At 38.3% G+C, this 922,746-nt stretch carries 847 protein-coding genes, 21 tRNA genes, 3 rRNA genes, 2 other RNA genes, 2 pseudogenes and 2 riboswitches (2 of these 877 only partly in view); of the genes and pseudogenes, 325 read left to right on the top strand and 550 right to left on the bottom strand.

Going from position 1 to position 922,746, the window contains the following annotated elements:
• From recD to QUE09_RS09255, 9 genes are all read left to right on the top strand, one after another.
• Positions 1 to 1,764 carry the 3' portion of an exodeoxyribonuclease V subunit alpha gene (recD, locus tag QUE09_RS09295; protein WP_286232494.1) on the top strand. The gene continues 165 nt to the left of window position 1, outside the view, so only the last 1,764 of its 1,929 coding nucleotides appear in the window; its start codon lies off the left edge, out of view; the stop codon is at positions 1,762 to 1,764.
• 1 nt (position 1,765) lies between these two features.
• Positions 1,766 to 2,326 (top strand): DUF3087 family protein, encoded by a 561-nt coding sequence (locus tag QUE09_RS09290; RefSeq protein ID WP_286232493.1) that lies wholly within the window; start codon positions 1,766 to 1,768, stop codon positions 2,324 to 2,326.
• A complete protein-coding gene (locus QUE09_RS09285) occupies positions 2,323 to 2,700 on the top strand; it encodes a VOC family protein (protein WP_286232492.1) in 378 nt (125 codons plus the stop codon). Before QUE09_RS09290 ends, QUE09_RS09285 begins: the two co-directional genes overlap by 4 nt.
• 146 nt (positions 2,701 to 2,846) lie before the next feature.
• On the top strand, positions 2,847 to 3,887 hold the full coding sequence (locus QUE09_RS09280) for an isoaspartyl peptidase/L-asparaginase family protein (RefSeq protein ID WP_286232491.1): 1,041 nt from the start codon (positions 2,847 to 2,849) through the stop codon (positions 3,885 to 3,887).
• Complete coding sequence (locus QUE09_RS09275) at positions 3,880 to 4,359, top strand: CreA family protein (protein ID WP_286232490.1); 480 nt, start codon at positions 3,880 to 3,882, stop codon at positions 4,357 to 4,359. The genes QUE09_RS09280 and QUE09_RS09275 overlap by 8 nt, the downstream gene beginning before the upstream one ends.
• A gap of 1 nt (position 4,360) precedes the next feature.
• Entirely contained in the window at positions 4,361 to 5,137 is a 777-nt protein-coding gene (locus tag QUE09_RS09270; RefSeq protein WP_286232489.1) for a hypothetical protein, read from the top strand.
• Between the two features lie 79 nt (positions 5,138 to 5,216).
• Positions 5,217 to 5,636, top strand: a complete 420-nt coding sequence (locus QUE09_RS09265) for a CBS domain-containing protein (protein WP_286232488.1) — start codon at positions 5,217 to 5,219, stop codon at positions 5,634 to 5,636.
• A 65-nt stretch (positions 5,637 to 5,701) separates the two neighbouring features.
• On the top strand, positions 5,702 to 9,661 hold the full coding sequence (hrpA, locus tag QUE09_RS09260) for an ATP-dependent RNA helicase HrpA (protein ID WP_434017194.1): 3,960 nt from the start codon (positions 5,702 to 5,704) through the stop codon (positions 9,659 to 9,661).
• Positions 9,662 to 9,800: 139 nt separating this feature from the next.
• A complete protein-coding gene (locus QUE09_RS09255) occupies positions 9,801 to 10,103 on the top strand; it encodes a PilZ domain-containing protein (RefSeq protein ID WP_286232487.1) in 303 nt (100 codons plus the stop codon).
• A gap of 24 nt (positions 10,104 to 10,127) precedes the next feature.
• On the opposite strand, the gene QUE09_RS09250 is transcribed toward QUE09_RS09255, so the two are convergent.
• Positions 10,128 to 11,318, bottom strand: a complete 1,191-nt coding sequence (locus tag QUE09_RS09250; RefSeq protein WP_286232486.1) for a class I SAM-dependent methyltransferase — start codon at positions 11,316 to 11,318, stop codon at positions 10,128 to 10,130.
• Between the two features lie 101 nt (positions 11,319 to 11,419).
• Between QUE09_RS09250 and QUE09_RS09245 the strand changes: the two genes are divergently transcribed.
• Positions 11,420 to 11,689 (top strand): acylphosphatase, encoded by a 270-nt coding sequence (locus QUE09_RS09245; RefSeq protein WP_286232485.1) that lies wholly within the window; start codon positions 11,420 to 11,422, stop codon positions 11,687 to 11,689.
• Between the two features lie 83 nt (positions 11,690 to 11,772).
• Here the strand turns inward: QUE09_RS09245 and QUE09_RS09240 are convergent, their stop codons facing one another.
• From QUE09_RS09240 to QUE09_RS09220, 5 genes are all read right to left on the bottom strand, one after another.
• Positions 11,773 to 11,994 (bottom strand): DUF1653 domain-containing protein, encoded by a 222-nt coding sequence (locus QUE09_RS09240; RefSeq protein WP_286232484.1) that lies wholly within the window; start codon positions 11,992 to 11,994, stop codon positions 11,773 to 11,775.
• A gap of 759 nt (positions 11,995 to 12,753) precedes the next feature.
• Positions 12,754 to 12,830, bottom strand: a tRNA-Met gene (locus tag QUE09_RS09235).
• 85 nt (positions 12,831 to 12,915) lie between these two features.
• Positions 12,916 to 12,992, bottom strand: a tRNA-Met gene (locus QUE09_RS09230).
• Between the two features lie 82 nt (positions 12,993 to 13,074).
• A tRNA-Met gene (locus QUE09_RS09225) sits at positions 13,075 to 13,151 on the bottom strand.
• A gap of 85 nt (positions 13,152 to 13,236) precedes the next feature.
• A tRNA-Met gene (locus QUE09_RS09220) sits at positions 13,237 to 13,313 on the bottom strand.
• A gap of 211 nt (positions 13,314 to 13,524) precedes the next feature.
• On the opposite strand from QUE09_RS09220, the gene rlmKL reads away from it, so the two are divergent.
• The 4 genes from rlmKL to QUE09_RS09200 are packed head-to-tail and all read left to right on the top strand — an operon-like array spanning position 13,525 to position 19,600.
• Complete coding sequence (gene rlmKL, locus QUE09_RS09215; RefSeq protein ID WP_286232483.1) at positions 13,525 to 15,675, top strand: bifunctional 23S rRNA (guanine(2069)-N(7))-methyltransferase RlmK/23S rRNA (guanine(2445)-N(2))-methyltransferase RlmL; 2,151 nt, start codon at positions 13,525 to 13,527, stop codon at positions 15,673 to 15,675.
• The gene (locus tag QUE09_RS09210) at positions 15,675 to 15,908 is read left to right on the top strand and encodes a glutaredoxin family protein (protein ID WP_286232482.1); all 234 of its coding nucleotides are present in this window, start codon (positions 15,675 to 15,677) and stop codon (positions 15,906 to 15,908) included. Before rlmKL ends, QUE09_RS09210 begins: the two co-directional genes overlap by 1 nt.
• A complete protein-coding gene (gene uup / locus QUE09_RS09205; protein ID WP_286232481.1) occupies positions 15,908 to 17,827 on the top strand; it encodes an ATP-binding cassette ATPase Uup in 1,920 nt (639 codons plus the stop codon). Before QUE09_RS09210 ends, uup begins: the two co-directional genes overlap by 1 nt.
• 24 nt (positions 17,828 to 17,851) lie before the next feature.
• A complete protein-coding gene (locus QUE09_RS09200; RefSeq protein ID WP_286232480.1) occupies positions 17,852 to 19,600 on the top strand; it encodes a DUF3466 family protein in 1,749 nt (582 codons plus the stop codon).
• 112 nt (positions 19,601 to 19,712) lie between these two features.
• Here the strand turns inward: QUE09_RS09200 and gap are convergent, their stop codons facing one another.
• Positions 19,713 to 20,711: a type I glyceraldehyde-3-phosphate dehydrogenase gene (gap, locus tag QUE09_RS09195; protein ID WP_286232479.1), complete on the bottom strand. Its 999-nt coding sequence runs from the start codon at positions 20,709 to 20,711 to the stop codon at positions 19,713 to 19,715.
• Between the two features lie 250 nt (positions 20,712 to 20,961).
• Between gap and gnd the strand changes: the two genes are divergently transcribed.
• Both gnd and msrB read left to right on the top strand, forming a co-directional pair.
• A complete protein-coding gene (gene gnd / locus QUE09_RS09190) occupies positions 20,962 to 22,482 on the top strand; it encodes an NADP-dependent phosphogluconate dehydrogenase (RefSeq protein WP_286232478.1) in 1,521 nt (506 codons plus the stop codon).
• A gap of 1 nt (position 22,483) precedes the next feature.
• A complete protein-coding gene (gene msrB / locus QUE09_RS09185; RefSeq protein WP_286232477.1) occupies positions 22,484 to 22,864 on the top strand; it encodes a peptide-methionine (R)-S-oxide reductase MsrB in 381 nt (126 codons plus the stop codon).
• A 6-nt stretch (positions 22,865 to 22,870) separates the two neighbouring features.
• On the opposite strand, the gene QUE09_RS09180 is transcribed toward msrB, so the two are convergent.
• Positions 22,871 to 23,677, bottom strand: a complete 807-nt coding sequence (locus tag QUE09_RS09180; protein ID WP_286232476.1) for a DUF2989 domain-containing protein — start codon at positions 23,675 to 23,677, stop codon at positions 22,871 to 22,873.
• A gap of 154 nt (positions 23,678 to 23,831) precedes the next feature.
• Between QUE09_RS09180 and QUE09_RS09175 the strand changes: the two genes are divergently transcribed.
• Together QUE09_RS09175 and QUE09_RS09170 are read left to right on the top strand one after the other, a co-directional pair.
• Complete coding sequence (locus tag QUE09_RS09175; protein ID WP_286232475.1) at positions 23,832 to 25,280, top strand: glyceraldehyde-3-phosphate dehydrogenase; 1,449 nt, start codon at positions 23,832 to 23,834, stop codon at positions 25,278 to 25,280.
• A 116-nt stretch (positions 25,281 to 25,396) separates the two neighbouring features.
• Complete coding sequence (locus QUE09_RS09170) at positions 25,397 to 25,594, top strand: hypothetical protein (protein WP_286232474.1); 198 nt, start codon at positions 25,397 to 25,399, stop codon at positions 25,592 to 25,594.
• A 3-nt stretch (positions 25,595 to 25,597) separates the two neighbouring features.
• On the opposite strand, the gene QUE09_RS09165 is transcribed toward QUE09_RS09170, so the two are convergent.
• From QUE09_RS09165 to QUE09_RS09140, 6 genes are all read right to left on the bottom strand, one after another.
• Entirely contained in the window at positions 25,598 to 25,930 is a 333-nt protein-coding gene (locus QUE09_RS09165; protein ID WP_286232473.1) for a TusE/DsrC/DsvC family sulfur relay protein, read from the bottom strand.
• A 2-nt stretch (positions 25,931 to 25,932) separates the two neighbouring features.
• Complete coding sequence (locus tag QUE09_RS09160) at positions 25,933 to 26,211, bottom strand: DsrH/TusB family sulfur metabolism protein (RefSeq protein WP_286232472.1); 279 nt, start codon at positions 26,209 to 26,211, stop codon at positions 25,933 to 25,935.
• Positions 26,212 to 26,215: 4 nt separating this feature from the next.
• Positions 26,216 to 26,578: a sulfurtransferase complex subunit TusC gene (gene tusC, locus QUE09_RS09155; protein WP_286232471.1), complete on the bottom strand. Its 363-nt coding sequence runs from the start codon at positions 26,576 to 26,578 to the stop codon at positions 26,216 to 26,218.
• Positions 26,575 to 26,952 (bottom strand): sulfurtransferase complex subunit TusD, encoded by a 378-nt coding sequence (gene tusD / locus QUE09_RS09150; protein ID WP_286232470.1) that lies wholly within the window; start codon positions 26,950 to 26,952, stop codon positions 26,575 to 26,577. Before tusD ends, tusC begins: the two co-directional genes overlap by 4 nt.
• Positions 26,953 to 27,018: 66 nt before the next feature.
• A complete protein-coding gene (locus tag QUE09_RS09145; RefSeq protein WP_286232469.1) occupies positions 27,019 to 27,687 on the bottom strand; it encodes a Bax inhibitor-1/YccA family protein in 669 nt (222 codons plus the stop codon).
• A gap of 133 nt (positions 27,688 to 27,820) precedes the next feature.
• Positions 27,821 to 28,417, bottom strand: coding sequence for a DNA-3-methyladenine glycosylase I (locus tag QUE09_RS09140; protein ID WP_286232468.1), 597 nt, complete (start codon positions 28,415 to 28,417; stop codon positions 27,821 to 27,823).
• A gap of 148 nt (positions 28,418 to 28,565) precedes the next feature.
• On the opposite strand from QUE09_RS09140, the gene QUE09_RS09135 reads away from it, so the two are divergent.
• From QUE09_RS09135 to QUE09_RS09125, 3 genes are all read left to right on the top strand, one after another.
• Positions 28,566 to 28,656 (top strand) — tRNA-Ser (locus QUE09_RS09135).
• 118 nt (positions 28,657 to 28,774) lie between these two features.
• Positions 28,775 to 28,865: transfer RNA gene (locus QUE09_RS09130), tRNA-Ser, on the top strand.
• A 385-nt stretch (positions 28,866 to 29,250) separates the two neighbouring features.
• Positions 29,251 to 29,472: a hypothetical protein gene (locus QUE09_RS09125; RefSeq protein WP_286232467.1), complete on the top strand. Its 222-nt coding sequence runs from the start codon at positions 29,251 to 29,253 to the stop codon at positions 29,470 to 29,472.
• A gap of 134 nt (positions 29,473 to 29,606) precedes the next feature.
• Here QUE09_RS09125 and QUE09_RS09120 read toward each other — a convergent pair.
• The 3 genes from QUE09_RS09120 to QUE09_RS09110 all read right to left on the bottom strand — a co-directional run bounded on the left by QUE09_RS09120 (position 29,607) and on the right by QUE09_RS09110 (position 31,712).
• A tRNA-Pro gene (locus tag QUE09_RS09120) sits at positions 29,607 to 29,683 on the bottom strand.
• Positions 29,684 to 29,782: 99 nt separating this feature from the next.
• On the bottom strand, positions 29,783 to 31,453 hold the full coding sequence (locus QUE09_RS09115) for a DUF3413 domain-containing protein (RefSeq protein ID WP_286232466.1): 1,671 nt from the start codon (positions 31,451 to 31,453) through the stop codon (positions 29,783 to 29,785).
• Positions 31,454 to 31,496: 43 nt separating this feature from the next.
• Positions 31,497 to 31,712 carry a YejL family protein gene (locus QUE09_RS09110; protein WP_286232465.1) on the bottom strand — a complete coding sequence of 72 codons (216 nt, stop codon included), beginning with the start codon at positions 31,710 to 31,712 and terminating at the stop codon, positions 31,497 to 31,499.
• A 74-nt stretch (positions 31,713 to 31,786) separates the two neighbouring features.
• On the opposite strand from QUE09_RS09110, the gene yejK reads away from it, so the two are divergent.
• The 5 genes from yejK to QUE09_RS09085 are packed head-to-tail and all read left to right on the top strand — an operon-like array spanning position 31,787 to position 36,434.
• Entirely contained in the window at positions 31,787 to 32,851 is a 1,065-nt protein-coding gene (gene yejK, locus QUE09_RS09105; RefSeq protein WP_286232464.1) for a nucleoid-associated protein YejK, read from the top strand.
• A gap of 33 nt (positions 32,852 to 32,884) precedes the next feature.
• Complete coding sequence (gene pyrC / locus QUE09_RS09100) at positions 32,885 to 33,916, top strand: dihydroorotase (RefSeq protein ID WP_286232463.1); 1,032 nt, start codon at positions 32,885 to 32,887, stop codon at positions 33,914 to 33,916.
• 7 nt (positions 33,917 to 33,923) lie between these two features.
• Entirely contained in the window at positions 33,924 to 34,805 is an 882-nt protein-coding gene (locus tag QUE09_RS09095) for a 6-carboxytetrahydropterin synthase (protein WP_286232462.1), read from the top strand.
• Complete coding sequence (locus tag QUE09_RS09090; protein ID WP_286232460.1) at positions 34,798 to 35,619, top strand: M23 family metallopeptidase; 822 nt, start codon at positions 34,798 to 34,800, stop codon at positions 35,617 to 35,619. Before QUE09_RS09095 ends, QUE09_RS09090 begins: the two co-directional genes overlap by 8 nt.
• A gap of 29 nt (positions 35,620 to 35,648) precedes the next feature.
• Positions 35,649 to 36,434: a substrate-binding periplasmic protein gene (locus QUE09_RS09085; RefSeq protein ID WP_286232459.1), complete on the top strand. Its 786-nt coding sequence runs from the start codon at positions 35,649 to 35,651 to the stop codon at positions 36,432 to 36,434.
• Here the strand turns inward: QUE09_RS09085 and QUE09_RS09080 are convergent.
• Entirely contained in the window at positions 36,423 to 37,319 is an 897-nt protein-coding gene (locus tag QUE09_RS09080) for a tyrosine-type recombinase/integrase (protein ID WP_286232457.1), read from the bottom strand. The genes QUE09_RS09085 and QUE09_RS09080 overlap by 12 nt on opposite strands.
• Before the next feature lie 619 nt (positions 37,320 to 37,938).
• Entirely contained in the window at positions 37,939 to 39,180 is a 1,242-nt protein-coding gene (locus QUE09_RS09075; protein WP_286232455.1) for a hypothetical protein, read from the bottom strand.
• A 340-nt stretch (positions 39,181 to 39,520) separates the two neighbouring features.
• On the opposite strand from QUE09_RS09075, the gene QUE09_RS09070 reads away from it, so the two are divergent.
• Positions 39,521 to 40,456: a LysR family transcriptional regulator gene (locus QUE09_RS09070; protein WP_286232454.1), complete on the top strand. Its 936-nt coding sequence runs from the start codon at positions 39,521 to 39,523 to the stop codon at positions 40,454 to 40,456.
• Positions 40,457 to 40,605: 149 nt separating this feature from the next.
• Here the strand turns inward: QUE09_RS09070 and QUE09_RS09065 are convergent, their stop codons facing one another.
• From QUE09_RS09065 to nhaD, 3 genes are all read right to left on the bottom strand, one after another.
• Positions 40,606 to 41,061, bottom strand: a complete 456-nt coding sequence (locus QUE09_RS09065; RefSeq protein ID WP_286232452.1) for a hypothetical protein — start codon at positions 41,059 to 41,061, stop codon at positions 40,606 to 40,608.
• 45 nt (positions 41,062 to 41,106) lie between these two features.
• Positions 41,107 to 41,274: a hypothetical protein gene (locus QUE09_RS09060; RefSeq protein ID WP_286232451.1), complete on the bottom strand. Its 168-nt coding sequence runs from the start codon at positions 41,272 to 41,274 to the stop codon at positions 41,107 to 41,109.
• A gap of 310 nt (positions 41,275 to 41,584) precedes the next feature.
• Positions 41,585 to 43,006 (bottom strand): sodium:proton antiporter NhaD, encoded by a 1,422-nt coding sequence (gene nhaD, locus QUE09_RS09055; protein ID WP_286235911.1) that lies wholly within the window; start codon positions 43,004 to 43,006, stop codon positions 41,585 to 41,587.
• 358 nt (positions 43,007 to 43,364) lie between these two features.
• On the opposite strand from nhaD, the gene QUE09_RS09050 reads away from it, so the two are divergent.
• The gene (locus QUE09_RS09050) at positions 43,365 to 43,757 is read left to right on the top strand and encodes a response regulator (RefSeq protein ID WP_286232449.1); all 393 of its coding nucleotides are present in this window, start codon (positions 43,365 to 43,367) and stop codon (positions 43,755 to 43,757) included.
• 1 nt (position 43,758) lies between these two features.
• Here the strand turns inward: QUE09_RS09050 and QUE09_RS09045 are convergent, their stop codons facing one another.
• The 5 genes from QUE09_RS09045 to QUE09_RS09025 form a co-directional block, all read right to left on the bottom strand.
• A complete protein-coding gene (locus tag QUE09_RS09045) occupies positions 43,759 to 44,973 on the bottom strand; it encodes an EAL and HDOD domain-containing protein (RefSeq protein WP_286232447.1) in 1,215 nt (404 codons plus the stop codon).
• A gap of 103 nt (positions 44,974 to 45,076) precedes the next feature.
• On the bottom strand, positions 45,077 to 46,267 hold the full coding sequence (locus QUE09_RS09040) for an alkaline phosphatase family protein (RefSeq protein ID WP_286232445.1): 1,191 nt from the start codon (positions 46,265 to 46,267) through the stop codon (positions 45,077 to 45,079).
• A gap of 70 nt (positions 46,268 to 46,337) precedes the next feature.
• A complete protein-coding gene (locus tag QUE09_RS09035) occupies positions 46,338 to 46,895 on the bottom strand; it encodes a phosphoribosyltransferase (RefSeq protein WP_286232444.1) in 558 nt (185 codons plus the stop codon).
• Between the two features lie 61 nt (positions 46,896 to 46,956).
• The gene (locus QUE09_RS09030; RefSeq protein WP_286232443.1) at positions 46,957 to 47,907 is read right to left on the bottom strand and encodes a M28 family peptidase; all 951 of its coding nucleotides are present in this window, start codon (positions 47,905 to 47,907) and stop codon (positions 46,957 to 46,959) included.
• Positions 47,904 to 49,085, bottom strand: a complete 1,182-nt coding sequence (locus tag QUE09_RS09025) for a tetratricopeptide repeat protein (RefSeq protein ID WP_286232442.1) — start codon at positions 49,083 to 49,085, stop codon at positions 47,904 to 47,906. The genes QUE09_RS09030 and QUE09_RS09025 overlap by 4 nt, the downstream gene beginning before the upstream one ends.
• Positions 49,086 to 49,640: 555 nt before the next feature.
• Here QUE09_RS09025 and QUE09_RS09020 point away from each other — a divergent pair.
• Positions 49,641 to 50,045, top strand: a complete 405-nt coding sequence (locus tag QUE09_RS09020; protein ID WP_286232440.1) for a type II toxin-antitoxin system HicB family antitoxin — start codon at positions 49,641 to 49,643, stop codon at positions 50,043 to 50,045.
• A 26-nt stretch (positions 50,046 to 50,071) separates the two neighbouring features.
• Positions 50,072 to 50,791 (top strand): dipeptidase PepE, encoded by a 720-nt coding sequence (gene pepE / locus QUE09_RS09015; protein WP_286232438.1) that lies wholly within the window; start codon positions 50,072 to 50,074, stop codon positions 50,789 to 50,791.
• 42 nt (positions 50,792 to 50,833) lie between these two features.
• Here pepE and bioD read toward each other — a convergent pair whose 3' ends face one another.
• The 4 genes from bioD to bioB are packed head-to-tail and all read right to left on the bottom strand — an operon-like array spanning position 50,834 to position 54,511.
• Positions 50,834 to 51,499: a dethiobiotin synthase gene (gene bioD, locus QUE09_RS09010; protein ID WP_286232435.1), complete on the bottom strand. Its 666-nt coding sequence runs from the start codon at positions 51,497 to 51,499 to the stop codon at positions 50,834 to 50,836.
• 1 nt (position 51,500) lies between these two features.
• A complete protein-coding gene (bioC, locus tag QUE09_RS09005; protein WP_286232434.1) occupies positions 51,501 to 52,286 on the bottom strand; it encodes a malonyl-ACP O-methyltransferase BioC in 786 nt (261 codons plus the stop codon).
• Positions 52,279 to 53,430, bottom strand: coding sequence for an aminotransferase class I/II-fold pyridoxal phosphate-dependent enzyme (locus QUE09_RS09000; RefSeq protein WP_286232431.1), 1,152 nt, complete (start codon positions 53,428 to 53,430; stop codon positions 52,279 to 52,281). Before QUE09_RS09000 ends, bioC begins: the two co-directional genes overlap by 8 nt.
• Positions 53,431 to 53,434: 4 nt before the next feature.
• The gene (bioB, locus tag QUE09_RS08995) at positions 53,435 to 54,511 is read right to left on the bottom strand and encodes a biotin synthase BioB (RefSeq protein WP_286235910.1); all 1,077 of its coding nucleotides are present in this window, start codon (positions 54,509 to 54,511) and stop codon (positions 53,435 to 53,437) included.
• Between the two features lie 101 nt (positions 54,512 to 54,612).
• On the opposite strand from bioB, the gene bioA reads away from it, so the two are divergent.
• Entirely contained in the window at positions 54,613 to 55,914 is a 1,302-nt protein-coding gene (gene bioA / locus QUE09_RS08990; protein ID WP_286232430.1) for an adenosylmethionine--8-amino-7-oxononanoate transaminase, read from the top strand.
• On the opposite strand, the gene QUE09_RS08985 is transcribed toward bioA, so the two are convergent.
• The gene (locus tag QUE09_RS08985) at positions 55,904 to 56,272 is read right to left on the bottom strand and encodes a hypothetical protein (RefSeq protein WP_286232429.1); all 369 of its coding nucleotides are present in this window, start codon (positions 56,270 to 56,272) and stop codon (positions 55,904 to 55,906) included. The two genes, bioA and QUE09_RS08985, sit on opposite strands and share 11 nt — an antisense overlap.
• Before the next feature lie 144 nt (positions 56,273 to 56,416).
• Between QUE09_RS08985 and asnS the strand changes: the two genes are divergently transcribed.
• Complete coding sequence (gene asnS / locus QUE09_RS08980; RefSeq protein ID WP_286232427.1) at positions 56,417 to 57,817, top strand: asparagine--tRNA ligase; 1,401 nt, start codon at positions 56,417 to 56,419, stop codon at positions 57,815 to 57,817.
• A gap of 223 nt (positions 57,818 to 58,040) precedes the next feature.
• Here the strand turns inward: asnS and QUE09_RS08975 are convergent, their stop codons facing one another.
• Positions 58,041 to 58,595, bottom strand: a complete 555-nt coding sequence (locus QUE09_RS08975; protein ID WP_286232425.1) for a nitroreductase family protein — start codon at positions 58,593 to 58,595, stop codon at positions 58,041 to 58,043.
• A 6-nt stretch (positions 58,596 to 58,601) separates the two neighbouring features.
• Positions 58,602 to 59,297: an HvfX family Cu-binding RiPP maturation protein gene (locus tag QUE09_RS08970; RefSeq protein WP_286232423.1), complete on the bottom strand. Its 696-nt coding sequence runs from the start codon at positions 59,295 to 59,297 to the stop codon at positions 58,602 to 58,604.
• Between the two features lie 206 nt (positions 59,298 to 59,503).
• Between QUE09_RS08970 and sppA the strand changes: the two genes are divergently transcribed.
• Positions 59,504 to 61,360, top strand: coding sequence for a signal peptide peptidase SppA (gene sppA / locus QUE09_RS08965; RefSeq protein ID WP_286232422.1), 1,857 nt, complete (start codon positions 59,504 to 59,506; stop codon positions 61,358 to 61,360).
• 85 nt (positions 61,361 to 61,445) lie between these two features.
• The gene (gene ansA, locus QUE09_RS08960) at positions 61,446 to 62,453 is read left to right on the top strand and encodes an asparaginase (protein ID WP_286232420.1); all 1,008 of its coding nucleotides are present in this window, start codon (positions 61,446 to 61,448) and stop codon (positions 62,451 to 62,453) included.
• Between the two features lie 50 nt (positions 62,454 to 62,503).
• On the opposite strand, the gene QUE09_RS08955 is transcribed toward ansA, so the two are convergent.
• The 13 genes from QUE09_RS08955 to lrp form a co-directional block, all read right to left on the bottom strand.
• Entirely contained in the window at positions 62,504 to 63,583 is a 1,080-nt protein-coding gene (locus QUE09_RS08955) for an ABC transporter substrate-binding protein (protein ID WP_286232419.1), read from the bottom strand.
• Between the two features lie 75 nt (positions 63,584 to 63,658).
• Positions 63,659 to 66,457: a DUF349 domain-containing protein gene (locus tag QUE09_RS08950; protein WP_286232417.1), complete on the bottom strand. Its 2,799-nt coding sequence runs from the start codon at positions 66,455 to 66,457 to the stop codon at positions 63,659 to 63,661.
• Positions 66,454 to 66,765 carry a YeaC family protein gene (locus QUE09_RS08945; RefSeq protein WP_286232416.1) on the bottom strand — a complete coding sequence of 104 codons (312 nt, stop codon included), beginning with the start codon at positions 66,763 to 66,765 and terminating at the stop codon, positions 66,454 to 66,456. The genes QUE09_RS08950 and QUE09_RS08945 overlap by 4 nt, the downstream gene beginning before the upstream one ends.
• 2 nt (positions 66,766 to 66,767) lie before the next feature.
• Positions 66,768 to 67,097, bottom strand: a complete 330-nt coding sequence (locus QUE09_RS08940) for a hypothetical protein (RefSeq protein WP_286232414.1) — start codon at positions 67,095 to 67,097, stop codon at positions 66,768 to 66,770.
• Positions 67,098 to 67,194: 97 nt separating this feature from the next.
• Entirely contained in the window at positions 67,195 to 68,676 is a 1,482-nt protein-coding gene (locus tag QUE09_RS08935; protein WP_286232412.1) for an alanine/glycine:cation symporter family protein, read from the bottom strand.
• A gap of 40 nt (positions 68,677 to 68,716) precedes the next feature.
• A complete protein-coding gene (locus QUE09_RS08930) occupies positions 68,717 to 69,844 on the bottom strand; it encodes a M14 family metallopeptidase (RefSeq protein ID WP_286232409.1) in 1,128 nt (375 codons plus the stop codon).
• 69 nt (positions 69,845 to 69,913) lie between these two features.
• Positions 69,914 to 70,393 carry a peroxiredoxin family protein gene (locus QUE09_RS08925; protein WP_286235849.1) on the bottom strand — a complete coding sequence of 160 codons (480 nt, stop codon included), beginning with the start codon at positions 70,391 to 70,393 and terminating at the stop codon, positions 69,914 to 69,916.
• Between the two features lie 157 nt (positions 70,394 to 70,550).
• Complete coding sequence (serS, locus tag QUE09_RS08920; protein ID WP_286235848.1) at positions 70,551 to 71,831, bottom strand: serine--tRNA ligase; 1,281 nt, start codon at positions 71,829 to 71,831, stop codon at positions 70,551 to 70,553.
• 20 nt (positions 71,832 to 71,851) lie between these two features.
• Positions 71,852 to 72,253: a fluoride efflux transporter CrcB gene (gene crcB / locus QUE09_RS08915; protein ID WP_286235847.1), complete on the bottom strand. Its 402-nt coding sequence runs from the start codon at positions 72,251 to 72,253 to the stop codon at positions 71,852 to 71,854.
• Positions 72,237 to 73,586 (bottom strand): replication-associated recombination protein A, encoded by a 1,350-nt coding sequence (locus tag QUE09_RS08910; RefSeq protein WP_286235846.1) that lies wholly within the window; start codon positions 73,584 to 73,586, stop codon positions 72,237 to 72,239. Before QUE09_RS08910 ends, crcB begins: the two co-directional genes overlap by 17 nt.
• A complete protein-coding gene (gene lolA / locus QUE09_RS08905) occupies positions 73,573 to 74,235 on the bottom strand; it encodes an outer membrane lipoprotein periplasmic chaperone LolA (protein ID WP_286235845.1) in 663 nt (220 codons plus the stop codon). The genes QUE09_RS08910 and lolA overlap by 14 nt, the downstream gene beginning before the upstream one ends.
• 5 nt (positions 74,236 to 74,240) lie before the next feature.
• Positions 74,241 to 76,661: a DNA translocase FtsK gene (locus QUE09_RS08900; RefSeq protein ID WP_434017538.1), complete on the bottom strand. Its 2,421-nt coding sequence runs from the start codon at positions 76,659 to 76,661 to the stop codon at positions 74,241 to 74,243.
• A gap of 159 nt (positions 76,662 to 76,820) precedes the next feature.
• Positions 76,821 to 77,300 carry a leucine-responsive transcriptional regulator Lrp gene (lrp, locus tag QUE09_RS08895; protein WP_286235843.1) on the bottom strand — a complete coding sequence of 160 codons (480 nt, stop codon included), beginning with the start codon at positions 77,298 to 77,300 and terminating at the stop codon, positions 76,821 to 76,823.
• A gap of 137 nt (positions 77,301 to 77,437) precedes the next feature.
• Here lrp and ald point away from each other — a divergent pair, with 137 nt between their 5' ends.
• Positions 77,438 to 78,556, top strand: a complete 1,119-nt coding sequence (ald, locus tag QUE09_RS08890) for an alanine dehydrogenase (RefSeq protein WP_286235842.1) — start codon at positions 77,438 to 77,440, stop codon at positions 78,554 to 78,556.
• Between the two features lie 56 nt (positions 78,557 to 78,612).
• Here ald and QUE09_RS08885 read toward each other — a convergent pair whose 3' ends face one another.
• The 3 genes from QUE09_RS08885 to QUE09_RS08875 form a co-directional block, all read right to left on the bottom strand.
• Positions 78,613 to 79,035 (bottom strand): GNAT family N-acetyltransferase, encoded by a 423-nt coding sequence (locus QUE09_RS08885; protein WP_286235841.1) that lies wholly within the window; start codon positions 79,033 to 79,035, stop codon positions 78,613 to 78,615.
• Positions 79,036 to 79,049: 14 nt separating this feature from the next.
• Positions 79,050 to 79,691: a DUF6058 family natural product biosynthesis protein gene (locus QUE09_RS08880; protein WP_286235840.1), complete on the bottom strand. Its 642-nt coding sequence runs from the start codon at positions 79,689 to 79,691 to the stop codon at positions 79,050 to 79,052.
• A 120-nt stretch (positions 79,692 to 79,811) separates the two neighbouring features.
• Positions 79,812 to 80,348 (bottom strand): Crp/Fnr family transcriptional regulator, encoded by a 537-nt coding sequence (locus tag QUE09_RS08875; protein WP_286235839.1) that lies wholly within the window; start codon positions 80,346 to 80,348, stop codon positions 79,812 to 79,814.
• A gap of 78 nt (positions 80,349 to 80,426) precedes the next feature.
• On the opposite strand from QUE09_RS08875, the gene QUE09_RS08870 reads away from it, so the two are divergent.
• Genes QUE09_RS08870 through QUE09_RS08860 form a run of 3 tightly spaced genes read left to right on the top strand, consistent with a single transcriptional unit; the run spans position 80,427 to position 82,275 of the window.
• Complete coding sequence (locus QUE09_RS08870; RefSeq protein WP_286235838.1) at positions 80,427 to 81,158, top strand: SDR family NAD(P)-dependent oxidoreductase; 732 nt, start codon at positions 80,427 to 80,429, stop codon at positions 81,156 to 81,158.
• A 9-nt stretch (positions 81,159 to 81,167) separates the two neighbouring features.
• Positions 81,168 to 81,599, top strand: a complete 432-nt coding sequence (locus tag QUE09_RS08865) for a DUF2141 domain-containing protein (protein ID WP_286235837.1) — start codon at positions 81,168 to 81,170, stop codon at positions 81,597 to 81,599.
• A gap of 10 nt (positions 81,600 to 81,609) precedes the next feature.
• Positions 81,610 to 82,275: a TVP38/TMEM64 family protein gene (locus QUE09_RS08860; RefSeq protein WP_286235836.1), complete on the top strand. Its 666-nt coding sequence runs from the start codon at positions 81,610 to 81,612 to the stop codon at positions 82,273 to 82,275.
• A 74-nt stretch (positions 82,276 to 82,349) separates the two neighbouring features.
• Here the strand turns inward: QUE09_RS08860 and QUE09_RS08855 are convergent, their stop codons facing one another.
• The 9 genes from QUE09_RS08855 to QUE09_RS08815 all read right to left on the bottom strand — a co-directional run bounded on the left by QUE09_RS08855 (position 82,350) and on the right by QUE09_RS08815 (position 87,838).
• Positions 82,350 to 82,574: a hypothetical protein gene (locus tag QUE09_RS08855; protein ID WP_286235835.1), complete on the bottom strand. Its 225-nt coding sequence runs from the start codon at positions 82,572 to 82,574 to the stop codon at positions 82,350 to 82,352.
• A 173-nt stretch (positions 82,575 to 82,747) separates the two neighbouring features.
• A complete protein-coding gene (locus tag QUE09_RS08850; protein ID WP_286235834.1) occupies positions 82,748 to 83,050 on the bottom strand; it encodes a hypothetical protein in 303 nt (100 codons plus the stop codon).
• Between the two features lie 14 nt (positions 83,051 to 83,064).
• Positions 83,065 to 83,892, bottom strand: a complete 828-nt coding sequence (locus QUE09_RS08845; protein WP_286235833.1) for an alpha/beta hydrolase — start codon at positions 83,890 to 83,892, stop codon at positions 83,065 to 83,067.
• A gap of 12 nt (positions 83,893 to 83,904) precedes the next feature.
• Positions 83,905 to 84,417, bottom strand: coding sequence for a YdcF family protein (locus QUE09_RS08840; RefSeq protein WP_286235832.1), 513 nt, complete (start codon positions 84,415 to 84,417; stop codon positions 83,905 to 83,907).
• Positions 84,418 to 84,552: 135 nt separating this feature from the next.
• Positions 84,553 to 85,101 (bottom strand): HPP family protein, encoded by a 549-nt coding sequence (locus tag QUE09_RS08835; protein ID WP_286235831.1) that lies wholly within the window; start codon positions 85,099 to 85,101, stop codon positions 84,553 to 84,555.
• A gap of 163 nt (positions 85,102 to 85,264) precedes the next feature.
• Positions 85,265 to 85,696, bottom strand: coding sequence for a GNAT family N-acetyltransferase (locus tag QUE09_RS08830; RefSeq protein WP_286235830.1), 432 nt, complete (start codon positions 85,694 to 85,696; stop codon positions 85,265 to 85,267).
• Positions 85,697 to 85,806: 110 nt separating this feature from the next.
• On the bottom strand, positions 85,807 to 86,322 hold the full coding sequence (locus tag QUE09_RS08825; protein WP_286235829.1) for a GNAT family N-acetyltransferase: 516 nt from the start codon (positions 86,320 to 86,322) through the stop codon (positions 85,807 to 85,809).
• A gap of 210 nt (positions 86,323 to 86,532) precedes the next feature.
• On the bottom strand, positions 86,533 to 87,207 hold the full coding sequence (locus tag QUE09_RS08820) for a 2OG-Fe(II) oxygenase (protein ID WP_286235909.1): 675 nt from the start codon (positions 87,205 to 87,207) through the stop codon (positions 86,533 to 86,535).
• Between the two features lie 334 nt (positions 87,208 to 87,541).
• A complete protein-coding gene (locus tag QUE09_RS08815) occupies positions 87,542 to 87,838 on the bottom strand; it encodes an antibiotic biosynthesis monooxygenase family protein (RefSeq protein ID WP_286235828.1) in 297 nt (98 codons plus the stop codon).
• A gap of 392 nt (positions 87,839 to 88,230) precedes the next feature.
• Between QUE09_RS08815 and QUE09_RS08810 the strand changes: the two genes are divergently transcribed.
• Positions 88,231 to 89,253 (top strand): hypothetical protein, encoded by a 1,023-nt coding sequence (locus tag QUE09_RS08810; protein WP_286235827.1) that lies wholly within the window; start codon positions 88,231 to 88,233, stop codon positions 89,251 to 89,253.
• A gap of 96 nt (positions 89,254 to 89,349) precedes the next feature.
• Here QUE09_RS08810 and QUE09_RS08805 read toward each other — a convergent pair whose 3' ends face one another.
• The 10 genes from QUE09_RS08805 to QUE09_RS08760 form a co-directional block, all read right to left on the bottom strand.
• A complete protein-coding gene (locus tag QUE09_RS08805) occupies positions 89,350 to 90,264 on the bottom strand; it encodes a glutaminase (RefSeq protein ID WP_286235826.1) in 915 nt (304 codons plus the stop codon).
• Between the two features lie 188 nt (positions 90,265 to 90,452).
• A complete protein-coding gene (locus tag QUE09_RS08800; protein ID WP_286235825.1) occupies positions 90,453 to 91,037 on the bottom strand; it encodes a DOMON domain-containing protein in 585 nt (194 codons plus the stop codon).
• Positions 91,038 to 91,303: 266 nt separating this feature from the next.
• Positions 91,304 to 91,792: a GNAT family N-acetyltransferase gene (locus QUE09_RS08795; RefSeq protein ID WP_286235824.1), complete on the bottom strand. Its 489-nt coding sequence runs from the start codon at positions 91,790 to 91,792 to the stop codon at positions 91,304 to 91,306.
• Positions 91,793 to 91,890: 98 nt separating this feature from the next.
• The gene (locus QUE09_RS08790) at positions 91,891 to 92,361 is read right to left on the bottom strand and encodes a DUF2059 domain-containing protein (RefSeq protein WP_286235823.1); all 471 of its coding nucleotides are present in this window, start codon (positions 92,359 to 92,361) and stop codon (positions 91,891 to 91,893) included.
• A gap of 117 nt (positions 92,362 to 92,478) precedes the next feature.
• A complete protein-coding gene (locus QUE09_RS08785) occupies positions 92,479 to 93,000 on the bottom strand; it encodes a DUF1697 domain-containing protein (RefSeq protein ID WP_286235821.1) in 522 nt (173 codons plus the stop codon).
• A 95-nt stretch (positions 93,001 to 93,095) separates the two neighbouring features.
• Entirely contained in the window at positions 93,096 to 94,127 is a 1,032-nt protein-coding gene (locus QUE09_RS08780; RefSeq protein WP_286235820.1) for a DUF2157 domain-containing protein, read from the bottom strand.
• A 128-nt stretch (positions 94,128 to 94,255) separates the two neighbouring features.
• Positions 94,256 to 95,266, bottom strand: a complete 1,011-nt coding sequence (locus QUE09_RS08775; RefSeq protein ID WP_286235819.1) for an alpha/beta hydrolase family protein — start codon at positions 95,264 to 95,266, stop codon at positions 94,256 to 94,258.
• 120 nt (positions 95,267 to 95,386) lie between these two features.
• The gene (locus QUE09_RS08770) at positions 95,387 to 95,734 is read right to left on the bottom strand and encodes a VOC family protein (protein WP_286235818.1); all 348 of its coding nucleotides are present in this window, start codon (positions 95,732 to 95,734) and stop codon (positions 95,387 to 95,389) included.
• 121 nt (positions 95,735 to 95,855) lie between these two features.
• Positions 95,856 to 96,338, bottom strand: a complete 483-nt coding sequence (locus tag QUE09_RS08765; protein ID WP_286235817.1) for a cupin domain-containing protein — start codon at positions 96,336 to 96,338, stop codon at positions 95,856 to 95,858.
• Positions 96,339 to 96,424: 86 nt separating this feature from the next.
• A complete protein-coding gene (locus QUE09_RS08760; RefSeq protein WP_286235816.1) occupies positions 96,425 to 97,204 on the bottom strand; it encodes a potassium channel family protein in 780 nt (259 codons plus the stop codon).
• 95 nt (positions 97,205 to 97,299) lie between these two features.
• Here QUE09_RS08760 and QUE09_RS08755 point away from each other — a divergent pair, with 95 nt between their 5' ends.
• Entirely contained in the window at positions 97,300 to 98,319 is a 1,020-nt protein-coding gene (locus tag QUE09_RS08755) for an IS110 family RNA-guided transposase (protein WP_286235815.1), read from the top strand.
• A gap of 380 nt (positions 98,320 to 98,699) precedes the next feature.
• Here the strand turns inward: QUE09_RS08755 and QUE09_RS08750 are convergent, their stop codons facing one another.
• The 12 genes from QUE09_RS08750 to QUE09_RS08695 all read right to left on the bottom strand — a co-directional run bounded on the left by QUE09_RS08750 (position 98,700) and on the right by QUE09_RS08695 (position 107,280).
• The gene (locus QUE09_RS08750; RefSeq protein ID WP_286235814.1) at positions 98,700 to 99,476 is read right to left on the bottom strand and encodes an FRG domain-containing protein; all 777 of its coding nucleotides are present in this window, start codon (positions 99,474 to 99,476) and stop codon (positions 98,700 to 98,702) included.
• A gap of 534 nt (positions 99,477 to 100,010) precedes the next feature.
• Positions 100,011 to 100,220 (bottom strand): hypothetical protein, encoded by a 210-nt coding sequence (locus QUE09_RS08745; protein WP_286235813.1) that lies wholly within the window; start codon positions 100,218 to 100,220, stop codon positions 100,011 to 100,013.
• 128 nt (positions 100,221 to 100,348) lie between these two features.
• Positions 100,349 to 100,618, bottom strand: a complete 270-nt coding sequence (locus tag QUE09_RS08740; protein ID WP_286235812.1) for a hypothetical protein — start codon at positions 100,616 to 100,618, stop codon at positions 100,349 to 100,351.
• 138 nt (positions 100,619 to 100,756) lie between these two features.
• Positions 100,757 to 101,413, bottom strand: coding sequence for a hypothetical protein (locus QUE09_RS08735; protein ID WP_286235811.1), 657 nt, complete (start codon positions 101,411 to 101,413; stop codon positions 100,757 to 100,759).
• Between the two features lie 144 nt (positions 101,414 to 101,557).
• The gene (locus tag QUE09_RS08730; RefSeq protein ID WP_286235810.1) at positions 101,558 to 102,094 is read right to left on the bottom strand and encodes a hypothetical protein; all 537 of its coding nucleotides are present in this window, start codon (positions 102,092 to 102,094) and stop codon (positions 101,558 to 101,560) included.
• Between the two features lie 114 nt (positions 102,095 to 102,208).
• The gene (locus QUE09_RS08725; RefSeq protein WP_286235809.1) at positions 102,209 to 102,448 is read right to left on the bottom strand and encodes a hypothetical protein; all 240 of its coding nucleotides are present in this window, start codon (positions 102,446 to 102,448) and stop codon (positions 102,209 to 102,211) included.
• A 114-nt stretch (positions 102,449 to 102,562) separates the two neighbouring features.
• Entirely contained in the window at positions 102,563 to 102,898 is a 336-nt protein-coding gene (locus QUE09_RS08720) for a hypothetical protein (RefSeq protein WP_286235808.1), read from the bottom strand.
• Positions 102,899 to 103,050: 152 nt separating this feature from the next.
• A complete protein-coding gene (locus QUE09_RS08715) occupies positions 103,051 to 103,728 on the bottom strand; it encodes a cysteine hydrolase family protein (protein ID WP_286235807.1) in 678 nt (225 codons plus the stop codon).
• A 77-nt stretch (positions 103,729 to 103,805) separates the two neighbouring features.
• Positions 103,806 to 104,372, bottom strand: coding sequence for a Crp/Fnr family transcriptional regulator (locus QUE09_RS08710; RefSeq protein WP_286235806.1), 567 nt, complete (start codon positions 104,370 to 104,372; stop codon positions 103,806 to 103,808).
• Between the two features lie 181 nt (positions 104,373 to 104,553).
• Positions 104,554 to 104,913, bottom strand: a complete 360-nt coding sequence (locus tag QUE09_RS08705) for a hypothetical protein (RefSeq protein WP_286235805.1) — start codon at positions 104,911 to 104,913, stop codon at positions 104,554 to 104,556.
• Positions 104,914 to 105,042: 129 nt separating this feature from the next.
• A complete protein-coding gene (locus tag QUE09_RS08700) occupies positions 105,043 to 106,458 on the bottom strand; it encodes a hypothetical protein (RefSeq protein ID WP_286235804.1) in 1,416 nt (471 codons plus the stop codon).
• Positions 106,459 to 107,046: 588 nt separating this feature from the next.
• The gene (locus QUE09_RS08695) at positions 107,047 to 107,280 is read right to left on the bottom strand and encodes a hypothetical protein (protein ID WP_286235803.1); all 234 of its coding nucleotides are present in this window, start codon (positions 107,278 to 107,280) and stop codon (positions 107,047 to 107,049) included.
• A 99-nt stretch (positions 107,281 to 107,379) separates the two neighbouring features.
• Here QUE09_RS08695 and QUE09_RS08690 point away from each other — a divergent pair, with 99 nt between their 5' ends.
• On the top strand, positions 107,380 to 108,405 hold the full coding sequence (locus QUE09_RS08690; RefSeq protein ID WP_286235592.1) for an IS110 family RNA-guided transposase: 1,026 nt from the start codon (positions 107,380 to 107,382) through the stop codon (positions 108,403 to 108,405).
• A gap of 345 nt (positions 108,406 to 108,750) precedes the next feature.
• On the opposite strand, the gene QUE09_RS08685 is transcribed toward QUE09_RS08690, so the two are convergent.
• The 9 genes from QUE09_RS08685 to thrS form a co-directional block, all read right to left on the bottom strand.
• Positions 108,751 to 109,209, bottom strand: coding sequence for a hypothetical protein (locus QUE09_RS08685; RefSeq protein ID WP_286235802.1), 459 nt, complete (start codon positions 109,207 to 109,209; stop codon positions 108,751 to 108,753).
• 113 nt (positions 109,210 to 109,322) lie between these two features.
• Complete coding sequence (locus QUE09_RS08680; RefSeq protein ID WP_286235801.1) at positions 109,323 to 109,739, bottom strand: hypothetical protein; 417 nt, start codon at positions 109,737 to 109,739, stop codon at positions 109,323 to 109,325.
• A gap of 123 nt (positions 109,740 to 109,862) precedes the next feature.
• Entirely contained in the window at positions 109,863 to 110,243 is a 381-nt protein-coding gene (locus QUE09_RS08675; protein ID WP_286235800.1) for a hypothetical protein, read from the bottom strand.
• Positions 110,244 to 110,720: 477 nt separating this feature from the next.
• On the bottom strand, positions 110,721 to 112,076 hold the full coding sequence (locus QUE09_RS08670) for a Fic family protein (RefSeq protein WP_286235799.1): 1,356 nt from the start codon (positions 112,074 to 112,076) through the stop codon (positions 110,721 to 110,723).
• A gap of 454 nt (positions 112,077 to 112,530) precedes the next feature.
• Positions 112,531 to 113,634 carry a phosphoribosylaminoimidazolesuccinocarboxamide synthase gene (locus QUE09_RS08665; RefSeq protein WP_286235798.1) on the bottom strand — a complete coding sequence of 368 codons (1,104 nt, stop codon included), beginning with the start codon at positions 113,632 to 113,634 and terminating at the stop codon, positions 112,531 to 112,533.
• A gap of 390 nt (positions 113,635 to 114,024) precedes the next feature.
• Entirely contained in the window at positions 114,025 to 114,381 is a 357-nt protein-coding gene (gene rplT / locus QUE09_RS08660) for a 50S ribosomal protein L20 (protein ID WP_074499380.1), read from the bottom strand.
• Positions 114,382 to 114,399: 18 nt separating this feature from the next.
• Positions 114,400 to 114,597 carry a 50S ribosomal protein L35 gene (gene rpmI, locus QUE09_RS08655; RefSeq protein ID WP_193021437.1) on the bottom strand — a complete coding sequence of 66 codons (198 nt, stop codon included), beginning with the start codon at positions 114,595 to 114,597 and terminating at the stop codon, positions 114,400 to 114,402.
• Between the two features lie 149 nt (positions 114,598 to 114,746).
• Positions 114,747 to 115,286: a translation initiation factor IF-3 gene (gene infC, locus QUE09_RS08650; RefSeq protein ID WP_286235908.1), complete on the bottom strand. Its 540-nt coding sequence runs from the start codon at positions 115,284 to 115,286 to the stop codon at positions 114,747 to 114,749.
• 67 nt (positions 115,287 to 115,353) lie between these two features.
• On the bottom strand, positions 115,354 to 117,264 hold the full coding sequence (thrS, locus tag QUE09_RS08645) for a threonine--tRNA ligase (protein ID WP_286235797.1): 1,911 nt from the start codon (positions 117,262 to 117,264) through the stop codon (positions 115,354 to 115,356).
• Positions 117,265 to 117,502: 238 nt separating this feature from the next.
• On the opposite strand from thrS, the gene QUE09_RS08640 reads away from it, so the two are divergent.
• The 3 genes from QUE09_RS08640 (at position 117,503) to QUE09_RS08630 (ending at position 119,382) form a co-directional block, all read left to right on the top strand.
• Positions 117,503 to 118,120 carry an SRPBCC family protein gene (locus tag QUE09_RS08640; protein ID WP_286235796.1) on the top strand — a complete coding sequence of 206 codons (618 nt, stop codon included), beginning with the start codon at positions 117,503 to 117,505 and terminating at the stop codon, positions 118,118 to 118,120.
• Between the two features lie 41 nt (positions 118,121 to 118,161).
• The gene (locus QUE09_RS08635; RefSeq protein ID WP_286235795.1) at positions 118,162 to 119,031 is read left to right on the top strand and encodes a fructosamine kinase family protein; all 870 of its coding nucleotides are present in this window, start codon (positions 118,162 to 118,164) and stop codon (positions 119,029 to 119,031) included.
• 129 nt (positions 119,032 to 119,160) lie between these two features.
• Complete coding sequence (locus QUE09_RS08630; protein ID WP_286235794.1) at positions 119,161 to 119,382, top strand: CPXCG motif-containing cysteine-rich protein; 222 nt, start codon at positions 119,161 to 119,163, stop codon at positions 119,380 to 119,382.
• On the opposite strand, the gene QUE09_RS08625 is transcribed toward QUE09_RS08630, so the two are convergent.
• Complete coding sequence (locus tag QUE09_RS08625) at positions 119,379 to 119,999, bottom strand: riboflavin synthase subunit alpha (protein WP_286235793.1); 621 nt, start codon at positions 119,997 to 119,999, stop codon at positions 119,379 to 119,381. The genes QUE09_RS08630 and QUE09_RS08625 overlap by 4 nt on opposite strands.
• Positions 120,000 to 120,063: 64 nt before the next feature.
• On the opposite strand from QUE09_RS08625, the gene QUE09_RS08620 reads away from it, so the two are divergent.
• Both QUE09_RS08620 and QUE09_RS08615 read left to right on the top strand, forming a co-directional pair.
• Positions 120,064 to 121,425 carry an MATE family efflux transporter gene (locus QUE09_RS08620; protein ID WP_286235792.1) on the top strand — a complete coding sequence of 454 codons (1,362 nt, stop codon included), beginning with the start codon at positions 120,064 to 120,066 and terminating at the stop codon, positions 121,423 to 121,425.
• Between the two features lie 208 nt (positions 121,426 to 121,633).
• A tRNA-Val gene (locus QUE09_RS08615) sits at positions 121,634 to 121,710 on the top strand.
• 210 nt (positions 121,711 to 121,920) lie between these two features.
• On the opposite strand, the gene QUE09_RS08610 is transcribed toward QUE09_RS08615, so the two are convergent.
• A complete protein-coding gene (locus tag QUE09_RS08610) occupies positions 121,921 to 122,370 on the bottom strand; it encodes a GNAT family N-acetyltransferase (protein WP_286235791.1) in 450 nt (149 codons plus the stop codon).
• 205 nt (positions 122,371 to 122,575) lie between these two features.
• On the opposite strand from QUE09_RS08610, the gene QUE09_RS08605 reads away from it, so the two are divergent.
• Positions 122,576 to 124,603: a S9 family peptidase gene (locus tag QUE09_RS08605; protein WP_286235790.1), complete on the top strand. Its 2,028-nt coding sequence runs from the start codon at positions 122,576 to 122,578 to the stop codon at positions 124,601 to 124,603.
• A 206-nt stretch (positions 124,604 to 124,809) separates the two neighbouring features.
• On the opposite strand, the gene QUE09_RS08600 is transcribed toward QUE09_RS08605, so the two are convergent.
• Positions 124,810 to 126,447: a M28 family metallopeptidase gene (locus QUE09_RS08600; RefSeq protein WP_286235789.1), complete on the bottom strand. Its 1,638-nt coding sequence runs from the start codon at positions 126,445 to 126,447 to the stop codon at positions 124,810 to 124,812.
• 140 nt (positions 126,448 to 126,587) lie between these two features.
• On the opposite strand from QUE09_RS08600, the gene QUE09_RS08595 reads away from it, so the two are divergent.
• Positions 126,588 to 127,580 (top strand): 2-hydroxyacid dehydrogenase, encoded by a 993-nt coding sequence (locus QUE09_RS08595; protein WP_286235788.1) that lies wholly within the window; start codon positions 126,588 to 126,590, stop codon positions 127,578 to 127,580.
• Positions 127,581 to 127,642: 62 nt separating this feature from the next.
• Here QUE09_RS08595 and QUE09_RS08590 read toward each other — a convergent pair whose 3' ends face one another.
• Genes QUE09_RS08590 through zwf form a run of 5 tightly spaced genes read right to left on the bottom strand, consistent with a single transcriptional unit; the run spans position 127,643 to position 133,251 of the window.
• The gene (locus tag QUE09_RS08590) at positions 127,643 to 128,290 is read right to left on the bottom strand and encodes a bifunctional 4-hydroxy-2-oxoglutarate aldolase/2-dehydro-3-deoxy-phosphogluconate aldolase (protein ID WP_286235787.1); all 648 of its coding nucleotides are present in this window, start codon (positions 128,288 to 128,290) and stop codon (positions 127,643 to 127,645) included.
• Positions 128,287 to 129,261: a glucokinase gene (locus tag QUE09_RS08585; protein WP_286235786.1), complete on the bottom strand. Its 975-nt coding sequence runs from the start codon at positions 129,259 to 129,261 to the stop codon at positions 128,287 to 128,289. Before QUE09_RS08585 ends, QUE09_RS08590 begins: the two co-directional genes overlap by 4 nt.
• Positions 129,258 to 131,084 (bottom strand): phosphogluconate dehydratase, encoded by a 1,827-nt coding sequence (edd, locus tag QUE09_RS08580; protein WP_286235785.1) that lies wholly within the window; start codon positions 131,082 to 131,084, stop codon positions 129,258 to 129,260. Before edd ends, QUE09_RS08585 begins: the two co-directional genes overlap by 4 nt.
• 3 nt (positions 131,085 to 131,087) lie before the next feature.
• Entirely contained in the window at positions 131,088 to 131,780 is a 693-nt protein-coding gene (gene pgl / locus QUE09_RS08575; RefSeq protein ID WP_286235784.1) for a 6-phosphogluconolactonase, read from the bottom strand.
• A gap of 1 nt (position 131,781) precedes the next feature.
• Positions 131,782 to 133,251, bottom strand: coding sequence for a glucose-6-phosphate dehydrogenase (gene zwf, locus QUE09_RS08570; protein WP_286235783.1), 1,470 nt, complete (start codon positions 133,249 to 133,251; stop codon positions 131,782 to 131,784).
• Between the two features lie 313 nt (positions 133,252 to 133,564).
• Between zwf and QUE09_RS08565 the strand changes: the two genes are divergently transcribed.
• Positions 133,565 to 134,413 (top strand): MurR/RpiR family transcriptional regulator, encoded by an 849-nt coding sequence (locus QUE09_RS08565; protein ID WP_286235782.1) that lies wholly within the window; start codon positions 133,565 to 133,567, stop codon positions 134,411 to 134,413.
• An 84-nt stretch (positions 134,414 to 134,497) separates the two neighbouring features.
• Positions 134,498 to 135,949 (top strand): pyruvate kinase, encoded by a 1,452-nt coding sequence (gene pyk, locus QUE09_RS08560; RefSeq protein ID WP_286235781.1) that lies wholly within the window; start codon positions 134,498 to 134,500, stop codon positions 135,947 to 135,949.
• 63 nt (positions 135,950 to 136,012) lie between these two features.
• Here pyk and QUE09_RS08555 read toward each other — a convergent pair whose 3' ends face one another.
• Entirely contained in the window at positions 136,013 to 136,858 is an 846-nt protein-coding gene (locus QUE09_RS08555) for a DUF6279 family lipoprotein (protein ID WP_286235780.1), read from the bottom strand.
• Between the two features lie 87 nt (positions 136,859 to 136,945).
• Between QUE09_RS08555 and QUE09_RS08550 the strand changes: the two genes are divergently transcribed.
• On the top strand, positions 136,946 to 137,986 hold the full coding sequence (locus QUE09_RS08550; RefSeq protein ID WP_286235779.1) for an ATP-dependent 6-phosphofructokinase: 1,041 nt from the start codon (positions 136,946 to 136,948) through the stop codon (positions 137,984 to 137,986).
• 18 nt (positions 137,987 to 138,004) lie between these two features.
• On the opposite strand, the gene QUE09_RS08545 is transcribed toward QUE09_RS08550, so the two are convergent.
• The 6 genes from QUE09_RS08545 to QUE09_RS08520 all read right to left on the bottom strand — a co-directional run bounded on the left by QUE09_RS08545 (position 138,005) and on the right by QUE09_RS08520 (position 146,270).
• Complete coding sequence (locus QUE09_RS08545; RefSeq protein ID WP_286235778.1) at positions 138,005 to 138,829, bottom strand: LytR/AlgR family response regulator transcription factor; 825 nt, start codon at positions 138,827 to 138,829, stop codon at positions 138,005 to 138,007.
• A 4-nt stretch (positions 138,830 to 138,833) separates the two neighbouring features.
• The gene (locus QUE09_RS08540) at positions 138,834 to 139,898 is read right to left on the bottom strand and encodes a sensor histidine kinase (RefSeq protein WP_286235777.1); all 1,065 of its coding nucleotides are present in this window, start codon (positions 139,896 to 139,898) and stop codon (positions 138,834 to 138,836) included.
• 265 nt (positions 139,899 to 140,163) lie between these two features.
• Positions 140,164 to 140,517 (bottom strand): purine nucleoside phosphoramidase, encoded by a 354-nt coding sequence (hinT, locus tag QUE09_RS08535; protein ID WP_286235776.1) that lies wholly within the window; start codon positions 140,515 to 140,517, stop codon positions 140,164 to 140,166.
• An 8-nt stretch (positions 140,518 to 140,525) separates the two neighbouring features.
• Positions 140,526 to 143,627: an efflux RND transporter permease subunit gene (locus tag QUE09_RS08530; RefSeq protein WP_286235775.1), complete on the bottom strand. Its 3,102-nt coding sequence runs from the start codon at positions 143,625 to 143,627 to the stop codon at positions 140,526 to 140,528.
• Positions 143,624 to 144,847 carry an efflux RND transporter periplasmic adaptor subunit gene (locus QUE09_RS08525; protein ID WP_286235774.1) on the bottom strand — a complete coding sequence of 408 codons (1,224 nt, stop codon included), beginning with the start codon at positions 144,845 to 144,847 and terminating at the stop codon, positions 143,624 to 143,626. The genes QUE09_RS08530 and QUE09_RS08525 overlap by 4 nt, the downstream gene beginning before the upstream one ends.
• A 1-nt stretch (position 144,848) precedes the next feature.
• Entirely contained in the window at positions 144,849 to 146,270 is a 1,422-nt protein-coding gene (locus tag QUE09_RS08520; protein ID WP_286235773.1) for an efflux transporter outer membrane subunit, read from the bottom strand.
• A 187-nt stretch (positions 146,271 to 146,457) separates the two neighbouring features.
• On the opposite strand from QUE09_RS08520, the gene QUE09_RS08515 reads away from it, so the two are divergent.
• Positions 146,458 to 147,078, top strand: coding sequence for a LysE family translocator (locus tag QUE09_RS08515; protein ID WP_286235772.1), 621 nt, complete (start codon positions 146,458 to 146,460; stop codon positions 147,076 to 147,078).
• Here QUE09_RS08515 and QUE09_RS08510 read toward each other — a convergent pair.
• The gene (locus QUE09_RS08510) at positions 147,075 to 147,377 is read right to left on the bottom strand and encodes a hypothetical protein (RefSeq protein ID WP_286235771.1); all 303 of its coding nucleotides are present in this window, start codon (positions 147,375 to 147,377) and stop codon (positions 147,075 to 147,077) included. The genes QUE09_RS08515 and QUE09_RS08510 overlap by 4 nt on opposite strands.
• A 379-nt stretch (positions 147,378 to 147,756) precedes the next feature.
• Between QUE09_RS08510 and ccoN the strand changes: the two genes are divergently transcribed.
• Genes ccoN through QUE09_RS08490 form a run of 4 tightly spaced genes read left to right on the top strand, consistent with a single transcriptional unit; the run spans position 147,757 to position 151,053 of the window.
• Positions 147,757 to 149,181, top strand: a complete 1,425-nt coding sequence (gene ccoN / locus QUE09_RS08505) for a cytochrome-c oxidase, cbb3-type subunit I (RefSeq protein WP_286235770.1) — start codon at positions 147,757 to 147,759, stop codon at positions 149,179 to 149,181.
• Positions 149,182 to 149,191: 10 nt separating this feature from the next.
• Positions 149,192 to 149,836: a cytochrome-c oxidase, cbb3-type subunit II gene (gene ccoO / locus QUE09_RS08500; protein ID WP_286235769.1), complete on the top strand. Its 645-nt coding sequence runs from the start codon at positions 149,192 to 149,194 to the stop codon at positions 149,834 to 149,836.
• Between the two features lie 4 nt (positions 149,837 to 149,840).
• Positions 149,841 to 150,023 (top strand): cbb3-type cytochrome oxidase subunit 3, encoded by a 183-nt coding sequence (locus QUE09_RS08495; protein ID WP_434017434.1) that lies wholly within the window; start codon positions 149,841 to 149,843, stop codon positions 150,021 to 150,023.
• Positions 150,016 to 151,053, top strand: a complete 1,038-nt coding sequence (locus QUE09_RS08490; protein WP_286235768.1) for a cbb3-type cytochrome c oxidase N-terminal domain-containing protein — start codon at positions 150,016 to 150,018, stop codon at positions 151,051 to 151,053. The genes QUE09_RS08495 and QUE09_RS08490 overlap by 8 nt, the downstream gene beginning before the upstream one ends.
• 416 nt (positions 151,054 to 151,469) lie before the next feature.
• Here QUE09_RS08490 and QUE09_RS08485 read toward each other — a convergent pair whose 3' ends face one another.
• The 3 genes from QUE09_RS08485 to QUE09_RS08475 all read right to left on the bottom strand — a co-directional run bounded on the left by QUE09_RS08485 (position 151,470) and on the right by QUE09_RS08475 (position 154,530).
• Complete coding sequence (locus QUE09_RS08485; RefSeq protein WP_286235767.1) at positions 151,470 to 152,678, bottom strand: glycosyltransferase family 2 protein; 1,209 nt, start codon at positions 152,676 to 152,678, stop codon at positions 151,470 to 151,472.
• Between the two features lie 3 nt (positions 152,679 to 152,681).
• On the bottom strand, positions 152,682 to 153,254 hold the full coding sequence (locus QUE09_RS08480) for a MiaE family protein (RefSeq protein ID WP_286235766.1): 573 nt from the start codon (positions 153,252 to 153,254) through the stop codon (positions 152,682 to 152,684).
• Positions 153,255 to 153,327: 73 nt separating this feature from the next.
• Entirely contained in the window at positions 153,328 to 154,530 is a 1,203-nt protein-coding gene (locus QUE09_RS08475; RefSeq protein WP_286235765.1) for a PA0049 C-terminal domain-containing protein, read from the bottom strand.
• Between the two features lie 357 nt (positions 154,531 to 154,887).
• Between QUE09_RS08475 and asnB the strand changes: the two genes are divergently transcribed.
• Positions 154,888 to 156,552, top strand: coding sequence for an asparagine synthase B (gene asnB, locus QUE09_RS08470; RefSeq protein ID WP_286235764.1), 1,665 nt, complete (start codon positions 154,888 to 154,890; stop codon positions 156,550 to 156,552).
• Positions 156,553 to 156,701: 149 nt separating this feature from the next.
• Positions 156,702 to 157,487 carry a coiled-coil domain-containing protein gene (locus QUE09_RS08465; protein WP_286235763.1) on the top strand — a complete coding sequence of 262 codons (786 nt, stop codon included), beginning with the start codon at positions 156,702 to 156,704 and terminating at the stop codon, positions 157,485 to 157,487.
• 72 nt (positions 157,488 to 157,559) lie between these two features.
• Here the strand turns inward: QUE09_RS08465 and pyrD are convergent, their stop codons facing one another.
• The 21 genes from pyrD to QUE09_RS08360 all read right to left on the bottom strand — a co-directional run bounded on the left by pyrD (position 157,560) and on the right by QUE09_RS08360 (position 188,963).
• Positions 157,560 to 158,570 carry a quinone-dependent dihydroorotate dehydrogenase gene (pyrD, locus tag QUE09_RS08460; RefSeq protein ID WP_286235762.1) on the bottom strand — a complete coding sequence of 337 codons (1,011 nt, stop codon included), beginning with the start codon at positions 158,568 to 158,570 and terminating at the stop codon, positions 157,560 to 157,562.
• A gap of 126 nt (positions 158,571 to 158,696) precedes the next feature.
• Positions 158,697 to 163,538 (bottom strand): NAD-glutamate dehydrogenase, encoded by a 4,842-nt coding sequence (locus QUE09_RS08455; RefSeq protein WP_286235761.1) that lies wholly within the window; start codon positions 163,536 to 163,538, stop codon positions 158,697 to 158,699.
• Positions 163,539 to 163,814: 276 nt separating this feature from the next.
• Complete coding sequence (locus QUE09_RS08450; protein WP_286235760.1) at positions 163,815 to 166,124, bottom strand: efflux RND transporter permease subunit; 2,310 nt, start codon at positions 166,122 to 166,124, stop codon at positions 163,815 to 163,817.
• 1 nt (position 166,125) lies between these two features.
• A complete protein-coding gene (locus QUE09_RS08445; protein WP_286235758.1) occupies positions 166,126 to 167,133 on the bottom strand; it encodes a WD40/YVTN/BNR-like repeat-containing protein in 1,008 nt (335 codons plus the stop codon).
• 70 nt (positions 167,134 to 167,203) lie between these two features.
• Positions 167,204 to 168,562: a DUF1329 domain-containing protein gene (locus tag QUE09_RS08440; RefSeq protein WP_286235756.1), complete on the bottom strand. Its 1,359-nt coding sequence runs from the start codon at positions 168,560 to 168,562 to the stop codon at positions 167,204 to 167,206.
• A gap of 12 nt (positions 168,563 to 168,574) precedes the next feature.
• A complete protein-coding gene (locus tag QUE09_RS08435) occupies positions 168,575 to 170,635 on the bottom strand; it encodes a DUF1302 domain-containing protein (RefSeq protein WP_286235755.1) in 2,061 nt (686 codons plus the stop codon).
• Between the two features lie 385 nt (positions 170,636 to 171,020).
• Positions 171,021 to 171,239, bottom strand: coding sequence for a DUF2835 domain-containing protein (locus QUE09_RS08430; RefSeq protein ID WP_286235754.1), 219 nt, complete (start codon positions 171,237 to 171,239; stop codon positions 171,021 to 171,023).
• On the bottom strand, positions 171,239 to 173,809 hold the full coding sequence (gene pepN, locus QUE09_RS08425) for an aminopeptidase N (RefSeq protein WP_286235753.1): 2,571 nt from the start codon (positions 173,807 to 173,809) through the stop codon (positions 171,239 to 171,241). The genes QUE09_RS08430 and pepN overlap by 1 nt, the downstream gene beginning before the upstream one ends.
• A gap of 96 nt (positions 173,810 to 173,905) precedes the next feature.
• Positions 173,906 to 175,360, bottom strand: a complete 1,455-nt coding sequence (gene nhaC, locus QUE09_RS08420) for a Na+/H+ antiporter NhaC (RefSeq protein ID WP_286235752.1) — start codon at positions 175,358 to 175,360, stop codon at positions 173,906 to 173,908.
• Positions 175,361 to 175,561: 201 nt separating this feature from the next.
• Complete coding sequence (gene prc, locus QUE09_RS08415) at positions 175,562 to 177,592, bottom strand: carboxy terminal-processing peptidase (RefSeq protein ID WP_286235751.1); 2,031 nt, start codon at positions 177,590 to 177,592, stop codon at positions 175,562 to 175,564.
• Positions 177,593 to 177,607: 15 nt separating this feature from the next.
• Positions 177,608 to 178,306, bottom strand: a complete 699-nt coding sequence (proQ, locus tag QUE09_RS08410; RefSeq protein WP_286235750.1) for an RNA chaperone ProQ — start codon at positions 178,304 to 178,306, stop codon at positions 177,608 to 177,610.
• 22 nt (positions 178,307 to 178,328) lie between these two features.
• The gene (locus tag QUE09_RS08405; RefSeq protein WP_286235749.1) at positions 178,329 to 178,610 is read right to left on the bottom strand and encodes a hypothetical protein; all 282 of its coding nucleotides are present in this window, start codon (positions 178,608 to 178,610) and stop codon (positions 178,329 to 178,331) included.
• 2 nt (positions 178,611 to 178,612) lie between these two features.
• Positions 178,613 to 179,083, bottom strand: a complete 471-nt coding sequence (locus QUE09_RS08400) for a GAF domain-containing protein (protein WP_286235748.1) — start codon at positions 179,081 to 179,083, stop codon at positions 178,613 to 178,615.
• Between the two features lie 94 nt (positions 179,084 to 179,177).
• Positions 179,178 to 179,933 (bottom strand): SIMPL domain-containing protein, encoded by a 756-nt coding sequence (locus tag QUE09_RS08395; RefSeq protein ID WP_286235747.1) that lies wholly within the window; start codon positions 179,931 to 179,933, stop codon positions 179,178 to 179,180.
• 1 nt (position 179,934) lies between these two features.
• Positions 179,935 to 180,591, bottom strand: a complete 657-nt coding sequence (locus tag QUE09_RS08390; RefSeq protein ID WP_286235746.1) for a DUF2057 domain-containing protein — start codon at positions 180,589 to 180,591, stop codon at positions 179,935 to 179,937.
• 166 nt (positions 180,592 to 180,757) lie between these two features.
• Complete coding sequence (gene prpF / locus QUE09_RS08385; RefSeq protein WP_286235745.1) at positions 180,758 to 181,936, bottom strand: 2-methylaconitate cis-trans isomerase PrpF; 1,179 nt, start codon at positions 181,934 to 181,936, stop codon at positions 180,758 to 180,760.
• Between the two features lie 130 nt (positions 181,937 to 182,066).
• Positions 182,067 to 184,685, bottom strand: coding sequence for a Fe/S-dependent 2-methylisocitrate dehydratase AcnD (acnD, locus tag QUE09_RS08380; protein ID WP_286235744.1), 2,619 nt, complete (start codon positions 184,683 to 184,685; stop codon positions 182,067 to 182,069).
• Positions 184,686 to 184,757: 72 nt separating this feature from the next.
• Positions 184,758 to 185,885 carry a bifunctional 2-methylcitrate synthase/citrate synthase gene (gene prpC / locus QUE09_RS08375; RefSeq protein WP_286235743.1) on the bottom strand — a complete coding sequence of 376 codons (1,128 nt, stop codon included), beginning with the start codon at positions 185,883 to 185,885 and terminating at the stop codon, positions 184,758 to 184,760.
• A gap of 53 nt (positions 185,886 to 185,938) precedes the next feature.
• Positions 185,939 to 186,829 carry a methylisocitrate lyase gene (gene prpB / locus QUE09_RS08370; protein WP_286235742.1) on the bottom strand — a complete coding sequence of 297 codons (891 nt, stop codon included), beginning with the start codon at positions 186,827 to 186,829 and terminating at the stop codon, positions 185,939 to 185,941.
• Positions 186,830 to 186,858: 29 nt separating this feature from the next.
• Entirely contained in the window at positions 186,859 to 187,545 is a 687-nt protein-coding gene (locus QUE09_RS08365) for a GntR family transcriptional regulator (RefSeq protein WP_286235741.1), read from the bottom strand.
• A gap of 203 nt (positions 187,546 to 187,748) precedes the next feature.
• Complete coding sequence (locus QUE09_RS08360) at positions 187,749 to 188,963, bottom strand: acyltransferase family protein (protein WP_286235740.1); 1,215 nt, start codon at positions 188,961 to 188,963, stop codon at positions 187,749 to 187,751.
• A gap of 211 nt (positions 188,964 to 189,174) precedes the next feature.
• On the opposite strand from QUE09_RS08360, the gene QUE09_RS08355 reads away from it, so the two are divergent.
• The gene (locus QUE09_RS08355) at positions 189,175 to 190,038 is read left to right on the top strand and encodes a LytR/AlgR family response regulator transcription factor (RefSeq protein ID WP_286235739.1); all 864 of its coding nucleotides are present in this window, start codon (positions 189,175 to 189,177) and stop codon (positions 190,036 to 190,038) included.
• 575 nt (positions 190,039 to 190,613) lie between these two features.
• On the opposite strand, the gene QUE09_RS08350 is transcribed toward QUE09_RS08355, so the two are convergent.
• The 14 genes from QUE09_RS08350 to yceD all read right to left on the bottom strand — a co-directional run bounded on the left by QUE09_RS08350 (position 190,614) and on the right by yceD (position 203,040).
• Complete coding sequence (locus QUE09_RS08350; RefSeq protein ID WP_286235738.1) at positions 190,614 to 191,384, bottom strand: TatD family hydrolase; 771 nt, start codon at positions 191,382 to 191,384, stop codon at positions 190,614 to 190,616.
• 20 nt (positions 191,385 to 191,404) lie between these two features.
• Positions 191,405 to 191,731 carry a PilZ domain-containing protein gene (locus QUE09_RS08345; RefSeq protein WP_286235737.1) on the bottom strand — a complete coding sequence of 109 codons (327 nt, stop codon included), beginning with the start codon at positions 191,729 to 191,731 and terminating at the stop codon, positions 191,405 to 191,407.
• The gene (locus QUE09_RS08340; RefSeq protein ID WP_286235736.1) at positions 191,712 to 192,683 is read right to left on the bottom strand and encodes a DNA polymerase III subunit; all 972 of its coding nucleotides are present in this window, start codon (positions 192,681 to 192,683) and stop codon (positions 191,712 to 191,714) included. The genes QUE09_RS08345 and QUE09_RS08340 overlap by 20 nt, the downstream gene beginning before the upstream one ends.
• A gap of 160 nt (positions 192,684 to 192,843) precedes the next feature.
• Positions 192,844 to 193,485, bottom strand: a complete 642-nt coding sequence (gene tmk, locus QUE09_RS08335; RefSeq protein ID WP_286235735.1) for a dTMP kinase — start codon at positions 193,483 to 193,485, stop codon at positions 192,844 to 192,846.
• 174 nt (positions 193,486 to 193,659) lie between these two features.
• Positions 193,660 to 195,606, bottom strand: a complete 1,947-nt coding sequence (locus tag QUE09_RS08330) for a M60 family metallopeptidase (protein WP_286235734.1) — start codon at positions 195,604 to 195,606, stop codon at positions 193,660 to 193,662.
• Between the two features lie 301 nt (positions 195,607 to 195,907).
• Positions 195,908 to 196,942, bottom strand: coding sequence for an endolytic transglycosylase MltG (gene mltG, locus QUE09_RS08325; protein ID WP_286235733.1), 1,035 nt, complete (start codon positions 196,940 to 196,942; stop codon positions 195,908 to 195,910).
• The gene (gene pabC / locus QUE09_RS08320) at positions 196,930 to 197,763 is read right to left on the bottom strand and encodes an aminodeoxychorismate lyase (RefSeq protein WP_286235732.1); all 834 of its coding nucleotides are present in this window, start codon (positions 197,761 to 197,763) and stop codon (positions 196,930 to 196,932) included. The genes mltG and pabC overlap by 13 nt, the downstream gene beginning before the upstream one ends.
• A 37-nt stretch (positions 197,764 to 197,800) precedes the next feature.
• Complete coding sequence (fabF, locus tag QUE09_RS08315) at positions 197,801 to 199,036, bottom strand: beta-ketoacyl-ACP synthase II (RefSeq protein ID WP_286235731.1); 1,236 nt, start codon at positions 199,034 to 199,036, stop codon at positions 197,801 to 197,803.
• Between the two features lie 116 nt (positions 199,037 to 199,152).
• Complete coding sequence (acpP, locus tag QUE09_RS08310) at positions 199,153 to 199,386, bottom strand: acyl carrier protein (protein WP_189770313.1); 234 nt, start codon at positions 199,384 to 199,386, stop codon at positions 199,153 to 199,155.
• Between the two features lie 168 nt (positions 199,387 to 199,554).
• Complete coding sequence (fabG, locus tag QUE09_RS08305) at positions 199,555 to 200,289, bottom strand: 3-oxoacyl-ACP reductase FabG (protein WP_286235730.1); 735 nt, start codon at positions 200,287 to 200,289, stop codon at positions 199,555 to 199,557.
• A gap of 8 nt (positions 200,290 to 200,297) precedes the next feature.
• Complete coding sequence (fabD, locus tag QUE09_RS08300; protein ID WP_286235729.1) at positions 200,298 to 201,233, bottom strand: ACP S-malonyltransferase; 936 nt, start codon at positions 201,231 to 201,233, stop codon at positions 200,298 to 200,300.
• 59 nt (positions 201,234 to 201,292) lie between these two features.
• Complete coding sequence (plsX, locus tag QUE09_RS08295; RefSeq protein ID WP_434017535.1) at positions 201,293 to 202,291, bottom strand: phosphate acyltransferase PlsX; 999 nt, start codon at positions 202,289 to 202,291, stop codon at positions 201,293 to 201,295.
• 41 nt (positions 202,292 to 202,332) lie between these two features.
• Positions 202,333 to 202,503 carry a 50S ribosomal protein L32 gene (gene rpmF, locus QUE09_RS08290; RefSeq protein WP_074499314.1) on the bottom strand — a complete coding sequence of 57 codons (171 nt, stop codon included), beginning with the start codon at positions 202,501 to 202,503 and terminating at the stop codon, positions 202,333 to 202,335.
• 24 nt (positions 202,504 to 202,527) lie between these two features.
• The gene (gene yceD, locus QUE09_RS08285; protein ID WP_286235727.1) at positions 202,528 to 203,040 is read right to left on the bottom strand and encodes a 23S rRNA accumulation protein YceD; all 513 of its coding nucleotides are present in this window, start codon (positions 203,038 to 203,040) and stop codon (positions 202,528 to 202,530) included.
• A 118-nt stretch (positions 203,041 to 203,158) separates the two neighbouring features.
• Here yceD and QUE09_RS08280 point away from each other — a divergent pair, with 118 nt between their 5' ends.
• The gene (locus QUE09_RS08280; RefSeq protein ID WP_286235726.1) at positions 203,159 to 203,755 is read left to right on the top strand and encodes a Maf family protein; all 597 of its coding nucleotides are present in this window, start codon (positions 203,159 to 203,161) and stop codon (positions 203,753 to 203,755) included.
• Positions 203,756 to 203,800: 45 nt separating this feature from the next.
• Here the strand turns inward: QUE09_RS08280 and pyrF are convergent, their stop codons facing one another.
• The 10 genes from pyrF to QUE09_RS08230 all read right to left on the bottom strand — a co-directional run bounded on the left by pyrF (position 203,801) and on the right by QUE09_RS08230 (position 215,275).
• The gene (gene pyrF, locus QUE09_RS08275; RefSeq protein WP_286235725.1) at positions 203,801 to 204,499 is read right to left on the bottom strand and encodes an orotidine-5'-phosphate decarboxylase; all 699 of its coding nucleotides are present in this window, start codon (positions 204,497 to 204,499) and stop codon (positions 203,801 to 203,803) included.
• Between the two features lie 214 nt (positions 204,500 to 204,713).
• Positions 204,714 to 205,883, bottom strand: coding sequence for a lipopolysaccharide assembly protein LapB (lapB, locus tag QUE09_RS08270; protein WP_286235724.1), 1,170 nt, complete (start codon positions 205,881 to 205,883; stop codon positions 204,714 to 204,716).
• 15 nt (positions 205,884 to 205,898) lie between these two features.
• A complete protein-coding gene (locus tag QUE09_RS08265; protein ID WP_286235723.1) occupies positions 205,899 to 206,141 on the bottom strand; it encodes a lipopolysaccharide assembly protein LapA domain-containing protein in 243 nt (80 codons plus the stop codon).
• Between the two features lie 82 nt (positions 206,142 to 206,223).
• On the bottom strand, positions 206,224 to 206,511 hold the full coding sequence (ihfB, locus tag QUE09_RS08260) for an integration host factor subunit beta (RefSeq protein ID WP_286235722.1): 288 nt from the start codon (positions 206,509 to 206,511) through the stop codon (positions 206,224 to 206,226).
• A gap of 78 nt (positions 206,512 to 206,589) precedes the next feature.
• The gene (rpsA, locus tag QUE09_RS08255) at positions 206,590 to 208,251 is read right to left on the bottom strand and encodes a 30S ribosomal protein S1 (protein WP_286235721.1); all 1,662 of its coding nucleotides are present in this window, start codon (positions 208,249 to 208,251) and stop codon (positions 206,590 to 206,592) included.
• Positions 208,252 to 208,359: 108 nt separating this feature from the next.
• A complete protein-coding gene (cmk, locus tag QUE09_RS08250; protein ID WP_286235720.1) occupies positions 208,360 to 209,055 on the bottom strand; it encodes a (d)CMP kinase in 696 nt (231 codons plus the stop codon).
• Between the two features lie 233 nt (positions 209,056 to 209,288).
• On the bottom strand, positions 209,289 to 210,569 hold the full coding sequence (aroA, locus tag QUE09_RS08245) for a 3-phosphoshikimate 1-carboxyvinyltransferase (protein WP_286235719.1): 1,281 nt from the start codon (positions 210,567 to 210,569) through the stop codon (positions 209,289 to 209,291).
• The gene (serC, locus tag QUE09_RS08240) at positions 210,570 to 211,655 is read right to left on the bottom strand and encodes a 3-phosphoserine/phosphohydroxythreonine transaminase (RefSeq protein ID WP_286235718.1); all 1,086 of its coding nucleotides are present in this window, start codon (positions 211,653 to 211,655) and stop codon (positions 210,570 to 210,572) included.
• Between the two features lie 83 nt (positions 211,656 to 211,738).
• Positions 211,739 to 214,453 carry a DNA topoisomerase (ATP-hydrolyzing) subunit A gene (gyrA, locus tag QUE09_RS08235; RefSeq protein WP_286235717.1) on the bottom strand — a complete coding sequence of 905 codons (2,715 nt, stop codon included), beginning with the start codon at positions 214,451 to 214,453 and terminating at the stop codon, positions 211,739 to 211,741.
• 285 nt (positions 214,454 to 214,738) lie between these two features.
• Entirely contained in the window at positions 214,739 to 215,275 is a 537-nt protein-coding gene (locus QUE09_RS08230) for an Mpo1 family 2-hydroxy fatty acid dioxygenase (RefSeq protein WP_286235716.1), read from the bottom strand.
• A gap of 140 nt (positions 215,276 to 215,415) precedes the next feature.
• Here QUE09_RS08230 and ubiG point away from each other — a divergent pair, with 140 nt between their 5' ends.
• The 5 genes from ubiG (at position 215,416) to yfaE (ending at position 221,011) form a co-directional block, all read left to right on the top strand.
• Positions 215,416 to 216,129, top strand: a complete 714-nt coding sequence (ubiG, locus tag QUE09_RS08225; protein WP_286235715.1) for a bifunctional 2-polyprenyl-6-hydroxyphenol methylase/3-demethylubiquinol 3-O-methyltransferase UbiG — start codon at positions 215,416 to 215,418, stop codon at positions 216,127 to 216,129.
• Positions 216,126 to 216,785 carry a phosphoglycolate phosphatase gene (gene gph, locus QUE09_RS08220; RefSeq protein WP_286235714.1) on the top strand — a complete coding sequence of 220 codons (660 nt, stop codon included), beginning with the start codon at positions 216,126 to 216,128 and terminating at the stop codon, positions 216,783 to 216,785. Before ubiG ends, gph begins: the two co-directional genes overlap by 4 nt.
• A gap of 388 nt (positions 216,786 to 217,173) precedes the next feature.
• Positions 217,174 to 219,447, top strand: coding sequence for a class 1a ribonucleoside-diphosphate reductase subunit alpha (gene nrdA / locus QUE09_RS08215; protein ID WP_286235713.1), 2,274 nt, complete (start codon positions 217,174 to 217,176; stop codon positions 219,445 to 219,447).
• A 109-nt stretch (positions 219,448 to 219,556) separates the two neighbouring features.
• Positions 219,557 to 220,687 (top strand): class Ia ribonucleoside-diphosphate reductase subunit beta, encoded by a 1,131-nt coding sequence (gene nrdB, locus QUE09_RS08210; protein ID WP_286235712.1) that lies wholly within the window; start codon positions 219,557 to 219,559, stop codon positions 220,685 to 220,687.
• A 54-nt stretch (positions 220,688 to 220,741) separates the two neighbouring features.
• Entirely contained in the window at positions 220,742 to 221,011 is a 270-nt protein-coding gene (yfaE, locus tag QUE09_RS08205) for a class I ribonucleotide reductase maintenance protein YfaE (protein ID WP_286235711.1), read from the top strand.
• A gap of 252 nt (positions 221,012 to 221,263) precedes the next feature.
• On the opposite strand, the gene QUE09_RS08200 is transcribed toward yfaE, so the two are convergent.
• From QUE09_RS08200 to QUE09_RS08125, 16 genes are all read right to left on the bottom strand, one after another.
• On the bottom strand, positions 221,264 to 222,610 hold the full coding sequence (locus tag QUE09_RS08200; protein ID WP_286235710.1) for a diguanylate cyclase: 1,347 nt from the start codon (positions 222,608 to 222,610) through the stop codon (positions 221,264 to 221,266).
• Positions 222,611 to 222,685: 75 nt separating this feature from the next.
• Positions 222,686 to 226,741 (bottom strand): response regulator, encoded by a 4,056-nt coding sequence (locus QUE09_RS08195; protein WP_286235709.1) that lies wholly within the window; start codon positions 226,739 to 226,741, stop codon positions 222,686 to 222,688.
• A gap of 3 nt (positions 226,742 to 226,744) precedes the next feature.
• Positions 226,745 to 228,877: an ATP-binding protein gene (locus tag QUE09_RS08190; protein ID WP_286235708.1), complete on the bottom strand. Its 2,133-nt coding sequence runs from the start codon at positions 228,875 to 228,877 to the stop codon at positions 226,745 to 226,747.
• Positions 228,877 to 230,043: a response regulator gene (locus QUE09_RS08185; RefSeq protein WP_286235707.1), complete on the bottom strand. Its 1,167-nt coding sequence runs from the start codon at positions 230,041 to 230,043 to the stop codon at positions 228,877 to 228,879. The genes QUE09_RS08190 and QUE09_RS08185 overlap by 1 nt, the downstream gene beginning before the upstream one ends.
• Positions 230,044 to 230,176: 133 nt before the next feature.
• The gene (locus tag QUE09_RS08180) at positions 230,177 to 231,901 is read right to left on the bottom strand and encodes an ATP-binding SpoIIE family protein phosphatase (RefSeq protein ID WP_286235706.1); all 1,725 of its coding nucleotides are present in this window, start codon (positions 231,899 to 231,901) and stop codon (positions 230,177 to 230,179) included.
• A 1-nt stretch (position 231,902) separates the two neighbouring features.
• On the bottom strand, positions 231,903 to 232,211 hold the full coding sequence (locus QUE09_RS08175; protein WP_286235705.1) for an STAS domain-containing protein: 309 nt from the start codon (positions 232,209 to 232,211) through the stop codon (positions 231,903 to 231,905).
• A 21-nt stretch (positions 232,212 to 232,232) separates the two neighbouring features.
• Complete coding sequence (locus QUE09_RS08170) at positions 232,233 to 233,414, bottom strand: methyl-accepting chemotaxis protein (RefSeq protein ID WP_286235704.1); 1,182 nt, start codon at positions 233,412 to 233,414, stop codon at positions 232,233 to 232,235.
• Positions 233,404 to 234,492, bottom strand: coding sequence for a protein-glutamate methylesterase/protein-glutamine glutaminase (locus tag QUE09_RS08165; protein WP_286235703.1), 1,089 nt, complete (start codon positions 234,490 to 234,492; stop codon positions 233,404 to 233,406). The genes QUE09_RS08170 and QUE09_RS08165 overlap by 11 nt, the downstream gene beginning before the upstream one ends.
• Positions 234,493 to 234,503: 11 nt before the next feature.
• Entirely contained in the window at positions 234,504 to 235,166 is a 663-nt protein-coding gene (gene cheD, locus QUE09_RS08160) for a chemoreceptor glutamine deamidase CheD (RefSeq protein WP_286235702.1), read from the bottom strand.
• A 24-nt stretch (positions 235,167 to 235,190) separates the two neighbouring features.
• Entirely contained in the window at positions 235,191 to 236,036 is an 846-nt protein-coding gene (locus tag QUE09_RS08155) for a CheR family methyltransferase (protein WP_286235701.1), read from the bottom strand.
• Between the two features lie 9 nt (positions 236,037 to 236,045).
• Positions 236,046 to 238,802: a methyl-accepting chemotaxis protein gene (locus QUE09_RS08150; RefSeq protein WP_286235700.1), complete on the bottom strand. Its 2,757-nt coding sequence runs from the start codon at positions 238,800 to 238,802 to the stop codon at positions 236,046 to 236,048.
• A gap of 13 nt (positions 238,803 to 238,815) precedes the next feature.
• Positions 238,816 to 239,325, bottom strand: coding sequence for a chemotaxis protein CheW (locus tag QUE09_RS08145; RefSeq protein ID WP_286235698.1), 510 nt, complete (start codon positions 239,323 to 239,325; stop codon positions 238,816 to 238,818).
• Positions 239,307 to 239,861, bottom strand: coding sequence for a chemotaxis protein CheW (locus QUE09_RS08140; RefSeq protein WP_286235697.1), 555 nt, complete (start codon positions 239,859 to 239,861; stop codon positions 239,307 to 239,309). The genes QUE09_RS08145 and QUE09_RS08140 overlap by 19 nt, the downstream gene beginning before the upstream one ends.
• The gene (locus QUE09_RS08135; protein WP_286235696.1) at positions 239,861 to 241,996 is read right to left on the bottom strand and encodes a chemotaxis protein CheA; all 2,136 of its coding nucleotides are present in this window, start codon (positions 241,994 to 241,996) and stop codon (positions 239,861 to 239,863) included. The genes QUE09_RS08140 and QUE09_RS08135 overlap by 1 nt, the downstream gene beginning before the upstream one ends.
• Before the next feature lie 6 nt (positions 241,997 to 242,002).
• Complete coding sequence (locus tag QUE09_RS08130; RefSeq protein WP_286235695.1) at positions 242,003 to 242,365, bottom strand: response regulator; 363 nt, start codon at positions 242,363 to 242,365, stop codon at positions 242,003 to 242,005.
• Positions 242,366 to 242,420: 55 nt separating this feature from the next.
• Positions 242,421 to 242,693: an STAS domain-containing protein gene (locus tag QUE09_RS08125; protein WP_286235694.1), complete on the bottom strand. Its 273-nt coding sequence runs from the start codon at positions 242,691 to 242,693 to the stop codon at positions 242,421 to 242,423.
• Positions 242,694 to 242,958: 265 nt separating this feature from the next.
• Between QUE09_RS08125 and QUE09_RS08120 the strand changes: the two genes are divergently transcribed.
• The 6 genes from QUE09_RS08120 (at position 242,959) to QUE09_RS08095 (ending at position 246,900) form a co-directional block, all read left to right on the top strand.
• Positions 242,959 to 244,185 (top strand): M24 family metallopeptidase, encoded by a 1,227-nt coding sequence (locus QUE09_RS08120; protein ID WP_286235693.1) that lies wholly within the window; start codon positions 242,959 to 242,961, stop codon positions 244,183 to 244,185.
• 125 nt (positions 244,186 to 244,310) lie between these two features.
• Entirely contained in the window at positions 244,311 to 244,868 is a 558-nt protein-coding gene (locus QUE09_RS08115; RefSeq protein WP_286235692.1) for a septation protein A, read from the top strand.
• Between the two features lie 8 nt (positions 244,869 to 244,876).
• Positions 244,877 to 245,179 carry a YciI family protein gene (locus QUE09_RS08110; RefSeq protein WP_286235691.1) on the top strand — a complete coding sequence of 101 codons (303 nt, stop codon included), beginning with the start codon at positions 244,877 to 244,879 and terminating at the stop codon, positions 245,177 to 245,179.
• A complete protein-coding gene (locus QUE09_RS08105; RefSeq protein ID WP_286235690.1) occupies positions 245,179 to 245,595 on the top strand; it encodes a lysozyme inhibitor LprI family protein in 417 nt (138 codons plus the stop codon). The genes QUE09_RS08110 and QUE09_RS08105 overlap by 1 nt, the downstream gene beginning before the upstream one ends.
• Before the next feature lie 319 nt (positions 245,596 to 245,914).
• A complete protein-coding gene (locus tag QUE09_RS08100; protein WP_286235689.1) occupies positions 245,915 to 246,319 on the top strand; it encodes a SulA-like leucine-rich domain-containing protein in 405 nt (134 codons plus the stop codon).
• Positions 246,320 to 246,390: 71 nt separating this feature from the next.
• Positions 246,391 to 246,900, top strand: coding sequence for a YchJ family protein (locus tag QUE09_RS08095; RefSeq protein WP_286235688.1), 510 nt, complete (start codon positions 246,391 to 246,393; stop codon positions 246,898 to 246,900).
• A 42-nt stretch (positions 246,901 to 246,942) separates the two neighbouring features.
• Here QUE09_RS08095 and QUE09_RS08090 read toward each other — a convergent pair whose 3' ends face one another.
• A complete protein-coding gene (locus tag QUE09_RS08090) occupies positions 246,943 to 248,349 on the bottom strand; it encodes an aminotransferase-like domain-containing protein (RefSeq protein ID WP_286235687.1) in 1,407 nt (468 codons plus the stop codon).
• A 114-nt stretch (positions 248,350 to 248,463) separates the two neighbouring features.
• Between QUE09_RS08090 and ccoG the strand changes: the two genes are divergently transcribed.
• On the top strand, positions 248,464 to 249,828 hold the full coding sequence (gene ccoG, locus QUE09_RS08085) for a cytochrome c oxidase accessory protein CcoG (protein ID WP_286235686.1): 1,365 nt from the start codon (positions 248,464 to 248,466) through the stop codon (positions 249,826 to 249,828).
• Between the two features lie 161 nt (positions 249,829 to 249,989).
• Here the strand turns inward: ccoG and QUE09_RS08080 are convergent, their stop codons facing one another.
• The 26 genes from QUE09_RS08080 to QUE09_RS07955 form a co-directional block, all read right to left on the bottom strand.
• Complete coding sequence (locus QUE09_RS08080) at positions 249,990 to 250,328, bottom strand: zinc ribbon domain-containing protein YjdM (protein ID WP_286235685.1); 339 nt, start codon at positions 250,326 to 250,328, stop codon at positions 249,990 to 249,992.
• Between the two features lie 90 nt (positions 250,329 to 250,418).
• A complete protein-coding gene (locus QUE09_RS08075) occupies positions 250,419 to 250,835 on the bottom strand; it encodes a hypothetical protein (RefSeq protein WP_286235684.1) in 417 nt (138 codons plus the stop codon).
• 62 nt (positions 250,836 to 250,897) lie between these two features.
• Positions 250,898 to 251,293, bottom strand: coding sequence for a VOC family protein (locus QUE09_RS08070; RefSeq protein ID WP_286235683.1), 396 nt, complete (start codon positions 251,291 to 251,293; stop codon positions 250,898 to 250,900).
• 108 nt (positions 251,294 to 251,401) lie between these two features.
• Positions 251,402 to 251,659, bottom strand: coding sequence for a hypothetical protein (locus tag QUE09_RS08065; protein WP_286235682.1), 258 nt, complete (start codon positions 251,657 to 251,659; stop codon positions 251,402 to 251,404).
• 40 nt (positions 251,660 to 251,699) lie between these two features.
• Positions 251,700 to 252,227, bottom strand: coding sequence for a P-loop NTPase family protein (locus QUE09_RS08060; protein ID WP_286235681.1), 528 nt, complete (start codon positions 252,225 to 252,227; stop codon positions 251,700 to 251,702).
• A 200-nt stretch (positions 252,228 to 252,427) separates the two neighbouring features.
• Entirely contained in the window at positions 252,428 to 253,330 is a 903-nt protein-coding gene (locus QUE09_RS08055) for a polysaccharide deacetylase family protein (RefSeq protein WP_286235680.1), read from the bottom strand.
• A gap of 130 nt (positions 253,331 to 253,460) precedes the next feature.
• On the bottom strand, positions 253,461 to 253,826 hold the full coding sequence (locus QUE09_RS08050; protein WP_286235679.1) for a cupin domain-containing protein: 366 nt from the start codon (positions 253,824 to 253,826) through the stop codon (positions 253,461 to 253,463).
• Between the two features lie 118 nt (positions 253,827 to 253,944).
• A complete protein-coding gene (locus QUE09_RS08045; protein ID WP_286235678.1) occupies positions 253,945 to 254,454 on the bottom strand; it encodes a GrpB family protein in 510 nt (169 codons plus the stop codon).
• 41 nt (positions 254,455 to 254,495) lie between these two features.
• Complete coding sequence (locus tag QUE09_RS08040; RefSeq protein WP_286235677.1) at positions 254,496 to 254,867, bottom strand: VOC family protein; 372 nt, start codon at positions 254,865 to 254,867, stop codon at positions 254,496 to 254,498.
• A gap of 123 nt (positions 254,868 to 254,990) precedes the next feature.
• Positions 254,991 to 255,188, bottom strand: coding sequence for a DUF4177 domain-containing protein (locus tag QUE09_RS08035; protein WP_286235676.1), 198 nt, complete (start codon positions 255,186 to 255,188; stop codon positions 254,991 to 254,993).
• Between the two features lie 102 nt (positions 255,189 to 255,290).
• The gene (locus QUE09_RS08030) at positions 255,291 to 255,593 is read right to left on the bottom strand and encodes a hypothetical protein (RefSeq protein WP_286235675.1); all 303 of its coding nucleotides are present in this window, start codon (positions 255,591 to 255,593) and stop codon (positions 255,291 to 255,293) included.
• 115 nt (positions 255,594 to 255,708) lie between these two features.
• Positions 255,709 to 255,882, bottom strand: coding sequence for a hypothetical protein (locus QUE09_RS08025; protein ID WP_286235674.1), 174 nt, complete (start codon positions 255,880 to 255,882; stop codon positions 255,709 to 255,711).
• Between the two features lie 112 nt (positions 255,883 to 255,994).
• Entirely contained in the window at positions 255,995 to 256,201 is a 207-nt protein-coding gene (locus QUE09_RS08020) for a hypothetical protein (RefSeq protein WP_286235673.1), read from the bottom strand.
• A gap of 82 nt (positions 256,202 to 256,283) precedes the next feature.
• On the bottom strand, positions 256,284 to 256,712 hold the full coding sequence (locus QUE09_RS08015; RefSeq protein ID WP_286235672.1) for a hypothetical protein: 429 nt from the start codon (positions 256,710 to 256,712) through the stop codon (positions 256,284 to 256,286).
• A gap of 74 nt (positions 256,713 to 256,786) precedes the next feature.
• Positions 256,787 to 257,275, bottom strand: coding sequence for a GNAT family N-acetyltransferase (locus QUE09_RS08010; protein ID WP_286235671.1), 489 nt, complete (start codon positions 257,273 to 257,275; stop codon positions 256,787 to 256,789).
• Between the two features lie 51 nt (positions 257,276 to 257,326).
• On the bottom strand, positions 257,327 to 257,776 hold the full coding sequence (locus tag QUE09_RS08005) for a DUF4760 domain-containing protein (RefSeq protein ID WP_286235670.1): 450 nt from the start codon (positions 257,774 to 257,776) through the stop codon (positions 257,327 to 257,329).
• Between the two features lie 274 nt (positions 257,777 to 258,050).
• Positions 258,051 to 259,529 carry a serine hydrolase gene (locus QUE09_RS08000; RefSeq protein ID WP_286235669.1) on the bottom strand — a complete coding sequence of 493 codons (1,479 nt, stop codon included), beginning with the start codon at positions 259,527 to 259,529 and terminating at the stop codon, positions 258,051 to 258,053.
• A gap of 350 nt (positions 259,530 to 259,879) precedes the next feature.
• Positions 259,880 to 260,476, bottom strand: coding sequence for a glutathione S-transferase family protein (locus QUE09_RS07995; protein ID WP_286235668.1), 597 nt, complete (start codon positions 260,474 to 260,476; stop codon positions 259,880 to 259,882).
• A 119-nt stretch (positions 260,477 to 260,595) separates the two neighbouring features.
• The gene (locus QUE09_RS07990) at positions 260,596 to 261,084 is read right to left on the bottom strand and encodes a GNAT family N-acetyltransferase (RefSeq protein ID WP_286235667.1); all 489 of its coding nucleotides are present in this window, start codon (positions 261,082 to 261,084) and stop codon (positions 260,596 to 260,598) included.
• A gap of 127 nt (positions 261,085 to 261,211) precedes the next feature.
• Positions 261,212 to 261,661, bottom strand: coding sequence for a nuclear transport factor 2 family protein (locus tag QUE09_RS07985; protein WP_286235666.1), 450 nt, complete (start codon positions 261,659 to 261,661; stop codon positions 261,212 to 261,214).
• Positions 261,662 to 261,820: 159 nt separating this feature from the next.
• Positions 261,821 to 262,510, bottom strand: a complete 690-nt coding sequence (locus QUE09_RS07980; protein ID WP_286235665.1) for a DUF5004 domain-containing protein — start codon at positions 262,508 to 262,510, stop codon at positions 261,821 to 261,823.
• A gap of 123 nt (positions 262,511 to 262,633) precedes the next feature.
• Positions 262,634 to 262,795: a hypothetical protein gene (locus tag QUE09_RS07975; protein ID WP_286235664.1), complete on the bottom strand. Its 162-nt coding sequence runs from the start codon at positions 262,793 to 262,795 to the stop codon at positions 262,634 to 262,636.
• Positions 262,796 to 263,065: 270 nt separating this feature from the next.
• Positions 263,066 to 263,404, bottom strand: coding sequence for a hypothetical protein (locus tag QUE09_RS07970; RefSeq protein ID WP_286235663.1), 339 nt, complete (start codon positions 263,402 to 263,404; stop codon positions 263,066 to 263,068).
• Positions 263,405 to 263,443: 39 nt separating this feature from the next.
• Entirely contained in the window at positions 263,444 to 263,845 is a 402-nt protein-coding gene (locus QUE09_RS07965; protein ID WP_286235662.1) for a GFA family protein, read from the bottom strand.
• A 115-nt stretch (positions 263,846 to 263,960) separates the two neighbouring features.
• Positions 263,961 to 264,374 (bottom strand): LIC_13387 family protein, encoded by a 414-nt coding sequence (locus QUE09_RS07960; protein ID WP_286235661.1) that lies wholly within the window; start codon positions 264,372 to 264,374, stop codon positions 263,961 to 263,963.
• Positions 264,375 to 264,502: 128 nt separating this feature from the next.
• Positions 264,503 to 265,630 (bottom strand): FG-GAP repeat domain-containing protein, encoded by a 1,128-nt coding sequence (locus tag QUE09_RS07955; protein ID WP_286235660.1) that lies wholly within the window; start codon positions 265,628 to 265,630, stop codon positions 264,503 to 264,505.
• 107 nt (positions 265,631 to 265,737) lie between these two features.
• On the opposite strand from QUE09_RS07955, the gene QUE09_RS07950 reads away from it, so the two are divergent.
• A complete protein-coding gene (locus QUE09_RS07950) occupies positions 265,738 to 266,763 on the top strand; it encodes an IS110 family RNA-guided transposase (RefSeq protein WP_286235659.1) in 1,026 nt (341 codons plus the stop codon).
• A 356-nt stretch (positions 266,764 to 267,119) separates the two neighbouring features.
• On the opposite strand, the gene QUE09_RS07945 is transcribed toward QUE09_RS07950, so the two are convergent.
• The 6 genes from QUE09_RS07945 to QUE09_RS07920 form a co-directional block, all read right to left on the bottom strand.
• Positions 267,120 to 267,407: a YciI family protein gene (locus QUE09_RS07945; protein WP_286235658.1), complete on the bottom strand. Its 288-nt coding sequence runs from the start codon at positions 267,405 to 267,407 to the stop codon at positions 267,120 to 267,122.
• 142 nt (positions 267,408 to 267,549) lie between these two features.
• On the bottom strand, positions 267,550 to 268,314 hold the full coding sequence (locus tag QUE09_RS07940) for a DUF4145 domain-containing protein (RefSeq protein WP_286235657.1): 765 nt from the start codon (positions 268,312 to 268,314) through the stop codon (positions 267,550 to 267,552).
• A 112-nt stretch (positions 268,315 to 268,426) separates the two neighbouring features.
• Entirely contained in the window at positions 268,427 to 269,329 is a 903-nt protein-coding gene (locus tag QUE09_RS07935) for a potassium channel family protein (RefSeq protein ID WP_286235656.1), read from the bottom strand.
• Between the two features lie 85 nt (positions 269,330 to 269,414).
• Positions 269,415 to 269,882, bottom strand: coding sequence for a hypothetical protein (locus QUE09_RS07930; RefSeq protein WP_286235655.1), 468 nt, complete (start codon positions 269,880 to 269,882; stop codon positions 269,415 to 269,417).
• A gap of 111 nt (positions 269,883 to 269,993) precedes the next feature.
• The gene (locus tag QUE09_RS07925; protein WP_286235654.1) at positions 269,994 to 270,353 is read right to left on the bottom strand and encodes a hypothetical protein; all 360 of its coding nucleotides are present in this window, start codon (positions 270,351 to 270,353) and stop codon (positions 269,994 to 269,996) included.
• Between the two features lie 102 nt (positions 270,354 to 270,455).
• The gene (locus tag QUE09_RS07920) at positions 270,456 to 271,268 is read right to left on the bottom strand and encodes an FRG domain-containing protein (RefSeq protein WP_286235653.1); all 813 of its coding nucleotides are present in this window, start codon (positions 271,266 to 271,268) and stop codon (positions 270,456 to 270,458) included.
• A 261-nt stretch (positions 271,269 to 271,529) separates the two neighbouring features.
• Here QUE09_RS07920 and QUE09_RS07915 point away from each other — a divergent pair, with 261 nt between their 5' ends.
• Positions 271,530 to 272,492: an integron integrase gene (locus QUE09_RS07915; protein ID WP_286235652.1), complete on the top strand. Its 963-nt coding sequence runs from the start codon at positions 271,530 to 271,532 to the stop codon at positions 272,490 to 272,492.
• A gap of 290 nt (positions 272,493 to 272,782) precedes the next feature.
• Here the strand turns inward: QUE09_RS07915 and QUE09_RS07910 are convergent, their stop codons facing one another.
• Positions 272,783 to 275,017, bottom strand: a complete 2,235-nt coding sequence (locus tag QUE09_RS07910) for an NADP-dependent isocitrate dehydrogenase (RefSeq protein WP_286235651.1) — start codon at positions 275,015 to 275,017, stop codon at positions 272,783 to 272,785.
• Between the two features lie 593 nt (positions 275,018 to 275,610).
• Here QUE09_RS07910 and QUE09_RS07905 point away from each other — a divergent pair.
• The 13 genes from QUE09_RS07905 to QUE09_RS07845 all read left to right on the top strand — a co-directional run bounded on the left by QUE09_RS07905 (position 275,611) and on the right by QUE09_RS07845 (position 290,483).
• On the top strand, positions 275,611 to 276,861 hold the full coding sequence (locus tag QUE09_RS07905) for an efflux RND transporter periplasmic adaptor subunit (protein WP_286235650.1): 1,251 nt from the start codon (positions 275,611 to 275,613) through the stop codon (positions 276,859 to 276,861).
• Between the two features lie 24 nt (positions 276,862 to 276,885).
• The gene (locus tag QUE09_RS07900; protein WP_286235649.1) at positions 276,886 to 277,608 is read left to right on the top strand and encodes an ABC transporter ATP-binding protein; all 723 of its coding nucleotides are present in this window, start codon (positions 276,886 to 276,888) and stop codon (positions 277,606 to 277,608) included.
• An 18-nt stretch (positions 277,609 to 277,626) separates the two neighbouring features.
• Positions 277,627 to 280,131 (top strand): FtsX-like permease family protein, encoded by a 2,505-nt coding sequence (locus QUE09_RS07895; RefSeq protein ID WP_286235648.1) that lies wholly within the window; start codon positions 277,627 to 277,629, stop codon positions 280,129 to 280,131.
• A 137-nt stretch (positions 280,132 to 280,268) separates the two neighbouring features.
• Positions 280,269 to 281,642, top strand: a complete 1,374-nt coding sequence (locus tag QUE09_RS07890) for a sigma-54-dependent transcriptional regulator (protein WP_286235647.1) — start codon at positions 280,269 to 280,271, stop codon at positions 281,640 to 281,642.
• Positions 281,642 to 282,976, top strand: coding sequence for a sensor histidine kinase (locus QUE09_RS07885; protein WP_286235646.1), 1,335 nt, complete (start codon positions 281,642 to 281,644; stop codon positions 282,974 to 282,976). Before QUE09_RS07890 ends, QUE09_RS07885 begins: the two co-directional genes overlap by 1 nt.
• Positions 282,977 to 283,057: 81 nt before the next feature.
• Complete coding sequence (locus QUE09_RS07880) at positions 283,058 to 283,729, top strand: pseudouridine synthase (RefSeq protein ID WP_286235645.1); 672 nt, start codon at positions 283,058 to 283,060, stop codon at positions 283,727 to 283,729.
• Complete coding sequence (locus QUE09_RS07875) at positions 283,722 to 284,210, top strand: NUDIX hydrolase (protein ID WP_286235644.1); 489 nt, start codon at positions 283,722 to 283,724, stop codon at positions 284,208 to 284,210. Before QUE09_RS07880 ends, QUE09_RS07875 begins: the two co-directional genes overlap by 8 nt.
• Before the next feature lie 310 nt (positions 284,211 to 284,520).
• The gene (locus tag QUE09_RS07870) at positions 284,521 to 285,369 is read left to right on the top strand and encodes a hypothetical protein (RefSeq protein WP_286235643.1); all 849 of its coding nucleotides are present in this window, start codon (positions 284,521 to 284,523) and stop codon (positions 285,367 to 285,369) included.
• 206 nt (positions 285,370 to 285,575) lie between these two features.
• Entirely contained in the window at positions 285,576 to 286,730 is a 1,155-nt protein-coding gene (mnmA, locus tag QUE09_RS07865) for a tRNA 2-thiouridine(34) synthase MnmA (RefSeq protein WP_286235642.1), read from the top strand.
• 14 nt (positions 286,731 to 286,744) lie between these two features.
• On the top strand, positions 286,745 to 287,368 hold the full coding sequence (gene hflD / locus QUE09_RS07860) for a high frequency lysogenization protein HflD (protein ID WP_286235641.1): 624 nt from the start codon (positions 286,745 to 286,747) through the stop codon (positions 287,366 to 287,368).
• A gap of 19 nt (positions 287,369 to 287,387) precedes the next feature.
• Positions 287,388 to 288,758, top strand: a complete 1,371-nt coding sequence (gene purB / locus QUE09_RS07855; RefSeq protein ID WP_286235640.1) for an adenylosuccinate lyase — start codon at positions 287,388 to 287,390, stop codon at positions 288,756 to 288,758.
• Between the two features lie 104 nt (positions 288,759 to 288,862).
• Complete coding sequence (locus tag QUE09_RS07850; RefSeq protein ID WP_286235639.1) at positions 288,863 to 290,014, top strand: cupin domain-containing protein; 1,152 nt, start codon at positions 288,863 to 288,865, stop codon at positions 290,012 to 290,014.
• Positions 290,015 to 290,018: 4 nt separating this feature from the next.
• Positions 290,019 to 290,483 carry a GNAT family N-acetyltransferase gene (locus QUE09_RS07845; RefSeq protein WP_286235638.1) on the top strand — a complete coding sequence of 155 codons (465 nt, stop codon included), beginning with the start codon at positions 290,019 to 290,021 and terminating at the stop codon, positions 290,481 to 290,483.
• Between the two features lie 14 nt (positions 290,484 to 290,497).
• On the opposite strand, the gene QUE09_RS07840 is transcribed toward QUE09_RS07845, so the two are convergent.
• The gene (locus QUE09_RS07840; protein ID WP_286235637.1) at positions 290,498 to 290,905 is read right to left on the bottom strand and encodes a DUF4826 family protein; all 408 of its coding nucleotides are present in this window, start codon (positions 290,903 to 290,905) and stop codon (positions 290,498 to 290,500) included.
• Positions 290,906 to 291,163: 258 nt separating this feature from the next.
• Here QUE09_RS07840 and QUE09_RS07835 point away from each other — a divergent pair, with 258 nt between their 5' ends.
• Entirely contained in the window at positions 291,164 to 292,207 is a 1,044-nt protein-coding gene (locus QUE09_RS07835; RefSeq protein WP_286235906.1) for a Glu/Leu/Phe/Val family dehydrogenase, read from the top strand.
• Positions 292,208 to 292,395: 188 nt separating this feature from the next.
• On the opposite strand, the gene ydiJ is transcribed toward QUE09_RS07835, so the two are convergent.
• The 3 genes from ydiJ to ppsA all read right to left on the bottom strand — a co-directional run bounded on the left by ydiJ (position 292,396) and on the right by ppsA (position 298,896).
• Positions 292,396 to 295,461 carry a D-2-hydroxyglutarate dehydrogenase YdiJ gene (ydiJ, locus tag QUE09_RS07830; RefSeq protein WP_286235636.1) on the bottom strand — a complete coding sequence of 1,022 codons (3,066 nt, stop codon included), beginning with the start codon at positions 295,459 to 295,461 and terminating at the stop codon, positions 292,396 to 292,398.
• A 143-nt stretch (positions 295,462 to 295,604) separates the two neighbouring features.
• Positions 295,605 to 296,333: a substrate-binding periplasmic protein gene (locus tag QUE09_RS07825; RefSeq protein ID WP_286235635.1), complete on the bottom strand. Its 729-nt coding sequence runs from the start codon at positions 296,331 to 296,333 to the stop codon at positions 295,605 to 295,607.
• A 190-nt stretch (positions 296,334 to 296,523) separates the two neighbouring features.
• Entirely contained in the window at positions 296,524 to 298,896 is a 2,373-nt protein-coding gene (gene ppsA, locus QUE09_RS07820) for a phosphoenolpyruvate synthase (RefSeq protein WP_286235634.1), read from the bottom strand.
• A 147-nt stretch (positions 298,897 to 299,043) separates the two neighbouring features.
• Between ppsA and ppsR the strand changes: the two genes are divergently transcribed.
• The 5 genes from ppsR to QUE09_RS07795 all read left to right on the top strand — a co-directional run bounded on the left by ppsR (position 299,044) and on the right by QUE09_RS07795 (position 303,310).
• Entirely contained in the window at positions 299,044 to 299,853 is an 810-nt protein-coding gene (gene ppsR / locus QUE09_RS07815) for a posphoenolpyruvate synthetase regulatory kinase/phosphorylase PpsR (protein WP_286235633.1), read from the top strand.
• Positions 299,854 to 300,139: 286 nt separating this feature from the next.
• Complete coding sequence (locus QUE09_RS07810) at positions 300,140 to 301,192, top strand: 3-deoxy-7-phosphoheptulonate synthase (RefSeq protein ID WP_286235632.1); 1,053 nt, start codon at positions 300,140 to 300,142, stop codon at positions 301,190 to 301,192.
• Positions 301,193 to 301,279: 87 nt separating this feature from the next.
• Positions 301,280 to 301,681 (top strand): Rcs stress response system protein RcsF, encoded by a 402-nt coding sequence (gene rcsF / locus QUE09_RS07805; protein ID WP_286235631.1) that lies wholly within the window; start codon positions 301,280 to 301,282, stop codon positions 301,679 to 301,681.
• 4 nt (positions 301,682 to 301,685) lie between these two features.
• Positions 301,686 to 302,408, top strand: a complete 723-nt coding sequence (gene tsaA, locus QUE09_RS07800) for a tRNA (N6-threonylcarbamoyladenosine(37)-N6)-methyltransferase TrmO (RefSeq protein ID WP_286235630.1) — start codon at positions 301,686 to 301,688, stop codon at positions 302,406 to 302,408.
• Positions 302,409 to 302,416: 8 nt separating this feature from the next.
• Positions 302,417 to 303,310, top strand: a complete 894-nt coding sequence (locus tag QUE09_RS07795; RefSeq protein ID WP_286235629.1) for a DMT family transporter — start codon at positions 302,417 to 302,419, stop codon at positions 303,308 to 303,310.
• 133 nt (positions 303,311 to 303,443) lie between these two features.
• Here the strand turns inward: QUE09_RS07795 and QUE09_RS07790 are convergent, their stop codons facing one another.
• The 4 genes from QUE09_RS07790 to QUE09_RS07770 all read right to left on the bottom strand — a co-directional run bounded on the left by QUE09_RS07790 (position 303,444) and on the right by QUE09_RS07770 (position 309,871).
• The gene (locus QUE09_RS07790) at positions 303,444 to 304,733 is read right to left on the bottom strand and encodes a metal-dependent hydrolase family protein (RefSeq protein ID WP_286235628.1); all 1,290 of its coding nucleotides are present in this window, start codon (positions 304,731 to 304,733) and stop codon (positions 303,444 to 303,446) included.
• A 534-nt stretch (positions 304,734 to 305,267) separates the two neighbouring features.
• The gene (locus QUE09_RS07780; RefSeq protein ID WP_286235627.1) at positions 305,268 to 305,750 is read right to left on the bottom strand and encodes an FKBP-type peptidyl-prolyl cis-trans isomerase; all 483 of its coding nucleotides are present in this window, start codon (positions 305,748 to 305,750) and stop codon (positions 305,268 to 305,270) included.
• Between the two features lie 61 nt (positions 305,751 to 305,811).
• Positions 305,812 to 306,699 carry a DMT family transporter gene (locus tag QUE09_RS07775; RefSeq protein ID WP_286235626.1) on the bottom strand — a complete coding sequence of 296 codons (888 nt, stop codon included), beginning with the start codon at positions 306,697 to 306,699 and terminating at the stop codon, positions 305,812 to 305,814.
• A gap of 241 nt (positions 306,700 to 306,940) precedes the next feature.
• The gene (locus QUE09_RS07770) at positions 306,941 to 309,871 is read right to left on the bottom strand and encodes an nSTAND1 domain-containing NTPase (protein ID WP_286235625.1); all 2,931 of its coding nucleotides are present in this window, start codon (positions 309,869 to 309,871) and stop codon (positions 306,941 to 306,943) included.
• Positions 309,872 to 310,117: 246 nt separating this feature from the next.
• Here QUE09_RS07770 and QUE09_RS07765 point away from each other — a divergent pair, with 246 nt between their 5' ends.
• Positions 310,118 to 310,750 (top strand): hypothetical protein, encoded by a 633-nt coding sequence (locus tag QUE09_RS07765; protein ID WP_286235624.1) that lies wholly within the window; start codon positions 310,118 to 310,120, stop codon positions 310,748 to 310,750.
• 149 nt (positions 310,751 to 310,899) lie between these two features.
• On the opposite strand, the gene QUE09_RS07760 is transcribed toward QUE09_RS07765, so the two are convergent.
• Together QUE09_RS07760 and sbcD are read right to left on the bottom strand one after the other, a co-directional pair.
• Positions 310,900 to 314,649, bottom strand: coding sequence for an AAA family ATPase (locus QUE09_RS07760; protein WP_286235623.1), 3,750 nt, complete (start codon positions 314,647 to 314,649; stop codon positions 310,900 to 310,902).
• Complete coding sequence (sbcD, locus tag QUE09_RS07755) at positions 314,646 to 315,905, bottom strand: exonuclease subunit SbcD (protein WP_286235622.1); 1,260 nt, start codon at positions 315,903 to 315,905, stop codon at positions 314,646 to 314,648. Before sbcD ends, QUE09_RS07760 begins: the two co-directional genes overlap by 4 nt.
• A 194-nt stretch (positions 315,906 to 316,099) precedes the next feature.
• On the opposite strand from sbcD, the gene ybaK reads away from it, so the two are divergent.
• Complete coding sequence (ybaK, locus tag QUE09_RS07750) at positions 316,100 to 316,567, top strand: Cys-tRNA(Pro) deacylase (RefSeq protein WP_286235621.1); 468 nt, start codon at positions 316,100 to 316,102, stop codon at positions 316,565 to 316,567.
• Between the two features lie 159 nt (positions 316,568 to 316,726).
• On the opposite strand, the gene QUE09_RS07745 is transcribed toward ybaK, so the two are convergent.
• The 27 genes from QUE09_RS07745 to QUE09_RS07615 all read right to left on the bottom strand — a co-directional run bounded on the left by QUE09_RS07745 (position 316,727) and on the right by QUE09_RS07615 (position 335,923).
• The gene (locus QUE09_RS07745) at positions 316,727 to 317,260 is read right to left on the bottom strand and encodes a hypothetical protein (RefSeq protein ID WP_286235620.1); all 534 of its coding nucleotides are present in this window, start codon (positions 317,258 to 317,260) and stop codon (positions 316,727 to 316,729) included.
• Positions 317,261 to 317,387: 127 nt separating this feature from the next.
• On the bottom strand, positions 317,388 to 317,732 hold the full coding sequence (locus QUE09_RS07740) for a 5-carboxymethyl-2-hydroxymuconate Delta-isomerase (protein ID WP_286235619.1): 345 nt from the start codon (positions 317,730 to 317,732) through the stop codon (positions 317,388 to 317,390).
• 136 nt (positions 317,733 to 317,868) lie between these two features.
• Positions 317,869 to 318,042, bottom strand: a complete 174-nt coding sequence (locus QUE09_RS07735; RefSeq protein ID WP_286235618.1) for a hypothetical protein — start codon at positions 318,040 to 318,042, stop codon at positions 317,869 to 317,871.
• Positions 318,043 to 318,184: 142 nt separating this feature from the next.
• Entirely contained in the window at positions 318,185 to 318,616 is a 432-nt protein-coding gene (locus QUE09_RS07730; protein WP_286235617.1) for a GNAT family N-acetyltransferase, read from the bottom strand.
• Positions 318,617 to 318,921: 305 nt separating this feature from the next.
• The gene (locus QUE09_RS07725; RefSeq protein ID WP_286235616.1) at positions 318,922 to 319,218 is read right to left on the bottom strand and encodes a hypothetical protein; all 297 of its coding nucleotides are present in this window, start codon (positions 319,216 to 319,218) and stop codon (positions 318,922 to 318,924) included.
• A gap of 233 nt (positions 319,219 to 319,451) precedes the next feature.
• Positions 319,452 to 320,807, bottom strand: coding sequence for a serine hydrolase domain-containing protein (locus QUE09_RS07720; RefSeq protein WP_286235615.1), 1,356 nt, complete (start codon positions 320,805 to 320,807; stop codon positions 319,452 to 319,454).
• Positions 320,808 to 321,054: 247 nt separating this feature from the next.
• On the bottom strand, positions 321,055 to 321,219 hold the full coding sequence (locus QUE09_RS07715; protein WP_286235614.1) for a hypothetical protein: 165 nt from the start codon (positions 321,217 to 321,219) through the stop codon (positions 321,055 to 321,057).
• A 36-nt stretch (positions 321,220 to 321,255) separates the two neighbouring features.
• Positions 321,256 to 321,885, bottom strand: a complete 630-nt coding sequence (locus QUE09_RS07710; RefSeq protein WP_286235613.1) for a class I SAM-dependent methyltransferase — start codon at positions 321,883 to 321,885, stop codon at positions 321,256 to 321,258.
• Positions 321,886 to 321,992: 107 nt separating this feature from the next.
• Positions 321,993 to 322,454: a nuclear transport factor 2 family protein gene (locus QUE09_RS07705; protein WP_286235612.1), complete on the bottom strand. Its 462-nt coding sequence runs from the start codon at positions 322,452 to 322,454 to the stop codon at positions 321,993 to 321,995.
• Positions 322,455 to 322,684: 230 nt separating this feature from the next.
• Positions 322,685 to 322,912 carry a hypothetical protein gene (locus tag QUE09_RS07700; RefSeq protein WP_286235611.1) on the bottom strand — a complete coding sequence of 76 codons (228 nt, stop codon included), beginning with the start codon at positions 322,910 to 322,912 and terminating at the stop codon, positions 322,685 to 322,687.
• A 318-nt stretch (positions 322,913 to 323,230) separates the two neighbouring features.
• A complete protein-coding gene (locus tag QUE09_RS07695; RefSeq protein ID WP_286235610.1) occupies positions 323,231 to 323,509 on the bottom strand; it encodes a hypothetical protein in 279 nt (92 codons plus the stop codon).
• 77 nt (positions 323,510 to 323,586) lie between these two features.
• Entirely contained in the window at positions 323,587 to 324,360 is a 774-nt protein-coding gene (locus tag QUE09_RS07690) for a class I SAM-dependent methyltransferase (protein WP_286235609.1), read from the bottom strand.
• Between the two features lie 386 nt (positions 324,361 to 324,746).
• Positions 324,747 to 325,406, bottom strand: coding sequence for a YoaK family protein (locus QUE09_RS07685; RefSeq protein WP_286235608.1), 660 nt, complete (start codon positions 325,404 to 325,406; stop codon positions 324,747 to 324,749).
• Positions 325,407 to 325,534: 128 nt separating this feature from the next.
• The gene (locus QUE09_RS07680; protein WP_286235607.1) at positions 325,535 to 325,921 is read right to left on the bottom strand and encodes a hypothetical protein; all 387 of its coding nucleotides are present in this window, start codon (positions 325,919 to 325,921) and stop codon (positions 325,535 to 325,537) included.
• A gap of 153 nt (positions 325,922 to 326,074) precedes the next feature.
• The gene (locus QUE09_RS07675) at positions 326,075 to 326,320 is read right to left on the bottom strand and encodes a hypothetical protein (protein ID WP_286235606.1); all 246 of its coding nucleotides are present in this window, start codon (positions 326,318 to 326,320) and stop codon (positions 326,075 to 326,077) included.
• A 427-nt stretch (positions 326,321 to 326,747) separates the two neighbouring features.
• A complete protein-coding gene (locus QUE09_RS07670; RefSeq protein ID WP_286235605.1) occupies positions 326,748 to 327,299 on the bottom strand; it encodes a hypothetical protein in 552 nt (183 codons plus the stop codon).
• Positions 327,300 to 327,430: 131 nt separating this feature from the next.
• On the bottom strand, positions 327,431 to 327,628 hold the full coding sequence (locus QUE09_RS07665) for a CPXCG motif-containing cysteine-rich protein (protein ID WP_286235603.1): 198 nt from the start codon (positions 327,626 to 327,628) through the stop codon (positions 327,431 to 327,433).
• A gap of 174 nt (positions 327,629 to 327,802) precedes the next feature.
• Complete coding sequence (locus QUE09_RS07660) at positions 327,803 to 328,540, bottom strand: hypothetical protein (protein WP_286235602.1); 738 nt, start codon at positions 328,538 to 328,540, stop codon at positions 327,803 to 327,805.
• A gap of 132 nt (positions 328,541 to 328,672) precedes the next feature.
• Positions 328,673 to 329,467: a formyl transferase gene (locus QUE09_RS07655; RefSeq protein ID WP_286235601.1), complete on the bottom strand. Its 795-nt coding sequence runs from the start codon at positions 329,465 to 329,467 to the stop codon at positions 328,673 to 328,675.
• 404 nt (positions 329,468 to 329,871) lie between these two features.
• On the bottom strand, positions 329,872 to 330,330 hold the full coding sequence (locus QUE09_RS07650) for a helix-turn-helix domain-containing protein (protein ID WP_286235600.1): 459 nt from the start codon (positions 330,328 to 330,330) through the stop codon (positions 329,872 to 329,874).
• Between the two features lie 208 nt (positions 330,331 to 330,538).
• Positions 330,539 to 331,081 (bottom strand): hypothetical protein, encoded by a 543-nt coding sequence (locus tag QUE09_RS07645; RefSeq protein WP_286235599.1) that lies wholly within the window; start codon positions 331,079 to 331,081, stop codon positions 330,539 to 330,541.
• 97 nt (positions 331,082 to 331,178) lie between these two features.
• Complete coding sequence (locus tag QUE09_RS07640) at positions 331,179 to 331,586, bottom strand: hypothetical protein (protein ID WP_286235598.1); 408 nt, start codon at positions 331,584 to 331,586, stop codon at positions 331,179 to 331,181.
• 111 nt (positions 331,587 to 331,697) lie between these two features.
• Entirely contained in the window at positions 331,698 to 332,432 is a 735-nt protein-coding gene (locus QUE09_RS07635) for a hypothetical protein (RefSeq protein WP_286235597.1), read from the bottom strand.
• A gap of 542 nt (positions 332,433 to 332,974) precedes the next feature.
• Complete coding sequence (locus tag QUE09_RS07630; protein ID WP_286235596.1) at positions 332,975 to 333,262, bottom strand: hypothetical protein; 288 nt, start codon at positions 333,260 to 333,262, stop codon at positions 332,975 to 332,977.
• Positions 333,263 to 334,239: 977 nt separating this feature from the next.
• Entirely contained in the window at positions 334,240 to 334,866 is a 627-nt protein-coding gene (locus QUE09_RS07625; RefSeq protein ID WP_286235595.1) for a hypothetical protein, read from the bottom strand.
• A 113-nt stretch (positions 334,867 to 334,979) separates the two neighbouring features.
• Positions 334,980 to 335,264, bottom strand: a complete 285-nt coding sequence (locus tag QUE09_RS07620; protein WP_286235594.1) for a hypothetical protein — start codon at positions 335,262 to 335,264, stop codon at positions 334,980 to 334,982.
• A gap of 107 nt (positions 335,265 to 335,371) precedes the next feature.
• A complete protein-coding gene (locus QUE09_RS07615) occupies positions 335,372 to 335,923 on the bottom strand; it encodes a hypothetical protein (protein ID WP_286235593.1) in 552 nt (183 codons plus the stop codon).
• 119 nt (positions 335,924 to 336,042) lie between these two features.
• Between QUE09_RS07615 and QUE09_RS07610 the strand changes: the two genes are divergently transcribed.
• On the top strand, positions 336,043 to 337,068 hold the full coding sequence (locus tag QUE09_RS07610; RefSeq protein ID WP_286235592.1) for an IS110 family RNA-guided transposase: 1,026 nt from the start codon (positions 336,043 to 336,045) through the stop codon (positions 337,066 to 337,068).
• 351 nt (positions 337,069 to 337,419) lie between these two features.
• Here QUE09_RS07610 and QUE09_RS07605 read toward each other — a convergent pair whose 3' ends face one another.
• From QUE09_RS07605 to QUE09_RS07590, 4 genes are all read right to left on the bottom strand, one after another.
• Positions 337,420 to 337,767: a hypothetical protein gene (locus QUE09_RS07605; RefSeq protein WP_286235591.1), complete on the bottom strand. Its 348-nt coding sequence runs from the start codon at positions 337,765 to 337,767 to the stop codon at positions 337,420 to 337,422.
• A 127-nt stretch (positions 337,768 to 337,894) separates the two neighbouring features.
• Positions 337,895 to 338,197 carry a hypothetical protein gene (locus QUE09_RS07600; protein ID WP_286235590.1) on the bottom strand — a complete coding sequence of 101 codons (303 nt, stop codon included), beginning with the start codon at positions 338,195 to 338,197 and terminating at the stop codon, positions 337,895 to 337,897.
• Between the two features lie 535 nt (positions 338,198 to 338,732).
• On the bottom strand, positions 338,733 to 338,918 hold the full coding sequence (locus QUE09_RS07595; protein ID WP_286235589.1) for a hypothetical protein: 186 nt from the start codon (positions 338,916 to 338,918) through the stop codon (positions 338,733 to 338,735).
• A gap of 617 nt (positions 338,919 to 339,535) precedes the next feature.
• Entirely contained in the window at positions 339,536 to 340,573 is a 1,038-nt protein-coding gene (locus tag QUE09_RS07590; RefSeq protein WP_286235588.1) for a zinc-binding dehydrogenase, read from the bottom strand.
• 248 nt (positions 340,574 to 340,821) lie between these two features.
• Here QUE09_RS07590 and QUE09_RS07585 point away from each other — a divergent pair, with 248 nt between their 5' ends.
• The 3 genes from QUE09_RS07585 (at position 340,822) to QUE09_RS07575 (ending at position 342,333) form a co-directional block, all read left to right on the top strand.
• Entirely contained in the window at positions 340,822 to 341,277 is a 456-nt protein-coding gene (locus QUE09_RS07585) for a methylglyoxal synthase (protein WP_286235587.1), read from the top strand.
• 103 nt (positions 341,278 to 341,380) lie between these two features.
• The gene (locus tag QUE09_RS07580) at positions 341,381 to 341,710 is read left to right on the top strand and encodes a ComEA family DNA-binding protein (RefSeq protein ID WP_286235586.1); all 330 of its coding nucleotides are present in this window, start codon (positions 341,381 to 341,383) and stop codon (positions 341,708 to 341,710) included.
• 143 nt (positions 341,711 to 341,853) lie between these two features.
• Positions 341,854 to 342,333, top strand: coding sequence for a DUF2947 domain-containing protein (locus tag QUE09_RS07575; protein ID WP_286235585.1), 480 nt, complete (start codon positions 341,854 to 341,856; stop codon positions 342,331 to 342,333).
• Here the strand turns inward: QUE09_RS07575 and QUE09_RS07570 are convergent.
• From QUE09_RS07570 to QUE09_RS07560, 3 genes are all read right to left on the bottom strand, one after another.
• Positions 342,330 to 343,382 carry an AI-2E family transporter gene (locus QUE09_RS07570; RefSeq protein WP_286235584.1) on the bottom strand — a complete coding sequence of 351 codons (1,053 nt, stop codon included), beginning with the start codon at positions 343,380 to 343,382 and terminating at the stop codon, positions 342,330 to 342,332. The two genes, QUE09_RS07575 and QUE09_RS07570, sit on opposite strands and share 4 nt — an antisense overlap.
• Before the next feature lie 110 nt (positions 343,383 to 343,492).
• Entirely contained in the window at positions 343,493 to 346,048 is a 2,556-nt protein-coding gene (locus QUE09_RS07565) for an ABC transporter permease (RefSeq protein ID WP_286235583.1), read from the bottom strand.
• Positions 346,048 to 346,785: an ABC transporter ATP-binding protein gene (locus QUE09_RS07560; RefSeq protein WP_286235582.1), complete on the bottom strand. Its 738-nt coding sequence runs from the start codon at positions 346,783 to 346,785 to the stop codon at positions 346,048 to 346,050. The genes QUE09_RS07565 and QUE09_RS07560 overlap by 1 nt, the downstream gene beginning before the upstream one ends.
• On the opposite strand from QUE09_RS07560, the gene QUE09_RS07555 reads away from it, so the two are divergent.
• Together QUE09_RS07555 and QUE09_RS07550 are read left to right on the top strand one after the other, a co-directional pair.
• Positions 346,784 to 347,401 carry an arylesterase gene (locus QUE09_RS07555; protein ID WP_286235581.1) on the top strand — a complete coding sequence of 206 codons (618 nt, stop codon included), beginning with the start codon at positions 346,784 to 346,786 and terminating at the stop codon, positions 347,399 to 347,401. The two genes, QUE09_RS07560 and QUE09_RS07555, sit on opposite strands and share 2 nt — an antisense overlap.
• A gap of 13 nt (positions 347,402 to 347,414) precedes the next feature.
• On the top strand, positions 347,415 to 348,986 hold the full coding sequence (locus QUE09_RS07550) for a cation:proton antiporter family protein (protein ID WP_286235580.1): 1,572 nt from the start codon (positions 347,415 to 347,417) through the stop codon (positions 348,984 to 348,986).
• 397 nt (positions 348,987 to 349,383) lie between these two features.
• Here the strand turns inward: QUE09_RS07550 and QUE09_RS07545 are convergent.
• The 5 genes from QUE09_RS07545 to QUE09_RS07525 all read right to left on the bottom strand — a co-directional run bounded on the left by QUE09_RS07545 (position 349,384) and on the right by QUE09_RS07525 (position 350,632).
• Positions 349,384 to 349,459 (bottom strand) — tRNA-Glu (locus tag QUE09_RS07545).
• A 233-nt stretch (positions 349,460 to 349,692) separates the two neighbouring features.
• Positions 349,693 to 349,768 (bottom strand) — tRNA-Glu (locus QUE09_RS07540).
• 233 nt (positions 349,769 to 350,001) lie between these two features.
• A tRNA-Glu gene (locus tag QUE09_RS07535) sits at positions 350,002 to 350,077 on the bottom strand.
• A 233-nt stretch (positions 350,078 to 350,310) separates the two neighbouring features.
• Positions 350,311 to 350,386: transfer RNA gene (locus QUE09_RS07530), tRNA-Glu, on the bottom strand.
• A 170-nt stretch (positions 350,387 to 350,556) separates the two neighbouring features.
• Positions 350,557 to 350,632: transfer RNA gene (locus tag QUE09_RS07525), tRNA-Ala, on the bottom strand.
• 351 nt (positions 350,633 to 350,983) lie between these two features.
• Between QUE09_RS07525 and QUE09_RS07520 the strand changes: the two genes are divergently transcribed.
• Positions 350,984 to 351,904, top strand: coding sequence for a gluconeogenesis factor YvcK family protein (locus QUE09_RS07520; protein WP_286235579.1), 921 nt, complete (start codon positions 350,984 to 350,986; stop codon positions 351,902 to 351,904).
• Positions 351,905 to 351,911: 7 nt separating this feature from the next.
• On the opposite strand, the gene dcd is transcribed toward QUE09_RS07520, so the two are convergent.
• Positions 351,912 to 352,508, bottom strand: a complete 597-nt coding sequence (gene dcd / locus QUE09_RS07515) for a dCTP deaminase (RefSeq protein WP_286235578.1) — start codon at positions 352,506 to 352,508, stop codon at positions 351,912 to 351,914.
• A 48-nt stretch (positions 352,509 to 352,556) separates the two neighbouring features.
• Positions 352,557 to 353,654: an iron-sulfur cluster carrier protein ApbC gene (gene apbC / locus QUE09_RS07510; protein ID WP_286235577.1), complete on the bottom strand. Its 1,098-nt coding sequence runs from the start codon at positions 353,652 to 353,654 to the stop codon at positions 352,557 to 352,559.
• 157 nt (positions 353,655 to 353,811) lie between these two features.
• Between apbC and metG the strand changes: the two genes are divergently transcribed.
• Complete coding sequence (gene metG, locus QUE09_RS07505; protein ID WP_286235576.1) at positions 353,812 to 355,848, top strand: methionine--tRNA ligase; 2,037 nt, start codon at positions 353,812 to 353,814, stop codon at positions 355,846 to 355,848.
• Positions 355,849 to 355,907: 59 nt separating this feature from the next.
• Positions 355,908 to 356,372, top strand: coding sequence for a GNAT family N-acetyltransferase (locus QUE09_RS07500; RefSeq protein ID WP_286235575.1), 465 nt, complete (start codon positions 355,908 to 355,910; stop codon positions 356,370 to 356,372).
• On the opposite strand, the gene QUE09_RS07495 is transcribed toward QUE09_RS07500, so the two are convergent.
• Positions 356,349 to 356,741, bottom strand: a complete 393-nt coding sequence (locus QUE09_RS07495) for a glutaredoxin family protein (RefSeq protein WP_286235574.1) — start codon at positions 356,739 to 356,741, stop codon at positions 356,349 to 356,351. The genes QUE09_RS07500 and QUE09_RS07495 overlap by 24 nt on opposite strands.
• Positions 356,742 to 356,827: 86 nt before the next feature.
• Complete coding sequence (locus QUE09_RS07490) at positions 356,828 to 357,532, bottom strand: SIR2 family NAD-dependent protein deacylase (RefSeq protein ID WP_286235573.1); 705 nt, start codon at positions 357,530 to 357,532, stop codon at positions 356,828 to 356,830.
• Positions 357,533 to 357,694: 162 nt separating this feature from the next.
• Between QUE09_RS07490 and QUE09_RS07485 the strand changes: the two genes are divergently transcribed.
• Both QUE09_RS07485 and rsgA read left to right on the top strand, forming a co-directional pair.
• Entirely contained in the window at positions 357,695 to 358,255 is a 561-nt protein-coding gene (locus QUE09_RS07485) for a hypothetical protein (protein ID WP_286235572.1), read from the top strand.
• A 233-nt stretch (positions 358,256 to 358,488) separates the two neighbouring features.
• Entirely contained in the window at positions 358,489 to 359,532 is a 1,044-nt protein-coding gene (gene rsgA / locus QUE09_RS07480) for a ribosome small subunit-dependent GTPase A (RefSeq protein WP_286235571.1), read from the top strand.
• Positions 359,533 to 359,601: 69 nt separating this feature from the next.
• Here rsgA and QUE09_RS07475 read toward each other — a convergent pair whose 3' ends face one another.
• Entirely contained in the window at positions 359,602 to 360,327 is a 726-nt protein-coding gene (locus QUE09_RS07475) for a class I SAM-dependent methyltransferase (RefSeq protein ID WP_286235570.1), read from the bottom strand.
• A gap of 242 nt (positions 360,328 to 360,569) precedes the next feature.
• Here QUE09_RS07475 and QUE09_RS07470 point away from each other — a divergent pair, with 242 nt between their 5' ends.
• The 6 genes from QUE09_RS07470 to infA all read left to right on the top strand — a co-directional run bounded on the left by QUE09_RS07470 (position 360,570) and on the right by infA (position 366,375).
• Positions 360,570 to 362,879 (top strand): FdhF/YdeP family oxidoreductase, encoded by a 2,310-nt coding sequence (locus tag QUE09_RS07470; protein ID WP_286235905.1) that lies wholly within the window; start codon positions 360,570 to 360,572, stop codon positions 362,877 to 362,879.
• 28 nt (positions 362,880 to 362,907) lie between these two features.
• Positions 362,908 to 363,489, top strand: a complete 582-nt coding sequence (locus QUE09_RS07465; protein WP_286235569.1) for an AAA family ATPase — start codon at positions 362,908 to 362,910, stop codon at positions 363,487 to 363,489.
• A gap of 195 nt (positions 363,490 to 363,684) precedes the next feature.
• Positions 363,685 to 364,632 carry a thioredoxin-disulfide reductase gene (gene trxB, locus QUE09_RS07460; protein WP_286235568.1) on the top strand — a complete coding sequence of 316 codons (948 nt, stop codon included), beginning with the start codon at positions 363,685 to 363,687 and terminating at the stop codon, positions 364,630 to 364,632.
• 18 nt (positions 364,633 to 364,650) lie between these two features.
• On the top strand, positions 364,651 to 365,367 hold the full coding sequence (gene aat / locus QUE09_RS07455) for a leucyl/phenylalanyl-tRNA--protein transferase (protein WP_286235567.1): 717 nt from the start codon (positions 364,651 to 364,653) through the stop codon (positions 365,365 to 365,367).
• 3 nt (positions 365,368 to 365,370) lie between these two features.
• Positions 365,371 to 366,072: an arginyltransferase gene (locus QUE09_RS07450; protein ID WP_286235566.1), complete on the top strand. Its 702-nt coding sequence runs from the start codon at positions 365,371 to 365,373 to the stop codon at positions 366,070 to 366,072.
• Positions 366,073 to 366,156: 84 nt separating this feature from the next.
• Positions 366,157 to 366,375 (top strand): translation initiation factor IF-1, encoded by a 219-nt coding sequence (gene infA, locus QUE09_RS07445; RefSeq protein ID WP_011043571.1) that lies wholly within the window; start codon positions 366,157 to 366,159, stop codon positions 366,373 to 366,375.
• A 52-nt stretch (positions 366,376 to 366,427) separates the two neighbouring features.
• On the opposite strand, the gene QUE09_RS07440 is transcribed toward infA, so the two are convergent.
• From QUE09_RS07440 to QUE09_RS07430, 3 genes are read right to left on the bottom strand one after another with little or no spacing between them, the layout of a single operon-like run.
• Positions 366,428 to 368,443, bottom strand: coding sequence for a transglutaminase TgpA family protein (locus QUE09_RS07440; RefSeq protein WP_286235565.1), 2,016 nt, complete (start codon positions 368,441 to 368,443; stop codon positions 366,428 to 366,430).
• A complete protein-coding gene (locus tag QUE09_RS07435; protein WP_286235564.1) occupies positions 368,443 to 369,453 on the bottom strand; it encodes a DUF58 domain-containing protein in 1,011 nt (336 codons plus the stop codon). Before QUE09_RS07435 ends, QUE09_RS07440 begins: the two co-directional genes overlap by 1 nt.
• A gap of 13 nt (positions 369,454 to 369,466) precedes the next feature.
• Positions 369,467 to 370,414, bottom strand: coding sequence for an AAA family ATPase (locus tag QUE09_RS07430; RefSeq protein ID WP_286235563.1), 948 nt, complete (start codon positions 370,412 to 370,414; stop codon positions 369,467 to 369,469).
• A 216-nt stretch (positions 370,415 to 370,630) separates the two neighbouring features.
• On the opposite strand from QUE09_RS07430, the gene QUE09_RS07425 reads away from it, so the two are divergent.
• Both QUE09_RS07425 and QUE09_RS07420 read left to right on the top strand, forming a co-directional pair.
• Positions 370,631 to 372,085 (top strand): glutamate-cysteine ligase family protein, encoded by a 1,455-nt coding sequence (locus tag QUE09_RS07425; protein WP_286235562.1) that lies wholly within the window; start codon positions 370,631 to 370,633, stop codon positions 372,083 to 372,085.
• 2 nt (positions 372,086 to 372,087) lie between these two features.
• Positions 372,088 to 373,134 carry a M14 family metallopeptidase gene (locus QUE09_RS07420; RefSeq protein WP_286235561.1) on the top strand — a complete coding sequence of 349 codons (1,047 nt, stop codon included), beginning with the start codon at positions 372,088 to 372,090 and terminating at the stop codon, positions 373,132 to 373,134.
• Here the strand turns inward: QUE09_RS07420 and QUE09_RS07415 are convergent.
• From QUE09_RS07415 to QUE09_RS07405, 3 genes are all read right to left on the bottom strand, one after another.
• A complete protein-coding gene (locus QUE09_RS07415; protein WP_286235560.1) occupies positions 373,131 to 373,610 on the bottom strand; it encodes a GNAT family N-acetyltransferase in 480 nt (159 codons plus the stop codon). The two genes, QUE09_RS07420 and QUE09_RS07415, sit on opposite strands and share 4 nt — an antisense overlap.
• 185 nt (positions 373,611 to 373,795) lie before the next feature.
• Positions 373,796 to 374,668, bottom strand: a complete 873-nt coding sequence (locus tag QUE09_RS07410; protein WP_286235559.1) for a discoidin domain-containing protein — start codon at positions 374,666 to 374,668, stop codon at positions 373,796 to 373,798.
• 158 nt (positions 374,669 to 374,826) lie between these two features.
• Positions 374,827 to 376,446, bottom strand: coding sequence for a methyl-accepting chemotaxis protein (locus tag QUE09_RS07405; protein WP_286235558.1), 1,620 nt, complete (start codon positions 376,444 to 376,446; stop codon positions 374,827 to 374,829).
• A 268-nt stretch (positions 376,447 to 376,714) separates the two neighbouring features.
• Here QUE09_RS07405 and sbcB point away from each other — a divergent pair, with 268 nt between their 5' ends.
• Positions 376,715 to 378,175 carry an exodeoxyribonuclease I gene (gene sbcB / locus QUE09_RS07400; protein WP_286235557.1) on the top strand — a complete coding sequence of 487 codons (1,461 nt, stop codon included), beginning with the start codon at positions 376,715 to 376,717 and terminating at the stop codon, positions 378,173 to 378,175.
• 76 nt (positions 378,176 to 378,251) lie between these two features.
• On the opposite strand, the gene QUE09_RS07395 is transcribed toward sbcB, so the two are convergent.
• The 4 genes and pseudogenes from QUE09_RS07395 to QUE09_RS07385 all read right to left on the bottom strand — a co-directional run bounded on the left by QUE09_RS07395 (position 378,252) and on the right by QUE09_RS07385 (position 382,633).
• A complete protein-coding gene (locus tag QUE09_RS07395) occupies positions 378,252 to 380,990 on the bottom strand; it encodes a leucine-rich repeat domain-containing protein (protein ID WP_286235904.1) in 2,739 nt (912 codons plus the stop codon).
• 207 nt (positions 380,991 to 381,197) lie between these two features.
• A pseudogene (locus tag QUE09_RS17590) lies at positions 381,198 to 381,242 on the bottom strand (PEP-CTERM sorting domain-containing protein); the annotation flags it as partial.
• Between the two features lie 8 nt (positions 381,243 to 381,250).
• Positions 381,251 to 381,742, bottom strand: coding sequence for a Cif family virulence factor (locus tag QUE09_RS07390; protein WP_286235556.1), 492 nt, complete (start codon positions 381,740 to 381,742; stop codon positions 381,251 to 381,253).
• A gap of 15 nt (positions 381,743 to 381,757) precedes the next feature.
• On the bottom strand, positions 381,758 to 382,633 hold the full coding sequence (locus QUE09_RS07385) for an NAD(P)-dependent oxidoreductase (protein ID WP_286235555.1): 876 nt from the start codon (positions 382,631 to 382,633) through the stop codon (positions 381,758 to 381,760).
• A 114-nt stretch (positions 382,634 to 382,747) separates the two neighbouring features.
• Between QUE09_RS07385 and QUE09_RS07380 the strand changes: the two genes are divergently transcribed.
• Complete coding sequence (locus QUE09_RS07380; RefSeq protein ID WP_286235554.1) at positions 382,748 to 383,236, top strand: glutathione peroxidase; 489 nt, start codon at positions 382,748 to 382,750, stop codon at positions 383,234 to 383,236.
• 73 nt (positions 383,237 to 383,309) lie between these two features.
• Here the strand turns inward: QUE09_RS07380 and QUE09_RS07375 are convergent, their stop codons facing one another.
• Positions 383,310 to 383,885, bottom strand: a complete 576-nt coding sequence (locus tag QUE09_RS07375) for a hypothetical protein (RefSeq protein ID WP_286235553.1) — start codon at positions 383,883 to 383,885, stop codon at positions 383,310 to 383,312.
• A gap of 307 nt (positions 383,886 to 384,192) precedes the next feature.
• Here QUE09_RS07375 and QUE09_RS07370 point away from each other — a divergent pair, with 307 nt between their 5' ends.
• The 3 genes from QUE09_RS07370 (at position 384,193) to QUE09_RS07360 (ending at position 387,406) form a co-directional block, all read left to right on the top strand.
• Positions 384,193 to 385,671 (top strand): sensor histidine kinase, encoded by a 1,479-nt coding sequence (locus tag QUE09_RS07370; RefSeq protein ID WP_286235552.1) that lies wholly within the window; start codon positions 384,193 to 384,195, stop codon positions 385,669 to 385,671.
• Entirely contained in the window at positions 385,668 to 387,035 is a 1,368-nt protein-coding gene (locus QUE09_RS07365; RefSeq protein WP_286235551.1) for a sigma-54-dependent transcriptional regulator, read from the top strand. Before QUE09_RS07370 ends, QUE09_RS07365 begins: the two co-directional genes overlap by 4 nt.
• 158 nt (positions 387,036 to 387,193) lie before the next feature.
• Positions 387,194 to 387,406 carry a hypothetical protein gene (locus QUE09_RS07360; RefSeq protein WP_286235550.1) on the top strand — a complete coding sequence of 71 codons (213 nt, stop codon included), beginning with the start codon at positions 387,194 to 387,196 and terminating at the stop codon, positions 387,404 to 387,406.
• A gap of 36 nt (positions 387,407 to 387,442) precedes the next feature.
• Here the strand turns inward: QUE09_RS07360 and uvrB are convergent, their stop codons facing one another.
• Together uvrB and QUE09_RS07350 are read right to left on the bottom strand one after the other, a co-directional pair.
• A complete protein-coding gene (uvrB, locus tag QUE09_RS07355; RefSeq protein ID WP_286235549.1) occupies positions 387,443 to 389,449 on the bottom strand; it encodes an excinuclease ABC subunit UvrB in 2,007 nt (668 codons plus the stop codon).
• Positions 389,446 to 390,822, bottom strand: a complete 1,377-nt coding sequence (locus QUE09_RS07350; RefSeq protein ID WP_286235548.1) for an MATE family efflux transporter — start codon at positions 390,820 to 390,822, stop codon at positions 389,446 to 389,448. The genes uvrB and QUE09_RS07350 overlap by 4 nt, the downstream gene beginning before the upstream one ends.
• A 581-nt stretch (positions 390,823 to 391,403) precedes the next feature.
• Here QUE09_RS07350 and QUE09_RS07345 point away from each other — a divergent pair.
• Both QUE09_RS07345 and QUE09_RS07340 read left to right on the top strand, forming a co-directional pair.
• A tRNA-Asn gene (locus QUE09_RS07345) sits at positions 391,404 to 391,480 on the top strand.
• A gap of 70 nt (positions 391,481 to 391,550) precedes the next feature.
• Positions 391,551 to 391,627, top strand: a tRNA-Asn gene (locus tag QUE09_RS07340).
• A 736-nt stretch (positions 391,628 to 392,363) separates the two neighbouring features.
• Here QUE09_RS07340 and QUE09_RS07335 read toward each other — a convergent pair.
• Together QUE09_RS07335 and QUE09_RS07330 are read right to left on the bottom strand one after the other, a co-directional pair.
• Positions 392,364 to 393,629, bottom strand: coding sequence for a YfiM family lipoprotein (locus QUE09_RS07335; protein ID WP_286235547.1), 1,266 nt, complete (start codon positions 393,627 to 393,629; stop codon positions 392,364 to 392,366).
• Positions 393,630 to 393,745: 116 nt separating this feature from the next.
• Positions 393,746 to 394,336 (bottom strand): hypothetical protein, encoded by a 591-nt coding sequence (locus QUE09_RS07330; protein WP_286235546.1) that lies wholly within the window; start codon positions 394,334 to 394,336, stop codon positions 393,746 to 393,748.
• Positions 394,337 to 394,486: 150 nt separating this feature from the next.
• On the opposite strand from QUE09_RS07330, the gene QUE09_RS07325 reads away from it, so the two are divergent.
• Positions 394,487 to 395,704, top strand: coding sequence for a pyridoxal phosphate-dependent aminotransferase (locus QUE09_RS07325; protein ID WP_286235545.1), 1,218 nt, complete (start codon positions 394,487 to 394,489; stop codon positions 395,702 to 395,704).
• A 12-nt stretch (positions 395,705 to 395,716) separates the two neighbouring features.
• Entirely contained in the window at positions 395,717 to 396,334 is a 618-nt protein-coding gene (yfbR, locus tag QUE09_RS07320; RefSeq protein WP_286235543.1) for a 5'-deoxynucleotidase, read from the top strand.
• Positions 396,335 to 396,535: 201 nt separating this feature from the next.
• Here yfbR and QUE09_RS07315 read toward each other — a convergent pair whose 3' ends face one another.
• Positions 396,536 to 397,066 carry a VC2046/SO_2500 family protein gene (locus QUE09_RS07315; protein ID WP_286235542.1) on the bottom strand — a complete coding sequence of 177 codons (531 nt, stop codon included), beginning with the start codon at positions 397,064 to 397,066 and terminating at the stop codon, positions 396,536 to 396,538.
• A gap of 114 nt (positions 397,067 to 397,180) precedes the next feature.
• Between QUE09_RS07315 and QUE09_RS07310 the strand changes: the two genes are divergently transcribed.
• The gene (locus tag QUE09_RS07310) at positions 397,181 to 397,450 is read left to right on the top strand and encodes a hypothetical protein (protein ID WP_286235541.1); all 270 of its coding nucleotides are present in this window, start codon (positions 397,181 to 397,183) and stop codon (positions 397,448 to 397,450) included.
• A 49-nt stretch (positions 397,451 to 397,499) separates the two neighbouring features.
• Here the strand turns inward: QUE09_RS07310 and deoA are convergent, their stop codons facing one another.
• From deoA to QUE09_RS07295, 3 genes are all read right to left on the bottom strand, one after another.
• Entirely contained in the window at positions 397,500 to 398,807 is a 1,308-nt protein-coding gene (gene deoA, locus QUE09_RS07305) for a thymidine phosphorylase (RefSeq protein WP_286235540.1), read from the bottom strand.
• A 10-nt stretch (positions 398,808 to 398,817) separates the two neighbouring features.
• Positions 398,818 to 399,234, bottom strand: coding sequence for a cytidine deaminase (cdd, locus tag QUE09_RS07300; protein WP_286235539.1), 417 nt, complete (start codon positions 399,232 to 399,234; stop codon positions 398,818 to 398,820).
• Between the two features lie 107 nt (positions 399,235 to 399,341).
• A complete protein-coding gene (locus QUE09_RS07295; protein WP_286235538.1) occupies positions 399,342 to 402,518 on the bottom strand; it encodes a TonB-dependent receptor in 3,177 nt (1,058 codons plus the stop codon).
• A 637-nt stretch (positions 402,519 to 403,155) separates the two neighbouring features.
• On the opposite strand from QUE09_RS07295, the gene QUE09_RS07290 reads away from it, so the two are divergent.
• The 4 genes from QUE09_RS07290 to QUE09_RS07275 all read left to right on the top strand — a co-directional run bounded on the left by QUE09_RS07290 (position 403,156) and on the right by QUE09_RS07275 (position 407,340).
• Positions 403,156 to 403,785 (top strand): TetR/AcrR family transcriptional regulator, encoded by a 630-nt coding sequence (locus tag QUE09_RS07290; RefSeq protein ID WP_286235537.1) that lies wholly within the window; start codon positions 403,156 to 403,158, stop codon positions 403,783 to 403,785.
• Positions 403,786 to 403,787: 2 nt separating this feature from the next.
• Positions 403,788 to 404,966, top strand: a complete 1,179-nt coding sequence (locus QUE09_RS07285; RefSeq protein WP_286235536.1) for an endonuclease/exonuclease/phosphatase family protein — start codon at positions 403,788 to 403,790, stop codon at positions 404,964 to 404,966.
• Positions 404,967 to 404,981: 15 nt separating this feature from the next.
• Positions 404,982 to 406,361 carry an alkaline phosphatase gene (locus tag QUE09_RS07280; RefSeq protein ID WP_286235535.1) on the top strand — a complete coding sequence of 460 codons (1,380 nt, stop codon included), beginning with the start codon at positions 404,982 to 404,984 and terminating at the stop codon, positions 406,359 to 406,361.
• Positions 406,362 to 406,482: 121 nt separating this feature from the next.
• Positions 406,483 to 407,340, top strand: coding sequence for an AraC family transcriptional regulator (locus tag QUE09_RS07275; RefSeq protein ID WP_286235534.1), 858 nt, complete (start codon positions 406,483 to 406,485; stop codon positions 407,338 to 407,340).
• Between the two features lie 39 nt (positions 407,341 to 407,379).
• Here QUE09_RS07275 and QUE09_RS07270 read toward each other — a convergent pair whose 3' ends face one another.
• On the bottom strand, positions 407,380 to 410,526 hold the full coding sequence (locus tag QUE09_RS07270; protein ID WP_286235533.1) for a TonB-dependent receptor domain-containing protein: 3,147 nt from the start codon (positions 410,524 to 410,526) through the stop codon (positions 407,380 to 407,382).
• Between the two features lie 426 nt (positions 410,527 to 410,952).
• Here QUE09_RS07270 and QUE09_RS07265 point away from each other — a divergent pair, with 426 nt between their 5' ends.
• Positions 410,953 to 412,416, top strand: a complete 1,464-nt coding sequence (locus QUE09_RS07265; protein ID WP_286235532.1) for a M28 family peptidase — start codon at positions 410,953 to 410,955, stop codon at positions 412,414 to 412,416.
• Positions 412,417 to 412,503: 87 nt separating this feature from the next.
• Positions 412,504 to 412,893, top strand: a complete 390-nt coding sequence (locus tag QUE09_RS07260; protein WP_286235531.1) for a hypothetical protein — start codon at positions 412,504 to 412,506, stop codon at positions 412,891 to 412,893.
• Here QUE09_RS07260 and fdhD read toward each other — a convergent pair.
• A complete protein-coding gene (fdhD, locus tag QUE09_RS07255; protein ID WP_286235530.1) occupies positions 412,879 to 413,730 on the bottom strand; it encodes a formate dehydrogenase accessory sulfurtransferase FdhD in 852 nt (283 codons plus the stop codon). The genes QUE09_RS07260 and fdhD overlap by 15 nt on opposite strands.
• Before the next feature lie 127 nt (positions 413,731 to 413,857).
• Between fdhD and QUE09_RS07250 the strand changes: the two genes are divergently transcribed.
• Entirely contained in the window at positions 413,858 to 414,043 is a 186-nt protein-coding gene (locus QUE09_RS07250; RefSeq protein WP_286235529.1) for a hypothetical protein, read from the top strand.
• Positions 414,044 to 414,130: 87 nt separating this feature from the next.
• Here QUE09_RS07250 and greA read toward each other — a convergent pair whose 3' ends face one another.
• The 6 genes from greA to bamJ all read right to left on the bottom strand — a co-directional run bounded on the left by greA (position 414,131) and on the right by bamJ (position 421,298).
• A complete protein-coding gene (gene greA, locus QUE09_RS07245) occupies positions 414,131 to 414,607 on the bottom strand; it encodes a transcription elongation factor GreA (protein ID WP_286235528.1) in 477 nt (158 codons plus the stop codon).
• 113 nt (positions 414,608 to 414,720) lie between these two features.
• Positions 414,721 to 417,945 (bottom strand): carbamoyl-phosphate synthase large subunit, encoded by a 3,225-nt coding sequence (gene carB / locus QUE09_RS07240; RefSeq protein ID WP_286235527.1) that lies wholly within the window; start codon positions 417,943 to 417,945, stop codon positions 414,721 to 414,723.
• A gap of 21 nt (positions 417,946 to 417,966) precedes the next feature.
• On the bottom strand, positions 417,967 to 419,097 hold the full coding sequence (carA, locus tag QUE09_RS07235; protein WP_286235526.1) for a glutamine-hydrolyzing carbamoyl-phosphate synthase small subunit: 1,131 nt from the start codon (positions 419,095 to 419,097) through the stop codon (positions 417,967 to 417,969).
• 259 nt (positions 419,098 to 419,356) lie between these two features.
• A complete protein-coding gene (dapB, locus tag QUE09_RS07230) occupies positions 419,357 to 420,163 on the bottom strand; it encodes a 4-hydroxy-tetrahydrodipicolinate reductase (protein ID WP_286235903.1) in 807 nt (268 codons plus the stop codon).
• A gap of 22 nt (positions 420,164 to 420,185) precedes the next feature.
• The gene (locus QUE09_RS07225; RefSeq protein WP_286235525.1) at positions 420,186 to 420,620 is read right to left on the bottom strand and encodes a DUF6841 family protein; all 435 of its coding nucleotides are present in this window, start codon (positions 420,618 to 420,620) and stop codon (positions 420,186 to 420,188) included.
• A gap of 54 nt (positions 420,621 to 420,674) precedes the next feature.
• Positions 420,675 to 421,298, bottom strand: a complete 624-nt coding sequence (gene bamJ / locus QUE09_RS07220) for a BamJ family beta-barrel-assembly machinery protein (RefSeq protein ID WP_286235524.1) — start codon at positions 421,296 to 421,298, stop codon at positions 420,675 to 420,677.
• 278 nt (positions 421,299 to 421,576) lie between these two features.
• Between bamJ and QUE09_RS07215 the strand changes: the two genes are divergently transcribed.
• Entirely contained in the window at positions 421,577 to 422,899 is a 1,323-nt protein-coding gene (locus QUE09_RS07215) for a Na+/H+ antiporter NhaC family protein (protein ID WP_286235523.1), read from the top strand.
• Positions 422,900 to 423,019: 120 nt separating this feature from the next.
• On the opposite strand, the gene bamC is transcribed toward QUE09_RS07215, so the two are convergent.
• The gene (bamC, locus tag QUE09_RS07210; protein ID WP_286235522.1) at positions 423,020 to 424,114 is read right to left on the bottom strand and encodes an NlpB/DapX family lipoprotein; all 1,095 of its coding nucleotides are present in this window, start codon (positions 424,112 to 424,114) and stop codon (positions 423,020 to 423,022) included.
• Between the two features lie 312 nt (positions 424,115 to 424,426).
• On the opposite strand from bamC, the gene QUE09_RS07205 reads away from it, so the two are divergent.
• Both QUE09_RS07205 and bcp read left to right on the top strand, forming a co-directional pair.
• Positions 424,427 to 424,957, top strand: a complete 531-nt coding sequence (locus QUE09_RS07205; RefSeq protein WP_286235521.1) for a glycine cleavage system transcriptional repressor — start codon at positions 424,427 to 424,429, stop codon at positions 424,955 to 424,957.
• Positions 424,958 to 424,971: 14 nt separating this feature from the next.
• Positions 424,972 to 425,439, top strand: coding sequence for a thioredoxin-dependent thiol peroxidase (gene bcp / locus QUE09_RS07200; protein WP_286235520.1), 468 nt, complete (start codon positions 424,972 to 424,974; stop codon positions 425,437 to 425,439).
• 54 nt (positions 425,440 to 425,493) lie between these two features.
• Here bcp and QUE09_RS07195 read toward each other — a convergent pair whose 3' ends face one another.
• Both QUE09_RS07195 and QUE09_RS07190 read right to left on the bottom strand, forming a co-directional pair.
• Positions 425,494 to 426,558, bottom strand: coding sequence for an AI-2E family transporter (locus QUE09_RS07195; RefSeq protein WP_286235519.1), 1,065 nt, complete (start codon positions 426,556 to 426,558; stop codon positions 425,494 to 425,496).
• 4 nt (positions 426,559 to 426,562) lie between these two features.
• Positions 426,563 to 426,787 carry a sulfurtransferase TusA family protein gene (locus QUE09_RS07190; protein ID WP_286235518.1) on the bottom strand — a complete coding sequence of 75 codons (225 nt, stop codon included), beginning with the start codon at positions 426,785 to 426,787 and terminating at the stop codon, positions 426,563 to 426,565.
• Positions 426,788 to 426,885: 98 nt separating this feature from the next.
• Here QUE09_RS07190 and QUE09_RS07185 point away from each other — a divergent pair, with 98 nt between their 5' ends.
• From QUE09_RS07185 to QUE09_RS07165, 5 genes are all read left to right on the top strand, one after another.
• Positions 426,886 to 427,479 (top strand): hypothetical protein, encoded by a 594-nt coding sequence (locus QUE09_RS07185; RefSeq protein ID WP_286235517.1) that lies wholly within the window; start codon positions 426,886 to 426,888, stop codon positions 427,477 to 427,479.
• Between the two features lie 11 nt (positions 427,480 to 427,490).
• Positions 427,491 to 428,996, top strand: a complete 1,506-nt coding sequence (bepA, locus tag QUE09_RS07180) for a beta-barrel assembly-enhancing protease (protein ID WP_286235516.1) — start codon at positions 427,491 to 427,493, stop codon at positions 428,994 to 428,996.
• Between the two features lie 7 nt (positions 428,997 to 429,003).
• Positions 429,004 to 429,342, top strand: coding sequence for an arsenate reductase (glutaredoxin) (gene arsC / locus QUE09_RS07175; RefSeq protein ID WP_286235515.1), 339 nt, complete (start codon positions 429,004 to 429,006; stop codon positions 429,340 to 429,342).
• Between the two features lie 11 nt (positions 429,343 to 429,353).
• A complete protein-coding gene (locus QUE09_RS07170; RefSeq protein WP_286235514.1) occupies positions 429,354 to 429,749 on the top strand; it encodes a DUF2069 domain-containing protein in 396 nt (131 codons plus the stop codon).
• A gap of 70 nt (positions 429,750 to 429,819) precedes the next feature.
• Positions 429,820 to 431,790, top strand: coding sequence for a hypothetical protein (locus QUE09_RS07165; protein WP_286235513.1), 1,971 nt, complete (start codon positions 429,820 to 429,822; stop codon positions 431,788 to 431,790).
• 10 nt (positions 431,791 to 431,800) lie between these two features.
• On the opposite strand, the gene hda is transcribed toward QUE09_RS07165, so the two are convergent.
• Both hda and QUE09_RS07155 read right to left on the bottom strand, forming a co-directional pair.
• The gene (gene hda, locus QUE09_RS07160) at positions 431,801 to 432,514 is read right to left on the bottom strand and encodes a DnaA regulatory inactivator Hda (RefSeq protein ID WP_286235512.1); all 714 of its coding nucleotides are present in this window, start codon (positions 432,512 to 432,514) and stop codon (positions 431,801 to 431,803) included.
• The gene (locus tag QUE09_RS07155; protein ID WP_286235511.1) at positions 432,511 to 433,650 is read right to left on the bottom strand and encodes a DUF2066 domain-containing protein; all 1,140 of its coding nucleotides are present in this window, start codon (positions 433,648 to 433,650) and stop codon (positions 432,511 to 432,513) included. Before QUE09_RS07155 ends, hda begins: the two co-directional genes overlap by 4 nt.
• Positions 433,651 to 433,820: 170 nt before the next feature.
• On the opposite strand from QUE09_RS07155, the gene purM reads away from it, so the two are divergent.
• The 3 genes from purM to QUE09_RS07140 are packed head-to-tail and all read left to right on the top strand — an operon-like array spanning position 433,821 to position 436,282.
• The gene (gene purM, locus QUE09_RS07150; RefSeq protein ID WP_286235510.1) at positions 433,821 to 434,867 is read left to right on the top strand and encodes a phosphoribosylformylglycinamidine cyclo-ligase; all 1,047 of its coding nucleotides are present in this window, start codon (positions 433,821 to 433,823) and stop codon (positions 434,865 to 434,867) included.
• A gap of 7 nt (positions 434,868 to 434,874) precedes the next feature.
• Positions 434,875 to 435,519: a phosphoribosylglycinamide formyltransferase gene (purN, locus tag QUE09_RS07145; protein ID WP_286235509.1), complete on the top strand. Its 645-nt coding sequence runs from the start codon at positions 434,875 to 434,877 to the stop codon at positions 435,517 to 435,519.
• A gap of 19 nt (positions 435,520 to 435,538) precedes the next feature.
• A complete protein-coding gene (locus QUE09_RS07140) occupies positions 435,539 to 436,282 on the top strand; it encodes a DUF3108 domain-containing protein (RefSeq protein WP_286235508.1) in 744 nt (247 codons plus the stop codon).
• On the opposite strand, the gene QUE09_RS07135 is transcribed toward QUE09_RS07140, so the two are convergent.
• Positions 436,283 to 437,080, bottom strand: a complete 798-nt coding sequence (locus tag QUE09_RS07135) for a class II glutamine amidotransferase (RefSeq protein ID WP_286235507.1) — start codon at positions 437,078 to 437,080, stop codon at positions 436,283 to 436,285.
• Positions 437,081 to 437,358: 278 nt separating this feature from the next.
• Between QUE09_RS07135 and fadE the strand changes: the two genes are divergently transcribed.
• From fadE to QUE09_RS07115, 4 genes are all read left to right on the top strand, one after another.
• Positions 437,359 to 439,797 (top strand): acyl-CoA dehydrogenase FadE, encoded by a 2,439-nt coding sequence (gene fadE / locus QUE09_RS07130; protein ID WP_286235506.1) that lies wholly within the window; start codon positions 437,359 to 437,361, stop codon positions 439,795 to 439,797.
• A gap of 179 nt (positions 439,798 to 439,976) precedes the next feature.
• The gene (gene yihG, locus QUE09_RS07125; RefSeq protein WP_286235505.1) at positions 439,977 to 440,870 is read left to right on the top strand and encodes a 1-acylglycerol-3-phosphate O-acyltransferase, YihG family; all 894 of its coding nucleotides are present in this window, start codon (positions 439,977 to 439,979) and stop codon (positions 440,868 to 440,870) included.
• An 82-nt stretch (positions 440,871 to 440,952) separates the two neighbouring features.
• Positions 440,953 to 441,627 (top strand): TetR/AcrR family transcriptional regulator, encoded by a 675-nt coding sequence (locus QUE09_RS07120; protein WP_286235504.1) that lies wholly within the window; start codon positions 440,953 to 440,955, stop codon positions 441,625 to 441,627.
• Between the two features lie 78 nt (positions 441,628 to 441,705).
• Positions 441,706 to 443,079 carry an aldehyde dehydrogenase family protein gene (locus tag QUE09_RS07115; RefSeq protein ID WP_286235503.1) on the top strand — a complete coding sequence of 458 codons (1,374 nt, stop codon included), beginning with the start codon at positions 441,706 to 441,708 and terminating at the stop codon, positions 443,077 to 443,079.
• 79 nt (positions 443,080 to 443,158) lie between these two features.
• Here the strand turns inward: QUE09_RS07115 and QUE09_RS07110 are convergent, their stop codons facing one another.
• The 9 genes from QUE09_RS07110 to QUE09_RS07070 all read right to left on the bottom strand — a co-directional run bounded on the left by QUE09_RS07110 (position 443,159) and on the right by QUE09_RS07070 (position 449,218).
• Entirely contained in the window at positions 443,159 to 444,976 is a 1,818-nt protein-coding gene (locus tag QUE09_RS07110) for an acyl-CoA dehydrogenase C-terminal domain-containing protein (protein ID WP_286235502.1), read from the bottom strand.
• Between the two features lie 419 nt (positions 444,977 to 445,395).
• A tRNA-Asp gene (locus QUE09_RS07105) sits at positions 445,396 to 445,472 on the bottom strand.
• 43 nt (positions 445,473 to 445,515) lie between these two features.
• A tRNA-Asp gene (locus tag QUE09_RS07100) sits at positions 445,516 to 445,592 on the bottom strand.
• Between the two features lie 41 nt (positions 445,593 to 445,633).
• Positions 445,634 to 445,710 (bottom strand) — tRNA-Asp (locus QUE09_RS07095).
• Between the two features lie 27 nt (positions 445,711 to 445,737).
• Positions 445,738 to 445,814: transfer RNA gene (locus QUE09_RS07090), tRNA-Asp, on the bottom strand.
• Positions 445,815 to 445,956: 142 nt separating this feature from the next.
• On the bottom strand, positions 445,957 to 447,258 hold the full coding sequence (locus QUE09_RS07085; RefSeq protein ID WP_286235501.1) for a TIGR03503 family protein: 1,302 nt from the start codon (positions 447,256 to 447,258) through the stop codon (positions 445,957 to 445,959).
• Positions 447,249 to 447,974, bottom strand: coding sequence for a DNA polymerase III subunit epsilon (dnaQ, locus tag QUE09_RS07080; protein WP_286235500.1), 726 nt, complete (start codon positions 447,972 to 447,974; stop codon positions 447,249 to 447,251). The genes QUE09_RS07085 and dnaQ overlap by 10 nt, the downstream gene beginning before the upstream one ends.
• Positions 447,975 to 447,983: 9 nt before the next feature.
• Positions 447,984 to 448,472 (bottom strand): DUF2919 family protein, encoded by a 489-nt coding sequence (locus QUE09_RS07075; RefSeq protein ID WP_286235499.1) that lies wholly within the window; start codon positions 448,470 to 448,472, stop codon positions 447,984 to 447,986.
• A gap of 17 nt (positions 448,473 to 448,489) precedes the next feature.
• The gene (locus QUE09_RS07070) at positions 448,490 to 449,218 is read right to left on the bottom strand and encodes a DUF599 domain-containing protein (protein ID WP_286235498.1); all 729 of its coding nucleotides are present in this window, start codon (positions 449,216 to 449,218) and stop codon (positions 448,490 to 448,492) included.
• Positions 449,219 to 449,438: 220 nt separating this feature from the next.
• On the opposite strand from QUE09_RS07070, the gene QUE09_RS07065 reads away from it, so the two are divergent.
• Both QUE09_RS07065 and QUE09_RS07060 read left to right on the top strand, forming a co-directional pair.
• Positions 449,439 to 451,808 (top strand): carbohydrate binding family 9 domain-containing protein, encoded by a 2,370-nt coding sequence (locus QUE09_RS07065; protein WP_286235497.1) that lies wholly within the window; start codon positions 449,439 to 449,441, stop codon positions 451,806 to 451,808.
• A 161-nt stretch (positions 451,809 to 451,969) separates the two neighbouring features.
• Positions 451,970 to 454,333: a carbohydrate binding family 9 domain-containing protein gene (locus tag QUE09_RS07060; protein ID WP_286235496.1), complete on the top strand. Its 2,364-nt coding sequence runs from the start codon at positions 451,970 to 451,972 to the stop codon at positions 454,331 to 454,333.
• Between the two features lie 253 nt (positions 454,334 to 454,586).
• Here the strand turns inward: QUE09_RS07060 and QUE09_RS07055 are convergent, their stop codons facing one another.
• The gene (locus tag QUE09_RS07055) at positions 454,587 to 455,426 is read right to left on the bottom strand and encodes an RDD family protein (RefSeq protein ID WP_286235495.1); all 840 of its coding nucleotides are present in this window, start codon (positions 455,424 to 455,426) and stop codon (positions 454,587 to 454,589) included.
• Between the two features lie 199 nt (positions 455,427 to 455,625).
• Here QUE09_RS07055 and cysK point away from each other — a divergent pair, with 199 nt between their 5' ends.
• Together cysK and QUE09_RS07045 are read left to right on the top strand one after the other, a co-directional pair.
• Positions 455,626 to 456,594 carry a cysteine synthase A gene (gene cysK / locus QUE09_RS07050; RefSeq protein WP_286235494.1) on the top strand — a complete coding sequence of 323 codons (969 nt, stop codon included), beginning with the start codon at positions 455,626 to 455,628 and terminating at the stop codon, positions 456,592 to 456,594.
• Between the two features lie 100 nt (positions 456,595 to 456,694).
• Positions 456,695 to 457,129: an outer membrane protein assembly factor BamD gene (locus QUE09_RS07045; RefSeq protein WP_286235493.1), complete on the top strand. Its 435-nt coding sequence runs from the start codon at positions 456,695 to 456,697 to the stop codon at positions 457,127 to 457,129.
• A gap of 48 nt (positions 457,130 to 457,177) precedes the next feature.
• On the opposite strand, the gene ggt is transcribed toward QUE09_RS07045, so the two are convergent.
• Together ggt and QUE09_RS07035 are read right to left on the bottom strand one after the other, a co-directional pair.
• A complete protein-coding gene (gene ggt, locus QUE09_RS07040; RefSeq protein ID WP_434017288.1) occupies positions 457,178 to 458,944 on the bottom strand; it encodes a gamma-glutamyltransferase in 1,767 nt (588 codons plus the stop codon).
• Positions 458,945 to 458,955: 11 nt separating this feature from the next.
• A complete protein-coding gene (locus QUE09_RS07035; protein WP_286235492.1) occupies positions 458,956 to 459,564 on the bottom strand; it encodes a tRNA-uridine aminocarboxypropyltransferase in 609 nt (202 codons plus the stop codon).
• Between the two features lie 131 nt (positions 459,565 to 459,695).
• Between QUE09_RS07035 and rrtA the strand changes: the two genes are divergently transcribed.
• Positions 459,696 to 460,292, top strand: a complete 597-nt coding sequence (gene rrtA / locus QUE09_RS07030) for a rhombosortase (RefSeq protein ID WP_286235491.1) — start codon at positions 459,696 to 459,698, stop codon at positions 460,290 to 460,292.
• 31 nt (positions 460,293 to 460,323) lie between these two features.
• On the opposite strand, the gene QUE09_RS07025 is transcribed toward rrtA, so the two are convergent.
• Positions 460,324 to 461,190 carry a flagellar protein MotY gene (locus QUE09_RS07025; protein ID WP_286235490.1) on the bottom strand — a complete coding sequence of 289 codons (867 nt, stop codon included), beginning with the start codon at positions 461,188 to 461,190 and terminating at the stop codon, positions 460,324 to 460,326.
• A 248-nt stretch (positions 461,191 to 461,438) separates the two neighbouring features.
• Between QUE09_RS07025 and rnt the strand changes: the two genes are divergently transcribed.
• Positions 461,439 to 462,131 (top strand): ribonuclease T, encoded by a 693-nt coding sequence (gene rnt, locus QUE09_RS07020; RefSeq protein WP_286235489.1) that lies wholly within the window; start codon positions 461,439 to 461,441, stop codon positions 462,129 to 462,131.
• Positions 462,132 to 462,149: 18 nt separating this feature from the next.
• On the opposite strand, the gene QUE09_RS07015 is transcribed toward rnt, so the two are convergent.
• The 3 genes from QUE09_RS07015 to QUE09_RS07005 all read right to left on the bottom strand — a co-directional run bounded on the left by QUE09_RS07015 (position 462,150) and on the right by QUE09_RS07005 (position 463,775).
• Complete coding sequence (locus QUE09_RS07015; RefSeq protein WP_286235488.1) at positions 462,150 to 462,527, bottom strand: hypothetical protein; 378 nt, start codon at positions 462,525 to 462,527, stop codon at positions 462,150 to 462,152.
• Between the two features lie 209 nt (positions 462,528 to 462,736).
• On the bottom strand, positions 462,737 to 463,342 hold the full coding sequence (locus tag QUE09_RS07010) for a peroxiredoxin (RefSeq protein ID WP_286235487.1): 606 nt from the start codon (positions 463,340 to 463,342) through the stop codon (positions 462,737 to 462,739).
• Between the two features lie 85 nt (positions 463,343 to 463,427).
• Complete coding sequence (locus tag QUE09_RS07005) at positions 463,428 to 463,775, bottom strand: Grx4 family monothiol glutaredoxin (RefSeq protein ID WP_286235486.1); 348 nt, start codon at positions 463,773 to 463,775, stop codon at positions 463,428 to 463,430.
• 261 nt (positions 463,776 to 464,036) lie between these two features.
• Between QUE09_RS07005 and QUE09_RS07000 the strand changes: the two genes are divergently transcribed.
• The 4 genes from QUE09_RS07000 to QUE09_RS06985 all read left to right on the top strand — a co-directional run bounded on the left by QUE09_RS07000 (position 464,037) and on the right by QUE09_RS06985 (position 469,670).
• Complete coding sequence (locus tag QUE09_RS07000) at positions 464,037 to 464,618, top strand: Fe-Mn family superoxide dismutase (RefSeq protein ID WP_286235485.1); 582 nt, start codon at positions 464,037 to 464,039, stop codon at positions 464,616 to 464,618.
• Positions 464,619 to 464,892: 274 nt separating this feature from the next.
• Positions 464,893 to 466,827, top strand: coding sequence for a PrkA family serine protein kinase (locus QUE09_RS06995; RefSeq protein WP_286235484.1), 1,935 nt, complete (start codon positions 464,893 to 464,895; stop codon positions 466,825 to 466,827).
• A 26-nt stretch (positions 466,828 to 466,853) separates the two neighbouring features.
• The gene (locus QUE09_RS06990) at positions 466,854 to 468,131 is read left to right on the top strand and encodes a YeaH/YhbH family protein (protein ID WP_286235483.1); all 1,278 of its coding nucleotides are present in this window, start codon (positions 466,854 to 466,856) and stop codon (positions 468,129 to 468,131) included.
• A 27-nt stretch (positions 468,132 to 468,158) separates the two neighbouring features.
• Positions 468,159 to 469,670, top strand: a complete 1,512-nt coding sequence (locus QUE09_RS06985; protein ID WP_286235482.1) for a SpoVR family protein — start codon at positions 468,159 to 468,161, stop codon at positions 469,668 to 469,670.
• Positions 469,671 to 469,707: 37 nt separating this feature from the next.
• Here the strand turns inward: QUE09_RS06985 and fadR are convergent, their stop codons facing one another.
• The gene (gene fadR, locus QUE09_RS06980; RefSeq protein ID WP_286235481.1) at positions 469,708 to 470,418 is read right to left on the bottom strand and encodes a fatty acid metabolism transcriptional regulator FadR; all 711 of its coding nucleotides are present in this window, start codon (positions 470,416 to 470,418) and stop codon (positions 469,708 to 469,710) included.
• Between the two features lie 161 nt (positions 470,419 to 470,579).
• Complete coding sequence (locus tag QUE09_RS06975) at positions 470,580 to 472,001, bottom strand: MFS transporter (protein ID WP_286235480.1); 1,422 nt, start codon at positions 471,999 to 472,001, stop codon at positions 470,580 to 470,582.
• 92 nt (positions 472,002 to 472,093) lie between these two features.
• Between QUE09_RS06975 and QUE09_RS06970 the strand changes: the two genes are divergently transcribed.
• Positions 472,094 to 472,522, top strand: coding sequence for a helix-turn-helix domain-containing protein (locus tag QUE09_RS06970; protein ID WP_350226391.1), 429 nt, complete (start codon positions 472,094 to 472,096; stop codon positions 472,520 to 472,522).
• A 26-nt stretch (positions 472,523 to 472,548) separates the two neighbouring features.
• Here the strand turns inward: QUE09_RS06970 and QUE09_RS06965 are convergent, their stop codons facing one another.
• Positions 472,549 to 473,064 (bottom strand): hypothetical protein, encoded by a 516-nt coding sequence (locus QUE09_RS06965; protein WP_286235479.1) that lies wholly within the window; start codon positions 473,062 to 473,064, stop codon positions 472,549 to 472,551.
• 860 nt (positions 473,065 to 473,924) lie between these two features.
• Between QUE09_RS06965 and QUE09_RS06960 the strand changes: the two genes are divergently transcribed.
• The 11 genes from QUE09_RS06960 to dsbB all read left to right on the top strand — a co-directional run bounded on the left by QUE09_RS06960 (position 473,925) and on the right by dsbB (position 483,743).
• Positions 473,925 to 474,401, top strand: a complete 477-nt coding sequence (locus tag QUE09_RS06960; RefSeq protein ID WP_286235478.1) for a Na+/H+ antiporter subunit E — start codon at positions 473,925 to 473,927, stop codon at positions 474,399 to 474,401.
• Entirely contained in the window at positions 474,398 to 474,664 is a 267-nt protein-coding gene (locus tag QUE09_RS06955; protein ID WP_286235477.1) for an MrpF/PhaF family protein, read from the top strand. Before QUE09_RS06960 ends, QUE09_RS06955 begins: the two co-directional genes overlap by 4 nt.
• A 22-nt stretch (positions 474,665 to 474,686) precedes the next feature.
• Positions 474,687 to 475,019, top strand: coding sequence for a monovalent cation/H(+) antiporter subunit G (mnhG, locus tag QUE09_RS06950; protein WP_286235476.1), 333 nt, complete (start codon positions 474,687 to 474,689; stop codon positions 475,017 to 475,019).
• A complete protein-coding gene (locus QUE09_RS06945; RefSeq protein ID WP_286235475.1) occupies positions 475,019 to 475,999 on the top strand; it encodes a DUF4040 domain-containing protein in 981 nt (326 codons plus the stop codon). The genes mnhG and QUE09_RS06945 overlap by 1 nt, the downstream gene beginning before the upstream one ends.
• Positions 475,996 to 476,352: a cation:proton antiporter subunit C gene (locus QUE09_RS06940; protein WP_286235474.1), complete on the top strand. Its 357-nt coding sequence runs from the start codon at positions 475,996 to 475,998 to the stop codon at positions 476,350 to 476,352. The genes QUE09_RS06945 and QUE09_RS06940 overlap by 4 nt, the downstream gene beginning before the upstream one ends.
• The gene (locus QUE09_RS06935) at positions 476,352 to 477,857 is read left to right on the top strand and encodes a monovalent cation/H+ antiporter subunit D family protein (protein ID WP_286235473.1); all 1,506 of its coding nucleotides are present in this window, start codon (positions 476,352 to 476,354) and stop codon (positions 477,855 to 477,857) included. The genes QUE09_RS06940 and QUE09_RS06935 overlap by 1 nt, the downstream gene beginning before the upstream one ends.
• Positions 477,854 to 479,362 carry a monovalent cation/H+ antiporter subunit D family protein gene (locus tag QUE09_RS06930; protein ID WP_286235472.1) on the top strand — a complete coding sequence of 503 codons (1,509 nt, stop codon included), beginning with the start codon at positions 477,854 to 477,856 and terminating at the stop codon, positions 479,360 to 479,362. Before QUE09_RS06935 ends, QUE09_RS06930 begins: the two co-directional genes overlap by 4 nt.
• A gap of 1 nt (position 479,363) precedes the next feature.
• Complete coding sequence (locus tag QUE09_RS06925) at positions 479,364 to 479,621, top strand: hypothetical protein (RefSeq protein WP_286235471.1); 258 nt, start codon at positions 479,364 to 479,366, stop codon at positions 479,619 to 479,621.
• The gene (locus QUE09_RS06920; protein ID WP_286235470.1) at positions 479,614 to 481,335 is read left to right on the top strand and encodes a Na(+)/H(+) antiporter subunit D; all 1,722 of its coding nucleotides are present in this window, start codon (positions 479,614 to 479,616) and stop codon (positions 481,333 to 481,335) included. The genes QUE09_RS06925 and QUE09_RS06920 overlap by 8 nt, the downstream gene beginning before the upstream one ends.
• Positions 481,336 to 481,528: 193 nt before the next feature.
• On the top strand, positions 481,529 to 483,118 hold the full coding sequence (gene nhaB / locus QUE09_RS06915; protein ID WP_286235469.1) for a sodium/proton antiporter NhaB: 1,590 nt from the start codon (positions 481,529 to 481,531) through the stop codon (positions 483,116 to 483,118).
• A 106-nt stretch (positions 483,119 to 483,224) separates the two neighbouring features.
• Positions 483,225 to 483,743, top strand: a complete 519-nt coding sequence (gene dsbB, locus QUE09_RS06910) for a disulfide bond formation protein DsbB (RefSeq protein ID WP_286235468.1) — start codon at positions 483,225 to 483,227, stop codon at positions 483,741 to 483,743.
• Positions 483,744 to 483,778: 35 nt separating this feature from the next.
• Here dsbB and QUE09_RS06905 read toward each other — a convergent pair whose 3' ends face one another.
• Both QUE09_RS06905 and QUE09_RS06900 read right to left on the bottom strand, forming a co-directional pair.
• Positions 483,779 to 484,420, bottom strand: a complete 642-nt coding sequence (locus tag QUE09_RS06905; RefSeq protein ID WP_286235467.1) for a LiaF domain-containing protein — start codon at positions 484,418 to 484,420, stop codon at positions 483,779 to 483,781.
• Between the two features lie 177 nt (positions 484,421 to 484,597).
• Positions 484,598 to 485,635 carry a GGDEF domain-containing protein gene (locus QUE09_RS06900; protein ID WP_286235466.1) on the bottom strand — a complete coding sequence of 346 codons (1,038 nt, stop codon included), beginning with the start codon at positions 485,633 to 485,635 and terminating at the stop codon, positions 484,598 to 484,600.
• A gap of 195 nt (positions 485,636 to 485,830) precedes the next feature.
• Between QUE09_RS06900 and map the strand changes: the two genes are divergently transcribed.
• From map to QUE09_RS06880, 4 genes are all read left to right on the top strand, one after another.
• Positions 485,831 to 486,619, top strand: a complete 789-nt coding sequence (gene map, locus QUE09_RS06895) for a type I methionyl aminopeptidase (protein ID WP_286235465.1) — start codon at positions 485,831 to 485,833, stop codon at positions 486,617 to 486,619.
• Positions 486,620 to 486,651: 32 nt separating this feature from the next.
• A complete protein-coding gene (gene glnD, locus QUE09_RS06890) occupies positions 486,652 to 489,276 on the top strand; it encodes a [protein-PII] uridylyltransferase (RefSeq protein WP_286235464.1) in 2,625 nt (874 codons plus the stop codon).
• Positions 489,277 to 489,300: 24 nt separating this feature from the next.
• Positions 489,301 to 490,131, top strand: coding sequence for a 2,3,4,5-tetrahydropyridine-2,6-dicarboxylate N-succinyltransferase (gene dapD, locus QUE09_RS06885; RefSeq protein WP_286235463.1), 831 nt, complete (start codon positions 489,301 to 489,303; stop codon positions 490,129 to 490,131).
• Between the two features lie 256 nt (positions 490,132 to 490,387).
• The gene (locus tag QUE09_RS06880; RefSeq protein WP_286235462.1) at positions 490,388 to 490,729 is read left to right on the top strand and encodes a hypothetical protein; all 342 of its coding nucleotides are present in this window, start codon (positions 490,388 to 490,390) and stop codon (positions 490,727 to 490,729) included.
• A 10-nt stretch (positions 490,730 to 490,739) separates the two neighbouring features.
• Here QUE09_RS06880 and truC read toward each other — a convergent pair whose 3' ends face one another.
• On the bottom strand, positions 490,740 to 491,504 hold the full coding sequence (truC, locus tag QUE09_RS06875) for a tRNA pseudouridine(65) synthase TruC (protein WP_286235461.1): 765 nt from the start codon (positions 491,502 to 491,504) through the stop codon (positions 490,740 to 490,742).
• Between the two features lie 60 nt (positions 491,505 to 491,564).
• On the opposite strand from truC, the gene QUE09_RS06870 reads away from it, so the two are divergent.
• The 5 genes from QUE09_RS06870 to QUE09_RS06850 all read left to right on the top strand — a co-directional run bounded on the left by QUE09_RS06870 (position 491,565) and on the right by QUE09_RS06850 (position 496,752).
• Positions 491,565 to 492,575: a DUF3549 family protein gene (locus tag QUE09_RS06870; RefSeq protein ID WP_286235460.1), complete on the top strand. Its 1,011-nt coding sequence runs from the start codon at positions 491,565 to 491,567 to the stop codon at positions 492,573 to 492,575.
• Between the two features lie 8 nt (positions 492,576 to 492,583).
• Positions 492,584 to 492,883, top strand: coding sequence for a DUF3301 domain-containing protein (locus tag QUE09_RS06865; protein ID WP_286235459.1), 300 nt, complete (start codon positions 492,584 to 492,586; stop codon positions 492,881 to 492,883).
• Positions 492,884 to 493,183: 300 nt separating this feature from the next.
• Positions 493,184 to 493,816, top strand: a complete 633-nt coding sequence (gene acuR / locus QUE09_RS06860) for an acrylate utilization transcriptional regulator AcuR (protein WP_286235458.1) — start codon at positions 493,184 to 493,186, stop codon at positions 493,814 to 493,816.
• 48 nt (positions 493,817 to 493,864) lie between these two features.
• The gene (gene acuI, locus QUE09_RS06855) at positions 493,865 to 494,845 is read left to right on the top strand and encodes an acrylyl-CoA reductase (NADPH) (protein WP_286235457.1); all 981 of its coding nucleotides are present in this window, start codon (positions 493,865 to 493,867) and stop codon (positions 494,843 to 494,845) included.
• A 767-nt stretch (positions 494,846 to 495,612) separates the two neighbouring features.
• Positions 495,613 to 496,752 (top strand): hypothetical protein, encoded by a 1,140-nt coding sequence (locus QUE09_RS06850; RefSeq protein ID WP_286235456.1) that lies wholly within the window; start codon positions 495,613 to 495,615, stop codon positions 496,750 to 496,752.
• Between the two features lie 742 nt (positions 496,753 to 497,494).
• Here QUE09_RS06850 and QUE09_RS06845 read toward each other — a convergent pair.
• Both QUE09_RS06845 and QUE09_RS06840 read right to left on the bottom strand, forming a co-directional pair.
• Positions 497,495 to 498,139 carry a GNAT family N-acetyltransferase gene (locus QUE09_RS06845; RefSeq protein WP_286235455.1) on the bottom strand — a complete coding sequence of 215 codons (645 nt, stop codon included), beginning with the start codon at positions 498,137 to 498,139 and terminating at the stop codon, positions 497,495 to 497,497.
• A 60-nt stretch (positions 498,140 to 498,199) separates the two neighbouring features.
• A complete protein-coding gene (locus QUE09_RS06840; protein ID WP_286235454.1) occupies positions 498,200 to 499,267 on the bottom strand; it encodes a ketoacyl-ACP synthase III in 1,068 nt (355 codons plus the stop codon).
• A gap of 162 nt (positions 499,268 to 499,429) precedes the next feature.
• On the opposite strand from QUE09_RS06840, the gene QUE09_RS06835 reads away from it, so the two are divergent.
• The 3 genes from QUE09_RS06835 (at position 499,430) to QUE09_RS06825 (ending at position 502,534) form a co-directional block, all read left to right on the top strand.
• Complete coding sequence (locus QUE09_RS06835) at positions 499,430 to 499,645, top strand: dodecin (protein ID WP_286235453.1); 216 nt, start codon at positions 499,430 to 499,432, stop codon at positions 499,643 to 499,645.
• Positions 499,646 to 499,745: 100 nt separating this feature from the next.
• Positions 499,746 to 501,614 carry a GNAT family N-acetyltransferase gene (locus QUE09_RS06830; protein WP_286235452.1) on the top strand — a complete coding sequence of 623 codons (1,869 nt, stop codon included), beginning with the start codon at positions 499,746 to 499,748 and terminating at the stop codon, positions 501,612 to 501,614.
• The gene (locus tag QUE09_RS06825; RefSeq protein WP_286235451.1) at positions 501,611 to 502,534 is read left to right on the top strand and encodes a histone deacetylase family protein; all 924 of its coding nucleotides are present in this window, start codon (positions 501,611 to 501,613) and stop codon (positions 502,532 to 502,534) included. Before QUE09_RS06830 ends, QUE09_RS06825 begins: the two co-directional genes overlap by 4 nt.
• 221 nt (positions 502,535 to 502,755) lie before the next feature.
• Here the strand turns inward: QUE09_RS06825 and hpf (QUE09_RS06820) are convergent, their stop codons facing one another.
• From hpf (QUE09_RS06820) to QUE09_RS06805, 4 genes are all read right to left on the bottom strand, one after another.
• Positions 502,756 to 503,091: a ribosome hibernation-promoting factor, HPF/YfiA family gene (gene hpf / locus QUE09_RS06820; RefSeq protein WP_286235450.1), complete on the bottom strand. Its 336-nt coding sequence runs from the start codon at positions 503,089 to 503,091 to the stop codon at positions 502,756 to 502,758.
• A 183-nt stretch (positions 503,092 to 503,274) separates the two neighbouring features.
• On the bottom strand, positions 503,275 to 503,451 hold the full coding sequence (locus tag QUE09_RS06815) for a DUF3545 family protein (protein WP_286235449.1): 177 nt from the start codon (positions 503,449 to 503,451) through the stop codon (positions 503,275 to 503,277).
• A 94-nt stretch (positions 503,452 to 503,545) separates the two neighbouring features.
• Positions 503,546 to 504,382: an HDOD domain-containing protein gene (locus QUE09_RS06810; protein ID WP_286235448.1), complete on the bottom strand. Its 837-nt coding sequence runs from the start codon at positions 504,380 to 504,382 to the stop codon at positions 503,546 to 503,548.
• Between the two features lie 37 nt (positions 504,383 to 504,419).
• The gene (locus QUE09_RS06805) at positions 504,420 to 505,361 is read right to left on the bottom strand and encodes a DUF808 domain-containing protein (RefSeq protein ID WP_286235447.1); all 942 of its coding nucleotides are present in this window, start codon (positions 505,359 to 505,361) and stop codon (positions 504,420 to 504,422) included.
• Between the two features lie 530 nt (positions 505,362 to 505,891).
• Between QUE09_RS06805 and QUE09_RS06800 the strand changes: the two genes are divergently transcribed.
• Together QUE09_RS06800 and QUE09_RS06795 are read left to right on the top strand one after the other, a co-directional pair.
• Positions 505,892 to 508,423 carry an ExeM/NucH family extracellular endonuclease gene (locus tag QUE09_RS06800; protein ID WP_286235446.1) on the top strand — a complete coding sequence of 844 codons (2,532 nt, stop codon included), beginning with the start codon at positions 505,892 to 505,894 and terminating at the stop codon, positions 508,421 to 508,423.
• Between the two features lie 17 nt (positions 508,424 to 508,440).
• A complete protein-coding gene (locus QUE09_RS06795) occupies positions 508,441 to 508,977 on the top strand; it encodes a hypothetical protein (RefSeq protein WP_286235445.1) in 537 nt (178 codons plus the stop codon).
• A gap of 261 nt (positions 508,978 to 509,238) precedes the next feature.
• Here QUE09_RS06795 and efpL read toward each other — a convergent pair whose 3' ends face one another.
• A complete protein-coding gene (gene efpL / locus QUE09_RS06790) occupies positions 509,239 to 509,811 on the bottom strand; it encodes an elongation factor P-like protein EfpL (protein ID WP_286235444.1) in 573 nt (190 codons plus the stop codon).
• A gap of 65 nt (positions 509,812 to 509,876) precedes the next feature.
• Complete coding sequence (locus tag QUE09_RS06785) at positions 509,877 to 510,794, bottom strand: M14 family metallopeptidase (RefSeq protein ID WP_286235443.1); 918 nt, start codon at positions 510,792 to 510,794, stop codon at positions 509,877 to 509,879.
• Between the two features lie 364 nt (positions 510,795 to 511,158).
• On the opposite strand from QUE09_RS06785, the gene QUE09_RS06780 reads away from it, so the two are divergent.
• Both QUE09_RS06780 and QUE09_RS06775 read left to right on the top strand, forming a co-directional pair.
• Entirely contained in the window at positions 511,159 to 512,250 is a 1,092-nt protein-coding gene (locus tag QUE09_RS06780; protein ID WP_286235442.1) for a c-type cytochrome, read from the top strand.
• A 9-nt stretch (positions 512,251 to 512,259) separates the two neighbouring features.
• Positions 512,260 to 513,312 (top strand): aldo/keto reductase, encoded by a 1,053-nt coding sequence (locus QUE09_RS06775; RefSeq protein ID WP_286235441.1) that lies wholly within the window; start codon positions 512,260 to 512,262, stop codon positions 513,310 to 513,312.
• 79 nt (positions 513,313 to 513,391) lie between these two features.
• Here QUE09_RS06775 and QUE09_RS06770 read toward each other — a convergent pair whose 3' ends face one another.
• A complete protein-coding gene (locus QUE09_RS06770) occupies positions 513,392 to 514,444 on the bottom strand; it encodes a hypothetical protein (RefSeq protein WP_286235440.1) in 1,053 nt (350 codons plus the stop codon).
• 86 nt (positions 514,445 to 514,530) lie between these two features.
• A riboswitch (cyclic di-GMP riboswitch) is annotated at positions 514,531 to 514,613 on the bottom strand.
• 139 nt (positions 514,614 to 514,752) lie between these two features.
• Here QUE09_RS06770 and QUE09_RS06765 point away from each other — a divergent pair.
• The 5 genes from QUE09_RS06765 (at position 514,753) to QUE09_RS06745 (ending at position 521,203) form a co-directional block, all read left to right on the top strand.
• A complete protein-coding gene (locus tag QUE09_RS06765) occupies positions 514,753 to 515,085 on the top strand; it encodes a hypothetical protein (RefSeq protein ID WP_286235439.1) in 333 nt (110 codons plus the stop codon).
• Between the two features lie 365 nt (positions 515,086 to 515,450).
• Entirely contained in the window at positions 515,451 to 518,012 is a 2,562-nt protein-coding gene (ppc, locus tag QUE09_RS06760; protein ID WP_286235438.1) for a phosphoenolpyruvate carboxylase, read from the top strand.
• A 178-nt stretch (positions 518,013 to 518,190) separates the two neighbouring features.
• Positions 518,191 to 519,384, top strand: coding sequence for a serine hydrolase domain-containing protein (locus QUE09_RS06755; RefSeq protein ID WP_286235437.1), 1,194 nt, complete (start codon positions 518,191 to 518,193; stop codon positions 519,382 to 519,384).
• Between the two features lie 76 nt (positions 519,385 to 519,460).
• Positions 519,461 to 520,258 (top strand): acyl-CoA thioesterase, encoded by a 798-nt coding sequence (locus QUE09_RS06750; RefSeq protein WP_286235436.1) that lies wholly within the window; start codon positions 519,461 to 519,463, stop codon positions 520,256 to 520,258.
• A gap of 66 nt (positions 520,259 to 520,324) precedes the next feature.
• The gene (locus QUE09_RS06745) at positions 520,325 to 521,203 is read left to right on the top strand and encodes a dTDP-4-dehydrorhamnose reductase family protein (RefSeq protein WP_286235435.1); all 879 of its coding nucleotides are present in this window, start codon (positions 520,325 to 520,327) and stop codon (positions 521,201 to 521,203) included.
• A 43-nt stretch (positions 521,204 to 521,246) separates the two neighbouring features.
• Here QUE09_RS06745 and QUE09_RS06740 read toward each other — a convergent pair whose 3' ends face one another.
• Together QUE09_RS06740 and QUE09_RS06735 are read right to left on the bottom strand one after the other, a co-directional pair.
• On the bottom strand, positions 521,247 to 522,209 hold the full coding sequence (locus tag QUE09_RS06740) for a phosphotransferase family protein (RefSeq protein ID WP_286235434.1): 963 nt from the start codon (positions 522,207 to 522,209) through the stop codon (positions 521,247 to 521,249).
• 29 nt (positions 522,210 to 522,238) lie between these two features.
• Entirely contained in the window at positions 522,239 to 523,069 is an 831-nt protein-coding gene (locus QUE09_RS06735) for a LysR family transcriptional regulator (RefSeq protein WP_286235433.1), read from the bottom strand.
• Positions 523,070 to 523,387: 318 nt separating this feature from the next.
• Here QUE09_RS06735 and maoP point away from each other — a divergent pair, with 318 nt between their 5' ends.
• From maoP to QUE09_RS06720, 3 genes are all read left to right on the top strand, one after another.
• Positions 523,388 to 523,723 (top strand): DUF413 domain-containing protein, encoded by a 336-nt coding sequence (gene maoP, locus QUE09_RS06730; RefSeq protein ID WP_286235432.1) that lies wholly within the window; start codon positions 523,388 to 523,390, stop codon positions 523,721 to 523,723.
• 208 nt (positions 523,724 to 523,931) lie between these two features.
• Positions 523,932 to 524,981: an HD domain-containing phosphohydrolase gene (locus tag QUE09_RS06725; protein WP_286235431.1), complete on the top strand. Its 1,050-nt coding sequence runs from the start codon at positions 523,932 to 523,934 to the stop codon at positions 524,979 to 524,981.
• 4 nt (positions 524,982 to 524,985) lie between these two features.
• Complete coding sequence (locus QUE09_RS06720; protein WP_286235430.1) at positions 524,986 to 529,173, top strand: transporter substrate-binding domain-containing protein; 4,188 nt, start codon at positions 524,986 to 524,988, stop codon at positions 529,171 to 529,173.
• A 68-nt stretch (positions 529,174 to 529,241) separates the two neighbouring features.
• Here the strand turns inward: QUE09_RS06720 and QUE09_RS06715 are convergent, their stop codons facing one another.
• The 3 genes from QUE09_RS06715 to QUE09_RS06705 are packed head-to-tail and all read right to left on the bottom strand — an operon-like array spanning position 529,242 to position 533,947.
• Entirely contained in the window at positions 529,242 to 532,409 is a 3,168-nt protein-coding gene (locus QUE09_RS06715; RefSeq protein WP_286235429.1) for an efflux RND transporter permease subunit, read from the bottom strand.
• 9 nt (positions 532,410 to 532,418) lie between these two features.
• Positions 532,419 to 533,546: an efflux RND transporter periplasmic adaptor subunit gene (locus QUE09_RS06710; RefSeq protein WP_286235428.1), complete on the bottom strand. Its 1,128-nt coding sequence runs from the start codon at positions 533,544 to 533,546 to the stop codon at positions 532,419 to 532,421.
• 59 nt (positions 533,547 to 533,605) lie between these two features.
• On the bottom strand, positions 533,606 to 533,947 hold the full coding sequence (locus tag QUE09_RS06705) for a hypothetical protein (RefSeq protein ID WP_434017287.1): 342 nt from the start codon (positions 533,945 to 533,947) through the stop codon (positions 533,606 to 533,608).
• A gap of 185 nt (positions 533,948 to 534,132) precedes the next feature.
• Between QUE09_RS06705 and QUE09_RS06700 the strand changes: the two genes are divergently transcribed.
• Positions 534,133 to 535,005 carry an alpha/beta fold hydrolase gene (locus QUE09_RS06700; protein ID WP_286235427.1) on the top strand — a complete coding sequence of 291 codons (873 nt, stop codon included), beginning with the start codon at positions 534,133 to 534,135 and terminating at the stop codon, positions 535,003 to 535,005.
• The gene (locus QUE09_RS06695; protein ID WP_286235426.1) at positions 535,002 to 536,162 is read left to right on the top strand and encodes an RNA polymerase sigma factor; all 1,161 of its coding nucleotides are present in this window, start codon (positions 535,002 to 535,004) and stop codon (positions 536,160 to 536,162) included. The genes QUE09_RS06700 and QUE09_RS06695 overlap by 4 nt, the downstream gene beginning before the upstream one ends.
• 32 nt (positions 536,163 to 536,194) lie before the next feature.
• Here the strand turns inward: QUE09_RS06695 and QUE09_RS06690 are convergent, their stop codons facing one another.
• The 3 genes from QUE09_RS06690 to QUE09_RS06680 are packed head-to-tail and all read right to left on the bottom strand — an operon-like array spanning position 536,195 to position 541,180.
• Positions 536,195 to 536,812, bottom strand: a complete 618-nt coding sequence (locus QUE09_RS06690; protein WP_286235425.1) for a TetR/AcrR family transcriptional regulator — start codon at positions 536,810 to 536,812, stop codon at positions 536,195 to 536,197.
• Positions 536,813 to 536,872: 60 nt separating this feature from the next.
• Positions 536,873 to 539,998: an efflux RND transporter permease subunit gene (locus QUE09_RS06685; RefSeq protein ID WP_286235899.1), complete on the bottom strand. Its 3,126-nt coding sequence runs from the start codon at positions 539,996 to 539,998 to the stop codon at positions 536,873 to 536,875.
• A 12-nt stretch (positions 539,999 to 540,010) separates the two neighbouring features.
• A complete protein-coding gene (locus QUE09_RS06680; RefSeq protein ID WP_286235424.1) occupies positions 540,011 to 541,180 on the bottom strand; it encodes an efflux RND transporter periplasmic adaptor subunit in 1,170 nt (389 codons plus the stop codon).
• 197 nt (positions 541,181 to 541,377) lie between these two features.
• Between QUE09_RS06680 and QUE09_RS06675 the strand changes: the two genes are divergently transcribed.
• The gene (locus QUE09_RS06675; protein ID WP_286235423.1) at positions 541,378 to 542,475 is read left to right on the top strand and encodes an ABC transporter substrate-binding protein; all 1,098 of its coding nucleotides are present in this window, start codon (positions 541,378 to 541,380) and stop codon (positions 542,473 to 542,475) included.
• A 55-nt stretch (positions 542,476 to 542,530) separates the two neighbouring features.
• Here QUE09_RS06675 and QUE09_RS06670 read toward each other — a convergent pair whose 3' ends face one another.
• The 5 genes from QUE09_RS06670 to QUE09_RS06650 all read right to left on the bottom strand — a co-directional run bounded on the left by QUE09_RS06670 (position 542,531) and on the right by QUE09_RS06650 (position 549,793).
• Positions 542,531 to 545,671, bottom strand: a complete 3,141-nt coding sequence (locus tag QUE09_RS06670; protein WP_286235422.1) for an efflux RND transporter permease subunit — start codon at positions 545,669 to 545,671, stop codon at positions 542,531 to 542,533.
• 15 nt (positions 545,672 to 545,686) lie between these two features.
• Positions 545,687 to 547,399, bottom strand: a complete 1,713-nt coding sequence (locus tag QUE09_RS06665) for an efflux RND transporter periplasmic adaptor subunit (protein ID WP_434017528.1) — start codon at positions 547,397 to 547,399, stop codon at positions 545,687 to 545,689.
• Positions 547,400 to 547,407: 8 nt separating this feature from the next.
• The gene (locus QUE09_RS06660) at positions 547,408 to 548,814 is read right to left on the bottom strand and encodes a TolC family protein (protein WP_286235420.1); all 1,407 of its coding nucleotides are present in this window, start codon (positions 548,812 to 548,814) and stop codon (positions 547,408 to 547,410) included.
• Positions 548,814 to 549,290 carry a DUF411 domain-containing protein gene (locus QUE09_RS06655; RefSeq protein ID WP_434017286.1) on the bottom strand — a complete coding sequence of 159 codons (477 nt, stop codon included), beginning with the start codon at positions 549,288 to 549,290 and terminating at the stop codon, positions 548,814 to 548,816. Before QUE09_RS06655 ends, QUE09_RS06660 begins: the two co-directional genes overlap by 1 nt.
• A gap of 101 nt (positions 549,291 to 549,391) precedes the next feature.
• A complete protein-coding gene (locus QUE09_RS06650) occupies positions 549,392 to 549,793 on the bottom strand; it encodes a hypothetical protein (protein ID WP_286235419.1) in 402 nt (133 codons plus the stop codon).
• Between the two features lie 195 nt (positions 549,794 to 549,988).
• Here QUE09_RS06650 and QUE09_RS06645 point away from each other — a divergent pair, with 195 nt between their 5' ends.
• Both QUE09_RS06645 and QUE09_RS06640 read left to right on the top strand, forming a co-directional pair.
• The gene (locus QUE09_RS06645) at positions 549,989 to 550,624 is read left to right on the top strand and encodes a hypothetical protein (RefSeq protein WP_286235418.1); all 636 of its coding nucleotides are present in this window, start codon (positions 549,989 to 549,991) and stop codon (positions 550,622 to 550,624) included.
• Between the two features lie 2 nt (positions 550,625 to 550,626).
• Positions 550,627 to 551,385, top strand: a complete 759-nt coding sequence (locus tag QUE09_RS06640) for a DUF3307 domain-containing protein (protein ID WP_286235417.1) — start codon at positions 550,627 to 550,629, stop codon at positions 551,383 to 551,385.
• On the opposite strand, the gene QUE09_RS06635 is transcribed toward QUE09_RS06640, so the two are convergent.
• From QUE09_RS06635 to QUE09_RS06620, 4 genes are all read right to left on the bottom strand, one after another.
• A complete protein-coding gene (locus QUE09_RS06635) occupies positions 551,386 to 551,691 on the bottom strand; it encodes a hypothetical protein (protein WP_286235416.1) in 306 nt (101 codons plus the stop codon).
• Positions 551,692 to 551,848: 157 nt separating this feature from the next.
• Entirely contained in the window at positions 551,849 to 553,021 is a 1,173-nt protein-coding gene (locus tag QUE09_RS06630; protein WP_286235415.1) for a metallophosphoesterase, read from the bottom strand.
• 134 nt (positions 553,022 to 553,155) lie between these two features.
• Entirely contained in the window at positions 553,156 to 553,713 is a 558-nt protein-coding gene (locus tag QUE09_RS06625; RefSeq protein ID WP_286235414.1) for an HAAS signaling domain-containing protein, read from the bottom strand.
• Position 553,714: 1 nt separating this feature from the next.
• On the bottom strand, positions 553,715 to 554,095 hold the full coding sequence (locus QUE09_RS06620; protein ID WP_286235413.1) for a PadR family transcriptional regulator: 381 nt from the start codon (positions 554,093 to 554,095) through the stop codon (positions 553,715 to 553,717).
• Positions 554,096 to 554,414: 319 nt separating this feature from the next.
• On the opposite strand from QUE09_RS06620, the gene QUE09_RS06615 reads away from it, so the two are divergent.
• From QUE09_RS06615 to QUE09_RS06605, 3 genes are all read left to right on the top strand, one after another.
• Positions 554,415 to 556,172 carry a methyl-accepting chemotaxis protein gene (locus QUE09_RS06615; RefSeq protein WP_286235412.1) on the top strand — a complete coding sequence of 586 codons (1,758 nt, stop codon included), beginning with the start codon at positions 554,415 to 554,417 and terminating at the stop codon, positions 556,170 to 556,172.
• Between the two features lie 83 nt (positions 556,173 to 556,255).
• On the top strand, positions 556,256 to 557,158 hold the full coding sequence (locus QUE09_RS06610) for a DMT family transporter (RefSeq protein WP_286235411.1): 903 nt from the start codon (positions 556,256 to 556,258) through the stop codon (positions 557,156 to 557,158).
• Between the two features lie 112 nt (positions 557,159 to 557,270).
• A complete protein-coding gene (locus tag QUE09_RS06605; protein ID WP_286235410.1) occupies positions 557,271 to 559,247 on the top strand; it encodes an LTA synthase family protein in 1,977 nt (658 codons plus the stop codon).
• A gap of 82 nt (positions 559,248 to 559,329) precedes the next feature.
• Here QUE09_RS06605 and QUE09_RS06600 read toward each other — a convergent pair whose 3' ends face one another.
• From QUE09_RS06600 to QUE09_RS06590, 3 genes are all read right to left on the bottom strand, one after another.
• Positions 559,330 to 560,049, bottom strand: coding sequence for a cytochrome b/b6 domain-containing protein (locus QUE09_RS06600; protein ID WP_286235409.1), 720 nt, complete (start codon positions 560,047 to 560,049; stop codon positions 559,330 to 559,332).
• 161 nt (positions 560,050 to 560,210) lie between these two features.
• Positions 560,211 to 561,674, bottom strand: coding sequence for an MBL fold metallo-hydrolase (locus tag QUE09_RS06595; RefSeq protein ID WP_286235408.1), 1,464 nt, complete (start codon positions 561,672 to 561,674; stop codon positions 560,211 to 560,213).
• 355 nt (positions 561,675 to 562,029) lie between these two features.
• The gene (locus tag QUE09_RS06590; RefSeq protein WP_286235407.1) at positions 562,030 to 562,329 is read right to left on the bottom strand and encodes an ArsR/SmtB family transcription factor; all 300 of its coding nucleotides are present in this window, start codon (positions 562,327 to 562,329) and stop codon (positions 562,030 to 562,032) included.
• A 143-nt stretch (positions 562,330 to 562,472) separates the two neighbouring features.
• On the opposite strand from QUE09_RS06590, the gene QUE09_RS06585 reads away from it, so the two are divergent.
• The 5 genes from QUE09_RS06585 to QUE09_RS06565 are packed head-to-tail and all read left to right on the top strand — an operon-like array spanning position 562,473 to position 567,773.
• Entirely contained in the window at positions 562,473 to 564,989 is a 2,517-nt protein-coding gene (locus QUE09_RS06585) for an efflux RND transporter permease subunit (RefSeq protein WP_286235406.1), read from the top strand.
• A 13-nt stretch (positions 564,990 to 565,002) separates the two neighbouring features.
• Positions 565,003 to 565,791: an outer membrane lipoprotein-sorting protein gene (locus tag QUE09_RS06580; RefSeq protein WP_286235405.1), complete on the top strand. Its 789-nt coding sequence runs from the start codon at positions 565,003 to 565,005 to the stop codon at positions 565,789 to 565,791.
• A 17-nt stretch (positions 565,792 to 565,808) separates the two neighbouring features.
• Complete coding sequence (locus QUE09_RS06575; protein WP_286235404.1) at positions 565,809 to 567,155, top strand: hypothetical protein; 1,347 nt, start codon at positions 565,809 to 565,811, stop codon at positions 567,153 to 567,155.
• A 9-nt stretch (positions 567,156 to 567,164) separates the two neighbouring features.
• The gene (locus QUE09_RS06570; protein ID WP_286235403.1) at positions 567,165 to 567,377 is read left to right on the top strand and encodes a YgaP family membrane protein; all 213 of its coding nucleotides are present in this window, start codon (positions 567,165 to 567,167) and stop codon (positions 567,375 to 567,377) included.
• A 39-nt stretch (positions 567,378 to 567,416) separates the two neighbouring features.
• On the top strand, positions 567,417 to 567,773 hold the full coding sequence (locus QUE09_RS06565) for a rhodanese-like domain-containing protein (protein WP_286235402.1): 357 nt from the start codon (positions 567,417 to 567,419) through the stop codon (positions 567,771 to 567,773).
• A gap of 101 nt (positions 567,774 to 567,874) precedes the next feature.
• Here the strand turns inward: QUE09_RS06565 and QUE09_RS06560 are convergent, their stop codons facing one another.
• Positions 567,875 to 568,951, bottom strand: a complete 1,077-nt coding sequence (locus tag QUE09_RS06560; protein ID WP_286235401.1) for a GGDEF domain-containing protein — start codon at positions 568,949 to 568,951, stop codon at positions 567,875 to 567,877.
• 194 nt (positions 568,952 to 569,145) lie between these two features.
• Here QUE09_RS06560 and QUE09_RS06555 point away from each other — a divergent pair, with 194 nt between their 5' ends.
• Positions 569,146 to 569,688 carry a hypothetical protein gene (locus QUE09_RS06555; RefSeq protein WP_286235400.1) on the top strand — a complete coding sequence of 181 codons (543 nt, stop codon included), beginning with the start codon at positions 569,146 to 569,148 and terminating at the stop codon, positions 569,686 to 569,688.
• Positions 569,689 to 569,800: 112 nt separating this feature from the next.
• Here the strand turns inward: QUE09_RS06555 and QUE09_RS06550 are convergent, their stop codons facing one another.
• From QUE09_RS06550 to QUE09_RS06540, 3 genes are all read right to left on the bottom strand, one after another.
• A complete protein-coding gene (locus QUE09_RS06550) occupies positions 569,801 to 570,379 on the bottom strand; it encodes a DJ-1/PfpI family protein (RefSeq protein WP_286235399.1) in 579 nt (192 codons plus the stop codon).
• Between the two features lie 119 nt (positions 570,380 to 570,498).
• Positions 570,499 to 570,816: a hypothetical protein gene (locus QUE09_RS06545; RefSeq protein WP_286235398.1), complete on the bottom strand. Its 318-nt coding sequence runs from the start codon at positions 570,814 to 570,816 to the stop codon at positions 570,499 to 570,501.
• A gap of 308 nt (positions 570,817 to 571,124) precedes the next feature.
• Positions 571,125 to 571,469, bottom strand: a complete 345-nt coding sequence (locus tag QUE09_RS06540; RefSeq protein ID WP_286235397.1) for a Fis family transcriptional regulator — start codon at positions 571,467 to 571,469, stop codon at positions 571,125 to 571,127.
• Between the two features lie 232 nt (positions 571,470 to 571,701).
• On the opposite strand from QUE09_RS06540, the gene QUE09_RS06535 reads away from it, so the two are divergent.
• The 3 genes from QUE09_RS06535 (at position 571,702) to QUE09_RS06525 (ending at position 573,929) form a co-directional block, all read left to right on the top strand.
• On the top strand, positions 571,702 to 573,228 hold the full coding sequence (locus QUE09_RS06535; RefSeq protein WP_434017285.1) for a S10 family peptidase: 1,527 nt from the start codon (positions 571,702 to 571,704) through the stop codon (positions 573,226 to 573,228).
• A gap of 241 nt (positions 573,229 to 573,469) precedes the next feature.
• On the top strand, positions 573,470 to 573,721 hold the full coding sequence (locus QUE09_RS06530; protein WP_286235396.1) for a DUF3081 family protein: 252 nt from the start codon (positions 573,470 to 573,472) through the stop codon (positions 573,719 to 573,721).
• Positions 573,714 to 573,929, top strand: a complete 216-nt coding sequence (locus QUE09_RS06525) for a TIGR02450 family Trp-rich protein (protein WP_286235395.1) — start codon at positions 573,714 to 573,716, stop codon at positions 573,927 to 573,929. Before QUE09_RS06530 ends, QUE09_RS06525 begins: the two co-directional genes overlap by 8 nt.
• Positions 573,930 to 573,977: 48 nt before the next feature.
• On the opposite strand, the gene QUE09_RS06520 is transcribed toward QUE09_RS06525, so the two are convergent.
• Entirely contained in the window at positions 573,978 to 574,718 is a 741-nt protein-coding gene (locus QUE09_RS06520; RefSeq protein WP_286235394.1) for an SDR family NAD(P)-dependent oxidoreductase, read from the bottom strand.
• Positions 574,666 to 575,100, bottom strand: coding sequence for a thiol-disulfide oxidoreductase DCC family protein (locus QUE09_RS06515; RefSeq protein ID WP_286235393.1), 435 nt, complete (start codon positions 575,098 to 575,100; stop codon positions 574,666 to 574,668). The genes QUE09_RS06520 and QUE09_RS06515 overlap by 53 nt, the downstream gene beginning before the upstream one ends.
• 165 nt (positions 575,101 to 575,265) lie before the next feature.
• Between QUE09_RS06515 and QUE09_RS06510 the strand changes: the two genes are divergently transcribed.
• Complete coding sequence (locus tag QUE09_RS06510) at positions 575,266 to 576,030, top strand: substrate-binding periplasmic protein (protein ID WP_286235392.1); 765 nt, start codon at positions 575,266 to 575,268, stop codon at positions 576,028 to 576,030.
• Between the two features lie 7 nt (positions 576,031 to 576,037).
• On the opposite strand, the gene QUE09_RS06505 is transcribed toward QUE09_RS06510, so the two are convergent.
• Positions 576,038 to 576,718: a glucosaminidase domain-containing protein gene (locus QUE09_RS06505; protein WP_434017284.1), complete on the bottom strand. Its 681-nt coding sequence runs from the start codon at positions 576,716 to 576,718 to the stop codon at positions 576,038 to 576,040.
• Positions 576,719 to 576,855: 137 nt separating this feature from the next.
• Positions 576,856 to 577,554, bottom strand: a complete 699-nt coding sequence (locus tag QUE09_RS06500; RefSeq protein WP_286235390.1) for an aspartate/glutamate racemase family protein — start codon at positions 577,552 to 577,554, stop codon at positions 576,856 to 576,858.
• Positions 577,555 to 577,832: 278 nt separating this feature from the next.
• Here QUE09_RS06500 and QUE09_RS06495 point away from each other — a divergent pair, with 278 nt between their 5' ends.
• From QUE09_RS06495 to QUE09_RS06480, 4 genes are all read left to right on the top strand, one after another.
• A complete protein-coding gene (locus QUE09_RS06495) occupies positions 577,833 to 578,615 on the top strand; it encodes a crotonase/enoyl-CoA hydratase family protein (RefSeq protein WP_286235389.1) in 783 nt (260 codons plus the stop codon).
• 208 nt (positions 578,616 to 578,823) lie between these two features.
• On the top strand, positions 578,824 to 580,854 hold the full coding sequence (locus QUE09_RS06490; protein ID WP_286235388.1) for a TonB-dependent receptor: 2,031 nt from the start codon (positions 578,824 to 578,826) through the stop codon (positions 580,852 to 580,854).
• Positions 580,855 to 581,080: 226 nt separating this feature from the next.
• Entirely contained in the window at positions 581,081 to 583,162 is a 2,082-nt protein-coding gene (locus QUE09_RS06485) for a marine proteobacterial sortase target protein (protein WP_286235387.1), read from the top strand.
• Complete coding sequence (locus QUE09_RS06480) at positions 583,132 to 583,731, top strand: class GN sortase (protein WP_286235386.1); 600 nt, start codon at positions 583,132 to 583,134, stop codon at positions 583,729 to 583,731. The genes QUE09_RS06485 and QUE09_RS06480 overlap by 31 nt, the downstream gene beginning before the upstream one ends.
• Positions 583,732 to 583,756: 25 nt before the next feature.
• On the opposite strand, the gene QUE09_RS06475 is transcribed toward QUE09_RS06480, so the two are convergent.
• From QUE09_RS06475 to QUE09_RS06290, 38 genes are all read right to left on the bottom strand, one after another.
• The gene (locus QUE09_RS06475; protein ID WP_286235385.1) at positions 583,757 to 584,203 is read right to left on the bottom strand and encodes a GNAT family N-acetyltransferase; all 447 of its coding nucleotides are present in this window, start codon (positions 584,201 to 584,203) and stop codon (positions 583,757 to 583,759) included.
• A 257-nt stretch (positions 584,204 to 584,460) separates the two neighbouring features.
• Complete coding sequence (locus tag QUE09_RS06470; RefSeq protein WP_286235384.1) at positions 584,461 to 584,865, bottom strand: DUF1801 domain-containing protein; 405 nt, start codon at positions 584,863 to 584,865, stop codon at positions 584,461 to 584,463.
• A gap of 80 nt (positions 584,866 to 584,945) precedes the next feature.
• A complete protein-coding gene (locus QUE09_RS06465; RefSeq protein WP_286235383.1) occupies positions 584,946 to 585,254 on the bottom strand; it encodes a hypothetical protein in 309 nt (102 codons plus the stop codon).
• A gap of 103 nt (positions 585,255 to 585,357) precedes the next feature.
• Positions 585,358 to 585,663: a putative signal transducing protein gene (locus QUE09_RS06460; RefSeq protein WP_286235382.1), complete on the bottom strand. Its 306-nt coding sequence runs from the start codon at positions 585,661 to 585,663 to the stop codon at positions 585,358 to 585,360.
• A 155-nt stretch (positions 585,664 to 585,818) separates the two neighbouring features.
• Positions 585,819 to 586,343, bottom strand: a complete 525-nt coding sequence (locus QUE09_RS06455) for a YgjV family protein (protein WP_286235381.1) — start codon at positions 586,341 to 586,343, stop codon at positions 585,819 to 585,821.
• A gap of 209 nt (positions 586,344 to 586,552) precedes the next feature.
• Positions 586,553 to 588,631, bottom strand: a complete 2,079-nt coding sequence (locus QUE09_RS06450) for an alpha/beta hydrolase family protein (RefSeq protein WP_286235380.1) — start codon at positions 588,629 to 588,631, stop codon at positions 586,553 to 586,555.
• A 211-nt stretch (positions 588,632 to 588,842) separates the two neighbouring features.
• The gene (gene folM, locus QUE09_RS06445; RefSeq protein WP_286235379.1) at positions 588,843 to 589,577 is read right to left on the bottom strand and encodes a dihydromonapterin reductase; all 735 of its coding nucleotides are present in this window, start codon (positions 589,575 to 589,577) and stop codon (positions 588,843 to 588,845) included.
• A complete protein-coding gene (folE, locus tag QUE09_RS06440) occupies positions 589,574 to 590,212 on the bottom strand; it encodes a GTP cyclohydrolase I FolE (RefSeq protein WP_286235378.1) in 639 nt (212 codons plus the stop codon). The genes folM and folE overlap by 4 nt, the downstream gene beginning before the upstream one ends.
• Positions 590,209 to 590,586 carry a dihydroneopterin triphosphate 2'-epimerase gene (gene folX / locus QUE09_RS06435; protein ID WP_286235377.1) on the bottom strand — a complete coding sequence of 126 codons (378 nt, stop codon included), beginning with the start codon at positions 590,584 to 590,586 and terminating at the stop codon, positions 590,209 to 590,211. The genes folE and folX overlap by 4 nt, the downstream gene beginning before the upstream one ends.
• Positions 590,587 to 590,762: 176 nt before the next feature.
• On the bottom strand, positions 590,763 to 591,260 hold the full coding sequence (gene folK / locus QUE09_RS06430; protein ID WP_286235376.1) for a 2-amino-4-hydroxy-6-hydroxymethyldihydropteridine diphosphokinase: 498 nt from the start codon (positions 591,258 to 591,260) through the stop codon (positions 590,763 to 590,765).
• A gap of 134 nt (positions 591,261 to 591,394) precedes the next feature.
• Positions 591,395 to 592,390: a sensor domain-containing diguanylate cyclase gene (locus tag QUE09_RS06425; RefSeq protein ID WP_286235375.1), complete on the bottom strand. Its 996-nt coding sequence runs from the start codon at positions 592,388 to 592,390 to the stop codon at positions 591,395 to 591,397.
• A gap of 249 nt (positions 592,391 to 592,639) precedes the next feature.
• The gene (locus QUE09_RS06420) at positions 592,640 to 593,509 is read right to left on the bottom strand and encodes a 3-keto-disaccharide hydrolase (protein ID WP_286235374.1); all 870 of its coding nucleotides are present in this window, start codon (positions 593,507 to 593,509) and stop codon (positions 592,640 to 592,642) included.
• A 187-nt stretch (positions 593,510 to 593,696) separates the two neighbouring features.
• The gene (locus QUE09_RS06415; RefSeq protein WP_286235373.1) at positions 593,697 to 595,088 is read right to left on the bottom strand and encodes an HlyD family secretion protein; all 1,392 of its coding nucleotides are present in this window, start codon (positions 595,086 to 595,088) and stop codon (positions 593,697 to 593,699) included.
• Between the two features lie 91 nt (positions 595,089 to 595,179).
• The gene (locus QUE09_RS06410) at positions 595,180 to 595,518 is read right to left on the bottom strand and encodes a hypothetical protein (RefSeq protein ID WP_286235372.1); all 339 of its coding nucleotides are present in this window, start codon (positions 595,516 to 595,518) and stop codon (positions 595,180 to 595,182) included.
• Positions 595,519 to 595,606: 88 nt separating this feature from the next.
• Positions 595,607 to 596,785 carry a hypothetical protein gene (locus tag QUE09_RS06405; RefSeq protein WP_286235371.1) on the bottom strand — a complete coding sequence of 393 codons (1,179 nt, stop codon included), beginning with the start codon at positions 596,783 to 596,785 and terminating at the stop codon, positions 595,607 to 595,609.
• Positions 596,786 to 596,985: 200 nt separating this feature from the next.
• Positions 596,986 to 597,570 (bottom strand): ECF-type sigma factor, encoded by a 585-nt coding sequence (locus tag QUE09_RS06400; RefSeq protein ID WP_286235370.1) that lies wholly within the window; start codon positions 597,568 to 597,570, stop codon positions 596,986 to 596,988.
• 1 nt (position 597,571) lies between these two features.
• Positions 597,572 to 598,270, bottom strand: coding sequence for a metallophosphoesterase (locus tag QUE09_RS06395; RefSeq protein ID WP_286235369.1), 699 nt, complete (start codon positions 598,268 to 598,270; stop codon positions 597,572 to 597,574).
• Positions 598,271 to 598,369: 99 nt separating this feature from the next.
• A complete protein-coding gene (locus QUE09_RS06390) occupies positions 598,370 to 601,309 on the bottom strand; it encodes a serine/threonine-protein kinase (RefSeq protein ID WP_286235368.1) in 2,940 nt (979 codons plus the stop codon).
• 832 nt (positions 601,310 to 602,141) lie between these two features.
• The gene (locus QUE09_RS06385) at positions 602,142 to 602,666 is read right to left on the bottom strand and encodes a hypothetical protein (protein WP_286235367.1); all 525 of its coding nucleotides are present in this window, start codon (positions 602,664 to 602,666) and stop codon (positions 602,142 to 602,144) included.
• Positions 602,667 to 602,675: 9 nt separating this feature from the next.
• Positions 602,676 to 603,773: an XRE family transcriptional regulator gene (locus tag QUE09_RS06380; RefSeq protein WP_286235366.1), complete on the bottom strand. Its 1,098-nt coding sequence runs from the start codon at positions 603,771 to 603,773 to the stop codon at positions 602,676 to 602,678.
• Positions 603,774 to 603,909: 136 nt separating this feature from the next.
• On the bottom strand, positions 603,910 to 604,143 hold the full coding sequence (locus tag QUE09_RS06375) for a hypothetical protein (protein ID WP_286235365.1): 234 nt from the start codon (positions 604,141 to 604,143) through the stop codon (positions 603,910 to 603,912).
• A gap of 89 nt (positions 604,144 to 604,232) precedes the next feature.
• Positions 604,233 to 605,633 (bottom strand): HigA family addiction module antitoxin, encoded by a 1,401-nt coding sequence (locus QUE09_RS06370; RefSeq protein ID WP_286235364.1) that lies wholly within the window; start codon positions 605,631 to 605,633, stop codon positions 604,233 to 604,235.
• 19 nt (positions 605,634 to 605,652) lie between these two features.
• On the bottom strand, positions 605,653 to 607,089 hold the full coding sequence (locus QUE09_RS06365; RefSeq protein ID WP_286235363.1) for a TnsD family Tn7-like transposition protein: 1,437 nt from the start codon (positions 607,087 to 607,089) through the stop codon (positions 605,653 to 605,655).
• Positions 607,064 to 608,026, bottom strand: coding sequence for a TniQ family protein (locus QUE09_RS06360; protein WP_286235362.1), 963 nt, complete (start codon positions 608,024 to 608,026; stop codon positions 607,064 to 607,066). Before QUE09_RS06360 ends, QUE09_RS06365 begins: the two co-directional genes overlap by 26 nt.
• Positions 608,027 to 608,029: 3 nt before the next feature.
• Positions 608,030 to 609,475, bottom strand: coding sequence for an AAA family ATPase (locus QUE09_RS06355; RefSeq protein ID WP_286235361.1), 1,446 nt, complete (start codon positions 609,473 to 609,475; stop codon positions 608,030 to 608,032).
• On the bottom strand, positions 609,475 to 611,709 hold the full coding sequence (locus QUE09_RS06350) for a TnsB C-terminal domain-containing protein (RefSeq protein ID WP_286235360.1): 2,235 nt from the start codon (positions 611,707 to 611,709) through the stop codon (positions 609,475 to 609,477). The genes QUE09_RS06355 and QUE09_RS06350 overlap by 1 nt, the downstream gene beginning before the upstream one ends.
• Positions 611,706 to 612,563 carry a TnsA endonuclease N-terminal domain-containing protein gene (locus QUE09_RS06345; RefSeq protein WP_286235359.1) on the bottom strand — a complete coding sequence of 286 codons (858 nt, stop codon included), beginning with the start codon at positions 612,561 to 612,563 and terminating at the stop codon, positions 611,706 to 611,708. Before QUE09_RS06345 ends, QUE09_RS06350 begins: the two co-directional genes overlap by 4 nt.
• A 350-nt stretch (positions 612,564 to 612,913) precedes the next feature.
• Positions 612,914 to 614,002, bottom strand: coding sequence for a 5-methylcytosine restriction system specificity protein McrC (locus QUE09_RS06340; RefSeq protein WP_286235358.1), 1,089 nt, complete (start codon positions 614,000 to 614,002; stop codon positions 612,914 to 612,916).
• Positions 613,999 to 616,617, bottom strand: a complete 2,619-nt coding sequence (locus QUE09_RS06335) for an AAA family ATPase (RefSeq protein ID WP_286235357.1) — start codon at positions 616,615 to 616,617, stop codon at positions 613,999 to 614,001. Before QUE09_RS06335 ends, QUE09_RS06340 begins: the two co-directional genes overlap by 4 nt.
• A 24-nt stretch (positions 616,618 to 616,641) precedes the next feature.
• Positions 616,642 to 619,836, bottom strand: a complete 3,195-nt coding sequence (locus QUE09_RS06330; protein ID WP_286235356.1) for a type I restriction endonuclease subunit R — start codon at positions 619,834 to 619,836, stop codon at positions 616,642 to 616,644.
• Between the two features lie 2 nt (positions 619,837 to 619,838).
• Positions 619,839 to 620,906, bottom strand: a complete 1,068-nt coding sequence (locus tag QUE09_RS06325; protein ID WP_286235355.1) for a DUF4917 family protein — start codon at positions 620,904 to 620,906, stop codon at positions 619,839 to 619,841.
• On the bottom strand, positions 620,906 to 622,387 hold the full coding sequence (locus QUE09_RS06320) for a restriction endonuclease subunit S (RefSeq protein WP_286235354.1): 1,482 nt from the start codon (positions 622,385 to 622,387) through the stop codon (positions 620,906 to 620,908). The genes QUE09_RS06325 and QUE09_RS06320 overlap by 1 nt, the downstream gene beginning before the upstream one ends.
• Positions 622,377 to 623,405, bottom strand: a complete 1,029-nt coding sequence (locus QUE09_RS06315; protein WP_286235896.1) for an N-6 DNA methylase — start codon at positions 623,403 to 623,405, stop codon at positions 622,377 to 622,379. Before QUE09_RS06315 ends, QUE09_RS06320 begins: the two co-directional genes overlap by 11 nt.
• 218 nt (positions 623,406 to 623,623) lie before the next feature.
• Complete coding sequence (locus QUE09_RS06310; protein WP_286235353.1) at positions 623,624 to 624,439, bottom strand: hypothetical protein; 816 nt, start codon at positions 624,437 to 624,439, stop codon at positions 623,624 to 623,626.
• A 114-nt stretch (positions 624,440 to 624,553) separates the two neighbouring features.
• Positions 624,554 to 624,958: a DUF6262 family protein gene (locus QUE09_RS06305; protein ID WP_286235352.1), complete on the bottom strand. Its 405-nt coding sequence runs from the start codon at positions 624,956 to 624,958 to the stop codon at positions 624,554 to 624,556.
• A gap of 1 nt (position 624,959) precedes the next feature.
• Positions 624,960 to 626,954 (bottom strand): hypothetical protein, encoded by a 1,995-nt coding sequence (locus tag QUE09_RS06300; protein WP_286235351.1) that lies wholly within the window; start codon positions 626,952 to 626,954, stop codon positions 624,960 to 624,962.
• Entirely contained in the window at positions 626,951 to 629,563 is a 2,613-nt protein-coding gene (locus QUE09_RS06295) for a hypothetical protein (protein WP_286235350.1), read from the bottom strand. The genes QUE09_RS06300 and QUE09_RS06295 overlap by 4 nt, the downstream gene beginning before the upstream one ends.
• Positions 629,532 to 630,917, bottom strand: coding sequence for a tyrosine-type recombinase/integrase (locus tag QUE09_RS06290; protein WP_286235349.1), 1,386 nt, complete (start codon positions 630,915 to 630,917; stop codon positions 629,532 to 629,534). Before QUE09_RS06290 ends, QUE09_RS06295 begins: the two co-directional genes overlap by 32 nt.
• 242 nt (positions 630,918 to 631,159) lie before the next feature.
• On the opposite strand from QUE09_RS06290, the gene QUE09_RS06285 reads away from it, so the two are divergent.
• From QUE09_RS06285 to QUE09_RS06250, 8 genes are read left to right on the top strand one after another with little or no spacing between them, the layout of a single operon-like run.
• Positions 631,160 to 631,774, top strand: coding sequence for a restriction endonuclease subunit S domain-containing protein (locus QUE09_RS06285; RefSeq protein WP_286235348.1), 615 nt, complete (start codon positions 631,160 to 631,162; stop codon positions 631,772 to 631,774).
• 2 nt (positions 631,775 to 631,776) lie between these two features.
• Positions 631,777 to 633,294: a type I restriction-modification system subunit M gene (locus tag QUE09_RS06280; RefSeq protein ID WP_286235347.1), complete on the top strand. Its 1,518-nt coding sequence runs from the start codon at positions 631,777 to 631,779 to the stop codon at positions 633,292 to 633,294.
• Positions 633,284 to 634,504 carry a restriction endonuclease subunit S gene (locus QUE09_RS06275; RefSeq protein ID WP_286235346.1) on the top strand — a complete coding sequence of 407 codons (1,221 nt, stop codon included), beginning with the start codon at positions 633,284 to 633,286 and terminating at the stop codon, positions 634,502 to 634,504. Before QUE09_RS06280 ends, QUE09_RS06275 begins: the two co-directional genes overlap by 11 nt.
• A gap of 14 nt (positions 634,505 to 634,518) precedes the next feature.
• The gene (locus tag QUE09_RS06270) at positions 634,519 to 635,799 is read left to right on the top strand and encodes an SMODS domain-containing nucleotidyltransferase (protein WP_286235345.1); all 1,281 of its coding nucleotides are present in this window, start codon (positions 634,519 to 634,521) and stop codon (positions 635,797 to 635,799) included.
• 8 nt (positions 635,800 to 635,807) lie between these two features.
• Positions 635,808 to 636,425 (top strand): SLATT domain-containing protein, encoded by a 618-nt coding sequence (locus tag QUE09_RS06265; RefSeq protein WP_286235344.1) that lies wholly within the window; start codon positions 635,808 to 635,810, stop codon positions 636,423 to 636,425.
• The gene (locus QUE09_RS06260; protein ID WP_286235343.1) at positions 636,422 to 639,715 is read left to right on the top strand and encodes a type I restriction endonuclease subunit R; all 3,294 of its coding nucleotides are present in this window, start codon (positions 636,422 to 636,424) and stop codon (positions 639,713 to 639,715) included. The genes QUE09_RS06265 and QUE09_RS06260 overlap by 4 nt, the downstream gene beginning before the upstream one ends.
• A 5-nt stretch (positions 639,716 to 639,720) precedes the next feature.
• Complete coding sequence (locus tag QUE09_RS06255) at positions 639,721 to 640,533, top strand: M48 family metallopeptidase (protein ID WP_286235342.1); 813 nt, start codon at positions 639,721 to 639,723, stop codon at positions 640,531 to 640,533.
• Positions 640,526 to 641,644 (top strand): SH3 domain-containing protein, encoded by a 1,119-nt coding sequence (locus QUE09_RS06250; protein WP_286235341.1) that lies wholly within the window; start codon positions 640,526 to 640,528, stop codon positions 641,642 to 641,644. Before QUE09_RS06255 ends, QUE09_RS06250 begins: the two co-directional genes overlap by 8 nt.
• 13 nt (positions 641,645 to 641,657) lie before the next feature.
• Here QUE09_RS06250 and QUE09_RS06245 read toward each other — a convergent pair whose 3' ends face one another.
• The 6 genes from QUE09_RS06245 to gcvT form a co-directional block, all read right to left on the bottom strand.
• Positions 641,658 to 642,272 (bottom strand): type I restriction-modification system subunit M N-terminal domain-containing protein, encoded by a 615-nt coding sequence (locus QUE09_RS06245; RefSeq protein WP_434017283.1) that lies wholly within the window; start codon positions 642,270 to 642,272, stop codon positions 641,658 to 641,660.
• Positions 642,273 to 642,388: 116 nt separating this feature from the next.
• Positions 642,389 to 644,119: an N-6 DNA methylase gene (locus tag QUE09_RS06240; RefSeq protein ID WP_286235340.1), complete on the bottom strand. Its 1,731-nt coding sequence runs from the start codon at positions 644,117 to 644,119 to the stop codon at positions 642,389 to 642,391.
• A gap of 21 nt (positions 644,120 to 644,140) precedes the next feature.
• On the bottom strand, positions 644,141 to 644,419 hold the full coding sequence (locus tag QUE09_RS06235) for a hypothetical protein (protein ID WP_286235339.1): 279 nt from the start codon (positions 644,417 to 644,419) through the stop codon (positions 644,141 to 644,143).
• 252 nt (positions 644,420 to 644,671) lie between these two features.
• A complete protein-coding gene (gene gcvP, locus QUE09_RS06230) occupies positions 644,672 to 647,575 on the bottom strand; it encodes an aminomethyl-transferring glycine dehydrogenase (protein WP_286235338.1) in 2,904 nt (967 codons plus the stop codon).
• A gap of 264 nt (positions 647,576 to 647,839) precedes the next feature.
• On the bottom strand, positions 647,840 to 648,229 hold the full coding sequence (gene gcvH / locus QUE09_RS06225; RefSeq protein ID WP_286235337.1) for a glycine cleavage system protein GcvH: 390 nt from the start codon (positions 648,227 to 648,229) through the stop codon (positions 647,840 to 647,842).
• An 81-nt stretch (positions 648,230 to 648,310) separates the two neighbouring features.
• Positions 648,311 to 649,402 carry a glycine cleavage system aminomethyltransferase GcvT gene (gene gcvT, locus QUE09_RS06220; RefSeq protein WP_286235336.1) on the bottom strand — a complete coding sequence of 364 codons (1,092 nt, stop codon included), beginning with the start codon at positions 649,400 to 649,402 and terminating at the stop codon, positions 648,311 to 648,313.
• A 324-nt stretch (positions 649,403 to 649,726) separates the two neighbouring features.
• Between gcvT and QUE09_RS06215 the strand changes: the two genes are divergently transcribed.
• Positions 649,727 to 650,248 (top strand): hypothetical protein, encoded by a 522-nt coding sequence (locus QUE09_RS06215; RefSeq protein WP_286235335.1) that lies wholly within the window; start codon positions 649,727 to 649,729, stop codon positions 650,246 to 650,248.
• Positions 650,249 to 650,279: 31 nt separating this feature from the next.
• On the opposite strand, the gene QUE09_RS06210 is transcribed toward QUE09_RS06215, so the two are convergent.
• From QUE09_RS06210 to QUE09_RS06195, 4 genes are read right to left on the bottom strand one after another with little or no spacing between them, the layout of a single operon-like run.
• Positions 650,280 to 651,497: an FAD-dependent monooxygenase gene (locus QUE09_RS06210; protein WP_286235334.1), complete on the bottom strand. Its 1,218-nt coding sequence runs from the start codon at positions 651,495 to 651,497 to the stop codon at positions 650,280 to 650,282.
• Positions 651,498 to 651,545: 48 nt separating this feature from the next.
• Positions 651,546 to 652,775 (bottom strand): 2-octaprenyl-6-methoxyphenyl hydroxylase, encoded by a 1,230-nt coding sequence (gene ubiH, locus QUE09_RS06205; protein ID WP_286235333.1) that lies wholly within the window; start codon positions 652,773 to 652,775, stop codon positions 651,546 to 651,548.
• A gap of 51 nt (positions 652,776 to 652,826) precedes the next feature.
• Positions 652,827 to 654,170 carry a Xaa-Pro aminopeptidase gene (pepP, locus tag QUE09_RS06200; RefSeq protein ID WP_286235332.1) on the bottom strand — a complete coding sequence of 448 codons (1,344 nt, stop codon included), beginning with the start codon at positions 654,168 to 654,170 and terminating at the stop codon, positions 652,827 to 652,829.
• Between the two features lie 2 nt (positions 654,171 to 654,172).
• A complete protein-coding gene (locus QUE09_RS06195) occupies positions 654,173 to 654,742 on the bottom strand; it encodes a UPF0149 family protein (RefSeq protein ID WP_286235331.1) in 570 nt (189 codons plus the stop codon).
• Positions 654,743 to 655,036: 294 nt separating this feature from the next.
• On the opposite strand from QUE09_RS06195, the gene QUE09_RS06190 reads away from it, so the two are divergent.
• The 4 genes from QUE09_RS06190 to metK all read left to right on the top strand — a co-directional run bounded on the left by QUE09_RS06190 (position 655,037) and on the right by metK (position 658,046).
• Complete coding sequence (locus tag QUE09_RS06190; protein ID WP_286235330.1) at positions 655,037 to 655,345, top strand: cell division protein ZapA; 309 nt, start codon at positions 655,037 to 655,039, stop codon at positions 655,343 to 655,345.
• Between the two features lie 326 nt (positions 655,346 to 655,671).
• Positions 655,672 to 655,853: non-coding RNA, 6S RNA (gene ssrS / locus QUE09_RS06185), on the top strand.
• Between the two features lie 85 nt (positions 655,854 to 655,938).
• The gene (gene murI / locus QUE09_RS06180; RefSeq protein ID WP_286235329.1) at positions 655,939 to 656,736 is read left to right on the top strand and encodes a glutamate racemase; all 798 of its coding nucleotides are present in this window, start codon (positions 655,939 to 655,941) and stop codon (positions 656,734 to 656,736) included.
• Positions 656,737 to 656,858: 122 nt separating this feature from the next.
• Positions 656,859 to 658,046 (top strand): methionine adenosyltransferase, encoded by a 1,188-nt coding sequence (gene metK, locus QUE09_RS06175; RefSeq protein ID WP_286235328.1) that lies wholly within the window; start codon positions 656,859 to 656,861, stop codon positions 658,044 to 658,046.
• Between the two features lie 75 nt (positions 658,047 to 658,121).
• Here the strand turns inward: metK and trhO are convergent, their stop codons facing one another.
• Complete coding sequence (gene trhO / locus QUE09_RS06170; RefSeq protein ID WP_286235327.1) at positions 658,122 to 659,099, bottom strand: oxygen-dependent tRNA uridine(34) hydroxylase TrhO; 978 nt, start codon at positions 659,097 to 659,099, stop codon at positions 658,122 to 658,124.
• Positions 659,100 to 659,380: 281 nt separating this feature from the next.
• Here trhO and rsmE point away from each other — a divergent pair, with 281 nt between their 5' ends.
• Genes rsmE through QUE09_RS06140 form a run of 6 tightly spaced genes read left to right on the top strand, consistent with a single transcriptional unit; the run spans position 659,381 to position 663,150 of the window.
• Entirely contained in the window at positions 659,381 to 660,127 is a 747-nt protein-coding gene (rsmE, locus tag QUE09_RS06165) for a 16S rRNA (uracil(1498)-N(3))-methyltransferase (RefSeq protein WP_286235326.1), read from the top strand.
• 17 nt (positions 660,128 to 660,144) lie between these two features.
• Positions 660,145 to 661,098, top strand: coding sequence for a glutathione synthase (gshB, locus tag QUE09_RS06160; RefSeq protein ID WP_286235325.1), 954 nt, complete (start codon positions 660,145 to 660,147; stop codon positions 661,096 to 661,098).
• A 17-nt stretch (positions 661,099 to 661,115) separates the two neighbouring features.
• Complete coding sequence (locus QUE09_RS06155) at positions 661,116 to 661,673, top strand: YqgE/AlgH family protein (RefSeq protein WP_286235324.1); 558 nt, start codon at positions 661,116 to 661,118, stop codon at positions 661,671 to 661,673.
• Complete coding sequence (ruvX, locus tag QUE09_RS06150) at positions 661,673 to 662,107, top strand: Holliday junction resolvase RuvX (protein WP_286235323.1); 435 nt, start codon at positions 661,673 to 661,675, stop codon at positions 662,105 to 662,107. The genes QUE09_RS06155 and ruvX overlap by 1 nt, the downstream gene beginning before the upstream one ends.
• Positions 662,108 to 662,109: 2 nt before the next feature.
• Positions 662,110 to 662,754, top strand: a complete 645-nt coding sequence (locus QUE09_RS06145; protein WP_286235322.1) for an oxidoreductase — start codon at positions 662,110 to 662,112, stop codon at positions 662,752 to 662,754.
• Between the two features lie 30 nt (positions 662,755 to 662,784).
• Positions 662,785 to 663,150 (top strand): hypothetical protein, encoded by a 366-nt coding sequence (locus QUE09_RS06140; RefSeq protein ID WP_286235321.1) that lies wholly within the window; start codon positions 662,785 to 662,787, stop codon positions 663,148 to 663,150.
• Between the two features lie 69 nt (positions 663,151 to 663,219).
• On the opposite strand, the gene QUE09_RS06135 is transcribed toward QUE09_RS06140, so the two are convergent.
• Both QUE09_RS06135 and QUE09_RS06130 read right to left on the bottom strand, forming a co-directional pair.
• Entirely contained in the window at positions 663,220 to 664,347 is a 1,128-nt protein-coding gene (locus QUE09_RS06135) for a PilT/PilU family type 4a pilus ATPase (protein ID WP_286235320.1), read from the bottom strand.
• Positions 664,348 to 664,356: 9 nt separating this feature from the next.
• Positions 664,357 to 665,400, bottom strand: a complete 1,044-nt coding sequence (locus QUE09_RS06130; protein WP_286235319.1) for a type IV pilus twitching motility protein PilT — start codon at positions 665,398 to 665,400, stop codon at positions 664,357 to 664,359.
• A 67-nt stretch (positions 665,401 to 665,467) separates the two neighbouring features.
• Between QUE09_RS06130 and QUE09_RS06125 the strand changes: the two genes are divergently transcribed.
• The 4 genes from QUE09_RS06125 to QUE09_RS06110 all read left to right on the top strand — a co-directional run bounded on the left by QUE09_RS06125 (position 665,468) and on the right by QUE09_RS06110 (position 668,128).
• Positions 665,468 to 666,142, top strand: a complete 675-nt coding sequence (locus QUE09_RS06125; protein ID WP_286235318.1) for a YggS family pyridoxal phosphate-dependent enzyme — start codon at positions 665,468 to 665,470, stop codon at positions 666,140 to 666,142.
• A 15-nt stretch (positions 666,143 to 666,157) separates the two neighbouring features.
• On the top strand, positions 666,158 to 666,973 hold the full coding sequence (proC, locus tag QUE09_RS06120) for a pyrroline-5-carboxylate reductase (protein WP_286235317.1): 816 nt from the start codon (positions 666,158 to 666,160) through the stop codon (positions 666,971 to 666,973).
• Positions 666,974 to 667,068: 95 nt separating this feature from the next.
• Positions 667,069 to 667,617 (top strand): YggT family protein, encoded by a 549-nt coding sequence (locus QUE09_RS06115; protein ID WP_286235316.1) that lies wholly within the window; start codon positions 667,069 to 667,071, stop codon positions 667,615 to 667,617.
• 73 nt (positions 667,618 to 667,690) lie between these two features.
• Positions 667,691 to 668,128 carry a DUF4426 domain-containing protein gene (locus tag QUE09_RS06110; protein ID WP_286235315.1) on the top strand — a complete coding sequence of 146 codons (438 nt, stop codon included), beginning with the start codon at positions 667,691 to 667,693 and terminating at the stop codon, positions 668,126 to 668,128.
• 106 nt (positions 668,129 to 668,234) lie between these two features.
• Here the strand turns inward: QUE09_RS06110 and QUE09_RS06105 are convergent, their stop codons facing one another.
• The 4 genes from QUE09_RS06105 to QUE09_RS06090 all read right to left on the bottom strand — a co-directional run bounded on the left by QUE09_RS06105 (position 668,235) and on the right by QUE09_RS06090 (position 676,042).
• Positions 668,235 to 671,192, bottom strand: a complete 2,958-nt coding sequence (locus QUE09_RS06105; protein ID WP_286235314.1) for a TonB-dependent receptor plug domain-containing protein — start codon at positions 671,190 to 671,192, stop codon at positions 668,235 to 668,237.
• A gap of 279 nt (positions 671,193 to 671,471) precedes the next feature.
• A complete protein-coding gene (locus QUE09_RS06100) occupies positions 671,472 to 674,051 on the bottom strand; it encodes a TonB-dependent receptor plug domain-containing protein (RefSeq protein WP_286235895.1) in 2,580 nt (859 codons plus the stop codon).
• 384 nt (positions 674,052 to 674,435) lie between these two features.
• Positions 674,436 to 675,473 carry a FecR family protein gene (locus QUE09_RS06095; RefSeq protein WP_286235313.1) on the bottom strand — a complete coding sequence of 346 codons (1,038 nt, stop codon included), beginning with the start codon at positions 675,471 to 675,473 and terminating at the stop codon, positions 674,436 to 674,438.
• A complete protein-coding gene (locus tag QUE09_RS06090) occupies positions 675,470 to 676,042 on the bottom strand; it encodes an RNA polymerase sigma factor (protein WP_286235312.1) in 573 nt (190 codons plus the stop codon). Before QUE09_RS06090 ends, QUE09_RS06095 begins: the two co-directional genes overlap by 4 nt.
• Before the next feature lie 441 nt (positions 676,043 to 676,483).
• On the opposite strand from QUE09_RS06090, the gene putP reads away from it, so the two are divergent.
• The 5 genes from putP to tadA all read left to right on the top strand — a co-directional run bounded on the left by putP (position 676,484) and on the right by tadA (position 684,546).
• The gene (gene putP, locus QUE09_RS06085; protein WP_434017525.1) at positions 676,484 to 677,926 is read left to right on the top strand and encodes a sodium/proline symporter PutP; all 1,443 of its coding nucleotides are present in this window, start codon (positions 676,484 to 676,486) and stop codon (positions 677,924 to 677,926) included.
• Positions 677,927 to 678,073: 147 nt separating this feature from the next.
• Complete coding sequence (gene putA / locus QUE09_RS06080) at positions 678,074 to 681,913, top strand: bifunctional proline dehydrogenase/L-glutamate gamma-semialdehyde dehydrogenase PutA (RefSeq protein ID WP_286235310.1); 3,840 nt, start codon at positions 678,074 to 678,076, stop codon at positions 681,911 to 681,913.
• Positions 681,914 to 682,266: 353 nt separating this feature from the next.
• A complete protein-coding gene (locus tag QUE09_RS06075) occupies positions 682,267 to 682,860 on the top strand; it encodes an XTP/dITP diphosphatase (protein WP_286235309.1) in 594 nt (197 codons plus the stop codon).
• 2 nt (positions 682,861 to 682,862) lie between these two features.
• On the top strand, positions 682,863 to 684,008 hold the full coding sequence (gene hemW / locus QUE09_RS06070; RefSeq protein ID WP_286235308.1) for a radical SAM family heme chaperone HemW: 1,146 nt from the start codon (positions 682,863 to 682,865) through the stop codon (positions 684,006 to 684,008).
• A 1-nt stretch (position 684,009) separates the two neighbouring features.
• Entirely contained in the window at positions 684,010 to 684,546 is a 537-nt protein-coding gene (gene tadA / locus QUE09_RS06065; RefSeq protein ID WP_286235307.1) for a tRNA adenosine(34) deaminase TadA, read from the top strand.
• 573 nt (positions 684,547 to 685,119) lie between these two features.
• Here the strand turns inward: tadA and QUE09_RS06060 are convergent.
• From QUE09_RS06060 to mltF, 3 genes are all read right to left on the bottom strand, one after another.
• Positions 685,120 to 687,858 carry a M16 family metallopeptidase gene (locus tag QUE09_RS06060; RefSeq protein WP_286235306.1) on the bottom strand — a complete coding sequence of 913 codons (2,739 nt, stop codon included), beginning with the start codon at positions 687,856 to 687,858 and terminating at the stop codon, positions 685,120 to 685,122.
• A 187-nt stretch (positions 687,859 to 688,045) separates the two neighbouring features.
• The gene (locus tag QUE09_RS06055; protein WP_286235305.1) at positions 688,046 to 688,192 is read right to left on the bottom strand and encodes a hypothetical protein; all 147 of its coding nucleotides are present in this window, start codon (positions 688,190 to 688,192) and stop codon (positions 688,046 to 688,048) included.
• A 184-nt stretch (positions 688,193 to 688,376) separates the two neighbouring features.
• Positions 688,377 to 689,867 (bottom strand): membrane-bound lytic murein transglycosylase MltF, encoded by a 1,491-nt coding sequence (gene mltF / locus QUE09_RS06050; protein WP_286235304.1) that lies wholly within the window; start codon positions 689,865 to 689,867, stop codon positions 688,377 to 688,379.
• A gap of 152 nt (positions 689,868 to 690,019) precedes the next feature.
• On the opposite strand from mltF, the gene purL reads away from it, so the two are divergent.
• The 7 genes from purL (at position 690,020) to QUE09_RS06015 (ending at position 699,521) form a co-directional block, all read left to right on the top strand.
• Positions 690,020 to 693,949, top strand: coding sequence for a phosphoribosylformylglycinamidine synthase (gene purL / locus QUE09_RS06045; protein WP_434017282.1), 3,930 nt, complete (start codon positions 690,020 to 690,022; stop codon positions 693,947 to 693,949).
• A 98-nt stretch (positions 693,950 to 694,047) separates the two neighbouring features.
• Positions 694,048 to 694,512: a GNAT family N-acetyltransferase gene (locus tag QUE09_RS06040; protein WP_286235303.1), complete on the top strand. Its 465-nt coding sequence runs from the start codon at positions 694,048 to 694,050 to the stop codon at positions 694,510 to 694,512.
• Positions 694,513 to 694,775: 263 nt separating this feature from the next.
• A complete protein-coding gene (locus QUE09_RS06035) occupies positions 694,776 to 697,178 on the top strand; it encodes a hybrid sensor histidine kinase/response regulator (protein WP_286235302.1) in 2,403 nt (800 codons plus the stop codon).
• A gap of 66 nt (positions 697,179 to 697,244) precedes the next feature.
• Positions 697,245 to 697,958 carry a ZIP family metal transporter gene (locus QUE09_RS06030; RefSeq protein WP_286235301.1) on the top strand — a complete coding sequence of 238 codons (714 nt, stop codon included), beginning with the start codon at positions 697,245 to 697,247 and terminating at the stop codon, positions 697,956 to 697,958.
• 118 nt (positions 697,959 to 698,076) lie between these two features.
• Complete coding sequence (locus tag QUE09_RS06025; RefSeq protein ID WP_286235300.1) at positions 698,077 to 698,820, top strand: substrate-binding periplasmic protein; 744 nt, start codon at positions 698,077 to 698,079, stop codon at positions 698,818 to 698,820.
• A gap of 42 nt (positions 698,821 to 698,862) precedes the next feature.
• Positions 698,863 to 699,072, top strand: coding sequence for a zinc ribbon domain-containing protein (locus QUE09_RS06020; protein WP_286235299.1), 210 nt, complete (start codon positions 698,863 to 698,865; stop codon positions 699,070 to 699,072).
• A complete protein-coding gene (locus QUE09_RS06015; RefSeq protein WP_350226390.1) occupies positions 699,072 to 699,521 on the top strand; it encodes an MBOAT family O-acyltransferase in 450 nt (149 codons plus the stop codon). The genes QUE09_RS06020 and QUE09_RS06015 overlap by 1 nt, the downstream gene beginning before the upstream one ends.
• On the opposite strand, the gene nudC is transcribed toward QUE09_RS06015, so the two are convergent.
• The 3 genes from nudC to QUE09_RS06000 form a co-directional block, all read right to left on the bottom strand.
• Positions 699,486 to 700,472 carry an NAD(+) diphosphatase gene (gene nudC, locus QUE09_RS06010; protein ID WP_286235298.1) on the bottom strand — a complete coding sequence of 329 codons (987 nt, stop codon included), beginning with the start codon at positions 700,470 to 700,472 and terminating at the stop codon, positions 699,486 to 699,488. The genes QUE09_RS06015 and nudC overlap by 36 nt on opposite strands.
• A 1-nt stretch (position 700,473) precedes the next feature.
• Positions 700,474 to 700,824 (bottom strand): winged helix-turn-helix transcriptional regulator, encoded by a 351-nt coding sequence (locus QUE09_RS06005; protein WP_286235297.1) that lies wholly within the window; start codon positions 700,822 to 700,824, stop codon positions 700,474 to 700,476.
• Between the two features lie 64 nt (positions 700,825 to 700,888).
• Positions 700,889 to 702,286, bottom strand: a complete 1,398-nt coding sequence (locus QUE09_RS06000; RefSeq protein ID WP_286235296.1) for an alpha/beta hydrolase — start codon at positions 702,284 to 702,286, stop codon at positions 700,889 to 700,891.
• A 167-nt stretch (positions 702,287 to 702,453) separates the two neighbouring features.
• On the opposite strand from QUE09_RS06000, the gene QUE09_RS05995 reads away from it, so the two are divergent.
• From QUE09_RS05995 to QUE09_RS05975, 5 genes are all read left to right on the top strand, one after another.
• Positions 702,454 to 703,050 carry a Crp/Fnr family transcriptional regulator gene (locus QUE09_RS05995; protein ID WP_286235295.1) on the top strand — a complete coding sequence of 199 codons (597 nt, stop codon included), beginning with the start codon at positions 702,454 to 702,456 and terminating at the stop codon, positions 703,048 to 703,050.
• Between the two features lie 83 nt (positions 703,051 to 703,133).
• Positions 703,134 to 703,760 carry a nitroreductase family protein gene (locus QUE09_RS05990; RefSeq protein WP_286235294.1) on the top strand — a complete coding sequence of 209 codons (627 nt, stop codon included), beginning with the start codon at positions 703,134 to 703,136 and terminating at the stop codon, positions 703,758 to 703,760.
• Complete coding sequence (locus tag QUE09_RS05985) at positions 703,757 to 704,206, top strand: DMT family transporter (protein WP_286235293.1); 450 nt, start codon at positions 703,757 to 703,759, stop codon at positions 704,204 to 704,206. Before QUE09_RS05990 ends, QUE09_RS05985 begins: the two co-directional genes overlap by 4 nt.
• On the top strand, positions 704,203 to 704,961 hold the full coding sequence (locus tag QUE09_RS05980; protein ID WP_286235292.1) for a GNAT family N-acetyltransferase: 759 nt from the start codon (positions 704,203 to 704,205) through the stop codon (positions 704,959 to 704,961). The genes QUE09_RS05985 and QUE09_RS05980 overlap by 4 nt, the downstream gene beginning before the upstream one ends.
• 151 nt (positions 704,962 to 705,112) lie before the next feature.
• Positions 705,113 to 705,787 carry a nitroreductase family protein gene (locus QUE09_RS05975; protein ID WP_286235291.1) on the top strand — a complete coding sequence of 225 codons (675 nt, stop codon included), beginning with the start codon at positions 705,113 to 705,115 and terminating at the stop codon, positions 705,785 to 705,787.
• A 157-nt stretch (positions 705,788 to 705,944) separates the two neighbouring features.
• On the opposite strand, the gene QUE09_RS05970 is transcribed toward QUE09_RS05975, so the two are convergent.
• Together QUE09_RS05970 and QUE09_RS05965 are read right to left on the bottom strand one after the other, a co-directional pair.
• Positions 705,945 to 706,154 (bottom strand): hypothetical protein, encoded by a 210-nt coding sequence (locus tag QUE09_RS05970; RefSeq protein ID WP_286235290.1) that lies wholly within the window; start codon positions 706,152 to 706,154, stop codon positions 705,945 to 705,947.
• 2 nt (positions 706,155 to 706,156) lie between these two features.
• Complete coding sequence (locus QUE09_RS05965; protein ID WP_286235289.1) at positions 706,157 to 706,501, bottom strand: ribonuclease E inhibitor RraB; 345 nt, start codon at positions 706,499 to 706,501, stop codon at positions 706,157 to 706,159.
• 96 nt (positions 706,502 to 706,597) lie between these two features.
• Between QUE09_RS05965 and QUE09_RS05960 the strand changes: the two genes are divergently transcribed.
• Positions 706,598 to 707,479, top strand: a complete 882-nt coding sequence (locus tag QUE09_RS05960; RefSeq protein ID WP_286235288.1) for an RluA family pseudouridine synthase — start codon at positions 706,598 to 706,600, stop codon at positions 707,477 to 707,479.
• Here the strand turns inward: QUE09_RS05960 and dapA are convergent.
• Entirely contained in the window at positions 707,476 to 708,384 is a 909-nt protein-coding gene (dapA, locus tag QUE09_RS05955) for a 4-hydroxy-tetrahydrodipicolinate synthase (protein WP_286235287.1), read from the bottom strand. The genes QUE09_RS05960 and dapA overlap by 4 nt on opposite strands.
• Positions 708,385 to 708,423: 39 nt before the next feature.
• Positions 708,424 to 708,801, bottom strand: coding sequence for a hypothetical protein (locus tag QUE09_RS05950; protein WP_286235286.1), 378 nt, complete (start codon positions 708,799 to 708,801; stop codon positions 708,424 to 708,426).
• A gap of 255 nt (positions 708,802 to 709,056) precedes the next feature.
• Here QUE09_RS05950 and QUE09_RS05945 point away from each other — a divergent pair, with 255 nt between their 5' ends.
• Positions 709,057 to 710,436, top strand: coding sequence for a class II fumarate hydratase (locus QUE09_RS05945; protein ID WP_286235285.1), 1,380 nt, complete (start codon positions 709,057 to 709,059; stop codon positions 710,434 to 710,436).
• Positions 710,437 to 710,507: 71 nt separating this feature from the next.
• Here QUE09_RS05945 and QUE09_RS05940 read toward each other — a convergent pair whose 3' ends face one another.
• Entirely contained in the window at positions 710,508 to 711,257 is a 750-nt protein-coding gene (locus QUE09_RS05940) for a DUF4097 family beta strand repeat-containing protein (protein WP_286235284.1), read from the bottom strand.
• Between the two features lie 116 nt (positions 711,258 to 711,373).
• Between QUE09_RS05940 and QUE09_RS05935 the strand changes: the two genes are divergently transcribed.
• The 4 genes from QUE09_RS05935 (at position 711,374) to QUE09_RS05920 (ending at position 715,689) form a co-directional block, all read left to right on the top strand.
• Positions 711,374 to 712,651: a CinA family nicotinamide mononucleotide deamidase-related protein gene (locus QUE09_RS05935; protein WP_286235283.1), complete on the top strand. Its 1,278-nt coding sequence runs from the start codon at positions 711,374 to 711,376 to the stop codon at positions 712,649 to 712,651.
• A 205-nt stretch (positions 712,652 to 712,856) separates the two neighbouring features.
• Positions 712,857 to 713,183: a hypothetical protein gene (locus QUE09_RS05930; RefSeq protein ID WP_286235282.1), complete on the top strand. Its 327-nt coding sequence runs from the start codon at positions 712,857 to 712,859 to the stop codon at positions 713,181 to 713,183.
• Between the two features lie 29 nt (positions 713,184 to 713,212).
• Entirely contained in the window at positions 713,213 to 714,895 is a 1,683-nt protein-coding gene (locus QUE09_RS05925; RefSeq protein WP_286235281.1) for a flagellar assembly protein A, read from the top strand.
• Complete coding sequence (locus QUE09_RS05920; RefSeq protein ID WP_286235280.1) at positions 714,895 to 715,689, top strand: YggN family protein; 795 nt, start codon at positions 714,895 to 714,897, stop codon at positions 715,687 to 715,689. Before QUE09_RS05925 ends, QUE09_RS05920 begins: the two co-directional genes overlap by 1 nt.
• 41 nt (positions 715,690 to 715,730) lie before the next feature.
• Here the strand turns inward: QUE09_RS05920 and QUE09_RS05915 are convergent, their stop codons facing one another.
• From QUE09_RS05915 to pssA, 7 genes are all read right to left on the bottom strand, one after another.
• Complete coding sequence (locus QUE09_RS05915) at positions 715,731 to 716,156, bottom strand: HIT domain-containing protein (protein WP_286235279.1); 426 nt, start codon at positions 716,154 to 716,156, stop codon at positions 715,731 to 715,733.
• Positions 716,157 to 716,165: 9 nt separating this feature from the next.
• On the bottom strand, positions 716,166 to 717,101 hold the full coding sequence (ylqF, locus tag QUE09_RS05910; RefSeq protein WP_286235278.1) for a ribosome biogenesis GTPase YlqF: 936 nt from the start codon (positions 717,099 to 717,101) through the stop codon (positions 716,166 to 716,168).
• Between the two features lie 414 nt (positions 717,102 to 717,515).
• Positions 717,516 to 717,630 (bottom strand): 5S ribosomal RNA (rrf, locus tag QUE09_RS05905).
• A 127-nt stretch (positions 717,631 to 717,757) separates the two neighbouring features.
• Positions 717,758 to 720,638: ribosomal RNA gene (locus tag QUE09_RS05900) — 23S ribosomal RNA — on the bottom strand.
• Between the two features lie 298 nt (positions 720,639 to 720,936).
• Positions 720,937 to 721,012: transfer RNA gene (locus QUE09_RS05895), tRNA-Ala, on the bottom strand.
• Between the two features lie 89 nt (positions 721,013 to 721,101).
• Positions 721,102 to 722,644 (bottom strand): 16S ribosomal RNA (locus tag QUE09_RS05890).
• The 16S, 23S and 5S rRNA genes sit together here with 1 tRNA gene alongside, the layout of an rRNA operon.
• A 597-nt stretch (positions 722,645 to 723,241) precedes the next feature.
• The gene (pssA, locus tag QUE09_RS05885) at positions 723,242 to 724,081 is read right to left on the bottom strand and encodes a CDP-diacylglycerol--serine O-phosphatidyltransferase (RefSeq protein WP_286235277.1); all 840 of its coding nucleotides are present in this window, start codon (positions 724,079 to 724,081) and stop codon (positions 723,242 to 723,244) included.
• A 174-nt stretch (positions 724,082 to 724,255) separates the two neighbouring features.
• Here pssA and QUE09_RS05880 point away from each other — a divergent pair, with 174 nt between their 5' ends.
• Positions 724,256 to 724,669 carry a DUF4124 domain-containing protein gene (locus tag QUE09_RS05880; protein ID WP_286235276.1) on the top strand — a complete coding sequence of 138 codons (414 nt, stop codon included), beginning with the start codon at positions 724,256 to 724,258 and terminating at the stop codon, positions 724,667 to 724,669.
• A gap of 16 nt (positions 724,670 to 724,685) precedes the next feature.
• Here QUE09_RS05880 and clpB read toward each other — a convergent pair whose 3' ends face one another.
• From clpB to rluD, 3 genes are all read right to left on the bottom strand, one after another.
• Positions 724,686 to 727,259: an ATP-dependent chaperone ClpB gene (gene clpB, locus QUE09_RS05875; RefSeq protein WP_286235275.1), complete on the bottom strand. Its 2,574-nt coding sequence runs from the start codon at positions 727,257 to 727,259 to the stop codon at positions 724,686 to 724,688.
• Between the two features lie 112 nt (positions 727,260 to 727,371).
• Positions 727,372 to 728,142: a peptidoglycan editing factor PgeF gene (gene pgeF / locus QUE09_RS05870; protein WP_286235274.1), complete on the bottom strand. Its 771-nt coding sequence runs from the start codon at positions 728,140 to 728,142 to the stop codon at positions 727,372 to 727,374.
• Complete coding sequence (gene rluD / locus QUE09_RS05865; protein ID WP_286235273.1) at positions 728,123 to 729,097, bottom strand: 23S rRNA pseudouridine(1911/1915/1917) synthase RluD; 975 nt, start codon at positions 729,095 to 729,097, stop codon at positions 728,123 to 728,125. The genes pgeF and rluD overlap by 20 nt, the downstream gene beginning before the upstream one ends.
• A 158-nt stretch (positions 729,098 to 729,255) precedes the next feature.
• On the opposite strand from rluD, the gene QUE09_RS05860 reads away from it, so the two are divergent.
• Complete coding sequence (locus QUE09_RS05860) at positions 729,256 to 730,017, top strand: outer membrane protein assembly factor BamD (protein WP_286235272.1); 762 nt, start codon at positions 729,256 to 729,258, stop codon at positions 730,015 to 730,017.
• Between the two features lie 70 nt (positions 730,018 to 730,087).
• On the opposite strand, the gene glnB is transcribed toward QUE09_RS05860, so the two are convergent.
• A complete protein-coding gene (gene glnB / locus QUE09_RS05855) occupies positions 730,088 to 730,426 on the bottom strand; it encodes a nitrogen regulatory protein P-II (RefSeq protein ID WP_286235271.1) in 339 nt (112 codons plus the stop codon).
• A gap of 139 nt (positions 730,427 to 730,565) precedes the next feature.
• On the opposite strand from glnB, the gene nadE reads away from it, so the two are divergent.
• From nadE to QUE09_RS05840, 3 genes are all read left to right on the top strand, one after another.
• Positions 730,566 to 731,399 carry an NAD(+) synthase gene (gene nadE / locus QUE09_RS05850; protein WP_286235270.1) on the top strand — a complete coding sequence of 278 codons (834 nt, stop codon included), beginning with the start codon at positions 730,566 to 730,568 and terminating at the stop codon, positions 731,397 to 731,399.
• 67 nt (positions 731,400 to 731,466) lie between these two features.
• Positions 731,467 to 732,033: a GspH/FimT family pseudopilin gene (locus QUE09_RS05845; RefSeq protein ID WP_286235269.1), complete on the top strand. Its 567-nt coding sequence runs from the start codon at positions 731,467 to 731,469 to the stop codon at positions 732,031 to 732,033.
• Positions 732,034 to 732,144: 111 nt separating this feature from the next.
• Positions 732,145 to 732,723 (top strand): GspH/FimT family pseudopilin, encoded by a 579-nt coding sequence (locus QUE09_RS05840; protein ID WP_286235268.1) that lies wholly within the window; start codon positions 732,145 to 732,147, stop codon positions 732,721 to 732,723.
• A 172-nt stretch (positions 732,724 to 732,895) separates the two neighbouring features.
• On the opposite strand, the gene QUE09_RS05835 is transcribed toward QUE09_RS05840, so the two are convergent.
• From QUE09_RS05835 to murJ, 12 genes are all read right to left on the bottom strand, one after another.
• Entirely contained in the window at positions 732,896 to 733,213 is a 318-nt protein-coding gene (locus QUE09_RS05835; protein ID WP_286235267.1) for a hypothetical protein, read from the bottom strand.
• 17 nt (positions 733,214 to 733,230) lie between these two features.
• Positions 733,231 to 733,638, bottom strand: a complete 408-nt coding sequence (locus QUE09_RS05830) for a type IV pilin protein (RefSeq protein ID WP_286235266.1) — start codon at positions 733,636 to 733,638, stop codon at positions 733,231 to 733,233.
• A complete protein-coding gene (locus QUE09_RS05825) occupies positions 733,639 to 737,190 on the bottom strand; it encodes a pilus assembly protein (protein WP_286235265.1) in 3,552 nt (1,183 codons plus the stop codon).
• A 20-nt stretch (positions 737,191 to 737,210) separates the two neighbouring features.
• The gene (locus QUE09_RS05820; RefSeq protein ID WP_286235264.1) at positions 737,211 to 737,720 is read right to left on the bottom strand and encodes a pilus assembly PilX family protein; all 510 of its coding nucleotides are present in this window, start codon (positions 737,718 to 737,720) and stop codon (positions 737,211 to 737,213) included.
• The gene (locus tag QUE09_RS05815) at positions 737,708 to 738,709 is read right to left on the bottom strand and encodes a PilW family protein (RefSeq protein WP_286235263.1); all 1,002 of its coding nucleotides are present in this window, start codon (positions 738,707 to 738,709) and stop codon (positions 737,708 to 737,710) included. The genes QUE09_RS05820 and QUE09_RS05815 overlap by 13 nt, the downstream gene beginning before the upstream one ends.
• Entirely contained in the window at positions 738,709 to 739,257 is a 549-nt protein-coding gene (pilV, locus tag QUE09_RS05810; RefSeq protein WP_286235262.1) for a type IV pilus modification protein PilV, read from the bottom strand. The genes QUE09_RS05815 and pilV overlap by 1 nt, the downstream gene beginning before the upstream one ends.
• A gap of 265 nt (positions 739,258 to 739,522) precedes the next feature.
• Positions 739,523 to 740,452, bottom strand: coding sequence for a 4-hydroxy-3-methylbut-2-enyl diphosphate reductase (gene ispH / locus QUE09_RS05805; RefSeq protein ID WP_286235261.1), 930 nt, complete (start codon positions 740,450 to 740,452; stop codon positions 739,523 to 739,525).
• Positions 740,452 to 740,898, bottom strand: a complete 447-nt coding sequence (fkpB, locus tag QUE09_RS05800; protein WP_286235260.1) for an FKBP-type peptidyl-prolyl cis-trans isomerase — start codon at positions 740,896 to 740,898, stop codon at positions 740,452 to 740,454. Before fkpB ends, ispH begins: the two co-directional genes overlap by 1 nt.
• Positions 740,899 to 740,900: 2 nt before the next feature.
• Positions 740,901 to 741,407, bottom strand: coding sequence for a signal peptidase II (gene lspA / locus QUE09_RS05795; protein WP_286235259.1), 507 nt, complete (start codon positions 741,405 to 741,407; stop codon positions 740,901 to 740,903).
• Positions 741,408 to 741,487: 80 nt separating this feature from the next.
• The gene (ileS, locus tag QUE09_RS05790) at positions 741,488 to 744,325 is read right to left on the bottom strand and encodes an isoleucine--tRNA ligase (protein WP_286235258.1); all 2,838 of its coding nucleotides are present in this window, start codon (positions 744,323 to 744,325) and stop codon (positions 741,488 to 741,490) included.
• 39 nt (positions 744,326 to 744,364) lie between these two features.
• The gene (gene ribF / locus QUE09_RS05785; RefSeq protein ID WP_286235257.1) at positions 744,365 to 745,303 is read right to left on the bottom strand and encodes a bifunctional riboflavin kinase/FAD synthetase; all 939 of its coding nucleotides are present in this window, start codon (positions 745,301 to 745,303) and stop codon (positions 744,365 to 744,367) included.
• Between the two features lie 123 nt (positions 745,304 to 745,426).
• On the bottom strand, positions 745,427 to 747,010 hold the full coding sequence (murJ, locus tag QUE09_RS05780; protein WP_286235256.1) for a murein biosynthesis integral membrane protein MurJ: 1,584 nt from the start codon (positions 747,008 to 747,010) through the stop codon (positions 745,427 to 745,429).
• Between the two features lie 384 nt (positions 747,011 to 747,394).
• Between murJ and rpsT the strand changes: the two genes are divergently transcribed.
• Positions 747,395 to 747,655 (top strand): 30S ribosomal protein S20, encoded by a 261-nt coding sequence (gene rpsT, locus QUE09_RS05775; RefSeq protein ID WP_286235255.1) that lies wholly within the window; start codon positions 747,395 to 747,397, stop codon positions 747,653 to 747,655.
• Positions 747,656 to 747,796: 141 nt separating this feature from the next.
• Entirely contained in the window at positions 747,797 to 749,461 is a 1,665-nt protein-coding gene (locus QUE09_RS05770) for a dipeptidyl-peptidase 3 family protein (RefSeq protein ID WP_286235254.1), read from the top strand.
• Between the two features lie 69 nt (positions 749,462 to 749,530).
• Here the strand turns inward: QUE09_RS05770 and QUE09_RS05765 are convergent, their stop codons facing one another.
• On the bottom strand, positions 749,531 to 750,301 hold the full coding sequence (locus QUE09_RS05765; protein ID WP_286235253.1) for a tRNA-uridine aminocarboxypropyltransferase: 771 nt from the start codon (positions 750,299 to 750,301) through the stop codon (positions 749,531 to 749,533).
• A 99-nt stretch (positions 750,302 to 750,400) separates the two neighbouring features.
• Positions 750,401 to 751,195, bottom strand: a complete 795-nt coding sequence (locus tag QUE09_RS05760) for a DUF2884 family protein (protein WP_286235252.1) — start codon at positions 751,193 to 751,195, stop codon at positions 750,401 to 750,403.
• Between the two features lie 243 nt (positions 751,196 to 751,438).
• Between QUE09_RS05760 and lepB the strand changes: the two genes are divergently transcribed.
• Positions 751,439 to 752,095, top strand: coding sequence for a signal peptidase I (lepB, locus tag QUE09_RS05755; RefSeq protein WP_286235251.1), 657 nt, complete (start codon positions 751,439 to 751,441; stop codon positions 752,093 to 752,095).
• Between the two features lie 56 nt (positions 752,096 to 752,151).
• Here the strand turns inward: lepB and hpf (QUE09_RS05750) are convergent, their stop codons facing one another.
• Both hpf (QUE09_RS05750) and QUE09_RS05745 read right to left on the bottom strand, forming a co-directional pair.
• Positions 752,152 to 752,508: a ribosome hibernation-promoting factor, HPF/YfiA family gene (gene hpf, locus QUE09_RS05750; RefSeq protein WP_286235250.1), complete on the bottom strand. Its 357-nt coding sequence runs from the start codon at positions 752,506 to 752,508 to the stop codon at positions 752,152 to 752,154.
• 140 nt (positions 752,509 to 752,648) lie between these two features.
• Positions 752,649 to 753,158 (bottom strand): GNAT family N-acetyltransferase, encoded by a 510-nt coding sequence (locus QUE09_RS05745; protein ID WP_286235249.1) that lies wholly within the window; start codon positions 753,156 to 753,158, stop codon positions 752,649 to 752,651.
• A 207-nt stretch (positions 753,159 to 753,365) separates the two neighbouring features.
• On the opposite strand from QUE09_RS05745, the gene QUE09_RS05740 reads away from it, so the two are divergent.
• Both QUE09_RS05740 and QUE09_RS05735 read left to right on the top strand, forming a co-directional pair.
• Entirely contained in the window at positions 753,366 to 753,710 is a 345-nt protein-coding gene (locus tag QUE09_RS05740) for a DUF3718 domain-containing protein (RefSeq protein WP_286235248.1), read from the top strand.
• 126 nt (positions 753,711 to 753,836) lie between these two features.
• Positions 753,837 to 754,931 carry a 1-acyl-sn-glycerol-3-phosphate acyltransferase gene (locus QUE09_RS05735; RefSeq protein WP_286235247.1) on the top strand — a complete coding sequence of 365 codons (1,095 nt, stop codon included), beginning with the start codon at positions 753,837 to 753,839 and terminating at the stop codon, positions 754,929 to 754,931.
• A gap of 80 nt (positions 754,932 to 755,011) precedes the next feature.
• Here the strand turns inward: QUE09_RS05735 and QUE09_RS05730 are convergent, their stop codons facing one another.
• A complete protein-coding gene (locus QUE09_RS05730; RefSeq protein ID WP_286235246.1) occupies positions 755,012 to 755,329 on the bottom strand; it encodes an AzlD domain-containing protein in 318 nt (105 codons plus the stop codon).
• A complete protein-coding gene (locus QUE09_RS05725) occupies positions 755,329 to 756,048 on the bottom strand; it encodes an AzlC family ABC transporter permease (RefSeq protein ID WP_286235245.1) in 720 nt (239 codons plus the stop codon). The genes QUE09_RS05730 and QUE09_RS05725 overlap by 1 nt, the downstream gene beginning before the upstream one ends.
• A 78-nt stretch (positions 756,049 to 756,126) precedes the next feature.
• On the opposite strand from QUE09_RS05725, the gene QUE09_RS05720 reads away from it, so the two are divergent.
• On the top strand, positions 756,127 to 756,876 hold the full coding sequence (locus QUE09_RS05720) for an SDR family oxidoreductase (protein ID WP_286235244.1): 750 nt from the start codon (positions 756,127 to 756,129) through the stop codon (positions 756,874 to 756,876).
• Between the two features lie 85 nt (positions 756,877 to 756,961).
• Positions 756,962 to 757,333 carry a ribosome recycling factor family protein gene (locus QUE09_RS05715; RefSeq protein WP_286235243.1) on the top strand — a complete coding sequence of 124 codons (372 nt, stop codon included), beginning with the start codon at positions 756,962 to 756,964 and terminating at the stop codon, positions 757,331 to 757,333.
• A 68-nt stretch (positions 757,334 to 757,401) separates the two neighbouring features.
• On the opposite strand, the gene topA is transcribed toward QUE09_RS05715, so the two are convergent.
• Complete coding sequence (gene topA / locus QUE09_RS05710; protein WP_286235242.1) at positions 757,402 to 760,047, bottom strand: type I DNA topoisomerase; 2,646 nt, start codon at positions 760,045 to 760,047, stop codon at positions 757,402 to 757,404.
• 382 nt (positions 760,048 to 760,429) lie between these two features.
• Here topA and QUE09_RS05705 point away from each other — a divergent pair, with 382 nt between their 5' ends.
• Positions 760,430 to 761,533, top strand: a complete 1,104-nt coding sequence (locus QUE09_RS05705; RefSeq protein ID WP_286235241.1) for an arginase family protein — start codon at positions 760,430 to 760,432, stop codon at positions 761,531 to 761,533.
• A gap of 77 nt (positions 761,534 to 761,610) precedes the next feature.
• Here QUE09_RS05705 and QUE09_RS05700 read toward each other — a convergent pair whose 3' ends face one another.
• Positions 761,611 to 763,845 carry an Ig-like domain-containing protein gene (locus QUE09_RS05700; RefSeq protein ID WP_286235240.1) on the bottom strand — a complete coding sequence of 745 codons (2,235 nt, stop codon included), beginning with the start codon at positions 763,843 to 763,845 and terminating at the stop codon, positions 761,611 to 761,613.
• A 167-nt stretch (positions 763,846 to 764,012) separates the two neighbouring features.
• Between QUE09_RS05700 and QUE09_RS05695 the strand changes: the two genes are divergently transcribed.
• Positions 764,013 to 765,353 (top strand): dicarboxylate/amino acid:cation symporter, encoded by a 1,341-nt coding sequence (locus QUE09_RS05695; RefSeq protein WP_286235239.1) that lies wholly within the window; start codon positions 764,013 to 764,015, stop codon positions 765,351 to 765,353.
• 77 nt (positions 765,354 to 765,430) lie between these two features.
• Here QUE09_RS05695 and QUE09_RS05690 read toward each other — a convergent pair whose 3' ends face one another.
• The 3 genes from QUE09_RS05690 to QUE09_RS05680 form a co-directional block, all read right to left on the bottom strand.
• Positions 765,431 to 766,117, bottom strand: coding sequence for a class I SAM-dependent methyltransferase (locus QUE09_RS05690; protein WP_286235238.1), 687 nt, complete (start codon positions 766,115 to 766,117; stop codon positions 765,431 to 765,433).
• Between the two features lie 26 nt (positions 766,118 to 766,143).
• On the bottom strand, positions 766,144 to 767,187 hold the full coding sequence (sohB, locus tag QUE09_RS05685) for a protease SohB (RefSeq protein ID WP_286235237.1): 1,044 nt from the start codon (positions 767,185 to 767,187) through the stop codon (positions 766,144 to 766,146).
• Positions 767,188 to 767,404: 217 nt separating this feature from the next.
• Complete coding sequence (locus QUE09_RS05680) at positions 767,405 to 769,807, bottom strand: VolA/Pla-1 family phospholipase (RefSeq protein ID WP_286235236.1); 2,403 nt, start codon at positions 769,805 to 769,807, stop codon at positions 767,405 to 767,407.
• 245 nt (positions 769,808 to 770,052) lie between these two features.
• On the opposite strand from QUE09_RS05680, the gene QUE09_RS05675 reads away from it, so the two are divergent.
• Positions 770,053 to 770,790, top strand: a complete 738-nt coding sequence (locus QUE09_RS05675; protein WP_286235235.1) for a YciK family oxidoreductase — start codon at positions 770,053 to 770,055, stop codon at positions 770,788 to 770,790.
• Positions 770,791 to 770,859: 69 nt separating this feature from the next.
• Here QUE09_RS05675 and fadD read toward each other — a convergent pair whose 3' ends face one another.
• The 9 genes from fadD to QUE09_RS05630 form a co-directional block, all read right to left on the bottom strand.
• Positions 770,860 to 772,515 carry a long-chain-fatty-acid--CoA ligase FadD gene (gene fadD / locus QUE09_RS05670; RefSeq protein ID WP_286235234.1) on the bottom strand — a complete coding sequence of 552 codons (1,656 nt, stop codon included), beginning with the start codon at positions 772,513 to 772,515 and terminating at the stop codon, positions 770,860 to 770,862.
• A gap of 208 nt (positions 772,516 to 772,723) precedes the next feature.
• Positions 772,724 to 773,572 carry an alpha/beta fold hydrolase gene (locus QUE09_RS05665; RefSeq protein ID WP_286235233.1) on the bottom strand — a complete coding sequence of 283 codons (849 nt, stop codon included), beginning with the start codon at positions 773,570 to 773,572 and terminating at the stop codon, positions 772,724 to 772,726.
• A 26-nt stretch (positions 773,573 to 773,598) separates the two neighbouring features.
• Positions 773,599 to 774,174, bottom strand: a complete 576-nt coding sequence (locus tag QUE09_RS05660) for a Slp family lipoprotein (RefSeq protein ID WP_286235232.1) — start codon at positions 774,172 to 774,174, stop codon at positions 773,599 to 773,601.
• Between the two features lie 12 nt (positions 774,175 to 774,186).
• Entirely contained in the window at positions 774,187 to 774,870 is a 684-nt protein-coding gene (locus QUE09_RS05655) for a M50 family metallopeptidase (RefSeq protein WP_286235231.1), read from the bottom strand.
• Between the two features lie 16 nt (positions 774,871 to 774,886).
• Positions 774,887 to 775,261, bottom strand: coding sequence for a hypothetical protein (locus QUE09_RS05650; RefSeq protein ID WP_286235230.1), 375 nt, complete (start codon positions 775,259 to 775,261; stop codon positions 774,887 to 774,889).
• Between the two features lie 41 nt (positions 775,262 to 775,302).
• The gene (gene tsaB, locus QUE09_RS05645; RefSeq protein ID WP_286235229.1) at positions 775,303 to 775,998 is read right to left on the bottom strand and encodes a tRNA (adenosine(37)-N6)-threonylcarbamoyltransferase complex dimerization subunit type 1 TsaB; all 696 of its coding nucleotides are present in this window, start codon (positions 775,996 to 775,998) and stop codon (positions 775,303 to 775,305) included.
• Positions 775,999 to 776,005: 7 nt separating this feature from the next.
• A complete protein-coding gene (yoaA, locus tag QUE09_RS05640; RefSeq protein WP_434017523.1) occupies positions 776,006 to 777,937 on the bottom strand; it encodes a DNA repair helicase YoaA in 1,932 nt (643 codons plus the stop codon).
• Positions 777,938 to 778,622: 685 nt separating this feature from the next.
• On the bottom strand, positions 778,623 to 779,378 hold the full coding sequence (locus tag QUE09_RS05635; RefSeq protein WP_286235227.1) for a hypothetical protein: 756 nt from the start codon (positions 779,376 to 779,378) through the stop codon (positions 778,623 to 778,625).
• Positions 779,379 to 779,663: 285 nt separating this feature from the next.
• Complete coding sequence (locus tag QUE09_RS05630; protein ID WP_286235226.1) at positions 779,664 to 780,023, bottom strand: hypothetical protein; 360 nt, start codon at positions 780,021 to 780,023, stop codon at positions 779,664 to 779,666.
• A 747-nt stretch (positions 780,024 to 780,770) separates the two neighbouring features.
• On the opposite strand from QUE09_RS05630, the gene hisG reads away from it, so the two are divergent.
• The 11 genes from hisG (at position 780,771) to QUE09_RS05575 (ending at position 789,888) form a co-directional block, all read left to right on the top strand.
• Complete coding sequence (gene hisG / locus QUE09_RS05625; protein ID WP_286235225.1) at positions 780,771 to 781,670, top strand: ATP phosphoribosyltransferase; 900 nt, start codon at positions 780,771 to 780,773, stop codon at positions 781,668 to 781,670.
• Between the two features lie 20 nt (positions 781,671 to 781,690).
• Positions 781,691 to 782,986, top strand: a complete 1,296-nt coding sequence (gene hisD, locus QUE09_RS05620) for a histidinol dehydrogenase (RefSeq protein WP_286235224.1) — start codon at positions 781,691 to 781,693, stop codon at positions 782,984 to 782,986.
• Positions 782,983 to 784,095, top strand: coding sequence for a histidinol-phosphate transaminase (gene hisC / locus QUE09_RS05615; RefSeq protein ID WP_286235223.1), 1,113 nt, complete (start codon positions 782,983 to 782,985; stop codon positions 784,093 to 784,095). Before hisD ends, hisC begins: the two co-directional genes overlap by 4 nt.
• Before the next feature lie 2 nt (positions 784,096 to 784,097).
• Positions 784,098 to 785,168 (top strand): bifunctional histidinol-phosphatase/imidazoleglycerol-phosphate dehydratase HisB, encoded by a 1,071-nt coding sequence (gene hisB, locus QUE09_RS05610; protein WP_286235222.1) that lies wholly within the window; start codon positions 784,098 to 784,100, stop codon positions 785,166 to 785,168.
• A 10-nt stretch (positions 785,169 to 785,178) separates the two neighbouring features.
• Positions 785,179 to 785,793 carry an imidazole glycerol phosphate synthase subunit HisH gene (hisH, locus tag QUE09_RS05605; RefSeq protein WP_286235221.1) on the top strand — a complete coding sequence of 205 codons (615 nt, stop codon included), beginning with the start codon at positions 785,179 to 785,181 and terminating at the stop codon, positions 785,791 to 785,793.
• Positions 785,794 to 785,797: 4 nt separating this feature from the next.
• Positions 785,798 to 786,535, top strand: a complete 738-nt coding sequence (gene hisA, locus QUE09_RS05600) for a 1-(5-phosphoribosyl)-5-[(5-phosphoribosylamino)methylideneamino]imidazole-4-carboxamide isomerase (RefSeq protein WP_286235220.1) — start codon at positions 785,798 to 785,800, stop codon at positions 786,533 to 786,535.
• A complete protein-coding gene (hisF, locus tag QUE09_RS05595; protein WP_286235219.1) occupies positions 786,517 to 787,293 on the top strand; it encodes an imidazole glycerol phosphate synthase subunit HisF in 777 nt (258 codons plus the stop codon). Before hisA ends, hisF begins: the two co-directional genes overlap by 19 nt.
• Entirely contained in the window at positions 787,287 to 787,907 is a 621-nt protein-coding gene (hisIE, locus tag QUE09_RS05590) for a bifunctional phosphoribosyl-AMP cyclohydrolase/phosphoribosyl-ATP diphosphatase HisIE (RefSeq protein ID WP_286235218.1), read from the top strand. The genes hisF and hisIE overlap by 7 nt, the downstream gene beginning before the upstream one ends.
• Positions 787,908 to 788,055: 148 nt before the next feature.
• Positions 788,056 to 788,943, top strand: coding sequence for a hypothetical protein (locus QUE09_RS05585; protein ID WP_286235217.1), 888 nt, complete (start codon positions 788,056 to 788,058; stop codon positions 788,941 to 788,943).
• Between the two features lie 119 nt (positions 788,944 to 789,062).
• Complete coding sequence (locus tag QUE09_RS05580; protein WP_286235216.1) at positions 789,063 to 789,356, top strand: DUF6559 family protein; 294 nt, start codon at positions 789,063 to 789,065, stop codon at positions 789,354 to 789,356.
• Between the two features lie 79 nt (positions 789,357 to 789,435).
• Positions 789,436 to 789,888: a GNAT family N-acetyltransferase gene (locus tag QUE09_RS05575; RefSeq protein WP_286235215.1), complete on the top strand. Its 453-nt coding sequence runs from the start codon at positions 789,436 to 789,438 to the stop codon at positions 789,886 to 789,888.
• A gap of 5 nt (positions 789,889 to 789,893) precedes the next feature.
• Here the strand turns inward: QUE09_RS05575 and QUE09_RS05570 are convergent, their stop codons facing one another.
• The 13 genes from QUE09_RS05570 to QUE09_RS05510 all read right to left on the bottom strand — a co-directional run bounded on the left by QUE09_RS05570 (position 789,894) and on the right by QUE09_RS05510 (position 801,771).
• Entirely contained in the window at positions 789,894 to 790,286 is a 393-nt protein-coding gene (locus tag QUE09_RS05570) for an MAPEG family protein (RefSeq protein WP_286235214.1), read from the bottom strand.
• 216 nt (positions 790,287 to 790,502) lie between these two features.
• Complete coding sequence (gene adk / locus QUE09_RS05565) at positions 790,503 to 791,147, bottom strand: adenylate kinase (RefSeq protein WP_286235213.1); 645 nt, start codon at positions 791,145 to 791,147, stop codon at positions 790,503 to 790,505.
• Between the two features lie 384 nt (positions 791,148 to 791,531).
• On the bottom strand, positions 791,532 to 793,493 hold the full coding sequence (gene htpG, locus QUE09_RS05560; protein WP_286235212.1) for a molecular chaperone HtpG: 1,962 nt from the start codon (positions 793,491 to 793,493) through the stop codon (positions 791,532 to 791,534).
• Positions 793,494 to 793,608: 115 nt separating this feature from the next.
• Positions 793,609 to 794,310 carry a hypothetical protein gene (locus QUE09_RS05555; protein WP_286235211.1) on the bottom strand — a complete coding sequence of 234 codons (702 nt, stop codon included), beginning with the start codon at positions 794,308 to 794,310 and terminating at the stop codon, positions 793,609 to 793,611.
• A complete protein-coding gene (locus QUE09_RS05550) occupies positions 794,300 to 795,094 on the bottom strand; it encodes a hypothetical protein (protein ID WP_286235210.1) in 795 nt (264 codons plus the stop codon). The genes QUE09_RS05555 and QUE09_RS05550 overlap by 11 nt, the downstream gene beginning before the upstream one ends.
• Complete coding sequence (locus tag QUE09_RS05545; RefSeq protein ID WP_286235209.1) at positions 795,095 to 795,430, bottom strand: cupredoxin domain-containing protein; 336 nt, start codon at positions 795,428 to 795,430, stop codon at positions 795,095 to 795,097.
• A 2-nt stretch (positions 795,431 to 795,432) separates the two neighbouring features.
• Positions 795,433 to 796,761: a HAMP domain-containing sensor histidine kinase gene (locus QUE09_RS05540; protein WP_286235208.1), complete on the bottom strand. Its 1,329-nt coding sequence runs from the start codon at positions 796,759 to 796,761 to the stop codon at positions 795,433 to 795,435.
• Entirely contained in the window at positions 796,761 to 797,420 is a 660-nt protein-coding gene (locus QUE09_RS05535; protein WP_286235207.1) for a response regulator, read from the bottom strand. Before QUE09_RS05535 ends, QUE09_RS05540 begins: the two co-directional genes overlap by 1 nt.
• Before the next feature lie 3 nt (positions 797,421 to 797,423).
• A complete protein-coding gene (locus tag QUE09_RS05530; RefSeq protein WP_286235206.1) occupies positions 797,424 to 798,083 on the bottom strand; it encodes a tetratricopeptide repeat protein in 660 nt (219 codons plus the stop codon).
• A 2-nt stretch (positions 798,084 to 798,085) separates the two neighbouring features.
• Positions 798,086 to 798,880 carry an SDR family oxidoreductase gene (locus QUE09_RS05525; RefSeq protein WP_286235205.1) on the bottom strand — a complete coding sequence of 265 codons (795 nt, stop codon included), beginning with the start codon at positions 798,878 to 798,880 and terminating at the stop codon, positions 798,086 to 798,088.
• On the bottom strand, positions 798,877 to 799,560 hold the full coding sequence (locus QUE09_RS05520; RefSeq protein ID WP_286235204.1) for an iron-containing redox enzyme family protein: 684 nt from the start codon (positions 799,558 to 799,560) through the stop codon (positions 798,877 to 798,879). The genes QUE09_RS05525 and QUE09_RS05520 overlap by 4 nt, the downstream gene beginning before the upstream one ends.
• A gap of 15 nt (positions 799,561 to 799,575) precedes the next feature.
• Entirely contained in the window at positions 799,576 to 801,078 is a 1,503-nt protein-coding gene (locus QUE09_RS05515) for an AMP-binding protein (RefSeq protein WP_286235203.1), read from the bottom strand.
• A gap of 9 nt (positions 801,079 to 801,087) precedes the next feature.
• Positions 801,088 to 801,771: a thermostable hemolysin gene (locus QUE09_RS05510; protein ID WP_286235202.1), complete on the bottom strand. Its 684-nt coding sequence runs from the start codon at positions 801,769 to 801,771 to the stop codon at positions 801,088 to 801,090.
• Positions 801,772 to 801,969: 198 nt separating this feature from the next.
• Between QUE09_RS05510 and QUE09_RS05505 the strand changes: the two genes are divergently transcribed.
• Positions 801,970 to 802,353, top strand: coding sequence for a SpoIIAA family protein (locus QUE09_RS05505; RefSeq protein WP_286235201.1), 384 nt, complete (start codon positions 801,970 to 801,972; stop codon positions 802,351 to 802,353).
• 29 nt (positions 802,354 to 802,382) lie between these two features.
• Here the strand turns inward: QUE09_RS05505 and recR are convergent, their stop codons facing one another.
• On the bottom strand, positions 802,383 to 802,988 hold the full coding sequence (gene recR / locus QUE09_RS05500) for a recombination mediator RecR (RefSeq protein ID WP_286235200.1): 606 nt from the start codon (positions 802,986 to 802,988) through the stop codon (positions 802,383 to 802,385).
• 271 nt (positions 802,989 to 803,259) lie between these two features.
• Here recR and QUE09_RS05495 point away from each other — a divergent pair, with 271 nt between their 5' ends.
• Positions 803,260 to 804,501, top strand: a complete 1,242-nt coding sequence (locus QUE09_RS05495) for an MFS transporter (RefSeq protein WP_286235199.1) — start codon at positions 803,260 to 803,262, stop codon at positions 804,499 to 804,501.
• A gap of 42 nt (positions 804,502 to 804,543) precedes the next feature.
• On the opposite strand, the gene QUE09_RS05490 is transcribed toward QUE09_RS05495, so the two are convergent.
• From QUE09_RS05490 to QUE09_RS05480, 3 genes are read right to left on the bottom strand one after another with little or no spacing between them, the layout of a single operon-like run.
• The gene (locus QUE09_RS05490) at positions 804,544 to 805,161 is read right to left on the bottom strand and encodes a glutathione S-transferase family protein (RefSeq protein ID WP_286235198.1); all 618 of its coding nucleotides are present in this window, start codon (positions 805,159 to 805,161) and stop codon (positions 804,544 to 804,546) included.
• A gap of 23 nt (positions 805,162 to 805,184) precedes the next feature.
• Positions 805,185 to 805,391 (bottom strand): tautomerase family protein, encoded by a 207-nt coding sequence (locus QUE09_RS05485; RefSeq protein ID WP_286235197.1) that lies wholly within the window; start codon positions 805,389 to 805,391, stop codon positions 805,185 to 805,187.
• 23 nt (positions 805,392 to 805,414) lie between these two features.
• Positions 805,415 to 805,792: a nuclear transport factor 2 family protein gene (locus QUE09_RS05480; protein ID WP_286235196.1), complete on the bottom strand. Its 378-nt coding sequence runs from the start codon at positions 805,790 to 805,792 to the stop codon at positions 805,415 to 805,417.
• A gap of 90 nt (positions 805,793 to 805,882) precedes the next feature.
• Between QUE09_RS05480 and QUE09_RS05475 the strand changes: the two genes are divergently transcribed.
• Positions 805,883 to 806,758: a LysR family transcriptional regulator gene (locus QUE09_RS05475; RefSeq protein ID WP_286235195.1), complete on the top strand. Its 876-nt coding sequence runs from the start codon at positions 805,883 to 805,885 to the stop codon at positions 806,756 to 806,758.
• Between the two features lie 49 nt (positions 806,759 to 806,807).
• Here the strand turns inward: QUE09_RS05475 and QUE09_RS05470 are convergent, their stop codons facing one another.
• Together QUE09_RS05470 and QUE09_RS05465 are read right to left on the bottom strand one after the other, a co-directional pair.
• Positions 806,808 to 807,434, bottom strand: a complete 627-nt coding sequence (locus QUE09_RS05470; RefSeq protein WP_286235194.1) for a MarR family winged helix-turn-helix transcriptional regulator — start codon at positions 807,432 to 807,434, stop codon at positions 806,808 to 806,810.
• Between the two features lie 53 nt (positions 807,435 to 807,487).
• Positions 807,488 to 808,402, bottom strand: a complete 915-nt coding sequence (locus tag QUE09_RS05465) for an aldo/keto reductase (RefSeq protein WP_286235193.1) — start codon at positions 808,400 to 808,402, stop codon at positions 807,488 to 807,490.
• Between the two features lie 127 nt (positions 808,403 to 808,529).
• Here QUE09_RS05465 and QUE09_RS05460 point away from each other — a divergent pair, with 127 nt between their 5' ends.
• From QUE09_RS05460 to QUE09_RS05450, 3 genes are all read left to right on the top strand, one after another.
• Complete coding sequence (locus QUE09_RS05460; protein WP_286235192.1) at positions 808,530 to 809,429, top strand: prenyltransferase; 900 nt, start codon at positions 808,530 to 808,532, stop codon at positions 809,427 to 809,429.
• 102 nt (positions 809,430 to 809,531) lie between these two features.
• Positions 809,532 to 810,326, top strand: a complete 795-nt coding sequence (gene lgt, locus QUE09_RS05455) for a prolipoprotein diacylglyceryl transferase (RefSeq protein WP_286235191.1) — start codon at positions 809,532 to 809,534, stop codon at positions 810,324 to 810,326.
• A gap of 6 nt (positions 810,327 to 810,332) precedes the next feature.
• Entirely contained in the window at positions 810,333 to 811,103 is a 771-nt protein-coding gene (locus QUE09_RS05450; RefSeq protein ID WP_286235190.1) for a ribonuclease H family protein, read from the top strand.
• A 33-nt stretch (positions 811,104 to 811,136) separates the two neighbouring features.
• Here QUE09_RS05450 and kdsB read toward each other — a convergent pair whose 3' ends face one another.
• The 5 genes from kdsB to QUE09_RS05425 form a co-directional block, all read right to left on the bottom strand.
• Positions 811,137 to 811,904, bottom strand: coding sequence for a 3-deoxy-manno-octulosonate cytidylyltransferase (gene kdsB / locus QUE09_RS05445; RefSeq protein WP_286235189.1), 768 nt, complete (start codon positions 811,902 to 811,904; stop codon positions 811,137 to 811,139).
• A gap of 13 nt (positions 811,905 to 811,917) precedes the next feature.
• Positions 811,918 to 812,103: a Trm112 family protein gene (locus QUE09_RS05440; protein ID WP_286235188.1), complete on the bottom strand. Its 186-nt coding sequence runs from the start codon at positions 812,101 to 812,103 to the stop codon at positions 811,918 to 811,920.
• A gap of 11 nt (positions 812,104 to 812,114) precedes the next feature.
• Positions 812,115 to 813,146, bottom strand: coding sequence for a tetraacyldisaccharide 4'-kinase (lpxK, locus tag QUE09_RS05435; protein WP_286235187.1), 1,032 nt, complete (start codon positions 813,144 to 813,146; stop codon positions 812,115 to 812,117).
• A gap of 10 nt (positions 813,147 to 813,156) precedes the next feature.
• Entirely contained in the window at positions 813,157 to 814,923 is a 1,767-nt protein-coding gene (msbA, locus tag QUE09_RS05430; protein WP_286235186.1) for a lipid A export permease/ATP-binding protein MsbA, read from the bottom strand.
• Between the two features lie 148 nt (positions 814,924 to 815,071).
• The gene (locus QUE09_RS05425) at positions 815,072 to 817,408 is read right to left on the bottom strand and encodes a DNA internalization-related competence protein ComEC/Rec2 (RefSeq protein ID WP_286235185.1); all 2,337 of its coding nucleotides are present in this window, start codon (positions 817,406 to 817,408) and stop codon (positions 815,072 to 815,074) included.
• A gap of 36 nt (positions 817,409 to 817,444) precedes the next feature.
• Between QUE09_RS05425 and QUE09_RS05420 the strand changes: the two genes are divergently transcribed.
• The gene (locus QUE09_RS05420; protein WP_286235184.1) at positions 817,445 to 817,954 is read left to right on the top strand and encodes a DUF2062 domain-containing protein; all 510 of its coding nucleotides are present in this window, start codon (positions 817,445 to 817,447) and stop codon (positions 817,952 to 817,954) included.
• Between the two features lie 39 nt (positions 817,955 to 817,993).
• Here QUE09_RS05420 and QUE09_RS05415 read toward each other — a convergent pair whose 3' ends face one another.
• The 11 genes from QUE09_RS05415 to QUE09_RS05365 all read right to left on the bottom strand — a co-directional run bounded on the left by QUE09_RS05415 (position 817,994) and on the right by QUE09_RS05365 (position 829,200).
• Positions 817,994 to 819,226, bottom strand: coding sequence for an SAM-dependent methyltransferase (locus QUE09_RS05415; RefSeq protein WP_286235183.1), 1,233 nt, complete (start codon positions 819,224 to 819,226; stop codon positions 817,994 to 817,996).
• A 15-nt stretch (positions 819,227 to 819,241) separates the two neighbouring features.
• Positions 819,242 to 820,018: a DUF1365 domain-containing protein gene (locus QUE09_RS05410; RefSeq protein ID WP_286235182.1), complete on the bottom strand. Its 777-nt coding sequence runs from the start codon at positions 820,016 to 820,018 to the stop codon at positions 819,242 to 819,244.
• Positions 820,015 to 821,283: an NAD(P)/FAD-dependent oxidoreductase gene (locus QUE09_RS05405; RefSeq protein WP_286235181.1), complete on the bottom strand. Its 1,269-nt coding sequence runs from the start codon at positions 821,281 to 821,283 to the stop codon at positions 820,015 to 820,017. Before QUE09_RS05405 ends, QUE09_RS05410 begins: the two co-directional genes overlap by 4 nt.
• A gap of 14 nt (positions 821,284 to 821,297) precedes the next feature.
• Positions 821,298 to 822,014 (bottom strand): SDR family NAD(P)-dependent oxidoreductase, encoded by a 717-nt coding sequence (locus QUE09_RS05400; protein ID WP_286235180.1) that lies wholly within the window; start codon positions 822,012 to 822,014, stop codon positions 821,298 to 821,300.
• Entirely contained in the window at positions 822,011 to 822,487 is a 477-nt protein-coding gene (locus QUE09_RS05395) for a nuclear transport factor 2 family protein (protein ID WP_286235179.1), read from the bottom strand. The genes QUE09_RS05400 and QUE09_RS05395 overlap by 4 nt, the downstream gene beginning before the upstream one ends.
• A 34-nt stretch (positions 822,488 to 822,521) precedes the next feature.
• The gene (gene phrB, locus QUE09_RS05390) at positions 822,522 to 823,922 is read right to left on the bottom strand and encodes a deoxyribodipyrimidine photo-lyase (protein ID WP_286235178.1); all 1,401 of its coding nucleotides are present in this window, start codon (positions 823,920 to 823,922) and stop codon (positions 822,522 to 822,524) included.
• Between the two features lie 83 nt (positions 823,923 to 824,005).
• Positions 824,006 to 824,965: a YbgA family protein gene (locus QUE09_RS05385; RefSeq protein ID WP_286235177.1), complete on the bottom strand. Its 960-nt coding sequence runs from the start codon at positions 824,963 to 824,965 to the stop codon at positions 824,006 to 824,008.
• An 11-nt stretch (positions 824,966 to 824,976) separates the two neighbouring features.
• Positions 824,977 to 825,654: a ChrR family anti-sigma-E factor gene (locus QUE09_RS05380; protein WP_286235176.1), complete on the bottom strand. Its 678-nt coding sequence runs from the start codon at positions 825,652 to 825,654 to the stop codon at positions 824,977 to 824,979.
• Complete coding sequence (locus QUE09_RS05375; protein ID WP_286235175.1) at positions 825,647 to 826,273, bottom strand: sigma-70 family RNA polymerase sigma factor; 627 nt, start codon at positions 826,271 to 826,273, stop codon at positions 825,647 to 825,649. Before QUE09_RS05375 ends, QUE09_RS05380 begins: the two co-directional genes overlap by 8 nt.
• A 73-nt stretch (positions 826,274 to 826,346) precedes the next feature.
• Entirely contained in the window at positions 826,347 to 826,907 is a 561-nt protein-coding gene (locus QUE09_RS05370; RefSeq protein ID WP_286235174.1) for an LON peptidase substrate-binding domain-containing protein, read from the bottom strand.
• Between the two features lie 121 nt (positions 826,908 to 827,028).
• Complete coding sequence (locus tag QUE09_RS05365; RefSeq protein ID WP_286235892.1) at positions 827,029 to 829,200, bottom strand: fasciclin domain-containing protein; 2,172 nt, start codon at positions 829,198 to 829,200, stop codon at positions 827,029 to 827,031.
• A gap of 443 nt (positions 829,201 to 829,643) precedes the next feature.
• Between QUE09_RS05365 and QUE09_RS05360 the strand changes: the two genes are divergently transcribed.
• Entirely contained in the window at positions 829,644 to 830,546 is a 903-nt protein-coding gene (locus QUE09_RS05360) for a TIGR01777 family oxidoreductase (RefSeq protein WP_286235173.1), read from the top strand.
• Here the strand turns inward: QUE09_RS05360 and QUE09_RS05355 are convergent.
• From QUE09_RS05355 to QUE09_RS05320, 8 genes are all read right to left on the bottom strand, one after another.
• Positions 830,536 to 831,078: a DUF3833 domain-containing protein gene (locus QUE09_RS05355; RefSeq protein WP_286235172.1), complete on the bottom strand. Its 543-nt coding sequence runs from the start codon at positions 831,076 to 831,078 to the stop codon at positions 830,536 to 830,538. The two genes, QUE09_RS05360 and QUE09_RS05355, sit on opposite strands and share 11 nt — an antisense overlap.
• Positions 831,071 to 831,595, bottom strand: a complete 525-nt coding sequence (locus tag QUE09_RS05350) for a chalcone isomerase family protein (RefSeq protein WP_286235171.1) — start codon at positions 831,593 to 831,595, stop codon at positions 831,071 to 831,073. The genes QUE09_RS05355 and QUE09_RS05350 overlap by 8 nt, the downstream gene beginning before the upstream one ends.
• Positions 831,585 to 832,082, bottom strand: coding sequence for a DUF2878 domain-containing protein (locus tag QUE09_RS05345; protein WP_286235170.1), 498 nt, complete (start codon positions 832,080 to 832,082; stop codon positions 831,585 to 831,587). Before QUE09_RS05345 ends, QUE09_RS05350 begins: the two co-directional genes overlap by 11 nt.
• A gap of 84 nt (positions 832,083 to 832,166) precedes the next feature.
• Positions 832,167 to 833,423: a lipoprotein-releasing ABC transporter permease subunit LolE gene (gene lolE, locus QUE09_RS05340; RefSeq protein ID WP_286235169.1), complete on the bottom strand. Its 1,257-nt coding sequence runs from the start codon at positions 833,421 to 833,423 to the stop codon at positions 832,167 to 832,169.
• Complete coding sequence (lolD, locus tag QUE09_RS05335) at positions 833,416 to 834,108, bottom strand: lipoprotein-releasing ABC transporter ATP-binding protein LolD (protein WP_286235168.1); 693 nt, start codon at positions 834,106 to 834,108, stop codon at positions 833,416 to 833,418. The genes lolE and lolD overlap by 8 nt, the downstream gene beginning before the upstream one ends.
• Complete coding sequence (locus tag QUE09_RS05330; protein ID WP_286235167.1) at positions 834,101 to 835,327, bottom strand: lipoprotein-releasing ABC transporter permease subunit; 1,227 nt, start codon at positions 835,325 to 835,327, stop codon at positions 834,101 to 834,103. Before QUE09_RS05330 ends, lolD begins: the two co-directional genes overlap by 8 nt.
• 71 nt (positions 835,328 to 835,398) lie before the next feature.
• Positions 835,399 to 836,145 (bottom strand): dienelactone hydrolase family protein, encoded by a 747-nt coding sequence (locus QUE09_RS05325; protein WP_286235166.1) that lies wholly within the window; start codon positions 836,143 to 836,145, stop codon positions 835,399 to 835,401.
• Between the two features lie 121 nt (positions 836,146 to 836,266).
• Complete coding sequence (locus tag QUE09_RS05320; RefSeq protein ID WP_286235165.1) at positions 836,267 to 836,518, bottom strand: hypothetical protein; 252 nt, start codon at positions 836,516 to 836,518, stop codon at positions 836,267 to 836,269.
• Between the two features lie 137 nt (positions 836,519 to 836,655).
• On the opposite strand from QUE09_RS05320, the gene QUE09_RS05315 reads away from it, so the two are divergent.
• From QUE09_RS05315 to QUE09_RS05305, 3 genes are read left to right on the top strand one after another with little or no spacing between them, the layout of a single operon-like run.
• Positions 836,656 to 838,275, top strand: coding sequence for a methyl-accepting chemotaxis protein (locus QUE09_RS05315; RefSeq protein WP_286235164.1), 1,620 nt, complete (start codon positions 836,656 to 836,658; stop codon positions 838,273 to 838,275).
• Positions 838,276 to 838,299: 24 nt separating this feature from the next.
• Positions 838,300 to 839,439, top strand: a complete 1,140-nt coding sequence (locus QUE09_RS05310; protein ID WP_286235163.1) for a porin — start codon at positions 838,300 to 838,302, stop codon at positions 839,437 to 839,439.
• Between the two features lie 11 nt (positions 839,440 to 839,450).
• Positions 839,451 to 839,861, top strand: a complete 411-nt coding sequence (locus tag QUE09_RS05305) for a type 2 periplasmic-binding domain-containing protein (RefSeq protein ID WP_286235162.1) — start codon at positions 839,451 to 839,453, stop codon at positions 839,859 to 839,861.
• 110 nt (positions 839,862 to 839,971) lie between these two features.
• Here the strand turns inward: QUE09_RS05305 and QUE09_RS05300 are convergent, their stop codons facing one another.
• Positions 839,972 to 840,448: a hypothetical protein gene (locus tag QUE09_RS05300; protein ID WP_286235161.1), complete on the bottom strand. Its 477-nt coding sequence runs from the start codon at positions 840,446 to 840,448 to the stop codon at positions 839,972 to 839,974.
• A 426-nt stretch (positions 840,449 to 840,874) separates the two neighbouring features.
• On the opposite strand from QUE09_RS05300, the gene QUE09_RS05295 reads away from it, so the two are divergent.
• On the top strand, positions 840,875 to 841,879 hold the full coding sequence (locus QUE09_RS05295; RefSeq protein ID WP_286235160.1) for a Gfo/Idh/MocA family protein: 1,005 nt from the start codon (positions 840,875 to 840,877) through the stop codon (positions 841,877 to 841,879).
• Between the two features lie 190 nt (positions 841,880 to 842,069).
• Here the strand turns inward: QUE09_RS05295 and QUE09_RS05290 are convergent, their stop codons facing one another.
• Positions 842,070 to 843,494: a serine hydrolase domain-containing protein gene (locus tag QUE09_RS05290; RefSeq protein WP_286235159.1), complete on the bottom strand. Its 1,425-nt coding sequence runs from the start codon at positions 843,492 to 843,494 to the stop codon at positions 842,070 to 842,072.
• Positions 843,495 to 843,937: 443 nt separating this feature from the next.
• Between QUE09_RS05290 and QUE09_RS05285 the strand changes: the two genes are divergently transcribed.
• A complete protein-coding gene (locus QUE09_RS05285) occupies positions 843,938 to 844,765 on the top strand; it encodes a MipA/OmpV family protein (protein WP_286235158.1) in 828 nt (275 codons plus the stop codon).
• A gap of 46 nt (positions 844,766 to 844,811) precedes the next feature.
• Here QUE09_RS05285 and QUE09_RS05280 read toward each other — a convergent pair whose 3' ends face one another.
• Positions 844,812 to 845,387 (bottom strand): carboxypeptidase-like regulatory domain-containing protein, encoded by a 576-nt coding sequence (locus tag QUE09_RS05280; RefSeq protein ID WP_286235157.1) that lies wholly within the window; start codon positions 845,385 to 845,387, stop codon positions 844,812 to 844,814.
• A 466-nt stretch (positions 845,388 to 845,853) separates the two neighbouring features.
• Here QUE09_RS05280 and QUE09_RS05275 point away from each other — a divergent pair, with 466 nt between their 5' ends.
• Both QUE09_RS05275 and QUE09_RS05270 read left to right on the top strand, forming a co-directional pair.
• Positions 845,854 to 846,441: a TetR/AcrR family transcriptional regulator gene (locus tag QUE09_RS05275; protein ID WP_286235156.1), complete on the top strand. Its 588-nt coding sequence runs from the start codon at positions 845,854 to 845,856 to the stop codon at positions 846,439 to 846,441.
• Between the two features lie 120 nt (positions 846,442 to 846,561).
• On the top strand, positions 846,562 to 847,158 hold the full coding sequence (locus QUE09_RS05270) for an MlaC/ttg2D family ABC transporter substrate-binding protein (RefSeq protein ID WP_286235155.1): 597 nt from the start codon (positions 846,562 to 846,564) through the stop codon (positions 847,156 to 847,158).
• Positions 847,159 to 847,241: 83 nt separating this feature from the next.
• Here QUE09_RS05270 and QUE09_RS05265 read toward each other — a convergent pair whose 3' ends face one another.
• Together QUE09_RS05265 and QUE09_RS05260 are read right to left on the bottom strand one after the other, a co-directional pair.
• Positions 847,242 to 847,805 carry a lipid-binding SYLF domain-containing protein gene (locus QUE09_RS05265; RefSeq protein WP_286235154.1) on the bottom strand — a complete coding sequence of 188 codons (564 nt, stop codon included), beginning with the start codon at positions 847,803 to 847,805 and terminating at the stop codon, positions 847,242 to 847,244.
• 618 nt (positions 847,806 to 848,423) lie between these two features.
• Positions 848,424 to 849,368, bottom strand: coding sequence for a LysR family transcriptional regulator (locus QUE09_RS05260; protein WP_286235153.1), 945 nt, complete (start codon positions 849,366 to 849,368; stop codon positions 848,424 to 848,426).
• Between the two features lie 177 nt (positions 849,369 to 849,545).
• Between QUE09_RS05260 and QUE09_RS05255 the strand changes: the two genes are divergently transcribed.
• From QUE09_RS05255 to bla, 5 genes are all read left to right on the top strand, one after another.
• On the top strand, positions 849,546 to 850,727 hold the full coding sequence (locus QUE09_RS05255; RefSeq protein WP_286235152.1) for an efflux RND transporter periplasmic adaptor subunit: 1,182 nt from the start codon (positions 849,546 to 849,548) through the stop codon (positions 850,725 to 850,727).
• Positions 850,728 to 850,735: 8 nt separating this feature from the next.
• A complete protein-coding gene (locus QUE09_RS05250; protein ID WP_286235151.1) occupies positions 850,736 to 853,900 on the top strand; it encodes an efflux RND transporter permease subunit in 3,165 nt (1,054 codons plus the stop codon).
• A 1-nt stretch (position 853,901) separates the two neighbouring features.
• Positions 853,902 to 855,311, top strand: a complete 1,410-nt coding sequence (locus QUE09_RS05245) for a TolC family protein (protein ID WP_286235150.1) — start codon at positions 853,902 to 853,904, stop codon at positions 855,309 to 855,311.
• 15 nt (positions 855,312 to 855,326) lie between these two features.
• The gene (locus QUE09_RS05240) at positions 855,327 to 856,346 is read left to right on the top strand and encodes a zinc-binding dehydrogenase (protein WP_286235149.1); all 1,020 of its coding nucleotides are present in this window, start codon (positions 855,327 to 855,329) and stop codon (positions 856,344 to 856,346) included.
• Positions 856,347 to 856,559: 213 nt separating this feature from the next.
• Positions 856,560 to 857,450, top strand: a complete 891-nt coding sequence (gene bla, locus QUE09_RS05235) for a class A beta-lactamase (RefSeq protein ID WP_286235148.1) — start codon at positions 856,560 to 856,562, stop codon at positions 857,448 to 857,450.
• 96 nt (positions 857,451 to 857,546) lie between these two features.
• Here bla and cobD read toward each other — a convergent pair whose 3' ends face one another.
• From cobD to trmJ, 14 genes and pseudogenes are all read right to left on the bottom strand, one after another.
• Positions 857,547 to 858,566 (bottom strand): threonine-phosphate decarboxylase CobD, encoded by a 1,020-nt coding sequence (gene cobD / locus QUE09_RS05230; RefSeq protein ID WP_286235147.1) that lies wholly within the window; start codon positions 858,564 to 858,566, stop codon positions 857,547 to 857,549.
• A gap of 19 nt (positions 858,567 to 858,585) precedes the next feature.
• Entirely contained in the window at positions 858,586 to 859,587 is a 1,002-nt protein-coding gene (locus QUE09_RS05225) for a CobD/CbiB family cobalamin biosynthesis protein (protein ID WP_286235146.1), read from the bottom strand.
• 5 nt (positions 859,588 to 859,592) lie between these two features.
• On the bottom strand, positions 859,593 to 860,174 hold the full coding sequence (locus QUE09_RS05220; RefSeq protein ID WP_286235145.1) for a histidine phosphatase family protein: 582 nt from the start codon (positions 860,172 to 860,174) through the stop codon (positions 859,593 to 859,595).
• A 43-nt stretch (positions 860,175 to 860,217) separates the two neighbouring features.
• Positions 860,218 to 861,633, bottom strand: coding sequence for a cobyrinic acid a,c-diamide synthase CobB (locus QUE09_RS05215; RefSeq protein WP_286235144.1), 1,416 nt, complete (start codon positions 861,631 to 861,633; stop codon positions 860,218 to 860,220).
• A 2-nt stretch (positions 861,634 to 861,635) separates the two neighbouring features.
• Entirely contained in the window at positions 861,636 to 862,241 is a 606-nt protein-coding gene (locus QUE09_RS05210) for a hypothetical protein (RefSeq protein WP_286235143.1), read from the bottom strand.
• Between the two features lie 181 nt (positions 862,242 to 862,422).
• A riboswitch (cobalamin riboswitch) is annotated at positions 862,423 to 862,626 on the bottom strand.
• A gap of 259 nt (positions 862,627 to 862,885) precedes the next feature.
• Positions 862,886 to 863,224: an ISC system 2Fe-2S type ferredoxin gene (fdx, locus tag QUE09_RS05205; RefSeq protein WP_286235142.1), complete on the bottom strand. Its 339-nt coding sequence runs from the start codon at positions 863,222 to 863,224 to the stop codon at positions 862,886 to 862,888.
• Between the two features lie 18 nt (positions 863,225 to 863,242).
• Positions 863,243 to 865,105, bottom strand: a complete 1,863-nt coding sequence (hscA, locus tag QUE09_RS05200) for a Fe-S protein assembly chaperone HscA (RefSeq protein WP_286235141.1) — start codon at positions 865,103 to 865,105, stop codon at positions 863,243 to 863,245.
• A gap of 38 nt (positions 865,106 to 865,143) precedes the next feature.
• A complete protein-coding gene (gene hscB / locus QUE09_RS05195) occupies positions 865,144 to 865,671 on the bottom strand; it encodes a co-chaperone HscB (RefSeq protein WP_286235140.1) in 528 nt (175 codons plus the stop codon).
• 61 nt (positions 865,672 to 865,732) lie between these two features.
• Entirely contained in the window at positions 865,733 to 866,056 is a 324-nt protein-coding gene (iscA, locus tag QUE09_RS05190; RefSeq protein ID WP_286235139.1) for an iron-sulfur cluster assembly protein IscA, read from the bottom strand.
• Positions 866,057 to 866,068: 12 nt separating this feature from the next.
• Positions 866,069 to 866,452 carry a Fe-S cluster assembly scaffold IscU gene (gene iscU, locus QUE09_RS05185; protein WP_286235138.1) on the bottom strand — a complete coding sequence of 128 codons (384 nt, stop codon included), beginning with the start codon at positions 866,450 to 866,452 and terminating at the stop codon, positions 866,069 to 866,071.
• Between the two features lie 28 nt (positions 866,453 to 866,480).
• Complete coding sequence (locus tag QUE09_RS05180) at positions 866,481 to 867,695, bottom strand: IscS subfamily cysteine desulfurase (RefSeq protein WP_286235137.1); 1,215 nt, start codon at positions 867,693 to 867,695, stop codon at positions 866,481 to 866,483.
• Positions 867,696 to 867,732: 37 nt separating this feature from the next.
• Positions 867,733 to 868,233, bottom strand: a complete 501-nt coding sequence (gene iscR / locus QUE09_RS05175; protein WP_286235136.1) for a Fe-S cluster assembly transcriptional regulator IscR — start codon at positions 868,231 to 868,233, stop codon at positions 867,733 to 867,735.
• 192 nt (positions 868,234 to 868,425) lie between these two features.
• Positions 868,426 to 869,244, bottom strand: a pseudogene (cysE, locus tag QUE09_RS05170) (serine O-acetyltransferase); the annotation flags it as partial.
• A gap of 21 nt (positions 869,245 to 869,265) precedes the next feature.
• The gene (gene trmJ / locus QUE09_RS05165) at positions 869,266 to 869,991 is read right to left on the bottom strand and encodes a tRNA (cytosine(32)/uridine(32)-2'-O)-methyltransferase TrmJ (RefSeq protein WP_286235135.1); all 726 of its coding nucleotides are present in this window, start codon (positions 869,989 to 869,991) and stop codon (positions 869,266 to 869,268) included.
• Between the two features lie 330 nt (positions 869,992 to 870,321).
• On the opposite strand from trmJ, the gene suhB reads away from it, so the two are divergent.
• Positions 870,322 to 871,125: an inositol-1-monophosphatase gene (gene suhB, locus QUE09_RS05160; RefSeq protein WP_286235134.1), complete on the top strand. Its 804-nt coding sequence runs from the start codon at positions 870,322 to 870,324 to the stop codon at positions 871,123 to 871,125.
• Between the two features lie 37 nt (positions 871,126 to 871,162).
• On the opposite strand, the gene QUE09_RS05155 is transcribed toward suhB, so the two are convergent.
• Complete coding sequence (locus QUE09_RS05155) at positions 871,163 to 873,445, bottom strand: sensor domain-containing protein (RefSeq protein WP_286235133.1); 2,283 nt, start codon at positions 873,443 to 873,445, stop codon at positions 871,163 to 871,165.
• Between the two features lie 204 nt (positions 873,446 to 873,649).
• Here QUE09_RS05155 and cobA point away from each other — a divergent pair, with 204 nt between their 5' ends.
• The 3 genes from cobA (at position 873,650) to QUE09_RS05140 (ending at position 876,188) form a co-directional block, all read left to right on the top strand.
• Entirely contained in the window at positions 873,650 to 874,447 is a 798-nt protein-coding gene (gene cobA, locus QUE09_RS05150) for a uroporphyrinogen-III C-methyltransferase (protein WP_286235132.1), read from the top strand.
• A gap of 222 nt (positions 874,448 to 874,669) precedes the next feature.
• Positions 874,670 to 875,092 (top strand): MerR family DNA-binding protein, encoded by a 423-nt coding sequence (locus QUE09_RS05145; RefSeq protein ID WP_286235131.1) that lies wholly within the window; start codon positions 874,670 to 874,672, stop codon positions 875,090 to 875,092.
• On the top strand, positions 875,085 to 876,188 hold the full coding sequence (locus tag QUE09_RS05140; RefSeq protein WP_286235130.1) for a permease: 1,104 nt from the start codon (positions 875,085 to 875,087) through the stop codon (positions 876,186 to 876,188). The genes QUE09_RS05145 and QUE09_RS05140 overlap by 8 nt, the downstream gene beginning before the upstream one ends.
• Before the next feature lie 104 nt (positions 876,189 to 876,292).
• Here QUE09_RS05140 and QUE09_RS05135 read toward each other — a convergent pair whose 3' ends face one another.
• The 5 genes from QUE09_RS05135 to QUE09_RS05115 form a co-directional block, all read right to left on the bottom strand.
• Positions 876,293 to 877,480 carry a phospholipase A gene (locus tag QUE09_RS05135; protein ID WP_286235129.1) on the bottom strand — a complete coding sequence of 396 codons (1,188 nt, stop codon included), beginning with the start codon at positions 877,478 to 877,480 and terminating at the stop codon, positions 876,293 to 876,295.
• 133 nt (positions 877,481 to 877,613) lie between these two features.
• On the bottom strand, positions 877,614 to 879,800 hold the full coding sequence (locus QUE09_RS05130; RefSeq protein WP_286235128.1) for an OsmC domain/YcaO domain-containing protein: 2,187 nt from the start codon (positions 879,798 to 879,800) through the stop codon (positions 877,614 to 877,616).
• A 291-nt stretch (positions 879,801 to 880,091) separates the two neighbouring features.
• A complete protein-coding gene (locus tag QUE09_RS05125; RefSeq protein WP_286235127.1) occupies positions 880,092 to 880,550 on the bottom strand; it encodes an Lrp/AsnC family transcriptional regulator in 459 nt (152 codons plus the stop codon).
• 30 nt (positions 880,551 to 880,580) lie between these two features.
• Positions 880,581 to 881,444, bottom strand: coding sequence for an amidohydrolase family protein (locus tag QUE09_RS05120; protein ID WP_286235126.1), 864 nt, complete (start codon positions 881,442 to 881,444; stop codon positions 880,581 to 880,583).
• Position 881,445: 1 nt separating this feature from the next.
• Positions 881,446 to 882,168 (bottom strand): SDR family NAD(P)-dependent oxidoreductase, encoded by a 723-nt coding sequence (locus QUE09_RS05115; protein WP_286235125.1) that lies wholly within the window; start codon positions 882,166 to 882,168, stop codon positions 881,446 to 881,448.
• 207 nt (positions 882,169 to 882,375) lie between these two features.
• Between QUE09_RS05115 and QUE09_RS05110 the strand changes: the two genes are divergently transcribed.
• The gene (locus QUE09_RS05110; protein WP_286235124.1) at positions 882,376 to 882,666 is read left to right on the top strand and encodes a hypothetical protein; all 291 of its coding nucleotides are present in this window, start codon (positions 882,376 to 882,378) and stop codon (positions 882,664 to 882,666) included.
• A gap of 352 nt (positions 882,667 to 883,018) precedes the next feature.
• Here QUE09_RS05110 and QUE09_RS05105 read toward each other — a convergent pair whose 3' ends face one another.
• Positions 883,019 to 884,530, bottom strand: a complete 1,512-nt coding sequence (locus QUE09_RS05105; protein WP_286235123.1) for a dipeptidase — start codon at positions 884,528 to 884,530, stop codon at positions 883,019 to 883,021.
• A 194-nt stretch (positions 884,531 to 884,724) separates the two neighbouring features.
• Here QUE09_RS05105 and QUE09_RS05100 point away from each other — a divergent pair, with 194 nt between their 5' ends.
• The 4 genes from QUE09_RS05100 to QUE09_RS05085 all read left to right on the top strand — a co-directional run bounded on the left by QUE09_RS05100 (position 884,725) and on the right by QUE09_RS05085 (position 887,322).
• Positions 884,725 to 885,204, top strand: coding sequence for a GNAT family N-acetyltransferase (locus QUE09_RS05100; protein ID WP_286235122.1), 480 nt, complete (start codon positions 884,725 to 884,727; stop codon positions 885,202 to 885,204).
• 78 nt (positions 885,205 to 885,282) lie between these two features.
• Positions 885,283 to 885,525, top strand: coding sequence for a hypothetical protein (locus QUE09_RS05095; protein ID WP_286235121.1), 243 nt, complete (start codon positions 885,283 to 885,285; stop codon positions 885,523 to 885,525).
• Positions 885,526 to 885,621: 96 nt separating this feature from the next.
• Complete coding sequence (locus tag QUE09_RS05090) at positions 885,622 to 886,722, top strand: OmpA family protein (RefSeq protein WP_286235120.1); 1,101 nt, start codon at positions 885,622 to 885,624, stop codon at positions 886,720 to 886,722.
• A 165-nt stretch (positions 886,723 to 886,887) separates the two neighbouring features.
• Positions 886,888 to 887,322: a DUF3010 family protein gene (locus QUE09_RS05085; protein WP_286235119.1), complete on the top strand. Its 435-nt coding sequence runs from the start codon at positions 886,888 to 886,890 to the stop codon at positions 887,320 to 887,322.
• Here the strand turns inward: QUE09_RS05085 and QUE09_RS05080 are convergent.
• Positions 887,312 to 888,070, bottom strand: coding sequence for a substrate-binding periplasmic protein (locus QUE09_RS05080; protein WP_286235118.1), 759 nt, complete (start codon positions 888,068 to 888,070; stop codon positions 887,312 to 887,314). The genes QUE09_RS05085 and QUE09_RS05080 overlap by 11 nt on opposite strands.
• An 83-nt stretch (positions 888,071 to 888,153) precedes the next feature.
• Positions 888,154 to 889,341 carry an EAL domain-containing response regulator gene (locus tag QUE09_RS05075; RefSeq protein ID WP_286235117.1) on the bottom strand — a complete coding sequence of 396 codons (1,188 nt, stop codon included), beginning with the start codon at positions 889,339 to 889,341 and terminating at the stop codon, positions 888,154 to 888,156.
• A gap of 328 nt (positions 889,342 to 889,669) precedes the next feature.
• On the opposite strand from QUE09_RS05075, the gene QUE09_RS05070 reads away from it, so the two are divergent.
• Entirely contained in the window at positions 889,670 to 890,140 is a 471-nt protein-coding gene (locus tag QUE09_RS05070) for a PEP-CTERM sorting domain-containing protein (protein ID WP_286235116.1), read from the top strand.
• A 181-nt stretch (positions 890,141 to 890,321) separates the two neighbouring features.
• Here QUE09_RS05070 and ssrA read toward each other — a convergent pair.
• Together ssrA and smpB are read right to left on the bottom strand one after the other, a co-directional pair.
• Positions 890,322 to 890,673, bottom strand: a transfer-messenger RNA (tmRNA) gene (ssrA, locus tag QUE09_RS05065).
• A gap of 87 nt (positions 890,674 to 890,760) precedes the next feature.
• Positions 890,761 to 891,249, bottom strand: a complete 489-nt coding sequence (gene smpB / locus QUE09_RS05060; protein ID WP_286235115.1) for an SsrA-binding protein SmpB — start codon at positions 891,247 to 891,249, stop codon at positions 890,761 to 890,763.
• A 108-nt stretch (positions 891,250 to 891,357) separates the two neighbouring features.
• Between smpB and QUE09_RS05055 the strand changes: the two genes are divergently transcribed.
• Positions 891,358 to 891,801: a type II toxin-antitoxin system RatA family toxin gene (locus tag QUE09_RS05055; RefSeq protein WP_286235114.1), complete on the top strand. Its 444-nt coding sequence runs from the start codon at positions 891,358 to 891,360 to the stop codon at positions 891,799 to 891,801.
• Positions 891,794 to 892,165, top strand: coding sequence for an RnfH family protein (locus QUE09_RS05050; protein WP_286235113.1), 372 nt, complete (start codon positions 891,794 to 891,796; stop codon positions 892,163 to 892,165). The genes QUE09_RS05055 and QUE09_RS05050 overlap by 8 nt, the downstream gene beginning before the upstream one ends.
• Before the next feature lie 62 nt (positions 892,166 to 892,227).
• Here QUE09_RS05050 and QUE09_RS05045 read toward each other — a convergent pair whose 3' ends face one another.
• From QUE09_RS05045 to QUE09_RS05020, 6 genes are read right to left on the bottom strand one after another with little or no spacing between them, the layout of a single operon-like run.
• Positions 892,228 to 893,505, bottom strand: coding sequence for a tetratricopeptide repeat protein (locus QUE09_RS05045; protein WP_286235112.1), 1,278 nt, complete (start codon positions 893,503 to 893,505; stop codon positions 892,228 to 892,230).
• A gap of 35 nt (positions 893,506 to 893,540) precedes the next feature.
• Positions 893,541 to 894,161, bottom strand: coding sequence for an energy transducer TonB (locus QUE09_RS05040; RefSeq protein ID WP_434017281.1), 621 nt, complete (start codon positions 894,159 to 894,161; stop codon positions 893,541 to 893,543).
• 2 nt (positions 894,162 to 894,163) lie between these two features.
• Positions 894,164 to 894,577 (bottom strand): ExbD/TolR family protein, encoded by a 414-nt coding sequence (locus QUE09_RS05035; RefSeq protein ID WP_286235111.1) that lies wholly within the window; start codon positions 894,575 to 894,577, stop codon positions 894,164 to 894,166.
• 48 nt (positions 894,578 to 894,625) lie between these two features.
• On the bottom strand, positions 894,626 to 895,153 hold the full coding sequence (locus QUE09_RS05030) for a MotA/TolQ/ExbB proton channel family protein (protein ID WP_286235110.1): 528 nt from the start codon (positions 895,151 to 895,153) through the stop codon (positions 894,626 to 894,628).
• 4 nt (positions 895,154 to 895,157) lie between these two features.
• Entirely contained in the window at positions 895,158 to 896,537 is a 1,380-nt protein-coding gene (locus QUE09_RS05025) for a MotA/TolQ/ExbB proton channel family protein (RefSeq protein WP_286235890.1), read from the bottom strand.
• Positions 896,538 to 896,548: 11 nt separating this feature from the next.
• Positions 896,549 to 897,325, bottom strand: a complete 777-nt coding sequence (locus QUE09_RS05020) for a DUF3450 domain-containing protein (protein WP_286235109.1) — start codon at positions 897,323 to 897,325, stop codon at positions 896,549 to 896,551.
• Between the two features lie 282 nt (positions 897,326 to 897,607).
• Between QUE09_RS05020 and QUE09_RS05015 the strand changes: the two genes are divergently transcribed.
• Positions 897,608 to 898,243 carry a sulfotransferase gene (locus QUE09_RS05015; protein WP_286235889.1) on the top strand — a complete coding sequence of 212 codons (636 nt, stop codon included), beginning with the start codon at positions 897,608 to 897,610 and terminating at the stop codon, positions 898,241 to 898,243.
• A gap of 13 nt (positions 898,244 to 898,256) precedes the next feature.
• Complete coding sequence (locus QUE09_RS05010) at positions 898,257 to 898,631, top strand: hypothetical protein (RefSeq protein WP_286235108.1); 375 nt, start codon at positions 898,257 to 898,259, stop codon at positions 898,629 to 898,631.
• A gap of 209 nt (positions 898,632 to 898,840) precedes the next feature.
• Here the strand turns inward: QUE09_RS05010 and QUE09_RS05005 are convergent, their stop codons facing one another.
• The 11 genes from QUE09_RS05005 to queA form a co-directional block, all read right to left on the bottom strand.
• On the bottom strand, positions 898,841 to 901,525 hold the full coding sequence (locus tag QUE09_RS05005) for a TonB-dependent receptor plug domain-containing protein (protein WP_286235107.1): 2,685 nt from the start codon (positions 901,523 to 901,525) through the stop codon (positions 898,841 to 898,843).
• A 76-nt stretch (positions 901,526 to 901,601) separates the two neighbouring features.
• Positions 901,602 to 903,203 (bottom strand): beta-helix domain-containing protein, encoded by a 1,602-nt coding sequence (locus tag QUE09_RS05000; RefSeq protein WP_286235106.1) that lies wholly within the window; start codon positions 903,201 to 903,203, stop codon positions 901,602 to 901,604.
• Between the two features lie 596 nt (positions 903,204 to 903,799).
• Entirely contained in the window at positions 903,800 to 904,231 is a 432-nt protein-coding gene (locus QUE09_RS04995; protein WP_286235105.1) for a hypothetical protein, read from the bottom strand.
• A gap of 439 nt (positions 904,232 to 904,670) precedes the next feature.
• A complete protein-coding gene (locus tag QUE09_RS04990) occupies positions 904,671 to 907,403 on the bottom strand; it encodes a TonB-dependent receptor (RefSeq protein WP_286235104.1) in 2,733 nt (910 codons plus the stop codon).
• A 390-nt stretch (positions 907,404 to 907,793) separates the two neighbouring features.
• Positions 907,794 to 908,645, bottom strand: a complete 852-nt coding sequence (locus QUE09_RS04985; protein ID WP_286235103.1) for a MurR/RpiR family transcriptional regulator — start codon at positions 908,643 to 908,645, stop codon at positions 907,794 to 907,796.
• A 281-nt stretch (positions 908,646 to 908,926) separates the two neighbouring features.
• Positions 908,927 to 909,361 carry a hypothetical protein gene (locus tag QUE09_RS04980; RefSeq protein WP_286235102.1) on the bottom strand — a complete coding sequence of 145 codons (435 nt, stop codon included), beginning with the start codon at positions 909,359 to 909,361 and terminating at the stop codon, positions 908,927 to 908,929.
• Between the two features lie 265 nt (positions 909,362 to 909,626).
• Positions 909,627 to 910,574: a protein translocase subunit SecF gene (secF, locus tag QUE09_RS04975; RefSeq protein ID WP_286235101.1), complete on the bottom strand. Its 948-nt coding sequence runs from the start codon at positions 910,572 to 910,574 to the stop codon at positions 909,627 to 909,629.
• 10 nt (positions 910,575 to 910,584) lie between these two features.
• Positions 910,585 to 912,432, bottom strand: a complete 1,848-nt coding sequence (secD, locus tag QUE09_RS04970) for a protein translocase subunit SecD (RefSeq protein ID WP_286235100.1) — start codon at positions 912,430 to 912,432, stop codon at positions 910,585 to 910,587.
• A 52-nt stretch (positions 912,433 to 912,484) separates the two neighbouring features.
• Positions 912,485 to 912,820, bottom strand: coding sequence for a preprotein translocase subunit YajC (gene yajC / locus QUE09_RS04965; protein WP_286235099.1), 336 nt, complete (start codon positions 912,818 to 912,820; stop codon positions 912,485 to 912,487).
• Positions 912,821 to 912,853: 33 nt separating this feature from the next.
• Positions 912,854 to 913,987, bottom strand: coding sequence for a tRNA guanosine(34) transglycosylase Tgt (gene tgt / locus QUE09_RS04960; protein ID WP_286235888.1), 1,134 nt, complete (start codon positions 913,985 to 913,987; stop codon positions 912,854 to 912,856).
• A gap of 74 nt (positions 913,988 to 914,061) precedes the next feature.
• Positions 914,062 to 915,108 carry a tRNA preQ1(34) S-adenosylmethionine ribosyltransferase-isomerase QueA gene (gene queA / locus QUE09_RS04955; protein WP_286235098.1) on the bottom strand — a complete coding sequence of 349 codons (1,047 nt, stop codon included), beginning with the start codon at positions 915,106 to 915,108 and terminating at the stop codon, positions 914,062 to 914,064.
• A gap of 202 nt (positions 915,109 to 915,310) precedes the next feature.
• Here queA and aceK point away from each other — a divergent pair, with 202 nt between their 5' ends.
• The 5 genes from aceK (at position 915,311) to rimI (ending at position 921,781) form a co-directional block, all read left to right on the top strand.
• Complete coding sequence (gene aceK, locus QUE09_RS04950) at positions 915,311 to 917,020, top strand: bifunctional isocitrate dehydrogenase kinase/phosphatase (protein WP_286235097.1); 1,710 nt, start codon at positions 915,311 to 915,313, stop codon at positions 917,018 to 917,020.
• Positions 917,021 to 917,283: 263 nt separating this feature from the next.
• Positions 917,284 to 917,360: transfer RNA gene (locus tag QUE09_RS04945), tRNA-Trp, on the top strand.
• A gap of 339 nt (positions 917,361 to 917,699) precedes the next feature.
• Positions 917,700 to 920,813 (top strand): EAL domain-containing protein, encoded by a 3,114-nt coding sequence (locus tag QUE09_RS04940; protein WP_286235096.1) that lies wholly within the window; start codon positions 917,700 to 917,702, stop codon positions 920,811 to 920,813.
• A 69-nt stretch (positions 920,814 to 920,882) separates the two neighbouring features.
• Positions 920,883 to 921,284, top strand: coding sequence for a DNA polymerase III subunit psi (locus QUE09_RS04935; RefSeq protein ID WP_286235095.1), 402 nt, complete (start codon positions 920,883 to 920,885; stop codon positions 921,282 to 921,284).
• A 38-nt stretch (positions 921,285 to 921,322) separates the two neighbouring features.
• Positions 921,323 to 921,781: a ribosomal protein S18-alanine N-acetyltransferase gene (rimI, locus tag QUE09_RS04930; RefSeq protein ID WP_286235094.1), complete on the top strand. Its 459-nt coding sequence runs from the start codon at positions 921,323 to 921,325 to the stop codon at positions 921,779 to 921,781.
• 432 nt (positions 921,782 to 922,213) lie between these two features.
• On the opposite strand, the gene QUE09_RS04925 is transcribed toward rimI, so the two are convergent.
• Positions 922,214 to 922,746: the 3' portion of a M56 family metallopeptidase gene (locus QUE09_RS04925; protein WP_286235093.1), read on the bottom strand. The gene runs 733 nt beyond the window's last position; only the last 533 of its 1,266 coding nucleotides appear in the window; the start codon falls outside the window, past its right edge — the gene reads right to left on this strand; it ends in the stop codon at positions 922,214 to 922,216.

Below are 922,746 nucleotides of genomic sequence, written 5' to 3'. Positions count from 1 at the left end.
ATTGAAGCTGTTAGTCAATTATTTCACCTTGTTATAGCGTTGAGTCAAGCGCTTAGAAATGGCCATACTTGTTTACCTTTATTACAAGTTGCAGGTCAGTGTTTATTTAGGTCAGCTGATAATCAAGGCGTTATTTTACATCAGGGTTATTTATTCCCTAATACCTCAACATTACAAGCACTATTATCATCATTAGATCGTATAGAAACAACAACATTACCGATTGTTTATAGTAAGCAGGCATTGTTTCTGCGTCGATATTATTGCTTCGAACAAAGCGTACTTAATTATTTAGAAAATTCATCTAAGATGGAGTCGTCGTTGCTATCTACTGATCATAGTGAAATTAAGCAAACGCTAGATACGCTTTTTCCTTGTGGTGATGTAAACGTAGCAAAGTTGCCTGACATTGATTGGCAAAAAGTTGCGGTTGCTAACGCACTGAATAAACCATTTAGTATTATTGCTGGAGGGCCTGGAACCGGCAAAACATATACCGTTACTAAGCTATTAGCCGCTATTTTGATGCTTTCTAATCAAAGTGAATTAACCATTACGCTCACGGCGCCTACTGGTAAAGCCGCGCAACGATTATCAGAATCAATTGTCAGTGCTGTTGCTAGCTTTCAAGGTGATATTTCTCCTGAAGTTCTCAAAAATATACCGAGCAAAGCGCAAACTTTACATCGATTGCTAGGAGTAATACCGCATTCACCAAATTTCAAGCACGATGAACAAAATCCGTTAGCTATCGATGTTTTATTGATTGACGAAGTGTCGATGGTTGATTTACCAATGATGTCACGTGTATTACGTGCGCTTCCTCAAACATGCCGTGTTATTATGCTTGGAGATGCTCAACAACTTCCTTCCGTAGCAGCAGGAAGTTTGTTAACAGACCTTGCACCTTTATTTTCGGCTTCCTACAGTCAACAAAACGTAGACTATTTGAGTAGTGTTACAGGATTTAGTTCACTCCCTAAACATAAAACGACTTTTATTGATCATGTTACTTATCTCACTTATAGCCGCCGTTTTGCCGGTGATGGTGGTATAGGGCAGTTAGCCAAAGCGGTAATCGCTGGCCAATCTGAACAAAGTTGGCGCTTTATTCAGCAACAAGATATACAGCAGTCATCAGAGTTGTCTTACTTTACACATGAGCAAATTGCAATATTATACAAACAAGCGGTTGATTATTACGCTCAAGTTGCACAATGTTGCTCCATTGAAGAAGCATTCAAGGCGTTATCTCAGTTTCGTATTTTAACGGCAATGAGGGTCGGTCCATTAGGCGTTAACGAAATCAATCAAACAATTGATGAACGCATTCGCAATACGTTGCCCCAACAACAAGCATTTGCTGAGCATTACCATGGTAAACCCATCATGATCACAACCAATGACTATGGCTTGGGCTTGTATAATGGTGATATTGGTATAATGTGGCCGAACTCGAATGGTCAGTTAGTAGCTTTTTTTGAAGCTGAAGCTGGTGAATTTAAACAGTTTATACCATCGAGGTTACCTACTTATGAAGCTGTTTATGCGATGACGATTCATAAGACACAGGGCAGTGAGTTTACTAACGTTGTATTAGTGCTACCAGAGGTAGCAGACAATCAGTTATTATCACGTGAGCTTATATATACAGGTATCACCAGAGCAAAGAAACATTTATCCCTTGTTGCCAATCAAGAAGGCTGGTTCGCTGCCGTAGATGCAAAAGTAACAAGATTTTCAGGAATTACATTAGTAGATTAATATGCAGTTACAAAAGATAGAAAAAACCTTATATCGCCAACGATTAAATCGCATTATTATTGGATTTATAGTGAGCTTGACCTTACTGTCGGTCTTATTCGGAACACTTTTTATTAGTCTGTTTACAGACAATAATATTAACGTAACACTCGCAAGCGATGCAGAGGCACCAAGTAATTTTAGGTACAATCTTGCCGGCGTTATTTTTGCGCTTTTCGTTTGTGGTGGCGTTTTACATCGACTCAGACAAACGGAATACTTTTCTCAGGTTTATTATGTTTGGCAGTTAAAACAACTACAAAACAAAATTTATCGCAGACTTGCTAGGATCAATCAAGCAGCCTTTGATAAAGGAGAGACAGAGGCGCTTATTATTTTAGATTTTTACTATCAAAGTTTGAAACAGGTTTATCAACTTGATGACAATACGATCACGATGTCGACAGTTAATCAAGAGCATCAAAAAGTGATAGAGAAGGAATCACAAAAACAGGTAAGTTTTGAGCAACGAGAATTCACAGAAGAAATGCTAAATCAATTTATACAAGGAGAACAACCATGATCGGATACGTAACGCTAGGCACGAATGATCTTCCTCGTGCTGTTGCTTTTTATGACGAGCTACTTGAAACAATAGATGCGAGTCGTTTTATGGAAACAGAAAAGTTTGTCGTTTGGGCTACGGCACCAGATAAGCCAGGGCTAAGTATTACGTTGCCATATAATGAAGACGCTGCAACCGTGGGCAATGGCGTTATGGTTGCGTTAGAAATGAATTCTAATGAACAAGTAGATGCGTTTTATAAAAAAGCGTTAGCGTTGGGGGCCACATGTGAAGGCGCTCCAGGACCAAGAGATATAGGGGGCTTTTACGCCGCATATTTTAGAGATTTAGATGGTAACAAACTTAACGCTTTCCACTTTAATCAGAGCTAATAGTGTTTAGAGGATAAGATTATTTGCGCACTGTAGCTAGGTAAGGTGCGATTAATGTTAAAGAGGTGATATTACCTCTTTAACATTGCTTCTTCTCGAGGTATTGTTATATTCATTCAACCATGCCAAATGATAATAATAAGCCTATGAAAAATACGTCTTTATTTACCCTTTTGACCGCTGCAATTTTTGCTGCATCTAGTATGCTTTCCTATGCTGATGAGAAAGTAAATTTTGCCATTGCGATACATGGCGGAGCGGGTGCAATTAGCCAGAAAAAAATGACACCTGCGATACGTGAAAAATATGAGAACAAGTTAGCTGAAGCGGTTAATAAAGGTTACGCGTTACTAGAAAAAGGGGCGTCGAGTGAACAAGCAATCATAGCTGCCATCAAGGTTATGGAGGATTCTCCGTTATTTAATGCTGGTCGAGGCGCTGTTTATACTTATGACGAAGAACATGAGCTTGATGCGTCGATTATGAACGGTAAAACGTTAAATGCTGGCGCTGTTAGTGGTGTTAAAACGGTTAAAAGTCCTATCACCTTAGCCCAGTCTGTTATGAATAATTCTGTGCATGTTATGTTAAGTGGCAAGGGGGCTGAAACTTTTGCTCGTCAAGAAAATTTAGCGCTTGTTGATAATCAATACTTTAATACAGAAAGGCGTTATAAATCACTTCAAAAGGCAAAAGAGAAGTTACAAAAGCAGTTACGTGAATTAAAAGACTATCAAGCTGCACACCAAAAACTGGATGTTGAATATAAGGTAGGTACGGTTGGCGCTGTTGCACTTGATAAACAGGGAAATTTAGCAGCAGGCACTTCAACAGGTGGTATGACAGCTAAACGCTTCGGCAGAATAGGAGATTCACCGATTATTGGTGCTGGTACATATGCAAATAACAACAGCTGTGCTGTGTCTGCAACTGGCCACGGCGAATATTTTATTCGTTATCATGTTGCCGCGGATATATGCGCACGCATGCAATATCAGAATATTTCCGTTCAAGAAGCTGCGGATACGGTGATTAATAAAGTACTTTTAGAGGCGGGTGGTACAGGTGGTGTTGTCGTCATTGATAAACAGGGTAACATTACTATGCCTTTTAATACTGAAGGTATGTATCGAGCAAGCCGTTCTTCGACAGGTCAATCAACAATAGCGATTTTTAAAAATGAATAAACGACTTTTACTTTTGGCAACTTTTTTTATCTCCGGCTGTTCTGATGATGTTGGTAAAGTGAGCTTGGGATTATTTACCACAAAAGACGTTGTTATTGAGGCTAAGAAAGATCCTAAAATACCTGGGGTAACCTGTCATATTAGTCATATTGAAGCTGATCTCGATTTTTCTGATCCATCTGATATGAGCATTGCTTGTCGACAAACCGGTGATATTTTACCTGAGCAAATAGCGCGAATTGATACCTCTAAAAATGGTGAAGTTGTATTTAAAGAATCTAAAAGTATTTTGTTTAAGAGTTTAAAGGTACGTAGAATTTACGACGCTAAAAATCAATCACTTATTTACTTATCTTATTCAACAAAAGAGTCGAGCGGCAGTCATCATCATTCAATATCGACTGTGCCATTATATGGAAGCAGTGCTTGGAAAAAGGCGCCTATAGGAAATACGATAACGGATAACCCATAAAATGTTATTAAGGCTCTTTGCTCGTAATTCTCTTATCGATGTAGAGACTCAACAGTGGCTTTTTGCTTGTGCTGATTGGGCGATTAAACACTTTGATCAAGATTATTTTACCCATCAATCTAGGCTAATATTACCCACGAACACCTTTTATCCTGGTCGTGTTGCTAGCGTTGAAGAAATGGCGACTGCAATTTATGACAATACGCTTAATTATTGTGGATTAACGCAATGGCCATTTACACTCAAGGCTTTTCATCATAAATCACAAGTTGAATTACCTAAGGTAAGGGTTGAAGGAAAATATAGAGGGATACGGGCTAAAGTCTCAGTGGTTGACGCTATGCCGTCTGTTGAAATTGGCTACGCTTATGCTCAAATTAATCAACCCCAAGATATGATAGCAACCTTTGTTCAACAGTTTGCAAGTGTATTAGTAATGTCAGCAAACGTATTACCGCCTGGCGGTAAAGCTATGTTGCCACAAGCTATTGATGTGCTGTCTTGTTTTATGGGCTTTGGTGTTATTTTTGCTAATACTGCGTATCAATTTAAAGGTGGATGTGGTTCATGTTTTAATCCGCGAGCTAATCGACAAGTTGCATTACCTGAAAACGATATGTTGTATGCATTGGCAATTTATTGTGTCGTTAAAAATGATCCAAAAAGCGATGTAATAAGCCACTTAAAAAAACACCTAAGATCTCCTTTTAAGAAAATGTATAACGAAGTACAGGCGCTACAAAAGGAACAAAAAAAATTTTTACCGACAATCGCATGATAATCTTGGGAATTTTTAATGTTTAGGTCTACGCTTAAAGAGAACAAACAATAAAATCAAAGTAATAAAGGGCAAAGGCATGGAATCATTACAAGTTAAAGACTATATGAACCATTATCCTGTAACATTTACTCCTGACATGGTTATTGAGGAAGCGTCGCTTAGATTTTTGAAAACGAAACAAATTGGTGGTCCTGTCGTTAATGATAAGAATAAACTTGTGGGATTTCTTTCTGAAAGCGATATTATGCGAAAAATGATCGAATCAAGTTATTACAGTGAACATATATCAGATGTTGCACAGTTAATGAGTAGTGACGTTTTAGCAGTCAAACCGTACGACAGTGTGTTAGATCTTGCGGAAAAAATGTTATGTAATAAACCTAAAGTTTATCCAGTTATTGATGATGATGATCATCTGCTTGGTACCATTTGTCGAAATGATGTGTTGATGGCAATGGACAAACATTTACGAACAAAGTTTCAAGCGAGTAAATAGTCAGTATTGGTATTGCTTAACATACTTGATAAAATAGACTTTTAAATTGTTGTTTAGAGTCTATTTTGCCTTCTGAAAATTCTAATATCTCCTTTCCAGACAATAATACTGCTGATTCATCCCTTTCGATAAGCCAATTGCAGTCTCAGCTTGCTGATGTAAGACAATCAGATATTGGTTTATTAAAAAAACGACTTTTGGGTTTAGCCAAAATATCTGACGTTAATAAGCAGCAAAAAGTGCTACAACAAATAGCAAGGCAGATAAAAGCGTCAATTGAGCACAAACAGAGTAAATTACAACGGAAATTATCGATTGATTACCCTGATGGTCTGCCTGTTTCAGAAAGTGTGGAGCGTATTTCACAGGCAATAGAACAAAACCAGGTTGTCATTATTGCGGGTGAAACAGGCTCAGGCAAAACAACACAGATTCCTAAAATTTGTATGGCATTAGGGCGTGGTATAGAGGGCATGATAGGCCACACACAACCACGTCGAATAGCTGCCCGAACAGTGGCAAGCCGTATTGCTGAAGAACTTGAATCATCGGTTGGCGATTTAATTGGTTATAAAGTACGTTTTACCGATCAGGTGAGTGAAAAAAGTTACGTTAAGCTAATGACAGATGGTATTTTATTGGCTGAAATGCAACGAGATAGACTACTCAGACAATACGATACTATCATTATTGATGAAGCCCATGAACGAAGTTTAAATATCGATTTTATCTTGGGTTATTTGCGTCAAATATTGCCCAAAAGACCTGATTTAAAAATTATTATTACTTCAGCAACCATTGACCCAGAAAGATTTGCTAAGCATTTTCAATTACCTAATCAAAAACCGGTGCCGATTATCGAAGTTTCTGGACGTACTTATCCTGTTGAGATGAGATATCGTCCTTTAAGTGAGCAAAATGAAAATGTCGATATTATTAATGGCATTATTCAGGCAATTGAAGAGCTTTCTGCGCTGCCTATGGGGGATATTTTAGTCTTTTTAAACGGTGAACGCGAAATTCGAGACACTGCTAATGCACTTGAAAAAGAGCACTTTGCTCACACACAAATTTTACCGTTATACTCTAGGTTGACTGTACAAGAACAAAATCGGATTTTTCAACAGCATACTGGACGAAACATCGTATTAGCAACGAATGTCGCAGAAACATCATTAACAGTTCCAGGGATTAAATATGTTATAGACCCCGGTACCGCACGTATATCAAGATATAGCTATCGAACTAAAGTACAACGTTTACCAATTGAACCAATATCTCAGGCAAGTGCTAATCAAAGGGCTGGTCGCTGTGGTCGTGTATCTGAAGGCGTATGTATTCGTCTTTACTCAGAAGATGACTATCTGAATCGTCCTGAATTTACTGATCCGGAAATTTTGAGAACTAACTTAGCAACAGTTATATTACAAATGTTAGCGCTAGATCTTGGACACATTGATGAATTTCCTTTCGTTCAGGCGCCGGATAATCGTAATATTAAAGATGGCGTAAGACTTTTAGAAGAACTTGCGGCTATTCATACTCGAAAAAACAAAACAACACTCACCCAAAGTGGTAGACAGCTAGCTAAATACCCTGTTGATCCACGTTTAGCAAAAATGGTGTTAACAGCAATTGATTATGGCTGTGTTGACGAGGTGTTTGTGATAGTCAGCGGTATAAGCATTCAAGATCCGCGAGAAAGGCCACATGAAAAACAGCAAGCAGCAGATGAAAAACATAGTCGCTTTAAGGTTAAAGGATCAGATTTTTTAAGTTTTCTAAGCTTGTGGCAATATATTAATGAACAGCAAAAATCACTTACAAACAACCAGTTTCGAAAGCTTTGTCAGAAAGAGTATTTATCTTATGTTCGTATCCGTGAGTGGCAAGATATTTACAGTCAACTGAAGTTAACGTTAAAAGAGCAAAATATCGCTTTAACATCGGTGAATTGGTCAGCTGAGAAAGAGTCGTCGGGTGATACGATACACCAAGCAATATTATCTGGCTTGCTGAGTCATTTAGGGCAACTTGATGAAAACCGTGAATATAAAGGTGCAAGAAATTCACGCTTTTTCGTTTTTCCAGGCTCAAACTTAGCCAAAAAGAATCCTAAGTGGTTGATGGCTACAGAGCTTGTAGAAACGAGTCGGTTGTTTGCCCGTGTTGTTGCTAAAATAGACCCTGCTTGGGTTGAACCTATGTCGGCGCATCTTGTTAAGAGAAATTATAGTGAACCGCATTGGGAACGAAAACAAGGTGCAGTAATGGCCTTTGAACAGGTAACCCTATACGGCTTAATATTGGTTGCTAAAAGAAAGGTTACCTTTAATAAAATTGAGCCTCATACCTGTCGAGAAATTTTCATTCGAGAAGCTTTAGTTAATGGCGATTCGACTATCAAGGAGTCTTTTTTCCAACGAAACCGTGATCTTGTCAAAGATATTGAGAAGCTAGAGCAAAAAGCACGACGAAAAGACTTCTTGGTTGATGAAGAACTATTATGTCAATTTTACGATGAACGCCTGCCGGCAGAGGTAATTTGTCAGCGAAGTTTTCTGAGTTGGTGGCAAAAAGAAAAACGTAAAAGCCCTAAATTATTAAATTTTACTAAAGCATTTTTATTAAATGAAGACAGTGCCGTTGTTTCAAAGGCAGAATACCCAGATGTATGGCAACAGCAAAACTTTACCTTACCGTTAAGTTATCATTTTCATCCAGGTGATGAAGATGATGGCGTTAGCGTACACATACCAATAGGCGTGCTAAATCAAATTAGTGATCAAGGCTTTGATTGGCAAATACCGGCCTTACGTTATGAATTGATTATGGCCTTGATAAAAGCGCTTCCTAAAAGTGTACGTCGTAATTTTGTGCCTGCTCCAAATTATGCCCAGGCATGTTTTGATGCTATATCACCAAGTGAACTTACCTTACGGCAAGCAATGGAAAAGCAATTATTACGCATGACTGGAGTAAAAATTCCAGAAGAGGCGTGGCAGGAGGTGGAAATACCCGTTCACTTGCAAATGAATTTTAAAATTTTTAACGAAAAAAATAAATTAGTTGCACAAGGACGAGACATACTAGAACTGCAAGAAAAGTTACAAGGCAAAGTAAAAGCATCGATACAAAAAGTGGCCGATAAGGGGATCGAGCGCGATGATATAACGGTTTGGGATTTTGATAATATTCCCAATTACTATGAAAAGAAAGTCGCTAATTTGTCAATTAAAGCCTTTCCTGCATTGGTCGATCATAAAAAATCTGTTGCGATTGAGCTTTTTGAGCATAAGCCCTTAGCTGATAAAGCTATGCATTTTGGTGTTGCAAGGTTAGTGTTACTTAATATTCCGTCACCGATTAAATACCTACAAGAAAAGCTCCCTAATAAAGCTAAACTAGGGTTATATTTCAATCCATTTGGCTCTATTGCTGAATTGCTCAATGACTGTATTCTTGCTTCTTGCCAACATTTAATCCAACAACAAGGTGATTATCCGCGAGATAGAGTGGCGTTTGAACGAGTAAAGGAACATATTCGTGTAGAACTCGCTGATGCGGTATTATCGCTTGCGATTCAGGTAGAACGCGTTTTAAGTTTAGCGCATGATATTAGTAAAAAGTTGAAAGGTAATGTACCCCTTAACATGATCCAAGCTCATGGCGATGTAAAAACTCATTTGGCTTCACTTGTTTACAAAGGTTTTATTACTAATTCAGGATATCAGCGTATTAGTGATATTGAACGTTACTTAAAAGCATTGATGCGTAGATTAGAGAAACTTGCTATCGATGTTAATCAAGATCGACTAAAAGTAATTGAAATAGATAAGATACAACACTTATATCAAGAGGCGTTACAAAAGCAAAAGCATGATCTTGCACTTGTTAATGAATTGGGTGAAGTAAGATGGATGATAGAAGAACTGCGTGTTTCATTGTTTGCACAGAACTTAGGAACCGCTTACCCAATATCTGCAAAGCGTATTAAAAACCATATAAATCAATTGTTAAAATAGTTTGCTTTTGCGCTATTTGACATGCAATTATTGCTTGCGTATAAAGAGTACAAGGGTAGTACACCTTGATCAGGTTTTTAATGAGCAAATATTAACGGTCAACGTGTAGCTTAAAAAGGTAATTTAGTGGAGTGATGTGATGGTTGTAAGTTACGATGATAAACGTGATTTCTATCGTATGATGCTAAATAGTGACGTTACAGTCACTATTATTGATGACGAAGCAAATAGTACTATTTTAGCGACATGTAGAGACTTAAGCGCAACAGGAATGGCAATAGAGATGGCACATCCTATTGAAATGAACACTGATGTGCGGGTAAATATGGAGTCGTCTGGTGGCAATGTACAACCGTTAGATGTACGTGGAAAGGTGGTTAGAATAGAAGAAGAGTCTGCCGACAATTATCTTATCGGCATAAACATTTCTGAAATTGACTAATCGAGTAAGTTAAAGGGTATGCCTTTAACTTACTTGGCACACTAATCCTTTTAAGTAATAGCCCTCTGGGTAATTACTGGCAATGGGATGATCGGCAGCTTGCATTGTTCTCTCTACAAAATGTACTGTTTTATTGGCATCTAATGCCGCGTCAGCCACTACTTTTTGAAATAAGCTTACATCGAGTAAACCTGAACAAGAAAAGGTTAATAATAACCCGCCAGGGTTTAACAACTGCATAGCGATCATATTGATATCTTTGTAACCTCTACATGCTGATGTTAATTGTGCTTTAGCGTCTACAAATTTAGGTGGATCTAAGATGATCATATCAAACGTAATACCTTGTTTTTTGTATTGTCGCAAAAGTTTAAATACATCTTCTTTTACATAGTTAACATTACAAGCTGATAAGTTATTTAGTTCGATATTAGCTTTCGCAAGATCTAATGCTTGTTGTGACACATCAACATTAGTAACTTCTTTTGCGTTATTTGCCGCACAATGCAAAGCAAATGTGCCAGTATAAGAAAAACAGTTCAGCACAGATTTATCTTTTGCATACTTACCTGCAATTGCACGGGCGTCTCGTTGATCTAAATAAAACCCTGTTTTGTGGCCTTTAGCTACATCAACATGAATTTTCAAACCATGTTCTTCGATAATCGTTGCAGTAGATGGTTGCTCCTCTGTTAACCAACCGGTTGTAAGTGGTAACCCTTCTTTTCTACGAACATCTACGTCGGATCGATCATAAATGTGACAGTCTGGGAATAGCTCAGTTAATGCGTTCACAATGGTGTAGCGGTGAAACTCTGCGCCAGCACTTAATAACTGACATACGATTAAATTTTCATATTTATCAATGGTAACGCCTGGCAACCCATCCGATTCACCAGCGATAAGACGGTAGCCTGTTAATCCATCACGATCAATAAACCATTGACGTCTGGATTGAGCATCCATAAGTTTTTTGTAAAAAAATGTCTGATCAATTTCTTCATTTTCATCAAACGACCATACCCTAATGGTGATTTGTGATTCAGGAGAATATGCGCCTTTGGCTAGCCATTTCCCTTTATTATCAAATAGATCTACGGTATCTCCTAACATAGGGTTACCTTTAACTTTATTAATCGCTTTAGAAAATATCCAAGGATGTTTTCTTAATAGTGATTTTTCTCGACCTTCTTTTAAATAAATTCTTGCTGACATTCTATACTTAACCAAAGCGGTAAAAATTGCGCCGAGTTTAGACAATCGGCGAATAAGGTGCAATGAAGAATTTGTATTTTCAATAATTGAGGGATGAATTTATGAATGTTAGTTACCTAGCTCACGTTAGAGGCGTTGTACAAGGCGTTTATTTTCGAGCGTCTAGTCAACAGATGGCAATTGAGTATGGATTAAGTGGTTATGCTCATAACCTTGCTGATGGTGAGGTGGAGTTACTTTTGTGTGGTGAAGAAGAAAATGTTGATAAAATGCTTAATTGGTTAAACACTGGCCCTCCACAAGCTAAAGTAGCTGAAGTTAAGGCCAAACAAATTCCGTGGCAGCAGCATAACCACTTTTCAATTGGTTAAATTGACCATTAAACCGTTTAACACCATGCGATATTCGTTTGGTGTTAGTTGTGTTTTTATGCTCTGCTAACAGTGTATTAAACTTAAGCGGTTTTATTGCCAACGAACTTAAAGCGTTTAATCATTTTTCCATCTCTTTCTATCGTTTCATCAAACATGCTAAGTGGTCGAATCCATACCTCTCTCTCTCCGTATTCAGGTTGATATACAACATGTAACTCTTCTGTTTCGCTATGTTTTGCAATATGAAGTACGTTATAAAAATTGCCTTTAAAGTGTTGATAACGACCTAAGGTAATAGACATAAAACATCCTAATGGTTAAGTGTGGCGGCAGAATCGTACAAACCTCCGACTAAAAATACAAGGATAATTAGTTCAATCATTGCGTGTATAAAAGTAGGGATTGTTTATTAAAATAGGATGATCATATACATGCATAGTTACAGGGGAATAGACGTGGCTGCGGGAGCCCATTTCTAATGGAGAGTGAACTGACGACAAAAAGGTTGTATGGTCAAAGCTATAAAATACTGTTAGAGAATTAAGCAAGTAAGAAGTTGGTTGCGGGAGCCCATATCTGATGGAGAATGAACTGACGACAAAAAGGTTGTATGGTCAAAGCTGTGAAATACTATTAGAGAATTAAGCAAGTAAGAAGTTGGTTGCGGGAGCCCATATCTAATGGAGAGTGAACTGACGACAACAAGGTTGTATGTTCAAAGCTATGAAATACTATTAGAGAATTAAGCAAGTAAGGAGTTGGTTGCGGGAGCCCATATCTAATTGAAAGTGAACTGACGACAACAAGGTTGTATGTTCAAAGCTGTGAAATACTATTAGAGAATTAAGCAAGTAAGAAGTTGGTTGCGGGAGCCCATATCTAATGGAGAGTGAACTGACGACAACAAGGTTGTATGTTCAAAGCTATGAAATACTATTAGAGAATTAAGCAAGTAAGGAGTTGGTTGCGGGAGCCCATATCTAATGGAGAATGAACTGACGACAAAAAGGTTGTATGTTCAAAGCTGTGAAATACTATTAGAGAATTAAACAAGTAGGAGTTGGTTGCGGGAGCCAGATTTGAACTGACGACCTTCGGGTTATGAGCCCGACGAGCTACCAGGCTGCTCCATCCCGCGTCCGAATGACTTAATAAATAAGTTTTATTAAGTAAGCCTTGAAAGATTGTTCTTTCAATGTGTTCCAACAAGTTAATCAAAGAAATGGTTGCGGGAGCCAGATTTGAACTGACGACCTTCGGGTTATGAGCCCGACGAGCTACCAGGCTGCTCCATCCCGCGTCCGAATGACTTAATAAAAAGCTTTATTAAGTAAGCCTTGAAAGAAATCTCTCTTTAATTATACCACATATCGGTATAAAGTTGGTTGCGGGAGCCAGATTTGAACTGACGACCTTCGGGTTATGAGCCCGACGAGCTACCAGGCTGCTCCATCCCGCGTCCGAATGACTTAATAAATAAGTTTTATTAAGTAAGCCTTGAAAGATTGTTCTTTCAATGTGTTCCAACAAGTTAATCAAAGAAATGGTTGCGGGAGCCAGATTTGAACTGACGACCTTCGGGTTATGAGCCCGACGAGCTACCAGGCTGCTCCATCCCGCGCCTGTCTCTTTACAACCTTGTTGAAAGCGAGGCGTATGTTAGAGATACTTGCGTTAGAATGCAAGGCGTTTTGGCAATTTTTTTCTATTCGTACGGAAGTTAATCAACTCGTTCTTTTTTTGTGCTTTTATTACTGTCTTTATTAGAAAAGCACTATTCGTAACTATACGGATTGTTTATAATTGCGGTCTATTCTCATAGGAAGCTCTGTATGGAAATCAAGTCTACACATCAATTTTTAGCGTTAACATCACCTGGTATCGAAATTTTATTGGCGCAAGAGTTAACGTCGTTTGGTGCCGACGACGTTGTACAAAAACCAGAAGGTGTTTATTTTTCCGCTGCAATTGAAACCGCCTACCGAATTTGTATTTGGACAAGGTTTGCTTCTAGAGTGTTATTAAAACTAGCATCAAGTGATGCTGATGACAAAGATACTTTGCATGCGGCGGCAAGTGATGTTGTTTGGTCAGACATTTTTGATAGTGATAAAAGTTTTGCTATTGACTTTGTTGGTAAAAGTCGTGAAATACGTAATAGCCAATTCGGTGGATTAACCGTTAAAGACGCCATTGTAGATCATTTTCGCGATTGTGGATTAGCTCGCCCTAATGTAGATAAATATCAACCAGATATTCGTATACAAGCAAGGTTACTGAAAGGAAATGTGAGCTTTTATTTAGATTTTTCAGGCCGGTCATTATTCCAACGTGGTTACCGTGAAAGTACGGGGGCTGCACCGTTAAAAGAAAACCTTGCAGCAGCTATTATTACCCGTAGCGGTTGGTTGGATGATCAAACTAAACCACTTATTGACCCAATGTGTGGCTCAGGTACTTTGCTGATAGAAGCGGTGTCAATGGCTATTGGATGCGCACCGAATATTCATCGAGATACTTGGGGGTTTGAACATTGGTTAGCACATGAAGTCGAAACATGGCAACACGCTTTAGCTGATGCTAAAGCCAATACAGAACAAGCACTAGCTCAATTTTCTGGAAAGGTATATGGCTATGATGAAGACGGTCGTGTACTAAAAGCGGCTAAACAAAATGCACGTAATGCTGGGTTTTCTGATTTTATTGAATTTTCTGAAGCCGATGCCAGCCAACTAACAAATAAGTTCAGTGATGCAGGTTATATCGTTTTCAACCCGCCTTATGGCGAGCGTATTGGTGAACTTCCTGAATTAGTTGAAACCTTCGTACATTTAGGCCAGTCATTTAAAGAAAACTTTGATCAATGGCGAATTTCAATATTTACGGCCAATATAGAACTGTTAACGTTATTGAAATTAAGTAGTGATAAACGTTATAAATTTAAAAATGGTCCGTTAGATTGTCAATTAGCTTGTTATCAAATAAACGATAAACAGCGTGCTAAAGACGAACGTACGCCACAAGCTGACTTTTCCGGTATGGATTCAGCATTTGCTAATCGTTTGCTAAAAAACCGAAAAAACTTAAAAAACTGGCTTAAAAAAGAACAACTAGATTGTTACCGTTTATATGATGCTGATATACCAGAATATAATGTAGCGGTAGATGTTTATGGTGATTACCTTGTTATTCAAGAATACGCGCCACCAGCTAATATTGAACCCACTAAAGCGGCTAAACGTTTGCAAGAAGTGATTTACTTCGCGCCAAAAACGCTAGAAATTCCTGCCGATAAAGTCGTCTTAAAAACGCGTGCAAAGCAGAAGGGCACAAATCAATATCAAAAACTTGCTCAAAAGCAACAGTCTATAACCTTAAGCGAGTATGGCGCCAAATTTAAAATTAACCTCTGGGATTACCTCGATACAGGCTTATTTTTAGATCACCGTAAAACACGACAAATTGTCGCACAGAAAGCGAAAAACAAATCATTGCTCAATTTGTTTGCGTATACAGGCTCTGTTTCCGTTCAATCCGCACTTCATGGTGCAAAATCAGTCACAACAGTAGATATGTCAAATACCTACTTAAGCTGGGCGAAAGAAAACTTTGATTTGAATAACCTAAGCGGTGAACAATACAGCTTTATTCAAGCAGACTGCTTAACATGGTTAAAAGAAAATAAAAACGGATTTGATGTTATTTTTATTGATCCGCCTACGTTTTCAAATTCAAAACGTATGGAAGATAGTTTTGATGTACAGCGTGATCATTTAGACGTAATAACTGACGCCGTTGCCAGTTTGAATGAAGGCGGCGAGATTATCTTTACCAACAACAAACGTAACTTCAAAATAGATCATGATGGACTCGCAGCGATTGGGTTAAAGGCAACTAACATTTCTGAGCAAACGCGAGATAGAGATTTTCAGCGCAATAAACATATCCACAATAGTTGGTTAATCACGCGGGTGAATAGTTAATGACAATTGAATACTATTTATATAGCAGCGAAGGCTGCCACCTTTGTGAACAAGCATTATCGATGTGTTTGGCGCGAATTGAGGAGCAAGCGCTAAAGGTAGTTGATATCGTTGACGATGATCGACTTGTTGCAGAGTATGGCGTACATATTCCTGTATTAGAACATTGTAAAAGTGGTGAAAAGCTTTTTTGGCCATTTACTGAACAACAAATAAATGAATTAGTAGTCTAATGGAATTAATAAGAATTACACAAGGTGAATTAGCCTTTGGTACCGATCATATTCTCGACAAAGCAGAGTTACGTATAAAACAAGGTGAGCGCGTATGCCTTGTAGGACGCAATGGTGCCGGTAAATCATCTTTATTAAAAATACTGAATAAGAAACAACAGCTAGATGATGGCGATTTTGTCATTTCTAATGATGTTCGTGTCTCAATGCTAGAGCAAGATCCTCCAGAATCGTGTGATATGTCAGTATTTGACTATGTTGCACAAGGTATTGCAGAAAATGCTGTATTAATACAAAAATACCACAACCTTATTGGAGTGGTTGAGCAAACACCTTCGGAAGAAAATTTAGAGAAGTTGTCTGTTGTGCAGCAGGCATTAGAGCAAGCTAATGCGTGGCAAGATGAACAACGTATCGAACAGGTATTAACAAAGTTATCATTGAATGCCGCAAGTAAAGTGAGTGCATTGTCTGGTGGTTGGTTGCGTAAACTTGCATTAGCTAGAGCATTAGTATCGAACCCAGAAATTCTTTTGTTAGATGAACCGACTAACCATTTAGATATAAATAGTGTCTTATGGCTCGAACAATTTTTAAAGGAATTTAAAGGTACTATAGTTTTTATCAGCCATGATAGAGCCTTTATCCGTGGCCTTGCTACGCGTATCGTCGATCTTGATAGAGGTATATTAACGAGCTATCCAGGTAACTATGATATATATGTTGAGCAAAAACAGCATGATTTACAGGTAGAAGCACAGCAGAATGCGTTATTTGATAAAAAATTAGCTGAAGAAGAAACCTGGATTAGACAAGGTATAAAGGCAAGAAGAACACGCAATGAAGGCCGGGTTAGGGCATTAGAAAAATTGCGTTTAGTACGAAAACAACGTCGTGAACTTAATCATCAAAGTGATATGAAAATATCAACGGGTGAACGTTCAGGGAAGCTCGTTTTCGAATCCAACCAATTAACAATTGCTTTTGATGATAATGTTATCATTAAAAACTTGGATCTATTGATCTCTCGTGGTGATCGTTTAGCGTTAATTGGCGCAAATGGTACGGGTAAATCAACTTTAATTAAATGTTTGATGGAACAATTAAGCCCCACCAAAGGTAAAATGCGAAGTGGTGTAAATTTGGAAATTGCCTATTTTGATCAGCATAGAGAAGCGTTAGATCTAAATAAAACGGTACAAGACACAGTTGCTGACGGCAAGCAAGATGTCACCGTTAATGGTAGAACGCGTCATGTATTAGGCTATTTGCAAGATTTTCTATTCAGTCCAAAGAGAGCAAGAACACCTGTACGCGCACTTTCAGGTGGCGAAAAGAACAGGCTATTACTTGCAAGGCTGTTCTTACGTCCAAGTAATTTACTTATCTTAGATGAACCAACAAACGATCTAGATATAGAAACTTTGGAATTATTAGAAGAAGTCGTTGCAAATTACGCAGGAACCGTTATTTTAGTCAGCCATGATCGCGACTTTGTTGATAATTGTGTCGATACTTGTTTGTATTTTGACGGTACTGGCCAGATAACACAAATTGTTGGTGGTTATGATGATGTAGAGCAGTATGTTGCTCGTGTCGATGCGTCACGAAAGGCGCACGCAAGTGCAGTAGAAAAAATAGAAACACCTGCCAACACACAAGAGACAAAGAAGGGTAAGGTTCAAGAAAAGCCCGTCAAGAAAAAGCTATCTTATAAAGATTCAAGAGAGCTAGAGGCTTTACCTGACCTAATTGATAGTCTTGAACAAGAAATAGCAGCATTACAAGAACTGGTTAATGACGCTGGATTTTTTACACAAGATCCAAATGAAACGCAGAAAACATTGAACCAGCTAGAAGAAAAAGAGTCGAAACTCGAAGTTGCCTACGCTAGGTGGCAAGAACTAGACGAAATATAGAAATCATAAGAGTTACGTAGTTACATGAAAATATTGGTAAAATCGGTCTTAACACTCAGTATTGGCAGTGCATTAGCCTTGACATCAGCACAAGCAGCTACCTATAAAATTATTGATAAAGGGGCCGCTGATAAATTTAAATATACTTATTCACAACAAGAAAATAATTTTGGTCAAATGGCCATATCAGGTACAGATGCGTACAACTTTCCGGTGCAATTTAAGTATTTTGATGAAAATGATTACGATAATATTGTGCGCTACGCTCAGCGTAGTCATGATTTAGTTAGCGGCATCAATGATATTGAAGATGAAGATGCGCTACGCGCTGGAACGCCAACAGCAAACGATTTGTTTTGGGCTGAATATTATTTAAAAGAAGTGCAAAACAATAGTTTATACCATCAAAAATATGGTGATATTGTTGCAATGATAAACGTTGGTGGAGAATCAGAAGAATTTACTGTGTTTGATGTTGCATTCGAAGACACTGAAACATTGACACGTTCTACGGTTGATTATATCAATGGTATTACCGATGATGGTTGGGTATACGGCAATGGCTCAGCGCCATTTTTACCAGTACCTTTTACGGAAGCTGACGGTAGTGAAGTAACGGTTTGGTTAAGTGAATTTACCACGCGAGCATTTATGTCACCAGATGCAGGTGAAACCATTATCCCTATTTTTCCACCTGAAGCGACTTACGGTGGTGAATCAGCTATTCTAGATATCAGTGACAACGGTATTGCTGTTGGCTATGCAAGTACTAGCATTGTAGAAGAAGTTTTAGAGGTGATTGAAAGTGAAGACGGTGGTTGTCGTGATCCTGATGTGTTAGATGACTTACCGTTTGAAGCATGTGTTCAATTACGTGCAAACGGCATGTACAACAATGAAGCATTTAAATGGTATTTAGATGCTCAAGGTGAGATTTCTAAAGAGTCATTAGGCTTTTTAGTAACACCTCATCCGGATGATCCTCGTCAACATATTAGTATTGCGCAGGCTGTTAATAGTAATGGTGTTGCTGTTGGTTATGCGACCGGTTGGCAAGATGAAACGGAAACGGATCCGAGTGAATTAGAGCGTACTAGTTTATATGCTGTAGTTTTTAAAGACGGTGAAGTTAAAGATTTTACCGAAGACCATACAGAGTACTTTGATTCACGTGCTTATGATATTAATGATGCGGGTATTGCTGTAGGTCATGCAACAACATTAAGTAATGGTTCCTATCGTAAGAAGTTTTATTATGTAGATACCAATGAAGAAAATCCTCAAATGGTACTACCAAAAGATTTTTTCACTGGTTCATCAAGTTCTGCTCGTGCTATCAATGAACACGGCATTATTGTTGGTCAAGGTGAAATAGAAACGCATAATGACAGTTCATCTAATCCACGTCGTACGCATGGTTTTATGTATGATATAAATACTGATACGTTTACCAACTTAAATGAATTATTACCTTGTGATTCACCATATACGGTGATTGAAGTACGAGATATTAACGAAAATAACGAAATATCTGGCTCTGCTGTGATCAGAGTAGAGCGTCGAGATGCAAAAGGTGACATTATGTATGACGACAATGGTAATGCCTTGATGGAAGACGTTATACGCGCTATTAAGCTACAACCAGTGTCTGGCGAAGTTGAAGACTGTGCAAAGGTTATTGAAGATGTTGAGCGTAAAGGGGCATCTACTGGTTTATTTAGTTTAATGTTGCTAAGTTTATTCGGCTTTGCAAGACGGTTTACTAAAAGTTAGTCACACAACTTTTTTAATCGCTATAAAAAACGCCACTTAATGTGGCGTTTTTTTTCATCATTTTAAATGTAAAGCGGCAACTTAATTACCGCCTTATGGGGATCAGTCAGATTTAGTTATTTGAAATATATGCAACAAGATCTAATACCTTGTTTGAATAACCAATTTCATTATCATACCAAGAAACAACTTTAACAAAGGTATCTGTTAGGGCAATACCAGCACCAGCATCAAACACAGAAGTACACTTTTCACCAACAAAGTCGTTTGATACAACTTGATCTTCTGTGTAATCAAGTACGCCTGCCAATTCACCTGCAGCAGCTTCTTTCATTGCGGTACAAATTTCTTCATACGTTGCTGGGTTTGCTAAATTAACAGTAAGATCTACAACAGATACGTTTGGCGTTGGAACGCGGAACGACATACCTGTTAACTTGCCATTTAATTCAGGAATAACTTTACCTACAGCTTTTGCTGCACCAGTAGAAGAAGGAATAATATTTTGGCTCGCACCACGGCCACCACGCCAATCTTTAGCAGACGGACCATCTACTGTTTTTTGCGTAGCTGTCGTTGCATGAACTGTTGTCATAAGGCCATCTGTAATACCCCATTTATCGTTTAACACTTTAGCGATAGGTGCTAAACAGTTAGTTGTACAAGAAGCATTAGAAACAATGTCTTGTCCTTGGTAACTCTTGTTGTTAACGCCCATTACAAACATAGGGGTTGAATCTTTTGAAGGTGCAGACATCACCACTTTTTTAGCGCCTGCTTCAATATGTTTTCGTGCAGTCTCGTCAGTTAGGAATAAGCCTGTAGATTCAACAACTACATCAGCATTTACTTCATTCCACTTTAAGTCAGCAGGGTTGCGTTCAGCAGTAACGCGCACTGCTTTACCATTCACGATTAATTGACCACCTTCTACATCTACGGTGCCATTGAAGCGCCCATGAGTAGAGTCATACTTCAACATGTACGCCATGTACTCAACGTCAATTAAGTCGTTAATACCTACAATTTCAATGTCGTTTCTTTCTGCAGCTGCTCTAAATACAAAACGGCCGATACGACCAAAACCATTAATACCTACTTTAATCGTCATAATAATTCCCATAAAATGATAATGTAGTAAAATTACATCATTTGAGAAAAAAAACAAGAAAAAGTTATAAAAACGTAAAAACAACCAGCATTAACGTGAATTTAATTACAGCTAAATAAAAAAATACTACATTTTTAAAAAATATCGATAATTTGGCTAGGAACTATTAAAAGTACCGTGATAAAATATACTGCAAAGTTAAAAAATATAACTATTCTTGAATTTATATTAGCGACCCTCTGGAAATTACATGACACAAGAACAACAACTTTGCGATATAGGATTTATCGGACTCGGCGTAATGGGCAAAAACTTAGTGTTAAATCTTGCCGATAATGGTTACACCATTGCCGCATTTGACCTAGACCATGAAAAGGTAAAGGAAGCTATCGCGCTAGATAAAGAAGAAAATACCTCAGACCTTGAACGAGTTATTGGTTGTTTTTCATATACTGAATTACTGTCAAAGCTTAAAGCCCCACATTTAATTGTATTATCAGTGCCTGCCGGTGAACCAGTTGACCAAGTATCTGAAAGCTTAATTGGTGCTGGTATTCAGCCAGATGATATTGTTATAGACACAGGTAACAGCTTGTGGGTCGATACTGTTGCTCGAGAAGAAAAATACAAAAGCAATTTTATTTTATTTTCGTCTGCAGTGTCCGGTGGCGAAGAGGGTGCTAGATTTGGTCCTTCATTAATGCCTAGTGGCTCACCTTATGCTTGGACGCGTATAAAACCTATTTGGGAAGCAATTGCCGCTAAAGTGGATCCTAAAACAGGTAAACCATTAGAAAGAACTAAGCCTGGCCAAGTTGTAGATTCCGGCGACCCATGTACTGCTTATATTGGTCCTGCAGGAGCAGGCCATTATGTAAAGATGGTACACAATGGTATTGAATATGCTGATATGCAGATAATCTGTGAAGCATACCATGTACTGCGTTCTGGATTATCGCTATCTACGGATGAAATCGCTGATATTTTTGACCAATGGAACAAAGGTCCTTTAGATAGCTACTTAATGGAAATTTCTGTTGAAGTTTTACGCCATAAAGAAGAAGGAAAACCATTAGTTGATCTGATTTTAGATAAGGCAGGGCAAAAAGGAACAGGTCTTTGGACCGCCGTGAGTAGCTTAGAAGTAGGCGCGCCTGCTCCAACAATTTCTCAAGCAGTATATGCACGATCAATTTCTTCATTTAAGGCATTACGCGAACAGGCTGATGAGCTATTAACTGGTCCTGCGCAGCAAAGCTTTACAGAAGAAGAAAAAGCAACCTTCATTAATGAGCTACATGACGCAATTTACTGTGCAAAAATTTGTGCATACGCTCAAGGGTTTCAATTAATGAAACTTGCGGAAAAAGAACATGGTTGGAAACTAGACTTTGCCAGTATTGCTAAAATTTGGCGAGCTGGCTGTATAATAAGAGCTGTATTTTTACAATCAATTACCGATGCATTCGAACGACATGATGATTTAGAAAACTTACTTTTAGATGAGTTTTTTGCTAAACAGCTCAATGACAATCAGCAAACATGGCGCAGAGCGATAGCCAATATTACGTTAATGGGAATTCCTGCAGGTGCTTTGTCTTCAGCACTTTCTTATTATGACTCAATGCGCTCAGGTGTATTACCTGCTAACCTTTTACAAGGGCAACGAGATTACTTTGGTGCGCACACTTTTGAACGTGTTGATAAGCCGAAAGGCAAAAAATATCATGTTCAGTGGTCGAGTAATAATAAAGAAATGGTAAAAATCTAATATGAAATCTGATGACGACTATAAAAAACAGCTATCGCCAGAGGCTTATCAAGTATGTCGTCAAGGGGCAACAGAGGTGCCTTTTTCAGGAAAATATAATGATCATTGGCAACAGGGTGTGTATTGTTGTGCATGCTGTAGCCAACCATTATTTGAGTCAAATACAAAATTTAGTGCCGGTTGTGGTTGGCCAAGCTTTTATCAAAGTATTAATGATCAGGTAAGTTATTTACCTGATCATTCTCATCATATGATCAGAACAGAAATTCAATGTAGTCACTGTCAATCCCATTTAGGCCATGTATTTGATGATGGCCCTGAGCCAACAGGTAAAAGGTATTGTGTAAATTCGTTGAGCTTAAATTTCGAACCATCTTCATAATCAATATTAAAATTTTGGTTTTTTGAACTCTAGCGATTCTATTTTATTAAGCGTAGCTTCTGCTACTTGATCTAAAAATTCATAATCTAATTTGTGTGTTGCAATGTAATTCTCTAGCGCATTATGGGCTAGTACTGGATCTTCAGGGTCATATAAGCTCAACACTTTTAACCAAATATAGGCTTGTTTAGGCTCATTACGTTTTGCAAAAATAGATGACAATGATTTAAACACTTCATCGTTAATATCTTCACTACTGTCCAAGACCTCTAACGAATGAAAGAGTAGTTGTAAGGTTTTAGCAGGGTCTCGCTTTATATAATAAGTGGCTAATTCATATAGAGATTCTGAAGTCTCCATTTCTTTTGTGCCCTCTAAAGAAAGAAACTTTTCTAGTGCTCTTTCATCGAGGTGCCGAGTCCAATGGTAATAGAGTAGGCGAGGATGGTTTGAATTTTTTGTTTGTTCTGATATCTCGTCAATTCGCGCGCGCGCATGCATCATATTGTTAATGCGCCTAGTCTTTTTTTCTTTTAACTTTATATGCTCTATTTTTGAGGCATGAGAAATACATTTTTCATAACCTTCATATGCAATAAGTTGATGAAATTTAGGTAGGTCATCAGCAGGTGAAAGCTTGGCATCAACATTGGCAATACCTACGGCAATTCTTTCCCGTTTACACCAAGAATCTTCTGTGAATTCTTGACAAATTTCAGGGTTATCTTTACATAATGCCGCAAAGTTCGTTCCAGAATCACAAGAAGTTATAAGGAAAAGCACTGTAAAAACAGTAAGGTAACGGAATATCATTTTAAATCCTATCATTTAATGATAAATATTGTGTAGTCTGTGGCGAAAACTTTCATATTCGATTACAATACGCGCCGCAATTCACTATTGTTAATAATTACTATAATTAATAATAGTACCTGGTTCAATTGACTGAAATAAAAAGGTTTAAGCAATGACTTCTCATTTAGAGGAACAATACCAAACAAGCTGGTTAGAACGCCAAACTTTCGCGGAAAACATGCAGCCAATTATTGGCCAATTATTTCGCAATAAAGGCATTGAAATTACGGTTTATGGCCGTCCTTTAGTAAATGCATCAGCAATCGATATTATTAAAGCACATAAATCAGTTGCGCTGCACGAAGAAAGTAAGCTAAGACTTCGTGAAAGCTTTCCTTTCATTGAAGCACTTACAAAAATGTCATTAGCGCCTGCTCGCATTGATGTTGGTAAACTTGCTTATCGTTACCTTTTTAAAGGCGAAGCTAATGGTCTTTCAATTGAACAATTTTTAGAAAAAGAACTTACCGAGATTGGTAAAAATGTACAAGAAGAAGATGCGCAAGATGTTGTACTTTATGGTTTTGGTAGAATAGGGCGTTTATTAGCGCGTTTACTTATCGAACGCACAGGTCCAAGTTCTAAGTTAAGATTGCGTGCAATCGTGATTCGCCCAGGTAAAGATGGCGATTTAGCTAAACGTGCTAGTTTACTTCGACGCGATTCGGTACACGGTGCTTTCAATGGCAGCATTACAATTGACGAAGAACATAATGTAATAAAAGCAAACGGTGCATTTATTCAGATTATTTACGCTAAGTCTCCTTCAGACATCGACTATACACAATATGGTATCAACAATGCACTTGTAGTCGATAACACAGGTATCTGGAGCGATGAGGAAGGATTAGGACAACACTTACAATCAAACGGTGTTGCAAAGGTGCTATTAACTGCACCAGCAAAAGGTGATATCAAAAATGTTGTTTATGGTGTAAATCATAAAATGATTTTACCAGAAGATACTATTATATCAGCAGCAAGCTGTACAACGAATGCTATTACTCCTGTATTAAAAGCGTTAAATGACCGCTTTGGTATTAAAAATGGTCACGTTGAAACAGTGCATTCTTATACCAATGATCAAAACCTTATTGATAACTACCACAAATCGCCGCGTCGTGGTCGCAGTGCGCCATTAAACATGGTAATTACCTCTACAGGTGCTGCTAAAGCTGTTGCTAAAGCACTACCAGAGCTAAAAGGTTTGTTAACAGGTAACGCAATTCGAGTACCTACGCCTAATGTATCAATGGCGATAATGAACTTAAACCTTAAAGAAGCGACAACGACTGCAGAATTAAATGACTATTTACGCAATATTTCGTTGAATTCTGATTTACAAAACCAAGTTGATTACACAGCTTCTACAGAAATTGTTTCAACTGATTTAGTCGGTTCAAGATATGCAGGTGTTGTAGATTCTCAAGCAACGATTGTGGAAGATGATAGAGCAGTACTTTATGTTTGGTATGATAATGAATTTGGTTATAGTTGCCAGGTAGTGCGAGTAATGCACGAAATGGCAGGTATTAATGTGCCTACATTACCGACTAAATAATTGATACGTAAACAGTATTAAAAAAAGGCGCTTAGGCGCCTTTTTTATTTAAGAATTTTGCGCTACAGTCGATACAGTAACAGGTAATAAAACGTAGTACTTAATAGAGAGGTTTTATGTCTATCACAATTTCAGATAATGTTGATTCAGTACAAACCAATACCACTAAAGGTGGAGGCGTATTGGTCGCAAAAAAAGCGAATAACCAACAAGAACTAGAAGGTCAAATGGCGTTAAAGTTAATTGAGTCTGCTAGTATTAATACGCAAACACCTGTAGGTAATAGTGGTAATAACATTAATATCAAAGTATAAGCATTAAATGCATCGCGCAGGTTTAGGTAAGCCTGCGTATTTGGTTGCTTGTTTTGCAGGCCCGTCTGGAAAAAGCCGATAAAGATAACGGCTATTTGCTTTTTCTGCGCCAAACTCCGCTTTCATCGCTTTAGTTAACGCTCTAATTGCAGGTGAAGTGTTATATGTTAAGTAAAATTCACGTACGAAACGAATAATCTCCCAGTGATTTTCAGTAAGGGTAATGCCATCACTTTCCGCGAGTTTAATCGCTAATGCATCTTCCCAGTCATCAATGTTAAGCAAATAACCTTGCTTGTCTAGTGCTATTGTTTTTCCATCGTGTTCAATGTTCATTGTTAAGACCACGTAATATTATTTTCATAATTAAAAAGTTGTGCCGGTAATTGCTGAGCTGATATTTGATTTATATGATCGGGTATAGATAAACCACGTGCCTGCATATGCTCAGAAATAACAGTTATATTTGTGTTATTTAATGTTAACAACCAAGGAGTAGAAAGGTTGTAACAGCCATCGTCTAGAAAAATAATACCATCTTCTTTATTTACTAAAGATAAATAATGAGTAAAGTTATTTTTTAACGCTGATTCTCTAATTAAGTGTAATGTTGCCATATGCTCAAAAGTTTAAAATAAAATGGTGACGTTTTAGCGAAGCAGAAAATTCAATGGCCGGTAATATACTTAAACCATCAATTTCATTAATAGCGGTTAACCCACGCTGTAATAAACTGTCCTGGCATACATAGATATGTTCGATATCGTAAAAAGCTAACGCATCAAAGGTCTTAATAAAGTTTTTAATGTTAAGTTTTTCTGGCTGGCTTTCTTGTACAAGTTGCCAGACTCCATCGCCGTGAAAATAAAGGCTTGTTGGTTGTTCATAGCTCCCCATTATTAAGGCAACATCTAAGGCATCTTTAGCGTTAGCATGGCCAAAAGGGGCTGTTTGATTGATAATAGCTAATGATTTGATACTCATAGTTGAATCATCCTATCTGCGCTGTTTATCAATGCGACCATTTCACCTAAACCTGAAGGTTTAAAACCTTGCTGTATTGTTTGTAATGATGGTTGCCCATCGTCTAGGAAACACGTTAAACCGAAGCGCTCTGCAGCAGTACTGCACAAGTGTAATGAAATATTGAGGTCTTGCGCAATATTACGCCATGCGATAGATAAGTTGACTTCGTCGCTTGGTAGGTCAATATTTCGTGCACCATTTAGTACACCAGCTTGATAGAAAAATACACCGGTAACGTTAAATTGCATTGCGGCATCTTTAACAAATTCTAATGCCGTTTTTGTAAAATGACTCGTCGGCGGAGTGGTGACAATAATTGCAATATTTTTCACATTTACCTCATAAAAAAAAGCCTCGTTAAACGAGGCTTTTCATTATATACAATTTATATACTAAATTTAATCATCACCGCCAAATGCGCCTAATAAATGCAGTAGACTTGTGAAAATGTTGTAGATATTAAGATACAAACCTACCGTAGCGCGGATATAGTTAGTTTCACCACCATGGATGATGCGGCTAGTATCAAATAAAATCAAGCCAGACATTATCATGATAATTGCAGCACTAAGCGCTAACGATACCGCTGGAATAGCGAAGAAAATATTTGCTATTGCTGCAACGATAACAACAAGTAAACCAACCATTAAAAAGCCACCCATAAAGGAGAAGTCTTTTTTACTTGTTAATGCATAGCCTGAAAGTGCAAAAAAGATAAGGGCAGTGCCACCTAGCGCTTGCATGATCAAACTACCACCATTAGCCATTGCTAAATAGTAGTTAAGAATAGGGCCTAATGAGGCACCCATTAAACCTGTAAAAGCAAATATCCAAAAAATACCACTTGCTTTATCGGCTTGCTTATTTACAACAAATAACAAACCAAATGCCACTAGTGTCATCACTAAACCAGCCATATGAGACAAGCCCATGGCCATAGAAACACCGGCAGTGACGGCACTAAAAGCTAAGGTCATTGACAATAACAAATAGGTGTTTTTCAACACTTTGTTGATTTCAATAGCAGAGCTTCTGCTCGCCGTTTGAAAACTCATATCAGGTCTCATATATATTCCTCTAAGAACTTTTACGTTGTAATTTTAAGATAAGGGCAAATTAAAGAAGTTCAAGTTAAATAACATCTTTATTGACACCTTGTGACATATTATGACATAGGATTTAAAAATTACCATCGCTTTTTTATTGATTAAACTGCTTAGTAATTTGTTGCTTTCTATAACAGTTCATACTGTGATCGTTAATCATGCCACAGGCCTGCATATGAGCATAACATATTGTAGAACCAACAAATTTAAATCCACGTTTTTTTAAATCTTTGCTAAAAGCGTCAGACTCTTTGCTAGTCGCTTGATATTCTTCGAGTGTTTTTGGCGTGTTTACTATTGTTTTATTGTTTACAAATTGCCATTGATAAATACTAAAACTACCAAATTCATGTTGAATCTCAATAAAACGCTGGGCATTGTTAATAGTCGCTTCAATTTTTTTTCTATTTCTAATTATTCCAGGATCACGCATTAATTGTTCTACGTCGGTTTCGGTCATTTTAGCCACTTGATGGACATCAAATTGTTTAAAGGCATTTTTATAGCCTTGTCGACGCTTGAGTATTGTATACCAACTTAACCCCGCTTGCGCTGACTCTAACGTTAGATATTCAAAAAGTTTGACATCATCATGAACAGGGACTCCCCATTCTTGGTCATGATACTTAACATAGTCGTCTTTAGATGTATCTAGCCAAGGGCATCGACATTTAGTGGCTTTTTCTGTCATAAGTAACGGTTTTATGCCTTATTGTGGTTGATTGCTATGCAAAGTGATTAAATTTTTAGCAAACGAGCAATCATAGTGAAATTAACACTTTACAAGCGAGTAGGGACACTTTAATATTCGCCCCGTCTTTAAGCAAGACAAGTTTTCAGGTGAGATGGCTGAGTGGTCGAAAGCACCGGTCTTGAAAACCGGCAAGGGTTTGTAGCCCTTCTAGGGTTCAAATCCCTATCTCACCGCCATATATGAAAGCCTCGAGAATTCGAGGCTTTTTTCTTCAAGAAAACTGTAAAAAATAGCTTTACATCTGTCGAACGAATTATTACTATTCGCACCGCTTTTGAAAAAGCAAAAAAATTTGGTGAGATGGCTGAGTGGTCGAAAGCACCGGTCTTGAAAACCGGCAGGGGTTTGTAGCCCCTCTAGGGTTCAAATCCCTATCTCACCGCCATATTCAAAAAAGCCCGCCTTTATGGCGGGTTTTTTGTGTCTGTAGCAAAATACGTTCAAGTATGGGCTAAATCACTCTTTCACCGATATATTCTGAAGTAAATAACGTGTACTCGTTCTGTATCTATGTAACAATTTAAACGCAGTAGTTGTATAAACTTTTACACTTTCATGCATTGCGCGCTAAATCAATGTACCTGACCTAACAATAATCCTCATCTCTACCATCTTATAGCTGCAAACATTCTTCTAACCGTTTTTGATAAGTTGTTGCACTCAAAACACTTTAGTTTGATATTTCAACGTTAAGTGTTTAAATTGTAATCTGTGATGGAGTTTTTATTTACTAAAAATAACGATAAATTATTAAAAATAGAGAGGTAAATATGGGGAAAGCTAAAAACGATGTATTAATAGAAAATGAAAACCTATTCAGGGCATTATTCAGTGCATTGGCTGCAGTGTTATTTATCGTGCTTGCTGTTAATTACGTTGGCACGTCAGGCCTTTTATTATTTAAAGTGTTATTTGTACTTGCAGCACTCTATTTTACATTGAGTACATTGGCATATGCGGCTTACTATACCAATGATTTACAAAGTGAGTAGCAATTCACGAAAATAAACACAGTTATGTGACATTGTATAGAAAGGATGCATATAACTGTGTTAGTAAATTTTCAACACATAAGGCTTAAAGAGGAACAAGAGTAGTCAGAAATATCTTGCTTGCTTTGAAAAAATGGTCGGGATAGCAGGACTTGAACCTGCGACCTCACGTCCCCCAGACGCACGCGCTACCAGACTGCGCTATATCCCGATAGCGCAGTATAATAGCGCTTCTTAATTTTTATGCAAACATTAATATGGCTGAATCATTTAATTGATTTTTTATTGACCAATTAGCGTCGATTTTTGCCTAATTTGTTTGGTTTGCTTGATTATATTGTTTAATAAAGTGAACACCATCAATCATTAAAGGAAAGTCTTTATTGACCGTTATAGGAGCTTCTAGCTGTCTAGAATAACTTTGGAAGTTACCATTTTGATCAACTAAAACAGATTTATCTTTACTAAACACCATAATACCGTTGTCTACAGTATTCGCGATGATGCGACTGCGTGATAATGTTGCGATATCTGAACCAACGCTATGATTAATGCCTTCAAGTGGACATTTTAGCCAATTCTTTAACAGTGAAGGAACAACGTCAAAGTGGCTCGTTAAGCGATTAAGTGCTTTGTTAGTACCATTAGGATTAATAAACAGTGCCGGTTTAATGTTTAGGCCATCTTCAATACTTTTATTACCAACAGAGCTTATCCAAATATAATCTTTGGTTGTTTTAGTACGTTGGGCCAATAGTAGGGCATCTACAAACAACTCAAACTGATACTGATCTTCATCTGCAAAATAATAGATATAAAGCGCTTTTTTTGCTGACACTAACTTATCACCTACAACAAAGTTAGCTATGTCGTTGTAATAATGTGTGGTGTCAAAAAATGGTTGATAATGTGCTAAGTTTTCAACGTTACTCTCTGAAAAAACCGTTAACTCAGTTGATATATTCTTTGCTGATAATACCTGAAACAACACAGGCGTGTTTTTTGCGTCTAAAATTTGTTTTTCGTAGATAGATGGCAGGCTGTAGAGAAGGTTGAACCATGAGTTTTTTGGTAACGCGTTATCAATATGTTTTAATAGTGTTAAGGTACTTTCGTTAGTTCTGTTAGAAAACTGTTCAATTTGTCGCTGTGAAATATCGCTGCTAGTTAATACCAAAATAGTACTATTATTTGGTGTGCTTTCGTTTGAACAAGCTGCTTGTATGTTCGGATAAACAGGTGTTTGTTTGCCAAAAGATAATGGACTAGTACGTCTCGCCATATAGTCTTCTTTGTCAAACATGCCATATTTGGTTAACAGCGTTTTTGCTGTTGCAGGGTAAGATAAAGGTAATACAGTATCTTGTCTTAAAACGTCATATTCAAGGTTAGCATCAGCCCAAATATGAGTGATATGGCTAAAGAAGAATGATACAACCAAGCCAAAAACAACAAATTTTGCATATACATTTTTTTGTAATTCGCGTAAATGTTTCCACGCGTAGTTACTGACAACGAGTTCAAATGTAAAAATTGCGAAAAACAATAATAAGCTAACAAACCAAAATGCGCGGTTGTTTTGACTTATTTGAGTTTGTATTAACGCTATTATTTGATCACTTGATGAGGCGTTTAAATGATAGCCTAAACGCGCGTAAATAAACGCATCTAACAATAAGAGTAGTAAGCCAAATGTGAAGACAATTGACGCTGTTGCCCGAATAAAACGCGTTTTAGGTAATATGAGTGTTAATGGAAAAATCAATAACACGAAGCCTATAAAGGTAAGAAAACCCATATGGCTAAGCCAGGTAGTTATTAAATATGCTTTACCTAGTAGTGTTTCAGGTAATGATTCAGTAAATAAATAAAACGTCGACAGTAAAATTGCTGCCAGAATATTAAAAAATGTAAACCAATGGCTCCAGCTTACTAATAGCAGTAATCGTTTACTGTATGTGGATGATTTGTTTGTAACCATTAAACTTTGTTACTCTTATTCTTGTTTATAGGACAAAAACGAATTATTTTTTTATCGACTGTTTTAAAGCATGCGTAAAATTTTCAACAATAGCTTGTCGTTGAGACTCTTTTATATCATGCTGAATAATATTAGTAACGACATTGCCTAAACACATTAATGCGAGATCAGCGGTTACTTTTTCATCAACCAATACATTTTGTAGGTCTTGGATAATTTTTTCTACACGTTCGTTCGAATACTTAGATACAATAGGCATAATAACATTTAAAAATCTTTAATAATTGCGTTAAGTTTATCAAAAGCTTACTCAATATCATACTGACATTACTTATGAGTTTAATAATTTCTAACATTGCACTTCATTATATCACCCGAACTGGCGAAAATAGCGACGTTCAAGTAACGTTTGGTCCAGAGCAGGTTGAAATAACACCGCGAATTGAAAACTTCGTTGATTCACTACATAACATATACAATGGTAAAGGTAGCAAGGCGTACGGCCATTTTACCGACGAACCAACACCAACCGATCACAAGAACTTTATCGAATTGATCACTGACTATTTAGATGAAACTGAATCATTTAATGACTTTAGTAAAAAATCTACAGCGTTATTAAAGTTAGAGTTAGAAAAATATGACATAGAAGAAAATGGCTATTTAGTCTTTTGTCATTATGAGCATATGGGAGGGCGATATTTACTTGTTGCTGTTATCCCAGTATCGGAACATTACTCTGTTGATGGTGACTTAACGATTTCAGCGAATAAACACTTAGATACGTCGAAGTTGCAGTTAGCTGCTCGTATTGATTTATTTGATTTTCAACAAAATGCCCAAGGTAATCGATACATTTCTTTTATTAAAGGACGTGCAGGACGTAAAATTTCTGATTTCTTTTTAGAGTTTCTTTCTTGCCAAGAAGGTTTAGACGCAAAAGAACAAACGCAAACATTGGTAAAGGCAGTTGAAGATTTTGTTTCTGTTAATCAACTTGATGCACAAGAAAAACAAGAAACTCGTAAAGAGTTACTTTCTTATTGTAAAGATCAAAAAGAATCAGCACAGGAAGTCTCCATCAAGGAACTCGGCAATGTCATTTCAAAAGAGGGGGCTAAGCAGGATTTCTATAGTTTTTGTCAAAGCAATGATTACCCTTTAGAAGATTCATTTCCACATGATCAGGCCATTGTAAATAAGGTAACTAAATACTCTGGTTATGGTGCGGGTATCAGTATTAGTTTTGAACGTAGTCATTTTGGGCAAGATGTTGTGTATAATGCAGCTAATGATAGTTTAACAATATATAAAGTGCCGCCAAATTTGAAAGATCAGTTATTAAAGCTGCTTCAAGATGAAGATCGTGCGACACAGACCAGTCAGCCTTTTGAATAAGTGGCTTGGCAAATTAAGATTTAAAGGATATTCATGAACACATTAACAATTACAAGACCTGATGATTGGCATGTTCACCTGCGTGATGGTGAATCTCTAAGTTCTACCGTGGCTGATATAAGCCGCTATTTTGGTCGTGCTATTGTTATGCCTAACTTGGTTCCGCCAGTTACTACAGCAGACATGGCGCAAGATTATTACCAACGTATTATGGCTAACAACCCGTCATCTTCGTTTAAACCGCTAATGGTGCTATACCTCACTGATAATACTACTGCTGAAGATATTCGTCAGGCTAAAGAGAGCGGGCTAGTTTATGCTGCGAAGTTATACCCAGCAGGAGCAACGACTAATTCATCTTCAGGTGTAACACATGTTGATAACATAGCGAACGTCATTGCTGAAATGGAATTATTGAACATGCCATTACTTGTTCACGGAGAGGTGACTACTTCAGATATTGACATTTTTGATCGAGAAGCTGTGTTTATCGATAGCATATTAAAGCCACTCGTCGCAAAACACCCGAAATTAAAAGTAGTGTTAGAACACATCACCACTAAAAACGCAGTAGATTTTGTAACCAACGCAAGTGAAAATGTAGCAGCAACCATTACAGCACATCATTTACTGTACAATAGAAACCACATGTTAGTTGGTGGCATTCGCCCACATTATTACTGTTTGCCGATTTTGAAGCGTAATATACACCAACAAGCGCTTATTAAAGCGGCAACCAGTGGTAGTAGTAAGTTCTTTTTAGGTACTGATTCTGCACCGCACCCAATAGGTGCTAAAGAATCAGCGTGTGGGTGCGCAGGGTCGTATACAGCGCATGCCGCAATTGAACTTTATGCAGAAGTTTTTGAACAGGAAAATGCTCTTGATAAATTAGAAGGATTTTCAAGTTTGCATGGTCCTAAGTTTTACGACTTACCAATTAATAAAGATACCATTACGTTAGAAAAATCTGCTTGGCCTGTACCTGAAACGATGTCGCTTGGAAATGACGTTGTCGTACCAATAAGAGCGGGTGAAGAAATTCAATGGCGAGTAAAGGGTTAATAGGTTAATGCAATTATTTGTCAAAGATTTAACTGTTATCGACTTTTCTTACTGTTGCTCACAAAGAGGTATTGTAGGCGAAAGTTGGATAGTTGACGTGTTATTAGATGGCACATTAAATGATATGAAAATGGTATTAGATTTTGCTGTGGTTAAAAAGCAAATTAAAGCCATAATTGATGATGCCGTAGATCACAAATTATTGATTGCTGAACAGTGCTCTTCGGTGACTGTTACTCCATCTAACTATCATGACAACCATGAGTTTGTTGATCTCACGTCTGCACGTGCAAGTTATTTTTTACAATCTCCAAGTTGTGCGTTTGCTAAGTTACCTTGTGAGAACATTACAACAACATCAGTAAAACAATATTTAACGGATATTATTCTTGCGCAATTACCTAATAACGTTCAAGGCTTAGTGTTAACGTTAAGACCAGAGCAAATTGACAGTGACTTTTATCATTATACCCATGGACTTAAACTACATGACGGTAATTGTCAGCGCATAGCACATGGTCACCGTTCAAAAATTGAACTTTTTCACAATGATAAACGCTCTGAAGATCTTGAACATTTTTGGTGTCAACGTTGGCAAGATATATATATTGCTTCGGAAGCTGATCGGGTAGCTAAAAGTGATATTCAGTTGTCTTCAACAGCGGAAAACTTGCTAACGGAAAACCATCAACTTTTTGCTTATCAAGCACCACAAGGGCGCTTTGATATTGCTGTAGACAGTAAAGTGTTAGAAGTGGTTGACTGTGACTCAACGGTCGAGTTACTCGCAGATTACATTGCACGGCAATTAAAAATGCAACAACCTAAAGATCATTTTACCGTTATTGCTTATGAAGGAGTAGGTAAAGGAGCAATAGCGCATGCTTAATATCAAGGCACTACGCTTCTTTACCGTGTTACCTTACTTGGTAACATTGGCTGTAACAGCACAAAATTTACAATTAAAAGGTGAAATACAGCAGGGTGGTTTAATCATTGGCAAAACGTTACCTAAAAGCAAAGTAACGTTGGATAATGAAAACCTTATGTTATCGCCAGATGGTGATTTTGTTTTTGGGTTTTCACGCGATGAAAATAAAACGCATACGCTAATAGTAAAACACCCTAATGGTAAGGTAATCACTAAGACCTTAAAACCGAAAGCACAATCCTACAATATACAGCGTGTTGAAGGAATTGCTAAAAAGATCATGAACCCTGATCCTGAAAGTGTTAAGCGAGCAAAAAAAGACGCAGAACAAGTGTATTTAGCACGTAATCACGTGAGTAAACGGGTTGATTTTGCTAACGGGTTTATTGCACCTGCTAAGGGCACTATTACAGGTGTTTATGGCAGCCAGCGTTTTTATAATGGTAAACCTGGTCGTCCACATTATGGGTTAGATTACGCGGGACCAACAGGTACACCCGTAACTGCACCGGCTTCTGGTGTAGTTACGTTATACGTGCCAGACATGTTTTACTCAGGTGGAACAATGATAATAGATCACGGTCACGGTGTTACGTCAACGTTTTTGCACCTAAGCGATAGTTATGTTAAAGAAGGTGATGTAGTAGAAAAAGGTGAAAAAGTCGCCGCGATGGGAGCTACCGGACGAGTAACAGGGCCGCATTTAGATTGGCGGATTAACTGGAAACATGTCAAATTAGATCCAGCGCTAGCTTTAAAAGTGTTCGAATAATAAAAATACTAAATAAATGGAGTGTTGTTGTGAAATGTAAAATGCTTATAACCTTTATATCAACACTCTTAATATGCCTTACTGCATGTGCAAATCAGCGAAATAATTTGTCAGTCGGTTGGGAACTCTGGTATCCCTATCAATATCACAATAATCAACATTTACTTGTTGGCCTAGATGTAGACATTTTTAATAGAATCATAGAAAAAGCCGACTATAAAGTGGATTACACAGAGTTACCCTGGAAAAGACATTTACAATATATCAAATTAGGTAAAATGGATGTTGCTATGGGAGCTTCTATTTCTTCTGAACGTCAAAATTACGCATATTTTACCCAGCCTTATCGCACTGAACAAGTGAAGCTCTACGTTCGTAAGGGTATGAAAGATAAAATAATATTGCCTAACCTACGGGATTTAATCGCGAGTGATTACTTAATAGGTGTTGAAAGTGGTTATTACTATGGTGAGACCTATAAAACTTTAATGAAACAACCCGCTTTTCAAGCCCATATTAGTGAAGTTATTGACCTTGAACAAAACGTAAAACTTACATTAAAAGGGCACTTAGATGGCTTTTTTGTTGATCCTGTAACTATGCGAGCGTTTATAGATAAGTACAAACTTTTTAATGAATTTGAAGCACATTCAGTAGAAATTTATCAAGACGATATTTACATTATGCTCAGTAAAAAAACGATGAATGAAAAAGATCTTGAGCGTTTTAATTCAGCAATTGAACACTTAAAACAGACGGGGGAACTCGATCAAATAAGTCAGCAATGGACCAGCGTACAAATGTTAAAACGGTAGGGCTTTAGCAGCTTTATTTTTGGCGACATCTGCTCGTTTATCATAGTTTTTGGTGGTTTCCACTGAAGAATGTCCCATTAAGTCTTGTACAACGAAAACATCTTCACCATTTTCTAATAACTTTGTCGCATAAGTTCGACGAAGATCATGCGGAGTAAGTCGTTTTAAACCTGCTTCTTGATAACGCCTAATAATAATATCGTAAATTGTTTGCCCAGAAATAGGTTCATTAACTAAGCGGTTTCCTTTACGTGCTCTTAAAAATAATGGACCAGGCTCTAAACCACGTTCTTGCAGCCATACATCTAATATCTCAAGAATTCTATTGTGTAATGCATTAACACGTTCCTTATTACCTTTACCAAGCACACGAAGTGTAGCGTCTTTTAAGTTGAGATCACTTAATAATAAGTTTGCAGCTTCATGACGACGAAGACCGGCACCATAAACTAAAGCAACCACGGCAGCATCACGCATGGCAATAACGCCGTCTTGCATCATGCAGTAGTCGATAAGTTGATTAAGTTCAGATAATTCTAAAGCCCGTCCTTTAACACTGCGAGAACCACGTACTCTGCGGATCTCCTTAATGTGTTGATAAGTTTCTACATCAATATCTTTTTTACGCCAAGCTTCTTTAGCGACACCTTTAAGTGCTGACAAATAAACATTGATCGTTGAAGGTGATTTTCCTTGCGAAGATAAGTCTGATAATAAATGTAAAATTTGTTCATAGTTAAGCACTGACCAGTCAACATCGCTATGTGATTTTTTATTTTGTAATTTTAGTGCAACAACATTAAGCAATGAACTCATCGTGACTCGACTTTGTGAAGATTGTAATGACAAAAGATAAACTTCAGATGCTGATTTGTTGGCAAACATAAAAATCCTACAAAATAGTTAGACAAAATAACGTCTATATAAAACAAGTTTAATACATGCGTTAATTGACACGAATAAAACATATTTAAATTAAAACACCCGATCACCAAAATCAAAAAGTGATGAATACGTATAAAAACTCGTTACGCTACGTAAAAAATAACGCGTGTTTGGCTACTATGATAGCTAAAATTAACGTAGAAGCACGTAAAAAAGGAATGTGAATTGGTTGATAGCCTTATAAATAAAGGGCTTACAGCGAGGTTATTTAAAAATAAACACCAGCTAAAGCACGTCAAACCAGTTAACAAACCTTTAGAACATGTATACATAATAAGTAATGTACCATGAATTAATGTACATTTGAATATAATCTTTTAAAATCGTGATTTTAATAAGTAATAAATATGAGTGTATATAGATATAGTCTCATACTTTTGGTTATCCAATCTTATATCTTTGGAATTGGTTGTTGCTGATATCACTACTTCATTGCCGTCAAATTGGGCATACTATGCCTAAAACTGTTTTTATATTACTTTTGGCAAACACTCTAAACAGATATGCGCGCTTTAGATTCTTTTAATCGCGATAATTTGAGGTTTGTTAAGTGACTTTTTTATCGGGTTGTTACATTGTTATTTAAAGTTTGTATTAACACTGCACCTGTATTTTTTCCCGAACTATCATGATTCGGAGCTGTTATAACGGCATTATTATTAGACAAAGCTACATTCCATCCAATCCTATCATAAGGAAAACTTAGCTCCGCCAATATTTTTTCTGTATATCTCCAACCCTTTCTCCCTTTATTATATATGTAAACCGCTCCAGTATCAGTACCATTAGCGTCATGGTGCATTGCACTTATAATGGCGGTATCTTCATTTAAAGCGACACCTCGTCCAAATCTATCATCCGCTTTTCCATCGGGAGAAGTAAATTTAGCTATTTCTGTCCAATGATGACCGTGTCGTTCAAAAATATATGCAGAGCCTGCGTCAACCCCGATACCTTCAATATCATCACGTCTTGCTGAGATCAAAGCGGTGTTTCCTGAAATAGCCACTCTGACTCCAAAAATATCTGTTTTACCACCATCAGATGCCAAAAGTTTTGCTTCTTGTTTCCACTTATTACCGTCTAAAACATAAACATAAACAGCACCTGCATTTTCTGCTTTTTCATCGTGCAAGTCCGCACCAACAAGAATAGTATTACCACTTATCGCTACACTAATACCAAATAAGTCTCCTTTTTTGCCATCAATCGCACTTAGTTTGGTTTGGTATCGCCAAGCTTCATTAACACGTTTGTAAATGTATACAGCCCCGGAGTCTTCTTCCAGTACATCGTTTCGTGGTGATCCTACTACTAGATAACTATCATTGAGTGCAATAGCTTGACCAAAAGCGTCACCTGATTTTGCGTCGGGTGCTGTGACGACTTGTCTTTGAATCCAACTATTGGAACGGCGCTCAAAGAAAATAACAGCACCTGACGCTTTTGCTTTAGTATTTCTTCCTATTGCGCCTAACATAGCTACATTGCCTTTTAACGCGACATTGCCACCTAGCGTATCGTTTTTGAAAAATGGCTCAGCGACAAGTTTTGCTTGTTGATACCACCCCTTTTCACCCAATACGTAAACGTAAGCAACACCAGCATCTTTAACCGTATCAATGTCTGCTTTATGCGCTCCGACGAGCAAGGTGTTGCCATCAATAGCTGCGTGATAACCAAAATTATCCGCGAATTTGCTATCATGTGCGGTGATAATATCCTGATTAGCAAAACTGTTGAGTGCTACAAAAGCGAGCACAGCACACATATATATTATGCTATTGATTAATACATCCACTTGTTATCTCCTTAATGTTTCAAACTCTACTATAAAGAGAGAAAACCTATAAGCTGTTTTACAATACTGCACCAACAAAATGCGGTGATTAGTCTTCATTATATGTACCCAAACCTGCTATTTAAGAACTTTCGAAATGACTTTAAACAGATACTTAAATACAAACTTGTTCTTTACGATCATTGTTGTTCTTAATTAGATACATATTAAGGAGAGATATGATCAAAGAATAATTTTATAATGGTATTTAATTCATTTATAAATATGATGAATAAAGTGAAATATCTGCTTATGTATAAAATTATATAATGTGTTAATAGAGTGATTAAGGAAGTTAGAGATGCGTCCAGATGAGTTAAAATTACTTGTTATCTTTGATGTGATAATGATAGAGAAATCCATAACGCAAGCTGCTTCCAGCCTTTCAATGACTCAACCAGCTGTGTCAAATGCTGTATCTCGAATGCGTGTTTTATGGAAAGACAAACTTTTTGTTCCAGATGGTCGAAGGATCCAACCTACAACATATGCCAATAATCTTTGGGGAAAAGTGCGGGATTCGCTGTACAATATAAACCAAGCCCTTACTCCCGATATATTTGAAGCAAAAAGTGCAATACGCACCTTTAGAGTAGCTTTACCTGATATTGCTCTTAATGCGCTTTGGCTAGATCTTCGAAAATTATTTGAAAAGGAAGCTCCTGGACTTAACTTACACGCAGTACCTTACACCATTAACCGTACTAAACTGCTACTCGATGCAGCAGATGTAGATCTTGTTATTGGCCAAAGTAACAGGTCATTGGAAAATATCTGCACTGAGCATTTGTTTGATACAGACTATGTCTGTGTAATGCGAAAAAACCACCCCTTGTCCAATAAGCATCTAACCGTAGAAGAATTCTCGCTTGCCGAGCATTTGTTAGTTTCATTATCAGGTGATATTGCTAGTCCAACAGATCAGGCTTTACAGGAATTAGGGTTAAAAAGACGTATAGCTTTTACGGTCAATAGTTTTACCTCTGCGGTGCCTATTATTAAAGAAAGCAACTTAATTGCTATTTTACCCACTGATCTTATCCATGAACATATAGAGGGCTCAGAGCTAGCTATTACCGCACCGCCCTTCAATATTCCTAATTCCTCAATTTCAATGTTATGGCACACAAGGCAAAGTGCTGATATAGGTTTAAGTTGGTTACGAAAACACATAAAGCGAATATTCATTAAGCGAAGAGATTTTCAAGTTAAACAAGTCATGAAATTCATTAATTGACGGTTTAAAATGTGCGTAATCTGTTCATTTATTTTGATTAAAAACTCAATAGTTAAAGTTGATATGTCAGAGCTTGTTTAAACTTATTTACTTTAGTAACCAAAGAAATAGATGATTAGTTATGAGATTTAACTAAAATCTTTTTAGGATTAACTGATATCTGACAACTGTATAACAAAGTACTCAGGCCAAAGCTCTCTGACTTCTGTTTGCCATTGGCTATCAATAGCGCCATCTGGATGTTTCAATAACCAGTACTTAGCCCATTTACGAACAACTTTGCCTGACTTACTCAATTTGAGCGGCGAAAACCGTCGCTCATAGTGGTTACCGTTGTGCTCGACTACTTCTTTATTTTTGGCTTTATTAAAAAGTGCTGTAAGCTTTTGTGTTGTTATTTCAACTTCTGAATAGGGTAATACACCGGCAGCTTTAAGAGACAACAATAGCTGTGCTCTTTTTATTAATAGTTCATTGTATGCATCAATATGCGGTGTATGTAACAAACCCGTTAAACCGCGGATTGCTTTTCTTTCTCGATCTGCAAGTTTTTGCAAGGGCTTTAATGATTCATTTATTTCTGATAATTCATCAATTGAATTCATTTGTACCCTTTTCTCCGTTTTATTGATACTGACTATATTGGCTACTTAGTGGGCAACTAACCACGTTAAAAATGCTTTACATTCACTAACATTGGCGAAACGAATATTACTCGTCCCCTTTACATGATTAACCACAACACGATTTTTATTGACAGATATTGAATGCACAGGTTGCATTATACGGATCTGTTGACCGTTATAAAGATAAGACATTATTAAACTCTATAATAGGTAGGCACATTTGGCCTATTTATAACAATAACCTATTTACTTTATTTATCTAGATTGATAACCCAGGTGAAATTGAGCTTAACTTACAAATATTAAATAGGTAATACTTTCTAAAGATGACTGACGAGATTAAGGAAAGGCATTTCATTAGCGTATCTGATAGACACGTGTGAATTAGTTGTACTAATTCTGGCATCATAATACAGTTATAATAAATATTAAGCAATGATTATCTTTAAATGTATTGATGATGAGGCAACAAGTATTCAACTTGCTACCTCAAATGGATTGATTAGCCGTTGATTAGGAAATGAACGTAAATACTCGCAGCATAGCCTAACGCGATTGCCCAACTCCACTTTAAATGACCAATAAACGAATATTTGCCTTTCGTTTGCCCCATTAATGCAACGCCTGAAGCAGAGCCTACCGATAACAAGCTACCACCAACACCGGCCGTCATCGTTACTAATAGCCACTGCTGCAGATCCATTGCTGGGTGCATGCTTAATACGGCAAAAACTACCGGTATATTATCTACTATGGCTGATAATATACCCACGGCAATATTGGCATAAGTTGGGCTCCAATGAGTATATAGCAACTCTGATACGAGTGATAAATAGCCCATAAAACCTAAACCACCTACACACATAACCACACCGTAAAAGAAAAGCAACGTATCCCACTCTGCCCGTGCAATTTTATCGAAAATGTCGAACGGAACAATATTACCTAGGCGTTTTAGTGCTTTTTCATCTTTGTTTATTTGTGCCTGAGTGCGCTTTTTACTCAGTGAACGTGGTAGGCTTTTTCGTAAATAGAATCCAAGAAATTTTAAGTACCCTAACCCCATCATCATCCCTAATACAGGAGGCATATGAATAAGACTATGGCATAAGACGGCAGTGATGATGGTTAATACAAACAACGCAACAATTCTTTTCGCGCCACGCTTTAACTGAAATTCATCGTCAAATATAGGTTGAGATTTATCATTTGAAATAAAAAGACTCATAATGGCGGCAGGAATAACAAAATTGACAAGCGACGGTAAGAGTAATACAAAAAATTGTTGGAATTTAATAAGTCCTGCTTGCCAAATCATTAACGTAGTAATATCGCCAAATGGGCTAAATACGCCACCTGCATTAGATGCTACAACAATATTTATACAGGCAATATTAATAAAACCTAGGTTTTTAGGAGCGACTTTTAATACAATCGCACACATGAGCATTGCCGTCGTTAAATTGTTTGCAAAAGACGATATACCAAACGCAAGTATACCTGTTGTCCAAAATAAACTACGTAAGCTTAACCCCTTTGATACCATCCAAATGCGTAAGCTTTCAAAAATTCCACGTTCTTCCATCGCATTGATATACGTCATCGCAACGAGTAAAAATAATAGTAACTGTGCATATTCAAGTAAATTATGATTGAACGCTTCTTCTGCTTGCTCTGCTATGCCATGCTGCGTATAAATATAGCCGATCATTAGCCAAATTATACCGGCTGCTACTAACACGGGTTTAGATTTTCTTAGATGAATAAATTCTTCACCAATAACAAGCATATAAGCAACGGAAAATATCACTAAAGCGGATAATCCTATTATTGAGCTTGTTAAATCTATTGAGCCTGCGCTAGAAGCGTAACTAGGAAAAGAGAGGAAAATACCAAAAAACACAAATAGTAACTTGATCAAAATGAAGTCCTTGCTTGTACTCGGTTAAAGTTGTTAATAAAAATAAATCGGCTAATTTTAGAGCAAAACATCTAAAAATACACGAAAAGAAATAACTTACAGTAAAATAAATTATCTATTGTTTTTCTGTTTGTTTCCGCTTCATTTTTAAGGCTTCACCTTATCAAGGTTTTTATCTTGTTTTTTAATGTGGCTATTTTTGGATCTTTAATAAATACAACAAGGTAAGTTGCTTAAAATATAGGCTTATAATTTTAACAGCATACAAGTAGTTACATTAAACTCCGGTAAAATTGGCTAATTGGTCAATTTTTGTCTATTTTTATTGTGTGGAGAGCCAAATTTTACAGGGAAAAATATTATGTTTAATGTACTGGTCGTAGACGATTCTTCTATCGATATAATGTTGTTAAAAGATATTGTAAAAACTTCACTACCTTTTAAGCAACATATCGATACATATACTGATAGCGTAAAAGCGCTTGATGCGTTTAAGAACAAAGACTATCAGCTCGTGATTACCGATATTGAAATGCCACATTTAGATGGTTTTGAGTTTATTGAAAAAATAAAATCTGATGCGAAAGGCAAAGTAATTGCTGTTTCAGGAAGCGAAGCGGCTGAAAACTCAAATGAAACGATTTTATATGCTGCCAATTGTTATGGTGCAGATTACACAGTTTCTAAGAAAAATTTATATAGAAACTTAAGTAACCTGCTATCTGAAATTTATACAGAATGCGAGCCTTGTTAGATTACAACACACCTAGCTCTTCACACCAACGGCACGCTGCAACAAACTCATTATGAATAAAGCTTGCTTCTAAACCATAGGCGTTGATCAAGTCAGATATATTTTCACCATTACCCGTAATGTAATCTGTTGTTAATACTAACAATTCACCCAGTAAACCATCATGGCTTACCAACGCTTTTGTAATAGGATCTGCTAATGGCATTGTTTTGACAATTTCGTCCATTGGCATACTTAATATCACTTCAATCGCACTTAATAAACCGGTAATAAATGCGAAATCACTAATTTCTTTGAACGCACTTTCTTTGGCTAAAGATGTCATTAATCGTGCAGTAATTAATGCTTGTTTTGACGCTTCATCTGTTTTTTCGCTCGTTAACTTAGATAGCGCAAGTATGGTTACAAATTGCTTTAACTTTTCTTCGCCTAAATAAGCGGTTGCTTGCTTTAATGATGTTATTTCAACGCGAGTGCTTGTTGCTACGTTGTTGACCATTTTCAACAAACCAACACTTAAGTTAACATCATGGCTAATGATCTTAGCTATTTTGTCGTAATCTAATGGTGTGTTGAAGGTTTCACTGATCAAGTGCAGCATTTGTGTTTTGATTGGCGCAAGCGTTTGCCCTTCTACCATCTCAGGTTCGTGATAAAAGTAACCTTGATAAAAATTAAAGCCAACTTCTGCCAAAGACTGTAATTGAAATTTAGTCTCAACCTTTTCGGCTGTTAATTTAATATCAAAGTTTTTCAATCGTTGAACAACAGGTTGTAGTCTTTTTGGATTCTGCTTTTCAATATCGACTTTTATCATAGATAAATAAGGAAACAAAACGTCCCAACGTTCATCAAGGTCATACTCAGTAAGCGCTATTTTATAACCCTTGTCGCAATAGTATTTTACTATTTTAAGTAACCTTTCTGTAGGAGATGAATGCCCAACGAGTTCAATAACAATTGAGTTTTTATCGAACATCAAAGGGTATTTGTTAATTAAACATTTTTCCGTGAAATTTATGAAAGCAAGTTTGCCTAACACTATTGCTTTAATATCACCTTGTAAGTGATTTTGAATAATGAGTTTGGAACTGGCAACATCTTGATCGATTTCAGGAAATTTATTATCAGGACTGTCTCGAAATAAAAGCTCATAGCCTATGGTTTTTGAGTTTCTATCTAAAATCGCCTGTCGAGCAATATACGTACTATACATCTAATTATTTTATCTTATTATCATATAAACCTAACATACCCATTTTATTCTTAAAAATAAAGTATTAACAATCTAATAAACAATTAATAACAAATTTAAAAGATTAATTGATAAGTAGTTGTAAAAACGCGTCATTGTCATAGTCATTTTCAAGGTTTAGTAATGTTGCGATTAAATTAAATACATAGCGATTATCAAGATGTGCAATTTCTTGCCCTTTTTTAATATCTGGACCAAAAGCAATTAACATGGCATTGAGTGCTTTACGGTTTTTTGGGTCGTAACCATGCGTTGCTAATGGATATTTTTTACTTGGTTTTAGAAAGATAGCGGGTGGTATCGCTTCTACAACTAAGTCGGGTGTAGCCGCTGAATGTTGGTCAAAATACCAATGTTTCGGAAAATCTTTAGCTAAATAAATTTGGTAGTGGTGGTGATTTTTATTGTTTTTTAATGTCGTTACCATTTGATTTAACGCGGTTGCATTGTCACTGTAAACAAATAATTGTGTTTGTCCGTTAACCACTTTTATTTCTGGGTGCCCTTCGCCTATTAAATCACTTTGTAAAAGCTTTTTACCTTGATCAATATTAATCATGCCATGGTCTGAAACTAAAATGATATTTGGCGTGAGTTTTGTTTTGCGTTTTATATCAGAAACAAATGTTTCAATCAGTGCATCGATTTTTAAAATCGTATGTTTTGTTTTTTCTGAGTGTGTTCCATACTTATGACCAATTTCGTCAAGCATTGAAATATAACTAATGAGTAACTGTGGTCGTTCACCTTTTGGTAGCTGAAGCCAAGAAATGAGTTGATCAAGCCTTTTTTTGTTTTCTGTATCATGTTTATAAGGCTTTACATAAGTTGGTAATACACCATCAACACGCGTTTCAGATTCTGGCCAGAAATAAACACCCGATATTAGCCCTTTCTGTTCTGCGAGCGTCCAAATTGGCTTAGCCGTTAACCATTGACTATTATGTTTTCCCGCGCCTAAGGTGTAGTTTTTTTTAATATCACGATGATAAAAACTATTATGCACGATGCCATGTTGATTTGGGTATTTACCTGTCACCATTGATAGATGATTAGGAAAGGTTTTGGACGGAAAAACGGGTAAAAGTGCTTTTGTATAGCTACCCTGGTTAGCTGCCTTTAGCAAAAATGGTGGTTTATATTGTGTTAAGTAATCACCAGCAAAACCATCAATAGACAGCAAAATTACAGGGTTTTTATTTTGTGCCGCAACAGGCAATGTTATTGCAAGCAATAACAAAAGAGATTTAAACATAACAAATTGTATATAAAAGCATAGTGATCACATTCTATGCTTTTTTATACAAGGATTGCTAATGAATCAATTATGAAAATAACGACTTAATATTTCTAAGGTCTGTTTTACCTTCGATAATCTCTTCTGGCGTTAAGCCTGATATTTCGTGTGGAAACACCAACCACTCTGATGATTGATGAATAAAATAATCAGGTTCAAACCCTACTTTGTTATTTTCTGGTTTAAACCAAGGGCAAGCAACACGAATATCTTTAGGTATATTATTACGCATTAACAGTTTCAGTTGTTTTATCAGTGCGTCAATACTTCGACCTGAGTCAAAAACATCGTCAACAATTAACAATGAATCATCAGTATTGGCATTTTCTACAATGTAATGTAAACCATGCACTTTAATTTCTTTGCTTTGTTGGTTTATACCGTAATACGAAGATGTGCGAACAGCAATATGGTCAGTATCTACGTTTTTATAATCAAAGTACTCTTGAACGGCAATGCCAATAGGTGCACCACCGCGCCAAATACCAACAATATAATCCGGTTTAAATCCATCTTCAAATACTTGGTGCGCAACACGAAAAGAGTCTTCTAATAGCTCTTGTGCTGAAATAAAGCGTTTTTGCATGTGTGCTCTCTTTATAATTTCTAAACTTGCTTATTATAACCAGAACCAAACAATAATTTAACTAATTGGTCAACTTTTTGTTATTGCTAGACGTTAAGTATAAAACATGTTGCGTAATTGTTTGTACTACCTTTACATACATTGGCTTATTAATGTTGTTATAGGTATCTTCTGTAGTGTGATAATAACGGTGCATACCGGTACCATAATACATAATTGGAATACCTAGACGATAAAACACGTAATGATCACTGGCTCTCAACCACTTCACTCTTTTGTCTTCAATATAGCGACTTCTTTTAAACCCATTAATTAAATTTATTTTGTTAGATAGCTGTTTAAATTGTTTAAAAGTCGCAATTGGCAACGTTGCTTTATCTAAACGATGCAATAAGTATAGCCGATTACTTTTTTTACTTGTTGCTAGCATGTCCAAATTTATATTGAGTATAGTTTGCTTAATAATATTTGGAAAACTGGCACTAAATGCTTTTGCACCTTTTAATCTTTGCTCTTCTGCGTCTGTAAACAACAAGATTACGTGGTGCTTTAGGGAAGCTTTTGTCAAACGTTTTGCAAGATACAATAGCGCTGCAGTACCTGATGCGTTATCGTCTGCCCCATTATAAACAGCATGTTTAGATGATCCTATATGATCGTAATGTGCCGTGATAATAATATAGCTGTCGCTAACAACTGATGCTGGTATATGCCCAACAATATTGGTTCCTGATAAAAGACTCCCCTTATAAGAGAACTCAAAAGGCATTTTATAATGGATAGACCAAGGTTTGATCTTTGCCAAACGCAATTTTTTAATAAGGTAGGATTGTGCTACTAAACTTCCGTGAGAGCCGGTAAATCGACCTTGTGTGTGATTTGACGCGAGAAATTGTAAATCTAAAAGTAACTCTGCTTCATATTGTGCTAATTGTTGACTATTTGCTTTAACCGATAATGTTAAAGCAAATAGTAGTAAATAACGCAGAATAACAAACTTAGTTACCTTCATTCATTGTTACGCCTGATAAAATTCAATTTAGCCACATACTGGCTTTCAGTGGAGGGGAATTGGTTAAATGAAATGGCCTTTTTAATCGCTTTTTCAGCCTTCGCTGCCTCTCCCAATGCATAGTAAACCTTCGCAAGACCATAATAAAACTCATGTCCCGATTTTTTCAATCGTATTGCTTTATTAAAAAGCCTTTTCGCCAGTAAATACTCTCCTCGAAACAGTGCTTCATCTGCTAACATTGCTTGATAATAAGGGTTTTTATGACGTTTTTCATTTAACATGTTGTTGATGCGTTCTACAGCCTCTAGATCACCTTGACGACGTAATACATAGGTTAAGTTTTTATAGGCGGTTAAGTTATCTTTATCTAGACTTATTGCAACGTTGTAGCTTTTCTCTGCGAGATTATAATGCTTATTAAATCGGTATAATATGCCTAAATTTCCCCAGGATGAAGAAAATGTAGGGTTTGCTTTAATGGCACTTTTAAAATAGGCGTAGGCTTTATCATAGTTTCGCTCAACTAACGCGTCCGCACCTTTGTTATTATAAAAGATGGCTAACATGTCTTGTTTTGATATCGTTTTCTTTGGAAATCGACTTCGATATACACTTGGATCAAAATCTATAGCCATAATTTCTTTACCATATACAACTAGCATATGTGGATCTCGATCTTCAGTTACGGATAGATTTACATGGCCAGTAAGCATATTATGCTCTCCGTTTCTAATCCAATATTCAGGTACTTTAACACTTTGAAATTTAACGTTTAATCCTGCTTCAGTTGCTAATGCGTACGCCATGATTGTTAACGACATACAGTTTGCGGTTTTACTGTGATAAGCCTGAGCGGCAGTTAAATTGGCATTGTTCTGATAAGCAAGATCAATATCTTCTTTAGAGAAAATGTGTTTTAACAACTTGCTAGCTCTGCGTAGATAATATTTTTCTGTAATTAACTTGTTTCTTACGAAATCCTTCATTTCTTGATCTAAGGCAAATACTTCTTCGATTGTCTCTATTCGATATAGTTGATAATCAGGAAACACTTGATCGTTTAGAAGCTGTTCAAAGTTTGTAGGAGCAGTTTGCTTGACTGTTTGTGTCGAACTGCAACCAGTTAGCAAAATAGTAGTCATTAAAAGTGCTGGATATATTTTAGATATAAGCATAAAGCCTCCAAATGCAACAAACTTATGTGCATAATTTAACTATAATCCATGAACGGCAAATGAGTTTAAAAATTGCCGCTTATACATCTAAATTTACAAATTTATGACCAAAGGTATTAAACGAGGGATTAACGGTTATTTACGACTGAACGTTGAGTCAAGAAATCAATTCTCAACGCTAAGTTTTTACTGAAGCAATCAGATTAATTTTTTATAAAAGTAACGTTTAAATCCACAATTTGTAGATTCAATTCAAAAGATAACACTTAAAGCGAAACACCTTTTATAACCCTAATGTTTCTAAATGATTAATGAGTATTTTCTATAATCAACTATAACGGAATTTCGCTTCTTATCCTTTTTATAAGAACTATCCACTATGTAACTACTTACTCATTTTTTATTGGAGTTATCAGGGTTGTTAAAGTTGATAACCAAGGGGTTATAAGGGTTATTATTGAGTGTGATGGTGGAGTTATTAGGGTTGTTTTATATATTGCGTTACGGAGTTATAAGGGTTACCATGGTTTTTACTAAAATGGAGATAAATAGAAGATGAACTACCCCGCTAAAATTCAGTATCGAACAGAGCATCAAAATTGGTTGTTAACACTGCCTGACCTCAAAGGATGTGATGTCGTAGGCGTTTCAATAAATAGCGTATTAAAAGATGCAGAACAAGCAATTGCAGATCACCTCGCTATCTTGGCTGAGTATGGTGAGAAAATTCCAACGGCAAGTGCAATAGAGAACTTTATAAATATGGCGCCTTCGATAAATGTTGTTTGGGCTGTAATTGATTTTGATATAACCCCTTACCTAGGTAAAAGCCATAAAATAAACGTTACGTTACCAGAGTTATTAATTAAACAAATTGATGATCGGGTAAGTAAAAATGAAAAATATAAGACACGTTCAGGCTTCATTGCTACAGCATGTTTGAGCGAATTAAACCTATAAATATTTTGAATTCTCGGATTTTTAACATGAATAAAAGAAACCTACTTTTGTTAAGTAGTTCAAAAGTGGCCAATACGCCCTATTTAAGTCATGCCTTGCCAATGATTAAACAACAACTAAAAGAGACAACCAGCGTTATTTTTGTCCCATATGCCGGCGTAGGATTCACATATCAAGCGTACACAGAGAAAGTTAATCAAGCTTTATTACCTTTGAACATACAGGCAAAAAGTCTTGACCAATTTAGTGATAAAAAATCGGCTATTCTCAATACAGATGCAATTATCGTTGGTGGTGGAAATACTTTTACACTTTTAGATAAGCTATATCATTACGACTTAATTGACACGATAAAATATGCAATAAACGAAAATGCTGTGAAGTATATTGGTTGGAGTGCTGGTGCTAATATTGCTGGTTCAAGCATTAAAACAACGAATGATATGCCGATCGTACAACCTCCTAGTTTTAAAGCACTAGGGTTAGTTAATTGCCAACTTAATCCGCATTATAGTGAATATATACCACCAGGGTTTAATGGTGAAACAAGAGAACAACGATTAAATGAGTTTATGGTAGTTGCTCCTGAAACATTGGTGATAGGACTCGTCGAAGGTTCTGCACTAAAAGTTATTGGTAATAAGTACCAGTATCTTTCATCTGAAGGTATTGAGGAACCAATGTATCTATTTAAAGGTGGCGTTAAACAGAAAGTGACGAATATTCCTGAAGCGGAAATTATTTAAATATCATTAACTGAAAAAATTTCAAGCCTTGTTTTAACGGGGCTAAAGAGTCGATAAATCAAGGCATTGAGCGACCTTTTCAATGCTGCTTTCATTGTGTATCACGCCTAATAGTGGCATTGAAAACAGCGAGAAAAGTTCGTTAAGGTTATCTTCTAAATAAGGCATTGGTTGTTGAACATTTGCAACCCACCCTACACATTTAATGCCATCACGTTTTATCGCTTCATAGGTCAGTATTGCGTGGTTTAAGCAACCTAACTTCATATTAACAATCAAAATTACACTTTGATCTGTTTGCTTGACAAAATCGGATAAGAAAGCGCCTTTCCCCAACGGTAAACGCCACCCTCCTGCACCCTCGGTTAAGGTTATATCTGCTCGTGCAGAACACATTTCATTGTAAGCGTTGCTAATTTCAATCAATGAAATAGTTTTGTTTAATTGTTGTGCTGCAATATGTGGCGCAATAGGCTCTTCAAAGGCTATTGGGTTTACTTGGCTTAACGATTGGTTTGCATTGCTTTGCGCCAATAATTTAGCTGCATCTTCGTTTATCAGATGACCATTTACTCTTTCACAACCGGCAGAAATAGGCTTAAAAACTTGTACTTTTTTACCTGCTTTAGTCAGCTTATGTACTATTGCGCAGCCGATATGCGTTTTACCAGCATCTGTATCTGTTGCAGTTATAAATATCTTTTTCATTTTATCCATTTAATTTTACTACCATGCCTGAAAAAACGCGATAAGTTGCAGGATAAACGCCATCAGCATCTACAAATGCTTTATAAGCAGCCATCATTTGTTGCCATTTATCTTTACCTGCAAGCCCTCGGTTTAGTTTTTCTGGCACATGATTAGCGCCTAACCCTTTTAATTCTTTAGCTAAATGCATGACATTTTCATATTCTAATACAATAGGCTGCTCGTTAAATTCTAACAGTTTACTGTTATCTAAACTGCAGGCGTGCTTCAACTGTGCAGTAGTTTTGAAGTCAATTACATGCCTGTCATTATCTACTTGTTGCCAAGACGATTTTAGTTCATGCAACGTTCCATCTACGAGTGTTGAAAAAATAAATAAACCACCGGGTTTTAAAACTCGAAGTACTTCTTGAACAACATCTTCTAAAGCGTCACACCATTGGATCATTAAATTAGAATATACTAAGTCAACTGATTCTGTAGCGAGAGGTAAGTGATAAGCGTCTGCCTCTAGCCAAGAAATCATGTTATTTCTATTACTACTTGCAAATGAAAGCATGTTAGAAGAAATGTCTAGCCCAATGATTTTTTGATATCGGCCCGCTAATATATCGGTAAAAAATCCTGTACCGCAGCCCAAATCTAAAACAGTTAAGTCATGTCTATTCGGTAACCAAGTCATTAATTGTTTACCACTGAAACGCTGTAATCTTGCAGAAATATCGTAAGATTTACTTGCTAACCCAAATGACTTGGCAATATTAATGCGTTTACTTAAATCAACCATTATTTAATAGGACCTTATTGATACAATCTGCTAAGTGTTTGATATCACTTTCTTTATGGGATGCTGTTATGGTTACGCGTAACCTTGAAGTGTCCTTAGGAACAGTTGGCGGACGAATAGCCGTTAACCAAATCCCTTGCTGTTTGAGTTCTTCTGCACAACTTAAAGCCTTTTGTTCTTTACCAACAATAATGGCATGAATAGATGACGTTGAAGGTAACATTAAAATCTGTGGTGCTAATGATGCAGTAAAGAGTTGGCTTAAGTGTGCAATTTTTTCTCTTCGCCAACTTTCTTGTTGGGCTATTTCAATACTTTTAGCTGTAGCCCAAGCTATTGCGGGAGACATTGCCGTTGAATAAATATAGTGACGAGCAACGTTTACCAAATAGTCATAAGTTGTATTGTTACATGCCAATAGCGCACCACTCGTCGCTAATGCCTTACCAAAAGTTGCCATTACGAAATCAATATTTTGATTGGCGCTGCTACTACCTTGCCCTTCTTTTCCTGTTACACCAATACTATGAGCGTCATCGATATAAAGCATTGCTTGATGCTGCTGTGCAATAATTGCGAGTTGTTCAACATCAGCACTATCGCCATCCATACTAAATACACCTTCAGAAACGATCAGGTGATCTTCTAGTTCAGAAGATGAGATCAAGGTAGCAAGTTGTTGATAGTTATTATGCAAAAAACGTCTTACTCGGCCTTTATCAGACAAAGCACCATCGATAAGTGAAGCATGAGAAAGTTTATCAAGCCATAAACTAACGTTTGGTTTCGAAAATGCGTTCAATGTAGCAAAGTTCGCAGAGAAACCACTATTAAATAAAAGGCACCGTTCTTTGTTTAACCACTGACAAATAACATTTTCAAGATGTTGATGGGCATAGTTATAACCCGTAATTAAACTTGATGCGCTCGCACAAGTGCCATATTTTTCTGCCCCTAATGCGAGTGCTTTATTAATTTCTGGGTGGTGATTAAGCCCTAAATAATCATTCGATGAAAAATTTAGGTATTTTTTACTATCATGTTGTAGAAAACGTGCATTTTGTTGTTCAATTAGCGATCTTTGACGATACAAATGCTTGTTTTTTTGCCCGTCAAGATGCTGCTTAATGAAACCAAAAGACATTTAGTTATTTCGCAGCATTGTAGAACATGTCTTCATTTTGCTGTTCAGCAACTTTTGCTTGTAATACCTGCTGTTCGACCTCTTCATCAACATTGTTTGCGACAGTTTCAGTATTAATACCAAGTTTGTTAAACAAAGCGATGTCAGCATTTGATTCAGGATTACCCGCAGTTAATAACTTGCAACCATAAAATATTGAGTTTGCGCCTGCTAAAAAGCACAACGATTGCATTTGTTCATTCATCGCATCGCGACCTGCAGATAGTCTGACATGACTATGTGGCATCATAATGCGTGCAACAGCAATACAGCGAATAAAATCAAAATCATCAAGATCTGCAACGTCTGCTAAAGGTGTACCGTCAATTTTAACTAACATGTTAATTGGCACACTTTCTGGTTGTGGTGATAAATTTGCCAGCTGCGCTAACAATGAAGAGCGATCTGTCGCTTTTTCACCTAACCCTACTATGCCGCCACTACATACCTTCATGCCTGCTGCGCGTACATTGCCAAGCGTATCAAGGCGATCTTGATAACTGCGCGTGGTAATAATTTGGTTATAGTGTTCAGGTGAAGTATCTAAGTTATGATTATAATAATCTAACCCTGCTTCTTGGAGTTCAGTTGCTTGGTCTGAAGATAACATACCTAAGGTCATACATGTTTCCATGCCTAACTTTTTCACTCCTTTAACCATTTCAACGACATAGGGCATATCTCTTTCTTTTGGATTACGCCAAGCAGCGCCCATACAAAATCGTGTTGAACCTTGCGCTTTAGCCTGTTTTGCAGCTTCAAGCACTTTTTCAACTTCCATTAGTTTTTCTTTTTCGATGTCTGTTTTATATCGTGCGCTTTGAGAACAATATTTACAGTCTTCTGGGCAAGCTCCGGTTTTTATTGATAACAAAGTGCTTACTTGTACTTCGTTAGCATTAAAATGTTGCCTATGAATACTTTGCGCATAAAACATCAAGTCATTAAAAGGTAACTTAAATAATGCATTTACCTCGTCATTTGACCAGTTGTGCCTAAGTTGCCCTAATTCGAAATTTAGTGCTGAATTCGCTTGTACCATGAATATTGCCTGCTGTTGAGTGTTTGCAACCATAATTGAATACGGGTAGTCTATGCACCATCGACGACTTGTCAACAACTTCTCGCAAACAAAGTTTACAAATGACCAATAAGTATACAGATATAATCAATTTTGATAAAAATCACGTTTGGCACCCCTACACTTCAATGAGTAATCCTTTACCTTCTTATGTAGTTGATACGGCGGAAGGTGTGCATATTAATTTAAAGTCAGGCGAAAAACTGATTGATGGCATGTCATCATGGTGGTCGGTACTTCATGGTTACAATCGACCGGAATTAAACAATGCAATAACGTCGCAATTATCTAAAGTAGCACACGTTATGTTTGGTGGCTTTACTCATGAACCTGCTGTAGAGCTTGTGCGTAAATTAGTATCACTTTCACCTGAAGGGTTAGATAAAGTATTTATCTCTGACAGCGGCTCTGTTTCTGTTGAAGTTGCGATGAAAATGGCTATTCAATATTGGCAAAGTAAGGGCCAAGCAAATAAGCATAAGATGATGACGGTAAGAAATGGCTATCATGGCGATACTTTTGCTGCGATGTCAGTTTGTGATCCCGTCACCGGCATGCACCAAATATTTGACAATGTATTAATGAAAAATATTTTTGCGCCAGCCCCATCAATTATGTTTGATGAACTTTGGCACGAACGTGAAATGGAGCCGTTAACCGCACTTTTTGCTGAACATCATCAGGAACTAGCAGCCTTTATTATCGAGCCCATCGTGCAAGGAACTGGTGGCATGCGTTTCTATCACCCAAATTATATTAAGTCAGTAAGAGCGTTATGTGACCAATATAATGTGTTATTTATTGCTGATGAAATTGCGACCGGCTTAGGTCGTACAGGAAAGCTTTTCGCTTGTGAATGGGCGGAGATATCACCTGATATTATGTGCTTAGGTAAAACTCTTACGGGGGGATATTTATCTTTAGCTGCTACGTTATGTTCCACAGAAATTGCAGAAACAATTAGTAATGGTGAAGCAAGTTGCTTCATGCATGGCCCAACTTTTATGGGTAATCCACTCGCTTGTAGTGTCGCTAACGCAAGTATTGATTTACTACTACAAAACGATTGGCAATCACAGGTTAAGCAGATAGAAACCTGGTTTAAACAACATTTAATTCAATTAGCTGAGCATGATAGAGTTAATAATATACGTGTTTTGGGGTCAATTGCAGTTGTAGAAACACATCAAGCAGTCAATGTAGCTACTATTCAGAAACACTTTGTTGAGCAAGGGGTATGGATCAGACCATTTGGTAAATTGATATACATGATGCCACCACTTGTGATCTCAGAAGCACAAATAACAGCACTAATAAAGGCTATAGCAACCGCTTTACCGCATGATGATTATTTTATTGAGTAAGCTGAAAAACGATATATAACGTCCACGCAATTGAAACGATAAATAATAACAATATATTGAAACGTGTATTATCGGATTTACGTCGACTTCGAAATTTATGAATAATAAGTGTGATGTAGCTGAGTAACGCACTTACCCATAACAGCAAATATAGGTAACCCGTCAGTGGCGTTAGCCAGAATTTTCGTACCGCAATACCATGATAACGTAACACACCAAATTCACTATCAGGCGCAGCGTAATATGAAACAACAAGCGCTATAATAAAAATAGCCCATGCGACAATTGTTAGTAGCCGAACGATTTTTAGCCAAATATCGGTGTGGGCTCGGCGTTCTTGACCTGAAAATCCACTCATCTGCGAATTATTTCCTAATATCTCATTATTATTGCGATAAAATCGTGCTCTGATGTAAGTTTTACTTGTGAAACCTATTGATCACGGTAACATATCAGCCCTTAATTTAAGAACAAGTTTTTACGCATACAAGAGGTTTGATAAATGTCAGTTATCGCTATTTCTGATGTATTAGCAGGTAAGTACCCTGTTGATAAAGAAATTTCTGTGCATGGTTGGATACGCACTAGACGCGATTCGAAAGCAGGAATTTCATTTTTAGCCATCCACGATGGTTCATGTTTCGACACTATTCAGGCAATAGCGCCAAATAATCTAGATAATTATCAAGATGAAATACTAAAGTTAACGGCGGGTGCAGCGGTTAAAGTAACAGGTATTTTAGTAGAATCTCCTGGACAAGGTCAGTCTTTTGAAATTCAGGCGACGCAGGTCGACGTTTTAGGTCTTGTAGACGATCCTGATACTTATCCAATGGCGGCTAAACGTCATTCCATAGAGTTTTTACGCGAGCATGCACATTTGCGCCCTCGCACAAATATCGGTGGCGCAGTTACCCGTGTACGTAACTCATTAGCTCAAGCTATTCATCGTTTTCTCCATGAAAAAGGCTACATGTGGATCAGCACGCCTTTAATCACAGGAAGTGACTGTGAAGGTGCTGGTGAAATGTTTCGTGTTAGTACACTTGATATGGAAAACTTACCAAGAACGGATAAAGGCGATATCGATTACACTGAAGATTTTTTTGGCAAAGAGACATTTTTAACAGTTTCTGGTCAGTTAAATGTAGAAACATACTGTTGTGCCCTATCTAAAGTATATACATTTGGTCCTACTTTTCGTGCAGAAAATTCAAATACGAGTCGCCATTTAGCAGAGTTTTGGATGGTTGAACCAGAAATTGCTTTCGCAAATTTGGCAGATGCAGCCACGCTTGCAGAAGAAATGTTAAAATATGTGTTTAAAGCACTATTAGAAGAACGCGCTGATGATATGGCGTTCTTCCAACAACGTGTCGACAAAACGGTTATCGATCGATTGAACTCAGTGATTAACAAAGATTTTGTTCGAATGGATTACACTGATGCCATTGAAATATTGCAAAACTGTGGTAAGAAGTTCGAAAACCCTGTTTCTTGGGGCGTTGATTTAAACTCGGAACACGAGCGCTACTTAGCTGAAGAACACGTTGGTGGCCCTGTTGTACTACAGAATTACCCGAAAGATATTAAATCATTTTACATGCGTTTAAATGATGACGGTAAAACAGTTGCTGCGATGGATGTATTAGCACCTGGTATTGGTGAAATAATTGGCGGAAGCCAGCGTGAAGAACGTTTAGATATTTTAGATAAACGTATGGCCGAAATGGACTTAGATCCTGCTGATTACAGTTGGTACAGAGATTTACGTAGATACGGTACCGTGCCTCATTCAGGTTTTGGTCTTGGTTTTGAACGCTTAGTTGCTTACGCAACCGGTATGCAAAATGTTAGAGATGTAATACCATTTCCACGTACGCCAAAAAACGCTGCGTACTAGCAATTTATATCGCCCTAAAATAGGTTGATGTTTTTAAAGCCAGTTTTTAAACTGGCTTTTTTGTGTTTACTTGATTGTTGAGTATTAACGCAGCTATCGGTAATAGCCATTAATTCAAATACTTCTGATAGTGAAAAATACCAACCACCAGATAATTACGATTATTAAAAGTTCATGCCATTTTCGAATTCTTCATGTTTAGCTAAACGCCATTATAAACAACTTAACTTGCGATAATAGAGACCCGATCATCGAAATAACGCTCAGGCTTCAACGGCATTGCTTTTGCTTTTGTTCCAATGTAAAGAAAGCCTGCAATATCATTATGTGGTGCTATATTGAGTAATGTTTTTACATCATCATTAAATGCTAAATCTCCTGTGCGCCACATGGCACCGTAACCCAATGAGAATGCAGCCATTTGCATTGCGTGTACCACACACCCAGCGGTAATTAATTGTTCTTTTTCAGGGACTTTATCATGGGACTTATAGTCGGTACTTACGACAATTACCATAGGTGCTCTAAACGGCATTTTTGCTGCTTTGTCGATTTTACTCTGATCGGCGTTTTGTTTAGATACTGCGCTTACATATGCAGTACTCAGCTTTTTTAACCCTTCTTCTTTATATACAGCAATATGGTATGGTTTTAATGCAGCATGATCTGGTACTCTCATACCCGCAGTTAATATAGCTTTCAAGTCAGGTTCTGAAGGTAATGGCTCGATTAATAAAGGATCTGATTGTCTTGTTAATAGCAACTCTACTGCATTCATAAATTTTTATTTCATTTCTAGCTTTGGTTTTAGCCAGTAAGTATAAAGGTAATGGTCGACACTAGTAAATCTTCCGCCACCAATAAATAGCAATGCTAATAGCATAATAAAGTACGTTGCTGCTATTTCGATACCGTTATTCATAACGCCTATATTACCTTTTTCAAATAGCCAGTCAGTATTACCATTTTCTTCTAACAGTTCTCGCATCTTATTAAGCCTTACGTACACTTGATCGCTATTTTCTAAGCTCTCTTTTGCGTGATCAAATCCAAGCCAGTCTGCCACATTTGCTGTACTCACATTTGAATTACTCGGCGCTACAGCATACCAGCCATGCTCTAAATGTACTGTCGTTGCAGCAACAATCATGGTAAACATTAATGGAATGCTAATGAGTCGCGTCATTAAACCAATCAGTAACATCCAACCACCAATAAATTCTGTCCATGCCGCTACGTTAGCGAGTATTTCTGGAAAAGGTAAACCCAGACCCCATTCGGTATTGCCAAACCAGCTAACGACGTTTTCACTCGCGAATAAAGCGTTTAAACCTACTATATCTGGATCAGATAAATTTAGTTTACTGTACCCAGCAATAATCATAATTGGGGCCAAAAATAACCGCAGCAGCAACGCAGGAAACCCACTAAACCAAGGTAGTTTACTCACTAATTGATGGTAACATTTGATTAAATTCATAACGCTCATTTATAAAGTTGATATGAAATAAAGAACGTCATATCAGTAAAAAGCTTTCATTTACATGACAATTACGCACGGATAAGCCGAAATTATCGCCGTAAGTGGCACTATTATAAAAATTATTTACAATTTCCCCTACTTAATCAGTACATATTCTTATAGCATATATATAGCTATTGCATTTAAAAAAGATTGAAGGATTTATGAGCGACCATCACCCAAGTGCTATTGTCCGTATAAGCAAAAGTTTATTTCAATTGCTTAACGTTTCTAGAAAAATTATCGTAAATATTGTTTTTTTCATTGTATTGTTTGCAATTATTATTGCGCTATCAAATGATGAAACCGAAATTATCGTCCCCAATAAAGCCGCGTTAGTGTTGAATATTGAGGGTGAAGTTGTCGAACAAAAACACGACATCAACCCATTTGATGCTTTTTTAAATGAAGCGATGGATCAGCCAGATGAAAGGCCAGAAGTTTTATTACAAGATATTTTAGATGTCATCTCAACCGCCAAAACAGATGATCGTATTCAGGTCATTGTTTTAAAGTTAGAGAATATGACTCGTGCTAGCATCACTAAGGCAAAAATTATTGCTAAGTACCTTCAAGACTTTAAAAGTACTGGTAAACAGGTCATTGCAATCGGTGATCAATTCACACAAGACCAATATTATCTAGCGAGTTATGCGGATGAAATTTGGATGAATCCAAATGGTTGGATGCTCCTAGACGGTTATGGCCGTTATCAAATGTATTTTAAATCGGCGTTTGAAAAGCTCGCGATTTCGCAACATATTTTTCGCGTAGGAACCTATAAATCAGCGGTAGAACCTTTTCTACGTGACGATATGTCTGAAGAAGCTAAAGAAGCAAATCGTTTATGGCTTAATGAACTTTGGATGCAATACAAAACCGATGTTGCGAGACAGCGCGAATTTAGTATTGATAACTTTGATGAATCAATTGACGTTTTATTAGATAAACTAGAAAAAGCTGATGGCAAGGTAGCGCACTATGCACTTAATAATCATTGGGTAGATCAGTTAAAAACGCGCAATGAGATGCGACAAGCGCTTATAAAAATAGTTGGCAAAAAATCTCGACAGAGCTATAGCCAAATAGGATTTAAACAATATTTACGTGCCACCTCACCCATCGTCCCTTTTGAAAGTGATGCTGATAAAGTCGCGATTATCGTTGCTAAAGGCACGATACTAGATGGTCAACAAGCGCCAGGGAATATTGGTGGTGATACGCTGGTAAAATATTTACAGCAGGCAAGAAATAATCATCAGGTTAAAGCGGTCGTCCTACGTGTTGATAGCCCCGGTGGCAGTGCTTACGCATCAGATATTATTCGACATGAAATTGATTTACTTAAAAAGGCTGGTAAAACAGTTGTTGCCTCAATGGGCACTTATGCTGCTTCTGGTGGTTATTGGATTTCAGCACCAGCAGATATCATTGTTGCTTCGCCAACAACAATAACAGGGTCTATTGGTATCTTTGGTTTATTTATGACCTTTGAAAAATCACTTGAAAAATTAGGTGTATATACTGATGGAATTGGTACAACTGACCTAGCAGGATTGAGTGTTACTCGCCCTATCAGTGATAAATTAGCAAAAATTTTCCAACTAGGTATAGAGCGAGGTTATCAAGACTTCATAGAATTGGTAGCAAAACATAGAAATATGACACCACAAGAGGTTGATAAAATAGCACAAGGCCGAGTATGGTCAGGCATTCAAGCACAACAACTTGGTTTAGTTGATGAGCTAGGTGATTTAGATGACGCTATCGCTATTGCTGCGGAGCATGCTAACTTAAGCCACTTTGACACAATATTGATTGAAAAGGTTAAATCGCCAGAGGATCTTTTCTGGCAAAATGTATTTGGTCAAGCGACTGCATTTATGCCAACACAGACGACCTACAAGCCGGATGTTGTAGATCAACTTTTACATAATTTAAAAGCTGAATTAAACACCGTTTATCAATTGAATGATCCGCAAGGTATTTATGCTAAATGCCTAGCCTGTGAACTGAATTAGCTTATATAATTAAACCATAATTCTCATAAAGCCCCATGAATACCATATTTAAGGGGCTTTTATTTTTAGCGTGCCTCTTATTAACATGAAGAAAAAAATTTATATAGCCTACACTGGCGGTACCATAGGTATGAAAACAAGTGAACATGGCTACATTCCTGCCAAAGGTCATCTCATTGACTCAATCCAGAATATGCCAGAGTTTTATCGTGATGAGATGCCTGAATTTACATTAAAGGAATATGCACCTTTAATAGATTCATCAAATATGACGCCTAGCGATTGGCAACGTATCGCTGATGATATAGCAGATAATTATCACACTTATGACGGTTTTGTTGTACTGCATGGCACGGATACAATGGCGTATACTAGCTCTGCATTGTCATTTATGTTTGAAGACTTATCTAAACCTGTCATTGTAACAGGATCGCAAATTCCATTTAGTCAGTTGCGTTCAGATGGTCAGGTAAATTTATTAAACTCACTCTATATTGCTGCAAACTATCCAATTAATGAAGTAGGTTTATTTTTTAATAATCGACTTTATCGTGGAAATAGAGCCATTAAAGCCTATGCAGATGGCTTTAACGCGTTTGATTCACCTAATATGGAACCTCTTCTCGAAGCAGGTATAAATATCAAAGTACTATCAGGTAAGATTGCGAATACTTTTGATGATAAACTCACAATGTCACGTATAACGCCGCAACCAGTTGGTGTCGTTCATTTATACCCTGGGATCAGTCATGAGTTGATTGCTAATGTAATCAAACAACCGGTTAAAGCACTCATTGTTCGAAGTTATGGTGTAGGTAATGCACCACAAGATGAAAAGTTACTTGCCCTACTTTCTGACGCAAATGATCAAGGCATTATTATTGTGAACTGTAGCCAATGTATTAAAGGTAAGGTAAACATGGAAGGTTATGCGACGGGTACTGCTTTAAGCAGATGTGGTGTGATCAGTGGGCAAGATATGACATTAGAAGCAACACTCACCAAATTGCACTATTTATTAAGCCAATCATTGAGTATCACGGAGGTAAAACGATTATTCGTGCAAAACCTGCGAGGGGAATTGACCGACTAGCTTTTGTAACACCTCAGTACTATTAAATGCGCGTGCTGAGGTGAAGCTTATTACTCTAGTGCAGTTAACATTTGCCCAAAAGAAAAGTCGTATTGTGCTTGTTTAGTGTATGTTCTAGAAAACCTTTTAAAATCAATTTTTTGCCAATCAACTTTGGAGGCTAAACGTTTATATTTGTGAATGTTTTCATGAGTTATCGCTTCTAAATCATATGTTTTCCCCATATCACCACCATTAAAAATTTTAATGCCTTGGGTATGATCATAAAGCTTAACTAAAGCCCAAGCTGTTTGCATAAAATGTCCTCCTACACTTACCGCTAAACCACCTTTTTCAACTTCCTTTATGCCTTCTACTGTCCAATCTATCCCGCCAATTTGCATGCTTTGATTCAAGTCTCTATATTCACTTTTAACGGAATCTAGTACACCTAATGCCATGCCATCTGAAGCGGCCCAAGCAACGTCAATTTGACCAAACCTCGCATTCAAACTAAAGATAATATTACGACTGCGCTCTCTACTCCAAATTGCAGGGACAATTTGCTCTAAAGAAACTTCTTTATCTGCTGCTATCGCCTGTTTTAAGCCAGTGTTTCTTTCTGAAGACTCTCCACTAAAACTACCTGCTATACCTACCGCCACTAAATGTTTATTTTCCGGTTGCTTTTTCTTAGCAGCTTTAATCAGTTCGTTAGCGAGTAGCCTGCCAGCATAAATATTGTCATGAAAGACTTCTCCTAGCCAATATTTAAACCTTTGTTGAGGAAAACCGATAAGCGCTTGCTCGTTTTTTTGTAATGTTCGTTCAATAGTGATGAAGGGAATATTTGCTGACTCTAATAGCTCGAAGGTTGCAACGGCATTGCCATCATATGGCATAAAAATAACAAAGTCTGGTTTTTTCTGCGCAGCAATTACTTTTTGCATGGCCTCTAAATGATAAACTCTATTATCTTTTCCATAAACAATATTGAGATTAATAGATAAGTCTTCAGCAGCTGCTTTAGCAACTGCTGTTACACGATCCCAAAAAGGTGTGCCGGGTATTGAGGGGTTTACAAAAACAACATCTAAAGCATAACTGCTTAAATGGACAATCGATAAACTAATAGCTAAAAATAATTTCATGCTAATTCTCCCCCCTCTGCAATTTAACTATAGCAGCTAAATTTTACAGAATAGAAGAATTAGCACGATTTAACATTAAGCGACAAAAGCCGATTTGATACGAGCAAGCAGCGCGCAATCTTCTATCGCTAGATTTCCTTGTTCTAACCATTCATTGAATACTTGTTCAATATTTAACGATGCTTTAGTCGTCATCTGTGTTTGCATTAATGCCACTTGAATGGCGAGTCGCTGCTCAGCATCTGTATCTGGCGATGGTAACTCAGCCAAAATTTCAATAGCGATAGTCTTTTCAACACGGGCAAGTGCATTGCGTGTCTTTGAAGATACGCATGCCGCAACCTGCTTTTGCCAACGTTTTGGCAATGCGAACATTTTATCTTCACTGAACTCAGCGCCTTTGGCTAATTCGGTTAAAAGCTCAAACAAGTTTTCCCATTGCTGTTGTCGTTGTACATTGTTAATTTTAATAATGTTCGCTTGTAATGATGACAGCTGTTTATCAATCTTAGCAACGATGGTTTTTGGCAAATCTTTTTGAACTTCAATTTGTTGACGCAGTGCATTTAATTGATTAATACTTTGTTTTACCGCGACTAAATCATCAGTGTTTAATTCATTTAATATGGTATTAATCTGTTGTTCAAATTGAGCACTTTGCTCTTGGAGTTGTTGCTCTTTCTTTGCCGTTACTTCCGCTCTATTTGCAAAGATTTCATCGTTTATCGTTCTAAAGCGCTGCCATAATTTATTTTCCATTGCATTACCGCAAAAACCGATTTTTTTCCACGCTTCTTGTAATGCTATCGCTTCTTTTGCAGCATGAACGCTATCTTCGCTCGCCAACAATAAATTCGCTTTTTCAATAATGCTGCGTTTTGCTGCACCATTTTCTTCATACTGCACACCGAGTTGCTTCTTTAACGGAGCCAATGTATTTTTAAACGTTTGTGCAAGAGGACGATATTTGTCGCGTTCTACTTCACACGCTTGACGCCATTTTTGTTCAAGTTTACGTAATGAAGAGGCAATATGGCTTTCTATTGGCTGGTTATCATCACTTTCTTCCACTAAACGCTTTGCTTGCTCGACTAGTTCAATGCGAAGGTTATAGTTTTCAGCTCTCAGAGCCTCTTGCTCAGCAAAGTACTGTCTACATGGCGCAAATGCTTTTTCACAAAAGATATTGAACTGATTATTTAAATCTGACTCTAGTTCATCTTCGGCATGGCCTAAACGATTCCATTGTTGCCGATACTCTTTAACTTTGTCTGCTTGGCTTTTTGGGTTGTCTAGTGGTTTTTCAGCAAGTTGTTCCATTTTACATAACAACGCTTGTTTTTTAGGCGTGGAAACATAATGTTCCCAATCATTTAATTCATCAAGTTGTTGTTCTATGCTGTCATATAACTTAACTAAACGTGCTTGTTGTTCAGGTAAAAGCTGTTCAAATGTTTGTTTCGCGCCTTTAAATACACCAAAGGCGGTATTGTACTTGCCGTCAGTAATTAATCTTTTAGTGTCATTTAATTTACGCTGAGTATCTTTAAAGTCGTTAGCTCGTTGTTTTTTAAACGGCGCCATTGATTGTTGCCAGCGATTATTAATTTCAACATACGCTTCTTTTATTGACGCTGGAATATAGTGATTGGCTATTTTTTCACATTGCTGCCATTTTTCTTGCCAAACCTTAAATTGTGGTGCCAAATCATCATGTTGCGCGAGTGTTTCAGGTAAACTTTTTTGCGCAAAAGACGTAACTATTTGGGTGGCTTGCGCATTGGCGTCAATAATTTCTGGAATGAGTGGTAAGGTACTTTTGATTCGGCTTACACTTTTTAGCAACGTATCCTGTACGTTCTTTTTTAAGTTTGTCTGAAGCAATAGTGCTTCTATGTTTTTAATTTCTGTTGTTAACGCTTCAGTGTGTTCCGTTGATTCGTTAAGGATCAAGTGATGTAATTGCTGTTCGAGTTTGCTGATCTGCTCTTCAATGTTTCTCTGCTGAGCTTTACGTTCTTCTGCTAATTGTGCTTGTATTTTTTGTTGTTGATATGCTTCCGCATTTGCTGCTTGGGCCCGTTCAACTTGTTCAGTAATGTCTTGATATTTTGCAAGCAAAGTATCTTTCTGTTGGCTTGATAAACATGAAAAACTTTCCAATTGTTTGCGCCATTGTTCAACATACTGTTGTTGTTTATCTAAATAACCTTGGTAACTTTTTTCTTCTTTTAGTGCTAGATATTTTGCAAGGAGTAATTGTGCTGCCTTTTCAACTTTAATCGGCTTCTCTAATTGTTCGTTAATGGTATTAATTAGAGTCTGAATGTGTTGTTCAATTTCATCATTACACGCGAATTTGCTTAACTTTTCTAACTGTTCTTTTGAAAGTGAATCAGTTAACAAACCACGTTGTACATCTCGATGAGGATGTTTTTTAAAAGTGTTTAACAGTAATTGCGGTTTATCTATACGATTGAATAGGGATAATACCAACGCTGGTTCTACTTCATGTTTTAACCATTGCTCTAATAACCCTTTTGTTAAACGTTCATCATTTATAAGGTTCTGTTTTTCAGCCGTTGTTAAAGAAAACGAGCTGTTATTTATTAACTGTTGCTCAAGTTGCTCCGATGCAAATTTACGTATTTTATTTTGATCGTTACTGTGTGCCGCTGCGATATATATTTCAAGATCATTTAATTTCAATAAAGCGGCTCGCCGCACTAGTTCACTCGCATCTTGTGTAACGAGAGATTGTAGAATACTTCGTTGTTTTTGATCTTCTACGGATAAGTCATTTGCTATCGCTTTGATACGTATATTTGCATCTTTGTGTTGCCAGTTTTCTTTAAAAAATCGGTCAAATATCATTGTGTTTTAAACCTAGCTATTTCTAACTCATTCTTATCGCATGCCGCTATATTTTCGGGTGAACTGCCAGTAAATTCTTCTTTTAATTGACGTTTAGTTTTACTCACTATTTCACCATCTGCACCAACAGATAGCATCTCTTGTGAGTTTAGATGTTTTGCTTGGTATGCCATTGATAGTTGCAGAGCAGACTCTCTCTGTGCGCTATCTACTGGCGTACCCTCAGGCCATTTACCTGTTTCAGCAGCATATTGAAGTCTCTCGTACATTTCAAAAGACATGTTTTCAACAAGTTGTAATATATCCATGGCTATTTATTTCTTCTTTTTAACAAAATTAACTGAATGCGTGTTGTTATGTACATAAAGAAGCCTACGATAATAGCGCTGACTGATGCATAATATTCTACGGTACCTGGTTGAACATTTTGCCAGTAAAAGTATAAAAATCCGCCACAAAAAATTAACATAGCAATAAATGAAAATGTCATTATTCTTTGCGATTTATTAATAATATTTACCTTTTTAATACTTGCCAGTTTATCTTCATCTACGTTAACAAGATCAAGCTCACAATATTGACAGCTTTTCGCTTTATCAGAAATTTTTTTATTGCACTGTGGGCAGTTGATTACAGCCATTTTCTACTCCCTAATTATCGTCGTTGGTATTCTACAAAAAAACGCCTCGAAAGGCGTTTTTTATTTTACAAATATTACTGAATTTTTCGTCAATAGTTTACTTATTTCTTTTTTCCCAAAAATCAGCATTTTTAATGTCGAGTGCTTTAGGATCAAAGGTAAACTTCTCAACACCTTGCTTTTGCTGTCTTTCGTAATCTCTCAGTGCCTTTATTGCTGGCTTAGACATAAAGAAGATAATAATAATACCTAAAATGTTTAACCACGCCATCAGGCCAACACCAATATCACCCATTCCCCAAGCAGCGCTTGGCTCTGCAACCGTACCATAAAATACTGCGCCCATGATCACAACTTTTAATAGAAAACGCATTGCAGGCATTTTTATTGTTCGGTTGATGTAGGACACGTTATTTTCAGCGATAAAGTAATACGCTAATACTGTTGTAAAGGCGAAGAAGAACAAGGCTAAAGCAATAAATGGTTTACCAACACCTTGAAGTACACTATCTACAGCCAGTTGAGTAAAACCTGGACCATTAATAACAACATCGGCTGCAACGTTTTGCACGATAAAGGTTGAACTTCCCTCTGGCATTACATTGTACTGCTGCGTGATCAAAATCATGAAGGCTGTTGCTGAACATACAAATAATGTATCTATATAAACCGAAAATGCCTGTACTAAGCCTTGTTGTGCCGGATGATCCACTTCGGCCGCTGCAGCAGCATGAGGGCCTGTACCTTGTCCAGCTTCATTTGAATAAACGCCACGTTTAACGCCCCAACCTATCGCCGCACCAAAGCCGGCCATTGGCGTAAACGCATCTGAAATAATGCTCATAAATATAGACGGTAGCATGTCAATGTTTAACGCGATAATTGAACAAGCAATTAAGATGTATGCTAACGCCATAAATGGCACAACAATTTGTGTAAAACTCGCAATACGTTTTACACCACCGAAGATAATAAAACCAAGCATAAGTACAATAAATACTGCCGCATATACTTTAGTTAACGGTAGTTCTCCCATAAATGAATTTACCGTACCTCCTTGCCCAAACACATTGACGAGTGCATCACCAATGCCATTTGATTGAACAACAGGGAGTAATAAACCACAGGCTACTATTGTTGCAATAGCAAAGATCCAGGCATACCATTTTTGACCCATTGCTTTTTCAAAATAGTACGCAGGACCACCACGGTATACGCCGTTCTCTTCTTCTTTGTAAATTTGAGCACTGGTTGACTCAATGTAGGCAGTTGCAGCACCTAAAAATGCCACAACCCACATCCAAAACACAGCACCAGGTCCACCAAAGCCAATAGCCGCAGCAACCCCTGCAATATTACCCGTTCCAACTCTTCCTGACAGAGATACAGCTAATGCTTGAAATGATGAAATACCTTTTTCCGAACTTTTTCCTGACATTAACAAGCGCCACATTTCTCTAAAATGACGTACTTGGGCAAAACGTGTTAACAATGAAAAGAAAATACCTGCACCTAAACACAAATAGATGAGATATGGGCTCCAAATATAACTATTGAGCGTGTTTACAAACTGTTCCACTACAAACTCCTGAAATTATTATAATTATTTTTTATTATATTTATCTTAAATCATCTACAAGATGATAGATAGCGGTTAATACATCGCGACCTAAATTACGACTACGGTTGTCTGACCAACCAACATCAACATCAGGTAGTAGTAAATTATCTTTAAAAGGCATTTCCAAGGTATAAGCTAGACAGTTAAATTGTTCACCGACCCAATTTGAACCAACAGTTAAGTTCGCTTGGCCAGGCGCATCTTTATCGTATCCTTTATCATCTTGAAACTCTGGAGTAATGGCTAATAAAATGTTTTTGAATGCGTTTTCTAGTGCTTCTAAACGCTTATCATAAGAAGGGATCCCTTCACAACCAGCAACAAAGTTAAAAGGTAGCGCTTCATCGCCGTGGATGTCGAGATGCATATCAACACCGGTTGAAAGCATTTTCTCTCTCACTAAATAAACTTCTGGGCTTTGCTCCATCGTTGGGTTTTCCCACTCACGATTTAAATTTACACCCGCAGCATTAGTTCTTAAGTGGCCTCTTACAGAACCATCAGGGTTCATGTTAGGCACCAAATAAAACACCGCACTGTTTAATAAGCTTACTGCCGTACCATCGTCTACATCTAATAATCTATCGATGAAACCTTCCATAAACCACTCTGCCATGGTTTCGCCAGGGTGTTGACGGGCGGTTAACCAAATAACAGGTTTACCTTCGACCTCTTCCCCTACTTTCAGAACGCTAATGTCTCGACCATCTAAAGTCTGGCCAAGTACTTGTAGTTGGCAAGATTCACTAAGTTGCGCGTTATGCAGTAAAGACAGGTGTCTCTCATAACTGTATGGTGCAAAATAGGCAAAATAAGTGCTATCACACTCTGGCGTAAACGTTATGGTAAGGTTCTGACCATCAAAAGACGTAGGTACTCGAAACCAATGCTCACGATCATAAGAGGCAACCGCTTGGTAATTTTGCCAACCTTCAACATAAGCCGCTTGACCGGCATTTGTTATATGAAAAACATGCTCAGTATGTTCGTTATTATGAACATTAAAGTGAAACCATTGGTAAAAGTCTGAATTATTATCTTTTTTTATCGCCAATTTAATATCTTGAGTATTTGAGGCGTCAATAACGTCAATGTTACCGCTATCGAATTGTGAGGATATATGCATTGTTCGAATTAGCTATTTTTGATTTTATGAAACTATAAGTGTACACAATCAAGCGTAAGATCAGAAGAATTAAAGTGATCTAAAATAAAGTCCGATTTCTGTTGAATATCCCATTGATTTAGCAATGACTGTATTTTGTTCATTTACAATGTAATAACTCGGATATCCGAGTACTTGATAAGCTTTCTTTACCGCCTCATTTCCGTAGGCAACAGGAAAAGTGAGTTGATGACGACTCATAAAGTCATCAACTTCGTTTGTTTCCATATAGTCTAGTGCTACAGCGATAACATCTATATTTTGATTTTTCTCGTATATGGCTTGTAAGTTACCAATACTTGCATGACAAATACTGCACCAAGGTGCGAAAAAATAGATAATTGTTTTCTTCGTCGGCGTAAGTGAAATGTCACTCCCCATGGTTGTCGGCAAGGTAAATTCTTTTGCCGCCATAGAAGTGTCAGTTGAAAGCATATCAATTTGTTTAAAATAAGATAACAACTGAAAAATAAGAAAAAATACAATTATTTGTATAGCAATGCTTTTCAAAAATTACTCCAATTAAATCAGTTTTACGCTTGAGTAGACCTTGTATGCAATAAGATAATTTCCTTTAAATGACAGCTATTACAATCAAAAAGGGGTCAGGTACATTAAATAAACTGTACCTAACCCCTTTTATAGAAACTAAATTGGTAACGAACACTTAGCCGATTTTCGTTGCACCTTTCATATAAGGGCGCAATACTTCTGGTATTTCAATGCTACCATCTTCTTGTTGGTAATTTTCTAATACCGCAACCAAGGTACGACCAACGGCCAGTCCTGAACCATTTAGTGAGTGTAATAGTTCTGGTTTATTCGTTTCGGCATTACGAAAACGTGCCTGCATTCTTCGTGCTTGGAAATCACCCATATTTGAACATGATGAAATTTCACGGTAAGTATTCTGTGCTGGTAACCATACTTCAATATCAAAGGTTTTAGTTGCGCTAAAGCCTATATCACCAGTGCACAATACGACTGTGCGATATGGCAATTCAAGTTTCTCAAGGATTAGTTCAGCGTGACGTGTTAACTGATTTAATGCTTCCATTGATTCGGCAGGCTTAACCAGTTGAACCATCTCAACCTTGTCAAATTGATGTTGACGAATTAAACCTCGAATATCACGACCTGAAGAGCCCGCTTCGCTACGAAAACATGGCGTATGCGCACACATTTTTATCGGTAATACATCTTCATCGACAATTTCGTCACGTACTAAATTCGTTAATGGCACTTCTGCCGTTGGGATTAACGAAAACTGTCTTGACGCCAAGTCTGTATGAAATAAATCCGCGCCAAATTTAGGTAGTTGCCCTGTGCCATAAAGCGAATCGTGATTCACTAAATAAGGTACATACATTTCTTCATAACCGTGCTCTTCGGTATGTACGTCGATCATAAATTGTGCAAGTGCACGATGTAACTTAGCGATATTACCGCGCATAACAGCAAAACGAGTGCCTGCAAGCTTTGCTCCACTCTCAAAATCTAGACCTTTATCAAGCGCTGTTGCAAGATCTACGTGATCTTTAACGTCAAAATCAAAAGATTTCGGTGTTCCCCACTTTCTAACTTCTACATTGTCGTCTTCACTGCTACCTGATGGCACAGATTCGTCGGTTAAATTTGGTATCGCAGAAGCAATATCATTTAGTTTTGCAAGCACTTGGTCTTGCTCTTGTTTCGCTGCTTCCAACTCATCACCAAGTTTACCAACTTCAGCTAATAATGGCTGAATGTCTTCACCACGAGCCTTAGCTTGGCCTATTGACTTTGAACGGGAGTTGCGTTGACTTTGTAATTCTTGGGTTTTTACTTGTATTGCTTTACGTTGTTCTTCTAATTCGGTTAGTAAAGCGGTATCTAAAGTAAAGCCACGTTTTGCTAATAAAGCAGCCGTTGCTTCTATGTCTGTTCTTAAATATTTTGCATCAAGCATTTTTCATTCACGTCTAAAGTTTATTTGTGTATAAGAGTAACTAAATACATACCCAAGCCAGCAGCAAAAATACATAAGCTTACATTGAGTAGTACATTGATTATCGCTTTCATTATTTCGCCTTGTTGCATTAAGAGCAAGGTATCAAGCGAAAATGTTGAAAATGTTGTGAAGGCACCTAAAAATCCAATGCCGATAAGTGTACGATAAACACTTACCTCAATAACACCTTGTTCTATTAAACCGTACAAAGTACCCATAATCAACGAGCCGGAAATATTAACCGCCAACGTAGCAAAAGGGAATCCCTTTCCTAACCAATTTAAGATTAATTGCGAAAGAAAAAACCGTAAACTGGCTCCCGCAGCGCCACCAAATGCTACGAGTGCATATAAGGTAACTTGATTAATAGCGCTGTTCATCTGATTGCCCGTTGAGTTGTTGTAAAAAATTTAACTTTTCTTTTAGCTGTTTTTCCAAACCACGATCTGTTGGCTGATAAAAGCACGTTTGACTGAGCTCTGGCGGAAAGTAATTTTCACCTGCAGCAAAGGCATTTGGTTCATTGTGAGCATAACGATATGCTTCGCCATGGCCGAGTTCTTTGGTTATATTACTGGTAGCATTTTTTAAGTGTAACGGTACATCTAAAGCACTCGTCTCTTTGGCAACACTGAGCGCTTGTTTAAAAGCAGCATAAACGGCATTACTTTTAGGCGCTAGTGCCATATACACAGCGGCTTGAGCTATCGCCCTTTCGCCTTCTGCTGGACCTACACGTTGAAAAGTATCCCAAGCATTAATCGCTAGTTGCATCGCTCGAGGATCGGCATTACCTATGTCCTCACTGGCAATTGCTAGTAATCTACGGGCAACATAAAGTGCATCACCACCACCGATTAAAATTCGAGCGTACCAATATAAAGCAGCATCAGGGTCTGATCCTCTCACTGATTTATGAAAGGCACTAATCAAATCATAAAAGGCATCACCGCCTTTATCATACAAGGCAATTTTATTGCCTGCGACTTGCTTGATGGTTTCAAGTGTAATTTCAACTTTGCTTGTTGTATCAATTAAATCTATACAATTTTCAAGCAAGTTTAAAAGTCTTCGTGCGTCACCGTCTGCAAGCAAAACTAATTGTTTTTCAGCTCCATTAACAAACGTTACTGTTAATGTTTTTGTAGTTAAAAGGTGTGATACAGCTCTTTGCAATACTTGGTAAAGTTCGCTTTCAGATAGTTTTTTTAAGCTATATACGCGAGCACGAGAAAGTATGGCTTTATTCAGTTCGAACGCTGGATTTTCAGTCGTTGCACCAATGAATATAATGGTCCCGTCTTCAATAAAAGGCAAAAATGCATCTTGTTGACTCTTATTAAATCGATGTACTTCATCTACAAATAATATCGTACGTTTTTGCTGATGAATAGCACGTGCCTTTGCATCGTCAATAGCCTGTCTAATTTCTTTAATACCGCTGGTTACTGCCGAAACTCTTGCAATATCTGCGTTAGCATGACTGGCGATTATTTCCGCCAGAGTTGTTTTACCAGTTCCAGGTGGCCCCCAAAAGATCAGTGAGTGGCATTTACCTTGTTTAATGGCAACATTTAACGGCATACCTTCTGCTAAAATATGTTGCTGACCAACGTAGTCCCCTAACGACGTAGGGCGTAATTGGGCTGCTAGTGGCAGGAATTCAGGATTTTCATCGAAGCCAAGTGCAAGCTCACCATTAGCGTTGGTCATCTAAATAAACACCTTCGGGTACAGTAAAAATAAATAAATTAGGATTAATATCTTTCTGGTGTTCGACATCCGTCAAGAAAATATCACTGGTTTGCCCTGTTACATCAACAATCGTAAATTGTTTTATTTCTACGGTGTCTTGTTCAAAGATAATTGCAAGCGACTTTACTTGAGCATTTTCGTCAAGAGACATCAGTGAAAAATGTTGCTCTGATTGTTTAGTAACCTGATATTTATGCCAAAGGTTTTCATCGTTACTTGTTAACAGCAATATCGGGGTATTAGCAATTGAACTCGCTAAGCTGTATGCCGTTGCTTGTTCAATAAAGGGATCAAATAACCACAGCGTTTCACCGTCTGACACAATTAGTGATTCTTCAGGTTGTGTTGTTTGCCAATATACTAAATTAGGTTTCTGTACTGCTAATGTACCACGAGAGCGTTGTAATTCAGTACCTGACTCATCAGTAACAAGCTGTTCAAAATTAGCCGAAAACTTTTCAAGTTTTTCTAGCCTTGCTTTAAGAAGCTGTTTATCAGACGTAATTTGCGTATTTTTATTTTCGCCGAGCGTTTGGCTTGCGATAATAGGAGAAACATTACCCAAAGTAGCGGCGATTGCTACCGTTAATAATAATGGGAACTTCATCTGTATTAATCCTTGATTGGCGGTGGTGCTAACACTTCGCGTGCACCATTTTGACCTGGTCTACTTACAACACCTTGCGCTTCCATATCTTCAACAATACGTGCAGCTCTGTTATAACCAATTCTAAATTTACGTTGAATGCTTGAGATTGACACTCTTCGTGTTTCTGTAACAAAGCCGAGTGCTTCATCATAAAGCGCATCTAGCTCAGCATCTTCACTCGCTTCTGCCATCTCACTTGGCAGCAACACATCTTGTTCACCATCGCCCGATAAAATATCGTCTATATAATCTGGTTCAGCACGCTCTTTCCAATCTGATACAACGGCATGCACTTCGTGATCATCAACAAAGGCACCATGTACACGTACTGGAATGGCTTCACCAGGTGGTAAATAAAACATATCCCCCATACCAAGTAACTGCTCTGCACCTTGTTGATCAAGAATGATGCGAGACTCTATTCGAGATTGTACTCTTAATGCCATACGAGTTGGTATGTTGGCCTTAATTAACCCAGTAATAACATCCGCTGATGGTCGTTGAGTAGCGAGTATAAGGTGAATACCTGCGGCACGAGCTTTTTGCGCTATTCGTGCTATTAACTCTTCGACCTTTTTACCGACAATCATCATCATATCGGCAAACTCATCAACAATAATAACAATTGAAGGCAATTTCTCTAACGTAGGAGGCGTTTGTGTAAAAGCATCAGTTGGTTGCCATAACGGGTCTATAATAGGTTCACCAGCATCAATCGCTTTCTTCACTTTATCGTTAAAGCCTTTTAGGTTTCGAACGCCAAGCTTAGACATTAATTGGTAACGGCGCTCCATCTCTCCTACGCACCAGCGAAGTGCATTGGCTGCCTCTTTCATATCTGTTACAACTTCAGAAAGTAAGTGTGGAATGCCATCATAAACAGATAGTTCAACTTGTTTAGGGTCAATCATGATCATACGTACATCTTGTGGTGGAGACTTGTACAAGATACTAACAATCATTGTATTAACGGCAACTGACTTACCTGAACCTGTTGTACCAGCAACAAGTAAATGTGGCATTTTCGCTAAATCGGCAACAACGGGGTTACCTGAAATATCGCTACCAATACCCATTGCTAAATTTGATTTAGATTGTTTAAAAGCGTCACAATGCAACACATCGGCAAAAAATACCGTTTCACGAAATTTATTGGGTAACTCAATACCAATAACAGATTTACCTTCAATAACCTCAACAACTCGCACGGATTTAGCTGACAACGAACGTGCAATATCTTTTGATAAATTAGTAATTTTGCTTACTTTAACGCCTGGCGCTAAATCTAGCTCAAAACGCGTGATAACCGGGCCTGGCAACACATCTACTACATCCGCCTTAACACCAAACTCAAGCAACTTTTCTTCCACTAAGCGGCTAACTTGTTCGAGTTCCTGTTGAGAAATGGGGTGTTGCTTTTTATTTGGTTTATCTAACAAAGACAATGACGGTAGACCAACATCTGCAGTTTTATTTACGTTATCCGTTGGAACTTGATCAGGTTTGGTAAGAGGTTCTTCTACGTTAATTTTATCAACGGGTTCAAAAGCTGCAGTGATTTCATCTGCACTAACGTGCTCTTGCACATTAATGGCTAGGGGTTCACCCATTAGGTCATCAATATCGAGGTATGGTTCGTTATCACGAAACGGCACATCATCTTTACTTTCAGCAAATGGTTGCTCATTTACATTAGAAGTAATATCACTAAGGTCGGCTAATGTTTGTTTATCTTCTGTTATCTCATCGAGCGTATCGTAATCTTCGAGTGGCTGCTCTGTGGTTAATACCACAGAATTTTTATCGGCATGGGCAATATTATTCGGTTTTACCTCTTGCATCGATGCGCTAAATCTATCTTTAATCCATGCAGGTAAATCGGCCAACGAGACTACGCCTCTAATGGTATATTCGCCTAATATGTCAATAAGTCTTATAAGTGATAAGCCCGTTAAAAGTACAAAGCCTGTGGCTAAGCACATCAGAAAAAGCAACGTACTACCAACAAAAGAAAGGTAAGGGAGAACTCCTTGGCTGATAACATCACCAATAATTCCACCGGCAGAGAAATAAAAAACATCGTCAAAATTCATGCTTGCTATGGCTGTTATGCCAATAAAAAACATAATAAAACCGATGAACTTAAGGCCAAGTGTTAGGTAATCGATTTGCACAAGTTTGTAGTATTTTTGAAAAGTTAACCAACCAGTTAAAGCAATAACAAATGGCAAACCATAAGCAACAGCGCCAAAGAGGTTAAGAAATAGATCAGACAAGAACGCACCAACTGAGCCACCTAAGTTACGTATTGGCGATTGATAACCAGTTTGCGACCAGCCTGGATCGGCAGGATCGAAACTGTACAATGCGATCATCATAAACATGGCAAATACGCATGATACGAGTAAACCTGCTTCTAATAGCCTCTGAATACCATTTAATTTATTGTTGGGGGCTACTTGATCTGACAAGCTAGATTCCTTTTTAGTTAAACTTCACTATATATAGATAAAATACCAAACTAAACGTGCTAGATAAATGCTTTATCGTTTAATTGGTAGGATATTCGTCAATTTTACTTCTTCCATGACTACATATGTACGACTTTCACTCACCGAAGGTAACTTAAGTAATGTATCACCAAGTAATTCACGATACGCCGCCATATCAGAAACACGCGTTTTCAATAAAAAATCGAAATCACCAGACACCAAATGACATTCTTGTATTACATCGATTTCTTGTACTGCTTTAGAAAAGTCGTCAAATACATCAGGGCTCGTCCTTGTCAGGGTAATCTCAACAAACACCAACAATGCCGCTTCTAATTTCTGAGGGTTTAATGCCGCCTGATAGCCAGTAATGTAATTATCTGCTTCTAGCCTTTTTACCCTCTCTAAACAGGGAGTCGGACTAAGCCCTACCCTTTTAGATAATTCAACATTAGATAAACGTCCATCTTGTTGCAGTTCTGACAAAATATTTTTGTCGATGCGGTCAAGTTTCTTTTCATTGTCGGCCATTACTTTATATTTCTCTATTAAATTCTATTTATATAGTGATAAATTCTTAAAATATGCAAATAACAACAGGTTATTCTAAAGAATCGCAACTATACTAGCACCATATTTCAACAGAGCAAAACTAAGAGTAATTAAATATGATTATTGGTGTACCAAAAGAAATAAAAAACCATGAGTATCGTGTTGGTATGGTACCAGCGAGTGCTAGAGAGCTTATAGCTCATGGGCATCAAGTCGTTGTAGAAACTCAAGCAGGTAGCGGTATCGGTTTTACTGATCAGGATTACACAGATATTGGCGCAACTATTTTACCAACGGCAAAAGATGTTTTTGCCCAAGCTGATATGATCGTTAAAGTTAAAGAGCCACAAGCCATTGAACGTGCAATGTTACGTGAAGGCCAAATTTTATTTACCTATCTTCACCTAGCACCAGATTTACCGCAAACACAAGATCTTGTGAACAGTAAGTCTATTTGTATCGCATATGAAACCGTTACTGATAATTTTGGTGGTTTACCTTTGTTAGCTCCAATGTCAGAAGTAGCGGGTCGTATGTCTATTCAAGCAGGTGCACAAGCGTTGGAAAAATCTAATGCCGGCCAAGGTATGTTACTTGGTGGTGTACCAGGTGTAGAGCCAGCTAAAGTTACTATTATTGGTGGCGGTATGGTTGGTGCTAATGCGGCTAAAATGGCTGTTGGTTTAGGTGCTGACGTTGTTGTGTTAGATCGTAATGTAAATGTGTTACGCAAATTGGATGATCAATTCGGCAATCGCATTAAAGCTGTATATTCAACTGCAGATGCTCTAGAAAAGCATGTACTAGAAGCTGATCTTGTTATCGGTGGTGTTTTAATTCCTGGTGCAGCTGCGCCTAAATTAGTAACTAAAGAGCACATTAAAAACATGAAGCCGGGTTCAGCAATTGTTGATGTTGCTATTGACCAAGGCGGTTGTATCGAAACATCAACACCAACGACTCACGCAGAACCAACGTTTATTGTTGATGATGTAGTACACTATTGTGTAGCGAACATGCCAGGTGCTGTACCAAGAACCTCTACTTTTGCATTAAACAATGCAACATTACCGTACATCATTCAACTTGCGAATAAAGGTTATAAGCAAGCATTGAATGATGACAAGCATTTACTTAACGGTTTAAATGTTATTAACGGTAAAGTGACAGTAAGAGAAGTTGCTGACAATCTAGGTTTTGAATATGTTGAACCATCGATTGCGTTAAATAGTTAATTATTCAACGCTCACATTAGTTAAAAAAGCCGGGTTCACCGGCTTTTTTCATTTTATTAAACTAACGTTTTTGAAAAATGATGACTTGCAATAATAAAGCCTTCCCTTAAATAAAACTTATGTGCCATAAATCTCTGTACGCCTGAATCTAAATGAAGTTGCGTACATTCTTGCTCTTTGGCAAAATCTTCTAGCCAAGTAAGCACCGTATGGCCAGCACCGCTTGAACGGAAAGCTTCATTTGTCACCAAATCATCAACATACAAATACTTACCCCAGGCTAATTTTTCACCAATAACAAAGCCAGCAACGGCAAGGATTTTACCATTATCCTTTATATAAACGACATTATAGCCATCTTGTTGCTGTTTTTTTATTTGCTCAGTCAATGATGCTCTGTTGTACTGCGGCCTTAGTTGCAACATAACATCTAATACTAACGGGTAATCGTTATTGTCTGTTAAAAGCGTTATTTCCATTGGTCGTACTCCCGTTATAATGTCACTGCATTTAGTTGATATTTCTCTCGAACTTCGTCAACAAGCCGATAACGAGAGCTAGTTTTTCTTTCATGTGGCGCAAACAGTGCACTTGATTGATCAAGTAAATCTACTGCGCTAGCTAGTTGTTTAATGTCTGGTGTTTCACTATTTTTAGCAAGGGTTTCTTTAATTATGGTGATGGCTAGTTCCTTTTTAGCGATGTCCTCGACTAATCCTGACGCTGTACAAAGCCCATAGGTACCATTTAAAAAATGTTGCCATTCTTCAGTAATATGTTCCGCTAATTTATCGTTTAATTTTGAATCCATACAATTAAAACCATGTTGTTTTAGCGTATTGATAGTGTGTTGATAATTATCTTTAAAGTATTGAAAAATGTCGTTAGGCTGTGCGATTGCGTCAATAATCCCTATCCACTTAACGTACCCTTTCGCGTAATATTCTTGCTGGTATGACTGTTGATGTTCACCTAAAAATGAATGGCAACTAACTTGTGTGGACAAACGATAAGATGCTGCTGGCATAACCCCCTGTTTTTGTATCGTTAATAATTTTTCTTGCGAAATACCCGCTAAGGTTAACAAAGTTTGCTTGGTTAAAAAGTGCTTATCCAAATATTCATATAATGCCATATATTTGCGTACTCTTAGATGAGATTTATTAGTTAATATTTAGAGCGTTTAAGGTTATTAACACGTTCAATCTATAACGTTAATTCGTTTATTTAACGTCGCCCAAAATAACTGAAAACGTTAACAAATGCTTTCAACGCGCTTTTTAATACGACTAAGGCCTACTGGTGTTATACCTAAATAGGCTGCTAAGTCGGACTGAGTGATTTTATCTAACAGAGAAGGAGTAGACGCTTTTATTGACTTATAGCGTTGCTCAGCTGTTAAACATAAAAATTCATATTCTCGTTTTTCTTTTTTCAAGGCAAGCATTAATAGAATATTATTCAGTTCATTCGCAAACTCAATATCCTCTTTACTATGGCTAAGGATGGCGTTAAACGAGACACGAATTAAAACAGTTGTCTCTAAACAAATCAGGTTAAAAGAACTTTCTTGTTTTAAATAAAGTGCCGACAAGCTGCCAATAGCATCATTGGCTAATAAAAAAGATTTGATAAATTCTTTTCCATGTTCTGCACAATAGAATGCTTTTAAAAATCCTGATTGCACAAAATAAAGATTCTCATCGTTGTCACCTTGTTTAAAGACATAATCGCCTTTTTGTTTGGTAATCAACTTGCCTTGTGATTTAACAAATTCAAAAAATGTTGTCACCGTTAACCTCGGTTAATGTTAAGTCTATTTCATCACGCTAAAGTTCAGCTCAGCTTATCATAAATAAGGAGTATAGCGATGGAGCTTGTTAACCGGCGTATTTTAATTACGGGCGGAACATCGGGTATTGGGTTGCAACTAGTAAGCATGTTGTCAAAACAAAACGAAATTATTGTCTTGGCTCGAGATGAGCATAAACTCACGCAGCTAAAACAACAATTTAACGATATTACCGTTTTTAAATGTGATTTAAGAAATATTGATCAAACACGTGAGGTCGCTGAACATATTGCTTGCAAATATCAATATCTTGACATGCTTGTTAACAACGCTGCTGTGCAATATTGTAAGAAATTTACTGATGCTGATTTTCACCAGCAACTTATCATTGATGAAATAAACACTAACTTTACCAGTGTTTGTACATTAACGTTACAGCTCTTGCCTACATTATTGCACCAAGAAAAATCAATCATTTTAAACATTAACTCAGGTTTAGCACTCACACCCAAAACAACCTCTGCTGTTTATTGTGCAACTAAAGCGGCCCTAAATAACTTTACTCAATCTTTAAGATATCAACTTGAAAACACGAATATTCACGTACAACAAGTTTTTCTGCCACTTGTTGACACGCAAATGACAAAAGCTAGAGGTCATAACAAAATTTCGAGTGAAAATGCGGCAAAACAAATAATTGTCGGTATAAAAAAGAATAAAGTAGACCATGCTTTTTCTAAAGTTTCGTTACTCATGTGCTTACTCCGGCTTGCGCCTTCTTTAGCTAAAAACATTATGAAGAAATATTAAGGACGATATATGTACAAACACCTTCTATTGAGCACGATACTTACGTTACAAACACCTGTATTAGATGCAAAACAAGTTACTATCGAAGTAAACAACATTGATATAAGCAAAAAAGGTAATGTAATTGTCATGATTTTTGGCGAATCAGGTTTTCCTAAAGATCATCAACAAACATTAGCTAAACAAACGCAACGTGTACAACGCACTAAACAGACCTTTACGTTTACTATTTCTGCTAAAGAGTTTGCCGTTAAGGTGCTGCATGACGAAAACCAAGATGGAAAAGTGACGAAGAATTGGACCGGTATTTATCCCAAAGATGGATTGGGCTTTACCAACAAGCAGCGTGTAGGATTGACGGGCCCTCCTTCCTTTCAAAAATCACGCATATTGCTAAGCGAAGTAGATAGCAACTTAGCGATTGATATTGTCTACCCTTAACGAGGATACTATGGTTTCATTGAGCAAAATTATACTTATACTTGCCAGTTGTTTCGCACTAACATTTATCGTGATCAAAGCAACGGGTATTTTAACAGTAGATCAAATTCAAGCCTGGCTTGAAATGGCAAAATCAACGCATAAGGTTTATGTTTTTGTCATTGTCATAGGCTTACTCTTTGCTGATTTGTTTATTGCAGTACCCACACTTAGTATTGTCATTCTATCAGGCTATTTTCTTGGTTTTCCATTAGCAATAATTGCAAGCTTACTAGGCATGTCGTTAGCAGGTATTGTTGGTTTTTGGTTAAGTTTACGTCTTGGTGATGTATTCTTACTAAAGCTGCTTAACAACGAAAAAGAACGTGAAAACGCGATAAACGCCTTTAACCAACATGGGTTTATTTTTATACTTTTATCTCGTGCAATGCCAATATTACCCGAAGTTTCGGCCTGCCTAGCAGGGATAACGGCAATGCACTTTAAACGCTTTTTTATGGCATGGACATTTAGTATGGTGCCATATGCAACAGTAGCAACGTATGCAGGCTCTATTAGCTCAATTACAAATCCTAAGCCAGCTATTTATGCCGCTATAGGTATCTCTGCAACACTTTGGTTAAGTTGGGTTATTTATCATCGTTATAACAAAACGCCAACTACAATAAACAATTAATACCATCTTATTAACTGTTGTTGAGTTACTAAACATAAAATGGTGATCGGGGATCAAAACCTATAAAGGCATAACTAACGTGTTGCCTTGTTATTTTGTTCGATCACCTTTTTACGTAATTGTTTATATTCTTTATAAGTCATTGGTTTATCTTGAATACAAGCAGCATATTCAGTTTCATTTTCAGCATGGTTAATACATTCACTTTTTTTGATTTCTGTGCCCATTTGATAAAGTTGTTTATTACTACAGCCCATTAAGAAAACAGTAACATATACAAAACAGCATAAATATTTCATTTTACCTACCATAATGCTCACTCAAATCAATCAAACATTCGCTTTTTAAACGTCTTTTCAATAGTAACTAAATTAAGCATTGATATGAGTAAAAAATTGTAAGCAATGTCAGTAAAAATGTAGGTGAATTAATATTTACACTGCTTTATACCAGCCATTTATAAATGCTTTTTTTATTTGGCTAATCGGCGTTCTCTTAACCGCAATCGTCTGTGTGAGCTATATACTTGCTGAAGGTTATTATCTTTATTTAACACCGCGTCTATTTCAACTGACCACATTGTAGATATTGGCATGATCTCTAATACACCGTGTTCTCCAAGATTTGCTGAAAGCAATGCTTTATTACCGAATGCAAAAAGGGTCTTGTCCTGATCCCTAACATCGCCATCAATATATAGCTTTGCCCCGCTAAACCATGAATTTACAACCTTTACCTTATGTCCTTTTACAATAAACTCAAATACTTTACGCATTTAATCTCCACATGCTAATTTTTGTGAAGCGCTACCTTACTTTTAAAAAGCGCTTCAAAGCCTTGATATACTGCCAAATGCAGTGTATCACCATGATTTTGATTTTCGAAGAATTGATAATGTACGTTATTCGCTTTTTTAGCTGACAGCTTTTTAAACAGAGCATATGCGTCACGCTCCATTATCTCACCCTCTTTTCCAACGGCAATAAACACTTTGCCTTCTATCGTTGGTTTATCGATACTATTAAGCAGAGCGCCATCATTCCACCATAGGCTTGGACTTACGATCAGGTAATGATTAAACAAGGTAGGCTGATTAATTAAAATATCAGTAGCTAATAGTCCACCTAACGATTGGCCAATTAATGTTTTTATATTATTAGTACGATATTGGCTTTCAATTAAGGGCTGTATTTCTGATGCGATCGCTTCTATAAAAGGTTTAGCGCCGCCATGACTAGGAAATTCTTTAATATCTAATGGATTTTCTGATTTAGCTGTAAAATCTCGTTTTCGATCAACATTAGCAATGCCAACAACAATGGACTCTGGTATTAAATTAATCCAGGAAAATGAACCAAATTGTACTAAACCAGCAATATGAATAAAGTCTTCTGATTTTGCGCCATCTAGCAGATAAATAACGGGGTAATCTTGAGTATTATTTTCATTATAAATTGCAGGTAGATACACATTTAAGCGACGTTTCTCATTGAGTATTTTTGAGTAAAACTCAATTGATTCTCCGATAACGAGTGGTGATGTTTTTATTTTACCGATTGAATTTGCGCTTGTTGTACTTGAAAGGCACAGCAGTATTATACAAATAAGCTTACGCATGAATTTAGTCCCTTATTTTTCATCTTGTTTGTTGTATTGAGCAATATTTTCTTTTTCTCGCACTATTGCAACTTTTTCGTGTGCAATTAGTGCATCTAATTCTTGTTTTGGCAAAGGTGTTATAGCACTAACAAAGTTAAAACTAATGTTCGGTAATAGCTCACTAAATATTAATTTAGCACGTTCCATATGAAAATCAGAAGTGACCAGTGTCGCCGACATTATTTGATGCTGGATTAAAATAGCCTGAGATAACGTACAGTCTTCAAAGGTAAATCGGCTCAATGCAGGAGTTAAAAAACGCTCTTTTTCAACGCCATGTTGCTCTAAGTATTTTTGAGTATAGTGCGCGTGAGGCAGCGACGTTACGTTAAAATGTGCGCCAAATCCCCCAGTACACAAAATGTATTGATGACTGTTTTGCTGATATACTTCCAGTGCTTTGTCACAACGTGCTTTAGCAATTAATGATAAGCTGCCCTGCGCGTCGTTTGGTGCTCCTAATATAATAATAACTTGTGACATCTCTTCCCTTTTTCGTTGTCAAAATATGTTCAACAACTATTGATTACAAGTGAATCCTGCGTTATCTCCCTCATGCTAACTGTTTTACACGCAGTATATTTTAACGCCTACCTAGCCATGCGATTATTGTCGTTGTTATAACCAATAAACCGGATAATGGCGTTTGGGGTTGCGAGACATATTATTTACAAAAAGCGCCACAAATAACAATAACAACGAACCAATTAGTACCGGAGAAATAACATAAAAGTACCCAAGTTGATGGATAGATTGTGGCCCTATAACTGCGATGAGAGCAGTAGCGCCGCCAGGCGGATGCAAGGTTCTCGTTATTTGCATCATTACAATTGATAAAGACACTGCTAATGCACTTGCAAACATAGGGAATGACGGTATTAACAAATAAACGCTTACACCAACAAAAGCCGAAAAGACATGTCCTCCAATTACGTTACGGGGTTGTGAAAATTCAGCGAGTGGTGCGCCGTAAATCAAAACAGCTGATGCGCCGAATGAACCAATTAACAACAGCATACTTTGATTATCGTAACGAAGAATTTCACCTAAATATGCGACAAGTAAAATACCAATAAAAGCACCTAACCATGACCATAAAATTTTTTTAAACGGCTTACGCGGTGGACAATGCCCTTTGGCTCTCATTCTAGTAAGGTAAGTTTTCATTAGCTCAATCAACTCATTTATCGAATAAATATTACTGCTATAGATAGGTCAAGCGTTAAAAAGCTTTCAGTGGACACTAAGTTATAACAACGTGGTTTACGGAAACGCCCGACGTTATTAGCGCTGGGCGTTTCTTCTGACAGAATGGTGATACAAGGCGAGACTAACGTGACAAATGCAGGATTGGAAATGGTTTACCCATGTCATCTAACGGGGAACGCGATGTTATGTTAAAGCCCATGTGTTGATAAAAACCAACAGCATTAGGGTTTTGCTCGTTTACATCAACGTGTGTAACGGCGTATTTATCTATGGCGTATTGCAATAGCATTTTACCGATACCTTTTCCTCTTGCCTTTTCTAATAAAAATAACATTTCTACTTTTGTTTCATACAATCCAATAAAACCAAGTATATGCTTATTTTTATCTTTTACGCAGTGAAGCGTAACCGCAGGAAAAGCTTGTTCGATGATAATGGGTTTAAAAAACGCAATATCGTCTTCCGTAATAAAGTCATGTGTTGCTCGGACTGAGTTTTCCCACACCATTAGCATTTCTGCATAATCGCTAGGAAGCACATTTTCTACTATCATTCTGAATACTCTTATTTGATTGATATTAGCTGTGCAGCCGCGCGAATAAATATTATCAATATTATAAAGTTAAAACCAGTTGTTACCGATAAAATACATTGATAAAACGGTTAAAGTTGGCACCAATAGCGCTTTAGTGGTTTTGGATATACTTTGCCGATAACAACACTTTCTAATGTGCCATTGTTTGCTTCTATAACACGACAGGAAGCAATATTTTCTTTATCTGCGACAATTAGCAGTTTATTTAAACCAAGTTGTTTTGCTTCGTTAAAAGCCAGTCTCAGCATTGACTTTCCAATACCCTTGTTTCGGTAGGACGGTGCAACATCATAGCCGATATGCCCAGATTCGTATGTGTGATAAGGCGTATTAATATGATGTCGAACTCTAATTGCCCCCAATAAACGACCGCCATCTTTTCTTAACCAAAAATGGCTACAAGGTACACTCCCTTTGGGTAGGTTTAGCCCTTGTTTATCTTGTTCTAAACGCGAAAGGTACAGCGAAAAGTTTTTAAATCCCGGTAAATAAAATGCTGCGTTGTCTGGGTCGTGCTTAGCGAAATCTAAATAAAAGTCGCTAAAAGCGTCAGCTTCATCTTCAGTTAATGATATAAGTTCCATGCTTATTCCAAAGTGTTGCTTTTGTCATTGTTCAATATTTTCACGATGGGGAGTTTGCCAGTGCTCTAGAACGTGACTTTTGTTGATACCAATTGTTAAACACCAAGTCAAACTGACTAATATGATGATGCCTACACTGTTGGCAAAATTGATAAATCGTCTAAGTATTAAAAGTGGCTTACAACTTTACCTTCGTTATATTGTTAGTATTTATCGTGGTGGATCAATAGCATTCGCAATTGATGTATTAACACGAAACCAACCCGCAATAGAAAATCTGTCTCTTGTTGCCGGTAACACCTCATGAGGAAATTCTTCACTGAGAAATATTACTACAGTGCCGAACAAAGGTACCACTTTAGTTCCTTCAAGATCTTGATCATGGTGATAAATGACTAATTCACCGTTATCATTGTTATTCCAGCCAGGGTTAAGATAAGTAACCACAGACAAAACTCTATTTGCTTCACCTTTAAATGCATCATAGTGTCGTTTATAGTAATCACCAGGCGCATAATGTGCAAAATGACTTTCGAAAGAAAACAGCCCCAAAAATAGCCGCTGATTTAAATAGGTCTGCAATTTAGATGTCCAATCTATCCACTGTTTACAAGCATCAGCATCACCATTAATCCAACAAATTTCATCAGTGCGAATAAACTCGTTTTTAACAAAGTTTTCATGTCTACCTATACCTGCTTCACTATATTTATTTGCAGATAAACTTTGTTGATGTTCGAACAATGCTAATGCAATAGGCAAAGGTAAAGCACCATGCCTTATGCTGTAACCTTGCTGTTGAAGATCGTTTGCTATATGACCAAACAGTGTATCGTCTGGTGTGTTTCCATCACCGGAGGTTGGAAACTTCTTTAAAGCGACCAATGCGTTACCTTTTAAAAAACTAGGTGCAAATTGCACAGTATGTTGAGCCACTCGTTGCAGCTAGAAATGTGTACCGCTTGAGGAATTGCTAAACAGTCTTCGTCACAATAAGATGTGGCTTGATAAAAATGGATTTTATGTGACTTTAATCAATTATGGCAACTAAAACTTTGATAATTTACGCTTTGCACCTCGTATTGAAGTATCAAATTACTGTACGTTGAATGACGGAGTCAATAATTGCCAATTTAAAACACGATTTTATTACAACTGCACGAATAACATGAATATTACGTACAGTGTTAATAACAACACTTTACGTTTCGATTCATTATTATGAATTAGTAAAAGAATACTCTCGTTTTATTTCCACTACTTGAACAATGTATGACTCATACCACTTTTTCATACCTAACTGTTGGGCTATTGTATGCTCAGAATCAGACTTCCAACGCTTAATAGACTCCTCATCTTTCCAATACGAAATTGCGATTTCATCATTATTTTCAGTGACAGCGATAAAATCTAAGCAACCGTATTTTTCAAATGCAATATCTCTCATTTTCGCTACCATTTCACCGTATAGTTGGTCTTGTTTACCTGCTTTTGCGCGAAAAATAACGGCGTACATACTCACTCCATGTTGAAAGGTGGCTACCTTTCAAATTGTTGATAAAGATGAAAAATTTAACGAAATTATAACGATATAGATAAACTAAAGCGATCAATATTATTATAATTTTGCGTTAACAGCGTTTTCAGTTTAAAAGCCTTATTTATTAAATAATGTCTGTTTTCTTAAGAGTTAATTACTAAAGAAAACTTATTTCATTACTAAGTTTCATCGAACTTAGCGCAGTGTTAATCATTTTATTGTCAGTTTTTTTTACACTTTTTGTTTAACTATAATTGTTCAAATAAAATACTATTATAGAAACAACCAGTTAGTTTGATGGTGCGTATTATGCATAAGGTCTCTATATAAGTGGCAGTAGTTAACGGCCCAATTGGAGGAAGAAACCTATGATAAAACAATTATCACACCTACTTGCTTATGCCGTGATAATGAGTTTTTCAGTAGTGGCTCAAGCGGGTGTTATTTCTAATACCGCAACTTGTAGTACATCAACGGGTACATTAGATTCCATACATTTATCAGACTACGATATTTCAGATGGATTATCTGGTGGTGAAGTTGGCGGAAACTTACTATCACAAAGTTATAATTCAACTTCATGTATTGGCTTATTCGACGGTAACGATAATCACATTCCACCACTAGGTAATAATATTGGTGAATATGGTGACGGCCTATTAAATGGTGCCACGTTTTTTAATGGCCCATATTCTGGTGATCATTTAAGTGGTTTAGAGTTTATTACCTTAGATGACTTACAAGATGTAGACAATGATGGTAATGACTTTCCTGGCCCTGGCATTGCAGAAGGCCGTGATGACCCAGGTTGGATTAATTTAGGATCATTTGATTATGATGATGGTGATTTAGCAGACGCTGAAACTAACGCAGGTCACTACAACTGGTTAAACGTAACTGAATTAGCCATTTCTGATGTACTTCGATTAAGTTTTAGCTGTAATGAAGATTGTTCACAATTAGGTTGGACACTTTTTACTGATAAAGACATTGTCGGCTCTGTACAAGATATACTGGGTAAATCTACATTTGATCATTTGGCGTTTTCAATCAAATCAGGCAATAGCAGTGATGAGGACTCCACGGGTGGTTGGGGCGTTTACGATTTTAATTTTAAAGAAATCTTTCAAATGGAAGTTGATAATGGCAATGCCATTTTTGGAGATCCAAATGCCTTTACAACAGCTTTTGTATTAGGTGGTACGTTAAATTTAGGAGACGATTTCTACTCAACTAACGGCCAAGGACAGAAAAAAGCTCGTGGTATTTCACATCTAACTGTTTATGCGCGTGATCCCGCAGAAGCGCTAGTAGTAACAGAACCTTCTACTATTGGAATATTAGGAATATCAATTGTATTGCTTACGCTAAGACGTAAGACTAACAAATAGCTGATAAACGTTATTCAAATGCCCACTGTTTAGTGGGCATTTTTTGTTGTTTTACGTGACTTTATGCTTTTATTGGTTACCAGCATTAGAAAGACATTAAAAAACAGACCAACCTGTGCGCTGAACCAACATTTCTAAAGCGATTGTACCTAACATGCTATTACCTAATTTATCTAAACCTGGTGACCAAACCGCAATAGATGCATTATTAGGTGCAATGGCGAGTATACCGCCACCAACACCACTTTTACCTGGTAAGCCAACACGATAAGCGAACTCTCCGGAACCATCATAATGACCACACATCATCATTAACGAGTTAATACGGCGTGCTCTATGTGCAGATACCACTCTACGCCCAGTGCTTTGATTAACACCTTCTGACACTAAAAATAAGCCCGCTTTTGCCAATTGCTCACAGCTCATTGAAATTGAACATTGATGATAATAAACGCCTAATACTTTTTCGATGGCATGTTCAATACGGCCAAATGACGCCATAAAGTGTGCTAAAGAAGTGTTGCGATGAGCGGTTGCCAATTCAGACAATGCGACTTTCTCATCGATAGCAATGCTGCTATCGTTTGCAATGTAACGCACAAACTGTAAAATTTCTGCCAATATTTCTTTTGGTTCATGCCCCATCATAATGGCGTCTACTACAGCAATAGCGCCAGCATTAATAAAGGGGTTTCTTGGTTTTCCATGTTCTTTTTCAAGTTGAACGATTGAGTTAAATGGATCACCAGACGGTTCTCTACCAACATTTTGCCATATCGCATCACCGATTTTTCCAAGGGCAAGTGTTAAACTAAACACTTTAGAGATACTTTGGATTGAAAATAGCTGCTGCGCACAACCCGCACTATATATTTCGCCAGTTGGCAACGCGACAGCAATACCAAACTGTTTAGGATCTATCGCTGCAAGCTCTGGAATATAATCAGCAACTACACCCCTTTGCTTTTGCGCTTGTATGGTCTCAGCAATGTCGTTAAGAATATTTTGCAATTAATGGATCCTTTAACTTACGTTGCAACCGTTTTTATCATGAATAAGTAGGCAATGACAAAAAAAATTATTGAATGTTAACCTAACGATTGCTCACTAGGTTAAACTCAATATCAACGAAAAGACGTTAAAAGATTTAAACGAAAACTTAGCGCACAACAATGCATTATTACGCCACGTAGACCAACTTACTGCGCAAATGTAAATTTAGCCCAGGTAGATTTGTCTGTATCTTTTGCCTGCTGAGGATAAAAAAATTCAGCTCCATATTTGCCATTATGATTAACAGCACTAATGCGAAACATCATTTGCCATCGTTTATGCGGAAATTTTTTACGTAGTACTTGGATCTCACGGTGAGAACCTTCTAAAAACAACGTACGTTTGCCTTCTTCGGTCTCTTTTTCACCGGCATATGGCACCCAAAAACCACTCCAATCTTTGTGATTCCAAAATACCGACTCGCTCCATTTTTTATCAACGAAAACGCGTTCTGTTAACTGTGCTGAGGCATGTAAATTATATAACTTGCCTGTATCTGCATCTTCAATATAAAGGTCTATTACTGTGTAGTCATTAGCCTTACCTTTAGCACAAACAAATAAGGCGTCATTATTGTGCATAAGGTAGACTTCTGTTTGCGCAGGTAACGCTATTTTAGTTGCCGTTTGCCATTCGTCTGCATCACAACGGCCATCAATAAGCGGTGTGTTGTGAGTAACATTAATCATATTATCATTAGCGGCATTGGCATTTATTGGTAGCATAAGCATTAGCGCTACTATCGAGAGTATAGTGTTAGATTTGTGTAACATAGAGTGCAAGTATTTTTACGTTATTTTAGTTGCTTTAACTATAAGTACTTAGCCTTTAACCAACAATCTGTTTGTGACAAACGGTTACAAAAATGTGATGGTAAATTACTCTCCCCTTATCCATTTATGTGACAAAGTGCTAAGAAAAGTTAGGTCAAATTAGCACCGTTCGGTAGTGGCCTATCAACAGTAGAAAGCTCAACAGAACCATCAGATTGATGCATTTAATTATGATCGGGTCTAATTCTAGCCATAAGCTGCATATCTATATACTTACCATTTTTAAAGGTACTTAACCTTTTAGTGCCTTCAATACTAAAACCTACACGCTCATATAATGCTATTGCTGCCTGATTGTCTGAATGCACTTCTAACTCTAATCGTATTAGGTTGAGCCAATTATCTGCTTGGTTTATGGCTTCAAGTAATAACGCTTTGCCAATACCCTTGCCATGTGTATCTGGGTGCACTGCTATTGCTAAACCAGCACTATGCTTATCTCGCACCTTATTCGTTAATAACAGCGTAATGTGTCCGACAACCTTTGAGTCTTTTTCAGCGACTAAAGTGTAGTGCTCTGGATGGTTAAATAGTTGTGTTACGATTTCTGTGTTCAAGAAAGGCACCTGAGACGTGTTCTCTGTAACCGATGAAAAACTATATATTTCATACAAGTCATGACTATCTGAGGGTTCTAAACGTCTAATTTTCATTAACTTCTTTTATCCTTAATAAATAACAAACTCGTAGCGTTTACGCTCAAAATAATTAGGCGAGATTTACTAAAGCTCACCTAACTTATAGCGTATACCTATTGCTTTATATCGTGTTTCACTAAGAATGCTTGCATACGTTCCATTAATTTTGCTTGTTTAGCTTGAGCCTCTTCCATGCCAATTTGAGCCCCTTGCTGCATTAAATGCGATGACTTTTCTAGAAACTTTACACCGACGGGTGTTTTATAAAACTCGGTAATTTTAACAATTTCTGCATCGGTAAAGTTACTGGCATATAGCCTTTTAAATTCATTTTTCATTTTTTCACGATCGAGGTCTTCATTAAACCAAGTTCGAAAAACATTTTTAAGTTCTTCCTTTTGTTCACTGTCCAATTTAAATTTTATTGTCATTTGATCAATCATTGGCAACATTGCCTCAAAACCGCCTGACATTTGTTTGTCCATCGACATTACCTTGAACATTTCATCAATAGGTTTGTTTTGCGCCAAAGCAGCCGTGGAAAACGTAAACACCATAAGTGGCAACAACAATGCTTTTTTCATTTTATATCCTTTCCTCTCTCGTTAGCGCTATTTTAATTCGGCGCCCAATATGTGCTTGCTAAAACAAATAGTTATACGAAATTGAGCAAGCAGTTGGCAATTTCGCAATACGTCATGTTACTCCTGTTGATTTAACATCGAGCTAAGTTTTTTTACGGTATTCAAATTACGACCAGTAGCATCTTGCTGCAAACAACGTTCTATATTTGCAATTAATTTAGATCTGCCTATGCCATCGGGCGCGTGCAGATAAAACACATTATCGTTAATGTGATATTGTTCAGAATGTGAAATGTACTTAGTTAGTTTCTCGCTATCTAACACAATAGTATTATTACAAAAATAAAGATGTACAAATTTACCTTCAAATGCTGTGTAAGGGTTATTATCAAAGGCATTTAACCATTCATCTTCTTTAAAAGAAATCACCTTGGGTGTAAATCCAAAGTGGTTCGTTACAATGTTTTGAATGTTAACCGTTGGGTCTTCTTGGCTTTCAAGTACTACATTACCACTCTGAATATATGTTGAAATATTTTGATAATGATTGTCTTCAAGTAACGGTACGAGAGCTTTCATTGGTAGCAGATTATTGCCACCAACGTTTATTCCTCTAAATAATACAACAAATTTTTCCATGGCGGCCCCCTTTTAAGCCAATACTAATGCCGATACACTCACGCGAATTAATGAAATCCGGTAACAGATACACTATAAACTATTGTTAGATACAATTACCCGTGCTTAGAAACTAATAATTCACGTAATGCTACAGGCAAAAAGCCTCTCGCTTTTTTTGTAATGAGCGATTCATTTTTTTGCCAAAGCACACCCAAATAAATCACGAACAACCCAAGCAGTGTTAGTGTGATAGGAAATAACCAACTGTCTTGAAATATAGTTGACGCTAAATGTCCTATGTAACCAGAACAGCCAATTGCCCCAAAAACAACAAACACCCTTCTTACAATGAGCACGCCGGCAAAGATCATGAAAAGGTTAATGGTAAAATATAGAAACTTAGACAATTCACTATCTGAATGTTGAAGTGACATGCCGCCCCAAAAAGCGATGACGCCAAAAAGATATAGCCAAAATGAATAGTCCGCTTTATTGCGCGATCTAATATCCACCCAAAAAGCGAGTGCTATCATAAGTAACCCTGAATACATAGAAACTAATTTTCTTAGCTCCCAGCTATAATCCCCGCCATTGATCATTACGGCAACATCCATGGTTAAGTACCAAAGCGTAACGGCAATAGGCATGATTAAGAAAGGATATTTATATTTCCAAGCAATAATAGCCCCTACTGCTAAGGTACTTAATTCCATGTAAAGCCAATGCCATTTTATATATCGGTGGTATTCGCGATAAACACTTTCATCAGGCCAAACGCCTAGTGCTTGCTGCAGTCCGTAAACCGCTAATGGTGTTAACGCGATAACAAACGTACCACAAATACCAGCAGGAATTGCTAACCCTTTCGCTTTAAATACATTAGTCAGTTTTAAGCCAACGGCACCATAAAATAAAGAAATAAAGAATATGCCAACACCGCCGAAAGACTCCCAACCTAAGTTCATAAAAAGTGTCATTGCGCCAATTGCAATCATCCCGCCTATGTAATAAAGAACGTGGGTAAAATCAAACTTAGGGGTAATGGTTGGCTGTTTTTCTAAAAACTCTATTAATTTTTCAGCTTGTGCTAATGAAATAATATTTTCATTTACAGCATCGTCTAAATTTTTTTTATTGAAGTTCAATCAAGACTCCTTTCTCTGATCAGCATCTAATGCCCCTCTGGAGCTTTTAATAGCTTGCTAAAATTGTAAAGTGAAGTGGAACCGAAGCAAGCATTACGTGTCCGACTTTATGGCCTTGTTAGACATTTTTATAGATACTCTAGAAACCAATTAACTAGCTCTTTATTTGCCTTTTCTTTGTTTTGCATTAAACCATGATTGTCTTCAGGGTATACAACAAGTTTATGAGGAATATTATTTTTTGATAGCGCAGCGGCTAAAGCAATAGAGTTATTAACAGATACGCGTTTATCATTTTCACCATGTAGAAGTAATATAGGGACATTAGGTGACAATTCATTTACCCATTTCAGCACAGAGCGCTTATTTAACTCTGTAACCTTGTTTTTATCATAGTTTGGAATTCGACGAGAATAAACCTTCTCCATAACTGGGCGAAATTCTAGCTCCTTTAAAAGATCTGTAGCGCCAGCAATAGTAGCTACAGCTTTTATATTTTTTGCATTTTTTAAAGCTAGGAATGTTTGCATTCCACCTCGACTAGCGCCATACATACCAACTCTTTGCGAATCAGCCCCTTCAATACTTGGGATGAAATCTAATAATGCTGTAACATCATTAACATCACTTCCACCAAATTCATCGTGAGCCGAAGAATTCTTCGTGAACGTTCCTCGATATTGACTACCAATAATAACAAAGCCTTCCTTAGCAATAGGAAACAAGTTATGCATCATTGAGCCAAAAACAACACCGCCAAAGTTACCATTTCCACCACGGTTATAAATTAATACGGGCAATTTACCTTTTGAGGCTTTTGGCTTGATTATATAGCCTTTTACAGTGTGTCCATCAACAGAATAATTAAAGGTAGAACACGACAAATTGTTCTGGTAAAAATCGAATTTTTCTTTGCCGAAACGCGAATCAAACCGAGTCAAAGCTTGATTAAGCTTTTCCTCTGATTTTATTTTTCTTTTGAATTTTTTCTCCATGCCATTACGCCATGAAGCGTAATCAGTAAAAATCCAAGTAAAGCAACTTTTTTGATCTGTAACTCGCTCATCATTGATTAAATTTGATGCTGTAGTGTTAAACGATGAAATGGCTAAAGACATTATTAATAGGTATTTATTCACATGAACTCCATGTCGGTGATTGAAACTTCTAAAGCCCGAATAATGGACAAATTACAATTGGTTAAAATAAGCGACGTTGGAACAATAACCAACTGTTATTTGTACTGATTTATTTTCTTGTTAGGCATTACTCGTATAGAAACATACTTTATTATTGTCTAAATCCCTTATATAAGCGGAATGCATATTAGAACGTATTCTAGGTTCACCTTCACTAACACCGCCTAAATCAAGAGCTTTTTTATGTAATCGATTTACTTCATCAATTGAATCAACATGTAAACCAAGCATAGTGCCATTTCCGTTCGAGGCTGGATTTTCATCAAACGGTTCGGCTATGGCAAACATGAAGTCTTCGTTTCCCCAGAGTGTCATTCGCCCTTGATCGTGTATTTTATTTAATCCACACCCATCAAATAAATCATCATAAAACGCAACGGCTTTTTCTTTATTATTTGTTCCAAACACAAAATAATTCATTTTCATTGTATATACTCTAATTGGATAAATTGATGCCTAACGCCCACATAAAAGGCCGAGCGTTAGCGACGTCCAGCGTAACGAAGTGGAGCGATTTTTAATGTAATTGTTATTCCTTTTTTCCTGCATTTGGCTCACTAATGTTTTCAATGTCTACAAGATTCCATGGCATATTCTTTTGACGATAAATACGTTTTTTCAGTTTAGGGTAATCACCAACATCGTGATCTAGCCGCTGGCCAACTACGATACATTTTAAAAGGCAATTGCCAGTATTACGTAGGGCGTGAGCCTCACCACCAGCTCGATAACCTAAGAAATCACCGGCCTTTACTGAATATGTTTTGTCACCTACTTGTGCTTCAGCGTTACCTTCCAAAACATAAACGCATTCATCCTCATGGTAGTGCTTATGAAATTCTGTAGATTCATAGCCCGGTTGAATTTCAATAATGTGGAATCCGAAACCAGTTAAACCTACTAGATCACCGAGTGATTTATTAATCCTTTTGGCATTCTTATTAAGAAAATGAGTTTTTGAAATGCCTTCTAATTCCCCTATTTCTTCTTTGGTAACTAGATATTTATCCATCACTCTCTCCAGAGGCATAACGCCGCGCTAAGCGGACTAAAATTGTTGGTTATAATGTGTAGCAAAGCGAAACCTAACCAACTGTTTTAGTTCCGTTTAAGCGCCTTGTTATGTCTATTCCATGCCCATGCTGCAAGATAAGCATTCTTTTTAGGTTTTGAAAACTCACCACAACCCTTACAAATAACTATAAAGTTAGCCAGTGGGGTTAATACCCCGATAATATCAAAATATTTTTCTATAAATGGTTCTGAATTATCACAATTACAAGGATTTAGCTTTATTTTGTTTCGCTTTCTTTGTTCTTCTTTTGTTTTTTCGCTTTCTATTTCAACAAAATGACCGAGAGCACTATCTGTTGTTAATTGATAATCTTCTTTGCCTTGTTCTTCCTGACTTTTATCCCACAGGCGTCGTTCACAATACAACCAAATTACTGATGCTAAGACTGGCAAAGTTGATAAGCCAGTTAAGGCTTGGATTGATGAAAGCAAACGAATGTTTCCAATAGGATTTATATCTCCGTAACCTAAAGTAGTCCATGTTGTAGCACTAAAATATAAGGCATCCCAATAATCTTCAAATTTCCCACTTAATGCAGGTGATTCGTTGTAACAGATAGCGTATGAGATTATCGAAAATACTTGAAAGAAAAATACGCGAGTAAAAACGGAGCCATATAAGTTACTAGACCAATTTAAGACTAAAGGAATTCGCACAATAGCCAAGTAAAGCAGAAACAAAAGTAGCACCGCATTTACATAACCAAAGCCAATCCAGTACTGAGTTAGAAATGCTACGCCAATACTAATCGCAGATATCAATAGATAGCTCATATCAATTAGAGCCATACTCACAACTCTCATTCAAACTCCATAGACATAACGAATGAGATGGACTCCCCCTGACTCTGGCAAATTTTGCCAAACTTAAGGTGCGAAACTTAAAAAAGGGGCCCATCTTGAATAACATTAAAACACTTGGTATCGATTTAGCAAAAAATACGTTTAGCCTGGTTGGCATGAATGAGCTTGGAAAAATTGTATTAAGGAAAACGTTATCACGTAAAAAACTACTTCCCTTTATTGCTCAACTCAACCCTTGTCTCATTGCCATGGAGGCATGTAGTGGCGCGCATTATTGGGCGCGTCAGTGTAATTCTCTTGGACACCAAGTCGCGATTATTGCCGCCAAGTTCATCGAACCTTTTCGCACTGGCGGTAAAAACGATAATAACGATGCCGAAGCGATTTGTGAAGCAGCAATGCGACCTAATATTTGGCATGTGCCAGTGAAAACAGCTGACCAACAAGCCGTCATGACGTTACATCGTGTACGCCAAGGGTTAGTGAAAGAGCGCACCACCATGATTAATCAACTGCGAGGCTTGCTATCTGAATTTGGTATTGTTATCGCTAAAGGGCGCTATAGCTTGCAAGGTGTAATTCAAGATATCCTCGAAGATGCAGAAAATGGTTTACCGCCTTTAGCCCGGCAGATGATTGATAACCTGTGGCAACGTATCAAACAAGCCAACGAGCAAATTCTCTGTTATGACCGCGCGCTTGCACAGCAAGTACGCGAAGATAGTATCGCACAACGCTTAATGACCATTCCTGGTGTTGGTGAGCAAGTAGCCACGGCCGTATCAGCCAATGTGCCTGACCCTCGACTATTTAAAAACAGCCGCCAGTTCTGTGCTTGGTTAGGCTTAGTTCCTCGCCAGTTCACTACAGGAGGAAAAATTCGGCTCGGTCGCATTACCAAGCGAGGTGATAAATACCTGCGCATGTGTTTAATTCACGGTGCGAGAGCAGTCATGGCCAACCTTAGAGACAAACAAGATAAAGTGAGTTGTTGGGTCAGAGAGTTAATCACTCGACGCGGTTACTTAAGAGCCGCCGTCGCGTTGGCGGCAAGAAATGCGCGATTGATTTGGACGTTGATGGTTAAAAAAGAAGATTATAAAGTCGTTGCTTAATGCGTAGTAAGAAAAAACATAAACATGTAATACACAGCTGTATATTACACAAAAGGTTTCCAACCGAGTCCTGCGAAGGCACTGATGACAATTAGTTCAGACCGAGGAAGCTAAAGTCTGTTGAATTGGGGTGAGCTTTAAGAGCTCGTCTAACGAATAAGACACGTTTCCAAGCGAATACTCATCTTGGTCCGAGTGAAACACTCAACGAATAGGCCGAATGTAGAGGTGCAGTCTTATAGCTAATTATCAAAGTGAATTCTTTGACAATCGGGGGAGTCCATGTAGCCCCATTCAGGGGCTTTTAATTGTTGGCTAAAATTAGCGACGAAGGAGCAAAAGCCAACTGTTTTTTGTCCTTTTAAACGACTTGTTAGGCTTTACCATCTGTTATTGTAGAATTCATATTTTTCATGGCTATTAGCTTGACCAAAACCATCTAAATCAGGGAATAACGTTAAATGGCGAATATCGAATGCTTCCTGAAGAATTGTAAGAGCCTGTTCTTTTAGGGAAGGGCTAATAGCGTAGATGGCAGTAACACCTTCTTCTTTTGGTAGCGCTAAGCTACCCCATTTGTCTTTTACTACTTTGCTATACAAAAATTGAGAATGCTGTGCGGCTATGCGCCTTGTAACCGATGGTGGTTCCCATGTTACGGGATGGTCGATTTCTTCTAACACACTTATTACTTCTTTATAGGGAGCTAACTCTGGTTCACCTTCATACCCACCAAGATAATCAGTATGTACACCAATTAACGAACCAGTTTTATTTGGCTCCGAAACACAACAAAACCAAAGAGCGACTAATGCATTTCGGCTTGTATCAACTAAACGAGTTGCTGCACCATGATGCTGTAAACGTGCCAGAAGCTCCATATCGGAAAGCTCTCTACCTTCATGGAAACGATAACCTTTATGAGTAGCTTGCAGTAAAAGCCTTTCTTCATAACGAGCCAAGCTTTCGTCTGAAGATGGTTCAATTCTTCTGTAGCCAGAACTGTGTACAGGCCAATCTAAATCACCTTGGCCTCGCCACATACGAGTAATGAATGAACTACTATCCAAGCTGCCAGTTGTAATACCTTTTAACAGATCATCAAAACTTGCTGGTTTGAGAACCTTACCAAAAGTATCTGAATTAATTATTTTCATAGTGCTCTATTGATTGTGAAGCCTAACGCCCTGTTAATGGGCAAAATATAGTTGGCTAGAATAAGCGACAAGGAAGCAAAAGCCAACTGTATTTTGTCCTTGTTAAACAGCTTGTTATGTTATTGTCGCGAACATCATTAATGAAACTACAAAGTTCATTAATATAAAAAATCCGCCGACAATAGTGAGTATTTTGTCACTGGACCAGCCTTGTTCATTGACTTTATTTTCTTTGAAAACACCTAAGACAAAAAATACTGTAGAAATTATTAATACAAGAGGATAAAGAAGATCATAGTAAGGATTTAGATATTTAAATATTGGAAATTGAAATCCTCCAAGAAATGCCATTCCATGAAACAAAGGCAGCATTAAAATGCCAATCAATTTTAATTTGTGATAACTCAACTTCAACTCCATTTGAAAACATAAGCCCACGTTAAGGGGCTTTTTATTAGTTTGCTAAAACTGTGTAGCTAAGCGGAACCGAGCAAACTGTTACGTGTCCGTTATTTAATTGCTTTGTTAGGTAAATTAAACCTTGGGTGATTGCTTTGTAAATGGAAGTAGTTGCTTATAAACACCTAAAACTGAAACAATAAAAGCGAGTAATGTTGATATTAAAACTGCGCTTTGGCTCTCAAAAATAGCGTTACCAGAAAGACCATTCATTAAACCACCAACAAAGGCAAAGATAAGTGATAACCCTACAAACCAAATTAAAATCATTAATGCCTTTTTCATAATATTCTCCTTAATATATTGATTACGCGATTTACCTAACGCCGCCATATGGGGCGCACAAATGCTTGGCTAAAATAAGCGACGAAGGAGCAAAAACCAACTGTTTTTTGTCCTTGTTTAACAGCTTGTTATGTTTCAACTTGCGCCTTTGCTTCGTTTAAAGCCTTTTCCTCTAAAGTATTGTACGCAGAACCTTGTTTACCACGAAGTAAAATTAGATATTCTTTAGACGACAATATACCAACATTTAGACTAATTGCTTCAACGTATTCCCAACCTAATTCACTAAAGTTATTTAATATTTTTTCAAATTTAGAGTCGCTTCTAAACAAATTGTCAACTTTCGCAAAACCTTTAGGTTTAGGTGCATATGTAAATGATTTGTAAATCCATGTCATGATTTTAATTCCAACTTAATTTGAAACCTAACGCCCGCATAAGGGGCTGATAATTGTTTGCTAAAATGTGAAGCGTAGCGGAACCGAGCAAACAGTTAGCAGTCCCGTGCTTAATGCGCTTGTTATTTTTTTAAACAACTACAACCCTATCTCTTTAATCGATGTAGTATCGTAGAACTGAAATTGAATAGCACAACTACTTTTTATCATCTTACGCCAAACTTCAATATAGTTTTTTGCACTTTCAGTATTCCAAAATGACTCTGCCAATCTCAAATACTCTAAAACAGCTTCATTGTGTCCTCGTTGATATAAAGCCCTAACTAGAGTTTTATCTGGCCCAAAACTACCTAATACAGGTGACCCCTTAGTATTAGTAGAATCTAACAAATAATTAATCGCAGCCTTTTCATCTCCTGCATTTAATGCCATCCAGCCTCGTGCAATGTTAACCAAGTGAGGCATATCACCTGATTTAGCATAAAAAGGTTTTTGCTTCTGAATCTCTTCAAATCTTTTGATGTTTTTCACTGCAACTTTTTTCGTATCAAATCTCGCACTGAGCACTGTATTTGAACTTAAAAAAAGCTCTTTTTCTGGCTTACTTAGACTTTCAAACGGGGTTTCTTGTAGCTTGTCCAACGCCTCTTTATAACGTTCTTTTTCGAGCTTTTCATAGAAGGCTAGCCTCTTTGCTACATAAGCTTTGTATTGTGGATCTTCACAACTAGAGTATTTGCCTGAAAGAGCAGGCAAAGCAAGTAAAACTAAAAGACCTATAAGAATAAACTTCATTTGTTATCAACTTCCTTATCGACGATTGCAGTAAAAAATATAACGCCCTGTTAAGGGGCTTTTTATTAGCCTGCTAAAATGTGTAGCGAAGCGGAACTCAGCAGGCTATAAAAAGTCCCGATTAAACAGCTTGTTAGGTGAATTTTACGTATTAGTTGGTGTTTTAGATTTATTAAATGCTTCATGTTCACCTTGGACCAACTCGAATTCATATTTAGCTAATTTGTCCAATACCCTATGCAAAAGATTTTCAATTGCCCTCACCTCGGATTCATTTAAGTATAAAGATTCATTAAATACAGTCATTGGCACTCTAATATCACGATCATCAATTGGCTTAAAAGAATATGATTTATAATGCATCTGCTCTTCATCAGAGTGACTAATAACCTTATCTCTCAACTTTATGATTTTGTTTTTTAAAATTAAATCTTCTTCAGTAAATGTAAAACCTATTTTTGATAAATCTAGGTTTTCTCTGCCCCACCCTGCTTTGAATGGCCTAGCAAAGGAAACTATTAATGTGGTTTCAAAACATCGAAAACGTCTCATTTCAACTTTGCTATACCTTTTATCGTACTCGCACTCTTCGAGTAAGAAAGTCAGAGCAGATAAAGCTTGCTGAAAGTCCCAACCAGAATAAATTAATCGATGAGAAATTTCTTTTCTATTTTCATTCATAACTCTGACTCTAATAGGCACCTAACGCCTCATTACGAGGCAATAAAATAGTTGGTTAAAATAAGCGAGGTACGAGCAAAAACCAACTGTTTTTTGTCCTGCTTTAATGACTTGTTAGCTATTGCTCTCGCCACTGCCAGAATAGAGCCAATCAGTAAATTTAGAAATTAAGTAATGGAACGGGATAAATATTATTAGATATAAACCTAAATCCATCAGGAATGATAGCTCTTGTAAATCAGTAAAACTGTCTTCTACAGTTCGTTTCATATAAGTAGTAAATAAGACTGATAGAAATATTGCTATATATTGAGAAAACTCATTACGTTTTTTAGGCTTTACTTCCTTGTGCACCACATACTCTCCGAAATAGCTAACGCCCACATTAAGGGGCTTTTTATAGTTTGCTAAAATTGTGTAGCGAAGCGAAACTGAGCAAACTGTAAAAAGTCTCGCTTTAATTGCTTGTTAGGTGTACATACTTATACTGACAATAATAAATAAAATACCAATAGCTAACCCCATAATGCGAAAAACAATTTGCGCGTTATTTGATATTGGAAAGTACAAACCATAAATAGTTTTCTTTTTAAAGTAAGCCCAAACACAGTTTATACCCCAAAGCAGAAATATTGGAGCTATATATTTGAGCCATTGCTCCTTTCCTGACAAAACAACTGATAACAAAGCTAATACGGAAATTAAGCAAATAACAAAACCAAATTGGTTATCTGAATCATCCATTATTCGCATATTCTTCAGTACACCTAACGCCAAGCTAAGGGGCGCAGATACGTGGGGCATAATGGCGAAGCCGCCCCGCGTATAGGCGTCCCAGCGACCGAAGGGAGTGACTTAAGCGTTTTGTTATGTGACGATTGATTACACTTATTTCGTCTACTGTAACATAATACGATTTTCTTGCTAGCTGGCAAGATTTACTCTACAGGCTTTCCTCAGCCATTATCAAAAGTTTTTATAAATTCAGTGCTTTTCATACCATGACCAAAATGATGAAGTATTTCATTTTCAAAATAGCTTTGCTGGGATTGAGTAAAAGCACCCGTAGCGTCTGTAACCACAAAAGTGCGATAGCCTTTGTCATGAGCATCCCTTAGTGTTGATTCTACACACACATGAGTTGCAAACCCTGCAAGAAAGATGGTGTCTATACCATTATTACGTAAGAAACTGTCTAAGTTACTACCAGCAAAGCCTGAAACGCCCGTTCTTTCAGTAATAACGTGTTCATTCGCCGTAGGCATAAAGTCGCGATGAATAGACTGCATATCACCCTGCCATGTTTTAGCATTAGGTATAGCCGCTCTGATACCAAATTCCGCATCACCAAAAATTCGATATTGGGCATCTGGCTTTAGCGTTACATGAATTACGGTTATTCCTTCTTTTCTGGCAGTAGCCAAAAGAGTTTTCGAATGTTGTATGGCAGACTTAAAGAGAGTTTCGTCCTTAACAAGAAGATTACGCAGAGTTCCATCACCAGCTACCCACTCATTTTGATACTCAATCATTACTAACGCCGACTTTGACTTGTCAATAGGTGCTGCATATAGTTTCGACGATAGAATAGCTAATGTAACAACCAATATTTTACTAAATAAAAATTTTCTCATAGGTATAACTCCTCACTTCTGTAAATGGAGGAGCATTATAGATAGTGAGCTAAATTAGCTCCTTAACATTTGTTAAGTCAGCTTTTTCTCCGAATACGCGATAAAGTTACATCCGTCATCCCGAGATAAGAGGCTAAATGGTGGAGTGGAACTCGCTCGTGCAGATCAGGAAAATCTGTGACAAACCCCTCATAACGACCTCTTGCATCTAACTGAAGGAACATAACTTCGCGTCGAATTTTATCTTCAAGAAGGTTCTCAGCCAGGCGGTTGTAAAAGTTTCTCCCACCAGAATACTTGTTCAGAAGCGTGGCCAGCTGTTCATAATCACAGCTATAGACTTCAACATTAGTCAGCGCTTCAACGAAGAATAATGAAGGCTTTTTAATAGCAGATTGAGCTATCGGGGCAAGAATTTGCTTTTCGCTAAAAAAGCCTTTATTGGATTCTTTCCCACTGGAATCCAAGTAGTACAGCCTGAAAATACCTTGACGAATCACCATCAGCTCATTCCAACGCTGCCCCGGAGATAACACTACAGTACCTGAGCAAATGTAAGCTTGCCGAAATAGCGGAATTATTTCAGGAATGGAGGCCGCTATTACTCCATTGTCAAGCAGGACCCTAGAAAGACTTTCAGTCATAGTTCGCGTAATCCTTAAGCTTTCCCATACGGAGCAGATCCCGATGCATGTTTAACCTCTTCGAGCTTGAACACAGCCACATAACGCTAAGCTAAGCGGAAAAATACAGTTTGGCTAAAATGCGCGAGGTACGAGCTGCAGCCAACAGTAATTTTTCCGTTTAAGCGCCTTGTTAGCATTTTTAGTACTCTTTGCCTTCTAAGCAAGAGTTAGTTGATAAAGTAATTTCAAAGCGTTTGAACAAAGCAAGAAATGCAGTAATTTCCATATCTACGTTTACTTTACGAATTTCATAATCGCTAGAGTTTTGCCCTAGTGCTCTAAAACCTGTTTCATCGGTTATTAAAAACGTTACACTCACTGGGTCTCGATGCTCTCCATGGTTTTCACCAGCAAACATGCTAATACCTACAAGGAATTCGTTTTCTTGTATGTGGCCATTATTCCTTAACCATTCAGTTGCGTCAGAGTTATCTGCTCTATCGGCGGCACAAGACCCTTTTAAATCATTATATTGAACAGATGCTTTAAAAACTTCCATTTTACTCTCCATTGTTGATAAAAATGCTAACGCCGCGTTAAGCGAACTAAAATTGTTGGTTATAATGTGAAGTGAAGCGGAACCTTGTCAACTGTTTTAGTTCCGTTTAAACGCCTTGTTATATGCCAACTATGTAAATACTTTTTTTACTTTTTCCATAGAGTTTATTAATCCATCTACGCCTTCATGCACTGGCGTCTTATCACCATGATTTTTATCAAGTGTATCTGAGGCATTTTTGGATACAGCATCAATAGCAGAGCTAAGTAATTTTTTCATTAGCTCTGGGTCTGATTGTTCTAGTGCTTCAATTTGAGTTTTAAAGTTTTGATAAGACTTTGCAAGAGCCTCTTTATGGGCATATTCCTGTTGTAATCGCAAAGTTTCACTTCGCCTTTTGGATGCAAATAGAGTAAGCCAAAGGACTGGTATTATTAAAGGCAGCTTGTATATAATATTTGAAAATAACTTTGTTAAATCAGTTACATCAACAAATTTAATGTAAAACCACCCCAGCTCTTGGGTTATTGATATAAATGCGATCAATATCAAAAACGAAATAGAGCCATAAAACAATTTAGAATAATTTTTTATTGGGTTATCAAAAGAAACCTTTAGATCATGGTACGCAGAAGCTAAACCTGCACTAGTAGCTCCCGGTAATAAACTTTCAATCTCATCGTTTAATGCTTTATATTTTGTTTCTTGCTGTTTTTTAAACTCTTCCAAGTGATTTTCTCTGGCTATAATTTCAGCTTTTAAACCACCTTCAAAGTCACCTTCATCATTCTTTTCACCAAAAACAACGGTATGATAATTTTTGAAGTCTGATAGTTTTGATTTAACTTCATTTAATAAATTAGTTATTTTCTCGGAACTGGAATTAGCTGTTTCATGTGCAGTTTCAATTTCGGATGATATAGATTCAGAATATGAATCACCGTCGATTAATTTGGTTTTATAATTTTGTATTTTTTCGTAGTTTTCTTCTAGTGTCGCTTCAAGTTGATTTATCCGAGAGCTCAAACTTTCCTCTTCAGAATCATCAAAGTAGCTAGTTTCTAATTCCTTAATACGAGTATTTGCAACTTTTGATTCTTCCGCGCTCTCAGATGCATGTTCTTTTAATGCATTTATTTCAGCTAAAATACCGTTAGCTTCCTCTTGAAAAGCGCTTAGGTTCTTATGTATTGTCTTTGTGTAAGCTACATATGATGCACTTGCAGATTTCGCTGCTTTTCCAGAGACCACTTGATAAGGCCTAATATAAGTTAATAAGTTATCCAAATTAGCATTTGCGTTAGTGATATGAGTAATATTCCTATTACTTTGATAATTATTAACTTGTTGCAGACAAGCGTTAGATTGCTTATGAAAGTTATCCCATGTTGAACTAGGGATTAATTCTGGATCACATGCTTGCAATAATTCATTAACAAATGTCGATACCTTGGTAAACCTAGCGACTTCTTCAACACTAGTTGTAACTGTGTCGTCATCGACAACAATCTCGTCTGAGATCTCTAAAATTTGTTTCCATGACACCTGAAAAGGATGATTGTTAAACGACTCGATCCACCGACTCATATATTTCCTTATTTAAGATTTAGACCTAATAACATTTTAATAACACCCTATGGTGACATGTAATTGGCATATAACGCCGTGTATTAAGCGGCAACGTCCAGTTTGTTAAAATTAGGCGAAGCCTGACAAACTGGACGTTGTCCGACTTGAATCCCTTGTTATGTTGCTTGTTCTTGAGCCCTTGATGGTTAACCGTGGCCTTTTAATACGCGAAACATTAATGTTTAACCGCCAAATGGGAATAGCTGAGGCTTTTTAACACTACTACCTTGAAGTGATGCTTGTCCGCATTTAAGCCAGCCGTGTCTTAAGCGGCAAAGCCTTGCTTCAAGGAATAGCATGAATTTTAAAAGGGCTCAATCCGATTTCGCTCTTAAAAATCTCTTAATATCACCGTTTCTTATAACCCCGATAAACATCGCGGTTTTTCAAGCAATCATAACGCCCCATTCAGGGGCTGATAATAGCTTGCTAAAATTGTGAAGCGAAGCGGAACCGAGCAAGCTGTTAGCAGTCCCGTTACTGTAATGGCTTGTTATATGCGCACTACTTGCAAGCTAAACATTCGGACTCATCAACTGTTGAGTATTCTGCGTACCAATAATGAGAGTCTTTAATTTCTCTATATACTAAGCCGCTACTTTCATATTTTTGATTAAATCTATTACTCAGAATAATTAGAGTTTCACACTTTGGCGGCCAAGAAGAGCTTTCTGCAATTTGATTATCGCTTTTCAGCTCATTTTCTAGCAATGAATTTAATTCTTTAGATTTAAACACCACTTCTCCATGTGCATATAACGAATGATATGGACTCCCCACTCAGCATCAATGTGCCATAGTGAAGTTGATAAAGAGCTTCAATTGAGGAGAGTCCATATGTCACTAATTAAAGCAATTGGCGTTGATTTAGCCAAATCTGTGTTTAGTATCCACGGTGTGGATGCTCATGACAAGTGTAAATTACGTAAAACTGTTAAGCGAAACAAACTGTTACCTGAAATTGCTAAATTGCCACCATGTATTATCGGCATGGAAGCTTGCTCTGGCGCTCATTACTGGGCAAGAGAATTTACTAAGCTTGGTCATGACGTGCGTATCATGGCCTCTAAGTTTGTTATCCCATATCGCCAAAATGAGAAAAATGATGCCAATGACGCCGAAGCCATATGCGAAGCGGTAACACGTCCTAAAACACGGTTTGTGAGTATTAAAAGTGAAGAGCAACAAGCCGTATTGTGTTTACATCGTATTCGCCAAGGGGCTATCAAAGACAGAACAGCACTGATTAATCGCCTTAGAGGCTTACTCGCTGAGTTCGGTATTGTTATGCCTAAAGGTAGATACCCAGCACAACATGCTATCACCAGTATTTTAGAAGATGCAGAGAACGGCTTACCTATGCTCGCCAGAGAGCTATTGCATGATTTATGGCAAGAGATAAAAGGGTTAAACGAACAAATCCTTAAACATGACAGAAAACTGTATCAATTAGCCCATCAAATGCATGCCGCTAAACGCTTAATGAGTATTCCTGGTGTCGGCGAAGTGACCGCAACCGCGGTAGTTGCTACTGTCTGTGATGCCAAAGACTTCGACACCTCTCGTGCCTTTAGTGCATGGATTGGTTTAGTACCAAAGCAATACACTACAGGTGGACAGGTAAAGTTAGGAAGAATATCCAAACGTGGCGAAAAACATATTCGCACCTCACTCATTCATGGCGCGCGAGCCGTGATTGCTAACTGCAGGCACAAAACTGACAGAACCAGTTTATGGATAAAAGACCTTATCGAGCGACGAGGGTTTAAGCGTGCCACCGTGGCATTAGCGGCAAAAAATGCCCGATTAATTTGGGCATTATTACACTCAGAAAAAGAATATCAGATTGATTATGTAAAATAGAAAAGGTTAAACCAAACGGTTAACCCCACCGAGTCGTAGCATTAGCAATTGACGATAACACGGTCAGACCGAGCGCATTAAAGCCTGTTTAGTCGGGAAGTATTTAAATACTGTTTAACGAATGAGGCCATGCGCAAGCGCAAATCATCAGGGCGATAGCGTATATAGCTAATAAACGCCGAATGTAGAGCTGCTGTCAGATCTTCTTGTTGTCATAGACTGCTTGTGCTTGACAAAGGGGAGTCCATGTAGCCTCACTAAGAGGCAAAAAAACAGTTGGTTAAAATAAGCGACGCAGGAGCAAAAACCAACTGTTTTTTGTCCTTTTAAGTGACTTGTTAGCATTCAATTGCTCGGTGTTTTCACGTCTTTTACATCGAGACTAAACAGTAATTGAGATATATCTGATGGCACTAAGTCTTTATCATGCATACCGACAGCTCTACGAATCTCAGTACACAAATGAGTAAAACTTAATATTTCGGTTTCTGTTTGGAGAGTTCCGCCTTCCCTTAAAAATATGGCGAGAAACTTAACAACTGTTGCATTACCGTAAACACAAATCCTAGCCTTAGCGTCAGCTAAATTAGATAACTCTAAAGTTACTTCACTTCGTTTATTATTTCGCTGAGCAACGGCAATTTTTGAAACTGAGTTTAAAAAATCAGAATAAGCTTTATTTTGAAGTTCTGATAAATTGTTAACCTTCTGATTTTTTCGGTTGAAAAAACCTTGTAGGAAAGCCCCTAAAATTACTCCGAGCACTCCAATGAAAGGGATTAATACGACAAACTCATTTTTCACTCTAAACCTTCCTTGAATGCTAACGCCGCAATATGGGGCGTATTAAGCTTGGCTAAAATTAGCGAAGAATGAGCGCCAGCCAAGCTTTAGGCGTCCCATCCATAATTGCCTTGTTATGTTGTTACTTGCTCTACACTATCAGCTTGCTTTTTTAACTTATGGTATTTAAAAGCACCTCGAATACCGTTAAACCAAAAGATCATGAAGAAAACAGCTAGAACACTAAAACCAGCCCCCTGAGTAGTTAACATATCTACTTGAGACCAAATATAAAAAAACAAACCGAGTATCGACACCAAACGGTTAATTCGAAACATACCATAAGCAATTAACCCAAATATTGAGGCGTCTATTAATGCCCAAGGCGTTATTCCTAATATAGGACTAAAGAAGTATCCATAAAGCACAACAAGAATAGTAATACTTGCAACAAAAATAGGTATACCACAAGAACCTTTTGCAACCCCTTCGGCTTTTTCTAATGTTGAGATATCAGGCCAAAACATATTCTCTGATTTATCCGTACTCAATGAAACTCTCCTTTAACAACATAACGCCCCATTCAGGGGCTTTTAATTGTTGGCTAAAATAACGAACGCAGTGAGGAAAAGCCAACGGTTAAAAGTCCCGCACTGTAATGGCTTGTTAGGTAATCATCGATTCGTGATAATTTTAAATAATACATAAATTGAAAAAAATAAGATTACAAAGTGCAGGATAACAGCAACAACAAAACCTATAGGAAACCCTTCATAAGTAAAGTAAGAACAGTTCCAATTTCCGCACCACCTAATTTTATTATAAACAAGCAAGTCATACAGGTTGTTAACCTCATAGATAAAAACTAAGAAATAAGCGATAAGTGCTACTTTAGGATTTCCCTCATCATCGTCTTCAGCAGGCTCAACCTGTATGTTTTTCTTTCTTTGTTGCACACTTTTGTACTTTTTATACGCTTTCCCACAATTAGGACAAGCCCAATTTGGGGAGCGATCATCTTTTATTCTTTCGTAGTGACAAAAAGGGCAAATCATCCTGATTACCTAACGCCCTAATAATGGGCAAATTGTAGTTGGTTAAAATACGCGACGAAGGAGCAAAAACCAACTGTAATTTGTCCTTATTTATTAGCTTGTTATGTGGCTTTATCACCAACTTTAATGTTTTTATAACCTAATATAAATAATACGCCACAGTTAACAATTGAAGCTAGAAATAAAATAGACGCAATGTAAGGTTGTTTACACCTAAACTCTTCATGAAATAGAGAAAAATTACTCTCACAATAACCGCTAGCTAAACTTGATGAAGAAAACACCCACATCAAGCACCACAAACTAGCCAAGAAAAAGAACGAAGAAAATGCTAGTTGAGTAATTCCTTTAGTTCGATGATTCATAAATCCCTTGAGACACATAACGCCGCATTAAACGGCATAAAATAAGCTGGCTAAAATTTGGCGACGAAGGAGCACAAGCCAGCTATTTGTGTCCGCCTTTTTAAATGCCTTGTTATATTTTTAATTTATCTCTTAATCCTTGAGGAGCTAAATAGAGAATTGTTTTGCCCCTTTTACTCTTAGTAGAAATAAGCAAATCTTCATCAACAAGCCCATTTAAATATGTCCTAGCCGTACCCTCGTTAATATCAAAATCTGTTGATACCTGTTTTGAAGTAAATATTCTCCCGGGTTCTTTTACAGCATCTTTTAATAATTCAAGCTGGGCACGTTTAAGCTTCTTAGACAGTGGGCTTTTTTCAATCCATTCCATAAACTGATAGAACTCACTTTTCTTAGCTTCAATATGTTTTTGAAGAGCATCCACAGCCTTTCTAACAATTTCTGTTTGATGATAAATAAAATACGTTAAATCTAAATCATCTGTCTCAGTATAAATATAGGCAGTATCGTAATCGCTTCTCTTCTCTTGAATTAACTTACTAATTGAAACGTATTCAAAAAGCCAATATCCACTTCTTAGCATAAACCAATAAAACAATGCTCTCGCTGTTCTACCATTTCCGTCACCAAACGGATGGATAAAACCTATCATAAAGTGAAGTATTATCGCTTTTACAAGAGGGTGAATGAAACTATCACTGTTTTCACCATCATTACATTGATTTGCGAATTCACAGAGAAGAGTTAGCCTTTCTTTTAAAGATTTATAGCATGGAGGTTCATGCGCAATTTCGTTGTACATATCTTTAACTGTAATATCGTTGTCGTTCCTAATCTCTCCTGGAATTGCATTATTATCAATTGCATTGTGTGTAGCTATTTCATGGAGTTCCAATAACAAAGCTATACTTAATTCTTCATCTTTTCTTTCAACTACCTTTTTCATTAGCAGATAATTATTAAATATCATTTGCTCTGATTTGTCAGAGGGTTTTCTATTATTCTCTAACATGTCTTTTGCCACTTTTCTTGTGGTGGATGCCCCTTCGAGTTGTGATGATGTTATCGCTTCTTCCATCATCAAGTTCTTTACTAAGTAACGATCTTTTTCTCGTGCTGTAATAAATGAACCATCACCAATTGAATGACCACCACCAGTTAATTTATCGATATGATGTAGTTGAGAGAATAATGAGTCAGGAACACAGTAACTAAATACTTCTCCTTCTTTTTTTCCTTGCAAGGCCTTTATGTATTTAGTAATAGTTTTTCTAGAAAGCTTAGTTGCTATCCAAGCAGCAGTTTCATCATCTCCTTTCTCAACCTTCCACTTAAATTTATCCCAGTGAAGGTAGTTGCCTTGAGTATCAGTGGCTTTATACTTTGCCAATAAAGGAACAAACTTTTGTGGGGGAGTTTCTTCCATTAATTTATTAAATGGAATGGGAGTTCTAATCCGTGCCATAAAACACCTAAAAACAAAAATGATAAATTGAGTTTACCTTAAACTTATAATTTTTCAACTCAAATATAATATTTTGTGTTTTAGTGTTTATGTTTGAATAATAAAATTAAATTTCCATAATTGATTTTAGGAAGAAGAGAGATGGAAGATTAAAAATATAACAGCTTATTAGAAGGAATAATTCTCGCTTTCTACACGAAGTCATTCCCTCTACTTCATTAAAAATTAAACAACAAACTACCCTGTTATTACCAATTAATCAATTAGATAACGCTTTTACTTATGCACACCGTTTGTAGAAAGCGAGAATTTTTCTCTCTTTCTTGTAGAAAGTTCACTTTTTACCGAACTGTATTTAAATACAGTATCAAAATTATTTACTATAAAAAAAAGCAATAAAAAACCCCGAACAATGTCGAGGTTTTACAAAATATATTTAGTATAAAAATATACGTTAATCAATTAACTGATATTGCTCTTTTAACACAGCAATAATTTCTGCTTTAGGGTCGTCACTAAGAACGATTTTTTCGCCGGTAATTTTTTCAGCGATGTCTGTATAGGTTTTAGAAACCTTCATTAACACCTCAACAGGTAACGCGTTACCCTCTGCAAGTGCCGTACGTTCAGGCATGCGCTCTTTATTAAGTAAAATATCAGGATCTGGAAAATGCGACAGTAATAATTGTCTAAAGCCCTCTTTAGAGTTCTCAACAACCTCACCATTACGATAAGAGGCACCGTCCCAAATACGAGATGAATCAGGTGTACCTACTTCGTCCATGTAAATCAGTTTATTATTACCCACTTTATCTTTAACGTAACCAAACTCAAACTTAGTATCGACAAATATTTGATCCAGTTTACTTAACGCTGAAGAGATAACATCAAAACCTTCTTTAAGTAACTTTTCGTATAAATCAACGTCTTCGATAGATTGAAAGTTAAAAGCCTTGTGGTTATTTACAATGTTTTCACGCGTAATGTTTACATCATCAGCTTCAGGCACACCTGGAATACCCTTTAATATGCCTTTAGTTGACGGCGTCATTAACAATTGAGGTAACTTAGTATCTCGCTGTAGCCCTTCTGGTAAATTTATACCGCAAAACTCGCGTTCGCCCTTTTCGTATGCACGCCACATTGAGCCGGTAATATAACTACGACAAATCGCTTCAATCATCACTGGTTTTGCTTTCTGTACAATCCATACAAATGGATGCGGAATATCGAGTATATGACTATCTGCTAAGCCTTGCTCTTTAAATAATTTAAACCAATGATTTGATATCGCATTAAGTGCAGCGCCTTTGCCAGGTACGCCACGCATATTGCCTTCGCCATGCCAAATACAATCAAACGCAGAAATACGATCACTAATTACCATGATAGCAAGTTCTGTATCAGCTGGTACGTTGTAGCCTTTTTGTTTAATTAATCGGGCACTGTCTTGTGCTGTTAACCAATAAACAGAGCGAACTTTACCGCTATGAACGGGTAAATCAGTACGAATAGGTAAATCGTCATTGACGGCTAAAACGCCATTAGCATTACTCATCGTTTAAACCTTTTATAAGTAAGAATCTATTTGTTTAACATCAAGCGATGGTGATAAACGAATAAGTTCTCTAACGTATTCACTATGGTTGCCAATTATATCTGAACTTTCACGATAAAATCGCGCAAAATTTTATAAAACAACCTAGCTGCATAGTTTTCAGCTTTAATAAGAAGCCACGCACTTTCAACTTAAAACCTAAAACCACTTAAACAATTTAGATGAAAATTTTTGCCGTTAATTGATTTAAGAGCAAGGAACTAACGCGCAGTTTACGCAGGTAAATGAGCATTAGTGACGACGCTATTAGAGCAAATTAACAATAAAAGTTATCTGTCTAAAAGAAAAAGGACGCCCATTGGGCGCCCTTTTCATATATCAACGTCTCAATTAAGCTAAAGAAGCTTGCGCTTTTTCAACTAATACAGAGAATGCTGCTTTGTCATATACTGCAATGTCAGCTAGGATCTTACGATCGATTTCAATCGACGCTTTTTTCAAGCCATTGATGAAACGGCTGTAAGATAAACCATTTTGACGAGCTGCTGCATTAATACGAGCAATCCAAAGTTGACGGAATTGACGCTTACGTTGACGACGGTCACGGTATGCGTATTGGCCAGCTTTAGTTACAGCTTGGAAAGCAACGCGATATACGCGACTACGAGCACCGTAGTAACCTTTCGCTTGCTTTAATATTTTCTTGTGAGAACGACGTGCTACTACACCGCGTTTTACTCTTGCCATGTGCTAATCTCCTCTTAATTAAGCGTTGCGAAGTAATTTATCAACTGCTTTCACATCTGAAGCAGCAACCATGCTTTTAGCACGAAGATGACGTTTTACTTTAGTACGACGCTTAGTCAAGATATGACGAAGACCAGCTTGTTTGCATTTGTAACCGCCAGAAGCAGTCTTTTTAAAGCGCTTTGCAGCACCTTTATTAGTTTTCATTTTAGGCATTGATGTAAACTCCACATTGCCATTGAAATTTAGCAACTTAGGCGAAAACAGGCGTAATGCTGTTCTACTTGTAGGCCTAAAGTTACCCGTTAAAAACAATAGTGGTGAGTAAAAATTACTTTTTACTACTTGCTAAAACCAGCTATTGATTATTTTTTCGGTGCAAGCACCATCACCATTTGACGACCTTCCGCTCTACGAGGGAAAGACTCAACTGTTGTAAGCTCTTCTAAATCGTTTTTAACGCGAGTTAAAAGCTCAATACCCAGTTCTTGGTGGGCCATCTCACGACCGCGGAAACGTAAAGTTACTTTCACTTTATCGCCACCTTCTACGAAGCGCTTCAAGTTACGTAATTTAACTTGATAGTCACCTTCATCTGTACCAGGACGGAACTTAATTTCCTTAACCTGAATCTGTTTTTGCTTTTTCTTTTGCTCTTTTTGCTGCTTACTTTTCTCGTAAAGGAACTTACCGTAGTCCATTACACGACAAACTGGTGGTTTCGCCGTCGGGCTAATTTCTACTAAATCAACACCCGCTTTTTCCGCTTCATCTAAAGCTTCTTCTAGTGAAACAACACCAAGCGCTTCATTCTCTAAGCCAACTAATCGTACTTCAGACGCTGTAATGGCTTCATTCAGTTTGTGTTGCGGTTCTTTTTGACCGCCTTTTAAACTACCTTTGATAGTTTATTCCTCCAAGCATTTAAACAAACAATTTAGCAAAAGGTTTGAGCGTATTCTCAAACAGCTTTTATGCCCGCGAACTTACTTCATCACTTAGTTTAGCAATAAAGTCGTCTACCGACATTTTTCCTAAATCTTCCCCACTTCTTGTGCGAATGGCAATTTCGCCATTTTCCATTTCTTTGTCACCTACGACTAAAAGATATGGAACACGCTTTAAAGTGTGCTCGCGGATTTTAAAGCCTATCTTCTCATTTCTCAAGTCTACTTTTGCTCTAAATCCATTTTCTTTTAGTTTTTTAACAACTTTTTGACAATATTCCGACTGTTTGTCGGTAATATTCATCACAGTTGCTTGAATTGGAGACAACCATGTTGGGAATTTTCCTGAGTATTCTTCGATTAAAATACCGATAAAACGCTCAAGTGAACCTAAAATTGCACGGTGAATCATTACCGGCATATATCTTTCGTTATCTTCACCAACATACGTTGCCCCTAATCGCTCAGGTAACGCGAAATCTAATTGTACCGTACCACACTGCCAGTTGCGACCTAAACAGTCGAGTAAAGTGAATTCTATTTTCGGACCATAGAAAGCGCCTTCGCCAGGCAAGTATTCAAATTCAATACCTTTAGACTTCATTGCTTCTGCTAAGCCAAGCTCAGCTTTATCCCACATTTCGTCTGTACCAATACGTTTTTCTGGGCGTGTTGATAATTTTACAATAATATCTTCAAAGCCAAACGTTTGATAAACGTCGTAAACCATTTCAATACATTTGGTTACTTCACTTTGCACTTGGTCTTCTGTACAGAAAATATGTGCGTCATCTTGGGTAAAGCCACGCACACGCATTAAGCCATGCAACGCGCCTGACGGTTCATTACGATGACAACAACCAAATTCAGCCATACGCAACGGTAAATCACGGTAAGATTTCAAACCTTGATTAAAAATTTGCACGTGTCCAGGACAGTTCATTGGTTTAATCGCGTATTCACGCTTTTCAGACTCTGTAGTAAACATAGCGTCTGCGTATTTGTCCCAATGGCCTGACTTCTCCCAAAGTACTCGGTCCATCATTAATGGGCCTTTTACTTCGTCGTAATCATATTCATGCAGCTTTTCACGAACGTATTTTTCTAACTCAGTATATATTGTCCAACCATCGTTGTGCCAAAACACCATGCCTGGCGCTTCTTCTTGCCAATGAAATAAATCAAGTGTTTTACCAATTTTACGGTGATCACGCTTTTCAGCTTCTGCTAAACGTTGAATATACGCCTTAAGCTGCTTTTTATCTGCCCAAGCTGTACCGTAAATGCGCTGTAACATTTTGTTGTCTGAATCACCACGCCAATAAGCACCTGCAACTTTCATTAATTTTAAATGATGGCAGTGGCGCATACTCGGCACGTGAGGACCTCGACACATGTCTACGTATTCTTCATGATGATATAATCCTGGACGGTCATCTTTATCGATATTTTCGTCAAGAATTTCAATTTTATAGGTTTCGCCTCTAGCTTCAAAAGCATCACGGGCTTCTTGCCATGACACTGTTTTCTTAACAACGTCGTAGTTTGTTTTTGCTAGCTCAAGCATGCGCTTTTCAAGCTTAGCAATATCGTCTTCATTGATTGAGTGGTCTAAATCAATATCGTAGTAAAAACCGTTATCAATAACTGGCCCTATCGCCATTTTTGTATCTGGCCATAATTGTTTAATGGCATGGCCTAATAAATGTGCACACGAATGACGAATAATTTCTAAACCATCTTGGTCTTTATTGGTAATTAATTGTAATTCAGCATCTGATTCGATTAATTCACATGCATCAACAAGTTCACCATTTACACGACCGGCAATAGTCGCTTTGGCTAAACCTGGACCTATATCTAACGCAACATCCATTACAGACACAGCATTTTCGAATGAACGTTGACTTCCGTCAGGGAGAGTAATAACAGGCATGAAATTTCCTTTCTACAGTGGCGGCGCATACCAAGCGTCGCATGTTTTTGTAACTAAAATTAAGATAATTCAACAAAGAAACATTTACACCAGTTAAACTATTAACTCAACTGGCTTGTTTAATCGCGATTTTTAGCGTGAGAATATAGGCGATTATTACCTTGAATGCAATGGAAAATAACGTTTAAGCAATATAATTTAGCAGTCAATTTTACCAAAAAGGTGATAACCTAGCCATATGAAATTTTTTATCAGTTTTACCTTCATTTTTTGTGTTGCTGTGTATGCAGAAGCACAACCATACTGTTTAGAAAAACCTGCATTAGAATGGCGACTTTGGCAAAAGAATGAACACTTTTCAGTAAGTACTGCGAAGCACCCATCGTTCAAAGTAAGGGCTTTGCAAGCAAGAATTGTTTTGCCCACAACGATCGAATACTTTTATGAATTTCTTCATCAAGAAGCGAAGGTTGCCTCTTGGTTGGAAAATGTTAGCCATGTAAGTATAGAAAAACACTCCAAAACGCAATCTGTTATTACCTCGTTTTTTGATGGTATGCTTTTTATACGTCCGCGTGTTATGCAAGCAAAATCAACGGTAGTAAAACATACAGAAAAAATCATGATCATAAATGTTGCTAATAAGCCCTCTCCTATTTTTTTACCGAAAAAAACAATATTAATGACATTACACTTCGGTTGTTGGCAAATAAAAAAAACATCAGACCAAACCATAGATGTGACTTATCAATTCTCAGCTTCCCCTAATGGCAGCATTCCTGCGTGGTTAGCCAACAAAGTTGCGCAAAAAAGTCTTTGGAAGTCATTAGAAAACTTACAACAACATTTTAATTAATCACTATACTTATCTGTAGGTAAAAAAGTTGAGGTAGGCACATGTGGAATAGCATTGGCAAAGCAATTGAACAGGCATTATCAACCTCATTTAGTATTGAAGAAACGACTCCAATAACAGGTGGTGATATTAATCAATGCTTCTTAGTATCAGGGCAAAAGCAGCGGTATTTCGTCAAGATTAATGATAAATCTGTGCTTGAACATTTTGAAGCCGAAGCTTACAGCCTAAATAAAATAAGGGAAAGTGAATGTATCGCCTGCCCAGAAGTGATCACAACGGGTATTGCTTTTGACCGTGCGTTTTTAGTCTTAAACGTTATCGATTTTCACCAACCATCGAACAAAGTTTGGCGCTTGTTCGGTAAACAATTAGCCGAAATGCACAAACATACAACCCATGGTCAATTTGGTTGGCAACAAGACAATGTTATTGGCAGTACGTTGCAAACAAATCGGTGGAGTAGCAATTGGCGTCAGTTTTTTGCTGAGCAACGTATCGGGTGGCAATTGCAACTGCTAACTGAAAAATCAATTGTGTTAGGCGATATTGATTTTATTACCGACACTTGCCATCAGATCTTGTTAAATCATCAAGTAAAACCTTGTTTATTACACGGCGATTTATGGCGTGGAAACGTGGGGTTTTCGCATCAGCAACCGGTTATATTTGATCCGGCGAGCTATTATGGTGATCGGGAGGCAGATATCGCGATGACTGAATTATTTGGTGCTTTTCCTGAAGCATTCTATCAAAGCTATCATGAATATTACCCACTACCACCCGCTTATGATGTGCGTAAACACGTCTATAATCTGTATCATGTGTTGAACCATGCCAATTTATTTGGGGGTGTATATATCGACCAATCTAAAGCCTGTATTCACCGTATTTTGTCGTTTGACCAATGAAATAACTAATAAATTCAAAAGCTAATATTTATAGCAATAAAAGGTGGTCTGGAAAGTAGCAGATTTGGCATTTGTGATCATACTTAGAAGTAAGGCTACCATTGTGATGTAACGCATCTTGGAGGACATATGCCTCATGACTCTTTTCCTCAAAAAGTCACTGATCTGAGAATAGAGTGCCCACATTGTGGACACCATGTTTTTGTTACCATAGACCCAACATCGGGCGACCAAGATTATTATGACGAATGTTCGGCCTGTTGTAATGACATTCATCTAAACATGCACATTGATGAATACCGACAAAAAATAGAGCTTGCGGTAAACTGTGACGACGAACAAATATTTTAATTGGTGGTTATCTTCATACGCTCGATAGTGTTAACGATGGTGATCGTTTGCTGATCACACTCAATATTTACATAACTTTCAGTCGTTAAATAAGCCAAATTAGTGCGCGCTAATGTTTCCGGTATTAAGTGCACGTTAAATTGATTATCAGTAATATTTCCGACAGTTAAACTTATTCCGTTAATAGTAATGAAACCTTTTTCTAGCACATACTTTTTCCATGCAGTATCCATTTCAAACGTTATTTGGCAGTTCGTGGGGGTTTGCGAAATATTATTAACTTTTGCTGTACCATGAATATGACCGCTAACAATATGACCACCAAGCTCGTCGCCCATTTTTAACGAACGTTCAATATTAACAAACTCGCCTACGGTTAATGTTCCTAAGTTTGTTAGTCGCAATGTTTCATCGATAACATCAAATTCAATAACGCTTTTATCCTGCTGCTTATAAAAATCGACAACCGTTAAGCAACAGCCATTTACCGCGATACTTGCTCCTTTCGCTAGACGGTCTACCAGTAAAACATCTCCTGAAACGACTAACCTCATTAACGCATTATTTACATTAGCAGAAATAATTTCAGCTTGTGATTGCACAATACCGGTAAACATATATGATCCTACTTTATTAAAAGTACCGCATTTTAGCGCCCTGTTATTTTAAGTACCACAACTAATGCACATTCAAGGTTTTATTGATAATACGAAAAGGTTAATGACCTTAGCGTATCCCATTTTGATCGCCCAACTTATCCAAACATTAATGGGCTTTGCCGATACCGTTATGGCCGGTCGAGTGAGTTCAACTGATATGGCTGCTATCGCTGTAGCAAGCAGTATTTGGTTACCTATTATATTAACGATTTCAGGTGTCATAATGGCGCTTGCAGCGATTGTATCTCAATATGCTGGCGCCAAAGATTATACAAAAATTGGTGCAGCTACACAGCAAACAGCTTGGATATCTGTATTCATGTCGGTAGTACTTATTGCCATTTACTATGCAATAGCGCCGTATTTGTACACAACTGTTCCAATAGAGCCGCAACTAAAACAGCTGCTATTTGATTACTTAGAATATGTGGTTTGGGGTGGACCAGGTTTTTGTTTATATTTGGTCTTTAGAAATTATTCTGAAGGTTTGTCTCATACCCGCCCTACCATGATTGTTAGCGTTGTAGGATTACTGATCAACATTCCTGCTAACTATATTTTTATCTATGGTTATGGGGACATACCCGCTTATGGTGGCGCAGGGTGTGGTATCGCAACGGCTATTGTTTATTGGGTTATGTGTATTAGTATGTATCTTTACTGTATTTTCAGTAAACATTTAAAGCATGCTCCTATTTTTGACAAGCTCTATTTACCCAATTGGCATGAAATCAAATATATATTAATACTCGGTGTACCAATTGCTTTATCTTTACTGTTTGAAGTAAGCCTATTTGGTGTTGTTGCTGTGATTTTAGCACCTTTTGGTGCTGAAACAGTGGCTAGCCATCAAATTGTGATTAACTTTTCCGGGTTAATTTTTATGATCCCACTAAGTTTAGCGATGGCAGTTACTATATTAGTAGGCACCGCAATAGGTAATAAGCAAATTGAACAAGCAAAACAAGTATGCAGTTATTCAATTGCATTGGGGTTATTAATCGCCGTATTTACAGCACTATTTACCTTAACTTTTCGTTATGAAATAGCAGAAATCTATAGTCGAGAAGTCGTTGTTATTGAGTTGGCAGCTAGCTTAATGTTTCTTGCAACACTGTTTCAATTTTCAGATGCAATACAAGTTATTGCAGCCGGAGCGTTACGTGGCTATAAAGATACTACGGCAATTTTATACTTGACCTTTATTTCATATTGGTTGGTCGGATTAAGTGTTGGTTTAGTGCTAGGTCTGACAGACTGGATAATGGAGCCTATTGGCGCATATGGATTTTGGATTGGTATTATATCAGGCCTCACTACTGCTGCTGTCCTATTAGGATGGCGTTTAAAAGTTGTTCAACATCGATTTGCGATGCAAGCCTAATGTTACTTTTAACACCGATATGTGCATTTGTTAGGCAAACAAACATTTATTTTAAATAAATAATTTAAAATTGCTTGCAAGACGAATATCAGATCGCTAACATAGCGCTCCGTTGAATATCAGGGTTTATTTTCAACGAAGTGCTTGCGTTAACGTCAAGTTACAACGGTATGCACCGTATTCGATTAAGAATAAATAGCACAATTTTACGTCCGTAGCTCAGTTGGTTAGAGCGCGTCCTTGACATGGACGAGGTCGGTGATTCGAATTCACTCGGACGTACCATCTTCAGAAAGAGCTGCCTTAGGGCGGCTCTTTTGCGTTTATAATGTTGAATAAAAAAGTGCTCACGATTTTTTAATAAATACAATACCGCAAGGGAGTAACGAAAAAACGCTATTTAATGCGTTATAAACGATGGAGTACGGAATGCACAGTTTGACTTTTGTCTCCTCTGCATCCCTACTTTGAGCGACTTATTTTGAGGTACTTACTTTAAAGTGTTTTAAAGTAATGCAGAAAACCATCTGCTATTTCATAGCCTAATGATTCATATAATTTTTGTGCGGAAACATTGTCTTTAGTTGTCTCTAACCCTATGCCTTTAGCGTTAGAAGCTACAGCTAGCGATTCAGCCCGTTCAAGTAGTAATTTGCCAACACCTAATCCCCTTGCCTCTTCCACAACAAACAAATCATTTAAAATCCAGGTAGCTTTTGCCGACACAGACGAAAAGCTTGGAAATAACTGTGTAAAACCAAGTACGTTATTTTCATTGTCAATCGCAATGTAAATTGTTGATTCACCTCGTGACAGGCGGTCTTCGATAAAATTAAATGCAAGCGCTAAATCTGACTCCTGAGCATAAAACTGACGGTATAAATCAAATACTGGTGCTATATTTTTAGCATCTGCACTTGTTGCTTCTTTTATTGTTATATTCATATATTTTTAAACCAACACTTATTTTTACTTAAATTACTCTATAAAACTCTAACTCAAAGCGGTAATTGTAGTCACGGATATAAAATTTAGTACACTTTATTTGTAACAAACTCGTTAAAGAGAGTCTTTTCAGCGACCAATAACAGTGTAAAAAAAGTGACTTACCATAGAATACTTTTATAACTACTTAAAAATGGAACCCTACATGTTAAAGCCTACGCTTCGCAAACTACTTTGGCTAACAGCCCTTGCCCCAAGCATTACGTTGGCGGCAGATGTTTTTAATGCTAAAGACATCTTCTCGCTTGAGTACGCATCAGATCCACGCCTTTCACCTGACGGTAAAACCGCCGTTTATGTACGTAATGCCTACGATATTATGAAAGACGGTAAGAACAGAGATCTATGGCTGTTAGATATAACCTCAGGTCAACATATGCCACTCTTCTCTGATGAAAAGCAATATTCTCAACCACGATGGTCTCCTGACGGTAAAAAACTAGCATTTATTAGTAATTTAAGTGGTAAATATCAAATACATATCCATTATCTCGATAGCAATCGCACAGCAATGGTCAGCCAGTTACAATCAGGTATTTCCAGTTTAACTTGGTCTCCTGATGGCAAGTGGTTGGCCTTTAGTCAAAAAGTGAGTGCGCCAAGCACTAAACTGGCTAAAATGCCGAAAAAACCGAAAGGCGCTAAATGGGCAAAACCTGTTATCGTTATAGACAAAGCATACTACCAAGCTGATGGCCGCGGCCTAATCGAACCTGGCTACAGCCATGTTTTTGTTATGCCCTCAGATGGTGGTACGCCACGCCAGCTTACGCAAGGAAACTATCATCATCGTGGTACGTTAGCGTGGACTGCGAGCAGTGATGCAATCGTTTTCTCAGCTAACAGGCGTGATGACTGGGAATATAAAGGATTAGAAGGTGATTTATTCTCTGTAGCAATTAAAGACGGTACATTGACACAACTTACTAATGCACCTGGACGTGAATATGGCCCTAGCTTTTCAGGTAATGGCAAAACACTTGCTTATTTGGCTACTTCAAATGCGTTAAACCCTTACAGAAACGCAAAGTTAACACTGATGCAATGGTCGACAAAAAAAAGCACGTTAATTGCGCAAGAATTTGATCGTTCTATTAGAAGTCCTAAATGGTTAAACGACAATAAACTTGCCATTGCATATGACGATTTTGGCAAACGTAAAGTTGCGACAATTACCACCAAAGGTAAAATTGAAGACCTAACAGACACCTTGTCAGGTACAACTTTAGGTCGTCCTTACATTAGTGGTGAATTCCATGCGAATGATTCAGGTAACATTGTGTTTACTAAAGGAACGAGTCAGCGTCCAAGTGATGTAGCGATGATAAATGCACAAGGTAAAGTTAGACAGCTAACGAAACTAAATGAAGATCTACTGGCGCATAAATCGCTTGGCCAAGTGCACGAAATAAACTATAAATCGTCGTTTGACGGTGAAAATATTCAAGGTTGGTACATCACTCCGCCAAACTTTGATCCGAATAAAAAATATCCATTGTTATTAGAGATTCATGGTGGCCCACATTTAGCTTATGGCCCGCACTTTTCAGCAGAATTACAACGTTATGCTGCGCAAGGTTATGTGGTGTTTTATGATAATCATCGTGGTAGTAGTTCTTATGGTGAGCGCTTTGCAATGTTATTAAAATACAAATATAGCTCTAAAGAAGACTTTGCAGATCATAACAGCGGCGTAGACGCTATGATAGCTAAAGGGTTTATTGATAAAGACAACCTGTTTATTGCCGGCGGTTCTGCAGGAGGTATTGCAACGGCATACGCAATTGGTCTAACTGATAGGTTCTCAGCAGCCGTTGTTGTTAAACCTGTAATCAATTGGCTAAGTAAAGTATTAACTGCAGATAGTGGTTTACGCCAAATTCCAACACAGTTTCCAGGCATGCCTTGGGAGCACGTTGAGCATTATTGGCAACGATCACCCATGTCTTTGGTTGGCAATGTTACAACACCAACAATGCTTATGACAGGTGAAGAAGACTTACGTACGCCAATGGCACAAACTGAGCAATATTACCAAGCGCTTAAATTACGAAAAATAGATACCGTTTTAGTAAAAGTACCAGGTGCTTCTCACGGGATAGCTGGCAAGCCATCGAGAATGATCGCTAAAATTGAAAACACGCTTGCATGGTTTGAAAAATACAAAAAATAGTGTTGGAGTAAACAACATAGCCACTTTTTAAGTATATTGTTTTTAATATTGCAATCACGAAGGTGGCTAACCCTTTTTAAAAGATAAAATCCTTTCATGCAAAAGCTATTAATTGATAACACCTATTGTAGATAATAGTTTAAGGCTGAAAACGAAAAAGCCACCTAGTTAACAGGTGGCTTTTTACTTTCAACAACCTAAAGATCTTATTTCATCATTTCATCGCGCATAGCTTTAAATTCAGTACCTTCACGCCAGTTAGGCCAGTCATTAGATTCAGCAAGCAAGTAACCTGTTTCGAAAAATAGCTGTAATTCAGCAATTAAACCACGCCACCCCCAAGCTTCATTGTATTCATCACAGGCCTGGTGATAGCAGCGAGCAACGTCTCCTTTAACACGTTTACCAATTTGTTTTTCTTCAGCATTTAACCAAACAGAACCGCCGCCCGCACTCAACGCTGGCACCCCTTTTTTAGCTAAACTAAAGTGATCTGAACGATAATAATAACCACGCTCAGGTGTTTGTTCTGGTGTGAGCGTGCGAATTTGACGTTTTGCTGCTTGCTCTAGGTACACTTCTAACTCTGATTTGCCAAAACCCACTACGGTGACGTCTTTTTTCTTTCCAGTAATATCTAAGCTATCCATGTTTATTAAGCCAACAATTTGCTTTAATGGGATCGTAGGATGATTAGCAAAATAACGAGACCCCAGTCTCCCTTGTTCTTCAGCCGTAACAGCAACAAAGGTTATTGAGCGTTTAGGTGCTTTTCCAAGTGTTTGATATGCTTTCGCTATATGCATTAAACCTGCGGTACCTGTAGCATTGTCATGCGCACCGTTGTAAATTACTTTCTTACCGTCCGCAATATAACTGCCAAGATGATCCCAATGTCCCATGTAAAGGACATGCTCATCTGGACGTTCGCTCCCCTTTATAGTTGCGATAACATTGTTTGAGGTTGACGATTTAATCTCATTCTCTAACTTAATGCTTGCGGTTAAATTTAGTGGCACTGCTTTAAAGTCTTTCTCTAACGCTAACGCTTTCATCTCGTTAAAGTCTTTGCCAGCTTTGGCAAATAATGCCTTCGCTTTGTCAACACTAATCCACATTTCAACATCAATAGCAGGTTCATTAACTTCTTTCGCTGGTAAATGATACTGCGCGCCTGTCCAACTGCTTTCTATAACGTTCCAACCATAGCTAGCAGGCTTTATTTCGTGAACAATAATCGCCCCAGCTGCGCCCTGTCTTGCGGCTTCTTCGTATTTATAAATCCAACGGCCATAGTATGTCATCGTATTGCCATTGAAGAGCTGGTTATTTTGCGTTGCAAAGCCTGGATCATTAACCAATACAACAACCGTTTTTCCTTTGACATCAATATTTTGATAATCATTCCAATCATATTCAGGTGCATTTATACCGTAACCAACAAACACTAATTCAGAATCTGTTAACGCGATGTCTTTTTTTGTTTTACGAGATGTAGCGACAAAGTTTGTCGGAAATTCAAAATCAAGATCGGCAATATTAAGCGATGTAGTAGGCTTACTCGTAATGCTGACCATAGGAACGGCTTGTGTATAATTATCACCGTTACCAGGTTTCAAGCCAAGCGCTTTAAAACGCTTTATTAGCATATCTGTTGTAAGTTTTTCACCTACACCAGAAGGCTCTCTCCCTTCAAATTTATCTGAAGATAATGTTTTAATGTCTTTTTTTAACGTTGATAACTCGAAAGAGTTATATGCTTGATTAAACTCGTTATTCGCAGCGCTTGTTGCGCAAAAACTAACAAAACAAGCCGCGATTACAGTACGCATTTTAGTTTTCACTTGTTATTATCCTAATACTAAAAATGAATGGCTAGCTTAGCGATTATCTAACGAGAACACCAGACAACAGGATGATTTAACTGTTGCTTTTGTGTAAAGTGAATAACTAATTGGTTTACCATACTTAACAGGGAAGCGTAATGTTTGAAATTGCCGTGTTCAGCACAAAAAAGTATGACATTGAATATCTCAATAAATTTAACGTTGATAATAAATTTTCGTTTAATTTTATTGAAGCAAAGTTATGTCAAGAAACGGTAGCATTAGCTAAAGGCGCTGATGCTGTATGTGTTTTTGTTAATGATAACATAAACAAAAAAGTATTAGAGACCTTAAGTGATTTCAATATTAAGACGATTGCATTACGATGTGCAGGGTTTAATAACATCGACTTACCATGCGCCAAATCTCTTGGTTTCACCTTATGTCGTGTGCCCGAATACTCTCCCGAGGCGGTTGCAGAACATACCATTGGTCTTATGCTAACGTTAAGTCGAAAATATCACAAAGCTTATAATAGAGTAAGAGAAGGCAACTTTGCTTTAGACGGCTTAATGGGGTTTAACTTACATAAGAAAACGGTCGGTATAATTGGTACTGGCAATATTGGCAAAGCAACGGTTAGAATCCTGCAAGGATTTGGCTGCCATGTATTGTGCTATGACCCTTCGCCAAGTGAAGAAATAACGCAACTAGGTGCTAATTATGTCGCTTTAGATGAATTGTTAACAAATGCAGATATTGTTAGTTTACATTGCCCTTTAACCCCCCAAACCCAACATCTCATTGATGAACAAGCCATTGCCAACATGAAAAATGGCGTAATGTTAATAAATACAAGTCGCGGTGGTTTAATAGACAGCCATGCTTTGATAAATGCCTTAAAAACCCGAAAAATTAGTTTACTTGGTTTAGACGTTTACGAACTTGAAAGTGAGCTCTTCTTTGAAGATCTTTCTAATACCATTATTCAAGATGATGTTTTTGAAAGATTATTGTCTTTTCCTAATGTCGTTATCACGGGTCATCAAGGTTTCTTTACCCAAGAAGCACTTGAAACAATTGCGCAAACTACTATAAGTAACTTGACCTGTTTACTGAATGGAAAATCTTCAGGTAATGAACTTTATTAAACGTCAAATGCGCTAACAACAAAAAAACCAGCCTAAGCTGGTTTTTTTATCCGCAAATAACATTATTTCACATGCGCTAATGTTTGTTTTGCCAACTCGGTAATTTTGCCCCAATCTTTAGCGGCAACAATTTCGTCAGAAACTAACCATGAACCACCACAGCACAATACATTTTTCAATGCTAAGTAGTTCTTTATGTTGTTTAAATTAATACCACCTGTAGGACAAAAACGAATATCAGGGAATGGCCCGCCAATTGACTGAATGGCTTTTACCCCACCCGATGCTTCCGCAGGAAAGAATTTAAAATGGTCATAGCCATAGTCAATACCATCCATCAATTCTGATATCGAAGAAATACCGGGTATTAACGCACATTCACCTTCATTACCCGCTTGTAATAAATCTTTAGTCAAGCCCGGACTAATAGCAAATTTGGCACCTGCATCTGCTGACCTTTGCAATAATTCGCGGTTAGTTACCGTACCAGCACCAACTACCGCTTCGGGCAGCTCTTTTGCAATCGTTTTGATCACATCCAATGCAGCAGGTGTTCGAAGTGTAACTTCCAACACTTTTACGTCTGCAGCAAGTAAGGCTTCAGCGATTGGTAATGCATCTTCGACATTCTTGATCACTAATACTGGTACAACTGGCCCAAGGGCAAACAGATCTTTTGGCTGAATTTGCCAATTTTTAGCTAACGTCATAATTCCTCTTTATTATGTTGTCGAAGATAAGCTGAAGCACCTAATATCCCTGGCTGCGATTCTGTGATCACAAAGGTTGGAATGTTGTGATTAAATGGACTTAGGCGCCCTTTACTCTCAAACCTGCTTCTAAACTCACTATTTTTAAAAAACTCAATAAAACGTGGCACAATGCCACCGGCAATATAAACACCGCCAAAACTTGACATAGTTAAGGCTAAATTACCGGCGAAACTACCCAACGTTTTACAAAACTGATCTAATGTTTGTTTACAAATACGGCAACTTCCTGCAAGGCCAAGTTCAGAAATTTCACTGGCTGACCGTGTTGGCAATTGCGTTTGATAATATTCATTTAATGCTTGATATATCTGCTCTATTCCAAGCCCTGACAGTAACTGTTCATATGAAACATGCGGATATTTTTTATCAAGATATTGGAAGATTTTTACTTCCACTTCGTCGATTGGCGCAAAGTCTACATGGCCACCTTCACCGCTTACCGCATGCCATTTATCACCTACTGGTATAACATTAGCGACACCTAAACCTGTACCAGGTCCACAAATTGATATCGGTTTATTATTGACAACGTCACCTTCACCAATTTGTATTTTTTGATCATCATTAAGATACGGCACCGCATAAGCAATGGCTGTATAATCGTTAATTAACAGCAACTTATTTAAATTTAGGTGTGCTTTAATTTCACTTACCGAAAATTGCCAAGGTAAGTTTGTCATTTGAATGACGTCTTTATCCACAGGGCAAGCAATAGCGAAACATGCATTTATGGTATTGTTAGCGATATGATTTTCATTGATATAGTGAGCAACAACCGCTTCTAAGCTATCAAAGTCACGACATTGATAAACGGTTAATTCATTCACTTCACCATTCGCTCTAGCAATACCTAAACGAATATTTGTACCACCAATATCAGCAACTAAATTAATGGTCGCTTGACTCATAACGTAGAACCTTCATCAAATAATGAACATGCACCTGTGTCAGCAGTACTTAAATTGCGGCGCATAAAGCCAAACAATTCACGTCCCATACCCTGGTGATGACCATTAACTTGGAATTGTGCGTTATCGCGCTTTGCAAGTTCAGCTTCATCGACAAGTAGGGTTAATTCGCCCGACTCACCATCAACCAAAATCATATCGCCAGTTTGTACTTTTGCGATCAAACCACCATCAAGTGCCTCTGGGCATAAATGAATGGCAGCTGGCACTTTACCTGATGCGCCAGACATACGGCCATCTGTAACCAATGCCACTTTATAGCCTTTATCTTGCAATACACCTAACGGTGGCGTTAGCTTATGTAATTCAGGCATACCACGCGCTTTAGGCCCTTGGAAACGTACAACAGCGACAAAATCCTTATCTAGAGCGCCTGATTTAAATGCTGCATCTAGTTCGTGCTGATCTTCAAAGACAACTGCCGGCGCCTTGATAACAAAACTACCATCGCGTAAAGAAGATGTTTTCAATACTGAAGTACCTAAGTTACCTTTGAGTACTTTTAATCCACCATCAGGTTTGAAAGGAGATTGAGTTGTTGCAATAACTTCTGGATCACCTGACACATCTGTGCTGTCTACCCATTGTAATTTGCCATCAACTATTTCAGGTTGTTTGGTATAACGTTCAAGACCCGAACCACAGATTGTTTCAACATCTGGATGTAATAGACCTGCGCCTAACAATTCTTTGAAAAGTAACGCCATACCACCAGATTGTTGGAAATGATTAACATCAGCATGACCGTTTGGATAGATACGTGTGATCAGTGGCACAGCATCAGATAAATCATTAAAATCTTGGAAGTTAATAATTATACCTGCGGCTCGCGCAAACGCGATTATATGCATAGTTAAGTTTGTAGAACCACCTGTTGCAAGCAATGCAACAATGGCATTAACAATAGATTTTTCATCAATCATTTTACCAACAGGCATATAATTGCCAGATTGTTGCGTTAACCGCGTAACCTGACGTGCTGCAGCTTTTGTTAATTCTTCTCGTAATGGAGTATTAGGCGGCACAAAAGACGCACCTGGTAAATGTAACCCCATCACTTCAACAACTAATTGATTAGAATTGGCTGTGCCAAAAAAGGTACAGGTGCCTGCAGTATGGTATGAAGCAGATTCTGCTTCAAGTAGCTTATCTTCTCCAATTTCACCTTTAGCAAATTGCTGACGAACACGCGCTTTTTCTTTATTTGGTATACCTGATGGCATTGGTCCAGCAGGAACAAAAACAATGGGTAAGTGGCCAAACGTCATTGAAGCGATGAGTAAGCCGGGTACTATTTTATCGCAAATACCAAGCATTAATGCGCCATCGAACATGTTATGAGATAACGCTACTGCGCTCGACATTGCTATAACATCGCGGCTCATTAAGCTTAAATCCATACCAGGCTGGCCCTGTGTAACACCGTCACACATTGCTGGCACACCACCTGCAAATTGTGCAACACCACCCGTTTCAGCAACAGCTTCCTTAATCACTTCTGGGTAGGTTTCATAAGGCTGATGAGCAGATAACATATCGTTGTATGCCGAGACAATCGCAATATCTGAATGGTTTATACCACGCAATACATCTTTTTCTTGCTTACTACATGCTGCGAAGCCATGTGCTAAGTTACCACACGATAAGTTCGCACGATGAACCGTCGTTGCTTTTTCACGTTCTATCTTGGCAAGGTAAGCCTTGCGAGAGTCTTTACTGCGCTCAATAATGCGTTCAGTAATTGCTAAAATCTTTTTATTCATAAGTTACTCCGCCCAATACACTTGAGTGTTAATTTCAGGGTCGTGCAAAAATGCTCTGATTGGCATTGCTCGTCTATCTGTTTCTGATAGTGCTTTTTCCAATACCGCTTTCTTATTTAGACCACTAATATGCAAAATAGTGTTTTTACTAGGCTTTAAGTACGCAAAACTAAACGATATACGTTCATGTGGTGCAGTTGTAGGCTTAACCTTTAAAAGCGGTGATGTTGACGAGGCCAAACATTCGTCAATTTGTTCACTGCAAGGAAATAGTGAAGCAGTATGCCCGTCTTCACCCATTCCCAAAATCAAAACATCTAGCGGCAACAACGCACTTTTAGCCGCTAAATTTAAATCTGCCAATGTTTCTTGCGTTAACGCTTCACCTTGCTTGAGGTGAAAAAATTTAGCGTTAATGGCATTATTTTGCAGTAAGTTTTCATGCACTAGACGCGTATTACTCGCATCACTATCAATACTCACCCATCGTTCGTCAGCAAGTGTGACGGTTATATCTGACCAAGGTAAGTCTTTCTTTGACAAGGCATGAAAAAAACCTTTCGGTGTAGAGCCTCCGGATACTGCAATACTTGCACGACCTTTAAGTGCTACAGCATCCGATAAAATATTCGCGACTTTATCAGCCAGCGCGGCATCTAAAGCTTCTCGTGTATCAAATTCATTTAATTGATGCATATTATTCTACCCATTGACGATCATCACGAGCGATAAGTGAAATTGAAGACACTGGTCCCCAAGAGCCCGCTGCATATGGTTTTGGTGCTTCATTACTTGACTGCCAAGCTTCAATAATACCGTCTGCCCAACTCCACGCCGCTTCAACTTCATCACGACGAACAAATAGAGATTGGTTACCGTTAATAACTTCAAGCATTAAACGTTCATACGCATCAACAACGCGTTGATCTTGATAAATTTCAGAAAAACTCAAATCGAGTTTGTTTTCATGGATATTAAGTTGTGAAGCAATACCTGGAATTTTATTCATCATTTGTAATTCAACCCCTTCATCAGGTTGAAGACGAATAGTTAACTTATTCGCAGGTAAATCCGCGTGACTGTCTTTAAAAATATTATGTGGTTGTGGTTTAAAGTGCACAACAATTTCACTGTGTTTTGCCGGCATTCTCTTACCTGTACGTAAGTAAAATGGCACACCAGACCAACGCCAATTGTCAATTTCTGCTTTAATTGCAACAAACGTTTCAGTGTTACTATTTTCGTTCGCACCTTCTTCATTGAGATATCCAGGTACAGGGCCACCATTTAAGAAGCCATCGGTATACTGACCACGAACCGTTGTATCTTTTACGTTTTGACGTGTTATCGGCACTAATGCCTTAATCACTTTCAATTTTTCATCACGAATACTATCAGCACTTAAATCAGCAGGAGGTTCCATTGCCAATAAAGATAAAATTTGTAATAAATGATTTTGAACCATATCACGCATTTGACCGGCTTCATCATAAAAACCCCATCGCCCTTCTATACCAACACTTTCAGCAACAGTTATTTGCACATGGTCAATACAGTTACGATCCCAGTTTGTCGTAAACAATGAATTTGCAAAACGTAGCACAAGTAAATTAAGCACCGTTTCTTTACCAAGGTAATGATCAATACGGTAAATTTGATTTTCGTTGAAATAACGCGAAACTTGATCATTAATAACTTTTGACGACTCAAGGCAATGTCCGATTGGTTTTTCCATCACGACACGATCTGCGTCTGTGACTAACCCAGCATTTTTTAAACCGTCAGTAATATCACCGTAAATAGCCGGTGGCGTAGAAAAATAATAAATACGTGTTTCGTGACCATCAGCAAGTGTGTCAGCAAGCGTGTTGTAGCTTTCAGTTTGCTTGAAGTCTAATTGTTGATATACCAAACGCGCTTTGAAGCGAGCTAAAGTTTTTTCATCTAATCCCTCTTTAACGAACGTCGTTAAGTTCTCCATAACAAAGTCAGTAAATTCTTCAAGAGAGATGCCTTGTCGTGCAGCGCCAATAATACGACTTTCGTCATTTAACAAGCCAACATGATCTAATTGATATAACGCGGGTAATAATTTGCGGCGAGACAAGTCACCAAGCGCACCGAAGAGTACAATTTCACTAGCCGACTGTTGTTCAGTATTTTTCATAGGGATAATTCTCTAATTTTATCTTTTCATTGTAACTAAACTACATTTAGTCCTAATTTAGCGCTTGTTGAACGCCCAGTAAAGAACTTTTTGTAATTTTACTACAATTTTAAAATAGTTCGAAATATTTGAGCGCTACAATCAATAATCTCTGCTTTATAGTATTAAACATTTGCAAAATTTTGCCATTTTGATTTATATTGATAAGGAAAATGAAATAAATTTTCAGTTTTACTGTTTTCAACACAGAAAATTAATTACAGCTAATAAAAAGATCTAGGGTACTATGTTAAAAGATCTAGGGTACTAATGCATGAATATATTAGAAAAAATTGCCAATGAACTAGACACTTTCAGTAAGTCTGAACGAAAAGTTGCCGAAGTGATATTGTCTTCTCCTAGCACTGTGATACACGCTAGCATTGCTGCGTTGGCTAAACAAGCCAACATCAGTGAACCAACGGTTAATCGCTTTTGTCGTCGTTTAGATACAAAAGGTTACCCTGACTTTAAACTTCATTTAGCGCAAAGTTTGGCCAATGGAACACCATATGTAAACCGTCATGTTGATGAAAACGACACTGCAGACGAATACACCGCCAAAATTTTTGAATCAACCATGGCAAGTTTAGAGCTTGCTCGTAAAAGTTTAGATACAACCACAATAAACCGTGCCGTAGATCTACTTACCCAAGCCAATAAAATTTCTTTCTTTGGCTTAGGTGCTTCAGCGGTTGTTGCACACGACGCATTAAATAAGTTTTTCCGCTTCAATGTGCCCGTTGCTTACTTCGATGACATATTAATGCAACGTATGAGTGCGATAAATAGTCAACAAGGTGATGTAGTCGTGTTGATTTCACACACAGGTCGAACAAAATCTCTTGTAGAGGTGGCAAGTTTGGCAAAAGAAAATGATGCGACTGTCATTGGCATTACAACAGAGGGAACGCCGCTTGCAAAAGAATGTAGTATCGTGCTTTCGGTCGATGTTGCTGAAGATACCGATTTATATATGCCAATGTCTTCACGCATCGCACAACTCGCACTTATCGATATTCTTGCGACAGGTTTTACATTACGCAGAGGAACAAAATTTAGAGACAACCTGAAAAAAGTAAAAGATAGTCTAAGAAGTTCTCGTTTTGAACGTAAAGACTAACATTGCTCATGTTGTCTGAAAATTACATAAAGGTCGCTAGACTCTTTATTCTTTTCATATAGATGCAATTTAATAAGGATTAAAATGCCTAGAAGAACGAAAATTGTTGCGACCCTTGGTCCAGCAACAGAAGATAGAGAAACGTTAAAGAAGGTGCTCGCTGCAGGTGTTAACGTTGTTCGTTTGAACTTTTCTCATGGTACTGCCGATGACCACATAGAACGTGCTAATATGGTACGTGAACTTGCCAAGGAATTAGGTATATATGTCGGTATTTTGGGAGATCTTCAAGGACCTAAAATTCGCGTTTCTACGTTTAAGGATGGCCCTATCGTACTCAATGTAGGCGATAAATTTGAACTAGACGCAACATTACCGAAAGGTGAAGGTTGCCAAGAAAAAGTGGGAATTGACTATAAACATTTACCTAAAGATGTGTCTGAAGGTGATATTTTGTTGCTTGACGACGGACGTGTTCAGTTAAGAGTTCTAAGCGCAACTGATAGTTCAGTCTTTACCGAAGTCACCGTTGGTGGCCCTTTATCTAATAACAAAGGGATCAATAGACAAGGCGGTGGTTTAACGGCGCCTGCCTTAACAGATAAAGATAAAGAAGATATCAAGACTGCGGCAAAAATCGATGTCGACTTCTTAGCCGTTTCTTTTCCACGTGATGCAGCAGACATGCGAGAAGCACGTTTATTAGCCCAAGAAGCTAATTGTAATGCGCGCTTAGTGTCAAAAATTGAACGTGCAGAAGCTGTTAACGATGATAAAGTGCTAGATGATATTATTTTAGCATCCGATGTTGTAATGGTAGCTCGCGGTGATTTAGGCGTAGAAATTGGCGATGCAGCTCTTGTTGGTAAGCAAAAACACATTATTGCTCGCTCACGTCAACTGAATCGTGTTGTGATTACGGCAACACAAATGATGGAAACGATGATCACACAACCAATGCCTACTCGTGCAGAGGTAATGGATGTTTCTAACGCTGTTCTAGATGGTACCGACGCCGTGATGTTGTCAGCTGAAACTGCTGCCGGTAAATACCCTGTTGAAACCGTTACAGCGATGGCCAACGTTTGTTTAGGTGCTGAACAACATCGTTCTGTGAATACGTCTAAACATCGTCTTGAACTAATGTTTAACGAAGTGTCGGAAACCATTGCTTTATCTGCAATGTATGCCGCCAACCACTTAAATGGCGTTAAGGCAATAATTGCGTTAACTGAATCAGGTCAAACGGCTAAGTTAATGTCGAGGATCACATCTGGGCTACCTATTTATGCCCTATCACGCCACCAAAAATCACTGAATAAAAGTGCCATTTATCGTGGTGTCTATCCAGTTGAATTTGACTCAACGGCTAGTAACAACGACCAATTGTCTACCGATGTGCTTAAAGCAATTATTAAGCAATCTTGCCTACAAGAAAATGATAAAGTAATTTTCACACATGGCGATTTAATGGAAACTGTCGGGGCAACAAACACCCTTAAAGTGTTGACTGTTAATAAATCTCACTTTGCTTAAGTATTCCGTTACTTACAAAAAAAGGTAGCCTAAAAGCTACCTTTTTTTGATTAAGATAAACAGTTATTCGTCTTCAATTAATTCCATTATATCTTCTCTTAAATTGCTTAACTTACGATTAAGCTTTTTTCGTTGTTTTGCTGTCAGGTCATTTAATAAAGTAACAAAAATTTCATGAGTAATTGCATCATTTTTTCTCGTTAGCGATTTAAACTCTTCGCTACGTAAACGTTCTCTACCGTTAATCATTAAGTCTGTAAACGCAACGACATAAGCTTGATCAAGTTGCTCAGGTGCTAATAATTCAAAAAATGACTGTTGCCAAGACTCACGATACGTTAGCCAATAAGACCTTTCAGTTTGAAAACCTTGAACAAGTTGATGAATTTTTTGCTTTTGCGTGCTTGTTAACTTACCTACCCATTCTTTTAACTCTTCAATTTGCTCTTTTTCTCTTAGCTCTAACCATTCTTCTCGTGAAAGCTCTTCATGATCATCTATACGTTTTTGTCTTATTTCTTTAATATTTTCAATGAGTTCATTTCGCTGCTTTTTACTTAACAGAGTAGATAACTGGGCAACTTCAGGTGCTATTTTATTCATTAACACCTTCCAATGACCTGTTACTTTTTGTTGATGTTCTTTTAAGTCATTTATGGTCAGTCCATTCGCAACCTGTGTTTGAAATGTTGTCAGTTGTTGCAAATATCGCGAAAGTTGCGTTTGACGATGCCATTGATGAAGCTCTGTTAACGTTTTATCAAAGGCCTTTTGCTGCACTCTATTTAAATCAACATAGTCATCAAGGTACCAATCGATCCACCAATCAATGTGATTATATATAAATGTCGTGCTACACCCTGTAAGTAATGCAACAAATGACAACACCAGAATATTTCGTTTAAACATATTATAAATTTCGTAAACCCGTGAATATTTTAGCAATCTAGGTTAACTTAATAATAGATCTATTCAAGTACTGGAATGTAACAGCCGATGTCTCTCACTCAAAATAATAACAACACAAAAATAAAACGTATTGCGGTATTAACAAGCGGTGGCGATGCCCCAGGTATGAACGCTGCTATCCGAGCTGTTGTGTTAGCAGCAACTGCAAATAATTTTGAAGTTATTGGTTTTTATCATGGTTATAACGGACTTATCAATAATGAACATTGTGTTCTTTCTAATAATGATGTGCACGATATCATTCATTTAGGTGGTACAATTTTAAAAAGTGCTCGCTGCCCTGAACTATGTACTAAAAACGGACAACTTAAAGCCGTTGAAACCTTGAAGATTAACAATATAGACGCGCTTGTTGTTATTGGGGGCGATGGCTCATTTAAGGGGCTTCAAGCAATTGCCGAATATTGGTCAGGCCAAGTGATTGGTATTCCAGGTACAATTGATAACGATGTCGATGGTACTGACTTCACTATCGGTTTTTCTACCGCGGTAAATACCGCTATTGATGCCATCGATAAAATTCGAGATACCGCTAATGCATTTGATCGTGTTTTTGTCGTTGAACTGATGGGCAGACACAGTGGTCATATTACTTTTAATGTTGGAATTTCTTGCGCTGCTGAACAAGTGATTTCGTTTGAAAACTTTCAAGTGCAACAAAAGCAAGCAATATTATCCACATTAGCAGAAAACATTAAACAAGCAATTCAATACAAACATCGAAGTTATTTAATTGTGATTGCTGAGAATTTATGGCCAAACGGTAGCCAAGCATTTGCTAACGAGTTGACAAAAATTTCAGGAATTGATGCTACTTTATGCACCTTAGGTTATATACAACGAGGTGGTTCCCCTGTTGCCAAAGATCGCATTCTAGCAACAAAAATGGGGGTAGCAGCAATTCAAGCAATTAACGCTCAAGAAACAAATATGATGATCGGGGAGCAAAACAATGCCATGGTTCTCGTACTACTATCAGAAGCAGTGCAACATCAAAAACAAGTCAGTCAATCATTAGTTGATGCACAACAGAATATATTAGCAATGACAGCACAAACGGAAACTTGACAAGTATAGTTATTGCATTTACGTGGTAACAGCTTGTTTAACTCTCTCTTTGTAACTTCGACTTACTTTAAGCTCTTTGCCATTATTCATCACTAAGAAGTATTCGCCATTTAATTGGCTACAAAACTTATCAACGTAATTTTTATTAACAATTGTTGAACGATGACTACGAATAAATAGACGAGGATCTAAACTCTCTTCAAGCTGTTTCATTGTTTTACGTAATATATGCGTTGCATCTCCAGTGTGTACACACATGTAATCGCCAGCTGCATCTATCCATAATATATCTTTTACAGGTACGCGACTAACTTCGCCACCATCTTTAATAGCAAGCACATCTGAATAATGAGAAACAGAAACAGGGTTATTATTTTCCAGATCATTAATAATGCTTTGGCTATCATGACCGGTAACGTCGCTGACCAATTTGACTAACTTTTCAATATGTTCAGCATGCTCAGAACTCGACAGTGTCAATCTAATTTTATCTAATGTTTGCCCGAGTCGCTCTTCGTCTGCAGGTTTCATTAAATAATCGTGGGCGTGTACATCAAACGCTTTTAATGCATATTGATCAAAAGCAGTAACAAAAACAACAATAGGTAAAGTAAGTTCTTGTTCAATTAACTCCTGCATCACTTCAAAGCCATCAAGACCTGGCATTTGAATGTCTAGGAACATTAAATCAGGTTGGTAGGCTCTTACGGCTTCAATTGCTTCTCTACCGTTACTACATTCCATAACAATATCAATATCGCTATGTTCTTGTAGCCTAACCGCTAAACCTTTTCTTGCAAGTGCTTCATCGTCAACGATGATAGTAGAAAGTTTTTTGCCCATCTTTTTATCCAATTTCGTAAGGCATTCTTATATTAACTTTAACACCATTTGGTTCGTTATTGGATACGACAAGTGAAAAATCTGCATCATATAATGCTTGTAATCTTTCACGCGTATTCGCAAGACCCACACCATTTTCACGATGCAAATTACCACGCACGATTTCGGCGCCAGGGCCATTGTCTGACAGCTCTAGAAGTAAATCATTGCCAAAACTAGATACGTTGACATTAATCGTTCCACCCTTTTCCTGAACAGCAATGGCATGTTTAATTGAATTTTCCGCTAAAGGCTGCAAAATCATGCTTGGCACCAATGCCTTCTGACAGTTTTTAGCCACGGTAAAGTTCACTTGAAGACGTTCTTCAAAGCGCACCTTTTCGATATCTAAGTAAAGTTTTAAAGCCTGCAATTCACTCTCTAACGTTACTTTTTTCATAGGATCTTTATCGAGCGAATAACGGAGAAACTCACTTAATTTGGTCACCATACCATTAGCGGTTTTATTTTCATTAACCAAGATCAAGGTTGAAATGGCATTTAAGGTGTTAAATAAAAAATGTGGATTTAACTGATACCGCAACATTTTTAACTGTGCTTCATGGGCAACAGTATTTGCTTTTAATACATTTTGCTTTTCTTTTTGCAGCATCTGGTAGTACTTAGTACCAAAATACAACAAACTCCAACTTAATACGATGAAGAACGAAAACATAGTATTTCTTGCATAATAAATTAAATTATCAGGGCGGTAACCATGTTTGTATATTTCCCAATAGTTAATATTTTGAACTATTTGCCAAATTAATCCCGTAAAGTAGGCACAAGCAAGAACAACCAAGGCTATTTTAACAGGCGTAAAGTTCCATATTTTCCGATAAACATAACGCAATGGAATAGTAAACAACCAGCCAGCATAGGCATTAAGTAGAATTATAACCGTAAAGATGTCTCTTAAATCATGTAGTAATGATCCGAGATAATGTACTAAGGCGAAACCAAACCAACCGGCGGTATGCATTAACCAAAATAATCGGTTTCTATCTTCTATTAACTTCGTCCAATTCACAAAAACAACCTACTCTTCTCCGTTACTATTTATTATGGAATACAAGGTGGTTAAGTGCATTGCCGCTAATCGTGACAAACGTACGATTTATCTCATTTCGGCCAAAACTAGTGTTTCATGTGATTATAAACAAAATAACGTTACGCTTGGCTTGATGTAACTGCTAACTGCTCGCATCACGATGCGCTAACGCAATAGATAAAAAAGTGTATTATTTCAAATTATAGGTAAGTACAACTAAGGCGACAAAAGCCGCCTTAAAGGGTTATTTTAATGCCAGCATTTTACCCAACGGTTGCCCACCAACGAGGTGCATATGAATATGATAAACTTCTTGTCCACCATGTTGATTACAATTCATAATTAAGCGAAATCCATCTTCTGCGATACCTTCTTCTTTAGCAAGTTGCTTTGCGACGGTAAACAAACGCCCCATTATTAACTCATCACTTTCTTCAATATCATTAACGGTGGGAATTAATTTATTAGGAATAATCAAAATATGCGTTTTTGCCTGTGGCGCAATATCCCTAAATGCTGTAACTAAGTCATCTTGATATAACAACTCTGTTGGTATCTCTTGACGAATAATCTTTGAAAATATTGTTTCTTCGGCCATTTTTATCCCTATGCAGTTACTAATTTCTGTTTCGCCATTCTAACAAAGCTTTTCGCATCTTCTACCAATAAATAGTTAACCGGTATTAAAATTAACGTGATGAAAGTTGCGAATATAATGCCAAAGCCCAGAGATACAGCCATAGGTATTAAAAACTGAGCTTGAGTAGCTTTCTCAAACAATAATGGCATTAACCCAATAAATGTTGTTAACGACGTTAGCATGACCGGTCTAAAACGCGATTGACCTGCGGTTAATACAGCTTCCATTAACGCCATACCCTCCGCTCTACGTTTATTGATAAAGTCGACTAACACTAGGCTATCGTTAACCACTACACCAATGAGTGCCATCATACCGAGTAAGCTCATAATGGTTAAGTCCATGCCCATTATCCAATGTCCCATTACAGCGCCAATGGCGCCAAAAGGAATTACTGACATTACAATCAAGGGTTGAATATATGACTTAAACGGGATCGCCAATAAACAATAAATAATGAAAAAGACAAATGTTAGCCCCAGCTGCATACTGCTAAATGAGTCGCTTTGCTCTCGTGCTTCGCCTTCCATGGTAAAGGATACACCTGGATATTTCGCAACAAGCTCTGTCAAAAAGGGGCGAAGATCATTATTTAACACCGTCATGTTGGTACTTTGTTTATCAACATCAGCGGTCACATTAACGGTTCTAAACCGATCAATACGATTTATGGCCGATGGACTTTTTCCAGGTATCAAACGCGCTACATGGGAAAGTGGTACTTGCCCACCACTTGGTGTTTGGATCAGCATGTCGTTTAAATTAGCAATAGATTTACGTTCTGCAAGAGGGAACTTGATCATAACCCGAACATCATCTCTACCACGCTGAATGCGTTGTATTTGTGCACCGAAAAATGCGTTACGTACTTGTCGAGTTATAGTTGTACGTGAAATTCCCATTGCATGACCTTGGTCAGTCAATGCTATTTCAATTTCCTGCTTTCCGTTTGAAAGGCTATCAGAAATTTCAAAAACTGTTGGATACGTTCTAAGCCGTGTTTTTACTTGTTCGGAAACTTCTTTAAGTGTGTTTAAATCGTTTGCAGATAATTGAATATCAATAGGATCTCCCCCACGCCCAATTTCGGCTCTAAAGGTAAGGCTTTCAGCACCAGGAACCTTGCCAATCAATTGACGCCATTCATTCACTAACTGACGAGTACCAACACCCGATTCATTTTGATCTGCGGGTAAAATTTCAAAACGCACGCGACCCACTTCATTTCTCGTTATAGCAAGTACATTTAATATTAAACTGTCGCCATTTTCATCTCGGTACTTGTCTTGTAAAAGTTTGGCTGCATCAGCCATTTTTTTAACGTAGCTGTCAACAACATCGTAATTGGTACCAACAGGCATGTTTAAGTTAGCTCTGGCAGTTTCACTCGCTATTCGAGGGAAGAAGACGAACTTTGTCCAGCCCGACATAATAAACGCCAGAATGATGAAAAATAATCCGAAAAATAGACTTACTGTTGTTAACCTATGACGCGTAGCTACCGCTAATAATGGTTTGTAATAGCGGATAATGGCATTTTCAAAACCGTCTGCGAATTTTCGCTGCCATTGGCTAAACCCACCAGCTTTTTTGCTTTCTTGGGTTTTGTTTCTAATTTTCAAATGTTTTAAATGCGAAGGTAATACGAACTTTGACTCAATCAGTGAAAAAAGAAGTACGGGTATTACAATTACAGGAATTTGCGCAAAAATAGCGCCTCGAAATCCATCGATAAAACCTAAAGGGAGAAAAGCGGCAACGGTTGTTAAAATACCAAATGTTACAGGTGTTGCTACTTCTTCTGTTCCTTTTATTGCGGCCTCTAAACCACTTGATGCCGTTTGGGAATGCCGATATATGTTTTCTCCGGTGACAATAGCATCATCAACAACTATACCCAAGACTAAAATAAAGCCAAATAAACTCATGATATTGATCGATATATCAAAAATGGGCATCATAATAAACGCCCCCATGAAGCTTACAGGTATACCAATAAACACCCAGAATGCAATGGTAGGACGTAAGAATAGCGTCAGGAGTACAAGTACAAGAAACCCACCTTGCAGCGCGTTACTAATTAATGTGTTTAAGCGACTTTTTACAATTTCTGAGTCGTCATCCCAATAACTTAATTCAAAACCCTGCGGTAACGTATCTTGACGCTCTTTGATATATTTTTTAACCGCATCTGCAACATCAATCGCGTTTTGATTACCAATACGATATACCTCAATCATTGCACCCTGCTTACCATTAAAGCGAGCACGCATTGGCTTTTCTTCAAAACCATCATTAACAACAGCGACATCACCTAAGTTAATAATTGAGCCATCAGGATTAGTTTTTATAACAATTTGCTCAAACTCATTTTTGCGATATGCCTGCCCTTTACTGCGTACCAATACATCTCCGCCTTCAGTACGTATGTTACCTGCAGACATGTCTGTAGAACTGTTTTTAACAGCATCTGCGATATCAGCTAATGTTATTTGATACTGGCGTAGTTTTTGTTGGCTAACTTCGATATTAATTTCATAGTTTCTAACAGCATCAAGCGACACTTGCGTTACTTCTGTTAACCCAAGTAAATCATCACGAACCTGTTCAGCAAATTCTCTTATTTCTTTTTCACTATAATCGGAAGCAACGGTTACAGCGATAACCTCTCGTTTCCGTTGTAATATAGAGATTACTGGTTTTTCTGCCTCTCCCGGAAAGGTATTAACAGCATCCACTCTACTTTTAACATCATTTAGCAATTCTCTTGCATCGTAACCATTGTCAGCTTCAATGCGAACACGGGCAGATCCTTCTGTTGATGTACTACTAATTTTTTTTATACCTTCGAGGTCTTCAACAGCTTCTTCAATACGTATCGCGACACCTTTTTCAACATCTTCAGGTGTTGCACCACGTAAGCTCACTGATACATTGACCACATCTGATTCAAATGAAGGAAATACTTCAAGGGGTATATTGCTTTTGATGGATAAAACCCCCATCAGCAATATGCTGATCATCAGTAAATTGGCAGCGACATGATTTCGGGTAAACCACGCTATCATAACTGACCTCCTTCGCGGTTATCACGCGTAGTCTGATTCTGTTTCCCTACGTGTTGACCATCTCGTTCATTTATGGCGACAAGTGTGCCTGATGTTACTTGTCCAAGGGGCGTTAATACCAGTAGCTCTCCGTCGATAAGTCCGTGTTCAATAATAGCTACTTGGTCATTTTGCCAGCTAATTTTAATCTCTTTACGCTTCAAAATATCACCATCGACAACATAGACGTAACTTCCTTGATAAATCGCTTTATTAGGAATTGTTATCGCGTTTTTCACGGTTTTACCTAAAATTTCTGCACTAACATATTGGCCAATTTTTATTGGCATACCATTTGCCACGTCTACACCGTATGGATCATCTATTTGCGCAACGACATAAAGTTGTTGTGAATTAGTGTCATAAGCACCTTCTGTACGTACAACTTTTCCTTGCCAGTATTGGTCTTTGATTAAACTTGAATTAAAGCGAACTTCAGGTTGTAACTGCGTTTCTGTTAATCGTGTATTTTCCGGCAAATCAATATATGGCAGATCTTTATTCTTAAGTGGTAACCTTATTTCGACATAATCTATCGCATAAATTTCTGCTAATTTTGTACCTGAAGACACTAACTGTCCTATGTCAACATTTTTGGTTAAGATTCTGCCAGCAAACGGCGCTAATATCTTTGTACGCTCTAAAGCAAGCTCTGCTTTATTTAAACTTGCTTGTGCTGAATCAACCTTAGCTTGTGCTGCGAGAATTTGAGGTTCTCTCATCACAAGTGCTGGCGCTTGTTCTTTATTGCCTAATCGCAACCAATCTTGCTTTGCTTGTTCAACACGCGCTTGTTCTTCGCTAAAAGACTGTTTAGCATTAAATAAGTTAGATCTAGCAATTGCCACTTCAGCCTTTAGATCGCGATCATCCAGCTCTACCAGCACATCACCTTTATTAAAAAAACCACCCGCTTGAAATTTTTCCGAGATATTCACGATTTGACCTGAAACTTGCGGGTATAAAATACTTTGTGTTCTAGGCTTTACCGTTCCGTAGCTTTCAATTTTTACCGTAAAATTTTCCGGCACTATCGTTTTCACATCTACATTAAGCTGTGCAACACGTTTAGGTGCTTGCCGTTTACTTTCTGGAGGGTTTCCTAAAATAACACTGGCGATCCCTACTGAGGCGACGATGACGATGATTGGAAGAATAAATTTTAACTTGATATTGTTCATATTAGTTACTCTGCGCTCCATAAAAACGATCAGCAACTTCATTTGTGTTACCACCAATGGCTGCATGCAGTGTTATTTTATTTTGAATAAGTTGATTGGTTAATTGTATGAGCTGTGTTTGTGTTCCAAACGCTCTTCGTTGCGCCTCTAGTACCGTAGAATAAGTCACAAGACCTTTAATATATTGTTCAAAAGCGAGTTTTTGCGCGGCCAGCGCATTTTCTAATGATTTGTTATATTGACCATAACTTTCTTGCAATGATACGCGTTCACTTAATGCACTTTCGACATCTGTAAGGCTTTGGTGTAATTTCTGTAAATACAGTTGCTCTTTTTGTTTTACCGTTAAACGAGTCTTTTCTTCTTCGGCAGCTAACCTACCTGCATTAAAAATAGGCGCTGTAATACCACCAATTAAAGACCAAGCGAGTGGGTTACCCGTTAAAAGGTTACTTAATTCATCAGCATTATCGCCAACATTGGCGCGTAATGTTAAACGTGGAAAACGTGCTTTATGCGCAATAGCGAGGTTAGCGTCTGCCGCGAGTAGATCATACCAACTGCTTTTAATGTCAGCACGTTGCGCCAACATTTGCGACGGAGTTCCTACAGTCACATCGTCGATTAATATGGGTAAATTAATTGCGTTAAATTGCTCTTTGCTCTCTGGCGCACCAATTAATAGGTGTAATTGACGTTCGATTTCTTTAACTTGATGTCTTTGTTGCGCGACACGGGCAAGTTCATTACTTACATCGTTCTGTGCAAGATAAACATCTAATGCTTTGTTTAACCCTAACCGATATGAACGTTGCATCATTTCGAGGTTGTCACTTAAGTTTTGAGCCCTCTCTTTGTAGAGTGTTAATAATTTTTTAGCCTCAGCGAGATTAAACCAAGTGCGTGTTAAGTCGGTGATCAAAGCTAGTCGCTGTTGTTCAAACTGAGCCTTTGCTGACGCATATTGTAAATTAGCAAGTCTCTGCTGCTCCGACAGCTTTCCCCATAAATCGATTTCGTAGCTTAGCTGTAAATTAATATCGGCACTATTCGATATGGTCTCATTCGTTGATGTTACCGATTTTCTGCGCGATTGTTCAGCCGACACGCTTAATTCAGGCAACAGTGTGGCACCAGATATTGTTACCTGTTGCTCTGCCAACATTAGCGCATAATAATTACTTTGGTATTGTTGATTATGGTGTAATGCACGTTCGATTAATGGGTATAATGCTTGCTCTTGTAACGAGCTTACCCAATTATTTACAATAGGCATTTGCTGTTTCGTTACGAGAGTTTGCCAATTAGACGGCGCTTTAAATTCACTGGTTGTTTTGTTTATAGCTGATGGCACACTACATCCAACCGCAATGACACTGCAAGCAAGAGTACTGAATAGTCGTCGTGAGGAGGCTAATTTCATTCTTTTTTCACTGTTATTAGAAATTGATTTAAAAACTTTTTGTTATTACGAATCTTACTTAAGCAAATTTATACTGACAATTGTCTTTACATAGCTTTACGCTTACTAACTTTGCTTGCGCTAAAGTCACAAAAAAATAAGATAAACAACAAATAGATAATGTTTACAATACTGTTAGGTTAGCTTTATGGATCTCTCTGCAATTCTACTTTTTATTCCAACATTTTTTCTTATTAGTCTAACACCTGGTATGTGTATGACATTGGCGATGAGCTTAGGCATGAGTATAGGTGTCAGAAAAACATTTTGGATGATGTACGGAGAACTATTAGGCGTTGCATTAGTTGCGATTTCAGCGGTACTTGGTGTATCTGCATTGATGCTCAGTAATTCTAACATATTCTTTTTCTTTAAACTCATTGGCGCCTGTTATCTCTTTTTTATTGCCATACAAATGTGGCAAAACAAAGGGAAAATATCGGTAACCAATGACAATAATTCAGCACTAAACTTCTCAAAAAGTAAACTCTTGAAACAAGGATTTATTACCGCTATTGCGAACCCTAAAGGTTGGGCATTTATGGTTTCTTTACTACCACCTTTCATTAACAAAAGTTACGCGTTACCACTCCAACTCTTTGTATTAGTTAGTATAATTCTACTATCAGAATTAGTGTGTATGATTATTTATGCAACAGGCGGCAAAGGTTTAGCTATTTTGTTATCGAGACAACAAAACGTTCAAATACTCAATAAAATATCGGCAATATTGATGTTTTTAGTTGCAATATGGTTACTAGTAAGTTAACGCAGATAACTTGGTACTGTAATGGAAAAAGTATGAGACTTATCCGACTGTTCAATAAAAGTGATCCAAATTCGCCACTGCATATCTTGTTTACCACAACTGCCAATAAATCCCTGTGCATTAAACTGGTGTTCACCGTTTTTAGCGAATAATAATGGTACTTTCCCCATATACATATTGTCGCCTTCCATAAAACCACTTATGTTTTTGATGTTCTGTTTTTTGTTAGCGTAAACTGTGAGGGTAAATGGCGTTTCTGCAAGCAATACTTCGCGATTAAACTTTACAAAAATGCGCATATCAGCCATATCAACAAAACATGCACTTTGACCAGCTATGCATGTGGGTTCAACTTCAGCGTGTTTTGCTACTTTTGAACATGAAAAAAGCAAAATTAAATGAAAAAAAATGATATATTTGTTGAGCATATTGGCTAAGTTAAGTCTTTATAAAACGTGGAATTTACATTGAATTGGCGACAATTTAAACACTTCTGCAATTTTTTTTGATTTAAAACAAATTTTCCCCTATCTACGGGTGACTTTTTACTGTCAAATGTCTATTATTCGCGCGGGTTTAAGACTCGCTGTGTGATTGCGTAATTTTTAGGCTATAACTATTACTGTATATCACTTTTACTTGAAACTATTTAATAATTATAACTGCGGAAACCATACCATGACTCAAAATGATACGTCAGCAGTAGACTACAACTTCGATGTTGTGCGTCAATTTACTGTAATGACCGTAATTTGGGGTATTGTAGGTACTCTCGTTGGGGTTATCATTGCCGCGCAGCTAATTTGGCCTGCGTTAAACTTTGATACACCATGGCTAACCTACTCCCGATTACGTCCTCTTCACACCAATGCGGTAATTTTTGCATTCGGTACGAGTGCGCTTTTTGCTACCTCATACTATGTAGTACAACGAACGTGTAAAACAACGTTGTTTGGCGGCTCTTTAGCAGCCTTTACGTTCTGGGGTTGGCAACTTGTTATTGTGCTAGCAGCAATAACGCTACCTCTCGGTTACACTTCTAGTAAAGAGTACGCTGAACTTGAATGGCCAATTGATATTTTAATTGCTGTTATTTGGGTCGCATACGCTGTCGTATTCTTTGGTACTATTGTCAAACGTAAAACCTCACATATTTATGTGGCTAACTGGTTCTTTGGTGGCTTCATCATAACCGTTGCGGTTTTACATATTGGTAATAGTATGGTTATTCCTGTTTCAATGATGAAATCGTACTCTCTTTATTCAGGCGCTATCGATGCAATGATGCAATGGTGGTATGGTCATAATGCAGTAGGTTTCTTATTAACAGCGGGCTTCCTGGGTATGATGTATTACTTCGTACCTAAACAAGCTGAACGCCCTGTTTATTCATATCGTTTATCAATCGTTCATTTTTGGGCTCTTGTATCTCTTTATATTTGGGCTGGACCTCATCATTTACATTACACTGCACTTCCTGATTGGGCGCAAAGTGTAGGTATGGTTATGTCTGTTGTATTATTCCTCCCATCTTGGGGTGGTATGATTAACGGTATCATGACGTTGTCAGGCGCATGGCATAAACTTCGTCACGACCCAATTCTTCGTTTCTTAATCGTTTCTTTATCGTTCTACGGTATGTCGACGTTTGAAGGGCCAATGATGGCGATTAAATCGGTTAATGCCCTTTCTCACTACACAGATTGGACAATTGGTCACGTTCATTCAGGTGCATTAGGTTGGGTAGCAATGGTTTCAATTGGTGCAATGTACCACTTAATTCCTGTGCTATTTAATCAAGGTCGCATGTACAGTGTTAAATTAATTAATGTACATTTTTGGATGCACACAGCTGGTATCGTTTTGTATATCGTTGCAATGTGGATATCAGGTGTAATGCAAGGCTTAATGTGGCGTGCTGTTAATACAGACGGTACATTAACTTATAGTTTTGTTGAGAGTTTAACAGCCTCTTATCCGTTCTACTTTATCCGCTTCTTAGGTGGTGTATTAGTTGTAGCTGGTTTCTTATTAATGGCTTACAACATGTTTAAAACCATTGCTGCTGAAGATGGAAGTCTTAAGCGCGTAGAACAGGCATAAGGAGACAACCATGACTAATAAACATGAAAAAGTCGAAAAAAGTGTAGGCTTGTTCTTTATCATTACCATTCTCGCAATTAGCGTTGGTGGTTTAGTAGAGATAACGCCACTATTTTTCCAAAAAGAAACAACGCAACCTGTTGAAAATTTACGCCCATATACTGCACTAGAAATGGAAGGTCGCGATATATACATTCGTGAAGGCTGTAACGTTTGTCACAGTCAGATGATCCGTCCATTTCGTGCGGAAACAGAGCGTTATGGTCACTACTCAGTTGCAGGTGAACATGTATGGGAGCACCCTTTCCTTTGGGGCTCTAAACGTACAGGTCCAGATTTAGCACGTGTTGGTGGCAGATATAGTGATGATTGGCATCGCGCTCATCTTTTAGATCCTCGTTCAGTTGTACCAGAGTCAAATATGCCGGGTTTCCCTTGGTTAGCGGAAAATACGCTTGACGGTGCTTTAACAGCGAAGAAATTAGAAACGTTTAATTTCTTAACGAGAAATCGAAGCCACAAGGACGAAAATGGCAATCCGATCCCATTGTATTCAGCTGAAGATATCAAGAATGCGAAACAAGCAGTGAAAGGCAGAACTGAAATGGATGCCTTGATCGCTTACTTGCAATCTCTTGGTCATGCATTGAAGTAGAAAAATGATGGATTACGGAACGCTTAGAGGTTTAATTGCCTTATTAATTTTGGCTTTATTTATCATCATTGTGGTCTGGTCATATAGCAAGAAGCGCAAGTCAAGTTTTGACAAAGCTGCTAACTCAATTTTTGAGGAAGACCGCAAAGAAGAAATTAACAAACAGGAGACTAATAATAATGTCTAGTTTCTGGAGTATATGGATTACTGTTCTAACTCTCGGTACTTTGGTAGGTTGTTACCTATTATTGCGCTGGTGTTTAAAGAACTTTGCGGGGGTAGAAGAAGGTGAATCAATGGGTCATGAATTTGACGGCATTGAAGAATTGAACAACCCACTACCAAAATGGTGGAGCACCTTTTTCTTAATTACAATTGTTTGGGGTTTTGGTTATTTATTAATGTACCCTGGATTAGGCAACTTTAAAGGTTTGTTTGGTTGGTCTAGTTCAAACCAAGGCATTGTAAGTATTGAAGAATCTAAAAAACTAGCGGCAGAAGCAAAAGAAAACGACCTTATCGTGCAGTACGATATGGAAGTTAAAGCTGCTGACGCGCGATTTGGTCCAATTTTCGATAAGTTTGCCGCTATTAGTATTGAAGATATTGCTAGCGCTAAAAATGAAGAAATTGACTTTGACACTGATGGTGAGTTAACGGCAGAGCAACAACAACTTGTTGACCGTAAAGAAGCTATTCGTGTAGGGCAACGTTTGTTTTTACAAAACTGCTCACAATGTCATGGTTCAGACGCTCGTGGTACAACAGGCTTCCCTAACCTTGCTGATAAAGACTGGTTATATGGTGGTACACCTGAAGCTATAAAACATAGTCTGATGGAAGGTCGTAAAGCTCAAGGTATGATCGCTTGGAAAACAATGCTTGGTGGCGAACAAGGTGTACAAGATGTTGCGGCCTATGTCCTTAGTTTAAGTGGTCGAGAAGCGAAACAAGGTGACGTTGAAGCTGGCAAAGAAAAATTTGCAATGTGTGCAGCATGTCATGGTGCAGAAGGCCAAGGTAGCGAGGCAATGGGTATCGCACTTGGTGCTCCTCGTCTTAACGACAACATTTGGCTATATGGTGCGTCTGAACGCGGTATTCAAGAATCTATTCGTCATGGACGTGCTGGTGTAATGCCTGCTTGGAAAGATATTTTAGGTGAGAAGAAAATACACGTGATCAGTGCATACGTTTATAGTCTTTCGCATGACTAATTATCAATAGTTTCAAGATCTATTCGTGTAAAGCCCCTTTTAAAGGGGCTTTTTTATTTTCAGCCCTAAACCACCTACTTCAGTAGGTGGTTATCATTAAAAGGGCTTTGCCTGAAATATCTGCTCATGTTAAATCCACCTTTTGATTTTTAGCGAAGTCAAAGAGGAAATAGTAATGAGCAGATACGAGCAAGCATCGCTTATGTATTGGTGATGTCAATATAATAGAATTAAAGGGGTCAGGTACAATAAAAGCGTTATTTTAATTGTACCTGACCCCTTTAATTTCTTGGAAAGATATTTTAGGTGAGAAGAAAATACACGTGATCAGTGCATACGTTTATAGTCTTTCGCATGACTAATTATCAATAGTTTCAAGATCTATACGTTTAAAGCCCCTTTTTAAGGGGCTTTTTTTATGGTTCAATAAAAGGCGCGCTTTCTAGAGCACGTTGTAAATCTATATTTTCCAATCCATTATCTCTCAGGAAATGGATAAATTTTAGTGTTTTAAATGCATCAAACCAAACAACAAATTGTTTATCAAATTGCGCTTTACTCACGTTTTGCTGACGCGATATAAAGGTTTTAAAACCAATAGCAATCAATGCGTTTTGAGTGAGCATTGGAAACTGCTCTAACCACAATTGAAGATTGTTAGTTTGCGCAAATAACGTATCCGCCTGGCCGAGTACTTCTTTTAAAGCAACGAACACCTCTGGATGATAGTAGCGATATTTATTGCCGATAGTGTTCTGTGCGATAATTTTTTCTACCGCTGGCCCTGTACCAAATGGTACACGATCTGATAGGCGAGCCTGTAACTGTACAATACACTTTTCTAAAAAAACGACCTGACCAAGCTTTGCAAGTTTATTGATTAAATAAAAATCCTCACCAGCACTCCTTTTTGGAAAACCTCTAACCTGTGCGTACGCTTTCACTTTAAACACCAACAAACTGCCGATAGTAAAAAAGCTATAATGCGAATGTGCATAACTGAGTCCAGCAACGTAGTACCGCATCGCCTGTTCATATAAACGATTTGCATCGTTAATCGTCTCATCTTCACTGTAATGCTGAAAGTTATACGTTGCGACAACAACCTTGCTACTAAGTTGATCTACAGCGGTAAAATAGTTTTCAGGTAAGCTAGCATCTGCATCAGTTGAATGAATCCAGGTCTTTTCAATGCGCTTTTCTTGGATCAAATAACTAGCGATATCTGCACCTACCTTCCGGGCTAAGCCTACGCCTTGCTTAAACGGTATTGGTACACTAAAGCGATCAACAATTAAAATTGCCGAGGTAGTGTTAGCTATAGACGTTAATGTTAAATTTTTCTTGTGCCATAATATCTGTCCATAGCGGTGTGTTGCAGTTACCAATGCTTGCTGAGGCGCTTTATTGTTATCTGTATCAGGTTGATTTATGACTAAGATTAGTAATATGCCCTGTTTTAATAATGTACTCGTACAAATACTATCAATAAAGGCAGGTGGTTCTTTGTAGGCAGGTATCACGACAACATGTTGAAAATTACAGCCTGCAGGAAACTCAGTTAATGTGCTTACTTCAGGCTCTCCGTATTGTGATAGATACTTTTCAACAACGTTCATCGTCATTAATTAGTGCAAAGCCGCTCTAAAAGGCTGTTTTTCACATATTCTCGCTTCGGCGATCAAAATTTCTTCTAAACGCTGATCAACCTCAGCCTTTTCAAAGTACTCATAAGCAAGTTCTACAAATAAGTTTTTATGCTTCTCTTCTGATTTGGCAATACTGACATAAAAGTCTTTTTCTTTGCCTTCAGGTAACGCTTCTGCGACAAGGGAAAAGCGTTCATGTCCTCTAGCTTCAATAACACCGGCAACTAATAGCCTGTCGAGAAAAAATACGTCTTGCCCATGTCGAAATAAACCTCGTATCTCCTTTATATAAGGATCTTTTGCGTCATTAGCTAATTGAATATCTCTTGCCTGCATTAACTTGATCACTTGCTTAAAATGTATTAATTCTTCAATAGCGAGATCGGTCATCGCACGGACGAGCGTTTTTCTATCCGGATAATGCGATAACATTGAAACTGCCATACCTGAAGCCTTTTTCTCAGCTGCTGCATGATCCTGTAAAAATGCGTCAAAGTCAGCCATTACTGCTTTTGTCCATTCAAATGGCGTGTGGTATTTTAATTCAAACATAACTTCCAATCTTAACTTCAGATTTAATTGCGCGCTATTTTACCCTGCTTTTTGAGAACAACAAGCTCGGCGTTTATTTTACGGTAATTGCTTTTTGTAGCATGTTTTTAAGTTGTCTTACGATGGCCTTAGATTTTTGTGGTTCATATCCTGAAATACTCGGTGTATGAATGTGCCCAACCGGTAACATTGGGTTTAATTCATTACGCAGTAAAATGCTCCGATATGAAACTTCATTAGATAAATAGCCACCGCCAGATCCTTCAACAGAAATTTGTCCTTTGAGTTCGCTAATATGCTTTACATCAAGCTTACCTTTTGTTGTTGTGACTTTGGCATTGTCGATAATATCAAAAGGACCAGAAGCTTTACGCATTAGCTCAACAGGTAAACTAAATTCAACAAATTCGGCACCATTTAGGGGGGTCTTTGCTAACAAAGGCAGTAGTGGATTTTTACGCGTCGCCCCGGTGTAAAAATTCACATTGTCTGGCGCTTTTGCACTGCGTCGTAAACCAGGGTATCGTTCTAAATCAAATTGTTTTCGCCCCATACTCACAGTAATTATCATATCTACTTTGTTATAATATGGTGCTAGCATTTCTTCAACGATCCCTTGATCAAAGTCGGTAAACCTTACGGGGAAAATAACAGTTTCAATTTCGGCACTGACACCATCAGCGCTAATCAGTAGATCATCAAGTGCAAGCGCAACAACGCCGGAAGGATTACTCTGTTGAATGTTTCGATCTAAAAAAAATGGGTCAAACCCTGTTAGCAAAATTTTTTTATCTGCCTTTTTGTTAAAAGCAATGTCTTGTTGGCCTCTTGAAATAAGCTCAAACTTCCACATTAACTCAGTCTTTTGACGGGCTAGCGCTTCAATGTAAGCGGGTGCCTTTTTTAATGCGCGCGCCATTTCGAGCCTTGCCCAATATAAGCTACGATCATCAAAGCGTTTAGATTGTTCAAAAGACAAGACACTTTCTTGCCAAAGCAAATTAGCATGACGAATGACAAGTTGCGTTAAAGCGGTAATGTTACTTGCTTGATTAATTTGTTTCCCGAACGCTGCAACTCTTTGTTTCGAAACATTAAACACATTAGGTAAGATTGACGAAGCCATTACCACTCTTTGTTCTTCAACATTTAAAGTATCTGTTATGCTTGTATCCTTGTTTACTTTCGAAATGCCATTATCGTCAGTCGCACTAAAAGCGTTAGGGCTTGATAAAATCACCAAGAGGAATAGCGTAGTAGGCACAGAACGTATCATTAAAAATCCTTGTATTTGTACAGCATTATTACAGTCTATATTAATAATAGGCGTAATAATGTCGCGGTTAAAGCGCATTATTGCTTCGGACGCTATACGGCTTAACAGTAGAACAATAGAATCAATATATAGACATTTTAGCGTCTTCGATACTCCAATGATAATTTACTTTTTTAATTTTCTTGTAAGAAAATAACAATCGAGTGTTGCTTTTTTTTATTATCATGGCAAAGTGGTCGCTCAGGTATTGAGCCTGCATATATCTTTTAGTTGTCGTAACCACACTTCTTTCTTTATAGCATTCAATACACTGTACTCACAATTTGGTTTACATTATATACAAGAGGTAGCGCTTCAATGTGTTCGATATTTGGTATATTAGATATAAAATCTGGGGCTGATGCCCTTCGCCCTAAAGCAATTGAATGTTCTCGTTTATTACGTCATCGTGGTCCTGACTGGTCAGGCGTTTACAGTAATGATAACGCAATTTTAGTTCATGAAAGATTAGCGATTGTTGACACTGAACATGGTGCTCAACCACTCTACAACGAAAATAAAACACACGTCTTAGCGGTTAATGGTGAAATTTATAACCATAAAACGCTAGAAGAAAAACTTACTATTGATTATTCATTTAAAACCAACTCTGATTGCGAGGTAATCTTGCCACTTTACCAAGAGTTTGGCAGTGCGTTTATCGATAAATTACAAGGAATGTTTGCATTTTGTTTATACAATGCAGACGACAATAGTTACCTTATCGCACGTGATCATATTGGTATTATTCCACTCTATACCGGCCGTGATGAAGAAGGTAATTTTTATGTTTCTTCTGAGATGAAAGCGTTAATGCCATTGTGCAAAACGGTTGAAGAGTTTCCTCCTGGGCACATGTTAGACAGTAAAAATGGCGAATTGGTAAAATATTACAACCGTAACTGGATGGAATACTCCGCAGTAAAAGATAACTTCACTAACCAAACGAATTTAAGAGAAGCGCTTGAAGAATCAGTTAAAAGTCATTTAATGACCGATGTACCATACGGCGTATTACTGTCGGGTGGCCTTGATTCATCATTAATATCGTCTATTACGCAAAAATTTGCTGCTAGACGTATTGAAGAAAATGATTTATCGGAAGCTTGGTGGCCAAAAGTGCATTCATTTGCCTGTGGTTTAGAAGGTTCTCCTGATTTAATTGCCGCGCAAAAAGTAGCAGACAGTATAGGAACAATACATCACAGTGTTGTTTTCACTGAGCAAGAAGGCATAGATGCACTAAAAGAAGTTATTTATCATTTAGAAACTTATGATGTAACAACTATTCGCGCTTCTACTCCAATGTACCTAATGGCACGTAAGATCAAAGCCATGGGGATCAAAATGGTACTGTCAGGCGAAGGTGCGGATGAAATATTTGGTGGCTATTTATATTTCCACAAAGCCCCTAATGCACAAGAGTTTCATGAAGAATTATTACGTAAGTTAGATAAACTCCATATGTTTGATTGTTTACGTGCTAACAAATCAATGTCAGCTTGGGGGGTTGAAGCCCGTGTGCCATTCCTAGATAAAACATTTATGGATGTTGCTATGCGCATAAACCCTCAAGATAAAATGTGTGGTAATGGTAAAATAGAAAAAAGCATTTTACGTTCATCTTTTGAAGGCTACTTGCCAGAAGAAATTTTATGGCGACAAAAAGAGCAGTTCTCTGATGGCGTTGGTTATTCATGGATTGACGGGTTAAAAGAGCACGTTGAATCACACGTAACTGATCAACAACTTGCCAATGCAAAATTTAAGTTTCCGCATAATACGCCAGATACAAAAGAAGCTTATTTCTATCGCGCTATCTTTGAAGAACACTTCCCGCTGCCTTCTGCGGCAGAATGTGTTCCTGGTGGCAAATCTGTTGCTTGTAGCACACCTCAAGCACTTGCATGGGATGAGGCATTTAGCCAGATGGCTGACCCTTCAGGTCGAGCCGTTCAAAATGTTCATAACGATAGTTATTAGTATTAGTAACATCTAAATCATATAAAAACCGGCATTTATGTCGGTTTTTTGTTTTTAATTAAATTATTTAACTGAAAACTATTAAAACTTTAGCTGAATTGATTTAAAGTTGATACTTAGTAAAGTTAACAACAAAGAAAGGCGTTATTTTGTCAAATCGCGTTGAACCAGAAATCCCAAATATTACCTTAGATGATGATTTAGTAAAACCATCACAATCGAAATCGACTTCCGCTAACACAACTGTGCCACAGAAGCCTAATACTGTTAATGCTAAAACATCAGGTGCCACTGTATTTTTTACTGTTGCCATTTATCTCGCGCTAGCTGGTACAGGTTATTATTTCTTTGAGCAAAATAAACAACTTACGGCTGCGATTACTGAGTCAAATGAAAGAATTCAACAACTTGAAAACCAACTATCTGCAACTGGCGAAGAAATGGGCGAATCAACGGTTGCATTGAAAGCAAAGCTACAAGCAATCTCAGAGAAAACTGAAAAACTTTGGGAAGAAATGGATAAACTATGGGCATCGGCTTGGCGCAGAAACCAAAGTGAGATAAAAGAATTACGCGCACAAAGTAAAAAACAAATAAGCGCGAATAGCAATGTCACTAAAACAGTTAATACGTTGGCCACGTCGGTAAAAGATGTAAAAGATAAGCAAACATCCACTGAATTTACCGTTGAAGCATTAGCTGAACAAGTACAACAAGCAACAACATTAAAAAATCAGATTAACCAACTAAGCGACGATATTGCGGGTGTTCAACAAAAACTCCAAGGCAGAGACAGTCAACAAATTGAAGTCGCCAGTAATGTTAATTCACTTGATATGCAAATTAAGATGTTATTAGAACGTATTGATGCGTTGGAAAACAAAAAGGCTGCTACGATACAACCTGGGAGTGCTAATCAGCCATCCGCTAACTAAGAAAACCTTTAATAGAGTGGTATAGAACGCCGCTAATGCCACTCTATTTCAACTGACTATTTTATCAAGTCATTACAAGGCACGTACAATATCTTTAATTAGATCTGGGCCTTTATATATAAACCCAGTATAAACTTGTACCAACTTTGCGCCAGCTTCTATTTTGTCTTTGGCATCTTGTCCACTACTAATCCCACCCACACCAATAATAGGAAGTTTATTGTCTAATGCTGCTGCTAGCATACGGATCACAGCTGTACTTTTATCTTTTACAGGATCTCCACTTAAGCCCCCTGCTTCATCACCGTGCTCTAAATGAGCAACTCCGTCACGAGCTAATGTTGTATTTGTGGCAATAACACCATCAATATCATTGGCAATTAAACATGCTGCGATTGATTGCACTTCTTCTTCCGTTAAATCAGGCGCAATTTTTACCGCGATTGGTACATATTTATCGTATTTGGTAGCAAGTGATAATTGCTCAGCCTTTAAAGCAGATAATAATTCGTTTAGTGCATCTCCATACTGTAATGAACGCAGCCCAGGAGTATTTGGTGAAGAAATATTAACGGTAATATAACTCGCAAAGTTATAAACTTTCTTCATACAATGGATATAATCGTCTTTCGCGTTCTCTTCTGGTGTATCTTTATTTTTACCAATATTAATCCCTAGAACACCGCTAAACTTTGCTTTCCTTACTTGATCAACTAAGTAGTCAACTCCCTTATTATTAAAGCCCATACGATTAATAACAGCATTCGCTTGCGGTAGCCTAAATATTCTCGGCTTTTCATTACCAGGCTGTGGGCGAGGCGTTACCGTGCCAACTTCAACAAAGCCAAAACCCATGGCGTCAAATGCTCTAATGCACTCGCCATTCTTATCTAAGCCAGCAGCCAAGCCACACGCATTAGGAAAATGAATACCCATTACCTGAACCGGTTTACTCGGTAAGGTTTGTTTATAGGGGAAATTTAAAAATGATGCGCCTGTGTTTTTCAGTGCTTTAATAGTAAAGTCATGTGTTGTCTCTGGGTCCATTTGAAACAATACTTTACGGATCGCTGAATAAAACATAGTACCTCTAAATATGCTGACAATAAGAAAATAGGCATGCAAAAAAGCATTATCACCTATTAGTTTAACAATGCTGGTAATTTTAATACAAAAATCCCCGCAAGTGCGGGGATTTTTTAACTTTTTTTATTTCGTTGGATCGCTATTTAAACTTAACAGCATTAACTCTCTTAATGCAACAGAGAACTTAGCAAATTCGTGAGTTTGCCCAATTCTAAAGTCATCAAGAATATGTTGCCAACGTGACAATGGTTGTTCATATGTCTCAAACCAAGAATCTAATAATGTTTGCACATCATCACAGTCAACGTCTGTACGCAATATCACGCCCGTTAGAGCGCGCTGTTGCCAATCTAACTCTTCTCTAAAAGATGCTCGTGCAAGAGCTTGCCAGTGGTTAGAGACAGGTTGCTTATTGATTTGATCTAAGAACCAATGCAAATCTAAGCGCGCGCCAAGTTTAAAGTACAAGTTCGACACTAAACTTATTGAACGACCGTCTTGCTCAGCTAGTTCTGCTAGATCCATTGCAGAGAATAACGTACTCAATTGAGAAATGCGCTTAGCAATATTTTTAGGTGCACCTGCATTGATAAGATCTTTTTCAACCCGTTGTAGCATTTGAATTTCATCTTCAATTAAGAAGTCATCTAAATTATCAGACATTACTTCAAACGTAGAACGGAAGAATTCAATTGTTTTCGCAATATCCATCGATTTATTACGATGACGCAAGAACCAACGCGTTGCACGACGTACTGTTCTTCTTAACTGAAACAGCATTTCTGTTTGAACCATCGTAGATATTTTATTATCCAAATCGCTAATTTGTTCCCAATATGATGAAAGTTCAAAGACTTCACTAGCCATGGTATAACAGTTAGCGATTTCAGCAACAGAAGCACCAGTTTCATCACTCATTCGATGAACAAAGTTGAACCCCATATCGTTACCAATATTATTCGCTAATTTAGTAGCGATAATTTCTGCACGTAATGGATGTTCCTGCATTTGTTCACGATACTTTTCTTGCAAATCATCAGGAAATGCTTCGATCAATAATCGATCATGGAATGGGTTATCAGTAATTTCAGGACAAACAAGATCTTCTTTCAGTACCATTTTGCTATAAGCAAGTAACACTGAAAGCTCTGGTCGAGTTAATCCTTTGCCTTGGGCTAAACGATCCGCGATTTCCTCATCATTAGGAATAAACTCTAATGCTCTATCAAGTTTACCTGTGCGCTCTAAAGCATTAATGAAACGCGATTGTTCTTTTAACTGAGATGAGCCTCTTAACTCAGTAATTGAGATAGAGTGTGTTTGTCGATAACAATCATGAAGTACGATCTCTGCAACATCATCAGTCATATCATACAGTAACTTATTACGCTGTTTTAGTGTTAGGTCACCGTTTTGTACTAATCCGTTCAATAAAATTTTAATGTTAACTTCGTTATCTGAACAATCAACACCACCAACATTATCAACAGAGTCACTATTAATACGCCCACCGTTTGCACCATATTCTATACGGCCCAATTGGGTAAAGCCTAAGTTACCGCCTTCACCAACGACTTTCGCCCTTAGTTCGTTACCATTAATTCGTAAGCCATCATTAGCGCGGTCTCCCACTTCTATATGTGACTCTTTACTGCCTTTAACGTAAGTACCAATACCACCATTCCAAAGTAAATCAACTTTCATTTTCAAAACGGTTTGTATTAACTCAAGCGGAGACATTGATTGCTTTTGCGTACCAAGCATTTTCTTAATTTGTGGTGTAAGTTTTATCGATTTAGCTGACCGACTAAAGATTCCACCACCTTCAGAAATTAGCTTTTTGTCGTAATCTTCCCAAGTACAGCCAGGTAGATTAAATAGTCGCTCACGTTCTTTATAAGAGCTTGCCGCATCTGGTGACGGATCAATAAAAATATGCATATGGTTAAAGGCAACTTGCAATCGAATGTGCTTCGACAACAACATGCCATTACCAAAGACATCACCAGCCATGTCACCTATCCCAATGACGGTAAAGTCAGTCGTTTGACAATCAATATCCATTTCACGGAAATGACGTTTTACAGACTCCCAAGCGCCTTTTGCGGTAATTCCCATACCTTTATGGTCATAACCAACACTACCGCCTGAAGCGAACGCATCACCCATCCAAAAATTGTATTCTTCTGAAATACCATTTGCGATATCGGAAAAAGTTGCCGTTCCTTTATCAGCAGCAACAACTAAGTAAGGGTCATCTTCATCGTGACGAACAACATTAGCTGGCGGAATTACATCGCCTTGAATAATATTGTCTGTAATATCTAATAAACCACGAATAAATGTGCGATAACACTCTTTACCCGCTTCAAAAATTTCATTTCTGTCACCATTAGGTAACTGTTTACAGACGAAGCCACCTTTTGCACCAACTGGCACAATAACGGTATTTTTAACTTGTTGTGCTTTAACAAGGCCTAAGACTTCAGTACGGAAGTCTTCACGACGATCTGACCAACGCAAACCACCACGAGCAACTTTACCACCTCGCAGGTGTACACCTTCAACTTGTGGAGAGTATACAAAAATTTCAAACGCTGGAACCGGTTGTGGAATATCTGAAATGTCCTTCGGCGTTATCTTAAATGAAATGTACGCTTTATCTTCACCATTTTCGTCTGGTTGGAAATAGTTGGTACGAATCGTTGCATTAATCATTTCAACAAAGCGACGAATAATACGATCGTCGTCTAAGTTAGCAACGTTATCAAGTGACGCCTCAATATCCTCTAATAATTTATTGATGGTTTTTGAATTTTGTTTTCCCTTAGGGTTGAAACGTAAGACAAATAACTTAATTAAATGCTCTGCAATCGATGGATATCGAGCAAAAGTATCTTCGATATAATTTTGGCTAAATGTACCACCAATTTGACGTTCATACTTTGCATAGGCACGTAAAATAGAAACTTCACGTCCGCCAAGTTGTGCACCTAGAATTAGACGGTTAAACCCATCATCCTCAAGCTTGCCTGTCCACACTTTCGCAAATGCGTCTTGAAACAATGATTGCACTTTTTCTAAATTAAATGTGCCATCGCCCGTTAGCAACATTGAAAAGTCGAGTATCCAACACATTTCTCCGTCGGCTGTTCGCACAGCAAATGGGCTTTCACCAATGACACGTAAGCCAAAGTTTTCCAACATTGGTAATACATCTGATAAATGCAGTGGTTCTCCAGTATGGAATAACTTAAGTTTTACAAAGTTACTGCCTTCTTTCTCTTCTTGTGGTTGATAGAACAACATTTCTAAGTTGCTAGTGCCAGATACGGCTTCTAACTTCTCAATATCAACAATTGCAGTACCGGGTAACACTTCATCTTTGTAAGCTTGTGGGAAGCTCACATATTTACGACTTAGCGCTTTTCCCGCTTCTTCACCTTTGTGTGAGTTTAACGAATCAGCAAGTTTGTCATCCCAACTGCGAGCAGCTTGGTTCAAATTATTTTCAAGTTCTTTCACGTTGATATCTGCTTTTGTTGTATTTACTCTAACGATGTAATGAGTTCTCGCTTGAGGAGACTCTGAGAAAAAGGTAGTAAATTCGACCTCTTCATCACTACCAAATGCTTCTTGAAGAAGCTTTTGGGTTTGAATACGCAGTGCCGTGTTATATCGCTCACGACGTACATACACCATACATGAATAAAAACGATCAAACGCGTCTCTACGAATAAACAAGCCTGAATAGTCACGCTCTTGCATTTGAAAAATACCAAGCACATTCTTGAGCAACTCACTCGAACGAGATTGCAGTATTTCATCGCGAGGATATGTTTCTAAAATATTAATCAGTGTTTTGTATGCATGTGTTCCTTTTGCATAACCTGAGTCTTCACAAACGGCTTCAACCTTTGATTTAATTAAAGGTAACTCCATCGCACTATTGGTGTAATACGCAGAGCCGAATAAGCCAACAAATCGCTCTTCACCAAGAATATTTCCCTTACTATCAAAACGTTTTACACCGATATAATCCAAATGGGCTGGGCGGTGAACACGAGAGCGAGAATTAGTTTTCGTTAAGATAAGTAAATTATCACCTAAGGCTATTTCGCGAGCCGATTGACTTAAGGTTGATAACAACCTTTCTTTAGTGCCCTTAGATTTTTTCATTAAACCTAAACTGGTCTCAACATTCGCGCAAAGTGCCTTATCGCCTTTTAACGATTTAACATCATACGAACGGTAACCCAACAAGGTAAAATTATTATTTAAGACCCACTTCAAAAACGCCAAACTATCTGTTTTTTCACTATCCGAACACGGTAACTTAGATTTTTCTGTCAGTGCAATGACATCTTTTAACTTATCAGTCATCGCTTGCCAATCAGTCACGGTAATTTCAATATCACTGACCACCGACTGTAGTTCTTTGGCAATGCAATCTAAATCAGATTGTTCAGTCTGACGGTCTATTTCGATAAAAAATACCGTTTCCGTTGATGTCGCTTTAAAACGCTTATTTGACGAAGATGTTAGTTTAGTAATGTTACCGCTTTTATCTCTTACCAACTTAATTGGGTTATTAATCATCAGATGTGGAGATAACCCTAAGCGTGTTAAGGCAATTCGCACCGAATCCACTAGGAAAGGCATATCGCTAACAATAATTTCAATAATGGTATGACTTGATTTCCAGCCATGTTTAGACACTTGGGGGTTAAACACCTTGATAACAGGTTTGTTATCCTTATGACCATTTAATGAATTCCATAAACTTAGCGTTGCGCCATACATATCGCTATCATTGCGATGTGCTAAATCTTTATGAGAAATATTGTTATATAAAAGCTCAGCGAATTGCTCAACCAATGGAGCCGTATCTGCAGGAACTTTTTGTTTTATTAACTGTGCTACGTTTGAGAGTATCACTGAGGGTAAACCATCTACTAACGCCATGCCGTTTTCCTTTTGGATAAAACGATTAAAATAATTTGTATAATATTTTTCTAATAATTGTCTATGAGCATAGACTATTAAGTGAATTTTATTAATAAATTTAGGCTATTGCGAGCGATTTTTTCTGATATTTACAATGTGCGTAGGTGTAATCGTAAAGCTTTATATGCAGTATTAGGTGTTTATTCACTTGTGTTAAATAGAAAACGGCCTTTCGGCCGTTTTTACGTTTATTTATGCAATTTGAATTTGGCAAAAAATATTTAAATTTTTCGTTTATTTTCCTCGCCATAGGTAACTTGCAATTGCTGGTAATATGGTAATCGCACCGAGCATGTTTACTAAGAACATAAAGGTTAATAATATTCCCATATCCATCTGAAATTTCAGATCGGAAAAGAACCAAGTCGATACGCCAATTGCCAGCGTTACACCGGTAAATAGCACAGCACTACCTCGTTCCTGTAAAGCGATTAAATAGGCTTCGTTTAAGGACATTCCTTCTCGCAAACGAACACTCATGGTAGAAAGAATATAAATACCATAGTCAACGCCAATACCAACACCCAAGGCAATTACAGGTAGTGTCGATACCGTTAAGCCAATATCTAATACCGTCATTAACCATTGTGCTAATGTTGAAACGATAAATAATGGTAATACCACGGCTATAGTTGCGCGCACACTTCTAAAGCTAATTAAGCACAACAAAATTACCGCACCATATACATATAGCATCATGGGTAATTGCGCTTCTTCTACGGCTTCGTTAGTTGCTGCCATAACACCAATAGGCCCTGACGCAAGTTTAAAGGTTAATAAGTCATTATTAAGCTCAGCTATTGTTAATTTCGCTTGTTCTACAACACGATTAATCGTTTCCGCTTTATGATCTTCTAAAAATAGGATTATCGGCATGACCGAGCATTCATTATTCAATAAGCCAGTAGAGCTCGGTATATTTGATAATGCTTGTGCAATTGCATATTTATTCGGTGAAATAATACGCCACTTTAAGTTACCTTCATAATAGCCCGCATTTATCACTTTAAGTACTGACGCTAAACTTACTGCAGACTGCACCCCTTCAACATTTTCCATCTTCCATTGCAGTGCATCCATCGTTTTTAAAACTTCACTATTAGTACATGCACTTTCTGTGGTTTCTACAAGTACAGACATATAATCAACACTAATAGCATAGCGATCTGTAATTAAAAACGTATCTTGGTTATAACGAGACTCTTCGTGAAGCGCCGGTGCCCCTGCATGAAGTTCACCAATTTTTAATTGTTGCGAATAGTAAAAACCAAGCGCAAATAATACCGCACTAATAACTAATACAACCGTTGCAGGACCTCGCTTACTAAGGCTCGCTAACCATGTCCAATCTACTTGCTTGGTTTCATTACCATGCGTTTTAGCACTATGCTTACTTACATCAAGATATGATATCACTATAGGTAACAGCAATAAGTTGGTAAAAATTATCACAGCAACACCTAAAGATGCGGTAATTGCTAGCTCGCGAATAATACCAATATCAATAGACAACAAGGTAATAAAACCTACAGTGTCTGATAATAATGCCGCTACACCGGGCACAACAAGCGATCGAAAGCTGAACTGAGCTGCAGCTTTAGTAGAAAAACCATTTGCTACACGCTTACCCACCGCATTGATCATTTGAACGCCGTGACTTACCCCTATGGCAAACACAAGAAATGGCACCAAAATTGACATGGGATCTAGACCGAAGCCTAACGTCGATAATATGCCCATTTGCCAAATAACAGCAACAATTGAACACGCGATAGGTAATAGCGTTAACGATAAGGAGCGAGAAAACAAAAAGACCATCACCGCAGTAATTACAATAGCAACGCCGAAGAATGTTACTACCCCCTTCGCACCGTCAGCTACATCACCTACCATTTTAGTAAAACCAATGATATGAACGGTAATATTGCCTTTTTCAAATGGCTTTCTAACGTCGTTTTCTAATTTATCAGCTAGTGCAATAGAGTCGAGCTTCTCACCTGTTTCTGGATGGTGTTCCATCAAGGTCGCTTTTACCATTGCACAACTATAATCATCGGCAATTATTCGACCAACGATACCTGCCTTTTCAATATTGCCTTTGACAATAGCTAAGCCTTCAGGCGTTGGTTGAAAATCTGCTGGAACGACAGGACCACCTGCAAAGCCATCTTCAACCACTTCAACAAATCGAGTACTTGGCGAGAATAACGATTGAACTTGTGTGCGGTTTACGCCAGGAATAAAGAACAGTTGATCATGCACACCTTTCAAGGCTGAAAAGAATTCCTGGTTAAAGATATCCCCTTCTTTATGACAAACGGAAATAAGTACATTATTCGCACCACCGAAATTTTCTCGATGCTTTAGATACGTTTGCATGTACTCATGATTTAATGGAATATTCTTAGTGAACGCTGCATCGAGTTTAATTTGTGAAGCTTGGAAAACAAGAAAAGCAGTAATCATCGCAAAAAGCGCTAATACAATACCACGCTTTCTAAATACACTGACTTCAATGCGACTGATAAACGAATCTACATTCATGCTATTTAGATACCTGTATTAATTTAATGCCAACTTCTGAAGCGACTATAAGCTCATTGTTGAACATCACTCCTGCTAATATCGCTTTTCCATCTGACTGTATACGTTGTTTGAAAGTAACACCATCATCATCACTTACTAATAACACGCCATTATTTCCAACAATATAAATAATATTTTCTCCACCTAATATGATGTCATTCAATAACGCAGTCACACCAGTTTTGCTGTTATTCCATGGCATGCCATTTTGTAATGTTCTAAATACATTTCCACGTAAGCCCACCGTTAACAAATTACCTTGTTGCGTTCTGATAATATCGTAAAACGAACCGTGATAAATTTCTTCAAAGCGTTGCCATGTTTTACCAAAATCATTACTTTTGGCTATCAAACCTAACTCGCCAACTAAATATGTAGTGCGCCCATCAAGGTAAATTCGGTTAAAGTGTGGCAATATATTTGCGCGCTCATCTAAGTACGCTTGCTCATCTTCTTGCTTGAGGTCATCGAGATATTCTTTATCTTCATCAGATAATAAAGACACATGGTATTCGCGTTCCCATGTATTACCACCATCATACGTACGATAAAACAAGCCATATGAACCTATTGCAACACCTTCCTTTTCGTTTTTAAATACCACGTCCATCAGCGGTTTTTGCTGACTTGGTAAGTATTGTTGAATTTGCCAGCTTTTACCGCCATCTGCGGTGTGTAAAATCAAACTGTCATGACCAACAGCCCAACCAACCTGCTCATTTACCATAACAACGCCAGTGAGTGTTGTTTGTACTGGTACTGGCATTTGTTCAACTGATTCTATAGAAGTACCACGAATAATGTGGCCTCGTTCTCCAACCGCGATAAAAAATTTATTATCAACAGCAGTAACATCTAACAGCAACTTGTTAGGTGCCATTGCTGACATTATGGCCGGTTTAGTCACTTGCTGGCTATGTGAAGCACTTGAGATTAAAACCAAGACCGTTACCAAAATTCTTATCATGAAAAACCTTTTAACCCTTGTTACAAAAAAGGCTGGCATTTAGCCAGCCGTTTACTCGTTGATAATAAAATTATCTGTTCTCAATACGTAACGCTCTAGATCTAAACTTCGATTTTCTAAGTTTAGCTGAAAAGTCATACATTTTGTGTTCGTTATCTAAACCAATAGCAATATAGCGTTTAGATTGTAAATCGTGAAATACATCTAATGTTGACCAATGTGTTGGTACTTCATAGTAATTAATACCATGTGCCATTCCTACACGATACATTTCATCACGATCATCGTAGATATCAGTTACTGCAATTTGCCAGCTATCTTCATCGATAAAGAATACACGCTTCTTATAAATATGACGCGTATTTTCTTTTAAGTTAGCTTCAACAACCCAGACACGGTGCTTTTCATAACGCACATATTCAGGGTTAATGTGGCCCGCTTGAATAATATCTTCATATTTTAGCTTGTCACTGTGTAAACGATAATCGTTATAAGGAATCAGAAGCTCTTGTTTACCTTTTAGTGTCCATGTATAACGATTCGGCGCACCATTAAACATATCAAAGTCATCAGTGGTTCTTAAACCATCTGAAGCTGTACCTGGGGCATCATAAGCAACGGTTGGCGCTTTTTGCTCTCGACCAATACCTTTGTTATATATCCACGCTTGACGTTCCGTTTTGATTTGATCCATCGTTTCATGAACCAATAATGCCGTACCAACGCGAGAATCAGGCTCTGTAACCTTCTGTTTAAACATAAACAGTATGTTACTCTCTTCTAATTCTTCAGGAGACGCACCTTTTACACCGTATGGGATCATCAATTGTTCGTCAAAGCCAATATACGTATAATCACCAGACGCTGTCGGCATGACCTGCCCACCTTCACGTGTTAGTGCTTCGCCACGGTAACGAAGAATGTGGTTCCAAATTGCTTCTAAACCATTTGCAGGAATAGGAAATGGAATGCCAACGGCAGCTTGAGTAATACCATTACCATCTTGGATAAGCTCACTGCGAGCAGCATTTTTTAACGTTTCATCATAGACATGTTGTGGATATGATGCAGTACGCCTAGTTTGGTATACGTTCATTTTAAACGTACTAGGATACGTCTCAAACAATTTCACTTGACCTGGCGTTAATATATCTTTGTATTTATCAATGTTTTCAGCCGTTACCGTATAAAGAATTTTATCTTGTGGAAACGGATCTGGATGATGCATACCTGGCTTGTAACCAGAAGGAGGTGTAGTAATACCACCATTCCAAGCTGGAATACTACCATCAGCACTTGCTCCACGAACAGCACCAAAAGGCGTTAATTCATTTGATAATTTCTTAACTTGTTGTTCATCAACTTTTGCTTGTGCACTGGTTGCAAACGCAAGACTAACAGCAAGAGATAATAAGGTTGTTTTCTTCATCTTGTTTTGCCCTTATAAAGAATATTTAACATTAAACGACACGTAGTCTCTATCTTCCATCTTATTTGTAGTTCCTACACCACCCCAAAAGCCGTTATAGGAAATATTAGCCGACCAGCGGCTTTGATAATCAAACGTGACACCTGCACTGATTGATTTTCTATCTTCAACAAACAAGAACAACGGATCAGGTGTAATTCCACTCACATCGTGTGAAAACACAATTCTTGGTGAAATATTTACACCGGCAAATACATTGTTGTAATCAAGCTTGGTTACTAAGCGATAGCCCCAAGCAAAGTCATCAGGAAATGGGTTTGTTTCAACACCACCTTGAATAGCCATTTCTAGCCCTTCTTTTCCTTCAATACCACCATTCCTAGCAGTACCTGGACCATTTAAACGCAGCTCATCTTCGCTTGGCATATCGTGAATACGTATACCACCCACTTCCAATAATGAGGTAAACTGGTCTGCACCTAAGCTAGGTCCCCAAAATTTTGAAAATATTAGCTGTGCCTGCGTTGTATCAGTTAAGATAAACCCGTTAGCTTTTTTACCTGGCTCAAAAACAGGCATTTGAGAAATACCGTCTAATTCAGGTCTAAAGCTAATAGAATCAGGGTGTGCTAATTGCTGTGGCATTGCAGCGAATAACAATTCAACATCATCTATTTGTAATGGTTCATCTTGACGGTGAGACATTTCACCTGCGACAGCAAAGCCACCAATTGACGTATTAAAACTTAAACCATAAAGTTTAATATCTTCAGGGTAATCAAGTTGTACTTTAGAAAACGCATGTAAATCAGTATAGTTTTTCTCAGTAATTGTTGTATCTTTCAACATTGCTAAGTCTTGCATTACAGCTTCCGTGGTAAAGTTTGCGGTAATACCACTAAAAACTGGGCGTCTACTATGATAATTAATATGATATAAACTTAATTCTGTATCATTGAAATCAGGTAGGAACCAAGAGAATCGAACACCGTACTGCCCACCGTCATCCGGTGCATTTACGCCCTTAGCGCCAGGCCCTTTCAAGGTGATCTTTGTTGGGTACGCTAAATATCCAGCACTTGCACCAGCAATCATCGCTGGATCACCTGAATTTAACATGCCACCTATTTCGTTCAATCCAGCAATTACATAATCAAGATCCATATCTGGATTACCTGTAAAGCCAAGTTGTACGTTATTGTAGCGGCCACCGTCACCAGCAAAGTCATTTGTAGAGAAATAAGTACCTGGTGCTGGTAAAATGGTTTCTTCCCACGCGTATTGATAAAACATCTCTACACTAAAATCTTCAGTAACCCCTAAAGAGCCCCAAACTGCACCAAATGGAATAAAAGCTTCTGTTAATTCGGCTCCCGGTGCTTTCACGCGAGAAATATCAATTGGGTTGATCTCACTAATACCGTGAGAAATGAGTAACCCTTCACCCCATCCAATTGTCTGTTGACCGATACGTAACGAAAATGGCATATCATCAATGTAATAATCACCAAAAAAGTATGCATGCAATAATCTTACATCTTGGCACACTTGTTCTTTAGCTTTGCTATCGCGACAAGGATCATTGCTCGCACCTGATGCAGTATTATTCCACGCGCGATCGCCATCTGACATTTCAAAATCATAAAAGTACATACCACGGAGGAATACACCCCAGTTATCTTTCTTTATTTCTAATTCGTGGGTACCTTTGAACAATTGTGAAAACATTTCGCCCGAATCGAAATTTAAATTACCAAGGTCACCATTATTTGAATAACTGCCTTGTCCTTGCCAAATGGTATTGGACGTAGGAGTGGGGTTCAAAATAGGATGGTAGTTTGAAAAGTCTAAACCGTTTTTCAAATTATTTGAAATACCAACGTTATCACGCCAGTTACGGTCTTCAACTCGCCAACTTGCACCAACTGAAAATTTTGAAGTAAATCGAATATCAAAATCGCCAAGTTCATAATTACCAGCCGTTGATTGACTAGCAACTGTCGATAAGATAGCTGCCGCTATTCCTACCGATAACGGCTTTTTACAAAATCGTTTTAAAGGGCTACGTTTCATTTTTTTCTCCCCAGACTCGAAACGGCAATATTATTGTTTTTATTTCATTTTTTATGCTTTGAGTGTTAACGCTATTTTTCCTACGGTCAACAATCTACATTTGATTGTGAATGTTAACTTCATCATCAGTGTAGTATAAAACAATAATTGCATCATTTTACCACTGAGGCAAGTGTAAAAATAGCGAATAAATCTCCCTAATTTTAAAGACTTGTATACAACTCAACCATAATTACACTCACCTGTTTAAAACAACCGTTTAAAACAGCATGACAAACATCCAGCTTTAGTTATCAACGAACTATTTTCACAAGGTTATCCATAAACATTCTAGCCGTTTTAAAACATCGGATGGTCTGACCACTGTTTAAAGCAATAACTCTATTCACGTTAACTTTTTTAATGAGACAAACTTTTTGTTTTCCGTTTCTAAACAAAATCGCCCCATAATTCCGGTTGGTGTTAGATAGCTTCTTAGGTGCATTGCGGGAAATTGAATACGTTGTCCCTGCTCAGATGTAACAACAATATCTTTTACTCTTCCCTGATAATAAGGAAGAAATTCATACGCTGTAATATTGATAAAAAAATAAAAACGTTGCATTAATTTAAGGCTGCATCCAGTTTTTCTTTCAAATCTCTTGATAAATCATCAATTGCTGCAATCTCTTTTAAAGCATTTAACATAAGGTTTTTATGATGCTCATTAAAACGCTTGTACTGAATTAATGGTGTTAATAACCGAGAAGCGATTTGAGGATTAATTTTGTTTAACGTTTTAATATGTTTAGCAAGAAATTGATATCCTTTGCCACTTTCCTGATAAAAATGTTTCGGATTTCGATGGCTAAATGCACCAATTAAAGCACGTGCTCTATTTGGGTTGTTAAGAGTAAACAGCTCATGTTGCTCCATTGTTGCTAACACATGAAAAATGTCTTCTCTGTCAGCAACGGCTTGTAAGCTAAACCATTTGTCCATTACAAGCGGCGTATCTTGCCATTTAGCTTCGAAACCCGACATTAAATTATCGAATACACCCGTATTATGCATTGCAGAAGCATTAAGTGACGCTAATGTATCAGTCATGTTATCAGAATGATTGTATTGCCTACTTAATAATAACTGATGATTACTTAGCTTTGATAAGTAATATAAACAGGTATTTTTGAGTGATCTTTGAGCAATATCTTTACCCTTATTTGCATACGGTATATCTGCGAAACCTAGATATATTTCAAGCAATTCATTTTCTAAATTATGTGCAATAAAGGCTTCAACGGTTTTAATTGCGGCAATTACTTTTTGTGGATCTACCTGTTCAAGGTTTACTGATACTTCATCAAACGATGGTAACTTTAATGCCACGGCTTTTAGCGCGGGATCAAGAGTAGAATCAAGTAAATACTTATACGTAGTAACAATATCGACTGGCAAAGAATATGAATCATCTTTCACAAGTCGAGTAATATACCTTGTTAATAATGTCTGGCCCGCATCCCAACGATTAAAATCATCCTCTGCTTGTTTCATTATGGCAATAAGTTCTTCGTCTGGTTGCTCAAAATGAACTTTTACTGGTGCAGAGAAATTTGACAGAAACGCTACCACTGGCTTTTTTTCAAAACCATCAAAACGCCAAGTTTGTGTTTCTTCTTTTAATGCTAATAAGTGGGCTGATGAATTATGGTCAGTAATTAGCTCGATACGAATTGGAATGTGTAAATGATGCTTAACGGATTGTTGTTCGCTTGGCTCATTAATTTGTGAAACCGATATTGTCAGTTCACCTGTTGCATTATTAAACGATTCATTAACGCGTAAAATAGGTGTACCTGATTGACTATACCAATATTTAAACTGTGTTAAATCTATACCTGAAGCATCAGCCATTGCATCAACAAAATCATCACAGGTTACAGCCATGCCATCAAAGCGCTTAAAGTAAAGATCCATACCTAACCGAAACTTCTCTTCACCGAGTAATGTGTGGATCATCCTAATAACTTCAGCGCCCTTCTCGTATACTGTCATGGTATAAAAATTGTTCATTTCTACCACTTTTTCAGGTCTTATTGGATGAGCCATGGGGCTTTCATCTTCTGGGAATTGCATCGCTCTGAGGTGACTCACATTTTCAATGCGTGTGACTGCCGCTGAATTCATATCAGCACTAAACTGTTGATCACGAAATACAGTGAGACCTTCTTTTAAGCTTAGTTGAAACCAATCTCGGCACGTTACTCTGTTCCCCGTCCAATTATGGAAATATTCATGGGCAATAACAGCTTCAATATTAAAATAATCTGTATCAGTCGCACTTTCATGATCGGCCAAAACAAACTTGCTATTAAATATGTTTAAGCCTTTGTTTTCCATCGCCCCCATATTAAAAAAATCAACGGCAACAATCATGTAGATATCAAGATCGTATTCTAAACCAAACGTATTTTCATCCCATTTCATCGAATGCTTTAACGACTCCATTGCATGATGGGCTTTGCTCGCGTTGCCTTTATCAACAAATATCTCAAGCGTGACATGCTTACCTGAAGCGGTTTGATATTGATCAGTAACCAAGTCAAAGTCACCAGCGACGAGTGCAAATAAATAGCAGGGTTTTGGGAATGGGTCATGCCAAACTACAAAATGTTTATCGGCACCTATATTGCCTTGATCGATTTTATTACCATTAGCGAGTAAATACGGATACATAGTTTTGTTTGCAATAACTTTAGTGGTAAAGGTCGACATTACATCAGGGCGATCTAAGTAATACGTTATACGCCTAAACCCTTCCGCTTCACACTGCGTACAAAAAGCACCACCAGACTTATATAAGCCTTCTAATGCCGTATTGTTAACAGGGTCAATAGTTGTGACAATCGTTAACGTTAGTTGGTTTAACTCTGGTGAAATTGAAATTTGTAAGCCATTATCTACTTTTTGAAAACTTGCCTCTGCTAATGGTTTATCGTTGATACTAATAGCATCTAACGATAGATGTTCACCATCAAGCGTTAAGTATGGCGCGTCTTTATCTACACGCTCAATGTGCATTACATTGGTAACACGAGTTTGGTGATCATCGAGTTCAAATGTAAGTTGTGTAGTATTGATGGTAAAACTACTTGGACGATAATCTGCGAGAATGCGTGCTTGAGACGAAGCCATAAGCTCTCCTTTGGTTACGCTAAATCAAAAAAACCTGTTAACTTATTTGAAATTAACAGGCTTTATTTGTCTGTAACGGGCAATGCCCGTTAAATGTTATACCTCTGCTATTTTTTTGATCTTAAATTCGAAGTATCCATATGCAATAGCAATAATTGGATTAATAAGATTAAAAAAGCAATACATAATATATTCATAATCTGCTAAGGCTAGTGTAGCAAACATAAATGCACCACACGTATTCCACGGAATTAACGGAGACGTAATTGTGCCAGAATCTTCAAGTGTTCTACTTAAAACTAAGGGAGATAAACCTCGACGTTGGTATTCTTCTTTATACATTCTACCTGGCATTACAATAGCCATATATTGATCTGAAGTAATTAAGTTTGTACCAATACATGTTGCTACCGTACTTGCAATTAAACTACCTGTAGATTTAACCGCAGATAAAATAGATTCAACAAACTTACGCAACATGCCAAGATGTTCTAGCACTGCGCCAAAGCTTAGTGCACATATAACAAGCCAAATGGTATTAAGCATGCTAGACATGCCACCTCGACTTAATAATTGATCGACCTCTTCATTACCAGTATTTAACACAATACCATCAAAAAACGCTGTCCAAATAACTTTGATATTAGCCGTACTGACGGAAGGCTCCTCTCCCGCAATCGCTAAGATGAGATCCTGTTGAAAGAACAGTGCCCAAATGCCGCCGATCAACGCCCCTATACCTACAGCAGGAAAAGCAGGCATTTTTTTGTAAGCCAATACCAATAAAACAACAAGCGGAATTAAATTAAATATAGAAATATCATAGGTCGCCTGTAACGTATTAGTTAGCGAAAGAATATTTTCTGCAGTACCTGTTTCTACAGAAGAATGATTAAATCCAATGATCAGAAATAATATCAAAGCAATAGAAATTGAAGGAATTGTTGTCCATAGCATATATTTGATATGAGCAAACAACTCACTGCCTGCAACAGCAGGCGCTAAATTAGTTGTCTCGGAAAGCGGTGATAATTTGTCGCCGAAATAAGCACCAGAGATCACAGCACCAGCTGTCACCGCCGCAGACATTTCAAAGCCGCCAGCAATACCAATAAAAGCAACCCCTACGGTTGCTGCCGTTGTCCAAGAACTACCTATACTCATAGCGACAATACCGCAAACGATACAAGCAGCCGCATAAAACCAAGTAGGATCGATTATTTGTAAACCATAATAAATCAATGTAGGTACTGTACCTGACAATAGCCAAGTACCAATTAATGCCCCCACGGTGAGTAAAATTAATACGGCGCCCAATGATAAAGAAATACCACGAACAATGGCATCTTCCATTTCTTTCCATGTATGACCATTACGCAAACCAATAACAATAGCAACGCCCATACTAATCATGAGTGCAATTTGGTTTGGACCGTAGGAAGAGTTATCTGAGAAATAAGTTACTGCCGCTGAAAGCAGCGCTATCAATACTACGATCGGTATAAAAGAGTCTAACGTAGATGGTGCTTTATAGGGGTTTTGGTTTGTCATAGAAACTGTCTTTATTTTACTTAATTATAGTTATAAGTTTGCATGCATAACATGCCGTGACTAGCGACATAGTGCAAGTAGTTTATGTTAAAAATAGGTTAGAGCGCGCAATTACTGACATATTTGTATATTTATTAAACACAACATCAAGTAGAAATAATAAAGCCGCCTAACAGGCGGCTTTATTATTCTCAGTGTTGCTTATTTTTTTGCCACTTTGCCAAGTGAAACATAGTCAAAGGTAATTCTTGCCGTTTCTTCTAATAATGGATCTAACTCTTCAAGCTCATCCGGTAAGTCGTCAAGATTTTCAACTTTGTCTAAGCCCATTGCTACAAGACGTTCATTCGTTCTAACAAGTTGTTTTGCTTTTCGTGCATCACGTTTAGCCTTGCGTTCAGCTAAGTTCAATGAGATTGCTTTTTTATCTTTTTCTTTTTGATATTCAACAATATCATCGAGTAAATAATTAAATTCTCTATTCGATTTAATACGCTCTTGATGAAGCGAAGTAAGGTACTCCACATCCGTAGACACATCGGTAATCGACTTATAGCTTGCTTTAGGTACCATGTCCCATGGTAACGCGTTTTCTTCTTTACTTTCGCCCCAGTCTTCCGGTGCTACTGCCGTTGGAAAAGCAATATCAGGTATCACGCCTTTATGTTGTGTACTTCCGCCATTTATACGATAAAACTTTGCTATCGTGTATTGAATACTACCATACGGCTGTTCGTTAATATCATAAATTCTGGCAATTGGGCGATGTTGCTGTACCGTACCTTTGCCAAAAGTTTGCTCACCTACAATTACACCACGACCATAGTCTTGAATCGCTGCTGAAAAGATTTCAGACGCCGAAGCGCTATAGCGGTCAACCATCACTGTTAATGGCCCTTCGTAAAAGGTAACGCCGTCTTTATCACTGTTAATAGAAATACGGTTGGCGCCATCACGAATTTGAACTACCGGCCCCTGATCAATAAACAAACCTGTTAATAATGTTGCTTCAGTTAATGAACCACCGCCATTACCTCTTAAGTCGACAATGATACCTTCAACCTCTTGAGCGGTTAATTTATCGATCTCTTTTTTTACGTGAGCAGAAAGACCATTGTAAAAACTAGGAATATTGATAACACCTAATTTTTTGCTGGTTTCATCACCAGGCTTCTCATAAAGCACCTCAGATTTAGCAGCGCGATCTTCTAAAACTATCTTATCTCTAACAATCGAAACGACTTTAATGCTTGCTTCGTCAACGGCCTTTCCTGGTAATACTTGCAAACGTACCTTGGTGCCCTTCGGACCTTTAATAAGATCCACAACATCATCAAGTCGCCAGCCAATAACATCTTCAAACTTATCATCACCTTGAGAAACGCCTACAATACGATCTTTCGGTTTTAGCTGATTGGACTTATCAGCTGGACCACCACTAACAATGCTTTGTATAACGGTATAATCTTCTTCTGCACGTAATACTGCGCCTATGCCTTCAAGCGATAAATTCATTTCCATTTGGAAACGTTCGGCATTTCTTGGCGACAAATAAGAAGTATGGGGTTCAACAACGCGAGCAAAACTGTTCATCACAAGTTGAAAAACGTCTTCACTTTCGCTTTGTTTTAAACGTTTGATGGCATAGTTATATCGTTTTGTCAGAATTTCTTTGACTTTATCCCACTCTTTACCGGTTAAGGTTAGATTTAAAGCATCATATTTAACTTTTAAGCGCCATAACTCGTTAAGTGCCTTCTCGGTTTCCGGCCATGGCTCTTCTTCTCTATCGAAGGTATACGTTTCATCTTTAGTAAAATCAAAAGGTTTTTCTAAAAGACTCAACGCATATTCATAACGTTCTAGTCGTCTTTGTAAGTTCAAATTAAATATTTGATAAGGAATATCTAGCTTACCACGGGCAACGACAGTATCAAAAGACTCACGATACTGTTCAAACTCTGCTATATCACTGGCAAGAAAAACATTTCGTCCATAATCTAATTGCTTAATATAGCGATCAAATATTTGCTCAGAAAGAGCATCGTCAATCTTGATAGTTTTATAATGAGAGCGGGAAAATTTAGCGGCAATTCTCTTACTGGAGACAGCATGCTGACTCTCTGGCGTTAGTATGGGCAGAGGAGCCTCTTTGTCAACGGTGTATGCAAAAAGACTAACGCTAGAAAACGTTAATGATATGGCAAGTGCGGTACGACAAATTTTTAGCATGCTTGCTTCTCCAAATTATTCAATGTATATGTTCTTAACCTGTGTTTTGACAACCATTCCTGAACTAAGTTGCACTGAAATATCATCACCTGATACTTCGGTAATTACAGCGTCCATAGGTGCATTACCTAATTGAACTTTCACGGCTTTGCCAACATTAATATTATTTACGTCTACAGGCTTAAGTTTAGCGGCTGGTTTAGTTTGTGCACGTTTAGAAGAACTAACACCTTTAAATTTCGCTTTATCTTTAGCTTTGTGTTTTGTCTGCAAACCCTTAGTATCAGTAGACTTACCTTTATAAGGCTTTTTCTTGAGGCTGTCTTTAGGATTTTTGTTACCAAACTTTTCTTGGCTCTCTTTTAATGTTTTGGCCGCGTAGTCAGCTTGCTCTTGATCGATTTCCGCCACTTCATTGCCATCAACATCAATACGTTGTGAACCTAGTTTAATTGCTTTGAGGTAACGCCAGCTGCTTGTGTAATGTCTTAATGCTTGACGTAAACGTGTTTTACTGACCACATCGTCACCATCTAAACGTTCTGCGAGCTCTTGAAAAATACCAATTTTCAAAGGTTTTGCTGGGCCTTCAACAGAAAAACAAGCAGGAAACTTCTCTGCTAAGTAAGCAATAATTTCTTTTGCGCTTGTTCGTTTGTTTTCAGTTTCTGCAGCCTGTGTTGATGCCGCTTCTGTTTCAGTTTTCGTTTCCATAATAACTACTTAATTAATAAATTTATTCGTTTAAATATTGATCACGATTCGTAAGTAAATGATGACACCAATCAATGATATCATCATGCGTTAACTCTGCTAATGCGTCTTGCCCAATCCAATGTTGCCAGATGAGTTCTAAAAGTTCACCTAACTCTGCAGGATCAATATCCTCTTCTGCAAAATCATAGAGTGTATGATAAAGCTGATTAATATTCTCTGTAACTTGCTCTTCATTGCCGTCCCAATCCCCGACAACTTCTTCAGAAACAAGATAGTCGTGTATTATCACGAGTTCTTTCATATCTATCGTTGCTCAACTAATAAGGTTTTTTCAAACTCATTAACGAGTGCTTCTAAGCCTTGTTGGTCTTCGTGATCAAACCGATTAAAGCTTGGACTGTCAATATCAAGCACAGCCACTACTTTACCTTGATATTGAATTGGGATCACTATTTCAGCGTTACTTGCGGCGTCACACGCTATATGACCGCTAAATTGGTGTACATCCGCAATTCGCTGAGTCTTAGCTTCTGACACTGCGGTACCACAAACGCCCTTACCAATAGGAATGCGTATACACGCAACTTTACCTTGAAATGGACCTAATACAAGTTCATTTTCAACGACTCGATAAAATCCAACCCAATTAATCTCAGTTAATTGCTCAAATAATAAGGCACTGATATTAGCCATGTTGGCGATCATATCATGTTCCGTACTTATTAACGCTGAAACCTGAAGTTTCAACTGTTGGTATAATTCAACTTTCGACATTCTATCACGTCAGCCCTGAAAATTGGCATAACATACCTTGATAACACCTTAAGTTAAAGCTTTATGTGCAGTTCTATGGAAATAAATAACAATTCTATAAAATAATTTGAAATGTGATGACAACTTGTGCAGAAATTGCGCGTTCTGTTGCCTGCGAACTAAAGCCAGCTTTAGACTCCATCATTGACATACGATAAACAGATGGTGCGTGATAACCTGTTTCTTTGATTGAAATGACTGTGCCAACAGAAACGCCCAATTGTTTTGCGATGTCGTTCGCTTTACTTTTGGCATTATCAATCGCTTTTTGTAATGCGCTAGTATAAAGCGCTTCAGGATCGCTAAACCCTAGTTCAATGGGCGAAATATTACTAACGCCAATTTTTACTAAGTGCTCTAACACTCGATCATATTGCGCTAATGAATTTAGTTTTACCGAAATAGTACGAGCAACATCAAACAATCTCACTTTTTGCACTTTTTGTTGTTGCATATTAACAGGTAGGTTCACTTGATTTTGTTTGTTTACGTGACGCTCAATTTCAGCCTTAGATAGTGTTATTTCTGGTTTTTCATAAATGGGATACATGTGTAACATTGAAGAATCAATATGAGACTCTGAAACCCCTTGTTTGACAAACATTTCGATAACTTGTTGACTCTTGTTGTCAACAATTTGTTTTACTTTGCTCGCCGCTATACCACGTTCTTTAATACTAATAGTTAATGAAAACTGATCGGGGTGTGCCTTAACTTGTGCTTTGCCTACAACCTCAATGCCTTCATCTGCATATGTAATTGCTGAAGTAAAAATGGTCAATATTACACATACTTTTGCCAGTGATTTCATACTACTTTCCTTTTTCTAAATCTCGATTTATTTCACGCAAAAACTCAGCTCTTTGCTGTTTTGACGCATGTTGCCACCAATAATGGAGCATAGTAAGTGGCATAGTATCGTTCAAATGATGAATGGAATCTGAATGGGGTTTATCAGCCTTATTTTCTGATACCACATTAAGTAAATCCTGTTGTTGAGTTTGTGGATATGAACGACTTTTTTGTAAGGTCAAATTAACGTCTTGTTGCGTTTGAAAGCGTTTCAAATCCTGCTGATAAATATCAATCTCTTGTTGGTCGTCATTAACAATGCGTACAGTAGGCTGTTTTGCAAACAAACGAATATCTTGTTCATTCTCAAAACTTGGTACTTGCAATGTTAGACGTTGAATAGTATCTAAGGTAAGTAAAACCACAAAAGGTTTAGAGTAAATGGTCGTGTGGTCATCATTTTCAACATCCTCAATTAACTCTTTATACTGAAAATGTAATTCGTTTCTGCCTTTTTTAAGCTGATGTGTTGTACTTCTGTCAAACAAGTCCATCGAAAAATGCTCATCATTGACTTGCAGCACTTTAATATTTGCAGGAACTGTTAATTCACTTGCATAACTCGATAGGGACATCAAAAAAAGGCAAGATATACGAACAAAAGCAATCAATTGCATTTCAACTCCTTTTTAAATCAGCCTTGTTAAACCAAACATATAAAGAAAATGGCACTACTTACCCTTTAATGACATTTTAGCCTACTTGAACCAATAAAGAATAACTGTAATCAAAAGTAATTACCGCTATTCTTTTTGGTTGCTTTGAACCGGAAAATTCAATGAACTAAAAGCTGTCTGATGGCACCCTTACCCAACCTTCCATCAATATGCGTGCACTTCTACTCATCGTGGCTTTTTCAATGAACCACGATCCATCAGTATAGCTTGCAGACGCGCCAACTTTTAACATACCTGACGGATGACCAAAATTTACGTTTTCACGATCACCTCCGCCGGCGGCCAAATTAACAATCGTACCTGGTATTGCCGCTGCTGCACCTATAGCTACAGCAGCAGTCCCCATCATTGCATGATGTAATTTACCCATAGATAATGCCCGCACATTTAAATCAATTTCATTGGCTGCTATTTGCTTGCCACTAGACGCTATATAAGACAAAGGCTTTCCTACAAATGCAACCTTAGGCGTATGTTGTCTATTTTGTGCCTCATCTATGGTCGTAATCAACCCCATTTTTAACGCACCATAGGCACGAATTTTTTCAAAATCAGCCAATTTATGTTCATTGTTATTAATGTCATCCTGCAACTCTGTGCCGGTATAACCTATTTCTTCCGCGTTTATAAAAATTGTTGGAATACCTGCATTAATCATGGTCGCTTGTAATACCCCAATACCAGGCACTTCAAGTTCATCTATAATGTTACCTGTAGGGAACATTGCTTCACTAGGGTCGACAGGTGCAATAAACTCAACAGGTACTTCTGCCGCTGGAAACGTTACACCATCAAGTTCAAAGTCTCCTGTTTCTTGCACTTGTCCATTAGTAATAGGCACATGAGAAACAATGGTTTTACCTATATTTTTCTGCCAAATTCGAACAGTACAAATACCGTTTTCAGGGATATTACTCTTATCAACTAAGCCTGCATAGATAGCAAATGCACCAACTGCAGCTGTTAAATTTCCACAATTTCCTGACCAATCAACAAACGCTTTATCAATAGCGACTTGACCAAACAAATAGTCGACATCATGATCTGAACTGTCTGCTTTAGCGAGAATAACAGTTTTACTTGTGCTTGACGTCGCACCGCCCATGCCATCTGTTTGTTTACCATAAGGATCAGGGCTACCAATGACACGCAACAATAAGTTGTCTCTCGCACTACCTGCTACCTGACAGTTTTCAGGTAAATCACGTAGATTAAAAAAAACACCTTTAGATGTGCCACCACGCATATAGGTAGCAGGAATTTTGATTTGTCCAGGAAAAGACATATTGTTCTCCATAATCGTTGCACTTCCTCGAAATGATATGCCCAAGAAATAACGAAGAAGTGTGTAAAGTTCTTCAACTAACTGTTAAAAAGGCGACCAAAGTCGCCTCTACAAGGATTGTTATCTTTTACTACGTATTAGATTCTAAAAAGTCATTAGCAAACTTTTGTAGTACGCCACCAGCACGATGAACAGTTACTTCTTCCGCAGTATCTAGACGACATTTAACTGGTATTTCAACTTGCTCGCCATTGGTTCTGTGCATGATAACGATCATATTGCCACCAGCTGAAGTTTCCCCTTTAACATCAAAGGTTTCTGTACCATCAATACCATATGTTTTACGCGTTTCGCCATTGGTAAACTCAAGTGGCAATACACCCATACCAATTAAGTTCGTGCGATGAATTCGTTCAAAACCTTCTGCAACAATGACTTCTACGCCTGCAAGTCTAACCCCTTTAGCAGCCCAATCCCTTGAGGAACCTTGACCGTAATCAGCGCCTGCAATAATAATTAACGGTTGTTTACGTTTCATGTAGGTTTCGATTGCTTCCCACATGCGGCTTTGAACACCCTCAGGTTCTATTCGAGCGAGTGATCCTTGTATTACGTCACCGTTATCATCACAAACCATTTCATTAAATAATTTTGGATTTGCAAATGTTGCTCGCTGTGCCGTTAAATGATCACCGCGATGTGTAGCATAGGAGTTAAAATCTTCTTCAGGCAACCCCATTTTATCGAGGTAAGCACCCGCTGCACTATCTAACATAATGGCATTAGAGGGAGATAAATGGTCCGTAGTAATGTTATCACCTAATACTGCAAGTGGACGCATGCCTTTCATGGTTCGCTCGCCAGCTAATGCACCTTCCCAATAAGGCGGACGTCTTATGTAGGTAGACATTTCTCGCCAATCGTAAAGTGGGCTTTTCGCTGGTTCGAAAGAGCCTAAATCAAACATTGGTGTATAAATCTTTTTAAACTGTTCCGGTTTTACACAACGATTTACAATATCGTCAATCTCTTCATCCGTTGGCCATAGGTCTTTTAAGGTAATGCTATTACCAGCGTTATCTGTCCCTAAAATATCTTGCTCAATGTCAAAACGCATGGTGCCAGCAATCGCATAAGCAACAACTAAAGGTGGCGATGCTAAGAAAGCTTGTTTCGCATAAGGGTGAATACGACCATCAAAATTACGATTACCTGACAATACTGCTGTAGCATATAAATCCTTATCGATAATCTCTTGCTGAATATCTGGCGCTAATGCACCAGACATGCCGTTACACGTTGTACATGCATAGGCAACAATACCAAAACCAAGTTTTTCTAATTCCGTCAACAATCCTGCTTCTTCCAAATAAAGTTTCGCAACTTTAGAACCAGGTGCAAAGGAAGTTTTAACCCAAGGTTTACGTACTAATCCAAGTTCATTAGCGCGCTTTGCAACTAGACCAGCGGCAACAACATTCCTTGGGTTAGAAGTATTAGTACAAGAGGTAATAGCGGCAATAATTACGGCACCGTCAGGCATTTCGCCTTTAGCTTCTTGTGCTTGGCAATCAGCTAGATTTTTCGCAATATTTTTTGAAGAAAGATCAGATGTAGCTAATCGGCGATGAGGATTAGAGGGACCCGCCATATTACGCCCTACAGATGATAAATCAAAGGTTAATACACGCTCATAATGTGCATCTTTTAGATCATCAGCCCATAAACCAGTATGTTTCGCATAAGTTTCAACAAGCGCTACTTGCTCTGGCTCTCTACCTGTTATTTTGAGGTAATCTATCGTTTGCTCATCAATGTAAAACATGCCAGCTGATGCGCCATATTCTGGCGTCATATTAGAAATCGTAGCGCGATCGCCAATAGACAAGCTACGTGCGCCATCACCAAAAAACTCTAAATAAGCCCCAACCACTTTTTCATTTCTAAGAAATTCAGTGATTGCTAAAACAATATCGGTCGCTGTAATACCTGGTTGTCGTTGCCCAACTAGATTTACACCGACAATATCTGGCAATCGCATCATAGATGGTCGACCTAGCATGACAGTTTCAGCCTCTAAACCGCCAACACCAATTGCTATAACCCCTAAAGCATCTACATGCGGAGTGTGAGAATCGGTGCCAACGCAAGTATCAGGAAATGCGACACCATCTCTTAACTGAATAACAGGTGACATTTTTTCGAGATTAATTTGATGCATAATGCCATTACCCGCAGGAATCACATCAACATTTTTAAAGGCCGTTTTGGTCCATTCGATAAAGTGAAAGCGATCTTCATTTCGTCGATCTTCAATAGCGCGATTTTTCTCGAAAGCGTCTGGGTCAAACCCTGCTGCTTCAACCGCAAGCGAGTGATCTACAATTAATTGTGTTGGCACCACTGGGTTGACTTTTGCTGGATCTCCACCTTGCTCTGCAATAGCATCGCGAAGACCTGCAAGATCCACTAATGCGGTTTGCCCTAATATATCATGACAAACAACACGTGCTGGATACCATGGAAAGTCTAGGTCTCTTTTACCATTCACGATTTGCGATAACGCATCTTGTAGTGAATTCGGATCACATTTACGTACAAGTTGCTCTGCTAATACACGAGCAGTATAAGGTAGAGTTGCATAGCTACCTGGCTTAATTGCTTCTACAGCAGCTCGCGTATCAAAGAAATCAATTGGAACTCCCGACAAAGAAAAATCGGGTAAAGGTTTGCGGTATTCGTAGTTCATAACATGGTCCACAAAATTAGCAATGGCAGCACGTTAGCTGCCATATAAATTAAACATATGTAAGCAATGCAATTAATCGCGGTCTGCTATAGCAACCCATGGCATCGATTCTGGGCCTGTATAATCAGCCGATGGGCGAATAATACGATTATTTTCGCGTTGCTCCATTACGTGCGCTGTCCAGCCAGAAACACGTGAACAAACAAATATTGGTGTAAACAGCTTCGTAGGAATACCCATATAATTGTAGGCTGAAGCATGGAAAAAATCTGCATTACAAAAAAGCTTTTTCTCTCGCCACATTACCGCTTCACACCGTTCTGATACATCGTAAAGGCGCGTATCTCCATTAAGCTTTGCTAATTTTTCAGACCACGTTTTAATAATGGCATTACGTGGATCTGATTCACGATATACGGCATGACCAAAGCCCATAATTTTATCTTTACGTGCAAGCATACCCATAATAGCGTCTTCAGCTTCATCTGCTGATTGCCATTGTTCGATCATATCCATAGCAGCTTCATTTGCACCGCCATGTAATGGCCCCCTTAATGAACCAATCGCACCTGTTACACAGCTATGGATGTCAGAAAGCGTTGACGCACAAACACGTGCCGTAAACGTCGACGCATTAAACTCATGCTCTGCGTATAAAATTAACGATGCATGCATAACATCAACATGCATTGGTTCAGGTTTTTTATTGTGAAGCGTCCATAAAAATTGTTCAGCAATTGAGTCGGCTTCTGTTTCTACATCAACACGAATGCCGTTATGACTAAAGTTATACCAATAGTTAATTAACCCTGGGAAAATTGCTAACAATCGATCGATATGATCTAACTGTTCATCAAAGCTATTTTCTGTTTCAAGGTTCCCCAACATAGAACAACCGGTTCTCATTACATCCATTGGGTGAGCTGATGCTGGGATTAATTCTAACGCCGCTTTTAAAGCGTCTGGTAAAGCACGAAAACCTTTTAATCTTGCTTTATAATTTGTTAACTGTGTTTGGTTAGGTAATTTACCGTATAGTAATAAGTAGGCAACTTCTTCAAATTGCGCATTTGCAGCAAGATCATTAATGTCATAGCCACGGTACGTTAATCCTGCCCCTGTTTTACCAACGGTGCATAATGCTGTTTCACCAGCGCTTTGTCCGCGCAGACCAGCGCCACTTAGTTTCTTATCAGTCATATTCTTTCCTCACTTTTCTTTTGGTGCTGTGTACTTATTTTAATTTTATTAAATTATTTGTTCTTACCTTCAGCAAATAATGAATCGAGTTTCTTTTCATACTCGTGATAGCCAAGGTAATCATACAACTCCATTCGTGTTTGCATGTTATCAATCTCAGCCTTTTGATCGCCATCAGATAGCAATGTTTTATAAACAGATTCTGCGGCTTTGTTCATCGCTCTAAACGCAGATAATGGATACAACACCAAAGCACAACCCCACTCACCTAATTGTTCTTTGTTCCATAATTCTGTTTGGCCAAATTCAGTAATATTTGCTAATACCGGCACATCTAACGCTTCAGTAAAGGCACGATAATGTTCTTCTGTTTTCACGGCTTCTGCAAAAATGCCATCTGCACCTGCAGCAACATAAGCTTTAGCACGTTCAAGTGCTTTTTCTAGACCTTCTTGGGCAAACGCATCTGTTCGCGCCATGATAAAGAAGTCTTTATCTGTACGGGCATCAACTGCAGCCTTGATACGGTCGACCATTTCTTCTGTTGAGACAATTTCTTTATTTGGGCGATGGCCACAACGTTTTTGCGCAACTTGGTCTTCTAGATGTACAGCTGCCGCGCCCGCCTTTTCCATGTCTCTAATCGTTTTGGCAATGTTAAATGCTCCGCCCCAACCTGTGTCGATATCAACCAATAAAGGCAAACTTGATGCAGCAGTAATGCGTTGAACGTCAACAATCACGTCATTTAATGATGTCATTCCTAAATCAGGTAAACCATAAGATGCGTTTGCCACACCACCACCTGATAAATAAATTGCTTGATGACCCAATTGTTCAGCCATCATGGCGCAATAGGCATTTATTGTACCTACCACTTGTAAAGGTTTATTATTTTTAATTGCCTGACGAAATTTAGCGCCAGGTGATAATGTAGTAGACATCGTGAGCTCCTCACTTGCTAATGTATGAATTATGTCTTTGCTAATTGCTTTATTTTTTCTTCGATATTCCTACGTGATGCGCCGATGTGTCTTCGCATCAACATTTCTGCTAATTCGCCATCACCATCAATAATGGCTTGTAATATATTTGCGTGCTCATTAAAGGCTTTGGTCGCCCTTGGGCTATTCATACCAAACTGAATTCGATACATACGCACCAAGTGGTATAGTTGACCACAAAGCAAGTCGATTAACTGCCGATTATGGCTTGCTAAGATGACCTTATAATGAAAATCAAGATCACCTTCTTCTTGATAATAAGCAATGCCGTCTTTTAGTGCCTGTGATTTCGCGTGCATATCAAGCATAGCTTGCATGTCGACAATTTCATCTTTTGTCATATTTTCTGCTGCTAATCGACAAGCCATTCCTTCGAGTGCTTCTCGTACTTGGTAAATTTCTAATAAGCCAACGATCGTGCACTCCACAACGCGAGCTCCAACATTGGGTTTACGCTCAATTAAGTGACATTTTTCTAAGCGATTTAATGCCTCCCTGAGTGTAGCCCTACTTACATCAAAGCGTTTTGCTAATTCAGGTTCACTAATTTTACTACCAGCGACAATCTCACCTTCAACAATGGCAAATTGTAATTGTTGAAAAACTTTATCTGCCGTTGTGATGGCTTGTCGATGTGTTGGGTTATTGTTTGGCATAAATTGTCGACAATCTTTAAATGAATGTCAGGATGATAACGTATATACAAACTATTTCAAGTGTACAGCCATATTAATTGTCGACACTTTAGTCTAATAGCAAGAAATTTTAGCGCTATATCGTAATATAACGCTAAATCATTGTAGAGGTTCATGTATCGCATAACGTCGCATCAATCTATCGTTGATACGACAAGTACATGTTAAAAGATGAGCTGGAGCACTAATGGGCTAACTAATAAAATACCAGCACAATAGCCAAGGAATCTCGTATTTTTTTGATACTGTTTTTGCATTTTTAAACCGAAAAATGGTCGTATAATGTCAACACGCCTGATCACCTCAAATAAAGCAAAACACACTATTACTGTAGACATTATAAGTATTAGCGCCTCAATCGCACCGCCTAAGGATAATTGAGTTAAATAATAACCTACAAGTAAAATGACGGTCTGATGCAAAATATATAGTGGATATACTGCCTCGTTAAAGTACGTTAATTTTGATGATCGAGTACGTAAAAAACAATACCCTAATGAAAGGATTAATAATACGCCAAACACACGCATTGCGCTGTATAAAAATAAACTCAAAACTTCAAATACAAGTGGAATACTTCTTCCTTTGATAATTTCAAGGTAATACACGTTGTACAGTACTAAAAAGCACATTGAAATTATTATGTAGCAAACAGATAAAGGCGTTAAATTAAGATGCAATTTTCGCCAAAATGTACGTTGCCAACCGAGCAAATAACCTAATAATAAAAACAAAAAACCAATCGGGTATCTTGTCTCACCTGTGATCCATATTAACTGAATACTAAATACCAGTATGATTAACAATGAAATTGTAAATATACCATGACTATTGCCTAACCATGTTTTAATAGCGACTAAAAGCTTACTGTTTAATAGTGGTAATAATATCACCAAATACAGCGAGTAATACCATAGAGATCGCAGGTACCATAGATGGTTAACATCAATATGTGGCCATATACCAGCTTGATAGTTTTCAAAAATTGTTGATTGTTCGTTATAAAATGCTTGCATAAACTGCCAGTAGTTCATGCTGATATCACCATTAGCTGTCATTTCTATAAAAAGTTGAGGTGGCACGATAATAAAGATCCCAAAAGCTAATGGAAGCAATAACCTTAAGGTGCGCAAGGAAACAAACCGTACGATGGACACTTTCGCTAAAACAAATCGTATGGCAATACCAGAAATTATCCAGATAGCAGGCATTCGCCACGGCTCTACCAGTAACATGAGACTTTCTAACCATTCATAGCGGTATTGGCTTTTTGCATGAAAGCCCCAATTGGCCACATAGAACATACCAATATGGTGCAAAATTAATAAGCCAAATAATACAATGCGTAACCAATCTAAATCTAACCTTCGAGTTGGCATGTTTGAAATGTCATCAGGTTTAAAGACCTGCGATTCACTAAAATATTTTAAAAATACACTAAACACGTTACCATCGTTCTCTTACATTAAAAGATTGATATCTTGTGGAATGTACACCACAAAGATAGTGTAAAGTGCTTAATTAACAGTAAGTAGGGATAAGCGGTGGATTACAGGGATAAACATATTTTGAACGGGAGACGTGGTTACCTTGGGTAAATTGCAGCACTATCAGCGAAATAAGTTTGCTTACGAAGTTTTCTTATTACTTTGTTATTTTTTTATCAATGCGACTATTTTAGCGACATCCGCCATTATGGAAGCGCAACGTAATGGTGAGCAAATGTCGTTCTTACTTTGGGAGCCCTTTGTATGGGAATACTCGAGTGCTATAAGCTCACTGTTGTTATTCCCTTTCATTGTCAAATTATTAAATAAAGTGCCGCTTAGTTGGCAACGTCTAAAACAAACACTATTTGTTTATTTTGGTGCTGCTACGCTATTTTCAGTACTACATGTCGGTTTAATGGTCGGCATGCGTAAAATCGTTTATTTCACGCAATCAAGATATTATGATTTTGGTAATATTGGCTTTGAAATGCTTTACGAATATAGAAAAGATTTGTGGTCTTTTATATTTTTTGTCGTATTAATACATGCATACCGTTTTATTATTAGTCGGTTACAAGGCGAAGCTAACCCAATTCAAGAGGGCGAAGCGTTGGCAACAAATCAAGTAACACCGGCAAGTATTGACAGATTAATTGTCAAAAAACTAGGAAAAGAATTCATAATTAATGTTGAAAGTATCGAATGGATGGAGTCTTCTGGTAATTACGTCAATTTATACATTGGCGACCGCGTGTATCCATTACGTTCAACATTAACCCGGTTAACTCAGCAGCTTGAGACAAAAGGATTTTGTCGAATTCACCGTTCTAACGCTGTAAAACTAGATGCTATTGAATCTATAACGCCCCTAAGTAGTGGCGATAGTGAAGTTAAGATGCACTCAGGTAAAGTACTTACCCTCTCTAGGCGTTATAAAGATAATTTAAAGCTGATGTTAAATTAACAGATTTAAATCTGTGAATCAGTCACGCACAACATAAAAACACAAACGCCAAAAAGAGGTATCCCATTAATTTTTAATGCCGAAAACATTATCTAGATTTATACCAAAGCGTGACACATTCATCGTATAAGATTTAGCAGCGTAATTGTATAAAGCAACTATAAAAACTAAAATGTTGTTTATACAAGATATTGTCTGCCCTTCTCAATAACACTTAATGTAACGTCGGCTTGAGCACGCCAGAAATGAGTACACTTACATGCTGAATAACTCTGTGCATAACATGTGACTAGCCCGTTAAGAACAAAAGGGTAACTTGTGCACTAATACGATAAAAAAATCAATAAAAACTATTAAATACAATGATTTATAAATTTATAGAAATTTATCTAGCAATTCAAGTTGAATGCACTACAATTAACTTAACAGTTCAAATATTAACCAATGATGCTCGCTTACTTTATTCATGGTATGGCTATAGAACTTGTTAATTAGCGCACGGCTCATCTCCTTTTTTGAGCCATCCCCTGAGCCCGAAACATCTAGTTTCGGGCTATTTTTTTTGGACTAATTGCCTAAGAACGTTTGAATAAACGATTAAAATTGTCGGTCGACAAACGTGCAATTTCTTCTACCGATTGTCCTCGAATACTCGCGAGGTGTTTTGCGACTTCAACGACATAAGCGGGTTGGTTTTGTTTACCTCGGTGTGGTACCGGGGCTAAATAAGGGGCATCTGTTTCAATCAAAAAGCGTTCATTCGGCACACGTTTTGCCACTTCTCGTAAAGCGCTAGCATTCTTAAAAGTAACAATCCCCGAAAAAGAAATATAAAAACCGAGTGCTATGGCTTGCTCAGCCATCTCCCAAGACTCAGTAAAACAATGTAATATGCCCCCTACTTCGCTGGCTTTCTCTTCATGGAGTATATCTAATGTATCTTTTTGTGCGTCTCGTGTATGGATAATAAGTGGTTTACAACATTTACGGGCAACACGTACGTGCTTGCGAAAAGAATCTAGTTGTAGCGCTTTTGTTTCAGGGGCATAAAAGTAATCTAATCCAGTTTCGCCTATAGCAATAACACGGTCATTGGTGGCTAGTTGAGCTAGGTTAGTTTCATCAACAGCATCTTCTTGGTTTAATGGATGTGCACCACAAGAAAGCATAACATTATCAAAATGCTTGGTCTTTTCGACCATTGCTGGAAAGTCTTTTAGCGTTACGCTTACGCATAATAACTCGTTAACACCTGCATTTTTAGCCGCTTCAACAACATTTTCTAATTTATTATCAAAATCTTTTAAATCGAGTCTGTCTAAATGACAGTGAGAATCAATATACAACTAAATTTCCTTAAAATTGATCACATGGTCAGTGTAGGATCAGACGAATTTAAGAGTCGTCCAATCGATTTTTCTATCAAATTACGAGTGTTTTCTGGATCTTCAATAAAGCTAATACCGATACCAGCTGGCGTACCATTTTGTGCACCAACGGGTGTAATCCAACACACTTTTCCTATTACCGTTGACGGCTCTAAAGAGTCAGGTAATAACACCTGCAATTCAATATCTGTATCTAATTCAAAGTGCTCAGTTGTTCTTACAAATAAACCGCCTTTTTTTACAAATGGCATATACGCTTGATACAGATCTCTTTCTGTAACAAATTCAAGATATAGCGGTTCCATATTCTGTGTCCTCGTTCATTATTAACAACTGCATATCAACTAACAGCTTCTCCAAGCCAAATTCAGCATTAAATTGGCTTAATTGCATCGTATTTTTGTTAAAGCATTTGATCAGGTTATACACATGCCAAAGTGTTTGTGGCTTTACCTTAGTGTAAGTCAGTTCTTCCATTGATGAAACTGGCACCTCAACTTTACATGACCAACCTGCTTGTTCACGCATTAAATCGCTTACTATTTTCTCTAACCATCGCCCGCAGAATTCGCTACTTTTTAGTATATCAAATAGCGCCATTCGCCCGTCGCCTGTTTGCAAGAAACGATACAACGTTTCTCTTAACTGACTAAATTGCGCCATCACTTGTGTGTCGCTAATTTCTGGTAAATGAGACAGGTTTACAAACGGATCATTGCTTTGATTACCAAGTTCATTTAGCAGTTCTTTGCCAATAGGAGGACGAATCGATACAACACGACATCGACTTATTAACGTTGGTAACAAACGTTGCTCATCACTGGCAACAAGAAATATGTAGCTATTTTCCGTCGGTTCTTCTAATGTTTTAAGCAACGCGTTACCTGCGGATTCTGTTAATTTATCAGCGTCAAAAACAATCGCCACTTGATGTTTACCAAATTGTGCTGTTTTCTCTAGAAATCGACTTAGTGACCTTACTTGTTCTACGCCAACATGATTGCCTGTTAACTCAACATGCAATAAATCAGGGTGTGATGTTTGCTTCACTAAGTGACACCCCTTACATTGCTGACAAGGTATCTCTCGCGAATTTACATCATAAGGTTGGCACAGTAACGATTGCGATAACCAATTAACTAATGTTGTTTTTCCTGCGCCTGCAACACCTGTCACCAATATGGCATGTGGCAATGTTTTTTGATGAATTTGCTGTAATAGCTTTTGTTTATGTGAATTTAACCAAGATGTTGCCATAACATTAGCCTATGGAAAAGGTAAGTAAAAATCGTTTTCAACGGTTTATTAAATAGCATCAAACACGCCAGCATCAATATTAGCATTAGTTATTTTTAGAAAAAACGGTTTACGCAAAGAATATAGCGATACCAGCTTTACATATTTTTAATAACAAGCGCTAGATGAGCCCTTTTTCAATTAATAACGTTTCAACACATGCTATCGCGTCAGCAGCCACTTGTTCTTTGCTGTTGGCTGCATCAATAATGGTAAATAACTCAGGTGTTTCTCGCGCCTGTGTTAGGTAACCTTCGCGTGCTTTAACTAAAAACTCAAGTTTTTCATTTTCCATTCTATCTAATTGATCCCCTCTCCCATGCACTCTTTTTAGTCCAATTAGAGGGTCGAGATCCAAGATAATGTTCATATCTGGTTGAAAGCCGCCCTTAGCAATATCATTTATTGTTTTTATAAGTGACAAATCTAATCCGCGTGCAAAGTGTTGAAAGCTAATCGTAGCCGCATCAAATCGATCACAAATAACAACTGCACCTTGTTCCAATGCAGGGAGTATTTTTTCATTGACATGTTGAGCCCGAGAAGCAGCAAATAGTAATAATTCTGTTAGGTCATGCATTTGTGAGTTGGCTTTGTCGAGAATAATTTCTCTTATTTTCTCACTGATTTCGGTACCACCTGGCTCCCTTGTTAAGATAACGTCTAATCCTTTACTTGTAACATAATCCTTTAATGTTTCGATGACTGTTGTTTTGCCTGCGCCGTTACTACCATCGCAAACAACCATTAACCCTTTTCTCATTTTTACCTTAAATTTACTGCATGTAATCGATCATGGCTACAATGATATACGCATCATAAAAATTAGCTAGCTAAAGGTTGCATTTCTCTTGATTCTTCGCTTTCACAAACAATTAAAAAAGTAAAAAGCACAACATCACTGTTGTACTTTTTTTACTTATATCACAATAATTTATTACTGTGGATTAACACTAGAGATATCTACAGGTGGTTGCGGTAGCCCTTTATTTGCAACATTTTGATAACTTGCATTCGTCACATCTACCCCCCATTTTTTAAAATGTGTCGTTAGATCATAACCGGTAATATCGCTTAATAATTCAAATGTTGTACTAAAACTTGCTTGCGTACTTTGACAGACTTCTGCTTGCTGTTCAGCATCCATTTCTCTAAAACGTCGATTTAATTGTCTAAACATATCCCAGCCGATATTTGGCAATGCATGCTTTATTTGCATTAAAAATACTAACCGGTCCCAGACATCAGCATCCGCTGAAAAAGTGAAGTTGTCATCTAACTTATTGATTGCATTTGTATAGCGATTTTCGGCTTGAATTCTAGACGTTTGATTAACCTTCTCTTGCACATAAAGCGAAAATAAATTAACAGTCGATTCAGTACCAAAAGGACGACTCCATAAGCAAAATTGTTGATAATTGTGACCTGTTTCATGCCAATTCCCCCAACCATCATTTTGCGCAGTATCGAGTGAGTATAATTTCCAACCAGGGCTTGTCATTATTGGAAACCCTGCGTGAGCAAATCCAGCGGTAATTTGTACATCAGACACAAAGCGTTCTTTTAATGTAGGCATTTTATGTACACCAGTCGCATCATACTCAAAACCAGCTAAATCACGCACTAGTTCAACTGTTTGATCAAATGTTTTTAGTAATCGCTCAGGATCATCTATCTTATTGAGCTCTTCTTTAGACATATCTAAAACTGCATGTTTTCCTTCAAGTACCCCCCATGGTGCACTTTTTTCACGTATTAAAGGCCAGTCATTGTAACTATCTCTACCTAACTTAAAATGAGCCGTTTCAACAACGTTAGCGATATTAATCGTTACCTCTAGATCTTCTGCTAAATTTGACACGATAACGACCTGTCCACCATATTGGCTTCTTACTTTATTATTACCATTGTTCAAGCGTACTTTTGTAGAAACGCTTGGAAAGCGTTTTACCATATCGTCAGCAACAACATTAGCTGAATTCAACCCTAATGCATCGGTATGCACATTAATAATGGCATACAACTCTTCAACATCTCTTTCCGCATTTACATTAATCTCAATGATTTCATTAGCGGCAGCATATGTACCCGTTGATATCCAATGTTGACGATTCATCGTGTCAGAGGAAGTATCTTCGTAAAAGTAACGATTGAAAGTAACTTGTTTTGAGATGCGCGATTTAGATGCTGAAACATCACCAGGGAAACTACTGACATCACGCGGGAAAGGAAACGCTTCTATTATTGGCGTTCGCCTATTGATGATATCCATAGTTTGTTCCATGTTATACGCATTTTTATCTGATCGTGGTATAGGGAATTTACTCACATAATTATCATCAATAGACTCTGCGGCAACCGAAGGTACAAACCACTGTTGATTGATGCCTCCGTGCGTCGCATAAACAATAAGTGTAAGTTCACTCATATTTACGTCAAACGATTGTCCATCTTGCGAAAATATATTGTCTTCAAATGTCCAGTTTTGGTTCGACGCTTCTTTACAAGCCTCTAGTTTTAATAACCCATCAAGGTTTGTTACACACTTTTCAGATTCACTTTGAATCAACTTTTTTGTCTCTTTATTGTAACTCCATAATTGATTTTCATTTGTATTTTGACAATCTGTTAGCAACACATCAGTACCATCTTGCGACACGTCAACACACAAATTTGCATTGGCCGCCGTTACAATAAACTGCTTTTCAAATAAAAATGGCTGAGGTTCTTGAGTATCTGTTGTTTCAGTTGTTGACTCAGGTACCGTGTCAACAACTGTTTCGCTCTTTTCGCTACCACCACTGCCACATCCTATTAATATGCTAGCCATTACGCCTGTTAGAGCAAATAACGTCATTCCCGTTTTATTATGTTTCATTTTCATTGTTATTTCCGTATTTAAAAGACAAACTAAACTTTCATTAACTTATTAATAACAAATAAAACACGAAACATCAACCAAACGAAAACATATGAAAGACACATAATATTTCATTATTGTTTTCAAGTTGTAATATTCACTTAGGGTATTCATAGGTTTTACACATAAACAGCAGCGATAAAGTGCGTTACAGCTACTGTTTTCGTATAACTATAGGTAAGTAGATTTGTTCAGAATAAATGCGAACATGGATAATTAGGCTGCCAACATTTTTATAATATGAATAACGTTACAATTGCTTTCGTTATGGCAATTGATATTTTACCACAGCTTTATTATGTTCTTTTAACGTACGTGAAAATATATGTTTACCTTTGCCATCACTTACGAAGTAAAAGTAATCTGTTTGAGCTGGCTGCATTGCAGCCATTAATGCCGATTTTCCTGGCATCGCGATGGGTGTAGGCGGTAATCCATTAATTCGATAAGTGTTATATGCTGTTTTTTCCCTCATATGCTTACGTTTTATATCACCTTTATATCGCTCTCCTAACCCATAAATAATGGTAGGGTCAGTTTGCAAACGCATGTTTTTCTCTAATCGATTAACAAAAACTGAGGAAATAATTTCGTGCTCTGCAGCTTGTCCGCTTTCCTTTTCAATAATAGAGGCCATGATCAAAGCCTCATACTTATCTTTGTATGGCAAATTACCGTATCTTTGTTGCCACGCACTATCTAAATACATCTGCATTTGTGAATACGCTCGTTTCAATATATCAATATCGCGTGTTTTGTGTGTAAATGCATAGGTTTCAGGAAAAAAGAGCCCTTCTGGGTGAACATTTTCGAGCGATAACGCTTTAGCGACCTGTTGATAAAGCGTAGCCTTATTTTGATAGTTGAGCGTTTTAGTAATATTTGGATGTTGCGCTAGCAGCATCAACCACTGTTTTAACGTAGATCCTTCTATAAAGGTGATCTTATATTGATGTTCTAGACCTTGCGTTATCATCAACAAAATGTCTTTAATACGTTGATCTTGTTCTATCTGATAATTACCTGCTTTGATATTAGCAAACGCAGGGTTAAATTTAACATAAACCTTGAGCCAAAAAGACTCTTTAACAATACCAAGCATCTCAAGCTGACGAGCAAAATGATTAAAACTGGTGCCACGTTCTATTTCAATCATTAGTGGTTTATCAAGTCGATTAAGCTGTTCTACTTGATATTCAGTAACCCTAATTAAAGTAAAAAAAACAACCAGCACGGAAATAATGCCGATAATCAGCAACTTCTTTATAGTACTAAGTGCAGTAAACCTTATAAATTGCATGGTAACTTTCCAATAAAATCTACAGCTAATGAGAGAGGCAATGCATTGCCATTATATTCTTTGACCGGCACGCAGCCCATAACGCTATTACAAACAATCATTCCATCTGTGTTTTCTAAATCACTGGAGTCTACTTGCACTATTTCAATATCAGGGAATTGATCAAGAATTTTATTTCGTAGTAAGCCTGCTACCCCTGCTCGGTCTAACTTTGGGGTAAATATACGTTTATCTTTTAACCAAAATATATTAGCGCAACTGGTTTCAACAACAACGCCATAGATGTCACAAACAATAAGGTCTTGCCAGTCACTTTCATCTAGCTCCTTTCGTACTAATACCTGTTCAAGACGATTTAAATGTTTAATACCCGCTAAAAGTGGATTAACACCTAATTGCGTTTTTGCCTTACCTAACGATATGCCACTTTTTTGCCAAGGCAGGTAGTGTTTTGGAAAATCATGCAGAGATACAATTACATTGGGCTTGTTCGCACCTATACGAGAATAGCCTCTTCCGCCACTCCCTGCTGTAATTATCACTTTAGCAACAGCAAGAGAAAGTGACGCTGCTTGTGTGGTAAGTTCTCTCGTTAACGCGTTCCAGTCAACTGCGGTTATTGTTAACACCTCACAGCTATGCTTTAGACGAGCTAAATGCAATGAAAGATCAGTAACTATGCCATTGACGATTTTAGCTGTTGTAAATACACCATCACCGTATGCTAACCCGCGATCACTAATTTCAATAACTTCGGTACTCTTACCGTTTAACGAACAATACAACATGCAAAGTAGAGATAATAAAAAGCCTGAATACACAGTATTCAGGCTTATTCATTGAGTTTCAAGAAATTTTCTAGATTCTTTTTAATACTAACGAGCCATTAGTACCACCAAACCCGAATGAATTACATAACGCATACTCTAAAGAAACGTCGCGAGCTGTATCTCGAATATAATCAAGATCACAACCTTCATCCAAGTTCTCAATATTTATAGTAGGTGCTACTTTTTGCTCAAATAGTGATTGCGCTGTAAATATAGCCTCAACTGCGCCTGCGGCACCTAAAAGATGACCAGTCATTGATTTCGTGGAACCTACCATCGTTTTATAGGCAAACTCACCAAAAATTGCTTTAACAGCATTCGTTTCTGCAATATCACCTGCAGGAGTTGACGTGCCGTGCGCGTTGATATAACCAATTTGCTCAGGGTTTACGCCTGCATCACGTAAAGCGTTTGACATTGCTAATGCAGCACCTGCACCATCTGCAGGAGGAGACGTCATATGATATGCATCGCCACTCATGCCAAAACCTACGATTTCAGCATACATAGTTGCACCGCGCGCTTTTGCATGCTCATATTCTTCAACAACAACCATCCCTGCACCATCACTTAGTACAAAACCATCACGGTCTTTATCCCAAGGCCTACTTGCACGCTGAGGGTCATCATTTCTTGTTGATAATGCTCTTGCTGCACAAAAGCCACCAATGCCAAGCTCTGTTGAAGCTTTTTCTGTACCGCCCGCTATCATCGCATCAGCATCGCCGTGAGCAATCATACGCACAGCATGTCCAATATTATGAACGCCAGATGTACATGCGGTTACAATGGAAATATTGGGACCTTTCAATCCTAATCGAATTGATAGGTTACCTGCTGCCATATTTAAAATAGTTGATGGACAGAAAAAAGGTGAAAGTTTTCTAACGCCACCCTGTAAATATTTTGTATGATTTTCTTCAATAAGACTTAAGCCACCAATGCCAGAGCCAACGGCGACACCAATGCGATGTGCATTGTTATCTGTTACCGTTAATCCAGAATGTTCCATGGCTTGTATACCAGCTGCTAAACCGTACTGGATAAAAATATCCATTTTACGGCCATCTTTTTTCGTAATACCGTATTGTTCGGCATCGAATCCTTTTACTAAACCGGCAAATTTAGTAGGAAAGGTACTGGTATCAAAATGTTCTATGGTATCTATGCCACTTTTACCCGCTAATAACTGCTGCCAAGTTGTTTGAGCATCGTTACCTAATGGGGAAAGCATACCAAAACCGGTTACTACAACACGTCGCATGGGAAGAGTTGCCTCCGATAGAATTGAATCGTTGATGGGCTAGCTGTTGATTTTAATACGACAGCGAAACGTATATAAAACTCAGGCGGTATTAAACCGCCTGAAGACATTACATATTACTGGTTAGCAGTGATGTAATCGATCGCAGCTTGAACAGTGGTAATTTTCTCTGCTTCTTCGTCTGGGATCTCAGTGTCAAATTCTTCTTCTAACGCCATTACTAATTCTACTGTATCTAATGAATCAGCACCTAAGTCGTCAACGAAAGAAGCTTCAACTTTTACTTCATCTTCGCTTACACCTAATTGCTCAACAGTAATTTTTTTTACGCGTTCTTCGATAGTACTCATTTTTTTTCCTTTAGTAGAAAATACAATTTTTCAAAATTGCGTGTAGTGTATTCGCCTACAGGCTAGCTTGCAAGCTTATCGTTTTGCTTTTATTGCTGGTCTAACCTGTTAGACATTATAATATTATGCTTATTTACTGAATTTTATCAATATCTTAATAAACCGTTATTAAACCATATACATGCCACCGTTGACATGCAATGTTTCACCCGTAATGTAACCAGCAGCATCTGAGGCTAAAAAAGCAACAGATTTTGCAATCTCTTCTGGTTTACCTAGGCGGTTTGCAGGTACCTGTGAAAAAATACCTTCTTTTTGCTCATCAGTTAATGACTGCGTCATATCAGTGTCAATAAAACCAGGTGATACAGTATTAACGGTGATACCACGTGAAGCAACTTCTCTTGCAAGAGACTTAGTAAAACCAATTAAGCCAGCTTTAGCTGTTGCGTAATTAACTTGTCCTGCGTTCCCCATGGTACCGACAACTGAACCAATGTTAATAATACGACCAAAACGTTTTTTCATCATTGGACGCATAACTGCCTTACTAATTTTAAATACTGATGACAAATTAGTATCGATAATATCGTTCCACTCATCATCCTTCATGCGCATAAATAAGTTATCACGTGTTATGCCAGCATTATTAACAAGAATATCAACACTACCAAATTCCTGTTTGATTGTTTCAAACATATTATTGATAGAATCATCATCTGTTACGTTTAATACTAATCCTCTACCCGCACCTAAATACTCACTGATATTATTTGCTCCATGCTCTGATGTAGCAGTACCAACAACTGTTGCCCCTAATGCTTTTAATTGTTCAGCAATTGCTTTACCGATACCGCGACTAGCGCCTGTAACCAAAGCGACTTGACCATCTAATGAAAACATATACGTTCCTATTGTAATAAGTTATTTGCTTGCTCTAATGAAGCGTTGTCATTCACAGAAGCACAAGAAATTGTTTTACTAATTCTCTTTACAAGCCCTTGTAACACTTTACCAGGCCCTATTTCTAATGCGCACTCAATACCATCTTGCGAGATTTTCTCAATGGTTTCTGTCCATCTTACAGGGCTATAAAGCTGCTTAATCAATGCTGTTTTAATAGCCTCTACATCAGTTTCAATGGCTACATCTACATTATTAACGACCGATATTTTAGGTGTATTAAACGTAGTAGATTCCAATTGCTCGGCAAGTTTATCTGCTGCACCTTTCATCAATGCACAATGCGATGGAACACTAACGGGTAAAGGTAAAGCTCGTTTTGCACCGAGTTCCTTACACAAGGCTCCCGCACGTTCTACAGCTTCCTTATTTCCGGCGATAACGACCTGACCAGGTGAATTGAAATTAACAGCTGAGACAACTTGACCCTGCGCAGCTTGTTGACACGCTTCTATAATTTTATCGTCTGCTAAACCAATAATGGCGTACATTGCACCAACACCTTCCGGCACAGATGCTTGCATAAATTCGCCGCGTTTCTCAACTAACTTAACAGCATCTGTTAACGAAATGACATCCGCACAAACTAACGCAGAATATTCACCTAAACTATGCCCTGCTAAAACAGCTGGCATTACGGTAGATTGGCTTTGCCACAAACGCCATAATGCAACACTCGCAGTTAATAGTGCTGGTTGCGTATAATTGGTTTGATTTAACTTTTCAGCAGGTCCTTCATTAACCAACTGCCATACGTCATAACCTAACGCTTGAGATGCTTCTTGGAATGTTTGCTGTACCACTTCATTCTCTACAAAGTCACTTAACATGCCTATGGCTTGTGAACCTTGACCGGGAAAAATGAACGCTAAATTTTTTTGCATTGTATTACCTATATAATCTATATGGTGACAAAACCAATTAAGATTGAATCTGTTTATTATTAATGGGTATCAATTACGCTAGGCTCAAGTCTTTTTGTTATTTTTTCAGGAACTTGACGCTCCGTTTCTTTAACAGCTTCAAAAATGGCATTCGTAAAAGCAGTGATACCAGCATTGCCATGGCTTTTAATGACAATGCCGCGCAATCCTATCAAACTTGCGCCGTTATACTGGTCGGGGTTCATAGCTTTAAAGAGTTTTTTTAAGGTAGGGGCGAAAATTCGACCTAATAATCGCGCAAAAATGTGCTGAGACAGTACACTTTTTAGTTTCTCATAAACTAACCTAGCAACACCTTCACAAGTTTTAAGAGCAACATTACCAACAAAACCATCACACACAATAACATCTGCTTTATTGTTAAAAATATCATTTCCTTCAATAAAGCCTACATAATTGATATTAGGATTTTCGCTAAGCAAGGTGGCGGCCATTTTTATATGATCACTACCCTTTATTTCTTCAACCCCCATGTTCAATAATGCAACCCGTGGCTTTTCAATATCATCAACTTCTTCAGCCATAACAGTACCCATGGCACCAAATTGATACAAAACAGAAGAGTCACAAAATACATTAGCCCCTAAGTCCAGCATAAACACATGTTTATTATCATAATGTGTTGGTAATGCAGAGATAAGCGCTGGTCTTTCAACTGTCGGTAGTGTTTTTAATACAAAGTGTGCAATGGTAAACAATGCACCTGTATTGCCGGCACTCACACAAGCATTTGCTTGACCTGAATGTACGAAGTCAATTGCTTTGCGCATTGAGGAGTCTTTTTTGGTTCTTAATGCAGAGCTGGGCTTTTCATCCATAGTTACTATGTCTGTCGTATGATGGACAGTGAGCCTAGGATTATTTTGCTGATGATGTTCTTGAAGAAAATTAGATATAATTGACTTGTCACCACATAAAATCAACCTAAGTGTAGGTGATTTGTCAATGGCTAGCATTGCTGCGGGCAATGTTACAAGGGGGCCTTGATCGCCCCCCATAACATCGATTGCGATGGTTAGATCGCTCAATGTAGTATCCGCTATTTAGCGACTACTTTAACACCTTTATAAAAGCCATCAGCGGTAACGTGATGACGACGGTGTGTTTCACCTGATACTGGGTCTACTGATAAGTTTTCAGCTGTTAATGCGTCATGTGAACGGCGCATGCCACGTCTTGAACGAGACTTTTTGCTCTTTTGAACTGCCATTGCCTAACTCCTAAAATCGATTAATTACTTAAGTTTTTTTAAAACATCAAATGGGTTCGGCTTCTCGTGCTCTTCAGGCAATTCTCCCCAAACACTATCAGCGGGTGACTGACATTGTTCAAGTTCATGCCTTGGAATTAGAGGAATAGAGAGTATTAACTCGTCTTCTACTAACTCACGCAGGTTCACTTCACCATTTTCATCTAATTCAATTGCGTCATAATATGACGGCAAATCGTCAGCAGCTTCCTGATTTTTCACCGGACTGAAAACAAAATCGATTGGTAAAATCGATTCTAAAGAATCAGTACACCGCTGACATGTTAATGTAGCTGGAACCGACCCTTTACCTGATATAGTTATCAAGCCAAGTTCATCCACCCCAAAGGCAACACTAACATATATTTGTTCGCTGCAGCTTTCACAAGCAGCCAACAATCTATTCATTTCCGATGATTCAAAGAACCCTTCGCACACTAACCTACGTTGTGCACTTTTAAATGGATCTATCGTTACCGGAAGTTTCAGATTCTGCATAAGGCGCGCATGATATAGCCGTTCAAGTCCTGTGTCAAAAGAAAATTAGCGAATTTGATTTAAAATCTCTTTATTGCCCTCATATTAGCAGAAACCGATTAATTTTTGAGTCATTTTAATGAAAAAAATAGTATTAGGATCAACTTCACCCTTTCGAAGAGAAATTCTAGAAAAGTTGCATATTCCATTTCAATGCGACAAGCCAAATATCGACGAAACACCTTTACCAAATGAAACAGCATTAGCACTCGTTGAACGCCTCGCGATAAAGAAAGCACAAGCCGTTGCAAGCAAACATAGTAACGCATTAATTATTGGCTCAGATCAAGTCGCCTTGTGTGACGATCAAATCCTCGGTAAGCCACACACTGTTGAAAACGCAGTAAAACAGTTAATGGGATTTAGTGGTAAATGTGTTACATTTTTCACTGGTCTTTGTGTTTACGACAATGACACACAGCGCATTGAATCAACTGTAGAACCGTTTCATGTGCATTTTAAAGAATTACATAAACAAGACATAGAACGTTATGTAAATGCTGAAATGCCACTTAATTGCGCAGGCAGTTTTAAAAGCGAAGGCTTAGGTATATGTTTGTTTGAAAAGCTAGAAGGCGACGACCCAAATTCATTAATCGGTTTACCGTTAATTAAGCTCGTTAAGTTACTAGAAAAACATGATTTTAACGTATTACGTGAAATAGAGTCAGCGTAACTGTTTAAGTTAAAAGGCGTTTAAACGCCTTTTAACTTTTATTGGCTAGTTAGCTATTGATAAGTTAATTGTTTTTAATACCTGAGCTGGTTGAGCGGCTTTAGTAATAGGTCTTCCAATAACCAAATAGTCAACACCGTCTGCCACTGCCTGTTCAGGCGTAACAATACGTTGTTGATCATCACTATCAGCACCTTTGGGCCTAATGCCAGGAGTCACTAGCGCAAACTCTTTACCAAGTGTTTCTTTAAGTAATTTAGCCTCTTGAGCAGAACAAACTACACCATCAAGCCCTGCTTTTTTTGCAAGCCCTGCAAGAAATTGTACTTGTTCAGCTGGCGTTTTATTAATGCCAAGGCTCGTCAAATCATCTTGACTCATACTTGTTAATACCGTAACACCAATAAGTAATGGCGCTTTATCGCCATAAGGTTCAAGCGCTTCTTTGGCTTTCTGCATCATAGCAAGCCCCCCAGAAGTGTGAACATTTACCATCCATACTCCTAACTCGGCTGCTGCAGCAACAGCTTTTGCTACGGTATTTGGGATATCATGAAATTTAAGATCTAAGAATACATCAAACCCTTTATCGACCAGTGTTTTTACAAACTCAGGTCCAAAGTAGGTAAACATTTCTTTACCTACTTTTAGTCGACACGTTGCGGGGTCAATACTGTCTACAAACGCTAACGCATCAGCCTGATTATTAAAATCTAATGCAACCACTACTTTTGCATTACTCATAGAATGTTCCTTTAAGTAAACTTACATCGTATTTTACCGTAAAAGCATTAATTAAAAAAATAGCTTTAAAGGGCAAAATAATAAAATTGTGGAGAAAATAATTGCTAACTTTCAAAATTAAATGGGAATTTAGCAAAGAAATGGCGCGCAGTTTATAACTATAAATGAGCACCATTGATGCAGATAAAGTTCAATTTAATAAAGAAAGTTGAAATTATTCGCCTTCTAGGCCCCGCACAGGTTTTAGCTGTTCCCAATCATGGCAGGATGGACATGACCAGTAATGCGTACTGCTATTAAAGCCACATGTACGACAGTTATATCGTTGCTTTACATTAAGATAAGCAGAAATTAGCTGCTTGATCATATCTAACGACTCTGTATCACTTTCAGTCGACTTATCTTGCATTTGCATTTTAATAAAATGCTTAAACCCTTTTATCGTCGGCCTACGCTTTAGCGCTGTTAATAAAAACTCTTGTGCTTTTTTATTACTATGCTTTTGTTCAATAAATGAAAGATATTTGATCAACGCACTACTTGAACCTGTTTCGTCGTAAACTTTTTTAATAAAACTATAAAAGTTATCTAACTCACCTTGCTCCGCAAAGCAGTGTTCCATATTATCAATAACATCGGGAAAAAACTCACTGTCTTGACCATAGATACTTTTATAACATTGGCAAGCTTCATTATACTGCTGATGATTTTCATATACTTGAGCAAGTAACCAATTGGCACGACAAGAGTTTTCATCATGTTTTAACGCTTCTTCTAGTAACTCTATCACATCAATAAACTGATCATTTTCTAAAGCGATTGTGGCTAACTCACAATAGAAATTTGCAAGTACATGTAATAACTTCTTATCTTTTGATTTAACGATGACTTTTTTAAGCGCAATACCTTGCTGCCAGTCATTTGTCGATTGGTAGATTTGCAATAAATAATTAAGTGACTTTAAACCAAACCCTTTGGATTTTAATAACCCATGGAACATGGACTCAGCTCTATCATATAAACCTGCACTGAGAAAATCTTTACCAAGCTCATAAGCCGCCTGTTGTTTAGCTTTTGTCGGTAAATGTTTTTGTCTAACTAAGTGTTCATGGACTTTCAACGCACGATCTAATTCACCACGCTTGCGAAACAAGTTTGCCATAGCAAAATGTGCTTCAACGGTATCATCCTCTAATGCTAAGGTTTCTAACAGATATTCAATGGCTTTATCTTGTTGATTCGAGAGTAAGTAGTTTAATCCCGTAGAATATTTTATAGACAGATCTTGTTTTGCAGTATGTTGACTTTGTTTTACACTGTTACGCCCCATGAACCAGCCATAGCCCATTGCAACAGGTAATAAAAGGAATAAGAGTTCCAACATTAGTGAGTTATAACCTTACTTTGCTTGTAGCGGTTGTTTACGACGCTTTCTTATTGCCGCGGAAAATTTCCAGAGTAAAGAAAATAAAATACCTAATAAAAAGCCTATCGTTGTAAATAAACTTACAGCAGATGCCACTGTCATCTCTTGTTTAGCAATTAAGTAGTTTAAGGTAAGTTCTTGATTATTTTGACTGCCAAAAATAAATGCTACAAGTAAAAGAATAACAATCAAAATTAACGTTATATATAAACGCACAGGTCGTAACCCCATCTAACTATTTTTTACATTAAAACAAAAACGGCATGCTAATGCATGCCGTTTCTACAATTTTTTGCTGTTATGCTAATGATTCATTAACACGTTCGCGTAATTCTTTACCGGGTTTAAAGTGAGGAACATATTTACCAGCCAAGTCAACAGACTCACCAGTTTTTGGGTTCCTACCAACGCGTGGTGCTCGGTAATGTAACGAAAAACTACCAAACCCTCGAATTTCGATACGGTCACCTTTAGATAAAGTTTGCGCCATCATTTCAAGAATTTCTTTAATAGCTTGTTCGACATCTTTTGCTGACAAATGATTAAGTTTATCAGCTAATCTTTCAATGAGTTCTGATTTGGTCATTCGACCCTCCAGTGTTCATCCTACATCACGACAATGGTAAAAGTATGGAGATGTGACTCTCCATACTACCGGTTAAAATTAGCTCTTAGCGTTTTTAAACGCTTCAGCCATTGCACTTAAACCAGTATCATCTGATTGGTTTAAGCTATCCATAGCTTCACGCTCGTCTGCTTGGTCTTTCGCTTTGATAGATAAGCTAATAGTGCGGTTCTTACGATCAACACCCATAAACTTAGTTTCAACATCGTCACCAACAGATAATTCAGTTGTTGCATCTTCAATGCGATCACGTGAAATATCAGAAACGCGTAAGTAACCTTCAACGCCTTCCGCTAATTCAACTTTAGCACCTTTTGCGTCAACTTCAACTACTTTACCTTTTACAATAGCACCTTTTTTGTTATCTGTCAGATACATATTGAAAGGATCGTCTTCAGTTTGCTTAACGCCTAGTGAAATACGCTCGCGCTCTGGGTCAACTTGAAGTACAACAGCTGAGATTTCATCACCTTTCTTGTATTCACGAACAGCTTCATCACCGCCATTCCATGAGATATCAGATAAGTGAACAAGACCATCGATACCGCCGTCAAGACCGATAAAGATACCAAAGTCAGTAATTGACTTGATCTTACCAGATACTTTATCGCCTTTGCTGAAGTTCTTAGCAAATTCTTCCCAAGGATTTGGAACACATTGCTTAAGGCCAAGAGAAATACGACGACGTTCTTCGTCAATTTCTAATACCATTACTTCAACAGTATCACCTAAGTTAACAACTTTAGATGGGTGGATGTTTTTGTTTGTCCAATCCATTTCAGAAACGTGAACTAAACCTTCAACGCCTTCTTGGATCTCAACGAAACAACCATAGTCTGTTAAGTTTGTAACGCGACCAGAAAGCTTAGAACCTTCTGGGTAACGGTTAGCAATAGCTACCCATGGATCTTCGCCTAACTGTTTCATACCAAGTGAAACACGTGTACGCTCACGATCGAACTTCAATACTTTAACTTGGATCTCGTCACCAACGTTTACAATTTCACTTGGGTGCTTAACGCGCTTCCAAGCCATGTCAGTGATGTGTAGAAGACCGTCGATGCCGCCTAAGTCTACGAATGCACCGTAATCTGTAAGGTTCTTAACGATACCTTTTACTTCGATACCTTCAGCAAGAGACTCTAGTAGTGCATCACGTTCTACGCTGCTTTCTGATTCAATAACAGCACGACGAGAAACAACAACGTTATTACGCTTTTGATCAAGCTTAATAACTTTAAATTCTAAATCTTTACCTTCAAGGTGAGCAGTGTCGCGAACAGGGCGAACATCAACTAATGAACCCGGTAAGAAAGCACGAATGTTGCTAACTTCAACCGTGAAACCACCTTTAACTTTACCGTTGATAACACCGATAACAGTTTCTTTTTCTTCGTAAGCTTTTTCAAGAACTTGCCAAGCTTCGTGACGTTTTGCTTTTTCACGAGAAAGTATCGTTTCACCGAAACCATCATCAGTTGCATCTAATGCAACATCAACTTCATCGCCAACATTAATTTCAACTTCACCAGCGGTGTTTTTAAATTGGTCGATTGAAATTACAGATTCAGATTTTAAACCAGCATCAACTAGAACGTTATCTTTGTTGATAGCTACCACAGTTCCTTTGATAATAGAACCTGGGCGTGTTTCGATTTCTTTTAAACTTTCTTCAAAAAGTTGTGCAAAATTTTCAGTCATAATAGGTATATGAACTCTATGATTTATCCAATCCACATTCGTGTGTCATGGGGTTATTAAAAACGCCTAAAGCTTCCTTACTTTTGGCAACCTCGTCAAAACTTACGATTAAAGTTCTGATGATTGCGTTAGCTTTTCATTGGTAAATGAAAGAATTTTATCGACCACCTGCTCTATAGAAAGCTCAGTAGAATCAATAACTAACGCACCCTCTGCTGACACAAGCGGTGCAATTGAGCGGTTCTTATCTCGCTCATCACGCTGACGTATGTCATCCAAAAGGCGCCCGATTTTAACATCATAGCCCTTGTCTTTCAACTGATTATATCTACGATGTGCACGTTCTTCAGCGCTCGCTGTTAAAAAAACTTTTACAGGGGCATCGATAAACACAACTGTCCCCATATCACGGCCATCTGCAACAAGGCCTGGACTAACGCGAAATGCTCTTTGTCTTCTTAACAATGCTTCACGTACTCTTGGAAACGCTGCGACTTTAGACGCTAGCGCACCAATTTCTTCTGTGCGAATAGTATCGGTAACGTCTTCGCCTTCAAGGATTACCTTACTCTTACCTTCACTGCTGATAGTAAACTGTACATCTAAATGCGCTGCTATCGGAATAAGGGCTTCTTCATCACTTACATCTAAATGATGATATTGCGTCGCAACAGCTAAAACACGGTAAATAGCGCCACTATCTAAAAGGTGCCATCCTAACTGTTCTGCGACTAATCGTGCAGCAGTACCTTTACCAGCACCACTAGGGCCATCTATTGTGATCACTGGAATGTTTTCCTGCATACATTTTTCTCCTAATGTCGAAAATCGGCGAAATTATACGAGATTTAATTCTTAAAATCGCGTAAAAATTTAATAAATTATTTTATCGCTTTATAGACAACATGTTTGTAAAAATCGTTCAACATTATGCACTTTGAAAAAACAAAGTATTATGCAGGCTCGATACGGCGAGCAAAGGGCCTGCATTTATTAGTAAATTTAACTTGATAAAGTAATGGAAAAACTCAACGACCTTAACAAGAGACTTCTGCTAATTTCGTAAAGTAATCAGGGAATGTTTTAGCGGTACATTTAGGATCGTTAATAGTCACTGGTGTATCGCTCAATGCAACAAGAGAAAAACACATCGCTACACGATGATCATTATAGGTATCTATTTCCGCATGCTTTAATACACTGGGCGGAGTAATGCTAATGTAGTCCTCCCCCTCAATAACCTCTGCACCCACTTTTTTCAATTCCGTTGCCATAGCAACTAAACGATCTGTTTCTTTTACGCGCCAGTTGTAAATGTTACGAATCGTTGTAACACCTTGTGCAAATAACGCAGTAGTAGCAATCGTCATCGCAGCATCCGGAATATGATTCATATCCATATCAACCGCAAAAAGTGGCTTACCTTTGACAGTTATAGATTCATCATGCCAAATGACTTCTGCCCCCATTTTTTCAAGTACATCCGCAAAATGCTTATCACCTTGTACACTCAATTTACCAACACCGTGAACTGTAACTTCACCACCTTTTATTGCGCCGGCCGCTAAAAAGTATGATGCTGACGACGCATCGCCTTCAACCATATACTTTTCTACAGCGGAATAACGTTGCTTGCCTGTAATGGTAAATGATTGGTAATCATTATTTTGAACATCAACGCCAAACCTACGCATAATATCAAGGGTTATATCAATATATGGTTTAGAGACAAGTTCACCTTCAATAATAATAGTCGTATCAGTATTTAATAAAGGCGCTATCATCAGGATTGCCGTTAAAAACTGGCTAGAAATTGAGCCATCTATTTTTACGATATCACCTGTTAGTGCTTTACCCTTAATTTTTACGGGTGGATAATCCTTACTTTCTAAATACTCTATATCAGCATTTAGCTGTGACAATGCATCCACTAAATGGCCTATAGGTCTTTCCTTCATTCGCGGTTCACCCGTCAAAACGAATTCTCCGTTGCTTGCTGCCAACGCTGCACAAAGCGGTCGCATTGCCGTTCCAGCATTCCCGAGGTATAACTCAACGGGTTCATTCGTATTAAAAAAGCCACCGTTACCAACAATCGTACATTCTGTGCCACAACCACTTAACGTATAATTGACACCTAATAAGGAAAGTGCGTTAAGCATATGTTTAATGTCATCACTTACCAGTAAGTTAGTTATTTTTGTTTCACCGTCTGCCAATGCAGCAATTAACAAAGCACGATTAGATAAGCTTTTTGAACCTGGCAAGAACACCTCGCCATGTATTTTACCGATGGGTTCTATCGTTAATTGCTCCACTTATTGATTCCTCTCTTCAAACGATTGCATAAATTCAATTAATTTCTCAACACCTTCGATCGGCATTGCATTATAAATACTGGCACGCATGCCCCCAACTAAACGGTGACCTTTAAGCGCTACCAAACCTTGCTCTTTAGCTTCTGATAAAAATTTATCATTTAACGACTCATCTGCTAACCAAAAGGGAACATTCATTCGACTTCTAAACTCGGGATCTATCGTATTCTTGTAAAAAGTGCTGTTATCAACGTAGTCATAAATAAGCTTAGCTTTACGTTTATTAACATTTTCAATTGCTGAAACACCACCGACACTTTTTAACCACTCAAAAACTAAGCCCGCAAGATACCACGCATATGTTGGTGGCGTATTATACATAGAGTCATTTTCGGCTGATGTGGTGTAGTTCAAAATACAAGGAGTATTAATACGTGCATTACCAAGTAAATCTTCTCTGACAATAACAATAGTTAAACCAGATGGACCAATATTTTTTTGCGCACCCGCATAAATAAGCGCAAATTTATTAACGTCGATATCATGCGATAAAATTGTTGATGACATATCTGCCACAATAGGCACATCGCCAAATTTAGGGATATCAAACATTTCGATTCCATCAACAGTTTCATTCGGACAGTAATGTAGATATGCAGCATCAGGTGACACTTGCCATTGCTCAAAGGGTTTAACAACTTTTCGGCCATTAAGTTCGTCAACAACATTTTGCTGGCGGATATTACCAAAGTTCTGCGCTTCCTTCGCTGCAGCTTTAGACCATGAACCAGAGACTATATACTCAGCATGACCATTTTCTGGCAGTAAATTCAGCGGGATCGCTGAAAATTGACCGCGTCCTCCACCATGACAAAACAACACTCGGTAATTAACAGGAATATTCATCAGTTGTCGTAAATCAGCTTCAGCTTTAGCAGCCAAAGCCATGAATTCTTTACTACGATGGCTCAGCTCCATGACAGAGCACCCTGTATTTTGCCAATTAATAAATTCTTGTTGTGCTTTACTCATTACCTTGGTTGGTAACATTGCTGGTCCGGCACAAAAGTTGTAGACCACTGACATGCTGTTAATTACCTTATATTAAAAATTTATCAAAAAAATAGGCGGTTATATAACCGCCTATTACTACGCTTTTTTAGCGGTGATTATTCGTCATCACCTTTTTCGAGACTTTCAGAGCTTTGCTCTGTATCAGGATCTGGTGAACTTTCTGATGTTGATTCTGCTTTTTCAGCTTCCTCATCGGAACCTTCAATAAGCATTTCAACATCTTCAACTTCGTCAATACGTTGCAGAGCAACAACTTGCTCTTCGTCTGTTGTTCTAATAATACGAACACCTTGAGTATTACGGCCGATCACACTCACTTCATTAACGCGTGTTCTAACCAGCGTACCATTGTTGGTAATCAACATAATTTCATCGGCGTCTTCTACTTGAACCGCACCAACAACTTTACCATTACGTTCACTTACCTTAATTGAGACAACACCTTTGGTTGCCCTACTTTTAGCTGGGTACTCGTTCAAGTCAGTACGTTTACCATAACCATTCTCTGTGATCGTTAACACCGGACCATCATTCTTAGGTACAATAAGTGAAACAACACGTTGATCACCTTCTAGCTTAATACCTCGTACACCTGTTGCCGTGCGCCCCATTGCTCTTAAGGCTTGCATTGGTTCACCTGACTCTGGATCCATTTTAACTTCACCAGTTTCACTATCACGTGCAAGTTCATTAAAGCGAACAACCTTACCTTCATCAGAGAACAGCATGATATCGTTTGTGCCGTCTGTAATATCCACACCAATTAATGTGTCATCATCACGCAAGTTTAAGGCAATAATACCGTTTGCACGCTGATTTGAGTAAGCAGTTAAAGGTGTTTTCTTCACGGTACCTGAAGCCGTAGCCATCACGATATATTTACCTTCTTCGTATTCACGCACAGGTAAAATTGCAGTAATTCGCTCATCGTTTTCAAGTGGTAATAAGTTCACAATTGGACGACCACGTGCAGTGCGACTTGCCAGTGGCAATTGATAAACTTTCAACCAGTACAATTTACCGCGGTTAGAGAAACACAAAATAGTATCGTGAGTATTAGCAACAAGTAATCGTTCAATGAAGTCTTCATCTTTCATCTTCGTTGCTGATTTACCCTTACCACCACGACGTTGTGCTTGATAATCAGTTAATGCCTGGTATTTCACATAACCTTCGCTAGACAAGGTTACAACGACATCTTCTTCATTAATCAAATCTTCTAATGACAAGTCATGCGAAGCATTAGTAATTTCAGTTCTTCGCTCATCACCGAAATCATTACGGATAACTTCAAGTTCTTCTTTTATCACTTCCATCAAACGTGATGGATTTTCTAAAATGTGCAACAATTCTGCAATTAAGTCTAATAACTCTTTGTACTCACTTAGAATCTTATCGTGCTCTAAGCCCGTTAACTTATGTAGACGAAGATCTAGAATTGCTTGAGCTTGTTGATCAGTTAAAAAGTATTGGTTATCTCTAATACCAAATTCGTCTTCTAACCATTCAGGACGAGCCGCATCGGTACCTGCTCGAGCAAGTAATTCACCAACGTTACCTAATGCCCAACCTTTAGACATTAGCTTCTCTTCAGCTTCTTTTCTTGAAGGAGAGGTTTTAATTAGCTCAATAATTTCATCAATATTCGCTAAGGCAATGGAAAGGCCTTCTAAGATATGCGCGCGTTCACGAGCTTTTCTCAATTCGAAAATCGTACGACGAGTAACAACCTCTCTTCGATGAAGTACAAACGCTTCTAGCATCTCTTTAATGTTAAAGAGTTTTGGTTGTCCATCGATTAATGCAACCATGTTTAAACCAAACGAGACTTGCATTTGCGTAAGTTTGTATAAGTTATTTAATACAACCTCACCTACTTCGCCACGTTTAACTTCAATAACCATACGCATGCCGTCTTTATCTGACTCATCACGTAAGGCTGAAATACCTTCTAAACGTTTTTCTTTAACCAGCTCAGCCATCTTTTCAATTAAACGTGCTTTGTTTACTTGATAAGGTAGCTCATGTACAACAATTGTTTCTTTACCCGACTTTTCGTCTACTTCGATTTCAGCACGGGCACGAATATTAATTTTACCACGGCCTGTTTTATATGCTTCTACAATACCTGCACGACCACTAATAATACCGGCAGTAGGGAAATCTGGCCCTGGAATATATTCGATCAATTCATCGATGGTAATCTCTTCATTTTCTATTAATGCTAAGCAACCATTAATAACTTCTGTAAGATTGTGCGGCGGAATATTTGTCGCCATACCAACGGCGATACCGGATGTACCATTTACCAATAAATTGGGTATGCGAGTAGGCATAACGGCTGGAATAATTTCCGTACCATCATAGTTAGGTACAAAATCAACCGTTTCTTTATCTAAATCAGCTAATATAGTGTGCGAAATTTTCGCCATACGGATTTCCGTATAACGCATCGCTGCTGCGGAGTCACCATCAACGGAACCGAAGTTTCCTTGGCCATCCACTAGCATATAACGCAATGAAAATGGTTGAGCCATACGTACGATAGTATCATAAACAGCGGTATCACCATGTGGGTGATATTTACCGATTACATCACCAACCACACGTGCTGATTTTTTATAAGGCTTGTTGAAGTCATTGCCCAATACATTCATCGCATAAAGTACGCGTCGATGCACGGGTTTCAAACCATCTCTAACATCCGGAAGTGCACGCCCTACGATAACGCTCATAGCGTAATCTAAGTAAGAACTTTTAAGCTCATCCTCGATATTGACTGGAAGTAATTCTTTTGCCAGATCGGTCATAAATTGACAGTATCCCTAAATGTATTTTTGGAAATTATTATTTTATAAAGGCGATAGTTATTCGCTAGTAATTAGCGGACAGTATACGGCCATATAACCTGACATTTTGCTCTGGTTAACGCCGTATTTCAAGTGATTATTTTAATTGAATGAGAATTAAGTTAACTTTCTGAAAAATATACTGATCTCAAAATTTTCTTCTGACTATAATTTAACCATTACCGTAAAACGGTATTTTCGCTTAACCAACGCGGTTTAATATTTAAACAGCGCTAGCGTTTAACATTAACTACTGGCCCTCTTTTCTTCAAATTGCGTTCTTTTTACTAACGCTTGCTCTGTTACTTTCTTATTTAACTGCGCTAGCCCTCCACAAGCAAAATAAAGCTCAGCTAAAAGAAATAATGGACCAATTAATAATTGATTTAAATCATCGATAAAAGCAGGCTTTGCTTTTTCAAAGCCATGACCAATAAATTGAAATATCCAACCAACAGTAAACGCAGCTAAAGCAACTAGCCATTTATTATCAATAGAAGACAACATTAATGCGCTATAAATCAATGGGCCAAATAATAGCAATGCCAATACTGCAAGTTGTGGTGAGAGTATAATGTAATAACATAAGATCACCAGTGATATCACCATCATAAGGTTTACATGGAAAGTGAGCTCAGTTAACGTGACGGTAAAACCAAGTGATGAGATCATAAGTGCAACAGCCCAAATAATAAGTGGGATGCCAATAAAGTGTGTCCAAATATTTTTATGGTTTAAATGTACACTTTTATACGTAGAAAGTTGTTCCGTTAATGATTTCATCTCATCACCTTTTTATTATACATATGTACTAAATTATAGATGACGTTCAACTACGTCAACTAACGACATTAATTTTTACTGCCGATTTAATGTAGATTAGTTTAAAATAGGCCGCCTAACATGGATAAGAAATCGATACTATGACCAATGCTGTAAATGTAAATGAAGATGAAATTGCTAAATTCGAAAAAGTAGCGCAATTTTGGTGGGATCTCGAAGGTGACTTTAAACCTTTACATCAAATAAACCCCGTGAGACGTCAATTTATCATTCAACATGCACAAGATATTTATAGTAAGAAAATTATCGATGTTGGTTGCGGTGGCGGTATTTTAGCAGAAAGCCTTGCTAAGTTAGGAGCAGAAGTAACAGGAATAGACATGGGAGAAGAACCATTAAATGTTGCCAAGCTTCATGCGCTAGAATCAGGCGTTAACGTACAATACATAAAAAGTACTGCCGAGCAACATGCAGCAAATAATATCGCACAATATGACATTGTTACTTGCATGGAAATGCTCGAACATGTGCCAGATCCGGCTTCAGTTATAGCCGCTTGTGCCCAACTGGTTAAGCCAGGTGGTTTTGTATTTTTTTCAACATTAAACAAAACAACAAAAGCTTACCTTTTAGCAATTTTAGCAGCCGAAAAGCTTTTAAAAATAGTCCCAGAAGGAACACATGAGCATGATAAATTTATTCGTCCCTCAACGTTAATTGGCTGGGCAGAAGAAAATGGCTTGAAATGTATCGATGCTGCCGGTATTCATTACAACCCAATTACTGAAAATCATAAATTAATCAACTCTCTCGACGTAAATTATATTCTGTGTTGTCAAAAGGAACTGGCATGAAGAACGAATCATTCAAAGGTGTGCTTTTCGATTTAGATGGTACCCTACTAGATACTGCAAATGACTTAGGTGCAGCATTAAACCATGTGTTAGCACAACACGAACTGCCATCCATTGAACGTTCAACATATAGACCTATAGCGTCTGATGGAGCACAAGGTTTATTGAATTTAGGGTTTGGTGAAAAACTGTCACAATTCGACTTTCAAGCGTTACGTCAAATGTTTCTCGGATACTATGAAGCGAATATTGCGCGAGAAACCTGCTTGTATCCTGAAGTGAAAGAAATGTTGCAATCTCTTAATGAGCAAAGTATTCCGTGGGGTATCGTAACCAATAAACCGGAATACTTAACAACAATGCTACTGCCTAATTTTTCAGAATTTGATCACTGTAAAGTAATGGTTGGTGGAGATAGCTTAGCTGAGAGAAAGCCACACCCTTTACCATTACAGCACGCTGCAAAGCAGTTAGCCGTTGCACCTGAAGATTGTTTATATGTTGGCGATGCGCTGCGTGACATTCAGGCTGGTAATGCTGCAAATATGACGACTGTCGTTGCACAATGGGGATACATTAAATCACAAGATAACACAAAAGATTGGCAAGCAGACTTCATCAATCAATCTCCTATTGAAATCTTATCGATTATATAACAACCAACCTGTTTAAGATTAAAGCAAATAATATAACTTATTGTATTTTAAAGACTAATATCTCTATATTACTAAATGTAATATAGAGATAACTATAAAACCTAAAATAAATCTATTAGCTAAAAAAAAACAAAAATAATGATTGCCTTTTACAATCAAGCAAATCAATTACTCTTACTAAGTTAGTTGTTACTAACAAAAGAATTTGTCAATATTTCCATGGTAAATTTATGGTTTTTTTTATGCTTGCAATGAAGGTCAAACCTCATTATCTTGTGATCAGTTAAGTATTCACCCCCTAGATATTGTGTATTGAGTTTTTTCGAGACACTAGGGTGAACAAACAATCTACAAAATTAAAAAAACAAAACACATATACAGGTTTTTCATGAACAACAACCTTTTTGTCACCAAGCGCAACGGTAAGAAAGAACCCATCGATTTAGAGAAGATTCATCAGGTAATTGCCTGGGCCGCAGAAGATTTAGAAAATGTCTCTGTTTCTCAAGTCGAATTAAAGTCTCATATACAGTTTTACGATGGTATAAAAACTGAGGATATTCATGAAACCATAATCAAGTCTGCTGCTGATTTAATTTCTGAAGAATCTCCAGATTATCAATATTTAGCTGCTCGACTAGCGATATTTCACCTCCGTAAGAAAGCCTATGGTCAATTTGAGCCACCGAAACTTTACGATCATGTTGTAAAATTAGTTGAATCGGGTCGTTACGATCAGCATATTCTTGCCGATTACACCGCCGCAGAATTTGAAGCGATGGAACAATTCATTGACCATCGTCGCGATATGAACTTTAGCTATGCCGCGGTAAAGCAACTTGAAGGTAAATACTTAGTTCAAAACCGTGTAACGGGTGAAATCTATGAAAGCGCACAATTTCTATATGTACTAGTTGCAGCTTGTTTATTCGCAAAATATCCCGCTGAGACAAGACTAAGTTACATCGAAGGTTTCTATAACGCGATTTCGATGTTCAAAATTTCATTACCAACTCCCATTATGGCAGGTGTTCGCACCCCTACTCGTCAGTTTTCATCATGTGTACTTATCGAGTGTGATGATAGTTTAGATTCAATCAATGCTTCTTCAAGTGCTATTGTAAAATACGTTTCACAACGCGCCGGCATTGGTATTAACGCGGGTAAAATTCGCGCATTAGGCAGTGCAATAAGAAACGGTGAAGCGTTCCATACCGGTTGTATTCCATTTTACAAACACTTCCAAACAGCTGTTAAAAGTTGTTCTCAAGGTGGTGTGCGAGGTGGTGCTGCGACGCTATTCTATCCACTGTGGCATTTAGAAGTAGAAAGTTTACTGGTATTAAAAAATAACCGTGGTGTCGATGAGAACCGCGTTCGTCACTTAGATTATGGTGTTCAATTTAATAAACTAATGTATCAACGCCTGATCAAAGGTGAATATATAACTTTATTCAGCCCGAGCGATGTGCCTGGTTTATACGATGCGTTCTTTGAAGATCAAGATGAGTTTGAAGCGCTTTATGTAAAATATGAAGCTGATGAAACAATCCGTAAAAAACGTATTCAAGCAATCGAATTGTTTAGTTTATTTGCTCAGGAACGTGCAAGTACTGGCCGTATATACTTACAAAACGTTGATCACTGTAATACTCACAGCCCATTTGATCCAAGCCAAGCACCTATTCGTCAAAGTAATTTGTGTTTAGAAATTGCATTACCAACAAAACCATTAAAAGAGATTAATGATCCAGACGGTGAAATAGCACTTTGTACGTTATCAGCTTTTAATTTGGGTGCCATTGAGAGCTTAGACGAACTAGAAGAGCTCGCAGAGCTTGCAGTAAGAGCTTTAGATAGCTTATTAGATTATCAAGATTATCCTGTACCTGCTGCATACAATGCGACCATGGGACGAAGAACGCTGGGTATCGGTGTAATTAACTATGCATATTACCTTGCGAAAAACGGTGTGTATTACTCAAACGGTAGTGCAAATAACTTAACACACCGCACTTTTGAAGCTATCCAATATTACCTGTTGCAAGCTTCTAATAAGCTGGCACAAGAGCAAGGCGCATGCCCCAAGTTTAACGAGACACGTTTAGCCCAAGGTATTTTACCTGTCGATACTTACAAAAAAGAAATCGATAATATTACCGCTGAGCCACTCCATTTAGATTGGGAAACATTACGCGAAAACATTAAACAACATGGTGTGAGAAACTCAACATTATCGGCATTAATGCCTTCAGAGACTTCTTCACAAATATCAAATGCTACAAATGGTATTGAACCACCGCGCGGTTTGATCAGTATTAAAGCTAGTAAAGATGGTATTTTGAAACAAGTAGTGCCTGAGTTTGCCACGCTTAAAGATAACTATGAGTTGCTTTGGAACATTCCAAATAACGACGGCTACCTTCAACTTGTTGGCATAATGCAGAAGTTCATCGATCAAACTATTTCTGCAAATACCAATTATGATCCGGCAAAATATGAAGGTGGTAAAGTACCAGTAAAACAAATCATTAAAGATATGCTGACTGCGTATAAACTAGGCGTAAAAACGCTTTATTACCACAATACAAGAGATGGAGCTGCCGATGGTCAAGTTGAAGCAGCAGACGAAGACTGCGAAGGCGGTGCTTGTAAAATATAAGACGCAGTTGCCACCATTATCGTGGCACATGATAATTTAAATTTTTCAGAAGAATTTAACGAAGCAGTTTACGACTAACAATGCTAAAAGCTGCTTCAAGGAGCGATAAATGACCTATAGTACCTTTAACCAAGTTCCCAATAACCCATTGCTAGAGCCAATGTTTCTTGGAAACAGTGTTAATGTTGCACGCTATGATCAGCAAAAATTTTCTGCCTTTGAAAAGCTTATAGAAAAGCAACTTTCTTTCTTTTGGCGCCCTGAAGAAATTGATGTTTCAAAAGATCGTGCTGATTGGCAAGGGTTAACCGACTCAGAAAAGCATATTTTCATTTCTAATTTGAAGTATCAAACACTACTAGATAGTGTTGCTGCCCGCTCTGTCAATGCCGTATTATTGCCAATTGTTTCGTTACCTGAATTAGAGACTTGGATAGAAACCTGGGCCTTTAGTGAAACTATTCACTCTCGCTCTTACACGCACATATTACGTAACTTATTCACCGACCCTAGTGAAGTGTTCGATGATATTGTTGTTAATCCAGCAATACTTAAGCGAGCAACAAGTATCGCAAAATATTTCGACGATGTTATTTTGACCACGCAACTTATGCAAGCGCAAGGTGAAGGGAGCTACGACGTTGAAGGTAAGCCATACGAAGTTAGTATGCGTAAGCTTAAAGAACGATTATTTTTAGCGATATGTTCCGTTAACGCCCTCGAAGCAATTCGCTTTTACGTAAGTTTTGCCTGTTCTTTTGCATTTGCTGAGCGTGAACTTTTAGAAGGTAATGCAAAAATCATTAAGCTCATTGCTCGTGATGAAGCATTACATTTAACAGGCACTCAGCATATATTAAATAACTGGTTTTCTGGAAAAGATGATCCAGAGATGAAAGAAATTGCACATGAATTAAAAAATGAAGGTTTACAGATCTTTTTAGATGTTGTTGAACAAGAAAAAGAATGGGCGCAATATTTATTTAAAGATGGTTCAATGATTGGTTTGAATGCACAAATATTGGATCAGTATATTGAATATATAAGTAACCAACGATTAGCTGCAATTGGTTACGATATGCCATTTAATATAAAAAGTAATCCATTACCGTGGATGAATGCTTATCTTGTTAGTGATAACGTTCAAGTTGCACCGCAAGAAACGGAAATATCAAGTTATTTAGTTGGTCAGGTTGATTCTTCCGTATCCAGTGATGACTTTGATGACTTTGACCTGTAAATATCATTTGTGTAATCACTGTTTAAAACAGTGATTACATGCCTTGCCTTTCACATGTCAGCATCAGCCACTAAAAAAGTAACCGCCAATAACCATCAGATCGACTTTCAAGATCAAGATAAAACGCTACTAAATTGTTTAGAAAAACACGACGTAGAAGTACACTACCATTGCAGAGATGGTTTTTGTGGTGCCTGTAGAGTTACCTTAAAAAAGGGGCAAGTTATGTACCCACAAGGTGAGCCACTTGCTTTTGTCGGTGACAATGAAATACTACCCTGCTGTTGTATTCCCGTAAGTAATATCGAAATAGAAATTGACTAGGGTCTTTTGAGATTAAATTTTGTTCGAACTAAACACTTTTTGTTCAAGGCGTGAGCAATGTCGCATGGTTATTCCATGTAAATTGCGAACAACGATGAAGAAATAGCGTTTAGCTGAACCCACAGGGCAGCGTTTTTTGTCATTTATACGTCGTTATTGCTTTTTCATGTGGAATAACCATATATTAATCGCACTGCCTTGTCTAAATACCAATAAACTGCTGCAAAAATAAACGCGAAAGATAAACAGACCCTAAAGCTTTTCACTTAAGTTTTTCACGATACCCTCAATCACCGTCTCAAGTTCTTTCTCCACAGGAGAAAATAATTCAGCATACTGCGCGTCATTTTGCGTATTAATTGCAACATCTAATGCTTTACAGTATTCAAATAGATTCATTGCACCAATGGAGCATGCCACACCTTTAAGCGTATGCACGAGTGATTTAAGCGACGCATAGTCTTTATCATTAATCGCGTTTGCAATATGTTGTTTATCTTGACCATGATCTTGATAAAACATGACGAGAATTTCTTCAAATAACGCATCATCTCCTAATACATTTTTTACACCAATACTGTAATTTATACCCGGATAAGCGTTACTATCGTCTGCGTTTACATCAGAGGTTACACTCGACATTAATTCACTTGCATCAATCGTCATATTATTTGTACTACCTTTAATATCTTCATCTAATATTGATTGGTTTCTGCCGCTTTGTTTTGCATTGTATAATGCATTATCAGCACGTCGCAATAACTGCTCAAAATTCATCACTTGCTCGTTTTGAGCGCTAATACCGATACTAACCGTAAGCGTAAATTCTTTCACACTCCCTTGATGATCAATCTTTATTGAATGTTTTTCTAAGGTAGTGCGGCAACGTTCACATGCTAGAAACGCTTCATCAATATCTGTTTCTGGCATACAAACCGCAAACTCTTCGCCACCTACACGCCCGATTACGTCATAGTCACGAAAACAATCTTTCATAATTTTAGCAAATTCTACTAAAGCAAGATCACCCGCTTCATGTCCATAGTTATCATTAATACGTTTAAAGTGATCAAGGTCAAACATAGCAATAGATACAGGTTGATTGCTTCTTTTTGCTTGACTAAGTGCGGCGCTGGTTAGGTCATTGAAGCTACCACGATTATTCAAACCGGTTAAGCTATCTGTTTTAGCTAGCAATTCTAGCTGCTTTGTTTTTTCCATAAAACGAAGTGAATTTCTAATGCGAGCTAATAGTACTCTAGGGATATAGGGTTTTGTTACGTAATCATCTGCCCCCATCTCTAATGCTGACACTATCGCTTCTTCTTGCCCTGATGCGGAAAGCATTATAACGGGTATATCTTTATAGGCTGCCGTTGATTTTAATAATTCAAGCAAAGATAACCCAGACATACCGGGCATATGCATATCTAGTAGAATCAAATCAACATTAATGTCCTCAAGTAATAACAATGCTTGTTCACCAGATTCTGCTGTTAAGACCTGATAACCAGATTCAGACAAATCAAAATCTAACAACATTAGACTATCTTTGGCATCGTCCACCGTTAAAATCGCATATTGACCGTCTTTATTCACATTTGATCCTATAGTTATGTACAATAACTTTTAAATTGAATAATACTACAACCCATAACATTGTCTAATATTAACTTATTTATCATTTACTTGTTTGCATAGTATTTCAAATTCATCGATTAAAGATTCGACATGCATATTAACTTTTTCAAGATTTTCATCTATTACTTCTGACTCAATAGCTTTTGCAAGGTTGCCAAGTTTATTCGCGCTTAAATTAAAACTACTGCCTTTAAGTTTGTGTGCTAGAGCTTGCACTTTATCTAAGTTTTGCTCTTTTATCGCTAAGTTTATCTCGTGAATTAATTGAGGTGCCTCAGACAAAAATAAATGAATCAATTTTTTAGCCAATTTAGTGTTGTGACGAACTCTTGCATAAAATTGCGTTTTGGCCCAAACCTCATCACCAAAATGTTCATCGTCGATTTGATTATGCGCTGTTTTATCCCCTTCGTTATTATTTTTCACGGTTTTACCGGTGTACCTTATTTGTTGGTCTTCAACACCTAACCAACGACATAATTTTTCTTGTAGCAAATCTGCATCAACGGGCTTTGCAGCGTAATCATTCATGCCCGCAGCTAAGCATTTTTCCATATCACCTTTCATTGCATTTGCGGTCATAGCAATAATCACAATCTCCCGATAATGGTCTCCAGCTTCTCCTTGTCTAATGGCGGCAGTAGTCTTATAGCCGTCTAAAACAGGCATTTGACAATCCATAATAATAAGTTCATATCGCGCATTATCAGGGCAGTTTTTTAATAAATCTAACGCTTCTTCACCATTTCCAGCTATATCTGCTGATAAATTTATATTTGATAACATTCCTTTAAGTACAACTTGATTAATACGGTTATCTTCAACCACCATTATTCTGGCTTGTCTAGGTTGGTTTACTTCAGGTGACATTCTATGCATACCAAGTAGTTGTGTTTGTGTGATGATTTTACTCTCTTTTAAACGGCTTCTATCATCCATAACAATTGCTAATACGTTAATTAAATCAGCGGTGGTTGCCGGCTTTGGAAAATACGCTGAAAATCCTAGCTGATTAAAATATGTGGCATCACCAAACTCATTCATTGATGTCATCATAATGAGCGGCACATCCTCACTTACTGGCTCTTGCTTTAACTTTTTACCGAGCATTGCGCCATCCATTTCGGGCATTTGACCATCAAGTATTGCCGCCGAAAAATCCCCTTTATCAGCATTCGCCACGATAGACAATGCTTCTTTTCCACTGGTCGCTTCAATGACAATAGCCCCCCATTGCTCTAACTGCCCTTTCAACACTTCTAAGTTCGTTTTATTGTCATCTACTATTAATATTTTTTTATCTGAAATATCGATATCAGGTACTACGATTTTTGATTTGTTACTTTTTGCTAGGCTAATATGAAAAGAAAATGTACTGCCTTTACCTTCAACACTTTGTACACTGACCTTTCCCCCCATTAATTCACACAATTGCTTTACAATTGCTAAGCCCAGACCAGTGCCGCCATATTTTCTTGTTGTAGATGCATCTACTTGCGTGAACGAGTCAAAAAGCGATGGTACTTTTGCAGGTGGAATACCAATACCAGTATCTTTAATATCACAATATAACATCAGCCCTTCGCCTTCCTCTTTAACAGAGGCACTAATGACAATCTCACCTTTGTTTGTAAACTTGATCGCATTACCGACTAAATTAGTTAAAATTTGTCGTAATCTACTCGGGTCACCTTTAACAACTGAATACTCTATATGCGTCAAATCAAGGATCAATTCAATGCACTTGTCCTCAGCCTTAAATGCCATGGATTCAGCGAATTCCCCTATTTGACTACGTAGATCAAAATCTACTAGCTCTAGCTCCAATTTACCCGCTTCAATTTTAGAAAAGTCTAAAATATCATTTATCAAGGTTAATAACGATTGTGCACTTGATAATGCTAACGACACATAATGCATTTGTTGTGTTGATAATTCACTGCTTTCAAGCAATCCTAACATACCTAACACTCCATTCATTGGTGTTCGAATTTCGTGGCTCATACTTGCTAGGAATTCTGACTTTAATCGCAATGAACTTTCCGCGTTTTCTAGCGCAGTTTGTTTTAATTTTTGCAGTTGAACTTGCTCAGTATTATCTTGATTAGTGCCAACAATATGTGAACGTATGCCGTTTGCATCAAAAATAACTTGCGCATGACTTTCAATGTACTTTTCCTCACCGTTATCCAAGACTATTCTAAAGCTATAGTGTAATTCCTGTCCCTCTTTAGAGAGCTGAGCCAACTTACGTTCTACCGATGAGATATCTTCACTATGTACTCGTTTATGCAAAGCATCTCTTGCTGATTGACACTCCGCAGGATCAATATCGAATAATTGGTACATTCGGTCATCCCAGTGTAAATGCCCAGTACTTAATTCAAGTTCCCAGACACCAATTTTAGGGGCCGATAAAGCAAAGTTTAACCGCCAAACTGCATTCTGTGCTTCTGTAAACATTCGCTTTCTTTCAGCATCGATAATTTTTACTTCCGTAATATCGCGGATCAACCCAGTATAAATTGCACCATGTTCAGTTTTTACTTCACTAACACTTAAATGCATTGGAAAAATTTCACCATCTTTTCTTACCGCAGGTAACTCTCTACCAATGCCAATAATATGAGCGACATTATTTCGAGCATAACGCGCTAAATACCCATCATGAGAATGTGCATATTCTTCGGGCATCAATACCGAGATATTTTCATAGAACATTTCATTTTCTGTATAGCCAAACATACTTTCTGCTGCTTTATTAAAAGATAAAATTCGACCTTTTTCATCTATCGTGATCACGGCATCAATAATTGAATTTAGAATTGCTTGCAGGCGTAACGAGGTGTTTTCTGCCTCAACCATCAAAGATCTTTGACGCTCTACCTGTTCCTCTATAGTTAACACGAGATTATGAAAGCTTCTCGCTAACACACCAAGCTCATCTTGTTTAAGTGTAGGTAACAGTCCTTTTACTTGTTGCTGGCTAAACGACCTTACATACTTCGTCATTTCAACTAGCGGTTTAGTTATTTTTTTACTCAAATAAAAAGTCAGAATAAACCCTAAACAAGCTAGACCTAAAGAGAGAAAAACAGCATCATTCTTAATCTCGTTGATACGGTTAAGATAAAGTTCATTTCGGTTTTCTAACAACAAATGTAATGGTGATAGGTTGGGAAACATTGGCATCGTAATCGGCGAATAATACGCCAAACTGGAATCATTTTCTCCATGTTGATATTCACGAATTTGAAACTGATTAGTGAACATTCTTTGCTCAAAGTCTTTAATTGGAAAGGTATCAAACTGCGTTGGCTTATTTGAATATGAACTAATTAACCTTCCCTGATTGTCGGCTAGATACATCGAAATGTTTGCAAGAATATCTTTTCTAAGCGTATCAATATAATCAGAAAAGTCTATGTCGATAACCACCATACCAACTAGTTTATTTGATTCGTTAAAAATAGGCATAGCTGCGTAGAAATAAGCGAGTCGATTATTGTATTGCTGACGATTAAACTCAATATTGGAAAAAAACACTTGCGACGTATTCATATCTAACACACCGGCAAGTGCTTCTAGTGTTACATTTTTGGCAAGATTTGCTTGAGGGACCACACTAACACTATCCTCAATATGTAATGCACTAAACACCACATTTACATTATCATCCAGTTGAAATATTGAAATTTTCTTATAATAGCTAAACGTGTCTAGTCGTTGTGTAATTAACCTAGATACATAATCTTTATCGCGCGCTATCACTATATTTGACTCGTGATAAGCGTGCTTAATGATATTTTTCGTAGCATCAATTGAAGATAAGAAAGTAACATCTTGTTCTGCTTGTTTAAGCAAATGATTTATTAACGGCGTAATAACAGCAACTTTCAATGAAAGCTCGTCCATCTCTTGTTCGATTAATAAATTTCGACTTTCAAAATAGAATAATAAGCTACTCGCTAACGTGATACATAAAACAAAACAAAAGCCAATTAACGGTAATTTTACCGTTAAAGGACGCTTCACTTTGCCAATTTCAAGTTTTTCAGCCACATTTGATTGTGATTTTGGACTCGTCATTTTTTATTTATGCTCTTTCAGAAAGCTAGCAAGCTCCTTTGAGTTAAATGGCTTTCGTAATACTGGATAGTGCCATTCGTTATTTTCTTCAGCAATGTAGCCGCTCATCGAATAAACTTTAATATCGGGGTAAACAGCTTCAACCATATCAACCGCTTCTCGACCTGATAAATCGGGTAGAATCATATCGGTAATAAAAACATCATATTGTTGTTTACCGTTAAGCTTGGCCTCTAGTTCGGCTTTATTAGTTACAAATTCGGTTATTGCCCCCTCGCCTGCTAAAAATAAGGCAACAAATTCAGCAATACTTACTTCATCATCTAATATCAGAATTGATTTTCCTGCGATTCCAATGTCATTAGCGCCGGTTTTCACGAAGTCATTCTTTCCATCTAAAAGTTTGCATGGAAATAATAAAGAGAATTCAGCACCACCTAAATCACATGTTCCTGCAACTTGTATTTCTCCGTCATACTTGTACATTGTGCTATAAACATTAGCTAAGCCAATGCCATTACCTTTATTTGATGATTTACTACTGTAGAAAGGGTCAAAAATTTTCGATAGGTTTTCTTGTTTAATCCCCACACCACTATCTTTGATACGAAGGCGCAGTTTATTGGAATCGATAATATGAGCGGTTAACTGAATCGTGCCATTAGGTCCTTGTTCTCTAATAGCATCTTGTGCATTTAATACCACATTCAATAAAATATTAATAAATTCCCCTTGGGGAAACATAACAACACACCTAACATCACTATGTTCAACGTTAAACGTTATTGTATTTAATAATAATTGTTTAAAAAGATATAAGTTATCCTCAATTTCCTTTATTGGATCAAACTCAACAACCTTAACAGTAGGTTTACGTGTGAAGGCGAGCAATCGCTCTGTCACTGTTTTACCTTTATCGATGGCATTTTTTACACGTTCAATATATTTTGATATATCTCCTTCACCCTTCGCCGCTTTTAATTCCAACATCTCTGTTGCACCTAGCGCAACACCAAGAACATTATTAATATCGTGAGAAACATTACCAAAGGTATTTCCTAATAACGCCAATCTGTTACTAATAAACTGTTGTTGGTCTTGACGAAACTGTTCTGTAGTATTTTCTACTATCCAGATATAAATACCTTCATCGGGTTCATAAGTCACAGATAAGGAAAAAACAGAATTATATTTATCAAAACTAATGTCTTTTTCTATAACCTGACCTTTTTCTTTGGCTAATCGTTTAAAGTATAAATAGTCTTTAATACTGAAATTAATATAGTTAAATAATACGGCATTTTGATTGCCCTTTTGTGGAGATAAATCTTGATAAACCACATTGTCTTTATCATCGATAAAAAATATCGGTACTGTTATGGTGTAGTTTACCAGAGCTAATAGTTTAAGCTTTTCAAATACTTCTTCATTTTTTGTTATATCTCTAAACACGCCATATACCGCCACGACATCGCCTTTAGCATTCGTTTCAATATCGCCAATGACTTCTACTTTTACTTTTTTACCAAGTGCGTGAATGATCGAACTTTTAAAATGAAAGCCACATTTTCCTTCAATGGCTTGGTTAATAAAGTGTTCTACCTTCGGGCGTTCACTAATTTCATAAAAATCAATTGCTGTTGCTAACGTGGGTGAATAATCTTGTTTGTTTACACCATGTATTTCATAAATACCATCTGACCAATAAACCTGTTCGTTAATAAGATCTAGGCGCCAATGCCCAGAGTTGAACAGTTTTTCAGTTAACTTTAAATACGCACTTTGCAGGGTTGATTCACTACTACTGGAAACATTTGATAGCTGAGCGAAATAAAGTATTACGTCAGCATCATACTGTCCTACATTAACGCTACAACGTACTGTTTGTTTATTTTTACTAATAATATTTGTCGTATGGGTAACATCTACGTCAGAGTATTCAGCTACCGCTCCTTTCAATAGCTGTTCCAGATTTTCTAACCCACTTGCGACAAGATGCTTAATAGGAAGACCAACTAATTCTTTTGACGTATATCCAGTTAACTTTTCTGTGGCAGAGTTGCATTCAACAATCAATAAGTCATTGTTTACACGTATAACAGCAAAAGGGATGCTATGTAAGTTTAACTGGGTCATTAGAACAACACATCTTCATCGTTAAACTCGTTGTCGTCCTCTCCCTCTTCTTCTGTTCGATTTAATGCTTTTAATTCATCAACTTTCTCTAATGCACCATCAAGTAAATTTGAAACTTCAAAAAAGTTTACATCATCTTGCGTATGCTTTTTAAGCGCATTATGAACGAGTTCAGTTAAATATTCCTCTTGTTCAATCGTCATATCTAAAACATGAAAACTCATACCAATACTTTGCACAATTTCATTCATAACTTCTTGGTTATGATGCTTAGATATTTCAATCATTTTCTTAGTTTTTGACACAGCCTGCTGGATTTGTTCTTGTACATTAATAAGTGATTCCTTATAAATAAGAAATTCCATTCGCGCGCCCACGCACTCAATAACAGAAGCAAATGCATCAACATAAATGTCAGTATCTATACTGTCTTCTTCTAAATTTAAAACAAGAATAGATACCAAAGGATGATTGAATATGGTGCGATTACCAAAGCGATGTAATCTAGGCTTTATCTTTAGTAATTCCATTACGCTTTTTTCAACGGGCGAGCAAAAGCCATTTGTTGAGCTAAAGTATTCAGCCTCTTTATTTAGTGGATAAAAGGCAATACACCCCTTTAGTGACATGGTATAAAAAAAAGAAAAGATTTCATCGCGAATTTTCTCAATAGAAAAGCAACTATTCAATCGTGAAGTAAGTTGCATACAGGCACCATATTTAGACGCTTGTGCCATTGATACATTAATGACATGCTCTTTTGATGAAATCTCATGCTCGAATTGACTAATCTGCTGTTGGTAGGTGATTAATTTTTCGAGTTTATTGGTAAGTGCTAGCAAAGAGATTGGTTTTGCTAAAAAGTCATCAGCACCACACTCTAAACCTTTTAAAATAGCTTCTTCAGTAGCCAAACCCGAGTATAAAACAAATGATCGCGCGACATTACCGGTTGCAGAGTGATTTTTTATCCATGCGGAACCTTTTTCTTCACCTATATTCTCATCGACAAGTGCAATATCAAAAACATCATAATCTTGAACGAAAGACTCTGCCTGAGATAACGTAGAAGCAGTAACAACTTGAAAGGTATCCTCAAGAGCTTCTGCTAATAACTCCAAATAACTAATATCATCATCAATCACCAGCACTGTAGGCTTAGACATTTTTAAACTCCTTTTTATTTAATAGCATTAAAATAAAAAAATAGGCGATAATTACATCATTTATTGAGCTATTTGCTGAATCCTGCCTTACCTCAGTATAGCCAACTTAATTGCTTATATTGATAGCATCCTATTAATTCCATACGTAACTTGCTTGTACTTGATTTCCCTGGTCAAAATATTGTAACGATTCACAAAGCTGACTCACTAAATGAATACCTCTACCACTTAACTTTGACCTTTCTTCTTGTTGCATTTGATGGTCACGAATCATGTCATTGTATTTATTAACATTAAAACCATTACCACTATCAGCAATACCAATAACGACACGACCACCCGATGCATTCGGATAAAAACTCAAATTAATCTCTACAAAACCATCAGTTATAACTTTTAAACGGCGCTCTCTTTCCATAAAGTATTCTGCAAAACCATCCGCACAAGACTTCATTGTGGAGTCAAGCCCCAACACACCATGATCTAGTGAATTAACAAAAAGCTCTGTTAAGATAGTAAATAAACTTTGTAGATGATCTTCATTACCCTCAATCTCTTGGATTTGGTTCATTGCAAGCGGGATAGGGTTAACATGAGAAAGTCGACTACCGGTCAACTTCAAACGCCATTGCCAAGCGGCTTCAACATCAAATGAATAATCATGACCTTGATCGGTTACAGGAGCTGCACTAACAGCAAATGTTTGTTGCCACCCATCGCATGGAATATCAATAAGTGAAATGTCGTCCTCCTGCTGCATATTTTGACAAAATTGTTCAACACTTGATAACACTTCATCCTTAATGTTATTTTGTATAATCCCTTTGGAAGCAGCCTGTTCAAAACGTTCGAATTCATACATTTCGCCCTGTGCATTTCGCGCTTCAACAATACCATCGCTGATCAATACCACACGGTCTGTTTCCGCGACAGAAAAAACACTTAACCCAATATCGTCTAATAATGCAGGCATAACACCTATAGGGGGATGATTTGATGAAACGCGGTGCTTAATGCTGCCTGACTGACCAAAAATATAAACGTCAGGTATGCCAGCATTAAAAATATAAACCGTATTGTCATTACTTGATACTGTTACAAAAGCCGCAGCGAGAAAAAGATCAGGCGGTAAAAGTTGATGTAATTGTTGATTAACCTGACTAATAATTTCTATTAAAGAAAACCCCTTCTTCGTCATCGTTCTAAACGTTTCAGACAACGGTATTGCCCCTATTGATGAACGTAATCCATGACCAGTAAAGTCGCCTAGCATCACATTAACATCACCATTAGGGCATAGCGCTGTCAGTTGAATATCGCCACTAAATAACGTTGCGGCCTTTTTAAGAATACCAATTTTATCCCTTGCATAATTCCTAGACTCTATAACACCTGACATCAATTGCTCAGCCAGTTCTGCATCCTTTTGTTGCGCTTGTTGCAAGGCTTTATTCTTTAATATTAGATCGCTAATACGTTGAATTGACTTTATTTTTGCTTTAAACACTTCAGGTGAAAAGGGTCTCACTAAAATACCATCGCCGCCCGCTTCTATACTGTCGATATAAGCCTGATCAGTCGCCATACTGGTAATAAAGATCAACGGGCAAAGGCTATTATCTTTAGACAATGCTTTTATTTTTCTTGCCGCTTCATGACCATTCATTATTGGCATATTAATGTCCATCAATACCAAATCAGGTTGATATTTGATATACATTGAAACACCTTGCGCACCATCATTTGCACTTAATACTCGGTAGCCTTCTTCTTTTAACAATATCCCTAACACTTTGCATTGCATTTCAGAGTCATCAACAACTAAAGCAAGTTTCTCGTTACCGAACGCTTCATTCATGTTAGAGCTCTATGGTCATTAATCGATGAAATTGCGCAATTTCTAAAATCTTATTAACGGCTTCATTAGGGTTTACGATTTTCAACTGCCCTGTCACCTTTTCTGCGTGGTCTTTTAATAACAAAATCATCCCTAAAGCCGAGCTATCCATATATGAAGTACCTGACAAATCGAGTATAAATGAAGTACCTGACTCATTTGCATCAACATAAGCTTCTTTAAATTGTTGATGCAAAGAAAAGTCAAATCGATCATCGATCGAAATGGTGATTGTTTTGTTATCGGCTGACACTTGTTTTTTTACGTTCATTTTAATTCCTACATCGGTTACTTAAAATAATTCTACATCGCCTTCATCCATTGAAGACTGAGAAACACTGCGTTTACTATCCATTTCATGTGTATTGTCGATAATAGTTTGACAATCATTTGCGAGTGCAATTAGTTGACTAGACGCATCATCACTTTGCGCATCAAATGATTCAATACGCGTAGATAATTGTTTTAAACTCGCTAGATTATGCTCAAGTGACGCTAAAGATTGATAGGTTAAATCTTCAAACTGTAGTGATCTTACCGCTAATGCTACCGTCTCTGAAATTTTTGGTGAAATTGTAGCCAGTTCTTCAACGATGTGCGCACTTTGCTCGTTCATATCTCGCACTTGCTGCATCATGACACTGACATTGTTCTTAGCTTCTAAGGTCGATGTCATATCCGCAGAAGCCATTTGTTCAACAGAACCTCGCAATTTCTCAATAATGGCTTTTGCATCACTTATTTGCAGACGTATATCATTGTTTAGTTCGGTTGAGCTAACAGACAGCGTTCTCACTTCATTAGCAACTACCGCAAAACCTCTCCCAGCTTCACCCGCACGTGCAGCTTCTATAGCAGCGTTAAGCGCTAACAAATTCGTTTGACTTGCTAAGTTCTCAACCTGACTGATCAAGTTAAAAATACCGTCAAATTGTTCAACCATGTCATCAGTATAAGACATCGTTTGTAAACTTTGCTTACTCGTATTAACAATCACTTCAACAAAACTTTCTAATGTTTTACCAGAATCTAGAACAAACTCTTCCAACGTCGTTGAATGATCATCTCCGATACCTTGGCTATTCTCTAATACTGAATTAATCATTTGTTGTTGCTCAACACTAAGACTTTGCAAATAATGAAAGCTATCAGAAATACCTGCGACGGCATCTTTCACCAATGTTTTAGTACGAGAGATTTCTTTTTCTATAACACTTACTTGTAACTCAATAACTTGCTCAACTTTATTCAAAGCATCTTTAATCGAAGCGTCATCGTGTATAATCTGTGGCGTCTTATGCGCTAACGTAACTTTTTCTTGCTGTTTTTCTAGCCAAAACAGCCCCATTAAACAAATAAAATTTGTGGCCAAACATAAAATGCTGAGTATTCCCCAGTTCAATAGCAGTAAATTAATACTCAATAATATTGTTGACAGTAACAATGAAATAAATAGAGGTTCTCTATTGATCATGAGGGTACATCTCCTGCATTTTGATACGATCTAAACCTGCATACATTAAAAGTTGTCTAGCAATCTCGTTTAAATCAAACGCTTCGCACTGTGCATTTAAACGATAAGCACTGCCTGGCATGCCCCAAATAAGACTACTTTTTTTATCTTGAATGACCGTTCTTGCACCCAATTTTTTTAAAGACAACATACCTTGCGCGCCATCTTGTCCCATCCCAGTTAGTAATACCGCTTGCACATTATCAGCAATGTCTACTAATGAGGAAAACAATACGTCAACCGATGGTTTATGACGATTAACCGGTGGTGAATCTTCTAGTACACAGAATAAACCTCCACCTTTATGAGCAATAGTTAAGTGTAGATCACCTGGCGATATATAGGCGTTACCGTCCTTTATTTTTTGGCCATGCTTGGCTTCTTGTACTTGAATCTCACAACATTCATTTAATCGGTTGGCGAACCTTTCACTGAATGTTTTAGGAATGTGCTGTGTTATTACAATACCCGGTGCATTAGAAGGCATAGACATTAAAACCTGTTTAATCGCTTCAGTACCGCCAGTAGATGCACCTATCGCAATAAGATGATTCGCTCTTTTAACACCTGTAAAGCGAATCGCAGTGTTTCCTTCTCGCTTCAGAGAAGCTTTTGCTAACGCATAGTTTTTTTGATCTACCGCTACAGCAGATTTAACTTTTTCCAGTAACAAGGTTTCAAAACTGTCTTTGCTACTTAATAATTCCTCAAAGGTAGGTTTGGCAATAAAGTCTACAGCACCTAATTCAAGTGCTTCTAACGTTATATCGGCGCCATGTGTAGTCAACGTCGATAACATTACGACAGGCATTGGTCTTAACCGCATCAAATTACTTAAAAATGTAATCCCATCCATTTTGGGCATTTCAACATCAAGTGTTAACACATCAGGGTTTAACAATTTAATTTTCTCGCGAGCATCAAAAGGATCTTTCGCCTCGCCTACAACCTCAATGAACTCGTCTTGGTTTAGAATTTCTGTCACTATATTGCGTATAACGGACGAATCATCAATGACTAGCACTTTGATTTTATTCATTAATACAACCTTTAAAAGAGTTCAATTTCACCATCAACCTGTTGTGTATCAATACTAGACCTGTAATTAGTTTCACGCTTGGCAATTGTATCGTTATGTAAATTATCAAGTTTCTTGACAAACGCGCGGCCGCTTTTCGGATCAAACAATACTTTTCTTGGGTAATATGAGCCGATATCTGATCCCAGTATTTTTATGTTTTCTTTCTCTAAGTAATCTAAAACAAAGGTAATATTTTTTTGTCCGACATCTGACATTTGCTTTAATACCTTACCGCCACCAAAAACCTTAGCGCGTAAATTTATTCTTCGGCCACCGTTTTTCAATATGGTATTAACGAGGTGTTCCATAGCAAAATTACCATACCTCGTCGCATCACTCGCTTGCCCTCTTTGTCCCCAATCTACTTCATGAGCTTCTTTATCTGTCAGCGGTAACATAAAGTGATTCATGCCTCCCAAGCCGACTTTATCATCCCAAATGCATGCTGAAATACAGGAGCCTAACGTCGTAGCAATCATGACGTTATCCTGAGTCATATAAAATTCACCAGGTAGTATTTTTGCAACCACGGTTTGTCGGTGTTTATCCCAGTAATGATTAATATGCTCAAACTCAGGCAAACAATGGATGATGCATTGCTGTACCTCATGTTGATGGCTAACTAAGCTCATAAATATTGCCCATATACATTGTTGCTACTCCGGTTTACGAAAAATAGTTCGCCCCACATTAGTAAAGTATTGCTGATAACTTCCTAAGTTTTCGCTGTGTCCAAGTATTAATAAACCACCAGGTGCTAACATTTCATAATAACGCTCAAACAATTCAAGTTGTGTTGGTTTATCAAAGTAAATAATGACATTACGACAAAAAATCACATCAAATGGGCCAGACATAGGCCAACCATTAAGTAAATTTAGTTGTTTGAATGTAATAAGCTGTTGGATACAACCATCAACTATAACGTTATCGCTATTTTTTCCTGTTCCACGTTTAAAAAACGCTTTCTTATAGTCGTCAGGTAAATCCTCGATACGGTTTTGTGCATAAATGCCCGATTTAGCTTTTGCCAATACTTCACTATCAATATCAGTTGCTAGCACTTTCACATCCCATGAAGAGAAATAAGGCTTCAGCACTTTATAAAGTGTCATTGCTATGCTGTACGGCTCTTCACCTGTAGAACAGGCGGAAGACCAAATCCGTATTCTTTTACTGCTAGCATTTTTCTGCACTAGCTGAGGCAATTCATGGCTTAACAAATAATCAAAGTGGTGCTTTTCTCTAAAAAAACTTGTTAAATTAGTCGTGATCGCATTAATAAAGAACGGCGTTTCTTGTTCACTGTTATCTCTCAATAAACGACAGTAATCACTAAAAGACGGCAATTTACGTTCTCTGACAATTCGCGTTAAACGACGATAAACCATCTCTCGCTTACTATCGTTGAGCACAATTCCCGTGTTTTGGTAGACAAATTGACAGATAAAATTGAATTCTTTATCCGTCAACCTAAACGCCTTCTCCCTAACTTGACTCATAGATGCCGCTTAAAACTCTTCCCATTCCTGATCAGACGCAATTGGATCACGTCTCACCCGCGCTTTAGTCGCCGGTTTTTCGATCGCTTTTCGCGTAATGCGAGTTACTGGCGCAACATTGGCTGGCGCTGCTTCATGCTCATTGTTGTTAAAGAAAGAAACTTGTTCTAATAAGCTTTGTGCTTGGTCTTCCATTGATTTACTCGAAGCAGCAGCTTCTTCAACCAAGGCTGCATTTTGCTGCGTCATTTCATCCATTTGACTGACAGCTGCACTCACTTCACCTATACCGGCAGCCTGCTCTTTACCTGCACTATCAATATCACTGATCATTTTGCCAACTTCTTCGATAGATGACACAAGTTCTGTAAACGTTTGTCCTGTTTCGTCTACAAGCTTGGTACCTTGACCTACAGCTTCAACACTGTCATTAATTAAGCCTTTAATCTCTTTTGCAGCACCAGCTGAACGCTGTGCTAAGTTACGTACTTCTGCAGCTACCACAGCAAAGCCTCTACCTTGTTCACCAGCCCTTGCAGCCTCAACCGCGGCATTAAGCGCCAACAAATTCGTTTGAAAAGCAATTTCATCAATAACACTTATAATGTCGGCAATTTTCTTACTCGACTTATTAATATCACTCATTGCTGTAATGGCATTTTTAACAACAGCACCACCATTTGTCGCTTTATCCATAACTTCGAGCGACAGCTTACTCGCTTCAGTGGCATTATCGGCGTTTTGTTGAACAGTACTGGTAATTTCTTCCATTGCCGATGCTGTTTCTTCAAGGCTAGAAGCTTGGGACTCTGTACGGTGGCTTAGTTCGTTGTTGCCTTCAGCTATTTCTCTCGCAGAATCGAATACATTAGTCGAAGCAGCTCTAATTGCGTCCACCATATTATTTAAATTATTAATAGAACCATTCATGGCATTCGATAAGGCTAAAAACTCACCTGCATATTCACCATCCATAGTTTGCGTAAGATCGCCATCAGAAAGTGCTTGCGCAACATTAATTGCCTCAGTGATTGGCTCAACAATCGCATTCATCAAATTATTAATTGACTCACCTAAGCCTTTCATGAAGCCCGAGTATTCTTCTGTGGCAATACGACTATCTAACTTTCCTGAAATCGCGTCGTTAATCAGCTTCTCTACTTGATTTTGCGCATCTCTTTCTTCGGTCAAATCTAGCCATTGAACGGCGGTTCCTACGTGATTACCATCTTCATCTTTTAACGCTATAGCAATAAGTTCAAAAGTTAACCCTGTCACTGATATTTCCGTTTTATAAGGTAAATTATCAGGGTTACCAAGCAAGTTTTGTTGATGTGCGGGGTTTTGATGAAAACTATCAAAATTGGTACCAATCATAGTGTCTACACTAAATGACGGTAAAACTGCTCTTAACCTAGTTTCGCGCCTTCTAAGCATTGCTTTTACAGCGGGATTTGCATAAACAATATTGCCTTGTAAATCAGCCATCATTAAATTAGTCGACATGCCTTCTACCGCAGATGTTAAACGCCCTACTTCAACTGATTTTGCGCGTGCTACCGTGACGTCTTGCCACTCAAGGCTATTACCAATGTAATTACCACGCACATCCATCACTGCTGTTACATTCAATTCAAAGATCAGGTGTTCGATTCTAATATCAGTTTTAAAAGGCAGGTTATTAGGATCACTTAATAACTCGCGTTGATGTGCTGGGTTTTTATGAAAACCATCGATACAGGTACCTAGAATTGATTCTTCATCTGCTTTAAAACCTGGCCATTTTTTAGCAAAGGTCGCCTCATGTTTTTTCAAAAGTGCTAGTGTCGCGTAGTTGGCATAAGTAATATTGAAATCTCGATCAATAAGCATACTAGGCGTGCCAGATTGATCTATAGCACCTTGTAATTGTGCCGCTTTATCTTCAGCAGCCCTTGTTGCGGTGACATCACTCCACTCCAACGAATTACCTATATAATTACCCTCTGCATCATTTATCGCCGTTACATTCAACTCTATTATCAAGTGTTCAATTGTAATATCAGTAACATAAGGCAGGTTACTTGGATCAGATAATAGTTTACGTTGATGTTCTGGGTTAACATGAAAAACATCAATACATGTACCCAAAATTTCATCTTTCTCTGCTTTAAAACCTGGCCATTTTTGTTGAAATATAGCTTCATGCTTTTTCAATAATTTCATCGTGGATTCATTAACATAATTAACAATGAAGTCTCGATCTATCATCATAAAAGCAGTGCCAGACTGCTCTATCGCAGCACTAATAAATAGCCCTTGGTCGTCAGTTTTACGGTTCATAGCTTTAGGTTTCCTTGTCGAGTTATCTTTTTCATCTACTGCATTCGCAGCTGCAATCATGGTTGTCGATAGTTTTTTATAAACTGCGAGCCAAGCTCGCTTAACGGGCGCTTTAAAGTCATCACCTAATCCAATTTCCAACGTTTTAATTAACGCTTCTCCAACCGTGTCGTAATGCTCAGGTTTTACACCATACTTAACGTGTCCCTCACCTAACTTTTCTACCGCTGGTAGCAATTTATCGGGTTCATTCAAAAGTTTTACTGCGGTATCTAACATTGCCATTAATTTTTTACCTTGAGCTTTCATATCGTTTTTAAACATAGGTTTTAACGATGGATCTAACTCAAATAAATTACTGTAAAAAATTTCAGCTGCCTGAGGGGCAATTGGTAAGACATTTTTCCAACTTTCCTGTACCAGACTAATTTGCTTTGGTGTCATATGTATTGCTCCTTTAATCAGCTGCTTGGCATTCGTTTACCGGCTGTGTCGACGCTTTAGAATGAGAGGATGGTGATAAACTATAGAGTTCATCTTGATCGAGTAATGCATTGCTATCTAAAAGAATAATGAGTTTATTCTCTATATTTGCTAATCCCTTTAAAAAACAGTCATCAACTTTACTGCCAAACTTTGGTGGTGTTCTAATCGCATTCAAGTCAAATTTATACACTTCAGAAACAGCGTCTACGACAATACCTACAACCATAGGTTGTTCTGTTGATTGGCTTTTTAAAATAATAGTAACAGTCTGTTCATCATACTCTAAAGGTTGCAGACCAAAGCGTTGCCTTAGATCAATGATAGGAATGATGACACCTCGCAGGTTTATCACGCCTTTTAAATAGTCGGGCTTGTTAGGTAATTCAGTCACATTTGACCAAACTCTGATCTCTTGAACACAAAGAATATCGACACCGTACTCTTCGCCATTAAGCATAAAGGTTAGGTATTCTTGATCCATTGCTCCCCCCTTACTTTTGACGAGTGTGGTTCTAATTGTTTAAGTGCTTCAACATTAAGTAAGGTAACAACGTTGTCACCTACATTTACAAGACCTGCGATGAAATGCTGAGGTACACACCCACCGAAGGCCGGTGCATTTTTTATATCCGTATCTTCGGCATTTAAAACATCGGAAACAGCATCTACGACAAAACCTATGGTTTTCGAACGTTCATTGCCTTCGATGGATAAAACAATCACAACGGTTGTTTCTGTGTATACGGCTTCTCCAATAGTAAATTTCAACCGTAAGTCAATGATGGGGACAATAACTCCCCGCATATTAATAACACCGCAAACATGCGAGGGAGAATTTGGAATAATCGTTGGTTTTTCCCAACTGCGTATTTCTTCGACACATAAAATATCAACAGCGTATTGCTCTTTTGCAAGTGTGAATGTGAGGTATTGTTCACCACTAGTAATAAAATCAATACCTTCAAGTGAATACTCTCCCTCAACGGGTATATCACTAACAAGTTCTTGAATATCCATTAAATCATAGCTCCTTCTGCACTTGGACTATGCGTTTTCGATGAAAGTCGATGATTAGCATTTTGCATCGCTAACTCGATCAATCCTGGAATATCTAAGATCATGGCGACAGAACCGTCGCCTAATATTGTTGCTCCTGAAATTCCTTCCACTTGTTGGTAATTTTCATCTAGACTTTTTATAACCACTTGCTGTTGAGCAAGTAAATCATCTACAAGTAACCCAACTTTTTGACCATCAGCTTCAACAACAACTAATAATGCTTCTTCTAAAGAGTCCGCATCGGCATCGCTTGCAATACCAAAAAGTTTATAAATAGGAATAATAGGTACATTGTCTTCTCGTAAACGATACAACACCATATCGCCTGAAACACGATTGATTAATTCAGCTTTTGTTTGCAATGATTCAACAATAGTAATTAGCGGTACAATGTAAGTTTCAGAGCCTACTTTAACGAGTTGACCATCGAGTATTGCAAGTGTTAATGGTAAGTTAACTTTAAACGTTGAGCCTTCGCCTGGCGTCGAATCAATTTGAATTCGCCCCCCCAGTGCTTGGATATTTTTCTTAACAACATCCATCCCGACGCCACGTCCAGAAATATCGCTAATTTCTTGTGCGGTTGAAAAGCCAGGTTCAAAAATCAATTCGAAAACTTGGTTATCGGTTAATGAAGTACCCGCATCGACAATACCTTTTTCAACAGCTTTGTTATAAACAGCATCTCGATTAATACCACCGCCGTCATCTTTGATTTCAATAACAATATTGCCCCCTTGATGATAGGCATCAAGGACAATTTTACCTTTGGTTGCTTTTCCATTCGCAGCTCTAACTTCAGCAGTCTCTATGCCGTGATCTACCGCATTTCGTACCAGATGAACTAAAGGATCACTAATTTGTTCCATCACCGTTTTATCGAGTTCGGTTTGTTCTCCTTTAAGCACTAACTCAATATCTTTACCTGTTTTTTTACCCAGATCATGAATCAATCGAGGAAAGCGATTAAAAGCAAAACTAATGGGTAACATTCTAATACGCATCACACTTTCTTGGAGCTCTTTTGTGTTTTGCAACAATTGTTCTAAGCCCGATGTTAAACGCTCAACTTTTGACAGATCAAAATCAGAGCCTAGCTCTGAAAGCATAGATTGCGTGATCACCAATTCGCCAACAAGATTGATTAAACTATCGACCTTATCAACACCCACACGAATTGAACCAGCATCAACTTTAGTTTTAGACGTTGATTTAGTTGGCGCTTTTATAACTTGCTTTTCTTGTTGAGTATTTTCTGCAACTTTTTCAACTGTAAGGCTTTCATCAAGGTTTGCAGTATCATTACTATCAGCAGGTTGAGAGGCAGTAAGCTTTTCTTCTAGGTTTGCTGATTCGACGTCACATTCGGCGGGTTTATTTTGGGTAATAGTAAGTTCACATTCATCTTCTACCCATTCAAATACTTCCCTGATAAGCGCTTCAGATGCGTTTTTTGAATGCAAGGTCAAGTTCCAGCTTAAATAAAGCTCTTGTGGATCTGCATCTAAGATCGAAGGTAAGTTGTTACAATTAGCCTCAACTTTCAACTCACCGAGTTCTGCTAAGGCGTTAAATAATAATAAAGGGTCATTGCCTGTTTGTACTAGGTGGTGTTCTGGAATAAACGATATATTCCATTCCGTCATACCATCGGTGCTTGTAACACTTTTATCAGTGCTATTATTCGTTGTTGGCAGTAAATCGGGTTCTTTTCCCTTTAATGCGACGAGCAAGAGTTGATAAGTTTCGTCAATTTTATCCTTGTCATAATCACCTTCGTCTCGAATTGCTTCGATTAACATTCTCATGCAATCAACTGATACCAATAGCAATTCAACGTCATCCTGCTTTATCGCTCGTTGACCATTTCTCATTTCATCTAATAAAGTCTCAACTAAATGAGTAAACTCAGTAACATGATCAAAACCAAACGTACCTGCTCCCCCTTTAATTGAGTGAGCTGCACGAAAAATAGCATTCATTGTTTCGTCATCACCTTGCTCTAGGTTCAATAAACTTGACTCCATTAGTTCAAGTCCTTCGAAACTTTCAGCTAAGAAATTAGGGATAAATTGAGAAAGATCTACGCTCATGGCATGTTACCTAACGACACGTTTAATTGTGGCCAATAACTTCTCAGGATTGAATGGTTTTACTAGCCATCCTGTTGCGCCAGCCGCTTTACCACGCATTTTCATATCACCTGAGCTTTCAGTCGTTAACATGAGAATAGGCGTGAACTTAAATGAGGGTAATTTTCGTAACTCTTGGCACAAGGTAATACCATCCATTATTGGCATATTGACATCTGAAATCACAAGGTCGAAAGTGCCCGCTTGTGCACGCGTTAACCCTTCCTTACCATCTTTAGCTTCTACGGTTTCATAGCCCGCACTTTTCAGAGTAAAGCTAACCATATCGCGTATAGAGTTAGAATCGTCTACAACTAGAATTTTGGGCATACTTTTTTCCTTCTAAAATTTTTATTTTTAAAATAAGTACTTATTTTTTATCTTTTCAATCAAGGTATTGATGCAATGAGGGATCATGAATTCCAAGCTGCTTAAAGCTAGAATTTACAACAGATGATTTGTTTTGCCAGGTAAGAGACTTTTTTAACGCTACGCTATGAACAACCATTGCAAGCAAAAGTTGAACACCAACAGTATCAATACGATTAACGTCACTATCGTCAAGTTCTATGTCGTCATGCTTATCAATATACGTTAAATATTGTTCTCTACATGCTTCAACTTGTGCGATTGTTAAATCACTGGGTAATTTAAACATTAGCGCTTTCCCTAGACATTTTTCTCATTACTTTGAAAGATATAACAAAATTGGGGTATCGCAAGTTTACGACTAAAATATTTGATAAATATCACTAGGTTAACAATAACGTAACAAACACCGACCTTTTTTAACGTAAATATTTCTTATTGGCGCGGTTATCCAAACTACCAAACGGCCACCAATATATTGTATACGATATTTCATTATTGCTTTTGTCATGGCATAATTCCGATTTACCCAAATAGATAAAAAAGTGAGTAAAGTGATGATAGGAATTGGTGGTTCAACGGCAGATATTGAACTCAAAAAACTTAAAAAACTAGCACCAGACATTGCAAGTATTTCAGCTGAGGAATACCAAACGCGTATACAAAAAGCCACAGAGTTGATGTCGCTAAACAACATTGATGCTGTTTATTTAAATGCAGGAACAAACCTTTATTATTTTACCGGTACAAAATGGTACGCTAGTGAGCGATTAGTGGGGGCTATTATGACGCAAGATGGCACCATTACTTATATTGCTCCACATTTTGAAATAGACACCTTAAAACAACACATGGTTATTGCAGGCGATGTACAGGGATGGCATGAGCATGAGAGCCCCTTTCATTGCTGTATAGAAACACTTTATAAAAAGGTACCTAACTGCCAAACGCTCGCCATTGATGAGTCGACAGCTTTTTTCATTTCAAACGGTATTCAAAATCTTGCTGAAAACTTAAACCTCATTGATGCAAAACCAGTCACCGCTGGTTGTAGAATGCAGAAATCTGAGCATGAAATTGCCATTTTGCAAACCGCAATGAATATGACGTTAGAAGTTCACAAAGCAGTCGCAAGAATCCTTAGAGTAGGAATATCAACAAAAGAAGTTGAATCATTTATTGATCAAGCGCACCGCGCAGTTGGTGCCGTTAATGGCTCTTATTTTTGTATCGTTTTGTTTGGCTCAGACTCTTCATACCCCCATGGTGTAAAAACACCTAAGAACCTCGAACAAAATGATATGGTTTTAATTGATACCGGCTATCAATTACACGGCTATAACTCTGATATCACAAGGTCATACGTATTTGGCGAAGCAACAGATAAGCAACGAGAAATGTGGCAAGTTGAAAAGAACGCACAAATCGCTGCATTTAATGCCGCACACATAGGTAAACCGTGTGGCGACGTTGATATTGCAGCTCGAGAATACTTAAAAAACCAAGGGCTTGGTCCTGACTATCAAACACCAGGTTGCCCTCACCGCACAGGACATGGCATTGGTTTAGATATTCATGAATGGCCTTATTTAGTTCGCAGTGAACAAACACCATTGGCTCGTGGTATGTGCTTTTCTAATGAACCAATGCTGGTATTCCCTCAAGAGTTCGGTATTCGACTAGAAGATCACTTCTACATGACTGATGAAGGAGCCAAATGGTTTACTGTACCTGCGCATAGTATTGATGATCCATTTGGTTATCAACAAAACGTCATTTAAATAGCAGCTTATCGCAACCTCAATACAACTTGCCGAATAAGTGGAAGGATTTCTAGAATTAAAGTTTGGAGATCTTTCCCGCATTCGTTAGAATCATCTACCACCAATTATCAATAAGTTTTAACATGCACGCTTTTTTAGAATATTTACCGCTTATTGTCTTTTTTATCGCGTGGAAAGTGGCAGGCATTTATTGGGCAACAGGCGCATTAATTGTGGCGTCTGCGATCCATCTTTTATCGTTTGTAGTAAGAAAAAAGCCAATACCAAAACGCCAATGGATTTTTTTCGCATTAATTGCGGTATTCGGTGGTCTCACTATCTTTTTCCAAAATGATGAGTTTTTAAAGTGGAAAGTCACCATTATAAATGGGCTATTTGCTATTGTATTATTTGTTAGTGATAAGTTTTTTAATAAGAATATCATTAAACAATTGATGGGTGAGTCTCTAGAGTTACCTAATAATATTTGGCAAAAATTAAATCTATCTTGGGTCGGCTTTTTTGCCCTTTGTGCAGTGTTAAACATTTACATTGCGTATAATTATTCTCAAGAATTTTGGGTGAATTTTAAGGTTTTTGGCTTGATGGGCATGACCTTTATATTTGCCATTGCAACGGTATTTGCTATTTATAAATATTTACCACAAGAAGAATCAGAAACCCCAGAAGATCCAAAGTAAGAGTTAACATGTATTATTTGATCTATAGTGAAGATGTAGAGAACAGCCTTTCTTTAAGAATGACAGTGAGAGATAAGCATTTAGCACGATTATCTGAATTGCAAAATGAAGGTAGATTGCTCGTTGCTGGCCCTTGTCCAGCCATTGACAGTGAAAACCCAGGAGAGGCAGGTTTCACTGGTTCATTGATAATTGCCAAATTTGAAAACCTTGAAAGTGCAAAAAATTGGGCTGATCAAGACCCCTATATTAAGGCTGGTGTTTATAAAAACGTTACCGTTAAACCATATAAAAAGGTACTTCCAGCGTAATGAAGCAACTAACCATTTATGCTTTTTACATATGTATTAGTTTTGCATGCTTATTTAGCCAAAGTGCAATCGCTGTCAATGAAAAATCAATTGCTGTATGCGAGAAAAACTATAATGCAGTAAGTGAACTATCAATGTGTTTTGATAATGTAAAAACAGCGGTAGATAAAGAAATGCAAACATGGATTAATAACCAAACATTTGTACTTGAAGAATTTGCTATTGTTACAGGCCGAAGAGCAGCCTTAGATATGTTTAAACGCTCTCAACGTAACTTTATTACCTACCGAGAAAATAACTGCCGTTGGCAATATTTACATATATCTCCTGACACAAAAGCAGCTTCTGCTTATAAAAAATGTTATATATTGATGACGAGAGACAGAATTAAAGAGCTAAGCCGTTTAGCTAAATAACCTCGTCATGAAGGGTTATGCATTCAGTTGTGTAACCCAGTAACTTCATATTCCTCACGACAAATGCTTGGTGAAATAACCACTCACAAGCTAAATGCGTTCTACCAATTTACCGCCAAAGATTATTTAAATACAGTCATATCGTTGAGTAATACATAGTCAAAACATTACGATACTCTGTTGCATTAACTTCCCACCTATCTTTTATGCCTGTACAAACATTAAACACCTTTTGTTTATTTTTAATTAAAATTTTGCTTGATTTAAGATAAAAATACATATACTGTTGTTTTATACAGTATATGTACAGGTGAACAGTATGAATAATATCTCTTTAACATCAAAAAACAATAAATCACGTTTTCACTGGCTTAACGTCCAATCAGTCGATGAGAGTCATCAAGCGTCGATGCAATATGTCGAAATTTGTCAGCGTCATGCGTTAGATAAGAAGTGGGTATTGTTAGTAAATCCTGAAGGCGCTTCTTTAACAGCATTAAATGAACTTAAGCACTTAGACACAAGTAAAATACTAAAAGTAAATACCGCAAAAACGCCCGTGAGTTTAGACAATATTAAGTCAGCCCTGCGTAAAGGTAACTGCTCTGCTGTGGTTTTATGTAACCCTTGCTTAAAACAAGAAGAAATAAAAGAATTACAAGAGTATGCGCGATTAGGGAAAACAGAATGTGTCGTTTTAACAAAACAGAATACATTGCATTAAGTGAAAGTATTATTGCAAATATTTATCATCTCCATAAAATGGCAGCCTGTTTGATAGAGTGAGCTCAAAACATGCTTTGTATATGCGGTAGTGGCCTTGATGAAGATGTATGCTGTAAAAGCATTATAGAAAAAAAACGCGTGGCAGTATTTCCAGAACAGTTAATGCGTTCTCGATATTATAGCTATGCACATAATAACGTTGATTACCTCTATGAAACTTATGCAGATCATGCCAAAAGCGCGACGTTAAAAAGCGAAATTGCAGATTGGTGTCAACAAAGTCGTTGGATAAAACTTAATATACATCGAGCTGATGCTGTAGCAATTGATAATGTTAATTGCACTGTTGAAAATGAAAACACAGCACTAAAGTATCCAATAGTGAACTTTACTGCCTACTACATTTATAATGATACCTATTGTCAAATGACCGAACAGTCACGTTTTATTGTTGAAAATGGTCAGTGGCGCTACTACGACGGTGACGTAATTGAGCAAAAAGCATGTGTTAAACTGACGCGCAATACATCATGCCCTTGTGGTAGTGGGAAAAAATACAAGCGTTGCTGTATAGGTTAGTTTAAGCAAAGTTCAAAACAAATATTGCTGGTTACCTCAATGTTATTTTACAGCTGTGGTAATAAGATGTGATAAACACTTAAATGCCTCAAGCCTTTTACCCGTTAAAGGATGACTAAAACTCATTCTAAGATAATGTGTATAATGTCCTGAAACTGAAAATAGTTGACCGGGTGTTAATGTAATACCTTGCTTTTTCGCGTTTAAATACAACTGATAACTATCAACCTCTTTCGGTAATGCTATCCATAAGCTGTTTCCACCTTCAGGGTTTGTATAAGCTATATATTCTGGTAGATAAGAGGTAATCGCTTGAATAAGCTGCTGTTTATGACGAACCAACGCTGAAACTAATTGCTGTAAATGTCGACGATATCCTCCTTCAGCCATGAACATGGCTAATCCTTGTTGATGAGCTTTACTTGAAGCCAAACTAGTCGCTAGCTTCAAACGAATAAGTCTGTCCTGATACTTTCCACCAACAATCCAACCAATACGTAAATCTTTTGATAACGCTTTAGACATTGATCCACACAGTATTACATTACCTGTTTCATCCAATGCCTTTAGTGGGCTTAATGTTCCATTAAACGACATATCTCCATATATATCATCTTCAATGATGGTAAAGTCAAATTTTGTCGCCAAGTTCAGTAACATTTTCTGCTTGTTTAATGGCATGCGTGCGCCTGTTGGTGTAGCAAAACTCGGTGTAACAATACATGCTTTAATTGGCCACTTATTAAGAGCCTGCTCTAGCGCATTTATGTCCATTCCTGTTTCTGCGCAAGAAGGTATTTCAATGATGTTTAAACTTAGCTGCTCAAGTGATTGCAATACCCCGTAAAATGCAGGGCTTTCCACCGCCACATTGTCACCTGGTTTTGTAATGCAGAGTAATGCTAAAAATAAAGCATGTTGGCAACCAGACGTAATACAAAACTGCTCTTCGTTGAGTAAAGCACCACGTTGACGGTATCGTAGGCTAAGTTGACGCCGTAGTGATATATCACCGAGTGGAGCATCATAATACATTGCTAGATCATGTGCTTGGCTTCTCGTTACCCTTCTGATAGCACGATTTAACGACAATAAAGCATTATCAGGTTTTGCCCTTTCACTTTTGGGTAAAATGTCAAACGCAGCACCGGTTGCCATAATATCGTAAAAAAGCACCGGTAAACTCACTTTTACCAGAGCAACTTCATGAGCTAAAGACATGGAGTTTGCCCCTTGATTAACTTTACTTTTGACAAAGTAACCACGTTTAACCGAGGCTTCTACGATTGACTGCGCTTCTAGCTCTCGAAGTGCATGTACGACCGTATTTATCGAAAAACCAAACTTGCATGACAATGCGCGAATAGACGGTAATTTCTCACCAGCTAACCAGCGTTGTTGATTAATTTCACGTTTAAGCGAATTCGCTAACTGTTTATATTTGTGCACATTAACATCATAACAACCAAATCTGTAACCATTATAATTAACTATTCTGTATCTGTAACCATTTGATATTCATCTTTACAATTTTGCAATTACGTAATTGTTGAGTGTAAAGAAATGTCACAACCTGCAAAAAACCAAGTTATTTTTCAAACAATTAATACTGATAATGCAATTTATGTAAAAGAGCAAAAAGGACATTACCAACGCGTTAGACGCCTTATATCTGTTTTTTTAATGATGCTCTTTATTGTAATACCATTTTTGCAACATCAGGGCGAACAAGCGATACGCTTTGATTTACCACGCCAAAAACTACATGTATTTTCATTCGTTTTTTATCCTCATGATCTTTTACTGTTTGTCTTTATCTTCATCATTGCCGCATTTTTACTTTTTGTTGTGTCAAAAAAATATGGACGTGTCTGGTGTGGTTTTACATGTCCTCAAACTGTATGGACATTACTTTTTATATGGGTTGAACACAGAATTGAAGGCACTAGAGCAAAAAGGATCGCGCTAACTAAAGCGCCTTTAAGTTTGAATAAAATCGCGATTAAAACTACAAAGCATATTATTTGGCTTACCATTTCATTACTGACAAGTTTGGTTTTTATATCTTATTTTTATCCTGCGCACCGACTTTATGTTGAGATATTTAATGGCCAATTACCTAGCATAACCTTATATTGGGTATTATTTTTTTTGCTGTGTACTTATATAAATGCAGGTTGGATACGTGAAAAAATGTGTGAGCATATGTGTCCGTACGCACGTTTTCAATCCGTTATGTTTGATGATAATACTAAAATAGTAACCTATGACCGAACACGAGGTGAAAAGCGAGGAGCACGTAAGCTCAATCAAACCAAGCCAGATGACTTAGGCGATTGTGTAAACTGTAATTTATGCGTACACGTTTGCCCTGTAGGGATAGATATTAGAGAGGGCTTACAATATCAATGTATTAGTTGTGGCTTGTGTATTGATGCGTGCGATCAAGTAATGGCTCGCTTTGGCTATAAAGAAAGACTTATTGCATTTGCATATTCAGCCAAGCAATCTAAAAGTCTTACCATGATATGCTATGCATTCACGATAGTATTATTAACCATCGCTTTTTCACTATGGTTAGCGAATAGAAACGCGCTAGAATTAACGGTAATGAAAGATAGAAATTCCCTCTACCGCCAACTTGATACAGGGGAAACGGAGAATGTATTTCAAGTTAAACTTATCAATAAGTCAACACAACCAATTAGCGTAAAATTAACAACCACCCTCGCACCTAGCTTTTCAGTAACGGGGGAAAAAATTATTCACCTGACGAGTCAACAAAGTTATCACAAAACACTTGTCATCAAATCACCCGTGAATTATCACGATGTAATACGAAATTTTAAATTTAACATTCAAGACAATAAAACCAAAAAAGTACTTATTACGCGTAAATCAAGTTTTCATGCACCATCAAAACGATGATATCAGCTAACGATTTCAGGTAGCGCTAATCATTTTATTTGTCGAATGTAATTAAAAAGCGGCTTTTAATAAGTATGTCGCTAACTGTTGGCGTCGAATATTCAAATGCCGCAACGTTTACCAATGCGGCTTTTGACTATACTTTTGTTTTAGCGGGCTCACTACGCTTTCTTAACAAACTTTGCAGTAACCAAAATTTCACCTGCACCGTCTACTTTACAGTCTAACTGATGATCTTTGCCTTCTTTAATACGCTTTATAATCGCTTTAGTGCCTATTTTCAGTACCAAAGAACTGCCTTTTACTTTTAAATCTTTAGCTAGTGTAACTTTATCGCCCTCTCCTAATAAGGTGCCATTGGCATCATGTACTTTAAAGTCACTTTCATCGCTAAGTTGTTCTGTAGGGTTCCATTCATATGCACATTCAGGACAAATAAAATGATTTTGATCTTGATAAACAAACTCAGATTGGCATTTAGGACATGGAGGAAAAGACATAAATAACTACTTCTTAAAAAATAACAATACGATCAAGGTTGATATTCAAACTACCCACTTATAACGCAGTAATACCTATTATTCATTAACCTATAAGTGCTGCCACTGCTGGTAAAGGCCGAGTATATGAATAATACCAACAGATAAACAAATAAGAGAACTCCATATCCAAAAATCTGGGGTTCTTCCCATAGGCGCATAAATTAAAAACAAGCCTGCGATACCGCGCAACATATAAATACCAGTAATCACTACTAACCCAATACGCAACCAAGGTAATTGGGTGATAACACCTGCTCCAGAAAACGCATATGCAGCCCAAACAGATAACATAATAATAATACCAGTGGTGATCAAAGTTGGCTGTATACTGCCCTTTTCTGCAAGTACTGCCATGTGCTCACCCGCTCCGAAAAAGCGGTACCAAGATGCACCAAAATAAATACAACCAATATGCATAACAGCCGCGACCGCGCTTAACACACCGGCAATCATTAAATAATTCATAACGTTATACTTCCTTATTGTACGCTTCTAACACCTTTTCAATCATGCAATATTGCACCGATTTAATCCCCTTGCCAAAAAAACTCGATACGAATTCCACTGGGTTCAAAACACATAAGGTGTTTAGCAGGTCCTTCTTTAACAAATTCAGGTTTAAATTCAAGATCAATATTAGCTCTGATTAACGCCTGCTCTACTAACATTAATTCTGCTTCTGTATCCACCTGCAATGCTAAGTGATGAAGGCCAATATTAGCGTGGCGATCAAATGACACAGGAAAATCACTCTTAGTCTGCCATAAGGTTAACATTACCTTACCATCGCTAACGAATATTGCCGGATAATCGAGGTTCCTTTTTACTTCATGCCACCCCAAAATATCAATAAAAAAAGCAGCGCTAGCCTCCAACCGCGAAACGGTTAAACCTAGGTGGTGAATACCTGCTGTCATTGCCATGTAAACGTCCTTATTAATGGTTAAATTTCCACTATAATTGTATAACAATATCGCTTGTATTAGTAACGGTAACCATTAGATATTGTACGCATAATTTATGACGAAATATTAACAACCACCATCTGCACCAGAACTTCCGCAGTCGGCACTAGAAGAAGCACTACTGCTCCCCACAACACTAATTACACTAGCATCTGTTTTACTTCTTGTTGAATTTGAAGCACGCCTTTTTGCGAACGTGACAATCAAGCACAATGTAGATAAGGCAATAACCCCTATCGGTAAATCCCATGCTTTGGTTGCAACTCCGACAAATAATGCGATGACTATCGTTAACAATAAAAGAAATCTAAATACTTTTTTCATGTATAGCTCACTAATTGTGTAAGGTTTCATTAGAACTAGTCTACACTTTGCTTAATTTATTACACTTTACAATAAACTGATTAAGCGCCTTAGTTGACCGAATTACATGCAATGTTTTTCCATGAGAAAGCGCGTTAAGTTCTCGCATAAAATTAGCATTCCAAAAAGCAGGACATCGTTTTAATGTGCGATAACTTTGCAACGAGCCATTGATAACTGAGCACCCCTTAGGCCAGCTATCAGGTGTACATATTATTCCTCTAAATAAGCGTTTAGTAACAAACCAATAACTAACACGATAAGGAAGGTCGATATAAATGAGCGTGTCAGCCTTAGTTAACCGATCATTAAATGTATTTAGTGGACCTAAGCCATCAATTATCCAGCTATCTTCAGCCAAAATGTCGTTATGGTTTTGCTCAAAAACATCACGCTCAACACGTTGCCCATTGTGTTGATAAGCAATCAAATCAAGCTGATACAACGGCAAACCTGTTGCCTCAGCTAACAACTTGCTAAGCATCGACTTGCCACTTCCTGGCTTTCCAAAAACAGCTACTTTGTTCATCCTACATCCTTAAAAGTATTTACTAGAAGGCAGGAATAAAAAACCCACCTTAGTGGTGGGTTTAAAAATCAACGTCGCAACAACAATCCCACCATACCTAAGGTATGATAATAATTAATGTGCTTTGTTGAGTGCGATACGTTTTCATTTCACTATATTTTCAGATTATCTTTTGATGAACAATGTAACATATTAAGCAATTATTGAAAGATTTGTTGCTTTTCAAAGTAGGTCTTTAAGTATTGTTCGCTTGAAGAGTTATCTCTTAAACGGTTATTTTCCCATCCCTTACTTTTAGCAATGGCTGACACTCTGCCTTGACCATTAAACAATACATCTGGCACCTCGGTTGCAATAGGATCTTGAAACGCCTCTTGTGCAGAAATAATCTGCCACCCTTCTGCTCTGAGCTTGGCAACCAAGTCTCCAATAAACAACGCAGCTATATCATTTTCATGCAATAACAGTACATGTTTAGGCGATCTACCCAATACACTCTGACCAATATCATCATAAAAGCGAATTGCTTCCCATAATATCGAAACATACGCCTGCTTTAATTTCTCATAATCAACACTTTTCCCGTCTGCTAGCGCATTTTGTAATAAGCGGTCCATGTACCAATCATAATTATCAACCGTTACATAACCATTTTTGTAACCTAGCGATTGCAAGTGTTGTCGAATACGGTCTCGAGTCTTCCTGTCTTTGCCTTCATGCAAGTAAGGATAACGATAATAAGGTAAAACATTGTCAAACCCCGCTAATATATTTTTCGCTTTAGCGATATCATGTAAATAAGTGTCAAGCGCTGTGTTGTGCGCAGAAAAATGACTGTGGCTATGGTTTGCTAAATGAAATCCAGCATTGGTATAGGCGTTCACTCGTGCTTTAGATTGTTCATTTATATGACCTGTAGTAATAAAAAACAACGCATCTTCAACCTTTGCTTTTTGCAAATTTTTAATCAGCTTTGCTGTTCTTTCTTTACCAGTAAATAACCTTGTGTCAGCACGAGGCCCATCATCAAATGTAATTGCAATTTCATTTGCAGCAATATTAGTGACGTAGAGTAATAAGAGTAAATAGATAACGTTTTTCATAAGTTCAAATATTTAATTTCGATGTATTCCTTTCAACAACCAGTGATCTTTTACTAACAGCCAAGATTGGTATTTGGCACCTGTCTTAAACTCTCAAACCACCCCATTTTTAGTCTCAATAATTATAAGCTTACACCCAAACATCTTCTTCAGCGGTAAGCTCGCCACCAGCATCGCCGGTGTTAACAACACCTCTAGGTTCTACAAACATTATTTTACATTCGTCTTCGGCAAATGGCTTATGTTCAACCCCTTTTGGCACAACGAACATTTCGCCTTCTTTAAGATCAACCTTGCCATCACGAAAATCGATGCTCATTTGCCCTTCAATAACAATAAAAACCTCGTCTGTATCTGCATGACTATGCCAGACAAAACTCCCTTGAATTTTAGCGAGCTTAAACTGATAGTCATTCATTTCAGCAACCACTTTTGGCGACCAGTGTTCCGTGAATTTGGCATATTTTTCGTTTAAATTTATCGGTTTTCTTGTCATTTTACTTTCCTTTTAAACACTAACATTCAATTAAATGAGTGAAAACGACTGGCAATAATCCACTGCGAAACTAAGCTAAATATTGCTAGCTTCTTCATTTAAGGCTTTATTAACGGCATTATTGACTCGCAGCTTGTAATACCTTACGAATGAACGGCCACTTATTTATCGTATATCGCTCTCTATCATCTTTAAATTGAGCAGCAAGTTTATATTTTAAATGCGCGTACTCTTTTGCTATCGATGGGTTTTCGCGTAAACAGTTTCGAAAGTTAATTCTCTCATGCCACAATGCACTTTCAAAAGGGACTAAGTGCAAATGATGAGTACGAAACGCTGGCGTTGGTTTACAAAACCAATGCATTACCTCTTTTTTATAAGGATAGTAACAATAGCCATTGCGTGTTAACACATCGATAGCGCCACTTGATGATTGTAAAGATTTAACACCAACCATAATGTCGATAACAGGTTTTGCATCTAACCCTACAACAGATGTACTGCCAACATGTTCAATTGAACTAAAAATCCAAGGCTTGATTACCCTTGCTAAAAACGCCTTTTCCAGCGCAAACAAAGACGGCCAATTTGGATCATACTTAACCAATGCCACTGCATTTTCATTCATAACTGATAAGTTCGGCTCATCATTATGCTTACTCGTTTGCTTTAAACATGCTGGTCAAAGAGTATCGCATTACCATCAGGATCTTTGATTGAAAAACTTGAAGGACCGCTTTCACCGTTTATCGATTGTTGAGCAATCGTTATGCCTTGAGCTTCAAATGCTTTTAAAAGATCTCTTACATCCGTATACGATTCTAATGTGTTACAGTCTTTATCCCAACCAGGATTAAACGTCATGATATTGTTTTCAAACATTCCCTGAAACAACCCTAACGTATGATCACCATTTTTAAGTATTAACCAATGTTGAGATTGCTCACCGCCAACCACTTTAAACCCTAACTTTTGGTAGAACACTTTAGATTCTTCAATATTACTAACCGCTAAACTTACTGAAAATGCACCTAATTCCATTTGACACTCCAATGTTTGATTAAAACGATAACGCCGCTGTATACGGCAATTTAATGCTTGCTAACACTGTAATTTAAGCTGACTCCGAACAAGCGAAACAGCTTCAACGTTTAATACCGTTACTTATTCCACTTCTTTTTTCATAATACCGGCAAACTCTAAACCACCTTCAAGTTCACGAAAATCAACATTAACAAGCTCCCAACCTTTCGCACCTAACGAACTTAAGTAAGCTTCAACATCTTCACGTTTTCTGCCTTTAAAGAGTCCTGCTGATTCCACATCTCGGGTATCTACTATTTTATAGTCATATTTTTTCATGAAAGCTCCAATGCTAATTTAACGTAGGTTTACCAACGTGGTTAATTATAATTCCCTTTTACTAAACCCTTGAGCTGTGTCCATTCAATTACGATTGAACACCTATCTTGCCAGTCGTTGTTCTTTTAAGCTTAAACGCTTATGTGAACTATAAACATGTTGTCTTTCAGTACCACTAATTAGGAACGCATCCATTTCGACTGAAATGAGTGCAGACACAGGAAAAATTTCTAACATTCCATGTTCACCAAGATTAGCAGACAGCAACGCACGCTTACCTGATGCCAGGAAAGTATAATCTTGATCGCGACATTCACCATCAATATATAATTTAGCGCCACGAAACCATGAATTAATAATTTTTACATTATGTGCTTTAACGGTAAATTCGAATTCTTTTCTCATCTTTATTCACTACTTCCTAAAACATTTGCCCATTGAATAGAGCAAAAAACCAATTTGCTTACTTTATTAATGGTGTTAAAACCAAGTAACCTATTAACAATCCCACATGCAATTATTATGGTGCACTCTTACACTTAAAGCCTTTCGCATTAACGTTAGCAATATTGTCTTGTGAACCACACTCAGTCAGCGCCATTTCCATATGACGACGCTCATTAAAACCTTTTGCTATTGTTCCAAGCCCAATAATAATGAGCGCTACGATAAGGGCTTTTTTCAAATGAGACATAAATATTCCATTGAAAGTGACCATTGCAAGTATTAGTCTTTAACTTTCGCATTTCATTACACAATTATTTATTTAATTTAAACCTATCTCACTTTTTAACGTTCAACACGATCTAGATTGACGGCTTCTTTTTAAATAATTTAGGCTTGGTAATCGATAAATATAGAAAAATTGATAAGGCCAACATTCCAACACTTTTAAAGGTAGCAAGCCCAAGGTCAAATCTCACAAAATCCATAATAAAATCGACACTTGAAAATGCCGCTAAAAAAATAGCCAAATATGCGGTGAACTTTGCTAATTTAGTTGAATCCGACATTATGTTTCCTCTCAACCTAGCGCCCATTAAAGAGCTTTTAACTATTTGTTAAAATAAACAGCATCAGTGCAAAATCCAACTGTTAATTATCCGGTCTATTTTGCTTACTAACATGTTTATTTATTTGACGCCTGATCATACGAATAATAATGGCTTCATCTTTACTAAGCGCTTGGTTGCCAATAGCGGTTGAACCGCCAGCTTTATTTTTATTTTCTGCTTCACGACGCGCCTCTTCAAAAGCGACTAATTCAGTTTCGGTAAGCTTCGACCAAACGCCCTCTCTAGCAGAATTCAACGTGCATTTTCTCGGTAAAAACTCTGTAATAAGTATTGAGCCTAAAGAGTAATATTTATTATTATAAATACACCCCATTATTTTCCCGTTATCAATTACCAGTTGCCAAGGAAATTCAGACGTAGATAAACCAATAGCATCATCATCTGTTGCTTGTTTAGCATACAATGACAAACTAAAAAGAACACCGATTAAAAAGATATATTTTCGCATAATAACTCCTATCCCTGAGTAATTTATAAAGCACGTTAAGGCAGGTATATTAAAAATTCAGGCTGCTAATGGGTTTATGAAGTTCCTAACCATTTATACATAATGTAACTATCAATAAGCCCTAATTGTGGATGGTTATAAGCCTTAGGTATTGTACCTATGATCGAAAAACCTAACTTTTTCCATAGTCTAATAGCAACGTTGTTGGTTGATACTACACTATTAAATTGCATTGCATCAAAACCAAGTTCAATAGCTTTCCTTTGCGAATGCTCACACATGCTACGTGCAATGCCTTTGCCTCTTGCTTCATTTGAAACCATGTAACCACAATTGCAAATATGGCTACTTGGGCCCATCGCATTTTGCTTAATATAATAAGTACCAAGCACTTGGTTATTTTCAACAAAAGCATAAGCCTTAAGCGGTGTTTCACACCATAAATTGAACGCCTGTTCTTGCGTCATATCAGGATCAAATGCATAGGTTTCTTGCTCCTGTATAACCTCAGAAAATGTTGGCCAAAACGCAGCGAAATCTGATGTTGTGATTTCCCTAATCATAAAAACTCCTACTGAGAACATAAGCCCTAATGATAGCGTCTTAATTATTGGCTAGTTAGCGGCGATCTCATTGCTCAATTTTTCAAGCTGTTTATATAAGTCGTCTCTGCCCAAATTATCTCGCCAATAGTTAATATAGTTTGAAGAAGCTTTATAAAGCTCCAATATTAACCTTCCTCTAAGATGTTCAATCGACTTTCTATCAGCGACCCCTTCCCAATAGAGACGCGCAAGAAATTCGTAATAATCTAATATAATGATTAACTTTTCTTCGAGCTCTTCACTTAACTCATTGGGTTTAAAATCATTATTTTTTTTGAGTTCATTTCTGATCTTCAAGTCAGCATCGAGTAAATGACTAACAATAGAGAGATTATTTACAACCTGCACCGTATTACTCACCTTTTGATCTTTTCTTGTTTTCAAATGGGTAAGTAACCATGTTACAAATGCCACTAACAACCAAAGTAAAGTCAATAGTTCTGTTACGCTTATTTTCAAAACTTGCTCCTGCTGCTCAGATCCTGCTTAAAGGCTATAGATATTAGTTAGAATAAGCGACAATACTCCAAAATCAACTGCTATTTTTCCTGCTTTAGTTACTTTTTATATTTTATTTTTAACAGCTTAACTACTATATCAATACGTTAGTTAGCTGTATTTCCCACATCCGCGATCTAACTTATCGGGTAGCTAAAGTTGCGTCGTCTTTAACCAACTTAATTAAACGCTGCATTAGCGACATAAAACAGCGTGTTGTTATTCTATTTTTCGCCTACCCTTCACTAACTTTTTGTTTCAACCAAGCTAGCTGCTTAAGGGCATGTTGATTGTTCGGTAATAACTCGAGTACTTTTTCGTAATTAATTATCGCTTCTGTTATATTTCCAAGCGCAGCATAAGTTTCAGCTAAGCTATCATAGGCATTGGCATTGTCAGGAAACAGATGAACATTTAGCTTAAATATCTCTATAGCCTTTGCTAGTTCATTTTTAGCCACATAGCGATAACCCAAAAGGTTAATTTCTTGTACATCAAATTGAACGCTTGCTTTTATTTTATCTGCTAGCACAATGGCCTGGTTAAAGCCCTGTTTTTTCATTCCTTGGAACAGTGTGAATAACCCTTTTGACAGTCCCCAGCCATTTTCAGCCTTCATCTCTGGGTAATAAAAGCCGGCAATCTCATCGATAAAGAAAATCGGTAAGCTACCTAATTTATTGGTTAATACAATAATGGCTAAGTTATCGTCAGGATAAATCACCATCGAATTGGAGTCACCACCACTGGCACTCACAGCTGGATGCTGAACTCGTCCAATCGTTTGCCAGCCAAGGGCATAGCCATTTTCTAATTTACTAAAGCCTGCGGTTTTACCATTATCTAAAAGTGTAGGTGTCCACAACGCTTTAAGATGTTCCTTATCAAGGAGTTTTTGTTGTTGAAGCGCTATTACGTAATTCGCGAGTTCTGTCGCGGTTGCACTCATTCCAGCTGCAGTTCTAAAAAATGGATCGAAAGTAATTTGTAATGTCTTTAGCTCACCTTGATTGCCTGCAACGTAAGGACGAGCTTGATTGGGAACTATGTTTTCAGTATGGCCAAATCCTGCCGCTGAAGTAATTGGCATATCTAGTTTAGCTAACTGATTTTGCTGAATATAGTCTGTAAATGGCTGGCCCGATAATTTATCAATAATTTTACCTAACAAAATGTAACCTGTTTGGTTGTATTCAAACTTGGTATTGCTTTTATAACGCATCGGTAAGGTAAGTACCTCCTGCCACGCTTGGTCAGGTTGACCATTGGCAATCAAATCAACCCAATGGCCATTTAATATTTTTGGTAGCCCAGAGGTATGGCTTAACAGTTGACGGATAGTTAACGGTTGCCATGCTTTCGGCAAGTTATCTAAATGCTTTGAAACAGGATCGTTAACAGATAACTTGTTCTCTGCGACAAGTTGCATAATGGCGACACCAGTAAAAGCTTTGGTCATTGAAAAAATAGGAAAAGGGGTATGATTTTTTACTGTGACTTGGTCTTGCAAGTTTGATAGACCGTAACTAGCTTTTTTTATTAATTTATTGTCTTTGACGATTGCCAGTTGTAACCCAGGGATATTGGCTCTGCGCATTTTCTCTAGCAGAAATTCGTCTATTTCATCGGCTTTTATCTGTGGCAGTGCGATCGTTAGTAGTAATGTGCTTAATGAGAGAATTTGTAAGTGGTGACGAATGCTTTTCCTAAACATTGGAACGCGGTTTCCTTAATTGATTTGGCTGAGGTAAAACACCTTTATATAAGTAAAAATAGTATATGATGCAGATATGATGCTCGAAATTAGTTATATACTTAGGCGCGAGTTATTGCGCATAGTTTACCTGCATTTTCATTAATGACAATAACTTAGATATTCTACACTTGTAGAGAATGAACAGTTTCAATACACCAAAACTGCCCCAAAATCGAATGAGGGTAATACGTTTGATAGCTGTAACATAAAGATAGTAGTGCTCTTACATTTAATGCTAATAGATGGTGCAATATGGCAAGCGCCAGCGAGTTACTTTTCCGGTGAAGCAACTTGTTAAATGTCGCCCGCTACACCATACCAATGTAGTTCTGATTTTTCTGTATTCTGTCAATCCATGCCAAGACTGACGGGTACGCTTTAAGATCAAAGCCACCTTCATGAGCAACATGGGTGTACCCATATAGACTGATATCTGCTGTAGTCAGGGAATCACCAGCTAAATATGGAGAAGTTGAAAGCTGATTCTCCATAACTGCTAGTGCCTTATGCCCCCCAGACTGCTTAGCCTCATACTCGGCCTTACGTTCGTCAGGTAAACCAAGGTACTTAGCGATAAAGCGCGCAACCGCTATATATGGTTCGTGGCTGTACTGCTCGAAAAACTGCCACTGCTGCACTTTCGCAAGTTTGAAGATGTCTGACGGAAGCAACTCACTCCCTACAGACAAATAATTGAGTATGGCATTGGACTCTGACAGACATCGCCCGTCTTCTAACTCAAGAAGAGGAATCTTCCCACTAGGGTTCTTCTTTAAAAACTCAGATTTCGTTGTGTCGCCTGCCATTATATCTACATGAATCCATTCGTGCTCAACACCCAGTAACGAGCATAGCAGCTTAATTTTGTAGCAATTCCCAGACTGAATATCTCCGTAGATTTTCACAGACTCTCCTTTCAGCATTTAACGCCGCCATATGGGGCGCATTAAGCTTGGCTAAAAATTACCAAAGAATGAGCGTCAGCCAAGTGTAAGACGTCCATTTTTAATGCGCTTGTTATTACCTATACACCTACAACACTGCTTCGCCTTTCAATAAGCACAACATCTCGCCAAACACCATTCATTTTACCAAGCTTTTCACGAATGCCAAGTTGACGGAAACCGTTATTTTTGTGAAGTTGTAGACTTCCAATATTTTCAGGAAAAATACCTGCTTGCAGCATCCAGATGTTATTTTTCTCAGATTCCTTAATTAAACTAGATAATAATTTCTGACCTACGCCTTTTCCTTGAGCAGACTTCGCAACATAAACACTAACCTCTGCAACACCAGAATAGACTTCTCGACTTGATACAGGAGAAAGAGCTGCCCAACCTAAAATACTGTTATTTTCGACTGCAACGATTCGAGAATGACATAGCATTGAGGCATTCCACTCTTCCCAGTTTTTAGCCGTAATTTGAAATGTTGCATTTCCAGTATCAATTCCTTGTTGATAAATTATTTTTACAAAAGGATAGTCTGCTGGCTCAAATGTACGAATTAACATCTAATTCTCCTAAGGCTACTAACGCCGCGTTAAGCGGCTAAATAAAAGTTTGCTAAAATTGGCAACGAAGAAGCACAGCAAGCTTTTATGTGTCTAACTTTTTTAAAACGCCTTGTTAGGCGAACTATTAATCTAAATACCTTCTCATTTGAGTAATTAAGCCTTGATCGTTAAACTCTAAAACAAGAATATTTCTTCCTTTAAAATGTTTTAATTTACCATTCTTATAATATTTAGAGTCTTCGTTTACAACCACAACGGCCGTATCAGTTCCTAAAACAATATCTTCAATAGTCTCAACTACTGAAACCATTGAGGCACTTTTTCCAATAATCCCTTTTCTCAGGTTATCTTTTCCAGTGAAAGAAACTCCATATGCGATATGGTGATCTGTAAAGTCATCCGTAAAAAAAGAAAGATAATATTCTAAGTCTTTGGCTTTAAAATCTGGCTGGCGTGCTTTTTCAGAGGCCGAAATAAATGCTTTAATCAAATCAGATGAAGGTTCAGCTTTAACTGAAAATGTAAAAGTTAAAGTCAAGAAAATAAAAACATAAATAATTAGATTTCTGTTCATTTCATTCTCGTCCTAGTAGATAAAGTAATTGGTAAACGCTTTGATCGCCTAACGCCGCAATATAGGCAAAAAATAGTTGTTTAAAATTAGCGACGTAGAAGCAAAACCAACTATTTTTTTTCCTGCTTGAGTGGCTTATTAAGCATACTTTGTCGCAGGTCATGTTCTTACTCCATAAACAAAACTGCAATGTGGGTAAACACTATGTGAGCTTAATGGTTTTAGCTCTAGCAACTCTACTTTACCTATTAAATCAGTGATGATGTTTTTATGAATTTCAAAATAAAAAGTCCAATAGCCATTTGATGAGGTTAATTGAATATATGGGTAACCAGTTAACTCCCATTTACCACTTTTATGTTCGGTTTTATTATTAGGATCATTTTCGTAGGATATTTGGTAAGTGTTATCTTGGTTAAGTATTAGTTTGGCTGAAAGATCACATTTGTCACTCATATATTGATTAACTAAATCTTGACTGAGCACTTTATCATTTTGCTCCATCCCCTCAGTAATCAAAAACAACCCAATGCTGTTTTTTGAATACCAATGATTACCTTTAAAAAGAGGTTGTACGTCTACATCAGGCCAACCAAGTTGGTTGATTACGCTTATAAAATCATCTAGGTTATCTTTACCTTCAACGAAAGGTGAATAAAGTATTGTAGACTTTTGAATTTCATCAGGAAAAGCAAGAGTATTATTTTCAACTTTATAATCTAATGCTTCTAGTTTTTGAGTGATTAAAAGCACATCTTCATCTGATAAGTACCGTTTATATAAATATACTTTTGTTGTGGAACACCCATTCAAAAAAATAAAAATTAGAATAATACTTATAAATTTCAAATTATCACTATCCTTGTTTATATGCCTAACGCCGCCATATAGGGCGCACAAATACTTGTCTAAAATTAGCGAGGAAGGAGCGCAAACCAAGGGTTTTACGTCCTTTTGAGTAACTTGTTATAGCTACCTTTCGCCGCTTTCTTTGTCTTTGGGATCACCATTCTCATCTTCTTCTTTTAATTGCTCCTGCTTTATTCTTTCTATCTTCTTAATCTCCTGTGGAGGGATAGGAAATACAAACAAAATAGGAAAAACTGCCAAAAATATAAATGCTCCTTTTGGCATTCTTTTACTCCACACAACTAGCCTATACAGCCCTCGACTTATAAGAAAGACAAGTAATATGAGTGCAAAGTGGAAATTAAGATCTATCAAAATAGTAAAATCATAAAGTTCCATCTAACAAACATCCCGTTATAAAAACATATGGGGAGACTTTCACTGACATTCAAGTAGTTATAACGCCCCACTCAGGCGGTGATAATAGCTTGCAAAAATGTGCAGCGAAGCGGAACCGAGTAAGCTGTTAGCAGCCCCATTTCTAAATTTGGCTTGTTATATGAAAATGCCTCCTAAAAGAGCACTACAATAAATTACACTCACTACTAACCCCAGAAATAAAATAAATTTTTCCTTTAAAGTTTGCTCTGGCTTTTGTAATAAAACAAAAACAACTCTATAGAACGTACTAGGTACTACTAGAACCATCCCAAGTATCGCAGGTAAGCCTCCCAAGATAAACCTAAAGGCAAATCCAGAACTTTCTGTTTGTGAAGTTAGCATAACGAACAAAAACCAAGCGAAAGCTACACAAAAGAAAATAACTCCCATTGAAATCGAAAACAGAGCCATTGTTAAAAATTCCTTTTTACATAACGCCTGTGTAATAGGCACGAATTAATGAGCGTCCTTATTGACGCACTTGTTATGTGTTTATTGTGGTAATTTTTCATATGATGGAATTTTTTCTAGGCCACACTCCCAGTTTGCACGACTTGATATAAAGATATGTGCATTGGGTTTAATTGATATATCTTGATTGATACTACCAGCAGGTACAACGAGCAGCTTACCATCCATTTGCAAGCTTGGTACTGCCGAACCACAGTTAGAACAAAAACTTTTTATATGTCTCGTTGAAGGTAATTCATAAATCTTAATTTTATCTTTTCCAGTTACCCAAACGAGTTTTGCTACAGAAGAAAATAAATTTGATGCATGTGTAGAGCCTGTATCTTTTTGGCAATACTTACAATGGCAAAGATAGAAACTTTCAAAGTCGCCATGGATTTCGAAATTAACCTCACCACATAAACAAGAACCTGATGTACTCATCTGGTTTATCTTCCCTTCATACACATAACGCCCTCAGGGGCTGTTAATAGTTGGCTAAAATAACGAATGTAGTGAGGAGAGCCAACTGTTAAAAGTCTCACACAGCAATGGCTTGTTATGTGTTGATTAACACAAAAGCCCCAACAAAAAATAGTGTTGAGCATAGGATGCCAAAAAATGGAATTTTAAACCAATAGTTTTTTGCTAAGAATAAATATGAAAAACCAACAATAGAAGGTAAAACAGCAAACCAATTATGACTAGAAAGAAACTGAAAATGTGAGAAAGCTAAAGGAATGTAAATAGCAGCAAAAGTTATTGCACCTAAACTATGGCTAGCATTGAAACCTATCCATGCACGCCAAATAGTCGTTTCTTTTGTGAGTCTAGGTGAAGTACTATTCATAGCGTCTATAACATCAGATTGATACGGATTAAACTTGTTAGTGAAGAAAGTATAAAAGAGATGTATAAAACCAAGTAAACCGAAGATTGAAGCTCCAATTATAAATAGTACTTGTGAAATCATACCCAACTCCATTTAAACACATAACGCCGTTTTAAGCGGTGAGTAATAGCTTGCTAAAATGTGAAGCGAAGCAGAACCGAGCAAGCTATTATGAATCCGACTTGAAAACCCTTGTTATAAGGCGACTATCACTCTTTTTTACTGATATACACAGCCGCTAATTTAGTATTACCATCAGCTATTATAAGATCACTTTTACCATCTTCATTTAGATCAGCTAATGCAACTCCCCAAGGATTTGGAATACTTGGCAATTTGAAACTAGAAGCTTCAACTTTAGTCTTTCCACCAAAAACAGCATATAATTCTCCAGACCAATTACTAACCAATGCGTCTTTAAGACCGTCGCCATCAATATCTCCAATGGCTATTTGTTTTGCCCCTGTTGCCGTTTTGATTTCTGTTTTATTTTTTTCTAGAAAATTTCCAATCCCATCACCAGGGATTATAGTGATTAAGCTACCATTAGATGCAACAATTAAATCTATCTTACCATCACCATTCATTTCAGCCAGTTCAACAGCAAATGGAGCATCATATGGTGCAAGCGTTTTCAAATTAAATGACAGCTTATTTGAACTAGTGTTAGTAGCTATTCCTATTTCACGTTGGTTCGGTGTCACTATATCTAATAACTCGTCAGCGTTTATATCATTAATGGCAAATCCTCTGTACGGATCTCCACCAGTGTCAATAAGCGTACTTACCGATTCGAATCGTCCATTAGCGTGTCCTTTATAAAAACGTAATCCATTATGAATACGGCTATCTACAATGAGATCAATTTTACTATCACCATCTAGGTCTTCTAATCGAACGAGATGTGGATGCGGTGATAAATCGGTTTTAAAAACGGAATGAGACGATGTTTTAAAGCCGCCCTTTCCATCACCAAAAAGTAAGGTAACATACGATGTTTCATGATTAGCTATGGCGACATCAACATTTCCATCATCATTGATATCCGAAACAGCTATGCCGGTAGGGTTTTCACCAACAGGGAAGCGACCTACCTCCAGTAAATCACCATTTCCATTCCCTTTAAAAGTGATAATATTATTATCAGAGTAATTTGCAACAATAACATCTAAATTGCCATCTGAATCAAAATCACAAACTGATATAGAGGGTTGGCCTGACCCAACGTTTAGCAATGAGTGCGAATAAGTTGTGACATCTATTGCGTTCGCTCTAGGCTGGTAAAAACAACTTAATGAATTGATTAAAAAAAATAGCGCAATCTTAGATTTATTCATGCATCACCTGAGTTTGATTAGCCTTATAACGAATGATATGGACTCCCCACTCAGCATCAATGTGCCATAGTGAAGTTGATAAAGAGCTTCAATTGAGGAGAGTCCATATGTCACTAATTAAAGCAATTGGCGTTGATTTAGCCAAATCTGTGTTTAGTATCCACGGTGTGGATGCTCATGACAAGTGTAAATTACGTAAAACTGTTAAGCGAAACAAATTGTTACCTGAAATTGCTAAATTGCCACCATGTATTATCGGCATGGAAGCTTGCTCTGGCGCTCATTACTGGGCAAGAGAATTTACTAAGCTTGGTCATGACGTGCGTATCATGGCCTCTAGGTTTGTTATCCCATATCGCCAAAATGAGAAAAATGATGCCAATGACGCCGAAGCCATATGCGAAGCGGTAACACGTCCTAAAACACGGTTTGTGAGTATTAAAAGTGAAGAGCAACAAGCCGTATTGTGTTTACATCGTATTCGCCATGGGGCTATCAAAGACAGAACAGCACTGATTAATCGCCTTAGAGGCTTACTCGCTGAGTTCGGTATTGTTATGCCTAAAGGTAGATACCCAGCACAACATGCTATCACCAGTATTTTAGAAGATGCAGAGAACGGCTTACCTATGCTCGCCAGAGAGCTATTGCATGATTTATGGCAAGAGATAAAAGGGTTAAACGAACAAATCCTTAAACATGACAGAAAACTGTATCAATTAGCCCATCAAATGCATGCCGCTAAACGCTTAATGAGTATTCCTGGTGTCGGCGAAGTGACCGCAACCGCGGTAGTTGCTACTGTCTGTGATGCCAAAGACTTCGACACCTCTCGTGCCTTTAGTGCATGGATTGGTTTAGTACCAAAGCAATACACTACAGGTGGACAGGTAAAGTTAGGAAGAATATCCAAACGTGGCGAAAAACATATTCGCACCTCACTCATTCATGGCGCGCGAGCCGTGATTGCTAACTGCAGGCACAAAACTGACAGAACCAGTTTATGGATAAAAGACCTTATCGAGCGACGAGGGTTTAAGCGTGCCACCGTGGCATTAGCGGCAAAAAATGCCCGATTAATTTGGGCATTATTACACTCAGAAAAAGAATATCAGATTGATTATGTAAAATAGAAAAGGTTAAACCAAACGGTTAACCCCACCGAGTCGTAGCATTAGCAATTGACGATAACACGGTCAGACCGAGCGCATTAAAGCCTGTTTAGTCGGGAAGTATTTAAATACTGTTTAACGAATGAGGCCATGCGCAAGCGCAAATCATCAGGGCGATAGCGTATATAGCTAATAAACGCCGAATGTAGAGCTGCTGTCAGATCTTCTTGTTGTCATAGACTGCTTGTGCTTGACAAAGGGGAGTCCATGTAGCCCACTTAATGGGCAAATAATTAGCTTGGCTATAATATGGAGCGCAGCGACAGGAGCCAAGCTTTATTTGTCCCTATTGAAGTGCTTGTTATGTTTTTAAGCTCCTATGAAACAAGAAAACTTAACCTCTCGTCCGCTTTCTTCGGATCAATTTCTATAATTTCAGCAGATACAACATTATGTTTTACAAAAGGGTCAGCATTAACTAAAACCTCTAAAGCTTCCTTTGATGTATTGTGCGCAATAACTGAACCACCTAAGCCAGGTTGAAGGCTACCAACTAACAGGAAAATTCCATCATTGAAGCCCTTCTTTATCCAATCATTATGACTTGCCATGTATTCGCTAGCTTGTGATTTGTTCTCTGAAAACTTAAGTAAAACAATAAACATTAATAACTCCTTGTAAAATGCACTCGATATTAGATTAAAACATAACGCCACGATAAGCGGCAAAAAATTGTTGGCTAAAATTAGCGAGGAACGAGCAAAAGTCAACTGTTTTTTGTCCGTTTAAGCAACTTGTTAAATTGCATTAATCCTCTTCAGTTAGAAGCTCAGACATAACATTGAGAACCTCTATGCATAATGCTAATAGATTTTCCGCCTCAGAAGAAGAGTATTGTTTTTCAGGGTGATTCGTAGGGTTTCTATATAAATCTCTAATATAGTCTAAATGTTTAAACTGCATTGCACTGATGCAATTATTATCTTTCAGGCTATGAATTAAGTTACCCCATGTCATGTTTTCACAATTTGTATCTAGTTTATCTAGATGAATTTTTTTTAATAAATCCTCTACGGACCTTAAAATATGAAATGCGGATGCTGTATAGCATTCAAATGCGAGGCATTTGCAACCTTCTTTAAAGTCAACTTGGCTCAAGGTTGGCAATTTATTAAATGTGCTTTCACCAACAATACTCTTTGCGTTTGACTGTAAATCAGAAATTTTGAATTTTTTATTATCTACTGTTGTAAATAGTGGAAAGTCATTCATTTCTTCTTGAATAATAGCGGAAATGACATTTAATGAATTCCTAATTTCCTTATAGTGTTTATTTAGCAATTCATCTCTATCATTTTCTAGTTCTGACTCTAGGCAATCTATATTGTTATTTAAGTTTTTTAGGCCAAGCCTTTTCGTATAATTAAAATCAATGTCATCAAAATTAGATATTAAATCCCGTAAGTGCTTAATTGCAGTTTCTTTAACCAAAGATTCTTGAATACAATCGTTACTCAAATAAGAGGAGTACATTGCGTATATCATAAACGGATCTAATCGGACTTCTTTCACGGAACCTTCCTTTGCAATTTAACGCCTCGCTTAACCGACGCAAAATAGCAGGCTAAAATTAGCGACGAAGGAGCGCAAGCCTGCTGTTTTGCGTCCTTGGTTGAAGCGTTTGTTAAGTTACCTTTAAACTTATATTTTGCAGTTCATCACTAATGCTCGTCAGATGTTTATACTTTGTTTTAACCGTTAGTGAAAAGATGAGTATTGGATTCAAAATAGTACTACTAAACCCTTCCTTGAATTGGTCACCATCTCCATGGTTTTCTATGCACTGCCTTATTGTTTCTATGTCTTTGCCATTTGTGCAGTTGGCACTATGTAACAATAGCGCACCTCTAGACTGGTCTGAGAAATAAAAACCGATATAGTCTACTATCGATTTTTGCAAGCTTTGATGATGGTCCAAATCAAAGTTTGCTAATATAAATTTGAGTTCGCTTACAAGCTCATCTTCGTTATTGTAAAATGCTTCAATCGAAGTGGTAAAACCATTCTTATATTTTAATGAGATATCAAACATACCGACGAGATCTTTTTCCTTGAAATCTTGATTCAATTCCAATGATGCTCCTTCCCTATCTACAACAGGAGTTGTAACTTCAAAAAACGAATGTCTCATGTTGTTAAATACCCATGAAATAGCATTAGAATAGGCTTTTAGCTTTCGGTCATTTTCTAATTGAGCTTGATGTTTTAATGCAGTTTCTGTCTTCTTTTCAACTTTTTCAGCATAGTTTGACCAAGCCGCGTTAATGAGCATACCTAGAATAACAATCCCTAGTAATGCTTGGACCGAGATAACTAATTGCATGGGTTCAGAAGTTGGAAGAATATCTCCATAGCCAAGGGTTGTTATTGTAACAATACTAAAATATAGAGCGTTTATTGGCGATAACTCTTGGTTGAAGTTTTGCAACGCTGTAGGTGAGCAATAAAAATAGACAACAGCGAAAAATATTATGCATGCAAAATATGCTAAAACTAATTTTTTAACCGAAATAGAATTTAAACTCATACTATCCTTGGTAACTTAACGCCCAAATAACAGGCTAAGTAATGGTTGGCTAAAATTGTGTAGCGAAGCGAAACGTAGCCAACTGTTACGTGTCCTTGTTTATTTTCTTGTTAGGTACCGTTGCGACTTGGTTAGACGCTAAATAATATAAACCAACAGCAGCAATATTTAAACCCAGCCCCCACGATTGACCATTAAAGATACCAAAATTAAAGTCACTACCCATATTGTATAGAAAATTAAAACCACCCGCATGAAAAAGACCTGATAAAGAGAAACCAGCAGCAATTTTATAAACTAAGATTGGTGAGGACACCCAAGGTATTTGGAGTAAAAAGGTAATTTTAAGGTGTTTATTATTTTCATTGTTTGACGCGAAAACCAAGCCTGCATAAATAAAGTAACCAAAAAAAGCTAGCGCTGATCCAAAAATTAAAAAATGTCCTAACGTGAAGTAGGAAACTTTTAACAACTCCGCAAGTACAATAGAAACTCCCATAAAGCCTCCGCCAATACTTGCAACTATTAATAATGCTTCAGATTTTCGATTCATCCGTGAGGTACCTAACGCCCGCCTAACACGCAATGTGTTGGCATGGCTTTTTGCGTTATTTGCCAAAACCATGACAACATTACATTGTCGGAGTTTAGGCGCTTGTTATGTTTACAAAGCTCGAATTTTCTCAGCGAGTTCATTTATCAACTTAACATCAATACTGTAATTGATAACGGGATTAGCTAGAAGAAAAATCATATCTCTTAATTCATCTTCATAATCAGATTCATAACCAAGGTCGTCTCGGCACTCTAAAAAGTTTGCCCAATTTTCAATAGCATCGCTATCTAATTCTCCTGATTCGAAGCGACTAAAGACTGACAACAGATCTTGTTTAGTAAGAAAGTACAATTCTGAATCGCAGTCCCAAGGGTACTCCTGAATTTCCTTCTTGTAGTCGCTGTAGTTAGCCCCTATTTGAGCTATTCCTTTTATTAACTCAGATCTATCGGTCATAAATGTAAACATAACGCCGCCTTAAGCGGTGAATAATGGTTGGCTAAAATGTGAAGCGAAGCGGAACCGAGCCAACCGTTACGAATCCGACTTTAAGGCCTTGTTAGGCTTGTATTACAAATAACCTTTTTCACGACGTAATCTCTTAGCTAAAGAATCGAGATCACAATAAATTGTATCTTCAACAATGCCTAGCCGATGTAACTGCTGTAACAATTTATTTCTACTATGAAAATCAATATCAATATACTCCACAATACCTGAAGCCACCTGTTCTTCGAGAGTTTTAGTGCATTTTCCGTGAACGGTAAATGCACTTTGTTGAGCAGACATTCTTGAATCTAGCGGAATAGTTTCAATTGCCATTGGAAAATCAAGTAATAAGTGCTTTTCTGAAACGGTAAGGTTAGCTGGTAAATATGAATCAAATAACAATTTCACTTTAATATCCTGTGGATATTTTTCTAAGCTTCTTTTCTCAGCACTAAAATATGTATTAGTTTCAATATATCTCATTTGAGTATCTACCTGAGAGGGACAAAAGACTCTCTCGACACCAGTAAAGAAACCATTAAGTTTATATGGGTTTATTATCCAAACCCTATGGTCATCTTCATTTACCGCTTTTTGTGTTAAAGCAAAATATAAAGCAATTAAAGGAGATTTACTCCAATCTAAAAGCCTTGTTGGTAGACCGTGATGTTGCATTAGTGCATATAAATACCAAGGGTTACTATTAATTGATGAGTGATATTTAAATTGTTCTCTCAAAAAACCATAAACTAAGTCATCTTCACTAAATATATCTATATTATCCCAGTGAATTCGAGGTCTAAGGTCATATATAGGAGAAGATACGCCTCTAAACCAAGAGTTTTCATATTGGGTTACTATCGTTGTAAACTCTTCGACAGAAGTTATTTTCATATTCGATTCAACTCTAGCCTAGTAGCAAGCCTAACAGCTTATTAGAAGGAATAATTCTCGCTTTCTACACGAAGTCATTCCCTCTACTTCATTAAAAATCAACTACAAACTACCCTGATATTACCAATTAATCAATAAGATAACGCTTTTACTTATGCACACCGTTTGTAGAAAGCGAGGATTTTTCTCTCTTTCTTGTAGAAAGTTCATCCTCGACTAAACTGTATAAATATACAGCATAGAGAGATAAAGGATTATCAAATGTCATCACCATTTTTAACTGCAGTAAAAGAGTATATGTGGACAAGGCGCTACGCCAAAAGAACAATTGAAACTTACCTTTATTGGATAAAATACTTCATTCACTTTAACAACAAGCAACATCCCAAAAATTGTCACGATCAGGACGTAGAAAAGTTTCTTAGCTATCTATCAAATAGCATGAATGTGGCGCCAAAAACCCAAGCAGTTGCATTAAATGCCCTGCACTTTCTTTATAAAGACTTTTTAAAATTACCGCTATCGTTAGAGTTAAGGTTTAATAAATCGCGAGTACAACCGAAACTGCCAGAAGTATTAACAAAATCAGAAATAAAACTATTTTTCGACACCATCACACCAGACTATAAGTTGCCGTGTCAGTTAATGTATGGAAGTGGGTTACGCCTAATGGAGGTCGTAAGGTTACGAATACATGATATAAACTTTAATTTTAATTGCATTCAAGTATGGAATGGTAAAGGCGGCAAGCATCGAAGAGTAACCTTAGCAAAAGAGCTTAGAAAACCACTAAAAGAACAAATACGATTTGCCAGTGTTTTTTATCAGCGAGATATGCGAAACCCCGCATACAATGGTGTTTATATGCCCTTTGCATTAGCGAGAAAATATCCGAGTGCTAAAAAAGAATTAGGTTGGCACTACATCTTTCCGTCTAATCGTCTAAATGAAGACCCACAAGCCCATCAACTAAGAAGACACCATATTCATGAATCAGCCTTACGAAAAACTGTAAAGCAAACAGCTCATTTAGCAAACATCAAAAAACAGGTCACTTGCCATACATTGCGCCACTCTTTTGCAACGCATTTATTGCAGCGAGGGGCTGATATTAGAACAGTACAAGAACAGTTAGGACATACAGATGTGCGAACTACACAAATTTATACACACGTAATTGAACAAGGTGCAAACGGTGTAAGAAGCCCCTTGTCAGACTTATAGCTCAATAAATAAAGTGGTTATTAATTTGTTTTATTGGGTTTATTTTCTTAGCAAGCGTGTGAATAACAATCGCCAAGCCGCCAACTAGAAATACTACTAACGCAGTTAACATCTAAAAATCCTTTTTTTGATGAAGGTGAATGTAAACATATTATAGCTCGTTACAAGCAAGTTTTACTGCAAAAATTGCAGAAAAACACAACTAAATTCATCTTTGTGTCACAAATCAACACATCAATTACAAAAAGCCCGCGTTAAGCGGGCTTAATAATACAATGCTCTTTTCGCGCTTATAACAGGCTAGAGAGAATTGTGTTTAGCGTTTCACTTGGACGCATAGCTTTATCAGCAAGATCTTCAGCTGGTTGATAATAACCACCAATATCTTGTGAAGGGCCTTGTGCACCATTTAACTCGGCAATAATCTTATCTTCTTGCTTGGTTAATGCTTGGGCAAGTGCCGTAAATGCAGATTTAAGATCTTCATCTTCATTTTGTTCAGCAAGTTCTTGCGCCCAATATGTTGCTAGGTAGAAATGAGAACCTCGGTTATCTAACTCACCTACCTTACGAGAAGGTGATTTGTTCTCATCTAAAAATTTACCTGTGGCGGCATCTAACGTATTAGCAAGTACTTGAGCTTTTGCATTACCCGTTGTATTGCTTAAATGTTCAAGTGAAGCAGCTAGCGCTAAAAACTCACCTAAAGAGTCCCAACGTAAATGGTTTTCTTTTTCAAATTGTTGCACGTGCTTAGGTGCTGAACCACCTGCACCAGTTTCAAATAAACCACCGCCATTCATTAATGGTACTATCGAAAGCATTTTAGCTGATGTACCCAGTTCTAATATTGGGAACAAGTCAGTGTTATAGTCACGTAATACGTTACCTGTAACAGAAATGGTGTCTTCACCTCTACCACAACGGTCCAACGTAAATTCACACGCTTGAGTAGGTGCTAAAATACGAAGATCTAAACCATCAGTATCGTGCTCTGGCAAATACGTATTTATCTTTTTAATAATTTCAGCATCGTGTGCACGATTTTCGTCTAACCAAAACACTGCTGGTGTATTTGATAAACGTGAACGCGTAACCGCTAATTTCACCCAATCTTGAATAGGCGCATCTTTCGTTTGACACATACGGAAAATATCACCTTCTTCTACGTCTTGAGAAAGTAACACATCACCCGTAGCAATATTTACCGCGCGAATAACACCTTTGCCTTTTGCTATAAACGTTTTGTCGTGTGAACCATACTCTTCCGCTTTTTTCGCCATTAAACCAACATTTGGAACAGTACCCATTGTTGTTGGATCAAAAGCACCATTTTCACGGCAGTAATCAACAACAGCTGAGAAAACACCAGCATAATTGCGATCAGGGATCATAAACTTAGTATCTTTTTGCTTACCATCAGGACCCCACATTTGACCAGAAGCACGAAGTGCTGCCGGCATTGACGCATCAATAATAATGTCGCTTGGTACATGTAGGTTAGTAATGCCACGATCAGAGTCAACCATCGCAAGTGGTGGTTGAACGTCGTATACCGCGTTAAGGTCTGCTTCAATTTCAGCTTTTTTATCAGCAGGTAAACGCGCTATTTTTGCGTAAACATCGCCAATGCCGTTATTAACATCAACACCTAATTGCTCAAACGTTGCAGCATGTTTAGCAAACACATCTTTATAATATACTTTAACCGCATGACCAAAAATCACTGGATCAGATACTTTCATCATAGTTGCTTTCATATGAAGTGAAAGTAATACGTCTTCATCTTTCGCTTTTTGCGTTTCTGCTTCGAAAAATTCAACAAGTGCTTTTTTGCTCATTACCGATGCATCAATCACTTCTTTATCTTCTAACGCAACTTTTTCTTTTAATACGGTAACGCTACCGGCAGTATCTACGTATTCAATACGCATATCGGTTGCACCAGTAACCGTCATTGACTTTTCACTACCGTAGAAATCACCAGACTCCATGTGTGCTACATGAGACTTAGAATCTTTTGACCATGCGCCCATTGAATGTGGGTTTTTCTTAGCATAATTTTTAACAGCACTTGGCGCACGACGGTCAGAGTTACCTTCACGCAAAACAGGGTTTACGGCTGAACCTAATACTTTTGCATACGTTAATTTAATTGACTCTTCAGCTTCGTTCTTTGGTTCTGCAGGGTAATCAGGTAAAGCGTACCCTTTATCTTGCAACTCTTTAATAGCTGCTTGAAGTTGTGGAATAGAGGCTGAAATATTCGGTAATTTAATAATGTTCGCTTCAGGTGTTTTTGCAATATCACCTAATTCAGCTAATGCATCACCAATACGCTGTTCTTCTTTTAAATATTGTGGAAAATTAGCAATGATACGACCCGCTAATGAAATATCGCGTGTTTCAACGTCGATGCCAGAAGATGCTGTGAAAGCTTGAATAATCGGTAGTAATGAATGCGTAGCAAGCGCTGGCGCCTCATCAGTAATGGTATAAATGATTTTAGATGATTCTGTAGTCATTTTTGATCCTAGTTATTATCAGCGAGTATGCAACAAAATGAATAAAAACCCGCAAATTAAAAATTAACATTCATTTTGTTGAAAAAAATAATTGCGCGCGCATAGTAAAGGAAACCATGATTTAACACAAGATTTCACTGTATAAAGCTAGAGCGTTGAATGCTTTGTTGCTTTACCAATAAACGTTGCTAAAGACTTCGTAATACAAAAAGTTCGCGCCAAAATCGAGCAAATATTAACACTAAAAGGCCAACACGCTCTTATAAAAAAGCACGCTATCCTACAACATTTAGTTATTGATGAGTAGCGTTACCCAGGTGCTATGTATTGGGTCGACGTTGCGATATGTCAAGTTTTATAAACACGGTAATTTTTCTTTTTAGCCGCATTCTCATTTAAAACCGTAGATCTCGAATTCGAAACTTTAATAGATATTTTCCCGTCTCGATTTCGAGACAACAACAACATACCAAAAACACAACAAAAACATAATCCATTGATAAATATTGAATTTATCATTTTGGCATTAACTTCGCTTTTCGTAGTATCAACAACATTAAATTTAATCGTGACCACTACTAAAAAGGACAACGATGGATATCGTTAGAAAAAAACAAAACAAACCTATAATTTCCGGTAAATGGCTTGTTATCAGTGTCATTGTAATTGGTTGCCTTTGGGCGCTTGTATATGCGAGTACCGCAAACAATAAAATCTCCGCAAGCAATGTGATGATGGATACCGTAAAAGCGGGTGATCTAACATTAGATGTACGCGGTATTGGCGTGTTAGTCCCTAAAGAAGTTTATTGGGTTGCCACAGAAACCAATGGCCGGGTAGATAAAGTCTATATAAAAGCAGGCGCAGCCGTTAAAAAAGGTGATTTAATCATCTCTATGAAAAACCCAACACTTTCTCAGCAGCTAGAAGAAAGTCAATGGGAACTTGAAGAAACACAAGCACAATTAAATGCACAACGCGTCGCACTTGAGTCGCAAGTACTCGACCAAGAAACATTAGTGATTCACAGTAAATTAAACTATGAAAGCGCCCTACTCACTTTAAGTGCACAAAAACGACTATTACAACAAGGCATTGTGGCAATTTCAAAGGTTGAGCACGAAGAAGTAAAAATTGAAGTTGAACAGCTTTTACAACGCTGGCAGTTAGAAAAAAAGCGATTAGCCAAAGCACAAGAGAATTTAATCGCACAAAAAAGAGCTTTTAATGCGCGTTTAAAACGTATGGAACGCAGCACAGCAAGAATTCAACATTTGGTCGATAGTTTACAAATACGTGCCTCAATCGACAGTATTGTACAAGAAATGCCTCTTGAGATGGGGCAACAAATAACCGCAGGAACGAATGTTGCGCGTTTAGCACGCAATGACGAGTTTATTGCTGAGATTCGCGTACCTGAAAAACAAATTTATCAAATAGGCTTAACACAGGCCGTCACCCTTGATACTAAAACAAGTAAAGTAAGCGGTGAAGTTATTCGAATTGATCCCTCGGTCGTTAACGGTTCTGTACAGGTTGATGTGGCAATAACGGGAACACTTCCTAAGGAAGCGCGCCCAGAACTAAGCGTAGACGGCATTATTCATGTTGCGCATTTAACTGACACACTTTATGTCAAACGCCCCATGTTTGCTAAGGCCAACGTGACCAGTAATGTTTATATCGTGAACCCTGAAACCAAACAAGTAACAATGCGTGAAGTTACCTTTGGCCGTTCTTCACAAACTCAAATCCAAGTGCTTTCGGGCCTTACCCCTGGCGAAAACGTGGTAATCTCTGACGTCTCGTCATGGAAAGAAAAGCAAATTAAAGCGATACAATAGCCAAAAAATAATAAGGAAAATCCAATGCAAGACCAAGTAAATACCCTAGTCGCGCTTAATGCGCTCGATAAAGTTTTTTATACTGACGACGTTGAAACGCATGCATTAGAAGGTATAAATCTTACCATCAATAAAGGCGAGTTCATCTCAATTTCTGGGCCTTCGGGCTGCGGAAAGTCCACACTATTATCGATTTTAGGGTTACTTGATACCCCCACAAATGGCACCTATCAATTAGCAGGTCATGATGTTACAAGCTTAAACAAAGATGAACGAGCATTGATCAGAAATGAAAAAATCGGGTTTATTTTTCAAGCATTTAATTTGATCAGTGACCTCACCGTACAAGAAAATGTAGAACTGCCGTTATCATACCGCTCAGACATTAGTAAACATGAGCGCCAAACGTTAGTTAAGCAAGCGCTTGAACAGGTTGATATGCAACATCGTGCCAATCATTTTCCTTCACAATTATCAGGGGGCCAACAACAACGTGTTGCGGTTGCCAGAGCCATTGCAGGAAAACCTGATATTCTACTTGCCGATGAGCCAACGGGTAACTTAGATTCCAAGAATGCCGGGGCGGTTATGGAGTTATTAGATAAATTGCACGCTAATGGCGCAACAATTTGTATGGTAACACATGATCCTCGTTCAGCCAGTAGAGCGGATCGTATAATTGAAGTATTCGATGGCAAAGTCGTTGCCGATCGCCCTTCTGAAACACCAAGCGCTATCGCAATTTAGTAAGCAGAGGAACATAATATGAGCTTATCTATCGAGTTAAAATACTCTATGCGAATGCTGCTGAAAAAGCCGTTATTTACCGCATTAACCATACTAATTGTTGCGATTGGCTTAGGGTTAACTGTTTACACCTTTTCATTGTTAAACAGTTTAGTTTTTAAGCCAATGTACCTTAATGGAGACACAGAAGTTGTCGCCATAGAAGCGCAGTTCGATCGCAATCATTTATTTCGACGGTCAGCCGATCCTTTTCACGTAAACCTTGCGGTAAAGCAACTTGATATTTTTGATGATCACGGTTTCTATACAGAAGGTACTACATTTATTGGTGGAAACAACAGCAAACATGCAGCTTTGTTTTCAGCTAAGAAAATGAACGCAAGTTACACAAGCGTTAACATTTTTGACATGGCAGGTGTTCAACCTCATTTAGGCAGAGGGTTTATCCAAGATGACTTTGTTGAAGGTGCAGAGCCTGTTGTTGTGCTAAGTTATGAAATCTGGCAACAATATTTCAGTGCTGATCCCGGTGTTATTAACCAACAACTTGCTCTTGATGCTGTGCCAGGAAGAATTATTGGTGTTATGCCTGAAGGTTTTTCCTTTCCTGATAAAGCACAAATTTGGCAACCACTAAGTGAGCGTACAGTAAACCCAACAGAAGCCTCTTATAGCAGTTTATTTGCCTATGCTCGAATACGTGATGGCGTAAGTATTGAAGAAGCACAGGCAGGTTTAGATACCGTAAACCAACAAATTGCAGCAACATTAAAAGAAGATTTCAAGTTTCGTATACCTGACAACGGCAGATATTTAAATGTTATGCCTTATAAACAGGCTAGTATTGTACAGTATTACAATATCTTTATTGCCTTATTGATCGTTGTGTTCCTTATCTTATTACTTGCCTGTATTAACGTAAGCAACCTATTGTTAGCGCGTGTTAATGAACGTATCAAAGAAATTGCTATTCGTGTCGCGTTAGGTATTCCACGCAAAAAACTAATGATACAAATGCTATGGGAAAGTATATTTATCTGTGCCATTGGTGGCTTACTTGCCCTGCTATTTGCCGCTTACGGTATTGAATTAACAAACCAGATGTTTAACCAAACGTTTGCAATAAATAATGAAAAACCCTTTTGGTGGACATTAACAATAGACAGCCAAGCCATTGCTATTTTAGTTATTTCAATAATCGCAATGGTATTAATTACCGGTTTGTTTCCTGCTTACAAGTCGCTTAACAATGATTTTAATGCCGTTATTCGTGATGGAACACGCGGCGCATTAGGTAAAAAAGCGGCAACGGTTGGCAAAGCACTGGTTATCTCAGAAATAGTGTTGTCTTGTGTAGTGCTTGTTATGGCAACCGTTTTATTATCAACCGGTTATTTTGCGAGCCAAGCAGATTACGGTGTTGAAACGGAAAATCGCATCACAGCGCAATTACAGATACCACCTGATAAATACCCTATTCGCAGAAATACAGAGCATGAGTATCAAGACCGTTATAATCGTTCACAAGTGTTCTACCGCATTAAAGCAGCCATTGATGCAATGCCAAATTTAAAAGCAAGCGCGATGATGACACAATTGCCGGGCACTGGTGAAGGTACAAGCTTTTTTGAAATAGAAGGCCGCCCTGCTGCTGTTTACAACGAAAACCCATATAGTAATAATGAAGTGATTTCTCGTGACTCATGGAAAGCACTCGGTATGCGTGTTATTCAAGGGCGTGACTTTGATCATAGAGATGGCGCAGAAGGCGCGCTCAGCATTATTGTTAACCAATCCATCGCAGAAGCGTTTTTCCCCGATGGTGACGCAGTAGGTAAACGCGTTCGTCGTGCTGGTCGTGGTGGCTATCGAGGTGACTGGTATACCATTGTTGGTGTTGTGTCTGATACCTATCATGGTTCTACCATGCGTACCTCAAGTGCGTCATACAACAGTTATCATGCAATGGATAATATCGGCGTTATGCGTCAATATGTTGCGGTTCATTACTCAGGTGATATGCAAGCAGCAACCGCAGCTTTGATGCAAGCGGTAAACAATGTAGACCCTGATGTAGGTATTTATCATGTGCAATCTTACGACAGTTTAATACAGCAACCAATGATGCTATTACTGTCAGTCAGTAAAATATTCTTATTTTGCGGTATTGTTGCCGTTATCCTTGCGGCAAGTGGTATTTATGCCATGGCATCAAATAATATTTTGACTCGCACGCAAGAAATAGGCGTGCGCCGCGCGATTGGAGCACCCGACGCTAAAATTATGGCGATGTTTTTAAAACAAGCAGGAATTCAACTGTTTATCGGTTTGGCGCTTGGTGTTACGCTATCAATAGCTTTATCAAGTTATATGTCTAACACCATTGTCATCAACAATGAAAGCTATGGCATTGCGCTTGTGGGTATTCCACTGTTAATTGTTTTTATGGTGCTTATGGCCACGTTTATTCCTACGCGTGCTATTTTGCGTTTGGAACCAAGTGATGCCTTACACTATGATTAATAAAGCTTTTATCTTTATGTATTAGCTATAAAGACAAAAAAGATAGCTTAAATGTAAAAATAATTGGGCGGTCATTGACCGCCTTTTATGTTAACTCACTGTATAATGATGTCACCGTAGAGTGATTGAAAACAAACATGACACGATCAATTCCTAGTATTTTAATTGCCGATGATGATGAAAATGTTATCTCAGCGTTATCGTTAGCGTTAAAACACGAAAACGTAAAAATAATCACTGCAAGTACGCCACATCAAGTACTAACGCTGTTATCACGTAAACAGTTCTCTTGTTTGTTGCTAGACCTTAACTACACCCAAGATACAACGTCGGGCTCAGAGGGTATGCAGCTAGTTAAAGCGATAAGAGACATTGATAGTCATGTACCGATCATTGCAATGACAGGATACAGTAGCGTTGATATTGCTGTAGAAATGATGAAACTCGGCGCAAGTGACTTTATTGAAAAGCCATGGCGAAATGCACAACTGCTTAACAAAGTAAGACAACAAATAGCACATGTTGATACCTTACGTAGTAATGAAAAACTCGCGCAAGAAAACGCGTTACTTAGCCGTGAAAAAAATCAAAATGTTATCGCACACTCGGCATTAATGCGCGAAGTGCTTGAACAAATCCAGCGCATTGCGTTAAGTAACATGAATGTACTTTTTACTGGCGAAAATGGTACGGGTAAATCAATGCTCGCCCGTTACCTTCATCAACATTCTGAGCGACAACATAATAGCTTTATTTCCGTTAATATGGGGGCAGTCACCGAATCACTATTCGAAAGTGAAATGTTCGGTCATATTAAAGGCGCTTTCACTGATGCCAAAGAAGATCGCATTGGTCGTTTTGAGCTTGCCTCGCAAGGGACACTATTTTTAGACGAAATTGCCAATATAAACTTAAATCAGCAAGCTAAATTGTTACATATTTTAGAAGAACAAAAATTTGAGCGTGTTGGAAGCCATATTACCATTGACGCTGACGTACGGGTTGTTTCGGCTACCAATGCAAACCTCGATGAATTAGTGGCGAATCAACAATTTAGACAAGACTTACTATACCGATTAAATACCGTAGAAATACGTATTCCCGCGTTAAAAGAGCGCGTAGAAGATATACTGCCACTGGCAGAATATTTTATAAACGTATTTTGCCAAAAATACCGTATACCGGCAAAAGCATTAAGCCAAGAAGCGAGTCAAGCCATCACATTTTATCATTGGCCAGGTAACATTAGAGAGCTTAGCCATACTATTGAGCGTGCCTTATTTTTATCGACTCAAGATAATATTCAAGTGAAAGATTTAAACTTACCTATAACGGCTACGCCTGTTAGTCAACACCTTCACGAGCAAACATTAGCAGACATAGAAAAGCAAATAATTATCGAGCGCTTACAACGCTTTAAAAATGATCCACATAATACTGCAAAGTCTCTTGGATTATCTCGTAGTTCGTACTATCGTCGACTTGAAAAGTATCAACTAAACACTGAATAATGACTCATAAACCAACTGCCTTATCGTTTGAAAATAAACTTGCTCAGCAAAGTTTATTCATTTCTCTTATTCCCTGTGCATTACTGTTCATTTTACTGAGCTTTAGCGCTATATCATTGTATTTAAAAATTATTATTGTCGTGTTTACTGTTTCGTTTATCGCAATCGGTAACTTACTGGTATGGCGACGTATACGTAATCAATTAAGAACAACCACCAATGTCGTTGAAGCCCTTATTACAGGTGATACCACAATGCGGCCCAGTTCATCAGTTAACACTGGCGCATTAGCTGAACTTAATAACGTGATAAATACCGCAGCGCTGCAATTAGCAGAACAGCGGTTGGTATCGAAAGAACACCACATCGCGATGGCAAAAGTATTAGAACATATTAATGTCGCGGTGATTTGTTTAGACGACCATGCCGTTGTTACCCTGCTAAACCCGAAAGCCAAGCAACTGTTTTCATTACAAGACGACATGATAGGCATGCCATTGAGAAGTTTGGGAATTGACAAAACGTTACTCGCTCAGCCGTTACAACAAGTAGTTAATTTAACCACAGATAGAGGCCAAAAACGTGTCTATTTACAAACAGATAGTTATCGACTTTATGGCAAAACCTATACCTTATTATTTCTCAACGATGTGCAAAAATTATTGCAAAATGAAGAACGTGTAGCATGGCAACGATTGTTACGCGTGCTCAGCCATGAAATTAATAATTCGCTAGCACCAATAGCGTCTATTGGAGAGTCATTATCGCAAATAGTAACTACTGCTGATTTAGAAAATGAAACCAAGCAAGACCTAACTGGTGGTTTACGTATTATGACCGAGCGAGCATTAACGTTAAACGGCTTCATTAGAGAATATCAATCACTTACCCGGCTTCCTGAGCCTCAAAAAACACTCTTTTCTTTGCGCGAATTTATTCAAGATCAAGGTAACTTTTTTACTGACGCGAAAATAAAGATTGTTACACCGCAAAACATCGACGTTTTTGCTGATAGCAACCAATTATCTCAAGTTTTAGTCAACCTAATAACAAATGCTGTACAAGCATGCTCAAACACAACAACATGTCAGATAGAGATTAGTTGGCAGGCAAGCGGTGAATTTATTCAAATTATGATTTGCGATAACGGTGATGGTATCAAAAACCCAGACAACCTTTTTGTGCCCTTTTATACAACTAAAAAACAAGGTAGTGGTATTGGTTTAGTGCTATGCCGTCAAATAATGTTCAACCATGGTGGGGATTTAACATTAACAAATAGGACACAGCAAACAGGCGCAATGGCAACCATTTCTTTGCCCAAAATGCGCTAACAGTAGTCATTCGTAAACCTGATAAGATAAGTAATACATTTAACGCTAGCGAAAAAAACGTCGTCACCCTAAAATACCACCATGAGACAAAATCTTAAAAGCGCTAGCGGTAAACCCTTAGCCTTAAAAAAACAGCAGCGTAATAAATACCAAAGACATAGAAAAGTCACTAAGCCATCAGTCGATCCTAACGATCGCGTTATCGTACTACTCAATAAACCTTTTAATGTGCTTAGCCAATTTAGTGATAACAATGAAGCGTTAAAAAACAATCGCCAATCTTTAAAAACATTTGTCCCCATTAAAGATGTATACCCTGCGGGAAGACTAGATCGCGACAGCGAAGGTCTTTTGTTACTTACCAACGATGGGAAGCTTCAACATAAATTAGCAAATCCAAAACAAAAAACAGAGAAGACCTACTGGGTTCAAGTAGAAGGACAACCAGATGAAGCCGCGTTAGCACAATTACGATCTGGGGTGATGTTAAAAGATGGTAAAACACTACCTGCTAAAGTAGCTATTATTGAAGCGCCAGCACTTTGGCCCAGAAACCCGCCGATAAGAGAACGCGCCAATATTCCTACAACATGGTTATCAATAAAAATTACTGAAGGTCGTAATCGCCAAGTACGCCGTATGACTGCACATGTCGGCTTTCCAACTTTACGCTTGATCAGATATGCCATAGGTGAATACACAATAGACGGCATTAAAAACGGCGAATACAAGGAAATTAAGCCCCATGATTGAACCTACACATAAACTGTCCAATGAACACGGCAGTGATCAGTTTAAACCAAATACCACCGTAGCTGCGGTCATTTATGCAGATAACAAGTTTTTATTAGTTGAAGAAAAAGAGAATGGTAAAACGGTTTACAATCAACCAGCAGGTCACTTAGAAGCAAAAGAGAACTTAATTACCGCCTGTAAGCGTGAAATACGAGAAGAAACAGGTTTATCATTAGCACCACAGTGTTGCACAGGTATCTATTATTTTCATCGGTCTGAATTAAACCTGTATTTTTTAAGGTTTTGTTTTGCTATCACGCTAACCGAAACAAAACCCTGTATACCACAAGATAACGAGATAATTGCTTGTCATTGGCTTACTTATGATGAAATAGTGGCGAAAAAATCAGCGTTGCGAAGCCCAATGGTTCTGCAATGTATTGATGACTTTCTAGCGGGTCACCACATACCTCTCGATAACTTTTCGTCAAATCTATAACCGTACTACCTGTAAATAACGTACGATGTGGTAAATAAGGGTCCATTCTTTTGTAAACTCACGTTTTTAAAGCGTTGCGGTTAGACCGCTATACTCACGCGCCAAGCTGTATTAGGTAAATATCCATTTAAACTTCTATAATAAAAACATTGATATATAAATAATATTAGATAAATTAAACGATAATGCTAAGCGTAAGTGCGTCCTTATTTCAGTTGAGATTGTTTAATCAAGCAAGCCAAATGAAGCAGAACACTTCGCTTTATTCTCATAAGCAATCATTGCTTTTCGGCCTACTTAAGGAGCATTCATGGTGTTTTTTCAGCGGCTAATGATATTCGTTTTAGTTGGCGCACTGCCACTAAGCACACTATCTGCGTCTGATAATAAGCACCAGACCACAATTAATATTGCAGCCATCGATAAAGAACATATATTCAACGAAAATGGTCCAGTCAGGCAATTACTAAATAACCATATTAGCCATTATTTACCTCAATACCGTTTAAATTATATCGAAACTAACTTCCTGGCATTTTGGCGAAACGTACAACAAGGAGAGCCGCTCTGTCATGTTTTTGCTCGTGGCCATATCAGCAATATTAATACTATCAGGAGTAAACACGCGACATTACTTACCCCTATGCCTGCCGTTGTTATTCACAACAGTGCATTAAAGAAACTCGAAAACCAAACTCTCAGTGCAGAGTCTATTATTGCCAATAAACAATTAATGGGTGGCTACAACACTGGTAGGAATTACCCTGTATATGTGCAACAACTTATAGAAGAAAAAATTACCGATAGAAAATCCACCTTATTTGGTGGCCATTTCTCAATTCATCAGTTGCATAAACTCACCCACCAAGGTCAACTAGACTACTTCGTCGGTTTACCACAAATTATGCCGTTAATATCCGGCATAACCTTAGATGATTTCACCATTGTTCCCTTTGCTGAGCAATCTCCGCAGCCACTCTATTTTATTTGTAGCGATAATGACACGCACCAACAGTTTTTAAACGATTTTGATCGTACGGCATTTAGTTGGTATCACAACCAACACTTTAACACCCTTTGGCAATTCCTATACCCTGAGGATAAAAAGAGCCACTTTAAGCAGTTAAATAGATTTATTGATCAACAAATGCGTGAATAGCTAAACTTTCCATATACGTTTTAGCAGATTATTTTCCTTTTAAATGTCGGTTTTACTCTTGTTTTTCAGTCTTATCGCTTCACAAATTGCATACGATAAACTTTTGTATGAATTAATCACGAAAGTTATCACTACAGTAGTGAATTTGCTGACAATAAATGCTACAATCTCGCGCCATTTTTTAGTGAGTTTGATTAAATTTCAAAATGACCAATAGCTGTTTAACTGCAAATTCTCCTGATGCACGTGAGCCAAAAGATATCCGCGTTATTGTCGGCATGTCTGGCGGTGTTGACTCTTCTGTTTCGGCATATTTATTACAAGAACAAGGCTATCAAGTAGAAGGCTTGTTCATGAAAAACTGGGAAGAAGATGACACTGACGAATACTGTGCAGCAGCTGATGACTTAAAAGATGCGGAAAAAGTATGTGAAAAATTAGGTATCAAACTTCATACAATTAATTTTGCTACCGAATATTGGGATAACGTATTTGAGTATTTCTTAGCAGAGTACAAAGCAGGTAGAACCCCTAATCCTGATATAATGTGCAATAAAGAAATTAAATTTAAAGCATTTCTTGAGTTTGCCTGTGAAGATCTAGGCGCAGACTACATTGCAACTGGTCATTATGTTCAGCGTGAATTTCGTGATGGTAAATGGCATATGCTACGAGGCCTCGATCAAAACAAAGACCAAAGTTACTTCTTATATACGCTTAGCGATAAACAAGTAGGTCAAACGTTATTTCCAGTAGGCAATATTGAAAAACCACAAGTGCGTGCCATTGCGGAAAAAGCCGATCTTATAACCCATAATAAAAAAGACAGCACCGGTATCTGTTTTATTGGTGAACGCAAATTTAAAGACTTTCTACAGCAATATTTACCCGCGCAACCAGGCAAAATAGAGTCTGCTGACGGTGATGTAATTGGTGAACATGATGGTTTGATGTACCACACACTTGGACAGCGAAAAGGCCTTAGAATAGGCGGTTTAGCTAATGCCGGTGAAGCCCCTTGGTATGTTGTCGAAAAAGATTTAACACGTAACGTGTTAATTGTTGGACAGGGTCATGACCACCCTCGCCTATTTTCAAATGGATTAGTTGGTAATCAACTGCATTTAGTTAGCAGAGAGCCTTTATTAGACACTATAAAATGCACCGTAAAAACCCGTTATCGTCAACAAGATGTGCCTTGTACTTTATCTCCAATTAAAAATGGTGATGAACTTACAGATGAATACACCGTCATTTTTGATACACCACAAAGCTCAGTCACTCCCGGTCAATCCGTTGTATTCTACCAAGACGAAGTATGCTTGGGTGGTGGTATTATTAACACTTTAATTCGCCAATAGCGCTGACGAGTCATATGCAAAATTTCCAAGAACAAACGATTACACTGGCAGCGATATGCCAAGTAAGCTACCTCGTGCAAAAGCTTGCACGCCAAGGTCAATCAGATGAAGAAGCATTAACCACAATGTTAAAAAGCATTATGGTGGTCTCTCCAAACCATACACTTGAAGTTTATGGTGACGATTTAAACAACATTCGTGCAGGGCTAACAATGCTTGTTAAACACTTAGGTAACGGTGAACATCAAAAAGATCCAGAGATTACCCGTTATGTTGTCAGTCTGTTAAGTTTAGAGCGTCGATTATCAAAGAATAATAAGCAACTACAAGCATTAGGCAGTCGCATAGAGCAATGCCAGCGTCAACTAGATCACTTTACCATTGAAAGCGATACAATTATCGCCAGTTTAGCGAGTATATATAGTGATATAATCAGCCCATTAGGCTCACCAATTCAAGTTGCCGGTAATCCAGAGATTTTAAAAACCTCGTCAAACCAACATAAAATTAGAGCACTGCTACTTGCAGGTATTCGCTCTGCTGTACTTTGGCGACAAGTCGGCGGTAAGCGTCGCAGTATTTTATTTTCACGTTCAAAAATTGTTGAATGTGCACAACAGTTACTTAAACAAATTTAAACACTATCAGGAATCTACTATGGAACTTTCAGCATTAAGTGCTATTTCACCCGTTGATGGTCGATACGGCAGTAAAACAAAAGCCTTACGTCCTATATTTAGTGAATTTGGTCTGATCAAATACCGTGTTACGGTTGAAGTTCGTTGGTTACAAAAACTAGCTGCAACCGCTGAAATAAAGGAAGTGCCTGCTTTCGGTGATGCTGAAAATGCGCTCCTTGACGCAATTGTTGCAAACTTTAATGAAGAAGACGCACAGCGCATTAAAGACATTGAAGCAACAACAAACCATGACGTAAAAGCGGTTGAATACTTTTTAAAAGAAAAAGTAGCAGCTAATGAAGCGCTAAATGCTGTTTCAGAATTCATTCATTTTGCTTGTACTTCTGAAGATATTAACAACCTTTCGCACGGTTTAATGTTAAAAGAATGTCGAGAGCTGGTTTTATTACCGATTATCGATGAGATCTTAACTGAAATAAAAGCACTTGCTGTTGAGTATCAAGCCATTCCTATGATGTGTCGTACGCATGGTCAACCAGCATCACCGAGCACAATGGGTAAAGAATTTGCGAACGTTTATATTCGTCTAAAACGTCAACGTGACCAAATTGCTAATGTAGAGCTGTTAGGTAAAATTAATGGTGCTGTAGGTAACTACAACGCACACTTATCTGCTTATCCAGAGGTGAATTGGCACCAGTTTTCAGAACAATTTGTTACGTCTTTAGGCTTAAGCTGGAATGCATTCACTACGCAAATTGAACCACACGATTACATTGCAGAACTTTTCGATGCAGTTGCTCGATTCAATACCATTTTAATTGATTTTGACCGTGACGTATGGGGCTACATAGCATTAGGCCACTTTAAACAAAAAACAGTAGCTGGCGAAATTGGTTCATCAACTATGCCACATAAAGTGAACCCTATTGATTTTGAAAACTCAGAAGGTAACTTAGGCATTGCCAATGCATTATTCGCGCATTTAGCACAAAAATTACCAATTTCTCGCTGGCAACGTGATTTAACAGATTCAACGGTACTACGTAATTTAGGCGTTGGTTTTGGTAATTCACTTATTGCTTACGCGGCTACACTTAAAGGCATGAGCAAGTTACAAGTAAACGAAGAAAGTCTTCTAGCTGAATTAGACAAAAACTGGGAAGTACTTGCTGAACCTGTACAAACCGTTATGCGTCGCTACGGTATAGAAAAGCCTTATGAAAAATTAAAAGAACTTACTCGTGGTAAACGTGTTGATGGCGACGCAATGCGTGTCTTTATCGACAACTTAGCACTACCAGAAGAAGCCAAAGCAGGATTACGTGAAATGACACCAGCAAGCTATATTGGGCGCGCTGTTTCATTTATCGCTGAGCTTGACTAAGCTTTGTAAGCAAGTTCAGAAAAAGGAACCCTAGGGTTCCTTTTTCTTTGCATTAACAGAAATGTATTATTAAAAATAAATTAAAATTTAGGAACATGTAACACATGATCAAGATTTCTTGGGGTGACTTAACACCCGAAAAATTTTTGCAAGAATACTGGCAGAAAAAACCGCTACTTATAAAACAAGCGGTTCCAGGGTTTACAGGCACCATTGAAGCTGATGAACTTGCAGGTTTGGCAATGGAACAAGAAATTGAATCTCGTATTATTAGTCATGATGGAAATGAACAATGGCAAGTGCACCATGGTCCATTTGAAGACTTTAGCCAATTTGGAGAACAAAATTGGACCTTACTTGTACAAGCGGTAAATAATTGGTCCCGAGAAACAAACCAATTACTTTCCCTTGTTAATTTTATACCTCGCTGGCGCGTTGATGATGTAATGGTAAGTTTTTCAACCCCTGAAGGTGGTGTTGGCGCTCATTTAGATCAGTACGACGTGTTTATATTGCAAGGCGAAGGTCGCCGTCGGTGGCAAGTTGGAGCGCCTGATGCGAGCTTAAAAACATTGTTACCTCACCCAGATCTGAAACAAGTGTCTCCTTTTGACCCGCTGATTGACGAAATAACAGAGCCAGGTGATTTACTCTATATTCCACCAAACCACCCACACAATGGTGTATCTGTTGAAAATTCGCTTAATTTTTCTATTGGTTTTCAAGCACCAAGCAACCAAGATTTATGGTCAGGCTTTGCCGATATACTCATAGATAAAAATTTAGGAGAAGCACGTTTCACTGATCCAAATAGAACAGCATGTGTTGATTCTAGTCAGTTAACTGAAAAGGATACTAAGGCGCTACATGCTTTTATGCTTTCGCAGTTTAATGATACGGCGATGTTTAATGAATTTATCGGAAAATACCTTACACAAAATCACCATGCACTTGAGCTACTTATACCTATGGAAGCTTTTGAACAAGCGTATGTTGTTGAGATATTAGATAATGAAGATATTCATCTTGCGCCAGTTTCAGGCATTAAAGCGCTTATTATTGATGAGCCATCTCCATGCTTATACATCAATGGAGACGCTTTTACATTATGCGAAGAAACAAAACCTTTAGCAAAGTTATTGGCAAGCAGTGACCCTTTGACCACAAAAACATTAAAAAGTTTCACTGATTGTTTGAAAAACACTCAGTTGTTAACTAATGTTTTAAATAAGGGTTATTGGTTTATCGAAGAATAGTGGAATGTCATCATTTAGTATTAGCCGTGTGCAGTGGGAGCAAGCAGCTCCCCTTTTAAAAAATGTCAGAGAAAAAGTGTTTATTTGTGAATGGCGCATTCCAAAACACATTGAATTTGATAAAAAAGATCGCTTTGCATTTCACGTGCTAGTATGTGATGACAAAACGCAAGAGCCCATTGCTACAGGGAGAATTCTCGCCACAGGTGAGATTTCTCGCATTGCGGTTTTGTTACCCTATCGAAAAAAACAGGTCGATAACATCGTTGTGCATGGTCTACTTAGCATTGCAAAAGAAATTGGCTTAGACGAAGTATTCATTTACAGCCCTCTTGACACTGTAGAGTACTATCGACGATTTAATTTTATAAGTGCCGGTGCTGTTTTTATGGAAGCCGGCATGCCAAGACAACGCATGAGTTGCCAGTTAAACAATGTAACCAACGCAAACTACTGTTTTACTCATTAATGCTCTACTAGTGCTTACGCAGTTTGCCAAACCTTTTCATCATCAAACAATTGATACAAGCCTTCTGCTCTTGAAATTAAATGTTCCGCAAGCTTCTTACTCTCTTCTGCTTCGTCTTTCAGTAAGTTTTCTGCTTGTAATTGCCACTTCAACGAAAAATGTCTAACCGCTTCTCGAGCGTTTTGTGCCACTACCTCAGGCGAATAATCTGTTGGTAAATCTCCAGAAATAGCCCACACACTTGTGTTATCCGATAAGTTTATCTTCCAAACCGACATGAGCGGTATTAAATAGCGACTTTCAGTATCGGCAACACTTTTGGTGATCAAGCCACGGTCAGCAAGAAATTTTGTTGCTGTTTGGTATTGTTCTCTTACCCATTGTTGTTGTTCTTGTTCGCTCATTGCAATTTGTTCAGTCATAACACTCATGTTTTTCTATACTACTTATTGATGTAGCTTAGACTAGCCAAAGAGCACATGAGAAACAAGCGGTAAATTTTAAGCATTGCAAGCTTATGTTCAAATTTGTGAACAATTACATTATTTACACGATAAGTTTAGGCAAGAAAACGCACTGGTTCGACTGGCTAAAGGCCCAAACTAATGGTATTGTGCGCGCCAAGAAATATTACACCTACGGTTTCATTTTGAAACGTTTTAATGCACGGAGAAGTAGAAGTGGCTTTTTTCGATTTAGTTGATTTTGATAACCACGAGCAAGTCGTTTTTTGTAGTGATAAAGCAACAGGCTTAAAAGCAATTATCGCAGTTCATAGCACAGCATTGGGGCCAGCAGCCGGTGGTTGTCGATTTTGGGATTACGCAAATGATGAACAAGCATTAACCGATGTATTGCGATTGTCAAAAGGTATGACTTACAAGAACGCTATGGCGGGATTAAAACTTGGTGGCGGTAAAGCTGTTATCATTGGTAACCCAAAAGCACTAAAATCAACAGAGTTATTTGAAGCCTTTGGCCGCGCAGTTAATAACATTGGTGGTAGATACTATACTGCTGAAGACGTTAATATTACCACGAGCGACATGGCTACAGTTAATCAAGTAACCGATTATGTTGCGGGCTTAGATGGTAAAAGTGGCAACCCTGCTCCCTTTACTGCGCTCGGTACCTTTTTAGGGATTAAAGCCGCGGTTAAATTCAAACTTGGAAAAGATGACTTAAACGGTATTAAAGTTGCCGTACAAGGTCTTGGCAGCGTAGGTTATGACTTATGTGCTAAATTACATGCTGCGGGTGCTAGCTTAGTTGTTACGGATATTAACCACGAAACGCTAGAAAAAGCATCGGCTGAATTTGGTGCAACAATTGTTGAGCTTGATGATATTTACAGCCAAGATGTTGATGTTTTCTCACCGTGTGCACTAGGTGCTTCTATTAATGATGACACGATCCCACAGTTAAAAGCATCTATCATTGCCGGTTGTGCAAACAACCAGTTAGCTGCTAATAAACACGATCAGATCTTAAAAGATAAAGGTATTTTATACACACCAGATTACGTCATAAATGCTGGTGGTATTATCAATGTATCATTAGAGATTTATCCAGAACCATACTGTGCTCAAGAGGCCACTCGATTGGTAGAAAATATCTATAATACGTTAACGACAGTATTTACCAAAGCAGCTGAACAGGATAAACCAACAGGTATTATCGCAGATCAAATGGCTCAAGAGATTATTGCTAACGCAAGTAAATAAATAGCCTTTATTAAAACAAAAAATAAGGTGGCCTAGGCCACCTTTTTAATTACTTCAATTTGGAATGAAATGTGAGTGCAAGACAACCCTGTCTTGCTAACAACAAGCCTATGCATTCAAGCAACTAATAGCCAGTCAAAAACATTATATTAATGTTGTAAAAACCTTGTTTATTTGAACAATCAATATTATTTACGTAGTTGCGCAACTAATACTTCAACCGGATGTTTTGTTGCCTTATTAGCAAGACGTTTAATTTGCGAACGACATGAATAACCTGTAACCACTAATTGTTCTTCTTTCGCATCATCAACTTTTGGTTGCCAACTCATACCATATAATGATTTTGAATTTTCAAAGTTAACCTGCTCATGGCCATATGTACCCGCCATACCACAACACCCCACCGATTGCTTTTCAAGCGATATGCCAAAGTAGCTAAAAATATCAATCCACTGTTGTTCACTGCCAGCAAGTGCTGTTTTTTCTGTGCAATGAGCAAAGAGCTTATACGTAGTTGTACATTTAGCCGCCAACATTGGTTTATTTTTTGATTTTAGATGCTCGATCACCGTTAACAACCATTCATGAGCCAACTGCACATGAAAATCACCGCGTTTATCGCCTAGCACTTGTTGGTACTCATCACGAAAACACAGCACTGTTGATGCGTCAGTACCAATCATAGGAATTTTAAGTTGCTGTAATTGGTTGAGAAAATCGGCTGTATTCTTCGCTGTTTTAGCAAATTTGCTTAAAAAGCCTTTAACGTGCTGTGGTTTACCGTTAGGTTTAAAAGGCAGTAAAACTGGGCGGTAACCAAGTGTATCCACCAACTGCATAAGTTTTTCTACCACATGCGCATCATAAAATGAGGTAAACGGATCTTGAACAATAAAAACATAATTCGCTTTATCAGCATCAGTTAACTGTTGAAATCGAGTTAATTGGAACGGCTCAAACTGCAATGTTTCTACACGTTGCATTAATGTTGGCACAGATAATAACGGTGTATCAATATATCCAATAGTTGCTCGGCTGACTTTATCATAAGCTTTAGAGCTTAAAACCTTATTAACTAACGTTGGTGATTTTGCCATTAAGGGCGCCATTCGTTCTACATTTGCAACGAGGTGGTCCTTTAATGGTCTAAAATAACTACTGTGATAAATATTTAAAAAGCGCGCTCTAAAGTCGGGTACATCTACTTTTATAGGGCATTGGCTCGCACACGCTTTACAGGCTAAACAACCTGACATTGCTTCCATCACTTCATGAGAGAAGTCTTGATCACGTTGTGTTGATAATGCATTTTTAACTTTGTCAATTAACCGTTTTACTGACCAACCATTAATATCTTGCTCAAGCTTTAATACATCTACACCTTTGTTTTCAAGTAATCGTAACCACTCACGCATTAGTCCTGCTCTACCTTTAGGAGAATGCCTTCTATCGCGCGTTACTTTACTCGATGGGCACATTGGACTTGCAGTATCGTAATTAAAACATAAACCGTTACCGTTGCACTCCATTGCAGATTTAAAAGAGTCTTTAACACTAATAGGTATTTGACGATCAAAGGTTCCACGTTTAACACCATCCACAGACACGAGCGATTCACTTGACTTGAGTGGCGTACATATTTTACCCGGGTTCATTTTATTAAGCGGGTCAAACGCAGATTTTATTTTACGTAACTCAGTAAATAGCGCTTCGCCAAAAAATTCCGGCCCATACTCGCTACGATATCCTTTACCGTGCTCGCCCCACATTAAGCCACCATATTTTGCGGTTAACGCAACAACTTTGTCGGAGATAGCACGCATTATCTTTTCTTGCTCAGGATCACACATATCAAGTGCGGGCCTCACATGTAATACGCCAGCATCTACGTGACCAAACATACCATAGTGAAGTTGATAGCTATCGAGTAGCTCGCGAAATTCAACAATAAAATCCGCGAGTTTTTCTGGCGGCACCGCAGTATCTTCAGCGAAAGCTAATGGTTTCTGAGCACCTTTCGTATTACCGAGCAAACCAACCGCTTTCTTACGCATTGCGTAAATTTTGCCAATACTAGCTAAGTCGGTCGTTACTTGATATCCAATTACGCCAGTTTTGTTCTCGATGTCTTTATCTAACTGTTTCGTTAATGCTTCAACTTGTTCTGCTAGCCCTTCGATTGACTGACCGTTGTACTCAACGATATTGATACCATCCATATTTTGGCCTTCAACATCAGTGATTAACTCACTCACGGAATGCCAAATAATATCTTGTTTCGCCAGATTTAATACTTTGCTGTCAATCGTTTCAACAGACGTTGCTTTCGCTTCAACCAACGTAGGTGAATGTCTCAATGCAGAGTCGAAACTATCGTATTTAATATTAATCAACGTTTTTGCTGGCGCAATAGGCGTTAAATTAAGTTTCGCTTCGCAAACAAAGGCTAAAGAACCTTCAGAGCCAGTGATCAAACGTGATAAATCAACCTGTGTTAGATCGTCAGAAACAGCATGTTCCAAATCATAACCCGTGAGAAAACGATTTAGTCGTGGAAACTTAGCTAAAATTTGTTCTCGTTTGCCTATGCTTGTTTCGAGCACTTGCTTAACTATTTTACCTAACGTTGAGTCTTGTCGCGCAAGAGATTCCGCCGTGTCAATTGCCATAGGAGAAGTCGATAATATCTCTCCAGTTGCTAATACACTTTCAAGTGCTAAGACATGATCAGATGTTTTGCCGTAAATCAACGAACCTTGACCAGAAGCGTCAGTATTGATCATGCCGCCTATTGTCGCTCGATTACTGGTGGATAAGTCTGGCGAAAAAAAGAATCCATAAGGGCGTAAATAATCATTAAGCTGATCTTTTACCACACCTGCCTCAACGCGCACCCAATTTTCTTCAACATTTATTTCTAAGATGCGATTCATGTATTTAGACATGTCTACCACGATACCAGGCGTTAAACTTTGCCCATTAGTGCCGGTTCCACCGCCGCGCGCACTGAATTTAATGTCAGCAAATTTTGCTTGATGCGCCAATGCGGTAATTTCTTGAACGTCCTCTTTACATTTAGGATGCAACACCAACTGCGGAAGTTGCTGATAAATACTGTTATCAGTAGCAACAGCTAATCGAGCACTATACTGATGACTAATATCGCCTTTAAAAGCTTTTAATTTAAGCGCTTGCGCGAATTGTTGATATAGTGGTTCAACGAGTTCTTGAGGATCTAACCGAGGTAACATAAGGCCTAGTATATATTTTTTCGAAAGATAGTAGACGCTTAGTATATCACGGTAAATTTTTAAAAAGAAAACGGGATGTTATATTGTTTATCGTTTTTTAAATATCGATATCTTCTAACGCGGTACGCCTAACTTTAGTGATATTATCGATACTTAGCATATATTCTTTCTATCTCACCATTATCCTTCATTTGTTTTAAAAGGCGATTAATCTCATTGATAAACGAGGCTTTCTTGGGGTGTACTCGCATTTTGATTGTTGACTGATGAACAATATTCCCTATTTCAAGATTTTGATATTGAGGAAAATGTTTTTGATAGTAACGAATGGTTTTATAGCCAATAAAAATATATTTTAATCTATTCGCTTCTAGCTGCTTAAGTAAATTTTCTTCCGAAATGTTTTCAACTTTTTTAATTTTCCCTAACGTTAAATAGTCATCAAATCTCGGATAAGAATAGCCCCTTACAATACCTACTCTTTGCCCTAATAAGTCTTCAGGCCGATTAACCTCTATCATGTTTTTGGGGCGAGAAACAACGACCTCTGTTGATGTTTCATAACCAATAGAATAAACACCAGGTACTTTTTCACCTAAACGCCATTCATCAGAAATACCGGGTTCTATATCTACAACACCTTCGTTAAAAGCAACCAATGCTCTCGCGACTGGCATCACCTTAAAAACAAACCGATGATCTGAATGACGTTCAATATAACTAAACAAATCAACAAATATACCTTTCGGTACATTATTCTCTAAAATGGTATAAGGTGGATTACCACCGGAATAAAGCACTACCGTAAATGTATCCGCTTTAGTCGTTAAACTCAGTAAAAAAATTAGTACGATTAAACTCTTTTTAGGCATCTTTCACTCAATACTTCTACCAGTTTACGGGAAATTGGCAACAAACCTTAGTTTAAGTATAGACAGTAAATACGGGGGATAATGAATAAGTCATAAATTATTGATAAAGAAAAAAGGGGTCAGGTACATTAAACGTTATCATTTGAATGTACCTGACCCCTTTTTTACTTACTACATCAAAGCATTGGCATTAACCATGTTGCTCTGCGAGGTACAACCAAGTTGGCAGTACAGTATCAGGGTTTAACGATACGCTATCAATTCCTTGTTCAACTAACCATGCGGCAAAGTCTGCATGATCAGATGGGCCTTGCCCACAAATACCCACGTATTTACCACGCGCTTTACACGCTTTAATAGCCATTTCTAATAACTTTTTAATCGCAGGGTTACGTTCATCAAACAGATGTGCAATTAAACCAGAATCGCGATCTAAGCCAAGCGTAAGCTGTGTTAAATCATTTGATCCAATTGAGAAACCGTCAAATATATCTAAGAACTCATCAGCCAATAACGCATTCGATGGCAATTCACACATCATGATCACACGTAATCCGTTTTCTCCGCGTTTGAGGCCATTCTCAGCAAGAATATCGATCACCGCTTGACCCTCTTCTAAAGTACGAACGAATGGGATCATCACTTCAACATTTGTTAAGCCCATCTCATTTCTAACACGCTTAATTGCTTCACATTCAAGTGCAAAACAATCACGAAAATCTTCCGATACATAACGAGATGCCCCGCGGTAACCAATCATAGGGTTTTCTTCATCTGGCTCATATTCTTCACCACCTACCAGATTAGCATATTCATTTGATTTAAAGTCTGACATGCGCACAATGACTTTTTCTGGTGCGTATGCGCAAGCTAACGTGGAAATACCTTCGGTTAATTTAGCGATATAGAATTCAACAGGATCACTGTACCCTGCCATATAATCACGAATTTCTTCCTGTAAATCTGCAGATTGCTGCTCGAAATTAAGTAAAGCTTTAGGATGAACACCGATCATTTTATTAATAATAAATTCTAAGCGTGCTAAACCTATACCTGCATGAGGTAATTTCGCAAACGCAAAAGCACGATCTGGATTACCTACGTTCATCATTATCTTTAAAGGAAGTTCAGGCATTTCATCTACTTGAGAAGTAGTCACAGTAAAATCTAACTTTCCTTGATAAATAAACCCAGTATCACCTTCAGCACAAGACACGGTAACTTCATCACCTGCACTAATTTTACTGGTAGCATTACCACAACCAACAACTGCAGGAATACCCATTTCACGGGCAATTATCGCTGCATGACACGTGCGACCACCGCGATTAGTAACAATAGCCGATGCCTTTTTCATGATTGGTTCCCAATCAGGATCTGTCATGTCGGTAACTAATACGTCGCCCGGCTGAATTTTATCCATCTCTTCAAGTGAAGCTAATACCTTCGCAGCACCACTGCCAATTTTGTGACCAATTGAGCGACCTTCACAAATGACTGCACCTGAACCTTGTAACTGGAACTGCTCCATAACATTTGCTTGTTCACGACTGCGCACAGTTTCAGGGCGCGCTTGAACAATATATAACTTACCATCTAACCCATCTTTAGCCCATTCTATATCCATAGGTCGCTGATAGTGTTTTTCGATAATCATTGCTTGTTTAGCTAATAACTGTACTTCTTCATCCGTTAATGAAAATTTATTTGATAAGCTTTCATCTACGTCAACAATTTCAACTTGCTTACCGTGTTCTTGCGTATCAGCATAAATCATTTTAATTGCTTTGCTGCCAATATTTCGACGAACGACGGCTGGTTTTCCATCAGTAAGTGTTGGTTTATGCACGTAAAATTCATCTGGATTAACAGCACCTTGCACGACCATTTCACCTAAACCATAACTCGAAGTAATGAAAACAACATCTTCAAAGCCAGATTCAGTATCGATTGAGAACATAACACCACTAGCAGAAATATCACTACGCACCATACGTTGAATGCCTGCTGACAACGCAACACCTCGGTGGTCGTAGCCTTGATGCACACGGTAAGAAATAGCGCGATCGTTAAATAATGACGCATATACGTGTTTTATTGCCGTCATTACTGCATCTAAACCGCGTACGTTAAGAAACGTTTCTTGTTGACCAGCAAAAGACGCATCTGGCATATCTTCAGCAGTTGCAGAAGAACGTACAGCAAAAGATGCATCATCAGAGAATTCGCCTGCAAGTTTTGCGTATGCTTGCTCAATATCTTTTTGCATCGTTGGTAAAAAGGGCGTATCGATAATCCACTGGCGAATGGTACTACCACATTCAGCTAACGCATTAACATCACTCACATCCAATTTATCAAGAAGTTGATGAATTTTTTCGTTCAAACCACTTTGTTCAAGAAACTCATTAAAGGCAAAAGCTGATGTAGCAAAGCCTCCAGGTACTTGAACACCAACATTTGCTAAGTTTGATATCATTTCACCCAGTGACGCATTTTTACCGCCTACACGGTCTACATCACCCATCCCTAACTCTTCATACCAAAGAACGTTTTCTTGCACGGCTTCTTCTCCAAAATGGACAAATAAAATTAAGTATAGTTATATCTACAGTTCACGTGCATTTTACACATAGCAATTTAGAACTGAAAGTATTAATGTAAACTTTCAATTTTAATTTCACATATTTAATAAGGATAAGGAATACTCATGAGAACAGCGTTTTACATTTCAGACGGTACTGCTATAACGTCGGAAGTTTTTGGCCACGCACTTTTATCTTTATTTCCAATGGAGTTTAATCACGACACTATTGCTTTCGTTGAATCAGAGCAACAAGCAATTGCTGCAAAAGAAAAAATAAATCGTGCAGCAAAATTAACCGGCGAAAAGCCTCTTGTATTCCACACCTTTGTTAATCCTAAAATTAGAGAAATTATCGATAGTTGTGATGGCATTATTTACAATTTCCTTGAGCATTTCATTGCGCCAATAGAGCAGGAACTTGGAATTTCTGCAAAGCCCAAAGCGCATAGAACACATAGCATCCATGAAAATAGCTACGATAATCGTATTGATGCAGTTAATTATTCGTTAGCAAACGATGATGGTTCAAATATTACTAATTATGACCAAGCAGACTTAATTCTTGTTGGCGTTTCTCGCTCTGGTAAAACCCCAACCTCGCTTTATCTCGCGTTACAATACGGTATTAAAACGGCCAACTACCCTTTTATTGATGAAGATATGGATGCGTTAAAAATACCTGAATTTTTAAAACCTTATAAAAAGAAAATTTTTGGCTTAACAATCGATGCACAGCGCTTAATGGACATTCGCGATGGTAGAATGGCAAACAGTAAGTATTCTTCAGCGAGACAATGCCGCATGGAAGTACGTGCAGTAGAGAATCTTTATAAAAAGGAAAAGGTGCCCTATATCAACACCACTAAACTTTCGGTTGAAGAAATCACGGCTAAAATACTCGCACAGACAGGTTTACAACGTTATAAATATTAGGGGCTGTTGACCTTTCAAAATTAAATTTTGTTCGAACTAAACGCTTTTTGTTATTTATACGTCGTTATTGCTTTTTCATGTGGAATAACCACACATTAATCGCTATGCCTTGCCTAAATACCAATAAAGTACTGCAAAAATGAACGCGAAAGATCAATAGACCCTAATTAATAGCAATTTATTCTTTGTTTAATGTTCACAACGCTGCTGAATTTAGGTATGTTAGCGCGATAATTTAATCGAGAGTATTGCGTAATAAGCGATACCTTGCATACCTAGGTTTATTATGACCATCAAGACCGACGAATTTAGAACGACGCTGATTGATAGTTTAGTGTCGCCGCAAGAGTTAGCAGATCAAATACCTTTGTCTGACAACACCGCCAATTTCATTATTGAAAGTCGTAAACAAATTGAAGCGATAATTAATGGTGAAGATGACCGTTTGTTAATTGTAATAGGTCCTTGCTCTATCCACGATATAGATGCTGCAATAGATTACGCTAAAAAATTAAAAGTATTACACGATAAATATCAAGACAGTTTGTATATTGTAATGCGCGTTTACTTTGAAAAGCCACGCACCACTGTTGGTTGGAAAGGACTCATTAGTGATCCTGATCTAGATAAATCATTTAAAGTGGCAAAAGGGTTAAACCTTGCACGTCGTCTATTGATGGAAATTAACGAATTAGGGCTACCGGCAGGTACAGAATTTTTAGACATGGTGACAGGTCAATATATTTCTGATCTGATTTCTTGGGGTGCTATTGGTGCAAGAACAACCGAAAGCCAAGTTCATAGAGAACTCGCTTCTGCACTGTCCTGCCCTGTCGGCTTTAAAAATGGTACTGACGGTAACATTCAAATTGCTGTTGATGCCATTAAAGCGTCAAGTGTACCGCATGTACTTTATTCTCCTGATAAAAGTGGACAAATGTGTATCTATCAAACGCATGGAAACCCATTTGCACATGTTATTTTACGTGGTGGTACAAAACCTAACTACCATGCAGAAGATGTGAGTGAAACGTTAGCTAAGTTAGACACTAATCAGATCCAAACGGGTATCATGGTAGATTGTAGCCATGGCAATAGCGATAAAGATCATCGTAAACAAATTAACGTTGCCCGTTCTATTGCTGATCAAGTTGCCAGTGGAACAAAAGGCATTTCGGGTGTTATGGTCGAAAGCTTTCTTGAAGAAGGTAAACAAACAGTAGACCCCGAACAACCACTCGTCTATGGGAAAAGCATTACTGATGCATGTGTTGATTTAACCGTTAGCGAAAATATGCTCGATATACTCGCTGAAGCAGTGCACTCCGCAAGAAAATAGAACGTTGATAAAGCAGGAATCATTTCCTGCTTTTTTCTTGCCATGTTATAAATACACATTCCAATTAAACACAATAATTCACCTGTAATGACACACTACCTATCTTCAGTTTTCGTTATTGTATGTACCGTGTTACTTGGCGCATGTAGCAGCCAATATGCCGTAAAGACCAATGTAGACAAAACTAACTTCTCTCGTTACTTTTCGCCAACTAAGGTAAAAATTTATCAAAATGAACAAGAGCTTCCATCTACATATCAATCACTTGGTGGTGTTGAAGGCGAATCTTGTCAGTCAAAATCGCACCACGAAATGCCTAATATAATAGACGCAAGAACAGACGCCCGTAGAACTGCATTTCAACAAGGTGCAAACGCAATTATTTTTACTAACTGTGCTTTGATTGAAAATAACCAAGCAGACAAAAAGTGTATCCGCACGCGAGTTTGCTACGGCAGAATTTTCTTTATTAATGATAAAAGTAACTAACATCATGGACAATTATCAATTCACCCCCATCGGTAAGGTGCACTCTCCCTATAAAGAAAAATTTGCCATACCACGCCAACCAGGTTTAGTAACTGCGGCTAAAGGCACCATTGAATTGATAAACAACGATAATCAGCTAGATATGTGTCGCGGCTTGAACGATTTTAGCCATGTTTGGGTATTATTTGTTTTTCACCAAACGGTAGAACAAGGCTGGAAACCCTTGATCCGTCCGCCTCGCTTAGGTGGCAATAAAAAAATAGGCGTATTGGCGTCACGCTCAACTTTTAGGCCTAATCCAATTGGTATGTCTGTTTTATCATTAGATAACCTTATATACGATAAAGACAAGTGTTGGTTACACGTAACTGGATTAGATCTATTAGACGGTACACCCGTATTAGATATAAAACCTTACGTACCTTATTCAGATGCTGTCCCTTCAGCATGTGCAAGTTACGCTGAAAAAGCCCCCAATAACTCACTAAGCGTTGTTTTTAACAACAAGGCTGATGTGGCGTTGACGAAAGTGCAAGCCCAATACCCAGATTTAAAAGCGTTAATTTCACAAGTGCTTGAGCAAGATCCACGCCCTGCCTACAAACAAAAACAGCGCGATGAGAAACATTACGGCATTCGACTTTACGACTTTAATATTATGTGGCGTCTTATTTCCGCCAGTATTATCGAAGTTTTCGACGTATGCTATGAAAAAATCATAGATTAAACAACCTGATGACAATACAACCTGCACTTGAATTTATATTACTCGCCGCTATTTGGGGTGCATCTTTTCTGTTCATGAAACTAGGTGTTCCAGAATTTGGCGCGGTTAGCTTTATGGCGATTCGTACTTTGATAGGCGCCATTGTGCTCGTGTCTGTTTTATTACTAAAAAAGCAGTTCAAAACGTTACGTAACGCACCATGGCAACTTTTTATTGTCGGTTTATTTAATACCGCGATTCCTTTTGTGTTATTTGGATGGGCAACGTTATCGCTAAGTGCGAGTAATATCTCTGTACTTAACGCCACTACACCACTCTTTGGAGCAGTAGTTGCCTACTTTTGGTTAAAAAGTCGCTTAACAAAATTGCAGGTTTTTGGGTTATTGCTCGGTTTTGTCGGCGTTTACGTCTTAATGTATCCACAGTTAACATCTGCCCCCAAAGAGACTTTGTTACCAACATTAGCTGTACTCTTAGCAGCATCATGTTATGGCTTAGGTGCAACAATAAGTAAACTCTACTTATCCAATGTTAAACCACTCGCCTCTGCTGCTGGCAGTCAAATTTCGGCAAGTATCGTATTAGTACCTATTAGCTTGTTTTACCTGCCGAGCACAATCCCTAGCTTAACGGCAATTAATGCTGCACTTGCTATCGGCATATTATGTACAGGTGTTGCTTATATCATTCTGTTTCGCTTAATTAGCCAGCTTGGACCGACGAATGCGATTTCTGTCACCTATTTGATCCCGGTTTTTGGTATTTTCTGGGGCGTTATGATTTTAAATGAAGAAGTTTCAGCATTTACGCTTTATGGCAGCATATTAATTTTAATTGGGGTTGCCTTTTCTACCGGAGCACTAAAGTTAAAAGCTTGGTTTGATACAAAACCGACCTTATAGCGTTAACAACGTGAGTTGGGATAAAACGGCACAGGTTATTACGGTTAATTAAATCAGCTAATAATAAGAAAGAGCATGACAGTTAAATACCGTCATGCTCTTTTATCGCTTGCGGTGTTAATAAAATTGATAGCTATTTTTGTTTATGGACAATACCTGACTTCATTACAAAGTCGACATCCATTAATTCTTTAATATCTTTTAATGGACTGCCATGCGTAGCAATAATATCAGCAAACTTTCCCGCTTCAATTGTACCTAATTGGTTTGATTTACCGATCAAGTCAGCACTATTAACCGTAGCAGAAACTATAATATCTTGAGCATTCATACCTGTTTCATGCATTAGCAAGGCTTCTTTACCATTATTGCCATGTGGGGATACGCCACTGTCGGTACCATAGGCTATTTTTACACCGGCTTTGTGCGCCCGAGTAAAGTTTTTGATCATATCGCCACCAACACGAATCGCTTTTTCACGAATGGTTTTGGACATAAAGGTTGTTTTTTTCGCAAGATCAACAACGGTATCGCCTGCCATTAACGTTGGAACAAGATAAGCGCCCGATTGCTTAAACAGTTTAATGCTTTCTTTGTCGGCATAACTACCGTGCTCAATACTGTCTACTCCTGCTCGTAATGCTGCATTAATACCAGCAGCAGCATGAGCATGACTTGCTATTTTTCGACCTAAGGCATGAGCAGTTTCAACAACTTCTTTTAACTCATCATCTGCCATTTGTTGACCCGTGCCGGTATTAGTGTCAGATAACACGCCACCTGTTGATGTGATCTTAATGACATCTGCGCCATATTTAATGGCATGACGCGTCGCTCTACGACAATCATCAGCACCATCACAAATAGTTTCAGGGGTGCGCATTTTTAAAATATCAGGGTTCATACCATCAACATCCCCATGACCGCCAGTAACAGCCACACTGCTTCCTGCAGCGACTATTCTTGGTCCGGTAAGCAGCCCTTTTTCTATACCGTCACGTAACGCATATATTTGTTCAGGTTTACTACCAAGATCGCGCACAGTTGTAAAACCGGCTAATAAGGTTTTTTCTGCAAAATGAATGCTTTTAACTAAGTAATCAGCATCAGAAGCACGCAAACTATCGCTATCATTATTAGGCCCAAGTTCACCTTGTAAATGAACATGCATATCCATTAACCCTGGTAAAACAAAACTATTACGTAAATCTATGACTTTCGCACTATCTGGCGTAACGAACCCCTGTTTGACTGCCGTTATTTTGCCATTGTCTATAATAACAGAGTAATTACTAAGAGGTGTTTCACCTGGCATTGCTAATAGCTTGCCGGCATGAATAACCGTTGTTTGAGCCGACGCTGCCCCCGTTATTAAGCAGCCCGTTAATAATGCTAAACAGCCAGTTTTTATTGTTGTTTTCATTTTACGCTTCCTCAGGAGTTGTTTATCTTTTTTATTTTTCTTATTAATAATAGCTACCATAGCAAGGTTCACCAGTAGTAAAAAGCGGTGATTAACCCCCTGTTCTTATCTTTAACCGTTCATTTGAGAAAAAGCACTCATTACAGAGGTCAATATCTACCTTCTAAAGAAGGGGCTTTGAATGAGCCCCCTCCAAGGGGCCTTTGTCTAGCTCAGTCAACCAAACGAATTTGGGCAACCCCTTCTAACTTCTCTTGTTTTTCTTGATGACGCACATAACGCCTTATTATTTCTTCATTAATCCAAATTAAAGGGGTCAGGTACAATAACGCTTTTATTGTACCTGACCCCTTTAATTATTTATCTTTTTTATTTTTCTTATTAATAATAGCTACCATAGCAAGGTTCACCACTAGTAAAAAGCAGTGATTAACATCATTGCTCTTATCTTTAACCGTTAGTTTGAGAAAGAAGCACTCATTACAGATACAAAAAAGCCAGCGTGTCGCTGGCTTTCTTCAAACGTCTTTTTACTTAGTGCTGATGACCACCAACGCCATGAGCATGACCATGTGAAATTTCATCTTCGGTAGCTTCACGTACATCAATAACTTCAATATCAAACGTAATGGTTTTACCGGCTAACGGGTGATTCACATCCACATCAACCATGAAGCGACCTGCTTTAATCACGGTTACTTGACGAGCACCTTGTTCAGTTTGTACAACTGCTTGCATGCCAGGTCGCCACTTTTTAGCGCCTTGTAAATGCTTTGCAGGGACACGCTGTACAGCGTTTTCATCGCGTTCACCATAGCCGTCAGCAGGTTCAACAGTGACAGAAAACTTATCACCAACTTTCTTGTCTGTTAATGCTTTTTCAACACCAACGATCATATTTTTATGACCGTGAAGATAAGCGAGAGGATCACTACCGTTTGAAGATTCAATCTCCTGCCCTTGATCATCTTTTAGTGTGTAATGAAACTGTACAACTTTGTTGTCTGAAATGTTCATAGATTGCCTTAAATACGCGGTTTTTAATGGCGGCGAGTTTATCAGAGTTATTGCGCTAACACTACGCCCAAAGTAAAAGAATCACAACACTCAGCATGATTAAAAACATACCAATATATTCTTTTAAACTAATCCGCTCTTTAAATATACGATAGGTCAATATGAGTGTAATAAAAAACTCTACTTGCCCAAGTGCCTTAACATAAGCCGCGTTTTGAAAGCTCGCACCAGTAAACCAACCAATAGAGCCTAGTACACTTGTAATACCAACAAACAAACATAAGCGCCACTGGCTCATCATTACGTTGATCTGTTGTTTGTTTTGAACATATACATAGGCTAGCGATAAAATTGATTGCACTGTGATCATAAATACCAGTGTAACCGCAGCACTAATCATTAAATCACTGTTTAACGCAAGACTTGATTCTCTTATCAATAACGTTGTAATCGCAAGTCCGAGACCTGATGCTAATCCAAAACCTGCGCCTGGGTTTCTAAACACATCATTAAACGTAAATTGTACCTTTGACACGATAAGTACACCTAGTACGCCAATGATAACCGACACCCAGCCTAATACACTTAACGAAGCCGAAAATAGCAACGCACCTAAAATGGCAACTTGAATTGCTTCGGTTTTCGCTAAACTAGTAGCGACGGCAAAATTACGGTAATTAAATGCAGCAACTAAGCAAGCAGTACCAATAATTTGCATAACACTTGCGATAAGCGCATACATTAGAAAGGTATTATTTAAATTTGGTATCGATTGTTCACGAACATCGAGTAACACGAATAAGTAAAGGTATGCAAAAGGCAATGCATAAACATATCTTACGCTTGTCGTTGCCATGGCATTTAAGTATTGACCCAGTTGCTTTTGCCCTGCCGTACGAACAGCCTGCATAAATGCAGCGAGTAAGGTAAAGTAAATCCAAATTTCCACGAATGTTAACTGTATTCCATATAAGATATCGCGTTAATTTATCATAAGTTAGCGTTAAGCTCTCCGTCTATTTCACTATAGTTAACATAAAGGTAATTTATACCTCGTAGTATTACTCGGTGTATATTCGTATGTATATAATGGTCAAGTTATTGAAAGAAACAGCCACGTTTATTAGGGTTTTATTAACGCAGTATCTACTATGCAACACCTGTACTTTTTGGTTAATCTAGCTAACGAATTATTCATTTAATAACTGCGCTAAATGTGATTTGGTATTTCGGGTTGCTTTATGGTTCTCACCTAATACTTGTATTCTAGTTTGAAGGGTCTGGCGAAATAATTTTTCAGCTTGCTCATATCTTTCAGTCGATTGATAAAGCACGGCTAAATAATGCTGTGCAGTTAATACTTCTGGGTGTTCATCGCCAAACACACGCACTGCAATGTCGATATGTTTGAGCAATAAATCTTCCGCTTGTTGATATTGCCCTTTCGCTAATTTAGATAAAGCTACCCCTTTCAAACAGTACAATGTATAAGGGTTGTTAAAATCCGAATTCGCTAACCATTTATCAACGCAACGTTGGTAATATTGCTCAGATCGTTCAAAGGCTTGTTGAGCATAGTAAAGATCACCAAGATTTTCGATAGAATACAGTGTGTGACGAAAGTCAGCACCAAATAATGCAGTTCGCCTTTGATATACCTGCATAAAAATATCTTCAGCCAAGGCAAATTCATTATTATCTAAATAATATGTACCTAGGTTATCTAATGCCCCTAAAGTATCTTTATGATCTTCACCATATACCTGTTTACTTACGGCAATGGTTTCTTTAATCAAAGGCAAGTTATTATCACTGCCATATTTTAATACATTCAGCCGACTAAGGTTGAATAATAACCCCAAGTAATCTTCATTTTTTTCTAATTGATTTTCTTTGTATATCGATAAACCTTTAAATAAGTGTTGTTCAGCTGGTTTTATTTTACCAAGGTCAATGTAAATCAACCCTAATGTTTTATGAAGTAAAGCATCAACATAAGGAGGATGATCTCCTTGATTGGCATCATTTAATTTATTCGTTGCCTCATTAAGCACGTCAATGAGTGATACTTCTTTACCTTTGGCGACAAATGGGCTGCTTGCCGCTAATGTTTCTGTTAAAAACTTTGAAATTGCCTTGGTACGTTGACTTTGAGATAGTGCAATGTCTCGCTCTTTCGCCACTTGTGTGGCTTGAAACCAAGAAAGTAAACTAAACCCAATAAGTGCAATAACCGCAAAGCTAAAAAACATTCTTCGTCGTTCTCGATAACGTTTAGAACGGGCGATAAACGTAAGTTCATCTTCGTTTAGTGTTATGCCGTGGTACGCTATTAATTCTTCCGCATCGAGCACCTTTTGTCGAGAGTTAAGCAACGCATCATTAGCTTTATTGTTGTTTAGCCAATAAACACAATCATCGGCCAGTTGTTCTCTACGATGAATCGCGACACGGTTATTGCTTAGCCATTGCTTAATGCGTTGCCAATGCTTCAATAATGCTTCATGCGCGATACTGATATATTGAATATCGCTGTTTGTCGTAGTGGATACTTCGTTATTTTCTGCGTTATAGCTGCGTTGTTCCCCTGTATTTGTCTGAATAATAGTGACAAATAAACGTGCATTGAGAAAATGCTGAATAAATTGTTTTTCAGCAGGCGCTTTAAAAAAACTCATTGGAAGCTTACGCGCCGTCACATTATATTTATTTTTATGATCGACTTGAATCAACGCATGCATAATATTATCCCAACATGCTTGAATGTTAGCAGGTAAACTATTGAACACTTTTTCGGCTTGTTGGGCTATTGCCCCCTCTATTCCTCCCATTTTATGGTATGCACTAAGTAATAAAACATTCTCGTCACTGCGTTGTTGGTAGAGTAAGTCCAAGGTATATTCTAAAAGAGGAAGCGCATCAGGATTTTTTACTGCGGCCTCAAGTAATATTTCATCTAAGTATTCTTTACGTGTTTCATCGTGTTCAAAGCTTAATCCCGCTGCAATCGCTGGGTTTCTGATCATTCGGGTAATTTCAACAGGCGTAGGGGCTTTTAAGTCATATTGCTTTCCTTGATCTTTCAATTCATAGAAGCCTTTTACATCAAGACATTCCGCGTAAAAATCATTTCTTAGCATTGCAGTAAAAAGCAATTGGTCACAGTGGGCTATTTGTTCTAAGCAAGCGACCAAATTCTGTTTTGCACTGATAGTAAGATTCTCGTCTAATAAGAAACGTTCAAATTGATCAATCACTAATAATTTATACGCGTGAACCTGTTGTCCTTTATCTAGGTTCATTTTTTCAACATTTACATCTTTATTACAATGTAACGCGCTTTTCAGTTGCGATGGGTCAGCTTCAACGCTGGAAATTAACGTTTGTATGGTTAAATGGTTTTTTATTAATGATAATTTTTGTAACGCATAAATCAGTGTTGCTGTAGGGGTTTCATCAATACTTTGGCTCGGCGTTACAATATGGTAATTAGTGACACGTAACTGAGAAAACCCAGATTCACTAGTAAGGTAAGGCAGTACCCCTGCTCGCATCAATGATGATTTTCCACTGCCACTTTTTCCCAAGACCAACAGAAAATTATTGGGCCTTTTTATACTTGCTTTTAAATGCGCAATAATATCAACAATCGCTTTAGTTCGACCAAAATAAATTGCACTATGGCGTTCATTAAAGGTATTTAACCCTAGATACGGAGACCCATCCGTCCAGTTTTCTAGCGCTTTACGTGGTGAGACTTGCTTAGCATTAGTTGGAAACGTTACCGTTGCAATAATTTTATAGCCACGGCGATAAATTGTTTCAATATAAGTAGGGTTTTTAGCGTTACAGCCTAACTTTTTTCTTAAGCCTGCTATGCACTTTTGTACAGGAGCATCACCATAAAAGGTGCCAGCCCAACAAGCAATAAGTAACTGCTCTGCACTCACTGTTTCACCCGCATTTTGACAAAGATAAATCAACACATCCATCATTTTAGGCTCGATGGTGTAGCGTTTATCTTCATTCAGAAGTTGGTTTGAATCGCCATCAACTGTCCAAGTGCCTAAGGTAAAAGTACGTGATTTTTTGGTTAGGCCTGAGGTGGCTTTAGCATCCATTCATCGACAACCTTTGGTCAGAATACGTTTAAAACTCAACCTAAAGCTTAAAACATAAACACAATATATTCCAGCCAAGATATCAATGAAAATAAAGAGTAACCATATGAATAAAAAGGAGATTTAATTATTCATGTAAATGGTAAGGAAACCGTAAGTCTTTTTTTTACTTTTTGAACCATAATGCTTAGACATGGAGAAGCAGTTTAATTTTAGTCTTTTATAGTAAAAACTAAGGAGCAAATGATGGATCATAAAATCAACGTTTTACTAGCAATTGGCTTGATGTTTTATCACATCACGGTTAATGCGTTTAATATTAGTGAACAAAGACCAAATAATGATGAAAAATGGAGTTTTTCTAAGGAATTCAAAGCACAATTTATCACCAAACAAAGTGTTAATTACCTCGTAGTTAAAAACGCTAAAGATAAAATTGTTGCAGAGCAATTAATTCCAAGAGCGCAAACATTAAATAATATTAATTGGTCGAGTAATGAAAAGTATCTTACGTTTACCAAAAATGATGAAAGTTTATGGCTTTTTAATGTAGAAGACAGTGCTGTTACGCTTGTTGACCATAAATTTCAACATAAAACACCGTTAAGTTTCAACGTTAAATGGTCACCTAATGGTCAGTGGGTGCAGTACTTATCAAGTAATAATGCGCATTACCTTGCAAAAGTATACTCTTTACAGCGTAAACGTTCTTATATTGTACCTGTTGCTTCTGGGCTTATTTCTGATATCGCATGGCATGATGTTAAAAATGAATTAGTGATTAATACCGTGCAAGCAACAGAAGAGCAAACAGAAATGTCTTTATACGATATTAAAATGACCGTTAAGCCAGATGAGCAACTCGTTAAACTGAATTAATAGTAATGTTATTAGGTGGGAAGCTAAGAGCCGATTTAACCCAGACGCTGTTCTTAGCAATGTAATATGACTATTACAACATACCTTTCGTCATTGTTAGGCTTGGTTCATCGGATGAACTAAACCTGACAAATGACGATAAACCTCGCCTACTCGCGCTTTACTTTGTACGTTGGCGATAATTCACTGTAGCCAAGTCCAGACTTTTTATGCACCTTAATTTGCACATCCACTCGCTCTTTTAAAGCATCAACATGACTAATAATCCCAATCATTTTGCCACTTGCATTTAAGTTATCAAGCGCATCTAACGCTATTTCTAATGTTTCGTTATCGAGCGTGCCAAATCCTTCATCAAGAAACAAAGAGTCAATTTGTGTCTTGGCACTAGCAAGATCTGAAAGTGCTAGCGCTAGTGCTAAGCTTACTAAAAATGACTCTCCACCAGAGAGTGTTTTGGTATCCCGTACCGTATCAGCTTGCCAAGTATCAATAACGGCTAACGCTAACTTTTCCTCACTATTACATTGTAATAAATAACGACCATGCAATTTTTCAAGACGATGATTAGCTAAGTAAACGAGGTGATTCAACGTTAATCCTTGGGCAAAACGCCTAAACTTGTCACCGCTTGCTGAGCCGATTAAGCCATTTAGGTGTGATAAATCATCATGGTGCTGCTGTGACTTTTCAATATCGTCAATCAAGGTTAACTGTTTTTTACGTTGTTTTTCGTCTTGTGCAAGAGTCGCTTGTATACGGCCTAAATTAAGCTGTAACTCTTTTAGCGAGCGTTCAATGTTCGCCAGTTTATCTTGGCATTGCGATACATCTTCCGCGTGAATTTCACGTTTTTTAAGTGCTGCTATTTCAGGTAATAACATGGCCTTACGATTGCTTACATCATTTTTTAAATGCTCAGCCTGTTGATGTTTTTGTTCTATTTCTTTGGCAATTGTCGCTATTTTTTGTCTTTCACTGCTCCCCATTAACGCACTTTCAACATCTTCTAGCGTAGTAAACTGGCTTTGCGATAACGCCTTTTCCCATGCTGTTGTTGCTTGTTCAAGTTTAACCTTCTGCTGTTGTAATTGCTCCGTAAGGTTAACAACTATTGCGCGTGTACTCGTTAATTGCGCATGTACCTCTTGTAACCCTTCTTGTTTAAGCTTGAGTACGTTATTTGCTTCCGTTTTTTGTAAATCAAGATCTGCACGAATGTCTTCAACGGCTGCTTCACCGACGAGCTCACTACGTTTTTTATATAAAGTATCTAACTCACTATTTATGCTGATAAGCTGTTGTTGTTGTTTTTCTTTTTCTTGCTTCAGGCGCTCTATCTGTTGTGTAAATTGTGCGAATTGATGGTTAAATTCGACAAGTGATTTTTCAATACTTACTAACATCTCTTTATCTTGGCGCCAACCTTCAAGCAACGTACTTTTATCTGCTAACCATTGACTAAACTTACCAAGCTCAATACTTTCACCATCAGTAGACATAAACGGCAGAGGCTCATCACCAACAATAGAAGAAATGTCAGCTTTTAATTGTTGCGTTGACGCTACACACTGCTGTTCGCTTTCCTGAATTTGCTGAGTAAGTTGTTGTAATGATTGTTGTTGCGCGGCTATTTGGTTAGTCGTCAATGTCTGTTGATTTATTTTCTCATCATATTGTTTTTGTGCAGCCTGAATTGTTTGTTGTAATTGTTCTACTTCACGATTGATAATCGTAAGTTTACCAAGCGCTTCATTGAGCTTCTCAATGCTCGTATTATTACTTACAAGTAACTGATTAAGGTTATTGATCGTTGAACTATTGTCAGTAACTACGGTATTTTCAGGTAAATAGTCTGACTTTTCAGCTAACTGTTGAACGTTACTCGCTTGTTGCTGTAAAAGACTTTGCTGCTGGTTTTTCAATGTCTCTATTGCACTTGCTAACCGGTCATAATCAGAGTTAATGCCCTTACCTTCTTTCTCAATCCGCTGTAAGTCACTGCTTAGCGCAGTTAACCTTTGTTGATGTTCGTCAGGTTGCACTTGCTGATATTCTTCAATTAAGGGATGCTCGGTAGCACCACATAACGGACAAGCGTCATTAGGCAATAAATTAGCTCGGTGATGTGCTAAAGACAATATTGCCTGCTGCTGATTTACAATGAGCTCCACATCTTTTAATTGTTGTTTAACGGCTTTAAAACGCTCACGACAGTCGATAAGCGAGCGCTCGGTTGTTTGCAACTGTTGCGTTTTCGCTAAGATTTGCTGATTTACTTCAATAACGTGTTGCTCTGTAGTCGCAATATTCGCGGCACTATTTAAACAATCGTTAAGTCGCTGCCCAAATTGTTGTTTCGTAGATGCTAACTGATGCAGTTCATTTTCAGTCTGACAATCAAAGGTTGCTAACAAAGCTTTTTGACGTTCAATTGTGTCTTGCAACTGTGATTGTTGTTGCTGTAAAGGCGTTTTTTCAGCTTCAATGTCAGCTAACAAGGATTTCTCTTGATTTATCGCTTGTTGATATTGTTCTTCATTTTTTTTGTATTTATCTAAAAGTGTTGTTTGTTGTTGTGCTTGTTGTAAAAGTGATTGCTCTTGGTGACGCCACAAAGGTAATTTATTGCTAAGTGTATCTGCATAGGCAACACGCTGTAACCTTTGCTGTAATTGAGAAAATTGTGCTTGCTGACGCTGCTGTTCTTGGGCAACTTGTGACAACTGCTGTTCGGCATTTTTTTGTGCTTCAATACTCTGGGTTATCGCCTGTTGGGTATTCTCTTTTTGTTCTTTTATTAACGATAACTGGCTATCTAGCGGTATCACCTGAGAGACTAACAATGACTCTTTGTTTGCAATAGTCTCAAGCGTACTATCATGCAATTTTTGGTAAGCAGCAAGAGCATCTTGCTGCTCGTTAACCGCTTTCTCTAGCTCAGCCATATTGGTATTTTTTTGCTCAATTGCACTATTTAGTTCCTGCAATTGAGCCTGATGAAGCTTAAAGTCTCCGAATACATTTCGCAGCTCTTCGGCTGGTTCAGCTAATGTTAATTTAGCCAATTGTTGTGCATTTTCTTGTGCCAATTCGTTCGCTGCCTTTAGCACATGTTCTGCTTTTACAGATTGTTGTTCAAGCTCATGTTGTTGTCTGAGTTTGTCTGCTAATTGCGACCAATCTTGCCTTTGTTTAATAAATGTAGCTTCTTCTGTCGCGAGTAATGCTTGTTCTTGTTCATACGATTGCTTTGTTGCTTCGTCTAGCAATTCAAGCTGCTCTAAATGGCTTTTCGATAACGTTAACTGTTCTTTAGCTTGACGAAAGTTTTCATAAACTTGCTGTGAGATAATACTGTAAATCTCAGTACCCGTAAGCTGTTCTAACAATTCAGCGCGATCTTTATCACTCGCATTTAAAAATGCCGCAAATTGTCCTTGCGAGAGCATCATTGACTTAGTAAAGCGTGAAAAATTTAAACCGGTGATTTGTTCAATGTGTTGTTTAACGTCAGAAATTTTATTGGCAATGATACGGCCGTCTCGATAAGCCAATTCTGTTACTTGTTTTTGTAGTTTACCATCGAGCTGGTTTTTCGCGCGACGTTGACTCCAAAACGCGCGGTATCCTTGGCCATTCACTTCAAACTCAACTTCAGCAAGACAATTAGCGGTATGGCGTGTCATTAATTGATTTTGACTTTCAGAGACAGATATTCGCGGCGTTTGATGATACAACGCTAAACATATGGCATCGAGTATTGTGGTTTTTCCCGCGCCTGTATCTCCTGTTATTGCAAACAAAGCACATTCGTCAAAAGGTGATGCAGAAAAATCGATAAACCATTGCCCTTTCAATGAATTTATATTTTCAAAACGTAGCGACAATATTTTCATGATACTGCCTCATTCTTTTCGTCTTCATCAGTATCTTTTTGCTCACATTGTGCTTTCACCTGTTCAAACAATGTTGTTAAACGCTGTGCTAACGCATCGTCTTCTGACCAATTTTCTAAGGCTAATCGCGCCTTAAAGACGTCATAAACGTTTAGTTCGTCTAAGGTAATTTTGTCTTGAGGTGTAAGTTCAAAGCGTGCTTTTTTCGCTTTTCTTACAAGTAATATTTCAACAGGGTATGCCGCTAAAATTTCTTGCACTCTAGCGGTTAAATCGAGTAAATAATCCCCCTGACTGAGCTCAACGTCTAGCCACAATACTTCGTCTTCATGCAAAGACAACTGTTCAAGTAACGCCTCAACCTGTTCTTCAAGCTGCTCAAGCGATGTTTTGATTGTTGCCATTGCTTGAAAATTAGGAATTTCAATCGGCTCACACGCAATCATTTTACCTTTTTCAAAACTGACTAAATTTACATGTTTCGTTTGCTGAGTTTCATCAAAGCTCAGTGAAATAGGAGATCCGCAATAACGAATATGTTCTTGTTTAGCGATGATTTGTGGCCGGTGAATATGCCCTAAGGCTAGGTAGTCAACAGTTGGAAACTCACTTGCAGGAAACGCGTCTAATGTACCAATGTATATATCTCTAACGGAATCGCTACAACTGGCACCAACGGTTGTTAGGTGACCTGTAGCAATAACTGCAGTATCAGGAGCCATGTCGTTTTTTGCTTTTGCGACTAACTGTTGGTAATGATTTGCAATCGCCTGTTGTAGTTGTTGCTGTTTTTCTTTAGCCGTTTGCCCTGCCATACTTGTCATTACATCGCGTGGACGAATAAAGGGAACAGCACAAACAACAGCACGTTCTTGCTCACTATTTTCTAAATAAATTAACTGTTCTGGTGCTTGTGTTATATCTTGTGCTCGAACCACAACATGACAATTCAACGTTTTTAACAAACTGGCTGATTCGTTTAGCATTGCTACAGAATCATGATTTCCTGCTAGAATAATAGCGGCACAATTACGTTTATTTAAGGCGACGACAAATTCAAAATATAACTCTCTGGCGTAACTTGGTGGTGTACCCGTGTCAAAAATATCACCAGCAACGATAACTGCATCAACCTTTGTTTTTTCTACTTCAGCAAGCAACCAGCGGATGAATTTTTGATGTTCTTTTGCCCTGCTTTTGCCGTAAAAATGCTGGCCTAAGTGCCAATCAGAAGTGTGTAGTATCCTAAATGCCATGTAAAACAACGACGTTATTTTTATAATAGTTAAAATTCTATCGCAGATCGCAAACAATAAGAATCAAATTTGCAAAAACTATCAAAGCTCGTTAGGTTGTTAGGCCACAAATAGTACAGACCATTATCATACAAAAAAGAAGGCTATCGAATTCCATTACATAGCACGGTTAGTTAACACGTTTAGGTATCACTATGACCCCTGCAGTAAAACTGCTTGATAAAGCAAAGGTTACGTATCAATTACACAATTATCAACATCAATCATCTGCGCAAAGCTACGGTCTTGAAGCGGCCGAAAAGCTTGGTATTGACAGTGATAAAGTATTTAAAACCCTAGTCACTGAGGTAGACGGTAACCAACTTGTTGTTGCAATTATTCCTGTGTCTTTGAAACTCAGCTTAAAAGCCGTTGCCAAAATGGCGCGAGGTAAAAAAGCAATCATGGCTGATCCTGCTAAGGTACAAGCAACAACTGGCTATGTGCTAGGTGGCGTAAGTCCATTTGGGCAAAAAAAACGACTTAATACATTCATTGATAATAGTGCTCAAGCATTCGAAACTATCTTTGTCAGTGGTGGCAAACGCGGACTTGAAATTGAAACCTGCCCGGCAACATTTGAACAAATACTTAATGCTAAATTTGGAGAAATAACAGCGTAGTTTCATAACGCTTTGCTGTTTATCCATTTTTCTTTATATACCTATTATACCCTCTAATTTAGCGCTTAGAGATGCCAATAAACGCTCATTGTTCTTTTGGGTATAACCTCGTAAAAAAGCTTATGTATAAAAACACTAATAAACCAGAACAATGCGTTGCTATTCCTCGCGCTTAATATCGAGTGTCGCATTTTCAAGAATTGCCGTGTAATTTTCATTTTTTCTTAACTTTAAAAGCATCGAAAAATTAATTGCGTCAACTTCAACGGGTACTTGCTCAAAACCAGAATTGATAGAAAAGCTAAATTTCCAACCTTCGTGCGTTGTTAATGTGCCCTGAAGATCTTTAAAATTTAACGTAGATTCAGTCGATAATTTAAAAGTGTATTCTGTTTTTGCTGCATTTGAGTAGAGCCAACCCGCGTTAGCTGGCACAGTAACCTGTTCAATTAATGATAGCGGAAAGTTATAGCTTCGACGTTGTTGTTGCGTTTCTGCATCAAGCGTTAAATCAACCTTTTCAATATCAATTTTAACCGGTTCATCAACAATAAGTTTTGCCTTGATCGCATGAGGTTCCAATGCAATAAAGTCTTTTTTATCAAAAGAAGAAAATTTCAACATTGTTCCTAACGGAACACTCGCGCAACCAGCAAGAAAAAGCATAAGAGTGAGGCGAAAATAATACTGCATTTAAAACATCCTTGTTTTGCCTAATTCCCCTAACAGGGGCTAATGTATTTCTGTTAACACTGCATACAAAGAACCCAAGCAAATAGATGCAGTGTGTAATTAATGAGTTTGTGTGCAATTGTCTCAGCTACAACATGGCACGATTACAGTAAGTCGCCTTTTCAAAGTCACTAACATTCATTGCAATACTAGGAATATCAGGGAATAAGGCAATAAGTTTAGTAACAACTTGTTTGGATAAGTAGGCTTTTTGCTCAGTTGTTCGCCCTTGCATTATATGCGTAAAAACATGAATAAAATCTTCTCGTTTATTACCTACAGAATATTTTTGAAACGGATTTATTCTTACTTTTATATCGCCCTCATCAAATAATCCGGTTGAATTTGCAACGAGGTGAATTTGTTCAATAATAAATTCTTCATCATGTGATTTAAGCACATTTGCAGAACAATCTATTACAAAATGTGGCATTACTTCTCCTAAATATAATGAGTAATAATTCAGTCATATCAACACCGCACTTGGGTGCCTAAAACATTGATTAGCATAAACAAGGTTGATAAAAATACCGACGGCATTGTTTTTTAACAATAACTTACGTAATTAATTAATCTAAATCGTCATTATTTTTTATCCAACGATAAATTGGGTAAGCTACCATTAAAGGAATAACCGTTAAAATAACAGATTTACCAAAATCCATGTACTGCAAGACGCCATTCACATAGAAAAACCATATAACGAATAAAGTAAAGGCTATCCATGTTACCCAAAATGCCATTTTTTTATTCATTACGTTAATCCTTAATATGACATATAGAGCAACTCAGGGTTAATAATATATGCCTGAAACAATGCGTTAACAATGAACAAACATCAACCAATATACAATGTTCTTTTTTTCAAGGTTTTACGCGGCAAATTTATATAAACTTGCACATGCCGTTACCTAACATATCATTGGGTCGTAACAGGTAACCATAACGCAAATAAAACGCTTCTTTACCTTTTGCAGCAAGCAAGCCAATCGTAGCGCCTTTCTTAGCAGCAACTGATAAATAGCGCTCTATATGATCCATTAATATTGAACCTAGTCCAGCGCCTTGATAGTCAGGGTCAACAATAACATCTTGAATATAAAAGTACATTGCACCGTCACCAACGATACGTCCCATGCCAATAAGTTGTGATTTATCGCGAACAATAATGTGGAACAATGAATTGTTTAAACTCGTTTGCGCCAGATTATAATCTAATTCACCCCAACCAACTTTATGTCTTAAACATAAGAATTCTTCAGTTTTAGGGCTTTCAACGCTAATAACATACTTATTAGCGTGCACTGTTTTATCCATTCGTTATCACGCTCACTTTATGGCATTGACATTGTCGCTTAATTCAGCGGCAAATAAACATGCATTAACTCGCTTTATCGCTGTTAAAACGCTTATCCTGTTTTATTTACCTAAACACTCTAAAGAGCGACGCTTACTTTCTTCCCCTGAAACAATAAGGGTAATATTTTTCGCAATTCAATTTATACATAAGCTGCTTTGGGACGGTATGCATTTGGTTTTCAAATGATGCGATATACCAGTACACCTTGTTCGCTCAAAAACCAACGGTACTTAGTCAAACCTTAACCCCGATTCTGTTTGCGTTAATACAGCATGGCTAACAGCCAAGGTATAGCAGCACCTAAGATGACCGAAGACACGCCAAGGAAAAATTTTGTATGATTCATAGAACTGCATTTGGAATACAAATAAATACCAACAAAAAAAGACAGTATCGACCATAAAATAGCACCCATAGAATATACACGAAGTGCGCCTTGGTTTAATCCTGTTGTATAAATAGGGCCTGCAACAACATTTAACAGCAGTGTTACAATAAAGCCAAGTGCGGGTAAGAACCCCACCAAAAATATTCTTTTTTTAGTCCACCATTTACTCATAATAATTCCATTTAATTACAAAGTGCTCCAAATAATAAAGAGCTGATAAAAAAGCTACGCTTCATTTATCTCATTAAGCTCTCTACTATGTTTCAATTATAACGATAACATAGACTGATAAAACGATGTTACTCTAGATAAAAGCCAAGCATCACGCATAACAACAATTATTGTTCACTCTTTAACTGCGCTCTATCTTCCGTACTGCTTAATATACCTTCCGTTTTTACTCACTAATTAGGTACTTTCTGTTTGATGGTTTCACTGCCATTTTCGCCGTACGTTTCGATCACGCTCGCGCCATCGTCAACAAATTGAAAGATAACAGGTTTTGCATTTGTTTGGTCGTAATAAAATCGACTATTACCTTCATACCTCATTTTTTGCGTGTAACCATCAGGAAAAATAACGGCTAGTTTGCCATCTTCCACAACAAATGAAAAAGCATACTTATCTTCTGGAGAAAGTTGATAAGTACCAACGTATTTTTTTAATTGCTCAGGTGGCACAGGTAGATCAATCAGTGTTTGATTAAAATAGCTTTTAAGTAGTTGTTGATAAATATTATGAAAGTTACCATTTGAGCCATTTGACGCTAACACTATCGTTAATTTTTCATCAGGAAAATAGGCAGCTATCGTGTTGTATGCGTCAAAAGTTCCACCGTGTCCAAACCCTTGGTGATCAAAAAAGTCAATCGGCTTAATGCCTAAACCAAAGCCATTTTTTATTTGTTTTAAGGTATCAACTAATGCCATAGAAACAACCTGACCGTTAAATAACGCGTTATAAAAAATAGCTACTTCCGTTGGAGTTGACTTAATAGAACCAGCTCCTAAGCCAACAGACAAGTGTGAGGCAGGAAACAAAGACCATTGCTCTTCTTTGTAGGAATATGAGAACTGTGTTTGAACCGTTTTATCCACCTGAAATGTTTGGGTAAGTTTTAACGGCGTTGTTATTTTTTCACGGAGAATATTATCAAAACTTTGCTGATAAACTTTTTCTAATATCAGCGCAAGCAGATAATAATTTGAATTACTGTATTTGGCTTTCGTATCTGGTTCAAAATCACTGCCTAGTGCTAAAATTCTCTTTAACATATCGTCTCTACTTTGTTCTTGTGTACGATAGTTAAAAAAACCTTTGCCTTTTTTAGTGTAATTGGCAATACCACTGCGGTGCTGAAGCATATTTTTTATGCTGATCAGGTGCCCATTCTCAAGTGTAGGAAAAAAACCTTCAACGGTTTCGTCTAATCTAAGCTTCTGCTCCTCAACAGCTTTTAAAACAAGCGCCGCTGTGTAAGTTTTAGACACCGAGCCTATTAAATAACCTGATTGCGTAGTGGATTTTGTATTCTTGCTTATATCATCGAAACCTGAACTATCAGAGAAAACCACCTTTCCCTTATGCATAACGGTAACGCTACCCATAAAATCTTTTTGATTGCGAATAGTTTCAAAGGCTTTGGTTAACCTCTCTTGCTTTGATTGAATATTGTCGACCTTTGCACTAGTGGTTTCTTTCTGACTACAAGACATGATAAACACTGTACAACACAATGCGGCAAATAATGTTTTTGTCATAAATTAGGTCCTTCGTTTTTATTATTAATTTACTTCATTTATGGGGCTAATCTTGAATCATTAGTACGCAATTAACAATTCTGTATACAGCCAACACTAGCTTAGAATACTTCCTATCTTTAAGTTTTCCAGCCTTCACTTATTAACCTGATCGCGCTAAAACATCATTACCCTTGATATTCATGCCGACCACTAATTGATTTTATTTAGTAGCAACAATAGCTAAGCATTACTAGTAAGACTTTAACTACTGTTTGCTCGCCATGTGCAATAAAAAGAAAGTTAACGCACTAAGTAGACACACACCAACAATCACCATAATTGTCAAACATTTTGATTGCTGCATTGATTCCCCTAAGCTTTTTACAGGCAATAAACCTAATGCAATGAGTGTATTTATAAAAACATCCATATCACGCCCCCCTCTTTTTCACATTGTCTCACTAAGTCATCGTTTTTTGGCAATAATAAATACCGTTATCCCTTGCGGACCATGATGCCACTGTCGCTCTATTGAAAACCCCGCTTGCTTAATTTCACTCACTAACTCTGACTCGCGAATTACAAAAATATCAGGCGCTAGCTTTAACAATTTTAATAACGGCATAAGTAACATCAAAAATCGAAAGTATGAATTACCTAGGCAACCCGTGCTACTGACAAAAACACCGCCAGGTTTTAGAATTCTTGCAACCTCGGCTATCAACGCTGTTCTGTTTGGTACTAAGTGAATAACGTTTAACCCGAGAACCGCATCAAGGCTAGCAGGCTTTGCATTAAAATCTTCCAGTGTTCCTAATGTAAAGGTAAGGTTGTTTACTCCAGCTTTTTCCGCTCTAGAGCGGCCGATGTCGATCATTTTTTGGGAAATATCAATCGCCTCAACTTTCCTTACATAAGGCGCATGTTCAATGGCGGTAGAGCCGGTGCCACAACCAAACTCAAGAATATGCATATCTTTTGAAAGAAACGCCTGCGTTTCAGCAAGTTTCTTTTGATATATTTTTTCATCGGGAACGGCTTTCTTAGCATATTTATCAGCAGTTTTATCCCAGAACTTATCGGATTTTATCACCATCTTTCCTTGTTGATTTCAACGTCATTGTTTCAATGGTAGTAGCGCATATCGCCATTACACGAGTGAACTACACAGACTTGCTTTGTATTATTTTTCGTTGATTTTACCTACGACTTTTTCTTCGCAATAAATGTTTTATTGACAATACGCCACTCATTTTCACGCTTATACATAACAAGGTAGTCAATGTAATGTGTTTTTGGTGTTTCAAAATTAAGTTTTACCATCGCCATTTTGTTATCAACGATATCAACAGAAAGAATATTCGCGGTCCAAGTATCTTGAGTCGCTTTTTTAAAGTAACCAGAAAACTCTTTTAAAGGAACAGTGCTAATGGTTTCTTTTCCTGTATCTTTGTTTACGGTGATCATCTTCACATGGCCAAACTCTTGATCAAACGCTTTTGACAGCAGTTTTTGATCACCATTTGCTGCCCCATTAAAATAATTATAAGCCGTATTTATAACTGCTTGGTATTCTTTACCTGTTAACGCCTCAGCATGACTAAACGATGACAAGAGAAACGATATAAACGCCACTGCCATTGCAAGTAATTTTACTTTAATCATTTTATTTCTCGAATATGTTAAATGTTCGTTTTCTTTAAGGTTCTATTTGAAACATAAATAGAAAATAAGTAAACCATTACAATTGTTACAATTTATGAGTGTAAAATAATCAGATAAGTTTGTACGATGAAGAAAGTCGCCTAATTTACGTGCAAAAACTCAAGCGCTTTTGCAGCTTGCGACATTAGCTTAACGAGGCGCAGTGTTGGTTTGTCCCAAGCAGTAATTTGTTAACCATTTTTTTTCATAATGTTTCGAATTCGCGCCTTAACAGATGGTGCTTCATCACGCATAGCCATTTCGAAGTATTGCTCGGTCTCATCTTTATACATTGAGTGCTGCCGGCTTAATTCATAAAACCCGTTGTATGACCATGCGCGCACAAAGTTATTTTGATCAGTAAGCGTTTGCCTTAAGAATTTGTATACGTTACTGCTTTCTTCATTAGTAATAGACATAAAGGGAAGGCTTTGCAGTATATGCAGCTTGGCCTGCCAGTGTTCCAACTGTTGAAGGGGCCACATATTTTCGCTACTTGTTGTTGATTAAGTTCATGCCCTGCTTCAAGCCACGCCTTCAACAACCAAGAGGCCCCCTTTTCACAAGCCTGTGTAAACAAAAGAGCAATTATGGTGTCAGAAAAACGGTGTTCGGCATTATACGATTCATATATCGCCTTTATATCATCAACAGATTTACCATTCCAAGAGACTATTTCTTGTTCAATGTGCATCGTTCTACCAGAGGTTTTTAACACCAAAATAAGCCTTGTTAGGTTACAATTCGCCTACAAGCGCTTTAAAAAGAACAGTAACAAAACACCAGAATAAAAGTAAATACCAGCCAAGCAACTTAATAGCGCGGTATTGGTTTTGATATAAAAGCAAAAAGGGCGTAAAAACGATAAAACAGTATATAACAGTGACTAATTTATGCTCTGTTGCTTTAATAAGCAGGATTGGAAAAAATAAATAACCGACAATAGCACTAACAACAAAAGCGACTATTTTTACAAAGTAACTAGCAAGTTCCCTGCCCTTATCAATTTTGTACACACCTAAACACTCCATGGGTTGCTTTACCAACTTGTTAAAGCATGAAATCCTATACCGAACGCTTTTTGAACGATTTGCTAGGCGACTTTTCGCGCTTTAATTGAATATAACAGTGGCACTTGCTGCCCTTTATACAACAACTGATACCCCAAGTTTGGCACTAACTCTAAGCCTTCAAAGCAATTATATGGGCTATAAGGATGCTCTGAAAAACACTCAATCGTTAACCCTGCATTGATTAACGCGCTTATTACCTCACTCATTGAATGTGACCAAGTTACCACTTTTGATGTAGTACCGTCGCAGTTTTCTGTATAAGTGCCTTCCACTTCAATATCTGGCTCGATTTTCGGGAAATACGAATAACCTGACAATAAGTCGTAAAATGAATGAAACTCCACCAGATGAAACTCTCCATCTGGCTTTAAAGCATGAGCGATTGTGGCTGCCCACGCCGATAAATTGGATAACCAGCACAAAGCGCCGTACGAAGTAAATACAATATCGAATTGTTGCTTACTTTCACGACCAAATTGAACAACGTCTCTTTCAATAAAGTCAGCTTTTAACCCCAATGATTGCTTCAATAAGTTTGCTTGCGAAATTGCTTCCGCAGATAAGTCTACGCCAGTTACGTCTGCTCCTAAACGTGCCCAAGACAAGGTATCAAGGCCAAAATGGCATTGTAGATGTAGCAACGACTTTCCTTGCACACTTCCCACTTGCTTCAACTCGATGGGGTTTAACGAACATTTACCCTTTTTAAATGACGCAACATCGTAAAACGCTGATTCAACATGTACTTTAGTTCTCTTGTTCCATGCATCTTTATTAATACTTAAATAGTCCATTCTATGTCCGCATGTTAACTGTTTCGCTCAACGCTTCATTCACTAGAGTATTGTTAGTTATGTGTTTTTATGTTCACACGATTTAGCATGAACTAAAAGTAGCAGTACATCTATTCTTTTATGAACACTATAATCTGAATTACCTGAACCAAACACAACATAAACCAGCATTAGTAGAATGATTGAAAATTAAATACTTTATTCATGGTATATCCCTAATCAAAAATTTAATTCCTTTACATAGTCGTGATTATACAAATATAGTTTGAATATTGTACAAGATTATTTAGTGCAAACGCCTGACTCTGGTACGCACAAGTGCTCGACTTAAGTTAACGAAAATGGGCGTAAGCCAAGCATTTTTCGCCCTTGATTAAAAACGATTATTAGAAGTGTTTTTTAGCATAAACACGATAGGTTACCGCCATCGTTAAACATAATGCGGCAGGAACAAATAACGCTTTAAACAAAAGTTCGGCATAAAGTAACGCGCCTACAGTGCCGCCAAGAATAAAACCAATAATTATAAAAATAAATAGCTTTGCTTTTCTCCATTCTGGCGTCTGCCCTCTTAAAACCGAACCTAGCATTATCCCCAGATCGGTAAAAATACCTGTAACATGAGTGGTACGAATAATTGCCCCACTGTAGGTAGTTGCCAAGGCATTTTGAAGACCACACGCGGCCGAAGCAAGAAAATGTCCATAATACGAACCAGACAATAAAAGCCATGAAGATAGACACAAAAAAATTGCCTCAATAAATAGTGCGGTATCGTAATGCCGCCCCAATTTTAGCGTTGAGCCATGAAGTAAAAAGCCAGCAATGCAAGCGCCCCCTAAAAATGAAAATAGAATACCTACAAGGTGAAATACTTTTAAAAATGGCAGGCTTAAAAATTCAGTGCCTATTAAGGTGGCAGTACCAGATAAGTGAGACACAGACTGATGCTCAAAACCAAGAAGACCAATTGCGTTAATACACCCTGCAATTAAAGCTAAAAAGAAAGCGCCAAGCTCAACCCACTTTGGTAGTTGTGAAATCAAATTTTGAATTCCCCTTTACAGCTAACGCCTAAATAATGTGTGAGCAGGGTTTGGCAATTGTAATACGCTGTTTGCAACTAAAAATGACAAACAATAGGTATTACCATTGATCCTCATGTTAGGTACGTTTAAAACATTGGTGTTTTAAGAAAAAATATACCTAATAAAACGTATGAGGTGAACATACAAATTAACTTCAATATTATACAACCATTAGCAAAATATATCGGTCTAGAACACTTAGTTGCGTCATCATTGTCTGTTTTCTTGAATTCTTTATACCAAAGCAAAGAACCAATAGCCTCTTGTAACACATCAAAAAATAGACTCAAAAAAGTAAAACCAAAAGAAAATTTTAATAAACAGTTTAAGTTAGTCAAAAGCGGGTTTTCACTGTCGATAGATTGGTTATGAAATAACCAAATTAAAGCAACGCTAATAATAGCAAGTTGTCGGCACAGTTTACCTGCACTTTCCGTATAGCTTCTATACATATCAGTTGGTGTAACAGGCAAGGGCCCCCCTTAAGTACCTAACGCTTATCTTAGGAGCAAAATATGGGTTCATAATCACGAAGCGGCCCCATGTTTTTGTCCCAGTGAGCAAAGCAAACGACTATAGTTTATTGTTAACCATTTGCTTCACTCTTTATTTGCAGTGACAGTGGTCTATGGTCTAGGTGGAATAGCATTACCTGAGCAAGAACCTCCATCTAAAGTTGCGCTATATTGAGATGTTCCGCCAGTATGCTGAGGGGTTGTTGATTGACAATAATACATTGTATACCCAACAACTTGACTCATTGATGAATCACTGTAATAAACAACTGTAAATGCATTTTTCCAAACTGCATAGCTAGCGAAAGACGCCAGTAAAACACTACAAAATAAAACGACTTTTGTTTTAATTTTCATATTAAATCTCCATATAATTTCCGTGTGTTATTAGTGAGGCTGTTGCCTCATGATTTATATTACATCGAAGAATGTGAAACGCAAGCGCTACCTTAAGAGCGAATTTTCTATAAATGCACTAGAATTACCTAGGTGGTTAACGCCCGCACAATGGGCGGATAAAGCTTGGCTAAAATTAGCGAAGAATGAGCGTCAGCCAAGCTATAGACTTCCCACACATAATTGACTTGCTACTTATTAAACCTTCTCCCCAAAGTTTAACCATAGGCTTAACTTCAAGACGACCAAACCAAAAAGAGAACGCTCAAAAATAAAGAGATACTCACCTGCCAGAGCCCTAATAAGCAATACTAAATTTTCAATGTAATCCTTTAAATATTGTTAGTGGCCAGTTTCAACTTACTGCTTATAAAAGTAAGCAGTATTATTACTCAAAGTTGATACCTAGTGTCGATATAATCTCGTAATAGCCAAATAGTACAAGCAGAAAAAAAACAAATAAGATCAATTCATGTTTAAATTGATGGCGAAAATAAAATACTCGATCTTTATGATGTAACACATCCATTAGCTCATCACCAAAGCGAATCGAAAGAAAAGTACCTATGCCAGACAATAAAATAACTAACCAATATGGAACAGGTGTAGTGAGTATTATTTTCATTGTTTGTGTCAGGTATGTTGTTTCATAAAGCTCAGCGAAATATACCAATGAGATTAAATTAATTATAATCGCAATAAGCCATACAACGACTTCTGACAGCACCATACGAATGCCAAATAATACGCGCAGAGGAAAGTCTAATAAAAAGCCAGCATCAGCAATAGGAGTACAAAGTACAAAAAAGCTCCACGTTATTAGAGATGCGACCCCTCCCGTTATAAAGTCATATTGGTAAGTTAGGTAGGCAAAGTACGATAATAAAATGAATAATAATAATATAAATTTTATCCATACTTGTTGACTCGGTTTATTCATATATCTTCTTAATTTAACAAATTAAACGACAATCGATACTTAAAGCGCTATAACGTTCAAGTTAAACACTAAAACAAAAAGTTAAAATAAAAACTGATTCTTATCTTAGTTTAATAACTTGTTTGTTATGATTAAAACGCCTCATCATCACTATAAACATTAATTAAAAGTTCGCCATCAACATCTTCAGAAATCAGGAAATTAATAGGTTTACAACATACTTGGCAATCTTCAATGTATTGTTGATCCAAATCGAATGGTTCAATTAGAATGTCGATAGTTTCTCCACAGTATGGACAAGCGATAGATTTCTCAATTAATTGATTCACATTTAAATACTCTCAATATGCCTATAAAACACATTCCTAAATAAGAACAATGTTAATGAATTAAAATTAGCGTGTAGCAGTAAGAAGCCCTAATACCACTGCATGAATCTTTAGGATGTTATTTTTCGTCCTTCCGAAACTACATGAGCAAAAATTGCCCCTACTGGTTTTCAATTATTTAGCGTCAAATACCACACTGTTAGCAACACAGTTTCTACCCTCTATTTTTAGATTAACGGTCGCCTCTTTATGCCTATAATCAATCGCTCTAACTTGTGACTTAGTAAGAGGTGAGGCAATAATTAGAGTCTTGTCGCAGCGTTCAAACAGATTCTCTTGTGTTATATCCCCCGCGTTTAGCTTTGACATAATTATGCGTGAGGGATACAAACGAGCCACTAAGACTTTTATTGTGCCTTCAAATTGATAAGCATTATCTGCAGTTGCTTTATTCTGCTTTGCCAGTTCTCTCTCCTGTTTATTCACCAATACGTTATAATCGGTAAACTTGCACCATCTGATAGGGCCACCACCACCCATAATTTTGACTTGCTGAACATTTAATAATTTCAGCTTCGAGCCAGCGAACTGTTCAAAAAAAGCCCTTGCCTCCTTGAGTGAAAAATCCTTATCAAGAAAATAGGTCGTACAGTATGATATTCCCGCTACGTCCTTATCAGTAACACTCAACTTTAGAGGCAAGGGACGCTTAGCATCGAAAACGCCTAAACTAAGTGGTTGACCGATTTTAAACTGGTAAGTCTGCTCAGCAACAAGCTCGTGAGCTGCCCATATTTTTTCATCGTTCAGAATCCCTTCAATATCACCGATACTTTCTGTAGATTTTTCACCTACTGCAAAGACAGAAAAACTGATAAGAATTGAGACGAAAAACAACATTATATTGAACATTTAATACTCCATGTATATTCGTTATAACCTAAGTAAGTTAACTTTTTAGATTGAATTATTCTTACTAGCTAAAATTTGAAGAACAAATAACAGCCCACTGTAAATTTTCCGGCTTGATTGGCTTGTTATATTCTAGTAATAATTGGCACGAATGAAGTCTATTATTTCGTTTTCATTAAATAGACAAAACCCTTTTTTACTAAATTCAAGTAAATCATTTACATCTGGAAATGAGAAATACTGACCTGAATTAGGTTGAGAGTGAGTTTCTAACTGTTCATTATTTTCAATGCGGGAAATAGCATTTGTAATTAGTTTCACACCTGCAATATACAGTTGTAACACGTGCCAGATGTATGACTTTTCCTTATTAACTTGAAACTTTGAACTAGAAACAATTCGCCCAGTATCAATACTATTATCATCTATATAATGTAAAGTTGTACCAATTTCGTTCTCATAATTTAACATTGCCCAAAATGTTGCCATTACCCCCCTATAGTCTGGTAACAAACCAGAATGTAAGTTCAATACTCCAAAGTGAGGAATTCTTAATACATCATCTTTTAGAATATTACCGTAGCGAATCGATATGATTAGGTCAGGTTGAAATTTTCTAACTTTTTCTACTCCTTCAGAAGAGTTAATTAAATTCAACTCCTCCATTGGTTGCGACAAATGACTATTTAGTTGTTCAAAACTTTTATATGCAGACTTGTTATTAACTTTGTCAATCAATGGTGAAATTAATTGATTAAATAAGCTTTGTTCAAAAAACGTCAGAGTATTTAAGTGATTCTTTTTGCTACTACCTCCAACTTTTGAGGATAGAAACACACAAAGCTCATGATTATTAAGCTCTGGAAGTAACATATTAAGAGCGTAGTTACTTGCGATATCTTTATTAGCTAAAATAACAATTTTCATTTAATACCAACTTATAATGCTATCGAAAAATACAGCTCCCAATTCAGGGACTGATAGTAGCTTGCTAAAATGTGAAGCGGAGCCGAGCCAAAAGTTATGCGTCCGCTCATAATTGCCTTGATACCTACTAATTTATACTAGAGCGTGTTGATCTTTGCTGTTTGAATTTTGTTCAAATTAAACGTCTTCTGATCGCGGCACTTGGATTATTGCATAGTCATGCTATGGTTAGTTCAAGTAACAAAGAGCAGGAGGCGTTTAGGTGAACCCTTCGGGCTGCATCTGTTTGGCATTTATACTGTGTTAACGCTTTACTGGAGTAGAATAACCACACGGCGTAAGCGCTGCCTTGTATAAATACCAAACAATTTGCGGCAAAAGTAAACATGAAAGATCAACACGCTCTAATCAATTAATTCTTCGTACCATATACCATACTTATCTCCTTGCCATTTAAGAAAGGTGAACAAATATGCTGTAAGTAACAAAAGAAGCCCTCCAACTAATGCAGCTTCATCAACCAAACCTAGCAAACAAAAGAAAAAGCCAAAGATATGGCAAATTACTTCTGAACGTTTCGCTGTATAGCGTTTAGGACGTAACTGTAAAAAGTTAAATGCAAACCAAATTTTCATAAACAGCGGCAAACTGTTCCAGTTTTCTGAGTTTTTATCGAACATAATAGTCTCCTGATGTAATGTTTCAATTGATACATCGAGAGCAGCTGCGAGGCATTTTTGAGACTCCAAACTAGCGTTTGCACCACTTTCTATTCTTTGAATGGTTCTGACATTAAGCCCTGACATTTGAGCTAATTGTTCTTGTGATAAATGGCGACTTATTCTTAGTTGTTTAAGTATCATTAAATTACTCCTGTACTCTCAGCTCAGGATTTTTGATTAAAATTATGACTGTCAGTTACGACATTAACCTGACAGTTGCCCGACACCAGCCAGTTTAGGTGTATAAACGCCGCAATAAACGGCTAAGTAATGTTTGCTAAAAAGTGAAAAGCGGAACCGGCAAGCGTTTGGAATCAACCTTAAACGCTTTGTTATATTCACGGCACTCCTACCTTTCCACCTGCTTACCAAAGTGATCGACAGAAAAACTAAATAGCACCTTAATTAAAAAGAACACACTAACCATCAGAAACCAATTTGAAAGTGGCAGATAGATTAACAACAGTATGCCATAGCACATTAAATTCGCAGCAATAAAGCATTGAACCCGCTTCCCTTTCAGAGCATTAACTACAAATGCTGATACCATAGTGTAACCCCAGATAATCATTGCACTATCAAGCGGCTCAGATAGCAGCCAAGCAATAGCTAAAATATGCACATGGATAGCAATGAATATAAGGCGTTTTTTTGGCCGCTTCGAATAGTATTCATTTGTTCCGTAGCTGAAGTTAGCAATGCAACCTGCCAGTACATCGGCAATGACTAGAAAAGCTAAAATTGATTTCCAGTTGTCTAGCTCTACGCCAGCAACTAAGTAAACAACCCAAGTACCAGCTAAAGCAAAGATTAACGTGCAACCAACTTCCAGTAGTGATTGTTTTTCCCCGAACACTTCGAAAAGAAACTCCGGCGTTTTTAAATACTTCATTATCGACTCACCACTTTGTTGTCTTATACCTCGCGGGATAAATTGCCCTAAATTCTAGGTGAATAACGCACCATACATAATTGCCTTGTTATAAACTTTACCACTCCTGCTCGAGGTTATAGAGAAAGCGACCTTCTGACTTCTTTAACTCCAAAATTTCACATTTTAATTTTTCACTGCACCATTGTTCAATGTTTTGGTCTTTAATTAATTCAAATACATTTTCATATTCAAATAACTGTATGAAGCCAACCCCATTAACTTTCATCAAGTCATCTAATTGTCGATATCTATGAGCTAACTCTAAATCACTTTTTACAGAGAGTAATTCAAATGCTTCTATTGAGTTGCCATCTAAATCAAACCAGTCATTTGCGGTTGCATACTCATAGATATGGTCTAATGCAGTTTCTGCAAAAGGCAAAATCCCCATCACTGCTTCATGAAAAGATTTATACACAAACCCAGCATTGTCACATACACCAAGAATTTGAAATGTAGCCAAATGAATTTTCATAGAAGTTTATAACGCTAAGCTAAGCGGAAAATTATGGTTGGCTATAATCGCGAAGCGATGGCCAACAATAATTTTTCCGACTTAAGCGCCTTGTTATATTTATTCTTTGTCACTGTTTGTATTTGGCATCATTGCAGCCGCACCAGAATTGTTACTTTGTGCAGTTGTTTGAGCATTAGTATTTGACTGTAAGTTAGCAGCTCCCTGAAAACTATCTTGAAAGCTAGTAGCTTGTTGATAGCTTTTTGTTAAATCGACAGCTTGGGTAAAACTTTCATTAGCAGGAGTACCCTGTGTTTCAATAGTTTTGCTTATATCGGTTTCTTTTGTCATTTCTTTGTCGCCTTTAAAAAAAAGTGTAGAGGAAGTCGAAACGCCTAAGCATACCGACATTATAATTGCTATATAGAAAGTTCTTATAGCCCATGTATCCAATTGTTTTAAAACATGCTGTTTTATAGTTACATCTTTTTCTTGCGCCAAGTCCACTATAAAATCAGCATTTTTGCCAAATAAGGTAACAATGCAGAATATTGAAATTAGAAAGCCCACCGTAGCGATTGAAAAAAACGCCATATCGTAATAGCCAAGGCTGTCAGATAGCTTTAACAAAGTTATTAGAAACCCGATTCCAGCAACCGAAAGCGTCAAAATACTCTTGTCTTTCTCCATCGTAGTGTTATAAAAAGATGAATAAGACTGACTTTTAAACTCTACAGCGTATAACCTTTGTAAGTCCTGATCAGAAATACTGTTTTCTATCTTCTTTGGCTCACAATTACCTGGTATCTCTTCTTTAATCTCTTTATTTATAACTTTACAGAAAATATTCACATAACTCCTTTTTGAACACCGATGCTGAATAAATATAACGCCCTCGTTAATGAGCAAAATATAATTGGCTAGAATAAGCGACGATTGAGCAAAAGCCAACTATATTTTGTCCTTGTTTAACAGCTTGTTAGCTGTATTTTCTTTTTAGATGGATTAACAAATTTGCCCGAGCTATTTCAAGAACAAATGAAACAACCACCACTAAAATTGAATGAATTATATAACCTAACCCGACCAATGGATCAGATGAACAACTTGACTTAAGGATTTCACAATACAAGAAATCGACAAAGAATGTAGATGATATAGCTAAAAAAATTAATAGTACAAATCGAAATAACGACACCAGTTTTAGTAAATGTATAATTAAAACTATTAAAATTGATGGTAATAAAACATTTAATATTCCTTCCATGGTATACCTCACATGCTTATACAGCTAACGCCGCAATATGGGGCGTATTAAGCTTGGCTAAAATTAGCGAAGAATGAGCGCCAGCCAAGCTTTAGACGTCCCATCCATAATTGCCTTGTTATAAATTTTAACCACGACAATACATTACGATAAATGAAAAAACACTAACTATACAAGCAATCGAACTTACCCAAAGTGAAATACCTGACTTTTTATTAGCGGATGACGCTATTTGATTCGCATCTTTTTGCAATGCGATTTTTAATTCTTCCAATTTATCATTTTCTACTTGCTCGATAATTTGAAAGCATAGTTCTTGAGTTTCAGGTGGAAAGCTAGGAATCTGCACCAGAAGTCCTGCGCGACCACAGTCATCTAGTAACTTCCTGATTTCAAAAGGTGTAGGATTATTCACCGCGTCCCCTAAATTTATAACGCCCGCATAAGGAGCTGATAATAGTTTGCTAAAATGTGAAGCGAAGCGGAACCGAGCAAACTGTTAGCAGTCCCATGCTTAATGCGCTTGTTATATGCACTTTAATACACATAAATAACGTTGTACAACTCATTGATTATGATGACAAATAAAAACCAAACCAAAACGCTTAATCCATTACACCAACGTAACGTATTTTTATCTAGTTTATCGTGACGATACAACCTAAGCCCAATATAACCAAATGTAAAAGATGCATTAGTAGCGTTATTCCATAACCCTGATGGATTACCACCTTTATCTAGGGCTTTGGGATGATTCTTCTTTAATTTACGAATAACGATAAAATTTACGATACTTATTGAAACAAAAAGGCTGACATAAAATAAGGTGATGATTGCATGCCTCCTTGTGCATATAACGCCGCGTTAAACGGCTAAGTAATAGTTGGCTAAAATATGTAGCGAAGCGAAACCGAGCAAACTGTTAGCAGTCCCGTTACTGTAATGGCTTGTTATGTTGCTTCAACAAAGAATGCCGCAAAAACAATAAATAAAACAATAAATAAAACAATTGAATAGATTATAAAAAATAGCCTCATAATAGAACAAGTTTTATTTAAATAAGTATCATCTACTTTCAGCCACTCCTTTTTTAATAGAAATTTAAGTAATGCATTATTATTTGATGGCGTACTATTCCAGAATAATGAAGGCTCTCCAATTTCAGAATATATTTGAGGATGGTTTATCTTTAAGTGTTCAAATAGCTTTGAACATAAATAGAACCAATAAAGTGTAGACGTAAGTAACAATGGAAATGATATAGCTAAAATTAGTTTCAAACGGCCTCCTTGCAACATAACGCCCTGTTAAGGGGCTGATAATGTTTGGCTAAACTTGTGTAGCGTAGCGAAACCGAGCCAAACGTTAGCAGTCCCGCACTTAAACAGCTTGTTATATGCCACCTAGTATATGGGCAGGAAATTCATTTTTTATAAGATTAAATTCTTTTTCTTCTAATTTTATAATTTGCTCTGGATACATATTTAGCCTAATAAAATAACGATTTTCTATAGGGATTGTATCTAAGAATTTATTGACCAAACTTAAAGATGACTCGGTACGTTTATCCTGTTCTCGTTCTACGGTACTTATTGCGTGCCATGGAATGAACAACTTTTTGAAACCAAAGTTAAAAGGAAATGTGATTTTAAGATAAACACCATTACTATTTACTGCACACTTTAGAACATTTCTAAATGCCTGTTCATCAAATACCGCAGTTATTGTTTTAAAATTTAGCTGGTCTTCATGAGGATAATTCGCGCTGTATCTTTCTGCTAATTTAGCCCAACCACTGGATTTAGAGATATGAAAACTTATTGCTAACCACATTGCAATAAAAACGACAAAGAACCATGAAGAAGTTAAAAATGCACTAAGAAATCCTTCAAATTTTGAAGCATACAAAATAGCTAATTCAGGTAATTCATTTCCAGAACTATCATAAAATTTAATAGCAACAAACGAGATAAAAGCTAACGCCCATAAATTCCCGATGATTTTGAAAATCGACTTCATACTTTTCCTTGTGGCATATAACGCCCGCATAAGGGGCTGATAATGCTTGGCTAAACTGTGAAGCGAAGCGGAACCGAGCCAAGCGTTAGCAGTCCCGTCACTTAATGCGCTTGTTAGGTGTACATACCAATACTGACAATAATAAATAAAATACCAATAGCTAAACCTAGAATGCGTAAAACAATTTGTGCGTCATTAGGTATTGGAAAGTACAAACTATAAATTATTTTCTTTTTGAAGTATGCCCAAATACAATTTAAACCCCAAAGCAGAAAGATTGGAGCTATATACTTAAGCCATTGCTCCTTTCCTGACAATACAACTGACAACACAGCCAATAAGGAAACTAAGCAAATAATAAAACCAAATTGGTTATCTGAACTATCCTTTGTTCGCATATTCTTTAGTACACCTAACGCCGCCTTAAGCGGTGAATAACAGTTTGCTAAAATGTGAGACGAAGTGGAACCGAGCAAACTGTTACGAATCCGACTTTAAGGCCTTGTTATGCCGCTGCTTTTCGAGTTTTAAGTGTTTCTCGTAATGACATTATTCTTGCTACATCTTCTTGGCAGACTTCCTTTATTTTTTGTAACTCCATTTCGACATAATTTTTATCAATTTCACGTTTGTCTTTGACAAGCTGTCTAAGGAACGTTTCATATGAGTTTTGTCGGAATTCTTTTTGATCATAAATATGATTAATATACAGTTGATAGCGTGATTCATAATCTATTGTAAGATCTTCATTGACCACTTTACCTTCTTTAACTGCATGAAAGTAAATTCGAGCACTTGCAATCGAATTTTTAATTATGTCGCATTCAACAGGAGTAGCGACACCGTTTAACTGAAAAGCCATTTCATGATATGCGCTCTGAAGAAACTTTCTTGACTGCTCTACACTTGCCTCATTTACGTCCTTTTTATAGCCCATGATGTTTTCCATGTGCTCAAGACAAGTATCAATATAATCAATTACCCTTTGAGTTTTTTCTTTTTGTTTAGCACTTCGCATCCCAAAAGCTTGCAGCGCTACTCCAATTAACTTTATCATTTTTATATTCCAAAATTTGTAGGCTGCTCATAGCTGCATAACGAATGATATGGACTCCCCACTCAGCATCAATGTGCCATAGTGAAGTTGATAAAGAGCTTCAATTGAGGAGAGTCCATATGTCACTAATTAAAGCAATTGGCGTTGATTTAGCCAAATCTGTGTTTAGTATCCACGGTGTGGATGCTCATGACAAGTGTAAATTACGTAAAACTGTTAAGCGAAACAAACTGTTACCTGAAATTGCTAAATTGCCACCATGTATTATCGGCATGGAAGCTTGCTCTGGCGCTCATTACTGGGCAAGAGAATTTACTAAGCTTGGTCATGACGTGCGTATCATGGCCTCTAAGTTTGTTATCCCATATCGCCAAAATGAGAAAAATGATGCCAATGACGCCGAAGCCATATGCGAAGCGGTAACACGTCCTAAAACACGGTTTGTGAGTATTAAAAGTGAAGAGCAACAAGCCGTATTGTGTTTACATCGTATTCGCCAAGGGGCTATCAAAGACAGAACAGCACTGATTAATCGCCTTAGAGGCTTACTCGCTGAGTTCGGTATTGTTATGCCTAAAGGTAGATACCCAGCACAACATGCTATCACCAGTATTTTAGAAGATGCAGAGAACGGCTTACCTATGCTCGCCAGAGAGCTATTGCATGATTTATGGCAAGAGATAAAAGGGTTAAACGAACAAATCCTTAAACATGACAGAAAACTGTATCAATTAGCCCATCAAATGCATGCCGCTAAACGCTTAATGAGTATTCCTGGTGTCGGCGAAGTGACCGCAACCGCGGTAGTTGCTACTGTCTGTGATGCCAAAGACTTCGACACCTCTCGTGCCTTTAGTGCATGGATTGGTTTAGTACCAAAGCAATACACTACAGGTGGACAGGTAAAGTTAGGAAGAATATCCAAACGTGGCGAAAAACATATTCGCACCTCACTCATTCATGGCGCGCGAGCCGTGATTGCTAACTGCAGGCACAAAACTGACAGAACCAGTTTATGGATAAAAGACCTTATCGAGCGACGAGGGTTTAAGCGTGCCACCGTGGCATTAGCGGCAAAAAATGCCCGATTAATTTGGGCATTATTACACTCAGAAAAAGAATATCAGATTGATTATGTAAAATAGAAAAGGTTAAACCAAACGGTTAACCCCACCGAGTCGTAGCATTAGCAATTGACGATAACACGGTCAGACCGAGCGCATTAAAGCCTGTTTAGTCGGGAAGTATTTAAATACTGTTTAACGAATGAGGCCATGCGCAAGCGCAAATCATCAGGGCGATAGCGTATATAGCTAATAAACGCCGAATGTAGAGCTGCTGTCAGATCTTCTTGTTGTCATAGACTGCTTGTGCTTGACAAAGGGGAGTCCATGTAGCTTTGCTAAGGGGCAATTGACTGTTGGCTATACTTGCGCGAAGCGCCAAGCCAACTGTTAATTGTCCCAGTGAGTTTACGAACGAGCTTGAGCAACTTGTTATAAGCCATTAGTTGCCACTCTTTGCCCGCAATGAATACAAACAATTGATCCAGAAAACCAACGCCAAACAACTTTATCCCAGCTCCCACTTGATGCAGGATGAGGCTTTTTAAAACCTTGAACAGTTAAACACTTATTGCAATGCGGGCAACGGTTGAAAAATGCCAAAACTATATGAATTAAAACTGCGCAAAAGAATGACCCAAACAAATAAACTAAATGACTAGCACTTGCGCTAGGTTCAGAAAACATTTTCCCATAAGCCAAAGATACAAAGAAAACGATTAAAAGTGCCCACGCTGCAAACACGCTTAACACATCCAGTTTTCCAATTATCGATTTCATCACCGAACTTCCTTTGGCTTATAACGCCCCATTCAGGGGCTGATAATAGCTTGCTAAAATGTGAAGCGTAGCGGAACCGAGCAAGCTGTTAGCAGTCCCGTTGCTGTAATGGCTTGTTATATACCGATTACCCGTAACCAACAAAGCGTGTGATCGTAAAAAACAACATTAGTATAAAGCATGCTAAATGTATAACACTATCTTTTAATGGGATTTTTTTAGAGTAAACACGATAAATAATATTAGCTGAAATTATTAATAGGCTCATTGGCATAAATACCAAGTAGGCAATCATTCCATAGGTTATATCAACAAACTCCGTACCTGTAATTTTTAAATACACCCTATCAATGGGAGCAATTATTATTGTTGGGAAAACAGCTAAAACCAACAAAGTCACAGGTAATATATTTTCTCGAAATTGATGCAAGTAGCTTCCTTCTACATAGGTATATAACGCCGCAATATGGGGCGTACTAAGCTTGGCTAAAATTAGCGAAGAATGAGCGCCAGCCAAGCTTTAGACGTCCCACACATAATTGCCTTGTTAGGTGAACTTACTTCTAGGCCAATACTTATACAAAAATGTTGATATTACAATAGAGTATAAAAAATAGAGCGCTATAGCAGTGACACCAAACAACGTTAATCCCAATTTACTTGCAAGTAAGGTTACAGGATAAAAAAACATTGAGCAGAATAAAAATACAGCTGAAGTATAAGGAGAGTACCAAGGTTCGTTACCTTCAGTGACAATTACAACACCATATTCTAAATTGTAAATACTCAAAAAGAGACATAGAAACAATATTGGAAATGATATTAAAGCTTTGCGCATCCGTTCACCTAACGCCTCATTCAGAGGCAAAAAATAGTTGGTTAAAATTAGCGACGAAGGAGCAAAAACCAACTGTTTTTTGTCCTTTGGAATGACTTGTTATGTGTTTGTTTACACTGAAGTTTAGTTACTCTTTCTCAATACTATCAGTTTGCTTTGCTAATTTTCGTTTGCCACGTTCAGTATTTTTATAAGAATACTTTTTACCTAGCGCCTCAACTTCGGGATCATTTTCTACAATCATTTCGTTGATCGTTGATTTAGATTTACCACCAAAAACACCCTTGATAGTTTTGTGAATACTTCGACTCATACTAAATCATCCTTAAAAACACATAACGCCCCATTCAGGGGCTGATAATAGCTTGCTAAAATGTGAAGCGTAGCGGAACCGAGCAAGCTGTTAGCAGTCCCGTTGCTGTAATGGCTTGTTATGTTTTGGCAACTTGAAAGTAACAGAATAAAGTAGATATATAATGAATAAAACCTCAACTCCCATTAAGACCAAAAACAAAATAGGGTTCGACTCAAAGTACACTTCACGAGTTAACCGCGTAATCACACGCCCATTATAAATACAGTAAGTGGCGTGCAAAGAAAATACAATAAACAAAACTACCCTACTAAAAAAGGCTTTATAATTTACATTTTGACGCAAGCCTGCACACCTTCGATGAAAAAACATAACAGCTTATTAGAAGGAATAATTCTCGCTTTCTACACAAAGTCATTCCCTCTACTTCATTAAAAACTAAACAACAAACTACCTTGTTATTACAAACTAATCAATTAGATAACACTTTTACTTTTAAACAGCGTTTGGAGAAAGCGAGAATTTTTCTCTATTTCTTGTAGAAAACTCACTTTTGTCTGACGTGTATATAAACACAGTACTTTCAACGTTAACTTGCAAATTAATCTACCTACTCATTAATCATTCGGGCGCAGTATTACTTTACCGTCACTTTTATGATTAGCGTAGTGATCTAGTGCAGGTGCAAAGTGCTCAAAATCAGTCACTTTAAATATGTCAGTATGGAAAACACCTTGTAAAAACAATTTTTGAACTTTCTTACTCAGCCGCAGTACTTTTAAAGGTGAAGCGTTACCAATATAATTTGCAAGCCAAAAACCTTCGATTTTAATATCTCTAAAAATAACATCTGAGACCGAAAACAACCCACCAATGGGATCATGCGTTTCCGTTAAACGTCCGTAAACAATTGCCGTACTACCTTTTGGCATTGCCTTTAAAACCATTGGCGTATCCTCAGCTGCTACAGCATCCAAAAGCACACTAGCGTTTAGTTTTTTACACGCTTCTTTTAAGTCATTTTGGTAACTATCAGACGTTGTAAGTAATACAACATCTGCACCTAGTTGCGTCAATACATCAACGTTATGTTGGCTGCGAACTGTTGCAATAACTCGAATACCAACAGATTTAGCGTAACGTATTACGCCCTTTCCTACTTGGCTTGCTGCCGCATTAATCACCAATGCTCTAGCGCCTAATGTTATCGCGCGTTCAACTAAACAAACAGACGTACAGGGGTTTACAATCAAGGTAGCGGCTTGTTCATCGGCAATATTTTTATCTACAGGCAAACAATAATTTGCTTTTGTAACCGCATATTGCGCCCATACACCATCACAGCCAGGTTGTGCAGAAAGTGCAACACGTTTACCGACTAAATATTTACCATAAAGACCAGCATTAGCCTTAACAACGACACCACAACCTTCAAAACCAACATAGGCGCCATCTTCTGCAGCCAAACCATACTTACCCAATAAGTGTACTAAATCAGAGGGGTTTACAGGGCTCGCAAGCATTTTAACAAGCACTTGCCCTGGTTTTATTGTTGGCATTGGTTTTTCAGTCAACGCTATGCGCTCTGAAGACATTAATTCGCTATTATCGCTAAGCTTTAAACTAAAGCCTTTATTAGTCGTGGGTAATGACATTGTTTATGTTTTTATTGCTTTAAATGGTAGTTAAAAGATTAACAGGTCGTACCTGTAAAGCAAAGTAGCAAATGTATCTGACAAGCCTGTGCCATAAATTGTATTACATAAGTGCGTTTTTCAGCGATTAAAAGTAAATAGATATCGATAAACACTGTGATATTCAATGTATTATAACTAATCGTGCTAGCGCAGTATTCAGGTAACGTGCTACGCTCAAGCAATCATTTCCCGCTACCGAGATTGCTATGGAATATAGAAAAATTATCGCACCAGCAAAAAAGTCAATTGCGTTAGTTGCCCACGACAATATGAAGCCAGAACTTATTCTGTGGTGCCTTAAATATCAAGAACAACTCGCAAACCATACCTTGTACGCCACAGGCACAACAGGTCTGCACATTGCTAAACAAACAGGCTTGGCAATTAACCGGTTGATCAGCGGTCCACTTGGTGGCGACCAACAAATTGGGGCACTCATTACAGAGCAAAAAGTTGATATTATGATATTTTTTTGGGATCCACTTGAAGCACAGCCGCATGACCCAGACGTAAAAGCACTTTTGCGTTTAGCAGCCGTATGGAACATTCCCGTCGCCTGTAACCGCGCCAGTGCTGACTTTATGGTTGAATCTGTTCTGTTCAACGAAAGCTATGAAAAATCTATTCCTGATTACGACAAGTACATAGAATCACGCAGTTAGCGCGCCCAACTACTCATACGCTAACGTTAATTAATTAACAATATTTGACAAATTTGATTTTCACTTCTAGAAATAATGCGTGTGCTGCACTTACGGCACACGATTGGAATTTACAACAACCATCAAGGATATGATGATGAAAATCAAAACACTCGTAGTTATTGCGACATTATTGTCGTTCAACACCTTTGCTGATGAATCAACTGATACTGAGCAAACTTCTGCAATTCAACCTGTTACCACTAAAATTGCCTTAAATAAGGCTGACGCTGAGCAACTATCAACATTAAAAGGTATAGGCGTTAAAAAAGCGCAAGCAATTATTTTATATCGACAGCAAATGGGTGAGTTTCAAACGCTAGAAGACTTACTCAACGTTAAAGGTATTGGCAAAAAAGTATTGGCAGATAATCAAGCTGTTCTTATGCTTTAAACTGGTAAGTAATACAACAGCTAAAGTGCGTTACAGTAAAGCATCTATTTGTGTACACGCTGAAACGCGCTTTATTTTTACTATATACTGGTTAAGCGCGTAACGGTTGCTATAATACCGCTTTTTATCAAGCCTGTATTTTCATGAAATATTTACCGCTAGAACAATTTAAACATGCTTGGATTTTTCGACACCAAAGTATGCCATTAACTGCTGAACAACTGGCAAAAATTCAACCAATGTCTGAAGAACGCGCTGCTACACTGTGGGATACCTTTATTAGCAAAACAGCCTTACATCCAGAACTTTTCGATAAAAATGACTGGCCAACGCAAGATAAATATTTACATCAGCACATCAATTGGGAAACTCGTTGGGAAAGTGACGAACCAAGCTTACCAGAAGCTTTATTGCTGCATATTAACTGGGAAGACAACACAACAGTATATTATTGTTTAAATCGACAAAATATCCTTGAAACAACTTGGGGCTTATTTAAACAATGCTGGAAGAACTTCTTGTTTCTTGACGATGGCAGCTTGCTGATCGGCAAAAAGCGCCAACAAGCTGTACAGTTTTCATCTAATGGGCAATGCCGTTTTGGTGAAAAACCAAATAACTAAGCTTTCTTTTCAACATCGCTGAGTTCGTCGCCAGATAAAAGTACGGCGAACCACCTACCTTCTTGCGTACTCTCAAGCGCAATTTTGATGATCATCGTTAACGGTACTGATAACAACATACCAACGGTACCGAGCAACCATCCCCAAAAGATCAGCGATAAGAACACCACTAACGTAGATAAACCTAGCCCTCTGCCAAGGTAACGTGGCTCAACCATATTCCCCATTACTGTATTAATAGTGAGATAACCTAAACCAATAAAACCAGCATAAGCAGGCCCTAACTGTAAAACGGCCAGTGACATCGCCGGTACAGCGGCAATAATAGATCCAATATTGGGAATGTAATTAAGTAAAAATGCCAGTACGCCCCACAACAGTGGAAAGTCTAAACCAATTGCCCATAACATAATAGACACACACGCACCTGTTGCTATGCTGACCAATGTTTTAATTGCCAAGTAATTATTAACCGACGACAAAAACTTATCAATTTGCTTTAAACGCATTTCGGGGTCATCAAGCGCGAGATGAAACTTGTGCGATAATGAAGGTGCTTCAAATAACATAAACACAACCGTAATGATGATCAGAAATAAATTGGCCATTACATTACCTAAACCGCTCAACATATCAGCCGCTAAGCCCATTGCTGCAGCAGGGTCAACATGCTCCATGACTAATTCTTTCGATAAAATCACGTTATACGATGCTAATTGCTCCACCACCCAAACAAGCTGATCATTAAGCTGTTCACGATAAGCAGGCATCAATGCTGACAACTGTGATAACGAGTTGCCCACTAACCCTGCTAGCGACATAACAATACTAACAACAAATATCACCACTAATAATACAGCGAGCGCTTTAGGGACTTTATAGCGCTCTATTTTATTCACCAAAGGGTTACAAATAATGGCGATAAATACCGACAAAAGAAAAGGTACCAGAATATTGGTGGCCGATTTGATCCCCGCAAATACAACAAACAATGCCGCGGTAATTAATAACCCTTTTAATACGCCAGAGCTTGGCTGTGATAATCCCATAATAGTTAGTTTCTTGTGCTTTTATCTCGGCAATATAACTGATTAATAAAAAAAAGTATCGTTATCCGATTAAAAATAACGATACTTCTGTGCGTTGATTAAAACAATGTTTACATCGTACGTCTGATCAAGGTAACACTTGTCAGGTTCAACAATCGCCAACAACTTATCATGCCAATCGTACCAACAAAAATCGCACCAGACAAAATACCTACTAACCAATAGCTAAAGTGAAATGTTGGATCCATTTCAAAGGTTTGTGTTTGCAGAATGAACACACCTATTTCCATACCAACACTTGCCATAAAACCAGCAATCGCACCTAGCGCAACAAATTCAAACAGTATACTGTTTCTCAATAGTGAGCCTTTTGCCCCTAGCGTACGAAGTATGGCTAATTCACGCTCTCTTTCTTCCATGCTTGCCTGCACTTGTGCAACAAGTACTAAGCTACCTGCTAGCACCACCAATACTAGAATTAACTCGATAGCAATCGTAACTTGCTCAATCATTTCATTGAGCTGTTTCATAATGGCATCAAAGTCGATCATTGAAATTGTTGGATATTGAGCAATTAGATCATAAAAGGCGTCTTTTTTCTCAGGCGCTACTTTCCAGGCAGAAATTGACGTAGTAGGAAAGTCTTCAAACACTGCTTGGTTAAACACCATAATGAAGTTAAGTTGTCGTGTTTTCCAATCAACCTCGCGAATACTGGTTACAGGTACGGTAAACTTACGGCCGCCTAAATCAAAAGACAGTTCATCTCCTAGTTTAATCTCTAACCGCTCTGCCACACCTGATTCAATGGAAACTTGCGGCGTAGTATCACCTTGTTGCCACCAACGCCCTTCTAAAATTTCATTTTGATAAGGCACATTATCACGCCATGTTAAACCCAGTTCACGCCCCATACCGCGACGACCTTCTTTTTCTTTCTCCTCATCAGTGTTTTCAGCAGTAGAGTTTTCATCTGCCTTTTCGTCATCGCGTTCAACCCTAACGGTTTCTTCACCATTAATCGCTGTTAAACGTCCACGATATACAGGATAAAAACCACGATGAGGAATATCGTATTCTTCCGTAAATGCTTGTAAAGGCGCTATCTGTTCTTCAGTTATATTGACCAAATATTGATTTGGCGTATCGTCAGGGAATTGTGACTGCCATTCATCAATAATAGATGTTTTCATTACCGTAATTAACAACAATAATTTAATGGCGATCGTAAAACTGACTAATTGCACACTATTTTCACTAGCACGACGTTTCAAATTCGCTAATGCTAAATGCCATGACTGCCCTGCTTTTGTTCCAACACTGCGCCCCGCACTCATAACCATGCGACCAATTGTTAGTAAAATTGCCGACACTAATAGCCCACCTGCTAATAATGAAAGGCTCATGACAAAATCACCACTAAACATTAGCAACAAAACAAACAACGCGATTAAAGGAATAAGTTGGTGGCTACCAAACTTAGGCAGTGTATTGGTTTTAAAACCACGAATAACAGATAACGGTGATGTTTGAATCAATTCTTTAATTGGGTGAATAGCAAAGGCAACCGCACAGATTAACCCCGTAACTATGGCTGTAATAAACGGTGTAAACGTTAATGGCGTATTATCTAATGACAAGTAGCTTTCTATTGCATTCGCCCCTAACAGTAATAAAAGATACCCAAGTAATAACCCTGCACCGATACTGATCACACTTAATAATGTCCAGTGTAAGCAATACAAATTTCTAACATGTGACATTGTCGCACCAAGTGCTCTAAAGACAGCAACAACCGATTGATGGCGTTGCCCGTATCTGCGGCTGGCAACAGCAACGGCTACGGCAGCAAGTACAATACCTAACATACTTGCAAGCGATAGAAATCTTTCTGCACTGTCTAATGTTGATGATAAACGGTTTTGAGCACGTTTAGCGTCATACCAACGCTGGGTATCATTTACTTGTGGCTTAATCCACGTTTCAAATGCATCAATATCTTCTGGTTCGCCAGTGAACAAATAAGCATGATAAATTCGACTACCTGGTTGTACTAATTCAGTCGCTGGTAAGTCATCCACATGCATAATGATACTTGGCCCTGCCACTAGAAAACGGTATGAGCGATCAGGTACATTCACTAGAATGCCAGCAATTTTAAAGGGGGCTACACCAATTTCGACTATATCTCCTACGTTGACACCTAAACGACTTAAAAGGCTACGCTCAACCCATAACTCACCGCGTTTAGGTCCACCTACAATTTCTTCCTCGCCATCAATTGAGCGTTTTATCGATAACTCACCACGCAAAGGATAGTTTTCGCTCACCGCGTCAAGTTCACTTAAGATCATATTATCGCCGTGAAAAACCATTGAGTCGGTGTACACTTTTTTGGCTATGTTTAAACGCAGTGATTTTGCCTTTTCAATATATTTTTCATCAGCAGGTCCATTACCACTAAACACCCTATCAGCGGCAATAGTATTGGTACTATTGGCGACAATTGCGTGTTTAATTTGCCCTGAAAAACCAGTTAATGAAAAGACGGTTGCAACGGCGAGTACAATAGCTAAAAAAATGATCGTTAGCTCGCCGCGTCTTAACTCATGATCAAGTAAGCGCAGAGATTGTTTAATCCATATATTGTTTTTTACTGTCATCATTAACCCATATTCGCTACGTTTGCCGCCGTTTGTTCCACAAAATCACTATCTGATTGAACATCGGTTAACACACCACTGTCCATTTCTACTTGTCGTTGACAACGGGCGGCAAGTTTTGGGTCATGCGTAACAAGTACAAGTGTTGTACCTGTTTTTTTATTTAGCTCAAAAAGTAAATCAGTAATCGTTAGCCCTGTTTTGGTATCAAGGTTACCCGTAGGTTCATCAGCGAATAAAATATCCGGTTCGGTAATAAAAGCCCTTGCAATAGCGACACGTTGCTGCTCACCACCTGATAGCTGGCTTGGGTAGTGATCCATTCGATCGCCTAGCCCAACTTGTTCAAGTAGTTTTTGTCCACGTGCTAGTGCGTTTTCTGTATTGGCAAGTTCAGCGGGTAACATAACATTCTCTAATGCCGTTAAACTATTAACTAACAGAAATTGTTGAAAAATAAAGCCAACGTGTTGCGCTCTTACCTGACTACGTTGTTCTTCATTAAGCTGGTGTAATGGGTGGTTTTTAAGATACACTTCACCTGAACTTGGTAAATCTAATCCGGCTAAAATTGAGAGCAACGTGGTTTTACCGGAGCCAGAGGAGCCCACTATCGCGAGGGTTTCACCAGCATTTACCGTTAAATGGGTTGGCTGTAATAGCGATAATGATTTACCTTCTAACTGAACCGACTTCGTCAGATCGTTAACTTTGAGAATTGTATCGGAACTTACCTGCATGAAAAACTACCTACTTTTTATTTACTTAATACTGTTTTCTTTAATCAATGGATCAAAGGCTCAAGCGTTTAACACCATTTTACTACTAGGTGATAGTGTCAGTGCAAGTTATGGGATGCAACAACATCAAGGCTGGGTTCACTTACTCAATGAACGACTTAACGAGCAAAAAGCACCATACACTATTCTTAATGCTAGCATAAGTGGTGAGACAACAAGTGGCGGTTTATCTCGACTTCCGGGCATTTTAGCCGATAATGATGTAGATCATTTAATTATCGAGCTCGGTGGCAATGACGGTTTGAGAGGTTATAATCCAAAAGCTATAAAAAACAATTTGTTACAAATGGTTTCGCTGGCTCAAGATAAAAATATACCGGTTTCGCTGATGCAAATAAAAATAACACCTAATTACGGTCCTCGTTATAACAATATGTTCGAGGCGGTATTTAAAGAAGTGGCTGAAGAAACCAATGCAACACTTCTACCCTTTTTTATGGAACAAGTCGCTTTAGATCCTGAGCTTATGATGAACGATGGCATTCACCCGAATGTTAAAGCGCAACCGATTATTGCTGACTATGTTGCAGAACAACTTGATACCCTAATGAAATAATGAGTAATACTTAATGGAATTTATTTGGATTTTATTCGCTTTTTTATGTGGTTTTGCCGCAAAAGTTATCACGCTTCCACCATCAATTGGCTACTTATTAGCAGGCTTTGTTCTCCACTTTATGGGTTATCAAGCCGATGATTTAGTGCTCTCTCTTGCCAATATTGGTATTACGTTAATGTTATTTACCATTGGCTTAAAACTAAACATTAAAGATTTAATTAAAACTGAAGTGTGGGCAGGTAGCTTATCGCATACCCTAATTTGGATGTTAGGCGGTGTTGCAGTATTCAAATTATTAGCCTTTCTCTCTGTGGCTTATTTTGCCGATGCAGACTACCAAATAGCGGGGTTAGTTATATTTGCATTGTCGTTTAGTAGTACTGTTTGTGTGGTTAAGCTGTTGGAAGATCATGGCGAAATGAAAACCAGGCATGGTAAGTTAGCGGTTGGTATTTTAGTTATGCAAGATATTGTTGCCGTTGCCTTTCTCGTTGCAGCTACCGGAAAAGTGCCAACCGCTTGGGCGTTTTTGCTGTTACTTTTGATCCCATTGAAGCCATTGGTAAATCGCATTATTTCTAAGGTTGGTCATGGCGAATTACTCCCGCTTACTGGCTTTTTCTTAGCATTTGGCGCTTATGAACTGTTTGAACTTGTAAAAATTAAAGGGGACTTAGGTGCCCTACTTGCGGGAATGTATTTAGCAAGCCATGTTAAGGCGACTGAGATCACTAAATCATTAATGAGCTTTAAAGATATCTTTCTTATTGGCTTCTTTCTGTCGATTGGCTTTACGGCGCTACCAACGTGGGAAATGCTTGCTATTGCAGGTATTTTAACCTTAATGCTGCCACTGAAATTTGCCTTGTTCTTTTTCTTATTTATTAAACTAAAATTACGCGCACGTACCGCGTTCTTATCATCATTGGCCTTAGGTAATTTTAGCGAGTTTGGGTTAATTGTTGCTGCATTGAGCACATCAGCAGGTTGGTTACCGAAAGAATGGTTAGTGATCCTCGCATTAGCAGTGTCAATTTCTTTTGTTATTACCAATGTACTGTACAATTTTGCTCATGAGTTTTATGCCAATCATAAAACGCTTATTAGTAAGCATCAGCACCCTAATAAATTACCTGAAGACTCATTTGTTCAACCCTGTGATGCACCCGTTGTTATTATAGGCATGGGGCGTGTAGGAATGGGGGCATATCGCGCTTTGCAAAGTCAACATCCAAACCAAGCCTGGGGCTTAGATACTGATAAATCAAAAATAGATTTACTGTCGGCAGATGGCGTACAAGCTTTCCAAGGTGATGCGGAAGATGCTGACTTTTGGGAAAATATTGATTTATCTCGCATTAAATTAGTATTACTTGCATTGCCTTCTGTACAAGATATTGTCAATATCACGGTTCAGCTTAAACATGCTAACTATCAAGGTAAAATTGCAGCGATAGCGCGCTATGATGATGAACGAAAAGCGTTAGAAGAATTCGGTGTAGATAAGGTATTCAACTTTTACAACGAAGCCGGTGTTGGTTTTGCTGAAGAAAGTATTAACTTATTTGATACTGCAGTGTAAGTGCAAAATTACTGAACCTAAGCGATCAATACATTACTTGTCGGTAACCAGTTCAGAAGTGCAAAATAGCTAAAGCAGCAAAAGATATTGTTATGGTATGACTAAACAGGATCGGAGCTACTATTGCGCTTCTAATCGCTCTTTAATGACGGCGTATATTTGGTCGTGTGAATACTTGTAGGTAGGTATACGATATAAAGGCAAAGTAACTTACACCAACCCCTCTTACAACTAAACATAACATCAACTTCATTACCTATGTTGCAATAAAGCTGTGGAATTAGTTACTACAAGGTTTTTAATGTGTATTAAGCAGCTCAATATTGACGGGGGATTGCATTAATTATCAGCAACAAAAAAGCCAGCATAAAGCTGGCTTTTTTGTACTTCAATGAAGTGGCATCCCTAAGGGGATTCGAACCCCTGTTACCGCCGTGAAAGGGCGGTGTCCTAGGCCTCTAGACGATAGGGACACTAAAACTGTTTAGCGAAATAGTTTTCGCTGTTTTAGTGTAAGATTTTTGAAAGCTATGCTTGCAAAAATGACCTTACAACTAATAAGTCTCAGCGCAAAAGTAGAAAACATGCATTTTTTACTTTTATCGCTTGTTGAACGATAACCTGCTCAACAAAATTCTTTTGGTTTTCACCAAGGATAAAACAAGACCTAGATTGCTTTACCCTACTCACGTTGCCGTGATTAATGTGGCATCCCTAAGGGGATTCGAACCCCTGTTACCGCCGTGAAAGGGCGGTGTCCTAGGCCTCTAGACGATAGGGACACTAAAACTGTTTAGCGAAATAGTTTTCGCTGTTTTAGTGTAAGATTTTTGAAAGCTATGCTTGCAAAAATGACCTTACAACTAATAAGTCTCAGCGCAAAAGTAGAAAACATGCATTTTTTACTTTTATCGCTTGTTGAACGATAACCTGCTCAACAAAATTCTTTTGGTTTTCACCAAGGATAAAACAAGACCTAGATTGCTTTACCCTACTCACGTTGCCGTGATTAATGTGGCATCCCTAAGGGGATTCGAACCCCTGTTACCGCCGTGAAAGGGCGGTGTCCTAGGCCTCTAGACGATAGGGACACTAAAACTGTTTAGCGAAATAGTTTTCGCTGTTTTAGTGTAAGATTTTTGAAAGCTATGCTTGCAAAAATGACCTTACAACTAACAAGTCTCAGCGCAAAAGTAGAAAACATATATTTTTTACTTTTATCGCTTGTTGAACGATAACCTGCTCAACAAAATTCTTTTGGTTTTCACCAAGGATAAAACAAGACCTAGATTGCTTTACCCTACTCACGTTGCCGTGATTAATGTGGCATCCCTAAGGGGATTCGAACCCCTGTTACCGCCGTGAAAGGGCGGTGTCCTAGGCCTCTAGACGATAGGGACACTAAAACTGTTTAGCGAAATAGTTTTCGCTGTTTTAGCGTAAAGTTTTTGAAAGCTAAGCTTGCAAAAATGACCTTACGACTTATTAACAACAATCAACTACCGAGTAGTTAACAGCTATTATAAAATCTATCTAAAAAACATTCACAGAACATTTCCTTAAAAATTCTTGGTGGAGCTATGCGGGATCGAACCGCAGACCTCTTCGCTGCCAGCGAAGCGCTCTCCCAGCTGAGCTATAGCCCCGCTACCTACAACATAAACGGCCTAGTGCTTATATTATAGACATCAACGTGCAATGTTCTACTCGTTGAAAGCGAGGCGCATTTTAGGCAGCCCCCTATTAACTGTCAACCTTTAATTTAGTGTTTAGGGCATTTTTTTCGCGTTTTTTGTTTAAGTGGCTAGATAAACAACAAGTTGACTATTTTTTATATATTCAACAGCTTAATTACCCATTATTTACCGAATACTAAAAAACTTTCATCACCAAGTATGAAGATAAACAATAATTATCTGCTTGGATGTGTAAGGTTACTTTATTTTTTGCGCAAAAATAGCTATGGTAGGGGCTACAGTAAAATATTAGAATCTTTCATGCTATTAAAAGACGCGAAAGTTGTTGCTATTGGCGGTGGTCACGGTCTTGGTCGTGTACTATCTAGTTTATCTTTTTTAGAAAAGAACTTAACGGGTATTGTAACAACAACTGATAATGGGGGCTCTACAGGGCGACTTCGTAAACGTAGTAGCTCCATTGCATGGGGAGATCTACGCAATTGTCTAACACAGCTTGTTGATGAAGATTCAATTGGTAGCCAATTATTCAATTTTCGCTTTGATGGTCAAGATGAACTTGGTGGACATAATTTAGGTAACTTAATCCTCTTTGGATTAGGGCAAATTCAATCTCGACCACTTGACTCAATAAAGCTTGTAAGACGGCTGTTAAGGGTTAAGACGCCAGTACTCCCCATGTCTGAAACGCCTACTGATTTAATTGCTTTTTACCCGAAAGGCAGGTGCAGAGTTGGCGAACTTTCTGTTGACGAAATGCCCGTGATGCCAAAAAACCTTATGCTTGCGCCGCTGGTAAAAACCCTTGATAGCTGTAAAAAGGCATTAGAAGAAGCTGACCTAATTATACTTGGCCCTGGTAGCTTTTTAACCAGTGTTGTTCCCCCGTTACTCGTACGGGATATTGTTAATGGCATTATCAAGAGCAAAGCACATTGTGTATTTGTTGAAAATGTTGTCGCAGAAAACAGCCCAGCTGGCAATATAACGCTTGATGAAAAGCTGAATTGGTTGGAAGAAAATCTTGGTTCTATGCCGATTAATAGTGTGCTAGCACCCGATAACATCGTTTCTGAACGGTTACCGGTGATTAACTGTCAACTCGCATCACAATCAGTCGCACACTATCATGACAAAGAAAAACTGTTGGTGGCCTTACAACAATGTCTTGATAATAGATTACCGAGCCCTACGCCGCTCACTCAAGCCGTTAATTCATAACACTGCATTAATTTGCAGTGTTATCATCTTCACTAATTCGACTCGCAACAGCGCCCATTTGCCCTTTGTACTTCGCATCATCGCGTTTATTGTACGGACGTAGCGCTTCACCAGACATTGTTTCAAAGTTAAGCGCTGCTATTTTCATTTTTGGACGCAATGCCAGTGGTAGCTTACCGCTATTATAAAACTCTAAGACAATTTGTCCTGACCAGCCTGGATCAATGCGGTGCGCGGTAACATGCACCATTAAACCAAGACGAGCTAATGAAGAACGACCATCTAACCAACCAACAATATCAGCTGGTAATGTAACCGACTCATAAGTTACTGCCAACGCTAGTTCACCAGGATGGAGAAAGAACGCTTCGCCATCAGGGATGACAATTTCATCACTCATCACAGAATTCATCGCTTTTTGTACAGATTCTTTCTGGCCACTTAAATCAATATAAGCCGCAGTATGATCTTGAAAAACACGAAATTCATTACCTAAACGAATATCGACACTTACTCCAGATATCATGCTTTCGTCTGGCATAGGTGAAATTACAATTTTTTCTTGATTTAACAAAAGTTGAATATCTTTATCACACAATCTCATAGGGCGTACTTTCTTATTATTTACAATAATACCAATGCTGGTAATCGATTAATCTACTTGCTTTATGAATATTTCATTACTGTCAGGACTATGTTCTGACTTTTGCTTAAACAGTTCAGCGGCGATGTTGCCCGCTATTCTACGGTATTGTTGCGCAATTTCACTAGCGCTATTTTCAATTATTGGTGTTTTACCATTGTCAGCCAACTTACAGATGTCAATATTAAGTGGCAATTGCCCAAGTAGTGGCGTTTTAAACTCTTCACTTAGGTACTTTCCACCACCATGACCAAAGAGTTGCGAAGATTCTCCGCAATGTTCACATATGTGATAACTCATATTTTCAATAACGCCAAGCACAGGAACATTCACCTTGTTAAACATTTCTATGCCTTTCACAGCATCAGCAAGGGCAATATCTTGAGGGGTGGTGACAATAACAGCAGCAGCCACTGGCACTTGTTGTGCCAACGTTAATTGTATATCACCAGTACCTGGTGGCATATCAATCAACAAGTAATCAATATCTTGCCAGGCAGTTTCATTCAGTAATTGGTTAAACGCCCTACTCGCCATAGGTCCACGCCATACGGTGGCATCTTTTTCATCAACAAGAAAACCAATAGACATTGCTGTAATATTGTCTTTATCAAGTGGTAGCATTTTCTTACCATCAGGCGACGTTACCGGTGTACCTTCTAACCCAAGCATTTTGGGAATCGACGGACCATAAATATCTGCGTCTAGTATGCCAACATTTGCACCTTCAGCCGCGAGTGCGTAAGCAACATTTACTGTTGTCGTTGATTTACCAACGCCACCTTTACCTGAAGCGATTGCAATAATGTTTTTTATACCCGCTATGTTATGTCGCTTATTGGCTTGCAATGTTAAATGACTATCAATAAGCACTGAGATCCCTGTTTCTGATAATAAGGCATCAGCAAAACGATCTAACGCACCATCGCAAGCAAATGGCATATCAATCTTTAAGCTAATAGTCTTTTTAACCAGTGTAATTTCGCTCATTTTGCAATATTTTGCGATGCCATCTGGAAAAATATCGTCATGGTAATGGTCGAAAAATTCAGTAATTTTTTCGCGTGTTTCAGTAGGTACAGACGAACCAAATAAAGATGAAAACATGATCAGGCCATCATTTCGTTATGGATAAAATAAAGAAAATCTAACAAATGCACTATTTGTCGATATTATTTAATGAAAAATTTAATTAAATTCTGTACCATTCACTCCTTAATTACCACCTAATTTTAGTCACATTTAAATTCAGTTAGAAATCTATATGCAATCACCAAATAAACGCAAAATTCTTGTTACTTGTGCTTTACCATACGCAAATGGTTCAATCCATTTAGGCCACTTATTAGAACACATACAAACCGATATCTGGGTTCGTTTCCAACGAATGCGTGGTCACGAAACTTACTTCGTATGTGCTGATGATGCTCACGGCACACCTATTATGCTAAAAGCACAAGAATTAGGCGTTACTCCGGAAGCCATGATCGCCGGCGTGCGTGAAGAGCATATGACTGATTTTAGTGACTTTATGATCAGCTTTGATAACTATCATTCAACGCATAGCGATGAAAACCGTGCGTTTGCAAGTGAGATATACAATAAATTGCATGATAGCGGTCACATAAAGTCTCGCGTAATTTCACAACTCTATGATCCAGAAAAAGGCATGTTTTTACCTGATCGCTTTGTTAAAGGTACCTGCCCTACCTGCAAAAGCGAAGACGAAAACGGTGATAGTTGTGATAACTGTGGTGCGACTTACTCACCGACAGAGGTTATTAACCCGCGTTCAGTCGTATCTGGTGCAACACCTATATTAAAAGATTCAGAGCACTTTTTCTTTGACTTACCTGCATTTGAAACAATGCTAAAAGAGTGGACCACAGGCGGTTCTTTACAAGAAGAAATGGCGAATAAACTTAATGAATGGTTTGAGCAAGGCTTGCAACAATGGGATATAAGTCGCGATGCGCCATATTTTGGCTTTGAAATTCCAAATGCCCCTGGTAAGTTCTTTTATGTGTGGCTAGATGCACCAATTGGCTACATGGGCAGCTTTAAAAACCTATGTGACAAAAACAATATTGATTTTGATTCCTATTGGAAAGAAGACTCAGATGCTGAGCTTTATCATTTCATCGGTAAAGATATTATTTATTTCCATAGTTTATTTTGGCCGGCAATGTTAGAAGGCTCAGGCTACCGCAAACCAACATCGGTATTTGCGCACGGTTTTGTTACCGTAAACGGCGCTAAAATGTCTAAATCTAAAGGTACCTTTATCAAGGGACGCACTTACTTAGATCACTTAAACCCTGAGTATTTACGTTATTACTATGCCGCTAAACTTACAAACCGTATTGATGACTTAGATTTAAATCTCGAAGACTTTACCCAACGCGTTAATTCCGATCTTGTAGGTAAAGTTGTTAACATTGCTTCGCGTTGTGCAAGCTTTATTACTAAACGCTTTGATGGCATGTTATCCACTAACATTAATGATCAAGCATTGGCTGATGAAGTAACTTCAGCGGGCGATAGACTTGCTGAACTCTATGAAAATAGAGAATTTGGTAAGGCCATGCGTGAAATTATGGCATTAGCAGACAAAGTGAATGAATACATTGCAGTGAAAGAACCTTGGGTGTTAGTGAAAGATGACACCAAGCAACAAGAAGTACAGGATGTTTGTTCTCTTGGCATAAATTTATTCCGTATATTGATGATTTATTTAAAACCTGTGCTGCCAAAATTAGCAGAGAGTACTGAAACGTTTCTCAATGATGAACTTGTTTGGCAAGGTCATAAATCATTATTAACCAATCACAAAATCAACAAGTTTAAAGCGCTATTGCAAAGAGTTGATATGGACAAAGTAGAAGCCATGGTCGCTGCATCAAAAGAGAACTTAGTAGAAAGTAAGCCAGCCCCAACAGGTCCGCTTGCTGACGACCCTATTTCGCCAGAAATCCAATTTGACGATTTCGCTAAAATTGACTTACGTATTGCCAAAATCGTTAAAGCCGAACATGTTGAAAAAGCCGATAAACTGTTACGTTTAGAGCTAGCGCTTGATAATGACGGCCAAGAAACACGTCAGGTATTTGCTGGCATTAAATCAGCGTACCAACCTGAAGACTTAACAGGTAAACTGACGGTCATGGTTGCTAATTTGGCACCGCGTAAAATGCGCTTTGGTATGTCAGAGGGCATGGTATTAGCAGCAGGCCCAGGCGGCAAAGATCTTTGGATATTAAATCCAGATGATGGTGCTCAACCGGGTATGCGAGTTAAATAAAACGAAGGCGCTCAATGAGCGCCTTTTTTAATGTTTAATCTTGCATAGATAGTTTGACAATGACACAACATTTTACCACTAAAACTAATGGCTATACCCTGTATTTAGCGCAAAAGTCAGATAAGAAAGCAATCATGCGCTTTTATAAAAACCAGCATTATTCAGCCAGTTTTATGGGTTATGATCATTGTTATTTACTAAAAGATAACAACGATGACATTATCGCCAGTGTGATTGTATCAACCTTGACTGAACGCAACACCCAAGCATTATTACATGCCTTAGTCGTGAAAGCAGACCATCAAGGTTTAGGGTTAGCAAAGACACTGCTCGAGCATTGTATACGCCAACACGCAACAATTGTTTGTTTTGCAGCACCAAACTTGAAAACGCTTTATACAAAGGTGGGATTATCAATGCTGCCGGATAATCAAATCGAGCAGCATTTAAATGAAGTACTAAGCTGTCGGTATCGTAGCTATCAAAAGCAACAACCGTTACTAAACGCTTTTATTACCTGCTAATGAAGTGTTATTAACACAATTAGCAAGATAGGTAATGATATCGTTTGACTCATATAACCATTCAACGCGATCGTTATCATGTTCAATACGTAAACAAGGCACTTTGCGTTTACCACCTTGTTCAACCAAAGCTTGATTAGCATCTGTTGATTTATTGATATTCTGTAAAGGTAATTTAATACCGTTACGTTTCATCGCACGACGCACTTTTACACAAAATGGACACGCAGGTAATTGATAAAGACTCATATTCTCAGTTGCTTGTGCAATTTCAGCCTGCTGTTCCAAGGTAAGTTTTGGCGAGCGTGGTGAAAATACAAAGTCAAAGAACAAAATAATACGGCCAATTACCCATCGTAAAATAAACATCTACAGCAATACCTTCGGTTAAATTTTAAAGCCGCGCATTCTAACAGTTGCAGTGGCAAACAACAATAAGGTGCTGTGCTGTCTCATCATGCCTCTGCTAGCTTTGTAAGTAATGCGGGTATACCAATAGCTGCCGTCTGTTCTAACACCGTTAATTTATCTCGTTGTCTTAACGCTTCGTTAAGTTGTGGTTTAGGATCAATATAGTAGACATCCGCCTGTTCAGGAGCGTAACTCACTAAATTTGCAGCTGGGTATACTTGCATAGAAGTACCAACAACAATAATGGTATCAGCACAAGTGACCTGTGATACAGCATGATTTATTTGGGGTACGTCTTCGCCAAACCAAACAATATAAGGTCTAAGTTGTGCTCCTTGAGGACAAACATCACCAAGTTGAATATCACCATCCCAAGGACAAACAAATTCAGGGTATAGTGTACTTTGTGCTTTTTTCAATTCACCATGTAAATGTATAACATTTTCACTGCCTGCTCTTTCATGCAAGTCATCAACGTTTTGTGTGATAATAGCGATATCAAACAGCGTCTGCGCCTTTGCTAATGCGTAATGCCCTGCATTGGGTTGGACTTCAGTCAATTGTTTACGGCGTTGGTTGTAAAAGTCGAGCACTAATGATTGATTTTGATACCAACCTTCTATACTGGCTACTGACATAACGTCATGGCCTTCCCAAAGGCCATCAGCATCGCGAAAGGTATTGATACCACTTTCTGCGCTCATACCTGCACCGCTCAACAATACTATCTTTTTTAGCTTGTCCACCATTGTCGACTCTTCAACTGCTTATTTATCAATTAAGAAATTGTATTGATTAAAGTTATCTGCAGCAACTTCACATTGAATTATTAATTCACTATCATGTAATTTTTTGCTGAACAACGTTATTTGGTCATTGGACCCTATAAAAAGAATGCTTAAGGAAAATACGTGTCAGAAAGCACCATTGAAGAAAAAATGGCAGCGCTTGAACTCAAGCGTTTAACATTAGAAGTTACCGACTTAGAAAAACCGTTTTACCTAAAATACCAATTTTTGAGTATAGCTACGCCTGTTTTTATTGCGTTAATTCCTTTTTTAACCGTAAGTGTCAACGCCTACTTTGATAAAACAAAGCGACAGTTAGAGCAAACAAAGCAAACATTAAGCGCTGAAACAAAGCAACTTCAAACCAAGAATGACACACTTAAGAAAGAACTTCTTTCACTATCAACGCTATCAAAACAATACTTAACTGCATTGAACAAGAAACACACCACTTATAACCAACAATTGAAAAATATTGGTGATTCGTTAGAGAGTACGGTTAAGCAAAACGAAAAACAAAAACTCGATAAAAAAGAGCAACAGCTCATTACACAAGACAATCTAGTAAGTCAGCGCATTAATACTCTCTCTAACGAGCACCTAACTAGTTTAACCAGTATGAGCCAACAATTTACTGACAAGTTGCAAGAAGTCATTGACGCCCAAGTAACAATAAGTAAATAATATCGTTGTGATATCGATAAAGATGTCAACTTCGCAAGCTATAGATTGACCAATGAAAAGGAGAAAAAATGATTGTTTTATTTACCCACCCGGCAGTGAGTCAAAACTAATTTAACAACGTTAAATAGCCCTTTCTTATTTCTGCCCGGTGTTTTCACAACACAGGGTTAATGCATACCATTATCCCTAATACTTCTTATTGTGTAAAAACACATAATCGAAGGGATATATCAATGAATAATAACTATTCATTAAGCCAACTAGGTTGGCAACCATTTTTTCAACAACAACTCTCACTTGAAGAATATGAAGACTGTCAATGTGGACGTATAACGGCGCACCACCGCAACGACTATATTGTACAACTTGAATCACAATCTATTACTTTACCTATAACCATGAGTTTGCCGGCAATGACGGTTGGAGATTGGGTTTTATTAGACGCAGAACATCGTTTTATGCGGCTGCTTGATAGAAAATCGCTATTTTCACGAAAAGGCGCAGGAACGCACGCCAAAGTACAATATATTGCTGCTAATATCGATACCTTGTTTGTCGTGATGTCTTTGAATCAGGACTTTAATTTAAGCCGACTAGAGCGGTATCTTACGTTAGCCTTCGATGCCGACGTCGAACCGGTAATAGTGCTTAGTAAATCTGATCTTTGTAAAGACGTACAAAGTAAAATTGCCCAAGTTCAATCATTGAATCCTTTGTTAATGGTACTCGCCGTGAACGGATTACTAACATTTTCAGCGGCACAACTTGCTCCGTGGTGTAAACCAGGACGGACCGTATCATTTGTTGGTTCATCCGGTGTTGGAAAATCAACCTTGATTAATCAATTGTTAGCTGAAAACGTTACCCGCACAAGTGAAATACGTAAAGGTGATGATAAAGGTAAACACACAACAACTGCACGTTCGGTATATATTAGCGCTGATAACGGCATTATTATTGATACCCCTGGTATGCGCGAATTACAACTCATTGGCAGTGAAGAAAGTATACAGCATGCTTTTTCTGATATAGAAGCGCTTGCTGAAAAATGTCGATTTAAAAATTGTAATCATGTAGATGAACCCAACTGTGCAGTTCAAAATGCGGTAATGGCAGGTACGCTTGATAGTCGTCGATTAACAAACTACCACAAGTTACTACGCGAACAGCTCCACAATAATGCGACACTAAAACAGCAAAGAGACAAGGATAAGCAATTTGGAAAAATGATAAAACAAGTGATGAAAGATAAAAAACAACATAAAAACCCGTATTAATGGTTTAGCAAACAAGCGATGTATAACATTGCTTGTTTGCTTTTACGAGCTAACGGCTAACCATACTGTTTATAACTTTTTAAAAAGCAATACAAACCTATCTGTTTTACGTCTAATTTCTGGTTTAAATGGCGAAATAACTCTTGAGTCATCAGGGTTTGCAAGTAAATCGCTTTCTTGTTCAAGTACAAAACCATGTGCGCTGACTTCATCAATGACATATTGCTTATCAATGCGATGTAAATCTTGTGCATATTTAACACCACTTTTTTCTAACGCAGAATGATCAACGATTACTAGCTTGCCATTTGGCTTTATGGCAGGAAAAACTTGGTCAAATAACTTTTGCTTATCAATGTCCCACCCTTGAGCTTTATGATATATATCGTGATAACCCAAGATAAAAAACACCGCGTCAAATTGTGCAGTGCTCACGCCTAAATCTTCTATTTCTCTGTCATAGCGAATAACGTTTGGTAATCGGTCATTTGCTAAACGTTCAACAAGCTCTTTGTTTACATACGGCATATACGCTTTATTATTATGTAAATATACACGCCCTTCTGAGCCCACGGTATTGGCAAGTAATTCAGAATAATAACCACCGCCACCAAGTAAATCTAAAACTGTCATGCCTGGTTTTACTCGGCTCATTTTAATAATCTCAAGACCTTTACTATTGATGTCTCGTTTTAAGTCTTGCGCTGAACGTGATACCGTTTCTTGTGCATTTATAAGAAAAGTAGGTAACACCATAAAAACTAAAATGCACACTTTTATATATTTACTCACCATAATGTTTCCTTGTTTAACCATTCGTTATCACTGTAGTCCATTTGACATAATGTACGCAGCATAGCTGTGATAAACGTACTGATATTTGTGTTGAAACGATAAGCTGTTAGATATTTGCGATTATCACCAAAGCATGATGTAACACAATAAAAGAGTGCAAACAGTAACGTCTCACTTGTATTGCTTTATTATCACGGCATAATGAGAGTTAGCAGACTTGAGTGGTAATTTCCGTGTCTAAAATGATTGATAAAAACTTCCATGATAAGCCGCTTAAAGCTGGTGGCCTATCTTCATTAACATCGACAATTAAACATGTTGTTCAAAGCCAACAACCAAACACCAATGTAAAAAACCTACTAAAAGCCAATCAAAATAAAGGCTTTGATTGTCCAGGATGTGCATGGGGTGATGAAAAAGAAGGTTTGCTTCAGTTTTGTGAAAATGGCGCAAAAGCCATTGCGTGGGAGTCAACCAGTAAAAAAGTCGACGCCGCATTTTTTGCCGCTCATACAGTAAGCGACTTAATGAAGCAAAGCGATTATTGGTTGGAATACCAAGGCCGACTAGTAGAGCCGATGCGTTATAATGCAGAAACTGACCATTATCTCCCTATTAGTTGGCAGGACGCTTTCGATTTAATTGCCACACATTTAAAACAACTAAATTCGCCTAATCAAGCAGAGTTTTATACCTCGGGCCGTGCAAGTAACGAAGCCGCTTTCCTTTATCAATTATTTGGCAGAATGTATGGTACAAATAACTTTCCTGATTGCTCAAACATGTGTCATGAGGCTAGTGGGGTCGCCTTAAATGAATCTATTGGCATTGGCAAAGGCACCGTTGTTCTCGATGATTTTGACCATGCTGATGCGATCTTTGTCTTTGGTCAAAACCCAGGCACTAACCACCCAAGAATGATGAATGCGCTTCGTAAAGCGGCTCGAAATGGCTGTAAAATAGTGACATTCAACAACCTAAAAGAAGTGGCGTTAGAGCGTTTTGCGAGCCCACAGGATCCGGTAGAACTTCTAACACCAAACGCAACAACGATAAGTCATGCCTATTTTACCCCAGTGTTAGGCGGTGATATGGCGGCTGTTAGAGGTATTGTAAAAGTAATATTAGAAACGAATACTAAAGCGTTACAACAAGGGAATAATGCAGTTATCGATAACGATTTTATTTCACAGCATTGTAAAAATTTTGATGAATATATCAGTATCGTTGATAAAACAACATGGCAACAAATAACGGAACAATCAGGCCTAACAGAACACGACATTCGTCAGGCTGCCAATGTTTTCTTAAACGCAGATAAGGTTATTTGTACTTGGGCCATGGGAATAACACAACACAAACATTCAGTGGCCACAATTCAAGAGATTGTTAACTTACAATTACTTAGCGGTAACATTGGTAAAAAAGGTGCCGGTTTATGCCCTGTTAGGGGGCATTCTAATGTGCAAGGTAACCGTACAGTCGGTATCAATGAAAAGCCGAGTAAAGCATTTGTCGATGCAATATCAGAAATAGCGCAACAGCCTCTTCCCTATAAGTCCGGTCATAATGTATTTCACGCGCTAAATGCACTGCTTGATAAAAAAAGTAAGGTGTTTATTGCGTTAGGCGGTAACATTGCTTCAGCGGCGCCAGATACAGCACAGACCTACAAAGCGCTAAGAAATACCACACTTAATGTTCAAATTAGTACCAAGCTAAACCGTAGTCACTTGTTGGTTGGGCAAGATGCATTGATTCTTCCTTGCTTGGGTAGAACTGAAATTGATGTGCAGGCATCTGGCGAACAAAAAATTACGGTAGAAGATACCTTTAGCATGGTACATGCGTCTCAAGGTAATGTACCACCTTTAAGTACAAAGCAAATGTCCGAAACCGCTATTGTTGCTCATATCGCTCATGCAACACTTGGTGCAACCGCAGTTAATTGGCTTTCGCTTGCTAGTAATTATGACAACATTCGTGAATTAATTGCCAATGCGTTACCACAGTTTTCACAGTTTAATGAAAAAATAAAGCAGTCCGGCGGATTTTATTTAGGCAATAGTGCAGTAGAGTATCAATGGCTAACAGAGAGTAATCGCGCACAGTTTAGTGTGAACTCCTTGCCTGATGCGCTCGTTAAAGATCTGATGCAAAGCCACGCACCAGAGAAAAAAACGCTATTTACATTACAGTCGCTACGTTCACATGATCAATACAACACCACAATTTACGGCATGAATGATAGGTATCGCGGTATAAAGAATTCGCGTAATATATTATTTATTAATGAGAAAGACGCTAAAAGACTAGGTTTTTCTGACGGTGAACGCGTTGATATAACGTCAATTTGGCCTGATAACATAACTCGAAAAATATCAGGGTTTAGTTTGTTTTTTTACGATATACCGCAAGGAAACTTAGCAGCTTACTACCCAGAAACAAACCCTTTAGTGCCCATTGAAAGTGTTGGTGATAGATCCTATACCCCAACATCTAAAGCAATCGCAGTATATCTCGATAAAAGCATTGAACAGCGTATTCTATAATGAACATCAGCCAAAGGTATCAAAACTAATGAAAAAACGAATAGTATTAACTGGAGGGCCAGGCGGTGGTAAAACAACAGCGCTAGACCTTATTCGTAGAGAATTTTGTGGCAAGATCGCATCAGTACCAGAAGCTGCGACAATGATGTTTAGCGGGGGCATAGATCGTGCAAAAAACGATACTGTTTTACGTACACAACAAGTAGCAATTTTTAACTTACAAAAGCATCTAGAAGATATTCAACGAGCTACATATCCAGAGTGCGTTGTATTGTGTGACCGTGGCAGTTTAGACGGCCTTGCGTATTGGCCAGACAGTAAAGAGGACTTTTTTAAAACAATGGGCTCCTCAATTGAAGAAGAATTTGCCCGATACGACGCAGTAATTTTCTTTGAAACAGCAGCAAAATCAGGTGAAAGTATTCGCAGTAATAACCCGATAAGAAATGAGTCAGATAAAGCTGCCATTGAATTAGACACAAAATTACAAGCTATTTGGTCACAGCATCCAAACTTTAATCTCGTCGGCAGTTCTGAATCTTTTATACGTAAAGTATTGTTCGGTATTATGACAATTGAAAATGTAATAGGCCAATATAAACATTATTAATGCACGATTACGCAATCCAAGTAACGTTAATTATTAACAATAATTGATTACTAATCACACATTACTGTAAAGTTTTCGTGCAAATTAGACAAAAGTCATAAATTAATAATTAAAAAGTTATTTTACCATCTTGAGTTATTTCCCTAGAATCCCAATAACAGAAGCTATTAGTATTAAATCAATTTGGAGTTTTTCATGAGCGAAGCAAGACATTGCCCATTACTCATTTTGGGTTCAGGCCCTGCTGGTTACACGGCTGCAGTATATGCTGCACGAGCAAATTTAAATCCTGTAATGATTACAGGTATGCAACAAGGTGGCCAGTTAACGACTACCACTGACGTGGAAAACTGGCCTGGCGACGCTGATGATTTAACAGGCCCAGCATTAATGGAACGCATGCAAAAACATGCAGAGAAATTTGATACTGAAATTATTTTCGATCACATTGAATCTGTTGATTTAAATACGCGTCCATTCAAGTTAACCGGCAGTAGTGAATATACATGTGATGCTCTCATTATTTGTACGGGTGCGTCTGCACAATACTTAGGTTTACCTTCAGAAGAAGCCTTCATGGGCAAAGGTGTTTCAGCATGTGCGACATGTGACGGTTTTTTCTATCGTAATCAAAAGGTTGCCGTTGTTGGTGGCGGTAATACTGCTGTTGAAGAAGCACTGTATCTATCGAATATAGCATCGGAAGTTCATTTGATTCACCGTCGTGATACCTTCCGTTCTGAAAAGATCCTCACTGATCGTTTAATGGATAAAGTTGAAAACGGCAATATCACCTTGCACCTTGATCGTACCTTAGACGAAGTACTTGGTGACGATATGGGTGTTACTGGTGTGCGTATTAAAGATACCAAGTCTGATGCAACTGAAGATTTAGATGTAGCAGGCGTATTTATCGCCATAGGTCACAAACCAAACACTGATATCTTTAAAGACCAATTAGAGATGAAAGATGGTTATTTAACAATCAATAGCGGCACCTCGGGTAATGCAACGCAAACAAGCATTGAGGGTGTTTTTGCCGCCGGTGACGTAGCTGATCATATTTATCGTCAAGCCATTACATCAGCGGGTGCTGGCTGTATGGCTGCGTTAGATGCAGAGCGCTACTTAGACGCTAAATAACCCAAGGCTACGATTTAGATGTCAGAGACTCTCCAATGGCTTGAATCAGGAAGTCTCTCCTTTCCTCCCCCTGACAAGGCTCTGCAAGATCCAAACGGCTTGCTTGCCATAGGGGGAGATTTAACACCTGAGCGTATCAAGAGTGCTTACCAAGCTGGTATCTTTCCTTGGTTTAGTGAACAAGATCCTATACTTTGGTGGTCACCTGATCCTAGGGCAATTATTTTTCTCGAACAATTAAAAATAAACCGCACATTAAGAAAGTTCATCAAGAAATGTCCCTATACTGTTAGTTTGAATCACGCTTTTGAAGAAGTCATTGATTATTGTGCTGACGCTCCTTTTCGCAACGAGGAAACCTGGATAGTTGATGATATGAAGCAAGGTTATATTGAGCTTCATAAACAAGGATATGCTCATTCAATAGAAGTTTGGTACGAGGATGAACTTGTTGGTGGTTTGTACGGTGTAGCAATCGGTGGTTTCTTTTCTGGTGAGTCAATGTTTTATACCAAATCTAATGCATCGAAAATAGCATTAGTTTCCCTGGCACAACTATTACAAACACAACAGATACCATTTATTGATTGCCAATTATTAAACCCTTTCCTTGCGGATATGGGCTGCATTGAAATACCTAGAGTAGCCTTTTTAAAGCAGCAACGCATTGAAACAAATCGTCAGTTACCTAACTCTTTCTGGCAACCAAGAACGCTACCCTTGGCTATACTGTAAATTATGAACAATAGTTATAAACTTGGGGTAAGTCAGGAATTTCCTTGTAATTACTTACCTGAAAAAGAAGAACGCTTATTAATTGCCGTAGACGAACGACTACAAACTAGTGAAAAATACACTTGGTTAATGCATCAAGGTTTTCGTCGTAGTGGTGATCAAATATATCGCCCTTATTGCGAAAACTGTAACGCATGTCAATCACTGCGCGTTGTTGCCGCCGCCTTCAAGCCAACAAAAAGCCAAAAACGATTACAAAAAAAGAACCAACATTTAGTTGTGGTAATTAAAGATACTTTACAAAACTACTATTACCCATTGTACGAACAATACATCAACGAAGTACATTTTGATGGCGCTATGTATCCGCCTAGCGAAAAGCAGTTTCAATCATTTCTTTCATCACAGTTGTGTTCACAGTTATTTATTGAACTATGGCACGAAGAAACATTAGTTAGCGTTGCAGTGACTGACGTACTCGAAGATGGTTTATCAGCAGTGTATACGTTTTATCACCCTCAATATCGTAAAACAGGTATCGGTAGTTATTCTATTTTAAATCAAATTCAAGTAGCCATTTCACACAAAAAAACCTTCTTGTATCTTGGCTACCAAATAGACGACTGTCAAAAGATGAATTATAAAAATCGCTACTTCCCGCACCAAATATTGCAAAATAATCGCTGGCAAACGATAAATAAATAGCAGTATAGCTTTACTTTAGCCGAACATTTGTGCATGATCTGCGCAGATTTTTTATCAATGCACAAAATAGAGGTTTAACGCCCAATGGCGAAAGAAGAAAATATTGAAATGCAAGGTACGGTTTTAGATACCTTACCAAACACTATGTTCCGTGTTGAATTAGAAAACGGACACGTAGTTACAGCTCACATTTCAGGCAAAATGCGTAAAAATTACATTCGTATTTTAACTGGCGATAAAGTTACCGTTGAATTAACGCCGTACGACTTATCAAAAGGCCGCATTATTTTCCGTGCAAGATAAGTTTTAAATAAGATTACGTTAATAAAGCCCCTTCTTGGGGCTTTATTTTTATCTACGACTTCAACGCACGTTTTAAGCGCCCAACCTTATACTTTAATGCTTTTTCTACTTGTACTTCCCTTTGGTTTGCAAACGTATAGTTATTATAAAGCACCAAAATGCCAGCAAACTCCTTTGATGCTAATTCATTTACCGTTTTTATACGTTTGATGTAGTCTCGGTCAGTTTCTTGGTGCTGTCTTAAGATCCCTTTATTCGCAAGTAATTTTAAGGCTCTCTCATATAGCTTTAGCACCGATGTCTTTTGCGATATATTAACTAGCGTTAACCACCGCACAAGAAAGAACAAACCAACACTCAATAAAAAACCAACAAGTATTAACAGTGCTGTTTTCGTTGCTATATGTTTACCAAACCAAGAGGTAAGCAAAGCAAACTGCGTATCACTCGAATAATTGATCACCAATTTAGTCCATTGATAATCAATGGTGTCTAAGTAGAGCCGCGCTGTTTGCAACAAGTTACCTTTGAGCCATTGTGTAACATTAAAGTCACTGAGTTGCTCACGTTCCTTCATAAGTTGAGGAGAAAACCCTTGCTCTACACGACTTGGATCTACCGCTGCAGTAGGATCAACCCTTACCCAACCACGGTTTTCAAACCATACTTCACTCCAAGCGTGAGCATCGCGTTGATATACGCTGTAATAATCGCCTTGTTTATTCAATTCTCCACCTAAGTAACCTAATACCACTCTCGCAGGTATTCCAGCAGCACGCATAATAAACGTAAAACTGCTCGCATAATGCTCGCAAAAACCCGCCTGTGTCGAAAAATAGAATTCATCCAAAGAGTTATTCGTTAATGGTGGAGGCTCCAAGGTATAACGAAATGGACTTAAGCGAAATTGCGCTAACACGCTGTCTATTATTGCTTGAGGATCATTATATTGTTGCTGCAACCTTTGTCCCAATTGATACAGTTTTGGGTTGCTAGCCCGATCAACTTTTACGTTACGGCGCTTTTGAAAGCGCGTTTTATAGAGTGTAAGGGGCTGGGTTAAGTTACTCCGCACGTTATAAGCGAAAGGACGGGTAATATCACGTTGTGAATAAAGTGAGTAGTCGTTCAATGTAATGACTTGTTCATTATCTGTAAACGACGCCAACTCGCCTACATCTAAAACAAACATCCAAGGTTGAAAACTCGGTGTTAACACAACTTGATAATCAATAATCTGTTGTTCTCCAATTGCCGCGATACGGGTTCGCGGTACTTTTTGGTATTGCTTTATATCAGCTTGATGTTGATGGCTACGATGCCAAGATTTGCCATCAAAGTCTTCTAGCACCATTGCTCGCCAATAAAGTTGTTGGTAGTCAGGTACTTGCTGTTCAAATTCAACACGAAAGGCCAATTTATCGGATAAAGCAAGCTTCGATATATCACCAATTTTTAACGTATCACTTAACCCCGTTTCTATACCTTTTGACTGAGGTACTTGCCAAAATGGTGGAATTTTTGGGAACACCACAAAGAGTAAAATGGCTAAAGGTACACTTTGTAATAACAGCTTAGCAGCGTAAAAAAACTGCACCTTCAATTGCTCCTTAGGACGAAATAAACTTGCTAAAAAACATAAGTTAACGATGAAAATCAATAAAACAATGACAGCGAAATAGATAGATTGTTGAAAAATTAATGCACAACTTAACAGCAATAAGCCAATTAGATACCACTGATAAAGATCATAACGCCTACGCAGCTCTAAAGGTTTAAGTACGTACGACAAACAAAGTAAATGCAACATGGCAGACAACAGTCCTAAAGACTTACCCGTAACCAGCAATAATAAACACCCTGACAAAGCAATAATGGCTTTTAACCATGTTTTAGGTTTAGGTAATGATTGTCTATAAATACCCCATTGCCACAGCAAACTGATTGCCGCTAACGCAATAAACCACTGTGTAAGCTCAGGCGCAAGCACGGCAAAATTGGCGATCGGCAATACAAGCAACCACATGGAAGAAAACTTAGGTAACTGCCCTCTTATCGTCGTCATCATCAAAGCTCCGACCTTTCTACCTGAGCCTGAGATGAATGCACACTTGTTTGTTGATTATATGTCGCGATGGCATGCAAGCATTGCTGGGTGTGTTTAACCCCTTTATTCGTTGCAATCTTACGTTTATCAAGTTCAACAGCAAAAGACTGTTGTCCTTGTGTAAGATCGAGCACAAGGTAACACAGTTGTTTCAACTTATTTTCTAATAGCGAAGCTGGCATATCCGCAAGTCGTAACACTAAATCATCATGCCTTACCGTTCTAGCCGTTTGTTTAATTTGCCACGCTTGACCCTTAGCAACGTTTTTCCAAGCAACACGACTTAACGGCCAACCTTGCTGATACGGTGTTAGTGCGAAAAAATCATCGCCATCAAATTCAGGTAACGCGCTTTGACCATTATCATCGTCGCTTAACATGGGTGATAAATCAGCCACCTGACATACTAAGGGTTTAGGGTATACGACAACAGAGACAGGAAATCTAATATGTGTCCAAGTACGAAACAAGCCAAGTGGGAATTCACTTTTCAAGGTAAAACGCGCTAATGAATGTACACCTCTTTGGTCATAGAACACCTTACTTTTCAATGTAGAATCGCCGTCAACAATAGAGCAAAAATCGCTTTGTTGGTCGGCAAAAAAATAACTCACCGCATAAAGCTTGTGCTGACTACTAATGTTGAGTGAGACATCTAAAGCCTGATCAACTTGCGTGTAAAACTCCCCTTTACAGGAAACTTTAATCCCCAATAAATTCTGAAAGCTATGAAGCATTACAACAATAAACAAGCTGGATAATAAGTAGCAGACAAACAAAATAAGGTTATTTTGATAGTTTGTGCCCAAGATGAACAACAAAACAATAAATCCCATAAATGACGAGCCAAACAAAGTTGGTAATATGTAGATAGTTTTATGCGTTAACTGATGGCTTTTTTTAACCTTTATACGATTATCTACAAAAGCAAAAAAGCGGCGGTTTAACGTATGTTTTAGCGAATTTAGCATAAATAAATACTCGCTAATCTAAACCAAACGGATTTTCACTACTCACTTTCGATAAAATAACATCAGCAAAATTACTCACACTTCCGTTTGCGCTATCTGTTTGAACAGCATGGCGACTTCCAGCAAGCCGATGCTCGCATACTGGCGCAAAAACAGCTTTAATATCGTCAGGTAAAACATGGTTTCGATGATGAATTATCGCCCACGCTTTTGCCGCAGCCAGTAATGACTTTCCAGCCCTTGGTGATAAGGGGTTTATCGCCAAGTCACTGTTTCGAGTATATTCACATAGTGCGATAACATAATTGATGATCTCGTCTGCGACAAAAACAGCTTTCACTTGTTGTTGTAGTAACTTTAATTGTTCAATATCTATTGCAGGTGCGATCGCGTCAAATAATGCAGAATTGTCGCCTTGCAAAATGGCACGTTCTGATGCCCTGTCAGGAAAACCAAGTGATATTTTCATCATAAATCGGTCTAATTGCGACTCTGGTAAAGGATAAGTACCTGAGTGAAACAATGGGTTTTGAGTCGCAATAACAAAAAAAGGATCGGGCAGCTCATACGTTTCACCGTCAACACTCACACGGTTTTCTTCCATCGCTTCTAATAATGCACTTTGCGCCTTAGGGCTAGCACGATTAATTTCATCGGCAAGCACCACTTGATTAAAAAGAGGCCCTTGATGAAAAGTGAAAGACATCTGTTGTTGATCAAAAATTGAGACACCAATTATATCAGCGGGTAATAAATCACTGGTAAATTGCACCCGCTGATAACTCAACCCTGAGGCACTTGCGAGCACATGTGCTAACGTTGTTTTCCCCATACCAGGCAAGTCTTCAATAAGTAAATGCCCTTTGGCCATCAAACATGCCAATGACAGTTTTACTTGTTGTGGTTTTCCTATAACAACTTTTTCAATTTGTTCGAGTATTGATTCAATATAATGCTGCATCGACATCCTTTCATTTACTGCTTGATAAGGCTAAGTATTAAGCATAGACGTTTTGTATATAAACTCACTTTATCGCAAATTGACCTGATAAAATAGGCTAATTTATGAGCCGCTTAAACACCACACATTACCTGTTCGTTTTTTGACCTCTATCAAGTTTTTAACCAATGCTTTAAATCATAATAACAATGAATGTAGCAAACGAGATCAGAAGCGATGGGACAACAAATTGAACGGACTAGCTTCACAGATAGAGAAAAAGAAACCTTTCAAGCTCGACTATTTGCTCAGCTCGAGCAGTTAAAAACGACTTTAGCTAAAAGTGGCTTTGGCGATGAACAGTTAAAAATGGGTGCGGAGCTTGAGATGTACCTTATTGATAGTCATGGTAACGCAAGCCCTTCAAATGAGGCAGTCATATCAAGTATCAATGACCAACAATTTCAACATGAATTAAATCAATATAACTTGGAGTTAAATTTAAGTGCCGTAAAGCAAACAGGTTCGCCTTTTAGTCAACTAAAGCAAGAAATTAATCACAAACTTGCAGTTTTAAATAAGGTTACAGAGCAACACCAATGTTCTGCCTTGCCAATAGGCATACTACCGACAATAAAGCATGAACAATTAAACAGTTCTTGTATGACCGGGATAGCGCGATACGCCTGTTTAGCTGATAAAATTTCAAAGCAACGAGGTGAGCACTTCCGCGTTTCAATTAACGGCGATGAATCTTTAGATATCGACTTTCGTGATATTTGTGCAGAAGGCGCAAACACGTCTTTCCAGGTACATTTAATGTGCCCGCCTGAAAATATGGTTAAATTATTCAATGCCGCGCAACTAACACTACCATTCGTTACAGCAATAGCAGCAAACTCACCAATATTTTTAGGCAAAAATTTATGGCATGAAACAAGAATCGCTTTATTTAAACAATCCTTAGATGTAAGAAGACGAAATCAATATCCTTGGCACCAACCAACACGTGTTAACTTTGGTCATGGTTGGGTAAGAAACTCAATTTGGGAGCTCTTTGCACAGTCAGTTTCATTGTATCCCCCCTTAATGCCCTATCTAAGCCCTGACAATACAAAAGATAGCTATCACGAGCTTTGTTTTCATATGGGTACCATTTGGCCATGGAATCGCCCTGTTTTTTCAACCGAAGGTAATGGCCATATAAGATTAGAATTTAGAGCAATTCCAGCGGGACCAACGCCTGTAGATATGATCGCTAATGCTGCGTTTGCCATCGGCCTTGCCAATGGTTTTATCGATAAAATTGATGAATATTGTGCGTATATTCCGTTCCAATTTGCCGACTACAATTTCTACCGAGCTGCGCAATACGGTTTAGATGCGAAAATACTTTGGCCACATCAAAACCAATATCAACCACAGGAAATTGATATAAAACAAGTAATGATAAAATTATTACCAATAGCTCACCAAGGTTTGACGAATCTCAATATTTCCGCCAAAGAAGCAGATTATTATCTCAACATCATTGAACAACGTTTAATCAACAATGTTACCGGTGCGATTTGGCAAAAACAGCGTTTTAATCAGTTAACCAGTTCCTTATCAATTGATAAGGCATTAGAGCAACTCGTTAAAGATTATCAAACCCAGTATCAAAGCCATGCCCCCGTATCAACTTGGGAGTAATAATGAACATTGATTTTAAAGATATTGAGTTTTTATCAAACCCTGATCAAGTAACACTCAAAGGTGACTTTCAGCAATTCTTGTTATCACTTGACGTACCAACTGTAATTGATATAACGGGTAAAAACCCGCACAAAACACGTGTAATTGTTACATTACTGCACGGTAATGAACCTTCCGGACTTATTGCGATACATCGTTGGTTAACAAATAATGGTTCATTGCCAGAGCCAGAAACCAACTTACGTTTTATCATTGCCTCTGTTGAAGCCGCAACAGCACCACCAATGTTATCGCATCGCTACTTGCCAGAGGGATTGGATATTAATCGATGTTTTGGTAGTGGCTTAGATCATGGTTATTTCCAACGGGCGAATATTATTGAAAACGCGATCAGAGAAGTAAACCCAGAAGTGGTGGTAGATTTGCATAATACGTCGGGCTCAGGACCCTCTTTCGCCGTAGCCCCTTTAGTCTCTACCAAGGGATTAACATTAACCTCATTTTTTTGTGACACTATTATTTTATCAGGGATCACGTTAGGTGCTTTGATGGAACAAAATTTTGATTGTCCAACCATTACTGTTGAATGTGGAGGTGCAAGTGACGAACAAGCGCATATCACTGCCTATGAGGGCATAAATAAACTAGCAAATTGTTCCTCTATAGAAAATCATCATCAAGATAAATCCGTTGAAATTGTTTACAAGCCCCTGCGACTAAAACTAAAACCCGAAGTAAATTTATCTTATGCGCTCCATGATGAAGGCCATAGCGGTGTAACTTTAGTCAGTAAAATAGAACAGTTTAACTATGGTAGTGCCAAAACGGGACAGATGCTTGGCTGGCTAGATGAACACGGGTTAGATAATTTAGCACTCGTTAATGATATTGGTGAAAATGTCGTTGATAAATACTTTGCTGTGCGCGACAACCAACTCATCTGTGCCACACATCTAAAAATGTTTATGGCAACAAACAATATGGACATTGCAAAGAATGATTGCTTATTTTATGTGGTAAACATGCCTAGTACTGACTCTATCTAAGGCGATAAATCAAGTGACATAAAAGTACTATGCGGATCAGCGCAATAATGACCAAATGGTTCACACACATTAAATCCATGGCGTTGATACAATGCTCGCGCGGGTTTAAAAAACGCCGTTGTGCCTGTTTCTAGTTTAAGTTCCTTAAAACCACCTTGTGTCGCCATTTCAACAACATGGGCTAACAACCTAGTTGCTACACCGAGGTTTCTTGCCACCTTTATTGTTCGCATTGACTTTATTTCAGCGAATGCATCGTTATGCTTTTTAATTGCAACACACCCAAGTGTCTGCCCATTATCCTTTAGCGCCCAAAAGGTAATATCTCTACTTTTCAATGCATTTACATCTAAAGCATGAACACTTTCAGCAGGAGAATTTGCATACATATCTTGTAAGTGTTCTGTGAGTATATCGACAATTTGTCCATCCGATAGGTCATCTTTAACAATTAAGAAATTAGTATGTTTAGCCATGAAGCAAAGTAATCAAATGAGTAAAAAGATTTTGCAGGTTAGCAAACCAAAATGTACTTAAAAAGTGAAAATAATTCATCTCTAATTTTTTTTGAGCTGCTATAAATAATCCAATTGCGTAGAGGGTTGAGTTAACAATAAAAAAGGGGCTATTAGCCCCTTCAATAAAATATTCAAACGATTAGTTAGTTTGAATACACTTCTAATTCGTCAATTTCGATAAAGCTATCACCTTGGTTTGAGTTAACTTGGATTCTAAAAATTTTAGCATCAACTTTTGTTGGTAAGTTGGCACGTTGATCTATAGATTTACCCAAATTATATTGCCCTTGTTCTTCAAATGTTTCACCATCCAATGATGTTAAAATAGTCACATGACGCGGACCTCGGCCTAATTCAGTTGCTTTCGCATTTAGCATAACTCTAAAGCCAGAAACGGTAACATTTTCCTCAAACTCGACTTGCAACCAATATTCAGTCTCTTTGTTTTCAGAATCCTTTTTAACCAACCAAATACCGCGATTTATCAGGCTGCCCTCACCATCAACAATTTGTTCATTAAAAATATGGCCATCAAATGCGGCAGCGGGTACGTCAGCACCATAATTATCACTTGCATGGTAACTCGACTCAGTCAGGCCGTTAGTAAAGATTTGCGCAATATTGCCATATTGGCCTGTGCGTTGTAGTGAATCGCCTACTTGATCATCATCTGCAATACCATCACCTTTCAATAGTGCAAGGTACTCGATAGCGCATTCACTATCTTCATTTTCGGCATAACCAATACGCACGGTTTCTTGTGTTCTACGTACTAAATTCAATACATCAAACCAGTGCTCAGAATATTCATGTCCGCGTTCAAAGGTAAATAGCCATGGTTGTTCACTGTCTGCTTTCCAACATACAATTGATTCATCTTCCTGTACATTTACACCAACTTTAATAAGTGCTGACTTCCCAATCAGAATATCAGTAACTTTCCCCTTGAACTCCACAACATCTGCTTGCGTAATAAGTGGCAAACAAAAAAGTGATAATAACGCGAGCTTTTTCATACATTAATCCCTAATAAAATTTGTCATAGTGCTTTATCAAGATTAATGCCAATTTAACCGACGAGATTTTGACTTTCCGGACTTAAATTAAGTACAAACAACAAATAAGTTAGTTGCCCCTTACTTGTAATACAAAGAGCAACAATTTGAGACTTTAATTAAATCGTAAAGTAGTCAAGTTGCGTTAATACATGGCTACTAGCATTTTTCATTTCGTGACTCTTTTCATTTGAGGTATTAACAAAAACTGCATTTTGGTCAACCAATGCTTTAATGTCATGCATGTTTTTACTAATTTCTACAACAACGGTACTTTGCTCTTCAGCAGAAGTAGCGATTTCATGTGCCTGACTATTTACATCATTAACTTTATGACGAATATCTTCCATTAATGCATTGCTGTGTAAAACGCGATCATTGAGTGAGTGTGCAATATTACTGCTATGGTTCATTTGTTCCTGTGCTTGATCACCTGCCATTGTTAAACTACCGAGTAAGGCTTCAATCTCGTTTACTGAGGTTTGCGAACGCTGTGCTAAGCCTCTCACTTCATCCGCTACAACAGCAAAGCCACGTCCTTGTTCTCCGGCCCTTGCTGCTTCTATTGCAGCATTAAGTGCTAATAGGTTTGTTTGTTCAGAGATAGCTTTAATAACATCAAGAATTTTTTCAATATTAACTGTTTCAGCTTTTAAGTTATCAACGGTAACGCCCGTTTCCTTCAAGGCGTTTACAAGTATTTCGATTTCTTTCACAGATTCTTGTGAAGCAGATAAACTGACCCCAGCTAAATCATTAATTTCACCAGCGGCAGCAGCTGTTTGCGTTATGTTTTGCGCAATATTTTGACTCGTTTGCGCCATTTCCTCTATTGCCGTTACCACAAGATCAATGTTATCTGTAATTGCATGTGCGCCTTTTTGCAATTGATTATTATAACTAAGAACTTCATCACTATTGCTGGCAACAATATCGCCAGAAGACTTAATGTCTGACATGGTAGAACGTAACCTCTCTACCGTTGTATTAATCGACGTTGCTAATTCTGACATCTCATCTTGCGTTGATACCGCACATGAGATATTTAACAACCCCGTTGACAGTTTAAACGCTACATTTTTCACTTGTGTAACAGCTTGGCTAATGCCGCGAGCAATTAATTGACTTAAACCTATTGAAACAATTAAGGAAACCAATAGCCCTAGGTAAAAAACATACGATGCAATCGCAATGGCCTGTTCTATTTCTTGCTTAGTATCTAAGGCGGCATTATCTACTATTTTTTTAAAACCATCGAAAAACTCCACCAACACGTAATAGCTGTCGACAAAGGACTTGAAGACTTCATAAGGTGCTTTATGATCTGAGGTATTTTTCATCGCGTCGACAAATGCATCCGCTTTAAGCTGATAATCCTCAACGAGTGATTTCAATTCAGCAAGCTTGCTTGGATTTCCTTGATATGAAGTAACTAACTTCGCCATCAACTCAGGTGTTTGTTTGTGATTAGCCGTTATGACTGTTAAATATCCGTCCGTTTGATCTTCTAATTGCAATAAATAACTAATTTGCAAACCGCGAATATTTAACATGGTATCCACTTGAACTTCTTTAATGCGTTCAAATTGCATAGCAGTAGTAAAGTTGCTGTTATAAAACTGATTAAATTTATTACCAATTTCATTGCTATAGAATTTAATTACAAGTAAGGAAATGGTAAACACTAAGACAATGGCAAGTGATAGCGCCTGTAGCTTTCTTAAAATCGTCCAGTTCATTGTTATTCTTCAATAATTTTAATTTACATACAATATTAGTACAATTCCATAAAAACATAACAAGTAAAATTAATTGAATATTAGTACAATTACATTAAAGTGCCGTGCATTCGTTATTAGCGCAATAAGTCAATCATTTAGTTATCTTATCGAAAACTTGTTGATATATTGACGCTCTCCTTTCTATAATTACTTCTTCCACAAAGCGCTTAACGGCAATGATGCTAAGCACGCGCATTCAAGCAACTACTAGGTAACCGTCTTATATATGGTCAGTCATCAACAACCCACAATATTCTGGCACGATTATGAAACCTGGGGTGTTAACCCAAAGTATGACAAACCATCACAATTTGCAGGCATAAGAACCGATTTTGATTTAAACATTATTGGGGAACCTGAAATGTTTTACTGTCGACCGCCAGCAGATTACTTGCCGCACCCCGAAGCAGCACTAGTGACAGGTATAACACCTCAAAAAGCATTACGAGATGGTTTGTCGGAAGCCGATTTTGCTCACAGTATTCATCAACTTTTTACTCAGCCTAACACTTGCGTTGCAGGTTATAATAATATTCGTTTTGATGACGAAGTTACGCGTTATCTTTTTTATCGTAATTTTTACGACCCTTACGCACGTGAATGGCAAAACGGTAATAGCCGATGGGACATTATTGATATGGTGAGGGCTTGTTACGCATTAAGACCTGAAGGTATTGAATGGCCTAAGGTTACTGATAAACAAACAGGTGAAGAACGCGTAAGTTTTAGATTAGAATTATTAACCGCTGCAAATGGCATAAACCATGAAGCCGCACATGATGCGATGAGTGATGTTTACGCGACAATAGCAATGGCAAAATTGATAAAAGAAAAGCAACCAAAACTCTTCCAATTTCTTTTCAGTTTACGCAGTAAAAAACAAGTTAGTGAATTATTAGATGTATATAATATGACCCCAGTAGTGCATACATCGAGTAAGATATCATCCATTCATGGCTGTACGAGTTGGTTTGCGCCGGTTGCTTATCATCCTCAAAATAAAAATGCTGTCATTGCCGTCGACTTAGCACAAGACCCTGCACCACTTTTTGAGCTTACCAGTGAAGAAATTAAAGCGCGACTTTATACTAGGCATGATGAATTAGCAGAAAATGAATTACCCATTCCCGTTAAACTTATTCATGTCAATAAATGCCCGGTAGTAGCGCCGGCAAAAACGTTGCTACCCGAAAATGCAGAACGTTTAGCAATACCAAGAGAAACCTGTTTAGACAATTTAGCAAAATTGAAACAGCACGCTGATATTCGGGACAAATTAAGTGACGTGTTTGCACCCGAGTCGTACGATGAAGATCAACAACCAGATGCTGAACATGCCTTATATGGTGGCGCTTTTTTCAGTCAAAGTGACAAAGCACAGATGGAAATTTTACATCAGTTACCGGTAGAGCAATTAGCTACACACCCGTTCCAGTTTCAAGATGAACGTTTAAACACATTGTTATTTAGGTTTAGAGCAAGAAATTATCCTCAAACGCTCAATAACGAAGAACAATTAAAATGGCAGAGTTATTGCCAAAGTAAATTGCAGTATGGTGGTAAAGGTATACTTTCTGCTGATGAATTTATGTTAAAAATTGAAAACCTTGTGCATGAACATGAAAGTGATAAGAGCAAAGTGGCAGTGTTAAAAGCGTTATATGAGTATTTGCAAGGAAATGTTTAGTTAAATCAATTCAAATAAAAAAGGCGTCACTTCAAATAAGTGACACCTTTTTTAAAAGTAAACACATAGTAACGTATTATTGGCAATGCCTTGGTTCGTTGATCCACAAGTTAGTGATACTTTGTTTTAAATCTTCAACTTCAGCACAATCAATATTTTCATTTCCATATAAATATAAATAATTTAGCTCCAATAAGTTATTTAGTGGCGTTAAATCATTAATATCATTATATGTTAAGTTTAGTTCCGTTAGTTTACTCAAAGACTGTATCTTATTGATGTGGGTTAATTTATTACTACTAAGATCTAGATTAACTAACGAAGGCATATACTCAATATAAGCTATTTCATCAATATCGTTTGACGAAAGATTTAAGTACTCAAGCGATGGCAATATATTTTCAATATTAACTGAGGATATTTTATTACTGCTTATATTTAATCTCGACAGTTTTTCTATTCCTGAAAAGTCAGGTACATAAGTTAATTGCCCATTAAAAATAGAGAGTGCTCTTAGTTTTTTTAGTTCATTCAATGGTGCATAGTCGATATTATCTTCCATGAAATATAAAGTTATATCACGAACATTTTCCATTTGTTCTATACCAACAAGCGAATTAATTCCATGTGAATAACAGTATATCTCTGTAATATCAGCAATATCATTACCACTGTTTCGTACGCAAGCTGCAAATGTTTCATCGTTAAACAGTTCCAAATTTATTGGACGTTCAACGCAATTGGAAGAGTATTGTAGCGTAGATTCAGGTCTCGCCTCGATATAGTCATTAATATCTGCACACAATAATGCGTAATTATATCTTAAATCTATTGTCTTTAATGATGTTAAGTCAGTTAACGCGCTAATATCAACTAACTTACTCATGCTTGTCATTTTAAGTGACTCTAGCGCAGAAAGATCCGTTAACACATCTAGTGATACTAAATGTTTATTAGAATAAACATTTAGCTGTTTTAGATTAATTAACGATGAGAGAAACGCCATAGATTCAACATTATCTACATTATTCATTGTTAAGTATTCTACATCTTTTAATTCACTAACGGCTGACATATCATTTAAAGAATACATACTTGTTAATGAAAGAGATTCCACATTAACAGCCCCCTCAAGGCCATCTAAAGTGGTTAAGCTAGATAGCCCTTCCAACACAACTGATTTCAACGACAGTAGATTTTTCATATCAAACAATGTCTTTATATTGGCCGAGCTAATAGAAAGTTCTTCAAGCGCGGTTAAATTAACTAGCTGGTCAAGATTTTCATAGCTATTATGAGCAAGTATTAATGCTGAAAGCTTTGTTAGGCCAGCAAGAGGAGAAACATCAATTGCAGCGTTATAATACAAACGCCCAATGTTTAAATATTCAAGGTTGGTAAGGTTTTCCAGTGAACTTATATCATCTAGATTACGGTTGTTTGAAAGATCTAAATAAGTCAATTGTGTTGCAGCAGACAGCCCACTGATATCAGATAAACGACTATTCTCTTGGATATTTAGTTTTTCTAAATTGGTTAAAGACTCAACAAAGGAAACACTAGTCAAGTCTGCACGCTGCAATGAAAGTTCTTTTAACTTAGTGAGTTGCTTTAAACTATCTAAGTTACTAATAGACCTAACATTATTCATATTTAGTGCTTCTAGGTCTATCAATCCTTGAAGTTCGCTCAAGTCTATTTCTGCGTAATTATCAGAAATATCGAGCGATACTAATGAGGTCATATCACTAATAGGTGTGAAGTCAGTTGTACCAATGCCATTTAACTTAAGATGTGTTATCGAATCTTTTAAAGCTAAGGCACTTAAATCGGTAACATAATTATTATGACTAATGTCTAAATGCGTAAGACTTTCTAGCTTTGCTAAAAAGCTTAATGCATTAAAACGAGAACCAACATTTGATAGCTTCAAATCAGTTAAGTTAACAAGATTTTCTATTGTTTGCGGGTTATTAAGATAAACATTACTTAAATCGAGCACTGACAACTTAGTCAATCCACTAAAAATATTGGCGTCAATCGCCGAGTAATATAAAGCATTATTAAATAATAATGTTTCTAAATCAGCGAGTTGTTCGAAGTCGTAGTCTTTTGAATAAAGTCGATTATTACTTAAGTCTAAATAAATAAGTGACGTTAACGCTAAAACTGAGTCAATATCTTGTATGAAGTTTCCTGATAAATCTAGATAGTTAAGTTGTTCTAGCTTTGGAAAAGTTGCTACATTGCTTAATTTTGCGTTAGTAATTGTTACGCTTTTCAGGTTAGGAAACAACGCTAAATCTGCTAAAGAAGTAAATTCAATACCATCACAGTTAATTTCAACAAGACCAAGATCATTCTCCGCTGAACTTGGCAAACACTGCTTAAAACCATTATCTTCAAACGCAGCATTATCAATCGCTTCATAAGCGCTGATACTAATATCGACAGATTTACTGGCAGATGCGCCGTTATTATCTGTTACTTGCACCGTAAACGTTAGTGTTTCATCCTCTGACACCGAGGGCGCAATAAAAGACAATTCCTTTTGATCGTCAACTAGTGAAGAAACCGTGGTACCCGCTGTTTGTTGCCATGTATAACTTGCAATAGAGCCATCACTATCAGATGCATTAGCAATAACACTGATGGCATCACGTTCATACCCTGATGTTTCACTGAAATTCGAAATTACGGGTGCAGTGTTAGCTGCCTGTTTAGACGTTGAACCAGAACTAGAACCCCCACCACCACAGCCTACGGATAAGAGTGTTAGCATCGATAACAACACTACATCTTTATTTTTAATCACAGTCAAGTACCATCCTTTAGATAAAATTTGGACGGCCAAAACAGTTAGCAGTCCATTGCTATTTGTACAATTGTTACATAAATGTTAATTATGAGACAAGAAGAGATTGTATTTAAAGGTTACAATACCTTATTAAGTTACAACTTTAGAAAATTAAAAAAGGCACTTAGCGTGCCTTTTCGAATTACGATGCGTTTCTTCTCACACTTATGTTGCTAAGCCAAAAAGAACAATTGTTGACGGTTCAGGAACTCGAGCGACTAGTTAACGTTATCCCATATTTGTTGGTCTACTTGCTTTATATGATGCTCCATCATCATTTGCCATTTCCCCGACTTTTTCACTAATAACGCCTTAAAATAAGCAATAAAAGGTGTCTTTTTACCTTGGCTATCAATACTGTAATAATAAAAATACCCTGTTTGATGTGCTGTATTTTCACTCACCAAAGACTGCGTAAATTTAAAATCAACGCCAGCTTGCATTTTCCCCGCTTTAGTATCAACAAAGCCTTGCTGCCAACGCGCTAATGCATTACCAATTGGGTAACTGGTATTAGCAATATCTGTTACAAAAACTGCATCCGGATGAAATGTACTCGCGTAGCCTTCAAAGTCCCCTTGTGAAACTGTCGTCGCCATATATTGCCAATAAGCATCTAACTCCTGCAGCACCTGTTCTTTCGCTGATAATGAAAAGTGAGCGAAAAAACTCACCACGAGTAATGTTTTTATATAGGTTAAAATTGGCATATTATTTTCCTGTTTTTATTCTGGTTTTTTAAATCTGGCTATCAACGCCGACGTATCCCAGCGATTACCGCCCATTGCTTGTACTTCTTGGTAATACTTATCGAGTTGTTTTGTAATCGTCAAATCAACACCGAGTTTTTCAGCTTCATCAAATGCCATGCCAAGATCTTTACGTACCCAATCAACCGCGAAGCCAAAATCAAACTCACGATCGCACATGGTTTTACCGCGATTATCCATTTGCCAAGAACCCGCCGCTCCTTTAGAAATTGTGGCTAACAGTTTATCGGTATCAAGCCCTGCGTGTTGCGCAAAGTTTAGCCCCTCTGCAAGCCCCTGAACCGTATTAACAAAACAAATTTGATTAACCATTTTAGCAAGCTGACCAGAGCCGATATCGCCCATCAATTGGCTAAAACGTGCGTATGCATCCATTACAGGTTGTACTTTATCGAAAACTGCTTGTTCGCCTCCACACATGATGGTTAATACGCCATTTTCAGCACCCGCTTGGCCACCTGAAACCGGTGCGTCAATAAAGCCTACGCCATATTCAAGTGCTACCTTATGCATATCGTTAGCAAGTGACGCTGAAGCGGTAGTATGATCAACAACAATAGTACCTTTAGTTAAACCGGAGAAAACACCGTTCTCGCCTGTTAAAACTTGCCTAACATCATCGTCATTACCCACACAAACAAACACGATTTCACAGCCTTGCGCGGCCTGCTCTGGTGTATCGGCATATTGACCATCAAAGGTTTCACACCAACTTACCGCTTTTGCTGTCGTGCGATTATAAACCGTGACTTCATGCCCTGCTTTGACTAAATGCCCTGCCATTGGGTAACCCATTACGCCCAACCCGATAAATGCTACTTTCATAACCATCTCTTTACAACATACTGAAAACATAGTTTATAACATGATTCAGTACATCGGATAGTTGTTAAATTAACTTTTATCCATTATTGTTACCAAGACATCCGACCACAGGAACCAATGATGAGCAACAACTTCTACCAATATCAAGTTGTAACCAATAGAAAACAAGCATTTGAGTTAAATAGTTTGAAGAATAAAGTTGTACTTATTGTAAATACAGCAAGTGCATGTGGCTTTACACCTCAATATGCTGGATTAGAAGAACTTTATCAAAAATATAAGGATAAGGGCTTTGAAATACTTGCTTTTCCATGTAACCAGTTTGGTAAACAAGAAAAAGGTGATAACGAAGCAATTCAACAATTTTGTGATCTCAATTTTAATATAAACTTTCCGTTAATGGATAAGGTCGATGTAAATGGTGAAAATGCTGCACCATTATTTAAATTCCTCAAAACAGAAGCGCCAGGTATTCTCGGCTCTAAATCAATAAAATGGAACTTTACCAAATTTCTTGTCGATGGTAACGGCAAAGTTGTTAAGCGCTATGCTCCAACAACAAAACCAGAAGAGCTTGTTAATGACATAGAGCGCTTGTTAACCGTATAAGCCATTTAAAGGTTCACAAAAAAGCCACCTTAAATGTAAGGTGGCAAAAAAGCGTTTGAATATGAATTAGAAATTAACGCTTTGCATCAAGTGCCTGTTGAATTTTGTCTAAATCGTCTACCGTAAACTCACCATTTTTGAGCAACTTCATAATAAGCTCGGGTCCCATGTGGCCATTTCTTTTAATCTCTATGACTTTATGCGCGCCATCATGTTTAAATTTTTTGATAATTTTCTTAGCAATATTGTTATCTGAAGTCTCGTCTTCTATCTCAAAAACAAATACTTGTTCTGCATCACCATCAGCCCAAGATGTGATAGCTTTTGAATCTGAATGAATTTTTACTATATTCGCATCTAGGTGAATATTGCCCAGTTGTTCTGCCACCTTATTACGTAAATCTTCTGGCAAATCACTTAACGCATCTTTTAGTGCAACTGTATCACTGAGAGTCGCTTTAGGTAGTGCTAGCTCAGTTACCTCACCATTGGTGCTTACAAATACTTGAACGTCTTGCTCCCCATCAGCAATAACCTCGATGCGATGTTCTTTGATCTCTGCCGTCGACATTGCAATGGCAGACATACTGCTCAAGGCTCCTAAAACGGAAAACGCAATAGCTAGGGTAGTTTTGTTTATTGTTCTCATCTTTTTCTTCCTTCCAATATTAAATGCAATAACCATTTCACAGAGGATAAAAGCGAAGACTATGCCAATGAATAATTTTCTTTAATTTACAGATAATTAATGAAAATAAACCGCTGCATAACAAATAAAAATTTCCTGATATCGGGAACCGTTATTCCTGATATCAGTCAATTAAACGGTTAAACAAGAAAACATGAAAAGCATGCTATATTAATGCGTTGTTTTTATTATAATAATTTTTATAACTATCTTGGCATTATACTTGTTACAGCATAGTTGAATTTAAATTTTAAGATGTTGGTACCTTATGTCATTGCGTGGCTATCTATTTTTACTTATTGGTGGATTGATCTCATTATTGACCTTAGTTCAATTAGTATTAGTGTATTGGATCGAAAACACTATCGCTAAAGAAGTTGATTTAAAAGCACGTCAATACTCTGAAAAAGTCATAGAACTCGCGGTAGAACAAATAAATGACCAACCGACAAACTTTATCGTTGAAATGCCTAAAGAAGGCAGTCAAACGTGGCAAGTTGAAGAAAAAGTCGTTAATTCTGACAATAAAAGTACGAATGTCAAAGTGTATCGTTTTGATGATAAAAAGGTTATCGATATAACAACAGAGTCCATTGATAAACCCAAAAACCAAAGCCAGTCGCATACCAAAAACCAGGAAAACGAGACACAAGTACACATTAACAAAAATGTACTAAAGAAAGAATTCAAAACAATCATAGATAATATTCATCAACAAAATATTGAGAGACAACGACTCTCTCCAGATGACTTAAAAACGTTTGTTGTTAAGTCACCCAATATTCACCAACAAACCTGGGTATCTACAAGCCGTATTAGTGACAGCAGTAAAGCGTTATTTGAGAAAATTCAACTGATGTTGATTGCGGTTGCTATAATAGGCCTATTATTCGCATTTTGGTTAAGTTCACAATTTAATAAACCACTTAGATTACTTACCAAAGGATTTGAACACTTATCGCAAGGCGACTATAAACATCATGTAGCGCAAGTAGGTGTAAAAGAGATCCGCACCACTATTTCTCATTTTAATACGCTAGTACAACGATTAGAGCAACTTTCTATAGCAGAGCAACAAAATAAAGAATTGACTCACCTTGCTGAACTTGGTGAGGTTAGCAGGGGTTTAGCACATGCGTTACGAAACCCGATTCACACAATAGGTTTATCCATTGAGCAACTTGAAGATGATACGCTTAATCTTGAGCATAAACATAAACTACTCGCGACTATTCAGCACAAAATACAACACTTAGATAAAAGCATAAAAGCACTGCTCACCCTCACTGCTAATGGTATATCACGCGATGAGGACGTACCGATATTAGCTGTCATTCAAGATATTATTCTTGAATATAAGTCGACCATGCATAAAACAATTGAATTTACCGTAAATGTCAAAGAGAACCTTACGATAAAGGGCGCAGAGTCAGAAATAAGAAGTATCTTACATACACTGATAAATAATGCCTGTGAAGCATCTGAAACTGGCGATAACGTCACAATTACAGCCAATGTTTTACAACAAGGTGTCGAAATTAAAGTGAAAGATAATGGTGTTGGTTTAGCGCCCCATATTAAACAACAATTATTTCAACCGCATATTTCAACTAAACCTGAAGGTGCTGGCATGGGCTTATATATTGCTAATCGTTTAATCACGTTACACTACAAAGGTGACCTTACGCTAACTAATAACCAAGACATAGGTTGCACCGCTCGCGCAGTGTTTGGAGTAAAATCATGATTGAATTATCCGCTCAATATCATATTTTAGTGGTTGAAGATGAGCCGGATCAGCGACAACTAATTTGCGATATTTTGATTGCCAGTAACTTTAACGTTACTAGCGCAGATTGTGTAGAAGAAGCTATTTTACTCACAAAAAAACAGTCTTTTGATGTTATTTTTTCTGACTGGAAGTTAGGAGAATTAACGGGGATTGATTTACTTAACTATATAAGACAACAAGAAAACGATTTAGGGTTCGTAATAGCCACCGCTTACGGCACGATAAATCATGCTGTCGAGGCACTGCAAAAAGGAGCAGATGACTACCTTCCGAAACCTTTTAAGCGACAAGAGCTGTTATTAACCATAGATAAAGCGCTAAAAGCCAAACTTTTGCGTGGCGAAAACAAGTCGTTAAATGCACAACTCAGTGAACAAAAGCAACTCGTAGGCTTGGTAGGAAAAACGCCTGCAATGCAAGCCGTATATCAACGCATAGAGAAAATTTCAGGCACTAATGCCACCGTACTAATTTTAGGTGAAAGTGGCACAGGTAAAGAACTTGCAGCAAGAGCCTTGCATGATAAAAGTGCTCGCAAAAACGAAAAGTTTGTCGCGATAAACTGCGGAGCCATTGCTGAATCTCTTGCCGAAGCTGAGTTATTTGGTGCTGAAAAAGGCGCTTATACAGGTGCGAATACCACAAAAATAGGACGCTTTGAAGCGGCCAACAATGGCACTATTTTTCTTGACGAAATTGGAGAGTTATCACCAAGTTTACAAGCGCATCTACTTCGATTCTTACAGGAAAGCACGATAACCAAACTCGGGAGTAATGATGAGGTCATGTTAAATGTTCGCGTTATTGCCGCAACCCACCGCAACTTGGCACAAGAAGTAAAAAACGGAAACTTTAGAGAAGATCTGTTTTATCGATTAAATGTAGTCCCCATTAATATGCCACCATTGCGTGAACGCCAGCAAGATATCCCTTTGTTAGCAGATCATTTTATTCAAGTACATGCTAAACAACATCAATGCCAACCGTTGGCATTAACAGAAGCCATGTACCGTAAACTTTTAGACTATCACTGGCCAGGCAATGTTAGAGAGTTATCAAACCGCATTGAACGATTTGTATTACTCGATGATGATACAGAGTTAACCGGTGCAAGCGACATAAAAAGCAACTTAGCAAACGATATACCCACTTTTTCATTACCGCCCGAAGGGTTTAATTGGGAGCAGTTTGAATGCCATTGCTTAGCTGAAACGTTAAAAATGCATCAAGGCAATCGAACAAAAGCGGCTAAATATCTACAAATGTCTTACAAAGCATTTTTATATCGTTTAGAAAAGTACCAAATAACAAACGATTAGATCGCTATTATAGTAGAACTTTAATAAAGCATATTTTTAATAACAAAGCTGTATAAAAAACAACCAACACTAAGCTAAACTTAATAGAATGGTCTACCCGACCGTTTTAGGTTTACAACAAGGAGAATAATCACCTTGTTTTTTGTGAGGTAAAGCTTATGAGTGCAATATGGAGAAGTCATGCCAGTCGTTTAGCAGAGTTAATGGCCAATAACAATGAAACGCAAGCACATTTATATCTAGAGCAATTAATGCTTTTTCCGGTTGATATTCAAGATAAAATCATCGAAGACATTAGCCATCTTAGTAATTGCAACAGTGAAGCAATTTCCAATGTCATTTCAAATTACACCATGTTTGAGCTAAGGTAAATTACCACGCCAACAATCAATAAAGCAGCTTACTTCTTACACTGTTAGTTGTTGTTGGCGCAGTTTAGCAATCTCATCTCTTAGGCTTGCTGCTTGTTCAAATTCTAAATTTTGAGCATGATCAATCATTTGCTTTTCAAGCTGTTTGACTTGCTCATCAATTTCGCTAACTGATAATACTTTATAATCAGCGTCAGGCTCTGCCGCTTTATTTTTCATTTTGATCAACGCTGCTTCTGGCGTATCACCAACGTCCATCACGTCTGTAATGCGTCGAATAACACCTTTTGGCGTAATATTATTTAGCTTGTTGTACTGTTCCTGCTTCTCTCTTCTTCTATTTGTTTCATCAATTGCACGTCTCATAGATCCGGTAATACGATCAGCATATAAAATGGCTCTACCATTTATATTCCGCGCTGCACGCCCTATAGTTTGAATAAGTGAACGCTCAGAACGTAAAAAACCTTCTTTATCTGCATCTAATATGGCAACAAGGGAAACTTCAGGCATATCTAAGCCTTCTCTTAACAAGTTTATCCCAACCAAAACATCAAAATGTCCAAGACGAAAATCGCGAATAATTTCCACACGTTCAACGGTATCAATGTCTGAATGCAAATAGCGCGTTTTTACGTTATGTTCGTCTAAATACTCTGTTAAATCTTCGGCCATTCTTTTTGTTAATGTCGTAGCTAACACTCGCTCACCAATAGCAACACGAATACGTATTTCTGACAACAAATCATCAACTTGTGTATCTACAGGCCTCACTTCAATTTCAGGATCCAACAAACCTGTAGGCCTGACCACCTGTTCTGCAACCTCGCCACTCGACTTCTCTAATTCATAATCACTCGGCGTTGCAGATACGTAAATTGTTTGTGGTGCTAACGCTTCAAATTCATCAAACTTCATTGGCCTATTATCAAGTGCAGAAGGCAGTCGAAATCCATATTCAACCAGGTTTTCCTTTCTAGAGCGATCGCCTTTATACATTGCGCCAATTTGCGGTACGGTGACGTGTGACTCGTCAATGATAAGTAGGCCATCATCAGGTAGATAATCAAAGAGTGTCGGAGGCGCTTCCCCTGGTGCCCTGCCAGAAAGATAACGAGAGTAATTTTCAATCCCAGAGCAATAACCAAGCTCTGTCATCATTTCAATATCAAACTGTGTACGTTGTACGATGCGCTGCTCTTCAATTAATTTATTGTTATCTTTTAATTGGGTTGCCCGTTCTTTCAGCTCAACTTTTATGTTTTCTACTGCCGCTAAAATCTTTTCACGAGGCGTTGCATAGTGTGTTTTTGGATAAACGGTTACGCGTGCTAGCGTGCGTTCAACTTGTCCTGTTAAAGGATCAAACTCGCTAATACGTTCAATTTCTTCATCAAATAATTCAACACGTAAAGCTAACCGATCAGATTCAGCAGGAAAAATATCAATTACATCACCGCGCACGCGGTAGGTTGCTCGCTGAAAAGCAACATCGTTGCGTGTATATTGAAGCTCTGCTAAGCGACGCAATATATCACGTTGGTTAATAATGTCGCCCTGACGTAAATGCAACATCATCGTTAGGTATGAATCGGGATCCCCCAAACCATAGATAGCCGACACTGATGCTACGATAATAACATCTCTTCTTTCTAACAGAGCTTTAGTCGCAGATAATCGCATTTGTTCAATATGATCATTGATAGAAGCATCTTTTTCTATAAAAGTATCTGTTGTAGGTACATAGGCTTCGGGCTGATAATAATCATAATATGAAACAAAATACTCAACCGCATTATTAGGAAAAAACTCTTTCATTTCACCATATAGCTGCGCAGCTAAGGTTTTATTAGGCGCCAACATCATTGTTGGGCGATTGAGTGTCTGGATAACATTAGCAACCGTAAAGGTTTTACCTGATCCCGTTACGCCTAATAACGTTTGATGCGCTAAGCCATCTTCTATACCTTCAACTAACTTTGAAATCGCCGTTGGTTGATCACCACTGGGCGTATAATCGGAAACGATTTTTAAAGATTTCATTCAGAAACAACCTTTGGAGCGAAAGAAATGTCATTAAATTGCTTTGCAAATGCCTTATAAGAAATTGCTGCCATTAACACATTACCAATTAAACCGCCAATAAAAAAGCCTTCAACGCCATACCATAAACTGCCTAGGTAGGACAAAGGTACATAACAAACAAATAATCGCAATATGCTAAGCATTAGCGCAACCATTGGTTTATGAAGGGCATTAAAAGACGAATTGGTAAGAATAATAATGCCTTGAAAACCATAGCCTAACGGCAATATCCAAATAAAAAGTTTAATAATGTCTGCAACATGTTGTTCATCAGTAAAGGTGTTGGCAATCAGTGGCGCTGACAACACTAATATTAAATAAATCGCAATTTGCCAAATCATGACAAATTTAATCGACGTTTGATAACCTTGCTGAACACGATGCATATGACCTGCTCCAAAGTTTTGACTGATAAACGGCGGTAAGGTCATTGAAAGCGCTAAAACCACTAAACAAGCAATTGACTCTATTCTTGTACCCACGCCAAATGCGGCAACAACAGGTTCTCCATATGTCGCAGCTATTGCGGTTAAAATAGCCGCTGCAATAGGTGTTAACATGTTGGCGCCAGCCGCAGGTAAGCCAATGTGTAAAATAGTTTTAGACGCTTTAAAAAAAGTACTAAATAAATCAAGAGTAGTATGTATAAGCTTTCGTTGATAACCAACTATGTACAACACATATGCCAAGCCAAAAATCCACGAAACTAACGTTGCTAAAGCGGCACCTTTAATCCCCATAGCTTCAATTGGACCAAAACCAAAAATAAAGATTGGATCTAAAATAGCATTTATTATCCCGCCTACGCCCATAATAATACTTGGCGTTTTAGTATCACCGCTTGCGCGTAAAATTGCGTTACCTATCATCGGACCAATTAAAAATACACTACCGAGAAACCATAGATCCATATAATTACGAATTTCGGGTAATAAGTCTTCACTTGCTCCAAGCAAAGTAAAAATTTCATCTGTCAGTAAGTATCCAGTAAAAGACAAAATACCAACCACAACCGCGGCGAGTATTAATGCAGAAGTAGCAGAGCATTTGGCAAAGCTGTCATCTCCTTTACCTAACGATTTTGCAATGACCGCAGAGGTGCCAATACCTAAACCAATGGTCAAACTGATTACGGTAAACGTAATAGGAAAAGTAAAGCTAATTGCAGCCAAAGGCTGCGTTCCTAATAAACTAACAAAAAAAGTGTCAACGAGGTTAAATGTCATTAACAAAATCATGCCGTAAATCATCGGGATGGTCATTTGTTTTAACGTTTGACCGACAGGATCTTTAAGAAGGTTTATTTGTCTGTTGTTTTTTTCCGCTGCCATTACTTATGTTACTTTAGGTTACCACCATGAAAAGTGAGTGGTGTATTGTAAAAGATACTTAGAAGACTCGCTATGTAAAAATTAACTTTCACATCAATCTTAAAAACTTCTTAAACACAATAATGGTTTTTCATGTTTATGAAATAACAAAAATGAAAATGTTTGTGTATTTCATCGCAGTAATGCACAAAATATTATAAAAATGCGATGTTGCGTAAAAATAACACAACACCATCACAAAACAACAAGAATACACTTTAAGCCATTGTTTAATATAGTTTTAACAAAAATTCTTGTGCAGTTTAACTAAACATAAAAATAAAGATACAAGCCAGTAAAAACGTTTTATTACACTTTAGTCCACGTAGTTATCCACAGATTTCGTGGATAACTTGGATAAACAGAGAGGTAAAATTACACTGTTGAAAGCATCAGCAATCTTTGATGGCAAATCCGCCAGACTGAACGTAAAACGAGCAAACAATCGTATAAATGATTTTTTTCTTAATTTAGTGTTGACACACCGACTAGCTGCCATTAATATTCCGCCCCGTTGACGAGATACAATCTCTAAACATGATTCCCCTGTAGCTCAGTTGGTTAGAGCGGTGGACTGTTAATCCATGTGTCGTCTGTTCAAATCAGACCAGGGGAGCCACTATTTAAATATAATGGCATCTAATATTCATAGTTAGTGCGGTTATAAGGCGAAAGCCAAAACAAATTATTCCCCTGTAGCTCAGTTGGTTAGAGCGGTGGACTGTTAATCCATGTGTCGTCTGTTCAAATCAGACCAGGGGAGCCACATTAAGAAAAGCTGCAATTTATTGCGGCTTTTTTTATATCTACGGTACTATCCCTTTTAATTAAACACTACCGCTAATGCGGTGGACTGTACTGTTTTAAACTTGCATGTGTCGCCTGTTCAAATCAGACCAGGGGAGCCACTTTAAGAAAAGCTGCAATTTATTGCGGCTTTTTTTATATCTAAGGTACTATCCCTTTTAATTAAACACTACCGCTAATGCGGTGGACTGTATTGTTTTAAACTTGCATGTGTCGCCTGTTCAAATCAGACCAGGGGAGCCACATTAAGAAAAGCTGCAATTTATTGCGGCTTTTTTTATGTCTACGGTACTATCCCTTTTAATTAAACACTATCGCTAATGCGGTGGACTGTACTGTTTTAAACTTGCATGTGTCGCCTGTTCAAATCAGATCAGGGGAGCCACATTAAGAAAAGCTGCAATTTATTGCGGCTTTTTTTTATATCTAAGGTACTATCCCTTTTAATTAAACACTACCGCTAATGCGGTGGACTGTACTGTTTTAAACTTGCATGTGTCGCCTGTTCAAATCAGATCAGGGGAGCTACTTTAAGAAAAGCTGCAATTTATTGCGGCTTTTTTTTATATCTAAGGTACTATCCCTTTTAATTAAACACTACCGCTAATGCGGTGGACTGTACTGTTTTAAACTTGCATGTGTCGCCTGTTCAAATCAGATCAGGGGAGCCACGTTAAATAAAGCTGCAATTTCTTTTACCAGCCTAGCTGGTACAAGGGTAATGATTCAATACGAGCGTCTATGTCACGTAATGTTTGTTGGTAGCCTTTATGATTAATTCCTTGATAAACTTTGACAAACTCTTGTTGCGATATTCCTTCATCTAGCCCCTCTATGCTGGGCAATAGAGATTCGTCGGTTATGTTGGTTAAAATTGTTTGTGCTTGTAACGCTTTACCTTCATTCGCAACAACGATTTTAGCTAAACGCGTACCTGCCCTATCAGCCATTAAATCAGCAAAACTAAAGCCTGAACCTCCGCCATTACTGTCCAGAAACTCTTTGTACTCACCAATAGCATCGCTAGCACCTAAACTACTAAACATTTGTAGTGCCATTGAGTAAATAAAGTGTTTTTGTAAATCCTTACGTCCTTGTAGACGCGTGTTGTAGCGTATGCGATTACGACGGGTAATTTGCGCAACATTATCACCTATAATGTCACCCACCAGCATTTCAAATCTATCTGTACCAAAATAAATCACAAGCGCCATAATCGCCGATTGATTCTGTAATAGTGCATTGGTATCAATTTCTGAGTGAGTCCTTTGTTGAGCAAATAAAAACACTTCACGAATATACCCTGCGATTGAACTTTTCATTTTTTGCGTTTCTGCAAAGTTTGCCAAAACTTGATAGTAAAGTTTAATCTCCTTAGCGTCACCAAACAGTGCAAGATCGTCTCTAAGTTTTATTAATACCGAGTTATCATTATTTCGATCTATTAGACGGTTATCCATGTATAAGTCAGCTTCTACATAAGACGCATTTACACCTACTTTTTTAATCATTGCCAACATATCACTAAGCAGGTTGGGTTTAATAAAAACATCAACGAAATAACTTAGTGTTGAAATAAAATAACGACCATTTATCGTTAAGTGGCCGGCAGAAAACTCCTTAACTTTTAGTCCTTCTTTTGAAGGTAATATAACAATTGATACATTAAGGTGTTTAATAATGTCTGGTAATGGCAAGGTAATTGTAGAGAACAATGTCAGGTGCTGCTTGTTTAGTACGGCATTAGCGGCGACATGTGGCAAAGCACGATGCAGTAGTGCAGCTAGACCATCTAACTCATCTTTTGTTATACGTATTTGTTGATGCCCTTGCGTTTTACCGCTAGCCACTAATTTTTTAAGTAACTGTTGGCTTTGTTTAGCACCCTCTGGAGATATTTGATGTAATTGCACATTTTTGGGTTGAGACTGTAAAGCAGAAAATATCAGTGTAACAAGCACCAATATACCCAGAAATGCTATCGCTATAAAAGATCGAAGCAGTATTTTCAAAAGTCTATGTAATGGTTTATTAACAATGGAAGATAGTGTACTGCATTCAGTAAAACATGAAAGACTTATGCATCAAGTAAATCCCAATAAATTGTTTTATCAAATTTTTGCGCTAATTTAAGATTTAATGATTTAAACGTTGTGATCTTTTCACCATTCGGTGAAAAGCATTGCCAGATAAATTGATGACAATTATTTTCAATTAAATGGTAGTCGCGATATTGGTAAATTTGTGAAATAGCTCGCTCCGCTGCGTATTCGCACGCAATAGGTTTAGCACTTGAATCACATGCAATAAAAACTTGATTACCTGAACGTTCTTTCGTGAAGCGCGCTAATGATATAGGCTTAATAAGTCCCTCACCATCAAGCTCAATAATGGTGTCATCATCAACCCATATGCCAGTATGATCGAGTAACCCTCCGATGCCACAACAGACTAAAGATCCTATTTCAGGTTTTACGGCTTGTTCGGTAGACATTAAGTCAGAAGGATAAATAGCCACAGGAAATTCATGCCTAGCTAAATCTTTCAAACGCTGTGGTTTTGCGTACCTAATACGGCGCTGTTGTTGTTTTTTCCGGTCATCAGACAATTCTTTAATGGCTAATGCAGATACCGCCGCAGCACCCAACCAAAGTAGAGGTAATGGCATAACACCCTCCAAAAAGCTATGTTAATAACAAGATTATAGACTTTCGGATAAAAGGCTATAAAAAAAATGCAAGTAACTGTTTCAATACTGTAAATAATTGGCAACAATAGGAAGTAATTAAAATCCACAATTTAGGTAAAGTAGTCAATAATGCAAAATGTCAAAAAATCTTCCAAACTCAATAATGTCTGTTACGAAATTAGAGGACAGATTGCGGCGGAAGCCCGACGTTTAGAAGACGAAGGACATAAGATTTTAAAATTAAATATCGGTAATCCCGCACCGTTTGGTTTTGAAGCACCTGATGATATTTTAAAAGACGTTATTCACAACTTACCTACAGCACAAGGATATTGTGACTCTAAAGGTATATATTCTGCTCGTGTCGCAGTAATGCAATATTTTCAGCAAAATGGAATTCTTGGCTTAAATGTTGATGATATTTTCATTGGCAATGGTGTTAGCGAGTTAATCGTTATGGCCATGCAAGGCTTATTAAATGATGGTGATGAAGTGTTAATACCAGCACCTGATTATCCACTTTGGACGGCAGCAGTGTCGTTATCTGGTGGCTCACCTGTGCATTACCAATGTGATGAAGACAATCACTGGTATCCAAACTTAGCTGATATTGAAAGCAAAATTAATAAAAATACAAAAGCGCTTGTATTAATTAACCCAAATAACCCAACAGGTTCAGTCTATTCAGAAGAAGTGTTACAAGGCTTACTAGCGTTAGCACGAAAACATCAACTCATTGTTTTTAGTGACGAAATCTACGACAAAATTTTATACGATGACGCAAAGCATATTCCTACAGCAAGCTTAGCCAGTGATGTACTTATCATTACAATGGGAGGGCTTTCAAAAAATTATCGTATCGCAGGTTTTAGAGCCGGTTGGATGGTCATTACAGGACCAAAGCTGCACGCAGAAGACTTTTTAGAAGGCTTAAATATACTGGCTTCAATGCGACTTTGCGCCAACGTCCCTTGCCAACATGCTATACAAACCGCACTAGGTGGTTACCAAAGTATCAATGAATTAATTACTGGGAATGGCCGACTCATTAAACAGCGTAATATTGCCCATAAGATGATAAATGAAATTGACGGTTTATCTTGTAATGCAGCAATGGGTGCTTTGTATCTATTTGTCAAAGTAGATGCTGATAAATTTAACATTACCAACGACGAAAAAATGGTACTTGATTTACTAAAACAAGAAAAGATACTTGTCGTGCACGGCAGTGGCTTTAATATTTCACAAAAAAATTATTTCCGTTTGGTTTTCTTACCGCATGAAGATGAACTGATACCAGCATTAGAACGGATCAAACATTTTTTTAGTACCTATAAACAAGCATAAAAAGGGGCTCTAATGGCAAAGCTAAAATCGAAGAAACAAAGTACGTTTTTAGCATGGATGTTCCGCATGCCTTTAATAAAACGTTGGGCGTTAATGTTTTGTGTTAAGCCCGAAAATGTCGCTGAACATTCACACCAAGTAGCCATAGTCGCGCATTTGCTAGCGGTGATAAAAAACCAAAAATTTGGTGGTACTATCAATCCAGATAGAGCCGCTACGATAGCGCTTTATCATGAAGCAAGCGAAACCCGTTATGGCGATATTGTTTCGCCAACCAAATACGCTAATCCGGAAATTGCGAGAGAATTTAAAAAGATTGAATCGCACGCTGAACGCGAATGCTTGCAATCATTACCTGAAGAGTTTCAATCCATTTTTTACGATATTATTGTTCAAGATCATGTTGATCCAGCATATAAGGCACTCGTCAAGGCCGCTGACATTCTTGTAGCTTATATAAAAGCCGTTGATGAGCTTAATCATAATAACCATGAATTTGACCATGTAGAAGAGCGTTTAGGCCGAAAGCTTGATGAATTAAAACAAGACTTACCTGAGGTCAGTTATTTTTTAGAAACGTTTTTACCAGCCTGTTCAGCCACCGTAGATAAATTAGCGCTAGATTGTTAACGCCCTACTTTTGCCTCTCATCAAGAGAGGCTGAAAGTTATCATAACAGGTTAACTGCTAACCTAATGTAATTAGAGAACTTATTAGGTGTAAATATACCAAATTAATACCTTGAACCATTGAAGGTTAGCGATAAGTTGCATGATTGAATGAACTATAGAGGTGATAATTTAGCTCATTTTTAACCACCAATTTTAGCTATTAAATCATTTGTTCAACAATTGGCGCGTTGACAATAGTATTTTGCAATGATTGTATCCAAGACTTAGCATCGAATTCTTTACGTTTACTCGGCAATGCATCAGCATTTTTATGTTTGAGTTGGCAGTATAGATTTGTATTTTCGATAATATTGCTTGGAATATGTCGCTTGTCATTTCTAAAAGCAATGGCCTTTTCATTAAGTGCATTCGATAAATGCACACTCGACAGTAACCCTTGCTCAACCAAGTCAGCTTGACCATATTGAGAAATTTGCGTGAGGTCTGTTAATGCCATAGGTGCTTTGGGAGGCAGTGAAAAATGATTTCTGAGCTTGTCATCATTTATTTCGGGTTCATTGATATCATCATGAGGTAGTTGAAACTGACTATGCATGCGCACATCTTCAACTAACATCGCTAGCATTAACGAAAAATCGCTATGACCAGGCGTACGCACCGATTCATTCAGGCGTTGACCTAATTGTGCTTCCTCTATTAGCGGATTATGCGTTGTTACTATTTTAGTCAAAGTTATTTCACTACAATGCTGCTGACAACTTACTATCGGCTAAAGAACAAATAACTTTATAGAAAAGATGAAGTTTTTAGTAAATAATCCACCAGCATATCAGTTGGCTTTGACATGACTACCTGTAACGGCGCTTATGTCTTTCAGCGTTTACTGAGTTTCATCGTAAAATACTTTCAATTATTGTTTATCTCTTTATATTGTCGGTGTGCCGATAAGCATTACGGAGGAAAAATTGATTGTTTCCCGATGACCAATGCTCGTCACACCACTCGTATGTGTCGAGAAGCTCCATCACTGCAATTTAACATTAAAAAGATACTTGAACTTTTAAAAATAAGCTTTACAGGCGAAGCCCTGACAGCACGATCACCACCTCCATAGAGGTGGTTTTGAGTAGACAAAAAAAGTGCTTTTAATTTCAGAGGACGTTTTAAACAATATGTTGATAAATGAGTGTTTGCTCAGGAGCACTGTCAGCAAATGTTAAAGCATCGATATAGCCCTGACTTACTTGTTTAACCTCTTCTGCACTATTTGCATGACAGCGAGCGACTACATCACCTTCACTTACTTTCGTACCAATAGGTAAAATAGCATCAAACCCTACACTATGATCTATTTGTTGACCATTTGCTGTTCTACCGCCTTTCATCGCCACAACTAGCATACCTATTGCTCGTGTATCCATTTTACTGACGTAGCCACTTACCGGCGCTAGAATCTCGTGAACTACCTTAGCTTTTTTCATCATTTTCCAAGGATCGGCAATAAAATCAGCAGGCCCACCTAATTGTGCAATCATGCGGTTAAATCGCTCTGCAGCTTCTCCAGAAGAAAGTGCCTTTTCAACTAAAGCTTCAGCGCTGCCTTTGTCTTGAGTCACACCGGCACTTATTAACATCGCACACGCCAACTCTACTGTTACACCATGTAACCTTGGGCAACGATTAGCCCCAGTTAAATAATCTGCCGTTTCAACCATTTCTAGCGCATTGCCAGCAGTAAACCCTAGTACTTGATTCATGTCTGTAATTATAGCTTGTGTACTAACGCCGGCACCATTAGCGACACTCACAATTGATTTGGCTAATGCCTGCGCATTTTCCAGATCAGACATCATAGCCCCATTACCCACTTTAATGTCCATAACTAAAGAATCTAACCCAGCAGCAAGTTTTTTTGACAAAATAGACGCTGTAATCAAAGGAATAGACTCAACCGTAGCCGTTACATCACGAATGGAATACAGTCTTTTATCTGCGGGTGCTAAGCGATCAGTTTGAGTAATAATCGCCATATTATTTTCTTTTACTAACTGTTTGAAGCGTGCAACACTTGGTTGAATGTCTACGCCGGTAATACTTTCTAATTTGTCAGATGTACCACCTGTATGCCCTAGCCCTCGACCTGAGATCATAGGGACATAAACACCACAAGAGGCAACAATAGCTGCTAACATAAAGCTTACTTTATCACCTACACCTCCTGTAGAATGTTTATCAACGACTGGGCCGTCTAACTCAGGCCATGATAAAACATCGCCGGAGCGCATCATATTATCGGTTAATGCAATAACTTCTTCGGTTGCCATACCGTTTTGGAAAATAGCCATTGCCATTGCACCCACTTGTGCATCGTTAAATGAACCATCAACTAACCCTGATGCAAAAAAATTTATCTGCACAGTGCTAAGTGGCTTACCATCACGTTTTAGACGTATTATTTCTTGAGGTAACATGAGTGACTCCTTATGTTAAGTCTCTAGGTAAAAACGCGTCCGGTAATAGTTGGGCTACCGACCATTCTTTCCTTTGATTCAAGTGATTTACAGACGTGATTTTTGCTTCTGGAAGCATGAACTCAGCAATAACTTGTCTACAAGCACCGCAAGGGGGCGTAAGCTTTTCCTGTTCAGTGTAAACAACAAGGTGAGTAAAGGTTTGACATCCATGCACAACAGCATTAGCAATACAATTACGTTCTGCACAGACACCTAAACCATACGACGCATTTTCAACATTGCAGCCATTGAAGACTTGATTATCTTTTGTAAGCAAACTTGCGCCTACCTGAAATTGACTATATGGCGCGTATGCACTGTTATAAGCAATCTTTGCAGCATCTACTAACGCATCAATACTTGGGGTATTCTTATTCTTTTGCATGTACAACCTTAAAATAAATTAACCAATTGGTCAGGTTTTATCTTAACGAATTCCATAAAAAAAGCCAACAGATAATCTGTTGGCTTTTTAACGTGTGTTAACTCAACTTAGAAAACGTACTTAATACCAATTTTCATAGACCAAGTAGACTCACGATCTTTCCACTCAACAGGCGATTCACCTTGGCTAACATTAGCACTTTCATATACATATTGACCTGCATCATTAATGCTATAATCAATAACTTCTGTTGCAGATTGACCAAATGGCAATTGATACATACGTGCTGCATCTTTATCAAAGATAGCTAGCGCGTTTTTAATATCAAAGTAAATTAAGCCTTTGTGACCTTCCATAAAGCCTGGAATTTCTTGTTCTAATCTAAGATCCAACGTTGTAGTCCACGGCGCTCTGAATCCATTCTTAGCAACGTATCCACCACCAGATGAAATACCTACTTTACTAAATTCAGCCATCACTTCGTCGTAACTTAAACCGTTAACGAAATCTACCGCAGCATCGTCAGCACCGGTTGGTACGTATGGTAAGTTTGCGCTGGTTAGGTCAAGCTCACCTGAGATACCGTCACGATTGTTCCAGCCAAGTAAGTTGCTGTATGGTCTACCTGCTTTACGTTCCCAAAACATATGAAATGCTGTGTTGTAGCCTTCAATGATTTCAGTGTTATACGATAAATTAAGCGTTAATCTATGCTTAACTTCGTATGCAGATGTACCCACTTCTGGGTTTTCCGGATCTATCACTGGGTTATAGTTATACGCAGTATTGGTTGTAGTACCCGTTGCATCAATTTTGTTCGTAATTGATGAATGTGTATAAGAGAAGTTTGCTTTAAAACCATTATCCCAGCTTTTCGCTAAACTAAAGGTTTCAATTAACGAATGACCACCAGAGGTATTTGTTAACATAACATCACGAGCATCTCGGCTTGGATCAGCAAAAGTATAAATCGGACGACCTTCAACCGTATAACCGTTGTTACCTTTTGAGGTATCTAACGTACGTGATAAATCAGACCAAATCATGTCTCTTTCATTATCTTTATATAATACTTCTGCACTTAAACGCCAATCTTCACCTAAGCCAATCGCAGAGAAATCAGCAACATAATCTGCTGCTAAGCTATACTGCCAAGTTGTTGGGATTTTAAAGTTAGGATCAATCATATCAATGTTAGAGTTTGGTCCACCTAACACTGAATTAGCAATTTGATCTTGTGCATGTTGTGGAATGCTATTTGGATCAGCATTTTGTAAAAAAGTATTTTCAGCAATAGCGTCACCAAATGTTCTGTATAACGCTATTCGACTACCATCATTTGTGAACGCATTTGAGATAAATACATTCGGACGACCACCACTAAAGCGCCCAAAGCCACCGCGAATAGTAAGCTCATCAGTAGCATCCCATGTGAATGCAACACGTGGCATAAATAAATCTAAACCATCTAAGTTTTCATCGTTTGAGTAGCCATAACGATCCTTAAAGCCTTGGTTTGCATTTGGCTTATCTGAGTTAGTGGTTAATTCATATCGTAAACCATAAGTTAGATTGAATGTGTCGGAAATATCCCAACTATCTTCAACGTATAACGCATGATTACTTAAACTGAATGACGCTGCTGCATCATCACGGTTTAAACTTGGGTTGTTTTGATATTCAAACCAATCGGCTACACCATTTTCAAAATCATCAATGCTGTTAAAGTACCAAGATCCTAAATAATGCTGCATAAAAATGTTATATACATCAACAGATTCATACTCCCAACCGAATGAAATCGCGTGGTCTTCGTATAAATACTCACCACTTGCACGAACCTGAAATGTTTCATTGGTAAGCTTGTTTGCATGACGACTGTCATCGGCACCAAGCATTATTTCTCCACCGTTTATCGTTTCAATTTTCACTTCACCGAAGTCTAAGCCGCCTAAAGGCACTTGACCGTTCACCGATTCTTTATATGACACTTTGAATTCAGTAGAAAAGTCTTGGTTCCAGTTTGAGAATAATTGACCTACATACGTGTCAAATTCATTTGAGCGGTTGTACCAATGAGATGATAAATATAAATCATCAGAACGTCCTGCACCCTGGTTACCAGCACTGTTACTAAATCCATGTGAATAAGTAAATGATGTACGGTGGTCAACATTAATATTCCAGTCTAATTTTAATGAATATTTTTCATCTTCTAATGGAATAGAATTATTCCAACTGCCTGCATCATAACCATATTTTGATTGTGCAATACTAACAACGCGATCAACTTCCGCTTGAGAAACTTGATCTACTGTATTTGCAACATTTGCACCAGATGGGCCTTTATCAACAGAACTTGGCGACTCGTAAGTTTCATAAGAAGCAAAGAAGAATAATTTATCTTTGATAATTGGACCGCCTAACGTAGCCCCCCAAGACTCTTCGTCAAAACTTAAGTCAATGTCATCACCCGTTTCAGGGTTTTCAGGATCTCCTGCCCATGCATCTTTTGCCTTTTCCATAAACATAGAGCCATGAAACTCATTGGTACCCGACTTAGTAACAACACTAATTTTACCACCCGAGAAGCCACCTTCTTTCGCGGTAAAAGGAGCAACAGCAACGCTAATTTGATCAATTGAATCAAAAGAAATTGGTGAACGTTCTGTAGGATAGCCATTACCTGCTAAACCAAAGTCATCATTTAAGTTTACACCGTCTACAGCCAAGCTATTGTAGCGAGGGTTTGAGCCTGCTAATGATAGCGAAACACCATCATTACCCACTACAGCCATTGGGTTTTGGCGAACAATGTCTTTTAAGTCACGGTTAAACGCTGGTGATTTAGTTAATGCGTCGCCACTAAAAATACTTGATGAACCTTTAGATGGGTCAAAGAATTCACCGGCTCCAGTAACAGCAATACGCTCGATATCTTCACTAGACAATGTTTCATTTATACGAAAAACATCACCTAATGTAATATAGATGCCTTCAAGTTTTTTATCTTTATGCGTATCGGAATCAATTGTAACACTGTATGGACCACCTACGCGCAGACCTCTAGCAGAGAACGCACCAGATTCATTTACCTTCAAGACTTTTGTAGTACCTGATGGTTCGTGAACAATTGTAATAGTCGCATCTTTTACGGCCGAACCTTCCGAAGTAAGCACATTACCACGCATAGAAGATGACGTATCATCAGCCATAGCCGGCGAAGACAATCCAAGCGCAAGAATAACTGCACCAGATATAAGTGAGAGGCGTTGGGTTTTCATGTTGTTAATTTCCCTTGGTGTATGTTTTATTTTGTACGACATACATTTTGTTGACCAAGTGTTCAAAAAGCACAACAAAATGTACGGTTTAAAGTCTTTATTTTCTTTTAAATTAGACCAGACCTTTTTTACACTTTTATTACATTATTTCACATAAGACATAAATACAAGTTAAATAACAAATTTAACTTCACCTACACTCACTACAAAAACCTTGTTATCCATTTTAAATTCAACAGCTTAAGCAAAATACACTGTTCAAGTGATTTTTTTTCACCAATACAAATATTAATAAAATATTTATATAAAAAATCACAAAAATATAACCTTACCAGTTAGTCAACTTATCAACCAGAATGTTTAAGCGCCATATTTAACAAGCTTAAAATGATATTTTTTTAATAACCAAACATTCAAATAATGGTAATAAAAAAATATTACAATGCTTGATACAAGGCAAATATGCGACTTTTGTTAATCATAGTTAATAAGCGCTATAATTGTCACTTAACTAAAACTTAATTACGTAAAACATCGCAATTTAAGCGGTTGAGATTGCATGCATATTACAATCTCTGGTAGTGTAAGCGGCTATAAATAGTCGACCGAATAGACAACGATAATAATAAGTACACTTATGACTGACATTTCAACGAAAAAGCAAGGTAAAATTCGCATTAAAAGCCAGCAAAAGATATTAGATGCTGCGCAAGACGAGTTCATTACAAATGGGTATAAAGGTGCCACGGTACAGTCGATTGCTGATACCGCTGGATTACCAAAAGCTAATGTACTGTATTATTTCAAAAATAAAGAAAATATTTATCACGCAGTACTAGAGCAAACATTAGATATGTGGGATCAAGGGATTGGTGATATTCTATATGAAGATGGCCCCAAAGTGGCTATTGAAAAATTTGTTGCAGCAAAAGTAAGAATGTCATTTAAAGAGCCTAAAGCATCTAAAATATATGCGATGGAAATTATCCAAGGTGCACAGCATTTAAAAGAATTTGCGCGCACTTATTTACGAAAATGGGTTAGAGAGAAGTCTAAAGTATTCCAGCAATGGATTAACGAAGGAAAAATGGCAGAAGTGGACCCTGTTAGTTTGATTTTCCTTATTTGGTCTACAACGCAACACTACGCTGATTTTGAAACGCAAATTTTGACGATAATGAATCGCGCAGATTATGAGGACGAAGATATAGAGCATGTTACGCAGTTTCTTACAGGCTTTATTTTAAAAGGACTAGAGATAAAATAAACATGAAACTACTTACTACGATTACAGGTTTACTACTGTTAATGACAAGCCAAAATGTACAAGCAAAACAACCTATTCGTGTTGCTACGTTTAACGTAAGCATGGATGCCACAAACTATGTTAAAAAAGGTGAAAAGCACATTACAGGCGACGAATTGTCAGACGCCTTAGCAAATAACAATCAACAGATTAAAAATATTGCCGAAATTATCCAACGCATAAACCCAGATATATTATTGATAAACGAGATCGATAATAAGGGAAATGTTGGACGTAAAGCGCTTGCAGAATTTATGCACGAATACCTGTCAAAAAGCCAAAATGGGCAAAAACCTATTAACTATGCGTTCTCTTACCAAGCACCAGTCAATACCGGCGTATTATTACCCGTTGACACCAATGGCGATGGTAATATTACCCGCCCTACTGATACTCATGGTTTTGGCCACTTCCCCGGTCAATATGCAATGGCAATACTTTCTCGTTATCCAATCGACGCAAAATACATCCGTACTTTCCAACATTTTAAGTGGAAGGATATGCCTGGTGCACTAAAGCCTACCTTACCTGAAACTGGCGAGGACTATTACAGTAAAGAAGCTTGGGATGCGTTAAGACTTTCATCTAAGTCACACTGGGATATTCCTATTCGCATTTACGACACAACATTGCATCTATTGGCAAGCCACCCAACACCACCTGTTTTTGATGGCCCAGAAGATAGAAATGGCAAGCGAAACCATGATGAAATACGTTTTTGGCGAGACTATATTACGCCAGGCAAGAGCGATTATATTTATGATGATAATAATCACTATGGCGGATTAAAAAAGCAGGACTTATTTGTTATTGCCGGTGACTTAAATGCATCTTCTGTAGAAGGTGACGCTATTAATAGTGGTATACAAGCATTATTAAATCACCCGTCAGTACAAGACCCTAAGCCACAAAGTAAGGCCGCAAAACTACATACGCCTGATAATCAATTTTCAGCAAATCATACTGCCTATTGGCGGATGCGTGCCGATTATGTGTTACCATCAAAACATGGCTTTACCGTTGTTGATTCAGGGGTCTTTTGGCCAACCAAAGATGATGAAAAATATCGATTAATTGATTCACGTAAAGCATCTTCAGACCATCGTTTGGTTTGGGTAGATATCTTGCTTACAGATCACTAGTTTATGGAAATTATAATGAAAAAATTTATTCCTGCTCTTGCAATAGCCTCACTAACATTAGGTTGTGCGGCTACTCAAGAACCTTCCCAAGCACCTAAAACATCAACAAAAGTAAATAATGTTATTATGATCGTTGCTGATGGAATGGGGCCAGCATTTACATCAGCCTACCGATATTATGCGGATGACCCGATCACGATTAACGTTGAACAAACTGTATTCGATCGACACCTTGTTGGTATGAGTAGTACCTACCCTGATCACGTATCAGGTCGAGTTACAGATTCCGCAGCAGGTGCGACAGCCTTGGCTACGGGCGAAAAAACCTATAACGGCGCTATTAGTGTCGATGGTGAAAAGAAGCATATTGAAACGGTTTTACAACGCGCAAAAAAACACGGTAAAAAAACTGGTGTTGTAGTGACATCACAAGTTAACCATGCGACACCTGCGGCCTATATTACACACAATGAAAGTCGTCGAAACTACAACGAAATTGCCGACAGTTATATTGATAATGATATTCAATTTGACGTATTACTCGGTGGTGGTTGGCAATATTTCATTCGAGAAGATCGCAACTTAGTGACTGAGTTTAAAAATGCTGGTTTCGAATATATCGATAGTTTTCAACAGTTAACACAGACAAATACTGATAATAAACTGCTCGGCTTATTTGCTGACGTTGGTCTTCCACCTGCTATTGATAATAGTGGTGGAAAATTATTGGATATGACCAAAACGGCACTTAAACATTTAGAAAACCCACAAGGCTTTTTTATGTTAATTGAAGCTAGCCAAGTGGATTGGGCAGCACATAGTAATGACATAAACAGTGCTATGGCTGAAATGCATGATTTAGCAAAAACCCTCACCTTCTTAGAGCAATACGTTGCTAAACATCCAGACACGCAAGTGGTACTAACGGCTGATCATAGTACTGGTGGATTAACATTAGCAGCAAAAGGTGAATATCGTTGGTCACCAGAATTATTAAGAAAAATGAAGTCTTCGACTTATGCGGCAGCTGAGAAGTTACTTACAATGGAGGTTAATCAAGCTAACATTGCAGAACTATTAGCTAATACAGAAATTTCAAAAGATGATGTTGCTGCGCTTGCCAAGGCAAAGCAAAATGCTGAACGTAAATTAAAAACATACGAAGCATTATCAACCGAGCAACAAAAAGAACAACGTAAACCTAATGTTCATTTTGCACTTTATAAAGCGTTAAATAAAATAATCGACAACAAAACCAATACCGGTTGGACAACGTCAGGACATACTGCTATCGACGTCCCTGTTTTCGCTATTGGTAATCAAAGTGATTTGCTAAGAGGTTTACAAGATAATACCGATATTGCAAACACCGTTTTCTCTCTCGTAGAAAAATAAATTACGGTTCTTAACGATTAAAACGCCAGCAAATTAACGCTGGCTTTTTTTCGCAAGTTTTATCAAGTACTCCTAACACTATCCTTGTAAAGTAACAGAAAAGGTCACCTAAGGTAATTTAGTGAATAAATTCATCCAAAAGTTACAGTTACTTGTAAACTATATTAACGAAAACTTGTCAGAACCGCTTTCACTTGTGCAATTAAGCAAACACGTGGGGATATCTCAGTTTCATTTACACCGCCTATTCAGTACATATGTCAATCAGCCCTTACGTCAGTACATTCAACACAAACGACTTGAGAGAGCTGCCTATCAAATATATTTTCGTGAGTATGATATTACTGATATCGCATTTAATGCCGGTTATCAATCACTAGAAGCCTTTAGTAGAGCGTTTAAACAAATTTTCACGCAATCGCCTCGTGACTACAGAAAGCAGCCAATATTAAAGCCTTGGCTTAATAAAAAAGAACGAGATCAAAAGGTAGAACAGATGATATATAATCAGAACTTTGATGTAACTATTACTAACTTCAAACAAACACTCATTGCTACGTATCGCCATCAAGGCAATCCTGAGAATTTGATGGCTAGTGTCCAACATTTTATCCAGTGGCGTAGAGCGCACCACACGCCTCCAAGCAAATCTAAAACGTTTAATCTCTTGTTTAGTGATCCAAATGAGACTGAACCAGCAGAATTTATTTTTGATATTGGTGCAGAAACAAAAAGTAAAATATCAGATGCAGAATATAAAATATTTACCCAAGTAATTCCTCAGATGCGTTGTGCAAAACTAACATATCAAGGTGCAGATCAAGGAATGAGTGAAGCATTAAACTACCTTTACGGACATTGGTTAGCAAACAGTAGTGAAGAAGTAGCTGATTTTCCGTGTATTATTGAACGCGTTACTATGTACCCAGATGTGCCTAAACATCAAGCTACCATGTATATTTATCTGCCTTTAAAATAAAAAACCAGCCATTAAGGCTGGTTTTTATTACCATACCTTCTAAAAGTGGTAAGTAGCATTTAAGAAGTAGCTGCGACCTAACAAGTCGTAGCCCGAAGAAGTCACCATATTACCGCGGTTAGAGCCAGCAGATATATCGACCATCTCAGGGGCTTTATCAAACAAGTTGTTAATACCAAATGTCAGTGAATAATTCTCACCTGCATAAGAAAGTGACGTATCAACATACACTGCTGCATCCGCTTCACACACAGGTACTGTCATTGGTTTGCCAACAAGATCTTCATTAACTTGGTAGGTATCACAACGCGCAGTATCAGTTACGTCATCAGATGCATGTGTTTCTGAAAAGTAATTAGCTTTCAGCATTAAATTCCAATCGCCGGATATGAAATTAAACGTTGATACTAAACGATGTTCTGGCGTACCGAAATCTTCTAATAGATCTTCTGCTTGCTCACCTGCGAAAATGGTTAATTCACGTTCAGTTTGCAACGTGTATTGATTGACCCAAACCATTTGCACTGGCATCTCCATTATTTCACCAAGATCGGTTGAAAAATGCGTATTTACGTCAACACCCTTAGATGTTTCTTCACCAATGTTGATAAAGGAAATATCTACAAGACTTGGAAAGTTTAATCGTGGATCACCAGAGTTTCTGTTACGCTCTATACGCTCACAAAATGGACTAGATAAATTTGGCGAATCATAACAACGCTTAAGCATTGTTGCAGCACTGATGGTACGAATAGTATCCTCTACCTCTAAACTCCAATAGGTAACACCTAAATCAAATTCATAATCACCGTCTATTTCCGGCGTCCATTTAAATGATGCAGTAACGTTTTCGGATGTTTCAGGTTTAAGGTCTAATGCATTACCTTGAGAGACAGTTGGAATTGTAGGTACACCACTTAACCCTATCGCGGTATAATCTGCACCTGTCGCATTACAATTATCAAGAACTTGCTGTGGACGGTTCTCTTTAGATGGGTCGTATTGACCATCTGTTGTTAAAGAGCCAGGTACCGAACAAGGATCAGAACTACCACTCTCACCACCAAATTGGCTCGCTAAAAATTGCTCTCTCAAGTTAGGTGCGCGGAATGAAGTACCGTATGACGTACTAAATAGTAACGACTCTGTTGGTTTGTATGTGATACGTGCACGATTTGTCAATTCACTGCCAAAATTAGATTCATCGGTATAGCGCAACGCTGCTTCAACCTCAAATAAATTTGCCCAACTGCTATCAATAGAAATAGGTAATGAAATTTCAGCAAACACATCCGTTACATCACGACTACCTCTAGTAGCGCCTTCACTTAACGGGTTTTCCGCAGCAACAAGCCCCGTAGCACCTAACATATCAGCTTCAGATTGAATACGATCTTTACGATATTCAAAACCAAATGCTGCTACGGCAATACCGCCATTATCAAAATCAAATAAATCCCCCGTCATAAATGCGGATGCCATTATTTGCTCTACAGTCGTACTATTCATACGTGTACCGATTAAAAAGTCTTTTTCTGCTTGAGTAGCAAAAGTACCACCACCATAACTGCCGCCGGTAAAAATTGATGGCGCGAAAAAGTTAACGGGTACACATTCGTTCGGTGTTATAAAACCAATACCACTGGGCGTATTTACACCACATATTGGATTGCCTTCATTGTCTAAACGCAAAGTACCTAGCGTTAATGCAAGATTACTTTCATTCATAATCGGTTGATGTTGCTTACCAACACCGCGGTCATATGAAGCAAAAAATTCATAAGTCCATCCTTTATCTGATAACCAGTCACTTGTAAATTCTCCGCGAAGACCAGTAACAAATCTAAAGTGATTTAACTCTACGTCACGTAATTGCGGCAAGTCTTCTAAGGTTATAATATTTGACACGTCTACCGCGAAAGGGTTGAGAGGGTTATCAACTAAGTGCGGACTACCATCATCATTTACCACAAGGTTACCATTTGCATCTTCATGGGGGATCATGCCTGGAATAGTAGGGAATATTTGCTCGGTAGTTGCGCGAGACTCTAAATGACGATGAAAATAATAAGCCTCATAAAACAGCTCTTCATCACCGCCCCACCAATCTGGCATATAGGAACCATTAGCCGCTAATGTAAAACGTGTAACAGGTTGAATTAAATCGGCTTCCATTCTATCTTTGCCATCATGATGTAAGTCACTATAAACACGCCTGTTTATTTGACCGTCACCCGTTATGGCTATATTGGGATCCGTTGGTACAGGTAAACTAGGTGAAGATGTATAATCCATTACGCCTAAGCTATCAATCTTTCCTGGATTATAAAACATAGCAAAGCCGTTTGGATTATTATAGTACCCTGACAGTTCTAAAATTGAATTATCCCAGAACCGGCTAGAGCACACAGAAATACGTTCGCCATCTTCCGTTTTCCATATTTTACGAATACAATCTGTACGATCTTTAACTTGTACTTTCTTTCGGTTGTAATAGGAACCTGAAACTGCAAACTTAGCTTTATCCCCTTCAAAGCCGGTCATAAAGGAGAACTCTGTTTCATCACCCCCACCATCAGCAGTATTCGAAACTCCACCCGAAACTTCAAAGCCATCAAAACTATCTTTTAAAATAACATTAATAACACCCGCCACGGCATCGGCACCATAAATTGAAGAAGCACCTTCGGTAATCACTTCAATGCGTTCAACCATATTGATGGGTAGTAAACTCAAGTCTGGTTGAGATGGAGCCCCTCTCACACCAGAAGCGCCTAAGCGTCTGCTATTTATGAGTATTAATGTTCGTTCAGCACCTAAGCCCCTTAAACCTATATTTGAAGACCCGACACCACCACTTGGAGGCGGCTCTGAAGCGTTTGAATTACCAGCATTTGAGTTAAAAGAAGCGTCAAACTGCTGGCCATTGGCCATAGACGTATTCGCTAACAACTCACTCACTGTGCGAAATCCCGCTTTTGCAGCATCATCACCACTGATGACATGAATAGGGGCAGCATTGGAAAATTCAGCTTTCTTTATCCGTGACCCTGTTACTGCAATACGCTCTACTTCCTCTTCTGCTCCTGCTTCCTGAGCTATAACCGAAGTAGACAACATTGATGTAGACAAACTTGCAACTAAAGCAATATTAATCGCTTTAGCGATACGTGAAGGTTTATTCATTTTGTTTTCCTCATGTTTTTTATAATTATCTATTGTTCCTATAGCGTTATTTGAAGTTGACAACTTTTTAGATCCATAAAAACAACCCTCAAACATAAAGGAGTATAGTTAGGCTATTGAATTTTTTTGGAAATCGAGAAAAAAACTATGCAACAAGACTTTTAAAAATACACATTTCGTAAATAGTTATTCACACCCAGGTTAACACACCCTTAACAACCACAAATTAAAAAATGAAATAAATATCATCAACTTAAACCTCTAAATGCGATTAAATAAGCAATCTAAGCCGATTACCTAATTGTAGAAACAAACTTTAATATTGAATACGTTGGCTAACGAAAAAGTCGCCTGTTTCGGTAGTTAGTGTATTGACTTAACGTTGTGAAGCATGAAGTATGGTTAAAAAATCTACAGGCTGATGTTATGAAAACACTTTATCTTTTTATATCGCTCTTTTTATTTTCTACTTGTTTTGCTAATGCAAATGATCAAAAAGCATTAGCAAAATCACTGCAAGGCAATACTCCTATCATTGATGATTTACAAGAACTAACCGACACCATCGGTGCGCGAATGACAGGAACAGAAGGCAATAATCTGGCTGTAGCTTGGGCTTTGAACAAATTTAAAGAAATGGGTATTAACACAAAGCTTGAAGCTGTTGAAATGCCAAGAGGATGGCAAGAACGAGAGGCAAAAGGATATGTCACAGGAGATTTAACTTACGAATTACCGATTGTCTCAATGCCATTTACAAATAGCACAATAAAACAGGGGCTATCTGGGCAATTAAAATATATAAATAACGGAAGTGATAAAGCCTTTAATCAAGTAAAAAACCTAGAAAATACGTGGTTACTTGTTGAAACTGACATATTAGACGATGAACAAGGGATCCACGGTTTATTTAAAGAATATATTGATTTTGCCGGTATTGAACAAAGAGCAATACAACATAGCGTTGCTGGCATTATTTATATGTCGTCACGAGATAAAAATTTACTTTATAGACACCTACCCAGTAAAGGTGCAGCAAATAATTTACCCATTATCGTTGCAGAAAGAGAGGAAGGTCTAAAACTGAAACGTTTACTTAATAAAGGATATTCTTTACATTTTGCTGCAAAAATAGAAACGGGCGATGGACAGCCTTATCAAGTAAATAACGTAATCGCTGAAATCAAAGGTAAGGAAAAGCCAGATGAAATCGTACTTTTAGGTGCGCATATCGATTCATTTGACCTCGGCACTGGCGCTCTCGATAATGGCTCGAATGTATCATTAGTTCTCGATATTGCCCGTCAAATTAAGCGCTTGGGTATTACACCTAAGCGTACAATGCGCTTCGCACTATATAATGGCGAGGAACAAGGGTTATATGGTTCTTGGGCATACACTAAACACCATAAAATGGCGCTTAACAAGCATGTGATGACCGCAACTATTGATATTGGTACAGGAAAAATCAATGGTTTTTTTACTAATGGTAGAGTGGATTTTGTGCCCGCATTGGAAAGTGCATTAAACGCTGTTCAAGAAAATGGTCCTTTTAGCATGATAAATGTGCCTGTTGTTGGCACCGATAATTATGACTTTATGGTCAATGGTGTGCCCAATATCGTTGCTAGCCAAGAAGATGCAAACTATGCATCAAACTATCATGCAGAATCAGATACCTTCGATAAAGTAGACACAAAGCAATTAAAACAAAACGCATCAACCATGGGGGCGCTAATGTTAGGTATTGCAAATTTGAACGACATAACTTGGCAAAAACATAATATGGCACAGGTTGAGGCACTTATTGAAGCGGAAAATGTAGAAGCATCAATGAAGACATTTGGTTTATACCAAGGTTGGAAAAACAAAACACGCCCGATCAGATAACAGGTTAACATCTTATAACAAAAATTAACGCTTATGCGGCCATATTTATACTATATTTTAATGATGGCAGTTAAAAGATTGTAATCGATGTTGTACCGTTTGAGTTTTGGTTTTATCAAAAAGCTTCCCGAAAATATCGCAGAAGTTATTGTTAATAATAATATTAATTTCACGCTAGAAATGGTTGAAGAATACGAACTGTTCTTAGAGAAAAACTATAAGGACAGCTTTGGGCTATTGGTCAATAAAATTAACAATTATACTTACACACCCGAAGCACAATTATGTATCGGTTCATTAAGTAATATTGCAGCACTCGCTGTTGTTCATTATCACCCTTTTGATGTGCGTCAAACGCAAGAATTGACAAACGTAAGACAAGTAGATCAATGGAATATTAAAGCATTTGATGGATATAAATTCGGTCGAGAGTCTGCGATAAACTGGCTAAAATTAGAGCTGTCATTTATCCGTTAGTCTTGATTCACCATGGTAGATACTAAAGCTATTATCGCGAGCAAAAGCGATTACCGTAATGTTAAATCGTTGTGCGGCTTGAATGGCTAATACTGATGGCGCACCAATTGCTATTAAGACTGAGATACCGGAAACAATCACTTTTTGCACCATTTCATAACTAATACGACTTGAAAGCACAACAACGTCTTTGCCGTGTGCGTTGTTAAATGTTTGTCGGCTACCAAGCAATTTATCTAAGGCATTATGCCTACCAATATCTTCATAAAGCGCTATTGGTTTACCTTCTTGGTTAAAAAGTGCAGCGCAATGAGTTCCCCCCGTTTGTGAAAAAATATCTTGTCTTGAACTCAGGCCTGATACCATACGATGGATAGTATTAATCGATAGCCAATGCGTATCATTGTCTACTGCATGTGACCCTTTTATTTCAAGTGCTTTAATAAAGCTGGTGCCACATATCCCACAACTAGAATACGAGGTATGAGTGCTTTGTGAAGATTTAGCACGCGATAAACAATCACTTTTAAGCGATACTAACCAATGGTTTTCTTTGCTATCTTCATGTTCGTCTCGACAGATTTCAATGACATCATCAATACTTTTTATAACGCCTTGTCCGTATAGTAAACCAATTATCAACACCTGATCATCTCCCGGTGTCCTCATCATAATTGCATAAGAGGCAATGCTTTCAATTACGACATTACGCAGACAATCAATAAATATTAGTTCGATCTGTAAAGGCGCTTCAACGACTACTCTGTCTTGCATACGAGAAAGAGCGGTATTTTTTACCTTGATTTTATTAACGTGTTTTACTGCTTTGATATTCATAATCAGAGAATAACACATCACACTTTGCAAAAGACAAATTGTTTATCTAACCACAATGAATTATTCCACCTTAAAAAGATCGTCTATAATAGTGTCATTAATAGATGTTATTGCAAGGAAGCAATGTATGAAAACGTATCCAAACTCTTTAGTGCGCACGTGGTTATTTCTATCGCAAGCAACAGATCCTAAATTACAAGCCGCAAAAGATGATGCGCGTAGACAATTAAATCGTATCTTTGGCTCTGTCGAATTAGCAATAATCTATCTAGAGCAAGCATCTGATGAGAATATTGAAGTCGTGTTAGTGTAGGGATAGAAGTAAAGCTAGAAATTAATCTTAAGAAATAAAAAAGCTCTCAATATGAGAGCTTTTAAACGAAAGTGGTATAGCTTGCTATTACTTGTGCTCGACAGCAACTATTTCATATTCTACGATACCTGCAGGCGTTGTTATTTCAACTTCAGAATCTACAGATTTGCCAATTAAGCCTCTTGCAATAGGCGAATTAACAGAAATACGGTTGTTTTTTATATCCGCTTCATCGTCGCCAACAATTTGATATGTTACTTCTTGATCCGTATCAATATTCAATAACGAAACGGTAACACCGAAGATAACTTTACCTGTATTCGGTATTTTTGTTATATCAATAACTTGAGCATTCCCCAGTTTACCTTCGATATCTTGAATGCGCCCTTCACAGAATCCTTGCTGCTCTCTCGCTGCGTGATATTCTGCGTTCTCTTTTAAATCACCGTGTTCACGTGCTTCAGCAATCGCCTCAATTATTTCAGGGCGCTTAACCGTTTTCAAATGGTTCAACTCATCACGCAATGCATCGGCACCTTTTAGCGTCATAGGGTATTGATTCATTATTTCCTTTTCCTAAAAGATAAAGGTGGTCGAAACCACCTTTATATCTATATTTTTTACGAATAATGGTTAGCTTAACAGAACTACCATCGTTCGACAAAGTTTACTCACGTTTAGCGTTTTACACACTCTGCATGAAGTTCTTGAATAGAGTTAACGTTCTTACGAGCATCTGCTGCATGCGCTTGACAAGAAGCATAAGCAGCATTTAACGTCGTAGTATACGCCACTTTATAACGTAAAGCTCCACCACGTAACACCTTAGAATCTTCAATCGCCTTACGGCCTTCTGTAGTATTAATAATGTAGCTATATTCACTATTTTTAATTCTATCAAGTATATGTGGGCGACCTTCATGTACTTTGTTGACTAAACGACATGGCACATTAGCTTCACCCAAGACAACAGCAGTACCGTGTGTCGCATCAATTTCGTAACCAAGCTCTACCATTTTTCTACCAAGCTCTACAACACGCTCTTTGTCGCTATTTCTAACAGAAATTAATGCTCTACCTGACTTAGGTACAGATACACCAGCTCCCAGGTTAGCTTTAGCGTAAGCATCTTCAAACGTTTTACCAACGCCCATCACCTCACCTGTGGAGCGCATTTCTGGTCCAACTAATGGATCACTACCATGGAACTTATTAAAAGGAATAACAACCTCTTTCACTGAAAAATAAGGGGGTATTACTTCTTCTGTAATGCCAAGTTCGGCAAGCTTTTTACCTGCCATAACGCGAGCGCCAATTTTTGCCAAAGGTACAGATGTAGCCTTTGATACAAAAGGTACTGTACGTGCAGCACGAGGGTTTACTTCAATTAAGTAAACTTTATCGTCTTTAACGGCCATTTGCGTATTCATTAAGCCAACAACACCTAACTCAAACGCGAGGTCTGTTACCTGTTTACGCATAACGTCTTGCACTTCTTGGTTCAAGCTATAGGCAGGCAATGAACAAGCTGAATCACCAGAATGAACACCCGCTTGTTCAATGTGTTGCATAATACCGCCAACAACAACATTCTCACCATCACAAAGTACGTCAATATCGACTTCGATTGCGTCATCAAGAAAATGATCAAGCAGTACTGGCGCTTCATTAGAAACACTAACGGCTTCATTCATATAGCGGCGCAAATCTTCTAAGTCGTATACAATTTCCATTGCTCGACCACCCAATACATAGGAAGGCCTTACAACGAGAGGAAAACCAATTGCTTCAGCTTTAACAAGCGCTTCTTCTACTGATGTAACCGTTGCATTTTCAGGTTGCAACAGCTCTAAACGATCTACTGCTTGCTGAAAACGTTCTCTATCTTCTGCACGATCAATTGCATCTGGTGAAGTACCAATAATCGGAACACCTGCTGCTTCTAACGCTCTAGCAAGCTTTAATGGCGTTTGACCACCATACTGAACAATTACACCTTCAGGTTTTTCAACACGTACGATTTCCAATACATCTTCAAAGGTAATTGGTTCGAAATATAGTCTATCAGACGTATCGTAGTCAGTTGAAACCGTTTCAGGGTTACAATTAACCATAATTGTCTCATAACCATCTTCTCGTAACGCAAGTGCAGCATGCACACAACAGTAATCAAACTCAATACCTTGTCCAATACGGTTAGGACCGCCACCAAGAATGATTATTTTCTTGTTATTCGTTGGTGCTGATTCACACTCTTCATCATAGCTTGAATACATATAGGCTGTATCTGATTTAAATTCCGCAGCACAAGTATCAACTCGCTTATACACAGGGAAAATTTCAGCGTTATGACGCTTTTTACGAATCTCTGTTTCGCTAACACCTATAAGCGACGCTAAACGCGAATCTGCAAAGCCTTTACGCTTCAACTGACGTAGATAGGTTGGCGTAAGCCCTGCCATACCTTCTTCAGCGACTTTCTTTTCTTCTAAGACAATATCTTCAATTTGTACGAGGAACCAACGATCAATTTTAGTTAAACGGAAAACATCGTCAACCGTTAACCCTAATCGAAATGCATCGGCTACATACCAAATTCTATCTGCACCGGCTTCTTGTAGCTCATGCATAATTTTAGTTTTAGCGCCCGGCTGAGTTACATCCACTTGCGGATCAAAACCCGATGCCCCTACTTCTAAACCACGTAATGCTTTTTGCATTGACTCTTGTTGATTTCTACCAATCGCCATGACTTCACCAACTGATTTCATTTGAGTCGTTAGACGGTCTTCAGAACCAGCAAATTTTTCAAAGTTAAAGCGTGGGATTTTAGTAACAACATAATCAATTGTCGGTTCGAATGATGCAGGTGTTGCACCACCGGTAATATCATTTGATAATTCATCAAGTGTATAACCAACGGCGAGTTTTGCTGCAATTTTAGCGATAGGGAAACCTGTTGCTTTTGACGCTAGAGCCGAAGAACGAGATACACGTGGGTTCATTTCAATAATAACCATTCGCCCAGTATCAGGACAAACACCAAACTGTACGTTTGAACCACCCGTTTCAACACCAATTTCACGTAAAACCGCTAAAGAAGCATTACGCATAATTTGATATTCTTTATCTGTTAACGTTTGTGCTGGTGCTACAGTTATAGAGTCACCCGTATGAATGCCCATAGGGTCAAAGTTTTCGATTGAACAAATAATGATACAGTTATCATTTTTGTCACGAACAACTTCCATTTCATACTCTTTCCAGCCAATCAAAGATTCGTCAATTAACAATTCATTTGTCGGTGAAAGATCCAGTCCTCGCGTACAAATCGTTTCAAATTCTTCTTGGTTATATGCAATACCGCCACCGGTACCGCCCATTGTAAATGAAGGTCTAATAATGCAAGGAAAACCAATGCGTTTAGCGGTTTCTTTCGCTTCTTCCATCGAATGCACAATTTCAGCACGTGGCGTTTCAAGACCAATGTTTTTCATGGCAGTATCAAAACGGCTACGATCTTCTGCTTTATCAATAGCATCTGCAGTCGCGCCAATCATTTCAACGTCAAACTCTTTTAGCACACCGTTAGCTTCTAACTCTAATGCACAGTTTAATGCGGTTTGACCACCCATTGTTGGTAAAACGGCATCTGGACGCTCTTTTTCGATAATATTTCGAACAACTTCCCAATGAATTGGTTCAATGTATGTAGCATCTGCCATATCAGGGTCAGTCATGATAGTTGCAGGATTAGAGTTCACTAAGATTACACGGTAACCTTCTTCACGCAGCGCTTTACATGCTTGAGCACCTGAATAATCAAACTCACAAGCTTGACCGATTACAATTGGACCTGCACCTAAGATTAGGATACTTTTTATGTCAGTACGTTTTGGCATAGTGTTTAAATCTCCAGAATCTTATGAATTGCGTGCTTGGATAAGCTCGATAAAGTGATCAAATAATGGTGCTGCATCATGAGGACCAGGGCTTGCTTCGGGGTGCCCTTGGAAACTAAATGCTGGTTTATCTGTACGGTGTATGCCTTGAAGCGAACCATCGAACAACGACTTATGAGTTGCTGTTAATGTTTCTGGTAAGCTATCTTCATCTACAGCAAAACCGTGGTTTTGTGATGTAATCATCACAACATTACGGTCAAAATCTTTAACTGGATGGTTTGCCCCATGATGACCAAATTTCATTTTGGCTGTTTTTGCACCACTTGCTAAACCTAACAACTGATGCCCTAAACATATACCAAAAATCGGAATATTTGTGTCTAAAAATGTTTTGATTGCACTTATCGCATAGTCACACGGTTCAGGGTCACCGGGGCCATTTGACAAGAAAATACCATCTGGGTTGAGTGCAAGAACTTCTTCCGCTGATGTTTGTGCTGGCACAACAGTCAATTTACAACCTCTATCAACTAACATACGTAAAATATTACGTTTCGCGCCGAAATCATATGCAACGACGTGAAAGTCGAACTTTTCTGGTGTAACGTGTCCTTTACCTAATTGCCAGCTACCTTCTGTCCATGTATAGGCTTCCTTAGCAGATACAACTTTTGCTAAATCCATACCTTTAAGGCCAGGAAATGACTTCGCTTGAGCCAATGCAGCTGCTTGGTCGATATTTTCACCCGCAACAATACAGCCATTTTGCGCGCCTTTTTCACGTAAAATACGTGTTAACTTACGCGTATCGATATCAGCGATACCAACAATATTGTTTCGAATTAAATAATCACTTAATGTTTCTTCGTTTCTGAAGTTACTAGCAAGTAATGGTAAGTCCCTAATAACTAAGCCTTTTGCCCAAATAGTATTAGACTCTTCGTCTTCGTTATTTGTGCCGGTATTACCTATATGAGGGTATGTGAGGGTAATAATTTGTTCTGCATATGAGGGGTCAGTTAATATTTCTTGGTAACCGGTCATTGAAGTATTGAATACTACCTCACCTACGGCCGCCCCTTCTGCACCAATAGCGGTGCCCTTAAATATTGTGCCGTCTTCTAGCACTAAAATGGCAGATTTAGTCAATTTAACCTCCGAAAAGAAGAAATAAATCTTAATATTTTTACCAACTATTCATTGGTAATATTAAGCGCGAAAGTTGCTTTATTAATCTGCCATTTAGCTTGCAAATAGCAAATTTTTGACAAATTCCGCGCATTCTACGCTGATTTGATATTCACGTCCAGCTTAAATTGTAAAAATTAGCCTTTAATAGCGTAATTGTTATTAAAGCGTTAAAAAGAACAATTTTCTATCGTTAAAGCTCAACCATCAAACCACATTATTAGTCTTTTAAACCAAGTACATCTTGCATGTCATAAAAACCTGGTTTTACTGTAGACAGCCAACTGGCTGCTCGCATAGCGCCTAAGGCAAATGTCATACGTGTTGTTGCTTTGTGAGTGATCTCAATACGCTCGCCTAAGTCAGCAAAAAACGCGGTATGCTCACCTACAATATCACCCGCTCTAACAGTTGCGAATCCAATCGTATCTGATTTACGTTCTTCCGTTACACCTTCTCTTCCATAAACAGCTACTTCATTTAAGTCTCGACCAAGTGTTTCAGCAATCACCTGTCCCATTTTCATTGCAGTACCTGATGGTGCATCTTTCTTAAATCGATGATGCGCCTCAAATATCTCAATATCTGTAAAGTCCCCTACCGCTTTAGCAGCCATCTCAAGTAACTTAAACAAGACATTGACACCAACACTTGTATTTGGCGCTAATATGACTGGTATATGTTGAGCATAGCTTTTTATCTGTGCAACTTGTTCTTCGGTAAAGCCTGTTGTTCCGATAACAATAGCTTTATTGTTCTGTTGACACCAAGCTAAATGCTCAAATGTTGACTCAATAGAAGTAAAGTCGATAAAAACGTCTGCGGCAAGTAAGGTCGACAATTCTGATGTTGTATTTATATGAATTTTACCAATACCTGCAAGTTCACCTAAATCTACATTTTGAAATGATGAAGATGGCCTTACTGAACCACCAATTAAATTGGTGCTTGGATGTTCATTTGCTGCTTGTATTAAGTTTCTTCCCATGCGGCCGCTACTGCCCAATATTGCGACGTTTACGTTCATAGTTTTATTCATGTCTTAATTTCTAGTTATTTCCAAGTTGTATTGTAGAATGAAAGCATTTTAATTCACTAATTTCATGTGAAATAACATGCCTAATTTTAGCACTACCAAATGATGTTAGTGTAACGTGGTAAAATGCACAAAATTCTGCAAATGCTTGCTGTGACTTATCGATAAACTGCCAATGTATTGCAACCAAAGCAAGGTTTTGATCCATTAGTTCAAAACTCGCTTGTGGAACTTTTATATCAACAACATGTGCCGTTGATAACTGAGAGAATATTGCTGCTAATGTTTGCTCGAGCTGGTTTTCATCTTCAATATATTTTAACTCTTCTGGTGTCGTTAGCGTACAAGGCGTTTGATAACATTGCATAACCGCGAAAAGATCTTGTTTAATAAACCCAGTCAGGTATTTATCAAACAATGCTGTAACCTTTTGATGCTCAATTGACATTATCTTCATTCCATAAAAAAGCCGGGAATACCCGGCTTAAATACTTATTATTGATTAGCTGATGATATCAAGTAATTCAATATCAAATACTAACGTAGCATATGGAGGGATTGCACCTTGTGAGCCTCTCTCGCCGTACGCTAGGTTGTATGGAACGTATAAACGCCACTTAGAACCAACAGGCATTATTTGTAATGCTTCAGTCCAACCTTGAATTACACCACCAACAGGAAACTCTGCAGGTTGGCCTCTATCATACGAACTATCAAACACGTCACCATTGATGAATGTACCATGGTAATGTGTACGAACAGTACTTTGTGCTGTTGGCTTATCACCGTTACCTTCTGTAATAACTTCGTATTGAAGACCAGAATCTAATACAACGATACCTTCACGCTTAGCATTTTCTGCTAAGTAAGCTTCACCTTCAGCGGCTTTTTCTTTTGCAAGTTCTTGCTCTTGTTCTTGCAGTTTCTTTGAAACAACTGAAAAAGCTTCGTTAAGATCAGCTTCAGATACTTGGCTTTCTGCTGCTGCCATTGCATCAGCTAAACCAGCTTGAACAGCTGTAACGTCAAAATCTTTAAATGGATTATTGCGCAATTGATCACCCAATTGACGACCTACGCCGTAGCTTACGCGTTGTTCAATAGTTTCAAATAATTTATCAGACATAATATTCACTTTTTTGACTACCTACCCGTAAAGATAGATATGGATAGAAAATTCGCGGTAGCATAGCATAAAGCAACGCTTGACTGTAGTCACAATCTTGCTCATTTTGTTATTTGTTATAATTTTCTTTAACAATCTTTGAAGACGATATTTTAGGTATCTGCAGCTTTCTCTTCTCGTGGTTAATTATTAACATTGAAGTGAAAATTCATAGACATTTAGAAAAAAAACTTTATTGTTGGCAACAATAACAATAAATCCACCGACTACTAAATTGCATGACTGAACTAAACGTAACATCTAGCCCGCATAAAAAACTCAGTAGCCTCATACCATTTGCTGTATTTCTCGGCATTTTCCTCGGTACAGGCATTGTATTAACATTGCAAGGGGTCGACTTTGCGTTTTATCAATTGCCAGCAAGTATCGCCATAATTCCAGCGATAATTATCGCTATGTTGATGGGTAAGCAAAGTATTACCGAGCAAGTTGGTCAGTTTATCAATGGTGCCGGACACCCTAATATCATTACCATGTGCTTCATTTACCTACTTGCAGGCGCTTTCGCTGTAGTAGCAAAAGCAACAGGTAGTGTCGATGCGAGTGTGCAATTAGGGCTGTCGATATTTCCCGATTTTCTGTTGTTACCAGGTTTGTTTTTAGTTGCCGCTTTTATTTCAACGGCAATGGGCACGTCAATGGGCACCATCGCTGCAATAGCTCCTATAGCATTAGGTTTTACTGAAGCATCAGATATTGATAGTACTATTCTTGCGGGGGTAATTATTTCAGGCGCTATATTTGGTGACAACTTATCCATTATATCTGATACAACAATTGCTTCTACGCGTTCTCAGGGCGCAAATATGAAAGACAAATTTAAAGTTAACTTTAAATTTGCGGTACCGGCAGCAATAATTTGTATTATTTTCTTCGCAAGTTTAGGTGTTACCATTCCACAAGTTGAAGCGAATGAAACGAATATAATTGGCTTACTTCCATACATAGCAATTTTAATCTTAGCCTTACTCGGTGTGAATGTTTTTATTGTTCTGGTACTTGGTATTGTCATGGCTGCAGCCGTCGGTATGTGGCAAGCCGATTATTTATTATCAACATGGATCAAAGATATTAACCAAGGCTTCTCCAATATGCAGGATTTATTCATACTTGCTTTATTTATTGGAGGGTTAAGTGAACTAATAAAACAACAAGGTGGCTTGGCGGCACTAACAGCGTTGGTAGAAAAGGTAGCGCGGAAAATCTATCACAATAACAATAAACGAGCTGCAGGTTTTGGCATTGCAAGCCTTGCTTTTATTTGTAACTTTTTTACCGCCAATAATACTGTGTCAATCATAGTCACGGGCGAAACCGCGAAAGAACTTGCTGAAGATGGCGAATTATCTCCTGCGCACTCTGCGAGCATACTCGATATATTTGCTTGTATTAATCAGGGATTGTTACCCTATGGAGCTCAAGCACTATTGCTAGGAACAACATTACAAATATCTCCTATCGACGTTGTCTCTCATGCTTATTATCCGATGATATTACTTGTAGTGGCCAGTTTTGCCTTTTGGCGAATCACACGAAGATAGAAAAATAAATAATTCACTTTCATATGAGATGGTGTTGAGTTAACAATAAAAACCATAAAAAAGGTCAGAATAAACTGACCTTTTTTTATGGTTAGACGCCAACTTAATCTTTACGTTGGACTAGTAACTCTCTCTAAAAGACAACGCTACTTCCATGACAGGAAAAATACGTTCTAATGTCGCTTTATCTAATGGGTTACCTTGCGCATCGAGAATAGTAACTGTTGTTTTATTTTCATCGTCATTCATTGGCGCAAGTATAAATTGATACTGTTGATTTTCTAATTCTATAACAGGTATATCATCGCCCCATAACTTATCCCAAAGGCCAATATCAGGTTTTACAAAATCAGCATAATAAACTTTCTTCGATTCATTTAAGTCAGCAACAGTAAAACCGTGATCCTCAAAGAAAATAGGCATATTCGACCAAAGTGATTCCAGCATCATTTCAACGATATAGGCCGGCTGTGATTGATTATCTTCACCAATTGACACTAGTTTTTGGTTGGCACGCATTAAACGGTTTTCTTGCTGTTGTTTACGATATTGAAAATCCACTTGTGCAACAATTTCATTAAGCATTGCCATTTCAGCACGCTCTTGGTCAATTAATGCCATTTTTTTAGTTGAACCTGAATGATCAGTACGCATATAGTCAACTAATTCAACACTTATCGCGACACTACGACCATGAGGCTTGGTTTCAAATTGGTAGCGGAATCTATAACTTTCCGTCAATTCAACTTCTTCAAAAAGCCAAATGCCAGATTCTTTCTCGTAATTATACCACTGTGATTCAAAAATTAACTTTTCTTCATCAATAACATCTAACCCAACACCGTCATCTGCTAACTGCGCTTCTAAAGCTTGATATATAAAGGTATATAAGTCTGTATCTTCAAGGACTTGATCAAACCAAATTTTCGCACTTTGGCTCGTCGACTCAACACGAGAAGATGAGGCAATTGGAAGAACAAGAGAAGGTGCTCTTACATCCACGTCTTTACCAACAGAACCTCTATGATTGATATCATTAGTAATAGCAAAGTCTTGCTTTTTATTAGGAGCTGATAAGCCATTTGGAATATTCAGAGGTTTTGCCTCTTTTCTTTCGGCGTAATCGAAATCGCCACTGGCTTGTTTTTTACTAACGTTACTACATCCTGCAACAGCTACTGCTATTAGCGAGAAACAAAAAAGCTTACGATTCATTCATACTCCCAACGTATTCACTACACATGATTATTCATTTGACTAATGTAAGTGACAAAATAGACGCTTTGTTTAAGACAAAGTTCATTATTTATAAGGTTTAATTTACGCGCTACATGGTACTTGTAGACCCCTACAAACTCAAGAATTATTCTTAGTTGAAACGTTAAACAAGGTTATAAAACTTAGCGATTAACAGTTTTCGATTAACATTATTGCTTTATCGCTGATCACACAACAATTGATTGTCGGGTGCACTATTGTGCAAATTTCGATACAATACCGCCCCTTTTAAACTGATATGGGTAAAAAATGTCATCACAGTATTTGGTATTGACTGTCATGGGGCCTGATCGAACAGGTAGTGTTAGTAACTTAACAAAACTTGCTAGTGAGTGTGGCTGTAATATAGTAGACAGTAAAATGGCAATCTTTGGTCTTGAATTTACCATGATCATGTTATTAAAAGGTAGTGCGAAGGCCATTAATCAAATAGAGAGTAAATTACCAGCAGTTGCTATTAAGCTAGACTTAATCACGATGATGAAACGCACGTCTGATTACAAATTACAAAACTTTACTGAGCATTATCAAGTTGATTATGCAGGTATAGACCAGCCTGGTATCCTTAAAGCCGTTACTGCCTTTTTTGCAACGCGAAACATTGATATCTCTTCATTGAAGTCAGTCATAGATCCTGAAACCAATCATATGAGTGCAATGGTACATATTGCACTAAATAAAAATATGCCCATAGAAGAGTTAGAAAATGATTTTTTTGCGCTTTGTGAACAAATTGACGTGCAAGGACGTATCAGAAAAGTTACCCAACATTCTTTATAATTAGGATCATAAGCATGAATACATTAACAGTTGGTGATAATGCACCACTCTTTTCTTTACTAGACGAAAACGAACAAACCGTTAACCTTGCTGATTATATTGGTAAGAAGCAAATCCTTGTGTATTTTTATCCGAAAGCTATGACACCTGGCTGTACTGTACAAGCACAAAATTTACGAGACAGCAAAGCAGCCTTAGAGCAGCATAATACTGTGGTATTTGGTATTAGCCCTGACGCTCCCAAGCGACTTAATAAATTCTGTCAACGAGATGAATTAAACTTTACATTGTTATCTGATGAAGATCATAAAGTTGCCGACGAATTTGGTGTCTGGGGTTTGAAAAAATTTATGGGTCGCGAGTATGACGGCATTCACCGTATTAGTTTTCTTATCGGACTTGACGGTAAAATTAAACATGTATTTGATAAATTTAAAACTAAAAACCATCATGAAGTCGTACTAGACGTATTAGCAAGTTAGTATTGCAACGTTATTCAAGTAAAAGGCAGCCAAACGCTGCCTTTATCGTTTTAGTTACTGCTCAACAGGGATCTCTGTACTAGGCCATGCATTTAACACCGCTTTAACCAATGTTGCTAATGGAATAGCAAAGAATACCCCCCAAAAGCCCCATAAACCACCAAACAAAATGACCGCAATAATAATTGTTACCGGGTGAAGGTTTACCGCTTCAGAAAACAATAACGGAACCAATAAGTTTCCATCTAACGCTTGAATAATGCCATATGCCAACATTACATAACCAAAATCAGCCGTAGGTCCCCATTGAAACAGTGCCACTAACATAACAGGAAAAGTAACTAACGTTGCGCCTACATAGGGCACTAAAACCGACAAGCCAACCAGTACGCCTAACAATAACGAGTAGTTCAACCCTAAAATCATAAACGTAACTGTTGAAATGGTGCCGATGATAATAATCTCGATCACTTTACCGCGGATATAATTCATGATTTGACGGTTCATTTCTTCACCTACTTGTGAAGCCATACGGCGCTCTTTAGGCAAAAACGAAGTAAAACTTGAAAATAACTCTTGCTTATCTTTGATAAAAAAGAACACCATTATTGGTACTAAAATGAGGTAGATCATAAGTGCAACTACATCAGATATTGAATTTAACGACGCTTGTAAAATCACCTGCCCCCAATCAATAAACTTTTCATTCGCCAACGTTAATACTGATTGTATTTGTTCCGCTTTAACAAATTCAGGGTACTTTTCTGGCAATGTTAATAAGTACTCTTGTCCATGCGACAACATGGTTGGAATTTCTTGTATTAAATTACTACTTTGACGCCAAATCACCGGCATCAAACCCAACATTGCAATTAAGGTTACCCCGACGAACATAGAAACAACAATAACGGTAGACCATTTGCGTGATAGACCTATATTCGCAAGCCTGTTAACGGGTAAATCGAGTAAGAATGCAATGGCAATTGCTACAAATACAGGCATTAATAGGCTAGATAAAAAATATACCGATAAAAATGCAGCAACTAAAATGACCACTAATGTGACCGCATGGGGGTCAGAAAATTTTTGTTTATACCATTGAGAAAAAAATGAAACCATGTAATCAATTACCTGTTGTTATACGAATTTCTGTCACCTTAGAATTAACGAGAGACAGTTGAAAATCATAACCTTTACTTTGCAGAAATTTTGGAATATCTATTAAAGAGCTTGGATCGGATATTTGAATAATACAAACATCGTCAGCCGTTAATTTCTTTAACAAAACACGCATCTTTACCAAAGGCAAAGGACACTTGTCTTTGCTACCGTCATATTGATAAATCATGAATCATTTACCAAACCATACTTTCGTTCGATTATCTTATTTGCGACAATCGATTACAATAACATATATGATTAATTTAATGATGTGGCTTTAATTAAATGTCTAAAACACTCTCTTCCCACGATCTCAAAAAGATCAATGCCAAGAAAAAACAATTAACTTGGGGAGACGTGCCACCCATCTATCAATTAACAAGTAGTGCACTCAGTGAAATAGACAGTATACTCACACATGGTTTTGATAGTCCCTTTCGACAAATTTTAGACAAAGAAACATGGAACTTGCCCTTTTTAGGAGGCAAGAGAGATGAACAAGGCGAAATAACGGTACAACGAAAACCTAAAATAGCGCTGCAACACATTTATACTAAACATAGTTACGAACTCCATTGCTTTCCCATGATAAATGGCGAACAAATGCAATACGGTATTCATAAACATCCAAAATGTCCTTTCATACATTGGGAACCAGAATCTATGCAGCTACTGTTTAGAATAAATTCATTGGTGTCTTTTATTATATTTGCTTACAAAAAAGGCGATGCTGCTGATCAAGCTCTGATCCGTTTCGCTCACTTTAAAGTTATGGAATTAATCGATATATTAATGGAATCATTTGAGATTGTAGACGTCATAGGTTATAACATCGCACAATTTTGCCAAGAAATTGGGCTTAGAAGTCACGTAGATTAGTGAGTTTAAACTTGTATAAGATAAAATCAGCTGTGTTATCGCATCGTTCATTCCCTCGTTCACCTTTTAAATCGCTTATTCATTCAGCGCTTTTAACGTGCGCATTTTTTTCTAGTCAACTCACTGCACAAGACAACAATAAAAACACATTACCTAGCATAGGTGGTGCCGGTTTAAGTGCGTTATCAATAGAAAAAGAGCGCCAAGTAGGCGACGCAATGATGAGACAACTTCGTGCGACACAGCCAATTGTCCATGACCCTATACTCATTGAATATATCAATGACCTTGGCAATAGAATGGTGCGAAATGCAACTAATGTTAACTACAACTTCAAATTCTTTTTTCTTAATAACCAAGAGCTGAATGCTTTTGCATTTTTTGGTGGTCATATTGGTATACATACAGGGTTACTAACAGCTGCAGATACTGAAAGTGAGTTAGCCTCTGTTGTTGCTCATGAAATTTCACACGTTACGCAACGTCACTTGGCACGTAGATTAGAGTCACAACAGCAAAGTCAATCACTAACAACAGCAGGACTAATTTCGGGCATACTACTTACATTGGTCAACCCAACAGTAGGTATGGCTGCCTTAAGTACCAGTCTTGCAGCTTCTCAACAAGCGGCAATAAACTACACTCGAGGTAATGAAAAAGAAGCGGATCGTGTTGGCATTAAACTTTTAGTTGATAGTGGTTTTGACCCAATGGGCGCCCCAAACTTTTTTGGTAAAATGGCAGAAACCTACCGTTATACAAGTAAACCACCAGCGATGTTATTAACGCACCCCTTACCTGAAGCCCGAATTGCAGAAGCGCGCGTACGCGCTCAAAATTATAGGCCGAGAGTGATTACACCAAGCTTGGCATTTTATTTAGCGAAAGCGCGTATTGAAGCTCGTTACCAAGGAGAGGCAAAAAATAATATATTGCTTTTCAAAAAACGCATAGATAAAAAGCAATACACCTTTAAATCTGCTGCCGAGTACGCATTAGCGGTTGCCTACTTTGAAAATAAAGAGTATGAAAAAGCAAAACAAATTCTATTATCGCTGTTAAAAGAAGATGAGCACAATTTATTTTATATCGATGTATTAACAGACGTATATATCAGTACCAAACAGTTTGATAATGCCATAACCATGCTCACGAAAATGAATGCGTTAATGCCAAATAATCAGGTTGTTGTGCTTAACTACGCCAACGTATTAATCGAAGCAGAAAAATTTCCACAAGCTGAGGTATTATTAGAAGAGTTTCTAATTTTAAACCCTAACAGCTACATCGCTTATGATCTTCTTACCATCGCTTATCGTAAGCAAGATAAAATGGCGATGATGCATGCAACGAAAGCTGAGATACTCGCGTTACTCGGCGGATTCTCTCGAGCTGTCGATGAACTACAAACAGGTTATAATTATGCGGATGATGCTCCGTTGATACGCAAACGTATCAAAGCGCGAATTTTACAATTTCAATCTCAAGAAGAAAAACTCAAGCGATTAAGTCAATAGGAAAATTATGTTAACAATATACCATAACCCAAGATGCTCTAAGAGCCGCCAAACATTACAACTGATAGAAGACAAAGGCACAGAGGTTGAAATAGTCGAATACTTAAAAACACCACTAAATACGACACAAATCAAGCAAATTATCGACAAACTTAATGTTTCTCCTATTGAAATGATGCGAACAAAAGAAGTTGAATTTAAAGAGCAAAACTTAAAAGGTGCTGATGATAATACGTTGATCAATGCGATGGCAAATACGCCAAAACTGATCGAGCGTCCGATCGTTGTTAAAGGTGACCAGGCTATCATTGGCCGTCCACCCGAAAACGTATTAGCCTTATTGTAAGATCTCGACAAATGAAGCAATACTTTTCAACACAACAGCACAAAAAAATAGCCTTAACTGGCTATTTTTCATTATTAATATATATGCCTTTATGGCTATTATGGCTCAATCCCTCAGATAGTCTTTCTCCGACATTAAACATGATTTTCTTTGTTATACCTTTGCTGTTTCCTCTTAAAGGCATGATTCAAGGGAACCCTTATACATTTGCTTGGTCAAATTTTATTGTTATGTGGTACTTCTTGCATGGACTAACGACGTTATGGGTATCATCTACTGACTTTTTCTGGGCAATAGTCGAATTAGTTTTTGCAACAATGATGTTTATTTCAGGCACTTATTACGCAAAATACCGTGGTCAAGAATTAGGTTTAAGCCTTCGCAAAACAAAAGATAAAGAACAATAACTACGTTATTAACATTTATTTAACAAATGTGGTAATATTTTACTGAATCAATTAATGTAGTTTAAGAATCATGAAAAAATCTATTATCGCAATAACATTAGGAATAGCCCTCTCTGCTTGTGGTGGCGGGGGTTCTTCTTCGTCTAAAACACCGACAACACCAGTTACGCCAACCCCTACAACGCCTACGACAGATAGTGCCGAAATTATTCAGCTAGAAGAAACAGTCGCTATCGGCCAGTCTACAGAATTAGTGCTTTTTGCACCTGATAGCTCAATTAGTAATATTAAATGGTCACAAACGGCAGGTAATAGCACTCAGTTTTATGCGATGAACAGTAAGGTCATCGGCTTTACCCCGACGGTTGCTGGCGATTACAGTTTCGAAGTAACGTATACGGAAGACGGCAGTTCGGAGAAGTCACTTTCAATCGACTTTACGGTAACAGAATCAATTGCGCCTTTAACAGCGCGTTTAGGGCATGCCGTTATAGAAGGTAATGGTGTGTCTATAATTTCGTATAGTCTCTCGACAAGTGCCAATAAAGAGCAAGATCAAAACTCATTGACTTGGACTCAAACTGCAGGTCCGAATGTTCAATTCACCGCAGACAGTACGAATGGCAAAGTTGCAGTATTTTTTGATGCACCTAATGTAACTGAAGATACACTGCTTTCATTTACCGTATCAGGGTCGGTAAACGGGGAGACTGTGTCTGACGAAATTGCTATTTTGGTTGAAAATGCTAACACTCCATTGGGTAATGAAGGCTATGTTCCTTTCCCTGAGCGTGTTGCCGACGTGTTTTTATACAATGAAAATTCCTCAGCAGGTCAAAAACTAATTGATTGCGTGTACTCAAATAAAGCCTCGTACAGTACGTCATGCAATTTCAATCAAACCCCGCTTATCGCGCATATCTCTGAAACGCCTTCGGTAAACGATATTATGGATCGTGTTGTTGTTTCCCACAAATGGATGGGCGATCAGTTTAAGAAATTTCTTGAACAGTACGACGAACATAATGATTTTAAAAACTTATTGAGAGCAACCACAGCGGTTGTCTTATCTTATGACGTTCGTCCTTCTTTCTATCATCCATATACAGGTGCTATTTATCTTGATCCGAGTGATTTATGGGAAACACCTGAACAACGCGATACCATAAATCAAGCACCAGATTATCGCGCAGGATTTGGTAGTGAATTACAATTTGAAATTCCGTGGCGATACGTAAAAAACAATCAATATGCGAGCTTTTATTACCCTATTAGTGAGCGTATTACACGGAGTATGTCTGCTGCAAAATATGACTTTGCTTCATTGCTTTATCACGAACTTGCACATGCTAACGACTACTTCCCATCAACAAGCTGGGCTGAATTAAATGGTGATCCAGCCACTTTCTTAACGTTAGTAAACAACTTATTTACTGATAAAGAGATTCAATCAGATGACTTACAGCGTGCATTGCCTTTAGATCAAGGCTGGGCAACCGGTGAGCAAAATAACATGACCAAACTTGGTCAAGTACGTTTTCAAGATCCAACCTTGATTACTGAAACACAAAAAGCTTACTCCATGGAAGATGTTGCCAATATGTTCAAAACAGAAGGCGCACCTCAGTTTTATAGTTATAGTTCAACACGCGAAGACTATGCGATTTTATTCGATGGCTTTATGATGAAAGTACGTTATGGCGTTGACCGTGATGTTGCTGTAAGTGATCAAGACTATGATGACATTGTATGGGGACAACGTGGCCGTGAAGGTGAACCACAAATAAAACCGCGAGTACAGTTTGTAACAGAACGCATTATTCCTGAGTTTGCTACTGAAGCAATTGAAATTTTGGAAAATATGCCTGCAGCTACACAGCTTGATACAACTAAAAGCTGGAGAGACAGTATTGAGCTCGTTGATAGTGCTGAGAATACATTAGCGAACCGTTTAGCAGTTAAGTCTAAACAAGTTGACCCTCGTTTACTGCCTAAAAATGGTGAAATTCGTCATGGTAATGGCCGTAAATTTGTTTACTAATTTACATAAACTACGACAATAATACTTCTTTAATAAAGGGAATAGTGATGCGTCGCTGTTCCCTTATTGAAGCTTTATCTAACGTTTCCAGTGCTGCCAGTAAACTCGTCATTTCTCGGTTAATTCTTGCCAACAAAAATCGCCCTACTTCATCACTAATGTAAAGACCACGTTGTTGTGCTCGGCACTGCAAAGCTTCAAGCTTTTCATCATCAGACAACGGCTTTATTTGCATAACATGTCCCCAGCTTAAACGAGACGCTAAATCAGGCAAAGTTAAACCCAACTCATTAACGCCTTGATCACCTGAAATAATGATGCGTTTATCTTGTTCTATTACCCGATTGTAAAGGTCAAAAATTGCTTGTTGCCATGATTTATCTTGGCTAACAAACTGAATATCGTCTAAACAAATGACGTCAATGTTCTCTAACCCTTGCAACATTTCAGGAGAAAGCTGATCTTTTTCGCTAAATGAAAGGCAAACTGAGCTAAGATTTATGCCTTGCGCAAATGCACAACATGCATGCAATAAATGTGATTTTCCTACACCGTGCAACCCAAACAAGTAAGCACTATGAATACCTGAATCTATTAATTGCTCTTGCGCAATAAAACTCGATAATAGTTTACTTACTGGTTCATTGATTACAGAACGATAGCTTTCAAACGTTTCGTCATCGGGTAAATGAACTGACAGTGATAGCTGAGGAGTTGGACTCAAAGCGACTCCCAATGAAATAACGGTGTTCCTTGCATAGAGGCTGGGTCAAGAGGATCAACATAACGTTTTAGCGATTTGTTGAGTTTAAGTGCAGATAAAAACGCTTGTTCAGAACCGAGCAACGATAGACTAAATCGTCTGGTATTGCCATTAGCTTTCACCAACTTTACTGCTTTTACCGACGATAATTGTGACAAGAAATTTGTTATTTCAACATATTGGAATAAGCTGTCCACGTTAGCAACATCAATAATAAAATCTTGTTTAGTATCCGTAGTCACCGCATACCGATTTGCGACCATATCACTTATTTTACTGAGCGTTGATGCCAATAATGCGTGTTTATCTTTACCATAAACCCGCTCACCGAGATGCGGGATCACATCAGCATTGGCCATAGATAAGAAGCTCCAATCAAGCGCCACAACATTTTCGCAGTTTGTAAGGCAAGCTTCCTTAGGCATAAGGTGCTGATCTAGTAATAAACTATTATCAGACATCCTAATAACTACAATAGCCTCAGGTTGATAGCGTAAAGAAGCGCGAATAATAGGCTGAATAAAACGCCCCCAGACCTCAGATGTTGATATTTGATTATTATCGGTTAAATCCATCATTGGCATAATGAAAGGCAATCCACGATTGTCTTCAACAGTTTTAATCACACTATTTAAAGGCGATTGACTATTAGCGCTTACTATTTCACGCGTTAACTGCCGCTCTTCAACCATCCATATCACAATTTGTGGACGCAAACTGCCCCAAATAGGTAAATTGGCACCTACAAATAATTGGTTTATTTTCGCTTCGTCAAAAGAGACGACAAGCAAATTTTGTTGATTTTTTCGTTCATAACGAAAGTTATTAACAAAAGATTTATAACGAGCACGTTGTTGCTTAATAATAGGGTTTTGTAGTATCCCCTTCTGCCCGCTCACTTTTACTAAGACGATATCCAATGCGTCTTTAAACGCCGCATTTCTATCCGTAATACTTTGTGACGCAACAACAACACGCGCAAGATATAAATCCTTCACTTCCACTGCTCGCGCATTTTTAAAGGCCGTTAGGCTTAATATTACCAATATAAAAACTAAAAAACTTCGCATGGTAAGATCAACAAAAAACTGTTTCATAACCATTATGTTACCACAACAAATTACCGCTAAAAATCGATAAATACCGTAAAGAAAAAAATATTTTATTGAAAAGATTCTCAGCAAGCATTTGCACTGGTAGAATATGCGCTCTTTATCTCTGTTCTGAGCAGCAGACAATATCAAACGGTTACAAATGAGGTTTCCCCGTGAGCGAAGAAAAGCAGTCACTTAGTTATAAAGATGCTGGTGTAGATATCGATGCAGGCAATGCACTAGTTGAAAATATTAAAGGTGCGGTAAAGCGTACCACACGTCCAGAAGTGATGGGTGGCTTAGGCGGCTTTGGCTCTGTATGCCAACTTCCTACAGGTTATAAAGAACCCGTACTTGTCGCTGGAACTGACGGTGTTGGCACAAAACTTCGTTTAGCAATTGACCTTGAAAAGCATGATACTGTAGGAATTGATCTTGTTGCCATGTGTGTCAACGATCTTATTGTTCAAGGTGCAGAGCCATTATTCTTTTTAGATTACTATGCAACAGCAAAATTAGATGTCGATGTAGCCTCTTCTGTTGTGAGTGGTATTGCAGAAGGATGTGTTCAATCTAACTGTGCATTAGTCGGCGGTGAAACAGCTGAAATGCCAGGTATGTACCACAAAGGCGATTACGATATTGCAGGATTTTGTGTAGGTGTTGCAGAAAAATCACGTTTATTAGACGGCACGAAAGTAGCAGCTGGCGACCAATTAATTGCACTTGGTTCATCAGGCGCACATTCGAATGGTTACTCATTAATCCGTAAAGTACTTGAAGTTAACAATACAGATACAAGTGAATTACTCGATGGTAAATCGATTGCTGATCGTTTATTAGAGCCGACTAAAATCTATGTAAAATCAGTACTTGAATTATTGAAACAAGTTGATGTTCATGCCTTGTCGCATATTACTGGTGGCGGGTTCTGGGAAAACATTCCTCGCGTATTACCTGAAAGTGCACAAGCAGTCATCAATGGCAATTCATGGCAATGGCCAGTAATTTTTAACTGGTTACAAGAAAAAGGTAACATCACTCGCCATGAAATGTATCGCACTTTTAACTGTGGTGTTGGTATGATCATCGCTGTACCTGCTGATCAAGTTGAAAACAGTTTAGCAATTTTAAAAGCACAAGGTGAGAACGCTTGGCACATAGGTGAAATTGCTGAGTTAAGCCAAGATGGTGAACAAGTCGTCATCAATGAGGACTAATTCATCAATGAAATCTCGAATCCTTGTGCTCATATCAGGCAGTGGTTCTAATTTGCAGGCGATTATAGACGCCTGCAAATCTACTAACTACCCTGGAGAGGTTGTTGGGGTGATATCTAATATCGCTGACGCCTATGGCCTCACTAGAGCCAGTAACGAAAAAATTAAAACAAATGTACTCTCCCATCGCGAATTTAACTCGCGTGAAGACTATGACGACGCCCTTATCGATGTTATCGACAGTTATCAAGCTGATGTTATTGTGCTAGCAGGTTTCATGCGTATATTAACTGAAAAATTTGTTAACAAATATGCGGGAAAATTATTGAACATTCATCCATCATTGCTGCCTAAATATCAAGGATTGAATACTCATCAGCGCGCAATTGATGCTGGTGACAAGACACATGGTGTTAGCGTTCACTTTGTTACAGAAGAATTAGATGGTGGTCCAGTAATATTGCAAGCTAAAGTACCAATATTTGAAAATGACACTGCTGAACTTTTGGCGAGTAGAGTACATGAACAAGAACATCGTATATACCCGCTAGTGGTGAGATGGTTTTGTGCCGGAAGACTCGCAATGCAAGGAGATACAGCAATATTAGATGGTAAACCATTACCAAAAAGTGGTTACGCTAACGAAGAATAATAAAAATTTAGGGGTAATTATGATTAAAAAGTATTGTATAGCAGCATCTATACTGTTGTGCTCATCTATCGTTAATGCACAAGTAAGCAACAATGAAAAAGATGAAGTAAGCAAAATAGCAATTACCCCGTTTACTGCTGAATATAGTATTTTGCATAAATCATCACCTGTCGGAAAAGGTACCCGGTCGTTAGAAATCATTGATGATGGCCTTTATGAATATAGCTACCAGACCAATATTGAATGGCTTATTTTTTCGGATGAACGACAAGAACGCTCACTGCTAGCAATAGACAAGTATGATGTAATCCCAAAAGCCTATTATTATGAACGCACCGGTACCGGAAGCGATAAATCTTATCAATGGCGATATAACATTGACGAAAATCGCGCAACCAATGTGAAAGAAAATGTTACGTTAAATATTGATTTTCCTGAAAATATCCAAGATAAGCTAAGTTATCATTTACAAAACCGCTTAAAGTTAATTGAAAATCCAGAACAGAAAGTATTTGTTTACCCTGTTATATCAACATCTGGTAGTATCAAAAACTACGTTTATCAATATGATGGTAAAGAAGAGCTTATGTTACCCTACGGTAACGTAATGACAATTCGTTTAAAGCGTGAAGTTATCGAGAAAAAACGTGTAACTTATGCTTGGTTCGCTCCCGAATTAAACTATGTACTTGTAAAACTTTACCAAGCAAAAGCTGGCGCAGAGCAATTTGAAGCACAACTTACCAGCTTAAAAACACCATAGTTAACCTATTTTGGTGGGTGTTTGCCCTTTAAGTATTGGTTCACCAAGTTTAAATAACAACCACTCACCTGCTTGCATTTTATGCCAACGCTCATCATCCGTTAATGGTTGAGTAGCAATCACAGTTACGACATCATTTGCAGTAGTAACTTGTTGAAAATCAACAATCATTTCGGCATCTATTAAACTCGCCTCGCCAAACGGCGCTCTTCGTGTTATCCAGTGTAAGTTGTTTGAACAGTACGCAAATAAACAGTCACCATTAGACAAGAGTAAGTTAAATACACCTAAACGATTAATTTTTTCGCTAAGTTCAGCGATAAAAGCAAACAGATCTTGATCGCTTGGTTCTTGGACACCAAACTGTATATAAATTTGATCAAGTATCCAGCAAAAAGCATGTTCGCTATCTGTTGTACCTACTGGAATATGGTATTTAACCGGTAATGATTGCGCATAGTCTTTCAATTGTCCATTATGCGCATATGTCCAGTTTTTCCCCCACATTTGACGAGTAAATGGGTGAGTATTCTCTAAACACACAGCACCAGAATTGGCCTGCCTAATATGACATATTACCGCTTCGCTCTTGATAGGATATTCAGTCACTAACGTCGCAATTGGTGATTCAGCACTCGGTAATGGATCTTTAAAACTGCGACACCCTTTACCTTCGTAAAAAGTGACGCCCCAACCATCTTTATGAGGACCTGTATTACCACCACGTTGCATTAGACCACTAAAGCTAAAACAAATATCGGTTGGTACATTTGCACTCATTGCTAAAAGTTCACACATAGGTTTTAAACAGCATTAAAATAGAGTACTTAAATGATAACATTTTAGTGATTATATTTGTCTATCAAATTTAAGCTGAGATTTAACGTTGTACTTAAAAAATGAAACCTAAACCACATCGATTAAATACATCGGACTTACGTAACAATTTGTTAAAGGCTTTGCCTGAATACAAAACACAAATTAACCGCTATATTATAGAAATTAAGCATTGAAAAGTTCGAATAAGCGATCTATCCTTAATAAGTGGTCAGACCTCTACAACATAAAGGTGTAATGTGGAAATATTAACTTGGTTTATTTGCGCAATCGCGCTAACAGGCTTTATGGCGTACAACCGCGCCTCTCTCTCATCATATACAATATCATTTGCCGTATTAATGGCATTAGGTACGGTATTTCAAGCTGTCTCTTTATTTGGTTGGCTGCTATTCGCCATTTTCGCCATACCACTAAATATTAGTGACGTTCGCAAGACATATATTAGTTTACCATTGTTAAAGATGTTTCAGAAAATTATGCCTGAAATGTCTCGTACAGAGAAAGAAGCTATTGACGCTGGTACAACATGGTTCGAAGCAGATCTTTTCCGTGGTAACCCAGATTGGCAAAAATTACACAACTACCCTGCTCCTCGATTAACAGCTGAAGAACAAGCGTTTCTTGATGGTCCTGTAGAAGAAGTGTGTAAAATGGTTGATGACTGGGATACAACCCACAATCGCGCTGACATGTCTCCAGAGGTGTGGCAATATTTAAAAGACAATAAGTTTTTCGCCATGATCATCAAAAAGGAATATGGTGGCTTAGCCTTTAGCGCATTCGCACAATCACGCGTACTACAAAAACTATCTGGCGCAAGTACTGTACTAGCAAGCACGGTGGGCGTACCTAACTCTTTAGGGCCTGGTGAATTATTGCAACATTATGGAACTAAAGAACAACAAGATCATTATTTACCGCGATTAGTTAAAGGTGAAGAGATCCCTTGTTTTGCTTTAACTAGCCCAGAAGCCGGTTCAGACGCAGGTGCAATTCCAGATTTTGGTGTTGTTTGTAAAGGAGAGTTTAACGGCGAAGAAGTACTTGGTATGAAACTCACCTGGAATAAGCGCTACATTACTCTTGCGCCTGTCGCTACAGTATTAGGTTTAGCATTCAAGTTAAGCGACCCAGACGGTCTAATCGGTGACACCGAAGATCTCGGTATCACCTGTGCATTAATTCCAACGGATCTTGATGGTGTAGAGGTTGGTAGACGTCACTTTCCATTAAATGTGCCATTCCAGAATGGTCCAACAAAAGGAAATGAAGTTTTTGTTCCTTTAGATTATATCATTGGCGGCCCTAAAATGGCTGGTCAAGGCTGGCGTATGCTAGTGGAATGTTTGTCTGTTGGCCGCGCAATTACACTGCCTTCGAATAGCGCAGGCGGTATAAAGTCAATCGCACTTGCAACAGGTGCATATAGCCGTATTCGCCGCCAATTTAAGTTACCTATAGGTAAAATGGAAGGTGTTGAAGAAGCACTAGCACGTTTAGGTGGCAATGCCTATTTAATGGATGCCGTAACAACCATGTCAACGGGAGCGATCGATTTAGGCGAAAAGCCGTCAGTTATTTCGGCAATTGCGAAATATCACTTAACAGAAAAAATGCGTAGTTGTGTTACCGATGCGATGGACATTCACGGCGGTAAAGGCATTTGTATGGGGCCAAATAACTATCTAGCACGCGGTTATCAAGGTGCACCTGTTGCTATTACTGTGGAAGGTGCCAATATTCTTACTCGAAGTATGATCATATATGGGCAAGGTGCTATTCGTTGTCACCCTTACGTTTTAGCAGAACTAGAAGCTGCTAATAATGAAGATCCTAATGAAGCACTAGCAAGCTTTGATCATGCCTTGTTTGGACATATTGGCTTTGCGATAAGTAATATTACACGCACAAAATGGCTCGCATTAACAGGTGCTCGGTTTACCAGTGCCCCTTTTGGTGATCATACGAGACGCTACTATCAATTAATGTCTCGCTTTAGTGCCAATTTAGCGATGCTATCTGATATCGCTATGTTAACACTTGGTGGCGATTTAAAACGTAAAGAGCGCATTTCGGCACGATTAGGTGATATTTTAAGTTACCTATATCTTGCTAGCGCCAGTTTAAAACGTTATCACGATCAAGGCCGTCAACATGCAGACATACCTTTAGTTAACTGGGCCGTTGAAGACAGTTTATACCGTACACAGCAAGCAATTGATGAACTAATAGGTAACTTTCCAAATAAATTTGTAGCTGTCGCCTTGAGGTTAATGATATTCCCATTTGGTACTTGGTTGAAAAAGCCATCAGATTTGACGGATCATCAGGTTGCACGTTTACTTCAAACGCCTGGTGAAGCAAGAGATAGGCTTGGAGCTGGACAGTATTTATCGGATGACGGCACAAACAACTTCGGTGTTTTAGAAAGCGCGTTAACCTTATTAATTGCATGCGAACCTATTTACGACAAAGTGTGCAAAGCATTAAATGAGAAAATGCCATTCTATTACTTAGATCGCGTAGCAGAAAAGGGATTAGCAGAAAACGCTATTTCGCAGGAAGAAGCGGACATGTTAATCAATGCAGAGAAGCTAAGATTACAAGTTATAAACGTTGATGACTTTGATCATGATGAACTTGTTTCAGGCGTTTATGCTAATTCAATGTCTTAGTGGTAATATATTATGTGTTAACCACCATTAAAGCATATTGTTAAAATAAACTATCAAGGCCTAAAGTTGCACATCTGCCACTTTAGGCCTTTTCACAATAACGAACTAAGAAAGCGATACACAAGCACATTAAAAGCCAGTAGAATAACCGCCAGTTTTGTTAGTATTTATCTTGTAACATGTTGTCATTTCTACCTTCTTTCATCTTAATGCCAATTTCATTTACACTTTTTTGTTTTAATTTGGCCCTTTGCGGCTCGCTCGTTTTTGCAGGCGGGTTATTAAAACTTCTTATTCCCTTACCCGTTTTTAGGCGCAACCTAGCTTACCCAATGAATTTTTTCTATCGTTTATGGGCACTCATAAATTATTTGCTGATCTGTACGTTTAATAAAGTTTCTTGGACAATTAAAGGTGACGAGAACCTAGACAAAAACTCGTGGTATTTAATGATTGCAAACCACCAAAGTTGGTTGGATATTTTTATTTTGTCTCATTTTGCACGCACACGAATACCAGAACCTAGATATTTTTTAAAAGATTCATTGAAGAAAGTTCCTTTTGTAGGTATGGCTTGCTGGGCCTTAGATATGCCTTTTATGCGCCGTTATAGTCGTAGCTACCTCAAAAAGAACCCTCACCTTATCGGTAAGGATATTGAGACGACAAAAAAGTCTTGCCTTAAGTTTAAAAATCAACCAACGACAATTATCAATTTTGTAGAAGGGACGAGGTACACTGAAGAAAAACATCGTCGCCAAAACAATAAGTTTCAACACTTACTTACACCTAAGGCAAGCGGTATTGCTTTTACGATGCAAACCATGGGTGAACAGTTTGATAAAATTTTACTGGTTTCGATTATTTACCCACAAAACCCCGGTCATATCATGAAAGATATGCTTAAAGGTAAGTTAAAAGAAGTGGTTATAGATATTGAACAAATAAATAACAGTGAACTGCTGCGTGGTGACTATAATAATGATGTGAACTATAAACGTGACTTTCACCGTTGGTTAACACAGCTATGGCAACGAAGCGATACAAAAATTAACAATTATCTTACTAAGTAAGCGCTTTCAATCCCTTGGTTTTATTGAACTAAAACGTAAAAAACGTTAATTTATTGTTACATAAATAACTTTGGAAAGTCTAATGTCGCTTATAAAGGAAAAAAACGTTGTCAAGCGCCGCTCTAAAGGCGAACAGACAAGAAATCAAATACTGAATGCTGCTATCGAAGTATTAGCAGCTAACGGTATAAAAGGGACTACTCACCGCGCGATAGCAAACCAAGCTCAATTACAATTATCACTTACCACGTATTACTTTAAAGATATTCAAGAATTAGTTCATGAAGCTTTCTTACTAAGCTCAAATCGTACGCTCGAAAAAGCACGTCTTGCTTGGTTACAAATCTTTGAGTTACTGGATAGTTATACTAAAACGCAGTTGAAAAAAGGGTCTATTCGTCGTGAACTCGCAGATACCTTATCAAAAATAGCTACAGATTATTTAATCAATAAATTAAAAGAAAACCCAGTAGATTTAGCAGTAGAACAATTTTTATTCACAGAAGTGCAAGTATCCCCGGCTCTAAGACAACTTGCAACAAGTCACCGAGATACACTTATTGCTCCTTTTGAGAGGCTTTGTGGGTATTTTTCTCCTGAAACAGCGACTATTGATGCCGATATTTTATTGACCGTATTTACACAGCTCGAGTATAGAAATCTCGTTGCTCCTAAAGCTGTAGATGTCGATTATATCTACAGTATTGTTGAACGACTATTAATGGCCGTTTTACGTGTAAAAAGAAAGTCAGATTAATACAATACTATTTGTACAAAGGTTCAAAAACCAAGTAAAGTAATTACCTGATTTTTCAAATTTTCGGTCGAGGACGTAGTGAACTTTAAACAGCAGGTAGAAAATCACAAGGCGTACTTCAATACGCTAGTTACCAGAGACATAAACTGGCGAAAAGCACAGTTACGCCAAATAAAAAAGCTGGTTCAAGAAAATGAGCAAGAGTTCATTGCAGCCTTAAATAAAGATCTAGGCAAACCAAAAGTTGAAAGCTGGATTACAGAAATTTCATATGTTGCTGGTGATGTAGATCACGTATTGAAACGACTCAATAAATGGGCAAATAGTCGGCGCGTATCGACTCCCATTGTTGCTCAACCTGGGCGTTCTTATATTCAGCCAGAACCATTAGGAACGGTATTGATCATTGGTGCATGGAATTACCCTGTACAATTAGTGTTAGCACCGCTAGTTGCCGCTGTATCTGCAGGTAACTGCGCAATAATTAAACCTTCCGAACTAGCGCCTGCTACCTCTTCTTTGCTCGCAACGCTTATTCCGCAGTATTTGGATAATCAAGCGTTCTCAGTCATTGAAGGTGGCGTTGAAGAGACAACTGAACTACTAACGCATCCGTTTGATCACATTATGTATACCGGAAACGGTCAAGTAGCGCGTATTATTATGGCTGCAGCCGCTAAGCATTTAACGCCTGTCACACTAGAATTAGGGGGTAAAAGTCCAGTTTATATCGATAGTAGTGCAGATATTACAATAACAGCACAACGCCTTGCGTGGGGTAAATGGATGAATGCAGGGCAAACTTGTATTGCCCCTGATTACGTATTAGTGCAAAAAGATGTGTTGCCACAGCTTTTAACAGCTTTACAAAGCCAAATTAGTACAATGTTTGGCAACGATCCTAAATCAAGTGATTCTTACGGCCGTATTATCAATACACGGCACTGTGAACGAATTGCTAGTTACCTTGATACTGGTGATATTGTCCAAGGTGGTGAAGTAGATATAAATGAACGCTATATAGCTCCTACCATTGTCGTAGATCCGGCGTTAGATAGCGCACTAATGACCGAAGAAATTTTCGGTGCGATTCTCCCTATCATAACAATTGATAGCTTTAGTGAAGCAAAAGCATTTATTACACAGCGTGATAAACCATTAGCCTCATACCTGTTTACCCGCGATAAACAACAAGAATATCAATGGGCTAATGAAATTAGTTGTGGCAATTTATGCATTAATGATGTGATCATGTTTAATGCCGTCCCTGATTTACCTTTTGGTGGTGTTGGCCCTAGCGGTATGGGCCAATATAGTGGTAAAGCAGGCTTCGATAATTTTAGCCATTTAAAGTCAGTATTAAAGCGCCCTTTTCTAAAAGATCTCCCCGTGCGTTTCGCACCATACACAAAGTTAAAATTTAAGCTGCTTAAATTAATTAGACACTTATAACGGTATAGTTAAGACAAATCACATGAAAAATAACGATAAAAAAGCGCCTTGCGGCGCTTTTTTATCGTCTAAACCTTGGTTAGAAAGAAAGTAACTCTTGGTCTAACTGCATAAGAGTTTTAGGATCGGTCATCATCGTAGCAGCTAACGACTTCGTTCTTGGCAAAATGCGTTCAAAATAGAACTCAGCTGTTTTTATTTTTGCACGATAAAAATCTCTATTTTCAACGTCTCCAGCTAACTTTTCATAAGCTGATTGCGCCATTTGAGCCCAAAAATATGCCATTACTATATAACCAGAATACATCAAGTAATCTACAGAAGCAGAACCAATAATATCGCGATCTTTCTTTGCTTTCATTGCTAATCTTAACGTATATTGTTGCCAATTAGCGACTGATTTACTTAGTGGCCAAATAAACTTATTCATTTGACGCTTATGCGGGTTTTTAGAAATCATACTTTTATCTTTACACCAGCCTAGCACTTCCATTGAAAAGCTTTTCAATGATTTACCACGACTAAGAAGTATTTTACGACCTAGCAAATCAAGTGCTTGAATGCCTGTAGTACCTTCATAGAGTGTAGCGATTCTAACGTCTCGTACAATCTGTTCCATGCCCCACTCTTTAATGTAACCATGTCCGCCAAAGACTTGTACACCTAGGTTTGCACTTTCTACGCCAACTTCCGTTAAGAATGCTTTCAAAATCGGAGTAATAAAACCAAGGCGATAATCAGCACGTTTACGTGTTTTTTCGTCTTTTGTATGCTCAATTTGATCCGCTAATTTTGCTGCATAGTAAATCATCGCTCTACCGCCTTCTGCAAATGCTTTTTGAGTCATAAGCATCTTACGGACATCTGGATGAACAATTATAGGGTCTGCAACTTTATCAGGCTCTTTAGCACCCGATAATGAACGCATAGATAAACGGTCTTTTGCGTAGGCTAATGCATTTTGATAAGAGAGCTCCGTTGCACACACGCCCTGTAAAGCTGTACCTATTCGTGCAGTATTCATAAAGGTAAACATGCATTCTAAACCTTTATTTTCTGGGCCTATTAGCTCTCCCCTTGCACCATCAAAATTTAAAACCGCGGTTGCGCTACCTTTAATACCCATTTTGTCTTCAATTGAACCACATTCCACAGCATTTCTATCACTAATATTTCCAGCGTCATCGACATTCATTTTAGGAACAATAAATAATGAAATACCTTTCGTCCCCGCAGGTGCATCAGGTAAACGTGCCAATACAATATGAACAATGTTTTCTGTTAGATCGTGCTCTCCCGCAGAAATAAAAATCTTAGTACCTGTAATAGCGTAAGTACCATCACCATTAGGAATTGCCTTGGTTTTAACTTGGCCTAAATCGGTACCACATTGAGGCTCCGTAAGACACATAGTACCGGTCCATACACCTTCAGTTAACCGCGTTAAATAGGTTTCTTTTTGCTTATCGGTTCCATGAATATCAATGGTATTCATCGCACCATGACTAAGACCTGGATACATTGCCCATGACCAATTTGCCGTTCCCATCATTTCAGATTTTATCATCCCTAATGATGGTGGTAACCCTTGTCCGCCATACTCAACGCCATGTGAAAGTGACTGCCAACCACCAGCAACATATTGCTCATAAGCCTCTTTGAAGCCTTTAGGGGTAGTAACGTTGCCATTATCGAACGTACAACCTTCTTTATCACCTGACTGGTTAATAGGTAATAATTCGTTTTCACAAAATTTTGCACATTCATGAAAAATTGCATCGACAAGATCAGGCGTTGCTTCTTCAAATTCTGGAAAGTTTTTATAATGTGGGTAGAAACTTAAAACGTCTTCAAATAAAAACTTTATATCTGCTATTGGTGCTTTATATGTCAGCATATAAGCTCTCCATTCTGGTATGACCTGTTGTAATTGCATTTATACTAGTTAACTACGACAACAAAATCAACTGGTCTAACCTGTTATTTGCTGATTAGTTAACACTGTCGCATTTAGCATAGCAGGTAAAATGAAGCATAAGTGCCTATGCACAAAGATATATGAATTGGTTATGGCCAAAGAATATTACTTTAAAATATTTAGATTTAAGAGATAAGCCAACACAGTAGTAATTTATTTACAAACAATTTACCTAACCCAGTAAAGCAGCAAAGTTTGCTAACAAGTATAGATATTAAATTGATTGAGGCGCGTTAGACAATGCTTAAAGCCAGCTATTCAACGAATGATATAAAGAATAATCTGATAATAGATTTGATGTTATGAATAATATTTTCATTATAACGCTTGAAAGAAATTGGCGGAGTGGACGGGACTCGAACCCGCGACCCCCGGCGTGACAGGCCGGTATTCTAACCAACTGAACTACCACTCCGCACAGGGGAACGTATTTTATAAGGCGACCCTTATTGAAACATTGGCGGAGTGGACGGGACTCGAACCCGCGACCCCCGGCGTGACAGGCCGGTATTCTAACCAACTGAACTACCACTCCGCATTGTCTCAATTCTTTTACTTGTTTATCGTGTTATCTATTGGCGGAGTGGACGGGACTCGAACCCGCGACCCCCGGCGTGACAGGCCGGTATTCTAACCAACTGAACTACCACTCCGCAGAGATAACATACATTAGGAAAAGTTGGCGGAGTGGACGGGACTCGAACCCGCGACCCCCGGCGTGACAGGCCGGTATTCTAACCAACTGAACTACCACTCCACACAAGTATTCCTAAATTCAACAACAAGTCGTTGAATGCGGCGGGAATAATACGGATTACATTGCAAGGCGTCAACCACTTTTTTACATAAATATTACTGCTTGCGTATTTGCTGAACAATAAGTCGAAATTAGCAGCATATTATTGTTTTTTTCTACGTATTAAGAACACCGCTACACCGGCTAAAACAATCAATACAACATTCGCAATCACAACTAACATGATATTTTGTTCAGCTTGGGCTTTTGCTTCTGCCTCTCTTTTTGCTTTTGCTTCTTGTAAGGCTAATTCACGTGCTTTCTTTTCTTCTTCTAATTTTAAAATTAGCGCTGCCGCTTGCTTTTCAGCTTCGCTCCTCGTGTCCTCTTCTATTGAGGGTACTAAAGGCCCACCTTCTCGCTCCACATTAAAAGTAAAGTCTGGCACAACAAGACGAAACTCTCTGCCATTTTTAGTATGACCAAACGCATTGATTTTAATACGGTGCACACCTGGCTCTGTATAACCAACTTCTTTTATCCTTGTTTTTCCACTACCTTCCATAATGGCAAAAGGCTCTGACTGTCTATCTGGATAAGTTATTTTACCTTGAAAAATTAAGCTGTCTGGATCAACAAAGCTATCATCAATATTTATCGTCACCTTATGGAAAGATGATGAATCTCGTGTTGTCTCTACTTCCAAGGAGATTGGATTAGCTCTAATAACAACCGGCTTTTGTCTAAGTTCTCGTGTTGCCATTGGCATGACGACACGATATACAGGAGTCCATTCGCCAGCTGAAAAAGTTAATTCAAATTCCCCCGTAAATACACCATCGCGCGCATATTCATCAAGTTCGTAGCCGTCATCTCTAAAAGTGCCTACTTCTACCGGCTCAGCACCAAAGTTGTCATAACCTTTATTATTGGTGCTATAAAAATCGATGGTTAACTGAACAACATCATTAAATAACGAGTCATCAATCGCCTTTTCTTGGTTATAAAGCTTACCTGTTACTTTAAGTGTTTCACCAGAAAGTAATATTTCTGCAAGCGGTTCAACTTCAAGCATCACATCAGAAACAATCATGATTTTGCTGTTGGGAAGAATAGCGCCAATTGCTTGCCATGGACCAGGCATAGGGCGTACGATTCTGATCATGTCGTACGTTTTATCGTCGTACCATTCAACCTTGCCTTTTTCAACCGTATTAACTTTCAGTTTACTGCCGTCGGGTCGCACTAAAATAATCGGTGGCGTACCGCTTCTTCGATAAAATAATAAGGTTATTTCATCCAAGTTTGCATCGATATGAAAACGATTATCAAAATAAGGTACGCGATTAGTTACATTATCTTGTTCATAATAATGAATTTCAGTTTTAGTGTCTTGAACAGCAGTACTTGATGTTGCAAACAAACTTCCTATTGCTAATACAGCTAAGCATTTCATTATTGCCATATTGGCTCGCTCCCTTTTTCTGCGATGACGGCGAGTCTTTCTTTATGTTGTTCTACTTCATCGGCAGTAGCACGCACAACCTTTAATTTTTGTCTATCGCTAGGGAGTCTTTTTATCGCATTGCTGTCTTCGTCACCGTCTTTACCTTCGCCAACAGAAAAGTTTAGTGTTGATTGTTTACGTGTCATTTCTACATAAACAAAGGCAAGTAACTGCGCATCAATCAATGCGCCATGATAAGTACGATCAATAAGACCATCTACGCGGTAATGCCTCGCTAAAAAATCTAACGTTTTAGGAGAGCCAAATTCATCCTTAGATACTTTTAACGTATCCGTAATGGTACATATATCAGCTGTCATGGGCAGTTGCTGTCCTTTAACCATGGAGAATTCATGATCCATAAAGCCAACATCGAACCGCGCGTTGTGAATGACGAGTTCTGCATCTTTAATAAACGCAATAAAGTCTTGCGCTACATCGGCAAATAAAGGCTTATCTCGTAAAAACTCATTGGTAAGCCCGTGAACATCGATAACTTCTTGTTCCATTTCAAATTGAGGGTTTATATAAGCATGATATGTTCGGCCTGTTAACTGGCGATTAATCATCTCAACACACCCAATTTCAACAATTCGATGGCCTTCTCTAGGGTTAATACCTGTTGTCTCAGTATCTAAAATGATTAAACGTTTATCTTTATGTTCATTACTCACTATTTCACCCTACTTTTCTGAAAATTTCACCGGAAATTCTTGAAGATTAATGCTGACTCTATTACTTAAAAATAAATATAAGCTCGCCAAAATAATCACAATGGTATTTATAATTAACCATTGTACACTTTGTAACTGCCAATAATAATAAGCGATTAAATTAACGAGCCAGTCAAATAGTAAAGCAATCATTAAAATTGTGCGTATTTGGCCACATAATGTTTTGATCACTTCATTGGCGCCTGGTCTGCGCATACTCAAAAGAAAAACAGAAAAAATACCACCGAGGCCAGAGGCTAAACTAAGATAGAAAAGCTTAGGGTCAGGATAAACCCATTGAATAATGCCTACCCGATCTTGCATGTTAGTCACAGACATTAACCAAACAAGATACCCCCTTAGAACGAATAGGAGAATAAGGTAAATGCCACCGGCAATCTTAACGCAATCATACTTGTCGAAGTCCGCGGGTCCAAAGTTAGCGTACTGTTTCGACATTACTCTTCTTACTCAATTTAGTTAACCTTGTTTGTCTTTTCTTGACGCTCATTTTTTAAGAGTTCTTGGCCAGCTGTAATTGCACGCACAGCTTTCGATCTAAATTCGCGGTTATACAAGGTATAAACCACAATAATACTCGCCAATATAAATAATAATGGATGAAAGAACCAACATATTGCAGCAATTGAAAAGTAATATGACCGTAAACCGTAATTATAGGAGTGCGCTGCTTGATCTTGAACGACAGCCATTTGCTTAGCATAAGCCAATAAGTTCTTATTAGTACCTGATTGATCCGTCGGAGCAGCGCCGATCATGACATTTAAAAAACCATATTGCCTCATAGACCACGTGAATTGAAAAAATGCCATGACGAAAATAAAGGCTAATAATCCCAATTTTAATTGAATAACCGTGTGATTTGGGAATTGGGCATAAGGTATTGACGTTATCACCGCTTCTAATTTTTCTACTTGCGCAAAAAGCGTCAATACACCAGCAAGAACAAGTAAAGTTGACGATGCAAAAAAGGCGATATTACGCTCTAAATTTGCCAATAATGCCGCCTCACCTACTTTAATATCTCGTGTAATAACTTCGTACATCCAATGAATTCGATGTTGATGAAGGCACCGCGCAATACAGTTAGTTGTTTTAGCCTTTTTCCTTGCAAACTCTGTATAGCCCATCCAACAGACGATAAAAGTCACTAACGCCAATAAATTTAATAATGTATCAGACATGAATCATTGAATTAACGTATCTATAGCTTGAAGCTAATAAGTTATCATACTTTTCAAACTGTTAAACCTATTAAATCGTTATCACTGCAGCCAAATTGTTAATATTTCGCTAATAAACTGACATTAAAGGTTAATCACCGTAAATCCTTTGACAGTCCTATAAACATTTTTTATGGTTGGCGGTTTATCACTCATCAGACCAATAATAAGAATAAAAGCGATGTACCTCATCAAAAATCAGTTAATTTTGGCGTTCAGCCTCGTCATTTTGTCCCTTTGTTCCACGAACAGTTTAGCCTTTAGTAAACAAAACAAAGATATTAACATTCCGCGCGTATCAGGTGAAATAACCGTTAACGCAAAGCTAGATGAACCACAATGGCAACAAGCGACTAAAGTTAACTTAGACATTGTTACAAGGCCATATAACAACACAAAAAGCCCGATAACTACCAATGCACTATTAATGGAAGACGGTGAAGTATTTTATCTCGCTTTTGTCGCTCATGATCCCGACCCTAAACAAATTAGAGCCTTTATCCGCGATCGCGATAAATCTTGGGGAGACGATATAGTCGGTATAAAAATCGATACCTTTAATGATCAGCGCAGTGCATATCGCTTTTTGGTTAACCCTATGGGGTCGCAAATAGACGGCATCGAGAGCGAAGTAACGAAAAAAGAAAGTGATGCCTGGGACGGTATATGGGACAGTGCAGGCAGGCTAACAAAAGAAGGATATATTGTTGAAATTGCCTTACCCCTTCGAATGCTAAGCTTTGAGGAAAAAACCAATGTTCAAGATTGGGGGATAGAACTAATGCGCTTTTACCCTCGTAATGAACAATTACGCATATCAAATATCATCTTAGATCGAAATAACAGCTGTGAACTCTGTCAATTGCATACAGCCAAAGGCTTTAAAGGCGCAAAACAAGGTGATAATTTAACAATCGTGCCGTCAATTGTTTCAGGTATTAATCAAGAAAGAGATGATAACAACCAATGGCTTAAAAATAACAATACTGAAGCAAGCTTAGATCTTCGCTGGGGCATTTCCGCTGACACACTATTAAACGCGACCCTGAATCCCGATTTTTCAACCGTTGAAACAGACAATGCTCAACTAAATATCAACAATAATTTCGCGTTATTTTTTCCAGAAAAACGCCCTTTCTTTTTAGACAATGCAGACTATTTCGACTCAAATTATAATTTGATTTACACCCGCAATATTAATGCGCCAAATTATGGTGCTAAACTAACGGGTCGCAAAAATAACCATTCATACGGTCTGTTTGTAACTGATGACGATACAACAAATATTTTGATCCCTGGCAACCGAGCCTCTTCAATTGCCGAGGTTGATGGCAAATCAAATGCAACGGCTATTCGTTATAGATATAGTTATAACGACGATACCACAATAGGTTGGGTATCAACGTTACGTGAAGCTAAAGACTATCAGAATACAGTGCACGGTGTAGACGCGCGTTTTAAACTTAATACCTATGACGTATTCAAATTTCAATATTTGTATTCAAACACTCAATATCCTGAGGATTTATACCAACAGTTCTGTGACGAAGATGCATTAACGACATGTCGAGAAAACAACGCCATTGATTGTCAGTTTGGCGACTGCGCATTTAATGAAAAAATACTTAGAACAAAGAAAAATGGTCCCTTTAGCGGCAATGCCTTTCGTACTGGCTTTTATCACAATGATGAAGATTGGTATTACCGTATCACCTACGATAAGCAAAACACAGGGTTTCGAGGCGACTTAGGTTTTATCTCGCATATTGATCATAATAAATTTTCAATTGGCGGGGATAGAAAGTGGTATGCAAAACAAGGAAACTGGTGGACGCAAGCAAAAGTATATTCCGATTGGGACATAACTCGCAATGACGCGGGGGACTTAATAGAACGTGAATTTGATATAAATGCATCACTAAATGCAAGTTATAGTTCATGGATGCAAGTGTATTACACTCACCGCGATAAAGTAGGTACTCGACATGACAAGTCAATTTTGTCGATCGATGGTAATACTACTCTGTTCACCGAACAAAAATTAGGCATCAAAGGTGATATTAAGCCAATGTTAGGTTTGTATCTGTACGCCAACGTCAATTATGGCGATACAATCGATTATAGTAACAATCGACTTGGTCACAGTATGCAATTTGATACCAATATAAAGTGGAACATGAACAAGCACGTTGAGCTGCGAGTAAAGCACATTTATAACCAACTCAATGCAGATAGCCAAAATGTCTTCAATGCTCGACTGACTGATATTCGTGCCACTTATCAATTTAATGTAAAAAGTTTTCTTCGCTTTTCATTTGTATATAACAATACCAGTCGCAACCCATACAACTATTTATATCAGTCTCCTTCAGAAATCGAGGCTCACAATAAAGATGTCGGAACAGAGCTTCTTTACGCTTATAAACTAAATCCACAAACGGTATTTTATTTGGGGTATTCCGATAATCATCAAGCGGAAAGAGACTTCTCTGAACTGGAACAACAGCAACGTAGTGTCTTTGCCAAAGTAAGCTATGCTTGGATAAAATGACGTAAATTAACTACGCAAATAAACATGAAAGAGCCGCAATTTATTGTGGCTTTTTTTATGATAAAACATTGTTAAAAACTGTAAAATTTGTAAAAATCGCTGCTCAAAAGGACTTTCGGTAAAAAACCGAACCATTAAAACAATAATAATTTGGAGCAAGAATGCAGTTATCCTATAAATACTGCGCCATAATACTGTTGAAGATTTCACTAATATTATGTAGTACCCCTCTTCATGCTGAAGCACAGTCAAAGTATAAAATTCCACATGTCGAAGCAACAGCAAAAATTGATGGTGAGTTAACGGATGAAATTTGGCAAAACGCCAGAAAAATTCCAATGTCTATCGTCAATAGCCCATGGAATAACAAACCTAGTCCAGTTTCAACCGTTGCGTATATTGTAGAGAACGGCGAATTTATCTACCTATCTTTTATAGCAAAAACAAGAAGTAACGAAAAAGTAAAAGCATTCTTAGGCGATCGAGACTCTAGATGGTCAGATGATATTGTTGGTATTAAGTTAGATACTTTTAATACACGACGCTTAAATTATGAGTTCTTTGTTAATGGATTTGGTGTTCAACACGACGGTATTAATAATGAAATGACACAAACTGCGAATAGATCGTGGGATGGTATTTGGGATTCATATGGAAAGATCATTGATGATGGCTACCAAGTTGAAATGGCAATCCCATATCGGATTTTAAATTTCGAAAATACCGATGACGTCAAAACATGGGCATTTGAATTGGTTAGGCTGTATCCTGGCGACACAAAGCTGAGAATATCAAACCAAGAGATAGATCGTAATAATGACTGTTGGTTATGCCAATCACCTGAAATTTCAGGTTTTAAAGATGCAAAAGCCAGTAAAAACTTAATGTTAACGCCTGCTATTGTTGCAAGTCGAAATGACACTAGAGATATATATGTACCGAACGATGCATGGCACAGTAAGAACGATATTGATGCAGGTTTAGATGTTCGATGGAACATAAATAGTAACAACTTACTCAATGCAACGATAAATCCAGATTTTTCAACCGTGGAGTCTGATACAGGGCAGTTGACGATAAATAAAACGTTTTCTTTGTTTTATGATGAAAAGCGCCCTTTTTTCCTCGACAATGCCGACTACTTCAGCTCGAACTTTGACTTAGTTTATACACGAAACATCGCAGATCCTGATTATGGTGCAAAGTTAACAGGAACCGAAGGTAGTCATAGTTATGGTATATTCGTTACCAACGACACAGAAACAAATTTTATCGTACCTGGGAACACAGGTTCAAATATCGCCTCGTTAGCACAAGAAAGTCACTCAGCGGCAATGCGCTATCGCTACGATATTACTGACGACTTTTCAATTGGTGCGATATCAACACTTCGCGATGCCGATAATTACCATAACTACGTTGTTGGTTTAGATGGTAATTACCGCATTGATGAATCTAATCAAATAAAAGCACAGCTGCTCGGTTCAAACACGCAATATCCTGCAGACCTGTACCAAAGTTTTTGCTATGGTGACGACTTTAATGACTGTAATAAGCCTGAGCAAATCAATTGTGATTTTGGCAATTGTGCTTTTACAGAACAAGTACATCGAAGTAATAAGCAGAACGACTTTAGCGATCAAGCAATCATAGCGAGCTATGATCACAGTTCTGAATATTGGGAATTCCTTTTTGAACATAAACGAGTTGGTAAAGATTTTCGTGCCGATTTAGGATTTATGACACTTGCTGACTATCAATCAAATAAGCTAGCACTCGATAGATTTTTCTATGGTGATGAACATACCCCTTGGCAAGAAGTTAAAGTAAGTGGAAGTTGGCAAATAAAACACAACGAAAATGGCGAACTACTCGAAAAAAACTTACAGTCCCTAGTTGGCGTTGATGGGCCGATGCAATCTTACTTTGAAGTTATCATAAACTATGACGATAAAATAGGCTTACGTCACGACGAGAGTATGTTAGACATTGACAACAACACCTCCCTGTTTACCGAAAAAACACTGACGTTATATGGTCAAATAGAGCCTGATAATAATTTATTATTACAAGCAGAATTCATTATTGGCGACAAGATTGACTACAACAATAATCGTATTGGCGATTATCAAGAAATCTTTGCAGGGGCGACGTATAGCTTTACAGAGAAGTTATCTGGCGAGTTCTATTACACTGATGCAACGTTAGAAGCAGATAGTAATAACGTTTACCATGCCAAACTTTCAGAATTACGCCTTTCCTATCAATTTAATGTACATAGTTACTTAAAGTTAAATGTCGTTTATAGCGATATCGATAGAAATGCGAGTAATAACCCTTATATTGGTGTATCTGAACGCAATAACGACCTATCAACACAGCTAATTTATGCCTATAAATTAAACCCACAAACTGTTTTTTATCTCGGGTATTCAGATTCAAGTTATCAAGATGATTACCTTGATCGCTTAACACGTGAACAACGCACATTTTTTACCAAAATAAGTTACGCTTGGTTGCCTTAACTTAGTGTGCACCAACACAAAAAAGGGAGCATTTTAACGCTCCCTTTTCTTTATTTAAAAATAACCTGTTTTAAACTTCGGTAGTACATACGTGTTTCCGGTTCAGTCCACTTCCCGTCTTTAAAATACGCCGTTGATACCTTCATTTAATCTTTCAATAATTCACTCGTTGATTTAACTTGAGTGATACCATCTTTATTACCTGAGACGTTTTCATAAGCAATAATATTTCTTATAACTCATAGTGTTCTCTCTAAGGTGCTTTGTTACTAAATCCAGCACTTTTTGCTGGATGTTCAAGTCGCTCTGCTGCGATAACATCAATGACAATTGTTGACGATATTTTGTCGTGAATCGCTTGTCTATTTGGATCCCAATAAATTTGCAAAAAGCCAAGTAACCCTGTTGCTAAACCTGCGCCATATCCACCATAACGACCAAAGCTATCCCACACCGACAAAGGTGTACCATCTAATTGAACCACGCGAATATTCAGTAACCTTTTACCGGGCGTTTGTCCATGCCATATTGCCGTTAACACTGAGAAATAAAGAGCCGCCCAACCAAAGCTTAGACCTAAGTCTTTAATAACGCCCTTAGACCACTCTACGCCTTTATAGAATGTTTCTTCAGCGATAGACGAATTAAGGTCTGTCGTTGACGCAACCTCAGTTTGTGTGGTCTCTACAGTTTCTGATTGCCAATAATCCGCAGAAAACATTGGGGGTACTGCATCAATTAGCACAACAAAAATAATAATTACGCCGATAAACCGGAGCAATACACGCCTAAGCCCCATTTTTTTACCCATTGCTTGTGCTCGCTTTTTACTGCCTAAGCGAAAGAAGGTCAATGCAACTAAGAATGCTAGAAGTTCACCTGGTGTTTCTGCAAGTATAGCGATAAAAATAAAGTCAATAAGCAACGCCAGTGCCCTTTTCCATGGCACGGCTAATGGTAAACCAAATAATGTCTTGTTTATTTCAAATGCAAATGGCGTCAAAATTGTGCGCGTTTCTTCTTTAGTCAGTGTTGAAGCCTGCTGTATGCCATCATTTGCAGGAGAAGTTGTGATCTTTTGTTTTTCATCCATAAGCTTAGTATTATTCTTTTTGTTTAATAAGTGACTTATCTATTACTTTTTAGAATATAAGATATAACGAATCGGCACTTCTGTTTCTTTTAATTAAGTCTACTATTAATCTGTAGAATACTAAAATAACAAATGTATTAACGATTATTAATTCGAAAAGCTTGTCTAGTTTGACTAAGCAAGAATAAAGGATGCGCACATGGCGAATATTTTTAAAGATAACTCAACTGCAATTGGTAATACGCCGCTTGTAAAACTTAACCGCGTTACCTCTGGAAACGTTTTTGCAAAAGTAGAAGCTCGCAATCCAAGTTTTAGCGTTAAATGCCGCATTGGTGCAAACATGATTTGGGATGCAGAGAAGCGTGGCGAACTTGTTGAAGGCAAAGAGATAATTGAGCCAACAAGTGGAAACACAGGTATTGCACTTGCCTTTGTTGCTGCAGCACGTGGTTATGCAATTACACTAACGATGCCAGCGACAATGAGTTTAGAACGTCGTAAATTATTGGCAGCATTAGGTGCTAAGTTGGAGTTAACAGATGGTGCAAAAGGTATGGGTGGTGCTATCGCTAAAGCTCAAGAAATCAAGGATTCTGCACCTGATAAATACGTATTATTAGGCCAATTTGATAATCCAGCAAACCCAGAAATTCACGAAAAAACTACTGGCCCTGAAATTTGGGAAGACACTGACGGCAATGTTGATATTTTTGTGGCGGGTGTAGGAACAGGCGGCACAATTACGGGTGTTAGTCGTTACTTAAAAAAAGTTAAAGGTAAAGACGTTCTTTCAGTTGCTGTTGAACCTACTGATTCACCTGTTATTAGTCAAAAAATGGCCGGTGAAGAACTCAAGCCTGGCCCTCATAAAATACAAGGTATTGGTGCAGGTTTCATCCCAGGAAATTTAGATTTAGAACTCATTGACGCTGTCGAGCAAGTATCTAATGAAGATGCAATGGCGATGGCACATGAATTAATGAAACAAGAAGGTATCTTAGCTGGTATTTCTTCTGGCGCTGCAGTCGTTGCTGCTAAGCGTTTAGCTGAAAAGCCTGAAAACAAAGATAAGAATATTGTGGTAATTTTACCAAGCTCAGCAGAGCGTTACTTATCGAGTGCTTTATTCACAGATACGTTTTCAGATAAAGAGTTAGTTCAGTAAACACTGGTAACTAATACAAAAAAGGCGCTTATAGCGCCTTTTTTATTGGCTAAAATAATGTATGATTGCAAGTCATATATTATTTTATGTTCCTATTGTTATGAAAAAATATTTAGTCGCTATCATTCTGCCTTGTCTTATGTTACTGACAGCTTGCGGTGGTAACAAAGATGAAATAAAAGAGTTAGACAACCCTGAAAAAATTGCAATTGCTTTTTTTCATGCCCTTTATAATGAAAAAGATGTTAAAAAGGCTGCTTCTGTATGTTCACCTAAGTTAGCGAGAATCATCTTACATTATAAATCGCCAAGTGCCGTTGCTCGTCACTTGTTTAATATGTCTTACGATAAAGTAGAGATAAAGCCTGACGATACAGGTGTAAAAGTGCGAGAACAATTTAAAGATGCCGCCGTTATAACGGTATATTTCAATGGAACGTACCATGATGAAATACTTAAAGATGTTAAGCGTATTTCACTTATACAAAAAGACGATACTTGGGTTATTGATAAAATTTTAAAAGATCCATTTTAACGTTTGACCTCATCACATGTAAAAAGGCCTGCTGAACAGGCCTTTTTATTATTCTCCTTTGACAGTCCCCTCTCTCCTAGGGTCTGCGCCACCAATAAGGCTACCATCATCAACCACAATCGCTTGAACACCACTATTTAAATCACGTATAGATACCTTGTGGCCTTTATTTCTTAACGCACTAGCTAGTTGTGTAATTGACGTTCCTTTTTCTAATGCCGTGATTCGGTTTCTATTGGTTATTTTTGGCAGATTAATCGCTTGTTGTGGATCAAGCTTCCAATCTAATACGCCCATAATAGTCTGCGCTACATAATTGATAATACGGCTTCCACCTGGGGAGCCTACAACAAGCCTTAATTTATCCTTTTCAAAAACCATGGTTGGTGCCATAGAGCTTCTCGGGCGTTTATTTGCTTCTAAGCGATTAGCAACAGGTTTACCATTCATTATCGGCGCTAATGAAAAGTCCGTTAACTGGTTGTTCAAAATAAACCCTTCAGTCATTACTGCTGAACCAAAAGCCATTTCAATACTTGTCGTCATCGATACCGCATTGCCTTTTGCATCAACAATTGAGATATGGCTAGTTGAAGGTAATTCCATAGAGAGGTTATCACCACGTTGAGCAACATTAGGTAACTCTCCAGCGGTAGCTTTTCCCATATCTTTTTTAACATCGATAAGTTTGCTACGCCTTGCTAAATAATCGTCACTAACCAGTGTTTTTATTGGCACATCAACAAAAGTGTCATCTGCTACATATTTTGCACGATCAGCAAATGCGAGCCTTGAGCTTTGCGTAAATAAATGTACCGTTCTGGCATCAGAAAATGGTAGCTCACCTAATTTATAGGGTTCAAGTTGCTTTAATATTTGGATAACCGCAATTCCACCAGAGCTTGGTGGTGCCATGCCGCAAACTTGATACTGGCGATAATTACCGCAAACAGGTGAAATTTCCCTCGGTTGGTAGTTTGCTAAATCATCGATTGAAAGTTTACCTGGTGCTATCGATGAATTTTGTACGGCATTAACAATGCTTTTAGCAATCCAACCTTGGTAAAATGGCGTTATACCTTTTTCTGCGAGGCTTCTATATACCTTAGCAAGCTTTTTATTGACCAGTAAATCTCCAGCCTGAATCGCCTTACCATTAGGAAAAAAATACTGATGAATGCTTTCGAGTTTAGTAATGCCAGGGTTATATTGCATTTCTACAAGCTTTTGTAAACGAGGAGTAACACGAAAGCCATTTTCAGCCAATGCAATTGCGTCAGTAAATAGTGCTTTCCAAGGTAGTACTCCATGCTTTTCATGAGCCAGCTTTAAAGCAGCAAGAACTCCAGGGACGCCAACAGAGCGACCGCCTACCACAGCTTGAATCCATGGGATCGCTTGACCATTTTTATCTAAAAATATATCTGATGTAGCATGCTTTGGTGCCACTTCCCTGCCGTCAAACGTTGTAAGGTTTTGCTTTTCTTTGTCCCAATGCAACATAAACGCGCCACCACCAATGCCTGAAGACTGAGGTTCCACTAATGTTAAGACTAATTGCACTGCAATCGCGGCATCTACCGCACTACCACCTTGCTTTAAAATATTGTATCCACTTTGTGTTGCATAAGGGTTTGCCGTTGCAACCATAAATTTGTCAGCTATCACGGCTTCTTTAGCAATAATACCAGTTGCAGCTTCCGGCTCTCGGTCTTCTTGTACCTGAACTTTACTTGACCCAGCCCAACTTTGGTAGGTACTACACAGCAAAAAGGTGCTAAAAGCGAAGGATTTAAAATGATACAACTTAAACAAAAGCGATGTCCTCATGAAAGTGGTGGTCGATTAGCTAAAAGCTGTTGATTAAAGCGCTTAAAACTATGTAATAAGGGTTGGTATTTTATAGCATTGTATTCGAGCTGTGACAACGCGTGACAGGCTGCTTCTAACGTAGATAAAGCACCTTTTTTCTTTGTACTTCTCGCTTCATACATACATTCGATGTCATCAGGCAGTGTTAAATGGTTCAGGTCATGTAATGCTGGATTTGACATATACATACGATAAGCTTTTTTCCAGGTACCATCGAGTAAAATCAACCGTTTAATCTGCACTTTTGTTGTCGCCTCCTGAGCACTTATCATTGTCAATTCATTCGCAAGTACAGCTTTGTCACTCGGATACAATAATGCTGTCTCCGCGCTTAAATCTGTAACTAATGCTTGGTACATTGCATTATCTGAAAATACTTCCCCTTGAATAACAGTACAGTGGCTTAACGACTCTTTTAAAAGCGTAACACTCCCTTTATTCTGCTTTACTTCACTTGGATGCTGTAACACGATCACGTCAATATCATTATCAACTGCAACGAAAAGCTGACAAATACAGCTTACTTGTGGCTTTTGACAACGCTGACAGATAACTCTAGACATAAATAAGTGCTTGTATTTTATTCATGATAATCAGAAACTAACGAACTAGGTAAAAACAACGACACATTATCACGCACCTTAGTTACACTCAATGTATGATAATTGCTAAATAACTATATGCTATCTAACTTATGCAATCACTCATAACGCTGCGCAAAACAGATCTTTACCCTATTTTACTTTTTATTGTCTGCATCGTCGCGTATACATTTAATGAATATTTTTATCAACTCTTTGAATTTAAACGTTCTTCTCTTGAAAATGGTCAATTATGGCGTTTATTAACCTGTCACTTATTACACACAAATTTTAATCACTTGTTACTAAATATGGCAGCATTAGCATTACTTTTTTTATTGCACCGTCGTTTTCATCATGGCGTAATGTTTCCAGTATTACTCTTCTTCTCTGCAATTGTCGTAAGTACTGGTGTTTATATAAGTTCACCGGAGTTAGTGCGATATGTTGGCTTATCTGGTGTATTGCATGCCGTATTTTTATGGGGCACATTACATGACATTAAAAATAAAGATAAAACAGGTTACCTTTTACTTATTGGCTTAATTGTAAAAGTGACCCATGAACAACTCTTTGGCGCCAGTAAACAAGTAGCAAGTATGATAAATGCTGATGTTGCAATTGATGCACATTTATGGGGCGTAGTAGCGGGTTTCTGTTTCTTCATATTTTATGAAAATATACAGCGGACCAAAAAAAAGGCCTCTTAACATAGAGGCCTTCAATACTAAACCTTGTCTATTATGGCTTATCCATCCTGATCACTACTCTACGGTTTTTCGCACGACCTAACACGGTTTGGTTCGATGCAATATGCCGTTTTTCTCCGTAACCTGTTGCTTCTATTCGACTCGGGTCAATACCATTGTCAACAAAGTACTGACGAATTTTATTGGCACGTTTTTCTGAGGTTTTTTGGTTTGTATTTCTGCCACCATAACTATCAGTAAAGCCATCTATCAAAACAATCTCGAGTTCTTGATCTAATGATAGATATTCACGGATCATGTTTATTTTACGTTTAGAAGACTTGGTAAATTTATCGCTACCAAATTCAAAATTTAACACGGTGTATGAAATATCATCGAAGCTGTAATTCAATAAGTTACCCACACATGAAACAAATTCTTGATATGCTTTATGAAACCGTGACGTTGACAGCCCTACTGATACCTTATCGTGATCATTATACCAATCATTGTAATAAAACGTTGGCGACATACCTTTTTCAAGTTCGGTTAATAAGGTCCACGCTACTTTCTTGGGTAAATCGGGCGAAAATTGCTTATGTAGTTTCATGTTAGCGAGTGTTCTACCTGCTCTACCAGGACGCCACTTAGGGGCAACCGTACGCACTTCCGCTAATGAATAATTATCAGGTAGCCCAAGCATATCTAACTCAAACATCATATTAGAATTTCTATTGGCTTTTGCATAAAACTTAGCTTCACCATAATTTGGAATTTGATGAGCCAACGTACACTGAAGTCTAGATTCATCAACAAGTTGCCATTTTGAACTTGCAATATCTGCTTGATATTGGCGAATACTAGCATTTGCTTGGCTTACAAATAAGGCGATTGATGCAGCAATAAGTATTTTTTTCATAATCACTATTCAATTTTCTTGGCTTAAAACCTTTATCGGCAGACAATAAAATTTCTTTACAAACTATTTACTCATATTAGCGTTTGTTTGTCTGAATGTATAATTTTCATCCAGCATTCATATAATTTAGTGACTTAAGTAAACATCATTACTACATAGATTGGATATTGAATTAAAAGTGCGTTAGTTTTCAGTAAAATTATCTGCGATAATATCGGCAAATATTAACATAAAGAAACCAGTAATTAATGACCATCAAGAGTAATAGTGAACATCAGAGCGTAGCCCCTTTAACATCTTTTAAGTTTGCCGATCGCTTCAGAGGTTACTTTCCTGTTGTCGTAGATGTTGAAACCGCAGGATTTAACGCACAGACAGACGCGCTCTTAGAAATAGCTGCAACAACCCTCACTTTTGATGAAAGCACTGGTTTATTGTCTTTAGACGAAACCATTCATTTCAATATTGAACCTTTTGAAGGTGCTAATTTGGAGCCCGCCGCATTAGAGTTCACCGGTATCGACCCAACAAACCCTTTGAGGGGTGCGGTTGAAGAAAGTGAAGCATTAAAAGCTATCTTTAAATTAATTCGAAAAAAGATGAAAGCTGCAGGCTGTAAACGCGCAATTATGGTCGCTCACAACGCCGCTTTTGATTTAGGATTTGTTAATGCTGCCACTGAACGGTGCTCAATTAAACGCACACCTTTTCATCCCTTTGTTAGCTTCGATACCACCACTCTTGCAGGCTTAGCGCTCGGACAAACTGTATTGGCAAAAGCCTGTCAGGCTGCAGGCCTTGATTTTGATAATAAAGAAGCACATTCGGCTTTATACGATACAGAAAAAACAGCACAATTATACTGTCATATCGTTAACAAATGGCAAACATTAGGTGGCTGGCCTTTACCAGTGGACGAGAAAGAACTAGCAGAAAACTAAGGTTATTCCTGGCAATTATTAAAATAATGATTGCCTTCTATTACGATTTTGCCTACGGCAAATTAAGTTCCTCACTGCCCAAACGATAAGTGTAAAAGCAACAAACTGTAATATTCCTTGAATGCCTATAAGCAAGATGAAGATGCCAATAGCAACATACACAAAAGGCAAGTACTCATATATGAGTTCAGGTAACCAATGTTTGTTACTTTTACGATATTGTTTATCCAGTCTACGAAATGCAGATCTTTTCACCAATACGATACAAGCGGCGGCATAGAAAATAACAGCAGAAAAAATAAAGACCTGACTCTTATCTCCCATCGACACAAGTGCGCCACTGATAATAAAGTAAAAATAAGGTAAGTTTTCATAAATAGGCTGCGGTAACTGCATGTTGCTCCTTAACTTTTACTACTACCAGTTAATAATAGAAGGGTTTTTAACTTTTTGCTTATTAAGACAAAAATTAACCACATTTCTAACTTCTCATAAAAGAGAGTGTGAACGCAAGCCGTGTTTTCTTATTCAGTAATTGTTTATGCTGCTTTTTATTAAAGACAAAAAAACCGGCATAAATGCCGGTTTTTCATAACAATGATAACTTATAAAGTATCAGCGTTATCTGTTAAGTATGAAGCTACGCCGTCTGGAGATGCAGTCATACCTTTATCACCTTTATTCCAACCTGCTGGACATACTTCGCCGTGCTCTTGGTGGAATTGTAATGCGTCGATCATACGTAACATCTCGTCTACGTTACGACCTAATGGTAAATCATTAACTACTTGGTGACGTACGTTACCTTCCTCATCAATTAAGAATGAACCACGGAATGCAACGCCTGCTTCAGGATGCTCTACATCATACGCTTGACAAATTTCATGTTTAACATCAGCAACTAATGTGTATTGAACTGGACCAATACCACCTTCGTTTACTGGAGTGTTACGCCATGCATTGTGTGAAAATTGTGAATCAATTGAAACACCAATCACTTCAACACCACGGCTTTTAAATTCTTCAATACGGTGATCAAATGCGATCAGCTCTGATGGACAAACAAATGTAAAGTCTAAAGGATAGAAAAATACAACAGCTTTTTTCCCTTTAATTGCTTCTGACAACGTGTAGTTATCTACAATTTCACCACTACCTAATACCGCTGCTGCCGTAAAGTCCGGAGCTGGACGACCCACTAATACACTCATTTTATTCTCCAATGTTATTTATGTATGTTTACTAACACCTCATTAGTATTGAGGCATCAGATATAAATTCAACCGAATTTAAAAATTATTTTTCTTCTGTTTGTTCATTCGCTGCTGCACGTTCAGCGGCTTCTTTTACAAGTGGTGCCAATTCACCTTGCTGAAACATTTCAATAATAATATCACAGCCACCAATTAACTCGCCTTCAACCCATAGTTGCGGGAATGTTGGCCAATCAGCATATACAGGTAATTCAGCACGAATATCTGGGTTTTGTAAAATATCAACATACGCAAATTTTTCTCCGCACGACATTAAGGCTTGTGATGCTTGTGCCGAAAAGCCACAGTTCGGTAACTTAGGAGAGCCTTTCATGTATAACAAAATACTATTTTCTGCGATTTGCTGTTTAATACGTTCTACTGTATCCATTCTATACCTCTATATTTTTACGCTAACACAACACATAGTGGAGATTACCTTGTCATTATTCAATGATGTAACAACTAATAATAAAAAATATTTAAATAAAAGGGGTTAGCCTTGAATATTGGGCTAGCAATACCTATAAATTTGAGTACACTATGCATAATTAAGAATACCCGAGTATTTTACTCGGATTATTTTAAATTCAAACTACTAATTTATTTTAGGGCAAAATAAATCTTTCTAATCAATTCCTGGAGAATATAAATGGCTATTGAATTACCAGCATTACCTTACGCGATGGACGCTCTTGCTCCACATATTTCACAAGAAACTTTAGAGTATCACTATGGTAAGCACCACAATACTTACGTAGTAAAATTAAACGGCTTAATTGAAGGTACTGATTTTGAAGGTAAATCTTTAGAAGACATCGTAAAATCTTCAGAAGGTGGTGTGTTTAATAATGCAGCGCAAATTTGGAATCACACCTTTTATTGGAATAGCTTAAGTCCTAACGGTGGTGGTGAGCCTACTGGCGCTCTTGCAGACGCGATAAACGCAAAATTTGGTTCATTTGAAGCATTCAAAACAGCTTTCAATGACAAAGCCGTTAACAACTTTGGCTCTAGCTGGACATGGTTAGTGAAAACAGCTGACGGTGGTGTAGATATTGTTAACACCTCTAATGCTGCAACACCGTTAACAGATAGTGGTTTAACACCATTAATGACAGTAGATCTATGGGAACATGCATACTACATTGATTACCGTAATCTTCGTCCAAGCTATTTGGAAGCATTCTGGGCACTTATTAACTGGGATTTTGCTTCAGCTAACTTTGCATAATCAATCCTAATCATTTTAAAAGCCAGTGTTTTTTGACACTGGCTTTTTTGTGTCTAGCATTCGCCAAACAAGGAGGAAATATTACAGTTACATTTTTCCAACGATAAAATCTATCATCTTGAAAAATCCGTACTAAGCTTAAAGTAGGACTTTAAAAACCCAGACTTTTAAATGCCTTGGCAAGCATTGGTAAATTTAGTTAACGTGGTAACGAAGCCCGTTTCCTGACTGCAATCTCGTCAATGCAATTAAGTACTTTTTCGAGGAGACGGTTATGAGTATCTTTAAACACTATCAATCTCGATATGACGAGCTTCAAGAGGAAAGTTGTACCGTACAAGAATTTCTCTCAATGTGTAGAGAAAATAAAATGGCTTACGCCAGTGCATCTGAGCGCTTACTGTCAGCAATTGGTGAGCCTGAAATGATAGACACAGCAACTGACCCTAGGTTGTCTCGTATATTTTCAAACCGCGTTATTGCTCGTTACCCTGCATTTAAAGAATTTTATGGCATGGAAGAAGCAATCGAACAAATCGTGTCCTATTTAAAGCATGCATCTCAAGGACTAGAAGAAAAGAAACAAATTTTATACCTACTGGGTCCCGTCGGAGGGGGTAAATCTTCGCTCGCAGAAAAACTAAAAGCATTGATGCAACTGGAACCTATTTATGTGCTCAGTGCGAATGGCCAAAGAAGCCCAGTAAATGATCACCCGTTCTGTCTTTTTGATAAAAATAGCGACGGTAAAATCCTGTTAGAAGAATACAACATTCCAGAGCGTTACCTAAATACAATTATGTCGCCTTGGGTTGCAAAACGCTTACACGAATTCAAAGGAGATATTACTAAATTTGACGTCATCAAAGTGTACCCTTCAATTCTGGATCAAGTTGCTATTGCTAAAACTGAGCCTGGCGACGATAACAACCAAGATATTTCAGCACTCGTAGGTAAAGTTGATATTAGACAGCTTGAACACTTCGCGCAAAATGATCCTGACGCCTATAGCTACTCTGGTGCCCTATGTCGTGCTAATCAGGGCGTAATGGAATTTGTCGAGATGTTTAAAGCTCCCATAAAGGTTTTACATCCACTACTAACCGCTACACAAGAAGGCAATTATAATCCAACAGAAGGGTTATCTGCGCTGCCCTTTGACGGTATTTTACTAGCGCATTCTAACGAGTCCGAATGGCAAACATTTAGAAATAACAAAAACAACGAAGCATTTTTAGATCGAGTTTATATCGTCAAAGTGCCCTACTGTATGCGCGTGTCTGAAGAAGTAAAAATTTACAAAAAACTACTAAAAAATAGTGAGTTGTGTAATGCGCAATGTGCGCCTGACACACTGGAAACACTAGCACAATTTAGCGTACTTTCTCGCTTAAAAGAGCCAGAGAATTCAAGTATCTTTTCTAAAATGCGCGTCTATGATGGCGAAAGCCTTAAGGACACTGACCCGAAAGCTAAATCGTTTCAAGAATATCGAGATTATGCAGGCGTAGAAGAAGGAATGTCAGGATTATCTACACGTTTTGCGTTCAAAATACTGTCTCGTGTTTTTAACTTTGACCATGCTGAAGTTGCCGCCAACCCAGTGCATCTCTTTTATGTGCTCGAGCAACAAATTGAACGAGAACAGTTACCAGCTGAGACCTCAGAGCGTTACTTAAACTTCTTGAAAGAGTATCTCACGCCACAATACATCGAATTCATCGGTAAAGAGATTCAAACCGCTTATTTAGAATCTTATTCAGAGTATGGGCAAAATATTTTTGATCGTTATGTCACATATGCTGACTTTTGGATCCAAGATCAAGAATACCGAGACACTGAAACTGGCCAACTTTTTGATAGAGAAGCGCTAAATAATGAGCTCGAAAAAATTGAAAAACCAGCAGGTATCAGCAATCCAAAAGATTTTCGTAATGAAATCGTAAATTTTGTTTTACGAGCACGAGCAAATAATAAAGGTAAAAACCCTAACTGGACGAGTTATGAGAAACTACGTACGGTCATCGAAAAGAAAATGTTTTCTAATACTGAAGATTTATTGCCAGTGATATCTTTCAATGCAAAAACATCAACAGATGATCAACAAAAACATGACGACTTTGTGAAACGTATGATGACCAAAGGTTATACCAAAAAACAGGTACGATTGTTATCTGAGTGGTATTTACGTGTAAGAAAAGCGTCGTAAATGTTTGTTTGGCAGGAGTTGTAACCATGGCAAACTTTATTGATCGTCGGTTAAATGGAAAAAACAAAAGTTCTGTTAACCGTCAGCGATTTATACGTCGATATAAATCGCAAATTAAAAAATCAGTTGAACAGGCAATCAACAAACGCGGCGTCACCGATACTGACAGTGGCGAGAGTATTATTATTCCCAAAAAAGATTTATCGGAACCAATATTTCATCAAGGAAAAGGTGGCGTAAAAGATCGTGTTCACCCGGGTAATGATCAATATTCGACAGGTGATCGTATTAAACGTCCACCACAACAAAGCGGTCAAGGCACAGGACAGGGTGAAGCAAGCAATAGTGGCGAAGGTGAAGATGACTTTGTGTTTTCAATTTCTAAAGACGAGTATTTGAACTTACTCTTTGAAGATCTCGAGCTGCCAAACTTAGAAAAAAATCAACTGGATAAATTGATCGACTATAAAACGGTGCGTTCTGGATATTGTGCAGAAGGTGTTCCCGCAAATATTGATATCGTCAAATCATTACAAGGCTCAGTTGCACGACGCATTGCCATGACCTCTTCAAAGCGCAAACAATTAAAGGCACTTAAACAGCAGCTTGAGGAACTTCTTGCTGATAAGCTAGACCATGTTACTAAAGTAAAAGCGTTGAAAAAAGAGATCGCGGCGCTTGAAAACAAAATTGCAAGTGTACCTTTTATCGACACCTTTGACTTACGCTTTAGAAACTATGCTCGTCAACCTGTGCCTACTTCGAAAGCTGTCATGTTTTGCTTGATGGATGTATCAGGCTCAATGGATCAAGCAACCAAAGATATCGCTAAACGTTTTTATATACTGCTTTATTTATTTTTAACTCGAACATATAAAACAATTGATGTGGTTTATATCCGTCATCATACGCAAGCGAAAGAAGTAGACGAGCAAGAGTTTTTTTATTCGCAAGAAACTGGAGGCACTATAGCTTCAAGTGCCTTAGAACTGATGATGGATGTTATCAACGACAGATATAACCCTAGAGAATGGAATATCTATGGCGCACAAGCATCTGATGGAGATAATTGGGCCGATGACTCTCCTCATTGTTACCAATTGCTCATGGAGAAAATTATGCCTGTTTGCCGCTACTTTTCTTATATTGAAATTACTCAACGTGCTCACCAAACACTATGGCACCAATATGAAAAAGTAGCAAAAGCTAATGCACACTTTGCCATGCAACATATAAAATCAGCGGAAGATATCTACCCTATATTTAGAGAGCTATTTAAGAAAAATACACAGCAAGTTGCCTAACACAACGCGCAAGTGGAGGACGATATAATGGCTAAAAAGAAAATGTTACCCGATGGTCCTGATTGGACTTTTGAGTTGCTTGAACAGTATCAAACTGAGATTGCGCGTGTTGCTGAACATTACAAGTTAGACACCTATAAAAACCAAATAGAAGTTATTACCGCTGAACAAATGATGGATGCCTATGCAAGTGTTGGCATGCCTATCGGATATAACCACTGGACTTATGGGAAAAAGTTCATACAAACAGAGCAAACTTATAAACGTGGACAAATGGGCTTAGCCTATGAAATCGTCATTAATTCTGATCCTTGTATTTCCTATTTAATGGAAGAGAACTCCATTACAATGCAAGCGCTCGTCATGGCTCATGCATGTTATGGTCACAATAGTTTCTTCAAAGGGAATTATCTTTTTAAATCTTGGACCGATGCAAGTTCCATCATAGATTATTTACTGTTTGCTAAGAATTACATTGCCAAGTGTGAGCATAAATACGGTATCGATGACGTTGAATCCTGTTTAGATGCTTGTCACGCATTAATGAACCACGGGGTAGATCGTTACAAGCGACCACAAAAGATTTCTTTAGAAGAAGAACTAAAACGCCAAACTGCACGCGAAGAATATTTGCAGTCTCAAGTAAATACATTGTGGCGCACGCTGCCCACTGATAAGCAAAAAGTGAGTAAAAATAGAGAAAGCTTTCCTAAAGAGCCTCAAGAAAATATTTTATATTTTATCGAAAAGAACGCGCCATTATTAAAACCGTGGCAACGCGAAATTGTTAGAATAGTTCGTAAAATATCTCAATACTTTTATCCACAGAAACAAACACAAGTAATGAACGAAGGCTGGGCTTGCTTTTGGCATTATACTATCTTGAATCATTTATATGACGAAGGATTAGTCAGTGATCAATTCATGATTGAGTTTCTACATAACCATACCAATGTTGTTGCCCAACCAGACTATAATAGCCCTTATTATTCTGGGATTAATCCGTATGCACTGGGCTTTAATATGTTTATGGATATTAAGCGGATATGCCAAGAACCAACTGAAGAAGATAAGGAATGGTTTCCGGATATTGCTGGTAGTGACTGGTTAGAGACTGTGCATTTTGCTATGGAAAACTTTAAAGACGAAAGCTTTATTAGCCAATTTTTATCACCTAAGTTAATGCGCGATTTTAAACTTTTCTTTGTACATGATGATGAAAAAGAAAGCTATGTTGAAATTGCAGCCATTCATAATGATCCTGGTTACCAAACGTTAAGAACCACACTATCTAATCAATATAATTTAAGTAATCTTGAACCAAATATTCAAATTACCAATGCTGATATCAGTGGCGATCGTTCTTTAACACTTAAGTATACACCACACAACGATATACCCTTAGCAGATTCCTGTCATGAAGTCGTTAAACATCTACATTACCTATGGCAATTTGATGTAAAATTAGTCTCAGAAAAACAAGGAAAGGAGCAAATAATTGCGCAATGCCCCGATGTAGAAAACGAAAAAGCGAGCTAATGCTCGCTTTTTTGAAAGTTATATGAAGTACATTGAATTAGGCAGAAAGCTCTTTCAATACATCTTCTTTAAGATCTAGCCAAAGTTTTCCTGACTCTACACCATACTTACGTACTGTTAACACCGAATCATCAAACTTACCTGCTTTCGCCAATTCGATTAGTTTATCGTAATATGCACGTGATATTTCTCTACCCGTAGGATGCGAAAAATACAAACTACCAATACGAGAATATAGCCCTTTAAAACCATTCAATATCAATAAGTAAATCGGATTACCCGATGCGACTACAAGTTCTTTATTAAGCTGATAATCAAACTCGGCATAGGCATCACCGGTATCTTCAATCTCTTTATAAGCTTCAAGCAACTCTATTGTTTTTTCAGGGTTATTACGAATTGCACCGCGGACATAAATTGCGCTGATGTTGGTACGCGCTGACATTAAATTATCAACAAGATCAGGAATGCCATCTTGATCCAATTGTGCAAGCGTCTCGAGCACATTTAAGCTAGAGGTATCCCAAAAATTATTAACTTTAGTCGGTTTACCATGCTTTATCGTTAACCAACCATCCCGCGCTAATCGTTGAAGTACTTCTCTAAGTGTTGTTCTAGTCACACCTATCAATTCAGAAAGCTCGCGTTCTGCTGGTAAAATTGAACCTGGAGGGAAGCCCCCATTCCAGATGGATTCGACAATATACTGCTCAGCAAACCCTGCTGGACTATGTGCTTTAATAACCATAAGGCTCCACGCAACACCGATAATTAAAAGTGAACTGATTGTACCAGAAGAATATTTTGGTACAACTAGATAATTAAGGTTTAACACTTCAAAAGGAGCGCAACACTCAAACGATATGTTTATCAGGAACAATATGCTAGTTTTCTGCTAACAATCACACATTATTGCGACGGTTTAACATTAACGAAAAGGACACTGAAAAATACCGTTATTGCAATAAAGAATACCAAGCTAAACGTTAAGGAATAAGCGTATTTTAATTGTTCTATAGACGCTTTAGAAATCACCTCTACGTTAAGGAGTAAACTAAAAATACCACCAATTACCGATGCTCCGGTCATCAAGCCTAAATTTCTAACTAAATTGATCAAACCGGAAGCTCGCCCTTTCTCTACTAACGATACGCTGCCAATAACAAATGTATTGTTCGCTGCATGAAACAACTGCCTACTAGGTGTTAATATAACTAATGCGGCAATATAGCCATAAACGTCATAGTAAAGAGGAAAGTAAGCAAAACTTAGTGTTCCTACAGATATCAATAATAAGCTTAGTTTTATCGTTATTTTAGTACCGTAGCGATCGACAAACCACCCCGCAGGGTAACCAGATATCGCCCCCATCAATGGACCCAAAGACATAAGCATACCAATCTTAGCCACAGGTAAACCAAGTACATAAGTAAGATAAAAAGGTCCCACTATCAGGGTAGACATTGCAATTGCATCAACCACAAAACTTGCGATAAGTGTTAAGTTTCGCAAACGATTATTAAAAAGAGAAAGCCGAATAAGTGCTGAATGATTATTTCTCTGACTGCGTAAAAATAAGAAGAGAAAAACAAACGCTATCAGTAAAAATAAAACAACGAACTTTATTGTGTACAAACCTAGCAGTGACATAGATAACGCATAACATGTTAACGCAAGCCCTAGCAGTAAAGAACCATGAAAATCAAAGGCAGTGATATCAGTTTTAACAAGCTTATCTTTTGGTATAAAACGTTCACACAAAAGCAATGCTTTAGCGCCCAATGGAAGCATAAGCCAAAAAATAGATGGCCAATTAGCGTACTTAATCGCTAATCCCCCTAAAACAGGGCCTAGTGCAGTACCTAAAGCAGCTATAGCGCCCATTAGTCCCATCACGCTACCCGTTTTTTTGCTAGGAAAGATCTCCCCTGCCAGTGCAAAAAGTTGCGCTAGTACCAATGCTGCTCCGATACCTTGTAGTAACCTCGCAGCAATTAGCATCCATAGTTGAGTGCTAAATGCACCTAGTACGGAAGCACTTAAAAACAATCCCAATCCGTAACGTAGTACCCTTTTCTTTCCGAATTGATCACCCATTGCGCCAGCGCTTACAACTAAAATAGCAATAGATAACAGGTAAGCAGTAACCATCCAGTTTAATCGTTGAATAGGGACATCAAACTCAATAGCCAATGTTGGTAACGCTACATTTATAATACTCATCGCCAATGTGGGTATGAAAAGAGTAATGGCTAAACACAGCATAATTCCACATTGAGCATTAACATCTCTTGCACTAGCGGCTTTTCCGCTATCGCGATTTATCTTCATATTCTCTCTATACATGTAAAAAGTTGACTTCGTTAATATCAACAGGTAGCCTCAGGCTATCACTTAAAGTTAACTTGAGGTCAAGTGTAAAAATGAGCGTTATCGATATAGCACTGCTTGCAAAAAAATCTGGCCTTCCAGCATCTACACTTCGATATTATGAAGAAAAGAACTTAATTAAATCTATTGGAAGAAATGGGCTAAAACGTTTATTCGATGAATACGTGTTTGAACAACTTGACTTTATAGCGCTTGGACAGCGCGCGGGCTTTACCTTAGAAGATATTCAGTTAATGCTCACGAAAAAGGGGCAGTTTGAAATTAATCGAGAGCAATTGCTCGAAAAGGCACAAGAAATTAAACAGCACGTCAAGCAACTTACTGCTATTCAGCGTTGTTTGGAGCATGCCGCTCAATGTTCTGCAAACAAACATTCTGAATGCCCAAAATTTCAAAAACTGATGCGATTAGCGGGAAAAGATCAGGCGAGACACAAGAAAAAGACCCATCAAATTAATTGATGAGCCATGTTTTAAGCAAAGTACAGTTATCTTTTATTTAAAAAGCGAGTCATTCGTCCTGATGCAATTTCTTCCTTAAAGTCACTGCTCGTTAACCGATATTGAATAAAGTTATCTGAAAGACACAAGGTGTCATGAATGTCACCGGGTAAAAACACTTTGCAGTGTCCAGCATTCATGATCTCTTTGCCTCGCGACACTAGATCCGTCTTACCGTTTGAAGCCGTTATTTGTTTATAAGTAGCCATTTCCATCTGCCCTGACTGAACAGCATAAAATACCCAGCCCATACCATGATCATGTGGTACGCGATAGGTATCCTTTTTTTCTGAATGTGCCAAAAGCAAAAAGCCATATTTAGGATCGCTGTAAAGTAGTTTTGCTGCAGGCTGCTCTTTTATTATTTCATCAAGCCACGCTTCGTTTTCAGATGTTTTTGTCAGCGCTATTAATAAGTCACGAACAGCAGTAGTTGTCTCAGAGTTCAACCCTGCCCAACAAGCACTAATCTCACTAGTCACTTTTTCTAAGTTATTGCTCATTAAATATTTCCTCATATTTGGGTTTAAACAGCAACACTCTACAACTTAAAGTTAACTTTAGGTCAAGAACTAAGTATTCCACATTACCTAATTGATATAAATTATCGATATCGTTTGAGAAATCTAAGGGCGTTACTGGGTCGAATAAAAGCTTGAGCGTTTCTCTACACTCAAAAATTTACGTTAGAAGGTGTTGAAATATCTAGCACTTAGATTGCCAAGATATAAAATTGAGCCAAAAATAATATTCATCAAATTGCTGTCATTAGCCCACTGCGTCAAATTATATATACAACGCATTCACATAACGCAGGTAAATTCACATCAACTTTTAAAACGTTTATATAGGCAGCGCTACGTACGTCACATGCGGTAATAAATGAAAAGTAGTCACAAAACGATTAAGTAAAATGTATCGTGCGTTAGGGGATTATTGTCAGTTCCATTTTACAAACAGCAAATTTAGACATAAACTGAAAACTCGTATAATTTACAATAACTAATATAAATATTATGACGATAAACCTTCGACGACAAAACATGAACGTTACGACTACAGTTAAAGAGTAACAACGATTGTACGGGTATAAGTTTACAAGCTTTGTATGCCCTTACCCATTTATCTATCAACATTACATCACTTAATTTGAAAAATGTGTATTTCCATTTTACTTAAGTTAAGATGTTGAAAGTTAAAGATTATGAAGTTTTAGTATTTAACGTATTCATAAATAAAATGTAGAGCGATAGCATCTCTTTAAGAGTTTAGATGCTGACAAGATAAGCGCTCGTACCCGATATAATAAGAATACATTTTAAAACAGCAGTTCGGTTTTATAGGTAAAATAAAGGTTTCAAATATGCATCTGTTAAAATGGGCAATATTACTTTTTGGATTCTGGTTAATGTTATCAGGTTACTTTCAACCTTTATTGCTTTCTTTTGGCGCAATATCTGTTGCCGTTGTACTCATCGTTATAAAGCGTATGGATAATGTCGATCAGCAACCCAAGCAAGTCAGTACTGGCCAACGAATATTACGCTATTTTTTATGGTTAATTAGCGAAATTATACGCTCTAGTTACCACGTTACTAAGCTTATTTGGGGCTCTAGCAAAAATATATCGCCATCCTTATCGAAAATAAGTGTCGAGAAAATCCCTCACAACACTCGTGTCTTATATGCTAATTCTATTACTTTAACACCAGGAACACTCAGCGTTGATTTAGAAGGAGACGAATTAACCGTTCATGCCCTTCAAAAAAGATCAATTGATAGATTAAGAAAAGGTGATATGGAAAACAAACTAAAAATCATTTGGGGAGAAAACGAATGACACCTGTTCTCGTTGCTGTTTGTATTGCAATGTTAGTTGTAATGGCAATGGCATTAGCTCGCGCATTTAAAGCGGATACCGTTTATGACCGTATTCTTGGTGTAAATATGTTTGGCACCAAGACGGTATTATTTATTGCAGTAGTTGGCTATCTAATGGGGCGACCAGATTTTTTAGATATCGCTATTGTTTACGCACTCATTAATTTTATTGGCATGGTGGCTGTACTTCGTTTTTTCGAATACACAGAAACTATCGATTAATAATCACCTACAAGGGTTAATTATGCTTTTACTAGATATTATTAGTGGTGCTTTGCTTATCTCTGGTGCCTTTTTCGGGTTAAGCGGTGCATACGGCTTATTTAAGTTTCCTGACTTCTTTACCCGTGTACATGCTGCTAGTGTTACTGATTCCATTTCAGCAATTCTCGTACTTAGTGGTCTAATACTACAAACTGATTTAGACCTTAATACGGCTAAATTAACTTTTATCTTAATATTTTTGTTAATCACAAGTCCTACCGCTTCACATGTACTTGCAAAATCTGCAAGGCACGGTGGGTTGCTCTCTATGGCTGAAAAAGCACAGCAAAAAAATAAGGAGAATAAAGGTTAATGGAACTATTAATCGATTTAGTCTTACTTGCAATGCTAGCATTAACAGCATTACGCGTTATTTTTCTTAAAGATTTATTCGCTGTTGTTATGTTGTTTAGTATATACAGTTTTTTATCTGCGTTGATATTCGTGAGTTTAGATGCTGTAGATGTAGCCTTCACAGAAGCAGCAGTAGGCGCCGGAATTTCAACTGTTTTAATGTTAGGAACACTAGCCTTAACGGGGCGAACTGAGAAAAAGAACCCGCATTCCAAAGTCTTACCATTACTTGTTGTGCTAGTGACCGGAGCCGCATTAATTTACGGTACGCTCGATATGCCTCCATTTGGGCACCCAGATAACCCTATTCATGAACACGTAGCACCGAGATATATTGAAGAGTCGCCGAAAGAAGTTGGCCTGCCAAATATGGTGACTTCGGTGTTAGCAAGTTATCGTGGCTTTGATACGCTAGGAGAAACGGTGGTTGTATTTTCTGCTGCTATTGGTGTTTTAACGTTATTAAGAGTGAGAAGACGAGAGGCTGATCAAAACCCTGAATCAGGGTTAAGAGCTCACCTTGTGTTACAAGTTGTCGCGAAAATAATCATTCCAATGATTATTTTATTCGCGCTTTACGTTCAGTTTCATGGCGACTTTGGACCTGGAGGTGGTTTCCAAGCTGGTGTTATTGCCGCTGCGGCCTTTATTTTATATGCATTAGTCTTTGGGTTACCCAGCGCCTTTAAAGTCGTAGAACCAAAGTTTTTGCGCTTCATGGCAGCACTGGGCGTACTACTATATGCCAGTGTCGGCGTATATAGTATGGCAATGGGTGGTAACTTTCTCGATTACAACTACTTAGCTGAAAATCCATTACACGGTCAACATTACGGCATTATTATCATAGAGCTTGGTGTTGGTATTACAGTGTTTGCTGTAATGCTCAGTATTTTTTACGCCTTTGGTAGCCAAGCAGAGAGGGCTAATATTCAATGAGTTTTATTTCAGACTACTACAATTACTGGATCGTCGTTTTCTTGATGATGACAGGGTTTTATATTGTTATTTCAGCAAACAACCTAGTCAAAAAAGTCGTTGGTCTAAACATATTTCAAACGTCGGTTTTCATGCTTTATATTTCTATGGGTAAAGTAAGTGGAGGTACTGCCCCCATAGTTGTAGAAGGTGCGACACAATATTCAAACCCTTTACCTCATGTACTGATTTTAACGGCAATTGTCGTAGGTGTTGCAACGACGGCAGTGGCATTATCACTTATTGTTCGTATTAAAGACGAATACGGAACAGTGGAAGAAAATGAATTTGAAAACAAGGATGATGCTATCTGATGATTGAACAACACTTAGCAGCTTTACCTATAATACTGCCTCTAATCGCTGCGCCTATTGCGCTATTACTTGGGCGTTCATTGATCACGTGGGCATTTGCAACACTTGTAAGTGCATTATCTTGTATCGCATCATGGCAATTATTAACAACGACTCTTTCTGTTGGCTCATTAAGTTATGCATTAGGTGGATGGCCACCACCTTGGGGGATAGAGCTTAAAGTAGATGTCGCAAACGCATTTGTGTTACTAGCGGTCAGCGCAATGTCAACCCTCGTACTTATCTATTCCAAAGACAGCGTTGCAAAAGAAATTACCATCAACAAACACCCGCTTTACTATACGGCTCATTTATTATGTTTAACGGGGTTATCAGGTATTTTGATTACAGGTGACGCTTTTAACCTGTTTGTCTTCCTAGAAATATCGTCTTTAGCTACCTATACACTGGTGAGTTTAGCTTCTGATCGACGCTGTTTAACCGCTACCTTTAGATACCTTGTCATGGGCACCATCGGTGCAACCTTTATTTTAATTGGCGTTGGCATGCTGTATATGAAAACGGGCACACTTAATATGGCTGACCTTGCTGTAAAAATAGCAGCCTATGATAGCAATCGTACCTTGAATACTGGCCTTGCCTTTATCATGGTTGGTGTTAGCTTAAAGCTAGCATTATTTCCATTACATATGTGGTTACCTGCCGCATACACACATGCGCCATCATCGGTAACCGCATTTCTAGCGAGTACTGCAACTAAGGTAGCCGTCTATGTGATGATACGGTTTATCTTTACTGTTTTTGGTGCCGCCCATGTGTTCGACGATATGGGTATGAACACAATTTTGATGATTTTAGCAATCGTCGCTATTTTTAAATGCTCTTACATGGCAACAGTACAAAGCAATGTAAAAACCTTACTTGCTTATAGTAGTGTTGCCCAAATTGGTTACATGATACTTGGCATTAGCTTAGTGAGTGTGACAGGACTAATGTCGGGGCTTATCCATATTTTCAACCACGCACTAATGAAAGGTGCATTATTCATGGCTGTAGGTGCAGTATTTTATCGCATGGGTTCAGTGAAAATAGAGGCATTTAAAGGCTTAGGAAAGCAAATGCCACTCACCATGGCAGCGTTTACGTTAGCCGGATTAAGTATTATTGGTGTGCCATTAACCGTGGGGTTCGTGAGCAAATGGTATTTAGTCACCGCAGCGTTAGAACAAGGATTATGGATTGTAGCAGCACTAGTACTATTAGGCTCTTTATTGGCAGTTGTCTATATTGGTCGCGTCATTGAAGCCGCTTATTTTCAACCGCTACCAGAATCTCAAGGTGCAAGCAAAATTAAAGAAGTACCATTACTTATGCTAGTGCCAATGTGGATACTTGTACTTGCCAATATATATTTTGGTATAGATACCAGTTTGACTGTTGAAGCTGCAGAAAGCGCTGCAAAATCGTTATTCCAAGGATATAACCCAACGGAGGGCGCATTATGAACCTCTGGCAAAATTTAGAACCATCTCAGCTTATCGGTTTATCAATATTGATACCTTTTATCGGAGCATTACTTGTTGTTGCAGCTGGTAAGTATCCTAACGTAAGAGAAACAATAACCTTAATAACAGCTACCATTCTTTTTACCGTAGTATTAGCGATAACTGATTATACTTTTCAAGGTATTACCCTAGAACAAAATGCAATTGATCTATTTCCAGGTTTGGCGATAGGCTTTTCTGTCGAACCGCTTGGCGTGCTATTTGCCTTAGTTGCAAGTTTTCTATGGATCGTCACGAGCATTTATGCAATTGGTTATATGCGAGGACATAACGAAAGCAACCAAACGCGGTTCTTTTGTTGTTTTGCACTGGCAATTAGTTCTGTAATGGCTATTTGCTTCTCCGGAAATTTACTGACCCTCTTTATTTTCTATGAAGTATTAACATTATCAACCTACCCACTAGTGACGCACGCAGGTACTGATGCAGCTAAACGTGGTGGTCGTGTTTATTTGGGTATTTTATTAGGCACATCAATCGCATTTCTACTTTTTGCTGTACTTGGTACCTATGCACTAACAGAAAATCTGACGTTCCAGGCGGGTGGTGTTTTTAATGACTCTCACAATAAAGTGGCCATGGCTACATTGTTAGTATTATTTTGCTACGGTATAGGTAAGGCAGCGATTATGCCCTTCCACCGCTGGTTACCTGCTGCTATGGTTGCGCCAACCCCCGTTAGTGCCTTGTTACATGCGGTTGCAGTGGTTAAAGCTGGTGTCTTTAGTATTCTAAAAATCGTTATTTATATTTTTGGTTTAGACAACCTCAAAGAGTTAGCCACTACAGACATTATGCTTTACATCGGCGCTGCGACTATTTTACTTTCATCATGTATCGCAATGACCAAAGATAACTTAAAAGCACGACTAGCATATTCAACGGTGAGCCAATTAAGTTACATTGTTGTTGGCGCCCTACTAGCATCCTCTATCGCTAGCGCTGGTGCTGCGTTGCATATTGCGACGCATGCAGTAGGTAAAATCACACTCTTCTTTTGTGCAGGTGCAATTATGGTTGCTTGCCATAAAAAGAACATATCCGATATGGTTGGGTTAGGTAAAAAAATGCCAATAACCATGGCTGCATTTACTATTGGCGCCATCAGTATAATAGGGCTACCACCAATGGCCGGAACTTGGAGTAAATGGTATTTAACGGTAGGAGCGTTAGAAGCAGACAAACTCTTTATTGTTGCCACTTTAATGATAAGTTCTTTACTTAATATAGCTTACCTTTTACCGATTCCGATCAAAGCATTCTTCAATAAACAAAGTGCAGATGATCAGCCTTGGAGTTGGCAACAAACACAAGAAGCACCATTGCCAATGTTAATTGCGTTAGGGATAACGTCATTAGGCTGTATCATACTATTTTTCTATCCTCAGCCCTTGATTGACTTAATCAATCTTATTCCGGGCGTTGCTACTAATGGAGAAGGTTAAAATGGCTGAGCAAAAGCATGAACAAGACGGCTTCTTCGACAAGCCTAAAAACATCGATAAAATGCTAAAAGTATTTTACGTTATCTGCGCCTTACTGGTGATAGTCGACTTTATCGTACACCGTCACATTTACCACGATTGGGAAAACATTCCTGCTTTTTACGCCATTTATGGCTTTATTGGCTGTGTGGTTTTGGTGTTAATTGCCAAGGAAATGAGAAAACTAATCATGCGTAAGGAAGATTATTACGATGAATAACCTAATTATGCTTCCACCTTTTCTACCCTTATTAATCGGGGCAATTGCCGCAATATTTTTGCGTGGCTGGCTACGCAACACCATTATGTTAATTGCTCCTGCCATAGGTGCATTAAATTTATATGGGCTTGATATCGGTGTCTTTTGGTCATTAGAGTTTATGGGGTATGCCTTAGAACCCGTTAAAATAGATAAACTTAGCTTAATGTTTGGTTACCTTTTTCATATCGCGTCTTTTATCGCTATTGTTTATGCTATTCATATTAAAGATACCATTCAACATGTTGCAGGTTTAGCCTATGCTGCCAGTGCTGTTGGTGCAGTGTTCGCCGGTGACCTACTAACGTTATTTATTTTTTGGGAGTTACTTGCACTTACCTCTGTATTTCTCATTTGGGCAAGAAGAACGGATAAAGCCTACTCTTCTGGCCTACGCTATTTGATCATTCAAGTATTGTCAGGAGTAATGCTACTCGCGGGCTTACTTATCTTTGCGCAAGTAAATGACAGCCTGTTGTTTACTGAAATTGGGCTAGAACATCAAGGGGTTGCGCAAATTGGTGCTTGGCTAATATTTTTAGCTTTCGGCATAAAATGTGCCTTTCCTTTTTTCCATAACTGGTTAACAGATGCATACCCAGAATCAACGCCAACCGGAACGATTTTTTTAGCTTCTTTTACCACTAAAGTAGCCGTTTACGCGTTCGCTCGAGGCTATCCAGGTACAGAGTTGTTAGTATGGATAGGTGTAACCATGGCATGTTTCCCTATTTTCTTTGCAGTAATAGAAAATGACCTTAGACGAGTACTTGCTTACAGCTTGATTAACCAAATCGGCTTTATGATTGTAGGTGTTGGTATTGGTACTGCTGTCGCACTAAATGGTGCTGTTGCTCATGCCTTTAATGATGTCATATTTAAAGGTCTGTTAATGATGACGATGGGTGCTGTTCTGCATATGACAGGTCGAATAAATGGCTCAGAGTTAGGTGGGCTTTATAAAAGTATGCCCAAAACAACCATTCTCTGTATTGTAGGTGCAGCATCTATTTCAGCGTTCCCTCTATTTAGCGGTTTTGTGTCTAAATCTATGATCATGAGCGCAGCAGTTGCTGAAGGCTATGATGTTGTATGGTTATTATTACTTTTCGCTGCTGCAGGTGTATTTCATCATGCTGGTATTAAAATCCCTTATTTCGCTTTCTTTGCCCATGATTCAGGCATTCGAACAACCGAACCACCTCGTAACATGTTAATTGCCATGACAATAGCGGCGGTCGCATGTGTTGTCATTGGTAGTTTTCCTGCACAAACGGTTTATGCATTACTGCCGTGGGAAGCAAGCTATCAGCCTTATGATTTAACGCACGTGCTCACACAATTACAATTGCTGTTTTTCTCTGCACTTGCCTTCGTATGGCTTAACAAGCGCAATATGTATCCACCAGAACTACCTTCGACTAACTTGGATGCAGATTGGTTTTATCGAAAACTAGCGCCAAATGTAATCAAACGCGTTGCTTGTACAGTAAACGACATTTATCAACGTATGGAAATTGCGGTTATTACCTCTATTAAACATTTAATACAACGTTCATATGATGCTGAAACAGAACAACCTAAAGGTTATTTTGCAAGGCTTTGGCCGATTGAAACTATGGTTGTATGGGTAGCTATTCTACTTGCAGCCTATTTAGTCCTTTACTATATCTAAGTTCAGCGCACCTAATAAAAAGCTCCCCATGAGGGAGCTTTTTTGTTTAACTCGATTTTAAGCAAGAGCGGCTACAATGACATTTCCCTCAAAGAAACATTAAATTAGAAGAAAATAATCTTTGCATCAAATATATTCTCCTGTTATAAAACTGCCGATTTTTTAGCTAAACTAGAAATAAGGCTTTCACGAAATGAATCAATCTGCACTAAGTGCGTTTTACCAAAACTTTTTAGGAAACTCTCCTAGATGGTATAAGCAAGCCATCATTGCTTGCCTTATTATTAACCCAATATTATTCCAAATCAGTCCTTATCTTGCAGGCTGGGCATTAGTACTTGAATTCATTTTTACTCTTGCAATGGCACTTAAATGTTACCCATTACAACCGGGTGGATTACTCGCTATTGAAGCCGTAATCATAGGCATGACCAGTCCAGAACAGGTGATGCATGAAATTCAAGTCAATATAGAAGTATTACTCCTGCTTATCTTTATGGTCGCTGGAATTTACTTTATGAAAAACCTCTTATTATTTCTTTTTGCTAAAATTGTTACTAAAATTCGTTCTAAAACAACCGTTTCCTTACTCTTTTGTGTCAGTAGTGCCTTTTTATCAGCATTCTTAGATGCTCTGACAGTCATTGCTGTGATCATCGCTGTAGCTGTTGGCTTTTACGCGGTTTACCACAAGGTAGCTTCAGGTAAAGAAAACCACCATCACGACCATGACCACACCTGTGATCAAAGTGTACAAGAGCTTTCACGTACCGACCTAGATAACTTTCGCGCCTATTTACGAAACCTAATGATGCACGCGGGTGTAGGTACTGCCCTTGGTGGCGTTTGCACAATTGTTGGTGAGCCACAAAATTTAATTATTGGTCAACAAGCTGGCTGGGATTTTATTGAGTTTTTCATTCGCATGTCGCCTGTTACCATTCCTGTTTTTATTTCGGGGATCATTACTTGTATTTTACTTGAAAAGCTTAAATGGTTTGGTTACGGCTCATCATTACCCGACAGTGTGCGCCAAATTCTCATTGATTACGAAAAAGAGCAATCTAAAAAACGCACTAAAAAAGATAAAATGAAATTGGTTATGCAGGGGATTGTTGGTGTTTGGTTAATCATTGGTTTAGCACTGCACCTTGCCGCGGTAGGATTAATCGGTCTAACCGTGATTATTTTTGCCACATCATTCACTGGAATTACAGAGGAACATCAAATCGGTCATGCTTTTGAAGAAGCATTGCCATTTACCGCATTACTTGCAGTGTTTTTTGCTGTAGTTGCAGTAATTATTGACCAGCAACTATTTACACCTGTTATCACTTGGGTATTAACTTTCGAAGGTAATATGCAATTAGTCGCATTTTATTTAGCAAATGGTTTCTTATCAATGGTAAGTGACAACGTATTTGTTGGTACAGTTTATATTTCAGAAGTACAAAAAGCGTTACAAGCTGGTATTATTACGCGCGATCAGTTTGATTTACTTGCCGTTGCCATTAATACAGGTACAAATTTACCAAGTGTAGCAACGCCTAATGGTCAAGCTGCTTTCTTATTTTTGTTGACCTCTGCAATAGCACCTCTAATAAGACTATCATACGGAAGAATGGTGCTTATGGCTCTCCCCTACACAATTGTACTAACAATTGTAGGGTTACTGACAATATCATCAGGATTACTCGAGCATAAAACGCAAGCGTTTTACGACGCAGGTATTATTTCCCATCATAAGGTTGAAACGAAGCAACCGATTACTAACGCTCATTAATAAAAGCGCCAGTTGGCGCTTTTTTTTTAATATTTTTTTACTCTTTGGCTGATGACATCAACCATCGTTCTAGGTAATCTAACGTAAAAAAGAATAAGGAATTTTTGTGAATTTTTTGAGTCATTTAACTACGAATAAAAACGCTTGGCTATTGCTATTTATAACGGCACTAGCACTAGAGTTTTCTGCTTTGTATTTTCAATATATGATGGGTTTAAAGCCTTGTGTCATGTGTATTTACCAACGCACAGCTATGTGGTCAATAGTATTAGCAGGCGTAATCGGGTACTTCGGATGCTCTTCTGTATTTGGCCGAATAATCGCCTATGGGCTATGGGCCACAGGCGCCATTTGGGGCTTATTAATCGCAATGGAACACGTAGAAATGCAAAATGCTACTATGTCGTTTTTATTTGGTTGCGAATTTGTACCTAATTTTCCAACCTGGGCACCACTGCACGAATGGATACCAACGCTATTTAAAGCCGATGGTAGTTGTAATGATATTGACTGGCAATTTCTAGGACATAGCATGCCTCAATGGATGGTAGTAATTTTCAGCATATACACCGCAGCTTTTGCCGCTATTTTATTAAGCCGATTAAAACAAACTAAAATGTTTTAAATAAAAAGAGGCCATATAAATATATGGCCTCTTTTTTAATTGAACATATTCTTCATGCTATCAGCAAATGCAACAAACTTTTCCTTTATTGTTCTTTTAAGCTTAATGTCAACGCCACCGAAAACAACGAGACCTTCAATAACAATGGTTGGAGAATTAATGTGAGCAAGTGATGGTGCTTTATTTGAAACCCCACCAAAGATGCAGAACGCTTTAGAAACAACATTTACATTTTCAGGCACGTAAATATTTTCACCACCAAATAAACAAAAAACTTTCAAGGTCGTACGCTGTTGAGAAAACACAGCATCACTAAAATCAATATTACTACCACCAAACACACTAACCGTACGTATTTCTTTTGCAACCGACCAACGTCCGCTTCTATCACTACCACCAAAGATGTTCACCATATAATCGGTATCGTCACCTTCATGTGGTGCAAATTGTGGAACGAAGTCACGTTGTTTATTGCTTACATAATCTTTATCAACTTCAAGATCCAAATCATCAGCTAGTGCTGCTATTTCAGTATTATCCTGGCTATTCATAGCCGTATCTAGCCTTCTTTCAAACGCCTCAAAGGAGAGTTTTCCATGGCTATAGTTCATAATTAGTTGGTCAATAACTTCATCACGAACGGCATCAATGGGTCTGTCTTCTATTTTAACGGGCATATGAACTTCCTATTTCTTTATTTTTCTTAATTAAAGCAAAATATACACCAAAAAACATTCATTTATAAAACATACAGTTAACAAATTAACGTTTAAAATGTATCGTTAAATTGACGTTATTTTGTCTAATAGACAAATTTATCGTTTAATTAACCAACGTTCACGTTTAACGAAACGTTAAAATAAGTCGATGTCCCCTTCTTCAACAAAATTGCTAATTTCACCTATTTCAACCAAATGCTCATAATTTTGTATTTGATTACGCCCATGCTCTTTCGCGTAATAAAGCGCTTTATCAGCACGATCGAAAACAGATTTAGGATGATCATGCTTTGATATTTGCGCATAACCACAACTTATCGAAATACTACCAACCATCGGGAACTCATGACTAGCAACGTTCAATCGAAATTTTTCCAAAATACTTTCAGCACCTTGTTTTGAAATAGGTTCAAAGATAATAACAAACTCTTCGCCGCCAAATCGAAATAGCAGATCATTACCACGAAAACATTCATTCATTAATTGTGCTAAAACCAGTAACACTTCATCGCCATAAATATGGCCATACTTATCATTTACACGTTTGAAAAAGTCTATATCAACTACAGCTAACCAACTTTGCTGATGCTCGTTTATCTGACGCACCCCTCTATTATTTTGCATGTTGTTTTTATGGGATTTATGCTGTTCCTCAAGCATCAAACTTAATCGATTATCATATGTTCTACGGTTGTTTAAACCTGTGAGTGTATCCGTTTCACTGCAGGCTAAAATAGCATAAAAATTCTGACAGACTTTGGATATCGCAACTATCGTATCTCTATATAATGCAATGTTACTTAATATCGAAACATCGATGACATAAGCAAGTTTTTGATTAATAAATATTGGCACAAATAAATGATGCCGATTATGTTTGCACCGGTACTGTATAGGCTCTTTTTGCATACTTGCATGCTCTCTAACACATGTTAACGTTGCTTTATCAACGTTTTCCCCCCAGGTAAAATCTGTTTTGCCATCATTCAATACATTTGTTTTCAACGTAATAACTTGCTTTTCATGTTCATAAAGTGTGGTCGAATATTGAAATAGAGCAATTGAAGCGTTTGGCACAAGTTGCGCTAAAGTAGCTAGAATACTGTAACTAAATTGATCAGAGTCAGTACTATTCGTCAATTCAACAATAGAGTCTAATATTTCGTTATTCATTGATTTATTGTTACATTTCCTCAACATCACACAGAATAATAATAGACATAAAAATGTAGAATTGCTGTTAGCGCTCCAAAATTTAAAAAAAAAAGTTGATATCGAGTTACTCGACATAGGAATGTGAAAAAATTCCATGTAAAATCTTAAAGGTTATTATGTGAAAACTTTAATTTTGCCGATATTGAGATTTTAATGACCATAAATATTAAAAGTCAGGAAGAAATAGAAAAGATGCGCATTGCTGGAAAGCTTGCATCAGATGTATTAGAAATGATTGAGCCTCACGTTAAAGCGGGGGTTACAACCAACGAGCTGAATAATTTATGTGCTGAGTACACAGAAAAAGTGCAAGAAGCAATTTCTGCTCCTCTTAATTATCACGGTTTTCCAAAATCTATTTGTACATCAGTAAATCACGTGGTTTGTCACGGGATCCCTAATGATGAACCTTTATTAAATGGCGATATAATTAATATTGATATCACCGTTATTAAAGATGGTTACCATGGCGATACCAGTAAAATGTTCTTAGTTGGTGATGTGACGCCAGAAGACAACCGCCTCTGCCGCATTACCCAAGAAGCTTTATATGTTGGTTTAAAGAAAGTAAAACCAGGCAATACATTCGGTGAAATTGGCGCAGCGATTCAAAAATTCATTAAGAAATCAGGTCGCTATTCAATTGTGAAAGAGTATTGTGGTCATGGCATTGGTAAGGAGTTTCATGAAGAGCCTCAGATCGTTCATTATAAAAATAATGATAAAACGAAGATGCAAGAAGGTATGTGCTTTACCATCGAGCCGATGATAAACCTTGGCCGCGCGAACACTGTTTTAGATAAAGAAGACAATTGGACTGTTTATACCATTGATGGCAAAAAATCTGCTCAATGGGAACATACAATAGTTGTAACTAAAACTGGCTGTGAAATTCTGACATTAAGAGCGGAAGAAAACTTACCAAGAATATTACACAACTAGTCTTTTTCTAACACTTATAAGAGAGCGCGATTTTGCTTCACGATAATATAGTTCCTCAATGTTTTACTGATCAGCTTTGTATTAGCGCACCAAACATTGAAACTAAAGAGATTTGTCAACTAAATGAAAAATTTTGCGTTTGGCAAAAAGAACAGTTTGTCAGTGATGATGTCAGCAAAGTTCTAAATGCACGCGCTCATTTTGTCGATAAGATCCTCACTAAACTATGGTCGCAACATCAACTTGACGAATATCAAATTAGTCTACTAGCCGTAGGTGGCTACGGTAGAGGTGAATTACACCCTTTTTCTGATGTAGATATTTTATTGCTTACGCAAGAGAATATAGAACAAGATGTAGAGAACAAAATATCCGCCTTCATCACACAACTATGGGATATTAAACTCGATATAGGTCACAGTGTTCGCAGTATTAAAGAATGTTTAAAGCAAGCAGTTAACGATGTAACCGTTGCAACAAACTTAATGGAAATGAGACAAGTGTGCGGCAATACGGCCCTTACAGAACACTTGCAGCCGCTGCTAAATGAAGATGTGTTTTGGACTGCTAAAAAGTTTTTTGTGGCCAAGCGGGAAGAACAGTTAGCAAGACACAAACAATATAATGGTGCTTCTTATAACTTAGAGCCAAACCTAAAAGCAAACCCAGGTGGCTTAAGAGACATTCAAACTATTGGTTGGGTTGCTAAACGACACTTTAATGCCGACTCTTTGGCTGAACTGGTTGAGCATGAATACTTGACTCATAATGAATATAACGAGTTATTAGAATGCCAAATTTACCTTTGGCGTATGCGTTGTGCATTACACTTTATTGCCAATAGAAGCGAAAATCGACTGTTATTTGATCATCAGGCTGACGTAGCCAAATTAATGGGGTTTGGTGATCAAGGTAAAGTTGCTGTTGAACGCATGATGAAGCGTTTCTACCGAATCATAGGACGCGTTTCAGAACTCAACAAAATGTTACTTCAGCATTTTGACTATTCCATTTTACGCGACAAGAAACATAATAAAGAAATAATACTTAATGATGATTTCGTCATTCTAGACGGTTACATTAAAGCAACCAATAAACAAATTTTCATGCGTTCAGTCAATATCATGGAAATGTTTTTACTGATCGCCAAGCACGACGAAATAGTTGACCTACACTCAGAAACTTTACGGTTAATGCGTAACGCTCGTCGCCGTTTGGTTTCAGGACTTATGGATTATGCGCGGTGTCGAGAAATTTTTCTCGAAATTATTAGGCACCCACGTGGGCTTGGATTGCCTTTTTCTTTAATGCACCGTCATTCCATTTTAAGTGCCTATTTACCCGCCTGGCGTAATATTGCCGGACAAATGCAATTCGATTTATTTCATGCATATTCTGTCGACGAACATAGTTATCGTTTACTTAAAAATTTGTACCGTTTCACGCAAAAAGAGTATTCGCAAGAGTTCCCTTTATGCAGTCAAATAGTGCAACGTATTAGAAAACCAGAAGTGTTATTTTTAGCGGGTATTTTTCACGACATTGCCAAAGGAAGAGGTGGTGATCACGCTGAATTAGGGGCTGTTGACGCACTACAGTTTAGTCATGACCATCAATTAAACAAACATGATGGGCGAATGATTGCATGGTTAGTAAAACAACATTTATTGATGTCTGTAACGGCACAGAGACGTGATATTTCAGATCCTGAAGTTATAAAAAACTTTGCAAGTATCGTTCGTGACGAAGCACACTTAGATTATCTTTATTGTTTAACTGTCGCAGATATGCGAGCGACCAATGAAAGTTTATGGAATAGTTGGAAAGAGAACTTACTTAAAGAACTTTATAACTCGACAAAAAGAGCCTTTAGACGTGGTCTAGAAAAACCAGTAGATTTACGAGAAAAGATAAGAGAAAACCAACAAGGCGCGACGCAATTATTGCTTGCACAACAATTTAGTGAACAAGAAATAAAAAGCCTTTGGCGTCAGTTTAAAGCCGATTATTTTTTACGATATGCACCTGCTCAAATATCTTGGCATTGCGCGCATATTCTAAAACATGACCAAGAAAAACCCTTGGTATTAATTAGTCCGACACCTTATCGCGGTGGCACAGAAGTATTCGTTTATGCGAAAGATAAGGCCAATATCTTTGCCACTATCGTCGCATTACTAAGCGTCAAAGGTTTTTCTATTCATGATGCAAAAATAATCACAACTAAGGGTGGCTATACAGCAAACACATTTGTAATTCTTGACCATCAAGGTAATGCCATAGATGACAGCTATCGTGCCATAGAATTAGGTCAATCACTGACAGAAGTATTAAGTCAGGGTAGCTTTGAATTTACTCCAAAACCTCGTACGAAGCGATTAGAACAGTTTAGAGTACCAACGCAAGTTAGTTTTGTAGAAACACCGACCCAAAGAAGTACATTATTAGAAATTGTCGCGCTCGATAAACCCGGGTTATTGGCGGACTTTGCTAACGTATTTCAGTTATGTAAATTGAATATTCACTCAGCAAAAATCACCACTTTTGGTGAAAAAGCAGAAGATGTATTTATTGTATCAAATGCTGAAAATAAAGCATTAACTGAGGCAGATAAGACGCAGTTAACCGCCAAACTTAAAGAAGAATTAGATAGTTAGATTTACACGAAATTAGGAAAAATCATGTCAGAATTACAAACAATTATCGAACAAGCATTTGATAATAGGATGGATATTACACCGTCAAATGTTTCTACTGAAATAAAAAATGCCGTATTAGATACCTTAGAGTCATTGAACAATGGTTCTGCTCGCGTAGCAGAGAAAGTTGCAGGTGAATGGGTGGTACACCAATGGCTGAAAAAAGCCGTACTGTTATCATTTCGCATATGGGATAACGAAATCATAGATGGTGCAGAAAGTAAGTTTTTTGATAAAGTGCCATTAAAATATACTGACTACACTGAAGAAAAATTTGCTAAAGAAGGCGTACGCATTGTGCCACCTGCAACAGTAAGAACCGGTAGTTATGTTGGTAAAAACGTTGTTGTAATGCCGAGCTATATCAATATTGGTGCATTTGTTGATGAAGGTACAATGGTAGATACCTGGGCGACTGTCGGCTCATGTGCACAAATTGGCAAGAATGTACATTTATCTGGCGGTGTTGGTATTGGCGGGGTATTAGAGCCATTACAAGCCGGACCGACAATTATCGAAGATAACTGTTTTATTGGCGCACGCTCAGAAATAGTTGAAGGTGTCGTTGTTGAAGAAGGCGCTGTAATTTCTATGGGCGTTTATATTGGACAAAGTACGCGTATTTATGACCGTGAAACAGGTGAAGTTCATTATGGACGAGTACCAGCAGGTTCTGTTGTTGTTCCAGGCAACTTACCTTCTAAGTGTGGAACTTATAGTTTATATGCTGCAATTATTGTGAAAAAAGTTGATGCTAAAACACGCGCTAAAGTTGGCATTAATGCATTACTTCGTTCGGTTAGCGATGAATAATTAATTCACTATCATGATAAAAAAGAGCGCCTATCGTCCTCCATGGACATAGGCGTTATTTTTTTGACACTCATAAAATCAACTCACATCCTTTAAAAAAATAGCGCTAAAAAATCACAGCACACAAAAAAGTAAGTGTTTTAATTTCTATATTTTTTAATTAGTTGCGAACAAAAAAATCACATACTAATGCATTCATTGACTATTGGCACACCCCTTGCGATATGCCTAAAGAGTTTCAAAGAAGGCAAAAATTATGACTGTGTTTAAATGGGTTTCACTTATATTAATGACTTTATGTAGTGCTTGCAGTAGCACGAGTAAACAGGTCAGTTATACCGAAAAGCGAGCGATTGTGTCAGATCATATGCTAATGATGTCATTACTGGATCGTCCCGTTACTGAAGATCAAAAAATTATGTTAGCGTTTGCTAATTATCAAGAACAAATGCAACACACGTTAAAAACACCAGCCTTTGTTAGACCTATTTCTGTGATCGGAAACTCAGCAGAAAGCAGTCAGTCGTTAATGCCAAATTATTACCAAACGTTGATCGCCAAAGATATCAATGCAGCTCGTATAAGTGGACCTGAATAAGTAAATCGAATCACAGGAAATCAGACCAACCTAACTGATTAAATATCGCTAACCATTGTTGATCAAACTTAGCTTCTATAGTGATCTGCTCTTCTGTTACTGGGTGTTGAAAAGACAAGGAATAAGCGTGAAGCATTAAGCGTTTCAAAGCAAAATGCTGAAAGAAAAAAGGGTTTTGTTTATTGTCTCCATAATTTACGTCGCCAATAATGGGATGTCGTAAATGAGCAAGATGTCGTCTAATTTGATGCCTTCTTCCTGTTTCAGGTAGTAGCTTTAACAATGAATAACGCACCGTAGGATACTTACCAACTGCGAAAGGTAACGTTGCGGTAGCAATTGACTTATACGCAGTAATAGCCTCCTTTGCTTCTTGTTCTTTACTAGCATATTTATCACCAATTTTATCAAGCTTTATTTTAATCGGATAATCAATACAACCTTCTCCTAAGAGATGTCCTCTGCTTATCGCAAAATAAGTTTTTTGAATTTTTTTGTCTTTAAAGACTTGATTCATTGCTCTAGCAATATTTTCGTTAAGCGCAAACAGTAATACACCAGAAGTTGGTTTATCTAAACGATGAACTGGATACACATATTGGCCTATTTGATCCCGTATCAACTGCAGTGCAAAATATTTTTCATCTTTATCTAGAAAACTACGATGAACAAATAAGCCCGAGGGTTTATCAATCGCAACAAAGTATTGATCATGATATAAAATGTTTAACTCTGGCTTTTCAGTAATAATAGCTGACAAAAATATCCACCCCATGGTTTAGTTTATGCCATATTATCTCTATAATGCGCGCATGTTTCGAGAATTAATTTTCATATGAATACCATAGCTACTATTACTGAACTGCTGGCATTATCTAATTGCCAATACCGTATTTACGACTTAGGCCGACGTGTTGAGAAACTTAGTAAAGAAACCTTTGAAAAACTCGAACATAATCAGTTGCCGCACCCTACCCCAATTCAAGGACATGCACACTTTGCCGTATGTTTTTGGCAAAAACAGTCGACTACGCCTTATTTGTGGTTTATTAAAATACCACTCGATGAACGGGGTCTACTGAATCAAGGTGCTCGAAATCACTTTATTGCAATAATTGTTGAAGCATTAGGTACCGATTTATCTGTTAACCCAACAGAGAAACAAGAAGAGTTGCTCAAGAATAATCCATATATTTTTACACCTAGTCAATATAAGCTAGCTATGTTAAACAGTTTGCTTACTTTAGAGTTAAAACAACCAGCAAGTAAGTACTATCAGAGTGTTGTCACTTATTTTACCAAACAACAGTGGTCGCAATGGCATACGTTAGGTGCCCAAGGTATTAGCGATTTCGCCGTTCGACACGAGAACGATGGTCACCAATCATTATTAATAGAAGCTATACCTGAATTACCCATTGAAGTATTACAGCCTCTATGCAGTGCGTTAGAAAATATTGCCCTATCGGCAGAGGTAATTCAAACGATAGTTAACCGTTTAAACAATGCCGAAGAAAATAGCGAAAAACAAATCCTTCTCAGAGCTCTCGCGTCAAACGCAGAACACCCTTATGCGCTATCAGTAATCGAGAAAATGATTTCCAAACAATCAACAAATAGTGAATTACTGATTATCATCGCAGGCAGGTGTTGGCAGGTCCTTGCAAATAAAGAGCTCTGCTTAACGTTCTTAGAGACCTTAGTTGCAGTAGATGCACAACTCTTTGCGGCAATATTTAAAGATTTAGTTGCGATCCCAACAATTCGCCCTCATCTATTCCAGTGTATGCGAGATTCAGACCGCAGTAACAATTTAGCGCAAGCAATTGGTACGCTATTTAACTAAGGATTATTATGGGTGACTTTTATATTATACTGTTGATTTTTCTAGTTTTTTGGTTTTTTATTTTTCAACGAAAAGTTGCTGAAACAGCTAAAAAACATGTTGATCGCCACTGTAAGCAAGAAGGACTACAATTAATTTCAATTGCAAGACGATCTACTAAATTAGCATTTTCTAAAAGGTATGGCCCACATTGGCAATGTGTCTTCGATTTTGAATTCAGCGGTGATGGAGAATCAGCTTATTCTGGCGCATTAACAATGGCGAACTTAAAACTGGAACAGATACACACCCCAGCCTACCGTATTTAAAATCAGATACATGGAAGTTTGTTATACCTCTCTAATGCATACGTGTAAGTAACATCTTATCGAGGGTTAAAAGTCCTTATAATAGGTCGAAATACTACCTACTTACCTCAAAAACTATAAACAAAAAAGCTAAGGCAAAAGTTATCACAAGCTTGATGATACCGAAGACGCCTACTACACATGCGTTTCACATCCTTTTAGTACCTAAGGATGTGGAGTATTTCATTAAAATATATTTAAATTTATATCTTTTTATCGACGCCTCTTGCACTTTATAGACGATCGGTCTATATTTGTTTTATGACACTAGTAAATAATAAACCTCGAAGAGGTAGACCACCAAAAGCTTCCCGAGAAAACAGGGATACTAAAGCAGATTTAATTCGTAGCGGTCTAGAACAATTAACAGAAAGCGGTTTTGCATCATCGGGTATAGATAAAATATTGAAAAAAGTAGGTGTACCTAAAGGCTCATTTTACTTTTATTTCTCGAGCAAAGAAGCATTTGGTCACGCTGTTATCGACAGTTACGCACGCTATTTTGAAACAAAGCTTGAGCGTTACCTTCTAGATACAGATTATTCGCCACTACATAGAATCAATAATTTTGTTGAAGATGCAAAACACGGCATGACAAAACACCAATTCAAAAGAGGATGCTTAGTTGGCAACTTAGGACAAGAAGTCGATCTTTTACCCACGAGCTATAGACAACGGTTAATTGAAATATTTATAGATTGGCAGAAAAGGATGGCAACGTGCCTTAAACAAGCACAAGAAAGTGGAGAAATAGCTACTACTGTTAATTGTCAAAATTTAGCTGAATACTTTTGGACGGGTTGGGAAGGTGCAGTTAGTAGAGCAAAGCTAGAGCAATCTACAAGACCATTAGATGTTTACCTAGATAATTTTATCTCGGGTTTACCACGTTAAAAAAATTTACTTATTAATAGACGACCAGTCTATATTTGGAGGTATGTTATGTTTCAAGGTATTTTAATTGAAAAAGATGATCAAGGTTATAGGTCAAGTATTAAGCAACTAGACGACAGCCTACTGTCTGATGGCGATGTGACGGTAAAAGTATCTCACAGCACAATTAATTATAAGGATGCGCTAGCAATAACCGGTAAAGCGCCAGTTGTAAGATCATTTCCCATGATCCCTGGGATAGACTTAGTAGGTACGATAGAAACGAGCAGTTCTAGCAAATTTTCTGTTGGAGACAAAGTTCTACTCAATGGCTATGGTGTTGGCGAAATGCACACTGGTGGTCTAGCACAAAAAGCAAGACTTAATAGCGATTGGTTAATTGAGCTGCCAAGTGCTTTTACACCACCACAAGCAATGGCTATAGGCACCGCAGGCTACACAGCTATGTTATGTGTTATAGCATTAGAAAAACATGGTGTTACGCCAAATAGTGGTGAGGTGCTCGTTACTGGCGCAAACGGCGGAGTTGGTAGCTTTTCTATCGCGATTTTGTCTAAACTTGGTTATACAGTTGTCGCTTCAACAGGACGAGTGGAGCAGGCAGAATACTTAAAAAGCCTCGGAGCAAAAGACATTATTGATCGTAATACTTTATCAAAACCTGGTAAACCATTAGCAAAAGAACGATGGGCTGGTGTAATAGATTCCATAGGAAGCCACACATTAGTTAATGCCTGCGCAAGTACTAAATATGGCGGCATTGTTGCAGCATGTGGTTTGGCGCAAGGCATGGATTTACCTGGTACCGTCGCCCCGTTTATTCTTCGCGGTGTTACATTAGTAGGTATTGATAGTGTTATGAGACCCCTAGAAGATAGAGTTGAAGCTTGGAAAAGACTAGCAGAAGTTATAGACACTCAAGTAATAGATGAAGTTTCTCGTACAATAGACTTGTCAGAAGTCGTAACAGCGGCAGAAGATTTGATCGCTGGAAATATCAGAGGACGCGTAGTTGTAGACTTAAACTAACAGCCACTTATTTATGATATTTATAACGAATATTAAGATGCATTAGACATACTTTTATCAGTATATAAACTACTACAATACACCTTAGGGTTTCTTAAAAACTAGAAAAAGGAAAAGCGACTTTCGTCGCTTTTCCTAAGATCAGATACGTCCAATATCTAAATCTTTACTCAGTGTCATCCTGACAGGGCCTCCATTCCCTTTTACAAACGTTCCCTCGTACAAATAATATCGTTTCCATTCATCAACGTCCTGTTGAATTAATATCCCTACTAGCATCCTGCTACTATTATTTGGTTAAACATCCTATGTTTATCATCCGTTTGCTATCCTTGCCAATCTGAGTTACATCAACGTCGATCTATCCTTAATCGATTAGTTTTACATCATCCTTAACAAGAAGTTCCCTTTCGCTATGTCGTCCTGACATGATTAATTCTAGCAAAGCCGACTCCTTGTAAAAGCGTCATTTATAAAATAATTCAACAGCACTTAATTCCAACACAACTGAAAAGACATAATTTACATTTTAATTCATATACTTATAAGAAAATCTAAATATAACACTTACAACTTTTACCAAGAAATCTGACGTACCTGTAAGAAATGTCTTACATAATAAAGGCTAAAATATGTAACGTTAAACAAAACGTACATTTAAAACCGAGTTGTTCACATAACAACCAAAGTATGTCATTTCTCGTACGAACCATAAGAATTTCACTGACAATCGATTTAAAAATGATTACCCTTGCGGTAGATTTTCAATGACTATCTTTTCACGCGGAGTGTTTGTGCCTTTATTTTTATCTCTTTTCTGTCAGCAGGGTATCGACAATAGATTACGCTACAGCGTAATTATATTGGTAAGCCACCTATTTTATTTATTATTCTCTGCAATGTTTCATCAATTTATGAGCATTAAATTGCTTATCGCATTATTTGTTACTGTGGTTATTTTCTTTGCAAGTAAAAGAAGGTTAGCTGATGCTCAGTTGCATGGTCCTTGGCTTTATGTACCCGCATTAAGCTTTTTACTATCTGCTTTACTCATGGTTTTTGTTGATGTTATTGCCCTATATTGGCTAATTTTACTACCCTTGTTTCTAGCGTCTTTACTATTAACCTACCCTAGTAAAGGCAATAAGCGACGCCATCAATATATTTTGGGCTATTCAGGCCCAATTGACTTATCTCAATTTGTAAATAAAGAAATACACCAAACAAAAACGCGTGTAGAGCCAAACCTTGGTCCGTCTGAACAACCCTTGTTAAGTGACGATGAATTGTTAACTAATCATCATCAACAACAACAGTTTGCCCATCAATATAGTAGTACTTCCTCAACAAGCGATCTTGGTGAACATATTAGAGCAAAGCTATTAGGACATAACAGCAAGTATACTTTGGCTGCCGTCATCGCAATTGTTATTACTGGTATTGTAATAACAAGCCTACTGACCACTGATAAGCCAATTGATATCACACAGTCTAATGAAAATGATCACGCAAAAGCCCTCAATAAACCGAATTTAGAACGGTTACATCCATTAACAATGCCTGACGATTTTACATTAAGTTTAAGCATCTATGATGGTATTTTTATTAGTTGGCAGGCTGACATCACTAACGAGAACAAAGTATGGGATATCACGACCGTTCAAGGTGACAAAAGCTGTGAGTTATTAGTATTCAATAATGATAAATCTTATAGAGTCATGCAGGTAAATGTAGAAAATCAAGATACGTATATCGCTGCCTTTACACCGCTAGATAGTGCTGAGATATTAAATAATATCGTGTATCGTGGCAGTTTTAAGCTCTGCGGTTATGATTTTTCATTGAAAGGAACACAAGCACTTATAGGCAAAAATAAACACTATGCGAAACTTCTGCCTTCAAGTTAAATAGTAACGCTGATTAGATATGTAGCTGTTCTTCCCGAATAACAACCTAGCAAAAGAAAAAATGCGGCCCATAATGAGCCGCATTTCTCTAACTAGCTGTATGCATCCTGCATATCAATTTCCCGCTTCATCCCTAAACAGCTGTCCCTAGCCTTTCCTTTGTTAATTCCATCAACATCCTTAAAGATCCATCTAAACAGCCGTCCTCAGCCGTATCAGTTTCCCTAAACCATCCATGTTACTAACAATCTTCCGTGAAGCTATCCATGTAGCTAACATTCAATCTCTTCCCGAGATTATTCCTTTGCGAGCATTCAGGTGCTCTTGACCGTCCTAGTCAATGTCGTCCTGACATGATTAATATTACGCTGAATGCTATTTTTTAGCAGGCCTAATAATAATGTTTAATTGCTTGTAAATTTTTTGTAAAGACAAGAAATAAAGATATTACCTTAAAAATCAAATAGTAATCATAAAGTCCCTTCCAAAAATCTGGATGAAATGACTTTATATCTCACGCCAATGTAAGACATGTCTTACGCAGTTACTCTCCTATATCTGCACTAGCAAGATACATCACAAATCATGATAATTTAGTAGTTTTTAAACGCGAAGGTGTTTTCATAAGAATTGCGCCGTAAATACGACGCAATATGATAATCGTGTGCCTATTTAAATTTAAGAGTTAAAGCAAACACAAATGAGTTAATATTTTGCCTTTCGGCTCAATTACTACAGGGCTTTACGCTTTTTGTCGATAATGTACCATTAAAGAACCACTCACATTACCTACAGTTACTTCTTTAATAAACTCATAATCCACATCTTTAAAGAACACTTTGTATTTTTCGTTAGTAGCATAAACGGCGACCCCTTCACTCTCAGGGTAATCATCAAGTAGTGTATTTACTGCAGCCATTAAGTAATGACCGAAGCCATGATGTTGATGCAAAGGATGTATCGCTATAAATGACAAAATATGAAAATTTGTCATTGGTACAGCAGACATGACTGTCTCTTCCTTTTCGATCATTTGCTTAGTACTAAAATACCCTGCTCCCAGAAGCATTTTTAGCCGCCAATGCCAAAAACGTTCAGCCGTTACGCCATCATTACAATTATTTAAACAAGCAACGCCTACCATGGTCTCACCTAAATAAAGACCAACAATAGGCTGTTGTGCTTGCCAAAAGGCATTTAGCTCTTCTCTAATAGAGGACCGTAGGCGTTGTTCATAATCACTTTTCTCTCCATTGAATATCTCTAGAAAAACAGGGTCATCATGGTAAGCCTGATATAACAAAGATACGGCTAACTTCAACTCTTCAGCTGTCAAATACGCCGCTTTGATATCATCTTTTGTGGCATTAGTGATTGCTTGAGACATTTACTATCCTCTTATTGTTGTTTTTCTAAACAATAGCAGTAAATTAAATTAGAAATCAAATTACGATGTTGCTTGTATAATTTCTTCCACTAATGTTAACGCGCTCTTATTTGTTGCTGGTAGTTGTACATTAGAGGTACTTTCTGCCCTTGGTTTCAGATCAAAATAAACCACATGAGCACTCCACGTTAATCCGCCACCAAAAGCAGGTATAAGTATATGCGAATGAGCTTCAACGTCCCCTTGCTCTATTGCTTCAACAAATGCAACCAATGCCGTGGCTGCAGACATATTTCCGTACTTCTCAATATTTACAAAAACTTTCTCGCTTGGCAAAGATAGCTTTTTTGCCAGCGAATCAATAATACGTAAGTTCGCTTGGTGCGGCACAACGAGTGATATATCTTCAGCAGTTAAATTAAGCTTAGCAAGTGTTGATTCACAGCCATGTGCCATACCTGCAACTGCTTTTTTAAAGATTTCTTGACCAATGAAGTTCCAATGCGCATCGCCAAGTACACGCCCTTTATTCGCATACTTCATTCCCCAACCTTCTACAGCAAGTATATCGCGTGACTCACCAAAACAACCAAGTGACTCAGCCAACACCCCAGCTTTCTGCTCAGATGCTTCTAAGTAAAGTGCTGCTGCACCATCACCAAATAAAACCGCTACATCACGATTTTTCCAATCCATAATCGGAGAGATAACTTCTGCACCTATAACTAAGGCTGAACGTACAACGCCACTTTTAATCATTGCGGTTGCTGTCGTTAAACTATACATGCCACTTGTACAAGCGGTGTTAACATCCATACAAGCTGCGCGTTCAGCACCTAACATACGTTGAACATTTGAAGCAGCATTTGGACAAAGTTCATCAAATGTGGTGCTACCAAAAACAATTAAATCGACATCTTGGGCCGTTTTTCCTGCAGCCGCTAATGCCCGTTCACATGCAACATACGCCAATTCACTTACAGGTACATGAGAAATTCTTCGTTCTTTCATTCCCGTTCGTGATGTAATCCATTCATCACTCGTATCTAAAAAGGTCGCCAAGTCATCATTAGTTAGTTTTGCAGGTGGTAGGCACTTGCCCCAGCCTTTTATTGCAGCATACGTCATAAATCATCTAATACATTTGAATTTGGTTAACTGTTCATACCAGTTATTGTAATGATCCTATAACCACACGCACTGCAAGTCTACGATAAATTGTGACCTAATCAAAAAGTGGACCTTTTTTAGACTATATTTACCTTAGCTACAGCAAAATAAGGAAGCAATATGACGAATCATCACACCTACAAGAAAGTTGAACTTGTTGGTTCTTCAACGACCAGTATAGAAGATGCCATCAACAATGCATTGGCAGAATGCAGCAAGTCTGTCGACCATATGGATTGGTTTGAAGTGGTTGAAACACGTGGACACATAGTAGATGGTAAAGTAGGACACTTTCAAGTAACGTTGAAAATTGGTTTTCGAATTAAAAACAGTTGATTACTCATATTTTTTGCGTTATATCAAAACATTAGCTTAACCAATACGCTAATGTTTTGACTGACAGTTCATTTATCATTCATAAGAAGAACGCCATAAAATGCAATTAACCAACAAAGCAGGAAGCCCCGTCCATTGGGAAGATTATATTAAGTCAGGTAACCGTATTTTTATCGGTTCAAATGCCGCAGTTCCCAATGCATTAATTGATAATTTAATTGATAATAGTGCGCAGTTGCACGATATCGAAACCGTTCACATTCTCACTTTTTCCGAAAATGTTTGGGCTAAACCTGAGCATAAAGACCTTTTTAAAGTAAATACGCTATTTATTGGCGGCCAAAATGTCAGAGAGGCTGTAGCAGAAGGACGTGCTGATTATACTCCTTGCTTTATTTCCGAAATTCCAACGCTATTCAAACAAAATATATTGCCGCTTGATGCAGCCTTGGTGATGGTAAGCCCTCCTGATGAATATGGTTATTGTTCTCTTGGCGTTAGCGTTGACGTTGTCGCCTCTGCGGTAAAGTCTGCTAAGTTTGTCATTGCGCAAGTTAACTCGAAAATGCCACGCACAAATGGCCATAGTTTTATTCACGTCAATCAAATACACGCCTGGCTTGAAGCAGAACAGCCATTGCCTGAAATCCCTGATCAACAAATCGATCAAGTAAGCGAACGTATTGGTCAATATGCTGCAATGTTAGTAGAAAACGGTGCCACAATTCAGGTAGGCATCGGCAAAATCCCCTCAGCAGTACTTAAATACCTTATTAATCATAAAGACCTAGGTGTCCATAGCGAAATGATATCTGATGGTATTATTGACCTGATGAAAAGCGGTGTAATAAATAACCGCCGAAAAACCTTTCACAAAGGTAAAACGGTCACTACATTTTGCATAGGCACACAACGACTATATGACTTTGTAGACCAAAATCAGCATGTAGAGTTTTACCCATCTGAACATGTAAACTCTCCGGTAAACATCGCAAAAAACGAAAATATGGTCTCTATCAACAGCGCCATCGAGGTTGACCTTACAGGTCAAGTCGTTTCAGACTCTATTGGTCATCAGTTTTATAGCGGTATAGGTGGACAAGTTGATTTTGTTAGAGGCGCTTGGTTAAGTAAAGGTGGAAAGCCGGTAATCGTACTGCCCTCTACAACAAAAGACGGCACTATTTCACGGATCGTCCCTCATATTACAGAAGGTGGTGGAGTAGTTACCTCTCGCGGGCATGTTGGCTACGTCGTTACAGAATTTGGCATCGCTAACTTAATTGGTAAAAGTATAAGAGAGCGTGCATTAGAACTAATACGCATTGCTCACCCAAAATTCAGAGAAGCTTTACTACAACAAGTGCGTGAACATTATTGGGTGCCTGCATACCAAGACAATACCCCGACATCTGTCCCTGAATTAGGGGAAATAGAACTTAAAAAATTCACCCTAGGTGGTGAACGTTTCATTCTACGCCCGTTGAGTCCATCTGACGAGCGCCGACTCCAAGAATTCTTTTATTCTCACACCAAAGAAACCTTAATGATGCGCTACAACCATCACTTAACTCAAATGACACGAGAGAACTCTTGCCAACTTGTAAGTGTTGACCAACATAAAGATCTTGCATTGTGTTTTACGCAGCGCGATCATTTAGGCGAAGTTATTCAGGCTGTAGGTCGTTATTATTATATTGAAGCCGCAAATGCTGCAGAAGTTGCCTTTGTTATTCGGGAAACCCAGCGAAGTAAAGGCATGGCAACAACATTGTTATTACAAATGATCAAAATTGCCAAAAAACGTAAACTATCTAAACTTGTCGCTTGTGTAAGAAGAGATAATGCCCCAATGTTGAAAGTATTTGAAAATGCAGGTTTTATTCGAGGTTATTCTGAAGATTTCGATGAGATATCATTGAACCTAACGCTCGATGAGCAACAATCAGCTCTAAAGGAAATTACATGACTGTAGGTATCTTTGGCCATCATCGTTGTAGTGGTCATATTGTCGGTGAATATCACCCTGAGTCTCCGGCGCGTATCGATGCTATTCAAGATCAATTAATTCGAAGTGGTCTGGAATATGTGATCAAGCAATTTGACGCTACACCTATCGATAAAGACTTACTTTTGTTAGCCCATGATAAACATTATGTCGACTATATTTTTGAAAATGCGCCTAAAGAAGGCGTTTTCAGGTTAGATGATGACACAGCCATGAACCCAAAAACATTAGAGGCTGCACGTTATTCCGCGGGCGCAGTTAAAGATGCAATTGATCGTGTCATGGATGAAACGTTAACCTCAGCATTTTGCATTACTCGCCCACCAGGGCACCATGCAGAGCGCGATAAAGGTATGGGCTTCTGTATTTTTAATAATATTGCTATTGGCGCTGAATACGTAAAACAACAGTTTGGTCTATCGCGTGTCGCAATTGTCGATTTCGATGTACACCATGGCAATGGTACGGAAAACATTATTAAAGATAAACAAGGAGTATTGTTTTGCTCAAGTTACCAATATCCTTTTTACCCTTTTGAAATGCAAGAAAGCGACACGCCACCCATTATCAATACACCACTTGCGGCAACCACAAAAGGCCCCGAGTTTAGAAAAATAATTACCGAAAAATGGTTACCTCAATTGCATGCTTTTAAACCCGAGTTTATCTTTATTTCAGCAGGTTTTGATGCCCATATAGAAGACGAAATGTCACAAGTAAGTTTAACTGAAGACGACTACCGCTGGGTAACAGAACAAATTAAATCAATTGCTGATACTTATGCAAATGGCCGAATAGTATCAACACTAGAAGGTGGTTATGCTTTAAGTGCTCTCGGTCGCTGCGCTGTTGCTCATATAAATGGGTTAATTGGTAATTAACCCGTCATTCAGTAAGTAATCCACCTGCATAATAGGTGGCTTCGACCAGGCTCCCTGTAAGGGCGCTTATTTCTCTCAGCTTTTACTGTGTTTCATCGTAAAATACTTTCAACTATTGTTTATCTCTCTCGTTATATTGTCGGGGTGCCGACAGCACGACAGAGGAAATGGTTTTAAACTAACAATAAAAAAATGCCGCATATTAATGCGGCATTTTTATGTTAACTGGTTTGAAACATATCTGATTGTGGCACTCTATATTTTTGATGTTGTTTCTTTTGTAACAACCCTTTTCGATGCTTTAATGCTGCTTCTAATTTTTTCGCAGCCGCTGCTATCGCTTTATAAAGTTCTTTACTTGCTGCACGAACAGTAATTTTTTGTCCTTCATATTGCGTAATAACTTCAATCTGTTGTTGGTTTGGTTCAACCTTAACAACCGATTCAACCGTCATTATATCTGGAAAATGTTTTGCGACTTTTGCTAGTTTATTCTCAATTGCTTGTTTTATTGCTTGGGTAATTTTTACATGATGACCTGAAACTGTTATTTTCATTTTACACCCTCTTCATTGAAAAAAAGAAACAGAGATAAACATCTCTACTTACTTACTTCTGGGCAATAAAATAAAAAACAATAGTAAAAATAAAAATATTTTCACTTAAATGTATCAGTATCAATGCATTCTTACTTTGGCAGTTTTTTGCTGACATCAACACGCTAGTAAAAGTACTTTGACTTATATTTCGTAACTCTCATACTGTGCTAACTCTTTTCGTAAACGCCTAACTTCCTTTATATTTTCAATTTCGCGCCATTTACGCTTTCGCGTTTTAAGCTTCACTTTCGCTTCACGAATTTCTAATTCATCAAAGTCAAAATTTTCAATGTCTTTTAAGTCTATCGAATCCATCATCTACTTCCACATTATTCATGATGGCTTCAATGTAGACAGTATATATGACCATTTTTTGAAAAAAACATGACAGTTAAATGACAGCGTTAAACGCTTAAATTAATTCAAGTACCGCTAATATTTCTACACCTTGCTGATTACAGTAACGTAAGCCTTCTTCAATATCATCTGACGATAACCCTAGTTTTTCGAGTAAATGGGTACCTAAAAATGTTTTTTTAGCATACATCCCAGGATGTGAATTAATAAGGGCCAATCGAGTGGTAACAAAAAGTAGACTAGCACTGTCTGACAATTCATTTTGATAGGCATCTTGATATTGTGCAATTGGCTCAACAATTAACGTTGGTAGCTGCCAAGATGTTAACAATGCAGCACTTAAATCTGAATACGTAAAACCTAACACATCTTTTTGACGCTCCCAAGGTGTCTCAGACTTATTATACCCTTCGCTATATTTCACCTGTTTCGGCGCCAAATGTACAAGAATTAGTGCGCCTATATTGTGAAATAACCCCGATAGAAAAAGGCTTTCAGCATTTGGTAGGTTGAGTTTCTGAGCAAAAAACTTCGTCAATAGCGCGCAATCAACACTAATTTCCCAAAACCTATCCATATCAGCAATATTTGGATCTATACCTGAGAACGCTGCGGTGATGCCATAAGCTTCAATGAGATTTTCCACTTCTTTAGTACCTAATATCATCAAAGCGCGATCGATAGAAACAACTTCTCGTGGAAAACCAAAAATAGAACTATTCGCGATTTTTAGTAATTTTGAAGCAATAGCCGGCTCAAGCGATAAAACCTCTGCAATATCTGCTAAGGTTGCATTTTCATCAGCGATTAGTTTTTTTAATTTTAAGTAGATATCTGGCAACACACAAAGCTCTTGTGAATCCGCTATATACTGCTCTACGGTTTGTCTCATTTTGTCCCCTTAAATAACACTAAATTATACGCTAATATTAATTTTCCTTGCGCTTAATTTTGGCAGATATCTCCATTACCGCCAGTACTAGGAGTCCAGCAATTAATCCTACTACCCCGTCATGTACAACCCCTATAACCGCTGTTCCACCGCTACCAATATAATTGATAACCATTTCGGCAACATGTTGTGAAAAATGATGTAAAAAAGAAAAACTGTGGACGAGGATGCCCCCCCCTACTAAAAACATGGCTAATGTACCAATGACTGCCAATGATTTCATAAGCATAGGCGCAAAAATTAATATCGATCGTCCGACACTTCTTTGTAATTGGTTAAAACCGCCTGATTTTGACTTTCTCAGTAAATATAAGCCTAGGTCATCAAGTTTAACAATAGCAGCAACTAGGCCGTATACACCAACAGTAAAGGCCACAGCTAAGCCACTGAGTACCGCAACCTGAGTTTCAAATGTTGCTTCTTTGACAGAGCCAAGCACTATCACAACGATCTCTGCTGATAATATAAAGTCGGTACGAATTGCGCCTTTAATTTTATCTTTTTCAAGTGTTACTAAATCGACACTTTCGCTTGTTAAATGCTCGATAACTTGCCGATGATGCGTTAACTTTTCCTCCTGCGTTTGTCGGAGTTTATGGACGATTTTTTCCGCACCTTCATAACACAGATAAAGACCACCAATAACCATTAGTACTGTAATCAAAGGAGGGTATATTGCACTAATCAAGAGCGCTAATGGCACAAGTATCAATTTATTAAGAAAAGAGCCTTTAGTAACCGCCCACACTACGGGTAATTCTCTTTGCGCTTTAACACCTGATACTTGTTGCGCGTTTAAGGCTAAATCGTCACCTAGCACACCTGCCGTTTTTTTGGCTGCTACTTTAGATAAAACAGCAACATCATCTAAAACCGTGGCAATATCATCTATTAATGCTAGTAAGTTAACCGCTGGCACATTAAATCCTCAACAAAATAGTCTCTCTTCACTTTAGCACGATTGTAGAATTTAAAAACAGTGACTAATGATGAATAACCTACTAGAGCGTGTTGATCTTTCATGTTTACTTTTGCTGCAATTTATTTGGTATTTATATAAGGCAGCGCTTACGCCGTGTTGTTATTCTACTCCAGTAAAGCGTAACGCAGTAGAAATGCCAAGCAGGTACAGAGCGAAGGATTCAACTATACGCCTCCTGCTCTTTGTTACTTAAAACTAACCATAGAATGATTATGCAATAAACCAAGTGCCGCGATCAGAAGGTGTTTAATTTGAACAAAACTCAAACAGCAAAGGTTAACACGCTCTAATTCAATATATAAAAAATGTTTGAAACCTTGTTAGTAATTACCTTTCATAAATCTGACATAGATATTTAATAAAGAAGACATAGACCATTAACAATTCCTTAACGATAAAGACTTACCATTTGGTCAGCTTTTTTAAAAGCTTATAAACCTAAATCCAATTGATAATGGCGAAATCACATGAATAAAATAAACCTAATAGCCTTATCTACCCTGCTTTCTACCACAGCATCGGCAGATATTCTTATTTCAGAGTACATAGAAGGAAGTAGTTACAACAAAGCAATAGAGTTGTTTAATACCAGCGAGAGTAATGTAGATTTAACAAACTATCAGATTGAAATCTATTTTAACGGTAAATCTGTCGTTGGTAGGACAATAGATCTTTCAGGATCGGTTGCCGCAAAAAACACTTTTGTCGTCGCTCATACAGATATAGATCTTAGCGCAACAACCGATTTAAAAACGGGAAATTTACTGTTTAATGGTGATGATGCTATCGTGCTAAAGAAAAATGGTATTATCATTGATTCTATTGGTAAAGTTGGACAAGATCCTGGTAGCCAATGGGGAACATCGTTAACCAGTACGAAAGATAATACGCTAATACGAAATGCAACAATCTCCACTGGCGACATCAATCCCTTTGACGACTTTAACCCCGCCGATCAATGGCAAGGGTATGACAACAATACATTGGAAAACCTAGGCGAACATACATTTAACGGTTCAACTAATGGCGGTGATGATGGCGGAAATACTGACGGTGGAGGTGATAACCAAGACAACACGCGTTGTAACGATACATTCACAAGCATCGCAAGTATACAAGGAAACAGCAACAATACGCCACTTGCAGGGCAAGTAGTCTGGACTGAGGGCGTTGTTACTCACACATTACAACAAACAGGTTACAAAGGCTTTTTTCTCCAAAGTGCCGACAACGAAATAGACAATAATGATGCGACTTCAGAAGGTGTATTCGTTTATCATCAATCGACACAAGTTAATCCTGGCGATCGCATCCGAATTAAGGCAAAAGTTAGTGAGTACAATAACTTAACACAACTTTCAAATATAGATGCTCTTACGATATGCCAATCGAATGTCAATTTACCTGTTGCTCAAACGATTACCTTACCATTAACAACCGCGCAACGAGAATCTCTAGAAGGTATGCGCGTTTCATTATCACAAGCTATTGTTACAGATACATACAATTACGGTAGATATGGACAATTTGAAGTAGCCCCTGAACGTTTATTTACACCTACACAGATTGCATCCCCTGGTGAGGCTGCAAATCAGTTAGCAAACCAAAATGCGAATATGTCTATCGTTATCGATGATGGTGAGACTGTTCAAAACCCTGAATACTTACCAGCACCCGCACCTGAATTAACCACTATAAACTCATTGCGCAGCGGCGATACGGTAACATTAATTGATGGAATATTGTCTTATCATTTTGGTGATTATCAAATATTGTCGACAGTACCATTAAACACCCAGCCAACTAATGCCCGTCAAGCGATGCCAAATATAGAAACGCTTGGAAACCTGAGAGTAGCTAGTTTTAATGTCCTTAACTACTTTAATGGTGACGGTGAAGGCGGAGGTTTTCCAACTGCCCGAGGTGCTAAAAATGAGCTGGAATTTGAGCGACAACGCCAGAAAGTTATTGCGGCAATTGCGGCGTTAGATGCAGATATTGTAGGCTTGATGGAAATTGAAAATGATGGCTATAACGAGAAAGCTGCCATTGCTGATCTAACCCAAGGGTTAAATGATTATCTTAACAACCCAGAATATCAGTTTATTATCCCAAAACGCAGTGAAATGGGAAATGATGCGATAGCTGTAGGTATACTTTACAAAGTCGCTACGGTTTCACCGTCAGCACCAGCAAAAGTACTCAACAGCGCAAACTCTGCGCTTGATAAACAAGGAAACGTGCTATTTCTCGACACTAAAAACAGACCGATGCTAACGCAATTGTTCTCACATAAGTCATCAAATAGCGAAATTGTCGTTGCCGTTAACCACCTAAAATCCAAAGGCAGTAACTGTGATAGCTTAGGCGACTTTGACAAAAATGATGGTCAAGGTAATTGCAACCTAACGAGAACACGTGCCGCAAGTGCTGTGTCACAATTTTTAAATCAAGAATATACGGATAAAGCAATATTAGTCATAGGTGATTTAAATGCCTATTTAAAAGAAGATCCCATTACAACTTTTTCCCAAAATGGTTTTAATGATTTATTCACGTCCCTAGGTAAATCAAATAACTACAGTTACATATTTAATGGTCAACTTGGACAGTTAGATCATGCGCTAGCCAACGCTACGTTAACAAAACAAGTCGTTGATATTGTCGCTTGGCCAATAAATGCAGACGAACCTCGAGTACTTGATTACAGTATGGCGCATCAAACACCTGTGCATCATACAAAATATTATGCACCTGATGTATATCGCTCATCAGATCATGACCCAATAGTGATAGAAATGTCGCTTTCAACACTATTTGGAGACTTAGACCAAGACGGCGATATAGACAATTTAGATCTAAACCTCTTCTTAACGCTTATTTCCTCTGGTGAACTAACCGACCTTGCCTATGACTTTAATGGTGATAAGCAACTATCACGTCGCGATATTCGCGGCTACATGAAACTTTGTACCCGCACTCGATGCGCAACTGAATAACAATAAAGGACACAAACATGAAAAATATTTTAATTGCACTTTGCTTATTGCTATCAATCAAAGCTCACGCAGGATTTATTACACTAGACACAGAAAACACGCAATATAACGAAAATGACAACGTGTATTTATCGTTAACTGCAGAAAGTTTGCATGAGGATACCGCAACATTAGAAGTAGATATTATATTTGATAACACGTTGCTGTCATTTAACGACTTTACTTTTGATGCAGCTGTTATTGCTCCACCATTTCCCGCATTCGGTGCGCTATTTACCGACATAGCAGTAAAACATGACAATGTATTATCCATTGCAATTTGGTGGTTTGACGCTTCTGAAGTTCCATTACCCGCATTTAAACTAGGTATTGCCGACTTCACCGCACTTAGCGATTTTAGTGCTACTTTTGATATTAGTGCAGTAAGGCAATTTGATATCAACGATACCGAACTAGTCACCTCAGTACATGAACCTGCAACATGGTTATTATTAGCAATGTGTTGCTATATAACACTATATAGACGTCTGATACATCAAAATAAAGCATGCTAACGTTCAGCGTGTAAAAACTAGTAAAAAGCGCTTTGTTTTTACAAGGCGCTTTGTACTAATAGACATAATACATATCACTAAATGAGCTACAACATAAACTGCGTGGTAATAGTTTAAGGCTTGCGATACAGACTTAGATGATGACAAACATAGGTCCAATATTACCAAAACCGACAACACAATGTACGTGCGATATAACTTCACACGTTAAGAACAGTTAATCGAGGTAACATTGCTCTAAACGTTTAGTGTAAACCAGAGTTATTTATCACCACGCCCCATAAATTTCTTTTCTTCGGTATTTATTTTAACTACATCACCTGTAGATATGTGTTCAGGTACTTGAATAATAAGCCCTGTTGATAATGTGGCAGGTTTGTTTCTCGACGTTGCCGACGCTCCTTTAATGGAAGGATCCGTTTCTACTACTTCTAGCTCAACACTTGTAGGTAAATCCAAACCTACTGGCGCACCATCGACTAGTATCACTTGAATACCTGGTGTTGCTTCGTTAATAAATAACACCTCATCGGCAATGTTATCTTTGTTGAGGTTGTATGGCGTATAGTCTTCATTATCCATAAAAACATATTCTTCGCCATCGATGTATGAAAACATTACCGGCCTACGGATCAAATCAGCGTAGTTAAGCATATCAACATCTTTAAATGTTTCATCTACTTTGCCGCCAGTAACGACGTCATACATACGCATACGGTATAAACTACCACCAGCTCTTCCCTGCGGAACTGAACGTTCGATATCTTTAATAATGTAAACACCGCCATTGTGTTCTATGGCTTGGTTTTTCTTTACTTCACTTGCCTTTGGCATGCTATTGTTCCTTAAATTTACTTAGAAAGAAGATTGAAAAACAACGCTTCTTTTCACCATGAATACTATTGCATTAGTATGTAATCTAACCCAGCTGTAATAACCGTTGCTTGGGCCAAATTGCAATTATCAGCATCTACTTTAGGGCTGTCAGGGTAAACTTCTGTGGTCGTTACATACGTTGCATCACTAAACCCCATACATAGCCCTAACGGCGTCGCATCATAATTTATTACACCTTTTTGTGATAAAGGTACACCTATTAATTGGTTATTATCATCTGCAGGGGCAATATGCGTTACTTTAGATACTGCTTCGATAATAGCCTTTTGAAAGTCTGGTTCAGCCTTTGCGGAGTTTGCTACTAAATAAAAACCATCGGGAATATTCCAGTTATCGTGCGTTTCAGCATCTCTCGCTGCTAGTGCAGGCCTAAATTCAGTATTATCGGAGTCTGTTGTTTCATGCAAATCAAAATGCGCCAGTAAACGCGTACCCAAACTTTCAACAAACATCATTAATTTTGCTGACTCTTGAGCAGGACTGTTAGCATAAAATGAGCGATTAGGATCGATTGCTAATGGGTTCCACCGATTAATCGTTTCATAGCCCCAAGGGCTGAGGCAAGGAGCAATAACAAAATTAACTTTATCTTGATATTTATCTGCAAATTGCTGTGCAAATAATAATGCACCATGCACACCGCTAGTTTCATAGCCATGCACACCACCTGTTACGAGTACCGTTGGTTTACAATCATCAAAGTGTTGCGAGGTTAGCGCAAATAAAGGATATCTCTGTTCATCAAATGACAACGCCCCATATTGCGTAATGTTGAATTTTTCACCTAATTGTTCAATTTTACTGACAACTTCTTGCTGATAACTACGCTTTATTGTTTGTAATTTTTGCCATTGTAGTTTTTCTTCTTCACCCCATTTTTTACCGGGTGTGCCTATAGCGTAAGCCTTTTCGTTTTGCATAATATATTCAACTTTTTACTGCGTTGACGCGATTATACCGAAAGCATGACAATTATCACCCTCCATAAGCGACTCAAACAGCAAATGAGTAGAAATTTTCCTTCGAGGCTTGTTATTGTAATGACTTCATATTTAAATAAACGATAACATCACAAACAGTTATGTTTGATAAGTGCATATTAGCACTGTAAAAAACAATATTTCTGACTAATTCATTCAATGCTTAAACACATCCTTAATCTTAGTCATGATAACTTTGTTACATTTATTTGCGCCTAATTGACTGTACTATATGATCAACGCACCTTATATTTTGCTTGAATGAACAGCACACAAAATAACAGAACAAAAGGAATTCTTTCTTATGATTAAATTACTCACGACACTTATAAGCTTATCTGTAATTTTGGGATCCCTTACTGTTATTGCGCAAGATTATGAAACCATGCCTCCACCACGAAAGCTTACACCAGAACAAGCGAAAGTTGCTGAGCAAAACTATCAAAAGTACTGTTCGCTTTGTCATGGAAAAGAAAGACAAGGGCATGTAAACGACCACGCCCCATCATTAAAAAGTGCAAGTTTGTTTCAATCAGGTGTACCACATGCGATTTTAAGGCCTATGTCTTATGGTAGAACAGGTACCCCGATGGGCGGCTACCTAGACGAGGTTGGCGGTCCAATGACGTTGGCGGAAACTTGGAATTTAACCTATTGGCTCTTCGAACAAGCTGGTGTAGATCGTATAAAGCTTTCGACCAACCCCGTACATGGAGATATTCAAAAAGGCGCTCAAAGTTATCAAAAAGAATGTGCTACCTGCCATGGTAAAAACGGCGAAGGTATTACCGCCCCTGCACTCGGTAACCCTTCAGCATTGGCACATAACACGGATGAATTCATTCGATATGCCATTAGGCACGGCAGACAAAATACGCCGATGAAAGCATATCAAGGCGTTTTAACAGACCAAGAAATCGACAATATCACTGCTTTTTTGCGCAGTAAAGCAAGTGGCTGGCAAGATACCAAGCCCATTTTAAAATCACTGCCAACACCAGAGAATTATGTCATCAACCCTAAAGGAGCTGATCCTAGCTTTTCATTAAAAGATAACCAATACGTGATGGCAGAAGATCTTAATGAGGCGCTAGAAAAAAAACAACGCATGGTACTATTTGATACTCGCGTAACTTCTGTTTGGCAAACGGCGCATATTAAAGGTTCGGTGCCGCTTCCTTACTATGCGGATCTTGATATCATGGTTGAAGATATACCAACAGATGTACAAATAGTGGCGTATTGTTCCTGCCCTCGCGCTGCAGCCGATCATGTCATTAATAAATTAAAAAACAGAGGATATACCCGAACAGCCGTTTTATGGGAAGGCATTTTCGGTTGGATGCATCTAGGGTACCCAGTAACGCGCGGTGATATTAATAACCTTACCGATTGAGGAGTTTTCATGAAATATGTACGTTTAGGTAGTAGCACACTAGAAGTGTCTCGTGTTTGTTTAGGTACGATGACCTGGGGGAAACAAAACGATCAACAAGAGGCAAACGATCAACTTGATTATGCCCAGTACCAAGGTATTAATTTTATCGATACAGCCGAAATGTATGCTATCCCCCCTAACGCCGAAACATATGGTAAAACGGAAGCAATCATTGGTCATTATTTAAAAGCAAACCCAACGAGACGTAACAACTTAGTTATTGCTACCAAAATAGCAGGTCCTGGTCTTTCTTATATTAGAGGTGGCAGTGATATATCTAAAGAGACGGTTATTCAAGCAGTTAATGACTCGTTACGCAGGCTCAATACTGATCACATCGACCTCTATCAATTGCACTGGCCAAACTATAGTTCACCACATTTTGCCAAGCATTGGCCTAACATGCTCAACTACACGAATATGAACGCCCAAGAAGAAATAGAGAAAATGCATGATATTCTATTGGGACTGGCGGAATGTGTAACCGCAGGAAAAATTCGTTATTGCGGATTATCAGATGACACCCCCTGGGGCATTAATCAATATTTAAAACTAAGTGAACAACATAACTTACCGCGTATGGTTTCTATCCAAAATGAATTTAGTTTACTGCACACTAAAGATTGGCCATATTTAATTGAGAACTGTGTCCATGAGGATATCGCTTATTTACCTTGGTCACCTTTAGCAACCGGTGCACTAACAGGTAAGTATTTAAACGGTAAAAGACCAGAAGGAAGCCGCTGGACGTTAATGCAAAGACATGGGCTTTTCCGCGATACCCAAAATGTTGAAACTGCTATTTCGGCATTTTGTGACTTAGCAAACTCGATTCAATTAACACCGGCTCAACTTGCATTAGCATGGATTGATCAAGTAAACGGGGTAACGTCTACCATCATAGGTGCAACGAGCATGTCGCAATTAAAAGAAAACATAGACGCGTTTAACATTACCTTAACAGAAGAAACGTTACTGCGTATAAACGCATGGTTAAAAGCTCACCCTTCTCCTTTTTAAGCAAGCGATAAGTTGGACGTATTACAAATTTAAAGCAAACACCTCAATCGACTTACCTTAATCGATTGAGGCGTTATCTTTATGAGCGCTTTTTAAATCGCCACACAGAAACACCTGTTATCAATGCAAGTAACATTAAAACAAACGAATTTGGCTCTGGTATTTTTACCGCCGCCGGTTGCTCATTATTCACAGGGTTGAACACCAACAGATCATCTTGCGCCTGTTGAGGAGACTTTTCGTCGTTACCAACCTCAACCTCATTTTTTGTTGGTTGATCTATACTAGGGCTTTCTTCCGTTTGTTGAGGACTAGAAGCATTATTGTTAACAATAAGTTCCGCTGATCTTTTAGCAATTTCTTTCGCTTTTTCTTGCCCAAGTGCTATCAACGCTGATGGCACAAAAGATGTATTTTGAGTTTGAGTAAACGATGTAGATATTGCTTTAACTGAAGCAAACGATGGTGCAATTTTTGATGTCTGATAAAACATAGGGGTTGACTGTCCAATTGGCACACCGAAACTCGTTTGGTGTACATTTGGGGCACTATTTTTAAATGCGCCCATATCAACAAGCGGTGCATTGCTAACTTTAACCAAACTATGGCCAAAATTACCCGTAAAACTTCCTCCTGAAAACCCAGAGAGAAATCGTTGAGTATCACCAACAATAACATCTGCAATGTTATTCGATGCAAACTGCGTGGTACCAAAATTATCAATAGCCAATGTTGGTTTATTAACAACATTGATGGTAAATGATAAGGAGGTTTCCATTACATTCGCCACATTTACTACACGAACAGTAACCGCAATATCCTCATCAACCTCATTTATATACACAAGTAGTTCGTTTTGACTCAGAACACCTGAAACAGCGTTATTGTCACTAATAACTTCTAATTGCATACCGCGTTGATTAAGCTCACCAACAGGAAATGAAATCATTGAGTTTTCGTGCGCTAAAACATTATTATTTGAAAAGCCTAGTAGAGAAAAATGGGCATTGTCAGGACTAAACGACGCTAAATTGTTTTGAAGGTCATAAATATTAGCAAACGCCATACTGCTACTAGTGAGCATAATGGCAAAACTTATGCGTTTACTTACTTTATAGAAGTAATTACTCATGGCTTTATCCTTGTGATCTTTTTAAATTATCGCTATCGCTAGACGCGTCACTTTCACAAAAAGACAAGGATTGGGAAGGTTCAATTCTCTGCAGTCCCGCTACCATAGTATATACCTTAGGTCGGAAACTTTGCGTATATGGATTTCACCATACTTGCCTTTTACAAACTGTTAACAGCCATAATAAAACTAAAAGCGCATATAAGTCAAAACTTTATATAACTTAAGCGTATCTACCCGTCTATAAAATACTTCCCCTTCACTTTCAGTGGTTTTGCAGCTGCAATTATGTTTGATGACAATCATTAATGTTGAGTCAATGGCACTTTAGCAATGGTTTTGACGATGGGGTTGGGAACTATTTCTTTGCAGACGACAGCCAACAAGAAAGACTCTACATAGAGGGTTACACCGACTTATTCGCAGATAAAGCAACAATACCCTCACAACAAAGTAGTGAGTTTTTAGTAACAGAAGTCGCCTTTATCGCCAATGCTGTTGACCATCAAAGTTTCTCATTTCTCAATAACATTGAAATACTCAGTTTTGATAATGTTATTCTTGAGCAACTACAAGGAGCAAGCGTTACATTTGAGTTGCCCACCGTGCCGTGCCCTCATCTATTAAACTTTATGCAGTAGCACTGATGTTGTAAGTGCGATGTTCCCAGTAATAATGCGTTAATTACGCAACGCTTGTGTTGTTTTATTAACACGCTTTAATCTCTAATATCAACTTAGTACAAACATGAAACACACATTACCTCACGACAAGTATTCAAAAACCGCATTACTGCACTACAATAAAATGCAAAAGCTCAAATAAATTGCTACTTAAAAGCCCTACCGCTTTAATTTACGTAATTTAACACCATTTTAGTACAACTAAATTATATTGAATTTCAGAAAAAAATGATTAAAGCCAAATATTAATTGGATTTAACCCCATTTTCTCGTAGAGTAAGTAAACACCATTTGTTGTAATAAAATTACATATAGGTACATTTATGCTAGAAACTATTTCCAATAATGTAAGAAAACTAGGTGAAGCGTTAGGCCAAACCATTGCTAATGATAAAGGTGCTAAATGGGTTGACGAAATAGAAGCGATTCGTCACCTCTCTAAAGAGGCAACCAACGGTGATAGCCAAGCATTAGTGGCACTTCAAAAGAAATTTAGAGATCTGGATGCCGATGAACTAACCGTCCATGCTAGAGCTTTTAGCCAATTCCTAAATTTAGCGAATATTGCTGAACAACAATATACTGCCAGTGATAAAGGTCTCGCTGAACTAGACTTACCGCATCCATTAGATGATTTGAAAAACAAGCTCGATGGCAAATCGGCAGAAGCAATTGAGCGAGCAATATCACAATTAGAAATAGAACTCGTGTTAACCGCCCACCCTACTGAGGTCAATCGACGTACTTTCATTCATAAGTATCATGAAATCGCACAAGCGCTAGACAGTAATGATAATGAATTAGGTGACCGTATCAATGAACTGATTGAACAAGCTTGGCACACGCAAGAAATTCGTAATAACCGCCCTTCTCCACTTGATGAATCTCGTTGGGGATTAAACACCATCAGTGATAGCTTATGGCATGCTGTACCAGACTTTGTGCGCGAATTAGACACCTTTAGCCAAGAGATAATAGGTAAACCATTACCTGAGTCTTGTGTTCCCTTAACGATGGCAAGTTGGATGGCAGGTGATCGTGACGGCAATCCTTTCGTTACTGCAAACCTAAGCCAGCAAGCCATTATGCAAGCTCGTTTAATGGCAGCGCAACTGTATTTACAAGATTTTGAAACACTCTATTTAGAGCTATCAATGGGTAAAGCGACAGCCGACTTAGCAGCAAATGATGTGAATGAAATTGGCCCATACCGACAAGTATTAAAACCGGTTATTGAAAAGTTAAAGCAAACAATTAGCTTATTAGAAAATAACGAAACAAATGGCACAATCGCAAGTGCAAATGAGCTTTACTTACCATTAAAACAATGCCGAGACAGTTTACTTGAGGTCGGTTTAACGCGCATAGCTGACTCTCATATCATTGACTTAATGCGCAAAGTACAATGTTTTGGCATTTCATTAGTGAAGCTTGACGTAAGGCAGCATAGTGAGCGACATGATAGCGCACTAGCTGAAATACTAAACGCACTAGAACTAGGCGATTATTTACAATGGACAGAAAAAGAAAAAATCGCGTTCTTGTTAAAAGAAATTAATAATCCTAGACCGCTTGTTCCAAATAGAGCTTGGAGTCAAGAAACACAAGAAGTACTAGACACGTTTGCTTTCATTGCACAACAACCCAGAGAAGTGATGGGCATTTATATTATTTCGATGGCAAGTAATGTCAGTGACGTACTTATCGTTAACCTGTTTCTAAAGACTGCAAACGTAAGCTGGCAGATGCCAATTGCACCACTCTTTGAAACGTTAGACGATCTCAATAATGCCGCAAAAGTGATGGATCAATTACTTGCAATTGACGCCTATAAACAGCGATGTGATAACAAACATTATGTCATGATAGGTTATAGTGACTCTGCCAAAGATGCCGGCGTGTTAGCTGCTGCTTGGGGGCAATATCATTCACAAGAAGCGCTCGTTAACGTGTTTAAAAACCACGATACGGTTTTAAAATTATTTCATGGTCGAGGTGGCACGATAGGTCGTGGTGGTGGACCAGCACATGCCGCAATTGCGTCTCAACCCCCAGGCACGCTAGACGGCGGTCTAAGAGTAACAGAGCAAGGCGAAACAATTCGTTATAAATTTGGCTTACCGAGTTTAGCCGTTAGAAGTTTGCACTTATACGCAAGTGCAATACTCGATAGCCTCATTACCCCGCCAAAAACACCCAGTGACGATTGGCGTAAACTCATGGACAAACTTGCTGAAGAAAGCTGCGATATATATCGCCATTATGTACAAAAAGAACCTGCATTTGTCCGCTACTTCCGTCAAGCAACACCTGAACAAGAACTTGCGTCATTGCCACTCGGCTCTCGCCCAAGCAAAAGAAAGGTCGATGGCGGAATTGAATCACTAAGAGCAATTCCATGGATTTTCGCGTGGAGTCAAAATAGGTTGGTATTACCGAGTTGGCTAGGCCTAGGACAAGCGTTGTCTAACGTATCAGAACAAGATGCGAAAACAATTCAGACTATGCTAGAAAACTGGCGTTACTTCAGAGCGCGATTATCACTGATTGAAATGGTGTATTTAAAATCAGAGCCTCAGATTTCAGCATTATATGATCAAGCACTTGTCGAACCGGATCTAAAAAGTATCGGTGAAGGACTAAGAACCCAGCTAGCAAAAGACAAACAAACGGTATTGTCTCTCTTAGGGCAACAAGAAATCATGGAATCAGATCCTTGGAACTTAAATTCATTTAAGTTACGCCAGCCCTACTTACTACCACTACATTTAATGCAAATTGAAGTGTTATCACGCCTGCGTCAATCTCCGGATACATTAGCAAATGAGCAGGTACTAACCGTTACTATGGCAGGTATTGCTACGGGATTAAGAAATACTGGCTAACTCGCCTGCGTTTAAAAAAGGTGCACCATTTGCACCTTTTTTAAACAAGTCCTTTTAACAACAATGTAATTTTTTAGTTTGGTAAAATATTGCAACATCTATCCTGACTGATTTCCTTTTTATTTGAGTATGCATTCGGTATTATGATGCGCTTTCAAATCAACACTATAATAATAATATGCGGTTTAAAATATTCTGTTTACTTGCTTTTAATCTGAGTGCGTTTTATCTAGCGGCTAACGAGATAGAAACTATTAATCAACATTTTCATGCGCTAGTTAAATCAGAAATAAAGCAACAAAGCATTCCAGGCGTCGCCTATACGGTCGTTAAAGGTGACCGCGTTGTTGCGTCAGAAACCTTTGGTTATGTAGATAAGAAAAAAACCCATAAAATTACGCCAAATACAGTCTTTCGTTTAGCGTCTGTATCGAAACCTTTCGCCTCTACCCTTGTAACCATGCTCGCTAATGAACATAAACTTAAATTAACGGACCCAGTTACGAAATACGTTCCGCACTTTAATCTTGCACAACCTAAAGCGGCACAAAAAATAACATTGCACCATATATTAAGTCACTCAACAGGGCTCATGCCAAACGCCTATGACAATTTATTACATGAAAACTGGAGTATTGATAAAATTATCGGTCGCTTTGATCGAGTAAGCCCCATATGCGAACCTGAAAAATGTTATGGTTATCAAAATATTGCCTATGGCATGTTACAACCTGCCATAGAAAGTACGACGAAACAGTCTTATTCATCACTATTAAAGCAACGTATTTTTGCGCCTCTAGACATGAAAGATGCATCTGTTGGAATTGGCGTTTACCGTAATGAAATAAATGCCGCCAAACCCCATGTGTTAAGAAAGCGTGTTCGCACAAACAAATACGATCGCAACGGCAAGGTAATAAAACGTAATATTTGGCGCACCGTTAATGTTACTCCAGACTTTTATAAAGTCCCCACCGCAGCGGGTGTAAATGCAAGTATTGCTGACATGTCTAAATGGCTGATCGCAAACTTAGGCTATGCACCAGAAACATTACCTAAAAATTTGCTTGCTCAATTGACGACGCCGCGTATAAAAACCAAAAAGGATATGCGTCGACTATACTGGCGAGAGCATCTTGAAGACGCCCACTATGGCTACGGTTGGCGTATTTATCAATTTGGTACCGTAAAACTCATCTATCATTCTGGCTGGGTATCAGGTTTTAGAGCCGATATTGCATATGCCCCTGAATTAGATATTGGGTTTGCCATGCTAATGAATGCCGAAAGTAACAGTATTAACAAACTATCGACCGAGTTTTGGACATTGGTGTATGACCAACTCGCACCAAAATTAGCGGCACGCGATTAACAGCTGATAAATCAACTTTAAAAAAGAGATGATTTGATTTACACTCAACTCATCAGACCAGTAGATTTTGAGCACTATGTCGATAGAACATCTCTTTCATGTATTTGAAACTAAACAATCAGCATACGAACTGACCATACCGAAAAATTGGAGCCAAGGTCGGACAATATATGGTGGTTTATCAGCAGCTTTAGCTTATCAAGCTGCTGAGAATTTAATAGAAGACGACAGAAAAGTCAGAGCTTTTCACTGCAACTTTATCGGCCCGTTAAGTCCTGAAGTACCTGTAACAATTACGGCGACATTATTACGCACCGGTAAGAATGTCAGTCAAATTGTCGCGCAAGTGTCGCAAAATGGTACTATTGGCGTAATGGTACAAGTATGTTTTGGTGTTAGCCGTGATTCAGTATTACACCAAGTTGCAACTGATACTCATACCATGCCTTTTCCTAACAAGCCCAAATTTATTCCTATGATCCCGAAAGTTGTACCTAAATTTGTGCAACATTTTGACTATGCGTTTAATAAAGGCAGTTTGTCAGTGACGAAAAATCAGGACCCTATTATTCATGGCTGGTCGAAAATTTCTAAGCCAGTTAAGCAAATGAAAATGGCATATCTCATTGCACTCATGGATGCTTGGCCGCCAACAATGTTTCAAATGCTTCGTTTACCTGTTCCTGCTAGCACAATGAGCTGGGATATTGAATTTATTAACCCTGAATTAGCATTCGACAGCGGGCAATGGGTTGCCAGTGAAACAGAAGCACATCACATTAAACACGGCTATGGACATGAGCAGGCAAAATTTTGGCATGAAAATGGACAACTACTCGCAATTTCAAAACAAGTCGTCGCGGTATTTGGCTAACTAATCTTAACACACACCATAATTGACTGATATAATTCCTTTTTTCTTACAAAGGAATGCTTGTTTATGAAACGCGTCATGATCACCGGTGCTACAGGTCTGCTTGGCCGAGCGCTTGTTAAAACACTCTCTCAATCTTTTCAAGTGATTGGTACTGGCTTTACCCGTGCCAAACCACCTATTCTACCACTCGATTTACAAAATGAAGAGGCCGTTAGTACGTTTATTGAACTGCATCAACCTGACGTTATTATTCATGCGGCTGCAGAACGTAAACCCGATATTTGTGAAACAGATCACCAAGCTACGATAAATTTAAATGTTAACGTTTCAAAACACTTAGCTCAGTGCTGCCAACAACAAAATATTCAATTATTCTTCATTAGTACTGATTATGTTTTTGATGGTAATAACGCACCATATGAAGAAAACGCCCAAACGTCACCATTAAATTTTTATGGGCAAAGCAAATCTCAAGCAGAGCAAGCTGTTTTAGCGATCAGCAATCAACACACTATTATTCGTGTACCCGTTTTGTATGGCGATGTTGAATATTTAGCAGAATCTGCGGTTACCGTTATAGCAGAGCAAATAAAGGCTGAGCAAGAGAGTAAGCATGACGATTGGGCAATTCGATATCCAACACATGTCGAAGATATTGCATTGTCTATAGCAGACTTAATTAACCTTCCCTTAAATCAATGCCACGGTATTTATCACGTATCTGATAAACAGCGCATGACTAAATACCAAATAGCGCAATTGCTCGCATCAGCAGTTAACTTGGAAGGTAAGCAACTCGTTGCGCTACCGACGCCAACTCAAACGGCAAATAGACCTTATGATTGTGCTTTATCAGACACGCGCTTAAAGCAATTAGGCATCAACCATACACGTAATTTTAAGCAAGCCATAACAGAGGTATTGAAACCTCACTTACCATAAAAGGTCAACTTTAATGTGCAACATTGTGTTTATACGTATCAGGTTAGATTGACTTTAGTGCTTGCTCTGATAGCTGTTTTATATAGGTGTTAACCTTCCAGCTATCAGGATTCCAGCCCAATAAAAAACGGTAAAAATCAGCCCAAGCGAAAGGGTATAATTCAGTAATTTCATTCGTTAATGCTTTACTGTCTACAGAGATTTGATACCAATTTAACGCATCAATTAAGTGTTGCTGGTAAGTCTCTAATGCGTAGTCAACTAATTTAAATAGGCTATCTTCATCACAACAGCTGCCGAGTAAATACGCTAAATCAACAACACCAGCACCACGCCCAATATATTGAAAATCAACGGCAGCGACAGAGCGCTCATCTTGATGAAAACATAAGTTAGCAAATTTAACATCACCGTGAAGCAAAGTGGTAAAGCGTGCTGAATTTAGTTTATCGGTGATCGCACTAGCTTTTCTTTTGTACAGGGAGTCTGGCATCGCTTGCCATTCTTTTTTACGAGTACCTAAATGCCAGTATGTTCCTACTGGCCACAAACCACTCCCCCTATTTTGCCAAAATTTAGCATGGAAATAAGCTAACCACTTTATAGCAATTGCTAAGTTTTCACGTGTTCCTTCATTATGCGTTCGGTTATAACCGTTGTAATAGAGATCTTCCATTACAAGAATGGTTTTATCACCCAAGGTTTGGATGGCGATAAGGTCCGGTACTTTACAAAGATGATCAGTTAACGAAGCATATTGTTGATAAAATGTAGCCTCTACCTGATATGAACGCATTTTACGTTGATGACTTACATCTCCTCCCCAACCGCGCGGGTGTTCGTCACTGTTACCGGGTTTAACAACTTTTATTATGTAGTAGCGGGCTTTGGCATTACTATAACAACGCACAATTTGACCATAGCCACTCCATAATGACTGCAGTTGTCCTTCAATGGTGATAGAAGGATCATCAAGCAATGTTCTTAATATTAATTCAAGTGACATAATAATTTATCAATTATCTATTTATCGCGTTATCGCGCGCGACTAAACAGTTGTTTACACTCTTCGATTAATGTTTGGTGATGGTGATTTTTCTTATAAACCATATAGATAGGACGTTTTATTTGTAAAGGCGAGTCAATCGTAAACAAGCTACCATTTTTAACGAACTCCTGTACCAATTCATTAGGCAAATAACCAAAACCACCTTGCGATAACATGACTTCAAGCGCCATCATTGCGGTCGATGTTTTAAATTTTGGTACCACTTTATGATGTAAAGCATGCTCTTTATTGAAAGTAAGTCCCCAATCAACGTAAATATAGTCATTACAAGTGGCATCAAATGTTGGCTCACTACCAACAAAAGATAACTCGAAATAACCAATTAATACATTAACAAAGTCATCATCTTTTATTGGGTCTGTCAATAAACCTACATCTACAGTTCGTTCATCAAGCTTGCGCTGAATGGCTTCTCTTACCGAAATTTCTGAACTCAGAGATAAGTGTTCAAATGCAGCTAAGGCATCAAGAATACGCGAGCTAAAAAACGCATCCCAAACATTGGGTGTCGCTGCAATATTAAATGTCGCCTTTTGTTGATCGGCAATAGTTAGTGCAATTTTAGACTGCTCCATTTGATTTACAAGCATATGAGCATGCGATAACAGCGCTTCACCAGCAGGCGTTAATCTTAAGTTGTTCTTATCTCTGATAAGTAACTGGGTGCCGTAAAACTCTTCTAATTGCTTAATTCTGGCACTCACGGCAGCTTGAGTAATGTATAAATTTTCAGCTGCTCGGCCGAAATGCTTATTTTCTGCCACAGCAATAAAGGTTTTGAATACACGAATATCCATAAAAATATCCAACGTTAATATACGACTGTAATGTAAAAAAATATTGTCTTAACGACAAATATTTTTTGTTTTTCAATCAGCCCTTTTTTGCATACATTTTCAAAAAAGTTAGCCAAGGCGCACCGTGAATGACAAGCAATATGAATTTAACCATTGATATCTCATGTGCACATCAAGCCTTATACGCTTACTCTCGTGTCGTGGCTAGTATTTTTTCATTATTCATCACTCGAAGCGTTAGTTTTTAACAACCTCTTACGCTTTAGATCAATCAAATAAGAGTATCTGTTAATTATGACAAGACAATGAGGGAAAACTATGATTACCAACATACGCAAAGGTAAATCTCCATATTATGGCGATAACGTGTTTACACACGGCATTTCTCGCAGTGGTTATTTTAACAAACGAGAATCTGATGAATTGCTCACCTATGGCTATACATTCGCGGGCCTTGCTGATGGCAGTTTGTTGCCTATTAATGAAGATGAGCAACTTTTTGTTGAACAGTTAACAACGGTAACGACTTATTACCCTGCAAAGTTATGGCAAAAATACCTACATGCAGTAGAGAAAAGTAAAATACATCATGGCTTTGCAAAAAGTAACGCCAAGTCGTCATTTAGTCAAAATAACGATTTAGAGTTTGCTTAATATTTACAGTACGTAGAAATAAGACGGTAATTTTGAGACCTGCAGTAGTTTACCGTCTTTTGTGAACATATAAATTTCTTGTACAACAAATGAACACTAGACATTTATGTAAAAAGTCGTAATTATTATCACAGACATAAGATGAACTTATTCATCGCTATTTCTACATTGACGATTGTCAATTAGACAAAGTAGTAAAGGAGCTGTAGTGAAGAGTGGACGTGATATACATATCTTGATTGTTGATGATGTCTCAGACAATATTCAAGTTGCCATGAATGTGTTGAAAGAAGAAAGTTATACATTCTCATTTGCATTGGATGGCGAAGAAGCAATTAACTTAATTAAGAACACTGACTTTGACTTGATATTGCTTGATATCATGATGCCTAAGCTTAACGGTTATGATGTCTGCAAAACAATTAAGTCACTTGAAGCAAAAAAAGACATTCCAGTAATTTTTCTAACAGCTAAGGCTGACATCGATGCTATATCACAAGGATTTGAAGTCGGCGGCGTCGACTACATTACCAAACCCTTTCATGCAAATGAACTGCTTTCTCGCGTCAAAACTCACGTAGAGCTCTCAACAACCCGCAAAGCGATACAAAAACACTCGGCAGAAATAGAGCAAAAAGCAAAATTACAAGCTGAACGGTTAGTGCTTGAAATAGAAGAGCACCAATGTGAAATGATTTACATATTAATGGAAGTCATGGAATCAACCTCTGATGAAACAGGACAACATATCCGCCGCGTTGCAGAGACATGTAAACTGCTTGCTCAACATGTCGATTACCTCAGTGATACTGATGTAAATACTGTATTCCTTGCTTCTCCTATGCATGATATTGGTAAAATTGCGATACCCAAAGAGATTTTACATAAACCAGGCAAACTAACCGATGATGAAATGACCATCATGAAAACGCATGCTGAAAAAGGTTATGAACTTTTAAGTCATTCGAAACGTCGATTAACTACTGCAGCATCAATTATTGCTCATGAACATCACGAGAAGTGGGATGGAACTGGCTACCCAAGAGGGTTAAAAGGCGAAGAAATTCATATTTACGGACGAATTGTTGCACTTGCCGATGTTTTTGATGCGTTAACACATAAACGTCAATATAAAGATGCTTGGTCTGTAGAAGATGCCGTTAATTATATTAAAGAAAATAGCGGTAAGCATTTCGATCCAATGCTCGTTGACATCCTAATTAAGTATCTTCCAAAATTTATGGAAATAATGCATTAACACTATGCTAAATCGTTTATGTCTCGTGCTTCTTTTGAGTCTCTCGTGGTTCTCAATTGCACAAGATATTAGTCAAACGCCTGTAAAAGTGCCACTAACACTGGCAGAGCAGCAATGGTTAGAAAATCACCCTGAAATCATAGTTGGCGGCAGTTTAGACTGGACGCCGATTAATTTTGTTGATTCTCAAGGCAGACCCCAGGGGATTGCTAATGACTATCTAAAACTCATTGCTCGCTATACTGGGTTAAAATATCGAGTAAAACCAGCACAATGGCATACTAACCTTTCACGGCTCAAAAATAATGAAATTCACCTATTAGGTTCGGTTTATAAAACAACAGAAAGAGAACGTTTTCTTAATTTCTCTACTCCTTATTTTTACGCTCTAGACTATTTTTTTGTTCGCAAAGGTCTTGTGGTAAACACCTTAGCTGATCTCAACGGTAAACGTGTTGCACTGCCGAAAGGTTACGCTCACCAAACCATCATTAAGCAGCACTTTCCAGACATTATTATCGTTGAAGTTGAAACATTTACTGATGCTATCGACGCAGTATTAGAAAACAATGCAGACATTCTTTTTGATACTTACGGAGCGCTTATTTATACCCTTGAGCAAGAGGGGATCACGACAATTGTACCGTTTAAATCTACGCGGAACTTAGGTAAAAACCCGATTCATTTTGTTTCAAATAAAGAGCATCCAGAGCTGGCTAGCATTATTCAAAAAGGCTTAAATGCTATTTCATCGGAGCAAGCTCGTGAGATTCAATTAAAATGGTTCAAACCACCAAAAAACCCTTTTAGTAGTAACTTATCAAAAACAACAGCCTCACAAACCTCTACATTTCATTTAAATGAAAAAGAGCGTCAATGGATTGCAGAACACCCGATTATTAATGTTGCAGGAGATAAAGCTTGGGCGCCTTTTGAATTCATTGATAATAACAATCAGCAACAAGGTTTAAGCTACGACCTACTAAATGAAATAGCCCGACTCACTAATTTAACTTTTAAGGTATTTCCCGACGTTTGGTCAAACTCTTTAAAAAGTGTGAAGGAAAAACAACAAGACTTACTATTATCAGTATTTAAAACGGAAGAACGTGAACAATATTTAACTTTTTCATTGCCTTATATAAAACTCCTTAACTATTTTTTCATTCGTAATGATTTGAATGTCACCACACTTAAAGAGTTATCAGGTTATCGATTAGCGATAATTAAAGATAGTGCCATGGAATCTTATATCAAAGAGCATATCCATAATTTAACCTTTGTTTATGTGGAATCCCCATCGCAAGCTATAGATTATGTGATAGAAAAAAAAGCTGACATTATCTATGATGCTCATGCTGTTATTAATTATTTGCTCGAGCAAAAATCAGTCACGAATATTCTCCCCTTCAAAACGTTACCTCAAGCATCACAAAACAGTTTACATTTTGCCGCGAGAAATGATTACACCACGCTAATAGATATCATTAATAAAGCCATTGTTCATTTAGAGGGTAACGCAACAGATACCTTGTACGATAAATGGTTAATCAATAAACATTTAGATCCTAAACCTAGAATTCAGTTATCAAAACAAGAAAAGCAATGGTTATTAACCCATAACAAGATCACATTAGCTACAGATCCAAATTGGATGCCTTTTGAAGCTACTAACAAGCAAGGTAAACACATAGGTATTGTGCCTGATTATCTCACACTTATTTCACAAGCACTCAATATTAACTTTAATCGATTACCAACCAAAGATTGGCAACAAAGTAAAGACGCTTTACTGTCGAAAACTGCAGATATGGGCTCAGCAGCAAACTCTTATAAACCCTTAAAGACGCTGTTATTTTCTGACACCTTTGCAAGCAGTCCATTTGTGATAGTTATGCAAAATGAAGATAAGTACATTGACGACATTACGCGTGTTTTTAACAAGCGTATTACGCTAATTAAAGATTATTTTAGTAGCGAAGACTTAATAAAACGATTTCCAGAACAGTCATTTTTACTCGTTGATACAGCCGAACAAGGCCTTGAAGATTTATCATCTGGAAAGACAGATGTTTTTATTAGTCCATTAGCTCAAGTAAATTATTTAATAGCAGAGCGTGGCTATAGTGGCATCAGAGTAGTAGGAAAAACCCAATACGACTTAGAGCTACGTTTTGTTTTTCAACAAGAGTTTGCCCCTATCATTCCGATGATAAATAGAGTACTAGCCAATATAAGTACCAACGAAAAGCAACAAATAGTTGATAGATGGGGGAGCAAAGATCCAATTGTAAAAACCGACTACCAGCTTATTTTTATTATCCTGAGTGTTGCTTGCTTAATTATTGCCATTATTTTTATTTGGAATAGAAAATTACAACGAGAAATACTACTTAGAACGAAAGTACAACAATCATTAAAACAGAGCGAACGTAACCTATCTGTCGTTATTGATAACATTCCCGTTATTGTTTTTGTTGCTAATATTGAAGATAACACGTTGTTAATGGCCAATAACTGGGCAATAGAAGAACTTGATATCGACGAAGCAACGTTGCACCAAACTTCTAGTACACAATTCTATCAAGGTTGTGTAGAGAATATTCATGATGAGCAAGTAAAAATTCAAACGTTAAACAATACCACCATTGAAGGTTTACTCTCTATTATTCCCATTCGCTATCAAAATAAAACAGCGCTAATGTATATTATCGTTAATTTGAATGACCGAGTCTCAATGGAGCGAGAATTACAACACGCGAAAGCAACCGCTGAAGCCGCTAACGAAGCGAAGTCTGAATTTTTAGCGAATATGAGCCATGAAATTCGCACGCCGATGAATGCTATTATTGGGTTCACTGAATTACTTTATGAGCAAATTCAAGACAATAAACTTAAGAGCTTCGTAAAAACAATAAAGTCAGCAGGTAACTCGCTACTCTTGCTAATAAATGACATTTTAGATCTATCAAAAATAGAAGCCGGCAAACTCACTATCGATAAAGAAGTTTGTAATCCACATACCATTTTCGAAGACATCAGTAATGTTTTTACCATGAATGTACGTAAAAAAGGCTTAGACTTTGTACTTAACGTCGATGAGAAAATACCGAACGCTCTATTATTAGACGCAACGCGCATTCGCCAAATTCTTTTTAATTTAGTCGGCAATGCCGTTAAATTTACTGAAGAGGGCTGTATTACCTTGCGAGCTGTCGCAATTAATGAGAATGAAATTCATAGTACGCTCGACCTAAGGATTGATGTAGAAGATACAGGCATTGGCATTCCAGAAGATAAAATTAATGATATTTTTGAAAGTTTTCAACAACAAGAAGGTCAAAGCGTAAGAAAGTATGGTGGTACAGGCTTAGGACTCACCATTAGTAAAAGACTAACAGAATTGATGAATGGTAAATTATCTGTCACAAGTGAATTAAATAAAGGTTCTTGTTTTTCTATTTACTTAAAAAATATTGATATTTGCGCAATTGAAAACGCGCCACAGCCTCTATCAGAAGAAACAGAACAACTGTCACTTACCTTTTCTGACGCTAACATATTAATCGTTGATGATATTCAAGATAATCGAGACTTATTAGTTGAAATTTGTCGCACACTGAATATTAATACGCAACAGGCTAGCAATGGTTTTGAGGCCGTTGCTGCAATTAAAGAACAACCGTTTGACTTAGTGATCATGGATATAAGAATGCCAGAAATGGATGGTTATGAAGCTGCCAATATTATCAAACATGATCAGCCAAATGTGCCCATTGTCGCGCTTACAGCGTCAGTTATGCGTGACGATTATGAAAGGCAACGTCGTGAAAACTTTGCTGGTTACTTAAGAAAGCCAGTATTAAAACAAGAACTCATCACAGAATTAAAGCGCTTTTTACCCTATCAACAACAATCATCAAATGTACCTGATGTTGAACAGAAACCGCTTAGCAATTCACTAAAGCAACATTTACATGAAAAATATTTACCAACATGTGAACAGCTAATAAAAAGTAACAACCTTAACGATATTGCGAGTTTTGCTGAATCCTTGCTACATGAAGCAAAACAAAATAACAGTGATGCATTACGCCACTTCGCAACTGATTTAAAACAAACAATTGATATTTTTGATGTCGTAGCGATGAAAGGACAACTAATTCAGTTTAGACAACTTTGCCAAACCTAATGGCAAGCTACCAATACAAAACAGCTTGTATATTTTTTGTCATACAAGCTGTCTAATCATTTTTAGTATTAAGCGTTTGACTCACCCTTCAACTTTGCGATTTTTGCTCTTGAAAATCGTCGATACAATACAGGCAGTATAACTAAGGTTAACAGCGTCGATGTTAATAACCCTCCAACAACGACACTTGCCAAAGGCCGTTGAATTTCAGCACCAATGCCAGTCGACATTAACATCGGGATCAACCCTAGTGCGGAAGTGATTGCTGTCATCATAACAGGCCGAAAACGTGATGAGGCGCCATCAATAACTGCGCTACTTATATCTTTTGTCGATGTCAGCTGTTGATTAATGCTTTCAACCATTACCACACCATTTAACACCGCAACGCCAAACAAGGTAATAAAACCGACAGCACTAGGTACTGATAAATATTGGCCTGACAAGTAAAGTGAAAACACGCCACCTATCACTGCTAATGGCACATTAAGTAATATCAACATTGCTTGTCCAATAGAGCCAAATGCAAAATACAACAATATTGCGATGAGTGTTAATGATAATGGGATAACAAGTGATAGCCTTTTTTGTGCACGTTGCTGGCTTTCAAACTGCCCTCCCATACTGACAGTATATCCCGCAGGCAACTGTATATTCTGGTCAATAGTTTGTTTAATTTCCTTGACCACAGAGCCCATATCTCTCCCTTGAACATTTGTCTGAATAACCACCCTGCGTTGAACGTCGTCTCGTCTTATTTGAGGAACACCAGATTCATAGCTAATAACAGCAACGTCCCCTAGCCTTACCCATGCCCCACTAGATGATTGAATACGAATGTCTGCAATGGCCTCTGTATTGCTACGATAAGGCTTATCAAGTCGCACATAAATATCATAACGTTCATTCCCTGTGATAATTTGTCCCGCTTGGGTGCCTCCAACCCCTTTACTAACAACATCCATGACACTTGCTACAGACAAACCAAATCGCGATAATGCTTGCCTGTTAGGTGTAATAACAAGTTGAGCTTCACCTGTTATTTGTTCCATAGCAACATCTCTTGTACCCGCTATTTGTTTAATCGCAAACTCAATCTCTCTTCCCTTTTGCGCTAATATTGTTAAATCAGGGCCAAATAGCTTTATTGCTAACTGCGCTTTTACGCCTGATAACAATTCATCCACTCTCGTTGCAATCGGTTGTGAGAAGTTGAACAACAACCCAGGGAATTGCGCTAACGACTCCTCAATCTTTACTTGAAGTGCTTCACGTTTTTTAGCGGTAGTCCACTGAGCAACGGGCTTTAAACCGATATAAATTTCAATATTATTAACTGGCTCTGGATCTCCACCAATTTCTGCTCTACCTATACGACTTAACGCATATGTCACTTCCGGAAATTGCATAAGTTTTTTCTCTAGCATTGTAGCTACGTCAAGTGCAGTATTTAGACTTGCAGAAGGCGCCAATGTAACGCGCAAGTTAATGGTTCCTTCTTCAAGGGCGGGAACAAATTCTGTGCCTAGTTTTTGGTAAAGTAAGCAAGCAGCTATTAATGCAAGACCAGCAACACCCACAATAGTTTTGACACGTAACAACGCATAAGTCAGCGCACGTTTATAAAGAGTTGTTATTTGTTTCATCATGTTGTTTACTGATGAAGTGTGGCGCCTTCTCATAACCAAACTCGCCAAAGCCGGCATGACAAATAGTGCAACACAAGTAGCAAAGACCACCGCAATCATGATGCTAATTGCCATTGGCTGAAATAATTTTGCCTCGACACCTTCAAAGCTAAATATTGGTGCAAATACCACAAGAATAATTGCCGAAGCAAAAAATATCGGCCTTGCCACTTCTTTGGCCGCTATTTCTATTGTTTGTCTGACGATATTACTTGTTAATTGCTGTGATGTTTTATGGTGTTCGAGGGCAGTAAGACGCTTAACAATATTTTCAATCATTACCACCGAGCCATCAACAAGCATACCAATAGCAATAGCTATACCCCCTAATGACATTAAGTTTGCCGACATTCCCATTAACGACATTGCCATAAGTGCGACAGCTATCGATATTGGAATAGAAATTAACACTAAAAAGGTCGCTGAAAGATCCATCAAAAAAAGTAGGAGCACAATACTGATAAAAACAAATGCAATTGCTAGTGATTTGATAACCGTCATCACTGCATTTTTAATCAACTCACCTTGATCATAAAAGGGCTCAAACCTAACCCCTTTTGGCAATGCTTGATTAATAATATCAACGCGTTCAGTAATACCGCCAATTGTGGCGTTTGAATTAGCCCCAATTCTTTTCAACACAATCCCTGTGACGACTTCACCCATTGATTCTATTTCACCATGATCCCCTCGCCGAGTCATGGTAACCGCTCCTTGTCTAATTTCACTACCAAATTCTACGTTAGCAACATCTGCCAACGTAACCACCGTGCCATCAATGGTTTTAAGTGGTACTTTTTTTATCTGTTCAATACCTTGTTCACCGCTTGCAAACCAGCCAGTACCGCGAATTGCCAACTGCTCTTGTCCTCTCGCTATATACCAGCCACCAACATTGGTATTGTTGCTTTGAAGTGCATCAATAACCTGTTGCTGAGTTAATGCAAAAGAGAGTAGCTTATTTGGGTTTAAATTTACTTGGTACTGTTTAACACTACCCCCAAAAGACAGCACATCCGTTACACCATCAACAGGCATAATCAACAGTTTTACGACCCAGTCATTTAAACTTCGTAAGGTCATCGCATCGTAATTGGCGCTTTTATCGGCTAACAGTAAATATTGATATATTTGACCAAGCCCCGAGGTATTGGGTCCCATTTCAGGGGCACCAATACCTTCAGGAATTAGTGCCTTAGCTGTTTGCAAACGCTCAAAGACTAACTGTCTTGCAAAATAAATATCTGTTCCTTCTTTAAATACGACTGTTACGCCAGAAAGGCCAGTTTTAGAAATGGAGCGCACTTGTGCAACATCTGGCAACGCATACATAACCGCTTCTATTGGATATGTGATTAATTGCTCCACTTCTTCAGCTGCAAGCCCAGGCGCTTCAGTGTTTACAACAACTTGAACATTCGTTACCTCAGGAAAAGCGTCTAAATTTAACTTAGGTAAGATCATCAACGCTGCGACAATCGTAATTATTAAGGTAATAACGACAAGTATTCTATTTTTCAGCATGCCATTTATCAGTATATTAAACATGTCGCCTCCTTAGTGGTTATGTGGGTCAAAACCGCTTTTCATACGTTCTGCAGCAACAAAAAAGGCACCTTGAGTTACCACTCGACTACCTGATGTAATCCCATTAACTTCCCGTAGTTCGCCAAACTTGCTTCCTAATGTTACAGGCGTAGCTAAAAACTGACCTTGTTGCTTTTCAACGTAAACAATCCAACTGCCATCTTGCTTTCTGATCAAGGCTTCGTCTGGCACTGCCACTAGTTGTTCATTCGTTTCAATTTGAAAATTAACATCAACAAACATACCTGGATGAAGTGCATCATCTTTATTGTTAACGGACAAACGAACAATCTGCGTGCGTGTGACAGGATCAATGGTGTGAGACTCTTGAATAATGCTCGCTAAATAACCACGCTGACCTAATTTAACGCGAGCGACCGATCCTAGATCTAGTGCAAGCTCTTTTGTAGGTGATAGTTTTGCTTCAACCCATAACTGAGCTTCATCAGCCAACACCATAATCGTTTCACCTGCATCAATACGTTGTCCCTGTGAAAAATCATCTTTTAAAACAACGCCAGATTTTTTAGCAATTAACGAGTACTGTCCTAGCCTTGCCGTGTTAACCGTTGAAATATTAGCAATCGCTTGCTCCGTTAACCCTAATGCAATTAATTTTCCGTAAGCCGCATTGAAATTGATTTCATTGCGTAAACGTTGGCTATCACTAATATTTTTGCCGTCAAGTTTTTGAACACGTTGCCATTCAGTTGACGCAATCAAATATTCGGCTTGAGCTTGCGCCATTGCTTCACTAAATAAAGTGACAAGCTTTTGTCCTACATCGACATGCTGACCTAAAATCGCATGGCGATTAATAATGACAGAGTCAGTGCGGGGCGAAACGACATAACTTTTATAACCATTTACTTTAACTTCTCCTGGTGCGTAGATAGTACGTATATGCTTTCGCGCATTAACCGTTTCTATACGTATATTTGCAAGTTGCTGTTGTTTTCTGTCGAGTAGAATTGCCGTGTCATGTGCTTTTACTGACTCATGTTCATGTGCTGTTTCTTTTGCACTACTTTGCAATGAGAAAACAGCAGACGATAAAAATACCAGGCAATAGCCTGTATAAATCTTCTTTAAAGACATAAAAATTCCTAACAAATTTAATAAATAACATCCCGTTACGGGGCGAAAATAAAAATCAGTTAGGCTATTGGAGGGCGGTACATTGCCTCGGTAAAGGCATGAGTAGTCGGTATAAGGTAATAAAAAGACGTGACAGACAACGCATCAAAAGCGCTCGCTTCTGTCTTAACTGTAACCCATGTAGCATGATTTCCAGTGCAGTGACCACAATGGTGACAATCATTAACATTATGAGCGTCATTGTTATCTTGCTGAAGTTTTGTATCATCGAGGTGTGAATGTTGCTGCTGCAAGTGCTCAACATCCATTTGATGATCGTCATCCCCTACTGCGATAGCTGCGAAAGATTGGAAAACAATCGCAATAACAAGCAGTAAATAACAGAAAAGTTTCATCTGCAAAATAATAAACCCTCGTAATTAACTCCTGCATAATATGCATTTCAAGACCCCTCGTCAATCTGGCACTTTCAATTATTCAGAAAAAGACGCCAACAAGTTATTTTGCATAAAAAACAAAAACTGTGTCACACATTGTTTGTTCACCGTGACTTAGATAATAACTAAATAACAAGAGAGATATCACTATGAACGCAATAAATATCGTAGCACTCACGTTACTGCTATTATTAACAAATGTTGTACATGGCAGTTGCCTAAAGACTAAAGTTACCGGTGAAGGCCAAGCAATATTGCTTATGCCTGGATTTCTGAGTGATGAATCTGTTTGGCAGAACGTAGCAACTGAGCTTGCTAAAGATTTTCAAGTACACCAATTATCCATTGCGGGGTTTGGCAAGAATAAACCATGTAAACACGCTGACGATATTTTTCAACACGTTTTCACTGAGCTTAGCCATTATGTAAATAGCCCCGCTCTCAAACAACCTGTATTTATTGGTCATAGTATGGGTGGTTTAATGGCCTATCAACTCGCTTTAACACCTCATAAAACGCTAAAGGCCGCAATTTCAGTTGATGGACTTCCCTTTATTGGCCCCGTTTTCACTCGAACAAATGATACGACTATTGAAGATATAGCTTTCCAAGCCACATCGATTAGCCACCTGTATCGTCACGCGACGCCTGAACGCCTCGCTCAAATATCACGGCAAGGCATTGCAATTCAAACAACTCAAAAAGACAAATATCAACATATCATTGATATGGCAAAAAGCTCAGATCCAATCACTGCCAGTAGTGCAATAAAAACGGTTATGACTATGGATTTAAGAGAAAATATAGCAAAACTTACGACACCTATGTTATTAATTGGGGCTGCAGGTGGTTTTAACGATACGAGTCAACAGCGCGCGGTAAAAAACCTCTATGCAGCGCAATTAGGTGGCAATGCAATGGCAACAATTGTGATGAACAACAAAGGACGTCATTTTCTAATGTGGGATCAACCTAAATGGCTTATTAACACGATTAAAGATTACATCAAGGAGCAATCATGAGTAACACTTCAAGCAACAGCATTACGCATGATGACCTTAACCTATTAGTAGCCAAAGCGAAAACAGGTGATCAAAATGCCTTTAATTTATTAGTAAATAGATTGACCAATACCGTCTGTGCAATTGCTTTAGCTATCACTAAAGATATCGACGATAGTAGTGATATTAGTCAACAAGTATTTATAAAGATGTGGCAACAGTTAGATAAATTGAATAACAATGAAAGTTTATTGCCATGGCTACGGCAAGTAACGCGGTTTACAGCGCTCAATTATCTGAGAGATCAACGTATCGTAAAGCGACAATCCATTGAAGAAAAAAATTTAGAACAATTGTTGCATCATGTATGTGAAAAAACGGATACACACGATGATCAATTAATCAAAGATCAACAGAATCAACTCCTAGCGCAACTATTAGATCAATTACCTGATGAAAGCAGAGAAATTGTTATTTTATATTATAGAGAAGGAAACGATAGCAAAAAAGTAGCAAGTCTCTTAGGGTTACAAGAAACAACGGTACGAAAAAGATTGCAACGCGCACGCACATTTTTAAAAGATAATATTTTGGATAAGTACGGTAAAGTATTATTAGCAACATCGCCCATTGGCTTGGCAACGTTTTTTGCAAGCACCGCCATGACATCAGCTCCAGTTGCAGCAAGTACACTTACTTATTCTGCCACAGCTAAAAACACGCATTGGTTAAGCAAACTAGTTTATTTTTTAGGTGGTGCGGCCATTGGCGGGTTGATCGCGGTAATTGCCAATGCCTTAGCAATGAATAAAATGATGAAACATATTGATAATGCAAGCGATATGAAACAGCTGAAAAAAATTAGGTTTCGCAGTACAGTATTGATCATTATTACGAGCTTATTATTTAGCTTTAGTTATGTCGCCTCTAATGGTTGGTTACTGCCAATTGCTACCTATTTGCTCTTTATTTCGGGTTTAGTGGTTCATATAAATGCCGCCAATAAAATTAGCTTTAGAAACTTAGCACGTCTAGCTCAAACTGATGAAGCAGCGGGAGTAAAGCTGAGTCGAGCGAAAATTTGTAGTAAAGTAGGCTTATTAATTGGCGTAGGTGGCGGTTCCTCTGGGTTGTTATACGGCCTCTATTCAAGTGGTCGTTTTTTACAAATTTTCTAGTCTTATTGCTCCGTAAAAACAAAACGCTGTTGTTACTCAAACGGCAACAACAGTGTTTTCATTGCAGGACGCAGTGCAATTAATAACCCTTCTTTATCGATATTAGGATTGAGTATTCGACGCAATAATAACCCCCCTATCATTGAAAACATCACTTCAATACGCGCGTTGATTTCTCGCTCTGTTGACGCTTTGAGTGAACCTCGCTCTCCAACCAACAAATTACGCATACGATCTCTTGATTGGGTATCAGCTTGTTGCAGTAAATTGGCAATTTTCTCATTACGAGCAGCTTCGGATAGCATTTCTAAGCTAAGAGCTTTACATTCCGTATCCGTGTGACGTTCAACACCTGCATCAAGCCCATCTACAAGTATAGTAACAAGGTCTCCAGGCTGTTCTTCAAACTCTTGAAACAACGAGATAGTTTCTTCCATATCACGCTGAATAATAGATTCAATAATATCATCCTTACTTTTAAAGTAATTATATATATGGCCAGCGCTCATCCCTGCTGTTTTTGAAATTTCCGCCATTCCTGCGCCATGATAGCCTTTACGTTTAAAGCATTCCGCTGCTGCGCATAGCACTTGATTCCTTCTTGTTTCTGCTAATGCTGGATCTGTGTGCCTTTTATTTTTTGGATTCATAGAAACTCCACGATAAACGCAAGGCTATTTCAATTAAAAATAGCCTTGCGAATAAATACACTATTTCTGAATCGACAGTTTTTGTTTCCCTGGGAATACCCTTCGAACAAGGACAAAAAACATCGGAACAAAAATAACCACGAGTATTGATGACGCTAAAGTACCACCAATTACAGAAATACCCAACGCATTCTGAGCACCAGAGCCAGCACTTGATGCAATAGCCAAAGGCAATACACCGCACACAAATGCCATTGAGGTCATTATTATTGGGCGCAAACGCAAACGAACAGCATTTATTGCAGCATCAACAAGTGGCATACCCTCATCCATTTTATGAATGGCAAATTCAACAATTAAAATTGCGTTTTTTGATGCTAACCCTATTGTTGTTAATAACCCTACTTGAAGGTATATGTCATTTGATAAGTTTGCCGTCAAGGCTGCTACCGCAGCACCAAAGACCCCTAATGGCACAATTAGCATAACAGCAGCAGGTACAGACCAACTTTCATATAATGCTGCTAAGCAAAGGAATACCACTAGTAATGACAAAGCATACAATAATGGGGCTTGACCACCACTTAAACGTTCCTCGTAAGAGATCCCCGTCCATTCATAAGCAATACCAGGAGGTAACTGATTAACTAACTTTTCAACCTCTGCCATTGCTTGACCAGTGCTGAACCCTGGCGCAGCGGAACCTTGGATTTCCATTGCCGATAAACCGTTATATCGCTCGAGTCGAGGAGAGCCATATGTCCAATAGGCGTTTGCAAAGCTTGTAAAAGGTACCATTTCTCCACCACTATTGCGTACATACCATTGTTCAATGTCTTCAGGCACCATACGTGACTCTGGCACACCTTGAACATAAACTTTCTTAACACGGCCACGATCAATAAAGTCATTAACATAGCGTCCACCCCACGCAGTGGCTAACGTACTGTTAATATCAGCTTGTTTAATACCAAGTGCTTCCGCTTTTGCAAGGTCTATATCCAATTGTAGTTCAGGTTTATCTTCCAAACCATTAGGACGAACTCCTGCTAATACTGGGCTTTGAGCCGCCATTCCGAGGAACATATTACGTGCATTGAGTAACTTTTCATGCCCTAAGCCGACACGATCTTGCAAGTAAAATGTAAAGCCATTTGCGGTACCTAATTCAATGACCGCTGGTGGTGGAAAAGCAAAAACAAACGCCTCTTTAATTGTCGAAAAGTACCCCATGGCTTTACCTGCTACTGCACCAACAGAAAGTGCGGGGCTTTGACGCTCATCCCAATGTTTAAGTCCAACAAAACCAATAGCAGCATTTTGTCCAGAACCAGCAAAACTAAAGCCTGCAACACTAAAAATTGAGCGCACAGCATCTGATTGATCTTCTAAAAAATGACGCTCCATTTTCTTAACAACTTCTAACGTTTGCTCGGTAGTCGATCCTGCTGGTAAGCTCACTTGGTTAAACAGAATCCCTTGATCTTCATTCGGTAAAAATGCCGATGGTAATTGAGAAAAGATATAAATCATACCGCCAACAATTAAACCGTAACACAATAAATAGCGTTTACTCTGCTTAATCATTCGACTAACAAAGCCTTGAGCTCCGCCATTTGTTCTATCAAAACCACGGTTAAAGCCATTGAAGAATCGCCCTATTAAAGAGTGATCATTATGCACATGGCTTGGCTTTAACATTGTTGCGCATAAAGCAGGAGTTAATATAAGCGCCACTAACACTGATAAGCTCATTGCGGTAACAAGCGTTATAGAAAATTGTCGATAAATTACCCCTGTCGAGCCAGCAAAAAACGCCATAGGAATAAAGACGGCTGAAAGTACCATCGCAATACCAACAAGTGCTCCTTTAATTTCATCCATTGATTTACGCGTCGCTTCAAGCGGTGATAACTTTTCTTCAGTCATGACTCGTTCAACGTTTTCAACAACGACGATCGCATCATCAACAAGTAAACCTATCGCTAAAACCATTGCAAACATGGTCAAGGTATTGATTGAAAAACCAAACAACTGAAGAATGGCAAACGTACCTAATAAAACAACAGGTACTGCAATTGTAGGGATCAAGGTTGCACGGAAATTTTGTAAAAATAGATACATCACTAGAAAAACTAACACAACAGCTTCAATGAGTGTGCTGACTACTTTTTCAATCGATAATGACACAAACGGTGTTGTATCGTATGGCACAACAGATATTAGGCCATCTGGAAAAAAGTCTTCGAGTTCAGCTAACGCTGTTTTTACACCTTCTGCTGTATCAAGGGCATTTGCACCACTCGCTAATTTAATCCCTAATCCTGTTGCAGGCTTACCGTTATAACGTGCGACAACGCCATAGTTTTCTCCGCCTAATTCGACAGTAGCGACATCAGCAAGTTTAACCACGGAACCATCAGGATTAGTTTTTACAAAAATATTTCGAAACTGTTCTGGGGTTTGTAATCGACTTTGTGCGGTAACCGTTGCGTTTAGCTGTTGACCTGACACCGCAGGTAAAGCACCTAACTGTCCAGCTGAAACTTGTGCATTTTGAGCTTGTATAGCGGCGCTAATATCACTGGGTGTTAACTGATATTTATGCAACATGGCAGGCTTTAACCATATTCTCATTGCATATTGTGAGCCGAATAGCTGAACCTCACCAACGCCATTAACGCGGGAAATAATATCTTGAATATTTGACGACACATAATCACCAATATCAATATTATTCATGCTGCCATCTTCAGAGACAAAACCTACAACCATCAAAAAGTTTCTAGCTGACTTTGCTACTGAAACCCCTTGGCGTTGCACCTCTTCAGGTAAAAGCGGTGTCGCTAATGATAGCTTGTTTTGAACTTGCACCTGTGCAATATCAGGGTCGGTATCAGCATCAAAAGTAAGAGTTAAAGTAGCAGCACCGTTAGATTCAGAGGTTGAAGACATATACAATAAGCCATCAAGGCCCTTCATCTTTTGCTCTATAACTTGTGTTACCGTATCTTCTAGCGTACGAGCTGATGCACCTGGGTAACTTGCTTGAATGCTAATTGCTGGTGGTGCAATTGATGGGTACTGTGCAACAGGTAAACTTTTGATCGCTAATATACCTGCTAGCATCACCACTATCGCTAAAACCCATGCAAAAATGGGCCTATCAATAAAAAATCGAGACATCATTACACTCCGTTACTTCGCTGTGTTTAACGAAGAGTCAGCTGGCTCGGCTTTCACAGGTGCCCCTGTGCGTATTTTTTGCAAACCTTCAACAATTAACTGATCGCCATCGACCAAGCCATCAGTGACTAACCACTGCGAACCTATAGTACGATCAACCGTTAACACCCGAGGTTCTACCGTATTTTCTTTACTTACAACTAAGGCAGTAGGCTCACCTTTAGTATTACGGCTTATACCACGCTGTGGCGCTAAAATAGCCCCATCTTTAACACCTTCAATTATCTTTGCTCGAACATACATACCAGGTAGTAAAAGTTTTTCCGGGTTTGGAAACTCTGCACGTAAAGAAACGGACCCCGTACTTGGGTTAACAGTAACTTCTGAAAACTTTAACGTGCCAGTATGCTTGTACGTAGTGCCATCTTCGAGCATCAATTTCACAACCGAATGCTGTTTTGAATCTCGTGATAAATGCCCTGATGATATCGCTTGTTTTAAACGTGTTAACTCGCTGCTTGATTGCGTTAGGTCAACATAAATAGGATCAAGCTGAGTTACGGTTGATAACGCGGTTGTTTGATTTGCATTGACTAATGCACCAGCTGTTACTTCAGATTTACCAATTTGACCATTGATAGGAGATTTAACTTTACTGTAATTCAAGTTAATTTCAGCTGTTTGCAACTGCGCTTTTGATGTCAGTAAATCGGCTTTAGCGCCTTTAAATGAGGCAACGGCTTCATCATAATCTTGTTGACTCACCGCTTTCGTAGCTAACAAATTTTTATATCGCTCTAGTTTTGCCTTTGTGTTGGCAATATTTGCTTCAGCTTTTTTAATTGCAGCCTTACTTGTTGATACTTGCGCTTCAAAAATTGCAGGGTCAATTTGATAAAGTGCTTGACCTTTTTTGACTTCAGCACCTTCAACGAATAATCGATGCTGAATAATACCATCAACTTGCGGGCGTATTTCTGCAATTTGTGAAGCAGACACTCGACCTGGCAATTCTTTTGTTAGGGTAATAGATTGGCTTTTTAATGTGACAACACCAACGGGTGTCGCTTGCATAGCATGCGCTTTTGCTCGAGCTTGCTCTGGTTGTTCGCAACCGGAAATAAATAGCACTGCCATTGCCATGACAGATATACCAAGAGGGAAAATTCTAGAACGCTGCATTGTTGTACCTTTAGCTTAGAGTGAACGATCATTCTAACTTAAAAGTTTGTACATTTAAACAGCTAAATGATCTTTTATTAGTGGTTAATATTGTGGAAGCAAGCTCATCCTTAGATTAATGAAAAATCGCTAATTCTCACACGGTATGAAATACGCTAAACTAAAATTATCATTCAGCGTTTATAGTTAGTCCTTTGATGTCGAAAAGAGCAACATTGGTGTTAGTGTGTTTGTTAAGTTTGCTATCTAATAACGTTTTCAGTAAAGGAACTACCCGTGATTTTAACGTTGTTTTTATCAATCCTGGGCATCCTAACAATAACCCAACGGGTAACTTCTGGTTGCATGTTTCTCAATTTATGCAAGCAGCAGCACACGATTTAAATATCGAACTGACGACCCTATACGCTTCTCGTAATCATATTTTGATGAAAACATTGATCGACACCATTATTAATGATCCTCCCGATTACATAATGTTAGTCAACGAAAAGGATGTTGCGATAAATTTAATTAAAAAAATCACCTCGCACAATATCCCTGTTTTTATGCTCCTGAATAATGTGAGTACCCAAGAGCAGTTAGCATTATCTCCTAAGCAACGAAAACTTATATACGGCAGTGTAGTACCTAATAATTATCAAGTAGGACAACGGTTATTAAGCAAGCTAATAGAGAAGCATCAACAACGTTTGCAAAAACAACAAAAATCGCTTTCTTTACTCGCGTTGCAAGGCGATTACATAACGCCTGCATCAATCGCACGAAAAAAAGGCTTACTTGATTCGATACCAAAATATGGTTCACTCAACTTTATAGATAGCAGTGTTGCAAATTGGTCAAAAAATCAAGCATATCAAAAAGTTAAAGGGTTACTTAAACGTAATCATATTGATTTAATCTGGGCCGCGAATGATCCAATGGCTTTTGGTGCAAAGCAAGCGGTTGAAGAAGCAAACTTGGACTACCCTGTCATCATTGGTGGAATTAATTGGGATCTCGAAGATCCACATTACCCTGTTGATATTTCTTATGGTGGTCATGTAACGTTAGGTGTAAAAGCGCTAAGTATGTTGAAAGACATACATTATGGAAAACTGTCTTTATATAAACGTCATCAAGTTATTGATATTTTTACACCCAGCGATAGTCCGTTTTATCAAGCATATATTCAACGTGCTAATCAAGGCTTAATTGAATATTACGACTTTTCACGTTTTAGTTTAACCGCAGAACAAAGTTACCTGCCTTTCTCAATCGAAAACTTACATAAAGTATTCAGCACTCATCAGTAGTACTTTTAAATCGTCGACGTACATCAGACCATGGCCATTGTACGTCGACCATATGTTATTTAATGCCGTAATTAAACGCTTTTATGTCCCTTTGTTTAGCAAGAAAATAAACAACAGGCAGTAAGAAAAGCGTCAAAAGTAGTGCACTTGTCATACCACCAACCATAGGTGCTGCAATACGACTCATAACCTCAGAGCCAGTGCCTGAGCCGTATAAAATAGGTAACAAACCAATAATGATAGTTGCAACGGTCATCGTCACAGGTCGTACTCTTAAGCCAGCACCTTCAATAAGTGCTTGCCGATAACTGTCCATACTTATCGCTTGCTTTTGCATCAATGCCTCTTGTTTAATCTTATCCAAAGCTTGATTAAGGTAAACAAGCATGATCACACCAATTTCGACCGCTACACCGGCTAAGGCAATAAAGCCAACTCCTACAGCAACTGAAAAGTGAAAACCTTCAATAAACATTAACCAAAGCCCACCTATCATCGCCATTGGTAACGTTAAAATAATGATCAATACTTCTGTAATCGCTTTAAAATTCATAAAAAGCAGTAAAGTAATAACGCCAAGTGTTAGCGGTAGTACATAGCTCAGTTTTTTCTGAGCGCGTTCCATATATTCATATTGTCCCGCCCAACTGATAGAATAGCCAGTCGGTAATGTAAGTTCGTTCGCTAACAGTTCACGAGCTTTATTAACATAACTACCTATATCAACATCCTCAATATCAACAAAGACCCAACCATTAATTCTCGCATTTTCACTTTTTATGCCCGCTGGACCGCCCTCAATTAAAACGGTTGCTACATCACCTAAGGTAATACGTTGTCCATCTGCCGTAACAATAGGTAGTCGCGATAATTGCTCTGGCGAATCTCGATAATCTTGAGGATATCGAAGGTTAACAGGGTACCGTTCTTGCCCTTCAATCGTTTGTGTAATATTCATGCCACCAACAGCAGTATTAACAACCTGTTGAATATCAGCGATATTTAAACCGAATCTACTTGCGCGCTCTCGTGATATATCTACCTTGATGTAACGACCACCAGCAACACGTTCTGCATAGACAGAAGCCGTGCCGTCAACGCGAGGTAATAGTTGTTCAATTTGTTCACCAATGCTTTGAATAATATCGAGATCTGCCCCAGCAACCTTAATGCCGACAGGCGTTTTTATACCTGTTGCCAACATATCAATGCGTGTTTTAATCGGCATTACCCAAGCATTCGTTAAACCAGGAAATTTAACCAGCTGATCCAGCTCAGCTTTCAGAGCATCTGTAGTAAGGCCTTCACGCCATTGTGCTTTAGGTTTCAATTGAATGAACGTTTCTATCATCGTCAATGGTGCAGGATCAGTCGCTGTTTCCGCTCTACCTACTTTACCAAAAACATTTTCAACTTCTGGGATTGTGCGGATCAGCTTATCTGTTTGCTGGAGTATTTCTCTCGCCTTACCAATAGAAATACTTGGATAGGTTGTTGGCATATACATTAAATCGCCTTCATCCAAAGGCGGCATAAATTCATTACCTATCTTATTGATTGGATAAAAGCCAATCGCGGTAATTAACACCGCGATGACTAACGTCACTTTAGGAAAGTTCATCGCTACACGCAGCAGTGGCATGTAAAATGCGATTAACAGCCTATTTAATGGATTCTTATGTTCAGCCGTCACTTTACCTCGAATGAAGTAACCCATTAATACAGGTATTAGGGTTATTGCCAAGCCAGCGGCAGCTGCCATTGCATACGTTTTAGTATAAGCAAGTGGTGCAAACATACGCCCTTCTTGAGCTTCTAATATAAATACAGGCAAAAATGAGACTGTAATAATCAATAAGCTAAAGAACAATGCTGGCCCTACCTCACTTGCCGATTTTACGACAATTTGCCAACGATTTTTATCTGTCAACGGTGTTTTTTCCATATGCTTGTGCATATTTTCAATCATCACAATGGCACCATCTGTCATTGCACCAATAGCGATTGCTATACCTCCCAATGACATAATATTTGCATTAATCCCTTGGAAGCGCATAACAATAAACGCTATAAGAATTCCCAAAGGTAAGGTAATTACAGCAACAATTGAAGAGCGAATATGAAACAAGAACACTAAACAAATCACAGCAACAACAATAAGCTCTTCAACGAGCTTTTGCCATAAATTATCAACTGCTTGTGTTATGAGTGTTGAACGATCATAAACTGGAATTATTTCTACCCCATCAGGTAAAGACGAGGATAATGACGTGAGCTTCTCTTTTACACCTTCAATGGTTTTTTGCGCATTTTCTCCATAACGCATAACAACAACACCGCCAACAACTTCACCTTCGCCATTCAGCTCTGCAATACCTCTGCGCATTTGTGGCCCGAGCGTAATATTAGCAATATCGCCAACGGTAAGTGATGTACCATTCTCCGATAACCCTAGTGGAATTTTCTCAATGTCACCAATTGATTGAATATAGCCTGTTGCAGTCACCATATATTCAGCTTCAGCCATTTCTACTACAGAAGCGCCAGTTTCTTGATTGCCACGAATAATGGCACTTTGTACATGACTAAGCGGAATATTGTATGCTCTAAGTTTATCCGGCGATACTTGCACCTGATATTGTTTGACCATACCTCCTACCGCTGCAACTTCAGAAACACCGGCGACAGTTTGTAGTTCATATTTTAAAAACCAATCTTGCAAACTGCGAAGTTGACTAATGTCATGTTGCCCGCTTTTATCCGCTAATGCATAAATATAAACCCAACCAACACCCGTTGCATCTGGACCCAACTGTGTTTTTGCACTCGCAGGTAAGTTTGGTGTTACTTGGCTCAAATATTCTAAAACGCGACTTCTGGCCCAATATAAGTCAGTGTCATCATCAAAAATGATATAAACGTATGAATCCCCAAAGAAGGAATACCCACGCACTGTTTTTGCTCCTGGCACCGATAACATTGCCGTTGTAAGTGGAAACGTGACTTGATCTTGTACCACTTGTGGTGCTTGTCCTGGGTAATTAGTTTTTATAATTACTTGTACATCGGATAAATCAGGAATCGCATCTACAGGCGTATTCTTTATTGAATAAATACCTGCAAACGTTAACAATGCTGCCATTATTAACACATATATACGATTATTGACTGACCACTTAATAATTGCTTCTATCATCTATTTCGCCTCAAATTAATGGTCAGCATGCTTTTTGTGTAAAGCATTTTGTCTGTGTTGAGAGACAATATTTGTCACGATAAATTCGTCGCGTACTTCAAAGGTAAATATAACTTCTTCACCGGCCTTAAACGCTGACAAGTCAACATTTTTTGCCGCAATAAAATCCATCTTTGCTGCTTCTCTTCCCCACTTTTCAATCGCATCTCGACTAATATTCAATCGCCGTTCTTCATGATCAATATTATTAATAATGCCATTAACTGTCGCTTGTGATACTTGCGGTTCTGAAACAATATGAATCTGTGTCACAACAAATTGTTCAGCATCTTTCATGACCTCAAAATGCAACATTTGCCCTCTCTTTAACACTGCCATGTCGACATTACTATCGATCATAAAATCCATAGTCATTTCTGGCCAATTCCAATCAGGTACGGATTCATGACTAATATTAATCATCTTATGCGCTGGCATTACTTGATTCACTTCACCCTTTATCCAAGTCGTTACTGGTGGTTGCGGCTGTGTCATTCGATTAACATCAATGTATTTATTCGATTCAGAATCAATTAAAAACTGCGCTGATGTAACAACAACATCATCTGTCGTTAAGCCTTCAAGTATTTCAACTTCTTGTTGATATACTTGACCAATAACAACAATGGCAGAAGTAAACTTGCCATCTCCTAGCGCTTTAACAACGCGATTATTTTTACCGGTACGAATTACAGCTTCCTTTGGGATCCAGATAGCGCGTTCAGTCGCTTCTTGTTTAATGCTCACTTGTGCAAACATATTAGGTTTAAGTAATCCGTTAGGATTAGCAAACTTGAGTCGAACGCTTAGCGTGCGCGTACTTGCATTTAACGTTGGGTAGACATAATCAACAATACCTTGCCACTTTTTACCCGGTAAATAATCCAAAGTCATTGTTACACTTTGCCCTTGTTTAACACTGGCAGCATCACGTTCAAAGACTTCTGTTTCCACCCAAACGTGTGTTATTTGACCAATGCTCATCAGCGTATTGCCGGGATCAACATAAAAACCCTCTCTTATTTTCAAACCATCAATAACTCCTGATTGCGGAGAATAAAAAGTAACCGTTTGCTTAATTTCTCCGGTTTGCACTAGGTTATCGATGAATGAATCAGATATTTGTAACGCGGTTAACCTTGCTTTAGCCGCATCAATGAGTGTTTTGTTTTTGCGTTTTACTGCAATCAAGAGTTCCTCTTGGGCATTCACTAATTGAGGTGAATACAATGAATATAAAGCTTGCCCTTCTTTAACCGGATTACCAGCGGCCTTAACATAAAGTTTCTCAATCCAGCCTGCTATACGAGGGTGTATGTGTATAAGCATATCTTCATCGTACTGAACATAGCCAACAGTAGTGATTTCTTTACTTACTTGCTTAAAGGTAACTGGAGCCGTTCGTACACCTAAGTTATTGACAACATGAGGCGCAATTTCTACAACACTTTTAGCGTCATTTGTGTGCGCTTTATCTTTTGCATAAACGGGTATCAAATCCATTCCCATGGGGGACTTTCCAGGTTTATCACGACGGTAGTTTGCATCCATTGGCGCTACCCAATATAACGGCTTTTTGCCTTCTTGAATGTTTACGCTGCTCACATTTTCACTGCCGACTGATAAATAGAAATAAATCGAAGCAGCACCTAAGATTGCACCAAACATTAGTGGTATTACTGTATTCATTTTTAACATTATTGTTCTCCCACTGGCACTGTGTTGTTTTGGCTTTCTGAAAACGGGTGAGAAGTCGTTCCTGAGTAATCTAGATAATAATTAATACTGGTCACCGTTTTTAATGCATCAACATCTATTTTTAGCGAAGAGGTATGTGCATTTAATTCGGTTACACGCGCCCTCACGACTTCAGAAAAATCACCATCACCATTTGTATAGGCCGTCAATGCTGCTTCAGCTTGTGCTTGCGCTTGCTTTAATATCTTTTTCGTAAACAATTGCTTGCGTTGATATAAATGCATCAATTGCTTTAAATCTTTATCAACTTCACTATGCATTGCTTTCAAAGCGAGTAATTTTTCGGTTTTAACCCATTCTGCTTGTGAAATAGTTATCGCGACTTCTTTATCTTGTTTATTTTCAGTAAATATCGGTAGATCGACAGTAACACCAACGGAGAATAGGTCAGCTCTACGTTGCCCTGAAGGCATATCGCCACGATAGCCGTAACTAGCATTGAGTCCCCATTGTGGTTTATATTGTTGCTTTGCTAATTCAATCGATTTTGAAGCGACTTTTAATGTCACATCAAAAACCTGCAACTTTGGATGATTAAGCAGTAGTTTTGCTATCTTTTCGGTGTTTTTTCCACCTTTTTTAAGTGTTATTCCATGTGCTAATGTAATCGATGGTAACTGTGATGAAACACGATAGCCTGACGTTTTATCACGCTTTATCCTGCTTAGGCTTATGCTCTGTTTATCATACCCTTGTAGCCATTCATTTAAATTAGCCCGTGCGACGTCAAGCTTTTGCTCCTCTTGTAATAATCGTTCAGTTAATTGTACTAACTCTAGTTGAGCATTAATCACATCGTGCTGTCTGGTTTTTGCCGCACCACTTGAATAACGAGCTTCAGCAACAGCTAACATTTGTTCAAATAATGCTTGGTTTTCTTCAATTAACAAGATTGTTTGCTGCGCAAGGTACGCATCTAACCACGTTGCAGTGACTTCTCGCTTGAGTTGGGCTTTTCTATCGGCGCGGAGCAAAGGTTGTTTACTCGCCGAAATAGCTAATTGCGACTGCTTTATTTCAAGTGTGTCACCTCGAGGCAACATTTGCGACACACCCATTTTTAATTGTGTCATACCCTCTTGATTAATATGCCAGCTATCAGTGGGTAAGTTCATTACCGCGAGTGTTAACTTTAGATTGGGTAGACTCCCAGCAGCTATACTTTTATTGAGTAATGCTGATTGCTTTAAGTGGCTACCATGTAACCAAGGATCATTTTCCTGTGCAATTTTAATCGCGTCCGACAGTGTTAGTTCTTCTTTCGCATGTGTTGCAGGAACAAACATCAATAACACGATATAAATAAATATAAGGTAAATTTGTTGATGATAGTTAACCTTTATCATTAGAATTGCTCCTGATAACGACCAATATGTTGATAAACCGTACTTGTTCCATCCTTGTGTAACAACCTGATATTGTAAGGCATAAAACGCTGTTTAACTTCCATGCCTGGACTCCCTACTGGCATGGCTGGCACAGATAACCCAATTGCATTAAGCGGTTGTTCTGTTAGAAATTTACGAATATATTTTGCCGGTATATGCCCTTCAAATACATACCCATCAACGCTTACAGCGGTATGACACGAACGATACTGCGGAGCGATGCCAAACGTCGTTTTTAATGTACTTATTTCTAAAACGTCTTTCGTTGTAGTGTTAATCTTTTCATGTTTAAGGTGGTCAACCCATTTACTACAACAACTACAAGTTGGCGTTTTAAATACGGTTAAAGCGACAGAAGAATGCTTTGGATGATTGGTTGCCATCGCAAGCACAGGAAGAAGCCATAAAATGGCGATTAATTTCATTTTATACATATTTTGCCCCAGTCTTACTGGATTTTCATTCGCGCAGGTGCGCGATAAAGGGTTAAGAACGTTATCAGTAATGCGTAAAATTTAGGCGCACTAATCCTGTATTAAGCAAAAATAGGTGGTCGATATAACGCTGCAATTATCGAGACTGGGAGGGTTAAAGTTGCACTAACCATAGGTTCACCGACACTGATACGCGGTGACGTAAATTGATTTGCGCCAATAAAGAGTAATGAACTGCACGCACTCATTGGGCAATGACAATCAATTTTACAACAATCTGCATCTTTTGGCATTTTTGCATGATGCTCGGCATGATCTTGCATGGCAAGAGACATTGAGCCATGCATGTCGTGTTTCTGGTTAACAACATTGGTATGGTGAAGGTTCTGCATATCAGTATTCATAGACATTTCACAAGCCATAGATGTACTTACCATTGTTTGCCCTAAAAAGACAAACAGTAGCGTAACAATCACTAAGCTTTTAGACAATGAATGTAACATTGAACACCTCGAACAATAACGCCGCTAAATTAGCCTATCAATAAGCGCATGTAAAGAAACTTGTCTCTCATATGCCAATAAATATGGTTAAACGCACCTCATGGCAATCTTATTAATTTGCAAACGCAAAGGCAATCATATAAAGTTGCTTTTATAAAGGCAATCAAATAAGGTTGCTACATTAAGTAGGAGGTGATGATGATAGCAGTATTAACTGGCGATATCGTTAATTCGACGAAGATGCCGCAACAACAATATAAAAATGTTATTCAGTCACTTCAGGCTTTATTAAAACAAACAGAAGCACAATACCAAGCCTGCGGAGAAATATACCGTGGAGACGAATTTCAAATACAATACCCAAACCCATTTGATGCCATAAAAAGCAGCTTATTAATTAAACTTGCCTTAATTAGTGAAGACACCAAGGTGCCTGTACAATGCACATTATCACTCGCATATGGTCATTACGATATTTACGCTGAAAAACCAAATACCTCATCTGGGCCTGTATTTGTTAATTCAGGTCGACAGTTAGATAAAACCAATAAAGGAGATTTAACCGTAAGTTTTGCTGATAAGAACCAACATGATAATATCCAGTTACTTACGCAGTTTTTAAATCACGTACTTAATCGCTTAACAAACACGCAAGCCGCATTACTCTATCAGTATATTCAAAGTGATTTCGCTGAACATAAAAAGCTTGCTGAGCAAACAGGAACAACGCGTCAAAACATAAGTAACCGATTAGCTAACATTGGTGCTCATTTAGTGCGAGACTACATAATGCTTATTCAAAGTTACTTAACCGACAGCATGGATGATTAATAATGGACATATTGTTAATATTATTAACCGCTCACTTTCTTGGCGACTTTTATCTTCAACCAAATGCTTGGGTAAACTGTCGAAACCGCCAACACTTTCATTCTACAGGTTTGAAAAAGCACTTCTTGGTGCACCTTGCGCTGAATACAGTAGCATTTAGCCTAATATCAATCGCTGTAATACCGGCAATATTATTAGTGCTACTCATCACTTGCTCTCATGTATTGATTGATTTATGGAAATCTTATCGCCCTAGTAACTTGACCTATTTTTTAGTAGATCAATGTTTACACATTTCGATACTTATTATGGTAACGATTTACCTTTTAGATATTTCGATATCTACAGTTACCTTGTACATAAAGTCACTATTAACTCCTCAAAATATGGTGATACTCATAACTTACCTACTCGCGTGTAAGCCTGCTTCAATTATCATTTCATTAGCGCTAAAGCAACACACTGATAAACTTTCCACCACTAACAATGCTGAAAAAAAAGAGCAACAATTAGGGTTAATTTCAGCAGGTGCTTGGATAGGCTATATTGAGCGTTGCTTAGCTATTTCTTTTATTTTCATTGGACAGTTTGCAGGTATTGGCTTCCTTGTGGCGACAAAAACCATTTTTCGATTTGGCGATCTCACCAAAAGCCAAGATATGAAATTAACGGAATACATGTTATTAGGTACATTATTTAGCTATGCCATTGCGTTTTTCTTGGGTTGGAATGCCGTAGAAATTTACCGGTGGTTTGATTAATTAATCACGAGCAGACCTACTAATAGCGGGGAATAAAAAGCGATACAATCCATAGGGGGTAATGAGCATTAGCAATTCACCTAGCAAAATACCGATTGTAATCTGTGCGTTCATAGATCCCGCACTAATAGCAGACCACACCAATTTATAGAGCGCCCAATCACTATATAACGTCGGGTTAAACTGATATACCGTTCTATAAATGGTCATAAGTACCATGGGTTTAATACCCTGTAACGCCACAAATACTGCCGCACAGAGAAATAATTTTACCCAACGATGTTGATGTTGAAGGCTATTGGTCAATTTACACCTCAATTATTTGAATTTAAAAACAATTACATTATGGCCTGTTGAACTTTCGCGTTTAGTAAAATTTAATCTCAAAAGATCAACAGACCCTAAGTTGCTCTGAGTGTTTTAAGCGCAGAGCGTGTACCATATTCGATCATAGAGCGCGCATTTACAATGGGTGTTCACTGCCATTTGATAATAGGCGATAGAACAAGTTATTTTTAATTAACAGCCCTTCTGAACTGCGTGGTGGTAAATGTGTTTCATAGTCACTTGGATGTTTAACATCAATCGCTACCACCTTACCTTCAAAAAAGGTCTTTACTCGCCATTGTAACGTGTGGCCAACGATAACCGCTTTAGCATCAAACTTAGCAAGCCCTTGCTCGACCTCTTGCTGTGTTAAATCATCTTTAAAGTAACCACGATACCAGGCTGGCCCAGTTTTAGACGATATCAAAAAGTCATCTTCGCTTGCCCCTAATCGCGTAATAAATGGCTTTCTATAATGTGATCTAATGATGTTATTAATCTCTTCAAGGCTATAATCAAATTCAGCTACTTTAGGGTGAATTCCGCCATGAACAAATAAGTAGCCATTAATACGTTCAATCGTATTCTTACTTGCTAACCATCGGCCAATAAGCGCGTTTTCTCCGTAAAGCTCTGACTGTGTTCTGTCAATCACAGAAGCGATGTACAAGTACTTCTCTGAAGCACTATAAAAATTTGCCTGCATATTTTTAATCTCATGGTTACCGATAATATAATGCACCGCGCCACCTTGTTTTTTTGCCTCCTGCTCTAATTTATAGATGAGCCAAAGTACCTGTGTAACCGATTTACCTCGATCTACAAAATCGCCAACTAAAACTAAATGCCCTTTGCCAAATTGCCAAGCTAAGGTTTCATCAATGACGTTATGTGTGATCAAAAAATCACGAAATGCTTTGTATCCACCTTCTATATCAGAGATTGCTAGTATTGGTTGGTCATCCTGATAATGTACTTCTGGTGTTTGAATAGTCGCGTTTAGTAACAGAGGAATGTTCTGTTGCTCTAATGGAAAATACGCCGACGCTTTTACTTCATCGGATAATGGGTAAAAAGCAACATCAGCATAAAAACCGCCTTCAGCCTTACTACCTCTTACGTAATTTACTTGTAACTTGTCTTGTTCAAAAAAAACATGAGGACCTTCTTTATCAAGCGTATAAGCAAGCCTGCTTTCATTAAAATGCGCTTCAGCCCCATGGTAGAGACCAAAAGCTACGAGGACAGTAAACAGAATAAGAAAAGTAATAGAAAAATGTTTTAAGTTCGTTTTTAATAAATTGAACATCAATAATGCTCCTTGTGTTTGAGTAACTTCGTCTGTCAATCGCCCAAAACGCTAAATTTAGGCATGACGAAGCCGCATCACAAAACTTTTGCCTTGTGACACCGTATTTCGTTATTTAAATAAAGAAATGTTTTCTATGAACTAGCGCGTTTAAGCACAACTAAGACACTTGTCGTAACTCGCGCGATAAAACCACCGGCAAGAATGGCCACCGGAATAAGCCAATAACCAAACAATTCTTGCGCTTGTGGATAACTGTGCTCTGAAAGCGTAATGATTATGCTGTTACCTTGGGACGCAGACCAAACACCAACAGCGTCAGGCATTAGCAATTTACAAAGCCCAATGACAATTAAAAAAGCAGCAATTCCATAGCCAAATATTGCCATTGAAAAGAATAGACTTTTAGTTACCCCACGTTTAACTTTTTGAATTGCATTAAACCCTTTAGGTGGCGGTGTACCGTTGACTATATGTTCGACGTATTGATTCGCAAGTTGTCTTGGGTCGCCAAAGCCGTCTAAAATTTCCTGTACGTTTTGCGTTTGTCCATTCGCTAGCTGCAACTCCAACGCATCATGTATATGACTTTCTATTTCTCGAATAACTTCATCGGCTTCGCTTTTATCTAGACGCGATAAATAGAGAGACAAAGAGGTTAAGTACTGATTAATTAGTGTACGTTGAGACATATTATTCTCCTTCCTTCAAATTCTTGGCATCTGCTGACAACATGATTAAAGACTCAATATCTTTTACAGATTGACGCCAGCGGCTTGCTAACGCTGTTAATTTTTGTTCACCTTGCGTGGTTAAGTGGTAGTATTTTCTTGGGCGTGTATCTCCCTCTTGATGCCATGTGGCATCTAAAATCCCATCACGCTTTAACCGATCCAATAATGGATATAAAGTACCTTCTGAAATTTGCATGGTTTCATAGCCATGCAACAATTTTAGCAACTCTAAACCATAAAGCTGTCGGGCCTTCAGTGCAGCCAGGATCACTAGCTCTAACGTGCCTTTGCGGAGCTGCACATCCCATTTTTCATTAATATTCTCAAGTTCTTTCTTCATATTATGTATAACACCATACCTTGCACTACATTGTATAAATATAACACGTATACTATGTAGTACAAGGTAACAATATAAAAAAATAAAAACACATAAGTTACATTTCAAATAAATAATAATAATTACAGTAAGTTAACTTAGGTTCTGTTGGGCTTTCGAGATTGAGTTTTGTTCGAACCAAACGCTTTTTGTTCAAAGCGTGAGCAATGACGCATGGTTACTCCCTGTAATTTGCCAACAAAGATGAAGATATAGCGGATTAGAAAATGTTTATTATACTCAGGTGTATGGGGCTAAATTAACAAGTTGGATATATTACGTGCTAGGATTTTTAAAAAACCATAATGACGATATCGTTACGGCAATTAATAAAACACAAGCTGTTATCGAATTTGACTTACAAGGAATTATATTAACCGCAAATAACAACTTTCTCACACTAATGGAATATAAAAAAAATGAGGTTGTTGGTAAACCTCATGCAATATTTGTTGATCAAGAAACAGCAACAAGCACAGAGTATCAGTTATTTTGGCAGCAATTACGCGAAGGAAAATCACAAACAAACCAGTTTAAACGCATCACAAAATCCGGTAGGGAAGTATGGATTCAAGCCTCTTATACGCCAATCGTACATAACAATAACGTACAACGTATTATAAAATTTGCTTCAAATATCACTGAGCAAGTACTAAATAACGCGAGTAATCAATCGCAAATTAATGCCATTAACAAAGCACAAGCTGTCATTGAATTTACTTTATCAGGCGACATTATTACCGCAAATGAAAATTTTTTAACATTAATGGGTTATCAACTCGCTGAAATACAAGGTAAACACCACAGTATTTTTGTAATGCCTGAAGAAGTAAACTCATCACAATATAATGCTTTTTGGGACTCATTACGCAATGGTGAAAGCCAAACGGCTGAATACAAGCGAATAACAAAAAACAAGCAGACAGTATGGATTCACGCAACTTACAACCCTATTCTTGATCCTTCTGGCAATGTTATTAAAGTGATTAAGTTTGCCTCAGATATTACTGAAGAAGTCGCGCAACGAAAAGAATTTGCAATGCTATCTGTCGTTGCAAATCAAACCAGTAACGCCGTGTTAATCACAGACAAAGAGCGGCGCATAAAATACGCAAACGACGGGTTCACGCAGATGCTAGGATATTCTCAACAAGAATCTTTAGGCCGCACCGTAAAAGAACTCATTACCGGCACTTATACCGATAAAACAACCTTAGCGCGTATTACCGCTGAACTAGAAGCGCCAAATGCATTCTATGATGAAATTCAAGTGCATGATAAACAAGATAACGCGAGTTGGGTTTCAGTAACCAGTAACCCCATTAAAGATGAAAGCAATCAACATACAGGCTATATTGCAATACTTGCCAATATTGATAAAGTGAAAACGGCCGCATTAGAATATGAAACCAGATTTAATGTCATTGGCCAATCGTTATTGTTTGTCGAATGGCATCGAGATAAAAAACTGCTTAATAGTAATCATTTACTCGCAAAAAATTTTGATATTAGCGAGGCAGAAGAGCAATCTTGCTTCGCAAATATCGAGCAATTTTTAACCGCTGATGAGCTTGAATCACTTATCGATGAGAAACCTCTGCAAAAAGAATTCGATTTAACCTTTGAAAATAGCAAACACATGATTGGTTTAGATGCGACATTTGCCGTCATCAAAGATGTTTACGGTGATATTCGAAAATATGTCATGTTTGCCAACGATATTAGTAACCGCCGTCAAGTCGTTACGAAAAGTGAAAGCGTGACAAATGGCTTAATTGAATCAGGTATCAGTATCTCTAAAATGGTAGAAACCATTAATGCCATTGCAGAACAGACAAACTTATTAGCACTGAATGCTGCCATTGAGGCTGCACGCGCAGGTGATGCTGGCAGAGGATTTTCTGTTGTTGCTGACGAAGTAAGAAATTTGGCACAAAAAGCGAGTACAAGTGCTGATGAAATTAATCAAGTGGTCGACAAAAATCAACAATTAGTGAATGAGCTTGCCGATGAAATTAAAAAGTTAAGAAGTGACTAAAAACTCGCTAATACTAAACCTCGCAATCCATTAAAAGTCAGGTATGATAATGTTTTCTGGTTAATTACCTTGGCGCTTGGTGTATGAGTGAAAAACAAAAAATAAAACATGAGCGAACGCATGACTCTCTCCTTTCGCCACTTCCCTTGTTACTTACAACACTGTTAACCTTGGTAGCCTTTGCAGGAAACTCAGTACTTTGTCGACTCGCGATTAAAGAGCACTATATCGACCCAACAAGCTATACCAATATTCGTCTTGTTTCTGGCATTATCGCCCTTTTTCTCATGGTGTTGTTTAGCAAGCGCAGTATAACACCAAGCCTAAACTTTACTCTCTCAAATTGGTTAGCAGGGCTGACGCTGTACGTCTACGCAATAGCCTTATCATATGCCTATATAACCGTAGATACTGGCGTTGGTGCAGTTGTCTTATTTGGTGCAGTGCAGCTGACACTAGTGATATTTTCTTTTGTTACTGGCCGTGGCATATCCACATTAGAGTGGATTGGTTTATTAATTGCTTTTACTGGTTTCGTCTATTTAATGGGTTCAGAAATAGGACAACCATCATTAATTGGCCTCGCAATTATGGCTCTATCTGGCATAGCTTGGGGTATTTATACTCACTCAGGCTTAAACGGAAACGCTCCGCTACTGAATACAACAAGCAACTTTATTTGCACAATTCCTTTTATTATTGCCTCATTCTTTTGGGTAAACGATCTCATTTACTATTCTAGTACAGGGATAATATTAGCGGTGATGTCTGGTGCTGTAACATCAGGCATCGGTTATGCCTTATGGTACAAAGTATTACCTTATTTCACTGGTATTCAGGCAGGCGTAGTGCAACTATTTGTGCCGATTGTTGCAGCAATTGGAGGCGCGCTTTTCGTAAACGATCCAATCACGATTAAACTGGTTATTGCCGCCATATTAATTCTAGGTGGTATTGCCTTAGTTACCTATGGTAAACGCCGTTAAATAAAGCAATATTACAATGGTGCAATAACCAATAAATTGAATCTAGTACTTTAAGTTTATCTTAAGGTTTCGTTAATACACTAGCATTACTACTTATTTTTTATGCATTGTAATGTTCAAGTCAATCGTCACTTTAATAAATCCATTTTGTCGCTTTACACTATTGCTGTTAATAACACTTTCGGTTTTCCGTTTTGGTTTTAGCTTATGGCAATATGAGCACTTCAGTGCTTTAACTCTTATTCAAACGTTGTTTAATGGCTTAAGGATCGACCTAAGTACAATCGGATACTTACTAATATTGCCGGCATTGTTTCATCCTCTATTAGCGAACCTATCACTCACAAAAAAACATTGGTTAAGCTTTTTAAAAGCTTATTTTCAATTAACTTTTGCTGTTATTCTTTTTTTTGAATTGGCGACACCTGCGTTTATTCAGGAATATGGATTGCGACCCAATAGATTATTTATTGAATACTTAAGTTATCCTAAAGAGGTCTTTAGTATGCTTGTGGCTGGGCACCTAACTACACTAGTGCTGACATCCGTGCTTCTAGTACTCACACTTAAATTCATTGTTACCCCAATCATTGCAAAAATCACACGTCTTTCTCGTATTAATTCTTCTTTTTTATCAAAGAGTGTAGCAACTACTTTAATGATACTTATCTACCTACTTGCTGCGAGAGGCACACTCGGGCATCGTCCCATAAATCCAGCTTTTGTTTATACTTCAACGGATCAACTCATCAACTCTTTAACATTGAACTCGACTTATAGCGTAGCTCATGCAATTAAAGAACTAGGTAATGAAAAAAATGCAGCGTTAATTTACGGCAAAATGCCTACGGAAAAAGTAATAGACCTTATTCGTAGTGGAACAGGACTAGCAGAAACGCGTTTTATTGTAGATAACCAACCTAGCCAATCAATTCGTAAGCCAGTTTACCAAGGTGACCATAAAAACTTGGTTATTATCTTAGAGGAAAGTTTAGGGGCGCAATATGTCTCTACTTTGGGAGGACTAGCGCTTACTCCTAACATAGATAGGCTTTATAACGAAGGTTGGTCTTTCAATCAATTGTATGCAACAGGCACTCGTTCTGTCAGAGGAATTGAGGCAGTCATAACTGGCTTTACACCTACTCCAGCAAGATCAGTTGTAAAGCTTGATAAATCACAAAAATCATTTTTTACACTGGCAAGCTTACTGCAATCTAATGGTTACCAAACACAATTTATTTATGGTGGAGAAAGTCATTTTGATAATATGAAAAGCTTCTTCTTAGGAAATGGCTTTGAGGAAATTGTTGATGTTGATGATGTAGAATCACCGACATTCATAGGTTCATGGGGGGTCAGTGACGAAGACTTGTTTGTTCAAGCTCATAAAGAGCTCAGTAAATTGAATAGCACCAACAAACCATTTTTTAGTTTTATATTTACTTCAAGTAACCATGATCCATTTGAATATCCAGCAGTAAATATACCACCATATAACTACACAGAATCTCAACTATCTTCTTATTCTCAAACGGAATTAGCACGCCATAAAGCCATTCAATATGCTGATCATGCCTTAGGAAACTTTATAAATCAGGCGAAAAAAAGTGATTATTGGCAAAATACTGTGTTTTTAATCGTAGCAGATCATGATGCGAGGGCAACGAGTAAAACATTAATCCCTATTAAAAACTTTCATATACCTGCAATAATTCTTAATAGCGACCATACTACTGAACGAAGTAATAATATAGTCAGCCAAATTGACTTGCCTCCAACCCTATTATCCTTAATTGGTGTTACAAACGAATCACCAATGTTAGGACATGACTTAAACAAAATAGCGACTAACCGCGCTATGATGCAATACGCAAGTAATTTCGGGTATTTACAAGATAACAACCTCACCATTTTAAGACCCGATAAACCTGCACTTGCATTTAAGGTCGAAGAAAAAACGTTTGAACTTACGCCTAAAGCTATCTTCCCTAAAGAGTTAGAATTAGCACTGGCACATGCGTTGTGGGGAAGTTTAGCTTATGATAATCAATGGTATAGTAGTAAAAATTTTGAAAGAGTGAGATGAAATATTTAACGACTTTCGAACACATTATAATGCTTGAACAAAATAAAAGCGCGTGCTTAGATTAATAGCACGCGCTAATTGTTTACTCTTTGTCGCTGTTTTTTGGTAAGTATTTTATGCCGTTAATCATTGCTGATACTAAGCCACTTTTTTCTTTTTTTTCTGCAACGATAACACCGATTATGTGTAGTGGTATCAAGCACAATAAACCATAAAAAGCGTACACATGAGCTGTAATAAAGGGTGAACGGAATGCTCTCATGGCTTGATACTTTTCTTCGTCAACGTTAACTTTTGAATATGGTTGAATTTGTGCAACCTGACTTTGATCGATGGCAATACTGTTGGCAAAGTAATCACCAAAGGGTGGAAAATAAATATCGGTGCCTGCAATCACTAACCCCGAAATTGCCTGTACACTCATCAATGTTATCAACGCAAGCACCATAAGCTTACCAAGAGGGTTGTGCCCTTTATAGACTTTGTTCGGGTTAGCCTTAAACGCTTTAAGCTCATTTTTAAAACCAGCAAAGAACGGTAAAGTTAAGCGCCAACGCTCATAGCCTTTACCCATAAAACCCAAAATAATTCGCACCACTAAGTTACATACAAAAACATAACCAATACAGACATGTATGGTCTTTAATAAAACTTTACCCTCAGTGCTAATACCGAGTAACTTACTGTTTAAAATAATGAGACCGACCACAATTAACATTGTAATTGCAATGACGTTAAGCCAATGAAAAAGGCGTATTTTTTTGCTCCAAACACTAACCCCTACTCTATTTATTTCCATCATAAGCTCCACATTACAAGATTCATTAACTACTTTACTGGAGTAAATTAAAGTAGCAACAATTGTAGTGTTTTAATTCAACATTTTTTGATCTAGCGCAGACAAAAAGGCCTCATTGTAAATAACAGTTTAAAGATGATGCTAATCAGTTAATTACTAAACACCTAAGGACAAATTACCCAGTTACTCGGACATACAGTTTCAACACGCTTTTTTAGTGACATAGCAAAGTGTTCATCCGTTAATAGCCTTAGGCTGTGTGTTGCGGCGAACTTTTTCGGCGTTATACCATGACGTATTAATGTTTGCTGCATGTTCACCAACGTGTCGTAACCTTTGGGCGCACCATATTGCTGACGAGAGAAGTATGTGTCAGCAGTAAAAAAGAGCTCTGCTTGGTTAAAATAAGTGCCAAGCATATGATTCGAATGAGCACTTGGAAAGTCGATAACAGTAACCTCATCTTTGGCTACATGATTCACGTCATCAACGAGCAGAAACCTTTCGTTTGGTATATCTATCCCCGTATGACGTTTAATCGTCTCAACATGTGCTTTAGCAGTAATTAAGGTGGCTCCAAGATAATATGCTTCAGATAACCCGCCCATATGATCAGTATGATGATGGCTCACAACTTGATATTTTAAAGGTTTATCTAATGAAAACTGCTTTTTCACGTGAACAAATCGCTCTGTTAACTTGCTATAGCTACCCGCGCCGATGAAATAATCACCGGCATCATAAAAAACACTAAATCCCCAGTCTTTGCCAGCCATGTACAAATTATCTGCGAGTTTTTTTACAGACATTGTTGAGAAATCTAAACCTTTTGCCGCCACGTTATATTGTTTAGGAATCGTAAACACGCCACTTAAATCAATATTCCATTCCACTTCACGATGAGTAGAAACGTTAAAAGGATCACCGCCTCGGGTTACGTAAAAATTACGCGCATAAAGAATACCGTCTTGTCTCGTAAAGTTACTAAATTGATAACGAAATAAAACGCCTGGTTGCCAATGAGCACGCGACATTTGGGTTAAACGGTGGGTTTCTACATCAAAAAACAATGTCAGTTTAGGGTGCCCTGTGGCGCTGAGTTCAATCACATCATGTACTTTACCAAAAACCTTCTGTTGCTCAACGATGCTCGCCTTCTCTTGGTGTTCCTGAAATAGCATTACTAATGCGGTATCAAGAAAATAAGTATGCCTGCGATCAACGGAAATAAAATCAATACCACTTTCTTGACTTATTTCTTTGCTACCATGGTTTATTTGATACCCTGCTTCACCATCATAAATGCGGTGCTGTACAGAGTAATTGTCATTATTACCTCGAATCCAACGAAACGCTTTGCGTAGCCCTTGTCGATCAACAAATACATGAGAATGATAGTCCACTAGATCTACATTATCAGGGCTATAACTCTGCCCATAGCGAAATGCTTTGTACTGATCTTTAACGCGAAAGCTTGTTATTAATTTAAAGTTATCACCACCATAGGCCGTAAAAATTTTATCAAATAGATTCGATGGTGATTGATGCTCTGCTGCTAATGGCGCTGCTGATAATACCAACAGAATTAATGATAGCCTTGCAGTAATTAATTTAAAAAACATGCTCATTTGTAAATGTCCTTATGTCGCGCTAATCACCAGAGCGTAGCCTGATGTATTATTTTTAAACAATAGGCTTGAGACCAATAAACGAAGATTAAGGACAAGTTGCTATTAACCGATTTTGAATGTAACTAAACATGTAAAAACGTATGTCTACACGTTAAAACCTTTAAGTACTATTACAAAGAAAAATAACAGTATGATAATTTTTTGCGGCGATAATTAACCGGGGTTAGGAAAATACTCCGGCCAAAAGAACCTCTAATATTTTCTTTCAGATGATGAGAAATTAGCAATTTATACACGCGCTTAATTGATTATTGCATGACTCCTTGCTAAGTAAACTTACAATGTTATGTATTTATTCTGGTGGGCAAAATTCAGACTGTAAGACTCGTAAAATATCAACCACGATTGGACGACAAACACGATAATAAATATTTAAGCCATCACGCTCAGTTTCAACTAGTCCATCGGTTCTTAATTTCGCAAGGTGTTGAGATAACGCCGATTGGCTAATATCAATTAAGCCATTAATTTCACCGACTGTTAATTTTTGATCAACCAAACTACACAAAATTTGTAGCCTTACTTCATTGCCCATCATCTTCAATAGTGAAGACGCCTCTTTGGCTTTTTCCTCAAAATTTACTACGTTCATTATTTCATCCTTCACTCATTGAAGTAATAGTTTACATTAGACATTGCTAATATTAAAGTGTATATTAGTAAAATCTTATTTAGTTTTTACTTTATTAGTTAATCGCAACTAATATTAAAATATCAGTTATTAGTGGGATAGATATGAATTATTCAACCTTGTTAAACTGGGTATTAACAAAGCCAAAACAGTTATATGCCATCGTTGTTGCTATGGTTATCGTAACATTAGCAATGTTTCCCATGCTGCAAATTGACACCGACCCCGAAAATATGCTCGATGCCGACGCACCAGCTCGTGTATTACATAACAATGTAAAACAACAATTTGTAATGCATGACATGGTTGTTGTTGGGCTTGTTAGTAAAAATTCTATCTATTCTGTTGAAAACTTAACCGTATTAAACGACGTTTCGCAATATATTCAATCACTTGATGACGTTATTTTAGCAGACTACTTAGCGTTAGATGTCGTAGATAACATCAGTCAACTTTATGATGATAATGGCAACAATGCTGGCATACAGTTTTCTTATCTCATGAAGAAAGCCCCAACAAGTGAAACTGAAGCGAGTAACATTATGGCAGCGGTTAAGCGCTTACCCATGTTAGAAAACACACTCGTGTCAGACGATAATAAAGCTGCTGCAATTTATATTCCGTTAACATCAAAAGACAAAAGTTACGCTGTTGCCGAAAAAATTCGCGCGTTTGCGAGTAAATTAAACACACCGCTCGATATTCATATTACTGGTCTTCCTATCGCTGAAGATCAATTTGGCTTTGAAATGTTCGTACAAATGGGCGTTGCGGCTCCCGCGGCAGGTTTAGCGATTTTTATCTTACTTTGGTATTTTTTCAGAAACATGCCTTTGATAATCGCACCAATGATTGTCGCTATGTCAACTGTCATTATTATTATGGGGAGCCTGATAGGCTTAGGCTTTACCGTGCATATTATGTCTTCGATGATCGCCATCTTTCTAATGCCAATAGCAGTTGTTGATTCAGTGCATATACTTTCTGAGTTTGCTGACCGCTATCGAAAAGGTGATGACGTTAAAGCCGTTCTGTCGCAGGTGATGAAGCATTTGTATAAACCAATGTTGTTTACATCGTTAACCTCAGCAGTGGGCTTTTACTCATTATTGCTCACGCCTATTCCGCCAGTAAAAGTATTTGGCGCCTTTATTGGTACCGGTATTTTATTAGCATTTGCACTTACCGTATTATTCATACCTGCCTACATCTCAAGAATGTCTGATGACGCAATCGAACGCTTACACGATTCAGTTACCAAATTAGAACAAAAAGGACTGTTATCAAGAGTATTGCTTGCTATTGGCAAGGTATCGAGAGAAAAGTCAAAATTAATTATACCAATATTTATCGCGGTATTAGCGGTCAGTATTGTTGGCATCACGCGCATTGAAATTAATGATAACCCAGTAAATTGGTTTAAAGCTGATCACCAAATTCGCGTTGCAGATAAGGTGTTAAATCAACACTTTGCCGGAACATATGATGCGTGGCTAGTATTTGAAGCACAGGTAACTAATGTACCTAACGATACGTTCTTAACACAACTGGCGACGGCAAAAGAAGCAGGAGTTGATGTAACAAGTATTGAAGAGCATTTAGAAAAAAGTGGCGTCGATCAAACCTTACTGTTTTTACTTGATGATCTAAGCTTTTCGGTATCAAGTGATCATGCCAATTATATTAGTGATTTAGCGAATACTGCTGAACACACCTTAAACAGTCAAAAAGTGTTTACTCAACCAAACATGCTAAATTGGCAAAGCGATTTTCAACAGGCATTAATTGCAACAGGCATGGTCGGTAAAGTAAATGCCATCACCGATATTGTAAAAACTGTTAATCGCGAACTGCGTTCTGGTCAAATGGAAGATTTTGTAATTCCAAATTCAAGCAATGGTGTGGCACAAACACTTTTACAATATCAATCTTCACACCGTCCACAAGATTTATGGCACTTTGTTAATACTGACTACACAGCATCGCTTGTTTGGTTACAAATGACCAGCGGTGATAATCAGCACATGACAGATGTTGTCAACTGGGTTGAACAATACATAAAGAAAAACCCTGCACCCTATCAAGTATCGGTGAATTGGGCAGGAAAATCTTATCTCAATGTTGTTTGGCAAGACCTCATGGTAAGCGGCATGTTAAACAGCTTAATGTCGAGTTTTGTCATTGTATTTATTATGATGGTACTACTTTTCCGTTCGTTTAAGTACGGTGTATTAGCCATGCTGCCTTTAACATTCACGATAACATTAATATACGGTTTAATTGGTTGGCTAGGCAAAGCGTACGACATGCCTATTGCGGTGCTATCTGCACTTACTTTAGGGCTTTCTATCGACTTTGCCATACACTTTATTCAACGTTTGCGAGAATTACATAAAGAACACGGCTCAATGAAAAGCGCTTTAGAAGAGATGTGCCAAGAACCTAGCAGAGCAATTTCTAGAAATGCGATTGTTATTGCAATTGGCTTTACACCTTTATTGTTTTCACCACTTGTACCTTACATTACAGTTGGATTCTTTCTTGCGAGCATAATGGCAGTTTCTGCATTGGTCACCTTAATGTTACTACCGGCTTTGTTGTCTGTGTTTGACCGAAGCTAATTTGGAGGTTTATATGAATTTCATTACCAAATACACAACACTTCTATTATTACCTATCTCAGCATTGGTAAGCGCAGAAGCACTTACAGTTGAGCAGATCATTAGTAAAGCGAACATCGCTTCCTATTACGCAGGTGACGACGGTCGCGCAGAAGCAAGAATGATGATTGTTGACCAAAATGGTAATAAGCAAATGCGTCAATTCAGTATCTTGCGTAAAGACATTGAAGATGAAGGCCAGCAAAAAATGTTAGTAATATTTTCACGCCCTACTGACGTTAAAGGAACTGTTTTCAGTGTTGAAAAACACATTAAACAAGATGACAATCGCTGGCTATATTTACCTGCTCTTGATCTTGTAAAACGCATTTCTGCAGGTGACAAACGCACCTCTTTTGTTGGTTCTCATTTTTATTATGAAGATGTATCTGGCAGAAACCCAAATGAAGATAATTTCACTCTGTCAGAAACAACTGACAAGCTTTATATACTTGATGCAACTCCCAAAGATCCAACATCAGTTGAGTTTGCGCACTACCAAGTAAAAATTGATAAAACGACATTTATTCCACTTGAAGCAACTTACTTTGACCAAAACAATAAAGCTATACGTAAAATGACGGTAAAGAAAACGCAATCAATACAAGGCTATGAAACGGTTGTTCATTCGCGTATTGAGCAGCTTTCAGATGGTTCTTTTACCGAAATGCAGTTTAGAAATGTCGAATATAACCTACAGTTACCTGCGCAAATTTTCACTGAACGTAGTTTACGTAACCCACCGATAAAGTGGTTAAAATAATTAATGTGGTCAGCGCGATGAAAGTACTCAATCAATACAGTGCACTAGCACTTTTGCTGTTAAGTCAAAGTATAGCCAACGCCGAGTCTGGAATAAATCAGGCAACAGCGAGCATGTTTTCTCAACAAGAGCAACAGTCTACACAAGATGATCTTTGGGGGGATGACTGGGAAGAAGAAGACGAAACGCTTTCTCCTTGGCAAAGCTCAGGTTTCGTTGAGCTTGGTTATGGTCGCTTTAGTCAAAATAATGTGACGCCATCTCAACAATCGATGGCTGAAATACGTACACAATTAGCACTCAAGTATGTAGCAGACTGGGGCAATATTAACAGCAAAACAGACTTACTCGTAGATGATGTTACAGCGCAAACAGAGTTTGACATCAGAGAATTAAACCTGACGCTCAATGTTATTCCAGATACGGATGTTACAATTGGCCGTCAAGTCATCACGTGGGGAACAGGAGATTACTTGTTTCTTAATGACTTATTTGCCAAAGATTGGCAGTCATTCTTTGCCGGGCGTGAGGATGCTTATTTAAAAGCGCCTAATGATGCTTTACGCATTTTACATTATCAAAATGGAATAACGTTTGATTTAGTATATGCACCTGAATTTACAGCTGATAACTACCTCAATGGCGAGCGATTTTCTTTTTACTCACCAATGACAAAAAGCATTATAGCGCCGCGTAATTTTCCAGTAACAACAACCGATAAAGAACAATTTTCAGCACGAATTAAAACAACGATTAACAGTATTGAGTACGCCCTATATGGCTATAAAGGCTTTTGGACTACACCGACGGGTCAATTGACTGAAGGGGTAAATGCAGGAAAAAGTTATTTCCCATCACTTATCAGCTATGGCGCAAGTATTCGAATGCCGTTTATGGGCGGCTTATTTAATGCAGAGTTTGCCTCTTACAATAGTACTGAAGATAGTCGTGGCACTATTCCAACGATAGCCAATGGACAATTGCGATTTTTACTCGGTTATGAACAAGAGTTATTCACCAACTTCACTGGCGCATTTCAGTTTTATTTGGAAAAAACAAAAGACTACAACGCCTTTAAAGCCAGTGCACCAATGCCTGACCTTATCGTTGATGAACACAGACAAGTACTTACCGCACGCTTTACCCATTTGGCTTATCAACAGCGTTTAACCACAAGCCTCTTTGCTTTTTATTCACCAACCGATAAAGACGCTTACATTAAGCCGTCAATCACTTATCGCGTAAATGACCAATGGCAATATAGCGCGGGGGCAAATATCTTTTTAGGCGATAAACAGCACACCTTTTTTGGTCAACATCAAGATAATTCAAATATTTGGCTTCGCGCTAGGTTTAACTATTAGGAGTATACAATGACAGTAGAAAAAGCCGTATTTCGTTTCGCAGGTATAATGGTGTTGTTATCACTATTATTAACCTACTATGTTCACCCAAACTTTGTTTGGTTCACTGCATTTATTGGTCTTAACATGTTCCAGTTTTCATTTACAAATTTTTGCCCTGCAGCACTTGTATTTAAAAAACTCGGATTAAAAACAGAAGCAGAATGTGCCAAAGGTTTATAGGGTATTTGCGAACTAGTATCACTTTAGAAGGAACAATTAATGTTAAAAACGTTACCCGAACTCATTGCACAAGCGAGAGAAAATGTTACGTGTATTACTGCCAACGAAGCAGTAAAAAAATGCAAAGCATTGAACGGTGTATTTATTGACGTGAGAGAACCTGCTGAATTTGCAAATCAGTCAGCAACAGGCGCAATTAATATTCCCAGAGGAGTGCTTGAGCCGCAGATATTAGAAAAAATTACCGATGCGCAAAAACCAATTTTTATTCATTGTGCAACAGGTGGAAGAGCAACGCTTGCCGCAGAGCAACTGCTCAGAGTAGGCTACGAAAATGTTTGGGCAATCACGTGTAAATTTGATGATGTCTTTAAAGCCCATCAAACTGAAAACTAATTCGTATCCTTAATAAGGATAAATCACTAAAGCGAGCAATATAGCTCGCTTTTTTCTCTTTAATTCATGTACTTTTTATTAATTGTTTTTAGCAAAAAACATCACCCATAACAAACATGCGAGCCTTTCTCTTTCTTCGCTTTATACATATTATCATCTGCTAATTTAATAAGCATATCAGGGGCAATGGGTTCACCCTGTTCGGTAGAAGAAATACCTAAGCTTAAAGCAAAATCTGGATATTTTTTATTAAACTCACCAATAATATTATTACCGACATTAAGTGCATTTTTGGTATCACACTCAGGTAAAATAATACAAAACTCGTCACCGCCATACCGACAAGCCAAATCAATCTCTCTAATACCAGAAATTACCACTTTGCCTATAGACTTAAGCACTTCATCTCCTTTGATATGTCCATACGTGTCATTTATATTTTTAAAATTATCGATATCAATGTACACCAAAGAAAGCTGTGTCTTTCGCCGTTTTACGGCTGCTAGCTCTCTTTTTAACACATCTTGCATCGCTCGCTGATTATATAGCCCTGTTAATGGATCGAGTTTTGCTTGCTCTTCTAACTGCTTAGTTCGCTCTGCTACTTTTTTCTCTAGGCTAACTGCATACTCTTCTGTACGTCTTTTTGCCGATTCAATTTCTCCCACTAAACTGTCAATATACGTATCGAACACTAATGTTGTGTCAAAATAAAATAAGTTATCAAGCGCTAGTAATGTTTTCTCTATTTCATCATGATCTTCTATATGTTTTTTTAATACGTTAACAATAAGCTCTTTTAGCGTTTTTACCGCGGAAAGGTAGAGTTTAGGCTCGACACCTATGCGTTTATGCACCATACCAATTCGTAATCTGTTGTTGACATATTCCGCATCATATTCTCCAGAGAATAAATCAATAACGTATTTACGTTGCGCATTTCTCAAACGCATCAACGTATCAGCATCACCAATCAACAAAGATATCTCGTCAATTTCCGTTTGTTTTTCGTAGAATTCGTCAACAATAGCATCAACTTGGTCTTCAATAAGTACCTTGTGACGAGACAATAACATTAGTGCATCATTATCAAGTCCTAGCAATTCCATTCGGTTTACAATTTCAACGTCACTAATTTTCATCTGTTCTAATAACGTTGTATCGGTACGGCGCTTCATTCACTCTTCCTTACTGAATATATACCTATAAAAACAACTGAAGTTCTTAATATGCCCAACTAAACGCACAGACAAAAATTCAGCAGCCTACTTAATATTAGGATCAAAATAAAATCATCGCTTTAAAAATAAAAAATAAACTTTTTTTAGTCATAAAACGACTTACTCAATAAGCCCATTACGAAAAGTGACTAATGATGAAATTACCAAAAATAACGAGCGCTATTTTTTTTACAACTATTGCAACCTACGCTATCGCCGAAGCAACACCAAAAACGAATGAATCACTTAACATTTATGTCTATAACAATTGTCAGCAACTCGCAGTAATACCAATGACAGACAGTCAAATTTCAGCTTATAAAGCATTTAAAGCGACGGAAGTAGGCATGGCGAACGCAGAAAAGCCACTATCTGCCATGGAAGATGAACTTGCAAAATACCAAGCCGAACTGGAAAAACTTTCTAATGAGATGATTATTGAAACTAATGAAAAAATTGTCATGAATAAAGCGTTACTAAAAAAACACGAACGCCTTGCAGATAAAATTGAAAATATTATAAGCAAGCACAAGCCAAACTTTGATAATTTAGACGTTCAGGTAGAGCAAATTGAAACAGCAGCAAAGTCTTTCGAACGTGCAATTCAACCAAGCATAGCCAAGTATAAAAATGAAAATGATAATATTCAGGTTAATATCAGTAGCACAGGAGCAAAAGGTTACTGTAAAACGTAAACCAACAGCCCAAAACTCCTTGTAGTAGAATTTACTATTTGATTCACAATTAGCTGCCTAACGGCAGCTAAACTGTACTACGACCAATTGAGGAGTAGAATGCTTATAAGTGTTATGTAATGCGTTGCCAATCGTATTCCATTTGCTTAGCTGTCTCTTTAGCTAAAGTTAAATTTGCAAGGTCTGATACCAAATGTAGAGTCATATCAATTCCCGCTGATATACCACCAGAAGTTATGTATTTGCCTTGTGATACCCAACGCTGATTGCTAACCACATTCAGTTTGGGGTAATCAATCTTGAGATCGGAAATATCTTCCCAATGTGTCGTAACCGTTAACCCATTTAATAGACCAGCTTCAGCTAAAATGAAGGCTCCTGTACAGACTGATGCTACTTTCGAAGCATGTTCTGCAACTTTCGCAACCCAAGATATTACATGAGCTTTTTTCAATTCTTCTGTGTGTATGCCACCAACGACAATAAGCACATCAATATCGGGATGATCTTCAAATGAAAAATGTGAATGAATGGGATATCCACCACGGGCCTGTATTAGCCCCTTATTCTCAGAAACTAAAAATATATTCCAATTGTTATGCCCCAAACGATTTGCCGTACTTAAAACCTCAAAGGGCCCAGAAAAATCAAGGACTTCAGCGTTATTATATATGTATATGCCGAAATTCATATTTCGCACTCCTTATGACACATAGCCCCTAAATAATGTATGACTATAGCTTGGCAACTTTATTGCACTGTTTTCAACTAAAAATGACACATTATGGCGAATCAAAGTTAGTTCCCGTGTTAGGTGTTTTTTGCTCTTTGATATAAATACAAGAAACCTACAACAGTGCCTACAGGAACACTAAGCAATAACACCAAGGCGATAGGAAACGCAAATTTATGAACATTAGTGTTTTGTTTTATTAAGTAATATCCACTTAATAAAACAAATACATTTAACACCAATACAATATTAACTAAAGCATGAATATAAAAAGGTAACGCAATATAACTTGGCATTTGAGTTACCCCAAATAAGAATGCGATAACAAAACCAATTAAGCTTACTGCACCATAAACAAAATATGCCCAACCTGATACTCGAAAATCATTTTCCATTTTTTTACCTCAATCCTTGAAGCACCTACGCAGTAATATGGGGCGAATTATGCTTGGTTAAATAGTACACCAAACAGGGCAACTTCTACTTTTTGAAATTTAGCTAAATCCATTTATTTCACGATTCCAGAGAAAAACATAACGCCTATTAGTGTTTATGCCCGATAAGTCCAAATAAAAGTTCAAAACCTTTTACCAAAGCACACTAATTTTATTTACCAATTTTAATAAGTTAGCAGTATTACTTGTTAAAAACAATCAAGGTGTATTCTGTAGAATTAGCGACGAGCTAACAGAGCGATAATGCTTTATTCTTCAAGTCGTTGTGCCCAATTGCCCGCATGCTGTTGTTCACAACGTTGCTCGGTGTCATAACGAATATGATTGCTCATATTCTTGACGTTTATTTTTAGCTTTTGCAATGCATGCTGAACCATTTTTGCTAAATTATTGTTGTCTGGCGACTGCAAATAATGCGCGAGATGTTCGTCGCTATCGAATACACAAACAACCTGTAAACTTTGCGGAAAGTTTTTATAATTAACAAGATGCGTTAGCCACTTAAAGCCATCAATATTTAGCAACGCGACTTCGCATACATCGGTCAATACTTCTCTTAATTGATTATCAATTTTCTTATCGGTTTTACGCATTGTTTTATCATTAGTGCCCTTAAAAGTTGTAGGTTAACACTTAAGCATAATCTCCCCTAATATTTAGAGCGCTAAAGTAAATATATCGCCACAATGTTTCTATTTAATTTGTTATGAAAAACAATGATGTGACCGTAACTCGCCTCAATTTAACGACGATTTAACCGATTGAAGTAGTCAAAATTTAACTACACTGTATCCTGATATAACCACATTATAAAAAGGATAAATTGTGAAAGTTCGCTTATTACTTATTATCTCAATAGCATTTTTATTAAATACACCTGCTACAGCAGAAAAGGTTTCAAAACGTCAACTTGACGCCGATAATGTCGTTGTCACTAAACATACAACCAAAATTAAAGGTAAGAAAGTTCCATATACCGCAACCACAGGCACCCAGCCTGTTTGGGATAAAGATGGTAACCCAACGGCAAGCCTTTTTTATACCTATTATCAACGCAGTGATGTTAAAGACAATTCAACACGTCCATTATTAATTTCATTTAATGGTGGCCCTGGGTCAGCTTCTGTATGGATGCACGTTGCTTATACTGGCCCCAAAGTACTTAATGTTGATGATGAAGGTTATCCTTTACAACCTTATGGCGTTAAAACCAATCCATACTCAGTACTAGATGTTGCTGATATCGTTTTTGTTAACCCTGTAAATACCGGTTTTTCACGTGTGTTGCCAAACGAAGAAGGTAAACTACCTAGCCGTGATAAACAAAAGTCTATGTTTTTTGGCGTCAATGCAGATGTTAAATACCTCGCTGAGTGGATCGACACCTTTGTTAGTCGAAATGATCGATGGCGATCTCCTAAATACCTTATCGGTGAAAGCTACGGCACAACACGTGTATCGGGATTAGCACTAGAATTACAAAATCGTCAGTGGATGTATTTAAATGGCGTAATATTAGTATCACCAACGGACATTGGTATAAAGAGAGAGGGCCCAGTAGAAGCAGCTAATAGGCTACCATACTTTGCAGCCGCAGCTTGGTACCACAAAGCTTTATCACCTGATTTACAACGTAAAGATTTACTTGAATTATTGCCTGAAGTGGAACAATTTACCATCAATCAATACATACCTGCGCTTGCTAAAGGTGGGTTTATCGATGCACAAGAAAAACAAGCGATTGCAGAAAAAGTTGCGAAATATTCTGGCTTGTCATTTGAAGAAGTATTAAATAACAATATGGATATTAGCACTTCATTTTTTTGGAAAGCACTCTTACGTGATAAAAAGCAAACCATTGGTCGCTTAGATTCTCGCTATTTGGGCATTGATAAAAAAGCCAGTGGTAGTCGACCTGACTACAGTGCAGAACTTACGTCGTGGTTGCATAGTTTTACACCAGCAATTAATTACTATTTGCGTGAAGAATTGAACTACAAAACTGATTTAAAATATGCAATGTTTGGCGATGTTCACCCATGGGATAGATCAAACAATCGTACCGGTGAGAACTTACGTCAAGCGATGGCTCAAAACCCGTATTTAAACGTGATGGTGCAATCTGGCTATTATGATGGCGCAACTAATTACTTTGATGCTAAATATACCATGTGGCAGCTAGACCCAAGCGGTTTAATGAAAGAACGTTTGTCGTTTAAAGGTTATCGCAGTGGACACATGATGTACCTTCGTTATGAAGATTTAAAACAATCAAATCAAGATGTACGAGACTTCATTATTAATAGCATTCCGGCCAAAAATAAAGCGGCTAAATACGATCTAAAACCCTAAGTATATCTTTGAGGTTAGGGGGCTCCCCTAACCTTTTCTTTAATATGCTGCCCTCATACGGCAACATGCACATCGTTAACTGTACAAACGAATAATCTGTTTTTAGTAATCCAAAAAGCTTGTAAAACCGTATTATATAATAGGTATAAACTATCGCGAATTAAGCGGTTTTACCTTTTACGGTTTTTGATTAAAACATAGCAGTAACCGTTATTTTAAATACACTTAATTATGAGGGTCTATGAAACTAAATAAACACTTACTCGTTTTTAATCACGTCATTAATCATGGCACACTAAGTGATGGAAAATATAACATTGAAAATATAACTGCATGGCATGATATAGATGGCTATACCTGCTATTTAGGTTACAAAGATCTCATTATGACCATTTATTTTCATAATCGGTTTGATTTTGATTATCAAGACAAACAAACCGTTGACGACTTCAATCAACTCATTGAGCGTTACGATATCAGTACTCATGAATAAACTAGCCCCCAAAGCATTACTTAACAGTAAGTGGACTAAAGTAAACGTAATAAATAAAGAAAAACATTTTAGTGTTATTAGGGTCACGTTTGATGAAGATCAGCGTGTCACTGAGTGTGTTATTCAAGCAGTGATCAATAACAACGAGTATGCAATTAACTGGCGAGACCTAAAAGATAGCACACAGTGGAAAATAGGTTGGAAATAACCCTTAAATTACGTACTACAGGTTGAAATGAGCTTGCAAATATTGTTATTACCAATCGATAGCTTTGCCTTGCCAATCTAAGTAACTTAACTCGCCATCAAGTGGCAAGGCCTCAACAATATTAAGGAGTTGTTGAGCCACAAACGTACTGGTAAACAGCTTTCCTTTTGGTACATTTTGTTGGAAAGGTTTAGATAACGGTGAGTCTGTTGTACCAGGATGAAAAGCAACAAGTTTAATGTTTTTAGCGCGTCTATTTAATTCAACCGCCGCTGATTTTAACATCATATTAAGTGCCGTTTTAGCACTACGATAGCTATACCATCCACCTAACCTATTATCGCTAATACTCGCAACTCTGGCACTAAAAAATACAATTTTGCAGTCTATATCACCACTTACGACTACCGCTAAATGCTTCAACCATAACATCGGGATTGTCGTATTAACCAAAACAACCTGAGCGAAATGTTCTGCGCTAAAGTCTTCTAGCCTTTTTTCGGGCGTTACGTTTTTGCCATGCAATAAGCCGTGACAAATAAATATCTTTCCAAATTTGTAGTTTCCTAACGTAGCAACCGCGGCCTGAATGTTACATTCTTGATAACCTTCAACCTGAATAATCTGAACACTGTCATATTTTTCGTGTTGATAGAACACAGGATTTCGCGTTATCACAATAAGTTGATACTGTTTATCAGTTACAAACTTTGTTGCAAGTGCTTTGGCTATTTCACTATTTGCGCCGATGATCAGAATTGCTTGTTGTTGAGCAGGTTCCGTTTTCACAATGTGCTTTTCCTATACCAAAATAACGATGAAAAAATGAAGAGACAGGGTGACGATATTTTGCCATGAATAAATAGCCAACATGCGCTAATTGTTTCACAATGGGGAACGTCAATGGTGCAACATATAGTCCCTTTCCAACGAGTGTCCATGCCCTATGAGTTACCGCTAACGCCTTTAACGTTTCTCCTTGATATTCACCATGCAATATCTGCATTGCCTCTTTTTTGTTTATGCGAGGATAATTTGTAGCAAAGCCTGCTTGATGCAAATTAACAAGCTTAATTGCATTGTTCTTGTCATGTCGCTTTAAACTGTCCATCTCTGCACAACAAAGCGGACATTGACCATCATAGAAAATTGTTAAAACCGTATGGTTCATGTCGACTTTTCATGTCTAACTCTTTAAAGAGGTTTACGCAATAAAGACAACCTAAGATCATACTTTTACATTTTTTAGTGAAAATAATGCCATCTAAAAGGCTTTTGATTTATAACACTCGCTGTGCCACAGTTAATAGTAGGTAACTATTAATGAATCAGTTTCATGAGAGCTCTGTATACCTTATTATTCTTAAGTGTTTTAACAGTACAAAGTAATGCTGACGAAATATCTATTCGCGCAGATGCTTGGTACCCAATAAACGGGCAGCCAAACAGTGATAAGCAAGGTTATATGATAGATTTAGCCAACAGCGTATTTGCTTTATACGGACACACAGTTGACTATGATGTAGCACCATGGAAAAGAGCGCTGTTAGAGGTTGAACAAGGAATACACGATTGTGTTGTAGGAGCCTATGTTAAAGATGCACCTGATTTTACGTTTCCCAAACACCATTGGGGGTTAGTAAACACAGGTGTATATGTTCTTTCAGATGATCCATTTATTTTTACTTCTGTCGCGTCTTTAAAAAATAGACAAGTTGGAATAATTACAGGTTATGCCTATAGCAGTGACGAGATAAACCACCACATTAATACCTCTTCAAACATCTATAAAGCAGTTAGTGGAAAGAATCCGCTTCAATCTAACATTAAAAAATTACAGCACGAACGTATCGATACGATCATAGAAAACCCGCTAGTAATGGCAGCAAAGTTAAAGTCCTTAAACATTAGTAATAAAATAAAGTTAGCAGGAACTGTTGGTAAACAATCACCTATCTATATCGCATGTACTCCTGACAGTAAAAGAGCAAAAGAAATCATTCACATGATAGATGAAGGCACCAAAAAACTGAGGGGCTCAGGAGAATTCGATAAAATTCTACAAAAATACGGATTAACCGATTGGCAAAAATCACATTAATCAACCATTAACTCTCATCATAATCATCAAAATTATTATATTGGATAATTTCAGCAAGTTCTTCACCATAAGCACTGCCTTTTTCTGAATACTTGTCTAACTTCGTGACCAATGCAAAAGGATCATTTGTTGTTGCGTTAAGTTGTCGAAACTCTTTAAAAGCTCGCCCGCGTGCTAATGTACGGTAATAATCATACACAGCGTCTTCTATTGACGCGTACTTTTTAACCCAAATGGTTTTATCACCACGCTTTTGTAAAGCTGGCACACGCGGTTCGTCTTCGTCAAAAGACCATACACCAAAAACATTGTTGGCTTTACGAAAAAAACGTGAGGTTGCCCACGAGCTTTCCATTGCAGCTTGCGCAATAGCAATACTTTTGGGGTGAGGCTTAAGCGCAGCAAGTAACGCTTCATTACTTGTTACTTTATACTCTTTTTTTAATTTTTCGATACGCTCACTACTTTTCCCGTTATCTATCGTTGCCTTTACATTTTCATAGCGTGTCATGAGTTTTGCATAAACGGTATCTACTGCAGGTAGGATCAAGGAAATAAACCTTGCTTTCTTCTCCTTAACGGTCATTGGCGGGAGCTCAGCTTCTCGTTGACTATAATAGAAAATAGCAACTGCAATACAAAGCAATATTGTAATAACCGCGATAATTTTACTGCGTATGTTGGGCAACACTGTACATCCTTATTGTTTGAAAAATAACAAGTTAATATAAAGCCATAATATAATTATGTACTAATGAGCGTAGCATCAATTCACACATCCATACAGTTATTAGATCTATATTTACACATCTCTAATAAAGAGCGTTAATTATCATCCAAGGCTAATTTTACAGCGCTTTCAGCATGAATTGCAGTCGTGTCATATAAAGGCACCGCTGTATGGTGTTGCTCTATAAGCAGCGAAATTTCAGTACAGCCAAGTATGATGGCTTCTGCGCCTTGACGATACAGTTTATCAATAATAGTGATGTACTGTTGTCTCGAAGCCTCCTCAATAACCCCTAAGCACAACTCCTCATAGATAATTCGATGAACGATACTTTGATCATCTGTATTAGGCGTTATTACATTGATTGCGTACTTATTAATTAAGCGCTGTTTATAAAAGTCTTGCTCCATAGTAAAGCGTGTGCCCAATAAACCAACTTTACTTATACCGTCTGCTTGCAACTTTTGTGCGGTAGCATCGGCGATATGCAAAATGGGTAATGCTACCCTTGCTTCTATTTCAGGTACCACTTTATGCATGGTGTTAGTACAAATAATAAGAAAATCAGCACCACCCGCAGAAACAGACATCGCAGCTTCAGACAAGCGCAACGCTAGTTCATCCCACTTCCCTGCATGTTGTAGCTGTTCAATCTCATGAAAATCAACGCTATACAAACATATCCTTGCTGAGTGCAAGCCGCCCAACGCAGATTTAACCCCTTCGTTGATCGCTTTATAATAATTGGTTGTTGATTCCCAACTCATGCCGCCTAGCATGCCTATTGTTTTCAATGAAATTCCCTTATATTGTCGTTATAAAATCTAGATTGAGGGCGTTAAGGTTACATACGTTATTAAGTTTTGAGTAATAAGCCAATCTGCCATACATGAAGTTAATGCTTACGTGAACAGTCAGTATTGGTGATATTCAAAGTTAATTCAATATGCAAATACTCACAGCAAATCAATGCAAGATTACATTGATAGGCTAACGACGCTTTACACATAGTTTTAATCGCCTTCTGTTAAAACATCAGTTATCGTTTAATAAAAAATTTAACGAGAATAATATGACATCAGTAAAGTTAGACATTGATGATCAGGGCATTGCATGGGTAACACTTGCTCGTCCAGAAAAACATAATGCCTTAGACATGACAATGTTTAAGTCTATAGACAAAACCATCAGTCAAATTAAACAACACAAACATGTTCGTGTAGTTATCCTAAATGGCAGTGGTGTCGATTTTTGCACCGGGCTCGATATAAAATCGGTCATGGTGAATAAAAGTAATGCAATTAAACTGCTGTTTAAAGTTCTACCTTTTCGCGCTAACCTCGCGCAAAAAATATCCTATCGTTGGCAAAGCTTAAATGTACCAGTTATTGCCGCGATACATGGTCGATGTTGGGGTGGAGGTATGCAAATCGCTTTGGGTGCCGATTTTCGTATTGCCACGCCTGATGCCTCTATGAGCATTATGGAAGCAAAATGGGGACTTATACCCGATATGGCAGGCAATAAACCACTCTCTCAATTAGTACCAATAGATCAGGCAAAAAAACTAGTGATGACCGCAGAAATATTGTCAGGTGAACAAGCATTAGCGCACAATTTAGTGACTGAATTATCCGCTGATCCAAATGAAGCAGCCAAGGCTTTTGCAGAAAAGTTGTTACAAACATCTCCTGATGTTTTAAAACACTGCAAACACCTTTATAACCAACAATGGCACAAAAGTAGTGCCCGTTTTTTAATGGCTGAAACATGGCGACAAATTAAAATCATTCTAGGTAAAAACCAATCCATTGCGGTTAAACGCGCGAATGGTAAAAATATGCCATTCAAATAATGACGGTTCATCACGAGAAGTTTAAACAAGCTACGAAACAGCCTCACCAATTTACCCTGGTTAATATTGCGTTTATCAGTAAAACAACGCAAAAAACAGGCTGTTACTCGCCTTATCGTTAACAATATTTTCATTATTTGATAAATTGCCGCCTTTACTAACATTGCATATCTTTTTGCATTCTCTCTTAGTCGTTGGTTATTCTTAAATGAAGAAAAATATTATTACTGTTGCCTTACTTGCACTTTCGTCTTCAACCATTGCAGACACCTCAGGTCTTGAACATTTTGTTGTGTTTGGTAAGCGCGCAAATCTCGTTGGTGAAACCATGTCAGCCTCTGAGGGCTTAGTTGGATATGGCGATATAGCGCAACGCCCCATTTTACGTTCAGGTGAAATACTAGAGTTCGTGCCTGGCATGGTAGTCACGCAGCACAGCGGTTCAGGCAAAGCCAATCAATACTTCTTACGAGGTTTTAATTTAGATCATGGCACCGACTTCAGCACATACGTTGATGGTATGCCAGTTAATATGCGTACACATGGCCATGGGCAAGGCTACGCAGATCTAAATTTTATTACACCTGAATTTGTTGAAAGTATTCATTATCAAAAAGGGCCTTATCAGAGCGCGCAAGGTGATTTTTCAACCGCAGGCTCTGCATATTTTGCATTAATGTCTGACTTTATCAATCCCTTTGCCAAACTAGAAGTCGGACAAGATGGATACCGTCGTGGTGTGGTGGGTCAAAACATTAAAACGCAAAATGGCAATATTGCTGTAGGCGCTGAATGGCAACAATACGATGGCCCTTGGACGAATATTAATGAAGACGTTAATAAAAAGAATGTCATGCTTCGTTATCAACAAAAACTCTTAGATGGCGTATTTAACCTCACTTTTTTAGGTTATGAAAATAGTTGGAATGCCGCAGACCAAATCCCATCTCGCGCGGTAAATAAAAACTTAATTGACGAACTTGGTTCTATTGATAAGACCGTAGGTGGCGATTCAGATCGTTTTAGTTTATCAGCAAACTGGCGCAATGATGATTGGGCTATTTCTGCCTATGCAATTGCAAGTTCACTGAATCTCTATTCAAACTTTACCTATTTTCTAGAAGATCCCGTTAATGGTGATCAGTTTGAACAAGTGGATGATAGAAAGGTTTTTGGCGCAAATTTAGTTAAATTGTTTAACCAACAATACGGCAATAGTCACATTCATCATAGTCTTGGTATAGATTTTCGCGTTGACGATATCGCTGAAGTGGGCCTTTATAAAACTCGAGCAAGAAAGCGACTATCAAATGTACGTTCAGACGCTGTAGATCAATACTCGATAAGTGCTTTTTATCAAGTTAACGCTGATATTAATGACAATCTTTCGGTTAATGCCGGTGTGCGTCATGACTATATGAACGTTGATGTTAATAGTCAGCTGATGTCAAATAGTGGTGAAGACAGCGATAGTATAACCAATTTTAAAGCTGGCCTTAGCTATCAATTTAATGAAACGTGGCAAGCCTATGCAAACTGGGGACAGTCATTTCATTCAAATGATGCGCGTGGCGCAACAATAACTGTCGATCCATTATCGGGAGATGCCGCAGAAAAAGTTGACCTACTCGTACAAGGACAAGGTGCAGAATTTGGCATACGGGTTGCTGACTATGAAAACTATAATGCGTCATTTTCACTATGGTGGTTAGAAAATGACTCAGAGCTTGTTTTTGTTGGTGACGCTGGTAATACCGAGCCAAGTCGAGCATCAAAACGTTATGGTGCAGAATTCACAACGTTATACTGGTTAACACCACAAATTGTTGCCGATCTTGAACTTGCATGGACACGTTCACGCTTTACTGAAAACGAAGCCAATGAAGGCAACTATATTGAAGGTTCCCTGCCTTTTGTTGCAAGTTTTGGTATTAACTGGCACATCAATGACAATATAAATACAGGGCTTAGACTTCGACACTTTGGTAAACGAACGTTAGACAGTTTTAAAGATACGCAATCGAACACCTTTAGTGTCGTCAATGCCAAGGCGCAATATTTATTAGAAGATTGGAAGTTTAGTTTATCGGTATTAAATCTACTCGATAGCACTGATCACGATATTGATTATTTATATGAAAGTCGTTTATCGGGAGAAAGTGCTTCCGGTGAAGAAGACATTCACTATCACCCTATTGAACCAAGAACCTTTCGCGTAAGTGTAACCTACTTATTCTAACTTCCTTTTATACCTTTCTATAATAATTAAAGGGCAGCAATAGACATTGCAGCCCTTATTGCCCCTAAAATCGATACTGTTGACACTTTTATATAAATGGTTAATGGAAACCTTTACTAACCCTTTGCCTCTTTTCTGCCATTATTGCTCGTTACATTGCCATTTTTACTACCTAAATTAGCCACAAAATTAAGGTTTAATTAGCGTGATAAAAATGGAGAACATCATGACTACGCACATCCGAATATTACTTGTTATTTCACTGCTAATTATCGCAAGTACAGCGTCATTTCTGCTCGATGGAAGAAATAGTAACAGCGAATTTAAAGTGGACCTTTCTTACCAATCACATACTACGCCAGATAGCCTAGTGCGTGTGGAACATTACGGGCAAGTAGAACAAGGCAGCTTCTTTCTAAAACAAGCGAACATGCCAGGTTACTTATTATCGCCGCTTATCGATACAAATGTTGATATCGTCGTCACAGGACTTGTCGCACGAGCAGTTGTTACTCAGGAATTTTCAAACCCAACAGATGATTGGGTCAATGGTATCTACGCGTTTCCACTGCCCGAAAATGCCGCGATTGTTCATTTAACAATGCACATTGGCGAGCGAAAAATTGTTGGACAGATTCATCCAAAACAAAAAGCAAAGAAACTCTATCAACAGGCCAAAGCAACAGGAAAAAAAGCAAGTTTACTGGTACAAAACCGACCAAACCTTTTCACAAATCACGTTGCTAACATAGGGCCTGGTGAAAAAATAACCGTGACAATCGAATATCAACAAACAGTGGCATTTAATAACGATACTTTCACTCTTCGCTTTCCTACAACAATTACAAAGCGCTATTTACCAACAAACCAAAAAACTGATGAGCAACAAACTTTACAAGAAAATGGCTGGGGATTAACTCAACCTTCATTTACCGAAAATAGGCAAGATAGCGATTCAGAAACGAGTCAGCCAATGCACAAGGTTGCCATTAATATAACACTTAATACTGGGTTTCCTCTCGCTGACATATCTAGTGAACACCACCCTATCATGACAAATGAAATATCATCTGGACAATACAGGGTGTCGCTCGAACAAGACATGATTGCAAACCGAGATTTCCTGTTACGTTGGCAAGCAATTCCACATAATACCCCTACAGCGGCGCACTTTATTCAAACAGCCAACACAGAACACTACGGTATGATCATGTTAATGCCATCAACAAGTAATACTGTTGCAGCATCGTTATCTCGCGAAGTAATTTTTGTTATCGACACGTCTGGCTCCATGGCGGGAACCTCGATTCAACAGGCGAAAAAAGCATTAATTTCGGCGGTAGCTGAGCTCAAAGAAACAGATACGTTTAACATTATTGAATTTAGTACAACAGCCAATAAGGTGTATCAACACTCGGTGCCTGCTTCAGACATCAATAAAAGCAATGCATCAACCTTTATTGAACAGCTAAATGCTAATGGTGGCACTGAAATTCTATCAGCTTTACAGTTAGCACTTGGTCAACAAGCACAAAATACGGAGCGATTACGCCAAGTGATTTTTATCACAGATGGCGCCGTTGGAAACGAAGCAACACTTTTTTCTTACATTGATAAACACATACAGGGTAGTCGACTCTTTACCGTTGGTATTGGCGCAGCACCCAATAGTTACTTTATGACCGAGGCTGCTACCATGGGCAAAGGTACTTTCACTTATGTAAATTCGATAAATAGTGTACAACAACAAATGCAGTCGCTATTTAGTAAGCTACGCTCCCCTGTACTCATGAACCTTGAAGCAAACTTTAATCAAACTATAGAGATGTATCCGCGAAAATTACCTGATTTATATCAAGGTGAACCGATCATGATAAGCTATTTTAGCCAAGAGCCGGTTACCGAAATGCAGGTAACGGGGCAAATGCGTCAACAACAATGGCAACAAACCCTAGCATTACAAAACAGTGGTAAACAGACAGGGTTATCTACCTTATGGGCACGACGAAAAATTGCTCAACTCAGTAGAGACAAGTATAAAGGCGAAGACGCAGATACAGTTAATCAAAACATATTGCAATTAGCCATGAAACACCACTTGGTAAGCCCTATGACTAGCCTAGTAGCCATAGATGTGACACCAACAGCACAAAAAATGAGCGACGACAGACAAGTAAAAAACCATCGACCACATGGCCAAGTAGGCGTACTACCTCAAACCGCGACATCCGCGACATTACAAGCAGTTTTAGCTTTGTTAATCTTAGGGTTTACATTATGTTTCCGTTTATTAAACAAACGCCATTAATAGCAAAATGGCGTTTAAACAGAATTAAATTAATCATGCTTTGTGGCTTTACTATCAGTACTTATTTACTGGCATCAAGTGGCTACATTCATGCTAAAGCTTTATTGGCGCAAGTATTAATTAAAGAAGCATGGATACAAGCAAAAGCAACAGGTGAGGCTCATCCGCCCTGGTCATGGGCAGATACTTACCCTGTTGCAAAGATAACCTTACTTGATAAAAATTTCTATTTACTCGCAGGTGCAACTGGGCGCACACTTGCTTTTGGTCCTGGACATATGAGCAGCACACCATTACCGGGTAAAGGCGGGAATACCGTTATCGCCGGGCATAGAGATACGCATTTTGCAAATCTAGCTAACATTACTATTGGCGATATAATAAAGGTTGAAACACGTGTGGGTCAGTTCAATTATCAAGTAACAAATGTCAATGTTGTTAATGAACAAAATATGGCGGTAACAGCACCAACTATTGAAGATACATTGACGTTGATTACGTGTTTTCCATTCGATGCCATCGCACCAAACACAACTTGGCGATATGTGGTTACAGCGGCTTTAATTTAGGCTCAATCGTTTTTAAATTTAACCGTCATTTCAACGTCATCACGACTTTTTCAATCCCGTGAGCGGGCGTATAATAACGATTGATACAAAAGCCATATTTTTGATACAACCTTATTGCCGGTTTATTCAGCGTCGCTGTTTCTACGATGAGTTTGTTAAAGCTGGTGTATTCCATAACAAACTGCAGCAGTTTACCGGCGAGCCCTTGTTTAAAATAATCAGGGTCAACAACTAAGCTATCAATCATTAGATACTCACCATCTGCGCTTACTTCAATAACGGCGGTCAGCGCATCACCATCGATAACACCATAAAATTCGGTTTGGCTATCAACAAAATCTGCTAATGGTCTAAACAATGGCGGAAACTTGTCAACACCAATGAGTGTCGCTTCTATCTTGTAGGAACGCTGAAAAACGCGATAAACCTGGCGAGCAACAAGCTCGTTACTCATCGTTAATTTAGTGATCATAATACTTCAATTATAAGTTCATCGTTATTAAGCAAGTCTTTACTTGGAAGTTAGTCCGATATACCGCTTGTTTTATCAACAAAACGCAACTCATAAGCACTTTGCACCATCAAGATTTTCATCTCTATTGTTCGTTATCCGTTCAATGTTTTCCGCGTTCGAACGATTAAATATTTAAACCATATCGTCGTAACTGCGTTCTGTATCGTTATCAACACAGTTTGAAGGAGCTCATAGAATAGCTATAAAAATATATTTTACGCACCTAACAGATTAAGGTGTCTACGTTTTTTGTAACACAATGCTAATAACAAGCAATGAGAAAGTTCGTTAATCGGTATTGGGTCACCTAAAGCAAAGACTAAGGCTCTATTGCCTTGATAGTTGAATGTATCGCCATATACTTCTTTAAACGTATCAATTAATCTAGTCTGGCAATGGAAATAAATAAAAAAGTGGTGAGGATCCTTTTCTTTCCAGTCGTAGCGTATGGTAGTTCCTGTTTTGCAAAGATAGCTAGGTTCACCCCACTTTAAAGTCTCAGATAAATCTTCGATGCCATTATCTTTCGCGATACTAAAAATCAATGAACGGACTTCTATTAGTATTTTTGCGACATGACTAGGGTAGCGATCAAACTTCTGTTTTACATCTTCATGCATTTTTAATCAGGTAATCATTAACGAGCGAAAAATTAGTTATAATCATATTAATCAATACCTTACTCCTTTTTCTAATTAAACTAAAAACCCAACAGCATGGCAACCATTGCCAAAAGCAAACCAATAATCACGATGCTTTGCTGTATTTTTTCATTAATCAAAGTGTATTGTTTATGTGTGCTGGAAAACAGCTGTTTTATCGGAGTAAAGAATAGCTTTGGCGTACATCCTGTGCCAATGAAAATAAGACTAACACCTAAAATGTTTAATAATGCTAAACCCGAGATATGCGCAAGTAAAAACTTGTATGCGCCTGCAATCAACAATGCAAAGGCAATGAGTAAGCAGCTAAAAAGCGCAACTTTTTCTTTAGTAGCAAGCGAATTCATTGTGTAACACTCCTTATTACGCTGTTGATGCTGTTTTTACTGCGCTTTATCATAGTTGTTAAAGATATCCATGGTCAACACGTAAAACACAAACCTACTCGTACTATTTACTTTCTTGCTGACAATTCCAACAAATATCAAATGAGGCAGCGTTTTGTTCTCTACAATGATTACATATCCAATCATCAGCGTATTGATTCTGATGCGCTCTATCTATAATGTCTTTCGCGCGTTCATAATCAGCATCATTTACAACCCAGACTTCAGGCCAACAATCAAATGGAGAAATTTCCCCCATCGCACCTTGTGCGTATTCGTTTTTAACAAAAACCGGGATACCTTGAGCATCGATGAGATCTTTAATGTTATTTACAAGAAAGCGACTTTCATTGGTATACACCCTCTTCATTGTTAAGCCTCAATTATCCTTTTTAACGCAATCGTTAAACCAACAAAACACCAGCCTGCTGATAATTAACACTAGGTTTCTTTACTATAACTCGCAAGAGTTGTCGTGTTAGCAACAGATGCGACAATATATAGTAACTTCAATATAGTAACGTTTTATTCTGGCTCTTTTACCGCGTTATTTTTTAATCGTCCGGCAAGGTAATAGCGATAATAGCCGATAGCACTACTACCAACAAAAATTATCTCAACTAATATCCCCACAGGCGTCCATAAAATTATATTATGAAGCAACCACAGTGATCCGCCTAAAATCATCATTAAACGTAAAAACTTATCATTTTTACTAAATGAGCCCGTCGTAATAAACACGGTTGCGAAAAAACCTAAAATACTTAAAAAACCAATATAGCTATATATCGTAATAAATAAACTCACACACAGCGACGCTGCCGCCATCCATTGTAACTTCCATTTAATAGAGATTAAAAAGCGAACACTAGAAAATAAAAAGATATAGCCTGCCGTTGGTTGATCTAACAATAAATAGTGGATGCCATTAAACAAACAACTCAACGATAAGAGCGCCAAAATACGATCTTTGTTCTTAAGTTGCATGGCATAGCATTCAATCGCTAATGTAAAAGTAACCAATATTTGAGAAAGGAGAAAATCTGGCATAACGCCCCTAACAGTGAAATAAAGAAAATAGTCGTTAACGATACATCGTTAATGTGAAAAGCAGATTATACCTGCTACATATAAGTACATGCTAGAGTAGAATAGACTATGATGACTTGCCGTTTGTATGAGGGCTAACAGCAAATGCCCGCTACGTTTACAATACATAAAAGCGCCTACTAAAGAAATTAACAGGCGCGTAAGTTAAGTTATTCTTTATTACCTTTCTGTTTAATTTTTACTGGATCGTATTTAGCAAACCAGCCCATAATATTATCAGTTTTGGCAATAAGCCGACTCGGACGAGAGGCAATGTAATGAGGCGCATTAGGGACACGAATTAATGCCGTATCAACATCAAGCATTTTTAACGCAGTATAAAATTGTTCTGCCTCCCATGTGGGCGTTCGGTAGTCTTCCTCGCCGACCATTACCATTGTTGGTGTCGTGACTTTATCCATGTAACGGATCGGGGAATATTTTAAAAATGCATCAGGATTTGACCAAGGATCTTGTCTAAACCAATGTCGTCTAACAAAAGGTGCAATATCGCCAGCTAAAGCCATCGTCATCCAATTGATCACCGGCTTTATAGACGCAGCAGCTGCAAATCGATTTGTTTTAGTCACGATCCATGCGGTTAAAATGCCACCGCCGGAGCCTCCGGTCACAAACAAGCGCTCATCACTCACATATTTACGCTTAATCAATTCGTCTACCACTGACATTAAATCATGATAATCATTGCCTGGATAATTTAGATCTATCTCTAGGGCGAAATCTTCACCATAGCCTGTTGAACCTCTAGGGTTAGACCATACGGTTACGTAACCTTCTGCAGCATATCGTTGAATTTCGCTACCAAAGTAAGGACCATACATCGCATAAGGACCACCGTGAATTTCTAATATCATCGGAAAACTTCCATCTGCCTTAAAGTTTGGCGGTAGTGCGACCCACGCTTCAATTTCTTTGCCATCATGACTAGAGGTTACTTTAATTTCTTCAACCGTTGCCATGTTCAAATACGGCAATAAGTCATTATTAAGCTTTGTAAGTACGCTACTGTTTTTCCCTGTAATCGAGGTAATACTTATTTCTGATGGTCGGTCAGGAGAACCTAACATGTAGGCAATTTTTGGTTGTTTATTAGCACTAACCGAAAAACTACCACTTGCATAAGGACGTCCTATTGAGCCACCACCAATATTTGACGTAACCGGTTTAACCTTGCCGCGCAAGCTAATATTAAACAGTGTTAATACACCATGATCTTCAGATAATACCAATAAAGATTTCCCATCTGGCGACCATTGCATTTGCCCAATTGCACCCGTAAAGTCTTTCGCTAACTCTCTTTTGTTACCGCCATCGGCGTCCATAATGTAGAGGTTACTTTGCTGATAAGACAAACGTTTATCAGTGTATCCTCGATAAGCGATTAATTTGCCATTCGGTGAGACAATTGGTGAACTATCTGGACCATCTCTGTCTGTAAGTGCCTGCATTGATAAATTATCGAGTGAAATACGATAAATATCACTTTCAATAATATCGATATCACGATCATCATTAGTATTTCCTTCGACCAAAATCGTATTATTGTTTAACCAACTCGCCATGGTTAAATCGGCTTCGCCGAAAGTTAACTGCCGAGGTGTGCCCCCCTCTACAGGAAGCGAAAACACCTGGTCGGTACCTACTTCTAAATACCCTGAGCCATCAAAACGAAAAATTAAGTCATCATAAACTTTAACGGCTTCATTCCACGTTGCGCCTTCTGGTGCACTAATGGGCTTAGCGAAACTCGGCTTTTCACCTTTAACAAACATATTAAAAGCGATCTGTTTTCCGTCTGGTGACCAAACAGCATTAGAAGGGCTACGGGTAAATTGCGATAATGTTAAGGATCGGTTAGCGGCGACAAAGAATAACCTTAATTCAACCTTACCATCAGACGTAGTTGAATAAAGGAGTGTTTTACTATCTGGCGACCAACGCGGTGACCAACTTGATTGTTTCCCTTCTAGTAGAGGCAAATGGCTACCGGAAACAAGATCAATAAGCCATATCTGACTTTTGTCTTGATCCGTCATTTTATCCATAGTATGGCGCACATAAGCAACTTTTTTACCGTTGGGTGATATTTGAGGATCCGTGGCATATTCGATATCAAATACACGTTCAGCGGTAAAGTAATGGGAAGGCACTTCTTTTTCGGTTGCATTCGCGTTCACTAATAAAATGTTAGTAATCGCAAATAACAGTAATATTCGAGTGAAAAGCATTAACAAGTCCTTATTATTATAGATAGACAGAATCTATTGAGCGGAATGTTAAGCATAGGTTATTTTAAAAGGTTTGTAGTAAAACTGCCGAGCAAAAAAATAAATAATATGATGAAAAAAACGCGTAGTCACATCAGAGAGACTACGCTTTTGCATTAATAACAGTTACTCAAGTGATGAACGAGTTAAGGTAAACGTTGCTTCGGTAACACTATTTTAAATGTCTGCCGCCATCTAGTTGTAAATTGCGTCCAGTCATAAACTGGCTATTAAGTATAAATTCAATCGCTTGTGTTATTTCATTAAAGCCAGCTTCTTTAGGTAATAACGCTTTAGAAAGCGCCTTTTCTTTGTACGCATCATCATCTCCTTCATTAAACTTAATTAACGCAGGTGATATAGAATTCACTTTTACCTTAGGCGCTAAAAGTGCAGAAAAAGACATGGTTAAACTATTCAACGCCGTTTTACTTGCCGCATATGCAATATGCTTTTTGCTGCCCTTTTCAGCGACATAATCACTAATGTGAATAATATCTGCAAAGTTACTTTCGGTATTATCGTTAGCTATTAATAATGACTGTAAAGCCAAATTTAGCTGGTATGGTATGCCAACATGTATGGTCATCATTTTTTGCATAATTTCTGCGGGTGCGTAATGGTCTGTGTCTAGTTGATAATTGTCAGGCAACCAGTCAGATGCATTATGGATTATAGCGCGCAATGCATGGTAATCACGTTTTATGCTTGCAATAAAGTCGTCAACCTGCGCTTGCTGGTAAAAATCAACTTGATATAAGTCAACACCTTGTTGCTTCAGCGATGTTAGCACAGGGTATTCCGTTCGATAGGTACCAACGACCTTGTATCCTTGCGCCAACATCTGTTGTGCTAAAGCTAAACCTAACCGTTTGCCAATACCGGTAATTAATATTACTTGGCTCACTTTAAAAACTCCGCACGTGTTTGTGGGTTCGTTTTAAAAATCCCCCCTAATGCAGTAGTAGATGTTTTTGAGTTTACATCCATAATACCTCGTGATTTTACACAATAATGCGTTGCATTAATCGAAACAGCGACATTGTCTGTTTCCGTTAAGGTTTGTACTGCTACCAATATTTGCTGAGTTAAGCGCTCTTGCACTTGCGGACGTTGTGCAAAAAAACGCACAAGGCGATTTATTTTTGATAAACCAATAATCTTTTTATTTGGAATATAAGCAACTTGGGCTAAACCATCTATTGTCACGAAATGATGTTCACATGTTGAAGTTAAATTAATATCAGTAACTTTCACCATTTCATCAACGGCCATTTTATTTTCAATAACGGAAATTGACGGAAAATTTTTATAATCTAAACCCGAAAATATTTCATGCACATACATTTTAGCTATGCGGTGCGGCGTTTCCGCTAAACTGTCATCACTTAAATCTAAGCCTAGTGTACTTACCACCTCGGTTAACAACCCCTTAATACGACCGTACTTGTCTTCGGCAGACATTGAGCTTGGCACAAGAGGCGTTTCTAAGCCCTTCTCAATAAGTGTGTCACGCACCAATTGTGCTTCGTTACTAATCATGATGACTCTCCTGACTCTGCTTGGTAACTCAAGGTTAAAGACACTGAATCAGCGAAACGTAAGGCATGAGGCTTATCAATGGTTACTTTGGCGTAATTAACCCACGGATGATCGACACAAATGCCAAGTACATCACTGGTTAATTTCTCTAATAATAAGAAACGCCCGTTTTCAACGTGACTAATAATATCTTTACAGATGGTTTTATAGTTTAAAGCGTTATCAACGTTGTCATTTAAACATAACTTATTCACGGGATAATGCACTTCAGCGTTAATAACGATATCTTGCTGCTTACTTTTTTCTTCTTCATTAAAGCCGATAAAGGTTCGTAGCCTTAAGTTAGTAATTGTTATTATGGCATTGTGGTTCATGGATTTGGCCTATTTATAATTCTTTATCATCTTAAGTATATACGTTTTACGATAATATTTGGTTCATGTGGTTGCTGACTTTAACCAAATATTAATTGGCTAATACATAAAAAACTGCTCAAAAAACAACTTATAACATGCGTTTTAAAGGCTAGCTGGTTAACCGTTTATTTACTTCAGCTAGGTTGCCAGGAAAAATCAATCACAGATAATTTTTGACTCGCTTGGTCATAAGCTTGCCAGATTTCGGTATAGGATTTCTGTAGTTGTGGATGCAGTTGTTCGCCAGCAACGTCTGTTAGCGGTAATAAAACAAAAGCATTTTCAGTAATCTCACCACGAGGTAATGTAACGCCATTAACGTGACCAACTACATCATCATAAGTAAGAATATCAATATCTAACGTTCTAGCAGAAAATTTGGGGCCTGTTCTTACGCGGCCGTTATCATCTTCAATTTCTCGTAAAATGGCCGTGATCTCAGCGATTGAACAGTCGGTGTCAAAACCTACCACTAAATTTAAGAAATTATCACCAATAAAACCCACAGGCTCACAGTCATATGCTTTAGAGAGAATAAGCGGAGAAAAATAGCTCGCTAGCGCGTCTAAAGCACGACGAATATGATACTCACGATTAATGTTACTTCCAAGGCTTACGTAAACTCTAGCCACAACGACTTCCCTAGCGAATAAAAATACCAAAAGTAAATATTATCACATTAAAATATTGCGGTTCAGGTTTAAATTCTTTTTAAAATGGCGAGAAACCCCTTTTCTTTTACTGCATTATGTTCTTTTTATTAATTTTAAACTCTACGTTTATTTTTTCGATATTTCTTAACTGAGTACATTCGTTGGTCTGCAGTATCTATCAAATTATTTATTTCTCTGCCATCGTGAGGAATCAACGCACTTCCTACACTAGCCATGAGTTTAAACTGGTTGTTTTCGAATTCAAGTGGATAAGTTAGCTTCGATTTTAGCCGTTGAATAATTATCTCTAAAGCTTCGTGATTTTCTATAGGCGTCAATATAAGCCCAAATTCATCACCGCCAATTCTGGCTGCTGTATCAGATCTACGAATAATCAGCTTTAAGCGATAGGCAAATTCCTTTATCGCCTCATCCCCTGCTCGATGGCCGTAGTTATCATTTACTTGTTTTAACCCATCCATATCAGCTATCACAATGGCTGATTGGTGATGCTCTGTATTTGATTGGTTAATTGTGTGCCTTAATCGATCCATAAATAAAGCTTTGTTAGCCAATCCCGTCATACAATCATGTGTAGCCTTATAGTACAAAGCATCCTTGTCATACTTCGCCGCAAAAAACATAGCGGCAGCGATCATGTCAGTCAGTATATTCAGTAAATCAGTCTCTTTGTCACTAAAATTATTTGGCATTAATGACATGGCTTTTAAAACACCTACAGTGGTATCCATATACTTAAGAGGTAAAACAATCATTGACCGCAAACCAATCTGTCGACACGCAGAACGATCGACGCGCTGATCAGCTTCTGAGTCAGAGCACAATTGAACATTTCCAGACGTGACGCATAAGCCAGATAAACTAGCGCTCATCTTTAGTCTTAAGCCAAGGTTTTCAGACGATATTCCAGCGGCAGCTCGATACACCATATCTTCGCCTTCAGCTAATTCAATCGCTGCCCCATCTGCACTTATCAAATTTAAGGTTTGTTCAACAACATATTGCATTACAGCGCCCAAATCTAACCCTAGTTTAGCAATTTCTGTCTGAACCTTTATTACTCGCATAAGTTCTTCGCTTGACGGCATTTTTCCTCCAATTCAGAAAAAGCTATTATTCTTTGCAATATCCCTCTGCCATCAATTAACTCTTGTCTTTAAAGAGCTTTTTATAATTATAGTGTCTACCGTTAAAAGTGCTCATAATTAACGAACCAGTTAAATTAGCTAGATTAGTTAATTAATCTGTTATGTTCGCGTAAAGTTTTTCTGAAAAGTTGAGGCCAAACATCTATATTCACACTTGTATCCGCACGCAATCAAATTTGTTCACATGAGTTACTGAAACAATGCGGCATACTTTGTTGGTAGCTCGGTTAAAGGCTGAATTTGTATTTTACGAAAATACAATTCGGCTGCTTCGCTTTGTAATTGGATTTTACCCTCGGCCAGTCTTGTTGGCACGCCATCTTTGAGATAACGCGAATTTTTAAGCACCATAACAACTTCGCCATTAACAATATGCAGGCTTTTCCCTTCAAAGCAGATTAGCTCCAATGAGTTCCATTCTCCGAGCGGCTTCTCTCTGTTTTCTTTGCGCAACACAAAACCATCGACTTCTTCGCCAGTACCAACTTTCAAAAAGGGTTGGGTCTCATCAGCTACTGGGTTCATAATATATTCTGGCTGAAACGCACGAACATCTATGGCAGACGTTGCCTGTTTCCAGTAGTCACCAATATGCCCACGCATTATTTGAAACTCCTGAGATAACATCCAAGAACGGTAATATTCCTTACCATGCTCGCCTATTCCATGATACAAAATACCGCTGTCACGCAGTTTGTTTTCACGGGGAGGCCACTTTATGTCACCCCAACGAAATTGCAATTTAAAATGGTAATTTCGGTAAGAGGCCTTTGAGGTAACAGCACCATAAATTTCCCCCGATACTCTCAAAACAGGTTGTCCGTCTTCCTCAATAACAGTGAAAACTTGATATTTATCATTATCAGTATTTAAACCAATTGGTGCTATCGGTTGTCCATTTTTATTTGTTGGAACACTGCCGTCGTAAGATTCTTTATGTTTATAACTTAAATAAATATCCCAATGTTCAAGCTGCTTGTCCAACAGGCTCTGCCATTCAGCACTAAAAGATAAGGTGCTGAACAGATAAATTAAAAATGCATAATAGCGTTGTTTCATTCGTTTATTCCTTATAAGCAAGTTGGTCGAGGAACAGGGAAATAATAACAACACTAATGCTAATGTTCACATGCACTTATGTCTATGGTTTTGAACATATATACAAAAAATGTTCCATCATGATCATGTGGAACATCTTTAATATACAAAACACAGGTAGTTAACCTACCTGTGTTCGCATCTCGTTTTACCCTTTTTTAGCATCAGCGTATTTACGTTGATAGGTTTTGTAAGCAGAAATGGCTTGATCTAATGCTTGTCCATCATCTTTTATATTTAGTGCCATATCAAAATAAGCATTATCGCGCGAAATAAGTACTTGTTCTGTCCATTGCTGGTTTAAGTTGGTAAACGAATTCATCGTTTGTTTACGATAACCATCAGATAAGTTCATGTGCAGCATTAAAAAATCGCCACTACCTGAAGGTAACTCGCCAGTCATACCATTTATGTCGCCTTTTGCGATCAAAACCCCATTCGCCAAAAACTTTTCTTGTTGTGCAGTTCTCATATCACTGATCGATTGCGCTAATAGATTTTTTGCGTCCAAATATGGTTTGTTTTGAACAATAATTTGATCTTCCGTTATAGGTGATTCTTTGACACGGTTTACGTCATGATTAGCATATTCTAATTTACGCTGTAGGTTTCTCAGCTCACGTTTAACCTTATTAGCGTTAACATCAGTATTATTTTCAGCAACAATCACCGCTTTTTCGAGATCTTTTTTGGCGTCATTATATTTTTTGTAAAGACCAAGTTTAGTGCCCACCGACATTTTAAGCGCCCAATCTGCTTCAATGTAAGGTTCGACATTTTTTTCGATAACTTCAGCTATTTGTTCGATATTACTATTTTTACGTAAGCTATAGGCTGGCGAAAAGTAAAGGCACTCGGATAAATGCGCAAGATTTTCAACAAGGTAATGTCCTCTTCTGTCTGGACACTTTCCTCGGTATTTATTTTTCGTACTCCAACTAACAGGGTCGCTGCTTTCTTCGTCTAGCTTTTTAATCGCTATACGACTCGACACAATGTAGTTGTTTATCGACTTAATGAGTGCCGTTTTGCCTTCTTTACGTGTTTTTTCTTTAGCTAAGACTGCTTTTTCCGCGTTAGCAAGTGCATGACGCTCTGGTTTTGTAAATTCGTCTAACTTAGCTTGCAGTTCTTTTTGCTGGGCGATTTTTGCTTGAATGTCATCAACTTTTTCTTGCTCTATCGCAACACGCTCTTGTTGCGCTTGTTTAACTAATTCTGGTATTTTCGCATATTGCGCTCTAACGTCGTTTAATGCCTTGATATAGGCATCTGTTGCAACGTCAACATCAGATAAGTCAGCAGGAATTTCTCCACGTATCAACTCATCGACTTGATGGTATAGTTTGGCAATTTTTCCATCTTTCTCTGCGGCCATTGCGAGGTCATTGTTGAAAATGTACGCTGTTGATGACACCTCAATATCAGATGGTAATCGTTCGTTATCAATAGCAACAGTTGTTGGATGTTTAGAACAGCCTATCAAGAAAATTGCACCTGTCGCGATTAAAGACAATTTACGGTTAATTACTGATTTCATGTTAAATCATTCCTTCTTTTTATACTTTTTATCTAATTATTCAGCTGGCAAGCTAGTGAAATTTATTACCTTAATGAGCCTGCTAATTGAGTTACTTACGTTTAAAAGTCACTTTTACCATGCCCATATCTTGCTGAAGCGTGTCGCTGTCAATAATGTTAAGCACCTGCTCTTGTTGCCCATATTTAAATACAAGGTATTCTTTGCCTGCACTTTCTCTAATGAAAATCTCATCAACGATGACCCTGTTACCGTTGTTTTCAATAAAGTTGTCACCTATAACTAATGTCGTTTTAGGTAATCCATTAACCATGCCTTGCATTAACGTTGAATCTACTTTTGAGGTATATGTACCTTCAAAGCCATGACCACCGCAGGCAGTCAGCAACAATAATAGCGACGACAACAAGGTACTTTTTAATAATTTCATTAACGCTTTTCCTTTTATTATGATGTGAATCTATAGCAAATAACGATGACAACCGAAGGGCTAAAAAACGATTGTCTTTCGATGTAAATTAGTTCGCATAACTGCTCATTAAGCCGTGATAGTTATTACGATACTGCTCAACAGTAAGCGGCGTGCCATTGTGCTGTTTCATGTGTTTATCAAAAGCTTCAACATAGTTGTGGATTTCAGGAAAGCTCACACTGTTTTGTAGTTGCCAATCAATTCGTTGGCTGCCTATTTCTGTCAACATCTCAAAAATTGATGACGCTGAATTTGCATCCGCTAAATATTGATATGCGAGACCATAATGTTTATACGCGTCGCTTGGGTCGCCATATTCATCCCAAAAAGTAACCACTTGTGTTGGATTGTATTCTTGATGATCTTCTTTTTTAGCGACACTCATACCACTGAGGTAAACGGCTTGACCTTCACTAAACCAGCGCGGTAGTTTCAGCCCGTCAATGTCGCCTGAAATAGCGATTTGGAGTGTGTGAATAAGTTCATGTTGGATCAATTGATCAATATCATTCGGTTTGTAAATTGACTTTGCACCTATAGTAATGCCTATCTGAGAGCCCTCCCCCCAGCCATACGGGTTATCTTGCTCATGAAGGCACACATAAATTTTTTGTTCCAGACCAACATCGTTAATTAAATATCCAATATAATTGTTGTTAGCTAAGACAGCGTCTACTTCTTCATAAGACAGTGATTGCGCAGTATCGTATGCCCAATCCTCTTGTGCTTGCTCCGTCCAAGTATCAAAATCAGTGGGGTATGGGAAATCTATCGCATTGCTGTATTTCAACATGTCTCTAATAAAACGAATAGCGTCGTACCGGATATTGCCTCTAGCTGCAAAATACTCTTGCTCTGTCAGCCCAAACGCAGCAAGGGCGCTAGGAAAGTTACTTTCTACCCATTTTGCAGCTTGCGTAAAATCATCCTCGGGTAATCCTGGATTACCAAATACCATCACTTTGTCGGTTTCATAGTAATAATCGTTGTAATTTTGATAACAATGTTGTGCATTTTGGCCATATTGAACATATGAAGGATATTCTTCAGTAGCAAAATATTTCCCAGTTTCAGCAGAGTGCTTAAACTCTCCGGTGACAACAACATTAGCTGGAGGAATGAAATTTTCTGCGTTGTTTGAAGAGTCACTATCGCTTCCCCCACATGCCATTAAAGATAGTGAAATAGCGCTGGCTACTACCAATTTGCTATACGTTGTAATCATTTAAATTTCCTCGTACTGACTTTGCTCGACAGCAACAAGGTATCAAATGACCGCAATTAAAATGTACTGACGTACAGTTTAAAAAAAACCACAACAATAATTACATTTTTATATTTATTGTTTATTCTCTCATTTACATGCGAAAACACCGACATGATGTCGGTGTTTTAACGCAATTAAATTGGCTTATTAAAAACGCGTTAACTAAGCCTTTTCTTCAACCATGCTCTAGCAAAACGTAGGTCATTTTCAATGGTTCTTACTGATACATTAAGCAAACGAGCGATCTCTTTATTGCTTCTCTGGGCGAAATATCGAAGTTCAAGAACCTCAGCTTGACGAGGAAACTCTGCGGTTAGCAATTCAATTTCATCATTCATGGTGATGATTGCCGTGTGCTGAGTGGCTTTTTCATCTGCTTTATTGATTACATGTGTTGATTCAAACTGCGTTTTATCTGGGTTTCTTGATTTCGCTTTCACCTGTTTGCGATAGTGATCAATAAACACATTTCTTACGGCTGAATTTACATAACTATAAAACTGACGCTGCGTTTCAATAGAAATTTGAGATTCCGCCTGTGTTAATTTTAGATACGCATCATGAGCGATATCGGTTGCCGACATATTGATGATTGCGGTATTCGCGTCTTCAGGGAGATTTTCATGATTTATTTTTGCGTATTCTTTAATTTTCAAATAGGCAAAATTCATTAACAATTTTGTTGCCTTCGGCTCGCCTAATTGCCAGCCCTTGATAAGTTTAAGTACTTCTTGTTCTTCCATGCTAGTGACTACGTTTAATTTTCTCTGCAATCTGAATATCTTCTAAAATCGTGAATTTTCCAGATTTAGAGTAAGTATCAATCCACAGTTGATTATTAATGATTTGGTATTTGGCGACTGAATTATGCCCATGTACTACAGCCATAACATTTGCTATGGGTAAACAATGGTGATGACTGAAGTCGGTACGTTGCCAAATATACGGTGGTACACTTTCATGATTGACGTTAAGCGTTTGTAACGCGAGCCAATCTTTGGGGGCATTTGCATGTACCACTCCGATATTACCAAAGGCTGTTTTTACGGTTATAGACAATGACATTTTAATACGAATAAGTTGCGCTAAGCTGAACAATGCGGGCATATCGTCTTGATAATCATTTATCCAACGACCACCATTTTTTAATAGTACTCCCCAATAAGCAGCTTCATCAAAGCCCTGCAAAAACATTGCTTCGTGGTTGCCCAACGTGCTAAAAAACCAAGGTTCCATCAATAATTCTAAACAGTCTTTCGACTCAGGCCCCCGGTCAATTAAGTCACCTGCACAAAATAATCTGTCTTGTGTAAAATCAAATGCTAATTCGTTCAACTGATTTATTAGTGCAGTTTTATTACCATGAATGTCGCCGACAAAAAAATTACGACCAAAACGATTCATGTCTATCGTTCTGTGAGCTTTCACTTTTTCAAGCAACATAACTTAGATCTGCCTTAGGTAAAAATTACCCTATGTTAAACTAATTTTGGCCGCTAATGCAGCTGACGTAATACAATCAATATTCCACAATGACTAACGTTATTTTTCAAAACGCGCTACAAATTGATGATACAAAGAGTCGCCAGGAAAATGAGTGTTCAAAGCTCCTTTTAATAACGATAGTGATTCGCGAGTTTGCTGTTTATCGCGCTTATTCGCTAAAAACGCCGCTTCGACTATGCCAAGCTTCGTTTGCCATGCATTATCTTGCGACAATACTTTGTTGGACAATATTAACTTTGCTTCGTTTAACATTTTCTCAGCGTAATCAAATCGCTCAGCATTCATCATGATCATTGCGACTTTTAAATCTAAATCGAATTTGTAAATAGAGTATGATTTTTCATAGCCACTCCAAGGTACTGCCTTGTAAAAATGCCATACACTTGTTACGTCGAGTGACTGTGAAAATAACGCCTTATACCAAAAAACCTCAATACGCTCACGCAGTGTTGATAACGCCGATTTTTCATTCGTATATTCTTGATATTTCTCAATAAAAACAGGAGCTGGCGTATCGATATAAGTAAGCTTTGCAATAATGTCTAAGTCATCAATGAGTCCTTCGTTAATTATTGCCCCATAGTCGACATTTTTTCTTGTTTGTGTAGTGCTTAGTCGTTGGATATCATTTTTAATGGAGTTTAAAAGTAGTTCTACTTCTGGTGGGGCTGCCGTTAACGTGCGGTAATACCCTTTCATCGCATTTGCGACTAAACCAACAACGAATGGTGTTCTTTCTTGGCTGGACGATGCTAAATAATAGTCAAAATAACGCTGAGCAACCTCTTGGTATTGACTAAATTCACCAGCTCCTTCTAATGCATTGAGTAACACATTCATCGCCTGTAAATAATGTCCGCCAGTGATATCGGTATATTGCTCAGCTTGCGACACTGCTTTATACGCTAATGACACGCTTTTTTGTGGGTTGGAATATAAATAGCCTTTGGAGAGTTCGCCATAACGCATTATTAAATTGGGGTGATTAACTCCCAACACACGTTCACTATACTCAATGGCAATACGCCCGTGTTCATCTGCAACATCAGGTTGATTAAGATAATTATACAGTTTTACTAAAACCAGTTCACCTCGGGCGATATCATCTAAGCCATTGTTTTCTCGATGCAATAACAGAGATTGTTCCAGTAAATTAACACTCTCACGTAATACAGGGGCGATGTGGTCATTAATGACATTATCTGGATATTGTTCAAACGGGTAAATGGTATTGTTGGAAAATTCAAATTGGGTCAGCAAGCCGCGTGCTAAAAAGCCAGTCACTTCAGCCTGTTGCTTTAAAGACAACGCATCCCAAAAATGGTTAATTATCCCACGTAAAAGCTCGGTATGTTTATTTCCACTTGCAACTCTAGCATCTGATGTTGCTTGGGTATACTTGGTGCCATCCATATAACGATGATAGAAAAATGCTTGCGTGATGGTGTCAGGTACAATCTTATCGTCATCAATAAAACTAAGTCGTGCAACCAATTGATTGGTATCTTCATCAATTAGATCAAGATCAAACAAATGCGTTAACATTTGAATTAGGTTAGATGCAGCCTCATACGCTATATCGGGATCACTTAACTGAGTTACATCCTTGATGATCTTTTTATACAACCTCCGCGCTTCAACAGTATACCCTTTACTGTTATAACTATTAGCCAATGTTAAGGTTAACTGTGCGACCGAATCAGGATTTAATCTATCGTCTTGTAGAATTTCCAGGGTACTTGCCAGCAATCTTTCTGGATTTACATCAACACCATTACTTTTTTTTCTGTCCATCAACGCCAAAATTTGCGTTAACTTTTGCGTCATTAAATCTGATTGTTCATTCGCTCTAAGCAAGCTTTCATTTTGGAAAAACAATCTAATAAGTAATACCGAAATAAATACCGAACCTAAAAAAGCACTGACTGAAGCTATTCGATGACGAACAAAAACAAACTTTTTAAAACGATACCAAGGGCTTGCATTGTAGGCGTTTACCACTTTTTTATTAATAAATCGTTCAATGTCTTGCTGTAACTCAATAACCGAAGCGTATCGGTCAGTTAATCGCTCTGCAGTCGCTTTAACAACAATACTGTTTAGCTCTGCCAAATAACGTGATTTACTGGTTAAAGGTTTAACAATCAAATTTTCTAGAACTTTTCCTAGCGCATAGATATCGCTCAGCATAGATGGACGACCACCGGCGAGTAACTCAGGGCTTGCATAACTCGTGGTCATTGCATTTAAGTACATGGTATAAATTGAATTTTTATCTCCTTCTCTGCTATTAAACATGCGAGATATACCAAAATCGAGTACTTTTATTTCATTGGCTTTATCAATAAGAATATTGGAAGGTTTTAAATCGGCATGTACCACTTGCATTTGATGTGCGTGATTAATTGCTGCGCAAATATTACTGAATAAAGACAATTTTTGATTCAGCGACACCGTTAGTTGACTGAACTTCTTATCAATCGTACAGCCATCAACGAATTCCATAATGATGTATCGGTCGCCATATTCGCTAAGACCCGCATCAAACACTTTACCAATATTGGGGTGTGCAAGTTTGGCCATAAAACCTGCTTCGCGGATCAGTGCTTTTTCTCCGATAACTTTTTCTAAAGATTGATAGAGCACTTTAATGGCTACTGTTTGCTCAAACTGCCCATCACTTCGACACGCTTTGTAAACACTACCCATGCCGCCCTGTGCTAATAACTCTATGAGCGTGAAAGATCCCATCGTTCTACCAATAAGATCTTGAGCTGATTCAAAGATATTTTCGCTTTCGTTGGCAAGTAAAGAAGACCATATCGTAGTACCTGATGTCTGATGACGTTGATCATCTGCAATCATCTCAACTAGTTCATCATATAACTCAGGATGCTCAGTGCTAACTTCAGCAAGTAATAATTTTTGTTCACTAGGAGAAAGGGAAATGGCCTTTACAAAATATTCGTACAACATGTGGCTTAACAAATCGAATGTTTATGCCGCCATAAGATACCACTGTTCGATAAACTTTATAAACCAAAATTTTGTACATCAATACAAATAACTCGCTATAAAACAAAGTCCTCATATAGAGGTGCATGTGTGATAAAGCTTTTCTATATTGCGAAACAAAAAAGTATAACGCTAAACTCACCCGTTCAACGCTTTATAACAGTAAAAACAACTAAAATTCAAAAACTTAATTAAGCATAGGCAACCACTTAGTTAAAACAGTAATAACGGTTATATAAGTGGGTTAAATAAAAGCGATAAGCGTTATGAAATATTTAATATGCTTTGAAAGCTAAGTTGAATGCAAAAGGTAATTTCAAGGATTACATAAGCTTCTACTGTTTAAAGGCAGCATTGGTACATCAGAGCCACCCGATAAACAGCAATTTATCGATTGAATGTACTCAGAATGCAAAAAAGGTGGCAAAAGCCACCTTTTTACAATCTACCATTCACAAACTTTATTCGTGGTTGACAACAAATGGTTACATACAATTAAGTTTGTGAATAGCAGTCCTTAAAATTCAATCGGTTACAAAACCAATTTCGACAATTAAAATTGTGAATAGCTTTCAACTTTGATTCTTAAATCTAGTTAGTAAATACAATTAAAAATGTGAACGATTCTTCACATAAATGCCTTAAACATAAGGGAATAACCCACAGCACCAAGTTGCATTTTCAGGATCATAATAATAAAGATAAACACTGAACAATAGCTCTGTTTGCAAGGAGTTTTTATTGAATAAGAAGCTTTTTAGCCATAAACAAAATTTACAATACCTACGAAAAATTACCGTAAGTTAGACTTAATATCATAAACGGTATTTTCATGCCACTTTTGGGTATATTGATTATCAACAGACTTTTTATGCAAACCACAACATTGATGAAGACGTTCCAATGATACTAACTGCCCTAATGCTCCCATTGTGTTTAATCCCTTCATTGAACCAACATCCGGACCGCATAAAAACCAAACTTTTTTATCACCGCAGGCATGAAAATATGATAATAGTGCGGCCTCTCCACCATCAATAGCAAGATCCATTAGTTCTGGATATTCAATTATCCATTCAGCCGATTGTTCGTCGCTTACTTTATAAATTACTTTAAATGATGCTCTCAGGTCTTTTTCGCTAATGGAAATTGGAGGCTTATCACGTGGTTTTTTCAACGCTTCTTGAATCACCTGTTCAACTGTATGTAACTCAAAATTACTAGCAATTGCCTTCCAAGTCTTTAAATAAACTGCATGAATAATTACATTTGTGTCAATTAAAATGATATCGCCTCTCGAAGGTCCATCTTGAAACATCTCCACCCCTTACAGTTCAATTGCAGGTGCAAGATGATAGCTTGCCATCAAGTTATTTATCTCTGAGAAGCCCATATCTAAATTTTCCGAAGCTTTACGAGCAGAAACAGTGCCATTATGTATAGCTTTGTGCAAAGTATTTACAAAAAATTCACTAAATAAACGCGGTTTCTCTTGAGGTACTTTATCTCCATTGAATCGAAGAGCATTATCATCAATTGCATCCAGCTGGGCTTGGGTTATTTGTCTCAGCCTAAACAATCTAAATTTCATAGCCATAGCGCTTACTTCAAATGTGTTCGCTAAATGATTTATAAAGACTTCATCAATTACACCATTAGATGCTTTTACCTTTGATAGTATAGATTCCTTAGGCATCAGAAGTGCTTCAGCAAACGCATCAGCAAGCTTTTCTTCGATTGGCTTTTTCCCACTTTTTATTGAATAAGCTTTCTCAGAGCGTTTAGGTGGAAGAGCATCCCATGTAAGAATATGAAATAACTCATGCGCGTAGTTGAAGTTACGCCTGCCTAAAACTTCGTTTCTATTTACAATGATGTAGCTACCTTTTGTAACATTCACAGCTGCCGCAGATACTCTATTGTTAAGCTCAAAATATAAAGTATGTATACCCAATTCAAACACTTTGGCCATCAAATTTTTAGCTGGGTATTCACCAAGTTTCAAGTGCACTACTAGCTTTTCAGCATATTCCTGAGCATCATCGATAGTACTATCTTTACTGAGAGGTAGCTTAAGTAAAAATGGAGTAGAGCTATCACAACTTTTGGATATATGTTCAAATAAACCTATCACTTTCGACACTTTCGATTCAGTATCATTCAATTCTGCTTCTGATGCTTCTTGCTGTCTCCATGAAAATTTTGCCTTACCAACTAAAGAAGTTGGATCAAGGAAATCTTGCATCGCCACTCCCATATATTTTAGGGCGTTGATTAGTTCATTTGGTTTTAGAACCCTTTCACCATTCTCAATTGATGAAAGTGTCTGCCTATCATTAAACCCCATGGCTTCAGACAAATCTGCTTGTTTAATGCGTTTAATTTCTCTGTAGGCAGCTAACTTTCTAGCTACTGCATTAGACATAATTCTCTCCTCACAATAATGGGGTAAGTTTAATCTTGCATATGATTTTATGCAAGATTAAACTTACCCCATGTAGATCTTTTTTAAATAACAAACACTCATTGTCGATCAATCATCTCCATACTTTTGACAGTAACTAGTTTAAGCTCTTTACATTTGGGAACAGACGACTAACTTGTCGTATTATTGATTCCTTTAAGATGTCTTCAGTTTCAGCAATCCTGCTGACTTCTATTTCAACCTGGCCAGTACCTGAGTGACTAACAAAAGCATCATCAAAGCCACCTTCAAAAAGCAAATCATCAATGTTTTCCATGGACATATTGTAATCGCTAAGGTCAAATTTGATTGTGATATTGAATGCATTCATTTTACTGCCCCTTTTTAATCCATACTAAAGCTATGCCCTCATTCTAATATTCCAGACCAATCAAGGCTTCATTACAATATTTGACCAGATTAAGACTTATCATTTTTGGAAGAATTTTTATCTTCAACCGCTCGCTCTATCGCTTGTAAAATCGACTCTTCATCAGAAATACTGTGGTTAGCTTTTATGTGAGATAAGATTCCTTTAGCGGCTCCTGCAATTTTGCTGATTTTTAGTTTCTCTTGTAATTCAGAATTATCAAACTGCTTAAATAACTCATCAGACTCGGCTTTTAAATTTAACGCAACACTCTTATCCTCAGTGACAACATCAAATTTGACTTGAGCTCGCAACCAAAATTCGGCTCGCATTCCTGTTAAGGCCGCTAGCTTCTTAGCAAAGCTATTTGTAAGAACTACTTTTCCACTCAGGAAGTCACAATACTGATCCTTTGATATACCTAAGCGTGCAATTATATCCTCGCTACTTACTCCAATGGCTTTAAGCTTTGGTAAGTAGAATTGCTTGAAGCAGTTCGCTGGATGCAGTGTTTTCTTTTCACTTGAAACATTAACAAAGCCAGCAGAACTCAGCTCTTTAATATGCTCTTTCCCTTCAATTAGAGCATCGATATCTAACCTGATATTTTTAGATATCGTCCCCAAACGCTCTGGTTGCAATAACAAATTCAAAATTTTTGCTGCATTTTTCGCATCACTTAACGCTCTATGATGCTCACCATCATATGCCAGTTTTAACCATTCCATGGCTCTCTTTAATCCAACCCGAGGCTTTATTTTCATTATTTTTGCGAATGCTTTTTTAATATTAAGCTCTTGTTCGCAATGAAGTTCGGCGATACAATGCCGTTTACAATCCAACTCTAGCTGCACACGATCGTACGCTCCCCAGGAGCAGAATAAATATCCAGGATAGTCCTGAAGCCATACCAAAAATCGATTAAAAACAACTGGGAAGATGTCGGCTTGCTGAACACTTTCTTGCTTAATTCCGGTGAGAGAAACACAGAAGTCGGTCAAAATCGGATGCTTTACCGGTTTAATCAGGCTAGAAAAAGCAGCTTCCACCTTTAATGTTTTACTGCACAAGATTACTGCGCCCAATTCAATGAGTTCTCGTTCATCAACGGGTATTTCATTATTAGCGTCACAAGTATGTTCAACGTCAATTACCAACATATATTGATACTGATATCTCAACGCATTCAATCCATTTGCGGTGTACTCGATTCTATTTGATTGCCAATCGTCATATTGTTTCTGCTGGTTCAACCATGATTGTGCAGAGCCACCAAATTCGTCCGCAAACTTAGTAGCCAAAGAGTTTGTAATTCCTCGACTGCCATTTACGAATTCTTTCAATTGGATACTACTTACTCCAAGCTTATTTGCTGTGTTTTCGATATCTAAACCTAGAGGGTCGAGATAAAGCTCTTTCAACGTTTCACCTGGATGTGGAGGTTTAATCATTCTCACATTCACTCCGTCATTAATGCTCACTTTTTTGGTTATTCTTCCCACCTTGATACCTAAACTGTCTAGGAATAGCCGGAGGAACGTGCTCGTATAGCCACTGTTGATTATGCTTAAAGAGCCAGGTGTAGCTTGCTCTGCATTCACGCTGAATTTCGCCTCGATGAAAATCTGGGTGCTCCGATAAGGCACTAAGAATACAATTTTGATGCTCCAAGCATTTTGCCTTGAAACGCATCTGTTGCCGGCATTCCACAATGTCAGGATGTTGTGAAAGTATCTGTTCTATTGCCCCGACAGAACAATCAACATTGTGGGCGATTTGGCGCGTTTTAACGCCACTTTTAAGCATTCCAATAATTAAAGCCCTATCTACACCAAATATCCTTTGCGGTCGTCTGTCCACTTGGACATTGTGTTGTACCGCGATTTTTTTGACATATATAATGCTGCGCTTGAAATGCTGTGATACTTCTCTCAGCGAGCGTCCATCTCTAAGCAAGCTTACAATTTCAGCATCGGTGCTATCTACATTCAACAAATTAGCATCACAGCTTTCATGTAATTCAGACTCATTTTTGTTGTATTCGCCGAACTCCTGCCAAGATTTCCATAGCATTCCAATCAGCAATAAATGTTTTAACGGATGAAACTGTGCCCTTTGGGCTCTGAATAGATTCTCGGGGTAGCTATTGTCGAGTAACAGTTGTTGCACTAATGGGGAGCTACTCTCCGACCAATATGCCCTTAGTGCTTGTCGTAGCTTTTCTTGCCGAATGGCTCCTATGTGAGGTGCAAAACCGACTTCCACAAGCCGCTGTCGGTATCGATTCAATATATCGCTATATTGAATTACAGGCTGATTACGGTGCCATGCATCATCAATCAGACCACTTAGTTGAATGTCTATTTCACTCAAGTTTAATGGATGCTGAGTTACTAACTGAGTTGGCTGAATTAGCTCTCTACGTCGTACCTCTACTTCTATCAATGGTTCACAATGCTTCAAGCAAACTGAACAGCCAGGAAGTTGATGTTGTAAATGCCACCATGCTCGACCAATGTTTTCTAAGTCATCTTTAATACATTCAGGACAAGCCCTTAAAACAGTACCGGAGCTAACTCTATTGGCTATAAGCGACATACGTGAATGAAGATTGCTACCGTTGCCTTCAGCGAGATTATTAAACACCGAAAAATACGTCTTTTCGTGTAAAAAACATCGAAAAAGGGGAAGCGTAGTATGCTCGTTAATGAGCTTACTCTCTGTTACCCCTATAGTTTTGCTGATGAAAGGGATATACCCTGGGAGTTGAGAAGCTAATTGACAATGCGCCAATTGGCTTCGCTCAAGCATTAGTCTTGTAGAAGGAAGCCCTGACAGTTGGCAGTATACGACTAACCAACTGTAAGGTATTTCGTCTGCCTCAAGAGACGAGTGATAGCCCGACATGATTGGGTTGACCAATTTGATTGAAAAACACTAGCCAAATAATGTGAGCCATTGGAGTTACCTTTGATGGACTATTAATTATCGAATCTAGGCAAAGCATTGTATTTAGTTCAGCTTGCGATTTGATATCGAAGTAGCTACCAATTTGGCTCTCCAAGGTCCAAAGCCTGAATTCATTCTCTACCTGTGTTTTAGTTTCCCAATATTCTTGATTCCGGGTTCGAATCGCGCGGCCAAAAGCATGCTCAACTGAGCGAAGCATTTGCCGCTGATTCATTGGGCGCTGAAGTGAGCATGAATTCAAATGGAGCTCTTGTCCCATACTTTGAATTGCAACGTTCGCTTCCGTAGCGGTTGGTGAACTCTCCTGCATATCATGATTACATTTCGGACATATGGTCACAGGCAAAGGATTTTTCCTTAAATCAATATTTTCCCAACCGCAACCGTTGCAACCTGCAATCAGCGTTTTAAACACATGTTTAGTGCAAACTTTAGCTGTCGGTAATTGATGACTGACATGCCAATACGGTGTTCCAAAACTTTCAATATCTTCCTCTATGCATTGCGGGCACGCTCGCCAACAATTTGCATTTTGCACTTTGGTTAATCCAGGAATGAAAAGCTTCTTACGATCACACTTTGCTTTCCCTTTGATCAGCTCTCTACGACGCTCTACATCAAGAAAATGACTATAGAAACCAGCACTCGTATGCCGACAAAGCAAGTCTTCACACATAGTCGCTTTGGAATGTGTTATCAAGCCGTTGCATACGGCTTGATAATCCTTAAGAGGGTTAACCGACTGATTCACACTAAACCAAGATCTAAAGAAGTCGGCCACAGATTTAGTGGGTGTAAGAACTGCCATGCGAGCAATGCGCGAAAAGTAGTGCTCATCAGGTAGCAGTGGTAAGAAAAAATGCATCGTCGCCATAGCCTAGTCTTTAAGCCCCGTTTTAAAGTAACCTATACTCGCATCAGAAGATATGTTTGCTCCCAGCACAGGGGTAAGCAATGGCGCTTTGGGACTCGACCGTGGTGTCGACTTTTTGGGCGGCGCTTTAAAACCTTTCGAGCTCTCTGGCAATGCAGACTCTGTATTTTCCGTTTTTTGCACTTCCTCAATGGCATTTTCATATTCACGTATATCTTTACTTTTAAGATGCATCAGCGCCGTCTTATAAAGCTGAAACTGGTTTAAGAATACTGTTTCCAAGTATTGAACTGTATTTGTCGATGTGCCAGGTTCAAGTTTGCCTTCATTGTATAGAAACACCAGATACTCCTGATGTACTTGTGCCAAGCGAGTCATAAATGCCGGGAGCCCGCTGGTGTACTCATAGAACTTAGCAACGAACTCGGTTGATAATTCGCTGCAATGTAGGAGGGACCAATCGGGATAAAGCGCATGTAACGTATCAGAGAACATATCCCCATTCTTCGAGTAGGTCGTTAACCGAAACTCTCTATCATTGACTAATCGGCGTAGCGTAGTGATTTCAGGTTGTGATTTGCCATCGACAAGAACACGTTTCGAAAATAGCTGCAACCCTGAATCAGTGCAGCTGATAATCATCGGAATGCCAATTTTGTTGAACATGGCTTCAAGGATTGTAAGGGTTGGGGCTTTGTCTGAGTTGCCGTAGGCCAACAAGAACTGAAGCTCATCAATATGTACTAAACCAATCTCATGGGTGGCAGCAACCAACTGCATTCCAGCTAAATGCCGATCAACGGATTCACGATTACGAGCGTCCCACTGCTCAAAGTAATCCGTAGTACCAGTGGCATTATCAACAGCCTTGAAGAAATTGAGCGCCAGGGCTTTTAACGAAGGCGTTGAGGGCATATCCAAAGACAACCATACAATTTGATTTTGGTTGTAAGGTTTCCCATCAAACTCAGTGTGACGAATCACTTGTGGAATAACTCCTAATGCACTGCGGATCATTGTAGTTTTTCCAGCTCCACTGTACCCAGTAACCAAGACGCTAGATGCCGTGGTTTTATGAGTAGCAATGCCGCGCTTTATGGAACTGTCGGGTTTCGAGTGGTAAGCCTCTGCAAGCCCCATTTTTAGTGCCATGGATGTCGGCTCTAGAGGATTTCTAGTGGCATAAGAATGCAGCAAAAGCGACCAACATTTTTGGTAAAACGTGACAAACTTATCCGACGGAACGTGGGTGCATCCCATGCTCTGCAAGATTGCACGTTGATAGAGTTGGTCTAACGACCAAAAATCAGCGTCACATTCCATCGTCTTAGTCGTACGACGAAGCAACTCTGTTACGCTAAGAGGTAAAGGTAAAGCCTCTGTAAGCGGATTGCCATTAAACTGCGATACTGGGTGTTTGTGGTACTGTGCATCGATTTGTAAACTCATTAAAAACCCTCCGTGGTTGTGAGTTCTGGTTGTGATTCAAATTCTACGGCCTCGCCTTCAAACCCTAGTGCAACCATCACATCTCGGGCATGAGTCAGAGTATTTAATTTCTTGCCAATAGCTTGAAACTCTTTGATGCGAGGAACGATAGATTTACGTTCGTTCTCGGGCAGTAGTGCAATTTGCCCCATTAGACGGTCAAACTCAGGCTCGTCCATACTGCGCATGTGTTGGCGTAAGCGTGCTGCATATTCCTCGTGCGCAACAACTTTCATCTTGAGCCATTCGAGTTGATGAGAAACAATATCCCAAGGCATTCCCCAATATGGAGAGCCATTGTTTACGTTTTTCAAAGTGAGAGTGAGGTACTTAAATTTAGCGCTATCATCCTTAGTTTTAACGCGGCAAAATATATGATTTGTCCAGTCCTTTACCCGTTTCACAATTAGAGGGAATGTACCTTCTAATGCCGCTGTTTGATACAAGCCTTCTTCATGAAAGTATGAGTGGTGATATTTGAGTCCTTCAAAGTAAATACAGTCCTTTCGTACCCTTGCTTCCTCTTCCGGTAGAAACGCCCAGCGAAGCTTAGCTTCATCATTTTCCTGCGTTTTGCGCCCACCGCCCATATCCTTGTCTAGGCTGTGAAGGAATATCGATTCTGGCGAAAGACCAATATCATCCACCATAGCCTCAAATCCATGTTTCTCAAGACGTTTAGCGGACTTATTTTGAAAAATGATGAAGTGAATAATTTTACGGACCAAGCTGTCGTAGTTCAAAACAGCTTGATTTGATGGGTGTTGCTCAGTGCGATCAACCTCCTTGAATATAGAGCCTGGTTGAAAATGTGCCACTTCACCGTTAAATATATCGAACGTGCCCTCGACAGTACCCTTCGCGTCTCCTCGGTATACTGCCGTAAAGTTAAATGCTTTTATCCCAAGCATTGACTTCAGGATTGAGGCTACCAGCTTATTGGGGTACTCAGTTCCATTATCTATCGTCACTTCTTGAGGAATAAAATTAGCAGGCCAGTCAGCCTCATCGATATCCAAACCATACCGTTTTGCTAATTGGACTTTACACATACAAGCGTTAACCATAGCCTGCGCCACGCCATCAGAGTTTGGTGCTCCAAATCCTAAGTAAAATCCAACTATCATGGTTGAATACACATCAACCACAAAATAGAGAGTAGGCCTCCCCATGCTGTATCGGCGATTTTTTATGTAAGGATAATGGACATACAAGTCCAGTACAGTGGCATCAACTTCATAGCGAGATGTAGCACCCAATATGCCTTCTAATGTTGTGCCTTGACGCGCTTCGTAGTCTTTCTTAAATTGGAAAGATCCTACCCGCATTTCCAGCTGATCGCGTCGACTGAAAATCTGGTTAAAATGGTAATAGAACATCCGGGGTGAAATGCGCTCTTCAGGAGGTAGCAAATCATAGTATGGAATTTTATGTTGTCCTACCGTTCGAGGAATACATTTAACTTGAAACGCATCTTCGAAACTTTCAAATACCTTACGCTTACTGAGTTTCCTGCCCTCACGGATCCACTGCTTAACGACCTCTGCAATATTCTTTTTGTCGAGACTTGTGATACCTCTAAATTGCGTGCGGCTTTTACGATTATCTTTACCACCTCTTCCACGTTTAATTATTGGATCGTTTGGGGTTTCAGCTTCTGGATAATTTTTACCAATACTATCCCATTTGAACGAAATTAAACCATTTGGAACCATACCAAAAATGATAAATCGATTTAGTGCATTGTGATACGCTCCTTTCGATTTCCATTTCAATGTCGATAATGAAAGCAACGCATCAATCTCGACCCCCAACCCTTTCCCATAGAGATATTGCTCAACTAAATGCGGAGCAGTTAACGACTCTATGTGTTTAAATTTAAAATCCCTTTTTGCGAGCCATACGCCATATCCTTCTTTGAAAAGAACCTTGTCAGAAGTACTTAGCGTCTCTGGCAACTCATAAGATTCCCCCGTCTTTAGCCCCTGCTTTTGAATAAACTGCGCTAACTGTGTTTTGTTAAACACTCTTGGTTTTGGAGGGTTTGTTACCTTCATGGCTTGAAGCATGTCGGCAATTGCATAAAACTGGCGGCAGGAGCTTATATGACAAATGCGGTAAGACATTTGCAAAGTAACTTGTTCCAGTTTGGAATCAATTTCATCTTTGTATAGATGTTCGCCTTCAAACCTCATGCTGCCATCTCCAATTCATCCTGCCTTAATAAGACAGGGCGAAACCAACGAAGCATGTGCTCCTCACATTTCTGAGCAATTGGCAAAAAGCCATACAGCACAGAAAACCTGAATAGCTGCCGGGCGCAACTATCCGAGATGGAGAGCGTATTGCTGACCTGTTTAATTAGATCCTGTAATTGCAGCCACGGAGCAAGTTGCCATTTTTCGCAAAAACAGTTCAAAAATGTAGTCAACTCTTCATTTGAGACTTCGAGGTCTTTGGCAGCCTCTGAAAACAACTTGTTGTAATATTGCACTTTAGTAGCGTCTCGCTCTGTCACTACTCTGTAGTCAATGCCACGACGATGCCAGAATTCTCGCTCTATCGCGAATTTTTGCCAGGTCCTCATACTTTTGTACTCAACTTCATCAAGCCAATTTAGCTTGAAGATTTGGTCCCAGTACTTGAATGTGTACGCTGTGAGCTGTGTCGTTTGACCGTCCTCAGATACTGTTTCGACTAAGAAGTCTGTTGTCATTACATAGGCTTCTTTTGTCTTCCAGTTTCTTGGGTGAAGAATGTTAAGCTCAACTGCAATATCAAGCGTTTCGTCAAGGTCGAGGGCATATTGCTCAAAAATGGCTACAGTATTCGGCTTGTAAAGCAACTCCATGTACATACGTCTTTCACCATCAGATAAAAGATGTACTTCGCGATTTTGTATATCACAGAAAATCCAATGCCGACGCCCGATCTTATTAACATCTCGTACCGTCAGGTAGGAACGATATTCCCCATTAGAAATATCAGTAATCCATTGCTTGTATTTCTTTACTGTTTTTGGCGGTTTTAAATAAATCAACGTTCTCATATGTACTCCTTCTCACATTGATCCCAATACATATTAGAGATCGAAAAAGGATCTAAGATCAAGCCGCCAACTGTCATAACCACATGAAAAACAACGTTTTTGTTGTGTTATCAAATTAAAAAAAGAGCAAATAATTGAAATATATCAACGATGCTTTTTAGCGCGATTTGCTAACTTTTTGATTTGCTTGGGAGGAAACAATGATTTTGTTGTGGAAGCTTTTTTCGGGTCAAAAAAGTGAAAAAATTTAAGACTTTTTTAAGTTTATTTAATCCAAATCCAATATTCTGTACATATTTCATTCAAATCTTTAGATCTTAAACGTCGTTTTATTGATTACGTATCAAACATCATTCATGAATTAACTCGAATAACTGATGTGATATCTCCATAGAGGATCTACTTAAATCAATAGTGCAAAATCTCAATTGATGGCCTTGTATGGTGACATGCTCATCATAATTAACGCCTACTGATGGGTGAAGTAACATGCCTGTTGATGTCAACGACATTGGTTCGGATAGTACCTCTTGAGATCTCAGGTAAGTATAAAGTTGGTAGATGTAGCCACTTTTAAAACTTTCGCCTCCATGAAAACGTTTGGTCGTAATCGAAGTAAATTTGGTATCAATAACAATACGTTGTTGCAGTTCTTCATTTTCAAGTGAAATATCTAGCTGCATTGAAGGCATCAATTGTTCTATTTGCTCTGATGCATCATCAATTTGCCAATTCAACCTTTTACCAGGTTTAACGCTCCATGACTTATCTAGCTTTAAGTCATAAAAGCCGCCAACTGCTTTTTCAAAAAGTTTTCTTACCCATTCAGCTTGTTTATCTGGGGATGCGAAATAACCGTTAGTTGCTGATTCATTAATTAATGCCAAATTAAACGCAAGCTCAGCTGTTGTAAGTACCTTTCTATCTGCCAGTTCGTGTCGTCCGAAACGTTCATTTTTTGGGTGATAACTGACATCAAACATAGGAGAGACACCACGCTCTATCATAGATTGCGCAAGCTTATGACAACGCAGCTTTAGCGACTTTTTGCCAACCAAACTAGCGACACGCGTAAGGGCGGCACAAATATAACGATTCCTTGGTGTATCGACAGATAACTCTTCAAACGTGCAACGAACCTTACCTTTTTGCAATAACTGCTGAGAGTAGGTTTCCAGCACGTTAATACGGCCTCTTACTCGATTTAAGTCACGAGTAGAGTGCTTATAACCGTAGGTTAAATTTCGTTTTAATCTGGCTTCAACTTGCGAGCATAAGACATCAGCCACAAGGCTAGCGACATCTTCATCAATGCTCTCTGTGCCGCCATATTCATCAATCAAATAGCGAAACTCTGACGCATACAGCATCAACAACCATAAGTTGTTAACAGGAATGCCTGCACTCAAATTTTGAATTGGTGGCGCTATTGCATTCATAGTGGTTTTAACAATGCTTCTTTTTGCTGAGCTGCCTTTTTAGGATCATCAAACCAATACTCTTCCAACAAAGGATAAATTTCCGTTTCAACAACCTGCTTAAACCAATTCTCTACATCGGTTATTTCACTATCAAATGCTGGTGTCACATAGCTATGCCCAACCTGAAATTGAACACCTAACCTATCGTCATTTTCAATGACTGTATTGAGCTCCAACATTCGATTTTCAATAGTTTCTAGATACTTAACGTCAATTTCAGTTTTACTATTAACCCAATCACGCCAAGGCTTTCCAAATACTGGCTTTAAATTGATAAAGGCAAAGCGTCTTCTTAAGGCCAAATCCACCAAAGCGAGCGATCTATCGGCCACGTTCATAGTACCAATTACAAAAAGATTTTCTGGTACATATACTGGCTCGTCACCTTCTTGCCTATAACTCAACTCCAATGCTTCACTAGGTGTTCGTTTATCTGCTTCTAAAAGCGTAAGCATTTCACCAAAAATCTGTGCCGGATTACCTCGGTTTATTTCTTCAATAACCACCACGTATTTATTCTTAGGGTTTTGTTGAGCTTGTCTTACCGTATCCAGAAATGGTCCTTCACAGAGCGATAATTGGCCATCACCACTTGGTCGCCAGCCCTTAATAAAATCTTCATAGGATAAATTTGGGTGAAACTGCACAGCCTTGATAAAGGCTGGTTGCTTTTGACCAATCAAAGCATAAGCCAAGCGCTTACCTAGCCAAGTTTTTCCTGTTCCTGGAGGCCCTTGTAGTATCACGTTCTTTTTATTTTTAAGGCGACTAAGCATATCTTCGAGTATTGATTGTGGTATGAAACAACCATCTTTGATGATGTTTTCAATTCCATAATCCTCAGCTTTCACTTCTACTTCAGGAGTTGGTGCAGAGTCTCCATCATCGAACCCTAACCACTCATAATGACCTTTCTTAATAAACTCTATGTGATTGTCATCCCTTAAAAGCTGCATGTGACGATCAATTGTTGATTCCACTGCATCATTATTTGGGAATAAATTTGATAAGTCTGCTAAATGAGCTTCCTGAAACTCACTTCTAGTAAAGTCTGCTGAATTTTTTGTGAGGCATAAGTCTTTGATTCTTTCTAAAATTGCGGCCTTCCACGTCAAAGCTTTTCCGACGGCCTTCTGTGTAGGTTTCTGCCAAGCATGCAATGACAATTCAGGAAACGAATGAACGGGAAATGCTTCTTCTGCAAACCGTAATAGTAAGTTATCTCTTAACAGCAAATAGTCACTTCCGGTGCAGCTTTTTTTGGGCCCATTAAGCTCTGGCTTAATGGAAAGTGAAGCCAAGTAGTCTTGGCTTTGGCTTTCTAATGTTGGGAAGAACCATGGACGTATCCAATAAAGCCCCATGGTTAAGTTCCAGCGAATGCCTTTTTGTGATGCGACTTGGTTATAAAGCTCAATAAACTCAGCACCATCGTCTTCTGTCTTTTCATCAGCAAAGTCCTTTGCCACTTCAAACAATGCCCATAGGTTGTCTATGTCATCATCATGTCTCTCGCCTTTACCCCAGAAAAACCAAGACTTTTGATTATTAAGGATAGGAATTGCTTCAAAAGAATTAGGCACTGCCACATCGACACTTAGAAAACTGGCTAACTCCGTAGCCACTTTTTTACGGTTCTCATCGGTCATGCCTCGATTGAACATGCCCATCACGGTAAACGGGTCTACATCTTCCAAATCCTTGCCTTGAATATAAGACAAATCAAATTTATCAGCGGTTTTTTGAATCCAAGTAACTAACGCCGTTCTGTTATGACGATACTCACTTAACGCATTAGCAATTTCTTCGTAAAATCCAGTCCATTTGAATCGAACATCTTCTTCAGGAATATCACCAAAGCGCTCTTTCCAAAAGGAATGGTTGGCAAATTTCTTATAATTTTGAGGAGTATCTTCGAATGCAAACTTAATAAGCGCTTCTGGCATCCATTCGCCAGGCTCAACTTTCCACACAGTTGTGCGGCCTGTAAAGAAGTACCACTCTTTGGCTGGTGAAAACGTTTGCTTCCATTCTACTTCTACTCGCTTGCCATCTTTCTTATTACCAGTAACAACACCGACAGCTTTAATTCCCATAACCGAAGCCATATTTTTGCCTCGATTCGAAAATGGTAAATTATTTTTACGTGTATAGGTCGATTTAATTGCTATCCGGTCGCCCGGTTTAATACTTTTAACGTCTTGAATGTACTTATCGTCATAGCCATTCTCCCAAATGCCTTCATCAATAAACCGTTGAGTTTGATCTTCATCATCCCAGCTTGCACCAACAAACCAGCTAGGTCTGCTTTCCGCCAAACTTTGCTTCATCTGTTTAACCAAAATCGTTTTGAGCTCTTCTTTAAATTCAGGATTTTGATTTATCTGAAGGATCAACGTGCCAATGTGCGCCAAAATGTCCTCTTTACTATCCCAAGCAGGATAAGACACCGTTTCAACTAATTCTGGATAAATTCGCTCAACATGAGCGCTAAGCTCTGTGCTATCAATGCTTAGGTTATGAGTCGCAAGCGTGTTTTCAACCAATTGGCTTAGTTTATCTTTTGTTATCATTTCAATTCCCTTTTATCTGTATTACTAAGCCGCACGGTGCTTCTTAAAATTCTCAGCTTGAGCAAAAATCTCTTTATACACCTCGTCACGATTCACTGGTGGGTAGCCAAACTTCGCCAACAGCATGATGAGATCTACTTTTAACGAAGCTTTAATATCGTCTCGGTTGTTCCAGTCGGTATATTTTGCTTTATCATCAACCACTTCTTTTACTTCTTGAGAAAGCTCAATCAGTTTATCTTCTAGATAGCTGAAGTCGTATTTAATGGCTAATGATTTAAGAATGTCGTAAAACGCTTTTTCTTCAAAACTGATCCCCAAATCATCATTGGAGTCCATTTCCGCTTTTAAGTCGGTAAACATATTGATGATTTCATCAGAAAAGTCTTCAAGCACTTCACTGACCAATACATCTTCTTCTTTGCGTTCATTGTATTTATCAACCAAGGCTTTAAAGCGTTTAGTAAAATCTATGCCTTGTGCCAAATTAACCTTTTTCATTTCATCAATGGCTTTTGCTAGCATCTTTTGCAGTAGCATTATCTTGGTATTTGGCAGCTTTATTTTGCTGATCTTAGCGAGGTAATCTTCATCAAAAATATCAATTTCGCCATCACCGTTACCCAGTTTAAAGATCTCTTCCACGCCATCACTTTTCAGCGCTTCAGCGATCATTTCACGCACCTTTGCGTTCATTTGTGCAGTATCAGGCGCATCCCCTTTGGTGAGCTTGTAGATAATTGAGCGTACCGCCATATAGAAATGGATATGATCACGCTCTTCCTGTGAAAGCTTCTCACTGCCGCAACAAACGTCATAAGCGGCTTTTAAGCGTTTCACTAACGCCATAAAACGCTTTTCGACCTTACCCACCGATAAAATAAATTCAGCGGCATTATTTAGGCAGTTTAACTGTGCCACTGGCTCACCAGTGAAATAAGGCGATGAATCGAACTTATGGAAAATGCGAGAAAGTAGATCAAGGTGATCTTTCACCGCAATCACTGATTGATTAATGTCTTCAAAATTCGTTTCTTCTGATTTTGAAAACTGTGCTAATGCCTTGTTCATTGCCGTTTTAATGCCAATGTAGTCAACCACCAAGCCTTTATGCTTGCCTGCAAATTTACGATTAACACGAGAAATGGTCTGAATAAGGTTGTGTTTTTGTAACGGCTTATCGATGTAAATGGTGTCTAAGAATGGCACATCAAAGCCCGTAAGCCACATATCAACCACAATAGCGATTTTAAAGTTAGACTTCTCATTCTTAAACTGACGATCTAACTCTTTGCGGTGTTCTTTTGTGCCTAATAGATTGTACAAATCTTCTGGGTCATCCTTACCTCGTGTCATTACCATTTTGACACGTTCCATCGGTTTGATTTTTTTCTTTTCTTTTTCGCTTAACGAAGAGCCTTTTTCACACTCAAGCACTTCAAACCATTCAGGGCGAATTTCTTCCAACTCTTGATAGAACTGATACGCTATTTCCCGTGAGCTACACACGAACATGGCTTTACCTTTAATGGTAGAACCTTCTTTGATACGCTCTTCGTAGTGCTCCACAAAGTCTTTAGCCAAGGTTCGAATACGATCAGAATCGCCTAATATCGAGTTCATGCTCGATGTGGCTTTTTTACTTTCTTCTATTTGATGTTCATTACTACCTGACTCTTCACACTGCTTGTAATAGGCTTCTATTTCTTCAAGCTTGGCATTATTAAGTAAAACTTTTGCCGCACGGCCTTCATATACAATGCGTACAGTAATTTCGTCTTTTACCGACTCAGACATGGTATACGCATCAACCACCTTACCAAATACATCTAACGTGGCATCAATTGGTGTACCGGTAAAACCAACAAAGGTCGCATTAGGTAGTGAATCGTGTAGGTATTTGGCAAAACCAAAAGTGCGTTTTACACCTTTTTCGGTAATCGATACTTTCTGATCTAAATTAACTTGGCTGCGATGCGCTTCATCAGATATACAGATCACATTACTGCGCTCAGTTAGAAGCTCTATATCTTCAGTAAACTTATGAATCGTCGTTAAAAACACACCACCACTTTGTCTGCCTTTAAGTAGTTTTCTTAACTGGTCTCGGCTTTCAACGCTAACAATATGATCATCACCAATATAGGTTTTAGCGTTAGCAAACTGTTGTGAAAGTTGGTCGTCTAAATCGGTTCTATCTGTTATTAAAACGATGGTTGGGCTTTCAAACTCAACGCTTTTCATCAATAAACGAGATAAGAACTGCATGGTAAAACTTTTACCACAGCCCGTTGCCCCAAAATAGGTTCCACCTTTACCGCTGCCCCCTTCTCCATTAGGTAGCTTGCGCTCTTTTTTGATGTTCTCAAAAAGCTTTCTGGCTGCGTAATACTGAGGGTAACGGCATACTATTTTAACTTCACCTTTTGACTTATCAGGGAAGTAAATAAAGTTACGAATAACATCACATAAGCGCTCTTTATCAAACAAGCCTTGCAACATAGTATGCAATGCATTTATGCCGTCTTGTTCAATTGACTCATCACCTGTGACTTTACGCCATGCGTAATAAAAATCGTATGGTGCAAATACGTTACCCATTTTATTATTCACGCCGTCACTGATAATACACAAAGCATTAAAAACAAATAATTGCGGAATATCTCTACGATAACGAGTGGTTAACTGCACAAAGGCATCATGAATTGACGCTTGCTCTTCACGAATGGCACTTTTAAATTCAATCACCACCACAGGTAGGCCATTAATATATAAAATGCCATCAGGGATGCGTTTCGAGTTATCAGCAGATGGGCTATCAATTTCAAGCTGATTAACGATTTTAAAAATATTGTGGCCATCAACTACATCATCGTAGCCAATCAGCTGGATATATAAGTCTTTTTTAGACGGTTCACCAGGCTTGCTACCAGCTTCTCGCTTTAACAAAAAACCATCGCTTAACCATTTACAAAAGGTTTTATTACTTTCGTACAAATCACTAGCTGGTAGATTCTCTAGTTGCTTGATGATGCTATCTATTTCATTAGACGTAATATCATCTTGTGAATAACGGCTAGCTAAATAATCACGTAAATCATCTTCAATGATAACTTGTTCAGGGTCTCTAACGAGGTCTGACCCTGAAGTATACGGATAGCCTTGTTCGCCCAATAACTCAATGATAGCGGCTTCTAATTGCGCTTCTGTAAATTTCATAATTAGTTCTTCCCTAAAACATTCTTAACTGCACCAGCCATTGCTTTCTGTTTGTCTTCTTGTTCTTTTAAATATTCTGTAGATGGCTGATTCCACGCACCTGCACTTTCACTATCAAAAAAAACTACTTCCTCAACACCAATGTCATTAAGTTGTTTTTCAGCTTTCCCCATAAATGTTTCATCAGCGTTATATACTGATACAGCAATTTTTTGGGGTTTACTTTTACTCATTTGTTGAAGGAGATGCTGATCTTGTTCAGCCATCGACCAACCATAAATAACAATATTTTGACCAACATCTGGTAGCACTTCATAGAATACTTTTTCTAAGTAATCACAGCTTGAAATAGACTGCTGTTTTGATTCTTGAGTTCCTTCACATACAAAAGCCGGAGCTAAATCTTTTCGTACCCACTTATCTAATATACTTTCCAGTAAGTCACCATCGGCACTAGCAGTTATTTTTTTAACACTGGAAAATTCGTGATGGTGTAAGACTATATTACCATGAGGATAAAAAAATAATGTTGCGCCTTTCGCTACCCCATATGGAGCTTCTCTGTCTTTCCAGTCTTCACAAAAATCACTTGGCGTAAAACAATCTTTAAACCAAGGGCCTAGCTCTCGATTACCTAACATCGCAGCCCAATAAACTATCAGATCATAATTCAAAGCCAGTACTTTGCTAAATCGCTGCATAAATTTGTAAATATGCACTAAGTGCTTTTCCGCTTCTTGGTATGAAACATGAATATCTCGAACCGTAGCGATCAACGCCGTTCTTACTTGTTGGTATGAATCCTCAACTTTGCCATGTTCTATATCTAACGCAGTATTAACCAATTTTGCTTGCCATAATCTACGCAAAACCAACTCAAAGTCATTAACTTCAAAGCTATCAAATACTTCTTGAACTGGTTTAGATATATGTTTTAACTTAACTGCCGCATCATATAAAGAGCCATAATCAAAGTTAGGTGATACAGCCATACTTGCGCCGTTGCCGACAATCAAGCTTGCTTGTGCATAATCATCCTTGATGTTTTCCCACAACAAAATTTCACTCATTAAGCAGAGACCTCTGCATCTCTGCTTTCGGTGGAAAGTTGTAATTCCCCAGAGATTAGTTTTGGTAAGAGAGTATCTCTAAGTTTCGCTAAACTTCTATTTTCTTGAATATTTAGGTCACATTTGGAAATGAAATTAATAACTTTTGCGCTAAATAAGTCAATTAATGCTTCTTTTGGTTTTAAGAAGGTATAATCCGGGATAGCTTTTTTCTTTAAATGTAAAACTGTTGTGCCTGTACAATGAGATAAAGCAAATTGTGTAAAATTATTATGTGCCAATAAATAATAAAAAAACATTTTTTGCTGATCATCGTTTGGTATAACTCTCATTACATCAAGTGAAATTATTAACTTATTATATCTCCTATCTGTAGCGACTAGCGCAGGCCTTCCAACTAACTCAGCGGCCTGCGTCACATCAGTACAAGACAAAATAATATCACCTGTACTAACTACTTGAGTATCTTTAAAGTTTCCCGTGTACTCTTTTAAACCATCTAACCTATAGCCACCACCTCTTTGAAATGACTTTAACGTTACTAAAGCATTTTCTGAAGGCTCCAATTCAGCAGATTTATAAGATTTACCACTAACTAACGAACACGACTCTCCTAGCGTTTTAACATTCCAGCCTTTTGGTACCCAGCCGTTAATGCCGATTGATGGTTCATCAGTTTGTTCAAATTGATTTGGGAATAGTTGGCGGATGTCTTTTGGTAATGGTTTAGCTTCTAGCTCACCATTACCAATTTGTTGTTGCACTTGTTGGCGTTGTTCGAATCTTAGTTGCGCTTTTTTCTGCAAGGCTTCGGGGAAGTCGCTGACTGCAACGCCACTGGCAAGGGCGTTGTCGAATACAGGGTCAAAATCAACAAACCAGCTTTTAAATAACGCTTGCGCCATTTGCTCAAGGGTTTGGTTGGTTTTGCGGTTTACGTCTGATTTATCATCCATTGCAGAGAGTATTTCAGCTATTCTTTTTCTCTCAGAAGAAGTTGGACAATCGAATTCAAAAGCATATATATCTTTTAAAGTTATACTCGCTTGGTTCGCACTACCTTGAGCAGTTGAAATAATGTAGTCAGAAAACTTCTTAGACTTCAACAAGTAGTATAGATAAAGCTGGTCGCTACTTTCTTGTGATTTAACTCTAAAACGCACTGCATTTTGGTTAAGTAAATAGTTATCACAACTTTCCGGTACTTTTATTACTTTACCAACTACGGATGCTGGGTTTTTAGGCCATGACCCAACCGTTGCAATAACTACATCATTCTGAATTAATTTAAAGTTACTTTTATCTGCTGCTACCTCATCTGAAACGTATTTTAAATCAGAAGTATCAATTGAATTTGTAGTAAGATTACTAACCCTTACAACTGCCACTCCATCTTCAATATAATCTTTAGATTTGAATGCAAAACCCTTCTGATGTTCGGCAAAATCCTGTAGCTTCATTGGCTGCCAATTACTCGCCATAACCTAGCACCTCCAAGTTTTGACGAATCGCATTGTCTAGCGTTTCAGCCTGTTCCATCTGGCTATATAGGGTTTGGCTTAGCTCTTTCATTTTCACTTCAAACGGAATACCGTCATCTTCATTCTCGGCAGCACCAACGTAACGACCTGGTGTTAATACAAAGTCGTTAGCTTTGATTTCATCTAAAGTGGCTGATTTGCTGTATCCAGCCTTATCTTCATATTCACCATCTTTTTCTTCGCCACGCCAAGCATGGTAGGTGCGAGCAATTTCAGCAATATCTTCGGTAGTAAGTTCTTTATGAACACGGCTAACCATTGTGCCCATTTCACGAGCATCAATAAATAAAGTTTCACCTTGGCGGTTACGATAGCCTCGCTCGGTATCTTCTTTCTTATTCTTGGTGATAAACCATAAACAAACAGGAATTTGTGTGGTGTAGAACAGTTGTCCCGGTAAAGCAATCATGCAATCTACTAAATCTTTTTCGATGATTTTCTGGCGAATAGCACCTTCACCACCGGTATTAGAGCTCATCGAACCATTGGCTAATACAAAACCTGCTGTGCCGTTTTCACTCAACTTTGAGATCATGTGCATGATCCACGCATAGTTGGCATTACCTGTAGGTGGCACTTCGAAACCATCCCAACGATGGTCATCTATGAGCTCTTTTTCACCACGCCATTGTTTTTGGTTAAACGGTGGGTTTGCCATAATGTAATCAGCTTTTAAGTCTTCATGTTGATCTTTAAAGAAGCTATCACCCGCTACCTCGCCTAAATTACCTGAGATTCCACGCACGGCCAGGTTCATCTTAGCTAGCTTGTAGGTGGTGTTGGTGTATTCCTGACCGTAAATGGCAATGTTTTTACGGTTGCCTTTGTGACTATCAATAAACTTAAGGGATTGCACAAACATGCCGCCTGAACCACAACAAGGGTCGTATATTTTGCCTTTAAACGGCTCAATCATTTCAGCAATAAGTGCTACCACTGATTTTGGCGTAAAGTTAATGTCGTTTTCGACAAATGAAAAGTTGTTACCACCTTGAATTAATTGGTATTTAGAGTGGTAACAATTTTATTGGGATTTTCTCTGAAATTTAAGGTGAATCTGGGAGCTATGATTTAACTTTGTTACTAAGTTCAATCTAGATAATTTTATATTCTCCAACAGAATGAATAACATTTATGTGCATCAGGAATTTCAGTAATCGAATCAACAGAAGGAGCTTAAACAGTCTCCAGCTCTATGTTGGATAACCAGTGCGGAATTTCTCGCTGTAGGTTTTCTGTCGTTTGAAATGCACTAGGCCTCCCTTCTCTATAACAGCCAAAGCACTGTTTCTTCCATTTTACATCTCGTGAAAATTTCCCACTACATTTCGAACAAATTGCTATCTCAACATCATAGGAGCAGTTTCGCTCTAGAAGCTCAATCCAAGCATTTTTTATCGTTATTGGTGCGTTTTTATTTATTTCGCTCTTAGCGCTTTGTAAAAGAGAGTCAATAGTGATTAGCTCTTTTGGATAGGCAAGCTCGTTTGGGCAAATCCAATCTTCACGAGAGGTCTCTAATATCTGTTCATATTCGTCTTGCCCTTCAGCTAGCTGAGCGAATATTTCGTTAAGCTTCTGTAATTCACTAATTGAAGCGTAAAAAGCGAACTCGCCCTCCTTAATACCTCGCCAATTCGCTCCATTCATAACTGGTATTTGTTGATCAAATACAAATTTCAATCGAATCTTATCTGGTTGATCCGATTTTTTAGATAATTCAAACGTCACTATCCCCATATTTTTAGAGCGGAACGTTTTTCTTAATTGTGTTATACCACTATCGATATAATCAATTGAAAGATTTAAACACTCTACAAATGCATCAAATTCCCAATCGCCAATAATTGCTATGGTTGATTGGCTAAAGCGATAATCTTTTAACCCACCGAAATGTACAAAGTATTGGTTGCTATTACTGCAATCATTTACCGGAATGGCTATATGTAGCTCTACTTCATCTTGAGCAAGGCATAAGTATTCTATTATCACTACTTTTTCCTTATATTTTCTAAAAAACACTAAAATTTGGAGCTGAAAGTGTCATCTTATTTAGTTATCGTTGACAGGCCCTGATTTAAATTTGTTATTTGATTTTTAACTATATTAGAGTCCATGTTTAAGCCTTTCGGCGAAACTATTACGCTCAGCTAAGACTTCATCGTACATGTTGTAAACCTGCTGAATATGATCCCACAATGACTGATTTTGCGTTCTCAAATCGTCAGCTAGCTCCTTATAATCAAGGTTCGTTTTTTTTAACGATTCAACTTCTTTCTTAAGCTGCTCATTTTCAGTACCAACAGCAATAGATTCAGCCTTATGTTTTTGACGCTTTTGCGCAGTCTGAATATCCGGGATTTTTTCAGGGTTAAACTTGTAGATTGCAGAATTTGAAATTCCTAATCGTTTCGCAACTTGGCTAACGTTGATTTTTTCGTTATTTGCTGTCATTTCAGACAAGGCCGTATCAATTTTGTCAGCCATTGTGATCTCAACTGATTCGCTCATATTAGGCTTCCTTCACTTTTATCGTTAACTGGTCAATGATGATATTGGCGGCTTCAAGGTTGTCATTTAATGCCGTACTAAATGCTTTTAACCGCTGCTTTATCTCTGACGGAAATTTTTCAAATGCAGCTAATTGCGATTCACATCGCTTTTTAACAACCAGCCAGTGTGGTAAATGTCGAGGTGTTGCAATATAGCTATCGCACCATACACAGTGGCTTGGATCTGCTGCATTACGAACTTTACATTCAGATCCCTTGGTACAGTAACCATGTGACACACCTCTAAAGTTGTTGGTATGTTTAGCAGCAAATGTGATCAACTCTTCCATATTTTTGAAGTGAGGTGTGCTTCCAGTGGTAAGGTCATCTGCCAGGATCTCTGTCAATTTGGCGATAAAGTTTTGTCCGCCTTTTCCTGCTAGTGTGCCGTCTTGTGCAGCGCTCACCATATCTTCCATTGCTTGCGAGATCATAAACTCAGAGAAACTTTCGGTTAGTCCAATTAACTCCTCCATTGACTCATATCCTCGTTGGCTGTAAACCAACGACATCATGTTCTCTAAATGTTTGTACTGATACTTAATATCGTCTAAATCACCCAAGCGGTTTGCGACAATAAACCAAGCAAAGGTATGTCTAAATTGATGGGCGGTAAAATTGAAGAAATCGCCTACTTTATATGGCTTCTTAAACTTTTTATGATTTGAGCTGACGGATTGGTAATTACATCCCATGCGCTCAAGTTCGGCAATGTCATGCTCAGTGACTCTTATCGAAAACATTTTGTTTATGTTATTAAAACCATTTTTAGTGGACTTAGTATTTAATGAAAACTCGCAGGATTTTTTATGGGGTAAAACACCAAACAAGGTTCGATTACTCAAACCAAACTCTAAATTCAACTTACGCTTTATTGGCAATAAATCGCTGTGATGTTTTAATAGTACGGCTGCTCGTTCACGGTAAACAGAACAAACTCTAGTGAGAAGTTTTACCGCTCGATAGGTGATTTCATTCGTTACCCACTCTAAGCTTTGGGTGTCATCTGTAGTTTTAGACAACAACGTCTTGATAAAGTATTTACCGTCTCGCTCAATAGCTGAATCATCACTCAGTGCCATTGCTTCGCTATAGCGCATACCTGTATAACTAACTACAAGCACAAATGTATATCTGCGAAGATTTTTAATTAGCTCGTAATAATCATCCAGTTCAGCACTTTCCTCTCTGTCCAAACCATCAATGTAAGTAGATTTCGTAAAATCGGCTGAAGGTAAGTGTGGAATTGCATCATTTAGTTTTGTTTGCAGGCTGTGCCAATTATCGATTATCTTCTCAGCAGAATTGATATGCTCTTCGCTTGCCTTGAGAGCTTGCTTCATTATTTGAATCGGTATTACTGAATGCTTACTCCTGCGTTGCTCTTTGAGTAAAGCAAAGGGCATAAAATACTCATTCATTAAATCGTAAAACTGTACATTTTTGACCACTAAATATAGTTTTAACCAATAAATGGCCGTTAACAGTGATTGAGCAAAAGATGAATGTTTCTGCAAGTCAGATGCTTGAACCAAGTCCAATATAATATTGCGCAAACGCAATTCTGGCAGTTGGTCTAAGTCATCAAAGCTATCGATACCGTAACGTTCAAGCCATTTCGCAAGGCGTTTGAGATTAGCAATATTTCTACGAATCGTAGACCATGCAAGCGGCTCCATGCCTTGTCCTGAGCCTTGCGTATACATACCAAGTGTTAGGGCTTTAAGTTGATATTTATACTTCAACCCGACACCGTTAAAGGTTACAGATAAATTGTTGCCTTGCGAGTACCAAGAATCATCACCAAACAATGTGATCTGTTTTTTATTAGACCGTATATATTGCCAAAGCACCAATGGTGTGAGTTCGGCATCAATCGGTAAACTATAAGGATTGATGCTGATAAGCCCATCAATCTTTAAACAGGTATCTACAGCAGTTGAAATGCCCGTCATAAAATATCTCCCACATTCTTAACTGACGTTACTGCAAATGCCCAATACGGATGCATTCCTCTTTCCGCCATCAGTTCCTTTCCCTTAGCCACTGCCATCGAATTTTTAATTGCTACTTGCTCTAATATGTCATCAACTCGCTGATGTAGTGCCGCAATCGCTTCCTGCTGAAATTCATTATTTTCAATATCAGAAATACTGGCCGACATATCTGCCAATACATAATCACGATAGCTTAGCAACTGCCAAACATGCTGAGGATCAGCGACTGTTCTAAAGTGCTTACACCACACACACGCCAAAAAGTCGCTACACCACCCATTTTCCTTACCGCCTGATAGGTGCCGATGTTCTTTACCGTATTGTGACGCTTCTGCATCGTTTCCTTGAGATGCACACTCACCTGTGGGCGTTTTCTGAGTGCTACTGTCATCAACCATTAACACCTTAATTTCCGGGTCAATTTCTCGACCTGTAAAATAACGCTGCATCACATCTACTGCTGTGTGCAAAGTTTGTTGTGTTTTTTGTTCACTCACTCGTTGGTAGTGCTTGATGAACGTGTCGAAGGTATGAAGTTTTGCTGATTCATAAGCACGCATTTGCTTTGCTACTTCACGGTAAAGATGATTTGCACCATTCTTGCGAATGCGCATTGAGTCATAATTAACCGTGCAACCAAGTCGATTTAAGATAGATTTGATATGAGCAATGATATTGCCTGCCAATACACGACTTACATTGGTTTTTTCTTTGAAAATAAATAAATATTTTTGAGTATGCTGGTCACCCAAATGGCGGTAGCCCTGAGTTAGCGTATCCTTAATGTACACGATATCTCGCATGACACTGTTTACAGTACGACCATTTAAAGAATATGTATCAATGTCATAGCCTTTTCTTGGCTTTTGAATTAATAGAGAAATGCTTTTCTTGGCAGTAGGTAGTGCGACATCGGCGATGTCACTCAATTCAATATCCGTCATAGGTGACGTATTCCAGCAACTTTTTACTTGGATTCGAGCAAAGTACAGTGCTAGTAATTTTTTTACGTTATCCGTTTCTTTGATTCCCTTTTCAATATAAAAAATCAACTCTCGTAGCTCGTCATCACTATACAAGTCTTCCATCTTTATTCTTCTAGCGTGACGCTGATGCCGCTTAAGTGATATTTTAAAAGCTTCCACTACCTGTTGACCTGTGATTAACATCAGCCAACGTATAGCCTCCGTGTAAGAAGTACCACTTCTCACACTAATCACTTTAGTTTTTACGTCACTTTGCAACTGCTGAAAGAGCGCTTTTTGAATACGGTTCTTTTTAATGCTTAAGCAGCGAATACCATGACTTGCAAGCTCGTATTTGAACGTTGGGACAATATATTTCAATATCAGACGCTTAAGCTTACTAAACCGAGTATGTAGCGTCTCCATATCGTAATTTTTTTCAGGTAGTAATTCGGTTTCTGATTTATGTATTTGCTCAATTTCCGCCATGATCCCCGGGCACTTAGAAGCAACTTCGCCATAATCAATTAGTCGATACTTTTTTTCCTTTTCAAAGTAAAAAGGCAGCAAATGATCAACGTAGTAATGGCGATGAACCTCATGCCCAAAGTATTGCTCTAAAAGTAGTAAAAGTTCTGCGAATTGATACTTTGATAAGATGCACTTTGCTTTTTTTAACACTTGATAGTTATTTTGCTTAAACCCATTCAAGCCTTTGCCGTTAATCAATAATTTGTTACTTTGAATTACTTTGCGAATAGCATTTAAGTTGGCAATAAAGCGAATAGTCATTGACACAACATCATGCTCTAGCTCCCCTTTAAATTTATCTGAGTTTGCAAGTGCTTGAAGCTGTTCAATCAACAGTGGCTCAATATCGTTTAAATCAGTAACGTCTATGGATTTATCGTTAATGGTGATCCTTATTACTTGAAAATGATCTGGTTGGTATGCTTTAAGTACCGAAAATAACGCCGATTGGAGTATAGAGTTCTTATCTTTAATCGGGTATTTGTTAAAGATTTGCCTGAAGTGCGTTGTTGATTTAAACCAGAGCAACCCTTTTTCATGGAGCTGTTTTGTAAGTGAAGGAGAACAATCACATAATAACTGTAGGCACTTTGGAGCTCTTTGAGCAATAGCACGAGTTGTACTTCTTGCAAATGTTGACCGCTTATCCCATGCACTTATGGCATCGTTAAGCTCTTTACCCAATCGGAAACTTTTTCGATGCCAATGCAATAAATCAATGTTTGTATCAAAAACAAAAACGGTGCTTGGTCTTGAACTGACCTTGGTTAATGCCGTTGCAAAATGAAATAAGCAACGCCTAAATAACACATCATCTTCTGGTTCAATATGTTGTGCCTGTATTTCTAGCCTAAGCCAATAGTCGTCCCGAAATAGCGAGTTAACATCTTGTATTAAACTCTGACAATGGTTTCGCAACACTGAATGACGCAGCAACAGCCGTTTCAGAAAGCTAATGTGTAGTTTAATCCGTTTACAGTTTTCATCCGTTAAACAACTGCCTAGCTGCTCTTCCAACTGTGACAAATCAAGCACTGTATCAAGCATCTGCACTTCCTGATTGATCAGCATGAAAAGCATCTTCTTGTAGTGGCGTGACAAATTCACCAAATAATTTATCAACCCAACTTGCCATCTGTTTGTCAAATGTAAGAGAGCGGGCAAAGTTTATGTACTTCACTGTAGTAGAGAAGTCGGAATGTCCTAGTAACTGCATTATTTTGTATTGCACAAAGCCAATGGGCAGATTCTTATGGATCAAGAAACCGGCAAGGTTCGTTGCAAAAGTTGAACGTAAATCATGAAAATCACGTTTTAGTGTTTTCCCGAATGGCGCTAACTCCTTACGCACTTTTGAGATCACATTGCCGATAGATTTACGAGACATGAAATTACCAGAGCGATTAAGAAACAGTGGTGCATCATCACAATTACCATGTGCAAGCTGCCACTTGGCTAATCTGTTTTGGTGTTCTTTGCCGTTCCGGTATTGCCAAAGTGATGTCATCAATCCTTTTGACACCATTATCGTGCGTTCTTTGTCGTACTTGCCGATTATGGTTACGTAATAAATTGCTTTATTATCCAAGTCGGGATCAACAACATAGCTGGCGGTAAAAGTGGCAACTTCTTCCGCACGCAAGCCGCATTGCACAGCTAAATCCACTCGCAATTTTGCACCTTGCTTTGTCAGTTCCTTACTGGCGTAGAGCAACTTTAATTCATCTTGACTGTAAGGTGATAAACCTGCATCGCCAGATTTCTTTTGCTTATACTTTTTAGGGATCAGTAAATCAGTGGTGGTAATGGTAAAGCCTTTTTCCTCACTACCGTAGTCGGTAAATAGCAAATCTAAACTGCCATCCTTGCGCTTTTTCTTAATGACCTTGGTTTTATATTTGAATGGCACTTTATCAATTCTGCGTTGCTTTCTTGCCCATTCGTAAAACTGCCTAACATGGTTGATGTATAGGTTTGCCGTATCTCTGTCTATATCCTTTGCAATAACTTGCTCTATAAGGTGCTTGCGATAGCGATAAACTGGTAACCAATATTTAGCTTTATCACTGTCACTTACCGCATAAACCTCATGCCAGTTCACGTTATTCTTCTCAACCCATTGCAAAAACAAACTCATCGAATTTGCTAATGACTGCACAGTAATAAGCGACACGCCACCAAGAGAGTTCTTTTTACCGCCACGTTTAGGTGGCATAAAAAGCCCTTTATATCTGTGCTCTAAGAATAAATTGATTTCGAGAGCATCCAGAATTCGAGCCAGAGATAATACTCTAGGGAAGCGCTCAACAACATGATCTTCATGAAAAGCTATGGTGCGCTGACCTTTTCCATCAACGTCAGAGAAGTAAGACAGGCTGCCTAAATTGACTGTTTGTTTTACAACTTTGGGATAATTGCCATTCAAATTAACTGCTCCATTACAATACTGCAAAAATATAGGTGCAATTATATAATGTGTCAACAAAATGCAGTATTTTGTTACTGCATTTTTTATTGACCTAGCAAACAATGTCAGCCACAATAATTTCCAATATATTAAGTACTTTATAATGTGATTTTCGTATCCCCAATCGTCGTTTAAAGACTCTGCCGGGCTATATAAAGTCACATAAATACAGTTGGTTGAATAACCAGGGCATAAGGTTCATGAATGTAAAATTGCGCCAAGCTGCTGAAGAGCTGCGCCTGAGTGATATTGCTGATATCCGCTTAGGCCACCCTTTTCGCGGAACAATAAAACAATATGATAACGGTGACGTTAATGTTGTTCAGGTAAGAGATACTGACGTTACAGGTGAAATCAATCATTACTCAATGGTTGAAACTATTCTAAAAAGCAAAAAATCACCAGATTGGTTAAAGCCAGGTGATATTTTATTTGTAGCGAAAGGTGCGAAACATTACAGCGTTCTAGTTGACACCATCCAAGAGAGGACAGTCTGTTCACCTCATTTCTTTTTAGTAAGAGTTAAAGATGAATTTAAAAACACAATTATTCCAGACTTTGTATGTTGGCAACTTAATCAACAATTAGCTCAACATTACTTCAAGAAAACAGCAGAAGGCTCGATGTATTTGAGTATTAGGCGACAAGTACTTGAAAATGTGCCAATAAAAATCTTGCCGATAAAAAGGCAAAAGTTAATCAGTGAAATGTATAAGACAGCAATGCTTGAAAGAAAAGCGTTGTTAAAAATGATAGAGAACAGGCAACGACTACTTGAGGCTGTTGCCATGAAAGAATTGAATTACAAGGGATAAAGATGACAACAGCTAAAATTAACCAAGATGATATCAACAAAGCGGTATGGGCCGCTTGTGACACCTTCCGTGGTGTGATTAGTGCAGACACCTATAAAGACTTCATCCTGACAATGCTGTTTTTAAAGTACATCTCTGATGTTTATAAAGACGAATACAACAAACTGGTTGCTCAATATGGTGATAATCCTGAACTTATTCACGCCATGATGTCGAAACAGCGTTTTGTACTGCCAGAAGGCGCAAGCTTTTGGGATTTATATGAAAAGCGTTATGAAGCAGGCAATGGTGAGCGCATCGACAAAGCCCTACACGCTATTGAAGAAGCCAACGGCAGCAAGCTTAAAAACGTATTCCAAGACATCAGCTTTAACACTGACCGCTTAGGCCAAGAAAAACAAAAGAACGACTTACTTCGCCACTTGCTCGAAGACTTCGGTAAAGACATCTTAGATTTAAGCTCAGAGCGCGTAGGCAGCTTAGACATCATCGGTAACGCCTATGAATACCTCATTAAGCACTTTGCGGCTGGTAGTGGCGCTACCGCTGGCGAATACTATACCCCGCCAGAGGTTTCAACCCTCTTAGCAACGGTTTTAGAGCCAGTTGAGGGCGACCAAATATGTGACCCATGTACAGGGAGTGGCTCATTGCTTCTTAAATGCGGCGCTATGGTACGTAAAAACTCTGGCTCCAAAAAATACGCATTATTTGGGCAAGAAGCGATAGGTTCGACTTGGGCGCTTGCGAAAATGAACATGTTCCTTCACGGTGAAGATAACCACCGTATTGAATGGGGCGACACCATTCGTAACCCACTACTAAAAGATAAAGACGGTAATGGCTTACTGCACTTTGACGTAGTTACAGCCAACCCCCCATTTTCACTTGATAAGTGGGGACATGATGATGCCAGTAACGACCCATATGGGCGCTTTAGACGTGGTATTCCACCAAAAACCAAAGGTGACTATGCCTTTATCAGTCACATGATTGAAACGTTAAAACCCGAAACAGGCCGCATGGGCGTGGTAGTGCCACATGGTGTGTTATTTAGAGCATCGAGCGAAGGCAAAATCCGCCAACAACTGATTGAAGAAAACTTGCTAGATACCGTTATTGGACTACCCGAAAAGCTGTTCTTTGGAACAGGTATTCCAGCCGCTATTTTGATATTTAAAAAGCACAAAACAGACAAAAACGTATTGTTTATTGATGCCAGTCGTGAGTTCAAATCAGGCAAAAACCAAAACCAATTAACTGACGATAATATTAAAAAGATCATCGAAACCTACAAGGCTCGTGAAAACGTTGATAAATACGCCTACCTTGCCAGTTTTGATGAAATCAAAGAAAACGATTTTAACCTCAATATACCTCGTTACGTTGATACCTTCGAAGAAGAAGCCGAGATTGATTTGGTGGCAGTACGCACTGAACGTGTTCAATTAAAAAACGAGTTGCAAACCCTTGAAGCAGAAATGGAAGGCTACTTAAAGGAGTTAGGTTATGGTGCCTAATGGATGGGAACATGTTCGCTTAAATAACTTATGCTTGACTGTAACAAGTGGCTCTCGTGACTGGGCAAAGTACTACGCAGAGCAAGGCAGCAAGTTCATTCGAATGACAAATCTTCAAAGAGATAATATTTATTTAAATTTATCAGATTTGAAATTTGTTGATGTAAAAAGCGATTCTTCAGATGGCAAAAGAACATCATTAAAAGCTGGCGATATTCTTATGTCTATTACAGCCGAACTTGGAAAAATTGGCTGGGTTCACGAAGGGTTGGGTGAGGCATTTATAAATCAGCACACTGCTTTAATACGATTGGATGAGAAAAAGTCGCACAGTAAATATATTGCCTATCTCTTATCATCAAAAGCAATGAATCATAAAATAAATCGGTTAAATGATTCTGGAGCAAAAGCAGGGCTTAATTTACCAACAATACGATCTATACCAATTGATGTTCCCCCACTCCCAGAACAACGCAAAATCGCTAAAATCCTATCCACTTGGGATAAAGCGATTAGCGCCACCGAGCGACTAATCGACAACAGCAAACAGCAGAAAAAAGCCCTCATGCAACAACTGCTCACTGGCAAAAAACGCCTACTTGATGACTCAGGTAAACCGTTTGATGGTGAGTGGGAAGATACAACAATAGAGTCAACATCAAAATGCTTCTCTGGAGGAACCCCATCACGTAGCAAGGAAGAATATTATGGAGGTCAAATACCTTGGATAACATCAGGCAAACTAAATGACAGGTTTATTCTTGATGTTAATGAATATATCACTGAGTTAGGGCTGGAAAACTCTTCGGCAAAGGTCGTGAAGAAAGGTAGTATTCTTATAGCTATGTATGGTGCTACCGCAGGAAAAGTTGCAATTAACAAGTTAGATAATGCAACGATAAATCAGGCTATTTTAGCATTAGAAACCAAATCTCACTGTCACAACTTGTTTATGTTTTATTTGCTCGATGTACAAATGCAAAGAGCATTAAATTTAGTACAAGGCGGCCAACCAAATCTCAGTGCAGCGATCATAAAAACAATAAAGATCAGACTGCCATCATTATTAGAGCAAAAGAAAATCGCCTCTGTTTTATCTAATGCCGACAAAGAAATCGAGTTATTAGAACAACAGCTTGCTGATTTAAAGCAAGAGAAAAAAGCGCTAATGCAGCAACTGTTGACAGGCAAGCGCAGAGTTAAGATTTAGATAAGGGAATATCAATGACAACAACTGAAATGTTTACCGATTTTTTAGCAAATTTAAAAATTGATAATGCTGCTTCTATTACTTCAAAGTACGAAGAAATAACATCAGCGTTAAATAAAAAATTTCGCGATACCGAATCCAAAACAGCAAATAGCTTACAGGTCGGATCATATGGTCGCTGGACTGGTATTAAAGGCATTTCAGACCTTGATATGCTTTACATTATGCCAGCATCAAGATGGAATGATTACAAAGACGGTAAACAATCTAAGTTGTTGGATGATACAAAAGATGCCATTTCCGCTAGATATCCTAGAACTACCGTTAAAAAGGACCGACTGGTAGTTCAAGTAATCTACAGTGGTTTTATGGTCGAAGTTCAACCTGTGTTTGAGCAAGACGATGGCAGCTTTAAATACCCTGACACATACAATGGTGGTAGCTGGAAAGTTACCAAACCTCGTGAAGAAATAAAGGCTATGAAAGAGTTTGTAGATCAAAAGAATAAAAATCTACGGAAGCTTTGTAAAATGGCAAGAGCATGGAAAAACAAAAGCGGTGTCGGTATGGGAGGTCTACTTATCGATACACTAGCATATAATTTTCTGAAGTCTTCTTCTGATTACGATAATCGGTCCACAGCTTTCTATGACTGGATGTGCAGAGACTTTTTCAAGTATTTATCTGAAGAACCTACTAAAGATTATTATTTGGCACTTGGCAGCAACCAAAGGGTAAACGTTAAAGCAAAGTTTCAGCGCAAAGCAAAAAAAGCATATGAAGACTCGTTAAAAGCTATAGACGCTGGTGAGTCATCATCAGCTAACAAAAAGTGGAAAAAAATATTTGGAAGACCATTCCCTGCCTCAGCAATTCAAGAGAGTAAATCCTCAGCTTATAACTATAGAAATACCGAGCAATTTATTGAGGATTCTTACAGTGTAGACATCAGATACAACTTAACTCTTGAATGCGAAGTGTCACAGAATGGATTTAGAGAAGCTTTATTAAGAACGATGTTGGCTAAAAAATTAAAATTACAAGCAAAGAAAAAATTGAAGTTTTATGTAGCTGATATCAATGTGCCCGGAGACTTCATATTAAAGTGGAAAGTTTTGAATCGGGGTACAGAAGCGGAGAGGCGTGATTGTATCCGTGGCGATATTGTGATCGATAAAGGCTTTAGAAATAAAGAAGAAAAGACAGACTTTAATGGCGAGCATATTGTTGAATGTTACGCCATTCAAAACGGAGTGGTAGTGGCGAAAGACAGAATTGACGTGCCGATTCAATAGGAGAAAAAATGGATATTAATAACTTGAAAAAGCACATTGCTGAAACAGCTTATAACGTTGGTTACTCAGCTAAGCTACATTTCGCTAGCTATGAAATGATAGAAAGACTACCCGGCTTAATTAGCTTTTTTTCAATGGCCTTTGGTATTTATGCGTTAGCGTTCTCTAGCCTTTCGACAAAATTCATGTCTTGCACGCTTTTAGTACTTGGACTTATTGGACTTTATATTTCCATGAAAAATGGGGATAAAGAGATATACGAAGAAAAAGGTATTGCATTAACTGGTCTGTTCAATGAACTCAAACATTTAATGTCGGACGCTAAATCTCAATCCCCAAATACTCCAGATATAGCAAGCAAACTTAACGACATTGAACAGCGATATAACAATAGCTGTGCGTCAAACCACATTATGTTTGCAACTTGGTTCGCCCACTATAAATTCTTTTGGGAACAGCAAATTGCTTGGATAGATGAACAAAGAAAATTTGGCTTTTTTAGGGATAAAGTACCTCTAACTTTTTGGATTTCCTTAATAGTGATGGTAATTATTGTTTTGCTAAATACAGACGCAATTATGACTCATGTTTGTAAATTCATTCAAACAGAAGGAGTCAACTCATGAGGAATGGTTCTGTTAACTTCCAAGAAGAATTCAGTGCTAAAGTGCCAGCTCTTACGCTGTTAACGAACCTAGGTTACACCTTCATACCACCAAGTGAATGCGAGGCGTTAAAAGGTAATACCTTAGCAAACGAAAAGAAAAGCACCCATCAGGTTATTTTGTTACCTGTTATGCGTGCCTTTTTAGCGAAACAAACATTCTCATTTTCGGGTAAGCAACATACGTTATCAGAGGCCGCAATTGATAAGGTCATGCATGAGCTAAACCCTGCCATGAACCTTGGTTTAAAAGGGGCTAATGAGAAAATCTACAATGCATTGATGTATGGCGTTAGCGTTACTGAATTTATAGATGGCAAAAAAGCCTCCCCCACCATTAAGCTTATTGATTGGCACAAAATTGATAATAACCAATTCCATTTTACTGAAGAGTTAGTGGTTCAAAATGCCGAAGGCACTGGCAATCGCATTCCAGATATTGTGTGCTTTGTGAATGGGTTGCCATTAGTGGTTATCGAGGCGAAACGCCCGGATTCAAATAAAGAAGGAAAATCGACCAACGCTGAAGCGATTTCTCAGCACATTCGAAACCAAGGACAGGTTGAAATTCCTCACTTGTATGCCTATAGCCAATTGCTATTAGCAGTAAATGGGCATGAAGGTTTATATGCCACATGTGGCACCCCTGAAAAGTTCTGGGCGAAATGGAAGGAAGAACAAATACCAGAAGCGGAATTTGTGAGACTTAAAAATCATAAATTGAGCGATGAACAATTAAATGGGCTGTTTGATCATCGTCCTGTCAAAGCGAAAGATGATTACCTGTCACTTCTAGCCGCTGGTGACCTAACCGTTACTGATCAAGATAGGCTTATTATCAGCTTACTCCGCCCAGAGCGCTTGCTTGATATGACTCGCCTGTTTACCTTGTTTGATAAAAAAGCAGGCAAGATTGTCGCTCGATACCAACAGGTATTTGGCATAAAAGCACTTATTGAACGCATTAATACGTTTGATGATTCAGGTGCTCGTGAAGGTGGTGTTATTTGGCACACCACGGGTAGCGGTAAGTCATTTACTATGGTGTTTTTATCCAAAGCGCTTATTTGGCTTGAAGAGCTTGCACAATGCCGAGTGATCATAGTTACAGACCGTGTGGACTTAGAAGATCAACTAAGCAGAACCTTTGCATCTGGCGGTGTATTAACTGACCGAGATAAGAAAGATGCGATGGCGACCACTGGTAAGCGTTTAGCTGAACAAATCGGTAAAGGTAATGAGCGAGTTATCTTCTCGATCATTAATAAGTTTGGCTCAGCGATTAAATACAAAGAATGTTACAACGACAGCCCAAACATTATTGTACTTGTGGATGAAGGCCACCGAAGTCAAAACGGTGAAAATAATATCCGTATGCAGCAGACGCTACCTAAAGCTGCCTATATTGCTTTTACGGGTACGCCACTGTTAAAGGACGATAAGACCGAAAATAAATTCGGTAAGATCATCCACAGCTACACCATACAGCAAGCGGTTGAGGATAAAACCGTAACCCCTCTTTTGTATGAAGAGCGTATTCCAGAGCTGAACGTTAATGACAAAGCCATTGACGCTTGGTTTGAGCGCAGCACTAGCAAACTAAGTGATAAGCAAAAGACCGACCTAAAGAAGAAGTTTTCTCAAAAAGGTCAAATCTACCAAACCGAAGGTCGTATTGAATTAATCGCATACGATATTGCTGACCACTTCCAGAACTTTAAACAACAAGGCTTAAAAGGCCAGCTAGCTTGTGACTCCAAAGCTTCTGCAATCCGTTATAAGAAGGCATTGGATAAAATAGGCACGGTTACATCGGTTGTGGCGATGTCGGCACCTGATACACGTGAGGGTCACGAGGCTGTTGATCAAGAGAGTAAGGATATCGTGCAAAATTGGTGGAAAGCTAACGTAAACAAAATGGACGAAAAAGCCTACACCAAGGCTATTATTGAAGAGTACGGTAGAGATGATGGCCCGGACATCATGATCGTAGTTGATAAGCTCCTGACAGGCTTTGACGAGCCAAAGAACACTGTGCTTTACATCGATAAGCCTTTAAAAGAGCACAACCTAATACAAGCAATTGCCCGTGTTAACCGATTGCATAGTAAAAAGCAGTTTGGTTACTTAATCGATTACCGAGGCATTTTAAAAGAGCTTGATACCACAATAGAAAAGTACCAAGACCTTGCTGAGCGTACCCAAGGTGGCTTTGACATTGACGATCTGAAAGGTTTGTATAACCGCATGGACACGGAATACAAAAAGCTTCCGGGGCTGCATAGCGATTTATGGGCAATATTTGATGGTGTTAAAAACAAACAAGATGGCCCAGCGCTTCGCCAAGCGTTAGCGCCTAAGGTGAATGATATTGATGGCAAGCTTGTTGATACGAATATTAAAAAACGTGATGACTTCTACTCAGCACTGACCGCATTTTCAAACTGTATGAAAGTAGCATTGCAATCAGCAACCTACTTTGAAGATAAGTCATTCGAGAACAAGCGTGACTTGTACAAACGTGACTTAAAAGCGTTTGTCGATTTGCGTAAACAAGTGCGTGAAGATGCTGACGAAACCATTAATTATGATGAATACGCTGAAGATATTCGCAGCCTTCTAGACAAGCACATTGCTGGTATTGAAGTGAAAGAGCCTGATGGTGCTTATTTGGTTGGCAATTTAGGAAAGGACGTTAAGCCACAGGATATGAGCGATGACGAAGCTCGTAACCAGACTGATAAAATCACAGGTCGAATCACTAAGATGATTGAGCAAGACTTAGCAGATGATCCTTATGCACAGGAATATTTCTCGAAGATGCTTAAAAAGGCGATTGAAGATGCCAAAGCGATGTTTGATGCACCAGTTAAACAATACATCCTTTTTGCTGATTTTGAACAGGAAGTTAAAGAGCGCAAGGTGGCTGATGTTCCTAATGATTTTGTAGATGACTCCGGCAAGTTAAATAAACATGCACAAGCGTACTTTGGTTTGTTTAAGCACCTATTTGATGGTGACTTCTTGACTGAAAAGGATCTCGATAACGACAAGTTAGTAGCTTTGGCGTTTAATATTGATGATGTGGTGAATACTGCTGTTGCTGAGTATTCAATCAATCCTGCGGAGATTGAAAACGCTATTCACATGAAACTGTTGCCGCTGTTATTTGCTGATCTTGGCCTTGATAACGCCCAAAAGCTGATTGAAGAAGTGCTTAAGATCACTCGATTAGGCTTAGCAAGGGGCTAACAAGCGTGACTAGACAAGCCGCTGCTGCTGAGATCAGAACAACAACCAGTGAACGAGGTGTTTTTACCTATGGTAACGACACCATTCACTATGATGTTATTCGTAAAACCAAGCCTGCTGAAAATGCTAAAAAAACAGCACGCAAAGTAATTATTAAGGTTCACCCTGATCAGCGTGTTGTGGCTACAGTGCCACATGATGCATGTGATGATGCTATTCAAGATGCCATGCATAAGCGTGCCAGATGGATTTGGCAAAGCATTAATGAGTTTGCTAAGCAAAAAGATACCGTTTTACCCAAGCGTTACGTGAGTGGCGAAACGCAGTTTTACTTAGGTAAGCGTTATGTATTAAAGATCATCAATGATGCCGAGCAAGTTTCCAACGTAAAGCTAAGCCGTGGCAAATTAAACGTAACAATCAAGCAGGAAGTAAGTAAAGATATTGATGATCGGTTGGTGAAAATTAAACCACTAATCGACAAGTGGTATCAACACAAAGCAAAAGCAATTTTTCATGAGCGACTAGCCGAGCTACTTCCGAAAGCTACTTGGGTAACAGGCACTCCTACTTTTCGAGTGATGGCAATGAAAAAGCAATGGGGAAGCTGTTCTACCAAAGGTAACTTGATGCTAAATCCTCACCTCGTTAAGGCACCGAAAGAGTGCATTGATTACGTGATACTACACGAGCTTTGTCACATTGCCGAACACAACCACAGCGAACGTTTCTGGCGTTTATTAACCCAAGTAATGCCAAACTGGAAAGAAGTAAAAGCCAAATTAGATGACATGGCGGAGATGTATTTGAATGAGTGATGACAACTTTAAAAGTTTTCTTAATCCAAGTTTGATGAATGAAATCTCTAGGATACAAAAGCAAAATGAATTATTAACCAGCATTGGTTATCAAAGTGCAACCATTTCAACTATGCATCAAGAAATGGAAATGCTTCGTCAATCATCAATTATTCAGGAGCCCAAATGGCTCACAAATGCTAAGACATTAGCAGAACAAAGTTATAGTCTTATTAAGGTTTTGGAGCAACCAGCTTGGCTCAAAACCATTAATAAATTTGAAGAGCTAACTCGCCATACACGCTTAGCTTTTGAAAGTTCAAAAACCTATGACAATTTAATCAAAAGCGTAGGCTTATTAAACTCCTCTTTTGATAACGAACGATGGAATAGTCTTGTCGAATATAACAATCACTTATTTGACACATTTGAACAACCCGAGTGGATGAGATCAATTAACCGTTTTGATGAAATTAGTCGCCTGTCGAGGAAGGCTTTCGTACAGAACGAATCTTATAGTCAACTGATAGAAAGCGCGAAAAATGCATCCCAACTTTATAACCTAGAAGCATTTGAAAATATTGCGAATCTTCGCAATTCACCTTTAAACCGATTTAATGAACTAGTCGAAAGAGCGTTTAAGAACCCTGAGTTTAGCAGCGATATCCAAGAGTTAGATGAGGATATAAACAATGAAATATCTCAAGTTGATGATTTCGAAAAACTGCCTTCAGCTATTCAGAATAAAATAATTTACTATCTTAAATTCATATTTTTAACGATTCTTCTTAACTTACTATCAAATTACATTTACGACCAAAGGGAACAACTTGCTAAAACTTTGAAGTTGATGGAAAGACCAACTGAAGTTAAAAAATTTGTGAGAAGTGGCTCAGCGCAGTTTGACCGGGGGGTTCTCAGCGGTTTAAGAGTCGTGTCTGGAAACAATGTTAACTTAAGAACCGAACCATCAATGAAGTCGGACATTATCATGAAGTTAAACACAGGTGAATTGATAGAAGTGGTCGATAAATCAAACCGAGTTTGGCTAAAAGTTGAAGTTTTTGATGGAGAAGATGTTATTCAAGGGTGGATATCTAGACGATACACGGTTTATTTTAAACTTAAATAACTCGGGTAACAATTTAAGCAGCTTTTTGAAGGTGGCATTCGTTAGTAAAAAATAAAGATGACATTATGTAGAACTCTCCACCGCCTTTACCTTCGTTAGCAGCAAACTTACCTAAGAAGTATTCGTAAACTCGACCTACTAAATCTTCTTCGGTCATTTCACATTCGCTAGCTGCGGTGTCGATGTTATTAATGGTATCGATGAGTGAAGCAAGCTTGCTTGTAACAAGCCCTAAACGGCTAAAATAGTTTTCAGGTAAAGCGCCTTTCAATGATGGGTTATTCTTCTCAACGGTGTGCAACGCAGTATCAATTTTTACCGCAATGTCGTCTTGCTTCATGTTCTTTTGAATAAACGACCAACGAGCCTCTTCTGGTAAGTAGAACACGTTGTCTTGCATGTAGAACTCTACTTGCTCAACAAAGTCGCCCATACCACCTTCGATTAATGCTTGGCGTTTGTCTTCAAACTTATCACTGATAAATTTTAAGAAGATAAGACTTAGGACTACGTGCTTGTATTCTGATGATTCAACACTACCACGCAGTTTATTAGCGGTATCCCATAGGGTTTCTTCAAACGACTTAACTGATTTATTTTCGGTTTTCTTTTTTGCTTTAGTAGCCATAAAATTCTCTTTTAACATAAAGGACTTCCATCCCTTTATTTTGATAATTCATCATAACGAATTTTTACAAATTCAAAAGTAATAATTCGTTAAATTTCTTTAGGTTAACCTAATATTTACAACCAGCTATTATTCAACACTTCAATCTTGTTTTTTAAGCTTTCAATTCGCTGGTTAGTATCAATAATTTGTTGCCGTACTTCTTTAATCTGGTTTAACTTTTCCGCAGAAAACAATGGGATTGGCATCGCCGCTAAGTCTTTAGACGACAGCATCATTGCACTAGTGCCAGTAGCTAACTCTAATATTAATTGTTGACCATATTTAGATGTTAGATATTGGTAAAGCGCTTCTGGGTTAATTGACTGTATATGCGGTTTAATTCGCAGAACAGAGAAAGCCTGGCTTGCAATTGCATTGTCACCAATATCGCTATCAACATAACCCACTTTACCTACAGCACCTTTACAGACAACCAATACATCATCAGGTTGAATAGTTTGCTTAGTGGCCTTTGCAATATCATTTTGACTTACGATAATCTGTTTACCTTCACCATGTACAAAACCAATATCATCAAGGCTAGATAGATTAAACTCATAGAAGAACTGACTACCGTCTTCGGTGTGTTTTAATGCTTGTGGACGCACAATATCAACCAAATCAGCTAATTTCACCGTATCGAATTGACTCAAATATTCTTTAGCTTCTTTACTTTCGTCAGATAATACATAACGACTTGGCGACAAGTTAAAGTCGTTATCAAAAATATCATGTGGTACAGCATTAACTGAAATGTCACTACTTTCAACGGAATTATATGCTTCAATAATTCTTTCGATATTAATTAAGCGATTTCGTGTACGGCTCGATTTATCAATAAAAACATCAGAGCTACCATCAATAAACTTAACTTGTTCCGACGTTTTTGTTTTATCCATAACCAAGATGCTGATGGGTATCCCTGTATGTGGTAACAAATTACTTGGCAGAGCAATTACTGCTTTAATCCAGTTTTTATTAACCATTTCTTGTTTAAATTGTTTCTCGCCAGCAGCAGTCCTAAATAGAAATCCATTGGCAACAAAACAAACAGCTATACCTGAAGTTTGTGCAAGCATGTGACGCAAGAAATATACTTCACCCATTAGCGACTTCTCAGGAAAACGCCCCCATATGTCGCTAATTTCTTCACTTTTCAGCTTCATCCCCATAGGAGGAATAGCTATTGAAGCATCAAACTGTTTAAGCCCTCCCTCCCCTAAGTAATAAGGACTATAGATAGGGTTGATATTAACTGTATGAAAATTATTATTCAGCAATACACTATGTACCTCAGATAGAAACACATCCAAATCAACTAAGCTTTCGCCACACTTTTCTACCGAACTAGGCCACTGCATTGCAAAGTCAACACCTCGACTAAAAGGGCAATATACTGACTTAACGTTTTCTCCAATAAGCCTTGACCCCAGCTCTGCTAGTTCGTCTGGTACTGAAAAACCGCCTTTTCCTTCTCCATTTTGAAGCTCTTTTATAGCACAGGACAGATCTGTAAAAGAAACAGCCTTTGCATCAAGCAACTTTTTCAAGGAAGTCACTAGCTCAGTTAACTCACTTCCTTTTATATCCCACTGATATTGAGTGAAATTAACATCTACGCAGTCATTTAAAACTTTTGCTAGTTGCTCTTTAGTTTCTTCACCTGTAAATTTATGCTCATCATCAAGCTCGCCATCACTCAATAACTTCAACCAAGCCGAACAACCTGCGAAGACTTCAATGAATACTTTACCTGAGAGCTTTCCACGATACCCATTGATTACTGACCAAATTTGTTTATTCACGATAATTTTCCTAATAGGTAATTAATGTACTGAGTGAGACTTTTTACGGTCATAGCTGTCTAGTTCATATGCCGTTATTTCAACTTCACCCGACTCAACAAGTACTAACCCACCTCTGCTTTTCATCTTTTGCATTTGCTTAGAAAGGCTGTTGATTTCAGAAAGTGCTGCATCGATACCTTTTTTATTCAGGTAAGTCTTATCACCATCGTCAACACCAAACATTTTCACAATTTCTAGCATTTGCTGTGAAATTGAACGCTGGTTCATTCGTTGATGAATATGTCTTGTTTTAGCCATATTGAAATCCTCCACACTGTTTCGATGGAATTAGTATATGACAGACTATAATAATTTCAATATTATTTTTATAATTTTTTACTTATTATTTTATTTTCTTTGATATTAAGATATGTACCCATTTAATAGCTATCAAAAAAGCGAACCATCTCTGGTTCGCCTTTTCTTAATCATGCGTTCACAATCTTAATTGCATTCACATTTTTAATTGTTGCGTTCACAAACTTAATTGTTGATCGCCAACAAAATCATTTAGTCTTTATACGTATCCACACTTGGGCAACTACAAATTAAATTTCTGTCGCCATAAACATCATCAATACGATTTACCGTTGGCCAGAATTTGTTAGCTGCTGCCGCTGGAACAGGAAATACCGCTTCAGCTGTTGTATATGCTCTATCCCATGACGCGTCAGTAATGTCTGCTAATGTGTGTGGCGCATTGTGAAGAGGGTTATCTTCAAGCGTCCATTCACCTTGTTCAACCTTGCGTACTTCATCACGTATACAGACCATTGCTTCAATAAAGCGGTCTAATTCAGGTTTAGCTTCTGACTCAGTTGGCTCGATCATAAGCGTACCCGCTACAGGGAAAGACATTGTTGGGGAGTGGAAACCGTAATCTTGTAAGCGCTTGGCAACATCCATTTCCGTGATACCAGACGTTTCTTTTAATGGACGTAAATCAACAATACATTCATGAGCTACGCGACCATTAGCACCAGTATAAAGAATTGGGTAGTGCTGGCTTAACTTCTTAGCTAAGTAGTTAGCATTGGTAATTGCGTATTTTGTCGCATCGGTTACACCTTTTTTACCAAGCATTGCTATGTAAAGGTATGAAATACACAAAATACCTGCGCTACCAAAAGGCGCTGCTGATACTGCACCATTGCCTTTCGTTGATTCATCAACAGTTACTAAAGTATGATCCGGTAAAAATGGTGCAAGATGCGATTTAACACCGATTGGCCCCATACCTGGACCACCGCCACCGTGTGGAATGGCAAATGTTTTGTGTAAGTTTAAGTGAGAAACATCAGCGCCGATAAAACCAGGTGAGGTAATACCTACTTGTGCATTCATATTTGCACCGTCTAAGTACACTTGACCACCGTTTTCATGCACAATATCACAAATATCACGGATAGTTGTTTCATATACACCGTGTGTAGACGGGTATGTGATCATGATACAAGATAAGTTGTCACGCATTTCTTCAGCTTTCGCTTGCAGATCAGCCATATCAACATTACCATTTTTATCACAGTCAACAACCACAACCTTCATACCAACCATTTGTGCTGACGCTGGGTTTGTACCATGTGCAGATGATGGAATTAAACAAATATTTCTGTGTGCGTCACCTCGACTTTCGTGATACTTATGAATAGCGATAAGACCCGCATACTCACCTTGTGCACCTGAATTTGGTTGCATCGAAATGTTATCGTATCCAGTTAACTCAACTAACCAGTCACCAAGCTCATTGATCATTTCAGCGTAGCCTTGCGCCTGATCAACCGGTGCAAATGGATGCATATTAGCAAATTCAGGCCATGATACAGGTATCATTTGTGCCGTTGCATTTAGCTTCATGGTGCATGAACCCAATGAAATCATTGAATGATTTAGTGCTAAATCTTTGTTTTCTAGTTTTTTAATATAGCGAAGCATTTCAGTTTCACTATGATACGAGTTAAAAACAGGGTGCGTTAAAATGTCTGACTCGCGCACTAATTCAGTAGGGATAGATGTATGACCACAATCAATTATTTGTTTATCAAGTGCCGCAATATCTAAGCCGTGACCTTCGCCTAATAACACATCAAAAAGAACCGCAATATCTTCACGTGTTGTTGTTTCATCAACTGAAACGCTTACTTGTCCTGCAATATCTGTACGTAGGTTAAGGCATGCTGAAAGTGCACGTGCAACAACTTCTTCTTTGTTAGCTAAGTTAAATGTTAACGTATCAAAGTAATTTGCATGAGTCGCTTTTAGACCTTTAGATGCCGTTCCTAAGCATAAAATATCAGCAAAACGATGAATGCGGTTTGCAATGGTTTTTAAGCCTTTAGGGCCATGATATACCGCATAAAAAGCGGCCATATTGGCAAGTAATACTTGTGCAGTACAAATGTTTGAATTCGCTTTTTCGCGGCGAATATGTTGCTCACGTGTTTGCATTGCCATGCGTAATGCATTATTGCCACGTGTATCTTTAGAAACACCGATAATACGACCAGGCATAGAACGTTTGTATTTATCACTGGTTGTGAAAAATGCGGCATGCGGTCCACCGTACCCCATTGGTACACCGAAACGTTGGCTTGAGCCAATTACAACGTCTGCGCCCAATTCTCCAGGGGCTTTAAGTAGCACTAAGCTCATAATATCAGCAGCAACGGCAACAATACCTTTTTTCTCATGTACGCTTGCAATTAATGATGAAATATCACGCACTTCACCGGTTGCACTTGGGTATTGTAATAGAGCACCAAATACGTCGTGTTCTACAACGTTATCTGCTGGCGCAACGATAATATCGAAACCAAACATTTCTGCACGTTGTTTAACCACGTCTATGGTTTGTGGGTAAACTTCTTCAGCAACAAAGAATACATTTGATTTTTTGTTCTTCGATACACGTTTAGCAAGTGCCATAGCTTCTGCTGCAGCCGTACCTTCATCGAGTAATGAAGCCGATGCTAAATCTAAACCAGTTAAATCTAAACACATTTGTTGGTAGTTTAATAATGACTCCAAACGACCTTGTGCAATTTCAGGTTGGTATGGCGTATAAGCGGTATACCAACCAGGATTTTCTAACACATTACGTAAAATAACGTTTGGTGTTAACGTGCCATAGTAACCTAAACCAATGTAGGTTTTGTTGACTTTGTTTTTACTTGCAACTGCTTTTAAATCACTAAGGGCTTTAACTTCCGTTTTACTTTCTTCAATAGCTGGTAAATCTGCTAAACGAATGTCGCTAGGCACAATTTCATCAATTAATGCATCAACAGATTCCGCACCAATGTCATTTAACATTGCTTGTGTTTGTGCTTCGTCTGGACCAATGTGACGACGAATAAAGTCTTGTGTTTGTTCTAGATCTTCTAACGTAATGTTGTTTTGAGATTGAGTAGTCATAAAACGGCTTCACTTAAAAGTTAATTACTACGTGTTTAGAAACGTAATTAAAAAAGAAAGCCCCAGACTTTATCTGTAGTCAGAGGCTTTATATAAATAATTGTTTTAATGGGACTAATGTTCCCACAAAACAATTTTTTCGAAGGCAACCCTAGCGTGGGCTATGTAACATAAACAAGATTGTCGACGTTACATTAATGTCGAAAGCAGTTGGCACTTTAATAAGCGTTAAGCTAATAAAGTAATCATGCCAAACGTACGATATTAGTCTTCGTCGATTGAATTCTCATAACCTTCTGCATCAAGCAGGCTGTCTAATTCACTTGCATCATCAAGTTTAATTTTAAACATCCAACCGTCACCGAAAGCATCAGAGTTAACAAGCTCAGGAGAGTCTTCTAACTCTTCATTTACAGCAATAACTTCACCAGACACTGGAGCATAAATATCAGAAGCAGCTTTTACTGACTCCGCTACTGCAACATCATCGCCAGTGCCAACGTTTTCACCAACTTCTGGTAACTCAACAAATACCATGTCACCTAATAATTCTTGTGCATGTTCTGTGATACCAATAGTAACGGTGCCGTCACCTTCATTACGTACCCACTCATGAGAAGTTGCATATTTTAATTCTGAAGGAATGTTGCTCATTTTTTTGTTCCTAATATGTCTGTATTGTTATAAATCTGTGTAACTACTCTGTTCAATAATGACTATAGAGTAGAATAAAAATTAATCCAACTGGCTCTTACCGTTGCGAACAAAGCTAGGCTTAACCACCTTAACTTTAACCAACTTTTTACGCATTTCCACTTCGACTTCATCACCTACTTTTACACTGCGTGGAACACGTGCCATCGCGATAGAATGTTGCAACGTTGGAGAGAATGTTCCCGAAGTAATAACACCTTCACCCGCTTCAGTGATTACTTTAAGCCCAGTACGTAAAACACCTTTTTCTGTCATGACTAAACCAACAAGTTTAGGTTGGTCACCTGCTTCGCGTTGCGCAGCTAAAACATCGCGACCAATGAACTCACGTTCGGCTGGCTCCCATGAAATTGTCCAAGCCATATTTGCCGCTAATGGCGATACAGACTCATCCATATCTAAACCGTATAGATTCATACCGGCCTCTAAACGTAATGTGTCACGAGCACCTAAACCGCAAGGAATAACACCAGCAACTAATAGTTGCTGCCAAAAATCTGCAGTTGCTGCTTCAGGTATTACAATTTCATAACCACTTTCACCTGTATAACCCGTAGTTGCGATGAATAATTCACCTACTTGCACACCGTAAAATGGTTTCATGTCGGCTAACAATGCATTTTGTTCTGCCGTTAAAAGTGATGCTACTTTTGCTTTCGCTTCTGGGCCTTGAACAGCAATCATGCCATATTCAGGACGTTCCGTAATAGTAATATCAAAGCCACTTGCTTGCTTTGTCATCCACGCTAAATCTTTCTCTCGTGTTGCTGAGTTTACAACTAAACGATAGTTTGTTGATGAAAAATGATAAATGATCAAGTCATCAATAACACCACCTTCTTCGTTACACATACCGGTATAAAGCGCTTTACCTGCTTCTTCAAGTTTTGCAACATCATTGATAACTAATCGCTGTAAGTATGCTTTTGCATCTTGGCCTTCAATATCAACAATTGTCATATGAGAAACATCAAACATACCCGCGCCTTTGCGCACTGCGTGATGCTCTTCAATTTGCGAACCATAGTTGATTGGCATTTCCCAACCATAAAAATCAACCATTTTAGCGCCTGCTTCAATGTGCTTGGCATGTAATACCGTTTTATTGGTCATGTTTCTATTCCAACTGTTGCTTGTTGTGTAACCAAGATGCTTAAAATCTAGCATAGGTGTTTTATCAAAATTTGCGCGCAATTATAGCGACCGCTTAACAGCTATTCAACAAGTAAACACTCAGATTTCAAATAAAAAACCACTTTGACAACCTATTCAATATTAAATTTGAAATAAAACTATTTAAAAAAATTTAATTCAACAAGATGCTATGTCTAGTAAATTGTACTGATTAAAATTCACAACAAATCAGTTACCGTGATTTTATGTAAATCTGCTATGATAAATGCATGATTTAGCGATAAAACGTCTAGAGTAAGAAAATTGAATTTATTTAATCCGCAGCAACTCATCAAAAGCGCTTCAGAAGGTGACACGATTAATTTAAAAAAAATTTGTCAATCGCTAGGGCTAAAACTGAAAATAAACAATGAGCTTACTGACTTATGTCGTATCGCATTTGATGAAAATGGCAACGCGGTTATTCAATTAAACGCAAGCTTAGATAAACGTACTAAGTTTACCTTTGTCGCAATATGTGCAGCGGAATATATTATTAATAGCGAAAGGGTTCGAGATACGGGCGTTACTTACGATATTTTCTTTTTAAGAGATATACATGCTAACCGTGCAACAAATTTAATCATGCTAGCTACGCGTTTGGCGATTCCTGAACATATCATTGAAAAAATCGCAAACGCAAGTGAAGTACAATTTACTAAACCTCCAGAATCAGAAAGGTTTGATATCGACGCCTATATTGAACAAAGCGACTATTTACCGGAGTTTATTAGAAGCGTTATAAAACAAAGTTCATCTAAACTTTTACTCGATAGTTTAAGCTAAGATTATTGATTTAAATATTAGAACATGTTGTTTACTGCGGTAATAATAAATCGGGTAAATCGTTTTTGATGCCTAGTGCTTGTTTGATCATAAGCGCTTTTGCAGGTTTTATTTTGTTCACTAGTGACAACCCTATGCCACGAGCAAACTTAATGGGTGCTTGTTGTGGCGAAAACGCTTGTTTGATCGCTTCCATCGCTGCAATCATATCTGTAGCATCACTTTTACGCCAACGTTGATATTGATTTAACACCTTTGCTGCATATATCTGTTCTGAATTCTCGGCTAATAATTGCGCTAAAGCGGCCGAATCTTGTATACCGAGGTTGACGCCTTGTCCTGCCAATGGGTGAATAGTATGAGCGGCATCTCCTACTAATACTACACGCTCTTTGACAAAGTCTTGCGCATACCTCATGCGCAGTGGAAATGACTGACGAGCACTTGCTACAGACACCAGCCCAAACTTTCCATCAGTAGCCGAGCAAATCTCTTGATTAAAAGAGGCGTCATCTAATGAAATAAGGCGCTTAGCTTCATCTGGTGATGTTGACCAAACGATTGAGCATACATTGTTATCGGCACTCGCTAAAGGCAAAAAAGCTAAGGGCCCCGTAGGTAAAAACACTTGCCATGCTGTATTTTGGTGTCCCTGTTGGCACTCAACAGTTGCTACAATGGCATGGTGATCATAATCACGAAACGTTAATGGAATATTGGTCTGTTCACGAACCCAAGAGTTTGCGCCGTCTGCACCAACCACGATTTTAGCTGTAATGGGTGGTTGCGTGCTAAACATAGCAAACACTTCGCTTTCACCCTGCGCGATATTCGTTAATTTTTCAGTGGTAAAAAAATGAATATCATTATCACGTTGCGCTTGCTGCCAAAGTGCATTGCGAATAATGCTGTTCTCTATTATCCAGCCAAGTTGACCTTGATGCGCGCGTGCGTTGATATCAGATAAGTTAAAATCAAGATGGCCAAAGCCATCACTATCCCAAATATGCATCGCATTATATGGTTGATGCCTTTGCGTTTTAATCTCATCCCACACACCTAAACGCACAAACAATTGCTTGCTGGCCGCATTAATTGCGCTAACGCGTACATCATGTTGCTCTGAAATTTCTGTAATGGGATTAGTATCAACAATAGCTACTGATAAAGTTGTTTGATGCCTTATCGCAAGTGCCGTTGTTAAACCGACCATTCCACCACCAACAATTAACACGTCAAACTTTTGCATAATATTTCCAAAATAACCGCTAACATTGCATGTATGAAAGCGCTTTAATTAATAACCCATGGTTTTATTGACAAAGATGTTTTTAAGGCTTTGACAGTAATTAAGCACTTTAACACCGATATTACGACCAACTACAAGTGGTGCGTGTGTATTTGAAAAAAAGGTAACAAGAGAATCAGTTAAATTGATCACTTGTTGATGATCGTATGATCTTTGTTTTGCATATCGCGTTAACTGCGAAAAGTTGGCAATATCATCTTCTTGCATCAATTGTAATTTAATCATTTCTGCCAACTCACTCACATCACGTAAGCCCAAATTAAAACCTTGCCCTGCAATCGGGTGAATGGTATGAGAGGCATTACCTACAAGTATCATACGATGAAACACTTGTTCTTGCGCTTTTACCAAACTAAGCGGATAACTTACACGTTGCCCAACGTATTCAACATTACCTAGCCAATAACCAAAAGCGTCATTTAACTGTTGAGCGAAATCTTGTTCACTCAGTTTTTGCAAGTTCTGTGCGTTGTCAGGTGTCGTGGTCCACACTAATGAACATTTATGGCTATCGGTGGCTTGTTCAACCAATGGCAACATGGCAATAGGCCCATGCTCTGTAAAACGCTCATATGCAACATGTTGATGTGGCTTGCTAAATCTAACATTAGCAATTACCGCTGATTGATTATATTGCTTAACATTTGCATCAATTTCAGCAAACTTGCGACATATAGACTGACCACCATCACACGCTAACAAAAGCGATGCTGACAACTCGTGTTCATTCGCTAAAGTTATTGAAACTTCTGTAGGATGCCAATTAATTGCCTTTACTGATGTCGATGAAAACCAACAAATGTTGGTTTTATTCGCTAACGCTTGAACAAGTGCATCGCCTAGCGTTGCCATTTCTATAACATAACCTAAGGCATCAACGTGATGTTCATTTGCATAGATACGCGCCTTACCATAGTGTCCCCGATCAGAAATATGAATAGTTTCAATAGCTGCCGCCTGTGCCGCTATTTTTGGCCATACGTTTAACTGTGATAAATAGTTTGCACTACCATGAGACAATGCTAAAACACGCGAATCAAAATGTGGTGTTTCACTTAAGTTTGCTTTATTTGGGCTAACATCACTTGCTTCAATGATCGCAATAGACAATGGCTTTCCTGACGACGTTTTTAGTGCGGAAAGCGCTAAGGCAGACAAACAACCAGAAAGGCCTCCACCTGCAATTACTACATCAAACTTTTGTTTATTGTTTACCACAATTTTATCCGTCGTTTTACTAAAGCTCGCTAAATTAGAGCGCTGCCATGTTTATTTCGATGCAACAACGCTTTGCATTACACGTTCTATTTCTGCAATAGATTTTGGCGCATTTTTTGTTAAGTTTTCATGACCTTGATCAGTAACCAGTATATTATCTTCAATACGAATACCAATACCTCGCCATTGCGGTTCAACGCTGTGATCATCTGCTGGGATATATAAGCCTGGTTCAATAGTTAACACCATACCCGGTTGAAATGTACGGTTTTGACGTTTATTTTCCATTTGATAATCGCCCACATCATGAACATCGAGCCCTAACCAATGTCCTAATCCGTGAATAAAATACTGCTTACAGGCTTTGTCTTCAATTAATTGCGTAAATTCACCTTTCAATATACCTAATGCAATTAAACCCTCGGTAAGTACGTTATGGCAAATATCATTTAATGCCGCCAGATTAGTGCCAGGTTTAATAGCCTCTATCGCCGCAAGTTGAGCATCTAGCACTAGCTGATAAAGTGCTTTTTGTGGGGCTGAAAACTTGCCGTTAATTGGAAAAGTACGTGTAATATCAGCCGCATAACCTGCCAGTTCACCACCTGCATCAATCAACAATAAGTCACCATCATGTAACTCATCACAATTATTCGTATAATGAAGAATATTGGCATTGTTACCACCTGCAACTATTGAATTATATGCAGCAAAACGCGCGCCGTTACGCGCAAATTCATGTAGGAGTTCCGCTTCAATTTGATATTCAAAGACACCCGCTTGAGTAGCCTCCATTGCTCGCTGATGTGCACGCCCGCTGATCGCATTAACTTTGCGCATTATTTGTAACTCTGCATCACTTTTGATTAAACGCATTTCATCAATCAGTGGCGCACAATTAATAAAATTAACAGGTGCACTAATACCCTGCCGAGATTTAACTTTTACAAGTTCTAACCAAGAAAACACACGTGCATCATTGTCTAAGTGTTGCCCTTGGCAAAAACATAAAGTTTGCTTATTAGCAATAATACCTTCAATTTCTGGCGTTAATTCATCCAGACTATACGCGTAATCGAAGCCATACTCAGTTTTAGCGTTGTCACTCCCTATTCGTTTACCATGCCACACCTCTGCAAGAGGGTCTTTGGGTAAACAAAATAATGTGGAAATAATACGTGTCGTATTTTTTTCAATAACTAATACAGCGTCAGGTTCGTTAAAACCGGTTAGATAATAAAACGACTTATTCTGACAGAATAAGTATTCGGTATCATTACTACGGGTTACTTCTTGGCCAGCAAAAATAATGGCGACGGCATTATCGGGCAGTTGTTCAGCAAAAACTTTTCTGCGAGAAATAAACTCTTCAACAGGTATAAGGGTATGTTTCATCACTAATGCACAGTATCTGATGTTTCTTTTGGATCAGGTGGTGTGCCTAATTCAGTAAAGCACAGTAAGGCAGACATGCGAACATACTCAGAGATCTCAAAAAACGCCTGTTCAGTTGCTTCATCTTCTTCGATATCATCCGACAAATTAGCAATTTCGGAAAAGTCGGTAAGGACTTCTTTTACGTCATCAGATAGCACTGAATTACTTTTCTGCTGTAAACCAAACCCTAGATTAAACCCTTGCACCCACGCACTTAACGCAACACCGCGCTCACGGAGCGAATCATCGTCATCTGGTAGCATCGGTGTGAATCCGTATGAGTCATCAAGTAAACACTGCCAAACATGACTAAACAATAGCTTTAAGGTAATACGCACTGCACCAGGTAACGTTTCACCATTGTTGTACATATCTTCCACTAAAGCGGTGTAGTCATTACCTTCAAACGTGTAGCCACCACAAATCAGGCCCGTTAACATACCATGCAACTCAGATGCATGTAACTCCGCACTTTCCGCGGTAATGGTGGCTTGCGTGCTAGCAAAGTCCATAGAATTATTTAATGACATATAATAAAACTTCCAAATATAACTGTATATTATCGTAACATCGCAATCATTTGTTAGCTAGCAATCCCGCTCGATTGTGCGATGTTTTTATCTGTTAGAATATCAACGTTCAACAACAAATTACGCATACGCTATCGATGTTACATTTTTATAAACTTAATGTAATAAAGCGCAGATAACTGCTTGCATCTCAGATCGGCGACCGTTATAGTTTGCAATTACGTTGTTGTATAATTTGTTTATTAAACAATCAACTAGCTAATTTTACTGACATTTATTATAGAAGTACTTTCAATGAGCCAACATAACGTCACCATTGAAGTGGCAGGACGCCGCTTAAAGATTGCTTGTCCTCAAGGCCAAGAGTCTGCGTTATTGCAGGCTGCAAAAGAGTTAAATAGTCGTTTAGAGGCTAATAACGGTAAAGTAAAAGCGATTAAAACACCTGAACAGGCCATGTTGATGACAGCTTTAAATTTAGCGAATGACTATCTTACACAACAACAAGCATTCAACGCTGAAAAACAACAATTAGAAAGTAAAATAGATTTATTACAACAAACCATTGAACAAGCCGTTCATCGACAAGAAAAGCAAGCTTAGTCAAAACACAATGCAAAGGATATGTATATAAGAACAGCGCTAGTATTGTTGCTCATTATCGCCATTATAATATCTTTAGTCACTTTAATTACAACTTTCTCTTCTTTACCTCAAACCAGCAAATCATTAGCGACAGTTAAGAGTGATACATCAGACGTAAATTTCGCGAACACTTCGCCAAATAAACAAAAAAATAAATTACAACCACCGCAAATAAATTAGAAACTGCTTAACTGATAAGCGGTTAGCTCAATGACTAACCAGTTAAACCAATTCTCTTCGAAAAAACTTAAAGCTATTGGCTATTTTCGCTATACTAAGGCTTAAGTCTTCTGGGGTGTTAGTGTGTGAACTATGTCCCTGAGCCGATAAGTTTTACCTTAGGGAGTTAAGTAGTATCTATTGTGCAAGCCCAACGCGTATTGGGAAGCCTACGGATAATGCACGATTCCCGCCCTGAACACACGGTGTTCAGGACTAAAGTTGGCCACTGCATTCTGGAAGTCTTAACCCACTATCTCTATAACACCTTTACATTTTCAACAAATGTCCCTATAACAGCACAGTTAGTCATTGTTTTAAGTGTTTATACATTGCAGACTCAATCAAATAATTCACCTATTGGTATCTTCGATTCTGGCGTTGGCGGTTTATCAATCGCAAAATGCATTACCGAACAACTGCCCAGTGAAAACTTACTCTATGTAGCCGACGCTAAGTTTGCCCCTTATGGTGATCAATCGTTAGAGACGATTATTTCTCGTGTAAATAACATTGCGCATTGGTTTATCACAAGGCAATGTAAAGCGATAGTTGTCGCCTGCAATACCGCCACAGTTAATGCAATTGATCAACTAAGAGCACAATTAACAATTCCCATTATAGGTGTTGAGCCCGCAATAAAACCGGCAGTTCAATACAGTACGATTAATAAAGTTGGCGTACTTGTTACCAGTGCGACGGCAAATAACCCGCGATTTTTATCTTTAGTTAATGCCCATAAAAATAACGCTGAGATATTTGTGCAACCCTGCCCTGGTTTAGTAAATATGATTGAAACCGGCCAGCAAAATAGCCAAGAATGCTTTCAATTATTAACGCAACTACTCTCGCCTTTATTAGCTAAAGGGATTGATCACCTCGTTTTAGGTTGTACACATTACCCTTTTGTAAGTGACCAAATAAAGAAAATAGTTGGCGAAAACGTTACGTTAGTCGAAACGGCTCAGCCTGTAACTGACGAATTAATGCGGCAGCTTAAAGCACACAAAATATTAAATACTTCAAATTCGCAGGGGCAATATTTGTTTTATAGTAGCCAACCCTGTCGGCAACATGATCAATTTATCTCCGCCTTTTGGCGAACTCAACTACACTTTAATACTTTATAAAAAGACTTAGTAAAAGCCATTTAGACGTCTAGGCGTAAAAAGGTAGAAAATAATTTTTACTAGGTTTATAATGCGCGTTATTCGTTGACACGATTGTCCATTAATTGAATTGTTGAGGGTTTATGTCTAGACATTATTTTACGTCAGAGTCTGTTTCAGAGGGGCATCCAGATAAAATTGCTGACCAAATTTCAGATGCCGTATTAGATGCAATCATTGCCAAAGATAAACATGCACGCGTTGCGTGTGAAACCATGGTTAAAACTGGTGTTGCCATCATTTCTGGCGAAATATCAACGTCTGCTTGGGTTGACTTAGAAGACCTAACCCGTAAAGTTATCTGTGACATTGGCTATACATCTTCTGATGTTGGTTTTGACGGTGAAACGTGCGGCATAATGAATCTTATCGGCCAACAATCAAGTGAGATTGCCCAAGGTGTAGATCGTGTTAAACCAGAAGACCAAGGTGCTGGTGATCAGGGCTTAATGTTTGGCTATGCCACAAATGAAACTGAAACATTAATGCCTGCTCCATTATATTACTCTCATCGCTTAGTTGAGCGCCAAGCTGAATTAAGAAAATCTGGTGTATTACCGTGGCTAAGACCTGATGCGAAATCTCAAGTGACTTTTGTCTATGAAAATGACCAGCCTATCGCAATTGATGCTGTTGTATTGTCTACACAACACAACCCTGAAATTTCTCAAGAAGACTTGCATGAAGCAGTCATGGAAAACATCATTAAAGCAGTGTTACCTGCTCAATGGTTAACGGAAGAAACTAAATATTTTATTAACCCAACAGGCCGGTTTGTTATTGGTGGCCCAGTGGGTGATTGTGGTTTAACTGGCCGCAAAATCATTGTTGATACCTATGGCGGTATGGCACGTCATGGTGGCGGCGCATTCTCAGGTAAAGATCCATCAAAGGTAGATCGTAGCGCCGCATATGCAGGCCGTTATGTTGCGAAAAACATTGTCGCTGCAGGTCTTGCTGATCGTTGTGAAATTCAGGTTTCATATGCCATTGGTGTTGCAGAGCCTACTTCTATCTCGATCGAAACGTTTGGCACGGGTAAAGTGTCTGAAGAAACGTTAATCAAACTGGTACGTGAACATTTTGATCTGCGTCCATATGGTATTACCAAGATGTTAGATCTATTGCATCCAATGTACCAACAAACCGCAGCATATGGTCACTTTGGTCGTGAACCCTATGAAATGACAGTTGATGGCGAAACCTTCACTGCATTTACATGGGAGAAAACAGATAAAGCGGAAGCACTAAAAGCAGCCGCAGGTCTATAACCTAAAAAGAATAAAAAGGGTCAGGTACAATTATTTGATTAAATAATTGTACCTGACCCTTTTTATGTGTTTAATTTACTTTGAGGCTTGCGCTTTTTTAGCTGCAAGTTTTTCTTGGCGACGTTGTTCTATTACGTCTTTAATATCGCCACCAATATGTGCTTCGCCGCGTGCTTTCGCTAAATTAATTTGCTTTTCACGCTCTGCAAATCGTTCCCGTTGTTCTGCTGTATATTTACCAATACACTTCGGACAGCTAACTCCTTTAATATAATGTTCGCTTTCCATATCTTCTTTTGTAATAGGATAACGGCATGCAAAACATTGATCATATTGTCCTTGCTCTAAGCCATGTGTAACGGCTACACGACCATCAAAAACAAAACAATCACCTTTCCACATTGAGTTTTCTTCTGGTACTTCTTCTAAATATTTTAAAATACCACCTTCTAAATGGTATACGTCATCAAAGCCTTGCTCTTTAAGGTATGCGGTAGATTTTTCACAACGAATGCCACCAGTACAAAACATTGCGACTTTCTTGTGTTTGCTTTTATCTAAATGCTTTTCAACATAATCTGGAAATTCGCGAAAGGTTTCAGTATTGGGGTTGATCGCATTTTCAAACGTACCAATTTCTACTTCATAGTCGTTGCGTGTATCAATGAGCAATACTTCTGGATCTGAAATCAATGCATTCCACTCATCAGGTTTTACATAGGTACCCACAGTTAATGTTGGATCTATGCCTTCTACGCCCATGGTAACAATTTCTTTCTTTAACTTTACTTTAGAACGCTGGAAAGGGTTTTCATCAGCATATGAAAATTTATGATCAACTCGACCTAATCTCTCATCTTGCGCCAAGAAATCTAAAATCGTATCAATACCTTGCTGTGGACCGGCGATAGTACCATTTATGCCTTCATTGGCAATTAACAAGGTGCCTTTAACGTCTTGCGCAATCATCACATCAAGTAATGGTTGCTTTATCGCTTCAAAATTTTCAAGGCGCACAAATTTGTATAAAGCGCACACAGTAATATTTTGCATAAAACATTTACCTATATAAGTTTGACCAGAACGCAAATCTGGCACTAATTGGGCTAAATATTGCTGCCTGATAGCACAGTACAGCTGTTAACGGCGCGCATTCTAACAAATATTTTTTAAAACTTCATGCTTTGCTATCAGTTGTAGGTTTTTTGCTATTAGCTTGTAAAACAAACAGCAACACAGCACGCTTATAAAAATGAATTAATTCGTTGACCTTATTGAAAAAGCTATCGTTAGCCCCTATCTTGGCATTATTGAATAAACGATAGAAATAGCACATGCGCAATCCAAGAATATTCGAGAATCAACCATTGTCTAGCGGTGAAACAGTCACGTTATCAAACGATGCATTTGGCCATGTGATTCGAGTATTACGCTTAAAAAGTGGTGATGCTATCACCCTATTTAATGGGCAATTACAAGATGATAGTTACGGCGAGTACCAAGCAGTTTTATCAGAGGTCAGTAAAAAGTCGGCAAATGCAATTATTGGCGATTATACGCCAGTAACGAATGAATCGCCTTTGAATATTCATTTAGGTCAGGGCATTTCTCGCGGTGAAAGAATGGATTTTACTTTACAAAAATCAGTAGAGCTTGGTGTAAATGCCATTACCCCACTTTTCACTGAACGCTGTGGCGTAAAGTTACAAGGCGAACGATTGCAAAAAAAATGTGACCAATGGCAAAAAATAGTTATTAGCGCATGTGAACAAAGTGGCCGATGCACAGTACCAGAAGTAAAACCTGCAATATCGCTTAATGAGTGGTTACAACAACCCACTTCCGCTTTAAAACTAAACCTGCATCCAAAAGCAGACCAATCAATAATGCAATTACCCTTATCTCACACCCGTATTCGCTTATTAATTGGCCCAGAAGGCGGATTAAGTGACGATGAGATCGCCGAAGCACGAACGCAAGAATTTAATGATGTATTGCTCGGTCCTAGAGTATTAAGAACAGAAACGGCAGCGCTTACTGCAATTACCGCGCTACAATGTCGCCTCGGCGATATCAAATAAGTTAACAGGAATATACCATGACTATTAAACTAGGCGTCGTAATGGACCCTATATCTCAGGTAAAGGTACACAAAGATTCGTCCATGGCGATGATGTTTGAAGCCCAGTCAAGAGGCTATGAAATCTACTATATCGAGATGAACGACCTATACCTTATTCAAGGAGAGTGCCGTGCGTTTGCGAAAAAAGTGACCGTATTTGACAATAGCGAGCATTGGTATGAACTTGAAGATCCGCAAGATATCCCTCTTACCGAACTAGACGCAGTAATTATGCGTAAAGATCCACCATTTGATACAGAGTATATTTATGCAACTTACATGCTTGAACGTGCAGAGCAAAACGGCACGTTAATTGTAAATAAGCCACAAAGTCTGCGTGATTGTAACGAAAAGCTCTTTACCGCTTGGTTCCCTGAATTAACAGCCAAAACATTAGTAACACGCAACAGCCAACAAATTCGCGACTTTCATCAACAAGAAAAAGACGTTATTGTGAAACCGCTTGATGGTATGGGTGGATCATCTATATTTCGTATGAAAGAAAATGAAGCTAATGTCGGCGTGATTATCGAGACTTTAACCAATCATGGCAATCAATACGCGATGATCCAAGAGTACATGCCAGAAATAAAGGATGGTGATAAACGCATTCTCATCGTAAATGGCGAACCAATGCCCTATTGTCTTGCTCGTATTCCTGCGCAGGGGGAAACGCGTGGTAATCTAGCAGCTGGGGGTACAGGTGAAGCTCGACCGTTATCGGCAAGTGACAAACTCATTGCTGAAACAATAGCACCTGAGTTGAAAAAGCGTGGTCTATACTTTGTAGGATTAGACGTGATAGGTGATAAAGTCACTGAAATAAATGTAACAAGTCCAACTTGTATTCGCGAGATTGAAGCCGCATATCCTATTAATATCAGTGGTAAATTAATGGACGCCATTGAAGCATTAATTGAACAGAACTAACGTAAAAAGGTAACCCTGTGGACAGCTTAGAAAACCATTTATTAATTGCTATGCCAAGTTTAAACGACCCGTATTTTAATAAAACGGTGACGTATATTTGCGAACATAATGATGATGGTGCCATGGGGCTGATCATTAACTTACCCATTAACATTACCTTAAATGAGTTACTAGCACAGCTTGAAGAAGACGGTAATAGCAAGCTACCAGAGCTTGCCCAACAGGTACTAACAGGAGGGCCTGTTTCTCCAGATCGCGGATTTGTCTTGCATAGCCCGCAGACTGGTTGGAATAGCTCTCTTGCCCTTAGTGATGATGTGATGATCACCACCTCAAAAGATATTTTACAAGCACTTGGTAGTGACAGTGCCCCAGAAAAGTACATGGTAACCTTAGGTTATGCAGGCTGGGGCCCTGGACAATTAGAGCAAGAGATAAAAGCCAACTCTTGGTTAACCACGCCAGCAGATAGCGATATATTATTTAATACCCCTATCGAACAACGTTGGCATAAAGCAACCGAGAAACTCGGCATCAATATCGCGCACCTATCTAGCGATATAGGGCACGCATAGTGACAGCCAATACACATAAAACCATACTCGGCTTTGACTTTGGTAAGAAATATATTGGTGTCGCAGTTGGTCAAGCAATTACCGGCACTGCCACTCCGTTAGGCTCTGTAAAAGCTAAAAACGGTATTCCTAATCAGCAACAACTAAAAAGCTATTTCGACGAGTGGCAACCTGACTTAATCGTAGTTGGACTGCCACTTAACATGGATGGTACGCCTCAACAGGTTACCTTTGACGCAAAAAAATTTGGTAATCGCTTAGCACACGATTATAAAACACCGATTGAATTTGTCGATGAACGGTTAACAACCGCTGATGCTAAACAGCACTTATTTGACCATGGTGGTTACCGAAATTTATCGAAAGATAATATTGACGCTGAATCTGCCCGTTTAATTGTTGAAAGCTACTTTGAAAGTACATACGGCGAATAGCAATGAAAACAGCCATTGTTATTGGTGCCACAGGCTTAATTGGTCAACACTTGCTTAATCAATTATTAACAGACCCTACATTTAGCAAGGTCGTCGCAATCACACGTAAACCTATACAATATAACAGTAAAAAAATCGTTAATCATGTCGTTGATTTCAATAAACTACCAAGCTACTCAGCACAATTTAACGGTAATGTACTCTTTTCTTGTTTAGGCACTACCAAAAAACAAGCAGGCTCAATAGAAAACCAGCGAATTGTTGATGTTGGCTACCAATATCAAGCAGCGAAAATGGCTGCAAAAAATGGCGTAGCGCACTATGTGTTAGTATCGTCGAGTGGTGCAAATAAAAACGCCAACAGCGCTTATTTCAAAATGAAAGGTGAATTAGAAAATATGGTTAAACCGTTAAGTTTTCAGCGGATAAGTATTTTACAACCTTCATTATTGCTCGGTGAACGGAATCAATTTAGGCTTGGCGAGGTGCTTAGCAGTTATCTTTTACCCATTATATGTAAGCTGCCTTTTCTAAAACGCTACCGCCCTATTGAAGGTGCTCAAGTCGCGAAGAAAATGATATCACTAAGTAAACAACAAGGTGAACAGTGTGAAATATACTCACTGGATGAGTTATTTAATACCTAAGTCAATGGATAATGAAATAGGGGTATTAACATGAAAAATCAAAACTCAGTACGTAATACGGTGAAACAAATAGCCTTATCATTGCTGTTAAGTTACCTCATTTCTGTTTTATTTGTTATTTTCTATAAGTATCCCGTACCAATCAGAGGGTTAAGTGGCCCTTTTTCAAGCGCTCCTTTCGAATCACTAACTGACGCAATACACGCAGCGACAACAGCCTTTTTCAGCTACGGCCTCATGTATGGTGGTTTTGTACTTGTGCCTATGGTGACGTTAGCGCTCAATGTGGTGTTTAAGAACAATAATGATAACTCTGAGAAAAACTGGCTTAGTTACCTTTTAGCATTAATCGCGGCGTTTAGTTGGAGTGTACTTTTAGTTTGGCAAAATAGTTAAAAAGCGCTGATAAAGATCTCTTTTATCAACGCTTTTTAGCCTGAGCTCAGGGTAATTACATTTAAAAACTTAATCTTTTGGATCTAAACCGTCTATTGTTACGCCCGACAATGAACCACTACCACCTTGATCATTACTGCGTAGTTTAATCATTAAGCGTAGATCATTTGGTGAATCAGCATGGTGTATCGCATCCGCATAATTAATTAAACCTCGCTGATATAAATTAAACAGTGCTTGGTCAAAGGTTTGCATGCCTTGCTCGGTAGATTTTTCCATTACTTCTTTAATATCGCCTACTTCGCCTTTCTTAATAAGTTCAGCGATGTAAGGTGAATTAAGTAAAATTTCGATAGCGGCAACACGACCATTACCATCTCGCGTTGGTATCAATTGCTGTGCAACAATACCTCTTAGGTTCAATGCTAAATCAAATAACAATTTTCCATGTTGTTCTGCGGGTACTAAGTGCATGATACGATCAATCGCTTGGTTAGCATTATTGGCATGTAATGTAGCAATACATAAGTGCCCTGTTTCAGCAAACGCCAACGCATGCTCCATAATTTCTTGGCTTCTGATCTCACCAATAAGAATAACATCTGGCGCTTGACGCAACGAACTCTTCAACGCGGCATCAAAACTTTCCGTATCTAGGCCAACCTCGCGTTGCGTTACCATTGATTTTCCATGTTCATGGACAAATTCCACAGGATCTTCAATCGTAAGGATATGGCCTCTCGAGTTTTTATTGCGATAACCAATTAAAGCCGCCATTGACGTCGACTTACCCGTACCTGTACCACCAACGAATAATACTAAACCACGCTTTGACATAACAACGTCTTTAAGTACCGAAGGGAGTCCTAAATCGTCTGCATCTGGTATATCAGTAACAATACGGCGAATAACCATACCAGCCATGTCGCGCTGCCAAAAAGCGGAAACACGAAAACGGCCAATACCATCAATTGAAATAGCAAAGTTACATTCTTTTTCTTGGTCAAATTGCTTTTTCTGCTTGTCATTCATTGCATTATGTACAAGCTCTAAAGCTTGTTCTGGCGTTAATACGGCTTCATCAATAGGCGTAAGTTCGCCGTTGACCTTCGCACTGACAGGCAGTTTAGCGGTAACAAACATATCAGAAGCATCATGCTGCACCATTTTTTCGAGGTAATTATGAAAACTTAGCATAACTTACTCCTAAAACCCTTGAAATTGTTTTTTATCGGCCGCTTTTTCCATCGCATCTTGACGGGTAATTAAACCTCTATTCACCAAGTTCTGTAAGCATTGATCCATGGTCTGCATACCATGTTGCATCCCCGTTTGAATCGCAGAATACATTTGTGCCACCTTATCTTCACGAATAAGGTTTCTTATCGCTGGCACACCGATCATGATCTCATGTGCCGCAACACGCCCTCCACCGACCTTTTTAACAAGTGTTTGTGAAATAACAGCACGTAATGACTCTGACAACATAGAGCGCACCATAGATTTTTCTTCAGCAGGGAATACATCAATAATACGGTCAATCGTTTTAGGCGCAGATGTAGTATGTAAGGTACCAAACACTAAATGACCGGTTTCAGCTGCTGTCATCGCAAGACGAATCGTTTCTAAATCACGCATCTCACCAACAAGAATAACATCAGGATCTTCGCGCAATGCAGAACGTAATGCGGCGTTAAAACTCAAAGTATCGCGATGCACTTCACGTTGGTTGATCAGACACATTTTGTTTTCGTGAACAAATTCGATAGGATCTTCAATCGTTAAAATATGATCATGCTTCATATTGTTGATGTAATCTATCATTGCTGCTAGTGTCGTTGACTTACCAGAACCTGTTGGCCCGGTAACTAGCACTAAGCCACGAGGATTTTCAGAAATTGTTCTAAAGATATCTGGACAGCCAAGGTCATCTAATGAAAGTACTTTGCTAGGAATGGTACGAAATACAGCAGCTGGACCGCGATTTTGATTAAAAGCGTTTACCCTGAAGCGCGCTAAGTTTGGCACTTCAAAGGAAAAGTCGACTTCCATGTTTTCTTCGTACTCTTTTCGTTGGCGATCATTCATAATGTCATAAACAAGTGCATTTACGTCTTTGGCTTCAAACGCAGGTATGTTAAGTTTACGTACATCGCCATCCACGCGAATTAAAGGTGGAACACCAGTAGAAAGATGTAAATCCGAAGCATTATTTTCTACGCTAAATGCGAGTAATTCGGTAATATCCATAAAAACCTCTTTGATTGTTAACAACGGCATTTATGTGGCAACACATAGATGGCAAAAAATTTAAGTAATGAGTCATATTAAAGATAATCTTGCTCAAGTAGAACTGCAAATTGCAGATGCTTGTAAGCAAGCAAAACGAAACAGAAATGATGTTCAATTGTTGGCCGTGAGCAAGACTAAACCTCACTCTCAGGTACGCGAAGCATATCATGCAGGTCAAATAGCATTTGGTGAAAACTATTTGCAAGAAGCTGTTGAAAAAATTCAACAGCTTGCTGATCTTGAACATATCTGCTGGCACTTTATCGGCCCTATTCAGTCAAATAAAACTCGTTTAATCGCTGAACACTTCTCTTGGGTTCAAAGTGTTGATCGCAAAAAAATTATTACACGATTAAACGAACAGCGTTCTGGTCAAGATACCCCTCTCAATGTTTGTTTACAAGTAAATATTAGTGGTGAGGCATCTAAATCTGGCATTGAAGTCAACGAGTTAGATGAGCTAGCAGCAATGGTAGCTAACGCAGACAATCTAACCTTAAGAGGGTTAATGGCTATTCCAGAAAAACACAATGCTGTTCAAAGTTTTGCTAGAATGGCATCGTTATTTCAAATACTCCAACATCGGTATGAAACCGTTAATACATTATCAATGGGTATGTCTGGCGATTTAGCGCAAGCCATATCTCATGGCTCCACCATGGTACGTATAGGTACGGCCATTTTTGGCGCTCGAACATAGTTTTAGGAAAATCGAATGAGTAAAATAGCTTTTATTGGCGCAGGTAATATGAATAGCGCCATCATTACGGGTTTAATAAGCAATGGCTTTACGCCAAGCGATGTCATGGTATCAAACCCTTCACCTGAAAAACGTGAAAAATTAGCGAGTAATTATAATATTTTGCATACTAACGATAATATTGAAGCAGCTAACTTTGCAGACATCATCGTTTTGGGAGTTAAACCTTATTTTATTGCCGACGTATGCAAACAAATTAGTTCGGCGGTGAATGTAGCAGATAAATGTTTCATTTCTGTTGCCGCTGGATGCACAATGGCAACCATGGAAAAAGCACTAGGTAAACCATGTCCAATTATTCGTACTATGCCAAATACGCCATCTCAAGTTGGCTTAGGGGTTTCTGGTATGTTCCCTTCTGCACAAGTAAATGACCAACAAAAAGCCGAAGCAGATGCGTTAATGCAGTCTGTTGGTATTACCAAATGGCTTAAAGATGAGAGCGAAATAGACGACATTATTGCAGTATCAGGTTCTGCGCCTGCTTATTTTTTCTTGTTTATGGAAGCGATGGAAAAAGAAGCAATTAATATGGGCTTTTCAGCACAAGAAAGTCGTCAGCTTGTGCAACAAACAGCGTTAGGCGCAGCTGAAATGGTTGTACAAAATACTGACTCAATCAGCACATTACGTGAAAAAGTGACCTCTAAGGGAGGTACAACGCAAGCTGCGCTAACAACCTTAATAGAAGGCGGTCTAGATAAGCTTGTTAGTAGTGCCATGCATTCAGCAAAGCAACGTGCAAAAGAAATGGCAGAAAGCAACGCATAAACACACGCAAATAAATAATAATTAACACTTTTAATATTGAAAACACATCAATTTGTTACCATCTTTAGTGTTAAGAGTATATTGGAGAATTTTGAATGGCTGCAATTAATTACTTACTCGGCTTCTTTTTTGATGCCTTGTTAATGTTATTGGTGGTTCGTGTTTGGTTACAATTAGTACGTGCTGACTTTTACAACCCGTTGAGTCAATTTGTTGTCAAGATTACAAACCCTTTAGTTATACCGCTTCGACGTATAATTCCTGGCGTTGGTGGTATTGATATGGCAACATTATTGATCGCATACTTAGTCGCTGTACTCAAGTTTATCGTCATCCCAATGTTAAATGGTGGTCCTTTTGATCCACTATCGGCGCTATTTATAGGCGTACTATATTTGATCAAACAAACAGGTTTTCTCTTATTTGTTTTGATGCTAGTGATGGCGGTAATGAGTTGGGTAGTACAAGGTTATAACCCTACACATGTTATTTTGCATCAACTAACCGACCCATTTTTACGACCGATTCGTAAAATCATCCCGGCAATAGGAGGTTTAGATTTATCAGTCTTAGTAGCCTTTTTATTGCTTAATGTAATCAATATTACGTTATCCGGTTTGATCCCCTATTGGGCAATGCTGTAATTAACACGATAAATTGGAATATAAATGGCTATGACTATACTTAATTCATGGCCATTTTTTTATGGAGTGTAATATGAAAATTTCTAGCAAAATATGTATTACTGTACTTTTAGCCCTGCTTATTTGTACGAGTGCTGCCGCAGAAAACATGAAAAAGCTTGGTAAGATGAATGTGCATTATATGGCAATAGGTGCGACATTTTTGACGCCAGAGGTTGCCAGAACATATGGCATTGAACGTAGTAAATATAATGGTTTAATAAATATTTCGGTTTTAGATAACACTATCGAAGGAATGCCAGCACAAAAAGTAAAAATTACCGGGACGGCGAAAAACTTACTTGGTCAAGATAAAGTATTAAACTTTATTGAAGTGGTTGAAGGAAATGCAATTTATTACTTAGCACAAGTGAAGTATCGCAATGATGAAACGATTCGTTTCAATTTAACGATCAGTAATGATAAAGAAAGTCATCAATTAAGTTTCAAACAAAAGTTTTACGCTGAATAGCAAGGTAATAATGAACAATAAAGCCAATCGTATGATTGACTTTATTGTTTTCACCTACTTTTGCTAATCGCTAAAACATTTTCAATTTGGCACCACGTTGCGCTAATTAAAAATCCCAGCCTAATCGCAGGTAGTATTGACCACCGTTAAACCCTGATGGTGAATTTGCAGGGTAAATAGCGCCTAAAAACCCAGCAGAACGCCCTTGACTGTATTCATCCGGGTAAACGTCAAATACATTTTTGGCACCAATAGCAATATTCAAACTGTCAGTAAAGCGGTAAGAAACTTCAACGTCAGTAATAACAACAGGCGCAACTTCTTCTAGTAACGTTACATCATTAAACTGTGCATTATAAAAGCTGCCATAATAGTTAATACGGGCCAAAGCTTTAAGGTTACCCCTTGAAAATGTATAGGTAAATATTCCCCGTGTTTTAGGTACACCACGTTCTCGCTCTTTACGCACATTAGCCACAGAAATCGGACTTTTGATATTTGTTATCTCTAATGAAGTATCTGTATAGTTTAATGCGACCGAAAGTAAGTGATTTCCACTGTTGAATTCGAGCGGTAGACTTGCCACTAAATCAAACCCTTTAGTTATTGAGTTAAAGTCATTCGCATAGTATTTGATATTCGTTACATTTGATTTTACATCTGAGGCAGTTAATAGCGGTTTGTCTGCTGCGACAATTTCACTGGTGAAAAGCGATATGCGATCTTCAATATCAATATAAAAATAATCAAACGTAACATTAAAGCCTTTAATCTCAGTTAATAAGCCTATACCGAAGCTTGTCGCCTTTTCTGGTTCGAGTTCTCCACCTGAACGTTCAGTCGCTATAGGGCTTAATGCGCTGACCAGTTGAGATCGTTGCTGAACGACAACATCATTAATAATAGAGTTCGACGTAGAAATACGTTGTAGCGTTGACTGGCCAACAGTAGGCGCTCTAAAACCGTTACTTATCGTTGAGCGTAAGGCAATGTTATCGTCAATTTGTAATCGCGCAGATAACTTTCCATCTAAGGTATTCCCTATTTCACCTATATCCTCATACCTTGTTGCAAGTGAGAAAGAGAGCGTTGGTGTAATATCACCTTCTATGTCTAAATAAAGAGCGTTTGAATTTCGATCATTCACATCAGCGGTTTCTGGTGAAAAGCCAGGAAAACCATTCGCACCAATAGCTTCGCCATTACTTGTATACTTACCCCTTTGATAAGATGCCCGATCTCCGGCTACAACTTCAAATTGCTCGAAATGATGTTGATAACCAAATGCCACGTTTAACTCAGACTCAAAACCAAGATCAATTGGATAAGTAAAATCTGCATTAAATACACCTTCACTCTGAATTTGAGAACCAAGCTCAAATTCTGTTGGCGAATATGGACCAAGTGATGCGTTAACACTATTACGTAATTGGTAATTAATCTTATTTTGTCCAATCACCAGACTGGTGTCGTAAGTTAATTCAACGTCATTAAGCAAGATTGCGCCGCGAATACCGGCCGCTAAACTTGCATCAATAACCTTACCACCAAACCTTGGGGTAAAACCGCCAGGAAACCATTCATTAAACGCAAAACATTGCTCATTCTCAGCAACTGAACTTAGGGCTTGCGCATCACCTATAGCGCCTGGAATTGTCGTTCCAGGACAATTACCACTGTTATCAGCTGTCATATCAAAAAATAACCGAGAACCGTCTTGAGGATTAGTAAAGACACTTGCTCTAGTATTAGGGTTACGGTAATAAAAACTCCCATCAATTTCACGTTGCGCCCAATTTCCAAACAGATAAAGTTGCTTATAATCACCACTTTGACCAACATCAAACGTAATATTGGAAAACAACTTTATACTATCTTTTATTTTCGGTGCCCCCCAATCAACTACAGGTGTTTTAATGTCACTAATGCTAATACCACTAGCAATTAAAGAGTTAACCGCGGGATCTTGAATACCGCGGGACGTTGCATCACTATCTGAAATTTCAAATGAAAAGTTAGCTATGCCATCAGAACCGATTTTAGTTCCCAAAATTCCAGCTAGCTCATATTGTGCGCCGTCACCGGCATAATACTGTCCTGTTCGCATTGCAATATGACGTAACTGCGCATCGTTCTCTAATCGAAAGTTAATCACACCTGCTATAGCATCAGAGCCGTATTGTGCGGTTGCACCATCTCGCAACACTTCAACACTTTTCAACGCGATGCTCGGAATTGGGGCTAAATCAACACCATGTGCACCTACATTTAACCCTGAGATAAATTCATAGATGACGCCACTACGGTGACGGCGTTTACCATTTACCAGTATTAACATACTGTCTGTCGGTAATCCTCTCAAATTTGCCGGTCTGACCATAGTACCAGCATCACTTATCGCTTCTTGACTAGCATTATATGAAGGAATAATAGTAGATAACGTCGATATGATATCCCTACTGCCCTGCATACTAAGTTCCTGTCTACTGATGATATCAAGTGGCGCCAATGCATTACTTGGTGAGCGATTATTACGACGTGAACCAATAATTTGAATACGTTCTGCGTTAACTTTTTTATTTGTTTGATTCGCTTCAGAATGTGGCGGTGAAGCATTAGTTTGCGTTACAACAGATTCGTTATTATCAGTAGTCTTATCGTGTAAGGTGGCAGATACTACAATGACGCGTTTATCTGTTGCTACGGCATTAAGTGGTGTATTCAATAATAATACAGCTAAAGCATCCTTTAAAACAAAAGTACCAACAACAGGATTGGTTTTGATATTAATCGAATTATCAAAAGGGTACAAAAGTGAATACCCCGATATTTCAGCAAGTTTATCTAAGGCTTCAGCAGCATCCATTACAGGGATATTAAAAAGGTACCGTTCAGCCGCTTGTGCGTTCTTAACATTCCCTAAACATAATGAGAGATAAATTACACAGTAAAACAAGGTGCGTATGCACCTTACGCTTTCGTTTACCATGCAATACATAGCGAGTTGTCTATCGATATAGTTATACAGTTGTTTCAACATTGGCATTGAATGTTTCTCATTCAACTATCCCACCACAACGTGAATACTTTCAAGGATATGAGACCCATCTTCGCTCTCTTTATTATATTTTTTATTCGTGACGAAAATGCTAACGATTTGCCCGTAGTGCAAAATAGTTAGCCTATGGTTTAGCATTATCAAGTCATATTAGCATCACTAAAGCCGTTCGACCATAGATGATCGTGTGTTGATTTTCACGAATTTCGTCATGTTACAAATAAAAAAATCTCAGCATATGCTGAGATTTTTTTATCTTACCTATTGCAGTTAAAACATAAAAAGTTAGAAGTTATAGGTTGCTTTTAGGTAGTAAAACCCACCATTAAAACCAAATGGTGACGTTTCATAATATTTGCCACCCCAACTATTATTTGCTGAGCCTGATTGCTCTTCAAAGGCAAGTTCACTTGGATATACGTCAAAGATATTTTGCGCGCCAAGACTTACACTCAGTGCATCAGTTGCGTGATAAGTCACTTCAACGTCAATGGTTACTTCAGCGTCAGCATTAATCTCTGTTCCTGGTTCTTCTGGCGTTCCTACCCAATCAACATGAACACCTTGGTACTCGCCAAAATAATTTACTCGGGTAAACATGTTGATATCATCCCAGCTTTGCGCCCATGTAAACGTGGCGCGATGGTTAGGTAAATCATTTTCTAAACGCGAAACTTTTCCATCACCAGTAACTTCAGTATATTTGTCAACCGTTGTTTCATTCCAGTTATAAGCTAAGCTAAATACTGAACTGCCATCTAATAAGTCAGTTGTGTAGTTAGCAATAAAATCAACACCTTCCGTTGTGGTATCAAAATCATTCGTAAAGAAACTTACCTGCTGAATTGAATCTACATTAGGCACGCCATCTGCTTTTAACTTGGCTTTATCAGTTTCGCTTAAGTTGTATTTAGCTGATTGAGAAACACGATCCGTCACTTCAATGTTGTAATAATCAAGTGTGAAATGAAACTCATCAATCGTCCAAACCGCACCAAATGCCATACTTTCAGATTCTTCAGGCGTTAGTTCGGTAGCGCCTAATTGCGTTGCTACTGGGTTAGAAGGTGGCAATAACGCAGAGTCAACTAAAATACCGCCGTCTAGGTTAGTTTGTACGTTTGCATAGTTAGCTTGTCCAACCGTTGGCGCACGAAAACCAGAACTGATAGAGCCACGTAATGAAAAATCATCAGTAACATCATATTGCGCGGTTACTTTATAGTTTGTCGTATCGCCAAACGTACTATAGTCTTCATAGCGTAGCGCATAACCCATTAAAAATTTATCCGAATATTGTGCTTCAACATCGACATATAAAGCATAATTTTGACGAGAAAATTCACCTGCTGCAGAAGGTTTAAAGCCTGGGAAGCCATTTGAACCAATACCAAAACCTTGGTCAGTTAACGGCCCAGCAGTAAATGACTCTACATCACCAGCGATCACTTCAAAAGTCTCTTGATGGTATTCATAACCACCTGCAATAATAAGCGGTGAATATAAACCTACTTCAAGCTCTTTTACTAAATCTATGTTTAAGAATTTTTCAAGTTGAATATGCTTACCTGGTGAAAAGTCACGTGGTGTATCAGGGCCTAATGAAGCATTTACCGTATTATAAATCACATAACTAGACTCATTACGACCTACTGAACCGCTAATGTCATAAGATAAAGTATCAGTAAGTTCACCACGTGTACCCATGGTTATAGCGGTATCAATTACTGTACCACCAAAGTTAGGCGTAAAACCGCCCGGTACCATTTCATTAAAAGCAAAACAGTTTTGACCGACTTCAGTATTTGGATCTGAAATTAAACCATAGTCAGCTTGGTCTAATACATTGTCTGTGGTGATATTAACCGTTGGACACTCAATGCCATTGTTTAATCCATCTAAATCACCAACAAGTAAGGTTTCACCACCATCATTAGAAAAAACGCCGCCTCTTATATGAGGGTTACGAAAATAAAAACCACCACGTACACTTCGTTCAGAATAGTTACCAAACATGTATGCTTCACGACCTTTACCTAAGTCTAATCCAAAATTACCAAAAATAGTGATGTCATCATTAACTTCAGGCGAACCCCAAATTTGCGCTAATTCAGAAACATCAGTATTTCCTGCATCTATTAAACTTTGGGCATCTGGACGTTGTACACTTCGACTGGTCGCATCTGCATTTTTATATTGAAAACTAAGGTTAGCGAAACCATCACGCGTAAGTTCCATACCAATATTACCATTGATTTCAGTGGTATCACCGTCGCCTTCATAATATGAGCCGTGACGAACCGTTAACGATCCACCTTCTGCATCATTTTTTAAAACAAAGTTCATTACACCCGCTATCGCATCTGAGCCGTACTGTGCAGCAGCACCATCGCGTAATACTTCTACTTGTTTTAACGCGGCACTTGGGATCACCGAAATATCCGGCCCTTGCGCACCATCGTTAATACCACCACCTAATAGGGCGATAACAGAAGAACGATGACGACGCTTACCATTGACAAGAATCAACGTACTATCTGCCGATAACCCCCTAAGGTTAGCTGGTCTCACTAAACTGGCGGCATCTGATATTGGGTTTGTGTGAACATTGAGTGATGGCACAGTACCTTTTATAAGTTCTAACATGTCGGTATTGCCCGATCTTTCTAGTTCTTCGGCACCGATCAAATCGATGGGCACTGGTGAGTCGTCTACTGAACGAGGGGCACTACGCGTACCAACCACAGCAATGCGTTCAACACTTTTTTCTTTTACCTTGTTGGAGCTAGCTTCTTCTGCGTGCGCAGATAAAGTACCTAATGCCACACTCACAGCAAGTGCAAGTGTTCCGGTACGGAATTTAATAGACATGTTATTTCCTTCCTAGTTTTTTTATAAGTTTTATCGTTTTATAAACAGCTGCGATTTTTAATAGAATAATTTGCAACCTAAACTAAAGAGTGGACGAAAAGGAAAAACCGTAATCTTTTTACTTTTTTATTTGAGTTTTTGCTGGCATATAAAGAATGAACGTATATGTATAAAGGCCTTCAAGCACTGATAGAAATTTAGTAAAGTTCAATGTTATCGTTTACATCGTCAATTTTTGAGCAATAAAAATGGGTTATTTTGCAGGCTGTTTTTACCTTGGAAATAATATTTATCGATAAAAAAGGCGTTATCACTTTTACACGTGAACAACGCCTAAATCAGTCATTAAACTTAGCTACTGTGGTCAGTTCAATGCCATTATGTTTTCTTAGTTAACAGAATTTTATTGGCACTTAATCGCTGTGATTTAATATTAAAAGAAAGCTCTAGTGCTTCAATTAATGCATCACTATCTCCCAAATCAAATCGACCGCTTATTTTTAAATCGTGCAAAGACGATTCTTTTAAAACAATGGTGACATCAATATAGCGATTAATTTCTTCAATAACGTCAAATAAAGACTCATTATCAAAAATCAACTTGCCATTAAGCCAAGAAAGTTCACGTGTCATGTTATCTGATGCGATTTTCATTAATGTCGGCTTTTCATTGCCAGTGACAATGGCTTTTTCACCTTTAGTGAGATATACATCACCTTTTTTAATTACCGCATTATTCATTGCTTTGATATCAGCAATGCTAGACTCTCCCTGTACCTTAGACATTTTAACTTTACCATCTGTTACCGTTACTTGGATATTTTCAGGTTTGACATGGATCACAAATTCAGTACCGATGGCTTGAACAAGACGATCGCCAACATAAACAATAAAAGGACGATTAGCATCATGAGCAACTTCAAATAATGCCTCACCTTTAATTAATTTTACGATCCGTTTTTCATCAGAAAATTCAGTTTCAATGTGGCTGTTAGTGTTTAGATGAATAATAGAGCCATCATCAAAGGTCGTCTCTAATTGCTGCCCCTTTATAGTGATATACGAGCTCTTTTTAACATCTAATGACATTGTCATCCATAAAATTAAGGCTACAAAGCTGATGCTTGCCGCTAACATCACAGGTTGAGATAGTGGCTTAAATATCGACCATAATGAGACTTTTTTCGTGGAGACTTTACCGTCTAAGTTATTAAGTATCTCATCCATATCGTCCCAAATATCTGCCATTGCTTTTAAGGCTGCTGGGTGCCTTTCATCAGCCGCCAGCCAAGCTTTTAGCTCTTTTCTTGATTGCTCAGATAAATTACCGTTATCTAACCTTACTAACCAAATAGACGCTTCTTCATCAATCTGATTGGCGGTATGTAGTGTCACTACTTTGTTACTTGACTTCATTTTATACGCTCTTCGCTAGACTGATATGGTTGCTTTTCAAGATTATTACTGATGTCATAACCTTGACTATAAAGTGACTGCTTACATTGTCTTAAACCCGCTGCAATATATTTTTCCACGGAGCTGACCGATACATCCATTTTTTTAGCAATCTCTTTATGACTCAAACAGTACAATTTTCTTAATAATATCGCACGGCGATGTTTTTCTGGTAACGCATTTAAAGCGTTGGTAAATCGTTCAAATTTACGTTTTTGAAAGAGTTCTTTTTCAACAATATTTTCTTCTTCATTTATCAATAAGGCATCATCAAGTTCGGTATGCATCTCTTTTGATTGTTGCATTAACTTTTTAAGCACTAAATTTCTTGAAACAACAAACAAGTACCCTTTAGGTGACTTTATTTGTTGTTGTTCGTCAGAATGCAAAACCCTAATAAACGTTTCTTGTAAGATATCATCAACATCTTGTTGCTCTACACTCATCTTCATAATTGAGCGCACTAAGCCGTCTTTACACGCCTGGAAAGCTTTTAGTACTCTATTGTTTGATGGCACTTCTTCTTGCATTCAATGTCTCCAAAATACATTCTTAACCTAAAGAGCTTATTAATTGCTGAATCCATAATAATTAATAGGTAGAATATACCAAAACGGCGTTTTATATTGTTTATTGTATAATAAGCTACCACCATTTTGAATGAGTTGTTCGGCAGCGAGCAGGCGTTGAGAATGAAGACACAGACCTTTATGCGGTGTTCTATCGTATATCTGTTGTACTTCCTATAAAAATTATCGAGTAATCTTGTCTACAAATATGTTGGGTAGACCATTAATTTAGTATTAAAATAGGCGGTGATAAAAAACATCACCATAAAGTGTTGTGGATTATTCGATAGATATGCTCTTTAACAGTAACAATGATAAATTTACGCTTACAATTAAAATAAAAACGGTGGGATTATTTTGGAATTTGAAACATTTTTATCTTTAGGTCTTTATTTTTTAGCAATGCTTGGTATTGGTCTTTACGCATATCGAAAATCAACAAGCGACGTTTCAGGTTACATGCTAGGGGGGAGAAGCCTAAGCCCTAGCGTTGCCGCACTTTCCGCTGGTGCTTCCGATATGAGCGGCTGGATGTTAATGGGTTTACCTGGTGCCATGTACTTATCAGGCGTTAGTAGTTTATGGATTGCAATTGGCTTAGTGATTGGTGCTTTTTTAAATTACCTTATTGTTGCTCCGCGCTTAAGAACTTATACCGAGGTAGCAAATGACTCTATAACATTACCCGATTTTTTCGAAAATCGTTTTAATGATAAATCGAGACAATTAAGAATTGTTTCTTCAGTGGTCATTGTAGTGTTTTTCACCTTGTATACGTCAAGTGGTATTGTCGCAGGAGGTAAGCTTTTCGAAAGCTCGTTTGGCTTGAATTATGAAATAGGTTTATACGTTACTGCAGGCGTGGTCGTAGCTTATACATTGTTTGGTGGCTTTTTGGCTGTGAGTTTAACCGATTTCGTACAAGGCTGTATTATGTTTATCGCACTCGTTTTAGTGCCGATAGTTGCGATTTATGAAGTTGGTGGCATTTCTGAAACATACCAAGGGATTAGTGATATCGACCCAGCATTATTAGATATTTTCAGTGGTGTTAGTTTAATTGGTATTTTTTCGGCGATGGCTTGGGGGTTAGGTTATTTTGGTCAACCCCATATTATTGTCCGATTTATGGCAATTCGCAGTGTTAAAGATATGCCTAAGGCACGCAGAATTGGCATGAGTTGGATGATCGTGGCAATCATTGGTGCTATGGCAACAGGTTTTGCAGGTATAGCCTATGTAACGAAAATGGGGGTAAAACTAGATGATGCAGAAACGATATTTATTCTTCTGTCTCAAATATTATTTAACCCGCTAATCGCTGGTTTTTTATTGGCCGCTATATTAGCCGCCATTATGAGTACAATTTCCTCGCAACTGTTGGTTACATCTAGTTCTTTAACTGAAGACTTCTATAAAACCTTCTTGCATAAAGAAGCAAGTGATAAACAGCAAGTGTTGGTTGGCAGGATTTCCGTATTTTTGGTTGCGTTAATTGCCATTTATTTGGCCTATGATCGTGATTCATCCATTCTATCTTTAGTCAGTAACGCCTGGGCAGGCTTTGGTGCCGCTTTTGGCCCTGTAGTAATAGGTAGTTTGTTTTGGAAAAAAATGACAAAAAATGCCGCTTTAGCAGGCATGATAACGGGCGCGTTAACGGTACTAATCTGGATTTACTCACCTATTACTATTCAGGGTGAGTCATTAAGTTCAGTGATGTATGAGATCGTTCCTGGATTTATCTTATGTTCGACTGTGATCTATTTAGTGAGTATTAGATCACCACAACAAGAAGCCAAGATTTTATCGAAGCATGACGAAATGCTATCGCATCATGATTAGGTGAAATGCTTGACAAAATTCTAATGCTATTGCTAGACCTTGAAGGTGACACTTATAAAGTGCATTGTCAGGTCAGCGGTAGCTATATTTTGTAATGTAAAATAAATAGTGAACACGCACTATTTAGCAATTTTTGAGGGCAAGTACATGCTTTTTAATGGTTCGTTATTCTCTGATTGTCCAATACGTCAGAAAATTCGTGAGTTTTACCGCATTGATGAAAACAAAGCGGTAGATCATATTTTACCAGCAGCAGAAGTAAACGTAAGTGCAAGGAGTCGTGCTTGGGAACGAGCACGTAAAATGGTATTACAAATTCGTCGAGATCAAGAAGGTAACGGCGCAATTGATGCACTTCTGAATGAATATTCACTTTCTAGTGAAGAAGGCGTTGTATTAATGTGTCTGGCAGAGGCCCTATTACGCGTGCCAGATAAAGAAACACAAGATGAGTTAATTCGTGACAAGATTTCTCAAGGCCAATGGAGCTCTCATCTTGGTAGTAGTGAATCGCTGTTCGTAAATGCGTCATCATGGGGACTTCTCATTACAGGTTCTATGGTAAATTATGCCGACAAGCGTAAACAAGACAACTTTGGTTTATTGAAAAAAACCATTGGTCGTCTAGGTGAACCCGTTATTCGAAAATCCATGAACTTTGCCATGAAAATTATGGGCAAGCAATTTGTTATGGGCGAAACCATTGAAGCAGCTACCGAGCGAGCAGCGACTAAAGAACAGCATGGCTATGTGTATTCTTACGATATGTTGGGCGAAGGCGCGCGTACCATGGCGGATGCTGAACGTTATTTAAAGTCTTATCAACAAGCAATAGAAACCATTGGTAGTATTGCACTATCTTCAGGTAAAAATGATCCACGTAGAGTACCTGGCATCTCTGTTAAGCTTTCTGCCATTCACCCGCGCTATGAATTTAGTCATAAAGAGCGGGTCTTAGCTGAAATTGTTCCTAAGCTTAAAATGCTTTGTTTACAGGCAAAAAAATATAATATCGGTTTAACCGTTGATGCCGAAGAATCTGAACGCTTAGATATTTCTCTCGATATCATTGAAGCTGTTTTTAGTGATAGTGACCTAGGTGATTGGACCGGTTTCGGTATTGCACTGCAAGCCTATCAAAAACGTGCCCTTTGGGTTGTAGAGTGGTTACGAAACTTAACATTACGTGTTAACCGTAAAATGATGGTGCGCTTAGTTAAAGGTGCTTACTGGGATACCGAGATTAAGAATACACAAAAAGATGGCCATAGCCATTTTCCAGTGTTTACGCGTAAGTCTTCTACCGATGTTTCCTATCATGCATGTGCTAATAAATTATTAGATTACAGAGATAGTATCTATCCACAGTTTGCTACTCATAACGCATACACAGCTGCTACTATCGTTGAACTTGCTGGCGATGATAAAGAAGGATTTGAATTTCAGTGCCTACATGGCATGGGAGATTCGCTGTACGATCAAATCGTCTCGGGTGAAAATATCCAGTGTCGCATTTATGCGCCTGTCGGTCATCACGAAGATCTATTAGCTTACTTAGTTCGTCGTCTACTCGAAAATGGTGCAAACTCTTCTTTTGTTAATGCCATCGTCGACGAGTCACAACCCGTAGAATCTTTACTTGAAGATCCAGTTGAGAAAACACAGCGCTTAAAAGATAGATACAATAACCAAATACTAAAACCGATTGCCTTGTATTATGATAAGAACGGCAAAGGACGTGACAACTCAATGGGTCTAGATTTAGATGATATTGACGAGATCACAACATTAAAAACAGCATTAGACAGTTGGTTTGAAAGCAACTTACTAGATCAAAGTGCTATACCAGAAAGCGCGATTCCGGTGAAGAACCCTGCCAATCATAATGAAGTAATTGGTTACCACAACTTTCATAATAAAGATGATATGTTGGCAATGATTAATACGGCGGAAAACGCATTAACTTCTTGGTCTCAAACTCCCGTTGCTGAGCGCGCAGAACTACTCTACCGTATAGCCGATATTCTTGAGCGCCATATGAATGAACTTATTGCAATGTGCATTAAAGAAGCAGGGAAAATTGCTCAAGATGGCATTGACGAAGTTCGTGAGGCCGTAGACTTTTGTCGTTACTATGCAGAAAGAGCGATAGAGCTTGTCGAAGATGATCGCCTAGAACCACGTGGTGTCGTGTTATGTATTAGCCCTTGGAACTTCCCATTAGCCATATTCTTAGGACAAGTAGCTGCTGCGATAGCAACAGGTAATACAGTCATTGCGAAACCTGCTGAGCAAACTGGGTTAATCGCCTTATATACTATTGGGCTTATGAAATCTGTTGGCTTACCAGAAGGTGTAGTACAAGCGGTAATTGCCCGAGGAAGTGATGTAGGTAGTGTTATTGTTCCGGATAGCCGCGTACAAACGGTTATGTTCACCGGCTCTACAGAAACAGGCACTAGAATTTCTCAAACATTGGCTGAACGTGGTGGTGACCAAGTACCATTGATTGCCGAAACAGGCGGTCAAAACTGTATGATCGTTGACTCTACCGCGTTACCAGAGCAAGTTGTTGACGATATTATATCGTCTGGTTTCCAATCAGCAGGTCAACGTTGTTCTGCATTACGTGTCTTATTCTTGCAAGAAGAAATAGCTGATAATGTCATCACAATGCTTAAAGGTGCGCTTGCTGAATTACATGTTGGTGACCCGGCAATGTTAAGTACTGACATCGGCCCTGTCATCGACCAAAAAGCACTCGATGCCTTAAATGCCCATAGCGATTATATGAAAACCCATGGGAAGTTATTGTATCAATGTGAAATTGGCAAAGAGATAACGGAGCAGTTATCTGAAAACAGTCACTTTTTCTTTGCACCAAGACTTTATGAGATCGATGACATCAGCGTATTGAAAAAAGAAGTCTTTGGCCCATGCGTTCATGTGGTGCGATTTAAAGGTTCTGACATTGAAAGTGTTGTTGATAAAATTAATAGTACCGGCTTTGGTTTAACGATGGGTATTCATACCCGTATTAACCATCGAGCGCTTGAATTAGCAAAACTTTCACGCGCTGGCAATATTTATATTAATCGTAATATGATCGGCGCTATAGTAGGTGTTCAACCTTTTGGTGGTCGTGGTCTTTCAGGTACAGGTCCAAAAGCTGGTGGCCCTAACTATTTGACCCGTCTTATGAAAGAAAAAGCGACGCCTGATGCTGAACAGTTCAATGTGCTACCTGCTGAAGCCGAAGCGCTAGAAGGTGATGAACAAGCACAAAAAGAAGCCATACAGTTTATGGAAAAAGCGAATATCGCAGAGAAAGAGTGGCGTTTAACAGAATTAAACACGCGTATTTCTTATGTTCGCCAATTACTGGCAAAAATTGCACATGTCGATATTGTTGACGATCTAGCCGACGACTTAAACCGCACCCTAACAGCTGCTAGAGCGCAATTAATTAGTATCGAAAAACATTTAAAGAAACCAACCGTTTTACCTGGTCCAACAGGTGAATCAAATGTTCTGTATCTAGAGAATCGCGGTAACATTATTTGTTTTGCAGATAAGAATGTAAGCTTCCATTTTTGGACGCTTTCGATCGTAACCGCGCTGGCTACTGGTAATACTGTAATCTCTGTTGTGTCAGACTTGTTTTATGATGAAGCTATCGCGTTTAGAGATAAATTCATTGCCTCAGGTGTTGATAAAAACGTATTCCAAGTTGCTCGATTACGTCACTTATCCGCGCTGTTAGAGCACCCATCATTGTCTGGCGTTGTTGTTGACAGTCTTTGTGACAGAAAACATTACATCAGTGAAAAACTCGCAGAGCGACAAGGTGCAATATTACCTGTGATCAGTTCTGAATACTTTGATAACTTGATTCAACGCTTGTTAACAGAGAAAACGATCAGTATTGATACGACAGCATCAGGAGGAAACACCTCATTGATGACCTTAGTTGAAGAAGATGCGTAACGCATTGTGTTAATAACTAATGCCACCTAGCATGAAATAACAGCTAATGTTGTGACGTGTTAATGCATTGGCACTAACGAAAAAATGGGCGTCATGTGATGCCCATTTTTTATGGCTTTACTAGGGACTACTGACCTTCCACGTTTATTTTGCAGCAACCTGTTTGGTTTTTAGACGAGTTAAGGTACTAGTGGTGTGATTATTCCACGTAAATGGTACTCAACAGCCCTATAAGGCTACCTTTTATTCTCATTATTAATACCTTCCAGCCATTAAAACACTTTCGACAACTTCCCTAATCACATGCGATTAAGGTATGATCTGACCTAACTTGCTATAAATTAAATGAACACATGACTACAATCGTTTTAGCTACTGGTAATCAAGGTAAAGTAAAAGAACTCGCCGCTTTACTGGCAAATAAAGGCATTACTGTTAAGCCACAAAGTGAATTTAATGTATCAGATGTACCGGAAACAGGCACAACCTTTGTTGAAAATGCGATCATTAAAGCCAGACATGCTGCTTATGTAACTGGTCTGCCAGCAATTGCAGATGACTCGGGTTTAGAAGTAGACGCATTGCAAGGGGCTCCGGGAGTATATTCAGCGCGATATGCTGGTGAAAGTGCTAGCGACAATGACAATAACCAAAAATTACTCAAAGCACTTCATGGTGTACCGAAAGAATTACGCAGTGCTCGTTTTCATTGTGTACTTGTATATATGGCGCATGCGAATGATCCAACACCTATTATCTGTCATGGTGTATGGGAAGGCAGTATCGTTACTGAGCAACGCGGTGAACAAGGGTTTGGTTATGATCCGCTCTTTTGGCAAGATGACTTACAAATGACCTCAGCACAACTTAGCCGTGAACAAAAAAATGCATTAAGCCACCGCGGAAAAGCACTTGCTCAACTCGCCACTCAGCTTGAAGCACTATAAGCATGTTAATTGCACCACCATTATCACTTTATATCCATATACCTTGGTGTGTTGAAAAGTGCCCATACTGCGACTTTAATTCACATGCTTTAAAACATGAAATACCAGAGCAGGCATACGTTACCGAGTTAATTAAAGATTTAGACGCTGATATAAAACGTTTTTCATTATCTCACCGACCATTGCATTCAATTTTTATTGGCGGTGGGACACCTAGCTTATTTAGTGCAAAAGCAATCGCTGATTTATTAAATCAAGTACTGCAACGATTTGACTATAACAATGATATTGAAATTACACTTGAAGCAAACCCCGGAACAGTAGAAGCAGATAAGTTTACGGGCTTTTTTAACGGTGGAGTATCACGTTTATCAATCGGTGTCCAAAGCTTTGCATCCGATAAACTCATTAAACTTGGCCGTATTCATGACAGCAATCAAGCGCAACGTGCAGCTACATTAGCGCATCAATGCGGTGTTAAAACCTTTAATTTAGATTTAATGCATGGTTTACCAAATCAATCACTTGAAAGTGCGCTAGATGATATTAATACCGCTATAAGCATCGCCCCTACTCATCTTTCTTGGTATCAATTAACAATTGAACCAAATACTGCCTTTTATTCTAAACCACCGAAGTTACCCGAAGATGAAACACTGTGGGATATTCAAGATAAAGGGAGTGCTTTGTTAACGCAAGCTGGTTACCAACAATATGAAATTTCAGCCTTTGCTAAGCCAGGATTTGAATGTCAGCATAATCTCAATTATTGGCAATATGGAGACTACCTTGGCATAGGATGCGGTGCGCATGGAAAAATTACCGATGTTATAAACCAGCAAATACATCGTACGATTAAAGTTAAGCACCCTAAAGGCTACTTAGACACAGGCCGTCTCCACTTAGACCAACTATTGTCGGTCGCAAAAGAAGATCGCCCCTTTGAATTTATGATGAATCAATTAAGGCTTTTCTCAGCCTTTAATGAAACTGATTTTGAACAAAGAACAGGTTTACCATTCTCGGTGGTGGCGTATAAAATGCAGCAAGGACAAGAAAAAAACTTATTGCGCGCAACAAACGGTAATTGGCAGGTAACAAAGCTAGGCCATAGGTATTTAAATAGCTTGTTAGAAGAGTTTTTATAACATGGCGGAACATACCACCCAAGAAGAGCTTGATCAGGCCTTTATGGCCAAGGCCTATGCGTTAGCTTTGCAAGCAGAGCAACTTGATGAGATACCCGTTGGTGCGATTGTCGTCGCTGACAACAAAATTATTGGTGAAGGTTTTAACCAATCGATAATGCAACATGATCCTTCCGCACATGCTGAAATGATCGCAATACGCCAAGCAGGAAAAGTGCTCTCAAACTATCGAATGCTTGACTGTACGTTGTACGTTACGCTAGAGCCCTGCCCGATGTGCGCAGGATTGCTTGTTCATAGCAGAATTAAACGTGTTGTTTTCGCTACCACAGACGAAAAAACAGGTAGCGCAGGTAGTGTGTTTGACCTGACTAATAACAGCAAACTTAACCACCAAATTGATGTGACTTCAGGTGTAATGGCACAAGAGTGTAGCGCGTTACTCTCTCGCTTTTTTAAACGACGTCGGCAAGAAAAGAAAGCAGAAAAACAAGCAAAGAAAATCGCGAATAGCACGATTAACAATTCTGACCACTGATAATGCGATCGACGTAATAATGCAATGCATGTGTTTAGTGATTATCTGCAAAAGGGTAATAACTTAAGCATTCTTTAAATGTAAATAATACACAAGCATTGCAGGTGATTTAGACTCACTGTAAGGAAGCTTATTGCTTTCAGCTTTTACTGAGTTTCATTGTAAAATGCTTTCATCTATTGTTTATCTCAGACAACGTTATCATCGCCCTGTTTAGCGAACACTAATAGCAATATTTTTAAACCATCAAGCCACTCTGACAAATGTGCGTCTTTCTACTCGTCAGTGTCAGCCATCCTTGGCTAACAAGCATTATCGTCTAAAAAAAGCACTTGCTGTTATCGCTTTAAATGGGGAGTGGTATACATCATACCTATTGCTAAATAACGAAAAGCTCCATCACGGCAATTTAGCATTAAAAAGCTACTTGAAAACAATGTAATTAATATTGTTAAAACTAAGCTTTACAGGCTAATCCCAGAATGAACGATCACTGCCTCCATAAGAGGCGCTTTTAAGTTAACAATAAAAAAAGGAAGCCAAATGGCTTCCTTTTCTATTAATTGCCGCTAATTATTTTTCCACTTTAGACATATCGCCCGCTTTAATAATCGCAAACGCATCTACCGTTAAGTACTTACGCATAACATTATTAATATCTTCAGCTGTCAATTTTGCAATTTGTGCCTCATATTTTTTGCTAAATTGCATGGTGCGATCGAGACGTAAATTAGTATTTAATTTACCTGCAAGTTCTCTATCTTGAGAGCGACTTACTTTACGACCTTGCAATAAACCTGATTTAGCTGCCGCAACTTCTTCAGCCGTAAAACCATCTTTAAGCATACGAGCAATTTCTTCTTTAAAGCCAATTTCAACTTTCGCCAAATTTTGAGGTGCACATATAGCATAAGCTCCTAATGCAGCTCGTTGATCGAAGTCGCTAATATTTAAGAAAGATCCTGCACCGTAGCTTAAACCATCTTGCTGACGTAAGCGTGTTGCTAATCGACTATTTAAAAAGCCACCGCCTAACATATAATTGCCAATGGTCAGTGCCGGTGCATCCGGATGGTTTTGCCCAACAGGAATACTAATTGAAGCAACAAAGGTAGCATTTTCTTTATCAGGAGTGTTAAAAGTCATGGTTTCATTTGACAGTTTTTTGTAAGGATTATCGATACGGGAATAACCTTTACTACTTTGCCAATTAGCCGTCATTTCATCTAAAACTTTAGTTGTCGCAGCTTCATCAAAATCACCCACTACAGTAATTTGCATACTAGATGCACCATAGAAGTCTTTATGGAACTGACGAACATCCTCTAAAGTTACAGCACCTAATGCCGCTAACATTTCTTCAAATGTTGGTACATAGTTTGGGTGCCCTTTTGGATATGGACTTTGATGACGAGAATATGCTTTAAAGGCAATACGTTGTGGGTCTTGTAACTGCTGCTCGATACCAACTTTTGTTTCACTCTTATACAGATCGAACTCTTTCTCACTAAACGCAGGTTTTTGTAGCACTTCACCAACGAGTTTTAATGTGTCATTTAAGTTTTTACGTGTGGTATTGACTGTAACATACGCATAGGTATCACCACCGCCAACATTCACTTGTGCTTCTAACTTATCAAATGCTTCTTTAAGCTGTTCACGCGTATAGTTCTCAGTACCACGCATTAACATAGCACCTGTTGCATCACCAACAGCATTTAAACCTTGCAAAGAAAGTAAGTCACCCATTTGCATATTAATTCGTACAACAACAGACTCACCACGTGTTTTCTTAGGCAATAAAGCTACTTTAACACCAGTATCTAATTTGCTGATTTCTGTACGTTTATCAATGTTATCATGTGAGGGTTCAAAAGCTTCCCCTTGCGCTACAGCTTCACGACCTTTATAGCCTTCAACCATAGCAGAAACACTCTCTACTTGAGGAATTTCAACACGTTCAGGTTTCTCAGCAGGAATAAATTTACCCACAGTTCTGTTATTACGTGTGATATAACTTGCAGCAACTCGATTTACATCATCAGCCGTTACTTTTTCAATACGATCTCTATTTAGAAATAATAAACGCCAATCCCCCATGCCAAGCCATTCGCTTAACTCCATTGCAATTCGCTCTGAAGAGTTAAACGCTAACTTTGTATTTTTTAAAATTGTGCGTTTTGCTTTTTCTACCTCTTCTGACGTAATTGGGTTAGCGCTAATATCTTCTAATGTCGCGAGGAATGCTTGTTCGGTTTTCGCTAACTCAGTTGTCTTGTCAACTTCAGCCATAAAGATCGCTACACCAGGTTCAGCCCATTGAAAATTAAAACCAAAGGCATTACTAGCAAGCTTTTTCTCAACCAATGACTTATGTAATCGACCTGTTGCTTGCGCCGTTAATACTTCGTTCAATACGTCAATAGCAGCAAAGTCTGGATGAGAGCCTGCTGGTACGTGATATACCGCACCTAGCATTTGAGCATCACCTACTCGGCGAATATTGACTTCTCTTTCGCCATCTTGTGCAGGCTCTTGTGTATACAATGGCGCAATTACGCGATCTGGTTTTGGAATTTTACCAAATGTCGCACTTATCTTATCCAACATTACATCAACATCAAATTTACCCGCGATCGTTAACGTAGCATTATCTGGTTGATAGTACTTTCGATAAAAAGCTTGTAATCGATCAATTGGCACATTTTCTAAATCAGCACGAGCACCAATAGTAGACTTGCCGTAGTTATGCCACTCAAAAGCAGCCGCCAACATACGCTGTATAGTAATTCTAAACGGATTATTTTCACCACGTTCAAATTCATTACGCACAACGGTCATTTCGCTATCTAGATCTTTTTTCGCAATAAACGAATTGACCATACGATCTGATTCCATGCTTAATGCCCAGTCAATATTCTCTTCTGTAGCAGCAAAGGTTTCAAAATAGTTAGTACGATCAGTCCATGTTGTGCCATTGGGTCTAGCACCATGAGAACTTAATTCCGCAGGAATATCTTTATGCTTAGGTGTTCCTTTAAAAACAAGATGCTCAAGCAAATGAGCCATACCTGTTTCACCATAATTTTCATGTTTAGAGCCAACATGATAAGTAACATTTACTGTAACCGTTTCTTTGGTGTTGTCTGGAAATAATAAGACTTGTAAACCATTATCAAGTTGATATTCAGTGATCCCTTCTACAGAAGTCACTTGTTTGATTTTTTCAGCAAAAGCAGCAGGTGCTAACGTTGTTACACAAATAGACGCTGCTAAGGCGATTTGTGACGGTTTAAACCATGTTTTTAACATTATTATTCTCTTTTTACTAAGGTAATAACAATGTAGCAAAGTGTTAATTAATTGTTAAAGATGTAACTAAATCTTTTAGAATAAGTTTGTAACATTTTGTGTAGAATTATGAACACTTGATAAATCAGCAAGTTAATGACTCAAGTGAAGATTAAGATGGGATTAGCTAAGCGAACGGTAGCGAGTATTAATTTACGCTACCGTTATGAGTGCAGTTTAGTTCTTGACTTTCTTGAATAAAATGCGTCAAACGACGACTATTCACCTTTACTTTGTGTCTATTCATTAAGCGCTTACGCTGAATCGAATGTGACACTTTACGTGCTTTTTGCATATTATTACCTCCTATTTTATGCGTTATGCCTGATGCACACTTATATAGACCATGCTATTAACAAAAGTTCAATAAGCGCTTTTACTAATATGGTATCTACGAGTGCTATTATCAAGACATTTTATGACAGTTTAATGAAAACAATCGAATAATGTGTAAAGAGATATGAATAACGACTTTATTGTTACTGTGCAGCAGGTACGTCGGGTATAGGTTTTTCAGCCACCTTACTCGCTGGAATTTCTCCTGTCTGCTTTTCTATTTCAACTGCTTCCTGCAATCGGTGTTGTTCAGCTTCTTGCTGTTTCTCATCCATCCACGTTAACGTATCGTAATAACGCCTAATATTGTCTACATAATTAACCGGCTCATCGCCTCGCGCATAACCATAACGTGTGAATTTGTAATATTGTTTCTGTTTTAACAATGGCAAACGTTGCTTAACATCAACCCACCTGTCTGGATCACCACCTTGTAACCGCGTTATCTCGCGTGCGTCATTTAAATGACCTAAACCAACATTGTATGACGCTAAGGCAAACCAAAGCCTGTCTGGATGTGGCACACGTTCAGGCATTCGTTCAAACATTTGTTGGAAATATTTTGCGCCACCGCGAATACTTTGCTCTGCATCGATACGGCTTTTAATGCCCATTTGTTTTGCCGTAGGCAAGGTTAACATCATCATGCCTCTAACACCTGTATGCGATCTCGCTTTAGGGTTCCAATGAGATTCTTGATAGCTAATGGCAGCCAACAAGCGCCAATCAATCTCTTGACCATATTTTTCAAAAAGTGGTCGATAAGTCGGCAATATTGTTTCCACTGCTTTAATAAAGGTACGGGTATCAACATAATTAAACTGTTCTACATGCCCAAAATACTTATCATCAAGCGCTAATAATGTGCCGTTATGATGAATTTGGCCAAAAAACTCAATTAAACTAGCAAGTACGGAATCATCGCCGCTTTTACTAACAGGCCAAGCAAGTGGTGCAGATTCTTTGATGGTAAACCCGATACTAATTTCGGGGTAATAGCGTCGACTTACTGACAAAGTGTGACTGTCAATAATGGTATAATCTACTTCGTCGTTTAAAATACGAATTAAAATTTCTTCGCTATCTAATGCTTTAGTTTCAAGCCAGCTAAGTGAAGATTTTGACTTTTGTAAATCTTGTAGGTTTTCAACATGACTCGAATTTGCTGTTACGATTAGCGTGCCTGTCAAGTCATCAAGGTCACGTGGACGCTCATTCCCTTGTTTAAAAACAAGTTTCTGGCTTATTTGATTATAACTTGGTGCAAAATCATACCGTTTTAAACGACTATCTGTAATTGTTAAACCAGCGGCTAGAAAATCAACTTCACCGTTATCCAACAATGAAAAAAGCTCTTCCAAGCTGTAACTCGCGACAATTTTTAATTCAACACCTAAAAAGTCGGCATACTTCTTTGCTAGCTCATATTCAAAACCAGTTTCCCCTTCAGCACCAATATAATAACTGGTTAAGCCATATAAGGTACCAACTGTGATATAGCCTTGCTTTGCAACTTTTGTGAGTCCTGAATTCTCTGGCTTGTCTCGACAGCCACTAAGGCCAAAAACCAGAGGAATACACAACAGCAAAACAAGGAGTAAGTTTTGATAATGTTTATAACGTACAGCGTTCATAGTTCCATTGTGGCGTGCTTTTATTTTTTATCATAGTCTTTTTTTAATTTTACCTAAAACAAACAAGGAAATTTTTTTACTATTGCCCTGCTTTTACACTATAATACGCGCGATTTTTAATCCAATAAATCCAACCTTGGTGACTACATAATATGGCGATGTTGATTCAAACTCTTCGTGGCGCTCCAGCCTTATCTGATTTTCGTATTAAGAAACTACTTGATCAGTGTGCTGAACTTAGCCTTCCTGTAACCGATATTTATGCCGAGTTCACGCACTTTGCACACTTAAATGCTGAGCTTAATGAACATGAAACAACCGTATTAGCAAAACTGCTAACCTACGGTCCTAAAATTGAAGAACATGAGCCTACTGGTACATTTGTACTTGTAACACCTCGTCCTGGCACTATTTCACCCTGGTCATCAAAATCTACAGATATTGCACATAACTGTGGTCTTAACAAAATTATTCGACTAGAACGTGGCCTGGCTTATTACATTGAAAGTGCTGAACTTTCAAACGAACAGCAACAGCAATTAAATGGCTTAATTCATGATCGCATGATGGAAGTTACATTTAGTGACTTTGCACAAGCACAAGCACTGTTCGCAACGGCTGAACCCGGCAAACTTAATGCGGTTGATATTTTAACGGGTGGCCGAGATGCATTAGCTAAAGCAAATATTGAACTCGGTTTAGCCTTAGCTGATGATGAAATAGAGTACCTTGTTGAAAACTTTACAAAGCTTGGTCGTAACCCGAATGACATTGAATTGTATATGTTTGCACAAGCGAATTCAGAGCATTGTCGTCATAAAATTTTCAATGCTGATTGGACAATTGATGGCGAAGTACAGCCTAAATCATTATTTAAAATGATTAAAAACACATATGAAACTAACCCAGATTTCGTATTAAGTGCATATAAAGATAATGCTGCGGTAATGGTCGGCTCAGAAGGTGGACGCTTTTTCCCGAACCCTGAGAGTAAAGAATACGGTTATCATCATGAAGATATTCAAATTCTGATGAAGGTTGAAACCCATAACCACCCAACGGCAATATCTCCATATCCTGGTGCAGCGACTGGTTCAGGTGGTGAAATTCGTGATGAAGGGGCTACAGGTATCGGTTCAAAACCTAAAGCGGGCTTAGTTGGTTTTACTGTTTCTAATTTACGTATTCCTAACTTTGAACAGCCTTGGGAAACAGACTTTGGCAAGCCTGAGCGCATCGTATCTGCATTAGATATAATGACGGAAGGCCCTCTTGGTGGCGCAGCGTTCAATAATGAATTTGGACGCCCTAATATTTTAGGTTACTTCCGTACCTATGAAGAGCAAGTTGATTCATTTAACGGTAAAGAAATTCGTGGTTATCACAAACCTATCATGCTTGCTGGCGGTCTTGGTAACATTCGTGACGAGCATGTGCAAAAAGGTGAAATAAACGTTGGTGCTAACCTTATCGCCTTAGGTGGCCCAGCAATGAATATCGGCTTAGGTGGTGGTGCAGCTTCGTCAATGGCATCAGGTCAATCCGCCGAAGATTTAGATTTTGCATCCGTTCAACGCGAAAACCCAGAAATGGAACGCCGTTGTCAGGAAGTTATTGATCGTTGTTGGCAACTTGGAGATGAAAACCCTATTCTTTTCATCCATGATGTAGGTGCTGGTGGTTTATCGAACGCCTTCCCTGAACTTGTTGCAGATGGCGGTCGAGGTGGTAACTTTGAATTACGCAATGTGCCAAATGATGAACGCAGCATGTCACCATTAGAAATCTGGTGTAACGAATCTCAAGAGCGTTACGTATTAGCGGTATCAGATGAAAAGCTAGCCATTTTTGAAGAAATCTGTCGTCGCGAGCGTGCTCCTTTTGCTGTTGTTGGTAAAGCGATAGAAGAAGAGCACCTTACCTTAACTGACGCTCACTTTGCTAACGATGAACAATTGAATAAGCCTATTGATTTATCACTTGATTTATTATTAGGTAAGCCACCTAAAATGCATCGTAACGTTACAAGTAAACAAGAAACAGGTGCTGCACTTAATTTAGTAGATGTAACCCTTGAAGATGCTGCTGATCGTATTTTACGGTTGCCAACGATAGCAGAAAAAACCTTCCTTATTACCATTGGTGACCGCTCGGTAACTGGCATGGTAGCACGAGATCAAATGGTTGGTCCTTGGCAAGTACCTGTTGCTGACTGTGCAGTAACTACCGCTGCGCTTGATTCTTATCATGGTGAAGCCATGTCAATGGGTGAACGTACGCCAGTTGCATTACTTAACTATGGAGCATCAGCACGATTAGCGGTTGCAGAATCATTAACAAACATAGCGTCTGCTGATATTGGCGATTTAAATCGCATTAAACTTTCAGCAAACTGGATGGCAGCAGCTGGTCATCCAGGCGAAGATGCAGGCCTTTATGAAGCAGTTAAAGCCGTAGGTGAAGAACTTTGTCCTGCGCTCGGTTTAACGATTCCTGTTGGTAAAGACTCAATGTCGATGAAAACCAAGTGGCAAGAAAATGGTGAAGAAAAAGCAGTTACTGCGCCACTTTCATTAGTGATCACCGCTTTTGGCCGAGTTGAAGACGTGCGTAAAACGGTGACACCACAACTAAGAACCGATATGGGTGATACCCGAATCATTGCGATTGATTTATCAGATGGTAAAAATCGTTTAGGTGGTTCGTGTTTAGCGCAAGTATACAAGCAACTTGGTACTGAAACTCCTGATGTTGATAACCCTGAAACGCTAAAAGGTTTCTTTAATGCGATTCAAACCCTCGTCGCCGATCAAACGTTAATTGCTTATCACGATAGAAGTGACGGTGGTTTATTTACTTCTGTTGTTGAAATGGCGTTTGCTGGTCACACTGGTGTTGATATCGATCTATCAGCACTTAAAGGTGACAATCTAAGCGTGTTATTTAATGAAGAGCTAGGTGCCGTTATTCAAATTCGCGAACAAGATACAGAGCATGTTCATCAAATATTTGAGCAACATGGTATTTTATCGCTATGTACAGATATTGGTCGCATTAATAATGACGATACTATTCGCTTTTCACGCGATAATGAAACAATACTTGAGAACAGTCGCACATACTTCCGTACCGTTTGGGCTGAAACAACACTCAATATGCAAGCGTTGCGCGATAACCCTGAATGTGCACAACAAGAGTTTGATGTTAAGTTTGATACTGAAGACCCTGGATTAAACGTAGCATTAACCTATGATATTAACGAAGACATCGTTGCAAACTTAATTGCTCAAGATGCACAATCTGGTGATAACCCTAAAGTCGCTATTTTACGTGAACAAGGGGTAAACTCTCACGTTGAAATGGCAGCGGTTTTCGATCGTGCGGGCTTTAAAGCAATTGATGTACACATGTCTGACGTTTTATCTGGACGAATAGATTTAGCACAATTTAAAGGCTTAGTTGCCTGTGGTGGTTTCTCTTATGGTGATGTATTAGGCGCCGGTGAAGGTTGGGCAAAGTCTATTTTATTCAACGCTAACGCTAGAGAAATGTTTAAAACATTCTTCCACCGCGAAGACACCTTTTCGCTAGGTGTATGTAACGGTTGTCAGATGTTATCAAACCTAAAAGAAATAATTCCGGGGACAGAAGCGTGGCCACATTTCGTACAAAATAAATCAGAACGTTTTGAAGCTCGCTTCTCATTAGTTGAAATTCAAGAGAGCCCTTCTATTTTCTTCAAAGGTATGGAAGGTTCTCGTATGCCAATCGCTGTGTCACATGGAGAAGGTCGTGCAGAATTTGTAAATGAAGATGCGATTGCTGCTACCAACGATTCAGGAACGGTTGCTATGCGTTATATTAATAACTATGGTGACGTAACTGAAACTTATCCAGCTAATCCTAACGGCTCGCCAGATGGTATAACCTCGTTAACCACAACAGATGGACGTGTAACCATTATGATGCCTCATCCTGAGCGTGTTTTCCGTACCGTAGCGAATTCATGGCACCCAGATGATTGGCAAGAAGACTCGCCTTGGGTACGTATGTTCCGTAATGCGAGAAAATTTGTTGGATAAACCATTATTAAAGCCCTGCATCTGCAGGGCTTTTTTGTCATCAACGGACAATACTTATATACTGCTTATAGCTGTTTAATGAATAAATCTCTTACTACATGAAACTCACTCCTGCATCAACTGAACATATTCGTAAACTCATGTCGTGGTTTCCAAATGAGCACTCGTTATCCCTTTGGTCTGGGCCCGGATTTCGCTACCCTTTCAATGAACAAAGCTTCAAAGAAGATTTAAAAGTTTCCACATTATCTTCATTTGCATTAATAGATAGTGAAAATAATTTTCTAGCTTTTGGTCAATTTTACCTTAGAGCAAATCGCTGCCATTTAGGTCGACTTGTCGTCAACCCTGATGAGAGAGGTAAAGGTATTGCTGAGATCTTATTGCAAGCATTATCCCATTTAGGTTGTAAAACATTAGCAGTAAATGAAGTATCACTCTTCGTTTTAACAAATAATGCAACTGCAGAAAAAGCCTATATAAAGCACGGCTTTCAATTTACCCCTTACCCTGGCGATATGCCCTTGGAAAATTGTCGCTATATGATTAAAAAGCAACGTTAATAGGTATTGTACGCTCACAGCTCAAGCCAGTTAACATTGATACTATTAACTTACGAGTTATGACTTTAGATAACTTTAGCACTATCAAATAATTGTACCTACACTCAAAGCTGCAAGACACATTGACTAACTTACGATCTACATTAGTTCTGCTATAGTTAACTAAGTTTCTCCGTATAAATATTTGTATTCGCCAATTTGTTCACTATGCTGAACGTGTAATACAAATTGCTTTTAAGCTGCGCAAACTTCAAGGATGAGATGTGAGTAGACCATTAACTGCAAAGTACTATATTGGACTTATCGCTGCCGCGTTATTCATTGCAATTTTTATCACCGTCATAGTGTTTTATCAATCTACAATTACTGTAAATAAAGCAAATGAACATTGGAAGCAGTCACATCAATCAATTTATCAACAAAATCAGATTATTAAAGATATATACGCCACTATAGGATACGGTGGTTTTATTCATCATTTTAAAAATTACTTGTTAAGACACGATGAACAATATTTTTTATCTGCCGAGCAAAAAATAAAACATGCATTTGATTTATTAGCACAATATCAATCACTGTCAACAAACGAAAGAGAGCGCATTGCGCTTGAAGCATTGCAAGATACCTTAGGTCAATATCAGATGAATTTGCTCTTTTTGCAGGAGTTAATTACTCGTCAAATACCGATAAAAGAAATGGATGACTTGGTGAGAATCTCAGATGATGATGCAATCGAGGCACTCAATTCGCTCACTCAAGTTTTATTAAAAAAACAACAAACAAACAATAGTGTTTTACAACAAAGTACCAATACAACGACAAGTACAATAAAAATATTTGGCTACTTTGTACTGAGCTTATTGCTAATTATTGCTATCAGTATGGTTTGCTTTTTTTATTTTAAATTACTCAAGCCACTAGATGAAATAACTCACGAATTAGCACATGCCAATCAAAAACCTCCCCTTTCATTCGCACATATTACCGACAAACAAAGTAATATTGCGGAGCTTCAGCAGCTATTGATCGCGCTCTCACGTTATATTTATCAAGAACATAACGCTCAACAATCGTTAACGCAGTTACAACAACAACTTATTAAGAGTGAAAGTTTTTTAAAGGCAATACTCGCAAACGCGGCAGACAGTATCATTATTACCGATAAGGCTGGCAACATCATTACTTTTAACAATTCCGCCTGTCGAGATTTTGGTTACAATATGCTCGATATTATTGGCAGTAATTTTCACGTTTTGTTAGCTAGTGCAGAAAATCAGAATAATACCTATTTAACTATTGATGATAGCCTTATTAACCGAATTTCCGACAAGCGAATACAACTACTTGCTCAACGAAAGAATGACAGTTACTTTCCGGCTGAAGTTGCGGTTAACAGCATTAAATTTGAACATAGTGTTTTCTACTGCGCAATAATACGTGATTTAACTAAAGATAAGTTAAAGGAGTCACAACTAAACTTGTTAGTAAAAGAAGCACGCAAGACAGCACAAACCAAATCGGAGTTTGTTGCAGCAGTCAGCCATGAATTTAGAACACCATTAAATGCAATTCTAGGGTTTTCACAATTATCGTTAGAGCGTTCAGCGCCTGCTTTAGATTCCGTTCACAAACAACATTTCCTAGAGGTTATAAAAGCATCTAGGCATCTACTTAGGTTGATCAATAATATTTTAGATATATCGAAAATTGAAAGTGGTAAAGGTAGCCTTTCATTATCCGCTGTAAACGCAGAGCAATGGTTAAAAGATTGTATAGATTTAATTTCCCCGCTTGCGCAAAAAAAATCGATCAACGTGATTGCTAATTACACAAGCAATTTACCCTCTCTCTATATTGATAAAGACAAATCTCAGCAAGCCTTATTAAACTTGCTATCAAATGCAGTAAAGTATAGCCCTGAAAATTCAACAGTTTCTATCAGTAGTAAAATTATAAACGATAAATTTCTGCGGTTAACCGTTACGGATAAAGGTGATGGTATTAAAGCTGCTGATAACAAAAGAATTTTTCAGCAATTTGAAAGGTTAACGCCAGAATCGACAAATATTGAAGGTACCGGGCTAGGTCTATATTTAACCAAGCAATTAATTGAATTGCAAAATGGACGTGTTGGTTTTCATTCAGTGTGGCAAAAAGGAAGCAGCTTCTGGATAGAGCTTCCGCTACACAATGAAGTGGAAAATAACAAACAAATTAACAACGCCTTGATTGAACAAAGTACTGCTCGATCAGAATTTTCACAAGACTCTGAGCATTTAGCGCATCAATTTACAATTCTTCACATTGAAGATAACTTATCTAATTTACATTTAATTATCTCTTTCTTTAAGCAATATCCAAATGTTACGTTAGCATCAGCTTACAACGGCAAAGACGGTATAAAAAAAGCAAATACACTGCTTCCCGACTTAATTCTTATTGATATAAACTTACCTGATATAACTGGTATTGAAGTGGCTAACGTGCTTCGTCAACAGCCTGCAACTAAAGACACACCCATTATTGCCATTAGCGCCAATATTCAACAGAAGAAAAAAACTGAACAGCTATTCAAAGCCTTTATCGAAAAGCCAATAGCGTTTGACCTATTAAAAACCGCTTTAAAGACACACCTTTTTGATTATCATGCAAAAGATAGTCAATAACGCTTTACTCACAACTCACTTTTCTAGACACTAAACGTATCAATTATACTGTTGAATTAGGCTTTTATGGATCTTTTAGCTACCGTTGCCATCGTAACTCTTATTTCTGGTTTAGCTATGCCTCTAGGCGCTTTACTTGCGAAAATAGAAGACATCCGCCCCTACTGGCTTAAAAGTGAACTGCGTCATGGTGTTATTGCGTTAGGTGGTGGCGCGTTGTTATCTGCTGTTGCACTCGTACTTGTGCCCGAAGGCATATCAAACTTATCCCCTATAGCCGCTTGTATTTCACTTATTTTGGGTGGCATTGGTTTTATGTCACTTGATATTCTGTTAAAGAAAATTGATACCCCAGCCAGTCAATTAGTTGCCATGCTTTCAGATTTTATTCCTGAAGCTATAGCGTTAGGTGCTGCATTTGCGACTGGCAGCTCAAGCGCCTACTTAATAGCACTGTTAATAACGCTACAAAATATACCGGAAGGATTTAATGCCTATAGAGAGTTAAAAGATTCCTCTTCAATGAAGTCGATGACTATCATCATTTCTTTTACCGCTCTCGCTACCTTAGGTACTGTTGCAGGGATTATAGGCTATAGTTTTTTATATGAATTACCACAAATTTTGTCGGTTATAATGTTAGTTGCCTCTGGTGGTATCTTATATTCAATTTTCCAAGACATCGCACCACAGGTAAAATTAGAGCAACACTGGTCGCCGCCACTCTGGGCTGTTTTTGGTTTTATGTGCGGTATGTTAGGGCATATGCTTATGCATTAGAATGCGTAACTATTTTAGACTATTTAATCAATATATGAAGACAAAAAAAGTTGTTGAATGTTTTGCGCTACTCTTACTTTTACTCTTTAGTTTCAAGAGTTTGAGTTGTACCGTTACGATGGGATACAGAACAAATGCTAAACTTCCTTACATTGAAAAATCTCCCAGTAATAATGGCATTTACCAAAATCTATATAAAAAAGCGTTGGCCAATATTAATTGTAAATTAAAGATTATTAGAGCACCCAAAAAGCGAATTCTATTTTTACTAAAGCAAGGAGAAATAGACTTTTATCCTGGTTTAGGCTTCAACTCAAAGCGTGCTGAATACTTACATTTTATAGAAAACGGCTTGGTCTACCGTAGTGCCACCATATCTCGCAAAAATACAGCAACACTTTCTTCGTTCAAAGGTATGCAAGGGCATACCGTGTTAATGGCGCAAGGAGCAAATTACGATAATAAAAATTATCAGAACGTTACGTTAAGATTTGTATACGATTTATCATTAAAAAAAGCTATAGACCTAATTTCAATAGGGCAAGCAGACTTTTATTCGTATAGTGCGGATGTTATTCAATATCATCTAAAAACACACCCTAATGACGACATAAAAGTACACTACTGTTGCAATAAAATTCATCCGATGTATCTTGGTTTTTCTGTACATTCTAAGTATTTAGTACTTGACAAAAACGAGAAATTTGACGCTAATAGCTCTTTAACTGTTAATAATCAAAAGAAAAAAATTAGTCGTGAGAGTATTGCATTTCGCTTTATGCAACAGTTAAAACAGCTAGCTGAAAACGGCGATGTACATGAAATGGTTCAGCAGTATTCATCCGTACATGTCAAGTCATAACATTTAAAAGTAAACGGATCATGTGCACGGTAAGGGTAACTTATGAATAAAAATAAATGGCAGTGTCCAAAATGTGACTGTCAGCATTTTGAAACCGACTCCATAGCAACCACAGGCAGTGGCTGGTCTAAAATTTTTGATATGCAAAATAGAAAATTTACAGCTGTTATTTGCAACAATTGCACTTACACTGAATTCTATCGTACTGAAGCGAGTAAGTTAGGTAACATCTTCGATTTTTTGACCCAATAATGGCGAATATTTCTCTCAAGCAATACATAAAGCGCAGAACAGGGGTGCCACTGGGGCACTCAAACTCATTGAAAAACATGCTTTATCGCTCGCTAGGTGCAAAATCTTTTGCTCAATTCTGGTGCTATTGGAACCCTATATGGAGCTACTATCTCGCATATTATGTTCAACGGCCTTGTACAAAAGTGCTCTCAAAACCAGTAGCAATATTTATTACCTTCAGTGTTAGCGGTGCACTTCACGATGTCGCTATTTCTTTGCTTAAATTGAAGCCCATTTTCTTTTTTACCCCCTGGTTTGCAGTTATGGGAATTGTTGTAATTTTCACCTCGAAATTTGAAATGACCGTTACATCAAAAAAATGGGGGTTACGTGCTTGTGCCAATATTACATTGATAATAACAAGTTACCTGTTAACCGATTACATCATCACTAAGTCTTTTATCTAATTGTTGTTGGCACCACCAATCAATTAAAAATCGACTAATCGAATGTTTGCCTGGAATTTCAGTGTTGCCATTTCCAGTTCCCCAATCGTCAAAATTCGCAATATCATTCGCGGTGCACCATTTAACGTGCGTTATTTCTACTTGATCAATGTTTGTAATATTACTTGATACAGTAACGTGAAAACCAAGCATTAAAGATGCAGGGAAAGGCCAAGGCTGAGATCGTAAGTAGTGAATATGCTTTGCTTTTAATCCAACTTCTTCAAATACTTCACGTGCCACTGCTTCTTCAACCGTTTCACCAGGATCAACAAAACCTGCAAGTGTTGAAATGACTTGCCCCTGACTTCTTTGATGTCCGGCAAGTAAGCAGCGACGTTCACCGTATTCATCGACATGATCTACGATCATAATCACCACAGGATCAGTACGAGGAAAAACCGTCTTGGCACATAAAATATCACTGCACCTTTTAGCGTGCCCTCCTTCATGATCTATCAGCTTTGCCCCACAGTAACCGCAAAACTGGTGACTACGATGCCAATTAACCAGGGCATTGGCGAACCCTGCAATTGATGCTAAGTCAGCAGGAAGATCATTTAACGCACTACGTAGATCACTTAAACGATCAGCATATTTTGACAATTCCTTTTTATGTATCATTTGCCATTGCTGTTCCTTAACGGCACTAAAATCAAGTACAAATAATGGTGAACTATCTGTTACTTGCTGCCCCAAGAACACGCGTGTAACAGAGCTTATATCTAAAGACGCAACTTGCTTCTGTGATAATGTGGTTAGTTGTCCAACTTGAATTAAGAATTTACCTCGATAACTAACGAGAAAACTTGCATCTGGATGTTTGATCTGCTCAGTTAACCAGTCAACATTTTTACGCTCGGCGCTGCATCGATTTAAAGGCATTTTTGTTAAGGAAATTGGTTTAGACATGTTAATACTCCGGCAACGAATTTTTAGCAGAAACAACTGCTTGCCATTCATTTGACCACGGTCCAAGTGGCAATACGAGTGCGAGTAAAGATTGCCCCTGTGACGTTAATTGGTAACCATTTACTGTTTTTTTCAGTAACGATAAACAGACAAGCTCTTTAATACGGGTGTTTAATAAGGTTGGAGAAATACCTTCGCACGCTGTTTGGAGTTGACGAAAAGTCAAAGTTTGCTCGTTCAACTGCCAAATAATACCTAAGGCCCAAGTTCGACCGAGCAAATCTAATAGCGCCATAACCGGCTTGCCCGTTTTTGAACCTCTTACAGGTTTACCTGGAAATGGAATATTCATTTTACTCACACCATTTAGCTACAAATTATGTAGCATGATACAGAAAGTGTAGCACAAGTAAATATTAGTTTTTATTTGTCTTTATTAGAAACTGGTTCATTAACCCGATCATTTCATCAAACTGAGGGTTAAATGTTAGCCTTTGCATTGCTGGTTTTTTAGCCAAGTTATCAGCTGTAATTTCGCCAAAGAAATTATTGGTGCGTGTTTTACATAAATTAAATTGCTTATCGTCGCTAATGTGTTGGCAATTTCGATAGACGCCGTTAACACCATAATATGAATTAGTGGGTGCATTTGTAGTCGCTGTATGTGCTATGTCCATCAAGCGCCCACAATATGACTTATCTCGACATTGCGATATGGTCACTTTAAAAGACGACGGTAATTTATTTAGTAGCTTTTCACGGCCAAAGTACATTAAATGATCCTGTGTCTTCGTTTGTCGATTTTTATTGTTGTGCCAACGTGCTAACAAGGCAATTGTCGCTTCTGTTGAAATGGTTGTATCTACATCACTAGCAACAGTAAATACTGGAATGTCAGGTTGATTATCAAATCGTTCTCGCTTTGCAGATATCGTTGTCATTAGCTGATGAACCTGAGCACCGGCGTTTATTGGAAATGACTCATATTTAGCAATATCGATATCAGCTCCTTTGGCCAAATAATCGAAAAACGGTATGTAATCAACATATTGAGCAGCCCAAGAAAAATCAGATTTAGCTTTACTGGCAGGAGACCATAATAATAACCCTCTAATGCGTTTTAGCTCCGCATTCGCCAGTTTATTACTCAGCAGCTGATCAATAAGTAAAGCCCCGCCCGTTGAAAAGCCACCTAAATATACTTTTTTATAATCTTTCAATGCGCGTCGAACACTATACTCGGCCATTATTTGCCAATCTTCAACCTTTGCATTAATTAAATCTGCAGGCGCCGTAGCGTGCCCCGGTAATAACATCGTTCTAACCGCATACCCTTGTTGGTAAAGCTGATCAGCAATATCATGAAAAACAAAGGGCGAATCTGTTAAACCATGTAATAACACAATAACGGTAGAGGCGTTTTGAGGTACCACTTCAAAAGGTTGAATAAGATCGACGACGATTCGATTTTCAATAGCATTACTTAAGTATTTTTCAGTTACCGCTGTTTCTAACGGGCAAGGCATGTGTGCTTTGGGGTTTAGTGCAGCAATCTTCTGTCGAGTAAAAGCTAAATATTCGCTAAAACTAGGCAATGACTGGTAGTCAAAATATCGCGATTTTGCTGTAGGGGTAACCTCTCGATAGTTGCCATGCTTTTTTAAGGCAACAATTTTATCCATATATGCATTAATGGATAGGCAATTCACCTTTGGTACCACAACCGCAGCATAGGCAGAACTTTTAAGTACAAAGCCAATTAAGAAAACCCAATAAACACCTTTACAAATATCCCGCATGTCCCCTTTCCGCATTGTGTATACTCCTACCTTGGTGTGAGCACATATCTCACTATGAAACGTATTTATTCAATAAATGACCACTATATATTTAACAAACGATATGCAACATAATTCATTGTCGTTAAAATAATAGCCTACACTCGATGATTATCTGCGAATAACTTGTTCTCGATTACCATATGTTAACTAAAACACTTGCTTTTCAAAAACTTCGTCAAACAATTAACGCATATTACCCGATAAGTGAAGAAACGTGGCAGACCTTTGTAACGTTCTGTCAATTTCAGCAGGTAAACGCTGGCCACGTTTTATATCCGTTGGGCGAAATACCAACCTCATTTGCATTTATTTATCAAGGATTAATGCGTGGTTTTAGCGCCAACGAAAAAGGTCAAGAATATAACAAGATATTCTTTTCAGAAGATATGTTTCCGGGTTCTATGACCGCACTATTAACGCACTCACCTGCGAAATTAGCGATTGATGCCATTGAAAACACGACGCTTATACGCATTGATTTTGCAAAATTTCGCGAGTTTCTCATTATCAATCATGAAATAAAGTTATTTCATATAAATTACTTAGAGAAAAACTGGCTTTTAGCTAAAGATGAAAGAGAAATAGAAATTGTGCAGCAAGATGCCGCAACTCGTTATCAAAAGTTTATCACTCAATTCCCAATACTTTCACAACGATTACCTCAATATCATATTGCGTCTCATTTAGGTATTACACCAACGCAATTATCAAGAATTAGAAAAATAAAAACGCAATAATTATAACGTCAATCAACCTATGTAAATGCCATGAGTACGCTTCGCCGTTAAGCTTAATCTTAACCTTAACAACGAGAATATTCATGGATACACTAACAGCATTACAATGGCGATACGCAGTAAAGAAATTTTCAACGAACACACTCAGTAACGAACAAATTATGTTACTAGCTCAAAGCACGAGACTATCGCCATCCGCTTTTGGTTTGCAACCCTTTAAATTAATTGTCGTGTCTGATCAGGCTATTAAAACTAAATTACTAAGTCATTCATTTGGCCAAGATAAAGTCGCAAACTGCTCGCACCTGTTTGTTTTAGCCCATTACATTGGCGAGCCTGAGTACTTAATAGACACATATTTTCAGCAGTATTGTTCGCAAAAAAACGCATCTGAATCAGACGTTGCAGCTTATCGCCAGCAGGTGGAACAATATATCATGGCATTAGATAAAGGCGCTTTTACTCAGTGGGCAAAAGAACAAACATATCTTGCACTAGGCACTTTATTAACGTCTGCAGCCATTAACAACATAGATAGTTGCCCAATGACGGGAATAGATCCACAAGGATTTGATGAAGAACTTAAATTAATAGATAGCGCATATCGTACGACAGTAATTTGTCCTTTAGGATTTCGTGATGAAGATGACAAATATGCTTATCAACAGAAAGTCAGAACCCCATACGAAGAGTTTGTAGAGGTAATATGATGCTCACTTTAGCACTCTTATCACTATTTGCTGGTGCAGCTATTGCTGTACAAGCAGCAATAAATACTAAGCTTGGGTTGTTACTAGACAATACTCTTTTCGCAACCACAGTAGCTTTTTTTATTGCATTTCTTACGGTGCTAATACTGTTTTTAGCGACAGGGAGACAAGTCAACTTTAATCAAATAGTACATCTATCCGACTACCTATTGGTTGCAGGAGGTGTTATCAGTGCCCTGGGTGTTGGTCTGTTATACTACCTCATACCCAAATTAGGTGTTAGCACAGTGATGTCTATTGCACTTACGAGCCAGTTGATCTGCGCAATGACTATTAGCCATTTTGGATGGTTAACATTACCTCAAAAATCTATTCAAACAGAGAATGCTCTCGGTGCCCTGCTAATGATTGTTGGGCTCATTTTAGTAAACTGGAAATCCTCATGAATTCACTTATTAAAGAAAACCTAACTAACCTACAACAATTATGGCAACTTTATGGCGCCAAAGAAATTGTGCACAACGAGGGTACACGTTTTTTTGGCACCGAACATTGGCCATATAGACACTGGTTTCAATCAACAGAAACTCCGATAGTCAGCATACCTGATAAATATATAGGCTTGCTTAATAGCCGTTTTGACAACGCAATCCTTTCGACCTGGCATACACTTAAAGCCAGTGAACACTTTATAGGGACAACAAAAAAACTACTTGATGCTGGATGGCAGCATAGCTTTAGCCAAACGGGAATGTATCTTCCCATAGACAATAAGAGAACAACGGTGGATAGTACGATTACGTTAAAGGAAGTCAGTAATCATACTGATATTAACATCTGGTGTAACATCGGCTCTCAAGCGTTTAATTACTCTATTGAGTCACACGTGATTAAATCGCTCTTGGATAAAAAAAATATCACTTTGTATTTAATGTCGATAAGTGGAAAAGCAATTGGTGCCGCAATGTTGCTTCATAGTGAAAATTGCTCAGGTGTGCATCAAGTAGGTGTTTTGCCCAACCATCAAGGTAAAGGTTACGCAAAAGCAATTATGTTAGCTTTAATAGAAGAATGCAGGATATTGGGTGTACAACACTTGGTTTTACAAGCATCAAAAGTGGGTCTACCTCTTTATAAGAAACTTGGGTTTATTGAACAATTTACCGTAAACAACTTTGTCAATGAACCAACATTCATATGAAGAATCACCTCTTAGCAACTAATAATTACCTTATATTGCTCGTAAAACCTCAACTAAAACAACAGTTACCTAAATAACTCAAAGTCAATTATGTTGCACTTGCAATATAATTGACTTTTGATATGCTTACTGAAAAATTGAGGAAACGACTATGCAACAACACGACTCATCACCTTTATTAGATTACATTGAATACCCTGAGAACGAAATGCTCACACGTTCAGAGCACTTTTATCAAGAAATAAAACGCCGTCATAGTATTCGTAAGTTCAGTGATCGTCCTGTTGCAAGAGAAGTCATTGAGAATTGCATCAAAGCAGCAGGTACTGCACCTAGTGGCGCCAATCATCAACCGTGGCATTTTGCTGCGGTAAACAGTGCTGAAGTTAAAAAGCAAATAAGAGAACAAGCAGAAGAGCATGAACGTAGCTTTTACGCTGGCAGAGCAGGCGAAGAATGGTTAAATGCACTCAAACCTTTAGGCACAGATGCCGATAAACCATACCTCGAGCACGCTCCTTGGTTAATTGCGATTTTTAGTCAAAAAAAAGGGGGAATTCATGCCGATGATAGTAACACTAACTACTATGTGCACGAGTCGGTGGGGATTGCAACAGGGTTTCTTATCAACGCATTACATTCAAGTGGATTAGTTACCTTGACACATACACCAAAACCAATGTCGTTTTTAAGTAAAGTTTGTAACAGACCTGAAAATGAACGTGCATATATGCTATTGGTGGTTGGTTATCCGGCAGAAGATGCAACTATTCCACATCATGCAAGTGTGAAAAAGTCCTTAGATGAAATTGCCACCTTTTTATAGTCTTTTCAGAGGCGTATGCATAGATATTTACGCTTATTAAAATCGTTTAATACCGCCCCAATCACGCTACACTGTTTGCGCGACGAAATATTCATGGAAAAGTTTACACACTTGAAACACTTAAAAGGCTTTATGAATTAGCATAAAGCCTTTGCAATTAGCGTTCTAGAACAAGGTTAGTACACAATTTTTTGCATAAAATTTTTGTCATGCCTTGTGCTTCGTCAAACTCTACTAATAACGCTTTACCACAATGAGGACAATTGCATTGTTTACCCGCTAAAACGTCGGCAATAAACTTTTTTTGCTGATGAAAAGACTGGCTACTGCGCTTTTGCAGTGTTTTTAAAGAGGTAATATCAAGCAAAATCAATTAACCGAATGACAATACCAGCCGTCAAAATGGCCTGCAAGTGGTGCACTGCTCTGTTCTAACAAAGCTTGGTAAGCAGTAACATTTTCATAACTGGCTGGCATTTCAGGATATGCAGTGATCTCCCACGGGAAGTCTTTGTTATCTGGATAAGGACAAAATGACAGCTTTTGGTTGTTTTCCAATAACAGTTGACCAAATTTTAAAGCTGATTCTTGGTTAGCAAAAATTACTGAAAATTGAAATTCTCGGGCAATTGATAAATCATCACCTTGCAACAACATCTGCCAAAGGGCTTCACCATGTTCATCTTCAGGAAATAGCGTATAATCTCGTTCCATAGACTTAATTCTCTGCGTAAAATGAAGCTAGTGTAACGGCTTAGACAGAATAATTCAGTGATTTATTTCCTTTTAATGACCTAACTAAAGCGAATTATGACCAAATTTGAACTCCATTTGCCCATTGCTAGCGACCAACAACCTATCATAGAGCTACTTGCTAAAGCCGCTGCTCGTTATACGCCTTTAAGTAATGGTCAAATTAAATCAGCAATTAATAATGGTGCTTTATGGCTTGAGCGCAATAAACGTGTCAAACGATTGAGAAAAATAAAAAAAACAATCATCTCTGGTGATACATTGCATTTTTATTATGATTCGCACGTATTATCACTACCTTGTTTACCGGCAAAATTAATTGAGGACTTTGGTGATTATACTGTTTTATATAAGCCTTCCGGTATGCCGTGCCACGGTTCTAAATGGGGGGATCATTGCACAATAACACGATGGGCGGAAACACAACTTCAACCTCAAAGAGCAGCATTTTTAGTCCACCGATTAGATAAAGCAGCATCGGGTTTAATCTTATTAGCACACAGTAAAAAAGCGGCTCGAGCATTAAGTAAGATTTTTGAAAATAGAACAATAACGAAGCGTTATCAAATAATTGTACATGGTATTTTTAATAACAATAACGCCCATATTGAAACACCGATTGATGGAAAACCGGCAAGTACAACCTTTGCGTGTTTCGATACATCAAGCGCATCAAACTTAAGTTTGTTAGATGTAAATATTGATACAGGTAGAAAACATCAGATCAGAAAACATGCTGCCAGTATAGGGTTTCCTATAGTAGGCGATCGTTTACATGGTCAAGCCAATGAGCACACTTCCATTGATTTGCAACTGACGGCTGTCTATTTGAATTTCCTGTGCCCATTGACGGAGCAAACGAGAGAAATATCGTTAGCAACAACATTAAGGCCAAACCTCAATGCTATTGCTAAAAACATAATAGACATACAGCATTAAGGTGTGTAGCGAATATCGCTGTCGTCAAGCAAGTTTAATTGTTCACCAACAAGGTGTTCTTGACCTATCGCTTCCATCAGCGCTAAACCTTGCTGACGTTGCTCAGTTGTAAGTGCCTTATAAGGCAGTCGAAAATTAGGTGACACTGCACCTGTCATCATTAAACTTGTGTTAATTGCAATAGGGTTAGGTTCACAAAACAGCCACTTCATTAGCCCCTGCATTGCTGCATCTAGCGTACTATCCTGTTCATCCATTAACTTACGCATTAGACCTGGCACTAAATTAGAGGTTACAGAAATAACACCATGTGAATTAAACTGATGACGACCTGCAAAGCATTCATCATCATTGCCAGACCAACAAGCAATACCTTTTTGCTCATAATAACTAATTCGCTCGTTACCAGAACACTCCTTAACACCTATAAAGTTTTTATGTGTCGAAATTGGTTCTATAATATCTGGCGTAAGGTCTTGGCCTGTGCGACCAGGTACGTTGTAAATAAATGCCGGCCCTATATCCAACACTTTTTGAAAGTGTTCAATGACACCACGAGAAGATGTGCGACCATAATATGGATTTATTTGCAGCGCAGCATCCATCCCCATCGCAAATCCATTTTCAGTCGCTTTAATAGCTTCACGTGTATTATTACTTCCCGTATTACCGATAATAATAAGCGACTCACCATATTGATGAACACTGTGTGCAATAAGCATTAAGTGCTCTTCCCAGCTTAACAAGTGCCCTTCACCTGTTGTGCCGCCAACAATAATGCCGTCGACGCCTGCCTCTATCTGTTTAGCAACAAGACGATCATATGTCGCTAGGTCAATTTCTCCTTGGTCGTCATAAGGTGTTTTTATAGCCGTAATAAGGCTTGCTGATTGTATTTGCTTCATGAATTTCTCGATCGTTTTGCAATAATGGGAAAATAGTTGTCAACAGTGCGCGATTCTATCAATAACACGCTTAAGGATAAACACTTCTTTCGTCACTATATGTTGATATTTAAAAATTTTACTGTCTAGCTGGATCACTTGATACGCATGATAATTATCAGGGTTTGCCATATCTACAGGGAAAGCTTCTTCATGATCAACTTCCGCTCTAGCGATAGTAAAGTGGATATCTCCTACTAATCCCCAATCTCCTACTTCTATTTGCTCTTGAACTCTTTGATATTCTTGATCAAATACCGTAAAAGTAAATTCATAGGTACCATCGTTATGTAGGTGTGCCTGTTCAGTATGGGTTTCACCATTGTCATGTAGTTGACTACTAAACCAAGAGCCAACAAGTTGTTCACGTGTATACATAATCGTTCTTGTGTACTTACAATACGGGTATTTTACTGCCAATTAAACGAATGAAAAGCCACATATGAAAAATAACCTATATAATAACGATAATGGCTGCTCGAACTAAGTAAACGGCTATAGTGTCACCATTAGACAATTCTCCCGTTCATTCCATAATTAATAAAGGTTATCACTCAACTGCAGTAAATCATTGTACTTGCGCTAGCCCTTATTGATAAGGTGTACATTGCTGCAATTATAGAGGGAAGTATTATGAGTAATTTTCGTGTAGAGCAAGACAGTTTGGGGACGCTCAATGTTCCTAAAGACGCCTTATATGGAGCACAAACGCAAAGAGCGATCGATAATTTCCCTATCAGCGGGCAATTAATGCCAACACACTTTATACGTGCATTGTTAATGGCTAAAAAAGCGGCCGCACTAGCTAATGGCCAACTAAATCGCATTCCAGTCGATATGTCAAAAGCCATCACGGATGCTGTAGATACACTGCTTAGCGAAGACCTAATGCAACACTTCCCTGTTGACGTTTTTCAAACAGGTTCTGGCACCAGTACTAATATGAATGCGAATGAAGTATTAGCCTCGCTCGCCAGTCAATATTGTCAACAAGAAGTACATCCTAATGATCATGTTAATTACGGTCAAAGCAGTAATGATATTATTCCATCTACAATCCATATAAGTGCTGCTATAACATTAACGCAAAACTTATTACCCGCATTACGCCACCTTATCAGTGTAACGCAAGACAAAGTAATGCAAGTTGAACATCATGTTAAAATGGGTAGAACGCACCTAATGGATGCCATGCCAATTACATTAGGTCAATCGTTACAAACTTGGGTAGAGCAAATAAAACAAAACATAGCTCAGCTTGAGCATTTACAACCAAGTATACAAAGTCTTGCACAAGGCGGCACCGCAGTAGGCACAGGCATTAATACCGATAAACAGTTTATTACGTTATTTTATCAAGCCCTATCAGCTAACACAGGCATAACATTTACGCCGGCCAACAATTTTTTTACACATATTAGTTCTCAGGATATCGCGGTATCTTTATCTGGACAATTGAAAGCAACAGCTGTGTCTATGATGAAAATCGCTAATGATTTACGCTGGATGAATTCTGGCCCCATGGCGGGCTTGGGCGAAATTGAATTAGAAGCCTTGCAACCGGGTTCCTCAATCATGCCTGGGAAAGTGAACCCTGTTATCCCAGAAGCAGCAGCAATGGTCGCAGCACAGGTAATAGGTAATGACACAGCTATCACTATTGCTGGTCAGTCGGGTAACTTTGAACTTAATGTCATGTTACCGTTAATCGCAAAGAACCTTATCGAAAGCATTGAGTTACTTAGTAATACTTCGACCTTATTAGCAGATAAAGCAATTGCTAGCTTTAAAGTAAATACAAAAATATTAGCGCAATCGGTATCGAAAAACCCAATGTTAATCACGGCGCTAAATCCTATTATCGGCTATAAGAAAGCGGCTGATATTGCTCAATTAGCGTATAAACAACAAAGACCAATAATTGATGTTGCCACCGAACAAACAGAACTAAGTAGAGAAGAATTAGAAAAGTTACTTGATCCGATAAAATTAACCTTAGGTGGGATCCAGTAAATAACTAAAAGAAAAATCTAGCGGTCTGTGTTTACGACCGCTAGGCCAGAGAAATCAATATTTATCGGTTACTACTTCTTTTTGATTTTTACACTACCGTTTATTGTTTCAATATCTATTTGAACTTTACCATTACCGATCATACCTTCCAAAGAACGACCGGTGAACATGTTTTTCTTAGCACTTAAACCAAAATCATTTTTAATACTACCATGCATAGTCTCTACTTCGACATCCGCACTTATTTCTTCTGGCAAAACCAAAATAACACGACCGTTAACCGTTTCAATGTTAATGTCGTTAAGGCTATCAGATACACTGTGATAAATGAGTTCAACACTGCCATTTACAGAGCTTACTTCACTGTTATTCGCTAAACCAGACGCATCAATCGCACCATTTACCGTTTGTAATTTCATCATGCCAGATACATTTTCCACGGTTAAAGAGCCATTAACGAGTTCAATTTCTGATAGTTTTGTACCTACTGGCACCATTACTTGATAATCGACACTGCCAGACGAATGTTTGTTCCAATCGCCTTTTTTATAATGTGTTTCAACCGTAACACCGCGACTATTCTCTTCCATTTGGACTTCAATACGGTTACGAGCTCGTTCATTGTCAGCACTGATTGTTGCAGTAACTTCAATAACGTTCTTATCCCAACCTTGTATTTCAACTTCACCGTTTACATTATTCAGTCTAAATTCTGACGTTGCATTTACAGTAAACGACTTATTAACTTCATCTGTAATATCAGCCATTACTGAAGAAGTTGCCAATAATAAACTTGCAGCTAAAAATACTTTATTTTTCATTAGGTCTTATCCTTTTTACTTATTTATAAAGTTAGTAACACACTTCGTTAAAAAGGTTTAAAAATATTTTCAAAATCAGTTAAATTAACAATACTTTCAATCATGAAGTAGCAAATATGTCTCAACCTAACGTGCAGTTACTCCTTACTGGCGATGAAATTATGAATGGCGACATTGTTGACTCTAACTCAGCAATGATTGCACAACAGCTGATGCCTTTAGGTATAAACATTAGTAAAAAAACTACAGTTGCTGATGACTTAGCAGTACTTGTTGCACAAATAGAATTGCTTAGTGCTCAAGCTGACATTTTAATTATTAACGGCGGTCTAGGACCGACAGTTGATGATTTAACTGCGCAAGCACTTGCACAAGCATGCAATGTACCGCTTAAACAACATGAGCAAGCTTACCAACACATTGTTGATTGGTGCCAAAAAAGAAACTACTCGCTGTCTGATGCAAGTATAAAGCAAGCGTTATTACCTTTAGGTGTAGAAATAATAGAAAATTCTATAGGCAGCGCTGTTGGCTTTTATATGCGTTATCAAGGGTGTGATATTTTTTGTACTCCAGGAGTCCCGAAAGAGCTCGCTTTAATGTTGAAGAAATATATAGCACCAAAACTCTCACAAAACTCATTAGTGAGTACGGGTTTTAAAGTAGAAAAATTTCAAATATTTGGCATTGGAGAATCAAGCGTTCAACAATTAATCACCGATAACCTCGCTGATTGGCCTGACGATATTACCTTAGGGTTTCGTAGTTGCGCGCCAATGCTTGAGATAAAACTGACAACATTTGCAAATGTTTCTGCATTGCACCTCAAACAGTGGCAAGACAAGTTACTTCAATTACTTGGCGATCACGTTTTATGTCAAATTGTCGATGAGCCACCAACGATGGCAGAGCACGTTTTAACGTTACTCAAAGCAAACAAGAAGACAATAGCTACAGCAGAGTCTTGTACTGGTGGCTTAATCGCTAGTTTGCTTACTGACGTTTCTGGCGCATCAGAAGCTTTCGAAGCCGGGTTCGTTACCTACTCGAACCAAATGAAACATACGTTGATCGATGTACCTAATGACCTACTTTCTTTGCATGGTGCAGTAAGTGAACCTGTCGTTAAAGCTATGGCGCAAGGCGCTATAAAACGTTTAGCTGCAGACTATGCAATAGCGGTTTCTGGTATCGCTGGACCAAATGGTGGTAGTATTGAAAAGCCTGTTGGTACAGTCTGGATAGCATGGGGTTCCCTTAACAACATGCAAACCACTCGTTTTCAAATTAACGGAGATAGACACTATTTTAAACTCTCTGTTGCGCATCGAGCGTTAGATTTAATAAGACGATGCCTTATCAATAGTAAAGAAATACCTATGTACAAAAAATAACAATAAATTGTTGCTGTATTGTAAAAACTACGTCAATTTATCGCTTATTGAGGTTATTTATTGCGTAGTAAATCAAAACTTTATATATTTACCGTAAGGTGTACTGTATCTACAACATATTAACGCATATAAAAAATCGAAAAAATTCCTTTTCGTTGTTTATTGCGTTCAAGCTAGTAATGCTTTAGTTTCCTAGGAGCACATTTTGATTGACAAGAACTTCATAACAAGTGGTCGAAATACGATTATTCACAAAGTAAGAAAATTTGATTTATTAATCATTAACGGCGGCCACCCTGTGGTAATCGTCAGTAATAGAGGTATCGGTATTTTTAAAGGTGAAATACCACAGAAAAAATCAGATGCGAAAAAGGCATATCAAGATGTAGTTGATGTTGCTGCTACTGAAGTTTTCGGAGAAACTAAAACGCTAATATTTATCCAAGCGTTAGATAATAAAGAATATAAAATTGATTATTCTAAAGTAAATACCCCTAACTTTATTCGTATACATCAAGATAGCTATATTTAAACCCACTGTTCAGATAGAGAGTGTAAAGCGTGACAAAGGCAACATTAGTTCCTAATAAGAAGAATAATATTGATCTTGTGCTTCAGCCGCTAAAAGATCAATCGCCGCTTACTGAAGTCTCAATACATGAGCTAATCGAAGCTTCTGAATATACCAGTCTGTATGTTGATAATGGCAATATCAAGAATGCTATTGCTGAATTAAATAGTGTTTTAAAACCTCTTCAACAAGGCCAGCCAGGTAGAGAAATAACCTATCAAATCCTAGAGCGTCGAGATGCTCAAATTTCAATTGATATTGAAAAAGGTGAGATGAGTGCATCAGCCGAAATATCGACTGCACTAGGTGGTAAACACCTAACTGCAAAAGCTATTTTAACAGCTGCACAAAAAGCAGGTGTCATTAAAGGCTTTAGTAAAGAAGAACTTGTAAAGCTTGCTCAGCATGCCGCTCAAGAACCACCTGGTAGTATCGTTAAAGGCGTTATCGCCTACGGTAAAGACCCAATCAATGGCAATGATGCTAAAATAAAGCATTTAGTACAAAGTGCGCAAGATAGAATACTTAGACCTAAAGAGCGAGACGACGGTTCTGTTGATATGCGTGATTTAGGGGATATTATTTGCGTAAAAATAGGCGACCCACTTGCAAGAAAAATCCCACTTACTGAAGGTATTCAAGGATTTACTGTCACTGGTACTCCTTTAGAACCTAGCCCTGGCGATGATTGCAATTTACAAGCAGGTGATGGCACCGCATTAAGCCCTAAAAATGAAGACGTGCTTGTATCTACCCGAGTTGGTTTACCTCGCATCATTGATAACGGTATGGAAGTCGACGAAGTTTACAAAATTAAAAACGTTGATGTCAGTACTGGACATATTGATTTTGAAGGTAGTGTCATTATTGAAGGTGATGTTTGTGAAGGCATGAAAGTTACCGCTAGAGGTGATATCACAGTAGGCGGTTTCGTAGAATCTTCTTATTTAGAGTCAGGTGGCGATATAACAATTGGCAGCGGTATTATCGGTAAAAAACAAGATGTCGAAGACATCAAAGTTACCGATATAATTATGAGTGCGAATTTAAAAGCCAAAGGCAGTATCTTTGCAAAATATTGCCAATACGCCGATATAGCATGTAAAAACTTTCGTATAGAAAATCAACTAATGCATACCATTATCAATGTTGATGAGCGAGTTTGGGTAGGCACAGAAGAAAAAGCTAATGGCAAACTCATTGCAGGCCACATTACCGCAGGTTTATCAATTCATGCTGGTACTGTGGGTGCGACAGCAGGCAGTGCAACTATCATCACCTTTGCTAAAAAGCTCGAAAATTTTGATGATCAAATTAACGCATTAGATGCAAAAATAGAGCATGAATCAAAGCAAGTTAATGAGCTAAAAGATGCTAGCAATAAATTGCGTAAATTGCCGAAGGATAAAGTAAACCCTGAAATGCTAAACAAAGTTGTTTCAACTTATAAGCATCACGCAGATCAGATGGGGAAACTTCTAAGTGAAAAAGAACTACTAGAAGAAGAAGTAAATCGATATATGGGCAGTGTTTGCGTGGAGGCTACCGAGCGCATCTATCAAAATGTACAAATGATCGTAGGCGATTTTCAGGAAAAAACTAAACGAGAATATGGTCCTAGTAAAATGCGTTACAAAGAACGCAAAATAATTATTGACCCTATTGTAAGCTAATGAAATCAATTATTTTAAAGTATTGTAAGCTACTTGTCTTAATTGGCATCAGTAGCTTTTCTGCCGTTAATGCTAATGCTAGTAAGTGCGATATTAACTTCCAACATGGCATTATCATTGATCCTTCGCACATACGTATACTTGACCATGGCCAAACAATTGTTCAAATAAACAATGATAAACAGCTATTCGTGCAAGGTAGACAAATCCAATTAACAGATCAGCAACGTAAATTATTAAATGACTACGCGAAAGGTATTCGTTATCAGATACCGGAAATTGTATCGATTGCTATAGAAGGGGTAGATGTTGGTCTCAAAGCTGTTAATAAAGTTATAGCGGGTGTTACAGGTGAAAATAGTGCTTCACATCAAAAACTTCAAAAACGCTTTGATGAGATGCAATGGCGCTTGAGAAAACGATTTAATCATAGCGATGAAAGCTATTATATCGCTCCTCAGGATTTCGATGATTTCAGCGAAATATTTGCGGGCGAATTCGAACAAGAAATAGAAACCTTAGTTACAGAATCTATCGGTACAATTTTATTAGCCGTTGGCGAAGCAATGACGAATAACGCAGAGGGTACTGGTGAAAGTAGAGTTCAAACTTTTGACGAACGTATGAATAATATGGGAGACGAACTTGAACTTGAAATGAGTGCCAAAGTAACGGCTATTGAAAGCAAAGCATCCATGTTTTGTGAAAAGCTTAAATCTTTAGATGAAATAGAAACTAAGCTAACAGAAAATATTAGTTCACTATCCTCCTACAATCTTATCCAATCACTATAGAGTAAGGAGTATTACAACTCCTTACTTACGCAATATATTTCTTAATTAGCTTCAATAATATGCGCGAGTGCAGGAATTAATCGTTCTTTTAACGTGTTAATTTCTTCTTCAACATATGGAACCATGGGCAATACTCCCCATATCGGTTTTGGCCATGCAGGATCTGACTCATAACGAACTATATGATGTATGTGCAATTGTGGACAAATATTGCCTAGCGCAGCAACATTCATTTTTTTACCTTGAAATACTTGCATAAGCACTTCACTTAACATACTTGATTCATTTAAAAACTGCTGTTGCTGTTGCCAATCCAATTGATATATATCCTGTATTCCTACAACTTTTGGTACCAGCACAAACCATGGATACTGTTTATCATTCATTAACAGCAATTTACATAATGGAAAATCTAATAATTCTATCGTGTCGTTTTTTAAAGCTTCATTGAGTACAAATGTTTCCATTGTTATTCCCTACTTACGTTTATTTTTTCTGCCACGACCTCTGGCTAACTTACGGGCTTCCCGCTCTTCTTTTCTTTGTTTATCAAGCTCTTCAAAGTATAGCGTTTCTTGTTCTATCATTTCAGGCGTTTCAAAAGATATAGCACCAAGTGTTTTATCTCTAATCTCATTAATTAAAATTGTAGAGGCTTTGGTAAAATCGACAAGGCCACCACTTTTAACACATCCTCTAACTTTACCAATAGCTTCAATTAATTCAACTTCACGTTGCGGTACAACATCAAGCTTATAACGTTCTATCAGAGCTTCTGGGTAAGCCTGTAACAGATAATCAGCTGCAAAACAGGCAATATCGTCATGATCATAAGCTGTATCTTTTACGGCACTTGTAATCGCTAAACGATAACCACTATTTTCATTTACTATTTTAGGCCACAACATACCTGGAGTATCATATAAATAAAGACCATCTTCTAATCGAATACGTTGTTGACCTTTAGTTACAGCAGGCTCATTACCTACTTTAGCTTTCGCTTTTCCCACTAGAGTATTAAGTAACGTAGATTTACCAACATTAGGGATCCCCATTATTACCGCATTTATTTGTTTACCCGTTTGATCTTTATTTGGTACTAAACTGCGAATTAAATTGGGAATGGTTTTAGCAACACTAGGATTATCAGTAGTAAGGGCTATTGCTTTAACATTATGTTGAGTATCTAAATGTTCTAACCATAATGACGTGATCTCGTCATCAGCAAGATCACTCTTATTAAGAATTTTGATTAACGGTTTATCTCCTCTAATCTCTGTGATCATTGGGTTTTCACTACTAAATGGTAACCTAGCATCACACACTTCAATGACTACATCTATTTGCGGTAAGATTTCTTTAATTTCTTTTTGGGCCTTATGCATATGACCCGGATACCAATTAATCGCCATAATATTACTACTTTACAAATAAATGAATGTTACCATTGCGGCAATGAAAAATCTTAAAGAATCTCAAACTTATATGTATGAACTACATAATACTATCTCTAGTTGAGTTGTAGTTTTAGCTACTAAGCCTCAATGACAGATATTTTGCATGGAATCACAATGCGCTAACGTTACTCTGAGTTTAAAGTTTTTAACACCTAGAACGCAAAAAACCCGCAACTTTCGCTACGGGTTTCTTTTATTAGAAGCTTGATTCAGGCCCGCGAACTCGCAGAGCTCATTCGGTAAAAAGCGGCCAACATGAAGCTGTTCATGTTGTCAGTCAACCCTTTTTACCCTACTTCTGTGAGAGTACTCCTGAATTTTTGACATAAAAAAAGCCGCCTAAATAGGCGGCTTTTCTTTGGAATAGAAGCTTGATGATGTCCTACTCTCACATGGGAACTCCCACACTACCATCGGCGCTATTGCATTTCACTACTGAGTTCGGCATGGGATCAGGTGGTTCTACAATGCTATTGTCATCAAGCATAAACTTTTATTGTCTACTTTCGTAAACACAATCTCGGAAATCTAATATTTATATTTTCTAATTCAATGCACAGTACGTGAATATACTTGTCAAACATCATACAACAAAACCACTTGGGTGTTGTATGGTTAAGCCTCACGGGCAATTAGTATCAGTTAGCTCAATGCCTCACAGCACTTACACACCTGACCTATCAACGTTGTAGTCTCCAACGACCCTTTAGGGAGATTAAATCTCCAGTGAGAACTCATCTTAAAGCCTGTTTCCCGCTTAGATGCTTTCAGCGGTTATCAGTTCCGAACGTAGCTACCGGGCAATGCTATTGGCATAACAACCCGAACACCAGCGGTTCGTCCACTCCGGTCCTCTCGTACTAGGAGCAGCCCTCTTCAATTCTCAAACGCCCACGGCAGATAGGGACCGAACTGTCTCACGACGTTCTAAACCCAGCTCGCGTACCACTTTAAATGGCGAACAGCCATACCCTTGGGACCGACTTCAGCCCCAGGATGTGATGAGCCGACATCGAGGTGCCAAACACCGCCGTCGATATGAACTCTTGGGCGGTATCAGCCTGTTATCCCCGGAGTACCTTTTATCCGTTGAGCGATGGCCCTTCCATACAGAACCACCGGATCACTATGACCTGCTTTCGCACCTGCTCGACGTGTCTGTCTCGCAGTTAAGCTGGCTTATGCCATTGCACTAACCGTACGATGTCCGACCGTACTTAGCCAACCTTCGTGCTCCTCCGTTACTCTTTGGGAGGAGACCGCCCCAGTCAAACTACCCACCAGACAGTGTCCCCAAGCCCGATAAGGGCCCTAGGTTAGAACATCACGCATACAAGGGTGGTATTTCAAGGTTGGCTCCACACACACTGGCGTGCATGCTTCAAAGCCTCCCACCTATCCTACACATGTAGGAGCAATGTTCACTGTCAAGCTATAGTAAAGGTTCACGGGGTCTTTCCGTCTAGCCGCGGGTATACGGCATCTTAACCGCAATTTCAATTTCACTGAGTCTCGGGTGGAGACAGTGTGGCCATGATTACGCCATTCGTGCAGGTCGGAACTTACCCGACAAGGAATTTCGCTACCTTAGGACCGTTATAGTTACGGCCGCCGTTTACCGGGGCTTCGATCATGAGCTTCGCAGAGCTAACCCAATCAATTAACCTTCCGGCACCGGGCAGGCGTCACACCGTATACGTCATCTTTCGATTTTGCACAGTGCTGTGTTTTTAATAAACAGTTCCAGCCACCTGGTTACTTCGACTGACCTCAGCTTAGGGAGCAAGTCCCATCACCAAAGCCAGCGTACCTTCTCCCGAAGTTACGGTACTATTTTGCCTAGTTCCTTCACCCGAGTTCTCTCAAGCGCCTTAGTATTCTCTACCTAACCACCTGTGTCGGTTTGGGGTACGGTTCCTATATATCTGATGCTTAGAAGCTTTTCCTGGAAGCAGGGCATCAACAGCTTCTACTCCGTAGAGTATCGTCTCGACTCTCAGCCTAGTGGTGACCCGGATTTGCCTAAGTCTCCAGCCTACAATCTTTCACATGGACTACCAACGCCATGCCTGTTTAGCCTTCTCCGTCCCTCCTTCGCAATATATAGAAGTACAGAAATATTAATCTGTTTCCCATCGACTACGCTTTTCAGCCTCGCCTTAGGGGCCGACTTACCCTGCCCTGATTAACATGGGACAGGAAACCTTGGTCTTTCGGCGTGGGGGTTTTTCACCCCCATTATCGTTACTCATGTCAGCATTCGCACTTCTGATACCTCCAGCATGCCTTACAACACACCTTCAACGGCTTACAGAACGCTCCCCTACCACTCAAAATAAATTTTGAATCCGCAGCTTCGGTGCATAGTTTAGCCCCGTTACATCTTCCGCGCAGACCGACTCGACTAGTGAGCTATTACGCTTTCTTTAAAGGATGGCTGCTTCTAAGCCAACCTCCTAGCTGTCTATGCCTTTCCACATCGTTTCCCACTTAACTATGACTTTGGGACCTTAGCTGGCGGTCTGGGTTGTTTCCCTCTTCACTACGGACGTTAGCACCCATAGTGTGTCTCCCGGATAGTACTCATTGGTATTCGGAGTTTGCAAAGGGTTGGTAAGTCGGGATGACCCCCTAGCCTTAACAGTGCTCTACCCCCAATGGTATTCGTCCGAGGCTCTACCTAAATAGATTTCGGGGAGAACCAGCTATCTCCCGGCTTGATTAGCCTTTCACTCCGACCCACAGGTCATCACCGCATTTTTCAACATACGTGTGTTCGGTCCTCCAGTTGATGTTACTCAACCTTCAACCTGCCCATGGGTAGATCGCCGGGTTTCGGGTCTATACCTAGCAACTAAACGCGCAGTTAACACTCGCTTTCGCTACGGCTCCCCTAATCGGTTAACCTTGCTACTAAATATAAGTCGCTGACCCATTATACAAAAGGTACGCAGTCACCCGAAGGCTTCCACTGCTTGTACGTATACGGTTTCAGGTTCTATTTCACTCCCCTCACAGGGGTTCTTTTCGCCTTTCCCTCACGGTACTGGTTCACTATCGGTCAGTTAGGAGTATTTAGCCTTGGAGGATGGTCCCCCCATATTCAGTCAACATTTCACGTGTGCCGACCTACTCGATTTCACAAACATTTTGTCTTCATGTACGGGACTATCACCCTGTATCGTGTACCTTTCCAGATACTTCCATTGACGCCATGCCGCTTAAGGGCTAATTCGCGTTCGCTCGCCGCTACTAACGAAATCTCGGTTGATTTCTTTTCCTCGGGGTACTTAGATGTTTCAGTTCTCCCGGTTCGCCTCTTTATGCTATGTATTCACATAAAGATACTTGCTTATGCAAGTGGGTTTCCCCATTCGGAAATCTGTGTCTATAACGTCTTTTATCGACTTAACACAGCTTATCGCAGATTAACACGTCCTTCATCGCCTCTAACTGCCAAGGCATCCACCATATACGCTTAGTCACTTAACCATACAACCCTAAGTAGTCTTAAGTGTTTGAGTGACAAAACCCAAACTAAATGTATGTCTGACATTTTCACGTACTATAAATAGCACTTGAATTAGAATTCACTTAACAACGCGCGACACGTTATTAAGGGTTTTAAACATAAAACTTTATGTTTAAGGGATATAAATATCAGCTTTCCAGATTGTTAAAGAAGTAGTAATCAACACGCATTCGGTTAAAAACTTGGTTAAAAAAACCAAATTGAAAATCACTAAAAAGTAACCTTTAATTTGGTCTTTCGTTCTTTATGAAGAAGTATTGGTGGAGCTAAGCAGGATCGAACTGCTGACCTCCTGCGTGCAAGGCAGGCGCTCTCCCAGCTGAGCTATAGCCCCTTTTTAGACTTAGTCAGGGTGACTTCTTCTATATTCGTTATCTATGCAATTTGTGTGAACACTCAACAATAATCTGTCTTACTTCAAGATAAGGAGGTGATCCAACCCCAGGTTCCCCTAGGGTTACCTTGTTACGACTTCACCCCAGTCATGAATCACAAAGTGGTGACCGTCCCCCCGAGGGTTAAACTAGCCACTTCTTTTGCAACCCACTCCCATGGTGTGACGGGCGGTGTGTACAAGGCCCGGGAACGTATTCACCGTAGCATTCTGATCTACGATTACTAGCGATTCCGACTTCACGGAGTCGAGTTGCAGACTCCGATCCGGACTACGATACACTTTATGGGATTCGCTCCACCTCGCGGTCTTGCTGCCCTCTGTATGTACCATTGTAGCACGTGTGTAGCCCATCCCGTAAGGGCCATGATGACTTGACGTCGTCCCCACCTTCCTCCGGTTTATCACCGGCAGTCTCCTTAGAGTTCCCGACACTACTCGCTGGCAAATAAGGATAGGGGTTGCGCTCGTTGCGGGACTTAACCCAACATTTCACAACACGAGCTGACGACAGCCATGCAGCACCTGTCTCAGAGTTCCCGAAGGCACAATTCTATCTCTAGAAAATTCTCTGGATGTCAAGGGATGGTAAGGTTCTTCGCGTTGCATCGAATTAAACCACATGCTCCACCGCTTGTGCGGGCCCCCGTCAATTCATTTGAGTTTTAACCTTGCGGCCGTACTCCCCAGGCGGTCAACTTAGCGCGTTAGCTACGCTACTCACGTTTCAAGAACACAAACAGCTAGTTGACATCGTTTACGGCGTGGACTACCAGGGTATCTAATCCTGTTCGCTCCCCACGCTTTCGTGCCTCAGCGTCAGTATTTGTCCAGGTGGCCGCCTTCGCCACTGATGTTCCTTCCAATCTCTACGCATTTCACCGCTACACTGGAAATTCCACCACCCTCTACAATACTCTAGTTAGCCAGTTTCAAATGCAGTTCCGGAGTTGAGCTCCGGGATTTCACATCTGACTTAACTAACCGCCTACGCACGCTTTACGCCCAGTAATTCCGATTAACGCTCGCACCCTCCGTATTACCGCGGCTGCTGGCACGGAGTTAGCCGGTGCTTCTTCTGTCGCTAACGTCACAGATGCAAGGTATTAACTTACACCCTTTCCTCACGACTGAAAGTGCTTTACAACCCGAAGGCCTTCTTCACACACGCGGCATGGCTGCATCAGGGTTTCCCCCATTGTGCAATATTCCCCACTGCTGCCTCCCGTAGGAGTCTGGGCCGTGTCTCAGTCCCAGTGTGGCTGATCATCCTCTCAAACCAGCTAGAGATCGTCGCCTAGGTAAGCCATTACCTTACCTACTAGCTAATCTCACTTGGGCTAATCTAAAGGCGAAAGGTCCGAAGAGCCCCCCCTTTGGTCCGTAGACATTATGCGGTATTAGCAGTCGTTTCCAACTGTTGTCCCCCACCTCTAGGCATATTCCCAAGCATTACTCACCCGTCCGCCGCTCGACGCCAGAGTAGCAAGCTACTCTTCGTTTCCGCTCGACTTGCATGTGTTAAGCCTGCCGCCAGCGTTCAATCTGAGCCATGATCAAACTCTTCAATTAAAAAATCGTTTGTGCATCCGAAGATGCTGCTCAATGAATTCTGTACATCTTTTTGACTTACTTTAAAAAGTTAGACAAAAAGTAAAAACTTAAATAAGTTTTTGTATGAACATTCACTAAGACATTTTTGTAACCTAAGTTACTGGTAAAACATCATCACTGTGAGTGCCCACACAAATTGCATGATAACTAATTGTTAAAGAACTATTCTTTCGAATAAATTGATAAGTCACATTCGCTTGTCAATCTTGCTTGTGGCCGTTGCCTCAAGCGAGGATGCGCATTCTACGCAACCCAGTTTTGATGTCAACCTTTTTATTAAAAAATTTTAATTTATTTTTTAATGTTTGGTGATGTGTTTTATGTCGCTTTCGCTTCACTAAACTTATCAAAACAGCTTCTTGGCTTGTCCCCGAGAAGTGGATGCGCATTTTAGGGATTTTTGCACCTACGTCAACAACTATTTTCAAATAATTTAAAAAAAACCATTAGATGTTCAAAAATAGTACAGATTTGAGTTTTAATCAAAGTTCAGAGACAAAAAAAACGGTAAATTTTCATTTACCGTTTTTTTAAATTGTGTAGGTTATTGATTTACTATTCTTCTGATTGTTTCACTTTTTTATCTACTTCTTGCTTTTTCTGCGTATTATCTGTTGTTTCAGCCGTAAACTCGGCATCTTCATCGTCACCGACAACATGTTCTAATTTTAATTTTTTAACACTACGAATAGTGGTAATAGGCCCTGATGCTGCATAAAGAACAAATATAGCACTTAACAATTCAGCTGGGCTCGCAGCAACAATAACAAACACAAGTACAATAAGTAGTACAACGATAAAGTTAACTTTACCTTTCCAGTCAACTTCTTTAAAGCTGTTGTAGCGAAAGTTACTAACCATTAATAAACCTGAAGTAATGGTGATCAGTCCAATAATAAATCCATAATCATGACCGTTTATTTGATACTCAGTACCTAACCATACAATACTTGCAACAACACCTGCTGCTGCTGGACTTGCTAACCCCTGAAAGTATCGTTTGTCGGCAACACCAACTTGCGTATTAAATCGTGCAAGTCTTAACGCCGCAGCAGCAACAAAAACAAATGCAGCTAACCAACCGAATTTACCCATGTCTGACAACGCCCAATTATACGCAACTAACCCTGGGGCTATTCCGAACGAGACCATGTCAGCCATACTATCGTATTCCGCGCCAAACTCGCTTTGAGTATTGGTCATTCTTGCAACACGGCCATCTAAACCATCAAAGATCATCGCGATAAATATTGCGATAGCAGCACTTTCAAAATGCCCATTCATCGATGATACTACAGCAAAAAAACCTGAAAATAGTCCTGCTGTAGTTAATAAGTTAGGTAATAAATAGATCCCACGGTTTGGACTGTTCGGTACCTTTTTACTTTCTGCCATGTTATTCAAATGTCTCTTTATTAAAATTCGCGGTAATTTAACATAACTCGATATATAGACCTATAATTAATTAGCACAATGTATGATTTGTAAGCAATTATTGTCAACCTTAGCATTAATTGGTATAAACTTTATGGTGGCAAACGCCAAATCAATGGAGTATTGAAAAGTAAGATGAAATTTATAACTCTCATATTAACAGCATTATTACTGAACTCCACGGTTTTCGCGGATAACATCACGGTTTATCGTTGGGTAGATAAAAATAACGTTGTTCACTTTAGTCAACATCAACCTGAACATAATAATTACACCGAACTTTCACTGTCTGCTATACCCAAAACACCAGAGCCAATAGCCGTACCACAAAAAGAAGAACAAGAAAATACCAAAAGTGATGAACAGGTTGTTACAGAATCACTTGATAAATGTGAAGCAGCTAAAGAAAATGTACGTACATTAGAGCAGTATGACAATATTCAATATACCGATGAAAGTGGTAACCTAAAAGTATTGACCGATGTAGAAAAGTCTCAGCAACTTGAGATTAATAAGAAACAAGTAGAGGTTTACTGTAATATACAGTAAACCTCTATACTAACTATTAGCAACTAAATACCAACTCCTGATTGTCTACGCTTATTGTAACTTTCTCAACGCCATCAAGTTCGCTTGCAAGTATCTTTTGAGCAAGCGGATTCTCAATAGAATGTTGGATTGCTCTTTTTAGAGGCCTTGCACCAAATAATGGATCAAACCCAGCCGCTGAAATTAACGATAAAGCCTCGTCTGAAACGTCAAGTATAATGTCTCTTTGCGCAAGACGTTCAGCAAGCGCATCTAACTGGATACTCGCAATCTTCTTAATTTGTTCTGACTGAAGTGGATGAAATACTACCGATTCATCAATACGATTAATAAACTCTGGTTTAAAGTGTTGCCCTACTTCATTCATCACTAAAGTTTTCATTTCTTGATACTGGCTTTCATTATGTAAGCTTTGGATGATATCTGAACCAATATTAGAAGTCATGATCACGACTGTATTACGAAAATCAACAGTTCTTCCTTGGCCGTCGGTTAATCGCCCGTCGTCTAACACCTGCAATAAAATGTTAAATACATCAGGGTGAGCTTTTTCAATCTCATCAAGAAGAATAACAGAGTATGGCTTTCTCCTAACCGCTTCAGTTAAATAGCCTCCTTCTTCATAACCAACATAACCAGGAGGCGCACCAACCAACCGAGCAACCGAATGTTTTTCCATAAACTCAGACATATCAACGCGTATTAGCGCGTCTTCACTGTCAAATAGGAAGTGAGCAACGGCTTTCGTTAATTCCGTTTTCCCTACACCTGTTGGACCAAGAAACAGGAAAGAGCCTATTGGTTGATTTGGATCAGCAAGCCCTGCTCTCGAACGACGTATTGCATTAGAAACAGAAACTACAGCTTCAGATTGGCCGACAACACGCTTATGTAACTCCTCCTCCATGCGCAGTAACTTGTCACGTTCTTCTTCTAGCATCTTTGACACAGGAATACCGGTTGAACGACTAAGTACATCGGCAATTTCAACATCAGTTACACGATTTCGCAATAAACTCATGTCTTGCATTTCAGCTTGAGACGCTAAATCAAGTTGTTTTTCGAGCTCAGGAATTCGGCTATATTGTAACTCCGCCATTTTATTTAGATCGCCATTACGCCTCGCGCCATCTAAGTCAATTCTTGCTTGCTCCAGCTCAGCCTTTATTGTTTGTGTGCCATGAATTGCCGCTTTTTCAGATGTCCAGACTTCATCTAAGTCTTCATAATTACGCTCAAAATCAGCTAATTGCTCGCGAATCAACGCTAAACGTTTAATCGTAGCATCATCACTTTCATCTTCGAGTGATTTCTCTTCTAGCTTCAATTGAATAATCTTCCGCTCTAACTTATCTAGCTCTTCAGGCTTGGAGTCCATCTGCAATCTGATACTTGAGGCTGATTCATCGATCAAATCAATAGCTTTATCAGGTAATTGTCTATCACTGATATATCGATGAGATAAACTTGCCGCTGCGACGATCGCAGGATCTGTGATTTCAACATTATGATGAAGCTCATAACGTTCTTTTAAACCACGTAATATTGCAATAGTATCTTCAACGGATGGCTCTTCAACCAACACTTTTTGGAATCGTCTTTCAAGAGCAGCATCTTTTTCGATATATTGTCGATATTCATCTAGCGTAGTTGCTCCCACACAGTGCAGTTCACCTCGTGCTAACGCCGGTTTTAGCATATTGCCAGCATCCATTGCACCATCAGTTTTACCGGCACCAACCATGGTATGAAGCTCATCAATAAATAAAATTACCTGACCTTCTTCTTTAGCAAGCTCATTGAGTACAGCCTTTAAACGTTCTTCGAATTCACCACGGTACTTAGCACCTGCAACAAGTGCGCCCATATCGAGTGAAAGTACCTTCTTATTTTTAAGGCCTTCTGGTACCTCATGATCAACAATACGTTGTGCTAAGCCTTCAACAATTGCTGTTTTACCCACACCAGGCTGCCCAATAAGGACAGGGTTATTTTTAGTGCGACGCTGTAGCACTTGTATCGTACGACGAATTTCATCATCACGACCAATAACAGGGTCAAGCTTTCCTTCTTTTGCACGCTCTGTAACATCAACAGTATATTTTTCTAATGCTTGTCTGACCCCTTCCGCGTTTTGATCATTAACATTTTCTCCACCTCTAATGTGGGTGATCGCATCTTTAACCCTTTGTTCACTAGCACCTAAGGATTTAAGTATCTGTCCTAATTTTCCCTTATCTTCTAACGCTGATAATAAAAATATTTCTGAAGAAATATACTGATCACCTAGCTTTTGTGCATATTTGTCACAAAGATTAAGAATACTTGCCAATGCTGAGGATAGCTGTACATCTCCCCCAGTACCTGACACTTGAGGCAAGGTGTTCAATACGTCTTCAACTTGACTACGTAATGAATAAATATCTACGCCTGCACTTTTCAGTAATGGAATTGTGCTTCCATTATTCTGATTTAATAATGCAAGCATTAAATGTGATGGTTCAATAAATTGATGATCTTTACCCAATGCAATTGATTGGGCATCAGATATCGCTATCTGAAAGGTTTGCGTGAATCGGTCTAATCGCATATCAAAACTCCTACTGCCATGTTACTGGTCTTACATTTGCTGTTGATATAAAGTTATGGGCTTTTTACCTATTTTCAAGCAATTAAAAATTGTTTACTTGACGTAGATCAACCTAAACACTGTTTTGTATAGCAATTAAAGATGCCATCCTACCTGTTTGGTTACAGCGACGATATGAATAATATTTATCTTCATTTTGATAAGTACATTCATCAAGAACCCTAATGTTTTTAACGCCATTTTTATTGAGTAATAATGTAGCAATTAATGGTAAATTAGCCAGCCATTTATTATTCAATTCTCGCTTAAAGCAAACCGCTAATGTTTCATCAAGGCTAGAAAATGTATCCTTAACCTCATTGCCAACAACAAATGCATTTTCTCCAATACAAGGCCCTAACCACGCTTCAACTTGGTTAACTGATGTTTCCATTTTTTTAAGTGTTTCATCAATGATATTAGCCGCTAAAGGACGCCAACCGCCATGAATAGCCGCTATTTCTTGTCCATATTTATCCACAAGGAATATTGGTAAACAATCAGCCGTCATAATTGCTAAAGCAATATCAGGCTGTTTAGTAACAATAGCATCGCCAACAATAGGTTGTTCACTATAATTTACTAACTCAATAACATGTCCCCCATGAACTTGTTCTAGCCACTGAATCTGGGTATTGTCATTAAAATACTTTTTCAAACACGTACGATTAGCTAAGACATGGTTTTCATCGTCACCAACATGCAAACCAAGATTGAAACTCTGATATGGACTACAGCTTTGTATATGTTGAACAGGTGATAATCGCGACGTTTGCATCGCGACTACATTGTTAGCAGAAAACCTTATGTTTTTAATTGCGCCGTTAGTACTCATCTTGTGCATTAAGTGTCGAATCTTCTCTTAAGATATTAGTTAAAGACGCCATATCTTCAGGAATATCTGCAGTCCACGTCATTTGTTCGCCTGTTACAGGATGATACAAAGATAACATAGCGGCATGTAATGCTTGTCTTTTAAAACTTCTCAATACCGCTCGTAACTCATCAGTTGCATTTTTCGGTGGGCGCGGTCTCCCGCCATACACAGGGTCGCCAACTAATGGATGAGTAATATGTGCCATATGTACACGAATCTGATGTGTTCGCCCTGTTTCTAAGCGCAATCTTAACCGAGTATGTTCTCTAAATTTTTCCATCACTCTATAATGTGTAACGGAAGGTCTGCCTGACATTGTAACTGCCATATGCGTTCTTTTAGTTGGGTGTCTGCCAATGGGTTCGTCAACAACTCCTCCCGCAGTCATCACGCCATTAGCAATCGCTTCATATTCACGTGTAATTTCTCGCCTTTGTAGTGAGTCTACAAGGTGCGTTTGAGCTTCAATCGTTTTAGCCACTACCATCAAGCCAGTGGTATCTTTATCTAAACGATGCACAATACCAGCTCGTGGCACAATATCGACTTCAGGACAATGATGCAGCAATGCATTCAATACCGTGCCATCGGGATTTCCTGCGCCGGGATGAACAACTAACCCTGCTGGTTTGTTGATTACAAGTATATCTTCATCTTCATAAACGATATTAAGTGGAATATTTTGTGGCTCAAAACGCACTTCGGCTTCAATCTCTGCATTGATTACAACGGCCTCACCACCGTACATTTTTTCTCTCGCCTTTGTTAACACATCACCATTTACGGTAACCTGTCCAGCTAAGATCCATTCTTTTAATCGAGATCTTGAATATTCGGGGAACATTTCAGCTAAAGCTTGGTCAAATCGCTTGCCTAACAAAGTGTCTGGTACGGTTTCTTGATGTTGAATTTTCTCTGCCATGAATTTCTCTGTGAATTAGCACTGTGCAAGGATAAAATGCTAGGTTAGAATGCATGATATTATTTTACCTGTTTGAGGTAGTAATTACATTAAGTAATTACCTTCGCACGGTATTTTGTAATTATAATTGATAAATAAAAGTAGTGATAACAAGGTCTATGGACAAATTGACAATAAAAACAGTATTCTTCGCAAGCTTTCTTTTTCTAATAGGCTGCTCATCATCCGAGGTTTCAGAAGTAGATAAAGTACCAGATAAATCGGCGCAAGCGTTATTTGTAGATGCAAGAGAAGCGCTTGATAACGGACTTTTTAAAAAAGCGATTCAAATATTATCAGCTATTGATTCTAGATTTCCATTTGGACCAATTTCACACCAAGTACAACTCGATCTGATTTATGCATACTATAAAAGTGGCGATACTGATCAAGGTGTGGCATTAGCGGATAGATTTTTAAAGCTAAACCCTAATAATGCCAATGTTGACTATGTATATTACATGCGCGCATTAATTAACTTATCAACTGAAAACAATTTATTTCAAGATATCGTAGGCATTGATCGTGCAGACAGAGATCCAACGGCAGCAAGAAGTGCCTTTAGCGACTTAAAAACTTTGATCACTGAGTTTCCTGATAGTAAATACGCGGCAGATTCAAGAAAGCGTATGATCGATATAAAATCTCGCCTAGCAAGATATGAACTTTCTGTGGCAAGATTTTATTTAAAACGAGAAGCCTACGCTTCCGCTGCTAATCGTGGCCGTTACATACTAGAATATTACTCACCAAGTAATGAAATGGAAGATGCGTTAGAAATTATGATCGAAAGCTATGACAAAATGGGGTTAGAAGATCTAAAAACTAACGCAATGCAAGTGCTTGCAGCTAACTTCCCTGAAAACGACATCATTAACTAATTAAATTAAAAATAAAAAAGGGCTAACAGCCCTTTTATTATTTTTGAAATTCAGCAACGTAATTAGTGTGTTATATTGCTTCGTCGTCTTCTTCACCAGTTCGAATTCTAATGACTCGCTCTACGTCAGTAATAAATATTTTTCCATCACCAATTTTACCTGTTTGCGCTGTTTCCATTATCGCCTCTACACAACGCTCTACACTCTCAGTGGCAACAACAATTTCAATTTTAGCTTTAGGAAGAAAATCCACCATATATTCGGCTCCTCGATAAAGCTCTGTATGACCCTTTTGTCGGCCAAACCCTTTAACTTCAGAGACAGTCATACCGGTAACACCAATTTCGCCTAGCGCTTCTCTAACATCATCTAACTTAAATGGCTTAATTATGGCTTCGATTTTTTTCATTTTCACTTCCATTGGTTTTATATCTATCTATATTTTACACAATTGTTGCCATGTCACAAAAATAAACACAATAAAATAAAATAAATTTTTGATACACTTACCTCGTTTTTATATCAAGTGTAATCAATTAGGAAGCACAATGAATCCGCAAGCTATTATCGAAGAAATGAAAGTATTACCTAAAATTGACGTTGAATATGAAATCAAACGCCGAGTGGATTTTATAAAACGTCAACTAAAAAATTCTGGTTTAAAAAACTTAGTTTTAGGTATTAGTGGAGGTGTTGATTCATCTACTTGCGGTAAACTAGCACAGTTAGCGATTAATGAGCTCAACGAAGAAACATCCGAAAACTATCAGTTTATTGCGGTAAGATTACCCTATGATATTCAAGCCGATGAAGATGAAGCACAATTAGCATTAAACTTTATACAACCAAGTCATTGCGTTACAACAAATGTGCAAGCAGGTGTAGACGGTATTCATGCAGAAGTAACATCAGCACTTCAGTCCACCGGCATATTAACAGCAACGATAGGAACTTTAGATTTTTCTAAAGGTAACGTTAAAGCACGCGTGCGCATGGTTAGCCAATATCATATCGCCGGCATATTAGGTGGGCTAGTTATTGGCACAGATCATTCTGCTGAAAATATTACCGGCTTTTTCACTAAATGGGGTGATGGTGCATGCGATATTGCACCACTTTTTGGCCTTTCAAAGCGACAAGTTAGGTCGTTAGCACAAGCATTAGGCGCACCTGAGGTATTAATAAATAAAGCGCCTACAGCAGATCTAGAAGATTTAGCACCGGGGAAAAAAGACGAAGATGCGCTTGGCTTAAGCTATGATCAACTAGATGACTTCTTAGAAGGAAAGCCAGTAGAACCTCATATTACAGAAAAAATACTCAACATTTACGCAAAAACTCAGCATAAAAGGTCGGCCATACCAACCATTTATGATGAATAATATCTGGCATTACATTTGTAATGCACTATAACTAATGCCAACGTAACCTAACTACAAGGATGTAGAAATGATTATTCGCAATACCGTTGGCCTTTCACTCATTGAACTACTAGTAACTCTAGCCTTACTTTCATCTATTACAGCGATCGCAGTACCAAGCTTCGCAGATTTCATCGTACGCTCTAGAGTTGATAATGAAATCTATCGAATTTCAACGTTATTACAAACGGCCAGAAATCACGCTATTAACTATAATACCACCGTCACTTTTTGCCCATTGAGTATAAATAATAGATGCAAAGATGATTGGTCAAAGCCATTAAGTGTATTTACTGACCCGAATAACAACAAAGAATTTGAACCTAGCCTAAAAGAAAAATTGCTTGCGCATAAACCCAATACTACGTCTGGCGACCAAATAACCTATGCGCGGTCTCGGATCGGTGTGACCTACTCACCAACGGGTCATTTATCAGGTTGGGGCCAAAACGGCACATTTAAGTATTGCCCGTATAATCACGCAGACAAAGCAAGAGGAATCATTGTCGCTACTTCAGGCAGAATTTATCAAACATTTCAATCTAGCACCGGCAAAGAACGTACGCGCTCCTATACGTATATCACCTGTAATTGACAATATTCTGCACTCACGTGCATGACTTTGATGACAAAATAGTGAAACAATTGGCTGAAACTTCATTTCAGTGGTATAAATGAAGTAACATGGCTCAAAAGGTAATGCTGTATGAACTACCTAGCTAAACACTTTACATTGAAGAAGCGCAATTATGGTTTTACGATGATTGAGCTTTTAGTAACGATTACAATACTAGGCATAGCGTCAATGATCGCAGTGCCTGCATTGTCTGAGTTTCTTGTTAAAAGTAGAACAGATAATGAAGTTATAGAGCTACAACGCTTTATTCTTACTGCTCGTAATGCAGCAATAAATTCCGGTCAACAAGTCACAATTTGTCCGTTAAATGCGGGTACATGCTCTAATGATTGGGATAAAACGATTAGCATGTTTATGAATGAAGATGATGCGACTAAGTATAATGCTGCTAATGAGACAATGGTAAAAGTGAAAGATGCAATATCGTCCGGCGATAAGTTAGCATTTAGTGATGGGAATACCTTGATTTATTCGCCAACTGGTCGCTTAGTAAATGGTCAAAACGTTACATTTACCTATTGCCCTAAGAATCATGCAAGTATAGCCAGAGGGGTATCTATTTCGCTGTCAGGACGCGTTTATATAACACAAGACACTGATAACGATAATAAAGATGAAGATAGGCTAGGAAATGAACTTAATTGCTGATAATCGTTAAATTAAGGCTTTTGCAACTCATGCTAATGGTAAAGTTAGTGCCAAGCGTTAGCGAATCAAAATACAGGTTATATAGATTAACCACTACCCTGTAACTACTGTGGCTTCACTACCTAATGACTACGGCACTAAATTACAGAATATTTAAAAAATATCAACAAACTTACTGCGCTTGAAATTCTTCTAAATATCTGGCTCGTCCAGCTTTAAATGCATCTTCTTCGGGTACACATTCCATAACTTTGTGAACAGATTTTAAACCTTTTTTACCTGTTACTCTGATTTGTTTACCTTGAATCATTTGTGGCAAAGCACTTAATGCCTTTTCTTTAACGGTTACCTTATGAATGGTACGCTCGCCACCGATAATTTCGATATAGCATTTAGCAAGTATTTTACCATTTTTGAGAACTGTTTTATCTTTTGCCAGTGCGTTATTGGCAAACAAACCCAAAATACATACAAAGATGAATATTCTCATTAATTATCTCCTAGACGTTACTTTTCCCAACAACCAGAGGTAGGTGTTTTAGCACCTACTTCATTAATGGTTAACGTTGTACATGCCGTATCCTTGACTTGTGTTAATTTAGCCGTTGCTGTCAAAATAAAGGTATCGTCGTTAACGGTTGCATCAATACTATACAACCCATTTTCAGTTACATACGGATCTGCATTCATCCCTAATGCTGTCATATCCGTCGTGTAAGCACGTGTATCGACGTAAAATTGCTCTTGTAAATTTGCAAGTCTGAGCAACTCTCTCTGCCCTTCTGTTCTATTACCGCGCAACACAAATTCATTGTAAGACGGGTATGCGACTGCAGCTAAAATACCAATAATTGCGACAACCATAAGTAACTCTACTATGGTGAAGCCTTTATTCTGCTTTCGAGTCTTACACATTTATTGTTCCTCATTGATATACAGATTAGTTCTCATTGTTTTTAGGCTAAAACCTACCGGAATAATACGACGACCAACAATTATGTTGCCTTTTGCATCATCAACGGTATTTGGGTCGCCGTCATCTTCAGGCAATACGATTAACGTTGGAGAACCTAAAAACTGCTCACTTATGTATACTTTGCGATCATCACCATCGGTAATACCATTAGGATTTTCAGCATCTGTCCACTGGTAAACATGAGTTCCTAGCGCTAAGTCAACCGCATATAGCCAACCTTGCCCACCCACAGGCTGACAAAGTGCCACATTTACCGTATCGGAAGGCGGAATATACGAAGTAAAATAAGCAACACCATTAATCACAATTGCCGTTGCTGAATTTTTCTCCCCCGCCGTTTTGTTAAAGTTTAAATACCAGCCAGATTTTTTACTGACGGCTATTTCCAACGTTTCCCTTTGCTGAGTCGTCATAGATTGATCGAATGGGTTATTCGTATAATTATATAAATCTGAATAGCTTATTGGACTAGGTATAGTTGGACTTGAAGACGCAGTAAATGATTGCGTGCGAACATGTTCATCTTTAATCATGAAAAAGGTATCTTGGGTATCTGTACCTAAAGGATTAGAACGATCACCTGAGCCAATTAAAATTGCTTCATACGGACGTTCTTGTCGAGAAATACGTTTAGTTTTTACACCGTTTGCATCCGTGTGTTCAGTTTCAAGTGTCTCAGATATAAATGTTCTTGCAATAGATGGTTCATTGAAAAAACGTCTATCAATACTGTTATCAGTACCATTGCCACCTAATGACGCTAATTTAAAAAATGTCCATGGCTCATTGGTATCTGTAGGGTTACCACCTGGCATATCGACACGCCAAACATCCCCCCCCGTATCACCAAAATACAATCTATCTGTTAGGCCATTACCGTCACTATCCAAGGTAGCAATGGCTGATGGGATGCTATGGTTGCCTGTATATGCAGTTGTTCCGCCACTAGGCGTTAAACTCCACTTTAAACTGCCTGTTTTAGCATCAACCATATATACGGCTCGACCCGAGTCGTCCGCAATACCAGGGCCTACGGCATCTTTTGTTGTATCATATCCACCGCCGAAAATAACGACGGGTGATGCAACAGCAGTTGCACCTGAACCTGATGTATTTAATGCTGAATAGGTTACCTTAGGTTGAGACCATGACTGTCCTAACTCGCTAAATCCTGCTGAACTGCTATCGATATGCCAAAGCAGCGACGGTGAATTCGGCGATGTAACATCTAACGCGTAATAGGAACTGCCTCCGCGTCTTAAGCCGAAAAATATCCAAACCTTATCAGAGCCATTTACAATGCCATCTCCATTAGCATCTTTAATGTACGAAGTAATCTTGCCATCGATACCATAAATCTTATCACCGCCAGCAAAATTTTCTCTAAGCCCTTTAATATTGCTAAAGAACTCGTGGGGCATAAATGCCCATGTTTCAGACACAACATCAGTTGTCGTATTATCTTCAAACATATGTAAAACACCAGCATTGGTGCCAATTAAAATCCGGATGGTATTACCGTAGTTAATAACAAGTGGTTTAGAATGAAGTGGATCGCCAAACACATCATATCGCATGTCTGTTTTGTCGGCATCTTTATCTTCATCATCTACATCAAGGCCTTTATGCCAATTAATGTAATCATCAATATCAGCTTCATCTACACCTAACTCTGTCGCTAACGCGGTCGAGCCACCAAAATACGTTTCTGCATTAGTGCGAGTAAAAGCTGTTAGCCCACCGCTTGCACCAATATTGCTATACAACGTCCTCGAAGTTGCATTTCTCAACATATCTGCAACACCACCTTCTGCTACCTTATTGCCATCTTCACTCGAAGGCTGTGACCAGAAGCTAGTTACCGTTTCAGAAAAATGACCGGTTTGTTCATCTAATGCAGGGACGTTATTTTGACCGTACTGAATACCATTCTCTACTTTGTATTTTTTTACATTACCCTGCCATCTAGGACCATTTTGCGGATCAAACATCGCATAATATACCGCATTTAATGTTTCTGTACGGTCAAAGTTATTCGCGGCAACTGAGGCAGAGGTTAAGCTTTGGTTGGTTGAATTTAACTGTTCAAAAATACTAGTGAATGCGCCAACTAGCGCGTTACCATCTTTAGCATAATAAAACTCGCCACCACCAAGCGCTGCTGTTTCTCTCAGTAAATCTTCGGCTTGTTTAGCACCATCAGAAAAACCAATGGTAAAAGTAGTTGCGATCTGCCTACCTTCTAAATCTAAGTTAATATCGTTATTTTGCATCCAGCCAGCAAGTGCCGCTAAATAATTACCATCGTATGCACTTCCTGAAAAATTAACGGTATTACCTGCTTCATCTTCAGACGTAAACCCTTTAATCTTAGCGTCAGCACCATTGTCATAAGTTGGTTCACCATCCGTTATCAGCACTACATGCACGTTACTATTACAAGGCTTTAAAGGGGTTTTATATGTGCCACCACTAGCAACGGTGTTATCCATTGGCGGAGAATTTTTAGAGTAACCATTTCTATTTTCGTCATCATCGCCAAAGTCAACATTCTTACCCGAAAAATATAAAGAGGCTTCATAAAGGCTTTCACATAAAGGTGTCCACGTATCTGGCGACAGTTGATTTTGGATGATATCTAACAGATCAGCTTTATTCGTTGGCGTCGCTTCTTTAATGCCATATACAATACGACCACCATTAGGGTCATTACTTGCGTCACCATCATTATAATTAAATATTTGTAAGCCAAAATCGACAGACGGCGCAGAAATAATAACCTTACTAATACTATCAATTGCTTGATCTAGTCTTGATCTTAACGTTTGATTAAGCGTTGCATTATGATGCCAGCGTAAGTAGTTGTCAGTATAAAGCGTTACTAGTTGACCACTCCAATCGACATTAGAATCACCAACGTTAGGTGTATGATATACGGGGTTTTTCTTTGTGCCTTGGCTATCAACTGGATAGCCTGAATCTAATGAGGGTATATTATTAGGGTTGCTTGATGTAACGTCATCTTCACAGTCAAGTATTTCAATATTAGCACCGTTATTATCTGGAATTTCTTCCCAAGTACCATTGTTTCCTTTAATGGCATATTCGCGAATGCGACCCGTGTAAAAACCATTAACCTTTAAAATATCAACCGCTGTTTGACAACTATTTATAGCATCTAAAAAACGTCTTGATTCGCTAGGGCTATCAGGTACAGGTAAAGATGTGCCATCGACCCCACCTTTAGTAAAGTAAACAAATTTATCGGATAACGAATTAAGTCCACCCACGGCAGGATAGTCCGTATCTGGATCATATGGCGCGGAAACAGTATCTTCTGTACTCATACTGCCTGAGTTATCTAGTATAATAAGCACTTGTGGTCTACTCGAAAGAGACTTCACAGTATCGCTTATATACAACTCGATATCTTCGCTAAATGACACGCTTGAAACAACACAAGCGACGAAAATTAATGCTAGTTTTTTCATAGTTCTCCCCAATAGGTCATTTATCTTAGTAACTGCTGAGAAACGCCAGAGTTTACTTCTACAGTACTATTATTCCCTCGACCATAATTTCGCGTAACTTGCACATTCAATACATTGCAAGCAAACACTTGGTTTGATGAAGCAGATCTAGAGTGGGAGCAATCTGCTTCAAGTTTAAATTCATTATTCGTAATATCAACACTCGCAACAGCGCCGGTTTTTGAGTTAGGCAGTAACTCCCCTTGATTATTATTAGGAAAATTACTATCTGCTATCGTGCGAGCAAATACATTCGCGTTTCCGGGTGCTAACTGATTATAAATCACTTCATCAACAGCACTAACCCCCGCTTGTGTTGCTACCATTTTTTCTTCGCTAGCCCCAGACATTTTGACATCTGATGTTGTATTTTGCATAAGAGCGGCAACAACAGCCGTAAGCGAAATTAAAAATACTAACGACACAATTAAAACAACACCACGTTGTTTTGAGGGCAATGATAAAGACTTATTAACAATTATCTTGGCCATGAATCTACCCTCGCATTAAATAATGTAACTGTTGACGTAAATAATAAACGTCTAAAGTTATCATTAGGTGTTATCTGTAGATCACCCAACGTATACGTATTATTATTAGTATAATCATTATCGGGCAAAATACTTCTTGCTAATACATAAATTTTAACAGCAATAATCGTATTATTACTGGTTTTATCCCAGTCACCGGCGGCCATATTTGCAGCTGATAAATAACTATCCACTATGCCGTTATCGTCAGAGTCTATTCCATACATAAATCGCACATATTCGATACCATCGATAATCGGTGCGAACGACATTGTTGTTGTCAGCCGGCCTTGCATTAATACCGGCACGTTGTAACCACCTTGTGCTTGCTCAGTCACATAGTATATATGATGCTGATATTGCCAAATTTGGGCATTTTCTATAGCCGGAATAGCGCCATTACCTAAAAATATTTGCCCGTCATTCATATTGGTAATGAGGTAATAATTGTTAGCATTAACATCAGCTGGTAATACAGGACTAGAAACCACCCTTTTCAACTGAATAATATCTGAGCCTATAAATGCTGGAGAAGCTGCAGCAAAACACCCTAAAGGATCAGCCGTCGCTGCGGTTGTTCCCCATAGCGTACGAAAATGACCAGTAGCGCCAGGAAATGTACCATTATTAACCCCTTCACCAATACATTCATTTGCAGGAGCAGCTGGTGCTAAACCATTTAATGCTGCAATATCTAACGTCCCCGTGTAATCTCCCCAGAAGTCCTGTCTGAGTAAATCATCGGAGAGTAAACTAATAGCAAAGCGGCCGTTTTCTTGAAGTTCCCCATAACTTGATGTTTCTTCAGATGTTACACGCATATTAACAAATATTGTTAATACACCAGCTAATAGAACTAAGCCAATCGCCATCGATACAAACAACTCGATGATGCTATAACCACCTTGTTTTTGCTGTCGATTACCGACTTTTATATGAACGTTATTCATTAGTTTATAAATGCCTCAACAACTACTTGTCGACGTTTGTCACTTGCTGCACCGCAATTATCTACTTTCTTTGCATCAGTAGTTGACGTTCTTCCTTTCCAAGTAACAACGACTTGCACAGCATTAGCGTTATGACTGACACATCCTCGAGCATCAATTAGCCCACCTCGTCTATCGCCACCAGATGTTACATCAGCCCCCATCAAAGCCAATTCCCACTCGTACATATCATTTGTCGCCATTTGTGCAGCTGTACAAGCTGCTCCTTGCACATTACACCTATTGGCTGGTATCGCATCTAGTGCAACGCCATAATCTGTTTTTGCATATGTTGCTAATGTGTCAGGATCATTACTACGCATACGTTCAATCATGTCTTTAGCTAATGAGGAGGCAAGTGACCTTTGCATCGCATCAAAACTGCTTTTTTTTACCGTTGCTTGCATGGCGACGGCACCTAATAGCCCTACAATCAATAAAAATAAAGCCACTAGCACTTCAATAAAAGTCATACCTCGTTGCTGAGTATTAGTGCGGTATTTATCCACGAAACCTGCCCTCGAACATGAAAAATGAACTAGAAAACAAAAATTTAAGACGAGCTAAACTTGCAGAATAGAACTCCTGCAACACACATGTGGGGGAATATGTGTTAAATATCACAAACGTGAACCGCATTAACCCATACCTTACATCGAAACAGCAAATAACTTTCCTTAATGTAAATTAAGCGAGCTACTTGCTTTACCGTTATTTAGAAAGTGAGTAGCAGATCAAATTGTTCAACCGCTCAACTTTTAGCCTTTTCTAAGACTAGCGCAATTCTATAGGAACCGCAAATACCGTATTTTCTTCTCGGCCAGGAAACTCAACTACCTCTTTTCCTCCATGGCTTTTTAATTTATCTATCACCTGCTTTACCAGTACCTCTGGTGCTGAAGCGCCTGCTGTAACACCAACAGCTCCAACATTTTGTAACCATGTTGTTTCTATATTCTCTGCTGCATCTATTAGAAAAGAGCGTGTACCAATTTTTTCCGCTAACTCTCTTAAGCGATTAGAATTAGAACTATTTTTAGCACCAACAACGAGTAAAAGATCAACTTCACTAGCGATAGCCCTAACAGCATCTTGACGATTTTGCGTCGCATAACAAATATCGTCTTTACGAGGCCCTTGAATATGAGGAAATTTAGCTTTCAGTGCGTCAATAACGTCACTTGTATCATCCACGGAGAGCGTCGTTTGGCTGCAATAATAAAGCTGACTTGGGTTTTTAACGGTCAATTTTGCCACATCAGCTGCAGATTCAACTAAGTAGATGCCACCTTGTTCACTTTCATATTGCCCCATCGTACCTTCTACTTCAGGGTGTCCAGCATGCCCTATTAATACGCACTCTACGCCTTTACGACTCGCTCTAGAGACTTCCATATGAACTTTTGTCACTAAAGGACAAGTAGCATCGAATACTTTCAAACCACGGTTTTTAGCTTGTTCACGCACTGCTTTTGAAACGCCATGGGCACTAAAGATAACTGTTGCATCATCGGGTACTTCGTGCAACTCATCAACAAATATCGCCCCACGTTTTTTTAACCCATTTACGACAAATTTATTATGTACAACTTCATGTCTTACATAAATTGGCGCATCAAATAAATCGAGTGCTCGGTCGACTATACTAATAGCACGATCTACACCCGCACAAAAACCACGAGGATTCGCTAATACAATTTCCATTAACTGTCTCCTGTCAAAACGTCGACTACGTCTATCATAAAGGTCACTGCTTGCCCTGCGAGCGGGTGATTAAAATCAACAGTAACAGAGTTTCCTGAAACATCTGTGATCATACCTGGTAACTCTATTCCACCCGGCTGAGTAAATGTAACGATGTTGCCAACTTGCGCAGGTGCATCAGAAGAAAATTTAGTGATATCTACATAATGTATATTATCAGGATTTGATTCGCCAAATGCATCAACAGCTTGTAATGTAAATTCTTTAGAGTCGCCTTTTTTTAAACCTAGCAACTGGCTTTCAAATGCAGGGGAAATACTTTCATCTCCCATTATAATCTTTGCGGGCTTATTGTGTACTTTTGTACTATCTGCTGCAGAGCCATCAGCAAGTTTCATTGTAATGTGCACAATAATTTGTGAATCAGGTTTAATTATGTCTGTCATTTTTATGCCTTTGCTGAATTTTTATTTTGCGTTTCTTGCGTAAACGAATCCCAGATCATCAATGCTGCACCTATAAAGATAACTGAATCAGCGATATTAAATGTCGGCCAATTATACCCGTTAACATGAAAATCCAGAAAGTCGATAACATAACCAAAAAGAGCGCGATCGATGAGATTACCCATTGCTCCACTTAACATAAACGCTAACGCGATAACTAGCTTTGTTTGATTTTTAGGTACTCTTAATAGCCACACAAAGAAGATCACACTCGCAACGACCGCAATAGTAGTAAAGAACCAGCGTTGCCACCCACCTTGATCAGCTAAGAAACTAAATGCAGCTCCAGTATTTTGCGCATAAGTAATATTGAAAAAAGGCAAAATCTCAATCGATTGATACAAATCCATTGAGTTTGCAACCCAATGTTTCGTTATTTGATCGACGACTAAACAGATCAAGGTTAACCATAACCACTTCAAGTTAGAATTTTGGCTAATTTTACTCATGAAAACATCTCTACTCAGATAAACAAAGTGCTCAGTTAAATACGTTAACTGAGCACTCATACAGATAAATCAATTAATGGCTATGCAAATTGACGCGTTTCGCCTTCACCATCAACGTTAGTCACACAGCGACCACATAGATCATGATAAGCCTCGTTAACACCAACATCATCTGTATAATGCCAACAACGCTCACATTTAGTACCAGTGCTACTGGCAATGTTAATCCATAAACCTTCAATTTCAGTCGCCTGAGCATTTGATGGTTGCTCGGTTGCAACCTCGACTTTGGCACCAGAGGTAATTAATACAAATCTTAACTCATCTTTTAGGGATTTAAGTTTATTTGCAAGTTGCTCTGTAGCGTAAAGAGTAACGTTAGCTTCTAAACCTTTACCAATAGTTTTCTCTTTGCGAGCAACTTCAATAACTTTATTTACTTCACTGCGAACTTGTAAAATACTCGTCCAGAAATCATCATTAAATTCACTGCCACTATCAACTTTTGCTAGCGCTTCAAACCACACATCAGTAAAAACGAATTCATCTCTCTCCCCCGTTGCTGGTGCAGGTAATGCTTGCCAAATTTCTTGCGCAGTAAAAGATAAAATTGGTGCCATCCAACGTGTCATCGCTTCAGCAATGAGGTACATTGCAGTTTGGCACGAACGACGGGCTACACTATCTTCTTTCGCGGTGTATTGACGATCTTTAATAATGTCTAAATAAAAACCACCTAACTCGGTCGTACAGAAATTCATTAATTTATGTACAACATTATGGAATTCATAATTATCGTATGCCGCGACGATTTCAGTTTGTAACTGTGCAGCTTTCGCTAATACCCAACGATCGAGTTCTACCATTTCATCAACAGCAATTGAGTGAGTTGCCGGCTCAAAACCATTAATATTGGCTAATAAGAAACGAGAAGTATTTCTGATTCTTCTGTACGCATCAGCCTGACGATTAAATATTTCTTGAGAGACCGTGATTTCTTGCGTGTAGTTAACAGAAGCAACCCACAAACGTAATATATCAGCACCTAATTTATTGGTAATTTCAGAAGGTGTAATAACATTACCAAGTGATTTAGACATTTTTCGTCCATTAACATCAACAGTAAATCCGTGCGTTAATACTTGTGAGTATGGCGCTTTACCATGCATCGCAACACTCGACATCATTGACGACATAAACCAACCACGGTGTTGATCAGAACCTTCCAAATATAAGTCAGCTGATTTACTAAATTCTTCTCTGGCATCAACAACGGTATAGTGCGTAACGCCAGAATCGAACCAAACATCTAACGTATCTGCAACTTTAACGTAATCTTGTGCGTCATCACCGATTAACTCTTGCGCGTCTAAATCAAACCACGCTTGAATGCCCGATTTTTCAACACGTTGAGCAACTTCTTCAATCAACTCAATACTTCTTGGATGAAGAGCACCTGTATCTTTGTGAATAAATAAAGCGATTGGCACGCCCCAAGTACGTTGACGTGAAATACACCAGTCTGGACGCCCTTCTACCATAGCGCGAATACGATCTTCACCCCACTCTGGTATCCACTGCGTTTTTTTAATCTCTTCGAGTGAGTCTTGGCGCAATCCTTTTTTATCCATACTAATGAACCATTGTGGCGTAGCACGGAAAATTATCGGCGTTTTATGACGCCAGCAATGCGGGTATGAATGCTCATAAGCATGATGATGTATCAATGCACCTTTTTCATTCAATAGATCAACAATGCCAGCATTTGCTTTAAATACATGTTGACCTGCGACAATCGGCGTACCTTCAATAAATACACCATTAGCCCCAACAGGGTTATATATTTCTAAGTCATACTTTTTACTGACGTTAAAGTCATCTACACCGTGTCCACCAGCGGTGTGAACACAGCCAGTGCCTGAATCAGTAGTAACATGGTCGCCACAAATTACAGGGACTGTAATATCATTAAATGGGTGTTGTAATTGCACATGTTCCAATGCTTCACCATGACAAAAACCTAAAGCATGGTATTTTTCAATGCCAAAACGATCTGTACATTGCGCAACTAAATCAGTCGCTAAAATCAAGCGAAACTTCTGACCTTCTTTTTCACACTGTATTAATGAATACTCTACGTCTGGGTGAACCGATACTGCTCTGTTTGCAGGTAAAGTCCAAGGCGTTGTTGTCCAAATTACAACACTAATTTCTCCTTCGCCAACTTTTCCTTCTGGGTGCGAAAACTTATCAGCTACTGACGCTTCAATAACGTTGAATTTCACATCAATTGCGGGTGATTGTTTATCTTGATATTCCACTTCAGCTTCTGCGAGCGCTGAGCCACAATCTGTACACCAATGTACAGGCTTAAAGCCTTGCTGTAAGTGACCATTTTCAGCTATTTTACCCAACGCACGAATGATGTTTGCTTCTGTATCAAAATTCATCGTCAAATATGGCTTGTCCCAATCACCAAAAACACCTAAGCGTTTAAAGTCTTCTCGTTGGCCATCTACTTGTTTGATAGCATAGTCTCGACACTTTTGACGAAACTCTGCTGCAGAAACTTTATGTCCAGGTTTACCAACCTTTTTCTCTACCATTAATTCTATTGGTAAACCGTGACAATCCCAACCAGGTACATAGGGAGAGTCAAAATCAGACAATGTTTTTGCTTTGATAATAATATCTTTCAGAATTTTATTAACAGAATGACCAAGATGAATATTGCCGTTTGCATATGGAGGGCCATCATGCAAAATAAACGACTTTTTACCCTTTTTAGCTGCGCGAATTTTGCTATAAAGATCTTTACTAGCCCAGTCTTTCAGCATTTGCGGTTCACGATTTGCCATATTGCCTTTCATTGGAAAGCTAGTAGCAGGCAAATTCAGGGTATGTTTGTAGTCACTCATTTATTGTTTATCCATTAATAATCAATTACTGCTAAAAAGTTATCTCGTCTCAAAGAAGCTTCGAGCTCGTTTACTGTCTATTTCTATTTGGCTTTTAAGTTGCTCTAAAGAAGAAAATCGCTGTTCTTTACGTAAACTTTTCATTAAAACCACTTCAATTGACTGACCATAAATCTCTTGGTCGAAATCAAAAATATGTACTTCAAGTTGTTGACGAATGCCATTAACACTAGGCCTAGAGCCTATATTCGCAACGCCTGCTAATACCTTACCATCGATGCGAACGCTTACTGCATAAACGCCTGCTACCGGTGAAACTCTTCTTTTTAAGTGCACATTTGCCGTTGGAAACCCTAACGTACGACCGCGTTTATCTCCGTGAAATACACGACCTATAATTGAATAAGGACGCCCTAACATAGCTTGCGCTTCATCTAGTGCATCTCGCTGCAAGGCATCTCGTATCGCTGTGCTACTAATACGACAATTTTCTAGTTTATAACTTGCAGTATCAGAAACCCCAAAACCAAATTTTTCACCTGCGCGACAAAGCATCTTAAAATCACCTGTGCGACCCTTACCAAATTTAAAGTCATCACCAATGATTAAATGATTAATATTTAACTGCGCAACTAACAAATCACTGACAAAAGCTTCCGCAGATAAACTGGCAAATCTGGCATTAAACGTTACACATAGCAAGCGTTTAACACCAAGCTTTTTCAGTAATGTGTATTTATCTCTCAATCTTGTTAATCTTGCCGGTGCACTCTCGGGTGTAAATAACTCTTGAGGTTGCGGCTCAAAAACCATCACAACAGGTACTGCATTTAATTCTTGCGCTTTATTTACAAGTGCTTTTATTACACGCTGATGACCTAAATGAACACCATCAAAATTTCCAATGGTTAACACGCTGCCTTGTTCGTCTTCTTGGTTCGCTAACTCAATGTTATGGATCCCACGAATTAATCGCATTAAAAATGTTAACCTTCTATTAAAAAAACTTCTGAAAAATAAAACGTCAACCGAACATTTATACGGCTGTAAATTTAAAATCGTCGAATTATAGCTTAGTCAACACGAAGAATCAGCCCATTGTTAGCGATTTTTTTCTTTATGATGCTGAACTTTAAAGTCAGTAAAACGTACACCAAGCACATACACACAAATAAAGTAGCTGATAATACCGCCAATTATGCACTTACTCAGCAAAAACACTTTGGCAAACAAAGTGAGTGTTAACCAATATTCGAAGCTTGGTGATAACCAATAAACAACATAAGCCATCACGGCAGAAGCACAAATAAGCCTCAAAATAAAAATTTTAACTTCGCTAGATAACTGATAAACCTGTTGAACTTTTAATCCTTTATATAACCAATAAGCATTTAATGTCGCAGATAATGTCGTTGCCATCGCAAGACCAACATAACCAAAGAACGGTGCCAATAATATATTAAAGATCATATTAGCAACCATCGCCTTAATACCAATTTTAACCGGCGTTTTTGTATCCTGCCTAGCGTAGTAGCCGGGTGCGAGTATTTTTATAAACATAAAACTAATTAACCCAGACAAATAAGCGAATAACGCAAGAGACACTTGATAAACATGAAACTGTGTAAATTCTCCACGCATAAATAGGATCATAATTATAGGTTGGGCCAATACCATTAATCCGACTAATGCAGGCCAACCTAACAAATTAATAATTTTTATACCCCAATCTAGCGTGTCGGAAAACTCTTTAACATTTTTCTTGGTATGTAACCTTGCTAAACTAGGCAAAATAACAGTCGCGATTCCAATACCAAATAATCCTAACGGGAACTCTAATAATCGATCTGCATAGTAAAGCCAACTTACCGCACCAGTTTCGAGCAGACTGGCGATTTGTGTATCTAACAATAAGTTAATTTGTGTAACAGAAACACCGAACAATGCAGGCGCCATTAACTTTCTAATTTTTACCACACCTTTATGCGCCCATCCCCAACGAGGTAGCACTAATGCACCAGCGCGATACAAGAAAGGCAATTGAAATAAAAATTGTAACAAGCCACCAAGAAATACACCCCAAGCAAGTGCATATTCTGGATTTTCAAAATAATCTCGCCCTAATATTGCCATCGAAATAATAGCGACATTCAATAAGACAGGGGTAAAAGATGAAACTGCAAATTTTCCGTATGCATTCAAGATAGCGCCTGATAGCGCCGTAAAACTGACAAACCATAAGTATGGAAATGTAATTTTTAATAAACTTGCGGCAAGGTCAAATTTTTCACTTGGCTCATCTTGTAAAGACTCTAAATAGAAACCAGGGCCAAATATCATCACAATAATGGGTGATGCAATCATACCTATTAATGTAACAAGCGTAACGAAAACGCCCAATGTTCCTGACACTTGCGCAATCAATTTACGTGTTTCTTGGGTTTTTTTATCAAGGTCGTTTTGATGATACTCACTTAAAACCGGAACAAATGATTGTGCAAATGCGCCTTCAGCAAATAAACGACGCAAAAAATTAGGGATTTTGTTTGCAAAGAAAAACGCGTCAGCCGAAGCGCCAGCGCCCATCAAATTGGCGATGACGATATCCCTTACGAGCCCTAATACGCGAGATATTAAGGTCATTGCGCTGACAATGATGCCTGATTTGACTAATTTACGACTCAACGAGTTTCCTTGTTAATATTTATACGCATCTACAATAACGACTAATTATGCGTTGTTTATTACGCTCAACACAAGTTGATATGACCTTAAAACAAATATTTAGCAAAGGAAGGTGTGAAATAAAGCAATATTTACTTCAGTGGTAAAAAAATTAAGCACTTCTAAATTTAAACGAAAGGATTATAGTGATACAATACCGCAGTAATTTGGAATATGGTTAAGCAATAAATTAATGAAATTGTCATCACAACTGACCACTCATTAAACAATCGTGCTAATTCTCACGCTTTATACCGAAAAACATTTGACATTGGGCTTAAAAAAAGGCATATTTCGACGCCTTAAATTTAGGCTATATTTGATATCATTTTTTAGGAGTTCACCTTGGCTAACTCAAAGCAAGCTAAGAAGCGCGCAGTACAATCTGAAAAGCGCCGTCAACATAATGCAAGTCGTCGTTCAATGATGCGCACTTTAGTAAAAAAAGTAATCGCTGCCATTGAAGCCGGTGACAAAGAAACAGCAACAAAAGAATTTGCAGCTGTTACACCAATTTTAGATCGTTACGCAAGTAAAGGTTTAATTCATAAGAACAAAGCGTCTCGTAACAAGAGCCGTTTAAATGCGAAAATCAAAGCACTTTAATTTGTTCTTTGGCATGATTTGAAAAAACCGGCTTTAGCCGGTTTTTTTTCGCCTTGCGAATACACCATTGCTTTGAATACTATTGCCAAGCGTTAAAAATTTCTCTAGTCTTTTCATCATCTCTCACACAAGGCCATAACAATGAAAAAAACACTACTTGCCTCTTCTATTATTTTTGCATCATCATTACTTTTAAGTGCGTGCAATGAGAAAGCACCAACGACAGACAATACCACAGCATTGCAATTAACCGACACCTATCAAGATAAACTCGATATTTATCAAGAAGTAACATTGACTGCAGATTTAACGCATCTCAATGATAACCAACGTAAAATGTTATCACTGCTCATAGAAGCATCTGACATTATTGATGAGCTATTTTGGCAACAAGCCTATAACAAAGATAAAGCAGCATTTTTAAAGGCCATTGAGCACAAAGACACAAAAAAATTTGCAGCGATTAATTATGGTCCATGGGATAGAATGAATGGTGATATGCCTTTTTTAAAAGGTGTTGATGCTAAGCCTCTAGGCGCGCAATTTTATCCGGAAGACATGACAAAAGCAGAGTTTGACCAAGCCAGTTTTGAAGGAAAAGAAAGTTTATATTCACTCGTTCGACGAAATAAGCAAGGCGAGCTTATATCAATTGCCTATTCAGAAGCCTTTCATGATGAACTACAACGTATTGCGGCAATCCTTGAAAAAGCAGCAACGTTTGCTGAAGATAAAGAATTTGCAAATTATTTAACAATGCGAGCTGAAGCACTGCTCACTGATAATTATCAAGCTTCAGATTTTGCTTGGATGGATATGAAAAACAACCCAATTGATGTTGTTATCGGCCCTATCGAAACTTATGAAGACCAACTCTATGGTTACAGAGCAGCCTTTGAGTCATACGTATTAGTTAAAGACATGGCATGGAGCGAAAAGCTTGCAAAGTATGCTGCTTATTTACCAGAATTACAAAAAGGACTCCCAGTCAGTCGTAAGTATAGAAAAGAAATGCCTGGTACTGACGCTGATTTAAATGCCTATGATGTTATTTATGCAACTGGACATGCCAATGCCGGTGGTAAAACCATCGCAATTAATCTGCCCAATGATGAAAAAGTACAATTAGAAAAAGGCACTCGCCGCTTGCAACTTAAGAATGCAATGCGTGCTAAATATGATGCGATAATGGCACCGCTTGCAGAGGTACTTATCGTTCCTGAGCAAAGAGAACACGTTACGTTCAATGCATTTTTTGCAAATACAATGTTTCATGAAGTTGCGCATGGTCTTGGTATCAAAAACACAATTAACAATAAAGGTACAGTTCGCCAGTCGCTGAAAGAACATGCTTCAGCATTAGAAGAAGGTAAAGCAGATATCCTCGGTCTATACATGGTGCGTCAACTGCTTGATAAAAAGGTTATCACAGAAGGTCAACTAGAAGACTATTACACAACCTTTCTAGCGGGTATCTTCCGTTCAGTGCGTTTTGGCGCGAGTTCAGCACATGGTAAAGCAAATATGGTACGTTTTAACTATTTTGCTGAACACGAAGCGTTTACACGTAATGAGCAAGGACTTTATCAAGTGAATTATGAAAAAATGACTAAAGCCATCGATAGTCTTTCTACATTAATATTGACCTTACAAGGCAATGGTGATTATCAAGGCGTCGCAAAGCTCGTTGCAGAAACAGGTATAATTAAACCAGAATTACAAAATGATTTAGCAAAACTTTCAGCTGCCAATATCCCAGTAGATATTACCTACCTTCAAGGTAAGAAACAGCTGGGCTTACGCTAATCCTACTTATTTAAGGAGGCGAGTTTAAACCTGCCTCCTTTTTTCATTTTAACGACACGTTAGTTCAGGTTAGTTACCGAACTTCTCTTCAGCTATACGATTTTGCGCCTTATTTAAAAACGTTTGATATTCACTTTCAATACAGGGATCAATTAAGTTGCGTTGGCAAACACTTTTTCGATAACGAAATTCAAACAAACGACTCCATAAAGATAATTGTTCTGCAACTTCATATTCGGCATTACTAGCAAGTAATAATGTCGCAATTTCTGCAGTCGATAATTGAAAATCTTTTTCAGCTTTTCTTAATGTGTACTTTGAATCAAACTTTAGTTCATGAAGCACTGATTGCGTCAATGATATTACGGGTAACCTTTCTAGATAAGGGCTTTTTCGATACATTTTTTTGGCCTCACGCCAGCTACCGTCAAGTAATATAAATAACGGCTTTTTATTACTCAAGCCGCTAGGCACACTATGATGAACTGGAATATTCGAAGTAACGTACTCTTCTGGAAAAACAACATAGGGTTGATATTGAATATCGTGTAATAAGGTTAACAAATTAGCGTCGACATCGGTACGCTGCCATTGAAAAGCGTATGTTTCTTTTACCACATCAGCGATCAGGCGTCCGGTATTACTTGGTTTTAACACTTCACTATCATGCATTAACAACATAAAAGCACTTGCGGTTACACGAGACACACACAACTGGCAAATACAATTAACCTTTGCTACTTGGCAAAGCTCACACCTGATAACTCCTTTTCCTCTTGCATTAAAAGGCTTGGTAGAAATGGCTTTTCTTGAAAAATATAATTGATGAACGGCGTGCATTGCTTACCTATAACGAGAGTTAAAGCATTATTCTACGCTCTTTTATAGATAAATAAAAAAGGCATGTTATTTACATGCCCTTATTAAAAAATATTACCATTAAGCCTTTTTGTGTTGGCTATTGTCGACCGATACAACGTTAACCTTTGGCATTTCAGGAATAATTGATTTCAACTTTTCTTCTAACAAATCGATTTTTTCAATTGAATAACATAGTTTTTCACCACGTTGCTCGATGACATTAGCACGAGATTCCATTTCATATTCTATTTGCTCACCAAACTTTTCCATTTTATGCTCAAATGCATCCATATCACCACCAGCAAGCAATAGCTCTTGACCTACAGCAATAAGCAACGTGCCCATAGAGTTTTCAACTGTTTTTTCAACAATACTTTCAATTCGTTGTTCAAAGTCTTCACTTAAGAAATCTCCTTGAACTGTGCCATCTTCTTCTATTGTAAAGTTGTTAACATCAAAACGCTCATCAAGCTCTTGTTTTAACGAATAAAGCTCAGAAGATAAATCATTGCCAACTTTATTATCTTCCCCCAACAATTCGTCAAAAGCGATACTTACTCCTTCCGACGCTAATTCAATTGCATCAGTGGCTATTCCTTTAACCTCTGGTATTAACGCTTTAATTTCAGCTGCATATTGAGAAACAGCCTCTTGTTGTGCAGCATTTAAAGCAATAGTTTCACTATTGATAATTAGCGTACGACCATCAACTATTTTATAAATCGCTTTATCATGCTTAGTCATCGTAATAACGTTATTTTTTATGCTAAAGCCAGCATTTAAATCTACGTCACACGAATCAGTTGAAAAATGAGTATCATGTGCCATAGCACCTGTCGATAATAATACTGCGCATGCGATAATTGCTTTCATTCTTTTATCCTTTATCAATCAAGTTATTACAATTAAGGTAATACAAGTGAAATGCCAACTTTTAATCCATTGATATATAACGTTTTATAAAAAAACACACCTGTTAAATCATATCTATTTTGCTGTGAATTAGCCTAATAAACGAATTATTAGTTTTTTTAACTAACCCTAGAATAAACTTAATTGTAATAAATCGTTCAAAACTTAGACTAGATGATCATCACCACTCATAGGACTAGTTAGATGAGAACAACCATTGACAATTTTTGGCAAGAAAACAAAAAATTCGCGTTATTTTTATTGCTCATGCTCGTATTTAGAAGTGCTGTTGCAGACTGGAATGATGTTCCTACGGGTTCAATGAAGCCTACCATTATCGAAGGCGATAGAATTTTCATTAATAAATTAGCCTACGATGTAAACCTACCATTTTTTCAATTCTCACTAATAAAGCTCGCTGATCCTGATGTTAATGACATCATCATTTTTGAATCAAATGCGGCGGGGAAACGCTTAGTAAAACGTGTTATTGGTGTCCCTGGGGATGTGGTCGAAATGGTTGATAATAAGCTGATTATTAATCATCAGGCTGTTCGTTATCGCCGTATAAATCAATCAAATAAACAAGAAATGAACATGTATACGGAAAACATTATCGGACATACACATCACATTCAAACAACTGAAGAACATAATAACTATGGCAACTTCTCACCTGTTGTTGTACCTACAGATCATTATTTAGTATTAGGTGATAATCGAAACAACAGCGCGGACTCAAGAGTCATTGGTTTTGTGCCTAGGCGTGAGATTATTGGCAAGTCAACTCACGTAGTATTCTCGCTAGATTATGAACACTACTATTTACCAAGAATAGATCGCTTTTTTGCATCTATTTAAACTATAAATGCGCTCAAGGTAAAGGCCTTGAGCGCGAGGTTTTAAATAAGCATGAACTAATTTAAATTTAGAGCTTGTACTTTCTCATGCACAATATCAGGGGTAGTAACCATAGGTTTGTCATGTAATTTTGCTTTTAATTGTCCTTTACGATGTTTTAATGCTGCATCAAGCTTTTTCACAGATTGAGCAATGGCCGGATACATTACTTCTTCATTTGCCGACGCAACTACTGGCGCCCCCTCATAGTTAGTTGTCAACTCAACATGATGCTTACCGTGAGCCTTAGTAATGATGACCTCTGTAGAAATTAACGTAGGAAAATGATTGGCGATTTTTGCAAGTTTTTCTTCAATATGTGATTTTACAGAATCAGTAACGTCAACGTGATGACCAGAAACGTTTATTTTCATAGCTTTTCCTTTTTTGTTGTTACCTAACTATAAGACTGAGGGAAAATAGCCAAAACGCAAGTAAATTAACGTATTAATTTGATCACAATCAGCAAGTGTATATTATTGATACACTTTTAGCACAATAAATAACCTCCTTACTAAAGTGCACACTCAAACAGTACAACTTTTTGTTTTTGTGGTGGCAAAAAAATCTCTTTAACTCGCTCAAACCCTAACTTTGCCAATAAATTAATTGAACGTTTATTGTCAGGATTACAAATTGCCTGAAGTACTGACATACTCTGTTTTTGCTTAACATGTGCTAGAACACCATTAGCGGCTTCAAATGCATATCCTTTTCCATGATGTGCCTGTAGCAAAGCATACCCTATTTCAGGGTGTTCAATACCGTCACGTTTTATTAAACCGCACAGGCCAATAGGCGTATTACTCTCTTTAACAACAACACATAACAAACAAAAGTTGTAACGTTTAAACTGCTCAAGTGGTCCATTATTTATATAAGCTTTTGCCCCTGCAATATCGTTTACGTCTTTATCACCAATGTTTTGAATAAATGCTGGTTCATTCAGAAGTGACACAATCATTGGTGCGTCGTTATGGTCAAGCAGACGCAAAGTAAGTCGTTCGGTATTAATATTTTGCACGATATTTCCTTTATTACGTTTTGTCCATTTTCACAGTTATAATTTAACTATTTTTTAGTAATTATGACCAATTCGTTAGCTTTTTATATATATACGATGTATAGGCAAAAAACCAAAAAAAACACTAACCCATTGTTTATAATAAAAATTTTAAAATTGGCATTGTCACTGCAATAGTCTTATCGAAATATGAGCAGGAGAGTCACAATGAAATTATTCACAACTTTAGCAACCGTAGCAACAATTTCTTTCGCAATGGTAAGTTCAGTAAGCGGCGTTGAAATCACATCAGCAAAATTAACTGCTGGAGATAAAAGTACATCAACTAAAATATGTATGTCAGCAGCAAGCGGTAGTCGTATTGCACTATTAAAATCTGTCGAACAATCAGGTTATTCGCGCCAATATATCTACAAAAACTTAGCGTGCAATGAATTGCCGGTTACTGACTTTGTCGCACAATATGGTAAATCACCTGAAAAAATTAACGCGATGCTAAGTCGAGGACAATATAAAGGACAGGTAACTATTCAAGATGTTGTCGCGCCTTAATTAATATTCAATTCATATTCCCTTAGCACCAAATATTTGGTGCTTTTTTTTATCCATCATATTTTTTCCTCCTTTATTTTTCGTTATAATTTTACAGCCTAACAGTCTAATTTTTTTGAGTAATTAATGTTTGATGATATTCGTCCTTATCATGATAGCGAGGTTCGTTCAGTAGTACGTTCATTAATCAATGAACAAGAATTTATTGACGCAATTGCGACGTTTTCGTTGCCTAAACTTTTTGCGATGCTACCAACACTTAGCAGATATATTGTTAAATTTAAAATCAAGCAAAAAGCTAGAAAATTGACCAGCATCGAAGATATTCAGTTATATGTGTCAAAGTTTTTGAATTCACTTGTTAAAAGCACAATAACGTCACTAACCTATAGTGGTTTAGAAAATATACCTAAAAATAGACCTTGTTTATTTATCAGTAATCACAGAGACATTGTTTTAGACGTAGCATTGATTAATTATGTCTTGCACGAAAATGGCTTATCAACGGTTGAAGCAGCTGTTGGCGATAATCTATTAAGTAAAAAATGGGTTGCAGACCTCATGCGAATTAATAAAAGCTTTGTGGTCAAACGCAATGAAAAAACAAAGCGTGCTATGTTAAACGCTTCAAAGCAACTCTCAGCATATATTTTACATAGCTTAACCACTAAGCAACAAAATATTTGGATCGCACAAAAAGAAGGGCGCGCTAAAGATGGTATTGATAAAACTAATGCCGCTTTGATATCCATGCTGTTACTAAATAAACCTAAAGAACAAACGATCGCTGAATATCTCAATCAACTCAATATTGTGCCAGTGTCTATTTCTTATGAATTTGATCCTTGCGATAAAATTAAGGCAAAAGAGTTAGCGAAAATGGAATCAACGGGTCGCTACGAAAAAGAAGAACATGAAGATCTGAAAAGTATTACTCAAGGTATTATTGGTCAAAAAGGTAATGTTCATTTAGCCTTTGGAAAAACAATTGAAGGTGAATACTCAGACAGTAAAGCGATATCTAACGCGATAGACCAACAAATAATCGGTAACTATAAGTTGTTTCAAAGTAATCAAAGCGCAAATGAGTATTTAGAGTCTGGTGAGCTTAAAGCATTAGACATTTTGGCACCGCGATTTAGTGAACTTTCAGAACATCAAAAAGCATTACTGATAAAAATGTACGCTAATCCGGTCATTGCAAAGCAATCGTTGTTGTAAGCGCGTATTCAAAATACTGTTTTATATTGGCATTTGCTTATCATTAATGGGCTCACCATAATTTAAAATCAGATTGCCCCTCAAGCATTGAACACAAACTTCATCAGTAGAAATACACAGCAACTAATTGCAAGGGTAAAATAAATACTTTTAAATCGGTAAGCACATGCAACACCAACAATACCCGAAATAAGGTATGGGTTATGTATCGAAATGGCTAACTGTTCATCTCTGATCAGTAGAATTGGCACCCAAATTGCCGTTAACACAGCTGGCGCACTGAAACTTAAAAACAGTGTAACTTTGGGTGATAATTTTAATGGTAAACTTGGGTGTATAAATAGATAACGCGTTAAAAAAGTGATTAACGCCATCAATAAAATGGTTAACAAAGTCATTAACGAGTTCCTTTATTTACTGACTTACTACCGTGCTGCCATTGAAATACTAGATATCCGGCAGCCATGCCTCCCAACGATGCAAAAATAAGTGCCATTTGCCATTGCCAAAGATGAAAAATAGTAGCCAAAACGCCTGAAACAATGACGGTAATTAATATTGCTAGATTTTTAATCCCGGGAATAACAAGTGCAATAAACGTCACTGCAATCGCAAAATCTAAGCCCAACTGAGTTAAATCTGGTAACAATGCCCCCGCTAAAACCCCCATTAAATTCCATATAAACCACGTTACATAAAAGCTACCGCCAGCGGATAAGGCGTAATATAATCTATTTTTATTTTGATATGATCGGCGATGGCCAGAGAATGCAAATAACTCGTCGGTAAGCAAAAAACCCAAGGGAAATCTCCACTTTTTAGGTAAATTTTTCATCCTTTCTCTGAGTGTCAATCCATATAGAAAATGCCGAGAGCTAATGATAAAGGTCGTCAATAAAATCGTCGCTAATGATGCATTACCCGCGATTAATTCAATGGCCACTAGCTGAACAGCGCCTGCAAAAACAAGCAAAGGCATTAATAATGCTTCAAGAGCGGTAAAATCTCGCTGTATAGAGAGAGAGCCACATAATATTCCCCAAGGTAATACCGCTAAATTCAATGGCATCATATCCACCAGTCCCTTAGCGATATAAATGCTTTTTACGTTTCTCATCTAATTTATTTCCATCACCTACTGTTCTAGCCCATTGATATGATACAGTATTTACCTTATTTAATAACTACTAACAATATGACTAAAACCATTTGTTTAATTACGGGTGCTAGCAGAGGCATTGGTGCAGCAACAGCTAAAAGGCTAGCAACTAAAGACGTTGTTGTCATCGTCAACTATCTTTCAAATAAAAAAGCGGCAGATAATGTTGTAGCGACCATCGAGGAAGCTGGAGGCGAAGCAATTGCAGTAAAAGCTGACGTATCGATAGAGCGTGAAGTAATCAACCTATTTAATTTCATTGATCAATTAGATGGCACGCTAACTAAAGTTGTCAATAATGCAGGGATCCTTTTTAAACAATCAACGATAGAAGCAATGTCTGCAGAACGTATAAATAAAGTACTCACATCCAATGTTACGAGCTATTTTTTATGCTGTAGAGAAGCTGTTAAGCGCATGTCGACCGTAAATGGCGGTAATGGTGGAGCTATCGTAAATGTGTCATCAGCAGCTTCACGTTTAGGAGCGCCAAATGAATATATAGATTATGCAGCCAGTAAGGGGGCTGTGGACTCTTTAACTGTCGGCTTATCACTTGAGGTTGCAGATAAAGGTATACGCGTAAATGGTGTGAGGCCAGGTTTAATATATACCGATATACATGCCCAAGGCGGAGAGCCAGATCGCGTTGACAGGTTAGCCCCCAATTTGCCAATGAAGCGAGGTGGACATGTTGACGAAGTAGCAAACGCGATTTGTTGGTTGCTTTCCGAAGAAGCTTCATATTGCACAGGTAGTCATCTTGATTTAGCCGGCGGTAAGTAACATTAAAATACAGTGTCTTCGATTGTTTTAACTATCGTTACTCATTAGAATATTATTTTGAGTCACTGTTTTTCTTATTGTTAATATGACACATACAACAACAATTATGCTCCCATCCTTTTTAAGGCGTGCTTTGCGCGCATATGCTTTAAAGGCTGAAATTAGAGCAATTGGCTGTCAATTGAACAGAGTCGGTCGTTCTAGAAACTGGCAAATAACAGGTACTGCTGAACAATTAAACGAGGTAGTGCAATTTATTGAGGGCTCAGGAGAGGACTCTTGGCAATGGTTAGCCAAAAAGTTAAAACTAGAAACAGATAAACTCAGTCATGAAATATTGCTATCAATTGCTAAAAAAAATGGTGGCATAACGGTGAACGAATTAATCGCGAAAACCGATTGCACAGTGTTGGAAGCAAGAAAAGTTATTGATGAACTTGAATGGCTTGAAGATTAAATTTCATAGATAAAAAAAGCACTTTTAACGTGCTTTTTTTATCATACTTAAACGCAACCTTATTCAGGTTACTTCTTCTTTTTCTTCGTCGCTTTTTTCTTCGCTAAGGTTTCATGCCACTTACCGTCCTGATATGTTGCCGTCCACCCAGTCGCTTTACCTTCAACCTCAGTCATTACGTACTGTGATTTATTTTTACGGCTATAACGAACGACCGCCAAGTTTCCATCTGGATCTTTTTCTGGTGCATCAGCTAAGTAATAAAACTTCGGTGATATTCGATCTCTAAAACGCTTTAACTCTGCAACTTTTGGTGCGCGTGTTTCTCGCGATTTTGGAAAGGTACTTGCTGCTAAAAATATCCCCGCGGCGCCATCACGTAAAACAAAATGTGCTTCAGATTTTTCGCATGGCAGTTCAGGCAATTGAACAGGATCTTCTTTCGGTGGCGCGGCTTCACCATTTGCTAATAACTTACGTGTATTCTTACATTCACTATTAGTGCAATCAAAGTACTTACCAAAACGTCCATTCTTGAGCTCCATATCAGATTGACAGCGGTCACACTCCAATACTGGACCATCATAGCCTTTTATTTTAAATGTGCCTTGCTCAAGCTCTACGCCATCACACACAGGGTTATTACCACACACATGCAATTTACGTTTTTCATCAATTAAATAGCTATCCATCGCTGTGTCACACTTAGGGCAACGATGCATTGCACGTAAGGCTTCGGTTTCTTGATCTTCTGATAAGACACTCACTGCTTCTTCGCCTGGTGTCAAATTCATGGTAGTAGTGCAACGCTCTTTCGGTGGCAATGCATAACCTGAACACCCTAAGAAAACGCCTGTAGATGCAGTACGTATACCCATTTTTCGACCACAAGTAGGACAATCAATATCAGTTAAAACTGGCTCATTTGCTCTCATGCCACCTTCATCAGCTGGCTTGTCAGCAAGAGAAAGCTGTTCGGTAAAGTTTTTGTAGAACTGATTTAACACTTCTTTCCACGGTAACTTACCTTCAGCAATTTCATCTAACTCTTTTTCCATCTCAGCAGTAAAGTTATAACTCATGAGATTATTAAAGCTTGCTGATAAACTGTCCGTTACTATTTCACCCATTTTTTCAGCATAAAAACGCTTTTTCTCTAATCGTACATAACCACGATCCTGTATCGTTGAAATAATTGATGCATACGTGGATGGACGGCCAATAGAGCGTTTTTCCAATTCTTTTACTAAAGAAGCTTCACCATACCTAGCAGGTGGCTTAGTAAAGTGCTGACTAGGATCAACATGTACTAAAGTTAAATTGTCACCAACAGCTAAATCAGGCAAATGCTTGTCTTTATCACCTTTAGACAGTTGCGGGTGCACTTTGGTCCATCCGTCGAACTGCATAACTCTGCCTTTCGCTTTTAAATCAAAGTCACTTGCAGAGATTGTTAACGTACTTACCGTATAACGTGCCGCTGTCATTTGGCAGGCAACAAACTGACGCCAAATCAGCTCGTATAGCTTTTTGCAATCAGCATCAACACCTTCAAGCAAGGCTGCTTCTAACTTTACGTTTGAAGGACGAATCGCCTCATGCGCTTCTTGTGCATTTGCTTTACTACCATAGGTTCTTGGTGTGTCTGGTAAGTAATTGTCACCATAGGTTTTACTTACATACGCACGACACATTTCAACAGCATCTTTACTTAAGTTAGTTGAGTCAGTACGCATATAAGTGATGTGTCCTGCCTCGTATAAACGCTGGGCTAAACTCATGGTGCGTTTAACACCAAAACCTAAACGCGTACTCGCTGATTGCTGAAGTGTTGATGTAATAAACGGCGCAGAAGGTGAACTCTTCGACGGTTTATCTTCACGCTTACTAACCTGATATTGCGCCTTCTCTAGTACCGAAACAGCTTGCATTGCCTGTTTTTCATTACTTGCATTAAATGTTTTACCATTTTGATGCGTAACATCTAAAACGAGGTCTTCCTGCTGTTTAGTCTTTGTATGAGCATTGATCTCCCAATATTCTTGGGGGTTAAATGCCTTAATTTCACGTTCTTTTTCAACGACGAGTTTTACAGCAACTGATTGAACACGCCCAGCAGATAACCCTCTCGCAACCTTTTTCCACAGCAAAGGACTTACCATAAAGCCAACAACGCGATCTAAAAATCGACGCGCTTGTTGCGCATTTACACCCGGCATACTTAATACACTTGGCGCAGAAAAGGCTTGCTGTATCGCATTTTCAGTAATTTCATTAAACACAACACGTTTAAACTTACTGTCTTCACCACCAATAATTTCTTTCAAGTGCCACGCTATCGCCTCTCCCTCGCGATCCAAATCGGTTGCGAGATAGACAGTGTCAGCATTAGCCGCTAATTTTTGTAATTCACTTACTACTTTTTCCTTACCTGGCAATATTTGATAATCTGCCTGCCAATCTTTATCAGGGTCTATCCCCATTCGATTAACTAATGCCTGACGATCACGTTTCGCCTTATATTTTGCCTTTTGTTCAGGCGACATTTTTCTCACTTCAGCCGGAGATTTAGTGGCAGCTTTCTTCCCAGTACTTCCTGTTGGTAAGTCACGAATGTGACCAACACTAGATTTTACTACGAAATTTTTTCCAAGGTATTTGTTAATTGTCTTGGCTTTAGCCGGTGATTCGACAATTACCAGAGATTTCGACATAGTCAATATGATCCTACATGTGCTGACGTAACGCGTCAGATATCGTTGCGCTAGCTTGGCGTATTTAACTGATTGGTTTGCGAGCGATTTTTAACCAATTACAGCGCTAATTTTGAAATAAGATTTAATAAATTTACAGATTACTATTAGATATATCTGTAAATAAGCAAGCTTACAAGCAATAATTTTTTTAGATTAACCTATCGCGATGAATGCTTTATACTGTCGCCGCGAGAAAATTGGCGTAATCATAGTAGAGTTTTCACTGAATGATAAGAGTTTACCGGCTAATTTTTTTACTAATTTATAACTACAATAACTAAATAGACATTAAACAACCCTCACTCGCGAACATTTTCGCGACAAAATTTAGAGATCCTTTATGACAACGCAAGTAGCATTTTTACAAAAGATACAACAAAGTTTATGCCCTCCTGGCAATGGCGTATTTACCGTAAATACCGCTAAAGAAAGAAAAGAACAACTACATCAAAAGCTCTTTGGTACGACTGAAAATATCGATAAACATTGGCAAGATAGTTTAACGTCTTTAAATGACAGCAGTAAGGCCGTTATACTTGGAATTGCTTCAGATTGTGGTGGTGGCATTTTACGAGGCGCTAACTGGGGGCCTCTGTTTGTGCGCTCAGCATTGTTAGAACATCACCCCGAGTCAGAAAGTTTCGATTTAGGTGATGTACGTGTAATTCCTCATCTACTGCACGATAAGTACTTAAATGAAGGGACGATAAGTAATTGTCGTAAAGCGTTGTACAATGACGAAGACAGCCCACTAGCCGTTAGCCCTTTGACCATTACTGAAGATGTATTGCATGATTTTTATGCGTTATACCCTGATAAAGGTATTTTTGGTATTGGCGGCGATCATTCCAACAGCTATCCACTGACAAAAGCCTATTTACAAGCGAAGAAAAAGCAAGGAAAACGTGCAGCGATTATTCACTTTGACGCCCATACTGATTTACTGGTAGAAAGACTCGGCATCGACTTATGCTTTGGTTCTTGGTGTACTCATATCCTTAATGATTTACATGACGCAAGCCATCTAATTCAGTTAGGTATTCGTTCAAGTGGTAAGCCAAAGTCGCACTGGGAGTCAACCTTTGGTGTAAAACAGCACTGGGCTAACGAAATCATTGAACGTGGTGTAGACAGCGTTATAAGCGATATTTTATCGCATTTAAAAGACGAAAATATAGATGAACTTTATGTCAGCTTTGATATTGACGCACTCGATCAAAAGTTTGCAGCAGCAACAGGTACACCTGAAGCAGATGGATTATCACCTGACCAAGCCATGACGATTTTAAAGGCATTAGCCGCTCAATACCCGATTACCGGAGCTGATATGATGGAAATAGCGCCATTTACAGATAGTACGGGGCAAGGTATTGAAAGTGCGAAAACAACGTTAAAGCATGGAGCAGACCTATCAGCTATGCTAATCGCTGCCATGGCAAAATAGCCAACGTACTTTGTTTATATTTGTTTTATAAAAAAAAGCCGCATAAGCGGCTTTTTTTATCTATATCAACAGATAACTTAATCTATTGAAGTACAATCAGCCAATAAGCCATAAGGGCTTCTTAACATTGTATTTTCAACCGGAGGGTTAATAAACTCACTGTTCACGTCTTCGGCTGACACAGGTAGTGTAAAGGTTGATTGCGATAAGTTTTCGGTGCCTGTTACTTTTGTTGACACTTTTAACTGAATGTCTACCCATCTTGAATCACTTTGTGGGTACACAATGTCTATTACTGCCCTACCGGTATCATCAGTCGTTATGTTGCCATCAGCCGCTACAATATTACCAGGCGTTAACATGCCGTCACCGTTAACGTCTTCGCCAGGATCTAAAATACCATTACGGTTAACATCTTCATTGTCACAACGAATTGAATGTTGAGCGCCCCAATATAAAAATTCACCGTTTTCATCGAGCACATGCACCCACATACCTTTATAAAAGTATCGAGGTATTGCTGAAACCGTTAACTCAGCATTTTCTACTGGCGTAGAGTCTACATCGGTAACAAACACTGAATAAGTTTTCTTATAGGTATCTGTTTCAATTTCTTCTACTTCATTACCGGTACCAATCGAGATAAAAAGCTCTCTATCTGCGACGGTTAAATTGACAACGTCTGAAACACTAGGCGTGTCTTTGACCGTTGCCGTTATTATAACCTCGTTCTCAGCCGATACTGTATTTGAGGTATAGACCGTGGATGCTGCGCCATTTCGGTCTGTCGTAGCGCTCGCTGGAAAGATACTGCCACCATTAGTATCTGATAAGTTAAAATCTACCACTTTATTTTTAACTAAATTACCATTCGGATCTCTTACGACAACAGATATCGTTGAAGTATCACCGTTTGGTGCAATAGAGTTTGGTGAAGCTTGTGCAATAATTCTATCAGCATCTTCTGCAATAAATTCAAATTCTATTTGGTTGTTTAATACAATATTGCCATCAGAACCTGTAAAGGTAACCAATGCTTTACCCGCGTTAGTCGATGTGATTGATGCAGTCACCTTACCGTTACTTGTTACGCCGCTTGCACTGGCTAAATTACCGCGTGTTGTCGTAAAGTTAACCGGTGTATTATCAGCCACTGGCTGACCAGAACGTAACCATGTTAGCGTCACATCTACTGTTTTCGATAGTAATACATCAGGCAATTCAGGGCTAATAGAAGGGTTCACATTACCATTTACTTTGTTATTAAACCCAGTAAAGATAAATGAATCTGCTTGTACAGCTACGTCGAGTTCAGTAATTGCGCCTAATGCATTGGCAACAATCGTATTTGTGCCACCTGTTGTTCCAGTAACATCGATCGTCGCTTTCCCTGTAGTATCTGTCATTACTGATACTGGCAGCGTTATATTTGCTACTTGCCCTGCTGGTGTTTCTGTTGATTCATTCAGTAACGATAAAGTAACATTTGTTTCTGCAATACCATTACCGTCTGAATCTAATACATTAACGATATAGGTTGAGGTGTCATTAATTGCAAGCGAGCTAGAACCGGTTAAGTTTATACTCGTACCTACGACTTGAATATTAATACTATCTGTAATGTCTTCAACTTGAGCTACCAATGAAATCAATCGATTTTGTGGTTCACCCGCTGTCGTTAATTTTGCAATTGCTCTACCATCGAGGCCTGTGTTGCCTTGCGTTACTACAACACCACCTGAACTAGCACTAAAAGAGACATTTGTATTGGCAAGCAAATTATTGTCTTTATCTTTAACAATCGCCGTTAGTTCAACCTCATCGGCACCACTTGATGCTATCTGTTGGTTACTGGCAAAAAGCGTAATAGCTGATACTTTAGGGTTTGCTACATTGGTACCGTCACCGGCGCTATTAAAACCAACTGAATTAGATTCTTCCCCTGACGAAATTGTGGCAATAACATCGCCGCCGCCAGCTTTAGTCCCCGCCATTAGCATGACAGTTGCAACACCTTCACTATTTGTAGAACTTGCCCCATTTTCAGGTGACAAATACGCTAACTCTGAATCATTTACTTCAAAGGAAACAAGTCGATTAGCGAGAGGACTATTGCCTTGCTTAACTGTAGCGGTAACCGTAATTGGCGCTGCATCTGATACATTTGTGTCAGATAAACTCAACGAGATAGTAATGGGATCAGGTGTAGATGGATCGGATGGACCGTCTTGACTAAGTCCGCCATCTCCTCCACCACAGCCGATTAGAGCCATGCAACAAATGATATAAAAGACGGTTCTCATTAGTGCCATACAAGCATCTCCCTGATGTTGTTTTAATTAGATAACAGTTTAATATTAACCGAAAAAAAAGAAAAAGGTCACTAACTTATTTAAAAAACCCCAAACACTAGGTTTTTAAACACCTCATTAACTGGTACTCTTTACGGAAAAATTCACTCCTCACCCAAAAAAGAATTATGACAACAACTAAAAAACCTTTTGGATTAACGGCAAGAATCGTTATTGGTATGGTGCTAGGCATACTATCAGGCCTTGTATTACAATCACTTATGGGCAAGTCGGGCGATTTCGTCTTAAACCTCGCTTTATTTGAATTATCACTTAAGAGCTTTTTAGTGGATGGTGTATTTGAAGTTGGTGGACAAATATTCATCGCCAGTTTAAAAATGCTCGTTGTTCCACTAGTGTTTGTTTCACTGATCTGTGGAACGTGTTCGTTACAAGATACAACAAAATTAGGTAGAATTGGCGGCAAAGCCGTTAGTTTATATCTACTCACAACCGCTATTGCCATCAGTATTGCCATGTTTATCGCTTTGGTTGTTTCACCAGGTGAAGGTGTAAATATGACAACGAGTACTTCATTTGAAGCGAAAGAGGCACCAAGCTTAGCGCAAGTGTTTATACAGATGTTTCCAACTAATCCTTTTGCAGCTTTTGCACAAGGAAATATGCTGCAAGTCATTATCTTCGCACTACTTTTTGGTATCGCGATTGCACTTTCAGGCGAGTCAGGTAACCGCATTGCAAAAATGTTTGAAGACTTAAACGTTGTGATAATGCGATTGGTAACAATATTAATGAACTTAGCGCCATACGGGGTCTTTTGTTTGCTTGCTAAACTCTTTGCCACCATGGACTTTAGTGTGTTCGGGAATATTATCAAATATTTCTTCGTTGTATTTTTCGTACTAATATTGCATGGCACTGTCACCTACTCAGTCTTATTAAAAGCATTAGCGGGCTTAAACCCTTTAACATTTTTAAAGAAGATGCGAGATGCAATGTTATTTGCATTTTCTACTTCAAGTAGCAATGCAACAATTCCAGTTACCATGGAAACTGCAACCAAGAAAATTGGCGCAAATAATGCAATTTCATCCTTTACTGTGCCATTAGGTGCAACAATCAATATGGATGGTACTGCAATTATGCAAGGTGTTGCGACAGTATTCATTGCACAGGTATTCAATGTCGACTTAACAGTTACCGATTTCTTAACTGTTATTTTAACAGCCACATTAGCTTCAGTTGGTACTGCTGGCGTACCTGGTGTTGGTTTAATCATGCTTGCTATGGTGCTAGATCAAGTAGGTCTGCCCGTTGAAGGTATAGCGTTAATTATTGGTGTTGACCGTTTACTCGACATGACCCGAACAGCTGTAAATGTTACCGGTGATTGCATGGTAACGACAATTGTAGCGAAATCGGAAGGACAGTTAGATCAAGACATTTTCAACAATGAAAAAGCAGGCCAGAAAATAGAAGAAATTGACTTTCATCATTTAAAAGATTGACAACATAATCAAAAAAGGGGTCAGGTACATTAAAGGTAAAACTTTAATGTACCTGACCCCTTTTTGCACTTTTTGCATTAATGATGGGTAATTACGTAAAGCTTTTCAACGAACTGACTAACGTTAAATACACGTTGAGCGAAGCGTTTATCAGGTATCGCCTTTACGGCCAAACAGTTAACATTATAATTGTTAAATAACGCCTTAACGGCAGTTTCATTTATAGAAAAAGGTGGACCAGACATTTCATTGGCAGGAAACTCTACCGTTAATAAAAACAGTTTAGTTATAGGCTTTATAAACGTCTGTAAATGCTTGACATAGCGTTGTTGCATTTCCTCAGGTAATGCAACAAGAGCTGCCCTATCATATATCCAATGAAAGTCGCCGACATCTTCACACGTTAAATTAAAAAAGTCCCCTTGCCACAAGCTAATGTTTTCATGTTGATATACATTAAACTCATCATGTACTTGAGCTTGAATATCAAGCCCTTGTTCTTTAAAAAAATCACGGCAAGCAATACGACTTAACTCAGCACCAACGACTTCACCATAGTTAGCAAACCATAACATATCATCTGATTTACCTGATAATGGCACAAATACACGTTTACAAGCGTCATCGCTATCAATCGCATTCGCAGTGTCATTACTTGTTAATAATTCAGGCAATATAAGCTGTTCAAGCCAAGGATGAAACTCAACTTGATGAAACCCTATAGTGTTTCGCTGCCAACATTTATGCCAAAAATTTGCGTCCATGTATTAACGTCGCCTGTTTAAACATCTCAACTAGGAAAAATACGATTATGTTGCCATAACTTACTCATAACGTTATCAATCGACATTGATGCTGCTTTCGAAAGTTTGTCAGCTAACCCTTTTTTAACGGCATATTTTATCCCGATAACTTTCTTTTCTTTATTGGCTTGGCAAATGTAGTCATCACTCGTCATTAAACTGTCAACGAGGTTTAATGCGATTGCTTTCTTACCTAACCAAGTTTCTCCCGTTGCTACACTTTCAACATCTAATTCTGGGCGATGTTCTTTAATATGTGCTTTAAAAAGGTCGTGCATTTCCTCTAGCTCTTCTTTAAATTTCTCTCGCCCCTTATCTGTATTTTCGCCAAACATCGTTAATGTACGTTTAAATTCACCAGCAGTAAGCTGTTCAAATTCAACATCATTTTTCTTCAATACTTTATTAAAGTTAGGGATTTGAGCAATAACCCCTATCGAGCCCACGATAGCAAAAGGCGCACTTACAATTTTATCTGCTACGCAAGCCATCATATAACCGCCACTAGCAGCGACTTTATCGACTGAAATAGTGAGTGGGATATTTGCTTGCTTAATACGCTCCAATTGCGATGCTGCTAGGCCATAACAGTGAGCCATACCACCACTACTTTCAAGCTTTACGAGTACTTCATCTTGCGCTGTCGCTACCATCAAAATTGCGGTAATTTCTTCTCTTAATGCAGAAACCTCTTTAGCGTCTATGCTACCTTTAAAATCAATAACAAATAACTTTGGTTCAGACTTATTTGTGCCCTCATCAGCAGCTTTTTTATCTTCTTTGGCTTTTAATTTCTCAGCTTTCTTATCTTGTTTTTCTTTTTCTTTAAGCGCTTCTTTACTCAATAAATGGTGAGTTACTTCTTCTTCAATATCTTTCAGTTGTTCAGAGATATCAGAAACTTCAAGCTCTCCCTTTTTCTGTGCTTGCTTCATTGCTGATGCTGCAATAATGGCAACAATTCCTGCGAAAGCTAGCACAAAGGTAATTGTTTTAGCGAGAAACAAACCATATTCGTATAAAAATTCCAAAGGATACTCCCTTTTAGTCATTCGGATAACAAGTACTATTCAGTAATAATAAAACACTAGCCTATTCATAGAGATAAGACTTCTTGAATATTCAACGTTCACTCGGCTACTGAATATATTTTTATTCTATTTGGTATAAATGGGGGTTAATTTTCATAAAAAAAGCCCCAACGATATACGTTGAGGCTTTTGATAAAAATTGTAAAGTGTATTGACGCTATTTTATTACGTCTGCATCGTTAACAACAATAGCTTGACCTTTACTCAAGATAAAGCTTACTAATTGTTTTTGCATTTCAGTCATTACACGTGCGCTTTTTTCTGCATCAGGGGATGCTTCATTAGCTCTAGGATCAAGTAATGAACCATGATGACCATATTTAAATCTAACAGCCCCAGAACCTTGTGCAGAGTCATTTACATTAGGTAACCCCAATAAGGCAATAGCAGGTTCAGTACCTCCCAACGGCGTAAATGGTGAAGTATTGGTTACTACTTGATCTGGCAAATTGTCCATACCATCACCAACAATTTCAAATAACAACGTTGGTGTAGCCGTTGCGGCTAACTGTTGAACATAATTTACCGGGTCACCTGAATCATTTACTGTTTGAGCAATTAAAGTAAATTGTGCAAATACCGCATCAAGTGACGCTTGTTGGCTTGGCTCTAAGCTATCATAGAAAAGCTCATACGCACCAGACAACTGTTCTTGAGTATAACCTGTTGGATAAGACTGCGCGATGAAAGCAGCAAATTCATCAGAAGAACTAAGTGCTAAATTCGACTTGGCTAAGCTTTCAAAGGCCGGAGATTCAATACCAAAGTTAGGTAACATTAATCCTGGCATCGCTAAGATGTTTGTCGTAATTTTAAGTAGTGGATCAAACGTTGGCGCAAGTGGTGTATTTGCTAATGTTACCGCATTCATTCCATAAATAGCACCTAATGAGTGCCCTAAAAAGTGCACTTCATTGGTATTAATATTGATGTTGTTGCCATCACTATCAACGCCATTAAAGAAGTTTAACCCCATACGTAAGCCCAGTAAATCTATTGCACTTTGACGGGTGTTATCTCGCATCGTTAACATGCTACCTAAGTTCATGTAGTGTAATGCACTTATTTCAGTCGCATTAATGTCGTCGCCTGGCACGCCATCAACATCAAAACCTCGTGTACCATGTAACGGGTAGTCAATGGCGACCGTTGCGATACCATTAATAGCCAAAATGCCCGTTAGATTTAGCATTACTTCTTTTTTCGTTGTAATGCCATGTTGAAGAATGACAACCGGCCAACCTTCTGCTGGCTCAGATAGTGCAGGTAGCCCCATGCTTGCACGAACAGGGTTAGCCCAAGCCAAATCTGGCGTTGTCATCTGTACTTCAAGTGGCAACATCGCATTCACTTTTGGTACTGGATTATATTTCGTTAAGTTACGTTCAGTATCAATGCCCAAGTCACGTAAACCTGGCGCAGGCAAACCACTCGCTTGAGATATTGCCATACATTGCTCATCAGTAGGACTCACCGCTTCTGCTGGAATAGCTGCAGGGTTTTGTGCAGCAAGGCCTGCTAACATTGCTGCAGAATCACATAATGCTGTCCACCAAGTGTTGACGGGCGCTGTAGGGTTTTCAGCCGAAGGTATTCCTGAATAATATGGTAAAGTAATACTACCTTTCAAATAATTTGCTGCTGAATATAAAGGTACCGCTGATGGCGGTAACTGCGCTGCCAGAACATCAGCAACAGACATACCGGTATCGCTCATTGTTACCGATGGATAGTTGCCTTGCTGCAGGTTATTCGCCATTAAGCTTTTTAAGGTATTCATAACATCAGTTGTCGATTGCGTTGTCATCGCCATCGTATAAATAATGTCTTCACTTGGTACACCAGCAGCAACCACCGCTTTTTCGTAACTATTGATGACACCTTGAAGTACGAGTTGTGATTCACTGCCAAGTGGTTTTTCATTGATATCTTGTCGAGCAAGTTCATACGTTGTTGAACCTGCAATGGCATTACCATCACTATCTTGCAAACTATTCGTTAACGCAAAGACATAAGTAGTTTTGCCTTTTAGTGGCTTAAGTGGAACGAAAGCAACTGCATTGCCCGATTTTTGCGTAACAAAATCTTCTAAATACGTTAATTCTTTAACAACCTTGCAAGCGAGGCCTCGCGTAACTGTGGCACAATCTGCATCTGACGTGTCTCCGCCCATAATCGTTTCAAATACACGAACTGAATTTGGATTAAAGACGCTATCACCATCTAGCATACGACCGTCAGGTACATCGATATTAATCACAAATGGATTTACTGTCGACCAGCCATCGAGTGCGCTAGCCGCTACAAAAGGATCTGCACCATTTGTTGGATCTGCTACTGGAATTTCAAGTGTTCCGTCTTGAGAGCCTGAAAAAATCAGGTCATTCGGTACTGAGAGGCCTTCTATGCCTGACGCTGGATCAAATACAATTCGCGCGGGTGTAACAACTACAGGAGCCTCATTTGCTACCTCTTTTTTAACATCTTTGACAGTTTCGCTATCACAGGCTACCAAGCCAAGGGTGCTTGCAATTGCGAGACTCAAAACTAGCTTTTTCATTTTTTCTCCCCATAGACTAGTCTTCTTATAATTGTAATTAGGACTTATTTTTATTATCAAGACTTAGTCAAATTTAACAAGTTAGACCAGTTAAACTTAACCTAAGAACAGCCATTTCGCTAGCGCTTTTTTCACAAATTAATGATATTTTGTGAAAACTATCACCGAACGCTTAACTTTTTCTCGTCATATAGCCAATCAGTGAGTAATATACCGTTTTATTTTTCTTTAAGTTTTAAATCACCATGTTCAACTACACGATGAAAGACAATTGCTTAGCCAAAAAAGTTATCTTAGTAACAGGTGCTGGCAGCGGTATTGGTCGTCAAGCAGCACTTACCTACGCAAAATTAGGCGCGACGGTAATTTTATTAGGAAAAACGGTACAAAAGCTTGAGCAGGTTTATGATGAAATAATCGCAAATGGCGGTGCAGAACCTGCAATCGTACCATTAGATTTAAAAGGTGCTACACAACAGAATTACATTGATATGTCTTCCACCATTGCCCAACAATTTGGTCACCTAGATGGTGCGCTTCTTAATGCTTCAATGTTGGGTGAGTTAACACCGTACACACATATTCACCAGCAGATTTGGGACGATACGATTAAGGTTAATGTCACAGCGCAACATTTGTTATCCCAAGCATTAATTCCAACCATGCTAAAAGCGGATAATGCGTCATTAGTTTTTACCTCATCAGGTGTAGGTAGTAAGGGGCGAGCCTATTGGGGCGCTTATAGTGTATCAAAATTTGCCACCGAAGGATTAATGCAAGTCATTGCAGATGAATATGACGAGTCTAACCTCCGTGTGAACGCTATTAACCCAGGCGCAACAGCAACAGCTATGCGTGCAACCGCATACCCAGCAGAAGATCAGTCAACGTTAGCGACACCAGAAGACATCATGCCACTTTATGTCTATTTGATGTCAGATGATAGCCAAAACACAACAGGGCAAGTCATAAAAGCACAGTAGCCTTTATTGCTATACACATAAAAATGCCGAGCTAAGCTCGGCGTTTTTATGCTAAAGATTGAACACCTTCTAGCGTAACTCTCTTCTTAATATTTTACCTACATTTGTCTTGGGTAATTCTTCCCTAATTTCAATATGCTTAGGAACTTTATAATTTGTCAGGTTTTTCTTGCAGTGCTTAATTATGTCTTCTGTCGTTAAAGTGGTATCTTTTAACACGACAAAAAGCTTCACTTCTTCTCCACTTATTTCATGTGGAATACCAACAGCGGCTGCCTCTAATATTCCCTCATGTGATACTGCAATTTCTTCTATTTCATTAGGGAAAACATTAAAACCAGAGACGATAATCATGTCTTTCTTTCGATCAACAATTCTAAAATAACCAGCATCATCCATGGTAGCAATATCACCGGTTGCTAACCAACCGTCATTTAATATTTCTTCAGTCGCTTCTTTGCGATGATAGTAACCGGCCATCACTTGCGGCCCTTTAACGCAAAGCTCACCTGCTTCGCCAATTCCAGCTTCTGTACCATCATCTTTTATTATACGAATATCTGTTGATGGTGCAGGTAACCCTATACTGCCATTATAATGAGCCTGATTGTATGGACTCAACGTAACAAGTGGCGCACACTCGGTTAAACCATAACCTTCAAGTAATCGTGTTTTTGTCACAGTTTCCCATTTTTCAGCAACCGGACGCTGAACAGCCATCCCCCCACCTAACGAGACCTTCAAATAGCTAAAATCTAAATCAGCAAAACCTGGAGTGTTTAATAAACCATTAAACAAAGTATTCACACCAGTAATGGCAGTAAATTGATATTTACCTAATTCTTTAACAAAGCCAGGCATATCTCGTGGATTTGTAATCAACAAGTTTGTACCGCCTAGCGTAATAAACGTTAAGCAATTCGCGGTTAATGCAAAAATATGATAAAGCGGCAGTGCAGTTACAACTAACTCTTTTCCCTCTTCAAGTTGCGGCTTAATAACGGCTTTAGCTTGTTCAAGGTTAGCAACCATGTTGCGGTGCGTTAACATCGCACCTTTAGACACTCCAGTTGTTCCACCTGTATATTGTAAAAACGCTAGATCATCACCTTTTAATAACACAGGCGTAAATGGCAGTGTACTTCCTTTTCTAATAACCGTATTGAAACGAATAGTATTCTTTAATGAAAACGCTGGTACCATCTTCTTAACATGTTTTACGACGGCATTAACAATTTTCCCTTTAACCATCCCTAAACGATCACCTAGAGACGTTAATACAACATGTTTTATTGGCGTATTATCGATAACCTTTTCCAAGGTATGTGCAAAATTTTCTATAATGAGCATCGCGGTCGTGCCGGAGTCATTTAACTGATGCTCTAATTCACGCGCTGTATACAATGGGTTGACATTTACAACTGTTAATCCCGCAAGGAGAGCTCCAAATAATGCTACTGGGTACTGCAAACAGTTAGGTACCATGATAGCAAATCGATCGCCTTTCTTGAGCCCTAATTCTTGTTGACAATATGCGGCAAAAGCCTTTGCTTGTTGCTCCAATTCTGCATAGGTAATTTCTGCCCCCATATTTATAAAGGCAGCACGATTTGCATAAATGCCGACATATTTATCAAACATTTCCACTAATGAGCTGTATTTATCCGGATCAATTTCGTGAGGTACTCCGGGTGGATAACTTTTTTCAAGCCATACTTTTTGCACTATGCATCTCCTCTCTTGCACGCAATGTTAACTCTAGCCTGTTATTTAAATTATTCTATACTGATCTCTTAATTGAGTTATATTTTTACAAGAGATTTGGGCTAGTCGTTATTTTGAAACACTTGTTTGAATCAGCAAGTTTTACTGTAATACTGGTCTAATGTCTATCACTTTTCGGTGAAATCTCACTTTTTAATGACAGTTTCTACTATTTAACAGGCTTTTTAATAAATTCGTCAATTAACACCGCTGTTTTTTTAGGCAACTCCATATGCACATGATGTCCACCTGCAATTTGATGAACCGTCAATTGCTTAAAATATGCTTTAAAGGTTGCTATACCTTTGTCAACAATATCTAAGCCATGATCACCACAGATCAGTTGTACAGGGCTTGCTATATCACTCACCAGTTGCCGTGCTTGTGATTTCGTTAGCCGATAAGGGGATGTATTTCTTAATCGGCTATCTGCTCGCCAAGTATAGCCATTTTCATGAGCAACAATACCACGTCCTACAATAAGTTTAGCAGACTCATAAGTTAAATCAGAAACAGACATTCTTGCTTTAATCGCTGATTCAACTGATAAATGTACTGGTTTACTTTTTGTGCTTAGCTGTAAGCGGCTTTTCATACCTTTACGTAATTGTTGCGTTGTATTTTCAGCGCTTTCAGTAATAAAGCCCATAGCATCAATTAAGGTTACGCTTGATACTTTTTCAGGAAAAGAAGCTGCAAAGGCTTGTGCGACCATGCCTCCCATTGAATGGCCAACAATATCGACGCTTTGCCAGCCCTGGTGTTCAATCAATAACAGTAAATCATAGACATAATCGATAAAGTGATAATGTGCATCTTGGCCACGGTGCGCAGAGTGCCCATGGCCTGGCCAATCAATAGCAACGAGATAACGATCTGTTAAATGTGCCATAAGGGGTACAAAACTCGCGGCATTGTCTAACCAACCATGTAAACACAATACCGGTTTTTTATTGACAAGCCCTGTGGCAAGACCTGAAAAACTTATATTCGAGTTTGTCGCTGAAAATTCGCGCACATCAAAGCCTTAATACAAAAGATAACTTATTTTTTTTGAACTTTAGGCTTAGTAGGTCCGTTAACTCGTCGATAAACTGGGCGGTGATAATAAGGTCTAGAGTAATACCATAACGAAGGCGCATACCAATGAGGGTAATGCTCAACTCTTACATCAACTTGCTTCACTTCTTTCCACAAATGCACATAATCAGCCATTAACGTAGGATACTGATAATCATGTTCGCCTATTTTACCCGAGGATAAAATACCTACTTGACCGATAGCGGTAATGCTGCGACCTTCTTTGAAAATAACGGGATCTAATAAGCCTGGGTAAATGACTTTAAAACGCCCTTTCGTTTCATCTTTAACTTTAGGACGCATAGAAGGTTTCAAGTCAAAATGCACCACTTCAATAATGGTATTTTCCGACTGATTTGTTACTTTAGCAATTACCCCGCCCCACCTAGCTTGTTGCCCTTTCAGGTTGCTATCAGCACGTTTTGCCTGTTCAAAATTTGTTAAATTAGTGTTCTCTGAAACAGTCAGTTTTTCAGGAACATGGACACAGCCGCTCATGACTAAGGCAAAAAAGCTCATGAATAGAGTTCGAGTATACATATAATTCTCCAATTAACGCTGCTGAAATGTTTGTTTTTTAACTAACAGATATAAGGTTATCATACCAATACCACACCAAATCACCACCCAAATCATTTCAGGTATTAAGGTCATATTTGCTAACGTAGCGCCATCGCCTAAAGCTCCGCCATCAAACAAATAAAGCGGACTCTTAATGCTATTAAGTAATACCGTTGCCCCAATGAACTGTAAAGCTAACGGTAAGTATTTTTTGCCACTGTAAAAGGCTTTAAACGTAACCAGTGCCAATAAAAGCAAGGTTATAAATAGCGTAAGTATGTCTTTAACCCAAAAAACGAGCGTTACGGCAATAACTAACCATAAAATAGCAACAACTAATTTCGTTATTAAATGATGTAACATTGAAATACGGACTAACCAATAACCAAAAAGGCTTGCGCCAGCATAACCCATAAAGCTAACAACAAAGCGACTCCCCCCTTGTGTTGTGCACAACCCAGAACCATCGGCACTTAGTTCAATACTAATAATCCGTCCGCCAGTTAGAATAGCGGCTAACCCATGGCTTAATTCATGAAAGTAGCTTTCTAACCATTTAAACGGTAAGGAAATAAAAGGGATCTCGACAAGGATAAACGCCAAAATGAATATTAAGAAAAGTTGGTACCTTTGAAAAAAACTGCTCTTAATAGTTTGCGCGTTGTCAGTAGCCAATAAAGTTACTCGTTAATTAAGCGTAGAGGTCGACACCAAAGGATTGCGCAATGATATCTTGTTGTTGCTGATTATCAATTGCTCGATACGCAGATACGGCAGTTTGATTTCGCTGAGAAGGTTGGTCATATTGCGCCTGACCTTGTTCAGCTTGTTGATCTTGGGCGTTTTGTGCAGACAAACGCTGCTGTTCCTGTTCAACAAAAACAATAGACTGCTCATCAACATCAAAACGCTGTTGTTGAGATTTCTGATTTTCACGCTCTGCCGTTTTTTGCTGCTGTTCGCGAACGAGTAATTGTTCGCTTTCTCGATTAACCTTGTTTTGGCTTTCGATATTCGCGTTTGTATTAACTTGCGGCGTGTAAGCTGTTGAACTATTAACTTGCATAATAATAAATGTATCAAATTTTCAGCAAATGACCAAGTCTATTATCTACCTGGCAATTTTTTCCAAGAAACTGTATCACGTACATATACTGGTGCAGCATGCTCAGCACTGACAGCATTACCTTTTTCAAACTGCAACGTTGCGAGTGTTAACATAGCCGTTGCTCGCGGAAATACAATGTCTAGTTCTACCGCATTTTTCGCAAGTGGGGCCAGTAATTCAAGGTACGTTTGCCACCCAGTACCAACTGCATATGCATCTGATATAGCATCATTTATGTAACTTTCAGCTTTATCGGGTGCAATGACCGTCTCACCGATTACAGGTTGCATAATGCCGTTTACATCAGCCTGATAAGCCGACAAATAAATTTCTGACATTCTCGCATCAATTGCCGCAATAACCCTAGGTTGTTGGCATTGTTCAAAAGCTTGTTGCGCCATAGCTTGTAGTGTTGATACGCCCACGACAGGTAAATCAGCGGAAAAAGCTAACCCTTGCGCAACGCCAATACCAATGCGCACACCAGTAAAGCTTCCTGGGCCCTGCCCAAAAACTAAGCCGTCAAGTTGTTGCAATGTACAACCCGCTTCTTGTAGCAAATCATCTATCATTGGCAACAAAATAGTGCTGTGTGATTGTGGGCAAAGTTCAAATTTCTCAAAAAGCTTACCTTGCCATGATATAGCGACAGAGCAGGCTTCAGTTGACGTATCTATTGCGATCAAATTTAACATAATCTTATTACTTCTGGTTTGTCTTCTGGTGCAGATTTGCAAGAAATCGACTCGCAGCATCTGTATCTCGGCTACGTTTCATATCGGGTAAACTACTCAAAAAAACTTGTCCATAAGGACGATTAACGAGTCTATCGTCACATATTACCATGACACCTTGGTCGGATACATCTCGAATTAAACGACCAACACCTTGTTTTAAAGCTATCACTGCTTGCGGTAGCTGAATATCGTGAAATGGATCGCCACCTTGACGTCTAGCATCTTCGCTTCGTGCTTGTAGCATCGGATCGTCAGGAGAGGCAAATGGTAGTTTATCAATGATGACACAGGTGAGTTTATCGCCTCTTACATCAACGCCTTCCCAAAAACTTGCCGTAGCCAATAATACAGCATCAGGAATCGCGATAAACTCATCGAGCATTTTGCGTTTACTCATTTGCCCCTGTACTAACAAAGGATTATCAATATGCTCAGCTAAATAGTCAGCAACCATATTTAACATACGGTAACTGGTGAACAACATGAAACATGCACCGTTACTTGCGCTAATTAACGGTATCGCAAGCTCTGCTAACGCTGTTGCGCGCTGTGGACTTTGAGCATCAGGCAAATATCGAGGAACCAATAGTTGTGATTGTTGTAAATAATCAAAAGGACTATCAACTAATAGTGTATTAGCACTGGAAATGCCAAGTTGTTCAGTGAAGTGTTCAAAGCCACCATTTACTGCAATCGTCGCGGAAGTAAAAATCCAACCTGCATTAGCTTGCTGCATATAGTCACTGAACTTATCAGCCACACTCAATGGCGTTAAGTGTAAAACTACGTGACGCCTTGTCGTTTCGTACCAATAACTCATACCAAGCTGTTCTACATCAGCCATGATATCGTACTTTGCTAAAATAGAAACGGCACGTTCAAAGCAGTTATCAATCGCTTCACTGCGAGAAATACAAAGTTTGATCACTTGGTATAAAAAATCGAGATCTGTTTTTATATTTTCAAAACTTCGTTTAATGCGAGGCAGCTGTATTTTTTCACGCCAATTACCTCGTTCCGGATCATGTCTAAACAATAAACGAAATTCCATCGCAGTTTTTTGTAGTTTTTCTGCGGCTTTGCCTAGCTGCTTCACATCCGTTAAAGATGTGTGATAAAGCTGTAAAATATCTGAACATAAATCGAGTAATTGTCGTGTTGAAAAAGCATCGCCAAAGTATTCACTAGCAATGTCTGGAATTTGATGCGCTTCATCAAAAACAATGACATCGGCCTTAGGGATAAGTTCGCCAAATCCGGTATCTTTGAGTGCCATATCGGCGAAAAATAAATGATGATTAACCACCACAACATCGGCATCAATTGCCCGTTTGCGGGCTTTTACGAGGTAGCAGTCGTCAATATTAGGACAATCTTTTGCCAAGCAGTTATCTAATGTACTAGTAACATAAGGAAATATTTGTGAGTCTTCTGCTACGTCAATGAGCTCACCTATATCACCCGTTTGAGTTGATGTACTCCACGATTGCACCTTAACGAAATCAGCAAGTGATTGCGCATCTAATTGCCCACGCTCTTGCTGGTATAATGCCAAGCGATACAAACAGAGATAATTGGCTCGCCCTTTCAACAATGCCATTTGCGCATTAGTCGCCATCGCCTTTCGAAGCAAAGGGATATCTTTATGAAATAATTGTTCTTGAAGGTTTTTTGTTCCTGTAGAAACGATCACTTTTTGCTCAGACAGCAATGCAGGGATCAAATATGCAAAGGTTTTTCCAGTGCCAGTACCCGCTTCAACCACTAAGCTCGTTTGGTTATCTATCGCAAGTTCAACTTCTAACGCCATATCTATTTGCGCTTGCCGAGGGGAATACCCTGACAACACCTTAGCGAGTACACCAGATGACGAAAAAGCTTGCTCTACAGGAGTCATAGACATTGGGCATTGAAAATTTGCGCTCATTATAAAGCGCTGTGTCTGAATTGGAAGACAGTTACTTGGATTTAATTATAGTTTTTACTTTACACTTAAAAGATCAACACGCCTTTACAATTGAGTATTCATTTCCATCATTTAAGGTTGGGGCTTTATCACACCAATACCCAATATTAGAATATCAACAGATATTCTAATATTGGGTATACATTATCAATCAACTAACAGCCCAAAAGACCGAAAAGCAGCATTGAAATAGTAGATACTGAGGTTATCAATATAAATATTTTGCTCATTTTAGGCTCATTAACCACTTTTTCTCAAACTCAATTGGAATTTTATTGATATCCTGCAGAGTGGCAAAACCAAGTTCCAGTCCTAGAAATATAAAAAGTTATTCAGAACCGTGAGCAAAATAACTACATGTTCAATCGCATAATCTAAGACCTTAATATACGGTTTAATTGAGAATATAAATGCCATTATATAAAATGGATACTATAAAAAGCGTGATACATGAAAAGCCTGTTTAATACTTTTGTAATTCATTTATATGTTCACATCTACTGGTGTTTGCCATTTTAACATCATTCAAAACCATAGATTCACACATGTCTTAACGTCTGGGTCCAATATTTTACTATGGAAACTATAAATACAATCCGTTATTAATAAACATATACTATACTGGATTGCATACTCCCCCTTCCGAGCAAGCAATAATTGGACCTGCTTCAGCTACTGTTCCATTCGAGTAGATTAGCCACCTTTGTTGAGTCGCGGTATTATTTCCACTCCCAGTAAACTTAACGATAAATGACGTTGCATATGCACCATTTTGATAACCTGATAAATTTGATGCTTGTTGCCAGATATATACACTTACGTCTCCAAACCCTGCTTCGTATTGACTAATAATTTCGGGGGTAACTACAATTACTTCAATTTCATCTTCCTCATCTTCTCCACTGAAAGAATAAGATGATACGTCATTAGTGTTCGAAGCAATGCTGTTACTTTTTCGATACAATAACAAATAGCTTACCACCTCGTTTAATTTACCAAGCGTTAATTTATCTTTGGCAATACCAAAAGAAGTTAAGAGTGCTTGCTCTGAGTTTGTACGAATTCTTTCAAGCTCATTCAACTCATATTTATCAAGTGCTAACCCCGAATTAAACTTATCCATCAAAAGTATATATGTTGGGTTCGAATGAAGGCTTGGCAAAGGAGAATCGTTATAACCGTTCAGTCGACTCATGACTTTCGAAGACAAAATAATATAATCGCTCGGTTTCAACCCAAAATATTTAGCCATTTTGTTAACACTTGAGTGCATTTTAGGGCTTAATTTTAATTCTTCGTTGGCTAAAACATTAGTTGATACGTTCAATATTGCTAAAATAAACGCTACTATAATTACCTTATTATACTTCATTATTCTGTTCCTTAGAGTATTAGCTTTTAAAATAAGCTCAAAACCTAGCAAAAGTAAAAGTAAAAGTAAAAGTAAACAAATTGTAAGTTGAATTTTGTTTACTTTTACGTAGGGCCTTGCGTAATTTAAAACTCTAGGTTCTACTAAAACATTGCACGAATAAATAAAAAACCCATATTAATCACACTTAAATAATTTTAACAGTAAGGGAACAGCGACAAATTGATGTCATTCTCAATATCGGGGCTATGCAAGGTAAACGAAAGACAGACCATAATTAACTTTTTATACATAAATATCTAAGTGAGGTTGATCATCATCGTCATCTTTGTCTTCTTCCTGATGTTTTGGATGCAATACATCTTGCTTGTGTAAGATTTCAGGTTCAACAATTTCGTCTACAACATACTGTGGCGACTCACTTTCGCTATTCGCTTTCGTTTCTTGTTCAGTCGGTGATTCTTGCTGTTGCTCTGCGTGTGAATGTGCATCTTTAACAAAATACAACTCATGGTCTTCCAGATGATCTAGATCATCAGAAAGTGCCTTTGTTGCAGCCTGTTTTGAAAGCGACTTAACGCGTAATTTATCCGGTTTTATCGGTGTCGTTCTTACACGAGTTAAAGCCGTGGTAAAAATATCCATTATGCACCTGTTTCAATCGTTAAATTTCAATCAATTACACTGTTTATACTTAGGGTCTGTTGAACTTTTGAGATTAAATTTTGTTCGAACTAAACGCTTTTTGTTCAAGGCATGAGCAATGTCGCATGGTTATTCCATGTAAATTGCGAACAACGATGAAGAAATAGCGTTTAACTGAACCCAAAGGGCAGCGTTTTTTGTCATTTATACGTCGTTAATGCGTTTTCATGTGGAATAACCACATATTAATCGCAATGCCTTGCCTAAATACCAATAAACTGCTGCAAAACTAAACGCAAAAGTTCAACAGATCCTAGTTATGTTATCGGCTGATATAGAACAAAGTTTAAACGTTTAGATGATAATGTCATAAAACGATCACTTTTAGTACTTGCCCTTCTCGCATTTTATCAGTAATGTAAAAAGCAATTAGAGTATTAACACTGAATTGTATAGAAAGATCACCTTAAATGGTGCTGTACTTACTATACACAACATGAAAATAGAGAACGTATTATATGTACTTAAACCTGAACGTAATTCATCATCACCATCATACGAATTAGCCGCTCAGGTTTATTCGCTGAGGGGCTATTGGACCTTTCAGCGGAATAAAGTAAAAGTCATTACCCAAACCCCCGAAAGAGTCCACCTCTCTCGGGGGTTTTGTCGTTTTTAGGGCATGTAAATTGTATATACAGGGTAAACACTTTTAAATTAACGAATAAATTAATTAGGAATGAAACAATGACTACTGAAACTCGCTTACGCATTGCAATGCAAAAATCAGGTCGCTTAAGTGATGAAACTCAAGCACTTTTAAAACGTTGCGGCTTAAAAATTAACGTTTCTGATAGGCGCTTACTTGCACATGTAGCCAACATGCCTATTGATATTATGCGTGTTCGAAGTTCAGATATTCCAGGGTTAGTAATGGATGGCGTCTGCGACTTAGGTATTGTCGGTGACAACACCCTCGAAGAAACAGCACTTGAACGTAAACGATTAGGTGCTAAATCAGAGTATATTAAAACGACACCATTAAATTTTGGTGGCTGTCGACTTTCTATCGCAATGCCTGAGGAATTCAACTATCAAGGCGTTGAGAGTTTAAATGGTAAAAGGTTTGCGACAACCTATCCGCAACTGCTACAAAGATACGCAGACGATCAGGGCATTAACATTGAGTTTTGCTTGTTAAAAGGATCCGTTGAAGTTGCTCCACGTGTTGGTTTAGCAGATGGCATTTGTGATTTAGTTTCAACGGGCGCAACACTTGAAGCCAATGGTTTGGTTGAGGTTGAGGAAATATTTCGCTCTAAAGCGTCGCTTATTCAAACTGCAGTGCCACTAGCCCCCGAAAAACAAACAATTCTAGATACATTGTTACCGCGTATTCAAGGCGTAATGAAAGCCAAAGAAAGTAAATACATCATGTTGCACGCACCACAAGATAAAATTAGTCAGGTCAGTGCACTGATGCCGGGCAAAGAAACACCAACGATACTCCCTTTAGCAGGGCGAGACGACAAAGTTGCGGTACACGTAGTTGCCACCGAAACCTTCTTTTGGGAAACAATGGAAGGATTAAAAGCACTAGGCTGTGATTCTATCTTAGTGATGCCAATTGAAAAAATGATGGGGTAATTGAAAAAATGAGCATCAGTATGATTAACTGGCAGGCATTAAATGCACAGGAAAAATGCAACGCGTTGGCTCGTCCAGCGCTTGCTGAAAGTGACTTGTTAGCAACACAAGTCGCCAATATTATTAATGAAGTAAAAACAAAAGGTGATCAAGCTATCATCAATTTTAGTGAGCGCTTTGATGGCGTAACATTAGATACTTTACGAGTAAGTGAACAGCAAATTGCAGAGGCTATTGCTTCGCTGAGTGAGGCGCGACTCGCTGCAATAGAAACTGCCTATCAACAAATAAAGCGATTTCACCAAGCACAACAGCCGCAAGATATAACCGTAGAAACAACACCTGGCGTTGTATGTACATTAAAAACAGAAGCGATTGAAAGTGTTGGCTTGTATATTCCTGCGGGTAGCGCCCCATTACCATCAACAGCATTAATGCTTGGGGTTCCTGCACAACTTGCTGGCTGTGAAAGAGTCGTATTAGTCAGCCCGCCAAACAAGCAAGGCAATATTGCTCCTGAAGTTTTAGCTGCTGCAAAATTATGTCAAATTGATGAAATTTACGCCGTAGGTGGTGCACAAGCTTGTGCTGCACTCGCTTACGGTACACCTTCAATTGCCGCTGTTAATAAGATATTTGGCCCTGGAAACAAATATGTAACCGAAGCGAAAACACAGCTTTCTCAACAAGTAGCTGGTTTTGCTATCGATATGCCAGCAGGCCCCTCAGAAGTATTAGTTATTGCCGATAAAAATGCTAACCCGAGCTTTGTTGCTGCCGATTTGCTATCCCAAGCTGAACATGGTCCAGATAGCCAAGTAATATTATTATCTGATAGCCAAGCACTGATCGAACACGTTAATGAAGCCCTAAATCAACAAGTGCAAATGCTCTCGCGTAAAGACATTGCGCTAAAAGCACTTAGCCAAAGCAGGTTGATATTAACGAATAACCTCGAACAAGCCTGTGAGGTCTCAAATTTATATGGCCCGGAACACCTTATTGTACAAACAGAAAATGCTGAACAATTATTAACGAAGCTGCGTAATGCGGGATCTATTTTTGTTGGCGCCTACACACCTGAGTCTGCAGGTGACTATGCAAGCGGTACAAATCATGTTTTACCAACATATGGTTATTCAAAAGTTGTATCAAGTTTATCGTTAGCTGATTTTTCACGTCGATTTACCGTACAACAAATAACGCGACAAGGATTGGCTAATATCGCTGACTGTATAACAGAGTTAACAGATGCTGAAGGTTTAGATGGTCACAAAAGAGCTGTGACAATAAGGTTAGAGAGTACAATGGCATGAAAAATATAAACAAACTAGCGAGACAAGAAATTGTCGATATGGTGCCCTATCAATCGGCGCGTCGCTTGCAAGCGGGCAATGGTGCATTTGCCTCCAAAATTTGGCTTAATGCCAACGAGGCATCTGGCCCTGGGATTTATTCAATCAATAGCGATTGTATTAATCGCTATCCAGACTTTCAGCCAAATAACCTCATTGAAGCTTACAGTGAGTATAGTGGCGTTAATACCGACAATATTTTAGCAACACGCGGTGCAGACGAAGGCATTGAGTTGGTTATTCGCACGTTTTGTCGTGCTTACGAAGACAGTATTTTAATTTGTCCGCCAACCTATGGCATGTATGCAATAAGTGCCGAAAATCATGGTGCTGATGTTGTTAAAGTCCCTTTGATAGGACAACAACTCGATTTAACAGCACTCGAAAAACAAATAGGCCACGTTAAAGTTGTTTTTCTATGTTCACCTGGCAACCCAACAGGTAATTTACTAAATAAAGAGGATATTGTACGCGTTATTGAAATGTTTGCCGACAGTGCAATCGTCGTTGTTGATGAAGCATATATTGAGTTTTGTCCCCAGCATAGTGCGGCAAATTTACTTAGCCAATATTCAAACCTAGTGATCTTGAGAACATTATCAAAGGCATTTGCGTTAGCAGGCCTGCGTTGTGGTTTTACACTAGCCAACACGGACATCATCACATTATTAAGCAAAGTGATCGCCCCATACCCTGTTCCAGCGCCCATTGCAGATATCGCTACTCAAGTTTTATCACCAAGTGGATTAGAACAAGTAAAAGTAAGAGTCCAAGAAATAACAGTACAGCGTAAAAACATTATCAATTGGCTACATGAGCAAAAATGGTGTATTGAAGTGTTTAAGTCAGATGCAAACTTTGTATTATTTCGCTGTACAGACTTGCTCACAAAAGAGCTTATTTTTAACACTTTATCTTCACAAGGTATTCTGATTCGCGATCAATCTAAACAATTACAACTAGAAAACTGTTTGCGTATTAGTATAGGAAGCGAGCGAGAGTTGAACGCATTAAAACATACCTTAGCCACAATTACCCAATCACAAGCATTTAAAGAAGTAGCAGAATAACCATGTCTCAACAAAATATTTTATTTATCGACAGAGATGGCACTTTAATAGAAGAGCCAATCACCGACAAGCAAGTAGATTCACTAGAAAAACTAGTGTTTGAACCTAGCGTAGTACCTGTTTTATTGTCATTACAAAAGAAAGGTTTTCGTCTGGTCATGGTTTCCAACCAAGATGGCTTGGGCACAGCAAGCTACCCACAAGCAGACTTTGATTTACCACATAACAAAATGATGGATCTTTTCACTTCTCAAGGTGTTATTTTTGATGACGTATTGCTGTGTCCTCACTTTGAATCAGACAACTGTAGTTGTCGAAAGCCGAAACTCGGTTTAGTCAGTGACTACTTGCAACAAGGTAAAGTCAACTTTAGCAACTCCTTTGTTATTGGTGACCGCGATACAGATTTGCAACTTGCTGCCAACATGGGAATTCAAGGGATAAAATACGATCGTCAAGAAAATAGCTGGTCTGATATCGCAGAACAATTATTAACGAAGTCTCGCAAAGCAAGTACAACTCGTACCACAAAAGAAACTGACATTTCGGTAGCCGTGAACTTAGATAAAGTCGGCGATATTAACATTAAAACAGGGCTAGGCTTTTTTGATCACATGCTAGAACAAATAGCAACACACGGTGGTTTTTCAATGACGGTCAATGTTGATGGTGATTATCATATTGATGAACATCACAGCGTAGAAGACACCGCGCTTGCTTTAGGACAAACACTAAAACAAGCATTAGGCGATAAACGCGGTATTGGTAGATTTGGTTTTGTATTACCAATGGATGAATGTCGTGCAGAATGTGCTATCGATTTATCTGGCCGTCCATGGTTAGAATTTGATGCTAATTTCACTGATACGAACGTTGGTCAAATGTCTACACAAATGGTATCGCACTTTTTCCGCTCGCTAGCTGATTCAATGGCTATTACCTTGCACTTATCAACAACGGAAGGGAATTGTCACCACCAAGTAGAAAGCTTATTCAAGGTTTTTGGTCGTGCATTACGTCAAGCTATTACCGTTAGTGGTGATGTTTTACCAAGTTCAAAAGGCACACTTTAAAGGTATTAATATGAGTGTAAAAGATCAACGTATCGTCATTGTAGATACAGGTTGTGCTAATTTATCTTCGGTACAATTTGCCGTATCAAAACTTGGATATGATGCGAAAATTACCGACGACATCGCCACAATTGAGCGTGCTGATAAAGTAATTTTACCCGGTGTTGGTAGTGCTAAACATGCGATGGACAATATTCGCACTAAAGGGCTAATATCCACATTACAACGCTTAACTCAACCAACGTTAGGCTTTTGTTTAGGTATGCAATTAATGGCATCTTCTTCAGTTGAAGGAGCTAGCAATGAACCTATTGAATGTCTAGGGATGATACCAACTGAAATTAAACCACTTGCTTCAGAAGGGTTACGGCTTCCGCACATGGGGTGGAATACGCTAACGAGCGTCAGTAAACACCCAGTTTTAGCCGGAATAACAGCAGAAGATTACTTCTATTTTGTTCACAGTTTTGCTGCCCCGATAAGTGAATTTACCGTCGCGAGTTGTTTTTATGGTAGTGCTTTTTCTGCTGCTATTGCAAAGGACAATTTTATCGGCTGTCAATTTCACCCTGAACGCTCAAGCAAGCTTGGCAGTAAAATAATTCAAAATTTTATAGAGATTTAGCCATATGATGATTCCCGCAATTGACTTGATAAATGGTGACGTAGTTCGCTTATTTCAAGGAGACTATGAACAAAAAACCCAATACACCTATTCACCAAAAGAAAGACAAGATGCCTACTTTAATGCCGGTGCTACCGTCATGCACTTTGTCGATTTAGATGGAGCAAAAGACAGTACTAAAAGACAACTTTCAACGTTGAAAACCGTTGTTAACCACCCAGAAATGATTATACAAGTAGGTGGTGGTGTACGCACAGAGCAAGATGTTATTGAGCTTTTAGCATTAGGAGCAGACCGAGTCGTCATTGGCAGCTTAGCCATTAAAGAGCCAACGCTCGTTACCAATTGGATAAATAAGTATGGCAATGAAAAAATTGTACTTGCTCTAGATATCAAAATTGATCAACAAGGTCGAAAAACATTGCCAACGCATGGCTGGATCAAAGACAGTGGTGTATTACTTGAAGACTTGCTCGCACAATACCAAGATGCAGGTGTTAAACATGTACTTTGTACTGATATTAGTAAAGACGGTACGTTGAGCGGAACTAATGTCGCGTTGTATCAAGAAATGTGCACAGCTTATCCAGATATTGCCTGGCAAGCATCTGGGGGAATAGGTTCTCTTGACGATATAAAAGCGCTAATTCCAACGGGTGTCAGTGGTGTGATTTTAGGTCGTTCCTTACTTGAAGGTAAGTTTACACTAGAGGAGGCGATCGCATGCTGGCCAAACGCATAATACCTTGTTTAGACGTTAGAGACGGTATGGTCGTTAAAGGCGTGCAATTTCGAAATCATGAAATTATTGGAGATATCGTTCCACTTGCCCAACAATATGCAAAAGCTGGTGCTGATGAATTAGTTTTTTATGACATTACTGCTAGCTCAGATCAACGTGTTGTCGACAAAAGCTGGGTTAGCAGAATTGCTGAAGTGATTGATATACCATTTTGTGTCGCTGGCGGCATTAAAACCGAACAAGACGCACAGCAAATTTTAATGATGGGCGCAGATAAAATTAGCATCAACTCACCGGCTTTAGCCGATCCAACATTGATTTCTAGACTAGCCGACATATTTGGACAACAATGCATTGTTGTCGGAATTGATAGCTTTTATAACAAAGAAACCGAAGAGTACCAAGTGTACCAATTTACAGGTGATGAAACGCGTACACAAAAAACAAAATGGAATACCTTTGATTGGATTAAAGAAGTACAACGCCGAGGTGCAGGTGAAGTTGTATTGAACTGTATGAATCAAGATGGTGTTCGTCAAGGTTATGATATACAACAACTTAAACTCGCACGTGCCGCATGTAATTTACCATTAATTGCGTCAGGAGGCGCTGGTGAGGTTCAACACTTTACTGATGTATTTCAACAAGCAGATGTAGATGGCGCACTCGCAGCCAGTGTATTTCATAAAGGTATTATTGCCATTAGTGACCTTAAACAACAGTTAAACAACAACCAAGTAGCGATTAGATTATGTTAATAACGCAAGAAAACCAACATGAGTTAGCATGGCAGAAAATGGACAATATGATCCCCGCTATTGTGCAACACCATAAAACAGGTGCCGTACTAATGCAGGGATTTATGAATTCTGAGGCATTGTCAGCAACGTTAACGAGTAAAAAAACAACCTTTTATAGCCGCTCACAACAAGGGTTATGGGTAAAAGGTGAAACCTCTGGTCATTATTTGCACGTTAAACAAGTTATCACTGACTGTGATCGCGACAGCTTACTCGTGACCTGTGAGCCTATCGGCCCAACATGTCACCTAGGTACGGAATCTTGTTTTCCCGAGCAGCCACTGTCGCAGCAAAACTTTCTAAGTCAATTAGAACAAGTGATAGCACAACGTAAAAACGAAACAGCCGATAAAAGCTATACCGCTGCACTTTTTGCGAAAGGCACAACAAAAATTGCTCAAAAGGTAGGTGAAGAAGGCGTTGAGGTTGCATTAGCTGCCGTTGCAGAAACAAAAGAAGACTTACTCGGAGAGTGTGCAGATCTCTTTTACCATACCTTAGTTTTATTACGTGATCAGAACATTGAACTTCGTGAAGTAATGCAAGTACTGCAAGATCGTCATCAGAAATAACGTACTAAATAAAGGAGTAGCGTAAGCTTACCCTAGCTTAACACTACTCTTTCCTTAATTTTCGCTTATAATAAAATCAATTAGCAGAACAAAATAATAAAAAATGAACAGGGATTTTCACTCGAAGGCGACGTAGAGGTTTCCCCATATGCATGTATTTTTGAATCTAAAAACTGCCCTTATACGCATTACATGGTTTTTTTTCACTACTCTACCGCTAACATTCATTAATACTGTAACTGCCGAAGAGATCATTATTTCAATTAGAGATGATGTGTATGTTGACTACAAGCAATTTCTAAACGGCAGAAATGTTCTTCAAGTACAAGACTTTTCTGGTAAAACTATTCGTCGAGATGTCGTTGATATGATTATTGCCCAACAAGCATTAAAACTTGGTGGCTTTGAACATACTTTTCACTATTCCCCTGGCAAATTAAACTTTCGTAACACAAAGATGATTCAACAAGGTAAATTATTAATAAGCTTTGATTCATACTGGTTAAGTGACGCCCTTGCATTACAAGAAAATGTTTACATCTCAAAGCCCGTAATAAAACGAGGGGAATATGTGGCAGGCATTTATACCAGCCCCAAAAACAAAGCCGTACTTTCAATACGAACACTTGAAGATCTAAAGCGCTTTACCGCCACTTCGACACCCAAGTGGCGAACAGACTGGAAAACTTTACAAGATTTACCCATAAAAGAGTTGATCAGGGAAGACGAATGGCTTAGCCAAGCACGCTTGGTTAACATTCAATGGGTCGATTTCATGCTGATGGCATTCCATTCTACACCAGACAAATCGTTTACCTTGGAAAACATTTACCTTGTACCCGTTGAAGGTGTTGGTGTTATGCTTGACGACAGTCGACACTTTGTTATTAGTAAAAACCACCCACTTGGCGCACATGCATTAAAAGCGATGAATAAAGGTTTAGCAATACTAAGAAAACAAAAATTAATCGCTAAAGCGTACCTACAAGCTGGTTTTTTCGTTGATAAAAATAACCTCAAAATTATCAATAAGTAAGATAATTATAGTCAATTTTTCCTAACCAAACAGTCAAAAATCATTGATATATCATTAACAAATATGTAATATAACGCCCCTAAAATATACGGATTCAATGTCGCTGCTAAGGATTAGCTATGTTTAAGTATTGGTCTATCAAAAAATACGGTAGTAAGTTATTGCCGTTACTCGAAAAGCAGTATGGAGTTAACAACTTCTATACCGCCTCTCAAATAAGAACAGTCGTTTACCAAAAAGATTTTAATCCAGAGTATTTACCCCTAGGATATATTCTATTTTTAAATCCTAACGACTTAAATGCAGTATTAGATAAAGAGTTTCCAAAGGTAAATGTTGCCGAGTATAAAAAAGAAATTCTGACTTATCTAGAACGAAAAAGTTATCGCGGTTTTTTACAAATATTGCAATAAAATCGTAATAATCATTGAGTTATTGTATACGGTCAAATAACATTATGTTTATTTGACCGTATTTTTTATGGGCGCCTTTATGAATTGGCTAGATGTTACTTTCCCGGCGTTAACGCTCGATCAACTTTATGACTTATTAAAATTACGTGTCGATGTTTTCGTCGTTGAACAAACCTGTTATTACCCTGAACTTGATGACTTAGATAGACACCCAGAAACTCGTCATATCATGGCTTATCAGGGTGAAAAACTTGCCGCTTATTTAAGAATTTTACCTGCAGGCACTAGCTATAATGACAACCCAGCCATTGGGCGTGTTGTCATTGCAAATTACGCGAGAGGCGCTGGTTTAGGGCATCAATTAATGCAAAAAGCGCTTGTATCTTGCCAGCAGCACTTTCCCAACCAACGCGTTAAAATGTCAGCCCAAGAACACCTTACCGCATTCTATAATACACATGGCTTTATAGAGTGCTCTAATACCTACTTAGAGGACGGCATTCCTCATATCTGTATGATACAAAAAACTTAACTTTTCTAACTAACAAATAAACGAATATTTTCTACCGCAAGAATTAATAACGTTAAAAAACTGGCTAGCATTCCTATTTGTCTACTTTTACTTGGTCCTTGCGTTTGTGTAATGCCTATACTATGTAATATGCGCCCAATAAAGAAAAGCGCCCCCACAGCATAAACTAACATTTCAGTGCTACCGTTAATTTCAGCACAAGCCAACATCAACATTGCTAATGGGGTATATTCTGCAAAGTTACCATGTACACGCACAGCCTGGGCTAATTCATCATGGCCGCCGTCACCAATACCAGTTTTATATTTGTAGCGTAATTTAATTATACGTATGGTAAATCCAATATAGAGCAGCGCTAATAAAGCGAGATAAAAGCCAGTTATCGATACGTTTAACATAAACTTCCTTAAATAAATTTTAGTCATTGCACATTCGCATGACCTTACGAGTAAATCACTTACATCACAGCACTATAATAGCAGTGCAGTAATGACTAAATGTAACGTATTCATCGCCTAAATACAGCGGTGGAAACTGACAAAAAACAGAGAAAAACTGACATTTAGAGCAAAAAAAAGGCCTACGATAATGTAGGCCTTAACTATAATGAATGCTTAAGACAGTTTATCTGAAAGGATTTGACTTACGGTTTCAACTGGCTGTGTACCGTCTATCGTAATATAACTACAGGCTCCGGCCTCAGCCTCAGCCTTGTAGTAATCAACTAACGGTTTAGTCTGTTCATGATAAATACCTAAGCGCTTGCGTACTGTTGCTTCTTCATCATCAGGACGAATAACTAACTCTTCACCTGTTTCATTGTCTTTCCCTTCCACTGCAGGTGGGTTATAAACAATATGATAAACACGACCTGAACCAGGATGAACACGACGGCCCCCCATACGCTCTACAATCACTTCATCAGCAACATCAAATTCAATAACACTATCTACGGCTACGCCATTCTCTTTCATCGCATCTGCTTGAGGAATAGTGCGTGGAAAACCATCTAATAAAAAGCCTTTTTTACAGTCTTCTTGTGCAATACGTTCTTTAACTAAACCAATGATAAGGTCATCAGATACTAATTGACCAGCGTCCATAACCGCCTTCGCTTTTTTACCTAATTCGGTACCTGCTTTAATTGCTGCACGCAACATGTCACCAGTAGAAATTTGAGGAATGCCATATTTAGCCATTAAAAATTGTGCTTGAGTGCCTTTACCAGCGCCTGGAGCACCTAATAGAATAATACGCATAGAACTTTGCCCTATCTTTTAAAAATACTAATTTGGTCGAATAACTGTAGAATAGTTAATCAATTACTCCACCAAATGAGTACGAAACTGACCTTTATCAAAGTGTGCAACACTATACATTTTCAACCCATTGCAAACAAGTAAGAATTTACTCGTAGTTATCAAAAAACAACGCTTGAACGCCAATATTAGACTAATGTCTACCTCAACTTCACTATTTACTAATATCAGACTAAAAAATTAATAACGTTATAAGCACTTTCTAATGCTTAAGAAATTTTCCTGCATATATCTTCGGAATTAAAAACACACGAAAAAATATTAACATTTAGCAATCAATAAAGGCGCCATAAAGGCGCCTTTATTACCTCAATGCATCTGCACTTACTTTGTTAAGCTCATCATAAGCTTGTTAAGTTTAGCTACAAACGAAGCCGGATCTTTTAAATTACCGCGCTCTGCTAATGTAGCTTGCTCAAATAACACTTCAACCCATTGGTTAAATTTGTCATCGTCAGCTTCATCAGCCACATGCTTAACAAGGTCATGCTCTGCGTTAATCTCAAAAATTGGCTTAACTTCAGGCACTTCTTGACCAACTTGTGCCATTAATTTTTGCATTTGAATGCTCATATCATCTTCAGCTGTTACTATCACTGCTGGCGAATCAGTTAAGCGATTTGAGATTTTCACCTCTTTAACTTTATCGCCTAGGGCTTCTTGCATACGTTTAACAACAGAATCGAATTCTTTTTCGAGCTTTTCTTGTGCTTCTTTAGATTCTTCATCATCTAAATCGCTTAAATCAACACCGCCGCGAGCAACTGATTGTAATTGCTTCTCATCAAATTCAGTTAAATGGCTAACTAACCACTCATCAATACGATCAGAAAGTAATAACACTTCGATGCCTTTCTTACGGAAAACCTCTAAATGAGGGCTATTTTTCGCTGCTTCAAAGCTATCTGCCACAACATAATAAATCTTGTCTTGGCCTTCTTTCATACGCTCAATATATTCAGGCAACGAAACATTTTGTACTGGCGAATCTTCATTTGTTGAAGCAAAACGCAATAACTTAGCAATGGCTTCCTTATTTGCCATGTCTTCGGCAGGACCTTCTTTTAGCACCTGACCAAATTCATTCCAAAATGTTTGATATTGCTCTTTCTCTTTATTACCAAATTTTTCAAGCATTTTAAGTACGCGCTTAGTACATCCCTTACGGATTGATTGCGTTACTTTATTGTCTTGCAAAATTTCACGAGACACATTCAATGGCAAATCATTTGAATCAAGCAAGCCTTTAACAAAACGAAGGTATGTTGGCATGAATTGCTCAGCATCATCCATAATGAAAACACGTTGAACATAAAGCTTTAAGCCATGTTGTTTTTCACGGTTATACAAATCAAATGGTGCTTTACTTGGAATATAAAGTAGTGATGTATACTCCGTTTTACCTTCGACTTTGTTATGTTCCCAAAGTAAAGGATCTGCAAAATCATGTGAAACATGCTTATAAAATTCTTTATATTCTTCTTCAGTTACATCTGACTTTTCTCGTGTCCAAAGAGCAGTAGCTTTATTTACTGGTTCCCATTTAGCAGGCACAGCATCACGCGCTTCAATAGCTGGTGTTACCACATTTCCTTCTTCGTCTTTAACTTCTTCTTGTGCTTCAACAGCAGGCACTTCTGCCGTCAGCATTTCAACAGAAACAGATATATGATCTGAATATTTAGTCACAATAGAACGTAAACGCCAGTCATCTAAGAACTCAGACTCATCTTCTTTTAAATGAAGAATAATATCAGTACCACGGTTTGTTTTTTCAATTTGGCGAGTGGTAAATTGACCTTCACCTTCACTTTGCCATTCAACACCTTCACTCGCGCTAACACCAGCAGCTCGTGAACGCACAGTGACCTTGTCAGCAACAATAAAAGCTGAATAGAAGCCTACACCAAATTGACCGATAAGTTGAGAATCAGACGCTTGGTCTCCTGACAACTTCGAAAAGAACTCTGCCGTGCCCGATTTAGCGATTGTACCTAAATGCTCAACGATCTGGTCATGTGTCATACCAATACCATTATCAGAAATGGTTACGGTCTTGTTATCTTTATCAGCGCTGACTCGCACACGTAATTCACCGTCACCTTCAAAAAGTTCGGCATTTTTTAGCGCTTCAAACCTTAATTTATCTGAAGCATCTGCAGCATTTGATACTAATTCACGTAAGAAAATTTCTTTGTTTGAATACAAAGAATGGATCATTAATTGAAGTAATTGTTTTACTTCGGTTTGAAAGCCATGAACTTCTGGTTGACCTGCATCAGACATTCGAGCCATCTCCTATCTTGCTATCTATATTATTTACGTTAGTGAGGACATCGCCTCGTGATAGAGCAGATATGGGGATAGCGAAAATAAATTCAAGCAATAAAAGTGAACATTTTTAAAACTCATACTCTAGAGCAAAACGTAATATGTGGTCATTGCCTGACTGCGAGAGTTCAGTGATAAACCCTAACTGATATTTTAATTGTTGTTGACCATCAATACGATATATACCCTGCAAAGCAGGCCCTACACCAAAGTAATCTTCACCTGCGTACAGTTCTATTGCAGGTTGAAACGCCGGTTTATATCGATAACGATATTTAATACGTGCCTCAGTTTCCCATTCACTTTCAAGTGTTTGTCCCCACTCATAAACAAGAAATAGATTAACGGTAAGACTACTTTTACCAAATTCTTTTTCTGCTAAAAAGCCACTTGCTACTTCCCAGTTGTCAACATTATGTTGTTTTTCAACTTCAAACAAAACGCCATAATCTGCCCAATATTGACCTTGATCACCAAGCATTAAACGCATTTCAAATTCATAACCTGATAAACCAAAATCACCTGACGGCTCATCTCGCTCACCAATGAAATAAATCTCTGCCGTCATGTACTCCGTTAACGAATGACCAAAGCCCACACGCTGTCCGAGCTGATTACCACTTTCATCGGATTTTCGTGACATAAAACGCCATTCCACTTCTCTTTCAAGTGGTAATACATAGGGTGAATATACTTTATCAACGACTACACCATCTGCAGCAGCAAAAAGCGGTATTACCCCTACAATAAAGAGCATAATTCTAATTAACATGGTTTTGCTCTCCTCTTTTTTCACTTACCGAATAAAACGTAATCACGCCAAACAATGTGCCGGCATAACATGCCAACCCACTTAAATACACCATAATAAATCGACTACTTGGCGTTGCTTCATAACCAATTAACGCTTTTGCGATATGTCCATATTCAGAGCTATCCTTAATGAAAAATTCACTGTTCCACAAAATATTACCTTCGCTAAGTACATCCACTTGAGAAAGAAGCGGTACAATGAGCGCCAGCTGCCCTGAGATAAACATTCCCCAAAGTATCATTGGAATAAATTGATTTTTACCGCACGCAAGCCTATGTAAGAAAAAATACAGCAGCACAGAGAAGCTGATAATAATGCCGCAAGCGAGAAAAACAGCCATATAAATAGCAACTTCATTGTTTGATGAAGATAAATAACCTGAAAAATAAATCAAAAAGCTAACACCTTTTACCGCGGTAAAAATAGATGCTGCAACCAAAATTAAATGCACAGTGATTTCTTCTTTGATGACATGCGACATCGCACTCCCGAGAGTAAACAGTAAAAAGTAACTACACATTAAAGCCACTATCAAGTATTCAAATCCTGCTCCTTGAAAGTAAGGACTTATTTCGGGTGCCAGAAGAAAAATAATGAGCATTAAGATACCGCTAGTAAAACAGTACTTAATTAAAAATGCGCTATCAACGCGCCCTGGCATTACAAAGGCGGTTAACCATGCAATGAGAATACCTATAGGTAAAATATCTCTAATAAACAAAATAATAGTATTAATTAACATCTAGTTTTCCCCCTCAACGATCACTTTGCCTATCGCTGAATTTGGGTTGTATTCACCAAAAAACTCATAGCTCCCTGGAGATAAAGGACCAATGTATATAACTGACTTCCTACCTGGAAATAACACTTTTTCACGGTTTAAGTCGAAACTGTCAAATTCTTCAGGCCGTTGATCTTGGTTGTCAATCACAAGCTTCACTTTTTTACCGGCGGGAATTTTAACTTCACTAGGATAAAAAAGGTGTTTTTTAAGCACTAGGTGATATTCAGGGATTGAATCAGAGAACCCGAATAAAGAAAGACTTACTGCGATGATTAGCCAGCGTAATGATTTCATTGTCAGTTACTCACTCCCTTTGCAGGTAGTGTTACACATGGCAAAATAATGCGAACTTCTAAGCCACCTAAAGAGGAATCTAAGAGCTCAATATTACCATGATGTAATTCCACAATATGCTTTACAATAGACATACCTAACCCCGAGCCTGTAACACTCATGTTTTGCTTTGCGCCTTCTAACCGATAAAATCGATCAAAAATTTTCTGCCGCTTTTCTTGTGGTATGCCTGGTCCATTATCATGTACTGCAACGAGTACTTGGTTGTTATAAGGTTTTGCTTCTACGAAAATTTCAGCATTTTCGCCCGCATATTTAATCGCATTTCCGACCAAGTTGGAGAATAAGGTTAATAATGTAAATTCGTCACCTAGCACTGTTAAATTACTACTTTCTAATGATATTTGTTGTTTATGTTCAGCAACTTTTTCGTAAAGGCTTGCAATTGTGCGTTGCAAAACAAGGTCAATATTGAGCGGTTCAAATTGTGCAGAAAATGAGTCTGGTGATGTCCGATATAAGGTCAATATTTGTTCAACAACATGCGCCATTCGTTCTACACTTTGATTGAGTGCAACTAACATATCTTTCGTTAACTCACCTCGTTCAAAGCTCGTTTGTATATTATGTGCGTTAATGGTTAATACGCTTACAGGTGTTCTCAATTCATGTGCAGCGTCTGCTGCAAGACGTTTTTCTTTTTCAAACGCCGAACCTAGTTTTGCAAGTAACGAATTAAGCCTAAATACAATAGGTTGAAGTTCGATAGATTCTCGTGTCAAAAAAACAGGGGATAAATCTTCAGAAGACTTTGCTTTTACACTTTCTGATAACTCTCTTAAAGGTTTTAAACTGCGTTGAATGGCAATAACAACAAAAAAGCCAATCAAAGGAATTATTAATACGACAGGCAAAATAGCAGTAAGTAACACACGTTCCGCAGCATCAACTCTCTGTAAATGCTGCTGAGCAACGATAACAAAGCGATTGTTTATCTCTTCACTATAGATCCGCCAGCGAGCACCTGAAAAATTTTGATAGCCGAAACCATGTTGATCATCCAGTAGTCTAAAAGCTGGCGCATTGCTAGAACGGTAAAGTAGTTTATTCGCTTGCCACACTTGATAGGTTAATGTCGATTGTTCATCTTGGTCAATGACAGACTCACTCGATTGCAAATTAGCAATTGAATGCGCAACTATTCGTAATTCTTGATCAAAAATGTTTTCCAATTCAGCCTTACTTGCTCGATAGCCATGTATCGCAGCCCCAAAAGTAACTAAGGTTATTACTGAGAGAATGATTAACAGTAAATAACGCTGTATTGACATCAATGTTGCCCAATAATATAGCCAACACCACGAACTGTTTTAATAAAGTCCTTGGGAAGTTTTTTACGTATGTTGTGCATGTGCACCTCAATCGTGTTACTTGATACTTCTTCGCCCCATTCATACAGGCGGTTTTCTAATTGTTCTTTAGACTGAATTCGCCCTAAATTTTCCATCAAAGATTTGACCACCATGTATTCCCTTCTGGAGAGCTTAAGCATTTTATCATCTAGATAAATAACATTTGCGCGCGTGTCTAAGGTAACATTGTCTTTTTTAACTATCGCAGTATCTATAGTGCCTAAACGTCTTTCAATTACGCGTATGCGTGCGAATAACTCTTTTATGTCAAAGGGTTTAGCTAAATAATCATCTGCACCTAAATCAAGTCCTTTAACTTTATCATCTGGCGAATTTCGAGCAGTTAAAATTAAAACAGGTAATGGTAGCTTCCCTGCTTTAAGCTGTTTCAATACATCTAGGCCATCCATGTCAGGTAAGCCTAAGTCCAGAATAACTAAATCATTCATGCCAACACGCGCAGCAGAAATAGCTAATGCACCTGTATGCACACTATCAACACTGTAACCTTCCCTGTGCAACGATTGCTGCAAAGCATTAGCTAACTGTAAGTCATCTTCTACCAGTAGTATTCTCATATATTATGTTTTTTTCTTTCGAGCCAACTTTTTATCAACCTTAGCCATCAAGTGGTTGATTTCAACTTTGCGAGATTCATCTGCTAACGGTCTAAATTGACGCTTTGGCGCAGCTAATGCTTTCATTAAAAAAGATTTCGCTTTTTCATATTTTCTTTCTTCGTACCAGAATTCACCGATAAAGTAATTGGCATCTATACCATTAGGGTTTATCTTAACTGCCTTTTCTAACAACTCTTTCGCTTTATCATCATCACCAAAGCTAATCGGCCACCCCGGTACTTTATAGTATAGCGTGCCTAAACTTGTATAAGCAGAACCTTGTAAGGCTTTATCATCAATTGCTAATGCTTTTTCAAAAGATGCTTTAGCTGCTTTCGCTAAACTTAGTGCCCCTAACCCGCCTTTTGCACCGGCAAAACTCGATTGAGAAATACCCAACCATACTAAGGGTTCTGCTCTGTTAGGAAACGCTACATTAAACGCTTTAGCACTTGCTATTAAGGCTTTAAATCCTTGTTCTTGTTCATCGTCACTCAATTGGTAGTTTACTTTAGCCCATTGGTGTTGAATATCTAATAAAGTATCGTCAAACGAACTTTGGGCTGCAACCGTTTTTGTAAAAAAAACGAGTAATAATAATATATTAAAGATAGTTTTCATCACTATGCTCCTGTATTTTCAATGGCAAAACGGTTAACGATTTTCAGTTTCTTTTTCAACGCACTGTCAACAACTTCAGGCAAAATACCGTTGATGCGCGCAAACAATTTTTCGGGCCAACCCAACACTTGTCGTGTCTTTCCTGTATTAAGAAATGCTATCAACTCTTGCGCGACAAATTCAGGCGTATCAACATGATTACCAAGGGCTACATTCATTGCATTAACCACATCATTGTTTATTTTTGTCGAGGTAGTTCTAGGTGCAAAATAACCAACTTGTACCTGATCATTTGCCAGTTCTCTAGCTAATGTTTCACTAAAACCTCTTAAGCCAAATTTACTCGCGCAATAACTACTAAAGCCGGGAAATCCAATATGACCAAATACAGAACCAATATTGATTATTTTTCCTTGGTTTCGTGTTATTTGAGGTAGAAGGACTTTACTCAGTTGCATTGGCACTAATAAATTCATATTAATCACTTGCTTCATGGACTCATTTGATATCTGTGCGCATAAACCAAACTGTGTACAACCTGCATTGTTAATCAACCAATCAATATCGTGCCGTTTTGCTAATTCAGTGCATAACGTTGAAAGGTCGTTTTCTTCTAACAAGTCAGCAACAAGTAACTGATGTTTTTTGCCAACTAAATTCGCCTTTAACTGCTCAAGTTTTTCAATATTTCTACCTTGTAATATGAGATTAATACCTTGTTTATCGAGTGCTTTCGCAATCTCAACACCAATACCACCAGTGGCGCCTGTTAATAAACACGTTGTTTCTGTATTCATGCGACCTCCTGAGTAATATTCACAGTATCGTCTTTCGTAGATATGGCATAAAAAATGTCACCGTACAGTTTAAAAAACATTTTTGCTGCATCAATAACCACTTGTTGTTCACCTGCATCATCTATACGATCCATTAACCCTTCAAAAAACTTCACATGTTCAATATCTAAAGAACCATGCGAACGCAGATAACTAAACGCTTTATTAGGTAAAGATAACTTATCCTGGATCACATCAGCAGCTTTATCAGCAAGCGAAATACTTGTTCCCTCAAGTACATGTACCATACCGAAGAACCCTAACGGGTTGACGCGATTAACCAAGTCATACGCATAAGCAACCATTAATTCAGTTGCATGACTCGGCTTTCCTGCGCGCACTTCTTCTTTATCGCCCCCACAATGTTCAATATCATTTAAAATCCATTCTTGGTGACCAAGCTCTTCTTCTATATATTCTGCAACAGCCTCTCTTAACCATTCCTTTTGTTCCGGCAATCTAGCACCAACATTCATTAATAATGGTACGGTATGCTTAACGTGATGATATGCTTGTGTCAGAAAATCTACATAATCTTGAACAGATATCTCTGCTTGAAAACAACGCTGTATAATAGGCGCTTGCAATAAGTATTCTCTTTCTTCAGTCGTTTCTTCGATAAGTCGTTGATAAAGTTTCATATGCACCTCTTAATACTATTGATTGATAACTGAGTTTTGTGAGCAATTTGTATGATGAAGATTTGAAAGTTCATCAATATCCGTGTCATCACATAAATAAATGTCATTAAGTGTTTGTTGCGCATAATGCTCAATTGCTTCGCGCTTCGGTCTGCCATTAGCGGTAAAATATGTTGATGACGTTAATAATTGGGATGGAAGTGAAATTATATTGTTAATTTTGGCGTATTCAGGAAGTCGCTGATTTACCGTTACTAACTGCCTTTGAATATTTTCATCAGAAAGCAAATCAGAAATAGGAACAACAAGTCCAACGCAGTATGGTTTTGCGTCACCAACAACCATTACAAAACGAAACAAACCAGTAGCCATGAGCTCAGATTCAAGCCACTCTGGCGAAATATTTCGTCCAAAAGAATTAACTAAGGTATTTTTTTTACGTCCAAGGTATATTAACCCTGAAGCCGTTTCTTTAGCTAAATCTTCCGTATCTACTTCTGTTGGATACCAAGAATCGGGTTGATTTACATAACCTAAAAAATTATTCCCTTGCACATGTAACGTGCCATTTTTTATTGCAATCTTCACATGATTTAGAGCATTACCGATAGAATCGCCTTGTTCTTCTTGCATGTTAAGGGTTACCACTGAACCACATTCTGATAACCCATATCCTTGATAAGCGGGTAAACCTAATTGTCTAGCTTGTGCCAATGTTTGCGCTGAAACTTTACTGCCGCCTACGGCAACAAAGGATAAACGCTCAGGTACTTGCCACCCTCGGCTAATCGAGCCAATCAAATACTGCAGTAGTTCAGGAACGAGAATTATGCTTGTTGGATTCGTTGCTGATAGTGCGGCCAATAACTGCTTGCCATCAACCAACTGACAGCCATTAAACCCTCTTAGAGACTCATTCAGTAACGTAACACTATTTCCTTTGATAAGCGCCGCATATACGCCAGCTACATTTTCAAGTAATAAAGACAAAGGTAGAATACACAGATGACTACCGGCAACGATTTTGATTGTATTAGCAAGCTCAACGGCTACATTTAGTTGGTTTTGCTTACTTAAGCAAACACCTTTTGGATTACCTGTAGTGCCAGAAGTAAACGTAATCTTCTGGGTGCCTATTGGCACCTCTACTGCTTTTTTAACGTTACGTCTAAAACCTTTCAATTGCGTCAGTGGCGTATTTTCAACGGCTACTAAAGATAAAAAACGCTTTGCGATAATGAACTCAGGTTGAACTTGTTCGATCACATGTTGTTGTTGTTCAGCAGAAAAAAATGTGGGTAATGGGATCACCGTTATCTCTAATGCCATACAGGCAAGATCTGTAACCACCCAATCAACAGTGTTATCATCAATCAATAATACTCGCCTGATCTGTAAAGTATTTAACCATTTACAACAAGCTTCCACTCTTTCAATTAACTGACCAAAAGAAAGCGTTGTAACACCATCACTAATGGCTATTTTGCTAGGGTCATGTGCTTGTAAATACGTTAACATTGCTAGCTCCTATAAGTTAATACGTAATTGATTACTAAGCTTGGCAATATCTTGCGATAATTTTCTAAACATGCCGTGATAATGAGAAGTAGTAGAAACGACGTTCATAACATTATGTAAATCGACAACAATCACTTCTGGAGAGGTTTGATAATAACTTCCCCAATGTTCTGCACTATCAACTAATTTGGCTTTATTCGCCTTGCAAATACTCTCTAAATTTATTCCTGTTTTTGTTAACATGTGTCTAACTTGCGCTGTCGCTGAAAAAACCATGTATTTTTTTTCACACATAAATAATGCAACAGCAGTAACGAGCAAAAGTTGAGCAGTGAGTGCTTTATTGGAGCTATGCAGATTACCTATTTCAATAACGTCCTGTTTTGCTGTTGCCGGATGGAAATAGCTCATTAACTCACGTGTTCGAGGTAAATATTGTTCAATAAACAATGTGGAAGTCGCACTTCTTAATCCTAATACTGCTTTTTGATCTAACATTGTTAGTTGCAGCAACATCGGCAAAAAGTGATTAATATCTGCGTTATAAGCAGCCTTAAAGCCATTGGCAACAAAAGCTTCGGTATCTTTTCTTTTAGCATGATTTTTATCATACAAATCAAATGTGATAGCTCGAGCCTGTTTCTTCACTGGCACATTTTTACCGTTCGTCTGCATCGTCTCTTGTACTAACATTTGAAAGCCTCACTTCTTTAGGGTTGAGATCACTATAAAAAGTGAAACTTAAGAAAACCTTAAGATTGATCAGTTTTTATCGTGATTTCTCTGCAGCCTTGATATGAAGTGTTAAACTGTAAGAGAGCTAACACAAATGTTTATGCAATACACTGAACAACAATCGACTTTCGTCACTTCGACGATAAGGCAGGTACCATGACACTTAACGCCCACGGCATGACAATTGGTTTAGAACGCACTGGTGATGAATTTTTTATCTCTTTAAAGCCAACTGGCAAACTTACCCATGAAGACTACCAAGCGGTGATCCCCATCATAGAATCAGCACTAGAAAAGGTAATATCACCTAAAGTAGACGTTTTTGTTGATGCTTCAGCTTTTCAAGGATGGGAACTCAGAGCAGCATGGGACGATTTTGTTTTTGGTTTAAAATACAATAACGAATTTAGAAAAGTGGCCATATATGGTCATAAAGACTGGCTAGAAACTATCTCGAAAATTGGCAACTGGTTTGTTAAAGGCGAAGTAAAGCATTTTGATGATGCGATAAAGGCGCTCGAATGGCTAGCTGAGGTATAGCTAGCCAACAATGTAAAGCTGCTTAACGCTTACCATTGATAATTTTTACGGCCTGAAAACGCGTGAGATAAAGTATTACCATCAACAAACTCTAATTCTCCACCAACAGGCACACCATGAGCAATACGTGAAATCCCTACTTGATACTTTTTCGCTAGTTCAGCAACATAATGTGCCGTAGCTTCGCCTTCGACAGTTGGGTTTGTTGCCAAAATGAGTTCACTATAATTTTGTGTTGCCAATTGCGTTTCTAACACATCGAGTTGTAGATCTTCTGGGCCAATACCATCAAGTGGAGACAAGTGTCCCATTAATATAAAATACACGCCTTGATACTCACCCGTTTGTTCGATAGCAATAACATCAGCAGGTGACTCAACTACGCACAATTGACCATTACTTTGACGCTTGGCACTCGCACAAATATCGCATAACGCTTGCTCAGTAAAATTTCTACACTTAGGGCAATGGGCAACATCTTCCATTGCTACTTGTAGGGCGCCCGCTAGTTTTTTGCCACCAACTCGATTACGTTCAAGAAGTTGAAACGCCATGCGTTGTGCAGATTTAGCACCCACACCAGGTAAACACTTTAATGAATCAATTAATTCTTGAACAAGTGGACTAAATTTCATAACGTCTAAAATAAGGTAAAATTTTCGCTAGTCTACCCTATCCACGATGAAAAATTAAAACCTTATCTAATATTTTTATCGGTAAGTGTTTCCGTGTAACATGGTATTCATCCATTACTTGAAGGCTATCTAACATTAGATCGATATCGTATTTGAAATATCAACAACGATCACCTTTATTACGTAACAATGATTGAACATGCTGATACAGTTCAGCATTCATGCTTGTTATTTAACGCTAATTTAATAATACAAACCGTGAGTGCCATTCATGTTACAAAACGTTATTCTAACACTTACCTTACTTATTCTGACCGCATTTATATTGAAAAAGTGGTTAACGTTACCCAGAAATATCTTCCTGTTATTTATTATTCAACCGTTAGTGATGGCATCTTCACCCGTGATTGTCTTTATTGGTGGTATTTTATCTTCCAAGTTAACCAACGATAAATCGTTAGCGACATTGCCGGTAACCTTAATGATACTTGGCGTTGCAACGGCAGCAATTCCCGCCGCAATACTTGCAAAAAATGTTGGCCGAAAGGCTGCAACACAATTTGGTTTTTCTTTAGGCATAACGGGCTGTGTTTTAGCAATGTTCGCAACACAAATAGCTAGCTTTAGTCTATTTTGCTTAGCCGCGTTATCATTAGGCTTTTGCGCGGCATTTGTACAGCAATTACGATTTGCAGCAATAGAAAGTACTAAAAATCAAGAAGATGTACCTACTATGTTGTCAGTATTGATGCTTAGTGGCATATTCTCTGCTTTTTTAGGGCCTGAAATAGCTGTAGCAGCCAAAGACTGGATCCCTTCTCCACATGGCTATACCGGCTCTTTTGCATTTATTGCAATATTATTACTAGTGGCCTTAGCCATCTTTAGTCAATTTAGTGCACCTCATATTAAACAAAATCAAGACAAAGCCAGTGGACGCTCACTGAGCGTCATCGCAAAACAACCCATTTTTATGATCGCAATGCTCAGTGCTGCAATAGGTTTTGCTTTAATGAGTTATTTGATGACCGCAACACCAATCAGTATGCATCATATGCAAGGCCATTCTCTTTCAGAAACCAAATGGGTTATCCAAACACATATTGCTGCTATGTTCGTTCCTTCACTTATTACCGGTTGGTTAGTGAAAAGAATAGGTTTAAAACACTTACTTTTTATTGGTACATGTTTATATGCTATTGTCGCAATGATTGCATTTTCAGGCGTTGCCGTTATTCACTATTGGTGGGCATTATTATTATTAGGGATTGGTTGGAACTTTCTCTTTTTAACCGGCACGTCTTTACTTCCCCAGTGTTATCACGATGATGAAAAACACAAAGTACAAGCGTTAAATGATTTCGTAATATTTGGCTGTCAAGCGAGTGCTTCACTTCTCGCTGGTATCGTATTATTTAAGTTTGGCTGGGTTGGCGTTGTAACCTCTAGCCTGCCATTTATTGCTATTTTGTTACTGTTAAGTGTCAGCTTTTACCGCCATAAAACACTTTAAAGTTTAAAGGCCTTGTGAGTATGCACTAACAAGGCCTTATAACTAGGCTCCCTGTGGCAAACTAAAAGTTGCTCCTTCGTTATCGAAAGCATCAACAAAAGCTTTATGTTGAGTTACATCAGCAACTAATCTCTTTACATTATCACCAACAGGAATTGTTAATTGAGGAAAATAATTACCCCAGTTAACATAGATCGCCAAAAGATAGTCCATAACCGTCACATTATTACCTGTAATGTAAGGTTGATGTGCCAATCGGCTATCAATAATTTTCCAAAGTTCTGCGACACTATCACCAAGTTGTTGTAAATAAATTGTCTTTTCTTCACTATCAGCCATTACAAAAGCGGTAGTAAACAATTTACTGTAAGCTGGGTGTAATGTGGCATAGTTAAACATTAACCATTGATTAAACGTTGTTTTTTCTTGTTCATTCGAGAAGGTAACTTGATGTTTATCAAGTAAGTACAATATTATCGCTGCACCTTCAGTTAACACAAGGTCTCCATCTAATAATGCCGGCACTTGATTTGTAGGTACTTTTTGCTGGTAATTAGGCACCTCATCTCGGTGAATTACTTCAGCTTTAATGCCCAAGATATTTAATAAAACATGAATACCTGTTGAACAGGTTCCAGGTAAAGTTACGAGTTTATACATAGTTCTTTCCTATTAGCGTAAAATTAACGTTGTTGTTTGCGGCGAAGTTCATGTACTGGCAAACCTGAAATCCCCCAATTTTCTAGTGGTACTTCTTCAATGACAACAAATGTAGTTGCGGGATCTTTATTCAATACGTCTGATAACATCTCAGTAGTTTGTGCAATCAAGCGTTGTTTTTGTGAGCTTGTTACCCCTTCATCGGTAACTTGTATTTTTACATAAGGCATTGTTTTTCCTCAGTTGTGCAACATTATTTAAATGGTGTTAGTTGATAGTGGAATACCTTGCTAATGATCTGCCATTTATTATCAAGGTAAATAAAGCTTAAAAAATCAGTGAAATACTTCGGTGCAATAACACATTGAACCTTGGCTAAAGCGGTATAATTGCCAATAACATCAATAGTGAGTACGCGGTCTTGCCTTACTTGCCCTTTACTTGAAGGAGCTTGCCGATTTTCTACATTCTCGAAATAGGCAGGCATTGATAAATGAATTAACTCACCGTCGGTAGTACTGGTATAGCGAGCATTTGGGTGAAACACCTGCATTAATAACGAGACATCTGCGTGATATAACCCGTCAAAGTACTTGTCAATTTGTTGTCTAATAGCACTGATATGATCCACTTGTTTAACTCCTATCTCAGTAATAGGCGTAGTTTACAAAACATCAGACTACTGATAAATTCACAATAAACACACATTGGATTTGCAAATATGCACAACTGGGATGACTTTAGATATTTTGGAGCCGTTGCTGAAACTGGAAGTTATTCACAAGCGGCTATTTCGCTGGGGGTAAACCACTCAACTGTATCGAGAAGAATACAAGCAATGGAAGCTGCACATGGTGTTAGGCTATTTGAACGTACCCAATATGGCTATCAACTCACAGAAGCTGGCGCATCTATATTTGAAATTGTTCAGCAATTACAAGATAAAACACATCAAGCTGCCCGGATATTACTCGGGCAAGACGCAAGATTGGAGGGCACGATTAACTTAACAATGCCAAATGACATGTTTATGTTTTTAATGGCTGCCCCCCTTAAAACGTTTTCGGATCAACACCCAGCAATTACCCTTAACTTACTGGTCAGTAAAGGGTTGCGAAATATGGCAAATAGAGAAGCCGATATAGCAGTGCGTGTAACAGCAACTCCGCCCGATTATCTTATTGGTACTAAAATCACACATATTCAACATGGTCTTTATCAACGTGCAGATTTAATTGAACGTGACTATACGCCGGTAATAGTATGGGGTAGTGAAGCAAACATGCCCGCTTGGGCAACACATTATTTTAAAAATCCAAAGATAATAATGCGCGTAGATGATTTATATGCAATGCATCAAGCCGTTAGAGCTGGATTTGGCATAGCAAGAATGCCATGTTTCATGCCTGATATTGTGCAAGATGAAATGGTGATAAGATTACCTATTGACGTTCCACTGTCAGATTTTGCCGTTTGGGTTTTACATCATCAAGATTTACGAAAGTCGGCAAAAATTAATCAATGTCGACGTTATATCAAAGAAGTGTTATCAACCAAAAAAGGCGTATTCTCGGGGCAGTATTCGCGTTTTCAATAAGCTAGCATTAGTGTAGCGTAAAACGCGTGTGTACCATTAAAAACCGCATTTAACCTTTACTTTTCTTTCGCCAACGAATAAGTTCTTTCTGATCAGCTGGCGCATCTAAACCTTGTGCAATAAGCTCTTTTGCTTGCTCTGCAAGGAGTTGTTCAGCCTTATCTTCGATTTTCGCTAACATTTGATAAAATGCAGATTTTTCTTCTTCCGTTAATACACTTTCGAGCTGTTTACTGCGCTGGTCCATTGCAGCAGTCACGTGTTTGTATATCGTAAGCCCTTGCTCATTAAGCACGAGGTTCTTAACATTTTTCTTGTATTGATCAGGTTGTGACTCTACTAGCCCTAACGAAAGTAACTTTTTAACAGCACGAGAAACCGTGTAAGAGTCAAGACGTGATTGATAAGCGATATCTGCAGACTTAATTGGCATATAAGAGCCAATATTAAGCAAAACTCGCATTTCACGCGGATCCAAATCAGAGAGATTACGAATTTTCCAATCTCTATTTAAAGCCAATAAATTACTGACGACTGCGATTTGGAATGGCAAATGCTCGGTTAAGTCGAGTGGTTCCTTGTGCTCAGTAGTAAGTTGAAACGCTAAGCGACGTGCTGTTGAATTAATAACGCTACCCTCTTCAATTTCTCGCCTAAAACTATATGTTTTTATCATTGTGTAAAAGCTATTAGGCTACTTACATGACTTGTACTCATCAATGCCTTAACCTAAGGAACAGCTTGCCCATTTCTCGCTTCCAATAATCGATACCAATCTTCACGTGTATATGCAAGTGAAAATGCTACTTTTGCGGCTTCAATACGTTCAGCCGTGGTAGTGCCGATAATCGGAAAAATATTGGCGGGATGCTTTAATAACCAAGCTAATATCACTTGCCATGGCTGACATTGGTAATTCTCAGCCTGTTGATTTAGCTCATTTTCAATGCGTTGCTCATCGCTAATGGTAAAAGTATTTCCCCACGCTGAATAAGCGACGCCACCAAGAGGACACCAAGCAATTGGCGCAATCTGATGCTGTTGGCACTGATCTAATGTGCCATTAAGCAAGGTATCAATGTTATGAATATTAATTTCAACCTGGTTCGCCACGAGCGGCATTGACATAACTGAACGCAGCATTTCAACTTGCGAAGGTAGAAAGTTACTGACACCAAAATGCTTTACTTTTCCAGAAGCTTTCAATAGTGCAAAGGTTTCTGCGACTTCATGCACATCCATTAAAAAATCAGGACGATGTAACAAAAAGAGATCTAAATAATCGACATTTAATCGCGATAATGAACCTTCAACAGCATTTAAAATATACTTCTTACTAAAATCGTAACGCGTTGGTGCATAGTCATTTTCTTGCCGAGGACGAATTCCCGCTTTAGAGGTAATAATTAATTTATCGCGTAATGATGGCGTTGACTTCATCATTTCACCAAACAAAGACTCACTTTCTCCACCGCCATAAATATCAGCATGATCAAAATGATTATATCCGGCATCAAGAGCTGCTTGTATCGCTCTTTTTCCTTTATTACGTGCATCGATTGAGTTATCGCCGCAAATACGCATACAACCATATATTAATCGAGAAGAAGTATAAGGCGTTTGTGGTAAATGTAAGGTTTTCATAAGAATTAATTGAACACTGGTATTTTTATAATACTGACAATATAACACGAAGCAGGAAAAAATTAAGCTTGTCAGTCAACAATTGTACAGGCTATGCTAACAATAATCTTCATAATGCTAACAAAAAATGTATTTAACAAATTTGGCGTCAGCTTTGCCTAGTGCTAGACCTGCTTTTTTATTACTCGCGCCTATCTGTGTAACGCTAGCCATTGCTATTGTTTACAGAGAAACGCAACAACTTGATGCGCTTACAGTATTGCTGGCACTAATAGGTTCTGTTACCGCAGCAATCGCCGTTAATACAATTAATGAATTTCAGGATTTTGAAAGTGGCTTAGACTTAACAACTAAGCGTACGCCTTTCAGTGGTGGTAGTGGGTTACTTACGCATAATTCAAATTTGCTAAATGCTGTAAAGCTACTGGCTGCCTTGTCGTTAGTCATTACTTGCGCGATTGGTATTTACTTTACTGTTACGCAAGGCTTAGCTATTTTGCCAATAGGTCTACTTGGCTTAATACTTGTTATTACCTATACAAATTGGATTAATCGTCATCCGATACTATGTTATCTCGCGCCTGGTTTAGGCTTTGGCTACTTTATGACGCTAGGTACTATTATTGTTCTTAACCATTCGATCACCCTTGCACATTTGCTCTTACTACTTATTCCCTGCTTATTAATAAGCAATTTATTATTAGTTAACCAACTGCCTGATATAGAACAAGACAAACGTGTAGGACGTAATCACTGGGCAATCAAGTTTGGTATTGATAACGCCGCCAATTTATACCTAGTGAGCGCACTGATCACAATAAGTGTCTTAGTAAGTTTAGTGATATTCGAATATTTGCCTTTAACCTCTGCTATCGCTGTTCTACCTCTTTGCGCAACATTTTGGGTTTTTTGTGCAATAAAAAGTCAACGCCATGCTATTGGTGACAAACCAGGCGCAATGGCGATAAATGTCGTTTTAACATTAGCAACCCCAATAATCTTATCTTTAAGCTTATTGCTGACGTAATATTTCACTTAAATTTATTATAATTTTTACCTATTTAGCTGCACAAACTATAGATAGACTGCTATATTAGCGCCAGTAATTTTTCCTTATCAAGGTTTACCTGTGACACATTTTGTTTGGAACGTCGACCCCGTCTTACTCTCACTTGGACCCATTACAATTCATTGGTATGGCGCCTTATTTGCCAGTGCAATTTTTGCTGGCCTGTACTACATGAAGTGGATTTTCACCCTTGAAAAACGCGACGTAGCATTATTAGATAACTTATTAATGTACGTTGTGCTTGGCATTATTATTGGTGCTAGGCTCGGCCATTGTTTTTTTTATGATCCCAGTTTCTACCTTGCTAACCCATTAAAAATATTTGCTATTTGGGAAGGCGGACTAGCAAGTCATGGTGGCGGTTTAGGTGCAATACTCGGTACATGGTTATTTTGTAAAAATAACCATATTCAAACATTATGGTTACTGGATAGGTTAGCCATTGCTACTGCTGTTTTTGGCATTTTTGTTCGTTTAGCAAATTTTGTAAACTCTGAAATATTAGGACATCAAAGCGACGTACCATGGGCCATTGTATTTGAGCGTGTAGATGCTATTGCAAGACACCCAGCTCAATTATACGAAGCCATCGCTTACCTTTTGATCGCAATCACACTTACCATGCTATATCGAAAAACACGTATAAAAGATCGCACTGGTGCCATACTCGGCCTATTTCTGGTACTCACATTTAGTGCGCGCTTTATTATCGAATTTTTTAAGCAGCAACAAGCTTCATATGCACTTGAGTCAGCATTAAATACAGGACAAATGCTAAGTATCCCTTTCTTCTTCGTGGGAATATTTTTATTAATTCGTGCTAAACACAGTGCGCAATCAAATGGTGAAAAGTAATTCGTTATGGCGAAAAAATACTACGTAATTTGGAAAGGGGCTAAAACAGGTATTTTTGATAACTGGCCACAGGTACAACAACTTACTTCTGGCAGACCTGATGCCCAATACATGGGTTTCACTACCAAAGCAGATGCAGAAAAAGCGTATCAAGATACATATACTAAAGCACTTGCTAAACGCGCATTAACACAAACAAAGCCGAGTACTAAAAAAGCAACTAAACCAAGTGCAAATGCACACGGTGTTGACGCTGATATACAAATATACAGTGATGGTGCATGTTCGCCAAACCCGGGTCAAGCAGGGACAGGTATTGCGGTTTATCATAAAGGTGGGCTTCAAGCACTCTGGTACGGTTTATATGAAGATCAAGGTACAAATAATAGTGCAGAGCTTTTAGGGCTATTAGAGTCTTTTAAACTCGCTCAGCAATTTATACATATTGATAAAAATCAAACAATTGAAATATTAAGCGACTCTCGTTATTCGATTGACTGTATTACTAAATGGGCTGCTGGTTGGCAACGTAAAGGTTGGAAAAAAGCTGATGGGCAACCCATTAAAAACCCTGAAATAATAAAAAGCTGTTTTGAACTTTATCAGCAACTAAAACAACACCTTACCGTAAGCCATGTTAAAGGGCACGCCAATATTGAAGGCAATGAGCTCGCAGATCGCATGGCGGTTTACGCCCGTATGTCACAACAAAAAAGCTTCGTTAAATTTGATAAAACACTCGATGTTGGCGTAATACTCGCTATGCCTTCTGGTTAAAAAAAGCCCGGTATACGGGCTTTTTTATAAGCTTTACGCTATTTCTTTTGCAAATACCCTTGCCTTTTCTAGGTCTTCAGGCGTATCTACCCCTTCAACAGGTAGGCGGCTTTGTGCAACCGCAACATGAATTTTCTCACCATGCCAAAGTACGCGTAATTGTTCTAATGATTCAACTTGCTCAAGTTCACTCGCCGGCCAGCTAATATATTCATTAATAAAACTCGCGCGATAAGCGTAAATACCAATATGACGCAAATAAAATTCACCAATCGCGCTTTTATCATTGGCAGCCAAAAAACGCTCCCTATCATAAGGGATTGTCGCTCGACTGAAATATAAGGCATAGCCATCTTTGTCGGTGAGTACTTTAACCGCATTAGGATTAAATGCTTCTTCAACATCGGTAATATGAACAGCAAGTGTTGCCATTTTTGCCTTTTGCTGATTGGCAAGATTAGTAGCAACTTGTGCGATATTTTCAGGGGGGATAAAAGGCTCATCCCCTTGTACATTAACAATAACTTGTTGCGGTGAAAATTGATATTTTTCTACAACTTCTGCTAGTCTTTCAGTACCAGATTGATGATCAGCACGCGTTAAGCATACTTCACCACCAAAGCGTTCAACTTCTGTTGCGACTTGTTTGTTATCGGTTGCAACAATAACCTTATCAGCACCGCTTTTAACTGCTTTTTCAACAACCCATTGAATCATTGGCTTACCGTCGATATCAGCTAGCACTTTGCCAGGTAATCGCGTAGATTCATATCTCGCAGGAATAACAACAACAAATGACATAACTCTCTCCGAACTAATTGCGCTCTTCTTCGCTAAGGCGACGTGCTTCACTTTCTAATAACACAGGAATATCTTTATTAATCGCATACGCAAGTTTGTCAAAATTACACCACAGTTCTTGCAGATCTTTTTTATAATGAAGTTTCCCTTTACATACAGGGCAGGCAAGAATTTCCATTAATTTAATATCAAAAGCCATAATAATTCTCTTTATTTTTTTATAGACGGGTTAACTCTCATTAACAACGCGTTGATCATGCTTGAAGTAGACGATTCATCGAACGTCGCGTCTACCGGTAAATACCACCAATGTGCTTGTGAAAATGCCTGACACTTTACGGCGTCTTTTTCTGTCATAAGCAATGGTATATTGTTATCGAAATTTCTAAAATCAGCTAGTTGAAAATCATGGTGATCAACAAATGCTTGCTGATGTGTTATTGAAAAGCCCAATGATGACACGGTAGAAAAAAAACGCTCTGGTGAGCCTATCCCTGCGCACACATTGACTTGAGGCCATTTAGCACGAAATTTTTCAATGCTTAAAGACTCACCAGTTATTAGGTTTACTAACTTACTCGCCACTAATTGCATCGTATATTGCGGTGTTGCGCCTGATGACAATTGTCGACTATCACCATTAAGAATAACTTGGTCAACATTGGCTAAACGCGTGCTTACCTCCCTCAGAGGACCTGCAGGTAACAGCAAACCATTACCAAATAATCGTTTACCATCAACAACGATAAGTTCAAAGTCTCGTGCCATTTTGTAATGCTGTAAGCCATCATCACTTATAATAATATCAACCGCCATTGCTTTTAATTTAGCAATTGAAGCATTTCGATCACTTCCCACGACTATCGGTATTTGAGAACGTTTAAACAACATCATAGGCTCGTCACCAACCATACTAGCATTGCAAGTATCATCAACGATAAAAGGGTAATAAGGCGCTTTACCACCATACCCTCGACTAATAACACCAACCTTGATATTACGCGCTTTTAGTTGCTCGATAAGCCATAACACAACTGGGGTTTTACCGTTTCCACCTACGCCAATATTCCCCACAACAACAACTGGTACGTCATGATGAGTTTGTTTTAAAACGCCTAGACGATAACAAAGCCGTCTGACGAACGTTATCAACCAAAACAATCCGGAGAATGGCAGTAGTAGAGGCACTAATACATAACGTGCGGGGTGTTGATGAAACCAAACTTTTTCAATTAAGCGCATAAACTAATGTTTATCCAAACTGAAACTTATGAAGCTGTGCATAGGCGCCGTCAGCAGTTAATAAAGATTGATGGTCGCCTTGTTCGATAATTTTACCTTGCTCCATGACGATAATATTATCGGCATTTTCAATTGTTGATAAGCGATGGGCGATAACAATAGACGTTCGATTCTCTTGCAAGGCGCTTAACGCATCTTGAATATGCCGTTCCGATTCGGTATCTAACGCACTTGTAGCTTCATCTAACACAAGAAATGGTGCATCACATAATAATGCACGTGCAATTGCTACACGTTGTCTTTGTCCACCAGAGAGCAATGCACCATTATCACCGATATTAGTATCTAAACCTTGTGGTAATTTCTCTGCAAATTCAAGAACATGTGCTTTACGTGCTGCTTCTTTAATTTCTTCAGTTGTCGCATCTGGTCGTCCATAGGAAATATTATTCGCTAAGCTATCATTAAACAACACGACATGCTGAGATACATAAGCAAACTGCTTTCTTAGATCACCAAGTTTATAGTCCGTAACATTTTTACCATCAATTAATACCTGCCCTCGCGTTGCTTGATAAAATCTTAACAACAAAGAACTGGCGGTAGACTTTCCACTACCAGAGCGCCCTACAAGAGCAACAGTCTCTCCTGGATTAACCTTAAAATTCACATCTGTCAGGGCAAACTTTTCATCTCCTGGGTACAAAAAGTCAACATGTTTAAAGCACAATTCACCGTTAGATCTTTCTAAGTTAATCGTCCCTGTATCTTTTTCTAACTCTTCATCAAGCAAGGTAAAAATACTGCCAGAGGCTGCCATCCCCTTTTGAAACTCACTATTCACAGTCGTTAGTAGTTTTAAGGGCCTTAGTAACATCGTCATGTAGGTTACCACCCCCATAAATACCCCTGCAGAAATATTATCTACCACGCCATCAAGTGTCGCTACGTATAAAACAAACGCTAATGCAAATGATGCGATAATTTGAATAAATGGTACGCTTGCAGACTTCGTCGCCACCATTTTCATACGTTGCTGACGATTATTTTTGTTTATTTCTGCAAAACGCTCACTTTCACGCGCTTTACCATCAAAAGTCAACACTACTTTATGGCCATTAAATGTTTGCTCTGCGGTACGAGTGACCTCGCCCATTGCATCCTGAATATTTTTACTCACTTTGCGAAAACGTTTCGACACGTAGGTCACAATGATGGCAATAATTGGTGTGATAACGAGAAAAATTGCCGACAATTGCCAGCTCTGCCAAAACATTAATACCAACAAACCAATAACAAGCCCGCCCTGCTGTACAATCGTTAATAACGATTTGCTAGTTGCTTGTAATACTTGTTCAGTATCGAAAGTTAATTTAGAAATTAAGGTCCCCGTTGATGTTTTATCGTGATAGGCAACGGGCATTGCCATAATGTGAACAAACATTGCTTGCCGTAAATCAGCAACCACGTTATTACCGACCCAAGCTAAACAGTAATTACTGAGAAAATGACAAATACCTCGTATAACAAAGCACACTATTACAAATAGTGGTGCCCACTTCATAAACTCAGGATTCTTACCTGTTAACCCTTCATCAATCAAGGTTGGCAGTTTTGAAAGAAAATAGACATCTATACTCGCATAACCAAGCATACATATTATTGAGAATATACCTGCAGCTTTATATTGCTTGGTATACCCCATTAAGCGTTTAAAATTTTGCCAAACATTTTCGGAGACATTGGCTGACGATTCAATTTCTGTCGACGTCGACATTCACTACTCTTTCAATCTAGTTACATCGTTCGCTATTCTAGCTTGTTATCTACAGCCAACCAAGTTTTGATTTAACGAGGGGCCTATCTTTTAGTACTTTAGGTAAAAATAATAGTCGGTTAAAAACAAAAACAGTGTTACACCTTAGTTAATTCGCGAACCAGTACGGCCAATGGTGTTGTCTAAATGTTTCAATATCATAGCCTTGTGGCGAGATCGCAACAGAAATAAGTCCTTGTTCTGCTGTAGAGTAAACATTAATACGCCGTTGCAAATAGCGTTTTGTTACCACATTGTTTGGCATATTCCATTGATTTAGAAAACCTGCGCTAAAGACTACATTTTCCGGTGATACGGCATCAATAAATGTTGATGATGACGACGTTTTTGAACCATGATGAGGTGCAACTAAAATTGTAGAATTTAACCCACTAATATCTTTATTCACTAGCATTTTTTCAGTGCGCGTAGAAATATCCCCAGTAAGTAAAACACTTGTATTACCGTCTGACACTTTGACAACACATGAATCATCATTGCTTTCTGCTTTCAATGCATAGGGGTGTAAAAAAGTTAGCTTAAGATGTGCCAACCATTCGACTTGACCACGTAAACATCGACGGTTCCCTTGCTTTTGGTTAAATATTAACTGCTTAACATTGACCGCGCTTAACAATTTCTCAAGCCCACCCGCATGATCATTATCATCATGACTAATTATCAATAAATCGATATCTGCTATGCCGTGATAACGTAAATAAGGTAATAACACTACCTCTGTCATTGAAAAGCCGCTCGGATAAGTCGCCCCTGTATCATATATAATCGTATGTTGTGCGCTACGTATAACAATCGACAGCCCTTGCCCTACATCTAACACATCAACATACCAATTTGCATTATCTAACGATTTATAACGCGAAAAACTAAGTGCAAGAACACCAAGCATACCAATGCCAAACATGACTAACGCAATTGTTTTTCGATTAACGTAAAGTAACATCGCAATACACATTACTATAATGCAGGTGAGGCTTAGCCATGCGATTTGACTTACTTCTACCGTTGCCCAAGTTTGCTCGCTTATGATCGTTAACCAAAGCCACAACAAATGCAGGCTCGATTGAGCAAGTGTAATCACGTAGATCGCGACTGTCTCGTTGATAATACTGACAACAACAGACAGTAATGTCAGCGGCACGCAAACCAAACTAACCCAAGGCACAGCAATAAGGTTAGCGAGTATAGCGACTAACGATACTTGATGTTGAATAGCCATCGTTAGTGGCAAAATGGCCAAGATTAAAAAGCTTTGAAACCAAAATGCTTGAACGACAGAGTTTCTTGTTTTAACACCTAAAGACTGTTGATGAGTAACTTTGTTGCGCCCAAAACGCCATAAGTAAAATAAAATCGTCGTAACAGCTGCCACTGATAACCAAAAGCTACCTGAAAGTAGGCTAAAAGGTGAGTACATGATGATTAAAAAGACCGTTATCAGCATTAGCCGTGTTAGCGTGACTTTTCCCCCTAACAACTTGACGCTCCAAAGAATAATCAGCATCGTTGCTGCCCGCAATGTGGGTTGAGAGAAACCTGCGATATAAGCATAAAAAGTGACGATTGCAATGGTAAGTACTGTAATGGCAGTTGTTTGTGAATTAATCGTTAAACGATTTAAAAACGAATGAGTATGCAATGAGCGCATAGTTAATACATTAAGTATTAACTTACTTAATGCGAAACTTAACATCGCGACTACACCAAGGTGTAAACCAGAAATTGCAATCAAATGCTGTGTTGCCGTTGCATTGAGTACCTGCCATTGCTGATCAGAGATATTGTGTTTTATTCCAAATGTTAATGCCTGTAATAACGCGTTTTGAGGGTCGGGTTTAGTTAAACGTTGATAGTGATTAAACAGGTATTGTCTTAATGAAGGTTTACTGAATATAGGAGGAAATGCTTTAACAACATAACCTGTTGCATGTATGTTTTGTTGTCTTAGCCAAGTTTGATAATGAAAGCCACCGCTATTAGCAAGTCCGTATGCAGGCTTTAATTTTATGTTTAGTCGCCACTCTTGTCCCTGTAATAATTGATAATTGCCTTTTTTCCAACGTAACCTGACCTTTATCGGTTGTACTAACTGTTTACCTGACAACGTTTTAATTAAAAAGTTAAAACGTTGAATATTGTCTTTATCTTGCACAATGGTTAGTACTTCACCTACAGTTATCAAGGGCGATTTATGTAACGATTGAAGAGCAATACCGTTGTTTTTCCATATACTTTCATAACTCGCCCCCTGATAAATAACCCAAGCCATCCCCAGAAAAACGAGCCCGATTCTTTTATCTGCAAAAATAATGCAAATAAACAGACTTAAAACAGTAAACAAAACCACATAAAATATACTTGGCACTATCGGCAAAAAAAGTGACAATAGCGCCCCAGCAATAAATGAAAGTAACCACCGATCCATAGTGATTTAATTCCTTAACTAATTAATAAGACGTGCATGCCAAAGAAAACGATTAAAAAATTTATGCCGGATCATCAAAAGATCAAAACCAATAAACATTTACAGATTTTTGGTGATTTATTACATAACGGTAATTTGTGGCATTTAAACCGTCGCTCTGTTGCTAAAGCCTTTGCTGTTGGCTTATTTTTCGCCTTCGTTCCTGTTCCTTTTCAAATGGTTTTAGCGGCAGGCGTAGCTATTATAGTACATGCGAATTTACCACTATCTATCGCATTAGTATGGATCACGAATCCTATCACCATGCCAGCAATATTTTATTTTTGTTATATTGTTGGGACATGGATCCTCGGTAAACAGGAGCAAGCCTTTTCATTTGAGGCGAGTTGGCAATGGGTTATTGATAGTTTGTCTACTATCGGTCCATCATTTTTATTGGGATGTGCCGTTCTTGCTACTTTATTTTCGCTAATCGGCTATTTTGGTATTCATGCGTTATGGCGATATTCCGTCAATAAAGCATGGAAAAGTCGTGAAGGTAGATAATAAAAAAGCGGTTTATGTTAACCGCTTTTTTATTAAACATTATTTTCTCGCTATTAAATGTACTGTACTCGTTGAACGTTCTATAAACGCCCCTTCACAATAAGCAAAATAATACAACCATAAACGTTTAAACTCTTCGTCATACCCTAAGGTTGATAATTCTGGCCAAGCATTTAAAAAAGCCTTACGCCAATCTGCCAACGTTCTTGCATAATGTAATCCAATATCGTGTAACTCTTCCATTACTAACGAGGTATGTTTGGTAAGTTGGTTTGTTAACTCGTTAATCGAAGGTAAAAAACCGCCTGGGAAAATATATCGTTGAATAAAATCAACATTCTTTCGGTAATAATCAAAACGTTGATCTGCGATAGTAATTGACTGAATCAGCAACTTACCGCCCGGTTTCAACCGTTCATGACATTGTTGAAAAAAGCTCGGTAGATAATCATATCCAACAGCTTCAATCATTTCTATCGACACAAGCTTGTCGTATTCACCGGTTAACGCACGATAATCTTCTTTCAATAAGGTAATACGATCTTCTAAACCGAGTGCTTTTATCTTATCTGTCGCGTAAGCGTGCTGTGCATCAGAGATAGTCGTCGTGGTCACTTTACAACCATAATTCATTGCCGCATGTACAGCTAATCCACCCCACCCGGTACCAATTTCTAACAAATGATCATTTTCTTGCAAATCAAGTCGCTGACAAATGATGTCTAGTTTATGCTTTTGAGCTTCCGCTAAACTTGCTTCTTCAGATGGATAAATAGCCGCAGAATAAACCATCTCTGGATCTAAAAAACGTGTGTAGAGTTCATTACCCAAATCATAATGAGCAAGAATGTTGCGCTTTGAACCTTGCTGGCTGTTTCGATTAAAACGGTGAAAAATCGCATTTTTTAACTTACCGAGCCAAGAAGCATTTTTCTCAAGTTCATCGGTAAGTTGCTGAGCACGTGCAAATATTTGAATGACACGCGTTAAGTTTGGAGATGTCCATTTTCCATCGATAAATGCTTCTGCCGCGCCAATGCTTCCGCCACGAACAAAATCACGATAAGTTGATGTATCATGAATAACAATAGTGCCAGTAATAGCATCAGGATTGGTACGGTTTGCAGGAAACTTATAAGTAGACGTTCCTTGATGAATCTCAATGCAACCAAATTGCATTTTGTCTAATACCGAAAATACTAGATCACGACAACGTTTATTAACCCAGGTTTCCGTTGGCTCTTTAACCTTATGTTCTACAAGTTGCTCCACACTAAGCTCCTACTGCTACAATCTTTTTTTCTGCTGATAAGAAACAAATGGTATTTTTTTTAAAAATAACTTTAATGCTTGCCAATAAATACCCGTTACAATTGATAGAGACATAACAGGTAATTGACACCAAGTTTTCATTAACGTATTAGCTGCCAATGGCTGCTTTTTCAACCTTAAGTGAGCATCAAATACTTTCACCTTATCATCTTGGTTCATTCTTCTATTTTCTATATGGATCAATAAATTATCGTCCACTAGTTCTGGGGGCTTAACGCGCCATAAATAATGCATGTCTAAATCCATAAATGGTGAGACATGAAAGGCTTTTTCATTGACCTTTTCACACTGCAAGTCAACCAAGTAATAATGGCGTTCATTCCACGGTGTATTACTTACTTCCGCTAACATGTATCGACATTGTCCAGCTGCATCGTAACAAAAGTAGAAATTTGCTGGACTAAAGTAAATACCAAAGCATCTTGCTTGAACGAGCATTACAACCTGAGTTATCGCCGTCGTACCACCCAGTGCTTTTACTTTCTCTATGATACGTACTTTAAGCGCTCCTGGTTCACCTGAAAGATAATCTTTTGCAACAAATCTTATCGGTTGCCACCATTTTTGACCGAATATAAGTGAGGTTGAAAACGCCTGTTCAAGCTTATCAACGTTAAGTGCCAACATATACAACCGATAGTTGAATTGATGCCGCTTTGGCGTAAACCTTCTGTGCTGAATATCACCAACATAAACATAGGAATTTAATGGGGTAAACGTTGACGTATTCATTCGTTTTCATCTGATAAAAAACAATCAAATCTAGCGGCAACATCAAGCGCACTTCTTACACCATCCTCATGAAAACCGTTATACCAATAAGCACCGCAAAAATGCGTATTGCCTACACCACATATTTCACTGCGCCGCTGTTGTGCTTTAAGTGATTGCACAGAGAATACAGGGTGATGATAGGTGAACTCTCTCAATATTTTTTCTGGTGCAATTGCCTCTTTTTGGTTAAGCGTCACGCAAAATGTGTGTTCAGTCTCTAATCCCTGCAATATATTCATGTTGTAAGTTACGCTTGCAGGTTTTGTTCGGTTATCGCTTAATTGATAGTTCCAGCTTGCCCAAGCCTTTTTGCGTACCGGTAACAAATTTTCATCAGTATGTAGTACTACCGAGTTAGCGGCATAAGGCATCGCTGACAGTATTTCGCTTTCTGCTGCTGTTGGCAAATCTAGTAACGCAAGTGCTTGATCTGAATGACAGGCAAACACGACATCATCAAATACTTGTTCAGATTGATCTGCAAAAACTAGCGTTACATTCCCGTCATTTCGTTTCACTGAACATATCTGTGCATCAACCGAAATATTATTTTTAAAAGGTGCAATTAAAGGCGCTAGATAATTTCTCGAACCTTTGGGTATCACATACCATTGGGGTCTATCTGTAACGTTCAACAAGCCATGGTTATAAAAAAACTGAATAAAAAAGCGTAGTTGGAACTGTTCCATTTGTGCCAAAGAGCTCGACCAAATCGCCGCCCCCATTGGCAAAATATAATGCTCTGAAAAATACTGATTAAAGCCATTTTGCTTCAAGAAACTACCTAAGGTTTCATGTGCTGAAATATTTTGCTTTTGATAAACAGCTTTGCAAAGCTTATTAAATCGTAATATATCTAAAATTAAACGCCAAAACTTTGGGTTCAAGAGGTTGCGTTTTTGAGCAAAAAGTGTTGCTAAGGTGTGGCCATTATATTCTAAACCTGTCTGGCAGTTATGCACTGAAAAACTCATTTCAGTAGCCTGTTTATCAACGCCAAGACTTGCTAGTAAAGCTAAAAAATTAGGGTAAGTTTTATTATTAAAAACAATAAACCCCGTATCGATTGCATAAGGCCTGCCGTCTACTACAACATCAACAGTTGCTGTGTGACCACCAATACTACTTTGGCTTTCAAAAACACTGACATGGTGTTTTTTAGATAATACATGTGCTGCGGTTAAGCCTGAGATACCTGCGCCTATAACTGCTATACGCTTCATTAATAATCACCTATTTACATCAAACGATGTCTTAAAAACGGCGGCATAAAAGCGAGTACTTTCAATAGCCATGTTAATCTTCTGGGAAAATGTATGTATTGTTGTTTTTTCATGACACCTTTATAGATACGCTGAGCAGCTTCTGCAGCTGACAACATAAAAGGCATGTCAAAGGTATTTCTATCGGTCAACGGCGTTTCCACAAACCCAGGGTGAACTAAGCTTACACCAATTGCGTGTTTTTTCAGGTCAATTCTCAAGCTGTTAGCAAGATAGTCGACACCCGCTTTTGAAGCGCCATATGCTTCAGCTTTAGGAAACGGTAATAATGTCGCCGCTGAGCTAACAAACACCACTTGTCCACCCTTATTCACTTTTGGCAAAAACGCTGCCAACATCGTGCCCAATGAGGTTAAATTAGTATTAATAATGCGCGCAAAATTTGTATCATCGAATGCCATAACATCATCAATATAAGCACAATCGCCGGCATTTAAAATCAGTATATCGATGGAATCTACTTGACTAGCTGCTAGTTTTACTTGCGCAGCATCATTAATATCAAACGATAAAGGCTGGCAAGTTGTGTAAGTGTCTTTTAGTCGTTGAAGCTTATCTTCATTTCGGCCACATGGATACAAGTTATGACCGTGTTTGCCAAAAAGTGAAAATAGCGCTTCACCGATACCCGAAGTGGCGCCGGTAATCAGTACATTTTTTCCGACATTCATACCGTTTTTACCCGCGCTTTTAACCAAGCAATTATTCGCCCTAAAACAGGGACATGTTGGTAAAGCATTTGACCTAAATCGATATAATCTCGATGATAAATAATTTTAGTTCCTTTTGCTTCTAAGTAGGAGTGTCCTTCAACAACAATTGGCTTACCACTATTTAACTTTGTATGTTGATATGTCATCAACCAATAGACCGCAGCATGATCATGTTGATAGAAGGAATGCGTAATCTCAAATTGGCAATAAGGTACATTTTCATAGAGTTCACTAAAGTATTTTGTCAGCTTAACTAGCCCTTCTATTTGGTGCATAGGATCAATAAAAACGACATCATGGTGGTAAATTAATGCAAGCTCTTCGAAAGTACTATCTGCTGATAGAGATTGATAAGTCTCACAGAAATTCACCAACCACGCTGGTTTCTGCGCGATATCGTGTTCAGATAATTGCTCGATATTATGTAGCAAAATAAATCCCCAAATGCTTTTCTATAAAATTAACTTATCGATAAAATGCGAGTGCTTGTTCTCTCGCCGCTTTATGCTCAACAATTGCCGGCCAATAAGCTATTTCACTGTGTGACTTCATATAACTATGCGGAAAATGAATATACTTGTCAGGCACTTTATCAAGTTCTGGTAAATACTTACGCACAAACGCCCCTTTAGGATCAAATCTCTCTCCCTGTCGTATCGGATTAAAAATTCTAAAGTAGGGTTGTGCATCACACCCTGTACTTGCTGCCCATTGCCAGCCACCATTATTTGCAGCAAGATCACCGTCAATTAGCTTCGACATAAAATATTGTTCACCTAATCGCCAATCAATAAGTAAATGTTTCGTCAGAAAGCTAGCAACGATCATTCTTAACCTGTTATGCATCCAACCGGTTTGATTAAGTTGGCGCATTGCAGCATCAACAATGGGGTAACCCGTTTGCCCTAAACACCACGCATCAAACTTCGCTTTATCATATGGCCAAGTCGTGCTTGTATATTTTTCGTTAAACATTTTATGTCGACACAACTTAGGAAAGTGATGTAACAGATGGCGATAGAAATCGCGCCAAATGAGTTCATTGAGCCATGAAAACGCTGAACTATCATGTGCAGTTAATAAGTCGGGATGTTTGTTCAAAATTAATTGTAATAAATATCTTGGACTTAAGGCGCCAATCGCTAAATAGGGAGATAAACCTGATGTGCCTTTAACCGACGGTATATCTCGCCATTCATGATATTGGTCGTGTTTGTTTGCAAAAAAGGCAGGAATAATATGCGCTTCAACATCATCAATTAACGGCCATTGCGACGACGTGTTATCACTGCTCAACAGTTCATTATCTAAGCCGCTACCTGACTCGTCAGTAACATCACTCGACACTGTTCGATTAACTGATTTACCTAAATACTCAAATCCATACGTTTTTACATAACTTAACCACGCACGTTTAAAAGGGGTAAACACTTTAAACATTTCGCCCGCTTGATTAAGCACTTTACCCTTACTAACAATAACATCAGCTTCAAATAACGTTAGCTTGACACCAGCCTTAGTTAATTTTTCATCTCGCTGCCTTTCGTTTACTTCAAGTTCTTCGTTGGCAATAAAATGGATTGCAGAGCCTTGTTTACTCTTCTCGATAATAAACTCAATTTGTTGTTCAAAGTCATCAACTTGATAAACCTCTAACGGCACACCTAACTCACTTAACTGTTTACTCAGTAAAGCTACGTGTCGTTTAATCAAATCAATTTTTATACGCGACCAATGATGTTGTAGCCATTGTTCTGGCGTTAAAATATATATGGCCCTGTCGCCGTTTTGAAAATTAGATAAAAAATGGTGCAAAGCTGGATTATCATGCACGCGTAAGTCGTTTCTAAACCAAAGTATTTGCATAACATCTCATCGGCCAAAAGGTGTGTTAATCAAAGGTGTGAATATCAACAGAAACCAATGATTTTTCATAAGTTTCTGTCAATTTAATAACCATATCGCAGCTTTAAGCTTTCTGGGTATGGATTTAAATAAGTCTGTTTAGCTAAATAAGACTTAGGATGAGACAATAAATAATGCTTTATTAAGGTTAAAGGCACAAACAGTGGCACTAAGCCGGTACGAAACGCTTCGATTTGCTGGCAAAGTTCCTGCCTTTGCTCTGGCGATAGATGTTTTGAAAAATAACCTTGAATATGAGACAGCGTATTAGCATGCTTTTTGCGGGTTGCTTTTATTTTCAAGGCTGTCATCAAGCCCGTAATATATTGTTCTGCAAGCTCATTAAGTGGCAATTCATTACCCGCCAATAATTGGCCTAGCGCTTTGTAAGCAACAAGATCATGACTCATCACAGTATATTTATACTGACTATGAAACGTCATTAATTTATGCTTTGTCAGCCCTGATTCGACCAATGACTGCCAGTGCCTATAAGCAAAAACTCTCGCGACAAAATTCTCTTTGATGATAGGGTCGTTTAAACGACCATTTTCTTCACAAGGCAATAATGGATTTGCTTTCATAATTTCTTGCGCAAATGCGCCAACACCCGTCGAAGGTAATGAATTGCCATCAACAGAATAAATTTTCACTCGCTCCATTCCGCAACTTGGGCTTTTAGCACAAAAAATAAACCCGCTAAATTTCTCAGTATATTTCGCTATTTTTTTACCATATTCTGCCAAGGCATTAGTTACGTCGCCGCTACCATCAGGTCTTGCAACTTTGATAATATTATCTTCTTTAATTAACCTAATCGTTGGACGAGGAACGGGTAAACCTATCGCTACTTCAGGACAAAACGTTTTATATGTTACATGTTGACCTAGCTCCTTCATGCAAAAACTTGAAGGTTTATTACTCGCATCAAATCGTACTTTTTCACCCGCAATACAGGCACTAATACCAATAGTAATATCTTTTTTATCAAATAAATTATGCATGCTTTCACCCACTAATAAATAAAGTTACCTATCGGATTAAGAAGCTTATTAATGCCTTGTGTAAACTTCTGCGGGGCATTAGCAACGGTATAACAAAGACACCCTTGTTCTGAAACGGGGTTATGTTCATGCTTACCATCAAGCATAATAAAATCACCAGGGAAATACTCTCCCATTTCATCGGTGAATGACCCCGAAACTAACACGGTTAACTCATACCCATTGTGCGTATGCATAGGTACAGAACCACCAGGCTCAATATGCAATAAACTCGTGTGTATATCACCTTCATCAAGCATAACTCTCGCGCGCGACAATTTACCAATATTGGCGCTACTTAAAATTTCCATATGTTGCATTGCTCTAGGTAGCTGATATTCCTTATCTCTTAATGTTATCTTTTTGGCTTCAATCGCCGTTACGTTAGCAATACCGTCGTCGCTACATATATCGTCTATCATTTTTTCTACGTCAAGTGATAATATATCACTGTCGACGTTTTCAACTTCCCACGGTGTTTGCGGATGCTCAAAACTAGCCTCGGCAATTTGCTCAGTAAGTAGAGCAATATGTTGCTGACATTTACTGCATTTATCGGCATGAATAGCAACACCAGCCGCCAGAGATGCCGGTAGCTCTCCTGCTACATAAGCAGTCAACATTTCAAAAGTAGGATGATGTTTAATCATGGTCTTCTCCTAACTGCGCCTTGAGTTTCGCTAAGGCTAGGCGTAATCGCGATTTTATCGTGCCTAAAGGCAAGTCGAGGTGATTTGCAAGTTGCTCTTGCGACATCTCCATAAAATAAAAGCCTTTAATCACTTGTTGCTGATTTTCGGGAAGTGTTTCGATAACAGACATGATGTTGTTACTTGCTAGATGATCTTCAAACAATTCATCGTCAGTTGCACTTTGTTCAGCAATTGGCCAAATATCATCGCTTAACGTATCTTCTCGGTTACATTTAACTTTTCTCAGCATATCGAATGTAACGTTACGCATAACAGTGTAGACCCAAGTTGTTGCTGCGCCTTTTTTCGCATCAAACAAGTGCGCTTTACGCCAAATATTGGACATTGTTTCTTGCACAACTTCACTCGCTTGCGCTTCGCTTCCTATTTTCGCCTTTGCAATACGTAAAATTTTAGGAGCAAAAAACCTAAAGAGCTCGCTAAAAGCTGCTTTGTCACGTTGTTCTGCTACAGATATAAGCCATTGACTTAATTGCTGATGTTCAGTTGAATCGTTCATAGCTTTAGGTGTAACACTTGAACCAGTAACTGACAAGTTTATTTGCCTAACGGCCATCTTTTATTCTTCCAAAAAATTCAGATAGACAATAATACGCGCAGGTTTATATTACGGATCACTATTATGTATTTTATTTTTCAGGTAATACGATATTTTGAACAAACTGCTTTGCGGCATTAAATGAATGCTCGTTGGCAAACATCATTTTGTCTTCAATATTAATTGGCAGTAACTCTAACCAGCGAGCAATGACCCAATTAGCATTGTCATTAAAGCAAGATTGATACATATCACTCAATAATTTGTTTTCTTCGAATACTTTTAATAATGACATCGACAGGTTACTTGTTTCATCATCATGATCACGTTCAGGCCAATGATCTATCTGTATAACACTACTATGATGCAAATTATCTTTATCTATGATTAATTCAGATAAGGCGACTAACTTCTTACACTTCACATCAATGATCAACACACCATGCTCATCTTGATCAAAATTTATAATTTCAACCCAACTTGCCCAATTATCTTCATTCTTTCGCACACAATTAGCTGTCGACATAATGGCAAAGCCTTGCTCTTTTGTCGCCAGCTTCACCATATTTAAATAGCGTTGTTCAAAAATGCGTAACCTTGTAATACCTTGAGGTAATAGAAATACGGGTAATGGGAATATCGGTAATTTCATTCAAATCTTGTTTTGGTGTCTTTGTAGTTATTACGTAAGTAACCTACATTTTGATCACAAAAAAAAGCCCCTAATCTAGGGGCAAAAACACATGCATTCGTTAATAAAACTTAGCAGCGAGTTATTCGTTCTCTGCGCTGGTAATAACAGTATCAATCACATGGATAACACCATTTGTAGTATAAATATCAGTCGACGTAATGTTTGCACCTTGAACCTGTAAACTTGTTGGTGCTTGTTTAACTGACCACCACACATCATTCACACCATTTCCCATCATATCGCCCGCAACACTATCATTAGCGTAGAAATATAATGGGCGCCCTAAATATGCGGCCTGCATATCACCGTCTTCGCGCATGATCGTCGATAAACCCTCAATATTATCAGTCATACCGTCAGTAACGAGTACCGGTGGCCACGCTGTGGCGCAAGTATCAACACATGTACTGCTAGATTGGCCTAAATCATTATCAAACACGTATAAGGTGAAGCCTGGGTGGCTTGAGTTCATGCCGCCAACTAACATGTGGCTATCGGCATCGTATGCTACTTCGTCCATGGTATCATTCGACGTTTTTGTGAAGTCAACAAGATTAATGCTCAGTACGTCTTCACCCGCTGTTTCAACCGTTTTACCCGACGCAGCATAAGCACCAACTGAATTAACCTCTGTTGCTAAAACGTGTTTCAGCAGTACCGATGTCAGCGCAGTATTGTCAGCAAGTAAAGCGGATAATGTCGCATCATCAATTTTATCAAATGCGGCATTAGTAGGCGCGAATACAGTAAAGTTAGCATTTTCGTCTGAAAGCGTATCCACTAAACCTGCAGCTGTTACTGCATCCACTAGGGTAGAAAACTGTGATAAAGATGATGCCAGTTCAACAATATTCATCGTTTCACCACCTTTCATAGCAGGAGGCAGTATTACTTGATCTACAACATGAATTACGCCGTTGTCAGCTGAAACATCTGCCGCAGAAACAGGTGACAAATTTAAATATAGTGTCGCATCTTTCACCGTTAAGGCCACATCAGAGCCATTAGCTGTTGTTACCGTGTTATTTTCAGAGTTAGCAACCGTAATTGCAGCATCTGACATCACCTTAGCACCACTGAGTACGTGGTAAAGTAATACACTTTTCAACTGTTCAGGGTTAGCTAACAATCCTTCAAGTAGGCTAGCATCTAATTTCGCAAAAGCGTCATCAGTTGGGGCAAAAACGGTAAAGTCGGTATCAGGATCTGATAATACAGCGTCTAAACCTGTAGACTGAAGCACACTAACGAGTGTAGTGAAGTTGCCATCATTTACTGCAACGTCAACAACAGTATTTGCCGTAGAAGGAAGTTCCAAGTCACCAATAACAACTGCATCAATAACGTGAATAATGCCATTGCTCGTGTAAATATCTTTGATCACGATATTAGCACCACCAAACATTAGCATGTCAGTTTCCGCATTAATAGAAACCGGTATCATGGCGTCTGAAAGCGTAGTTGCTTGCTGACCATTAAGTGCATATGCAGACACAGAAGAGACTTCCGCATCAATAACATGTTGTAGTAATAAGTTACTTAATAGATCTGTATCAGCTAAAATCATCGACAACACCTCGTCATCGATCATTGCAAAAGCATCGTCTGTGGGTGCAAATACCGTAAAGTTACCACTCGCATCTGCTAGTGCACCATCTAAACCAGCTGCTTGTAAAGCTGCAACCAATGTGGTGAAACGCCCATCTGCAACCGCAGTTTCAACGATATTCATCATGGGTTGACCTTTGTCAGCTGGCGGCATCAATACCGCGTCAATCACATGAATAATGCCATTGTCTGTTTGAATGTCAGTCATGGTAACCGTAGCGGTGTTTACAAGCAGGTTGTCACCATCGAGTGATAAGCCAACCATATCGCCATTCACCATTTCAACGGTTTGACCTGCACTTGCTACGGCAGCTGCTGCATCAACTTCACCCGATATAACGTGGTAGGTTAAAATATCAGATAACGTATCTGTATCCTCTAACAATGCGTTAATCGTGTCGTCGCCGAGCAGTGCAAAGGCATCATCTGTAGGAGCAAATACGGTAAAGCTAGCGTTCTCATCAGCGAGCGTTGTATCTAATCCCGTCGCTTCTAATGCCGCTACCAAAGTTGTAAAATTACCATTATCGACGGCTGCGTCAACTATGGTCACAGGGGCAGGTGGTGTTATTACAGGTGGTATAGATTTATCATCATTATCATTACAGGCTTGCAATAAAAACAAGCAAGTAAACATTGTCATAAAGCTTTTAATATATTTCACTTGTCAATTCCTTCTCTCACAAAAGTTTTAATACCAAATCAATTAAATATTTAGTCACTTAGCGAGAATTAAAAGGATTAGAGACAAGGCATTGATTGCAAAGAATGGTCGCTCCCTTGTTAAAATCAATAACACAGTCTATAAGCCTTTTAAACTCGCCCTTGGGAACTCATTAGCGCCCTGATAACTTCCCTAAATAATCGAACCATAGACTGACTATGCTTAAATTATTTAACTTGTTCTCAACGCGCTAATGAAGTTCTAAGTTGACCAAATATTTAATAGAATTGGTATAAGGTACTACGGCAAGTTTTTTCAATAGGATCAGATTATTACCTCGAAAAAAAATAAATTTTTATAAGTGATCTACACTTAAAATAAACACGTATTAAGTTAGTTGTTTAGTTTGTAGGTGGTAAACAGTGAGAATATTAATTACAGGTGGTACAGGCTTAATTGGGCAAGCGCTTATCAAGCAACTGTTATCGAACAAGGACAATCAAATATCCGTGTTAACTCGCTCACCTGACAGTGCTGCTGCTTGTTTAGGCAGTGCGGTTAACCTTGTAACCTGCCTCAATCAAACGCTGATTGACCAAACTGACATCGTAATCAACCTTGCAGGGGAACCTATTGCAGAAAAACGGTGGACAGATAACCAGAAGCAACAAATTTGTCACAGCAGATGGCACCTTACAGGCAAAATTGTCGAACTTATCCAACAAAGCGATACTCCGCCACGAACATTGTTGTCTGGTAGTGCAATAGGGATTTATGGGCGGCAAGGAAACTATCAAATCGACGAGACCTTTACGCAATATTACCCAGAATTTTCAAATAAAATTTGCAAAAAATGGGAAGACATTGCATTAGAAGCGCAATCATCATCTACCCGTGTTTGTCTATTAAGAACAGGAATAGTGCTTTCTCCTACTGCAGGTGCTCTTCACAAGATGTTACTCCCGTTTAAGCTCGGTTTAGGTGGGAAGTTTGCGGACGGCGAGCAAATAATGAGTTGGATACACATTGACGATATGGTAAACGCGATCATCTATTTAATGGAGCAACGAGGTATTGACGGAGCGGTGAATATGACATCACCAAATGCCGTAACGAATCAGGTATTTAGCGAAACATTAGCACGAAGATTATCACGTCCATGCATATTTTCGACGCCAGCCTTTGTATTAAAACTTATCTTCGGTGAAATGTCAGACTTATTTATCTACGGTCAAAACGTTGTGCCTAAGAAATTATTGGCTAACGGTTTTCAGTTTGAATATGCGCAACTAAACAGTGCTTTACTCGATTTACTTAACGATTAGAACACTGCTGAATAGATTTATCGAAAAATAACGTAATATCTGCAACCGCTATTCCGTATTTATTCATGGCAGTTTTATTCATCACTCGATCATCATCTAATTTATACATCCAATCATCCATTGAGAATCTAATCACATCATTGTCGATAGTAACATCGAGTTCATACTGCCAATTAAAAGCCATGCCAACTTGTTGTCCTTTAGCAATACCTATTACATCATCGGCTTGGCCACTATATTTACCATTAGCTTCAAGGTTTAGCTGCCAAACACGCTTAGAAACTTCTCCATCTAAAAAGTAGAAAGTTTCATCGAGTAAACCGCTATTTCCTTGCCACGTTCCAATAATTTCAACGCAGAACCTGCGAGTGACTTTATTATCGTATTTGTTAATAATCCCCCAACCAACGAACTTGCCCGAAAAATAAGTCTTAATATCGAGTTTTGGCGACGTATTTCTATAGTCAGTCACATCACTACTACACCCCATTAAACATATAGCAAGGACTATAGGTAATATTAAGTTATTCACTATCTTCTCCTATCAATCGTTTTCGAAGTAATGGCTGACTTGTTTTTTCAGAAAGCCATATAGCGAGAAAGATTTCTGCAAATTTTGTATCTTCTATTGTCCCAAGTAATTCACCATTAAAATAAAAGTGACTACTCTGGTTATCATCGAGTAAAGATAAGGAATCACCTGCTTCAATGTTTGGCCAAAGTACTCGCAACGTATCAAGATACTTGCCGTATTGCTCGATTGAAAAGCCCAAGTATTGCCATTGCTCTACAGTTTTTTCTAATAAGTCATCTCGAGCAATATCTTTAAGGTATTGAATTTCTAATAATAACGTTTGATTTTCCTTTTCACTGTAAGTACCGCTATTTGTGTAAAGTTTACTGTGATAAATGTCCCAGAACAGGAATGAAAATGTTGCTTTCCCTACCTGTGTAAGGTCTGATTTAACCTTGTCGACCGCTAACATTTTAGCTTGTGCCGTCATCATAAGGGTTAATAAACAAAGCAATACGATAGATTTAACTGACACGATAACGCTCCTTATTTAGCAAGTTGTTTTCTAACGAAAACGCTAACATGATAAATAACGGCCAAATAATAGATAGCAGTAACATCGTTGGTAAAAGATCCCAACCAAACTTAACGGCTGATAACTGGAAACCGGCAAAATAACTCAATGGCGCAAATATCATCGGTAGTACTATCTGGAGCCAACGATTCGTTTTAAGTTGTTGTGGCGCGCGCAATAAAATACAGCTAAAGCACACCCACAGTACGATTAACCAATACGGGATAAACGTCTCATCGGGGAATCTAAATATACCTAAGACGGTTAAAATGTTATCGATACTAACCCCGAGAAAAGTAATAACAGCGGCTAAATATAACTCATACCTTGTTAATTTCTTGTGCCAAGCAAAAATGCCTAGCCAGAGTAAAGCTGACACTATTGCGTCGTTGCCATAAATGACTAATCCAAGCCACACTAAATTAAACAATATAAAGTGAATCAACATAACGGAAAAAATTAGTGATATTAACTACCGTTACGTCTAAAAAACAGATAAAGATCACCTTGTAGGAAGATTAATTGACGATCGTTAAACTTGACCGAGTACCTGGGCAGGATCAACTTTTGTTGCTCGCCAAGCAGGATATAATGTGGCAATTAAGCTTAAAATGAGTGCCGTACCTACGGTTAAATATATATCACTACTTTGTACCTGTGTTGGTAAAAAGTCGATAAAATATACATCACCAGAGAGAAACTTCTGATCAAAAATTGATTCTAGATAATGTACAATTTCAGTTAAATTCAACGCAAGTATTGTCCCGAAAACCGCACCAATTAACGTGCCAGTGATGCCATTCCGCAGACCTTGTATCATAAAGGTAAACATAATAGTGCTAGATTTCGCGCCCATTGTTTTTAAAATGGCAATATCACTGCGTTTATCATTTACCGCCATAATTAAGGTAGAAACAATATTAAAGCTTGCAACAGCAATCACCAAGACAAGTACAATAAACATCACTATTCTCACAAGCTGAATATCGTTGTATAAATGCCCTTGGCTAAATGTCCAATCATAAATATAAACATAGGCATCTGTTTTATAAGCAACCTGTTTAGCAATTAACGGGGCATTAAATACTTGCTCAACATTTAATCGGATTGTCTGCACCTGATCAGCATCATAATGCATAATACTTTGCCCAAAGGGTAAGGAAATAAATGCTTTTTGCGCATCTATTTCACCGCCAAACTTAAAAATACCAACAATCGTGGCATTACGCTTAGTCATCGCGTTAAACTGCTGTTTTACCTGCTCTCCTTTTTGCATCGGTGGCAGTAATACTTGTATGTTATCACCGACACTAACGTTTAATTTCTCTGCAATAGCTTGCCCGACAATAATAGCATTATCTTGGCTAAGATCTTGCCAACTACCTGCAACCAAATAGCTTGCAATTGATGACACCCGTTGCTCTAGCGCAATATCTACAGCGCTTAATTCGGCCCCCTTTAATATACCTTTATGCTGTAACATCCCCTGCACTTTTATCAGTGGCGCAGCAGCATTAACCAAAGGTTGTTGTTCAGCATTATTTACTTGTCGTTGCCATTGGTTAATTGGCTCATTGACCGAAACTAATTCAGCGTGGGGAACAACGGATAATAAATGTTGCGCTAAGGCACGTTCAAATCCGTTCATAGCACTTAATACAAGAATTAAAATAGCAACACCTAATGCAATACCGGTAGTCGATGATGCGGAAATAAAAGATGCAAACCCTTTGGTTTGCTTGCTGCCAATATAGCGCTTGGCAATAAAAAAACTTAACGATTTAGCCATGCATTTCTTCCATATCGACAAGCACACCATGGTCTAACTTAACTTGTCTATTCATTTTAGCCGCGAGTGTTAAATCATGGGTTACAATAACGAAACTGGTATTAAGGGTTCGATTTAACTCTTTGAGTAGCTGATAAATTTGCTCTGCGGTATCAAAATCTAAATTTCCTGTTGGCTCATCTGCGAGCACAAGTGCGGGTTTTGTTACCAAAGCTCGAGCAATTGCTACACGTTGACGCTCACCACCAGATAATTCAGAAGGACGATGTGTTAAACGATGACTGAGCCCTACTTGCGCTAACATTTCTTCCGCTGCACGTTGCGCATCTTTAACATTATTACCCCTTATTAACAGTGGCATAGCGACATTTTCTAATGCGGTAAACTCCATCATTAGGTGGTGGAATTGATAAATAAACCCAATATGTTGATTTCGAAACTTTGCTTTTGCTTTTTCACTTAACTGATGTATATCAACATTGTTAATAATCACTTGTCCAGATGTTGGTGAATCCAAACCACCTGCGATATGTAGTAACGTACTTTTGCCACTGCCAGAGCTTCCTACTACCGCTAACAGCTCTCCTTCTTCAACATTGAGATCAACTCCGTGCAATACTTTTGTTGTCAGTTCTCCTTGAAGATATGACTTAGTGAGTTGTTTACAAATTAGACCATTATTCATTACGTAAAACCTCTGCAGGCTGGGTAAGTGAAGCACGATACGCTGGATACAACGTCGCAAGGAAGCTCATAGCTATAGCACTCAGGGAAATAACTAAAATATCACTAAGTTGCATATCAATAGGTAGAGATTGAGCAACGCCTGCACCAAACAGGCTAATACCGAATGTTGCAAGTAAAGTATTTAAATTTAGCGTCAATATCACACCACCAAAAACGCCAAGCATGGTTCCCCAAACCCCATTAACAACACCTTGTGCCATGAAAATTTTCACAACACCAGCTCTATCCATTCCAAATGTCTGTAATATTGCTATTTCTCCTTGCTTATCAATAACAACCATAACAAGTGCTGAAACGATATTAAATGCGGCGACAGCAACAATTAAACTTAACATCAGCCACATCATGTTCTTTTCCATATTAACAGCAGAAAATAAGGTACCTTGGGTAGAACGCCATGTTTTAAATTGATATTTATCCTTTTCAAAAGGATGCATTGCAACAATTTCATCAGCAATAAAAGCATCATCAAGATATAGTCGCAATTGACTAACACTATCTGCAGAAAAACGCATAAGTTTACTTGCATCTCTTCGATGCATGTACACTACCGAGTCATCAACTTGAGAGCGCATATTAAAAATGCCAACGATATCAAAGGTGCGTTGCACAGGGATTCGCCCCATCGGCGTAAACAACGTTTTTCCAGGCACAACTATGCGTATAGTGTCACCAATAGAGACAGCGAGCTTCTGTGCAAGTGATTGGCCAATAACAATCGAATATGGGCTATTTGTTAAGTAACTCAGTTGGCCCGCTACCATGTGTTTGAATACGATATTTTCTTGTTCGTACGAGGGGTCAATGCCTTGTAACAACACACCTGTTAAGGTCTGATTTGACAGAATTAACGCCTCAGCTTCAATAATAGGCGTGACGTTAGTAACATGTTCAATAGTAGACAGCTTTGCTTGTAGCGTTTGCCAATTTTTTATCGGTTTATCATCTTGACTGACCAACACATGTGGCACGATACCAAGAATTCGCTTTTTTAATTCACCTTCAAATCCGTTCATCACCGACACAACAGTGATCAAGGCGGCAACGCCAAGCAAAATGCCAATAATGGAAAAAAAGGTAATAAAGGAAACAAAGCCTGTACGCTGTCGACTTCTGCTATATCGAAGTCCGATAAAAAAACTAACCGGCTGAAACATTACATTTATGCTAAATGAGGTACTCGAATCAGCCAAGCATACCATAACATACGCTGAGTTAATAACGTCTATTATGCTGTTTTTGTTAGTGTTCGATTGAAAAACTCAACTGACATTCCGTAAACACGCAACGCTAACTGAGGATCATACCTATCTCCCTCATCACGCATAAAGGCATGCTGAGCATTAAATTCATGCCACGTAAAAGTATTTCCTGAAGATAGTAATTGTTGATGTATTAACATGCGCCCTTCATCTGGCACATGGGGATCTTGTTTCCCCCAAATCATCATTAATTCACCATTAATATCCGCGGTACGCGTTAATGAGTCGTTGTTAGGTTTGCACGGCAACGTATTTGAATGAATGTCTGTTGCATAGAGGCAAACTGCAGATGATATTTGACTATTCAAAGCCGCGCGATAAGCCAAGTGTCCTCCAATACAAACTCCCATTGCGCCTAGTTTTTCACTACAAAAAGGTTGGCATTTTGCAAAAGCAATAAGTGCTTCTGTATCAGAATCATGATCTTCTAAAGGTTTCGTCCATTTGTCATTATTTCCTTTATCTTTACCTGCATCGTCATAACCCAACACGGTACCAATTGCGTTTAGTTCATGAAACACTTCTGGCACTAATACCACAAAACCATGGCCAGCCATTATTGCAGCCGTTCTGGCAATAGGCGCAGTTTGTTGAAAGATTTCAGAATAAAAAATAACAGTAGGAAATCGGCCATCTGCATCAGGACGATAAACATAAGTTCGCATCTTGCCGGTTGCTGTATCGATATCAACAACATCACGCTGAATGATCATGTAGTTCTCTCTTTTAAAATAAGATTTGTTAAATTAACAAATAAACACAAAGTGTATAAGGAAATAGTCGTGTTGATCATCATTAAATAGTACCAGTGGGGTTTCAAATCTATGGCTACCATCACTTATAACGCACTTTGTTGCCAATAATCTTCAATGCAGGCACACCTCGAATCAATACCTCTCGTGCAAAAACCTGATGACATTGTGGACACTCTCCTACTTTAGCAGTGTAATCTTTGCTTATCCGTTCAACAAAACACTTTATTAACGCGCCTTTTCCACCTTTACGATATTTGAATAACTTGCTCTGGCAAACGGCACAAAAAATATCAATTGTACGACTTGGCCCTTTCACGTTAGGTTTTGCCATTTATACTTATTCTCATTACTTAACTTTCATTACCTTGATTGTAACTCAAACACTATATTCGCATTTTAAAAAATGACTACTACAATCAAATATATAAGCATATGTATTCGATGTAAAACATGGAAAGAGACTAATAAATGATTGCGCTAAATAAACTAACAATACGATTTAAAATACTCATGATCCCCGTTGTCGGTACAATTGGCTTTTTAATTTACCTGTTAATGAGTGTGACGGCTATGTCACAAATTGTGAATCAACTAGAACGTGCCTATGCCGTTGAATACAAATACCTAGAAAGTGCTAAATTTGCACTAACCCACTTAGATAAAATTAAAGAAACCTTAGGTAATGCTGTAACCATGGGTGAGCAAGAAATGCTCGACACCGCCGATGGTTATGCCAAAGACCTGAAGGAAAACTTAAAGCAAACTGCTGCGATTGATCCTACACATGCTTCTGTTATCAATAAAGTGTTAAAAGATTTTGATAGTTACTACCAACAAGGGTACAAACTTTCAAGTGAGATGGTAGATGGCACTATTGATTTTGATACACTCAGCACGCGCTCAACGGAGATGGCAGACAAGCTTAATGCGTTACAGTCAGAATTACAGCAATTTAAACAAAATAAAAACCAAGCATTTAACGATGCATTTGAAACGGTAAATAGTAAAGTATCATCAACAACAACCGTTGGTATAACTATCGGCATTATTACGATTATTGTCTTGTTTAGTGTGGCGCTCCCGATCACAACGTCTATCAGTAATAGCCTTAAAAATGTTATCGCGTCATTGAAAAATATCGCCCAAGATAATGGCGATCTTACCGTACGATTACAAACAACAAGCCAAGATGAAATTGGCGATCTTGTTTTTTGGTTTAATAACTTCATTGAGAAACTGCAAGATGTGATTAAAAGTGTTGTTGATACGGCAATGCCACTAGCGAATACCGCCAATAATATACAACGACTTTCAAATGAAACCATCAGCTCTTTTAACCGTCAAAACGATAGTATTGCTGCTTCTAAATCGTCAGTTGAAGAAATGAGCCATAGCGTAGACACCATTACGTCGAATGCAGCAGATGCAGTAACTTCAGCGCAAAACGCGAACCAAGAAGCAAATAACGGTAAAGAAGTTGTAGATAAAACAGTGATAGAAATCAAACAACTGGCAGACGTAATAAAACAATCCTCAGAAATAATTAATCAATTAAATGAAGATACAGAAAAAGTAAATGTTGTACTTGATGTTATTAAAGGTATTGCCGAACAAACTAATTTACTCGCATTAAACGCCGCAATTGAAGCCGCACGTGCAGGAGAGCAAGGTAGAGGCTTTGCCGTAGTAGCAGACGAAGTACGTGGACTCGCATCGCGCACACAAGAATCGACCGAACAAATTAATCAAATGATAGAGCAATTACAAAGTGCTGCTCGCAACGCGGTAAGTACCATGGAAACGTCGATAACAGGCGTGGAAAGTAGCGTAAACAGCGCCAATCAAGCGGGCAATAGTTTACTGGAGATCACAGAGGCAATTAATATTATTTCACAAATGAATGACGAAATAGCTAACTCCACTCAACAACAAACATCAATTTCAGCCGTTATGGTTGATCACGTAGATGAGATTCAACAATGCGCGCAAGACGCATCGAATGCAACAACAGAAATTGCATCCGTGAGTGACGAACTCACAGGGCTCGCAACTAAGCTCGAACAAATCGCATTGCAATTTAAAGTTTAGTGCTAAACATGATAGGGAACCACTATGAAAAAAACGCTCATTTGTCTGGCGACTATTAGCGCCTTAACGTCATCCGTTGCTCACGCGGATATAACATTTAATGGCTTTGCTTCTGTTGTAGGCGGTATGACAACATCTAGCAAAGATAGGTTATATGGCTTTGATGATAATCTAGATTTCAAACAAGACTCACTTTTTGCTCTGCAAGCTTCTAGCGACCTAGAAAATGGTTTAGGCGTTACCCTTCAACTAACGGCAAAAGGCGCCGATGATTGGGATCCAGAGTTCAAATGGGCCTATGTCAGCTACGATGCATCAGATGAATTTCGCATTCTCGCAGGTAGGCAAAGAGCACCTTTTTATATGTACTCTGACTATTTAGATGTTTCCTATGCCTATCCATGGATTTCACCGCCTAAAGGTGTTTACGATCTCATTTTTGACACCTTCGATGGTCTTGGTGGTATATACACAACTTCATTTGGCCGCGTTGACGCAACATTCCACGGTATATATGGCAGAAATACAGACGAAATAGAAGCATTTGGTCAAAAAGCCAAACCTGATGTTACCGACTTAACGGGTTTGTCATCTACATTTGTTTATGACTGGTTAACACTAAGAGCCAGTTATTTTGTTGCTGACGTATCTATCCCCTTGAACGATTTTCAAACACTTTCTGCAGCTTGGTTACAAGCTGGTTTTTCAGATATTGCAAGCAATGTAGCAGTAATGGAAGACGATTCATCATTTTTTGAATTTGGCTTCCAAATGCACTTTGATCAACTGCAAATTGTTGGTGAATATACAAACCTTGAGATTGAAAACTCACCCTTGGTTGAAGAGGAGTCTTACTATGTAATGGCGGGTTATCAATTTGATCGTACCTTATTTCATATCACATATGGTAAAGACGACAATACATTAGCAAACTTTACCTCTGCTGCTCCTTATGGTGTTGCCACATCACTTGATATATTAAAAGCGACCACTGAAGGTGTTATTGCAAGTCAATTGTCAAAAGAGAATTATATTACCCTAGGTTTACGATATGATTTTCATGATTCAGCTGCGGTAAAATTTGAATACACCGATTTTGAGAATGAAACTGATAGTAGCTATGATGCGGGGTTATTCCGTATGGCACTAGTTACAGTATTTTAAAGGAGAAAACCATGAAAGCTATACAAACATGCGTCATTCTTTTTATCTGTACTATAAGCTTTACCTGTTTTGCAGATGTGTCAGTTATTGTTCATCCAAGCAATAGCAGCGCAATTACCGAAGACGACATAAGTCGAATGTTTTTAGGCAAGAACAAGTCTTTTGCCAATGGAAATTCTGTAGACCCCGTCAATGCTAAATATGGCAATGGTGCGAGAGAAGAGTTTGAAGACAAAGTCCTTGGTAAAAGTAAGTCTCAAATGAAAGCCTATTGGTCAAAATTAATTTTTACTGGTAAGGGAAAGCCTCCTAAAGAGTTATCTTCTGATGAGGATATTATTGCCTTTGTCGCAAGTAACCCCGATGCAATAGGTTACGTAGCAAGTGATAAAGTTAATGACAAGGTAAAAGTTATCAAATAAACGCCACACGAAATAGCAGCGACGCAATTTTCGAGGTAACTTAATGACAACTCTTTTGAAATATAAAGTGTTGTCATTTTATTTTCTATTCGATAATAAGCGTTTTATTGTTAATCTTTATTTACCACTCGATGACTTAGACTGCTAACAGCATAAGCCTTATCACCCGAGTTCATTGTACTTTCAGCAACAAATCCCAAAAGAACATCTTCATTATTTTCACAATCAGGTTCGGGGTTTGGCCCTAAGTCACAAGGGTGCACTAAATAAACATCAAATTTTTCTCCAACTGCTTCTAATAAACCAGGCAATTGGTTGAAAAAAATTCTACGTTTATTATCCGTTGTCATTTGCTTTGATATAAAAGAGATTACCTCTTCCGAAGATTGCAACGATTTACCTTCCATAGGTTTGACTAAACAAGCATTGCTATTAATAACTATTTTAGGAATATTGTAATTTGAATATGTACCATCTTTCTGTGACCAAGCCTTTATGGTCATTTTTCCATCTTCGCATGGTTTAGCGTTAACATGAAAAGACAGCAAAAATAGCACTGCACTTAATGTAAATAAAAGTCGTAACATTTTAATAATTCCTTCTATATTTTAAATAATCTATTCAGTTAGATCCGAATCACTACTTATTGTAGTACATAGGTAGTGCATATCCCCCTATCACTTGTCATTAAAATCAACTAATATCAATCAGGTAGAATTAACATAAATTTTATGCCGATAGCGTTTTAGCAACATCCATAAAAATTAACATAACACTAAATTCACTCGCTTTAAATAAATGAGATGTCTATTAGTTGTTGAGACAAGTTTCTGGAATTTAACTCTGCATTAATATGGCTTCGTAATCGTAATAAGATAATTTTACTTTGCGAGTTCGAAAGCAAAATGTCGACTCTAAATACAGTTAAACCATGTTGAATACACACGCTTTCTGTGAAAAATTATAACAACAACCATTACTCAGCCACCTAATCAAGGAAATTAACAAAAAATATGATTCGAATAGCGACGATAGGCTCTAATTTCATCACAGAACAGTTTTTAGATGCAATTAAACATACCAACTTGTTCGATATCGCCGGTATTTACTCTCGGAGTGAGAAAAAAGCTGAAGATCTAGCCTCCAAGCACAACGCAAGTTTTACACTCAACAGCTTAGATGAATTAGCAAATTGTTCAGAAATAGAAGCTGTGTATATTGCTAGCCCTAATTCGTTGCATTTTGAACAAACGGTTCAAATGCTAAAAGCAGGCAAACACGTTATATGTGAAAAACCGCTCGCTTCTGATTTTCAGCGAGCTAAAGAAATGTTTAAGATTGCTGAAGAAAACAATGTGGTACTTTTTGAAGCATTTCTCACAGAGTTTTTACCTAACTTCAAAGTTGTTCAAAATAGCCTCGATAATATTGGTAAAATCACGCAAGCACACTTAACTTTCTGCCAATACTCTTCTCGTTATGCCAAATATATCGAGGGTGAGAAGCCGAATACTTTCAATCCTGCTTTCGCAAACGGTTCAATCATGGATATTGGCTACTATTGTGTTGCAACTGCCGTTGCATTGTTTGGTGAACCAAGGTCAATAAAAGCGACAGCAAACCTTTTGGATTCAGGTGTTGATAGTAATGGACAAGTCATTTTTGTGTATCCTAAATTTTCCCTTGTCGTTACACACTCAAAAGTGAGTAACTCATTTGTTAACAGTGAGATACAAGGTGAAAATGGTTCCATCCAAATAAAAAGCATATCGCAGATGGAGCAAGTATTGTTGTGCAAAAAAGGGGAGCCTGAAATCGATCTGACTGAAGTGCAACACAACAATAGCATGTACTACGAAGCAATAGCGTTTGCAACATGGGTGAAGTCGGGCGAGATGAACGCAAGTAAAGTCGCTAGATCTTTATCGGTAGCGAAAATACTTACTGAGATACGACATCAAACAAATGTTGTTTTTCCCACTGATAATCAAGTGAATATACAGGAAGTTCCTAAATAGCGGTCATTTTAGTTTCACATACTGAAGTGCCCAGATTTAACTGGACATATTTTTATTGAGTTAATGTTAGATCAACGCAGAAGTAGGTAAACGTGTGTCAGTTCAAGTGCGTGTATTGTGCCAATAGCGGTCTATCAACCTAAATCAATAAAGGTTTGTAATTGTGCGAATCTCACCGTTATTTCAACGCTTATTGGTTGATTTTAGGATGCAAACCACCTTCATTAAGTATTGATATAATCTGACCTTTAGAATCCCGATTAAACTGGATTCTTTCGCCTTTCAGTTTGCCGTCTTCAACCAATTCAAAGGTATCTTGTTCTACGTGCTGGTACTCATATAACGAATATCTGAGTGAATCGGCTGGTAAATAAAGTAAAATCAAGCCATTGGCCCATTTCCCGACATAGTATTCACTATTCCATGGATTTAGATCGTAAAAACCTTCATATTGTGCAAGATCAATGGTTGGCTTAGTATTAGTAGGAATTATTGCACTGCGATCTATGATTGATTTGATATTGTTGATGTAGACAAGGGCGCGTACCTTGTTTGCTGAAGCGGTAAAAGCATAAGCTTCTTTGTCTGTTACATTCATTTTGATATAGGAGTGATAGCCGGGACACATACCGCCATGCTGCGCCCATGTATCACCACTTTTATCTTGTCTAACTTCGTACCCTAATCCACGGAACTTGGTCACGTTGCTGTGATTGGTAAGATACATTTGTGCGAGTGTGGTTGAGCGCATTAGCTCTGCGTTTTCACTTTCAACTTCTCTAAATTGCCACATGGCAAATTTTGCAAGATCTGCTGCATTAGACGAAATTCCCATCGCAGGTTGCAATGCGTTTGCTTGATAGAAGTTTGCTTGTTGTCTTTTACCATCACGATTAATAGCGGTATAGCCAATCGCGTGTTTTTTACCGTATTGTGTTTTCTGCATTTCCACTACAGAGTCATTCATAGCAAGGGGCTTAAAAATTTCAGTTTCTATATAATCTTTATAGCTTTTACCTGATACTGCAGTGATGATTTGACCAAGCAACGCATAGCCTACGTTACTGTAGTTTTCTATTTTGCCAACAGGATTGTCTGTTTGTTGCTGGCTTAGACTTTTATAAAATTCATTTTCCGTAGGGAAGTTGTGATCTGGGCCACTCCAATAGCTATGATTGGTGTCTCTAGGAACACCTGAAGTGTGGTTTAGCAAAGAACCCACTGTGATATCTTCGCTCTCACTAAAGGTTTGTTTTAGCGCAAGCTGCGGCAGTAAGTCGAAAACTTTTTGATCTAGACTCAATTTTCCTTGGTCAGCCAACTTCATGATAGCGGTAGCGGTAAACACTTTTGACGTAGAGCAAATACTTGCAATCGTATTCTCATCTGCTGCTTGGGTTGCAGGCCAATCAGTGCTGCCATATGCTCCACTCCAAAGGACTTTTTGATCTTTGACGTAGCTACCCGAAATGTATGGGATTTGCTGATAATCCATCTGAGACTCTATCCAGACATCAATTAATCTTTTAGCGTCTTGATGGAGTAGGGTTGTTTCTGAACTGACAGCGGGAATAGCTGCCATGCTTAGTGTAAATGCAAGTAGTAGTTTTTTCATCTTAACTTGTAATGTATTAATGTTGTGACCAATAGTTTAGGTATATAGTCGTTCATTCTTTAGATTTAGTTTGATTTAATTTCACTTAATACTAGTCCACGCGCTTCACCGATGGCTACACTGAGTGAAATCCATAAACCTACATTGTTTGTTGCTACGCTAAGTACAGCTCCACCTGCGCCACCAATTACAACTCAGAGTTCTAAACGTTTTTCTTGAGTTTGGGCGACTCATTGCAACTGGAATATAAAATAAGTGCAGAAAAAATGGTTTTCCAAGGTCCGCTCCTCGCTCCTTCCGGTAGTCGCCAAACTCGGCTGTTCGACCTTTTAGTGACATCACGATATCAAAAGAGAAAATATAAAAGTAATGGTGAACCATTTCCTCCTCGAATTCGTATCGCTATTTTAATAACAACCCCTTGAATAAATTGAATACGTCATATGAAAAAATTTATATTTTTAGCCGTTTTATTGCTTATACAAAGTACCTTTAATAACGCAGTAATAGCACAAGAAAATAAACCTGTTTTAGTTCCCCTTCCATCTATTGATGATTTCACTAAAGGTGAAGATGGCTGGGCGTTTGGCTTAGGGCTGGGGATTGAATATGAATCCGCTTACGAAGGTTCAGATGAATTGGGCTTTGAAGCACAGCCTGCTGGTGCTGTGCAATGGCGCAGTGGTGATAATATTTATTACTTTGCAGGAGAAGCATTTGGCTGGCGAGGACTACTCAATGGCAAATGGCTATTAGGTGCCTTGATTGGATTTGAAGAAGGCCGAGAAGAAAGCGACTCTGACGATGGCAGATTAGATGGTCTTGGTAATCAAGAAGAAGGCTTTGAGTTGGTTTTACAAGCTCGTCGTTCATTTACCCCTGATTGGCGTTATTGGTTAGTTAGTCGTTTCGTTGCCAGTGAAGAAGGGAACTTAGCTTTATTCGGTGTTGGCCGTCGATTTGGTGAACAAACTGACGGCACAGGTTCTGAAGTTAATTTAGTTTTCGTAGTACATGACAGTGACTACGCTAATAAAGGATTTGGTATTGATGCCATGCAATCACTATCATCAGGCTTAGACGAAACTAAATTAAGCGGTGGATTACGCTCAGTTGGTATTGACTATAATTACCGAAAAAACATAAACAGTGATTGGCAAATATATGGTGAAGCACTATTTGAATATTTCAGTAGTGAAGTCAGAGATAGCCCTATTGCACGCAGTGATTACGAAGCTGAGGTAGGTATTGGGGTTATTTATAAGTTTTAGTTTACCCTAATGCTTTTTAGGTAAATTAGATTAGATAAATGAAAACTTACCATGATAAATGGGCAACCATATCGCTATCCTCTGAACGCGATGAGAATGACCAATCATTACGTTCACTTGAAGATGCTAAACCCGGCAATCCATCTAATGAAAGTAAAGGATCTGCACCTCCACCGACAGCACCTCGTAATGCCTCTCTATCTAGGTAAATATTTGAACCTGAACCTGCTTTCTCAGCTTGTTGTGCTCGTACCTCAATCACCTCAATATTTTGTTCATTTAGCTCGAACTCGACTTTCATATTCTTGCGAGTAACGACACGAATGCTCGGCTCATAAAGTGAAACAAAGCCATTTTTGTTTAATGTTAACGCGTATAAACCCGGATCAAGCAAATCAACAACAATACGCCCTTGTTTATCAGTAGTTAGTGTTTGAATTGAAGCGGTTTCTCGCTCTTTAAGAGTAACTTGTACGTTCGAAAGGGGTCGAGCTGTTTTTTGCGAAGTCACGATAATAGTTAGTGCGCCGGGAGCCTCTGCTGCGTAGGAAAACAATGGCAAGCTAAAAACGACTCCCCATAAGGCCAGCAGCCACGATAGTTTATCAACTTTCCAGCTCATAATGATGCTCCTCTATTTGATAGCCATAACACTCGATTCAATTGCTTGCTCATATCGTCTTCCTCCAACATTTAAGCAAATTAAGTTGATGAGATATTAGCAAATCTAATGTGACTAAAATGTCACCATAAAATGGAAATAAAAGGGCTAATAAATAGTGGGATACTAAATAAAAAGTATTAAATAAATCCGACTTGGGTAACATTTTAATATCATTATCGAGCTAACTTGGCTTGGTCATTTTTATGAGCGTAAATGTCCTTAGTTCGCTTATAGCCGAACAGAAGTAGAAGCCAATAGGAGAACTTAAGTCCCCCTATTTAAGCAACAAGCAGAACTACCCTACCTAAACCATTATGCTCTAACCTCTACAGCTTATAAAACTCCAAATGCTAAGCGTTAAAATAACGCTTGAACAAACCAGTTAGTCGGTTACAATAAAATAGCTTTATACTGAGGTTTATGTATGAGAGATGCTGAACAAACACGTCAACGAATATTAGAAATTACCGCTGATGAAATTCATCAACATGGATTTCAAGCCACAAGTTTATCTACTATTTTAGCACGTTGTGAAATATCTAAAGGCGCGTTATACCACCACTTCGCCAATAAACTAGAACTCGGTTATGCTGTTTTCGAAGAAATATTCACACCAATGTTTCTAGCGACCTGGCAACCTGCTGTTGAAGCTGCAGATCCTATCGATGGCTTATGCAATTTTTTCCATGAAGTATCACAAAGCATGAGCTGTGAAGATATTATTTGTGGTTGCCCTGTCAATAACTTATGTCAAGAAATGTCAGGTGTTGATGAAGGCTTTAGATTACGTGTACTCAACATGCAACAGAAATTAAACCACCTTATTGCCTTTAATTTTCAGCGCTTTTCATCATCACTTCGCTCTGACTTAGACTTTAATCAAATAGCCTATTTTGTTGTTTCAAGTTTTCATGGTGCCTACAGTTTAAGCAAAAGCGCAAAAAATAAAGAGTTATTCGATAAAGTCGTAAACGAGTTATGCCTATACCTCAATAACTTACGTAAAAACTAGCCCTCAATAGTGTTAAAAAATATAACTTAAAACTAAATTTTTCATAGAAAAACATTTACAGACCGAGCGGTCGGTATGTAAAATACACACCATATTATCTCTTATGTTCAAGGATCACTCATGAGATTCGCTTTATCGATTTTTATTTTACTGTTTAGTTTAGCTGCCTCTGCACAACCAAAGTTGACACCAAAAGATGTGATTCATCAAACAGGTGATAAGCTTTTTTCTCGAATCGCAACAAGCCAAGCCGAGTTACAAAAATTTCCAGAGTTAATGCGTAATATCGTAGAAGAAGAGTTAATGCCTGTTGTTGATTACCGCTATGCCGCATTCAAAATATTAGGTAAGCATGTTAGAAAAGCCTCAAAAGAGCAGCGCACAAAATTTGTTTCGTCTATGAAGCATTACCTAGTTCGTACTTACGCAACTGCACTTAACCAATACAAAGATCAAAAAGTAACTTATGGTCAATCTAAAATTTCAAAAAGCGGCAGAACGGCATCTGTTGATGCCTTGATCACCGAAGATGGTAAACCAGATATTCATTTAACTTTTCAGATGCGTAAAAACAAAAAAACAGGACAATGGAAAGCATACGACATGATCGTTGAAGGCATTTCATTACTTAGTAGCAAACAAGCTGAATTTAGTTCTCGCATCAGTAAACATGGTATTGACCAAGTCACCGTTGAACTCGCATCCCTTAGCAAGTAAACATGTTAAATTACTTATCTCCCACTCATGGAGCTTAGCCAGTCACTACGACTGGCTTTTTTTTAAACTAAAGTAATTTGAAGCTAATTGAGTTCTTTATCTACCCAGAACTTAGTCCCCTTTATTGTCGCTTGTAACGCTAAACCTGCTTCAGTCAAGGTGTATACGGTTACATCACCATAATAAGCTTCACCTTCAACTGAGCCACCTTTATCACCTGCTTTTGCTGCAGCATCGGCATTACCGCCAAACGTCCAACCATTATTAATAAAACTATTCATCGCATTTTCTGTATGAAATACCATAACGATACGATAATCTTTTACGCCTAAGCCAAGCCCGATACCGCCTTCAGCCATATTCATGTATGTATTTTTCTTGGTTTTCATGTTTTTTACAACGCCATAACCTGTTCCTGCCGCCATAAAAATTAAATTAATATTTGCATTTGAAAACACCGCATAACCAGGCGCGGCATTGATCTGATCACGTGTATCTGGCTTCTTCTGATATAACTGGGTGAGTACTTCATTTTTCATCTTAATAATTTGCTGCTGTTTTTCAGCCTTATTTCCAGTGCCCATTGATGCACAGGCAGTTAAAAACGTAAGCACTATTACGGTAAACAATGTTTTTTGAGTTATCATCTTATTTTCCCTTAATTTTTCTATCATCTTTAGCCTAACCTACTTTGCTTATTTCTTCGAATTTGACGTGCTTGTAAGCGCACGATTTATTGTTAACTCAAAACCACCTCCTATGTTGGTGGTGATCGTTCAGTCGGTGTTTTGCCTGTAAAGCTTAGCTTTAACAGTATTTATTAAATTGTTTTCAAGGATTTCATAATGCTAAATTGCTGTAATGAAGTTTCTCGTCATTTAACGATAGGTATGATGTATGTCGATTCCCTTTGAAGCGATAACAGCCATTATTTTTTAAGAAAGTAATGCTTGTCAGCCAAGGATGGCTGACACTGACGAGCGGTGGGACGAGCATTTGTCAGAGAGGCATGACAGTCTAAAAATATGGCTGTTAGTGTTCGCTGAACGGGGCGATGAGGGAGTTGTCAGAGGGAAACAATCGATTTTTCCCTCTGTCGTGCTGTCGGCACCCCGACAATATAACGAGAGATAAACAATAGGTGAAATTATTTTAGGATAACACTCAGTTAAAACTGAAAGGAGTAAGCTCCCCTTCAGGAGCCGAGTCAAAGCAACCTGAAATGAAGGTGGATTATTTACATAGGAGTAGTAAATTACTCAATATTATCCTTGATACATGTGTTCAAAATTTGGAATATTTTTTTCCCATATTGGCTTATCTTTACCAATAAAATCACGCACAGCATCATAAAATAAGCGCGTTCTAACGGGCAAGTCTCTGTGAGGATAAATAGCGTACATTTCACGGTAGTTTAATAAGTTTACGTCAGTTAATAACGGTATAAGTTTTCCGTTTAACACTTCATCACCAACAATAAAAGCGGGTGCAATCACAAATGCACTTCCTGATAATGCTTTCAACAATAACACTTCAGCATCATTTGCACGAAAAACACTATTAATTTTTTGAGTTACTTGCTCACCTTGCGCATTTTTATACTCAACCTCGGTGACACGAATAGTAGCGTTGGTGTAGCTCGCAGCCGGCAAAGACTCAAGATCAGCCATTTTTTCAGGCATACCATAGGTTTCAATAAAATCAGGTGACGCTAAAATAACTAAACGATTACGTGCGAGTTTTCGGGCAATTAACGATGAGTCCTTTAGTTCTCCAACCCTGAAAGCTAAGTCAATTCCTTCTGCAACAATGTCAACTAAGGTATCTCCTAGAATCAGTTCAACCTCCACCTGCGGAAAGCGTTTTTGAAAATCGTTGATAACGGGTTGAAGGTATCGTTTAGCAATGATCGTTGATGACGTTATTTTTATCGTACCTCTAGGCTCTAAATGATAGTTTTCTGCCATTCTAATTGTTTCACTGAGCAATTCTCTTAACTCAGTTGCCTTTTTAACCATTTCAGCACCCGCTGCTGTTAATGAAAATGATCGTGTAGATCTATTCAATAATCTTACCGACAGCTCATCCTCTAATTTACTAATTTGTTTAGAGATAACTGAACGATCAATATTTCTACTTTCGGCAGCATTAGCAAATGATCCACGCTCTACCACATCCAATAACATCAACAAACGGCTAGTAGTATCCATAGTTTAACCCCAAATTACATTGGTGCCATTTTGGCACTAATGTAATTAAAAAACCACTATATTTAATCATCAATATCGAGCGTATCATTAATACATATTTTACCCAATGACCAAATAGCACTCTTGACCTATGCGTTACTCAGCATTTTATAGTTCTCGAAAACATGGAGATAAACAATGAAAAAAATTCTTATTTTTACAGCAATAACCAGCATCATTATTGCTGTAAGTGGCTGTACCGATGAAACTGCACAACAAACACAGAAAATGCCATTACAACCCATTGATGTTGCTAAAGTACTTATTGAACCGGTACAAAACTGGCATGTATTTACGACACGTTTAGAAGCACCTGAAGAAGTTTTATTACGTCCTCGCGTATCCGGTACTATTGAGCAAGTAGCATTTAAAGAAGGTGATACAGTTAGCAAAGGTGAACTTCTTATTCAGCTTGATGATCGCCCTTTTGCCTCTGTTGTTGCAAATCTTAATGCACAAGTATTATCTGCAAAAGCCGCTTTGCAACAGGCAAAAAGTGAGGCAAAGCGGGCAAAACGTTTGTCTGAACGTAAAGCAATATCAACCGAACAAGCTGAATCCCGTACGTCAACCTTACGTCAGCGCGAGGCTCAGTTAGCCGCGCTAAAAGCACAACTTGATTCTGCAAAACTAGACTTAGCCTTTACAACAATAAGGTCACCTATTGATGGCGTTATTTCACGCGCAAATATTACACGTGGAAATACAGTAAGAGCCGGAGAAAGTGTCTTAACGTCTATCGTTTCAAACGACGAAATGTACGCCTATTTCAACATTGATGAACGCACGTGGAACAGTGCTTTTGCTCAAGTTACCGCGACGAGTAAACAACCGGTATTAATGCAAAAAATCGGTCAGGAGGACTTTAAACATCAAGGCTATATCAACTTTATTGATAACCAAATCAATGCTTCAACCGGTACATTACAAGTTAGAGCTGTTTTTGAGCAAACGAATGCTCGTGAAGAAAATCGCTTAAGAGCAGGGTCTTTTGCACGTATAAAACTGGCAGCAAGTGATGTTAGAGATCGAGTTATTATCCCTGAAAGAGCGATAGGTACTGATCTGAAAAATCGCTTTGTACTTACCGTTGATGAGAATAATGTTTTGCAATACAAGCTCGTTGAAATTGGCGAGCGTTACGGCACATTACGCGCAATAACGTCAGGTCTTAACGCTAACGACATCATCGCCGTAAATGGTCCTGCTCGCGTTGGACCAGGTATGCCTATTCGGCCAAATATTACCAAGATAGAAACAAATAATACTGCTTTTACGATGGCCAGTGCTGAGCAAGCTAATCTCGTTGCTAAATATTAGGATTAACAATGAATTTTTCACATTTTTTCATTAAAAGACCCATCTTTGCGTCAGTATTATCCTTGGTAATTCTGATAGGTGGTGCAATCTCACTCTTCCAGTTACCTGTTAGTGAGTATCCAGAAGTTGTGCCGCCCACAGTAGTTGTTACCGCCAACTATCCTGGCGCTAACCCCACTGTCATCGCACAGACGGTAGCTACACCTCTTGAACAAGAAATAAATGGTACCGAGAACATGTTATATATGTTCTCACAAGCAACCAGTGATGGGCGTATGACGTTAACTGTAACGTTTGCATTGGGAACAGATTTAGATCGCGCACAAGTACAGGTGCAAAACCGAGTCAACAGTGCATTGTCTAGATTGCCTCAAGAGGTACAGCGCTTAGGTGTTGTTGCGGAGAAATCTTCGCCAGATCTCACCATGGTTGTCCACCTGTATTCTCCAAATAAAACACATGACACTACATATTTATCTAACTATGCAGATATTTACATAAAAGACCAAATTGCTCGATTACCTGGCGTTGGCGATGTGCAGTTATTTGGCGGTGGTCAATATTCAATGCGTGTATGGTTAAATCCTGATGCACTAGCGGCGAGAGAATTAACAGCCTCAGATGTTATAAACGCCCTTCGTTCACAAAACCAACAAGTTGCCGCAGGTAGTTTAGGCGCACAACCCGCAGCAAACGACAGTCAATTTCAAATTTTACTTAATGTTAAAGGTCGGTTAGCGAGTGCAGAGGAGTTTGAAAATGTTATTTTAAAAGTAGGTGAACAAAAGCAAGTAATTCGCTTAAAAGATGTCGCAAAAGTCGAGTTGGGTCAAAATACTTATGCTTTACGTGCCCTACTTGATGGTCAACCCGCATTAGCAATGCCTATTTTCCAACGCCCTGGTTCAAATGCTATTGAGCTATCTGATCAAGTAAGAACAACCATGGCACAACTTTCAACCGCTTTTCCTGATGGCGTGGAATATGACATTGTGTACGATCCGACAATATTTGTCCGTGATTCAATTGATGCGGTAATTACCACATTGTTAGAAGCAATTGTACTTGTTGTTATTGTTGTCATTTTGTTTTTACAAACATGGCGAGCATCAATTATTCCTTTAATTGCAGTGCCTGTATCGCTCATTGGTACTTTTGCAGTAATGCAATGGTTAGGTGTCTCTATCAATACGTTGTCGCTTTTTGGTTTAGTGTTAGCAATTGGTATCGTGGTGGATGATGCCATCGTCGTCGTTGAGAACGTTGAACGAAATATCGAAAAGGGGTTATCACCCGTCGAAGCTACACGTGTAGCAATGACAGAAGTAACAGGCCCGATTATTGCGATTGCTTTGGTATTGCTTGCCGTTTTTATACCGACAGCCTTTATATCGGGATTATCAGGTCAGTTTTACAAACAATTCGCCCTTACCATTACTATTTCTACTGTGATTTCTGCGTTTAACTCTTTGACGTTATCCCCTGCACTCTCGGCATTGTTGTTAAAGTCTCACGATGAAAAACCAGACGCATTAACACGTTTACTTAACAAACTCTTTGGCCGTTGGTTATTCACACCTTTCAATAAATTTTTTGAGCGTGGCGCACAAGGCTATCAGCGTTTAGTTAAAAAGCTCATCCGCATGAGTGTTATCGTTATTGCAGCTTATGTTGTATTGCTTGGTGGAACGTTTAAATTATTCGAGACAATACCTGGTGGCTTTATCCCTGCGCAAGATAAGCAATACCTCGTCGCAATTGCGCAGCTTCCTGACGCAGCAAGTTTAGATCGTACGCAAGATGTTGTTGTTGAAATGGAACAAATTGCACTTAAGGTGCCTGGCGTATTGCATACTGTCACATTTCCGGGGTTATCTGTTAATGGCTTTACCAATAGCCCAAATAGCGGCATTGTGTTTATCGCATTAGACGACTTTAACAATCGTAATGAGCCACACTTATCTGCTGGTGCTATTGCAATGCAATTAAACCAACAGTTTGCTGCAATTGACGAAGCATTTGTCGCAGTATTTCCACCGCCCCCTATTCAAGGCCTGGGCACAACGGGCGGCTTTAAGCTTCAAATTGAAGATCGTGATAACAAAGGGTTTGAAACATTATTTAATAGTCTACAAACCGTTATCGCACAAGCACAACAAGATCCGGCGTTGGTAGGCTTGTATTCAAGTTTTCGCATTCAAGTACCTCAAATGGATATTGATATCGATAGGGAGCAGGCCTTAATACAGGGTATTCCACTTGATGAAGTCTTTGACGCACTACAGATTTACTTAGGTTCTTTATATGTAAATGACTTCAATGCTTTTGGCAGAACTTATCAAGTAAATGCGCAAGCAGATGCAGAGTTTCGCCAAGATCCTGCACAGATCTTAAACTTGAAAGTACGTAATAGACAAGGTGATATGGTACCACTTGGTTCAATATTAACGGTTACTCCAACAACAGGGCCAGACCGTGTCATGCATTATAATGGTTACCCGAGTGCCGAACTTAACGGTAGTCCAGCACCAGGCTATAGTTCTGATCAAGCACAACAAGCTATAGAGTTAATTCTTGCGCAGCATTTACCAACGGGTATTGATTACGAGTGGACAGATGTAACCTACCAGCAAATTATCGCTGGCAACACCATGGTATATGTTTTTCCTTTAGTAGTGCTATTAGTATTCTTAGTGCTCGCAGCGCAGTATGAGAGTTTACGCCTGCCACTAGCGATCATCTTAATTGTACCGATGACTATATTTTCCGCCTTACTTGGTGTTTGGTTTGTTGGCTCTGATAACAATATTTTTACGCAAATAGCACTGATTGTTTTAGTAGCCTTAGCGTCAAAAAATGCCATTTTGATGGTTGAGTTTGCCAAAGATCAACATGAAAGCGGTATGATACAATTTGAAGCAATTATTGCGGCATGTCGACTCCGATTAAGACCTATATTAATGACTTCTATTGCCTTTACTGCAGGTGTCGTTCCTCTTGTTCTAGCATCAGGTGCAGGAGCTGAAATGCGTCACGCAATGGGGAACGCAGTATTTTCAGGCATGATTGGCGTCACTATATTTGGTCTATTGTTTACACCAATCTTTTATATGTTGGTGACCAACAAAGAAAAACACGATCGCCATCACGACAAAGCAATGGGGCATAAATAACATGTTGAAAACCAATTTACTGTCAATGACTAAAAACACAATATCTTTATTAATACTGTGCACAGTTACAGGCTGTGCAAGTTATAATGATAACCTCTCACACCAAGCGCACCAGCAGAAAGTAGCGCACTTTATCACAGATAGCGATATTGCATCGCAGTTAAAGGGCGCAAGTGAAATAAATTGGTGGCATCAATTTAATTCACCGCAATTAAATCAACTGATTTCTGACGCGCTAACCAATAACTACGATTTAAAAACGAGCCAATTAACGCTGAAAAGTACGCTAGCCCGTCTAGGCGCAGAAAAAACGCAATATTTGCCACAGGGTGGTTTAACCGTAAAAAGCGAACGCACAAGTAACGATGGAACACTTTCGCGCAATAGTGCCGCAAGCTTGGGTATAAATTGGCATTTAGATCTATTCGGACGGATATCTGCACTGGTTGACGCCGCAAACGCATCAGCGATGAGCCAAACAGAGCAACAACGCTTACTTCAGATAGAAGTTGTGTCTTCTGTAATCTCTGGATATATACGCTATCAAGGTTACCTTCAAAAACACTACATCATTTCGCAACAAATAGGTGCTTTGCAGCAGAGTATTAACGTTTTGCAAGCAAGTGTTGATGAAGGTGTGGCAAGCGAACTCGACTTAAACCGAACCAAAGCTCAACTAAATCAACAACAAACCTTAGTACCAGAAATAGCATACCTTTTGCAGCAAGAACGATCAGCGTTAGCGTTTCTTACCGGCAAAACTTTAAGTGATCTTTCGCTAATCGATGAAAGAAAGCTTATTACGTTTGATTTAAATGTGGAATTAGCTCAGCCCAGTAATGCTATTGCTTTACGCCCTGATATTAGCAAAGCACTTTATCAATTTAGTCGAGAAAACTCACTGAGCGTTGCAGCAACCAAGGCACTTTTCCCAGATATTAGTTTAACGGCATTTGCGGGTGTTTTAAGTCCGATTAGCACGCGGCTAACTAACACGCACCAACAATGGCAAGTATTGCCTGAAATTGAATGGTCGTTACTAAGCTACCCTGCACTGTTAGCTAAGCAAGAAGCTCAGCACTATTTAAGTGAAGCAGCCTACAATGAATACCAAAAAACCGTATTACTTGCCATTAATGAGAGTGAGTTAACACTGCAACAACTCTTAAAAGAGTACAGTAAAAGACGATTTGCCGATAATCGTTACCATTTCGCTAATAAAGCTTATTTACAAGCGCAAGCTATGTATCAAGAAGGACAAGTTCCTTATTTATCACTGCTTGACGCAAGGCAAGAAGTTTTGACAGCAGAAGAAAACGCTCTAGATTCTGCAATTTCAACTTTACTCACGAAAGTAAATGCTTATCATACCTTCAATGGTCGTTGGAGTTATGCACTAGCCAGTCTTTAAAAACATGAGTAATTTATGCCTGATGTAACAACTAAAAAATTTGATATTCCTAAAGCAATGAAGGCAATCGTCTTAGAAGCGCCAAATAAGGAAATTTCATTAACGACTGTTGAATGGCCCGTGCCTACCTGTGTAGAAAACGAGCTTTTGATTAAAGTTGAATACGTTGGGCTTAATCCTTTAGATGGCCAGTACGCTATAGAGGGGTTTTGCCAATGGCAATACCCTCATATTTTGGGTTTAGATGCCGTAGGGACAGTTGTTAATGCCCCTAAAGGACTGATTCCAACGGTCGGCGACAGAGTTATGTGGCATGCTAGTTTAGCAGATCAAGGCGTGCTAAGTGAGTACACCAAGGTACCCAATTATGCGGTATCTGTAGTCCCTGATAATGTTGAACCGTGCCAAGCGGCAACCTTACCTTGTGCAGGTATGACAGCATTAATTGCCTTGGACAAATTACAAATTATCGATGGCGACACCCTGTTAATAGAAGCAGGTGCCGGCGCTGTTGGACATTTCGCGATTCAATTTGCAAAACAACGCGGTGCTGACGTATTCACGACCGCTGCCAAACATAATCATAAACGCTTGAAGTGTTTAGGCGCCGACGCTGTCTTTGATTATCAAGACAAAAAACTTTGCGATAAAATTTGTCGGGAGCTTGGCCCACAAGGGTTTGATGCCATTTTGGATTCTATTGGCGGAGAAACAACGCTTCGAGATTTAGAGTTATTGCGCTTCTGCGGTAGAATCGCATGCTTGAAACCATTACCCGAAATTTCACCAGAATTGCTGTTCAAAAAGGCTCCTAATATCAGTATCGTTTCATTAGGTGGTGCTTGGCTTGCTAATAGCTTATGTGCGCAACAACACATGAGCTTTATGAGTAAATTATTACTTGATGGTGTCGCCGATGGTTCAATACATCTGCCAGAAATCTATAGTGTTGACTTCGATGAAAAGGCTATTTCTGATGCACTTAATAAGCAATTGTCAGGCGGCTTTACGGGGAAGTTTATCGTTAAAATCTAGTAACTATTATGCACTTATTAGCGACAAAGAACTTTATTAATATTCATTAAATTCAACAATTTAGTATCATTTAAAGTATTTATTAAGTAACGCCATATTTTTGCCACAATTCGTCATAATTTGAACATTGCATCACGACGACTTACCGATATACTGAACACGCTGACTTCAACACATATTTATGCCTTACCAAAGCAAGGAACCACTCGCGATATGAACGTTTTAACCAATGTATTTACTTCTTTCTTCACCATTATTTTATTGGCAACAAGCATTATTTTTGCGAGTACTTTTTCAGTGCATGCAAACGAAATAATAGACAGTATAAAAACGCAAGAACAGCGATTAAAAGCCAATATCGGTGTCGCGGTTTATGATATCGATAAAGATAAACTCTGGCACTACAATGGTGATACTCGCTTTCCTTTTATGAGTACCTTTAAAGTACTCGCATGTGCCAAATTACTAGCAGATGTGAATAACGGCGTTCAATCGCTCGATACCAAAACAGTCATTACTAAAGATTCACTCATCTACTGGTCACCCATTACCAAACACATGATTGGTGAAAAGATGTCTCTTAAACAAGCCTGTTCAGCAACCATGACCATGAGTGATAATACCGCAGCGAATATAATACTGGATGGTATTAACGGGCCTGCGGCATTAACAGCGTTTTTACGTTCAATCGGTGATGATGTTTCTAGGCTCGATCGCATTGAGCCTGAGTTAAACAACGTAGATAAAGGAGAGTTAAGAGACACTACAACGCCGAAAGCGATGGCGATGTTATTACATAAAATATTGTTCGGTGATGTACTTACACCATCATCAAAAGCACTGTTAAAACAATGGATGATTAATAACAAAGTGACGGGGGCGTTATTGCGCTCAGTACTTCCACAGCACTGGTCTATTGCTGACCGTTCTGGTTCAGGAGCATATGGGTCTAGGGCTATTGCTGCAGTTGTTTGGTCAGAAACCAGAACCCCTTTGATTATAACAATCTATTTAACCCAAACCGAGGCGACATTGAAAGAGCAAAATAAAGCCATTGCAACGATCGGCAAAACAATCTTCAGTACTTATCATCATAAAAGTTAATCCAGTGCGGAACTGTTTAACGAAACGAGAATTCAATAACGTTAATAATGGCATAAATATGAGCATCGAAATTTAAAATGGTTCTCGATTGTTCTGTTAAGGAAATAATCTAATCTGGCCAAGTGAGTTCGACAATCGTTCCATATCTTCTGGTTTAGGTATACCAAAACGCAACGAATGTTGATCATCCGTCAACCTTACATAAACCCCTTGTTGACATAAACTATCATACATATACATCGCTTGACTTTGATTGTTTAGATTCACCGTTAAAAATAAATCAGTGCCATTAATATCATCACCAAAATAGTTAAGTAGTAGCTTTTTTAATGCTAAACGTTGTTGCGAAAGCTTTTCTTTTTGTTGTGCTTGCCACTTCGCATCTTGCATTGCTTTTACAGCTATAAACTGCGCAGGGCCATTTACTTGCCAAGGGCCAAGATGTTCCGCTAGCAACGTTAACCATTGTTGATTAGCAATGATAAAGCCGATACGCAGTCCAGCTAAACCAAAAAATTTTCCAAATGATTTAAGTACCAATGTATTGTTACCATTAATGTATCCAGACATTGACTGGTTTGGCGTTATCACATCCATAAATGCTTCATCAATAATGAACAAACCTTGTCGCTCAGTAACTGCTCGCTGATAAATTGTTAACGTACCACGGCTGAATAATTTTCCAGTGGGGTTGTTTGGATTGATCACCACCAACACACAATTCGATGTTAATTGCTCTAGTGCGGGTAACTCATCATAATACCAATGCACTTCAAAACCCGCGTTCCCCCATGCTTGAGCATGCTCTTTATAACCCTTAAAAGGTAAGTAAACCTGTGTTGATTTTCGATTCTGCTTTTGCCATAGCGTTGGAAGTATACTGATAATCGCTTGACTACCATTACTAACGAGTACGTTATCGCAATGATAGTATTGTTTAGCTGCCGTTAATAGTTCAGGTGAATACTGTGGTAATTGTTGCCAAATTATCTGGGGAATAGCTGGAACAGGGTAGCTGAAAGGTGCAATACCAGTAGAAAGATCTAGCCACTCATCGACAGGAATATGGTACTGTTCAGAAACTTTTCGTAGTTGCCCACCATGCGTTAAAGCCATATTTTCTCCAGATAAACGGCTAAAAAATGTAAACCCATAATTGATAACTCACAACGAAAAAAACAAAGAGAGAACTCGCTCGTTGAACAAGCTTTATACTTTTAGGAATATCTTCTATATCAACCGCTTGACCGCATCCCATTAAGGTTCCCTGTAACGTTTGACCATGATATTGCGCGCAACCACCTATCGTACGATGCATTACGGTTGCGCCTGCTGCCATCACCCAGCCGCCATTGTGACTTTTATACTGTCCACCTTGTTGAAAAGCATTTTTAAGTGCCAGTAGCACTTGTCCTTGTATCGCATATAATACAGTACAAACTTTTCCGGAAAAAAAACCGAGCAGATCGTCTAATCGTGCACTCGCATAACCAAAAGACACATATCGAGCGCTCTTATATCCCCACATCGCATCTAAGGTATTTGCTAATCGATGAACAATCACCAAAGGGATGCCACCAATAAGGTAATACGTTAGTGATGCAATAACACTGTCATGACCATTTTCTAATATTGACTCTACCGTTGCCCTTGATAGTGCTTTTGGTGTAAGTGTACTTGTTTCTCGACTTACTAAGTACCCCGTATAATGCCGCGCAGCTTCCAAGTTATTCTGTAACAGGGGCTGATAAACTTGCATACCGTGTTCTTTCAAACTTCTGAGCCCTAATGCTAAATAAAGCATAATTGCATCAACAATTATCTGAATAACGACACTAAAATTACTAAAATAAAAATAATAAATCATGGGTACTGGCAACACTAATAACAACCAAGCGATTAAACCAATAAACTGACTAAATTTACTGCGCTTCAATATCCGATCATTAGACGGGTAAGTGCTAAAATTAGGGTTAAGTTTTTCTTCTAACGCTGCACTTAAACGACCAAAAAATACAAGATAATGATATTTTTTGGCTTCGCCTAATTGCGCATCTAAAAATAAAGCAAGTACTAAGGTTAAGGTTACAGCAAACGCTGAAAGCATTGAAAGATTAAACTCAAATAAATCAAACATGCCAGTTAATTTACTTGTTGAAAAAACGGCGCAGTAGGTTGATAGTTCAATGTTATAACACAGCCGTTTTGATAAAGTTCGTAAGCATTCACCTCTGACTTTTCACCTAACATTGCCAATAGGCACCTTAATGCCTCACCATGAAAAATAACCAAAATCTTACGACCTAAATATCGTTGACTAATATCTTTTAACGCGTGATATATTCTTGCGCTGCAAGCATTAGCACTTTCTCCATTACGAGGAGTAAAATCGGTTACTTGCTTTAAGGCTTCGTGATATTCAGGGTAACATGCAATTTCTTGTAGTTTTTTTCCTTGCCAGTCACCAAGGTTTCGTTCCATCAAACGCGGTTCAACGACATCGTCAACTTTTAACATTGTTTGGCAGATACGTGCCGTAGCTTTTGCTCTTTCTAACGGTGAAGACACAATAACATCAATCTTTTGATCGATCACATGTGCTAAAATTTGCTGCGATTGAGACTTACCAAGTTCCGTTAACCCGCTATCTAAGTGCCCCTGAAATCGCCTCTCTTTATTCCAATATGTTTCGCCGTGACGAGCTAAAAATAAGACTGTTTGCAATTAACGTTTCCTTTCGTAGGTATAAACATAACGCTGAATATGCTCAACTGTACGTGTTATTTGTGTCAACGCCGTTTTTAAATAACTGTAGCGTTAATTGAGGGTTACTTGGAAAATACCAGTGCATGTACGATGCGAGAATATTTTTGTATCGATAAACATATTCCCCTGCCCTTTCACTGGGGTGATGTTTGCTTTGAGAAAAGGGCGCAATCTCAATATTAGCACGAGAATAATGAAAGCTATGTCCACGTATTACCTGTGTTGATTTTGACGACTCAGTGCACATAGGTAGTTCAACCGATTGTGATCCTATAGCGGCGAGTTTTTCCTGCATCACCGCCTTACCAGGCACAAGGCCGGCCATTGGATAACATTGGCCATCAAGATCAGTTAACTGGTCTAATAGATATAACATACCACCACACTCTGCGATAATAGCCTTACCGCTTTCTACGAACGCAGTAATATCATGTAAAAAGGTGGTATTATTACTCAATTGCTCAGCGTACAGTTCAGGGTAACCTCCCGGGATGTACAAAATATCACCGTTAGGTAACTGCCTATCGTTAAGTGCGGAACAATACACAATATTTGCACCTGTTTGCTGTAAGAAAGCAATATTTGCAGCATAGATAAAACTAAAAGCACTATCTTTTATAATAATGATCGTTGTGCCAATCAATGTACCTTCAATTAGCGCATACTGACTGTTATTTTCTACATCATAAAATGTAACTGCTTTCGGTAACTCCGTTAATGCTGTATGTTCAATATGACTCGCTGCAATATCGAGTTGTTTGTCAATATTATCGAGTTCTTGAGCTTGTACTAACCCTAAATGACGTTCAGGTAGCGAGATGTTGGCATCGGTAGGTATACGACCATAAAAACAATAATTATCTGGTAAGCTCATTGCCAATAGCTCTTCATGCCGCTCGCTGTTAACTCGATTTGCTAACACGCCCGAAAATGGTAAGTCAGGTCGAAAATTAGCTAAGCCATGAGTAACCGCCCCAAACGTTTGAGCCATTGCTTTAGCATCAATCACCCCGAGCACAGGAATAGCAAAATATGTAGCTAAATCAGCACTACTTGGTGTGCCGTCAAATAGCCCCATGACACCTTCAATTAAAATGAGGTCTGACTGTAAAGCGGCTCGATAAAGCAACTCTTGACAGCCTTGTTCACCCACTAGCCATAAATCCAATTGATAAACCAACTCACCACTTGCCTGTCGTAATATCATCGGGTCGATAAAGTCTGGACCAACTTTAAATACTGTTACTTTACGCCCTTGATTACGGTGATAACGTGCTAATGCTGCCGTAACCGTTGTTTTACCTGATCCTGAATGCGGCGCAGCTATCACTAATGCAGGACATGTTGCGCTATCGCTGTTTGTACGACAAGGCTTTGATTGGAAAACATGTTCACTTTTATCTGTTGTCCGCTTCATTTTTAAACCTTACCATTCCTTAATTTTGCAATGAGTTTATTGGTAAAAAAATGGTTCATGGTAAAGTCCAAAACAAAGGCAACAAATACGTAAAAAATAGGGTTTGATATTGATCGTAAGTAATATTTATCTACACGCGAGGTATATTCTGCCCACGATAAGTTTGAAAAATTGCCTGAAAATACGTAATAGCTACCATTTGAAATGAAGAATGCAATCGAGCTAGCAACAAATAAACCTAATGCAACTTTAGCAAAGTTCTTTAGGTGTGATGTTTCATACCACATAGGTTTTACATATCTCCCTATGCTAAACATTACGCCATAACTTAGCACTAAAGCAGGGTAAGATGTAGTGATACAGTCACCAAATTGTCCACGCATATACGAAGCACCAAGATCTATGGCAACCGTTAACAGATAATAAAACCAAAAGGCCTTTATGCTGCGTAAATACATTCCCGCTAAAAAAAACACCGCTATCGAGGCACTTGGCAGATTATGCAAACTTGAAAAATGTTGCCCACGCGTAGCGAGTAAAAGTAACGTAAGGATAATAAATATGGCACTTAAAATACCATATGCATGTGTAATCTTGACTGATTTCATAACATTCCCGTTATTGAAAATTAAATTTCACGGTGTTTGAAATCAAAGTTGAGAACGGTCGAAGAGTCAGGTCATTTTAACATTACAGACAGTAATCGTATCAATGCATCCATAGGTAACATTCGTATGCACCTTGGATTAATTACAACCATTTACAGCTCTGAATACCGCCCACCGCAGTTGTCGAGTAATCGTTTAGGCCGGTCTCCGGACTCCTGATCATCGCGTCTGCAACACCTTCCCATATTTCGAACCAAACGTAATGACTCGTTTCTAAATACAGTGGTTTTGTTGCTGCTCACAGTTACCGTTGCGGGGGCAGTACTGGTTTTTCACCAGTTTCACGTTTCATCGTCAATAAACACCGTTCACTATATATGAACTTATGATTATCTAAGACACCTAAATCAGCGCTGATACTACGTGATAGCTGCCGTTAGTTCAACAGTTAATGAACTAAAACGTCTTGTCGATAAAACAGGGAAACAACTTAATTGATACCGTTAAAAATACGTTTTACGGGCAAAGCCCCCTACTGAACGAGCACCACCTCACTATGGGGGTTAACATTGACAATAAAAAAAGGGTAATAACATCACTGTTATTACCCTTTTTTTATTGTCAAAGCTAAATACTTAGAAGCCTTAGTGATTCTCAGATACCATATTGACGGTGTATCTTGGGATCTCAACAACTAAATCTTCATCTGCAACAATAGCCTGACAGCCAAGGCGAGATTCAGGTTCTAGACCCCACGCTTTATCTAACATGTCGTCTTCAAGTTCGTCACTTTCTTCTAACGAGTCAAAGCCTTCACGGATAATGACGTGACATGTTGTGCATGCACATACTTTTTCACAAGCATGTTCAATATCTATGTCATTTTTCAACGCAACATTTAGTACACTTTCACCCTTTTCCGCTTCTAATACGGCACCATCAGGGCATAATTCTTCATTCGGTAATACGATAATTTTTGGCATGATTGTCTCTTTACTCTACTATAAGTCGTCAACCGTATGGCCTGACAATGCTTTATTAATCGAAGCATCCATTCTGCGTTCTGCGAATGTCGCTGTTTTTATATTTACTTTCTCAATCAATTTTTCTATTGCGTCAGTATCCTGCCCTTGGCTAGCCTTAGCAAGATCTGCAAGTGCATTTTCTATCGTAGAAACTTCTTGTTCAGAGAGTAATGCACTATCTGCAGCTAATGCTGCGTTGACTGATTCTATAACACGAGCGGCTTCCACTTGTTGCTCTTTAAGCATACGAGCTTGCATATCTACTTCTGCATTTGCTACTGATGCCTTCAGCATTTCCGCAATTTCATCGTCCGCTAGACCAAATGAAGGCTTAACTTCAATGTTTGCTTCAACGCCTGTTGATTTTTCCATTGCATTCACGGCAAGTAAACCATCTGCGTCTACTTTAAATGTAACACGAATATGAGCTGCTCCGGCAGCCATAGGTGGAATGTCATGTAATTCAAATCGTGCAAGTGATCGACAATCATCAACAAGTTCTCGTTCACCCTGCAATACGTGAATGGCCATCGCTGTTTGACCATCTTTAAACGTTGTAAACTCTTGTGCCTTGGCGACAGGAATCGTTGTGTTACGTGTGATCACTTTTTCAACAAGCCCCCCCATAGTTTCAAGGCCTAATGATAATGGAATAACGTCAAGTAATAACATATCACTGTCAGGTTTATTACCTGCTAATATATCCGCTTGAATTGCGGCGCCTATAGCGACAACTTTGTCTGGGTCAATAGATGTTAGTGGTGTTTGTTTGAAAAAACTTTCTGCTTCAGCGCGTACCAATGGAACACGGGTCGAACCACCAACCATGACCACTTCTTTAACATCTTGAGCACTAATGCCGGCATCTTTCAATGCTCTGCGACATGCACGCATTGTTTTCGTTACTAACGACTGAATCAACTGTTCAAAAGCTACTTTAGTGATTTCACCCTGCCATAATTCATTATTTTCAAGTGTTAAGGTAAAGTCATAGGTATCTTGTGACGATAATGCTTCTTTCGCCTTCGTGGCTTGCTCCAGTAGCTGACGTTCCATCGATGTTGATAGTGGACGAGATAAACCAGCACGTTCAACCATATGATCTACAAGTACAAGATCAAAGTCATCCCCTCCTAGCGCAGAGTCACCACCTGTTGCCAATACTTCAAAAACACCTTTATTTAAGCGTAAGATAGAAATATCGAAGGTACCACCACCTAAATCGTATACAGCAATAACGCCTTCTTTGCCACTATCTAAACCATATGCCACTGCAGCTGCTGTTGGTTCGTTTAGTAATCTTAATACATTTAAACCCGCCAATTTCGCCGCATCTTTAGTACTTTGGCGTTGTGCATCGTCAAAGTAAGCAGGTACAGTTATAACAACGCCCGTTAACTCGCCACCTAGTGCTTTTTCAGCTCTTTGACCTAAGTGTTTAAGTAATTCTGCTGACACTTGAACAGGATTTATTGTACCACTTCGCGTTTGAATACTAGGATGAGAATCATCACCGCAAAATGCATAAGGTAATGATGGATACTTCGCTTGAATATCTTGTAAAGAACGACCAATTAATCGTTTCGCTGATACTATAGTATTTTCAGGATCCGATACCGAGAACGCTTTGGCATCATGCCCTACTAATGTTTCGTTCTCTTGATAACTAACAATCGAGGGTAATATATCTTGTTGATTTTCGTTTGTTATCGTTTCGGCTAAACCGCTTTTTACCGTCGCGATTAGCGAATTTGTAGTACCTAAATCGATACCTACAGCTAATTTATGTTCATGAGGCACAGTACTTTGACCAGGTTCTGCAATCTGTAATAACGCCATTGTTGGTCTCTTTAACTCTGTCGGTTTAGTTCGGTAGGTTAATCGTCAAACAAAAGATCTTCTAAACGATCCAACTCTACATGTAATTTTTGATAAAATTTCAGTTTACGCAATAACTCACTCGCTTGCTCATTTGACTCTTGTGTATTTTCTAAAATTGCGGCTTGCATTGCTTTTAAGTGCTGTTCAAATTCTACTTCCAGTACTTTAGATGCTTCAAATATTGCACTATCAACATCATCAGCAGATTTTACGTCATCAAGCATTTCGCGCAACTCCATCTGCCTCATTAAAAACATGTTATCACTAAAAGACGCTTGTTCACTTGGCATACTAACATTGCGCAATTCAAGCATATATTCCGCACGTTTTAGCGGTGTTTTTAGAGTTTGGTATGCATCATTAATGAGCGTAGATTTTTTTGCGGCTAACAACTTATCTTGACCGCCAGCGTGCGCAAAGCGATCTGGGTGTACAGTTTTTTGAATAGCTTGGTAACGTTCAGTTAAGGTATCCAGATCTACGGAAAAACTTTCTTCTAATCCGAATATTTCAAAATAGTTCACGGTTGTCACTTCGTTTAGATTAATGAGCGTATTAGCAAGTAAGCTTGGCAAAAGCTAACGTTTAAACGTTAAAGCTTTCACCACAACCACACTCACCCTTTGCATTTGGGTTTGTGAATTTAAAGCCTTCATTTAATCCTTCTTTGACAAAGTCTAATTCGATGCCATCGAGGTATACAAGGCTTTTACCGTCAATAATGATATTAACGTCATCAATTTCAAACATCTTGTCGTCTTCATTTAACTCATCTACAAATTCAAGTACATAAGCTAAACCAGAACAACCCGTTGTTTTTACGCCTAATCGAAGACCAAGCCCTTTACCACGATTAGTGATAAACGACTTGACTCGTTCGGCTGCTGCCGGTGTCATTGAAACTGTCATTCAATGCCTACCTTATTCACCGTGTTTGGTGCGGTAATCTTCAATCGCGGCTTTGATCGCATCTTCCGCTAAAATAGAGCAGTGAATTTTCACTGGCGGCAATGCGAGTTCTTCAGCGATGTCAGTATTCTTAATACCTGACGCTTCATCAATACTCTTACCTTTAACCCATTCGGTTACAAGAGAACTAGACGCAATTGCAGAACCACAACCATAGGTTTTAAATTTAGCATCTTCAATAATACCTTCTTCGGTAATTTTTAATTGAAGCTTCATCACGTCACCACATGCTGGAGCACCAACCATTCCAGTTGCCACTTGCGGATCTTCTTTGTCAAATGAACCTACATTACGAGGGTTCTCATAATGATCAATTACTTTTTCACTGTAAGCCATAATATTCTCTCCTGATAACGCGAACGTATTAGTGCGCTACCCATTCAACTGAATCTAAATCAACGCCATCTTTAAACATTTCCCAAAGCGGAGACATCTCACGTAAATGTGAAATCGCTTTAGAAATAATACCTATGGCGTAATCAATTTCTTCTTCGGTAGTAAAGCGACCAAAACTAAAACGAATTGAGCTATGTGCCATTTCATCGTTTAATCCTAGTGCGCGTAAAACATATGAAGGTTCTAAACTTGCTGATGTACATGCTGAGCCGCTTGAAACCGCTAAGTCTTTTAACGACATTATTAACGATTCACCTTCAACAAAATTAAAACTGACATTTAAGTTACCTGGGTAACGTTTATCAAAGTCACCGTTAACAAATACCTGCTCTAAATCTTTAATTCCGGCCCATAAGCGATCACGCATTGCCGTAACATGCGCTAAGTCTTGCGCCATTTCTTCTTTTGCAATTCGACATGCTTCACCAAAACCAACAATTTGATGTGTTGGTAATGTACCACTTCTCATACCGCGTTCATGACCACCGCCATGCATCTGCGCTTCTAATCGCATGCGTGGTTTACGGCGTACATACAACGCACCAATCCCCTTAGGACCGTACATTTTATGTGCAGAAATAGACAGCAAATCTACTTTTAGGTTTTGCATATCAATAACAATTTTGCCAGCACTTTGCGCAGCATCAACATGAAACGCGATCTTACGAGCGCGGCACATTTCACCTATTTCAGCAATATCTTGGATAACACCAATTTCATTATTTACGTGCATAATGCTCACAAGCACTGTGTCATCACGAAACGCTGCTTCTAATTTCTTAAGATCAATCAAACCATTGTCTTCTGGATCTAAGTATGTCACTTCAAAACCTTGACGCTCTAATTCACGACAAGTATCCAGTACCGCTTTGTGCTCAGTTTTACAGGTAATAATATGCTTACCTTTTTTACTGTAAAAATTCGCTACACCTTTGATTGCCAAATTGTTTGATTCTGTCGCACCAGAAGTAATGACAATTTCACGCGGATCGGCATTAATAAGATCTGCAATTTGATTTCTTGCGATATCAACTGCCTCTTCAGCCTGCCAGCCGAACTTATGCGAACGAGATGCCGGATTACCATAACAACCATCGGTTGTCAGGTATTGCATCATTTTTTCAGCAACACGCTTATCTACTGGTGTCGTTGCTGAATAATCAAAATAAATAGGAAGCTTCATTGGCTAACTGTCTCCAACTTAATCAACATACACTGCGCTAACAGTTCTGTATTATGTTCGTTGCGATTAGGGTCTCATGTGCGTGTTTTTCGTCACGCTTTTGCAAGTTGTCTTGGCGCTCAGAGACCTGCTTAACATTTCTTTGTTCGACAAGTTCCGATAAAGAAATGCCTTGTAAAAATTCTTCGATTCGATTGCTTAAATCTGTCCAAAGTGAATGTGTTAAACACTGATCACCCGACTGACAATCTCCCTTCCCGCCACATTTTGTAGCATTAATACTCTCATCAACAGCTGTAATAACATCAGCTACATAAATTTGAGCAGAACATTTTCCTAAGCGATACCCTCCGCCAGGACCTCGAATACTATTAACAAGCCCATGCTTGCGTAATCGAGAAAATAATTGCTCTAGATAGGATAAAGAAATCCCCTGACGTTCAGAAATATCAGCTAAAGAAACTGGCCCATCTGCTGCGTGTATTGCAACATCAAGCATCGCTGTAACGGCATAACGCCCTTTAGATGTGAGTTTCATTCTCTACCCCAATAAAATCGCCGCGCAATTTTACATAACCTTATAAAATAGTCAAATAAATACCTGAGCAATATAGTCAAGTATTGTACAGAACTTAGTATAATATGCAATGAATACTTGAGCAAATTACTCAAGTATTTTTAAGGAAGAGTACGAAATTCTCAAAAGAATAAAACTAAGCCACACAAATCATTAAATTTCAGGATCAAATGACGTTATTCTTTCTTTACGCCGTGTTGCTGCTGCAGCTTCATCTTCAACAAACTCTCCAACGCGTAATTCAGGCAAGGCATCTTGGCACACTTCTCCACCCATGCGATTTATCTCTTTGCAAAGGTCAGCGACTTTGTTATCCATTAGATGAACATGGTCAAGTAATCGGCCAATCGCCTTAGCTACTGGATCAGGATTATCTGCAGAAACAGCGTATGCATCAAAACCATACTTTTCAGCAGCTTTTTCTCGAAACTCATCAGTACTTGTTTTCTTGGCGTTAACTATTTTTCCAGGAATACCTACTGCTGTTGCGTTATCAGGTACATCTTTAACGACAACAGAGTTTGAACCTACCTTGCCATAATCACCAATTCGAATAGGGCCTAGCACTTGTGCGCCTGCACCGATAACAACATTATTACCTAACGTTGGATGACGTTTGCCTTCTTTCCAGCTTGTTCCGCCTAACGTAACACCATGGTATAGCGTTACATCATCGCCAATTTCTGCTGTTTCACCGATAACAATCCCCATACCATGATCAATAAAGAATCGACGACCAAGTTTAGCACCAGGATGAATTTCAACACCAGTTAGCCAACGTGAGAACGTTGAAAGTAAGCGTGCAAGTAACTTCCAGTTATTGCGCCAAAGTTTATTGCTTAACCGGTGGATCCAAATAGCATGCATACCAGGGTAATTGGTCAGCACTTCAAACGTATTCCTCGCTGCAGGATCGCGATCAAAGACACTTTTAATATCTTCTTTGATTCGACTAAACATAATTTCCTCTTCCTTAAAACAACTGGTGGCTGTTTATTTCTTTGCTGATTTTTCAACTGATGACAAAATACCACGCCACATTTTAACTTCTTTACTATCAGGTCTTGCACGATTAATAAAACGGCGCAATTTGGTCATCACTAAACCTGGATGACTTGGCACAATAAAGCCTGTCGCTTTTAATGCTTTTTCAAAGTGCTCAAACATTCTTTCTGTTTCATCTACGACCGGATAATCTTCAATATCATTCGTTTCATATTGCTCATTTTGTTTAGCAAGATATGCCATTCGCACTTCATAGCTCAATGTTTGCACTGCCATTGCTAAATTGAGTGAGCTATATTCTGGGTTTGCAGGAATTTGCACATGAAAATGACATAACTGTAATTCTTCATTTGTCAGCCCACTACTTTCACGACCAAAAACTAATGCGACCGGATAGTTTTCAGTTTCAGCGATCATCTTTTCACCACAAGCTCTTGGTTCAAGCATGGGCCAAGGTAAAGTGCGAGAACGAGCACTAGTCCCCACGACAAGTCCACAATCGGAAACAGCTTCTTCTAGTGTATTTACAACGTTAGCATTTGCTAATACATCTGTTGCTCCCGCAGCGAGCGCTTGCGCTTGACCATTAGGCAATTCAATAGGGTCAACTAAATAAAGCTGTGTTAAGCCCATCGTTTTCATTGCTCGTGCCGCAGAACCTATATTGCGACAATCTGAAGTGTTTACTAAAACAATACGTACCGAATCTAACATTACCTTAAAATCTCTTTACTTGGTTAATCAGCAATTCAAACAACCTGATTAACTATCTAGATGGCTAAAATTGTCGATAATGTTACCACAAAAACGATAACGCTGTACGCTAAAAAAAGCACGGAAATATTGTCTTTTCCATAGAGCTTATCTTTCTGAATTATGATGATATTATCTATCAATGCACTTGCAGAACATAATTTAACCAACTAACTTTCTTAGGACGCTCGCTTTTATAAAACGTATTTGCTATAATCCGCCGCCGAATTCAGAGTGTTGGATTCGAGATTCGTTCTTTTACAAAGCTGTTTAAACTATTAAGGTATTGTTATGCACCCGATGCTAAATATTGCTGTGCGCGCTGCGCGTAGTGCTGGAAATATTATTTCTCGTTCATTCGAACAAGCAGATAAACTTGAAATTGAATCAAAAGGTATCAATGACTTTGTGACAAACGTTGATAAAATGGCAGAACAAGCCATTATTGATACAATTCAAAGATCTTACCCTGATCATGCAATTATCTGTGAAGAATCTGGTGTTATTAAAGGTAGCGATGAAGACTACCAATGGATTATCGATCCTCTTGATGGTACAACAAACTTTGTAAAAGGCATTCCTCACTTTGCCGTTTCTATCGCATTAAAAGTTAAAGGTAAGCTTGACCAAGCAGTTATTTTTGATCCAATTCGTGGCGAATTGTTCACAGCAAGTCGCGGTAAAGGTGCACAATTAAACGGCTTTCGTATTCGTGTAAAACAGCATAAAGAACTTACTGGTGCTATTTTAGCAACAGGCTTTCCTTTCAAACAAAAACAACACATGACCGCATATATGAATATGTTCCAAACGTTGTTTGTTAAAACTGCCGACATGCGTCGTGCAGGTTCAGCTGCCTTAGATTTAGCTTATGTAGCAGCTGGTCGCGTTGATGGTTTTTTCGAATTAGGTTTGAAACCTTGGGATACAGCGGCAGGCGAATTGCTAATTATAGAAGCTGGTGGTTTAGTCACCGACTTTGTTGGTGGCCATAATCATTCAACATCAGGTAATATCGTTGCAAGTAGTCCACGTTTATTAAAAGAAATTCTAAAAGATATACGTCCTCACCTTGGTGATGCACTTAGCAAATAAGCTTGCTAAAAACAAAGCGAACCAACAGTGTTGATCATTAACCTTGGTTCGCTTTACTAAGTGCTTCGACAGCATGTGTTTGCTCAGAAAAAAACGCAAGTAGTTTATCTTCTTCTAATGGTCTACTATACCAATAACCTTGTATTTCATCACAATGTAAAGACGATAAAATATCAACATGTGTTTTTTCTTCAACACCTTCTGCAATCAGTTTTAAACCTAAACTTTTTCCTAAAGCTATGATGGTTTTAATAATGGCTTTATCTTCATTATTGTTATGACAATCTCGCACAAACGACTGGTCTATTTTTAACTTATCAATTGGAAATTGCTTAAGGTAACTTAAGGAAGAATAGCCTGTGCCAAAATCATCTATCGATAGTTGTACACCAAGCTTTTTAAGCGATTGCATCATTGAGAGCGTATTTTCTTCATTGTGCATAAAAACGCCTTCAGTTATTTCTAACTCTAAATGACATGGATTTATTCCACTGTCTTTAAGCGCTTGTTCTACTGTTTCAATGAACAAAGGGTGAGAAAATTGTCGCGGAGAAACATTAACGGCAACAATAATATCCGTTATTCCTTGTTTGATGAGCTTATCTGCAAGCAAGCATGCTTCTCGCAAAATCCATTGACCAATAGGCACAATTAATCCCGACTGTTCAGCAAGAGGAATAAACTCTACTGGAGAAACAATTTGTTGATTGTGTCGCCAACGAACTAAGGTCTCTATTCCCGTAACTTTATGACTATGCAGAGAAAGCTGAGGTTGATAGACTAAAAATAGTTCATCTAAAGTAATCGCATTACGTAAGCTATCTATCAGCGCTGCTTTAGTTTCAGCTTGTACAGCAAATTCAGGCGTAAAAAAGCAATAATTTTCATGGGTATTTTGACTTGCTATCGACAAAGCAATATGCGCATTTTTCAATAGACTATTACTGTCGCTTGCATGAAGAGGATGCAGCACAAAGCCAAAATCACACTCGATAAAAAATTCACCATAGCGAGTAACCAGTGCTTTATCGGTATGTGTTGTAATTGTATCAGCTAATGCCTTAAGTGGCTCCTCTTCTGTGCAATCCATGCACAACAAAACAAACTCACCTTCGCCTACATGAAACAACGTGACGGCTGATGGGAGGTTTTTATTGATTGTTTTTGCTGCGCAACGAATTAATGATGTGATCGCCTCACCACCAAGTGTTGCTACCTTTTCGTTGAATTGGCGAATGCTGACAACTCCAAGCGCAAATTTTGCCCCGTGTTTAGTCAATGAGTTCAATTTTTCTTGCAGTTTATATTGATTGGGAAGACCTGTTTCTTGTGACGTAAAAGCCAATTGCTTTACTTCTTGCTGCGCTAAGACTTGCTCGGTCACATCTTTAATATGAATATCATAACAATCAAATTCTTGTAGCCAGTTAATGCTCACTTGTAAAATCTTGTTTTTCAATGTTTGTTCAATGACACAGTGATGATTATCAGATTTAGAAATAACCTGCTTTAAAGAAACAAAATTATCAGGGATAAGTGCAGCGACATTGTTTTCCGCTAGCCCTTCTTGTTGCAACAACTGTTTGCATGCTGGGTTGGCAAAAAGTACTTCACCTAGATTATTAACACTTATAATCGGGTTAGGATTACGTTGAGCAAAATGGGCTAAACGTGTGCTTTTTGTCTGCGTCAGAATATATCGCCTAATATACCAAGCCACGATAATGGCAGTTGCAATAATAAAAATACTATATAAGCCAACAAGTAGCGCAGTTTTATCTATCTGTTCAAGTGTTAGTTTATGACCGCTATCTACCTGCTCTGTTGTCATATTTTCAATACGCTTCAGCGTTGGCAACATGTTTATTCGTTTATCTGAAATAGTAGCAAGTATAACCCTTAATTGATCCCAATCTGGGTCTATCACATCCATCTGTTGATCAAACTGACGGAAAAGTTCAATGATTTCGTGCTGTTGCGACGTTATTTGTTGTGTTTCTTTAGCAATACTTTGCTGGTTTTTTAACGCATTTAGATGCATTGTAAACGTATTTTGAATGCTTTCAGAGGACGCTAAAAAAATATCTTGCTCTTTTGAGCGGTAATATTCATAAACGATACGCTCTTGTTCACTCAAGTCGGCAATAAGCTCATTTATTGCAGCAAGAATTGGTAAACGATTTTTAACCACATCAACGGTTTGGGTTTTTACTTGTTCATTGGCTCGATAAACCATAAACGACAATACCAATCCAAGTAAAAGGCTTAGCCCTGCTAATAATGAAGCTTTTAATAGGTATTTTTTAACCAGTAATTGCATGTATACCTTCTGCCATCGTTCTGTTTGATAATATAAATGATTAACCCGCTCCCTCTTTCAACCTTAAATGATTGCTTAGCTTTTGCAACATTTAACAAGAGGAAAAGCGAACATGTTATAAATTTGAACAAATTCATCTGTTCACGACATAGCGCGGTAATTAAGAAAACGATACAATACGTTCTTTTGATGCAATATTTAAGCATGTCAGTATATAATCCTCACAATAAACAACCCTTTCTCGGTGGCGAAGTTGCCCTCGTTGGCGCTGGCCCTGGGGATCCTGATCTATTAACAATTCAAGCATATCGTTTTATCACGCAAGCCGAAGTTGCCATATACGATAGATTAGTTAGCAAGGAGATCATGGCACTCTTGCCTGAAGATTGCGACTGTATCTATGTTGGCAAGAAACAAGCTGAACATCGTGTACCGCAAGACGGAATTAATCGCTTGCTTGTTGAACATGCTCAGGCCGGTAAAAAAGTGTTGAGGCTAAAAGGGGGCGACCCGTTTGTATTCGGCCGCGGTGGTGAGGAAGCTCTATATGCATTAAATCATGGAATAGCCTGTCATATAGTACCAGGAATGACCGCCGCGTCAGCGTGCACGAGTTATGTCGGCATTCCGTTAACACACCGTCAAACCGCTCAAAGCTGCACGTTTATTACTGGTCATGTTAAAGATTGCGGTGAGCTTGACTTACCTTGGCATACGTTAAGTGACAGTAAACAAACGATAGTCTTTTATATGGGTGTAAAAAGCGTGCCTGTTATTTCCCAACAACTCGCTAAAGCAGGTAGAGATAAAAATACGCCTGCAGCACTTATCTATAAAGGAACAACGCCTGAACAACGAGTTTTTCGCAGCACACTACAGTCGCTTGAAGCAACGGTAATAAACGAAAACATTAAACCACCAACATTAATAGTCATAGGTGACGTTGTTGGTATATTTGATGATGTAATGCTCAGTAATATTGGTTACTTAACACCCGCTTAATACGTTCCGTTTTACCTTTGTAAGTCACTGTTTTGAATTATTATATTAGTACTTTAAGAAAAATAGACTTCATCATTCCTTTTCTCTGTTCAAAAAATGCGTAGAATAACTGTTGACCTGTGAGTTGCTCATAGCTTTATAGTGGTATCAATCCAAATAGCAAAGCGCTTAGCGCTTTATTGACAATGGTATGATTTCAACATTGGTAAAAAGGAGTCAATTATGCGCGTAAAGCAACTTGCAAACCGCAATCATGTTAATGTTGATACTGTAAGACATTATACAAGAATAGGTTTACTAACACCGACAAGTGACCCCATCAATAACTACAAAGACTACAGTTTAGCGGATGAACAGCGTTTACAGTTTATTGTACAGGCTAAGTCGTTGGGTTTTTCACTCAGTGATATTCAATTGATTATTAACGAATCACAACAAGGAAACTCTCCTTGCCAAAAAGTACGTAAAATAATGCAACAACGATTAGCGGAAACAAAACGTAAAATTGACGCAATGCAGCAAACGTATAACAAAATGAAGAACGCCACAAACCGCTGGCAATCATTACCCGACTGCGTGCCAACAGGTCACCATGTTTGCCACCTAATAGAAGATCTTAATAATGGAGGTGAGCAAAGTGTCTAATTGTTGCGAGAGTAAAAAAGAACGCACACCAAACGTGCCACCTGAGCATAATCAACATCGAACACAATCGACAAGTTGTTGCAATACACAGCAATCATCGTTTGATTGGTTGTTATGGGGATCAACATTCTTTGTTGTTGTGGCTTTTATTGGTTATTGGTTACAAGAGCCCAGTGACAAATGGTATTACATCATGAGTCAAACCTCTGTTGAAATGATGCATGCAATGTGGATAGGTATGGCACTAGGTGTCTTTGCTGTGGGCTGGTTAAATAGAATTCCGCGAGATGTTGTCATCGCAACCTTAGGTCAAGGGCACACCAAAAAAGGACTCTTTAGAGCAACCCTAGCCGGACTTTTTTTAGATCTTTGTAATCACGGAATTTTAATGGTCGGTATGAAGTTATACGAGCGCGGTGCAAGTCTTGGACAAGTCATGGCTTTTATTATCGCTAGCCCCTGGAATTCATTTACATTAACACTCATTTTGATTGGCCTAATTGGTTGGCAATGGACTCTCGCCTTTATTGCCTTATCGCTAGTCATCGCTTGGATAAGTGGTTATATTTTTGATTGTCTTGAAGAAAATGGCACATTACCTACAAACCCAAATAGTCATACAATTGATGATGATTTTGATTTAAAAGCGGTACTTAAAACCTTAACTAAGGAAGCGGATTATACACCGAAAGCAACCTTTGCTATGTTAATTGAAGGTATTAAAGGTTCAAAAATGGTGTTTCGTTGGGTAATGGTTGGTGTCGTTCTCGTAGCCTTTGTACGCGCCTTTGTGCCACCAGAAAGCTTTAACGTTTGGTTTGGCGCTACGACGGGCGGATTATTACTAACATTACTCGCAGCAACCATTATTGAAGTTTGCTCAGAAGGTTCAACCCCCATTGCCGCCGACTTAGTAACGCGCGCTAATGCTCCTGGTAATGCATTTACATTTTTGATGGCGGGGGCAGCAACAGATTACACCGAAGTGATGGTCATTAAAGACACGATGAAAAGTTGGAAAATTGCACTATTTTTGCCCTTAATTACCGTTCCCCAAGTACTCTTTATTGGTTGGCTGATCAATAGCAACATATAGCCTTATGCAGAGTAAATATTTATGCAGTAATTTATTTTCCTATCAAGTTAAATTACAAATTACTGCATTTTTAATGCGTTAAGGTAGTCAAGAGCACCGCATAATCACCACAAATCAATTCCGATCATCCAGTAATGACTCTTTTCTTGATAAGTAGAGATATTTTCACCATACCCGTTGAAATAAGTCAGCTTTAGTGGAAATAAGCCAGCAAAGTGATGAATAAAATCTAAACGGTAAGACAAATTATTAAGTTTATTGCCAGAAGAGACAGTTAAACTCCACTCTGTATTATCAGCAAGGTAATCTAACCAATTTTGTTTTCCCTGCCCACTATAGCAGTCATTATCAGCTATATCCGCACAGCCTTGATAATCTAACTTTCTGTTTATAGTTAACTGAAAAGTACGATAGTCATAAACCTTATCTTTCGGGTTATCAATACCATTTAACCAATTAATATTTTCTTCTCTGCCCTTTACTGCACCAAGCCCTTGCCAATTAAAATAAGCTTTGGCAGTTAAATAAAAATCTGTTTGTACGCCAATACGACGGCCAAACAAATCTCGACGGTGCAATAACGTATACTTGGTAGACGCAGCGAGATAATCCCAGCCACGACTCAAGTAATCTGTTGCCATTGAACGAGCACGTTTGTGATTGTAAGCATCACTCAAGCAATTATCTGTTTGTTCGTCTCGACAAATTTTGTCGAGTAGCTCATCCACTTTATTATCAAAAAGGGGTTTATCATCAATCTCTTGACCATTAGATTCATGAAAATAGCCTAGTGAAAAGCTCTTATAACCACTATCTCGAGATTCATATTCATATTTATAAAAAATCCCTGGGTTTTGCTGTCGCGAAATAACGGGTGCCGAATAACGTGAGCCAAAATAAAAATCATATTGCCCAGTGTAAGCAAAGTAAACCGCCTGAGAACGCTCATCTGGTGCGTTTTTAGCACCAATGTCTACTAAACTGCCCCATAATGGGTATTTTATAGAAACTTTAAATTCTAAATGAGAACCATCAAGGTGCTTTTTATCTCGACCAACATAACCAAAATAAGACGGTTCGTATCCTGAGATACACCTGAAAAACATGCCTTTAGGGTGGCATTTTTTCTCTTTAAATGCTTGCCCACTTGTTAAAAGCTCTGCCCAAAAGTCTGTATCTTCTTCTGTTGCTGGCGTTGCTTGATTGTCTAGTTTCTCCGCATGACTTGCTAACGAAAAAATCAACGGAAGTAACGTAAGTAAGATGATTATATGGCTATTTACTTGAGTCATTTACTACATCCATGTCATGGTTGTTGTTATGTATCAGCCAAAACTAAAGAGAGTTTCCCGTTAATTTTGGCAAAATAGTTCACGTGATGAAGGCACGCCTATCAACGCAATCGCAAATTAATTGCATACAATGTTATTGACTAGCTGCTTTTTCTGCTCTCGCTTTATGCAGTTTTTTATAGCTATCGATAAGTCGTAAATGTTTATCAAGCCCTTGTAATGCCATATTCGTGGGTGTTAAACCATAAAATCGCACATCGCCATTTATCGAACCAATAACATTGTCCATCGTATCTTTACCAAACATGCGGGTAAAATTGGTTAAATAATCCTCAATATCCAGCTCTTCGGATAAGGCAACTTCAAGAGTTGCCTGCATTGCTTGATAAAACAAACCTCGCTCTACGGTATTGTCATTATATTGTAGAAACTCACCAACCAACTCCATCGCTTCCTCAATGGCACCTAGTGCTAAATATATGAGTATTTTAAGTTCAAGAATGGTTAATTGTCCCCAAACTGTATTTTCGTCAAATTCAATACCGATCAGCGTAATAATATCAATATAATTATCTAACTGACTCTCTTCTAAACGTGTTACCAAAGCGGCTAAATCATCATCTGATAAACGATGTAGGTTTAAAATATCTTCTCGATACTGTAAGGCTTTATTTGTGTTATCCCAAATCAGATCTTCAACAGGGTAAACTTCGGAGAAGTCAGGTACTAAGATGCGGCATGCTTCACCAATTTCAGTGAATTCTGCCACATAAACTTCTTTGCCCATTTGAGTTAAAATTGAGAATAACGTGCTGCATTCTTCTTCATTAGTTCCTGAGAAATCCCACTCATGAAAATCAAAGTCATGCTTCGCACTAAAGAAACGCCATGAAATAACGCCAGTAGAATCAATAAAATGTTCAACAAAGTTCTCAGGCTCGGATACCGCCATGCTATTAAATGTCGGGCGTTGAACATCATTCAAGCCTTCAAAACTTCTACCTTGCAATAGTTCTGTTAAGCTTCGCTCAAGCGCAACCTCAAAGCTCGGGTGAGCACCAAAAGAAGCAAATACTCCCCCTGTTTTTGGGTTCATCAACGTGACACACATAACAGGAAATTGACCACCAAGAGAAGCATCTTTAACAACAATAGGGAACCCCTGTGCCTCTAATGCACGGATCCCTTCTTCAATATCTGGGTATTTAGCGATTACTGATTCGGGAACATCTGGTAACACAAGTTCTTGTTCAATGATCTGACGCTTAACAGCTCTTTCAAAGATTTCAGATAAACATTGTACTTTTGCTTCTTGCTGATTATTACCGGCACTCATACCATTGCTGAGAAAAAGGTTTTCAATCAAATTAGAAGGGAAGTAAACCGTTTGACCATCAGAATGTCTTGTATAAGGAATCGAACAAATACCGCGCTCTTTATTGCCAGAATTGGTATCAATTAAATGGGAGCCGCGTAGTTCACCATCCGGATTATAAATATCTAAACAGTATTCATCCAAAATCTCGGTTGGTAATTCATCATTGATCCCCGGTTTGAACCATTTTTCACAAGGGTAATGCACAAACTCGCTGTTAGCGATGTCTAAACCCAGAAACTGATCGTTATAGAAAAAGTTACAACTTAATCGTTCAATAAACTCACCTAACGCAGAACATAACGCACTTTCTTTCGTTGCACCTTTACCATTCGTAAAACACATGGGTGATGCTGCATCACGAATATGTAATGACCACACATGGGGGACAATATTTCGCCATGATGCAACTTCAATTTTCATGCCTAGTTCAGCAAGCTTCTGCGTCATATTTTCGATGGTTTTTTCTAAAGGTAAATCTTTACCTTCAATGAATGTCGCCTCGCCGCTACTAGAGAAGTCGGTCAACATTGCTTGTGCATCTTGCTCTAAATTATCAACGGCTTCAACACTAAAAGTCGGCCCGGTTTGAATTACTTTTTTTACCGTACAACGTTCAACAGACCGCAACATGCCTTTACGATCTTTTTCTGATATGCGTTCAGGTATTTCTACCTGAATTTGGAATGTTTGGTTATACCGATCTTCAGGATCAACAATATTATTCTGCGATAAACGAATACCATCGGTCGAAATATCGCGCGACTTACAATAAACTTTAATAAAATAAGCGGCACACAATGCGGATGATGCGAGAAAATAATCAAAAGGACTAGGCGCTGAACCATCACCTTTATAACGGATAGGTTGATCAGCAATAACAGAAAAATCATCAAACTTGGCTTCAACACGCAAGTTATCCAGAAAGTTGACGTTAATTTCCATGAAAAAATCCAAAACAGGTAAACAAGTATATTGACGATATTATCGTTGTTTTGACGTAAATAGTCTTGGATTATCTGAAAAGTTTTCTAGGAAATATAACGAAAACTCATTCACGATAAGTTTTCCTATTTGCTAATATCTAAAACAGACGCTACAAGTGCGTCAATATTCAACGTTTAAAGTGCATTAACAATCTAATATTTATCAAGAAATAGTGATAACAACAAATGGTGATACCGGCCTAAACGGGAAACTACACACTAAAAAACATAAATGACTAGAAGGAGTTCATTACACATAATTTACAGGCAATGCCGTCGTATATTTGATTTCTTCCATAGCAAAGCTAGAGCTAATATCAGCGAAACTCGCTCTATCGATAAGTTTCTTGTAAAAGCTATCGTAGGCTTTCATATCTGAAACCACAACGCGCAGCAAGTAATCAACCTCACCACTCATACGATAGAACTCAATGATTTCAGTAAACTCTTCAGCTATTTTTCCAAAGGCTTCTAACCATTGTGGATTATGTTGATTAGTTTTTACCATAACAAATACGGTTAACCCTACATTTAACTGCTCAGGATCAGCTAACGCAACTCGCCCTTTTATAACACCATTTTTTTCAAGCGCCTGTATACGACGCCAACAAGGTGTTGTAGATAATCCAACTTGAGAAGCAACATCACTCACTGACAAGGTGCAATCTTTTTGAAGAATTTCCAAAATTTTCTTATCAAACTTATCCATTAAACCACTCGAATACAATTTTTTAGTATATTATCCTACGTTATACCACTTTTTAGCATTCAGGTAGCACAAGTTATCTAATAATGAGTTTGGTATTGCATCAACTACAATCTGCCAATAGGTTTGATATGGCTGTGAGAATAAGCACAGCGGGAAATTACTCGCCAGCATAACGCGTTCTAGCCCAAAGACATCCACGCAAGTCAATGTCATCTCACGCAATAGAGTTACAGAATAACTTCTCGATATCATTTCCCAACCAGAACATTTAATAGCAACAGTAGGGAATACCGAAAGCATTTTAAGGCCCTGATACCAATGATTATCATCCGCTGCTTTATCTAGTTCATGCGGTGATCCAGCGTGATTAATAACCACCTTAAGTGTAGGCACTAAAGTTAATATTTCACAAAGCTTTGATACTGCTTTTTTATTGGCAATTGGCATTTGGCAATCAAAAACTAGTCCTTTATGTGCTAACAATTCCAAATTTACTTGTACATGCGACAATGACAATATTGCTAATGCTTGCTCATCCAAAATGTAACGAACGCCAACCACAGTATTATGAGTCAATAACCCTTCAATTGCTTGAGCAAATAAGTCAGGCGCTAGTGTGATATCAGCTAAAGCAACCGAAGAAAAAGGTAGCTTGACAGAGCGTTGCAAATATTCAATTTCTCTTTGGGGGTTTTGGTTGTCAAAGCCAGCTTCAATATGCACCACGCCGTTAAGCGATAATGGTGAATCTAAACAGATATCGCGACAAGAAAAAGAGCGATAAATAAGCGCTTTGTCTTGCCAAAAAGGCGGATTTTCAGGCTTTAACCAATGATAATCACCCGCAGTTAAATCAAACAAGTGTATATGTGGGTCAATTACTTTAATCGTCATATTATTGCGCTGTATAGCCGCCATCTATAACTTGTAGACTCCCAGTAATAAAACTTGCCTCATCTGATGCGAGGAACGTTACTAATGCTGCAACTTCTTCAGGCTGCCCTAAGCGATTTAAAGGTTGTAAACTTGCTTCTTCTTGGTGAACAGCTGATTTATCGGCCCCTGAGCGCTGACAATAAGCATTAATCGCATTGTGATATAAAGGTGTCTCTATTGTGCCAGGGCATACCGCATTTGCTCTAATGTTAAATGCTGCATAATCAAGTGCGGTTGTTTTTGCCATCGATGCAAGCGCAGCTTTACTCAAGTTATAGGCAAATGAATTCTGTTTAGCAATTAACGCTTGGTCTGAGGCCATAATAATAATCGCGCCTTTATTCTCGCGTTTCATTATCGGTAAAACTGACTGTACTGCTGAGTATGCTCCCTTAACATTAATATCAAATACCTTTTGCAGATCATCTGGAGAAGTATCTTCGATATTTGCTGAGAAGTGTATTCCAGCATTTGACACTAAAACGTCGATAGCCGATTGTTTAGCGATATTAGAAATAACATTATGTACTGATTGATGTTCTGTAACATCGCACTGATAAAACTCTCCTACACCTCCATCCGTTAAATCTAAATTGCAGACACGATATCCCTTATCAATAAACGCTTTTACAATGCTCAATCCAATACCCGAGCTGCCGCCAGTTACAATACAAGTTTTCATGTTATATTCATTTTCAATTAGCCAATAAACACATGATACGCATTAAGCTGTCACGGTGCTAGCGTCATCATTTTTAGATCCATTTAGAATACAAGTGGTAGACCACTCTTTTGCTTTTATCTGGCCTCATATTGATAAGTTAAAACAAAATTGCTAGTGTTTAATTTATCGAGTACTTCGATGTGTCGGTTTTAAGGGAATAAATACATGCACTACTTATTTTTATGGAATCATCCGACGTTGCGTAATTTAAGCGCTGCGGACAAGATTAAACGTATTCGATGTGCCATTGAACTCTTTAATGAAGAAAAGAATACAGACTTTTATGGTCGTTATGCTGTCATATTTATTCTTGCCATACTGCCCGCCGTTATCATTTTTTTCAACTTTAGCTTTTTGTTCGCACTGTTAATGTTTTGGTTAAACATTTTAGTATTAGAAGGTTTTATGGCAAAAAGTGAGGTCCCCTTCATTGCCAAATGTTTAGACGAGCATTAATAATGAATGAAATCAGCGGTAATGTGTTTAGAACGTGTTGTTCTTTGCTGTTTGAGTGTTGTTCAAAATAAACGCCTTCTGAACGCGGCACTTGGATTATTGCATAGTCATTCTATGGTTTGTTTAAGTAACAAAGAGCAGGAGGCGTTTAGTTGCCCCCTTCGGGCTGCACCTGTTTGGCACTTCTACTGTGTTAACGCTTTACTTAAGTAGAATAACTACACGCGCAAGCGCCACCTTGTATAAATACCAAACAAATTGCGGTAAAATCAAACATGAAAGTTCAATACGTTCTAGTAAACAAAGTTACCACATGAAGCGTCTCTGCATAAATTTCAATGCTAATAAAGCATTACTGAGCCAACTCGACTAAAACTGCAGTATACATTTGTAAATTCAATACAAATTGTTCCTTTGTAATAAACTCATGCTCTGAGTGACCCGTGTATTTTTTACCGGGCATTGATGGACCAAAAGCAACCGCACTAGGAAACAGTCGAGAATTAGTACCACCACCTATAGAAATAGGCTTAGCGTCTTGAATACCTGTATAATGCTTAAACACTGATAACAAGGTAGCAATATGCGGCGCCTGTGATTGCACAAACGGATCACCTATTTGATGATCTAATTCAGTAATATCGGCGAGGTTTTGTAGTTTCCACGTTGCAATCGCCTGGGTAATTTCATCTCGTAGCGTAGACGCCGTTTTACCTTTTGGACGACGAATATTAATGTTCAATTCAAGACTATCTTTATGTTGCTTGATCACAGTAGGTGATACTGTCATCGGCCCCATAAAATCGTCTCGATATGCGATATTGCCGAATTTCTTGCCTTCCAAACCTAAGCCAATATTGTCATTAATAAAATTTACTAACGTTCCTGCACCATTATTGGGCCACCGATGTTCAGCAAGTAAATCAGCCAAATAAGGGATTGCATTGACGCCCTCTTGCGGCTTAGAAGAGTGTGCAGATTTACCCAATGCGGTAATAGTCAGCCGACTACCTTCAAGTGTAAAATCAAAATTAATACCTTGGTAAGACTGTGCTTTATGCATTAACTTTTCTAGCAGTCGAATATCTGCATTTTCAACTACTGCTTTAGCATCTTCTGGAATTTGTGAACCAAAATAGCCGCCTTCAAAGACACTCACATACGTATCAAACGTTTGCTTTTCTACCTTATTAAAAGCAATTTTCAAAGTACCATACCCCTTCTCAGCCGTAACTACGGGGTATTCAGCATCAAGCGTAATATTCGTTTGTGGTAATTCATGATGAGCCACATAGTCTATTAGCGGCTGCCAATCTGATTCCTCGGCCATATAGATGTACAATTCAAGGCGTTTACTTAAGGGAAGTTCCAGATCTTTTATTGATTTCATCGCGTATAACGCTGTTGCGATTGGGCCCTTATCATCTTCTGTGCCTCGACCGATAAGTTTACCCGGCTCGGAAGTGCGATCTAATTCAAACGGAGACTTTTTCCATTTAGTAGGGTTTACAGGTTGAATGTCACCATGGGTAATAATGCCAACACGCTCTTTACTTTCACCTAAACCGATTATAACAACGTAGCCATCGTCTTTATAATCTAAACCAAGCGCATCAGCTTGTCGTTTTAGCTCTTTTTTAAACGCAATATGGACGGGGTTTTCATCTGAGGGAACCCCCTCTTTTGCAACCGTATTATGCTTTACCAGTTCAGCTAAGCTATCTACCATTGCTTCGGCATACTTATTTACCGCGTACTTAGCTGTTGATTGTGCTTGCTCACTAACATCTTGCGCATATGTAGCAAACGTTAATAATGCAAAAACAGCGATGACACTCGTATTAACCAATTGACTAATTTTCATAAAACTCAACGTACTCTCTTGAATAAAACCTGCAACACATAGACCACTACTATAAAAAAATGTTCAGCATTAAAACAGATACAATCCCCTATTAATACTACCTATACAGTTAACCATGCAGAATTTCAATTAAAGAGCCTGTTAAAACTGTTACACTAGCGCCATATAAAACCTATATTGTAGAGGAAAACACAATGACAATTTCAATAAGACCCGCAGTTAAAAGCGATGCAGGCACCATTTTACATTTTATTCGCGAGTTAGCGATATACGAAAAAGCAGAATCAGAAGTTCACGCCACTGTAGCAACCATAGAAACAAGCATGTTCGGTGACAATACGGGTGTTTATGGCTTAATTTGTGAACTAAATGGCAATGCAATTGGCTTTGCTGTTTATTTCTATAATTATTCAACGTGGTTAGCCAAACCAGGCCTTTACTTAGAAGATCTTTACGTTTCTCCAGAGTTTCGAGGCAAAGGTGCAGGTATTGGACTATTAAAGCACTTAGCTCAAATTGCTGTAGAAAAGGGTTGCGGAAGGTTCGAATGGAGTTGTTTAGATTGGAATACACCATCACGAGAATTTTATGAATCTTTAGGCGCAAAACCGCAACCAGAATGGATAGGTTATAGAATGGATGGCGAACAATTAAGCAGCTTTGCGACCTCTTAACTATCGCAATGGCTGATAATTCGATCTTTTTGTATTGAAGATTATACTTAACTCACCAAAGTGACTTAGGTAGTTTACATGTCAACAGACAAAGAACTGGAAATTATCAGCCAACATGATCTCGACGAATTATTGCGCATTAACGAATTTATCGAGCAGCAAGACGAAAACTCTCTTGTTAGTGAACTTAAACAAGCAATACTTGATTCAGGTAAGCTTGAGCTAAATCAGTGGCGATCATTACGAGATCATATCCGCGAAATTGAAGAATTAATCCCCCATATCGATTTAATAATTAAACTTAAGCAAGAAAATCACTAATCACCAGTGGAAAGTTGCCTCAAATACGATAAAATTACCACTGATAACAACGTTAGAAAGCGTTGATTTTTGATATTATTAATTAAGGATGACTACATGCGCACTTTTTCGCTCGCAACTTTAGGCGTAACTCTAGCCCTAACTTCATTTACTTCACTTAATACGTTCGCAAACGAACAACCAAATGCTGAAGATCTTGTTGGTAAAAACTACTTAGGCGCTCACGGTATTTACATTAAAACAGATGACGATCGCTTAATCACAAACTCACCAAACTCTTCTTTAGATCATGGCTCAGGTGTTGGCGTTGAACTTGGTTACAGATTCTCAGCAGATTTTGAAGCTCGACTTTCATATTCATATATTAACTTAGACACAGAAAAAGACGGTTATGACGTATCTTCAGGCACAAATGCAGCCTTAGATTTACTTTATTTCCCATACCAAAAAAGCTTTTATGTCGTTACTGGCGCTAACTTTTTAGATGTAGATCACTCCGATCTTTCTGCAGGAGTAGGTGCTGGTTACCGTCACTACCTCAGTGAAAATGCCGCGGTTTATGTGGAAGGCCAAGGATTATATCAATTTGATAATGACTATACTGACTTTATTAGCAAAATCGGCTTTGTTTATTATTTCGGTGATGTTTCATCAAAAGCAGCAGCGCCTGCGGCTAAACCGAATAAACCTGCAAACAAAGCAAAGCCGCAACAAGCTAAACTGCCATTAGACAGTGATAAAGACGGTGTTGCTGATGCAGTAGACAAGTGTAAGAATACGCCGGTAACAGATAAGGTAAATTCTGTAGGTTGCACCTTGTTTATGGAGCGTGAGAAAGTAATGGAGCTACTGGTTAATTTCGACCACGATGCTTATGCCGTAAAGCCTAACGCGCTACCTGAAATAGAACGCGCTGCAAACTTTCTTAAACAATACCCACACGTTTCTATCACGATAAACGGGCATACATCGTCATTAGGTGACGCTAAATATAACCAAGGTTTATCACAAAAACGAGCACAAGCAATTGTTGATATTTTAGTCAATGACTTTGCTATTGACGCAAATCGATTATCAGCTGAAGGCCATGGGGAGAGTGAATTACTTGATACTGCAAATACTGCCGCTGCTCATGCGAAAAACCGCCGTATTGAAGCAAGAATTGTTGGTAAAACAAAAACAGCAGTAAAACGCTAATTAATTAACGCTTAATAACTTAAGCAGATAAAGCTAAAAAGGCTGGATTTTTCCGGCCTTTTTGATTACTCACTCAACGGTCTAATCAAGGGATATTAAAAAATACCTATTGGCAGGCCACGTGTTCCATTATAATAATGTAAAAATCAGTATGTGAGAGCTAAAATGAAAGTTTGTGGTGTAGAACTTAAGGGTAATGATGCCATTATTTGTGTCATGTCAAAATCAATGGGATTATATGATATTCCGCATGTGCGAGTACCGAGAATTACCATTGAAGATGCCGGCGATGCAGAGCAAATGCGCAAATTCCAATTTACTTTTAGCAAATTTCTTGAAGATTATAAAATTGAAAAGGTCGTCATTAAAGGTCGTGCAATGAAAGGTAAATTTGCTGGAGGTCCTATTGGCTTCAAACTTGAAGCTGCGATTCAATTAATTGCCGATGTTGATGTAGAAATTCTATCTGCAAACATGATAAAAACTACGATAGCAAAGTCTCCAGTGCCAATTGATTTTAGAGATACGGGATTGAAAAAATTTCAAGAGACAGCATTTCAAGCGGTATTTTCTTACTTAGAGAGCCAATCTAGGGCTTAATAAAGTTAAAATGAAAGTGGTCAGCTTTAATTTTATTAAACTGACCATTGTCATGTAATCGCTTATAAGCCTGCTGATATTTATGCACAATTTCATCCGCCGTTGCTTTACTAAAAGCTAACCACAAACCATCCCCCCAGTTCTCGATCGTAATTAGCCGAATCAAATCATCTGTTGAATAACCATCTTGTGACGCTAAATTAGCAATTGCAATTTCACTGCCGAACAATAATTCAACACGCTTATTAAATAATAAGGATACCATCTTATCAGGGCTCGATACTTTCGCTAAGCGCTTAAACCCTCTGCTGGTAAGTTGTCTGTCCTCAAAGGCGTTGCCTGTTACAGCAATAATTTTTTCTTTCGCTTGTGCTACGGTCTTAATATGGTTGTGAGTGCTATTTCGTAGTGCATAAAAATAATGTACATTTTCATCTACTTTACCTACCCATTTAAATAACTTGTCTCGTGCAGGAATACGATACATAGAAAAGATAAGTACATTCGGTTCTTCTTGAGCCCTGCGATAGGCTCTTGCCCATGGTAAAACTTCAATAGTAATATCGTCACCAAGCTCTTCACCTAATGCTTTAACGATCTCTACTGTAAAGCCCGTAACTTGGAAATCATCATGTAAACGTTGATATGGAGGAAGGTGTTCTGTAATGGCAATAATATGCGTAGCGCTCACATTGATACTGGCTAAAAAGCAGCAACAATAAAAGGCGTACGTCATAAAATATTGCATTTACTTTCCATATAACACCGAAGAATGTCTATTATTTATCTCACCAAATTACAAAAACTTCAAGAAAAAGTAACAATTATAGGTTACTGACAACTATGTTTTTTAACGGACATCCAGTCTGAAAACGCAAGAAAAGACATGGGTTTAGAAATATAATAGCCTTGAGCATAATCGCACCCTAATCGTTTTAATTCTTCCAGTATTTCAGCACTTTCGACACCTTCAGCCAGTGTTTTCATGTTTAACATTTTACCGAGCATAATACAGATTTTAACAATCACCATTGCTTCCTTATCTACTAACATTTTTGACGTGAATGCCCTATCAATTTTTAACTCGGTAAAAGGCGCTTGAAATAATTGCTGCAACGATGAATAACCAGTGCCAAAGTCATCAATAGATAATTTGAATCCTTTCATCCTCAAACGATTTAGTACATCTAAAGACGACGTTAACTCTCCCATTACCGCACTTTCTGTTAACTCTAAAGTAATATTGCATGGGTTTATGCCATTCTGATCAGTAATCGTTTTTAACATCTCAGGAAAAACTAACGAGACAATATTCTCTGATGTGACATTCACTGACAGTCTCATAAGTGAGTGTTTCTTCTTAAATTCGCGAAGATCACTACATGCCATTTTTAGTACACCACTCGTTAATTCATTAATGAGATTAAAACGTTCAATAAGATGAATAAATTTATCTGGGTACACCAAACCATAGCTAGGGTGATGCCACCGCACCAATGCTTCAATACTACTTACCTCTCCAGTGCTTAAGTTTATTTGTGGTTGGTAGTGCAAGAGCAGTTCATGATGTTCAATCGCATCTGACAATGCTTGTTTGCTAAACTCTACATTTGCTCTTTTTGGTTTTTTTTGTTGCTGTTCTGACAATTGGATGTTATCTAACAATGCTATAAAGCTGCCAATATCAAAAGGCTTAGTAAGTGTATCAATAACAGGCATATTATGGGCTTCTGCCAACTGCCTCGCTGAATGTAACACTTTTTTATCAAAGCCACTTATCAAAATAAGTGGGTAATGACGCCCACGTTCAGCTAGAGCGCGAATGACTTCAATACCATCAATATTAGGAAGAATAAGATCTAAAACTAGAATGGTGTTATCGCTGATTTCTTGCGCTAAAAATGCAATAGGATCAGTAGAATGTTCAACTTGCCAACCACTATCCATCGCAATATCTTGCAAAAGTTCGGCATATTGCGGGTCATCATCTAAAATGAATAGATTGTAACTTTTCAACATCTTCCCTGCGCTTTAAAGTAATAAAAACACCTTGGACTAAATATAGAACAAAAGTCGAAAAATGAAATATTCAATATCGAACATTGCGAAAAGTAAGGTGTTTCCCAAAAACTTTAAATATCATCCTAATGTATTAACATATTCTAGTTAACAAAAATCGAGTCTAAGTGTCAGATCATTTTACACCGTTGTGATTAATGGCATTAACAGCCTTATTATCATGTTGAAATAAAAGACTTTATTATAGTTGGCACATTTATCGCTTAATGTAAGATTAAATATTAGTAGTATCTTTCTACGCTTTAATAAGTATTCTCAGGAGAGATTAATGAAGTTCAAAATAATAAAAGCAGCTATTGCTGGATTGATTTTATCAATAAGTAGTATTGCAAATGCAGGGTTAATTACTGTCGTTTTTGATATAACAAATTATAACGACACATTAGGCTCATTTAGTGGTTCGGACACGAATAACGATATGTTGCTAACACTTAACGAGTTAGACTCATTTAATTGGATGTCCACTTCATATAATCATGTAATAGACGAAATTAGTGACCTAGCTGGCTTTGGCGATTTTGATTTATCATCAAATACATGGATACCAAATGGTACTAGTTGGATCAATTCTGCTGACGATGCTTATTTCACCTGGAACAATAGAAATAGTAGTGTCAACGCATCTTGGGCAGAAGTAGACATTGTTTCAGTAACCCGTTCATCGGTACCAGAACCTTCAACGCTAGCTATATTCGCACTCGGCTTTTTGGGTTTTGCATTGCGTAATTTCAAAAAGTAAGCTTAATGTCGATCCTTCACACATTTAAGTAAGCATCATTTCTTATGATTGTGGTTTTTCTTCGAATTAGGACGAATTAAAGCAATTTAAGGGGTCGGTAACATATGGTTGTCACTGTTAATTGAGTGTGAATGCCAGACATAAAAAAAGACGCTTGTTAGCGTCTTTTTTTATTGGGATTTGGTGGAGCGGGGGGGAGTTGAACCCCCGTCCGAAAAACCTACATCCTCGGTACTACATGCTTAGTCGATCATTTGTTTAACCAGTCAGACGCCGAACGACAGGCTTCTTTCTGGTGAGTCTGATACTGTTTCGCGGTTCACCCTCAGACAAGGTTCCCTCGCTAACCTAGTATTCTATGACCATCGCACCACAAGCCTACAGGTAAAGCTTCGTGGGGATGGCTAGCATTAAGCTGCTAGTGCGAACGTTTCGTCGTTTGCAACTATAGTTTTGCGGCTTTTTACCAGGCCAACCGCCCCTGGGCATGCACCTTGGGTTTCGCGAATCCCGTCGAATCCTAAATCCGCCCCAAAGTTTTGAGATAACACTCAAGCGCTTATTGTACTGCGCTTTTATCAATTAAACAACGTGATAAATTTTAACCAATTGATTGTAGGTTATTTATCCAAGTTTTTATTTTTCATCAAACGGCCTTTATCTATTTGCCATTCTCTGTCTTTTATATCTGCACGTTTATCATGTGTTTTCTTACCTTTACCGAGGTAAAATTCTAATTTTACCCAGCATTGTTTCCAATACATAGCAGTGGCAATTAACGAGTAACCGTCACGCTCTACAGAACCAATAAGGCGATCAAGCTCTCTACGATTCAGTAGTAACTTTCTAGAACGCACAGGGTCGCACACTACATGACTCGATGCAGCATTTAACGGCAAAATTTCCGCGCCAGTTAAATAGGCTTCGCCATCTTTTAACATTACATAACAGTCTGAAATATTAACCTTTCCGCTGCGAATACTTTTAATTTCCCAGCCTTGCAGGCTCATACCTGCCTCAAACTTGTCAGTTAAGTTATAGTTATGACGTGCTTTTTTATTTAGCGCAATGGTATTGCTATTTGATTGTTTTGATTTTTTCTTTCCCATAACGGCGCTCATTATACTCACACTGTCAGTGAATGAAATGATTTTTATCAATAATGCTATTTTCTGTCGCCTTTGTTATTATATCCGCCGAAAATAAAGGGGAATAGAATGCCGGTTATCAGTCGTAATGCCTTGGTGATGTTCAGTACTGAACAAATGTTTGAATTAATTAATGATGTACAGGCCTATCCACAATTTCTACCTGATTGTGGTGATAGCAAAATAATTAAACAAGATGCCAATAAAATGACCGCTTCGTTGCTCGTTTCTAAAGGTGGTTTAAAAAAGTGGTTTACCACTGAGAACACCCTTGTGAATAATAAAGAAGTGTCGATGTCATTACTGGATGGTCCATTTAAATACCTAACCGGTAAATGGCAGTTAATTCCACTTTCTGAAGATGCCTGCAAAGTAAGTTTACACTTAGACTATGAGTTTTCGAGCAAAGTACTTGATTTAGCCTTTGGCCCTGTGTTTAATGGCATTGCCAATAGCATGGTACAGGCCTTTACTGAACGCGCTAAACAAGTATATGGAGCAAACATTGGATAACCAAGCTGAAGTGAACACCAAACAAAAAATCCAAGTTGAAGTGGTTTACGGTACACCTGATAAGCAAGCACTATTAACAATTAATGTGCCCCAAGAATACACTGTTGAACAAGCCATCGAAGCCTCTGGCATACAATCATCATTTGAAGAGATTGATTTATCGGTAAATAAAGTAGGTATTTGGAATAGAACGGCAAAGTTAAATGACACGCTTCACGACCTTGACCGTATTGAAATTTACCGACCGTTAATTGCCGACCCAAAAGAAGTTAGAAAACGTCGTGCCGAAAAAGCAAAGCAAGAAGGTAGAGCTGATAAAGTTACTGGCGGAAGAGTAAACCCTTTACGCGGCGGTAGCGAATAGTCGCTCAATTAGCTTTTGACTCATCAAGCGACTTAAAGGATCCAGTTTGTGTTGAGCTGCAATTAATTCAACATCGCAAGCTGATCATGATGAAGCTTTTCACGCGCAACATATTTCAACCATTGGCTAGCTGATTTTGCAGACGACTTAATTTGCTCTGCTTGTTCAAACGCGGCCATTGAATCTGTAAAGTTTTTTAAATTAAAGTGACTCATGCCAACAATTAAGTGCATATCACCTAACCGTGAAACTCCGCCACGTTCAATCGCCTTTTCTGCTGATTCAATCGCTAAATCCCACTTTTCGGTATTCAAATACGCTTGTGCCAACTGCGCATCAAACTTGCCGTCTTCGGCGATTTCAGACGCCTTCACAAGTACCGGGATTGCTTTGTCATCTTCTTTCGCTGCGATAAACGATTGCGCCAACATTTCCAAATGTTTTTCATTAGCAACAACATTACCATTACCAATTTCTTTATCTAACAACACAGCCGCTTTGTATGGAACATTGTTATATCGATAAAGCTGTGCAAGGGTCACGATATCTTGTGCTTTCGTGATGTAACCTGCTTGCCATGCTGATTCCATTGCACCCATTTGTTTGTCTTCTCGGCCAATTTCACCATACATACCAGCAAGTTGTAACCAATATTCTGGCTTACTATAAAGCTTAACCATCAACTCCATGACTTCAGTCACTTTCTCAGGTTGCTTTAATTCATAGTAATTCGCTCGTTGCAACACTAGCCAGTTTTCTTCTGGCTGTTCATTACTTGCAGCTACCACTTCTATTGCTTGCTCAATTGCTTTTAACGAATTGTCATACTGCTTATCTTGATAATATACTTGTGCAAACAAGACATGTTGTTGAGCCGTTAACGCTTTGGTATTAACTGCCTGCCATTGTTTTAAATATGACAATGTTTGTGCGTAATCTTGCTGCTGCATCGACAACTGCGCCAAAGAATATAACGTTGATAAACGTAAAGATTCAGGAATGGCTTTTTCATTAATGACTTTATTAAAATTTTCAATAGCTTTCGGTAAGTTCTCATCTGCATAATACATAAAACCATAGAAATTCCACAACATGGCCTTTTCGTATTCATTCATGCTATCAATACGTTCTTTCACTTCATCAAGTACAGCAAGTCCCGCTGCCTTATCACCTGCATCAGCAATTTGCTGAGCGCGTGCTAGTTGCGTGTAAACTCTGTTACGCATTGCAGGTACGCGCACTGATTCACGTTGCTCTTGTGCATGAACATCGTTGATGACCAGTACCGGTGCTGCATATAATGTTGCAGCCCCAAGTAATATACCAATTAATGATTTCATCACTGTTCTCTCTCTATTCGTTGTTTACTTTACGATTAACCGTCGATTTCAAACGAAATCTTGTTCTGAACGCCAGCCACTTCCGTTGCTACACCATCTACTACGCGTGGCTTATATTTAAATTTAAGTGCTGCGTCTTTCGCTGCGTTTTCAAAAATGCCTTCAGGTTTTGACTCAATAACGATGGGGTCACGTACTGAACCATTTTTCGTTACGGTAAATTCAAGAATAACGTAGCCTTCAATGCCCCGTGATTGCGCACGTCGTGGGTAAATAGGTGCCACTTTGACAATCGGTAAATAATCACCATCGGCGCTGCTCAAGCTTAATCCTCCCGATAAGCCTGTATTAGCTTGTACATCGGCGGTAAAGTTTGTACTTACCGCGTCAGCATTAGGGTTTGCTTGTTGCATTTGCGGTTGTTGCATTTGCGGTGGTGGCTCTTTAGGCTGCGGTGGTTTTTGTGGCTTGCGCTCTTTCTTTTGGACTGTTTCTTCTTGTTTGAGTCGAATAAAATCAAGCACGTTACCACGCGGTGGCTCTGACATTACGTCATTCCCCCCAGCAATCAAACGTTGCATGCTCCACAGCAATGCGATGGTGACAAAAACCGCCAAAGCAAAAGACACCGCATATCGACTAATATTCTCAAACATGGCTACGCCTCATCTGCCGCAATTGATACATCAAAAACGCCTGCTGCACGCGCTGAATCCATTACTTTAATTAACACATCTGTTGTCGCTTTTTTATCGGCTTGAATCACCACAGTACCTTGCGGGTTTTCAGCCTTTAAGCGTTCGATGTTAGCTTGAACCGCACGTACATCTACACGACGTTTATTGATCCAAATTTCACCCGTGTCGCTAATGGCCACTAAAATGTTTGCTCGTTCTTTTTTAACCGCCGTAGCTGCTTCTGGGCGGTTAACTTCGATACCTGCTTCTTTTACGAATGAAGCGGTAACGATAAAGAAGATAAGGAGAATAAAAACAACATCTAACATTGGCGTCATGTTAATTTCTTCTGCTTCTTCCTGCTCTTGTAAAACTTTTGCTAATTGAGAACGCATGTTCTAACCTCTTTAAGCCTAATTTCTTGGTTTAATTTTACTTTAGCGCTAGTGAGCTAAAGGTAACGCATCTTCCATTTGCTCTGTGCGTCTTTTCGTTTTGCGTTGTAACCAAGTCACAATAAATACACCGGATAATGAACCAACCATGCCTGCCATTGTTGGTATTGTCGCTTTCGACACACCCGAAGCCATTGAGCGCGCATTACCGCTGCCTGAAATAGCCATAACATCGAATACTTCAATCATGCCTGTAACCGTTCCGAGTAGTCCTAGTAGAGGACAAAGCACCACTAAACTTTGAATGAGTGCTACGTTGTTATTTAACGACTCTGTTACTCTCGATACGTTTGCGATCCTAATTTGCTCAGCATTCCATGAACTTCTTTCTGCTCTGTTTTGCCATGCTTGAACCATGCGCTTCTTCATTTGTTGATAACCCACAAAGAAAAAATACAAACGTTCAAAAATTAGTAACCACATCAGACAAATTACACCAGCGATAACGGTTAACACCTGACCGCCGGTATCTAAAAATTCGCGTATGCTATTCATCAATTCGATGAATAAAACCATGGGCTTACGCTCCCTTCTTCGCCAATTCTTCACTTTCAGCACGCTCGGCAATAATGCCAGCGCTTTGCTGCTGCAAAATATTTATAATGCCGCGACTACGTGTATTAAGTAGTGTTGAGATAAACACCATAGGAATCGCTACAACAAGACCTAATACTGTTGTTACAAGCGCTTGAGAAATGCCGCCAGCCATCAGTTTCGGGTCACCAGTACCAAATAAGGTAATCGCTTGGAAAGTGTTAATCATACCGGTTACCGTACCTAATAAACCGATTAGCGGGGCAACAACAGAGACAATTTTGATTAAGGTTAAGCGACTGGTAATTTTCGGAACTTCAGCCAAAATACGTTCAGACAATTTAAGCTCTAATGTTTCAGTATCAGCGTTTTTGTTTTCATCTTTCACCAACATCACACGACCCAATGGGTTGTCGTTTGACGCAACGTCTGTTTTAAGTTGACGATTAATTTTGTTACCGACTAAGAACAAAGTAATAAAACGTTCCAACGCGATAAGTAAACCAATAGCACCAATGGCTAAAATGACATAACCAACTGCGCCACCTTGGTCGACGCGCTCTTGAGTGTCAGGTGCTTGAACCAATAAGCTTAAAATTGAACCGCCTGTAGGGTCTAATGCGAAAGGAACAACGTCACCGTTGCTTGTAGTTAACGCCTGTGCTGAATCAAGATAACGGCTATTGGGTTGACGAATTAATTCAGCCACCGAGCCTGTTTCATCTATGTACTCTAAGTACTTACCGTTCGACACTAAGCTAAAGCCACCAATGCGAATAACTTCTTGATTTGACTTAGCGCCATCTGCCGCAACCACTTCACGGTTAAACTTGTGTACTTTACCGTTCTCGGTCATTTCACGTTGTAATTCAAACCATAAACGCTCAATTTCTTCAATAGAAGCTAGCTTAGACGTTGACCCCATGCTCTGTGCAAACTGATCTAAAAACTCGCCTCGACCAGGAATTTGTGCTGAAACAACCGACGTTGTAAACTTGCTGCGCGCATCACCAGCTACTTGTTGCAATACACCGAACAACTCTTTTAATTCACCCATACGCTTGTTTAGCGCTTCAATTCGATTGCCTAATTCAATTTCATTGTCTTGAAAAGTTTGTTCTAGTTCAGCACTTCGGTTAACCGCTTGGTCACGCGTATTTCTTGCATCAACAAGCATGTTATCTTGCTCGGCTTTACGCGCATTAAATTCAGCTTCACGTTGCTTGTTTTCTTGACTTTGTGCAATTTGCCCCTGTTCTAATTGTTTTAACAATTGGTCGAGCGACGTTGCTTGGTCTTGCGCAATAACACTTGTTGATAACGCGCCAAACGCTAGTGCGGAAATTAATTTAGTTATTTTATTCATCATTATTCTCTTTACTCAGCAGATGTTTGGGCAACGGGTGCAACGATTAAATCTGGTGCTAACTGCTTACGTGCTATACGTAGCGCTTTGTTAATGTCTGTACGATAACTAGCATCTAAAGGCTTCCAGTCGCCACTTTGTTGATCCCACATGCCCATGTGCTGACCATCACGTGTGCGATAAACTAAACTGACACGACCGATGCGTAAAAAGTCAACATCACGCTCCTGACCGTCAACATTTTGTAGCCCTGTGTATGCTTCGATAGTACGACCATAATCAACTTCAACTTGATAAGCTTCTAGTACTTGCCTGAATTTCTCGGCAACAGAAACATCTGCACGTGTTAACATACGACGTAACACTTCTACGCGGTTTGCTCGTTCTTCAGGTAAAAAAGGTACGTCTAACTTCACGAACGTCTCAAGCGAGTCAATCATACGCGCCATCAAGGGTGAAACTTGACGCTCGATTACACTGACTTGTTCCATCGAAATAGATAACTGCTCAAGCTCTGTGAGTTGATTGTCGATTTGTGTTTGCATTTGTTGGTTGTAAACAGTTAAACCGTCAATTTCTTTATTCAGTGTTTTGAACTGCTGAAGCTTGGTTTGAATTTGCTCATTGATGCGGTCAACGCGTTGTTGGGACTTGTTTGCAGACGTTGTAATTTTCTTGCCCGCTTCAACAACCTCTTTAACATCCGTTTGCTGAGCAGCTACGCTTGATAAGGACAAGGTAATGGCACCGACTAGCATACTTGCTGGTGCCAACTTGAACATTTTCATAGTTAAACCTTCATTATGTGTTAACTGCGCAATGGCAGCTGGAAAATCAAATTTTCCAAGTAAATAATGAAGCAAAGTGTAATAATTAATTGTGACAGTAAAGTTTCAGTAATATTGCAACTTTATTAAATGACAAAAAGGTGACAAAAATCTTACAGTTCAAGGGTAATGTAGCGAACGACTAAAACAGTTATAGCATTTAAATAACAGTTTTATATTAACGTTTTCTGACGAATTCGTTACACTAACCTCATCAACTTAGCTGCTATAATAACCGTGACAATCAATTCCTTCGATAAAGTTTTTATTATTGGCTTGCCACGTACTGGCACGACAAGTATTTGTAAAAAGTGTTTAGAATTAGGCTTTAAAGTTGCCCATACTGCCTATACCGAAAATACATTTACGCAAGCACAAGTCATTGCTGACACCCCCATTTTTAACGATTTTATCGCATTAGATCACGCATACCCTAACAGTAAGTTTATTTTGCTCGAACGAGAGTTAGAACAATGGGTGCCTTCAATCAGGCAGTTATTATTACGTATGCATAAAAACGTGGTACGTGAAGATGGTGGCTTTAACCCTATTATAAAACGTTGCTATCAAGCTATATTTTCGCCTTTTAGTCTAGATAACATCAATGACGATGCGTTTTTAATAAATGCCTATCAAGAACACCACAAACGCGTGCTTGCTCACTTTGCCCAACAACCAGAAAAATTACTATACCTTGCGTTAACTGATACCGACGCGTTAAGGAAACTTACTACGTTTCTTGACACTGAAGAGGCTTCAACACCATTTGAGGTATTAAATCGAGGTGGCAAGGTAACCGCTTGGAAAGATATTGAAAATAGCAATAAAATTGCGTCAACGAATAATGGTAGAGCAACCCCTTTGCCCTATAAGTTTTGACAAGGACATAGCTATGAACATTGTTAAAGCAAAACTAATGAATTTCCATAACAGGCTAAAAAGCACATTTTGGAAATCTCTAGCCATTGTAATTGTTTTGCTAATAGCTGGACCAGAATTACTGATCAGTATGGAATTGATGGCATTGGTAGAACTTATTGGCGCTTCCACCTTTGTCATTGCTTATCTATCAGGTATAAAACTGTTCTTAGTTTCGTGCCAACGCAAGTTCATTAATTTTGAACGATATTCTGTGATGTTCATTCCTAGTTGGAGACAAATAAAATCTATGCCAGGGCTAGCATTACATATGCCACCTGAGAGAACCTTAATTCAGCTATTGTTTACGACAATTTACTTAGGTCTTAGCTTAGCGATAATCAAATAACGTAAGTACATTAGTTAATATCCAGCGTCTAAAAAGCTAACATAAAATGTACCTCTCTCGGGGCACTACTTTCTCAAATTAAAGGGGTCAGGTACAATTAAAATAACGCTTTTATTGTACCTGACCCCTTTAATTCTACTATGAAAATCAAAAAAGCCCTTAACTTATCATTAAGGGCTTTTATACTAAGTTAATGCTTTAACGCAAGATTAAAACTCGTAGGTATAGCTCAAGCTAATACTGGTACCCACTTCTTTCTCACGTACAATAACACCGGATTGCGTTACCTCTTGCGATTCATCCAGTAAATTCTTCACTTTCAGTTTCACTTTAGAGTTAAAGTCTGGGTAATACGTATATACAAAATCTAATGCATGAAACGGTTGTTCAAGCGCATCTTCTCTTCCACCAACACCTGAGGCAATAATACGATCACCAAATACGTTGTAGACTAGCGATCCCGAATGGTTACCATTTGCTGAATCATAGTTTAACTGCAAGTTTACTACATATTCAGAGTGTCCATTCATTCGTTTAGTTGGGTTGGTCAAGTTACCAGCAAGTGCTGGATTAATGCTTACTTCAGAATCACTTAGCGTAACATTACCTGAGGTAAAAAAGCCATCCGCCAACATGTTTAAGTCGTACATCCATTCAAACTCAATACCTTTCACTTCACCCGTTTCACCGTTAACAAATGTTGCTGAGTAATCTTCATCACCTACTTGCAATACCGTTTCAATCGGTGAGGTAATGTCTTTGAAAAATGCCGCTACCGTGAAGTTATTACCGTTTTCAGCGTAGTACTCATAACGTAAATCATAGTTTTTAATCGGGCTAGACAGTAAGCCAATACGACCAAAGGTACGAATATCGGTTAATGGGTCATAGTAGGCTACTGGTACCACTTCACGAAGATCTGGTCGAACAACAGTTTCACCATAACTTGCACGAATTTGATAGGTATCATCACCCAAGTACGTGAACGCCAATGAAGGATAAACATCATCTTCACTGATACTACCCGCTTCAATTTTTTCTGGAGAATAGAAAATATCTAAGTCTTCTTTAGTAAAAATTAAGCTTGAGGTACCAATAGAACTTTGTTTGAAATCTTCGTAACGAACACCACCACTAATGCGGATTTTATCGTAGATTAAATCAAACGAGCCATAAGCGGCATCCACTTTTTGCGCCGCTAAATAATCGTCAGCATCCGGTGCTGTTGGCTCATTAAAATCCACTAAAATACGTTGACCAGCTATAAAGTCATCCGTCAAATAACCACTTGTTGTTAACGGTGAAGAACCATCTTCATTAACAACGATTCCAGTCCCTGCTTGATTATTTACTGCAAAGCTAGACGTCGTATAGTGACGACCGCGGTCTGAAAAATCATAACCTGCCTTTAACTCAAGTTCATAACCGTCACCATAAACAGGTAAGGTTAAATTACCACCGTATGATTTAACGCGATCTTCCATATCCGTGAAAGCAAAAATCACGCGGTTGTCATCACCGGTAATGTTTGAATTAACGTAAGTACTATTATCAAAATTATCGCGAAATTTGTATTGTGCGCTGAATGGAATGTCGGTTTTCGCTTTTGACTCAGTATATTGCCAATCAGCACCTAATCCCCAGTAATCAACGAAGGTATGTTGACCAATCACTTGAGAAATATTTAATGTTCTTTCTTCATAATTAAAATCATGGAAGCGGTTTGCACGACCGTCGTTAGCAATAGTAAATACTGTACTACCTGCTGGACTTTCTTGTTGCGCAACTTCTAATTCATCTTCATTATCCTCAAGATAAATATTGTTCCATGAAATTGAATGCGTGCCAAAAGTATAACCTAAGTTTAACACACCGGTAATACGCTCATTTTCAGTGGTAACTGTTGAGTTCTTAACCGTGTTATAGCAAGAATTAGCTGCGTCATCGGCATTTTTCAGTGTTGTTGCACAGCCCTTTTCAACATCTTGTGCGATCACTGCAGTTTTTTGAGTTGCAGAATCCCAATCGTTGTCATACGCAACCGAGGCTAAAAAGCCAATACGACCACCAAAAAAGTCTTCATCAAAGCTATTACCGATATGACCTTTAAAATCATATCCTTTATCGAGTGATTCTTCCTTAATTGCCAAATCTCGTGGTAACGATCTTAATAAATCATTGTTAATGGCAATTGCTTGCTCAGAGACCGTTTGATTATCGTTATCTGTTAAGCCATTACGCTTAATAATATTGTCGATAGCAAAGTTTCCACGGTATTGTACAATCGCCTCTTTTAGGTTTGATGGAATACCACCTTTAGGTCTATCGTAAGTAAATCCTTCATCTGCACTTGAGTCATAGCTCAACCCAGCTTCAAAGCTCGCAGTAAAATCACTTGGTACTGACTTTGTACGAATGTCGATAGCACCACCACCAAACGCTGCAGGCATATCCGCAGAGAAAGCTTTTTGTACTGCCATGCTTTCGATAATACTTGAAGGAAAAATATCTAATGGAACAACATTACGTGTTAAATCAGGACTAGGGATATTTGCGCCATTAATACGAGCACTTGAATAACGTTCACCTAAGCCGCGTACATAAATGAACTTGCCATCGACTAACGTTAGGCCGGTAACCCTTCTTAGCGCTGAGGCAGCATCACTATCACCTGTACGAGACATTTGTTCTGCCCCCAAAATATCGGCAACGAATGCTTGGTTTTTACGCTCAGCTATTACCGCTGCTGCACTACCTTGTAAACGAGTAGCTTTAGCAACAACCTCTTCCATCACTTGCTCTTCTTGATCTTGAGCGATTGATGCGTTGGTATAACTGAACAAACCTAGCCCCACTGCTACTGCTAATTTTTGGAGTTTATGTGGATTTGTCATTTTTCGTTCCTAATTCAGTCTTCAATAAAAAGGCGCCACGTGGATGATTGGCGCCTAATTGATGTGGTATCAGTGATTAATCGTTATCAGCTGCAGTTACTGCCGCTTCAACCCACTTATACCATGCTGAACTTGTATCTTGGTCTGAGACAGCACCAATGTAATTAACTGTATCGAAAAAGCTTGTATCTAAGCCTGATAAGTCATTTGCAGCTATGGTAACGTCAGCTGAGCTCGTGTTTGTTGCAAAGCCATTTTCAGCAAGCACATCTGCATTGCCACCAACACGCTCATTTACGCCACCGTTCTCGTACCATGCTTCTACTGACATTCCAGCCGGCATTTGTGTCGCATCTTTGAACTCTCCAGCACACGCTAGCACAGAGTTTTGGAACGAGATCTCAGCAGCATTTTTTAAACCATCAGATTTGAACTCTATACAACTAGTACCGTTTGTCGCATCTGTTTTAACAGCTAAAACATTGTAGTAATTTGTCTTAATAGCGTCGTCAAACTTGTGTGCTTGAGAAGGATCTTCATCTCTTACAGACTCACCATCAGTTGTAATTACCGTGACATTGGCGATTGTTGGGAAAGAAGCAGGAGCTTCATCATAATCCGCGCCGCCGTTTTTCTCGCCATCTGTTTCAAAGCCATTATTACCCATGTAAGCAATTGCGCCGTCACGCGTTGTTACCGTACCGTGCTTGACGAATAAGAATTGCGCATTACCTTGCCAGCCAGCATCAATATCGATTGCATCATCTTGCGTATCTGTTACAACAATATGTTTAATATTCGCTGCACCACCGAAGAATTCGATACCATCATCGTAACCTTGGTGAATGTGAATGTAGTCAAATGAAGAGCCAGAGCCAACTGCATTTAATGTTAACGAGTTTAAGTCATCACCTTCTCCACCTACTCGAGGACCTGACCCCGCGTACCAAATTTTAGCCCATTTGATGTTACCGCTACCATCAGTGTTATCGTTACCACCGAAGTAACTTGTAATACCTTCAGAAGCAACATTACAGGTATCTGCAGCACGTTGAGCGTTAGTACATTGGTTCGTTAAACCGTTACCATTGATGATAATGCCACCCCAGTCAGCATACTGTGCACCTTTACCTTCAAGATCATGACGGTCGTATGCGAAAGCGGAAGTAAATGTAATTGGCTTGTCTGCCGTACCAACTGCTTGAATTTTTGCACCACGTGCAATACGAATAATCGCTTCACCTGATTTAAACGCTAAAGTCGCACCTGGCTTAACCGTCATTGTTGGACCGTTAGTTGGCACTGTAAAACCATCGTCTGTGCGCCCGTCTTCACCTATTTGTAAAGCATCTTCAAATACGTGAACACCGCCATCAGGTAATTCTTCAAACGTTAGGTTTGATGTAATAGAAATATTTTTACTTGCAAAAGAATCGTTATATAAACAATCTTTGCCATCAAATGTACCTTCAACGGTACCTGCGTCAGACTCGTAGCTTGCACACTCTACTGCGTCTTGCTGGCCAGAGTTGCTTGTATTGTTTGAATTATTAACACTATTATCTGTAGTAGTGCTGTTGTCGTTTACTGTAGGATTGATTTTGATATCGCCGCCACAACCAACTAATGCTAATGCACAAGCAACCGCACTGACTTTAAATAATGATTTCAATTGCATTTCGTTAACTCCGAAGAATATTATTGTAAATTGTTCAAACTGACTAAGCGAAGCTCTCACAACGTCCTGTCACGAAAACTTCACTTAATCAGCTTGATTAAAGTTGAGCGTTATCCTACGGATGAAAAATGACAGAATTGTTTTAGAAATATGTACTTTTTGTTTCGCAAAAATGACAAAGAGATGACAACATATCGAAAAATATTGCTAGCAATCAGAGTAAAAGCATTACTCTGATTGCTTTAAGCGACGACATAATATTAGCGATAAATTACGTTCAGGAAGTTTGCTTAGTCTTAAGAAGCGCAAGGTTTAGTTGAATTATTGTAAACAAACTAAGCGCATATCAATGAAAGTTACATGCGTTAGTTTTATTACTGTAAATACTCGTGAAAAGACGTTTAATTTGATTGAAACCAGTATGACAAAAGACTGCCAGATGCCATAGTACAACATATCCGTGCTAAGCATTACCGAGCTGTATGCGACCTAATTCAAAACATTACAATTTAACGACAACAATAGAAAAACAGCAGACAAAAAAAAGCCACGCAGAAAGCGTGGCTAAAAAACGTGTATAACAACGTTGGGGAAACTTAGATACCTGCTCTTTGCTTTGCAAAAGATTTAATTTCTTTACCATTACAAACGATACGTTCTAGTGCTTTATTGTGTTTTTTCAATAACGCTTTATAGCCTTCTTGTGCTGCTAAGACACAAAGCTTTGACTCGGCAGACTGATCAGCAGGTACTATTTTAACTACCTTCGTTTTAACCGTGTTAATTGCAGGTGACGCAAACTGTTTAATAGAAACACCATTACAAGAGTTCATATGTAATGTTTGAGCATATGTCTTACTAACAGTCAGGGCTTCTTGGTATGCAGCCGAAAAACCTTTAGTAACGGCCGTTACACATAACGATGTTTCAAGTGACTTGTCAACACCAACAAACTTTGCATTATCACTAATGGCATTTGCCGCAGTTGCAGTCAACAATAAAGAGAAACCTAAAACTAACTTTTTCATAACTACTCCAGTAAACAGTTGTTGGGGGGTGTCGATTAAAATAACTAGAGTAATTATACTAATTAATTTTCCTTTTTCAAGTAATTTATGTAATTAAATTACAGAAACAGCAATTAATAACTAATTAAACTTAAAAAACCCCAGATATTAGGTAAATATATTACATAAAAGTAATATATTTACATGCGTATATACAACTTAATAGCAATTATTAGTCTATTTAATAAGTTCTTTACTTCAGAAAGGTAAATTATTGACTCGGATCCCACTATGTCAGTGAGTTAAATACAGCATTATTAATGGAGAAAGATAAAGATATGAACCTACTCATTATTGGCATAAAAGAGAGGTCTGTTATTTAACTCACAAGGCTAAAATACATTCATTAAAAAAGGAGCGTTAAAACGCTCCTTTTTTTTGTTACAGCTAACGCTAATGATTAAAATGAATAACGCACACCTAGTAACACTCTTCTATTGAGATCCGTAACACCATAAGGTAAATACCCCGTTTTATGGACAAACGTTTTCGCAATAATATTTTCATCCGCTAAATTCAACACCTGCAATTGTATCTGCAAGTTTTCATTAACACTATAATTAGCAGATAAATCTAATTGACCGTAATCATCAATAAAGCGCGGCTCTCCAAAGTCATCTGATGTTTGCGCCAAATAACGCTCTCGCCAAGCATAAGATATCTTGGCATCTAATGTGCCATCATCATAATATAATGAAGCATTAAAACTTGTTGGCGATAAACCAGGCAGCCCAGTGCTTCGAACATCATTTTCGATACCAAAATCAGCATCACTTGAGGTTTTAGTGTAGTTCGCTAAGAAACCAAAATTTTGTAATACCCCCTCTGGTGCAAAACTAAAAGGCTGTTGATATGAAAGTTCGAACCCTTTAATTGAGGCTGATGCGCCATTTGACGGCTGTGTAAAGAACACATCACCATTAAAGATCTCTGGGCTTAACTGCGTCACAAAATCACGATTAGCCGTAAATGTTGTGGTATCTATAAGTCCATCGAGATCTTTTCTAAAGACATTAGCAGCAAGTAGCGCTTCATCACCAAAGTACCATTCGATACTTAAATCAAGGTTATCTGAAGTAAACGGCTTTAAATCAGGGTTTCCGCGCTGTCCTGTAGCAGAGTTAACATCTGGTGCAAAAATACGCTCAGAAGGTGCAAGATCTGGCAGGTTTGGTCGCGTTAGTGTTTTTGAGTAAGCCGCTCTTACTAATAACTCTGGAGATAATTCATAACGTAGGCTAGCACTCGGCAATAGCTCAGTGTAATCACTAGCAAAAGAAATGGCGTCAATTCCACCCAATGCAGTGGTAAAACCATCAATATCTTGATCTGTTTTTACATACCTAACGCCAACATTGGCAGTAATATCGTCCCAATCAAAATCTACCTTAACGTATGCATTTAATATTTTCTCTTCAACATTATAAGAATTAAGTGCAGCGGAACTTGCTCGATTTTGTACAGATGTACCTGGAATTAATGACTGACCCGTTGGTGAAACCTCACCGTTAACAAACCAAACATCCTGATATCCATTAGGATCTACTGAAAACATTTTGTTAGTAAAGCTTGGATCTGCACCATCTACATCGTAATCAAGCATAATCATCGAATCTTTAAGGCTTGGGCCAAGATTAGGGTTCCAACCAGCGTCACGACCAATACGATAATCTTGCTCGACAACATTTTTCTCTTGTATTGAATATCTAAAGCCAAAATCAACACGGCTTAAGTACTCATGATCAAAGTATCGAGTAAAATCAACTTTTGACGTCACTTCTTCTGCATCATCAACACTGGGTCGGAAAATAAGAACATTCAAAGAGAAGTCTTCTGGATTTGATGAAAAGTCAGTTAGTGTACTATTAAAGTCAACATAATCACCGCGCACATTATATGAAAGAATCCCTGGCACATTTGCGCCTGTTTCATTATTTAATTTAAAAGAAAGTAAAGATTGCTTTCTTTTCGCTTCTCGATTCGAAATACCAATATAAGGCGTTATTTCCCAGTTATCGTTTGGCATCCATTTGGCCGACAATGACGATTGGAAAAATTTATCATCAATATCCGTAATACGCGGGCCAACCCTATGTTGAACATTGTCAAAGCTCCCCGCAACAATAACGCCATTTTCAATGACTAAACTGTCTCTTAGTGCTTGTACACCGAGATGTTCTAAAGGAATATCGTTACGGTGTGCAGCTTTATGATTACTGAGTTCGGCGTAGATACTGTTAAAGGTAAATTCTAATGATTGTGATGGACTATACTGTAGAGCTAACGTTGCTGCGGTATTATCACGCTCTTCAATAAATGAATATAACCTTGTGCCATTAGCAACCAGTGCAGACCCTAAAGCTGAATCAGCATCAACACTAGGATCGATGACCGATAATGGACGCCAAACACCATTTTCCGCACCATCAGTTCTAAAGTCACCTTTAGAATGCGCAACAGCAACGGCATAGCCAAACTTATCATCAATGTTATTACTTAGTGTTACAAAAGCTCTTGGATCTATATCGTTTGTTTTATCATTATAATTTCCCTGTAGTGACGAGGAAAACTTTAAGCCTTGATGCTGAAATGGTTTAGGTGTTTCGAGTGTAACAACCCCTGCTAGCCCACCTTCACTTTGGCCGGCGTCTGATGATTTTGTAACAGTAGCATTGCTAAAAAGTTCTGAAGGTAAAAGCTCAAAGCTGAAACCTCGGCCACCACCATTCGTTCCTAATCTTCCTGCGCTACCACCACCGGGTGCTGACATACCATTAATTTCGACTCGCGTAAATTGAGGCCCAAGACCACGAACATTAATTTGTGAACCTTCACCATTTTGGTTTCGATTAATAGTAACACCAGGAATTCGTTGTAAAGATTCAGATAAGTTCATATCGGGAAACTTACCAAGATCTTCTGAACTAATTGAGTCTGACACGTTACTATTTAAATATTTATTATTTAAAGACCTTACAATGCTTCCTCTTACCCCTTTAACTGTAATAACTTCTACGTTTTCTTCTTGAGCACTGTCAGTCTCGGCATTAAAAGCATACACTGCATTAGAATGACCAAACGTGATACCTAAACACATTATTAAATATGATTTTTTAAATCTGACGGATTCCATTTACTTCCCCCTAAGTTTCCTCTAGCCCTGCTTTCACACAGTTTTATTTTTGTGAAAATGTCGATTCGCACATTAATGTTAAAAAATAACACAACAAAAAGAACATTCGTGTTAATAATAAACATGCAACGTATATAATTTCAACAAATAAATGTAAAAATGTAACACAAAATAAATAAATTAAAGGTTACTTAGTAACAATTTAGGAATAAGTCAATAAATATCAACACATTAAACAAATATGCTTTTAAACTAATATTTAGTATTTCTATGATGAATAGTAATGAGGTTTAAAACTGAACAATGTTGAGGTAAAAGGCCGCGAAAAGGCTAGCAAAAGCGACCACTTGTAGAAAAGCGTGAATTCAATGTACTAATGTTTAATCTAGGCTAATCTCCTAAAGGTAAGCGATCAGCACAACCGCGATATTGATCTAACTGTACTTTCAATCGTCGTAATTTTTCTCGTGATCTTCGTTGATTTTTTACCGCTAAATCACTAGCCAAGATATCAATCGCTGCTAACATTACATAGCGTGATGCACTTGGTTTAAAGATGTAGTCACCTTCATGTGTTTCAATTGGCAAATGGATATCAGCTAATTCTGCAAGCGGCCCACTGGGGCAAATGGTAATAATATTAGCGCCATAATCTTTTGCAATTAATGCGGCATTTTGTACGTCAGGGCTAACCCCCCCCAAAGAAAGACACAAAACTACGTCTCCCTTATCAACCGTTGCAGTTGTCATTCTCATTAACATGGGATCGGAATAAGCATTACTCTTGAGATCAAGCCTAAACAACCGGTTATGGCACTCTTGAGCCATAATTGAGCTACCACCACCTACACCCAATATCAGTGTATGGCCTGCTTCGGTTATCAATTGGCTTGCAAGATCAATATTTTCATCCGTGATCAAACCAGCATTGAGTGCAAGTATCTCATGTATCCCTTGGTATATCGCTGGAATTTCTTTCTTTTCAACTTGCTCGTTGCTATTAAAACGTTCACCAACAGCCGCTGATTGCGCAACTTTAAGTTTTAATTCACGTACATTCTTACAGTCTAAAGCCTTTGCAAGTCTAGAGATACTGGTATTACTCGTGTTTGCTTTCTTTGCCAATTCACTTATTGTTGCATTCGCAGCGTAACTTAAATCACTTAATATAAGTTTCGCGACTCGCTGCTCTGCGGGCCTTAAGTGAGATAGTCTGTCTCGAATTGCAGAAACGATATCCATAATGTATTAACTCTGTATAAATCGTTGAGAAGATACTGACACCAATCATTGATGTTTACCTTATCTCTCATTTATTCATATTTAGATGCATATGTGAAGAAAAAGCAGGAATTTATTTACAAATGATACTGAATGCGATTTGTAATTAATAAAAAATTTGTGCAGTTTAGCGTGTGCTTAACATGGTTAAATTATTGCAATTAAATTTGATGATATTGATACTAAAAAGCCCTGACCGTTAACTTCAGGGCTTTTTAGTATAAGTATTACAGTAGAAAATATTAACTATTGTGAGCTTTTGCAAAATCGACTATATTTTGACCGTTACATGACACATTACGTAATGCATATTTTGATTCACTCGCTAACGCCACTAACCCGAAATTAGCCGCTCTTGCACATAAACGAGATTCAAATGAACGATCAGCTGGCACAGCTTTAACAGTTCTATCAACAACAACTGTTACCTTTGAAAACTGTTTTGCAAACTTTTTAATCGACATGCCATTACAGCTTGTTAACGAAAATGTATGTGGAGATAAACTATCAATTTTTAATGCTTGATATTTTGCAGCAGCAAAACCTTTAGTAGCAGCAGTAACACATAAATTTGTTTCTACTGAGCTATCTTGAGCAATGAACTTCGCATTGTCACTAATTGCGTTTGCAGCTGTTGTAGCCAAAGCTAACGATAAACCTAATACTACCTTTTTCATAACTACTCCAATATGAATAAATCTAGGGTGATGTGTAATCGCCGGCAATTATACGGTTGAGCATTTTTTAAGCAATAGATTTTCGCATTATATTATTTAGTGTTCTTGAAGCCGTAACCTTAAGGAAAAAATATCCAACAAGTTAATACTATTCATATAGTTACATATAAAATTTTCAATTATTCACATTAGTTTATTTTATTGAAAAACAAAAAAAGCTGAGACATGCTCAGCTTTTTAACTTTACATTAACGTTATTGCTACGTTAAGGCATTAATACATCCTGATCTGCACCTTCTTTTTCAATAACTTCTGGAATTAAATCTTCTTTTGAAATTCCGAGTGCGAGTGCAATTGAACTTGCTACATAAATAGACGAATAAGTACCAATAAATACACCAAATAATAGTGCTGTAGCAAAACCGTGAATTAAAGCACCGCCTTGAAAAAATAACGCTGCCAATACAAGTAAAGTTGTAATCGACGTTATAAAGGTACGGCTTAATGTTTGCGTTAGCGATATATTAATAATTTCCATTGGCCCACCTTCGCGTACTTTTCTAAAGTTTTCACGAATGCGATCTGAAACAACAATGGTATCGTTTAATGAATAACCTATTACCGCTAGTATCGCCGCCAGTACTGTTAAGTCAAACTCTAAACCAAGCACTGAGAACAAGCCAAGCGTTAAAATAACGTCATGAAATAACGCAATTACCGACCCTAATGCAAAACGCCACTCAAAGCGAAATGCGACATAGACTAAGATACAAATTAGCGCCGTTAACATTGCAAGACCACCTTGCTCCGTTAACTCATCACCGACACTTGAACCAACAAATTCGATACGTCTCATATCAAGCGTTTGTCCTGAACTATCTTGTAACAACGTTAGGATTTGGTTACCAAGCATTTCAGCTTTTACGTCATCTTGAACTGCTAAACGAATAACAACATCACGTGAGCTGCCATAATGCTGAACAACCGCACCTTCGAAACCAGCGCTTTCCATTACTTGACGAATTTCATTTAAGTCAGCCGCTTTCTCATAGCCCACTTCAATCAGTGTACCGCCTGTGAAATCTAGACCAAAATTCAATTTATTGACTGCAAATGAGGCAAATGCCGCAATCATCAATAAAGCGCTAAAAATCACCGCTACTTTTCTAAAGCGCATAAAGTCGACAGTTTCTTTCAATTTTAATAGTTGCATAATTAAACCCCTAGATTGAAAGCTTATCGAGACGTTTACCGCCCCATACGCTGTTCACAATTGTACGTGTACCAATAATAGCTGTGAACATTGAAGTAATAATACCAATCGACAATGTTACCGCGAAGCCTTTTATTGGCCCTGTACCAACAGCAAAAAGAATGATTGCTGCAATCAAAGTAGTGATATTAGCATCTAATATCGTTGAAAACGCCGCGTCATAACCTTGATGTATCGATTGCTGAACTGACTTACCACTGCGTAACTCTTCACGGATACGCTCAAAAATAAGTACATTAGCATCGACTGCCATCCCCACGGTTAACACAATACCAGCCATACCTGGTAACGTTAATGTTGCACCAGGGATCATTGACATTACGCCGACTATTAACACTAAGTTAGCTAACAGTGCCATATTGGCAACAATGCCAAAGGCGCGATAGTAAATAAGCATAAAAATAAATACGAGTGCAAAACCACCGACAATCGCTTGTAAGCCAAGTTCAACGTTTTCGGCACCCAAAGATGGACCAACGGTACGCTCTTCAACGATTTGGATTGGCGCAATTAATGCACCTGCACGTAATAGCAATGCTAAGTTGTGAGCTTCAGACTGGCTATCTATGCCCGTAATGCGAAAGCTTTTACCTAAACGACCTTGAATGGTAGCAATCTGAATAATCTCTTCATTCTTTTCAAATATTGTATTGCCTTCGCTGTCTTTACGCTCAGTCGGTTTATACTCAATGAAAACCGTGACCATTGGCTTGCCAACGTTTTCTTTAGTCGCATTAGACCATTTACTAGCACCTGGAGAGTCAAGCGTTATATTCACTTGTGGACGAGAATACTCGTCAAAACTCGAGCCGGCATCTACAATATGATCACCCGTTAACATAACACGCTTTTTAACCAATGAAGGTCGACCATTTCGGTCATAAAGCAATTGTGAGTTAGCAGGTACTCGGCCATTAATAGCGCTGTTTAGATCACCTTCTGAATCTAACATACGAAATTCAATAGTTGCCGTTGCATTTAAAATTTCTTTTGCTTTGGCTGTATCCTGAACACCAGGTAACTCGATGATGATATTTTTCTGACCTTGGCGTTGTACTAAAGGCTCAGCAACACCTAATTCATTCACACGATTACGAATGATAGTGATGTTCTGTTGCAACGCATACTCACGAATTTCTTTGAGTTTTTGCTCTGTCATCGTTACTGAAAGCGTCATTTCATCTTCATTATCAGCAAACAATAAATCACGATAGCGCTTCTTAAGTAACGATTCGGCATTATCTATGTCTTCAATATTTCTGAAAGAAATAACAACACCATTATCTTGCTTTTTAACACTACGGTAGCGAATTTTTTCTTTACGTAGATCGCTACGAAAGTCGCCAATCATACCTTCTTGTGCTTTTAGTTCAGCTTCATTCATGTTGACTTCCATGGTAAAACTAACGCCACCACGTAAATCTAAACCAAACTTCATTGGTGTACCGCCAATGTCTGCTAACCAATCTGGCGTTGCTGGTGTTAAATTTAATGCAACTGAGTAATCATCACCTAACGTTGAATCTAATTCGTCCCGCGCTTTAAGCTGTTGCTCTGTATCACTAAATTTTACTAATACTTGACCATCTTCAAGTGCAATACTAGAAAAGTCTATTTGCTGTTCTGTTAATGTTGCTTTTACTGAGTCTAATGTTGATGCAGTTGTTTCTACACCACGTAACCCTGAAATTTGAACTGCGGGATCTTCGCCGTATAGGTTGGGCATTGCGTACAATGCACCAACACATACGATAAAGAGCACCATCAGTTTCTTCCACAATGGAGAATGGTTTAACACAATATTATCCTAAGTTTTAAAATTATGTAGACAAACTGTCTTGGGAAAAACCCTATAGGTTTTTCATTGTGCCTTTAGGTAAAACCGCAGAAATTGCAGCCTTTTGCACTGTTACTTCAGTCGTGTCAGCAATTGTAATAGCGATAAAATCTTTATCATCAGATACTTTAGTAATCTTACCCACTAAACCGCCTTGTGTTAATACTTCATCACCTTTCGATAATTCAGACATCAAGTTTTTATGCTCTTTTACACGCTTTGCTTGTGGACGATAAATCATGAAATAAAACACTAAACCGAAAACAAGCAACATGATGATCATTTCCATGCCACCACCTGGTTGCGCTGGAGCGCCTGCTGCATGTGCAGTACCGATTAATAAACTCATAATATCCTCTTACTTCTAATTGTTATTAAATGACTAAACTTGTTTACTACCTTGCGCCAACGGAGGTACCGGTAACGAACGCAAAGCATAAAATTCTTCTACATACTCTTCCAATTTACCTTGTTCTATCGCATCACGTAATTCTTTCATTACGCGTTGGTAAAAACGCAAATTATGAATGGTATTTAACTGAGACCCTAATATTTCATTACATTTATCTAGGTGATGTAAATATGCGCGAGAATAATTTTTACAGGTATAGCAATCACATTGCTCATCTAATGGTCCCGTATCTGTCTTATTCTTTGCATTTCTAATTTTTACCACACCCGTCGTAACAAACAAGTGACCATTACGTGCATTTCGCGTTGGCATTACACAATCAAACATATCAATGCCGCGACGAACACCTTCGACTAAGTCTTCAGGTTTTCCTACTCCCATCAGATATCGGGGTTTATTTTCTGGGATCAAGGGCGCTGTATGATCTAATATTCTGACCATATCTTCTTTCGGTTCACCAACAGACAACCCACCAATAGCATAACCGTCAAAATCTATCGCTTTTAACCCATTAATAGATACCTCACGCAAGTCTTCATACATACCACCTTGCACGATACCAAACAGCGCGTTAGGGTTCTCTTTATGTGCATCTTTGCTACGTTGTGCCCAACGCAAAGATAGCTCCATAGACTCCTTTGCTTCTTGATGTGTTGCTGGATAAGGCGTGCATTCATCAAAAATCATCACGATATCAGAGCCAAGCTTACGCTGTACTTCCATTGAGCGTTCAGGCGTTAACATAATTTTTTCACCATTGACTGGCGAACTAAACTTAACACCTTCCTCGGTGATTTTTCGCATGGCGCCTAAACTAAACACTTGAAAACCACCCGAATCTGTTAAGATAGGCTTATTCCAATTGATAAAATCATGTAAATCACCATGCTGCTCAATAATATCAGTGCCAGGGCGAAGCATTAGATGAAACGTGTTGCCAAGAATAATCTCAGCACCGATTTCTTCTATTTCTTCACTTTTCATGCCCTTAACAGTGCCATAGGTGCCAACAGGCATAAACGCAGGTGTTTCCACCGTACCACGTGCAAACGTTAACCTGCCACGGCGAGCTTTGCCATCTTTTGCAAGTAACTCGTAGGTCATTGCTTTCTTTTGTGTATTATCTGTCATTTTACCTTCCTGCCCACTAGCGAAACAGGCCAGCGGCGTATTAAAAGTTATCGAGTGCGATGTGTTAAAAACATCGCATCGCCATAACTAAAAAAGCGATATCGTTCTGATACCGCATGTTTATATGCAGCCATGATATTATCATAGCCAGCAAAAGCGCTTACTAACATTAACAGTGTTGACTCTGACAAATGAAAATTTGTCACAAGCGCATCTATTAATTCAAATTGGTAACCAGGCGTAATAAAGATATCAGTATCACCATAAAATGGCGATAGTACTTGTCCTTTCTCTTTAGCTGATTTTGCTGCACTTTCTAAAGAACGAACAGAGGTTGTTCCTACTGCAATTACACGTCCGCCACTTTCTTTGGTCTGAGTAATTTTATCAATTACATCCTGCGGTACTTCGGCATATTCTGCATGCATAATGTGATCTTCAATCCGTTCTACACGAACTGGTTGAAAAGTACCAGCACCCACATGAAGCGTAACAAAAGCAGTATTAACACCCTTTTCTTTTATACGTTCAAGCAACGCATCGTCAAAATGTAAACCCGCCGTTGGCGCAGCAACTGCGCCTGGTTTTTCGTTGTACACCGTTTGATAACGTTCTTTGTCACTTTCTTCGTCGGGACGATCAATATAAGGAGGCAATGGCATATGACCAATGTCTTCGAGTACACTTAACACCGTATCTTGATGTGAAATTTCGATTTCAAAAAGCGCATCATGACGAGCGACCATCGTTGCTGATACTGTGTTTTCTAATATTAACTCTGTACCAGGCTTAGGCGATTTACTCGCACGAACATGAGCCAAGAATCGTTTATCGTCAAGTATACGTTCAACTAATACTTCAACTTTACCGCCAGACTTTTTTTGTCCAAACATCCGCGCAGGGATAACACGTGTATTATTGAAGACTAACAAATCGCCAGCATTTAACTGTTCAACAATATCAACAAAGTTAGCATCTTGTAGCTTGCCCGTATTCCCTTCTAACACCATTAAACGGCTAGCCGTACGATCAGCTTTAGGGTAACGAGCGATTAGCTCTTCAGGTAAATCAAAAGAAAAATCAGCGACACGCATAGAATAAATAAGACTTCATAAAGGACAAAATAAACCGCGTAATTTTAGAGCGCTAAGTGACTAAATTCAAGTAAAACTAGGCAGTAGAAGTGATTATCACCAATATTTATAGTGACTATATATTTGAATTAATCGGTAAAACGCTGTTAAGTATCGTATTCTGTAGTTCACACAAGATTATTTATGTATTTAAAGCCTGATTATGTTTAATCCTCGCACAAAAGCAATTGCAAGAACGATACTCAATGGATTTGAGCGACATATTCATTTATTTAGTCAACTGACTCAATCGGCAAAATCTCGCTTTGAAAACTGTCAATGGTTAGATATACAAGCGGCTTCAAGAGATCGCACTGACTATTTTGACTTACGTGTTCAAGAAACACTTGCCACAATACGAGGCGACTTTTGTATCAAAGACTTAGATGAAACATTATGGCGCCGTGTTAAACAATTTTATATCGAGTTGCTACAAACGCACCCGCAAGCTGAATTAGCAGAAAGTTTTTATAACTCTGTTTTTTGTCACCTTTTCGACCGACGTTATTACTGTAATGATTTTATCTTCGTTGAATCATGCTTAGCAATTGACCGCAGCACAGAGACCATCTACACCCGTTATCCAATTAATGAGAAAGGTTTATGCCACACGATTACACACATTATTGAGCAAGCCGACTTTGACCTACCCTTCACTAAGATAAAAAAAGAAGTTAAAGCGTTAATTAAAATCTTTATTCAGCACCCTGTTCTTTCACAGTTTCCACTATCAGATATAGAGATTGATATACTAAACTTTACTTTTTATCGTAATAAAGGAGCCTATATTATTGGTCGAGTATTATCGCCTGCAGGAAACACGCCTTTTATTGTTCCTATTGTAAACAAAGAGCAGGACGGTTTACACATAGATGCTCTCCTTACTGATGAAGAAAATATGGCTGTCGTTTTTGGTTTTGCACGATCTTACTTTTTCGTCGACTGTTTACACCCAACAGCCTTAGTTAACTTTTTACAAACACTTATTCCTCACAAAACCAGAGCGGATCTATATTCAGCTATCGGCTTCCATAAACAAGGTAAAACACAATTTTACCGAGATTTTCTCCAACACTTGGACACAAGTAATGATCAATTCATGCTTGCAGAAGGCATTAAAGGAATGGTGATGTCAGTGTTTACATTACCCTCTTATCCATATGTTTTTAAAATCATTAAAGATCATTTTTCACCGAGTAAAAGTGTGACTAAAAAAGAAGTTAAAGAAAAATACCGCTTAGTTAAACTTCATGATCGTGTTGGCAGAATGGCTGACACAATGGAGTACTCGCAAGTTGCATTTCCTAAACATCGTTTCTCTCAAGCATTACTCGAAGAATTACTTGCAGTAGCACCGAGTTTAATAACGATTGAAGATGAGTTGATTATCATCGAACATGTTTACATTGAGCGTCGCATGACACCGCTTAACTTATATTTGGCAAAAGCCAATGAAGACGAAATTGACTATGCCATGCTTGGTTATGGCGAAGCGATTAAACAATTAATAGCAGCCAATATTTTTCCCGGTGATATGTTATTAAAAAACTTCGGTGTTACGCGTCATGGCCGTGTCATTTTTTATGACTACGACGAAATAACTTATATGAACGAAGTTAATTTTCGACAAAAACCGGAACCAGTCACTGAGGCACAGATTTATGCATCTGAACCGTGGTATTCCGTTGAACCTGGCGATGTTTTTCCAGAAGAAATTGCGACCTTTGCCTTAGCAAACCCTAAGTATAGAAAAGCATTTCTGCGTTATCACGCTGATTTACTCGAAGCAACCTATTGGCAACAACGACAAAAAGACGTTGCTCGTGGTGAAGTCGCAGATGTATTTCCTTACCCTGAAGCATTAAAAATTTAACGGTACAATCAGACTTATTTAGTTGACGAGGTGAATTTTAAAGTAAGAGTGAGTATCTTTAAGCACAGGTTTCATAACAACCTAACCGCAACAGAATGCATGTTAGCTTGTTCAAACAACAAATAGCACAACTGACATCGCTTAAATTGTGTGCAGTTTTTTTCTCAATATTGCAAGGTTGCACATTAAATAGCCGAACGAAACAAAAGTTCAAATTTCCTCTTTACCTTTGCTCATCCATGAGTATAATTCTCATCCGTTGCAGGGGTATAGTTCCAATTGGTAGAACAGCGGTCTCCAAAACCGACGGTTGGGAGTTCGAATCTCTCTACCCCTGCCAATTCTTTTCTTATTTAGTTTTCAATCAGAAACATTCTCGTTACAGTTGACCATGGCCATCTATTGCAAGATAGGCATAATGGAGCAGTTAAAATAGCATACTAATCGCTTATTCTTGTTTTAGTACTTAAAGCGATATAACCTGTACTGTTTAAATTTAAAACAATAGCTGTGTTTTAATGATGCCTGAGCCTATAGTCAACTATTTGTCAATTTTGTAACATAAATTACTCAACTAATTTATTAGCACGACAAAAGAGACAAGTAATCAGTCATGCTAATCTAACTTCGCTAATGTGGGATGATCTGACCGATAATGAAAAGCTTACTGTTCGCATGTGTGATTACAATACTAATATTGCCATCAAATAGTTTGGCACAAAGTATTTATCGCGATCTTAGTAATGAGAGTTTATATAAATCCCTATCGAATAAACTTAATAATCACCAGCTTAACAACCTAGAAAAGCTTAAGTTTTTACAAACCTTTATTACAAATTTGCCAATAAATCAGCATAAACAGATTGCTGCACTCGCGCGCGTAAAAGCAATGATGATTGCAGCACAAGAAAATAACGAAGCCAAACTATTACATTACAAACGCCAACTCACAGACATCAAGCTTACACCAAATGAACAACGCCAAATTAATATACTAGCTAGCATCGCCGAAATTGAATTGCTCCGTATTCAAGACAAACACGTTTTAGTTATCGCAAAGGCAAAAGCATTGTTAACGAAATTAGAGAAACTAAACGTTAACCCAACGCAAAATTTCGTTAATTCAACATTAACCATATCTGCTAATGATAAAGCATATTTGCTGTTCATGATCGCCAATAGTTATTTCGTCACAACAGATTATGAAGATGCACAAACACATTTATTAGCGGCTATTTACATTTATGAAGAAAACAAAAACCTTGAAGGGCAAGCGACCGTATACAATAGTTTAGCCATGTTAAGTTGGGCACAAAGAAACTTCAAAAAAGCACTATCCCAAAACGCAAAATCACTTAACATTGCACAAACGCTTGATAATGAAAACTTAATCATAAAAGGACTACTCAATAAAGGCATATATTTTCAAAACTTACGTCAATTTGATAATGCGCTAGCAACATTTAACAAGTTGCTTGACCACCCTAATATCGCACAACACCCAGAAAGGCATATAAAAGCACTACTCGCTAAAAGTGATACGCTGCAAAATGTCGGCTTATATAACGACAGTGAAGCATTTATTCAAAAAGCACTATTAATTGCTACGTCCCATAACGACAATGTCAACTTATATACTGGAAAAATAGCCCTAGGTAATTTGCTTTTACAGCAAGAAAAGTACGATCAAGCACTCACCTTTTACCGCTCCGCTGAAGCGTACTTTAAGCATAATCAACAACCGAGACTACATAGTGTTGCACTACGTTCACTAAGCCACTTTTATCAACAAAAACAGGATTATAAACAGGCACTTTCTTATTATAAGCAATACACGAGTTTGCAAATTGAGATTTTAGAAACCGCACAAAAAGCCTCTGTATTGCACCTGAATGAACAGTTTCAAGCAGAAAACAGAGAAAAACAGATTCAATTACTACAACATGAAAGCCAACTACAGCAAGCAAATATCACCCAAGCGGAATATCAAAAACACTTTCTTCTAATAATGGTAATTACTAGTGCCGTAATTATTATTCTGCTTTTTAATCGACGCTATAGTAAGAAAGAAGCTTATAAGCTAAAAAAAATGAATAATGAAATTGCAGCAAATGAAAAGCAATTAATGTTGCTTTCTTATGCATTTAAAAACACATCTGATGGTGTTTTCATTACCGATAGTGAGTTTCGAATTGAAGCTGTTAACAATGCATTCGTACAAATCACGCACAAGACAAAGCACCAAGTTATTGGTAGAAAAGTAAACTTTGCTCCCGTTAATGGCCAAGAATTAAATTTAGCGGAAAGTATCATGCTTCAAGCCAAATTAGCAGATACATGGCAAGGTGAATTGTATGAACAACGTTCAAATAATGAAATTTACCCGCTTGAATTAGAAATAGAAGCGATCAGAGACGACCAACAGGAGATCATTCACTATTTAGGTGTATTTCGTGACATTACTGCACGTAAAAAAGCGCAAGAGCAGTTAACTCGCCTAGCAACCCACGATGATTTAACGGGTTTGCCAAATCGAGTGTTGCTTGAAAACTTGATAAAACAATCTTGTTTAAATGCTAAACATTCTAACAAACTTCCTGCTTTCTTATTATTTGAAGTCAATAACTTTAAACAAATTAATGATTCATATGGCCATCAGTTTGGCGATACATTAATTTGTGAAATCGCAAACAGGTTAAAGTCCACGCTGTATAAAAAAGATGTCATTGCAAGAATAAATGGCGCTGAATTTGGCGTTTTAGTTGAATTAAATAACCCAAACCATAGTGCAGTAAAAATCGCTCAAAAGATACTTTCAACGTTCGACAAGCCATTTGAATGCAGTGATATCTCACTGACAATAAGTGCTAATATGGGCATCGCACTTTATCCACAAGATAGCGACAATGCTCAAGAGTTACTGCGAAAAGCAGCTATCGCCATGCTTGATGTTAACAAGTCAGAAGGTCTCTTCTATCGATTTTTTGAAAGTAGTATGAATACTGCTGTAACAAAACAGCTTGAGCGCGAACAACAATTATTAAACGCCATTAACAATCAATATTTTGATTTTTACTATCAACCTATTGTTGATCTAAAAACAAATACAATTGTGGGTGCTGAAGCGTTAATTAGGTGGATTGAACCTGATGGTACTATTATTTCACCTGCTGAATTTATCCCGCTTGCAGAACAATGCGAATTAATTGCACAAATAGATCGCATTGCAATAAAACATGTATTTGATCAAGTAGCCCGTTGGCATGCAGCCAAAGTCAACTTTGGTACTGTAGCCATTAATCTATCAGCGCAAATATTTTCTTCGCCTAACGAATTATTAACGATGCTGCAAGCAAAATTAAGCCAAACGGGTATATCCCCCGAGACGATTAAATTTGAAATTACAGAAGGGATGTTACTCACTAACGTGCAAACAGCCATTAAGACCATGCGTGATATCAAAGCGCTCGGCTTTAAATTGTCATTAGATGATTTTGGCACCGGCTTTTCTTCATTAAATTACTTGAAAAAGTTCCCTATTGATTGCCTTAAGATTGATAAAAGCTTTATTTTTAACTTACATCATAGTGATATCGATCACAGCATTGTTAGCGCAATCATCTCTTTAGCTAAAACATTAAAACTACAAGTAATTGCCGAAGGAGTAGAACTTGCCGAACACAGAGACTTATTAAATGCAATGTCATGCCAACAATATCAGGGTTACTATTTTAGCAAGCCTTTAGCACTCGAAATGTTCGAATTAAAACTAAAAGAAAATAAACCCATTTGATAATTCGCCTTAACAATAAGTGACGAGCCACTTATACTATCAATTAATAATCCCTAATTTTCATTCACTATGACTATCAACAAGAAACAATTTGTCTATTTGCAAGAAATGGGGATCCCACTATGGCAAAGAAAATCTAATAAACAACCAGCCCTTAGTGAAGAAGCAATACAACAACCTGATACCACTGATGAAGATCTCGTCATTAATATTGAAGACGTTATAAATCAGCGTCTATTTCTAGATACTATCCTTGCCCTAAACTTACAGCCCGCTGATTTCACGCAAGTCTCACCCAATAAACTACAGTGCGATGACTTTATTTGGCAATTCAATAATAATGAACATCTAGAATATACGCATAACGTGTTATCAACGCCTGTTCTATCTGCTTTTATCGATAATCCAAAACTAAAAAAACGTCTTTATCAACAACTAGTTAATAATGAATCAGTTAACATTCATCATTAATTATTGCTCATTATTTACCCTCATAAAGCTAACCATTCATGAAAAATATCAATACGCAACTCGACTTTGACATTATCACGCCGCAAATCGTGCCAACGCTATTAACCATTGAAAATAATTGCCACAGCCACCCATGGAGTGAACAAACATTTAGATCATGCGTTGGAGGTCGTTATTTTGGATTTTTTGCCATGCATCAAAATGAAATTATCGGTTTTTACATTGCAGATTTAGTGGCCGATGAAATCACCTTAATGGATATTTGTATATCACCGAAATTTCAAGGCAAAGGCTTTGGTAAAGCATTAATGGCACATTTAAATCAACAGGCAATTAATAAACAAGCGACAACGATTTTACTAGAAGTACGCGCTAAAAACATTTCGGCATTAATGATGTATATCAATGATGGCTTTATCGAAGTTGGTAGACGAACTGGCTATTACCCAAGTGATATAGGTTATGAAGACGCCATTGTTATGAAGAAAACACTCTAGTCAATTATTTGTACCATCCAAGGTACTCACCTGCTTTTCAGGCCAACTGATGTTATTCAAAAGTGTTCCTAACACTTATGTGTCGGTGTACCGACTGCACGAGAGAGGGAAAATCAATTATTTCCCTCTGACAACTCCCTCACCGCAGCGATGACAAACAAAAAATTTTTGACCCTTTTGCCATACTAACTAAATGATCATCCCTTCGCACGTCAATGTCAGCCATCATGGCCTTAAAAAAATTCCTGTTTTCGCTTCAATGGGAATAGGTATTATTCTAACCGCTCGCTTTGTAACTGCCAGCTTAATCACAATATATGAACGAAGCTTTGTTGTCTGCTTTAGGAAAATATACAAAAGAATATAAACGCTAAAAATACAAAGCGCTTATTATCCAAGATAATTAGCGCTTTGTTTGCTATAAAACTCAAGTTACTTTGTTATTTTAACGCGCTCTATTAAGTTTTCACTGTTAAACGTTGAGCTTTCATTTAAGCGAAAATCTAATTGCACCAACTGATTTTTGTGGTACTGACCTTTTGCGTCATATTTCCACTGTTTTAGCGCTGCAATTGCCGCACTGTCAAATACATAGGCTGGTTCGCCCGTCATCACTTCAATATTTTCAACACTACCTGAGGGTGTAACATCAAACTTCATAACGACCGCACCTTCAATATTTTCATGTGCTGCTTTCTCAGGATAAGCAGGCGGCACACGATGAACAGGCTTTACAACTTCTACCGCTTTAGGTGGCGTACGATGTTGCTGTTTTTGTTCATCAATACTACCAGCGTAACTTAACCCTGATAAGACACTAATTGATAAGACTGTCGCAAGTGACACGCTTAATGTTGATGCTTTCGACGTTGTCTGGATCTGTTTAATACGTTCAAACATAATTCCCTTATCTCCATATTTCTTAAATGAAAGTTGTGCAAAGGCATATGGCGGCGCCGTTTCTG

The sequence above is a fragment of the Thalassotalea sediminis genome (genome assembly GCF_030295915.1).
Taxonomy (GTDB): Bacteria; Pseudomonadota; Gammaproteobacteria; order Enterobacterales; family Alteromonadaceae; genus Thalassotalea_C; species Thalassotalea_C sediminis.
Note: the sequence above shows the minus strand (reverse complement) of the source record. Positions and strands in the feature narration are given on the sequence as shown.

Coding starts and splice junctions, on each gene's coding strand:
- QUE09_RS07965 (WP_286235662.1), bottom strand. CDS start 263,845: ATGAGTACATCAGGTTCTTGTTTATGTGGTGAGGTTAATTTCGAAATC.
- QUE09_RS07420 (WP_286235561.1), top strand. CDS start 372,088: ATGAACATTGATTTTAAAGATATTGAGTTTTTATCAAACCCTGATCAA.
- QUE09_RS08585 (WP_286235786.1), bottom strand. CDS start 129,261: ATGAGTCAAGCGACCATTAATTTAGTTGCTGATATTGGTGGTACAAAT.
- QUE09_RS07950 (WP_286235659.1), top strand. CDS start 265,738: ATGTCACTAATTAAAGCAATTGGCGTTGATTTAGCCAAATCTGTGTTT.
- QUE09_RS05180 (WP_286235137.1), bottom strand. CDS start 867,695: ATGAAGCTTCCTATTTATTTTGATTATTCAGCAACGACACCAGTAGAT.
- QUE09_RS08840 (WP_286235832.1), bottom strand. CDS start 84,417: ATGTCACAAGTTATTATTATATTAGGAGCACCAAACGACGCGCAGGGC.
- QUE09_RS06490 (WP_286235388.1), top strand. CDS start 578,824: ATGAAGAAAAATATTATTACTGTTGCCTTACTTGCACTTTCGTCTTCA.
- lspA (WP_286235259.1), bottom strand. CDS start 741,407: ATGAGTAAAATTAGCCAAAATTCTAACTTGAAGTGGTTATGGTTAACC.
- QUE09_RS05820 (WP_286235264.1), bottom strand. CDS start 737,720: ATGGCCAAGATAATTGTTAATAAGTCTTTATCATTGCCCTCAAAACAA.
- QUE09_RS08020 (WP_286235673.1), bottom strand. CDS start 256,201: ATGTCGGATTCAACTAAATTAGCAAAGTTCACCGCATATTTGGCTATT.
- QUE09_RS08620 (WP_286235792.1), top strand. CDS start 120,064: ATGCACATTCAAGGTTTTATTGATAATACGAAAAGGTTAATGACCTTA.
- QUE09_RS05245 (WP_286235150.1), top strand. CDS start 853,902: ATGTTGAAAACCAATTTACTGTCAATGACTAAAAACACAATATCTTTA.
- glnB (WP_286235271.1), bottom strand. CDS start 730,426: ATGAAAAAAATCGAAGCCATAATTAAGCCATTTAAGTTAGATGATGTT.
- QUE09_RS07570 (WP_286235584.1), bottom strand. CDS start 343,382: ATGGGATTATCACAGCCAAGCTCTGGCGTATTAAAAGGGTTATTAATT.
- tusC (WP_286232471.1), bottom strand. CDS start 26,578: ATGAGTATCAAATCATTAGCTATTATCAATCAAACAGCCCCTTTTGGC.
- QUE09_RS06415 (WP_286235373.1), bottom strand. CDS start 595,088: ATGAAATCAGTAATTAACCGTAAATTGTCTTTAATCGCGACAGGTGCA.
- QUE09_RS05630 (WP_286235226.1), bottom strand. CDS start 780,023: ATGGATATTTTTACCACGGCTTTAACTCGTGTAAGAACGACACCGATA.
- QUE09_RS05680 (WP_286235236.1), bottom strand. CDS start 769,807: ATGAAAAAGCTAGTTTTGAGTCTCGCAATTGCAAGCACCCTTGGCTTG.
- QUE09_RS07610 (WP_286235592.1), top strand. CDS start 336,043: ATGTCACTAATTAAAGCAATTGGCGTTGATTTAGCCAAATCTGTGTTT.
- hpf (WP_286235450.1), bottom strand. CDS start 503,091: ATGAAAATAACAGTTTCAGGTCATCATGTAAAAATTACCCAAGCAATA.
- QUE09_RS07500 (WP_286235575.1), top strand. CDS start 355,908: ATGACACAACATTTTACCACTAAAACTAATGGCTATACCCTGTATTTA.
- QUE09_RS07605 (WP_286235591.1), bottom strand. CDS start 337,767: ATGAAATCGATAATTGGAAAACTGGATGTGTTAAGCGTGTTTGCAGCG.
- QUE09_RS07625 (WP_286235595.1), bottom strand. CDS start 334,866: ATGAAGTCGATTTTCAAAATCATCGGGAATTTATGGGCGTTAGCTTTT.
- QUE09_RS07900 (WP_286235649.1), top strand. CDS start 276,886: ATGCAAGACCAAGTAAATACCCTAGTCGCGCTTAATGCGCTCGATAAA.
- QUE09_RS06395 (WP_286235369.1), bottom strand. CDS start 598,270: ATGTTGCTTGAAAAAGTGAAAGCTCACAGAACGATAGACATGAATCGT.
- QUE09_RS05130 (WP_286235128.1), bottom strand. CDS start 879,800: ATGGAAATTAACGTCAACTTTCTGGATAACTTGCGTGTTGAAGCCAAG.
- QUE09_RS06720 (WP_286235430.1), top strand. CDS start 524,986: ATGCTAAATCGTTTATGTCTCGTGCTTCTTTTGAGTCTCTCGTGGTTC.
- QUE09_RS08910 (WP_286235846.1), bottom strand. CDS start 73,586: ATGACCAACGCTAATGGTGAGCTTGCACTTGGCTTCGATGAAAATCCT.
- QUE09_RS06130 (WP_286235319.1), bottom strand. CDS start 665,400: ATGGATATTACCGAATTACTCGCATTTAGCGTAGAAAATAATGCTTCG.
- QUE09_RS09240 (WP_286232484.1), bottom strand. CDS start 11,994: ATGTCTATTACCTTAGGTCGTTATCAACACTTTAAAGGCAATTTTTAT.
- QUE09_RS06755 (WP_286235437.1), top strand. CDS start 518,191: ATGCGGTTTAAAATATTCTGTTTACTTGCTTTTAATCTGAGTGCGTTT.
- QUE09_RS07765 (WP_286235624.1), top strand. CDS start 310,118: ATGGATCATAAAATCAACGTTTTACTAGCAATTGGCTTGATGTTTTAT.
- QUE09_RS07780 (WP_286235627.1), bottom strand. CDS start 305,750: ATGAACATTTCAGACAACAAAGTTGTACAGTTTCATTACACACTAAAA.
- pssA (WP_286235277.1), bottom strand. CDS start 724,081: ATGGCAGAAAGTAAAAAGGTACCGAACAGTCCAAACCGTGGGATCTAT.
- QUE09_RS05920 (WP_286235280.1), top strand. CDS start 714,895: ATGAAATCAATTATTTTAAAGTATTGTAAGCTACTTGTCTTAATTGGC.
- hpf (WP_286235250.1), bottom strand. CDS start 752,508: ATGAAAATAAACGTTTCTGGTCATCACGTTGACGTTACTGATTCTGTA.
- bioC (WP_286232434.1), bottom strand. CDS start 52,286: ATGGTTGATTTAAGTAAACGCATTAATATTGCCAAGTCATTTGGGTTA.
- QUE09_RS05505 (WP_286235201.1), top strand. CDS start 801,970: ATGACACTTAACGCCCACGGCATGACAATTGGTTTAGAACGCACTGGT.
- QUE09_RS06560 (WP_286235401.1), bottom strand. CDS start 568,951: ATGAAGCGCCGTACCGATACAACGTTATTAGAACAGATGAAAATTAGT.
- QUE09_RS05380 (WP_286235176.1), bottom strand. CDS start 825,654: ATGATTAAACATCATCCTACTTTTGAAATGTTGACTGCTTATGTAGCA.
- QUE09_RS07195 (WP_286235519.1), bottom strand. CDS start 426,558: ATGGTTTCATTTTTTTCTCAATGGTATAAACAAAAATTTTCTGACCCC.
- QUE09_RS07065 (WP_286235497.1), top strand. CDS start 449,439: ATGTACCTCATCAAAAATCAGTTAATTTTGGCGTTCAGCCTCGTCATT.
- QUE09_RS08555 (WP_286235780.1), bottom strand. CDS start 136,858: ATGTTTAAACGAAATATTCTGGTGTTGTCATTTGTTGCATTACTTACA.
- QUE09_RS05950 (WP_286235286.1), bottom strand. CDS start 708,801: ATGTATACACGTGAACAACTTGTTGGCTCTTGGTTTAGTAGTCAACTA.
- QUE09_RS09040 (WP_286232445.1), bottom strand. CDS start 46,267: ATGTTTAAATCTCTTTTGTTATTGCTTGCAATAACATTGCCTGTTGCG.
- QUE09_RS06485 (WP_286235387.1), top strand. CDS start 581,081: ATGACTACGCACATCCGAATATTACTTGTTATTTCACTGCTAATTATC.
- QUE09_RS06965 (WP_286235479.1), bottom strand. CDS start 473,064: ATGAGCAATAACTTAGAAAAAGTGACTAGTGAGATTAGTGCTTGTTGG.
- phrB (WP_286235178.1), bottom strand. CDS start 823,922: ATGCAAATACTTTGGTTTAGAAACGACTTACGCGTGCATGATAATCCA.
- QUE09_RS06335 (WP_286235357.1), bottom strand. CDS start 616,617: ATGATAACAAAAGATAAACTAAGCCAATTGGTTGAAAACACGCTTGCG.
- QUE09_RS06025 (WP_286235300.1), top strand. CDS start 698,077: ATGGGATACAGAACAAATGCTAAACTTCCTTACATTGAAAAATCTCCC.
- QUE09_RS07795 (WP_286235629.1), top strand. CDS start 302,417: ATGACAATACAACCTGCACTTGAATTTATATTACTCGCCGCTATTTGG.
- QUE09_RS05840 (WP_286235268.1), top strand. CDS start 732,145: ATGAACTACCTAGCTAAACACTTTACATTGAAGAAGCGCAATTATGGT.
- QUE09_RS07595 (WP_286235589.1), bottom strand. CDS start 338,918: ATGAGTCGAAGTATTCACAAAACTATCAAGGGTGTTTTTGGTGGTAAA.
- QUE09_RS05085 (WP_286235119.1), top strand. CDS start 886,888: ATGAAAGTTTGTGGTGTAGAACTTAAGGGTAATGATGCCATTATTTGT.
- QUE09_RS06055 (WP_286235305.1), bottom strand. CDS start 688,192: ATGCAAAAAGCACGTAAAGTGTCACATTCGATTCAGCGTAAGCGCTTA.
- QUE09_RS07310 (WP_286235541.1), top strand. CDS start 397,181: ATGACTACCTGTAACGGCGCTTATGTCTTTCAGCGTTTACTGAGTTTC.
- ccoN (WP_286235770.1), top strand. CDS start 147,757: ATGACTCAAAATGATACGTCAGCAGTAGACTACAACTTCGATGTTGTG.
- QUE09_RS07475 (WP_286235570.1), bottom strand. CDS start 360,327: ATGGTGAGTAAATATATAAAAGTGTGCATTTTAGTTTTTATGGTGTTA.
- QUE09_RS09035 (WP_286232444.1), bottom strand. CDS start 46,895: ATGCAAAAACGCTTTATTTCAGCACAAGAGCTATTAGAAGACTCTTTT.
- QUE09_RS05025 (WP_286235890.1), bottom strand. CDS start 896,537: ATGAATAAAATAACTAAATTAATTTCCGCACTAGCGTTTGGCGCGTTA.
- QUE09_RS09025 (WP_286232442.1), bottom strand. CDS start 49,085: ATGCTTATATCTAAAATATATCCAGCACTTTTAATGACTACTATTTTG.
- serS (WP_286235848.1), bottom strand. CDS start 71,831: ATGCTTGATGCAAAATATTTAAGAACAGACATAGAAGCAACGGCTGCT.
- QUE09_RS06645 (WP_286235418.1), top strand. CDS start 549,989: ATGATGATAGCAGTATTAACTGGCGATATCGTTAATTCGACGAAGATG.
- QUE09_RS05465 (WP_286235193.1), bottom strand. CDS start 808,402: ATGAAAACCTTACATTTACCACAAACGCCTTATACTTCTTCTCGATTA.
- QUE09_RS06020 (WP_286235299.1), top strand. CDS start 698,863: ATGAATAAAAATAAATGGCAGTGTCCAAAATGTGACTGTCAGCATTTT.
- QUE09_RS06680 (WP_286235424.1), bottom strand. CDS start 541,180: ATGCAGCGTTCTAGAATTTTCCCTCTTGGTATATCTGTCATGGCAATG.
- QUE09_RS07490 (WP_286235573.1), bottom strand. CDS start 357,532: ATGGTGGACAAGCTAAAAAAGATAGTATTGTTGAGCGGTGCAGGTATG.
- nhaB (WP_286235469.1), top strand. CDS start 481,529: ATGAATCAATCTGCACTAAGTGCGTTTTACCAAAACTTTTTAGGAAAC.
- QUE09_RS06580 (WP_286235405.1), top strand. CDS start 565,003: ATGAATTTCATTACCAAATACACAACACTTCTATTATTACCTATCTCA.
- QUE09_RS05740 (WP_286235248.1), top strand. CDS start 753,366: ATGAAATTATTCACAACTTTAGCAACCGTAGCAACAATTTCTTTCGCA.
- QUE09_RS07170 (WP_286235514.1), top strand. CDS start 429,354: ATGAAGCAATACTTTTCAACACAACAGCACAAAAAAATAGCCTTAACT.
- QUE09_RS07035 (WP_286235492.1), bottom strand. CDS start 459,564: ATGTCTAGAGTTATCTGTCAGCGTTGTCAAAAGCCACAAGTAAGCTGT.
- QUE09_RS06610 (WP_286235411.1), top strand. CDS start 556,256: ATGAGTGAAAAACAAAAAATAAAACATGAGCGAACGCATGACTCTCTC.
- QUE09_RS04980 (WP_286235102.1), bottom strand. CDS start 909,361: ATGAAAAAGGTAGTATTAGGTTTATCGTTAGCTTTGGCTACAACAGCT.
- QUE09_RS08790 (WP_286235823.1), bottom strand. CDS start 92,361: ATGAAAAAAGCATTGTTGTTGCCACTTATGGTGTTTACGTTTTCCACG.
- QUE09_RS05960 (WP_286235288.1), top strand. CDS start 706,598: ATGACCAAATTTGAACTCCATTTGCCCATTGCTAGCGACCAACAACCT.
- QUE09_RS09280 (WP_286232491.1), top strand. CDS start 2,847: ATGAAAAATACGTCTTTATTTACCCTTTTGACCGCTGCAATTTTTGCT.
- QUE09_RS06355 (WP_286235361.1), bottom strand. CDS start 609,475: ATGAGTTTACAAATCGATGCACAGTACCACAAACACCCAGTATCGCAG.
- QUE09_RS08860 (WP_286235836.1), top strand. CDS start 81,610: ATGGTTTCATTGAGCAAAATTATACTTATACTTGCCAGTTGTTTCGCA.
- QUE09_RS08850 (WP_286235834.1), bottom strand. CDS start 83,050: ATGCGTAAAGTATTTGAGTTTATTGTAAAAGGACATAAGGTAAAGGTT.
- QUE09_RS05830 (WP_286235266.1), bottom strand. CDS start 733,638: ATGTGTAAGACTCGAAAGCAGAATAAAGGCTTCACCATAGTAGAGTTA.
- suhB (WP_286235134.1), top strand. CDS start 870,322: ATGCACCCGATGCTAAATATTGCTGTGCGCGCTGCGCGTAGTGCTGGA.
- rsgA (WP_286235571.1), top strand. CDS start 358,489: ATGAATAATAACTATTCATTAAGCCAACTAGGTTGGCAACCATTTTTT.
- QUE09_RS08450 (WP_286235760.1), bottom strand. CDS start 166,124: ATGAATGTAGATTCGTTTATCAGTCGCATTGAAGTCAGTGTATTTAGA.
- QUE09_RS07005 (WP_286235486.1), bottom strand. CDS start 463,775: ATGGATACAGTAGAACGTATTAAACAGCAAATCGCAGAAAATAGTATT.
- QUE09_RS09255 (WP_286232487.1), top strand. CDS start 9,801: ATGGTTGTAAGTTACGATGATAAACGTGATTTCTATCGTATGATGCTA.
- QUE09_RS07380 (WP_286235554.1), top strand. CDS start 382,748: ATGAGCAACAACTTCTACCAATATCAAGTTGTAACCAATAGAAAACAA.
- QUE09_RS08445 (WP_286235758.1), bottom strand. CDS start 167,133: ATGATAAGAATTTTGGTAACGGTCTTGGTTTTAATCTCAAGTGCTTCA.
- QUE09_RS05035 (WP_286235111.1), bottom strand. CDS start 894,577: ATGCGTTCTCAATTAGCAAAAGTTTTACAAGAGCAGGAAGAAGCAGAA.
- QUE09_RS07205 (WP_286235521.1), top strand. CDS start 424,427: ATGTCATCACAGTATTTGGTATTGACTGTCATGGGGCCTGATCGAACA.
- QUE09_RS07720 (WP_286235615.1), bottom strand. CDS start 320,807: ATGACAAAAACATTATTTGCCGCATTGTGTTGTACAGTGTTTATCATG.
- ydiJ (WP_286235636.1), bottom strand. CDS start 295,461: ATGTTACCTCGGTTAGATCCTCAAGAACTCGTTGAACCACTATATCAA.
- QUE09_RS05695 (WP_286235239.1), top strand. CDS start 764,013: ATGACAACAACTAAAAAACCTTTTGGATTAACGGCAAGAATCGTTATT.
- adk (WP_286235213.1), bottom strand. CDS start 791,147: ATGCGTATTATTCTATTAGGTGCTCCAGGCGCTGGTAAAGGCACTCAA.
- QUE09_RS07650 (WP_286235600.1), bottom strand. CDS start 330,330: ATGATACTTAAACAACTAAGAATAAGTCGCCATTTATCACAAGAACAA.
- QUE09_RS08065 (WP_286235682.1), bottom strand. CDS start 251,659: ATGAAAAAAGTATTTAGATTTCTTTTATTGTTAACGATAGTCATCGCA.
- fdx (WP_286235142.1), bottom strand. CDS start 863,224: ATGCCAAAAATTATCGTATTACCGAATGAAGAATTATGCCCTGATGGT.
- QUE09_RS06380 (WP_286235366.1), bottom strand. CDS start 603,773: ATGTCTAATGCAGTAGCTAGAAAGTTAGCTGCCTACAGAGAAATTAAA.
- iscU (WP_286235138.1), bottom strand. CDS start 866,452: ATGGCTTACAGTGAAAAAGTAATTGATCATTATGAGAACCCTCGTAAT.
- QUE09_RS08735 (WP_286235811.1), bottom strand. CDS start 101,413: ATGAAGTTTATTCTTATAGGTCTTTTAGTTTTACTTGCTTTGCCTGCT.
- QUE09_RS07985 (WP_286235666.1), bottom strand. CDS start 261,661: ATGAACAGAAATCTAATTATTTATGTTTTTATTTTCTTGACTTTAACT.
- QUE09_RS08825 (WP_286235829.1), bottom strand. CDS start 86,322: ATGGAACTTATATCATTAACTGAAGATGAAGCTGACGCTTTTAGCGAC.
- QUE09_RS09145 (WP_286232469.1), bottom strand. CDS start 27,687: ATGAGACCTGATATGAGTTTTCAAACGGCGAGCAGAAGCTCTGCTATT.
- QUE09_RS05270 (WP_286235155.1), top strand. CDS start 846,562: ATGAGATTCGCTTTATCGATTTTTATTTTACTGTTTAGTTTAGCTGCC.
- QUE09_RS09110 (WP_286232465.1), bottom strand. CDS start 31,712: ATGCCTATTGTATCTAAGTATTCGAACGAACGTGTAGAAAAAATTATC.
- arsC (WP_286235515.1), top strand. CDS start 429,004: ATGTTAACAATATACCATAACCCAAGATGCTCTAAGAGCCGCCAAACA.
- deoA (WP_286235540.1), bottom strand. CDS start 398,807: ATGTTACCTCAAGAAATAATACGTCTAAAACGTGATGGTAAGCCACTT.
- QUE09_RS06060 (WP_286235306.1), bottom strand. CDS start 687,858: ATGTTAAAAACATGGTTTAAACCGTCACAAATCGCCTTAGCAGCGTCT.
- QUE09_RS06570 (WP_286235403.1), top strand. CDS start 567,165: ATGACAGTAGAAAAAGCCGTATTTCGTTTCGCAGGTATAATGGTGTTG.
- QUE09_RS08060 (WP_286235681.1), bottom strand. CDS start 252,227: ATGAACAAAGTAGCTGTTTTTGGAAAGCCAGGAAGTGGCAAGTCGATG.
- QUE09_RS05000 (WP_286235106.1), bottom strand. CDS start 903,203: ATGCAATTGAAATCATTATTTAAAGTCAGTGCGGTTGCTTGTGCATTA.
- QUE09_RS06300 (WP_286235351.1), bottom strand. CDS start 626,954: ATGACGGGCATTTCAACTGCTGTAGATACCTGTTTAAAGATTGATGGG.
- QUE09_RS07555 (WP_286235581.1), top strand. CDS start 346,784: ATGAAAAACTACCTACTTTTTATTTACTTAATACTGTTTTCTTTAATC.
- QUE09_RS05985 (WP_286235293.1), top strand. CDS start 703,757: ATGATGCTCACTTTAGCACTCTTATCACTATTTGCTGGTGCAGCTATT.
- QUE09_RS09165 (WP_286232473.1), bottom strand. CDS start 25,930: ATGAACATTGAACACGATGGAAAAACAATAGCACTAGACAAGCAAGGT.
- QUE09_RS06390 (WP_286235368.1), bottom strand. CDS start 601,309: ATGTTGTACGAATATTTTGTAAAGGCCATTTCCCTTTCTCCTAGTGAA.
- QUE09_RS08040 (WP_286235677.1), bottom strand. CDS start 254,867: ATGGAATTAGGTGCATTTTCAGTAAGTTTAGCGGTTAGTAATATTGAA.
- map (WP_286235465.1), top strand. CDS start 485,831: ATGACCATAAATATTAAAAGTCAGGAAGAAATAGAAAAGATGCGCATT.
- QUE09_RS09065 (WP_286232452.1), bottom strand. CDS start 41,061: ATGAATTCAATTGATGAATTATCAGAAATAAATGAATCATTAAAGCCC.
- smpB (WP_286235115.1), bottom strand. CDS start 891,249: ATGGGAAAGAAAAAATCAAAACAATCAAATAGCAATACCATTGCGCTA.
- edd (WP_286235785.1), bottom strand. CDS start 131,084: ATGAATAAAAAGATTTTAGCAATTACTGAACGCATTATTGAGCGCAGT.
- purB (WP_286235640.1), top strand. CDS start 287,388: ATGGAACTTTCAGCATTAAGTGCTATTTCACCCGTTGATGGTCGATAC.
- gcvT (WP_286235336.1), bottom strand. CDS start 649,402: ATGACCAATAAAACGGTATTACATGCCAAGCACATTGAAGCAGGCGCT.
- pyk (WP_286235781.1), top strand. CDS start 134,498: ATGCCTAGAAGAACGAAAATTGTTGCGACCCTTGGTCCAGCAACAGAA.
- QUE09_RS05010 (WP_286235108.1), top strand. CDS start 898,257: ATGAACATTGTTAAAGCAAAACTAATGAATTTCCATAACAGGCTAAAA.
- uvrB (WP_286235549.1), bottom strand. CDS start 389,449: ATGAAATCTTTAAAAATCGTTTCCGATTATACGCCCAGTGGTGATCAA.
- QUE09_RS06810 (WP_286235448.1), bottom strand. CDS start 504,382: ATGAGACAAACCGTAGAGCAGTATATAGCGGATTCACAAGAGCTTTGT.
- QUE09_RS06650 (WP_286235419.1), bottom strand. CDS start 549,793: ATGTTACATTCATTGTCTAAAAGCTTAGTGATTGTTACGCTACTGTTT.
- QUE09_RS06015 (WP_350226390.1), top strand. CDS start 699,072: ATGGCGAATATTTCTCTCAAGCAATACATAAAGCGCAGAACAGGGGTG.
- bamC (WP_286235522.1), bottom strand. CDS start 424,114: ATGAATCGTAAGCTTTTTTGTTTCTCGCTAATAGCAGTAGCTGTTGCA.
- QUE09_RS06370 (WP_286235364.1), bottom strand. CDS start 605,633: ATGATTAAACCTCCACATCCAGGTGAAACGTTGAAAGAGCTTTATCTC.
- mltF (WP_286235304.1), bottom strand. CDS start 689,867: ATGAACGCTGTACGTTATAAACATTATCAAAACTTACTCCTTGTTTTG.
- ppsR (WP_286235633.1), top strand. CDS start 299,044: ATGAGAACAGCGTTTTACATTTCAGACGGTACTGCTATAACGTCGGAA.
- QUE09_RS08000 (WP_286235669.1), bottom strand. CDS start 259,529: ATGTTTAGGAAAAGCATTCGTCACCACTTACAAATTCTCTCATTAAGC.
- QUE09_RS05995 (WP_286235295.1), top strand. CDS start 702,454: ATGTTAACTAAAACACTTGCTTTTCAAAAACTTCGTCAAACAATTAAC.
- plsX (WP_434017535.1), bottom strand. CDS start 202,291: ATGGGGGGCGATCAAGGCCCCCTTGTAACATTGCCCGCAGCAATGCTA.
- QUE09_RS07960 (WP_286235661.1), bottom strand. CDS start 264,374: ATGATTTCACAAGTACTATTTATAATTGGAGCTTCAATCTTCGGTTTA.
- QUE09_RS07450 (WP_286235566.1), top strand. CDS start 365,371: ATGAACAATAGTTATAAACTTGGGGTAAGTCAGGAATTTCCTTGTAAT.
- QUE09_RS08610 (WP_286235791.1), bottom strand. CDS start 122,370: ATGAATATAACAATAAAAGAAGCAACAAGTGCAGATGCTAAAAATATA.
- QUE09_RS08185 (WP_286235707.1), bottom strand. CDS start 230,043: ATGTCTAAGCCTACAGTGCTGGTGATTGATGATGATATTAGTTATTTG.
- QUE09_RS06690 (WP_286235425.1), bottom strand. CDS start 536,812: ATGAATCCAAAAAATAAAAGGCACACAGATCCAGCATTAGCAGAAACA.
- QUE09_RS07075 (WP_286235499.1), bottom strand. CDS start 448,472: ATGTCGAAACAGTACGCTAACTTTGGACCCGCGGACTTCGACAAGTAT.
- QUE09_RS07615 (WP_286235593.1), bottom strand. CDS start 335,923: ATGATAAAGTTAATTGGAGTAGCGCTGCAAGCTTTTGGGATGCGAAGT.
- QUE09_RS08510 (WP_286235771.1), bottom strand. CDS start 147,377: ATGCGCATTTTTGTAAAGTTTAATCGCGAAGTATTGCTTGCAGAAACG.
- QUE09_RS08930 (WP_286232409.1), bottom strand. CDS start 69,844: ATGCATATATCCTCACAATTCGATAGCGGTAACATTGACGTTATTGAC.
- QUE09_RS05690 (WP_286235238.1), bottom strand. CDS start 766,117: ATGGACGCAAATTTTTGGCATAAATGTTGGCAGCGAAACACTATAGGG.
- pgl (WP_286235784.1), bottom strand. CDS start 131,780: ATGCATCAATTAAATGAATTTGATACACGAGAAGCTTTAGATGCCGCG.
- QUE09_RS06740 (WP_286235434.1), bottom strand. CDS start 522,209: ATGTCACTTGAATTAATATTAAGAACATTGCTTGATGATCCTTCTATC.
- QUE09_RS08360 (WP_286235740.1), bottom strand. CDS start 188,963: ATGCCAACTCGAAGGTTAGATTTAGATTGGTTACGCATTGTATTATTT.
- QUE09_RS06600 (WP_286235409.1), bottom strand. CDS start 560,049: ATGATGGAAATAAATAGAGTAGGGGTTAGTGTTTGGAGCAAAAAAATA.
- QUE09_RS05725 (WP_286235245.1), bottom strand. CDS start 756,048: ATGAGAAACGTAAAAAGCATTTATATCGCTAAGGGACTGGTGGATATG.
- dapA (WP_286235287.1), bottom strand. CDS start 708,384: ATGAAGCAAATACAATCAGCAAGCCTTATTACGGCTATAAAAACACCT.
- QUE09_RS06595 (WP_286235408.1), bottom strand. CDS start 561,674: ATGAGCATGTTTTTTAAATTAATTACTGCAAGGCTATCATTAATTCTG.
- QUE09_RS08880 (WP_286235840.1), bottom strand. CDS start 79,691: ATGGCATTATATGAATATTTGGATAAGCACTTTTTAACCAAGCAAACT.
- hscA (WP_286235141.1), bottom strand. CDS start 865,105: ATGGCGTTATTACAGATTGCAGAACCTGGTCAAAGTACTGTGCCTCAT.
- QUE09_RS08835 (WP_286235831.1), bottom strand. CDS start 85,101: ATGAAAACTTACCTTACTAGAATGAGAGCCAAAGGGCATTGTCCACCG.
- yfaE (WP_286235711.1), top strand. CDS start 220,742: ATGTCAGCATCAGCCACTAAAAAAGTAACCGCCAATAACCATCAGATC.
- dapB (WP_286235903.1), bottom strand. CDS start 420,163: ATGAACGTAAACGTCGCAATATTGGGCAGTAGCGGCCGCATGGGAAGA.
- tadA (WP_286235307.1), top strand. CDS start 684,010: ATGGCGGAACATACCACCCAAGAAGAGCTTGATCAGGCCTTTATGGCC.
- QUE09_RS08475 (WP_286235765.1), bottom strand. CDS start 154,530: ATGATACGTTCTGTGCCTACTACGCTATTCCTCTTGGTGATTTTATCA.
- QUE09_RS05325 (WP_286235166.1), bottom strand. CDS start 836,145: ATGATCATTCAGCGTGATGTTGTTGATATCGATACAGCAACCGGCAAG.
- QUE09_RS06525 (WP_286235395.1), top strand. CDS start 573,714: ATGAATAAACTAGCCCCCAAAGCATTACTTAACAGTAAGTGGACTAAA.
- QUE09_RS06785 (WP_286235443.1), bottom strand. CDS start 510,794: ATGCAAAACGAAAAGGCTTACGCTATAGGCACACCCGGTAAAAAATGG.
- bioA (WP_286232430.1), top strand. CDS start 54,613: ATGACCAATAAGTATACAGATATAATCAATTTTGATAAAAATCACGTT.
- pyrF (WP_286235725.1), bottom strand. CDS start 204,499: ATGAGTAATGCAAAAGTAGTGGTTGCATTAGATTTTAATAATCAGGCT.
- ylqF (WP_286235278.1), bottom strand. CDS start 717,101: ATGGCGATTAATTGGTATCCGGGTCATATGCATAAGGCCCAAAAAGAA.
- QUE09_RS08670 (WP_286235799.1), bottom strand. CDS start 112,076: ATGGCACGGATTAGAACTCCCATTCCATTTAATAAATTAATGGAAGAA.
- fkpB (WP_286235260.1), bottom strand. CDS start 740,898: ATGACAGACATAATTAAACCTGATTCACAAATTATTGTGCACATTACA.
- ybaK (WP_286235621.1), top strand. CDS start 316,100: ATGACCCCTGCAGTAAAACTGCTTGATAAAGCAAAGGTTACGTATCAA.
- QUE09_RS06455 (WP_286235381.1), bottom strand. CDS start 586,343: ATGCCAGATTTTCTCCTTTCTCAAATATTGGTTACTTTTACATTAGCG.
- QUE09_RS08340 (WP_286235736.1), bottom strand. CDS start 192,683: ATGGCAACATCTTGGTTAAATTCACATAAACAAAAGCTATTACAGCAA.
- QUE09_RS08125 (WP_286235694.1), bottom strand. CDS start 242,693: ATGTTTAAATTACCCAGTGATTTAACAATCGCACAAGTTGAAGCATGT.
- QUE09_RS05385 (WP_286235177.1), bottom strand. CDS start 824,965: ATGCATAATTTATTTGATAAAAAAGATATTACTATTGGTATTAGTGCC.
- QUE09_RS09140 (WP_286232468.1), bottom strand. CDS start 28,417: ATGACAGAAAAAGCCACTAAATGTCGATGCCCTTGGCTAGATACATCT.
- QUE09_RS08530 (WP_286235775.1), bottom strand. CDS start 143,627: ATGATAGCGTGGTTTACCCGAAATCATGTCGCTGCCAATTTACTGATG.
- QUE09_RS08740 (WP_286235812.1), bottom strand. CDS start 100,618: ATGACATGGATTTACAAATCATTTACATATGCACCTAAACCTAAAGGT.
- QUE09_RS06770 (WP_286235440.1), bottom strand. CDS start 514,444: ATGAGTAATTACTTCTATAAAGTAAGTAAACGCATAAGTTTTGCCATT.
- QUE09_RS07290 (WP_286235537.1), top strand. CDS start 403,156: ATGACTGACATTTCAACGAAAAAGCAAGGTAAAATTCGCATTAAAAGC.
- ileS (WP_286235258.1), bottom strand. CDS start 744,325: ATGAGTGACTACAAACATACCCTGAATTTGCCTGCTACTAGCTTTCCA.
- QUE09_RS05540 (WP_286235208.1), bottom strand. CDS start 796,761: ATGTCAATACAGCGTTATTTACTGTTAATCATTCTCTCAGTAATAACC.
- ubiG (WP_286235715.1), top strand. CDS start 215,416: ATGACCAATGCTGTAAATGTAAATGAAGATGAAATTGCTAAATTCGAA.
- QUE09_RS08170 (WP_286235704.1), bottom strand. CDS start 233,414: ATGATCAATAGAGAACCTCTATTTATTTCATTGTTACTGTCAACAATA.
- QUE09_RS08940 (WP_286232414.1), bottom strand. CDS start 67,097: ATGGCTGTAATCAACTGCCCACAGTGCAATAAAAAAATTTCTGATAAA.
- QUE09_RS09125 (WP_286232467.1), top strand. CDS start 29,251: ATGGGGAAAGCTAAAAACGATGTATTAATAGAAAATGAAAACCTATTC.
- QUE09_RS04935 (WP_286235095.1), top strand. CDS start 920,883: ATGACTATCAACAAGAAACAATTTGTCTATTTGCAAGAAATGGGGATC.
- rrtA (WP_286235491.1), top strand. CDS start 459,696: ATGCAATCACTCATAACGCTGCGCAAAACAGATCTTTACCCTATTTTA.
- QUE09_RS05760 (WP_286235252.1), bottom strand. CDS start 751,195: ATGAAAGCAATTATCGCATGCGCAGTATTATTATCGACAGGTGCTATG.
- cobA (WP_286235132.1), top strand. CDS start 873,650: ATGTCAGTATATAATCCTCACAATAAACAACCCTTTCTCGGTGGCGAA.
- QUE09_RS07565 (WP_286235583.1), bottom strand. CDS start 346,048: ATGATGACAGTAAAAAACAATATATGGATTAAACAATCTCTGCGCTTA.
- QUE09_RS08150 (WP_286235700.1), bottom strand. CDS start 238,802: ATGACACCAAAGCAAATTAGTCTGGTACAGGAAAGTTGGAAAAATGTC.
- QUE09_RS08070 (WP_286235683.1), bottom strand. CDS start 251,293: ATGGCAATGACAGCAGGTATTCACCACCTAGGTTTAACCGTTTCGCGG.
- QUE09_RS07935 (WP_286235656.1), bottom strand. CDS start 269,329: ATGAGTTTAAATTCTATTTCGGTTAAAAAATTAGTTTTAGCATATTTT.
- QUE09_RS05485 (WP_286235197.1), bottom strand. CDS start 805,391: ATGCCTTATGTAAAAATACAAGTTACCGATGAAGGGGTAACAAGCTCA.
- QUE09_RS06530 (WP_286235396.1), top strand. CDS start 573,470: ATGAAACTAAATAAACACTTACTCGTTTTTAATCACGTCATTAATCAT.
- QUE09_RS08675 (WP_286235800.1), bottom strand. CDS start 110,243: ATGATTTGCCCTTTTTGTCACTACGAAAGAATAAAAGATGATCGCTCC.
- QUE09_RS05635 (WP_286235227.1), bottom strand. CDS start 779,378: ATGAAGTATAATAAGGTAATTATAGTAGCGTTTATTTTAGCAATATTG.
- QUE09_RS08605 (WP_286235790.1), top strand. CDS start 122,576: ATGTTAAAGCCTACGCTTCGCAAACTACTTTGGCTAACAGCCCTTGCC.
- QUE09_RS06480 (WP_286235386.1), top strand. CDS start 583,132: ATGTTTCCGTTTATTAAACAAACGCCATTAATAGCAAAATGGCGTTTA.
- QUE09_RS08730 (WP_286235810.1), bottom strand. CDS start 102,094: ATGAATGAAAATAGAAAAGAAATTTCTCATCGATTAATTTATTCTGGT.
- QUE09_RS06030 (WP_286235301.1), top strand. CDS start 697,245: ATGGATCTTTTAGCTACCGTTGCCATCGTAACTCTTATTTCTGGTTTA.
- fabF (WP_286235731.1), bottom strand. CDS start 199,036: ATGCGACGTGTTGTAGTAACCGGTTTTGGTATGCTTTCCCCATTAGGT.
- QUE09_RS07260 (WP_286235531.1), top strand. CDS start 412,504: ATGTTGTACCGTTTGAGTTTTGGTTTTATCAAAAAGCTTCCCGAAAAT.
- QUE09_RS06400 (WP_286235370.1), bottom strand. CDS start 597,570: ATGGAAGAACAAGAAGTACTTAAACTTATCAAGGGCTGGCAATTAGGC.
- hisH (WP_286235221.1), top strand. CDS start 785,179: ATGAGTGTAAAAGATCAACGTATCGTCATTGTAGATACAGGTTGTGCT.
- gcvH (WP_286235337.1), bottom strand. CDS start 648,229: ATGAGCAACATTCCTTCAGAATTAAAATATGCAACTTCTCATGAGTGG.
- QUE09_RS05290 (WP_286235159.1), bottom strand. CDS start 843,494: ATGAAAAAACTACTACTTGCATTTACACTAAGCATGGCAGCTATTCCC.
- yihG (WP_286235505.1), top strand. CDS start 439,977: ATGTTGTCATTTCTACCTTCTTTCATCTTAATGCCAATTTCATTTACA.
- lrp (WP_286235843.1), bottom strand. CDS start 77,300: ATGGCCGACAATGAAAAGAAACTTGACCGCATCGACAAAAATATTTTG.
- QUE09_RS07560 (WP_286235582.1), bottom strand. CDS start 346,785: ATGCAGGTAAGTTCCGATACAATTCTCAAAGTTAACGATCTGACGAAG.
- hisB (WP_286235222.1), top strand. CDS start 784,098: ATGTCTCAACAAAATATTTTATTTATCGACAGAGATGGCACTTTAATA.
- QUE09_RS06270 (WP_286235345.1), top strand. CDS start 634,519: ATGACAACAACTGAAATGTTTACCGATTTTTTAGCAAATTTAAAAATT.
- fabD (WP_286235729.1), bottom strand. CDS start 201,233: ATGCAAAAAAATTTAGCGTTCATTTTTCCCGGTCAAGGTTCACAAGCC.
- QUE09_RS07405 (WP_286235558.1), bottom strand. CDS start 376,446: ATGAACTGGACGATTTTAAGAAAGCTACAGGCGCTATCACTTGCCATT.
- QUE09_RS09160 (WP_286232472.1), bottom strand. CDS start 26,211: ATGGCAACATTACACTTAATTAGAGAATCAGCGTTAAAAAATAACTTT.
- cmk (WP_286235720.1), bottom strand. CDS start 209,055: ATGCAGGAAAACATTCCAGTGATCACAATAGATGGCCCTAGTGGTGCT.
- bamJ (WP_286235524.1), bottom strand. CDS start 421,298: ATGTCTGATAAATTATTTGAAACTATTGAACAACGCGTAAGCTACGGC.
- QUE09_RS06765 (WP_286235439.1), top strand. CDS start 514,753: ATGTTGAGTCAATGGCACTTTAGCAATGGTTTTGACGATGGGGTTGGG.
- htpG (WP_286235212.1), bottom strand. CDS start 793,493: ATGTCTGATGCAGGTCAACCAGAAGTTCATGGCTTTCAAACCGAAGTA.
- QUE09_RS05585 (WP_286235217.1), top strand. CDS start 788,056: ATGCATGTATTTTTGAATCTAAAAACTGCCCTTATACGCATTACATGG.
- QUE09_RS06450 (WP_286235380.1), bottom strand. CDS start 588,631: ATGCTTTTCACTCGAATATTACTGTTATTTGCGATTACTAACATTTTA.
- sbcB (WP_286235557.1), top strand. CDS start 376,715: ATGGTCAGTCATCAACAACCCACAATATTCTGGCACGATTATGAAACC.
- tsaA (WP_286235630.1), top strand. CDS start 301,686: ATGGACAATTATCAATTCACCCCCATCGGTAAGGTGCACTCTCCCTAT.
- QUE09_RS08190 (WP_286235708.1), bottom strand. CDS start 228,877: ATGACCCAGTTAAACTTACATAGCATCCCTTTTGCTGTTATACGTGTA.
- QUE09_RS05700 (WP_286235240.1), bottom strand. CDS start 763,845: ATGGCACTAATGAGAACCGTCTTTTATATCATTTGTTGCATGGCTCTA.
- QUE09_RS09275 (WP_286232490.1), top strand. CDS start 3,880: ATGAATAAACGACTTTTACTTTTGGCAACTTTTTTTATCTCCGGCTGT.
- QUE09_RS08110 (WP_286235691.1), top strand. CDS start 244,877: ATGTATTATTTGATCTATAGTGAAGATGTAGAGAACAGCCTTTCTTTA.
- dcd (WP_286235578.1), bottom strand. CDS start 352,508: ATGAGATTGTGTGATAAAGATATTCAACTTTTGTTAAATCAAGAAAAA.
- QUE09_RS08885 (WP_286235841.1), bottom strand. CDS start 79,035: ATGGAAATAACGCTTTTAACAGACAATAACGATTACCCGTTAGTATTA.
- QUE09_RS08495 (WP_434017434.1), top strand. CDS start 149,841: ATGATGGATTACGGAACGCTTAGAGGTTTAATTGCCTTATTAATTTTG.
- QUE09_RS08165 (WP_286235703.1), bottom strand. CDS start 234,492: ATGAATAAAATCAAAGTGCTAGTCATTGATGATTCGTCCGTTATACGC.
- QUE09_RS08015 (WP_286235672.1), bottom strand. CDS start 256,712: ATGCGAAAATATATCTTTTTAATCGGTGTTCTTTTTAGTTTGTCATTG.
- QUE09_RS06550 (WP_286235399.1), bottom strand. CDS start 570,379: ATGAATTTCGGCATATACATATATAATAACGCTGAAGTCCTTGATTTT.
- QUE09_RS05520 (WP_286235204.1), bottom strand. CDS start 799,560: ATGAAACTTTATCAACGACTTATCGAAGAAACGACTGAAGAAAGAGAA.
- apbC (WP_286235577.1), bottom strand. CDS start 353,654: ATGTTTTCATCTTTATTTGGTTCGTCTGTACCTACTGAAACACGCGAA.
- QUE09_RS06090 (WP_286235312.1), bottom strand. CDS start 676,042: ATGCAAGAAGAAGTGCCATCAAACAATAGAGTACTAAAAGCTTTCCAG.
- maoP (WP_286235432.1), top strand. CDS start 523,388: ATGATTACCAACATACGCAAAGGTAAATCTCCATATTATGGCGATAAC.
- QUE09_RS06110 (WP_286235315.1), top strand. CDS start 667,691: ATGAAAATTTCTAGCAAAATATGTATTACTGTACTTTTAGCCCTGCTT.
- proC (WP_286235317.1), top strand. CDS start 666,158: ATGAGTAAAATAGCTTTTATTGGCGCAGGTAATATGAATAGCGCCATC.
- QUE09_RS06275 (WP_286235346.1), top strand. CDS start 633,284: ATGGTGCCTAATGGATGGGAACATGTTCGCTTAAATAACTTATGCTTG.
- lolD (WP_286235168.1), bottom strand. CDS start 834,108: ATGAATAATGGTCTAATTTGTAAACAACTCACTAAGTCATATCTTCAA.
- QUE09_RS08435 (WP_286235755.1), bottom strand. CDS start 170,635: ATGAAACGTAGCCCTTTAAAACGATTTTGTAAAAAGCCGTTATCGGTA.
- QUE09_RS07385 (WP_286235555.1), bottom strand. CDS start 382,633: ATGGTTATGAAAGTAGCATTTATCGGGTTGGGCGTAATGGGTTACCCA.
- QUE09_RS09115 (WP_286232466.1), bottom strand. CDS start 31,453: ATGGTTACAAACAAATCATCCACATACAGTAAACGATTACTGCTATTA.
- QUE09_RS08485 (WP_286235767.1), bottom strand. CDS start 152,678: ATGACGATGAACGTTGTTGAAAAGTATCTATCACAATACGGAGAGCCT.
- cheD (WP_286235702.1), bottom strand. CDS start 235,166: ATGAGCTTAGTTAGCCATCAACATGAGGTACAGCAATGCATCATCCAT.
- pepN (WP_286235753.1), bottom strand. CDS start 173,809: ATGGCTTCGTCTCAAGCACGCATTCTCGCAGATTATCGTCCAAGTAGT.
- QUE09_RS08765 (WP_286235817.1), bottom strand. CDS start 96,338: ATGGATAAATATCTAGTTACCAAAGAAGAAATAGGGGAATTAGAAGGC.
- QUE09_RS07745 (WP_286235620.1), bottom strand. CDS start 317,260: ATGCAGTATTATTTTCGCCTCACTCTTATGCTTTTTCTTGCTGGTTGC.
- QUE09_RS07110 (WP_286235502.1), bottom strand. CDS start 444,976: ATGCTGACATATAAAGCACCAATAGCAGATATAAAGTTTTTATTTGAA.
- QUE09_RS05310 (WP_286235163.1), top strand. CDS start 838,300: ATGAAAAAAACGCTCATTTGTCTGGCGACTATTAGCGCCTTAACGTCA.
- QUE09_RS08195 (WP_286235709.1), bottom strand. CDS start 226,741: ATGACGAGTCCAAAATCACAATCAAATGTGGCTGAAAAACTTGAAATT.
- QUE09_RS07710 (WP_286235613.1), bottom strand. CDS start 321,885: ATGGTGATAAAATCCGATAAGTTCTGGGATAAAACTGCTGATAAATAT.
- QUE09_RS06330 (WP_286235356.1), bottom strand. CDS start 619,836: ATGAAATTTACAGAAGCGCAATTAGAAGCCGCTATCATTGAGTTATTG.
- QUE09_RS09095 (WP_286232462.1), top strand. CDS start 33,924: ATGCAATTATTTGTCAAAGATTTAACTGTTATCGACTTTTCTTACTGT.
- QUE09_RS06605 (WP_286235410.1), top strand. CDS start 557,271: ATGTTCAAGTCAATCGTCACTTTAATAAATCCATTTTGTCGCTTTACA.
- QUE09_RS05940 (WP_286235284.1), bottom strand. CDS start 711,257: ATGAAAAATAAAGTATTTTTAGCTGCAAGTTTATTATTGGCAACTTCT.
- folX (WP_286235377.1), bottom strand. CDS start 590,586: ATGAACCACAATGCCATAATAACAATTACTAACTTAAGGCTACGAACC.
- uup (WP_286232481.1), top strand. CDS start 15,908: ATGGAATTAATAAGAATTACACAAGGTGAATTAGCCTTTGGTACCGAT.
- QUE09_RS05935 (WP_286235283.1), top strand. CDS start 711,374: ATGTCTCAACCTAACGTGCAGTTACTCCTTACTGGCGATGAAATTATG.
- yejK (WP_286232464.1), top strand. CDS start 31,787: ATGAGTTTAATAATTTCTAACATTGCACTTCATTATATCACCCGAACT.
- QUE09_RS07370 (WP_286235552.1), top strand. CDS start 384,193: ATGTCATTGCGTGGCTATCTATTTTTACTTATTGGTGGATTGATCTCA.
- fdhD (WP_286235530.1), bottom strand. CDS start 413,730: ATGAATATCAAAGCAGTAAAACACGTTAATAAAATCAAGGTAAAAAAT.
- QUE09_RS05525 (WP_286235205.1), bottom strand. CDS start 798,880: ATGAATACAGAAACAACGTGTTTATTAACAGGCGCCACTGGTGGTATT.
- QUE09_RS05765 (WP_286235253.1), bottom strand. CDS start 750,301: ATGCACGCCGTTCATCAATTATATTTTTCAAGAAAAGCCATTTCTACC.
- purL (WP_434017282.1), top strand. CDS start 690,020: ATGGCGATGTTGATTCAAACTCTTCGTGGCGCTCCAGCCTTATCTGAT.
- QUE09_RS06640 (WP_286235417.1), top strand. CDS start 550,627: ATGGACATATTGTTAATATTATTAACCGCTCACTTTCTTGGCGACTTT.
- QUE09_RS07845 (WP_286235638.1), top strand. CDS start 290,019: ATGTCATCATTTAGTATTAGCCGTGTGCAGTGGGAGCAAGCAGCTCCC.
- QUE09_RS05275 (WP_286235156.1), top strand. CDS start 845,854: ATGAGAGATGCTGAACAAACACGTCAACGAATATTAGAAATTACCGCT.
- proQ (WP_286235750.1), bottom strand. CDS start 178,306: ATGGAAACGAAAACTGAAACAGAAGCGGCATCAACACAGGCTGCAGAA.
- QUE09_RS05320 (WP_286235165.1), bottom strand. CDS start 836,518: ATGGCAAAACCTAACGTGAAAGGGCCAAGTCGTACAATTGATATTTTT.
- QUE09_RS08590 (WP_286235787.1), bottom strand. CDS start 128,290: ATGACGTTAGCTAAAAATTGGCAAATTCAGCCAAAAGATCTGTTTGCC.
- QUE09_RS05055 (WP_286235114.1), top strand. CDS start 891,358: ATGCCGGTTATCAGTCGTAATGCCTTGGTGATGTTCAGTACTGAACAA.
- QUE09_RS07850 (WP_286235639.1), top strand. CDS start 288,863: ATGATCAAGATTTCTTGGGGTGACTTAACACCCGAAAAATTTTTGCAA.
- trhO (WP_286235327.1), bottom strand. CDS start 659,099: ATGCAAAATATTACTGTGTGCGCTTTATACAAATTTGTGCGCCTTGAA.
- gap (WP_286232479.1), bottom strand. CDS start 20,711: ATGACGATTAAAGTAGGTATTAATGGTTTTGGTCGTATCGGCCGTTTT.
- ppc (WP_286235438.1), top strand. CDS start 515,451: ATGCTAGAAACTATTTCCAATAATGTAAGAAAACTAGGTGAAGCGTTA.
- QUE09_RS05475 (WP_286235195.1), top strand. CDS start 805,883: ATGCACAACTGGGATGACTTTAGATATTTTGGAGCCGTTGCTGAAACT.
- QUE09_RS06945 (WP_286235475.1), top strand. CDS start 475,019: ATGGAACTATTAATCGATTTAGTCTTACTTGCAATGCTAGCATTAACA.
- msrB (WP_286232477.1), top strand. CDS start 22,484: ATGAAATCTGATGACGACTATAAAAAACAGCTATCGCCAGAGGCTTAT.
- putP (WP_434017525.1), top strand. CDS start 676,484: ATGCTTGGTATTGGTCTTTACGCATATCGAAAATCAACAAGCGACGTT.
- QUE09_RS06565 (WP_286235402.1), top strand. CDS start 567,417: ATGTTAAAAACGTTACCCGAACTCATTGCACAAGCGAGAGAAAATGTT.
- carB (WP_286235527.1), bottom strand. CDS start 417,945: ATGCCAAAACGTACTGACATAAAAAGTATCCTAATCTTAGGTGCAGGT.
- folE (WP_286235378.1), bottom strand. CDS start 590,212: ATGATTAGTAACGAAGCACAATTGGTGCGTGACACACTTATTGAGAAG.
- QUE09_RS07055 (WP_286235495.1), bottom strand. CDS start 455,426: ATGGATGAAAAACAAAAGATCACAACTTCTCCTGCAAATGATGGCATA.
- QUE09_RS05570 (WP_286235214.1), bottom strand. CDS start 790,286: ATGTTAAACGTATCGATAACTGGCTTTTATCTCGCTTTATTAGCGCTG.
- QUE09_RS08155 (WP_286235701.1), bottom strand. CDS start 236,036: ATGAGTCAAGTTAGGGAGAAGGCGTTTAGGTTGACGGATAAAGAATTC.
- QUE09_RS06660 (WP_286235420.1), bottom strand. CDS start 548,814: ATGATAAAGGTTAACTATCATCAACAAATTTACCTTATATTTATTTAT.
- QUE09_RS06235 (WP_286235339.1), bottom strand. CDS start 644,419: ATGGCTAAAACAAGACATATTCATCAACGAATGAACCAGCGTTCAATT.
- QUE09_RS06515 (WP_286235393.1), bottom strand. CDS start 575,100: ATGAACCATACGGTTTTAACAATTTTCTATGATGGTCAATGTCCGCTT.
- QUE09_RS07810 (WP_286235632.1), top strand. CDS start 300,140: ATGACCATCAAGACCGACGAATTTAGAACGACGCTGATTGATAGTTTA.
- QUE09_RS06845 (WP_286235455.1), bottom strand. CDS start 498,139: ATGTCTCAAGCAATCACTAATGCCACAAAAGATGATATCAAAGCGGCG.
- QUE09_RS06670 (WP_286235422.1), bottom strand. CDS start 545,671: ATGATAGAAGCAATTATTAAGTGGTCAGTCAATAATCGTATATATGTG.
- QUE09_RS05580 (WP_286235216.1), top strand. CDS start 789,063: ATGTTTAAGTATTGGTCTATCAAAAAATACGGTAGTAAGTTATTGCCG.
- QUE09_RS09180 (WP_286232476.1), bottom strand. CDS start 23,677: ATGATATTCCGTTACCTTACTGTTTTTACAGTGCTTTTCCTTATAACT.
- QUE09_RS06900 (WP_286235466.1), bottom strand. CDS start 485,635: ATGAATAACGAAATATTAGACTCTATTGTTGAATTGACGAATAGTACT.
- QUE09_RS08750 (WP_286235814.1), bottom strand. CDS start 99,476: ATGAAAATAATTAATTCAGATACTTTTGGTAAGGTTCTCAAACCAGCA.
- QUE09_RS08525 (WP_286235774.1), bottom strand. CDS start 144,847: ATGAACAATATCAAGTTAAAATTTATTCTTCCAATCATCGTCATCGTC.
- QUE09_RS08175 (WP_286235705.1), bottom strand. CDS start 232,211: ATGAACGTAAAAAAACAAGTGTCAGCCGATAACAAAACAATCACCATT.
- QUE09_RS07425 (WP_286235562.1), top strand. CDS start 370,631: ATGGGACAACAAATTGAACGGACTAGCTTCACAGATAGAGAAAAAGAA.
- yfbR (WP_286235543.1), top strand. CDS start 395,717: ATGGCAAAGCTAAAATCGAAGAAACAAAGTACGTTTTTAGCATGGATG.
- QUE09_RS06990 (WP_286235483.1), top strand. CDS start 466,854: ATGGCAAACTTTATTGATCGTCGGTTAAATGGAAAAAACAAAAGTTCT.
- QUE09_RS08810 (WP_286235827.1), top strand. CDS start 88,231: ATGATAAAACAATTATCACACCTACTTGCTTATGCCGTGATAATGAGT.
- QUE09_RS06350 (WP_286235360.1), bottom strand. CDS start 611,709: ATGAGGTTTGAAGGCGAACATCTATACAAAGATGAAATTGATTCCAAA.
- QUE09_RS08010 (WP_286235671.1), bottom strand. CDS start 257,275: ATGATTAGGGAAATCACAACATCAGATTTCGCTGCGTTTTGGCCAACA.
- QUE09_RS08760 (WP_286235816.1), bottom strand. CDS start 97,204: ATGAGAGTTGTGAGTATGGCTCTAATTGATATGAGCTATCTATTGATA.
- rnt (WP_286235489.1), top strand. CDS start 461,439: ATGACCATCAAGAGTAATAGTGAACATCAGAGCGTAGCCCCTTTAACA.
- QUE09_RS07725 (WP_286235616.1), bottom strand. CDS start 319,218: ATGAGTAAATGGTGGACTAAAAAAAGAATATTTTTGGTGGGGTTCTTA.
- QUE09_RS08030 (WP_286235675.1), bottom strand. CDS start 255,593: ATGAGAAAAGAATTCGAATTTACCGTTAAAGCACATAATGTAAAAATT.
- ccoG (WP_286235686.1), top strand. CDS start 248,464: ATGTCACAACCTGCAAAAAACCAAGTTATTTTTCAAACAATTAATACT.
- QUE09_RS06870 (WP_286235460.1), top strand. CDS start 491,565: ATGAATACCATAGCTACTATTACTGAACTGCTGGCATTATCTAATTGC.
- QUE09_RS08025 (WP_286235674.1), bottom strand. CDS start 255,882: ATGTCTCATTTGAAAAAAGCCCTTATCGTAGCGCTCATTATTATTGGG.
- QUE09_RS08635 (WP_286235795.1), top strand. CDS start 118,162: ATGTGGAATAGCATTGGCAAAGCAATTGAACAGGCATTATCAACCTCA.
- prpF (WP_286235745.1), bottom strand. CDS start 181,936: ATGTCTTTTCCTGGACAAATCAAAATTCCTGCTACCTATATGCGTGGT.
- QUE09_RS05285 (WP_286235158.1), top strand. CDS start 843,938: ATGAAAAAATTTATATTTTTAGCCGTTTTATTGCTTATACAAAGTACC.
- QUE09_RS08180 (WP_286235706.1), bottom strand. CDS start 231,901: ATGAATGAAGCGTTCGGTAACGAGAAACTTGCTTTAGTTGTTGATGAC.
- zwf (WP_286235783.1), bottom strand. CDS start 133,251: ATGAAAAATACTGAACAACAGTCGGCTAGTGAAATTGTACTCTTCGGT.
- QUE09_RS06210 (WP_286235334.1), bottom strand. CDS start 651,497: ATGCAAAAGTTTGACGTGTTAATTGTTGGTGGTGGAATGGTCGGTTTA.
- QUE09_RS08715 (WP_286235807.1), bottom strand. CDS start 103,728: ATGAGAAAATTTTTATTTAGTAAAATATTGGTTGTTACATTAGCTATT.
- QUE09_RS08665 (WP_286235798.1), bottom strand. CDS start 113,634: ATGAGTAATGCTAATGGCGTTTTAGCCGTCAATGACGATTTACCTATT.
- QUE09_RS09080 (WP_286232457.1), bottom strand. CDS start 37,319: ATGTTTGCCAACAAATCAGCATCTGAAGTTTATCTTTTGTCATTACAA.
- fadR (WP_286235481.1), bottom strand. CDS start 470,418: ATGGTTATTAAAGCACATAGTCCAGCAGGGTTTGCTGAGCAGTATATT.
- rimI (WP_286235094.1), top strand. CDS start 921,323: ATGAAAAATATCAATACGCAACTCGACTTTGACATTATCACGCCGCAA.
- QUE09_RS05720 (WP_286235244.1), top strand. CDS start 756,127: ATGACTAAAACCATTTGTTTAATTACGGGTGCTAGCAGAGGCATTGGT.
- QUE09_RS08950 (WP_286232417.1), bottom strand. CDS start 66,457: ATGATATTTGACCGATTTTTTAAAGAAAACTGGCAACACAAAGATGCA.
- asnB (WP_286235764.1), top strand. CDS start 154,888: ATGTGTTCGATATTTGGTATATTAGATATAAAATCTGGGGCTGATGCC.
- QUE09_RS06745 (WP_286235435.1), top strand. CDS start 520,325: ATGAAACGCGTCATGATCACCGGTGCTACAGGTCTGCTTGGCCGAGCG.
- QUE09_RS06775 (WP_286235441.1), top strand. CDS start 512,260: ATGAAATATGTACGTTTAGGTAGTAGCACACTAGAAGTGTCTCGTGTT.
- QUE09_RS05470 (WP_286235194.1), bottom strand. CDS start 807,434: ATGATAAAAACATATAGTTTTAGGCGAGAAATTGAAGAGGGTAGCGTT.
- QUE09_RS06995 (WP_286235484.1), top strand. CDS start 464,893: ATGAGTATCTTTAAACACTATCAATCTCGATATGACGAGCTTCAAGAG.
- truC (WP_286235461.1), bottom strand. CDS start 491,504: ATGGGGTGGATATTTTTGTCAGCTATTATTACTGAAAAGCCAGAGTTA.
- bcp (WP_286235520.1), top strand. CDS start 424,972: ATGAATACATTAACAGTTGGTGATAATGCACCACTCTTTTCTTTACTA.
- QUE09_RS07465 (WP_286235569.1), top strand. CDS start 362,908: ATGAAAAAACGAATAGTATTAACTGGAGGGCCAGGCGGTGGTAAAACA.
- QUE09_RS06145 (WP_286235322.1), top strand. CDS start 662,110: ATGAAAACAGCCATTGTTATTGGTGCCACAGGCTTAATTGGTCAACAC.
- QUE09_RS06385 (WP_286235367.1), bottom strand. CDS start 602,666: ATGTTTCAAGATGGACCTTCGAGAGGCGATATCATTTTAATTGACACA.
- QUE09_RS07470 (WP_286235905.1), top strand. CDS start 360,570: ATGATTGATAAAAACTTCCATGATAAGCCGCTTAAAGCTGGTGGCCTA.
- QUE09_RS05365 (WP_286235892.1), bottom strand. CDS start 829,200: ATGACAATGTTTACTTGCTTGTTTTTATTGCAAGCCTGTAATGATAAT.
- QUE09_RS08565 (WP_286235782.1), top strand. CDS start 133,565: ATGAATATATTAGAAAAAATTGCCAATGAACTAGACACTTTCAGTAAG.
- QUE09_RS09245 (WP_286232485.1), top strand. CDS start 11,420: ATGAATGTTAGTTACCTAGCTCACGTTAGAGGCGTTGTACAAGGCGTT.
- hisIE (WP_286235218.1), top strand. CDS start 787,287: ATGTTAATAACGCAAGAAAACCAACATGAGTTAGCATGGCAGAAAATG.
- QUE09_RS06780 (WP_286235442.1), top strand. CDS start 511,159: ATGATTAAATTACTCACGACACTTATAAGCTTATCTGTAATTTTGGGA.
- QUE09_RS07930 (WP_286235655.1), bottom strand. CDS start 269,882: ATGAATCGAAAATCTGAAGCATTATTAATAGTTGCAAGTATTGGCGGA.
- QUE09_RS06125 (WP_286235318.1), top strand. CDS start 665,468: ATGAGTCATATTAAAGATAATCTTGCTCAAGTAGAACTGCAAATTGCA.
- QUE09_RS05990 (WP_286235294.1), top strand. CDS start 703,134: ATGGATACACTAACAGCATTACAATGGCGATACGCAGTAAAGAAATTT.
- QUE09_RS08100 (WP_286235689.1), top strand. CDS start 245,915: ATGAATAATATCTCTTTAACATCAAAAAACAATAAATCACGTTTTCAC.
- QUE09_RS08515 (WP_286235772.1), top strand. CDS start 146,458: ATGGATCTCTCTGCAATTCTACTTTTTATTCCAACATTTTTTCTTATT.
- QUE09_RS05040 (WP_434017281.1), bottom strand. CDS start 894,161: ATGTTTGAGAATATTAGTCGATATGCGGTGTCTTTTGCTTTGGCGGTT.
- QUE09_RS05675 (WP_286235235.1), top strand. CDS start 770,053: ATGTTCAACTACACGATGAAAGACAATTGCTTAGCCAAAAAAGTTATC.
- QUE09_RS05005 (WP_286235107.1), bottom strand. CDS start 901,525: ATGACAAATCCACATAAACTCCAAAAATTAGCAGTAGCAGTGGGGCTA.
- QUE09_RS04985 (WP_286235103.1), bottom strand. CDS start 908,645: ATGGATATCGTTTCTGCAATTCGAGACAGACTATCTCACTTAAGGCCC.
- gph (WP_286235714.1), top strand. CDS start 216,126: ATGAAGAACGAATCATTCAAAGGTGTGCTTTTCGATTTAGATGGTACC.
- QUE09_RS06245 (WP_434017283.1), bottom strand. CDS start 642,272: ATGGCTACTAAAGCAAAAAAGAAAACCGAAAATAAATCAGTTAAGTCG.
- QUE09_RS06955 (WP_286235477.1), top strand. CDS start 474,398: ATGACACCTGTTCTCGTTGCTGTTTGTATTGCAATGTTAGTTGTAATG.
- QUE09_RS06250 (WP_286235341.1), top strand. CDS start 640,526: ATGAGTGATGACAACTTTAAAAGTTTTCTTAATCCAAGTTTGATGAAT.
- QUE09_RS05145 (WP_286235131.1), top strand. CDS start 874,670: ATGCGCGTAAAGCAACTTGCAAACCGCAATCATGTTAATGTTGATACT.
- QUE09_RS06925 (WP_286235471.1), top strand. CDS start 479,364: ATGGCTGAGCAAAAGCATGAACAAGACGGCTTCTTCGACAAGCCTAAA.
- ald (WP_286235842.1), top strand. CDS start 77,438: ATGATTATTGGTGTACCAAAAGAAATAAAAAACCATGAGTATCGTGTT.
- QUE09_RS07495 (WP_286235574.1), bottom strand. CDS start 356,741: ATGTTTATTTTACGATGGGTAATTGGCCGTATTATTTTGTTCTTTGAC.
- QUE09_RS06715 (WP_286235429.1), bottom strand. CDS start 532,409: ATGTTTAATATACTGATAAATGGCATGCTGAAAAATAGAATACTTGTC.
- sppA (WP_286232422.1), top strand. CDS start 59,504: ATGAGCGACCATCACCCAAGTGCTATTGTCCGTATAAGCAAAAGTTTA.
- QUE09_RS06285 (WP_286235348.1), top strand. CDS start 631,160: ATGAATGTAAAATTGCGCCAAGCTGCTGAAGAGCTGCGCCTGAGTGAT.
- infA (WP_011043571.1), top strand. CDS start 366,157: ATGGCGAAAGAAGAAAATATTGAAATGCAAGGTACGGTTTTAGATACC.
- QUE09_RS06850 (WP_286235456.1), top strand. CDS start 495,613: ATGACTATCTTTTCACGCGGAGTGTTTGTGCCTTTATTTTTATCTCTT.
- QUE09_RS06830 (WP_286235452.1), top strand. CDS start 499,746: ATGCAATTAACCAACAAAGCAGGAAGCCCCGTCCATTGGGAAGATTAT.
- QUE09_RS05135 (WP_286235129.1), bottom strand. CDS start 877,480: ATGACTCAAGTAAATAGCCATATAATCATCTTACTTACGTTACTTCCG.
- pyrC (WP_286232463.1), top strand. CDS start 32,885: ATGAACACATTAACAATTACAAGACCTGATGATTGGCATGTTCACCTG.
- prpB (WP_286235742.1), bottom strand. CDS start 186,829: ATGTCTACTACATTATCACCTGGCGCTAAATTTCGTCAGGCAATTAAA.
- QUE09_RS08785 (WP_286235821.1), bottom strand. CDS start 93,000: ATGGAAAAATTTGTTGTATTATTTAGAGGAATAAACGTTGGTGGCAAT.
- QUE09_RS06460 (WP_286235382.1), bottom strand. CDS start 585,663: ATGAAGAGGGTGTATACCAATGAAAGTCGCTTTCTTGTAAATAACATT.
- QUE09_RS07915 (WP_286235652.1), top strand. CDS start 271,530: ATGTCATCACCATTTTTAACTGCAGTAAAAGAGTATATGTGGACAAGG.
- QUE09_RS05030 (WP_286235110.1), bottom strand. CDS start 895,153: ATGGTTTTATTCATCGAATTGATGAATAGCATACGCGAATTTTTAGAT.
- QUE09_RS06545 (WP_286235398.1), bottom strand. CDS start 570,816: ATGGAAAATGATTTTCGAGTATCAGGTTGGGCATATTTTGTTTATGGT.
- pgeF (WP_286235274.1), bottom strand. CDS start 728,142: ATGCACAAGATGAGTACTAACGGCGCAATTAAAAACATAAGGTTTTCT.
- QUE09_RS08430 (WP_286235754.1), bottom strand. CDS start 171,239: ATGCAACGTTTTTATTTTTTTATCAATATTACAGCGTATGAATTTCTT.
- QUE09_RS05550 (WP_286235210.1), bottom strand. CDS start 795,094: ATGTTAATTAATACTATTATTTTGTTTATTAGAGATATTTTACCTATA.
- QUE09_RS07165 (WP_286235513.1), top strand. CDS start 429,820: ATGAAAAAATCTATTATCGCAATAACATTAGGAATAGCCCTCTCTGCT.
- QUE09_RS08830 (WP_286235830.1), bottom strand. CDS start 85,696: ATGATAGTAGAAAATGTGCTTCCTAGCGATTATGCAGAAATGCTAATG.
- rlmKL (WP_286232483.1), top strand. CDS start 13,525: ATGGAAATCAAGTCTACACATCAATTTTTAGCGTTAACATCACCTGGT.
- QUE09_RS05240 (WP_286235149.1), top strand. CDS start 855,327: ATGCCTGATGTAACAACTAAAAAATTTGATATTCCTAAAGCAATGAAG.
- greA (WP_286235528.1), bottom strand. CDS start 414,607: ATGAATCAATACCCTATGACGCTAAAAGGTGCCGATGCATTGCGTGAT.
- QUE09_RS07890 (WP_286235647.1), top strand. CDS start 280,269: ATGACACGATCAATTCCTAGTATTTTAATTGCCGATGATGATGAAAAT.
- QUE09_RS06625 (WP_286235414.1), bottom strand. CDS start 553,713: ATGTCTCAACGTACACTAATTAATCAGTACTTAACCTCTTTGTCTCTC.
- QUE09_RS05225 (WP_286235146.1), bottom strand. CDS start 859,587: ATGTTTGATTTATTTGAGTTTAATCTTTCAATGCTTTCAGCGTTTGCT.
- QUE09_RS05255 (WP_286235152.1), top strand. CDS start 849,546: ATGAAAAAAATTCTTATTTTTACAGCAATAACCAGCATCATTATTGCT.
- QUE09_RS06265 (WP_286235344.1), top strand. CDS start 635,808: ATGGATATTAATAACTTGAAAAAGCACATTGCTGAAACAGCTTATAAC.
- QUE09_RS07265 (WP_286235532.1), top strand. CDS start 410,953: ATGAAAACACTTTATCTTTTTATATCGCTCTTTTTATTTTCTACTTGT.
- QUE09_RS08330 (WP_286235734.1), bottom strand. CDS start 195,606: ATGAAAATGAAACATAATAAAACGGGAATGACGTTATTTGCTCTAACA.
- QUE09_RS07575 (WP_286235585.1), top strand. CDS start 341,854: ATGAAATATTTACCGCTAGAACAATTTAAACATGCTTGGATTTTTCGA.
- QUE09_RS09270 (WP_286232489.1), top strand. CDS start 4,361: ATGTTATTAAGGCTCTTTGCTCGTAATTCTCTTATCGATGTAGAGACT.
- queA (WP_286235098.1), bottom strand. CDS start 915,108: ATGCGTGTCGCTGATTTTTCTTTTGATTTACCTGAAGAGCTAATCGCT.
- mnmA (WP_286235642.1), top strand. CDS start 285,576: ATGACCAATAGCTGTTTAACTGCAAATTCTCCTGATGCACGTGAGCCA.
- rplT (WP_074499380.1), bottom strand. CDS start 114,381: ATGGCAAGAGTAAAACGCGGTGTAGTAGCACGTCGTTCTCACAAGAAA.
- QUE09_RS07945 (WP_286235658.1), bottom strand. CDS start 267,407: ATGTTTATTGTTTTACTTAAGTTTTCAGAGAACAAATCACAAGCTAGC.
- QUE09_RS06320 (WP_286235354.1), bottom strand. CDS start 622,387: ATGGCGAGTAATTGGCAGCCAATGAAGCTACAGGATTTTGCCGAACAT.
- nrdA (WP_286235713.1), top strand. CDS start 217,174: ATGAACAACAACCTTTTTGTCACCAAGCGCAACGGTAAGAAAGAACCC.
- QUE09_RS08690 (WP_286235592.1), top strand. CDS start 107,380: ATGTCACTAATTAAAGCAATTGGCGTTGATTTAGCCAAATCTGTGTTT.
- QUE09_RS08115 (WP_286235692.1), top strand. CDS start 244,311: ATGCACGCTTTTTTAGAATATTTACCGCTTATTGTCTTTTTTATCGCG.
- QUE09_RS08105 (WP_286235690.1), top strand. CDS start 245,179: ATGAAGCAACTAACCATTTATGCTTTTTACATATGTATTAGTTTTGCA.
- QUE09_RS05155 (WP_286235133.1), bottom strand. CDS start 873,445: ATGCAATTACTGGTTAAAAAATACCTATTAAAAGCTTCATTATTAGCA.
- QUE09_RS04990 (WP_286235104.1), bottom strand. CDS start 907,403: ATGGAATCCGTCAGATTTAAAAAATCATATTTAATAATGTGTTTAGGT.
- QUE09_RS06305 (WP_286235352.1), bottom strand. CDS start 624,958: ATGAGCGAATCAGTTGAGATCACAATGGCTGACAAAATTGATACGGCC.
- QUE09_RS05260 (WP_286235153.1), bottom strand. CDS start 849,368: ATGGATACTACTAGCCGTTTGTTGATGTTATTGGATGTGGTAGAGCGT.
- QUE09_RS08140 (WP_286235697.1), bottom strand. CDS start 239,861: ATGGATATTCAAGAACTTGTTAGTGATATACCCGTTGAGGGAGAGTAT.
- QUE09_RS07840 (WP_286235637.1), bottom strand. CDS start 290,905: ATGACTGAACAAATTGCAATGAGCGAACAAGAACAACAACAATGGGTA.
- QUE09_RS05210 (WP_286235143.1), bottom strand. CDS start 862,241: ATGAAATCAGTCAAGATTACACATGCATATGGTATTTTAAGTGCCATA.
- QUE09_RS06695 (WP_286235426.1), top strand. CDS start 535,002: ATGAGTAACACTTCAAGCAACAGCATTACGCATGATGACCTTAACCTA.
- QUE09_RS05105 (WP_286235123.1), bottom strand. CDS start 884,530: ATGAAAATTAGTCAATTGGTTAATACGAGTGTCATCGCTGTTTTTGCA.
- QUE09_RS07415 (WP_286235560.1), bottom strand. CDS start 373,610: ATGGCTAAACATACTAATTTCTTAATTGTTAAAGATGACCTATCGGAT.
- QUE09_RS08625 (WP_286235793.1), bottom strand. CDS start 119,999: ATGTTTACCGGTATTGTGCAATCACAAGCTGAAATTATTTCTGCTAAT.
- QUE09_RS08705 (WP_286235805.1), bottom strand. CDS start 104,913: ATGGAAGTTTTTAAAGCATCTGTTCAATATAATGATTTAAAAGGGTCT.
- QUE09_RS05115 (WP_286235125.1), bottom strand. CDS start 882,168: ATGAAAACTTGTATTGTAACTGGCGGCAGCTCGGGTATTGGATTGAGC.
- QUE09_RS05420 (WP_286235184.1), top strand. CDS start 817,445: ATGCCAAAGAAAACGATTAAAAAATTTATGCCGGATCATCAAAAGATC.
- QUE09_RS07925 (WP_286235654.1), bottom strand. CDS start 270,353: ATGTTTACATTTATGACCGATAGATCTGAGTTAATAAAAGGAATAGCT.
- hisC (WP_286235223.1), top strand. CDS start 782,983: ATGAAAAATATAAACAAACTAGCGAGACAAGAAATTGTCGATATGGTG.
- hisF (WP_286235219.1), top strand. CDS start 786,517: ATGCTGGCCAAACGCATAATACCTTGTTTAGACGTTAGAGACGGTATG.
- purN (WP_286235509.1), top strand. CDS start 434,875: ATGAAATCTCGAATCCTTGTGCTCATATCAGGCAGTGGTTCTAATTTG.
- QUE09_RS07215 (WP_286235523.1), top strand. CDS start 421,577: ATGACTGAACTAAACGTAACATCTAGCCCGCATAAAAAACTCAGTAGC.
- hisG (WP_286235225.1), top strand. CDS start 780,771: ATGACTACTGAAACTCGCTTACGCATTGCAATGCAAAAATCAGGTCGC.
- QUE09_RS08545 (WP_286235778.1), bottom strand. CDS start 138,829: ATGGGCAAAAAACTTTCTACTATCATCGTTGACGATGAAGCACTTGCA.
- QUE09_RS05835 (WP_286235267.1), bottom strand. CDS start 733,213: ATGAGAATATTCATCTTTGTATGTATTTTGGGTTTGTTTGCCAATAAC.
- QUE09_RS05075 (WP_286235117.1), bottom strand. CDS start 889,341: ATGTTGAAAAGTTACAATCTATTCATTTTAGATGATGACCCGCAATAT.
- QUE09_RS07365 (WP_286235551.1), top strand. CDS start 385,668: ATGATTGAATTATCCGCTCAATATCATATTTTAGTGGTTGAAGATGAG.
- QUE09_RS07015 (WP_286235488.1), bottom strand. CDS start 462,527: ATGCAGTTACCGCAGCCTATTTATGAAAACTTACCTTATTTTTACTTT.
- acpP (WP_189770313.1), bottom strand. CDS start 199,386: ATGAGTACTATCGAAGAACGCGTAAAAAAAATTACTGTTGAGCAATTA.
- QUE09_RS05315 (WP_286235164.1), top strand. CDS start 836,656: ATGATTGCGCTAAATAAACTAACAATACGATTTAAAATACTCATGATC.
- lolA (WP_286235845.1), bottom strand. CDS start 74,235: ATGAAGTTCCCATTATTATTAACGGTAGCAATCGCCGCTACTTTGGGT.
- QUE09_RS07905 (WP_286235650.1), top strand. CDS start 275,611: ATGGATATCGTTAGAAAAAAACAAAACAAACCTATAATTTCCGGTAAA.
- rpsA (WP_286235721.1), bottom strand. CDS start 208,251: ATGACTGAAAATTTTGCACAACTTTTTGAAGAAAGTTTAAAAGAAATC.
- QUE09_RS07250 (WP_286235529.1), top strand. CDS start 413,858: ATGAAAACGTATCCAAACTCTTTAGTGCGCACGTGGTTATTTCTATCG.
- trxB (WP_286235568.1), top strand. CDS start 363,685: ATGAGCGAAGCAAGACATTGCCCATTACTCATTTTGGGTTCAGGCCCT.
- QUE09_RS05125 (WP_286235127.1), bottom strand. CDS start 880,550: ATGGATAAGTTTGATAAGAAAATTTTGGAAATTCTTCAAAAAGATTGC.
- QUE09_RS09000 (WP_286232431.1), bottom strand. CDS start 53,430: ATGTCTTTTGGTTTCATTAAGCAGCATCTTGACGGGCAAAAAAACAAG.
- QUE09_RS08900 (WP_434017538.1), bottom strand. CDS start 76,661: ATGTTTATGATGATCGCATTGTACAGTTTCGATCCTGCCGATCCAGGC.
- QUE09_RS06975 (WP_286235480.1), bottom strand. CDS start 472,001: ATGAAGATAAATCGCGATAGCGGAAAAGCCGCTAGTGCAAGAGATGTT.
- QUE09_RS06930 (WP_286235472.1), top strand. CDS start 477,854: ATGAACCTCTGGCAAAATTTAGAACCATCTCAGCTTATCGGTTTATCA.
- QUE09_RS06510 (WP_286235392.1), top strand. CDS start 575,266: ATGAGAGCTCTGTATACCTTATTATTCTTAAGTGTTTTAACAGTACAA.
- QUE09_RS07520 (WP_286235579.1), top strand. CDS start 350,984: ATGCTATTAAAAGACGCGAAAGTTGTTGCTATTGGCGGTGGTCACGGT.
- QUE09_RS06700 (WP_286235427.1), top strand. CDS start 534,133: ATGAACGCAATAAATATCGTAGCACTCACGTTACTGCTATTATTAACA.
- QUE09_RS08815 (WP_286235828.1), bottom strand. CDS start 87,838: ATGTACGCCGTTATTTTTCGCGCAAAAGCAGGTAAACAAGACCAACTA.
- QUE09_RS08130 (WP_286235695.1), bottom strand. CDS start 242,365: ATGCCCAAAATTCTAGTTGTAGACGATTCTAACTCTATACGCGATATG.
- ispH (WP_286235261.1), bottom strand. CDS start 740,452: ATGGAAATTGTATTAGCGAATCCTCGTGGTTTTTGTGCGGGTGTAGAT.
- QUE09_RS07790 (WP_286235628.1), bottom strand. CDS start 304,733: ATGAAAACAACAATAAAAACTGGCTGTTTAGCATTATTAACGGGCTGC.
- QUE09_RS07435 (WP_286235564.1), bottom strand. CDS start 369,453: ATGCTAAATTCGCTAAAACATACGTTAAACCGCCGCTTTTTTGCTTTT.
- QUE09_RS07690 (WP_286235609.1), bottom strand. CDS start 324,360: ATGGACTATTTAAGTATTAATAAAGATGCATGGAACAAGAGAACTAAA.
- QUE09_RS09250 (WP_286232486.1), bottom strand. CDS start 11,318: ATGTCAGCAAGAATTTATTTAAAAGAAGGTCGAGAAAAATCACTATTA.
- QUE09_RS08455 (WP_286235761.1), bottom strand. CDS start 163,538: ATGGCGTTAGTAGATGGTTTACCCTCAGTGATACTCTCAAACGTAGCA.
- QUE09_RS06345 (WP_286235359.1), bottom strand. CDS start 612,563: ATGAGAACGTTGATTTATTTAAAACCGCCAAAAACAGTAAAGAAATAC.
- nrdB (WP_286235712.1), top strand. CDS start 219,557: ATGACCTATAGTACCTTTAACCAAGTTCCCAATAACCCATTGCTAGAG.
- QUE09_RS07410 (WP_286235559.1), bottom strand. CDS start 374,668: ATGAAAAAGCTCGCGTTATTATCACTTTTTTGTTTGCCACTTATTACG.
- clpB (WP_286235275.1), bottom strand. CDS start 727,259: ATGCGATTAGACCGATTCACGCAAACCTTTCAGATAGCGATATCTGAT.
- QUE09_RS08050 (WP_286235679.1), bottom strand. CDS start 253,826: ATGACAAGAAAACCGATAAATTTAAACGAAAAATATGCCAAATTCACG.
- QUE09_RS08390 (WP_286235746.1), bottom strand. CDS start 180,591: ATGCAATTGATTGCTTTTGTTCGTATATCTTGCCTTTTTTTGATGTCC.
- QUE09_RS07910 (WP_286235651.1), bottom strand. CDS start 275,017: ATGACTACAGAATCATCTAAAATCATTTATACCATTACTGATGAGGCG.
- QUE09_RS08640 (WP_286235796.1), top strand. CDS start 117,503: ATGAAATTTTTTATCAGTTTTACCTTCATTTTTTGTGTTGCTGTGTAT.
- msbA (WP_286235186.1), bottom strand. CDS start 814,923: ATGTCGACGTCGACAGAAATTGAATCGTCAGCCAATGTCTCCGAAAAT.
- tmk (WP_286235735.1), bottom strand. CDS start 193,485: ATGAGAAAAGGGTTAATGGTTGTTTGCGATGGTAGTAACGGCGCAGGC.
- QUE09_RS06655 (WP_434017286.1), bottom strand. CDS start 549,290: ATGTATAAAATGAAATTAATCGCCATTTTATGGCTTCTTCCTGTGCTT.
- QUE09_RS06420 (WP_286235374.1), bottom strand. CDS start 593,509: ATGAAACAACGCTATTATGCATTTTTAATTTATCTGTTCAGCACCTTA.
- QUE09_RS07700 (WP_286235611.1), bottom strand. CDS start 322,912: ATGTCTATTACTAATGAAGAAAGCAGTAACGTATACAAATTCTTAAGG.
- QUE09_RS05965 (WP_286235289.1), bottom strand. CDS start 706,501: ATGGAACGAGATTATACGCTATTTCCTGAAGATGAACATGGTGAAGCC.
- QUE09_RS05660 (WP_286235232.1), bottom strand. CDS start 774,174: ATGTATACTCGAACTCTATTCATGAGCTTTTTTGCCTTAGTCATGAGC.
- QUE09_RS05280 (WP_286235157.1), bottom strand. CDS start 845,387: ATGAGCTGGAAAGTTGATAAACTATCGTGGCTGCTGGCCTTATGGGGA.
- QUE09_RS06665 (WP_434017528.1), bottom strand. CDS start 547,399: ATGAATACAGTAATACCACTAATGTTTGGTGCAATCTTAGGTGCTGCT.
- QUE09_RS07190 (WP_286235518.1), bottom strand. CDS start 426,787: ATGATTTATCAATATGACGGTAGCAAAGACAAGTGTCCTTTGCCTTTG.
- QUE09_RS05425 (WP_286235185.1), bottom strand. CDS start 817,408: ATGGATCGGTGGTTACTTTCATTTATTGCTGGGGCGCTATTGTCACTT.
- QUE09_RS07550 (WP_286235580.1), top strand. CDS start 347,415: ATGGAATTTATTTGGATTTTATTCGCTTTTTTATGTGGTTTTGCCGCA.
- QUE09_RS08970 (WP_286232423.1), bottom strand. CDS start 59,297: ATGAATTTAATCAAATGTTACCATCAATTAGTGAGTAAACTACCTTGG.
- QUE09_RS05460 (WP_286235192.1), top strand. CDS start 808,530: ATGTATTTAACAAATTTGGCGTCAGCTTTGCCTAGTGCTAGACCTGCT.
- QUE09_RS07870 (WP_286235643.1), top strand. CDS start 284,521: ATGGTGTTTTTTCAGCGGCTAATGATATTCGTTTTAGTTGGCGCACTG.
- QUE09_RS06840 (WP_286235454.1), bottom strand. CDS start 499,267: ATGACGTATGCTGCAATAAAAGGCTGGGGCAAGTGCCTACCACCTGCA.
- thrS (WP_286235797.1), bottom strand. CDS start 117,264: ATGCCTGTTATTACTCTCCCTGACGGAAGTCAACGTTCATTCGAAAAT.
- QUE09_RS08365 (WP_286235741.1), bottom strand. CDS start 187,545: ATGCCAAACAATAACCCAACACATCGACAAGCCATCACAACGGCAGAT.
- QUE09_RS08945 (WP_286232416.1), bottom strand. CDS start 66,765: ATGGATATATTACAACTTGTTGAAAACATGTCTTTTGAAATGTACGAG.
- QUE09_RS05880 (WP_286235276.1), top strand. CDS start 724,256: ATGAAATTTATAACTCTCATATTAACAGCATTATTACTGAACTCCACG.
- QUE09_RS07360 (WP_286235550.1), top strand. CDS start 387,194: ATGAGTGCAATATGGAGAAGTCATGCCAGTCGTTTAGCAGAGTTAATG.
- QUE09_RS08870 (WP_286235838.1), top strand. CDS start 80,427: ATGGAGCTTGTTAACCGGCGTATTTTAATTACGGGCGGAACATCGGGT.
- QUE09_RS06685 (WP_286235899.1), bottom strand. CDS start 539,998: ATGTCTCGATTTTTTATTGATAGGCCCATTTTTGCATGGGTTTTAGCG.
- QUE09_RS09045 (WP_286232447.1), bottom strand. CDS start 44,973: ATGTATAGTACGTATATTGCTCGACAGGCGATTTTAGATAGAAACTCA.
- rsmE (WP_286235326.1), top strand. CDS start 659,381: ATGCGCAATCCAAGAATATTCGAGAATCAACCATTGTCTAGCGGTGAA.
- QUE09_RS05530 (WP_286235206.1), bottom strand. CDS start 798,083: ATGAAAACTATCTTTAATATATTATTATTACTCGTTTTTTTTACAAAA.
- QUE09_RS06800 (WP_286235446.1), top strand. CDS start 505,892: ATGAATAAAATAAACCTAATAGCCTTATCTACCCTGCTTTCTACCACA.
- QUE09_RS05440 (WP_286235188.1), bottom strand. CDS start 812,103: ATGGCTTTTGATATTAAATTAATGGAAATTCTTGCCTGCCCTGTATGT.
- QUE09_RS06590 (WP_286235407.1), bottom strand. CDS start 562,329: ATGAACGTAGTAAATTTTGAGGAAAAAGCCAAAGAGGCGTCTTCACTA.
- rpmI (WP_193021437.1), bottom strand. CDS start 114,597: ATGCCTAAAATGAAAACTAATAAAGGTGCTGCAAAGCGCTTTAAAAAG.
- QUE09_RS05215 (WP_286235144.1), bottom strand. CDS start 861,633: ATGAAGCGGACAACAGATAAAAGTGAACATGTTTTCCAATCAAAGCCT.
- QUE09_RS06940 (WP_286235474.1), top strand. CDS start 475,996: ATGAGTTTTATTTCAGACTACTACAATTACTGGATCGTCGTTTTCTTG.
- QUE09_RS08135 (WP_286235696.1), bottom strand. CDS start 241,996: ATGAGCGTAGATCTTTCTCAATTTATCCCTAATTTCTTAGCTGAAAGT.
- QUE09_RS07045 (WP_286235493.1), top strand. CDS start 456,695: ATGAAAAAATATTTAGTCGCTATCATTCTGCCTTGTCTTATGTTACTG.
- QUE09_RS05705 (WP_286235241.1), top strand. CDS start 760,430: ATGACAACGCAAGTAGCATTTTTACAAAAGATACAACAAAGTTTATGC.
- QUE09_RS05495 (WP_286235199.1), top strand. CDS start 803,260: ATGTTACAAAACGTTATTCTAACACTTACCTTACTTATTCTGACCGCA.
- bla (WP_286235148.1), top strand. CDS start 856,560: ATGAACGTTTTAACCAATGTATTTACTTCTTTCTTCACCATTATTTTA.
- yajC (WP_286235099.1), bottom strand. CDS start 912,820: ATGAGTTTATTAATCGGTACTGCACATGCAGCAGGCGCTCCAGCGCAA.
- QUE09_RS06410 (WP_286235372.1), bottom strand. CDS start 595,518: ATGAAATTATTAAAAAGTACCTTGTTGTCGTCGCTATTATTGTTGCTG.
- QUE09_RS05770 (WP_286235254.1), top strand. CDS start 747,797: ATGAAAAAAACACTACTTGCCTCTTCTATTATTTTTGCATCATCATTA.
- QUE09_RS08045 (WP_286235678.1), bottom strand. CDS start 254,454: ATGAATGAAAATGCAGTGGCATTGGTTAAGTATGATCCAAATTGGCCG.
- QUE09_RS05410 (WP_286235182.1), bottom strand. CDS start 820,018: ATGAATACGTCAACGTTTACCCCATTAAATTCCTATGTTTATGTTGGT.
- QUE09_RS07325 (WP_286235545.1), top strand. CDS start 394,487: ATGCAAAATGTCAAAAAATCTTCCAAACTCAATAATGTCTGTTACGAA.
- QUE09_RS08480 (WP_286235766.1), bottom strand. CDS start 153,254: ATGTTTGAATTAAAATACCACACGCCATTTGAATGGACAAAAGCAGTA.
- QUE09_RS08795 (WP_286235824.1), bottom strand. CDS start 91,792: ATGAAAATTAGACGTTTAGAACCCTCAGATAGTCATGACTTGTATGAA.
- QUE09_RS07655 (WP_286235601.1), bottom strand. CDS start 329,467: ATGAAAATTGTTATTTTAGCTAATAAAGATATCGCAAGTAACTACGCT.
- QUE09_RS07885 (WP_286235646.1), top strand. CDS start 281,642: ATGACTCATAAACCAACTGCCTTATCGTTTGAAAATAAACTTGCTCAG.
- QUE09_RS07645 (WP_286235599.1), bottom strand. CDS start 331,081: ATGAAGTATTTAAAAACGCCGGAGTTTCTTTTCGAAGTGTTCGGGGAA.
- yoaA (WP_434017523.1), bottom strand. CDS start 777,937: ATGACTCCTGTAGAGCAAGCTTTTTCGTCATCTGGTGTACTCGCTAAG.
- QUE09_RS07825 (WP_286235635.1), bottom strand. CDS start 296,333: ATGCCTAAAAAGAGTTTAATCGTACTAATTTTTTTACTGAGTTTAACG.
- QUE09_RS05345 (WP_286235170.1), bottom strand. CDS start 832,082: ATGTTGATTCACTTTATATTGTTTAATTTAGTGTGGCTTGGATTAGTC.
- acuI (WP_286235457.1), top strand. CDS start 493,865: ATGTTTCAAGGTATTTTAATTGAAAAAGATGATCAAGGTTATAGGTCA.
- pepP (WP_286235332.1), bottom strand. CDS start 654,170: ATGAAACATACCCTTATACCTGTTGAAGAGTTTATTTCTCGCAGAAAA.
- QUE09_RS05510 (WP_286235202.1), bottom strand. CDS start 801,771: ATGTTAGTACAAGAGACGATGCAGACGAACGGTAAAAATGTGCCAGTG.
- QUE09_RS06935 (WP_286235473.1), top strand. CDS start 476,352: ATGATTGAACAACACTTAGCAGCTTTACCTATAATACTGCCTCTAATC.
- QUE09_RS07135 (WP_286235507.1), bottom strand. CDS start 437,080: ATGTGTGAACTTTTAGCAATGAGTGCAAATGTACCAACCGATATTTGT.
- QUE09_RS05080 (WP_286235118.1), bottom strand. CDS start 888,070: ATGCAATATTTTATGACGTACGCCTTTTATTGTTGCTGCTTTTTAGCC.
- QUE09_RS09030 (WP_286232443.1), bottom strand. CDS start 47,907: ATGAAGGTAACTAAGTTTGTTATTCTGCGTTATTTACTACTATTTGCT.
- QUE09_RS09265 (WP_286232488.1), top strand. CDS start 5,217: ATGGAATCATTACAAGTTAAAGACTATATGAACCATTATCCTGTAACA.
- QUE09_RS05715 (WP_286235243.1), top strand. CDS start 756,962: ATGACACATACAACAACAATTATGCTCCCATCCTTTTTAAGGCGTGCT.
- QUE09_RS06735 (WP_286235433.1), bottom strand. CDS start 523,069: ATGGATATTCGTGTATTCAAAACCTTTATTGCTGTGGCAGAAAATAAG.
- cdd (WP_286235539.1), bottom strand. CDS start 399,234: ATGCAAAAGAATAAGAATACCCCAAGTATTGATGCGTTAGTAGATGCT.
- QUE09_RS06495 (WP_286235389.1), top strand. CDS start 577,833: ATGACATCAGTAAAGTTAGACATTGATGATCAGGGCATTGCATGGGTA.
- QUE09_RS05490 (WP_286235198.1), bottom strand. CDS start 805,161: ATGTATAAACTCGTAACTTTACCTGGAACCTGTTCAACAGGTATTCAT.
- QUE09_RS05815 (WP_286235263.1), bottom strand. CDS start 738,709: ATGAATAACGTTCATATAAAAGTCGGTAATCGACAGCAAAAACAAGGT.
- nudC (WP_286235298.1), bottom strand. CDS start 700,472: ATGTCTAAACCAATTTCCTTAACAAAAATGCCTTTAAATCGATGCAGC.
- QUE09_RS07715 (WP_286235614.1), bottom strand. CDS start 321,219: ATGGATGTTTTTATAAATACACTCATTGCATTAGGTTTATTGCCTGTA.
- QUE09_RS09020 (WP_286232440.1), top strand. CDS start 49,641: ATGAACTACCCCGCTAAAATTCAGTATCGAACAGAGCATCAAAATTGG.
- ihfB (WP_286235722.1), bottom strand. CDS start 206,511: ATGACCAAATCAGAACTCATTGAAAGATTAGCTGATAAACTTAATCAT.
- QUE09_RS07990 (WP_286235667.1), bottom strand. CDS start 261,084: ATGTTAATTCGTACATTTGAGCCAGCAGACTATCCTTTTGTAAAAATA.
- QUE09_RS05090 (WP_286235120.1), top strand. CDS start 885,622: ATGCGCACTTTTTCGCTCGCAACTTTAGGCGTAACTCTAGCCCTAACT.
- QUE09_RS08865 (WP_286235837.1), top strand. CDS start 81,168: ATGTACAAACACCTTCTATTGAGCACGATACTTACGTTACAAACACCT.
- pepE (WP_286232438.1), top strand. CDS start 50,072: ATGAATAAAAGAAACCTACTTTTGTTAAGTAGTTCAAAAGTGGCCAAT.
- QUE09_RS07740 (WP_286235619.1), bottom strand. CDS start 317,732: ATGCCACATTTTGTAATAGATTGTTCTGCAAATGTGCTTAAATCACAT.
- QUE09_RS07430 (WP_286235563.1), bottom strand. CDS start 370,414: ATGCAGCATTATATTGAATCAATACTCGAACAAATTGAAAAAGTTGTT.
- QUE09_RS07585 (WP_286235587.1), top strand. CDS start 340,822: ATGGAATATAGAAAAATTATCGCACCAGCAAAAAAGTCAATTGCGTTA.
- QUE09_RS08055 (WP_286235680.1), bottom strand. CDS start 253,330: ATGAAAAACGTTATCTATTTACTCTTATTACTCTACGTCACTAATATT.
- cobD (WP_286235147.1), bottom strand. CDS start 858,566: ATGGCTTTAACGCATGGTGGGCAACTACGAAAAGTTTCTGAACAGTAC.
- gshB (WP_286235325.1), top strand. CDS start 660,145: ATGACTATTAAACTAGGCGTCGTAATGGACCCTATATCTCAGGTAAAG.
- prc (WP_286235751.1), bottom strand. CDS start 177,592: ATGCTAAAAATTTGTCGTACCGCACTTGCCATATCATTAACGTTTTCT.
- QUE09_RS08035 (WP_286235676.1), bottom strand. CDS start 255,188: ATGAAAAAATATGACTATAAAATAGTAGATACCCGAGATGTGGAATCA.
- QUE09_RS05555 (WP_286235211.1), bottom strand. CDS start 794,310: ATGTTAATTAGAATTATGCTCTTTATTGTAGGGGTAATACCGCTTTTT.
- QUE09_RS07280 (WP_286235535.1), top strand. CDS start 404,982: ATGAAAAAATTTATTCCTGCTCTTGCAATAGCCTCACTAACATTAGGT.
- QUE09_RS06675 (WP_286235423.1), top strand. CDS start 541,378: ATGTCGAAAAGAGCAACATTGGTGTTAGTGTGTTTGTTAAGTTTGCTA.
- QUE09_RS07000 (WP_286235485.1), top strand. CDS start 464,037: ATGGCTATTGAATTACCAGCATTACCTTACGCGATGGACGCTCTTGCT.
- QUE09_RS04995 (WP_286235105.1), bottom strand. CDS start 904,231: ATGAAAAAGTTAGTTTTAGGTTTCTCTTTATTGTTGACTGCAACTGCG.
- QUE09_RS06555 (WP_286235400.1), top strand. CDS start 569,146: ATGATGAAATTACCAAAAATAACGAGCGCTATTTTTTTTACAACTATT.
- QUE09_RS06375 (WP_286235365.1), bottom strand. CDS start 604,143: ATGAATGCATTCAATATCACAATCAAATTTGACCTTAGCGATTACAAT.
- QUE09_RS05980 (WP_286235292.1), top strand. CDS start 704,203: ATGAATTCACTTATTAAAGAAAACCTAACTAACCTACAACAATTATGG.
- QUE09_RS07955 (WP_286235660.1), bottom strand. CDS start 265,630: ATGAATAAATCTAAGATTGCGCTATTTTTTTTAATCAATTCATTAAGT.
- QUE09_RS05250 (WP_286235151.1), top strand. CDS start 850,736: ATGAATTTTTCACATTTTTTCATTAAAAGACCCATCTTTGCGTCAGTA.
- QUE09_RS07440 (WP_286235565.1), bottom strand. CDS start 368,443: ATGATGACGACGATAAGAGGGCAGTTACCTAAGTTTTCTTCCATGTGG.
- aat (WP_286235567.1), top strand. CDS start 364,651: ATGTCAGAGACTCTCCAATGGCTTGAATCAGGAAGTCTCTCCTTTCCT.
- QUE09_RS07185 (WP_286235517.1), top strand. CDS start 426,886: ATGTCTAAAACACTCTCTTCCCACGATCTCAAAAAGATCAATGCCAAG.
- QUE09_RS07140 (WP_286235508.1), top strand. CDS start 435,539: ATGATTAAAAAGTATTGTATAGCAGCATCTATACTGTTGTGCTCATCT.
- tsaB (WP_286235229.1), bottom strand. CDS start 775,998: ATGTTAAATTTGATCGCAATAGATACGTCAACTGAAGCCTGCTCTGTC.
- nhaC (WP_286235752.1), bottom strand. CDS start 175,360: ATGACAAACCAAAACCCCTATAAAGCACCATCTACGTTAGACTCTTTT.
- rcsF (WP_286235631.1), top strand. CDS start 301,280: ATGACACACTACCTATCTTCAGTTTTCGTTATTGTATGTACCGTGTTA.
- QUE09_RS05845 (WP_286235269.1), top strand. CDS start 731,467: ATGATTATTCGCAATACCGTTGGCCTTTCACTCATTGAACTACTAGTA.
- QUE09_RS06825 (WP_286235451.1), top strand. CDS start 501,611: ATGACTGTAGGTATCTTTGGCCATCATCGTTGTAGTGGTCATATTGTC.
- QUE09_RS07975 (WP_286235664.1), bottom strand. CDS start 262,795: ATGCCAAAAGGAGCATTTATATTTTTGGCAGTTTTTCCTATTTTGTTT.
- QUE09_RS07285 (WP_286235536.1), top strand. CDS start 403,788: ATGAAACTACTTACTACGATTACAGGTTTACTACTGTTAATGACAAGC.
- hisA (WP_286235220.1), top strand. CDS start 785,798: ATGATGATTCCCGCAATTGACTTGATAAATGGTGACGTAGTTCGCTTA.
- QUE09_RS06630 (WP_286235415.1), bottom strand. CDS start 553,021: ATGTTCAATTTATTAAAAACGAACTTAAAACATTTTTCTATTACTTTT.
- pyrD (WP_286235762.1), bottom strand. CDS start 158,570: ATGTTTTATTCAGCGATCCGTAAAGTATTGTTTCAAATGGACCCAGAG.
- QUE09_RS08400 (WP_286235748.1), bottom strand. CDS start 179,083: ATGTCGAAAGTTGAATTATACCAACAGTTGAAACTTCAGGTTTCAGCG.
- QUE09_RS06005 (WP_286235297.1), bottom strand. CDS start 700,824: ATGAATATTCCATTTCCAGGTAAACCTGTAAGAGGTTCAAAAACGGGC.
- QUE09_RS06620 (WP_286235413.1), bottom strand. CDS start 554,095: ATGAAGAAAGAACTTGAGAATATTAATGAAAAATGGGATGTGCAGCTC.
- QUE09_RS07155 (WP_286235511.1), bottom strand. CDS start 433,650: ATGAAACAGTTTTTTGTTGATCTTACCATGCGAAGTTTTTTAGTTTTT.
- QUE09_RS08280 (WP_286235726.1), top strand. CDS start 203,159: ATGAAAAAAATAGTATTAGGATCAACTTCACCCTTTCGAAGAGAAATT.
- QUE09_RS05120 (WP_286235126.1), bottom strand. CDS start 881,444: ATGACGATTAAAGTAATTGACCCACATATACACTTGTTTGATTTAACT.
- QUE09_RS09290 (WP_286232493.1), top strand. CDS start 1,766: ATGCAGTTACAAAAGATAGAAAAAACCTTATATCGCCAACGATTAAAT.
- QUE09_RS08955 (WP_286232419.1), bottom strand. CDS start 63,583: ATGAAATTATTTTTAGCTATTAGTTTATCGATTGTCCATTTAAGCAGT.
- aceK (WP_286235097.1), top strand. CDS start 915,311: ATGTTTAATCCTCGCACAAAAGCAATTGCAAGAACGATACTCAATGGA.
- QUE09_RS06365 (WP_286235363.1), bottom strand. CDS start 607,089: ATGTCGGGCTATCACTCGTCTCTTGAGGCAGACGAAATACCTTACAGT.
- QUE09_RS06920 (WP_286235470.1), top strand. CDS start 479,614: ATGAATAACCTAATTATGCTTCCACCTTTTCTACCCTTATTAATCGGG.
- QUE09_RS06795 (WP_286235445.1), top strand. CDS start 508,441: ATGAAAAATATTTTAATTGCACTTTGCTTATTGCTATCAATCAAAGCT.
- QUE09_RS08550 (WP_286235779.1), top strand. CDS start 136,946: ATGTCTCTCACTCAAAATAATAACAACACAAAAATAAAACGTATTGCG.
- metK (WP_286235328.1), top strand. CDS start 656,859: ATGTCTAGACATTATTTTACGTCAGAGTCTGTTTCAGAGGGGCATCCA.
- QUE09_RS05735 (WP_286235247.1), top strand. CDS start 753,837: ATGTTTGATGATATTCGTCCTTATCATGATAGCGAGGTTCGTTCAGTA.
- efpL (WP_286235444.1), bottom strand. CDS start 509,811: ATGCCAAAGGCAAGTGAAGTAAAGAAAAACCAAGCCATAGAACACAAT.
- cysK (WP_286235494.1), top strand. CDS start 455,626: ATGGCGAATATTTTTAAAGATAACTCAACTGCAATTGGTAATACGCCG.
- QUE09_RS06140 (WP_286235321.1), top strand. CDS start 662,785: ATGAAAAATCAAAACTCAGTACGTAATACGGTGAAACAAATAGCCTTA.
- lpxK (WP_286235187.1), bottom strand. CDS start 813,146: ATGCGCTTAATTGAAAAAGTTTGGTTTCATCAACACCCCGCACGTTAT.
- QUE09_RS06970 (WP_350226391.1), top strand. CDS start 472,094: ATGAGCGTTATCGATATAGCACTGCTTGCAAAAAAATCTGGCCTTCCA.
- QUE09_RS06750 (WP_286235436.1), top strand. CDS start 519,461: ATGTCGATAGAACATCTCTTTCATGTATTTGAAACTAAACAATCAGCA.
- QUE09_RS06405 (WP_286235371.1), bottom strand. CDS start 596,785: ATGATTACAACGTATAGCAAATTGGTAGTAGCCAGCGCTATTTCACTA.
- crcB (WP_286235847.1), bottom strand. CDS start 72,253: ATGAACAGCGCTATTAATCAAGTTACCTTATATGCACTCGTAGCATTT.
- QUE09_RS06540 (WP_286235397.1), bottom strand. CDS start 571,469: ATGCGTAAAACCGATAAGAAAATTGATAATCAATTAAGAGAAGTATTG.
- QUE09_RS09070 (WP_286232454.1), top strand. CDS start 39,521: ATGCGTCCAGATGAGTTAAAATTACTTGTTATCTTTGATGTGATAATG.
- acnD (WP_286235744.1), bottom strand. CDS start 184,685: ATGAACTACGAATACCGCAAACCTTTACCCGATTTTTCTTTGTCGGGA.
- QUE09_RS08985 (WP_286232429.1), bottom strand. CDS start 56,272: ATGAGTGGATTTTCAGGTCAAGAACGCCGAGCCCACACCGATATTTGG.
- QUE09_RS05300 (WP_286235161.1), bottom strand. CDS start 840,448: ATGTTACGACTTTTATTTACATTAAGTGCAGTGCTATTTTTGCTGTCT.
- QUE09_RS09175 (WP_286232475.1), top strand. CDS start 23,832: ATGACTTCTCATTTAGAGGAACAATACCAAACAAGCTGGTTAGAACGC.
- QUE09_RS06585 (WP_286235406.1), top strand. CDS start 562,473: ATGAATTATTCAACCTTGTTAAACTGGGTATTAACAAAGCCAAAACAG.
- QUE09_RS08490 (WP_286235768.1), top strand. CDS start 150,016: ATGTCTAGTTTCTGGAGTATATGGATTACTGTTCTAACTCTCGGTACT.
- QUE09_RS07730 (WP_286235617.1), bottom strand. CDS start 318,616: ATGGATAAAACAGTGCACGCTAATAAGTATGTTATTAGCGTTGAAAGC.
- QUE09_RS07390 (WP_286235556.1), bottom strand. CDS start 381,742: ATGCCAATTTTAACCTATATAAAAACATTACTCGTGGTGAGTTTTTTC.
- QUE09_RS06295 (WP_286235350.1), bottom strand. CDS start 629,563: ATGCTGATCAATCAGGAAGTGCAGATGCTTGATACAGTGCTTGATTTG.
- QUE09_RS06835 (WP_286235453.1), top strand. CDS start 499,430: ATGACGAATCATCACACCTACAAGAAAGTTGAACTTGTTGGTTCTTCA.
- QUE09_RS06815 (WP_286235449.1), bottom strand. CDS start 503,451: ATGATGGATTCGATAGACTTAAAAGACATTGAAAATTTTGACTTTGAT.
- QUE09_RS06000 (WP_286235296.1), bottom strand. CDS start 702,286: ATGCGGAAAGGGGACATGCGGGATATTTGTAAAGGTGTTTATTGGGTT.
- topA (WP_286235242.1), bottom strand. CDS start 760,047: ATGTCGAAATCTCTGGTAATTGTCGAATCACCGGCTAAAGCCAAGACA.
- QUE09_RS05945 (WP_286235285.1), top strand. CDS start 709,057: ATGAGTAATTTTCGTGTAGAGCAAGACAGTTTGGGGACGCTCAATGTT.
- lolE (WP_286235169.1), bottom strand. CDS start 833,423: ATGGCTAAATCGTTAAGTTTTTTTATTGCCAAGCGCTATATTGGCAGC.
- QUE09_RS05070 (WP_286235116.1), top strand. CDS start 889,670: ATGAAGTTCAAAATAATAAAAGCAGCTATTGCTGGATTGATTTTATCA.
- QUE09_RS07375 (WP_286235553.1), bottom strand. CDS start 383,885: ATGAGAACAATAAACAAAACTACCCTAGCTATTGCGTTTTCCGTTTTA.
- QUE09_RS05575 (WP_286235215.1), top strand. CDS start 789,436: ATGAATTGGCTAGATGTTACTTTCCCGGCGTTAACGCTCGATCAACTT.
- kdsB (WP_286235189.1), bottom strand. CDS start 811,904: ATGTCATTTGTTGTTGTTATTCCTGCGAGATATGAATCTACGCGATTA.
- mltG (WP_286235733.1), bottom strand. CDS start 196,942: ATGCAATTTATAAGGTTTACTGCACTTAGTACTATAAAGAAGTTGCTG.
- hemW (WP_286235308.1), top strand. CDS start 682,863: ATGTTAATTGCACCACCATTATCACTTTATATCCATATACCTTGGTGT.
- QUE09_RS07760 (WP_286235623.1), bottom strand. CDS start 314,649: ATGAAAATATTGTCGCTACGTTTTGAAAATATAAATTCATTGAAAGGG.
- QUE09_RS06190 (WP_286235330.1), top strand. CDS start 655,037: ATGAGCCAACATAACGTCACCATTGAAGTGGCAGGACGCCGCTTAAAG.
- QUE09_RS06475 (WP_286235385.1), bottom strand. CDS start 584,203: ATGATCACTAAATTAACGATGAGTAACGAGCTTGTTGCTCGCCAGGTT.
- mnhG (WP_286235476.1), top strand. CDS start 474,687: ATGCTTTTACTAGATATTATTAGTGGTGCTTTGCTTATCTCTGGTGCC.
- QUE09_RS07270 (WP_286235533.1), bottom strand. CDS start 410,526: ATGAATAAACCTTCACGTATCGCTAAAGCGATTAATATTGCTTTAGTT.
- QUE09_RS06075 (WP_286235309.1), top strand. CDS start 682,267: ATGACTACAATCGTTTTAGCTACTGGTAATCAAGGTAAAGTAAAAGAA.
- trmJ (WP_286235135.1), bottom strand. CDS start 869,991: ATGTTAGATTCGGTACGTATTGTTTTAGTAAACACTTCAGATTGTCGC.
- acuR (WP_286235458.1), top strand. CDS start 493,184: ATGACACTAGTAAATAATAAACCTCGAAGAGGTAGACCACCAAAAGCT.
- QUE09_RS09060 (WP_286232451.1), bottom strand. CDS start 41,274: ATGTCTTATCTTTATAACGGTCAACAGATCCGTATAATGCAACCTGTG.
- QUE09_RS08075 (WP_286235684.1), bottom strand. CDS start 250,835: ATGAATTATTTAATGATTGCCGGTGTGTTAAGCGCGGTCGCGGCTGTT.
- QUE09_RS08845 (WP_286235833.1), bottom strand. CDS start 83,892: ATGCGTAAGCTTATTTGTATAATACTGCTGTGCCTTTCAAGTACAACA.
- QUE09_RS07660 (WP_286235602.1), bottom strand. CDS start 328,540: ATGTTCAATATAATGTTGTTTTTCGTCTCAATTCTTATCAGTTTTTCT.
- QUE09_RS06360 (WP_286235362.1), bottom strand. CDS start 608,026: ATGGCGACGATGCATTTTTTCTTACCACTGCTACCTGATGAGCACTAC.
- QUE09_RS07070 (WP_286235498.1), bottom strand. CDS start 449,218: ATGTCTGATACATTATTAAATTTATTGGCGTTAGTGACTTTTATCGTC.
- QUE09_RS08975 (WP_286232425.1), bottom strand. CDS start 58,595: ATGAATGCAGTAGAGTTGCTATTAACAAGACAATCAGATCCTTTATTA.
- hflD (WP_286235641.1), top strand. CDS start 286,745: ATGCAAAATTTCCAAGAACAAACGATTACACTGGCAGCGATATGCCAA.
- asnS (WP_286232427.1), top strand. CDS start 56,417: ATGTCAGTTATCGCTATTTCTGATGTATTAGCAGGTAAGTACCCTGTT.
- QUE09_RS05265 (WP_286235154.1), bottom strand. CDS start 847,805: ATGATAACTCAAAAAACATTGTTTACCGTAATAGTGCTTACGTTTTTA.
- QUE09_RS06115 (WP_286235316.1), top strand. CDS start 667,069: ATGGCTGCAATTAATTACTTACTCGGCTTCTTTTTTGATGCCTTGTTA.
- recR (WP_286235200.1), bottom strand. CDS start 802,988: ATGAAATTTAGTCCACTTGTTCAAGAATTAATTGATTCATTAAAGTGT.
- QUE09_RS05450 (WP_286235190.1), top strand. CDS start 810,333: ATGGCGAAAAAATACTACGTAATTTGGAAAGGGGCTAAAACAGGTATT.
- gcvP (WP_286235338.1), bottom strand. CDS start 647,575: ATGACTACTCAATCTCAAAACAACATTACGTTAGAAGATCTAGAACAA.
- ansA (WP_286232420.1), top strand. CDS start 61,446: ATGAAGAAAAAAATTTATATAGCCTACACTGGCGGTACCATAGGTATG.
- QUE09_RS06040 (WP_286235303.1), top strand. CDS start 694,048: ATGAAACTCACTCCTGCATCAACTGAACATATTCGTAAACTCATGTCG.
- QUE09_RS07225 (WP_286235525.1), bottom strand. CDS start 420,620: ATGTCAATTGAGCATCAAAAGGTTACAGCATTGTTTGATAAATACCTG.
- QUE09_RS05650 (WP_286235230.1), bottom strand. CDS start 775,261: ATGCAAGTTAATAGTTCAACAGCTTACACGCCGCAAGTTAATACAAAC.
- QUE09_RS08595 (WP_286235788.1), top strand. CDS start 126,588: ATGTTTGAAATTGCCGTGTTCAGCACAAAAAAGTATGACATTGAATAT.
- QUE09_RS08230 (WP_286235716.1), bottom strand. CDS start 215,275: ATGAAATCATTAACGGAACAACTTTCTACGTATAAAAGTGTACATTTA.
- QUE09_RS05545 (WP_286235209.1), bottom strand. CDS start 795,430: ATGAAATCATTACGCTGGCTAATCATCGCAGTAAGTCTTTCTTTATTC.
- QUE09_RS06905 (WP_286235467.1), bottom strand. CDS start 484,420: ATGCCCGTTAAAATAGAAGACAGACCCATTGATGCCGTTCGTGATGAA.
- secF (WP_286235101.1), bottom strand. CDS start 910,574: ATGCAACTATTAAAATTGAAAGAAACTGTCGACTTTATGCGCTTTAGA.
- QUE09_RS07620 (WP_286235594.1), bottom strand. CDS start 335,264: ATGCGAACAAAGGATAGTTCAGATAACCAATTTGGTTTTATTATTTGC.
- QUE09_RS07350 (WP_286235548.1), bottom strand. CDS start 390,822: ATGGCAGCGGAAAAAAACAACAGACAAATAAACCTTCTTAAAGATCCT.
- QUE09_RS08630 (WP_286235794.1), top strand. CDS start 119,161: ATGCCTCATGACTCTTTTCCTCAAAAAGTCACTGATCTGAGAATAGAG.
- QUE09_RS08800 (WP_286235825.1), bottom strand. CDS start 91,037: ATGCTTATGCTACCAATAAATGCCAATGCCGCTAATGATAATATGATT.
- QUE09_RS06135 (WP_286235320.1), bottom strand. CDS start 664,347: ATGCTAAGTTTTCATAATTACCTCGAAAAAATGGTGCAGCATGATGCT.
- QUE09_RS05400 (WP_286235180.1), bottom strand. CDS start 822,014: ATGAATGTCGGAAAAAATGTACTGATTACCGGCGCCACTTCGGGTATC.
- QUE09_RS05100 (WP_286235122.1), top strand. CDS start 884,725: ATGACAATTTCAATAAGACCCGCAGTTAAAAGCGATGCAGGCACCATT.
- QUE09_RS06960 (WP_286235478.1), top strand. CDS start 473,925: ATGCATCTGTTAAAATGGGCAATATTACTTTTTGGATTCTGGTTAATG.
- QUE09_RS07060 (WP_286235496.1), top strand. CDS start 451,970: ATGCAGTTATCCTATAAATACTGCGCCATAATACTGTTGAAGATTTCA.
- QUE09_RS05110 (WP_286235124.1), top strand. CDS start 882,376: ATGCACTACTTATTTTTATGGAATCATCCGACGTTGCGTAATTTAAGC.
- QUE09_RS06280 (WP_286235347.1), top strand. CDS start 631,777: ATGACAACAGCTAAAATTAACCAAGATGATATCAACAAAGCGGTATGG.
- QUE09_RS09090 (WP_286232460.1), top strand. CDS start 34,798: ATGCTTAATATCAAGGCACTACGCTTCTTTACCGTGTTACCTTACTTG.
- QUE09_RS05295 (WP_286235160.1), top strand. CDS start 840,875: ATGATTCGAATAGCGACGATAGGCTCTAATTTCATCACAGAACAGTTT.
- sbcD (WP_286235622.1), bottom strand. CDS start 315,905: ATGGCATTTAGGATACTACACACTTCTGATTGGCACTTAGGCCAGCAT.
- rpmF (WP_074499314.1), bottom strand. CDS start 202,503: ATGGCAGTTCAAAAGAGCAAAAAGTCTCGTTCAAGACGTGGCATGCGC.
- QUE09_RS07670 (WP_286235605.1), bottom strand. CDS start 327,299: ATGAATAAACCGAGTCAACAAGTATGGATAAAATTTATATTATTATTA.
- ccoO (WP_286235769.1), top strand. CDS start 149,192: ATGACTAATAAACATGAAAAAGTCGAAAAAAGTGTAGGCTTGTTCTTT.
- QUE09_RS07880 (WP_286235645.1), top strand. CDS start 283,058: ATGAGACAAAATCTTAAAAGCGCTAGCGGTAAACCCTTAGCCTTAAAA.
- QUE09_RS05305 (WP_286235162.1), top strand. CDS start 839,451: ATGAAAGCTATACAAACATGCGTCATTCTTTTTATCTGTACTATAAGC.
- lapB (WP_286235724.1), bottom strand. CDS start 205,883: ATGTTGGAACTCTTATTCCTTTTATTACCTGTTGCAATGGGCTATGGC.
- QUE09_RS09200 (WP_286232480.1), top strand. CDS start 17,852: ATGAAAATATTGGTAAAATCGGTCTTAACACTCAGTATTGGCAGTGCA.
- QUE09_RS09285 (WP_286232492.1), top strand. CDS start 2,323: ATGATCGGATACGTAACGCTAGGCACGAATGATCTTCCTCGTGCTGTT.
- QUE09_RS06095 (WP_286235313.1), bottom strand. CDS start 675,473: ATGAAGTCAAGTAACAAAGTAGTGACACTACATACCGCCAATCAGATT.
- QUE09_RS06880 (WP_286235462.1), top strand. CDS start 490,388: ATGACTGTGTTTAAATGGGTTTCACTTATATTAATGACTTTATGTAGT.
- tgt (WP_286235888.1), bottom strand. CDS start 913,987: ATGACCTACGAGTTACTTGCAAAAGATGGCAAAGCTCGCCGTGGCAGG.
- fabG (WP_286235730.1), bottom strand. CDS start 200,289: ATGTTTTCATTAGATGGTCAAGTCGCTTTGGTTACAGGCGCTAGTCGC.
- QUE09_RS07330 (WP_286235546.1), bottom strand. CDS start 394,336: ATGCCATTACCTCTACTTTGGTTGGGTGCTGCGGCGGTATCTGCATTA.
- QUE09_RS05915 (WP_286235279.1), bottom strand. CDS start 716,156: ATGGAAACATTTGTACTCAATGAAGCTTTAAAAAACGACACGATAGAA.
- QUE09_RS06575 (WP_286235404.1), top strand. CDS start 565,809: ATGAAAGTACTCAATCAATACAGTGCACTAGCACTTTTGCTGTTAAGT.
- QUE09_RS06260 (WP_286235343.1), top strand. CDS start 636,422: ATGAGGAATGGTTCTGTTAACTTCCAAGAAGAATTCAGTGCTAAAGTG.
- prpC (WP_286235743.1), bottom strand. CDS start 185,885: ATGACTGATAAGAAACTAAGTGGCGCTGGTCTGCGCGGACAAAGCGCT.
- QUE09_RS06340 (WP_286235358.1), bottom strand. CDS start 614,002: ATGAATGCAATAGCGCCACCAATTCAAAATTTGAGTGCAGGCATTCCT.
- QUE09_RS05535 (WP_286235207.1), bottom strand. CDS start 797,420: ATGAGAATACTACTGGTAGAAGATGACTTACAGTTAGCTAATGCTTTG.
- QUE09_RS06470 (WP_286235384.1), bottom strand. CDS start 584,865: ATGCATGAAGATGTAAAACAGAAGTTTGATCGCTACCCTAGTCATGTC.
- serC (WP_286235718.1), bottom strand. CDS start 211,655: ATGTCAGTGGTCTACAACTTTTGTGCCGGACCAGCAATGTTACCAACC.
- hisD (WP_286235224.1), top strand. CDS start 781,691: ATGATTAACTGGCAGGCATTAAATGCACAGGAAAAATGCAACGCGTTG.
- QUE09_RS06710 (WP_286235428.1), bottom strand. CDS start 533,546: ATGTCTTTAAAGAAGATTTATACAGGCTATTGCCTGGTATTTTTATCG.
- iscR (WP_286235136.1), bottom strand. CDS start 868,233: ATGAAACTCACATCTAAAGGGCGTTATGCCGTTACAGCGATGCTTGAT.
- QUE09_RS05975 (WP_286235291.1), top strand. CDS start 705,113: ATGCAACAACACGACTCATCACCTTTATTAGATTACATTGAATACCCT.
- QUE09_RS08395 (WP_286235747.1), bottom strand. CDS start 179,933: ATGAAATCACTGGCAAAAGTATGTGTAATATTGACCATTTTTACTTCA.
- QUE09_RS05370 (WP_286235174.1), bottom strand. CDS start 826,907: ATGAAATTACCGATATTCCCATTACCCGTATTTCTATTACCTCAAGGT.
- QUE09_RS05825 (WP_286235265.1), bottom strand. CDS start 737,190: ATGAAAAAACTAGCATTAATTTTCGTCGCTTGTGTTGTTTCAAGCGTG.
- QUE09_RS07920 (WP_286235653.1), bottom strand. CDS start 271,268: ATGAAAATAACTTCTGTCGAAGAGTTTACAACGATAGTAACCCAATAT.
- QUE09_RS08405 (WP_286235749.1), bottom strand. CDS start 178,610: ATGAAAGAACTCGTGATAATACACGACTATCTTGTTTCTGAAGAAGTT.
- QUE09_RS05515 (WP_286235203.1), bottom strand. CDS start 801,078: ATGTTAACGTATTTACAAGCACATGACCCTAGCAAAATAGCCATTAGT.
- QUE09_RS05020 (WP_286235109.1), bottom strand. CDS start 897,325: ATGAAAATGTTCAAGTTGGCACCAGCAAGTATGCTAGTCGGTGCCATT.
- QUE09_RS07875 (WP_286235644.1), top strand. CDS start 283,722: ATGATTGAACCTACACATAAACTGTCCAATGAACACGGCAGTGATCAG.
- QUE09_RS05730 (WP_286235246.1), bottom strand. CDS start 755,329: ATGACTTTGTTAACCATTTTATTGATGGCGTTAATCACTTTTTTAACG.
- QUE09_RS06985 (WP_286235482.1), top strand. CDS start 468,159: ATGGCTAAAAAGAAAATGTTACCCGATGGTCCTGATTGGACTTTTGAG.
- QUE09_RS06425 (WP_286235375.1), bottom strand. CDS start 592,390: ATGCCGTCAAGCGAAGAACTTATGCGAGTAATAAAGGTTCAGACAGAA.
- gnd (WP_286232478.1), top strand. CDS start 20,962: ATGACACAAGAACAACAACTTTGCGATATAGGATTTATCGGACTCGGC.
- dapD (WP_286235463.1), top strand. CDS start 489,301: ATGTCAGAATTACAAACAATTATCGAACAAGCATTTGATAATAGGATG.
- QUE09_RS08095 (WP_286235688.1), top strand. CDS start 246,391: ATGCTTTGTATATGCGGTAGTGGCCTTGATGAAGATGTATGCTGTAAA.
- bioB (WP_286235910.1), bottom strand. CDS start 54,511: ATGGTACAAGCGAATTCAGCACTAAATTTCGAATTAGGGCAACTTAGG.
- QUE09_RS06865 (WP_286235459.1), top strand. CDS start 492,584: ATGGGTGACTTTTATATTATACTGTTGATTTTTCTAGTTTTTTGGTTT.
- gyrA (WP_286235717.1), bottom strand. CDS start 214,453: ATGACCGATCTGGCAAAAGAATTACTTCCAGTCAATATCGAGGATGAG.
- QUE09_RS07085 (WP_286235501.1), bottom strand. CDS start 447,258: ATGGCAATAATGAAATGCTTAGCTGTATTAGCAATAGGAAGTTTGTTT.
- QUE09_RS09170 (WP_286232474.1), top strand. CDS start 25,397: ATGTCTATCACAATTTCAGATAATGTTGATTCAGTACAAACCAATACC.
- QUE09_RS07895 (WP_286235648.1), top strand. CDS start 277,627: ATGAGCTTATCTATCGAGTTAAAATACTCTATGCGAATGCTGCTGAAA.
- QUE09_RS07770 (WP_286235625.1), bottom strand. CDS start 309,871: ATGGATGCTAAAGCCACCTCAGGCCTAACCAAAAAATCACGTACTTTT.
- QUE09_RS06465 (WP_286235383.1), bottom strand. CDS start 585,254: ATGAATTCGCTTGCTACTAAAGAAAAAGTTGCGCTTTTTAGCTGCTTA.
- QUE09_RS05095 (WP_286235121.1), top strand. CDS start 885,283: ATGTCAACAGACAAAGAACTGGAAATTATCAGCCAACATGATCTCGAC.
- yceD (WP_286235727.1), bottom strand. CDS start 203,040: ATGCAGAATCTGAAACTTCCGGTAACGATAGATCCATTTAAAAGTGCA.
- QUE09_RS08345 (WP_286235737.1), bottom strand. CDS start 191,731: ATGGAACCGCTATATCTTGAATTTGTTACAGAAAGAGATCTGTATCAA.
- QUE09_RS05045 (WP_286235112.1), bottom strand. CDS start 893,505: ATGAAATCATTAATTGGTATATTACTTGGGGCTGCAACATTATATGCA.
- rluD (WP_286235273.1), bottom strand. CDS start 729,097: ATGGCAGAGAAAATTCAACATCAAGAAACCGTACCAGACACTTTGTTA.
- QUE09_RS05330 (WP_286235167.1), bottom strand. CDS start 835,327: ATGTTTCAGCCGGTTAGTTTTTTTATCGGACTTCGATATAGCAGAAGT.
- QUE09_RS07705 (WP_286235612.1), bottom strand. CDS start 322,454: ATGATTAAAGTAAAATTACTTGCAATGGCAGTGGCGTTTATATCGTTT.
- iscA (WP_286235139.1), bottom strand. CDS start 866,056: ATGACAGTTTCAATGACACCGGCAGCAGCCGAACGAGTCAAGTCGTTT.
- QUE09_RS08710 (WP_286235806.1), bottom strand. CDS start 104,372: ATGACTGAAAGTCTTTCTAGGGTCCTGCTTGACAATGGAGTAATAGCG.
- QUE09_RS07590 (WP_286235588.1), bottom strand. CDS start 340,573: ATGTCATTACCCACGACTAATAAAGGCTTTAGTTTAAAGCTTAGCGAT.
- QUE09_RS06325 (WP_286235355.1), bottom strand. CDS start 620,906: ATGAGTGAAATTTTGTTGTGGGAAAACATCAAGGATGATTATGCACAA.
- QUE09_RS05405 (WP_286235181.1), bottom strand. CDS start 821,283: ATGAAGCGTATAGCAGTTATAGGCGCAGGTATCTCAGGCTTAACCGCA.
- nadE (WP_286235270.1), top strand. CDS start 730,566: ATGAATCCGCAAGCTATTATCGAAGAAATGAAAGTATTACCTAAAATT.
- QUE09_RS07295 (WP_286235538.1), bottom strand. CDS start 402,518: ATGAAAACCCAACGCCTCTCACTTATATCTGGTGCAGTTATTCTTGCG.
- QUE09_RS06195 (WP_286235331.1), bottom strand. CDS start 654,742: ATGTCATTAAATAATTCTATGGACTTTGCTAGCACGCAAGCCACCATT.
- hinT (WP_286235776.1), bottom strand. CDS start 140,517: ATGGCCGAAGAAACAATATTTTCAAAGATTATTCGTCAAGAGATACCA.
- QUE09_RS07010 (WP_286235487.1), bottom strand. CDS start 463,342: ATGAGTGTATTAGTGGGTCGTCCAGCTCCGGACTTTACGGCAGCAGCG.
- QUE09_RS08145 (WP_286235698.1), bottom strand. CDS start 239,325: ATGGATCAAGAATACCTAACCTTTATGCTTAATGGCGAAGAGTACGGT.
- metG (WP_286235576.1), top strand. CDS start 353,812: ATGCAATCACCAAATAAACGCAAAATTCTTGTTACTTGTGCTTTACCA.
- QUE09_RS08520 (WP_286235773.1), bottom strand. CDS start 146,270: ATGAAATTAGCCTCCTCACGACGACTATTCAGTACTCTTGCTTGCAGT.
- QUE09_RS05375 (WP_286235175.1), bottom strand. CDS start 826,273: ATGGCCGTTAGGCAAATAAACTTGTCAGTTACTGGTTCAAGTGTTACA.
- QUE09_RS09210 (WP_286232482.1), top strand. CDS start 15,675: ATGACAATTGAATACTATTTATATAGCAGCGAAGGCTGCCACCTTTGT.
- putA (WP_286235310.1), top strand. CDS start 678,074: ATGCTTTTTAATGGTTCGTTATTCTCTGATTGTCCAATACGTCAGAAA.
- QUE09_RS08855 (WP_286235835.1), bottom strand. CDS start 82,574: ATGAAATATTTATGCTGTTTTGTATATGTTACTGTTTTCTTAATGGGC.
- QUE09_RS07120 (WP_286235504.1), top strand. CDS start 440,953: ATGTCGCTTATAAAGGAAAAAAACGTTGTCAAGCGCCGCTCTAAAGGC.
- QUE09_RS05860 (WP_286235272.1), top strand. CDS start 729,256: ATGGACAAATTGACAATAAAAACAGTATTCTTCGCAAGCTTTCTTTTT.
- QUE09_RS09050 (WP_286232449.1), top strand. CDS start 43,365: ATGTTTAATGTACTGGTCGTAGACGATTCTTCTATCGATATAATGTTG.
- QUE09_RS08080 (WP_286235685.1), bottom strand. CDS start 250,328: ATGTCTTTTCCTCCATGTCCTAAATGCCAATCTGAGTTTGTTTATCAA.
- QUE09_RS08745 (WP_286235813.1), bottom strand. CDS start 100,220: ATGAAAAAGGCATTAATGATTTTAATTTGGTTTGTAGGGTTATCACTT.
- QUE09_RS07675 (WP_286235606.1), bottom strand. CDS start 326,320: ATGAAAATTAAAACAAAAGTCGTTTTATTTTGTAGTGTTTTACTGGCG.
- QUE09_RS07735 (WP_286235618.1), bottom strand. CDS start 318,042: ATGGCATTTTGGGTAACATGGATAGCCTTTACTTTATTCGTTATATGG.
- QUE09_RS08720 (WP_286235808.1), bottom strand. CDS start 102,898: ATGCCCCACGTATCTGCGCCCCTTAGCTTGGCGTTAGGTGTACTGAAG.
- lepB (WP_286235251.1), top strand. CDS start 751,439: ATGAGAACAACCATTGACAATTTTTGGCAAGAAAACAAAAAATTCGCG.
- ribF (WP_286235257.1), bottom strand. CDS start 745,303: ATGCGATTAATTCGTGGGATCCATAACATTGAGTTAGCGAACCAAGAA.
- bioD (WP_286232435.1), bottom strand. CDS start 51,499: ATGAAAAAGATATTTATAACTGCAACAGATACAGATGCTGGTAAAACG.
- QUE09_RS07025 (WP_286235490.1), bottom strand. CDS start 461,190: ATGAAAAAAATACTTATTGCTGCATCAATCGCCTTATTTGTAAGCCAA.
- QUE09_RS08440 (WP_286235756.1), bottom strand. CDS start 168,562: ATGAAGAAAACAACCTTATTATCTCTTGCTGTTAGTCTTGCGTTTGCA.